The sequence below is a fragment of the Rhizobium sp. KNZ14-9A genome, assembly GCF_056755015.1.
This window is the reverse complement of the sequence record NZ_JBPGXB010000002.1, coordinates 2,546,716-3,439,588: the sequence shown is the minus strand read 5'-3', so window position 1 is coordinate 3,439,588 and position 892,873 is coordinate 2,546,716. Positions and strand designations below refer to the sequence as shown.

At 60.5% G+C, this 892,873-nt stretch carries 876 protein-coding genes, 10 tRNA genes, 15 pseudogenes and 1 riboswitch (1 of these 902 cut by a window edge); of the genes and pseudogenes, 495 read left to right on the top strand and 406 right to left on the bottom strand.

The features are described 5' to 3' along the window. Positions 1–430 carry the 3' portion of an NADP-dependent malic enzyme gene (locus ACR9ZQ_RS23870; protein WP_310379429.1) on the top strand. The gene continues 1,856 nt to the left of window position 1, outside the view, so only the last 430 of its 2,286 coding nucleotides appear in the window; the start codon falls outside the window, past its left edge; it ends in the stop codon at positions 428–430. A gap of 45 nt (positions 431–475) precedes the next feature. On the opposite strand, the gene ACR9ZQ_RS23865 is transcribed toward ACR9ZQ_RS23870, so the two are convergent. From ACR9ZQ_RS23865 to ACR9ZQ_RS23840, 6 genes are all read right to left on the bottom strand, one after another. After that, positions 476–1,111: a bleomycin resistance protein gene (locus tag ACR9ZQ_RS23865; protein ID WP_310379427.1), complete on the bottom strand. Its 636-nt coding sequence runs from the start codon at positions 1,109–1,111 to the stop codon at positions 476–478. Positions 1,112–1,229: 118 nt separating this feature from the next. Beyond that, the gene (olsB, locus tag ACR9ZQ_RS23860; protein ID WP_481428912.1) at positions 1,230–2,102 is read right to left on the bottom strand and encodes a l-ornithine N(alpha)-acyltransferase; all 873 of its coding nucleotides are present in this window, start codon (positions 2,100–2,102) and stop codon (positions 1,230–1,232) included. Positions 2,103–2,210: 108 nt separating this feature from the next. Continuing rightward, a complete protein-coding gene (locus ACR9ZQ_RS23855) occupies positions 2,211–4,445 on the bottom strand; it encodes a hybrid sensor histidine kinase/response regulator (protein WP_481428911.1) in 2,235 nt (744 codons plus the stop codon). 55 nt (positions 4,446–4,500) lie between these two features. Continuing rightward, a complete protein-coding gene (lspA, locus tag ACR9ZQ_RS23850) occupies positions 4,501–5,007 on the bottom strand; it encodes a signal peptidase II (RefSeq protein WP_113325060.1) in 507 nt (168 codons plus the stop codon). After that, positions 5,004–5,861, bottom strand: a complete 858-nt coding sequence (locus tag ACR9ZQ_RS23845; protein ID WP_481428910.1) for a TrmH family RNA methyltransferase — start codon at positions 5,859–5,861, stop codon at positions 5,004–5,006. Before ACR9ZQ_RS23845 ends, lspA begins: the two co-directional genes overlap by 4 nt. Beyond that, positions 5,858–6,949 carry a class I SAM-dependent methyltransferase gene (locus tag ACR9ZQ_RS23840; RefSeq protein ID WP_481428909.1) on the bottom strand — a complete coding sequence of 364 codons (1,092 nt, stop codon included), beginning with the start codon at positions 6,947–6,949 and terminating at the stop codon, positions 5,858–5,860. Before ACR9ZQ_RS23840 ends, ACR9ZQ_RS23845 begins: the two co-directional genes overlap by 4 nt. Positions 6,950–7,064: 115 nt before the next feature. On the opposite strand from ACR9ZQ_RS23840, the gene ACR9ZQ_RS23835 reads away from it, so the two are divergent. Both ACR9ZQ_RS23835 and ACR9ZQ_RS23830 read left to right on the top strand, forming a co-directional pair. Next, a complete protein-coding gene (locus ACR9ZQ_RS23835; RefSeq protein WP_310379416.1) occupies positions 7,065–7,517 on the top strand; it encodes an SRPBCC family protein in 453 nt (150 codons plus the stop codon). Positions 7,518–7,562: 45 nt separating this feature from the next. After that, complete coding sequence (locus tag ACR9ZQ_RS23830) at positions 7,563–8,006, top strand: GNAT family N-acetyltransferase (protein WP_310379414.1); 444 nt, start codon at positions 7,563–7,565, stop codon at positions 8,004–8,006. A gap of 6 nt (positions 8,007–8,012) precedes the next feature. Here the strand turns inward: ACR9ZQ_RS23830 and ACR9ZQ_RS23825 are convergent, their stop codons facing one another. From ACR9ZQ_RS23825 to sppA, 3 genes are all read right to left on the bottom strand, one after another. Beyond that, the gene (locus ACR9ZQ_RS23825; RefSeq protein WP_037100920.1) at positions 8,013–8,345 is read right to left on the bottom strand and encodes a LapA family protein; all 333 of its coding nucleotides are present in this window, start codon (positions 8,343–8,345) and stop codon (positions 8,013–8,015) included. 99 nt (positions 8,346–8,444) lie between these two features. Further along, a complete protein-coding gene (locus ACR9ZQ_RS23820; protein ID WP_003544934.1) occupies positions 8,445–8,744 on the bottom strand; it encodes an integration host factor subunit beta in 300 nt (99 codons plus the stop codon). 30 nt (positions 8,745–8,774) lie between these two features. Continuing rightward, positions 8,775–9,725, bottom strand: coding sequence for a signal peptide peptidase SppA (gene sppA, locus ACR9ZQ_RS23815; protein ID WP_113325065.1), 951 nt, complete (start codon positions 9,723–9,725; stop codon positions 8,775–8,777). 223 nt (positions 9,726–9,948) lie between these two features. On the opposite strand from sppA, the gene lptC reads away from it, so the two are divergent. From lptC to ptsN, 6 genes are all read left to right on the top strand, one after another. Beyond that, entirely contained in the window at positions 9,949–10,614 is a 666-nt protein-coding gene (gene lptC / locus ACR9ZQ_RS23810; protein WP_113325066.1) for an LPS export ABC transporter periplasmic protein LptC, read from the top strand. A gap of 13 nt (positions 10,615–10,627) precedes the next feature. Beyond that, the gene (locus tag ACR9ZQ_RS23805; protein WP_113325067.1) at positions 10,628–11,278 is read left to right on the top strand and encodes an LptA/OstA family protein; all 651 of its coding nucleotides are present in this window, start codon (positions 10,628–10,630) and stop codon (positions 11,276–11,278) included. Positions 11,279–11,294: 16 nt separating this feature from the next. Further along, complete coding sequence (lptB, locus tag ACR9ZQ_RS23800; protein ID WP_037100928.1) at positions 11,295–12,095, top strand: LPS export ABC transporter ATP-binding protein; 801 nt, start codon at positions 11,295–11,297, stop codon at positions 12,093–12,095. A gap of 156 nt (positions 12,096–12,251) precedes the next feature. Further along, on the top strand, positions 12,252–13,802 hold the full coding sequence (gene rpoN, locus ACR9ZQ_RS23795) for an RNA polymerase factor sigma-54 (protein ID WP_481428908.1): 1,551 nt from the start codon (positions 12,252–12,254) through the stop codon (positions 13,800–13,802). Positions 13,803–14,125: 323 nt separating this feature from the next. Then, positions 14,126–14,707, top strand: a complete 582-nt coding sequence (gene hpf, locus ACR9ZQ_RS23790) for a ribosome hibernation-promoting factor, HPF/YfiA family (RefSeq protein WP_007814977.1) — start codon at positions 14,126–14,128, stop codon at positions 14,705–14,707. A gap of 72 nt (positions 14,708–14,779) precedes the next feature. Further along, positions 14,780–15,244 (top strand): PTS IIA-like nitrogen regulatory protein PtsN, encoded by a 465-nt coding sequence (gene ptsN, locus ACR9ZQ_RS23785; protein WP_481428907.1) that lies wholly within the window; start codon positions 14,780–14,782, stop codon positions 15,242–15,244. A 76-nt stretch (positions 15,245–15,320) separates the two neighbouring features. On the opposite strand, the gene ACR9ZQ_RS23780 is transcribed toward ptsN, so the two are convergent. From ACR9ZQ_RS23780 to ACR9ZQ_RS23770, 3 genes are all read right to left on the bottom strand, one after another. After that, positions 15,321–17,660, bottom strand: coding sequence for a methyl-accepting chemotaxis protein (locus ACR9ZQ_RS23780; RefSeq protein ID WP_310379212.1), 2,340 nt, complete (start codon positions 17,658–17,660; stop codon positions 15,321–15,323). 240 nt (positions 17,661–17,900) lie between these two features. Next, entirely contained in the window at positions 17,901–18,800 is a 900-nt protein-coding gene (locus tag ACR9ZQ_RS23775) for a ribokinase (RefSeq protein WP_310379210.1), read from the bottom strand. Positions 18,801–18,844: 44 nt separating this feature from the next. Next, on the bottom strand, positions 18,845–20,068 hold the full coding sequence (locus tag ACR9ZQ_RS23770; protein ID WP_310379208.1) for a DNA recombination protein RmuC: 1,224 nt from the start codon (positions 20,066–20,068) through the stop codon (positions 18,845–18,847). A gap of 191 nt (positions 20,069–20,259) precedes the next feature. Here ACR9ZQ_RS23770 and ACR9ZQ_RS23765 point away from each other — a divergent pair, with 191 nt between their 5' ends. The 7 genes and pseudogenes from ACR9ZQ_RS23765 to ACR9ZQ_RS23735 all read left to right on the top strand — a co-directional run. Next, positions 20,260–21,759, top strand: coding sequence for a globin-coupled sensor protein (locus ACR9ZQ_RS23765; protein ID WP_310379205.1), 1,500 nt, complete (start codon positions 20,260–20,262; stop codon positions 21,757–21,759). Positions 21,760–21,855: 96 nt separating this feature from the next. Beyond that, positions 21,856–22,371: a peptide deformylase gene (gene def, locus ACR9ZQ_RS23760; RefSeq protein WP_113325084.1), complete on the top strand. Its 516-nt coding sequence runs from the start codon at positions 21,856–21,858 to the stop codon at positions 22,369–22,371. A 63-nt stretch (positions 22,372–22,434) separates the two neighbouring features. After that, complete coding sequence (locus tag ACR9ZQ_RS23755) at positions 22,435–22,698, top strand: FitA-like ribbon-helix-helix domain-containing protein (RefSeq protein ID WP_310379203.1); 264 nt, start codon at positions 22,435–22,437, stop codon at positions 22,696–22,698. After that, positions 22,695–23,117 carry a type II toxin-antitoxin system VapC family toxin gene (locus tag ACR9ZQ_RS23750; RefSeq protein WP_310379200.1) on the top strand — a complete coding sequence of 141 codons (423 nt, stop codon included), beginning with the start codon at positions 22,695–22,697 and terminating at the stop codon, positions 23,115–23,117. The genes ACR9ZQ_RS23755 and ACR9ZQ_RS23750 overlap by 4 nt, the downstream gene beginning before the upstream one ends. A 20-nt stretch (positions 23,118–23,137) precedes the next feature. Continuing rightward, positions 23,138–24,073: a methionyl-tRNA formyltransferase gene (gene fmt / locus ACR9ZQ_RS23745; protein WP_310379198.1), complete on the top strand. Its 936-nt coding sequence runs from the start codon at positions 23,138–23,140 to the stop codon at positions 24,071–24,073. Further along, positions 24,073–24,879, top strand: coding sequence for a tRNA pseudouridine(38-40) synthase TruA (truA, locus tag ACR9ZQ_RS23740; protein WP_310379196.1), 807 nt, complete (start codon positions 24,073–24,075; stop codon positions 24,877–24,879). Before fmt ends, truA begins: the two co-directional genes overlap by 1 nt. Continuing rightward, a pseudogene (locus tag ACR9ZQ_RS23735) lies at positions 24,857–24,922 on the top strand (arsenate reductase (glutaredoxin)); the annotation flags it as partial. The gene truA and the pseudogene ACR9ZQ_RS23735, both read left to right, overlap by 23 nt. Positions 24,923–25,001: 79 nt before the next feature. Here the strand turns inward: ACR9ZQ_RS23735 and ACR9ZQ_RS23730 are convergent. From ACR9ZQ_RS23730 to dapD, 3 genes are all read right to left on the bottom strand, one after another. Then, positions 25,002–25,598, bottom strand: a complete 597-nt coding sequence (locus ACR9ZQ_RS23730) for a hypothetical protein (protein ID WP_310379194.1) — start codon at positions 25,596–25,598, stop codon at positions 25,002–25,004. Continuing rightward, on the bottom strand, positions 25,585–26,778 hold the full coding sequence (gene dapE, locus ACR9ZQ_RS23725) for a succinyl-diaminopimelate desuccinylase (protein WP_481428906.1): 1,194 nt from the start codon (positions 26,776–26,778) through the stop codon (positions 25,585–25,587). Before dapE ends, ACR9ZQ_RS23730 begins: the two co-directional genes overlap by 14 nt. Before the next feature lie 102 nt (positions 26,779–26,880). Continuing rightward, positions 26,881–27,738: a 2,3,4,5-tetrahydropyridine-2,6-dicarboxylate N-succinyltransferase gene (gene dapD / locus ACR9ZQ_RS23720; RefSeq protein ID WP_113325080.1), complete on the bottom strand. Its 858-nt coding sequence runs from the start codon at positions 27,736–27,738 to the stop codon at positions 26,881–26,883. 194 nt (positions 27,739–27,932) lie between these two features. Here dapD and ACR9ZQ_RS23715 point away from each other — a divergent pair, with 194 nt between their 5' ends. Continuing rightward, positions 27,933–28,799 (top strand): LOG family protein, encoded by an 867-nt coding sequence (locus tag ACR9ZQ_RS23715; protein ID WP_113182119.1) that lies wholly within the window; start codon positions 27,933–27,935, stop codon positions 28,797–28,799. 134 nt (positions 28,800–28,933) lie between these two features. Here ACR9ZQ_RS23715 and ACR9ZQ_RS23710 read toward each other — a convergent pair whose 3' ends face one another. Beyond that, positions 28,934–29,563 carry an EF-hand domain-containing protein gene (locus tag ACR9ZQ_RS23710; RefSeq protein ID WP_481428905.1) on the bottom strand — a complete coding sequence of 210 codons (630 nt, stop codon included), beginning with the start codon at positions 29,561–29,563 and terminating at the stop codon, positions 28,934–28,936. Between the two features lie 102 nt (positions 29,564–29,665). Next, a complete protein-coding gene (locus ACR9ZQ_RS23705; protein ID WP_481428904.1) occupies positions 29,666–30,373 on the bottom strand; it encodes a pyrimidine 5'-nucleotidase in 708 nt (235 codons plus the stop codon). A gap of 187 nt (positions 30,374–30,560) precedes the next feature. On the opposite strand from ACR9ZQ_RS23705, the gene bchE reads away from it, so the two are divergent. Genes bchE through ACR9ZQ_RS23690 form a run of 3 tightly spaced genes read left to right on the top strand, consistent with a single transcriptional unit; the run spans position 30,561 to position 33,983 of the window. Then, on the top strand, positions 30,561–32,090 hold the full coding sequence (gene bchE, locus ACR9ZQ_RS23700; protein ID WP_481428903.1) for a magnesium-protoporphyrin IX monomethyl ester anaerobic oxidative cyclase: 1,530 nt from the start codon (positions 30,561–30,563) through the stop codon (positions 32,088–32,090). Positions 32,091–32,145: 55 nt separating this feature from the next. After that, positions 32,146–33,216 (top strand): bifunctional transcriptional activator/DNA repair enzyme AdaA, encoded by a 1,071-nt coding sequence (locus ACR9ZQ_RS23695; protein ID WP_310379182.1) that lies wholly within the window; start codon positions 32,146–32,148, stop codon positions 33,214–33,216. Beyond that, the gene (locus tag ACR9ZQ_RS23690; RefSeq protein WP_481428902.1) at positions 33,213–33,983 is read left to right on the top strand and encodes an isocitrate lyase/PEP mutase family protein; all 771 of its coding nucleotides are present in this window, start codon (positions 33,213–33,215) and stop codon (positions 33,981–33,983) included. The genes ACR9ZQ_RS23695 and ACR9ZQ_RS23690 overlap by 4 nt, the downstream gene beginning before the upstream one ends. Here ACR9ZQ_RS23690 and ACR9ZQ_RS23685 read toward each other — a convergent pair. Further along, positions 33,968–34,885, bottom strand: a complete 918-nt coding sequence (locus tag ACR9ZQ_RS23685) for a LysR family transcriptional regulator (RefSeq protein ID WP_310379178.1) — start codon at positions 34,883–34,885, stop codon at positions 33,968–33,970. The genes ACR9ZQ_RS23690 and ACR9ZQ_RS23685 overlap by 16 nt on opposite strands. 119 nt (positions 34,886–35,004) lie before the next feature. Here ACR9ZQ_RS23685 and ACR9ZQ_RS23680 point away from each other — a divergent pair, with 119 nt between their 5' ends. Continuing rightward, positions 35,005–35,850, top strand: a complete 846-nt coding sequence (locus tag ACR9ZQ_RS23680) for an oxidoreductase (RefSeq protein WP_310379176.1) — start codon at positions 35,005–35,007, stop codon at positions 35,848–35,850. 31 nt (positions 35,851–35,881) lie between these two features. Here ACR9ZQ_RS23680 and argB read toward each other — a convergent pair whose 3' ends face one another. Continuing rightward, entirely contained in the window at positions 35,882–36,769 is an 888-nt protein-coding gene (gene argB, locus ACR9ZQ_RS23675) for an acetylglutamate kinase (protein ID WP_037100983.1), read from the bottom strand. A 170-nt stretch (positions 36,770–36,939) separates the two neighbouring features. Here argB and ACR9ZQ_RS23670 point away from each other — a divergent pair, with 170 nt between their 5' ends. From ACR9ZQ_RS23670 to ACR9ZQ_RS23660, 3 genes are all read left to right on the top strand, one after another. Continuing rightward, entirely contained in the window at positions 36,940–37,476 is a 537-nt protein-coding gene (locus ACR9ZQ_RS23670; RefSeq protein WP_310379174.1) for a sigma-70 family RNA polymerase sigma factor, read from the top strand. Further along, entirely contained in the window at positions 37,473–38,192 is a 720-nt protein-coding gene (locus ACR9ZQ_RS23665; RefSeq protein ID WP_481428901.1) for an anti-sigma factor, read from the top strand. Before ACR9ZQ_RS23670 ends, ACR9ZQ_RS23665 begins: the two co-directional genes overlap by 4 nt. A 109-nt stretch (positions 38,193–38,301) precedes the next feature. Then, the gene (locus ACR9ZQ_RS23660; RefSeq protein WP_310379170.1) at positions 38,302–38,859 is read left to right on the top strand and encodes a fasciclin domain-containing protein; all 558 of its coding nucleotides are present in this window, start codon (positions 38,302–38,304) and stop codon (positions 38,857–38,859) included. A 44-nt stretch (positions 38,860–38,903) separates the two neighbouring features. On the opposite strand, the gene yihA is transcribed toward ACR9ZQ_RS23660, so the two are convergent. From yihA to rpmH, 4 genes are all read right to left on the bottom strand, one after another. Further along, positions 38,904–39,557, bottom strand: coding sequence for a ribosome biogenesis GTP-binding protein YihA/YsxC (gene yihA, locus ACR9ZQ_RS23655; RefSeq protein ID WP_007815033.1), 654 nt, complete (start codon positions 39,555–39,557; stop codon positions 38,904–38,906). Between the two features lie 130 nt (positions 39,558–39,687). Further along, the gene (yidC, locus tag ACR9ZQ_RS23650; protein ID WP_481428900.1) at positions 39,688–41,481 is read right to left on the bottom strand and encodes a membrane protein insertase YidC; all 1,794 of its coding nucleotides are present in this window, start codon (positions 41,479–41,481) and stop codon (positions 39,688–39,690) included. Then, the gene (gene rnpA / locus ACR9ZQ_RS23645; protein ID WP_310379167.1) at positions 41,481–41,882 is read right to left on the bottom strand and encodes a ribonuclease P protein component; all 402 of its coding nucleotides are present in this window, start codon (positions 41,880–41,882) and stop codon (positions 41,481–41,483) included. Before rnpA ends, yidC begins: the two co-directional genes overlap by 1 nt. A 22-nt stretch (positions 41,883–41,904) precedes the next feature. Further along, the gene (gene rpmH, locus ACR9ZQ_RS23640; RefSeq protein ID WP_016552555.1) at positions 41,905–42,039 is read right to left on the bottom strand and encodes a 50S ribosomal protein L34; all 135 of its coding nucleotides are present in this window, start codon (positions 42,037–42,039) and stop codon (positions 41,905–41,907) included. A 454-nt stretch (positions 42,040–42,493) separates the two neighbouring features. On the opposite strand from rpmH, the gene ACR9ZQ_RS23635 reads away from it, so the two are divergent. From ACR9ZQ_RS23635 to ACR9ZQ_RS23610, 6 genes are all read left to right on the top strand, one after another. Further along, entirely contained in the window at positions 42,494–44,485 is a 1,992-nt protein-coding gene (locus ACR9ZQ_RS23635; RefSeq protein WP_481428899.1) for a methyl-accepting chemotaxis protein, read from the top strand. Between the two features lie 153 nt (positions 44,486–44,638). Next, the gene (locus ACR9ZQ_RS23630) at positions 44,639–46,159 is read left to right on the top strand and encodes an ATP-binding protein (protein WP_310379148.1); all 1,521 of its coding nucleotides are present in this window, start codon (positions 44,639–44,641) and stop codon (positions 46,157–46,159) included. A 123-nt stretch (positions 46,160–46,282) separates the two neighbouring features. Beyond that, positions 46,283–46,359: transfer RNA gene (locus tag ACR9ZQ_RS23625), tRNA-Arg, on the top strand. A 481-nt stretch (positions 46,360–46,840) separates the two neighbouring features. After that, a complete protein-coding gene (locus ACR9ZQ_RS23620) occupies positions 46,841–47,155 on the top strand; it encodes a hypothetical protein (RefSeq protein ID WP_405049679.1) in 315 nt (104 codons plus the stop codon). Between the two features lie 200 nt (positions 47,156–47,355). Further along, complete coding sequence (locus ACR9ZQ_RS23615; protein WP_310379147.1) at positions 47,356–47,727, top strand: cell surface protein; 372 nt, start codon at positions 47,356–47,358, stop codon at positions 47,725–47,727. A gap of 155 nt (positions 47,728–47,882) precedes the next feature. Continuing rightward, the gene (locus ACR9ZQ_RS23610; protein ID WP_310379145.1) at positions 47,883–48,161 is read left to right on the top strand and encodes a hypothetical protein; all 279 of its coding nucleotides are present in this window, start codon (positions 47,883–47,885) and stop codon (positions 48,159–48,161) included. 60 nt (positions 48,162–48,221) lie between these two features. On the opposite strand, the gene ACR9ZQ_RS23605 is transcribed toward ACR9ZQ_RS23610, so the two are convergent. Further along, positions 48,222–49,193, bottom strand: a complete 972-nt coding sequence (locus ACR9ZQ_RS23605; protein ID WP_481428898.1) for an oxidoreductase — start codon at positions 49,191–49,193, stop codon at positions 48,222–48,224. Between the two features lie 225 nt (positions 49,194–49,418). On the opposite strand from ACR9ZQ_RS23605, the gene ACR9ZQ_RS23600 reads away from it, so the two are divergent. Further along, the gene (locus ACR9ZQ_RS23600) at positions 49,419–50,084 is read left to right on the top strand and encodes a class I SAM-dependent methyltransferase (protein ID WP_310379141.1); all 666 of its coding nucleotides are present in this window, start codon (positions 49,419–49,421) and stop codon (positions 50,082–50,084) included. A gap of 16 nt (positions 50,085–50,100) precedes the next feature. After that, positions 50,101–50,751: a TetR family transcriptional regulator gene (locus ACR9ZQ_RS23595; RefSeq protein ID WP_310380060.1), complete on the top strand. Its 651-nt coding sequence runs from the start codon at positions 50,101–50,103 to the stop codon at positions 50,749–50,751. A gap of 14 nt (positions 50,752–50,765) precedes the next feature. Here ACR9ZQ_RS23595 and ACR9ZQ_RS23590 read toward each other — a convergent pair whose 3' ends face one another. Then, a complete protein-coding gene (locus tag ACR9ZQ_RS23590) occupies positions 50,766–51,695 on the bottom strand; it encodes a LysR family transcriptional regulator (RefSeq protein ID WP_310379139.1) in 930 nt (309 codons plus the stop codon). Positions 51,696–51,824: 129 nt separating this feature from the next. Here ACR9ZQ_RS23590 and ACR9ZQ_RS23585 point away from each other — a divergent pair. The 5 genes and pseudogenes from ACR9ZQ_RS23585 to ACR9ZQ_RS23565 all read left to right on the top strand — a co-directional run bounded on the left by ACR9ZQ_RS23585 (position 51,825) and on the right by ACR9ZQ_RS23565 (position 57,922). Continuing rightward, positions 51,825–52,663, top strand: a pseudogene (locus tag ACR9ZQ_RS23585) (oxidoreductase). Positions 52,664–52,690: 27 nt separating this feature from the next. After that, positions 52,691–53,572, top strand: a complete 882-nt coding sequence (locus ACR9ZQ_RS23580; RefSeq protein ID WP_481428897.1) for an aldo/keto reductase — start codon at positions 52,691–52,693, stop codon at positions 53,570–53,572. 617 nt (positions 53,573–54,189) lie between these two features. Continuing rightward, complete coding sequence (locus ACR9ZQ_RS23575; RefSeq protein ID WP_310379132.1) at positions 54,190–55,467, top strand: alpha/beta hydrolase; 1,278 nt, start codon at positions 54,190–54,192, stop codon at positions 55,465–55,467. 76 nt (positions 55,468–55,543) lie between these two features. Then, positions 55,544–56,794 carry an NAD(P)/FAD-dependent oxidoreductase gene (locus tag ACR9ZQ_RS23570; protein WP_310379129.1) on the top strand — a complete coding sequence of 417 codons (1,251 nt, stop codon included), beginning with the start codon at positions 55,544–55,546 and terminating at the stop codon, positions 56,792–56,794. A 90-nt stretch (positions 56,795–56,884) separates the two neighbouring features. After that, positions 56,885–57,922 (top strand): 4-hydroxyproline epimerase, encoded by a 1,038-nt coding sequence (locus tag ACR9ZQ_RS23565; RefSeq protein WP_310379127.1) that lies wholly within the window; start codon positions 56,885–56,887, stop codon positions 57,920–57,922. Between the two features lie 58 nt (positions 57,923–57,980). On the opposite strand, the gene ACR9ZQ_RS23560 is transcribed toward ACR9ZQ_RS23565, so the two are convergent. Together ACR9ZQ_RS23560 and ACR9ZQ_RS23555 are read right to left on the bottom strand one after the other, a co-directional pair. Then, positions 57,981–58,457 (bottom strand): RbsD/FucU family protein, encoded by a 477-nt coding sequence (locus ACR9ZQ_RS23560; RefSeq protein ID WP_113322873.1) that lies wholly within the window; start codon positions 58,455–58,457, stop codon positions 57,981–57,983. Continuing rightward, on the bottom strand, positions 58,441–59,688 hold the full coding sequence (locus tag ACR9ZQ_RS23555; RefSeq protein WP_310379122.1) for an ROK family transcriptional regulator: 1,248 nt from the start codon (positions 59,686–59,688) through the stop codon (positions 58,441–58,443). The genes ACR9ZQ_RS23560 and ACR9ZQ_RS23555 overlap by 17 nt, the downstream gene beginning before the upstream one ends. 235 nt (positions 59,689–59,923) lie before the next feature. On the opposite strand from ACR9ZQ_RS23555, the gene ACR9ZQ_RS23550 reads away from it, so the two are divergent. The 7 genes from ACR9ZQ_RS23550 (at position 59,924) to ACR9ZQ_RS23520 (ending at position 66,764) form a co-directional block, all read left to right on the top strand. Continuing rightward, a complete protein-coding gene (locus ACR9ZQ_RS23550; RefSeq protein ID WP_037071865.1) occupies positions 59,924–60,943 on the top strand; it encodes a sugar ABC transporter substrate-binding protein in 1,020 nt (339 codons plus the stop codon). 156 nt (positions 60,944–61,099) lie between these two features. Next, the gene (locus ACR9ZQ_RS23545; RefSeq protein WP_113322875.1) at positions 61,100–62,164 is read left to right on the top strand and encodes an ABC transporter permease; all 1,065 of its coding nucleotides are present in this window, start codon (positions 61,100–61,102) and stop codon (positions 62,162–62,164) included. A gap of 2 nt (positions 62,165–62,166) precedes the next feature. After that, the gene (locus tag ACR9ZQ_RS23540; RefSeq protein WP_113322876.1) at positions 62,167–62,949 is read left to right on the top strand and encodes an ATP-binding cassette domain-containing protein; all 783 of its coding nucleotides are present in this window, start codon (positions 62,167–62,169) and stop codon (positions 62,947–62,949) included. Beyond that, positions 62,946–63,578 (top strand): nucleoside triphosphate hydrolase, encoded by a 633-nt coding sequence (locus tag ACR9ZQ_RS23535; protein ID WP_113322877.1) that lies wholly within the window; start codon positions 62,946–62,948, stop codon positions 63,576–63,578. Before ACR9ZQ_RS23540 ends, ACR9ZQ_RS23535 begins: the two co-directional genes overlap by 4 nt. A gap of 64 nt (positions 63,579–63,642) precedes the next feature. Next, positions 63,643–64,683 carry a dihydroorotase gene (gene pyrC, locus ACR9ZQ_RS23530; protein ID WP_113322878.1) on the top strand — a complete coding sequence of 347 codons (1,041 nt, stop codon included), beginning with the start codon at positions 63,643–63,645 and terminating at the stop codon, positions 64,681–64,683. Positions 64,684–64,861: 178 nt separating this feature from the next. Further along, a complete protein-coding gene (locus ACR9ZQ_RS23525; protein ID WP_310379114.1) occupies positions 64,862–66,040 on the top strand; it encodes a GGDEF domain-containing protein in 1,179 nt (392 codons plus the stop codon). A 187-nt stretch (positions 66,041–66,227) separates the two neighbouring features. Further along, on the top strand, positions 66,228–66,764 hold the full coding sequence (locus ACR9ZQ_RS23520) for a glyoxalase superfamily protein (RefSeq protein ID WP_310379112.1): 537 nt from the start codon (positions 66,228–66,230) through the stop codon (positions 66,762–66,764). 86 nt (positions 66,765–66,850) lie between these two features. On the opposite strand, the gene ACR9ZQ_RS23515 is transcribed toward ACR9ZQ_RS23520, so the two are convergent. Further along, positions 66,851–67,333 (bottom strand): anthrone oxygenase family protein, encoded by a 483-nt coding sequence (locus tag ACR9ZQ_RS23515; protein ID WP_310379110.1) that lies wholly within the window; start codon positions 67,331–67,333, stop codon positions 66,851–66,853. 2 nt (positions 67,334–67,335) lie between these two features. Further along, on the bottom strand, positions 67,336–68,160 hold the full coding sequence (locus ACR9ZQ_RS23510; RefSeq protein ID WP_481428896.1) for an NmrA family NAD(P)-binding protein: 825 nt from the start codon (positions 68,158–68,160) through the stop codon (positions 67,336–67,338). 100 nt (positions 68,161–68,260) lie between these two features. Here ACR9ZQ_RS23510 and ACR9ZQ_RS23505 point away from each other — a divergent pair, with 100 nt between their 5' ends. The 3 genes from ACR9ZQ_RS23505 to ACR9ZQ_RS23495 all read left to right on the top strand — a co-directional run bounded on the left by ACR9ZQ_RS23505 (position 68,261) and on the right by ACR9ZQ_RS23495 (position 70,675). Further along, positions 68,261–68,914: a TetR/AcrR family transcriptional regulator gene (locus ACR9ZQ_RS23505; protein ID WP_310379104.1), complete on the top strand. Its 654-nt coding sequence runs from the start codon at positions 68,261–68,263 to the stop codon at positions 68,912–68,914. 76 nt (positions 68,915–68,990) lie between these two features. After that, positions 68,991–69,686 (top strand): orotate phosphoribosyltransferase, encoded by a 696-nt coding sequence (locus ACR9ZQ_RS23500; protein WP_113322884.1) that lies wholly within the window; start codon positions 68,991–68,993, stop codon positions 69,684–69,686. A gap of 62 nt (positions 69,687–69,748) precedes the next feature. Continuing rightward, on the top strand, positions 69,749–70,675 hold the full coding sequence (locus ACR9ZQ_RS23495; protein ID WP_310379101.1) for a carbohydrate kinase family protein: 927 nt from the start codon (positions 69,749–69,751) through the stop codon (positions 70,673–70,675). 114 nt (positions 70,676–70,789) lie between these two features. On the opposite strand, the gene ACR9ZQ_RS23490 is transcribed toward ACR9ZQ_RS23495, so the two are convergent. Then, positions 70,790–71,155, bottom strand: coding sequence for a metalloregulator ArsR/SmtB family transcription factor (locus ACR9ZQ_RS23490; RefSeq protein WP_310379099.1), 366 nt, complete (start codon positions 71,153–71,155; stop codon positions 70,790–70,792). A 168-nt stretch (positions 71,156–71,323) separates the two neighbouring features. Between ACR9ZQ_RS23490 and ACR9ZQ_RS23485 the strand changes: the two genes are divergently transcribed. Further along, positions 71,324–72,277: an acyl-CoA desaturase gene (locus ACR9ZQ_RS23485; protein ID WP_310379097.1), complete on the top strand. Its 954-nt coding sequence runs from the start codon at positions 71,324–71,326 to the stop codon at positions 72,275–72,277. Between the two features lie 3 nt (positions 72,278–72,280). Here ACR9ZQ_RS23485 and ACR9ZQ_RS23480 read toward each other — a convergent pair whose 3' ends face one another. The 3 genes from ACR9ZQ_RS23480 to ACR9ZQ_RS23470 all read right to left on the bottom strand — a co-directional run bounded on the left by ACR9ZQ_RS23480 (position 72,281) and on the right by ACR9ZQ_RS23470 (position 76,668). Continuing rightward, on the bottom strand, positions 72,281–73,084 hold the full coding sequence (locus ACR9ZQ_RS23480) for an alpha/beta fold hydrolase (protein WP_310379095.1): 804 nt from the start codon (positions 73,082–73,084) through the stop codon (positions 72,281–72,283). Positions 73,085–73,201: 117 nt separating this feature from the next. Next, positions 73,202–74,827, bottom strand: a complete 1,626-nt coding sequence (pgi, locus tag ACR9ZQ_RS23475; RefSeq protein ID WP_310379094.1) for a glucose-6-phosphate isomerase — start codon at positions 74,825–74,827, stop codon at positions 73,202–73,204. A 140-nt stretch (positions 74,828–74,967) separates the two neighbouring features. Beyond that, the gene (locus tag ACR9ZQ_RS23470) at positions 74,968–76,668 is read right to left on the bottom strand and encodes a long-chain-fatty-acid--CoA ligase (RefSeq protein ID WP_481428895.1); all 1,701 of its coding nucleotides are present in this window, start codon (positions 76,666–76,668) and stop codon (positions 74,968–74,970) included. Positions 76,669–76,915: 247 nt separating this feature from the next. Between ACR9ZQ_RS23470 and ACR9ZQ_RS23465 the strand changes: the two genes are divergently transcribed. Next, the gene (locus tag ACR9ZQ_RS23465) at positions 76,916–77,308 is read left to right on the top strand and encodes a PRC-barrel domain-containing protein (RefSeq protein WP_310379090.1); all 393 of its coding nucleotides are present in this window, start codon (positions 76,916–76,918) and stop codon (positions 77,306–77,308) included. A 49-nt stretch (positions 77,309–77,357) separates the two neighbouring features. Here the strand turns inward: ACR9ZQ_RS23465 and ACR9ZQ_RS23460 are convergent, their stop codons facing one another. The 6 genes from ACR9ZQ_RS23460 to osmF form a co-directional block, all read right to left on the bottom strand. Continuing rightward, on the bottom strand, positions 77,358–79,808 hold the full coding sequence (locus tag ACR9ZQ_RS23460; RefSeq protein ID WP_481428894.1) for a glycoside hydrolase family 2 protein: 2,451 nt from the start codon (positions 79,806–79,808) through the stop codon (positions 77,358–77,360). Between the two features lie 16 nt (positions 79,809–79,824). Beyond that, positions 79,825–80,220, bottom strand: coding sequence for a VOC family protein (locus tag ACR9ZQ_RS23455; protein ID WP_029868610.1), 396 nt, complete (start codon positions 80,218–80,220; stop codon positions 79,825–79,827). Positions 80,221–80,269: 49 nt separating this feature from the next. Further along, a complete protein-coding gene (locus tag ACR9ZQ_RS23450) occupies positions 80,270–81,019 on the bottom strand; it encodes an ABC transporter permease (RefSeq protein ID WP_029868609.1) in 750 nt (249 codons plus the stop codon). Continuing rightward, positions 81,016–81,960 (bottom strand): ABC transporter ATP-binding protein, encoded by a 945-nt coding sequence (locus ACR9ZQ_RS23445; RefSeq protein WP_481428893.1) that lies wholly within the window; start codon positions 81,958–81,960, stop codon positions 81,016–81,018. The genes ACR9ZQ_RS23450 and ACR9ZQ_RS23445 overlap by 4 nt, the downstream gene beginning before the upstream one ends. Further along, entirely contained in the window at positions 81,957–83,123 is a 1,167-nt protein-coding gene (locus ACR9ZQ_RS23440) for an ABC transporter permease (RefSeq protein ID WP_310379084.1), read from the bottom strand. The genes ACR9ZQ_RS23445 and ACR9ZQ_RS23440 overlap by 4 nt, the downstream gene beginning before the upstream one ends. A 159-nt stretch (positions 83,124–83,282) precedes the next feature. Next, positions 83,283–84,191, bottom strand: a complete 909-nt coding sequence (gene osmF / locus ACR9ZQ_RS23435; RefSeq protein ID WP_310379082.1) for a glycine betaine ABC transporter substrate-binding protein OsmF — start codon at positions 84,189–84,191, stop codon at positions 83,283–83,285. Between the two features lie 432 nt (positions 84,192–84,623). On the opposite strand from osmF, the gene ACR9ZQ_RS23430 reads away from it, so the two are divergent. Continuing rightward, positions 84,624–85,838 (top strand): LysR family transcriptional regulator, encoded by a 1,215-nt coding sequence (locus ACR9ZQ_RS23430; protein ID WP_310379079.1) that lies wholly within the window; start codon positions 84,624–84,626, stop codon positions 85,836–85,838. Between the two features lie 253 nt (positions 85,839–86,091). Further along, positions 86,092–87,129 (top strand): IS110 family RNA-guided transposase, encoded by a 1,038-nt coding sequence (locus tag ACR9ZQ_RS23425; protein ID WP_481427849.1) that lies wholly within the window; start codon positions 86,092–86,094, stop codon positions 87,127–87,129. Positions 87,130–87,465: 336 nt separating this feature from the next. Here the strand turns inward: ACR9ZQ_RS23425 and ACR9ZQ_RS23420 are convergent, their stop codons facing one another. From ACR9ZQ_RS23420 to ACR9ZQ_RS23410, 3 genes are read right to left on the bottom strand one after another with little or no spacing between them, the layout of a single operon-like run. Continuing rightward, positions 87,466–87,660 (bottom strand): hypothetical protein, encoded by a 195-nt coding sequence (locus ACR9ZQ_RS23420; protein WP_439013999.1) that lies wholly within the window; start codon positions 87,658–87,660, stop codon positions 87,466–87,468. A gap of 26 nt (positions 87,661–87,686) precedes the next feature. Continuing rightward, complete coding sequence (locus ACR9ZQ_RS23415) at positions 87,687–88,673, bottom strand: NAD(P)H-quinone oxidoreductase (protein WP_481428892.1); 987 nt, start codon at positions 88,671–88,673, stop codon at positions 87,687–87,689. Next, a complete protein-coding gene (locus tag ACR9ZQ_RS23410) occupies positions 88,670–89,218 on the bottom strand; it encodes a hypothetical protein (RefSeq protein WP_310379074.1) in 549 nt (182 codons plus the stop codon). Before ACR9ZQ_RS23410 ends, ACR9ZQ_RS23415 begins: the two co-directional genes overlap by 4 nt. Before the next feature lie 409 nt (positions 89,219–89,627). Between ACR9ZQ_RS23410 and ACR9ZQ_RS23405 the strand changes: the two genes are divergently transcribed. Both ACR9ZQ_RS23405 and ACR9ZQ_RS23400 read left to right on the top strand, forming a co-directional pair. After that, entirely contained in the window at positions 89,628–90,545 is a 918-nt protein-coding gene (locus tag ACR9ZQ_RS23405) for a LysR family transcriptional regulator (RefSeq protein WP_310379072.1), read from the top strand. A 242-nt stretch (positions 90,546–90,787) separates the two neighbouring features. Further along, entirely contained in the window at positions 90,788–91,510 is a 723-nt protein-coding gene (locus tag ACR9ZQ_RS23400) for a copper homeostasis protein CutC (protein WP_310379071.1), read from the top strand. Here the strand turns inward: ACR9ZQ_RS23400 and ACR9ZQ_RS23395 are convergent. The 7 genes from ACR9ZQ_RS23395 to ACR9ZQ_RS23365 form a co-directional block, all read right to left on the bottom strand. After that, positions 91,507–92,526 (bottom strand): zinc-binding alcohol dehydrogenase family protein, encoded by a 1,020-nt coding sequence (locus tag ACR9ZQ_RS23395; RefSeq protein ID WP_310379069.1) that lies wholly within the window; start codon positions 92,524–92,526, stop codon positions 91,507–91,509. The two genes, ACR9ZQ_RS23400 and ACR9ZQ_RS23395, sit on opposite strands and share 4 nt — an antisense overlap. 65 nt (positions 92,527–92,591) lie before the next feature. Next, positions 92,592–93,566 (bottom strand): ABC transporter permease, encoded by a 975-nt coding sequence (locus tag ACR9ZQ_RS23390; protein ID WP_113322900.1) that lies wholly within the window; start codon positions 93,564–93,566, stop codon positions 92,592–92,594. 27 nt (positions 93,567–93,593) lie between these two features. Then, positions 93,594–95,147: a sugar ABC transporter ATP-binding protein gene (locus ACR9ZQ_RS23385; RefSeq protein ID WP_310379066.1), complete on the bottom strand. Its 1,554-nt coding sequence runs from the start codon at positions 95,145–95,147 to the stop codon at positions 93,594–93,596. A gap of 103 nt (positions 95,148–95,250) precedes the next feature. After that, complete coding sequence (locus ACR9ZQ_RS23380; RefSeq protein WP_310379064.1) at positions 95,251–96,240, bottom strand: ABC transporter substrate-binding protein; 990 nt, start codon at positions 96,238–96,240, stop codon at positions 95,251–95,253. Positions 96,241–96,450: 210 nt separating this feature from the next. Then, on the bottom strand, positions 96,451–96,897 hold the full coding sequence (locus ACR9ZQ_RS23375) for an RbsD/FucU family protein (RefSeq protein WP_481428891.1): 447 nt from the start codon (positions 96,895–96,897) through the stop codon (positions 96,451–96,453). A 9-nt stretch (positions 96,898–96,906) separates the two neighbouring features. Beyond that, entirely contained in the window at positions 96,907–97,926 is a 1,020-nt protein-coding gene (locus ACR9ZQ_RS23370; protein ID WP_481428890.1) for an aldo/keto reductase, read from the bottom strand. A 40-nt stretch (positions 97,927–97,966) separates the two neighbouring features. Beyond that, positions 97,967–99,469 carry a UxaA family hydrolase gene (locus ACR9ZQ_RS23365; protein WP_481428889.1) on the bottom strand — a complete coding sequence of 501 codons (1,503 nt, stop codon included), beginning with the start codon at positions 99,467–99,469 and terminating at the stop codon, positions 97,967–97,969. A 259-nt stretch (positions 99,470–99,728) separates the two neighbouring features. On the opposite strand from ACR9ZQ_RS23365, the gene ACR9ZQ_RS23360 reads away from it, so the two are divergent. Next, positions 99,729–100,634, top strand: a complete 906-nt coding sequence (locus tag ACR9ZQ_RS23360) for a GntR family transcriptional regulator (RefSeq protein ID WP_310379058.1) — start codon at positions 99,729–99,731, stop codon at positions 100,632–100,634. 15 nt (positions 100,635–100,649) lie between these two features. Here ACR9ZQ_RS23360 and ACR9ZQ_RS23355 read toward each other — a convergent pair whose 3' ends face one another. After that, a complete protein-coding gene (locus tag ACR9ZQ_RS23355; RefSeq protein ID WP_481428888.1) occupies positions 100,650–102,143 on the bottom strand; it encodes an MDR family MFS transporter in 1,494 nt (497 codons plus the stop codon). A 472-nt stretch (positions 102,144–102,615) separates the two neighbouring features. On the opposite strand from ACR9ZQ_RS23355, the gene ACR9ZQ_RS23350 reads away from it, so the two are divergent. The 6 genes from ACR9ZQ_RS23350 (at position 102,616) to ACR9ZQ_RS23325 (ending at position 108,568) form a co-directional block, all read left to right on the top strand. Continuing rightward, positions 102,616–103,458, top strand: coding sequence for a glycosyl transferase (locus ACR9ZQ_RS23350; protein ID WP_310379054.1), 843 nt, complete (start codon positions 102,616–102,618; stop codon positions 103,456–103,458). Positions 103,459–103,535: 77 nt separating this feature from the next. Further along, positions 103,536–104,039, top strand: a complete 504-nt coding sequence (locus ACR9ZQ_RS23345) for a hypothetical protein (RefSeq protein ID WP_481428887.1) — start codon at positions 103,536–103,538, stop codon at positions 104,037–104,039. Positions 104,040–104,191: 152 nt separating this feature from the next. Continuing rightward, on the top strand, positions 104,192–104,410 hold the full coding sequence (locus tag ACR9ZQ_RS23340; protein WP_481428886.1) for a helix-turn-helix transcriptional regulator: 219 nt from the start codon (positions 104,192–104,194) through the stop codon (positions 104,408–104,410). A gap of 74 nt (positions 104,411–104,484) precedes the next feature. Continuing rightward, on the top strand, positions 104,485–106,962 hold the full coding sequence (locus ACR9ZQ_RS23335; protein ID WP_481428885.1) for a VapE domain-containing protein: 2,478 nt from the start codon (positions 104,485–104,487) through the stop codon (positions 106,960–106,962). Positions 106,963–107,429: 467 nt separating this feature from the next. Further along, entirely contained in the window at positions 107,430–108,086 is a 657-nt protein-coding gene (locus tag ACR9ZQ_RS23330; protein WP_481428884.1) for a hypothetical protein, read from the top strand. An 11-nt stretch (positions 108,087–108,097) separates the two neighbouring features. Further along, entirely contained in the window at positions 108,098–108,568 is a 471-nt protein-coding gene (locus ACR9ZQ_RS23325; RefSeq protein ID WP_481428883.1) for a hypothetical protein, read from the top strand. 87 nt (positions 108,569–108,655) lie between these two features. Here ACR9ZQ_RS23325 and ACR9ZQ_RS23320 read toward each other — a convergent pair whose 3' ends face one another. The 4 genes from ACR9ZQ_RS23320 to ACR9ZQ_RS23305 form a co-directional block, all read right to left on the bottom strand. Next, a complete protein-coding gene (locus tag ACR9ZQ_RS23320; RefSeq protein ID WP_481428882.1) occupies positions 108,656–109,156 on the bottom strand; it encodes a hypothetical protein in 501 nt (166 codons plus the stop codon). A gap of 11 nt (positions 109,157–109,167) precedes the next feature. Then, positions 109,168–109,671, bottom strand: a complete 504-nt coding sequence (locus ACR9ZQ_RS23315) for a hypothetical protein (protein WP_481428881.1) — start codon at positions 109,669–109,671, stop codon at positions 109,168–109,170. A gap of 279 nt (positions 109,672–109,950) precedes the next feature. Then, positions 109,951–110,027, bottom strand: a tRNA-Thr gene (locus tag ACR9ZQ_RS23310). Between the two features lie 124 nt (positions 110,028–110,151). After that, positions 110,152–111,111, bottom strand: a complete 960-nt coding sequence (locus tag ACR9ZQ_RS23305) for an NAD(P)H-dependent flavin oxidoreductase (RefSeq protein ID WP_481428880.1) — start codon at positions 111,109–111,111, stop codon at positions 110,152–110,154. Positions 111,112–111,407: 296 nt separating this feature from the next. Between ACR9ZQ_RS23305 and ACR9ZQ_RS23300 the strand changes: the two genes are divergently transcribed. Then, a complete protein-coding gene (locus ACR9ZQ_RS23300) occupies positions 111,408–112,637 on the top strand; it encodes a hypothetical protein (protein WP_481428879.1) in 1,230 nt (409 codons plus the stop codon). 23 nt (positions 112,638–112,660) lie between these two features. Here ACR9ZQ_RS23300 and ppk2 read toward each other — a convergent pair whose 3' ends face one another. Continuing rightward, entirely contained in the window at positions 112,661–113,542 is an 882-nt protein-coding gene (gene ppk2 / locus ACR9ZQ_RS23295; RefSeq protein ID WP_481428878.1) for a polyphosphate kinase 2, read from the bottom strand. 245 nt (positions 113,543–113,787) lie between these two features. Here ppk2 and phoR point away from each other — a divergent pair, with 245 nt between their 5' ends. The 7 genes from phoR (at position 113,788) to phoB (ending at position 121,615) form a co-directional block, all read left to right on the top strand. Continuing rightward, positions 113,788–115,011, top strand: a complete 1,224-nt coding sequence (phoR, locus tag ACR9ZQ_RS23290) for a phosphate regulon sensor histidine kinase PhoR (RefSeq protein WP_481429352.1) — start codon at positions 113,788–113,790, stop codon at positions 115,009–115,011. 198 nt (positions 115,012–115,209) lie between these two features. After that, on the top strand, positions 115,210–116,244 hold the full coding sequence (locus ACR9ZQ_RS23285; protein ID WP_310379033.1) for a substrate-binding domain-containing protein: 1,035 nt from the start codon (positions 115,210–115,212) through the stop codon (positions 116,242–116,244). A gap of 167 nt (positions 116,245–116,411) precedes the next feature. Beyond that, positions 116,412–117,893, top strand: a complete 1,482-nt coding sequence (gene pstC, locus ACR9ZQ_RS23280) for a phosphate ABC transporter permease subunit PstC (RefSeq protein ID WP_481428877.1) — start codon at positions 116,412–116,414, stop codon at positions 117,891–117,893. After that, complete coding sequence (pstA, locus tag ACR9ZQ_RS23275; RefSeq protein WP_481428876.1) at positions 117,890–119,212, top strand: phosphate ABC transporter permease PstA; 1,323 nt, start codon at positions 117,890–117,892, stop codon at positions 119,210–119,212. Before pstC ends, pstA begins: the two co-directional genes overlap by 4 nt. A gap of 14 nt (positions 119,213–119,226) precedes the next feature. Next, entirely contained in the window at positions 119,227–120,042 is an 816-nt protein-coding gene (gene pstB, locus ACR9ZQ_RS23270) for a phosphate ABC transporter ATP-binding protein PstB (protein ID WP_037101137.1), read from the top strand. A gap of 44 nt (positions 120,043–120,086) precedes the next feature. Next, the gene (gene phoU, locus ACR9ZQ_RS23265; RefSeq protein WP_007821274.1) at positions 120,087–120,800 is read left to right on the top strand and encodes a phosphate signaling complex protein PhoU; all 714 of its coding nucleotides are present in this window, start codon (positions 120,087–120,089) and stop codon (positions 120,798–120,800) included. Between the two features lie 131 nt (positions 120,801–120,931). After that, positions 120,932–121,615 (top strand): phosphate regulon transcriptional regulator PhoB, encoded by a 684-nt coding sequence (phoB, locus tag ACR9ZQ_RS23260; protein WP_003570612.1) that lies wholly within the window; start codon positions 120,932–120,934, stop codon positions 121,613–121,615. A gap of 130 nt (positions 121,616–121,745) precedes the next feature. Here phoB and ACR9ZQ_RS23255 read toward each other — a convergent pair whose 3' ends face one another. Beyond that, positions 121,746–122,534, bottom strand: a complete 789-nt coding sequence (locus tag ACR9ZQ_RS23255) for a pyrroline-5-carboxylate reductase (protein ID WP_481428875.1) — start codon at positions 122,532–122,534, stop codon at positions 121,746–121,748. Positions 122,535–122,836: 302 nt separating this feature from the next. After that, on the bottom strand, positions 122,837–123,367 hold the full coding sequence (locus ACR9ZQ_RS23250; protein ID WP_439014021.1) for a GcrA family cell cycle regulator: 531 nt from the start codon (positions 123,365–123,367) through the stop codon (positions 122,837–122,839). A gap of 425 nt (positions 123,368–123,792) precedes the next feature. Here ACR9ZQ_RS23250 and ACR9ZQ_RS23245 point away from each other — a divergent pair, with 425 nt between their 5' ends. The 3 genes from ACR9ZQ_RS23245 (at position 123,793) to ACR9ZQ_RS23235 (ending at position 127,039) form a co-directional block, all read left to right on the top strand. Then, positions 123,793–124,992 carry an acetylornithine transaminase gene (locus ACR9ZQ_RS23245; RefSeq protein WP_481428874.1) on the top strand — a complete coding sequence of 400 codons (1,200 nt, stop codon included), beginning with the start codon at positions 123,793–123,795 and terminating at the stop codon, positions 124,990–124,992. Positions 124,993–125,037: 45 nt separating this feature from the next. Then, a complete protein-coding gene (gene argF / locus ACR9ZQ_RS23240; RefSeq protein WP_007821265.1) occupies positions 125,038–125,955 on the top strand; it encodes an ornithine carbamoyltransferase in 918 nt (305 codons plus the stop codon). Positions 125,956–126,046: 91 nt separating this feature from the next. Beyond that, entirely contained in the window at positions 126,047–127,039 is a 993-nt protein-coding gene (locus tag ACR9ZQ_RS23235; RefSeq protein ID WP_113322925.1) for an Hsp33 family molecular chaperone, read from the top strand. A gap of 23 nt (positions 127,040–127,062) precedes the next feature. On the opposite strand, the gene apaG is transcribed toward ACR9ZQ_RS23235, so the two are convergent. After that, positions 127,063–127,455 carry a Co2+/Mg2+ efflux protein ApaG gene (gene apaG / locus ACR9ZQ_RS23230; RefSeq protein WP_113322926.1) on the bottom strand — a complete coding sequence of 131 codons (393 nt, stop codon included), beginning with the start codon at positions 127,453–127,455 and terminating at the stop codon, positions 127,063–127,065. Positions 127,456–127,644: 189 nt separating this feature from the next. Further along, complete coding sequence (locus ACR9ZQ_RS23225) at positions 127,645–128,829, bottom strand: O-succinylhomoserine sulfhydrylase (protein WP_481428873.1); 1,185 nt, start codon at positions 128,827–128,829, stop codon at positions 127,645–127,647. Between the two features lie 46 nt (positions 128,830–128,875). After that, positions 128,876–128,954, bottom strand: a riboswitch (SAM riboswitch). A 73-nt stretch (positions 128,955–129,027) separates the two neighbouring features. On the opposite strand from ACR9ZQ_RS23225, the gene ACR9ZQ_RS23220 reads away from it, so the two are divergent. Both ACR9ZQ_RS23220 and ACR9ZQ_RS23215 read left to right on the top strand, forming a co-directional pair. Continuing rightward, complete coding sequence (locus tag ACR9ZQ_RS23220; protein ID WP_162748013.1) at positions 129,028–130,122, top strand: 2'-deoxycytidine 5'-triphosphate deaminase; 1,095 nt, start codon at positions 129,028–129,030, stop codon at positions 130,120–130,122. A 60-nt stretch (positions 130,123–130,182) separates the two neighbouring features. After that, positions 130,183–130,256, top strand: a tRNA-Gly gene (locus ACR9ZQ_RS23215). Positions 130,257–130,266: 10 nt separating this feature from the next. Here the strand turns inward: ACR9ZQ_RS23215 and ACR9ZQ_RS23210 are convergent. After that, positions 130,267–130,548: a hypothetical protein gene (locus ACR9ZQ_RS23210; protein ID WP_113322929.1), complete on the bottom strand. Its 282-nt coding sequence runs from the start codon at positions 130,546–130,548 to the stop codon at positions 130,267–130,269. Positions 130,549–130,919: 371 nt separating this feature from the next. Here ACR9ZQ_RS23210 and ACR9ZQ_RS23205 point away from each other — a divergent pair, with 371 nt between their 5' ends. Then, the gene (locus ACR9ZQ_RS23205; protein ID WP_310379013.1) at positions 130,920–131,303 is read left to right on the top strand and encodes a VOC family protein; all 384 of its coding nucleotides are present in this window, start codon (positions 130,920–130,922) and stop codon (positions 131,301–131,303) included. Positions 131,304–131,364: 61 nt separating this feature from the next. Here the strand turns inward: ACR9ZQ_RS23205 and ACR9ZQ_RS23200 are convergent, their stop codons facing one another. Next, positions 131,365–133,362, bottom strand: coding sequence for a methyl-accepting chemotaxis protein (locus tag ACR9ZQ_RS23200; RefSeq protein ID WP_310379012.1), 1,998 nt, complete (start codon positions 133,360–133,362; stop codon positions 131,365–131,367). A gap of 453 nt (positions 133,363–133,815) precedes the next feature. On the opposite strand from ACR9ZQ_RS23200, the gene ACR9ZQ_RS23195 reads away from it, so the two are divergent. Continuing rightward, positions 133,816–134,691, top strand: a complete 876-nt coding sequence (locus ACR9ZQ_RS23195; RefSeq protein ID WP_310379010.1) for a transporter substrate-binding domain-containing protein — start codon at positions 133,816–133,818, stop codon at positions 134,689–134,691. Positions 134,692–134,755: 64 nt separating this feature from the next. Here the strand turns inward: ACR9ZQ_RS23195 and ACR9ZQ_RS23190 are convergent, their stop codons facing one another. The 5 genes from ACR9ZQ_RS23190 to ACR9ZQ_RS23170 form a co-directional block, all read right to left on the bottom strand. After that, the gene (locus tag ACR9ZQ_RS23190) at positions 134,756–135,169 is read right to left on the bottom strand and encodes a tellurite resistance TerB family protein (RefSeq protein WP_007821246.1); all 414 of its coding nucleotides are present in this window, start codon (positions 135,167–135,169) and stop codon (positions 134,756–134,758) included. A gap of 48 nt (positions 135,170–135,217) precedes the next feature. Beyond that, on the bottom strand, positions 135,218–135,994 hold the full coding sequence (locus ACR9ZQ_RS23185; protein WP_481428872.1) for a thermonuclease family protein: 777 nt from the start codon (positions 135,992–135,994) through the stop codon (positions 135,218–135,220). Positions 135,995–136,004: 10 nt separating this feature from the next. Continuing rightward, positions 136,005–136,673, bottom strand: a complete 669-nt coding sequence (locus ACR9ZQ_RS23180; RefSeq protein ID WP_037101171.1) for a S24 family peptidase — start codon at positions 136,671–136,673, stop codon at positions 136,005–136,007. A gap of 219 nt (positions 136,674–136,892) precedes the next feature. After that, a complete protein-coding gene (locus ACR9ZQ_RS23175; protein ID WP_113184061.1) occupies positions 136,893–137,540 on the bottom strand; it encodes a response regulator in 648 nt (215 codons plus the stop codon). A gap of 90 nt (positions 137,541–137,630) precedes the next feature. Further along, positions 137,631–138,029: a hypothetical protein gene (locus ACR9ZQ_RS23170; protein ID WP_113322936.1), complete on the bottom strand. Its 399-nt coding sequence runs from the start codon at positions 138,027–138,029 to the stop codon at positions 137,631–137,633. A gap of 133 nt (positions 138,030–138,162) precedes the next feature. Here ACR9ZQ_RS23170 and ACR9ZQ_RS23165 point away from each other — a divergent pair, with 133 nt between their 5' ends. After that, positions 138,163–138,516, top strand: a complete 354-nt coding sequence (locus ACR9ZQ_RS23165) for a DUF952 domain-containing protein (protein ID WP_310379002.1) — start codon at positions 138,163–138,165, stop codon at positions 138,514–138,516. Further along, a complete protein-coding gene (locus ACR9ZQ_RS23160) occupies positions 138,513–139,601 on the top strand; it encodes a quinone-dependent dihydroorotate dehydrogenase (protein ID WP_310379000.1) in 1,089 nt (362 codons plus the stop codon). Before ACR9ZQ_RS23165 ends, ACR9ZQ_RS23160 begins: the two co-directional genes overlap by 4 nt. On the opposite strand, the gene ACR9ZQ_RS23155 is transcribed toward ACR9ZQ_RS23160, so the two are convergent. From ACR9ZQ_RS23155 to ACR9ZQ_RS23145, 3 genes are read right to left on the bottom strand one after another with little or no spacing between them, the layout of a single operon-like run. Continuing rightward, positions 139,577–140,923 carry an MATE family efflux transporter gene (locus tag ACR9ZQ_RS23155; RefSeq protein WP_481428871.1) on the bottom strand — a complete coding sequence of 449 codons (1,347 nt, stop codon included), beginning with the start codon at positions 140,921–140,923 and terminating at the stop codon, positions 139,577–139,579. The genes ACR9ZQ_RS23160 and ACR9ZQ_RS23155 overlap by 25 nt on opposite strands. A gap of 32 nt (positions 140,924–140,955) precedes the next feature. Next, positions 140,956–141,453 (bottom strand): CAP domain-containing protein, encoded by a 498-nt coding sequence (locus ACR9ZQ_RS23150; RefSeq protein ID WP_310378996.1) that lies wholly within the window; start codon positions 141,451–141,453, stop codon positions 140,956–140,958. A 1-nt stretch (position 141,454) separates the two neighbouring features. Continuing rightward, the gene (locus ACR9ZQ_RS23145) at positions 141,455–141,721 is read right to left on the bottom strand and encodes a DUF6460 domain-containing protein (RefSeq protein WP_007821228.1); all 267 of its coding nucleotides are present in this window, start codon (positions 141,719–141,721) and stop codon (positions 141,455–141,457) included. 140 nt (positions 141,722–141,861) lie between these two features. Between ACR9ZQ_RS23145 and ACR9ZQ_RS23140 the strand changes: the two genes are divergently transcribed. The 3 genes from ACR9ZQ_RS23140 (at position 141,862) to ACR9ZQ_RS23130 (ending at position 144,003) form a co-directional block, all read left to right on the top strand. Continuing rightward, a complete protein-coding gene (locus tag ACR9ZQ_RS23140) occupies positions 141,862–142,794 on the top strand; it encodes a class I SAM-dependent DNA methyltransferase (RefSeq protein ID WP_310378993.1) in 933 nt (310 codons plus the stop codon). A 194-nt stretch (positions 142,795–142,988) separates the two neighbouring features. Then, a complete protein-coding gene (locus tag ACR9ZQ_RS23135; RefSeq protein WP_310378991.1) occupies positions 142,989–143,624 on the top strand; it encodes a YitT family protein in 636 nt (211 codons plus the stop codon). A gap of 211 nt (positions 143,625–143,835) precedes the next feature. Then, complete coding sequence (locus ACR9ZQ_RS23130; RefSeq protein WP_310380111.1) at positions 143,836–144,003, top strand: hypothetical protein; 168 nt, start codon at positions 143,836–143,838, stop codon at positions 144,001–144,003. Between the two features lie 68 nt (positions 144,004–144,071). Here the strand turns inward: ACR9ZQ_RS23130 and ACR9ZQ_RS23125 are convergent, their stop codons facing one another. Continuing rightward, the gene (locus ACR9ZQ_RS23125) at positions 144,072–144,533 is read right to left on the bottom strand and encodes a carboxymuconolactone decarboxylase family protein (protein WP_481428870.1); all 462 of its coding nucleotides are present in this window, start codon (positions 144,531–144,533) and stop codon (positions 144,072–144,074) included. Between the two features lie 36 nt (positions 144,534–144,569). Then, positions 144,570–145,070: an RrF2 family transcriptional regulator gene (locus ACR9ZQ_RS23120; RefSeq protein WP_310378989.1), complete on the bottom strand. Its 501-nt coding sequence runs from the start codon at positions 145,068–145,070 to the stop codon at positions 144,570–144,572. A gap of 96 nt (positions 145,071–145,166) precedes the next feature. Between ACR9ZQ_RS23120 and ACR9ZQ_RS23115 the strand changes: the two genes are divergently transcribed. Beyond that, entirely contained in the window at positions 145,167–147,677 is a 2,511-nt protein-coding gene (locus ACR9ZQ_RS23115) for a ligase-associated DNA damage response DEXH box helicase (RefSeq protein ID WP_481428869.1), read from the top strand. Between the two features lie 21 nt (positions 147,678–147,698). Then, positions 147,699–148,436 carry a ligase-associated DNA damage response endonuclease PdeM gene (gene pdeM / locus ACR9ZQ_RS23110; RefSeq protein WP_481428868.1) on the top strand — a complete coding sequence of 246 codons (738 nt, stop codon included), beginning with the start codon at positions 147,699–147,701 and terminating at the stop codon, positions 148,434–148,436. A gap of 35 nt (positions 148,437–148,471) precedes the next feature. On the opposite strand, the gene ACR9ZQ_RS23105 is transcribed toward pdeM, so the two are convergent. Then, positions 148,472–149,053 (bottom strand): transglycosylase SLT domain-containing protein, encoded by a 582-nt coding sequence (locus ACR9ZQ_RS23105; RefSeq protein WP_310378984.1) that lies wholly within the window; start codon positions 149,051–149,053, stop codon positions 148,472–148,474. A 57-nt stretch (positions 149,054–149,110) separates the two neighbouring features. Further along, a complete protein-coding gene (locus tag ACR9ZQ_RS23100) occupies positions 149,111–150,058 on the bottom strand; it encodes an alpha/beta hydrolase family protein (RefSeq protein WP_481428867.1) in 948 nt (315 codons plus the stop codon). An 83-nt stretch (positions 150,059–150,141) separates the two neighbouring features. Between ACR9ZQ_RS23100 and ACR9ZQ_RS23095 the strand changes: the two genes are divergently transcribed. Further along, positions 150,142–150,723 carry a TetR/AcrR family transcriptional regulator gene (locus tag ACR9ZQ_RS23095; protein WP_481428866.1) on the top strand — a complete coding sequence of 194 codons (582 nt, stop codon included), beginning with the start codon at positions 150,142–150,144 and terminating at the stop codon, positions 150,721–150,723. Here ACR9ZQ_RS23095 and ACR9ZQ_RS23090 read toward each other — a convergent pair whose 3' ends face one another. The 8 genes from ACR9ZQ_RS23090 to ACR9ZQ_RS23055 all read right to left on the bottom strand — a co-directional run bounded on the left by ACR9ZQ_RS23090 (position 150,724) and on the right by ACR9ZQ_RS23055 (position 159,885). Then, the gene (locus ACR9ZQ_RS23090; RefSeq protein ID WP_481428865.1) at positions 150,724–151,284 is read right to left on the bottom strand and encodes a dihydrofolate reductase family protein; all 561 of its coding nucleotides are present in this window, start codon (positions 151,282–151,284) and stop codon (positions 150,724–150,726) included. It lies immediately after the preceding gene. Positions 151,285–151,510: 226 nt separating this feature from the next. Further along, positions 151,511–152,311 (bottom strand): TIGR02186 family protein, encoded by an 801-nt coding sequence (locus ACR9ZQ_RS23085; RefSeq protein ID WP_310378977.1) that lies wholly within the window; start codon positions 152,309–152,311, stop codon positions 151,511–151,513. Further along, positions 152,311–153,234, bottom strand: a complete 924-nt coding sequence (locus tag ACR9ZQ_RS23080; RefSeq protein WP_113322951.1) for a sulfite exporter TauE/SafE family protein — start codon at positions 153,232–153,234, stop codon at positions 152,311–152,313. The genes ACR9ZQ_RS23085 and ACR9ZQ_RS23080 overlap by 1 nt, the downstream gene beginning before the upstream one ends. A gap of 224 nt (positions 153,235–153,458) precedes the next feature. Beyond that, positions 153,459–157,226, bottom strand: coding sequence for a peptidoglycan-binding protein (locus ACR9ZQ_RS23075; protein ID WP_481428864.1), 3,768 nt, complete (start codon positions 157,224–157,226; stop codon positions 153,459–153,461). Between the two features lie 285 nt (positions 157,227–157,511). Then, a complete protein-coding gene (locus ACR9ZQ_RS23070) occupies positions 157,512–157,877 on the bottom strand; it encodes a VOC family protein (protein WP_481428863.1) in 366 nt (121 codons plus the stop codon). A gap of 83 nt (positions 157,878–157,960) precedes the next feature. After that, positions 157,961–158,662 (bottom strand): SDR family NAD(P)-dependent oxidoreductase, encoded by a 702-nt coding sequence (locus tag ACR9ZQ_RS23065; RefSeq protein ID WP_481428862.1) that lies wholly within the window; start codon positions 158,660–158,662, stop codon positions 157,961–157,963. A 77-nt stretch (positions 158,663–158,739) separates the two neighbouring features. Then, the gene (locus ACR9ZQ_RS23060; protein ID WP_481428861.1) at positions 158,740–159,423 is read right to left on the bottom strand and encodes a DNA-3-methyladenine glycosylase I; all 684 of its coding nucleotides are present in this window, start codon (positions 159,421–159,423) and stop codon (positions 158,740–158,742) included. A 72-nt stretch (positions 159,424–159,495) separates the two neighbouring features. After that, positions 159,496–159,885: a hypothetical protein gene (locus ACR9ZQ_RS23055; RefSeq protein WP_007821195.1), complete on the bottom strand. Its 390-nt coding sequence runs from the start codon at positions 159,883–159,885 to the stop codon at positions 159,496–159,498. 232 nt (positions 159,886–160,117) lie between these two features. On the opposite strand from ACR9ZQ_RS23055, the gene ACR9ZQ_RS23050 reads away from it, so the two are divergent. The 5 genes from ACR9ZQ_RS23050 (at position 160,118) to ACR9ZQ_RS23030 (ending at position 166,503) form a co-directional block, all read left to right on the top strand. Next, the gene (locus tag ACR9ZQ_RS23050) at positions 160,118–161,911 is read left to right on the top strand and encodes an acyl-CoA dehydrogenase C-terminal domain-containing protein (protein ID WP_310378965.1); all 1,794 of its coding nucleotides are present in this window, start codon (positions 160,118–160,120) and stop codon (positions 161,909–161,911) included. A gap of 171 nt (positions 161,912–162,082) precedes the next feature. Then, complete coding sequence (locus tag ACR9ZQ_RS23045) at positions 162,083–163,291, top strand: acetyl-CoA C-acetyltransferase (RefSeq protein WP_481428860.1); 1,209 nt, start codon at positions 162,083–162,085, stop codon at positions 163,289–163,291. Between the two features lie 12 nt (positions 163,292–163,303). Then, entirely contained in the window at positions 163,304–165,517 is a 2,214-nt protein-coding gene (locus tag ACR9ZQ_RS23040) for a 3-hydroxyacyl-CoA dehydrogenase NAD-binding domain-containing protein (protein ID WP_481428859.1), read from the top strand. Between the two features lie 159 nt (positions 165,518–165,676). Next, complete coding sequence (locus ACR9ZQ_RS23035; protein WP_481428858.1) at positions 165,677–166,021, top strand: ArsR/SmtB family transcription factor; 345 nt, start codon at positions 165,677–165,679, stop codon at positions 166,019–166,021. 11 nt (positions 166,022–166,032) lie between these two features. Beyond that, positions 166,033–166,503 carry an SRPBCC family protein gene (locus ACR9ZQ_RS23030; protein WP_481428857.1) on the top strand — a complete coding sequence of 157 codons (471 nt, stop codon included), beginning with the start codon at positions 166,033–166,035 and terminating at the stop codon, positions 166,501–166,503. 80 nt (positions 166,504–166,583) lie between these two features. Here ACR9ZQ_RS23030 and ACR9ZQ_RS23025 read toward each other — a convergent pair whose 3' ends face one another. Further along, positions 166,584–166,895, bottom strand: a complete 312-nt coding sequence (locus ACR9ZQ_RS23025; RefSeq protein WP_113323635.1) for an ArsR/SmtB family transcription factor — start codon at positions 166,893–166,895, stop codon at positions 166,584–166,586. 257 nt (positions 166,896–167,152) lie between these two features. Between ACR9ZQ_RS23025 and ACR9ZQ_RS23020 the strand changes: the two genes are divergently transcribed. Beyond that, complete coding sequence (locus tag ACR9ZQ_RS23020) at positions 167,153–168,175, top strand: LLM class flavin-dependent oxidoreductase (protein WP_310378956.1); 1,023 nt, start codon at positions 167,153–167,155, stop codon at positions 168,173–168,175. Between the two features lie 114 nt (positions 168,176–168,289). Here the strand turns inward: ACR9ZQ_RS23020 and ACR9ZQ_RS23015 are convergent, their stop codons facing one another. Next, positions 168,290–169,477, bottom strand: coding sequence for an MFS transporter (locus ACR9ZQ_RS23015; RefSeq protein WP_439014054.1), 1,188 nt, complete (start codon positions 169,475–169,477; stop codon positions 168,290–168,292). 206 nt (positions 169,478–169,683) lie between these two features. On the opposite strand from ACR9ZQ_RS23015, the gene ACR9ZQ_RS23010 reads away from it, so the two are divergent. Next, positions 169,684–170,247, top strand: coding sequence for a TetR/AcrR family transcriptional regulator (locus ACR9ZQ_RS23010; protein WP_439014055.1), 564 nt, complete (start codon positions 169,684–169,686; stop codon positions 170,245–170,247). A 3-nt stretch (positions 170,248–170,250) separates the two neighbouring features. Here the strand turns inward: ACR9ZQ_RS23010 and ACR9ZQ_RS23005 are convergent, their stop codons facing one another. Then, complete coding sequence (locus ACR9ZQ_RS23005; RefSeq protein WP_481428856.1) at positions 170,251–173,751, bottom strand: PAS domain-containing hybrid sensor histidine kinase/response regulator; 3,501 nt, start codon at positions 173,749–173,751, stop codon at positions 170,251–170,253. Between the two features lie 219 nt (positions 173,752–173,970). Here ACR9ZQ_RS23005 and mscL point away from each other — a divergent pair, with 219 nt between their 5' ends. After that, positions 173,971–174,411, top strand: coding sequence for a large conductance mechanosensitive channel protein MscL (mscL, locus tag ACR9ZQ_RS23000; RefSeq protein WP_310378949.1), 441 nt, complete (start codon positions 173,971–173,973; stop codon positions 174,409–174,411). 122 nt (positions 174,412–174,533) lie between these two features. After that, positions 174,534–175,700 carry a pyridoxal phosphate-dependent aminotransferase gene (locus tag ACR9ZQ_RS22995; RefSeq protein ID WP_481428855.1) on the top strand — a complete coding sequence of 389 codons (1,167 nt, stop codon included), beginning with the start codon at positions 174,534–174,536 and terminating at the stop codon, positions 175,698–175,700. 99 nt (positions 175,701–175,799) lie between these two features. Here the strand turns inward: ACR9ZQ_RS22995 and ACR9ZQ_RS22990 are convergent, their stop codons facing one another. After that, complete coding sequence (locus ACR9ZQ_RS22990; RefSeq protein ID WP_310378944.1) at positions 175,800–176,480, bottom strand: Type 1 glutamine amidotransferase-like domain-containing protein; 681 nt, start codon at positions 176,478–176,480, stop codon at positions 175,800–175,802. A gap of 474 nt (positions 176,481–176,954) precedes the next feature. Here ACR9ZQ_RS22990 and galE point away from each other — a divergent pair, with 474 nt between their 5' ends. From galE to ACR9ZQ_RS22975, 3 genes are all read left to right on the top strand, one after another. Further along, positions 176,955–177,989 carry a UDP-glucose 4-epimerase GalE gene (galE, locus tag ACR9ZQ_RS22985; protein ID WP_481428854.1) on the top strand — a complete coding sequence of 345 codons (1,035 nt, stop codon included), beginning with the start codon at positions 176,955–176,957 and terminating at the stop codon, positions 177,987–177,989. Positions 177,990–178,098: 109 nt separating this feature from the next. Beyond that, positions 178,099–180,054: a putative bifunctional diguanylate cyclase/phosphodiesterase gene (locus ACR9ZQ_RS22980; protein WP_310378942.1), complete on the top strand. Its 1,956-nt coding sequence runs from the start codon at positions 178,099–178,101 to the stop codon at positions 180,052–180,054. A gap of 67 nt (positions 180,055–180,121) precedes the next feature. Next, the gene (locus tag ACR9ZQ_RS22975) at positions 180,122–181,183 is read left to right on the top strand and encodes an enoyl-CoA hydratase/isomerase family protein (RefSeq protein WP_310378940.1); all 1,062 of its coding nucleotides are present in this window, start codon (positions 180,122–180,124) and stop codon (positions 181,181–181,183) included. Positions 181,184–181,204: 21 nt separating this feature from the next. On the opposite strand, the gene ACR9ZQ_RS22970 is transcribed toward ACR9ZQ_RS22975, so the two are convergent. Beyond that, positions 181,205–183,265, bottom strand: coding sequence for an ATP-dependent helicase (locus ACR9ZQ_RS22970; RefSeq protein WP_310378938.1), 2,061 nt, complete (start codon positions 183,263–183,265; stop codon positions 181,205–181,207). 114 nt (positions 183,266–183,379) lie between these two features. Beyond that, positions 183,380–183,658, bottom strand: a complete 279-nt coding sequence (locus ACR9ZQ_RS22965) for a hypothetical protein (protein ID WP_310378936.1) — start codon at positions 183,656–183,658, stop codon at positions 183,380–183,382. Positions 183,659–183,816: 158 nt separating this feature from the next. Between ACR9ZQ_RS22965 and ACR9ZQ_RS22960 the strand changes: the two genes are divergently transcribed. Together ACR9ZQ_RS22960 and ACR9ZQ_RS22955 are read left to right on the top strand one after the other, a co-directional pair. Beyond that, the gene (locus ACR9ZQ_RS22960; RefSeq protein ID WP_310378934.1) at positions 183,817–184,080 is read left to right on the top strand and encodes a BON domain-containing protein; all 264 of its coding nucleotides are present in this window, start codon (positions 183,817–183,819) and stop codon (positions 184,078–184,080) included. Between the two features lie 82 nt (positions 184,081–184,162). Next, complete coding sequence (locus ACR9ZQ_RS22955) at positions 184,163–184,426, top strand: hypothetical protein (RefSeq protein ID WP_310378931.1); 264 nt, start codon at positions 184,163–184,165, stop codon at positions 184,424–184,426. Between the two features lie 235 nt (positions 184,427–184,661). Here ACR9ZQ_RS22955 and ACR9ZQ_RS22950 read toward each other — a convergent pair whose 3' ends face one another. Next, positions 184,662–184,904 carry a DUF982 domain-containing protein gene (locus ACR9ZQ_RS22950; protein WP_007821147.1) on the bottom strand — a complete coding sequence of 81 codons (243 nt, stop codon included), beginning with the start codon at positions 184,902–184,904 and terminating at the stop codon, positions 184,662–184,664. Between the two features lie 149 nt (positions 184,905–185,053). Further along, a tRNA-Thr gene (locus ACR9ZQ_RS22945) sits at positions 185,054–185,128 on the bottom strand. A gap of 154 nt (positions 185,129–185,282) precedes the next feature. Between ACR9ZQ_RS22945 and ACR9ZQ_RS22940 the strand changes: the two genes are divergently transcribed. The 11 genes from ACR9ZQ_RS22940 to ACR9ZQ_RS22890 all read left to right on the top strand — a co-directional run bounded on the left by ACR9ZQ_RS22940 (position 185,283) and on the right by ACR9ZQ_RS22890 (position 191,420). Continuing rightward, positions 185,283–185,492 carry a hypothetical protein gene (locus ACR9ZQ_RS22940; protein ID WP_481428853.1) on the top strand — a complete coding sequence of 70 codons (210 nt, stop codon included), beginning with the start codon at positions 185,283–185,285 and terminating at the stop codon, positions 185,490–185,492. A 116-nt stretch (positions 185,493–185,608) separates the two neighbouring features. After that, on the top strand, positions 185,609–186,901 hold the full coding sequence (gene murA / locus ACR9ZQ_RS22935; RefSeq protein ID WP_007821142.1) for a UDP-N-acetylglucosamine 1-carboxyvinyltransferase: 1,293 nt from the start codon (positions 185,609–185,611) through the stop codon (positions 186,899–186,901). A gap of 114 nt (positions 186,902–187,015) precedes the next feature. After that, on the top strand, positions 187,016–187,453 hold the full coding sequence (locus ACR9ZQ_RS22930) for a DUF2948 family protein (RefSeq protein WP_113325741.1): 438 nt from the start codon (positions 187,016–187,018) through the stop codon (positions 187,451–187,453). Between the two features lie 34 nt (positions 187,454–187,487). Continuing rightward, a complete protein-coding gene (gene hisD, locus ACR9ZQ_RS22925; RefSeq protein ID WP_310378922.1) occupies positions 187,488–188,786 on the top strand; it encodes a histidinol dehydrogenase in 1,299 nt (432 codons plus the stop codon). A 4-nt stretch (positions 188,787–188,790) separates the two neighbouring features. Beyond that, positions 188,791–189,264, top strand: a complete 474-nt coding sequence (locus ACR9ZQ_RS22920; RefSeq protein ID WP_310378921.1) for a UPF0262 family protein — start codon at positions 188,791–188,793, stop codon at positions 189,262–189,264. Then, on the top strand, positions 189,261–189,746 hold the full coding sequence (locus tag ACR9ZQ_RS22915) for an arsenate-mycothiol transferase ArsC (protein WP_481428852.1): 486 nt from the start codon (positions 189,261–189,263) through the stop codon (positions 189,744–189,746). The genes ACR9ZQ_RS22920 and ACR9ZQ_RS22915 overlap by 4 nt, the downstream gene beginning before the upstream one ends. A 120-nt stretch (positions 189,747–189,866) precedes the next feature. Next, positions 189,867–190,085 (top strand): translation initiation factor IF-1, encoded by a 219-nt coding sequence (gene infA / locus ACR9ZQ_RS22910; protein ID WP_003545338.1) that lies wholly within the window; start codon positions 189,867–189,869, stop codon positions 190,083–190,085. Positions 190,086–190,143: 58 nt separating this feature from the next. Continuing rightward, positions 190,144–190,764 (top strand): Maf-like protein, encoded by a 621-nt coding sequence (locus ACR9ZQ_RS22905; protein ID WP_481428851.1) that lies wholly within the window; start codon positions 190,144–190,146, stop codon positions 190,762–190,764. Between the two features lie 121 nt (positions 190,765–190,885). Continuing rightward, positions 190,886–191,098, top strand: a complete 213-nt coding sequence (gene yacG, locus ACR9ZQ_RS22900; protein ID WP_310378916.1) for a DNA gyrase inhibitor YacG — start codon at positions 190,886–190,888, stop codon at positions 191,096–191,098. A 42-nt stretch (positions 191,099–191,140) separates the two neighbouring features. Then, positions 191,141–191,332: a hypothetical protein gene (locus ACR9ZQ_RS22895; RefSeq protein ID WP_310378915.1), complete on the top strand. Its 192-nt coding sequence runs from the start codon at positions 191,141–191,143 to the stop codon at positions 191,330–191,332. 12 nt (positions 191,333–191,344) lie between these two features. After that, positions 191,345–191,420 (top strand) — tRNA-Phe (locus ACR9ZQ_RS22890). Positions 191,421–192,090: 670 nt separating this feature from the next. Here ACR9ZQ_RS22890 and ACR9ZQ_RS22885 read toward each other — a convergent pair. After that, positions 192,091–192,324 carry a hypothetical protein gene (locus ACR9ZQ_RS22885; RefSeq protein WP_481428850.1) on the bottom strand — a complete coding sequence of 78 codons (234 nt, stop codon included), beginning with the start codon at positions 192,322–192,324 and terminating at the stop codon, positions 192,091–192,093. Between the two features lie 183 nt (positions 192,325–192,507). On the opposite strand from ACR9ZQ_RS22885, the gene ku (ACR9ZQ_RS22880) reads away from it, so the two are divergent. After that, positions 192,508–193,314, top strand: a complete 807-nt coding sequence (gene ku / locus ACR9ZQ_RS22880) for a non-homologous end joining protein Ku (RefSeq protein WP_481428849.1) — start codon at positions 192,508–192,510, stop codon at positions 193,312–193,314. 33 nt (positions 193,315–193,347) lie between these two features. Here ku (ACR9ZQ_RS22880) and ligD read toward each other — a convergent pair whose 3' ends face one another. The 4 genes from ligD to ACR9ZQ_RS22860 are packed head-to-tail and all read right to left on the bottom strand — an operon-like array spanning position 193,348 to position 197,257. Next, on the bottom strand, positions 193,348–195,870 hold the full coding sequence (gene ligD / locus ACR9ZQ_RS22875) for a DNA ligase D (protein ID WP_481428848.1): 2,523 nt from the start codon (positions 195,868–195,870) through the stop codon (positions 193,348–193,350). A gap of 2 nt (positions 195,871–195,872) precedes the next feature. Beyond that, complete coding sequence (gene ku, locus ACR9ZQ_RS22870; RefSeq protein WP_310378907.1) at positions 195,873–196,715, bottom strand: non-homologous end joining protein Ku; 843 nt, start codon at positions 196,713–196,715, stop codon at positions 195,873–195,875. Positions 196,716–196,727: 12 nt separating this feature from the next. After that, the gene (locus ACR9ZQ_RS22865; RefSeq protein ID WP_113321829.1) at positions 196,728–196,961 is read right to left on the bottom strand and encodes a DUF2188 domain-containing protein; all 234 of its coding nucleotides are present in this window, start codon (positions 196,959–196,961) and stop codon (positions 196,728–196,730) included. Between the two features lie 32 nt (positions 196,962–196,993). Next, positions 196,994–197,257: a hypothetical protein gene (locus ACR9ZQ_RS22860; RefSeq protein WP_310378906.1), complete on the bottom strand. Its 264-nt coding sequence runs from the start codon at positions 197,255–197,257 to the stop codon at positions 196,994–196,996. A gap of 156 nt (positions 197,258–197,413) precedes the next feature. Here ACR9ZQ_RS22860 and ACR9ZQ_RS22855 point away from each other — a divergent pair, with 156 nt between their 5' ends. The 4 genes from ACR9ZQ_RS22855 (at position 197,414) to ACR9ZQ_RS22840 (ending at position 202,164) form a co-directional block, all read left to right on the top strand. Beyond that, on the top strand, positions 197,414–197,842 hold the full coding sequence (locus tag ACR9ZQ_RS22855) for an OsmC family protein (protein WP_310378905.1): 429 nt from the start codon (positions 197,414–197,416) through the stop codon (positions 197,840–197,842). 96 nt (positions 197,843–197,938) lie between these two features. After that, positions 197,939–199,390, top strand: coding sequence for an FAD/NAD(P)-binding protein (locus tag ACR9ZQ_RS22850; protein WP_310378904.1), 1,452 nt, complete (start codon positions 197,939–197,941; stop codon positions 199,388–199,390). Between the two features lie 117 nt (positions 199,391–199,507). Next, positions 199,508–200,401 carry a DMT family transporter gene (locus tag ACR9ZQ_RS22845; protein WP_481429351.1) on the top strand — a complete coding sequence of 298 codons (894 nt, stop codon included), beginning with the start codon at positions 199,508–199,510 and terminating at the stop codon, positions 200,399–200,401. Positions 200,402–200,466: 65 nt separating this feature from the next. Then, positions 200,467–202,164: a hypothetical protein gene (locus ACR9ZQ_RS22840; RefSeq protein ID WP_481428847.1), complete on the top strand. Its 1,698-nt coding sequence runs from the start codon at positions 200,467–200,469 to the stop codon at positions 202,162–202,164. Between the two features lies 1 nt (position 202,165). Here ACR9ZQ_RS22840 and ACR9ZQ_RS22835 read toward each other — a convergent pair whose 3' ends face one another. From ACR9ZQ_RS22835 to ACR9ZQ_RS22820, 4 genes are read right to left on the bottom strand one after another with little or no spacing between them, the layout of a single operon-like run. Continuing rightward, entirely contained in the window at positions 202,166–203,806 is a 1,641-nt protein-coding gene (locus ACR9ZQ_RS22835; RefSeq protein ID WP_481428846.1) for a VOC family protein, read from the bottom strand. A gap of 22 nt (positions 203,807–203,828) precedes the next feature. Next, complete coding sequence (locus ACR9ZQ_RS22830) at positions 203,829–205,424, bottom strand: response regulator (RefSeq protein ID WP_481428845.1); 1,596 nt, start codon at positions 205,422–205,424, stop codon at positions 203,829–203,831. A 3-nt stretch (positions 205,425–205,427) separates the two neighbouring features. After that, positions 205,428–205,853, bottom strand: coding sequence for a response regulator (locus ACR9ZQ_RS22825; protein WP_007821084.1), 426 nt, complete (start codon positions 205,851–205,853; stop codon positions 205,428–205,430). Further along, positions 205,840–207,927, bottom strand: a complete 2,088-nt coding sequence (locus ACR9ZQ_RS22820; RefSeq protein WP_310380050.1) for a sensor histidine kinase — start codon at positions 207,925–207,927, stop codon at positions 205,840–205,842. The genes ACR9ZQ_RS22825 and ACR9ZQ_RS22820 overlap by 14 nt, the downstream gene beginning before the upstream one ends. 258 nt (positions 207,928–208,185) lie before the next feature. On the opposite strand from ACR9ZQ_RS22820, the gene ACR9ZQ_RS22815 reads away from it, so the two are divergent. The 3 genes from ACR9ZQ_RS22815 (at position 208,186) to ACR9ZQ_RS22805 (ending at position 210,187) form a co-directional block, all read left to right on the top strand. After that, a complete protein-coding gene (locus ACR9ZQ_RS22815) occupies positions 208,186–208,557 on the top strand; it encodes a response regulator (RefSeq protein WP_481428844.1) in 372 nt (123 codons plus the stop codon). A gap of 457 nt (positions 208,558–209,014) precedes the next feature. Then, positions 209,015–209,719 carry a response regulator transcription factor gene (locus ACR9ZQ_RS22810; protein ID WP_113321839.1) on the top strand — a complete coding sequence of 235 codons (705 nt, stop codon included), beginning with the start codon at positions 209,015–209,017 and terminating at the stop codon, positions 209,717–209,719. A gap of 30 nt (positions 209,720–209,749) precedes the next feature. After that, positions 209,750–210,187, top strand: coding sequence for a response regulator (locus tag ACR9ZQ_RS22805; RefSeq protein WP_310378894.1), 438 nt, complete (start codon positions 209,750–209,752; stop codon positions 210,185–210,187). A gap of 70 nt (positions 210,188–210,257) precedes the next feature. Here the strand turns inward: ACR9ZQ_RS22805 and ACR9ZQ_RS22800 are convergent, their stop codons facing one another. The 4 genes from ACR9ZQ_RS22800 to ybaL form a co-directional block, all read right to left on the bottom strand. Next, the gene (locus ACR9ZQ_RS22800) at positions 210,258–210,974 is read right to left on the bottom strand and encodes a sensor histidine kinase (RefSeq protein WP_310378892.1); all 717 of its coding nucleotides are present in this window, start codon (positions 210,972–210,974) and stop codon (positions 210,258–210,260) included. A 96-nt stretch (positions 210,975–211,070) separates the two neighbouring features. Continuing rightward, positions 211,071–213,623, bottom strand: coding sequence for a protein translocase subunit SecD (gene secD, locus ACR9ZQ_RS22795; RefSeq protein ID WP_310378890.1), 2,553 nt, complete (start codon positions 213,621–213,623; stop codon positions 211,071–211,073). 84 nt (positions 213,624–213,707) lie between these two features. Next, on the bottom strand, positions 213,708–214,088 hold the full coding sequence (locus tag ACR9ZQ_RS22790) for a hypothetical protein (protein WP_310380047.1): 381 nt from the start codon (positions 214,086–214,088) through the stop codon (positions 213,708–213,710). Positions 214,089–214,142: 54 nt separating this feature from the next. Further along, the gene (gene ybaL / locus ACR9ZQ_RS22785) at positions 214,143–215,963 is read right to left on the bottom strand and encodes a YbaL family putative K(+) efflux transporter (protein ID WP_310378888.1); all 1,821 of its coding nucleotides are present in this window, start codon (positions 215,961–215,963) and stop codon (positions 214,143–214,145) included. 34 nt (positions 215,964–215,997) lie between these two features. On the opposite strand from ybaL, the gene ACR9ZQ_RS22780 reads away from it, so the two are divergent. Further along, on the top strand, positions 215,998–216,303 hold the full coding sequence (locus tag ACR9ZQ_RS22780) for a helix-turn-helix domain-containing protein (RefSeq protein ID WP_037071842.1): 306 nt from the start codon (positions 215,998–216,000) through the stop codon (positions 216,301–216,303). Between the two features lie 6 nt (positions 216,304–216,309). Here ACR9ZQ_RS22780 and ACR9ZQ_RS22775 read toward each other — a convergent pair whose 3' ends face one another. Further along, positions 216,310–217,734 carry an ArnT family glycosyltransferase gene (locus ACR9ZQ_RS22775; RefSeq protein ID WP_310378885.1) on the bottom strand — a complete coding sequence of 475 codons (1,425 nt, stop codon included), beginning with the start codon at positions 217,732–217,734 and terminating at the stop codon, positions 216,310–216,312. Between the two features lie 651 nt (positions 217,735–218,385). Here ACR9ZQ_RS22775 and ACR9ZQ_RS22770 point away from each other — a divergent pair. From ACR9ZQ_RS22770 to visR, 13 genes are all read left to right on the top strand, one after another. Continuing rightward, the gene (locus ACR9ZQ_RS22770; RefSeq protein ID WP_310378882.1) at positions 218,386–220,014 is read left to right on the top strand and encodes a globin-coupled sensor protein; all 1,629 of its coding nucleotides are present in this window, start codon (positions 218,386–218,388) and stop codon (positions 220,012–220,014) included. Between the two features lie 63 nt (positions 220,015–220,077). Next, positions 220,078–220,374: an STAS domain-containing protein gene (locus tag ACR9ZQ_RS22765; protein ID WP_007821057.1), complete on the top strand. Its 297-nt coding sequence runs from the start codon at positions 220,078–220,080 to the stop codon at positions 220,372–220,374. After that, entirely contained in the window at positions 220,371–220,736 is a 366-nt protein-coding gene (gene cheY1 / locus ACR9ZQ_RS22760) for a chemotaxis response regulator CheY1 (protein WP_003570362.1), read from the top strand. Before ACR9ZQ_RS22765 ends, cheY1 begins: the two co-directional genes overlap by 4 nt. 18 nt (positions 220,737–220,754) lie before the next feature. Next, positions 220,755–223,055: a chemotaxis protein CheA gene (locus tag ACR9ZQ_RS22755; protein ID WP_310378878.1), complete on the top strand. Its 2,301-nt coding sequence runs from the start codon at positions 220,755–220,757 to the stop codon at positions 223,053–223,055. A gap of 6 nt (positions 223,056–223,061) precedes the next feature. Next, on the top strand, positions 223,062–223,529 hold the full coding sequence (locus ACR9ZQ_RS22750; protein ID WP_007816136.1) for a chemotaxis protein CheW: 468 nt from the start codon (positions 223,062–223,064) through the stop codon (positions 223,527–223,529). Beyond that, positions 223,526–224,437, top strand: coding sequence for a protein-glutamate O-methyltransferase CheR (gene cheR / locus ACR9ZQ_RS22745; protein WP_310378874.1), 912 nt, complete (start codon positions 223,526–223,528; stop codon positions 224,435–224,437). Before ACR9ZQ_RS22750 ends, cheR begins: the two co-directional genes overlap by 4 nt. Further along, complete coding sequence (gene cheB, locus ACR9ZQ_RS22740; protein WP_310378872.1) at positions 224,434–225,480, top strand: protein-glutamate O-methylesterase CheB; 1,047 nt, start codon at positions 224,434–224,436, stop codon at positions 225,478–225,480. The genes cheR and cheB overlap by 4 nt, the downstream gene beginning before the upstream one ends. Further along, a complete protein-coding gene (locus ACR9ZQ_RS22735; RefSeq protein ID WP_007816129.1) occupies positions 225,480–225,869 on the top strand; it encodes a response regulator in 390 nt (129 codons plus the stop codon). Before cheB ends, ACR9ZQ_RS22735 begins: the two co-directional genes overlap by 1 nt. Next, positions 225,866–226,420, top strand: a complete 555-nt coding sequence (cheD, locus tag ACR9ZQ_RS22730; protein ID WP_007816127.1) for a chemoreceptor glutamine deamidase CheD — start codon at positions 225,866–225,868, stop codon at positions 226,418–226,420. The genes ACR9ZQ_RS22735 and cheD overlap by 4 nt, the downstream gene beginning before the upstream one ends. A gap of 16 nt (positions 226,421–226,436) precedes the next feature. Then, a complete protein-coding gene (cheT, locus tag ACR9ZQ_RS22725; protein WP_310378869.1) occupies positions 226,437–226,826 on the top strand; it encodes a chemotaxis protein CheT in 390 nt (129 codons plus the stop codon). A gap of 114 nt (positions 226,827–226,940) precedes the next feature. Further along, positions 226,941–228,635: a flagellar basal-body MS-ring/collar protein FliF gene (gene fliF, locus ACR9ZQ_RS22720; RefSeq protein WP_310378868.1), complete on the top strand. Its 1,695-nt coding sequence runs from the start codon at positions 226,941–226,943 to the stop codon at positions 228,633–228,635. Positions 228,636–229,237: 602 nt separating this feature from the next. Beyond that, positions 229,238–229,984: a transcriptional regulator VisN gene (visN, locus tag ACR9ZQ_RS22715; RefSeq protein ID WP_310378866.1), complete on the top strand. Its 747-nt coding sequence runs from the start codon at positions 229,238–229,240 to the stop codon at positions 229,982–229,984. An 8-nt stretch (positions 229,985–229,992) separates the two neighbouring features. After that, on the top strand, positions 229,993–230,739 hold the full coding sequence (gene visR, locus ACR9ZQ_RS22710) for a transcriptional regulator VisR (protein ID WP_481428843.1): 747 nt from the start codon (positions 229,993–229,995) through the stop codon (positions 230,737–230,739). A gap of 65 nt (positions 230,740–230,804) precedes the next feature. On the opposite strand, the gene ACR9ZQ_RS22705 is transcribed toward visR, so the two are convergent. The 6 genes from ACR9ZQ_RS22705 to motA all read right to left on the bottom strand — a co-directional run bounded on the left by ACR9ZQ_RS22705 (position 230,805) and on the right by motA (position 236,041). After that, positions 230,805–231,245 (bottom strand): hypothetical protein, encoded by a 441-nt coding sequence (locus ACR9ZQ_RS22705; protein WP_007816117.1) that lies wholly within the window; start codon positions 231,243–231,245, stop codon positions 230,805–230,807. Positions 231,246–231,250: 5 nt separating this feature from the next. Beyond that, positions 231,251–232,330, bottom strand: a complete 1,080-nt coding sequence (gene flhB, locus ACR9ZQ_RS22700) for a flagellar biosynthesis protein FlhB (RefSeq protein WP_310378862.1) — start codon at positions 232,328–232,330, stop codon at positions 231,251–231,253. 131 nt (positions 232,331–232,461) lie between these two features. Next, positions 232,462–233,499, bottom strand: coding sequence for a flagellar motor switch protein FliG (gene fliG, locus ACR9ZQ_RS22695; protein WP_481428842.1), 1,038 nt, complete (start codon positions 233,497–233,499; stop codon positions 232,462–232,464). Between the two features lie 28 nt (positions 233,500–233,527). After that, the gene (gene fliN / locus ACR9ZQ_RS22690) at positions 233,528–234,154 is read right to left on the bottom strand and encodes a flagellar motor switch protein FliN (protein WP_310378859.1); all 627 of its coding nucleotides are present in this window, start codon (positions 234,152–234,154) and stop codon (positions 233,528–233,530) included. 66 nt (positions 234,155–234,220) lie between these two features. Next, positions 234,221–235,168, bottom strand: a complete 948-nt coding sequence (locus ACR9ZQ_RS22685; RefSeq protein ID WP_310378857.1) for a FliM/FliN family flagellar motor switch protein — start codon at positions 235,166–235,168, stop codon at positions 234,221–234,223. Continuing rightward, on the bottom strand, positions 235,169–236,041 hold the full coding sequence (gene motA / locus ACR9ZQ_RS22680; protein WP_037071050.1) for a flagellar motor stator protein MotA: 873 nt from the start codon (positions 236,039–236,041) through the stop codon (positions 235,169–235,171). A gap of 249 nt (positions 236,042–236,290) precedes the next feature. Here motA and flgF point away from each other — a divergent pair, with 249 nt between their 5' ends. The 13 genes from flgF to fliP all read left to right on the top strand — a co-directional run bounded on the left by flgF (position 236,291) and on the right by fliP (position 245,235). Continuing rightward, positions 236,291–237,025, top strand: coding sequence for a flagellar basal-body rod protein FlgF (flgF, locus tag ACR9ZQ_RS22675; RefSeq protein WP_310378854.1), 735 nt, complete (start codon positions 236,291–236,293; stop codon positions 237,023–237,025). 15 nt (positions 237,026–237,040) lie between these two features. After that, a complete protein-coding gene (fliI, locus tag ACR9ZQ_RS22670; RefSeq protein WP_310378852.1) occupies positions 237,041–238,441 on the top strand; it encodes a flagellar protein export ATPase FliI in 1,401 nt (466 codons plus the stop codon). Between the two features lie 2 nt (positions 238,442–238,443). Beyond that, positions 238,444–238,986 (top strand): hypothetical protein, encoded by a 543-nt coding sequence (locus tag ACR9ZQ_RS22665; protein WP_007816102.1) that lies wholly within the window; start codon positions 238,444–238,446, stop codon positions 238,984–238,986. 170 nt (positions 238,987–239,156) lie between these two features. Further along, positions 239,157–239,549 carry a flagellar basal body rod protein FlgB gene (flgB, locus tag ACR9ZQ_RS22660; RefSeq protein ID WP_007816099.1) on the top strand — a complete coding sequence of 131 codons (393 nt, stop codon included), beginning with the start codon at positions 239,157–239,159 and terminating at the stop codon, positions 239,547–239,549. 4 nt (positions 239,550–239,553) lie between these two features. Beyond that, entirely contained in the window at positions 239,554–239,973 is a 420-nt protein-coding gene (gene flgC, locus ACR9ZQ_RS22655; RefSeq protein ID WP_310378848.1) for a flagellar basal body rod protein FlgC, read from the top strand. Next, positions 239,973–240,314 (top strand): flagellar hook-basal body complex protein FliE, encoded by a 342-nt coding sequence (gene fliE, locus ACR9ZQ_RS22650; RefSeq protein ID WP_310378846.1) that lies wholly within the window; start codon positions 239,973–239,975, stop codon positions 240,312–240,314. The genes flgC and fliE overlap by 1 nt, the downstream gene beginning before the upstream one ends. Before the next feature lie 19 nt (positions 240,315–240,333). After that, complete coding sequence (gene flgG, locus ACR9ZQ_RS22645) at positions 240,334–241,122, top strand: flagellar basal-body rod protein FlgG (RefSeq protein ID WP_310378844.1); 789 nt, start codon at positions 240,334–240,336, stop codon at positions 241,120–241,122. A 16-nt stretch (positions 241,123–241,138) separates the two neighbouring features. Beyond that, positions 241,139–241,621 carry a flagellar basal body P-ring formation chaperone FlgA gene (gene flgA, locus ACR9ZQ_RS22640; RefSeq protein ID WP_310378842.1) on the top strand — a complete coding sequence of 161 codons (483 nt, stop codon included), beginning with the start codon at positions 241,139–241,141 and terminating at the stop codon, positions 241,619–241,621. Beyond that, the gene (locus ACR9ZQ_RS22635; protein ID WP_310378840.1) at positions 241,618–242,739 is read left to right on the top strand and encodes a flagellar basal body P-ring protein FlgI; all 1,122 of its coding nucleotides are present in this window, start codon (positions 241,618–241,620) and stop codon (positions 242,737–242,739) included. Before flgA ends, ACR9ZQ_RS22635 begins: the two co-directional genes overlap by 4 nt. Further along, the gene (locus tag ACR9ZQ_RS22630) at positions 242,736–243,275 is read left to right on the top strand and encodes a MotE family protein (protein WP_310378838.1); all 540 of its coding nucleotides are present in this window, start codon (positions 242,736–242,738) and stop codon (positions 243,273–243,275) included. Before ACR9ZQ_RS22635 ends, ACR9ZQ_RS22630 begins: the two co-directional genes overlap by 4 nt. Further along, a complete protein-coding gene (flgH, locus tag ACR9ZQ_RS22625) occupies positions 243,272–243,985 on the top strand; it encodes a flagellar basal body L-ring protein FlgH (RefSeq protein ID WP_310378836.1) in 714 nt (237 codons plus the stop codon). Before ACR9ZQ_RS22630 ends, flgH begins: the two co-directional genes overlap by 4 nt. A gap of 12 nt (positions 243,986–243,997) precedes the next feature. Next, entirely contained in the window at positions 243,998–244,501 is a 504-nt protein-coding gene (locus ACR9ZQ_RS22620) for a flagellar basal body-associated FliL family protein (RefSeq protein WP_310378834.1), read from the top strand. Then, entirely contained in the window at positions 244,498–245,235 is a 738-nt protein-coding gene (gene fliP, locus ACR9ZQ_RS22615) for a flagellar type III secretion system pore protein FliP (protein WP_007816083.1), read from the top strand. Before ACR9ZQ_RS22620 ends, fliP begins: the two co-directional genes overlap by 4 nt. Positions 245,236–245,341: 106 nt before the next feature. On the opposite strand, the gene ACR9ZQ_RS22610 is transcribed toward fliP, so the two are convergent. Next, a complete protein-coding gene (locus tag ACR9ZQ_RS22610; RefSeq protein WP_310378831.1) occupies positions 245,342–247,261 on the bottom strand; it encodes an O-linked N-acetylglucosamine transferase, SPINDLY family protein in 1,920 nt (639 codons plus the stop codon). A 401-nt stretch (positions 247,262–247,662) separates the two neighbouring features. Here ACR9ZQ_RS22610 and ACR9ZQ_RS22605 point away from each other — a divergent pair, with 401 nt between their 5' ends. The 26 genes and pseudogenes from ACR9ZQ_RS22605 (at position 247,663) to folD (ending at position 273,029) form a co-directional block, all read left to right on the top strand. Continuing rightward, positions 247,663–248,568: a flagellin N-terminal helical domain-containing protein gene (locus ACR9ZQ_RS22605; RefSeq protein ID WP_481428841.1), complete on the top strand. Its 906-nt coding sequence runs from the start codon at positions 247,663–247,665 to the stop codon at positions 248,566–248,568. 280 nt (positions 248,569–248,848) lie between these two features. After that, a complete protein-coding gene (locus tag ACR9ZQ_RS22600) occupies positions 248,849–249,757 on the top strand; it encodes a flagellin N-terminal helical domain-containing protein (protein ID WP_481428840.1) in 909 nt (302 codons plus the stop codon). A 254-nt stretch (positions 249,758–250,011) separates the two neighbouring features. Next, positions 250,012–250,920, top strand: a complete 909-nt coding sequence (locus ACR9ZQ_RS22595; RefSeq protein ID WP_310378828.1) for a flagellin N-terminal helical domain-containing protein — start codon at positions 250,012–250,014, stop codon at positions 250,918–250,920. A gap of 287 nt (positions 250,921–251,207) precedes the next feature. Continuing rightward, on the top strand, positions 251,208–252,161 hold the full coding sequence (locus ACR9ZQ_RS22590) for a flagellin N-terminal helical domain-containing protein (RefSeq protein WP_310380045.1): 954 nt from the start codon (positions 251,208–251,210) through the stop codon (positions 252,159–252,161). 195 nt (positions 252,162–252,356) lie between these two features. Next, a pseudogene (locus tag ACR9ZQ_RS22585) lies at positions 252,357–252,994 on the top strand (hypothetical protein). Then, positions 252,991–254,271 (top strand): MotB family protein, encoded by a 1,281-nt coding sequence (locus ACR9ZQ_RS22580; RefSeq protein ID WP_310378825.1) that lies wholly within the window; start codon positions 252,991–252,993, stop codon positions 254,269–254,271. The pseudogene ACR9ZQ_RS22585 and the gene ACR9ZQ_RS22580 overlap by 4 nt, the downstream one beginning before the upstream one ends. Before the next feature lie 4 nt (positions 254,272–254,275). Beyond that, positions 254,276–255,574: a chemotaxis protein MotC gene (gene motC, locus ACR9ZQ_RS22575; RefSeq protein ID WP_310378823.1), complete on the top strand. Its 1,299-nt coding sequence runs from the start codon at positions 254,276–254,278 to the stop codon at positions 255,572–255,574. A 4-nt stretch (positions 255,575–255,578) separates the two neighbouring features. Beyond that, positions 255,579–257,030, top strand: coding sequence for a flagellar hook-length control protein FliK (gene fliK, locus ACR9ZQ_RS22570; protein WP_310380042.1), 1,452 nt, complete (start codon positions 255,579–255,581; stop codon positions 257,028–257,030). Beyond that, positions 256,951–257,535 (top strand): lytic transglycosylase domain-containing protein, encoded by a 585-nt coding sequence (locus tag ACR9ZQ_RS22565; RefSeq protein WP_405049677.1) that lies wholly within the window; start codon positions 256,951–256,953, stop codon positions 257,533–257,535. Before fliK ends, ACR9ZQ_RS22565 begins: the two co-directional genes overlap by 80 nt. A 280-nt stretch (positions 257,536–257,815) precedes the next feature. Next, positions 257,816–258,487, top strand: coding sequence for a transcriptional activator Rem (gene rem / locus ACR9ZQ_RS22560; protein WP_029868524.1), 672 nt, complete (start codon positions 257,816–257,818; stop codon positions 258,485–258,487). Positions 258,488–258,614: 127 nt separating this feature from the next. Continuing rightward, complete coding sequence (locus tag ACR9ZQ_RS22555; protein ID WP_029868525.1) at positions 258,615–259,916, top strand: flagellar hook protein FlgE; 1,302 nt, start codon at positions 258,615–258,617, stop codon at positions 259,914–259,916. A 19-nt stretch (positions 259,917–259,935) separates the two neighbouring features. Next, complete coding sequence (flgK, locus tag ACR9ZQ_RS22550; RefSeq protein ID WP_029868526.1) at positions 259,936–261,390, top strand: flagellar hook-associated protein FlgK; 1,455 nt, start codon at positions 259,936–259,938, stop codon at positions 261,388–261,390. A gap of 3 nt (positions 261,391–261,393) precedes the next feature. Continuing rightward, the gene (locus ACR9ZQ_RS22545; protein ID WP_029868527.1) at positions 261,394–262,446 is read left to right on the top strand and encodes a flagellar hook-associated family protein; all 1,053 of its coding nucleotides are present in this window, start codon (positions 261,394–261,396) and stop codon (positions 262,444–262,446) included. 36 nt (positions 262,447–262,482) lie between these two features. Further along, positions 262,483–262,830, top strand: a complete 348-nt coding sequence (flaF, locus tag ACR9ZQ_RS22540) for a flagellar biosynthesis regulator FlaF (protein ID WP_029868528.1) — start codon at positions 262,483–262,485, stop codon at positions 262,828–262,830. After that, on the top strand, positions 262,827–263,276 hold the full coding sequence (gene flbT / locus ACR9ZQ_RS22535; protein WP_029868529.1) for a flagellar biosynthesis repressor FlbT: 450 nt from the start codon (positions 262,827–262,829) through the stop codon (positions 263,274–263,276). Before flaF ends, flbT begins: the two co-directional genes overlap by 4 nt. Next, complete coding sequence (gene flgD, locus ACR9ZQ_RS22530; RefSeq protein ID WP_029868530.1) at positions 263,267–263,725, top strand: flagellar hook assembly protein FlgD; 459 nt, start codon at positions 263,267–263,269, stop codon at positions 263,723–263,725. Before flbT ends, flgD begins: the two co-directional genes overlap by 10 nt. Positions 263,726–263,837: 112 nt before the next feature. After that, positions 263,838–264,104, top strand: coding sequence for a flagellar biosynthesis protein FliQ (gene fliQ, locus ACR9ZQ_RS22525; RefSeq protein ID WP_007825014.1), 267 nt, complete (start codon positions 263,838–263,840; stop codon positions 264,102–264,104). Between the two features lie 91 nt (positions 264,105–264,195). Further along, the gene (gene flhA, locus ACR9ZQ_RS22520; RefSeq protein ID WP_310378815.1) at positions 264,196–266,283 is read left to right on the top strand and encodes a flagellar biosynthesis protein FlhA; all 2,088 of its coding nucleotides are present in this window, start codon (positions 264,196–264,198) and stop codon (positions 266,281–266,283) included. Next, positions 266,280–267,032, top strand: coding sequence for a flagellar biosynthetic protein FliR (gene fliR / locus ACR9ZQ_RS22515; protein WP_310378812.1), 753 nt, complete (start codon positions 266,280–266,282; stop codon positions 267,030–267,032). The genes flhA and fliR overlap by 4 nt, the downstream gene beginning before the upstream one ends. A gap of 6 nt (positions 267,033–267,038) precedes the next feature. Next, a complete protein-coding gene (locus ACR9ZQ_RS22510; RefSeq protein ID WP_481428839.1) occupies positions 267,039–267,449 on the top strand; it encodes a hypothetical protein in 411 nt (136 codons plus the stop codon). Positions 267,450–267,483: 34 nt separating this feature from the next. Next, a complete protein-coding gene (locus tag ACR9ZQ_RS22505) occupies positions 267,484–268,050 on the top strand; it encodes a rod-binding protein (protein WP_007825009.1) in 567 nt (188 codons plus the stop codon). Between the two features lie 11 nt (positions 268,051–268,061). Continuing rightward, a complete protein-coding gene (locus ACR9ZQ_RS22500) occupies positions 268,062–268,427 on the top strand; it encodes a hypothetical protein (RefSeq protein WP_113300728.1) in 366 nt (121 codons plus the stop codon). Next, positions 268,427–268,969, top strand: coding sequence for a hypothetical protein (locus ACR9ZQ_RS22495; RefSeq protein WP_310378804.1), 543 nt, complete (start codon positions 268,427–268,429; stop codon positions 268,967–268,969). Before ACR9ZQ_RS22500 ends, ACR9ZQ_RS22495 begins: the two co-directional genes overlap by 1 nt. A 291-nt stretch (positions 268,970–269,260) precedes the next feature. Next, positions 269,261–270,109, top strand: a complete 849-nt coding sequence (locus ACR9ZQ_RS22490; RefSeq protein ID WP_310378802.1) for a WecB/TagA/CpsF family glycosyltransferase — start codon at positions 269,261–269,263, stop codon at positions 270,107–270,109. Positions 270,110–270,230: 121 nt separating this feature from the next. Continuing rightward, entirely contained in the window at positions 270,231–272,009 is a 1,779-nt protein-coding gene (locus ACR9ZQ_RS22485; RefSeq protein ID WP_481428838.1) for a GumC domain-containing protein, read from the top strand. 120 nt (positions 272,010–272,129) lie between these two features. Continuing rightward, a complete protein-coding gene (folD, locus tag ACR9ZQ_RS22480; RefSeq protein WP_481428837.1) occupies positions 272,130–273,029 on the top strand; it encodes a bifunctional methylenetetrahydrofolate dehydrogenase/methenyltetrahydrofolate cyclohydrolase FolD in 900 nt (299 codons plus the stop codon). Positions 273,030–273,096: 67 nt separating this feature from the next. Here folD and ACR9ZQ_RS22475 read toward each other — a convergent pair whose 3' ends face one another. Continuing rightward, a complete protein-coding gene (locus ACR9ZQ_RS22475; protein WP_439014108.1) occupies positions 273,097–274,122 on the bottom strand; it encodes a LacI family DNA-binding transcriptional regulator in 1,026 nt (341 codons plus the stop codon). Positions 274,123–274,417: 295 nt separating this feature from the next. Between ACR9ZQ_RS22475 and ACR9ZQ_RS22470 the strand changes: the two genes are divergently transcribed. The 6 genes from ACR9ZQ_RS22470 (at position 274,418) to ACR9ZQ_RS22445 (ending at position 281,459) form a co-directional block, all read left to right on the top strand. Continuing rightward, on the top strand, positions 274,418–275,779 hold the full coding sequence (locus ACR9ZQ_RS22470; protein ID WP_481428836.1) for an ABC transporter substrate-binding protein: 1,362 nt from the start codon (positions 274,418–274,420) through the stop codon (positions 275,777–275,779). Positions 275,780–275,950: 171 nt separating this feature from the next. Then, entirely contained in the window at positions 275,951–276,964 is a 1,014-nt protein-coding gene (locus ACR9ZQ_RS22465; RefSeq protein ID WP_310378792.1) for a carbohydrate ABC transporter permease, read from the top strand. A gap of 1 nt (position 276,965) precedes the next feature. Beyond that, complete coding sequence (locus tag ACR9ZQ_RS22460) at positions 276,966–278,129, top strand: carbohydrate ABC transporter permease (RefSeq protein WP_481428835.1); 1,164 nt, start codon at positions 276,966–276,968, stop codon at positions 278,127–278,129. 35 nt (positions 278,130–278,164) lie between these two features. Then, positions 278,165–279,817 carry a beta-galactosidase BglA gene (bglA, locus tag ACR9ZQ_RS22455; RefSeq protein WP_310378787.1) on the top strand — a complete coding sequence of 551 codons (1,653 nt, stop codon included), beginning with the start codon at positions 278,165–278,167 and terminating at the stop codon, positions 279,815–279,817. Positions 279,818–279,838: 21 nt separating this feature from the next. Then, on the top strand, positions 279,839–280,930 hold the full coding sequence (locus ACR9ZQ_RS22450; RefSeq protein ID WP_310378785.1) for an ABC transporter ATP-binding protein: 1,092 nt from the start codon (positions 279,839–279,841) through the stop codon (positions 280,928–280,930). A gap of 115 nt (positions 280,931–281,045) precedes the next feature. Beyond that, positions 281,046–281,459, top strand: coding sequence for a hypothetical protein (locus ACR9ZQ_RS22445; protein ID WP_310378783.1), 414 nt, complete (start codon positions 281,046–281,048; stop codon positions 281,457–281,459). Between the two features lie 74 nt (positions 281,460–281,533). On the opposite strand, the pseudogene edd reads toward ACR9ZQ_RS22445, so the two are convergent. From edd to ACR9ZQ_RS22420, 5 genes and pseudogenes are all read right to left on the bottom strand, one after another. Beyond that, positions 281,534–283,359, bottom strand: a pseudogene (gene edd / locus ACR9ZQ_RS22440) (phosphogluconate dehydratase). A gap of 68 nt (positions 283,360–283,427) precedes the next feature. After that, entirely contained in the window at positions 283,428–284,126 is a 699-nt protein-coding gene (gene pgl, locus ACR9ZQ_RS22435) for a 6-phosphogluconolactonase (protein WP_481428834.1), read from the bottom strand. A gap of 16 nt (positions 284,127–284,142) precedes the next feature. Then, complete coding sequence (gene zwf / locus ACR9ZQ_RS22430; RefSeq protein WP_007819337.1) at positions 284,143–285,618, bottom strand: glucose-6-phosphate dehydrogenase; 1,476 nt, start codon at positions 285,616–285,618, stop codon at positions 284,143–284,145. Positions 285,619–285,753: 135 nt separating this feature from the next. Next, positions 285,754–287,049 (bottom strand): NAD(P)/FAD-dependent oxidoreductase, encoded by a 1,296-nt coding sequence (locus ACR9ZQ_RS22425; RefSeq protein WP_113323868.1) that lies wholly within the window; start codon positions 287,047–287,049, stop codon positions 285,754–285,756. Positions 287,050–287,058: 9 nt separating this feature from the next. After that, complete coding sequence (locus tag ACR9ZQ_RS22420; protein ID WP_481428833.1) at positions 287,059–288,495, bottom strand: glutamine synthetase family protein; 1,437 nt, start codon at positions 288,493–288,495, stop codon at positions 287,059–287,061. Positions 288,496–288,584: 89 nt separating this feature from the next. Between ACR9ZQ_RS22420 and ACR9ZQ_RS22415 the strand changes: the two are divergent. The 4 genes and pseudogenes from ACR9ZQ_RS22415 (at position 288,585) to ACR9ZQ_RS22400 (ending at position 295,058) form a co-directional block, all read left to right on the top strand. Beyond that, positions 288,585–289,806 (top strand): annotated as a pseudogene (locus tag ACR9ZQ_RS22415) (BaiN/RdsA family NAD(P)/FAD-dependent oxidoreductase). Between the two features lie 166 nt (positions 289,807–289,972). Beyond that, positions 289,973–290,116, top strand: coding sequence for a hypothetical protein (locus ACR9ZQ_RS22410; protein WP_439014115.1), 144 nt, complete (start codon positions 289,973–289,975; stop codon positions 290,114–290,116). A gap of 310 nt (positions 290,117–290,426) precedes the next feature. Beyond that, positions 290,427–292,955, top strand: coding sequence for a methyl-accepting chemotaxis protein (locus ACR9ZQ_RS22405; RefSeq protein ID WP_481428832.1), 2,529 nt, complete (start codon positions 290,427–290,429; stop codon positions 292,953–292,955). A 258-nt stretch (positions 292,956–293,213) separates the two neighbouring features. Beyond that, positions 293,214–295,058, top strand: a complete 1,845-nt coding sequence (locus ACR9ZQ_RS22400) for a methyl-accepting chemotaxis protein (protein ID WP_310378767.1) — start codon at positions 293,214–293,216, stop codon at positions 295,056–295,058. On the opposite strand, the gene ACR9ZQ_RS22395 is transcribed toward ACR9ZQ_RS22400, so the two are convergent. Next, entirely contained in the window at positions 295,031–295,273 is a 243-nt protein-coding gene (locus tag ACR9ZQ_RS22395; RefSeq protein ID WP_481428831.1) for a hypothetical protein, read from the bottom strand. The genes ACR9ZQ_RS22400 and ACR9ZQ_RS22395 overlap by 28 nt on opposite strands. An 89-nt stretch (positions 295,274–295,362) precedes the next feature. Here ACR9ZQ_RS22395 and ACR9ZQ_RS22390 point away from each other — a divergent pair, with 89 nt between their 5' ends. Continuing rightward, positions 295,363–296,232, top strand: coding sequence for a LysR family transcriptional regulator (locus tag ACR9ZQ_RS22390; RefSeq protein ID WP_310378762.1), 870 nt, complete (start codon positions 295,363–295,365; stop codon positions 296,230–296,232). A gap of 7 nt (positions 296,233–296,239) precedes the next feature. Here ACR9ZQ_RS22390 and ACR9ZQ_RS22385 read toward each other — a convergent pair whose 3' ends face one another. From ACR9ZQ_RS22385 to aceA, 3 genes are all read right to left on the bottom strand, one after another. Continuing rightward, a complete protein-coding gene (locus tag ACR9ZQ_RS22385) occupies positions 296,240–297,340 on the bottom strand; it encodes a helix-turn-helix transcriptional regulator (protein WP_310378760.1) in 1,101 nt (366 codons plus the stop codon). A 105-nt stretch (positions 297,341–297,445) separates the two neighbouring features. After that, the gene (locus ACR9ZQ_RS22380) at positions 297,446–297,682 is read right to left on the bottom strand and encodes an SMc00767 family acetate metabolism repressor (RefSeq protein WP_113323861.1); all 237 of its coding nucleotides are present in this window, start codon (positions 297,680–297,682) and stop codon (positions 297,446–297,448) included. Positions 297,683–297,695: 13 nt separating this feature from the next. Further along, positions 297,696–298,985, bottom strand: a complete 1,290-nt coding sequence (aceA, locus tag ACR9ZQ_RS22375; RefSeq protein WP_310378758.1) for an isocitrate lyase — start codon at positions 298,983–298,985, stop codon at positions 297,696–297,698. 177 nt (positions 298,986–299,162) lie between these two features. Between aceA and ACR9ZQ_RS22370 the strand changes: the two genes are divergently transcribed. From ACR9ZQ_RS22370 to ACR9ZQ_RS22350, 5 genes are all read left to right on the top strand, one after another. Continuing rightward, on the top strand, positions 299,163–300,557 hold the full coding sequence (locus ACR9ZQ_RS22370; RefSeq protein ID WP_310378756.1) for a helix-turn-helix domain-containing protein: 1,395 nt from the start codon (positions 299,163–299,165) through the stop codon (positions 300,555–300,557). A gap of 127 nt (positions 300,558–300,684) precedes the next feature. Then, complete coding sequence (locus tag ACR9ZQ_RS22365; protein ID WP_310378754.1) at positions 300,685–301,782, top strand: polyamine ABC transporter substrate-binding protein; 1,098 nt, start codon at positions 300,685–300,687, stop codon at positions 301,780–301,782. 91 nt (positions 301,783–301,873) lie between these two features. After that, the gene (locus tag ACR9ZQ_RS22360) at positions 301,874–303,016 is read left to right on the top strand and encodes an ABC transporter ATP-binding protein (RefSeq protein ID WP_310378752.1); all 1,143 of its coding nucleotides are present in this window, start codon (positions 301,874–301,876) and stop codon (positions 303,014–303,016) included. A 4-nt stretch (positions 303,017–303,020) separates the two neighbouring features. Then, a complete protein-coding gene (locus ACR9ZQ_RS22355) occupies positions 303,021–303,932 on the top strand; it encodes an ABC transporter permease subunit (protein WP_113324877.1) in 912 nt (303 codons plus the stop codon). 3 nt (positions 303,933–303,935) lie between these two features. Beyond that, a complete protein-coding gene (locus ACR9ZQ_RS22350; RefSeq protein WP_310378750.1) occupies positions 303,936–304,754 on the top strand; it encodes an ABC transporter permease in 819 nt (272 codons plus the stop codon). Between the two features lie 69 nt (positions 304,755–304,823). On the opposite strand, the gene ACR9ZQ_RS22345 is transcribed toward ACR9ZQ_RS22350, so the two are convergent. Then, positions 304,824–306,722 carry an AsmA family protein gene (locus tag ACR9ZQ_RS22345; RefSeq protein ID WP_481428830.1) on the bottom strand — a complete coding sequence of 633 codons (1,899 nt, stop codon included), beginning with the start codon at positions 306,720–306,722 and terminating at the stop codon, positions 304,824–304,826. A 162-nt stretch (positions 306,723–306,884) separates the two neighbouring features. On the opposite strand from ACR9ZQ_RS22345, the gene ACR9ZQ_RS22340 reads away from it, so the two are divergent. Further along, positions 306,885–308,837, top strand: a complete 1,953-nt coding sequence (locus tag ACR9ZQ_RS22340) for an acetoacetate--CoA ligase (RefSeq protein WP_310378747.1) — start codon at positions 306,885–306,887, stop codon at positions 308,835–308,837. Positions 308,838–309,113: 276 nt separating this feature from the next. On the opposite strand, the gene ACR9ZQ_RS22335 is transcribed toward ACR9ZQ_RS22340, so the two are convergent. Next, positions 309,114–312,833, bottom strand: a complete 3,720-nt coding sequence (locus ACR9ZQ_RS22335) for an ATP-binding protein (RefSeq protein WP_310378745.1) — start codon at positions 312,831–312,833, stop codon at positions 309,114–309,116. Positions 312,834–313,048: 215 nt separating this feature from the next. Between ACR9ZQ_RS22335 and ACR9ZQ_RS22330 the strand changes: the two genes are divergently transcribed. The 5 genes from ACR9ZQ_RS22330 to ACR9ZQ_RS22310 all read left to right on the top strand — a co-directional run bounded on the left by ACR9ZQ_RS22330 (position 313,049) and on the right by ACR9ZQ_RS22310 (position 314,907). Next, positions 313,049–313,498, top strand: coding sequence for a phasin (locus ACR9ZQ_RS22330; protein ID WP_310378743.1), 450 nt, complete (start codon positions 313,049–313,051; stop codon positions 313,496–313,498). A 131-nt stretch (positions 313,499–313,629) separates the two neighbouring features. Further along, a tRNA-His gene (locus tag ACR9ZQ_RS22325) sits at positions 313,630–313,706 on the top strand. Between the two features lie 224 nt (positions 313,707–313,930). Next, positions 313,931–314,170, top strand: coding sequence for a helix-turn-helix domain-containing protein (locus ACR9ZQ_RS22320; RefSeq protein WP_007819308.1), 240 nt, complete (start codon positions 313,931–313,933; stop codon positions 314,168–314,170). A gap of 111 nt (positions 314,171–314,281) precedes the next feature. After that, positions 314,282–314,719, top strand: a complete 438-nt coding sequence (locus ACR9ZQ_RS22315; protein ID WP_310378740.1) for a DUF4174 domain-containing protein — start codon at positions 314,282–314,284, stop codon at positions 314,717–314,719. Between the two features lie 29 nt (positions 314,720–314,748). Then, a complete protein-coding gene (locus ACR9ZQ_RS22310) occupies positions 314,749–314,907 on the top strand; it encodes a hypothetical protein (RefSeq protein WP_192728093.1) in 159 nt (52 codons plus the stop codon). 59 nt (positions 314,908–314,966) lie between these two features. Here ACR9ZQ_RS22310 and ACR9ZQ_RS22305 read toward each other — a convergent pair whose 3' ends face one another. Both ACR9ZQ_RS22305 and ACR9ZQ_RS22300 read right to left on the bottom strand, forming a co-directional pair. Continuing rightward, complete coding sequence (locus ACR9ZQ_RS22305; protein ID WP_310378736.1) at positions 314,967–315,848, bottom strand: LysR family transcriptional regulator; 882 nt, start codon at positions 315,846–315,848, stop codon at positions 314,967–314,969. Further along, a complete protein-coding gene (locus ACR9ZQ_RS22300) occupies positions 315,845–316,159 on the bottom strand; it encodes a putative quinol monooxygenase (protein WP_310378734.1) in 315 nt (104 codons plus the stop codon). Before ACR9ZQ_RS22300 ends, ACR9ZQ_RS22305 begins: the two co-directional genes overlap by 4 nt. Before the next feature lie 173 nt (positions 316,160–316,332). Between ACR9ZQ_RS22300 and ACR9ZQ_RS22295 the strand changes: the two genes are divergently transcribed. The 8 genes from ACR9ZQ_RS22295 (at position 316,333) to ACR9ZQ_RS22260 (ending at position 324,696) form a co-directional block, all read left to right on the top strand. Next, positions 316,333–317,829, top strand: coding sequence for a CoA-acylating methylmalonate-semialdehyde dehydrogenase (locus tag ACR9ZQ_RS22295; RefSeq protein WP_310378732.1), 1,497 nt, complete (start codon positions 316,333–316,335; stop codon positions 317,827–317,829). 168 nt (positions 317,830–317,997) lie between these two features. Next, positions 317,998–318,477, top strand: a complete 480-nt coding sequence (gene rirA / locus ACR9ZQ_RS22290; RefSeq protein ID WP_310378730.1) for an iron-responsive transcriptional regulator RirA — start codon at positions 317,998–318,000, stop codon at positions 318,475–318,477. 347 nt (positions 318,478–318,824) lie between these two features. Beyond that, positions 318,825–320,420, top strand: coding sequence for an ABC transporter substrate-binding protein (locus tag ACR9ZQ_RS22285; RefSeq protein ID WP_113324865.1), 1,596 nt, complete (start codon positions 318,825–318,827; stop codon positions 320,418–320,420). Between the two features lie 88 nt (positions 320,421–320,508). Further along, positions 320,509–321,513, top strand: coding sequence for an ABC transporter permease subunit (locus ACR9ZQ_RS22280; RefSeq protein ID WP_113324864.1), 1,005 nt, complete (start codon positions 320,509–320,511; stop codon positions 321,511–321,513). A gap of 9 nt (positions 321,514–321,522) precedes the next feature. After that, positions 321,523–322,413, top strand: a complete 891-nt coding sequence (locus ACR9ZQ_RS22275; RefSeq protein ID WP_310378727.1) for an ABC transporter permease subunit — start codon at positions 321,523–321,525, stop codon at positions 322,411–322,413. A gap of 1 nt (position 322,414) precedes the next feature. Further along, positions 322,415–323,266: an ABC transporter ATP-binding protein gene (locus ACR9ZQ_RS22270; protein ID WP_310378725.1), complete on the top strand. Its 852-nt coding sequence runs from the start codon at positions 322,415–322,417 to the stop codon at positions 323,264–323,266. Then, entirely contained in the window at positions 323,266–324,108 is an 843-nt protein-coding gene (locus tag ACR9ZQ_RS22265) for a dipeptide ABC transporter ATP-binding protein (RefSeq protein ID WP_310378723.1), read from the top strand. The genes ACR9ZQ_RS22270 and ACR9ZQ_RS22265 overlap by 1 nt, the downstream gene beginning before the upstream one ends. A 42-nt stretch (positions 324,109–324,150) precedes the next feature. Continuing rightward, positions 324,151–324,696 (top strand): gluconokinase, encoded by a 546-nt coding sequence (locus ACR9ZQ_RS22260; RefSeq protein ID WP_310378721.1) that lies wholly within the window; start codon positions 324,151–324,153, stop codon positions 324,694–324,696. Between the two features lie 251 nt (positions 324,697–324,947). On the opposite strand, the gene ACR9ZQ_RS22255 is transcribed toward ACR9ZQ_RS22260, so the two are convergent. The 3 genes from ACR9ZQ_RS22255 to ACR9ZQ_RS22245 all read right to left on the bottom strand — a co-directional run bounded on the left by ACR9ZQ_RS22255 (position 324,948) and on the right by ACR9ZQ_RS22245 (position 327,824). Then, positions 324,948–326,195, bottom strand: a complete 1,248-nt coding sequence (locus tag ACR9ZQ_RS22255; protein WP_113324858.1) for an NAD(P)/FAD-dependent oxidoreductase — start codon at positions 326,193–326,195, stop codon at positions 324,948–324,950. A 76-nt stretch (positions 326,196–326,271) separates the two neighbouring features. Next, complete coding sequence (locus ACR9ZQ_RS22250; protein WP_310378717.1) at positions 326,272–326,775, bottom strand: isoprenylcysteine carboxyl methyltransferase family protein; 504 nt, start codon at positions 326,773–326,775, stop codon at positions 326,272–326,274. Continuing rightward, positions 326,772–327,824 carry a type III polyketide synthase gene (locus ACR9ZQ_RS22245; RefSeq protein ID WP_310378715.1) on the bottom strand — a complete coding sequence of 351 codons (1,053 nt, stop codon included), beginning with the start codon at positions 327,822–327,824 and terminating at the stop codon, positions 326,772–326,774. Before ACR9ZQ_RS22245 ends, ACR9ZQ_RS22250 begins: the two co-directional genes overlap by 4 nt. 173 nt (positions 327,825–327,997) lie before the next feature. Between ACR9ZQ_RS22245 and ACR9ZQ_RS22240 the strand changes: the two genes are divergently transcribed. The 3 genes from ACR9ZQ_RS22240 to ACR9ZQ_RS22230 all read left to right on the top strand — a co-directional run bounded on the left by ACR9ZQ_RS22240 (position 327,998) and on the right by ACR9ZQ_RS22230 (position 330,042). Further along, positions 327,998–328,534 carry a tetratricopeptide repeat protein gene (locus tag ACR9ZQ_RS22240; protein WP_113324856.1) on the top strand — a complete coding sequence of 179 codons (537 nt, stop codon included), beginning with the start codon at positions 327,998–328,000 and terminating at the stop codon, positions 328,532–328,534. A 111-nt stretch (positions 328,535–328,645) separates the two neighbouring features. After that, a complete protein-coding gene (locus ACR9ZQ_RS22235) occupies positions 328,646–329,251 on the top strand; it encodes an RNA polymerase sigma factor (RefSeq protein ID WP_310378712.1) in 606 nt (201 codons plus the stop codon). Then, on the top strand, positions 329,248–330,042 hold the full coding sequence (locus ACR9ZQ_RS22230) for an anti-sigma factor family protein (RefSeq protein WP_481428829.1): 795 nt from the start codon (positions 329,248–329,250) through the stop codon (positions 330,040–330,042). The genes ACR9ZQ_RS22235 and ACR9ZQ_RS22230 overlap by 4 nt, the downstream gene beginning before the upstream one ends. 31 nt (positions 330,043–330,073) lie before the next feature. Here ACR9ZQ_RS22230 and ACR9ZQ_RS22225 read toward each other — a convergent pair whose 3' ends face one another. The 3 genes from ACR9ZQ_RS22225 to ACR9ZQ_RS22215 all read right to left on the bottom strand — a co-directional run bounded on the left by ACR9ZQ_RS22225 (position 330,074) and on the right by ACR9ZQ_RS22215 (position 332,659). After that, complete coding sequence (locus ACR9ZQ_RS22225) at positions 330,074–330,724, bottom strand: hypothetical protein (protein WP_310378708.1); 651 nt, start codon at positions 330,722–330,724, stop codon at positions 330,074–330,076. A gap of 241 nt (positions 330,725–330,965) precedes the next feature. Beyond that, positions 330,966–331,526, bottom strand: a complete 561-nt coding sequence (locus ACR9ZQ_RS22220) for a hypothetical protein (RefSeq protein WP_310378707.1) — start codon at positions 331,524–331,526, stop codon at positions 330,966–330,968. A gap of 149 nt (positions 331,527–331,675) precedes the next feature. Beyond that, on the bottom strand, positions 331,676–332,659 hold the full coding sequence (locus ACR9ZQ_RS22215; protein WP_481428828.1) for an aldo/keto reductase: 984 nt from the start codon (positions 332,657–332,659) through the stop codon (positions 331,676–331,678). Between the two features lie 70 nt (positions 332,660–332,729). On the opposite strand from ACR9ZQ_RS22215, the gene ACR9ZQ_RS22210 reads away from it, so the two are divergent. Continuing rightward, positions 332,730–333,125, top strand: coding sequence for a MerR family transcriptional regulator (locus tag ACR9ZQ_RS22210; protein WP_310378702.1), 396 nt, complete (start codon positions 332,730–332,732; stop codon positions 333,123–333,125). Here the strand turns inward: ACR9ZQ_RS22210 and ACR9ZQ_RS22205 are convergent. The 3 genes from ACR9ZQ_RS22205 to ACR9ZQ_RS22195 all read right to left on the bottom strand — a co-directional run bounded on the left by ACR9ZQ_RS22205 (position 333,116) and on the right by ACR9ZQ_RS22195 (position 335,187). Further along, on the bottom strand, positions 333,116–334,144 hold the full coding sequence (locus tag ACR9ZQ_RS22205; RefSeq protein WP_310378700.1) for an NAD-dependent epimerase/dehydratase family protein: 1,029 nt from the start codon (positions 334,142–334,144) through the stop codon (positions 333,116–333,118). The genes ACR9ZQ_RS22210 and ACR9ZQ_RS22205 overlap by 10 nt on opposite strands. 27 nt (positions 334,145–334,171) lie before the next feature. Beyond that, a complete protein-coding gene (locus ACR9ZQ_RS22200; protein WP_310378698.1) occupies positions 334,172–334,768 on the bottom strand; it encodes a TetR family transcriptional regulator in 597 nt (198 codons plus the stop codon). A gap of 345 nt (positions 334,769–335,113) precedes the next feature. Next, positions 335,114–335,187, bottom strand: a tRNA-Gln gene (locus ACR9ZQ_RS22195). A 246-nt stretch (positions 335,188–335,433) separates the two neighbouring features. Between ACR9ZQ_RS22195 and ACR9ZQ_RS22190 the strand changes: the two genes are divergently transcribed. The 4 genes from ACR9ZQ_RS22190 (at position 335,434) to ACR9ZQ_RS22175 (ending at position 339,429) form a co-directional block, all read left to right on the top strand. Further along, positions 335,434–336,987: a Ppx/GppA phosphatase family protein gene (locus ACR9ZQ_RS22190; RefSeq protein WP_310378668.1), complete on the top strand. Its 1,554-nt coding sequence runs from the start codon at positions 335,434–335,436 to the stop codon at positions 336,985–336,987. A 2-nt stretch (positions 336,988–336,989) separates the two neighbouring features. Next, complete coding sequence (locus ACR9ZQ_RS22185) at positions 336,990–337,709, top strand: RlmE family RNA methyltransferase (protein WP_113324850.1); 720 nt, start codon at positions 336,990–336,992, stop codon at positions 337,707–337,709. Between the two features lie 56 nt (positions 337,710–337,765). Beyond that, complete coding sequence (locus ACR9ZQ_RS22180) at positions 337,766–338,164, top strand: VOC family protein (protein WP_310378665.1); 399 nt, start codon at positions 337,766–337,768, stop codon at positions 338,162–338,164. A 551-nt stretch (positions 338,165–338,715) separates the two neighbouring features. Then, entirely contained in the window at positions 338,716–339,429 is a 714-nt protein-coding gene (locus ACR9ZQ_RS22175; protein WP_310378663.1) for a hypothetical protein, read from the top strand. 64 nt (positions 339,430–339,493) lie between these two features. Here the strand turns inward: ACR9ZQ_RS22175 and ACR9ZQ_RS22170 are convergent, their stop codons facing one another. Continuing rightward, complete coding sequence (locus ACR9ZQ_RS22170) at positions 339,494–340,918, bottom strand: DHA2 family efflux MFS transporter permease subunit (protein WP_310378661.1); 1,425 nt, start codon at positions 340,916–340,918, stop codon at positions 339,494–339,496. Between the two features lie 254 nt (positions 340,919–341,172). Here ACR9ZQ_RS22170 and ACR9ZQ_RS22165 point away from each other — a divergent pair, with 254 nt between their 5' ends. The 3 genes from ACR9ZQ_RS22165 to ACR9ZQ_RS22155 all read left to right on the top strand — a co-directional run bounded on the left by ACR9ZQ_RS22165 (position 341,173) and on the right by ACR9ZQ_RS22155 (position 344,376). Further along, positions 341,173–342,165, top strand: coding sequence for an MBL fold metallo-hydrolase (locus ACR9ZQ_RS22165; protein WP_310378659.1), 993 nt, complete (start codon positions 341,173–341,175; stop codon positions 342,163–342,165). Between the two features lie 175 nt (positions 342,166–342,340). After that, positions 342,341–343,825 (top strand): IMP dehydrogenase, encoded by a 1,485-nt coding sequence (gene guaB / locus ACR9ZQ_RS22160; RefSeq protein ID WP_310378657.1) that lies wholly within the window; start codon positions 342,341–342,343, stop codon positions 343,823–343,825. A gap of 2 nt (positions 343,826–343,827) precedes the next feature. Beyond that, the gene (locus ACR9ZQ_RS22155; RefSeq protein ID WP_310378656.1) at positions 343,828–344,376 is read left to right on the top strand and encodes a hypothetical protein; all 549 of its coding nucleotides are present in this window, start codon (positions 343,828–343,830) and stop codon (positions 344,374–344,376) included. A 67-nt stretch (positions 344,377–344,443) separates the two neighbouring features. On the opposite strand, the gene ACR9ZQ_RS22150 is transcribed toward ACR9ZQ_RS22155, so the two are convergent. Beyond that, positions 344,444–345,361, bottom strand: a complete 918-nt coding sequence (locus ACR9ZQ_RS22150; protein ID WP_310378653.1) for a LysR family transcriptional regulator — start codon at positions 345,359–345,361, stop codon at positions 344,444–344,446. A gap of 97 nt (positions 345,362–345,458) precedes the next feature. Here ACR9ZQ_RS22150 and ACR9ZQ_RS22145 point away from each other — a divergent pair, with 97 nt between their 5' ends. From ACR9ZQ_RS22145 to ACR9ZQ_RS22130, 4 genes are all read left to right on the top strand, one after another. Then, on the top strand, positions 345,459–346,232 hold the full coding sequence (locus ACR9ZQ_RS22145; RefSeq protein WP_310378652.1) for an SDR family oxidoreductase: 774 nt from the start codon (positions 345,459–345,461) through the stop codon (positions 346,230–346,232). A gap of 100 nt (positions 346,233–346,332) precedes the next feature. Continuing rightward, positions 346,333–346,749, top strand: coding sequence for an MAPEG family protein (locus ACR9ZQ_RS22140; RefSeq protein WP_310380039.1), 417 nt, complete (start codon positions 346,333–346,335; stop codon positions 346,747–346,749). 116 nt (positions 346,750–346,865) lie between these two features. Then, positions 346,866–347,741, top strand: a complete 876-nt coding sequence (locus tag ACR9ZQ_RS22135) for a dienelactone hydrolase family protein (RefSeq protein WP_310378650.1) — start codon at positions 346,866–346,868, stop codon at positions 347,739–347,741. 260 nt (positions 347,742–348,001) lie between these two features. After that, positions 348,002–348,643: a TetR/AcrR family transcriptional regulator gene (locus ACR9ZQ_RS22130; RefSeq protein ID WP_310378648.1), complete on the top strand. Its 642-nt coding sequence runs from the start codon at positions 348,002–348,004 to the stop codon at positions 348,641–348,643. 6 nt (positions 348,644–348,649) lie between these two features. Here the strand turns inward: ACR9ZQ_RS22130 and ACR9ZQ_RS22125 are convergent, their stop codons facing one another. After that, positions 348,650–349,609 carry a LysR substrate-binding domain-containing protein gene (locus ACR9ZQ_RS22125; protein WP_113325684.1) on the bottom strand — a complete coding sequence of 320 codons (960 nt, stop codon included), beginning with the start codon at positions 349,607–349,609 and terminating at the stop codon, positions 348,650–348,652. A 206-nt stretch (positions 349,610–349,815) separates the two neighbouring features. On the opposite strand from ACR9ZQ_RS22125, the gene ACR9ZQ_RS22120 reads away from it, so the two are divergent. Then, positions 349,816–350,115, top strand: coding sequence for a YjiS-like domain-containing protein (locus ACR9ZQ_RS22120; RefSeq protein ID WP_310378644.1), 300 nt, complete (start codon positions 349,816–349,818; stop codon positions 350,113–350,115). An 86-nt stretch (positions 350,116–350,201) separates the two neighbouring features. Here the strand turns inward: ACR9ZQ_RS22120 and ACR9ZQ_RS22115 are convergent, their stop codons facing one another. The 5 genes from ACR9ZQ_RS22115 to ACR9ZQ_RS22095 all read right to left on the bottom strand — a co-directional run bounded on the left by ACR9ZQ_RS22115 (position 350,202) and on the right by ACR9ZQ_RS22095 (position 355,511). Further along, positions 350,202–351,074, bottom strand: coding sequence for a DUF937 domain-containing protein (locus ACR9ZQ_RS22115; RefSeq protein WP_310378642.1), 873 nt, complete (start codon positions 351,072–351,074; stop codon positions 350,202–350,204). 95 nt (positions 351,075–351,169) lie between these two features. Continuing rightward, the gene (locus tag ACR9ZQ_RS22110; RefSeq protein WP_310378640.1) at positions 351,170–352,543 is read right to left on the bottom strand and encodes a glutamate--cysteine ligase; all 1,374 of its coding nucleotides are present in this window, start codon (positions 352,541–352,543) and stop codon (positions 351,170–351,172) included. 144 nt (positions 352,544–352,687) lie between these two features. Then, positions 352,688–353,425 (bottom strand): 16S rRNA (uracil(1498)-N(3))-methyltransferase, encoded by a 738-nt coding sequence (locus ACR9ZQ_RS22105; protein ID WP_310378638.1) that lies wholly within the window; start codon positions 353,423–353,425, stop codon positions 352,688–352,690. Between the two features lie 14 nt (positions 353,426–353,439). Next, entirely contained in the window at positions 353,440–354,936 is a 1,497-nt protein-coding gene (locus tag ACR9ZQ_RS22100) for an inorganic phosphate transporter (RefSeq protein ID WP_113324146.1), read from the bottom strand. A gap of 62 nt (positions 354,937–354,998) precedes the next feature. Further along, positions 354,999–355,511 (bottom strand): NUDIX hydrolase, encoded by a 513-nt coding sequence (locus tag ACR9ZQ_RS22095; RefSeq protein ID WP_007819215.1) that lies wholly within the window; start codon positions 355,509–355,511, stop codon positions 354,999–355,001. A 269-nt stretch (positions 355,512–355,780) separates the two neighbouring features. Here ACR9ZQ_RS22095 and ACR9ZQ_RS22090 point away from each other — a divergent pair, with 269 nt between their 5' ends. Then, complete coding sequence (locus ACR9ZQ_RS22090; RefSeq protein ID WP_481428827.1) at positions 355,781–356,659, top strand: LysR substrate-binding domain-containing protein; 879 nt, start codon at positions 355,781–355,783, stop codon at positions 356,657–356,659. A 91-nt stretch (positions 356,660–356,750) separates the two neighbouring features. Then, positions 356,751–357,908 (top strand): adenosylhomocysteinase, encoded by a 1,158-nt coding sequence (locus ACR9ZQ_RS22085; protein ID WP_481428826.1) that lies wholly within the window; start codon positions 356,751–356,753, stop codon positions 357,906–357,908. A gap of 121 nt (positions 357,909–358,029) precedes the next feature. On the opposite strand, the gene ACR9ZQ_RS22080 is transcribed toward ACR9ZQ_RS22085, so the two are convergent. Then, positions 358,030–359,016, bottom strand: a complete 987-nt coding sequence (locus ACR9ZQ_RS22080; protein WP_481428825.1) for a zinc-dependent alcohol dehydrogenase family protein — start codon at positions 359,014–359,016, stop codon at positions 358,030–358,032. 104 nt (positions 359,017–359,120) lie between these two features. On the opposite strand from ACR9ZQ_RS22080, the gene ACR9ZQ_RS22075 reads away from it, so the two are divergent. Beyond that, positions 359,121–359,972 (top strand): LysR family transcriptional regulator, encoded by an 852-nt coding sequence (locus ACR9ZQ_RS22075; protein ID WP_481428824.1) that lies wholly within the window; start codon positions 359,121–359,123, stop codon positions 359,970–359,972. A gap of 18 nt (positions 359,973–359,990) precedes the next feature. Here the strand turns inward: ACR9ZQ_RS22075 and ACR9ZQ_RS22070 are convergent, their stop codons facing one another. After that, the gene (locus ACR9ZQ_RS22070) at positions 359,991–360,887 is read right to left on the bottom strand and encodes a LysR family transcriptional regulator (protein WP_477819199.1); all 897 of its coding nucleotides are present in this window, start codon (positions 360,885–360,887) and stop codon (positions 359,991–359,993) included. 136 nt (positions 360,888–361,023) lie between these two features. On the opposite strand from ACR9ZQ_RS22070, the gene ACR9ZQ_RS22065 reads away from it, so the two are divergent. From ACR9ZQ_RS22065 to ACR9ZQ_RS22050, 4 genes are read left to right on the top strand one after another with little or no spacing between them, the layout of a single operon-like run. Further along, entirely contained in the window at positions 361,024–362,463 is a 1,440-nt protein-coding gene (locus ACR9ZQ_RS22065) for an FAD-linked oxidase C-terminal domain-containing protein (RefSeq protein ID WP_310378625.1), read from the top strand. Then, positions 362,460–363,665 carry an FAD-binding protein gene (locus tag ACR9ZQ_RS22060; protein ID WP_310378623.1) on the top strand — a complete coding sequence of 402 codons (1,206 nt, stop codon included), beginning with the start codon at positions 362,460–362,462 and terminating at the stop codon, positions 363,663–363,665. The genes ACR9ZQ_RS22065 and ACR9ZQ_RS22060 overlap by 4 nt, the downstream gene beginning before the upstream one ends. 1 nt (position 363,666) lies before the next feature. Further along, on the top strand, positions 363,667–364,977 hold the full coding sequence (glcF, locus tag ACR9ZQ_RS22055; RefSeq protein ID WP_310378621.1) for a glycolate oxidase subunit GlcF: 1,311 nt from the start codon (positions 363,667–363,669) through the stop codon (positions 364,975–364,977). 51 nt (positions 364,978–365,028) lie between these two features. After that, positions 365,029–365,469 carry a hypothetical protein gene (locus ACR9ZQ_RS22050; RefSeq protein WP_481428823.1) on the top strand — a complete coding sequence of 147 codons (441 nt, stop codon included), beginning with the start codon at positions 365,029–365,031 and terminating at the stop codon, positions 365,467–365,469. Between the two features lie 78 nt (positions 365,470–365,547). Here ACR9ZQ_RS22050 and ACR9ZQ_RS22045 read toward each other — a convergent pair whose 3' ends face one another. The 3 genes from ACR9ZQ_RS22045 to ACR9ZQ_RS22035 form a co-directional block, all read right to left on the bottom strand. Next, positions 365,548–366,228 (bottom strand): outer membrane protein, encoded by a 681-nt coding sequence (locus ACR9ZQ_RS22045; protein WP_481428822.1) that lies wholly within the window; start codon positions 366,226–366,228, stop codon positions 365,548–365,550. Between the two features lie 120 nt (positions 366,229–366,348). Next, entirely contained in the window at positions 366,349–367,020 is a 672-nt protein-coding gene (locus ACR9ZQ_RS22040) for a L,D-transpeptidase (RefSeq protein WP_113323884.1), read from the bottom strand. A 135-nt stretch (positions 367,021–367,155) separates the two neighbouring features. Next, positions 367,156–367,905 carry a L,D-transpeptidase gene (locus ACR9ZQ_RS22035; protein ID WP_481428821.1) on the bottom strand — a complete coding sequence of 250 codons (750 nt, stop codon included), beginning with the start codon at positions 367,903–367,905 and terminating at the stop codon, positions 367,156–367,158. A gap of 210 nt (positions 367,906–368,115) precedes the next feature. On the opposite strand from ACR9ZQ_RS22035, the gene ACR9ZQ_RS22030 reads away from it, so the two are divergent. After that, complete coding sequence (locus ACR9ZQ_RS22030; RefSeq protein WP_310378613.1) at positions 368,116–368,745, top strand: DNA-3-methyladenine glycosylase I; 630 nt, start codon at positions 368,116–368,118, stop codon at positions 368,743–368,745. Next, complete coding sequence (locus ACR9ZQ_RS22025; protein WP_481428820.1) at positions 368,742–369,224, top strand: hypothetical protein; 483 nt, start codon at positions 368,742–368,744, stop codon at positions 369,222–369,224. The genes ACR9ZQ_RS22030 and ACR9ZQ_RS22025 overlap by 4 nt, the downstream gene beginning before the upstream one ends. Positions 369,225–369,288: 64 nt before the next feature. Here ACR9ZQ_RS22025 and ACR9ZQ_RS22020 read toward each other — a convergent pair whose 3' ends face one another. Continuing rightward, positions 369,289–369,993: an HAD family hydrolase gene (locus tag ACR9ZQ_RS22020; RefSeq protein WP_113323880.1), complete on the bottom strand. Its 705-nt coding sequence runs from the start codon at positions 369,991–369,993 to the stop codon at positions 369,289–369,291. A 245-nt stretch (positions 369,994–370,238) separates the two neighbouring features. Here ACR9ZQ_RS22020 and ACR9ZQ_RS22015 point away from each other — a divergent pair, with 245 nt between their 5' ends. Beyond that, entirely contained in the window at positions 370,239–371,288 is a 1,050-nt protein-coding gene (locus ACR9ZQ_RS22015) for an aldo/keto reductase (protein ID WP_037110113.1), read from the top strand. Between the two features lie 65 nt (positions 371,289–371,353). On the opposite strand, the gene copM is transcribed toward ACR9ZQ_RS22015, so the two are convergent. The 3 genes from copM to ACR9ZQ_RS22000 all read right to left on the bottom strand — a co-directional run bounded on the left by copM (position 371,354) and on the right by ACR9ZQ_RS22000 (position 372,950). Further along, entirely contained in the window at positions 371,354–371,713 is a 360-nt protein-coding gene (copM, locus tag ACR9ZQ_RS22010; RefSeq protein WP_481428819.1) for a CopM family metallochaperone, read from the bottom strand. Between the two features lie 72 nt (positions 371,714–371,785). Beyond that, on the bottom strand, positions 371,786–372,151 hold the full coding sequence (locus ACR9ZQ_RS22005) for a hypothetical protein (RefSeq protein ID WP_481429350.1): 366 nt from the start codon (positions 372,149–372,151) through the stop codon (positions 371,786–371,788). A gap of 40 nt (positions 372,152–372,191) precedes the next feature. Next, a complete protein-coding gene (locus tag ACR9ZQ_RS22000; protein WP_481428818.1) occupies positions 372,192–372,950 on the bottom strand; it encodes a hypothetical protein in 759 nt (252 codons plus the stop codon). A gap of 135 nt (positions 372,951–373,085) precedes the next feature. Between ACR9ZQ_RS22000 and hisS the strand changes: the two genes are divergently transcribed. From hisS to hisG, 3 genes are read left to right on the top strand one after another with little or no spacing between them, the layout of a single operon-like run. Next, positions 373,086–374,600, top strand: coding sequence for a histidine--tRNA ligase (gene hisS / locus ACR9ZQ_RS21995; RefSeq protein ID WP_481428817.1), 1,515 nt, complete (start codon positions 373,086–373,088; stop codon positions 374,598–374,600). Between the two features lies 1 nt (position 374,601). After that, a complete protein-coding gene (locus ACR9ZQ_RS21990; RefSeq protein WP_310378602.1) occupies positions 374,602–375,723 on the top strand; it encodes an ATP phosphoribosyltransferase regulatory subunit in 1,122 nt (373 codons plus the stop codon). Continuing rightward, complete coding sequence (gene hisG, locus ACR9ZQ_RS21985; protein WP_007814195.1) at positions 375,720–376,415, top strand: ATP phosphoribosyltransferase; 696 nt, start codon at positions 375,720–375,722, stop codon at positions 376,413–376,415. The genes ACR9ZQ_RS21990 and hisG overlap by 4 nt, the downstream gene beginning before the upstream one ends. 71 nt (positions 376,416–376,486) lie before the next feature. Here the strand turns inward: hisG and ACR9ZQ_RS21980 are convergent, their stop codons facing one another. Further along, positions 376,487–376,915, bottom strand: coding sequence for a DoxX family protein (locus ACR9ZQ_RS21980; protein ID WP_007814196.1), 429 nt, complete (start codon positions 376,913–376,915; stop codon positions 376,487–376,489). 204 nt (positions 376,916–377,119) lie between these two features. Between ACR9ZQ_RS21980 and ACR9ZQ_RS21975 the strand changes: the two genes are divergently transcribed. Next, positions 377,120–377,830, top strand: coding sequence for a glutathione binding-like protein (locus ACR9ZQ_RS21975; protein WP_481428816.1), 711 nt, complete (start codon positions 377,120–377,122; stop codon positions 377,828–377,830). Positions 377,831–377,877: 47 nt separating this feature from the next. Here ACR9ZQ_RS21975 and ACR9ZQ_RS21970 read toward each other — a convergent pair whose 3' ends face one another. The 4 genes from ACR9ZQ_RS21970 to groES all read right to left on the bottom strand — a co-directional run bounded on the left by ACR9ZQ_RS21970 (position 377,878) and on the right by groES (position 382,138). Next, the gene (locus tag ACR9ZQ_RS21970; RefSeq protein ID WP_310378596.1) at positions 377,878–378,885 is read right to left on the bottom strand and encodes a serine hydrolase domain-containing protein; all 1,008 of its coding nucleotides are present in this window, start codon (positions 378,883–378,885) and stop codon (positions 377,878–377,880) included. Positions 378,886–378,945: 60 nt separating this feature from the next. Next, the gene (locus ACR9ZQ_RS21965; RefSeq protein ID WP_310378593.1) at positions 378,946–379,392 is read right to left on the bottom strand and encodes a hypothetical protein; all 447 of its coding nucleotides are present in this window, start codon (positions 379,390–379,392) and stop codon (positions 378,946–378,948) included. Positions 379,393–380,148: 756 nt separating this feature from the next. Next, complete coding sequence (gene groL, locus ACR9ZQ_RS21960; RefSeq protein WP_481428815.1) at positions 380,149–381,786, bottom strand: chaperonin GroEL; 1,638 nt, start codon at positions 381,784–381,786, stop codon at positions 380,149–380,151. 55 nt (positions 381,787–381,841) lie between these two features. Continuing rightward, positions 381,842–382,138 (bottom strand): co-chaperone GroES, encoded by a 297-nt coding sequence (gene groES / locus ACR9ZQ_RS21955; RefSeq protein ID WP_007814205.1) that lies wholly within the window; start codon positions 382,136–382,138, stop codon positions 381,842–381,844. A 308-nt stretch (positions 382,139–382,446) separates the two neighbouring features. Here groES and ACR9ZQ_RS21950 point away from each other — a divergent pair, with 308 nt between their 5' ends. Next, on the top strand, positions 382,447–383,295 hold the full coding sequence (locus tag ACR9ZQ_RS21950) for a TIGR01459 family HAD-type hydrolase (protein ID WP_481428814.1): 849 nt from the start codon (positions 382,447–382,449) through the stop codon (positions 383,293–383,295). Positions 383,296–383,309: 14 nt separating this feature from the next. Then, positions 383,310–384,293, top strand: a complete 984-nt coding sequence (locus tag ACR9ZQ_RS21945; RefSeq protein ID WP_310378587.1) for a bifunctional riboflavin kinase/FAD synthetase — start codon at positions 383,310–383,312, stop codon at positions 384,291–384,293. A gap of 2 nt (positions 384,294–384,295) precedes the next feature. On the opposite strand, the gene ACR9ZQ_RS21940 is transcribed toward ACR9ZQ_RS21945, so the two are convergent. Then, on the bottom strand, positions 384,296–385,510 hold the full coding sequence (locus tag ACR9ZQ_RS21940; RefSeq protein ID WP_481428813.1) for an MFS transporter: 1,215 nt from the start codon (positions 385,508–385,510) through the stop codon (positions 384,296–384,298). Positions 385,511–386,110: 600 nt separating this feature from the next. On the opposite strand from ACR9ZQ_RS21940, the gene ileS reads away from it, so the two are divergent. Beyond that, complete coding sequence (gene ileS / locus ACR9ZQ_RS21935) at positions 386,111–389,017, top strand: isoleucine--tRNA ligase (protein ID WP_481428812.1); 2,907 nt, start codon at positions 386,111–386,113, stop codon at positions 389,015–389,017. A gap of 131 nt (positions 389,018–389,148) precedes the next feature. Continuing rightward, on the top strand, positions 389,149–389,778 hold the full coding sequence (locus ACR9ZQ_RS21930; protein WP_481428811.1) for a hypothetical protein: 630 nt from the start codon (positions 389,149–389,151) through the stop codon (positions 389,776–389,778). A 66-nt stretch (positions 389,779–389,844) separates the two neighbouring features. Here the strand turns inward: ACR9ZQ_RS21930 and ACR9ZQ_RS21925 are convergent, their stop codons facing one another. Both ACR9ZQ_RS21925 and ACR9ZQ_RS21920 read right to left on the bottom strand, forming a co-directional pair. Continuing rightward, positions 389,845–390,150 carry a hypothetical protein gene (locus ACR9ZQ_RS21925; protein ID WP_481428810.1) on the bottom strand — a complete coding sequence of 102 codons (306 nt, stop codon included), beginning with the start codon at positions 390,148–390,150 and terminating at the stop codon, positions 389,845–389,847. Further along, positions 390,147–390,584 (bottom strand): nucleoside deaminase, encoded by a 438-nt coding sequence (locus ACR9ZQ_RS21920; RefSeq protein WP_481429349.1) that lies wholly within the window; start codon positions 390,582–390,584, stop codon positions 390,147–390,149. The genes ACR9ZQ_RS21925 and ACR9ZQ_RS21920 overlap by 4 nt, the downstream gene beginning before the upstream one ends. Before the next feature lie 90 nt (positions 390,585–390,674). Here ACR9ZQ_RS21920 and ACR9ZQ_RS21915 point away from each other — a divergent pair, with 90 nt between their 5' ends. The 3 genes from ACR9ZQ_RS21915 to ACR9ZQ_RS21905 are packed head-to-tail and all read left to right on the top strand — an operon-like array spanning position 390,675 to position 394,284. After that, entirely contained in the window at positions 390,675–392,843 is a 2,169-nt protein-coding gene (locus ACR9ZQ_RS21915) for a pseudouridine synthase (protein WP_481428809.1), read from the top strand. Further along, positions 392,824–393,384 carry a 16S rRNA (guanine(966)-N(2))-methyltransferase RsmD gene (gene rsmD / locus ACR9ZQ_RS21910; RefSeq protein ID WP_037105838.1) on the top strand — a complete coding sequence of 187 codons (561 nt, stop codon included), beginning with the start codon at positions 392,824–392,826 and terminating at the stop codon, positions 393,382–393,384. The genes ACR9ZQ_RS21915 and rsmD overlap by 20 nt, the downstream gene beginning before the upstream one ends. Positions 393,385–393,402: 18 nt before the next feature. Further along, positions 393,403–394,284, top strand: a complete 882-nt coding sequence (locus tag ACR9ZQ_RS21905; protein ID WP_310380033.1) for a patatin-like phospholipase family protein — start codon at positions 393,403–393,405, stop codon at positions 394,282–394,284. 12 nt (positions 394,285–394,296) lie between these two features. Here ACR9ZQ_RS21905 and ACR9ZQ_RS21900 read toward each other — a convergent pair whose 3' ends face one another. Continuing rightward, a complete protein-coding gene (locus ACR9ZQ_RS21900) occupies positions 394,297–396,108 on the bottom strand; it encodes a monovalent cation:proton antiporter-2 (CPA2) family protein (protein WP_310378574.1) in 1,812 nt (603 codons plus the stop codon). 114 nt (positions 396,109–396,222) lie between these two features. On the opposite strand from ACR9ZQ_RS21900, the gene ACR9ZQ_RS21895 reads away from it, so the two are divergent. From ACR9ZQ_RS21895 to lpxK, 6 genes are all read left to right on the top strand, one after another. Continuing rightward, positions 396,223–397,572 (top strand): TldD/PmbA family protein, encoded by a 1,350-nt coding sequence (locus ACR9ZQ_RS21895; RefSeq protein ID WP_310378571.1) that lies wholly within the window; start codon positions 396,223–396,225, stop codon positions 397,570–397,572. Between the two features lie 16 nt (positions 397,573–397,588). Beyond that, entirely contained in the window at positions 397,589–398,395 is an 807-nt protein-coding gene (locus ACR9ZQ_RS21890; RefSeq protein WP_481428808.1) for a 3'(2'),5'-bisphosphate nucleotidase CysQ, read from the top strand. Between the two features lie 61 nt (positions 398,396–398,456). Further along, positions 398,457–398,705 (top strand): DUF4170 domain-containing protein, encoded by a 249-nt coding sequence (locus ACR9ZQ_RS21885; protein WP_007814234.1) that lies wholly within the window; start codon positions 398,457–398,459, stop codon positions 398,703–398,705. A 168-nt stretch (positions 398,706–398,873) separates the two neighbouring features. Next, the gene (gene waaA, locus ACR9ZQ_RS21880) at positions 398,874–400,193 is read left to right on the top strand and encodes a lipid IV(A) 3-deoxy-D-manno-octulosonic acid transferase (protein WP_310378567.1); all 1,320 of its coding nucleotides are present in this window, start codon (positions 398,874–398,876) and stop codon (positions 400,191–400,193) included. A gap of 9 nt (positions 400,194–400,202) precedes the next feature. Then, positions 400,203–400,925, top strand: a complete 723-nt coding sequence (locus ACR9ZQ_RS21875) for an HAD family hydrolase (protein WP_481428807.1) — start codon at positions 400,203–400,205, stop codon at positions 400,923–400,925. Positions 400,926–401,029: 104 nt separating this feature from the next. Beyond that, a complete protein-coding gene (lpxK, locus tag ACR9ZQ_RS21870) occupies positions 401,030–402,073 on the top strand; it encodes a tetraacyldisaccharide 4'-kinase (protein WP_310378563.1) in 1,044 nt (347 codons plus the stop codon). On the opposite strand, the gene ACR9ZQ_RS21865 is transcribed toward lpxK, so the two are convergent. Then, the gene (locus tag ACR9ZQ_RS21865) at positions 402,070–402,297 is read right to left on the bottom strand and encodes a DUF2093 domain-containing protein (protein WP_007814243.1); all 228 of its coding nucleotides are present in this window, start codon (positions 402,295–402,297) and stop codon (positions 402,070–402,072) included. The genes lpxK and ACR9ZQ_RS21865 overlap by 4 nt on opposite strands. Positions 402,298–402,364: 67 nt before the next feature. Then, positions 402,365–404,182 carry a DNA mismatch repair endonuclease MutL gene (mutL, locus tag ACR9ZQ_RS21860; protein ID WP_481428806.1) on the bottom strand — a complete coding sequence of 606 codons (1,818 nt, stop codon included), beginning with the start codon at positions 404,180–404,182 and terminating at the stop codon, positions 402,365–402,367. Positions 404,183–404,365: 183 nt separating this feature from the next. On the opposite strand from mutL, the gene ACR9ZQ_RS21855 reads away from it, so the two are divergent. Both ACR9ZQ_RS21855 and ACR9ZQ_RS21850 read left to right on the top strand, forming a co-directional pair. Then, positions 404,366–406,081: a response regulator gene (locus ACR9ZQ_RS21855; protein ID WP_481428805.1), complete on the top strand. Its 1,716-nt coding sequence runs from the start codon at positions 404,366–404,368 to the stop codon at positions 406,079–406,081. A 128-nt stretch (positions 406,082–406,209) separates the two neighbouring features. Then, the gene (locus tag ACR9ZQ_RS21850) at positions 406,210–407,577 is read left to right on the top strand and encodes a putative bifunctional diguanylate cyclase/phosphodiesterase (RefSeq protein WP_310378557.1); all 1,368 of its coding nucleotides are present in this window, start codon (positions 406,210–406,212) and stop codon (positions 407,575–407,577) included. A 66-nt stretch (positions 407,578–407,643) separates the two neighbouring features. Here ACR9ZQ_RS21850 and ACR9ZQ_RS21845 read toward each other — a convergent pair whose 3' ends face one another. From ACR9ZQ_RS21845 to ACR9ZQ_RS21825, 5 genes are all read right to left on the bottom strand, one after another. Continuing rightward, positions 407,644–408,264 carry a PRC-barrel domain-containing protein gene (locus ACR9ZQ_RS21845; protein ID WP_310378555.1) on the bottom strand — a complete coding sequence of 207 codons (621 nt, stop codon included), beginning with the start codon at positions 408,262–408,264 and terminating at the stop codon, positions 407,644–407,646. Positions 408,265–408,501: 237 nt separating this feature from the next. Continuing rightward, on the bottom strand, positions 408,502–409,389 hold the full coding sequence (locus tag ACR9ZQ_RS21840; RefSeq protein WP_113321871.1) for an SMP-30/gluconolactonase/LRE family protein: 888 nt from the start codon (positions 409,387–409,389) through the stop codon (positions 408,502–408,504). Positions 409,390–409,393: 4 nt separating this feature from the next. Then, positions 409,394–410,026 (bottom strand): 2-dehydro-3-deoxy-6-phosphogalactonate aldolase, encoded by a 633-nt coding sequence (locus ACR9ZQ_RS21835; RefSeq protein ID WP_113321870.1) that lies wholly within the window; start codon positions 410,024–410,026, stop codon positions 409,394–409,396. A 14-nt stretch (positions 410,027–410,040) separates the two neighbouring features. Then, entirely contained in the window at positions 410,041–410,958 is a 918-nt protein-coding gene (locus tag ACR9ZQ_RS21830; protein ID WP_481428804.1) for a 2-dehydro-3-deoxygalactonokinase, read from the bottom strand. Beyond that, positions 410,958–411,728 carry an SDR family NAD(P)-dependent oxidoreductase gene (locus ACR9ZQ_RS21825; protein WP_310378549.1) on the bottom strand — a complete coding sequence of 257 codons (771 nt, stop codon included), beginning with the start codon at positions 411,726–411,728 and terminating at the stop codon, positions 410,958–410,960. The genes ACR9ZQ_RS21830 and ACR9ZQ_RS21825 overlap by 1 nt, the downstream gene beginning before the upstream one ends. Before the next feature lie 125 nt (positions 411,729–411,853). On the opposite strand from ACR9ZQ_RS21825, the gene ACR9ZQ_RS21820 reads away from it, so the two are divergent. The 11 genes from ACR9ZQ_RS21820 (at position 411,854) to ACR9ZQ_RS21770 (ending at position 422,981) form a co-directional block, all read left to right on the top strand. Beyond that, positions 411,854–412,666: an IclR family transcriptional regulator gene (locus ACR9ZQ_RS21820; protein ID WP_481429348.1), complete on the top strand. Its 813-nt coding sequence runs from the start codon at positions 411,854–411,856 to the stop codon at positions 412,664–412,666. 260 nt (positions 412,667–412,926) lie between these two features. Continuing rightward, positions 412,927–413,658, top strand: coding sequence for a LuxR family transcriptional regulator (locus tag ACR9ZQ_RS21815; RefSeq protein WP_481428803.1), 732 nt, complete (start codon positions 412,927–412,929; stop codon positions 413,656–413,658). Positions 413,659–414,211: 553 nt separating this feature from the next. Further along, complete coding sequence (locus ACR9ZQ_RS21810; protein WP_481428802.1) at positions 414,212–415,363, top strand: Mrp/NBP35 family ATP-binding protein; 1,152 nt, start codon at positions 414,212–414,214, stop codon at positions 415,361–415,363. Between the two features lie 405 nt (positions 415,364–415,768). Further along, positions 415,769–416,746 carry a magnesium transporter CorA family protein gene (locus tag ACR9ZQ_RS21805; protein ID WP_113321888.1) on the top strand — a complete coding sequence of 326 codons (978 nt, stop codon included), beginning with the start codon at positions 415,769–415,771 and terminating at the stop codon, positions 416,744–416,746. 18 nt (positions 416,747–416,764) lie between these two features. Beyond that, entirely contained in the window at positions 416,765–418,663 is a 1,899-nt protein-coding gene (locus tag ACR9ZQ_RS21800) for a potassium transporter Kup (RefSeq protein ID WP_113321865.1), read from the top strand. Positions 418,664–418,879: 216 nt separating this feature from the next. After that, entirely contained in the window at positions 418,880–420,058 is a 1,179-nt protein-coding gene (locus tag ACR9ZQ_RS21795) for a cell wall hydrolase (RefSeq protein ID WP_481428801.1), read from the top strand. Between the two features lie 283 nt (positions 420,059–420,341). Continuing rightward, entirely contained in the window at positions 420,342–420,680 is a 339-nt protein-coding gene (locus ACR9ZQ_RS21790) for an AtpZ/AtpI family protein (protein WP_113321863.1), read from the top strand. A 59-nt stretch (positions 420,681–420,739) separates the two neighbouring features. After that, on the top strand, positions 420,740–421,492 hold the full coding sequence (locus tag ACR9ZQ_RS21785; protein ID WP_037105789.1) for a F0F1 ATP synthase subunit A: 753 nt from the start codon (positions 420,740–420,742) through the stop codon (positions 421,490–421,492). Between the two features lie 67 nt (positions 421,493–421,559). Further along, positions 421,560–421,787, top strand: coding sequence for a F0F1 ATP synthase subunit C (locus ACR9ZQ_RS21780; protein ID WP_003588243.1), 228 nt, complete (start codon positions 421,560–421,562; stop codon positions 421,785–421,787). A 78-nt stretch (positions 421,788–421,865) separates the two neighbouring features. Continuing rightward, positions 421,866–422,486: a F0F1 ATP synthase subunit B gene (locus ACR9ZQ_RS21775; RefSeq protein WP_310378538.1), complete on the top strand. Its 621-nt coding sequence runs from the start codon at positions 421,866–421,868 to the stop codon at positions 422,484–422,486. Between the two features lie 3 nt (positions 422,487–422,489). After that, the gene (locus ACR9ZQ_RS21770) at positions 422,490–422,981 is read left to right on the top strand and encodes a F0F1 ATP synthase subunit B (protein ID WP_113321861.1); all 492 of its coding nucleotides are present in this window, start codon (positions 422,490–422,492) and stop codon (positions 422,979–422,981) included. A 236-nt stretch (positions 422,982–423,217) separates the two neighbouring features. On the opposite strand, the gene ACR9ZQ_RS21765 is transcribed toward ACR9ZQ_RS21770, so the two are convergent. Further along, on the bottom strand, positions 423,218–423,910 hold the full coding sequence (locus ACR9ZQ_RS21765; RefSeq protein WP_481428800.1) for a ribonuclease HII: 693 nt from the start codon (positions 423,908–423,910) through the stop codon (positions 423,218–423,220). Positions 423,911–424,137: 227 nt separating this feature from the next. Further along, positions 424,138–425,295: a PA0069 family radical SAM protein gene (locus tag ACR9ZQ_RS21760; RefSeq protein WP_481428799.1), complete on the bottom strand. Its 1,158-nt coding sequence runs from the start codon at positions 425,293–425,295 to the stop codon at positions 424,138–424,140. A gap of 138 nt (positions 425,296–425,433) precedes the next feature. Between ACR9ZQ_RS21760 and ACR9ZQ_RS21755 the strand changes: the two genes are divergently transcribed. Next, positions 425,434–425,952, top strand: a complete 519-nt coding sequence (locus ACR9ZQ_RS21755) for a glycosyltransferase family 2 protein (protein WP_113321887.1) — start codon at positions 425,434–425,436, stop codon at positions 425,950–425,952. 178 nt (positions 425,953–426,130) lie between these two features. Further along, positions 426,131–426,445: a hypothetical protein gene (locus ACR9ZQ_RS21750; protein ID WP_113321858.1), complete on the top strand. Its 315-nt coding sequence runs from the start codon at positions 426,131–426,133 to the stop codon at positions 426,443–426,445. A gap of 22 nt (positions 426,446–426,467) precedes the next feature. Here ACR9ZQ_RS21750 and moaB read toward each other — a convergent pair whose 3' ends face one another. From moaB to ACR9ZQ_RS21730, 4 genes are all read right to left on the bottom strand, one after another. Further along, positions 426,468–427,019, bottom strand: coding sequence for a molybdenum cofactor biosynthesis protein B (gene moaB / locus ACR9ZQ_RS21745; RefSeq protein WP_310380028.1), 552 nt, complete (start codon positions 427,017–427,019; stop codon positions 426,468–426,470). Beyond that, the gene (locus ACR9ZQ_RS21740; protein WP_481428798.1) at positions 427,019–427,912 is read right to left on the bottom strand and encodes a 4-(cytidine 5'-diphospho)-2-C-methyl-D-erythritol kinase; all 894 of its coding nucleotides are present in this window, start codon (positions 427,910–427,912) and stop codon (positions 427,019–427,021) included. The genes moaB and ACR9ZQ_RS21740 overlap by 1 nt, the downstream gene beginning before the upstream one ends. A 6-nt stretch (positions 427,913–427,918) precedes the next feature. Then, positions 427,919–429,751 carry a tetratricopeptide repeat protein gene (locus ACR9ZQ_RS21735; protein ID WP_310378529.1) on the bottom strand — a complete coding sequence of 611 codons (1,833 nt, stop codon included), beginning with the start codon at positions 429,749–429,751 and terminating at the stop codon, positions 427,919–427,921. Positions 429,752–429,951: 200 nt separating this feature from the next. Next, complete coding sequence (locus ACR9ZQ_RS21730) at positions 429,952–430,968, bottom strand: polyprenyl synthetase family protein (RefSeq protein WP_007814299.1); 1,017 nt, start codon at positions 430,966–430,968, stop codon at positions 429,952–429,954. 109 nt (positions 430,969–431,077) lie between these two features. Between ACR9ZQ_RS21730 and ACR9ZQ_RS21725 the strand changes: the two genes are divergently transcribed. Next, positions 431,078–431,305 (top strand): putative signal transducing protein, encoded by a 228-nt coding sequence (locus ACR9ZQ_RS21725; protein WP_310378525.1) that lies wholly within the window; start codon positions 431,078–431,080, stop codon positions 431,303–431,305. 6 nt (positions 431,306–431,311) lie between these two features. Further along, positions 431,312–432,085, top strand: coding sequence for a tRNA1(Val) (adenine(37)-N6)-methyltransferase (locus ACR9ZQ_RS21720; protein ID WP_481428797.1), 774 nt, complete (start codon positions 431,312–431,314; stop codon positions 432,083–432,085). A gap of 82 nt (positions 432,086–432,167) precedes the next feature. Here the strand turns inward: ACR9ZQ_RS21720 and ACR9ZQ_RS21715 are convergent, their stop codons facing one another. Further along, positions 432,168–433,511 carry an Nramp family divalent metal transporter gene (locus ACR9ZQ_RS21715; protein ID WP_481428796.1) on the bottom strand — a complete coding sequence of 448 codons (1,344 nt, stop codon included), beginning with the start codon at positions 433,509–433,511 and terminating at the stop codon, positions 432,168–432,170. 192 nt (positions 433,512–433,703) lie between these two features. On the opposite strand from ACR9ZQ_RS21715, the gene ACR9ZQ_RS21710 reads away from it, so the two are divergent. The 10 genes from ACR9ZQ_RS21710 (at position 433,704) to ACR9ZQ_RS21665 (ending at position 446,085) form a co-directional block, all read left to right on the top strand. Next, the gene (locus ACR9ZQ_RS21710) at positions 433,704–434,564 is read left to right on the top strand and encodes a S49 family peptidase (RefSeq protein WP_481428795.1); all 861 of its coding nucleotides are present in this window, start codon (positions 433,704–433,706) and stop codon (positions 434,562–434,564) included. Positions 434,565–434,582: 18 nt separating this feature from the next. After that, positions 434,583–434,774: a hypothetical protein gene (locus tag ACR9ZQ_RS21705; protein WP_310378517.1), complete on the top strand. Its 192-nt coding sequence runs from the start codon at positions 434,583–434,585 to the stop codon at positions 434,772–434,774. 157 nt (positions 434,775–434,931) lie between these two features. Further along, positions 434,932–435,891: a glycine--tRNA ligase subunit alpha gene (locus ACR9ZQ_RS21700; protein ID WP_481428794.1), complete on the top strand. Its 960-nt coding sequence runs from the start codon at positions 434,932–434,934 to the stop codon at positions 435,889–435,891. Between the two features lie 104 nt (positions 435,892–435,995). Next, a complete protein-coding gene (locus tag ACR9ZQ_RS21695; protein WP_310378513.1) occupies positions 435,996–436,547 on the top strand; it encodes a LemA family protein in 552 nt (183 codons plus the stop codon). 83 nt (positions 436,548–436,630) lie between these two features. Beyond that, the gene (aroA, locus tag ACR9ZQ_RS21690; protein ID WP_481428793.1) at positions 436,631–437,902 is read left to right on the top strand and encodes a 3-phosphoshikimate 1-carboxyvinyltransferase; all 1,272 of its coding nucleotides are present in this window, start codon (positions 436,631–436,633) and stop codon (positions 437,900–437,902) included. Positions 437,903–437,947: 45 nt separating this feature from the next. Then, positions 437,948–439,885 (top strand): DUF2207 domain-containing protein, encoded by a 1,938-nt coding sequence (locus tag ACR9ZQ_RS21685; protein WP_481428792.1) that lies wholly within the window; start codon positions 437,948–437,950, stop codon positions 439,883–439,885. Between the two features lie 91 nt (positions 439,886–439,976). Continuing rightward, positions 439,977–441,248 carry a phosphoribosylamine--glycine ligase gene (gene purD / locus ACR9ZQ_RS21680; RefSeq protein ID WP_310378507.1) on the top strand — a complete coding sequence of 424 codons (1,272 nt, stop codon included), beginning with the start codon at positions 439,977–439,979 and terminating at the stop codon, positions 441,246–441,248. Positions 441,249–441,356: 108 nt separating this feature from the next. Further along, on the top strand, positions 441,357–441,809 hold the full coding sequence (locus ACR9ZQ_RS21675; RefSeq protein ID WP_481428791.1) for a plant virulence effector HPE1-like domain-containing protein: 453 nt from the start codon (positions 441,357–441,359) through the stop codon (positions 441,807–441,809). A 349-nt stretch (positions 441,810–442,158) separates the two neighbouring features. Next, the gene (locus ACR9ZQ_RS21670) at positions 442,159–443,982 is read left to right on the top strand and encodes a methyl-accepting chemotaxis protein (protein ID WP_481428790.1); all 1,824 of its coding nucleotides are present in this window, start codon (positions 442,159–442,161) and stop codon (positions 443,980–443,982) included. 279 nt (positions 443,983–444,261) lie between these two features. Then, on the top strand, positions 444,262–446,085 hold the full coding sequence (locus ACR9ZQ_RS21665; RefSeq protein ID WP_310378501.1) for a methyl-accepting chemotaxis protein: 1,824 nt from the start codon (positions 444,262–444,264) through the stop codon (positions 446,083–446,085). Between the two features lie 72 nt (positions 446,086–446,157). On the opposite strand, the gene ACR9ZQ_RS21660 is transcribed toward ACR9ZQ_RS21665, so the two are convergent. After that, entirely contained in the window at positions 446,158–446,652 is a 495-nt protein-coding gene (locus ACR9ZQ_RS21660) for a 2-thiouracil desulfurase family protein (RefSeq protein ID WP_310378499.1), read from the bottom strand. 359 nt (positions 446,653–447,011) lie between these two features. Beyond that, complete coding sequence (gene glyS / locus ACR9ZQ_RS21655; protein WP_310378496.1) at positions 447,012–449,189, bottom strand: glycine--tRNA ligase subunit beta; 2,178 nt, start codon at positions 449,187–449,189, stop codon at positions 447,012–447,014. A gap of 239 nt (positions 449,190–449,428) precedes the next feature. Between glyS and ACR9ZQ_RS21650 the strand changes: the two genes are divergently transcribed. From ACR9ZQ_RS21650 to ACR9ZQ_RS21635, 4 genes are all read left to right on the top strand, one after another. Further along, positions 449,429–451,738 (top strand): Tex family protein, encoded by a 2,310-nt coding sequence (locus ACR9ZQ_RS21650; RefSeq protein ID WP_481428789.1) that lies wholly within the window; start codon positions 449,429–449,431, stop codon positions 451,736–451,738. A gap of 133 nt (positions 451,739–451,871) precedes the next feature. After that, positions 451,872–453,131 (top strand): class I SAM-dependent methyltransferase, encoded by a 1,260-nt coding sequence (locus tag ACR9ZQ_RS21645; RefSeq protein ID WP_481428788.1) that lies wholly within the window; start codon positions 451,872–451,874, stop codon positions 453,129–453,131. Positions 453,132–453,181: 50 nt separating this feature from the next. Further along, positions 453,182–453,760: a histidine phosphatase family protein gene (locus tag ACR9ZQ_RS21640; RefSeq protein ID WP_481428787.1), complete on the top strand. Its 579-nt coding sequence runs from the start codon at positions 453,182–453,184 to the stop codon at positions 453,758–453,760. A 117-nt stretch (positions 453,761–453,877) separates the two neighbouring features. Continuing rightward, a complete protein-coding gene (locus ACR9ZQ_RS21635) occupies positions 453,878–454,687 on the top strand; it encodes a MipA/OmpV family protein (RefSeq protein ID WP_481428786.1) in 810 nt (269 codons plus the stop codon). Positions 454,688–454,711: 24 nt separating this feature from the next. On the opposite strand, the gene ACR9ZQ_RS21630 is transcribed toward ACR9ZQ_RS21635, so the two are convergent. Next, positions 454,712–455,503 carry an SDR family NAD(P)-dependent oxidoreductase gene (locus ACR9ZQ_RS21630; RefSeq protein ID WP_481428785.1) on the bottom strand — a complete coding sequence of 264 codons (792 nt, stop codon included), beginning with the start codon at positions 455,501–455,503 and terminating at the stop codon, positions 454,712–454,714. Between the two features lie 159 nt (positions 455,504–455,662). Next, positions 455,663–457,564 (bottom strand): autotransporter outer membrane beta-barrel domain-containing protein, encoded by a 1,902-nt coding sequence (locus tag ACR9ZQ_RS21625; protein WP_481428784.1) that lies wholly within the window; start codon positions 457,562–457,564, stop codon positions 455,663–455,665. Positions 457,565–458,121: 557 nt separating this feature from the next. Here ACR9ZQ_RS21625 and ACR9ZQ_RS21620 point away from each other — a divergent pair. Together ACR9ZQ_RS21620 and ubiA are read left to right on the top strand one after the other, a co-directional pair. After that, the gene (locus ACR9ZQ_RS21620; RefSeq protein WP_439014227.1) at positions 458,122–458,799 is read left to right on the top strand and encodes a FadR/GntR family transcriptional regulator; all 678 of its coding nucleotides are present in this window, start codon (positions 458,122–458,124) and stop codon (positions 458,797–458,799) included. A 149-nt stretch (positions 458,800–458,948) separates the two neighbouring features. After that, complete coding sequence (gene ubiA, locus ACR9ZQ_RS21615) at positions 458,949–459,908, top strand: 4-hydroxybenzoate octaprenyltransferase (RefSeq protein WP_310378478.1); 960 nt, start codon at positions 458,949–458,951, stop codon at positions 459,906–459,908. 77 nt (positions 459,909–459,985) lie between these two features. Here the strand turns inward: ubiA and ACR9ZQ_RS21610 are convergent, their stop codons facing one another. Next, positions 459,986–460,552: a DUF6101 family protein gene (locus ACR9ZQ_RS21610; RefSeq protein WP_007817899.1), complete on the bottom strand. Its 567-nt coding sequence runs from the start codon at positions 460,550–460,552 to the stop codon at positions 459,986–459,988. A 300-nt stretch (positions 460,553–460,852) separates the two neighbouring features. Between ACR9ZQ_RS21610 and ACR9ZQ_RS21605 the strand changes: the two genes are divergently transcribed. Continuing rightward, entirely contained in the window at positions 460,853–464,596 is a 3,744-nt protein-coding gene (locus ACR9ZQ_RS21605; RefSeq protein WP_481428783.1) for a DUF1217 domain-containing protein, read from the top strand. A gap of 35 nt (positions 464,597–464,631) precedes the next feature. On the opposite strand, the gene ACR9ZQ_RS21600 is transcribed toward ACR9ZQ_RS21605, so the two are convergent. From ACR9ZQ_RS21600 to ACR9ZQ_RS21590, 3 genes are all read right to left on the bottom strand, one after another. After that, a complete protein-coding gene (locus ACR9ZQ_RS21600) occupies positions 464,632–466,062 on the bottom strand; it encodes an FAD-binding oxidoreductase (RefSeq protein WP_481429347.1) in 1,431 nt (476 codons plus the stop codon). Between the two features lie 19 nt (positions 466,063–466,081). Next, positions 466,082–467,056 (bottom strand): L-threonylcarbamoyladenylate synthase, encoded by a 975-nt coding sequence (locus ACR9ZQ_RS21595; RefSeq protein ID WP_481428782.1) that lies wholly within the window; start codon positions 467,054–467,056, stop codon positions 466,082–466,084. A gap of 90 nt (positions 467,057–467,146) precedes the next feature. Further along, on the bottom strand, positions 467,147–467,755 hold the full coding sequence (locus ACR9ZQ_RS21590) for a DUF6656 family protein (RefSeq protein WP_113323041.1): 609 nt from the start codon (positions 467,753–467,755) through the stop codon (positions 467,147–467,149). A gap of 392 nt (positions 467,756–468,147) precedes the next feature. Between ACR9ZQ_RS21590 and ACR9ZQ_RS21585 the strand changes: the two genes are divergently transcribed. Then, positions 468,148–469,392, top strand: coding sequence for an aromatic ring-hydroxylating oxygenase subunit alpha (locus ACR9ZQ_RS21585; RefSeq protein WP_007817910.1), 1,245 nt, complete (start codon positions 468,148–468,150; stop codon positions 469,390–469,392). Between the two features lie 144 nt (positions 469,393–469,536). After that, the gene (locus tag ACR9ZQ_RS21580; RefSeq protein WP_310378468.1) at positions 469,537–470,022 is read left to right on the top strand and encodes a BA14K family protein; all 486 of its coding nucleotides are present in this window, start codon (positions 469,537–469,539) and stop codon (positions 470,020–470,022) included. 54 nt (positions 470,023–470,076) lie between these two features. Here ACR9ZQ_RS21580 and ACR9ZQ_RS21575 read toward each other — a convergent pair whose 3' ends face one another. Next, the gene (locus ACR9ZQ_RS21575; protein ID WP_481428781.1) at positions 470,077–471,069 is read right to left on the bottom strand and encodes a transporter; all 993 of its coding nucleotides are present in this window, start codon (positions 471,067–471,069) and stop codon (positions 470,077–470,079) included. A 210-nt stretch (positions 471,070–471,279) separates the two neighbouring features. Here ACR9ZQ_RS21575 and ACR9ZQ_RS21570 point away from each other — a divergent pair, with 210 nt between their 5' ends. From ACR9ZQ_RS21570 to ACR9ZQ_RS21555, 4 genes are all read left to right on the top strand, one after another. Beyond that, a complete protein-coding gene (locus ACR9ZQ_RS21570) occupies positions 471,280–473,058 on the top strand; it encodes an acyl-CoA dehydrogenase family protein (RefSeq protein WP_481428780.1) in 1,779 nt (592 codons plus the stop codon). A gap of 10 nt (positions 473,059–473,068) precedes the next feature. Continuing rightward, a complete protein-coding gene (locus ACR9ZQ_RS21565) occupies positions 473,069–473,821 on the top strand; it encodes a crotonase/enoyl-CoA hydratase family protein (protein WP_481428779.1) in 753 nt (250 codons plus the stop codon). A 292-nt stretch (positions 473,822–474,113) separates the two neighbouring features. After that, the gene (locus ACR9ZQ_RS21560; RefSeq protein WP_481428778.1) at positions 474,114–474,479 is read left to right on the top strand and encodes an ArsR/SmtB family transcription factor; all 366 of its coding nucleotides are present in this window, start codon (positions 474,114–474,116) and stop codon (positions 474,477–474,479) included. Between the two features lie 4 nt (positions 474,480–474,483). Further along, complete coding sequence (locus tag ACR9ZQ_RS21555) at positions 474,484–474,957, top strand: SRPBCC family protein (protein WP_481428777.1); 474 nt, start codon at positions 474,484–474,486, stop codon at positions 474,955–474,957. A 7-nt stretch (positions 474,958–474,964) separates the two neighbouring features. Here the strand turns inward: ACR9ZQ_RS21555 and ACR9ZQ_RS21550 are convergent, their stop codons facing one another. Then, the gene (locus ACR9ZQ_RS21550) at positions 474,965–476,215 is read right to left on the bottom strand and encodes a class I SAM-dependent RNA methyltransferase (protein ID WP_481428776.1); all 1,251 of its coding nucleotides are present in this window, start codon (positions 476,213–476,215) and stop codon (positions 474,965–474,967) included. Further along, positions 476,212–476,958, bottom strand: coding sequence for a TlyA family RNA methyltransferase (locus tag ACR9ZQ_RS21545; RefSeq protein WP_481428775.1), 747 nt, complete (start codon positions 476,956–476,958; stop codon positions 476,212–476,214). The genes ACR9ZQ_RS21550 and ACR9ZQ_RS21545 overlap by 4 nt, the downstream gene beginning before the upstream one ends. A 313-nt stretch (positions 476,959–477,271) precedes the next feature. Here ACR9ZQ_RS21545 and ACR9ZQ_RS21540 point away from each other — a divergent pair, with 313 nt between their 5' ends. Beyond that, positions 477,272–479,218: a methyl-accepting chemotaxis protein gene (locus tag ACR9ZQ_RS21540; RefSeq protein ID WP_481428774.1), complete on the top strand. Its 1,947-nt coding sequence runs from the start codon at positions 477,272–477,274 to the stop codon at positions 479,216–479,218. Between the two features lie 63 nt (positions 479,219–479,281). Here the strand turns inward: ACR9ZQ_RS21540 and ACR9ZQ_RS21535 are convergent, their stop codons facing one another. Continuing rightward, complete coding sequence (locus ACR9ZQ_RS21535; protein ID WP_481428773.1) at positions 479,282–480,157, bottom strand: AraC family transcriptional regulator; 876 nt, start codon at positions 480,155–480,157, stop codon at positions 479,282–479,284. A gap of 174 nt (positions 480,158–480,331) precedes the next feature. Here ACR9ZQ_RS21535 and ACR9ZQ_RS21530 point away from each other — a divergent pair, with 174 nt between their 5' ends. Then, positions 480,332–481,069, top strand: coding sequence for an SDR family oxidoreductase (locus tag ACR9ZQ_RS21530; RefSeq protein ID WP_481428772.1), 738 nt, complete (start codon positions 480,332–480,334; stop codon positions 481,067–481,069). A 2-nt stretch (positions 481,070–481,071) separates the two neighbouring features. After that, the gene (locus ACR9ZQ_RS21525) at positions 481,072–481,398 is read left to right on the top strand and encodes an Atu4866 domain-containing protein (protein WP_481428771.1); all 327 of its coding nucleotides are present in this window, start codon (positions 481,072–481,074) and stop codon (positions 481,396–481,398) included. Positions 481,399–481,421: 23 nt separating this feature from the next. Here ACR9ZQ_RS21525 and dxs read toward each other — a convergent pair whose 3' ends face one another. The 5 genes from dxs to ACR9ZQ_RS21500 form a co-directional block, all read right to left on the bottom strand. Beyond that, complete coding sequence (gene dxs / locus ACR9ZQ_RS21520) at positions 481,422–483,338, bottom strand: 1-deoxy-D-xylulose-5-phosphate synthase (RefSeq protein WP_310378443.1); 1,917 nt, start codon at positions 483,336–483,338, stop codon at positions 481,422–481,424. A 102-nt stretch (positions 483,339–483,440) separates the two neighbouring features. Next, on the bottom strand, positions 483,441–484,364 hold the full coding sequence (locus tag ACR9ZQ_RS21515) for a pirin family protein (protein WP_481428770.1): 924 nt from the start codon (positions 484,362–484,364) through the stop codon (positions 483,441–483,443). Between the two features lie 89 nt (positions 484,365–484,453). Beyond that, positions 484,454–485,221 (bottom strand): SDR family NAD(P)-dependent oxidoreductase, encoded by a 768-nt coding sequence (locus ACR9ZQ_RS21510; RefSeq protein WP_481428769.1) that lies wholly within the window; start codon positions 485,219–485,221, stop codon positions 484,454–484,456. Between the two features lie 89 nt (positions 485,222–485,310). Next, positions 485,311–485,562 (bottom strand): exodeoxyribonuclease VII small subunit, encoded by a 252-nt coding sequence (locus ACR9ZQ_RS21505; RefSeq protein WP_047613900.1) that lies wholly within the window; start codon positions 485,560–485,562, stop codon positions 485,311–485,313. 2 nt (positions 485,563–485,564) lie between these two features. After that, entirely contained in the window at positions 485,565–486,500 is a 936-nt protein-coding gene (locus ACR9ZQ_RS21500) for a histone deacetylase family protein (protein WP_481428768.1), read from the bottom strand. A 186-nt stretch (positions 486,501–486,686) separates the two neighbouring features. Between ACR9ZQ_RS21500 and ACR9ZQ_RS21495 the strand changes: the two genes are divergently transcribed. Continuing rightward, positions 486,687–487,088: an acyl-CoA thioesterase gene (locus tag ACR9ZQ_RS21495; protein ID WP_310378435.1), complete on the top strand. Its 402-nt coding sequence runs from the start codon at positions 486,687–486,689 to the stop codon at positions 487,086–487,088. On the opposite strand, the gene ACR9ZQ_RS21490 is transcribed toward ACR9ZQ_RS21495, so the two are convergent. Genes ACR9ZQ_RS21490 through ACR9ZQ_RS21480 form a run of 3 tightly spaced genes read right to left on the bottom strand, consistent with a single transcriptional unit; the run spans position 487,085 to position 488,954 of the window. Next, positions 487,085–487,648: a biotin transporter BioY gene (locus tag ACR9ZQ_RS21490; protein ID WP_310378434.1), complete on the bottom strand. Its 564-nt coding sequence runs from the start codon at positions 487,646–487,648 to the stop codon at positions 487,085–487,087. The two genes, ACR9ZQ_RS21495 and ACR9ZQ_RS21490, sit on opposite strands and share 4 nt — an antisense overlap. Before the next feature lie 23 nt (positions 487,649–487,671). Then, positions 487,672–488,280 (bottom strand): CbiQ family ECF transporter T component, encoded by a 609-nt coding sequence (locus ACR9ZQ_RS21485; RefSeq protein WP_310378432.1) that lies wholly within the window; start codon positions 488,278–488,280, stop codon positions 487,672–487,674. Beyond that, positions 488,280–488,954, bottom strand: a complete 675-nt coding sequence (locus ACR9ZQ_RS21480) for an energy-coupling factor ABC transporter ATP-binding protein (protein WP_310378430.1) — start codon at positions 488,952–488,954, stop codon at positions 488,280–488,282. The genes ACR9ZQ_RS21485 and ACR9ZQ_RS21480 overlap by 1 nt, the downstream gene beginning before the upstream one ends. A 124-nt stretch (positions 488,955–489,078) precedes the next feature. Here ACR9ZQ_RS21480 and ACR9ZQ_RS21475 point away from each other — a divergent pair, with 124 nt between their 5' ends. After that, a complete protein-coding gene (locus ACR9ZQ_RS21475; protein WP_310378428.1) occupies positions 489,079–490,269 on the top strand; it encodes a winged helix-turn-helix domain-containing protein in 1,191 nt (396 codons plus the stop codon). Positions 490,270–490,302: 33 nt separating this feature from the next. On the opposite strand, the gene ribB is transcribed toward ACR9ZQ_RS21475, so the two are convergent. The 3 genes from ribB to ACR9ZQ_RS21460 form a co-directional block, all read right to left on the bottom strand. Continuing rightward, positions 490,303–491,406: a 3,4-dihydroxy-2-butanone-4-phosphate synthase gene (gene ribB / locus ACR9ZQ_RS21470; RefSeq protein WP_310378426.1), complete on the bottom strand. Its 1,104-nt coding sequence runs from the start codon at positions 491,404–491,406 to the stop codon at positions 490,303–490,305. Between the two features lie 10 nt (positions 491,407–491,416). Beyond that, a complete protein-coding gene (gene aroC, locus ACR9ZQ_RS21465) occupies positions 491,417–492,514 on the bottom strand; it encodes a chorismate synthase (RefSeq protein WP_310378424.1) in 1,098 nt (365 codons plus the stop codon). 175 nt (positions 492,515–492,689) lie between these two features. After that, positions 492,690–495,863: a bifunctional diguanylate cyclase/phosphodiesterase gene (locus tag ACR9ZQ_RS21460; protein ID WP_310378422.1), complete on the bottom strand. Its 3,174-nt coding sequence runs from the start codon at positions 495,861–495,863 to the stop codon at positions 492,690–492,692. A 246-nt stretch (positions 495,864–496,109) separates the two neighbouring features. On the opposite strand from ACR9ZQ_RS21460, the gene ACR9ZQ_RS21455 reads away from it, so the two are divergent. Next, complete coding sequence (locus ACR9ZQ_RS21455) at positions 496,110–496,370, top strand: DUF1344 domain-containing protein (protein WP_310378420.1); 261 nt, start codon at positions 496,110–496,112, stop codon at positions 496,368–496,370. Between the two features lie 16 nt (positions 496,371–496,386). On the opposite strand, the gene ACR9ZQ_RS21450 is transcribed toward ACR9ZQ_RS21455, so the two are convergent. The 4 genes from ACR9ZQ_RS21450 to ACR9ZQ_RS21435 form a co-directional block, all read right to left on the bottom strand. Further along, entirely contained in the window at positions 496,387–496,977 is a 591-nt protein-coding gene (locus ACR9ZQ_RS21450) for a histidine phosphatase family protein (RefSeq protein ID WP_310378418.1), read from the bottom strand. Positions 496,978–497,008: 31 nt separating this feature from the next. Next, entirely contained in the window at positions 497,009–497,827 is an 819-nt protein-coding gene (gene fabI, locus ACR9ZQ_RS21445) for an enoyl-ACP reductase FabI (RefSeq protein ID WP_007817957.1), read from the bottom strand. Between the two features lie 122 nt (positions 497,828–497,949). Then, positions 497,950–499,119 carry a DnaJ C-terminal domain-containing protein gene (locus ACR9ZQ_RS21440; protein WP_481428767.1) on the bottom strand — a complete coding sequence of 390 codons (1,170 nt, stop codon included), beginning with the start codon at positions 499,117–499,119 and terminating at the stop codon, positions 497,950–497,952. Between the two features lie 287 nt (positions 499,120–499,406). Continuing rightward, a complete protein-coding gene (locus ACR9ZQ_RS21435; RefSeq protein WP_007817961.1) occupies positions 499,407–499,865 on the bottom strand; it encodes an RT0821/Lpp0805 family surface protein in 459 nt (152 codons plus the stop codon). 64 nt (positions 499,866–499,929) lie between these two features. On the opposite strand from ACR9ZQ_RS21435, the gene pdxH reads away from it, so the two are divergent. Further along, positions 499,930–500,550, top strand: a complete 621-nt coding sequence (gene pdxH / locus ACR9ZQ_RS21430) for a pyridoxamine 5'-phosphate oxidase (protein WP_310378412.1) — start codon at positions 499,930–499,932, stop codon at positions 500,548–500,550. A gap of 5 nt (positions 500,551–500,555) precedes the next feature. Here the strand turns inward: pdxH and ACR9ZQ_RS21425 are convergent, their stop codons facing one another. Then, complete coding sequence (locus ACR9ZQ_RS21425) at positions 500,556–501,590, bottom strand: polysaccharide deacetylase family protein (protein WP_481428766.1); 1,035 nt, start codon at positions 501,588–501,590, stop codon at positions 500,556–500,558. A 233-nt stretch (positions 501,591–501,823) separates the two neighbouring features. On the opposite strand from ACR9ZQ_RS21425, the gene ACR9ZQ_RS21420 reads away from it, so the two are divergent. From ACR9ZQ_RS21420 to ACR9ZQ_RS21410, 3 genes are all read left to right on the top strand, one after another. Further along, positions 501,824–503,110, top strand: coding sequence for a serine hydrolase (locus ACR9ZQ_RS21420; RefSeq protein ID WP_310378409.1), 1,287 nt, complete (start codon positions 501,824–501,826; stop codon positions 503,108–503,110). Positions 503,111–503,172: 62 nt separating this feature from the next. Further along, complete coding sequence (locus tag ACR9ZQ_RS21415) at positions 503,173–503,490, top strand: nucleoside triphosphate pyrophosphohydrolase family protein (RefSeq protein WP_310378407.1); 318 nt, start codon at positions 503,173–503,175, stop codon at positions 503,488–503,490. 29 nt (positions 503,491–503,519) lie between these two features. Beyond that, positions 503,520–504,074, top strand: coding sequence for a hypothetical protein (locus ACR9ZQ_RS21410; protein WP_481428765.1), 555 nt, complete (start codon positions 503,520–503,522; stop codon positions 504,072–504,074). Between the two features lie 9 nt (positions 504,075–504,083). Here the strand turns inward: ACR9ZQ_RS21410 and maiA are convergent, their stop codons facing one another. The 4 genes from maiA to ACR9ZQ_RS21390 form a co-directional block, all read right to left on the bottom strand. Then, on the bottom strand, positions 504,084–504,728 hold the full coding sequence (gene maiA, locus ACR9ZQ_RS21405; protein ID WP_481428764.1) for a maleylacetoacetate isomerase: 645 nt from the start codon (positions 504,726–504,728) through the stop codon (positions 504,084–504,086). Positions 504,729–504,750: 22 nt separating this feature from the next. Further along, the gene (locus ACR9ZQ_RS21400; protein WP_481428763.1) at positions 504,751–505,242 is read right to left on the bottom strand and encodes a GNAT family N-acetyltransferase; all 492 of its coding nucleotides are present in this window, start codon (positions 505,240–505,242) and stop codon (positions 504,751–504,753) included. A 12-nt stretch (positions 505,243–505,254) separates the two neighbouring features. Next, positions 505,255–506,670 (bottom strand): metalloprotease TldD, encoded by a 1,416-nt coding sequence (tldD, locus tag ACR9ZQ_RS21395; RefSeq protein ID WP_481428762.1) that lies wholly within the window; start codon positions 506,668–506,670, stop codon positions 505,255–505,257. 81 nt (positions 506,671–506,751) lie between these two features. After that, positions 506,752–507,414: an invasion associated locus B family protein gene (locus ACR9ZQ_RS21390; protein ID WP_481428761.1), complete on the bottom strand. Its 663-nt coding sequence runs from the start codon at positions 507,412–507,414 to the stop codon at positions 506,752–506,754. Between the two features lie 314 nt (positions 507,415–507,728). Here ACR9ZQ_RS21390 and coxB point away from each other — a divergent pair, with 314 nt between their 5' ends. The 6 genes from coxB to ACR9ZQ_RS21360 all read left to right on the top strand — a co-directional run bounded on the left by coxB (position 507,729) and on the right by ACR9ZQ_RS21360 (position 513,047). Then, positions 507,729–508,622 (top strand): cytochrome c oxidase subunit II, encoded by an 894-nt coding sequence (coxB, locus tag ACR9ZQ_RS21385; RefSeq protein ID WP_481428760.1) that lies wholly within the window; start codon positions 507,729–507,731, stop codon positions 508,620–508,622. Positions 508,623–508,638: 16 nt separating this feature from the next. Beyond that, positions 508,639–510,342 (top strand): cytochrome c oxidase subunit I, encoded by a 1,704-nt coding sequence (ctaD, locus tag ACR9ZQ_RS21380; RefSeq protein ID WP_007817983.1) that lies wholly within the window; start codon positions 508,639–508,641, stop codon positions 510,340–510,342. Positions 510,343–510,407: 65 nt separating this feature from the next. After that, positions 510,408–511,364 carry a heme o synthase gene (locus tag ACR9ZQ_RS21375; RefSeq protein ID WP_037105949.1) on the top strand — a complete coding sequence of 319 codons (957 nt, stop codon included), beginning with the start codon at positions 510,408–510,410 and terminating at the stop codon, positions 511,362–511,364. Next, positions 511,364–511,501 (top strand): hypothetical protein, encoded by a 138-nt coding sequence (locus ACR9ZQ_RS21370; protein WP_007817987.1) that lies wholly within the window; start codon positions 511,364–511,366, stop codon positions 511,499–511,501. The genes ACR9ZQ_RS21375 and ACR9ZQ_RS21370 overlap by 1 nt, the downstream gene beginning before the upstream one ends. Before the next feature lie 4 nt (positions 511,502–511,505). Further along, a complete protein-coding gene (locus tag ACR9ZQ_RS21365; RefSeq protein ID WP_113323077.1) occupies positions 511,506–512,111 on the top strand; it encodes a cytochrome c oxidase assembly protein in 606 nt (201 codons plus the stop codon). A 57-nt stretch (positions 512,112–512,168) separates the two neighbouring features. Then, positions 512,169–513,047 (top strand): cytochrome c oxidase subunit 3, encoded by an 879-nt coding sequence (locus ACR9ZQ_RS21360; protein WP_481428759.1) that lies wholly within the window; start codon positions 512,169–512,171, stop codon positions 513,045–513,047. A 180-nt stretch (positions 513,048–513,227) separates the two neighbouring features. On the opposite strand, the gene ACR9ZQ_RS21355 is transcribed toward ACR9ZQ_RS21360, so the two are convergent. Continuing rightward, positions 513,228–513,869: a chloramphenicol phosphotransferase CPT family protein gene (locus ACR9ZQ_RS21355; protein ID WP_481428758.1), complete on the bottom strand. Its 642-nt coding sequence runs from the start codon at positions 513,867–513,869 to the stop codon at positions 513,228–513,230. 126 nt (positions 513,870–513,995) lie between these two features. Between ACR9ZQ_RS21355 and ACR9ZQ_RS21350 the strand changes: the two genes are divergently transcribed. The 5 genes from ACR9ZQ_RS21350 to rnhA all read left to right on the top strand — a co-directional run bounded on the left by ACR9ZQ_RS21350 (position 513,996) and on the right by rnhA (position 517,667). Further along, entirely contained in the window at positions 513,996–514,376 is a 381-nt protein-coding gene (locus tag ACR9ZQ_RS21350; protein ID WP_007817996.1) for a DUF983 domain-containing protein, read from the top strand. Next, a complete protein-coding gene (locus tag ACR9ZQ_RS21345; RefSeq protein WP_481428757.1) occupies positions 514,369–515,121 on the top strand; it encodes an SURF1 family protein in 753 nt (250 codons plus the stop codon). The genes ACR9ZQ_RS21350 and ACR9ZQ_RS21345 overlap by 8 nt, the downstream gene beginning before the upstream one ends. Positions 515,122–515,182: 61 nt before the next feature. Beyond that, entirely contained in the window at positions 515,183–516,187 is a 1,005-nt protein-coding gene (ispH, locus tag ACR9ZQ_RS21340) for a 4-hydroxy-3-methylbut-2-enyl diphosphate reductase (RefSeq protein ID WP_113323082.1), read from the top strand. 65 nt (positions 516,188–516,252) lie between these two features. Further along, a complete protein-coding gene (locus ACR9ZQ_RS21335; protein WP_113323083.1) occupies positions 516,253–517,218 on the top strand; it encodes a homoserine kinase in 966 nt (321 codons plus the stop codon). Next, a complete protein-coding gene (gene rnhA / locus ACR9ZQ_RS21330) occupies positions 517,215–517,667 on the top strand; it encodes a ribonuclease HI (RefSeq protein ID WP_113323084.1) in 453 nt (150 codons plus the stop codon). The genes ACR9ZQ_RS21335 and rnhA overlap by 4 nt, the downstream gene beginning before the upstream one ends. Here rnhA and ACR9ZQ_RS21325 read toward each other — a convergent pair whose 3' ends face one another. The 3 genes from ACR9ZQ_RS21325 to ACR9ZQ_RS21315 all read right to left on the bottom strand — a co-directional run bounded on the left by ACR9ZQ_RS21325 (position 517,668) and on the right by ACR9ZQ_RS21315 (position 519,717). Beyond that, positions 517,668–518,744 (bottom strand): zinc-binding metallopeptidase family protein, encoded by a 1,077-nt coding sequence (locus ACR9ZQ_RS21325; protein ID WP_481428756.1) that lies wholly within the window; start codon positions 518,742–518,744, stop codon positions 517,668–517,670. An 86-nt stretch (positions 518,745–518,830) separates the two neighbouring features. Then, positions 518,831–519,022, bottom strand: a complete 192-nt coding sequence (locus ACR9ZQ_RS21320) for a CsbD family protein (protein ID WP_037105617.1) — start codon at positions 519,020–519,022, stop codon at positions 518,831–518,833. 89 nt (positions 519,023–519,111) lie between these two features. After that, on the bottom strand, positions 519,112–519,717 hold the full coding sequence (locus ACR9ZQ_RS21315; RefSeq protein WP_007818010.1) for a YqgE/AlgH family protein: 606 nt from the start codon (positions 519,715–519,717) through the stop codon (positions 519,112–519,114). 141 nt (positions 519,718–519,858) lie between these two features. Between ACR9ZQ_RS21315 and ACR9ZQ_RS21310 the strand changes: the two genes are divergently transcribed. The 6 genes and pseudogenes from ACR9ZQ_RS21310 (at position 519,859) to ACR9ZQ_RS21285 (ending at position 524,085) form a co-directional block, all read left to right on the top strand. Further along, positions 519,859–520,698, top strand: a complete 840-nt coding sequence (locus ACR9ZQ_RS21310; RefSeq protein WP_481428755.1) for a protein-disulfide reductase DsbD domain-containing protein — start codon at positions 519,859–519,861, stop codon at positions 520,696–520,698. Positions 520,699–520,768: 70 nt separating this feature from the next. Beyond that, positions 520,769–521,254, top strand: coding sequence for a peroxiredoxin (locus tag ACR9ZQ_RS21305; protein WP_310378372.1), 486 nt, complete (start codon positions 520,769–520,771; stop codon positions 521,252–521,254). Positions 521,255–521,437: 183 nt separating this feature from the next. Further along, positions 521,438–521,566, top strand: a complete 129-nt coding sequence (locus ACR9ZQ_RS21300; RefSeq protein WP_310378370.1) for a hypothetical protein — start codon at positions 521,438–521,440, stop codon at positions 521,564–521,566. Continuing rightward, a pseudogene (locus ACR9ZQ_RS21295) lies at positions 521,563–522,302 on the top strand (metal ABC transporter ATP-binding protein). The gene ACR9ZQ_RS21300 and the pseudogene ACR9ZQ_RS21295 overlap by 4 nt, the downstream one beginning before the upstream one ends. Continuing rightward, positions 522,299–523,170 (top strand): annotated as a pseudogene (locus ACR9ZQ_RS21290) (metal ABC transporter permease). The pseudogenes ACR9ZQ_RS21295 and ACR9ZQ_RS21290 overlap by 4 nt, the downstream one beginning before the upstream one ends. A gap of 15 nt (positions 523,171–523,185) precedes the next feature. After that, positions 523,186–524,085, top strand: coding sequence for a metal ABC transporter solute-binding protein, Zn/Mn family (locus ACR9ZQ_RS21285; protein WP_481428754.1), 900 nt, complete (start codon positions 523,186–523,188; stop codon positions 524,083–524,085). 12 nt (positions 524,086–524,097) lie between these two features. Here the strand turns inward: ACR9ZQ_RS21285 and ACR9ZQ_RS21280 are convergent, their stop codons facing one another. From ACR9ZQ_RS21280 to thrC, 6 genes are all read right to left on the bottom strand, one after another. After that, positions 524,098–524,406: a Dabb family protein gene (locus ACR9ZQ_RS21280; RefSeq protein ID WP_113323091.1), complete on the bottom strand. Its 309-nt coding sequence runs from the start codon at positions 524,404–524,406 to the stop codon at positions 524,098–524,100. Positions 524,407–524,510: 104 nt separating this feature from the next. After that, on the bottom strand, positions 524,511–524,936 hold the full coding sequence (locus ACR9ZQ_RS21275) for a hypothetical protein (RefSeq protein WP_481428753.1): 426 nt from the start codon (positions 524,934–524,936) through the stop codon (positions 524,511–524,513). A 134-nt stretch (positions 524,937–525,070) separates the two neighbouring features. Next, entirely contained in the window at positions 525,071–527,983 is a 2,913-nt protein-coding gene (locus tag ACR9ZQ_RS21270) for an EAL domain-containing protein (RefSeq protein WP_481428752.1), read from the bottom strand. Beyond that, positions 527,980–528,594 (bottom strand): GNAT family N-acetyltransferase, encoded by a 615-nt coding sequence (locus tag ACR9ZQ_RS21265; protein ID WP_310378361.1) that lies wholly within the window; start codon positions 528,592–528,594, stop codon positions 527,980–527,982. Before ACR9ZQ_RS21265 ends, ACR9ZQ_RS21270 begins: the two co-directional genes overlap by 4 nt. A gap of 30 nt (positions 528,595–528,624) precedes the next feature. Then, positions 528,625–529,923 carry a M16 family metallopeptidase gene (locus tag ACR9ZQ_RS21260; RefSeq protein WP_481428751.1) on the bottom strand — a complete coding sequence of 433 codons (1,299 nt, stop codon included), beginning with the start codon at positions 529,921–529,923 and terminating at the stop codon, positions 528,625–528,627. 27 nt (positions 529,924–529,950) lie between these two features. Next, complete coding sequence (gene thrC, locus ACR9ZQ_RS21255; RefSeq protein ID WP_481428750.1) at positions 529,951–531,351, bottom strand: threonine synthase; 1,401 nt, start codon at positions 531,349–531,351, stop codon at positions 529,951–529,953. Between the two features lie 264 nt (positions 531,352–531,615). On the opposite strand from thrC, the gene ACR9ZQ_RS21250 reads away from it, so the two are divergent. Next, on the top strand, positions 531,616–532,302 hold the full coding sequence (locus tag ACR9ZQ_RS21250) for a hypothetical protein (RefSeq protein ID WP_310380025.1): 687 nt from the start codon (positions 531,616–531,618) through the stop codon (positions 532,300–532,302). Between the two features lie 130 nt (positions 532,303–532,432). Here the strand turns inward: ACR9ZQ_RS21250 and ACR9ZQ_RS21245 are convergent, their stop codons facing one another. Further along, positions 532,433–533,122 (bottom strand): HAD family hydrolase, encoded by a 690-nt coding sequence (locus ACR9ZQ_RS21245; RefSeq protein WP_481428749.1) that lies wholly within the window; start codon positions 533,120–533,122, stop codon positions 532,433–532,435. Positions 533,123–533,281: 159 nt separating this feature from the next. On the opposite strand from ACR9ZQ_RS21245, the gene ACR9ZQ_RS21240 reads away from it, so the two are divergent. The 3 genes from ACR9ZQ_RS21240 to ACR9ZQ_RS21230 all read left to right on the top strand — a co-directional run bounded on the left by ACR9ZQ_RS21240 (position 533,282) and on the right by ACR9ZQ_RS21230 (position 535,154). Beyond that, a complete protein-coding gene (locus ACR9ZQ_RS21240) occupies positions 533,282–533,950 on the top strand; it encodes a GntR family transcriptional regulator (protein ID WP_481428748.1) in 669 nt (222 codons plus the stop codon). A 191-nt stretch (positions 533,951–534,141) separates the two neighbouring features. Further along, a complete protein-coding gene (locus ACR9ZQ_RS21235; RefSeq protein ID WP_481428747.1) occupies positions 534,142–534,732 on the top strand; it encodes a biotin transporter BioY in 591 nt (196 codons plus the stop codon). Then, positions 534,729–535,154, top strand: a complete 426-nt coding sequence (locus ACR9ZQ_RS21230) for a DUF1284 domain-containing protein (RefSeq protein ID WP_481428746.1) — start codon at positions 534,729–534,731, stop codon at positions 535,152–535,154. Before ACR9ZQ_RS21235 ends, ACR9ZQ_RS21230 begins: the two co-directional genes overlap by 4 nt. Here the strand turns inward: ACR9ZQ_RS21230 and ACR9ZQ_RS21225 are convergent. After that, entirely contained in the window at positions 535,151–535,837 is a 687-nt protein-coding gene (locus ACR9ZQ_RS21225; RefSeq protein ID WP_310378349.1) for an ArsR/SmtB family transcription factor, read from the bottom strand. The two genes, ACR9ZQ_RS21230 and ACR9ZQ_RS21225, sit on opposite strands and share 4 nt — an antisense overlap. A gap of 72 nt (positions 535,838–535,909) precedes the next feature. On the opposite strand from ACR9ZQ_RS21225, the gene ACR9ZQ_RS21220 reads away from it, so the two are divergent. From ACR9ZQ_RS21220 to ACR9ZQ_RS21210, 3 genes are all read left to right on the top strand, one after another. Next, positions 535,910–536,239, top strand: coding sequence for an NIPSNAP family protein (locus ACR9ZQ_RS21220; RefSeq protein WP_310378347.1), 330 nt, complete (start codon positions 535,910–535,912; stop codon positions 536,237–536,239). Beyond that, positions 536,236–536,595 (top strand): antibiotic biosynthesis monooxygenase family protein, encoded by a 360-nt coding sequence (locus tag ACR9ZQ_RS21215; RefSeq protein ID WP_481428745.1) that lies wholly within the window; start codon positions 536,236–536,238, stop codon positions 536,593–536,595. Before ACR9ZQ_RS21220 ends, ACR9ZQ_RS21215 begins: the two co-directional genes overlap by 4 nt. 149 nt (positions 536,596–536,744) lie before the next feature. Further along, a complete protein-coding gene (locus ACR9ZQ_RS21210; protein WP_481428744.1) occupies positions 536,745–537,875 on the top strand; it encodes a DNA methyltransferase in 1,131 nt (376 codons plus the stop codon). A gap of 124 nt (positions 537,876–537,999) precedes the next feature. Here the strand turns inward: ACR9ZQ_RS21210 and ACR9ZQ_RS21205 are convergent, their stop codons facing one another. From ACR9ZQ_RS21205 to mutY, 3 genes are read right to left on the bottom strand one after another with little or no spacing between them, the layout of a single operon-like run. Further along, positions 538,000–538,365 (bottom strand): nuclear transport factor 2 family protein, encoded by a 366-nt coding sequence (locus tag ACR9ZQ_RS21205; protein ID WP_481428743.1) that lies wholly within the window; start codon positions 538,363–538,365, stop codon positions 538,000–538,002. Positions 538,366–538,368: 3 nt separating this feature from the next. Continuing rightward, entirely contained in the window at positions 538,369–538,983 is a 615-nt protein-coding gene (locus tag ACR9ZQ_RS21200; protein ID WP_481428742.1) for an HAD family hydrolase, read from the bottom strand. 2 nt (positions 538,984–538,985) lie between these two features. Then, the gene (mutY, locus tag ACR9ZQ_RS21195) at positions 538,986–540,077 is read right to left on the bottom strand and encodes an A/G-specific adenine glycosylase (RefSeq protein ID WP_481428741.1); all 1,092 of its coding nucleotides are present in this window, start codon (positions 540,075–540,077) and stop codon (positions 538,986–538,988) included. 97 nt (positions 540,078–540,174) lie between these two features. Here mutY and ACR9ZQ_RS21190 point away from each other — a divergent pair, with 97 nt between their 5' ends. The 4 genes from ACR9ZQ_RS21190 to ppdK all read left to right on the top strand — a co-directional run bounded on the left by ACR9ZQ_RS21190 (position 540,175) and on the right by ppdK (position 548,258). After that, positions 540,175–540,663: a DUF721 domain-containing protein gene (locus ACR9ZQ_RS21190; protein ID WP_007818063.1), complete on the top strand. Its 489-nt coding sequence runs from the start codon at positions 540,175–540,177 to the stop codon at positions 540,661–540,663. A gap of 252 nt (positions 540,664–540,915) precedes the next feature. Beyond that, positions 540,916–541,614: a DsbA family protein gene (locus ACR9ZQ_RS21185; RefSeq protein ID WP_025669517.1), complete on the top strand. Its 699-nt coding sequence runs from the start codon at positions 540,916–540,918 to the stop codon at positions 541,612–541,614. A 78-nt stretch (positions 541,615–541,692) separates the two neighbouring features. Beyond that, positions 541,693–545,151 (top strand): chromosome segregation SMC family protein, encoded by a 3,459-nt coding sequence (locus ACR9ZQ_RS21180; RefSeq protein WP_481428740.1) that lies wholly within the window; start codon positions 541,693–541,695, stop codon positions 545,149–545,151. 440 nt (positions 545,152–545,591) lie between these two features. Next, positions 545,592–548,258, top strand: coding sequence for a pyruvate, phosphate dikinase (gene ppdK, locus ACR9ZQ_RS21175; RefSeq protein WP_481428739.1), 2,667 nt, complete (start codon positions 545,592–545,594; stop codon positions 548,256–548,258). On the opposite strand, the gene ACR9ZQ_RS21170 is transcribed toward ppdK, so the two are convergent. Beyond that, a complete protein-coding gene (locus tag ACR9ZQ_RS21170) occupies positions 548,252–548,527 on the bottom strand; it encodes a hypothetical protein (protein WP_310378329.1) in 276 nt (91 codons plus the stop codon). The two genes, ppdK and ACR9ZQ_RS21170, sit on opposite strands and share 7 nt — an antisense overlap. A gap of 73 nt (positions 548,528–548,600) precedes the next feature. Further along, complete coding sequence (locus ACR9ZQ_RS21165; RefSeq protein WP_481428738.1) at positions 548,601–548,798, bottom strand: hypothetical protein; 198 nt, start codon at positions 548,796–548,798, stop codon at positions 548,601–548,603. 109 nt (positions 548,799–548,907) lie between these two features. Between ACR9ZQ_RS21165 and ACR9ZQ_RS21160 the strand changes: the two genes are divergently transcribed. Then, positions 548,908–549,153, top strand: a complete 246-nt coding sequence (locus tag ACR9ZQ_RS21160) for a hypothetical protein (protein WP_025669523.1) — start codon at positions 548,908–548,910, stop codon at positions 549,151–549,153. Positions 549,154–549,259: 106 nt separating this feature from the next. Here the strand turns inward: ACR9ZQ_RS21160 and ACR9ZQ_RS21155 are convergent, their stop codons facing one another. After that, the gene (locus ACR9ZQ_RS21155; RefSeq protein ID WP_113323114.1) at positions 549,260–549,649 is read right to left on the bottom strand and encodes a hypothetical protein; all 390 of its coding nucleotides are present in this window, start codon (positions 549,647–549,649) and stop codon (positions 549,260–549,262) included. 226 nt (positions 549,650–549,875) lie between these two features. On the opposite strand from ACR9ZQ_RS21155, the gene ACR9ZQ_RS21150 reads away from it, so the two are divergent. Continuing rightward, positions 549,876–550,781: a DUF1499 domain-containing protein gene (locus ACR9ZQ_RS21150; protein ID WP_481428737.1), complete on the top strand. Its 906-nt coding sequence runs from the start codon at positions 549,876–549,878 to the stop codon at positions 550,779–550,781. A gap of 104 nt (positions 550,782–550,885) precedes the next feature. Here the strand turns inward: ACR9ZQ_RS21150 and ACR9ZQ_RS21145 are convergent, their stop codons facing one another. The 3 genes from ACR9ZQ_RS21145 to ACR9ZQ_RS21135 are packed head-to-tail and all read right to left on the bottom strand — an operon-like array spanning position 550,886 to position 552,560. Next, entirely contained in the window at positions 550,886–551,344 is a 459-nt protein-coding gene (locus ACR9ZQ_RS21145) for a thiol-disulfide oxidoreductase DCC family protein (RefSeq protein WP_310378321.1), read from the bottom strand. A gap of 2 nt (positions 551,345–551,346) precedes the next feature. Next, a complete protein-coding gene (locus ACR9ZQ_RS21140) occupies positions 551,347–552,261 on the bottom strand; it encodes an MBL fold metallo-hydrolase (protein WP_439014287.1) in 915 nt (304 codons plus the stop codon). Positions 552,262–552,263: 2 nt separating this feature from the next. After that, positions 552,264–552,560 carry a cupin domain-containing protein gene (locus tag ACR9ZQ_RS21135; RefSeq protein ID WP_037105544.1) on the bottom strand — a complete coding sequence of 99 codons (297 nt, stop codon included), beginning with the start codon at positions 552,558–552,560 and terminating at the stop codon, positions 552,264–552,266. A 158-nt stretch (positions 552,561–552,718) separates the two neighbouring features. Between ACR9ZQ_RS21135 and ACR9ZQ_RS21130 the strand changes: the two genes are divergently transcribed. Continuing rightward, positions 552,719–552,793, top strand: a tRNA-Gln gene (locus tag ACR9ZQ_RS21130). A gap of 19 nt (positions 552,794–552,812) precedes the next feature. On the opposite strand, the pseudogene ACR9ZQ_RS21125 reads toward ACR9ZQ_RS21130, so the two are convergent. After that, a pseudogene (locus ACR9ZQ_RS21125) lies at positions 552,813–552,957 on the bottom strand (TetR/AcrR family transcriptional regulator); the annotation flags it as partial. On the opposite strand from ACR9ZQ_RS21125, the pseudogene ACR9ZQ_RS21120 reads away from it, so the two are divergent. Beyond that, positions 552,957–553,556 (top strand): annotated as a pseudogene (locus tag ACR9ZQ_RS21120) (acyl-[ACP]--phospholipid O-acyltransferase); the annotation flags it as partial. The pseudogenes ACR9ZQ_RS21125 and ACR9ZQ_RS21120 sit on opposite strands and share 1 nt — an antisense overlap. A gap of 95 nt (positions 553,557–553,651) precedes the next feature. Here ACR9ZQ_RS21120 and ACR9ZQ_RS21115 read toward each other — a convergent pair. Next, positions 553,652–554,062 carry a hypothetical protein gene (locus ACR9ZQ_RS21115; RefSeq protein WP_113323120.1) on the bottom strand — a complete coding sequence of 137 codons (411 nt, stop codon included), beginning with the start codon at positions 554,060–554,062 and terminating at the stop codon, positions 553,652–553,654. Positions 554,063–554,323: 261 nt separating this feature from the next. Between ACR9ZQ_RS21115 and ACR9ZQ_RS21110 the strand changes: the two genes are divergently transcribed. From ACR9ZQ_RS21110 to ACR9ZQ_RS21095, 4 genes are all read left to right on the top strand, one after another. Next, positions 554,324–554,400: transfer RNA gene (locus ACR9ZQ_RS21110), tRNA-Pro, on the top strand. Positions 554,401–554,804: 404 nt separating this feature from the next. Next, on the top strand, positions 554,805–554,951 hold the full coding sequence (locus tag ACR9ZQ_RS21105) for a hypothetical protein (RefSeq protein ID WP_310378201.1): 147 nt from the start codon (positions 554,805–554,807) through the stop codon (positions 554,949–554,951). A 690-nt stretch (positions 554,952–555,641) separates the two neighbouring features. Further along, positions 555,642–556,355, top strand: a complete 714-nt coding sequence (locus ACR9ZQ_RS21100; protein WP_481428736.1) for a class I SAM-dependent methyltransferase — start codon at positions 555,642–555,644, stop codon at positions 556,353–556,355. A gap of 374 nt (positions 556,356–556,729) precedes the next feature. Then, the gene (locus ACR9ZQ_RS21095; protein WP_310378195.1) at positions 556,730–556,915 is read left to right on the top strand and encodes a hypothetical protein; all 186 of its coding nucleotides are present in this window, start codon (positions 556,730–556,732) and stop codon (positions 556,913–556,915) included. 329 nt (positions 556,916–557,244) lie between these two features. Here ACR9ZQ_RS21095 and yghU read toward each other — a convergent pair whose 3' ends face one another. Together yghU and ACR9ZQ_RS21085 are read right to left on the bottom strand one after the other, a co-directional pair. Continuing rightward, positions 557,245–558,123, bottom strand: coding sequence for a glutathione-dependent disulfide-bond oxidoreductase (yghU, locus tag ACR9ZQ_RS21090; protein WP_481428735.1), 879 nt, complete (start codon positions 558,121–558,123; stop codon positions 557,245–557,247). A gap of 141 nt (positions 558,124–558,264) precedes the next feature. After that, positions 558,265–558,930, bottom strand: coding sequence for a GNAT family N-acetyltransferase (locus ACR9ZQ_RS21085; protein ID WP_310378191.1), 666 nt, complete (start codon positions 558,928–558,930; stop codon positions 558,265–558,267). A gap of 106 nt (positions 558,931–559,036) precedes the next feature. On the opposite strand from ACR9ZQ_RS21085, the gene pdxR reads away from it, so the two are divergent. Next, positions 559,037–560,443 carry a MocR-like pyridoxine biosynthesis transcription factor PdxR gene (pdxR, locus tag ACR9ZQ_RS21080; RefSeq protein ID WP_481428734.1) on the top strand — a complete coding sequence of 469 codons (1,407 nt, stop codon included), beginning with the start codon at positions 559,037–559,039 and terminating at the stop codon, positions 560,441–560,443. Between the two features lie 51 nt (positions 560,444–560,494). Here the strand turns inward: pdxR and ACR9ZQ_RS21075 are convergent, their stop codons facing one another. Further along, on the bottom strand, positions 560,495–562,000 hold the full coding sequence (locus ACR9ZQ_RS21075; protein WP_481428733.1) for a DegQ family serine endoprotease: 1,506 nt from the start codon (positions 561,998–562,000) through the stop codon (positions 560,495–560,497). A 522-nt stretch (positions 562,001–562,522) separates the two neighbouring features. Here ACR9ZQ_RS21075 and ACR9ZQ_RS21070 point away from each other — a divergent pair. Continuing rightward, positions 562,523–563,575 carry a LacI family DNA-binding transcriptional regulator gene (locus ACR9ZQ_RS21070; protein WP_310378185.1) on the top strand — a complete coding sequence of 351 codons (1,053 nt, stop codon included), beginning with the start codon at positions 562,523–562,525 and terminating at the stop codon, positions 563,573–563,575. A 25-nt stretch (positions 563,576–563,600) separates the two neighbouring features. Here the strand turns inward: ACR9ZQ_RS21070 and cysN are convergent, their stop codons facing one another. From cysN to ACR9ZQ_RS21055, 3 genes are read right to left on the bottom strand one after another with little or no spacing between them, the layout of a single operon-like run. Continuing rightward, a complete protein-coding gene (gene cysN / locus ACR9ZQ_RS21065) occupies positions 563,601–565,085 on the bottom strand; it encodes a sulfate adenylyltransferase subunit CysN (protein ID WP_481428732.1) in 1,485 nt (494 codons plus the stop codon). A 1-nt stretch (position 565,086) separates the two neighbouring features. Continuing rightward, a complete protein-coding gene (gene cysD / locus ACR9ZQ_RS21060) occupies positions 565,087–566,040 on the bottom strand; it encodes a sulfate adenylyltransferase subunit CysD (protein ID WP_113323134.1) in 954 nt (317 codons plus the stop codon). Between the two features lie 17 nt (positions 566,041–566,057). Next, positions 566,058–566,801, bottom strand: a complete 744-nt coding sequence (locus tag ACR9ZQ_RS21055) for a phosphoadenylyl-sulfate reductase (RefSeq protein WP_310378181.1) — start codon at positions 566,799–566,801, stop codon at positions 566,058–566,060. Positions 566,802–567,220: 419 nt separating this feature from the next. Here ACR9ZQ_RS21055 and ACR9ZQ_RS21050 point away from each other — a divergent pair, with 419 nt between their 5' ends. From ACR9ZQ_RS21050 to ACR9ZQ_RS21025, 6 genes and pseudogenes are all read left to right on the top strand, one after another. Next, positions 567,221–567,667, top strand: a complete 447-nt coding sequence (locus tag ACR9ZQ_RS21050) for an RrF2 family transcriptional regulator (RefSeq protein ID WP_007818882.1) — start codon at positions 567,221–567,223, stop codon at positions 567,665–567,667. A 93-nt stretch (positions 567,668–567,760) separates the two neighbouring features. Further along, positions 567,761–568,147 (top strand): DUF6152 family protein, encoded by a 387-nt coding sequence (locus tag ACR9ZQ_RS21045; protein ID WP_310378177.1) that lies wholly within the window; start codon positions 567,761–567,763, stop codon positions 568,145–568,147. Between the two features lie 7 nt (positions 568,148–568,154). Continuing rightward, positions 568,155–568,625: a DUF6644 family protein gene (locus ACR9ZQ_RS21040; RefSeq protein ID WP_310378175.1), complete on the top strand. Its 471-nt coding sequence runs from the start codon at positions 568,155–568,157 to the stop codon at positions 568,623–568,625. Positions 568,626–569,160: 535 nt separating this feature from the next. Further along, positions 569,161–571,395 (top strand): methyl-accepting chemotaxis protein, encoded by a 2,235-nt coding sequence (locus tag ACR9ZQ_RS21035; RefSeq protein ID WP_310378172.1) that lies wholly within the window; start codon positions 569,161–569,163, stop codon positions 571,393–571,395. Positions 571,396–571,590: 195 nt separating this feature from the next. Beyond that, a pseudogene (locus ACR9ZQ_RS21030) lies at positions 571,591–571,860 on the top strand (YlcI/YnfO family protein); the annotation flags it as partial. Positions 571,861–571,867: 7 nt separating this feature from the next. Then, positions 571,868–572,161, top strand: coding sequence for a type II toxin-antitoxin system RelE/ParE family toxin (locus ACR9ZQ_RS21025; RefSeq protein ID WP_481428731.1), 294 nt, complete (start codon positions 571,868–571,870; stop codon positions 572,159–572,161). Here the strand turns inward: ACR9ZQ_RS21025 and betA are convergent, their stop codons facing one another. Genes betA through betI form a run of 3 tightly spaced genes read right to left on the bottom strand, consistent with a single transcriptional unit; the run spans position 572,162 to position 575,952 of the window. Then, entirely contained in the window at positions 572,162–573,814 is a 1,653-nt protein-coding gene (gene betA, locus ACR9ZQ_RS21020; protein WP_481428730.1) for a choline dehydrogenase, read from the bottom strand. It abuts the gene before it with no gap. Between the two features lie 52 nt (positions 573,815–573,866). After that, positions 573,867–575,330 carry a betaine-aldehyde dehydrogenase gene (gene betB / locus ACR9ZQ_RS21015; RefSeq protein WP_481428729.1) on the bottom strand — a complete coding sequence of 488 codons (1,464 nt, stop codon included), beginning with the start codon at positions 575,328–575,330 and terminating at the stop codon, positions 573,867–573,869. Between the two features lie 34 nt (positions 575,331–575,364). After that, on the bottom strand, positions 575,365–575,952 hold the full coding sequence (betI, locus tag ACR9ZQ_RS21010; RefSeq protein ID WP_310378159.1) for a transcriptional regulator BetI: 588 nt from the start codon (positions 575,950–575,952) through the stop codon (positions 575,365–575,367). Positions 575,953–576,093: 141 nt separating this feature from the next. On the opposite strand from betI, the gene ACR9ZQ_RS21005 reads away from it, so the two are divergent. The 4 genes from ACR9ZQ_RS21005 to ACR9ZQ_RS20990 all read left to right on the top strand — a co-directional run bounded on the left by ACR9ZQ_RS21005 (position 576,094) and on the right by ACR9ZQ_RS20990 (position 580,133). Beyond that, on the top strand, positions 576,094–576,642 hold the full coding sequence (locus ACR9ZQ_RS21005; RefSeq protein WP_481428728.1) for an HdeD family acid-resistance protein: 549 nt from the start codon (positions 576,094–576,096) through the stop codon (positions 576,640–576,642). A 212-nt stretch (positions 576,643–576,854) separates the two neighbouring features. Beyond that, positions 576,855–577,097 (top strand): ribbon-helix-helix domain-containing protein, encoded by a 243-nt coding sequence (locus ACR9ZQ_RS21000; RefSeq protein WP_037105511.1) that lies wholly within the window; start codon positions 576,855–576,857, stop codon positions 577,095–577,097. A 153-nt stretch (positions 577,098–577,250) separates the two neighbouring features. Continuing rightward, the gene (locus tag ACR9ZQ_RS20995) at positions 577,251–579,056 is read left to right on the top strand and encodes a GGDEF domain-containing protein (RefSeq protein ID WP_310378153.1); all 1,806 of its coding nucleotides are present in this window, start codon (positions 577,251–577,253) and stop codon (positions 579,054–579,056) included. A gap of 78 nt (positions 579,057–579,134) precedes the next feature. Continuing rightward, positions 579,135–580,133 carry an NAD(P)H-quinone oxidoreductase gene (locus ACR9ZQ_RS20990; RefSeq protein WP_310378151.1) on the top strand — a complete coding sequence of 333 codons (999 nt, stop codon included), beginning with the start codon at positions 579,135–579,137 and terminating at the stop codon, positions 580,131–580,133. A 50-nt stretch (positions 580,134–580,183) separates the two neighbouring features. On the opposite strand, the gene ACR9ZQ_RS20985 is transcribed toward ACR9ZQ_RS20990, so the two are convergent. After that, a complete protein-coding gene (locus ACR9ZQ_RS20985) occupies positions 580,184–581,641 on the bottom strand; it encodes an MFS transporter (protein ID WP_481428727.1) in 1,458 nt (485 codons plus the stop codon). A gap of 101 nt (positions 581,642–581,742) precedes the next feature. On the opposite strand from ACR9ZQ_RS20985, the gene ACR9ZQ_RS20980 reads away from it, so the two are divergent. Then, the gene (locus tag ACR9ZQ_RS20980) at positions 581,743–582,366 is read left to right on the top strand and encodes a helix-turn-helix transcriptional regulator (RefSeq protein WP_113323147.1); all 624 of its coding nucleotides are present in this window, start codon (positions 581,743–581,745) and stop codon (positions 582,364–582,366) included. Here the strand turns inward: ACR9ZQ_RS20980 and ACR9ZQ_RS20975 are convergent. Continuing rightward, on the bottom strand, positions 582,353–583,579 hold the full coding sequence (locus tag ACR9ZQ_RS20975; protein ID WP_481428726.1) for an MFS transporter: 1,227 nt from the start codon (positions 583,577–583,579) through the stop codon (positions 582,353–582,355). The two genes, ACR9ZQ_RS20980 and ACR9ZQ_RS20975, sit on opposite strands and share 14 nt — an antisense overlap. 197 nt (positions 583,580–583,776) lie before the next feature. Here ACR9ZQ_RS20975 and ACR9ZQ_RS20970 point away from each other — a divergent pair, with 197 nt between their 5' ends. Together ACR9ZQ_RS20970 and ACR9ZQ_RS20965 are read left to right on the top strand one after the other, a co-directional pair. Continuing rightward, a complete protein-coding gene (locus ACR9ZQ_RS20970) occupies positions 583,777–584,784 on the top strand; it encodes an asparaginase (protein WP_481428725.1) in 1,008 nt (335 codons plus the stop codon). A gap of 27 nt (positions 584,785–584,811) precedes the next feature. Continuing rightward, positions 584,812–585,801, top strand: coding sequence for a hypothetical protein (locus ACR9ZQ_RS20965; protein WP_481428724.1), 990 nt, complete (start codon positions 584,812–584,814; stop codon positions 585,799–585,801). A gap of 44 nt (positions 585,802–585,845) precedes the next feature. Here the strand turns inward: ACR9ZQ_RS20965 and ACR9ZQ_RS20960 are convergent, their stop codons facing one another. Further along, the gene (locus ACR9ZQ_RS20960; protein ID WP_481428723.1) at positions 585,846–586,601 is read right to left on the bottom strand and encodes a DeoR/GlpR family DNA-binding transcription regulator; all 756 of its coding nucleotides are present in this window, start codon (positions 586,599–586,601) and stop codon (positions 585,846–585,848) included. A 122-nt stretch (positions 586,602–586,723) separates the two neighbouring features. On the opposite strand from ACR9ZQ_RS20960, the gene ACR9ZQ_RS20955 reads away from it, so the two are divergent. Together ACR9ZQ_RS20955 and ACR9ZQ_RS20950 are read left to right on the top strand one after the other, a co-directional pair. Next, positions 586,724–587,080 carry a DUF4406 domain-containing protein gene (locus ACR9ZQ_RS20955; RefSeq protein WP_481428722.1) on the top strand — a complete coding sequence of 119 codons (357 nt, stop codon included), beginning with the start codon at positions 586,724–586,726 and terminating at the stop codon, positions 587,078–587,080. Between the two features lie 103 nt (positions 587,081–587,183). Next, positions 587,184–587,804 carry a glutathione S-transferase family protein gene (locus ACR9ZQ_RS20950; protein ID WP_481428721.1) on the top strand — a complete coding sequence of 207 codons (621 nt, stop codon included), beginning with the start codon at positions 587,184–587,186 and terminating at the stop codon, positions 587,802–587,804. On the opposite strand, the gene ACR9ZQ_RS20945 is transcribed toward ACR9ZQ_RS20950, so the two are convergent. Next, positions 587,801–588,154, bottom strand: coding sequence for an MmcQ/YjbR family DNA-binding protein (locus ACR9ZQ_RS20945; protein WP_477923894.1), 354 nt, complete (start codon positions 588,152–588,154; stop codon positions 587,801–587,803). The two genes, ACR9ZQ_RS20950 and ACR9ZQ_RS20945, sit on opposite strands and share 4 nt — an antisense overlap. Before the next feature lie 42 nt (positions 588,155–588,196). Beyond that, positions 588,197–588,391, bottom strand: a complete 195-nt coding sequence (locus ACR9ZQ_RS20940; protein WP_481428720.1) for a hypothetical protein — start codon at positions 588,389–588,391, stop codon at positions 588,197–588,199. Between the two features lie 171 nt (positions 588,392–588,562). Here ACR9ZQ_RS20940 and ACR9ZQ_RS20935 point away from each other — a divergent pair, with 171 nt between their 5' ends. Beyond that, positions 588,563–589,459 carry a LysR substrate-binding domain-containing protein gene (locus ACR9ZQ_RS20935; protein ID WP_481428719.1) on the top strand — a complete coding sequence of 299 codons (897 nt, stop codon included), beginning with the start codon at positions 588,563–588,565 and terminating at the stop codon, positions 589,457–589,459. Positions 589,460–589,462: 3 nt separating this feature from the next. On the opposite strand, the gene ACR9ZQ_RS20930 is transcribed toward ACR9ZQ_RS20935, so the two are convergent. Together ACR9ZQ_RS20930 and ACR9ZQ_RS20925 are read right to left on the bottom strand one after the other, a co-directional pair. Continuing rightward, on the bottom strand, positions 589,463–590,128 hold the full coding sequence (locus ACR9ZQ_RS20930; protein WP_310378130.1) for a glutathione S-transferase family protein: 666 nt from the start codon (positions 590,126–590,128) through the stop codon (positions 589,463–589,465). A gap of 96 nt (positions 590,129–590,224) precedes the next feature. After that, positions 590,225–591,607, bottom strand: a complete 1,383-nt coding sequence (locus ACR9ZQ_RS20925; RefSeq protein WP_481428718.1) for a TIGR03808 family TAT-translocated repetitive protein — start codon at positions 591,605–591,607, stop codon at positions 590,225–590,227. A gap of 225 nt (positions 591,608–591,832) precedes the next feature. Between ACR9ZQ_RS20925 and ACR9ZQ_RS20920 the strand changes: the two genes are divergently transcribed. Next, on the top strand, positions 591,833–594,130 hold the full coding sequence (locus ACR9ZQ_RS20920) for a putative bifunctional diguanylate cyclase/phosphodiesterase (RefSeq protein WP_481428717.1): 2,298 nt from the start codon (positions 591,833–591,835) through the stop codon (positions 594,128–594,130). Here ACR9ZQ_RS20920 and ACR9ZQ_RS20915 read toward each other — a convergent pair whose 3' ends face one another. Further along, entirely contained in the window at positions 594,131–595,102 is a 972-nt protein-coding gene (locus tag ACR9ZQ_RS20915) for a glycerophosphodiester phosphodiesterase family protein (protein WP_310380018.1), read from the bottom strand. Positions 595,103–595,242: 140 nt separating this feature from the next. On the opposite strand from ACR9ZQ_RS20915, the gene ACR9ZQ_RS20910 reads away from it, so the two are divergent. Next, on the top strand, positions 595,243–595,809 hold the full coding sequence (locus tag ACR9ZQ_RS20910) for a dienelactone hydrolase family protein (protein WP_310378125.1): 567 nt from the start codon (positions 595,243–595,245) through the stop codon (positions 595,807–595,809). 5 nt (positions 595,810–595,814) lie between these two features. Here ACR9ZQ_RS20910 and ACR9ZQ_RS20905 read toward each other — a convergent pair whose 3' ends face one another. Then, on the bottom strand, positions 595,815–596,411 hold the full coding sequence (locus ACR9ZQ_RS20905; protein WP_310378123.1) for a DUF922 domain-containing Zn-dependent protease: 597 nt from the start codon (positions 596,409–596,411) through the stop codon (positions 595,815–595,817). A 157-nt stretch (positions 596,412–596,568) separates the two neighbouring features. Here ACR9ZQ_RS20905 and ACR9ZQ_RS20900 point away from each other — a divergent pair, with 157 nt between their 5' ends. From ACR9ZQ_RS20900 to ACR9ZQ_RS20880, 5 genes are all read left to right on the top strand, one after another. Then, the gene (locus tag ACR9ZQ_RS20900; RefSeq protein WP_310378121.1) at positions 596,569–597,579 is read left to right on the top strand and encodes a ligase-associated DNA damage response exonuclease; all 1,011 of its coding nucleotides are present in this window, start codon (positions 596,569–596,571) and stop codon (positions 597,577–597,579) included. A 3-nt stretch (positions 597,580–597,582) separates the two neighbouring features. Further along, positions 597,583–599,208: a cisplatin damage response ATP-dependent DNA ligase gene (locus tag ACR9ZQ_RS20895; protein ID WP_481428716.1), complete on the top strand. Its 1,626-nt coding sequence runs from the start codon at positions 597,583–597,585 to the stop codon at positions 599,206–599,208. Positions 599,209–599,323: 115 nt separating this feature from the next. After that, on the top strand, positions 599,324–600,247 hold the full coding sequence (locus ACR9ZQ_RS20890) for an alpha/beta hydrolase family protein (RefSeq protein ID WP_439014323.1): 924 nt from the start codon (positions 599,324–599,326) through the stop codon (positions 600,245–600,247). Between the two features lie 147 nt (positions 600,248–600,394). Then, positions 600,395–601,207, top strand: a complete 813-nt coding sequence (locus ACR9ZQ_RS20885) for a L,D-transpeptidase (protein WP_481428715.1) — start codon at positions 600,395–600,397, stop codon at positions 601,205–601,207. 176 nt (positions 601,208–601,383) lie between these two features. Next, a complete protein-coding gene (locus ACR9ZQ_RS20880; protein WP_113323165.1) occupies positions 601,384–602,109 on the top strand; it encodes a L,D-transpeptidase in 726 nt (241 codons plus the stop codon). Positions 602,110–602,253: 144 nt separating this feature from the next. On the opposite strand, the gene ACR9ZQ_RS20875 is transcribed toward ACR9ZQ_RS20880, so the two are convergent. Together ACR9ZQ_RS20875 and ACR9ZQ_RS20870 are read right to left on the bottom strand one after the other, a co-directional pair. Beyond that, entirely contained in the window at positions 602,254–603,216 is a 963-nt protein-coding gene (locus tag ACR9ZQ_RS20875; protein WP_113181947.1) for a LysR family transcriptional regulator, read from the bottom strand. Then, entirely contained in the window at positions 603,206–603,346 is a 141-nt protein-coding gene (locus tag ACR9ZQ_RS20870) for a hypothetical protein (RefSeq protein ID WP_310378113.1), read from the bottom strand. Before ACR9ZQ_RS20870 ends, ACR9ZQ_RS20875 begins: the two co-directional genes overlap by 11 nt. Here ACR9ZQ_RS20870 and ACR9ZQ_RS20865 point away from each other — a divergent pair. Next, positions 603,339–604,739, top strand: a complete 1,401-nt coding sequence (locus tag ACR9ZQ_RS20865) for an MFS transporter (RefSeq protein WP_310378111.1) — start codon at positions 603,339–603,341, stop codon at positions 604,737–604,739. The two genes, ACR9ZQ_RS20870 and ACR9ZQ_RS20865, sit on opposite strands and share 8 nt — an antisense overlap. Positions 604,740–604,801: 62 nt before the next feature. On the opposite strand, the gene ACR9ZQ_RS20860 is transcribed toward ACR9ZQ_RS20865, so the two are convergent. Beyond that, entirely contained in the window at positions 604,802–605,278 is a 477-nt protein-coding gene (locus tag ACR9ZQ_RS20860) for a MarR family winged helix-turn-helix transcriptional regulator (RefSeq protein ID WP_310378109.1), read from the bottom strand. A 128-nt stretch (positions 605,279–605,406) separates the two neighbouring features. Between ACR9ZQ_RS20860 and ACR9ZQ_RS20855 the strand changes: the two genes are divergently transcribed. Next, on the top strand, positions 605,407–605,829 hold the full coding sequence (locus tag ACR9ZQ_RS20855) for an organic hydroperoxide resistance protein (protein WP_007818814.1): 423 nt from the start codon (positions 605,407–605,409) through the stop codon (positions 605,827–605,829). Between the two features lie 54 nt (positions 605,830–605,883). On the opposite strand, the gene ACR9ZQ_RS20850 is transcribed toward ACR9ZQ_RS20855, so the two are convergent. Next, positions 605,884–607,182, bottom strand: a complete 1,299-nt coding sequence (locus ACR9ZQ_RS20850) for a cytochrome-c peroxidase (protein ID WP_310378102.1) — start codon at positions 607,180–607,182, stop codon at positions 605,884–605,886. 211 nt (positions 607,183–607,393) lie between these two features. Between ACR9ZQ_RS20850 and ACR9ZQ_RS20845 the strand changes: the two genes are divergently transcribed. After that, the gene (locus tag ACR9ZQ_RS20845) at positions 607,394–608,938 is read left to right on the top strand and encodes an acid phosphatase (RefSeq protein ID WP_481428714.1); all 1,545 of its coding nucleotides are present in this window, start codon (positions 607,394–607,396) and stop codon (positions 608,936–608,938) included. 66 nt (positions 608,939–609,004) lie between these two features. On the opposite strand, the gene ACR9ZQ_RS20840 is transcribed toward ACR9ZQ_RS20845, so the two are convergent. The 3 genes from ACR9ZQ_RS20840 to ACR9ZQ_RS20830 form a co-directional block, all read right to left on the bottom strand. Beyond that, on the bottom strand, positions 609,005–610,000 hold the full coding sequence (locus tag ACR9ZQ_RS20840) for an aldo/keto reductase (RefSeq protein WP_481429346.1): 996 nt from the start codon (positions 609,998–610,000) through the stop codon (positions 609,005–609,007). Then, positions 609,969–610,376: a MerR family transcriptional regulator gene (locus tag ACR9ZQ_RS20835; protein WP_481428713.1), complete on the bottom strand. Its 408-nt coding sequence runs from the start codon at positions 610,374–610,376 to the stop codon at positions 609,969–609,971. The genes ACR9ZQ_RS20840 and ACR9ZQ_RS20835 overlap by 32 nt, the downstream gene beginning before the upstream one ends. Positions 610,377–610,483: 107 nt before the next feature. Beyond that, on the bottom strand, positions 610,484–610,930 hold the full coding sequence (locus tag ACR9ZQ_RS20830; RefSeq protein ID WP_310378098.1) for a MarR family winged helix-turn-helix transcriptional regulator: 447 nt from the start codon (positions 610,928–610,930) through the stop codon (positions 610,484–610,486). A gap of 90 nt (positions 610,931–611,020) precedes the next feature. Between ACR9ZQ_RS20830 and ACR9ZQ_RS20825 the strand changes: the two genes are divergently transcribed. From ACR9ZQ_RS20825 to ACR9ZQ_RS20815, 3 genes are all read left to right on the top strand, one after another. Further along, positions 611,021–611,764 (top strand): DUF899 domain-containing protein, encoded by a 744-nt coding sequence (locus ACR9ZQ_RS20825; RefSeq protein ID WP_310378096.1) that lies wholly within the window; start codon positions 611,021–611,023, stop codon positions 611,762–611,764. Between the two features lie 31 nt (positions 611,765–611,795). Next, positions 611,796–612,260, top strand: a complete 465-nt coding sequence (locus ACR9ZQ_RS20820) for a DUF1579 domain-containing protein (RefSeq protein ID WP_481428712.1) — start codon at positions 611,796–611,798, stop codon at positions 612,258–612,260. A gap of 112 nt (positions 612,261–612,372) precedes the next feature. Beyond that, the gene (locus ACR9ZQ_RS20815) at positions 612,373–613,149 is read left to right on the top strand and encodes a VOC family protein (RefSeq protein ID WP_310378092.1); all 777 of its coding nucleotides are present in this window, start codon (positions 612,373–612,375) and stop codon (positions 613,147–613,149) included. 55 nt (positions 613,150–613,204) lie between these two features. Here the strand turns inward: ACR9ZQ_RS20815 and ACR9ZQ_RS20810 are convergent, their stop codons facing one another. Continuing rightward, on the bottom strand, positions 613,205–614,731 hold the full coding sequence (locus ACR9ZQ_RS20810; protein WP_310378091.1) for an ABC-F family ATP-binding cassette domain-containing protein: 1,527 nt from the start codon (positions 614,729–614,731) through the stop codon (positions 613,205–613,207). 382 nt (positions 614,732–615,113) lie between these two features. On the opposite strand from ACR9ZQ_RS20810, the gene ACR9ZQ_RS20805 reads away from it, so the two are divergent. The 3 genes from ACR9ZQ_RS20805 (at position 615,114) to ACR9ZQ_RS20795 (ending at position 616,645) form a co-directional block, all read left to right on the top strand. Beyond that, on the top strand, positions 615,114–615,617 hold the full coding sequence (locus ACR9ZQ_RS20805) for a GNAT family N-acetyltransferase (RefSeq protein ID WP_310378089.1): 504 nt from the start codon (positions 615,114–615,116) through the stop codon (positions 615,615–615,617). A gap of 51 nt (positions 615,618–615,668) precedes the next feature. Continuing rightward, positions 615,669–616,169, top strand: coding sequence for a metal-dependent hydrolase (locus ACR9ZQ_RS20800; RefSeq protein ID WP_310378086.1), 501 nt, complete (start codon positions 615,669–615,671; stop codon positions 616,167–616,169). A 173-nt stretch (positions 616,170–616,342) separates the two neighbouring features. Further along, the gene (locus ACR9ZQ_RS20795) at positions 616,343–616,645 is read left to right on the top strand and encodes an alkylphosphonate utilization protein (RefSeq protein WP_183735631.1); all 303 of its coding nucleotides are present in this window, start codon (positions 616,343–616,345) and stop codon (positions 616,643–616,645) included. A 104-nt stretch (positions 616,646–616,749) separates the two neighbouring features. Here the strand turns inward: ACR9ZQ_RS20795 and ACR9ZQ_RS20790 are convergent, their stop codons facing one another. Continuing rightward, positions 616,750–618,303, bottom strand: coding sequence for a helicase HerA-like C-terminal domain-containing protein (locus ACR9ZQ_RS20790; RefSeq protein ID WP_481428711.1), 1,554 nt, complete (start codon positions 618,301–618,303; stop codon positions 616,750–616,752). A gap of 227 nt (positions 618,304–618,530) precedes the next feature. Between ACR9ZQ_RS20790 and ACR9ZQ_RS20785 the strand changes: the two genes are divergently transcribed. The 5 genes from ACR9ZQ_RS20785 (at position 618,531) to ACR9ZQ_RS20765 (ending at position 624,392) form a co-directional block, all read left to right on the top strand. Further along, entirely contained in the window at positions 618,531–618,926 is a 396-nt protein-coding gene (locus ACR9ZQ_RS20785) for a hypothetical protein (protein ID WP_439014337.1), read from the top strand. An 84-nt stretch (positions 618,927–619,010) separates the two neighbouring features. Beyond that, positions 619,011–620,369, top strand: a complete 1,359-nt coding sequence (locus tag ACR9ZQ_RS20780) for a metallophosphoesterase family protein (protein ID WP_481428710.1) — start codon at positions 619,011–619,013, stop codon at positions 620,367–620,369. An 81-nt stretch (positions 620,370–620,450) separates the two neighbouring features. After that, complete coding sequence (locus ACR9ZQ_RS20775) at positions 620,451–621,329, top strand: MurR/RpiR family transcriptional regulator (protein ID WP_481428709.1); 879 nt, start codon at positions 620,451–620,453, stop codon at positions 621,327–621,329. A gap of 348 nt (positions 621,330–621,677) precedes the next feature. Next, positions 621,678–623,846: a TonB-dependent receptor family protein gene (locus ACR9ZQ_RS20770; RefSeq protein ID WP_481428708.1), complete on the top strand. Its 2,169-nt coding sequence runs from the start codon at positions 621,678–621,680 to the stop codon at positions 623,844–623,846. 252 nt (positions 623,847–624,098) lie between these two features. Continuing rightward, on the top strand, positions 624,099–624,392 hold the full coding sequence (locus ACR9ZQ_RS20765) for a hypothetical protein (protein WP_113323186.1): 294 nt from the start codon (positions 624,099–624,101) through the stop codon (positions 624,390–624,392). 23 nt (positions 624,393–624,415) lie between these two features. Here the strand turns inward: ACR9ZQ_RS20765 and zwf (ACR9ZQ_RS20760) are convergent, their stop codons facing one another. Beyond that, positions 624,416–625,924 carry a glucose-6-phosphate dehydrogenase gene (gene zwf / locus ACR9ZQ_RS20760; RefSeq protein WP_113323234.1) on the bottom strand — a complete coding sequence of 503 codons (1,509 nt, stop codon included), beginning with the start codon at positions 625,922–625,924 and terminating at the stop codon, positions 624,416–624,418. Positions 625,925–626,073: 149 nt separating this feature from the next. Between zwf (ACR9ZQ_RS20760) and ACR9ZQ_RS20755 the strand changes: the two genes are divergently transcribed. Next, the gene (locus ACR9ZQ_RS20755; RefSeq protein WP_310378070.1) at positions 626,074–626,691 is read left to right on the top strand and encodes a LysE family translocator; all 618 of its coding nucleotides are present in this window, start codon (positions 626,074–626,076) and stop codon (positions 626,689–626,691) included. Positions 626,692–626,750: 59 nt separating this feature from the next. On the opposite strand, the gene ACR9ZQ_RS20750 is transcribed toward ACR9ZQ_RS20755, so the two are convergent. From ACR9ZQ_RS20750 to ACR9ZQ_RS20740, 3 genes are all read right to left on the bottom strand, one after another. Further along, positions 626,751–627,473: a hypothetical protein gene (locus ACR9ZQ_RS20750; RefSeq protein WP_481428707.1), complete on the bottom strand. Its 723-nt coding sequence runs from the start codon at positions 627,471–627,473 to the stop codon at positions 626,751–626,753. 218 nt (positions 627,474–627,691) lie between these two features. Next, positions 627,692–628,462, bottom strand: a complete 771-nt coding sequence (gene tam / locus ACR9ZQ_RS20745; protein WP_481428706.1) for a trans-aconitate 2-methyltransferase — start codon at positions 628,460–628,462, stop codon at positions 627,692–627,694. Between the two features lie 322 nt (positions 628,463–628,784). Next, on the bottom strand, positions 628,785–629,249 hold the full coding sequence (locus ACR9ZQ_RS20740; protein ID WP_310378066.1) for a cupin domain-containing protein: 465 nt from the start codon (positions 629,247–629,249) through the stop codon (positions 628,785–628,787). Between the two features lie 277 nt (positions 629,250–629,526). Here ACR9ZQ_RS20740 and ACR9ZQ_RS20735 point away from each other — a divergent pair, with 277 nt between their 5' ends. Continuing rightward, positions 629,527–630,345, top strand: coding sequence for a sugar phosphate isomerase/epimerase family protein (locus ACR9ZQ_RS20735; RefSeq protein ID WP_481428705.1), 819 nt, complete (start codon positions 629,527–629,529; stop codon positions 630,343–630,345). A gap of 89 nt (positions 630,346–630,434) precedes the next feature. Beyond that, positions 630,435–630,887 (top strand): TetR/AcrR family transcriptional regulator C-terminal domain-containing protein, encoded by a 453-nt coding sequence (locus ACR9ZQ_RS20730; RefSeq protein WP_481428704.1) that lies wholly within the window; start codon positions 630,435–630,437, stop codon positions 630,885–630,887. A 3-nt stretch (positions 630,888–630,890) separates the two neighbouring features. On the opposite strand, the gene ACR9ZQ_RS20725 is transcribed toward ACR9ZQ_RS20730, so the two are convergent. Together ACR9ZQ_RS20725 and ACR9ZQ_RS20720 are read right to left on the bottom strand one after the other, a co-directional pair. Then, positions 630,891–631,805 carry an adenylate/guanylate cyclase domain-containing protein gene (locus tag ACR9ZQ_RS20725; protein ID WP_481428703.1) on the bottom strand — a complete coding sequence of 305 codons (915 nt, stop codon included), beginning with the start codon at positions 631,803–631,805 and terminating at the stop codon, positions 630,891–630,893. Between the two features lie 105 nt (positions 631,806–631,910). Beyond that, on the bottom strand, positions 631,911–632,951 hold the full coding sequence (locus ACR9ZQ_RS20720; protein ID WP_481428702.1) for a zinc-dependent alcohol dehydrogenase family protein: 1,041 nt from the start codon (positions 632,949–632,951) through the stop codon (positions 631,911–631,913). 250 nt (positions 632,952–633,201) lie between these two features. Here ACR9ZQ_RS20720 and ACR9ZQ_RS20715 point away from each other — a divergent pair, with 250 nt between their 5' ends. Continuing rightward, positions 633,202–634,089, top strand: a complete 888-nt coding sequence (locus ACR9ZQ_RS20715) for a branched-chain amino acid aminotransferase (RefSeq protein WP_481428701.1) — start codon at positions 633,202–633,204, stop codon at positions 634,087–634,089. Positions 634,090–634,100: 11 nt separating this feature from the next. On the opposite strand, the gene ACR9ZQ_RS20710 is transcribed toward ACR9ZQ_RS20715, so the two are convergent. The 3 genes from ACR9ZQ_RS20710 to ACR9ZQ_RS20700 all read right to left on the bottom strand — a co-directional run bounded on the left by ACR9ZQ_RS20710 (position 634,101) and on the right by ACR9ZQ_RS20700 (position 638,244). Continuing rightward, positions 634,101–635,282: an adenylate/guanylate cyclase domain-containing protein gene (locus tag ACR9ZQ_RS20710; protein WP_405049683.1), complete on the bottom strand. Its 1,182-nt coding sequence runs from the start codon at positions 635,280–635,282 to the stop codon at positions 634,101–634,103. Between the two features lie 47 nt (positions 635,283–635,329). Continuing rightward, on the bottom strand, positions 635,330–636,952 hold the full coding sequence (locus ACR9ZQ_RS20705) for an MDR family MFS transporter (protein WP_481428700.1): 1,623 nt from the start codon (positions 636,950–636,952) through the stop codon (positions 635,330–635,332). Positions 636,953–637,029: 77 nt separating this feature from the next. Continuing rightward, positions 637,030–638,244: an HlyD family secretion protein gene (locus tag ACR9ZQ_RS20700; protein WP_310378053.1), complete on the bottom strand. Its 1,215-nt coding sequence runs from the start codon at positions 638,242–638,244 to the stop codon at positions 637,030–637,032. Positions 638,245–638,381: 137 nt separating this feature from the next. Here ACR9ZQ_RS20700 and ACR9ZQ_RS20695 point away from each other — a divergent pair, with 137 nt between their 5' ends. After that, a complete protein-coding gene (locus ACR9ZQ_RS20695; RefSeq protein ID WP_310378051.1) occupies positions 638,382–639,284 on the top strand; it encodes a LysR family transcriptional regulator in 903 nt (300 codons plus the stop codon). Positions 639,285–639,335: 51 nt separating this feature from the next. Here the strand turns inward: ACR9ZQ_RS20695 and ACR9ZQ_RS20690 are convergent, their stop codons facing one another. Both ACR9ZQ_RS20690 and gstA read right to left on the bottom strand, forming a co-directional pair. Continuing rightward, on the bottom strand, positions 639,336–640,319 hold the full coding sequence (locus tag ACR9ZQ_RS20690) for an NADP-dependent oxidoreductase (RefSeq protein WP_481428699.1): 984 nt from the start codon (positions 640,317–640,319) through the stop codon (positions 639,336–639,338). Positions 640,320–640,472: 153 nt separating this feature from the next. After that, on the bottom strand, positions 640,473–641,156 hold the full coding sequence (gene gstA / locus ACR9ZQ_RS20685; RefSeq protein WP_310378047.1) for a glutathione transferase GstA: 684 nt from the start codon (positions 641,154–641,156) through the stop codon (positions 640,473–640,475). A gap of 110 nt (positions 641,157–641,266) precedes the next feature. Here gstA and ACR9ZQ_RS20680 point away from each other — a divergent pair, with 110 nt between their 5' ends. Then, complete coding sequence (locus tag ACR9ZQ_RS20680) at positions 641,267–641,875, top strand: TetR/AcrR family transcriptional regulator (RefSeq protein ID WP_310378045.1); 609 nt, start codon at positions 641,267–641,269, stop codon at positions 641,873–641,875. A gap of 3 nt (positions 641,876–641,878) precedes the next feature. On the opposite strand, the gene ACR9ZQ_RS20675 is transcribed toward ACR9ZQ_RS20680, so the two are convergent. Continuing rightward, positions 641,879–643,108, bottom strand: a complete 1,230-nt coding sequence (locus ACR9ZQ_RS20675) for an MFS transporter (RefSeq protein ID WP_481428698.1) — start codon at positions 643,106–643,108, stop codon at positions 641,879–641,881. A 193-nt stretch (positions 643,109–643,301) separates the two neighbouring features. Here ACR9ZQ_RS20675 and ACR9ZQ_RS20670 point away from each other — a divergent pair, with 193 nt between their 5' ends. Beyond that, a complete protein-coding gene (locus ACR9ZQ_RS20670) occupies positions 643,302–643,649 on the top strand; it encodes a nuclear transport factor 2 family protein (protein WP_310378040.1) in 348 nt (115 codons plus the stop codon). Here ACR9ZQ_RS20670 and ACR9ZQ_RS20665 read toward each other — a convergent pair. The 3 genes and pseudogenes from ACR9ZQ_RS20665 to ACR9ZQ_RS20655 all read right to left on the bottom strand — a co-directional run bounded on the left by ACR9ZQ_RS20665 (position 643,646) and on the right by ACR9ZQ_RS20655 (position 646,884). Next, positions 643,646–644,374: pseudogene (locus ACR9ZQ_RS20665) on the bottom strand (sulfite exporter TauE/SafE family protein). The gene ACR9ZQ_RS20670 and the pseudogene ACR9ZQ_RS20665 overlap by 4 nt on opposite strands. Positions 644,375–644,538: 164 nt before the next feature. Then, positions 644,539–645,207 (bottom strand): class I SAM-dependent methyltransferase, encoded by a 669-nt coding sequence (locus ACR9ZQ_RS20660; RefSeq protein ID WP_310378037.1) that lies wholly within the window; start codon positions 645,205–645,207, stop codon positions 644,539–644,541. A gap of 135 nt (positions 645,208–645,342) precedes the next feature. Beyond that, a complete protein-coding gene (locus tag ACR9ZQ_RS20655) occupies positions 645,343–646,884 on the bottom strand; it encodes a coiled-coil domain-containing protein (RefSeq protein ID WP_310378035.1) in 1,542 nt (513 codons plus the stop codon). A gap of 504 nt (positions 646,885–647,388) precedes the next feature. On the opposite strand from ACR9ZQ_RS20655, the gene ACR9ZQ_RS20650 reads away from it, so the two are divergent. The 4 genes from ACR9ZQ_RS20650 to ACR9ZQ_RS20635 all read left to right on the top strand — a co-directional run bounded on the left by ACR9ZQ_RS20650 (position 647,389) and on the right by ACR9ZQ_RS20635 (position 649,144). Then, a complete protein-coding gene (locus ACR9ZQ_RS20650; protein ID WP_007827154.1) occupies positions 647,389–647,991 on the top strand; it encodes a superoxide dismutase in 603 nt (200 codons plus the stop codon). 159 nt (positions 647,992–648,150) lie between these two features. Continuing rightward, a complete protein-coding gene (locus tag ACR9ZQ_RS20645) occupies positions 648,151–648,474 on the top strand; it encodes an ArsR/SmtB family transcription factor (protein WP_310378030.1) in 324 nt (107 codons plus the stop codon). Beyond that, on the top strand, positions 648,471–648,881 hold the full coding sequence (locus ACR9ZQ_RS20640; protein WP_481428697.1) for an SRPBCC family protein: 411 nt from the start codon (positions 648,471–648,473) through the stop codon (positions 648,879–648,881). Before ACR9ZQ_RS20645 ends, ACR9ZQ_RS20640 begins: the two co-directional genes overlap by 4 nt. 41 nt (positions 648,882–648,922) lie before the next feature. Continuing rightward, on the top strand, positions 648,923–649,144 hold the full coding sequence (locus ACR9ZQ_RS20635) for a hypothetical protein (RefSeq protein ID WP_481428696.1): 222 nt from the start codon (positions 648,923–648,925) through the stop codon (positions 649,142–649,144). On the opposite strand, the gene ACR9ZQ_RS20630 is transcribed toward ACR9ZQ_RS20635, so the two are convergent. Next, complete coding sequence (locus ACR9ZQ_RS20630; RefSeq protein WP_481428695.1) at positions 649,102–649,653, bottom strand: NUDIX domain-containing protein; 552 nt, start codon at positions 649,651–649,653, stop codon at positions 649,102–649,104. The genes ACR9ZQ_RS20635 and ACR9ZQ_RS20630 overlap by 43 nt on opposite strands. A 141-nt stretch (positions 649,654–649,794) precedes the next feature. Between ACR9ZQ_RS20630 and ACR9ZQ_RS20625 the strand changes: the two genes are divergently transcribed. Continuing rightward, positions 649,795–650,640 (top strand): metallophosphoesterase, encoded by an 846-nt coding sequence (locus ACR9ZQ_RS20625; protein ID WP_481429345.1) that lies wholly within the window; start codon positions 649,795–649,797, stop codon positions 650,638–650,640. On the opposite strand, the gene ACR9ZQ_RS20620 is transcribed toward ACR9ZQ_RS20625, so the two are convergent. Then, complete coding sequence (locus ACR9ZQ_RS20620) at positions 650,637–651,551, bottom strand: AraC family transcriptional regulator (protein ID WP_310378021.1); 915 nt, start codon at positions 651,549–651,551, stop codon at positions 650,637–650,639. The genes ACR9ZQ_RS20625 and ACR9ZQ_RS20620 overlap by 4 nt on opposite strands. A 159-nt stretch (positions 651,552–651,710) precedes the next feature. On the opposite strand from ACR9ZQ_RS20620, the gene ACR9ZQ_RS20615 reads away from it, so the two are divergent. After that, positions 651,711–652,481 carry an SDR family NAD(P)-dependent oxidoreductase gene (locus ACR9ZQ_RS20615; RefSeq protein WP_481428694.1) on the top strand — a complete coding sequence of 257 codons (771 nt, stop codon included), beginning with the start codon at positions 651,711–651,713 and terminating at the stop codon, positions 652,479–652,481. A gap of 28 nt (positions 652,482–652,509) precedes the next feature. Here the strand turns inward: ACR9ZQ_RS20615 and ACR9ZQ_RS20610 are convergent, their stop codons facing one another. Further along, the gene (locus tag ACR9ZQ_RS20610; RefSeq protein ID WP_481428693.1) at positions 652,510–653,211 is read right to left on the bottom strand and encodes a helix-turn-helix transcriptional regulator; all 702 of its coding nucleotides are present in this window, start codon (positions 653,209–653,211) and stop codon (positions 652,510–652,512) included. A 127-nt stretch (positions 653,212–653,338) separates the two neighbouring features. Here ACR9ZQ_RS20610 and ACR9ZQ_RS20605 point away from each other — a divergent pair, with 127 nt between their 5' ends. The 4 genes from ACR9ZQ_RS20605 to ACR9ZQ_RS20590 all read left to right on the top strand — a co-directional run bounded on the left by ACR9ZQ_RS20605 (position 653,339) and on the right by ACR9ZQ_RS20590 (position 655,928). Beyond that, the gene (locus ACR9ZQ_RS20605; protein WP_310378015.1) at positions 653,339–653,974 is read left to right on the top strand and encodes a LysE family translocator; all 636 of its coding nucleotides are present in this window, start codon (positions 653,339–653,341) and stop codon (positions 653,972–653,974) included. Positions 653,975–654,108: 134 nt separating this feature from the next. After that, positions 654,109–654,552: a cytochrome c gene (locus ACR9ZQ_RS20600; RefSeq protein WP_113323236.1), complete on the top strand. Its 444-nt coding sequence runs from the start codon at positions 654,109–654,111 to the stop codon at positions 654,550–654,552. Positions 654,553–654,695: 143 nt separating this feature from the next. After that, a complete protein-coding gene (locus ACR9ZQ_RS20595; protein WP_481428692.1) occupies positions 654,696–655,610 on the top strand; it encodes a cytochrome c in 915 nt (304 codons plus the stop codon). A gap of 39 nt (positions 655,611–655,649) precedes the next feature. Then, the gene (locus ACR9ZQ_RS20590) at positions 655,650–655,928 is read left to right on the top strand and encodes a hypothetical protein (RefSeq protein ID WP_113323212.1); all 279 of its coding nucleotides are present in this window, start codon (positions 655,650–655,652) and stop codon (positions 655,926–655,928) included. Between the two features lie 19 nt (positions 655,929–655,947). On the opposite strand, the gene ACR9ZQ_RS20585 is transcribed toward ACR9ZQ_RS20590, so the two are convergent. The 5 genes from ACR9ZQ_RS20585 to ACR9ZQ_RS20565 form a co-directional block, all read right to left on the bottom strand. Continuing rightward, entirely contained in the window at positions 655,948–656,526 is a 579-nt protein-coding gene (locus tag ACR9ZQ_RS20585; protein WP_113323213.1) for a type 1 glutamine amidotransferase family protein, read from the bottom strand. Positions 656,527–656,566: 40 nt separating this feature from the next. Next, a complete protein-coding gene (locus ACR9ZQ_RS20580) occupies positions 656,567–657,061 on the bottom strand; it encodes a GNAT family N-acetyltransferase (RefSeq protein ID WP_310378008.1) in 495 nt (164 codons plus the stop codon). Positions 657,062–657,266: 205 nt separating this feature from the next. After that, complete coding sequence (locus ACR9ZQ_RS20575) at positions 657,267–657,812, bottom strand: thioredoxin domain-containing protein (RefSeq protein WP_481428691.1); 546 nt, start codon at positions 657,810–657,812, stop codon at positions 657,267–657,269. A gap of 151 nt (positions 657,813–657,963) precedes the next feature. Further along, positions 657,964–658,680 carry a hypothetical protein gene (locus ACR9ZQ_RS20570; protein ID WP_481428690.1) on the bottom strand — a complete coding sequence of 239 codons (717 nt, stop codon included), beginning with the start codon at positions 658,678–658,680 and terminating at the stop codon, positions 657,964–657,966. A gap of 40 nt (positions 658,681–658,720) precedes the next feature. Next, positions 658,721–659,362, bottom strand: coding sequence for a MarR family winged helix-turn-helix transcriptional regulator (locus ACR9ZQ_RS20565; RefSeq protein WP_481428689.1), 642 nt, complete (start codon positions 659,360–659,362; stop codon positions 658,721–658,723). Between the two features lie 114 nt (positions 659,363–659,476). Here ACR9ZQ_RS20565 and dmeR point away from each other — a divergent pair, with 114 nt between their 5' ends. The 3 genes from dmeR to bla all read left to right on the top strand — a co-directional run bounded on the left by dmeR (position 659,477) and on the right by bla (position 661,688). Continuing rightward, positions 659,477–659,749, top strand: coding sequence for a Ni(II)/Co(II)-sensing transcriptional repressor DmeR (dmeR, locus tag ACR9ZQ_RS20560; protein ID WP_481428688.1), 273 nt, complete (start codon positions 659,477–659,479; stop codon positions 659,747–659,749). Positions 659,750–659,772: 23 nt separating this feature from the next. Continuing rightward, complete coding sequence (gene dmeF, locus ACR9ZQ_RS20555; protein ID WP_481428687.1) at positions 659,773–660,732, top strand: CDF family Co(II)/Ni(II) efflux transporter DmeF; 960 nt, start codon at positions 659,773–659,775, stop codon at positions 660,730–660,732. A gap of 71 nt (positions 660,733–660,803) precedes the next feature. Continuing rightward, positions 660,804–661,688, top strand: a complete 885-nt coding sequence (gene bla / locus ACR9ZQ_RS20550; protein WP_310377993.1) for a class A beta-lactamase — start codon at positions 660,804–660,806, stop codon at positions 661,686–661,688. A gap of 75 nt (positions 661,689–661,763) precedes the next feature. Here the strand turns inward: bla and ACR9ZQ_RS20545 are convergent, their stop codons facing one another. Then, entirely contained in the window at positions 661,764–662,006 is a 243-nt protein-coding gene (locus tag ACR9ZQ_RS20545) for a YjiS-like domain-containing protein (RefSeq protein ID WP_310377991.1), read from the bottom strand. Positions 662,007–662,181: 175 nt separating this feature from the next. Between ACR9ZQ_RS20545 and ACR9ZQ_RS20540 the strand changes: the two genes are divergently transcribed. Then, entirely contained in the window at positions 662,182–664,194 is a 2,013-nt protein-coding gene (locus ACR9ZQ_RS20540; protein WP_481428686.1) for a BTAD domain-containing putative transcriptional regulator, read from the top strand. Positions 664,195–664,243: 49 nt separating this feature from the next. Here ACR9ZQ_RS20540 and ACR9ZQ_RS20535 read toward each other — a convergent pair whose 3' ends face one another. Further along, positions 664,244–664,708: a hypothetical protein gene (locus ACR9ZQ_RS20535; RefSeq protein WP_310377987.1), complete on the bottom strand. Its 465-nt coding sequence runs from the start codon at positions 664,706–664,708 to the stop codon at positions 664,244–664,246. Positions 664,709–664,804: 96 nt separating this feature from the next. After that, positions 664,805–665,695: a LysR family transcriptional regulator gene (locus ACR9ZQ_RS20530; RefSeq protein ID WP_481428685.1), complete on the bottom strand. Its 891-nt coding sequence runs from the start codon at positions 665,693–665,695 to the stop codon at positions 664,805–664,807. A gap of 127 nt (positions 665,696–665,822) precedes the next feature. Here ACR9ZQ_RS20530 and ACR9ZQ_RS20525 point away from each other — a divergent pair, with 127 nt between their 5' ends. Continuing rightward, positions 665,823–666,506: a type 1 glutamine amidotransferase domain-containing protein gene (locus ACR9ZQ_RS20525; RefSeq protein WP_113323237.1), complete on the top strand. Its 684-nt coding sequence runs from the start codon at positions 665,823–665,825 to the stop codon at positions 666,504–666,506. A 45-nt stretch (positions 666,507–666,551) separates the two neighbouring features. Here the strand turns inward: ACR9ZQ_RS20525 and ACR9ZQ_RS20520 are convergent, their stop codons facing one another. The 3 genes from ACR9ZQ_RS20520 to ACR9ZQ_RS20510 form a co-directional block, all read right to left on the bottom strand. Beyond that, a complete protein-coding gene (locus ACR9ZQ_RS20520; RefSeq protein WP_481428684.1) occupies positions 666,552–668,891 on the bottom strand; it encodes a glucose/quinate/shikimate family membrane-bound PQQ-dependent dehydrogenase in 2,340 nt (779 codons plus the stop codon). A 115-nt stretch (positions 668,892–669,006) separates the two neighbouring features. After that, a complete protein-coding gene (locus tag ACR9ZQ_RS20515; protein WP_162748024.1) occupies positions 669,007–669,549 on the bottom strand; it encodes a glutathione peroxidase in 543 nt (180 codons plus the stop codon). A gap of 32 nt (positions 669,550–669,581) precedes the next feature. Then, positions 669,582–671,084 carry a protein adenylyltransferase SelO gene (locus tag ACR9ZQ_RS20510; RefSeq protein ID WP_481428683.1) on the bottom strand — a complete coding sequence of 501 codons (1,503 nt, stop codon included), beginning with the start codon at positions 671,082–671,084 and terminating at the stop codon, positions 669,582–669,584. Positions 671,085–671,345: 261 nt separating this feature from the next. Between ACR9ZQ_RS20510 and ACR9ZQ_RS20505 the strand changes: the two genes are divergently transcribed. After that, entirely contained in the window at positions 671,346–672,800 is a 1,455-nt protein-coding gene (locus ACR9ZQ_RS20505; protein WP_310377975.1) for an MDR family MFS transporter, read from the top strand. A gap of 16 nt (positions 672,801–672,816) precedes the next feature. Here the strand turns inward: ACR9ZQ_RS20505 and ACR9ZQ_RS20500 are convergent, their stop codons facing one another. Next, positions 672,817–673,056 carry a hypothetical protein gene (locus ACR9ZQ_RS20500; protein ID WP_481428682.1) on the bottom strand — a complete coding sequence of 80 codons (240 nt, stop codon included), beginning with the start codon at positions 673,054–673,056 and terminating at the stop codon, positions 672,817–672,819. An 18-nt stretch (positions 673,057–673,074) separates the two neighbouring features. Continuing rightward, positions 673,075–674,022: a homocysteine S-methyltransferase family protein gene (locus tag ACR9ZQ_RS20495; RefSeq protein ID WP_481428681.1), complete on the bottom strand. Its 948-nt coding sequence runs from the start codon at positions 674,020–674,022 to the stop codon at positions 673,075–673,077. Between the two features lie 219 nt (positions 674,023–674,241). Here ACR9ZQ_RS20495 and ACR9ZQ_RS20490 point away from each other — a divergent pair, with 219 nt between their 5' ends. Beyond that, complete coding sequence (locus ACR9ZQ_RS20490) at positions 674,242–674,919, top strand: TetR/AcrR family transcriptional regulator (RefSeq protein ID WP_481428680.1); 678 nt, start codon at positions 674,242–674,244, stop codon at positions 674,917–674,919. On the opposite strand, the gene ACR9ZQ_RS20485 is transcribed toward ACR9ZQ_RS20490, so the two are convergent. Beyond that, entirely contained in the window at positions 674,916–675,443 is a 528-nt protein-coding gene (locus tag ACR9ZQ_RS20485) for a DUF1697 domain-containing protein (protein ID WP_481428679.1), read from the bottom strand. The genes ACR9ZQ_RS20490 and ACR9ZQ_RS20485 overlap by 4 nt on opposite strands. Positions 675,444–675,494: 51 nt before the next feature. Beyond that, a complete protein-coding gene (locus ACR9ZQ_RS20480; protein ID WP_481428678.1) occupies positions 675,495–677,603 on the bottom strand; it encodes a S9 family peptidase in 2,109 nt (702 codons plus the stop codon). Positions 677,604–677,833: 230 nt separating this feature from the next. Here ACR9ZQ_RS20480 and ACR9ZQ_RS20475 point away from each other — a divergent pair, with 230 nt between their 5' ends. Together ACR9ZQ_RS20475 and ACR9ZQ_RS20470 are read left to right on the top strand one after the other, a co-directional pair. Further along, the gene (locus tag ACR9ZQ_RS20475; protein WP_113322554.1) at positions 677,834–678,226 is read left to right on the top strand and encodes a DUF930 domain-containing protein; all 393 of its coding nucleotides are present in this window, start codon (positions 677,834–677,836) and stop codon (positions 678,224–678,226) included. A 161-nt stretch (positions 678,227–678,387) separates the two neighbouring features. Then, on the top strand, positions 678,388–679,170 hold the full coding sequence (locus tag ACR9ZQ_RS20470) for a polysaccharide deacetylase family protein (RefSeq protein WP_481428677.1): 783 nt from the start codon (positions 678,388–678,390) through the stop codon (positions 679,168–679,170). Positions 679,171–679,235: 65 nt separating this feature from the next. Here ACR9ZQ_RS20470 and ACR9ZQ_RS20465 read toward each other — a convergent pair whose 3' ends face one another. The 3 genes from ACR9ZQ_RS20465 to ACR9ZQ_RS20455 form a co-directional block, all read right to left on the bottom strand. Then, entirely contained in the window at positions 679,236–680,528 is a 1,293-nt protein-coding gene (locus tag ACR9ZQ_RS20465) for an NAD(P)/FAD-dependent oxidoreductase (RefSeq protein ID WP_481428676.1), read from the bottom strand. A 23-nt stretch (positions 680,529–680,551) separates the two neighbouring features. Beyond that, a complete protein-coding gene (locus tag ACR9ZQ_RS20460) occupies positions 680,552–681,721 on the bottom strand; it encodes an AI-2E family transporter (RefSeq protein WP_481428675.1) in 1,170 nt (389 codons plus the stop codon). An 81-nt stretch (positions 681,722–681,802) separates the two neighbouring features. Beyond that, entirely contained in the window at positions 681,803–682,702 is a 900-nt protein-coding gene (locus ACR9ZQ_RS20455; protein ID WP_481428674.1) for a LysR family transcriptional regulator, read from the bottom strand. A 95-nt stretch (positions 682,703–682,797) separates the two neighbouring features. On the opposite strand from ACR9ZQ_RS20455, the gene ACR9ZQ_RS20450 reads away from it, so the two are divergent. Further along, complete coding sequence (locus tag ACR9ZQ_RS20450; protein WP_310377955.1) at positions 682,798–683,871, top strand: aldo/keto reductase; 1,074 nt, start codon at positions 682,798–682,800, stop codon at positions 683,869–683,871. A 111-nt stretch (positions 683,872–683,982) separates the two neighbouring features. Here ACR9ZQ_RS20450 and ACR9ZQ_RS20445 read toward each other — a convergent pair whose 3' ends face one another. After that, positions 683,983–686,799 (bottom strand): phospholipase D-like domain-containing protein, encoded by a 2,817-nt coding sequence (locus tag ACR9ZQ_RS20445; RefSeq protein WP_481428673.1) that lies wholly within the window; start codon positions 686,797–686,799, stop codon positions 683,983–683,985. A gap of 272 nt (positions 686,800–687,071) precedes the next feature. After that, the gene (locus tag ACR9ZQ_RS20440; RefSeq protein WP_481428672.1) at positions 687,072–688,028 is read right to left on the bottom strand and encodes a VOC family protein; all 957 of its coding nucleotides are present in this window, start codon (positions 688,026–688,028) and stop codon (positions 687,072–687,074) included. Between the two features lie 198 nt (positions 688,029–688,226). Here ACR9ZQ_RS20440 and ACR9ZQ_RS20435 point away from each other — a divergent pair, with 198 nt between their 5' ends. The 5 genes from ACR9ZQ_RS20435 (at position 688,227) to ACR9ZQ_RS20415 (ending at position 691,143) form a co-directional block, all read left to right on the top strand. Next, the gene (locus tag ACR9ZQ_RS20435; protein WP_310377949.1) at positions 688,227–688,637 is read left to right on the top strand and encodes a universal stress protein; all 411 of its coding nucleotides are present in this window, start codon (positions 688,227–688,229) and stop codon (positions 688,635–688,637) included. Between the two features lie 11 nt (positions 688,638–688,648). Continuing rightward, complete coding sequence (locus tag ACR9ZQ_RS20430; protein WP_310377948.1) at positions 688,649–688,969, top strand: TraR/DksA family transcriptional regulator; 321 nt, start codon at positions 688,649–688,651, stop codon at positions 688,967–688,969. A 120-nt stretch (positions 688,970–689,089) separates the two neighbouring features. Beyond that, positions 689,090–689,758, top strand: a complete 669-nt coding sequence (gene trhA, locus ACR9ZQ_RS20425; RefSeq protein ID WP_481428671.1) for a PAQR family membrane homeostasis protein TrhA — start codon at positions 689,090–689,092, stop codon at positions 689,756–689,758. A 72-nt stretch (positions 689,759–689,830) separates the two neighbouring features. Next, positions 689,831–690,340, top strand: coding sequence for an N-acetyltransferase family protein (locus tag ACR9ZQ_RS20420; RefSeq protein ID WP_481428670.1), 510 nt, complete (start codon positions 689,831–689,833; stop codon positions 690,338–690,340). Between the two features lie 104 nt (positions 690,341–690,444). Beyond that, complete coding sequence (locus ACR9ZQ_RS20415) at positions 690,445–691,143, top strand: pentapeptide repeat-containing protein (RefSeq protein WP_310377943.1); 699 nt, start codon at positions 690,445–690,447, stop codon at positions 691,141–691,143. Positions 691,144–691,212: 69 nt separating this feature from the next. Here the strand turns inward: ACR9ZQ_RS20415 and ACR9ZQ_RS20410 are convergent, their stop codons facing one another. Further along, positions 691,213–691,959, bottom strand: coding sequence for a class I SAM-dependent methyltransferase (locus ACR9ZQ_RS20410; protein WP_310377941.1), 747 nt, complete (start codon positions 691,957–691,959; stop codon positions 691,213–691,215). Next, positions 691,956–692,495 carry a GNAT family N-acetyltransferase gene (locus tag ACR9ZQ_RS20405; RefSeq protein ID WP_310377939.1) on the bottom strand — a complete coding sequence of 180 codons (540 nt, stop codon included), beginning with the start codon at positions 692,493–692,495 and terminating at the stop codon, positions 691,956–691,958. Before ACR9ZQ_RS20405 ends, ACR9ZQ_RS20410 begins: the two co-directional genes overlap by 4 nt. A gap of 76 nt (positions 692,496–692,571) precedes the next feature. Here ACR9ZQ_RS20405 and ACR9ZQ_RS20400 point away from each other — a divergent pair, with 76 nt between their 5' ends. Further along, on the top strand, positions 692,572–693,639 hold the full coding sequence (locus ACR9ZQ_RS20400; protein WP_481428669.1) for an NAD(P)/FAD-dependent oxidoreductase: 1,068 nt from the start codon (positions 692,572–692,574) through the stop codon (positions 693,637–693,639). A gap of 46 nt (positions 693,640–693,685) precedes the next feature. Here ACR9ZQ_RS20400 and msrB read toward each other — a convergent pair whose 3' ends face one another. Continuing rightward, on the bottom strand, positions 693,686–694,099 hold the full coding sequence (msrB, locus tag ACR9ZQ_RS20395) for a peptide-methionine (R)-S-oxide reductase MsrB (RefSeq protein ID WP_481428668.1): 414 nt from the start codon (positions 694,097–694,099) through the stop codon (positions 693,686–693,688). Between the two features lie 215 nt (positions 694,100–694,314). On the opposite strand from msrB, the gene ACR9ZQ_RS20390 reads away from it, so the two are divergent. The 10 genes from ACR9ZQ_RS20390 to ACR9ZQ_RS20345 all read left to right on the top strand — a co-directional run bounded on the left by ACR9ZQ_RS20390 (position 694,315) and on the right by ACR9ZQ_RS20345 (position 702,275). Next, positions 694,315–694,518 carry a hypothetical protein gene (locus tag ACR9ZQ_RS20390; protein ID WP_113322567.1) on the top strand — a complete coding sequence of 68 codons (204 nt, stop codon included), beginning with the start codon at positions 694,315–694,317 and terminating at the stop codon, positions 694,516–694,518. Positions 694,519–694,650: 132 nt separating this feature from the next. Continuing rightward, the gene (locus ACR9ZQ_RS20385; RefSeq protein ID WP_481428667.1) at positions 694,651–697,008 is read left to right on the top strand and encodes a putative monovalent cation/H+ antiporter subunit A; all 2,358 of its coding nucleotides are present in this window, start codon (positions 694,651–694,653) and stop codon (positions 697,006–697,008) included. 85 nt (positions 697,009–697,093) lie between these two features. Continuing rightward, positions 697,094–697,513 (top strand): Na+/H+ antiporter subunit B, encoded by a 420-nt coding sequence (locus ACR9ZQ_RS20380; RefSeq protein ID WP_481428666.1) that lies wholly within the window; start codon positions 697,094–697,096, stop codon positions 697,511–697,513. Then, positions 697,513–697,890, top strand: coding sequence for a Na+/H+ antiporter subunit C (locus tag ACR9ZQ_RS20375; RefSeq protein WP_310377930.1), 378 nt, complete (start codon positions 697,513–697,515; stop codon positions 697,888–697,890). The genes ACR9ZQ_RS20380 and ACR9ZQ_RS20375 overlap by 1 nt, the downstream gene beginning before the upstream one ends. 61 nt (positions 697,891–697,951) lie before the next feature. Continuing rightward, positions 697,952–699,499: a Na+/H+ antiporter subunit D gene (locus ACR9ZQ_RS20370; protein WP_310377928.1), complete on the top strand. Its 1,548-nt coding sequence runs from the start codon at positions 697,952–697,954 to the stop codon at positions 699,497–699,499. Beyond that, positions 699,496–699,975 carry a Na+/H+ antiporter subunit E gene (locus tag ACR9ZQ_RS20365; protein WP_310377925.1) on the top strand — a complete coding sequence of 160 codons (480 nt, stop codon included), beginning with the start codon at positions 699,496–699,498 and terminating at the stop codon, positions 699,973–699,975. The genes ACR9ZQ_RS20370 and ACR9ZQ_RS20365 overlap by 4 nt, the downstream gene beginning before the upstream one ends. Further along, positions 699,972–700,283, top strand: coding sequence for a cation:proton antiporter (locus ACR9ZQ_RS20360; protein ID WP_310377923.1), 312 nt, complete (start codon positions 699,972–699,974; stop codon positions 700,281–700,283). Before ACR9ZQ_RS20365 ends, ACR9ZQ_RS20360 begins: the two co-directional genes overlap by 4 nt. Next, positions 700,283–700,615, top strand: coding sequence for a monovalent cation/H(+) antiporter subunit G (gene mnhG, locus ACR9ZQ_RS20355; RefSeq protein ID WP_007821521.1), 333 nt, complete (start codon positions 700,283–700,285; stop codon positions 700,613–700,615). The genes ACR9ZQ_RS20360 and mnhG overlap by 1 nt, the downstream gene beginning before the upstream one ends. A 437-nt stretch (positions 700,616–701,052) precedes the next feature. Beyond that, on the top strand, positions 701,053–701,484 hold the full coding sequence (locus ACR9ZQ_RS20350) for a Ros/MucR family transcriptional regulator (protein WP_007821525.1): 432 nt from the start codon (positions 701,053–701,055) through the stop codon (positions 701,482–701,484). Positions 701,485–701,849: 365 nt separating this feature from the next. Beyond that, a complete protein-coding gene (locus tag ACR9ZQ_RS20345) occupies positions 701,850–702,275 on the top strand; it encodes a YciI family protein (protein WP_113322572.1) in 426 nt (141 codons plus the stop codon). A 97-nt stretch (positions 702,276–702,372) separates the two neighbouring features. Here ACR9ZQ_RS20345 and ACR9ZQ_RS20340 read toward each other — a convergent pair whose 3' ends face one another. Together ACR9ZQ_RS20340 and ACR9ZQ_RS20335 are read right to left on the bottom strand one after the other, a co-directional pair. Then, positions 702,373–702,795: a SufE family protein gene (locus ACR9ZQ_RS20340; RefSeq protein WP_481428665.1), complete on the bottom strand. Its 423-nt coding sequence runs from the start codon at positions 702,793–702,795 to the stop codon at positions 702,373–702,375. 207 nt (positions 702,796–703,002) lie between these two features. Beyond that, complete coding sequence (locus ACR9ZQ_RS20335; RefSeq protein ID WP_481429344.1) at positions 703,003–703,542, bottom strand: DUF5330 domain-containing protein; 540 nt, start codon at positions 703,540–703,542, stop codon at positions 703,003–703,005. Between the two features lie 450 nt (positions 703,543–703,992). Here ACR9ZQ_RS20335 and ACR9ZQ_RS20330 point away from each other — a divergent pair, with 450 nt between their 5' ends. Continuing rightward, positions 703,993–705,531 carry a sensor histidine kinase gene (locus ACR9ZQ_RS20330; protein ID WP_481428664.1) on the top strand — a complete coding sequence of 513 codons (1,539 nt, stop codon included), beginning with the start codon at positions 703,993–703,995 and terminating at the stop codon, positions 705,529–705,531. Beyond that, entirely contained in the window at positions 705,503–706,456 is a 954-nt protein-coding gene (locus tag ACR9ZQ_RS20325) for a peptidoglycan-binding domain-containing protein (protein WP_481428663.1), read from the top strand. The genes ACR9ZQ_RS20330 and ACR9ZQ_RS20325 overlap by 29 nt, the downstream gene beginning before the upstream one ends. An 86-nt stretch (positions 706,457–706,542) precedes the next feature. Here ACR9ZQ_RS20325 and ACR9ZQ_RS20320 read toward each other — a convergent pair whose 3' ends face one another. Further along, positions 706,543–707,610 carry an AraC family transcriptional regulator gene (locus ACR9ZQ_RS20320; protein ID WP_481428662.1) on the bottom strand — a complete coding sequence of 356 codons (1,068 nt, stop codon included), beginning with the start codon at positions 707,608–707,610 and terminating at the stop codon, positions 706,543–706,545. A gap of 54 nt (positions 707,611–707,664) precedes the next feature. On the opposite strand from ACR9ZQ_RS20320, the gene ACR9ZQ_RS20315 reads away from it, so the two are divergent. The 4 genes from ACR9ZQ_RS20315 (at position 707,665) to ACR9ZQ_RS20300 (ending at position 712,364) form a co-directional block, all read left to right on the top strand. Then, entirely contained in the window at positions 707,665–708,639 is a 975-nt protein-coding gene (locus ACR9ZQ_RS20315; RefSeq protein ID WP_310377910.1) for an oxidoreductase, read from the top strand. A 189-nt stretch (positions 708,640–708,828) separates the two neighbouring features. Beyond that, positions 708,829–710,277, top strand: a complete 1,449-nt coding sequence (locus ACR9ZQ_RS20310; RefSeq protein WP_481428661.1) for a methyl-accepting chemotaxis protein — start codon at positions 708,829–708,831, stop codon at positions 710,275–710,277. Positions 710,278–710,314: 37 nt separating this feature from the next. Beyond that, positions 710,315–710,653: a DUF1491 family protein gene (locus tag ACR9ZQ_RS20305; protein ID WP_481428660.1), complete on the top strand. Its 339-nt coding sequence runs from the start codon at positions 710,315–710,317 to the stop codon at positions 710,651–710,653. Between the two features lie 124 nt (positions 710,654–710,777). Beyond that, on the top strand, positions 710,778–712,364 hold the full coding sequence (locus tag ACR9ZQ_RS20300; protein WP_481428659.1) for an ABC-F family ATP-binding cassette domain-containing protein: 1,587 nt from the start codon (positions 710,778–710,780) through the stop codon (positions 712,362–712,364). Positions 712,365–712,565: 201 nt separating this feature from the next. Here ACR9ZQ_RS20300 and ACR9ZQ_RS20295 read toward each other — a convergent pair whose 3' ends face one another. Together ACR9ZQ_RS20295 and ACR9ZQ_RS20290 are read right to left on the bottom strand one after the other, a co-directional pair. Further along, a complete protein-coding gene (locus ACR9ZQ_RS20295; RefSeq protein ID WP_481428658.1) occupies positions 712,566–713,618 on the bottom strand; it encodes a DUF2336 domain-containing protein in 1,053 nt (350 codons plus the stop codon). A 256-nt stretch (positions 713,619–713,874) separates the two neighbouring features. Then, on the bottom strand, positions 713,875–714,084 hold the full coding sequence (locus ACR9ZQ_RS20290; RefSeq protein ID WP_481428657.1) for a hypothetical protein: 210 nt from the start codon (positions 714,082–714,084) through the stop codon (positions 713,875–713,877). Between the two features lie 541 nt (positions 714,085–714,625). Between ACR9ZQ_RS20290 and ACR9ZQ_RS20285 the strand changes: the two genes are divergently transcribed. Further along, on the top strand, positions 714,626–714,799 hold the full coding sequence (locus ACR9ZQ_RS20285; RefSeq protein ID WP_310377900.1) for a hypothetical protein: 174 nt from the start codon (positions 714,626–714,628) through the stop codon (positions 714,797–714,799). Positions 714,800–714,814: 15 nt separating this feature from the next. On the opposite strand, the gene ACR9ZQ_RS20280 is transcribed toward ACR9ZQ_RS20285, so the two are convergent. From ACR9ZQ_RS20280 to ACR9ZQ_RS20270, 3 genes are all read right to left on the bottom strand, one after another. Then, positions 714,815–715,363, bottom strand: coding sequence for a DUF1254 domain-containing protein (locus ACR9ZQ_RS20280; RefSeq protein WP_310377898.1), 549 nt, complete (start codon positions 715,361–715,363; stop codon positions 714,815–714,817). Further along, on the bottom strand, positions 715,356–715,943 hold the full coding sequence (locus ACR9ZQ_RS20275) for a DUF1214 domain-containing protein (RefSeq protein ID WP_310377895.1): 588 nt from the start codon (positions 715,941–715,943) through the stop codon (positions 715,356–715,358). The genes ACR9ZQ_RS20280 and ACR9ZQ_RS20275 overlap by 8 nt, the downstream gene beginning before the upstream one ends. 131 nt (positions 715,944–716,074) lie before the next feature. Continuing rightward, complete coding sequence (locus ACR9ZQ_RS20270) at positions 716,075–718,258, bottom strand: transglycosylase domain-containing protein (RefSeq protein WP_481428656.1); 2,184 nt, start codon at positions 718,256–718,258, stop codon at positions 716,075–716,077. A gap of 187 nt (positions 718,259–718,445) precedes the next feature. Here ACR9ZQ_RS20270 and ACR9ZQ_RS20265 point away from each other — a divergent pair, with 187 nt between their 5' ends. Beyond that, positions 718,446–718,940, top strand: coding sequence for a YcgN family cysteine cluster protein (locus ACR9ZQ_RS20265; RefSeq protein ID WP_310377891.1), 495 nt, complete (start codon positions 718,446–718,448; stop codon positions 718,938–718,940). A gap of 3 nt (positions 718,941–718,943) precedes the next feature. Here ACR9ZQ_RS20265 and ACR9ZQ_RS20260 read toward each other — a convergent pair whose 3' ends face one another. From ACR9ZQ_RS20260 to ACR9ZQ_RS20250, 3 genes are all read right to left on the bottom strand, one after another. Next, entirely contained in the window at positions 718,944–720,452 is a 1,509-nt protein-coding gene (locus tag ACR9ZQ_RS20260) for a mechanosensitive ion channel family protein (RefSeq protein ID WP_113322585.1), read from the bottom strand. Positions 720,453–720,582: 130 nt separating this feature from the next. Continuing rightward, positions 720,583–721,734: a class C beta-lactamase gene (gene ampC, locus ACR9ZQ_RS20255; RefSeq protein ID WP_481429343.1), complete on the bottom strand. Its 1,152-nt coding sequence runs from the start codon at positions 721,732–721,734 to the stop codon at positions 720,583–720,585. A 103-nt stretch (positions 721,735–721,837) separates the two neighbouring features. Then, positions 721,838–722,407 carry a TetR family transcriptional regulator gene (locus tag ACR9ZQ_RS20250; protein ID WP_481428655.1) on the bottom strand — a complete coding sequence of 190 codons (570 nt, stop codon included), beginning with the start codon at positions 722,405–722,407 and terminating at the stop codon, positions 721,838–721,840. 102 nt (positions 722,408–722,509) lie between these two features. Here ACR9ZQ_RS20250 and ACR9ZQ_RS20245 point away from each other — a divergent pair, with 102 nt between their 5' ends. Both ACR9ZQ_RS20245 and ACR9ZQ_RS20240 read left to right on the top strand, forming a co-directional pair. Then, on the top strand, positions 722,510–723,424 hold the full coding sequence (locus ACR9ZQ_RS20245; protein WP_481428654.1) for an SDR family oxidoreductase: 915 nt from the start codon (positions 722,510–722,512) through the stop codon (positions 723,422–723,424). A gap of 70 nt (positions 723,425–723,494) precedes the next feature. Further along, complete coding sequence (locus ACR9ZQ_RS20240; protein WP_439014404.1) at positions 723,495–724,304, top strand: endonuclease/exonuclease/phosphatase family protein; 810 nt, start codon at positions 723,495–723,497, stop codon at positions 724,302–724,304. On the opposite strand, the gene otnC is transcribed toward ACR9ZQ_RS20240, so the two are convergent. Together otnC and otnK are read right to left on the bottom strand one after the other, a co-directional pair. Further along, entirely contained in the window at positions 724,301–724,936 is a 636-nt protein-coding gene (gene otnC, locus ACR9ZQ_RS20235; RefSeq protein ID WP_481428653.1) for a 3-oxo-tetronate 4-phosphate decarboxylase, read from the bottom strand. The two genes, ACR9ZQ_RS20240 and otnC, sit on opposite strands and share 4 nt — an antisense overlap. Continuing rightward, positions 724,929–726,191 (bottom strand): 3-oxo-tetronate kinase, encoded by a 1,263-nt coding sequence (otnK, locus tag ACR9ZQ_RS20230; protein WP_481428652.1) that lies wholly within the window; start codon positions 726,189–726,191, stop codon positions 724,929–724,931. Before otnK ends, otnC begins: the two co-directional genes overlap by 8 nt. Positions 726,192–726,534: 343 nt before the next feature. On the opposite strand from otnK, the gene ACR9ZQ_RS20225 reads away from it, so the two are divergent. Both ACR9ZQ_RS20225 and ACR9ZQ_RS20220 read left to right on the top strand, forming a co-directional pair. After that, the gene (locus tag ACR9ZQ_RS20225) at positions 726,535–727,500 is read left to right on the top strand and encodes an acetylxylan esterase (RefSeq protein ID WP_481428651.1); all 966 of its coding nucleotides are present in this window, start codon (positions 726,535–726,537) and stop codon (positions 727,498–727,500) included. Next, positions 727,497–728,225, top strand: a complete 729-nt coding sequence (locus tag ACR9ZQ_RS20220) for an esterase family protein (protein ID WP_481428650.1) — start codon at positions 727,497–727,499, stop codon at positions 728,223–728,225. Before ACR9ZQ_RS20225 ends, ACR9ZQ_RS20220 begins: the two co-directional genes overlap by 4 nt. A gap of 1 nt (position 728,226) precedes the next feature. Here ACR9ZQ_RS20220 and ACR9ZQ_RS20215 read toward each other — a convergent pair whose 3' ends face one another. Then, entirely contained in the window at positions 728,227–729,132 is a 906-nt protein-coding gene (locus tag ACR9ZQ_RS20215; protein WP_481428649.1) for a S1C family serine protease, read from the bottom strand. Between the two features lie 130 nt (positions 729,133–729,262). Further along, positions 729,263–730,174: an AraC family transcriptional regulator gene (locus ACR9ZQ_RS20210; RefSeq protein ID WP_113323015.1), complete on the bottom strand. Its 912-nt coding sequence runs from the start codon at positions 730,172–730,174 to the stop codon at positions 729,263–729,265. Positions 730,175–730,289: 115 nt separating this feature from the next. Here ACR9ZQ_RS20210 and ACR9ZQ_RS20205 point away from each other — a divergent pair, with 115 nt between their 5' ends. After that, positions 730,290–731,246: an SDR family NAD(P)-dependent oxidoreductase gene (locus ACR9ZQ_RS20205; protein ID WP_481428648.1), complete on the top strand. Its 957-nt coding sequence runs from the start codon at positions 730,290–730,292 to the stop codon at positions 731,244–731,246. Here ACR9ZQ_RS20205 and ACR9ZQ_RS20200 read toward each other — a convergent pair. Continuing rightward, positions 731,243–732,865, bottom strand: coding sequence for an ABC-F family ATP-binding cassette domain-containing protein (locus tag ACR9ZQ_RS20200; protein ID WP_481428647.1), 1,623 nt, complete (start codon positions 732,863–732,865; stop codon positions 731,243–731,245). The genes ACR9ZQ_RS20205 and ACR9ZQ_RS20200 overlap by 4 nt on opposite strands. Positions 732,866–733,030: 165 nt before the next feature. Between ACR9ZQ_RS20200 and ACR9ZQ_RS20195 the strand changes: the two genes are divergently transcribed. The 4 genes from ACR9ZQ_RS20195 to ACR9ZQ_RS20180 all read left to right on the top strand — a co-directional run bounded on the left by ACR9ZQ_RS20195 (position 733,031) and on the right by ACR9ZQ_RS20180 (position 734,592). Next, complete coding sequence (locus tag ACR9ZQ_RS20195) at positions 733,031–733,471, top strand: DUF1801 domain-containing protein (protein WP_481428646.1); 441 nt, start codon at positions 733,031–733,033, stop codon at positions 733,469–733,471. A 13-nt stretch (positions 733,472–733,484) separates the two neighbouring features. Next, complete coding sequence (locus ACR9ZQ_RS20190; protein ID WP_310377865.1) at positions 733,485–733,919, top strand: DUF1801 domain-containing protein; 435 nt, start codon at positions 733,485–733,487, stop codon at positions 733,917–733,919. 115 nt (positions 733,920–734,034) lie between these two features. After that, entirely contained in the window at positions 734,035–734,211 is a 177-nt protein-coding gene (locus ACR9ZQ_RS20185) for a hypothetical protein (protein ID WP_439014410.1), read from the top strand. Between the two features lie 6 nt (positions 734,212–734,217). After that, a complete protein-coding gene (locus ACR9ZQ_RS20180) occupies positions 734,218–734,592 on the top strand; it encodes a VOC family protein (protein WP_113323020.1) in 375 nt (124 codons plus the stop codon). 6 nt (positions 734,593–734,598) lie between these two features. On the opposite strand, the gene ACR9ZQ_RS20175 is transcribed toward ACR9ZQ_RS20180, so the two are convergent. Genes ACR9ZQ_RS20175 through ACR9ZQ_RS20165 form a run of 3 tightly spaced genes read right to left on the bottom strand, consistent with a single transcriptional unit; the run spans position 734,599 to position 737,001 of the window. Next, entirely contained in the window at positions 734,599–735,369 is a 771-nt protein-coding gene (locus tag ACR9ZQ_RS20175) for an SDR family oxidoreductase (protein ID WP_481428645.1), read from the bottom strand. A 24-nt stretch (positions 735,370–735,393) separates the two neighbouring features. Further along, entirely contained in the window at positions 735,394–736,233 is an 840-nt protein-coding gene (locus tag ACR9ZQ_RS20170; protein WP_481428644.1) for an alpha/beta fold hydrolase, read from the bottom strand. A gap of 57 nt (positions 736,234–736,290) precedes the next feature. Then, positions 736,291–737,001 (bottom strand): alpha/beta fold hydrolase, encoded by a 711-nt coding sequence (locus ACR9ZQ_RS20165; protein ID WP_439014414.1) that lies wholly within the window; start codon positions 736,999–737,001, stop codon positions 736,291–736,293. 161 nt (positions 737,002–737,162) lie between these two features. Between ACR9ZQ_RS20165 and ACR9ZQ_RS20160 the strand changes: the two genes are divergently transcribed. Beyond that, entirely contained in the window at positions 737,163–737,783 is a 621-nt protein-coding gene (locus ACR9ZQ_RS20160) for a CGNR zinc finger domain-containing protein (RefSeq protein WP_310377854.1), read from the top strand. Here the strand turns inward: ACR9ZQ_RS20160 and ACR9ZQ_RS20155 are convergent. The 5 genes from ACR9ZQ_RS20155 to ACR9ZQ_RS20135 all read right to left on the bottom strand — a co-directional run bounded on the left by ACR9ZQ_RS20155 (position 737,770) and on the right by ACR9ZQ_RS20135 (position 741,004). Continuing rightward, on the bottom strand, positions 737,770–738,231 hold the full coding sequence (locus ACR9ZQ_RS20155) for an SRPBCC domain-containing protein (protein WP_481428643.1): 462 nt from the start codon (positions 738,229–738,231) through the stop codon (positions 737,770–737,772). The two genes, ACR9ZQ_RS20160 and ACR9ZQ_RS20155, sit on opposite strands and share 14 nt — an antisense overlap. After that, entirely contained in the window at positions 738,231–738,575 is a 345-nt protein-coding gene (locus ACR9ZQ_RS20150) for an ArsR/SmtB family transcription factor (protein ID WP_113323025.1), read from the bottom strand. The genes ACR9ZQ_RS20155 and ACR9ZQ_RS20150 overlap by 1 nt, the downstream gene beginning before the upstream one ends. Positions 738,576–738,599: 24 nt before the next feature. Continuing rightward, positions 738,600–739,289: a glutathione S-transferase family protein gene (locus ACR9ZQ_RS20145; protein WP_481428642.1), complete on the bottom strand. Its 690-nt coding sequence runs from the start codon at positions 739,287–739,289 to the stop codon at positions 738,600–738,602. Between the two features lie 90 nt (positions 739,290–739,379). Beyond that, a complete protein-coding gene (locus ACR9ZQ_RS20140) occupies positions 739,380–740,096 on the bottom strand; it encodes a class I SAM-dependent methyltransferase (protein WP_310377846.1) in 717 nt (238 codons plus the stop codon). A 44-nt stretch (positions 740,097–740,140) separates the two neighbouring features. After that, entirely contained in the window at positions 740,141–741,004 is an 864-nt protein-coding gene (locus ACR9ZQ_RS20135; RefSeq protein ID WP_310377843.1) for a DMT family transporter, read from the bottom strand. Positions 741,005–741,091: 87 nt separating this feature from the next. Here ACR9ZQ_RS20135 and ACR9ZQ_RS20130 point away from each other — a divergent pair, with 87 nt between their 5' ends. Then, positions 741,092–742,531, top strand: a complete 1,440-nt coding sequence (locus tag ACR9ZQ_RS20130; RefSeq protein WP_481428641.1) for an aminotransferase-like domain-containing protein — start codon at positions 741,092–741,094, stop codon at positions 742,529–742,531. Here the strand turns inward: ACR9ZQ_RS20130 and ACR9ZQ_RS20125 are convergent. The 9 genes and pseudogenes from ACR9ZQ_RS20125 to ACR9ZQ_RS20085 all read right to left on the bottom strand — a co-directional run bounded on the left by ACR9ZQ_RS20125 (position 742,509) and on the right by ACR9ZQ_RS20085 (position 750,253). After that, complete coding sequence (locus ACR9ZQ_RS20125) at positions 742,509–743,366, bottom strand: Pnap_2097 family protein (RefSeq protein WP_481429342.1); 858 nt, start codon at positions 743,364–743,366, stop codon at positions 742,509–742,511. The genes ACR9ZQ_RS20130 and ACR9ZQ_RS20125 overlap by 23 nt on opposite strands. 2 nt (positions 743,367–743,368) lie before the next feature. Continuing rightward, positions 743,369–744,640, bottom strand: coding sequence for an MSMEG_0569 family flavin-dependent oxidoreductase (locus ACR9ZQ_RS20120; protein ID WP_481428640.1), 1,272 nt, complete (start codon positions 744,638–744,640; stop codon positions 743,369–743,371). 14 nt (positions 744,641–744,654) lie between these two features. After that, the gene (locus ACR9ZQ_RS20115; RefSeq protein ID WP_481428639.1) at positions 744,655–744,942 is read right to left on the bottom strand and encodes an MSMEG_0570 family nitrogen starvation response protein; all 288 of its coding nucleotides are present in this window, start codon (positions 744,940–744,942) and stop codon (positions 744,655–744,657) included. After that, complete coding sequence (locus ACR9ZQ_RS20110) at positions 744,935–746,086, bottom strand: MSMEG_0565 family glycosyltransferase (protein WP_481428638.1); 1,152 nt, start codon at positions 746,084–746,086, stop codon at positions 744,935–744,937. The genes ACR9ZQ_RS20115 and ACR9ZQ_RS20110 overlap by 8 nt, the downstream gene beginning before the upstream one ends. Then, entirely contained in the window at positions 746,083–747,060 is a 978-nt protein-coding gene (locus ACR9ZQ_RS20105; RefSeq protein ID WP_481428637.1) for a sll0787 family AIR synthase-like protein, read from the bottom strand. Before ACR9ZQ_RS20105 ends, ACR9ZQ_RS20110 begins: the two co-directional genes overlap by 4 nt. Continuing rightward, on the bottom strand, positions 747,060–747,602 hold the full coding sequence (locus tag ACR9ZQ_RS20100; protein WP_113323035.1) for an MSMEG_0567/Sll0786 family nitrogen starvation N-acetyltransferase: 543 nt from the start codon (positions 747,600–747,602) through the stop codon (positions 747,060–747,062). Before ACR9ZQ_RS20100 ends, ACR9ZQ_RS20105 begins: the two co-directional genes overlap by 1 nt. Beyond that, a complete protein-coding gene (locus ACR9ZQ_RS20095) occupies positions 747,599–748,672 on the bottom strand; it encodes an MSMEG_0568 family radical SAM protein (RefSeq protein WP_481429341.1) in 1,074 nt (357 codons plus the stop codon). The genes ACR9ZQ_RS20100 and ACR9ZQ_RS20095 overlap by 4 nt, the downstream gene beginning before the upstream one ends. Further along, positions 748,644–749,685, bottom strand: a pseudogene (locus tag ACR9ZQ_RS20090) (Nit6803 family nitrilase). Before ACR9ZQ_RS20090 ends, ACR9ZQ_RS20095 begins: the two are co-directional and overlap by 29 nt. A gap of 85 nt (positions 749,686–749,770) precedes the next feature. Further along, positions 749,771–750,253: an MSMEG_0572/Sll0783 family nitrogen starvation response protein gene (locus tag ACR9ZQ_RS20085; protein WP_007821628.1), complete on the bottom strand. Its 483-nt coding sequence runs from the start codon at positions 750,251–750,253 to the stop codon at positions 749,771–749,773. Between the two features lie 401 nt (positions 750,254–750,654). Here ACR9ZQ_RS20085 and ACR9ZQ_RS20080 point away from each other — a divergent pair, with 401 nt between their 5' ends. The 4 genes from ACR9ZQ_RS20080 (at position 750,655) to ACR9ZQ_RS20065 (ending at position 753,997) form a co-directional block, all read left to right on the top strand. Then, positions 750,655–752,058 (top strand): aminotransferase-like domain-containing protein, encoded by a 1,404-nt coding sequence (locus ACR9ZQ_RS20080; protein ID WP_310377824.1) that lies wholly within the window; start codon positions 750,655–750,657, stop codon positions 752,056–752,058. A gap of 305 nt (positions 752,059–752,363) precedes the next feature. Next, on the top strand, positions 752,364–752,732 hold the full coding sequence (locus ACR9ZQ_RS20075) for a DUF983 domain-containing protein (RefSeq protein ID WP_037105104.1): 369 nt from the start codon (positions 752,364–752,366) through the stop codon (positions 752,730–752,732). A 209-nt stretch (positions 752,733–752,941) separates the two neighbouring features. Beyond that, a complete protein-coding gene (locus tag ACR9ZQ_RS20070) occupies positions 752,942–753,403 on the top strand; it encodes a nuclear transport factor 2 family protein (RefSeq protein WP_113324142.1) in 462 nt (153 codons plus the stop codon). A 27-nt stretch (positions 753,404–753,430) separates the two neighbouring features. After that, positions 753,431–753,997, top strand: coding sequence for a TetR/AcrR family transcriptional regulator (locus ACR9ZQ_RS20065; protein ID WP_439014428.1), 567 nt, complete (start codon positions 753,431–753,433; stop codon positions 753,995–753,997). A gap of 94 nt (positions 753,998–754,091) precedes the next feature. On the opposite strand, the gene ACR9ZQ_RS20060 is transcribed toward ACR9ZQ_RS20065, so the two are convergent. After that, entirely contained in the window at positions 754,092–754,229 is a 138-nt protein-coding gene (locus tag ACR9ZQ_RS20060) for a hypothetical protein (protein WP_162748077.1), read from the bottom strand. A gap of 154 nt (positions 754,230–754,383) precedes the next feature. Between ACR9ZQ_RS20060 and ACR9ZQ_RS20055 the strand changes: the two are divergent. Both ACR9ZQ_RS20055 and ACR9ZQ_RS20050 read left to right on the top strand, forming a co-directional pair. Continuing rightward, positions 754,384–755,004 (top strand): annotated as a pseudogene (locus ACR9ZQ_RS20055) (hypothetical protein); the annotation flags it as partial. A gap of 88 nt (positions 755,005–755,092) precedes the next feature. Next, positions 755,093–755,404 carry a Dabb family protein gene (locus ACR9ZQ_RS20050; RefSeq protein ID WP_310377817.1) on the top strand — a complete coding sequence of 104 codons (312 nt, stop codon included), beginning with the start codon at positions 755,093–755,095 and terminating at the stop codon, positions 755,402–755,404. 476 nt (positions 755,405–755,880) lie between these two features. Here ACR9ZQ_RS20050 and ACR9ZQ_RS20045 read toward each other — a convergent pair whose 3' ends face one another. Further along, entirely contained in the window at positions 755,881–757,095 is a 1,215-nt protein-coding gene (locus ACR9ZQ_RS20045; protein WP_481428636.1) for an MFS transporter, read from the bottom strand. Between the two features lie 274 nt (positions 757,096–757,369). On the opposite strand from ACR9ZQ_RS20045, the gene ACR9ZQ_RS20040 reads away from it, so the two are divergent. The 8 genes from ACR9ZQ_RS20040 to ACR9ZQ_RS20005 all read left to right on the top strand — a co-directional run bounded on the left by ACR9ZQ_RS20040 (position 757,370) and on the right by ACR9ZQ_RS20005 (position 764,760). Next, positions 757,370–757,618, top strand: a complete 249-nt coding sequence (locus tag ACR9ZQ_RS20040; RefSeq protein WP_113324137.1) for a hypothetical protein — start codon at positions 757,370–757,372, stop codon at positions 757,616–757,618. A 54-nt stretch (positions 757,619–757,672) separates the two neighbouring features. Continuing rightward, complete coding sequence (locus tag ACR9ZQ_RS20035; RefSeq protein ID WP_007818507.1) at positions 757,673–758,344, top strand: response regulator transcription factor; 672 nt, start codon at positions 757,673–757,675, stop codon at positions 758,342–758,344. Continuing rightward, positions 758,334–759,737: a sensor histidine kinase gene (locus tag ACR9ZQ_RS20030; RefSeq protein WP_113324135.1), complete on the top strand. Its 1,404-nt coding sequence runs from the start codon at positions 758,334–758,336 to the stop codon at positions 759,735–759,737. The genes ACR9ZQ_RS20035 and ACR9ZQ_RS20030 overlap by 11 nt, the downstream gene beginning before the upstream one ends. Positions 759,738–759,858: 121 nt before the next feature. Continuing rightward, positions 759,859–760,287 (top strand): hypothetical protein, encoded by a 429-nt coding sequence (locus ACR9ZQ_RS20025; protein WP_310377810.1) that lies wholly within the window; start codon positions 759,859–759,861, stop codon positions 760,285–760,287. Positions 760,288–760,386: 99 nt separating this feature from the next. Continuing rightward, entirely contained in the window at positions 760,387–761,571 is a 1,185-nt protein-coding gene (gene ccmI / locus ACR9ZQ_RS20020; protein WP_481428635.1) for a c-type cytochrome biogenesis protein CcmI, read from the top strand. Further along, entirely contained in the window at positions 761,568–762,122 is a 555-nt protein-coding gene (ccmE, locus tag ACR9ZQ_RS20015; protein ID WP_481428634.1) for a cytochrome c maturation protein CcmE, read from the top strand. The genes ccmI and ccmE overlap by 4 nt, the downstream gene beginning before the upstream one ends. Then, positions 762,119–764,113, top strand: coding sequence for a heme lyase CcmF/NrfE family subunit (locus tag ACR9ZQ_RS20010; protein ID WP_481428633.1), 1,995 nt, complete (start codon positions 762,119–762,121; stop codon positions 764,111–764,113). The genes ccmE and ACR9ZQ_RS20010 overlap by 4 nt, the downstream gene beginning before the upstream one ends. Before the next feature lie 173 nt (positions 764,114–764,286). Further along, complete coding sequence (locus ACR9ZQ_RS20005) at positions 764,287–764,760, top strand: cytochrome c-type biogenesis protein (protein WP_481428632.1); 474 nt, start codon at positions 764,287–764,289, stop codon at positions 764,758–764,760. A 43-nt stretch (positions 764,761–764,803) separates the two neighbouring features. Here the strand turns inward: ACR9ZQ_RS20005 and ACR9ZQ_RS20000 are convergent, their stop codons facing one another. The 4 genes from ACR9ZQ_RS20000 to ACR9ZQ_RS19985 are packed head-to-tail and all read right to left on the bottom strand — an operon-like array spanning position 764,804 to position 766,476. Continuing rightward, positions 764,804–765,193 carry a DoxX family protein gene (locus tag ACR9ZQ_RS20000; protein ID WP_310382745.1) on the bottom strand — a complete coding sequence of 130 codons (390 nt, stop codon included), beginning with the start codon at positions 765,191–765,193 and terminating at the stop codon, positions 764,804–764,806. Further along, positions 765,190–765,606, bottom strand: coding sequence for a VOC family protein (locus ACR9ZQ_RS19995; protein ID WP_310382747.1), 417 nt, complete (start codon positions 765,604–765,606; stop codon positions 765,190–765,192). The genes ACR9ZQ_RS20000 and ACR9ZQ_RS19995 overlap by 4 nt, the downstream gene beginning before the upstream one ends. Before the next feature lie 5 nt (positions 765,607–765,611). After that, the gene (locus tag ACR9ZQ_RS19990; RefSeq protein WP_481428631.1) at positions 765,612–766,088 is read right to left on the bottom strand and encodes an SRPBCC family protein; all 477 of its coding nucleotides are present in this window, start codon (positions 766,086–766,088) and stop codon (positions 765,612–765,614) included. A 40-nt stretch (positions 766,089–766,128) separates the two neighbouring features. Then, positions 766,129–766,476 (bottom strand): ArsR/SmtB family transcription factor, encoded by a 348-nt coding sequence (locus tag ACR9ZQ_RS19985; protein ID WP_310382751.1) that lies wholly within the window; start codon positions 766,474–766,476, stop codon positions 766,129–766,131. Between the two features lie 242 nt (positions 766,477–766,718). Between ACR9ZQ_RS19985 and ACR9ZQ_RS19980 the strand changes: the two genes are divergently transcribed. From ACR9ZQ_RS19980 to ACR9ZQ_RS19965, 4 genes are all read left to right on the top strand, one after another. Beyond that, a complete protein-coding gene (locus tag ACR9ZQ_RS19980) occupies positions 766,719–768,284 on the top strand; it encodes a Do family serine endopeptidase (RefSeq protein WP_481428630.1) in 1,566 nt (521 codons plus the stop codon). Positions 768,285–768,419: 135 nt separating this feature from the next. Further along, the gene (locus ACR9ZQ_RS19975; protein ID WP_029616368.1) at positions 768,420–769,166 is read left to right on the top strand and encodes a response regulator transcription factor; all 747 of its coding nucleotides are present in this window, start codon (positions 768,420–768,422) and stop codon (positions 769,164–769,166) included. Continuing rightward, positions 769,163–770,569, top strand: coding sequence for a sensor histidine kinase (locus ACR9ZQ_RS19970; protein WP_481428629.1), 1,407 nt, complete (start codon positions 769,163–769,165; stop codon positions 770,567–770,569). The genes ACR9ZQ_RS19975 and ACR9ZQ_RS19970 overlap by 4 nt, the downstream gene beginning before the upstream one ends. Positions 770,570–770,650: 81 nt before the next feature. Beyond that, positions 770,651–773,608, top strand: a complete 2,958-nt coding sequence (locus ACR9ZQ_RS19965; protein WP_481428628.1) for a bifunctional [glutamine synthetase] adenylyltransferase/[glutamine synthetase]-adenylyl-L-tyrosine phosphorylase — start codon at positions 770,651–770,653, stop codon at positions 773,606–773,608. Positions 773,609–773,620: 12 nt separating this feature from the next. Here ACR9ZQ_RS19965 and ACR9ZQ_RS19960 read toward each other — a convergent pair whose 3' ends face one another. From ACR9ZQ_RS19960 to ACR9ZQ_RS19945, 4 genes are all read right to left on the bottom strand, one after another. Beyond that, complete coding sequence (locus ACR9ZQ_RS19960) at positions 773,621–775,936, bottom strand: PAS domain-containing sensor histidine kinase (protein ID WP_481428627.1); 2,316 nt, start codon at positions 775,934–775,936, stop codon at positions 773,621–773,623. 204 nt (positions 775,937–776,140) lie between these two features. Then, positions 776,141–778,789 (bottom strand): aminopeptidase N, encoded by a 2,649-nt coding sequence (gene pepN, locus ACR9ZQ_RS19955; RefSeq protein ID WP_481428626.1) that lies wholly within the window; start codon positions 778,787–778,789, stop codon positions 776,141–776,143. A gap of 186 nt (positions 778,790–778,975) precedes the next feature. Further along, on the bottom strand, positions 778,976–780,082 hold the full coding sequence (locus ACR9ZQ_RS19950) for a methyl-accepting chemotaxis protein (RefSeq protein WP_481428625.1): 1,107 nt from the start codon (positions 780,080–780,082) through the stop codon (positions 778,976–778,978). A gap of 68 nt (positions 780,083–780,150) precedes the next feature. Further along, positions 780,151–780,438, bottom strand: a complete 288-nt coding sequence (locus ACR9ZQ_RS19945) for a hypothetical protein (protein ID WP_481428624.1) — start codon at positions 780,436–780,438, stop codon at positions 780,151–780,153. 95 nt (positions 780,439–780,533) lie between these two features. On the opposite strand from ACR9ZQ_RS19945, the gene ACR9ZQ_RS19940 reads away from it, so the two are divergent. Next, entirely contained in the window at positions 780,534–781,472 is a 939-nt protein-coding gene (locus ACR9ZQ_RS19940; protein WP_481428623.1) for a DMT family transporter, read from the top strand. Between the two features lie 247 nt (positions 781,473–781,719). Beyond that, a complete protein-coding gene (locus ACR9ZQ_RS19935; RefSeq protein ID WP_481428622.1) occupies positions 781,720–782,592 on the top strand; it encodes a hypothetical protein in 873 nt (290 codons plus the stop codon). Here ACR9ZQ_RS19935 and ACR9ZQ_RS19930 read toward each other — a convergent pair whose 3' ends face one another. From ACR9ZQ_RS19930 to ACR9ZQ_RS19910, 5 genes are all read right to left on the bottom strand, one after another. Next, the gene (locus tag ACR9ZQ_RS19930) at positions 782,593–782,739 is read right to left on the bottom strand and encodes a hypothetical protein (protein ID WP_439014447.1); all 147 of its coding nucleotides are present in this window, start codon (positions 782,737–782,739) and stop codon (positions 782,593–782,595) included. Between the two features lie 66 nt (positions 782,740–782,805). Continuing rightward, a complete protein-coding gene (locus ACR9ZQ_RS19925; protein WP_113324116.1) occupies positions 782,806–782,997 on the bottom strand; it encodes a hypothetical protein in 192 nt (63 codons plus the stop codon). 134 nt (positions 782,998–783,131) lie between these two features. Then, positions 783,132–784,034, bottom strand: a complete 903-nt coding sequence (locus tag ACR9ZQ_RS19920; RefSeq protein ID WP_481428621.1) for a uracil-DNA glycosylase — start codon at positions 784,032–784,034, stop codon at positions 783,132–783,134. 68 nt (positions 784,035–784,102) lie between these two features. Then, positions 784,103–785,398: an Hsp70 family protein gene (locus ACR9ZQ_RS19915; RefSeq protein ID WP_310382762.1), complete on the bottom strand. Its 1,296-nt coding sequence runs from the start codon at positions 785,396–785,398 to the stop codon at positions 784,103–784,105. Positions 785,399–785,542: 144 nt separating this feature from the next. Further along, complete coding sequence (locus ACR9ZQ_RS19910; protein ID WP_481428620.1) at positions 785,543–786,433, bottom strand: LysR family transcriptional regulator; 891 nt, start codon at positions 786,431–786,433, stop codon at positions 785,543–785,545. 141 nt (positions 786,434–786,574) lie between these two features. Between ACR9ZQ_RS19910 and blaOXA the strand changes: the two genes are divergently transcribed. Then, the gene (gene blaOXA, locus ACR9ZQ_RS19905; RefSeq protein ID WP_481429340.1) at positions 786,575–787,351 is read left to right on the top strand and encodes a class D beta-lactamase; all 777 of its coding nucleotides are present in this window, start codon (positions 786,575–786,577) and stop codon (positions 787,349–787,351) included. A gap of 36 nt (positions 787,352–787,387) precedes the next feature. Here the strand turns inward: blaOXA and ACR9ZQ_RS19900 are convergent, their stop codons facing one another. Together ACR9ZQ_RS19900 and ACR9ZQ_RS19895 are read right to left on the bottom strand one after the other, a co-directional pair. Next, positions 787,388–790,504, bottom strand: a complete 3,117-nt coding sequence (locus tag ACR9ZQ_RS19900) for an efflux RND transporter permease subunit (protein WP_481428619.1) — start codon at positions 790,502–790,504, stop codon at positions 787,388–787,390. Continuing rightward, positions 790,501–791,820, bottom strand: a complete 1,320-nt coding sequence (locus ACR9ZQ_RS19895) for an efflux RND transporter periplasmic adaptor subunit (protein ID WP_481428618.1) — start codon at positions 791,818–791,820, stop codon at positions 790,501–790,503. Before ACR9ZQ_RS19895 ends, ACR9ZQ_RS19900 begins: the two co-directional genes overlap by 4 nt. A gap of 296 nt (positions 791,821–792,116) precedes the next feature. Between ACR9ZQ_RS19895 and ACR9ZQ_RS19890 the strand changes: the two genes are divergently transcribed. Then, positions 792,117–792,986: a phosphotransferase family protein gene (locus ACR9ZQ_RS19890; protein WP_481428617.1), complete on the top strand. Its 870-nt coding sequence runs from the start codon at positions 792,117–792,119 to the stop codon at positions 792,984–792,986. Positions 792,987–792,995: 9 nt separating this feature from the next. Here the strand turns inward: ACR9ZQ_RS19890 and ACR9ZQ_RS19885 are convergent, their stop codons facing one another. Then, entirely contained in the window at positions 792,996–793,784 is a 789-nt protein-coding gene (locus ACR9ZQ_RS19885; protein WP_481428616.1) for an SDR family oxidoreductase, read from the bottom strand. A 255-nt stretch (positions 793,785–794,039) separates the two neighbouring features. On the opposite strand from ACR9ZQ_RS19885, the gene ACR9ZQ_RS19880 reads away from it, so the two are divergent. Further along, the gene (locus ACR9ZQ_RS19880) at positions 794,040–795,704 is read left to right on the top strand and encodes an electron transfer flavoprotein-ubiquinone oxidoreductase (RefSeq protein WP_481428615.1); all 1,665 of its coding nucleotides are present in this window, start codon (positions 794,040–794,042) and stop codon (positions 795,702–795,704) included. A gap of 69 nt (positions 795,705–795,773) precedes the next feature. Here the strand turns inward: ACR9ZQ_RS19880 and ACR9ZQ_RS19875 are convergent, their stop codons facing one another. After that, positions 795,774–796,850 (bottom strand): heme-binding protein, encoded by a 1,077-nt coding sequence (locus ACR9ZQ_RS19875; RefSeq protein ID WP_481428614.1) that lies wholly within the window; start codon positions 796,848–796,850, stop codon positions 795,774–795,776. Between the two features lie 235 nt (positions 796,851–797,085). Here ACR9ZQ_RS19875 and ACR9ZQ_RS19870 point away from each other — a divergent pair, with 235 nt between their 5' ends. Beyond that, positions 797,086–797,706 (top strand): L,D-transpeptidase, encoded by a 621-nt coding sequence (locus ACR9ZQ_RS19870; protein ID WP_481428613.1) that lies wholly within the window; start codon positions 797,086–797,088, stop codon positions 797,704–797,706. 77 nt (positions 797,707–797,783) lie between these two features. Here ACR9ZQ_RS19870 and ACR9ZQ_RS19865 read toward each other — a convergent pair whose 3' ends face one another. Next, on the bottom strand, positions 797,784–798,689 hold the full coding sequence (locus ACR9ZQ_RS19865) for an EamA family transporter (RefSeq protein WP_029868658.1): 906 nt from the start codon (positions 798,687–798,689) through the stop codon (positions 797,784–797,786). Between the two features lie 144 nt (positions 798,690–798,833). Between ACR9ZQ_RS19865 and ACR9ZQ_RS19860 the strand changes: the two genes are divergently transcribed. The 5 genes from ACR9ZQ_RS19860 (at position 798,834) to ACR9ZQ_RS19840 (ending at position 803,204) form a co-directional block, all read left to right on the top strand. Beyond that, positions 798,834–799,307, top strand: coding sequence for an Lrp/AsnC family transcriptional regulator (locus ACR9ZQ_RS19860; RefSeq protein WP_481428612.1), 474 nt, complete (start codon positions 798,834–798,836; stop codon positions 799,305–799,307). 134 nt (positions 799,308–799,441) lie between these two features. Continuing rightward, complete coding sequence (locus tag ACR9ZQ_RS19855; protein ID WP_481428611.1) at positions 799,442–800,374, top strand: ABC transporter substrate-binding protein; 933 nt, start codon at positions 799,442–799,444, stop codon at positions 800,372–800,374. A gap of 6 nt (positions 800,375–800,380) precedes the next feature. Next, positions 800,381–801,394, top strand: coding sequence for a FecCD family ABC transporter permease (locus tag ACR9ZQ_RS19850; RefSeq protein ID WP_481428610.1), 1,014 nt, complete (start codon positions 800,381–800,383; stop codon positions 801,392–801,394). After that, entirely contained in the window at positions 801,391–802,395 is a 1,005-nt protein-coding gene (locus ACR9ZQ_RS19845; protein ID WP_481428609.1) for a FecCD family ABC transporter permease, read from the top strand. Before ACR9ZQ_RS19850 ends, ACR9ZQ_RS19845 begins: the two co-directional genes overlap by 4 nt. Then, the gene (locus tag ACR9ZQ_RS19840) at positions 802,392–803,204 is read left to right on the top strand and encodes an ABC transporter ATP-binding protein (RefSeq protein WP_310382774.1); all 813 of its coding nucleotides are present in this window, start codon (positions 802,392–802,394) and stop codon (positions 803,202–803,204) included. Before ACR9ZQ_RS19845 ends, ACR9ZQ_RS19840 begins: the two co-directional genes overlap by 4 nt. A 316-nt stretch (positions 803,205–803,520) precedes the next feature. Here ACR9ZQ_RS19840 and mgtE read toward each other — a convergent pair whose 3' ends face one another. Continuing rightward, entirely contained in the window at positions 803,521–804,894 is a 1,374-nt protein-coding gene (mgtE, locus tag ACR9ZQ_RS19835; protein WP_481428608.1) for a magnesium transporter, read from the bottom strand. 316 nt (positions 804,895–805,210) lie between these two features. Then, positions 805,211–806,224, bottom strand: coding sequence for a zinc-binding alcohol dehydrogenase family protein (locus ACR9ZQ_RS19830; protein ID WP_029868603.1), 1,014 nt, complete (start codon positions 806,222–806,224; stop codon positions 805,211–805,213). 104 nt (positions 806,225–806,328) lie between these two features. Between ACR9ZQ_RS19830 and ACR9ZQ_RS19825 the strand changes: the two genes are divergently transcribed. Further along, positions 806,329–806,730 carry a winged helix-turn-helix transcriptional regulator gene (locus tag ACR9ZQ_RS19825; protein WP_029868604.1) on the top strand — a complete coding sequence of 134 codons (402 nt, stop codon included), beginning with the start codon at positions 806,329–806,331 and terminating at the stop codon, positions 806,728–806,730. Here ACR9ZQ_RS19825 and ACR9ZQ_RS19820 read toward each other — a convergent pair. Further along, positions 806,698–807,930 (bottom strand): MFS transporter, encoded by a 1,233-nt coding sequence (locus ACR9ZQ_RS19820; RefSeq protein ID WP_029868605.1) that lies wholly within the window; start codon positions 807,928–807,930, stop codon positions 806,698–806,700. The genes ACR9ZQ_RS19825 and ACR9ZQ_RS19820 overlap by 33 nt on opposite strands. 302 nt (positions 807,931–808,232) lie before the next feature. Between ACR9ZQ_RS19820 and ACR9ZQ_RS19815 the strand changes: the two genes are divergently transcribed. Next, positions 808,233–809,177, top strand: coding sequence for a diacylglycerol/lipid kinase family protein (locus ACR9ZQ_RS19815; RefSeq protein WP_113324182.1), 945 nt, complete (start codon positions 808,233–808,235; stop codon positions 809,175–809,177). Between the two features lie 3 nt (positions 809,178–809,180). On the opposite strand, the gene ACR9ZQ_RS19810 is transcribed toward ACR9ZQ_RS19815, so the two are convergent. After that, positions 809,181–810,959 (bottom strand): GGDEF domain-containing protein, encoded by a 1,779-nt coding sequence (locus ACR9ZQ_RS19810; protein ID WP_310382778.1) that lies wholly within the window; start codon positions 810,957–810,959, stop codon positions 809,181–809,183. A gap of 164 nt (positions 810,960–811,123) precedes the next feature. Next, positions 811,124–812,500, bottom strand: coding sequence for a glutamine synthetase family protein (locus tag ACR9ZQ_RS19805; RefSeq protein WP_405049715.1), 1,377 nt, complete (start codon positions 812,498–812,500; stop codon positions 811,124–811,126). A 45-nt stretch (positions 812,501–812,545) separates the two neighbouring features. Here ACR9ZQ_RS19805 and ACR9ZQ_RS19800 point away from each other — a divergent pair, with 45 nt between their 5' ends. Continuing rightward, positions 812,546–813,913, top strand: coding sequence for an aspartate aminotransferase family protein (locus ACR9ZQ_RS19800; protein WP_310382780.1), 1,368 nt, complete (start codon positions 812,546–812,548; stop codon positions 813,911–813,913). Here the strand turns inward: ACR9ZQ_RS19800 and ACR9ZQ_RS19795 are convergent. Continuing rightward, a complete protein-coding gene (locus ACR9ZQ_RS19795) occupies positions 813,910–815,400 on the bottom strand; it encodes an ArnT family glycosyltransferase (protein WP_310382781.1) in 1,491 nt (496 codons plus the stop codon). The genes ACR9ZQ_RS19800 and ACR9ZQ_RS19795 overlap by 4 nt on opposite strands. Before the next feature lies 1 nt (position 815,401). Then, complete coding sequence (locus ACR9ZQ_RS19790) at positions 815,402–816,412, bottom strand: glycosyltransferase family 2 protein (protein WP_007821703.1); 1,011 nt, start codon at positions 816,410–816,412, stop codon at positions 815,402–815,404. 79 nt (positions 816,413–816,491) lie between these two features. Here ACR9ZQ_RS19790 and ACR9ZQ_RS19785 point away from each other — a divergent pair, with 79 nt between their 5' ends. After that, complete coding sequence (locus ACR9ZQ_RS19785; RefSeq protein ID WP_113324176.1) at positions 816,492–817,460, top strand: lysylphosphatidylglycerol synthase domain-containing protein; 969 nt, start codon at positions 816,492–816,494, stop codon at positions 817,458–817,460. Here ACR9ZQ_RS19785 and ACR9ZQ_RS19780 read toward each other — a convergent pair. From ACR9ZQ_RS19780 to ACR9ZQ_RS19765, 4 genes are read right to left on the bottom strand one after another with little or no spacing between them, the layout of a single operon-like run. Then, positions 817,450–818,685 (bottom strand): RNA polymerase sigma factor, encoded by a 1,236-nt coding sequence (locus ACR9ZQ_RS19780; RefSeq protein WP_481429339.1) that lies wholly within the window; start codon positions 818,683–818,685, stop codon positions 817,450–817,452. The two genes, ACR9ZQ_RS19785 and ACR9ZQ_RS19780, sit on opposite strands and share 11 nt — an antisense overlap. A gap of 19 nt (positions 818,686–818,704) precedes the next feature. Next, a complete protein-coding gene (locus ACR9ZQ_RS19775) occupies positions 818,705–819,064 on the bottom strand; it encodes a YciI family protein (protein WP_481428607.1) in 360 nt (119 codons plus the stop codon). A 2-nt stretch (positions 819,065–819,066) separates the two neighbouring features. Beyond that, positions 819,067–819,426, bottom strand: a complete 360-nt coding sequence (locus ACR9ZQ_RS19770; protein WP_310382783.1) for a YciI family protein — start codon at positions 819,424–819,426, stop codon at positions 819,067–819,069. A 12-nt stretch (positions 819,427–819,438) separates the two neighbouring features. Further along, positions 819,439–819,789 (bottom strand): YciI family protein, encoded by a 351-nt coding sequence (locus ACR9ZQ_RS19765; protein WP_310382784.1) that lies wholly within the window; start codon positions 819,787–819,789, stop codon positions 819,439–819,441. 155 nt (positions 819,790–819,944) lie between these two features. Here ACR9ZQ_RS19765 and ACR9ZQ_RS19760 point away from each other — a divergent pair, with 155 nt between their 5' ends. Then, complete coding sequence (locus tag ACR9ZQ_RS19760; protein WP_310382785.1) at positions 819,945–820,112, top strand: hypothetical protein; 168 nt, start codon at positions 819,945–819,947, stop codon at positions 820,110–820,112. 46 nt (positions 820,113–820,158) lie between these two features. On the opposite strand, the gene amn is transcribed toward ACR9ZQ_RS19760, so the two are convergent. The 3 genes from amn to ACR9ZQ_RS19745 all read right to left on the bottom strand — a co-directional run bounded on the left by amn (position 820,159) and on the right by ACR9ZQ_RS19745 (position 822,383). Next, the gene (gene amn, locus ACR9ZQ_RS19755) at positions 820,159–821,661 is read right to left on the bottom strand and encodes an AMP nucleosidase (protein WP_481428606.1); all 1,503 of its coding nucleotides are present in this window, start codon (positions 821,659–821,661) and stop codon (positions 820,159–820,161) included. A gap of 72 nt (positions 821,662–821,733) precedes the next feature. After that, on the bottom strand, positions 821,734–821,913 hold the full coding sequence (locus ACR9ZQ_RS19750) for a hypothetical protein (RefSeq protein WP_113324199.1): 180 nt from the start codon (positions 821,911–821,913) through the stop codon (positions 821,734–821,736). A gap of 131 nt (positions 821,914–822,044) precedes the next feature. Continuing rightward, on the bottom strand, positions 822,045–822,383 hold the full coding sequence (locus tag ACR9ZQ_RS19745) for a DUF2147 domain-containing protein (RefSeq protein WP_113324171.1): 339 nt from the start codon (positions 822,381–822,383) through the stop codon (positions 822,045–822,047). 431 nt (positions 822,384–822,814) lie between these two features. On the opposite strand from ACR9ZQ_RS19745, the gene ACR9ZQ_RS19740 reads away from it, so the two are divergent. After that, complete coding sequence (locus tag ACR9ZQ_RS19740) at positions 822,815–823,084, top strand: SEL1-like repeat protein (RefSeq protein WP_007821684.1); 270 nt, start codon at positions 822,815–822,817, stop codon at positions 823,082–823,084. A gap of 178 nt (positions 823,085–823,262) precedes the next feature. Here ACR9ZQ_RS19740 and ACR9ZQ_RS19735 read toward each other — a convergent pair whose 3' ends face one another. From ACR9ZQ_RS19735 to ACR9ZQ_RS19725, 3 genes are all read right to left on the bottom strand, one after another. After that, the gene (locus ACR9ZQ_RS19735; protein ID WP_481428605.1) at positions 823,263–824,375 is read right to left on the bottom strand and encodes a pyridoxal phosphate-dependent aminotransferase; all 1,113 of its coding nucleotides are present in this window, start codon (positions 824,373–824,375) and stop codon (positions 823,263–823,265) included. Positions 824,376–824,469: 94 nt separating this feature from the next. Next, complete coding sequence (locus ACR9ZQ_RS19730) at positions 824,470–824,868, bottom strand: hypothetical protein (RefSeq protein WP_007821677.1); 399 nt, start codon at positions 824,866–824,868, stop codon at positions 824,470–824,472. 181 nt (positions 824,869–825,049) lie between these two features. Continuing rightward, positions 825,050–825,451 carry a DUF2177 family protein gene (locus tag ACR9ZQ_RS19725; RefSeq protein ID WP_481428604.1) on the bottom strand — a complete coding sequence of 134 codons (402 nt, stop codon included), beginning with the start codon at positions 825,449–825,451 and terminating at the stop codon, positions 825,050–825,052. Between the two features lie 155 nt (positions 825,452–825,606). Between ACR9ZQ_RS19725 and ACR9ZQ_RS19720 the strand changes: the two genes are divergently transcribed. Beyond that, on the top strand, positions 825,607–826,053 hold the full coding sequence (locus tag ACR9ZQ_RS19720) for a baeRF12 domain-containing protein (RefSeq protein WP_007821673.1): 447 nt from the start codon (positions 825,607–825,609) through the stop codon (positions 826,051–826,053). A 72-nt stretch (positions 826,054–826,125) separates the two neighbouring features. On the opposite strand, the gene ACR9ZQ_RS19715 is transcribed toward ACR9ZQ_RS19720, so the two are convergent. Then, positions 826,126–826,464 (bottom strand): hypothetical protein, encoded by a 339-nt coding sequence (locus tag ACR9ZQ_RS19715; RefSeq protein WP_481429338.1) that lies wholly within the window; start codon positions 826,462–826,464, stop codon positions 826,126–826,128. 369 nt (positions 826,465–826,833) lie between these two features. On the opposite strand from ACR9ZQ_RS19715, the gene ACR9ZQ_RS19710 reads away from it, so the two are divergent. Beyond that, entirely contained in the window at positions 826,834–827,274 is a 441-nt protein-coding gene (locus ACR9ZQ_RS19710) for a glyoxalase superfamily protein (protein ID WP_481428603.1), read from the top strand. Positions 827,275–827,311: 37 nt separating this feature from the next. Beyond that, positions 827,312–828,679, top strand: a complete 1,368-nt coding sequence (locus ACR9ZQ_RS19705; RefSeq protein WP_481428602.1) for an MATE family efflux transporter — start codon at positions 827,312–827,314, stop codon at positions 828,677–828,679. Between the two features lie 97 nt (positions 828,680–828,776). Here the strand turns inward: ACR9ZQ_RS19705 and ACR9ZQ_RS19700 are convergent, their stop codons facing one another. From ACR9ZQ_RS19700 to ACR9ZQ_RS19665, 8 genes are all read right to left on the bottom strand, one after another. After that, positions 828,777–828,941 carry a hypothetical protein gene (locus tag ACR9ZQ_RS19700; RefSeq protein WP_439014477.1) on the bottom strand — a complete coding sequence of 55 codons (165 nt, stop codon included), beginning with the start codon at positions 828,939–828,941 and terminating at the stop codon, positions 828,777–828,779. An 88-nt stretch (positions 828,942–829,029) separates the two neighbouring features. After that, on the bottom strand, positions 829,030–829,863 hold the full coding sequence (locus ACR9ZQ_RS19695) for a helix-turn-helix transcriptional regulator (protein ID WP_113324166.1): 834 nt from the start codon (positions 829,861–829,863) through the stop codon (positions 829,030–829,032). Positions 829,864–829,912: 49 nt separating this feature from the next. Next, positions 829,913–830,158 (bottom strand): DUF1127 domain-containing protein, encoded by a 246-nt coding sequence (locus ACR9ZQ_RS19690; protein ID WP_113324165.1) that lies wholly within the window; start codon positions 830,156–830,158, stop codon positions 829,913–829,915. A 91-nt stretch (positions 830,159–830,249) separates the two neighbouring features. Beyond that, a complete protein-coding gene (iolB, locus tag ACR9ZQ_RS19685) occupies positions 830,250–831,047 on the bottom strand; it encodes a 5-deoxy-glucuronate isomerase (RefSeq protein WP_007821653.1) in 798 nt (265 codons plus the stop codon). Between the two features lie 16 nt (positions 831,048–831,063). Continuing rightward, positions 831,064–831,981 carry a myo-inosose-2 dehydratase gene (gene iolE, locus ACR9ZQ_RS19680; RefSeq protein WP_481428601.1) on the bottom strand — a complete coding sequence of 306 codons (918 nt, stop codon included), beginning with the start codon at positions 831,979–831,981 and terminating at the stop codon, positions 831,064–831,066. A gap of 66 nt (positions 831,982–832,047) precedes the next feature. Continuing rightward, the gene (gene iolD, locus ACR9ZQ_RS19675; RefSeq protein WP_481428600.1) at positions 832,048–833,898 is read right to left on the bottom strand and encodes a 3D-(3,5/4)-trihydroxycyclohexane-1,2-dione acylhydrolase (decyclizing); all 1,851 of its coding nucleotides are present in this window, start codon (positions 833,896–833,898) and stop codon (positions 832,048–832,050) included. A gap of 24 nt (positions 833,899–833,922) precedes the next feature. After that, positions 833,923–835,857 carry a bifunctional 5-dehydro-2-deoxygluconokinase/5-dehydro-2-deoxyphosphogluconate aldolase gene (locus ACR9ZQ_RS19670; protein WP_310382796.1) on the bottom strand — a complete coding sequence of 645 codons (1,935 nt, stop codon included), beginning with the start codon at positions 835,855–835,857 and terminating at the stop codon, positions 833,923–833,925. A gap of 93 nt (positions 835,858–835,950) precedes the next feature. Continuing rightward, positions 835,951–836,823, bottom strand: coding sequence for a MurR/RpiR family transcriptional regulator (locus ACR9ZQ_RS19665; protein ID WP_310382797.1), 873 nt, complete (start codon positions 836,821–836,823; stop codon positions 835,951–835,953). A 207-nt stretch (positions 836,824–837,030) separates the two neighbouring features. Between ACR9ZQ_RS19665 and ACR9ZQ_RS19660 the strand changes: the two genes are divergently transcribed. The 3 genes from ACR9ZQ_RS19660 to ACR9ZQ_RS19650 all read left to right on the top strand — a co-directional run bounded on the left by ACR9ZQ_RS19660 (position 837,031) and on the right by ACR9ZQ_RS19650 (position 839,681). Beyond that, a complete protein-coding gene (locus ACR9ZQ_RS19660; RefSeq protein WP_310382798.1) occupies positions 837,031–838,146 on the top strand; it encodes a Gfo/Idh/MocA family protein in 1,116 nt (371 codons plus the stop codon). 86 nt (positions 838,147–838,232) lie between these two features. Further along, positions 838,233–839,450 carry an NAD(P)/FAD-dependent oxidoreductase gene (locus ACR9ZQ_RS19655; protein ID WP_310382799.1) on the top strand — a complete coding sequence of 406 codons (1,218 nt, stop codon included), beginning with the start codon at positions 838,233–838,235 and terminating at the stop codon, positions 839,448–839,450. A gap of 141 nt (positions 839,451–839,591) precedes the next feature. After that, positions 839,592–839,681 (top strand) — tRNA-Ser (locus ACR9ZQ_RS19650). Between the two features lie 138 nt (positions 839,682–839,819). On the opposite strand, the gene ACR9ZQ_RS19645 is transcribed toward ACR9ZQ_RS19650, so the two are convergent. After that, a complete protein-coding gene (locus ACR9ZQ_RS19645; RefSeq protein ID WP_007821637.1) occupies positions 839,820–840,152 on the bottom strand; it encodes a hypothetical protein in 333 nt (110 codons plus the stop codon). Positions 840,153–840,837: 685 nt separating this feature from the next. On the opposite strand from ACR9ZQ_RS19645, the gene ACR9ZQ_RS19640 reads away from it, so the two are divergent. Beyond that, complete coding sequence (locus tag ACR9ZQ_RS19640) at positions 840,838–841,890, top strand: porin (RefSeq protein WP_481428599.1); 1,053 nt, start codon at positions 840,838–840,840, stop codon at positions 841,888–841,890. Between the two features lie 128 nt (positions 841,891–842,018). Here the strand turns inward: ACR9ZQ_RS19640 and ACR9ZQ_RS19635 are convergent, their stop codons facing one another. Together ACR9ZQ_RS19635 and ACR9ZQ_RS19630 are read right to left on the bottom strand one after the other, a co-directional pair. Continuing rightward, positions 842,019–842,912, bottom strand: a complete 894-nt coding sequence (locus ACR9ZQ_RS19635; protein WP_481428598.1) for an alpha/beta fold hydrolase — start codon at positions 842,910–842,912, stop codon at positions 842,019–842,021. Positions 842,913–842,976: 64 nt separating this feature from the next. Beyond that, complete coding sequence (locus ACR9ZQ_RS19630) at positions 842,977–845,055, bottom strand: lytic transglycosylase domain-containing protein (RefSeq protein ID WP_481428597.1); 2,079 nt, start codon at positions 845,053–845,055, stop codon at positions 842,977–842,979. Positions 845,056–845,270: 215 nt separating this feature from the next. Between ACR9ZQ_RS19630 and dapA the strand changes: the two genes are divergently transcribed. Further along, positions 845,271–846,155 (top strand): 4-hydroxy-tetrahydrodipicolinate synthase, encoded by an 885-nt coding sequence (dapA, locus tag ACR9ZQ_RS19625; RefSeq protein ID WP_439014486.1) that lies wholly within the window; start codon positions 845,271–845,273, stop codon positions 846,153–846,155. 151 nt (positions 846,156–846,306) lie between these two features. Continuing rightward, positions 846,307–846,786 carry an SsrA-binding protein SmpB gene (gene smpB, locus ACR9ZQ_RS19620; RefSeq protein WP_007820124.1) on the top strand — a complete coding sequence of 160 codons (480 nt, stop codon included), beginning with the start codon at positions 846,307–846,309 and terminating at the stop codon, positions 846,784–846,786. 39 nt (positions 846,787–846,825) lie between these two features. On the opposite strand, the gene ACR9ZQ_RS19615 is transcribed toward smpB, so the two are convergent. Further along, the gene (locus ACR9ZQ_RS19615) at positions 846,826–847,407 is read right to left on the bottom strand and encodes a LabA-like NYN domain-containing protein (protein WP_007820126.1); all 582 of its coding nucleotides are present in this window, start codon (positions 847,405–847,407) and stop codon (positions 846,826–846,828) included. A gap of 297 nt (positions 847,408–847,704) precedes the next feature. Here ACR9ZQ_RS19615 and rpoZ point away from each other — a divergent pair, with 297 nt between their 5' ends. The 14 genes from rpoZ to ACR9ZQ_RS19545 all read left to right on the top strand — a co-directional run bounded on the left by rpoZ (position 847,705) and on the right by ACR9ZQ_RS19545 (position 861,138). Continuing rightward, a complete protein-coding gene (gene rpoZ, locus ACR9ZQ_RS19610; RefSeq protein ID WP_007820129.1) occupies positions 847,705–848,109 on the top strand; it encodes a DNA-directed RNA polymerase subunit omega in 405 nt (134 codons plus the stop codon). A 159-nt stretch (positions 848,110–848,268) separates the two neighbouring features. Then, a complete protein-coding gene (locus ACR9ZQ_RS19605) occupies positions 848,269–850,503 on the top strand; it encodes a RelA/SpoT family protein (RefSeq protein WP_481428596.1) in 2,235 nt (744 codons plus the stop codon). 194 nt (positions 850,504–850,697) lie between these two features. After that, a complete protein-coding gene (locus ACR9ZQ_RS19600; RefSeq protein WP_018115599.1) occupies positions 850,698–850,847 on the top strand; it encodes a DUF3563 family protein in 150 nt (49 codons plus the stop codon). Positions 850,848–850,989: 142 nt separating this feature from the next. Then, positions 850,990–851,580, top strand: a complete 591-nt coding sequence (locus ACR9ZQ_RS19595; protein WP_481428595.1) for a DUF2062 domain-containing protein — start codon at positions 850,990–850,992, stop codon at positions 851,578–851,580. A gap of 34 nt (positions 851,581–851,614) precedes the next feature. Then, the gene (gene acpS / locus ACR9ZQ_RS19590) at positions 851,615–852,022 is read left to right on the top strand and encodes a holo-ACP synthase (protein ID WP_481428594.1); all 408 of its coding nucleotides are present in this window, start codon (positions 851,615–851,617) and stop codon (positions 852,020–852,022) included. Positions 852,023–852,133: 111 nt separating this feature from the next. After that, positions 852,134–852,877: a signal peptidase I gene (lepB, locus tag ACR9ZQ_RS19585; protein WP_007820140.1), complete on the top strand. Its 744-nt coding sequence runs from the start codon at positions 852,134–852,136 to the stop codon at positions 852,875–852,877. Continuing rightward, on the top strand, positions 852,874–853,590 hold the full coding sequence (gene rnc, locus ACR9ZQ_RS19580) for a ribonuclease III (protein ID WP_113325270.1): 717 nt from the start codon (positions 852,874–852,876) through the stop codon (positions 853,588–853,590). Before lepB ends, rnc begins: the two co-directional genes overlap by 4 nt. A gap of 8 nt (positions 853,591–853,598) precedes the next feature. Beyond that, the gene (gene era, locus ACR9ZQ_RS19575) at positions 853,599–854,537 is read left to right on the top strand and encodes a GTPase Era (protein WP_310382807.1); all 939 of its coding nucleotides are present in this window, start codon (positions 853,599–853,601) and stop codon (positions 854,535–854,537) included. A 253-nt stretch (positions 854,538–854,790) separates the two neighbouring features. Beyond that, on the top strand, positions 854,791–855,543 hold the full coding sequence (locus ACR9ZQ_RS19570; protein ID WP_481428593.1) for a Crp/Fnr family transcriptional regulator: 753 nt from the start codon (positions 854,791–854,793) through the stop codon (positions 855,541–855,543). Between the two features lie 50 nt (positions 855,544–855,593). Further along, complete coding sequence (locus ACR9ZQ_RS19565; protein WP_481428592.1) at positions 855,594–855,815, top strand: hypothetical protein; 222 nt, start codon at positions 855,594–855,596, stop codon at positions 855,813–855,815. Positions 855,816–856,007: 192 nt separating this feature from the next. Next, the gene (locus ACR9ZQ_RS19560) at positions 856,008–857,843 is read left to right on the top strand and encodes a HAMP domain-containing methyl-accepting chemotaxis protein (protein ID WP_310382811.1); all 1,836 of its coding nucleotides are present in this window, start codon (positions 856,008–856,010) and stop codon (positions 857,841–857,843) included. Between the two features lie 870 nt (positions 857,844–858,713). After that, complete coding sequence (locus ACR9ZQ_RS19555) at positions 858,714–859,205, top strand: response regulator (RefSeq protein WP_481429337.1); 492 nt, start codon at positions 858,714–858,716, stop codon at positions 859,203–859,205. Between the two features lie 54 nt (positions 859,206–859,259). Continuing rightward, positions 859,260–860,030, top strand: coding sequence for a DNA repair protein RecO (gene recO, locus ACR9ZQ_RS19550; protein ID WP_310382813.1), 771 nt, complete (start codon positions 859,260–859,262; stop codon positions 860,028–860,030). A gap of 112 nt (positions 860,031–860,142) precedes the next feature. Next, the gene (locus ACR9ZQ_RS19545; protein ID WP_481428591.1) at positions 860,143–861,138 is read left to right on the top strand and encodes an aldo/keto reductase; all 996 of its coding nucleotides are present in this window, start codon (positions 860,143–860,145) and stop codon (positions 861,136–861,138) included. 2 nt (positions 861,139–861,140) lie between these two features. Here ACR9ZQ_RS19545 and ACR9ZQ_RS19540 read toward each other — a convergent pair whose 3' ends face one another. From ACR9ZQ_RS19540 to ACR9ZQ_RS19530, 3 genes are all read right to left on the bottom strand, one after another. Further along, positions 861,141–861,998: an MOSC domain-containing protein gene (locus ACR9ZQ_RS19540; protein WP_481428590.1), complete on the bottom strand. Its 858-nt coding sequence runs from the start codon at positions 861,996–861,998 to the stop codon at positions 861,141–861,143. A 9-nt stretch (positions 861,999–862,007) separates the two neighbouring features. After that, on the bottom strand, positions 862,008–862,652 hold the full coding sequence (locus ACR9ZQ_RS19535) for an HD domain-containing protein (RefSeq protein WP_481428589.1): 645 nt from the start codon (positions 862,650–862,652) through the stop codon (positions 862,008–862,010). Between the two features lie 73 nt (positions 862,653–862,725). After that, on the bottom strand, positions 862,726–864,627 hold the full coding sequence (locus ACR9ZQ_RS19530) for a putative bifunctional diguanylate cyclase/phosphodiesterase (RefSeq protein WP_481428588.1): 1,902 nt from the start codon (positions 864,625–864,627) through the stop codon (positions 862,726–862,728). Positions 864,628–865,095: 468 nt separating this feature from the next. Between ACR9ZQ_RS19530 and ACR9ZQ_RS19525 the strand changes: the two genes are divergently transcribed. Then, the gene (locus tag ACR9ZQ_RS19525) at positions 865,096–865,437 is read left to right on the top strand and encodes a hypothetical protein (protein WP_481428587.1); all 342 of its coding nucleotides are present in this window, start codon (positions 865,096–865,098) and stop codon (positions 865,435–865,437) included. 126 nt (positions 865,438–865,563) lie between these two features. Further along, a complete protein-coding gene (locus tag ACR9ZQ_RS19520; protein WP_481428586.1) occupies positions 865,564–866,079 on the top strand; it encodes a superoxide dismutase family protein in 516 nt (171 codons plus the stop codon). Position 866,080: 1 nt separating this feature from the next. Here the strand turns inward: ACR9ZQ_RS19520 and ACR9ZQ_RS19515 are convergent, their stop codons facing one another. The 8 genes from ACR9ZQ_RS19515 to ACR9ZQ_RS19480 all read right to left on the bottom strand — a co-directional run bounded on the left by ACR9ZQ_RS19515 (position 866,081) and on the right by ACR9ZQ_RS19480 (position 871,261). Beyond that, positions 866,081–867,001, bottom strand: coding sequence for a mechanosensitive ion channel family protein (locus ACR9ZQ_RS19515; RefSeq protein ID WP_481428585.1), 921 nt, complete (start codon positions 866,999–867,001; stop codon positions 866,081–866,083). Positions 867,002–867,055: 54 nt separating this feature from the next. Then, on the bottom strand, positions 867,056–867,586 hold the full coding sequence (locus tag ACR9ZQ_RS19510; protein ID WP_481428584.1) for a tyrosine phosphatase family protein: 531 nt from the start codon (positions 867,584–867,586) through the stop codon (positions 867,056–867,058). Then, positions 867,583–868,191, bottom strand: coding sequence for an HD domain-containing protein (locus ACR9ZQ_RS19505; protein ID WP_310382820.1), 609 nt, complete (start codon positions 868,189–868,191; stop codon positions 867,583–867,585). The genes ACR9ZQ_RS19510 and ACR9ZQ_RS19505 overlap by 4 nt, the downstream gene beginning before the upstream one ends. Next, on the bottom strand, positions 868,188–869,027 hold the full coding sequence (ygfZ, locus tag ACR9ZQ_RS19500; protein ID WP_439014498.1) for a CAF17-like 4Fe-4S cluster assembly/insertion protein YgfZ: 840 nt from the start codon (positions 869,025–869,027) through the stop codon (positions 868,188–868,190). The genes ACR9ZQ_RS19505 and ygfZ overlap by 4 nt, the downstream gene beginning before the upstream one ends. 162 nt (positions 869,028–869,189) lie before the next feature. Then, on the bottom strand, positions 869,190–869,942 hold the full coding sequence (locus ACR9ZQ_RS19495; RefSeq protein ID WP_310382822.1) for a hypothetical protein: 753 nt from the start codon (positions 869,940–869,942) through the stop codon (positions 869,190–869,192). A 19-nt stretch (positions 869,943–869,961) separates the two neighbouring features. Continuing rightward, complete coding sequence (locus ACR9ZQ_RS19490; RefSeq protein ID WP_007820178.1) at positions 869,962–870,219, bottom strand: hypothetical protein; 258 nt, start codon at positions 870,217–870,219, stop codon at positions 869,962–869,964. Between the two features lie 103 nt (positions 870,220–870,322). Further along, the gene (locus ACR9ZQ_RS19485) at positions 870,323–870,793 is read right to left on the bottom strand and encodes a TIGR02301 family protein (protein ID WP_477820215.1); all 471 of its coding nucleotides are present in this window, start codon (positions 870,791–870,793) and stop codon (positions 870,323–870,325) included. A 51-nt stretch (positions 870,794–870,844) separates the two neighbouring features. Continuing rightward, positions 870,845–871,261: an NUDIX hydrolase gene (locus ACR9ZQ_RS19480; RefSeq protein WP_481428583.1), complete on the bottom strand. Its 417-nt coding sequence runs from the start codon at positions 871,259–871,261 to the stop codon at positions 870,845–870,847. A gap of 106 nt (positions 871,262–871,367) precedes the next feature. On the opposite strand from ACR9ZQ_RS19480, the gene ACR9ZQ_RS19475 reads away from it, so the two are divergent. From ACR9ZQ_RS19475 to ACR9ZQ_RS19465, 3 genes and pseudogenes are all read left to right on the top strand, one after another. Beyond that, entirely contained in the window at positions 871,368–871,688 is a 321-nt protein-coding gene (locus ACR9ZQ_RS19475) for a YnfA family protein (protein ID WP_113324908.1), read from the top strand. A gap of 95 nt (positions 871,689–871,783) precedes the next feature. Then, a complete protein-coding gene (locus ACR9ZQ_RS19470) occupies positions 871,784–872,548 on the top strand; it encodes an SOS response-associated peptidase (RefSeq protein ID WP_481428582.1) in 765 nt (254 codons plus the stop codon). Between the two features lie 58 nt (positions 872,549–872,606). Then, positions 872,607–872,739: pseudogene (locus ACR9ZQ_RS19465) on the top strand (amino acid transporter); the annotation flags it as partial. Here ACR9ZQ_RS19465 and ACR9ZQ_RS19460 read toward each other — a convergent pair. From ACR9ZQ_RS19460 to ACR9ZQ_RS19440, 5 genes and pseudogenes are all read right to left on the bottom strand, one after another. Then, positions 872,736–872,870 carry a hypothetical protein gene (locus ACR9ZQ_RS19460; RefSeq protein WP_018115574.1) on the bottom strand — a complete coding sequence of 45 codons (135 nt, stop codon included), beginning with the start codon at positions 872,868–872,870 and terminating at the stop codon, positions 872,736–872,738. The pseudogene ACR9ZQ_RS19465 and the gene ACR9ZQ_RS19460 sit on opposite strands and share 4 nt — an antisense overlap. 166 nt (positions 872,871–873,036) lie before the next feature. Beyond that, positions 873,037–873,882 (bottom strand): CDP-diacylglycerol--serine O-phosphatidyltransferase, encoded by an 846-nt coding sequence (gene pssA, locus ACR9ZQ_RS19455; protein ID WP_113324910.1) that lies wholly within the window; start codon positions 873,880–873,882, stop codon positions 873,037–873,039. A gap of 18 nt (positions 873,883–873,900) precedes the next feature. Next, positions 873,901–874,602, bottom strand: a pseudogene (locus ACR9ZQ_RS19450) (phosphatidylserine decarboxylase); the annotation flags it as partial. Between the two features lie 133 nt (positions 874,603–874,735). Further along, entirely contained in the window at positions 874,736–876,613 is a 1,878-nt protein-coding gene (locus tag ACR9ZQ_RS19445) for an ABCB family ABC transporter ATP-binding protein/permease (RefSeq protein WP_481428581.1), read from the bottom strand. Positions 876,614–876,776: 163 nt separating this feature from the next. Further along, entirely contained in the window at positions 876,777–878,822 is a 2,046-nt protein-coding gene (locus ACR9ZQ_RS19440) for a LysM peptidoglycan-binding domain-containing protein (protein ID WP_481428580.1), read from the bottom strand. Between the two features lie 156 nt (positions 878,823–878,978). Here ACR9ZQ_RS19440 and ACR9ZQ_RS19435 point away from each other — a divergent pair, with 156 nt between their 5' ends. Further along, positions 878,979–879,602: an LOG family protein gene (locus ACR9ZQ_RS19435; RefSeq protein ID WP_081493273.1), complete on the top strand. Its 624-nt coding sequence runs from the start codon at positions 878,979–878,981 to the stop codon at positions 879,600–879,602. Positions 879,603–879,674: 72 nt separating this feature from the next. Here the strand turns inward: ACR9ZQ_RS19435 and rarD are convergent, their stop codons facing one another. Next, positions 879,675–880,589 (bottom strand): EamA family transporter RarD, encoded by a 915-nt coding sequence (gene rarD / locus ACR9ZQ_RS19430; protein ID WP_007820194.1) that lies wholly within the window; start codon positions 880,587–880,589, stop codon positions 879,675–879,677. Positions 880,590–880,702: 113 nt separating this feature from the next. Here rarD and ACR9ZQ_RS19425 point away from each other — a divergent pair, with 113 nt between their 5' ends. Continuing rightward, positions 880,703–881,563 (top strand): protein-L-isoaspartate O-methyltransferase family protein, encoded by an 861-nt coding sequence (locus ACR9ZQ_RS19425; protein WP_481428579.1) that lies wholly within the window; start codon positions 880,703–880,705, stop codon positions 881,561–881,563. Between the two features lie 104 nt (positions 881,564–881,667). Here ACR9ZQ_RS19425 and cimA read toward each other — a convergent pair whose 3' ends face one another. The 6 genes from cimA to cysS are packed head-to-tail and all read right to left on the bottom strand — an operon-like array spanning position 881,668 to position 887,076. Continuing rightward, positions 881,668–883,284: a citramalate synthase gene (gene cimA / locus ACR9ZQ_RS19420; protein ID WP_310382831.1), complete on the bottom strand. Its 1,617-nt coding sequence runs from the start codon at positions 883,282–883,284 to the stop codon at positions 881,668–881,670. Between the two features lie 28 nt (positions 883,285–883,312). Next, positions 883,313–884,272: a prolyl aminopeptidase gene (pip, locus tag ACR9ZQ_RS19415; RefSeq protein WP_481428578.1), complete on the bottom strand. Its 960-nt coding sequence runs from the start codon at positions 884,270–884,272 to the stop codon at positions 883,313–883,315. After that, positions 884,269–884,745, bottom strand: a complete 477-nt coding sequence (locus ACR9ZQ_RS19410; RefSeq protein WP_113324917.1) for a GFA family protein — start codon at positions 884,743–884,745, stop codon at positions 884,269–884,271. Before ACR9ZQ_RS19410 ends, pip begins: the two co-directional genes overlap by 4 nt. Continuing rightward, positions 884,742–885,218, bottom strand: coding sequence for a GFA family protein (locus ACR9ZQ_RS19405; RefSeq protein WP_481429336.1), 477 nt, complete (start codon positions 885,216–885,218; stop codon positions 884,742–884,744). The genes ACR9ZQ_RS19410 and ACR9ZQ_RS19405 overlap by 4 nt, the downstream gene beginning before the upstream one ends. An 8-nt stretch (positions 885,219–885,226) precedes the next feature. After that, on the bottom strand, positions 885,227–885,703 hold the full coding sequence (locus tag ACR9ZQ_RS19400; protein ID WP_481428577.1) for a GFA family protein: 477 nt from the start codon (positions 885,701–885,703) through the stop codon (positions 885,227–885,229). Then, positions 885,700–887,076 (bottom strand): cysteine--tRNA ligase, encoded by a 1,377-nt coding sequence (cysS, locus tag ACR9ZQ_RS19395; protein WP_481428576.1) that lies wholly within the window; start codon positions 887,074–887,076, stop codon positions 885,700–885,702. Before cysS ends, ACR9ZQ_RS19400 begins: the two co-directional genes overlap by 4 nt. A 353-nt stretch (positions 887,077–887,429) precedes the next feature. On the opposite strand from cysS, the gene ACR9ZQ_RS19390 reads away from it, so the two are divergent. Continuing rightward, positions 887,430–888,179, top strand: a complete 750-nt coding sequence (locus ACR9ZQ_RS19390) for a glycoside hydrolase family 25 protein (protein ID WP_481428575.1) — start codon at positions 887,430–887,432, stop codon at positions 888,177–888,179. Positions 888,180–888,188: 9 nt separating this feature from the next. Here the strand turns inward: ACR9ZQ_RS19390 and ACR9ZQ_RS19385 are convergent, their stop codons facing one another. The 4 genes from ACR9ZQ_RS19385 to radA form a co-directional block, all read right to left on the bottom strand. Further along, positions 888,189–888,929: an SDR family NAD(P)-dependent oxidoreductase gene (locus tag ACR9ZQ_RS19385; RefSeq protein WP_310382837.1), complete on the bottom strand. Its 741-nt coding sequence runs from the start codon at positions 888,927–888,929 to the stop codon at positions 888,189–888,191. 79 nt (positions 888,930–889,008) lie between these two features. After that, positions 889,009–890,499, bottom strand: coding sequence for an amidophosphoribosyltransferase (purF, locus tag ACR9ZQ_RS19380; RefSeq protein ID WP_481428574.1), 1,491 nt, complete (start codon positions 890,497–890,499; stop codon positions 889,009–889,011). Between the two features lie 230 nt (positions 890,500–890,729). Then, the gene (locus tag ACR9ZQ_RS19375) at positions 890,730–891,350 is read right to left on the bottom strand and encodes a CvpA family protein (RefSeq protein WP_007820211.1); all 621 of its coding nucleotides are present in this window, start codon (positions 891,348–891,350) and stop codon (positions 890,730–890,732) included. Between the two features lie 89 nt (positions 891,351–891,439). Further along, on the bottom strand, positions 891,440–892,840 hold the full coding sequence (gene radA, locus ACR9ZQ_RS19370; protein ID WP_481428573.1) for a DNA repair protein RadA: 1,401 nt from the start codon (positions 892,838–892,840) through the stop codon (positions 891,440–891,442). Positions 892,841–892,873: the final 33 nt, after the last annotated feature.

Sequence of the window (892,873 nt, the reverse complement as noted above, 5' to 3'; positions counted from 1 at the left end):
TGCCGAGGAGGCCGCAGGTCTCGCGCGTCGCATGGGCTACCAGCCGCGCGTCGCGTTGCTCGCCTATTCCACCTTCGGCCATCCCTCGGGGGAGCGTTCCGAGCGCGTCCGCGAAGCTGTGAAGATCCTCGACAAGCGTCGCGTCGATTTCGAGTATGATGGCGAAATGGCCGCCGACGTTGCCCTGAACCGTAAGGTGATGGAACAATATCCTTTCTGCCGCCTCTCCGGTCCGGCCAACGTCCTCGTCATGCCGGCATTCCACTCGGCATCGATCTCGACGAAGATGCTGCAGGAACTCGGCGGCTCGACGGTCATCGGACCCATCCTCGTCGGCCTCGACAAGGCGGTGCAGATCACCTCGATGGGCGCCAAGGACAGCGATATCGTCAACATGGCTGCGATTGCGGCCTATGCTGCCGGTTCCTGATAAGTAATAGAGGCGGACCGCTAGTGTGGTCCGCCTCAGACGAGCTTAGCCTGCAAAAGCGATCAGATTTCCATCCGGATCGCATACGATGAATGTTCGCGCGCCCCAGGGTTCCAGCCTCAGCGGCTGATGAAACGGAACGCCGTTTGCGGTGTATTCGAGAAAAAGCGCCTTCACGTCATCAAGCGTAATCGTCGCCGAGAGGATATCCCTCTCGCGCTGGCGAAGCTCCGGATGGAAGGCCGGCATGTCAACGTGCCGGAGATTGAGCCTCGCCGCACCGCGAACGACCTGCGCATAAAAGGGCGGTTCGCCATAAATGAAGGCGAGGGCGAAGCCGAGCTTCTGTGTGTAGAAATCGCAGGCGGCCTGGATATCGCTCACGAAAAGCTGCGGCTGGGCATCGAGCAGCGTCGGTTGGGATGTGGATTTTTGTTCGGCTGTTGCACTCATGTCGGCGAGACCCTTTTTCAGCGCCGCCCAGCTTTCGAATCCCTGCTGCGCCGCCACCAGTTCCTGCGCATCCGCAAGCTTGAACTCAAGCTCGAGGATTTGCCGGTCACTGAGATGGCGGTAGCGGGCAAGCCAATAGCGGATTTCCGCTGCAACAGGATAATAACGATCCTGATGCCACCGTTTGAACCGCTTAGCTTTCTTCCTGAGATTTTCGAAATTCGGCATGGCGCAAGGTTTTGATGTTGTAGGCGGGCATAGCCCAGCCGGCACCATTGCCGATGCGCCCTACTGAAAACGCCGAAAGAGAATGAATTGGCGAGGCACCGCCGTCAAGCGGCAGCCATCAGCTTGCAAAACGGCCTGCATCCGCACCGTAATAATTGAGATACCGGTCGGAAATGCTTGATATCGGCAGCACGATCAGCACGTCGGTCGTGTTGAACGCCTGATCGACGACAGCGTGGGAGCCGACCATTGCGCCGAGGCGCAGGTAACCCTTGATGAGCGGAGGCAGCGCCATCAGCGCCCTTTTCGGGTTGACACCTTCAGCCGGCATCAGATCCATGTCGCGCGCCAGATGCGGCAGCGCGCCGACGGCCCATTCATCCTTGGCGAGTACGTTGTGATAGAGGAAGGAGAGAGCCAGCGCATGACTCTCCGGTTGAACACCCGGGAAGGAAGCGCAGCCGAACATGGCGCTCATGCCGTGCTTCAGCGCGTAAGCCCAATTGCCCTGCCAGAGCAGTTCGACGATGCGCTTGGTGCGGTATTCCGGCAAAACGCAGGAGCGACCGAGCTCCATGAAGCGCTTGTCGGGGTGGCGGGCAATGAGCTCGTTGATCGCAAATTCCGAAGCCGAGTAAAAACCGCCATTGGCCATGGCGACGTCCTGTCTGAGCAGGCGGTAGGTACCGACGATCTGGTCTTCGGCATCGCCCTCGATCGAGCGGTCGAGAACGAGGAGATGGTCGCAGAAGGCGTCATAGGCATCGAAGTCCCGCTCGCGGCGCATGGCGTCCGCTGGCAGCTGAGCCTTCATTTCCTCGACGAAAACGCGGTAGCGCACGGCCTGCGAGGCACCGATCTCACGCGCGCTGCGGGCAAGGCGGGTCTCTAAATTGCCGATGCGGCCGAGAATATCGCCTTCCTTCGGTGCGGCCGTCGATGGCCGAGCGGCCTCGGCAGTGGCGTCACAATTAAGGATGTCAACAGACATGGCGATTCTCCCGTCTCCGGCCTATCACACGCCATAAAACACTTATGTACGACAGGAAAGTGACATACCGAATTTGTGCACGCAAGAAACGTGCCGTTTTCCCCAGCTTTAGCGCGCCTCAGCCCGGCGGGCTGAAAGAGCAACAACCGCCTGTACTTCGGTGAGCAGCCTGACCGGATCCACCGGTTTCACCATGACGCGATTGGCGCCGTTGAGCAAGACCTGTCGCCGCGATTCGTCGCTCTTGTCCGCAGTCAAAACGATGACCGGAACCGGCTGAAGATCGAGCCTTCGTTCGTGCCCGCGCAGGCGTCCGAGCATGTCGATACCGTTGCCGCCGGGCATGGAGAGATCGCTGATGATAATATCGGGCCTGTCGTCACCAAGCGCACAATCGAGCAGAGTTTCGAAATCATCCACATGCCTGACGGAGTGGCCGCCTTTTTCCAGCATGACGCGTACCAGCATGGCGTTGATCGGATCGTCCTCGCCCAGGAGGACGGAAAGGCCGTTGCCCACCGCCGTCCGTTCTGCAATGGACGGGCCGAGGCCGGGCTGGTTGTCGTTCAGAACATCGCGCTTCTCCATGCCACGCATGCGTCCGCGCAGCACGTCGATCAGCGACTGCTCGCGCAGCGGCCGGATCAGCCACGCATCGAAGAGGTCGAGCGAATAGGAGTTACGCTCTTCCGGATTGACGAGCAGCACCTTGCGCAGGCCGAGTGCCGCGATCTCCGTGCGATCGGCGATATGCAGCGAGAATTCCTCGGACATGCGGTGATCGACGATGATATCGGTCGGCCGGTCGCCGCTGCGGGCGAGGGCCAGCAGGCTCTCGCGCGCCGCCTCGCCGCCAGCGACGAGGTGGCAGCGCCCGCCGAGCGTCGTGATCGTCTCGGCAATCGCCGTGCGCGCTGCACCCGCCGGGGCAAGCAGCACGATGCTGTTTCCCGCCAGCAGTGCATTCCTGGTGGCTTTATCCTCTTCCGAAAGTTCGACGGGGAAGCGAATGGTGAACTGGCTGCCCTTGCCCCTCTCGCTTGCAACTGTCAGCGAACCGTCGAATTCACGCATGATGCGGGCGGAGATTGCAAGGCCGAGGCCTGTGCCGTTGCTCTTCTGGGCAAGCGAGCCGCCCTGTTCGAATTCCCCGAATATGCGCGCCTGTTCCTCCGCCGTCATGCCAGGCCCGGTATCGTTGACGGTAATCGACAGCTCGCCAGCCGCCCTGGAGACACGGATGAAGACGCCGCCGGTCTGCGTGAATTTCACCGCATTGCCGATGACATTGAAAAGCACCTGCCGCAGCCGCGCCGGATCGAAGCTCATCAGCTCCGGCACATCGGCAGAGACCGTAGCGCCGATCTCGATACCCTTTTCATGGGCGCGGTGCGCCAGCATTTCCACGACGCTTTCGACCAGCTTGCGCAGCGATTCCGATCTCGGGCGGAGTTCGAAACGGCCGACCTCGATAGTGGAGAAGTCGAGCAGATCCTCGACCAGCTGCGTCAGCGCGTGGCCGGACTGGCGGATGCTGGTCAGATAGTTCTGCTGTTCCTGCGTCAGCTTCGTTTCAGAAATCAGATGCGCCATGCCGAGAATGCCTGACAGAGGCGTGCGGATTTCGTGGCTAACCGTGGCGAGCAGCCGCGATTTGGCGGCGCTGTTATATTCTGCCTTCTGCCGTGCCTCCTCGCGGCTTTCGGCGGCAAGCCGCTCTTCGGTCACGTCGCGCGCGATGCTCTGCAGAAGCAGGCGTCCGTTTGCCGGATCACGGGTCACGACATCGTGCCAGAGAAAGATGCGCTGTCCTGCCGGTGTCGAAATCTCCACATCGTATCGATGCGGCTGCGGGCCAGGACGGAAGGCAAGGCCGATCTCCTCACAGGTCTGGCCTTCGGGTTTGGCGCGCCCGGTGAGGCTGCGGAACGTCTCGTTGGTGCTGATGATGCGCCGGTCCATCATGCGGGTGACGACGATATCGCCGAGCACGTCATGGACCGTGCCGAGCAGGCCGGTTGCATCGACGCGTTCCGTCGTCTCCGGGCTACGGCCGCCGGGCCGGTTTCCGTTCCTGAAAAGAAGGGCAAGATAGCCTGCAATCGCGGCGATCAGGATGAGGCCGAGGACTGCCATGAGCGGACCGCCCCAATGAGAAAGCAATAGCAGCAGGATCGCCGAAATGAGACCTGCTCCGCCGAGCCAATGAAAGAGCAATGGATGCACGGAGCGAAGGGTAGCCGGCGACGTCAATTCACCCGCCGTCCGGCCTCGATAGGCCCTAACGGCGGCTCCGCCGAATGCGGCGGACAATCGTTCCTGTAGCTGCGCCATACTCTGCATGCAGTTCAGCTAACATATTGCCCGTTCCGAATGTTTTCAGGAATCCGCTAAAAATTTAGTGATCCGCCTTTTTCGGCTTCTGCAGCATCTCATCGAGAATGACGCAGCCGGCGCCGACAGTGATGAAACTGTCAGCGAGATTGAATACGGCGAAAGACCAGGTTTCTGTGTGGAAGAGGATGTAGTCGATCACGTGGCCATAGGCGAAACGGTCGATGAGATTGCCGATCGCCCCCGCAATGATGAGCGCATAACCAAGATGCGCCAGCCAGCGGTCCTTCGCGGTGCGATGCCAGAGATAAAGCACGAAGGCGACGATGATCAGACGCATCCCCACGATGAACCAGCCGTCCATGCCCGACAGCATCGAGAAGGCGACGCCGAGATTGTAGGTGCGGTAGAGCGCCAGCATCGGAATGACGGGAATGGCTTCCTGCAGCGGCAGGTAATGATCGACGGCGATCTTGACGATCTGGTCGAGGATGACGGCGATCACGATGAAGATCAGGATCGGCAGCGGTCGCGAAAAGAGCGCCGGGCGTGCGGTCGCAAGATCGGTCATTTGCCCTCGGACAGTGAGAGGAGATGGCGGCGTGCCTCGAAAAGCATGACGGCGGTGGCAACGGCGAGATTGAGGGAATCGGCGCGGCCCTGCTGCGGAATGCGGGCAAGCGCATCGGCTTCGTTGGCAAGCTGGTCCGGCAGGCCGGATTGCTCGTTGCCCATCAACAGCACGACCGGTTTTTTCTTGTAATCGATCGTGCGGTAATCGACCGAGCCGGCAAGGTGGGTCGCAACGACGGAAACACCAGCATGCTTCTTCCAGGCGGTGAATTCCTCTGCCGTCGCATGGGCAACCGGAACGGCAAAGACCGAGCCCATGGTGGCCCGCACTGTTTCCAGCGAGAAGGGATCGGTCGTCTCGCCGACAAGGATGACGCCGGAAGCGCCGGCCGCATCGGCCGTGCGGATGATTGTTCCGAGATTGCCGGGATCGCGCACGCGGTCGAGCGCTACCCAGGTTTCGCCATCCTTCGGCTTGACATCCCTCAGCTTCGTCCAGCGTGTTTCGAAAATGCCGACCACCATCTGCGGATTGTCGCGCCGGGTGATCGAGGAGATCACCTTCTCGTTAACTTCAAGCACGAGCCCGCCGGAGGCTACGGTCTTTGCTGCCATCTGCTCGACGAGCGGTTTGCCCTTGGCAGCTTTGGCGTAGACAAGCGTGCGGATCGTCCAGCCGAGCTCAATTGCATCGATGACGAGCTTCAGCCCTTCAGCCATGAAGGTGCCGCTCTCTTCGCGCGACTTCTTGTTGGTCAGCGCCTTGATGTCTTTGATGATCGGATTGGCAAGCGAGGTGACTTCCTTCACCTGTCCGACCTTGCGGGGGCCGCGATCGTGGAATTCGTTCATTTTGGCACCCAGCGGGAAAAGAGAGAGGTAGAGAGTGCGCGGCCCGGCGTCTTGCCGTCGAGACCGGCCTCGCGGATGACGAGTTCGCCGGATTCGACCACGCCGCCGGCCCCGCGCATCGTCTCGCGCATCAACTCGTGAATGGAATAGAAGCTCGCGCGGATCGAATAAGCCGTCAGCACGAGGCCAACGGCCTTCGGTGACAGGATCTCGCGGCAGATATCCAGCATCAACGGCAGGTGCTCGAAAAGGTGCCAGACCTCGCCATTCGGACCGCGGCCGAATTTCGGTGGGTCGGTGAGGATAATGTCGTACTGACTGCCGCGCCGTTCCTCACGCAGGATGAATTTCATCGCATCCTCGCAGATCCAGCGGATCGGCAGCTTTTCCATGCGTCCCAACGCCTGGTTTTCACGCGCCCAGCCGATCGCCTTCTTCGAGGCATCGACATGGGTGACTTCCGCACCGGCAGCCGCGGCGACCAGCGAGGCAACGCCCGTATAACCGAAAAGGTTCAGCACCTTCAGCGGCCGTCCGGCGCTTTCCACCTGTTGTTTCATCCAGCTCCAGTGAACGATCTGCTCTGGAAAGACCCCGACATGCCGGAAAGAGGTGAAGCGGCCGAAGAAATCGACGCCGAGCAGGTTGAGCGGCCAGGTTTCGCCAAGCGCTTCCTTCGGAAAACGCCAGCGGCCGGTGCCTTCTTCATCCGTATCGCCGGTGAAGGCAGCATCGACCTTCTCCCAGACATGGGCGGGCAGCGACGGCTGCCAAAGTGCCTGTCCCTCCGGCCGCACGACCCGATAGGGGCCGTATTGTTCAAGCTTCTGACCGTTGCCGCTGTCGATCAGATGGAAATCGCCGGCACCCGTCGATTCCAGGATGACAGGCACGCGCTCTGCAGGCAGCTCGCCGTGGCGCGCCGTCAGCGGGCGTTCTATTACCGCTGGAACGGCTGCCGGCGGGCGCTGTTCGCGCGCTGGTGCCGCCTTCGTCTTCTCCGGCTTTGCAGGCCGCGCATCGGAGCGGCGTCCGCCCGAAGGGCCTGTCGCTACCCTCGCGCCAGGCCGGCGTTCTCTTTGTTTCAACGTGGTCTTCCGCGTCTTAAATTCAATTGAGCCAGTGCAAATAGCATCCCGTCCGACCTTGGCAAAGCGCTTTCCCGTTATGATATGGTCAGACCATGGAAATGGGGAATTGCTGATGGATCTGATCGGGGAGGAACGCATCGCCGCGCGGCGGGATGTTGTATGGGCGGCCATAAACGATCCGAATATCATCAGGCAATGCATTCCCGGCTGCCAGAGCGTGGAAAAGCTGTCGCCCACGCAATTCCTCGCAACCGTCAAAGTCGGCTTCGGCCTGTTTTCTGTGACGTTCCACGGCGAGATCAAGCTTTCGAATGTCGATGCGCCGCGCAGTTACACCATCGCCGCGGAAGGGCGGGGCGGCATTGCTGGCTTTGCAAGGGGCGAAGCCGATGTCACCTTGGTGGATGAGGGGCTGCACACCCTGCTGCGTTATAGTGCGGACGGCGATACGGGTGGCCGGATTGCCGAGCTCGGCGGCCGGCTGATCCGCACCACGCTGGAAAAGCTCGCGCGACGCTTCTGGGGGAGCTTCAATGCGGCCGTCATCGAAAAGGCCGCAGGCTAGGCACATGGGCTTGGCATCCTCCTTAATCCCTTTTACGCAAGACCGATGACCTGGAAAATCCGACCCAATTGCGCCGAAGACGTGACGCAGCTTGCCGACATCTACCTGTCTGTCCGGCGCCAGACCTTCACCTGGGTTGATCCCGGCAAGTTTCATCGGGAGGATTTTGCCGCTCATACCAACGGCGAGGTCGTTTCCGTCTGCGAGGGACTCGACGGGAAGATCGCCGGTTTTATCTCGATCTGGGCGGCGGATGATTTCATCCACATGCTCTATATCCTGCCTGAATTCCAGGGCAAAGGCGCGGGAACCGCCCTGCTGCAATCGCTCCCGGGCTGGCCAGAGCATAACTATCGGCTGAAATGCCTCGTCAACAACCGCGACGCCAAGGCCTTCTATCTGGCACATGGCTTTCAGGTCACCGGCAGAGGTGCCTCACCCGAAGGCGATTATGAAGAGCTGAGTTTCACTCCGGCGCCAGTGGAATAGCGGCAGTCATCGCGAGGGCAATTGCCCGACGATCTCTTCTGCGCGCGTCTTGTGACGATCTGCTTCGCCCTGCCAGCGGATAGCCTCCTTGGCTTCGACGCGTGCGCGCTTGCGGTGCTTGCCCTGGTTGAACCAGGTCGCAGCAGAGCCCACCAGCATGCCGATGATGAAAGCGATCAGCAGGAAAACGAAGAAAGGCGCGGCCAGGGAAAGAACCTGATCCTCCGGCCGGAACGGATTGAAGGCAAGCGTTACACTCTGCCGGTTAGCGACGCAGAAGATGATCAGGATGACGCCAAGCGGCAGCAAAATCAAAAGATTGATGATCTTCTTGGTCATGTCGGTCTCCGCACCTGTTAGCGAAGGCAAGCTTCGTTGACGCCAGAATAGAAGTGCGGCAGAGAAGTTCAAGTGCGGTTTGATGCCTGATGCCGAGGATCAATCCTCTTCGTCGGCTTGTCCGGGGTTCAGGCGCTCGCGCAGTTCCTTGCCGGTCTTGAAGAAAGGGACCCACTTCTCCTCGACGAAGACCGTATCGCCGGTGCGCGGGTTGCGGCCGGAACGGGAAGGGCGGTTCTTTACGGAAAATGCACCGAAGCCGCGCAGTTCGACGCGGTTGCCGGCGGCAAGCGCATCAGTGATCTCGTCGAGGACCGCATTGACGATATTTTCAACATCGCGGTGGTAGAGATGCGGATTGCGTGCCGCAACAATCTGCACCAATTCGGACTTGATCACGGTCGCCCCCTTAAATTATTGATTTCTTGTTCAATCCTGGCCAACCTGCCAAACTGAAAGCAGCCCGTCAAGAAGCAACTTTGGGGGCAGGATGCCGTTGAGATCCTGACTTTTGACAAGATCACCATAACCAAGGATCGTAATCAACCGGGAAACAGCTCCAGCGAGTAAGAAGGGCGTATTGCTCTTCTTGTCCCAGTCGACGACCGGCAGTTTGTCGCTGACGTTTCGGGAGGTCAGATAGGCGCGAATTTCCGGCTGTCCACCGACCGCATCGATGAGTTTCACCTTCAGCGCTTGCCGGCCCGTGTAGATCGTTCCGTCGGCAAGCTTCAGCACTTCGTCATGCGGCAATTTGCGCCGGTCGGCAACGAGGTTGACGAACCAGTCGTAACTGTCGAGAACCATGTTGCGGATCATGGCCTTGGCTTCTTCACTGGTGTCGTGGAACGGCGAGGGCTCGGCCTTGAGCGGAGAGGATTTGATCTCCTGCAGCGAGACGCCGAGCTTGTCGAGCAGTGGCTGGATCTGCGGGTACTGGAAGATGACGCCGATCGAGCCGGTGATCGAGCTTTCGCCCGCGATGATCGTATCGCCGGCCGTCGCAATCATATAGCCTGCGGAGGCTGCAAGCGTCCTGACGTCGGAGACGACGGGCTTCTTTTCCGCAATCGCCCGGATCGCCTTGAAGATCTTTTCGCCGCCATAGGTCGTGCCGCCCGGCGAGGAGATCGAGATCACGACTGCCTTGACCTGATCATTGTCCTTGATCTTTTCCAGTCGCTCGAGCAACTCGTCATCATCGGTGATCAGGCCGGAGATCGTCACATGGGCGATATGGGGCCGCGCGGTGCTGCCTTCGCTGAAGGCAAAATTATAAAGCGCAAAGCCGAGCGCGACGAGCAGCACGACCGCGGCAAGGCGCCAGAAGCCAAGCCTGCGGCGCAGCAGCCGGCGGTCTGCGATGATCGAGCTGTCCATTCCAACCTCCAGAGACGAAACCCAACGGCGGTACTCCGCCGCTGGGGAGATAAGGCGCACGCTGCCGCGAGAAAATGCCTCGGGAACCTGCTATTTTCGGTTTAGTTGCTTGTTGCAGAAAAAAATCCATATTGGCAAGCCAATGTAATAATGCGAAACGAACTGTGATTGGCGCCCGGCATTGCTATATAAGCGGCACGATCATCACACACGGACCAGGCATATGCTCGATACCCTCAGGAACAACGGGAAGCCCGCATACGCGGGGCCAAAGGACAGTGCCTATGGCCTTGCCCGGTTCCATTCCGCGCGTGTCCGCCGCCTGAAGTTCTTGCTGCCGGGCGCAGCCCTCATCATTTCCCTCATCTTCATCGCCGTCTCGGTGATCCGCACTTACCTGCCGGAAACCATTAAGATCGAGGGCGCCAAAATCGAGAACGGCAAGGTCGTGATGGAAAAGCCGGCAATCGCCGGCCGCAACTCCGACGGCATCAACTATTCGATGCTCGCCGAACGCGCACTGCAGGATATTCGCAATCCAGATCTCATCACGCTGGAGACGATCAAGGCCGCCGTGCCGATGAATGACGGCCTGATGGCCCGCGTGACCGCGGCGACGGCAGATTTCAATCGCGCCACAGACAATCTGCATATGACGGCGCCGTTCACGCTTGTTCTGAGCAGCGGTCTCGTTGCGAATTTTCAGTCTGCACACCTTGATATCAAGGGTGGAAACATGACGACGGATGATCCCGTCAGAATTACCAAGGACAATGCTTCGATTGTTGCGCGGTCGATGAATATAACCGATAAGGGGCGCGTGATCACATTCGAGGGGAACGTTCGCATGAATGTTGATTCATCCACCATCCATAAACAGGGCACCTAAAGAGCCGGGTCACATGACAAAAGATTGTCGCATTTCAACTCGCAAGACGGGCGTAGCTTTTATCACAGGCGCGCTTGCCTTCGTCCTGTCGGTCGCGGGCGCGGCCGCCCAGTCGACGACGATGCCTGGCATGAAGCTTTCCAGCGATCAGCCGATCCAGATTGAAAGCAACAAGCTGGAAATCCATGACCAGGAACACACGGCGCTCTTCACTGGCGACGTCAAGGTTGTTCAGGGCACGACGACGTTGCAGGCCGGCAAGATGACGGTCTATTACAAGGACAAGGCGAAGCAGCCGGCAGCGGGCGATGCTGCCACCAAGCCGGCACCTGCTGCCGAGACGGCTCCGGTCGCTGCAGAACAGTCGAGCTCGCTTGCCTCGGGTAGTGCCGATATCGATAAGATCCTGGTGACCGACAAGGTTTACCTGACGTCGGGCACGCAGACGGCGACCGCCGATGATGGCAATTTCGATATGACCTCGCAGGTCTTTATCCTCACGGGCAAGAAGGTCGTGCTGACCGATGGCCCGAACGTGTTTACCGGCTGCCAGCTCACGGTTCACATGGCGACCGGTCAGGCGGAGCTTGAAAGCTGCGGTGGTCGTGTCCAGATTCAGCTCGATCCAAAATCGCAGCCGAGTCAGCAGCCAAAGCAGAACTGAGAAGTCGACCTTTCACGTGAAGCTATTCTCCTTATCCACCAAGTCCGGCAGAGCCGCGACGGAAGCCGCGGCTCCTGTCGACAAGGCTCGTTATCAGGGAACGCTGATCGCACGCGGTCTGACCAAGACCTATGCGACGCGGCGTGTCGTCAATGGCGTCTCGCTAGTCGTGCGGCGTGGTGAGGCTGTGGGTCTGCTGGGGCCTAACGGTGCCGGTAAGACGACCTGTTTCTACATGATCACCGGCCTCGTGCCTGTTGATGAGGGAACGATCGAAATCGACGGCAACGACGTGACGACGATGCCTATGTATCGTCGCTCGCGCCTCGGCGTCGGCTACCTCCCGCAGGAAGCCTCGATCTTTCGCGGCCTGACGGTGGAGGAGAATATCCGCGCCGTTCTCGAGGTCCATGAAAAGGACAAGGCGGCGCGTGAGCACAAGCTCGACGAACTGCTTGAGGAGTTTCACATCGCGAAGCTCCGCAAGAGTGCCGCCGTGGCTCTCTCGGGCGGTGAACGCCGACGCCTAGAAATTGCCCGCGCACTTGCGACCGACCCGACCTTCATGCTGCTCGACGAGCCCTTTGCAGGTGTCGATCCGATCTCGGTTGCCGATATTCAGAACCTCGTGCATCATTTGACGGCACGCGGCATCGGCGTTCTCATCACCGACCACAATGTGCGTGAGACGTTGGGGCTGATCGACCGGGCTTATATTATCCATGCTGGCGAAGTGCTGACCCACGGACGCGCGAACGACATCGTCAACAATCCGGAAGTGCGCCGGCTTTACTTGGGCGACAATTTCAGTCTCTGAACCGGTCCTGCACGACAGAAAATTGCGGCTGCGGCATAGGTTCCGCTTGACCAAGTAGGATAAAAAAGCAATTTTTGGGCCAACTCGGAATTCCGTGGCCTGAAATCTTCATCAGACGCGGTTTCCTGGAGGAGTCGAGGGAGTTTCGCGTCCGCCATGGCCCTGTCTGCCAATCTTTTTCTGCGACAGAACCAGTCCCTGGTGATGACACCGCAACTGATGCAATCCATCCAGTTGCTGCAGATGACGCATGTCGAACTCACTCAGTTCATCGCCCAGGAAGTGGAGAAGAACCCACTTCTGGAACTTCCGTCGGACGAGGGCGAGGCCGGGGAACGCGGCGAGGCTGCGGACGAACCATACCCGCAGCAAACGGATGATGCGGGGGACGGCGAATATGAGGATCGCGGCGAAACGCTGTCCGGCGACTGGTACGATAATGGGAGCTCAAGCCGGCTGAGTGACGAGCTGGATGCCAATTACACCAATGTCTTCCCCGATGACGGCGCACCGCAGCGCCTCGACGCCCCCGAACTCATCAGCCAGTGGAAATCCATGCCGGGCAGCGCCGAAGGTGCTGACAGCAATTACGATCTCGATGAGTTCGTCGCCGGTCAGGTCTCTTTGCGCGACCACCTTGCCCAGCAGATACCCTTCATATTGCCCGATATGGCCGATCGCCTGATTGCCCAGAATCTGGTCGATCAGCTCGACGATGCCGGCTATCTGCAGGCCGATGTCGCGGAAGCCGGCGAGCGTCTCGGTACCGATGCAGACGACATCGAGCGCGTGCTCTCAGCGCTGCAGACGCTCGATCCGCCCGGCGTGTTCGCCCGTAGCCTTGCCGAATGCCTGGCGATCCAGCTTCGCCAGAAGGATCGTTTCGATCCCGCCATGCAGGCGCTGGTCGAAAATCTCGAATTGCTGGCGCGCCGCGACTTCGTCACCCTGAAACGCCTCTGCGGCGTCGATGAGGAAGACCTGCTCGACATGCTCGCCGAAATCCGCCAACTCAATCCGAAGCCCGGCAGCGGTTTCGAGGCTGGCGTTTCAGAGGCGATCATGCCTGACGTCGTGGTCCGCCCCTCCTCGGATGGCGCCTGGCTGGTCGAGCTCAACCCGGATACGCTGCCGCGGGTCCTCGTCAATCAGTCCTATTTTTCGCGCGTCGCGAAGAACGGCGAGGATCACGCCTTCCTCTCCGAATGTCTGCAGACCGCCAACTGGCTGACGCGCAGCCTGGATCAGCGCGCCAAGACCATCATGAAGGTCGCAAGCGAGATCGTGCGCCAGCAGGATGCCTTCCTCTTGCACGGCGTCGATCATCTGCGGCCGCTGAACCTGAAGACGGTGGCCGAGGCGATCAAGATGCATGAATCGACGGTCAGCCGTGTCACGTCGAATAAATACATGCTGACGCCGCGCGGCCTCTTCGAACTGAAATACTTTTTCACGGTTTCGATTAGCGCCGTCGAGGGCGGTGACAGTCATTCGGCTGAAGCAGTTCGCCACAAGATCCGCACGCTGATCCTGCAGGAAAGCCCGGATGCGGTACTCTCCGATGATGATATCGTCGATATGCTCAAAAAGGGCGGCATCGATCTCGCTCGTCGTACGGTCGCCAAATACCGCGAGGCGATGAACATCGCCTCTTCCGTCCAGCGCCGCAGGGAAAAGCGCGCACTGGCCAAGGTCGCCGGTTTCTGACTTGCAACGTTGGGGCGAGCCAATGATCGCCGCCTGGAACCGTTGATGGCGGAGACATCCCAATTTCATGGGATTTTCAATGCACGTTTTCCGCGTATGCTAGACCTCGCTGTGCCGGGCTATTGACTTTCCGGGAGGCTGTCGCTAGAAGCCCGCCGCAATCGGAGCAGCGAAGGGCATCCGGGCATTATCCCCATCATCCTCAAGGCACCAGGGACACGCAGACTTGAGCTCATCTTGCTTGAGATTGCGCGAAGTGCTTGGATGAGGTTAAGGCTTGGCGTAAACTGATACTCGCAAACTACCATAAGAAGGGAAACTCCATGAGTGTGCGTGTATCCGGTAAACATATGGAAATTGGTGACTCCTTCCGTCAAAAGATCGAGGACCAAATTGGTTTGGCCGTCACGAAATACTTCGACGGGGGATATTCCGGTCAGGTGATCGTGGAAAAGTCGAACTCTCGTTTTTCCGCCGATTGCAAGCTTCATCTCGATAGCGGCGTCGTGCTGCATGCGGCAGGCGAGGCCATGGATCCGCAGATTGCCTTTGATGCGGCATCCGAGCGTATCGAGAAGCGGCTGCGCCGCTACAAGCGGAAGCTCAAGGATCACCACGCCGGAAATCATCTGAACGGTAACGGCTTTGCAGAAGTCGCCTACACCGTCATGGATGCGGTTCCCGATCATGAAGACGAGGTTCCGGACGATTTCGCTCCGGCCATCGTCGCCGAAAGCACCAAGCAGCTCAAGACGATGTCTGTTGCAACCGCCGTCATGGCGCTCGACATGACCGACGAGCCGCTTCTCCTGTTCCGCAGCCCCGGCAAGGAACAGCTCAACATCGTTTACCGTCGTCACGACGGAAATATTGGCTGGATCGATTCGGCCAATATCAAAGGCTGAGATCAGGGCGGGGGAGCGGCGCAGGGCGCCGCTCCCCCGGACCCGTGCTCTCGGCGACAGAAGGAAAAAGAAATGGCATTGGCAGATTTGCTGCACCAGGATGCGATCATTGCCGCCCTCAGGGTAAATTCCAAGAAACAGTTGCTTCAGGAATTGGCAGCAAAAGCCTCCAGGACTACGGGGCTTTCCGAACGGGAAATCTTCGATGTGATCCTGCAGCGCGAACGCTTGGGCTCGACCGGTGTCGGCAACGGCATCGCCATCCCCCACGGCAAGCTCGTCAATATCCACTCCATCGTCGGTATCTTCGCCCGGCTGGAACAGCCCGTCGATTTCGAAGCGCTGGACGACCAGCCAGTCGATCTGGTGTTTCTGCTTCTGGCGCCGGAAGGCGCCGGTGCTGATCACCTCAAGGCGCTTTCGCGCATCGCCCGTGTCCTGCGCGACCATGATCTGGTCGCCAAGCTGCGCGCGACCGATTCCGCTTCGGCGATTTATGCCTTCCTCAATGAAGAGCAGACGTCGAACGCTGCCTGACGGTCGACGATCTACCCGGAATGCAAGAAAGGCGCCTGATCGCTCAGGCGCCTTTTTCTTGTCATGCGATCAGCGATCAGAACTCTTCCCAATTATCCTGGGCAACAGCCGCTGAGCCGCGAGACTGGGCAACGGCTCGGCGCGGTGCCGGAGCGGCCGCGCGTGGTGCCGGCGCAGCCGGTGCGCGCATCTGCTGTGCGGTGGAGCGCAGTGTTGCCGCGGCATTTCCCTGCCCGGAGACGCGGAAGCGGGTGACCAACCTCTTCAACGTCTGGGCCTCGTCGTTCAGCGTCACGCTGGCAGCAGTGGTTTCTTCCACCATCGCGGCGTTCTGCTGCGTGACCTGGTCCATCTGGTTCACGGCCTGGTTGATCTCCTTCAGGCCGATGGCCTGTTCGCTGGCCGAGGCCGAGATCTGACGGATAAGGCCGTTGATGCCCATCACCTGCTCGGCAATCTTGTGCAGCGTGTCGCCGGCGCGGCCGACGAGATCGACGCCTTCCTTGACTTGGGCGGCCGAGGTGTTGATGAGTGTCTTGATCTCCTTGGCGGCATTCGCCGAACGCTGAGCGAGCTCCCGGACTTCCTGTGCGACGACTGCAAAGCCCTTGCCTGCTTCACCGGCGCGGGCCGCTTCGACACCGGCGTTCAGAGCCAGAAGATTCGTCTGGAAGGCGATCTCGTCGATAACACCGATGATGCGCGAAACTTCCGTCGAGGACTGTTCGATACCGTGCATGGAGGCAATCGCCTTCTGCACCACTTCTCCTGATTTCTCGGCGTCTTCGCAGGCGAGATTGACGTTGTCAGCTGCGGTGCGGGCGTTCTCGGCGCTGGAATTGACCTGGGCGGTCAGCTCGTTGAGCGCCGCTGCCGTCTCTTCCAGACTTGCCGCCTGCTGCTCGGTGCGTTTGGCAAGGTCGGAGGCGCTGTTACTGATCTCGCCCGTACCGGAGCCGATATTGACGACACTGAGGCTCATCGTGTTGATGGTTTCCTCGAGGCTTGCGAGAGCAGCATTGAAGTCCTGCTTCAGCTTGCCGTATTCGCCGGGGAATTCCTCTGTAATGCGGTGGCCGAGATTGCCCTGCGACAGTTCGGAAAGGCCTGCACCGACGATCGAAACGATGTGACGCTGCAGATTGACCGATTGTTGGCGTTCCAATTCCGAGCGACCGCGTTCGGTTTCGGCGGCAAGGCGCTGGTTGTCAGCCTCGGTTTCGAGACGCCGCGTATCGGCAAGCGCGAAGCGGAAGCCTTCGAGAGCCTTGGCGACAGAGCCGATTTCGTCGGCGCGGTTCTGACCGGCGACCGTTTCGTCATATTTTCCGTCGCTCAGTGCCTTGACGCTGGAAACGAGGCCAGCGAGCGGACGCTGAACAAGCGAGCGGACGGCGAAGTAGAGGGCAAGCAGCACGGCGCCGAGCACGATGATGCCATTGATGACCATCATGAAGGTCTGGTCCTGGACCGGAGCATTCATCGCCGTGTGCGGGACGTCAACCAGCACAACCCAGTTGGCGTTCAGACCGGGAACTGCGAAGGGATAGACGACGCGGTCGAAGGGATCGAGGCCGTCGAAGCTGAGGTTCTTGACGAGGCTGACCTTCATGGACGAAAGCGCAGCCTTTACGTCAGCCGAGCCAGGATTGTCGCCATAGGGCTTCGACATCAGGTCGGGGGTCGGAGCGACGATCCAGTTGCCGTTCTGGGCGATCAGCGTCACACGGCCGGAGCCGAAGGGGCGCAGCGCCTGCACCTTGTCGGTAAGCGATTTCAGCGAAATATCGACGCCTTCCACACCGATCATCTTGCCACCGGACATGACCGGATAGGCAATCGAAGTCAGCAGCGTCGGGACGTCGGTGCCTTCTGCGAGGTAGGGCGCCGTGATCGCGCCCTTGCCGCTGTCGGCAGCAAGCTTCCACCATTCGGCGGTGTAATCGTTGTCGAAGGTCGAGAACTGGATGTCGCCAGTCCTGTTCTTCGACCAGTAAGGCGTAAAGGCGCCGACCTTGTTGGTGCCTTCGTCATTGTTGTTGGCGATTTCCGTGGTCTTGCCGTCGAAGGCGCCAAGCTGCTCGCAGAACCAGCTGCCGAAGGCGAAAGCGTTCTGTTCGAGATTGGCCTTCAGAATGCTGATGATACCCTTGCGATCGAGGATCTTGCCTTCATGTCCGCGTCCGACGACGCCCGACATGGTGCGAGCAGCGCTCGCAAGCTCGCCGACATTGGCTGCAATCTCGTTGGCGATCGACTTGGCTTCCGAGTTGGCCTGATCCAGCGTCAGGGTCTGGACGCGGTTACGGGTCTGGTCGATGAGGAAGAGGTTCGAAACGACAAGCACCAGTGCAATGGCGGCACCGGTAATGACGATGAGCTTCGCCGCAAGCGATTTCATTCTGAAAATGAACATAGATTCCTTGGGGCAAGGACGCACCGAAGGGCCATTCTCCGGCACAGCGGGTAAGGCACGCTCTATCATGGAGCAGCCATGGGGTTGACCGCCTCGAAGATGAACGAGGTGGCGATCGCCCGAAGGATCGCCAGAAACCTCTTAAATTTGAATGAAATTCGCTATGTTTCGGCAGCAAATCCGGAAAGCCACCCCAAAACTAGGGGTGGCTTTCTATCGATTGTTCGCGGCTGGACTGGACTATATTCTGTCTGCGACTTCGGCTGCGAGCGGAATGGAGGGTTGTGCCCCCGGCTTCAGGCAGGCAAGTGAGCCGGCGACCGCTGCACGGCGCAGCGCCGAGTTGAAATCCAGCCCCTCATCGAGGCTTGCTGCGAAGTAACCGCAGAACGTATCGCCGGCGCCGACAGTATCGACGGGTTCGATGACGAGGCCCTGCGCCCGGGAAATCTGGCCATCCCGGATCGCGATGACGCCATCGCCGCCGAGCGTGACGATCAGCGTCTGGCCGGTCTCGGCATGCAGGCGCTCCAACGCCGCCTCGCGGTCACCGGCACTCATGTTTTCCTGTCCCGCCAGCCGCTCGAACTCGGTTTCATTGGCAATGACGATATCGGCCAGCCGGCCGAGTCGCGGCGCATCCGGAATGAGCGGGGCAAGATTGAGAATGCTGGTGATGCCCTTGGCGCGAGAGGCAGCAAGCGCGTGCTCGACCGCCTCGACAGGAATTTCGAGCTGCAGCATGAGTATATCGCCCTCGTTCATGGCGTTGACGGCAGCCTCGGCGTTGTCGCCGCTCACCTTGCCGTTCGCGCCGGGAATGACCGCGATCATGTTCTCGCCGTCGCCGCCGACAAGAATGAGAGCTGTGCCCGTCGGCCCCTCGACATGGCTGACGCGGGAAAGGTCGGTGCCTGCGCCGTCGAGCAGTTCAAGGGCGCCCTCGGCAAAGGCATCCTTGCCGACAGCGCCCGCCATATGGACATAGCGGCCTGCTCGCCGGGCGGCGAGCGCCTGATTGGCGCCTTTGCCACCGGCAGCCGTTGCAAAGCTGTTGCCGGCAACTGTTTCGCCGGGCTTCGGCAGGCGCTTGGTCGTGGCGATAAGGTCCATATTGATGGAGCCGAAAACTGTGATCATGGCATGTCCGTCCCTTGCTTCGGGCCGCGACACTGCCGAAGCGATCACTCCTCGTCAACCACCCTGAGCTTGAGCAACCCGGTTCGGCTTTCGACGGATTTCGCCGACGGCTCGTTCTCGCGGGTTGGCTTGCCGTCGCCGCCTGCTTCGAATTCCAGCGCCTCGATCTTCGCGCCGCGCTTGGTGAGCTTGTCCGCTGAGGTAATGATCTGGTCCACGTCGCGCTGCGTCTGGGAAAAATGTCCCTGCAGCTTGCGTACGCGCTCGTCGAGCCGGCCGAGATCGTCCATGAGGAGGGCGACTTCTCCCTGGATGACATGCGCCTGCGCCCGCATGCGCTGGTCTTTGAGCACGGCCTGAATGACCTGGATTGACAGCATCAAGAGCGAAGGCGAGACGATAACGATGCGTGCGCGGTGCGCCTTCTGCACGATCCCTTCGAAATTTTCGTGAATTTCAGCGAAGATCGATTCCGAGGGAACGAAGAGGAAAGCCGTCTCCTGCGTCTCGCCTTGGATCAGATATTTCTCGGAAATATCCTTGATGTGAACTTCCATGTCACGGCGAAACTGCTGACCAGCAAGCTTACCGGCGTCCGCGCCGCTTGCATCGCGGATCGCGTTCCACGCCTCGAGCGGAAATTTGGCATCGATGACGAGCGGTGGTGCGCCATTCGGCATCCTGATCGTGCAGTCGGGTCGCGAGCCGTTGGAAAGCGTCTGCTGGAAGGCATAGGCGCCCATCGGTAGACCATCTGCGACGATCGTTTCCATGCGCGATTGGCCGAAAGCCCCACGCGTCTGCTTGTTGGAGAGAATGGCCTGCAGTCCGACGACATCCTTGGCGAGCGTCTGGATATTGTTCTGGGCGACATCAATCACCGCAAGGCGCTCCTGCAGCTTCTGCAGGTTGTCATGCGTTGATTTCGTCTGCTCGGTCAGCGTCGAACTCATGCGCTGTGACATGCCGTCGAGCCGCTGGTTGATCGCCTGATTGAGTTCGGCCTGCCGTGCACCGAAGACTTCCGTCATGGTCGAGATGCGTCCCTGCATCTCCGCCTGTATTTTCAGAAGTTCTGCCATGCGCGCCTCGCTTTCCGCGGCGCGAAGATTGGCCTCTTCAGCTTCCTCGCGACGGATGCCCGCATTGCGCAAGGCAAACACGATTGTCACGAGAATGAGAACGGCGAGTGCGCCGCCGGCAAGTGCAAGCACGCCGGGGCTCAGTATCGGCAGGGAAATGGTGAGTGAGTCGGATGTCACGGTCATGCCGCACCATAACAAAATAAGCGGCAATATCCAGATCAAAACGTGAACAATCCACGCCGTATTACTAATGCTAACGACGCTAATTTACTGTAACGGAAGAAAAATCGGTCGCGCACTTAACGATTGCTAAACCATATTCACCAAATCTGGCGCTGCAATTTCCCTCCGCATTCGCCAGATAGAGATCCCCCATGACTTCCCACCAGACCGACAATGCCCTCAGGCAGCGCCTTGACTTCATTGAGCTTGACGATGAGGCGCGCAAGAACCTGCGGGAGCTACGGCCGGCGATCTCGGAGCTTCTCGGCGGCGCACTCGACAAGTTCTACAGCAAGCTCGCAAAGACCCCGGCGGTCGCAGGCTTCTTCTCCAACAAGGCCCATATGGGCCACGCCAAGAAGCGCCAGCAGGAACATTGGGGCAATCTTTCGGGCGGCAATTTCGACGAAAGCTATGTGAATGGTGTTACTGCCGTCGGCCGCACCCATGCCCGCATCGGCCTGGAGCCGCGCTGGTATATCGGCGGCTATGCGCTTGTCATGTCGGAGCTCGTCCGTGGCCTCATGGAAAAGCAGTGGCCATCGCTCTTTGCCCGTCAGCAGGGAAAGGCGCTTGCCGAAAAGCTGACCGCCGTCATCAAGGCGGCGATGCTCGACATGGATTATTCCATCTCCGTCTATCTGGAAGCGCTCGAGGAAAAGCGCCACGCGTTGGAAGAAGAACGCGCCCGCTCAGAAGCCGATCAAGCGCTGGCACTGGAACATCTGCGCCGCGGCCTTGAAGCACTGTCGCGTGGCGATCTCGAAGCGACCCTTCCTGCCGATCTGCCCGGGAATTTTCGCCAAATGGCTGAAGACTATAACAGGGCCGTCAACGCTCTTCGCGAATCTTTCACGTCTGTCCGCACCACGTCCGGCCACATTCTCGAAGGTGCCGATGTGATGTCCAAGGCGACGGACGATCTCGCCTTGCGCACCGCGCAGCAGGCAGCTGGCGTCGAAGAGAGCTCGGCTGCGCTGCAACAGCTCTCCGTCAGCGTCAGCCAGACCGCCGCCAACGCCGAAAAGGCGTCCGGCGCCGTGCGCGAAACGCAGGAGAAAGCCAAGAATTCCGGCGAACTCGTCACCAGCGCCGTTTCGGCCATGGCGGGTATCGAGAAGTCCTCCACCGAAATCGCCAAGATCATCGGCGTCATCGACGAGATCGCCTTCCAGACCAACCTGCTGGCACTGAATGCCGGCGTCGAAGCTGCGCGTGCTGGTGATGCCGGCAAGGGCTTTGCGGTCGTCGCACAGGAAGTCCGTCAGCTTGCCCAGCGCACGGCCGATGCCGCCAAAGCGATCAAGAATCTGATCTCCGAAAGCTCGACGCAGGTAAACGAGGGCGTCAACATCGTCAGCAGCACCGGTGAGGCGCTGAGCGACATGATCAGCCGTATCGACATCATCAACAGCTTCGTCGCCGATATTGCGGCTGCCGCCCGCGATCAGGCGACCGGCGTCAACGAGGTGAGCGTGGCGATCCGCAACATGGACACGATCACCCAGCAGAATTCCGGCATGGTCGAGCGTACGTCTGCCGAAACCCGCAGGCTGAAGGATGGGGTCGAGAACCTCATCGAACTGCTGCAGCGTTTCCGCGCTCGTGCTGAAGGTCGGCAGGTTGCCGGTACCGCCCGCCGCGCAGCCTGAATAATCCAGGCAAAATCCGGGCAGGCGCTGCAAAAAACCGCAATCCCTGCCCGGCGGATAATTCCCTAGTTTGAAAAGATGGGTTATGGGAACGCCATGACCATCAAGCCACTCATCATTCTTCCCGATCCCGTTCTCCGTCAGGTTTCCAAGCCGATCGAGCGGGTCGACGCCGATCTCCAGCGCCTTACGGACGATATGCTGGAAACAATGTATGACGCACCGGGCATCGGCCTTGCCGCAATCCAGGTCGGCGTTCCACGCCGCATGCTCGTCATCGATCTTTCGAAGGAAGGCGAGGAAAAACAGCCGCTCGTCTTCATCAATCCGGAGATCGTCAGCTCCTCGGATGACCGTTCCGTCTATGAGGAAGGCTGCCTTTCCATTCCCGACTATTATGCGGAAGTGGAGCGGCCGGCGCAGGTCACCGTCAAATATCTCGACCGTGAAGGCAAGGAACAGAGTGTGGTGGCCGACGGTCTGCTCGCTACCTGTCTCCAGCATGAGATCGATCATCTGAACGGCGTGCTCTTCATCGATCACATCTCGCGGCTGAAGCGCGAAATGGTCATCAAGAAGTTCACCAAGGCTTCCAAGTCCAAGGCGCTCTGAGTTGCAGCATTGAAAATGTTGCGGCCGCGCCTTATGATATCGATGATATCATAGGAGCTGTTAATGGGTGATCTTCTGATCCGAAACTTGGATGATGCCCTGAAGCACGAGCTTCAAGATCGCGCGCGGGAGAACGGACGCAGCCTTTCGGAGGAAGCGATCATTCATCTGCGTCGCTCACTCAGCACCTTGCGCGAAGATCGGCAGCCGGCAGGAGAATGGCTGCGTGGTCTTCTCGGGGCTGAACGCTGGACCGATGACGAGCTATCAGCGATAGAAACTGCACGGCATGAAGCGGACCGTGCTCCACCGAAATTCCACGAATGAGCTTCGTTCTAGATACGAACATCATCTCCGAGTTGGAAGGCCGTAAATATAGCGAGCGATTGCTGCATTGGTTGAACAGCTTTGACAGAGCCGACCTTTATCTGACGACTATCAGTGTTGCAGAAATCCACTACGGTTTGGCTCTCTTGCCAGAAGGCAAGCGGCGAGAGGCGCTGATGCAGGACTATCTTCGTCTTGAGGAGGCCTTTTCGGGCAGGATAATTCCGTTCACCCTTGCCGCAGCGCGTCGTTACGGTGCACTCAGGGCGGCGCGTGAAAAGCGGGGTCGAAGAATGGAGACGAAAGACGCCATGATCGCGGCCATCTGCCTTGTGCACGGTGCGACGCTTGCAACCCGCAACACAAAAGATTTCGAAGGGCTTGATCTCAAGCTCGTAAACCCGTTTGAAGACGGCTGATCCTCAATTGGCGAGATAGAATGTCTCTTCGTATCGTTTTCATGGGAACGCCCGACTTCTCCGTCCCGACGCTGCGCCTGCTTGTCGAAGCCGGCCATCAGATCGTGGCCGTCTATACCCAGCCGCCGCGGCCGGGCGGACGGCGTGGGCTCGATCTCCAGAAATCGCCGGTGCACCAGGCGGCCGAGCTGCTCGGCCTCCCGGTCTTCACGCCGGTCAACTTTAAGGATCCTGAAGAGCGTGAGCGCTTCCGTGCGCTCGGTGCCGATGTCGGCGTCGTCGTTGCCTATGGCCTGCTGCTGCCCGAGGCTATCCTGACCGGCACGCGCTACGGCTGCTACAATGGCCATGCCTCGCTGCTGCCGCGCTGGCGCGGTGCTGCGCCCATCCAGCGGGCGATCATGGCCGGCGACGAGAAGACCGGCATGATGGTCATGAAGATGGACAAGGGCCTCGATACAGGCGATGTCGCCTTGACTCGTGAGGTCGAGATCGGCCCGAACATGACGGCTGGCGAACTGCACGACCGCCTGATGCAAACAGGCGCGAAGGCCATGGCCGAGGCCATGGTGAAGCTGGAGATGGACGATCTGCCACTGACCCCGCAGCCGGTCGAAGGCGTGCTCTATGCCGCCAAGATCGACAAGGCGGAAACGCGTATCGATTTCAGCCGCGACGCCAAAGACGTTCACAATCATATCCGCGGCCTCGCACCTTTCCCGGGCGCCTGGTTCGAGCTCGAGAGCAATGGCAAGGCGGAGCGCATCAAGGTGCTCGGCTCCGAACTTGCGGCGGGTGAGGGAGCAGCCGGCGCGCTTCTGACCGGTGATCTCGTGGTTGCCTGCGGGGCGGGCGCCGTCCGCCTCACGAAACTTCAGAAGGCCGGCGGTAAACCGCTCGCCGCTGCCGACTTCCTGCGCGGAACACCGCTTACTGCGGGCACGAGGCTCGTCTGATGCCGCGATACCGCATGATCGTCGAATATGACGGCGGCCCCTATGTCGGATGGCAGCGACAGGACAACGGACCCTCGGTGCAGGGCGCGATCGAAAAGGCGATCTTCTCGGCAAGCGGCGATACCGTGTCCGTCCGCGGCGCGGGCCGCACCGATTCCGGCGTCCACGCCATGGGGCAGGTCATCCATGCCGATCTTTCGAAGGACTGGTCGCCCTTCAAGCTGCAGAATGCACTGAATGCCCATCTGAAGCTTGCGGGTGAGAAAGTGGCGATCCTTGATGTCGAGGCCGCGAGCGAATTCTTCGACGCGCGCTTCTCCGCGCTCCGCCGGCATTATCTCTACCGCATCATCAGCCGCCGCGCGCCGCTGGCGCTGGAGGCGGGCAAGGCATGGTGGGTGCCGAAGACGCTCGATCATGAAGTCATGCATGCCGCAGCCCAGATCCTCGTCGGCAAGCATGATTTCTCAACTTTCCGTTCGGCTCACTGCCAGGCAAACAGCCCCGTGCGCACGCTCGACCGGCTGGATGTGACCCGTAATGGCGAACTGATCGAGATCCGTGCCACCGCCCAGAGTTTCCTGCACAATCAGATCCGCTCCTTCGCGGGAACTCTGAAGCTCGCAGGCGAAGGCAAGTGGACGCCTGACGATGTGCGGGCAGCACTTGAGGCGCGTGACCGCAAGGCCTGCGGCCCCGTGGCCCCACCGGACGGGCTCTATTTCATGCAGGTGGATTATCCCCAGGTGATCATCGATCGCCGCAAACCGGTGGATGAAAACGATGATGGTGACGATCTATCGTAATCCGGCCTGCGGCACGTCGCGCAACACGCTGGCCATGATCCACTAATCCGGCGAAGAATCCGAAGTCATCGAATATCTGAAGACGCCGCCGACGCGATGGCGAAGTCGTCAATCTACGCAGATCAAGCCGGATAGATGCCGAGGAAGTTCTGCAGATATTCCGACAGCATCATCGATGGCACCAGGAGCACCAGCGTCAGGGCGCCGACCATAAGGGCATGACCATGGCAGATCATCCTGAGGATGCGCGCCAGCACGAAGACCTGTGCCAGCATGAAGATGAGAAGCAGCATCGACACGATGCCGACCGAACCCGGCAGGAAGAAGACGAGCGCCAGCAGTAGCCCGTTGATATAGGCAAGCGGCACGCCGAGCCAGTTGACGCTGACGACGACAGGCGCAAAGCGCTCGCCCATACGAACGGCAAGCAGCAGCAGGCCGGCAAAGACCAGCGGCACGAACCAGTTCGCAAGCTCCACGAGCCCAAGCCGGAAGTAAAAGGGAAGTCCGACGTCCGTCTCCGGCGGCATGGAGCGCAGATAGGCATTGCGCCACCAGAGCCAGGAAATGCCTGTCGGCGGCAAGCACCAGATGATTGCCCAGAAGGATCGGTTGACGCCGCGATCCGATATGTCGAGGAAGCGGAAACCGCGCGGATCGAGCTTGATCAGCAGCCAGATGCCGGCGAGATAATACTGAACCTCTCTAAAGCCCGGCATTTTCAAACCAACGTTCGATGAAAGTCTCGTAGATCACCGTCAGCGTCTCCAGATCCGCAACGGCGACCCGTTCGTCGACCATGTGCATGGTCTGGCCGACAAGGCCGAATTCCACGACCGGGCAATAATCCTTGATGAAGCGCGCATCCGATGTGCCGCCCGTCGTCGACAGCGCCGGCGATGCGCCGGTAACGGTCTCGACCGCCGACGACAGCGAGGCGATCAGCGCATTGTTGCGCGTCAGAAAAACATGGCTCGGGCGGTCGGCCCAGATGATCTCGTATTTCACCGGCTCGCGACCCGGCCGCAAGGCACCGTCCGTAGCTGCCGTATCGAGGCGCCGGATGATTTCAGCCCGAAGCGTATCTGCCGTCCAGGTGTCGTTGAAGCGAATGTTGAAGCTCGCTGAAGCCCTGGCGGGGATGACGTTCGTCGCCGGATTGCCGACATCGATAGTCGTCACTTCGAGGTTGGACGGCTGGAAATTGTCCGTGCCGGCGTCGAAGGGCGGATCCATCAGCGCCTGGGTGAGTTGCAGCATGCCGCGCACCGGATTGTCGGCAAGATGCGGATAGGCCGCATGCCCCTGCACGCCGTGCACGACGATCTTGCCGGACAGCGAACCGCGCCGACCGATTTTGATCATGTCGCCGAGCTTGTTCGGATTGGTCGGCTCGCCGACGACGCAGGCATCCCATGTCTCGCCGCGCTCAGTCGCCCACTGCAGCAGCTTGATCGTCCCGTTGATCGACGGGCCTTCCTCGTCGCCTGTGATCAGGAAGGAAATCGAGCCCCTTGGCGCGCCATGCTTTTCGACATGCCTGGCAACGGCGGCGGCAAAACAGGCAATGCCGCCCTTCATGTCGACTGCGCCACGGCCGAACAGCTCGCCATTGGCAATCTCGGCGGCAAAGGGCGGATGCTTCCAGGCACCTTCATCGCCCGCTGGCACGACATCAGTATGGCCTGCAAACATCAGATGCTGTCCCTCGGTGCCGAGACGGGCATAGAGGTTCTCGACATCAGGCGTGCCATCTTCCTTCGCGACCATTCGGTCGACCTTGAAACCGAGCGGAGAAAGCATCGCTTCCAGCGCGGAAAGCGCGCCGCCTTCTGCCGGCGTCACGGATGGGCAGCGGATCAGGGTCTGAAGATTGGCAACAGGATTCGTGGCGGTCATGGCGGTCGAATTATCCGGTGGGAATGGCAAAGGCGTGGCAAGGCGCGAGGCGGCCTCGCCTAAAAGACGCCGATTGTTTACCGAATCAATATCGGGCTGTCATCAATCTCGGAGCAGTTCGTTGATGCCCGTCTTGGAACGGGTCTGCTCGTCGACACGCTTGACGATCACGGCGCAATAGAGGTTAGGCGCTTGCTGGCCGTTTGCCATCGTCTTGTCTGATGGCAGCGAGCCCGCAACGACGACCGAATAGGGCGGGACTTCGCCATAGCTGATCTCGCCGGTAGCGCGGTCGACGATCTTGGTCGACTTGCCGATGAAGACGCCCATGCCGAGCACCGAGCCTTCACGCACGATGCAGCCTTCGACGACTTCCGAACGCGCACCGATAAAGCAATTGTCCTCGATGATCGTCGGTCCGGCCTGCATAGGCTCCAGAACGCCGCCGATGCCGACGCCGCCGGAGAGATGCACATGCTTGCCGATCTGCGCGCAGGAGCCGACGGTGGCCCAGGTGTCGACCATCGTGCCTTCGCCGACATAGGCGCCGAGGTTGACGAAGGACGGCATCAGGATGGCGTTCGGAGCGATATAGGCCGAGCGGCGCACGACCGCACTAGGCACGGCGCGGAAGCCGGCGGCGCGGAACTGGTTCTCGCCCCAGCCTTCGAATTTCGAGGGCACCTTGTCCCACCAGGTCGACTGGCCGGGACCGCCCTTGACCACTTCCATATCGTTAAGGCGGAAGGAGAGCAGCACGGCCTTCTTCAGCCACTGATTGACCTTCCAGACGCCATCGGTGCCGCGCTCGGCCACGCGTGCCTTGCCCCCGTCGAGCAGGTTTAGAGCGGCCTCGACTGCATCGCGCACTTCGCCTTTCGTCGACGTGTTCACATTGTCGCGATTGTCGAAAGCGGTTTCGATGGTCTTTTCAAGGGATACGAGGTCGGTGGCGCTCATGGGAATTCCTTAAACTTCGATCTTTATCGTGGAGACGGCAGGTCTCCGGAATTGCGATTGGCGGGTTGTCACCCGATCTATAGCATGCACCCGTAAAATGGAATGATTTTTCGGACAAGATCATATCTGGATTCAAGGCGTTATAGCGACATATCCGGTCATTCGTGGCCGGTGATACTGAAAGGCATTTCGATATGGCAAAGGCAAGAAACGGTGGCGGACGACGCAAGGACGGTGTCTGGGATCCGTTGAAGAGCAGTTCGAGCGACAGGCAGCGCGCGGAAGCGGTTCCGAAGACGCCGCAGACGCTCTCGCCGGCCTATCGCCTTGCCTATGTGGATGAGGATTTCCTCTGCCGCGAGGAACTGCGACCGATCCGCCTGCAGCTCGAACTTCTGAAGGTCGAGATGATGATGGCCGAGCGCGGCATCAAATCGACCGTCGTCATGTTCGGAGGCGCCCGCATTCCGGCCCCCGGCCAGAGCGCCTGGGCAGCCCGCAACGAGACCCAGCGTGCAAACCTCGAAGCCGCATCGGTCTATTATGACGAAGCTCGCAAATTCGCCCGCCTCTGCTCGCGTTATGCAGCCGGCTTCGATTTCCACGAATATGTCGTCGTCACCGGCGGTGGCCCCGGCGTCATGGAAGCGGGAAACCGCGGTGCAGCGGATGAGGGAGCACCTTCGATCGGCCTCAACATCGTGTTGCCGCACGAGCAGGCGCCGAATGCCTATGTGACGCCCGAGCTCAGCTTCAACTTCCACTATTTCGCGATCCGCAAGATGCATTTCATGGTGCGCGCCAAGGCGGTCGCGGTCTTCCCCGGCGGCTTCGGCACGCTGGACGAATTCTTCGAATGCCTGACGCTGATCCAGACGGGCCGCATGGAACGCATCCCGCTGTTGCTCTTCGGCTCGAAATTCTGGCACAGCATCATCAACTTCGACGCGCTTGCCGAATTCGGGACGATCGCGCCTGAGGACGTGAACCTCATCAGCTTCGTCGATACTGCCGATGAGGCCTGGAAGATCGTGCAGGACTTTTACGAACACCGCGAATAGAGCAATTCAAGCCAAACTGGTCAGCGGCTTTACGCCCGGCACAAACGAAAAACCCCTCCTCCCGTGGACGGGAAGAGGGCTTCGGGTGAGGGGCAAACCCCTCGCGATATCCAGGGAACGCTTTGTTATTCCCTTCAAAGGAAGGGCTGGTCAGGCATGTCATCGATCGAGATCACGCCGTCCTTGTTGCGGTCCATGCGATCGAAGAACTTGTTGAAGGCGGTTTCCGCTTCCTGCTTGCTGATCTGGCCGTTCTGGTCGGTGTCGATACGCCCCATCATCATGGTGATTGCCATGAAGCGGGCATTGTCATGCATCCAGTGGTGGCCGTCGTGGCCGTGACGGCCATGGTCCTTGTCGTCGCCTGCCTGCGGCATCGCATTCTGATCCGCATCGCCCTGCTTGGCCGAGACCGCTTCACGACGCGCCTTGAACTGTGCTTCGCGGTACGCGCGGATTTCGCCTGGCGTCAGCGAGCCGTCATGGTTGGTGTCGATGGCGGCGAAGATCTTCTCCATGCCATCGGTCGCCTCCTGCTTGGTAATCTGCCCGTCCTTGTTCGTGTCGAACTGTTTCAGCATGCGCACGAAGAGGATTTCGCGGAAGGCCGCGCCACGCGGACCGCTCATCATGCCATGCTCCATTTTTCCATGGTGGCCTGGATGATCAGCCTGGTCGCCTGGTGCTGCGAAGCTGGCCCCGGCGGCTGCGCCGAGAAGAAGAACAGAGGAAAGCGCCGTCAGGATAAGCTTGTTGCGGTACATGTCAGTGCGTCCTTTCGTAGGATGTCCCTCGATACGAAAGGTAGGACCGAACCCTGCCACGGCCCAGTTAAACATCTGTAAGATGGATGAAATTTTGGTAAGTTAGGTCGTAATCTTCTTCAGGAAATCAGCGAGATCGTTGGTGACGAAATCGATGTGGTCGTCCTCGCCGCTCGTTCTCTCCCACCATTCGACGACAGTTTCTTCCAGATTGCGCGGCACGAGCAAAACGGTCTGCATACCGAGCGCTTTCGGTACGGTGAGATTGCGCGGCAGGTCCTCGAACATCGCAGCCTTGCCCGTCTCGACCTTCTTCAGCGCCGTGAACTTGTCATAGGTCGCCTGCGCCGGCTTCGGCAGATAGTCGGCCGCGACGATGTCGAAGATGTCGTCGAAATGGTCGAGGATACCGAGTGCGCCGGCCGTCGCCTGTGCATGCTGGACGCTGCCATTGGTGAAGATGAACTTGCGGCCCGGCAGGGATTTGATGGCTTCGGCAAGCTCCGGCTGCGGGGTCAGCGACGAATAATCGATCGCATGCGCCTTTTCGAGAAAGTCGTTGGGATCGACCCCGTGATGGATCATCAGGCCCTGCAGCGTCGTGCCGTGATCGTAGTAGTACTGCTTCTGTAGCTTGCGGGCCTCTTCCTGCTCCATTTGCAGGAGCGTAGAGACATAGGCCGTCATGTTCTTGTCGATCTGCGCGAAGAGATTGACATGATGCGGATAGAGCGTGTTGTCGAGGTCGAAGACCCATTCGGTCACATGCTCGAAATCGTTCTTGGTAGGCGTGCGGTCGATCTTTGTCATAGCCGCCCTTATGGCACGGTCGCGGCGGGAAACCAAAGGCTTTTGCTTGCAGGTCCGACCTGCCAAAGCTCTCCCAAAAATGCCGCCAGATTTTCACAACTTCAGAGAGATTTTGGCTGACTTTCGCCACTGATCGCTGGTGACCTCTGCCTGCGTCAGACAGGGGGACCCGCAAGGGTGAAGTCGCATGAAGATTGTTCTGATAAATCCACCGCATACCGCGATCGGCAGCCGTATTCCAGATGATCATCTTCCACCGCTCGGCCTTCTTTCTGTTGCAGGTCCGCTGATCGACGATGGTCACATCGTCAGCCTCATCGATGCCGAATTCGGGCCGATGACCATTACTGACATTGTCAGCAGGGTGGTGGCTGGCAGTCCGGATCTTGTGCTGATCGGCCATTCCGGCTCGACGTCGGCGCATCCGACTGCCCGCGTGATCGCAGAGGCTATCAAGCGCGGCGATCCCAAAATCTCTATCATCTATGGCGGCGTGTTCCCCACCTATCATTGGCGGGAGGTGCTGGCCGAGACTGAGGCATTCGATATCCTGGTGCGCGGCGAGGGCGAGGAAACCATGCGGCGCCTAGCCGATGCCCTGGCGACGAACCGCCCGCTCGCGACCATCCCCGGAATCGCCTTTCGCGATGGCCACGGCGAAATCCTGGCAACGCAGCCGGCACAGGCTATCGCCGATCTCGATGCCTATCGCGTCGGCTGGGAACTGATCGACCATCGCAACTATACCTACTGGGGCGGCAAGCGCGCCGTCGTCATGCAGTTTTCCCGCGGCTGTCCGCATCTCTGCAATTATTGCGGCCAGCGCGGTTTCTGGACCCGCTGGCGTCACCGCTCGCCGGAACTTTTCGCCCGCGAGATTGCACGGCTCTATCGCGAAGAGGGCGTCGAGCTCATCAATCTCGCCGACGAGAACCCGACATCCTCGCGAAAAGCCTGGCTGGCTTTTCTCGAAGCGATGATCGCCGAGAATGTGCCCGTGCAGATCGTCGGCTCGACGCGAGCGGATGATATCGTCCGCGATGCCGATATCCTCCACCTCTACCGAAAGGCGGGTGTCGTGCGCTGGCTGCTCGGCATGGAAAACACCGATGAGGCGACGCTTGCCCTGATCAAGAAGGGCGGCGCCAAGACGACCGATCGCGAGGCGATCCGCCTTCTGCGCCAGCATGACATCCTTTCGATGGCGACCTGGGTCGTCGGTTTCGAGGAGGAGAGGCTGAGCGATCTCTGGCGCGGCTTCCGGCAGCTGCTCTCCTATGATCCTGATCAGATCCAAGCGCTCTATGTGACGCCGCATCGCTGGACGCCCTTCTTCCGTATCGCCCGCGAACGGCAGGTAATCGAGACCGATATCCGCAAATGGGACTACAAGCATCAGGTCCTGAAGATGCGGTATCTCAACCCGATCGTGCTGGTCGCCTGCGTCAAGCTGATCGAGGTCGCGGTCCAGGCGCGGCCGAAGGCGCTGCTGCGCATCCTCTTTCATCGCGATCCGGAACAGCGTCATTCCATGCGCTGGTACACCCATATGGGTCGCCGCGTCTGGTTTCACGAGATCTTCGAATTCCTCTTCCGCCGCCACCATCTCAAGGAAGGTCCGACGCTTGAGACATTCTGGGGCGCGCCCCAGGATGCGGAGGAGGAATTGATGCTGCGCCCGCAGCGGCATGTGAAAAGCCTCGACGCTGCAGAATAAAATAGACGCCCGATTTTCGGCGGACGACACAGGCGCGGAGTGCTAGAAAGCGGACATGCTTTTCGAACGCCCCGATGATGACACGCTCTATGATGCCCTGATCGCGCGCAGCGCCGATTATGAGGGCCAGGCCTATGTCTGCGTGAAGACGACAGGCATCTTCTGCCGTCTGACCTGCCCGGCGCGTAAGCCGAAGCGGGAAAACACCATCTTCTTCGACACGATCGCCGCCTGCATGCATTCGGGCTTCCGCCCGTGCCAGCGCTGCAAGCCGCTGGAGCAGCCGGGCCGCGAGCCGATCGTCGACATGCTGCTGGCGCGGCTCGACAGCGAACCGGAGGTGCGCTGGACCGAAGATGAGCTTGTGCGCCGGGGATATGATCCATCGACGGTGCGCCGCGCCTTCAAGCGGGCGCTCGGCATGACCTTCCACGATATCGTCCGCTATCGCCGGCTGGGTGAGGCGGCCCGGCAACTGGCCGATGGCGCCCGCGTCATCGACGTGCAATTCGAAGCGGGATATGAATCGGGAAGCGGCTTCCGAGCGGCTTTCCAGCGGCTAGTCGGCAGGGGGCCGGCGCTCTCTCAGAACCGTGAACTGCTCTTTGCCGACTGGTTCGATACACCGCTCGGGCCGATGATAGCAGTCGCCGACAAGACGCATCTGCATCTCCTCGAATTTCACGACCGCAGGGCCTTGCCGACCGAACTCGAAGCGCTACAGAAGCGTGTCCGCTCCTCGGTCGCGATTGGCCGCACGCCTGTTATCGACCAGATCGAGGCGGAAATCGGGGAGTATTTCGAAGGGCGGCTAACCACCTTCAAGACGCCGCTGGCGCTTGGCGGTACGCCCTTCGAAAAGCATGTCTGGGCAAAGCTTATTGAAATTCCAGTCGGTCAGACGCGCGCCTATGGCGATCTCGCTAGAGAAATGGAAAGGCCGGAGGTGGTGCGTGCCGTCGGCCGCGCCAACGGCGCCAACCAGCTCGCCATCATCGTGCCCTGCCATCGCATCCTCGGCGCGGACGGCTCACTGACGGGTTATGGCGGCGGGCTCTGGCGCAAGCAATGGCTGCTTCGGCACGAGGAAAAGATCAGTGCGCATAAGATGGAGAGGACAGCATGAACCAGATTGAGAAGGCCGAGCTTTTCGGCACGCTGCATCGCAAGGGCAATCCCGTTATTCTCTACAACATCTGGGATGCCGGAACGGCCAAGGCTGTGACGGAGGCCGGTGCGAAGGCACTTGCGACCGGAAGCTGGTCCGTCGCGGCCGCCAATGGTTATGGCGACGGCCAGAAGCTGCCGATGGATGTGCTTATCGAGACGGCGCGCTCGATCACGGCCGTCAACGACCTGCCGCTCTCGGTCGATTTCGAAGGTGGCTATTCCACGGAACCCGCCGGCGCCGCGGCCAATGTCGCAAAGCTCATCGAGGCCGGCGCCGTTGGGATCAACTTCGAGGACCAGCGCGTCGGCGAGACCGGCCTTCACCCCATCGAAGCGCAGGCAGCACGCATCCGCGCGATCAGGGAAATGGTCAAGGCAGGGGGCATCGATTTCTTCATCAACGCCCGCACGGATCTCTTCCTTCAGGAAGGCGATGGCTCCAGGCATGCAGGGTTGGTCGATGCGGCGATCGAGCGTGGCAAGGCTTATGCGGCGGCAGGCGCCAGCGGCTTCTTCGTGCCGGGCCTGATCGAACCGGCCTTGATCGAAAAGGTCTGCGCTGCATCCACGCTGCCGGTCAATATCATGATGAAGGCAGGTGCGCCCGATCCGGCTGATCTCGCAAGGCTCGGGGTTTCGCGCATCAGCTATGGCCCCGGACCGTATCGGGCCATGATGGAAAAGCTGAAGGAAGCCGCGGCCGCGATCTATTCGGGGATCTGATTGCTGTTGGCGAAGCTTTTCTGTGTGGCGATGGCCTGAGCTATGAAGTTACGAATGATGGAAGAGCGCTCGTCACGCCGGGTGGCGAGCGCCAACCGTGCTGCGGGTGCTTCGCCCGCAATTGCAATGTAGCGAACGCCGGGAACATTGATCTTCGCCATGTCCGCCGGCACGATCGAGACGCCGAGACCGACTGCGATCAGGCTGGCGATCGACGTGATCTGCGGCGCCGACTGGCCGAGCCGTGGTTCAAATCCCGCTCGCCGGCATGCGGCCATGATATCGTCGAAGAAGCCGGCACCCGCCTCGCGCGGAAAGAGAACGAAGCTCTCTCCGGCCAGCGCGTCGAGGCGCAATGTCTGCGCCTCTGACAGCGGGTGCCTTGCTGGAAGCACGATGACCATGGGGTCTTCGGCCAGCAGCTGACATCGGGCCTGCAGCTCGTCACCACTACCCGGGCGGATAAAAACGGCGTCGAGCTCTTCCCCATCGAGCCGCTCCAGCAGTTGCGTGGTAGGCGCTTCCTCCAGGCTGAATTCGACGGCTGCATATTTCTCGCGAAACGCGTTCACGATGGCGGGCACGAGCGGATTGAACACCGCCGAGCCGGTGAAGCCAACCTGCAGCCGCCCGCTCTGGCCGCGCGCCGCCCGGATGGCGGATTGTTTGGCCTGTTCCGCCCGATGCAATATCGCTTGGGCCTCCGGCAGGAAAACCCTGCCTGCCTCCGTCAGTTCCGCACCGTTCGACAGGCGGCGGAAAAGGGGCGCGCCAATCTCGTTTTCAAGATCACGTATCTGGTTGCTGAGTGGCGGCTGGCCGATGCCGACCTTCCGTGCAGCGCGCGTGAAATTGAGTTCTTCTGCGACAGCAATGAAATAGCGAAGATGACGAAGCTCCATGAGGTACTTTTAAAGTATCGCATTCGCCTGTGCAATATATTGGAACTACCTCTCCTGCGCCGCCACATGACGGAACGCGCCGCCTCTTTGTGGCGGTTGCGCTAGGACAGGAGTTCACGATGAGTTCAATCGAAAAGCAGTTTCTCATTACCGGTGTCAGTTCGGGCTTTGGCCATGCCTTTGCGCAGGCCGCATTGGAGAAGGGGCATCGCGTAGTGGGAACCGTGAGGAATGAGGAAGCCGCGTCTCTGTTCGAGAACCTGGCACCGGATCGCGCAACGGCAGTCCGCCTCGACGTTACCGACATAGAGGCAATCGGACCGGCTGTTGCTGGTATCGAGAGAACCATCGGTCCGGTGGACGTTCTCATCAACAATGCCGGCTATGGACATGAAGGGACTTTAGAGGAATCGCCGATCGAGGAAATGCGCCGGCAATTCGAGGTTAACGTCTTCGGCGCCGTCGGAACGATGAAGGCCGTTCTGCCGTTCATGCGCCAGCGGCGGGCCGGTCACATCATCAACATCACATCGATGGGCGGGTTCATCACCATGCCGGGCATCGCTTATTATTGCGGCAGCAAATTTGCGCTCGAAGGCATCAGCGAGGTTTTGGCGAAGGAAGTGAAAGCGTTCGGCATCGCAGTCACCGCGGTGGCTCCCGGCTCATTCCGCACCGACTGGGCTGGACGATCGATGATCCGCACCGACAGGAGCATCGCCGACTATGATTCGCTCTTCGATCCTATCCGCAGGGCACGCGAGGAGAAGAGCGGCAAACAGGCAGGCGATCCTCGCAAAGCGGCTGCCGCCGTATTGGCGCTGGTCGAGGCTGAAAACCCGCCCGTGCATCTCTTGCTCGGCGCCGATGCTTTGGCGCTCGTCCGCGATAAGCTGAAGCGCCTGAGCGCTGAAATCGATGCCTGGGAAGATCTGACGCTCTCGACGAGCTTTGCCGAAGCATGAGAAAAGGCGCCCGGAAGGGCGCCTTTCTCAATCAGGGAACGATCAGCGTGCCGACGCCGTGCTCGGTGAAGATTTCGAGCAGCACGGAATGGGCCGTCTTGCCGTTCAGGATGACGACGCCCTGCACGCCGGCCTTGATGGCGTCGATGCAGGTCTCAACCTTCGGGATCATGCCGCCGGAAATCGTGCCGTCGGCAATCAGCGCATGCGCTTCGGCGACGGAAAGCTCCTTGATGAGCTTGCCCTGCTTGTCGAGCACGCCGGGCACATCCGTCAGGAACAGCAGGCGGGTGGCGTTCAGCGCGCCGGCGATGGCGCCGGCGAAGGTGTCGGCGTTGATATTATAGGTCGCGCCGTCGCGGCCCGGAGCAACCGGGGCGATGACCGGGATCATCTCGGAGCGGGCGAGAAGGTCGAGCAGCGTGCGGTCGACTTCCACAACTTCGCCGACGAAACCGAGATCGAGCACGCGCTCGATGTTGGAATCGGGATCCTTGACGGTCTTTCGCGCCTTTTCGGCGAAGACCATGTTGCCGTCCTTGCCGCAGAGGCCGATCGCCCATTCGCCGGTCTGGTTGATCAGCGCCACGATTTCCTTGTTGATCGAGCCGGCGAGAACCATTTCGACGATCTCGACCGTCTTCTGGTCGGTAACACGCAGGCCGCCCTCGAATTTGGATTCAATACCCATCTTCGTCAGCATCGCGCCGATCTGCGGACCACCGCCATGCACGACGATCGGATTGACGCCGGACTGCTTCAAAAGTGCGATATCGCTGGCGAAAGCCTTGCCGAGCTCGGGATTGCCCATGGCATGGCCACCGTACTTCACGACGATCGTCTTGTTTTCGTAGCGCTGCATGAAGGGCAGCGCCTGCGCGAGAAGACGTGCCTGGATTTCGCTTTCGGACTCGTTCATGTGGGACCCCGCGGAATTGATCGCGGCCTTTTATCTCAAGTTTTTGACAGATGGAATAATCCGGCACGCAATAGTTTTTCGTATCTAAGGCCGACCTGGGAACCTGCCAGCGCATATTGAAACTATCGAACTGAAACTATCGTACCGGAAATCGTTCATTCGAGGGCGACATGACTGGGGATTTTGCAGATTTAATCGGCCGCATAGCGCTCGGCGACCGCAAGGCTTTCGCCGCACTCTATAACCAGACCAGTCCGAAACTTCTGGCGATCTGCCTTCGTATTCTTGGAAGCAGGAACGAGGCGGAAGAGGTGCTTCAGGAGGTCTATATCAAGATATGGCAGCGCGCCGGTGCCTTTACGGCCGGCTCCTCGACATCGGTCGCCTGGCTTGCGGCAATTGCCCGCAATCAATCGATCGATGCGTTGCGGGCACGCAAGCCGGTCGCCGACGAAATCGACAGAGCGCTCGATCTTGCCGATGCCGGTCTCGATCCTGAAGCGCAAGTCGTGATTAAGGATGAAGGAAGGCGGATTGACACCTGCATGGAAGAGTTGGAAGCTGATCGTGCGGTCGCGGTGAAACGGGCTTATGTCGAAGGGCTAAGCTATCAGGAACTGGCCGGTCAGTTTGGTGTCCCGCTGAATACGATGCGGACATGGCTAAGACGCAGCCTGCTGAAACTGAGAGAGTGCATGGAACGATGACATCGCCCGACAAAAGCAAGGGAGACCGCTCCCGGGATGAGGTTCTCGCCGGCGAGTATGTGCTGGGCGTCCTCTCTCTTCAGGATCGGAGGATCGTTGAGGAGCGCATGCGCCGCGATCGGCAGTTTGCCGCCATCGTCACCCGCTGGGAGGTCAACCTCTCCAGCTTCAACGACGAATACGGCACGGCTGCTCCGAGCAGCGAGACCTTCAAGCAGATCGAGGCGCGCCTCTTCGCCAATGCAGAAAGTGAGCCGCGCTTTTCGCACAGCCTCTGGAATTCCGCCGGTTTCTGGCGCTCGCTGACATTTGCCTCGCTTGCGGTCACCTTGGGCGTCATCGCCTTTGCCTCCGGTCTCGTGCCCCAGCCTCCGGCATCGCCGCCGCTGGTGGCGGACCTCTCGGGACAGAACAATCAGGTCAATCTGACAGCTTCCTACGATATCCAAAGTGGCCGGCTGAAGATCATACCGGTTGCGGCCGGCAAGCCGGAGGAGAAATCTCTGGAGCTCTGGCTCGTACCGGGTAGCGGGACGCCCCATTCTCTCGGCGTTTTCCAACCGGGCATGAACGGCGAATTGCTGATCCCGACCGATATGCGCAGCCAGATTTCCGATGGTGCGGCGCTGGCCGTCAGCCTGGAGCCATTCGGCGGTTCGCCCACACATCAGCCGTCAGGCCCCGTCATAGCCAGCGGTTCGATCCGCAGGCCGTAAAATAAAATCATTTTCTGAAACTCTTCTGCAGCGCCTTCCGTAGTTGCTGATATCCGGGCAGCGCAGGGCATAAAGCCCGCGGCTGCGACCGGGTGCAGAGGAGAAAACCATGATCAAGTCCGCATTGCGTGCCGCAGCGCTCACCGCCGCCCTTTCCGCTATCGCCTTCGCCGCTCAGGCAAAGAACCCGATGGTCGGCGGCGCCGCGATGTATGCGAACAAGAACATCGTCGAGAATGCCGTCAATTCCAAGGATCACACCACCCTGGTTGCTGCCGTGAAGGCAGCCGGCCTCGTCAGCACGCTGGAAGGCAAGGGGCCATTCACCGTCTTCGCGCCGACCAATGAAGCCTTCGCTGCCCTGCCGAAAGGCACTGTCGATACGTTGCTGAAGCCAGAAAACAAGGGCACGCTTGTCAAGGTTCTGACCTGCCATGTCGTTGCCGCCGATGCCATGTCGAAGACCGTCGCCAAGATGATCAAGGACGACGGCGGCGAGCACGACATCAAAACGGTCGGCGGCTGCGTGCTCAAGGCAAAGGAAAGCATGGGCAAGATCACGCTGACGGATGAAAATGGCGGTGTCGCCCACGTCACCATCGCCGACGTCAAACAGTCGAACGGCGTCATCCACGTCGTCGACGAAGTTCTGCTGCCGAAGATGTAAATTCAAATACCGGCCGTCAGAGGCGCCTTTCTGGGCGCCTCTTTTCATTTCCAGTTGCTGACGCCGACCGTTTCGGCAATCGCCTGCCGCAGTTCGTCCAATCCTTCGTTCTTTTCCGAGGAGGTGGAAAGCACGGCCGGATAGGCAGCGGGACGCTTGCGGATCTTCTCCGATGTTTCGGCCAGCAGCTTTGGCACGGCAGGCGCTTTGATCTTGTCCGTCTTGGTCAGCACGATCTGGTAGGAGACGGCCGCCTTGTCGAGCAGCGTCAGGACGTCATCGTCGTTCTTCTTGATGCCGTGACGGCTGTCGATCAGCACATAGACGCGTTTCAGCGTCGAGCGGCCGCGCAAATAGTCGAAGACGAGCTTCGTCCAGTTATCCACCTGCTCCTTCGGCGCCTGTGCATAGCCATAGCCCGGCATATCGACCAGCGCCATCGGCGGCAGGTCGTTGCCCTCGCCGGAATAGCCGTCCGGAACGAAGTAGTTGAGCTCCTGCGTGCGGCCCGGCGTATTGGAGGTGCGCGCCAGACCTTTCTGACCGACCAGCGCGTTGATCAGCGACGATTTGCCGACATTCGACCGGCCGGCGAAAGCGACTTCCAAGGGGCCTTCCGGCGGAAGGAATTTCATGGAAGGCACGCCGCGGATGAATATCCAGGGGTGGCCGAAGAGCGGCTTTGCGATTTCAGTCATATGAATTCTGCAATCTCCGGGTTCGGTAATGAAACCGGCTTCATGTTTTTAAGACGTATTGTCAAGGTTCGCACGGTTGAGCGCTTCTGCGGCTCGAAACAAAAAGCCCCGCCGAAGCAGGGCTTTTCGATTATTTCGATGGCGCCGGTTTTCGCTTGAACAGGCCCTTCAGATTGTCGAAGAGCTCGATCTTCACGCCGTGACGCTTCATGATCACCGACTGCTGCAGCACCGAGAGCGTGTTGTTCCAGGCCCAGTAGATGACGAGGCCGGCCGGGAAGCTTGCCAGCATGAACATGAACACCAGCGGCATCCAGTTGAAGATCATTGCCTGCGTCGGGTCGGGCGGGGTCGGGTTCATGCGCATCTGCACGAACATGGTGACGCCCATGATCAGCGGCCAGACGCCGAGATGCAGCAAGGCCGGTGCCTCGAAAGGCAGCAGGCCGAACAGGTTGACGATCGTTGTCGGGTCGGGCGCCGAAAGATCGCGGATCCAGCCGAAGAACGGCGCGTGCCGCATCTCGATGGTGATGTAGATCACCTTGTAGAGTGAGAAGAAGATCGGAATCTGCAGCGCCACCGGCCAGCAGCCGGCGATCGGGTTGATCTTCTCTTCCTTGTAGAGCTGCATCGTCGCCTGCTGCAGGCCCATGCGGTCGTCGCCGAATTTTGCCTTCAGCTCTTCCATCTTCGGCTGCATGCGCTTCATGTTCGCCATCGAAGCGTACTGCTTGCTGGCGAGCGGGAAGAACAGCGCCTTGACGACGATGGTCGTGCAGAGGATCGCCACGCCGAAATTGCCGAAGTAGCGGAAGAAGAAGTCCATCAGCTTGAACATCGGCTGCGTGAGGAACCAGAACCAGCCCCAGTCGATTAGGCGATCGAAATTCGGGATGGAATATTTCGCTTCATATTCATCGACGACAGGCACTTCCTTGGCGCCGGCAAAGACGAGGTTTGTGACGTCGACCGTCGCTCCAGGAGCGATCGACAGGCCTTCACCCTTGAAATCGGCTTGATAGCGCGGCTGACCGTCCGTGAAATGCGAGAAGCGGGAATCGAAGGGAATGGTCTGGCTCGGGATGAGAGCCGCAGCCCAATACTTGTCGGTAATGCCGATCCAGCCGCCGGTGACCGTCGGGTTGGACTGGTTTTCCTTTTCGATCGCCGTGTACTTGCTCTCGGAAATGCCGCTGCCGGCGCCGAGCACGCCGAGGAAGCCCTCATGCAGTACGTAGACCGAAGGCGTGGTCGGCTTGTTGTAGCGCGTCACGCGCCCATAATTGGACAGCGATACGGCGGCGTCTCCGCTATTGGTGATCTTGTCGACGACCGTGAACATGTAACGGTCATCGACGGAAATCGTCCGGGTAAAGGTCAGACCCTTGTCATTGGTATAGGTCAGCGTCACCGGCGTCTTCTCGGTGAGCTTCGCACCCTCGGGTGCGGTCCAGATGGTAGACGGGCCGGGAACGGCGCCTGTCGCATCAGTGCCGATATAGCCGAACTCGGTGAAATAGCCGTCCTTGGTTTCAGCCGGCGAGAACAGCGTGATGATCGGGCTCGAGTCGTCGACGGTCTCGTGATAGGCCTTCAGCCTCAGGTCGTCGAGGCGCGCGCCGGCGAGGTTGATGGAGCCGGAAAGGGCAGCCGTGTCGATGGCAACACGCGGCGATTTCGCCAGAGCTTCCTCGCGGGTCGCCGTCGCCGTGGCCTGACCGGTGGGAGCTGCGCCGTTCGGCTGCGCGCTCTGGCCGCCGGCGGCAGGCTGTTGCGTCTGCTCGGTCTGCTGCTGTGCCTTCTGGGCTTCCTGAGCCTTACGCTGAGCCTCGATGCGTGGGTTCATATAGAGGAACTGCCAGCCAAGGACGATCAGCACCGAAAGAGCGATCGCAATGAAGTAATTGCGGTTGTTTTGCATCATACGTTCCTGGGGCGCTCGTCTTTCGGGCGCCGGTGTTTCGGCCTGGTTTCCACGCGGGTTTTCAGTTCCGCGGCCAGTTCATCGAAGGACGCTGTCAAGACGTCCCTGCGGGCGACAACCACATAGTCGTGTCCGGGCTGCATTGCAAACCCTGCATGAAGCCGCACCGCCTCTTTAAGGCGCCGCCGCATGCGGTTTCTTTCGACCGCGTTGCCGTGTTTTTTGGTGACTGTGAAGCCGACGCGGGCTTCGCGTTCTTCTTCCTTGCGGTTCAGGACCTCGAGAAGGAAGAGAGGGCCGCGGCGCTTTTCGCCTTCGCGGACTGCAAGAAATTGCGGGCGGCTCAAGAGCCGCCCGACAATCTGTTTGTCTTCTTTGGTCTTCAAGTCGCCCGTCATTTGCTATCGGGCAATTCCGGCCTTAGGCCGAAAGACGCTTGCGGCCGCGTGCGCGGCGAGCAACGATGACCTTGCGGCCGCCCTTAGTGGCCATACGCGCACGGAAACCGTGGCGGCGCTTGCGAACAAGCTTCGAGGGCTGATAGGTACGCTTCATTTATTTAAACACCGCGGAGTGCGGCCCTTCTTGAATTTGCATAATGCAAGGAGCGTGGTTTTTCGAACGGGCGAGGTCATAAAAGACCTGAAATGACCGGACGTGCGGCGGCTTATACAAATGAAGCCTGCCAAAGTCAATTATGACTGGCAGATTCCCTGGAGCTGCGGGGCGCATGGCAAGATTTCGCACTCTGGTGTTAACGAATTTGGTTCTTCACTATATGGTTGTATATTTCATCCATAAGCTTCCGAAAGCTCTCAGCCGCAACTTTTATTCCTTGAAGATGCTCGGCCCGAGACAAAGCATAATGCGCGCAACAGTAAATATGGGTAATTTCTTGTAGTCGATATTGTTAATATTCGAAATACAACATTAACGAATTTACCCGATCTTTCAGTACATCGGCTGGGAATTTGCTTTCCAGCCATTGTGCGAAGCGAGGGAGCGTTCAGTGAAAATTCGCGGCAAAATCAATCTTCTTGTCTCCGTCATGGGTGGCGTTGCGCTTCTGATCGGTGCCACCGCGCTGTCGGCGATGAGCGAGTACAACGCGAACCTGACTGCTTATGAGCATGCTGCGGCCCGCGCCTACGCAGGCGAACGTCTCAACCGCTTCGTCACCGCCGTCGTCATGGAATCGCGCGGAATCTATGCTGCAAAGAGCCTGGAACAGACGCCGGCCTTCGCCAAGGGCCTGATGGCCGGTCTGGATGAGATCGACAAGGTCATCGCCGGTTGGGCGCCGCTTGTGCCTGACAGCGAGAAGGATACCTTCGTCAAGCTGGTCGACCGCGCCAAGGAATTTCGCACCTTCCGCAGCGAGACGGCCCGTCTTGGTACACAGGTAAGCCCGCAGGCGGCCAACGAGCAAGGTAACAACGACGCCAACCGCGCCAACCGTAAGGCATTTCAGGCCGAGATCGACGCGATCGTCAGCACCGACAAGGCCGAGCTGACGGCTGTAAATGATCAGATCGAGGATTTCCGCAGTTGGGTCCTGATGCTGGTGCTCAGCATTACCGGCATCGGTATCGCAGCCGGCGTCGGTATGGGCTTTTACATCGGCACCAGCCATCTGAGCCGGCCGATCAAGAAGGTGACGCAGGCGATCAAGGAAGTCGCTGATGGCAATTTCCAGGCGGAAGTGCCGTTCGCCGGTCGCAAGGACGAAATCGGCGAAATGGCAGCTGCCGTCGCCATCTTTAAGGAAAACGGCCTCGTCATCCAGCGCATGAACGCCCAGGAAGCGGCAATGCGTGCAAAGAGCGACGACCTGCAGTCCAGCATGTCCGTCGTTGTTGCAGCTGCTGCTGCCGGCGATTTCAGCCACCGCATCAACAAGGATTATGAGGACGAAAGCCTCAACCAGTTCGCCGGCAATATCAACACGCTGCTGTCGAGCGTCGATGCCGGCGTCGACGAAACCCGCCGCGTCATAGCAAGCCTTGCTGAAGGCGACCTGAGGCAGACCATGCGCGGTCAGTTCCAGGGTGCATTTGCCGAACTGCAGAAAAACGTCAACAGCACGTTCGTGACGCTGCAGACGACCATGCGCGAAGTGCGCGAGACGACCGAAGCGATCAACGGCAATACCAATGAACTCAGGAACGCCAGCGACGATCTTTCCAAGCGCACGGAACAGCAGGCTGCCGCACTGGAGGAAACCTCCGCCGCTCTCGACGAGATCACCGCCGTTGTGCAGAACTCGACGGAACGTGCCCAGGAAGCGACCGTCATGGTCTCCGAGGCGAAGGACAATGCCGGTCGTTCCGGCGTCGTGGTCCGCAACGCCGTCGACGCCATGGGTCGTATCGAGCAGGCCTCCCGCGAAATCAGTCAGATCATCAATGTCATCGATGAGATCGCTTTCCAGACCAACCTGCTGGCGCTGAATGCCGGCGTCGAGGCCGCACGCGCTGGTGAAGCCGGCAAGGGCTTCGCTGTCGTCGCACAGGAAGTGCGCGAGCTCGCCCAGCGCTCGGCAACGGCCGCCAAGGATATTAAGGCGCTCATCACCAAGTCCGGCGACGAAGTGCAGGTCGGCGTCAAGCTGGTTCAGGCGACGGGCGAGGCGCTCTCGGAGATCGAGACACGGGTCATCGCCATCAACGACCATATCCATTCGATCGCGACTGCCGCAAAGGAACAGTCCACCGGCCTCAAGGAAGTCAACACCGCCGTCAACCAGATGGACCAGGTGACCCAGCAGAACGCCGCGATGGTGGAAGAAACCTCGGCTGCGACCCACAAGCTGTCAGCCGAAGCCGATGGCCTCGTGCGCCTCATCTCCCGCTTCAAGGTTTCCAACGAAGCGTCGGTTGCCGTTGCCCGCCAGCAGCATCACCAGCCAGTCGCCTCTCCGGCGCGCCGCGCTATCGGCCGCGTCGCCCGCGCCTTCAGCGGCAATGCCGCTGTTGCGGAGCAGAGCTGGGAAGAATTCTGATAACCTCTATGACTGGGATCGGAACGCCGCCTGCGGGCGGCGTTTTTGTTTGTGACGACTTGCCGCTCCTCGCAAAGATTTGAAAGCGGAGCATTCTCGTCTAATATAAGAGCTCATTCTGATGGCGGCCTTTCGCCGCACGGACAAGACGAGATGCCGGTTCAAGACCAGGGCGAGACTTCCAAGGCGGAAAACATCGTGGCCGGTGAGGCTGCCAAGGGTTCCTATCCGCGTGCCGGCATGTTCAGCCGCCTTTCCGGCAAGCTGCTCTGGCTCACCGTCTTCTTCATCATGCTGGCGGAAATCCTTATCTTCTTTCCCTCGATCGCGAGCATGCGTGTGCGTTGGCTGGAGGATCGGCTGAATACGGCCGCCGCCGCCGCAATCGTCATCGACGGCCTGCAGCCGGTGGATCTGCCGCGCGCGCTGCAGAAGGAGACGCTGGAGGCGACGGGCACCAAGGCGATTGTGCTGCGCAAGGACGGCACCTCCCGCCTGCTTGCCATGAGCGAAATGCCGACCTCGGTCGACGAATCCTACGATCTCAGCAACATCCCGCCATTGACCGCGATGCGCGACGCGCTGGACACGATGATCTTCGGCGGCAACCGCATGATCCGCGTCTATGGTGCGGTAGGCGAGACCAATACCGGCGTCGAGGTGGTCATGAAAGACCGGCCTCTGCGTAAGGCGATGTTCGTCTATGCCCGTAATGTGCTGCTGCTGTCGATCCTGATCTCGCTCTTTACCGCGACACTGATTTTCTTCTCCATCAATCGCATTCTCATCCGCCCGATCCGCAGACTGACGGGCAGCATGCAGCAATTCGCCTCGGATCCCGAAAATCCGTTGCATGTCTATGTCGGCGATGGCGGCCGTGACGAACTGGCTGTTGCCGGCCGCAATCTTACATCCATGCAGCTCGAACTGCAGAAGACGCTGAAGCAGCAGAAAAACCTTGCAGCACTCGGCCTCGCGGTCTCGAAGATCAACCACGACATGCGCAACATCCTGGCATCCGCCCAGCTCATGTCTGACCGCCTCGTCGATGTCGACGATCCCTTGGTGAAAAGCTTCGCGCCGAAGCTGCTGCGCACCATCGATCGCGCCGTCGGCTACACGACCGAAGTCCTCTCCTATGGCAAGGCGACCGAATCGGCGCCGCGCCGCCGCCGCATCCTCCTTTACGAGCTTGTGCAGGAGGTGAAGGATATTCTCGCCATCGAGCCGCAAAGCGGCGTCGAGTTCATCGAGCAGATGGGGCCGGATCTGGAAGTGGACGCTGATAGCGAGCAATTGTTCCGCATCATCCACAATCTCTGCCGCAACGCGCTCCAGGCGCTGACCTCGCCGGGCGAGCAGGGGGCTGGGATCGTCCGGCGCATCACGGTCGCCGCCCAGCGCGTCGGCAGCGTCGTCAGCATCACGGTGGACGATACAGGCCCCGGCATGCCGCTGAAGGCGCGCCAGAACCTGTTTGCGGCCTTCCGCGGCTCGGCGCGCTCCGGCGGCACCGGTCTTGGCCTCACCATCGCTCGCGAGCTGGTGCTAGCCCACGGCGGCACCATCGCACTTGTGGAAAAGCCTTCCGTCGGCACGCAGTTCCGCATCGAAATTCCGGATCGCCCGGTTTCACTGGAAGATTACCGCAGCCGGTCGCACGCCGAAAAGTGATGCAATTTCCGCAGGGGAGCCTTGCCGAACCAAAGTCGCGATTTTTTTCGAATTGCTCTTGCATTGCCCGAAAAGACCCTTTAGAGAACCGCCCACGCAAGCGGCACGGCCGCCACTGCAGACGCACCCGTAGCTCAGCTGGATAGAGCACCAGACTACGAATCTGGGGGTCAGGAGTTCGAATCTCTTCGGGTGCGCCATTTTCCAATTGTTCATCGACATGACTTGGCAGCAGGCTCTTCATTGCGCCCGCCGTTGCTCTTGTCGCAAGCAAATCGGCTTCGGCCAACTTGGGCCTGATTAGTGCCGGCCTCTCCACCACATCGACGATGTAAAACAATTCCGTGCGAGCGCGATTGCGGCGACCGCAATTCCGGCGCCGACCACGCTCGTCGCCTTTATTCTTAAACGGCGTGCAAGGTAATGTTAGTCCCACCCGCAGATCGAACACTGACTTGATTTGCCGAGGATGCGAAGGACCGCAATCAAAGGCCCTTCTTCCTGAACAACTGTCATTTTGAAGTTCTGGTGCAGATAGTGCAGCGCCCATTCTGAGCTCGCGGCAAGCTTGATAGGCGCCACGACACCGTAGCTCCGCACCCTCCTGCCTAGTTTCGCGCAACCTTCGGCGTCTATCTGCGGAAGTAATGGATTGTATCAGGCGAGAAGCCGGAGGGTTGGATGATGACGAGAATTGTTGGTGTCGTTGGTCTCGTCGCGATGATGGCTGCTCTGGCAGGCTGCATTGACCGCGCCAATGCACCGGTGCTCGTGCCGGTCGCGTCACCCGTCAATCCGCCTGGTGTCACCCACAGCCTCTGTATGTCCGATGCCAACGCAATGTATGATGAGGCAAACAAGCAGTATGACCTGCGTGCGCAGATGACCGGGCACCGCGACGCGATGGAGCGGGAAACCAATGCAAGCGGCGCGGCTCACAGGCAATATGTCTCCTGTGTCGCAAGCCAGGGCTACCGTCCTTTGTACGCGAATTGAGAACGGTGAATTCACACAGCTGATGAATTGTCGCAGGCGCTGCTCTCGCGGCTTTTGCAAAATCGCAACTTTTGATTTTTTGTGTCTTTCAGTCACGCCGGATCGCCTGCAATCACAAGTGTAGGAAGCTGCGTGTCGTGATGGAACTTCGCGCGTATAGAACGCATTTTTCATAGGTAAATCCAGAAGGAGGGTTTATCATGAAAATGCTTAATCTAGCCCCAGCCGCCTTTGCGCTCAGCGCTCTTCTCGCCCTCTCGTCTACCGTTCCCGCGCTGGCGGCGCCCGTTCAGCAGGCCCGGATTCCGGTCCCCTCGAATGTAGAAATGGTGCAATATAAAGCACATGCCGGCTATTGGCATGGCTATCATGGATTCCGCACGGAACGCCCCGGTACTCGCCGTCACTCCGACGGCTACTGGTATCCGCTTGCTGCGTTCGGCGTTGAAGCCGGCACCACGGGCTCGATTGTCCGAGAACCCGTCAACCGCCCCGAGCCGAAAACTATGTGCAACCCCTCGTTTAGTGGCACGATCGGTCCCGGAAGCATGCCGTGCGACAACGGCTATTGAGCCGGCAAAGAAAAAGGCGGCCAAAAGCCGCCTTTTTCGTGTTTGCAATCGAAACTCACGTATCCGTGATCGCTGTTGCAGCACAGTAGAATATGACAAATCCCCTTCCTAGCTCCTTGGCGTAAATTCCAATCATCCTCCCAAGGAGACAAGAAATGATCAATATCATGAAGAACGGCCTCGTGGCCGTAGCCTTTGGCGCAATCATCAGCGTTTCGGCTTTCGCATCTGCCAACGCAGCCCCGGCGCAACAGCAACAGCAGGTCGTAAAGCAGCAGAAGAACACGAACGCTCGCAATGAGCCCCACACCACGGGTTCGGTCAATGGTACTTCCAGCAGCTCCGAATCTTACCAGTATGGCCGAAAGAAGTCGCTCAACATGGCTTGCGGCCTGCGCTTCAACCCGACCAGCAGCTCGGGCTGCAACTACTGAAGGCGGATTGCAGGCATAGGCGAGGGAACTGACATCCCTGTCACGAAAAGAGGGCAGCCTTCATGGCTGCCTTTTTCGTTCCAGGGAAGCCTTGGTCACGGTGTTGAGGGAGAGACCGGTCAGATCTTCAGAGACCTGCCACAGCTTTCGCCAGACCGTCTTGTCCTGCGCTGCGTGAACAATCTTTGCGAGCCTCGGCGAACCCTTCAGCTCATAGAAACCATCGGGGCCGTACATGACGCCGCCCTTTGCATCCGGTGAGGTCGCGGCAAACAGCGTCGGCAGTGCGCCGGCAGCAGCCGACTGGGAAAGCAGAGGCTCCAGCAATTTGCCGAAACGCTCCTTCCAGCTTGGGCCGGTGCGTCCCATGCGCGGGCCCGTGCTCTGCAGGCCGGTCACGGCGTAGCCGGGATGCGCCGCCGTGCTCGTCAGGTTCCAGCCTTCCGCCCGGGCAATACGGTCGAGTTCCAGGCTGAACATCAGCGTTGCGAGCTTGGACTGCGCATAGGCTGACCAGTAGCCGTAGCGTTTCTCGCATTGCAGGTCGTCGAAATTGATCTTGCCGGAGCGGTGCGCAAGGCTGCTCACGGTCACGACGCGCGGTGCCTTTCCCGAGAGCACCATGGGCAGTAGCCGCAGGCTCCAGGCGAAATGGCCGATATAATTGGCGCCGAGCTGCATCTCGAACCCATCCTCGGTGACGTGGCGCGTCGGGATCGCCATCACACCGGCATTGTTGATGAGCAGGTCGATGCGCGGCAGCGAGGCAGAGAGACGAGCAGCGCAGTTTGCGACCGATGTCAGGCTCGCAAGATCGAGCGGTTCGAAGCTCACCTCGGCCCCGGCATGCGTCGCCCGGATCTTCGCGAGCACCTCGTTGCCCTTTTCCACATTGCGTGATGCGATGATCACACGGGCGCCGGCTCCGGCGAGCGCCTTGGCTGTTTCATATCCGATGCCGCTGGTCGCGCCGGTAATGACTGCGATGCGGCCCGTCTGGTCCGGTATGTTCGTCGTCGTCCAGTCAGTCATGGAAATTTCCTTTTGCGGTGTGAGGCGGCGCGGACCGATCGGTAAATCACGCGATGAGAATTATTGCATTAACTGCAAAAATGCAATAGATACAAAAATACACGAAATGTTGTTGGAAAAAGACATGCGCGAAAACGATGGATTGACGAGGCTGCCATGGAATTGCCATGCTGCGAGAGATCGTCGCATCGATAGTCAATCGCATTTCAGACAGGTGGGATAATCATGATCGCGAACAGTGCATTCTCCGATTTCCTGCATTTTTTCCGTTCCTGGCTGAGCAACCCGCTGAGGGTTGCGGCCATTGCACCCTCCGGCGACTCGCTCGCCCGGATCATGACCAGCGAGATTGCCGCTCTGGATGGTCCGATCATCGAGCTCGGTCCGGGCACCGGCGTCTTTACCCGCGCGCTGCTTGCGCGCGGCATCAGCGAAGCCGATCTCACCCTTATCGAATATGGTCCTGAATTCATCGGGTCGCTTCAGAAGCGTTTTCCCGACGCGCGCATCCTGCAGATGGACGCCGGCCAACTGGCGCAGGCCAATATTTTCGAGGGTGAACCTGTCGGCGCCGTCGTCAGCGGCCTGCCGCTGCTTTCCATGTCGCCGCGCAAGATCGCCTCGATCCTGGCAGGCGCCTTCGTCTATATGCGGGCCGGCGGCGCCTTTTATCAGTTTACCTACGGACCGCGTTGTCCTGTGCCACGTCCGATCCTCGATCGCCTCGGCCTGAAGGCGACGCGCATCGGTGGCACGGTCCGCAACCTGCCGCCGGCTTCCGTCTACCGGATTTCGCGTCGCAAGCCGCTGGAGCTCTCGCGTGAGCGCTTCAAATATCGCAGCAGCGGAGTGGATATGGAGATCACCGCTTTCTCCGAAGCGGATGACTGAATAACATCTGATGGAAATGACAGAGAAGAAATTGCCTGAAGCCGTCGAGGGCAGGCGCGAGCGTAAGCGGCGCCAGACCCGGGAGCGCATCGAGCAAGCAGCGATGAGCCTCTTTCTGAAGCGCGGCTTTGACGCGACGACCATCGAAGAGATCACCGAAGCAGCGGATGTCTCGAAGCGCAGTTTCTTTGACTATTTCCCCTCGAAGGAAGAAGTCGTCTTCGCCTGGCAGGATTCCTTTGCTGACCGGTTGATGGCGGCGATTGCCGCCCGCCCGGCCGGTGAGTCTGACGTCAAGGCGGTCGAGGAAGCCCTGATCGTCACTGTGACCGCTTCGGCTGACGAGCGCGCCATGGCGCTTGGCGAACTCATCCATTGCACGCCGACCCTCAAGGCCCGCGATCAGCTCAAATATGCCAAGCTGGAGCAGAAGTTGACCGAGGCGCTGATTACCCGCAAGGGCGGCGATCTTGAAGCGCGGGCGCACATGCGTTTGCTTTCGGCAATCGTCATCGGCGTGCTGCGCGTTGGCAGCGAGGTCTGGCAAGAGCGCACCCAGGGTGTTTCGATGGAGGGCGTTTCAATGGAAGCCTTCGCACGCGAGATCTTTGGCGAACTCTGGACGATGCTGGCCGAATTCGGCGAAGAGACGACAGCCCGCCTCTAAAGCAATTCTATACGCTAGATAATCACGCTTTCCGTTGCCGGCGGCGCTTCGGATCGATGCTTTCTCAGGAAATCGATGAGCGCGCGCAGCTTTGCAGGCACCCGCCGGCGATCCGGATAATAGAGTGTTAGGCCGGACAGCGGCGGGCTCCAGTCGGAAAGGATACGAACCAGCCTGCCGTCATCGAGAAAGCGCTCGATATAGCCGTTGATCATGTAGGAAATGCCGATCCCATCGAGTGCTGCTTGGGTCAGTGCAGCGGAATCGTTGAGGATCAGCCGCGGATGGAGCGTAATATCGATGCGTTCGCCATCCTTCTCGAATTCCCAGCGTTCGACCTGGCCGCTCGTCACGAAACGAAAGCCGATGCAATCGTGATGCAGCAGGTCGCGTGGATGTTTCGGTACTCCGCGGCGGCCGAGATATTCCGGCGAGGCGATGACATGGGCGCTGATAGGCGGGCCGATCGGAATGGCCACCATGTCCTTTGCCACCGTCTCTCCGAAGCGGATGCCGGCGTCGAAGCCTTCCGCGACGATATCGTTCATCGAGGCTTCCATCTTCACCTCCACCTGAATGTCGGGATATGCATCCAGAAAATCACGGAGCAGCGGCTGGATGGCGATCATGTAGCCGGCACGGAGCACATTGAGCCGTAAAAGGCCCGCCGGCTTGCCGACATCCGCATCGAGATCCTTGCTGGCGGCAGCAAGTTCATTGAGGGCAGGCAGCACACGCTCCAGATAGCGGCTGCCGGCTTCCGTCAGGCTGACGCTGCGGGTGGTGCGGTTGAAGAGCGGCAGACGCAATCGGCTCTCCAGCTTGCTGATCGTCTGGCTGATGGCCGACGGCGATACGCCAAGCCTAATGGCGGCAGCCGAAAAGCTCTTTTCCTCGGCGACAACGACAAAGGTCACCATGCCGTCAAGCATGTCCTGGCGCATTCCATTCTCCGTTTTCAAGACCGAGATTAATAAGTTTTTCTAAAAAGGTCATTGCCATTTAATGAGCTTATCGAAATTATCTCCGCGGCCTAACTTCCCCTCCACCAACAGCCAGACGGAGTGAAGGCCATGACAACAAGGGCTAGGATCCTTTTCATTACAGGTGTTTCCACCGGTTTCGGCCGCGCCCTTGCGGAGGCTGCCCTCACCGAAGGTCATAAGGTGGTCGGCACTCTTCGCAACGAAGAATCCCGCAAGGCATTCGAGGCGCTGAAGCCCGGCTTTGCTTTCGGCAAACTACTCGATGTCACCGACACCGCCGCGATCGCGCCTGTCGTCGCCGAAATCGAAAAAGAGATCGGCCCGATCGACGTTCTCGTCAACAATGCCGGCTATGGCCATGAAGGCCTCGTCGAGGAATCGAGCATGGAAGATCTGCGCCACCAGTTCGAGGTCAATGTTTTCGGTCCGGTGGCTGTCATGCAGGCGGTACTGCCCTATATGCGCAAGCGCCGCAGTGGGCATATCCTCAATGTCACCTCGATGGGCGGGATCATCACCATGCCAGGCATTGCTTTCTATCATGGCAGCAAGTTTGCCCTCGAGGGCATTTCGGAAAGCCTCGGCAAGGAAGTCAGAGCTTCGGCATCCATGTGACGGCTGTCGAGCCCGGCGGTTTCCGCACTGATTGGGCCGGCCGCTCGATGGTGCGTGCGGAGCGTTCGATCGAAGATTATGATGAGGTCTTCGAGCCCTTGCGCCAGCGCCGGCTCGAACGCAACGGCAACCAGCCGGGCGACCCCAAAAAGGCCGCGGCCGCGATGCTGACGCTCATTGCATCCGATAATCCGCCGGCCCATCTCTTGCTGGGGCGGGACGCGATCAGCCTCGTTCGTGAGAAACTGGGCTCTCTCAAGAGCGAATTCGACGCCTGGGAGCAAGTCTCCAGCTCCACCGATTTTGAGTGATTTGATTGACCAAGAGAGGAAAATACGATGACTGATTACAACGCAGCGAAATCCGGCACCTTCAAGATTGGTGGCGATATGGAGGTCAACCGCCTCGGTTTCGGCGCCATGCGCATTACCGGCGACGGCATCTGGGGCGATCCCAAGGATCATGCAGAATCGATCCGCACACTGAAACGTCTGCCGGAACTCGGCATCAACTTCATCGATACGGCCGATTCCTATGGTCCCGACGTTTCCGAATGGCTGATCAAGGAAGCGCTTCACCCCTATAAGAAGGGTCTCGTCGTCGCCACCAAGGGCGGCCTCACGCGCCACGGTCCGAATATCTGGCTGCCGCTCGGCCGTCCGGAATATCTGATCCAGCAGGTGCACAAGAGCCTGCGCAATCTCGGCGTCGAGCAGATCGATCTCTGGCAGCTGCACCGCATCGACCCCAAGGTTCCGGCCAAGGAACAATTCGACACCATCAAGTCGCTGCTCGATTCCGGCCTGATCCGTCATGCGGGCCTCAGCGAAGTCTCGGTCTCCGATATCGAAGCCGCTTCCAAGGTCTTCAAGGTCGCAACGGTCCAGAACCGCTACAACCTCGTCGACCGCACCAGCGAGGATGTGCTCGACTATTGCGCAAAGCACAATATCGGCTTCATCCCCTGGTATCCGCTGGCGGCCGGCGATCTCGCCAAGCCGGGCTCGCTGCTCGACACGATCGCCAAGAAGCACAATGCCGCCCCGAGCCAGATCGCGCTGGACTGGGTCCTGAAGCGCAGCCCCGTCATGTTGCCGATTCCCGGCACCTCCAAGGTCAAGCATCTGGAAGAAAACGTCGCGGCCGTAAACATCACGCTGTCGGACGAGGAATTCAAAGCCCTCGATGCCGAAGGCAAGAAGCTCTTCAAGGCTACCTGATAAACATAAAATCAGTCGTGAAACGGCCGCGGTTTCAGCCGCGGCCGTTTTCGTTTCGCGCCGCGCCGTCATTTCCCGCGCGATATCGAGAAAGGCGCAGCGTTGGTGGCATTTGCCGGTGGCCGGAATGATAGAGGCACAGGCCCGGGGAGGGCGTCCTGCGACATCGGTCCCGACATTTTGTCTTGGACGATCAGGCCTATATCGACTTCATGCGCGAGCATTTTGCCCAATAATTTGACCAGCTGATCAAAGATGCCGCAAAATGAGGCGCAGACGTGACCTCAGGGAGGCAAGCATTGCGTCCAATGCATTGCTGCATTGCGGTATTTTCGCTGTTCCCCATCAAATGAATTGGGTATTAATAATCACGAAGGCAGCGCACTCCTCCTCCCAGCGCTCCTTCATCGGACTGACAACACTCCTCCTCCCAGTTGTCAGTCAGGATCAAGAGCCCGGTGCACCTCCTCCCGCGCCGGGCTCTTTTCTTTTCCGGGTCATGCCTATCCCAAACTTTCGTAAAATTGACTCTCTCGCTGGCCTCGGACTATCTGGAGGCGCGCGGCAAGCGCATGTCGGTGGCTTGGCGCGATGACGCCTGAACCTGCGGAGTAGTCATGATCGGCGGATGCGGCGTTTCGCGCAAAGCCCTCACAGCCCTGCTCGTCCTGTGTATTAGTCTTGCATCCTGCGGGCGGCCGATCGGTGTCATGCAGGCGGCCGGCACGGTTCCTCCGGGCACATCTCGCGTCGATCTGCTGGTTGCCACAACCCGCGCTGCGGACAAGGATCCCGGCGTTCTTTTCTCCGGCGAGCGTGGCACCGGCCTGATGGTCAATGCTGTCGATATCTCCATTCCGCCGGAAGCCAATCGTAAGGTCGGGCAGGTGCAGTGGCCCTCCCGCTTGCCTGCCGACCCGCTCAAGAATTTCGTGACGGTGGCGGTTGATCCACTCGATGGCGAGAAGGCTGGTGAAAACTGGCTGAAGACGCATATGCCTGGGAGCAAGCGTGTCCTCATCTTCGTTCATGGCTTCAACAACCGCTACGAGGACGCGGTCTATCGTTTCGCGCAGATCGTCCACGATTCGCATGCCGATGTTGCGCCCGTCGTTTTCACCTGGCCTTCGCGCGCCAGCATCTTCGACTATAACTACGACAAGGAAAGCACCAACTATTCGCGCGATGCGCTGGAAGAGCTGCTGCGGCGCACGGCCAACAATCCGGCCGTTGGCGACATCACCGTCATGGCCCACTCCATGGGCACGTGGCTGACGGTTGAGGCCCTGCGCCAGATGGCGATCCGCGACGGCCACGTTGCCTCCAAGATCAACAACGTGATCCTTGCCTCACCGGATCTCGATGTCGACGTGTTCGGCCGCCAGTTTATGAGCCTCGGCAAGGACAAGCCGCATTTCACCATCTTCGTCTCCCAGGATGACCGGGCGCTGGCGCTTTCGCGCCGCATCTCCGGCAATGTCGATCGCCTCGGCCAGATCGATCCTTCCGCCGAACCCTATCGCAGCAAGCTGGAAGCGGCTGGCATCACCGTGCTTGACCTTACCAAGCTGAAGACCGGCGATCGCCTGAACCATGGCAAGTTCGCCGAAAGCCCTGAAGTGGTGAAACTCATCGGTGACCGGCTGATCGCCGGCCAGACCATCACCGATTCCGAGGTCGGCCTTGGCGAGGCGGTCGGTGCTGTCGCGATCGGCGCGGCCCAGACCGCCGGCAGCGCGGTCAGCCTTGCAGTCAGCACGCCTATCGCCATTTTCGATCCCCGCACCCGCCGCAACTATGACGACCAGGTGCGCCGTCTCGGCCAGTCAATGAACAATACCGTGGGTTCCGTGGGCGATAGCGTCGGCGCCGGACTGCCGGAAGATGCTCAGTAAAAAATCATAGGCATTCGCTTCGTTGTGATATATCACATCTCCAACGGCATCGACTCTGCCGTGCGGTGGACAAGACATGGCGAATGAAACGAATAAGACGGTAGCCGTCGTCGGCGCCGGTGTGATCGGCGCTTCGATTGCTTTCGAACTGCAGCGGCGCGGCTTTCAAGTAACGCTGATCGACAAGGGTGAGCCGGGCAGGGGAACCTCCTACGGCAATATGGCGAGCATCGCGCTCGACTTTGCAGCCGGATCCGGTCCGTCGACCTGGAAGAAGCTGCCGCGCTGGTTGATCGATCCGGAAGGCCCGGTCTGGCTGCGGCCAGGCTATGCGCCGAAAATCCTGCCCTGGTTCCTGCGCTTCCTCGCTGCCGGTCGTCCCTCGCGCCTGAGGGAGATCGAGGATGCGGGTATGAGCCTCTCCAGGATCGCGCTCGGCGATTTCCGTGCCATGCTCGATGCCATCGGGGCGCCTGAGCTGATGACCGACGAAGGCTGCCTGGCGATCTACGAGACGGAAGCCGAATTCGATGCCGATCGCGGCCATCTCGAGCTGATGCGGCGTTACGGCCTGGATTTCGAAGTGCTGAGCAATGGTGCGATCCAGTATTACGAGCCGACGCTGTCGCCGAAAGTCGCCAAAGCCGTGCTGATGCCGGACAACAAGTCGATCCGCGATCCCTATAAGCTCGTCGTCAAGCTTGCCGATGCCGCCAATGCTGCCGGCGCCACTTTCGTCTCAGGTCAGGCAAAGGGCGTGGAGCGCAAGGCTGACGGCAAGACCGTTGTCCTTCTCGACAATGGCAGCCGTATCGAAGCCGATAAGGTTATCCTCGCAGCCGGCGTCCACACGCGCTTTCTCGCGGAAGGCCTCGGCGAGCCGATTCCGCTTGAAACCGAGCGCGGCTATCATACGCAAATCATGCAACCCGGTATTTCCATGCGCTATTCGGTCATCTGGCCGCATCGCGCCTTCATGGTCACGCCGACGGCGGGCGGCATCCGTGTCGGCGGCAATGTCGAGCTCGCCGGCCTGACGGCCGCGCCCGATTTCCGTCGTCCGCGCGTGCTCGTGCGCCATGCGCAGCGCATCCTGCCCGATCTCAAGGTTCAGGACACCAGCGAATGGATGGGGCACCGCCCGGCGCTGCCGGATACGATCCCGATCATCTCGCCCTCATCGAAAATGCCTGGCGTCTTCTATGCCACTGGCCACGGCCATCTCGGCCTGACCTATTCGGCAACGACAGCGCGGCTGATCGCGGATATGGTGGCAGGCGTTAAAACGTCAGTTGATATCAAGCCATTCCGCATCAACAGGTACTAAGGACTGGTCATGGCCGGGGCCTTCGTCACCCGCAAAAATATCCGCGTCGATGGCGGCATCGCGCGTCACGTCCGATTTGGAGTTTGAAAGATGAGATGGAAGCGCACGATCCAGCTTCTGGATGTTCATGCCGAAGGTGAAATCGGCAAGGTGGCGATCGGCGGCGTGCCGAAGATTCCGGGCGAGACGGTTGCCGCCCAGCTTCACTGGCTGAACACCGACCCCAAGGGGCAGGAGCTTCGCCGCTTCCTCTGCCTCGAGCCGCGCGGTGCACCGATCGGCTCCGTCAACCTGTTGCTGCCGCCGAAGCATCCGGACGCGGATGCGGCCTTCATCATCTTGCAGCCTGATCAGGCACATGCGAGCTCCGGCTCGAACTCCATTTGTGTCACGACCGCTCTCCTGGAATCCGGCATCGTCGAGATGAAGGAGCCGGAAACCATCGTCACGCTGGAAACCGCAGCCGGTCTGGTGAAGGCGACGGCCACTTGCCGCGACGGTCGCTGCGAGAAGGTGAAACTCACCATGGTGCCGTCCTTCGTCCACGAGCTTGATGTCGAGATCGACACCCCGCATTGGGGAAAGATCAAGGCCGACATCTGCTATGGCGGCATCTTCTATGCGCTGGTCGATGTCGGCCAGATCAACCTGACGATCGAGAAGGCCAATGCCGCAGCACTGGTGCAGGCCGGCATGATCCTCAAAGAGCTGATCAATCGCAATATCCACGTTGTGCATCCGGAAATCCCGGCAATCTCGGGCGTCGCCTATGTCATGTTCCGCGATATCGAGACCGATGGCACGGTGCGCACCTGCACGACCATGTGGCCGGGACGCGCCGACCGGTCGCCCTGCGGTACAGGCAATTCGGCCAATCTCGCGACCCTCTACGCCCGCGGAAAGGCCAAGGTCGGCGATGTCTTCAAGTCGAAGTCGATCATCGGCTCGGAATTCGAGGTCGGTCTGCAGGGAGTGACGGAAGTCGCCGGCAAACCGGCTGTCATCCCGACGATCACCGGCCGCGGCTTCACCTTCGGCCTGTCGCAGGTCGCACTCGACCCCTTCGATCCGCATCCCCTCGGCTTTGCGCTGACGGATGTCTGGGGGCCGTCGGCCGGCGAGATCTAGAGCAATTCCAGCAAAAGCGCGCAGCGGTTTTGTGTCTGGAATTGCTCTGCGGCAGACCTCAATAGACGAAGGGATCGACTTCGGCCTTGACGGGGTCGTCATCAGCCGAGGGATAGATTACGCCCTTGCGCAGGATGATATTGGCATAGAGCCGCGGCTCACTGGTCTGGATGACAGCATGGGCCGCCCGCACGCGGCCATAGAAATCCTGCCCGACGAGTGGAATGACCTCGCGATCCGGCTCGTGCTTGGCGCAACAGGCGATCATTTCCTCGTGCACCGGATCGAGCTTGTCGCGCTCGGCCTTCACGGTCGAGCGGAAGATCGCTTCGTCCACAAAGTCGTCGATCGGCAGCACGCTCAAAACGGCATCAAGAACCGGGATGAGATGGTGCCCGTCGAGCCGAATCAGCCGCCGCGCATGCTCGATACCCGGATAGTTGCCGTCGACGATGGCGATTTCATCGCCATGGCCCATGCCGCGCAACGTCGCGAGCAGGTCCGGGCTCAGCAGCGGGTCAAGCCCTTTCAGCATTGTCGATCTCCTTGAAAAGCACATTCTGGTCTGTGAGATAACGCGCAAAGATCGGCAGGCTGGCGCCGCCGATGGCGCGCGCCTGTGCGCCGACCACGCCTTCGACGATATCGGGCATGACGACGCCTTGCAGGTCGAGCTTTTCAGCTTCGTAGATCGTCGCCTGCACGATGCGCCGGCGCACCCAGTCGGGAAAGCCGCCATCGATGACAGCGGCACTGAAGTCGATGATCGAGGCGGCAGCCACGATCGCCTGTGCCAGCGCCTTGGCCGTATCCTGGATCCAGGCCTCCATCGGCTCGCCGAAATCCACCCAGTCATCGGCTGAATACCAGAGGGGCGAAGGATCTATGTCGCGCTCGCGCAGCATGTTTTCCAGCACGAAGATGGAAGCGATCTCCAGAAGCTGCAGTGTCTCGCCGTTCTTGCCGCGCACAGGCAGCGGACCGATGGCTCCTGCCGTTCCCGTCTTGCCGGAAAAGATCGCTGAATTCAGCACGATCCCGCCACCGATGAAGGAGCCGATGAAGAAATAGACGAAATCCGGATAGGACGGACCGATGCCGAACACCAGTTCTGCACCGCAGGCGCTGGTCGCGTCGTTCTGCAGGAAGACCTGATAGGATACCTGCGTGGCGATTTCTGACTGCAGGTCGAAATCGCGCCAGACCTCCATCGCGCCCTCGGGTGCGCCTACTTCATCGGCCCAGTTCCAAAGCTCGAAGGGCGCCGCGATGCCGAGGCCGGCGATGCGGCTGCGCTCACGCTCGTCGAGCTTGCCTTCCAGCTCCTTGATCCCGTGGGTCACGAAAGACAGGATCTCGTCGGGCAGGGGATAGGCATAGATTCTGTGCAGCTGCAGCCGAATTCTGCCGACGAAATCCATCAATACGAGGTCGGCGCTCCGTCGGCCGATCTTCACGCCGAAGGAATAGACGGCATCCGGATTGAGCCGCATGGGTATGGATGGCTGGCCGACGCGACCGCGGATGGGCTCGCCACGCGAAAGCAGCCCTTCCTTCTCCAGCACCCGCATGATGACGGAGACGGTCTGGGCAGACAGCCCGCTACGACGTGCGATATCGGCCTTCGACAGGGCGCCGTAGAGGCGCACCAGCGACAGCACGAGCCGTTCGTTATAGGCGCGCACCCTGATCTGGTTCGCGCCTCCGGACGGATTCAGAATTGGCAGTGGGGCCGGCATGGAATCCGGACCATCCAAGGACGACATTGGCCACTCCTCCCGATTAACGGCCTATGCCCGATTTCCCGCCAGCATGCCACATCGAATTAATAATTCAATTGGATTTATTTATTGACAAGCAGTTTTCTTTCGCTCTTAATTACCAGCGTCAAGGGCACGGGACGGCTTTTGGAGGGGGCTGATGTCACATTCCGCAAGTCTCGCCGTGCATGAATTCCGGCACCGCCTTGGGGGCGGGCCGGCTAATCTCTGGGAGGAGTTCATGAAGAAATCAGTTCTCGCTTTCGGCGCTCTCGCGCTCGGCGTCGCCTTTTCCGCTCCGGCGATGGCGGCAGATGTTTCTGCATGCCTGATCACCAAGACCGACACCAACCCCTTCTTCGTCAAGATGAAGGAAGGGGCGACGGCCAAGGCCAAGGAACTCGGCGTTTCGCTGAAGTCCTATGCCGGCAAGATCGATGGCGACAGCGAAAGCCAGGTCGCGGCGATCGAAAGCTGCATTGCTGACGGCGCAAAGGGCATCCTGCTCACCGCTTCCGACACCAAGGGCATCGTCTCTTCGGTTAAGAAAGCGCGTGATGCAGGTCTGCTGGTCATCGCGCTCGACACGCCGCTCGAGCCGGCCGATGCCGCCGACGCCACCTTCGCCACCGACAACCTGCTCGCCGGCAAGCTGATCGGCCAGTGGGCCAAGGAAACGCTCGGCGACAAGGCCAAGGACGCCAAGGTCGGCTTCCTCGACCTGACGCCGTCGCAGCCGACGGTCGACGTTCTGCGCGACCAGGGCTTCATGATCGGCTTCGGCATCGACCCGAAGAACCCGAACAAGATCGGCGATGAAGATGATAAGCGCATCGTCGGCCATGACGTGACGAACGGCAACGAGGAAGGCGGCCGCAAGGCCATGGAAAACCTTCTGCAGAAGGATCCTGGCATCAACGTCATCCACACGATCAACGAACCGGCTGCAGTCGGTGCCTATCAGGCACTGAAGGCCGTCGGTATGGAAAAGAACGTGCTGATCGTATCGGTCGACGGCGGTTGCCCGGGTGTCAAGTCGGTCAAGGAAGGCGTCATCGGCGCCACCTCGCAGCAATATCCGCTGCTGATGGCGTCGCTCGGCATCGAGGCGATCAAGAAGTTCGCCGACAGCGGTGAAAAGCCGAAGCCGACTGAAGGCAAGTCCTTCTTCGACACCGGCGTCTCCCTCGTCACCGACAAGCCGGTCTCCGGCGTCAAGTCGATCGACACGAAGGAAGGCACGGACAAGTGCTGGGGCTAAGCCCTGCCTGAATAAGTGCAGAGTGGCCGGGGCTTGATCCCCGGCCGTTTTGGGCGGACCATATGCCGTCGCCCGACAAACCGGCTGAACAAAGACCGGAAAACGATCGGCGACGGCTTTCGCGTGAGTTCGGCGCGCGGCTGCGAAGGAGGAACAATGACCGGAGCACAGGAATTTGAACGCGTCCTCGACGAAAGCGACAAGAGCGTCGCCTCGTTCGAGCACGAGAGTGTCTCGCTGATAAAGCGCGCGCAGCATTTTCTGCACTCGACACCGGCCGCCGTGCCGCTGATCGTGCTGATATTGTCGATCGTTATCTTCGGATTGGCGATCGGCGGACGGTTCTTCTCGTCCTATACGCTGACGCTCATCCTGCAGCAGATCGCCATCGTCGGTATTCTGGGAGCTGGCCAGACGCTGGTCATCCTGACCGCCGGCATCGATCTGTCGATCGGCGTCATCATGGTCATCTCGGCCGTCATCATGGGCAATGTGGCCATCACCTATGGCATCCCGACACCGATCGCTGTTATCGCCGGCCTCATCGTCGGTGGCCTCTGCGGATTGCTGAACGGGTTCCTCGTCGCCTTCATGAAGCTGCCGCCGTTCATCGTGACACTCGGCACGTGGAATATCGTCATGGCGACGAATTTTATCTATTCCGCCAATGAGACGATCCGCGATACCGATGTCGACGAACAGGCGCCGCTGCTCCATCTCTTCGCCACAAGCTTCAAGCTTGGCAGCGCAGTGCTGACCCTCGGCGTGATCGCCATGGTGCTGCTCGTCGTGCTGCTCTGGTATGTCCTCAATCACACCGCCTGGGGCCGGCATGTCTATGCCGTCGGCGATGATCCGGAAGCTGCCAAGCTCTCCGGCATCCAGACCAAGAAGGTGCTGCTGACCGTTTACACTATATCCGGCGTCATCGCTGCCTTCGCCGCCTGGGTCTCGATCGGCCGCAACGGCTCGATTTCTCCGTCTTCGGCCGTCACGGACTATAACCTCCAGGCAATCACCGCGACTGTTATCGGCGGCATCTCGTTGTTCGGCGGCCGTGGCTCCATTCTCGGCACGCTCTTCGGCACCATGATCGTCGGCGTCGTGTCGATGGGGCTCAACATGCTCGGCGCCGACCCACAATGGAAAGTCCTGCTGACAGGCGTGCTGATCATTGCCGCCGTCGCTATCGATCAGTGGATCAGAAAGGTTTCGGTGTGATCATGGCTGGCGAACCCATTCTCACCGCCCGCGGCCTCGTCAAGCGTTATGGACGTGTGACAGCGCTCGATAACGCCGATTTCGACCTCTATCCGGGCGAAATCCTTGCCGTCATCGGCGACAACGGCGCCGGCAAATCCTCGCTCATCAAGGCGATATCGGGCGCAATCACGCCCGATGACGGGGTGATCACCCTGGAAGGCCGGCAGGTACAGTTCAGATCGCCGATGGAAGCGCGCGACGCGGGCATCGAAACCGTCTATCAGAACCTCGCCCTTTCGCCGGCACTGTCGATCGCCGACAATATGTTCCTCGGCCGCGAGATCCGCAAACCGGGTCCGCTCGGCTCCTGGTTCCGCATGCTCGACCGTCCGACGATGGAAAAGCAGGCACGCAGCAAGCTTTCCGAACTCGGCCTGATGACCATCCAGAATATCAACCAGGCAGTGGAAACGCTCTCCGGCGGCCAGCGTCAGGGCGTGGCCGTTGCCCGTGCCGCTGCCTTCGGCTCAAAGGTCATCATCATGGACGAGCCGACTGCCGCTCTCGGCGTCAAGGAAAGCCGCCGAGTGCTGGAACTCATCCTCGACGTGCGCGCCCGCGGCATTCCGATCGTGCTCATCTCGCATAACATGCCGCATGTCTTCGAGGTGGCGGACCGCATCCATATCCATCGCCTTGGGCGCCGCTTGACGGTCATCAACCCCAAGGAATACACGATGTCCGATGCCGTCGCCTTCATGACCGGCGCCAAGGCGGTCCCTGCGGAGCCAGTCGCTGCATGAATGCAAGAATAGACGAAATTGTCGGCGAGGTTCTAAACCGCGCCGGCAACACGAGGCGCTTTCTCATCGCGATCGCCGGGCCGCCCGGCGCCGGCAAATCCACCATGGCCGACAATGTCGCCAGCGCCCTGAAGGCCAAGGGCGAGAGTGTCTCGGTGCTTCCCATGGATGGCTTCCATATGGACAACGCCATTCTCATCGAGCGTGGTCTGCTGGCCCGCAAGGGCATTCCGGAAACCTTCGATGTGCGCGGCTTCCTCGATATCGTCAAAGCCGTGCGTCCCGCCGATCAGGAGGTCCTCGTTCCCGTCTTCGACCGTTCGCGTGAGCTTGCCATCGCCTCCGCCCGGCCGATCGATCCCCAGGACCGCTTCATCATCATCGAGGGCAACTATCTGCTCTTCACGCTGGGCAAATGGGCCGAACTCGACGGTATCTTCGATTACACGATCATGCTCGCCCCGCCGATGGAGGTGCTGGAAGAGCGCCTCTGGGATCGCTGGCGCGGCTACAAGCTGACTGAGGAAGAAGCGAGCGCCAAAGTCTATGGCAACGACCTGCCGAACGGTCGCCTCATCCTCGAAAATCGCCGGCCTGCAGACATCACATTGGAAATCGCGCTGGCCTGAACAGTTGTTTCCGTACCGGTGTTGATGCTATCGAGGCGAAACCCGCATCGCTTCGGAGGCTCCCATGCAATCGATCACAATCCGCCGTCCTGACGACTGGCATCTGCATCTGCGCGACGGCGCCATGCTGGAAGGTGTGATCGGGGATACGAGCAGCACCTTTGCGCGCGCCATCATCATGCCGAACCTGGTGCCACCCGTCGTCACGACATCAGATGCGACCGCCTATCGCGAGCGCATCATGAAGGCGCTTCCGGCTGGCCATCGCTTCCAGCCGCTGATGACGCTCTATCTCACCGAGAATACGAGCCCCGATGACGTGGAAGAGGGAAAGAAGAGCGGCCTCATCACCGCCGTGAAACTCTATCCCGCCGGCGCCACGACGAATTCACACGGTGGTGTGCGCGACATGGAAAAGGCCATGCCGGTGCTGGAGCGCATGGCCAGGATCGGCCTGCCGCTCTGCGTTCATGGCGAGGTGACGACACCTGATGTCGATATCTTCGATCGTGAGGCCGTCTTCATCGAGACGGTGCTCGACCCGCTGCGCAAGCGCCTGCCGGAGCTGAAGGTGACGATGGAACATGTCACGACCGCCGATGGCATCGACTACATCAAGTCGGCCAAGGCCAATCTCGCGGGCTCTATCACCACCCATCACCTGATCATCAACCGCAACGCCATCCTCGTCGGCGGCATTCGCCCGCATTATTACTGCCTGCCGGTCGCAAAACGCGAGAACCACAGGCTGGCGCTGCGGGCCGCGGCGACGAGCGGCGATGCTAGGTTCTTCCTCGGCACGGATTCAGCGCCCCATGTCGACCCGCTCAAGGAATGCGCCTGCGGCTGCGCGGGGATCTATACCTCGATCAATACGATGAGCTGCCTTGCCCATGTGTTCGAGCAGGATAGTGCGCTCGACAGGTTGGAGGCCTTTGCCTCCCTGAATGGCCCGGCCTGGTATGGGCTGGCGCCCAACGAGGAACGTATCACGCTGGAGCGGCAGGCCGAACCCGTGGTCTTCCCCGCCAGGATTGAGACCGGCGCCGGTCCGGTTACCGTCTTCGATCCGATGTTTGCACTGCATTGGCAGATCAAAGCCTGAGAAAAGACGTTGCGGGCTTAAATATTATTCTTCTTATAGTTGCTGCCGAATGTTGAATTTATAACGCCCGGCTGCGAAATCCATGTTTTTTTAACGGAATGCGTAAGACATTCGTCAGCAATGACGAGATAGATTTCAGAACGTTATCGGCGCGGCAAGAGCCGCGGAGATTTAAAGCATGATGCTTGACTATAATTCATTGCTGCTGGCGCTTGGCGTTTCAGCAAGCTGCCTTGCTGTGACGCTCACGGGAAGTTGGCTCGCGCGCCGGGCCGAAACCTTTCTTCTCACCGGCGCATTCGGCCTCGTTCTCGTTGTCGCCGGCATTTTTGCCTATGCCTTCTATGTAGAACAGCCCGAGCGCATGCTTGGTGTCGGCAATTTCGTGCTGTTTCACGCGGGTTTCGCGACCATCTGGGGCGCTGGCTATCAGTTCCGCACCGGCAGGCTCCCAATATCAGGCATCGTCGTCCGTGCACTTGTCGCCATGGCCACATCCGTTCCGCCGATGATCGCCGGGCTGGATGGTCTGGCCTTCATGGCCGATAATCTCGCTATCGCCTTCCTGCTCTTCGCGACCGCCTGGCAATATTGGCTCGACCGCGCCGAAGCACCTGCGCCTATATCAGGCATTACCGCCCTCTACACATTGACGGCGATTTCCTTCGTTCTCTGTGCCGCCGTGTTGATCTGGGATGGCAAACTGGTGCTCGGGGCCGCCCCCAGCAATTGGGCGGAAGACCTGAGCCTTGCCATATGCATTGCCGGCATGACCGGCATCGGCGCCCTGTCGCTGGCGCTGCATCAATGGCGGCTTGCCGCCCGTCACCGCATGGATGCGATCACCGATCCGCTGACCGGCCTGCTGAACCGCCGCGCTCTGTTCGATCAATATGGCGTCCGCACCATGGGCGTTTCGACCGCCGTCATCGTCTTCGACATCGATCATTTCAAATCAGTCAACGACCGCTATGGCCATGCGGCCGGTGATCATGTCCTGAAGGTCTTTGCAGGCGAACTCTCGGCCAATTGCCGTAGCGGCGATACGGCCGCCCGCCTCGGCGGTGAGGAATTCGCGCTCGTGCTGAAGGAAATCATGCCCGGCCGCGCCGAGCTTGCCGCTGAGCGCATCCGCAAGGCTTTCGAGGAGCGCGATATCTATATCGACGATGAGGTGCTGAAATGCACCGTCAGTGTCGGTGTTGCACCTGGTCGCTCCAAGCCGCTGGATTTCGATGCCATGCTGGGGGAGGCTGACAAGGCGCTCTATGTCGCAAAACGCGCCGGCCGCAATCGTGTCGAACTCGCCAGCCACCTGCATTCGGTACCGTCAGGGGATGCGCGATCGGCCTCTTGATCCTTCTCCTGACCTTTCGTAAGCTCACAGCCGGCCGGATGCAGCCAGCCGCCCCGCGATGCGCAAGCATTATGGTGAAGGCATCCAAATCCAGTTTCACATCCTTGCTCTTGGCAATCGATGGCGAACGGGTCAGCAGACGCGGGCACTGATCTTCCTGTTTGCCGCCAACGGAGAAGGATGAACCATGCGCGATTTTCGCGATGCCAAGCTTATGGCAAAAACCCTGCGTCAGGCGCTTGCCGACCGCGATATTTCCCTCACCCATAGCGAAACCCTGGAGATTGTCGCCAGACAATTCGGCTTCGACCAGTGGAATATTCTCTCCGCAAAACTGGATGACACCAAAGGCGTAAAATCGGCTGTAGGCATCGAGCCACCGGTGCCGATCTTCCGCATCTTCTCGGTCGAAAAAGCCATGGAATTTTATTGCGGCTTCCTGGGCTTCACGCTCGACTGGGAGCACCGTTTCGGCGAGAACTCCCCGCTTTATTGCCAGGTCTCGCGTGAAAGCATGCAATTACATCTGAGCGAGCATTCCGGCGATGCCAGCCCCGGCGCCCGAGCCTTCGTGCGGGTGAAGGATATCAGCGCCTACCAGGCCGAACTCGCCGCCAAGAACTACCGCTATATGAACCCGGGCATCGAGGAAGCGCCCTGGGGCCTCGAAATGGGCGTCATCGATCCCTTCAACAACCGCATCACCTTCTGCCAACAGAACTGAGCAATTACAGCAAAACTGTGCAGCGGTTCTGCGTCGGGAATTGCGTGAAAACAAAGGAAGGGCGGAGGGCATTGCCTCCGCCCTTTTCAGATCAGCATCAGCGCACGGACGAACGCGACCGAGGCCAGCAGCGAGGCGATGGTGCGCACATGGTTCCACCAGGTCCAGTCCCTGAGATAGGTCATCCAGAGCTGCACCGCTTCTGGCCCGTTGCCGCTGACTTTCGCCAGCGCGTCGTTCATCGGCACGTTGAAGACGATGGTCGAGAGGAAGGACGCGATGACATAGAGTGCCGCGCCGGCCAGCATCATAGAAGAGGCGCCGCCGCGCCAGTTTATGAAGGCGAGCACTGCGATCACGACGCAGAGGATCGCCGTCGGCACGAAAAGTAGCATGAAGGGCGAGCGCACGATGGTCACGTTGATGGAATTCATCGCAGCAATGCCCTGCTCGGCCGGGATGCGCGAAAAGGCTGTTATGATGAAGGTGGAGAAGGCAAAGAAGATGCCGGCGACAAGGCCGCTGCCGATCGCTGCCGCAATGAGGGAAATGACGAGAACGATCTGCATGGTCAGGCGCTCCACAATCCGGTTGCCGCGGTCTCCCGCGCATATTGGCTGAAATCCCTTGCCGGGCGGCCGAGTATCTCTGTCACACCACCCATCACTTCAGAATTGCGCCCATCGAGCACCTGTCCGAAGAGTTCTTCCAGAAGTGCCACGATCGGCTCGGGCATTCCTGCAGCGGCAAGCCCGTCCTTGAAATCCGCCATCGATACCTGCCCATATTCTATCGGACGGTCCGCGGCTGCGGCAATCTCGGCAACGGCTTCGCGGAAGGTCAGGGCGCGAGGGCCGGTCAGTTCATAGATCTTGTTGCGATGCCTGATATCGGTGAGTGCTGCCACTGCCGCATCGGCAATGTCATCGGCATCGATGAAGGGTTCCCTGATATCGCCAGCCGGCAGCTCCAGCCTGCCGGCAATGAGGGGCCCCACGAAAGCGCCCTCGCTGAAATTCTGGCAGAACCAGGAGGCGCGCAGAATCGTGTAGTCGATCCCCGCTGCCTTGAGCGCTTCCTCGCTCCGCTGCGCCCCTTCTTCGCCGCGGCCGGAAAGCAGCACGATATGCTGCAACCCGCACTCCCTTGCGAGCTTTGAAAGCACTTCGATGGCCTCTGCCGCCCAGGAGACGGAAAGGTCCGGCTGGAAGGCGACATAGGCGCTCGTTGCACCCGTGAGCGCACTGCGCCAGGTCGCGCGATCCTCCCAGTCGAAGGCCGGTATCGTGGAGCGGGACGCCTTGCGCATGTTAAGTCCCAACTTTTCCAGCCTGTCGGCAATGCGACCCCCGGTTTTTCCCGATCCGCCGATCAGAACGATTTCGGTATTCTGCATATCGAAACTCCTCCTCGGTTTAAAACAAGAGAAACTCTCTCATTTGCAAAATGAGATAAACTCTCTTATTTTCTTTGTCAACAGTCGAAGGAAGCGGAAGATGGTAGAAGAAGTGATCGCACGGCGTAGGCGCCAGCAGGAGTCGACCGGTCAGCCACGCCGCATCCCGAGCCAGCAGCGCGGCCGCGAGCGCTTCGAAAAAATCCTGACGGTTGCCTCCGACCTCATCGAAAAGAATGGCAGTGATGCCCTGAAGATGAGCGAGATTGTTGAAAAGGCTGAGCTTTCCTTTGGCGCCCTCTATCAGTATTTCCCGGACAAAACCTCGATCATCCGCACGCTCGCCGAGCGCTTCAACGAGCAGGGCCGGCAATGTGTAGCCGACGAATTGGCCAAGGTGACGGATGCCGACAATCTGCGAACGGCTCTCTGCGTCATCGCCGATGAATATTATGCCTTCTTTCGCCGCGAGCCTGTCATGCACGATATCTGGCACGCGACCCACACGGACAAGCTGCTTCAGGAAGTCGATGCCGAAGACATGGAATTTCACGCGCAGGCCCTGCTTTCAGTGCTAAAACAGATATGGCCGGAGCGGACCGAGACGGAGCTTCTGGCCATCGCCCGGCTGACGATGCAACTTCTCGCGGCTGCCGTCCGCTATGCTGTTTCACTGGATGAGGAAGAGGGCGTGCAGGCGATCGCGCTCTTCAAGAAGATGCAGATTGCGGATATCGACCGTCTGCTCGGCTGACGGGCTGCCTTCCATCTGGAAACCGGCCGCTCTTGCTGCTATTGCCGCTGGAACGTCAGCCGAAGGAGTAAGCCGCATGATCCAGACCACATTCCCTGATCGCGCCGTTATGGCAGAGCTGCTGGCCAAGATGCTCTGGGAGATCAAGGCGGTGCATTTCAACGCCGAGACGCCCTATAAGTATGCCTCGGGCATCATGAGCCCCGTCTATATCGATTGCCGCAAGCTCCTGTCCTTCCCGCGCATCCGCTCGACGGTGATGGATTTTGCCGCCAGCAGCCTGCTGCGCGATGCCGGTTTCGAGCAGTTCGATTGCATCGCCGGCGGTGAGACCGCGGGCATTCCCTTTGCCGCACTGCTTGCCGATCGTCTCGGCCTGCCGATGATCTATGTCCGCAAAAAGCCGAAGGGCCATGGCCGCAATGCGCAGATCGAAGGCGAGATGAAGGACGGCGCCCGCGTTCTCGTCATCGAGGATCTGACGACGGCCGGCGGCAGCATGTTCACCTTCATCGATGCCATTAGAGCCGCCGGCGGTGTCGTCGATCACGGCATCGCGCTCTTCTTCTACGGCATCTTCCCGGAGGCACATCAGCGCTTTGAGAATGGCAAGGTCCAGCTCCATTATATCGCCACCTGGCGCGAGGTTCTGGCAATCGCCAGGCAGCAGAAGCTCTTCGACGACAGGACGCTGCAGGAAGTCGAGGCCTTCCTCGATGCGCCGCTCGCCTGGTCGGCAAGGAATGGTGGCGTAAGTGAGCTTTCGCTCTAGCCTTTTGACAAAAGCTCGCTTAATCGATTGAGAAACGCGCAAGTCCTGTTGGGAGGAATTCGATGATTTTGTGCTGCGGCGAAGCCCTGATCGACATGCTGCCGAGGGATACAACTCTCGGCGAAAAGGGCTTTGCGCCCTATGCCGGCGGCGCGATCTTCAATACCGCGATTGCGCTTGGCCGCCTGGGTATCCCGACGGCCTTCTTCACCGGCATTGCCGATGACATGATGGGCGAAATCCTGCTTGATACGCTGAAGGCGAGCAATGTCGATTACAGCCCTTGCGCCATCACGCCGCGCCCCTCGACGATCGCCTTCGTCAAGCTCGTCAATGGTCAGGCGACCTATGCCTTCTACGATGAAGGCACGGCCGGCCGGATGATCACCACAGATGATCTGCCGACCCTTGGCGATGATTGCGAAGCCTTGCATTTCGGTGCGATCAGCCTGATCCCGAGCCCCTGCGGCGAAACCTACGAGGCCCTGCTCGACCGCGAGGCCGCCACGCGCGTCATCTCGCTCGACCCGAACATCCGCCCCGGTTTCATCAAGGACAAGGCCGCGCATATGGCCCGCATCAAGCGCATGGCCGCCAAGTCCGATATCGTGAAATTCTCCGACGAGGACCTCGAATGGTTCGGCCTGGAAGGTGACCACGATGCGCTCGCCGCCCATTGGCTGAACCATGGCGCCAGGCTCGTCGTCATCACCAAGGGTGCGGAAGGCGCCACCGGTTACACGAAAGATCGGAAAGTCACGGTCCCGAGCGAGCGCGTCACTGTGGTCGATACGGTCGGCGCCGGTGACACCTTCGATGCTGGCGTTCTCGCCTCGCTGAAGATGGATAACCTGTTGACCAAGGCGCAGGTCGCCAATCTTGATGAGCAGGCCCTGCGAAACGCCCTGGCGCTTGGCGCCAAGGCTGCCGCGGTCACCGTCTCCCGCGCAGGTGCTAATCCGCCCTGGGCGAAAGAGATCGGGCTTTGAGGCCGGAGCTGCAGTCTCTCGATTCCTCTTCTCCCCGAGCCGGAGAAGAGGATGTGCCTCAACGTCTCAACACCCTTTTCTTGCGCCCAGCCCAACGCAGGATCTGTCCGGTGCTTAAGGCAGTTCTTTCGCGCGGGCGCGCGCCTGGCTTTCCTTCTTAATCGGCCGACCGACCGGGCAGACCTCCTGCACGAAGCCGTTGAGCGTGTTGACGAGATTGTTCTCGATCAGAGAATAGTGGACGAACTGGCCCTGCTTCTCTCGCCGGATCAACGCCGCGGTCTCAAGAATGGAAAGATGCTGTGAAACGGCTGGCTTGGACATGCTGAAGCGGTCGGCAATCTCGCCGGCGGTCAGGCCCGATGCCGAGAGATAGGCAAGAATCTTCCGGCGTGGCGCGCTGGAGAGCGCGTGGAATACCCGCTGGGCGGCGCTGACGGAACCGTCTTCTACAGCATCATCGAAAGTCTCTTCGTCCAAGTCCGGTCTCCGTGCTGCAGCTCCGTTGCATCGATCCATTAATGAATTAAGCAATTAACGTATTGCTTAATTATCTCGGTTGATACAAAGTAATTAGGTAATTCCTTAATTAATGAACTGGCGGACGATGTTCAAGTGCTGGATGCGCCCGAGAGGAAGGAGTTTGCCATGAACAGTATTTCCACCGGACGCATGATCGATGACAACAGCGATCCACTGAAGGGCAGAGTGGTCTGGATGCCTGCAAAGTCGATCTGGATTACCGCCATGACCTTGATTGCCATCGTGGGTGGGCCATTGACCTTCACCTGGAGCACACTCGCCGTCTTCACCCTCCTGACCGCCATCACGATCTGCCTCGGTCATTCGGTCGGCATGCACCGGCTGCTGATTCACCGCTCATTCAGCACGCATATCTGGATCGAGCACTTTCTCGTCTATCTCGGTACGCTGGTCGGCATGTCCGGCCCTTTCGGCATGATCTATGCGCACGATATTCGCGATTGGGCGCAACGCCAGCGAGACTGCCATGATCTCTTTGCCCATCGGCGGTCCTTCTTCGTCGATGCCTTCTGGCAGATGCATTGCGCAGTGGTGCTCAACCATCCGCCGCGTTTCGTCCTCGGGGAGCGGGAGCAGCGCGATCGCTTCTACCGGTTCCTTGAGGCGACATGGATGGCGCAGCAGCTTCCCCTGGCGCTCGTGCTCTTCATGCTCGGCGGATTGCCGTGGGTGGTCTGGGGTATTGCCCTGCGGATATCGGTGTCGCTGACCGGACACTGGCTGGTCGGCCATTTCGCCCATCGCGACGGCCATCAGGGCTGGAGTGTCGATGATGTCGCGGTGCAGGGCTATAACCTGCCGCATTTCGGGCTGGTGACCTTCGGCGAGAGTTTCCACGGCAACCACCACGCCTTTCCGGATTCCGCCCGGCTCGGCATCGAACCGGGCCAGTTGGATCTCGGCTGGTATTTCATCCGGCTGCTGGCAAGGCTCGGCCTGGCTTCTGCAATCAAGCTCCCACACACGATTGTGCCAAGGCGAGGGTTGAAGCGCGTCAACGCATCCGGAACCTCTGCTGACGACGCCAATCGGACCCGGGCGCACGAAAGCCGTCTCTGAGCCTCATTCGATCCGATCGAGAAAGGCACGGACCTCCCGATTGAAGAGGTCCGGCTGCTGCAGCGGCGCAAAATGGCTGACGCCGGGCAGCAGCACGAATTCCGCATCCGGGATCGTCCTTGCCAGATAATCGGCATGGTCAGGCTTGATGAATTCGTCGTGTTCGCCGAGCACGATGGAAATCGGAACCTTGATGCCTGCCAGTTGTTCGGCCGTATAATTCGGCTCCGTCGACATCATCTTCGACACGTCGGCGACAAAGGCCTCGAACTGGTCCGGCGTTTCCGACAGCGCCTGATAGTCCTTCCTGTGGCGGCTGAAGCAGCGCTCGATGACGGGCGTTGCCTTGAATTCCTTGGTACCGCTGGGGTCCATGTTGCAGGCGAAGAAGAATACGCCGCAGACGCGGTCCGGCTGCTGATCAGCGAGGATCAGCGCCGTGCAGGCGCCGTCGCTCCAGCCGACGAGGGCTGCTTCCTGAAGTCCGATGTGATCCATGACGGCTAGCACGTCCGAAGCCATCAGCTGATAGGTATAGGGCCGATCGTCACGCGTGCTGCGGCCATGCCCACGACTGTCGATCACCACGACCCGATGGCCGGCTTCGATGCATGCCGGAACCTGATAACCCCAATTGCCGCTATTGCCGAGGCCGCCATGCAGCAGGATGACAGCCGGGCCTGCGCCGTAGCTCGCGTACCAGATGCGCGCGCCTTCGTGGTCGACGAGGCCTTGCTCATGCGAGGGCGGCAGTGGCGGTGCGCCGTTTGCCTCGAAGTTCACCAGTTCGTCATCATCAGCGGTCATGGGCTCCTCCTCTGTCGGTCCTTCTATAGACGACGACATGCCCTGCAATTCGACAGGGTCAAATAAAAAAGCCCACCCGCGTGACGGATGGGCTTCGATAGCAGCGCAATTGCCGAATTACTTGGCGAGCTTTGCCAGCGCGGCGACCAACCCTTGAGTCGAGGAGTCGTGACCTGCAGCGCTTTCCTTGCCTTCGACGACGGGCAGCAGGCCGGTCGCTAGCTCCTTGCCGAGCTCCACACCCCACTGGTCGAAGGAGTTGATGCGGAAGAGCACGCCTTCAACGAAAACGCGATGCTCATAGAGTGCGATCAGGCGGCCGAGTGCATAGGGCGTCAGCTTGTCGTAGACGAAGGTGATCGACGGGCGATTGCCGTTAAAGACGCGGTGCGGGGCGATGAAATCGGCCTGCTTGTCTTCCATGCCCTTGTCGGTCAGCTGCTTCTTGGCTTCCGCGAAGGTGCGGCCCTTCATCAGCGCTTCCGACTGGGCGAGAACGTTCGACATCAGAAGCTGATGCTGATGGCGCAGCTCCGGCTCGAAGCCGTTGGCAGCGATCATGAATTCGGCCGGGATGATGCTCGTGCCCTGATGGATGAGCTGGTAGAAGGCGTGCTGGCCGTTGGTGCCAGGCTCGCCCCAGACAACCGGGCCGGAATTGCCTTCGACAGGCGTGCCGTCGATGGTCACACCCTTGCCGTTCGATTCCATGTCGAGCTGCTGCAGATAGGCCGGGAAGCGAGACAGGCGCTGGTCATAAGGGAGCACGGCGCGTGTCGGGTAACCCAGTACATTGCGATGGTAGAAGCCGATGAGGCCGAGCAGGACAGGCAGGTTCTCGGTAATCGGTGCCTTACGGAAATGGTTGTCGACGGCATGCGCGCCATCGAGGAACTTGCCGAAATTCTCCGGACCGATCGCGATCATCAGCGGCAGGCCGATCGCCGACCAGATCGAGTAGCGGCCGCCGACCCAGTCCCAGAAGCCGAAGACACGCTCGCTCTCGATACCGAATGCGGAGACCTTGTCGAGGGCGGTGGAGACGGCGGCGAAATGGTGCTGAACGGCCGCTTCGCCAAGCGCGCTGGCGATGAACTTGCGCGCCGTCTGCGCATTGGTCATCGTCTCGACCGTTGTGAAGGTCTTGGAAGCGACGATGAACAGCGTCGTTTCCGGCTCCACAAGTTTCAGGATGTCGGCGATATGGGCGCCGTCGATATTGGAGACGAAATGGGCGCGCGGGCCGTCATGGAAGGGGGCGAGCGCCAGTGTCGCCATGACCGGACCGAGATCCGAGCCGCCGATGCCGATATTGATGACGTCGGTGATCTTCTTGCCGGTCGCGCCCTTCAGCGCGCCCGAGCGGACACCATCGGCAAACTTGCCCATGGCAGCGAGCACGGCGTTGACGTCAGGCATGACATCCTTGCCGTCGACCAGGACAGGGGTGTTGGAGCGGTTGCGGAGCGCGGTATGCAGCACGGCGCGGTTTTCGGTGAAGTTGATCGCCTTGCCGGAGAACATCTCCTCACGCTTCTTCTCGACGCCGCCTTCTTCGGCGAGCTTCACCAGAAGCTTCAGGATCTCGTCGTTCACGGCCGTCTTGGAAAAATCCATCAGCAGGTCGTCAAGCGATACGGAAAAGCGCGAGAAGCGCTTCGGATCATTAGCGAATGCGGCGCGCAGATCAGTGGCCTTGGTGGCAGCCGCGGTGCTCTTCAGTTGTTCGACGATGGCATTCATGGGAGACTCCTTTGGAGGCGGAGAGGGTTGCGGAAACTATTCTCTTTCCCGCAGTCAAATCAAGTTCAGCCATCTGACGAAATATGAAAAAAGCCACCCGCGACAAGCGGATGGCCCTCAATTTCATGAGACCGTCAAATTCAGCCGCGCAGGTCCTTGCGCAGGATCTTGCCGACGGGGCTCTTCGGCAGCTCGGTGCGGAATTCGATGAAGCGCGGCCGCTTGTAGTTGGTGAGATTGGCCGCGCAATGGGCCTTCACATCGGCTTCGGTGAGAGCAGGATCCTTGCGCACGATGAAGAGCTTGACCGCCTCGCCGGAATGCCCGTCAGGCACGCCGACCGCAGCCGCTTCCAGAATGCCGGCATGCATGGCGGCCACTTCCTCGATCTCGTTCGGATAGACGTTGAAGCCGGAGACGAGGATCATGTCCTTCTTGCGGTCGACGATCTTGGTATAGCCGCGCTCGTCCATGAAGCCCATGTCGCCGGTCCGGAAATAACCATCCGGCGTCATCACCCGCGCCGTCTCCTCCGGCTTGTTCCAATATCCGGCCATGACCTGCGGGCCGCGAATGCAGATCTCGCCGATCTCGCCAAGCGGCAGCGAATTGCCTTCCTCGTCGCGGATATCGAGTTCCGTCGAGGGGATGGGAAGGCCGATCGAGCCGGTGAATTCGGGTGAATCGAAGCGGTTTGCGGTCGCAACAGGCGAGGTCTCGGAGAGGCCGTAACCCTCGGTGACATGCGAGCCCGTCACCTTCAGCCAGCGTTCGGCCACCGGCCGCTGCACGGCCATGCCGCCGCCGAGCGACATGACGAGGGAGGAGAAATCGAGCTTGGCGAAGTCGGCGTTGTTGAGCAGCGCGTTGAAGAGCGTGTTGAGGCCGGGGAAGATATGAATGTTCGACTTCTGGAATCCCTTCACCAGCCCCGGAATGTCGCGCGGATTGGCAATCAGCACATTATGGGCGCCGAGCGACATGCCCATCAGCGAATTCACCGTCAGTGCGAAGATGTGATAGAGCGGCAGCGCGCAGAGGAAGTTCAGTACGTCAGGCTGCTTCTTCTTGTCGAAGGCGGATTTCAGCCAGAGCTGCAGCTGCATCTTGTTGGCAAGCAGGTTCTGATGCGTCAGCATCGCACCCTTGGCAATACCTGTCGTTCCACCCGTATATTGCAGGAAGGCAATGTCGCTGCCGGTGAGCGCGACGGGCGCAAGCGTCCTGTTCGCCCCCGCCGATAGCACCTGCCTGAAACTTTTGTGTTGCGGAATGGACCAGGACGGAACGAGCTTTTTTACCCGGCGGACGACGAAATTGACGATATGCCCCTTTGGGCCGAGCATTTCGCCGAGAGAGCTGACGACGACATGGCGAAGATCCGTCTTGTTGATGACCTGTTCGACAGTGCGCGCGAAGTTTTCCAGAACGAAGATCGCCTTGGCGCCGGAATCGTTAAGCTGGTGCTCAAGCTCGCGCGGCGTATAGAGCGGGTTGACGTTCACGACGACGAGCCCGGCGCGCAGGATGCCATAGACCGCGACGGGGTTTTGCAGAACGTTCGGCATCATCACGGCCACGCGGTCGCCCTTCTGCAGGCCGACGCTCTGCAGCCAGGCGGCCACTTTGCGGGTCTGTGCCTCGAGCGTGCGATAGGTCATCGTTCTGCCCATGCTCGAAAAGGCCCTGCGATCGGCAAAGCGGGCACAGCTCTTTTCCAGGAGGTCGGGAAGCGAGGCGAATTCCAACGGGGGAATCTCAGCCGGAACGATATCAGGATAGGTGGCAAGCCATGGTTTTTCCGGTTTCGCACCACCTGGGTGGACGGAAATACTGCTCATTGTGTCTCTCTCCCATTCGGCCGCCGAAACCGGATGACACCGGTCGATCGGAAGATCCTCCATCCTCCGTCAAGGCAGCTTATGCCATTGCTTGAGCGGTTCAAGCGGATTGAGGCTACAATAACCTTGACGTAAACGTCAATATCGCGGTGGTCGCATATGAACAGCATGTGACGGGGAACTTTGAAGCATAGGGCACGTTTTCTCGATGTGGAAGAACCACGAGGAACGACAAAGGAGGTGCACAATGCTGAATCAGGATTCTGACGTCACTCGCCGCGACCCGAATGTGAAGGATACGCCGACGCTGATCGCCAGCGATCGCGTTGAAGGCACCCGTGTCTTTGGCGCCGATGGCAAACACATCGGTTCCATCGAACGTCTCATCCTCGGAAAGCAGGACGGTCGCGTCGCTTACGCCGTTCTGAGCTTTGGCGGCTTCCTTGGCATCGGCAATGACCACTATCCGCTGCCGTGGGAAAAGCTGACCTACGATACCCAGCTGGACGGCTATCGCATCGATCTCACCAAGGAGCAGATCGAAGGCGCGCCGAGCTACGCGGATGACGATGACACCTGGTACAACGATAATGGCCGCCGCGTGTATGATTATTATGGCGTGCCGCCCTACTGGATGTAACGTCGTCCGTGAGGACGAGCCGGTAGAGGCCCCGCGAGAGCGGGGCCTTTCAGTTTTTATTGACGAGATCATTGGCAGTGCGAAGCACTGTGCCAACCACGATATCTTCGGCCGACAGGGACTTGTCGGCCGTCACACGGAAGACATGGCTTTCACCCGGCAGCAACGTCACCAGCATGGAATCCACGACCGCCGCAGGATCGAGCCGATCCGCCATCAGGCAAAGATCCTTCAGGAAGCTCTTTGCACTCACCGTGACATCCCAGCCATCGTCCGATCTTGCCAGCGATATGTTGACGTCTGGCACCGGAAGCTTCAGCTCGATATCCTCGACGAAATAGTGGAAGGCGCGCTTGTCCAGCATCTGCACGACGATGACTTCTTCATCCGCCGCGCCTGAAGTCGCGATATCCTGCGGCAACGGAAATTCCTTCGCTTCGAACCGGTCGCAGAGCAGCCGCCAGAATTCAAATTCCGCCAGCACCGTACCATCAAGCCGCATGCGCTTGCCGCTGATCTTCGAGCGCCAGAACAGTGTCTGCTCATTAACCGCGACCGCCGAAAGGCTCTCGCCACGCGGCTGGATCGTCAGCAGGCGAGGGTGGAACGCCTGTTGCATCGCATACCAGAGCGGCTTGCGCCGCCCGGCGGAATCGAGCGCTGCCCAGGAGGTGACCGGCCAGCAATCATTGAACTGCCAGACGACCGCGCCCTTGCAGATGTCGCGATGCGAGCGCATGTGCTCGACTGCGAAGCGGATGGCGCGCGCCTGATTGAGTTGGGTCGCAAAATGCCAGTCATCCATCGTCTGCGGCACGGGCAGGTGTCCGGCAAGGCCCTTGATGAGCTTGTCATTGCCCTGCGTCGCCTTCTGATGATGGAAGACGCCACGCGATTCCGGCGTCAGCGGTTCGTCATGCACGCTCTCCTGCAGCGTCGCCCATGCCGGCGGCGCCTGCCAGCCGAATTCGGAGCAGAAGCGCGGAATGTAGTTACGATAGACTTCGTAACCGACGTCGTTCCACACGTCCCATATATGCTTGCAGCCGTGCCGGTCGTCATTCGGCTCGATCTCCATGGAGCCCGAATAGGGGCTGCCGGGATAATAGGGCCGGTCGGGATCGAGTTCGGCACAGAGCTTTGGCAGGACATCGAGATAGTAGCCGAGCCCCCAACTGACACCGTCCTTGATGATCGGCCGCCAGCCCCACTCGTCAAAACCCCAGATATTCTCATTATTGCCGTTCCAGATGATGAGCGATGCATGCGGCATCAGCCGCACCACATTGTCCCGCACCTCGGCGACGATTTCGCTGCGAAGCGGCTCTTCCTCCGGATAGGAGGCGCAGGCAAAAAGAAAATCCTGCCAGACCAGCATGCCGGCCCGGTCGCAGGCCTCATAAAACTCGTCCCGCTCGAAGATACCGCCGCCCCACACACGCAGCAGATTGATATTGGCAGCCTTCGCCTCATCGATCCGCGCCGCATAGCGTTCCGCCGTCACGCGCGAAGGGAAGCAATCGTCCGGTATCCAGTTGGCGCCACAGGCAAAGATCGGCACGTCGTTGATGACGAAGGTAAAGGCGGAGCCATGTGCGTCCGGCGCGGTGTCGAGCCGCAGCGAACGGAATCCGATCTCTTTCGAATAGAGGTCGAGTAAATCGCCGCTGGCATCCTCCAGCCGGATTTCCAGCGGGTAGAGCGGCTGCGCGCCGAGATGATGTGGCCACCAGAGCTGCGGTGAGGGCACGCAAACCTCGAAGGACACTTCGTCCGTATCGGCGTCGATCGCAACGGTCTGCGTGACGCCACCGATTTCTGCAACAAGCGTCGTCGGCACTGCCTCGCCTTGCCTTGCCAGCCGCGCTTGCATCTTGACGAGCCCATCGCCACCGGCAAGGGCGGCGGAAACCCTGATATCGGCAAGCCGCGCCCGATCCCAGCTCTCCAGCCGCACAGGCTTCCAGAGTCCGGCCGTCACAAGCGTCGGCCCCCAGTCCCAGCCGAAATTGCAGGCCATCTTGCGCATCAGGTTGCCCGGTCCCGGATAGTTGTTCGGGCGATAGCCGTAATGCTTCTCCATCTCCGCGCCATAGGCATAGGCGGAATGGAAGGTGATGCTGAGCTCGTTTGTATCTTCCCGCAGCAGCGACGAAACGTCGAAGCGATAGGTGCGGTGCATGTTGAAGGTGCGGCCGATCTCCTCGCCGTTCAGGCGGATCGTCGCAATCGTATCAACGCCGTCGAAGACGAGTTCCTGCACTTGGCCCGCATCAGGCTCGGCTTCGAAGTCCAGCCGATAGACCCATCCCGTCTTGCCGATCCAGTCATTGGTGATCTCGTTGATGTCGAGATAGGGATCGGGGATCAGCCGGTTTGCGAGCAGGTCGAGATGCACGCAGCCTGGCACCGTTGCTGGAATCGAAGCGGGCAGACTGGTTCTTCCTGTATCGTTACAGGAAAGCGTCCAGCCGTTATGAAGGTCTCTCCTCCCAATCATTTCAGCCTCTTATGTTTTATTGAAAACGGCCGTAGCGCTGCAGCACTTCGATCTTGTAGCCGTCTGGGTCGGTGATGAAGAAGAAAAGACCGAACAGCTTGCCGTCGCGGTTGAGTTCCACGAGCTTGCCGGGGTTGAGCCCGAGATCCGTCAGCCGCTTGTGTTCGATTTGCACTTCCTGAACGGAAACAGCGAGATGGCCATAGGCATCGCCGAGATTATAGGGCGCCGTGCGACCCTTGTTGACCGTCAGCTCCAGCTCGAAGCCGGTCTCTTCATTGCTCATGTAGATCAGCGTGAAGGTCTCGAAATCGACACGGTCGGCAACCGCGAGCCCGAAGACCTTGCTGTAAAAATCGACCGAACGCGCCTCGTCCAGAACGCGGATCATGGAATGGATCATCTTGGCCAAGGCGGTCTCCTAATCGCTGATATCTCCGGCAGCCTTGGTAGCCGTCCTCTCAAGCCGGACGCAAGCCCATTCTGCGCGTGATGACGCCTTCGAGCATGCCAACGACATCATAGATCAGAACCGCCATCAGGCCGACGATCAGGCCGCCCTGCAGGATGAAGGCGGTGTTGTCGGAGATCAGGCCGGCAATGATGACCTCGCCGAGACCCTTTGCCGCAACCGTCGAGCCGATCGTCGCCGTGCCGATATTGATGACGGTTGCGACCTTCAGCCCTTCGAGGATCAGCGGCAATGCCAGCGGCAGCTCAACCTTGAAGAGACGCTGCGTCCCGTTCATGCCCATCCCGTCGGCAGCATCCAGCACCTGCGGCGACACCTGCTTGAGGCCTGCGACCGTATTTTCGAAAATCGGCAGCAGTCCGTAGAGAAAGAGCGCAATCAGCGTCGGCGCAGCGCCGAAGCCGGTGGCGGGAACGGCAAGCGCCAGCACCGCCACGGGCGGAAAGGTCTGGCCGGCATTGGCAATGGCGCGCGACAGTGGCAGGAAATCTGCTCCGCTCGGGCGGGTGACGAAAATGCCCCCAAGCACGGCAAGCACCGCGCTGCCGACAATCGAGATGAAGACCAGTTCCAGGTGCCCGAGTGCCAGCGAAGCGAGGCTGTTCTGCATGTAGACCGGCGGTGCATTGTTGTTGGTCAGCGGCACCAGCATGAAGGAGAGCCACTCTGTCCTGAAGATCAGGATGAGCAGCATCACCAGCGCCAGCGCGCGAAAAAGGTTGGCGACGAGAAACTTCATGCCTTGCGGCCCAGTTCGAGCAGCCGACCCATCGAGATCGAACCGACAGGCGCCTTGTTCGCATCCTGCACGGCGGCCTCGTCGACACCCTGCCAGATCATTTCGGCGAGAGCATCGCGAAGGCTCAGAGATTGCGCCAGCGAATAGGGCAGGCCCGGCTTGGCGGGCTCCATACTGTCCTTCAGTGGCGAGAGCGACATCAGCTTCAGCGCCCGGTCGGAGGTGCCGGTCAATTGCTGCACGAAGGGATCGGCCGGTTCCGTCAGGATCTTCTCCGGCGTCGAGCATTGCAGCAGCTTGCCGCCGCTCATGACGGCGATCTGGTTGCCGAGATGAAAGGCCTCGTCCATGTCATGCGTGACAAGGACGACCGTGGTGCCGAACTGCTTCTGGATTGCCAGCAGATCGTCCTGCGCCTTGCCGCGGATAACGGGGTCGAGCGCGCCGAAGGGCTCGTCCATCAATAGCAGTTCAGGCTCGGCTGCCAGCGCCCGGGCGACGCCGACGCGCTGCTGCTGGCCACCGGATAGCTGGTGCGGATATTTCTCGGCAAAGATCGCCGGGTCGAGATTGAAGAGGCCGAGCAGTTCCGCCACACGGCTGCCGATGCGGGCCGTATCCCAGCCGAGAAGCTCCGGCACGGTTGCAATGTTCTGCGCCACAGTCCGGTGCGGAAACAGGCCGTGTCCCTGGATGGCGTAGCCGATCTTGCGGCGAAGTTCGGTCGCCGGCGCGTCCATGATGTTTTGCCCGCCGACGAAGATCTGTCCCTCGGTGATCGGCACCAGCCGGTTGATCATTCGCATCAGCGTCGACTTGCCGGAGCCCGATGTGCCGACGATGACGGTGATCGAACCCTTCTCGACACTCATGGAGACATTGTCGACGACGGTTGCCGAGCCGTAGCGCTTGGTGACGTTTCTGATCTCGATCTTGCTCATGCGGCTGGCCCCTGAATGCTTTCGATGACCGCATCGAGGATGACGGCCGAGGAGAAGGCGAAGAAAACGGTCGGCACGGCGCCGAGCAGGACGAGGTCCATGGCCGTCTGGCCAAGCCCCTGGAAGATGAAGATGCCGAAGCCGCCGCCGCCGATCAGCGCGGCGATCGTTACCATGCCGATCGCCTGCACCAGCACGATGCGGATGCCGGTGAGGATGACGGGAAAGGCGAGCGGCAGGTCGATGCCGGTGAGAATCTGCTGGCGTGTCAGTCCCATGCCGGCTGCAGCATCACGCACTGAGGGATCGACACCTTCGAGGCCGACGACCGTATTGGCGACGATCGGCAGCAGCGAATAGAGCACGAGCGCGATCAGCGCCGGCGCGGTGCCGATGCCGCGAATGCCGATATCGGCCGCAAGCGGCACGTTTGCCGAGAGATAGCCGAGCGGCAGCATCAGGAGGCCGAAGAGTGCCAGGCTCGGAATGGTCTGGATGAGGCTCAGCGTCCGCAGCACGATCGCCCGCAGTTTCGGTACCCAGAAACAGAGGATGCCGAGTGGCAGCCCGAGAATGATGGCGATTGCGAGAGAACCGAGCGCCAAGAGCAGGTGAGAGACGGCTTCGGTCCAGAACTGGTCGGCGCGTGTCGAAAATTCCCGGAGGATCGACAGGCTGTCGAGCAGGCCGGACGAGAGGCAGATGGCGAGCAAGGCTGTGTAAGCGGCCAGTGCTGCAACACGCATCCACGGTGTCAGCTTTATCTTCACCAGCGCGTCGGAGATGATGAGGCCGATGACGCCGAGGAGCACCCAGAAGCTGCCGCCGGGCGTCATGCGCGCCACGGTGCTGCCTTGTGGCGTCGCAGCCGTCGCCACAAGGCCGATTGCAACAATCAGTGCGGCAAGGCAGAGCGTGCCAAGTCCCAGGCGAATGAAAGCGTTGCGCAGGAAAAGCGTCGCCAAGGCAGTGGCAACAAGGAGGACCATCAGGATGACGACGGAAGGCTGGGGAAGAAGCTGCGTCAGCAGCATCGGCTTGCCGGCGGCGATACGGTTTGCCTTCACATAGATGAAAGGCAGAAGGGCCGTCGCCACAATGCCGCCTGCCACCAGTACCACGCCGAGCCGGTCCAGCTTGCGGACCGCTAAGGTTTCTTCCATCGATCCAACCCTGTCCGGAAAAAGCCCCGCCCGAATACCGGGCGGGCACTACAGTGCCGCGCGTCTTTTCAGACGCGCAAAGGACGCTGTAGCACTTTAAACTGCTGCCTAATTTTATCCTTAAATCGGCTCCGATTTAAGGAATTAGGCACTAGGCAATTACTTCAGGAAACCTTTTTCCTTCAGATAGGCTTCGGCAACGGACTTTGCCGGCTCGCCATCGACCTGGATCTTGGCGTTGAGCTTGCGCAGTTCGTCAGCTGTCAGGCTCTGGAAGATCGGGGTGAGGATTTCCTGGATCTTCGGGTTTGCCTGCAGCACGGCCTCGCGGATGATCGGGGTCGGTGCATAGACCTGCTGCACGCTCTTGTCGTCTTCGAGAACCGTCAGCTCGGCCGCTTCGATAGCACCATCCGTGCCGTAGACCATGGCGGTGTTGACGCCGTTGGTCTGGTCTGCCGCAGCCTTGATCGTTGCAGCGGTGTCACCGCCCGAAAGCACGACTTCCTGATCCGGCTTCAGCGTGAAGCCATAGGTCGTTTGGAAGGCGGGCAAGGCGCCGGCGGAGTTCACGAATTCGGCGGAGGCTGCAAGCTTGGCGGCACCGCCGCCCGAAACCCACTTGCCGAAGTCGGACAAGGTCTTGAGGTTGTTCGGGCCGGCGACGTCATTGCGCACGGCGAGCGCCCAGGTGTTGTTGGCGGGCGAGGGCGTCAGCCAGACGATCTTGTTGGCGTCATAGTCCAGCTTCTTCGCCAGCTGGTAACCCTGCTCGAGGTTCTTCCACGCGGCGTCATCGGCCTTGTTGAAGAAGAAGCCGGCATTGCCGGTATATTCCGGGTAGATGTCGATTTCGCCTGCGGTGATCGCCTTGCGTACGACAGGCGTTGCGCCGAGTGCGATGCGGTCCTGCGTCTTGATGCCGTTGGCTTCCAGCGCGAGCGCGATGACGTTGCCGAGTAGCGTGCCTTCCGTGTCGATCTTCGATGAAACGACGACGTCTGCGGCGTGGGCCGCGCCGGCCGCAAAGGCGGCAAGCGAAACGGCAAGTGCGAATTTCTTCAGCATGATTATCCCCTTGGTTGAACACCGTTAAACGTCGCGAAAGCCCCGGACGCGAAGCCTGCGCGCATAAAACCAGCCGGCATGGTCAGCCATCAGGCCATCATGCCGGAAATACGTGCGTCATGGAAATAGTGTGCATGCCCGAAAAATCGATGCCCGAAAATCGAAGCAGCCCCCTCCAGTATTCGCTCTCGCGACGCGATTATGGCGGCGAATGCAGGTCCGTGCGCGGAATTGCATTCCCTTTTCCAAGGGCGGCGCGATTTGTTTTTGTCCCCTTGCGTGTTTCCACGATGTTCCGGTGCTTTCAGTCGGTTCTTTCGCCGCCCGGATTTCTTATTGAGTGAACGATAGCCTGCACCTCTATGGGCAGAGATATCTTTTTTCACGAACACGTCATATCCTCCGCCTTTTCAGTAGTTTCCGGAGAAAGCCTTGCATCTCGGCGCCCTCTTCATCGCAAGCCATGTCCTCTCTTCCGGCTCCATGCGCGAAACGGCGCGTCGCTTCAACATCTCCGTCTCGACCGCGTCGGCAGCGATCGATAACCTGGAGACGGAACTCGCCCTGAAGCTCGCCGAACGTTCCTCGGGCGAACTGGTCATTCTGCTTGCCGGAGGCAGAGTTCTGGAGGGATTGGCGCCGATCCTTGCCGCAACAGGGCAGCTCGGCGACAAGCTTGGTCATCGTGAACCGGAAGCTTACGGACAATGGGCCGCCCGCATCCCCGTCAAGCTCGTCACCATGGAGCGTTACCTGGAGGTTGCCGATCAGGGCAGCATCAACAGAGCCGCCCGTCGTCTGCGCCTTGGTCAGCCGCAGCTTTCATTGCAGATTGCCAATCTTGAGAAATTCTTTGGAGGCAGACTCTTTGAGCGTCAGGCCCAGGGCTCGGCGCTGACGGAGGATGGCCGCTTCGCCTATACCGTCTTTTCGACCATCAGCCTCGCCTGGAACGAACTGAAATCCGCTGCGGACGAACGCTATCAGCGCACCGCTCGCTCACTGCGCATCGGCGCCATTATCCCGACAGGCTCGGAAAGCTGGGTTGCGCGCTGCCTGGGTAGCCTCGTTGCCGAGTGGAATGCCAGCCGCAACAAGAATGCTCTATCGCTGGTCTCGATGACTGCCGACGATCTGCGCGAGGCGCTGAAATCCGGGCGCATCGATGTTGCGATCCTCGATTCCGTCTTCGGCCTGGAAAGCTTCCGTCATCGCGAATTGCTGCGCACGGATATGGTGGCGATCGCCCCACTCGACAGCGTGGAAGCAACCGCCACGGAACTTGTGGCCAGCCATCCGATCTGCACGCCGAGTCCGCGCACCGGCATCGGCCATGCCGCCATGACCTTCGGCTATGACCGCACCCTGCATCGCCGCCTCCGCGATCGAGATATCACTGCGGCGGATTCGCTGCCCGTCATCGTCGATCTCGTCGCCAATCACGGCTATGTCTCCTTCCTCGGCCGTGTCAGCGCGATGCCGATTGCCGACCGGGTGCGCATCGTCGAGCTCGCCGAGCCGATGCCCATGTCTTATCACGTGGCCTTCAATCATCGGAAAGCCGCGGCTGACGCTTGTGACCTGCTGATCGCGACCGCGGCGAAAATTGTCCCGGCGCCTGTCGCGCAAAACAAAGCCTTCGCTTAAACAGGCTGCGGCGGGCCACGCGCGATGAAGATGAGCACTACGTCTACGCTATAGCCCTCTAACGCCGCCGATTGTGTGACTACAGGACAGGAAAGTGCTCGGCACGTTGATTGCTCAGCCCTTGCCTGCCGTTTACGCAGAAGGGCAAAAATGGCAACAACACGAACCAGCTTGATGTTGGAGTGGACGGCCCCTGAACGGCATCGAAATGTGCCAGAATGAGCTGTTAAGATCTCAATCGAAGGGGCCGCCCATGGACAAGATTATTCGTATTGGCATGGATACGTCAAAGCATGTCTTTCAGTTGCATGGCGTGAATGCCGGAGAGAAACCGGTCTTGCGTAAGAAAATGCGACGTAAGGAGATGATCGACTTCTTCACGACCTGCCCGCCAACTTTGGTCGCGATCGAGGCCTGTGGTGGTTCGCATCATTGGGCGCGCTTACTCACCTCATTTGGACATGAGGTAAAAATGATCGCGCCACAACTCGCCAAGCCCTACGTCAAGCGGAACAAGAATGACGCTGCCGATGCCGAAGGGCTCTGCGAGGCGATGAGCCGCCCAACGATGCGGTTCGTTCCGGTTAAGACAGTTGATGAACAAGCGGCACTCATGCTGATCAGCGTCCGTACCCGCCTGATAGCCAACCGCACCCAACTCGCCAACGCTATACGGGGTTACGCCAATGAGTTTGGTGTCTCCGCAGCCAAGGGGCTGGCACATATTCCGATGCTGCTCGAAAGGGTGCAAGCTGAGAAAACTGTGCCAGAGCTCGCGCAGGAATTGTTCATGAGCCAGGCCGAGGAATACGCTCAACTTGAAAAGAACATTGCTGACGTGGAGGCGAAGTTAAAGGCATGGCAGCGTAACGACGAACGCAGCATACGTCTCAACACCATTCCCGGTATTGGCCCGATCAGTTCGGCTCTTTTGATAATGAAGACACCTGCTCCAGAGCTCTTCAAATCTGGCCGCCAGTTCGCAGCTTGGATAGGGTTAACGCCAAAGGATCACTCGACCGGCGGCAAGCTGCGTCTTGGTTGCATCACGCGGGCCGGCGATGAAGCGCTGCGGGCAGCCTTGGTGGTTGGAGCAACCGCTGTCATTCAGCATGCACGGCGATCTGGTAATGCCTCTCGGTGGCTTACGGCATTGCTTAAGCGCAAGCCACCTAAAGTGGCAGCAGTAGCACTCGCCAACAAGATGGCGCGTATGGCCTGGAAGCTGATGGTCTCCGGCGAGACATACAGCGCAAGACCGGCGTCTGCTCCACAGGGCTGCGCGGCATGATGATCGGCGAGCAAGAACCGAAGAGGCCGTGATCCTTACTCCTTTGTCGAGGTCAACACTTGCAGGATAAGGAGCAGATGGTGTGATCGATCGATCCGGAACACAGGATACCCCGGTGATCCCATTGGCAGCTAGAGGCCGTCTTGATGCTTGGGACCTGTGTTGCGGAAACCATCTTGGCCAGCGTTCATGTGCGAACGCAACAACAGGCCGGACATATGGACGCAAGCGATACGATCAGATTATCTCGAAATATCTTGCGAGTCGGGGGCCGTCCACATATGGGATCAGGACGCAGATGGAGTGCTGGAAGTCGATCGCGGAGCTGGGCATCCATCAGGCGCCCCCGAGGCCGACGCCGACCATCTCGATCGGCTGGACGACCTTGTCGAACAGTGCTTCGTCCACCTTGCCCGAGGCGAGAGCCGCCTGTTTGAGCGTGAGGTCATCGGTTCGGTAGCCGGCGTAGAGATGTCCGCCATGACAGAACTCCTGACTGTTGGCGAGGGGTCGCTCACTGCGTTCAAGCATCAGCGACGTACTCTCAAAGCTCATCCTCACGCAGCTACATCCAACACGATCTTCCCGAATCTGCCACCCGCTTCCATATAGCGATGCGCATCGGCTGCCTCGGACAGTGGGAACACTTTGCCGACCAACGGCTTTAGCCGGCCATCGGCGAACATTGGCAGAGCTCCTTGGGCGAAGCGCTGAACCATGGCGCGCTTCTCCACCGCGCTGCGCGACTTCATCACGGTGCCGATAAGGCGCAGGTGATTGTGGAGCAGGAGAGCGAGAGGGATGACGGTATCGTCCTGCCCGCCCAGCAGGCCGACCTGCACGAGACGCCCGCCCGGCGCGAGGCTGCGCAGGTTGCGGGCGGGATAGTCGCCACCGACGAAGTCGACGATTACATCGACCCCGCTTCCGCCGGTGGCATCGCGAACGCCCTGCTCGAAGTCCTCCAACCGGTAATCAAACACGGCCTCTGCGCCCAAGCCCAAAACATCAATCCGGCGCTCGGCATTGGCCGTCGCGAAGACCCTGGCACTGAGGGCGTGCGCAATCTCCACGCCGGCGGAACCGATGCCGCCCGCTGCGGCGTGGACGAGCACGGCCAAGCCCTTGGCGGCACCACCAAGATGCACGACGGCCTCCCACGCGGTGACGAACGATTCCATCACCGCCGCCGCGCCGATAAGGTCAAGGCCATCGGGAACACGTACCGCCATGCCGCGGTCGACGCGGGCATATTCGGCATAGGCACCCCCTCCGACGATGGCCATCACGCGCTCGCCGGGGAGGATATCGGCGACATCGCTGCCGACAGCGACCACCTCGCCGGCCACTTCCAGCCCGAGCAGATCGCTCTCGCCATAACTCTGCCTGCCGTAATAGCCCTGGCGTTGAAGAAGGTCGGCGCGATTGACACCGGCTGCCTTCACCTTGACCAGAAGATCACCGGGGCGAGGTTGCGGCATCGGCGCCTCAGCAAGACGGAGAACCTCCGCCTTGCCGAAATCATCGAACGCGATCGCCTTCATTTCGCGGCGACCTTGCCGAGCGCCCGGCGGGCGATGCTGGCGGCGAAGAGTGGCGTCTCCCTGCGGTTGTGGTCACCGCCCGCTTCCTGTCGGGCGGCCGCCGCCTGTTCGAAGGTCTGGCCGTGCGCGGCAATGAAGTCCATGAAAACGTCGGTGGGGTGCGAGGTGACGCGATTGGTGTAGCGGGTGCGTCCGCCCTCTATCCCCTCGGCGATCAGCTCCCAGATCACGTTGACCTGTGTGCGCCCGACCGGGGTGAACACGTCCGAGATCGAGTTCATCCGGCAGTAACTCGGCGTTGCTTCCTCGGCGACGTAATGCTGCACGACCAGCGCGGTGCCGATCATCTCGACGTTAATCGACATGGGTCGGCCGTCATCCGTGGTCGTGGTGCCGGCACCGATGTGGTCGGGCGGGCAGCAGCGTAGATATTCGGCTTCCGGCAGGGTGAAGAGCCAGTCGGCAATATCGACCTTGTCCAGCGGGATGTCGATCTCGGCGGAATAGGCGGACAGGGAGAGGATCTTGTCGGTCAGTATCTTCATGGTTTTTCCTTTCGAGTGTCACGGATTAGATGACGACGTTGCTTTCCACGGACGACGAGCCAGCCACACCTCCGGTGCGCGCCACCCTTGCGGTCCGTATCCAGCGACAGTCTCGAACTTTTGATCTGCGAAGCATCCGTTTTTGCCGGTACAATCTGCTATCCGGACCGTTTCGTGAAAATTATACGTTCGTGTTAGGTCAGTCATTCAGAGTCAAATCGAACATACCTATGTATATATTGCAGTCCCACGCCTTCATGAGACGCGCGGGGCCTTCGACGAGATTTACCTTGTTTTGGTCACGTCGAATGCTGTTGAACTCGCCGACCTCACGATGGGGATTGTGCGTCTATTGAAAGACAGCGATAAGCCGTAGCCTGCTGCAAACGGCTTTGCCTGGATCGCAAAGATGAGACCCCATTTCGCCGTGTTCCTGTCAACTTTCGTCGATGTCGTTAGGGCGGGGAGCTTTTCCGGCGCCGCCCGTCGGCGCGCGGTGACGCCTTCGGCGATCGTGCGCCAGATCGACACGCTGGAGGAGGATCTGGGCGTTGCCCTGCTGGTCCGCTCGACCCGCGCCCTCACGCTCACGGATGCCGGCCGGCGGCTGCACGAACGGGCCCTGCTGCTTCTTGACGAACTGGCCGACACCCACGCAGAGATCGCCGCCTTCGACGGTTCCGTCTCCGGCACACTCCGGATCGCCTGCTTCCCGACCTTTGGCAAGCGCTATGTCTTGCCGGTCGTCGCAGCGCTGCAAACTGAGCACCCCGCGCTCAAGGTCGAGCTCGACCTGACGGAGCGGCTGGCCGATCCGGTTCTCGAGCGTCTCGACGTGGTCATCCGCATGGGGGCGCTGGCCGATAGCACGCTGATCGCCACGAGGCTTGCGCCTCTGACCCGACTGTTGGTCGCAAGCCCGGCCTATCTGGCACGGGCGGGTGTGCCCGATAGCGTCGCCGATCTCTCATCGCACCGTTTGATCGACAAGCTGCATGGCGCTGATCTTCTGGGTTGGCGGGACCTGCTCGACGGCCCGGCGGGCCATGCGGGGAACGGTATGGTGACGTTCCGTTCAGACGATTTCGAAGCCCTGCGCGCGGCGGCCCAGGAGGGGCTGGGGATCGCATTCCTGTCGAGCTGGGTCGTCGGACCGGACGTCAAGGCAGGGAGACTGGTCCGGTTGCGGCCGGGCGATGAACCCTGGAACGCTGCGCCGGCCGGGATCTACCTCCTGCGCGCCCTGCCGCAGGCGAGTGCCAAGGTGCGAGCCTTCACCGAGGCGCTGCGGACGTCAATCGGAAGTCCACCAATCTGGGAACCATGATTTGGCGCGTCTTTGTAGAACAGCAATCATCGGCATGCGCGGACCCAATCGGGGTTTGAGGGTTGTTTACGCTATTCGACAATCAATGTGTTGCTGACTCACCATAGCCCTACGCCGCCGCGCCTGACGTTACGATGGGGAGCGTCAGAAGGGGGAAAGGCGGCTATCGGCGGTAAGCCGTTCGTGAAATGGGCTGCATGGGCTACTTTGGCCGAAATGGCGGAACGAGAAGGATTCGGGATATGACGGTTTTGCTGGAAGTATGCGTCGATAGCGCTCAGGGCCTTGTGGCTGCAATCGAGGGCGGTGCTGGCCGCATCGAGCTCTGCTCGGCGCTGGAGCTTGGCGGGCTGACGCCATTGCCGAGCCTGATGCGAATTGCCGCCGAAGCGCCGATCCCCGTCTATGCAATGATCCGCCCGCATGCCGGCCCCTTCATCTTCGATGCGACGGACGAAAAGGCGATGCTTGCCGATATCGATGCTGTCAGGGCCGCTGGCCTTGCCGGCGTCGTCATCGGCGCCAACCGACTGGACGGCACGCTCGACATGCCGCTCATTCATCGCCTGAAGGCCCATGCGTCCGGCCTCGGCTCGACGCTGCATCGCGCTTTCGATCTCGTGCCGGATCCGGATGCCGCGCTGGAACAGGCGGTCGAGCTTGGCTGCGAGCGCATCCTCACCTCAGGCTGCGTGCCGAAGGCGATGGACGGGCTAGAAACGCTGAAGCGTATCTCCGTCAAGGCTGCCGGCCGCATCTCCATCATGCCGGGCAGTGGCGTGCGACCGGCCAATGTCGTCGAGATCCTGCGGGCAACAGGCGCGCACGAAGTTCACGGCTCCTGCAGTTCTGCCGTTGCCAGCGCCGATCCGCGCGCCGTCTCTTTCGGCTTCGATGTGCCGAGCTCGAACCGCACCGATGTCGCGGTCGTCAGGCAGATGCGCGCTGCGGTCGACGCGGCTTAAGCGGCGACCTTGATGACGGCCTTGATGAGTCCGCTCTTCTCATGCGCCCAGCGGGCGAGATCGCGCGGCGCATCGGCAAGCGTCGTGCGATGGGTGATCAGCTTGTCGACCGGAACGAGACCCTTGGCGATCGAATCCGCGACATGTTCGAAGTCGACGCGCGTCGCATTGCGGCTGCCGATGACCATCATTTCCCGCTTGTGGAATTCCGGATCGGAGAAGCGGATATCGTCTTTCACGACGCTGACCAGCACCAGGGCGCCGCCATGGGCGACAAAGCTGAAGGCCTTCTCTATCGAAGGTCCAAAGCCTGTCGCGTCAAAGACGACGTCAAAACCATCGCCGTCCGTCCTGGCTTTCACGACATCGGCTGTCCCATCATTGGCGACGATCCCTGATGTAAAGCCGAAGCGCTCCGACGCCATCTGCAGCCGTTCCGCACTTGTATCCAGCAGCGTCACGTCATGACCAGCAATACGCGAGAAGATTGCCGCGCCTAGGCCGATCGGACCTGCGCCGATGACAAGCGAGCGGGAACCTGCAGGCGCCATGGATCGGCGTACCGCATGCGCCCCAATGGCCAGGAATTCGACGGTCGCCGCGGCCTCGAGGCTGAGGCCCTTGGCGGCATAGAGATTGCCCGCGGGCACTACGATTTCCTCGCAGAAAGCACCATCCGTATGGACGCCGAGAACCTTGATATTGGTGCAGCAATTGGGCTTGCCCTGCCGGCAGGCGACACAGCTTCCGCAGGAGAGATAGGGATTGACGATGACGGGCGTACCGACGGCCATCGCCACCCCGTCGCCGGTCTCCAGCACCGTCGCTGAGATCTCATGTCCCATGACGCGCGGATATTCGAGAAAGGGGTGCTTGCCTTCGAAGATATGATAGTCCGTGCCGCAGATGCCGACATGGCTGACGGCAAGCCGTACCCAGCCGGTATCAGGTTTTTCGGGGGAGGGGCGCTCGACGAGATCGAGGACACCGGGTTCGCGGCAAAGGACAGCTTTCATGACAGTTCTCGCATTGCTGAAAAGAAGAAAGCCGGCCTTTGGGCCGGCTTCGTTTTGCATCTCGCTCAGCCCGTCCGGCGCCGGCGAAGCTGGTCGAAGTAGACGATGACGATGATCAGCAGGCCGGTGATGATGCGCTGCCAGAACGAGTTGACGTTCAGGAGATTTGCGCCGTTGTTGATGGTCGCCAGAATGAAGGCGCCGATCAGCGGACCATGCACGGAACCGACGGCTCCGAAGAGCGACGTGCCGCCGATGACCGAGGAGGCGATCGCCTGCAGTTCCCAGCCGTCGGCCTGTGTCGCGTTACCGATGGCGATACGCGAGGCGAGCAACACGCCGACGAAAGCCGCAAACGAAGCCGAAAGGATGTAGGCGAGGTAGATCATCCCCTTGACGTTGACGCCGGAAAGGCGCGCCGCTTCGGCATTCGAGCCGACGGCGAAGAGATAGCGGCCCCAGCGGCTCAGATGCAGGAAGACGAAGGAGGGGATCGCAACCAGGATGACCATCCAGAACAGGCTTGGGACGCCAAGGAAATCGGCGCGGGCGAAGTTGCTGAAGCCCTCGTCGGTGATGCTGATCGTAGAGCCGTTGGTGATCAGCAGGCCAATGCCGCGCAGCGATGTCAGCGTCGCCAGCGTGATGATGAACGGCGGCAGGCCCATATGCACGATGCCGAAGCCATGGAAGGAGCCGATCGCGACACCGATTGCCAGCGTCAGCAAGATTGCCGCCCAGAGCGGTACGCCCGCCTGCAGCAGCCAGGCGATGATGACCGTGCAGAAGCCGACGATTGCGCCGACAGAAAGGTCGATGCCGGCGGTGATGATGACGAAGGTCTGGCCGAGCGCCAGGATCGCCGTCATCGCGCCTTGGCGCAGCAGGTTGGAGATGTTGAGCGGCGTCCAGAAGCTGGCTGTCGAGAAGCCGAGCACGACCCAGAGGAAGATCAGCAACCCGATCAGCGTCAGGCCGAACAGGATGTTCATCTTCCGGCGCGGCGGCGGCGCGACGATTTCGGTGGGGGTTACAGTCATGAATTTTCTCCCTCTTATTCTTCTTGCTCAGACACCGATCGCTTCGCTGAGCACTTCTTCATGCGTCGCCGCGTGGAAATCATGGCTCGCGACAAGCTTGCCGCTGCGGAAGACATGCAGCCGGTCGGCCAGTTCGTAGACCTCAGGCAGGTAGGAGGAGATCAGGATGATGCCCGCCCCGTCCTTCAGAAGCTTGGCGAAGAGCCGGTAGATTTCCGCCTTGGTGCCGACGTCGACGCCGACGGTCGGCTCGTCGAAAATGAAAAGCCGGGCGCCGTGGCTCAGCCACTTGCCGATGACGATCTTCTGCTGGTTGCCGCCCGACATGCTGGAGGCCGGAACGCGCCGGCTCGGCGTCTTGATGCTGAGATCGCGGATCTGCTTGTCGGCATTCGTCGATTCGCGCGCGTGATTGATGACCGGGCCGTGGCTGAGGCGTCCGAACACCGGCAGGTTGATGTTGAGGCCGATCGGCAGGTTGAGGCAGAGCCCCTGGTCGCGCCGGCTTTCGGGAGCCAGCGCAATGCCGAGCTCCATCGCAGTGCGTTCGTTCTTGATATCGACGCGCTTGCCCATCCAGTGGATTTCGCCCGCACTTGTCGGCTGGCGCCCGTAGAGCCCGAGAGCAAATTCGCTGCGCCCGGCGCCGATCAGGCCATAGAGCCCAACGATCTGTCCTGCCTTGACGCTCAGCGACACGTCTTCGAAGCCCGGGCCAGTAAGACCCCTGACGTCGAGGATCGTCTCTCCGATCGGAATCTCTTCCTTATGGTAGATCTGCTCGATCGAGCGATTGATCATCAGCGCGATCAGCTCGGCGTCATTGGTTTCGCCGATGAGGCGCGTGCCGACATGCGTGCCGTCGCGCAGCACCGAGACACGGTCGGCAAGCTCGAAGACTTCCTCCATGCGGTGGCTGATATAGACGATGGTGACGCCTTCGCCTTGCAGGCGGCGGATCAGCTTGAAGAGCTGTGCGGATTCCTGGCGGGTGAGATAGGCGGTCGGCTCGTCGAAGATCAGGAACTGCGTGCCGCGCATGGCCGCGCGCGCGGTGGCGACGAGCTGCTGCTGACCGATCGTCAGCGAGCTCAGAAGCGCGCCAGCCGGCAGGCCGAAGCCGAGATCGTCGAGAACGGCCTGCGCCATCTTCTCCATCTGCTTCTTGCGCATGATGCCGAAGCGGTTAACCTCGTCGCCGAGGAAGAGATTGGCGGCCACCGTCAGGTGCCGGCAGAGCACGACTTCCTGGTGGACGGCGTTGATGCCGCGGGCGATCGCCTCGTTCGGCGTCGACAGCCCCACCGGATGGCCGCACCACAGCACCTCGCCGGCCGTGCGTGTGATGACGCCGGTGAGCAATTTGATGAGGGTGGATTTGCCGGCGCCGTTTTCGCCGACGATGGCGTGGATTTCACCGGCAAGGAAGGTCAGCGTCGCAGGCTTCAGCGCCTGCACGTGACCGTAATTCTTCTGCAGGCCTTTCAGTTCGAGGATGGGCGATCCGGCGGGAATTCGATTGGCTTCTTTCAGCGTCGCGCTGTCATCGTGGCGATGACTGACCTCTTCCAGTCCGACCATGGACCTCTCCTCCTCTTGTCACGTCTGCTCCATCCCTGGTGAAACATACCATGGATGAGAAAGGCCGCGCCGGTTTTTGAAATCGGCGCGGCCGCCTGTCGTCTTACTTGATCTTCGGGTTCAAGAGCGCGTCGATCTTCGGCTCAGCCATATTCGCCTTGGTGACGAGGTTTGCGCCGGTATCGACATTTTCCGCGACCTTCTCGCCCTTGGAGACGGCAAGAGCGGTCTTCACGCCGTCATAACCCATGCGGTAGGGGTCCTGAACGACGAGGCCGGCGATGGCGCCATCCTTGAGGAAGCCGACCGTCTTGTCGTCGCTGTCGAAGCCGATGACCTTGATCTTGTCGCCGAGCTTGTTTTCGGCGATCGCCTGGCCCACACCCTGCGCCATGATGAGGTTCGAGGCGAAGACGCCGACGAGGTTCGGGTTTGCCGTGATCAGGTCCGTCATCATGTTGAGGCCGGTCGTTGCCTGGCCGTCGCCGTACTTGTCGGCAATCACCTTCAGGCCGGGATGCTTGGTCTTCACCTGATCCAGGAAGCCTTCACGGCGCTGTTCCAGCGAGCCGACGCCGGGAAGGTTGGTCAGGATGACGACTTCGCCTTCTTCCTTGCCGGTGGCGCCCTTGATGGCGGCGGCAAGACCGTCAGCAGCGATACGGCCGCCCTGGACGTTGTCGGTCGTCAGGAACGACTTGAATGCCTTGGAATCGGCGCCAGAGTCGATGCCGATGATCGGAACCGACTTGGCGGCTTCATCGATCGGCTTGCCGAGCGCCTTGAACTCGGTCGGGGAGATCACGACGGCGGCCGGCTTGCCGGCAACGGCGTTCTCAAGAATGCTGATCTGGCCGTTGATGTCGGATTCGGCCTGGGCGCCGAGCTCCGGCACGTTGACGCCGAGATCCTTGCCGGCCTTGCGCGCGCCGGCCAGAACGATCTGCCAGTAGAAGGACGTCGTGTCCTTGACGATGATCGGGATCGTCACCTCGGCCGCAAAGGACGTGGCAGGCATTGCCGTCGCAATGACAGCGGCGCCTGCAAGTGCCGTAAAGGCGCGGCGAGACAGAATGGATTTCACGATGCTCATAAGGGTTCTCCTCTCAGGGTGCGTTCTCCTCCAATGAAACCGGACCGCTGAACGCAGGCGGACGATTTTTATCGATAAAAAACATTTACGATCAGAAGCTAGCTGAGGCGCAGGCAAATTGCAAGTGTGCCCAATTCGCTTTTTTACCCGCTAAATTCTCTGCCAAGCAATTGTTTTTATTTTAAATACATCAGGACCTAAAATACGGTCTCAGTCGAATTGCACCTCGTGCGGATGGACGACACCCTTCTTCAAAATCAGGTTGCCGTAGAGCCGGAACTCGGTGGTCGCGACGATATAGGCGGCCTTCCGCGCCATCTCGTAGAAGGCGAAGCGTTCGACGGATGCGATGGAAAAATCGCCGGCGCGCCGGGTGACGATCTGCTGAAATTCGGCGCAGACATCAGGCACGGCTTTCGGATCGCCCACAACTTCCATCCGCCATGCCGATTGCGGCACGAACGTATCGAGCGGCATATGGGTGAGGATCGCTTCGGCCATCGCTGTCGCGCTGACGCCATCGGCGCGGATGACATCAGGTCCCATGCTGCTCGCAGGGAAATTGGCATCGGCAATGACGATATCGTCGCCATGCCCCATGCTCTTCAGCGCATAGAGCAGATCGGGGCCGAGAAGCGGATGAATACCTCTAAGCATGGTGTCTCCTTAGACCCGCACGGCTTCGTCACCGAGCGGCGCGGCGACAAGCGTATAGGGTTCGAATTCGGGATAGATATCGGCGGGAAGCTGCGGCTCGAAATTTTCCATGTTGCGCACGAGGCTCGAGGGCCTCGCCGTGCCGATCAGCACCGAGGAGACAACGGGGTCGTGCAGCGGAAACTGCAGGGCAGGGGCGGCAAGCGGCAGGCCGTGGCGCTTGGCCACCTCTTCCATTGCGCCCACCTTGGCAAGCACTTCCTCGGTTGCCGGCATATAATCGAAATGCGATCCCGGCACCGGGCCGGTTGCGAGGATGCCGGAATTGAAGACGCCGCCGACGACGAGCGAGGTGCCCTTCTGCCGGCAGAGCGGGATCAGTTCTGATACCGCCGACCGGTCGAGCAGCGTATAGCGCCCGGCCATCAGGATCGTGTCGATATCGGCGTTGCGCATCACGTCGAGGCAGACGGGCACTTCGTTGACGCCAAGCCCGAAAGCCTTGATCGCGCCCGAGGATTTCAGCTGCTCCAGCGCCTTGATGCCGCTATCGAGGAAGTTCTTCAGATGCACGGCATTCCTGGCGGCGCCATGCGTATAGGCGCCAATGTCATGGACGAACAGAATGTCGATGCGGTTCAGGCCAAGACGCGCATAGCTGAAATCGACCGAGCGCATGATCCCATCATAGGAATAGTCGTAATCGGCATCGAAAGAGAGCGGATCGACATAGCTATAATCAGGGACGGTGCCCGTCGGCACCGGGCGCAGCAGGCGGCCGACCTTGGTAGACAGCACATAGTCACCTTCCGGCTTGTCGCGCAGGAAATCGCCGACGCGACGTTCGCCGAGCCCAAGGCCATACCACGGCGCCACGTCATAATAGCGGATGCCGTGGTTCCATGCCGTCTCCAGCGTTTCCATTGCCTGCTCGCGCGGGCAGGCGCGGTAAAGGCCGCCGAGTGCAGCGGCGCCGAAGCTGATTTCGGTCACCTCAAGCGCCGTCTTGCCAATCCTCCTCGTCTTCATCATTCCTCCTTGTGAAGACCCTGATATCAATAAGTCATATTTAGAGCGTGGCGCCGAGATGCCACGGAACAAATTCGTTATCGCCGTAACCGAAAATTTCACTTTTCGTCTTCTTGCCGGAGGCTGTATCGACGATCAACTCGAAGATCTCGCGGCCCTTGCCGCTGATCGTCGCGTCACCGGTGACGATAGTGCCGCAATCGATGTCCATATCCTCTTCCATCGAGGTGAAGAGCGCCGAATTGCTGGCGAGCTTCAGCGACGGCGCCGGGCGACAGCCGAAGCAGCTGCCGCGGCCGGTCGTAAAGGCGATCATGTTCGCGCCGCCGGCAACCTGGCCGGTGGCAGAAACCGGGTCATAGCCGGGCGTATCCATGAAGACGAGACCAGGTGCGGTGACGCGCTCGGCATAACCATAGACGGCGGTCAGCGGCGAGCGGCCACCCTTGGCGACGGCGCCGAGCGACTTTTCGAGAATGGTCGTCAGGCCGCCGCGCTTGTTGCCCGGAGACGGGTTGTTGTCGAGCGAAGCGCCATGCAGGGCGACATAGTCTTCCCACCAGGCGATCTTCTCATCGAGCTTTTTGGCGACATCGTCGCTGACGGCGCGGCTGCGCAGCAGATGCTCCGCGCCATAGATCTCTGAGGTTTCCGAAAGGATTGCCGTACCACCGGCAGCTGCCAGCAGATCGGCTGCAACACCGAGCGCCGGATTGGCGGTTATACCCGAAAAACCGTCCGAACCACCGCATTGCAGACCGATGATGATCTCACTGACCGACATCGGAACTCGCTTTTCACGGCCGACATCGGCGGCGATTTCGCGCAGCACGCCCATGGCGCGCTCGACTGCGCGGCGGGAGCCGCCGGCGTCCTGAATGTTGAAGTGCCGCTTAGAGGCGCCGGCGCCGCTCTGGCCGTAAAGGGTCAGCTGGTTGACCTCGCAGCCGAGGCCGATCATCAGCACGCCGCCGAAATTCACATGGCGGGTGTAACCGGCAAGCGTCCGATGCAGCACGTTCATGCCGTCACCTGTCGAGCTCATGCCGCAGCCCTGATCGTGAACGATCGGCACGAAGCCGTCGATGCCGTCATAATGCGGCAGGATCGTGCGGTTGGCCTCGTCGGCAATCGCCCGACAGACCGTGGTGGAACAGTTCACGCTGGCGATGATGCCGATATAATTGCGCGTCGCCGCCCGTCCGTCGGCGCGGCGGTAACCCATGAAGGTACGCGCCCTGTCCTCGGCACTTGCTTCTTCAGGAGCGGAATTGGCTGTTGCTGCAAGGCGGTCGTTTTCGAAATGCAGATTGTGGCTGTGAACATGGTCGCCCGCTTTCACATCAGCCGTGGTGCGGCCGATCGCCTGTCCGTATTTCACGACTGGCGTGCCAAGCGGAATGTCCGCTATGGCGACCTTGTGGCCGGGGTCGATCTTCTGCCGCGTCGTGACGCCCGCAATATCAGATCCCTCGGCGATCTGTGCCGTTGCGACCGCGACATTGTCTCCGGCCGACAGGATGATCCAAGGCTGTCTGTCCAATTTCTTCTCCCTGACGAAACGCCCGCTACATAGACGAATGCGCATTGCTTTTGTTTTTTATCTACAATAAACATTTTCAAGTCAACGGGAATATTGATCCTGTGGACGAGGGAGGCAAACAGCCGCAGGCGACTGAAAATAAGATAGAGGTCGCTTGAAGAGGCTCCTGGTCCGGCTGTGCCCGTTCTTGGTGGGCGGGTATCATCGCCGTGTCGCTCGGGCGGAAAGCCCGTATCGCTTGGGCAGAAAGCAAGGTCTGATGGCAAGGCAGAATACGGTCTTCAAGGAAGCCTACAACCGGTATGCGGCAGCATTGCGCACGGATACCGCGCTGCCTTCGGAGCCGGAAATCGCAGCCCAGCTCGGCGTCAGCCGCAGCACGGCGCGCGCCATTCTGACCCGTCTCAGCGACGAGGGCATCATCCGCTGGAACAAGCGCCAGAAGATCGTGCTGCGCCAGCCGATCGACCGCGACTTCTTCCCCTCGGAGGAAACGGATTCGCTGCATGACATCATCGAGCGCAGCTTCATGCAGCGCATTCTTTCGGATGAAGCCGCTCCGGGCATGCAGATCAACGAGCTGGAGCTTGCCCGCGAGATCGGCACAGGCACGACCAGCGTGCGCGAATTCCTCATCCGCTTCTCGCGTTTCGGGCTGATCGAAAAACGGCCGAACAGCCACTGGACGCTGAAGGGCTTTACCCGTGAATTCGCGCTGGAACTTGCCGATGTGCGCGAAATGTTCGAGCTGCATTCGGCCGCCGAATTCGGCAGGCTACCTGCCGACCATCAGGCCTGGGCCGATCTTGCGACGATCAAGGAAGAGCACCTCTCCGTGCTCGCAGACATCAACAACCGCTTCAAGGAATTCTCGGCACTCGACGAGCGTTTCCACCTCTTGATCCACCGCGCCTCGAAGAACCGTTTCATCGCCGATTTCTATGACGCGATCGCCATCATCTTCCACTATCACTACCAGTGGAACAAGGCGGCCGCCCGCGAACGCAACGAACGCGCGATCTATGAACATCTCGATTATATAGCGGCGCTCGAAGCCAACGATCAGGCGAAGATTGAGGCGGCCTGTCGCATCCACCTTCGCTCCGCTCGCCAGACCCTGCTGCAATCCATCCCGCAGAGCTCCACGGAAGGCGCTCCGGGCTGAAAACTTGGCACCTGATCAGTGCGACGCGGCTTCGCTGGCCGTGCTGCTCGCGCCCCCGGCTTTCACGCCGCGGCTGATCGGAATGAGCCAGGTGGTCGCAAAGGTGAGCACCGCCACGACTACGACACCCCAGAAGCTCCAGTGCAGCGCCGCATCGAAGACACCGCGCACTGCCGGATCGCCCGCGAGCTCCGAAAGACCGGTCGACTCGTTCAGGACATTGTGCAGGCGGTTTGCCGCATCCCCCGTCGCATAGTGATTGATGCCGGCATTCAAGATCGCGCCGAGCACGGTGGCACCCAGCGTATTGCCGAGACTGCGGGCAAAGATGATCGAGGCTGTGGCGCTGCCGCGCATCGACCACTCCACGCTGTCCTGCACCAGCGCGATGCTGGTGAGGTTGATAAGCCCCATGCCGAAGCCCATGAAGAAGGAGCCGGCGCCTGCAACGGCCGGATGGCTCTCCGGCGTGAGGAACAGAAGGAAGAAGGCCCCGAAGGGAAACATGAAGCTGCCGACCCGCAGCGTGTTGCGGATGCCGAATGCCCTGAAGAACCGGCTGGAAAGCATCACGGATAGCGGCCAGCCGACGACGAGCATGGTGAGCGTGAAACCGGCGACGATTGGCGAGCGGCCGAGCACGCCCTGTACATACATCGGCAGGATCGTCGAAAGGCCGATCAGCGCCATGCCGGCAAGCAGCATGCAGGCATTGCTGGTCGCGACAAGCCGCCGGCTCCAGAGCGCGATCGAAATGATCGGTTCCGGCGTACGCTTCTCCTGCAGCACGAACAGGATGCCGGTCACGACGAAGACGCTCGCCAGCGCAATGAGAACCCAGGCCGGCGCATCCGTTTCCGTCAGGATCGTCAAAAGCGCGATGATGGAAATCGAAAACAGGATGGCGCCGAGATAATCGATCTTGGCATCCTTATGCGCCACATCCTCTTTCAGGAACATCATGAATGCGATGATCGAGAAGATGCCGATCGGCAGGTTGATCCAGAAGATCCAGGCCCAGGAGATCGTATCGACGATGATGCCGCCGGCGAGCGGTCCGACGACCGCCGAGGTCGCCCAAACTGTCGCCATCACGCCCTGTACCTTGCCGCGTTCCTCCAGCTTGAACAGGTCGCCGATGATTGTCATCGTCACCGGCTGGATCGCGCCGGCCCCAAGGCCCTGCACCAGGCGGAAGACGATGAGCGAGGCCATCGACCAGGCAAGTCCGCAGAAGAGCGAGCCGACGAGGAAAACGAGGATGCCGCCGATCAGCACCGGCTTGCGTCCAAAAATATCCGAAAGCTTGCCGTAGATGACCGTCGTCGTCGACTGCGCCAGCAGGAAGGCGGAAAAGACCCAGCTGTAATAGGTGAAGCCGCCGAGCTGGCCGACGATCCGCGGCATGGCGGTCGCCACGATCGTGGCCTCGATCGCCACCATGAAGGTCGCGAGCATGATCGTGGCAACGACGAGCGTGCGGTTGGATTGCTTCGATGTAGCGGACATGATGAACCTCTCGGGCTTTCTCCGTGATACGGGAAAACCGCTGTCGGCTACAGCATCGGCCCGAAAATCGGAATCGATTTTCGGAAAGCCTGATGCGTAGATTTAAACAGTTAGAGCGTCCTTTGTGCGTCCGAATGGACGCACGGCGCTCTAGTGGGGCAAAGTGCAACGCGTGGTGTCGGCAGTCTTTTATGCTCCTGCTGATAGCAGGTAAAGCGTAAGTGATATGCTTTCTTTTGTGTCGACGCTTTAAACCGCTTCCGGCCCTGGCAGATTTAAAATACAACGCATTCTGCGAAGGAAGTTTCGGTGGGTTTCCGCCGGAAAAAGAGATCTGGCAGGCTGCCAGGGCTCTCGGATGTCAGGATTGCATTTCCGCCAGGTTATTCCCAATTGAAACCTGATGCAGGCCTGTGAACCGCTCCATCGCGGCTGCGAAGGGTTTCGGTTCCGGGTACGGAAATGGCGAGCTATGATGACGCATGTTTTGGCTGCGAGCGGCGGCGTTAAACAGGTAATTTGCATCAATTGGGGTACAAGATACGGGCCGACTTTCATCAACCGGCTCTATGCGATGGTGGCGCGCAACATCACGCCGCCCTTTACCTTCACATGTTTCACCGACTGCCGGGACAATCTCAATCCCCGCATCCTGTGCGAGGATCTGCCGCCTCTGGATGTCGAAATGCCCGTCAATACGAGGGGCATCTGGCCAAAGGCGAGGCTTTGGGGACCGAAGCTCGGAAGCCTGAGCGGGCCGGTCCTCTATCTGGACCTCGATCTGGTCGTCGTTGCCTCCCTTGATGACTTTTTCAAAGTTGGAGGGCCTGATGATGTCGTCATGGCCCGCAACCAGACAACGCCTTTCGAAAGGCTCGGCCAGAGCTCGCTCTTTCGCTTTCCCGTCGGCAAGCTTCTGCCGCTGCAGGAAAAGTTCAGGGCCAACCCGCAGAAAGTGGCCGATGAGTATCAGTATGAACAGCGTTTCGTCACCCGCAATGCGCCCGGAGGCGTAAAATTCTTCCCGCGCAACTGGGTTCTGCATTTCCGGCAGGATTGCCACTGGGCCTTTCCGCTGAACTATTTTCTCGCACCGCACCTGCCATCCAGCGCCCGCGTCGTCCTCTTCCCGCGCGGCTTCCACCCGCAGAACGCCATCGAAGGGAAATTCGGCCCGAGAGGCCGGGCCGAAACGAGGCTCGATCATATCAAGGGCGTCTTCGACGTCAGCAAACGCGACGGCAAGCAACCCTTCCGCTACCTGCGCCACTATATCCTGCCGACACCTTGGGTGGCCGATCATTGGCATGAGTAAGAACGCAAGTTCCGGATCGCAGCGGAACAATTTCTGACGCCGAATGTTGTCAGCCCAGGGAAACGTTGGGTGTTCTCATGCGTCCTCTTCTGATCGCAACATTGCTCGCGCTTTCATGTCTGTCTGCCAACGCGAATGCGGCCGACGCCGACTTTCTGAACTCGCTGGCAGGCGACTGGGATGGAGGCGGAATGGTCCTGACCAAGATCGGCGGCACGAAGGTCAATGTATCCTGCAATCTGAAATCCAACGCGAGTGCTTCCGCAGTGTCCATGAACGGCAGTTGTCGCGCGCTCGCCATCGTCACGAGAACCTTTTCGGCAAATGTAAAGGCGGCCGGTCAACGCTACACCGGCAACTACACGGGACCATCGGGCCAGCCTTCCATGCTTGTCGGCAGCAGGAAAGGCGATGTCCTCAACTTCAATGTCACCTGGGCTCGCATCACCAATGGCGACCGAAAAGCAAACTTGATGATCGAAAAGCTGGGGCAGAACGGGCTTCGTCTGCAAACCGTTGATCGGGACCCCGCCTCAGGCCGATCCGTGGTGACAAGCCGTATTGAACTGCAGCGGCAATGACCGCCCGGATCGTTACCGCGAACGGTCGTCTCAAACAGCGGATAGCGATACCGTAACGGCATCGGCGCGCATCGCATTGAAATGCACTGCGTTTATTATAAACAACCGTCGTCGCGCATACTGCCTCCAGTCTGAAAAACAGAGGAATGAGCATGACTGGCAACGCAATCTCCTACACGCTTTTAAGTACCAGCGACGTTCAGAAGATTGCGCCGGTTTCGAACGTGACGCTCTGGCGCTGGGTGAGAGACGGCAAGTTTCCCGCTCCCATACAGGTTTCGAAAAACAATTTCTGGCGGTCTGACGAAGTTGGCGCCTGGATGGACGAAATGTCCCTGAGGCGTGCCACCTTCCGGCAAAAGGCCTCCTGATCGGCAAACCGGAAAGCCTTTGTCTTGCCGGAAAAGCTCCAGTCGCCGGCTTCCATATTTCATGCGGACATCTGATGGATAGAATATCGCAATACGCGCCGTCGTCGGGGACGGGCGTCTCCAGTTGCGTCGAACGGCTGCGCCGTGATGTGTCCCTGTCTTCGACAGCAGCGCAATACGGCTGCAAGCTCACCCGAAACGGGCATGAATTCGCAACATGCTGCCCCTTCCACGCCGAAGACACGCCGTCATTCACGATCTTCGTTGGCCAGGATGGCGTCGAGCGCTTCCATTGCTTCGGCTGCGGCAGGAAAGGCGATGTCCTGGACTTCGTGCAGGAGGTAAGCGGCGGCGATCTTCAGGGAGCGATCCGCATTCTCGGCGGCGGCGACACCATCAGGCCTGATGTTCCTGCCCGGCCTATCCGGGCGCCCGATATCTATGAGGGGATCGTGCCCATTCCGCCGCCGGCCGGTCTGCTCCAGGCAGGCGTGCGCCTCAGGCTTTACAATCCGAAACGCAAGGGTGAGCGATCCGAATGGGGTGCCCTCACGCCGTCGATGGTCTTTCCCTATCGTCATGCCGACGGCTCGCTGTCAGGCTATGTCCTGCGCCACGATCTCCCTGACGGCGGCAAGGAAACGCCGATGGTGATGTTCGTTCGCCTGGCCGACGGGAGAGAAACCTGGTCGCGTTTCCCATTCCCGAAGCCACGGCCGATCTACGGGCTGGAAACGATCGGTAACGACGGCCAAGTGGTGATCGTCGAGGGCGAGAAGTGCCGCGACTGGCTGCACCGGGCAAGCGGCCGAACCGTCGTTTCCTGGGCGGGCGGGACGCAGGGTGTCAGGCACACCGATTGGTCGCCGCTCTCGGGCCGCGACGTGCTGATCTGGCCGGATTTCGACACCCCGGGCCTGTCGGCCGCCGATGAGATCGCCGCCCGCCTGACCGCGCTCGGCGCGCATGTGCGCCTTGTCGGTTTCACGGATGCGGGGGACGCTTCGGATATCGAGCGCTACAATTTCGACGATTGGCGGGTCGGCCTTTTCCCCTGCCGCGGCTGGGACTGCGCCGATGCCGTCGATGCCGGATGGACGCAAAGCCAGCTCGACGCCTTCATGGCCGCAACGCTTCGCGACTGGAGGCCGGAGCCCGCTGATGAAATGGAGGAGGGGCGCATCGTGCCGTTCAAGCGGGCAGTTTCTGTGCAGGCTTCCATGGGCGCGCTTCCCGCACCGGTCCCAGCCAAGGTCGTCGAGGGCGCGTTCGTCCGGGGCGATGAGCCGGCGCGGGTGATCACGCCTGCCGGGGTTGCGCCCGGGCGCTTCGGTCGCCTGATGGGCATCGAGCGCTTCGATATCGAACTCGAACAATGGTTGGTCGATCGCCAATGGTTCATCAAGCTCAACCTGCTGTCGGGCGAACTGGAAATCCATCGCAACAGCGGCATCGTTCGCATGAGCGACGCGCGGCTGGCGGAAATTCGCTTCGAGCTCGCCCGCGCGGCCCAAGGCAGGGAGCCGTCCAAGGACAACATTTTCGATGCGCTGGTGCTGATCGGCGAGCGGTGCGCCTATCATCCGGTGCACGACTATCTCGCCCGTCTTCAATGGGATCGAAAGCCGCGCATCGACACCTGGCTTGTCGATTATTTCGGCGCCGAAGACACGCCGCTCAACCGCGCCTTCGGCCGCAAGATCCTCTGCGCCGCCGTTCGCCGCATCAGGCATCCGGGCTGCAAATTCGATTACATGCTCGTCGTCGAGGGACCCCAGGGCATCGGCAAATCCTCGGCGATCCTCGCGCTCTGCGATGACCGCGACTGGTTCACCGACCAGCTCGAAATCGGCGCCGACGCCAAAGTGACCATCGAAAAAACCGCCGGCCACTGGATCCTCGAAATGCCCGAACTCGACGGCCTCAGCCGCCGCGACACCAACCGCGTCAAATCCTTCATCCCCACGATGATAGATAGCGCCAGGCTCTCCTATGGCCGCTTTACGAGCAAACGCCCCCGGCAATTCATCCTCTTCGGCACCACCAACGAAAGCCGCTACCTGACCGACACCACCGGCAACCGCCGCTTCTGGATCGTCCGCGCCACAGCGGCTGATCCGGCCGGCATCGCGGCGGTGCGAGACCAGCTATGGGCGGAGGCTGCGGAGAAGGAGGCGGGTGAGGACCTGACTCTGGATAGTCAGGCATTGCGGAATGCAGCGGCTGGCGTTGCGCATGAATCGTCGGATTTCGGCCCGTGGCTGGATATCCTCCGCGAGCGCATTCCGGAAGGTCCGCTGAAGATCAAGGCTACGGATGCTTGGAAGCTGGTCGGCTTCGATGGCCCGGAAACCATCAATAAGCTGACGAAGCTTCATCACGCCCATATGCGCGCCGCGATAGTCGGTCTTGGGTTCGAGAAGAGGGACAACGGCCTTCGCTTTCGCGACGGCGACAAAAAGGCCGCTTACCTTCGCGGCGATGCGGAGGAGGCGAAGGAATGGAGCCCCGACAGGTATGAGCCGGCATATGGTTACGGCTCGACTTTCTGACGCGCACCGACACCCGAACAACCCGGCCATCGAGCCGGGTTTTTTGTTTCCCGGTGGATAGCGAACCCCCTCCACCGCAACCCCTTCCGGGCCTCGAGCCCCCTCCATCAAAGGCGGATTCTGGAGGGGGTTTATAGAAGTGGAGGGTGTGTGGAGGGGGTAACATAATCCGGATTAAGCAATTGATTTTAAATGATTATCGTCTGGTGGAGGAGGTGGAGGGGGTTCTTTGCTGAAAAGTGCCGGAAGCGGGTTTTACCGGCCTATATACGGCGAAATGCAGGGAGCTTCCGGCTACTCTTGGAAAATGCGTTTTAACCCCCTCCACGCCCTCCGCGGATCGATGGGGTGGTTTTTGATGATCGGAGCGGATACCTGCTGCCACGCCTCGTGCCGGTTCCACTGTGGACTTTAGAGAAAACTTATACGAGAGTGCATTTCGGGCTTATCCGAAATTCGAGGTTGCAATGAGACAGCTGTGGATTCCTGTGCTGACAGGCACGGCAATTTGCGCCGCCGCGAGCGTCGCCCATGCCGGCAATCCGTCATATCGCTGCGAACCGCAAACGGTTCAGGACGACGCGGTGGCCGTCGTTTATTCGGATGTGGATGTCAGCAGTTTTTCCGACCCCGACAAACATACCTGCGTCTTCGCCATCGGTGCGCGCCCGCGTTCCGGCGGCGCTTCCGAGGCGCTCCCGCCCATCCCTGAAATACTCCAGCAACTGCGCAACGGCGATGTGAGTGAAATCATCGTCCGCCTCACACTCGCCCGCGCGGCCGTCCAGCCCGACATCAGCGAGATTTCCGGGCAGCTCAAGGAGGCACTTGCGGATTCTGCCGCCGACATTGGAAATTGCCTTACCGCGTTGTCGCTATTTGCCAGCCCCGACGCGCCGAAGCCCAAAGTCATCATAGGAAGAGATCCGAATTATCCCAACGGTCGGGAGTTTGTTTATCTTTCGATCAAGGACAAGGAACTGGAAGTGACCTGCAGCGTCTCACCAGCCGGAAGCGAAGGGCGGGTCAACTCCGATTCACCTACGATGCGGCTCCAGGTGCGTTCGAGCGGGGGCACTAACGATAGCTGGTTTGTCCCCCGTGGTGCGATCCCTCCGCAATAAGGCCGGGAACAATGTGGGCGACGGTGCAAAGATATCTCAAGGAAATCATTTTTGGCTTGATCGTCGCAGCGATAACCGGTGCTCTGGCATGGGGCTTTTGGGAGCTGTATGACCGGTTCACAGACCGCCCCCTGACAGCCAGTATCAGCGACGAGACATCAACAGCGCCTTTTTATGAAATACAGATAAAGCCCGCGCTCCAGAGTATCTGCGCGCGACCGAGCTGGGAGGCGTGGATCGGAAAGACCATCTTCGACCAGCATTGTGTCCGGCTGGTCTTTGAGCCGCCGGCGCTTGAAGACATGATTACCCGCCGCGTCCCCTTCCAGGAAACGGCCGAACCGGACCAGCTTCTAGAATTGTTCGTACGACACCACCGGGGATGCCTTTCATTGCGGCGCGAGGCCGACACGATCTTTGTGGAAGAGCCCGCCGACGCGCAGATCATCCGCGAGGGCGACCGCCTGATATGCCCCAAATAACTATCAGAATAGAATTCCGTCGTCTGCTTCGTCATCCACGCGGCGGTGTCCCTCGTCTTCCTCGCCGCAAAATCACTGAGCGCGCAGCTAAATCTCCTGGGCGTCTTTCAATTTGTCTGGCACTCTTTTCTTGATGTGCGCGAGATATGGTCTTCGTCTGTTTGTCGTGTAGATCGCCGCCCACATGACGCCGGTCTGGATGTCACCTGTCACATCGCTGCGATCATGGGCAATACCGGTCCATTGCTCTCCGACTTTCAGGACATGCGGAATTGTCGGCGGATAACCTTCAGGCTGCGGATGCGGAACGATGAAGGACTTGCTCGCTCTGTCACCCCAACGTCGCCAGAAATTGGGATACTCCAGCAGGCAGAAGTGGGTGATTGTGGTCGGCGCATCACCGTTATTGACCACGTTGACAAGAAGAAGACCCTCCTTCTCGATGCCCCCAAGGCCGACCATCGTCATATTGGCGTTCGCTCGCACGTGGATTTTAGGTCCACTTTCAAACCAGCGGCGCACTTCGAGCGAGAGCGCACCAGTGGCGACGATTGCAGCATATATGGCAATCCAGTCGGCAGCGTTCATGGTGTGTGCTCTTACCAAAGGCCACTTTGATCACGTCTCGGCTGCCGGACGGGTGTGCTGCCAAATTGGTAAAGGTGATCGCGATTGACCTGACAGGTTTTATAGTCTCCGCTACCCTGAATGAATACAATCAGACGATCTTTTGCAAGGCACGCGGGGCAAATGTAGTGCTCCGGTTGTCCATCGGCTGCGGCGGCTCGCAGCTTGTAAACCAGATTTCCGTGAGGAGTGGTAAAAAGCTCGTACCGCCCCTTTTCTTTCTCGAACTGATCTTCATTGCGCAGCTCGTTGCTGAGCTGCTTCAACGCCTCGCTGAGCTGGACGTTCATGACATTTGCTGTCGTCAATTCACTAGCGAGCGCGTTGACCAGCTTCATCGCCTCGCCGCTGTCCGGCGCTGCCTTCTCCGAAGAAAACAAGTTCTTGATCGCGTCCGCCGTGGATGCGGCCTTGCTCGTCACACCTACCGCGGTGGACGCCAAGCCGAGCACTGTCTCAACGATCGTCAGGTCCATGCGATGGAATCCTTCAATGGTGACAACCTCGACTTGAAACTACCGCTCGACCATCGGCATCAACAAGCATGCGCCGGCGGGTATCCCCAGACTTTCATAAGGGCATGCTAACTCCTTCTGTTCATCAGCATAACGAAACGATCGATAAGGTGCTGCAGCTCAAGCACGGCTAGGTCGGCGGCATGATCAAGCGATCCGAATACGCCGGCAGGAGCGAGAAGAGAGGCGCCCAGCGCAGCTTTGCTCAACGGGCGCAAATTGATTTTCGTCGAGAAAAAATGGTGCCGCTTACGTGACTTCGAACACGTGACCCCATCATTACGAATGATGTGCTCTACCGACTGAGCTAAAGCGGCAATCCGGCGGGCGAAGCATGCGGCCCGCGATTTGCATGGGGCTGATACAGCCATTATCAGGAGATTTCAAGCACCCACTTATGTCTTTGGCAAAAAAGCTGAAGCCTGTGGAAAGGCTCGCACTTCACAGCGCCAGCCGGGTGCGGGCGGCTCGATATTCCGCTTCCAGCCGGTCGACCAGCTTTGCCACCGGTTCCACGGCCTTGATCGCACCGATGCCCTGGCCGCTGCCCCAGATGTCCTTCCAGGCCTTTGCGCCGCCCGTCGCCTGTTCGAAATCCATCTTCGAGGGATCGGCTTCAGGCAGATCGTCAGGGTCGAGGCCTGCCGCGCGAATGGAGGGCTTCAGGTAGTTGCCATGCACGCCGGTGAAATAGTTCGAGTAGACGATATCGGCGGCGGCACCCTCGACGATCGCCTGCTTGTAGGCATCGGAGGCGCGCGCCTCTTCGGTCGCGATGAAGGGAGTGCCGATATAGGCCATGTCGGCGCCCATCGCCTGGGCGGCCAGAATGGCGCCGCCGGTCGCAATCGAGCCGGCAAGCAGAAGCGGGCCGTCGAACCAACAGCGGATCTCCTGCACCAGTGCGAAGGGAGAAAGTGTGCCCGCATGTCCGCCCGCACCCGCCGCAACGGCGATCAGTCCGTCGGCACCCTTACGGATTGCCGAATTGGCATGGCGGTTGTTGATGACGTCGTGGAGCACGATACCGCCGTAGGAATGCACCGCCGCATTTACTTCCGGCACGGCGCCGAGCGAGGAAATGACGACAGGCACCTTGTATTTCACGCAGAGCATCAGATCGTGCTCCAGCCGCTTGTTCGACATATGGACGATCTGGTTGACCGCGAAGGGGGCTGCCGGCCGCTCCGGATGCCTGGCATTATGGGCGGCGAGATCTTCGGTGATCATGGCCAGCCACTCGTCGAGTTGGCTTTCCGGCCGCGCGTTCAAGGCGGGAAATGCGCCGATCACGCCGGCCTTGCATTGCGCCAGTGTCAGCGCCGGATGGGAGACGATGAAAAGCGGCGAGCCGATGACCGGCAGTCTCAAATTATCCCTAAGGATCGGGGGCAGGGTCATGCTTTCACCGCTTTTTGACGTTTACGAAAACGTCAATTGATTAGCAGAGCCATCGCCCGAGGAAAAGAGCGACCAAGGAAAAGAGTGTGGTCTTCTTCTTGCTGCCTTTTCCGTAATCCTGTCCATTTTCACTATATCTAATGGAGAATTCGGAACGCCCGGCGGCTGCTTATCCCCCGCCGATGCGCTCCGGAAGGGCTGCAAGGCTTGCGGTTTGCCGCACTTGCCGCTACCGAATTTTGACAGGCATTCAATCTTTTGGTGTTGATGCCGGCACGAAACGTGAAGGGCCCGATGTGAGCGGACTAGAAACGGCTATCAGAACTGCGCTGGATAATTCCGACCGCGACAGTGCGGAAGTTCGTGCACGCATCTATCAGTCCGCGCGTCAGGCGCTGGAAGCCGGCCTGCGCAAGCAGGATATCACCGATGCCGAAGTGGTGGCCCATCACCGCCACCGCCTCGAAACCACGATCCACACCATCGAGAACGAAGAGCGCGCCCGCCTTCACCCGCGGCAGGGGCCTCCGGAAGTTCCGGTTCCGCCCGTTGTGGAGATCCCGGAGCCCGCCCATCACGTGGAAGAGCCCGCCTATCGCGCGGAAGAACCGATCTATCGCGAGGGCGAGGATGACCATCTGGCCGTTACAGGCGAAACGCGCGCCTACAACGCCACTTCCCGGCGCACGGACGATGCAAGCCTGGATGATGTTCACGCCAGCAGCGCCGATCAGCTGGGGGCGGCACCTGATGGAGAGATGCGCGGAGAGACACGCGCGACGCCGGAGAAGCGCGGCGGCATGGATTTTCGCCCCGAACGGGCCGCTGTTCGCCGCAAGCCGCGCAAGTTCTTCTCGCGCCTGCTCGTCTGGTGCGTGCTGCTCGCCTTCATCGGCACGGGTGCCTGGTGGGTCTATAGTTCCGGCCTGCTGATGACGGCGGCTGAGCGCGATACCAGCGTCGCCAATCCGCCCGCCAGCACGCAGCCGGAAGATTTCGACGGCGAGGAGAGTGCCGGCAACAGCGCCCCCTCGGATGGCGACCAGCCGGTCGCGATCGACCCGCAAAACAGCTTCTCGGCAGACTGGATCGAGGTCTTCAAGCCCGCCGATGCCGACAAGATCGAGAGCGGCCCGCGTGCCCGCACCGAAAATGTCACGGAAACCGAAGGCCCGGCCGTCCGCCTGACCTCCCAGAGCGGCAATACGGATGGCAATGTTTCCATCACCATTCCGGCCAATGTCCTGCAGCAACTCGCCGGCAAGTCCTCGACCATCGCGCTGACCCTGCAGTCGACCACGGACGAGCCTACGCAGATCACCGTTGAGTGCGATTTCCAGTCGCTCGGCAATTGCGCCCGCCATCGTTTCAACGTCACGCGTGAAAAATCGGACGCGCTGCTGCAGGTGCGCTTCGACCGCTCCCTGGCACCGAATTCTCCGGGCCGGCTGATGATCAACAGCGATGTCGACGGCAAGGCCCGTGGCATCAATCTCTTTGCCGTGCGGATACTGCCGGGCCAGTAAGCGGCGCGATTACCTCAGGAAGTCTATTTCAGGAAGCCGGGACCCGAGCCGATGATCTTATCATCAAGCGCACCGATCGCGTCCTTGTCCTTGCCGTCATAGTCGATGGTTTTCAGCATGTGGCGAATGAGGTTGAGCCTCGCCCGGTGTTTGTCATTGGCGTGGATCACGGTCCAGGGCGCAAACTCCGTGTGGGTTTCCTTCAGCATGCGGTCGCGCTTCTCGCTGTAGTCGTCCCATTTGGTCAATGCGGCTATATCCATCGAGGAGAGCTTCCAGACAGCGAGCGGATCGTGCCGCCGGTCATGGAACCGCTTGATCTGCATTTCCCGGCCGATATCCAGATAGAACTTGAAGAAGAATATGCCTTCGTGGGCAATGACCTTTTCCACCTGCGGCGCCTGATTGAGAAAGTCCTCGTATTGTTTCGGCGTGCAGAAGCCCATGACCGGCTCCACGCCGGCGCGATTGTACCAGGAACGGTCGAAGAGCACGAATTCGCCCGATGTCGGAAACTGCGCGATATAGCGCTGGAAGTACCATTGACCCTGTTCCCGCTCCGTAGGCTTGGCGAGCGCCACCACGCGGGCAAGGCGCGGGTTCATGTGCGCCGAGGATGCCTGGATCGCGCCGCCCTTGCCGGCCGCGTCGCGCCCTTCGAAGAGCGCCATCACCCGCTTGCCCGTTGCCTGCAGCCAGAACTGCACCTTCACGAGCTCGGCCTGCAGCTTCCTGAGCTCGTCGAGATATTCGTCGTCCTTCAGCTTCTTCTTGTAGGGGTAGTCGCCGGATTCCAGCGCATGCTCATCCGCCCAGTCGGGCAGCACGGGATCATCGATATCGAAGACGCGTCTCTTGCCCCTGATCTCCAGCTCCACAACTCTGCTTTCGACGTCTTCGGCCATCGTCTCCTCCTGCGCTTGATGATTTCATTTTTCAGCAGGCGAACATATTTATCATTGAAAATCAAATCCTCTGCGTAAGCAAAGCGCAATTCGGTGACGCGCGCTGCGGCTTTTCGCGCAAGTTTCTCAAATGGAAAACTTCTGTCATGAAACGCGGCTATCAGGCAGAGTTTGAATATAAAGAAAAACGAATCGATGCCGTGAGGGGCAGTTTGGAAGACGAGATGCCGTGGACAAAAAGCCTGTTGGCGCGCATCCGGCGCGAGCGCCCGGTTTTGCTGGCGACGCTGCTGAGCGCGCTTGTCGCGCTTGCCGCAGGCATGAACAAATGGATCGTGCTCGCCCTGCTGCTGGTGATGATCTTCACCTCGCTCTTCAACGAGGCGCCGGTCATCAGACCCGATGTCGCCGAGCCGATCGAACCCGAGCCTGAAGTGCTCCCAAGCCGCCTGCCGGAAGTCTCCGCCACGCTGGCCGGCCTCGATATCCCGGTCATGGTGCTCTCGGAAGATGCCTCTGTACTGTTTCAGAACCGCGCGGCCGAAAAGGCCTTCGGCGAGGTGGCGCTCGGCTCCCATATATCGGCGCGGCTGCGCTCTCCCGGCGTCTTGGACATGGTGCGCGAAACCATCGCCACCAACGCCCCGAACCAGATCGAACATTCCGAACGGCTGCCTTCGGAGCGCGTCTATATCGTTCGCAGCGCTCCTGTCGAATTCAAGGACGACGACGGCCGCAACGAGCGCTATTATATCCTCTCCTTCCGGGATATTTCCGAAATACGCCGCATCGATCGCATGCGCTCGGATTTCGTCGCCAATGCCAGCCATGAGCTGCGCACGCCGCTTGCCTCGCTGCGCGGCTTCATCGAGACGATCCAGGGTCCGGCTAAGAACGATCCGAAGGCGCAGGCACGTTTCCTCGGCATCATGTTCGACCAGACGACGCGTATGAGCAGGCTCGTCGACGACCTTCTGTCTCTTTCCAGGCTTGAGCTCAAGTCGCATATCGCCCCCGATGAGAAAGTGGATCTCGTGCCGCTTCTCGGCCACGTCAGGGATTCGCTCGTGCCGCTTGCGAAGGATGTCGGCGTCTCGATCAACCTGCACCTGCCCGACGGCAAGGTCGAAGTGCTGGGAGACCGCGACGAGCTCGTTCAGGTCTTCGAGAACCTGATGGAAAATGCCTGCAAATACGGCCAGGAAGGCGAAGTCGTCGATGTCTGGCTGAAGAATGGATCGGGCCAGCCGGTTGAAGTCAGCGTCGTCGACAGGGGGCCAGGCATTCCGGCCGAACATGTACCGCGCTTGACGGAGCGCTTCTATCGCGTCAGCATCGAAGACAGCCGTTCCAAGAAGGGCACGGGGCTCGGGCTTGCCATCGTCAAGCATATTCTGACGCGCCACCGTGCACGGCTGATCGTAAAATCAGAGGTGGGCAAGGGAACGGAGTTTACCGTGCGCTTCTGACGCAACATGTCGCACGCAATTTTTCGACGTCATATTTTTGCATTTAAAATCAAGAATTTATCTTGTCATAAATGTTTCATCGATCTGACATAAAAGGACGGTGCTTAAGGCGCTAAGAGAGTCCTGCCGATGAAAAAAGGCAATGCGAGGGCCTCTTTGAGGCCGCACTCACACAAGCCCAAATGCCGGGAGATTCAAATGAACACCTTTAAACTTACTGTTGCCGCGCTTGCTGCAACCGCCGCTTTCGCTGGCGTTGCAGTTGCTCGCGACCAGATTCAGGTTGCTGGTTCGTCCACCGTCCTGCCGTACGCAAAGATCGTCGCCGAGTCCTTCGGCGAAACCTTCACCAACTTCAAGACGCCGGTCGTCGAATCCGGCGGCACGGGCGCTGGTCTGAAGGAATTCTGCAAGGGCGTCGGTGAAGACACGATCGACGTTGCCAACGCCTCGCGTCCGATCAACAAGAATGAAGCGGAAGCCTGCAAGGCAGCCGGCGTAACGGACATCCAGGAAGTCAAGATCGGTTATGACGGCATCGTCTTCGCAACCGACTCTTCCAACCCGGACGTTGCCTACGTTCCGGCCGACATCTACAAGGCCCTCGCTGCCCAGGTTGTCGTTGACGGCAAGCTCGTCGCCAACCCCTACAAGAAGTGGTCTGAAGTCAACCCGAAGCTTCCGGCTGTTGATATCGCCGCCTATATCCCGGGCGAAAAGCACGGCACGCGCGAAGTCTTCGAACAGAACGTTCTCGCCGCCGGCTGCAAGGCTTCCGGCGCTCAGGAAGTCATCGCCAAGGAAATCGCCGACAAGGCTGCCCAGGGCAAGGCTTGCGTCGCGGTTCGCAAGGACGGCGCTGCTGTCGACATCGACGGCGACTATCCGGAAACGCTGGCACGCATCGCTGCCAACAAGACCGGCGTTGGCGTATTCGGTCTCTCCTTCTACGAAAACAACGCTGACAAGCTCAAGGTTGCGACCATGAGCGGCATCGTTCCGTCGACGGAAACCATCGCTAACGGCACCTACCCGGTTTCCCGTCCGCTGTTCTTCTATGTCAAGAAGGCACATCTGGGCGCCGTTCCGGGCCTGAAGGAATATGTCAACTTCTTCGTATCCGACCAGATGATCGGCCCTGACAGCCCGCTCGTCGAATACGGTCTCGTTGCTGCTCCGGATGCAGAGCGCGAAGCGATCCGTAAGGCCGTAGAGGCCGGCAAGACCATGTAGTGACTTTGCCGGCGCGACGCTCGGGGGCGTCGCGCCGGCATCACCTTATCCGCCCGGCTCCATTGGGGTGCCGGGCGGATGAACTTCTTCTCCATGATATTGAAGCCGATGGCACGCTCCTGGAGCTGCCTGGCTCTTTGGGGGCTGTGGGCCTGGGGACGTAACGAATGAGCACATCCATCATACTCTTGTGCCTGGTAGTGATCGGCGCCGTTGCCTATGTGGCTGCGCGCAGCCGCGCGATGGCGCTTTCCGGAGGCAGGTCTTCTGCCCTGCATTCGCGGCCGGCCTATTATGGCTCCTATGCCGCGATCTGGGCTGTTCTGCCTTCCCTGATCGTTCTGTTTGCCTGGCTGGCTATCAGCCCGGGCATCATCTCTTCCTCCGTTCGCGGCGCCTTTCCTGATGACGTGAAGGCGCAACCGGCCGTCCAGCAGGACCTCGCCTACAGCATGGTCGCCACGGTTGCCCGCGGCATGAACCTGCTGACCTCGGATGAGGTTTCCTCCTTGTCGAGCAATCCTGCGGGTCTGCAGGCAAAGCTCAGCGAGAAGGGCGTACCGCTCGCCGGCGAGCCGCAGCCCTACATGATCGCTGCCGCAAAGACCCTGAACTCGGAGAGCATGACGAGCCGCGTCATCATGACGGCGATCGTGCTGCTCATATCTGTCGCAGGTGCTTTCTATGCGCTGCGCTCCGTTGCTCCGCGCTTCCGTGCCCGCAACCGTGTCGAGCGCGTTATGCTCTGGGCGCTGCTCGTTGCATCCTCCATCGCCATTCTGACGACGATCGGCATCGTGCTCTCGATGCTGACAGAAGCGAGCCGCTTCTTCGCAGCCGTTCCCTTCGTCGACTTCTTCTTCGGAACGGTCTGGGATCCGCGTTTTGCCGGTGCGGGCAGCTCCTCCTTCGGCCAGTTCGGGCTCATCCCACTCCTGCTCGGCACGCTCTATATCGGCCTGGTCGCCATGCTGGTCGCCGTGCCGGTCGGCCTCTTTGCCGCCATCTACATGGCCGAGTATGCTTCTTCGAGAGTGCGCTCGATCGCCAAGCCGCTTCTCGAAGTGCTCGCCGGCATTCCGACGATCGTCTATGGCTTCTTTGCACTCGTCACCGTCGGGCCGTTCCTGCGTGATTTCTCGGCGCAGATCAGCGGTCTTTTGAGCGGCAGCTATACGAACTTCATCCAGGCACAGAGCGTCATCACCGCAGGCATCGTCATGGGCATCATGTTGATCCCTTACGTTTCCTCGCTGTCGGACGATATCATCACCGCAGTTCCGCGGGCACTGCGTGACGGCTCGCTCGGTCTCGGCGCCACACGCTCCGAAACCATCAAGAAGGTGGTCTTGCCCGCAGCCCTTCCCGGTATCGTCGGCGCGCTGCTGATGACCGCTTCGCGCGCCATCGGCGAAACCATGATCGTGGTTCTGGCCGCCGGTGTCGCCGCCCGTATCCAGATCAATCCCTTTGAGCCGATGACGACAGTGACCGTCAAGATCGTCAACCAGCTGACCGGCGACCTTGAGTTCACCTCGCCGCAGACGCTGGTTGCCTTCGCACTTGGCATCACGCTGTTCTGCATCACGCTTTGCCTCAACATCTACGCGCTCTACATCGTGCGCAAATATCGGGAGCAGTACGAATGACGAATATTGTTTCCCCCGTCGCCGGCGTCACCGTTTCCAAGGCGCCCGCGCGTCGCGATATCGGCATCAAGCGTCGCTACGCTGCCGAGCGCCGGTTCCAGGCCTATGGCATCGCAGCCATAGCATTCGGCCTCGTCTTCCTCTTCATTCTGCTTTGGACGGTCATCAGCAACGGCTATACGGCCTTCCTGCAGACGTCGATCACGCTGCCGATCGAATTCACCGAGAAGACGATCGACCCGGACAACAAGCGTGCGACCGACCCTTCGGTGCTGGTCGCTGCCAACTATCCGGTTCTGCTGCGCGACGCGATCGTCAAGCAGCTCGGCATCAATGCCGCAAGCCGTCCTGACGTGCGCGATGCGTCCAGCATGCTGTCCAAGGGTGCGCCCATTCAGCTGCGCGACATGGTCGTTGCCGACCCGTCGATCATTGGCAAGACCGTCAATGTTACAGTGCTTGCAGATGCCAATATCGACAGCGCCAACAAAGGCCAGATCAATCTTTCGGTCGATGAGAAGAACCGCAAGGTCAACGACAAGCAGGTTGCCTGGATGAATGAGCTGAAGGCGAGCGGTGCTCTCAACAAGACGTTCAACACCGGCCTCTTCGTCAACGGCAATTCCAGCCGTCCGGAAGCCGCAGGTCTCGGCGTCGCCCTCATCGGCTCGCTTTACCTGATGCTGATCGTTCTCGTGCTTTCGCTGCCGATCGGCGTCGCCGCCTCGATTTACCTTGAGGAATTCGCGCCGAAGAACAAGCTGACGGACCTGATCGAGGTCAATATCAACAACCTCGCCGCCGTTCCGTCGATCGTCTACGGTCTGCTCGGCCTGTCGGTCTTCATCAACTTCGCCGGCCTGCCGCGTTCGGCGCCGCTGGTCGGTGGTCTGGTGCTGACGCTGATGACGCTGCCGACGATCATCATCGCGACGCGTGCAGCACTCCGTGCCGTGCCGCCGTCGATCCGCGCGGCTGCCCTCGGCCTCGGCGCCTCGAAGATGCAGATGGTGTTTCACCACGTGCTGCCGCTTGCAATGCCCGGCATCCTGACCGGCACGATCATCGGCCTTGCCCACGCACTCGGCGAAACTGCGCCGCTGCTGCTGATCGGCATGGTCGCCTTCGTCGCCCAGGCGCCGAGCAGTCCACTCGATCCCTCCACGGCACTTCCGGTTCAGGTCTACATGTGGGCCAACGAAGCCGAGCGCGCATTCGTGGAAAGAACCTCGGGTGCCATTATCGTCCTGCTCCTGTTCCTGATCGTCATGAACATGGGAGCTATCCTCTTGCGTCGTCGCTTTGAGCGCCGCTGGTAAACGGAGTAGAGATCATGAACATGTTGACGGAAGCTGCAGTCGAGAAGGCGCTGGACCAGAAAATGAGCAACGTCCCGTATAAGATGATCGGACAGGATGTCTCCGTTTATTACGGCGAGAAGCGCGCGCTTTTCGATGTCAATCTGAACGTCCGCGAAAACACCGTGACCGCCCTGATCGGCCCGTCGGGCTGCGGCAAGTCCACCTTCCTGCGGTCGCTGAACCGCATGAACGATACGATCGATGGCTGCCGCGTCACCGGCAAGATCACGCTCGACAGCGACGATATCTACGATCCCGACATCGACGTGGTCGAACTTCGCGCCCGCGTCGGCATGGTGTTCCAGAAGCCGAATCCGTTCCCGAAGACGATCTATGAAAACGTCTCCTACGGACCGCGCATCCATGGCCTTGCCAAGTCCAAGGCCGACCTCGACCAGATCGTCGAGACGAGCCTGCAGCGCGCCGGCCTCTGGAATGAGGTCAAGGATCGCGTGCATGAATCCGGCACCGGCCTGTCCGGTGGTCAGCAGCAGCGTCTGTGCATCGCACGCGCCGTTGCCGTCAGCCCGGAAGTCATCCTGATGGACGAGCCCTGCTCGGCGCTCGACCCGATCGCGACTGCAAAGGTCGAAGAGCTGATCCATGAGCTGCGTGAAAACTACACGATCGTCATCGTGACGCATTCCATGCAGCAGGCCGCGCGCGTATCACAGCGTACGGCAATGTTCCACCTCGGCAACCTGGTCGAGGAAAACGACACCGACAAGATGTTCACCAATCCCGACGATCCGCGCACCCAGGACTATATCATGGGCCGGTTCGGCTGATTTTGGCGATGTGAAGCCTTCCCGATTTTCGAGGACAAAGCCCCATGGCATCGACACATATTTTTTCCGCTTACGATGACGATCTGAAATTCCTGTCCCGGCGCATTTCCGAGATGGGTGGTCTTGCCGAACAGATGGTCGGCGAGGCCGTCCGTGCGCTGGTCAACGGCGACACTGCGCTCGCCCAGAAGGTCATTTCCGACGACGTGATCCTTGATCACGCGGAACGCGAAATCAACGACAAGGCGATCGTCACGATCGCCCGTCGCCAGCCGATGGCCTCCGACCTTCGCGAGATCATGGGTTCGATCCGCATCGCTGCCGACCTCGAGCGTGTCGGCGACCTCGGCAAGAACACCGCAAAGCGCGTCATCGCCGTCCAAAGCACCGGCGTTCCGCGCAAGCTCGCCCGCGGTCTCGAGCATCTCTCCGAACTGGCGCTCGTCCAGCTCAAGGAAGTGCTCGACGTCTATACGACGCGTTCTGCGGACAAGGCCAAGTCCATCCGCGAGCGCGACGACGAGATCGACGCGATGTACACCTCGCTGTTCCGCGAACTCCTCACCTACATGATGGAAGATCCGCGCAACATCACGAGCTGCACGCATCTTCTCTTCTGCGCCAAGAACATCGAGCGTATCGGTGACCATGCGACCAACATCGCCGAGACGATCTACTACATGGCAACCGGCGCCCAGCCGGAAGGTGAGCGTCCGAAGGACGACAGCTCCAATACCGTCGGTGCGGTGACGGAGTAATCCGGACCTGCCAATTGCGTGCGCGCCCTGCGCTGGGGCGCGCAAAGGTCGCAGCCAATTCCAAGTTTCTGCATGGTCCCTTGCTTAAATCACCCCCGGTTTAAGGATCATGCATTAGGAGACTGACACGCATGATCCCAAGAGTTGCAGTTGTTGAAGATGAAGAGGCGCTGAGCGTGCTTCTCCGCTACAACCTCGAGGCTGAAGGTTTCGAGGTGGATACGATCCTCCGTGGCGACGAGGCCGAAATCCGGCTTCAGGAGCGCACGCCGGACCTGCTCATCCTTGACTGGATGCTGCCGGGCGTTTCCGGCATCGAGCTCTGCCGCCGGCTGCGCATGCGGCCGGAGACCGAGCGTCTGCCGATCATCATGCTGACGGCACGCGGCGAAGAGAGCGAACGCGTTCGCGGTCTCTCGACCGGCGCGGACGACTATGTCGTCAAGCCCTTCTCCACGCCGGAACTTGTTGCTCGCGTCAAGGCGATGCTGCGTCGCGCCCGTCCGGAGGTTCTCTCCACCGTTCTGAAGTGTGGTGATATCGAGCTCGATCGCGAAACCCATCGCGTTCATCGCAAGAGCCGCGAAGTCCGCCTCGGCCCGACCGAATTCCGCTTGCTCGAATTCCTGATGTCGTCGCCGGGCAGGGTCTTCTCCCGCTCGCAGCTTCTGGATGGCGTCTGGGGCCACGATATCTACGTGGACGAACGTACCGTCGACGTCCATGTCGGCCGCCTGCGCAAGGCGCTGAACTTCTCCAACATGCAGGATGTCATCCGCACCGTCCGCGGCGCGGGATATTCCATGGAAGCCTGATCCGAGTGATCGGAGGTCACGAACGGGTCGCTCGGTTTCGCCGGGCGGCCCGCTTGTCTATCTGACACCCCTAGCTTCTTATGAAAGCCGACACCAGGCGCCGAAAGCGGACCTCGAGAGAACCTGCTTTCTACAGACGAATGCGTGCGAGAACTCGATCAAGAGCCTTTTGCAGAGCCGCAGTGCCACCGAAATCGCGAAAGTCTTCGAGCACCTGTTCATTCAATCCGCCCTTGGTCGAATGCTCGCCGATGAGTTCATCAAAACTCGCGACAGGTTTCGAACGGGCAGCATGGGCGAGGCCGGAAAACAATTGACGGAGGTAGGCGTCGCCAGCCGTTCTCGAAAGCCCTTGGCTCTGCAGCCAGGTCGACGTCTCGTCCAGGATGCCGAAATAGGTGGCCATCAGGCAGCTCGCCACCGCGAGAAGTTCGAACTCAGGTCTGTTTTCAACCTGGATCGCCGTTCCGAGCGCCGAAAAGAGGGCGTGGGAAACCTCGTCGGGCGGGTAGATCGCAGTCGCGCCCTGAAGATCTGCGATGTACGGAAGTGGAATTGCCAGGCTCAGGCGAACTGGCTGATCGATCCACGCCAGCAGTTGATCCATTGGCGTGGCCGCGACGAAGCTGATGACATGGTGGCCCGGCCGAAATCGGAGCGAGCGGATGACCTCCTCGGCAATTTGCGGCCTCACGGCCACAAATACGAGATCGGATCGGTCGAGAACATCCTGGTTCCCCAAAGCGATCGACACATTCCGGTTTGCCGCCGCAAGGCGGGCGGCGACGCTTGCGTTGCGCGGTGACAGCACTACCGGTGTGTCGCGAAACGCTGTCTTGCCCAATCCGGTGACGACGGCCTCGGTAATCGTGCCCGTCCCGACGAACCCCATTGTCATCCGCTTTGGATCGATCTCCATTGGCACCCCTGAGTGACTGTTTGCGCTATGCTACTCCACGGGAATACGGCATCTGTATCAGAAAATCGCGTTACAGCGCCAGGACCACCATTCTATGCCAGTTTAGGGCTGAAACGCATTGGTGGCGTTGGCCACATAACTTCGCATTGTCAGGCATGGTGAACGACCGGCGGAGATCGGCCTCCGGCAGATAGTCGTGGTCAGGAGCGGTTTTCCAGCCCTCCTGTGCCGACTAAAAAATACGCCCCTCTGCGCGTCAGCGAAGAGGGGCGGCGGATGCTGCATCTGTTGAGAAGGCGCGGTCAGGCGACCCGGACAGCCTTGCGGCGTTCGCTGACCGGCTGGTAGGCGAGGCGCTGGTGATAGTTGCAATAGGGTGAGGAATCCGGGGAGTCGCAGCCGCAGAAGTAGAAGTCGTCCTTCAGCGGATCGCCGACCGGCCACTTGCAGGTGCGCTCCGTCAGTTCCGTCAGGCCAAGGCGGCGTGAAATCGGCACGACCACATTCTTGGCCGGCACGTATTCCATTTCCTCGACCGTTTCGATCTCGATCTCTTCCTTCAGCATCGTTGCGCCCTGCTGGCGGGTAACGGTGCGGGTGGTGATGCGAGACGCATAGTTCGGGGCGCGTGGAGCCGACGTATTGCGCTTCGTTGCGCGCGCAGCGGTTGCCGTGCCGCCGGCCTTGGCGCGGCCGGGAAGACTGAGCCGGTGAACCTTGCCGATAACAGCGTTTCTACTCACTCCGCCAAGCTGCGCAGCGATCTGGCTGGCGCTCAGCCCCTCTGACCAAAGCTTCTTGAGCTTCTCGACACGCTCGTCTGTCCAGTTCATTGCCCTGTCTCCACCTTTCGCGTTGGTGATGGCAGAATCCCTCACCGTTGCCTCGGAAGTCTCCGAAGCAAGAAACGCCTGATCAATTTTGGTGACTAGTTCCGCCGCATGCAGTCTAGTAATTGAACTTTAACCTAGTGTGAGCCTGACTCTGTGACAAGAGTTCGCGTGAATCCGATGAATCCGAATTCAGGGTTTTCCCCAACTTGCTTCCCCGGAGAGTCATTTCTGCAACATTAGCTGTTGATAGACCTGCAAGTCTGATTTGAGGCTTGACGCATGTGCTAAATCTTCAGTTTTGTTGACATTGCAGTGCGAAAAGTAAATAGTGCTCCCTGCCGCCGCAAGGCGGCATTTTTGATTTTTCGGGCCTGGTTTTCTTAGCCGGAGTCCGTTGCCTTAGAGCCTGACCAGGAGATTGCGCCATGGCTGAAGCCTCGCCGCTTTATGATACCTATTCTCGTGCCCCGCTGCGGTTCGAGCGAGGCGAAGGCGTGTGGCTGATCACCGAAACGGGCGAGCGATATCTGGATTTCGGAGCGGGCGTTGCCGTTACCTCCGTGGGGCATGGCAATCCGCACGTTGTGGCCGCTCTCAAGGATCAGGCCGACAAGGTCTGGCATCTCTCCAATATTTATGAAGTGCCGGGGCAGGAGAAGCTTGCCAAGCGTCTGACGGATGCCACTTTCGCCGACAAGGTGTTCTTCACCAATTCAGGCGCCGAGGCTCTCGAGTGCGCCATCAAGACTGCGCGCCGCTATCAGTTCTCCAAGGGGCATCCGGAGCGCTTCCACATCATCACCTTCGATGGCGCCTTCCACGGCCGTACGCTGGCGACCATCGCCGCCGGCGGCCAGGAGAAATATCTCGAAGGTTTCGGCCCGAAGACCCCTGGTTTCGATCAGGTGCCCTTTGGCGATGTCGAGGCTGTCCGTGCCGCTATTACCGACAAGACCGCCGGCATCCTCATCGAGCCGGTGCAGGGCGAGGGCGGTGTCCGCCCGGCAACGTCCGAATTCATGAAAGCGCTCCGCCAGCTGTGCGATGAGCATGGCCTGCTGCTGATCCTCGACGAGGTGCAGACCGGCGTGGGCCGTACCGGCAAGCTCTTCGCTCATGAATGGTCGGGTATAACGCCCGACATCATGGCGGTTGCCAAGGGCATCGGCGGCGGTTTTCCGCTCGGCGCCTGCCTTGCGACGGAAGAGGCCGCTTCCGGCATGAAGGCGGGCACGCATGGTTCCACCTATGGCGGCAACCCGCTGGCCATGGCTGTCGGTAACGCGGTGCTCGATGTCATCCTGGCCGAGGGCTTCCTGCAGCATGTGCGTGATGTCACTCTCGTCTTCCGCCAGGGCCTTGCATCGCTCAAGGATCGCTATCCCGACGTGATCGAAGATATCAGGGGCGAAGGGCTGTTGCTCGGCGTCAAGGCTGCCATTCCCTCGGCAGAGCTGCTGAAGGAAATCCGCGCAGCCCATCTTCTGGCGATCCCGGCAGGCGATAATGTCATCCGCCTGCTGCCGCCGCTGGTCGTAACCGCCGAGGAGGCGCGCGAGGGTCTTTCCCGTCTCGAACGCGCTGCCGAAAACATCCGTGCCGCCAAGGTCAAGAAGACCGCTTGATAGGACAATGCCCCGCCCGCCGGCGGGCGTAGCAGGTAACGAACAATGGCTTCCCCCAAACACTTCCTCGATCTTTCCGCCGTCACCGGATCCGACCTCAGAACCATCATGGACGATGCCAAGCTGCGAAAGCAGGCTTTCAAGGCCGGCACGGCCGACAAGCCGCTCGCCGGCAAGATGCTCGCCATGATCTTCGAGAAGCCGTCCACGCGAACCCGCGTCTCCTTCGATGTCGGCATGCGCCAGCTCGGCGGCGAGACCTTGTTCTTATCGGGCACTGAAATGCAGCTCGGCCGCGCCGAAACGATCGGCGACACCGCCAAGGTTCTGTCGCGCTATGTCGACGCGATCATGATCCGCACGACCGACCACAACCGTATGCTGGAGCTCGCTGAGCATGCGACCGTGCCGGTCATCAACGCGCTGACGGATGATACCCATCCCTGCCAAATCATGGCCGATATCATGACCTTTGAAGAGCATCGCGGCCCAATCAAGGGCAAGACGATCGCCTGGACGGGTGACGGCAACAACGTGCTGCATTCCCTGGTGGAGGGGGCTGCCCGTTTCGGCTACCGCATGAACATGGCAGTACCCCTTGGTTCCGAGCCGAAGGATCACTATCTGAACTGGGCCCGCAATGAGGGCGCCGAAATCATGCTTTACCATGATGCTGACCGTGCGGTCGCCGGCGTCGATTGCGTGGTGACCGATACCTGGGTCTCCATGAATCAGGAACATCGGGCTCGCGGTCACAATGTCTTCCAGCCTTATCAGGTCAATGCGCATTTGATGGCGCAGGCCGGCAAAGACGCATTGTTCATGCACTGCCTCCCCGCTCACCGCGGTGAGGAGGTGACGGACGAAGTGATCGATGGCCCGCAATCCGTGGTCTTCGATGAAGCGGAAAACCGTCTTCATGCGCAGAAGTCGATTCTTGCTTGGTGCCTGGGCGCGATCTGAACCATAATCGGATGTCGCGAGTTCCAAACTCGCGGCTGCGCAAGCAGCCGGTGCGCTGGCCGGCTGCTCTGACAAAACAGGAGTGAAAGCCATGGCAGAAGCTGCCGCCGCCCTCGGCGAGTTCGATTTCGCCGGCGATGATCATGTCGTCCCCTTCCAGGTGGAAGGGCTGGATGTGCGCGGTCGCGCTGTCCAGCTCGGCCCAATGCTGGATTCAATCCTCGAACGCCACCATTATCCCACGCCCGTCGCCCGCCTTCTGGCGGAGGTGGTGGTGCTCACGGTGCTGCTCGGCACCTCGCTGAAGTTCGAGGGCAAATTCACTGTCCAGACCAAGAGCGACGGTCCCGTCGATCTCTTGGTTGCCGATTTCTCCACGCCGGAAAATGTCCGGGCCTACGCTCGCTTCGACCAGGCCTTGCTCGATAAGGCGATCGCGGCTGGCGAAACGGAGCCGGAACAGCTTCTCGGCAAGGGCGTTCTCGCCTTCACCATTGATCAGGGCAAGTTCAGCCAGCCCTATCAGGGTATCGTGGCACTTGACGGTACCTCGCTGGAAGACATTGCAGGTGTCTATTTCCGCCAGTCGGAGCAGATCCCGACGCGCGTGCGCCTTGCCGCAGCCGAGCTCTTCGACCGCGACGAGAACGGTAAGCCGCGTCACCGCTGGCGGGCAGGGGGCCTCGTCGCCCAATTCCTGCCGGAAGCGCCGGAGCGTATGCGCCGGCCCGATCTTCATGGCGGTGATGGCGACACGGCTGCGCGCGCCCATGTTGAGGATGATGCCTGGACGGAAGCCCGTTCGCTCGTTGAAACCGTGGATGCCGATGAACTGACCGATCCGCTCGTTGGCACCGAACGCCTGCTCTTTCGCCTCTTTCACGAACGCGGCGTGCGCGTCTACGATCCGCGCGCCGTCTTCGATCGTTGCAGCTGTTCACGGGAAAAGATCGGCGGCGTGCTGAAGGGCTTCAGCGCCGAGGAAATCGAGGCGAGCCAGGAAAATGGCGAGATCTCGGTCACCTGCGAATTCTGCTCCACGACCTACCGCTTCCCGGTGCAGGAAGTTGCGGCGGCGGAGTGAGTGCGCGGAGAATGGGGCAGGCTCTAGTTCAATACCCTGAGCAGGCCGGGTGAATCCAAAGAGAAGGCGGGTATGTCGACATCGAACGTCTCGCCTTCGTCCGTCTCCATCTGGTAGTGGCCGAACATCAGGCCGGACGGCGTATCCAGCGGGCAGCCCGACGAATATTCATAGGTGTCACCTGGCTGCAGCCGCGGCTGCTCGCCGACGACGCCGGGGCCGCTGACCTCGTCGATCTGCCCGTTCTGGTCGGTAATGTTCCAGTAGCGGTTGACGAGACGTACGGCGATGCCGGAATTGTTGCTGATGACCACACGGTAACCCCAGACATAGCGATCGTCATCCGGATCGGATTGCTCCTCCAGATAAAACGGCTCGACAACGACTTCGATATCTCGTGTGAGGGCGCGATACATGCCTTACACCTTAGTCAGGATATGTTACCCGTATCTTATAAGAGGCCTCTGCCGTCAAGAAACGGTACAGTGATCGCGGCCTCACCACCCCCGGTTGGACCGCCTTTCGTTCATTAAGCCTAACTCTCAGTGTTAATTTCAAGGCAAATGCGACGGCCGCAGCGTCTGCCGACGGCCGTGCCTTGATGGTCAGGCCGAAACCTTCGCCAGAGCGCGGGCGAAATCTTCTATCAGATCGTCCGTATCCTCGATGCCGGCCGACAGGCGCACAGTACCAGGCGAGATGCCGAGTTCGGCGCGAGCTTCGTCCGTCAGGTTCTTGTGCGTGGTCGTGGCCGGATGCGTGATCAGGCTCTTTGAGTCGCCGAGATTGTTGGAAATCTTGACGATCTCAAGCGCGTTCTGCAGCGCGAAGGCAGCTTCCTTGCCACCTTTGAGCTCGAAGCAGACGAGCGTCGACCCACCGGACATCTGTTTGGCGATGATATCGGCCTGCGGATGGTCTTTGCGGCCGGGATAGATGACCTTGGCGACCTTGCCCTGATCGGCCAGGAAATCCGCGATCTTCGTTGCATTCTGCGTCTGCTGCTTGACGCGCAGCGGCAGCGTCTCGATGCCCTTCAGGAGCGTCCAAGCGTTGAAGGGCGACATGGCCGGACCGGTATGGCGGAAGTAGTCGTGCAGGTTCTCGTCGATCCATTCCTTGTCGGAGAGAACGACGCCACCGAGGCAGCGGCCCTGGCCGTCGATATGCTTGGTCGCGGAATAGACGACGATATGGGCGCCGAGTTCCAGCGGCTTCTGGAAGAGCGGCGTCGCAAAGACGTTGTCGACGACGACCTTCGCGCCGATCTGGTTGGCGAGCTTGGCGACACCGGCGATGTCGATCACTTCCAGCGTCGGGTTGGTCGGGCTTTCCAGGAAGAACACCTTGGTCTTCGGGGTAACAGCCTTTTCCCAGTTTCCGAGGTCGCGACCGTCGATCAGCGTGCAGTCGATGCCGTATTTCGGCGCCAGCGTCTCGACGACCCAGCGGCAGGAGCCGAAGAGGGCACGGGCGGCAACGATATGATCGCCGGCCTTCAGCTGGCAGAGAATGGCGGCGGTGACTGCAGCCATGCCGGAAGCGGTGGCGCGGGCGTCTTCGGCGCCTTCCAGCATGCACATGCGCTTTTCGAACATGTCATTGGTGGGGCTGCCGTAGCGCGCATAGATGAAACCTTCGGTCTCGCCCTTGAAGCGCGCTTCCGCCGCTTCCGACGTATCGTAGACGAAACCCTGCGTGAGATAGATTGCCTCGGATGTCTCGCCATATTGCGAGCGGAGCGTTCCGCCGTGGACGAGTTGGGTTGCCGGGCGCCAGGTCTTGCTCATGCCATCACCACTTTCAAACAACAAAAAAACCGGCCGCAAATGCAGACCGGTTTTCAACCCGGTCTTTTTAGCCACTTATTTAACGTGGCTGCAAGCCGACCGGCCAAATCACCACGGGATAAATTTGCAATACTGCCGTTCTAAGCTTGCGTCAATTCCCCGACTTTGGTTTTGTCGGCTGCAAATTATGGATGGAGCATGATGGCTCGCGAAACTGGAATTTTGGCCGACCGCGCAATTGCAGCGCTGTTTGAGACGGGGCGTCTTCAAAGCGAGCGCGAGCTGGACCGCGACCAGATCCAGCCCGCCAGCTTGGATCTGCGGCTGGGCGCCAAGGCTTTTCGGGTGCGCGCCAGCTTCATGCCCGGCCCGTCCCATCTCGTCTCAGACAAGCTCGACCGACTGAGCCTGCATGTCATAGACCTCAGCGAAGGCGCGGTGCTGGAGACGGGCTGCGTCTACATCGTGCCGCTCATGGAGCGCCTCGATCTGCCGGCCGACATGTCGGCCTCGGCCAATCCGAAGAGCTCGACCGGCCGCCTCGATATCTTCACGCGCGTCATCACCGATTACGCGCAGGAATTCGACAAGATCCCATCAGGCTATTCCGGCCCGCTCTATCTCGAAATCAGCCCGCGCACCTTCCCCATCGTCGTGCGCCGCGGCTCGCGCCTGTCACAGATCCGCTTCCGCGTCGGCCATTCGGTTCTGGGCGAGCCGGAGCTTTTGAAGTTGCACGCAACGGAAACGCTCGTCGCTGCCAAGCAGCCGAACGTATCCGGCGGCGGCATTGCGCTGTCGATCGATCTGACGGGCGACGAGGAAGGCTTGATCGGCTATCGCGGCAAACACCACACGGCCGTCGTCGACGTCGACAAGAAGGCCCAGCACGATATCTACGATTTCTGGGAACCACTCTACAGCCGCGGCCGCACCGAGTTGATCCTCGATCCGGATGAGTTCTACATCCTCGTCTCGCGTGAGGCCGTGCACGTTCCCCCGCATTATGCGGCGGAAATGACCCCCTTCGATCCGCTCGTCGGTGAGTTCCGCGTCCACTATGCCGGCTTCTTCGATCCAGGCTTCGGCCATGCGCCGGCCGGCGGGCGCGGCAGCCGTGCGGTACTGGAAGTGCGCAGCCACGAAGTGCCCTTCATCTTGGAAGACGGCCAGATCGTCGGCCGCCTGATCTACGAGCACATGCAGGAACAGCCGTCGAGCCTCTACGGTTCAGGCCTCGGCTCCAACTATCAGGCCCAGGGCCTCAAACTGTCTAAGCATTTTCGGATTTGATGCCCGATGGCGCCGTCACTTGACAGCGGCGGCTATCTGTTGGAAGTCTCAAGCCATCAGGCGGGTGTAGCTCAATGGTAGAGCAGCAGCTTCCCAAGCTGAATACGAGGGTTCGATTCCCTTCACCCGCTCCAGCTATTCCTCTCAATCTCTTCCGAAAATGTTGATCGGCCGGTACTGGCGGTGAGCGATCGCCAGCGTGCGATCCGGGCGGATGATATAGGTCTCTTCGACCTGCCTGCCGTACTGGTCGATGAAATTGTGCGGGAAGGTCGAGCCAATAGGTGATTTGGTGAGTTTCGTGCGCGGCTGGCCGTTATAGGTGATGCTGCCGGGAATGGGCTCGATGCCGGGACCGGTATATTCGACAGTCGTGCAGCCAGCGAGCGCCAGCGCGCCGATGAGGCCAAGTGCGATCAGTTTCATATTGGAAGCCTTTCATTCCGCAGCACGGTGCTATTGTACCGCAAATCCCGGAAAGCTCACGATACAAACGGTACGCGTGTCTTCAATCCTTCGAGAAGAGCTTTGGTAAAGGTCGCCATCGGTCTGACTTCGCTCCTCTGAAACCGCTCGACCGACCATATTGCCGCTCTCGGTGCGATCTGCTAGAGCGGCAATGTCGAAAAAGGCAGGATCGGATGAGGTAAGCCCGGTCCCTTCCATCATCGGAAGCTCTGCTCCGTGTTTCACACGAGAACCCGCGACGTGGCCCGCATGCGAATGCGGGGTCCCGGCGGCATGCGGAGCGTTAAAAGACGCACTCCTCCGGGATTTTATTCTCAAAGGAGACATTCATGCGTTTGAACCATCTTGATTTCTACGTGCCCGATATTGCCGCTACGGCGGATTTCTTCCTGCGTTATTTCAGTCTGGAATTGCGGGAGATGAACGAACGGATCGGCCGGGCGATCCTTCATGACGACCAGGGAACGGAGATCGTCTTGAGCCGCCCGCTGCCGAAATTCGGCGGTGCCGATCAGGTGGAGCTGCAGCGGCAGACCTATCATATCGGCTTCATCCTCACCGAAAGATTGGATGTCGATCGGCTTCATGGCCGTCTGGTGACAGATGATGCCGCTGTCTCAGCACCACCGACCGCCATTCGCGGCAGCTGGCTCTTCTACTGCACCGCGCCCGGCAATCTTCTTGTCGAAGTCGGCTGGCGTCCACCAGCCTGAAGGACCTGAAACGAAAATGGGCGGCCGAAGCCGCCCATCCTCATTCAATCATGTCTTTTGCTCAGAATTCCGTCCAATCGGCTTCCTGGCTGCTAGCGGGGGCTGCGCTGTTCGCACCGAAAGCGCTGGCGAGCTTCTGGCCGAGGGCGCGGGCCGGCGAAGCCTTCGGGCGTGCGGTGCTTTCGGCAACGCGGACCGGGGCTCTGGCAGCCGGCCGGGCGGCAGCACGCGGCGCGGCCGGTGCCGTCGAGATTGGTGCGCTTGCAACGAAGCCGCCGGTGCCTGTCAGGCGGAACTGGCCAAGCAGGTTGTTGAGCGCCGTCGCTTCCGTGGCAAGGCTATGGCTTGCCGCGGTGGATTCCTCGACCATGGCGGCATTCTGCTGCGTGCCCTGATCCATGGTATTGACGGCTGTATTGATCTCCTGCAGGCCGGTCGACTGCTCGCGGGCAGCTTCAGCGATCGCATGGACGTGCTGGTTGATTTCCTGCACCTCGTAGACGATCGCATCGAGCGCCTTGCCCGTTTCGCCGACCAGCGAGACGCCGGTCTGCACATGTGTGCCTGACGTGGTGATCAGCGCCTTGATTTCCTTGGCAGCGTTTGCAGAGCGCTGGGCGAGTTCACGCACTTCCTGTGCGACGACCGCAAAACCCTTGCCGGCTTCACCGGCACGCGCTGCTTCGACACCGGCGTTCAGCGCCAGCAAGTTCGTCTGGAAGGCGATATCGTCGATGACGCCGATGATATTACCGATCTCGACGGAGGACTGCTCGATCTGATGCATGGCAGCAACCGCCTTGCGGACGACGTCGCCGGATTTCTCGGCGCCAAGGCGGGTGCGGGCGACGAGCTGGCTTGCCTCTTCGGCACGCTTTGCCGCGTCCTTCACCGTTATGGTGATCTCTTCGAGGGCTGCTGCCGTTTCTTCGACGGAAGCGGCCTGCTGTTCGGTACGCTTCGAAAGCTCGTCGGCAGAAGACCGGATCTCGTTGGCGCCGGCACTGATGGCACGGGCGTTGGAGCCGACTGCGTGCAGGGTTTCGTTGAGCTTCTCGACCGAATTGTTGAAGTCCTGGCGCAGCGCGTCGAGATGAGCGACGAAAGGCGTTTCGATATGTGAGAGGAGGTCGCCCGCCGAGAGCCGGCGCAGGCCGTCTCCGAGAGCATTGACCGCACGCTCGAGATCGGCGGCCTCCGCGGCCTTCTGCGTTTCGCGTTCACGGCGCTCGTTGTCGCTGAGGCTGCGGTCGGCTTCGGCGCGCGCCTCGATCTGGGCACGCTCGATCGCGTTGTCGCGGAAGATCGAGACGGCCTTTGCCATCTGGCCGACCTCGTCGCCGCGGTCGAGACCGCTGATCTCGCTTGCGGTATCGCCTTCGGCAAGCCGCGTCATGCGCAGGCGCAGCTGCATCATGGGGCCGGCGATGCCGATCTGCGCCACGGCCACGCTGATGCCGACGGCGGCGAGAACCGCGATGCCGATCAAAATGAAACAGAAGACGATCCGCCCATGGACGGCAGCCGAAAGAGCGTCGCCGCCGTCGTTGAGCATCGCCATCATCGCATCGTTGTTGGCGATCATCTTCGGCGTCAGCGCGTTGAGCTTGGCATTGATCAGGGCGACATTCGCCAGGGCGCCGGCGCTGTCTTTGGCCTTGCTCTGCTCGATGATCTTGTTCGCCAGCGTTTCGATTTCATCGATGCTGGCCTGGATTTCATCGATCGCCGCCTTTCGGCTGGGCACAAGCGCCAGCGCCTGCTTCATGCGGTCGCGTGCCTGCGGCAGCTTGCTCGGTGTAGCGAGCGCCGTTTGGAATGCCGGCGTATCGGGCTTCATCTCGGCAAGCAGGCTCACCTGCAGCACCGAGGCGACGACCGATGCGCTGGCGCGCGCACTCTGCATGGAAGCCAGCGCCTCATGATCGATGAAGGCGCTGTAAGTCGCGTCCGCTTGGCGGAACTCGGACATGACATAGACCAATCCGGCCATGGTGATCAGCCCCAGGAGCGCCACGACCGATATGACTTTTGTGCGGATTTTCAGATGTTTCAGCATGGAAATGTCACCCGATTGACCGGGTGTGTTGCGAACCCGGTGCTTTTGAAATCATTTGTTGCAGAACAATTCTTCGGTATTGCGGTGTGGGAGATACCTTGAGAGGTTCGACATGCGCATCATGCGGTCGGCCGGTGAGGTCGGTGTCGTCGGTAACAAATAAGATCGGATATTGCTTAATTCCGCGCTAACGGGCTCGCAGGATTGCCCGTAAATTTTGAGGGCATGGTTGTCATTTGCGCTTGGGTGTTCAAAAAATGCAATTTATGCGGAATTTCTTGTGTGGCTGGCGCAGAGCCGTGTCTTCCGAAGCCTTGCTTTGAAGGCCTGCACGTATCGCAATTCTGTCCGATCGCCGTCTGCCGCCCGCCAGGCTATATTCCCCGATGGGCGTGATTCTGTTACATCTCGGCCTGTGGCCAAGCGCCGCTCTTATTCCCGAGGCAGGTTATCATGGTGCAATTTAGACCGGCGTTTCTGGCTCTCAGAGGGATTTTCGTCCTTTGCCTATTTTCGGTTGTACTGCTTTCGGCTTTTTCCGCTTTTGCGCAGCAGTCGGGCCTGTCCGTGCCGCTGCTTTTCGATTCTCGCGAGCGCCTGGCGAAGCCCGATCTCTCCTCGCTCGTGCGCCTGCGTTTCCTGACCTCGGTGGACTTCCCGCCCTTCAATTTCACCGACCAGAACGGCAAGCTCTCCGGCTTCAACGTCGATCTCGCCCGCGAGATCTGCACCGAGCTGGAGATCGCCGACAAGTGCCAGATCCAGGCGCTGCCCTTTGCCGACCTGCAGAAAGCGCTCGCCGGCCTACAGGGCGACGCCGTCATTGCCGGCCTTGCCGTCACGCCCGAGCTGCGCCGCGAGTTCCTCTTCTCCCGCCCTTATCTGATGCTGCCGGCCCGCTTCGTCCGCAACGTGGGCGCCTCCGTGGCCGGAACGACGGCTACCGGCCTCGCCGGCCATTCCGTCGGCGTCGTCAAGGGTACCGTGCATGAGGCGATGCTTGCTGCCTTCTTCCCCGCCATCAAAGCTCAGCCCTTCGACAATAAGGAAGCGCTGCTGACGGCCTTGAAGGAACGCAAGATCGATGCTGCCTTTGCCGATGCGCTGCAGCTTTCCTTCTGGGTCGCTTCGTCAGCTTCGGGCAAATGCTGCGCCCTGTTCGACGGTCCCTATATGTCCGAGCATTTCCTGGGCGAGGGAATGACGATCATGCTGCGCCAGAACGACAGCGTGCTGATGGCGGCGATCGACCATGCGCTGGCAACGCTCTCGCGCAATGGCCGCCTGCAGGAAATCTATCTGCGTTATTTCCCTTACGGGCTGTACTAGAGCAATTCCAGCAAACGTGTGCAGCGGTTTTGCGTGCGGAATTGCGTAAAAAAAGCAGAAAGGTTTACCCCTTGCGGAAGCGGGCGATCGCGCTGCGTTCGATGGCGGCGCAGGTCAGCTTGTCGAGGCCGAGGCGGTCGCGCAGCAGGCTGAGCAGCCGCAGTTCTTCGGCCTTGACGGAAAGGTCGGCCGAGGCGACTTCGACCGCCAAGGCGTAGGCCGTGTCATAGAGACGGGCAGGCAGCGTATCGCGAACGGTCTCCAGCACGACGTCAAGCCCTTCGGGGCCTGCCAGCAGCGAGGCGCAGTCGCGGGCGATGGAAATCAGATTGTCGTCGTCGAAATCGCGGAAAACCGGCAGGAAGCCGATGAGCTGACCGATCCTCTCCATTTCCCGGTCATTCATGGTGCTGTCGACGGCGGATGCCATCACCATCACATAGATCAGCGCGTCATGGGCGGAAAGCGGCTTGTTCATGTCTGATTCCCTCTTCGATGAGCGGAGATTAGGAATTGGCGGTCTTTATTACAAGGGAGCGGCCGTTTCGGGCCGGGGTGTAGCCGCCGGCCTGCGGCGCGGATCCTCGCCGTGAATGCCTTGCTTTGCCTGTTTTGCTTTTTCGCCGGCAGCGGCAAGCCGTGAACCCGGCTGCGCCTCCACCCAGCCGTTTTCAACCAGCCATGTGCCGATATCCTGCTGCCCCAGCCGGCAGGCCGCACTCGCCATGTCCTCCCACGCATCGGAAGGCAGGTCGCAATCGATCGTGCGGTTGCGCAGGTAAAGCCGCAGCGCCGTCTTCGCCATCATGCCGCATGGCCACTGTTTGCCATCCGAGCCGCAGCTCTTGTCGGCGGGCGTCTCGATGACATTGGCAATCTGCAGCCTGCGTTTGCCGAAGGAGAGGATGCCGGCGCTCTCCACCGTCGGCCGCAGCAGTTCCACGCTGTCCTTTCCAGCAGGCGCAGTTGATGGCGTCTCTGTCGGCGCAGGAGCGCTTTGCGCCATTGCATCCGCTGGCGCATTTTCGGAAGAGGCCTCTGCTGTGTTTCCGGATGGAGCCGCCGCCGGCTCGGTTGGCGCAGGCTCCGTTGCCCGAGCGATCAATTCAGCATCTTCGTCTGTGATCGATACAGGCGGTTTTGCCACATCGGCGGTCGCATCGGGCAGCACTGCGGCTACGCTTCCGGCATCGGCGTTGGATGACAGGCCCTCGCTTCCATTGAGCCGCGCTTGCCCGGCCAAGAGCAGGCCAACCACAGTCGCCATCCCCGCGATACCTGTGATGAAGGCTGCAGGGCGCATGATTATTTTCCTATTGGCTGGCCCAGATGATGCGGGCAATCCATTCGACGTCGGAAAGCTCGATCGTCCGGTTAGGATGTTCGGGATTGAGCGACAAAAGTTCGATGGAGCGCGGGCTCTGGCGCAGAAGCACCTTGGCCATGACCTCGCCCTCGCGTGTCTTGACGACGACGCGGTCGTTGCGGCGCACCTGCGCACCGGGCTCCACGATCAGCACATCGCCGTCGCGATAGAGCGGCATCATGCTTTCGCCCTGTACCTCGAGCGCATAGACGCCAGCCTTCTGCGAGGGGCCAGCCGGAAATTCCACCACATCCCAGCCTTGGCCCGCAGGAAAACCGCCATCGTCGAAAAAGCCGCCAGCGCCCGCCTGTGCAAAGCCGAGCAGGGGAATGGAGCTTCCCTGTGAGGCAAAAATACTGTCCGGCAGGCTGGCGGCGGCGGCACCCGCCGGCCGCATGAAGCCAAGGAACTGCTCCATGCTCGCCCCCGTCGCCTCCAGCACCTTGGCGATGGATTCCGTCGAAGGCCAGCGCAGACGCCCGTCTGCCGAGAGCCGCTTGGATTTGTTGAAGGAGGTCGGATCGAGCCCCGCCCGCCGCGCAAGACCGGACGGCGTCAGGTCATGCCCTTCGGCAAGCCTGTCGATCGCCCCCCAGATCTGGTCATGTGACAGCATATGCGTCCGGTTCCGCGGTCCATCCGGCCGCTTTCTATCGCCGGCAGATTAACCGAGGCACTTCCCCGAGTAAAGTGAAAATGAGGAATAAAATCCTGTCTCTTTAGAGCGCCGTGCGTCCATTCGGACGCACAAAGGACGCTCTAACTGTTTAAATCTGCGCATCAGGCTTTCCGAAAATCGATTCCGATTTTCGGGTGGATGCTGTAGGGCGCAAGCTCAGGCGACCATGGCCATATTGATCTTGCCGAGCTGGATGACTGCCTGCGTGCGGCTGTCGACGTTGAGCTTCAGGAGGATTGCCGAGACATGCGCCTTGATCGTCGCTTCGGAAACGCCGAGCTCGTAGGCGATCTGCTTGTTTAGGAGTCCTTCGCCGAGCATGGTCAGCACCCGGCTCTGCTGCGGTGTCAGCGTGTGCAGGCGATGGATGAGGTCGGCGACATCGGGGTCCTGTTCCTGTCCATCGCGATAGCTCTCCGGCGTGGCAATGTCGCCCGCGAGCACTGTCAGGATGCCGCGGCGGATATCCTCGATGCCTGAGGATTTCGAAATGAAACCGGAAGCGCCGAGCTCCAGCGCCCGGCGGATCGTCGTGGTGTCATCGGTTGCCGAGATGATGACGATCGGCAGGCTGACGAATTCGGAGCGCAGCGCCATCAGGCCGGAAAAACCGCTGACTCCAGGCATGGCAAGATCGAGCAGCATCAGGTCCGCATCCGGGTGCTCGCCCGCAGCCGTTCTTGCCGCAGAGAAATCCCCGGCTTCGACGATCGCCTGCCGTCCTTCCATACCGGTCACCGCCTGCCGCAACGCGTCGCGGAAAAGCGGGTGGTCGTCAGCGATGATGATGGTCTGTTCCTGCATCGAAAACTCCCTCCCAAGAGCTCGATCCCATCAGTCCTGTCCGGCTCCCCCGCACGAACATGACTCTCCATTTATATGAATATAACCAGATCAACTCCGCTGCGGAAGGGGATTGGCCTTGTCTTCCGCCTGGAATTCCCGAACTATACCCATGAAACTGCGCATCATCCGCTCCATGATGCCGATCGAGCGGTCGACTTCCGCATCCGTCGGCAAGGCGGGCCGGGCGGCTGTATTCTTCTCCAGCGCGCTCACCCGATCGGCAAGCCGGTCGAGTTCGTCCTCATAGGCGGCGCGTTCATCGGCCGCCATGCGGCAGACCAGCGCCCCGTCATTTTCGGTGCAGAGCGACATCGCTCCCGTCTGCCGGTCGAGGCGCACGAAATGGTCGCCGCTGCGCTCGAGCTGGAAGCGGGCTGCGTCTGGCTCCGCCGCCAATGCCGCAAGCGGCAGAAGACCGGCGGCAAGCATGATTGCAAATGCCTTCATCGTCTCATCCTCCGCAAAGCCTGGTGCCTGTCCGTTTTTGCGCCCGCAGGCGTGGACATCGCCGTCTCTTTGGGGCAAAGCCCTCATCAGGAAGGCCAGCCCCCTTCTCAAAAAGGCCACCAACGGGATCATCATGACCGCGACACCGACCCTTTACAAGATCGTGCCGGAGGCGCTCTGGCAGGAAGCCAGACAAACCGGCGTTTTTCATGGCGCCGGCATCGATATCAAGGATGGCTTCATCCATTTCTCGACGGCAGATCAGGTCAAGCAGACCGCAGCGCTGCATTTTGCCGGCCAGACCGGCCTTGTCCTCGTCGCCATCGATGGCCGCAATTTCGGTGACAGGCTGGTCTTCGAACCCTCGCGGGGCGGTGCGCTCTTCCCGCATCTTTATGCCGATCTGCCGCTTTCGGCCGTCCTCTGGGAAGCGCCTTTATCGCTTGACGATGCCGGCCTCCACATCTTTCCGGAGCTTGCCCCGTGATCGATCCTTTCAAGCGCATCGCCCGCCGGGGCCTCTTCCTCTTCGATCCGGAAACCGCGCACGGCATGTCGATCGCGGCGCTGAAATCGGGCGTCGTGCCCGCCTGCCGCATCGCGCCGGATCCGCGACTGCGCCAGACCGTTGCTGGTCTCGACTTTGCCAATCCGCTCGGTATGGCGGCAGGCTATGACAAGAACGCGGAAGTGCCGGAGGCACTGCTGAAGCTCGGTTTCGGCTTCACTGAGATCGGCACCGTTACACCGAAGCCGCAATTGGGCAATCCGCGCCCGCGCATCTTCCGCCTGGTGGAGGATGAAGGCGTCATCAACCGCCTTGGCTTCAACAATGAAGGCCATGAAGCGGCCTTCCGCCGTCTTACGCAGATCGGTCGTGCGGGCATCGTCGGCGTCAATATCGGCGCTAACAAGGATAGCGAGGACCGGATCGCCGACTATGTCGCCGGCATCCGCCGCTTCTATTCGGTCGCCCGCTATTTCACCGCCAATATTTCCTCGCCCAACACGCCGGGCCTGCGCGATCTGCAGGCGCGCGAAAGCCTCGCTGCTCTCCTGTCGGCCGTGCTGACGGCACGCGACGAGGAGGCCGAAAAGGCCGGCCGGAAAATCCCGGTCTTCCTGAAGATCGCCCCTGATCTTACCGAAGAGGGCATGGATGACATTGCCGCGGAGGCGCTGTCGCATGCGCTGGATGGTCTCATCGTCTCGAACACGACGCTCTCCCGCGACGGCTTGAAGGATCAGCTCCAGGCGAAGGAGACCGGCGGCCTCTCCGGCGTGCCGCTGTTCGAGAAATCCACCGCTGTGCTCGCCAAGATGCGCAAGCGCGTCGGTCCGTCCCTGCCGATCATTGGTGTCGGCGGCGTGTCCTCGGCCGAAACGGCGCTGGAAAAGGTCAGAGCCGGGGCCGATCTCGTGCAGCTCTATTCCTGCATGGTCTATGAAGGCCCGGGCCTTCCCGGCACGATTGTTCGCGGCCTGTCGAAGCTGCTCGACCGTGAAAAGGTTGCCTCGATCCGCGATCTCAGGGACAGCCGCGTCGATTACTGGGCGGCTCGGAACGTCTGAGCCGCGCGTGGCTTCACCAGCACTGCCAAGAAGAAACCGCGAAACAGCAGGAAGGCATTCATCGCCAGCCATAGGCCATGATTGCCGAAGAGCGGCACGAAGACGGCGAGCATGGCGAGATATCCTGCAAAGGACATCAGCATCCGGTTGCGCATGTCGACGGACCATGTCGCGCCGATGAAGACGCCGTCCATCAGGAAGGCAAGCGCACCCGTCAGCCCCGTGACCGCTGCCCAAGGCAGGTAGGTCTCGGCCGCTGCCTGGACCTCGGGCGAATTGGTCAACACTGAAATCAGAGTTGGGCCGGCAAAATAGAAGAAGCCGGAAATGATCGCCGCCAGCCCGAAGGACCAGAGGATCGTGAGTCTCAAACCGCGGTCGAAGGCGGGCCGGTATTGCGCGCCGATCGCCCGGCCGGTGATCTGCTCGGCGGCATTGGCAAGGCCGTCGAGATAATAGCCCGACAGCAGGAAGAAGTTCATCAGCACGGCATTGGCCGCCAGTGTTATGGCGCCGAAGCTGGTGCCGATGCGGGTCATGATCGCGAATGAGCCGATCAGCACGAAGGTGCGGATCAGGATGTCGCGGTTCAGCGCGAAGAGTTCGGCGAGCTTGCTCCGCGAAAAGACCTCCATCCGACTTGGCCGATACGCTTTGTTGAAACTGCGCAGCACGATGAAAAGACCGGCAAGCGCGCCCGCCGTTTCGCCCGCCATCGTGCCCCAGGCGACGCCTGAAACGCCCCAGTCGAGCGAAAGCCCGAGATAGATGGAAAGCAGGATATTGATGCCGTTGATCAGCGCCTGCAGCAGCAGCCCTGTCCGACCCTGACCGCGGCCGAGGACGAAGCCGAGAAGGGCGTAATTGGCAAGCGCTGCCGGTGCGGCGAGAATGCGGATCGAGAAATAGGTGCTGGTCGCCTCGGCAATCCGACCCTCCGCCCCCATCAGCTTCAGCCCGATCAGGATCAACAGCGGTGATAGCACGAGAAGTGCCAGGCCGGAGCCGAGCGCCGAGACGATCGCCCGCCAGAACACGGCCTGCTGCTCATGCGCGTCACGCCGCCCGAGCGCCTGCGCCGTCAGGCCGGTGGTCGAGGCACGCAGGAAATTGAAGCTGCCCATGATGAGGTCGAACAGCATGGCGCCGATCGCCAGCCCCGCCAGCGCTTCCGGATCGCCCATATGGCCGACGACGGCGGTATTGGTGATGCCGAGCAGCGGCGTGGTCATGAAGCCGAGCGTCATCGGAATGGCGATCGACAGCACCAGCCGGTGCGTCACGTCGAATGCCAATGTATTTCTGCTGCTGCCGGTATCCATATCCGCCTCTTGGGGAGAGAGGCGGAATCGCCTCAGCTGGAAAGCACCATGGCCCAATAGGGCAGGTTCTTGGAAGACGTATTATGTGCAACGGCAACGCCGATACCGCTATAGCGCCCGAGCATATTTTCCAGATGGTGGGGAGAGTTGATCCAGGCGGTGACGACCGCATCGACGCTCTGCTGGCCCGACGCGATGTTTTCGGCGGCCGGCAGGGCAACACCGCTCGCCTTCACGCGGGCGCCGAAACTGTCCGTCATGCCCATCAGATGCTTCATCCTGCCCGCACTTGCCATGCGTTTGGCCTGGAAGATCGCGGCGGCACTTGCATGCGGATCGACGCTGAGCGGCGGCAGGCCGTTCTTGGCGCGAAGCTGGTTGACGAGCGGTAATGCAGAAGCCGTCTCGTCTGCGGCATTGGAAGGCGTGGTCGCAAGTTTCGGGGTCGTCGTGCAGCCGGCAATGCCGGCCACCAGTGCAAGACCTGAAAGCTGCAGCAGGCCGCGGCGTGAAAGGATGATTGAGCTCATGTTATTTGCGATAGCTGAAAAGACGGATGATGATGAAGATCGGGATGACGATGGTCGCACCCAGGATCAGATAGTCGCCGACGCGGCCAAGCGCAGAGAAGCCCTGCCGCCATAGATGGATCACGAAATCACGGAAGTTGTAGATAAGTTCCCAGGGGGTCAGCCCAAAGATGGCCATGACGAAGCCGACGATCAGCGACACCACCAAAAGTTTGATGATCGTGCGGCCAATGGAATCGCCGAGGAACCTGTTCACCTGATCGGACATGCGCCATCTCCTGTTTGCCTTGAGATACGGTCGCGGCGATTCGCCCGCAAGCCTTTTCCGCCAAGACAGCACCGCCTCTGAAATAGGACTTGAGTTTTTTTGTGGCCGAAGCCAAATGCCGCCAGCCAAAGGGTCTAATCATGCAGCCAAGCCAGCTCTCATCCGGCGATGTCATCGCCGACCGCCGTGCCGATTACGCCAGGATGCTGGATGAGGGCGGCGAGCCGGATGCCGCCGCCGAGCTGATGGAACAGGCGCTGGAACTGGTACCGGCATGGGCTGCAGGTTGGTACCGCCTCGCCACCTACCAGGAAAAGGTGGGCAAAACGGATGCCGCCGTCGAAGCCTATCGCCGTACGCTGGAACTCGATCCCGAGGATGTTTTCGGCTCGAGCCTCAAGCTTGCTCTGCTCGGCGACACTGAGACGCCGGCCCAGCCGCCAAGCCGCTATGTTGAACGCCTCTTCGACGATTATGCCGATCGTTTCGAGACCTCGCTCGTCGAGAAGCTGGACTATTCCGTTCCGCAGAAACTTGCGGCGCTCGTCGCGTCGACCGGAAGGCACTATCGGCGTGCCGTTGATCTCGGCTGCGGTACGGGCCTGCTCGGTCCTGAAATCCGCGCCCAAGTCACGGAGCTCGAAGGTTTCGACCTGTCGCAGAACATGCTGGCGAAGGCTGCCGAAAAGCATATCTACGACCACCTCGCCCAGGCAGACCTGTCGCTGGCGTCCGAAGCCTCCGGTCTCTTTACCGATGGCGCGCGGCACCGCGCCGATCTCGTCACCGCCGCCGACGTGCTGATGTATCTCGGCAATCTGGAAAGCGTCTTTGCGATCCTCGACGACCTCGCCATAGCGGGCGCCGATTTTGTCTTTTCGGTCGAGGATGGCGGCGAAGGCGATGGCTTCAGCCTGGCGCCGTCACTGCGTTATGCCCACTCCCAATCCTATGTCGAAGGGCTGGCAGCGGCGCACGGTCTCGAAATCCTCGACATCGTCAAAACCACCATTCGCAAAGATGGCGGCAAACCGGTTTCCGGCATTCTGTTCCTTACGCGCAAGACCGACTGAACGCATATTTCTTGCGATTTTAAAATAGGTCAGCATTACTTACGTATTTCGCTTGCACGCAACCTTGCAAGGCCTGATAATCCGGCCATTCCGCGAGAAGCGACGCGCCCCCAAAGCGCAGCACGCGCCGCATCCACCCTTACATTTCCTCTTCCTCCGGCCTGTCCGGAGCCGCCGCTATTGGAGATCGCGTCATGAGCCAGCTCATCAGTGCCCTCGGTTTCTGGAACACCACTGCGACGCGCCACACGCCGGTCGAGGATGTGCAAGGCATATTCTCCGGCAGCCTCGTTTCCGCGCTCGGCCTTTATGTGCTCGCCAGTGCCGGCCTTCTCACCGGCAGCACCGCCGGCATTGCCTTCCTGCTGCACTATGCTTTCGGCGTGAATTTCGGCCTCGCCTTCTTCCTGCTCAACCTGCCCTTCTTCTATCTCTCGTGGAAGCGCCTTGGCACGGCCTTCACGATCAAGACGTTCATCGCTATCGGCCTGACCTCGCTTCTCACTAGCCTGCAGCCGAAGGTTATGGAGATCGCCGCCATTCATCCGGCCTGGGCGGCTCTTCTTGGTGGTCTGCTGCTTGGCTACGGCCTTCTGGCGCTCTATCGCCATCGCGCCAGCCTCGGCGGCGTCGGCATTCTCGGCATCTATATGCAGGAGCGTTTCGGCATCCGCGCCGGCCTCGTGCAGCTTGTGATCGATATGTGCGTGCTGGCCGCCGCCTTTTTCGTCACCACGCCACCGGTCGTCTTCTATTCCGTGCTCGGTGCCGTGGTCCTCAACCTCTTCGTCGCCGTCAACCACAGGGCCGACCGCTACATCGCGCTCTAAAGCATGTCGCACAAAACTGTGCAGCGGTTTTGCGATAACGACATGCGAAGACAAGAGCCTAAGGCGTGGTAGGCGAATCTGAAGGATCGCGACACGCTTTGGGGCAGTTCTAACCTTACAAATCCGTAAGCCATTCTAAACAAAACGTAACTTGCCCGTGATCGGTCCTGGCGCGACACTTCTCCTCGCGCCGGATATGATGAGGTGAGCTATGTCAGATTTGGAAAAGCTTGTCAGACGCCGCATGCAGGAAGAATATGCCAAGGGTTCTTCTGCAGAGGAAATCGCCAAGGTCGTTCGCGACATATTCAACAGCGTCGACCTCTCGGGCAAATGGCCTGGAGCCGTTGCCGCACGGGCCACGACGGATCACGGGTGACCATATAATCAACCGACCCGAAACCTTCGGGTCGGTCGCTGGGATGAATTCCCTATAGGCAGAATCTATCAGGCTGCGTTCTGCGGCGCATCGATCGGATGCTGGCTGCGGAAGCCGACAGCAAGCCGGTTCCAGATATTGATAGTGCCGATCGCAACCGTGATCTTGGTCATTTCTTCTTCAGAGAAATGCGCCTTCAGGGCTTCGTAATCGGCATCCGGCGCACCAGTCTCTGCAATCTTCGTCACCGCATCGACCCAGCCGAGCAGCGCGCGTTCGCGGGCGTCGTAAACCGGCGATTCCCGCCAGACGCACATCAGGTTGATCCACTGTTCGGAAAGCCCGTGATGGCGCGCTTCCTTCGAATGCATGTCGACGCAATAGGCGCAGCCATTGATCTGCGAGGCACGAAGCTTGATCAGGTGAATGAAGCGCTTATCCAGTCCGGATTCCTGCACATACTGCTCCAGAGCGACGACGGCCTTATAGGCATCCGGAGCGGCTTTGCCGAAGTTGAAACGTGCTTGCATGGTATTTCTCCTTGGGTTGGGGTTTGTGTTAGGGGCTCAGCGAGCCACTTTTCTTTCATGCATTTCCATGAAGGCGCAGCCTCTGGCTGCGATCCCGCCGTCATCATCAGCGGAAAGCTCTGTCAGAATGTCGGCGATGCTGGTGCTCGCGAGTTCGGCGCGATAGGCGCGCTCGGCTCTGAGCATTGCCGCCGTGACCTGGCAGGGCTTGGTGAAATAGCGCTGCGGCAGCGGATTCGGTCCGCGCTGGCGGATCTCGGCGCAGCGGAAGGCCGGCGCCGGGCCTTCGACCGCGAGCACGATATCGAGCAGCGAAATGTCTTCCGGCTTCTTCGCCAGCCGGTAGCCGCCCTTCGGCCCCGGCACTGTCTCCAGAATTCCGGCTCCCGAAAGCGCCTGCAGGTGCTTCAGCAGATAGCTCGTCGATACGCCGTGATACTCGGCGAGGGCTGCGGCCGATAGCACGCCGCCCGCCGAAAGCCCTGATAGTACCGCCGTGCAATGAATGCTCTGTTCGACGCCGTCACCAAGCTTCACAGCCGATCTCCTTTAATCATGGATATTATTTATCCACGATTATGCTGGGGAGTCAATACCGCTTCTATTCGCCCGCGTTTGAACTACATTTGCCCCGTGGATCAGATCGATGCCGAGACCAGCCTTGCCTTGCCTACACCCTTTCTCCGCTGGTTTGCGGAAAAGGGCTGGCGCCCGCGCGCCCACCAGCTTGAATTGCTGGCCCGTGCCGAAGCCGGCGAGAGCACGCTGCTGATTGCGCCGACCGGTGCCGGCAAGACGCTCGCCGGGTTCCTGCCGTCGCTGACCGACCTCACGCGCCGCGGCAAGATCCCGCCGGGTTCCGCCTTTACCGGCATCCACACGCTCTACATCTCGCCGCTGAAGGCGCTGGCCGTCGATATCGAGCGCAACCTGACGAAGCCCGTCACCGAAATGGGCCTGCCGATCTCGATCGAGAACCGCACCGGCGACACGCCGAATGCCAAGCGTCAGCGCCAGAAGCTGAACCCGCCGGATATATTGCTGACGACACCGGAGCAGGTCGCCCTGCTTCTGGCAAACCGCGAAGCCGAGCGCTTCTTCAAGGACCTGAAATACGTCATCTTCGACGAGCTTCATTCGCTCGTCACCTCCAAGCGCGGCCATATGCTCTCGCTCGGCCTTGCCCGGCTGCGCCGGCTGGCGCCCGATCTGAAGACCATCGGTCTTTCAGCCACCGTGGCCGAACCCCTGGATCTGCAGAAATGGCTGGTGGCGCAGCAGGAGGGCAAGGAAAACCACGCCGGCCTCGTGCTTGTCGAAGGCGGTGCCAAGCCCGATATCTCCATTCTCGATACAGAGGAGCGCATCCCCTGGTCCGGCCATGCCGCCAAATATGCGATCCCGGATGTCTATCGACAGCTCATCGATCACAAGACGACGCTGCTTTTCGTCAATACCCGCTCGCAGGCCGAAATGCTCTTTCAGGAGCTCTGGACGGTCAACGAGGAAAATCTGCCGATCGCGCTCCATCATGGTTCCCTCGATGTTGCCCAGCGCCGCAAGGTCGAGGCCGCCATGGCTGCCAACCGGCTGCGCGCCGTTGTCGCCACCTCCACGCTTGATCTCGGCATCGACTGGGGCGATGTCGACCTCGTCATCCATGTTGGTGCGCCCAAGGGCGCCTCGCGCCTTGCCCAGCGTATCGGCCGCGCCAACCACCGCATGGACGAGCCGTCGAAGGCGATCCTCGTTCCCGCCAACCGTTTCGAGGTCATGGAGTGCCAGGCAGCGCTCGATGCGAATTACATCGGCGCGCAAGATACGCCCCCCGTCGGCCGCGGTGGACTCGATGTGCTTGCCCAGCACGTGCTCGGCATGGCCTGCGCCGAACCCTTCGACATGCTGGAACTCTATGATGAGATCACCAGCGCCTCGCCCTATGCCGATCTTCCATGGGAGACATTCGAGCGTGTCGTCGACTTCGTCGCGACCGGCGGCTACGCCCTGCGCACCTATGAGCGTTATGCCCGCATCCGCAAGACCAAGGAAGGCCGCTGGCGTGTCTCCAATCCGCAGGTCGCCCAGCAATATCGCCTGAACCTCGGCACCATTGTCGAGGATCCGATGCTGAACATCCGCATGGCCAAACGCGGCGACGGCGGCAGGCTTGGCCGTCCGGGTGCAGTGCTAGGCAAGGTCGAGGAATATTTCCTCGAACAGCTCGCCCCGGGCGATACTTTCATCTTCTCCGGCAAGGTGCTCCGCTTCGAAGGCATCCGGGAAAACGAGGCGCTGGTGAGCCAGGCCTATTCCTTCGATCCGAAAATCCCTTCCTATGCCGGCGGCAAGTTCCCGCTCTCGACCTACCTTGCCGATCAGGTCCGCTCGATGCTCGATGATCCCGACCGCTGGCACCGCCTGCCGGATCAGGTGCGAGACTGGCTCTCACTGCAGAAAGAAAAATCTCTCCTGCCGAAACGCGACGAGCTGTTGATCGAAACCTTCCCGCGCGGCAGCCGCGGTTACATGGTCATCTATCCCTTCGAAGGTCGGCTCGCACATCAGACGCTCGGCATGCTGCTTACCCGCCGTCTGGACAGGACAGGGGCTAAACCCCTCGGTTTCGTCGCAACGGATTATTCCCTTGCCATCTGGGGGCTTGAAGATCTCGGCCTGATGATCGCCAACGGCCGCCTCAGTCTTTCCGATCTCTTCGATGAGGACATGCTGGGCGACGATCTGGAATCCTGGCTGAATGAATCCTTCCTTCTGAAGCGCACCTTCCGCAATTGTGCCGTGATCGCAGGTTTGATCGAGCGGCGCCATCCGGGAAAGGAAAAGACCGGCCGGCAGATCACCGTCTCCGCCGACCTGATCTATGATGTGCTGCGCACCCACGAGCCCGATCACATCCTGCTGCAGGCAACACGGCAAGATGCTTCGACCGGTCTTTTGGATATTTCCCGCCTTGGCGATATGCTGAGGCGAATCAAGGGCCACATCACCCACCGGGCGCTGGATCATATTTCGCCGCTCGCCGTGCCGGTCATGCTGGAAATCGGCCGGGAATCGGTACCGGGTCAGGCTCATGACGCCCTGCTTGCCGAAGCCGCCGACGATCTGATCGCCGAGGCGATGGCATAAGAACTTGGCCTGAAACTTGGAATGACTGAAGTGATGAACCGCCTGGCGCTCGCGCGCGACATGACTGGCCTTGCCGCAATACCGGGCGTCGAAACCGCCATTCACGGTGTTGCGGCCGTCTGCGATCCGCTTGGCGCGCTCTATCTGCCGGATGCCGGCATTCTCGTCGTCTCCGACCTGCATCTGGAAAAAGGGGCGGCCTTTGCCCGCCGCGGCATGATGTTGCCGCCTTACGATACGCTGGTGACGCTCACCGTGCTCGCAGCCGTCATCTCCCGCTACGACCCGAAAATCGTCATTTCGCTCGGCGACAATTTTCACGACCGTGTCGGCTCGCGGCACCTGCCGGATGCCTTCCGCACCCTGATCGTCGAAATGGCCCGCGGCCGCGAATGGATCTGGATCAACGGCAATCACGACCCTGACGGCACCGTCGACCTGCCGGGCACCTGTTCGGACGAGCTATATTATGCCGGCCTGACCTTCCGTCATGAGCCGCGCGATGGCTTGCAGAAGGGTGAAATCGCCGGCCATCTGCATCCCGCAGCCACCGTCCGCCGCCGCGAAAAATCCGTTCGCCGTCCCTGCTTCGCCACGGACGGCGCCCGCCTGCTGATGCCCGCCTTCGGCGTCATGAGCGGTGGTCTCGACCTCGGCCACAAGGCTATGAAGGGTCTCTTCGACAAGGCGTCGCTGATTGCTCATCTGCTCGGGCGTGACAGGATCTATTCGGTCCGGTACGACAATTTGCGGGGCTGACACCTCCCCCTTTCCCACTGGGAGAAGGGAATAACTCAATTGCATCCCTGCAATTGCTGCTGATAGGTCCCGGCCATCCGCGCAAACTTCTGCGCCGTCTGCTGCAGCTGACCATTGTTGCGCCAGTCGCCGCGCTTGTATCCCGTCGGACCGGAATAATAGGCAAGGTAGAGACCATAGGCGTCGTTGAGCGGAATACCCGTCGCCTGGCTGTTGCTGTAGTGGTACCAGCCGATGAAATCGATCGCGTCGGCGAAGTTGGTACGCGTTGCGGCCCAGTTGCCGGTTTCGGACTGGTAGTGGTCCCAGGTCCCGTTCAGCGCCTGCGAATAGCCATAGGCCGTCGAAGGCCGCGTCCAGGGAATGAAACCGAAGAGTTTCGTGCGCGGCGGCCGCGCATAAGGCTGGAAGCCGGATTCGACATACATGGTCGCCATCAGGATTGGCACCGGCACACCGTATTTCTTCTCCGCACGCTCCGCAGCACCCTGCCAGCTTGTGAAGAGACCATCCTTCTGATCGAAGACGGCGCAGATATTTCTCGTCTGGCGGGGCGCTGTCGCGCAGCCGGCAAGCAGGGCCAGCCCGATGACCGCGAGCACGATACGAGTACGCATGCTACAAACCTCTCGTTTCCGAGAGATTACTAACTCGTAAACGTTAAAGAGCGGTTTTTATGCGAATACGAGATGTTCCGATGGCTTTTTACCAGGCCAGGGATTGGTGCCGTCCCGCAGCCAGAGCAGAGTGTCGAGCCAGAAGCCGGCGGCGTGGCGGGCGTGGAAAAGATCGAAATGTCCGATCTTCGGAAATCCAAGATCTTCAGGCATCAGCAGCACTTCTTCCACCTTTGCGTTGCGATAATGGGAAAGACCGCGCCTGATAGCGTGGACAGTCGCAATCTCATCATCGGTGACGGTGAGGCTCAGGATTGGTGCGTGAAAATTCTCAAAGGGCTTCGACGCACCGGCTCTTTCGGCAGCCGATGGATGAGGATCGATCCACCCCCGCTGGAACGCCCAGTCGAGCGCAACGCTCTTCGGAAGATCCTCGAGCCAGCCGAGACGCCGCCCCGGAAAATAGCCGAACAGCAAGGTCGCCGCTGGCATGAAAAGATGCCATTTCAGGAGCAGTCGCCAGCGGTGCGCGGGGGAATAATCTCGCCAGTTCCCATATTGCGCACCGACTGCAAGCATGCGCGTGATGCGGTCGGCATGCGCCGAAAGGCCGGGCAGAAAGCCGCCGATACTGTGTCCGACGACGAAAAGCGGCTGGCCGGGCCGCTGGCCATCCATGAAAAGCAGCGCCGCATCGAAATCCCGTTCACCCCAGTCCCGCCAGCGATAGCCGCAGCCGCGTAACCGTTCCGGGCGCGACAGGCCGATGCCGCGATAATCATAGGTCAGCACGTCAAAGCCGTGTTCGGCAAGAAAGCGCGCATAGTAGTGATAATAGTGTGCCGCGACGCCGGTTGCCGGATTGATGACGACGCTGCCATTGTTGCGGTCGCTGATTGCACTCCAGAGATGGCCGCGAAGTTCCACGCCGTCACGGCAGCCGATCGCGACAGCTTCCGCCTCCCGCGCAAGGTCGCTCTTCCTGGGTTTTCTTGCAGCCGGCATATATCTCTCCCTTGCCTGCACTTGGGGGACAGTAGGCGACAGCTGATATTGAGGATACTCACTAGTCGGTATACATTGCCGACATGGTCAAATCCGCTTCCGACACACGCGAACGCATCGTCGCCGCTGCGGCCAAACTGTTCTACAGCGAAGGCATCCGGGCCGTGAGCGTCGATGCCGTGGCGGAGAAAGCTGATGTCACGAAGCGGACCCTCTATTATCATTTCGACAGCAAGGACGACCTGATCGCCGCCTATCTGGAAACCCGAGACCAGCCCAATCTTGCGGTCTATCGGCGCTGGTTTGCGGAAACGGATGGGGATCTGGCGGCGAAGGTGAAGGGTATATTCGACAATCTGGCTCGCTCCGCCCGGCATCCGAAATGGAAGGGCTGCGGTTATCTCAGGACCTCGGCTGAACTTGCCAATATGCCCGGCCATCCCGCCATCAAGGTTGGTGCCGCGCATAAGAAGAATGTCGAGCAATGGCTCGCTGCTCTCTTCGAGGAGCAGCATCCTGTCGAGGCGCCAAAGCTCGCCCGCCAGGTCGTTTTGCTGCTTGACGGCTCCTTTGCCGCCGTACTCCTGCATCGCGATCCCACCTATATGGAAACAGCGGGCGAAGCGGCCGCAACCTTGGTGGCTGCAGCCGGTAAAGGCAAGTGATCAGACTGCCCTGACGGGCTCGTAGCGCAGGATCACTGCGCCGCTCTTCGTCACGGACGAGTCGAGCAGTTTCAGGGCCCGCTGTGCGTCCGCAGGCTTGAAATGCGGATTACCGCGGCCGAGAATAACGGGCACGAGGCAGATGCGAATTTCATCCACCAACCCCGCCTTCAGCATGGTATCGGCAAGTTCGGCGCTGCCGAAGATGAAGATCGTCTTGCCATCCTCTTCCTTCAGCCGCTTCAGTTCCGATACCGGATCATTGACGACGCGCGTATTGTTCCAGTCCGCCTTTTCCATGGTCCGCGAGACGGCGATCTTGGCGATGCCGTTCATATAGGCCTTGATCTTGTCTTCGCTCTCCGCGCTCGGCCAGTAGGCTGCCATGCCCTCATAGGTCTTGCGGCCGAAGACCAAAAGGTCGCCTTCCTCGCCGAACTGCTCGGCATATTTTTCGAGCTCCGGCCCCCAGGCCAGATTGTGGAACTCGATGTCCCACGGCTTCGTCCCTTCGAAGTAACCGTCCAGCGTCATCAGGTTCCAGACAACAAGCTTCCTCATCTCATCCTCCTTGGACTATGCTCTTCAAAACCAGTTGCTATAAACAACTGGTTTTGAAGCTAGCTTGACTGGTAGCAAAATGCAAGCGGTCTTAAGCAAGAAGAGTTTGAAGGGTGGCTGTGGCGGGTATCGGGACAAGCGTCCGCCCACCGGGCACGTCACCGTCCCCGAACGTTTGATAAAAGCCATTTGAAAGTCATCGCCGCCACGGCGGAACTCCGCCCGATCAATCCTTGCGGAAAATCAGGCTGGCGCCCCATCCCGTCAGCACGGCCAGCAGCACCGCAAAGCAGCCGTAGAAAATCGGTTGCTCATGCGCCGCGTCGGTAATCGTCTGCTCGATGCCCGTCTTGATGACGCGCAGCGGCTGCGATTTCTGCGTTACGAACTTCCCGCTCTTAAACAGATAGGCACGCACCGTATGCACGCCGTTCGGAATATTGGCCGGCAGCCGCAGGCTTGCCTTGAAGAGGTTGGAGGAGACGAAACGAACGCCGCTCGGATCGCGCTCGTAAAGCCCGCCCGACTGCTGCAGACGCCTGAAGGCGGTGCGGAATTCGTTGAGACTGTTGAAGTTGCCGGCAAAATCGATCGGCCGCAGCGGAATATGGTCGATGCCGATACCCTCTCCGGTCAGGTCGAGCGGCGTCGTGATGTCATCGATGGAGCGCGAACTCGACATCGAATAGGAATGCGGTACGTCGGCAAAGGTCATTGACGAGGTATTGATCCAGATGCCGAAGACCCGCTCCTTCTTGCGCACCGTGGCGTCTTCGCGCGGGCCTTCTAGAACCACGATGACATCATACTGGCCGATGGCGAGCAGCAGGTCGTCGGTATTCGTCACCGCGCCGAAAATCGTCAGATCCGCGCCGCGGAAATCGGAGGTAATGGCGATTTCGCTGGTGGAAGTGCCGATTTCCAGCCCCTCGCGCTCTGCCCGCGTCGTTCCCTGTCCGGGCAGCAGCACCTGTGCCCAGGCGGCGACAGGCATGAGAAGGGCAAGGAGCAGGAGGAGCCGAAGCATCAGTTCCCCATTCCCATGACCACCGAATAGATGTCTTCCGGTGTCACGACCAGTGCGACTGCAAGGCGCAGGCCGACGGCAAGAACCAGCAGGCCGAGCAGAGCGCGCAACTGTTCGCCACGCAGCCGCTGGCCGACGCGCACGCCATACTGCGCACCGATGACGCCGGCGAGCATCAGGAAGAAGGCGAGCACGATATCGACCGAATAGTTGGTCGCCGCCTGCACGATCGTCGTATAGGCGGTCACGAAGATGATCTGGAAGAGCGAGGTCCCGACGACCACATTGGTCGGGATGCGCAGCAGGTAGATCATCGCCGGCACCATGATGAAGCCGCCGCCGACACCCATCACAGAGGTGAGGATGCCGATCGAAAATCCGAGTGTCACGATCGGGATCACCGAGAGATAGATCTTCGATTTCTTGAATCGCACCTTCAGCGGCAGCTTGTGCACCCAGTGCTGATGGCCCGGTCGCCGTGGGGCAGGCGCTTCGTTACGGGCGGCACGGCGCATGGCGTTGACGCTTTCCCAAAGCATCAGCCCGCCGACCGTACCGAGGAAGACGACGTAAAGCAGGGAGATGAAGAGGTCGAGCTGACCGATGGCGCGCAGCAACGAGAAAATCCAGATGCCGACCGTCGCGCCCGAAAGACCGCCGACAAGCAGCACCGTACCGAGCTTCACATCCAGCGTACCGCGCCGGAAATGTGTGATCGCCCCCGATATCGAGGAAGCCACCACCTGGTTGGCGCCTGTCGCGACGGCGACGACCGGGGGGATGTTGTAGAAGATCAGGAGGGGCGTGATCAGGAAGCCGCCGCCAACGCCGAACATGCCGGACAGGAAACCGACGGCAGCCCCCATGCCGAGAATGATGAAGATGTTCACCGACAATTCTGCGATGGGCAGATAGATTGTCACAGCCGACCCCGATTATTGCCGCTCCTGCCGGGGCGGCACTCTCATGTCCCCATTCGAATGGCGCATCCTACTGTCAAATCGTTGCCAGAGGCTTTCGAAGGAAAAAAGCCATGGTCAGCTGGATGCGAGTCCCGATATGTCCCGCATAATCCGGCTTTTTTCAGGTTTTGTGACGGTCGGCGCGAAAGGTGCAAAGCCCTGCGGCAGGGTGCCGCCGGGTTGTCTTAGATGGCCTTGGCGCCTGGCTTGTTGCGCTCCAGAAGCGCCTTCACCGTCTCGTCATTGACCTTGCCGGTCGGCTCCTGGCCGATCGACTTCTGGAAGTTCTTGATGGCGGTCACCGTCTTGGCGCCCATCTCTCCGTCCGGCGGGCCGGCGTCGAATCCGTTATTGTTGAGGATCGCCTGGATGTTGCGGATGGCCTTCTTCATGTCGACGGTTGCCGTCTTCGGCGCAGCGCCGCTCGCCCATGCGTCCGGAATCTCGATGCCGTTCGCCTTGTTGTCGAGCGGCTGCGGCTTCCAGAGGTCGGCCTTGGCACGGGCGCGTTCGAGCTGGTCCGGCTTCATGGCATTCGCCACTTCGTCGCGCTTCTGAGCGGCGTCCTTGTCACCGGCCCTGGCGGCGATCGCAAACCACTTGTAGGATTCTTCCAGATCCGCCGGCACGCCATTGCCGCGGGCACAGAGGATGGCGAGGTTGAACTGGCTGTCGGTGATGCCGAGGTCGGCTGCCTTCTGGAACCATGAGGCGGCCGTCGCATAATCCTGCCGGCCGAGCGCGCCGGAGGCGTAGAGTACGGCGAGATTGTGCATGGCGCTGGCATTGCCCTGGGCTGCAGCCTGTTCGTAGAGGGCCTTGGCCTTCTGCACGTCGCGAGCGACGCCATTGCCCTTCTCATACATGCTGCCGAGACGGTACTGCGCCGGCGCAAAGCCCTTGTCGGCGGAAAGCTGGTACCAGCTCGCGGCCTGCTTCTGGTCGGCGGCAAGGCCGTTGCGGCCTTCGGTGTAGCGCGCCCCGATCTCGAAAAGCGCCAGCGCATCGCCGTTGCGTGCCGCGTCGGCGAGCGGCTGCGGCTGGATCGTGTCTGGAACGATGATGGAGGCAGCAGCAGGAGCTGCCAGCGTCGTTGCTGCCGGTGCGGCGGGCGCGTTCGGAACGAAGCCGGACGTCTCCTGTGCCGGTGCCTGGTCGAAGGATTCGGCTCCTTCGCCGTCAAGCGGCGCTGCATCGGTCAGGTGGTCGGGTCTCGCCGGCTGCGGCTCTGGGGGAGCGGCCGCCTCGGGAGATGTTGTCTCCGGCGTCATCGCCGGCACCTGAGCGCCGATTTCCGGCGCGGTTACTTCCGGCGCAATCGGCGCAGGGGCCGCCATGTTGGCTTGGGGCGTTTCGGTCGCACCGGTCAGGGCCGAGACTTCAGCCGGCGGCGGGGCCTTTTCGCCCGTCATCAGCGTCCGGGCAAGCGGGAAGGCCATGATGGCGAGCAGTACGGCGCCGACTGCCAGCAGGATCGGCCGGCGGAAGCGCGAGAAAGCGCCGCCCTTGCCGGCTTTTTCAGGCTTGGCGGCACGGCGCTCGGCGCGCGTCGCAGGCTTTGCGTTGCTGTCGATCTCCATGGCGGCAGCCTGCGCGGCGCGGCGCGCAGCGGCTATATAGTCGGCCCGATCGTTTTCGGTGGCCGGCTTGCCGCGCTGGGCGTTCTGGCTGGCGCGCACGCGCTCCAGGATCTTCTTCACATCAGGTGCGCCCGAGCCCGGTTCCAGCAGCTCGTTTGCCGCCTCAGTCGGTACCACGTCGACGGGATCGATCGACGGAGCGGGATCGATGACTGTGCGCTCGGTGACCGCCTTTTCTTCCGTCTTGCGCGCTGGCATCAGCTTGCGGCCAAGGCTTGCGAGCAGGCTGCCTTTGGCGGGAACGACTGGCTTTTCCAGCTGGCTGGTAGCGTCGATGGCGATCGCGCTGGTGCTGTCGGCCAATGCCGCTTCCGGCATACGCGGCGCCGCCTCTTCGGCGATGGCGGCCGTGCGCAGCACAGGCGAAGCCTTCGGCGCCTGCATCACCGGAGCTTTAGCCGGCTCCCGGGCTGCATCGACCAGTGCGTAGGGATCGACGTCGAAATCGACTTCCGCCGCCGGTATCCGGGCGGCCGGGCGAACCCGCTCTTCCATCGTATCCAGCCGGTCGGCAATATGCACCAAAGTCTCGTGCAGAGCTTGGAAGGTCTTGTGGGTGCGTTCTTCGCCGTCGCGGCTCAGATCTTCGAGATGCCGCAGATCTTCGGCAAGCGCGACCAGGGCCGACATGTCGGCTGCTGCAGGCGCAGCGCCCTGCGCTCCGCCATTGCGCGAATAAGCATCGACCACCGCTTCTGCCGCCTGCCGCGCTGCCTCGATGATATATTCGTCGTTCGTCGCGATATAATCCTCGATCGCGCCCATGCGGCGGTCGAGATTTGCCGACACTTCGGCGCTTTCGCGTGGTGCGCTCAAGAGTTCGGAGAGATTGGCGATCTGATCTTCGAGGTTCTTCAGCGCGCGCGTGTCAGTCGGCGCGGCCGCCGTGCTTTCTTCGAGCCGCGCGGCGATGTCGCTGAGCCGCCCTTCGAGACGCTGAAAGGCGCTGTCGTCGATAACAGGTGCCGGGGCGGGGCGGATTTCCATCTCGTCGATGCGGCGTGCGAGATAGTCGAGCCGCTTGGCGAGCGCATCATTGACCGAGCCACTTTCCAGCGCATCGATCTTGCGGGAGATGTCGGAAAGCGTGCCGGTCAGGTCCGGCTGCGGCGCGGCCTTCTGCGTGCGTTCGAGCAGATAGGAAAGGTGCTCAAGCCGCTCGTCGAGACGTGAAGTCGCTTCGGTATTGGCGAGGTCTTCAACGCGCGCCGTCAGCGCTTCCAGCCGGCCTGCCATGTCGTCGGCTGGACCGGGCCGGCTCATAGCGGCGCGTCCCATCAGCTCGATCTGGTCGCCAAGTGCGGAAAGGCGGTTTTCCAGCCGCTGCATCAGTGCCGGGTCGTTACCCGTGGCAGTGCGTCCACTGGCGGCGATCGCGCGGCTGATTTCGTCGAGCCGCGTGTCCATGGCGGCGAACTGTTCGGACATGATCCGGTCGTGCGGCTGGATCATGTTGCCGAATTGCTCGACGGCCGAAGCAATCGCGATGAGTTTGTCTTCCAGCGCACGAACGGCCGGACTTTCGCCCATGCCGCCGAGATGCCGCTTGATGTCGTCAAGCCGGTAGGCGAGCGACACGAGCTCTCCCTGCAGTCCGGCCGTGTCGAGCTCTGCCAGGCGGTTTTCCACATTGTCCCAGCGCTGTTCCATGTGGCGCATCGAATCTTCGCGCGCCAGCCCGTCCATCAGCGAACGCAGCTCCTCGAATTCGTTGCGCAGGCCGGTAGCCTCCGGTCCGGCCGAGCGGCTGGTGAGCTGCGCAATGCTCTGTGACAGACGACCCATGTCGGCGCGGATGTCGTCGGCGAAATGCCGGTCCTGCGCGCCGGTCTTGATCTCGCGCAGTTCCGTGCGTAGCGCATTCATCTCGCGCGTGACACCTTCGGAAATATCGCGCTTCAGGTCCTGCCGCAGATTGACGAGCGCCTGGGCGATTTCGGTCATCGTATCGTCGGAGGCGCGGAAGGCGGGTGCCGCCGGCTGCGGCGCCGGAGAGCGCTGCGGGGCAGGCGCGAGAGCCGGTTCACGCAGAAGGGCCGGTGCCGCTTCGCGCGTATAGGCGCGCTCGCGGTTCTCTCTGGTAGCGTCGAGCGCGCGCTGGCGCTGGCGGATTTCCGCAAGCGGATCGGCCGCGCGCGGCGCATAGGGACTGGCGTAGGGATCGCGTTCGGGCGTCGGATTGCGGGGCCGCTGTTCGCGCCCGCTGCCCATCAGGCCCTCGATCCGCGCCTCCAGCCCTTCGATGGTGCGGTTCAACGCGTCGAGCGAGGTCCTGTCGGAATGCCGGGAAGAATGTGATCGCGATCCGTTCATGTTCTTGCTCGCTTCGATTGCCCGATCTGGGCCCGATCATTGCTTGTTCCGAAGCGTACCGGGGCACACGTCGGAGAGCGCCATCCATAAGGAAATAGTCAATTAGACTTTCCTCAAGCTGGATAGACTTTTTGGCGGCACTCCTGAAACGCGAGACAAAGAAAAGGAATGCAGATCGCCAATGCTCACCGAGCACCTTTTACGAAACGTGGTAAAGAACTCGTTAACCCGGATGAGAATTTTTTAACTTTTGCTTTTTTGGCGCGTTTCCACTGATGGAAATCGTCAGATCGGCCGTTTGTACTGCAGCTCGATCTTCACGCCTTCGGGGCCATAGACGAAGACCTGGCCGAGATCGGTTTCCGGAATATCGTAATATTCGTGGCGATAGCCGCTCGCCTTGATGCGAGCGAGCGCCGGTTCGAATTCGAAGAGGCTGAAGGCCACATGGTTGAAGATGCCGGGCGAAAAGTCGCCTTCGCGCTCCGTCAGGCTCAGATGGATCACCGGCTGGTCGTCGAGATAAAGCCAGTGGCCCGGCGTGGAAAAGGGTGGCCGATAGCCTTCCTTCACGCCGAGAATGCTTTCCAGAAAGCCCATCATGACAGGCGCATTGCGGGTATCGATCGTCACATGGTCCAGGCGCAGCATCGTTCCCTCCCGAGCTTTCGAAGCCAGTCAGATCCTACCGGTTTCAGCGCCTTCGGGAAAGCGCATATGCCGCGCCGGCCGGATCAGAAACTTTCCGTCCAGGGCCGCAGTTCCACCTCCTGCGACCAGGCGCTGCGGTGCTGCAGCAGCACGCCGATATAGGACTGCGCGATCGCATCGGGCGAAAGCGTACCATCAGGCTTGTCTTCCCGGTCGGGTCTCACTGCCGATCGTACCCCGCCATCGATGATGAAATGCGCCACATGGATGCCGAGCGGCCCGAGTTCACGGGCGGCACTTTGGGCCAGCCCGCGCAGAGCGAATTTTCCCATGGCGAAGGGCGCCGATTGCGCATAGCCCTTGATGCTGGCCGTCGCCCCCGTCAGCAGGATCGCGCCACGTCCCCGCGGGATCATGCGTTTTGCCGCCTGCTGGGTTACGAGGAAGCCGCCGAAGGCGCTTGTGGCGATTGCCTGTTCCACCTCAATAGGATCCATTTCGGCAATCGGCCCGCGCACCCGGCCGCTGGCATTGTAGACCACAATATCAGGCTCGCCGATCTCTGCATCCACGCGCTCGAACAGCGCCGAAACCGCCGCCGGTTGTGCGGCATCGGTGGCGAAGGCCTTGGCTCCGGTTTCCTCAATCAACGGCCCGAGCTTGCCGATATTGCGCGCCGCAAGGCCCACTTTCACGCCGCGCTCTGAAAGCATGCGGGCAAGCGAGCCGCTGATGCCGGAACCGGCGCCGACGATCAGCGCGCTGCGATAGGGAAACTCGGCCATGATCTTCTCCTTCAGGATGAGCCTTTTGGAGAGGTAGGCAGTCGCTGCCCGTCAAAAAACCGCTGGCCGGAAATATTTCATTGTTCGGGCGTGTCAATCGAAAGCCCGCAGATGCGCGAGAGATAGGCAAGCGGCAGGCCCGTTTCCGCCGCCCAGCGGTTGAAGGTCTGCTGGATCAGCTGCTGGTCCTTCTTGCCGGTTCCTGATAAAGTCAGCGGCACGCCCGCATCCCTCAGGCAGGCCAGCACATCAGTGGTCATGATGAAGCAGTCGCGGCCGATGCCGCGCAGGAAATATTGACCCGTGGCTCCGCCCAGCCGGCTGCCGCGCTTGGTGAGCAATTCGAGCAGGCCGATATGATCCTCACGCGGCCAATCGGCGAAGAAGGCGCCGGCGCTGCCGGCCTCGTTCGCAAGCTCGCGCACGAAGGCCGCATTGGCGCGTACCGACATGATCTTCGCGCCGTTCTTGACGATGCGGTCATCACCAGTCAGATCATGCCAAAATTCGTCGGGAGCGATGTTGAGGGCGGCAGGATCGAAGCCATCGAAAGCCTCTTCGAAGCCCTGCCATTTATTGTCGATGACCTTGTGCACGAAGCCGCTGTAGAAGATGCGCCGGGTCATCTGAGAAAGAATGCGGTCATCGGGCAGAGCGCGCAGCGCCTCATGATCAGGCATGGCCGGCAGCATCGCTTTCAGCGCATCGGCTCCGCCTTTTCTCTCTTCTGCACGGCGCCGTATGATATCGAAATCGCTCAAGGCCTGGCTCCCCGAATGGACTTTGCTTGCGCAAGCCTATTCCGGGAGCTGTCCTGCCTTCAAGCGGTTAGCTCAGGCTGCTACGGTTTCGCGCACCTCATCTAAGAGGAAATGCACGATCAGATAATCGATCTTGTAATGCCGCCCGCTATCGCTGACTTTCTCCTCGCTGCCGCCATCGGCAGGGTGCCAGGGATGATAGTGCGGGTTGGTGGCGATCAGTGTCACCGCCTTGCCGGCGTAGGGACCTTCGCCCGGCCGGAACCGCATCTCTGCCAGCGGCCAGATGCGTTCGTAGGTTTCCATGGGAATACGCACTCTCAGCGCCTTGCGCAGAACCGGAGGCTCGTCATGCGCAACAAGCCGTTCGCCGTTGACCGGCTCGACTGTTATGGGCTCGATGGTCACTTCCTCCGCCGTATCGAAAATGGAATTGAACTCCGCAGGCCACGCTCTCTTCATGAAACAGCTCCTCCCAGGCTTCTCCAAAGTCGCAAGAGGAGTGTAGCGCGCTTAGCCGGAGAAGCAACGCACTATTCCCGCTGAGGCGAAATGGCGCTGCATGGTTGGCCCTCTCCACGCACTTCACAAAATTGCGCGCATCCGGAATTTGACGTTTACGCAAACGTCAATATTTTGTAAGAGAGTCTCAAGGCCGGAGCGATCCGGTTGCCGAATTGGAGGAATTCGAACGATGCCAATCTACAAGGCCCCGGTGAACGACACGCTCTTCGTGCTCAACGATGTGCTGGGTCTGGAGCGCTACAACAATCTCCCGGGTTTTGCCGATACCACGCCTGACATGGTGGAGGCCATTCTGGGCGAGGCGGCGAAGGTAGCCGAAGAAGCCCTGTTCCCCCTCAATTATTCCGGTGATCAGGAAGGCTGCCTGCGCCACGACGATGGCACGGTCTCGACGCCGAAAGGTTTCAGGCAAGCCTATCAGGCCTATCGCGAAGGCGGCTGGATCGGCCTTGCCGTGCCGGAGGAATTCGGTGGCCAGGGTTTGCCCTACACGTTGCACGCTGCCGTTGGCGAATATACCTCGGCCGCCAATATGTCGCTGATGATGTATCCGGGTCTGACGCAGGGCGCTATCGCTGCGATCCTCGTCCACGGCACCGACGAGCAGAAGAGCACATACCTGCCGAAGATGGTGGACGGCAGCTGGTCCGGCACCATGAATCTCACCGAGCCGCATTGCGGCACCGATCTCGGCATGCTGCGTACCAAGGCAGTACCGCAGGCGGATGGCAGCTACAGGATATCAGGCCAGAAGATCTTCATCTCTGCCGGCGAGCATGACCTGGCCGACAACATCATCCACCTGGTGCTGGCTCGCATCGAAGGCGCGCCTGAGGGCACCAAGGGCATCTCGCTCTTCATCGTTCCGAAATTCCTTGTCGGCAAGGACGGCGCGCCGGGCGCCCGCAATGCCGTCTCCTGCGGTGCCATCGAACACAAGATGGGCATCCACGGCAACGCCACCTGCGTCATGAACTACGACGAGGCGACTGGCTTCCTGATCGGCGCCGAAAACCGCGGCCTCAACGCCATGTTCGTGATGATGAACGAGGCCCGCCTGATGGTCGGCCTGCAGGGCATCGCCATTTCCGAGATCGCCTATCAGAACGCCGCCAATTACGCCCGCGATCGCATCCAGGGCCGCTCGCTGTCTGGCGTGAAGGCGCCGGACAAGAAGGCCGATCCCATCATCGTCCATCCCGATATCCGCCGCTCGCTGATGACCATCCGCGCCTTCAATGAAGCCGGCCGCGCCTTCCTGCTCTGGACCGCGCTCAAGTCTGATATCGCCCATCGCGCCACCGACGAGAAGGAGCGCCAGACGGCCGACGATATTCTCGGCCTCGTCACCCCGATCCTGAAGGGCGTGATGACCGACAAGGGCTTCGATCATGCCGTCATGGCCCAGCAGGTCTTCGGCGGTCACGGCTATATCGAAGAGCACGGCATGAGCCAGTATGTGCGCGATGCCCGCATCGCCATGATCTATGAGGGGGCGAACGGCATCCAGGCGCTCGATCTCGTCGGCCGCAAATTGGCGCTGAACGGCGGCCGCGCCGCCATGGCGCTCTTCAAGGAGATCGGCGATTTCTGCGAGGAAAACCGCAATGACGAACAACTGAGCTTCTTCACCAAGCACCTGAAAAAGGGCTTGAACGACGTGCAGGGTGCGACCATGTGGTTCATGCAGAATGCCATGGCCAAGCCAGACAATGCCGGTGCCGGCTCCACCGATTACATGCACCTCTTCGGCCTCGTCGTTCTCGGCTATATGTGGGCGCGCATGGCAAGAGCCGCCAATGAACGCCTTGCCGCCGGCGACGCCAGGGAGGACTATCTGAAGAACAAGCTGATCACGGCGAAATTCTTCATGGAGCGCGTGATGCCGGAAACCGCATTGCGCAGGGCCCGCATCGAAACCGGCGCCGACACGATGATGGAACTCGCCGCCGAAGCGTTTTGAGCCATTTCTCCCTCCCCTTGTGGGGAGGGTTGGGGGTAAGAAGCGGTCGGCACAGCCGACGAAACGATCCAGTGGATCGTTTCGAGCGCCGAACGCCCTGAGTTTAAGCGAAGGGCTGGGTAGTCTTCGCAGATTTCAAAGGCGCGTCCGCGCCGCCAGGGAGATGAGACAATGACCGAGGTTTTCATTTACGACCACGTCCGCACGCCCCGCGGCCGCGGCAAGAAGGATGGCTCGCTCCACGAAGTGCCCTCCGTGCGCCTGGCGGCAAAGACGCTGGAGGCGATCCGCGACCGCAACGGTCTTAACACCGAAATTGTCGACGACATCATCATGGGCTGCGTCGATCCGGTCATGGATGCCGGCGCCGTCATCCCCAAAGCTGCTGCCTTCGAGGCCGGATATTCGACGAAAGCACCCGGCATGCAGATCTCCCGCTTCTGCGCCTCCGGCCTCGATGCCGTGAATTTCGGCGCCGGCAAGATCGCGCAGGGCGCTGACGATATCGTCATCGCCGGCGGCGTCGAAAGCATGTCCCGCGTCGGCCTCGGCATGTCCGGTGGTGCCTGGTTCATGGATCCCTCCGTCAATTTCCCGGCCTATTTCATGCCACAGGGCGTTTCGGCCGATCTCATTGCCACCAAATACGGCTTCTCCCGTGACGACGTCGACGCCTATGCCGTCGAAAGCCAGAAGCGCGCGGCAAACGCCTGGAACAACGGCTGGTTCAAGAATTCCGTCATCCCGGTAAAGGATCAGAATGGCCTGACCATCCTTGCCCATGACGAGCACATGCGCCCCGGCACAGATATGCAGGCGCTCGCCTCCCTCAATCCCTCCTTCCAGATGCCCGGCGAAATGGGCGGCTTCGAGGCCGTCGCCATCCAGGCCCATCCGGAAGTCGAGCGCGTCAACTATGTCCACCATGCCGGCAATTCCTCCGGCATCGTCGATGGCGCCGCTGCCGTTCTCCTCGGCTCTAAAGCCGGTGGCGAGAGCATGGGCCTGAAGCCCCGCGCCCGCATCAAGGCCTTCGCCAATATCGGCTCCGACCCGGCGCTGATGCTCACCGGCCCGGTTGATGTCACCGAAAAGCTCCTGAAGCGCACGGGTATGACGCTTGCCGATATCGACCTCTTCGAATTGAACGAAGCCTTCGCCGCCGTCGTGCTGCGCTACATGCAGGCTTTCGACATCCCGCACGACCAGATCAACGTCAATGGCGGGGCAATCGCCATGGGCCATCCGCTCGGCGCGACCGGCGCCATGATCCTCGGCACCGTACTGGACGAACTGGAGCGCCGCGATCTCAATACCGCTCTGGTCACCCTCTGCATCGGCGCCGGCATGGGCACGGCAACCATCATCGAACGCGTTTAAGGGAGAGAGACGATGAGCTACACCAACTTCACCGTCGAGACCGATGCGGACGGTATTGCCCTGGTCACCTGGGACATGCCCGGCAAGTCGATGAACGTCTTCACCGAAGAGGTGATGAACGAGCTCGATGCCATCATCGATGCGACGGTCGCCGACAGCGCCGTCAAGGGCGTGGTCATCACCTCGGGCAAGTCCTCCTTCTCGGGCGGTGCCGATCTCTCGATGATCAAGTCCATGTTCACACTCTACCAGCAGGAGAAAGCCGCAAATCCTGACGGTGCGGCACAGAAACTCTTCGATCTGGTCGGCCGCATGACCGGCCTGTTCCGCAAGCTCGAAACCTGCGGCAGGCCCTGGGTTTCCGCCATCAACGGCACTTGCATGGGCGGCGCACTGGAAATGTCGCTCGCCTGCCATGGCCGCGTGGCCTCCAACACCAAGAGCGTCAAGATCGCCCTGCCGGAAGTCAAGGTTGGCATTTTCCCAGGCGCCGGCGGCACGCAGCGCATCTCGCGCCTGACCGATGCCCAGTCCGCCTTGCAGATGATGACGACGGGCCAGTCGCTGAACGCCTCGCGCGCCAAGGCCATGAACCTCGTCCATCAGGTGGTCGAGCCGGATCAGCTCATTCCGGCTGCCAAGCAGATGATCAAGGATGGCCTGAAGCCCGTCGCCCCGTGGGACGAAAAGGGCTTCAAGGTGCCCGGCGGCGGCATCTGGACGCCTGCGGCAGCCCAGCTCTGGCCGGCAGCGCCGGCGATCCTGCGCCGCGAAACATCAGGCAATTATCCCGGCGCGCTCGCCATCCTGAAATGCGTCTATGAAGGCCTGCAGGTTCCCTTCGACACCGCGCTGAAGATCGAGCAGCGTTATTTCACGCAGGTGCTGCAGACCACCGAAGCCTTCTCTATGATCCGTTCGCTCTTCATCTCCATGCAGGAGCTCAACAAGGGCGCCCGCCGCCCGGCCGGTGTGCCGAAGATGGAACTCAAGAAGGTCGGCGTCGTCGGCGCCGGCTTCATGGGCGCCTCGATCGCCTATGTCACGGCCGCCGCTGGCTTCGAGGTCGTGCTGATCGACCGCGATATCGAGGCTGCCACAAAGGGCAGGGGCGTTGGCGAAGGCCTCGTCAAGGATTCCGTCGGTAAGGGTCGTCTTACGCAGGAAGAGGGTGCAGCACTTCTCGCCCGCCTTACACCCTCCGCCGACTACGCCCATTTGAAAGATGCCGATCTCGTCATCGAAGCCGTTTTCGAGGACCGCGCCGTCAAGAAGGCCGTTATCGAACAGGTCGAAGCTGTCATCCCGGAAACCACCATCTTCGCCTCCAATACCTCGACGCTACCAATCACGGGGCTCGCGGAAAGTTCCAAGCGCCCGGAACAGTTCATCGGCGTGCATTTCTTCTCGCCGGTCGAAAAGATGATGCTGACCGAGGTTATCCTCGGCAAGAATACCGGTGACCGGGCGCTTGCTGTGGCCTTGGACTATGTCGCCGCCATCAAGAAGACGCCTATCGTCGTCAACGATGTCAGGGGCTTCTTCGTCAACCGCTGCGTCTTCCGCTATATCCACGAAGCCTATGACATGCTGATCGAAGGCGTGCCGGCGGCGATGATCGAGAATGCAGCCAAGATGGCCGGCATGCCGGTCGGCCCACTGTCGCTGAATGATGAAGTAGCGATCGATCTCTCGCAGAAGATCCTCAAGGCAACGGTCGCCGATCTCGGCCCCAAGGCCGTCGACGAGCGCCACCTTGCGCTCATCAATAAGCTGGTGGACGAGCTCGACCGCCGCGGCCGCAAGAACGGCAAGGGTTTCTATGAGTATCCGGCCAAGCCCGCCAAGAAATTCCTCTGGCCGGAGCTGAAGACCCTCTATCCGCAGAAGCCGGCCGATGAGAGCGACGTCAACACCCTGAAGCAGCGCTTCCTGGTCACGATCGCGCTCGAAGCCGCCCGTACCATGGAAGAGGGCATCGTCACCGATCCCCGCGAAGCCGACGTCGGCTCCATCCTCGGCTTCGGCTTCGCGCCCTACACGGGCGGTGCGCTCAGCTATATCGACGGCATGGGCACAAAGGCCTTCGTGGAGCTCGCCGAAAAGCTGGCCTCCAGCTATGGCGACCACTTCAAGCCGACGCCGCTCTTGAAGGACATGGCCGCCAAGGGCGAAACCTTCTACAGCCGTTTCGATCCCTATCCGGCCGCTGACAAGGCTGCATAATTGGTGAGGCGCCGCGGCTCGTAAGGGCCGCGGGCGGCGCTCTCACATTCCCTCCATCTCTGGCTGGGCTTGAGCGGCGAATCCTGCTGCAAACGCACGAAAAGCCAACTCAAAACACTTAGCCATTGCGCTAAGTATCGGATCCTGATACTTAGCCTTATGGATTACTATTCACATCAACTCGACAGCATCTTCCTGGCACTGGCCGATCCCACGCGCCGCGCCGTCATCGGTCGGTTGGGCACCGGTCCGGCTAGCATCAGCGACCTTGCAAAGCCTTTCGACATGGCCTTGCCGTCCTTCATGAAACACATCCACCTTCTGGAAGAGACAGGCCTGATCGAAACGAGAAAGCAGGGCCGCGTGCGCACCTGCACGCTTGAAAAGAAGCGTTTCGCGATGGTCGAAGGCTGGCTTTCGGCTCAGCGCGCCATCTGGGAAGCCCGCACGGACAGGCTCGAAGCTTTCGTTACTGCCACGCAATCGAAGGAGGAAAAACCCTAATGAATGTCCCGGTGAACACTCAACTGAATCCGGATCTCGATCTGACCATTTCGCGCATCATCAAGGCACCGGTGGCCACTGTCTGGAGCGCCTGGACCACGCCGGCAAAATTCGAAAAATGGTGGATCCCAGCGCCGGCGCTCTGCCGTGTCGCCGCCATGGAAATCAAACCCGGCGGCGCCCTCGTAACCGAGATGAGTGAGGATGGCGGCCCCTTCGAGCCGCATCTCAGCGCCTGTTTCCTCGATGTTCAGGAAGGCCGGCGCCTCATTTTCACCAATGCGCTCCTCGGCGGCTGGCGCCCCGCGCCGACCCCTTTCATGACAGCCATCATCACCTTCGCCGACCATCCCGAAGGCACCGATTACAACGCCGTCGTCATGCATAAGGACAAGGACACCCGCAACACGCATGTGGAGTTGGGCTTCTACGACGGCTGGGGCACGGTCGCCGAGCAATTGGCGAAGCTCGTGGAGAAATAAAGAATGTTCATGCCCGGCGTAGCAGCCAGGCTAGAGCAGTTAACCGGTGACGGTGGGGAATGCAGGCGATACGAAGTCTCCTAACCCGCCAGCCGGCGATCCGTTGTCTGGCCCTCGTCGAACATTTCGCTCAGCATCTCAAGGATCACATGGACCTTCTCGGATTTGACCGAGTAGTAGATCGTCTGCGCATCGCGCCGCGTTTTGACGAGGTCTCTGCTGCGGAGCTTGGCAAGGTGTTGAGAGAGTGCCGATTGGCTGATTCCGATAATATCGGCGAGGTTGTTGACCGCCACCTCGCGCTCGGCAAGCGTCTTCAGCATCCGCAGTCGATGAGCGTTCGCCATGACCAGCAGCAGGTCGGCTTTCTTTTCAAAACTATCTGTATTCATTGCTTTCCCTTCACAATTTAGCGGACGGCAATTTATATGACTAATTAAGAATTGTCTTAAGAGTATGGCCGGGAACAAATTTTTCCCCTGCTTTTACGAGGTTTCCCGATAGACCGCGTTCTGTGCCGCAACTGCGCGGCGCCGAATTCGCATTTGATCAGTCATCCGGTTCAGAAATCTCCTGCGAGCGCCTATATGCCTGTCAGGAATCATGACAAGAAGCGTGCGGGGCACACTTCAGTTTAAGCGATGGAATCATGAAGAAGATCGGTTTTCTCTCGTTCGGGCATTGGACGCCCTCGCCGCAATCCCAGACGCGCTCGGCAGGCGATACGCTGCTGCAGTCGATCGATCTTGCCGTTGCCGCCGAGGAGCTTGGCCTGGACGGCGCCTATTTCCGCGTCCACCATTTTGCTCGTCAGCTTGCTTCGCCATACCCGCTGCTCGCGGCCGTCGGCGCCCGGACCAGCCGCATCGAGATCGGTACCGCGGTCATCGACATGCGCTACGAGAACCCGCTCTACATGGCTGAAGATGCCGGCGCGGCCGATCTGATTTCCCGCGGACGCCTGCAACTGGGCATCAGCCGCGGCTCGCCCGAGCAGGTCATCGATGGCTGGCGCTATTTCGGCTACAACCCGCCGGAAGGCCAGAGCGATGCCGATATGGGCCGCCGCCATGCCGAGGTCTTCCTGGAAGTGCTGCGGGGCGAAGGCTTCGCCGAGCCCAATCCGCGGCCGATGTTCCCCAATCCCCCCGGCCTGCTGCGGCTCGAGCCGCATTCGGCTGGTCTGCGTGAGCGCATCTGGTGGGGCGCAGGCTCGAACGCTACGGCAGTCTGGGCCGCCAAGCTTGGCATGAACCTGCAGAGTTCGACGCTGAAGGATGACGAGACGGGCGAAGCCTTCCATATCCAGCAGGCCAAGCAGATCCGTGCTTATCGCGAGGCCTGGAAGGAAGCCGGCCATCAGCGTGAGCCGCGCGTTTCCGTGAGCCGCAGCATCTTCGCGCTGGTGAACGATCGCGACCGCTCCTATTTCGGCTATGGCAATGAAGGGCAGGACAAGGTCGGTTTCATCGACGAGAATACGAGGGCAATCTTCGGCCGTTCCTATGCCGCCGAGCCCGATGCTCTCATTGAGGAGCTTAAGAAGGACGAGGCGATCGCCGAGGCCGATACGCTCCTGCTTACCGTCCCCAACCAGCTCGGCGTGGAATACAATGCCCACGTCATCGAATCGATCCTGAAATACGTCGCGCCGGCACTCGGCTGGCGCTGATCGCATCCTGCGATGGCATATAGCATGTCGCGCAAAAATGTGCGCGATCTTGCGATAGCGACTTGCGAAAACAAGAGCTTAAAGCGTGGCAGATCTGAAGGATCGCGACACGCCTTAAGCCGTCGCCGCCTCCTTTGTCGCGCGCATCACCATCAGCCCGGCAAGGCTGACGAGGACGATGGCGGTTGCGTAGATGTCTGTGGTCATGCCGTAGCCGATTGACTTGACGAGGAAGCCGGCAAGGATTGCCGGCAGGCTGAAGGCGAGATAGCTCTGAATATAGAAGGCCGAAAGCAGGCCGGCCCGTTCTTCCGGCTTGGCAAGTGGCATGATCGTGCCGATTGAGCCGAGGAAATTGGTGCCGAAACCGGCGCCCGTCAAAAGCGTGCCGACGAGCAGTAGCGGGACATTGGCAAGATGCACGCCTGCGACGACCGTTGCGATGCCCAATGTTTGGGAGGCGACTCCGAAGATGAGATTGGCTTTCGGGCTGCGGTTGCGGCGCAGGAAGACGGCGATTGCGCCCGACAGCATCAGCGCTGCCACGACCGCGCCACCCGTCAGCGGCGCGCGGCTGCCGGTGGTCGAAGCGACCAGGGATGGCACAAGCGACAGGTAGAAGCCGCCGAGCGTCCAGTTGGCGATATTGATCGGCGTCACCAGCGACAGCGGCTTCTTCACCTGCTGCGGAATGAAAATCGTCGGCTTCAGCGAGTTGAAGACACCGGGCCGCGTGCCGCCTGTCTCTCGCGTCAGCCACAGCGCAACGGCCTGCACGGCAAAGGCAGCAAGCAGCAGGGCATAGACGAGATGCAGCGGCTCGGGTCCATACTGGATCAGCGCGCTGGTGCCGATGGCGCCGATCGCCATGCCGGAAAGCGGTGCGAGCGAGTTGACGATCTGCCCCTTTGCCCGGTCGATATCGACAAGGGCGGCACCCAGCGAAGCGCCGGCGATGCCGGTCGCAAGCCCCTGTACGATACGAGCTGCGATCAGCCATTCCGGCCCGCTGGCAATGGAAAACAGCGCCATGGCGATGATTTCGAGCACCAGTGCGCCGAAAATGACGGGCCGCCGTCCGAGATGATCGGAGATGGAGCCGGCAATCAGCAGGGCTGCGAGCAGTGCGAAGGCGTAGACTGCGAAGATCACGGTGATCAGGATGGGAGAAACGGCAAAGCTCTCCTGATAGATACGATAGAGAGGCGTCGGCGCTGCTGATGCGCCGAAGAAGATCGCAAGCGTCAGAGCGTGGAAGCCCATGGGCGACGAATTCTTGATGGATTCGGAAGCGGCGACCATATAAGCTCCTTAAGGCTAAGTTATTGCGTTAGCTCTATCTAGGAGATGTAAGGCCTAAAAGCAAATAATTTGCGTTTATGAGTGCATGAAAGTTTCTGAACTGTTGGCCGCGGTTTTGCACCCGGAATTGCGTAAAAAGGGCCTGAAGCGTGCTAGGCGAATCTGAAAGATCGCAGCACACTTCAGGCGGATAAGGTTGGTTCGAAATGGCAGTGAAAGAGAATATCCGTCCGGGTGGCAGAAGCGCGCGTGTCCAGGCTTCCGTGCATGCCGCGGTGCGTGACCTCCTCGTAGAGATGAGCCGTGCAGAGATCACCGTGCCGCTGATCGCTGCGCGTGCAGGCGTGACGCCTTCCACCATCTATCGCCGCTGGGGTGACCTGCAGGAATTGCTGGCCGACGTTGCGGTGGAGCGCCTGCGCCCCGATATGGAGCCGGCCGATACCGGTACCGGCGCCGGTGATCTGGAGGCCTGGGCCGAGCAATATGCCGAAGAAATGTCTTCCGGTCCTGGCCGTGAATATATCCGCGATGTGCTCTCCGCCCAGACCGGCGACAATGCCAACAAATGTTGCAACTTCACCCGTCAGCAGATCGAGGCGATTGCCGGTCGGGCGAAGGAGAGGGGCGAGGCGTTCCCCGATGTCGATGCAGTGATGGATCGCGTAGTCGCCCCCATCATGTACCGTATCCTGTTCGGCGATGCCCCGACCGCCGCCCCCGTCCAGGAGCTTGTCGGCCACGTCTTCGGCCGGCGCAAGGCAGCCTGATCTTCACTCCGCGGCGGTGCGCTTCAGGCCGGAAATCTGGGTGATATAGGCGCGAAGTGCCGCCGGCCGCACCGGCTTGTGCTGAACGGCAATGCCATGCTTCTCCGCCTCGGCGCGCACCTCCGGCGTCCTGTCGGCAGTGACGAGCAAGGCCGGAATATCGACACCGAAATGCTGCCGCAGATGCCGGATCGCTTCGACCCCGGTCCCGTCGGCAAGATGATAGTCGGCAATGACAAGATCGGGCGGCTGACGCATCGAGAGCGCCTGGACAACGGAAAGCGAATCCGCCGCCTGCGTATCGCAGCCCCATCCGTCGATCAGCAGCCGCATGCCTTCGAGGATCTTGGTTTCGTTGTCGATGCAGAGGATGCGCAATCCTTTTAGCGGCTGGGCCGTGCGGTCGACGGGAACGACGGCTGTTGCTGCGTCCGCGCTCTTCGAGATATCGAGCGGCATGAGAATGCGGAATTCCGTGCCCTTGCCATGCGTTGAATGAAGCTCGACCTTGTGATTGAGCACGCGGGCGATGCGGTCGACGATGGAGAGGCCGAGCCCGAGGCCCGATGCGGTCTTGGCACCCTCATCCAGCCGCGCGAATTCCTTGAACACTGTCCGGAATTTCGAAGGCGGTATGCCGATGCCGGAATCCATCACCTGGATCATCACTTGATTGCCACGTCGTCTTACCCCGACCAGCACCTTGCCGCTGACAGTATATTTGATGGCATTGGAAACGAGGTTCTGTACGAGACGGCGCAGCAGGTTCGGATCGGAGCGCACCCGCAGCGAGGTCGGCATGACCTTGAGCTTCAGTTTCTTCTCGCGGGCGATCGGTGCAAAATCGGTCTCAATGCGCTCGAGTAGATCTGAAAGCGGCACGGAAGCCAGCCGCGGGCGCATGGCGCCGGTATCCAGCCGGGAAATATCGAGCACGGCGCCGAGAATGGATTCGACCGATTCCAGCGCGGAATCGATATTGCGCACGATCGGGCTGTTTTCCGATTGCGCCATGCGTTCGACGAGCGCGGAAGAATAGAGCCGGGCCGCATTGAGTGGCTGCAGAATATCGTGGCCGGCGGCAGCAAAGAAGCGCGTCTTACCGATATTGGCCTCCTCGGCCGCTGCACGCGCCTCCGCGAGCTCCTTGTTGACGCGGGTCAGTTCCGCGGTGCGCTCGACGACACGCTGCTCCAGCGTCTCGTTTGCCTGTTTCAGCGCCCGGTCGGCGGCCACACGCTGGGTGATGTCGGTGAAGGTCGCGACGATGCCCTTGTCCGGCATGGCGTTGGAACGCACTTCGATGATGCGCTCGCCGCCGCCGAGCACCAGCGGGAAGGGCTTGTCGAGCGTCAGGAAATGCCGCACCGCTTGGCCCTGGTCGCCCGGCGCGATATCGCCGCGCTGGCTGAGGATACTGACGATTTCCGATAGCGGAAAACCCACCTGGCCGGCATTTTCCGGCAAGTCCAGCAATTGCCGGAAGCGGCGATTCCAGATCGTCAGCCGATTGGAACTGTCGAAGACGGCAATGCCCTGATCCATCTGCGAGAGCGCCGTCTGCAGCATGTCCTGATTATATTGAAGTGCTTCGCTCGCCTGATCGAGCAGCCAGGCCGTGTCCGAGGAAGCATCCTCGATTTTTTGCAGGATCAACGACAGCACGAGCCGAGCCGAGGAGGAGCCGATAGCGCTGCCGAGAAGCTGCTCGGTGAAATGGATGAGCGCCATATCCGCCGGCTGGTCGTCCTCCAGCTTGCGTCCTGACGTCTGCTCGTAAGTCGCAAGCGAGCGCTGCATGCGCTCCTCGCCGAGATAGCGGGCGATCGCCGTCTTGAGATCTCCGACGCTGATGCGGGTCTTCCAGCCCCGCGTGGCAAATTGCGAGCGCGAATGCCGCTTGACGAAGATGCCGGCCTGGATGCGTTCCAGCGGCTTGGCGTTGCGCGTCAACGAGCCGACGATGAAAGTGGCGGTATTGACGAGCAGGCTCATTGCCGTCGCATTGACGAGCGGATCGGCATCCGGGCCGGTGAAGAGCGTTGTACCGGGAAAGATGAAGCCGAGGAAACTGCTCGCTACATAGGAATAATCCGGGCCTCCGAATGAGGGCAGGAACAGCAGGTAGACCCAGATGATGAAGCCGGACGAGAGGCCGAGGATGGCGCCGCGCGCATTCGCCCGCCGCCAGATCATGCCGCCGAAGAGGGCGGGCGCAATCTGCGCGATGGCGGCAAAGGAGAGCAGGCCGATCGAGGCGAGCCCTGCCGTGCTGTCGGTCGAACGGTAATAGGCGTAGCCAAGCAGCAGCACGGCGAAGATGGCGCTGCGGCGGATATTGAGCAGGCTTTTTGCGAAGTCGTCGCGCTGGCTCGCAAGGCCCGCGAGCTTCCGGCGCAGGAAGAACGGCATGACGATGTCGTTCGACACCATGATGGAAAGCGCCACGGAATCGACGATCACCATGGCGGTCGCCGCCGAAAATCCGCCGATGAAGGTGATCAGCGAGACAACAGGCATTTGCCCCACAAGCGGCAGAGAGAGCACGTAAAGGTCTGCGTTGCCGTTGCCGCCGAAGGTCAGCAGCCCGCCGATCGCAACCGGCAGCACGAAGAGATTGATGGCGATCAGATAAAGCGGGAACAGAAAGCCCGCGAGCCGGAGCTGCTTTGCCGTGCGGTTTTCGACGACTGTGACATGGAACTGCCGCGGCAGCATGATAATGGCGAAGGCCGAAAGCAGCGTCAGCGTGATCCATCGGCTGAGCGGTGTCTGATAGTCGAGTGCGGCGGTGACCAGAGCGTTCTCCGATCCTTTCTGCCACAGGTCGCTTGGCCCGTCGAACAGGACCCAGATGACGCAGATGCCCGCCGTCAGGAAGGCAACGAGCTTCACCATCGATTCCATCGATACTGCAAGGATGAGCCCGTCCTGATGTTCCGTCGCATCGGTGTGGCGGGTGCCGAACATGATTGCGAAGCAGGCAAGCACCAGCGTGACGATCAGCGGAAGGTCGAGGAAGTAGAGGTTGCCGCTGCCGATGCCATAGTCGGACGGATTGACCATGGCCGTGACCGTCGCTGAAATGGATTTCAGCTGCAGCGCGATATAGGGGATGGTGCCGATGAGGCAGATCAGCGCCACGATGGTTGCAACGGTGGAATTCTTGCCGTAGCGCGCGGCAATGAAATCGGCGACGGATGTAAGCTTCTCGGCCTTGGCGAGTTCGATGATGCGCTTCAAAAGCGGCATGCCGAGGGTGAAGACGAGGATCGGCCCGATATAGATGCCGGCAAATTCCAGCCCATGATGAGCCGCAAGGCCGACGCCGCCGAAATAGGTCCAGGAGGTGCAGTAGATCGCCAGGCTCAGCGCATAGACCACAGGCCGGCCGCCTTCCGGCACGCCGAATTTCCGGCTCCGGCGGTCACCGTAGCTCGCTACTGCGAAAAGCAGCAGAAGATAACCCAAGGCAAACGCAAATATGACCCAGCCTGGAAGCATTGACCCTCCGCCGACGGACAATCCGCCGTCCTCCCGGAACAGTCCGAGATTAGGGCAATTCAGCAAGTTTGAAAATTCCCGCGGCCTTGGTCTTAAGTTCTACGCGGATGGGGGCAGTGTCCGAATATTTCCAATTGCCGATTGATTAATTGAGATGAAGGTGTAGCTAATGAAAACAACGGCATGTCTTTGAAAATGCATCAAGGGGAGACAGATCGGATGCTCAATGAGTTCAAAGCTTTCATCGCCCGCGGCAATGTCATGGATCTCGCAGTCGGTGTTATCATAGGCGGCGCCTTCGGCGGCATCGTCAAGTCGCTGGTCGAAGACATGATCATGCCGATCGTCGGTGCGATCTTCGGCGGTTTCGACTTCTCCAACTACTACATTCCGCTGTCGAAGGAGGCCTTTGGGCAGCCAACCCTTGCACTTGCTCGTAGCCGCGGGGCCGTTTTCGCGTACGGCAATTTCATCACGGTCCTCATCAATTTCCTCATCCTCGCCGTGATCATTTTCCTGATGATCAAGGCTGTGAACATCCTGCGCGAGCAGGTCGAGCGCAAGGCGAAGGAAGCACCCGCGGAGGTTCCGCCGCCGCCGGCCGATGTCGCGCTGCTGACTGAAATCCGCGATCTTCTCGCCAAGCGCCCAGCCGTCTGATCCGGTCCTAAGCCCGTTCGCTCCGGCCGGGCTCATCCATCACGAAAATCGATATGCCATCACGCATTGTCATAGGATTTGCGTCCGCAAATCCGCTATGAAGGCGTGAACTGGAGATATGCATGTCGATTATAAGCAGCCTCAGCCCGCGCGCCATTGCAGCGCCAGAAAGCGGGATCGTCGAAGTCGTCAATTATGCCCGTGGCCGTGAGGGCCTCTTGCCGCTCTGGGTCGGCGAGGGCGATCTTCCCACCCCCAATTTCATCAATCAGGCGGCCATGCAGGCGCTCGCCGCCGGCGAGACCTTCTATACCTGGCAGCGCGGCATTCCCGAACTGCGCCAGGCGCTGTCGGATTATTACTTCAGGCATTTCGGCATCCGCCTTCCAGTCGAGCACTTCTACGTCACCGGCTCCGGCATGCAGGCAATCCAGATCGCCGTCCAGGCGCTCACTTCGCCTGGTGACGAACTTGTCTATCTTACGCCGGCCTGGCCAAATATCGCTGCCGCCCTGGAAATCGCCGGCGCCCGTTCGGTCGGCGTCGAGCTGCAGTTCGAAGGCGGCACCTGGGCTGTCGACCTCAATCGCATCGAAGCGGCGATCACGCCGAGGACCCGCGGCCTCTTCATCAATACCCCATCAAACCCGACCGGCTGGACCGCGACGAAGAGGGATCTGGCGGATATCCTGACGCTGGCCCGCAAGCATGATCTCTGGATCATGGCCGATGAGATCTATGCGCGTTATTTCTATGCTGGTGGCCGCGCGCCGTCTTTCCTCGACGTCATGGAGCCCGGCGACAAGATCATCTTCGTCAACTCCTTCTCCAAGAATTGGTCCATGACCGGCTGGCGCGTCGGCTGGATTGTTGCCCCGCCGGAAACCGGGCAGGTGCTCGAAAACCTGATCCAGTATTCGACCTCGGGCGTCGCACAGTTCATGCAGAAGGGCGCAGTCGCTGCCCTCAACGAGGGTGACGCCTTCGTGCAGTCGAATATCGACAAGGCAACCCGCTCCCGCGATATCCTCTGTGATGCACTGATCGCCACCAATCGGGTCGAAACACTGAAGCCCGATGGCGCGCTTTACGCCTTCCTCAAGATCGACGGCGTCACCGACAGCCGCAAGGCTGCGATCGACATCGTCGACAAGACCGGCGTCGGCCTTGCTCCTGGCACGGCCTTCGGACCCGGCGGCGAGCTTTTTCTGCGCGCCTGTTTCCTGCGCGATCCGGCGCAGGTGACAGTCGCGGCCGAGCGGCTTTGCGACTATATCCTGAAGCTCTAAAGCATGTCGCGCAAAAGTGTGCAGCGGTTTTGCGATAACGACATGCGAAAAACAGAGGCCTAAAGCATGACAAGCGAATCTGAAAGATCGCGGCACGCTTTAGGCGGAGCGACGCATCGCTTCCGGCAGCACCGGTAGCAGCGTCACATTCCGGCCCTCGACGATGATGACTTCGCCGTCTCTCAGCGGCTGAAAGGGCGTGCCGGCTTCTTCAAGGAAGTGGACGGTCTTTTCGGCAGCTTCGGCCTCATCATGCGCCGAGCGGTAATGCGGGACGATGGAGAAATCGACGAGCCCGAGACCGTCCCACAGGATTGCTTCGTCGTAATCCGGTGCAAGCTGCTGCGGATCGTCCATGATGTCGATGCCCTTTAGCGAGGGCGTTGCAACGACCGACCCGGCGCTGAAGCCGCCATAGGCGATCGCATCCTCGCGTAGCAATTCTCCGATGATGCGATCGAAGCCGCTCTGCCGCATGGCCCGCCGCAGAAGAAAGGCATTGCCGCCGACGCCCCAGACGAGGTCGAAGCCGGCGAGCGCCTTTTTCAGCGCGTGCGGTTGCCCAAAATAGTCTCGCAAATCCACTTCTTCCGCCTCGATCCCCCAATCGGCAAGTTCTTCCTTGGGATCGTAGATATTGGCCTCGTAGGCACGCCGGGCCTCGGCCGGAATGAAGTCCAGCGCGTTCTGGATGACGGCGGCGCGCCGTCCGCCATTGAGAAGTTTCCTCAGCCGGAAGGCGCTGGCGCCGAGCCGGTAGGATGACAGGTAGAGTCTCATCGTTGCCGCTCCCTGTTTTGGAGAAGCGGGTTACGAACCGGCATTGAGAGAAGATCTTGTGCCACGAGAAGTCCTTTGCATGGGGCGGACATCGGGGCAGAAACACAAAACCCCGCGCGTGTCCGGCGGGGTTGGGTCGGTGGTAGTGAACAGTTTCAGGTCACAAGCCGACGCCCCCACCGCAAAGGGTGGTCGTCATGCCCATCGTCATAGCCTGGAACGCAAAGTTGTTCATGCACCTACTTTGACTTGCCGTGAACGCCTTGTCAACGCGCCCGGAATAAGGGGCGGCAAAAGGCGGTTTTGTCCCGAAACCGGCTGTTCGATAAAATTGTAGAAACACCTGAAATCCGCCTCTAACCACATCTCCAAACATACCGGCCGCAAAGGCTTTCCGAGGCCGTTTGATAACAAAATCGGAAAGGAAAAAGCCGTTCTGATGCTCCCGAAAAAGATAAAACAGGGAATGCAGACATGGCGGTTCTGGTGACAGGTGGGGCTGGATATATCGGCAGCCACATGGTTTGGACGCTGCTCGATGCCGGGGAAGATGTGGTCGTGCTCGACCGGCTCTCCACCGGTTTTCGCTGGGCCGTGGCGCCGGCGGCGCGCTTCTATCTCGGCGATGTCGCCGATCCGGATGTGCTGAAGAAGATCTTCATCGAAAACGATATCGAGGCGATCATTCATTTCGCCGGCTCCGCCGTCGTGCCGGCCTCGGTCTCTGACCCGCTTTCTTATTACGACAACAATTCCGGCAAGACACGTGTCCTGCTGAGTGCTGCGATCAAGGCGGGCATCCGTAACTTCGTCTTCTCGTCGACAGCCGCTGTCTACGGTCAGCAGAAGGGCTCCGCGCCCGTGAAGGAGACGGCGCCGCTCAATCCGGAAAATCCATACGGCCAGTCGAAGCTGATGACTGAAATGATGCTTCGTGACGCCTCTGCCGCCTATGACTTCAGCTATGTGGCGCTGCGTTATTTCAACGTTGCAGGCGCCGATCCGCAGCTGCGCACCGGCCAGTCGACCTCGGGCGCGACCCACCTCATCAAGGTCGCCTGTGAGGCCGCACTCGGAAAGCGCGACAGCATCGCCGTCTACGGCTTCGACTACCCGACCCATGACGGCACCGGTGTGCGCGACTACATCCATGTGAGCGATTTGACGGCAGCGCATTTGAAGGCGCTCCAGCATCTGCGCCAGGGCAGGGGGCCACTTGTCGCCAACTGCGGCTATGGCAACGGCTATTCCGTGCTCGATGTGTTGAACATGGTCACCCGCTTGAACGGTCACTCGTTCAAGATCAACATGGCGCCACGCCGGCCGGGCGACGCAGCAAGCGTCGTCGCCGATGCGACCCTTGCCCGTCGCGTGCTGGACTGGACACCGAAACACAACTCGCTGGAAACCATCGTCCGCAGCTCGCTCGATTGGGAACTCTTCCTGATGAACAGGAGCGTCGACGATCTGCACAGCATTCATCGCGCACTGGCTGCGGCTTCTTTCTGAAATGCAACCGAACATTTACCATCCCGGCGCAGTGCGGGTGGCCTGACGTTACGTGAATAAGGAATAATCAAGCTTTCTCTGGCTCGTTTCCGCCAAGGGAAAAGGGATCATGAAGAACTTCATAGCGTCACTACGGCTGCAAAAAGATAATCCGAAGTTTCTGGTGGCGCAGTTCGAAGCTTTGTCATCACAGATTCCGATTCTGTACGTTCTCCTCGTCATCAATGCGCTGGCTGTGGCCATCACCCACATCAAGTCGGCGCCTCTTTGGCTTTCGCTCTACATCCCCGTCGGTCTCAGCATCGTCTGCGTCTTCCGCCTCTGCTGGTGGGAGATATCAGGCAAGGAAAACGTCACGCCGGAGCGTGCGCTGCGGCTGATGAAGGTGACGCTGGTCGGCGCGGTTATCCTCACGATCGGCTTCGGCGGCTGGGCTATCGCGCTCTATCAGTATGGCGATGCCTCGCAGCAGGGCCAGATCGCCTATTTCCTGGTCGTAACCGGCATTTCCTGCGTCTTTTGCCTGATGCATCTGCCGCTCGCCGCGGCAATCACCACGGTCATCACTTTCACAGCCATGATCGTGACCTTCCTCTTTTCCGGCAATCCGGTTTTCGTCGCAACGGCGGTCAGCGGCTTGTTCCTGGTGCTGCCCTTCCTGCGTGTCATCAACAGCTACTTCCAGAATTTCGCGCACCTGGTGCGGCTTGCCGAAGAGCTCAAGCAGAAACAGGCCGAAGCCGAGGAACTGAACCTCGTCAACAGCCGCAACGCGCTCCAGGACCAGTTGACCGGCCTTGCCAATCGCCGCAGCTTCTTCCTGTCGCTTGAAAGGATGCTATTGAAGGATCCGTCTTCACCGCCTGTCATCGGCATCGTCGATCTTGATGGCTTCAAGCCGGTCAATGACGTCTTCGGCCATGCGGCTGGTGATCTCGTGCTGAAGGAGACAGCACGCCGCTTCGTCTCGCTGTTGGGCGATCAGGGTATCGTCTCGCGCCTTGGCGGCGATGAATTCGGCATCATCTTCCCCTCCGACATGACGCTCAGGGCCGTCTCTGACCTTGGAGTGGCGCTCTGTGCGGCCGTACGCGAACCTTTCGAGATTCCCGATGGTTCGGTACGCGTTTCCGGTTCCTGCGGCATCGTCTATCCTGAGGCGGGCGAGTACACGGCCGAAGATCTCTACGAGAAAGCGGATTTCGCTCTCTACCAGGTCAAGAGCAAGCGCATCGGCGGTGTGGAATTCTTCTCTCCGGAACACGAAAAGATCCTGACGCAACGCTATCTGATCGAGCTGGAGCTGCAGGCTGACAATTTCGCCAAGGAGTTGAAGCTCGAATATCAGCCGATCGTGGAGCTGCGCAGCGGCCGCGTCGTCGGTTTTGAGGCCCTTGCGCGCTGGGATAGCGCCCGCTTCGGCCGCATCAGTCCGGATGCCTTCATTCCGGCCGCCGAACGCACGGCGGTGATCGGCCGCATGACACGCATTCTCTTCTGCCAGGCGCTCGACGCACTGAAGATCATGCCGGCGCATCTGCGCGTCTCCTTCAACCTGTCGGCCCGCGACATCTGCGATCATGAAACATCGATGGCATTGCTCGCGATGATCAGCCGCGCCGGCGTCGATCCGAAACGTATCGAGTTCGAGATCACCGAGACGGCACTCCTGTCCGACTTCGACACTGCCGATCAGGTGATCGGCATGCTGCGTGCAGCCGGCATCTCGATTGCGCTTGACGATTTCGGCACGGGCTATTCGAGCTTGAGCCACATCCATCGCCTGGCCTTCGACAAGCTGAAGATCGACAAGGCCTTTGTGATGAATTTCGATCGCGATGCGCGCTGCATGAACATCACGCGCTCTGTCGCCAATCTCTGCCAGAACCTCGGCATCGCCTCCGTGGCCGAGGGTGTCGAAAGCGAGGATGTGGCCGAGTCACTGAAAGGCATCGGCGTAAGATTGGCGCAGGGCTATTATTTCTCGCGGCCGCTGCCGCTGGAACTGGCGATCGATTACGCGGTGCGGCGCGATGTCGCCGTTTCGCAGTCCCTCTCGGCCTGATTGATCAGCGAGCCACTGGAACCCCGACCCGACCCGGTTTATTCATGGGTCAGGAGCGAGGTGGATCATGGATAACAGTAATCAGAGCGAAGTCATTGTCGAGCGACGGGGCACGGCAGGCCTCATCCGGCTGAACCGCCCAAAGGCGCTGAACAGCCTGACGATCCCCATGGTGCGCGCGATTACCGCCGCGCTTGATGAGTTCGCCGCCGACGGAAACGTCGCCACCATTATCGTCATGGGTGAAGGCGAGCGTGGCTTCTGCGCCGGCGGCGATATCCGCGCCATCCACCTGAGTGGCCGCGCCGGCGATGGTCTCGCGGAAACCTTCTGGCGCGAGGAATTCCGCCTCAACCACAGGATCGCCACCTATCCGAAGCCCTATGTGGCGCTGATGGACGGTATCACCATGGGTGGCGGCGTCGGCCTTTCCAGCCATGGCCGCCATCGCATCGTCACTGAGCGCACCCGCCTTGCCATGCCGGAAACCGGCATCGGCTATTTTCCCGATATCGGCGCCACATGGCTGTTGCCCCGCACGCCGGGCGAAAGCGGTACGTGGATGGCCCTGACCGGGCTCGATATCAATGCCGCCGATGCGATCCATACCGGGCTTGCCGATTTCTATATGCTTTCCTCGCGTCTCGAAGGGGCGGTACAGCGTCTGACGAACCTGCCTGCGGGAAGTTCGTCGGACGATGTGGACGCAGCGCTAGGCGATCTCTCAGAACAGCCGGGCGAGGGCAGATTGCAGGCCAATGCCGCGATGATCGACCGTGCTTTTCACTTCAACCGCGTCGAGGACATCGCATCCGCACTGGGTGCGGAGGAGGGTGAATTCGCTGCCGAAACCCGCCGTGTGATGCTCACACGTTCGCCGACCAGTCTCAAACTTGCCTTGCGGCTGCTGAGAGCCGGCCGCCAGAGCCGCACGCTCGGCGAATGTCTTGCCCGCGAGCTCGGCGCCTGCATGCACATCCTGCATGGTCCGGATTTCTACGAGGGCGTCCGTGCAGCCGTCATCGACAAGGACCGCAATCCGAAATGGTCGCCGCCGACGATCGCCCTGGTCAATGATGAGATGATCGGCCGCTTCTTCGAGCCGGCAAAGCCGCCCCTTTTGCTCTAACCCTGCTGGTCAGGAGAGGTTTCAACGCCACATGCCGCGCATACGCGCGCCGACATCAATACGCACTTGCCGCGCCTGCTGGGCGGCTGCCGTATCGGTCTTGACCTGCGGCCAGCCGCAGACCTCGAAGAATTGCAGCAGCGTGGCTGGAATGAAGCGGCTGCGCGACGCATAGACATGCCGGTCGCCCTGCGAATTCTGACCATAAGTGAAGAAGCGCTGCGGCACGACGAGATCGAGACTGTCCTTGGCGCGGGTCATCGCCACATAGAGCAATCGCCGCTCCTCCTCGATTTCTGCCGTCGTGCCGACTGCGAGATCTGAAGGGATGCAGCCGTCAATGACGTTCAGCATGAAGACCTTGGTCCATTCCTGCCCCTTGGCCGAATGGATGGTCGAGAGGATGAGATAGTCCTCGTCGAGCAGCGGCACGCCTGCCTGATCCGAAGTCGCATCGGGCGGATCGAGTGTGAGCTCCGTCAGGAATCGCTCACGCGAGGCATAACCACCGGCGATCTGCTCGAGTTGCACGAGATCGGCAAGCCGCGCGCTCGCATCCTCATGCAGCCGTTCCAGATGCGGCTCATACCATCGCCGTACCAGCTCGATCTCGGCCGGCCAGCCAGCCTTGCCGGTCTTCAGCTCCTGCATGGTGGAAACGAAGGAGGTCCATTCCTCGCCCGAGCGCGGCGGTGCGGGCATGACGGCAAGCGCTGCGATCGGGCTTGCATCGTCAGCCATCTGGTCCAGCACCTTCTGCGCGGTGGACGGGCCAACACCCGGAAGGATCTGCATCAAGCGGAAACCAGCCACACGGTCGCGCGGGTTCTGGGCAAAGCGCAGCGCTGCCAGCATGTCCTTCACATGCGCACTGTCGAGGAATTTCAGCCCACCAAACTTCACGAAAGGAATGTTGCGGCGGGTAAGTTCCACCTCAAGTGGGCCGCTGTGATGCGAGGCGCGGAAGAGCACGGCCTGGCTTTTCAGCTTCACGCCCTCCTCGCGGTTGTCGAGAACCTTGTCGGCCACGTAGCGCGCCTGATCGTTCTCGTCGCGCACCGTCACCAGCCGTGGCCGTTCCGGCGATTCCCGCTCCGTCCAGAGGTTCTTGGTGAAACGCTCGGAAGCAAGATCGATCACCGCGTTGGCGGCGGCAAGAATCGGCTGCGTCGACCGGTAGTTGCGGTCGAGCGTGACGATATTGGCAGCCGGGCTGAAGGACGCCGGAAAATCGAGAATGTTGCGCACTGTGGCTGCGCGGAAGGAATAGATCGACTGCGCATCGTCGCCGACAACGGTCAGGCCCTGGCCATCAGGCTTGAGGGCAAGCAGGATCGAAGACTGAAGCCTGTTGGTGTCCTGATACTCGTCGACCAGCACATGGTCGAAGCGGCTGCCAATATCCTCGGCGATCATGGGTTCGGCCACCATCTGTGCCCAGTAGAGCAGCAGGTCGTCGTAATCGAGCACATTCTGGCTCTGTTTCGACTCGACGTAACAGGCAAAAAGCTCACGAAGCTGCTTTTCCCAGGTGGCGCACCAGGGGAAGGCGTCGCGCAGCACCAGCGGCAGTTCCGTTTCGGAGTTTACGGCACGGGAATAGATGGCAAGGCAGGTGCCCTTCGTCGGAAACCGGCTTTCCGTCTTGGAGAAGCCGAGATCGTGGCGCACGAGGTTCATCAGGTCGGCGCTGTCTTCCCGGTCATGAATGGAGAAGGCCGGGTCGATGCCGATCTGTTCGGCATAGTCGCGCAAGAGCCGCGCGCCGATGCCGTGAAACGTGCCGCTCCAGGCGAGCGCATCCGCCATGATGCCGGAATTCTTGCCGAGAACCTCGCCGCAGATACGCTCGACGCGCCGGCCCATTTCGGCTGCCGCCCGGCGGGAAAAGGTCATCAGCAGGATACGGCGCGGATCCGCACCCTTGAGAATGAGGTGTGCAACACGATGCGCGAGCGTATTGGTCTTGCCTGATCCGGCCCCGGCGATGACCAACAGCGGCCCGGCCACATGGCTGCCGTCTGTGAGTGTGCCGTGCTCCACGGCCATGCGCTGCTGGGGATTGAGTCTTTCGAGATACATCCAGCCGTCCGGTTAGGCTTCGCGGGAGAATCAACGCCCGCGAATAAAATCAGATGTTCCTTGGATGTTCTCGATTGGCGCCACTGTCAAGCAGGCGCGGGTCGCCATGCACTATTACGGAAAGTCCGGCACGATCTGGCGCCGCACCAGCTTCAGGCTGCGGTCGGGCTGGAGAATATAGGTTTCGTAGACGCGCTGGCCCTGCTGATCGTAGAAGTCGTTGTGGACGGCGCTGCCGATCGGCGATTTCGTCAGCTTCGTGCGCGGCTGCCCGCCATAGGTGATGCTGCCGGGAATGGGTTCCAGCGCAGGCGCGTCCGCGGCGGAGCAGCCGGCCAGCAAGGGTACAGCCAAAAGGGTCGTAGCAAGCAGGGCAGACACAAGCGCTTTCATCAACATTTTCCTCGGCCGCAATTGCATGGGGCTTCTGCCGACGGGGACAGGAGTATCGGAGCACCACCATCACGGCGACTATGCATCCAGCCGGCTGCGTATGGCAACAAACGTCGTCTTCTTGCGTTAACCCCTATTAGGTAATGTCAGGAACGGTCATGGTGCTGCGGTTTCACGGCTCGCCACCCCACGAGGAAGCCTGGATGAAGGGCCACAACACGGCCGCCATGCGCGCGTCCGTGGAAAGCGCCCTGCACGCCGCAGCCGATCTCGATGCGACCGAAATCATCGTCTCCACCATCGGCCCCACCGTCATTCTCGAAGGTTTCGTGAGCCAATGGGGTGATAGCGAGCGGGCATTGGCAATCGCCGAGGACATTGTCGGAAGCGGTTACGTGCATTGCCGCCTGCTGGTGAGATAAATCACGATCAGCACAGGAATTTCCAAGGAACCAACTCCCTGTCCCGCGTGTTGAAAAGCTGATTTCAATACGGGAGACAATAATGCAAACGCTGATACGCCTGTGGGCCGCAGCTCTGCTTCTGGGATGCGGCGCTTTTGCCGGCTCCGCCCATGCCTCACTCGAAACCGATATGAACTATTCGGCGCTGCCGAAAGACGAAATAGCGCTGAACGAATATACCAGCGCCGCCGTCTGCAAGCCCGCCGAACCGCATTACCTGCCGTCCTTCATCCGTGCCGCAGATGGCACAATCATCGGTGTAGGATATATTCAGGTGGAGGATGAGGATACTTCGGATTGCTGATAGAATATTCGAAGTTTCTTTCGAACGAGGCTCGTCTGCAGTCTCCCGCAGAAGGTGACGAGCCTCTAACCATCATCATGATGGCTGGCGTCGTTCTATTGATGAACAGATGAATGGCGCAATGTCTTTCGAGACAAAGCCCTGCGCGAGCTCCGGGCAGGGTTAAGTGAAAATTAAGCATTGCTTCGTTTCGGAACAGATCGGACTTTTATTGTCCAATACCGCCGCCGAAAGCTTAATGCACTTTAAGCTTTGCTTCCTCGGCCGCCGCCATAAACTCCGCGCGGGCCTCTTCGACGGTCTTTCTTCCATCGAGTGCGGCGCGGCAGGCGCTGCGTGCCTTGAGATATTTCAGTCCGCGTACGGCAGGCCAGAGATCGGTCAGGCAGGTCAGCGCGTCAAACGGTCCGTTAACCGTGCGTGCTCCCGCCTCTTCGAAACCTACCTTGATCGGACTATTCCATCGTTCAGTTGCCATCGACGCTCCTCCAGCATGTCTCGATAGAAACATTGAATGAAGCCTTCGGGTTCCTCCGCAAAGGCATTCAGAATGCTAATATTCTAGCGAGATTTTTGCCGGCAGCAATGGCGCCGATTGGCGCGGGGGATAATGCTAAAGGAGAAAACTGGTGCTGCCGAGTGGGATTGAACCACCGACCTCACCCTTACCAAGGGTGTGCTCTACCACTGAGCTACGGCAGCAGGACCAGACGCGAGAAGCGGAAACGCTCAATTCGCGTGAACGGGGCGGCTATTGCCACAGCTTCGGCAGGAGTGCAAGCCGCAAATTCCAACTTATCTGGGAATAACGTCCCGCCCACTTTTGGAATGGCGCGAATTCGGGTAGTTCTGGGGGATGAACGAAGAGACTGAGAAGGCCCGGCAGAGCCGGAAAGCGGCCATGGAAGCCCAAGCGGCATTGCGCCGCGAACGGGCTGCCGAAAAGCTGAGAGAAAATCTTTCAAGACGCAAACAGCAAGTGCGCGCGCGCCGATCCGGCCAGGCGGACGAGACGAATGGGCTGCCCGCCGCAAAAATGCCTGCCGCAAAAATGGACAAATCGTAATGTTCGGTCCGCGACGAATTGAAGCGTGCGGGGATTTGCTCTAAAGACCCCCACTTCTTGCCTTGCCCCCACAGGCAAAACTTTTGAGGAAAGGCGGGCCTCGCCCGTAAGTGCACATGGATCGTATCAGAATTGTCGGCGGCAATGAGCTTAACGGCATCATTCCGATTTCCGGCGCCAAGAATGCCGCGCTGCCGCTGATGATCGCCTCGCTGCTGACGAGCGATACGCTGACGCTCGAAAACGTGCCCCACCTTGCCGATGTCGAATTGCTGATGCGCATCCTCGGCAATCACGGCGTCGATGTCGCCGTCAACGGCCGTCGCGAGCGTCAGGAAGATTCCTACGCCCGCACGATCCATTTCACCTGCCGTACCATCGTCGATACGACCGCTCCCTACGAACTGGTCTCGAAGATGCGTGCTTCCTTCTGGGTCATCGGTCCGCTCCTGGCCCGCGAAGGTCATTGCCGCGTTTCGCTGCCGGGCGGCTGCGCGATCGGCACGCGTCCGGTCGATCTCTTCATCGACGGTCTGACCGCGCTCGGCGCGACGATGGAAATCGATGGCGGTTATATCAACGCCAAGGCACCGCAGGGCGGCCTCATTGGCACACATTATACCTTCCCGAAGGTATCCGTTGGCGCCACGCATGTGCTGATGATGGCGGCAACCCTTGCCCGCGGCACGACCGTAATCGGCAATGCCGCACGCGAGCCCGAAGTCGTCGACCTTGCCAACTGCCTGAATGCCATGGGCGCGAAGATTTCCGGCGCGGGCACCTCGACCATCACGATCGAAGGCGTCACCTCGCTCTCGGGCGCGCGCCACCGCGTCCTGCCTGACCGTATCGAAACCGGCACCTATGCTATGGCCGTTGCCATGGCCGGCGGCGATGTCGTACTCGAAAATACCGATATTGCCCTGCTGGAAACGGCGCTGGAAACACTGCGCCGCGCCGGCGCGGACATCTCGTCGACCAACAATGGCATGCGCATCAAGCGTAACGGCGCCGGCATCCAGCCGGTCGATATCGTCACGGATCCCTTCCCGGGCTTCCCGACCGACCTGCAGGCGCAGTTCATGGCGCTGATGACCCGCTCTTCCGGCATCTCGCATGTCACGGAAACCATCTTCGAAAACCGCTTCATGCATGTGCAGGAGCTTGCCCGCCTTGGCGCAAAGATCTCTCTTTCAGGCCAGACGGCGAAGATTGAAGGTGTCCAGCGGCTGAAGGGCGCCCCGGTCATGGCGACCGATCTTCGCGCTTCCGTTTCGCTCGTTATTGCCGGGCTTGCCGCCGAAGGCGAGACCACGGTTTCCCGCGTCTATCACCTCGATCGTGGCTTTGAGCGGTTGGAAGAAAAGCTGACCCGCTGCGGCGCCATCGTTGAGCGCGTCAGCGAGTAAGAAAAGGGCGCTTATGCGCCCTTTATCCCGGTTGCGTATTTGGTCTGAGCGCCTTATCTCCCTTGTCTGACAGATCGCCGCAGGTGCGGCTGAAAGACATGGGATAGAGGCTGGATGACCGACCTGAAGCTTGTTGCGCTCGATAGCGAAGACTTGGCCGTCATTTCCGCACATATGCAGGACAGCGTCCTCAAGGTAGCCGATATCGACTGGTCGCCGCGCGACAAGCAGTTTTCGCTCGCCGCCAACCGCTTCGTCTGGGAAGAGGCCGCCCGCAAGCGCAAGGGTTTCGAACGCCGCCGCGCTGCTCTCGTTTTCAAGCGCGTGCTTTCCGTCCGCTCGATCGGCATCGACCGTGCTCGGCGTGACGACGTGCTGTCGCTGCTGGCCTTGCGTTTCGAGCAGAAGGGCGAGGGGCCGGAAGGCACGCTGGAGCTTTCGCTGTCCGGCACGGCCTCTATCGCCCTCGATGTCGAATGCATCGAAGCGCAGCTTGCCGATATCGGCGGCGCCTGGGAAACGACTTCTAAGCCGCGCCACCCCGGCACCTGAGCCCAACAGTTTCGATCAGAGAAGGAATACCGCCTTGGCAATCTGGCTCACTCAGGCATCCGATGGTTTTGAGCAGCGTTTCGCGGCTTTTCTGACCACCAAGCGGGAAGTCTCCGAAGACGTCAACGCCGTGGTACGCGCTATTATCGATGACGTGCGCACACGCGGCGATGTCGCTCTCGCCGAATATTCGAAGAAGTTCGACAGCATCGACTACGCCACCGTACCGATGCGCGTCACCGAGGAAGAAATCGACAATGCCGTCGAGGTCGTCCCCTCGGAAGTTCTCGGCGCCTTGAAGGTTGCCGCACTCCGCATCGAATCCCATCACCGTCGTCAGCTTCCGAAGGACGATATCTACGAAGACAATATGGGCGTGGGCCTCGGCTCGCGCTGGACGGCAATCGAAGCCGTCGGCCTCTATGTGCCCGGCGGTACGGCGAGCTATCCGAGCTCGGTCCTGATGAACGCCGTACCGGCGAGGGTTGCAGGGGTCGATCGCATTGTTATCGCCGTGCCGGCGACGGGCGGTTCGGTCAATCCGGCAGTGCTGGCCGCGGCCAAACTTGCCGGCGTCAACGAAATCTACCGCGTCGGCGGCGCGCAGGCGATTGCTGCCCTTGCCTATGGCACGGAAACGATCGCCCCAGTTGCCAAGATTACTGGCCCCGGCAATGCCTATGTGGCCGCCGCCAAGCGCCAGGTCTTCGGCACTGTGGGTATCGATATGATCGCCGGCCCGTCAGAAGTGCTCGTCATCGCCGACAAGGACAACAATCCCGATTGGGTTGCCGCTGATCTGCTCGCCCAGGCCGAGCATGACGAGAGCTCGCAGGCCATCCTGATCACCGACGACGAGGAATTCGGCAAGGCGGTCGAAGCGGCCGTCGAACGGCAGCTGAAGACGCTGAACCGTGCAGAGACTGCTGCGGCTAGCTGGCGCGATTTTGGCGCAATCATCCTTGTCTCTGATCTCAAGGATGCCATTCCGCTCGCAAACCGTATCGCCGCTGAACATCTGGAACTCGCCGTCGCCGATCCCGATGCCTTTGTGGACAAGATCCGCAATGCCGGCGCGATCTTCATCGGCGCCCACACGCCCGAAGTGATCGGCGATTATGTCGGCGGCTCCAATCACGTGCTGCCGACGGCGCGTTCCGCCCGCTTCTCCTCCGGCCTTTCGGTTCTCGATTTCGTCAAGCGCACCTCGATCCTGCGGCTCGGTCCGCAGCAGCTCCGTGATCTTGGCCCGGCAGCGATTGCGCTTGCCGTTTCCGAAGGCCTCGATGCCCATGCGCGATCGGTCGCGATCCGCCTGAACCTCGAAAGGTGAGGGAATGGTGAAGGACGACTTTCGGCTCTGCGACGTTGTCCTTGACGATACGATCGGCCGTTCGACTCCTGATGTCGAGCATGAGCGGGCAGTGGCGATCTTCGACCTGATCGAGGAGAATTCCTTCACACCCGTCGGCCATGCCGGCGGGCCCTATCGGCTGAACATCTCGCTGGTCGATTCCAAGTTGGTCTTTTCCATCACCACGGAAAACGGCGAGAATGTTGCAACCCATATCCTGTCACTGACGCCCTTCCGCCGGATCGTGAAAGACTATTTCATGATCTGCGAGAGCTATTACGAGGCGATCCGCTCGGCCTCGCCGAGCCGCATCGAGGCGATCGACATGGGCAGACGCGGCATTCACAACGAGGGCTCACAAACGCTGAAGGACCGTCTCTCGGGTAAGATCGATGTCGATTTCGACACCGCCCGGCGTCTCTTCACGCTGGTCTGCGTACTCTATTGGCGCGGATGACGGCGATGGAGCCGCACGTCGAAACGGAGGACGGAAAGCGGCCGGGCGCCATCCTCTTCATGTGCGGGCTGAATGTCATCCGCTCGCCGATGGCCGAAGTGATCGCCCGTAGCATTCTGCCTGGAAATACCTATATAAGGTCTGCCGGCGTTCGCGCCGGCGAACGCGATCCTTTCGTCGATGTGGCGCTGGAAGAAATTGGCCTGTCGCTCGGCCGCCGCCAGCCGCAGACGCTGGAGGAGCTTGAGGACGATTATTTCGACCTCATCATCACGCTCTCACAGCAGGCCCATCACGCAGCACTCGAGCTGACCCGCTCCAGCGCCGTTGACGTGGTCTACTGGCCGACCATGGATCCGACGGTCGCGACCGGAACGCGCGAGCAGATATTGGACAGCTATCGAGAGGTTCGCGATCACATCGCCGGCCTCATCGAAAGCCGGCTACTCAAGAGAAATGGCATCGCCGCGCAATCGGCGTGAAACAAAAGATAGAAAGCCCGATCTACGAGGTTCACAAATCCCCGTTGATTGTGTAGTTTCCGCGCAAATTTTGAGGCGCCCAGCGCCGCCTTACCCAACACACAGGAAGAAAACCCTTATATGCCGAAAGAAGAAGTCCTCGAATTCCCGGGTATCGTGACCGAACTTCTGCCGAATGCGACATTCCGCGTGAAGCTCGAAAACGAGCATGAGATCATTGCCCACACCGCCGGCCGCATGCGCAAGAACCGTATCCGCGTTCTCGCCGGCGACAAGGTTCTGGTCGAAATGACGCCCTACGACCTGACGAAGGGCCGCATCACCTACCGCTTCAAGTAAGCTTGGTCTGCGAAGCTCCCCGGAGTTTCCGCTCCCGCCTGCCGATGGTCGAGGTTCCATGGCGCTGAAATACAAGCTCATTCTGGCCTCGGGCTCGCCCCGCCGCGTCGATCTGCTCAATCAGGCCGGCATCGAGCCTTCGCGCCTGATGCCGATGGATATCGACGAGGCACCGAAGAAGTCGGAGCATCCACGCTCGCTCGCTCGCCGCCTCTCAGGCGAAAAGGCGGAAGCGGCACTTGCCGCCATCAAGGGCGACATCACCTGGAAGGGCAGCTATATCCTGTCCGCCGATACGGTGGTCGCTGTCGGTCGCCGCATTCTCGGCAAGGCGGAATTTGCCGATGAGGCGTCAAACTCGCTGCACCTGCTCTCCGGCCGCAACCACGTTGTCTATACCGGCATCTGCCTGATCACGCCCGACCGCAAGGCGCGCCAGAAGATCGTCGAGACGAAAGTGCGCTTTAAGCGCCTGTCGAGCTTCGAGATCGAAAACTACATTGCCTCGGGCCAATGGCGCGGCAAGGCCGGCGCCTACGGCATCCAGGGGCTGGCTGGTACCTTCGTGCAGAAAATGGTGGGCTCCTACACCAATGTCGTGGGGCTGCCGCTTTATGAGACCATTCTGCTTCTGACCGGCGAGGGCTTTGATGTCCACAGCCGCTGGCCCGAGGGCTGATCTCCCGCTAGAGCGCCGTGCGTCCATTCGGACGCACAAAGGACGCTCAACCTTGTTGAATCTACGCATCAGGCTTTCCGAAAATCGGAACGATTTTCGGCCGATGCTGTAGGAGGAAACCATGTCTGATGAAATGAAGACCGACGACAAGGTCAAGCCGCTGCGCAAGACGCGCCCCTGCCCGGAATGCGGCAAACCGTCGAACCGCGAACACTATCCCTTCTGTTCCAACCGCTGCCGCGAAGTGGACCTGTCACGCTGGCTGACGGGCTCCTACGCCATCCCCGTGGCCGACGACGAGACGAAGGCGGATTATCCCGACGAGGAAAACTAGAGCAATACCAGCAAAAATGTGCAGCGGTTTTTGCGTCCGCAATTGCGTGAAGACAAAGGAGCAGAGCAGGTTTTCCACCGCGAAGCCTTTATTTTTCCTCGCAAATCGCCAAAATCCGCAGGACCTTCAAAAAACTATCATTTGATGCTTGCCATGGGCGAACAAGATGCTATAACCCCGCTCGCTTCCGGGGCGAACCAAGGCCCTGACATTCTCAAGCAGGATGTTTCCTAAGAAGCATGGCTAGCCCAGGTAGCTCAGTTGGTAGAGCAGCGGATTGAAAATCCGCGTGTCACTGGTTCGATTCCGGTCCTGGGCACCATTCAATCTCTGAAGCATTTCTATCCAAACATACATGGCATTGTAGAATGCGGTGTATCCACCTTTGTGCGCTCGGTAGGCGCGACTTCACGACTTCATGAGCGGCCCGCCTTTTGAGGCTCATCATCATGCAGGAAGCAGATATCGATCCTCAGGGGAGAAAGTGTTTCCAACTGGTCGCGGATCTAACCTGACTGGTGTAGCGCGCCGTACACTGAACCCTGCGCCATCTTCACCTCCTCTGCACAATCCCGCGTAACCCTCGGACCTTAGTCCGTTTCGGATAGGCGCATTTTTGCGCATGATCCGAAATTGGATCGCAACAATGGGGAGGATACTGTGATCTACGAAAAGCGGAATATTACCGACAGTCCGAAAGAACGGACGCTCTTCGAGAGGGAAGCAGTGGATGCCCTCAACAAGCATTATCGGCGCCCGATCGCTATCTGGTTTTCCTGGCAGCCAGGGCAGAAGCCTAACACCATCGATCTGCGGGCCACTCCCCAGGTACTAACTCAAGCTGAGAGTCGAGGTCCGAGAGGGCTTCCATGATTTGAGAGACCGTGCCGAACGAGCTGCGGGATGATGCCCATGCAAACTCCCGACCCTTTGCGTTGACGTTCGACGGCCGGCTTCGGCTCGCATCGGCTGCGAAGCTCCGCACCACAACGTCAAACGGAAATGTCGTGCGGTTCCTCAACCGGCCCGAATTCCGGCGGACGAGAGAATGGCGAACGTCCGAGGTCGAAGCTTGAGAACCAGCCCGGCGGTCCGTATTTTGTTTCGTCGCTCAAATTGGGCGGCGGAAACAGTCCGGCAAACTTCGCGTAGGATATCATCACGCCAAAAAACAGCGTGAGGACGAAAGCGACTTTCTTGGCTCGGGAGACATCATCTTTTTGCATTTGTTTGCCTGCTGACAACGACATCGAACCAGTTGGTACGAAAATCGTGTCAGGAAATTGTCGAAACGAATATGTGATAGCAACCGGGGCTCTTAGGTATTGCATTCCGTTGGAACGTCGCCGGAATTTTCGCTCCAACAGGCAACGGACGGAACCTCTCGCGACCATTTCCGTTTATGGCCCATGGCCCGTCAAACGTTCTGGAAAGGTTACCTCAAGCTCTCGCTTGTCACCGCGTCCGTTTCACTGACGCCGGCGACGTCGGAGTCGAGCAAGGTGCGGTTTCATGTATTGAATCGCGCAACGAAAAACCGCGTCGAAAGCCGCTATGTCGATAGCGTCACACACAAGCCCGTTGCCGAGAGGGATCAGATGAAAGGCTATCCGCGTGGCGAGGACGACTATGTTCTGCTCGAGGACGAGGAGATCGAAGAGGTGGGGCTGGAAAGCACGCGCACAATCGATATCGATACTTTCGTGCCGCGCGGGTCGATCGACTGGATCTGGTACGACAAGCCACATTTCCTGGCGCCGGAAGACAAGGTCGGCATTGAGGCCTTCTGTGTGATCCGCGAGGCGATGAAAGCCAACGATGTCGTCGGCATCGCTCGGCTGGTGCTTTACCGGCGAGAGCGTGCGGTGCTCCTGGAACCGCAAGGCAAGGGCATCATTCTCTGGACGCTGCGTTATGGAGACGAGGTGCGCGAACCGGCGGCCGAACTCGATATGAAGGCGAAGGTCGATAGCGAGTTGCTGACCCTGATGAAAAAGCTGGTCAAAGAAGAGACGAAGGAATGGAGCCCTTCGATGGTACAGGATCCGGTTCAGAAGCGGCTGAAAGCGTTGATCCGCAGCAAGGAAAAGAACCTCAAGAAGGCTGCCCCGGCTCGCAAGCCTGCGCCGGTGAAATCGACGGGCAATGTCATCAACATCATGGATGCGCTGAAGAAGAGCCTGGCCGCTGAAGGCGGTAGCGGGAAGTCGCGATAATCTTGAAAAGTCCGCAGGGTTGGAAGTGAAGCCCTATCGCTTCCGCTTCTGCAATGGCTTTGCCGCCGCAAAGAACCCATCCCAAGGGTCCTTGCTAAGCGCATCGAGCCGCGCCGGCGTATTATCGACGGTGAAATAGGCGGGGCCGATTTCGGTGGTCAGTTCACTCCATTCCAGCGGCATGGAAACGGCCGCACCCGGGCGAGCGCGCGCGGAATAGGCGGCAACGGCGGTGTTGCCGCGGCCGTTCCGGAGATAGTCGATGAAGATCTTGCCGCTGCGCTTCGCCTTGGTTGCGGTTGCAAGATAGCGCTCGGGATCATCTTGCGACATGCTGTCTGCCAGCCATTTGGCAAAGCCCTTCACATCCGCCCAACCGGCCTTCGGCTCAAGCGGCGTCACCACATGCAGGCCTTTGCCGCCGGATGTTTTGACAAAGGCTGCAAGGCCTTCACCTTCGATGCGTACCTTCAATTCGTAAGCGGCGGCTATCACATTTTCCCATGGCACATCCTCGGCGGGATCGAGGTCCATGGTGATCATATCGGGTTTTTCCCAATTATCCGTCGTCGTGCCCCAGGGATGGATTTCCAGCACGGCAGATTGCACCAGCGCCACGAGACCGTCGAAATCGGTAATGCGCAGTAGCTTCTCTCCACCCTTGTCTTTGGGGTCGGTAATTTCCTCGATATGGTCGTTCATGCCTTTCCAGGCATGTTTCTGGAAAAACCGTTGATGGCCGGAAATCCCGTCGGGCAGGCGCAGCAGGGCAAGCGGCCGGTTGACCACATAGGGCGCCATGAGGTGCCAGACCTGCGCATAATAATTGGCGAGGCCTTCCTTGGTGACGCCCTCATCCGGCCAGTAGATGCGGTCGGGATGAGTGAGCGGCACCGCCAATTTCGGCAGGTTTTTCGTGGTCGTCTTTTCCATCTCGCGCACAACGTCCTTTGCCGGCTTGTCCTCCCGCAATCCGCGGAAGGCCGCGTGGCGGAGATTACCATCCGCCGACCATGCGCGGAACTCCACTTCGGCAACGAGCTGCGGCTTGACGTAATGCAGGCCGCGCCGTTCCTCGGCGGTCAGCGTGTCGTCGAAGGAATTCTGCTTCATCTCCATCGCAGAAAGCCGCTCGTAAAGCATCTGCGCCGTCGCGACCGTGAAACCAGTGCCGACGCGGCCGACATGCTTTAGCGCGCCATCCTCGTAATAACCCATGGCGAGCGAGCCGATGGCATTCTTCATCGCGGTCGAGGGCACATAGCCGCCGATGACGAATTCCTGCCGCTGCGAGCATTTCGACTTGATCCATTCACCGTTGCGGCCGGAAATATATTTGCTGTCGCGCTGCTTGGAGACGACGCCTTCGAGGCTGAGCCGGCAGGCGTGATCCAGCACCAGCCCGCCGTTCTCGTTGAAATGCGTGCTGTAACGCAGCTTGCTGCTATCTTTGGGAACCACCGTCTCCAGCAGACGTTTGCGTTCGAGGAGGCTTACATCGAGCAGGCTGTATCCGTCGAGATGGAGCAGGTCGAAAGCATAGAAGACGAAGCGGTCGTAACGACCTTCGCTGAGGTCGTGCTGCAGGGAAGAGAAGTCCGACGCGCCGTTATCGCGCTCGACGACGAGTTCACCATCGATGACGGCCGTTTCGACCGGTAAGGATGCAAAGGCATCGACAAGGTCCTTGCCGAATTTCTCCGTCCAGTCGAGACCGCCGCGTGTGAGCATCGTCACCCGCCCATTCTCAATCTTCACCTGTAGCCGGTAACCGTCGAACTTGATCTCGTGGATCCAGCCCTCACCGGCCGGTGGCTTGGGCTTCAGTTTGGCGAGCGCCATCTCGATGAAGTCGGGCATATCAGCTTTTTTCGCGCCCTTTGGCCAATCCTGCTCTTGCGGCGCAGAGGATTTTGCCTTTCTGGCTGGCGCCTTGGCCTTTGCGGCAACGGCCTTGCCACCCTCCGGTCTGGAGTGCCAGGTGGCGTTGGGATTCTTCGCCACCTCTTCGAGTTGCCGACCGGTTTTGGCGGATTCGGGGCGCTCTTCGAGGATATCGGCTTCACCCTCACGGCGGGCTTCCTCGTCGTCGCCCTTGATGAGCAGCCAGTTCTCGCGCTTCTCGCCGGGTTTTCCATGCATGCGCACCAGATGCCAGCGCCCCTTCAGCTTCTCGCCGTCGAGTTCGAATTCCATGTGCCCCTTGCGATAGGCCTTGCGTGGATCGCCGAGCGGCGTCCAGCTGCCGCGATCCCAGACGATGACCGTGCCGCCGCCATACTGGCCCTTTGGAATGATGCCTTCGAAATCGCCATAGGAGAGAGGATGATCCTCGACATGGACGGCAAGGCGCTTGTCTTCGGGGTTAAGGCTCGGTCCCTTGGTGACGGCCCAGCTTTTCAGCACGCCATCCATCTCAAGGCGGAAATCATAGTGCAGGCGGGTGGCGTCGTGCTTCTGGACGACGAAACTGTTGCCTGTCGCCCGGCCTTTCCGGCCGCGCGGCTCCGATGTGATCTTGAAATCGCGTTTGGCCTGATAGGTTTCGAGCGCCATGATCAGCTCGCTTTTCTGCTGGTTCTATCAGAGGTCTTGCGTGCGGCAGTCTTCGTCGCCGGCGCCTTGCCACCCATTTTCGCACTTTGGCGCAGCGCCTCCATGAGATCGACTACCTTGCGCTCCGGCTCGCGCTTGCGTTTCGGTGGCACGCGGCCTTCGATCTTGGCCTTCACCAGCTCGACAAGCGCGGCCTCGTAGCGGTCGTGATATTCACTCGGGTCGAAACGGCCCTCTTTGGTACCGATGATATGGCCGGCAAGCTCCAGCATCTCCTTGTCGAACTTGATATCGGGAATGTCCTTGAAGACGGAGCTTGCCGAGCGCACTTCATAGTCGAAGTTCAGCATGGTCGCGATGATGTGGTCGTCATGCGCGCGGATGAGCAGCGTGCGGTTGCGGCGGAAGAGCACGGCTTCGGCAAGGGCTGCCACCTTGCCGTCAAGCATGCCTCTGGCAATCAATGCGAGGGCTTCCGCGTCATGCTCGTCGACTGGTGCCAGATAGTAGGGGCGGTCGAAGTAGAGCTTGTCGATCCCATCGAAGGGAATGAATCCCTTCACGTCAAGCACCTTGTCGCTTTCGGGCATGATCTCCGAGATCTCATCGCCTTCGATGAGGATGTAGTCGCCGCTCTCCATCCGATAGCCCTTGACCTGATCGTCGCGCTCCACCGGTTTGCCGGTTTCGCTGTCGACGAACTGCCGCTCGACGCGATGACCGGTCCTGCGGTTGACGATGTTGAAAGAGACGCGGTCGGAAGAGGAAACGGCGGTATAAAGGCCAACGGCGCAAGCAAGGTCGCCGACCTTTAGATGGCCCTTCCAGCTTGCGCGTCCCGCCATCGCTTCCTCCGTTCAGAGCCTGCTGTTGCTTTTGTCGGTTTCGATCTGCTGGAATTTCCAGCCGCTTCCATCCGGCGCCGGATAGGCGAGCAGCGCATCGCCCTTGCCGATCTTCTGGCGCGCGGCTGCGTTTCTTGCGCGATCCATCGCCTGTTCTGCCGTGGCGTAGGGTTCAGACAATGTATCACCGAGCTTGTAGGCCCAGCCATTGTCATGCGGAACGATCTGATAGGTGATGTCGGCCATGTGCTTTCCTCCTTGTCAGCCGTTCTGGTCATTCATTGCCGGGACGAGCGGCTGCGCCGCTCGTCAAGCGCAATGATCTTTTCAAGCGATGCTATATCCTCGCTGGTGACGACAGGAACCGGATCGGCGGCGATCGCCTCCAGTACTTCCTTGGATACCGCACCGTTGCGGATTGCCCATTCCAGCGTCTCACGTGTCTCCCGCTCGGCCTTGAGCTGGGCATAGAGCGCGACGATCAGCCGGTCGCGCGCATCCATACTGCTGTGCTTGCGATCGATCTTGCGGATGCCGGGCATGGGAAAGTCCTGCCTCTTCGTGAAGTTGTTCAGGTGAAAAAACCGCTGACCAGTGGAAAGGTTCCGCTGAGCGGTGCAACGAAAATCAAAATCGCCGCATTGCGGGTTTGTGGCCAAGACACTATCTGAAAGCTATATTCGATAGAGGATTTCAAAATGGCCGATCTCAAGGCGCGTCCCCGTCCCACAGGTGCAAATGCCGTTCTCGGTCGCACCGGTTTCCCGCACGTTACGTCGGTCACCGGCGGTGAGATCGATATCGTCACCAGTCCATCACAGCCGGGCTTCAACCCGCTCGACCTGCTCTATTCCTCGCTTTCGGCCTGTCTCGTGCTGAGTGCCCGAATGGCGGCAAGCCAGCTCGGCATTCTCGACAAGATCACCGAGATCACCGCTGATGTGACCGGCGAAAAGGCGGTGGAAGGGCTGTCGCGCGTCGCCAAGTTCAACATCATCTTCTCCATCAAGGGCGATATCGACGAGGAAACGCGCCGCAAGATCGCACATATGGCCGAAGACGAAATCTGCACCGTCAGCAACACCATCAGAGGCACTCCGGAATTCGCAACCACGATCTCCGGCTGATCAGGTCGCCGCAGGTTTCTGCATGAAAATTATAGACAATAGGACCGGAGCATTGCATGGCCTTCGTGCTCCACCTATGCTCCGGCATCGATTGAAATGACGCCGGCTGAGATGCAGTTCCAGACAGAGCCTTCGAACGAACAGAAATCCCAGCGGCGGCTCGTCGCCATCATCGGCGGCGGCGTTTCCGGGGCGGGTGTCGCCTATCATTTGCTGAAGCTTGCCGGCGACGATGCACCCGATATCGTGGTCTTCGAGCCGCGCCCCATGCTGGGCCGCGGCCTTGCCTATGACACCGCCGATCCGGCGCACCGCATCAATGTGCCGGCCGCCAAGATGAGCCTGCAGCCGGATGATCCGGAAGAGTTCCAGCGCTGGATCGAGGCGAACAATGCCGTGCGCGACGATCCCGAAGCTGCGCGCGAGAACGGCCAGCTTTTCCCGCGCCGGCGCGTGTTCGGCGATTATGTCGGCTCGCTTTTGAAGCCCTTCCTGAAGTCAGGCGCCATCACTCATCGCCGCGCCACAGTGACGGCCATCCGTCGCGATCGTGATGGCTGGGTGATCCTCGACGACAAGGGCGGGCTGATGGAAGCCGGTATCGTTGCCATCGCCACCAGTCATCCGCCGCCGGTCGCACCGGGCAGGCTTGCCGCTATTCTCTCAAGCCATCCTCGTTTCGTTGCCGATACCACGAAACCAGGTTCCCTTGAGGTCGTGCGGCCGCAGGACAGAGTTCTCGTCATCGGCAACGGGCTGACGGGGGCAGACGTGATCGCTTCGCTTGCGCGAAACGGCCATGAGGGTCCTGTTGTGGCGATTTCTCGCCGCGGCCTGCGCTCTCGCGGCCATGCCGCGGTTCCGCAGGAACCCTTCGGCGATTTCATCGCCGATCCCGCATCCTCGGCAGTCGCGCTGTTGCGCAAGATCCGGCTGACCATTCTCCAGGCGGCCGGACAGGGCTTGAGCTGGCATGCCGTTATCGATCAGGTGCGCTCCCAGGGGCACGATCTCTGGCGCGCTTTGCCGGTCGCCGAACGGCGGCGCATCGTCCGGCATCTCAGGTCCTACTGGGATGTTCACCGTTTCCGCATCGCCCCGCAGGTGGAGGCGGTGCTCGATTCAGCAATCGAGGCCGGCCGGCTGGAAGTGCTTGCGGCATCTGTTGCCGATGCCAAGGTCGAGGGTGAAACAATCCGCGTCACCCTGCAGCCGCGGCATGCCCGCGAAAGATTGGAACGGACGTTTGATGCCGTCATCGTCACGACCGGTCCTGCACATGGTGGCATTTTGCAGACGCAGCCGTGGCTGGGTGAACTCGAGCGCGAAGGCTATCTCGTCCTCGATCCGACTGGTCTCGGACTTGCTTGCTCCGAGCGTTCCGAAGCGCTCGGAGCGGATGGTCAGGTGATCCCCTCGTTGCTCATTTCCGGTCCGCTTGCGCGTGGAACCTTCGGTGAATTGATGGGGTTGCCGCAGATCACCGAACATACGCTCTTCGTTGCCCGCGAGATCACAGACAAGCTGAAAGCCGCAGCCGCGGGATAATTGGCGACCTATTTCTGATCGATCTGTCGCTCTCTGACTGTCTTCGCGGCGCGACTCCTGATAGTCGCTGTGTCAGTCGCGGCTTGTGAGATCAGCCGCGCAGAGAGCATCGAGATCATGTCGCAGGCCGCTTCCCCCGTTTCCGAAACTCCATCTTCCAGCCGCCTACCGCTGTTCGCCCTTATTATCGGCGGCGCGGCGATCGGTGGATCGCCGATCTTCGTGCGGCTTTCCGAGGTCGGGCCGATGGCAACGGCCTTCTGGCGTGTGGCATTGGCGCTGATCCCGATCTTCATCTTCTCGCTTCTGCGCAAGGATACCGGCCCCAGGCCGAAGAGCCTTGCCGATTATGGTATGCTAATCCTGCCGGGCGCCGTGTTGGCGCTTGATCTGTCGGCCTGGCATCTGTCGATCACCATGACCTCGGTTGCCAATGCGACACTGCTCGCAAACCTTGCGCCGGTCTTCGTGACCGCCATCGGCTTTCTGTTCTTCGGCACCAAGGTTACCCGCGTCTTCGTGCTCGGCCTCATCCTGGCATTGGCCGGCGTGGTTGTGCTGAAGGGCGGGCCTGCTGCCTTTGGAAATGGCGACCTGCGCGGTGATGGCGTCGCCATGATCGCCGCCTTCTTCTATGCCTGCTACATCCTGGCGATCGGCGCGCTGCGCAGTCGTTTCGATACGATCCGTATCATGCTGTGGAGCACAGCCTCTGCCGCAGTCGGCGTCTTCCCGCTTGCGTTCTTCTTCGAAGGCCACATGCTGCCGGCAAGCCTTTACGGCTGGTCGGTGGTTTTCAGCCTTGCCTTCGTCAGCCATGCCGGCGGGCAAGTGGCGATCGCCTATGCGCTTGCCTATCTGCCGGCAGCCTTCTCCTCGCTGACGCTGCTTCTTCAGCCGGTCGTGGCGGCCATCCTCGCCTGGGCGCTGCTCAACGAATTGATCACGGCAATGCAGGCCTTGGGCGGCCTGATTGTTCTTGCCGGTATCACGGTCGCAAGGCGTGGCTAATCCCGTTTAAAGGAAGCTTGACCATTGGCTGATAGATCTGTCCCGGAGTTTGGGCAGGATCGGCCATGGCGAACCTTGATCAGGTATTTTCAGCTGAAGTTCAAAAGGCGGAAAAGCCGCAGGAATTCGCTGCGCGGCAGGCTTCGACTGCGCCCTTGCTGGTCTTCATGGCCCTTGCCGCCATCCTTGTCGCTCTCTTCAAATTTCCGCCGCTCCTCGATTATGCGAACCACTATGCCCGCATGTGGCTGCTCGCCGGCGGCATAAAGGAAGCACCTTTCCCCGAAATCTACGCGATCGAGTGGAACCGCACTTTCACCAATGTCGGCATTGATCTGCTCGCCCGCTTCATCGGTCCCGTCATCGGCGTCTCACTGCTCGCCCGCGTCCTGCTGTTCCTGGCGATTGTCCTGCCACCACTAGGCGCCATCGTGCTGCATCGGCGCCTGTTCGGCGGCAGCTACTATTGGCAGATCGGCATGCTCTATCTCGCCTGGTGCGCCACGCTGGTCGGCGGTTTCATCAATTTCCAGATAGGCCTCGGCCTTGCATTGTTGTTTGCAACGCTGGACCACCGCCTGGAGTCCGGGTCTGCAGTCAGGCTCTTCTTATGGCGGGTGGCCGTATCGCTGCTGCTCACTGTCGTCCATATATTCTCTGTAGGCTTTTTTCTGGCGATCGTCTGCGGACTGGAATTTTCCTGGCGCTTTGATGTCCTCAAATCTCGTTCGGCGGTCCTGCACCTTACCGGCAGGCTTGCGGCCGCAATGATCGCCTGCCTGTTTCCACCGCTTGCGTTGGCGCTGACCGCTGCCGACCTCCCAGGCAGTCATGCAGGCAGCATCCTGGCAGCTTGGAACGACGGCCCGGCGCTGCTTGTTCTCAATCTGCTGTCGGCCGTCTGGACCTATGTTGCGCTCGTCGACGTAATTTTCCTTGTGCCGATTCTACTCGTTTGCAGCAGGGCGATTGCCGCAAAAAACATGCGCGTTCATGCCGGGCTTGTTATCACTGCGGCAGGCCTTCTTGTCCTATCCATCCTTTCGCCACGGCATGCCTTTGGCACCGGTTGGATAAGCTGGCGCTTTCCCATCATGGCCGCCCTCGTCGGCATGGTAATGATTTGCCCCTTTCAAAAGGTCGGTCGGCGTCAGGCTATCATCCTGTTCCTCGCCTTGAATGTCGCTGTCTTTGGCCGGACCGCCTGGATCGGTTTCAACTGGTGGCGGGGTCAGGCCGATGTTGCGAGCGTCGAGAAGGTGCTTGAAGTCGTTCCCTCGGGCGCTGCGATCCTGCCGCTGCAGCACGATCCGGCCTTTGCGGAGATAAAACTCGATCAGCGGCATTACGCGTTCACCGAGGATACGTTCCGGCATCTGCCGACATTGGCCGTTCCACTGGCGCATGCTTTCGTTCCGACACTCTTCAGCGCGCGGGGCAAGCAACCGCTCGCCGTGCTTCCCGCCTGGTGGGAGAAATCGGTGCCGGAAGGAAATCTCTTTTCGACCGGTGTGCTTTCTTGTCCCGGCCTGATGGCGGACGCCGCCAGCTTCACGCCCTATCTTGTCGACTGGCGCAGCAAGTTCGATTTCATCCTGGTCGTCAACGCCGATGTCGTCGATCAGAATGTTGGCGACGTGATGCCGGCGGGTACCCGCCTTGTAGAAGACGCCGGCTTTGCAAGGCTTTATGCGATCGATCCCAACGCACCGCTGACGCCGGCTGCCGTTCCGATCTCATGCCCCGACAGCTTCCACTCGTAGGTTATTGAGTTTCCTGCAGCTTATTTTCCTGCAGCAGCCATTTCTGAATGATCGGCACGTCGGCATCGCCGAGATCGTGACCGCCGGGGATGACGTCGGAATCGACGGTCGCACCCGACGTCTTCAGCCGCTCTTCCAGCTCGCTCGCATATTTGCCGTAGGCATCCATCTTGCCGCTGATGACAAGCAGGTCCGTGCCCTTCAAGTCGGCATGCGGATAGGCGCTGAGCACCGGCATGGAGCGCAGAAGCACAGCCTTGTGCACCAGGTTCGGGTGCAGGTAGAGCAGCGAATTCAGAAGGTTAGCGCCGTTGGAGTAGCCGACATAGACAACCTTCTTCGGATCGAGACCATAGGATTTGACCGCGCCTTCGATGAATGCGGCGAAGGCTTCGGCTTCGTTCTTGATGTCGTCCTGGTCGAAGGAGAAAGGCGTGATGCGCTTGTACCAGCGCGGAAAACCTTCCTCGGTCGCGCGCCCACGGACGCCGAGAAGGGTGGCACGTGGCGCGACCTTGTTCAGCAGCGGCATCAGCGTCGTCTCGTTGCCGCCGGAGCCGTGCAGCAGCACGAAGACGCTGCCGTCTGGATCGGGCGGGGTATAGAAACGATGGACGAAGGGCAGGTCGCGATAATTGATGCGCGGCTGGCCGGGCATCGAAAACTGCGGCAATACGACCTTCAGGTCGCTGAGATTGGTGATCGAATCCTTCGGCGGAATGAAGAGCTTGGTCCCGAGTGTAGCTTTCGGCTCATCCACCAGCATGCCCGGCTGGTTGGTGGCAAGCTCTATCAGCGTGCCGCCGGGCTCGCGGGCATAGAGCGAGCGGAAGTATTTGCGATCGTGCAGGTTGGTCGCCGATGCATTTTCCTTTTCGAGCGCCTTGTGAACGGCCAGAACGGCTGCGTCGTCATCTGCGCGGAAAGCGACATGGTCGACCGTGCCGGTACCCGGCGCGCCGGACCAGAAGCCACGCGCATCGCGCACGTCGATGATATCGCCCGACTGCGAGACGAGGCGGTCGATCGTGCCGCGATTTGCCTGGAACCTGTACCCGAAATGGCTTTCGATGAAATGGCGGCTCTCGTTCGGCTTTTCGGTCAGCATGGTCGCACCGCGCACGCGCTGTACGGCATGCTCGATCGGCACATCGTCGCCGTCCCAGGCAGCCGGCGATTTCAGATCCTTGGCGCCGGCAAGCTTGACGATGACATTGTCAGGATCCTTCAACCGCAGCACTGGCTCGCCGAATTCATCCGCGGGGCCTTCCGAGCGGAAGCCGAAGCGCATGGCACGCGTCAGCCAGTAACCGATACTGTTCGGATCGATCGCCAGCGACATTTCGCTGATCTGACCGTAGCCAGCCCGGCCGGGTGCTCCGTCCTCCCAGACGAGGAAGGTGACGAGCGAGCCCGGACTGCCCTCTGCATCGCCATAGAAGAGGTGAAGCTGTGTGGCGTCCTCGAAACCGGCCGTCTGTTTGACGAGCCGCATGCCGAGGAATCCGGCGTAGAAATCCACATTCGCCTGCACCTTGCGGGTGATCAGCGTGATATGGTGTATGCCTGAAGCCATGGATGAAAGCCCGAATTGAAAAGGCGAGGCCAGGAGCGCGAGTATGAGGGTCGTTGCTAGCGTCATACCGTTGCCAATGACCTTTTCTCTAATTTTGTTCCGCAAAAAGCACAAGTGCGTCACCGCGCGGCAGGAGCTCAAGCGTGTCGACCTCCTCCAGTGCTTCTTCGAGTTGTTGCAGTGTCGGCGGCTTGACCATATAGGCGAGTGCGCCGAGGTCTTTTGCCCGTTGCATGTCACTTTCGTCGCTTGAGGTACTGAGCACACAGACCGGAATCCGGTTCAGCCGGTGATCGGCTGAGAGCGCGTTCAGCACCTCGAAACCATCCATGATCGGCATGTTGATATCGAGCAGCATCAAGTCGATCTGCGGCTCGTCCGGAATACCGGCGCGCTGCTCCAGAAGCCGCATCGCCTCGCGGCCGTTGGTCGCCACATGCAGGTTGAAGTTCACCTTCTCGCGCCGCATCAACTTGATCTTCAGAAGCTGGATATCGGCCGGGCTGTCTTCCACCAGCAGCACTTCGGCGAGCCTGCCGCGGCTTTCGCTCGTATGGTCGGATGCTTTTGCCGCCTGTGGCTGTTCGCTGGTGACCGGCTGATCGCCTGATATCTTCGCGAGCGGTACTTCGAGCAGGAAGGTCGCACCACTGCCGGTCTTCGCCTCGCACCAGATCGATCCGCCATGCAGCTGCGCGATGCGACGGCATATGGCAAGCCCGAGCCCTGTGCCTTCGATGCCGCGGCCGACGAGGCGCTTGAAGGGTTGGAAGATCAGCTCACGATGATTGGGGTCGATTCCGGGCCCGTTGTCACCGACCGTCAGGCGGCATATCCCCCTGTCTGCTATGGCCGAAACGCGCACTTCCGGAACGGTATCTTCACAATAGCGGATCGCATTGGAGACGAGGTTCTGTAAAAGCTGGATCAGCAGCGTCGCATCGCCCATCACCTCCGGCAGCCGACCGCGGATGATGATCGCCTGCCGGCTTTCGATCTGCTGATGCAGATTGTGCTCCACCTGATCGAGCACGGCCGACAGCGAGACCGGCTTGAGCTCGAGCTCGCTCGAAACCTCCAGCTTCGTGAAGCCTGAGACCTTGACGATCAGGTCTTCCATGTGATCGGCGGCGCTGAGGATATAATCGAGAAGTTCGCGGTCCTCGGCCGGCAGTTCGGCCGAGCCGTGCAGGATGCGGCTGAAAGATTTGATCGTTCGCAGCGGCTCTTTGAGATCATGCGCCATGGCGCGGGTGAAGATTTCGAGCGACTGCCGCTTCTGCTCAAGCTTTGCTTCCAGTACACCATGCATCACGGCATTCTGGATGCAGCGATGCAGCGTCTCGGGCGATAGCGCATCCTTGGTGAGATAGTCGCGCGCACCGCTTTTCATCACTTCAACTGCGACGGTTTCGTTGCCCTGGCCGGTCAGCATCACCACATTCGCGGCCGCATCTTGGGCGAGGATTTCCGAGAGCACGCCAAGGCCGTCGCGGCCGGGAAGCGAATAGTCGAGCAAAATACAGTGAGGGTGCCTCTGGCTGTTGAGGGCGAGACCCTCGTCGCCGCTCTCGGCCTCGATCACGGTATAGTTCGTGCCGGAGACCCGCGCCAGCATGCGGCGATAGACTTCCCGGTCGTCTATATTGTCATCGATGATGAGAACGCAGCAGTCTTCCGCCAAACGTCAGTCCTCTAGGGGCAGGATTGCGATTTCGAACCAGTATTCCTTGAGCCGCTGGATAGCGGCGAACAGTCCGTCGAGATCGACCGGTTTCTGTACATAAGTGTTGGCGCCGAGCGCATAGCAGCCCTCGATGTCGCGCTCGTCGTCCGATGTCGTGAGGATCACGACCGGGATCTTGCGCCAATGCGCATTGGACTTGATCGCCTCAAGTGTCTTGCGCCCGTCGAGACCCGGCATATTGAGGTCGAGCAGGATGAGGCCGGGCTTCGGCGCCATGGTGGCGAGCACGTCGAGCGCTTCCTGACCGGAGGCTGCCCAGCGGATGGGGTTGCGCAGATTGGTGCGCTTGAAGGCCCGCATCGTTGCTTCGAAATCGTCTTCGCTGTCCTCGACGATGAGGATCGGTTGCGTGTCACGCTGCAGCATTCTGGCCCTCGCGCTTCCTTCCCAAAGTAAAGTAAAATGTCGTGCCGATGCCGACGTCCGACTCCAGCCATATCTCACCATTGTGACGCCCAATGATCTTGCGCACGAAGGTGAGCCCTGCGCCGGTGCCGTCCTCGGAATCCTGCGATTTTTCAAGCCGTTTGAAAATGCGGAAAATATCCTCGTGGAATTCTTGGGGTATGCCCTTGCCGTTGTCCTTCACGTAGAAGACGTTGCGGGCCGTCGTCCCGTCCTTGCCGGCATAGCGTTCCAGATAGCCGACGCTGATGAGCGGCACGGGTTTGTCGTTGTATTTGATGGCATTGGTGACGAGGTTGCGGAATACCTCGGTTAGCCGCGGGGCATCGCAGACGACCTCCGGCAGCATCCCGTCGATGACGACCTTCGCATGCCGCTCCTCCAGAAAAAGCTCCATGGTGGCGACGACGTCGCGGATGATCGAACCGATATCGGTTCTTTTGACCGCGAGCTGCTGGCGACCGATGCGCGAGAAATAGAGAAGATCGTTGACGAGCTTTTCCATGCGCTGACTGAGCCGGACAAGCCGGTTAAGCCGGCGCACGCCGTCTTCGTCGAGCTTCTCCTCATAATCTTCCAGCAGGAAACGCGAATGATTGTGCAGGCCGCGCAGCGGTTCCTTGAGATCATGCGAGGCGATATAGGCGAACTCATCGAGATCGTGGTTGGAGCGTTCGAGATCGGCCGTATATGCCTCGAGCTGCGCAAGCGTCGTCTTCATCCGCTCCTCCTGCCGCATACGCTCGCTGATATCGCGCACGATGCCGACGAAGGTCTTGCCCGAGCCGCCGACGACAGCGCTGACCGAGAGGTCGATTGGGAAGACCACGCCGTTCTTGCGCCGGCCGGAGACCATGCGCGTCGTGCCGATGATGCGTTCCTCACCGGTACGCCGGTAATTGCCGAGATAGGCGTCATGTTCGGAATGATAGGGTTCCGGCATCAGCATCTTGATATTGTTGCCGATCACTTCCTGCGGCGTGTAACCGAACATGGTCTCGGCGGCTGGATTGAAGCTCATGATCCGCCCCACCTCGTCGATGGAGATCACGGCGTCAGGCGTATTGCGCACCAGCGCGCTGAAGCGGATGCGCTCGGTTTCCAGATGCTGGCTGTTGCGCATGAAATAGAAGACGAAAATGGCAATCAGCCAGAGCGTTGCTGCCGTGATCGAGCGATTGGTGGCTTCCCGCCAGTAATCATTCTCAGCATGGTTGACGGCGAAAAAGCCAAGCAGGATCAGGACCGTGCAGACGAAGGCGAATAACATCGGCGCGTTGCGATTACCGAACCAGAGCGCCGTCAGCACGAGCGGGACATAGAGAATACCGTTTGCCACGCCAAGCGGCGTATAGAGATCGACGATGAGGCCGGTAAAACAGATCGATGCCGGTATCCAGAGGGGGATCTGTGCCCTGTTGGTTGGCAACATCCACCAGGATCTGGCGAGAAGCCCGCAACCGAAAGCCACCAGACCGATAGCCGTAGGCAAGGCCATCGCGGCATAGGGACCCCAGCGATATCCCTGTTCGGCATCTGTGACGTATCCGGCAAGTGCGATCATGCCGAGTGTGATCGCGATATAGCTGGTGAGTTCCTGTACAAGCTGGCCGCGCGGCTCCTTCCCATAGAGCGCAAAGAGAATGGAAAGATTGGTGATCAGGAAGATCAGCGCTGTGTTCGGGCCCATGCCGCCGCCGATCTGTTCGACAAAGGTTGGAGAGATGAAAAACTGCGTCAGGAACACATCGACATTATGTATCGTGCGGCCGAGCGTGATGATCTCTGTCAGGCGCACCGCGGAAAGCAGGGCGGCAAGGCCGCAAGTAATGACGGGCACGATGCGGTTAGGCTTGCCTGTCTCCATCGACGTGGCAAGCCCGATACCCGACAGCACGAAGCAGATGGCGGTATTGAATGCCATGGACGGAAAGCCGGGCACGATCGAGATGATGATTTCGACCTCCAGCAGCCACCCGGTCAGCGCCGTCAGGCCGAGCAGGACCACCAGGTAGCCGATGAGGAGCGCGACCATGCGGTAGCGACCGCTTTCCGCCCCGTCTCGTCCTGATGTAGCAGTATCCCGCACCTGCATCACCTCTCCGCCATGTCCTTGTTGGCGAGCCATCTTTTCCGAAATCTACGAATACTCAATAGGCAGATTGTTGCGCAAAATATGCTTTTTCGACAGTAAATCCCTAAAGGTCGATATCGAATTTTAGTGAAGTGGCGTTAATGTCTCAGTGAAGGACAGTGCAGAACATCAGAAACAATATCCGGATTGTGGTGCCAGATGTCGATCTTGTTTTACGTCGACGATAGCAGGGATGATCTCTTCTATCTCGACTATATCCGAAAGAAACAACAGGTGGATGTTGATCTATTCTGTTTTCCCACCGCACAGGCTGCATTCGGGGCGCTTGAGGAGCGTCTGGAAAGAGGCGAAGGCGTGCCGGATATACTGATCGCCGATCTCTACATGCCTCTCGACAGCGGCAGCGGGTTGATCGCGCGGCTGCGACAGGATGATCGCTTTTCCACCATGCAACTCGGCGTGTGCAGCGGTTCGGATGCGGTGGAGGACCGAGAACGGGCACTTGCCGCCGGTGCCGATTTCTACCTTGAGAAGCCGCTGGACTTTGCCAGGATCACCGGCAAGTGGTGATTGCGGCAAGTGCAATTTATTTGCATGCAAAAAGTGCGCGACGCCAGCAAGAAAGCACAATTGACAAGCCTGGCAGTGCATTTCAAACTGCAACCGAAGAGAAGAAAACCAAAAAGCACTGAGAGAGCCGTCCGATCCCTGTTCGCCGCCACGAACGTCAGCCAACCCCTTAGCTGATGGCCCGACCGGCTCTCCCGCGCTTACTTCTGGCACTGTCTTCCGCATCCATGGATGTTGAATACGGAGAGATTGGGATACCTAGGTAAGAGCTACTATTCGAGTAAACTGTCCTACGCATCACCTGTAGTTGAGATGTCTCCGCCTGCGATATCGAAAATCCCCATTTCGTTATCGATCATCAACCATCTCGCAATTTTTGTAGCTGTTCGCGTTTAAGACGTATATCCCAAGATTTCGGGATCGTCGGAATGAGAATTGGGGAGGAGGAAGAGTGGGAATGACCAGTGCTGCCGCAGTTCCCTTTCATGCCGGTCCGGAACTTAGCCGGGCTATCAATCGCACGGATTTTTTTCGCCTGCTGAAGGCGGCCGCACAGCATTACAATTTCGACAATTTTACCCTGGCGCGCATCTCAGAGGCTGCAACTCCTTTCGGCGAACGCGATGTCGTCATCACCAATGTCGCCGAACGACGCATGAGCCTCTTTGTCAAAACTCTCAAGGAAGCGCTCGGAACTGCCAAGGCGCGGACGGCGCAGTTTTTGACGACGCCGGTGCATGGAAAGAGTGCGGCGATAGAAGGCTACCCGCCAGACCTCGTCTTCAATGAGTTCAGCGGCAACACATTCCTTTTCATTCCACTGTTTACGCCGGAAGGACGTCGCTACTGCCTGGTGCTCGCCGGCCAGCGTCCGGAGCCGGACCAGGGCGAGGTGGCGGATATTCTGCTCGATGCCATGCGCATCTTCGACAAGCTGTACGAGGAAATCCTGACGCAGGAAATATCCGGTCGGCTCACGCAGCGCGAAACCGAAATCGTCAAATGGACGAGCGAAGGCAAGACCTCTGCGGAGATCGCCATAATCCTCGGTCTTTCGGAACATACGGTCAATTCCCATATCACCGCCGCAGTCCGGAAGCTCGATGCCGTCAACCGCGTTCATATGGTGGCGATCGCGTTGCGAAACGGTCTGGTTTCGTGAGCGGGGTTCATTTCGGGGAAAGCTGAAACGATGAGTGCGGAAGCAACGCGCAGGAATGCGGTAAGGGTATTGTTCGTCGATGACGAGTTTATCGAATTCCGTTCGCTCAAAAAGAAGATCGCCGATCTCTCCGAACCGCGTGTCGATGTCGAATATTCTCAATCGATCGGCGATGCGCTGGACAAGATAAAGGTCGCTCGCTTCGATCTCATCCTTCTCGACAACCGCCTGTTGCCGAATGCGGATTTTCGCGAGACCGTACCTGAACTCAGGGGCATCGGCTATACCGGCCCGATCGGTGTCGTCTCGACCGATATATCTGGTAACTATTTCCAGGAATTCCCCGATTACGGCGTCGATTTCCGCATCGGCAAAGATGAGATCGACGTCCAGACGCTACAGCACATCATCCGGGAATACGTGACCTATGATGTCCCGGATTTCTGGAAGGATGATTACAGCATCTGACCGGAAAGCCTGATGCGTAGATTCAAAGAGTTAGAGCGTCCTTTGTGCGTCCGAATGGACGCACTGCGCCCTAAGCCGGCAGGCGGATCGCAAAGCGGCTGCCGCTCTCATCGGAATGGTCGAGCCTGATATCGCCGCCGAACGCGCCGAGCAGGTCCCTCGTGGTCGTCAGGCCAAGCCCCGGTCCGGGCACGCTGCCTGCTTTCGGCAGCTTCCAGAAGGCATCGAAGATCTTCTCCCGATAGGCAGGTTCGATGCCGCAGCCGTTATCAGCAACGATGATGCGCCAGTCCGCACCTTCCCGTGCGGCCGTCACGGTGACGTGGGGCGCAGCGGCGCCATGATATGTCAACGCATTGGAGAAGAGGTGCCTCAGAACAATGATCAGAAGTGCGGCATCGCTGCGGATGAGAGGCAGATTGTCCGCATCAAGTGCCGCGCCGTTCACCGGAAATTCCTCCAGCGACTGCTTCCAGGCCTCTTGCGCAACGTCGGTGAGGTGCACGTCACCGATGGTAATCTGCGGCGTCGTTCCCGCAAGGCTCATCAATGCCTTGGTCAGCCTCTGCGCCGTCTGGGCCTTGTCCATGATCATCCTGAGGCTCTGCAGCTGTTCGCTGTCGAGCGTCGGCTCCAGATCGTCGAGCAGCATTTCCGCATACATGGCGATATGGCGGAGCGGCGATTGCAGGTCATGCGAGGCGGTCGCGAGGAAGCGTTTGATGCGCTCCTCCTGATCCCCGGTGGAACCGGCTTCCGGCTTTTTCGCCGTCGGGTTGGAAGACATGTGGCGGTGCTCCCGATCTCTTTGAACCGAACATAGAAAGAGGGCGCCGGCTGTGCAACCGGCGCCCTCTCCAAGTCCACCTTAAATATCGACGGTTTAGCCTGCCGTTTTGCGCGGCTGGCCTGCATCCGGCGGAATGATTTCCACGGCTGCATCGTTCGAAGCTGCCACTGCCTTGGCATGGCGGCGGCGCCAGTCGCCGAGGAAGAGCAGGATCGGTGCTGCGATGAAGACCGAGGAAGCGGCGGCGACGAGAATGCCGAAAGCCATCGGCACCGCAAAGCTTTCCACCGCACTACCGCCCCAGATTGCCATCGGCAGGAGCGAGAGGAAGGCTGTCGCATTGGTGTAGAGGCTTCGGGCCAACGTCTCGTTGATCGACTTGTCGATGATTTCGCGCAGCGGCATCGACTTGTAGAGGCGCATGTTTTCACGCATACGGTCGTAGACGACGACCTTATCGTTCACCGAGTAGCCGACGAGCGTCAGGATGGCGGCGATAGCCGTCAGGTTGAAGTCGAGACCCGTCAGCGCGAAGAAGCCGATCACCTTCGTCACGTCGAGCACGAGCGTGACGATGGCGCCGACGGCGAAAGGCCATTCGAAGCGGTACCAGATGTAGAACAGCATCGCGAGGCTGGCGATCACTACGGACAGGATACCTGCCCAGGCAAGCTCGCCGCTGACCTTCGGACCGATGACATCGGTGCCGGTGACGGTTGCCGACGGGTCGATCTTGACGATCTCGGCCTTGAGCTTGGTCACGGCTGCCGTCTGTGCTTCTTCACCACCGTCCTGACGCTGTGCGCGCACAAGCATGGTGTTGTTGTCGCCGAAAGACTGCAAGGCCACTTCGCCGATGCCAAGGCCGTTCAGACCTTCGCGGAAACGGCCGAGATCGGCTGCATCCTGCGTCTTCACCGACATCTGGATACCACCACGGAAGTCGACGCCGTAGTTGAGGCCCGGATAGATGAAGAGGGCGATCGAGGCGATCGACAGCAGCGCGGATACGGTCACGCCGAAGAAGCGCGCCTTCATGAACTGGATATGCTTGTCGTAGGGGCTGAAGAAGGGGAACAGCGGCTTGATGTTCAGGACCTTCATCTTCCGGCGGCGGGTGATCTCGATCATAGTGACGCGCACGAAAGCGACCGAGGTGAACATCGAGATGATCAGGCCGAGCGCCATGGTCACGGCAAAGCCGCGAACCGGGCCGGATCCGAACCAGAACAGGACGGCTGCGGCAATCAGCGCCGTCATGTTGCCGTCGATGATGGTCGAATAGGCGCGACGGAAGCCGGTGTCGATTGCCGCAAAGGCGCTCTTGCCCTTGCGGGTTTCTTCACGGATGCGTTCGTTGATCAGGACGTTCGCGTCGACCGCAAGACCGATGCCGAGCACGACACCGGCGATGCCGGGCAGCGTCAGCGTCGCGCCGACCAGCGTCAGCGCCGAGAAGGTCAGGATCGTGTGGATGAGAAGCGCGGTGTTGGCCAGAATACCCCAGGTGCCGTAGAGCACGAAGATGAAGGCGGCGACGAGCGCGAAGCCGACGACGCCGGCATAGAGGCCCATCCGGATCGCATCCGCGCCGAGATCGGCGCCGACGGTGCGTTCTTCGATGACGGTCAGCTTGGCGGGCAGGGCGCCGGCACGCAGCATGGCGGCGAGCGTATTTGCACTGTCGGTCGAGAAGTTGCCGGAGATCTGGCCCGAACCGCCGGTGATCGGCTCGCGGATGACGGGCGCACTCAGCACCTTGTCGTCGAGAACGATCGCGAAGGGATTACCGACGTTCTGGCGGGTAATATCGGCAAAACGTGTCGCACCGGCGCTGTCGAAGCGGAAGGTGACGACCGGCTGCTGGCTCTGGTCGAAGCTGACGCGGGCATCCGAGAGGCGGTCGCCGGAAATCTCGACGCGGTCGAGAACCGGGTAGCTGTTGCCCTCGTCGTCCTTCATGATCGTCACACCCGGGCCGGCCTGGCCGTTCGGGGCGAGCATGTGGAAGGACATCTTGGCGGTGGAGCCGAGCAGTTCGCGAAGGCGGGACGGATCCTGCGCGCCCGGAAGCTGCACGAGAATGCGGTTGGCGCCGATACGCTGGATCGTCGGCTCGGCAACGCCGACCTGGTCGACGCGCTGGCGGATGACTTCAAGGCTCTGCGTGACGGCATTGTCGACGTTTGTCGAAATACCGGCCGGGGAGAAGCCGATAGTGATGTTGCCGCCATCGGCTGTGACTGCAAGATCGGACTGGCCGGCACTGATGCCGCTGGCGATCACATTGCCGAGCGTGCGAAGCTGGGTGACGGCCGCATCGCTTTGCGACGGATCGGCGAGCGAAACAACGATGTTGTTATTGTTGCGGACAACCGACTTCGGCTGGATGTTCTTTTCGCGCAGCACACGGCGTGCGTCCTGCAGGAGCGAATTCAGGCGCTCCTTGGTGAGGTCGGCTTCATCGACTTCGAGCACGAGGTGTGAACCACCGCGAAGGTCGAGACCGAGAGAAACCTGGCTGTGCGGCAGCCAGGAGGGGATGCGCTGCAGCACGCTCTGCGGCAGCGCATTCGGCAGGGCGATCAACAGGCCGAACACGATGATCACCGTATAGGTGAACACCAGCCATGGTGAATTGCGCATGTTTTAAATCCTTGGATAATGCTTGGGCCGGCGCAACCGCGCTGCGGCATGTCTATGGATCAGAAGCGCCCGAAGGCGTGTGATTCAGGCAGCTTGCGGCGGTGCGCGCGGCTGGTGGGCCCGGGCTGCCGCAATGAGCAGCGGGGCTTCGAATTCAGCCGCCCCCGTGGCAGCGCGCCAGTCGGCGAACTGCAATGCAGGAACAATGGTAAGCGCCGCCGGGCCGGTATCCTGGAGCGATTGTTTCGGTGCGGCCTTGCGATCACTGATCAGCAGGCCGCGGATGGCGTCTCGCGCCGTAACCTGCGTCGGCTGCGAATCCCGGCTGGAAGAGGAAAGGCTGTTCGGTGTTGCGGACGGGCCGATGACGATATTGCCGCCGAAAAGCAGGCCGAGATAAGCAAAGATCGCAACGACGACGGAGGCGGCAATACGGCTTGCCAGACGGCGCTGTTCCAGCACCATCTCCCCTGTATCGGCGATTTCACTCCCAGATCGGCTCAAAGGCGCGGCAATCTCTCATTCTTTTTCCGGCGGATACTCCACCGACGGCACGATTGTACCAGCCGAAGGTCCGTCTTCATAGGGTGCACTGTCATGATGCACTTGGGCGAGCCGGTCAACCATGCCAAGCGCAATTTCCCGCTCTCCCATGATCACCGTGTCGGCGCCGTATTGCCGCAGTTCGTCCACTTCGGCGTCGGAATGGGCGCGTGCAACGATCAGGATCGATGGATTGATGGTGCGGCCCTGCTCGGCGATGCTGCAGGCCTCGAAGGCGTTTGGGATGGCGATGACAAGGCTGCGGGCGCCGGCGATGTTGGCGAGATCAAGTGTTTCGCGAGAAACGGCGTTGCCGGGGATGACTTCGACGCCTTGCGCGCGCAATTCAATGATGCGCTTGTCTGAATCCTCGATGACGAGGAAGGGCGTGCCTGATGATTTGAGGTTTTGGCCGACGATGCTGCCGACACGGCCGTAACCAATAAGGATCGCATGGCGGTTCAGCGCTGTCGGATGGACCTCGTCGCTGTCGGCCACAGCCTCTTCCGGTGCCGGCGAAACCTCAGTGGCCGGAGCGGTCTCAGTGGCCGGTTCCTCGCGCTTCGGGCTTTCCAGCAGTGGCCGGATGCGGTCGCAGACGAAGAAGAGCAGCGGGTTGATGATGATCGAGATGATCGCGCCGGCAAGGATAAGGTCGCGCCCTTCCTCCGGCAGCAAGCCGAGATCGACGCCGAGGGCGGCGAGAATGAAGGAAAATTCGCCGATCTGCCCGAGGCTCGCCGAGATCGTCAGCGCCGTACTGACCGGCTTCTTGAAAAGCAGGACGATCAGGAAGGCTGCGATCGACTTGCCGATCACGATGATGAAGACCGTCGCAAGCACCGGCAGCGGTCGCTCGATCAGGATGTTCGGATCGAAGAGCATGCCGACGGAGACAAAGAAGAGCACCGCGAAGGCATCGCGAAGCGGCAGGCTTTCCTGGGCGGCTCGATGGCTGAGCTCGCTTTCGGCGAGAACCATGCCGGCAAAGAAGGCGCCGAGCGCCAGCGATACGCCGAAAAGCTTGGACGCACCGAAGGCGACACCAAGAGCAATTGCCAACACGCCGAGGCGGAAGAGTTCACGCGAACCGGTATGAGCGATGCGGTGCATGGTCCAGGGAATGAGCTTACGGCCGAAGACCAGCATCAGGGCGACGAACAGCGCCACTTTAACCAGCGTCATGGCGATGATGCCGCCGACGCCGAGATCGAGGCCGAAAATCCGGTTGAGGCCCGCCGAGAGAGGCTCGACCGGGCCATGACCATCGCCGGTGATGCTGGCGGCCGCCGGGATGAGCACCAGCGCAAGCACCATGGCAAGGTCTTCGACGATCAGCCAGCCGACGGCGATGCGCCCACGCTCTGTCTCGACGAGACGCCGCTCCTGCAGGGCTTTCAGCAGCACGACCGTGGAGGCGACGGAAAGCGCTAGGCCGAAGACGAGACTGCCGCCCGTCGGCCATCCCATGAAAGCCCCAAGACCCCAGCCGAGCAGCGTGGCAAAGCCGATCTGCACAACCGCACCAGGCACCGCGATGCCGCGCACGGAAAGCAGGTCCTTGAGTGAGAAATGCAGGCCGACGCCGAACATCAGCAGGATGACGCCGATTTCTGCAAGCTCAGGCGCAAGGCTCTGATCGGCAACGAAACCCGGTGTGTGCGGACCGACGAGAACGCCTGCGACAAGATATCCTACGAGAGGCGGCAGCCGCAGGCGATTGGCGAGCGCGCCCAGGATAAATGCCAGCACAAGGCCGCCGACGATTGTTGAAATCAAAGGCGTATCGTGGGGCATCGCTCTCTCCCGATCTGGAAATCCTGCTCAAAACATGACATATATGATTTATATTGACCAATATGGGTGGTTTGAAATTATGGGTCAAGGTGCAAAAGAAACAATCCTGACGCCCGCTTTGTGCCGCGCGGCTCGTGGTCTGCTTGATTGGACGCAGGCGGACCTCGCCGAGAAGGCTGCCGTCTCCCGTAGCACGATACGCGACTATGAAGGCCGTCACCACGAAATCCATCGTGCGACGGAGGCGCAGCTGCGCCTTGCCTTCGAGGAGGGTGGCGTAAAATTTATCGAAATAGAAGGCTGCGGAACCGGCCTCTGCCTGCCCGGCCCGGTGAACTGAGCTGCCTTAGGGCTGCATCAGGCAGGCCGCACCGACCTTATAGACATAGATCGTATCGCCTCTGTAGTTGCCTTTTTCCGGCTGCCAGCTTTTCAGCATTTCCGGCGTTTCGTTCGCGCAACTCAGCGGCTTGGAGGTCAGGAACAGAACCTGCCCGCTGGTATCGGCCGGGAGGGCGAATTCCTGTTCGTAATAGCTGTCCGGCAGATCGGCCGGCGGACGGGCATATATCTTGTAGGGTGCGGCTCTCAGCGTGTGGAAGAGATCGGCGACCATGTCCCTGTTGTCGGTGACGATGATGCCGGCGCCGGCCTGCGCGGCAAGATTGGCAGCCTCCCTGCTTACTTCGGCCCGGCCGAGATAGCGCTGCATGACTTCCTTGCCGTTTGGCAGCACCAGTTGATGTGCGAAGATCGTTGCGAAGGGGAAGAGCAGGCACGCAACGCCATTGATGGTGAGCGAGGTTCTGAGACCTTTCGGCCACAGGCGGTGAAGCAGCCAGACCGCCAGCACGATACCTGCCACATAGGCCGTGACGCCCCAATTGGCATAGGCCTTGGCGACGGTCGCCTGCAGGGTAATGAGCAGCACGACCGGGATCGAGAGCCAGACGAGCATCTTCTCACGCGGTTCACTGCGGCCGCGGATCATATTCCAGACGGCCCAGAGCATGGCGAAGAAGACAATCGGGCCGACGACGCCGAACTGCGCGGAGAAGAATTCCAGCCCCCCGCGGATATTGCTGCCGAGATCGTTCCAGTGGGCGATATCCTGCGTGTGGCGCACCGTCGTATTGTTGTGCTGGAGGTTCCACCAAAGGTTCGGGAACGCGATGACCGCGGAGGTGACGACCGCGATGATGAAATCGCGCACCGAAATACGCGCCGACGGAATGAGCAGCAGCGCAATCGCTCCGCCGGGCACAAGGAAGAGCACGGCATATTTCGTAAGAAACGCCAGCCCGACACCGACACCCATGAGAAGTGCGAACCCGACGGAGCGGCGCTGCGTCAGTTCGAAATAGGCAATGAGCGCAATGGCTATGAAGAAGAGCAGGATGACGTCGGTGGAGAAGAACACCGAAGAAAGCGCAACCGCCGGCAGCGTGATATAGGTTGCGCCGACCCAGCCTTCGATCTCAGGCCCGATGAAGCGCTTCGCCATTTTCATCAGCACCAGCGCGGTCGCCATGTGGAAGAGGGGGCCGGGAAGCCGCAGCCAGTAAATGTCGCTGGAGCCGGCAAGCTCGGTGAAGATCCTGAGAACCCAGGCAATCATCGGCGGCTTGGAATAATAGCCGAAATCGAGATTTTGCGACCAGAACCAGTACTGCGCCTCATCGACGAACAGGTCCGTCGTATCGAAATGCAGCGTCACGATGCGGAAGATCGTAAACGCCAGAATGATGAGGAGGCCGGTCCGAGCTGACATAATCCCTTACTTCCGCTGACACAGGAGCGCGTGTCGATACACCAACGGTGCCGGGCTGCCAACGGGAAAGGTAAAGGGAGATTTAAGGCGCAGTGGCCTCTCAGAAGACGCGAAGCGTGCGGTTGTCGCGGTGTGTCGCGATCAGATCGAGGAGGGCAACGGCTGCGGCGATCGAGAGGGCGATCAGGCAGGAACCCATTCCGAGAACTATCATTTCTCTTTCCTTATTGACGTCATGTCAGGCTCTATAAAACGGGTCTATAACATAAAGCTTGCGTGTGCCTTGTAGCAGCGATGCAACTCTGCGCCAGTATTTACTATGTGAACTCTCCCCAATTGTCTCAAAAGCTACAGGCGGGAATGGCTTATTAACCTTCAAGCAAGGAATTAACCATAAACATTGGGTTACACGTCGGAATGGGAAGATGCACTCGTTCCCACCAGGCATGACGCCGTACCGCCGTACCGGGTCGATCCGGTATCCATCTTCTTCAGGCAGCTCCGAAACAGAATTGCTGATCAGGAGGCTTCAGTCCCCCGGTTGCGACCGGTGGCGAAGGGCATCTCCGCGTATCGCATTCATCGGAAACTGCGAAGGTTTTTGGCCGGGTTCGCCCGGAAAGTGGTTGGGGATAGGCGTTGAGGCAGGATATGCCATCAGATCAGGCTCGTGGAGCACAGGCAGGCAGCCTGCGCGACCGCCTGCGCTTTGCCGGCCTCGACACCGACCAGTGCGAGATGGTTCGCCGTAACCGGCCCGCCCTCGAAGCCCATCTCAAGGCCGGCCTGCGCGATCTCTTCCATCGTTTCCAGTCCTTCCCGGATGCCTCGCGCAATTTCGAGAGCGAGCGTCAGATCGAGCGTCTCCACGACCTGCAGTCGTCGCACTGGGACGTGCTCACGGATGCGCGATTCGACAGCCTCTATGCAGAACGCGTCAAGGTTCTCTCCGATACCGAAAGCAAGATCGGCCTCGACCCTCGCTGGCACGTGGCCGGCCACGGCGTCATGCTGGAACACGTGATTTCCGGTCTGGCCGATGAACTGGCCGGCCGCCCGGTACTGCCGTCGGCCAAGCGGCGCGCTCGCGAGATCACCGACCTGATGACATCAATCATCCGCATTGTCATGGTCGACGTCGAAATCGCCGTCTCGCTGCGCTTCAATGCGCTGCGCTCCACGCAGCAGCGCGCACTCGCCGATCAGCGTGCCGAAGGTGAAGCGGAAGTCGCCCGCATCTTCAGCGATGTCATCGAAGGCCTGTCAGCCCGCGACTTGACGCAGCGCGCACCGGTCGATGGCGCTCACACCGACATTGCCGCCGCGCTGAACGCCGCACTCGACAACCTCCAGACGGAATTTGCCGCAATTGCAGAACGCAATGCGAAGGCGGAAGCCGCAACGCAATCGCTCGCCGGCGCATCCCGTCGCTTCGCCGGCAACGCTTCCGGTCAGGCAGGGCGGCTGCAGCTTTCCGCCGCCGCCCTTGCCGGCATCGCCGAGCGGGTCCGCGAGGGTGCAGCCGGCAGCCGAGCCGCCGAACAGGCTGCTGCCGCGACGCGTGCGGCCGTCGAGGAAAGCGGTGAGGTCGTCGGCCGCGCGATCAGCGCCATGGCTGATATCGAACAGTCTGCGGAGAAGATCGGCCAAATTATCGGTGCGATCGACGAGATTGCCTTCCAGACGAACCTGCTCGCTTTGAACGCCGGCATCGAAGCTGCCCGCGCCGGCGAATCCGGCCGCGGCTTTGCCGTCGTGGCGCAGGAAGTGCGGGCGCTCGCCCAGCGCTCCGCAGAAGCTGCCCGTGAAATCAAGACGCTCGTGACCACCACCAAGACACAGGTGGATGCCGGTGTGCAGATGGTCGGCCGCACACAGGATTCGATTGCCAGCATCGTCCGTCAGGTGACCGACATCAATGCCGCAATCGCTGGCATCGCAGGCGAGACGGGTGAACACGCCGCCGGTCTCGAAGCCGTGACCGCAGACGTTAAGGGCCTCGGCGGCGAAGTCGCCGACAATGCCGGCTTTGCGGAACGTTCAGCCGAAGGCGCCGATCATCTTCATACGGTCATTCTGGAACTCGGCCAGACGATCCGCGAATTCCGCATTGCGCGGGAAAATGCCTATGCAATCCGGCCTCATCAGGTGCGTGTTTCTGCCTCCCGGACGGTTGCGATCGCACCTCGCCCGGAAGTGGTCGAAGATGATTACGAAAATGACGATTTCAGCATGCTTCAGCCTCTCGCAAGTGCCGGAGGTGGGCGGAATGTTTACTAACCTATCGGATTATGACGCCGGCTCGCTTTCGCGGGTTGGGGACAAGGGGACAAGGAAAAGCTGATGGCAGCAAAGAAGAGTGCCAAGACGCTGGAGTTGCCAGCGGTTCTTGATCTCAATGAGGCTTCCGCATTGCGCGACAAGCTTCTCTCCATGCGAGGAAACCCTCTTGCGATCGATGCTTCGGCAGTCGAACGCATCGGCGCTCTTTGCGCCCAGGTTCTGATGGCCGCCGAGAAGACCTGGGACCAGGACAAGCAGTCGATCACCTTCTCGAAGGTGTCCGACGCATTTCAAAAAACCATGCAGCTGGTTGGCGTCAATATCGACCATCTGCTTGCCAAGGAGATCCGGCAATGAAGAAGAAAGTACTGACGGTGGACGATTCCCGCACCATCCGAAACATGCTTCTCGTAACGCTGAACAATGCAGGTTTCGAGACGATCCAGGCTGAAGACGGCGTTGAGGGCCTCGAAGTTCTCGAAGAGTCCAATCCTGATGTTATCGTCACCGACATCAACATGCCGCGCCTCGATGGCTTCGGCTTCATCGAAGGTGTCCGTCGCAACGAGAAGTACCGTGCGATCCCGATCCTGGTGCTGACCACCGAAAGCGATGCGGAAAAGAAGAACCGCGCCCGCCAGGCTGGTGCCACCGGCTGGATCGTCAAGCCCTTCGACCCCGCCAAGCTGATCGATGCCATCGAGCGTGTAACCGCTTAAAGCCCAGGATTTGCTCCTATGGATATGAACGAAATCAAAGAGATCTTTTTCCAGGAGTGCGAGGAACAGCTCGCCGAACTGGAATCCGGTCTCCTGAAAATGAATGATGGCGATCGCGACCCGGAAACCGTCAATGCGGTCTTCCGCGCGGTGCATTCGATCAAGGGCGGCGCCGGCGCCTTTGGCCTGGATGACCTCGTCGCCTTCGCCCACGTCTTTGAGACCACACTTGATTGCGTTCGTTCCAACAAGCTTGAGCCCAACCAGGACGTCCTGAAGGTCATGCTGAAGTCGGCCGACGTGCTCGCCGACTTGACCAATGCTGCCCGCGATGGCGGCAGCGTCGATGAAAGCAGAAGCCGCGGCCTCGTCAAGGAACTGGAAGCGCTTGCCCATGGCGAGCTGCCGTCTCCCGCGGCAGGTTCCGAGGCGCCCGCGCCGAAGCCGGCCCCAAAGGCCGCTCCTGCTCCGGTTGCTGCAGCCCCGGCTCCCAAGCCGACCGATGATAGCGGCTTCCAGCCAGTCCCCTTCTCCTTCGACGATTTCGGTGGCGAAGAGAAGCCGATAGATCTGCCGGCCTATGAAATCACCTTCAAGCCGCGCTTCGAACTCTATTCAAAGGGTAACGACGCCACCCTTCTGCTGCGTGATCTCTCCCGCCTCGGCGAGATGAGCATCTATTGCAACGTTGATGCTCTGCCGGGCCTTGAGGAGCTCGATCCGGAAGGCGCTTACTTCTTCTGGAACATCACGATCAAGACGGACAAGGGCGAAGATGCCATCCGCACGGTCTTCGAATTCGCCGAATGGGATTGCGATCTGACCGTGAAGCCGGCAGAAGACAGCAAGCCGGGCGAGACCAACGAAGAACTGCCGATGATCCCGGTTCCGTTCGATCTCTCGATCTTGGACGATGGCGGGGCCTCCGAAGCGCCGGCCGCAGCCGAGACCAAGGCCGACGACACGGCTGCTGCCGTTGCTGCCGCTGAAACGGCGACCAATGTAGCGCAGATGGCTGCTGCCGCTGCCCGCGTCGAAAAGAAGGAATCGGCTGCCGCAGCCGCCGCCGCAGCGGCAAGTGCCGCAGCCCAGAACAACGCCGCTGCCGGTGCCGGCCAGACGATCCGCGTCGATCTCGATCGCGTCGACCGCCTGATCAACCTCGTCGGCGAGCTTGTCATCAACCAGGCGATGCTCTCTCAGAGCGTCATCGAAAACGACACGACCGGCACGTCATCGATCAACATGGGCCTCGAAGAGCTGCAGCAGCTCACCCGCGAGATCCAGGACTCGGTCATGGCGATCCGCGCCCAGCCTGTGAAGCCGGTCTTCCAGCGCATGTCGCGTATCGTTCGCGAAATCGCCGACATGACCGGCAAGTCGATCCGCCTGATCACCGAAGGTGAAAACACCGAAGTGGACAAGACGGTCATCGACAAGCTGGCCGAGCCGCTGACGCACATGATCCGCAACGCCGTCGACCACGGTATCGAAACGCCTGAAAAGCGTGCCGCCGCCGGCAAGAACACCGAAGGCACCGTCCGCCTGACGGCAAAACATCGTTCGGGTCGCATCCTGATCGAGCTTGCCGACGATGGCGCCGGCATCAACCGCGAAAAGGTCCGCCAGAAGGCAATCGCCAACGAGCTGATCTCGCCTGACGCCAACCTGTCGGATGAGGAAATCGATAACCTGATCTTCCTGCCGGGCTTCTCTACGGCCGACAAGATCTCCGACATCTCAGGTCGCGGTGTCGGCATGGACGTCGTCAAGCGCTCGATCCAGGCGCTCGGCGGCCGCATCAACATCACCTCGAGGCCGGGCCAGGGCTCGGTCTTCACGATGAGCCTGCCGCTGACGCTCGCCGTTCTCGACGGTATGGTGGTCACGGTCGCCGGCCAGACCCTGGTCGTGCCGCTGACGGCAATCGTCGAAACCCTGCAGCCGGAAGCCGCCGCGATCCATTCCTTTGGCGCCAACCACCGCTTGATCTCGATCCGCAATTCCTTCTGCCCGCTGGTCGATGTCGGTCGCATCCTGAACTTCCGCGCAACCCAGGCCAATCCGGTCGAAGGTGTTGCCCTTCTCGTCGAATCCGAAGGCGGCGGTCAGCGCGCGCTCATGGTCGACGCGATCCAGGGCCAGCGCCAGGTCGTTATCAAGAGCCTCGAGGCGAACTACACTCACGTTCCGGGCATCGCCGCTGCAACCATTCTCGGCGACGGCCGCGTGGCCCTCATCCTGGACGTGGACGCGGTTGTCGGCGCCTCGCGCGGTCAGTCCCTCAAGGCGGAAATGTCTCTGGCGGCAGTAGGATAAGAGTCAATGTCGTACACGGCAAAAAATCTGACCCTGGGCGGAAACGAGCTTATCGCATTTCGCATCGGCGATCAGGAATTCTGCGTGAACATCATGGCAGTCCGCGAAATCCGAGGTTGGACCCCGGCAACCGCGATGCCGCATTCGCCATCTTATATGATTGGCGTCATAAACCTGCGTGGCGCGGTGTTGCCGATCATCGATCTGTCGGGCCGGCTCGGCATGAAGCCGGTCGATCCGACCGCCCGCCACGTCATCATCGTCGCCCAGGTCCGCCGCAAAACGGTGGGCCTGCTGGTCGACGCTGTTTCCGACATTCTGACCGTCAATGAAGATGACATCCAGCCCACGCCCGAGATCTCCTCAGACCTGCAGCGTCAGTTCGCCCGCGGCATTCTCTCCATCGAAAAGCGAATGATCTGCCTGATCGAACTCGAAGCCCTGTTCCCCGACACCGAAAGCGAAGCCGCATGAACGCACTTGGCGTAAAAGATCAGAGGCAGTCTGGTGCTGACGAGGTTCTGGCGAGCGGGGAATACCCGCTGACGCGCCGCGATCTCTCGGAAATCGCCGCCATGATCTATGCGGATGCCGGAATCTATCTCAATGAGACGAAGGCCTCGCTGGTCTACTCTCGTCTGTCGAAGCACATCCGCAATCTAGGCCTTTCGGGGTTTCGCGAATATTGCGAGCTTGTCGCTTCTCCGGCAGGTGCTGCCGCCCGGCGCGAGATGCTGTCACACCTGACGACAAACTTCACGCGTTTCTTCCGCGAAAACCATCATTTCGAACACTTGCGCGACCATGTGCTGCCCGATCTTCTGAACCGCGCGCGCGCCGGCGGCCGTGTCCGCATCTGGTCTGCTGCGTCCTCGGATGGGCAGGAGCCCTATTCGATCGCGCTGACCGTTCTGTCAATGATGCCGAACGCTGCCGACTACGACTTCAAGATTCTCGCGACCGACATCGACCCGAAGATCCTGGCGATCGCCCGGGCCGGCGCCTACGACGAAAACGCGCTGGAAACCGTCTCGCCTGCCATGCGTAAGCAATGGTTTACCGAGGTCGAGATGCAGGGACGCCGCAAGTTCCAGGTCGACGACCGCGTGAAGCGCCTCATCACCTACAACGAACTGAACCTGATGGCCCAGTGGCCGTTCAAGGGCAAGTTCGACGTCATCTTCTGCCGCAATGTCGTAATCTACTTTGACGAGCCGACCCAGATGAAGATCTGGCAGCGCTTTGCCGGCCTGCTGCCGGAGGGTGGCCATCTCTATATCGGCCATTCCGAGCGCGTCTCGGGCGAGGCCAAGCACGTCTTCGACAATATCGGCATCACCACCTATCGCTATACGACCAAGGGTATCGGGAGGAAGGCATGAGCGCTCCGGCAAGAGTTCTCGTCGTTGACGACTCGCCGACCATGCGCGGCCTGATCTCGGCCGTCTTGAGTTCGGATCCCGAAGTCAACGTCATAGGCCAGGCCGGCGACGCTCTGGAGGCGCGCGAGGCGATCAAGCGGCTGAACCCCGATGTCTTAACGCTGGATATCGAAATGCCGAACATGAACGGCCTCGACTTCCTCGAAAAGATCATGCGCCTTCGGCCCATGCCCGTCATCATGGTTTCGACCATGACGCATCGCGGCGCGGAGGCGACGCTCGCAGCCCTTGAAATCGGTGCCTTCGATTGCGTCGGCAAGCCGCAGCCGGGCGAGCCGCGCCCCTTCGGCGACCTCGTCGAGAAGGTAAAGGCCGCCGCCCGCACGCAGCGCAATTTCGCCAAGCCGGCCAAGTCTGCCGCCGTCACGCCGCTCGCAGTTGCCGATTTCCGCGTCGGCCGCAAGATCGTGGCGATCGGTTCTTCGACCGGTGGCGTGGAAGCCCTGATCGCCGTGCTGCAGAAATTCCCGGCGAACTGCCCGCCGACCGTCATCACCCAGCATATGCCGCCGACCTTCACCAAGAGCTTTTCCGAACGGCTGAACCGCCTCTGTGCGCCGGTCGTGGAAGAAGCGACCGATGGCGCCCGTCTCGAGATCGGCAAGGTCTATCTTGCGCCTGGCGGCGAGCGTCACCTGCAGGTCTCCAATACATCGGCGCCCTGTTGCCGGCTGGTCGAGCGGGGGCCGGTCAATGGCCATCGTCCATCGGTCGATGTGCTCTTCGATTCGGTTGCCGAACTCGCCGGACGCAATGCCGTCGGCGTGATCCTCACCGGCATGGGTCGCGACGGGGCCGCCGGGTTGTTAAAAATGCGACATGCAGGGGCCAGAACGCTCGGTCAGAACGAAAAAACCTGCGTTGTTTACGGAATGCCAAGAGTTGCCTACGAACTTGGCGCAGTTGAACAGCAGCTCCCGCTTGCTGCCATCGGCGAAGAAATATTGAAAATGACAGCCGCCCGAAAGGAAGGGACCGAATAATGTCGATCGCGGAGAAAATCAAAGTTCTGATCGTTGACGATCAGGTTACGAGCCGCCTGCTACTCAGCGACGCGCTGACGCAGCTCGGCTTCAAGCAGATCACCTCTGCCGGCGACGGCGAGCAGGGTATGAAGATCATGGCGGAGCAACCCCACCACCTCGTGATCTCGGACTTCAACATGCCGAAGATGGACGGCATCGGCTTCCTGCAGGCAGTCCGCAGCAATCCGAACACCAAGAAGGCGGCCTTTATCATCCTCACCGCACAGGGCGACCGTGCGCTGGTGACCAAAGCAGCGCAGCTCGGCGCAAACAACGTTCTGGCCAAGCCCTTCACCATCGAAAAGATGAAAGCGGCTATCGAAGCCGTGTTTGGAGCCCTGAAATGATCACTGAGGGTGCGGCCCGCCGCGTGCACATCATTCAGGGTGAATATAAGGTCCTGAGCGACCCGGATGCGGTGCTCACGACCATCCTTGGCTCGTGCGTGGCAGCCTGCCTCAGAGATCCCGTCGCCGGTGTCGGCGGCATGAACCACTTCCTGCTGCCGGGGACAGGCAACACCCCGATGACCGGCGGCGATGCCACGCGATACGGCGTGCATCTCATGGAACTGTTGATCAACGGCCTCCTGAAAAAGGGCGCGCGACGCGACCGGCTGGAGGCCAAGATCTTCGGAGGAGCGAAGACGATCTCGACATTCTCGAATGTCGGCGAGCAGAACGCCGCCTTCGCCGTGCAGTTTCTTCGGGATGAAGGCATTCCGGTGGTCAGCTCCAGCACCGGCGGTGAGCATGGACGCAAGATCGAATATTGGCCGGTGTCCGGCCGTGCCCGGCAATACCCCCTGACCGGCGCCGAAACGCAGAAAACCGTCGCTCTCGAGCAGCGTCCCGCCGCTCCGCAGAAGCCCGCCGAGACCAGTATCGAATTCTTTTGATGGCGAGGATTTTTATATGAGTTTTACACCGATCATCGAGCCGCCGGCGCCGGTCGAGGCGCTGAGCGACATATTGATGCGCATTGTCTCCGAGCTTCACGACGTTGCCTACCTGATGGAACGGATCGAGCCTCAGCTGATCGAACTGGGCGGCTCGGAAATCCTGAATTCCCCTGATAGCATGAAGGTGATGCAGGGCATCGATCTCGCCGTGCAGAAATCGCGCGGTCTGGCCGAATTCATCGACACCATCACCGGTGAAATTCCGCAGAACTGGTCGATCGATGTCGCAACAGCGCTGAGCCTCGTCAAGCTTGCCGAAATGCAGAAAGCCCTCGGCGGCGGTACCCGTCACGGCCACTCCCAGCCGCTCAGCAAGGCGGCCGGCGACTTCGATTTCTTCTGATATTGTAATTCATTCCTGCATGCGCTGAACGAAACGCTCGCACAAGTTTCGGCGTCTATTCGTCAAATGAGGCAATAAGCCTGCTTTGTCTTTGACGGATCGTGCGAGAACAGAATGAATCTGTTAAATCAATTAGTTCAGATTATTAAGAACTTTGGTTCGCTTGGGCGGACGCGTTTGATGATCCTTGGTGGGGTCGGCGCCGCTTCCATCGCAATCATCCTGGCGGCCGCAATTTTCGTCAACAAACCGGCCCAGGAAACGCTTTATGTCGGCCTGGACACGCCTGATCTTAACCAGATCAGCATGGCGCTCGCCGAAAGCAACGTCGATTTCCAGGTTGGAACGGACGGCTCCAGCATCACCGTACCAGCGGGCATGACGGGCAAGGCCCGGCTACTGCTTGCCGAACGCGGCCTGCCGAACAGCGCGAATGCCGGTTACGAGCTCTTCGATAATGTCGGTTCGCTCGGCCTCACCTCCTTCATGCAGGAAGTGACCCGCGTCCGCGCCCTCGAAGGTGAAATCGCCCGCACCATTCAATCGATCTCGGGCATCACCGCCGCACGCGTTCACATCGTCATGCCCGAGGTCGGCAATTTCCGGAAGGCCGAACAGAAGCCGACGGCCTCCGTCATGATTCGCGCCAGTGCCGCGACAGGGCGAAACGCCGCCACCTCGATCCGCCACCTCGTCGCCTCGGCCGTGCCGGGGCTTGATGTCGCTGACGTGACGATCCTCGATTCCGCCGGCCAGCTTCTCGCCTCCGGCGATGACGCCTCCAACGGTACGCTGAACCGCTCGCTCAATATCGTCCAGAACGTCCAGCAGGAAGTCGAATCGAACATCGATAAGGCGCTCGCCCCCTTCCTCGGCATGGATAACTTCCGCTCCAGCGTAACTGCCAATCTGAACACCGACGCCCAACAGATCCAGGAAACCACCTACGATCCGGAATCCAAGGTCGAGCGCTCGGTCCGCTCCACCAAAGAAGCCCAGCAGTCGCAGCAGAACCAGGCTGACAACGCGACGACGGTCGAGCAGAACATTCCGCAGGCTGCACCTGACGCTGGTGGCGCGACCGGCCCGCAGTCGCAGGACAAGTCCGACAAGCGCGAAGAGCAGACCAACTACGAAATCAACAGCAAGACCACGGCCACGACGCGCAACAGCTACCGGGTCGAAAAGCTCTCGGTCGCCGTCGTCGTCAACAAGGGCCGCATCGCCAAGATGGTGGGCGAACCGGCAGACCAGGCCAAGATCGACGCCTATCTCGCAGAGATGAAAAGCATCGTCGCCTCGGCCGCTGGCCTCGATACCAACCGCGGTGACGTCGTCACCGTCACCGCAATGGACTTCCTCGAAAACCAGCTCCTTGACGATGCCAACAACGGCGTCCATGTCATGGACATGCTGAGCCGCAATCTCGCCGGCATCATCAACTCGCTGGCCTTCGTCGCGGTCGCCTTCGTGGTGGTCTGGCTGGGTGTGCGTCCTCTCATCCGCACCGTCAACGGCTCGGGTTCATCCGCCGCAGTTTTCGGCGACGCCACTCCGGAATCGGCTGGCCTGGAACTGCCGGACTTCGCACCGGCAGGCGCTTCTGCGGGCGGCGCGCTGATGGATGGCTTCGGCTCCGACTTCGGCTTCGACAGCACCGAGGATCTGCTCAGTCTCGGCGACGACGACGGCAACTTCAACCGCCGCGTCAAGGAAGGTCCGGAACGCAAGCTCGCCCGTATGGTGGAGATCAACGAGGAGCGCGCCGCGAAGATTCTCAGGAAATGGGCCATCGACGAAGCTGCATAATGAAAAGGCCGGGAAACCGGCCTTTTTCTTTCTCGTCTGTGGATACATCGGCCGGTAACAAGAACGTTACCGGAACTCGTGACCGGCTCGTAAGGAGCCGGTTACTCTATTGCAGAGAGTTCTGATGTAGAGATCGCCAGGCAGCGGGATGACGCCCTTCGCATGATGCTCAAGCCGTGCATAAGGCGGATGGCGCAAGTATGTCTCCAGTAGAACAACAGGTCGTTGCTTTCGCGCGTTTGAAATCTGCTTCTACCGGGGCTTTCCGTTGCGGCACTTCCTTGGCCGGAACTGTGATAATTACGTCATTCAGACCGATAATTCCGCTCAGTGTCACTCGCGCATAAGGTGAGAAACATTGCGGCCAATGCCAGAATCATCCTAGTTTTATACATCTTCGCGAGAGTGGAGTGGTGATCGAATCACCGCATGGAAGGTCGCAAAAGTAAATCCCCAGAAGTCGGAGATGGTGATTTACGATGGTTGGCTTACCCTTAAGTGATTCGAAGTGGGATTCGCGTGGGGCATGTGTTTGAATCCCTTTCACAAAAACCGAACTTCTTTGCGAGAACCGACAGTTTCTCAGCCGCAGGTTACTGCCAATGGATATGGACATATTTCAGGCGAATAAAGGCGAGCAGCAGATGGCGAACTTCGTCGGCGCCAATGTGCCGGATCTTTTGCCGCGCGACGAACTGATCGATCGCCTTCGCGTCATCGCCGAAACCGGTAAATTGCATGCCGGCTTGCTGGCGCTGACCGAGTATGTCGGCGCCATGCACTATCTGATGGCGCGCTGCGATCTCATCCAGGAAAGCGGTCTGGACTTTATCGTTTCGTCCGACTGGCCTTTCGATCTGGTGAAGGAGGTCGCCAATGACCTGGTCGTGGGTTATGCGCGCTCGACTGAATTCGAGAAGTGCATGCAGGTGCTGCAGCCGGGCTTCGCACTCCTGCCGGACAGCGCCGATGTGCCGCATGGTGCGAGCCGCCAATATTGCTCGCTGACCTTGAATGTCGGCCGCTCTCGCCTGGTGCTGATGTTCTTGTTCAGGGAAGGTTTCGTTCTTTCGCCGGAACGTCTCCGCGACGTAGGCCTGCTTGCAGGCTATTTCGCAAGCTTCCTTCGGTGCGGGGGCACGAAGGTCGATCGCGATTTCGAACTGACCGACCGGGAGCTCGAGTGCCTCTTCTGGATTGCGGAAGGCAAGACAAGCGACGAGATCGCCATGATCCTCGGCATCTCCCGGAATACCATCAATAATTATATCACCAGCGTGATGCGGAAGACTGCAACGAAGACGCGTTCCGAGGCGATAGCCTTCGCCGTTCGCAACAATCTCGTCTGAGGGAAATTATGGGCCATCATCCAGGCAGGGCGCTAGGCAACACGGACCAGATGCGCATGGTACGTGTGAACAGGATTTCCAGCCGGTCTGACCTTTTCCCGCGCCTGATTGCCATGCAGAAGCTCGCGGATGCGCAAGGCTTCGCCGTTTTTCGTGTCACCGGCTCCGGCATACCGGCAAAGCAGCGACTGATCTGCGAGCTGGAAAACTGGAGTCCCTCGAATGCCGGCTTCGGCAAGGGTTTCGTCGATGCCCATGGCGAGGCTCTGCTCGACCATATCGATCGCTCGCTGCTGCCCTTGTTCTGGGCCGGCAGCCACGATCGTGCAGCTCCTGGTCCTGCCGACTTCTCTCCCTTCATGGTGAGGCTGAAAGACGGCATGGTGCCTTTCTCCGGTCTCGCATTTCCAGTGCGCCTTGGCGCCATCGGCAATGGCTTCGTGCTTTTCACCGGCGACGATATCGATCCGTCGAGCGATACGATCATCGAGCTGCATGGCCGGTGCTGCAATGTCATGATGGACCTGCTGTCGCTCGATGAGCGGCGTGCGGCGGCGACCGAAGCGCTGAGCGAACGTGAGATCGCCTGCCTTCAGCTTGCGGGCGACGGCCGTATCAGCGAAGAAATCGCCGACAAGCTCGGCCTGTCCGTCCACACGGTGAACGCTTATCTCGGCTCGGCGACCATCAAACTCAATTCGGTCAACCGTATTCAGGCGATCGCGAAGGCAATACGTCTCGGCTACATCAGCTAGGGCTCTGAGAACGGCAAAGCCCGGCGCCTTGCGGGCCGGGCCTGATATTCTCAAACGGAAATGCTTTAGCCGGCGAGCGCCTGCGGCTTTGCCACGATATAGCGCGCTTCGTGCAGGCTTCTTTGGAGAAAAGCCGTGTTTGTGTCCGGATCGCTGGAGGCGTTCTGGAAGGAAATATGATTGATCTCGATGCCGGCATGATCTTCGGCGAGTGTCAGCTGCGCATAGACGGTCACGCCGCGCGGCTTGATTTCGAGATCGAGCACAACTTCGGGCTTGCCGCCCCATTCCAGCGTATAATTTCCCCCCAGGCCGAAGTTGACAGTGCCGGGATGGAAAAACAGTTCCGCTGCGGAAGCGACGAGGTCGGCGAGATTGCCGTAATACTCGAAACGCAGCAGAGAAATGAGATCGGATGCGTCCAGAAGCCTGAGCTCGGTTGCGACCGGGCTGATCGCTTCTGCAAGGATTTTTTCACGCTGGGCAGAGTAGGGGCATTTTTTCATTCGACTTATCTTACCCGTTTGTTCTTGGCCTCCGCGGCGTAAACCCGATGAATGAGTTCCGCGACGGCCTTATAGAAGACTGACGGTATGACACTATCCACCGAGACTTGCGCAAACATGGAGCGTGCGAGAGGTGGATCCTCGAAGACAGGGATGTCGTTCTTCTCGGCGATCTCTCTGATTTTTAACGCAATAAGGTCCTGGCCCTTGGCAAGGACGACCGGTGCATCGTTTTCTTCGCGTACGTAGCGCAGCGCTACGGCATAGTGCGTCGGGTTGGCGATGACGAGGGTGGCACGCTGGACACTGGCGATCATGCGTCGGCGGGCGCGGTCACGCATGACTGAGCGCTGCCTGCTCTTGACGAAGGGGTCGCCCTGCGACTGCTTATTTTCTTCCTTTATCTCGTGCTTCGTCATCTTCAGTTCGGTGAACCAATGATAACGCGTCCAGAAGACGTCGGCGATCGCAACGATCGCGGTGGCGACCAGCATGACGATGATGATCTTGCGCATCGCCGTCATCATACGAACCATGATCGTCTGCGGATCGGAGAACATCGCATCGATCGAGCCGAAATATTCGCTTCTGAGGACGAAGAAGAGAATCACTCCGACCACCACCACCTTGAACAGCGACTTACCGAATTCGACGAGGCCTTGAAGGCTGAAGAGCCGCGACCATCCCTTGATCAGTGAAATACGCGAGGCCTGCGGACGGATGCGTTCGAGAACCGGCGTCGGCAGGTTCTGAAAGACGGACGAGGCGATGCCGAACACAATGAACATGATGAAGGCAGGGGCCAGAAGCGCAGCCATAGCCCAGCCGAGCTTCGCAAAGAGCGAGATGACGTCAGGTCCGGTCTCGATCTTCCACTGATCTGGCTGCTCGAAGACGTCACGCAGGGTCTCGGCCATGTGTGACGTCGCGTCGGGAAGGAAGAAGACGAGATAGATGAAGGTCGCCAGAATCGTCGTGAAGATCGAGATTTCACGCGAGTGGGGGGTATTACCTTTTTCGGCAGCATCAGACCGCTTTTTCGCGGTAGGGGCTTCTGTTTTGCTGTCCTTGTCTTCATCGGCCAAGTCTGCGGCCCTCCGTCAAAGAAAAAGGCCGCGACTGGAGCGCGGCCCATTTCACCGAAGGGTAGTCTTGTGCGTGCTGCTGATCAACCGCCGCCTTGTGGGCGAGGGGGCTTGTCAACAACTGCGATCGTTTAGGCGGCGGCCGGGCCGCCTTCCTTTTCCTTGAGCTCGATCTGGCCGGCATTGGCCAGGCGAATCGCTTCCTGCGCGACGGCGCGCCGCGCAATCGCGATCTCGCGTGGATTGACGCCGGCCATGCCGCTCTGCAGATCCGATTCGATCATGCGGCGCTGGCGCGGGCTGATGGAGGAAAGGACCAATTCGCGGATTTCGGCCGATGCGCCGCGCAGTGCGACGGTGAGAACGTCGGACGAGATATCGTTGAGCAGCATCACGCGGCTGCGCTGCGGCATCAACATGAGGTCTTCGAAAAGGAAGATCTTCGGACGAACCTTGTTGACCGCCTCGCGGTTGATCGATTCGAGCGAGGTGAGCAGCGTGTCGACCTGCGGTTTGTCCATTTCGTTCATTAGGTCGGCGACCTTGGTGGAGCCCGATGCGTTGCGTTCCGCGTCGATCTCGGCAAGCAGCGTCATCACCTGGTTTTCGATGATCTGCGCGGCCTTCGGGCTGACGCCCTTCATGTTGACCGTGCGGTTCATAATGTCGGCGCGGCGGTTGTCGGGAAGCTGCAGCAGCACCTTCGCGCCGAAGGACGACGGCATCATGGACAGGATATAGGCAACGGTCTGTGGATGTTCCCGCAGCAGAAACTGGGCGACGAAGGCAGGTTCCGCCTCGGCGAGACGGTCCCAGATGGAAGTTTCGTAGGCCTGGAAGGCAGTACGGCGGCCAAGCAGGCTGTCGACTTCGTCAGGCGTCAGCCCTTCCTCGAGGATGGCCTCGATCGCCTTGGCGTTGTCCATCAGACCGGCGCCTTCGGTGAAGAGATCTTCGAATTCGCCGACGAGCTGAAGCAGCTCGTCCGGCGGGATGGCGCGAAGCGCCTGGGCAGATCCGATGATGGTCTGCAACTCGGCCTGCGTGAAATATTTCAGCAGTCGGCCGGCGACCCCCTTCCCCATAGCGAGAAGAACTGCCGCCGCCTTTTCAGCCTGGGTCAACGGTTTCCCGGCAAGTGCGCCGCCGAAATCGTCAAAGTCCATCATGGTCTAACCTCTCCGTCCCGCACAGGGATCAGGCTTTTTTCGTGCTCAAAACTTCTATCAGTTTTACACCGAATCGCGTGTCGTCGTTATCAAGAACCGTAATCTCGCCGCGTGCAATCCTGCGGCCATTCACCATTATCTCGACCGGCTCGCCGATCTTCTTGTCGAGCGCGATGGTAGCACCCTCGGTGAGGTTCATCAGGCCGGAAACCTGCATGCGGCTCGTCCCGAGCACGATCTGGACATCGATAGGGATGTCCATGATCAGGTCGAAGTTCGAGTTCAGTGCGCTCCCGAGCGGTGCCGGAGCGGACTGGAAGGAATTGCCGCCGAAGCTCGGCGCGGCGTCAAGGCTGGGAAAGCCTGCTGCGCCCATGCCGGCAGCATTGTCGCCGAAATCACCGCCCCCGAAATCGCCGCCTGCAAAATCGGCACCGCCGAAGGAGGTTTCGCCGGCATCACCACCGAACGGCGAAAGGTCCGTTCCCGCTGCGAAAGCATCGTTCTGCAGGTCGTCGCCGAACTGCGGAAGGTCGCCGTCCGAATCTTTCTTCAGCACGCCGCGCAGATCGTCGATAGCCTGATCCAGATCGGCTTCATTGCCCGGCATGTCCAGGGAGAGGTCACTATTCTGCTGTGTCTTCTTCGTAGCCATGAAATCACTATTCCAGTTGAAACTTGCCTCAAACTGCCTTTGTGGCCCTGAGAGCGAGAGAACCGATTAATTCATTAAGTGCCGGATCAGCTCATCATCCGAATTCATGGTGTCTTTCACTCGCACCATGTAGTTGTCGCCTGAACGCCCGAACTCGCACACATACAATTCTCGGCTGTTGGCGCTGACTTCGACGCGTACGTCGCCGCTGTCGCGGAAAGGAATGACGTCGCCGGCCATCAGTTTGGAAATCGTTCTGAGCGTCAAATCCTGCAGGCGGATCTTCGCTTCGAGGGTCACCTGCGACCGGCGAACCTGGTCGCCGATCTGCTCCGTCCACTCCGGCGACTTGCTCGGCTGCTTCTTCGGCTTCGGGGCAGAGACCTTGGTCTTGAGCAGCGCTGCCTGGGGGACGATCAGGCTGAATTCGGAAGTGATGCCGGCAAGCGTGATCGACATGTTGATTGCCGCCGCGAATTCATCCGGACGGTCTTCCGGCGGACGGATGCGTGCTTCAAGAGCGAAGGGAGCCGACAGGCTGGGCTCGAATCCGCCAGGCGCGTTGACGGCAGAACGCAGCACCTTGGAGATCTTGTCGAACACCATGCCGGCGAGGTCGATCTCGATAACGGAGAGAAGCCGGTCGGCCGGCTCCTCGATCGTTTCGGCAGCAGCGCCAAGCAGATGTTCCATCAGGGTAATGATGAAACTGTTGCCACAGGCGATGGTGATGTTCTGAGACCAATTGCGCAGCGTCGCATCGACCAGTGTCATGTTGGAGCTGAGATCGTCGATCAGATGATTCTTGTAGCCGATCTCGCAGCCGAGATAGCCGACTGTCACGTCGAGGCCGGTTTCGCTCTTCAGGATATCAGGAAGGAATTCGCTGTAGATATCGCTGAAGGAACTGCAGAGCTTGGCAACCCTGCCCTTGTCGCCGAGACCGCCGGTCAATTTGGCAAGGAGGACGGGATCCATTGTCGGGTTGTCATGCGAAGCATTGCTCATAGTCATTTAAGCTGCCTTGTTTTCGCCACCTGGGTTCATCATTTCCTGTTCCACTGCGTCGATCGACGGGCGTTCATACGCCGAGATCGTCTTGCGGCCATATTCGAGGGCGACCTGCGGCACCGAGCCGTTCATGTAGGCAAGCAGGGTCTGCTTGACGACGACGTAGAGGCGGTGCTGCTTGGAGCGGACGACCTTGATCTGCGAGACGAGCGGTGAGCAGACGCAGTAGGAAAGCAGAATGCCGAGGAATGTGCCGACGAGCGCCGAACCGATGAGGTGGCCGAGCACTTCCGGCGAGTCGTTGATATGCGCCATGGCCTTGATGACGCCGAGAACCGCCGCGACGATACCGATAGCGGGGAACGAATCGCCCATGATCTGGATCGCGTGGTAAGGCTTCATCTTGTCATGAAGGATGGTGTTGATTTCTTCGTCCATCAGCGCCTCGATCTCGTGGGAGCGGGCGTTGCCGATGATGATCAGACGCACGTAGTCGCAGATGAAGGCCGTCAGTTCCTTGTTCTTTAGAACCGTCGGAGCCTGCTGGAAGATCGTCGATTCCGCCGGATTGTCGATATGCGCTTCGATTTCGTTGCGCGACTTCGTACGCAGGTCGCGCATCAGCGAATAGAGCACGCCGAGCGTATCGAGATAGTTGCGCTCTTTGGGAACAGAGTGCTTGAAGGCCTCTCCGAGCGCCTTGCCGGAGTCCTTCACCACCTTCATGGGGTTGGCCATGATGAAGCTGCCGAGGCCGGCGCCGCCGATGATCAGGAATTCGAAGGGCTGAAAAAGAGCATCGACTTCGCCGCCCATGGCCATGAAGCTACCGACGATACAGCCGCAGACAACTACAAATCCGATAATAATATTCATCGTCAGCCCAATCTGAACGTTGCTTTTCTTTGCGACGGATAGGGTTTGTGCCTTGCGTGAGGCTGATGAACGCGGCTTTTGCGCATTCATTTGCGCTACCAGCTTCGCGCAAGGATTTGCCTTCATATTGAACGTGACGAGTGGGCCTATGCGCGCCCATGTCTGAGATGCCGCTCAGCGGAACCCGTGGCCGAACTAAAAGGAGCCCGGTGTTTCGTCCCGTTTATCGCCAATGTGGAGCTTACCGACATGCAATCCGGTCTTTACGTTTCCCTGTCGTCGCAGATGGCTCTCGAGAAACGCCTGACGACGATCGCCGACAATATGGCCAACGTGAACACGACCGGTTTTCGCGGCACCGAGGTAAAGTTCGATGAAATGTTGGCGAACAACGAGAACAAGACGAACACCAAGGTCGCCTTCGTCTCCCAGGGCAACGACTACCTGGACACCACTCATGGCGAAATGCAGCACACCGGCAACATGCTCGACTTCGCCGTCAAGGGCGATGCCTGGTTCTCTCTCGATACGCCCGCCGGCCGCGTTCTGACAAGGGACGGTCGCTTCACGATGCGTGATACCGGCGAACTGGTTTCCATCCGCGGCTATCCGGTTCTCGATGCAGGCGGTGCACCGGTCGTGCTCAACACCGCCGGCGGCGAGCCGAAGGTCGGCACTGATGGCATCATCTATCAGAATGACCGCCAGGTCGGTTCACTCGGCCTCTTCGAAGCCGATATCAGCAAGGGTTACCTGCGCTACGAAAACAGCGGCATCATGACGACCGAGCAGCCGCGCGCCGTCGTCGACCGCTTCAATGTCGGTGTCGAGCAGGGCTATCTGGAAAATTCCAACGTCAATGCGATGCACGAGATGACGCAGCTGATCGAGGTGAATCGCGCTTTCGATAGCGTATCGTCGCTGATGCGCGACAGCGAAGACTCCTTCAAAGAAGCGGTTCAGACGCTGGGCGGCAGCCGCTGAGGCAGGGTGTGAAGCATGAACACCACCCTGTTGACCGAGGACGCTCTCTCGCCGAAGCTCACACATCTCGGCGACCTTGCAAAGCGTTACACGTCGCCGGAATTCTCCGTGACCCATGGCGGTCGCGTGCATACCATCGCCGCCGGCCACTATACCGTCCGCGGCCTTTCCCGGCATGTTCGGCTTGGCGAGTTCGTGGCGCATAAATCCGCGACGGGTGTCCATCTTGGCGAAGTGGTCAGGGTAGAGCCGGACCTGGTTTACGTCTGCCCGATCGAACCGGGCGAGCCGATCGGCATCCATGACATCGTCATCCGCAAGGGTGCCTTCCGCATCTCGCCGTCGGACAGCTGGTGCGGCCGCACCATCAATTCCCTCTGCGAGCCGATCGACGGTCTCGGCCCGATCACCGAAGGCCTGGATCGCCGTTCGATCTCAAATACCGCGCCGCCTTCGATGACGCGCCAGCGCGTCGAAAACGGCTTCAAGACCGGCGTGCGCGCGATCGATATCTTCTCGCCGCTCTGCCTCGGCCAGCGTCTCGGCATTTTCGCCGGCTCCGGCGTCGGCAAGTCGACGCTGCTGTCGATGTTGGCCCGCGCCGACGCCTTCGACAAGGTGGTGATCGCGCTGGTCGGCGAACGCGGTCGCGAAGTCCGCGAATTCATCGAGGATACGCTCGGCAGCAATATGAAGAAGGCGATTGCCGTCGTCGCCACCAGCGACGAGAGCCCGATGCTGCGCAAGATGGCGCCGCTGACGGCGGTCACGATCGCTGAGCACTTCCGCGACAAGGGCGAAAACGTTCTCTTCATCGTCGATAGCGTGACGCGCTTCGCCCATGCCATTCGCGAGGTGGCGACCGCCTCGGGCGAGCCGCCGATCGCGCGCGGCTATCCGGCTTCCGTCTTCACCGAGCTGCCGCGTCTTCTGGAGCGCGCCGGTCCCGGTCCGGAGGGCGCCGGCACCATCACCGCGATCATCTCCATCCTCGTCGATGGCGACAATCATAACGACCCGATCGCCGACTCCACCCGCGGTATTCTCGACGGTCACATCGTTCTCCAGCGAAGCCTGGCGGAGGAGGGGCGCTACCCGCCAATCGATCCGCTCGCATCCATCTCGCGTCTTGCCCGCAAGGCCTGGACTCCGGATCAGGAAAAGCTGGTTTCCCGCCTCAAGGTGCTGATCCACCGCTTCGAGGAAACACGGGACCTGCGCCTTATCGGCGGCTACCGTCCCGGCGCCGATGCCGATCTCGACATGGCGGTCAAGCAGGTACCGATCATCTATGACGTCCTGAAACAATCTCCGGGAGACCGCGAATCGCTTGATGCCTTCGCCGATCTTGCCGGTGCTCTCAAGGCCGCCGCCGGCGTACCGACTCCGAGTGCGCCTATTCAAAGGAGGGCCTGATCATGGCCGATTTCGAAGACGAACGGATCGCCGCACTGAAAGAGCGCAACAAGGGAGTGCTGCTCGACCGCGCGCTGACCTTTTTGGGTTTGGCACTTGCCGGCGCTTCCGCCTTCTTCCCCTGGTATGTCTTCTTCAACGCGGACAAGTTCGGCATCAGCGTCGCCGATAGCAATGCCTCTCGTGAATTGCCGAACTGGCCGGCGCGCAACGTCTTCAGCGTTTCACCGCTCGCCATGGTCAACAAGAACGATGAAGGCAAGAAAGTCCCGCCGATCGACAATATGACGACGGCAACCGTTTCCGAGCTCGGCAAGGAGCGCAACGGCGACGCTTCGATGGAGGATCAGCCTTTCCCGGGCAAGGGTTCTTTCCGTCTGCTGCACGTGGCCAACGGTCGGGCGCTCATTGAAGATCCCTCGGGCATGTATGTCGTGCGCGTCGGCTCGATCCTGCCTGACGAAAGCCGCCTTGCCACATTGGAACAGCGCGACGGCAAGTGGGTAATCGTTACTTCCAAGGGTGAGATCTACCAGAACAACTAGTTCAGGCAAAAAGACGAATCGCTGCGAGGCTCTGTCGGAGAAACGGCCGGGCGGCGGTTGGTCACTGTCTGCAAGTAATCTCGAAGAATGGCTTGTAAAGCCTGCATTTACCGTAAGTCCCACGCAAGATTACCGCCCTAGGTTCGGCGTAGTAAAAACGGAGAGTTCTCATGCAACCGATTCAACTTTTCGACTTGGCTTCAAAGCAGGCGGAATGGCTGACGATTCGTCAGGAGGTTGTTGCCGGCAACATCGCGAATGCAAACACGCCGAAGTTCCGTGCGAAGGACGTGACGCCTTTTCAGGCAGTGCTCGACCAGTCGGACGTCACCATGGCGCGCACCAATCCGATGCATCTGAGCGGCAACGATTTCAGCACGAGCGGCGATATCGACGTGAAGGACGCCGCGCTCGACCAGGAAATCGGCGTTCAGGAATCCGGCAACACCGTCGGTGTGGCCGAAGAACTCTCCAAATCGGGCGAGATCAAGCGTCAGTACGACCTGAACACCTCGCTTGTCAGTTCCTTTCATCGAATGATGTTGATGACCGTAAGGAAGTAGACGCATGGATCCGCTTTCAGCAGCAATGAAAATCGCAGGTTCCGGGCTCGAGTCGCAGTCGACACGTCTGCGTATCGTCTCGGAAAACATCGCCAACGCCCGTTCGACTGGCGACACACCTGGCGCCGATCCCTATCGCCGCAAGACCATCACCTTCGGCCAGCAGATGGATCGCACCAGCGGCGTCGAGACCGTCAACGTCAAGAAGATCGGTACGGACGAAGGCGATTTCACCAAGGAATACGATCCGAGCAACCCGGCCGCGGACGAGAAGGGCATCGTCAAGATGCCGAACGTCAACATCCTGATCGAGATGGCCGACATGCGCGAAGCCAACCGTTCCTATGACGCCAATCTGCAGACGATCAAGCAAACTCGCGACCTCATTTCCTCGACGATCGATCTCCTGAAGAGCGGACAATAATGATCAGCAGCGTACAGAATGTAAGCAATCTCTCGATGACCCGAGCCCTCGGCGCCATCGATACCGAAAATTCCGCCTCCTCCTCGACCGCGACCTCGTCTGCCGCGGCCGGCGTATCCAACGGCCTGAGCTTCGCCTCCGTCATGGGCAACATGGCGACCGAAGCCGTCAGCAGCCTTAAGGGCGCCGAAAACATGTCCTTTGCCGGCATCAAGGGCACGGCTTCCACGCGCGAAGTCGTCGATTCCATGCTGCAGGCGGAGCAGACGCTCCAGACTGCAATCGCCATTCGCGACAAGGTCGTCTCGGCCTTCCTCGAAGTCACCAAGATGCAGATGTAACTGATTTGAGGACGAACACATGAGAGCGCTCGCCATCGCAGCAACGGGCATGGATGCCCAGCAGACCAACCTGGAAGTCATCGCGAACAACATCGCGAACATCAATACGACCGGTTTCAAGCGCGCCCGCGCCGAGTTCACCGACCTTCTCTATCAGACCGAACGCGCCAAGGGTGTTGCCAACCGCGCCAACCAGGCTGTCGTTCCCGAAGGCGCCAATATCGGTCTCGGCGTCCAGACCTCGGCCGTGCGCAACCTGCATCTCCAGGGCGAATTGACCCAGACCGGCAACGACCTCGACGTCGCAATCGTCGGCAAGGGATTCTTCCAGATCCAGTCGACGGACGGTACGACGCTCTATAGCCGTGCCGGTGCGCTCAACAAGAACGATCAGGGCCAGCTCGTCAACATCGACGGTTATGAAGTCATCCCCGGCGTCACTATCCCGCAGGGCTCCACCGAGCTGACGATCAGCCGCTCCGGCGAAATCACCGCCAAGCTGCCCGGCCAGACCACTCCGACCACGCTCGGCCAGCTTACGCTCGCCGACTTCGTCAACGAGGCAGGCCTGCAGCCGATTGGCGACAACCTCTTCCAGGAAACGCCGGCATCCGGCGAAGCGGTCATCGGCAATCCTGACGAAGATAATATGGGTTACCTCAAGCAGGGCTACCTTGAATCCTCGAACGTCGATCCGGTCAAGGAAATCACCGAGCTGATATCGGCCCAGCGCGCTTATGAAATGAATTCCAAGGTGATCACGACAGCTGATGAAATGGCATCCATCGTCAGCAAGAACCTGAAGTAAGAGGGAAGGGCCGAACATGATGTTTCGCCGGGCAGGACACATCCAAGGATGGGTGGCTGCGGCCACGATCGCAATCGCCGGCATGGTCATGCCGGCAGCAGCGGATGCCGGCATGGGTTATGCCGTCGTCCCCACGACGATCATCTATCCCGGCGACACGATTTCGAGCGCTCAGCTTCAGGAAGTCGAGGTCACCAATCCCAACCTCGCCGGAGACTATGCAAAGTCGGTCTCCCAGGTCGAGGGTCTGGTTTCCAAGCGCACGCTCCTGCCGGGGCGGACGATTTCGATCTCCGCCCTGCGCGAGCCCTATACGGTCACGCGCGGTTCCAATATCCGCCTGGTCTTCCAGCTTGGCCAGATGACCATTTCCGCTGCCGGCTCGCCTCTTGAAGATGGTGCGACCGGCCAGATGATCCGTGCACGCAATATGGATTCCGGCGTCATCGTCAGCGGCACCGTGCTCGCTGACGGTACGGTCCATGTGAGGGCAAAATGAAGTTCTTCTTTCGTATCCTGAGCTTGGTTGCGGTTCTGGCGATGAGCCTGACCGATGTCGCGCCTGCATGGGCGCTGACGTCCCGCATCAAGGATATTGCCTCGCTTCAGGCCGGCCGCGACAACCAGCTCATCGGCTACGGTCTGATCGTCGGCCTGCAGGGAACCGGTGACGGTTTCCGTGCTTCGCCTTTCACCGAGCAGTCCATGCGCGCGATGCTGCAGAACCTCGGCATCTCCACGCAGGGCAGCCAGTCGAACGCCAAGAATACGGCGGCCGTCATGGTCACCGCCAACCTGCCGCCCTTCGCAAGCCCCGGCAGCCGAATCGATGTGACGGTCAGCTCGCTCGGCGATGCGACTTCGCTACGCGGCGGCACGCTCGTCATGACTTCGCTGTCGGGCGCTGACGGCCAGATCTATGCCGTTGCGCAGGGCGCCGCCATCGTCACCGGCTTTCAGGCGCAGGGACAGGCCGCGACCGTGACTGAGGGTGTGACAACGGCCGGCCGCGTCCCCGGCGGTGCCATCATCGAGCGCGAATTGCCGTCCCGCTTCAAGGATTCGGTCAATCTCGTCCTGCAGCTCCGCAACCCGGACTTTTCCACCGCGATCCGCATTGCTGATATCGTCAACGGCTACGCCAAGGCACGCTTCGGTGGTCCGGTCGCGGAAGCCAAGGATTCGCAGGAAGTCGTCATCGAGAAGCCGCGCGAGGCCGATCTTACGCGCCTGATGGCCGATATCGAAAACCTCGTGGTCGAAACCGACACGCCGGCCAAGGTCGTCATCAACGAACGCACCGGCACGATCGTCATCGGCTCCGATGTCCGTGTCTCGCCGGTCGCCGTCAGCTACGGCACGTTGACCGTGCAGGTAACCGAAACGCCGCAGATCATCCAGCCGGAGCCCTTCTCGCGCGGCGAGACCGCTGTCCAGCCGCAGACGGATATCCAGGCGCAGAAAACGGGCGGACGGGTTGCGATCATCGACGGTCCTGATCTGCGCACCCTCGTTGCCGGTCTAAACAATATCGGCGTCAAACCGGATGGCATCATCGCCATTCTCCAGGGCATTAAATCTGCAGGCGCCCTGCAGGCGGAGCTTGTGCTGCAATGAGCAAGATCACGAACCGGAACCCGATCGTCGAACTGTTGCGCCGGCTGGCATTGCCGGCCGCAGGCCTCGTGCTGCTTTCCATTCCCGGCGCCTTCGCCCAGGAAGTGGCGCCGGCAGGCGACATCACCTCGACGGACGAGGTCAAGCAGTTCTGCACGAATATTGCCGATCCGGCCCGTGATCAGCGCTATCTCCTGCAGAAACAGGAGCTCGAGAAGCTGCGCGCTGATATCGACAGCCGCGTTGCCGAGATGGACAAGCGCAAGGCCGAATACCAGGACTGGCTGAAGCGGCGCGATGATTTCCTCAAACAGGCCGAGGCCGGCCTGACCGATATCTACAAGAAGATGAAGCCGGATGCTGCAGCCCTGCAGCTGCAGGACGTCAGGCCCGAACTGGCCGCCGCCGTCATCATGCGGCTCGGGCCGCGCCAGTCCAGCCTGATCCTGAACGAGATGGATTCCACCAAGGCCGCAACCATCGCCGGCATTATAGCTAGTGCGTCTGATCCCAATACCTCGAAGGATCCTTCATGAATAAGCGTTTACCGGCTGTGATCGCCGCCGTCGCCCTCCTTGCCGGCTGCCAGTCCACGGCAGTCAACGAGATCGGCCGCGCGCCTGCCATGAGCCCGATCGGCAGCGGTCTCGCCTACGGCCAGACGCCGCAGATGGCGCTCTATCCGAAGCAGCCGCGTGCCGTCGCCCAAGGTTATTCGCTGTGGAGCGATTCGCAGGCCGCGCTCTTCAAGGATGCGCGCGCGCTCAACGTCGGCGACATCCTGACGGTCGATATCCAGATCAACGACAAGGGGTCCTTCGACAACGAGACCAACCGCAGCCGCACCAATTCCAGCGGCATGAACTGGGATGTCAACGCCCAGATCTTCGGCTGGACGCCGCAGTCCAAGACGGATCTGACCTACGGCTCCGACACGAGCACGGACGGCAAGGGCAAGATCGAGCGCACGGACAAGCTCAACCTTCTGGTTGCCGCTGTTGTCACCGGCATTCTCGAAAACGGCAACCTGGTTATCAGCGGTTCGCAGGAAGTTCGCCTGAACCAGGAACTGCGTATCCTCAACGTCGCCGGTATCGTACGTCCGCAGGACGTCAATTCCGACAACCAGATCTCCTACGACAAGATCGCCGAAGCCCGCATTTCCTATGGTGGCCGTGGCCGCCTGATGGAAGTGCAGCAGCCGCCGCGCGGCCAGCAGGCCGTCGATCTCTTCTCGCCGCTTTGAGGCTGAACCAAGATGGCAGACAACGAAACAGGCGAAGGCAAAAAGAAGTCGAGCGGCATGGTGATGACGATCATCGGCCTTGCCGTGCTGACGCTCGTCGGCGCCGGCGGCGGCTGGGCGGTCGGCAACATGGTGGCCCCGAACATCCGCAGCGCCGCGGAGGCTGAACAGGCGAAAGAGGCCGAGGCCAAGAAGAAGGCCGAGGGCGGTCTTCCGAAAATCGCGAACGAAGCCAACAACATTGTGCTGCTCGATCCGGTTACCTCGAACCTCGCTTATCCCTCGGAAAACTGGATCCGACTCGAGGTGGCGCTGATGTTCAACGGGCCGCCGGATGTCAAGGTCGCCGAGGATATTCACCAGGATATCCTCGCTTATGTCAGGACCATTTCCCTTCAGCAGATCGAAGGGCCGCGCGGCTTTCAATATCTCAAGGATGACATCCAGGAACGTGTTGACCTTCGCTCTCAAGGGCGCGTATCGAAGGTCATGTTCAGGACCTTTGTCATCGAATGATTCGACTTATAGTTTTCCTTGCCGCCATGATGGCGGTGCCGGAACTGGCGGTAGCCCAGCAGCTGCCGACTGATCTGTTGAATATCCCGGTCGACGGCTCTGTCGCCGCCTGGATCATCAGGACATTCGGCCTGCTGACCGTGCTTTCGGTTGCGCCGGGTATCCTCATCATGGTGACGAGCTTCCCGCGCTTCATCATTGCCTTTTCGATCCTGCGTTCGGGTATGGGCCTGTCGTCGACCCCCTCGAACATGATCCTTCTCTCGCTTTCGCTGTTCATGACCTTCTACGTCATGTCGCCGACCTTCGATAAGGCCTGGCAGGACGGCGTTCAGCCGCTGCTTGCCAATCAGATCGATGAGGCGACCGCGGTTCAGCGAATTGCCGAGCCGTTCCGCACCTTCATGTCTGCCAATACCCGCGACAAGGATCTGGCGCTCTTTGCCGATCTGGCCCGCGAGCGCGGCCAGAATATCCAGACGACCGAGCCGATCGACTACCGCATCCTCCTTCCCGCCTTTATGATCTCGGAGATCCGGCGCGGTTTCGAAATCGGCTTCCTCATCGTCCTGCCCTTCCTCGTCATCGACCTGATCGTTGCAACGATTACCATGGCGATGGGTATGATGATGCTGCCACCGACCTCGATCTCGCTGCCGTTCAAGATCCTGTTCTTCGTGTTGATCGACGGCTGGAACCTGCTGGTAGGCAGTCTGGTGCGCTCCTTCAGCTGACGGGTAAGGACTGCTTTACCAACAGCCCGCTGCATTGCTTCTCTCTCAAATGCAAAACCCGCCGGATCGCTCCGGCGGGTTTTGTTATTTGCAAAAGGCGATCGCCTCAATCGTTCGAGCCGAAAGGCTCGGTGCGCGGCGGCAGGGCCGGAACGTCGATATGATCAGGGGTGAGGCCGTTTTTCCTCCGCTCGATCATCAGTTCGTAGCCGCGCTCCAGATGATGGCAGAAACGTTCGGCATCGAAGAGCGGCGCGATAAAGCGCTTTTCCTTCAGGTGGCTCTTATAGTCGGCGACGCGTCCCGGATTGAGCGCGAGCTCGACGGCGAGATCCTCATAGGCCTGGAGGTCGTCGGCGACGAGTTCCGGCAGATCGATGGCCCTCAGCAGGCTTTCGCTGACGCGTGAGGCGAAATTAGTGCCTTTCATCGTCAGCACCGGCAGACCACCCCATAGCTGTTCCGAGGTGGTGGTGTGACCGTTGACCGGGAAAGTATCAATACCGAGATCGGCTGCCTGCTGGCGGCTGATATGCAGCTCATAGGGCGCACGCGGGCAGAAGATGATCCGCTTCGCTGAGATACCGTTGGCCTGGAAGCGTTGCAGCAGATTGTCCTTGTTGCGAGGCGTATTTGCCATCAGCCAGAGCACGCTGTTTGGTGCGCGCTTGAGGATCCTGCACCAGCTATCGACCACCTCGGAAGTGATCTTTCGGTTACCGTTGAACGAGGCGAAAATGAAGGCGTCTTCCGGAAGGCCGAGCTCCTCGCGCGTCACCGGCTTTGGCCGGGGACGGTTAGCCGGGTCGTTCGGCTGGTAGCTTTCCGGCATGCGCAGGAATTTCTCGTGATAGAAGGGCTTGGCGATGTCAGGCAGCACCGAGTGATCGCCGATGACATAGTCGAGGTCGACATTGAGCGTGCTGCCGGGGAAACCCAGCCACGCCACCTGGATCGGCGCCAGCGGCTGATTGAAGGACGAGGCGCGGCTTCCTGAGGTGTGGCCCTTGAGGTCGACCATGATGTCGATGTTCTCGGCGCGAACGGCATTCAGGACAGCTGCGTCCGACAGGCCGTATGTATCGACGATCTTGCCCCACCGGCTGCGATCGGTGACGTTCTTCTCCAGAAACTCGGGTTGCGTGTGATCGAAGAGCGTAATTTCGAACCGGTTGCGATCATGAAGCTCGAGAACCCGCTGCAGCAGCTTCATCGTCGCGTGACCGTCCCACAAGTCCGAGGACATATAGCCGATGCGGATCTTGTCGGACCAGATATGCGGCAGACCGCGTCGATAACCCACGCGCACCGGGTCCAGCGGCTGCGTGCCGATCGTCGCATAACGATTGAAATCCTCGTTGCCGCACCAATGCAGATGATAGAACGGGTTGTCCTTCCTCAGCGTATCGACCTCGCCCTTGGCAAGGGCGGCGTCGATAGGCGCCTGATGTTTGTTCGCCTCATCGAATTCGTTGAATTCGCGCACGCAGACGAGATACAGAAAACGGAAGGCGAGGTTGCCCGGGAAGCGCCGGAAGAGGTTGCGGGCGAGCTGCTGGTTCGTCTCGTCCATGAGGTCGTCGCTGAGCAGCAGCGCGGCGAGACGCATATGATCCGGGTTCATGCTTTCGGACAGGATCTTCTTGAAAGGGCGCAGCAGATCCCGCCGCTGCCGGCGTACATAGATCGTCGTGATAATGAACGCGAGTTCCGCATCCTCCTGCGCCTTGCCGAGATTGCGCATCGCGATCAGCAGGGCGTCGTCCTCGTTGCCGGCCTCCAGGTGCAGCTTTGCGGCAGTCTTCAGGAATTCGAAGGCGCCTTGGGGTGCGCAGTCGGCCGCTAGGCCATAAGCCTTGGCCGCGTCGGATTTGAAGCCGAGTTGCAGCAGGTTCTTGGCCAGGAGAGCGTAAGTCTTGGCATCCTTCTGGGTATCGATGAGCTGGTTGAGCGTCGCGAGGGACTGTGTATAGCGGCCCGCCTGATAATCCCGGGATGCCGCCGAGAACGAAACTTTGCTGTTCAAAACCTAACTCCGTGAGGAAATGTTCCGGCATGAAATGTGATCGACGGGATAAGCAGTCAGGCTCCCGCAGAATGCAGGTTACCCTCCGATACTATCCCGGCTTCTGCCATACTGGCATTCGAAGCTTGCTTGAAACCGGTGCGGTTGAATGCTCGCTTTCCGAGAAACGCCGACACGTCAAAATAGAATTCAAACAACGTTAACTATACAACTGGAGCGGCTTGGCGAGGAACTCCGCTTTTAAGAAGTTGGCAAGCATTGGCTGCGAGATTGCGCTGGACATGACGGGTTTGGGCCAAGAGACAAAGGCACCGAGTAGCATGAAGCTGGTCCGTCATCGCCGGTATTCATAGTCCGGTATGTCCTCCTTTTTTGTATCTAGTTTTCTAGGGGACACACTTATGACGAGCATTAACACGAACAATTCCGCCCAGGCCGCTCTCCAGACGCTGCGTGGCATCAACCAGGGCCTCAACAGCACGCAGAACCACGTTTCCACGGGTTACCGCGTTGGCAAGGCTTCCGACAACGCCGCTTACTGGTCGATCGCAACGACCATGCGTTCGGACAACAAGGCCCTCGGCGCTGTTTCTGACGCGCTCGGCCTCGGCGCTGCCAAGGTTGACACTGCCTACACCGCGATGGACAGCGCTATCGACGTCGTCGGCGAAATCAAGGCAAAGATCGTTGCCGCTACCGAAAACGGCGTCGACAAGAAGAAGGTTCAGGAAGAAATCGACCAGCTGCAGGACCAGCTGGTCAGCATCGCTCAGTCGGCTTCCTTCTCCGGTGAAAACTGGGTTGCTGGCGCCAACGGCACGAAGAGTGTTGTTTCCTCCTTCGTTCGTGATGGCTCGAACGGCGTATCCGTCAAGATGACCGATTACGTCCTGAACAACGGCTCGGCCGGTAACGTCATGTTCGGCATGAGCGGTGGCCAGGTCGACACCTCCACGGGTATCCTCGGCACTGCCAACGGCTCGGCCGGCTCGGTCTACTCGCTCGACATCACCAACATGACCATTGGTGACCTCGGTCAAGCTCTGACCAACGTCGAAAACGCCCTGAAGGCCATGACCTCTGCCGGTGCAAAGCTTGGTTCGATCTCGACCCGCATCAACATGCAGGACGATTTCGTAAACGCTCTGTCCAACTCGCTCGACTCCGGTATCGGCCGCCTGGTCGACGCCAACATGGAAGAAGAGTCCTCCAAGCTCTCTGCTCTCCAGACGCAGCAGCAGCTCGCGATCCAGTCTCTCTCGATCGCCAACTCCTCTTCGCAGAACATCCTGTCGCTCTTCCGCTAAGAGCGGTCCAGCCACATCGCGAAAAACGTCGAGGCCGGGTAACCCCCGGCCTCGAATGTTTTAATTTTCGGTTAATGAAAACCTTTCTAAGTATCAGATATTTTTGCGAAATTTCCCTTTTGAATTTAGTTTTCCTTAACCATCTTGCTGTTTTCTAAGGCCATCGAAACGGCGAGTTAACCCTAACGAGAATGGTTAACAGGCATGAAGCTGATCGCTGTGGGCCGGCCCAAATCCGGAATGTCCCTTCTTCAAATCTGCCAAAAGGGGCAAGAAAACTATGACGAGCATCAACACCAATAACGCAGCAATGGCAGCTCTCCAGACGCTGCGTGGCATCAACCAGGGCCTGCAGAAGACCCAGGACCATGTTTCCTCCGGTTTCCGCATCGGCAAGGCTGCTGACAACGCCGCTTACTGGTCGATCGCAACGACCATGCGTTCGGACAACAAGGCCCTCTCGGCTGTTTCTGACGCGCTCGGCCTCGGCGCTGCCAAGGTTGACACTGCCTACACCGCGATGGACAGCGCTATCGACGTCGTCGGCGAAATCAAGGCGAAGATCGTTGCCGCTACCGAAAACGGCGTCGACAAGAAGAAGGTTCAGGAAGAAATCGACCAGCTGCAGGACCAGCTGGTCAGCATCGCTCAGTCGGCTTCCTTCTCCGGTGAAAACTGGGTTGCTGGCGCCAACGGCACGAAGAGCGTTGTTTCCTCCTTCGTTCGTGACGGCTCGAACGGCGTATCCGTCAAGATGACCGATTACGTCCTGAACAACGGCTCGGCCGGTAACGTTATGTTCGGCATGAGCGGTGGCCAGGTCGACACCTCCACGGGTATCCTCGGCACTGCCAACGGCTCGGCCGGCTCGGTCTACTCGCTCGACATCACCAACATGACCCTCGGCGACCTCGGTCAAGCTCTGACCAACGTCGAAAACGCCCTGAAGGCCATGACCTCTGCCGGTGCAAAGCTTGGTTCGATCTCGACCCGCATCAACATGCAGGACGATTTCGTCAACTCGCTGTCTGACTCGATCAACTCCGGTATCGGCCGCCTGGTCGACGCCAACATGGAAGAAGAGTCCTCCAAGCTCTCTGCTCTCCAGACGCAGCAGCAGCTCGCGATCCAGTCTCTCTCGATCGCCAACTCCTCTTCGCAGAACATCCTGTCGCTCTTCCGCGGCTAATAGGATCGCGAAACATAACCCGCCGGGTGACCGGCGGGTCCCATGGAAATCGAGCCGCGCTTCGATGGAGCGCGGCTTTTTTTAATTTCCGTTAACGATTGATTAACCATATTGCTGTCATCTGCGTCTCAACGAGACGGCGAGTTAACCAAATTTAAGAACGGGTTAACAGGCATGAAGGCTGATCGTCGTTCCCGGGCGCTATTCCGGAATGTCCCTTTTATTAACGCCTGCCAGCAAGGGGCAATCATTTCATGACAAGCATTTTGACGAACGTCGCGGCTATGGCCGCCCTCCAGACCCTCCGCGGTATAAGCAACAATCTTCAGGATACTCAAGCTCGCGTATCTTCCGGCTATCGCGTTGAAAAGGCAGCAGACAACGCAGCTTATTGGTCCATCGCAACGACCATGCGTTCGGACAACAAGGCCCTCTCGGCTGTTTCCGACGCCCTCGGCCTCGGCGCTGCAAAGGTCGATACGGCCTACACGGCTATGGACAACGCCATCGATGTCGTCAGCGAAATCAAGTCCAAGATCGTCGCCGCAACTGAAAAGGGTGTCGACAAGACCAAGGTCCAGGAAGAAATCAGCCAGCTCCAGGCTCAGCTCATGAGCATCTCCCAGTCGGCTTCCTTCTCCGGTGAAAACTGGGTTGCCGGCAACACGACCAAGAGCGTCGTTTCAACCTTCGTCCGCGACGGCAACGGCAATGTCTCGGTCAAGACGACCGACTATGTCCTGGACTCGTCTTCCAACGGCAACGTCCTGTTCGGCATGACCACGACGGGCACTATCGATTCGAGCACCGGCATTATCGGCACCTCCAACGGCACGATCGGCTCGATCTACACCATGAACATCACCTCCTTTGGCCAGCCGGAAATTGCTATGGCACTGACGGCAATCGAAGCGGGCTTGGAGGCAATGACGAAGGCAGCTTCTCAGCTCGGCTCCATCTCCAACCGCATCGAGCTGCAGGAAAACTTCGTCGCGGCCCTCGGCGACTCGATCGACTCCGGTGTCGGCCGTCTCGTGGACGCCGATATGGAAGAGGAATCGAGCAGGCTCACGGCACTGCAGACACAGCAGCAGCTGGCGATCCAGTCGCTCTCGATTGCAAACTCCAGCGCTCAGAACGTCCTCACGCTCTTCCGCAGCTAAGCCAGCGTCGAAGCTGGACCAAACCTTGTGCCGCCAATTCGCGGCAGCCTGGAAACCGCGCCGAAATGGTGCGGTTTTCTTTTTGTTTCAATAGGTTAAGAGAATAACGGCGCTGCTGCTTCAATCCCCGTTCTGCTCTTGCGGAAGTGGTTGATATCGGGTTAACGTTGCCGGGAGTTGATTTGTTTGCGACGCACCGGTGTGGGGGACCCGCCGGCGGCATGAAGCCAGTTCAGTCGCTGCCGGCAAGAACCGGCCTGCCCCTTCACCTTTCCGAGACCATGTCGATGACCGTCAAGATTACCAACGCGGCCGCGGTGAGTGCGCTTGCAGTGCTGCGCAGCATCACTAAAGAATCAACCGACGTACAGCAGCAGATTTCTACGGCGAAGCGGGTTGCGACTGCGGCCGACGATGCGACCTATTGGTCGATCGCGAGCGTCATGCGCGGCGACAGTACCAATCTGGGCACCATTGGCGATGCCCTTGGCCTCGGCGCCGCAAAGGTTGATTCGACCTATACGGCGATGAACTCCGCCATCGATCTCCTCGGCGATCTCAGAGCCAAGCTGGTTGCCGCGCGCGAGCCCGGCGCCGACAAGGACAAGATCAATGCGGAAATCACCGAATACAAGAACCAGCTCCAGACGATGGTCGAAGGAACGTCCTTCGCCGGCGAGAACTGGCTTTTGAACGGCGAGCCTGCGGCGCCCCCGCAGTGGAAGATCATTGGCAGCTTCGTGCGCGCCCCGACAGGCGAGTATCAGGCGCAGACCATCGACTTTCCGTCGTCCCAGACCATCCTGATAGACAGGAACAATGCCAATGGCGGCCTGTTCACCAAGGCGGTCAACGGCAATGCTGACGGCACGCCGGTCCGCAATTACTATCTCCTGAACGTGAACTCCGCGACGCCGGCGACCGGTACGGAAATCTCCATCAGCAAGTCGACCACCGACTCGCAGCTCACCGATATGCTGACGGCCACGGACGCCATGCTCAAGCAGCTTACGAATTCGGCAGCAGGGATTGGCATAATGAAGGCCCGCATCGACGATCAGATCGACTATACCGCAGACCTGTCCGACGCTGTTGACAAGAGCGTCGGCGCCCTCGTCGACACCGATATGGACGAGGCCTCGACCCGCCAGAAGGCCATCGAAACCCAGAAGCAGATGGCCGTTGAAGCGATCTCCATTCTCAATACGTCCGCCAGCAAGATTCTCATCCTGCTCGAATAATGATCGGCACAAGGGCGGCACCATTCATCCTCGCGCAAGTTTGGGTTTCTAGTTTCCGGCATGAAGGCAGCGTCCGAATCCATGCTGGCGACAGGCCCTGAGCCTCTCCCGCTCCGGAACGGCATGCCGGCAAGGACGATGGTCATTTTCAAGCGGAGGCATGCCGCGTGCCTCCCGAATACTGGACGGTTTTTTATGAGCATTATGCTTTCCCGGTATTTGAAGGATTTCGGTGAGCCGAGTCCCTCGGCACCGATCATCGATGTGGATGATTTCGCCGCCGAAACCGCCTCCGCATTTGCGGATCTGCCGCAGGAGCCCGAAATCGACGTCGATGCGGAGCGGCGCGAGGCCTATTCCGAAGGCGTCGCGGCAGCAACCGTGGAACTGAGCGAAAAATACGAAGGCGAAGCCCAGGCCGCGGCCGAAGCGCATGTGCGTGAACTTGAGGAGCTGAAACTTCGCTACGAGATCGAAGCGGCCGCCGTGATCGCTTCGCGTATCCGCGACATGGCCGAAGAGATTGCCACGCTCGTCAGCGAAGTGACCGCGGCAGCCATCACGCCGATCATGACCGAAGCGCTCGCAAAAAAGCGACCGAAAATCTTGCCGTCCTGCTGCGGGAGGCGATCCTCGACGGCGCGGCGGCGCCGATCGTCGTGCGCGGTCCGGCCAAGCTTTTCGATATCCTCAGGGACGAACTTGGAGAGCATGCCGCATTGGTCCGCCATCATGAGGCTGATGACGTCGACCTTGCTGCCGAGATTGGTGAAACCGTGCTCGTTACCCGTATTTCCGCCTGGGCGGCTAGCTTGAAGAAAGTTTCCGAATGAGCGACGGCGAAAACCATCACCACGGCAAGAACGAGATCATCATCGTCAAGAAACATGGCGGTGGGGATCACGACGGCGCTCATGGCGGTGCGTGGAAAATTGCCTATGCCGACTTCATGACAGCAATGATGGCCTTCTTCCTCGTCATGTGGCTCGTCAACGCCGCCAACGAGGAAACCAAGGCTTCGATCGCGACCTATTTCAACCCGATCAAGCTTTCCGATGAAAAGCCGACGGAGAAGGGCTTGAAGAAGCCCGTCGACCAGGCCGAGGGTGAGCAGAACCAGGAAAAATCGAAGAATAAGGAAGAGAATCCGAACCAGGGCAAATCTGCCGCTGACGGTGAGGACCAGACCTCGACCTCCGGTGACAAGACCAATTATTCGGAAGCCGATTTCTTCGAGAACCCCTATTCGGTTCTCGCCGAGATTGCCCAGGAAGTTGGCCAGCAAGCAAATGTCAGCGCCAAGGGTGATGGCGGTGCGGCGGATTCAGGCCCGGCGACTGGCGCCGATGGCGGCGAAGCCTACCGCGACCCCTTCGATCCGGATTTCTGGACCAAGCAGGTCGAAGTTACCACCGCCGGCAAGCCGCAGCAGCCTTCGCCGCTCGATTCGCAGGCCGAACCGAATGAACTCGCCAAGGCCGAAAATACCCAGCCCTCCACTCTGCTGAGCAAGGACGCCAACAGCGCTGCCGTCGCCGCTTCGACAGAGAAACAGGCAGACAAGAAGGCGGATAAGACCAAAGACAAGCAGGCGGACAAGACCAAGGATGCCGACAAAAAGGAAGAGGCCAAGCAGGCCGAAGAGAAGCAGCAGGCCGAGGAACTACAGCAGGAGATTATCCAGCAGATCGCGGGCGTGGCCGGCAAGCTCGCCGAGGGCCTGACGGTGACGGCGTCCGAGGGCGGGCTGCTGGTGAGCATCTCCGATCAGAACGACGACTCCATGTTCAATATCGGCTCTGCCTTGCCGCGCCAAGAAATGGTCCTGGCGATGCAGAAGATCGGCGAGATATTGAAGGAGAGGGGCGGAGCCGTTGCCATTCGCGGTCACACGGACGGGCGGCAGTTCAAGGGCGGTCTCAACGAGAACTGGCGTCTGTCGATGGACCGTGCCCAGAGCGCTTATTACATGCTCGTTCGCGGTGGCCTCGATGAGAAGCGTATTTCCCAGGTTTCCGGCTTCGCCGACCGTCGCCTGAAGCTGCCCGAGGACCCCTACAACGCGTCAAACCGCCGGATCGAGATTCTCGTGCAGGCAGATCAAGGATAGTCGTATGACGCGCAGGCAGCATCGCTATTTCAGATATGCGGTCTTCGGCCTGGCGATGATGTCGCCCGCCGTCGGTCATGCCGCGGATGCGGACGATCTCGCGCCGTATAAGATGCTGCGCTCCCTGCAGTTCGTTCAGGACTCGGTTGTAGCAGGCGATCATTCCGCCGGTGAAATGCAGCGCTTTATGCTTGGCAAGATTGATCAGCGCCTGCGCAACGTCGATCCGTCCGTCTACGATGACGATCGCAATGTCGATGCCGCGCTGATCTATGTGATGAGCGGCGGCAATCCTCAGACGCTGGAATATCTCGTCGCCCATGACGTCAACGGATACTTCGATAATCGCGTCACCGACGTGTTGCGGAAATATCTGAGCGGCAAGGGTCTGCTCGTTTCCAAGACGCTGGAAGAGACCGCCAAGGAATATGAGGGCAAGAAGATCGGCCCATATCTGGCGCTGATCGGCGGGAATGTGCTGATCGCCACGAAGCCAGTGGATGCCCTTACGCTGTATGACAGGGCGCGGCTCAATGCACCCGGCACGATCGTGGAGGAGGCGGCACTACGCCGCTCGGTAGCCATCTGCGTCGAAACCGGGCAGGTCGACAAGGGGGTCGCCTATTCGCAACGCTATATCCGCCGCTTCCTCCATTCGCCCTATGCCAGCCAGTTCGCCGATCTCTTCGTGAAGTTGATCGTCAGCCACGATCACGATGTCCAGCCGCAGACGGTCGTCGATATCCTGTCCTTCATGGATGCGCCGCGCCAGCGCGAGGTCTATCTGCGCGTCGCGCGCGCCGCTGCGATTGCCGGAAAGCCCCAGCTCGCCCGTATGGCTGCCCAGCGCGTTCAGTCGCTGGGCGAGGGGACGGACAATCCTTTTGGACCGCTCGCCGATTTCTATAACGGCATGGCGAACGTCCCCACCGACGATATTGACCAGGCTGCCAAATATATCGCCAATATCTCCGGCGCATCGCTCTCGCCACAGGACCAGGCGCTGCAAGCTGCCGCACGATCCGTCGCCGAGCAGATATTGCGGGCTCCGGATCCGGCAAGCCTGACACAAGGCTCGACCCCTAATAATACTAATCAAGAAATCACTTCTGAACAGGCTGCAGCCGCCACGGCTGCGCAACCGGAAGGAGCGCCAACTGCTGCTCCGGAACCTGTTGTCGAAGGCGCGGCTTCTGCTGGCACGAGAAGCCAGGATGTCGACCCTTCATTCACCTCTTTCGTGACGACCAATCGATCCAAGCTCGACGAAATCGACGGTCTCCTGGCCCAAGAAGGCAAGTAAGATGATGATGGATATCAGCGTCTCGGGCGGAGCGCCCGGCACGGATGCGTCTGCGTCCGTAAGATCCGGTCGGGGAGCCGGCAAAGGCGAGGCTGCGGATCAGAACGGTGGCTTCTCGGACGCCCTCTCCAAGGCTGGCAACAACGATCAGGATGCCGATGCCGTCGATACATCCGACCAGCAGGCTGCCAACGACAGCGCGGAGGCCGTAGCGCGCAACCTGCGCGGCCGCAATCCGAAGCCGCTGATCGATCTGAATGACGCCTCGCTCAAGGGACAGGTGGACGCGCAGTCCGAAACCATCGCAAATGCCGGCAAGATGCCTGTGAAGTCCGAAAAGGACCAGGGCAAGAACACGGCTGTCTTTGGACTGGGCAAGCCGGGCGCCAAGGATCAGGCAGCCGAGACCGCTGCCCAGGCAGTGGGCAAGCCTGCCAAGCAGACCAAGACCAGCACCCTCAATGGCGACATCACTGTCGATGCAGACGCGGACACGGAAGCAGGCGACGGCGATATCACCGATGTTCTCGGCCTGCTGAACAAGGAGCCCGGTGATGCCGCGGCTGTCCTGCAGGCTTCCGCTCATCATGCCGTCGCGAAGGCGGACGACACTACGGCCGGCAAGAAAGACGCCAAGGCCGAAGGCGTAAACGGTACCAAGGCTGATGCGCATGTGTCGGATGCATTGGCAGCCGTTGCCCCGCATGGCAGCGACGCGCATGTGCCGGGAACGGAGAATGCTGAAGGCGTCGAAGGCAAGACGTTCAGGATCAGCCGCGCCGATGGCCGTGGGCAGACGATGGACATGCAGATCGGCGCCGAACAGCCGGGCTCCGAAAAGTCGGCAAAGTCGAGCGTCGAAAATGTCTCCGTTCTGGAATCACGCCGCTATCTCGGTCTGGTTCAGAACCCGAATTCCGCAAACGTGACAGCGGCGCTTTCGGGTAACAAGGAATGGGCGCAGGCCATGCAGCCGAGCTCCGCCTTGTCGAACGCCGCCGAATGGACAAGCACCGGCAAGGTGGTAAACACCCTCAAGATCCAGATGAGCCCGATCGATCTTGGCCTCGTCACGGCTACGATGCGTCTGTCGGGCGATACGCTGAACGTCGATCTCAAGGTCGAGACCGGCGCGGCCTATCGCCAGCTCAAGGAAGATCACGGCAAGATCCTCGAGGCGCTGCGCAGCCAGGGCTATGCGGTCGATAATGTGACCATCAGCATGGCCCCAGTGGAGCGAACTGATGCCGGTAACCAGGCAAACAGCCAGGGACAGACTTCACAGCAGCAGCAACAGTCGCTCGCCCAGCAAGGCCAGGGCGGCGAGGCGCGCGAGCGCCAGAACCAGACAGCGCGGCAGACGGATGGAGGCTTCAATGGTGCGGGCGGGAACGGTGTTGAGAACACTTCTGCTGCCGACGCTGGTGGCAGCCGCTCTGGCAGCGTTTACCTCTAGCGCATCCGCTTCGACCGGGGCCTGTGAGCGTGAGATTCAGTCTGCTGCGGCCAAATATGGGATCCCTGAGGGAATTCTCTATTCGGTCGGGCTAACGGAGACTGGGCGCAAGGGATCGCTCTATCCCTATGCGATGAACGTCGAGGGGAAGGCTCTGTTTCCAGCCTCCGAGCAGGCCGCGTTGCTGCAATTCGACACCGCCAGCAGGGGCGGCGCGAAGCTCATCGATATCGGATGTATGCAGATCAATCACTATTTCCACGGCGAGAACTTCAGCTCCGTGGAGGAAATGTTCGACCCTCACCGCAACGTGGAATATGCCGCGAAGTTCCTGCGCAACCTGCACGATCGTCACGAAACATGGACCATGGCGGTAGCGAGATACCACGCAGGACCGAACAATAATCCGGCGCAGAAGCAGTATGTCTGCCGCGTCATCGCAAATCTGGTCGCCACCGGCTACGGCAAGTGGACTCCCAATGCGAGTAATTTCTGCGGAAATTAATTCAATTAATAATTGAATTCATCAATTATGACCGAACTGTGTCAAAGTGTGGCAAGAATCCGGCGCGATTCCTGCTTGCAAGACGTAATTAAGCAGGCGTTAACTTTTCCACGAAATTTTTGTGTGCATAATGTTATTGACCCACTATATGTAGATCAAATCGGTACCCAATTCTTAATCAATTATTAATTTCCGCCATTAACTTTCACGAGTAGCCGCTGATTCGCGCGATTCGTATCCATAGATCATCGATGTGCCACACTGATTCGGAGGCGGACGAATGATCGTAGTGGTTGATGAGCGTGAGCTCGTGAAGGATGGTTACACTTCTTTGTTTGGTCGGGAGGGAATTCCCTCAACCGGCTTTGATCCCAATGAATTCGGCGAATGGGTGCAGACGGCGGCTGATTCTGATATCGCTGCGGTCGAGGCATTCCTGATCGGCCAGGGGCAGCGCGCCATGGAGTTGCCGCGTGCGATCAGAGATCGCTCGATGGCGCCCGTGATCGCGGTCAGCGACCAGCCATCGCTCGAAAACACACTTGCCCTTTTTGATTGCGGCGTGGACGACGTTGTACGCAAACCGGTGCATCCGCGTGAGATTCTCGCGCGTGCCGCCGCAATCCGCCGTCGCCTGAAGGCGATCGCCAACCACACCGACATCGGTGCCATCCGTGTCTTCTCCGATGGGCGCGATCCGGAAATTCACGGCGAAACCTTCGCTTTGCCGCGCCGCGAGCGCCGCATTCTCGAATACTTGATTGCCAATCGCGGCCGTCGCGTCACCAAGACCCAGATCTTCAATGCGATCTACGGCATTTTCGACGAGGAAGTCGAAGAAAACGTCGTCGAAAGCCACATCTCCAAGCTGCGCAAGAAGTTGCGTAAGAAGCTCGGTGTCGACCCGGTCGATTCCAAGCGCTTCCTTGGCTATTGCATTGATTGGAATTAATTTTTCGGCGCGGGCCATGCCGCGCGGGAAGGCCGAAATATTTCGATCGGCGATTGGGCATTACAGACAGCTTCACGCAAGGCCCGCCAAATACTGTTGCAATTAGCAGGTAAAACGAGGTTTTCAGATGAGCATTTTCGGCAGCATGAAGACGGCAGTATCGGGGATGAACGCGCAGGCAAACCGCCTCAGCACGGTCTCGGATAACATCGCGAACGTGAACACCAGCGGCTACAAGGCAGTTTCGACCGCGTTCTCGTCGCTGGTCCTGCCATCGGGCTCCGGTAACTACAACTCGGGCGGTGTGACGACGACGGTTCGTCAGGCCGTTTCCGACCAGGGCGATATTTCCTACACGACCTCCGGTTACGACCTTGCCATTTCCGGTGACGGCTTCTTCATCGTCCAAGGCGCCGACGGTGTTCCCGTCCTGACCCGCGCCGGTGACTTCACGAAGGACGACAGCGGCAACCTCGTCAACTCGGCCGGCTTCACGCTCATGGGCTATCCATGGGGCTCTTCGGCTCCAGCGGTCGTCGTCAACGGCTTTGATGGCCTCGTTCCGATCAACGTTCTCGGCGATCAGAAGTTGGCGGCGGTTCCGACCGCGAACGGTACATGGACCGGCAACCTGAAGCCCGGCGCAAAGATTGAGGCGACTGCGGCCAACCTGCCAAGCGCAAACGCCGCTACGGCGACTTCCGACACGCAGAAGTACTCGATGGTCACCTACGACAAGCTCGGCAGTAAGGTGATGTACGACATCTACTACACGAAGGTTCCCAATCCCGCATCGCCGCCGGCCGCAGCCGGCACGACCCAGTGGGAAATGGCAGTCTTTCGCAATGCCGATAAGGCGACGACGGGCACGAGCTCGTTCCCCTATTCCTCGGCGGCCGTGAATGTCACCTCGATCCAGTTCAATGACAAAGGCCAGATGACGGTCCCCGCGGCCCCATCGACGACGAACATCGTCGATCCGAAGACGGGCCTCACCATCAGCATGAAGCTCGATCTCTCTCAGGTCGGCGACAACTTCTCGGGCACTGGTAACGTCGACGGTCAGGGCGCGAATTCGCCGGTCGATATCACGATCGATGCTGACGGTATCGTCTACTCCAAGTATGATGATGGCAGCACCAAGCCGGTTTTCCAGATTCCGCTCGCCAACGTACCGAGCCCGGACCTGCTGACGCTGATGTCGGGCAACGTCTACTCGGCCAACGGCAAGTCGGGCGTGACCGTCACCGGTTTCCCGCAGACCAGCGGCTTGGGCAAGATCCAGTCGGGCGCCCTCGAAGGCTCGAACGTCGATCTCGCCGGCGAACTGACCGAGATGATCGAATCTCAGCGCAGCTACACCGCCAACTCCAAGGTGTTTCAGACGGGTTCCGATCTCATGGACGTTCTCGTCAACCTCAAGCGTTAATAAGGGTAACGGGTAGGCCATGTCGCTCACTTCAGCACTTAACACCGCGCAGAGCATATTCAACAATACGGGCGCGCAGAGCAGCGTCGTATCGAACAATATCTCGAACGCCGGCAACAAGGACTATGTGCGCCGGCAGGCGATGCTCACCACCTCGCTGAACGGCGCCCAGGTGGTCAAGATCAGCCGCGCACAGGAAGATGCGCTGCTGAAACAGTATCTCAAGGCGTCCTCACAGGACAGCGCCCAGCAAACTCTGCTGAGCGGCCTCGAAGATCTGAAGTCGATCATGGGTGGCAACGATAACGAAACGTCGCCTGAAGTTGCCCTGCGCACCTTCCGCGACAAGCTCGGCACCTTCCGCGCCACCCCGGGCGACCTTATTGCCGCCCAGGGTGCGATTACGGCGGCGCAGGACGTCGTGACCTCGCTGAACAATGCCTCCAAGGCGGTGCAGCAGCAGCGTGCCGATGCAGACAAGCAGATCAAGAATCAGGTCGACTCGCTGAACAGCCTGCTGAAGCAGTTCGAAACTGCCAACAATGCAGTCAAGAAGGCGACATCATCCAACGAGGATCCTTCGAGCGCTCTCGATGAGCGGGAAAAGGTCCTCAAGCAGATTAACCAGATCGTTGGCGTGTCGACAGCGACACGCGCTAACAACGACATGGTGCTCTATACAGCTGACGGCACGACGCTGTTCGAGACGATCCCGCGCACGGTCAGCTTCGAGCCGACACAGTCCTATGCGGCAAGCACCACCGGCAATAAGGTCTATGTCGACGGTGTGGCCGTCAATATGGGCTCGGGCTCGACGACAAGTGCGCAGGGCAGCCTGGCTTCGCTTCTGCAGATCCGCGACGATATCGCACCGACTTTCCAGAACCAGCTCGACGAAGTCGCTCGCGGCCTTGTGAACCTTTACCAGGAGGATGGCAATCCTGGCCTCTTCGTCTGGACAAACCCGACGACTGGCACTGCAGGCGGGGTTCCGCCGGCTGGTACCATCATCAAAGGCATCGCCGGAACGATCGCGATCAACGACCGCGTCGTCACCTCCAAGGGCGGTGATCCGATGCGGTTGCGTGATGGAAACATCAATGCGTCCAGCACGGCTGCGAACCCGACGGGTTCGAGCGGTTATACCGCGGAACTCGACCGTCTTTATACGTCGATGGATTCGGGGATTGCATTCGATGCAAAGACCGGTCTCGACTCGAATGTCAGCATCCTGACCTTCGCCACCAATTCTATCGGCTGGCTCGAGCAGAACCGCAGCAACGCGACGACGGCGGCGGAAAATACCCAGGCTGCCGCAGCACGAACCGATGAAGCTTATTCCAATGAAACGGGCGTCAATCTCGACGAGGAACTGACGCTCCTTCTCGACATAGAACAGTCCTACAAGGCGGCGACCAAGATTTTGAACGCCGTTGACGAAATGTTGAAAGCATTGCTGGATATTGCGAGTTAAGCCATGAAGAGCTCATTTATTTCAAGTTCGGCCATCCAAAACGCCATGCGATTGACGATCCGTCAGGCGCAGAACCAGATGACGAAGGCGACGATGGAAGCGACCACCGGCACCTACGCCGATATTGGTGTGTCGCTTGGTGGTTACGCAGCCAAGAGCATCGATTTTACGCGCGAAGTCGACCGCATCAAATCGATCAAGCTGAGCAATGCTCTCGTCGACGCCCGTATGGAATCGGCTCAAACCGGGCTCGATAAAATGAAGAAGGCGGGCGACAGCTTCCTCTCCAAGCTGACTGCACTTCAGAGCAGCCACGATCCGGGCAGCATCACGGTCGCAATCCAGTCGGCCACGAGCGCGCTTTCTACGATGATGGATACGTCGAACTCGATGGTGAACGGCGAATATCTTTTTGCCGGCATCAACACCGACATCCAGCCGCTGACGGATAAAACCACTGCGACTTCGGCGGCGATCGTTACAGCTCTGAATGCCTATGCGGCAAGCCTGCCGACACCGAAGCCGGTTAACCAACTTACCGGCGACGAGATGAAGACCTTCATCGAGACCAAGGTCGAGCCGATGTTCAGCGAAGCGGCCTGGACGGACCCGACTACTGGCTGGTCGAAGGCATCCAGCCAGAATATGACGAGTCGTATCAGCAATTCGGAAGTTGTTGAATCCTCGACCAACGCCAATTCCGAAGGCATGCGTTACTTCGCTCTGGCGACGGTGGTGACCTCTGCGCTGATGGGGCAGAGCCTCAGCACGGACGCGATGAGCGCGGTTTCTTCAAAGGCAATCACCTACACGACCCGAGCCACCTCGGGGATCGTCACTCAGGGTAGTCAGCTCGGTCTGTCACAGGAGCGTGTCGAGAAGGCGAATGACGCCCTCGATGCCCAGGCAAATATCATGCAGACCAAGCTCGTCGATATCCAGGGCGTCGATCCCTATGAGGCCTCGACGCTTGTCAAGACTTTGGAAACCCAGCTCGAAACCGCCTACACGATCGTATCGAAGATCCAGCAGTTGAGTCTCGTGAACTACCTTTGATGAGCAAAGGCGCGCAATATAAAGAAGGATGCATGAATGTATCAGTTCTCTTATGCCGAGGTCATGCAAGACTCGGTTGCCGACGCGAAAGAGCGGGAATGGCAGGTTCTCGAACGTTCGATCGAACTGCTTTCGGTGGCGCGCGACAAAGAGAAGTACAGCCGGGAGTCTATTGAAGCTCTCTTCTATACACGAAGGGTGTGGATCAGCTTCATTGAGGATTTGAAGCATCCAGACAACCAGTTGGAAGTCGAGCTCAGGGCGAACCTCATCTCGATTGCGATCTGGATATTGAAAGAATGCGACAGAATTAGAAAACGTCAGTCGAATAACTACCAGGGCATCATCGACGTTACCACCATCATCAGGGATGGACTTAAATGAAAAGTACACTTCGCATTTCTCTGAAAGCCGGAGAAAGAATCTTCATCAACGGCGCTGTCCTGCGTGTCGACCGTAAAGTCGCACTGGAATTCCTGAATGATGTGACGTTCCTTCTCGAAAACCATGTGCTTCAGCCGGAAGGCGCGACCACGCCGCTGCGCCAGCTCTACTTCATTGCCCAGATGATCCTCATCAATCCCGAGGGCAAGGAACATTCGACGGCGATGTTCCGCAAGTCGGTCACGATGCTGCTCACATGCTTCAAGAACGAGGAAATCCTCGCTGAGCTGAAGCGTATCGATGCACTCGTTTCGACTGGCCGCGCCTTCGACGCGCTGAAGGCGATCCGCGGTCTCTACGCGATCGAAGACGGCATCCTCAACAATCACGAGCTGCCCCCGACAATGGTCGAGCAGATTCGCAGGGAGATCGCACCATGGCGGTAGACGGAACTCAGGGCGTAGGTGGAGGCAGCAGCACGTATGGCTCGTCCAATGCCGCCCAGCAGAAGGCCACGCTTAACTACGACAACTTCCTTCAGTTGCTTGTCGCGCAGATGAAGAACCAGGATCCGACCGATCCGATGGATGCGAGCGAGCAGATGTCGCAGCTTGCGAGCTTCTCGCAGGTCGAGCAGACGATCCAGACGAACACGAAGCTCGACACGCTGCTGACCAGCTCCAGCCTGACCCAGGCGAGCAGCTATATCGGCAAATACATGACGAGCGCCGACGGCAAGACCGTAGGCCAGGTCGCATCCGTCAAGGTTTATTCGGACGGCCTTGTTGCAACGCTGGACAATGGCGGTAAAATTCTCATCCAGGCTGGCATATCCGTTTCTGATTCGGCGCCGACCAACGGTTCGGGCGACGATAGCGGTTCGGATAATACCTGAGTGCCGACGAAACGGGTGGGGTCTGGCGCACGTTCGTTTGGATGATGCCCAAAATACCAGTCCGGTTAAGGCCGGGCTGGCTGCTTTCAAGGCGATATGAGGTTGCCTGACGATGAATGAAGCTGATGCACTCGACCTGTTCCAGGCTGCGATCTGGACCGTTCTCGTTGCGGCGGGGCCTGCGGTCATTGCGGCAATGGTTGTCGGTCTCGTGATTGCGCTGATCCAGGCGCTCACACAGGTGCAGGAAGCGACACTCACCTTCGTCCCGAAGATCGTCGCCGTTCTGGTGACGGTCGGTATTTCTGCCCCTTTCGTGGGCTCTCAGATTTCCATTTTTACCAATCTGGTCTTCTCGCGAATCCAGTCCGGCTTCTGAGCCAACTTCGCGCAAGCTTCGCCATTTAACTGTCGATCCGAACTGGGCGGATTCTGAGGTCCGCCTCCTCTCATGAAGAGACGGAATCGCTATGGCGCAACCACCTTCACTACCCCTTCCGAAAGTCGCTCCGAGCCTGCGTGATGTCGGCTTTGCCATGGGCATCATCGGCATCATCTGCATCCTCTTCCTGCCGATCCCGCCGTTCCTGATCGACATGGGACTGGCCTTCTCGATCGCATTCTCGGTGCTGATCCTCATGGTCGCGCTGTGGATCCAGAAACCTCTCGATTTCTCGTCCTTCCCGACCATTCTTCTGATCGCGACGATGACGCGACTGGCGCTGAACATTGCGACGACGCGTGTCATCCTTTCGCACGGCAACGAGGGGCACGATGCTGCGGGCGGCGTCATCGCCGGCTTCGCAAGTCTGGTCATGTCCGGTGACTTTGTCATCGGTCTGATCGTCTTCCTGATCCTCATCACCATCAACTTCATCGTCATCACCAAAGGTGCGACGCGTATCGCGGAAGTCGGCGCACGTTTCACCCTGGATGCCATCCCCGGCAAACAGATGTCGATCGATGCCGACCTTTCGGCTGGCATCATCGACGAGAAGGAAGCCCAGCGCCGCCGCAAGGAACTGGAAGAAGAAAGCTCCTTCTTCGGTGCCATGGACGGTGCGTCGAAATTCGTTCGCGGTGACGCGGTCGCGGGTCTTCTCATTACCGCCATTAACGTCTTCGGCGGCATCATCATCGGTTATTTCCGCCATGGCATGCCGATCGGCGAAGCGGCCGACGTCTTCGTCAAGCTGTCGGTTGGTGACGGCCTCGTCTCGCAGATGCCGGCCCTCATCGTCTCGCTCGCCGCCGGCCTTCTCGTTTCGCGCGGCGGCACCACCGGCTCCACCGATCAGGCGGTCGTCAATCAGCTGAGCGGCTATCCCCGCGCGCTCTCCGTCTCGGCCGTGCTGATGTTCGTCCTGGCCCTGATGCCGGGCCTGCCATTTGTCCCCTTCGTGATCCTCGGCGGTCTTCTCGCCTTCGGCGCCTGGTTCATTCCGCGTCAGGTCGAAGCGGAGAACAAGCTTCGCCGCGATGCAGAGGAAAAGAAAGTCGTCCAGAGCAAGGAGCTCGAAAAGGACTCGGTGAAGTCGGTTCTCCGCACGTCCGAAATCGAGCTTGCTCTCGGCAAGATGGTTTCGACCCGCCTGCTGGGCGCCCATCAGGAGCTCGCCTTCCGCGTCGGCAAGATGCGCAAGAAGTTTGCGACCCAGTACGGTTTCGTCGTACCGGAAATCAAGGTGACGGACGATATCGGCATCCCCGAAAAGTCGTACCAGATCCGCATCCACGGCACGACCGTTGCTTCGAACCTTCTGCGTGTCGGCGAAGTTCTCGTCGTCACCGGCGCTGGCCGGAAGCCGAGCATTCCGGGTGATGAAATCCGCGAACCCGCATTCGGCATGCCGGCGGTTTCGATCCTCGAAAACTTCGCCGAGGATTTGAAGCGCGAAGGCTTCCAGCCGATCGACAACGTCTCGGTCGTGCTGACGCATATGAGCGAGGTTATCAGAAACAACCTGCCGCAGCTTCTCTCCTACAAGGACGTGAAGATCCTGATCGATCGTCTCGACCCCGAATATAAGAAGCTCGCAGACGAGATCTGCTCGTCGCACATGTCCTATTCTGGCCTGCAGGCGGTGCTGAAGCTGCTTCTTGCCGAGCGCGTCTCGATCCGCAACCTGCACCTCATTCTGGAAGCGGTTGCCGAACTTGCCCCGCATGTCAGAAAGACGGAGCAGATCGTCGAGCACGTCCGCATCCGCATGGCCCAGCAGCTCTGCGGCGACTTGGCGGACAATGGCGTGCTGCGCGTGCTGCGGCTCGGCAGCAAGTGGGATCTCGCCTTCCATCAAGCTCTCAAGCGCGATGCAAAGGGCGAAGTCGTCGAATTCGACATCGACCCGCGCACTCTGGAAGAGTTCAGCGAGCAGGCCACGAAGGTTATCCGTGAATTCATGGATAGAGGCCTGCCATTCGCCCTTGTCACGTCGCCGGAAACGCGCTCCTATGTCCGCATGATCATCGAGCGACTCTTCGCAACGCTTCCCGTCCTCTCGCATGTGGAACTGGCCAAGGGCATCGAAATCAAGATTTTGGGCTCGATTTCATGATTTCAGACCCGCAAGGGACAGTTCTGGCGCTGTTTCTGGTTTTCTGCCGGATCGGTGGCTGTGTGCTGACCCTTCCGGGTTTTTCTTCCGCCCGTGTTCCGGAGCAATTGCGCGTCTTCATCGCCGCCGGACTTTCGCTTGCAGTGCTGCCGGTGCTCTGGGATACGGTCTATCCGTCCGTTCACACCAGTTCCGGCACCTATATCGGCCTGATTTTCAGCGAATCGCTGATCGGTGTCATGTACGGCATGCTCGCCCGGCTCTATACGCTCGGCCTGCAATTCGCCGCCTCGATCGTCTCCATGATGGTTGGCTACACGCAGCCGAGCACGAGCGATGTCGTCGAAGACTCGGCCGAAATCAGCCTGACGGCCTTCATTACGATGGCCGGCCTGATGGTTCTCTTCATCATGGACTTCCATCACATCGTCTTCCGCGCGCTGATCGATTCCTACACGACCATGCCCTTCGGCGGGTTGATGCAGATGCGTTCCACGCTCATCACCTTCACTGATACGCTGGAGCAGACCACCTACATCATGCTGCGGCTGGCGAGCCCCTATCTGATTTACGGGCTGATCTTCAACATCTCGATCGGCTTCATCAACAAGCTCGCGCCGCAGATTCCGGTCTACTTCATCTCCACGCCTTATCTGTTGATGGGCGGCCTCTTCCTGCTCTATTTCTCGATCGCGGCAATGATCAGCCAATTCGGCCAATCCTTCGCCGCACTATATGTGGGAAGGTGAGGGGCGATGATCGAGAAGAAGCGTTCCGACAAGCTCAAGCGCCTGGTTGCGGTGCAACGGCATCTTGAAAAGATGGCGGAATACGATCTCGCAGAAACCGGCCGCCAGCGCGCCGAAGTCAATGCGGCCATGGATGTCGCCATTCTTGCGCTCGGTTCGCTGGACCCCATCCATCGTGCTTTTTCGCAGAGTTACGCCGACCAATTCGGCAGGCTGAGCATCAAGGACCAGCAGTTGACCGGCATGCAGCAGGTGCACGAAATGCGCCTGACGCGCGAGCGTGCCAAAGGTGACCGGCTTGAAGAAAACATGCTCGATGCCCTCCAGGCAGAGCGTCGCGAGGCAGATGACAACGCTGTCTACGACGTAATCGATCAGCAATTCGCAACGCCAGCCTCCAGCAAGCTTCAAAAATAATAATCGCCACGATCTTACATTAGAGGATTGTAACGTGGCTATTTCACCCCCCAGCGATCTGGTGATGGACGTCGTCAAGGCGGCCGACCCCATGGAAGTTCAGGCTGCCCAGGAAAAGCTGAAGGCCAACCGCGCCGCCTTTGCTGCGACAAGCCTGGCCGACAGCGGTAACGGCTTTTCTTCCGCAGTCGACATTCTCGACCACGTCAAGCAGAAGAGCGGCCTGAACAACATTCAGAACCGTACAAAGACCGAGGAAGTGCCGGAAACCTACCGGAAGTTCGAGGCCATGGTTCTGCAGAACTTCGTGAAGTCCATGCTGCCGAGCGATGCCGAGAATGTCTTCGGCAAGGGCGCAACGGGCGACATCTGGAAGGGCATGATGGCCGAGCAGCTTGGCAACGTCATGGCCAAGGGCGACGGCATCGGCATCGCCAAGCAGATGTATGCCGAGCAGCTCCATCGCCAGGAAGGCAAGATCGTCAATGCCTCCACGGATGAAGACGATCGCAAGACAGCGATGAGCATGATCGACGAATTTCAGCGCAAGACCTTCGGCACTCCGACTGCCGACAATAAGTCCGCAACAAGCGACGCATAATCGAGGATAAAATGGAAATAGTTTCGAACGAATACAGGATCAAATCCGTTCTCGGACGCCTCGAAATGATAATCGACAATGAGAACACCCGGATCGGCAGCGATCCGCAGTTCGATCTCAAGGTCTCCAACGCGCATAAGAGCCGGTGCCTGTACGAGCTCTCGATGCTTTTCCGCGACACCGATCCGGCCGAACTTGCCGCTTCGCATCTGGACCAGCTTCACGGTCTGAAGAAGAAGCTTACGCTGAACGCCCGTCGCGTCGAAGCGCATCTGGAGGCGGTTCGCGCCGTTGCCGATCTTCTGAAGAATGCCGTGCAGGATGCCGATGCTGACGGCACCTATTCCCAGGAACAGTTTGTCGCGCGGGATGCCTGATGATCAAGCTCGTCCTCACAGGCGTCTGGGTCTGCGCCGTCACCTTGGCATCGGTCTATTTCTCGGTGAACATGGCGACTGCGCCGGCGCCGGTTGAATCGAATAACAAGCAAAGCGCGCTCGAACTTGTGAAGGGCGAGACGATCACTGTGCCCGTCATCGCCAACGGTGCGGTCAACGGTTATTTCCTCGGTCGCATCTCCTTCATGATGCACAAGGATATGATCGCAGGCCTCAACCTGCCGATCACGGAGATGACGACCGACGAGCTCTTCAGCCTGCTCGTCGGTAACAAGATGATCGATGTTTCCAACATCAAGGCCTTCGACCCCGGAGCTTTCCGCGAAGAGATCAAGAAGGGCATGAACGAGCGCCTCGGCGGCGAATATGTGGCCGAAGTCATGCTGGAACAGCTCGACTACCTTTCGAAGGAAGACGTGAAGGACACTTCCGGCGGCAAGCCGCAGAAGGTCGGCGCGCCGGTCAAGATCATCGAGACCGCGCCTGCATCCGAAACGCCGGCTCCATCCGCCGGTCACTGATCACCATCGACCGACCAGTTAAAAAACGGCGCCGAAAGGCGCCGTTTCTGCGTTCTTGCCTTGGTTAATAAACTACTTATGCGCGTAGGAAAATCCAAGGCTTTTTCCTAAGGGTTGTTTGAAACCGAGTTGGTATAAACGCGGCACAAGCTTGGGAGGATGGCCGCCACGGGGTTGGTGGAGATCGCTTCAGGCAGGACGCTGCTGGTCCTCACAAGACCTCCGCTGCGGAAACGTAGGCTTATTTTCCGGGATGTCGGGCGCATGACGCACCCTCGGCAGGAGGTTGGAATGAATCTGATTGCAAACTTCGCGGTGCTTGCATCGCGGCGGACGATTTTCGATCTGCCGGTCTGCGATCTCGGCTGGGACGACGCGCTGGTTTTCATCAACGAACTGGCTTCCATTCCCGTCGGGCAGACCGTGGTTTGCTTCGTCAACGCCCACAACATGCTGACGGCCCTGCGCGACGATGAGTACTATCAGATCATGTCGCACAACCTCGTTCTGCCTGACGGTATCGGTCTCAATATCGCATCCCAGGTCACGCATGGTTCGCCGTTTCCCGCCAATCTGAACGGCACCGATTTCGTGCCCGCCTTCCTGACTTTCATGGAAACGCCGCGTCGTATCGGCCTTATCGGTGGCGCGCGCGCGGTTGTTGAGAAGGCGGCCGAGAACTTTTCGAGGCACGCGCCCTGGCACGAGTTCTTCGTGATCTCCGACGGCTTTTTCGACAAGGCCAATCCCGAATCCGTTATCGCCGAGGTGGAGCGCCAGAAGCTCGATATCCTGATCGTTGGCATGGGCACGCCACTGCAGGAAAAGTGGGTCCACCAGAATATCCGCGCCGATCACGCACGTCTCGTTCTGACGGTCGGTGCACTTTTCGATTTCGTTTCGGGCACTGTGCCACGCGCCCCGAAGACCGTGCGCGTGATGCGTCTGGAATGGGCCTACCGCCTGGTACAGGAGCCGACGCGCCTCTGGCGCCGCTATATTCTCGGTATTCCGGTCTTTCTCTTCCGGGTCTTCCAGTATCGATTCAGCCGGCGTGCGCGCATCCTCAGTCAGCCGGATGAACGGGCGCATGTTGCAGGCGAACAGAAGAGAATCGAGCAGATGAAGAAAGCCGGCTGATTACAGATTTCTGCAGGTTCCGGTTAACCATTTCTTTGCCATGTATATTTAGAGTAGCTTAATCCTCCGCGTCAGCGCGGTTGAGCGAACTCGGCCATCATGCGCATGAGATGTGACGCCAATGCACGATTCCAGGGCGAAAAACAGTTTCCATGATCGCGCAACTACCTCTTCGCGCGGCCGGCGGCAAAGTCATGCCGAAAAGAGCACCCATACGCCGGAGATCCTTCCTTCTGAAGCTGAACTGTTGCACGCTATAGGCCGGCTGCTCGACGAACAGCGTGCGAAAGCGCGGCAGACCGAACCGCTGGTGGACCGGATCGAAACGATCCTCGGTTCGCGCCTTCAGGCTGCAAACGATATCGCCTCTGCTTCCGCAGCTGAACCCTCTCGTCCTGTGCCAGAGCCGACGACGCAGTTCGTCCAGGTTCAACGCGTTGCTCCCGCTGAGAGAGCGCCCATTTCGACGGTTTCGCGCGAAATACGGCGCCCGAACTGGATCAGGAACGCTCTCATCATGGCTGCCCTCTCATTTGGCGGCGCCACCACCCCTATCCTGATGCCATCCCCACCCGCGCTTTACACCGCAGAAACGATGCTTGCCGTGGATGCGGGCGCAGGTAACCGGGCTGCCCTCGTCGGGGATACCGTCAAAAGACTGTCTTCGGTACCTGTCATCACCTCTGCCGTTGCGGCACTGAAGCTGGACCGCGATCCGGAATTTGCCGGTAATAGCGCCAATGCACTTGGTGTCGCCTTCGATCTTCTCTCCGGCAGTGGCGCGGCCGCCGATCCGGCATCGCGCGCAGAGGCCGCGCTGAAATCTGCCGTAGCGATTATTCCCGACGACCGCACTGGCACGATCCGTCTAATGGTAACGACAGGCGATGGCGACAAATCGACGCGCATCGCCATGCGACTGTCCGATGCGGTGACCGGTGGCAGCGCCGCAGGCAAAGCGGCCGAGACGGCCATGGCCTTGAAGAAGGAAAATGATCAGGCTCAAGCAGAGCTCACGGCCTTCGGTCAGAAGAACGGCGAGGGCAATGTCAAGGTCGCGACGCGGTTGCAGCGCCAGATCGCCGGGCTCGATGCCGATCTGAAGAATGCCGACGATAATATCCTGACTGCCAAGGAGCAGGCCGACAAGCTGAAGGCCGCCAAGCTCGCGGACGTGCTGGAAGGCTCGCTCGCTCCGGATATGATCTCGCCCGCCCTTCAGGATCTGCGCGACAGATACGCGATCGCCAAGACCGCGTTGGCACAGCTTTCGGCAGACCTCGGACCGCGCCATCCGCGCCTGCTCCAACAGCAGTCCGAAGTCGATGGTTTGAAAGATAATATCGGCAAGGAATTGGCGCGCCTCGCCCAGAACGCAAATGCAGCAGCCAAGGCTGCCGTCGATGCGCGCAGACAGCTCAGCGATCGCCGCAACGCGCTGATTGCCCAGAGCCGCGATACTGGCGTCGATCTCGCCAAGCTGACCGAGCTGCGGGAAAAGGCGTTTGCCGCCCGCTCGCGCCTGGAAGAGGAGGTCTCCACGACAGGCGCTATTGGTGATGGTCGGGTGACTGTTCGCAAGCCCGCTCTTGTACTGCCGGTTTCCGGCGGCAGTAATTTTGGTTTCAGCGCCTTGGTTGGCGGCCTTGCCGGTTTGGCGGTGGGCCTCGGCTTCGCTTTCGTGCCGCGTTTCTTCCGCCGGCAGCCCGAACAGGTGCGGGTCCAAGTTTCCGTCGAGGCTCCAATCGTCACCCCTGTGCCCAAACTTGCGCCGGTCCCGGCGTTGGCGCAGACACCAGAGCCGGCGCTGGTCCCGCAGGCGGCTGAGGAAGTCGATGCGCTGCGCTCGCAGATCGCCAGCCTGCGCGATCGCTTGCATGCCTATCAGGTCTCACGGTAAGCAAACGCCCGACCACAGATTGCTCTTGCATTTGCCGTTTTTAAACGGGATAGGGCGTTATCGGGAAATCATTCCCGCCGCGGGCGAATAGACTGGCGCGAAATTGGGCGGAGAAGACGCGTGACGACAGTAATCGACGGCAAGCAGGTTGCCGCTTCCGTAATCGAAACCGTGAAATCGGCAAATGCTGCGCTAGAAGCCGCCAAAGGCGTCCAGACGGGCCTTGCCGTCGTCATTGTCGGCGATGATCCGGCGAGCCACACCTATGTCAGCTCCAAGAGCCGCATGGCCAAGGAATGCGGCTTCAAATCCGTCCAGCACACACTGCCAGCCGAGACCAGGCAGGAGGAGCTTGCAGCGCTCGTTGCTTCGCTCAACGCTGATCCGTCGATCCATGGCATTCTCGTGCAGCTGCCATTGCCGAAACATCTCGACAGCGAGCCGATCATCCAGTCGATCCTGCCGCAAAAGGATGTCGATGGCTTGAGCGTCGTCAATGCCGGTAAACTTGCGACCGGCGATCTGAAGACCGGCCTCGTTTCCTGCACGCCGGCCGGCGCCATGGTTTTCGTGCGCCGCACCCATGGTGAGGATCTTTCCGGCCTCAATGCCGTCGTCATCGGCCGCTCCAACCTGTTCGGCAAGCCGATGGCGCAGCTTCTGCTGAATGCCAATGCGACGGTCACCATTGCCCATTCGCGCACGAAGAACCTCGCCGAAGTCTGCCGCAACGCCGATATTCTGGTGGCCGCCGTCGGCCGTCCGGAAATGGTCAGGGCCGACTGGGTCAAGCCCGGTGCCACCGTCATCGACGTCGGCATCAACCGCATCGCGGCACCCGAGCGCGGCGAGGGCAAGACCCGCCTCGTCGGCGATGTCGCCTTTGCGGAGGTTTCTCCGGTTGCCGCCGTCATCACCCCGGTGCCGGGTGGCGTCGGTCCGATGACGATCGCCATGCTGATGGCCAATACCGTGATTGCCGCCCATCGCTCGGCAGGGCTGACGCCGCCGATATTCTGATAAGAGCAATTCCAGCAAAAGTGTGCAGCGGTTTTGCGTCCGGAATTGCGCTAAAATAAGCGGCTGATCAGATTTGCGGGACAGGGCCTGTCGAGGCCCTGACGATCAGCTCGGTCTTCCAGAGTTCCTGATCGGGGAAGGGACCCGCCTGCTTGACGGTACCTATGAGCCGCTGTGCGATGCGCACGCCGGCGGCCCTCAGCGACGAGCGTGTAGTCGTCAGCGGCACGGAGAAATTCTCCGGCTTCAAGAGCGGCAGCACATCGTCATGGGCGATCAGCGATATTTCCTCGCCGAGTTTCAGCCCAGCTTGATTGACGGCCCGGATCGCGCCGAGTGCAAGCACCGTGCTGGAGCATAAAATAGCGGTTGGTCGATCCGGAAGCTGCAGGAAGCGCTCCATGGCGATCAGTCCTTCCTCATCCGTCATGACCGTATGGCTCGTGCAGTCCTCCGCAAGCTCCAGCCCGCGTTCGCCAAGCGCTGCAATGAGGCCGTTCCTGCGGCGAATGGCGAAGTCGAGATGCGCCGGCCCGTTCATCAGCGCAAAGCGCGTATGGCCGAGCTGCAGGAGAAGCCTCGCCGCATCGTAAAAAGCCGCCTCGTTGTCGATGTCGAGATAGGGATAGTCCGGCTCTGAACCAAAGGAGCGCCCATGCACCACGAAGGGCATGGAAAGCGATTTCAGCATGGCGAGCCGCGGGTCGTGGCCGCGCATATAGGCCACGAAGAGCGCATCCACATTGCCGCTGATCGCGAGGCGCCGCAGCGCTGCGACCTCATCATCCGGGTCCGCCGGCATGATGACGAAGTGAAAGTCGTGGCGCACCGCTTCCTCGCCGAGGCCGGTCAGGAATTCGCCGAAATGCACATCCGACTGATGGCCGGGTGCCGTCGGCATGACGAGGCCAATCGAACCGGCCTTGCCGGTCGCAAGCCGCTGGGCCGCCTTGTTCGGCCGGTATCCGGTTTCCTTGACTGCCCGGAGCACGCGTTCCCGGGTATCCTCGTTGACCTCGGGATAGCCGTTAAGCGCGCGGCTCACAGTTGTCTGCGAAAGCCCCAGCAATTCCGATAGCTGTTTGAGATTCACCTGCTATGCTTCCTCCCGGCCTGCCCTGTGGCCGTCAAATAGTGGCCGCCGCCTCCCAATGGCTTCCAAAGCGCTTTCAAATATGTAGCATCTGCTGCGCTTGACTCAAGAAAAATCGCTCCATATTCCCCATTAAGCTTGCTGCAATGCGGTATAGTGGCGGGTATTCCCGGTGTTTTCGCGAAATGGCTTGACTTCATTCTGCTGAAAGTGAATGAGTTGCGTTGTCAAAGCGCTTTGAGATTTCCTTTGAATGAAATTCTGCGCTATCGGATTGTGATGGGAGGTTGATCACATGAAAAAGTCATTCTTGATGGGCGTTGCACTTGCGGCGCTTTTTGCCGGCGCTGCGTCCGCCGCGGATCTGAAATTCCCGCCCGGCCAGGATTCCAAGTTCAACTGGAAGAGCTATGATGACTTCAAGTCTGCCCATGCCGACCTGAAGGGACAGCAGCTGACGATCTTCGGCCCCTGGCGCGGTGAAGACGAAGCCTTCTTCCAGAGCATTCTCGCTTACTTCGTCGAGGCCACCGGCATCGACGCCAAGTATTCCTCCTCTGAAAACTACGAGCAGCAGATCGTCATCGATACGCAGGCAGGCTCCCCGCCGAATATCGCCATCCTGCCGCAGCCAGGCCTGCTGGCCGATCTCGCTGGCAAGGGCTATCTGACACCGCTCGGTGACGACACGTCCAAGTGGGTCAGGGACAATTACGGCGCCGGCGACAGCTGGGTCGGCTACGGCACCTACAAGGGCAAGGATGGCAAGGAAGCCTTCTATGCATTCCCCTACAAGGCCGACGTGAAGTCGCTGGTCTGGTACGTGCCGGAAAACTTCCAGGAAGCCGGCTACAAGGTCCCGACAACGATGGAAGAGCTGCACGCCCTGACTGACCAGATCGTGAAGGATGGCGGCGTTCCCTGGTGCATTGGTCTGGGTTCTGGCGGTGCGACCGGCTGGCCGGCGACCGACTGGGTCGAAGATATCATGCTGCGCACGCAGAAGCCTGACGTCTACGACAAGTGGACCACCAATGAAGTGAAGTTCACCGATCCGGCCGTCGTTGCTGCCATCGATGAATTCGGCAAGTTCGCCAAGAACGAAAAGTATGTCGATGGTGGTGTTGCAGCAGTTGCTTCGACCGACTTCCGCGACAGCCCGAAGGGCCTCTTCGCCGTTCCGCCGAAATGCTACCTGCATCACCAGGCTTCGTTCATCCCGTCCTTCTTTCCTGAAGGCACGAAGCTTGGCACTGATGCAGACTTCTTCTACATGCCGACCTATGCCGCACATGCCGATCTCGGCAAGCCGGTTCTCGGTGCAGGCACGCTCGTTACCATCGCTAAGGATTCTCCGACGGCCCGCGCTTTCGTCGACTTCCTGAAGACGCCGGTTGCTCATGAGCTCTGGATGGCACAGTCGAGCTTCCTGACCCCGTACAAGGGCGTCAACGTTGATGCTTACGCCAACGAACAGATGAAGAAGGAAGGCGAGATCCTGACCTCGGCCACCACCTTCAGGTTTGACGGTTCGGACCTGATGCCCGGCAAGATTGGCGCCGGCGCCTTCTGGACCGGCATGGTCGACTTCGTCGGCGGCAAGTCCGCTCAGGACGCCGCAGCCGAAATCCAGAGCGCCTGGGACGGCATCAAGTAATCTCCTGACAATTCATGCCGCCGGGTAACCGGCGGCATCACCGGAATGAGAGGCCGGGTTCCAGAGGGGGAGCCCGGTCGAGCCGGATCCTGTGGTCAAACACATCAGCTCTATTGACGATATCCGGCGTTAACCCTTCAGAATAAGACAGGGAAGCAGGGGAGGGACGAAATGCTGTCGCAGATAGTGTCCGCTTTGGGCGTCGTGGTTGTAGCCGTTTTCGCATGCTCGGCCTATTTCTTTTTCTCGAACAAGATCCTCGATCTCGCCTTGCCGGTGCGGGACGGTGATATCCGTCAGGCCTCGCGGAATCTGAATCGGCGCGCGATGATCCGCCCCTGGCTGTTTCTTTTCCCAGCACTTTTCCTGCTGATCGTCTATCTCGTCTATCCTGTCGTCGCGACTTTCATCCTGTCCTTCTACGACCGGTCGGGCAACGAGTTCGTCGGCGCGACCAATTACTTGTGGGCCTTGAACGACCGTGAATTCCGTCAGTCGATCTTCAACAATATCCTCTGGCTCGCCGTCGTGCCCGCTGCCTGCACCTTCTTTGGCCTCGTCATCGCCGTCATGACCGACCGCATCTGGTGGGGCAATATCGCCAAGAGCATCGTCTTCATGCCGATGGCGATCTCCTTCGTCGGCGCTTCCGTCATCTGGAAGTTCATCTATGAGTATCGCGGCGGCAACGATGTGCAGATCGGCCTCCTGAACGCCATCGTGCAGACATTCGGCGGCACGCCGCAGGTCTGGATCTCCGTTCCCTTCTGGAACAACTTCTTCCTGATGGTGATCCTGATCTGGATCCAGACCGGCTTTGCCATGGTCATCCTCTCGGCCGCACTGCGCGGCATCCCGGAAGAGACGATCGAGGCTGCTGTCATCGACGGCGCCAACGGCTGGCAGATCTTCTGGCGCATCATGGTGCCGCAGATCTGGGGTACGATCGCCGTCGTCTGGACGACAATCACTATCCTTGTTCTCAAGGTCTTCGATATCGTGCTCACCATGACCAACGGTCAGTGGCAGACCATGGTGCTGGCGAACCTGATGTTCAACTGGTTGTTCCGCGGCGGCGGCGATTCCGGCCGAAGTGCCGTCATCGCCATCATCATCATGCTCGCCGTCACGCCGATCATGGTGTGGAACGTGCGCCGCGCCAATGCCGAACTGAAGGGACGCTGAGATGACGAGAGCTGCAAGCTACTTCAAGATCGGTCCCGCCCGTCTTTTCGTCCATTTCTGTGTTCTCGTCATTGTCATTGTCTGGCTCGTGCCCACACTCGGCATCTTCGTCAGCGCGCTCCGCGACAGGGACCAGATCACCGTTTCCGGCTGGTGGACCGCCTTTGCCGGCTCCACGCAGACGGTGGCCGCCCGCCTCGGCTCACCCGACCAGCAGAAGCAGGAAGGCGATATCTACGTCATCACGGGCAATGTGCTGGCCGACCAGCCGGGCCGCTCGGTCAAGGCCTTCGGCATACGTGTGCAGCAGCCTTCGGCCTTCGAAGCCGGTCAGACCGCCGATCTCGGTGACGGCGAAAGCCTGCTCATCAACAGCGATGGCAGCTACCGCTACATGAAGAATGTCACCTTCGCGCCCGATGAACGTCCGCGGCGTATCTATCTCGCGGCATCGGCTCCGCCGGAATTCACGCTCGCGAACTATAAGACCGTTCTGGCGAGTGAGGGCATCGGCCAGTCCTTCATCAACTCGCTGACGGTGACCATTCCGGCGACCATCATCCCGATCCTGATTGCCGCCTTCGCCGCCTACGCGCTGAGCTGGATGGAATTCCCTGGTCGCGCGCTGCTGATTGCGCTCGTCGTCGGCCTCATCGTCGTGCCGCTGCAGATGTCGCTCATCCCGCTGCTGCGTCTCTACAATGAGATCGGCACGATGATCGGCCAGCCGTCGAAGACCTATCCCGGCATCTGGCTGGCGCACACGGCCTTCGGCATGCCGCTCGCCATCTATCTCTTGCGCGCCTATATTGCCGGCCTGCCCAAGGAGATCATCGAATCCGCCCGCGTCGATGGCGCGAGCGACTTCGAGATCTTCACTCGTATCGTTTTGCCTCTGTCCTTCCCCGCGCTCGCCTCCTTCGCGATCTTCCAGTTCCTTTGGGTGTGGAACGACCTGCTCGTTGCCATGGTCTTCCTCGGCACCGACAAGGACCACCTCGTGCTGACAGGAGCGCTGAACGCGCTGCTCGGCTCGCGCGGCGGCAACTGGGAAATCCTGACGGCGTCCGCATTCGTCACCATCATCATACCGCTGCTCGTCTTCTTCTCGCTGCAGCGCTATCTGGTGCGCGGCCTGCTGGCGGGGTCGGTCAAGGGAGGCTGATCCATCCCAAGACGTAATTTCAAACAGGATATTCCATGAGTGTGGCTTCCCAATCCATTCTGACCGCCGACAAGGACTGGTGGCGCGGCGCGGTGATCTATCAGATCTATCCGCGCTCCTACCAGGATTCGAACGGCGACGGCATAGGCGACCTGAAGGGCATCACCGCCCGCCTGCCGCATATCGCAAGCCTCGGTGCCGACGCGATCTGGATTTCGCCCTTCTTCACCTCGCCGATGCGCGATTTTGGCTACGACGTTTCGGACTACGAAAACGTCGATGCGATCTTCGGTACGCTGATCGATTTCGATACGCTGATTGCGGAAGCCCACCGTCTCGGCATCAAGGTGATGATCGACCTCGTCATCTCGCACTCTTCCGACCAGCATCCCTGGTTCGTCGAAAGCCGCTCGAGCAAGACCAATGCCAAGGCCGATTGGTATGTCTGGGCTGATGCCAAGCCGGACGGCACACCGCCGAACAACTGGCTGTCGATCTTCGGCGGCTCCGCATGGGCGTGGGATCCGACACGCATGCAATATTACATGCACAACTTCCTGACCTCGCAGCCGGACATGAACCTGCATAACCCCGAGGTTCAGGACCGCCTGCTCGATGTCGTCCGTTTCTGGCTGAAGCGCGGCGTCGACGGCTTCCGCCTCGACACCATCAACTTCTACTTCCACGACAAGCTGTTGCGCGACAACCCGGCGCTTGCTCCCGAACGCCGCAATGCCTCCACCGCGCCTGCCGTGAACCCCTATAATTTCCAGGAGCATCTCTACGACAAGAACCGCCCGGAAAACCTCGAATTCCTGAAGCGCTTCCGTGCGGTGCTGGAAGAGTTCCCGGCAATCGCCGCCGTCGGCGAGGTGGGCGACAGCCAGCGCGGTCTCGAAATCGTCGGCGAATATACGTCGGGCAATGACAAGATGCACATGTGCTACGCCTTCGAATTCCTGGCGCCCGATCCGCTTACACCTGAGCGCGTCGAGGAAGTCATGAAGGATTTTGGTGCCGCGGCTCCCGATGGCTGGGCTTGTTGGGCCTTCTCAAACCATGACGTGATGCGCCATGTCAGCCGCTGGGGTTCGCTGGTTGCCGATCACGATGCGTTTGCCAAGCTCTATGCCTCGTTGCTTATGACGCTGCGCGGTTCTGTCTGCCTCTATCAGGGCGAGGAGCTTGCCCTCACCGAAGCCGATCTCGCCTATCAGGACCTGCAGGATCCCTACGGCATCCAGTTCTGGCCCGAGTTCAAGGGCCGGGATGGTTGCCGCACGCCGATGGTCTGGGACAGCCAGGTTGCCCAGGGTGGTTTCTCGACGGTCAAGCCCTGGCTGCCGGTGCCGGTCGAGCACATCCTGCGCGCCGTCAGTGTGCAGCAGGGCGACGAGAATTCCGTGCTGGAGCACTACCGCCGCTTCATCGCCTTCCGCAAGCAGTACCCGGCTTTCGCCAAGGGCGAAATCGAGTTCGAGGATCCGCAGGATGACGCGCTGATCTTCACGCGCGAGTTCGGAAACGAGACGCTGCTCTGCATCTTCAACATGGGACCGGCGGAAACCAATGTGACCCTGCCGGCGGGCGAATGGCAGGCTCTGACGGGCCACGGCTTTACCAGCAACAATTACGGCGACAAGATCGATATTCCGGCCTGGGGGGCGTATTTCGCCCGCCTCGCTTAAGGATCAGGAGGGGAGAGGAAAATGACTGGACTGACGCTTAAGGATATCCGCAAATCCTATGGCTCCGTGGATGTGCTCCACGGCATCGACCTGGAGATCAACCAGGGCGAATTCATCGTTTTCGTCGGCCCCTCCGGCTGCGGCAAGTCCACGCTTCTGCGGATGATCGCCGGGCTGGAAAACATCACCGGCGGGGAGATGTACATCGACGGCATGCTCGTCAATGACGTGCCGCCCTCCAAGCGCGGCATCGCCATGGTGTTCCAGTCCTACGCGCTCTATCCGCACATGACTGTTTTCGACAACATGGCCTTCGGCATGAAGATCGCCGGCGAGAACAAGCAGGAGATCGACCGCCGCGTGCGGGCTGCGGCCGAAAGTCTGCAGCTCACAAAATATCTCGACCGCCTCCCCAAGGCGCTCTCGGGCGGCCAGCGCCAGCGCGTGGCGATCGGCCGCGCCATCTGCCGCAATCCAAAGGTCTTCCTCTTTGACGAGCCGCTATCGAACCTCGACGCGGCACTGCGCGTCGCAACCCGCATCGAGATCGCCCGCCTGAACGAACAGATGGCCGATACGACGATGATCTATGTCACGCACGACCAGGTCGAGGCGATGACGCTGGCAGACCGAATCGTCGTCCTCTCTGCCGGCAATATCGAGCAGGTGGGTGCGCCGCTGGAGCTCTACGAGCGCCCGGCAAACCTTTTCGTTGCCAAGTTCATCGGCTCTCCGGCCATGAACATCATTCCTGCAACGATCACCGACGCCGGCGAAAGCACGACGGTGACGCTGACGGGCGGCAAATCGGTGACACTCGATATCGCAACGGCCGCATCCGAGAAGGGCAAGCAGGCAAGCTTCGGCGTTCGCCCCGAAGATCTGCGCATTGCAAGCCCTAATGAGGACTATCTCTTCGAGGGCGAAGTTTCGATCGTCGAGCAGCTCGGTGAAGTGACTCTGCTCTATATCGAAGGCCTGGTTCAGGGTGAGCCGATCATCGTCAAGCTGCCCGGCATCTATGATGTGAAGAGGGGTCAGAAGATGCATTTCGTCGCCGATTGGCAGAAGCTGCACCTCTTCGATGCGTCGGGCCACACCTATAGGAAATGACCATCCATTTTTGGTGGAATCCTTCTTCTTGAGGCTGTGCAGGGGAAGGATTCTTACTTTCTGTTAAATATGCGGTGCTAGCCTTTTTCCCATTACGACTGAGGGAACCAGGGCTATGGCCGCATCGAATCCAACACCTCCGAAATCGCACTTCCTGGCGAAGGAAGAATCTTTCATGTACGACCGCGAAGCGCGGTTCAAGATGGAAGATACGATGAACGCCGCGCGCATCGAATATACGGAAAAGGGCGTCATGCATGCCGCCTCGCGCCGCTGCGATATCGTCCGTATCTCGATGAGCAGCGCAATCCTGGCGATCCTCACGCAGTATACCCTGCCGAAGCAGTTCTATCTGGATATTCCGGATGCCCGCATCACCAAGGTGGGCTGCCTGCTGATGAAGACCTTCCCGAACAACACGATTGAAGTTCGCTTCCTGCGCCTGCTGACGCAGAAGGAGCTGAACAAGATCTTCGTCTACAGCACGCACCCGGCTCACAAGGATTACGTCCTCGATATCCGCGCGTAACAGTTTCGCGTCTCGCTGGATATGAAAAACCCGCGGTTCCGGCCGCGGGTTTTTCTTATATATCGATGACGATGTCAGTGGGTGTGGAAAAGCACGCTAGCACCCTGGTCGGAGGGGCCGACCGCGTGGCGGAACGGCGCGAAAAGCTCGCGGCCCATGCCGAATTCATTATCCGAGAGATCGATGGTTACAGGTTCGCGCTCGGCCATGTCGGCAGCGTCGACCAGAACCTCCAGCGTGCCCCTGATTGCGTCGAGACGGATGATGTCGCCATCCTTGATGCGGGCGATCGGGCCGCCGTCGACCGCTTCCGGTGTGACGTGGATTGCCGCCGGCACCTTGCCGGATGCGCCGGACATGCGCCCGTCGGTCAAGAGCGCCACGCGGAAGCCGCGATCCTGCAGCACGCCGAGTGGTGGGGTCAGCTTGTGCAACTCCGGCATGCCATTGGCCTTCGGGCCCTGGAAGCGCACAACGGCAATGAAGTCGCGGTTGAGCTTGCCTTCCTTGAAAGCGTCCTGCAGCTCCTGCTGGCTGTGGAAGATGACTGCCGGTGCTTCGATGATGTGGCGCTCGGGCTTGACGGCGGAAATCTTGATGACAGCCTTGCCGAGATTGCCGCGCAGCATCTTCAAGCCGCCATTCGCCTGGAATGGCGTCTCGATGCTGGCAAGCACCTTCGGATCGTGGCTCTTTTCCGGCGAGCGCTGGCGCACGACAGCGCCGTTATCGCCGAGCTGCGCATCGACCGTATAGGCCTGCAGCCCGTGACCGAACACGGTGCGCACATCGTCATGCACGAGGCCCTGCTTCAGGAGTTCCTTGATGAGGAAGCCCATGCCACCGGCTGCCTGGAAATGGTTCACATCCGCAAGCCCGTTCGGATAGACGCGGGCCAGCAGCGGCACCAATTCCGAAAGCTCGGCAATATCCTGCCAGGTCAGCACGATGCCGCCGGCGCGCGCCATGGCGACAAGGTGCATCGTGTGGTTCGTCGAGCCGCCCGTCGCATGCAGGCCGACGACGCCGTTGACGACCGAGCGTTCGTCGATCATTTCGCCAGCCGGCGTGAATTCGTTGCCGAGCGCGGTAATGGCGAGCGCCCGCTTGGCGGCCTCTCGGGTCAGCGCTTCGCGCAATGGCGTGCCGGGGTTGATGAAGGAGGAGCCGGGCATATGGAAGCCCATGATCTCCATCAGCATCTGGTTGGAATTGGCCGTACCGTAGAAGGTGCAGGTGCCTGGGCCGTGATAGGACTTGGATTCGGCTTCCAGCAGCTCGGCGCGGCCGACCTTGCCCTCGGCAAAGAGCTGGCGCACGCGCGACTTCTCGTCGTTCGCCAAGCCTGTCGTCATCGGTCCGGCTGGAATGAAGATCGACGGCAGGTGGCCGAAGGAGAGGGCAGCGATCATGAGACCGGGTACGATCTTGTCGCAGACGCCAAGGAAGAGCGCAGCATCGAACATGTTATGCGACAGGCCGACACCGGCCGCCATGGCGATCAGATCGCGCGAAAAGAGCGAAAGCTCCATGCCCGGCTGGCCCTGGGTGACGCCGTCGCACATGGCCGGTACACCGCCGGCGACCTGTGCGATACCACCGGCTTGCGCTGCCGCCTCGCGGATGATCGCCGGATAGGTCTCGAACGGCTGGTGGGCCGAGAGCATATCGTTATAGGCGGTGATGATGCCGAGATTGGGCACGCGGTCACCCGCAAGTGCATCCTTCTCGGCGGGGAACAGACGGCGAAGCCGTGGGCGAGGTTGGCGCAGCCGAGAACGGAACGGTTGACGCCCTTTGAGGCGGCAGCGCGCAGGCGTTCCAGATAGCGCTCGCGGGTCGGCTTCGAGCGTTCGACAATGCGATTCGTGATCGCAGCAATGCGTGCGTGAGCGGACATGGAAAATCCCTGCCTTGTTCTGGTTCGTTTCTATCTGCTCGCCGGCTCCGGCGGCCCTTCAGGCCGTATCAGGGAGCCCAGTAGATCTCGACCGGGGAAGTGGCCCGGCGCAGAATGGCGCGGATCGGCATTTCTGCCTCTTCGCCGTTGCCTTCCGCCTTGGCGAGAACGTCTTTTTTGCCTTCGCCCTCAATGTGGAGAATGAGCAGTTTGGCATCCTCAAGAGCGGAGAAGGTGAAAGTCAGGCGCGGTTCGCCTGCCCCTTCTGCATCCATGGTGATGATGCCGCGTGGCGTCTTCGCGTCGAGCGCGACGCTCAGATTGTTGCCGCCCGGGAAGAACGAGGCCGTATGGCCATCGCCGCCCATGCCGAGAATGACGACATCGAACGGGATGCCGATCTCGGCGCTCTTTGTCGTTGCAAGGTTTGCGGCCTCCTCGACGGAGGCGGCCGGCTGGTAAAGCGGCACGAAACGCGCCGCTTTAGCCTTGTTCTGGAGAAGATTGGCATCGACGAGCAGATGGTTCGAGCGCGGATTATCGGCTGGCACGAAGCGTTCGTCGACGAGTGTGATCGTCACCTTGGCCCAGTCGATGTCGCGCGCCGAAAGCGCCTGGAAGAAGGCTTTCGGCGTGGAACCGCCGGAAACGGCGATGCTCGCTTCTCCGCGGGCTGCGATGGCTGCCGTAAGCGCTCTGGAAACCTTGTCTGCAAGGTTGGTGGCGAGTTCGGCGGCGTTTGCGAAGGAATGCAATGTCGATGCCATATCTTCAGACCTCGGACTAGATGTCGTCGTGCCAGGTGCGGCCGTCGCGTTCGATGAGCGCGATGGCCTGGCTCGGACCCCAGGTGCCGGCCGTGTAGCCCTGCACCTGCTGGCCGGTCGATTCCCAACCCTTGAGGATCGGATCGACCCACTGCCATGCGGCTTCGACTTCGTCGCGGCGCATGAACAGCGTCTGGTTGGAACGGATGACGTCCATCAGCAAACGCTCGTAGGCGTCAGGATTGCGGACATTGAAGGCTTGGGCGAAGCTCATATCGAGCGAGACATTGCGCAGACGCATGCCGCCCGGACCAGGATCCTTGATCATCAGCGACTGCTTGACACCTTCATCCGGCTGCAGGCGGATGATCAGCTGGTTCTGGCTGATACGGCCGGCGGCCTGATCGAAGATCGCATGCGGGATCGGCTTGAAGGTGATGACGATTTCCGACATGCGCCCGGCAAGACGCTTGCCGGTACGGATGTAGAAGGGAACGCCTGCCCAGCGCCAGTTGTTGATCTCGGCCTTGATGGCGACGAAGGTTTCCGTGTTGGAAACGCCGCCTTCCAGCTCTTCGAGATAGCCCTTGACCGGGCCGCTGCCGGAAGCGCCGGCGCGGTACTGGCCGCGAACCGTGGCCTGCTCGACGTTGGAGGCGTTGATTGGCTTCAGCGCGCGCAGAACTTTAAGCTTTTCGTCGCGAACGGCTTCCGAATCCATCGAGGAAGGAACTTCCATCGCGGTCAGGCAGAGGAGCTGCAGGATGTGGTTCTGCACCATGTCGCGCAGTGCGCCGGCCGTGTCGTAGTAACCGGCGCGGCCTTCGAGGCCGACGGCTTCGGCAACGGTGATCTGAATGTGGTCGATATAGTTGGCGTTCCACAGCGGCTCATAGAGCGCGTTGGCAAAGCGCAGCGCCATCAGGTTCTGCACCGTCTCCTTGCCGAGATAGTGGTCGATGCGGAAGATCTGCTCTTCCTTGAAGGCGCGGCCGATACTGTCGTTGAGCTGCAAGGCCGAGGCGAGGTCACGGCCGATCGGCTTTTCGACGACGATGCGGGTCGACTTGGTGATCAGCTTGTGGTCGTGGATCTTCTGCGAGATGTCGCCGAAGATGCCTGGAGCGACAGCGAGGTAAAAGGCGCGAACCCGGTCCTTGCCCTCGTCGAGCAGCTTCTTCAGCTGATCCCAGCCGCTGTCCGTGCGGGCATCGACGGAAACATAGAAGAGACGGGAGCAGAACTTTTCGACTTCCGCCTCGTCATATTCGCCCTTCTTCAGGTGTTCCTTGAGCGCGTCCTTGGCGAACTTGCGGTATTCCTCATGCGAAAGCGGGCTGCGCGAAGCGCCGATGACACGGGTCGGTTCCGAGAACTGGCCCTCGATCTGGCGATGATACAGCGCGGGCAGAAGCTTGCGTTCGGCAAGGTCGCCGCTGCCGCCAAAGACGACATAATCAAAAGGCTCAACGGGAATGATTTGGCTGCTCATGAGCTTGTCTCTCAATCAGGCTTGGTTGGTGGCCGTTTTAATCTAATCGATTTAAAAAAGCCAGTGTGCGGTGCAATGAATCTGTCCGTCATCGGTTTTAAAGCGAATTACCCGCAGAGGAAATCCGCAATCGAACTAAAACTTGTCGCGGAGGGCGAACCACGACAAGGCAAGGAAAAGCAGCGGCGCCCGCATGCGCGCGCCGCCCGGAAAGGCAGGGATATCGAGCGCCTTGAAGAGATCGAGATCGGCCGATTTTCCCAGCACCATTTCTGCGTAAAGCTTGCCGCAGTAATTTGACAGCATGACGCCGTGGCCGGAATAACCGCCGATCGAGGTCACGCCGGGCATGACCTCGCGCACGAATGGCTGGCGGGGCATGGTGATGCCGACCGAGCCGCCCCAGGCGTGAGTGATCTCGATATCTTTCAATGCGGGATAGATTTCGGCGATCTGCCGGCGGATATGCTGCGAAATGTCACGCGGATTGTCCGCCGTATAGGCCTCGCGTCCGCCGAAGAGCAGCCGTCCGTCCTTCATTTTGCGGAAATAGCGCACGACGAAACGCGAATCCGCCACCGCTTCGCCGCCGGGGATGACATTGGGAAACTGGTCGAGAGGCACCGTAGCGCCGATGAAGGAACGGATCGGCATCACATGGCTTGCCGTGATTGGCTCCAGATTGCCGATATGTCCATTGCAGGCGATCAGCGCCCTGTTGGCAGTGATCGTGCCGCGTTCGGTTTCGATAACGACCTTGCCGCTGCGCTCTTCGATCGACTTTGCCCTGGTCATTTCGAAAATATCGGCCCCGGCATTGGCTGCCACCCTGCCAAGGCCGATCAGCAGCTTCAGCGGATGGATATGGCCAGTGCCGACGTCGCGTACCCCGCAATAGAAGCGTTTGGAGCCAAGCCGCTCCTGCGTCTCCTCGCGGTCCATGAAACGCAGATGCGGATAGTCGTAACGGAAGGCCGCGATTTCCGCATTCTCGTAGTAGTACCGCTTGTAGCTTTCCTTGTGGGCGACGCTGAGCTGACCGGGCACATAATCCATATCGATCTGGTGCTCGGTCGCAAAATCCATGAGGTGCCGCTTGGCATCTTCGGCAAGGTCGAAGAGCGCCTTGGAGCGCTCATAGCCGATCTTCTCCTCCATCTCTTCCGGCCACCAGCGCTGGCCAGTGCCGAGCTGGCCGCCATTGCGCCCGGAAGCGCCGTCGCCGAGCCTGCTGCCCTCGATGAGCGTCACCGAGACGCCGGCCCTGGCGAGATTATAGGCGGCCTGAAGGCCCGTATAGCCGCCGCCGATAATGGCGACGTCACACTGCCTCGAGCCGTCGAGCGCCGGATAATCCGGCCGCTCGCCGACTGTCGCCTGATACCAGGACAGGCCAGGCGCGATGGGGCTCTGCCATGTCTCTTTCGTCATGGCGAACCCTCACACGTTCAGAAGGAGGAATTCCCGCTCCCAGGGGCTGATCACCTGCATGAAAGTTTCGAACTCGCCCCGCTTCACGCCGGCATAGAGCCCGATGAACTCCTTGCCGAAGACTTCCTCGAATGCCGGTTCGTCTTCAAGCAGTGCCACGGCTTCCAGAAGGCCGCGCGGCAGGTCGATCGAGCCCTCATTGGCCGCATCCTCGGTCGGCGCCGTCGGCTCGATTTCCTTAGTGATGCCGAGCAGACCGGAGGCAAGCGAAGCGGCGAGCGCCAGATAGGGATTGGCATCCGAGCTCGGCAGGCGGTTTTCCACGCGCCGCGCCTGCGGATCGGAGACCGGCACGCGGAAGGCCGTCGTGCGGTTGTCGTAACCCCAGGCATTGTTGACGGGGCAGGACATATCCGGCTGCAGGCGGCGGTAGGAATTCACGTATGGCGCCAGCATGGCAAGCGCGCTCGGCACGTATTTCTGCATACCGCCGATGAAGTGGAAGAATTCCTTCGAGGCCGAACCATCATTGTTCGAGAAGACGTTCTTGCCGGTGTTGATGTCCACCACGGACTGGTGGATATGCATTGCCGAACCCGGCTGGCCCTGCATCGGCTTTGCCATGAAGGTGGCGTAGATATCGTGCTTCAGCGCCGCCTCGCGGATCGTACGCTTGAAGAGAAACACCTGGTCGGCAAGCTCGATCGGATTGCCGTGACGGAGGTTGATTTCGAGCTGCGCCGGTCCTTCCTCGTGGATCAGCGTATCGATCTCGAGGCCCTGCTTTTCCGAGAAGTGGTAGATGTCGTCGATCAACTCGTCGAACTCGTTGATGCCGGCGATCGAATAGCCCTGGCCGCCGAGAATCGAACGACCCGAACGTCCCTTGGGCGGATGCAGCGGATAGTCCGGGTCGTCATTCGTGGCGACGAGATAGAATTCGATTTCCGGCGCCACGATCGGCTTCCAGCCGCGCTCGGCATAGAGGCTGAGAATGCGCTTCAATACGTTGCGCGGCGTGTAGGGAACTTCCTGTCCGTCGGAATTGACAATGTCGCAGATGACCTGCGCGGTCGGGTCGGTTTCCCAAGGCACGACGGACAGGGTGGAAAGGTCGGGCACGAGCTTCAGGTCGCTGTCGCGTGGCTCGTAGCGAAAGCTTTCGGTCTCCTCAGGATATTCGCCTGATATCGTGTGGCGGTAGATCGCCGAAGGCAGTGCAAGCGATGTGTTGGAGGTGAATTTGGAGGACGGCATCATCTTGCCGCGCGGCACGCCGGCAAGGTCCGGCGTGATGCATTCGATGTCTTCGATACCGCGTGCCCTCAGCCACTGCGCTGCTTCCTTCCAGTTCGCAACACCGCGCAGAGATCCGGGATCAGGAGGGGATTTCTTCGAGGCGGGTACGTTTCTGGCAGGCTTCAGCGTCGTCTTTTTTGGGGACATGACACACCGGTTTGCGTTGATCGTAACGCCATCATAACCGGAGTTTGGCAATTGGCGAGGGGGTGGAAGGCGTTGACTTTCGCCCTCTGATGGAAAAAGAAGACGCGATTTCAGCAGGGAAAATAGATTTTGCGGCACAAGAGCGATGTGATCGTCATCGGGGCGGGTGCCGCGGGCATGATGTGCGCCATCCGCGCCGGACAGCGTGGTCATTCCGTCACCGTGCTGGATCACGCCCGCGCACCGGGCGAAAAGATCCGCATCTCCGGCGGCGGCCGCTGCAACTTCACCAATATCAATGCCGGCCCGAAGAACTTCCTCTCCGCCAATCCGCATTTCTGCAAGTCGGCGCTTGCCCGTTTCACGCCGGCCGATTTCATCGCCATGGTCGAACGTCACGGGATCGCCTGGCATGAGAAGACGCTTGGCCAGCTTTTCTGCGACAACAGCGCCAAGGACATCATCTTCATGCTGCTCGACGAGATGCGTGCGGCAGGTGCTGCCTGGCATCTCGGTGTCGAAATATCAGGAGTTGAAAAGACCGAAAGCGGCTTCCGTGTCTCGACCTCCGAAGGGGTCTTCGACGCCGCTTCCCTGGTCATCGCAACGGGGGGAAAGTCCATTCCGAAGATGGGAGCAACCGGCTTTGCCTATCGCATTGCCGAGCAGTTCGGCTTGGCCGTTACCGAAACGCGCGCCGGCCTTGTGCCTCTGACGCTCGATCCGATCTTGCTCGAAAGCATCGCGCCTCTGTCAGGCATCTCTGCGCCCGCAGAGATCCGTCACGGCAAGACTGCCTTTCGCGAAGCGTTGCTCTTCACCCACCGTGGTCTCAGCGGCCCCGCCATCCTGCAGATTTCCTCCTACTGGCGGGAAGGTGATGCCATCACCATCGACATCGAGCCGGATGTCGATATCGCCGCGCATCTGAAGAAAGCGAAACAGGTAAACGGGCGCCAGTCCGCACAGACCGCGCTTGGTGAAATCCTGCCAAAGCGCTTGGCGCAATATATCGTCGAACGCGAAGCGGTCAGCGGCAACATGGCCGACCTCTCCGACAAACTGCTGACCCGACTTGCCGAGGCTGTGCAGAATTGGTCTGTCAGGCCCTCCGGCTCCGAAGGTTATCGTACGGCGGAAGTCACGCTCGGCGGCATCGATACGACGGCGCTCGATTCCCGCAGCCTGCAGGCCAAGGCCGTTCCCGGTCTCTATTTCATCGGTGAATGTGTGGATGTGACCGGCTGGCTCGGCGGCTATAATTTCCAGTGGGCCTGGGCCTCCGGTTTTGCCGCCGGTGAGGCATTGTAAACGCTAATATTTGTAGACGTGAAACCTTCTAGCCGATTCAAGACTTCTTAAGATGGGCTGCGCCATCCTGTCTCAATGGCAGGTTGGCAAAGCCGTTCCTAAATTAAGCTTTACCGGCAAGCCGTTTTGTTGGATTGTTATGCTTAGATAGAAGTGAGGTTTCGCAATGAACAGAAACACTCGACGCGCCCGCGCCATCGCAATTGCCCAGGTAAAGCCTGATACGAAGCTCGTAACGCTGCGCTATCTGATGCTCGCAGCCGGCGCAACCGCCGCCAGCATTGCTGTTCTTCTTTCCCACTTCATCTGATCTTTTCGCAGCTTGAAATGGAAGTTTTCGGTCTCGCGACTTGATATATCGCGAATCCGCGGCGTGCAATTTGCAACTATTGTGCGATCACGGCTAACGCCCTCTCACCGCTTATCCGAAAATTAATATATAATCTGACACATTGTAGACGAATATTTGGGTGTTTCCGGCCTCGCCCGGAAATGAACTGGCAATGATTGCCGCCCGTTCCAGGGTTTTCCCAACTGTTAGTAGATCAGCTCGATATGCACCCGGCTGGCGCCAGAAGGCTGCCGGCGGGAGGAGTGGTGTATGAAAGGCACGGCGCGCCATGTTCATTGACAAGATTCTTTCTCGTTTCAAGATTCAGACCAAGGTTCTGATTTTTGTACTGCCATTCGTCATCACCATTTCCGCCGTCGGTCTGACCGGTCTTTATGCCTCCGGTCTGCTGCAGGGCCGGATGGAGATTTCCAACAGCGTTCTCCAGTCGCTGAGCGGGTTCAAGGATCTCTACGCCTCGATGGACGACTTCCTGCAGACAACCAACGAGCAGGCGCGCGACAATCTCCATACAGATATCAAAACCCAGGGGCAGACGCTTGACGCCACCATGGCGCAGATCGGCGACAATGCCGGTCATGAAAACCTGCAGGCTGCCATCGAGGGCACGAACGGCATTTCGGATACCGTCGGCAAGCTCTGGACCCTGCACGAGCAGGAAGTTGCCCTTCGCAAGCAGATCGACGATGCGCAGAAGGTGATGATTACCAACCGCTTCAACGTCAGCTACGACGCCAAGCAGCTGGAAGAAAACATCCGCACTGATGAAGGCAATGCAACGTCGACGCTGCGCGCAGCCGACCGTCTGCTTAAGGGCGGCGATACGCTGGCAACCGTCATGAACGATTTCAACAAGGCGCAGACGTCTACTGACAAGCTGAAGGTCGTGACCGATGCGCTGCCTGCGATCGCCAAGGCGCAGCGCATGATTGAAATCTCCGTGCCGCAGAACCAGAAGAGCATGACACAGTCGATGGCGCAGACCGTCAGCGACCTGAAGGCTCAGGCGACGGCGCCGGAGGCCGGCACGGATGATGGCGTTGCCAACCTTGGTCGTCTCGTTTCCCGCTTCCGCCAGATGTCGACTTACACACAGCTCACCGCCACGCAGATGATGCGCGAGGCAACAACGACTTTCGTGGAGCTCGACAGCCGCATCGCCCAGACCAACTCCGTGTTGGAGGATACACGGCGCCTTGAAAGCTCCATCTATTCGCTGCAGCTCGTGCTCGCCGATTTCAACGCCAAGCCGAGCAAGGAAAATCGCGTTCGCCTGAACCAGGAAATCGCCACGCTCAACACCATGCTGAACACCCTTCAGGCAAGCGCCAAAGGCATGAATTTCGCCGGCGACATTGTCGACGCGATTACGCCAGCTCTCGCTTCGATGGATAAGGGTGCGCAGAGCCTCGTCGATGTGATCAATCAGCGTACGACCGATTATGCCGCTGCGCGACAGCAGCTCGACGGCGTCTGGGGCCAGCTGACCAGCTTCGCGGAAGAGCAGAAGCAGACTGCCGGCACCGAGCGCGACCAGGCCAACAGTATCTCCGTCGGCACGACCGCGCTCGGCATCCTGGTCTCTATCATCGGCGGCATCGCGCTGGTGCTGACGCTGCAGCGGCCGATCGCCCAGATCACTGCCGCCATGCGCCGCATCGCCGAAGGTGCGCTCGACACCAACATCTCCGGCGAGAAGCGTTCCGACGAAATCGGCGACATTGCCCGGGCGCTTGGCATCTTCAAGGAAAATGCCCTCTCCAAGATCCGTATCGAGGAACAGAGCGACGAAGAGCGTCAGGCCGCCGAGCATGAGCGCCAGCGCAACGATGCCGAAAAGCGCGAGATGGACCGCCAGATCGAGTATGCCGTCAATGAGCTCGCCGCCGGTCTCGAGCGCATGTCGCAGGGCGATATTTCGACGACGATCGATAGACCCTTCATCGGCCGTCTCGAACAGCTCCGTCAGGACTTCAACGGTTCGATGATGCGCCTGCAGGCCACGATGAGCCAGATCCGCGACAACGTTCAGATGATCCAGGGCAACGGCAATCAGATGGCCCAGTCCTCCGAGGATCTCGCCAAGCGTACCGAGCAGCAGGCTGCATCGCTGGAAGAAACGGCTGCCGCCGTCGACCAGATCACCGTCACTGTCCGCTCCTCCGCCGAGCGCGCCAAGGATGCCGATCAGATCGTCCGCCAGGCCAAGCGCAGCGCCGACGACTCCGCCGTCGTCGTCAACAACGCGATCGACGCCATGGGCCGCATCGAGGATGCCTCGCGCCAGATCGAGCAGATCATCGGCGTCATCGATGAGATCGCCTTCCAGACCAACCTGCTCGCTCTGAACGCCGGTATCGAAGCCGCCCGCGCCGGTGAAGCAGGCAAGGGCTTCGCAGTCGTCGCCATGGAGGTCCGCGAGCTGGCCCAGCGCTCTGCCGCTGCCGCACAGGAGATCAAGGGCCTCATCAACAAGTCGACGAATGAGGTCAATTCCGGTTCGCAGTTCGTCCAGGAAACCGGCACGGTTCTCGCCAAGATCAGCGCCCAGATCGTCACGATCAGCCAGCATGTCGAAATGATCGCCCGCGCAAGCCACGACCAGTCGAGCGCGCTGCAGGAGGTCAACTCCACAGTCAACCAGATGGACCAGATGACCCAGCAGAACGCGGCAATGGTAGAAGAGACCACTGCCGCGAGCCGCGAACTCGCAAACGAGGCGGATGCGCTGCTGCATCTCGTGCAGCAGTTCAAGATCGACGGCGACAGCGACATGCACATGTACCGCGCCGCCTGATTTCAGCCTTCCCATCCGCAACGCAAATGGCCCCGTCTCCGGGGCCATTTTTGTGCGTAAAATAAATCACGCAAAGGTTGTGAGGAGACGGGTGGATTGAAAAATTCCTGCCCTTCTTGCAGATAATGCATTCATGAAATCATACTAGATTTGAAAAAAGACAAGTAAAAGGCTCAGCGCGAACCCTGCGTTAAGAGAAAATTTTCCCTAACGCATTCTTATGAAAATCATAGAGGTTGTGTTCGCCAGAGGTTCCAGATGCCGCGTTTCTTTTCGACATCCATCGTGCGCCAGATCGTTGCGATCACGCTGCTTCTGCTTGCCGGCAGCACCGCAGCGATTGTCGGCGTGACCTATTACAATCTCGGCAGCTACGTCATGGACAGCGCAGTATCCGACGCGAAGGATGCAAGCCGCTCGATGGCGGTTCTCTACGGCGCAAGCGATGCCGATGTCCGCATCGATGTAAAGGACAACGCGCTGTCAGGCGTGACCGAAGACAAGATCCCCGCCTTTGGCGATTATTCGCTGGTTGACCGCACGGCGCAGTCGATTGCCGGCGTTGCCACCATTTTCGAAAAGCAGGGAGGCGATTACGTCCGCGTCTCCACTAATGTGAAGAAAGAAAATGGCGACCGTGCCGTTGGCACCAAGCTCGCCGCAGATCATCCCGCCCAGCCGGTACTGGCGCAGGGCAACGCCTATTACGGTCCGGCAGACCTCTTCAGCCGCAAATTCATGACGGGTTATTTCCCGGTCAAGAATCCCTCGGGTGCCACGATCGGCATCCTCTTCATCGGCATACCCATGGAAGTCTATTATCAGCGTATGAACGAACTGCAGACGCTGGTTCTTAGCGTCGGTGCCGTGGTGATGCTGCTCGTCGGCGTGCTCGCTTTCTATGCGATCCGCCGTTCCGTCAGGCCGATGCAGGCGCTGACGTCGAGCGTGCGCGCCATTTCATCGGGCGACCTCGTTAGCGCCGTCCCCTGCGTCGAAAAGAAGAACGAATTCGGCGACATCGGCCGTGCGCTCGCTCTCTTCCGCGACAGCGCAGTCGCTCGCCAGGAACTGGAAACGCAGGCCGCCGAACAGCGTGCCCTGAACGATGCCGAGCGCAGCCGCAACGATGCGGAGAAGCGCACACTCGACGGCCAGATCGATTTTGCCGTCAATCAGCTTGCCGCCGGTCTCGGACGCCTGTCACAGGGCGATGTCTCGCAGACCATCGAAACACCCTTTGTCGGCCGGCTCGAACAGCTCCGCATGGATTTCAACACTTCGCTCGAACGCCTTCAGGATACGTTGACGCGCATTCGGGCGAGTGCCGCTTCCATCCAGCGCAACAGCGGTTCGGTCTCCGCCTCGGCTGACGAACTCTCCAGGCGCACGGAATCCCAGGCTGCAAGCCTCGAGGAAACGGCCGCTGCTGTCGAAGAAATCACCGTTACGGTCCGCTCGTCGGCCGAACGCGCCCATGAGGCAAACAATGTCGTTGCCGCGACCAAACGGACGGCCGACAGTTCCGGCACCGTCGTCGGTGATGCCGTTGCCGCCATGGGCCGCATTGAAGACGCCTCGCAGCGTATCGAACAGATCATCGTCGTCATCGACGACATCGCCTTCCAGACCAACCTGCTGGCGCTGAATGCCGGTGTCGAGGCGGCGCGCGCCGGTGAGGCTGGCAAGGGCTTTGCCGTCGTGGCTCAGGAAGTCCGCGAGCTTGCCCAGCGCTCGGCCACTGCCGCCAAGGAAATCAAGGTGCTGATCGAACAGTCGACCCGCGAGGTAAATGCCGGTTCCGAACTCGTACAGAAGACAGGCAGCGTGCTCGCCTCGATCAGCCACGAGATCATCGCAATCAGCGGCCACGTCGAAACCATCGCCACGGCAAGCCGCGACCAGTCGGCCGCCCTTCAGGACGTCAACAGTTCCGTCAACGCCATGGACCAGATGACGCAGAAGAATGCCTCCATGGTAGCCGAAACCACGCAGGCAAGCAGGCAGCTAGCGGAAGAGGCCGACATGCTGATGGCGCTCATAGAGCAGTTCCGCCTCGCCGAAGGCGCTGCCGGTCATGGCCGCGTGAGACAGGCGGCCTGACATCCGAATTCGTCTTCGTCGGGCCGCACCTTCGTGCGAGCGGCGGCCTCGTCTGCCGGCAGCGTCAGCCAGGCTGCAAATCGCACCAGGAAGCTGCTTCCTGCGTTGTTATAGAAGGCATCCTCTTCCTTTATCCGGTCGCGTCTTGTTCGCTGCAGCAAGCTTGCTCGCTGCATTCGGCCGGCAATGTCTGCGATTATGAAATTATCGATCATCGTGATGTCCTCTCGTTTCTGGACATCAATTGATCTACACATCAAAATTCGCTTTTTGAACGGGCGAAATCCCATTATGTTTTTCACTCATGAAAAACAGCAATTGGGACTCCTATCAGCTTTTCCTGCAGGTCGCCCGCACCGGCGGCCTGACGGGCGCCAGCACTGCCACTGCTTTGAGCCCAGCGACGATCGGCCGGCGCATGCTCGATCTGGAGCAGGAACTCGGCCGCACACTCTTTCACCGCAGCCAGACAGGCTACCGCCTGACCGCTGATGGGCAAACCCTCGTCGATCATCTGCAGGAGATGGAGGCGGCCGCCCGCAAAGTCGAAGCATGGCGGCAATCGTCCGAAGGTGGGGCCACCGTCAGGATCGCTGCCGGCACATGGATCTCCTGGCTGCTGACGGAGAATTTTTCAGCGATCCGTATGCCCGGGGACACGTTCGGCATTTCCTTGACGATCGGCGAGGCCCGCGCGAACCTGAATTACCGGGAAAGCGATATCGGCATCCGCGCCTTCGAACCGGAGGAAAGCAATCTCGCGGCCCGTCTGCTCGGCGAAGTCGCCTATGCCGTCTACATCAGACGCAATGCCAGCCAGGACGACACCAGATGGATCGCTGTCGGCGCAGAGGATGCGATCTCCGCCTATCTGCGCTGGCCTTATCAGAATGCTGCATCCGCCATCGTCGCGACCGTCAACCGCCCTCGCTCCCTGCCGGATCTGGTGCGTGCGGGCGCGGGAAAGACGGTACTGCCCTGTTTCGTCGGCGATCTCGATCCCGAGCTGGAACGGTGCGGCGGTGAGCTGCCGGAGCTGCGTCACCGCCAGTGGATCGTCATGAATGCCGAAGACCGCCACCGCCCGGAAATCCGCACGGTTGCCGACCGAATGACGAAGCTTTTGAAAAGCTATACCGACCTCTTCGCCGGCAAGCGCGCCAGTCGCGGATAATCTGGCTCTATGGCATCAGCCGGCGCACGAGCCCCACCTGGCTGTTCACCCCGAGCTTCGAATAGATGTTCTTCAGATGCGAGCGTGCGGTCTCGTAGCTGACATCGTTCGTCCGCGCGACTTCGCGCAGCGACAGGCCCGCGGTGATGCCGGCCGCAATCCGCATTTCTGCCGCCGTCAGTTGGTCGATACGGAGCAGGGCGTCATTGAGATCGGGGCGCAATGGCAGGCTCGGCCGCTCGATGATCATCGCCACCGTCGGTCCCTCGAGAAATTCGGTGATGAAATCCGACTGCATCCTCACCAACGTGCATTTGAAGCTGGTGTCCTTCATCCTGATCAGCGTGCTTGCCGGCGAAAATGCCTGCAAGCGGTGGCGCAGCAGAGCCGACAGGCGGGAGGCAAGCTCGCTGTCATTGATCATGATCCGCCCGGTCGAGGTCACGCCGATCGCTTCGCCCTCGGCAATCATCCGCTCCGCCTCGCTGTTGATCGAGCGGATATTCTGATCTTCGCCGATGTACACGATACCGACGCCGATCGCGTCGAAGAGCGCCAATCCGTTTTCGTTGTTATGGGGATCGCTGTGCTCGCGGCGAATGAAATCGAAGGCGCGGCGCAGATGCGGTGCCAGGTCGCTGAGCAGTTCTGCATTCGTGCGATTGAAATCCGGATCGGAAGACGAGGTCAGCGTCGAAAGATTGAAGGAGCGTCCGCGTTCCCGCATGATCGTCACGCCGACGCTGCTTTCGCAGCCGATCCAGCGAAGGTAATCGCTGTAGAATTCCGTCTTCAGAAGCTGATCGCGCGGCAGCATCTGATCGGCGATCACGCCAAGGCCGATCGGCCGGGTGGCGGCGCGCGGCATCCACGGATTGATGGCCGCATAATAACGGTTATAGGCCTCGGATTCCTTTTCCGCGAGACCAGAGGAGAGGGAGAGACCGCCGGTGCGCGCGACGGCATCGTGGAAAAACAGCGTCGACTTGGCATCGGGCATCGTCGCGGCCAGAGCATCGAGAAAGGCTTGCCACGACGTCTCGCCGAAGAGCGCGCCATAGATCAGATCGGTCAGAACTTCGAGTTTTGCGTGCGGCGAACCGGGCATATGCAGTTCCGTTCGAAGATATGCTCAATTATGCCGCGACTCCGCTGTGCTGACAATTGCGTCAAATAGCGTAGGTCCGGTGGTCTTTACCACCGGACCCTACCCTCAATTTCTGTTTGCGACGATGACGGGGATCAGCAGATCTCCCCAGTTGCCGTCACCGCCATGATGCCGGGCGGAGCGTACCAGCTCCACCGAAACACCAGCCTCGACCGCCTTCATCACGGACTGGTTCAGCCTGTGCAGATCATTGGCAAGCATACGGATCACCGTCTGCTGGTCGTCCGTCATGCTGCTTGCCTGCTCTTCCGTCCGTTCGCGGACGCGCGCAATCGATGCCATGTCGTTTCCTCCTCTACTCGGCAGCCGGTTTAAACTGGGCGTGTTCGGTCGATTCCGTCATGGCCGTCGTCGAGGCGCGGCCGCCTGATATCGCCAGTGACACGGCGTCGAAATAGCCGGTGCCGACTTCACGCTGATGTTTGGTGGCAGTATAGCCGCGCGTCTCGGCAGCGAATTCCGCCTGCTGAAGCTCGCAATAGGCCTCCATCTGCCGCTCGCGATAGCCGCTGGCGAGCTCATACATGCCGTAGTTCAGCTGGTGGAATCCGGCGAGTGTGATGAACTGGAACTTGTAGCCCATGGCACCGAGTTCGCGCTGGAACTTGGCGATCGTCGCATCGTCGAGGTTTTTCTTCCAGTTGAAGGACGGCGAGCAATTATAGGCAAGCAGCTTGCCGGGATACACCTTGTGGACGCCTTCGGCAAAGCGGCGCGCCTGCTCCAGATCCGGCTTCGATGTTTCGCACCAGATGAGGTCGCAATGCGATGCATAGGCGACGGCACGCGCAATGCAGGGTTCCAGCCCGTTGCGCACCTGATAGAAGCCCTCGACCGTCCGTCCGGCATCATAATCGACGAAAGGCTGGTCGCGCTCGTCAATGTCAGAGGTCAGAAGCTTGGCCGCTTCAGCATCGGTACGGGCGATGACGAGCGTCGGCACTCCCATGACATCGGCGGCAAGCCGCGCCGCATCGAGATTGCGGATATGAGCGGCGGTGGGGATCAGCACCTTGCCGCCGAGATGGCCGCATTTCTTCTCTGAGGCCAACTGATCCTCGAAGTGAACGCCGGCCGCTCCCGCCTCGATATAGGCTTTCATGATCTCGAAAGCATTGAGCGGCCCACCGAAACCGGCCTCGGCGTCGGCGACGATGGGCGCAAACCAGGTCTCGACTGAAAGTTCCCCGCCTTCTGCCGTCTCGATCTGATCGGCGCGCTGGAGCGTGCGGTTGATGCGTTTGGCAAGCTCCGGTCCGGCATTGGCGGGATAGAGCGATTGATCCGGATACATGGCCGATGCGGTATTGGCGTCGGCGGCGACCTGCCAGCCGGAAAGATAGATCGCCTTCAGCCCGGCGCGTACCATCTGCATGGCCTGGTTGCCGGAGAGCGCGCCGAGCGCATTGACGAAATTATCCTCATGCAGAAGCCGCCAGAGGCGTGCAGCCCCCATTTCGGCCAGCGTGTAGCGGAGCGCGACGGAGCCGCGCAGACGCTCGACATCGGCGACGGAATAGGGCCGCTCGATACCGTCGAAACGGCCATCAGGGGCATTGCGAATGAGTTTGTAAAAATCTGTCATGCCAATCTCCTCTTTGACTTCCAACGCTTGAGCACTTACAGAATTTACAAAACCAAACGATTTATCCAGAAAAACCTTTGATTTCAGGCAAGGAAAGAGGTTAGGATGAGAGGAATTTACAGGGTTGTTTTGTAATTTTGTAAAAACTTGTAAATCCAAGAGTGTAAAGGATGTGACATGGCGGAACGGAAGATATTTGCGGGGCCGAAAGTCAGGCGCATCCGCAATGCGCTGGCGTTGACGCAGACCGCCATGGCCCAGGCGCTCGAAATCTCCCCCTCCTACCTGAATCTGATCGAACGCAATCAGCGCCCATTGACGGTGCAACTGCTGCTCAAGCTCTCTTCCGTCTACCGCATCGATCTTGAGGAACTGCAGGGCGAAACCGCCGGCGGCCTTGGCCAGTTGAAGGAGGTGTTCGCCGATCCGTTGTTGTCGGGTGAACTGCCGGGGGATCAGGAGCTTGTCGAAGTGGCCGATGCCGCTCCCAATGCGGCGAGCGGTATGATCAAGCTCTACCGCGCCTATCGCGAGCAGGCTGCCCGGCTTTCCGACCTGACGGCCCTGATGGCGGGCGAGGGCCGTGCACCGGTCGCTCCCGGCCGCCTGCCTCTGGACGAGGTGAGGGAGGTGCTGGAACGCCGTCCCGCCTATTTCGCTAACATCGAGGCGGCGGCGGAAAGTTTCGCCAACGGACTTGCGGCCGGCGGTAACCTGAAGGACTGGCTGAAGAACGAGCGCGGTATCGCCACTCGAATCCTGCCCGTTCATGTCATGCCGGATCTGCGTCGCCGCTTTGACCGTCACTCGATGCGCCTTTTCCTGTCCGAGCGCCTTTCGGGGGCCGATCAGGCACAGGAAATAGCCATCGAAGTAGCAAGGCTCGCCCTGCGGTCCGAGATCGAGGCCGCGCTTGAGGAACTGCCGCTGTCATCCGACGAAGCGCGGCGCATCGCCCGCTTCGAACTGGCTCGCAGCGCGGCGCTTGCCTTGCTGATGCCTTATGGGGCCTTTCTTCTTGCCGCACAGAATAGCCGATACGACATCGATCTCATCCGCGCCCGTTTCGCTGTCTCCTTCGGCCAGGCTGCGTCGCGCCTCGTCATGCTGCAGCGTCCTAGCGCTGCCGGCATTCCCTTCTTCATGATGGAGAGCGATGCTGCGGGCCATGTCATTCGCAGGACAGGCGCCCAGGGCTTTCCGCAGGCGCGCTTTGGCGGCAACTGTCCGAAGCTCAATGTCCACGCCGTCTTTCTTGAGCCGGGCAGGGTGTTGGCCGAGACGGTCGCCATGCCTGATGGTTCGGCTTTCCTGACGATTGCGCGCACGCTCGAAGGGCCGGTGGTGGAGTTCGGCGAGCGGGTGCGGCGCACGGCTATGTTGATCGGCTGCGATGCCTCCCTGCGCGACAGTCTGGTCTACGGCCGAGGCGATGCTTTGCCGGTTGCAGTCGGCCCTGCCTGCCGCCTTTGTGAAAGGCGCGGATGCCTTTCCCGGGCCGAGCCGCCGCTGACACGTCCACTTGCTCTGGACGAGACATCTGCCGGCCTTGGAAGCTTCGATTTTCAGTGATTGTGAAATCATTGACACTGCAGGATTTTGCGCTTGTAGGCTCCGGAAATCCTTTCTAGTCTGCAGCAAAACCAGAGGGAATAAGAGGTGTCCGGGGGCGCGATACCTTTAAAAAACAGGAGATATCATGAGGTCAAGAATCGCCTACCTGACGGCAGTGGCCGTTGTCGCTCTCTTTGCCGCGCCGCCGGCCTTCGCCCAGGAGCGTGTGGTCAACGTCTACAACTGGTCCGATTATATCGACAGCTCGATCCTCGAGGACTTCACCAAGGAAACCGGCATCAAGGTCGTCTACGACACCTTCGATTCCAATGAGACGCTGGAAACCAAACTGCTTGCCGGCGGCACCGGTTACGATGTCGTCGTTCCGACCGTGTCCTTCATGCAGCGCCAGATCGCGGCCGGCGTCTATCAGAAGCTCGACAAGTCCAAGCTGCCGAACCTGTCGAACATGTGGGACGTCGTGACGAAGGGCGTCGCCACCTTCGATCCGGGTAACGAATACTCCGTCGACTATATGTGGGGCACGACCGGCATCGGCTATAACGTCGACAAGGTGAAGGCTGCACTCGGTACGGATGAAAAGCCCAACTGGGATGCGCTTTTCGATCCGGCCAAGGCTGCAAAGCTCAAGGATTGCGGCATCTATATGCTGGATTCGCCGACAGACGTCATTCCGTCCGTTCTTGCCTATCTCGGCCTCGATCCGAACAGCAAGAAGCCGGAAGACCTGAACAAGGCGCAGGAAGTCCTGCTTGCAGTTCGTCCCTTCGTTCGCAAGTTCCACTCCTCTGAATATATCAGCGCGCTCGCCAACGGCGATATTTGCATCGCGCTCGGCTTTTCGGGCGATGTCTTCCAGGCCCGGGATCGCGCAGCCGAGGCAAAGGCCGGCGTAAATGTCGACTATTCTGTTCCGAGCCAGGGTGCGCAGATCTTCTTCGATGTCTTCGGCATTCCGAAGGATGCGCCGCATGTCGAAGAGGCGCATGAGTTCATCAACTACATGATGAAGCCTGAAGTCGCCGCCAAGGCATCCAACTTCGTCTTCTACGCTAACGGCAACAAGGCCTCGCAGCAGTTTCTCGACAAGGAGGTGATCGACGACACGGCGATCTATCCGACGCCGGAGATCATGGCCAAGCTCTTCACCGTGCCGCCGCTCGATCCGAAGACGCAGCGTCTGGTGACACGAATCTGGACCAAGGTCGTCACCGGCCAGTAACCGAGATTTCGGCCCGGACGGAAACGTCCGGGCCTTTCCATTCCCGGCCCGGGTGGAGGCCGGCTGAAACCTTGTATTTTCGGGGAATAATATGAAATCTCTTGGCAATATCCGCCGCGCATTCGCACCTTGGACTGATCCATCCGCAAAGCCGTTCATTGCCTTCAAGAATGTCACCAAGCGCTTCGGCGATTTTACCGCCGTCAACGATCTGTCGCTGAATATCTATCACCGCGAATTCTTTGCGCTGCTCGGCGCATCCGGCTGCGGCAAGTCCACGCTGCTGCGCATGCTGGCCGGTTTCGAACAGCCGACATCGGGCGAAATTATTCTCGACGGCACCGATCTTTCGGGCACGCCGCCCTACAAGCGGCCGGTCAACATGATGTTCCAGTCCTACGCTCTTTTCCCGCACATGACGGTCGAGAAGAATATTGCCTTCGGCCTCAAGCAGGATGGCATGCCGAAGGACGAGATGGTCGAGCGTGTCTCGCAGATGCTGAAGCTCGTGAAGCTCGAGCAGTTCGCTTCCCGCAAGCCCAACCAGCTTTCCGGCGGGCAGCGCCAGCGCGTGGCGCTTGCCCGTTCTCTCGCCAAGCGCCCCAAGGTGTTGCTGCTCGATGAGCCGCTCGGCGCGCTCGACAAGAAGCTGCGCGAGGAAACCCAGTTCGAATTGATGGACCTGCAGCAGAGCCTCGGCCTCACCTTCGTCGTCGTCACGCACGATCAGGAAGAAGCCATGACAATGGCCGACCGAATTGCAGTCATGAGCCACGGCAAGGTGGTGCAGGTCGCCACGCCGGCCGAGATCTACGAAGCACCGAATTGCCGCTTCGTTGCTGATTTCATCGGCGACGTGAACATTTTCGACGGCAAGGTGACAACGGCCTCAAATGGCGCGGTCGAAATCGCCGTCGACAGCGGCTTCACGGTCCGCACGGCCTCGACCGACGCCCCGACCGTTGGTAGCACGCTCGGTTTCGCCATCCGCCCGGAAAAGCTCCGCGTCACCCGCGCGGCACCCGGGAATGCCTCGACCAATGCCGCCAAGGGCGAGCTCTGGGACATCGGCTATCTCGGCGACATGACGGTCTTCCACGTCAGACTGCCGAACGGCAATGTCGTCAAGGCTTCTTCCCTCAACGCACAGCGCGCCGTCGATGACCCCTTCACCTACGATCAGGAAGTCTGGGTCTCCTTCGACGAGGACAGCGGCGTGCTGCTGAAGGATTGAGACCATGCGGACCTTCACTTCACGCTTCTACAACCGCCTTGTCATCATCATTCCCTATGCTTGGCTGCTGCTCTTCTTCCTGGCGCCGTTCTTCATCGTCTTCCGCATCTCGCTGTCGGCAACGGCGATCGCCATGCCGCCTTATGAGCCGGTCTTCGCTCTCGCTGATGGCTGGGGCGGTTTCTGGGACAAGGTCTCGAGCTTCTCCCTCGACAATTACGGCTACCTGACCGACGACCCGCTCTATTTCAATGCCTATATTTCGAGTGTGGTGATCGCCGGGATCTCCACTTTCCTGACGCTTTTGATCGCCTATCCGGTTGCCTATGGCATGGCGCAGGCGCCCCGCAGCATTCGCCCGACGCTCCTGATGCTGGTGATCTTGCCCTTCTGGACAAGCTTTCTGATCCGCGTCTATGCCTGGATTGCCATCCTGAAGCCGGAAGGGCTCTTGAACCAGTTCCTGACGTCGCTGCACCTCATCGACAATCCGCTGATCATCCTCAATACCAATACAGCCGTCTATATCGGTATCGTCTATTCCTATCTGCCCTTCATGGTGCTGCCTCTCTACTCGGCGCTGGAGAAGATGGACGGCACGCTGATCGAGGCGGCACAGGATCTCGGCTGCACGCCGATCCAGGCTTTCTGGCGCGTCACCTTCCCGCTGTCGATCCCGGGCGTCATCGCCGGCTGCATGCTGGTCTTCATCCCGGCCGTCGGCGAATTCGTTATCCCCGACCTGCTTGGCGGCTCGCAGACGCTGATGATCGGCAAGACGATCTGGAACGAATTCAATTCCAATCGCGACTGGCCCGTTTCTTCGGCGGTGGCGACGATCCTGCTTCTCATCCTCGTGATCCCGATCGTCTTCTTCCAGAATGTTCAGGCAAAAGCCGACGAGGCAGGGAAATAAGCCATGTTCAGATGGACCCGCTTTAACATCACCTCCGTCGTGCTCGGCTTCGCCTTTCTCTATCTGCCGATCGTGCTTCTGGTGATCTTCTCTTTCAATGAATCGAAGCTCGTCACCGTCTGGGGCGGTTTTTCGACCAAATGGTATGTCTCGCTGCTCTCCAACCAGGCCCTGCTCGATGCGGCCTGGGTGACGATCCGCGTCGGCCTGCTGTCGGCGACATTCGCTACGATCCTCGGCACCATGGCGGCGATCACCCTGGTGCGCTTCACGCGCTTCCGCGGCCGCATCCTCTTTTCAGGATTGGTCTACGCGCCGCTCGTCATGCCCGAAGTCATCACCGGCCTGTCGCTGTTGCTCCTCTTCGTGGCAATCGGCCTTGACCGCGGCTTCTGGACCATCACACTGGCGCATACGACGCTGACCATGTGCTTCGTCGCAGTCGTCGTGCAGTCACGGCTTCTGAGTTTCGACCAGTCGATCGAGGAGGCCGCCCAGGATCTCGGCGCCCCGCCGGTCAGGACCTTCTTCGAGGTGACGCTGCCGATCATCTCGCCAGCCGTCTTTTCTGGCTGGGTCCTGGCCTTCACCCTGTCGCTCGACGACCTCGTGATTGCGAGCTTCACGTCAGGACCGGGCGCAACCACGCTGCCGATGAAGATCTACAGCCAGGTGCGTCTCGGCGTGACGCCGGAAATCAATGCGGTCTGCACCATTCTGATCGCCATCGTGGCGATAGGCGTCATCTGTGCATCTGTCGTCACCAAGCGCCGCGAAGTGCAGCGCGAGCGCGATGAGAGGGCCGCGGCGGCGACAGCTTAAGAGCAATTCCAGAGAAAACCTGTAGCGGTTTTGCGTCCGGAAATGCTCTAGAACTGACCAGGAAAGGCGCTAAGGCTGGGTTTTCGTCGGTACGTTGAACAGCGGCACCGGCGAAATGACCGGGTTCGGCCACGAGCCGCCGATGAAGAAGGGCAGGCGCGGCAGATCGGCCGCTTTTGCCGGATCGGTCGCTTCCAGCGCGCCGGAGAGCGCAAGCCCGTTCGACTGATAAGTGATGACGCCTGATAGCGTCAGCGTCTGATCGGAGCCGGCAAATCGCGCATTGTGGATTTCCGCTGTGCCATTGGCAAAGTCGGCCTGAAGATCGAGCTTACTGAAGGCGAAGGATCCGTTTCCAGTGGAGCTCAGCGCGAAGAACGGCTTCTGCGCTGCCTGCGTACGAAGTGCATAGACATCGACGCCGGGAATGGAACCCGCCGCTGTCCAGAATCTGAGCTTGCCGGTCACATCGGCAAGTCCCGTCGTCCAGATCGCCTTCGGCGTCTCCAGCGAAAGATCGAGAGATCCCGTCGCATGCGGCAGCGGCCCCTTGAGCTGCAATTTTTCGGCAAGCGCATTGAAATCCGCGTTGCGGATCGAAAGCTGCAATTTGCCGCCACCATCGAAATCGCGACGGGTCGCCTCCAGATGGGCCGTCATTTCGCCGCCCTCGAACTGGCTGTCGCCAATATCGAACTTCGCTTCCTCGCCGGCGACGATCACGCTGGCGCCGACATCCGCAAGTGAAAAGATACCCATCTGCGCCTGTCGCGCGGAAAGCCGCACATCGAGATCAAGAAGTTGCAGCGGTCCGAGAGGGCTCGGTAGCAGCAAGTCGCCAAGGCCGCCGGCGGCAAGTCTGAGCGCGAAGGCATCGAGGAATGGCTTAAGGTTCATCTGGTCGAAGGCAAGCGTCCCGCCGATCTTCGGCCGCTTGCCGGGTGCGACGGTGAAATCCATCACACCGGTGGCGCTCGCATCGTTCAGCGCCATACTGACATTGTTGAAGCGGAAACCGTTGGATACCGACGTTACATCCGAGGTCATCGACGCGCTCTTCAGCGACTCGATCCCCGGGATAGATCTGCCGGACCATTTCAGGAGGGCCTGCACATCCGGAAAACTGGCGTTGATGTTGCCTGAGACCGAGGAGAGGCTCACCATGCTGCCGACACCCTGGAAACGCGCGGTCATCAGGTTGGAAGCGATCGAGGCCTTCATCTCGGCATTCTTGCCGCCGAAGACCAGCAGCGGCGCGGCAGAGGCAAAATCGACCTTCAGGTCCTCGCCGTTGAACCGGGCAATGAGGACGGCTGAAATGGCCCTCGACAGCTTCGGCCAGGCGATATCGGCTGCGACGCTGTCGAAGTGGTAGACATTGCCTGTCTGCGTATCGGTCAGGGTCAGCGTGCCATCCTCCACCGTCACGGCACCGATGTCGGCGTCGAGCTTCGGATCGAGAACCTCGGTGCCGTTGTCATCCCGCACGCCAACGATGGCTCGTGCCAGAAGGCCGGTATAGCTCCAGTCGATCAGGCCATTCTCATCGCGCGTCAGCGCGAGGCTGGGCCGCAGCAGGTGAAATTCGTGGAAGCGAGTGCGGCCGCGCAGCGCATCGATCAGGCTGAAATCGGCTGAAAGGCTCTCGATGCGGCCGAGCAGTTTGTCGCCGCTTTCGCGCGGTTGGCGGATGGTGACGTCGTTTAGCGTAATGCGTGGCGTCGGCCAGAATTCGAGGACGGGGTTGCCCTTGATCTCGGCGTGATAGCCCGTCCATTTCGATAGGGCATCCTCGATGCCGGAGCGCACGAAGCCGGTGGAAATAAGATAGGGAGCGGCGATCCTGAGCGCGAGGAAGAAGGCAAGCCCGATTAACAATAGGATGGTGGAGATACGGGCAAATGCCGGCAGCCAGCGCGAGACGGGGCCGATCCTTTTTCGCCATCTGCCTTGTCTTGACGTACCCATGAGCTCCGCCGGAACTTCAGCCGGTTACCCGTTATTTTCTGATTTTGCCGGATATATGAAATACCGGGCATATGCAAATCCCACGCGCGGCGGATCGCGTCGCTGCACACTTTATAATGCAATGCAGCATGCTATAAGTTCCGCATTGGGGAGGAGGATTGAATGCAGGAAAATCAGCCGCTTTGGAAGCCCACGGAAGATGGGATCGAAAATAGCCCGATCCATGCCTTTATGCAGCGCTGCAATGGAGACTTCGGTCTCGCCTTGAAAGGTTTTGAGGATCTGCATGCCTGGTCGATCGCCGATCGGGAGAGCTTCTGGTCGGCCTTGTGGGATTTCTGCGGCGTGAAGGGAGAGCGCGGCGCGGATATTCTCGTTAACGGCGACCGCATGCTGGAAGCGCGCTTCTTTCCCGAGGCGCGCCTGAACTTCGCCGAAAATCTGCTGAGCGGAAGCGGGCAGGGCGATGCCATCATTTTCCGCGGTGAGGACAAGGTCGAAGACCGCTGGTCGTGGGATCGCCTGCGCGCGCTTGTATCACAGCTCCAGCAGGGCTTTCGCGCGCTCGGCATTGGGGAAGGTGACCGTGTCGCGGCCATGATGCCCAATATGCCGGAAACGATAGCTACCATGCTGGCGGCAACCTCGATCGGCGCCATCTGGTCGTCCTGTTCTCCGGACTTCGGCGAGCAAGGCGTGCTCGATCGTTTCGGGCAGATCGCGCCGAAGCTTTTCATCGCCTGCGATGCCTATTGGTATAATGGCAAGCTGCAGGACGTGAAGTTAAAGGTGGCGAACGTCGCCAAGAGCCTCGGTGTGCCGACGCTGGTGGTCCATTATGCCGGCAACGCCGAAGAGGTCGCGCGCGAAACCGCCGGCGGCAAGACGCTTTCAGAATTCGTTGCTCCCTATGCGCCGAAGCCGATCGAGTTCGTGCAGCTGCCTTTCGCCCATCCGGCCTATATTCTGTTTTCTTCGGGCACAACAGGCGTACCGAAATGCATCGTGCATTCTGCCGGCGGCACGCTGCTTCAGCATCTGAAAGAGCATCGCCTGCATTGCGGACTGCAGCCGGGGGACAAGCTTTTCTACTTCACCACCTGCGGCTGGATGATGTGGAACTGGCTGGCGAGCGGCCTTGCCTCCGGCGCCACGCTCTGCCTTTTCGACGGATCGCCTTTCGCGCCTAATGGCAATGTGCTCTTTGACTATGCGGCCGAGGAGGAATTCGCGATCTTCGGGACCTCGGCCAAATATATCGACGCAGTGCGCAAGAGTGGACTGACGCCGCGCACGAGCCATGATCTGTCGAGCTTGCGGCTGATCACCTCCACCGGTTCGCCGCTGTCGCCTGAAGGTTTCGCCTTCGTCTATGAAGGTATCAAGGAAGACGTCCAGCTTGCCTCGATTTCCGGTGGCACGGATATCGTGTCCTGCTTCGTGCTCGGCAATCCGCTGCAACCCGTCTGGCGCGGCGAGATCCAGGGAGCTGGCCTCGGCCTTGCCGTCGACGTCTGGAATGACGAAGGCAAGCCGGTCCGTCAGGAAAAGGGCGAACTGGTCTGCACCAAGGCCTTCCCGTCAATGCCGGTCATGTTCTGGAACGATCCTGATGGCGCCAAGTACCGCGCCGCCTATTTCGAGCGCTTCGACAATGTCTGGTGCCACGGCGATTTTGCCGAATGGACCGAACATGGCGGCCTGATCATTCACGGTCGTTCGGATGCGACGCTCAATCCTGGCGGCGTGCGCATCGGCACGGCGGAAATCTACAATCAGGTCGAGCAGATGGACGAAGTGGCCGAAGCGCTCTGCATCGGCCAGGACTGGGATGACGACGTGCGCGTCGTGCTCTTCGTCCGCCTGGCGGCCGGCGTCACCTTGAGCGAGGATCTGATCAAGGCGATCAAGACCCGCATCCGTGTCGGCGCTTCTCCCCGCCACGTGCCGGCCAAGATCATCGCGGTCGCCGATATCCCGCGCACCAAGTCCGGCAAGATCGTCGAACTTGCCGTGCGCGAGGTCGTTCACGGCCGGCCGGTGAAAAATCAGGAGGCGCTCGCCAACCCCGAGGCACTCAAGCTTTTCGCCGGACTGGAAGAGCTAAAGGTCTGATAGTGGCTGCTAAACTACAAGCTTTTGCCGTTGATCAATTCCGCGTTTTGGAAACCTTTCGTTAAGAAAGGTTTGTCAAAGGTGAAGCCAACTTGGAGACCATACATGAAGAGATGGTCTGGAACTGCGGTTCCCGAAACATGACGTTGATCGACTAAGCTCTTGTTTTACCAGCACCAACTCTCGAAGGCAGCCATTGGCTGCCTTTTCTTTGGCGAGTAATTCCGGCAAAAGTGTCCAGTGGTTTTGCGCCGGAATTGCGCGGAGATCGATGCTTTAGCCCGCCAGCACGCGTTGCGATGGGAAGGTGATTTCCACCAGCGTGCCTTCGTTCGGCGCAGAATTGATCGAGAAAATCGCCCTGTTGGCATCGACCATTGCCTTGGTCAGCGGCAGACCGAGACCGGTGCCGTCGCCGCGATGGCGTGACTGCGTGGACGATACCTGGCGGAATGGCTTCATCGCCTGGTCGAGCTCGCTGCGCGTCATGCCGATGCCGGTATCGCGCACCCGCATCGCGACGCTGCCGTTCGCCTCATAGGAAGTGGAAACGACGATCTGCCCGCCTGACGGCGTGAAGCGGATAGCGTTCGACAGGATGTTCAGCGCGATCTGCTTGATCGAGCGAAGATCGGCCACGACATCGGGCACCGACTGCGAAAGGGCGGTGCGGATGATGACCCGCTGGCTGTTTGCCTGCGGCTGCACCAGTGCCACCGCTTCCGAGATCGCTTCGTTGAGGCCGACGGAAGCGAAATCGAGATCCATCTCGCCCGCTTCGATCTTGGAAATATCGAGCAGGTCGTTAACGATGTCGAGGACGTGCCGGCCGGAACGGCCGATATCGTTGGCATATTCGATATAGCGCGGATGGCCGATCGGCCCGAAGCGCTCGCTCGCCATCATGTCGGAAAAGCCGATGATGGCGTTGAGCGGAGTGCGGATCTCATGGCTGACGCGCGCCAGGAAATCCGTCTTGTGGGCGTTGGCGGTTTCGGCCGCACCCTTGGCATTGCGCAACTCGTCTTCGGTGCGCTTCCACTGGGTGATGTCGCGGATGACGGCGCAATAGCCGTTGGATGAGGTCAGACGGCCCATGGTCATGAACAGCGGCACGAATCCGCCGGCGGCCTCGCGGCCGATCACCTCGCGTCCGTCGTTCAGCACGCTTGCCACACCGTGGCCGGAAAGCCCATGCAGATAGTCGAGCACCGCCCTCTGGCTCTCATGCGCAAACAGCATGACGAAGGGTTTGCCGCGTGTTTCCTGTTCGTCATAGTTAAAGAGGGCGCTTGCCGAGCGGTTCATCGAGCGGATATCGCCTTCCGTGCCGATAACGACGACGCCGTCGGTTGCCGTCTCCAGGATCGAGCGCAGCTCCTCCACCTCGACCTGCAGCTTGGCGACCTTTTCCACCATCCGGTCGGAGCGTTGGTCGAGCCTGATAACCTCGCCCCTGCCTTCTTCCCGGTTTTCGACCGGCATCAGCGCCAGCATCAGGGCGTTAGAATCTTCCCAGCGAACCGATTGCAGACGGGCCGTGACCGGCACCAGCCTGTCGTCGGCTTTGACGAGCATCATAGTGCCCGAACCGTTTTCGAGGTCGTGGCGCTGCAGCAGGGCATCGATGCCGCCCACTTCGGTGAGGGCTTCGACGGAATCGTAGCCCGTCAGCCGTAGGAATTCCGGATTGCCGTGGATCAGCTGGTCGCCGGCATGGATCAGCACGGCAACGGGCAGCAGATCGACGGTCGCAGCCGAGAGCCCGTCCGTCATCTTCACGCGCGGCGGAATGAAGCTGGTCAGAACTGCGATCTGGCTGACCGTCTCCTGCAGACCTTCGGTCACGTCGTCTTCCGCTTCAGCAGCCGATGTTTCTTCGACTTGCGCAGCAGCCTCCTCCGGCAGCGGTTCTGCCGCGGCTTCGTAGATCGCTTCCTGCGGTGCTGCCTGCTCGACAACAGCAGTTTCGGCAACAACGTCTTCGATCACCGAAGACTGTTCAACATCAGGTTCCGGCTGTGGGGTGGCGACCGGCTCTTCGCTGCGCGCGCCGAAGGCTTCGAGGCGCTTGGCGATCTCGCGGAAATTCGCCTGCTCGGCAGCCGTCAGACCGCTACTGGCACTGTGCAACTGCACGATCTTGTCGGTGAAGCGGCGGCTCGGCGTTTCGGAAAGGCGTAGCGCCGGCGGCTCTTCCCGCTGCTCGGCAACATCAGACTCAGCGGCGGATTGCTCCTCGGCGACAGGTTCCGCTGCGGCCGTTTCTTCCGAAGTGGTTACTTCTGTCGCTGCTTCCACGTCCGGTCCGGTGTCTTCTTCGACATCAGGCTCTGGATTCACTGCATCTTCGGCCTGCGGCTCAGCCTCGGCAATTTCTTCAGATTCCTCTTGCGGCAGTTGAGCCCCTTCCGGCGCGGTTTCATTGACCGGGCCAAGATAGGAGGCATCATGACCGATGCCGTCAGGCCCGAGCGTCAGTCCGAGTGCGAGAGGATCTTCCTGCGCGTCCGACAGGCGCACCACGCCGAAGCCGCGGAAACCATCGAAGTCGCGGTTGCGCGTATAGGTCGGCAGGGCGGCGAGATCGACAGGCACGACGAGGCTCGTGCCCTCGATCGGCCAGTAGATCGTCTTGCCTGACCAGGTATCGCGTCGCGCTAAGGCCTCGGAGAGCTTTGATTCCGGATCGAGGTTGAAGAGGGCGGCAACGTCGGAGAAAGCGCTGCCGATGATGTTGCTCGCATGCGGGCCGACAGCCTCGGCGAATTCATGCGAAACTTCGCTGAAGCGGCCTTCCGCATCGATCTTCCAAACGAATCGGGTGGCGCGGCTGTTCGGCTTGAAGACGAAGCTGCTCTTCGGTGCGCTTTCAGGCTCCTCCGGGACCACCGGTGTTGCCGCGAAGTTTTCGGCGACGGAAGTGGCCGGCTCAACCTGCTCCACAACCGGAGCCTCTGCGCTTGTCTCAACGGTCTCTTCCGTTGAGGCAAAAGTTTTGCTCGGCTGATCCATCGGCTGCTCGCCAGAGTCTTCGACGACCGCTGCTTCGGGCTCGGAAATGCTCTCATCTGCCGACGGCTCGAAACGGGCTTCGACCTCGGCCGGTTCGCTGACTTCAACCGGCTCCTCGGCCTCGCCGATGATTTCCTCCAGAGTTTCCTCGACTTCTTCGATGCCGGAAACGGCGTCGATCGCTTCGGCTTCGGTAAAGCCAGCCACGGGTGCGGTAACATCAGCGATTTCATCCGCTGCGGCTTCCGCAGGTGCAGTTTCCTGCGGCGCAGGCTCTTCCACCTTGGCGGAGGGCTCGATGGGATCGAGATGACCGATCGACGTTTCCACGGCGAAGAGAAGATGGAGTGCGGGCTCGTCGTTGAGTTTGCCGACGGCAGCCGGCAAGTGGCCGCGGCCGGTCGCAACCGGGCGCTTCACCAGCCGGTCTGGATGGGCGCCGGCAAGCGTGATGAGCGTCCTTGCCGCTTGCTGCGTGATGCCGAGCAAGGCGAAACCTGGCGATGCGGCAATGACTTCGCCCTCGGCCCCTATCACTGCCATATGCGTATCTGGGTCATCGAGGCCCTGCAGCATCTGCGCAGCACTTGCGCCAGCCGTCAGCGGACGTGTGGAGACCGGAACGGAAAACAGGATGGCTTTCTCGCCAGAAGCGAGACGGATGAGCTCCGACGAAGCCGGAGCCTGAACGCGCTGGAAACCCTTGGCGATGCGGATGATAAAAGTCTTCTGGTCACCGACTTCGCCAAGCTGGCGGGCAGTCGCCTCGAGCTGGCGGAAGGTGATGTCGGCGTGGCTGACGCCCTGATCAAGCAGGTCATAGACCGCAGCATGGCCAAACAGCTCGGCGCCGGCACCGTTTGCCCACAGCAAGTGGGAAAGGTCGCCCGAGAACAGAACCATGGCCTCGCCACGCGAAAATCGTTCACGAACCCGCGCATGCACGGCAATGTCGATGAACGGATACTGGACTGCGGGCATGATCGAACCTGTCGCTTTCGGCCTCTTCAAATTAACTGCTTATTAATAACTGCAGGTCTGCGACCGGTCCAGAAGAGCAAGGAGCTTTCGGCCGGCAAGGTTAACGCATTGTGCGCCGCACAACGATGTTGCAATGCACAATAAAATGCCCTATATAAGATTTATCCAATTTATCGCGGGCATGAGATCTGCCCATCCTAAAGGAACACGATCCGATGGCTACCATAAAGACAGACGACGTTTTTTCAATTGCCTCTTTCGACCCGAGCAAGCTGGCCGAGTCCTTCCGTGACTTCGCCGAAAAGGGTGCTCAGCAGTCCAAGGAAGCCTACGCCAAGCTGAAGTCCGCAGGCGAAGAAGCCGGCAAGACGCTGGAAGCAACGGTCCAGACCGCACAGGCTGGCAGCGTTGAAATCGGCCTCAAGGCGATCGACGCGCTCCGCGTCAATGCTGAAAGCTCGCTCTCGCACATGGAAGCGCTTCTCGGCGTCAAGTCCGTCGCCGAATTCTTCGAACTGCAGACCTCTTTCCTGCGTAAGCAGGCTGAACTGACCGTCGAGCAGGCGAAGTCGCTGCAGGAAACCACCAAGCAGGTTGCCGAAAATGTTGCAAAGCCTTCCAAGGAAGCTGCTGAAAAGGCCATGGCATCCTTCAAGGTTGCCTGATCTACCAGGCTCGATAGATAATAAAGGCTGGACCGCATGTTCAGCCTTTTTGTATATTGAGCGCAAATCGGGGCTTGAATTAAAGTTCAAGTCCTCGTATGTGACCCCCGTCGCGCAGAGCGTGACATTGTGCGGTTGTAGCTCAGTTGGTTAGAGCGCAGGTTTGTGGCACCTGAGGTCGGAGGTTCGAGACCCCCCAACCGTACCATTCTCTCCCATAAGTTGGTTTTCCCGTTCGGCAATGCACGGCATCAGCGCTTTTTGATGTCAAAATGATGCCTGCTCGCATTTTGCTATTGCCGTTAACATTAGTTTACCTATTTATGTGCGGTGCGATGCAGCAATTGCCCAATGTCTTCGTTGCGTTGCGAAATGCTGGCGGCTTGCCGCCTGGGGGTAGGGACAGTCCACCGAGGCATTAAGGAGAATTTGATGTCCATTTCTGTTCAGAATATAGAGGAATCGACCGCTGTTTCCCCGATTGACGTGGCAGCTGCGGTTAGGGACGCACGCAGTGCGGTTGGCTACAGCATTGAAGACCTCGCAGTCACCTGCGGTCTGGCCAACGGGGAAATCCTCGAAATCGAAAATGGTGAAAGCGCCGATCCGGCAAAGCTGAGGCGTATTGCTGCAGCACTGCAGGTTCCAGTTTCTGCCTTTTTGCATATCTGATGAGGCGACAAGGCCGATCAGCATTTTCTGATCGGCCGTCGTCCCCTTTTAAGGAACATGATTGGAACTCTTGTGCTCCCGCGCCGTTCAACGGTTGACGGGAGTATGTGTATGTCCAAGACCCTTCTTTACGGCGCAACGAAGATCGATGAGACGAATGCGGCTTACGCGGCTGTCGCCAGTCTCGAACAGTTTCAGTGGAAAAACCGCGTCTTCATTGTGATTGCCGACCAGGACAATTCCCGCGCGGCCCGCCAGGAAAACCAGTTGCTTGCCGATCGCGCCGCTCTTGAGGAGCGGGATATGGTCATTCTCAAGCTTGCCGGATCGAGCATAAAGCCGCTCTTCGGAAGCGGCGACGGGCTGGACGGCGAGGCGCTCCGACAGGAACTGGATATGCCCGACACGGGCGAATTTGCCGCCTTCCTGCTTGGCAAGGATGGCACCGTGAAGCTGAAGGCCAGTGAGCCGATCACATCAGGCGAACTCTTCGCCATCATCGATAGCATGCCGGTGCGCGCTGCCGAAACCGTCAGGCACGACAAATAATCCAATATCGCAATCGTAAGGAGCCGGCCATGTCCGTCCCGAACGAACCTATTCCCGACCAGCCGCCTATGCCTTCACCGGGCTGGAAGCCGGAGCCGCCGGTCAAGGAACCGGAACCGGATCGCCTGCCGGATGAAACGCCGCTTCCCAACCCTGATGAGAACGAGGAACCGGCAAAGCATCTCTAGAGCAATTCCAGCAAAAGTGTGCAGCGGTTTTGTGTCCGGAATTGCGAAAAACATATGTATTACAGGAAGATCTGCCTTTCCTCATCGACGAGTTCCTGCAGGAAATCGATGACGCTGCGCACGCGCACCAGATCGCGCGCACTTTCGTGGTAGGTCGTCCAGTAGGCGCGGCGGATGGAAACCTCCGGCAGGATGCGCACCAGTTCTTGGTATTGCCGGGCGATATAATCGTGCAGGATGCCGATGCCGGCGCCGGAACGTACGGCCTCGGTCTGGCCGATCGCCGTCGAGATCTCGAACCCCGCATCCCAGCTGCGCATCACCTCGCCAGAGAAATTCAGGGAGGCAGTGAAGATCAGGTCTTCGACGTAGCCGATGCGCGGATGGGCCTTCAAGGCATCGACATCTTCGGGCTTTCCACGCTGCGCCAGATAATCCCGCGACGCGTAGAGACCGAGCGTATAGTCGGTCAGCTTGGACGAGACGAGCCGCCCCTGTTCCGGACGCTCCAGCGTGATGGCGATATCCGCTTCACGCTGCGACAGCGAGAAGGAACGCGGCACCGGCACGAGCTGGATCTTCAGCTCCGGATATCGTTCGATCAGCCGGCCCATGCGCGGCGCAAGAAAGGAAACACCAAACCCATCGGGCGCGCCGATGCGCACCGTTCCGGCAATGGCCGTGTCGGTGTGGCCGAGATTGGCCTGCGCGGCAAGCATCTCCGTTTCCATCCGCTCAGCCGAGGCAAGAAAGACTGCGCCTTCAGCGGTCAGCTCGCAGCCATTCGTCCGGCGTATGAAAAGCCGTGTTTTCAGTGCCTCTTCGAGTGAGGTCAACCTGCGCGAGAGCGTGGCGTGATTGAGCCCCAGCCTCTTCGACGCAGCGAGGATCTGCCCTGTGCGGGCGACGGCCAGGAAAATGCGAACGTCATCCCAGTTCATGGCTTTGAACGCATGACGATGGGTTCGACGTCGATAAGCGTCAGCGCTGTCACCATGCCTGATGTCTCGGTTTTGTATTTCAGGAAATGCGGCGTCTGCAGATGAGCCTCGTATGCTTCCCTGTTGGCATAGACCTCGAGGATACGGATCTTATTCGGATAATCTCTGATGGAAACGGCATTCAGGGAAAGGACACCGTCTTCCAGCGCGACGGATGCTTCGATTTCCTCGGTCAGCAGCGCGCGATAAGCTTCGAGCATGCCTGGATCGATCTCCAGTTCTGCCATTCTGACGACAGGTTTCCCGCTCATCGGTTCGACCTCCCTTTGACTTGTCCGCGTGCCGTGCCAGTTTTGAAGCAGGAGCACCGGTCACAGCGATCGAGCTATAATATACGCACAACGGTTGCTTATTACAGCGCATTGATTTGTGCAAATTGAAGTGCGATTGTTGCGCCATCCAAAAGAGATCAGGAGGAACACCCATGCGTGAGATTGGTCATTTCATCGGCGGCAAGAAGGTCGCCGGCACCAGCGGCCGCACCAGCGACGTCTTCAACCCGGCGACCGGAGAAGTGCAGGCAAAGGTCGCGCTCGCAAGCGTCGAGGAGCTGCGCGCCGCCGTCGAAAACGCCAAGGCCGCTCAGCCGAAATGGGCGGCCACCAACCCGCAGCGCCGCGCCCGCGTCTTTTTCAAGTTCGTCGATCTCCTGAACCAGCACATGGATGAGCTTGCGACGCTGCTTTCCAGCGAGCACGGCAAGACGGTCGAGGATTCCAAGGGCGATGTCATCCGCGGCCTCGAAGTCTGCGAATTCGTCTGCGGCATCCCGCATCTTGCCAAGGGTGAATTCACGGAAGGCGCCGGCCCGGCGATCGACATGTATTCGCTGCGCCAGCCGGTCGGCATCGGCGCCGGCATCACGCCTTTCAACTTCCCGGGCATGATCCCGATGTGGATGTTTGCTCCGGCAATCGCCTGCGGCAACGCCTTCATCCTGAAGCCATCCGAACGCGACCCGTCCCTTCCGATCCGTCTTGCCGAACTGATGATCGAGGCCGGCCTGCCGGCTGGCATCCTCAACGTCGTCAACGGCGACAAGACGGCCGTCGATGCGATCCTCACCGATCCCGATATCGGCGCCGTCTCCTTCGTCGGCTCCACGCCGATTGCCCGCTACGTCTATGGGACGGCTGCGATGAACGGCAAGCGCGCCCAGTGTTTCGGCGGCGCCAAGAACCACATGATCATCATGCCGGATGCCGATATGGACCAGGCCGTCAACGCCCTGATGGGCGCCGGCTACGGTTCGGCTGGCGAGCGCTGCATGGCCGTCTCGGTTGCCGTGCCGGTCGGCGAGGAAACGGCAAACCGCCTCGTCGAGAAGCTGGTCCCGAAGATCGAATCCCTGCGCATCGGTCCCTACACCGATGACAAGGCGGACATGGGTCCTGTTGTCACAAAGGATGCCTATAACCGCATCCAGGGCCTGATCAACAAGGGTATCGAAGAGGGCGCAAAGCTTGTCGTCGATGGCCGCGATTTCAAGCTTCAGGGTTATGAGGACGGCTATTTCGTCGGCGGCTGCCTGTTCGACAATGTCACGCCTGAGATGGAAATCTACAAGACCGAGATCTTCGGGCCGGTTCTGTCCGTCGTTCGCGCCCACAACTATGAAGAAGCGCTCTCCCTGCCGATGAAGCATGAATACGGCAACGGCGTCGCGATCTACACCCGCGACGGCGACGCTGCCCGCGACTTCGCCTCCCGCATCAACATCGGCATGATCGGCATCAATGTTCCGATCCCGGTGCCGCTCGCCTACCACTCCTTCGGCGGCTGGAAGGCTTCGAGCTTCGGCGACCTCAACCAGCATGGCACGGATTCCATCAAGTTCTGGACCCGGACCAAGACCGTTACCGCCCGCTGGCCATCCGGCATCAAGGGCGGCGCCGAATTCGTCATGCCGACGATGAAGTGATCCGAATAACCTTCGCCATTTTGGAAGCGGGTCCGAGAAGGGCCCGTTTTCGTTTTAAACGCTGCGGCGAGCAGTCGCGGGAAACGTGAATGTGAATTTCATATTTTGGAATTGTTCAAAACTGTGAAAGCCACTATATACGGTTCACGAATGATTTAGGAGATCGGCATGCGGTTGACGAAGCAGACCAACTATGCGGTTCGCATGTTGATGTATTGTGCAGCCAATGATGGACATTTGAGCCGGATTCCGGAGATTGCCAGAGCATACGGTGTTTCCGAGCTCTTCCTTTTCAAGATTCTGCAGCCTCTCAACAAGGCGGGCCTTGTCGAGACGGTGCGCGGCCGCAACGGCGGTGTGCGCCTTGGCAAGCCGGCGACTGATATCAGCCTTTTTGATGTGGTAAGGGTCACCGAAGACAGCTTCGCCATGGCGGAATGCTTTGAAGATGGTGTGGTCGAGTGCCCGCTGGTCGATAGTTGCGGCCTGAATTCGGCGCTGCGTAAGGCGCTGAACGCCTTCTTCGACGTGCTGACCGAATATTCGATCGATGACTTGGTAAAGGCGCGGCCGCAGATCAACTTTCTGCTGGGCCTCACCGGCGAACAGCACTATCGCAAGCCCGTCGTTCCGGCACCGGCCGCCTGATACTTGAATATTCTGATATCGTCATGAACCACGGCTGTTTTCGATAGCCGTGGTTTTTCATTTGCACTCACGGATTGTTGATATATCAGAGCCCGTTGAAACCGTTCTCAACGCCTTCCGCGACGCCAAATTGTACCAAAAGCGACAAAAATGCGGTTGAACGTGCCTCAATCTTGCAAATTTTGGCCTATTTTTGACCGAAAATTTCTAAAATTGCTTTTCTGGAAAAATTTTCTGCGGATGCCGTTGCGTTCAGCAAATAAATATCGTTCCATCGGCCCGCTGATCGGGGTAATGAGCGCCCGATCTCTAAAGATCAAAAAAGAACAAACCTGGGAAACGATATCATGAAAAAGTTCTCTGTCCTGCTCGCAGCGACAGCCCTGGCTTCGGTCATGGCCACCGCCGCGTATTCCAAGACGCTTGTCTATTGCGCCGAAGGATCGCCGGAAGGCTTCGATCCGAGCCTCTACACGTCAGGCACGACCTTCGACGCGTCTTCACGTACGGTCTACAGCCGCCTCGTTGAATTCAAGCATGGCGGTACGGAGATCGAGCCGGGTGTTGCCGACAGCTGGACGGTTTCCCCCGATGGCAAGGAATATACCTTCAAGCTGCATCCCGGCGTGAAGTTCCAGACCACCGATTTCTTCACCCCCTCGCGTGATCTCACCGCCGACGACGTGGTTTTCTCGTTCGAGCGCCAGATCAAGTCGGACAATCCGTGGAACAAGTATGTCGAAGGCGGTTCTTACGAATATGCCGCCGGCATGGGCTTCCCTGACCTCATCAAGTCGGTCGAGAAGGTTGACGATCTGACCGTCAAGTTCACGCTGAACCATCCGGAAGCTCCGTTCCTGGCCGACCTCGCGATGGACTTCGCATCCGTCGTTTCCAAGGAATATGCCGACAAGCTCGCCGCTGACGGCAAGATGGCCCAGCTGAACCAGCAGCCGCTCGGCACCGGTCCGTACACCTTCGTTGCCTATCAGACGGATGCCGTCATCCGCTACAAGGCCAACGAAACCTACTTCAAGGGTAAGGAAAAGATCGACGATCTCGTCTTCGCGATCACCCCGGACGCCGCTGTCCGCGCCCAGAAGCTGAAGGCCGGCGAGTGCCACCTCGTCCCGTATCCGAATGCTGCTGACGTTGCCGAGCTCAAGAAGGATCCGAACCTCACGGTTATGGAACAGGCTGGCCTGAACGTCGGCTTCCTCGCCTACAACACCCAGCAGGCGCCGTTCGACAAGCCGGAAGTCCGCCGCGCGCTGAACATGGCGATCAACAAGCAGGCAATCATCGACGCCGTCTTCCAGGGCGCTGCCCAGGTTGCCAAGAACCCGATCCCGCCGACAATGTGGTCCTATAACGACAAGATCCAGGACGACAAGTACGATCCGGAAGGCGCCAAGAAGGCTCTCGCAGCCGCTGGCGTCAAGGATCTGTCGATGAAGATCTGGGCAATGCCGGTTTCGCGTCCGTACATGTTGAACGCTCGCCGCGCCGCCGAACTGATGCAGGCAGACTTTGCCAAGGTCGGCGTCAAGGTCGAGATCGTCACCCATGAATGGGCCGAATACCTGAAGCTCTCCTCCGACGTGAAGCGCGATGGCGCTGTCATCATCGGCTGGACCGGCGACAACGGCGACCCGGACAACTTCATGGACACGCTGCTCGGCTGCGACGCTGTGGGCGGCAACAACCGCGCTCAGTGGTGCAACAAGGACTATGACGCTCTGATGACGAAGGCCAAGGAAACGGCTGACGTTGCTGCCCGCACGAAGTTCTACGAAGAAGCACAGGAAATCTTCAAGAAGGAAGCTCCCTGGGCTCCGCTCGACCACTCGCTGGTCTTCGTCCCGGTCAGCAAGAAGGTATCGGGCTTCCATATGGATCCGCTCGGCATCCACCGCTTCGACGGCGTTGATATCGCCGAATAAGAAAAATGATAAACTGCCCGGCTGAAACCGGGCTCGACCGGCGGTCAGGTCTCCACCTGACCGCCGGAAACTATTGGACAACCTTGCTATGTTGCGATTTCTCATCGGGCGCCTCGCAGTCCTGATACCGACCTTCCTCGGCGTTTCGCTCATTGCCTTCTCGTTCATCCGCCTGCTTCCTGGCGATCCCGTCATGCTGTTGTCGGGCGAACGAACCATGGCACCCGAACGTCACGCCCAGATCATGCACGATCTCGGTTTCGACCGGCCCATGTACGTGCAATACTTCGATTATCTCGGAAAAGTGCTGCACGGCGATCTCGGTACCTCGATCGTTACCAAACGTGCGGTTCTCGGCGAATTCTTTACGCTCTTCCCGGCAACGCTTGAGCTTTCGCTCTGCGCCATCCTGGTGGCAATCCTTCTCGGCGTGCCGGCCGGCGTCTTCGCGGCCGTCAAGCGCGGAACATGGTTCGATCAGAGCGTGATGGGCGTTGCCCTTATCGGCTATTCGATGCCGATCTTCTGGTGGGGCCTGCTGCTCATCATCTTCTTCTCCGGCTATCTCGGCTGGACGCCTGTCTCCGGCCGCATCTCGCTGATGTATTTCTTCAAACCTGTCACCGGCTTCATGCTGATCGACAGTTTGCTCTCCGGCCAGAAGGGCGCCTTCGCCTCGGCCGTCAGCTATCTCATTCTGCCGACCGTGGTGCTTGCCACCATTCCGCTTGCGGTTATCGCCCGCCAGACCCGCTCGGCGATGCTCGAAGTGCTGGGCGAGGATTACGTGCGCACGGCCCGCTCCAAGGGTCTGGCGCCGCTGCGTGTCGTCGGTATTCATGCGCTCAGAAACGCTATGATCCCGGTCATCACCACGATCGGCCTGCAGGTCGGCGTACTGCTCGCAGGCGCCATTCTTACCGAAACGATCTTCTCCTGGCCGGGCATCGGCAAGTGGATGGTCGATGCGGTCTTCAAGCGCGACTATGCAGTCGTTCAGGGTGGTCTTCTCCTGATCGCCGGCATTATCATGCTGGTGAACCTGATCGTCGACCTGACCTACGGCTTCATCAATCCGCGTATCAGGCACTAGGAGCGGTCCATGAGCACGGTTACTGCAAAATCCGACCAGCCCTCCGCCCTCACGGAATTCTGGTACTACTTCTCCCGAAACAAGGGCGCCGTCATCGGCCTCTTCGTCTTCGCCATCATTCTTCTCATGGCGATCTTTGCGCCGCTCGTCTCGCCGCACGCGCCGACCGAGCAAAACCGCCAGCTTCTCCTGTCTGTCCCCTTCTGGATGGATGGCGGCAGCTTCTCCTATCCGCTCGGAACCGATGCCGTCGGTCGCGATATCCTTTCGCGCCTGATCTTCGGCGCACGGTTTTCGCTGTTCATCGGTGTCGTGGTCGTCACGCTGTCGGTGGTCGCGGGCGTGCTGATCGGCCTCGTTGCCGGCTATTTCCGTGGCCGTGTCGATATCGTCATCATGCGCCTCATGGATATCATCCTGGCCTTTCCGTCGCTGCTTCTGGCCCTCGTGCTCGTCGCGGTGCTGGGTCCCGGCCTGCTCAATGCCATGATCGCGATCTCGATCGTCAACCAGCCGCATTTCGTGCGCCTGACACGCGCCGCCGTGATGGGCGAGCGTGAAAAGGAATATGTGGTGGCCTCCCGCGTCGCCGGTGCCGGCACCTTCCGGCTGATGTTCAAGACGATCCTGCCGAATTGCCTCGGACCGCTGATCGTCCAGGCAACGCTTGCCTTCTCCGCCGCGATCCTCGATGCAGCCGCCCTCGGCTTCCTCGGCATGGGCGCTCAGCCGCCGACACCTGAATGGGGCACGATGCTTGCCGAATCCCGCGAGTTCATATCGCGCGCCTGGTGGGTTGTTACATTTCCAGGTCTTGCGATTCTCATCACCGTTCTCGCCATCAACCTGATGGGCGACGGCCTGCGTGATGCGCTCGACCCCAAGATGAAGAGGTCCTGAGATGGCGCTTCTTGAAATTGAAAATCTCGTCGTCGAATTCCAGACGTCGACCGGTCCTTTCCGCGCCGTCGACGGCGTTTCGCTGAAGGTCGACGCGGGTGAGATTCTGGCGATTGTCGGCGAATCCGGCTCCGGCAAGTCGGTCTCGATGCTCGCTGCCATGGGCCTTCTGCCCTGGACGGCAAAGGTGACGGCCGACAAGATGGTTTTTGACGGCCAGAACCTGCTCGGCATGTCCGGCGCCAAGCGGCGCGAAATCATCGGCAAGGATATGTCGATGATCTTCCAGGAGCCGATCGCGAGCCTCAATCCCTGCTTCACCGTGGGCTTCCAGATCGAAGAGGTGCTGAGAATTCACCTCGGTCTCGACAAGGCGGCGCGGCGCAAGCGCGCAATCGAGCTTTTCCAGGCGGTTGGCATTCCCGATCCTGCCGAGCGGCTCAACCACTTCCCGCATCAGATGTCGGGCGGCCAGTGCCAGCGCGTCATGATCGCCATCGCGATTGCCTGCAACCCGAAGCTCCTGATCGCCGACGAGCCGACCACCGCGCTCGACGTGACTATCCAGAAGCAGATCCTCGATCTGCTGATGCGCCTGCAGACCGAACATCGCATGGGCCTGATCATGATCACGCACAATATGGGTGTGGTCGCCGAAACGGCCGACCGGGTGATCGTCCAGTACAAGGGCCGCAAGATGGAAGAGGCCGACGTGCTGTCCCTCTTCGAATCCCCGAAGAGCGATTACACGCGGGCACTGCTCGCCGCCCTTCCGGAAAACGCGACGGGCGACCGGCTGCCGACCATCGGCGAGCTTTTCAATCCGAACAAGACTGTGGAGGGAGCGGCCTGATGACGCCAGTTCTCGAAGGAAAGAACATCGTCCGCGACTATTACCTACCGGGCGGCATGTTCAAGAAGGCGCGAACGGTCCATGCCGTCAAGGGCGTGAGCTTCAGCGTGGAAGAGGGCAAGACGCTGGCGATCGTCGGCGAAAGCGGCTGCGGCAAGTCCACGCTTGCGCGCATCATAACAATGATCGACCCTGCCACGGCAGGCGAGCTTTTCATCGATGGCAAGAAGGTCGATATCTTCAAGGGCGATCTGACGCCGGAAATCCGTCGCAAAGTGCAGATCGTCTTCCAGAATCCCTACGGATCGCTGAACCCGCGCAAGAAGATCGGCGACATCCTGATGGAACCGCTGATCATCAACACCAATACGCCGGCTGCCGAGCGGCGCGACCTGGCAATGGCGATGCTGAAGAAGGTCGGCCTGCAGGACGTTCACTTCAACCGCTTTCCGCATATGTTCTCGGGCGGCCAGCGCCAGCGTATCGCCATTGCCCGCGCGCTGATGCTGAACCCGCGGCTCCTGGTTCTCGATGAACCGGTCTCCGCACTCGATCTGTCGGTGCAGGCGCAGGTGCTCAACCTGCTCGCCGACCTGCAGGACGAGTTGAACCTGACCTACGTCTTCATCAGCCACGACCTTTCGGTCGTTCGCTATATGGCAGACGAGGTCATGGTGATGTATTTCGGCGAGGCAGTCGAATACGGCACGCGGGAGCAGGTTTTCAGCGATCCGCAGCACAACTATACCAAGACCCTGTTTGCGGCGACCCCGCGGGCGGATGTCGATACGATCAAGGCACGTCTTGCACGCAAGGCCGCTGCCGTCTCTGCGGCTTCATAAATCCGTAGACAGTCCACGCTGCAACGATGATCGAGATGAACGATGACCGAGAATAACGGAAGCCTCCATGCAATCATCGTCATGGGCGTCAGCGGTTCCGGCAAATCTTCGATCGGCGAAAAGATAGCGGCAGGCCTCGGCCTGCCGTTTGTCGAAGGCGATGCGCTGCATCCCGCTGCCAATGTCGAGAAAATGTCGAAGGGCATTCCGCTCTCCGACGAGGACCGGATGCCCTGGCTCGACCGGATCGGCAAGGAGATGAAGGCGTCGCTTACCAAGGGCAAGGGCATCATCGTCTCCTGCTCGGCGCTGAAGCGCAGCTACCGCGACCGCCTGCGAGCCGCTGCTGGCGGCAACCTCTATTTCGTCTATCTCGAAGGTTCGAAAGAACTGCTGACCGAGCGCATGGGTCACCGCAAGGGCCATTTCATGCCGACCTCGCTCCTGGAAAGCCAGCTGCAGACGCTGGAAGTGCCGACCGGCGAGCCCGGTGTCGTCACCGTCGATATCGAGGACACAATCGACGATATCGCGGCAAAAGCCCTGAAGGCTCTCGCCGCTCTCGGAGTTAGAGCCTTTCCTGGCTAGATTGCAGCATTTTGTTGGCTCAAACGGAGTCGGATGGTCGACCGGCCGGCGCGCGTCGTAGCCCAGATCTACGGCCAAGCCGGCCGGTCGATCAGCCGGCCCGTTTCAGCCAACCCGAAGGGCCGGGCATCTTTCCGCCAGGATCAAAGGCGATCGGCTCGGACGTACCTGGAGGTATGCCCTTCGCCAATCGCCTTTGCCCTTACGAAAACCTGCTCCGGCAGAATGCTGCAATCTAGCCAGGAAAGGCTCTAAGGGTTGAACCGGCTGGGCGAATAGGCCGAGATATTGATGAACGGCGTTTCGCCGCTCATCAGTTCCGCCAGCACACGTCCCGTCACCGGCCCGAGCGTCAGCCCGTGATGGGCATGGCCGAAGGCAAACCACAGGCCCTGATGGCGCGGCGCCTTGCCTATGATCGGCATCATGTCGGGCGTGCAGGGTCGCGCGCCCATCCACGGTTCCGGATCCAGTCTCTCACCCAGCGGGAATATCGTGCGCGCCACGGCTTCGGCCCGGTCGAGCTGCACCGGCGTCTTCGGCGCATCGAGCGTTGCGAATTCCGCCCCCGTTGTCAGGCGCACGCCCTTGTTCATCGGCGCCAGGAAATAGCCGCGCTCGGAATCGAGCGTCCAGTTGTTGAGCACAGCATTGCCCTGCACGCCGTAATGCATGTGATAGCCGCGCTTGACGCCGAGCGGAAAGGAATAGCCGAGGCGGCGCGTCGCGACCGCCGCCCAGGGGCCGAGTGCCAACACGACATCATCGGCCTCCAGCGACCCCTCCGACGTCATGATCTTCCAGCCCGATCCGGCCGGCCCGAGCGACGCCGCATCGCCGGTCACAAATCGCCCACCGAGGCTTTCAAAATAGCTGCGATAGGCACGCGTCAATGCATGCGGATCGAGAACCGACCAGGGATCGACCCAGCGCAGGCCACCGACGAAATCCCCGATAATATTAGGCTCCAATCGAGCGATATCGGCCGAATTCAGGCTCTCATAGCTGACACCGAACTGATCCTTCCAGAGGGCAGCTTCCACAAAGGCTTCGTCACGCTTGGCCTCGGTGCGGAAGATCTTCATCCAGCCATCCCTGCGGATCAGCGCTTCGGCATGCGACGCCTCGATCAGGTCCTTGTGCTCGGTGATCGAATTCTCGATCAGCGGCGCATAGGCCTTGGTGATCATCTCGTGCCGCTTCGGATTGGAGTTCCACCAGTAGCGGGCGAGGAAGGCGAGCTGGCTCGGCAGCGCCTTCAGGTGATAATGCGCATCGATGCGGTTGTTCAGAGCATAGCGCAGCAGCAGGCCGAGCTGCTGGGGAAAACCGTAGGGCATGACGCCTTCGCGCTGGATCAGGCCGGCATTGCCGAAGGAGGTTTCGTTACCCGGCTCCTTGCGGTCGATGAGCGTAACCTGCCAGCCGCGGCGTTGAAGATGAATGGCCGTCGAAACCCCGACGATACCGGCGCCGAGCACGATTGCGTTTTTCGTCATTTTCCCCTGCATTCCGCTATGTTTTAGGCCCTAAAATGCCCATCTCAATGCTGCGGCGCAAACGAAAAATCGCATTTCATTTCAAAATCATTGCGCTTTTGAGTGCGGCATTTTCGGCCCTGATGCGAACAGTCAGGACGGCGGCATTGAGGAGAGAAAAGACGAGCGCATAAAGCGGCATGCCGAGGGCAAGCGGCAGGGCGGCGATCTCACCGATGACGATCATGTAGTTCGGATGTTTGAAGAAGCGGTAGGGGCCGCCTTCGACGAGCGGTGCACCGGGCAGGATGATGATACGCGTCGTCCAGCGCTCCCCAAGTGTGGTCAGCACCCACAGCCGCAGCACCTGCAACAGCATGAAAAGACCGAACCAGAAGAGCTGGATCGGCTGTCCCGTCGCCAGCATCCATAGCCCGGCGAGCCAGCCCGTATGGAGCGCCACCATGTAGGGGTAATGATCGGGCGCGATCTCGCGCCCCCCCCTTGCGAAGAGCGCCATCGTGTTGCGGCGCGCGATGACCAGTTCCGAAAGCCGCTGGGCGGTCACGAAGGTCAGCAATGCGATGGAAGGCCACATCATGCGACCCTCCGCAATGTCACGCAGCTTGCCGTAAAGCCCGGCCCCATGGCGATCATCGCCGCCCGGTCCGGCAGACCTCTGCTGAAAGCGCGCTCCAGAACGAAGAGCACTGTCGGCGAGGACATATTGCCGTAATCTGCAAGCACCGACCGCTCGATGTCGAGCGTATCAGGCACCATGGAAAGCGTGCTCTCCATTGCCGCCAACACCTTCGTGCCGCCGGGATGACAGATGAAACGGTCGATATCATCGCGCTTGAGCCCGCTGCGCGCCAGGATGCCATCGATTGCCGGGCCGAGCTCCTTTTCCGCAAAGGGCGGCAGCGATTGCGCCAGCAGGATGCCGAGCCCGGTTTCATCGATCTTCCAGCCCATGATGTCGAGCGTATCGGGAAACAGGTGATCGCCCGCCGATTCCACTTCCGCCATACCGCCTTGGCCTGATCGTAGCACGCAGGCTGCAGCCCCGTCACCGAAGAGGGCGGTGGCGATGATGTTCGGTTTCGTCAGCTCATCCAGACGGAAGGCCAGCGTGCAAAGCTCTATGGCGACGAAGAGCACGACGGCACCCGGGCGGCTGCGCGCCAACCGCGAAGCGATGCCAAAGCCGGAAACGCCGGCAGCACAGCCAAGCCCGAAGACGGGTACACGCTCGATATCCGCGCGAAAGCCAAGCCGGCCGGCGAGCCTCGCATCGAGGCTCGGCGTGGTGATTCCGGTGGAGGAAACCGTTACCACGCAATCGACCTGATCGGCTGTCAGCCCGGCCTGACCAAGCGCGCGCGTTGCCGTCGCGACGAACAGCGAACCGGCAACCTCCTCATAGGCCTCCATCCTGTCCTGCCAGCCATGCGTCTCTTCAAACCAGGAGAGGGGACGGGCGGCATGCCGCTTTCCGATACCGGCATTGTCGAACACGCGCGCGAGGTGGCGGAATTCCTTGAAGCGATCGGCAAAGAGGCGCGCGGAGGCCTCGGCGGCTTGGCTCTGGGTGATGATATGGTCAGGCACTGCAGTGGCGAGACTTAAAAGTCTGACGGATTGAGTCACGGTATGCTCCTTGTCGTTCCCGGCGGAACGAGCGGAAAACACGCGGGCGTGAAGGTTTATTCAGTACGCTACTCTTCACGAAGCAGTGATCGAAAAAACGCGAAAGCCGGCCGAATAAACCTGCCAACAGCGGTGTTCACTCCTCGCAACGTCATTTTTCGAGGAGTTATCCCATGACGACCAAGACTGTTCGCATCGCTTCTCTCGTGCTCGGCAGCTGCATTGCCGCATCTGTCCTTTCCGGTCCCGTCTTCGCCATTGGCGACGATAGCAGCACCATGCCGGTCTGCAAGAAGGGCGAGATCTATGACAAGAAGGCAAAGAAGTGCGTCAAACAGCAGAGCGCCAACGTGACGGACGAAAACCGTACCGATTACGCCTACTCGCTCGCCAAGGCCGGCCGCTATGAAGAAGCGCTCGCCATGCTCGACACCGTCAAGGATCAGAACAATGCCGAATGGCTGAACTATCGCGGTTACGCCACGCGCAAGCTCGGCCGCACGGATGAGGGTATCTCCTACTATCTGCAGTCGGTGAAGCTCGATCCGCAATATGCCAAGGTCCGCGAATATCTCGGCGAAGCCTATGTCATCAAGGGTGAGCTCAATCTCGCCAAGGAGCAGCTGACCACCATCAAGGCGATCTGCGGCACCGGCTGCGAGGAATATCAGGATCTCAACGCCGCCATCCTCGATCCGTCGAAGATCTAAAGCAATTCCAGCAAAAGTGTGCAGCGGTTTTGCGTCCGGAATTGCGTGAAACAAAGCTGCACACCTGCGTGAGGCAGGAGAGAGATAGGGTTGATTGAAGGGTATTTCCGGATGTCGGTCGCGCACACCACATTTCCTGCCTATAGTCGCGCCAGAACGGAATCGCTGGCCCGGCCGGCGATTCCGAAACAGCCAATACGCGCGGAGGCGGCCATCGCGAGCGAAGCGGATATCAGGAGCGGCCTGACGGAACATCTCGCCCGTCTGTGGCGCTATGGCCTCGTTCTTTCGCATCAGCGTGATGTGGCCGATGATCTCGTGCAGGCGACCTGCGTTCGCGCGCTGGAACGGGCCGATCAGTTTGTCGCAGGCACGCGGCTCGACCGCTGGCTGTTTTCGATCCTGCATTCGATCTGGCTGAATGAGATCCGTGCCCGCCGCGTCCGCCAGGGGCAGGGATTCGTCGATGCCGATGAGACGCTGAGTTTCGATGGCGCCCATGACACCGAAACGCATGTCATGGCGAACCAGGTTTTGAAACAGGTGAATGCGCTGCCGGACGCGCAGCGATCGGCGGTTTTCCTCGCCTATGTGGAAGGGCTTTCCTATCGCGAGGTCGCCGCCATACTGGATGTTCCGATCGGCACCGTGATGAGCCGGCTGGCAGCCGCCCGCGCGAAGCTCTCCGAAACCGTATCGGCAGGGGGATTTGAATGAGCACGAAGCACATAATGCCCTCCGACGAGGAACTGACCGCCTTCATCGATGGTGAACTTGGGCCCGAAGAGGCCGCCCGCATCGAGGCTACGGTCGAGGCCGACGAAGCTGTCGCCGAACGGCTGGAATTCCTGGCGCGTGCAAGCCTGCCTTACAAGCAAGCCTTTGCCCCGCTGCTCGACGCCGCTCCGCGGGCAAAGCTCGAAGCCATGCTGTCGGCCATTCCCGCCGTCCAGCCTGCAAGACCGGCTGCCTTCGTGAGTTGTCGAGGCTTTCTCGGCGCGCTTGCTGCTTCGGTGGTTGCCGGCATCGCCGTCGACCGCGCCGTGATCGGTCTCGGCACGGGGCTCTCGGGCAAGGACGAAAACAGCGAATGGCGCGCCGTCGTTGCCGAATATATCTCGCTCTATACGCCGGAGACGCTCGCCGGTCCCGTCCCGCCCAGAGATGTGCAGGCAGCGCAGCTCGCCAGTCTGGATGGCGACCTCCGCCTCCAGCTCTCGCCAGAGCAGGTCGCCCTGCCGGATATCGATTTCAAGCGCGCCCAGATCCTGCAATATGATGGCAAGCCGCTCGCCCAGATCGCCTATCTGGATCCCGAAACCGGCCCCATGGCGCTCTGCATCGTCGCCTCCGACGGCGGCCCCAAGGCCCCAGATATCGAAGGCCGCAAGGGCATGAATGTGGTCTACTGGGCGAACGCCACCCACGCCTTCATGCTCATCGGCCACGCGCCGGTCGACCGCATGACTGAGATCGCCGACGCGGTACGGAGCAAGATTTCCGTCTGATTGCAACTGACGACATCGGGGCCGTAATCCATCAGTTCACCGCGCTCGCAAGCCGGAGATTTGCCTGTGATACGCTGCCATCTGTTACCGGCGGCCGGGCGTTGACCTCGATGACACCAGAGGTTTTCGGCTTCAGGGCCGGCCGCGGCGCCTTGATGGGCAACGGTGCGCCCGCCGCCTTGCCGGCTGAGCAATTCCCTGACGTGCTGCTCTCGATTTGCGGCTTGCCGTCAGCGCCGCTGAAATAACGGACGCTGCGGGTGCAGACGCCGTTGCCGGACATGGTCGAAACCATCGAATAGCCCTGCATGCCGGCCGGCAGCCTCTTGAGGCCGACATCAGTCAGATTTCCCGGCGACGCCTGCATCATGCTGTCGGCCTGTTGCATCATCGCAGCAGCCTCGCGGTCCATCGCCGCGGATATCAGATCCAGATCGGCAAAGGGAGCGGAAGGCCAGAACGGATCGAAAAGGCGGGAATCCGGCTGACTGTCGAACCGGATTTGCGGCGGTTGGTCACCGGCATAACGAATGTGCTCGAGCGAACCATCCGGCAGTCGCACGACGAGCACATGGGTATCGGTTGATTTGTGGGCGACGGTCTGAGCCTCCGCCGGGCCGACAAACTCGGCGGCGGCGATTGCCACGGCGCTCATGAGAAATGCGATACGAAGCCTCTGCACAATGGCCTCCTGAACGGGAAGAACACAAATCCAATTGCCCGCGCGAATGAAGTGCAGCGGGCACGGCTAGGATCATCATTGTGGCGCAGGCCGAATTTGTGGCGTAGCGCTGCGGCGTGGCGACGCACAAAGCGGGAGCCGAAAGCATGTCGCGCAAAAGTGTTCGGCGGTTTTGCGATTACGACATGCGCAAATGAGGAGGTAAATCGCGGCAAGCGAATCTGAAAGGTCGCAACACGCGTTAGAACGGCTGGGTCTTGTCCGAAACCTGGCTGGCCTGATTGGCGGGGACGAGGCGGTTTAGGCAATTGACGTAGGTCGTATACATCTGTTGCAGCCGCGACAGCGGCACGATCCAAGGCTCTTCATTTCCGGCAAAATCCAGTTCCATATCCGGCGTGCCGATAAAGGAATTCTTGAGCATCTTCTTGATCTGCGCCACACCCGTCTTCTCAGAGGCCGGCAGGATGCGAAGCGTCTTGCTGTCGAAGGCCTCGGCCGGAACAGCCTTGGTGCCGGAATATCCGACAAGCGTTACCTTGGTCGTGGTGCCCTCGGGAATATCCCAGCCGTCTTTCGAGACGAGCCACATGACGGTGTCGAGGTTCTGGCGGAATTCGAGCGTCTTTCCGAGCTCATTGTTCCAAACCAGCCGGCAATAGGACGGTTTTTCCGCGACGAACCCGACAGACCACTGCCGCGCATCGCCCATCCATTCCGTCTCGCTCCCCCGGGCCGTCTCGCTCTGGGCCGTCGCCGGAATGAGAAGTGCCGCCAGCAATATCGCAGAAAAGGTCTTCATGGCTCGAATTGCCTCCAAAGAGTTGGGGTGATTCTACGGGGGGAAGGTTGAGGTTTTGCTACCGGGGATCCAGTCAACTGGAGGATTAAGCGGCAACAATTTCCGCTTCGGGTCGAGTGCGCGACCCCTTGACCACATATCGAAATGCCTCATACAGCAACACCCTGCACCGCTGCAGCAAGCGGCTCCAGCATAGCCATTTCCTCCGTCGAGAGGCTGATCGAGGCCGCGGCAACGTTTTCTACCAACCGGTTGCGCTTGCGTGTTCCGGGGATCGGAACCGTCTTTGCGTTCAGTGTGCCGGACTGGGCATAAAGCCACGCCAGTGCGAGCTGGGCGGGCGTGGTATCCTTGCCAGCCGCGATCTCCTCGATCTTGGCAACTAGCCGCATGTTGGCCTCACGGTTTTCAGCAGAAAAGCGCGGGAAGTTCTGGCGGGCGTCGTCACCCGCCAGTGCGCCCGCGAACGCCTGTCCGGTCAGCATTCCGCGGCCCAAAGGCGAATAGGGCACGATAGTAACGCCAAGTTCGCCGGCAGTCGGCAGTACATCCGTTTCGATATCGCGAGTGAAGATCGACCATTCCGATTGTAGCGCCGCGATCGGATGAATGACATGAGCGGCGCGCAGCTCGGCGGCACTGACCGCGGACAGGCCGAGCCATTTCACTTTTCCTGTCTCAACAAGATCGGCCATCGCACCGATGGAATCCTCCAGCGGCACGGCATCGATCCGGCGATGCATGTAGTAGAGATCGATGACATCCACACCGAGCCGCTTAAGCGAGCGGTCTACGGCGGCCCGGATGAACTCGGGGCGGTTGTCGATGCTCCAGTCATTCGGGTTCTCGGGCGTGCGCGTGTAGCCGAACTTGGTGGCGATGACGACCTTGTCGCGGTTGGCGGCAATGAAGGGTGCCAGGAATTCCTCGTTCGCACCGACACCATACATGTCGGCGCTATCGAACATGGTCACACCAAGTTCCAGCGCGCACTCGAGCGTGGCACGGGATTCGATCTCGTCCGTCGGGCCGTAGAATTCGCTCATGCCCATGCAACCCAGCCCCTGGGCGCCGATCAAGGGGCCATCTTGGCCAAGCTGGACCTGAGGGATGATTGTGATTTCGCTTGTCATATTGGATCTCCACATTTCGACAAGCACCTCTTATAAGTATTGAGTATAGTCCATGGTCAAGGGTTGAATCATGCTGATCTCGGAATTTGCCAGAGCCACTAATCTTCCGGTCGATACGATCCGCTTCTACATCGCCAAGGGGCTGTTGAAGCCCGATCGTAGTTCCAAGGGCGGATCGAACCCGTACCAGATGTTCCGGTCGGAAGACGTTACGGCTGCCAGGATGATCCGCCTGCAGCAGACACTGGGATATTCTCTCGGCGAGATACTGGCGCTCAACGAGGAATATCGCGCGGGGGAGCACTCGCCGGAACGGACGACCGAGGTCCTGCAGTCCCAGATCGAAAGGCTGGAGGAGCGAAAGGCCGCCCTGGATGCGGCCTTGTCATTTCTTCGTGGCAAGGTGGACTGGATCAAGGCTGGCAAGCCGGACGGCGCCCCCCGCCTCGAGGCCTATCAGTGCTGAGCTGATCGTAGCTCTTCCAGTCCCTGTTCCCGCGAGATCACCGGAGAATACCTAAGTTCATGCCGGGCTTTGCTGATATCGAGCGAAACCTCAACGGCTGAGGTGGCATAGGACTGCAGCGTCAGCGGCGGAACGATTCTGCCGCCAGAGATCGTGGCTAGCAGGTCGCCGATCGCGGCCACGCTCCGGACGACTGTGCGCGGAACTGTCTTATCGGGGACAGCCAGTCCCTGTGTTTCCAGCAGTGCCGATACGATAGTCCGGAATTGCACGGGCTCCCCATCCGAGATGAAGTAGACCTCGCCGCTGCGTCCATGGAGGAGCGCCAACTCGACGGCTGCACAAAGATTGGCGATGTGGGTGGTCGAGGTCAGATATCTGCCGCCGCTGATCCAGGCAAATTTGCCGGAGCGAACCGCTTCCGTGAGTGCGGGAAGTGCTGTCGTATCGTCGCGGCCCCAGACGAAACGCGGGCGCAGGACCACGACGGCAAGGTCAGACCCGGTGGCGGCAAGCGCAATGCGCTCCGCCGCCGCTTTTGTGCGGGAATACCCGCCCGCCGGCTTCACGGGTAGAGGCATGGTTTCGTTCACGTTGACCAGCGGCTTGCCAGTGGCGAGAACGGATTCCGTGCTGAGATGGATCACTTTGCGGATGCCGGCGGCGCGGGTGGCATCGAGAACGGCGCGCGTGCCATCCTCGTTTACGCGCCGCTGCCTCTCCTTGGCAGGGCCATGGTCGGTATCGGCAGCGGCATGGATCAGGGCATCGCAACCGGCCATTCCGGTCGCGAGACCACCATCAAAGATGTCGCCTCGGAACAAGGTTGCGCCCAGCGCCTGGACGCGTTCAGCCGACACGTCGCTGCGCACCAGTGTTGTGACCGCGACCCCGCGGGCAATGAAATGGCGGATCAGGTTGCGGCCGACATAGCCGCTTCCTCCTGTCAGGAATATGCGTTGGAACGGGACGAGTTTGCCCGTGGCCGCGGCTTGTGCGGCAATACTGCTGTCGGTCATGCCATTTACCTGATGTGTTTGGGAGGGTCAGTTCGCCGGATTGACGGTGAGATCGACCTCTCCTGGATCGGTTGTGACGAGCCAGTTGATTTCGCGAAGAACCCTGTCGCGCTCTTCGCGCGTGAAATGGTGGAAATCGAGATGCTCGAGGAATTTCAGCCCTTCAAGCGCCAGATAGGCCAGCAACGCCCCGCGCGGCCATTGCGATGTCTCGTGAATGCGGGCGATCGTCCGCGCCTGGTTGTCCTGCATCTTCCCTCGCAGTCCCGCATCCAGTGCCAGAGCGGCGCTGAGGTTGAGGGCAACTGCCCGGAATTCCTCCGGTGGCGGTCCGGCGGCCGCGAGGATTCGGCCGCGGATGGCTCGATTCTTGGGGTCGTCGATCCGTTCCTCCATCCCGACATGACGGGCGTTGTCGCGCTCGAAGGCACGGTCGACGACGGCTTCGATCAGCGCCTGCTTGGACCTGTGGTCGTAGAGTACGCTTGCCTTGTTGACGCCCGCTTCCTTCGCGACGGCGTCGATCGTCAGATTTGCGGCGCCGTCGCGCCCGACGACGCGTTCGGCGGCATCGAGAACAGCCTGTTGATCAATAACCCGCTTCCTGCCCATGAAACCATCCATTTTATTTCCAACCAGATGGTTATAAATAATGAACTTCGATAGTGTCAAGACTGCGAGGGCGTATTGCCGGGACATGGGAAAATACGGCCGGGATCCAACTTCCATCTCGTTTGGCCGCGGCATCGGAAGTCTGCTGCCTGTGACGCCGTAAAAGGCTGGATGATGTCAGCGGTTGCGGAGGTGATCGGTGAATGACTGGACTTGGGCGATGAGCAATGGAGGAGGATCCTCAGTCATTTTTTATGTGACTGTAAGATTGCGTCGTCGCCGGAAAACCATAAGCGTTTCGCCGATTGCACAAATCTACAAATGCAGCGAAATCTAAGGGGATCTTAGCAGAAAATTTGGCTGGGGAACCTGGACTCGAACCAAGATTAACGGAGTCAGAGTCCGTCGTTCTACCATTGAACTATTCCCCAGCAGACGCTGCCGAAGCATGGCTTGGCTGCTGTGCGGCGCTTATAACCAAAACCGGGCGGATTGCAAATACCCGTTTTGAAAAAATTCGATCCCTCCACGCGGCGTGAAAATCGGGTGGCTAAAATCTGGAATCAAAAAGAATTTGGTGATTTCATCGGTCGCTGATATCTTCGCGCCAACGCAAAAATCGAATGAGCGCCTGCTGCATACCTTTCTGGACTTGCGCGGCGCGATGGAAAACGAACGTGGAAGACCCCGAAGGCGGCGCAAGGCCGCAATTTGACGGGGCGTCGGCGGCAGGGCGCAAGGACGGCAAGAAGTCCAGGCGCCGCAAGGGCAAGCGTGGCGGGCAATCCCGCAGCGCTGCTCATCCCGCTTCGCATGATCTCTCCGGCCATGCCGGGGAGGCAGCGCGCCCGAAGGAAGACACGGAAAGCCCGGCCCGCAAGCGGAAACGCCGCCGTCGTGGAGGGCGTGGCGCATCTCAGCCCGATACTGTCGTCCAGTTGCAGCCTGTAGTTCAGGCTGTCGCTCACGGCCATGGTCCGCGCCCCGAGGGCGATTCGCCCTCCAGCCGACGTAACCGACGCAAGCATCGCAGCAAGCGGGGTCTGCAGGGCAGGCCGCTGGCTCCTGTGCAAGCGCCTCCATCTGCAAGGACCGAACATCGCGCTGAAGCGCCGTCGCGCCCTGTGCTGCGCGAGGTGCAGGATGCCGAAGCGGCAAATCGCAGGAGCCGTCAGCCAGGTCATGAAGACGAACGGGCAGGGGGCGAACATCCCTGGCCGGACGAGCTCTATGCCGCGCTCGATCTCGGCACCAACAATTGCCGCCTGCTGATCGCTCAGCCGACGCGTCCCGGCCAGTTCCGCGTCGTCGATGCCTTTTCCCGCATCGTACGCCTTGGCGAAGGGCTTGCCGCCAGCGGCAGGTTGTCCGACGAGGCGATGGAGAGGGCTGTCGATGCGCTCAGAATCTGCGCCTCCAAGCTCCGGAGCCGCGAGATCCGCCGCATGCGGCTGATTGCGACCGAGGCCTGCCGTCAGGCGGCCAATGGCGAGGAATTCCTGCAGCGCGTCGTGGTCGAGACTGGACTGGAGCTTGAAATCATCGATCGGGAAACCGAAGCGCGGCTTGCCGTTTCCGGTTGCTCCTCGCTGGTCGGGCGCGAGGCGCGCTCAGTCGTGCTTTTCGATATCGGCGGCGGGTCCTCGGAAATTGCCGTCATCCGCATCGGTGATAACCGCTTCGCCCGCCTTGCCAATCACATCACCCACTGGACCTCGCTGCCCGTCGGCGTCGTCACTCTCTCGGAGCGCCATGGCGGCCGCGATGTGACGCCTGATGTTTTCGAGGGCATGGTGAGCGAGGTTGCGGGCATGCTGTCGAGTTTCGATTGCCCGGAGATCGAGATTGCCGAGGATGGCGATTTCCATCTGATCGGCACCTCGGGCACGGTGACGACGCTTGCCGGCGTGCATCTCGACTTGCCGCGTTATGACCGCCGCAAGGTCGATGGCATATGGCTGTCCGATGACGAAGTCTCCGCCATGCAGGCAAAGCTACTTTCCTGGAATTTCGAAAGCCGCGCCGCCAATCCCTGCATCGGGCCGGATCGCGCTGACCTGGTACTTGCGGGCTGTGCCATTCTGGAGGCGATCCGCCGCCGTTGGCCGAGCCCGCGCATGCGTGTTGCCGATCGTGGCTTGAGGGAAGGCCTGCTCACCGACATGATGGCCGATGACGGCGTCTGGCGGCGGCATCGCAACCGCCGCGGCCAGCGGGGAAACAAGGGGTAGGCATGACCAAGCCAACGATCGCGGGAAACCGCACCGGCCGCAAGCTCGGCCAGCGCGTCAAGAAAAAGAAGATGAAGGCCTCTTCGCGCCAGTGGCTGGAGCGCCATATCAACGATCCCTATGTGCAGCGTGCCCAGCTCGAGGGCTATCGAGCCCGCGCGGCTTTCAAGCTGCTGGAGATCGATGAGAAGCACCACATCCTGAAGGGCGCTAGGCGCATCATTGACCTCGGGGCCGCTCCCGGAAGCTGGTCACAGATCGCCGCGAAGGTGACGGGGTCGACGGACGAGGATGTCCGCGTTGCAGCAATCGACTTTCTGGAAATGACGCAGCTACCCGGCGTCACGGTACTGCAGCTCGATTTCCTTGATCCCACAGCTCCGGAAAAGCTGATGGAAGCCGTTGGCGGCACGCCGGATCTGGTGCTCTCGGATATGGCGGCACCCACGACCGGCCATCACCGCACCGATCACCTGCGCACCATGCACCTTTGTGAGGTCGCAGCCCACTTCGCGATCGAAGTGCTGGGCGAGGGTGGACACTTCCTCGCAAAGACCTTCCAGGGCGGCACGGAGCGGGATCTGCTTGCCATGCTGAAGCAGCACTTCCGTCAGGTCGTGCACGTCAAACCCGCCTCATCGCGCGCCGAATCGGTGGAGATGTTCCTGCTGGCGAAGGGTTTCAAAGGCCGCAAGGTCGAGGCGGAGCCAGAGGACGCTTGATCTTTGCGCCAGTCCTGCGGATGATGATTTCCCAGGACTGGATACCCACCGATCCCATGCTTCTTTACGTTACACTCGGAACCAACGATCTCTATCGCGCCCGGCATTTCTATGATGCCGTTCTGCCGGTGCTCGGCTACCGGCGCCAGCGCAATTCGGAGGAGGAGATCGGCTATGCCGCCGATGGCGACACACGCTGCCGTTTCTGGGTCGTAACCCCTTTCAACAGGCGTCGGGCGACGAATGGGAACGGCTCCATGATCGCCTTCGAGGCGGAAACGCGGGCGGCGGTCGATGCCTTCCATGCGGCAGCAATTGCTGCCGGCGCTATCGATGAAGGCGAACCGGGACTGCGCTCCTATCACGCGCATTTCTACGCAGCCTATGTCAGGGATCTCGACGGCAACAAGCTATGCGCCGTCTGCGAGAAGGCGGAAGAACCGCCCTTTGACTGAGCGGCTAGTTTCTTTTTCGCTAAGTTATTGATTGTGAATAAGAAAGTTTGGTGAGACCGTGTGCCGGCAAACATGCGTCTGGCGCATCGTTCCTGACGTTATCAGATGCTTCGAAAAAAACTTATTCATTTTCAATGGCTTGGACGAGGCGCTCTCTCTTGCTACCCGCCAGTTCTGGAGGCCCTAACTCTCTTTTTCTCTTCTCACATCAAGAAAAGAGGAAATCCAGTGACGCAACCATGTGGCAAAATATGCCCTAAGTCATTGATTATGAATAAGCGACGGCGGGATCATAACTGCCGGTCTGGCGCTAAATAGCCAATCCTAATGTGCGCTATGAGAATTTAAGGTTGAAACACGCCCGAGATTGTATCGTCCGGTTACCACTACTGGCTTCAAGATCTTGCACGCGAGGTTAGTTTTTTGTTAATTCGTAAAATCCAAAGTTGTGTTATCGAGTATTTTGCATTTCAGTCGCTCACGCATGATGCCGCAAGCCCTTCCGTGTTGAGAATTCCGATGGAGGAAGTTCTGGCACCAGAGGAACGATAATGACCGCGATCTCTTCAGCGAACCACGCGGCACTGCTCATCCTGCAGCAGACGAACGCATCCTTGCTTCCCAACAAACAGCAAGCCGGGAAATCGGCTGCCGACAGTATCGCAGCCATCGCTAACGGCGTTTCCAGTCAAACAAGCGCCGTAAAGACCCAGGCCTCATCGACAATCAACAGCGCGTTGCTCGACGTCAAAGAGAGCAACGACGGGATTGTGTCGAGCGCGCTCGATTTCCTGGATTCGGACGACTTCAAAACCAGCGATGCCGGTGTTACCGACGTCATCAAGAAGCTCATCAATGACGATGGGGACAAATTTGCCTCGCTGGTTAAAGCCGAAAAGGCGAAGAATCCCAGCATCAGCGATGACAATGCGATGGCCAACGCCATTCAGCGCCTGATCCGGGACAACAGATCCAAGTTCGGTGACGGCGAATTCGTGATCGGCTTCAAGCTTGGAAACGGTGGCAAGATCATCTCGAACATCGAAGACAAGAATGGAAACAGCACCAGTAATACCCTTATGGCAGGATTGCAGGCGGCCCATTCCGCGGTGATCGAGGCGGCGGAGGTCATCAACAGCTCGGATGGAACCGATACCGACGCCTTGAAGGCGGCATCCGCAGCTCTGAACAACAGCAATTTTGGCAAAGCCACGAACGACTTGGGGGCTTGGATCGACAAGTGGCGGGGTGCGTTTGGCTTTTGAGGCCGGCTACAATTCCGATACCTACGAAGAGGCCCAGATCAAACGTGGATCTGGGCCTTTTGCCTTATTTGACCGGCTGCTGCTCGGCTGCGATCGTCGCGGGTGCCAGGTGCTTGGCGCGGTGGCCGGAGACGGAAGCGCCGGCATCCTTGGCCATGCGGGCAAAGGGGATGGTGGCAAGCACCGTCAGGCCGGCAATCACGAAGAAAGCGATGTGGAAATCGATCACCTGCAGCTCGGCTCCCCGGAAATAGATGGAGGTTTCCAGGATCGAGGCGGCAAGGGCAACACCGAGCGCCAGGCTGATCTGCTGCATCACCGAGGCCATGGATGTCGCCTGGCTTGCCTGCGCATCGTCGATATCTGCAAAGGCCAGCGCATTGACGCCGGTGAACATGAAGGAGCGGGAGAAGCCGCCAAGCAGCAGCACACCGATGATGACAAGATGTGGCGTCTCCGGCGTGAAGAGGCCGGTCACAGCGGTCACGACCGTCGTCACCGCACCGGCGCAGAGAAGCGTGGTGCGGAAGCCGATCGCCTTATAGACGCGCCGAGCGATGAACTTCGTGGTGATGGCCCCGATCGCGCCGGCAAACGTAATGAGGCCCGATTGAAAGGGCGTAAGGCCAAATCCGAGCTGCAGCATCAGCGGCGTCAGAAATGGCATGGCGCCAACACAGATGCGAAACAATGTGCCGCCGCTCGTCGAAGCGCGGAAGGTCGAATTCTTGAACAGGTTGAGGTCGAGGATCGGCGTCGGGTAGCGCCTGGCGTGGCGCACATAGAGCACGCCGCAGATGATGCCGATGGCGGTGGCCGTAATACCGATGATCGGCGGCAGGGCCGGAAGGCTGACGACCGACAGGCCGAAGACGACGCCTGCAGCCGCAAGGCTGGTCAGGATAAAACCATTGAAATCGAGCTTCGGCGGGGCTGTCGCCTCTATTTCCGGCAGGTAGATTGTCGCAAGCCACACGCCGATGATGCCGACAGGCACGTTGATCAGGAAGATCCAGTGCCAGCTGAAATAGGTGGTGATGAAGCCGCCAAGCGGCGGGCCGGCAAGCGGGCCGACGAGGGCCGGGATCGTCAGCAGTGCCATGGCTGAGACCAGTTCGCTCTTCTGCGTCGTCCGTACCAGCACGAGGCGTCCAACGGGCGTCATCATCGCGCCGCCCATGCCCTGCAGGAAGCGCGCAAAGACAAATTCGATGAGATTGGAGGAGAAGGCACAGAAGATGGAGCCGACGACGAAAACACAGATCGCCAGCCGGAATATATTCTTTGCGCCGAACCGGTCCGCCATCCAGCCGCTGATCGGAATGAACACTGCAAGCGCCACCATATAAGAGGTCAGCGCCAGTTTCAGCGTGATCGGTCCGACATGCAGATCGGCCGCAATCGCCGGCAAGGCCGTTGCGATTACAGTCGAGTCCATCTGTTCCATGAAGAGAGCAACGGCAAGGATCAGCGGGACGATGCGGTTCATAGGCGAATGCCTTGATGGATGCGGATGGGGCTTGGGAAGCCCGTGCTGTGTAGTCCCAGTTATGGGCTGTGCCAATCCCTCAATCGGTTTCCATTACACGTTTGGATCACGACTGCGTGAGACGACTTGCCCGACACTTTCGCCTCTCAAGATTGACATATGCTTACCCGGCCGGGGCCAGAAATCCTGTATCAATCCGGCTGGAATATCGGGGGTCGTGCGGCGACGCACCGCACAGTGTCGAGGATGGATATATGACGATTTTTCATGGAATAAAGCGACGCGCGCTTTTTGCCGCAGGCCTCGGTCTGCTCGCCGCGCCGGTCATCCTGAGAGGAACGGCCTATGCGGCCGCAACTGGAGAAACAGGCAATATGGAAGTTACCCCGCAGCCGCAGATCAATCAGTTCAAGCTCGGCTCCTTCAAGTTCACTGCCGTCCGCGACGGTTTCAACGTGCTCGAAAAGCCCTATGAGACCTTCGGTTCCAACCAGGACCCGCAAACCGTCCAGGCGCTTCTCGCCGCCAATTTCCTGCCGACCGACAAGTTCGCAAACAGCTATGCACCCGCGGTAGTCGATACGGGTTCCGACGTCATCGTCGTCGATACCGGCTTCGGTGCGGCCGGCCGCGAACGCGGCTTGGGCCATTTCACCGCCGGGCTGAAGGCGGCAGGTTATTCACCTGACGACGTCACCGTCGTGGCCCTGACGCACCTGCACGGGGACCATATTGGCGGTCTGATGGAAGGTGGTGCTCCGGCCTTCAAGAATGCCCGCTATGTCATCGGCCAGGCCGAATACGATTTCTGGTCGGATAAGGCGCGGGAAGGCACGCCTGCCGAAGGCGGCCACAAGGCGGTGCTCGCCAATGTCGTGCCGCTCGCCGAAAAGGCGACCTTCGTCAAGGAAGGTGATACGATCGCGCCCGGTCTGACCGCGATGCTCGCAACCGGCCATACGCCCGGCCACATGGTCTTTCATGTCGAATCCGAGGGCAAGCGGCTGGTCATGACGGGTGATACGGCAAACCATTACATCCTGTCGCTGCAGCGTCCGGACTGGGAGGTGCGTTTCGACATGGACAAGGCGCAGGCGGCCGCAACCCGCAAGAAGGTGTTCGACATGATCGCCACCGAGAAGATCGCCTTCCTTGGCTACCACATGCCGTTCCCGTCAGTCGGTTTTGTCGAAAAGCAGGAGACCGGTTACCGCTTCGTGCCGAAGACCTATCAGTTCGACATTTGAACGAGACGCATGGCTGCCATACCAAGCCCGGCCACGTGCCGGGCTTTTTTGCTATTTCCTTCCTGTCATAGACGTGTTACCAGCCCTCGCCAACTTCCATAAACTCATGCACACCGCCGGTGCGGACGATTCGTACCGGGTGGAACGCATTTTTCTTTCTTGAAGGAATTTGGCCATGGCTCGCATCATTGAAACGCCAACCGGACTCGACGCACTCACCTTCGATGACGTGCTGCTGCAACCCGGTCATTCCGAAGTCCTGCCGGGTCAGACGAGTGTCGCAACGCGCCTCGCACCCGACTTCGAGCTGAATATCCCGATCATATCAGCAGCGATGGACACGGTCACCGAAGGCCGTCTGGCGATTGCGATGGCGCAGGCCGGCGGCCTTGGGGTCATTCATAAGAACCTCACTCCCGTTGAGCAGGCCGAGCAGGTTCGTCAGGTCAAGAAGTTCGAAAGCGGCATGGTCGTCAATCCCGTGACCATCGGCCCGGACGCTACGCTCGCCGATGCCCTAGCGCTGATGAAGATGCACGGCATCTCCGGCATCCCGGTTGTCGAGAAATCCGGCCGCCTCGTCGGCATCGTCACCAACCGCGACGTCCGCTTTGCATCCGACCCGACCCAGAAGATCTACGAACTCATGACCCATCAGAATCTGGTGACGGTCAAGGAAAACGTAGATCAGCAGGAGGCCAAGCGCCTGCTGCACTCTCACCGCATCGAGAAGCTGCTGGTCGTCGATGGTGAGGGCCGTTGCGTCGGCCTGATCACCGTCAAGGATATCGAAAAGGCACAACTGAACCCGAACGCCTCCAAGGATGCGCAGGGCCGCCTGCGTGCTGCCGCTGCCGTCGGCGTCGGTGACGATGGTTTCGAGCGTGCCGAACGGCTGATCGATGCCGGCGTCGACCTGCTCGTCGTCGATACGGCCCATGGTCATTCGGCTCGCGTTCTGGAAGCCGTTGCCCGCGTCAAGAAGCTCTCCAACTCCGTTCGCATCATGGCCGGCAATGTCGCGACCTATGACGGCACCAAGGCGCTGATCGATTCCGGCGCTGACGCCGTCAAGGTCGGTATTGGTCCGGGCTCGATCTGCACGACGCGTGTCGTCGCCGGCGTCGGTGTTCCGCAGCTTGCTGCGATCATGTCGGCGGTCGAGGCGGCGAATGCGCAGGGCATTCCGGTCATCGCCGATGGCGGCATCAAGTTCTCGGGCGACGTGGCCAAGGCCATCGCGTCCGGTGCATCCGCCGTCATGATCGGCTCGCTGCTTGCCGGTACCGATGAAAGCCCCGGCGAAGTCTATCTCTACCAGGGCCGCTCCTTCAAAGCCTATCGCGGCATGGGCTCCGTCGGTGCCATGGCGCGTGGTTCGGCAGACCGCTACTTCCAGGCGGAAGTGCGCGACACGCTGAAGCTCGTGCCTGAGGGCATCGAGGGACAGGTGCCATACAAGGGCCCGGTCTCCGGCGTCCTGCATCAGCTCGCGGGCGGCCTCAAGGCTGCCATGGGCTATGTCGGCGGCAAGGACATCAAGGAGTTCCAGGAGCGCGCCACCTTCGTGCGTATCTCCAGCGCCGGCCTGCGCGAAAGTCATCCGCATGATGTGACGATCACCCGCGAAAGCCCGAACTATCCGGGCGTCGGCGTCTGATAATGAAGGCGGGCAGCTCGATTCCGCTCTGGATCATCGCGCTGCTCGCAGCCCTCTGCCTCATCGTCCTCGGCTGGACCACCTTCGGCTACACCGTGCCCTTCCAGCATGAGACGGGGCAGGCGGTGCTCGATACCTATTTTGTAGGCTATGACGAGTCCGCCGTCTTCCATATGCAGACGCTGCTCGATCAGAACGTGACGGCAAGCCGCATTCTCCGAGCCATGTATTTCGGCCCGGAGCTGATCTTTCCGGCTCTGCTGACAGCCCTTCTATTCCTGATTTTCCTGCGGCTCGGCCCGATCGAGACATGGCGCGGCCGGCAAGCGCCCCGCCTGCTCGGCCGGATTACTTATGTCCTGCCCTTCATTTACGGCTTCGCCGATTACGCAGAAAACATCTCAAGCCTTGTTGCCTTCAGCGACAGTGTTGCGGCAGGCTTTGCCGCGCAGATCCTGCCGTGGATGACGAAGCTGAAATTCGCAAGCCTTGCGATCTGCGCCATTCTGATCGCGAGAGGCGCAATTCTCCACCAAACGCGCGAAAACTGAATGCTTGCAGCAGTTCCTTTTGCGCAATTCCGGACGCAAAACCGCTGCACACTTTTGCTGGAATTGCTTATCGCGGCCAGCGCCACACCGGCTGTGAAAGCTTTGACGCGAGGAAATCTCCGAGTGCTTCCACCTTCGCCGGCCGGGCACGCGCTGACGGCGTAACGAAATAAAGGGCGCCCTTTGGCAAGGTCCAGTCCGTCAGGATCGCCTTCAGGCGTCCGTCGCTCAGGTATTCGTAAGCCATGAATTCCGGCAGTTCGACGATGCCGAGACCGCGCAATGCCATCGGGATCAACGCCTCCGAATTGGTTGCCCTCAGCGGTCCGGTCGGCACCACGATCTCCTCTTCCCCCGCCTTGTTGCTGAAGCGCCAGACATCCTGCCGCGGCCGGTAGGCGTAACCGAGGCAATGATGGGCCGCGAGGTCTCGCGGGTGCCGTGGACAGCCGTATCTTTCGAGATAGGAGGGGGCTGCGAGAATGAACGGCGCGACAGGTGTCAGCCTCTTCGCCACGAGGGAGGAATCGGGCAGCACCGCGATACGCAGTGCCGCATCGAAGCCTTCGCCCACGAGATCGACCACGGCATCACTCATATGCATGTCGATGGAGATATCGGGATAGAGTTCGAAGAAGTCAGGCAGGATCGGCGCCAGCCATTGCCGCCCGAAGACCATCGGTACGGCGAGACGGATCAGCCCGCGGGGCTGGCTGGAAAGTTCGCGCGCCGCATTCTCGGCCGCTTCCGCCTCCGCATAGAGGCGTTGGGCGCGGTCGACGAGCCGCAGCCCGAAATCGGTGAGTGCCAGCTGCCGGGAAGTGCGGTTGAAGAGCCGCGCACCGAGCCGGTCCTCCAGCCGGCTGACCGCCCGCGACACCGTCGGTACGGAAACGCCGAGCGTCTTGGCCGCGCGGGCGAAGGAGCGCTCCTCCGCCACTTTGGCGAACATGGCGAGGCCCTCGAAATCCGGAAAACCCATCATTTCATTCCTGCAATGATATCTTTCATTTCTTTCTATTCAGAAACAAAAGGCCCGTCCACATCTTCAGTTCAGTCGAACAGAACAGGAGACGACGACAATGAACCAGACACTGAATGGGACACGGAGACTGAACGGAAAGATCGCGGTCATCACAGGCGCCACGTCGGGCATCGGCCTTGCCACCGCAAAGCGCTTCGCAACGGAAGGCGCACGCCTCTTCATCACCGGCCGCCGCAAGGAGGTTCTTGATGCGGCTGTCGCCGAGATCGGCGGCAATGTCATCGGCATCCAGGCGGACTCGGCAAAGCTTGCCGATCTCGATCGCCTCTATCAGCAGGTGAAGGCAGAGGCCGGTCGCATCGACGTACTCTTCGTCAATGCCGGTGGCGGCTCGTTTGCGCCGCTCGGCGCAATCACCGAAGAACAGTATGACGATACCTTCGGTCGTAATGTGAAGGGCGTGCTGTTTACGGTGCAGAAGGCGCTGCCGCTGCTCGGACACGGTTCCTCTGTCATCCTGACCGGCTCCACGGCGGGGGTATCGGGCACGCCGGCCTTCAGCGTCTATGCCGCCTCCAAGGCAGCGATCCGCAACTTCTCCCGTAACTGGATCCTCGACCTGAAGGACCGCGGCATCCGCATCAACACGCTGAGCCCTGGTCCGACCGAAACGACAGGTCTCGTTGAACTTGCGGGCCAGGACAAGGCACAGCAGCAGGGCCTGCTGGACTATATGGCATCACAGGTTCCGATGGGTCGCGTCGGCCGCCCCGAAGAAATCGCCGCTGCGGCGCTCTTCCTCGCGTCAGAGGATTCGAGCTTCATCACCGGTGCCGAAATCTTCGTCGATGGCGGTATCGCTCAAGTCTGACCCTGAAGACGGCCCGCTCCACGGCGGGCCGTCATGGCTCTGGTATCTGTCCGGTCTTTCCGCTACTGCTCCCGCCGTCGCCGAAGTAAGAGGAATGATGATGACCGGCTTTGAGATGTTCTGGCCTCTGCTTGCCCACGTCCTGTTGGTCTACATCCTTTACGGAGTGCTTGGTCTGCGCCGTGGCAAGGCGGTTCGTGAGGGGCGGATGAAGAAATCCGGCTATCGCGAGAACCGTGACGAACCGCCCGAATGCCTTTTCGTCAAGAACAACCTCGCCAACCAGTTCGAGCTGCCGGTGCTCTTCTATGCCTGCAGCATTCTTCTTTATATCACCGAGGCGGATAATCTGGTGGCCGTCGTGCTTGCCTGGCTTTTCGTCGCCCTGCGGTATGTCCATGCCTATGTGCATATCACCAGCAACGATCTGCGCTATCGCAGCCCGCTTTTTGCCGCCGGTTTTGTCGTGCTGGGGGCCATGTGGGCCTGGCTTGCCGGCTGGATGCTGTTCTCCTGATCCGGGCGATTTCCTCCAGATAAGCCGGTAACACAGTTTTGTTCCTGCGTTACCGGCTGCTGACCTAAGTTCCCCCTTGCCGATTGGGCATGGGGTGGGAACTGAGGAGGACTGTTATGGAAAAGCCCGTCATTACGCAGGCAATGATCAATGCCTATGATGAATATACGCACCTGACGCTGGATCGCCGCAGCTTCATGGACAAGCTCACGAAGCTTGCCGGCACGGCAACCGCTGCCGCGGCAATCGCGCCGCTCTTGGCCGCCAACAAGGCAGCCGCCGAGGTCGTCGCTGAAAACGACGATCGCCTGACCGCTAAGGATATTACCTATCCCGGCAGCGGCGGCGACATGAAGGGTTATCTGGTGCAGCCGAAGAATGCGTCCGGCAAACTCGGCGCCGTCATCGTCATCCATGAGAACCGCGGCCTCAATCCGCATATCCGCGATGTCGCCCGCCGCATGGCGCTCGAAGGCTTCGTGGCGCTCGCGCCGGATTTCCTTTCGCCGCAGGGTGGCACACCTGAAAACGAGGATCAGGCGCGCGATATGTTCAGCAAGCTCGATGCGGCCACAACCGTCGCGAACGGCGAGGCGACCGTCGTCTACCTCTCCAAGCTCGAGGCTGCGAACGGCAATGTCGGCGCGATCGGCTTTTGCTGGGGCGGCGGCGCGGTCAACAACCTCGCGGTCAAGTCACCCGAGCTAAAGGCAGGCGTGGCCTATTACGGTGCACAGCCGCCGGCCTCTGACGTTCCCAACATCAAGGCGGCGCTGCTGCTCCACTATGCCGGCCTCGACGATCGCATCAATGCCGGCATCGACTCTTACAAGAAGGCGCTCGAGGAGAATGGTAAAAAATTTGAGATCTACGTCTATGAGGGGGTCAACCACGCCTTCAACAACGACACATCCGCTGCCCGCTATGACAAGGCGGCAGCCGATCTCGCCTGGGGCCGCACGGTCGAGTTTCTGAAGCAGAACCTCGCCTGACCCGGGCCTGGATAGTGCGCCGCAAGGCGAAAAAGGCAGGGTGACAAGTGCTCAGCCTGCCTTGCTGAATGAAGTGTTAAGAGTGTCTTTTACACAGGCCAAAACGGGGCGTAACGCCCCTTTGCCCCTGCGCTCTTGCCATTGCCTAAAATCCGACCATTTCCCTTTACGACGGATGAATACCTGCATGTCATATCCGCCCGACGCGCCGGTATGAGACATCATTTCCGCCGCTCAATAACGAGACAGATGGGAACCACATGGGCGCGGACATTTCGGATCGTATTGCTCTTCGCAGGAAGCCGAAACAGGAGCGAAGCATCCAGCGGCTGGATCTCATCCTCAACGCGGCAGCCACCATCATCGCCGAAAAGGGCGTCAGCGCCATGCGGATGACCGAACTTGCCGTCGCCGCAAAAGTTCCGATCGGTTCGGTCTATCAGTATTTCCCGGAAAAGGCGGCGATCGTCAAAGCGCTGTTCGACCGCCATGCGCAGGCGATCCAGCAGAAGACGGCGGAGATGTTCGCGGATGTTCGATCCCTCGATGAAGCGCTCGACCTGATCTCGGCGATGATCGACTGGTATTATGCCGAATACCGCAACGATGCCGCCTATCTCGGCGTCTGGATGGGCACGGAGACAGATCAGGATCTCCTGCGCCTGAACATCGAGCATAGCGGCCAGGTCGCCGAGATCTTCCAGGAGGCCGTGCGCCGTCTGGCGCCGGAATTCTGCGATGAGCAGATGAAAGCGCGCACTTACCTTTTCAGCCACCTGATCGGCGCGGCGATCCGCCTTGCGGTCTTGAGCGAGGATGGCTTTGGCGAGCGCATTCTCGATGAGTGGAAGCGCGTGGTCCGCGCTTCCCTATTTGCTCCGACCTCCGCTTCGGCAGCTTGAGACGACCTACCAGCTCGGCATCATGCTCGCCGCCGCCTTGAGCCGCGGATAGTGACGGGCGTAGCCTGTCTTCCCATCCTGCTCCAGCCCATCTTCGATGACGGTCGGCGTGATATTGTCGAGGCAGGCGGTGATATGTGCCGTAATCGCGTTCATCAGCGACAATGAAACGCCGGGCCGCTTCATGATGCCGATCTGCACTGGCGGCAGCGCCGGGAAGCCGTCTGCCTGGCTCAAGACCTTCATGCCTGTCCGAAGTGCTGATTCCGGCATGACCGAGACCGCCATGCCGGCGAGCACCGCGGAGGCGACCACGGTGCAGGACCAGCTGGTGAACAGAACCTGATATTCGCGCCCGACGGCATCGAGCGCCGAGCAGGCGAGCTGGCGCCACTGGCAGTCGCGCCGGCCGACGGCAAGCGGCACCGGCGCATCGTCGCGGATCGGATGGTTGGCCGAGCTCACCCAGCAGAGCGGCTCTGTCCGCACCACATCCGAAATGCGCTCGCGCGGATTGTGGGTCACAAGTGCGATATCGAGCTCGCCCTTGTGCATGCGTTCGGCAAGGTCGACCGAAGGTTCGCAGACGATATAGAGCTCGACATTCGGATGTGTCTTGGCAAAGCGGCCGATGATCTCGGGCATATAGCGATCGGCATAATCATCGGGCGTGCCGATGCGCAACGTGCCTTCCAGCCTGTTGTCGTCGAAGGCGGCGATCGCCTCATTGTTCAGGCGGATGATGCGGCGCGCGTAATTGAGCAGCTTTTCGCCTTCGACCGTCAGCCGGTTGCCGCGGCCGTCCTTGATGAAGAGCTGCTTGCCGATGCGTTCTTCCAGGCGCCGCATCTGCATGGAGACGGCGGACTGTGTCTTGTAGACCTTGTCGGCCGCCTTGGTGAAGCTGCCGGAGTCCACGATTGCGATGAAAGTCTGCAATTGGTCGATATCAAGCGGCGCCGACATGATCTTGTCCATCCATAAAGATCTCTGATGTTAATCATTAGAAACATTCGTTGGACTGATCAATAGGTCTTTGGCATCTTCGGGATGCAAATCAAGCAAAGTGAAGGACAGACACCCTGCCTGTCCAGCCTGTGACCAGCTGACCCTTCCTGCACGACCTCGCAGGCGGGGCGGGCTGTTCTGCGCCCCGAAGAAAGGAGAGTTCGATGCGCACTCATGAACAGACACTAGAACTCGACTGCGGCAAGCTCGCCCCGACGTTCATGCAGCGTCTTATGGCTGGCCTTGCGCCGCTGGCAACCGCCCTTCGCATTGTGCGCAATCGCTCGCAGGTGAATGGGCTGCACGATCTCGATGATTATCAACTGCAGGATATCGGCCTGACGCGGGCCGATGTGACCTCTGCATTTCTCGCTTCGACCTTCTTTGAAGATCCGTCGGAGCATCTGACGCAGGCGGCCAAGCGCCGCTGGCGTATTGCGGTCATGCGCCCCTACAGGGACTGAACGCACGCGTTTCCCCGCAGGGTGATAGCCAATAGCCCTGCTGCTTAACCCGGTGATCGGCTTTCCCAAGCCATCTCCGGGTTTTTTTATTTCTTGGCGGCGGGAGCGGGATCTTCGGGGGAGGGCGCGGATTTGGGCCGATAGGCCTCGAAGATGGCTTCAAGGTTCTTCTGATAGCTTTTCTGCACTTCGAGACCGCTGTCGAACATGGCGTTCAGCATCTCAGTATAGCTGTCGCCGGCTTTCGGTTCTTCCTTCGGCGGCTCCGGAGCCTTCGCTGTCGGTTGCTGGAAACCGGCCATCATTTCCTGGAATGCCTTGGCAAAGGGGTTGTCGAGGAAAGGATTGGCAGGCTGCGGCGCCGCTTCCGGTTTCGGCACGCTGAACATCAGCTGCATGGCCTGTGTGAACGGATTATCGAAAATGCTGGGCTCGGGTGCTGCCTTCGGCTTCGGCGCAAAACCGGTGCTCTCAAGCCATTGCTGGATCGTCTCGCCCATGGCGGTATTGACGAAGGGATTGACCGGTGTCGCCATCTGCCCCATCGATTGCTTAAACAACCCGCCCATCAGCGTGCCCGCCATGACCGGCAGCATCTGCTTGTAGATTTCCTGGCCGATGCCGGTCATCTGCGCCGCCTGCGCGGCAATGGCGCGCGAGACCTCTTTGGAGCCGAAAAGCTGGGCGAGGATATTGTTGCCGTCGGAAATGCCTTCAGGGGTAAAGGCCCTGTTCATGTCCTCGAAATATTTGGCATAATTGCCCGACGCCACGGCCTGCATAAGGCCGACGAAATCATAGGGGTTGCTGGTGCTGCGCTTGAGGCCGGCGGAAAAGGCCGGCGTCAGTGCGGCCATCGCCTTTGTTGCCTGTTCCTGCGCGAGGTTGAACTGCTTGGCAACGGCGTCCATCGCCGCCCCGTTCTGCGCCTGCATCATCATGTCGAAGAGTGGCAGCATGAAAGTCCCTTTCCCGGAATAGCGGCGCATATTCGCGCCACTATAGCTCGAAATGGGATTGTGCAAACGGCTTTTTGGAAGGGGCGGCTTGCCTCTTAGTATTGATATTCCTGGAAGACCGGCTCGACCGAGTCGTTCCAGCGGCCGTGATAGAGCGCCAGCAGATCCTCTGCGAGCGTCGCCTTCTTGGCCAGAACCTCGTCGAGTGGTGCCAGGAAGATGCTCTCGTCGACGCCGTCGCCATTCAGCCTGTTGCGTGCTTTCAGGCCGGCGCGGGAAATATTGACGACCTCGCGCGCCGTGTCGATCAGCGCATGTCCGCGGAACTCGGCCTTGAGACCTTCTTCCGGCACCGCGTTGCGCAGCGTATTCACTTCTGCAAAACCCCAGTCCTTGGTCAGTTCGTCGGCGGCCTGGAGAGCGGCGTCATCATAGAGCAGGCCGACCCAGAAGGCCGGTAGGGCACAGATGCGCCGCCACGGCCCGCCATCCGCGCCGCGCATTTCCAGGAAGCGCTTCAGGCGCACATCCGGGAAGAGCGTCGAAAGATGATTCGTCCAGTCGCCCATCGTCGGCTCATAGGCGGCGATCTCGCCTTTCAGCGCGCCGTTCATGAACTGGCGGAATGTGACGTGGGTCGCCCTGTGATAGTGCCCGTCGCGCATGACGAAATACATGGGTACGTCGAGCGCCCATTCGGCATAATCCTTGAAGCCGAAATCGTCGCGGAAGGTGAAGTCCAGGAGGCCGCTGCGCCTGTTGTCCACGTCGCGCCAGACATCGCCGCGCCAGGAGAGCATGCCGTTCGGCTTGCCTTCGGTGAAGGGAGAGGAAGCGAAGAGCGCGGTCGCCAGCGATTGCAGCTTCATCGAGACGCGCATCTTGCGGCGCATATCGTCTTCCGAGGAGAAATCGAGGTTCACCTGGATCGTACAGGTGCGATACATCATGTCGAGACCACGGGTGCCCACGTCGGGCATGTAGCTGGTCATGATTTCGTAGCGCGACTTCGGCATATGCGGGGTTTCCGCATAGGTCCATTTCGGGCTGCCGCCGATGCCGAGGAAACCGATGCCCATGGGCTCTGCGATCTCGCGCACCTGCGCCAGATGCTGGTTGGATTCCTTGCAGGTCTGGTGAATGTTTTCAAGCGGTGCGCCCGAGAGCTCGAACTGGCCGCCGGGCTCGATCGAGATGGCGCCCATGCCGCTCTGCTCGCCAAGACCGATGATATTGTCGCCGTCCGTGATCGGCTCCCAGCCGCTCTTGGCCTGCAGGCCCTTCAGCAGCGCCGAAATGCTGGCTTCGCCGAAATAGGGAACCGGGCTGTTGTCTTTGCGGAAGAAGACGAACTTCTCATGTTCCGTGCCGATGCGGAACCGGTCCTTCGGCTTATTGCCGGCGGCAAGATAGTCGGTCAGCTCCTGAACCGAAGAGATCGGCGTCTGGTCGGTGGTGTCGCGAGCCATGAAAGTACCTGTATTCGGGAAGGCGCCGGGGCCGGGGCAATTGGAAGGGTGATTAGTGCCCAAGCCAGCTAAGTTGCAAGTGAAATTGTTTCAACAGGTCATCAAAAAAATAGCAGCACTTTCCTTTCAATCGGCCTCCGGCGGTTAATTCCAGTCGCCGATGGCAGCCTGTATCACTGCCATAGCCGCGACCGCTGCCGTGTCGGCGCGCAGGATGCGCGGCCCGAGGGGGATAGCGGTCACGAAATCGAGGCTGTGCAGGCGCGTTCGTTCCTCCTCCGAAAAGCCGCCTTCAGGGCCGACCAGCAGCGCAATCTTCCGTTCAGTCACTTTAGAAAGCAGCGGCAGCGGGTTCTGCCCTGCGTCGCCCTCATCGCAATAGATGATGCGCCGGTCCGCAGGCCAGCGGTCGAGCAGATCGGCAAGCCGCACGGGCTCGGCCACATCGGGAATGCCCAGGATGCCGCACTGTTCCGCCGCTTCGATGACATTGGCGCGGATCTTGTCGAGATTGGTGATCTTGCCTTGCACATGCTGGGTCATGACCGGCTGCAAAAAACCGGCGCCCATTTCCACCGCCTTCTGCACCAGATAATCCATGCGACCGACCTTCAGCGGCGCAAAGAGATAGTGCAGGTCGGATGGGGCAGGCTGCAGCCTGGTCTCTTCCGTCGCCGTGAGCAGGATGCGCTTGCGGGTGGGGAAGGTGAGGCTCGCCTTCCATTCGCCGTCGCGGCCGTTGAAGAGCAGAATTTCCGCACCCTCTTCCATGCGCAGGACATTGGCGAGATAGTTGAACTGCTCCGAATTGGCCTCGACGGCGGCACCTGTTGACAAGGGAGCATTGATGAAAAGCCGCTGCATGCGGAAATTGGCGCGCATCTTAAGACCCTGACTCACATGAAGAGCGCGAACATAGCCCAATAAATCACCGCCGCAAGCGCGGCCGAGACCGGCACTGTAATGACCCACGCCCCGACGATCGTCATGAAATGCGACCGGCGAACCAGATAACGCCGTCGGGCTTCATGAACGTTCGGCTCCGGTTCGTCGATCTCGAAGCTTTCAGTCTTGCGGCGTATGAATTCGATACGGCGCTTCGAATTGCGCGTGTACCACTCGCGGAAAAAGCCGACGCCGAACACCGAGCCGACGGCGATATGGGTGGTGCTCACCGGCAGGCCGAGCCAGGAGGCGACGATGACCGTGAAGGCGGTCGAGAGCGCTACACAATAGGCGCGCGTCGGATTGAGCTTGGTGATCTCCTCACCGACGAGCCGGATAAGGCGCGGCCCGAAAAGCAAAAGGCCGACCGAGATTCCAAAGGCGCCGATCAGCATCACCCAGAGCGGCGGGTGGCCGATCATGCTGTTGTCGGCAATACCGGCAGAGTGAACGATCGCCGAAAGCGGACCGACCGCATTGGAGACATCGTTTGCGCCATGCGCGAAAGAGAGCAGGGCGGCCGAACCGATCAGCGGAAAGTGGAACAGTGTGCGAAGCGAGCTGTTGCGGTTTTCGAGATTCTCTGCCTGCCGCAAGACGACCGGCCGCACCACGAGCCAGCTGACGAGACCGATCCCGATGCCGATCAGGAGGATCGTCAGCGACGAGTATCGGCCCCGCGGCGCGAGCTGCAGCACCATATAGGCCATGAAACCGCCGGCCATCACGGCGATCATGATGGGAACCCATTGCCTGGCGGCGGCGATCTTGTCCTCGCGATAGAGGATGAGGGTCTTGACCAGATAGAGGAGCCCCGCGGCGACCAGCCCGCCGATCAACGGCGAGGTTATCCAGCTCGCGGTGATTTCCAGCATGACCCGCCAATTGACCGGCTCGAATCCGACCGCTCCCACGCCGGCACCGATCACAGCACCGACGATCGCATGCGTCGTCGAAACCGGCGCATTCATCCAGGTGGCGAGGTTGATCCAGAGTGCGGCAGCCGTGAGCGCCGCCATCATGATCCAGCCGAGTGTTGCCGGCGGGACCTGAACCGTATCGACTATACTGGACGAAATTGTCTTGACGACCTCGCCGCCGGCAATCGTCGCGCCCAGCACCTCGAAGATCGCGGCGATGATGAGCGCCTGTTTCATGGTGATGGCGCGTGCACCAACCGCTGCGCCGACATTGTTGGTCACGTCATTGGCGCCGATATTCATCGCCATGTAGGCGGCAAGTGCTGCAGCCGCAATCACCAGCACCGCGCCGGGCCTGTCAAACACATAGACACCGGCAAAAAGCATCGCCAGGCCGAGAAAGATCAAGCCAAGCCCGGGCGCCACCAGCCGTCGCGAGACATATTTGGCCGCATCCTCGACATGGGTGACCTTGTCGAGATCCTTATCAAGCGTGCGTTTCGTAAGGACGGCGTTGCGTTGCGGCATTCTGTTTCCTGGCTAAGTCCTGCTTTTGCGCCGCCTTTTCTAGCGGCACAAGATGGCAAGACTTATTCCGCCGGAATTTGTTTCGGAATGCCGCCAGAAAGTTTTTCAGCCATGCGCCGTTTAAAGGCGAGGAACAGGTTACGCAGTTCGGGTTCCTGGACGCGCTTGACCGCTTCGTCGCAGGAAACCCACTCGACGGTCCGCTCGCCCTTTTCTTTGAAATTCTTCGCCACACCAGTCACTTCGAGGGCATAGACCTGGACCTTGCAGGTCACCTTCATGCCGTCGCGCAAAACTTTGGGGTAGGTATAGTCGCCGAGCGTTTCGGTCTCCACCGTGCCGCGTACGCCAGCCTCTTCCAGGGCTTCCTGTGCCGCAACTTCATAGGCACATTTGCGGTTCATCGGCCAGCCCTTGGGGATCACCCAGCGCCCGGTATCGCGGCTGGTCATCAGCAGAACTTCGAGCTCACCCGTCTTCTTTTTGACCCGGTAACAGAGCGCAGCATATTGCTGTCGCGGCGGACGCCGAAACATGAGTTGCACATCAGAAGCCAGGCGGGCAAGAAGGGTCAATTGTCGGGTCACCTTTACGTTCGTTAGGCTGAGTCGTTATTATATTAGTATGATATGAAAAGCTTGCGCGATCCATACGTGCAAAACGAACCGAAAAACTATTTTATCCACTGTACATAGGAAAAATCGAGACCAGGCAGGTTCGGAAATCTCGCCATTTCCTGTCCCGAATGCGTCGTTTTGCACAGCTGTACAATATGGCCCGACCTTGCTTTTCATTCAATGGCGAGATCTTCTGATCCATCGTGATTTTCTACAATGTGGTAACCATGCGACTCCCACCCCTCAACGCGATCCGCGCCTTTGAAGCTGTCTGTCGTCACTGTAGCATTTTGAAGGCGGCCGAAGAGCTGGGCGTGGTGCGCGGCGCCGTGCGCCAGCAGATATCGACGCTCGAAGATCACCTCGCCAGCAAGCTCTTCGTGCGTGACGGCCGCAGGCTGGTTCCGACCGAGAAGGCAAGCGCCTTTGCCGAGGCTGCCGGTGCTGCCCTGACCATATTGAAACGCGCCGCCGATGAATTCGAAGAGGCGGGCAGGCAGCGCATCCGCCTTGGCGTGCCGTCGGCTTTCGCCATCTGGTGGCTGATGCCGCGAGCGGCCGACATGCAGGCAAGCCTTGGCAATATCGAGATCGATATCGTGCCGATGACGGTAGTCGAACCCTTGTCGCAACATCCGGATTTCGACGCCGTGATCATGGGCGGCGAGATCAGATCTTCTGCCGGTATCACCGAAACACGCTTCATGGAGGATGAATTCGGCCCGGTTGCAACGCCCGCAATGGCCGGCAGACTTGCAGGCGACGCCGCGGCCTTGGCGGAAGCAAACATCCTTGTCAGCCGCAGCGCGCCGAAACTCTGGACAGAATGGTTTGCAGAAAGCGGTACGCCCCCTGTTGCCTTTTCCCGTCTTCGAGAATTTGAGGATCTTCTTCTGGCAGTGGGCGCTGCCCGTGCGGGCCTCGGCGTTGCGCTGGCGCCGAAAGCTTCGATCGAGGACGATCTCGCCCGCGGCATTCTGGCCGCCCCTTACGGCTTCATCCGCCGGCCGGCTGGTTACAGCCTCTGCTGCCGGACATCGGATGCGAAACGGCCGGCCTTCGCAGCGCTCCGCAACTGGCTGCGGCGCTCGGGCGGCGCGTCCTGAAAGGGCAGTTTTTCTGCCCTTTCATCAGAAATATCTCCATGCCCGCCCTATCTTTGCCTCGCTAGAACAGACAGGAACGAAAGGGCATGAGATGGAAAAACCTGCGACACGCATAGACTGGATCGGGAATAGCTGCCGCCTGCTGAAGGCAACGGCTACGGAATTCGAAAAGACGCGCCCCTTTGCCGGCCTTTCGATCGGCACCGGCATCCATCTGGAACCGAAGACGGTCGCTCTGCTGATGACCCTGCGGGCCGGTGGGGCGCGCCTGATCTGCACCGGCAACCTGAACAGTACACAGCCGGCAACCGTGGAATTCCTGCGCGCGCAGGGCATCACTGTCTTCGCAACCCAGACGACCGATCCCGTCGCCCATCACCGGAGCCTTGAAGCCGTCGTTGCCGAAAAGCCCGATCTCTTGCTGGACAATGGTGGTGATCTCTTCGCGATCGCAGCCGAGAGGCCCTACGCCAATCTGCTCGGCGGCACGGAAGAAACGACCTCCGGCCGAACCCGCCTGCTGCCGATGCGCGACCGGCTCGCCATGCCGATCCTCGTCATCAACGACAGCCCGATCAAGCAATTCGCCGAAAACAGGCATGCCGTCGGCCAGAGCCTGTTCGAAAGCTACATGCGCTTCACCAACCGCTCCACCAATGGCAAGCGTGTGACCGTCTTCGGTTACGGCGCCTGCGGCAAGGGCACGGCGGCCGCCTTCCGCAACGCCTTCTCGACGGTAAGCGTCGTCGATATCGATCCTGTTACCAGCCTGGAGGCGCATCTGGACGGCTTCATCACGCCGCTCCGCGAACAGGCGATCCGCTCGGCGGACGTGATCGCCACCGTCACGGGTTTTCCCGGCATCGTCACTGTCACCGATCTGCCGCTGATCAAGGACGGTGCGATCCTCATGAACGGGGGGCATTTCCCGCATGAGATCGATGTCGCAGCCTTCCGCAGCCATCCCGATGTCGTTGATATCGATCGGTACGAGGCCGATTTTATCGAGACCTTCCACCTGAAGGACGGTCGGTCCTTCCACGTGCTCGGCGGCGGTCATATGGCCAATCTCGCCGGCCCACGCCCGCTCGGCAACTCTGTCGAATCCATGGACCTCGGCTTCACCCTGCAGGCCCGCTGCCTGGAGCGGGTCGCAAAGCGCAGTGTCGGCGCCGAATCCTGCATCGTGCCGGTGCCCGCGGATATCGACGCAATGGTCGCGAGCGCCTATCTCGATCTGGCGCGCTAAAGCAATTCAGCAAAAGTGTATAGCGGTTTTGCGTGTGGAATTGCGTAAGCAAGAAAGCAATTCCAGTAAAAGTGCGTAGCGATTTTGCGTCCGCAATTGCGGGAAACGAACGGACAGAGCGTCAGATTTCCACGACGACCTTGCCTTCGGCCTGACGGCTTTCGAGCAGCCGATAGGCTTCTCCCACGTCTGCGAGCGAAAACTGCCGCGGATCGAGATTTGGCATCATCATTCCGGCTTCGACACGCTGTGCGACCTGCTTGAGGACTTCGCCATGGTGGGCGCGGTCTTCGCCGGTCAGCAGCGGTGCCAGCGTGAAGACGCCGGAATAGCTGGCGCCCTTGAAGGAAAGCGGCGCCAGCGAATGCGTGCCCCAGCCGAGGTTGCTGACAACATGGCCGAACTTGGCGACGGCCTGGAAGGCAGCATCGAGGCCCCTTCCGCCGATCGTATCGTAGACGATGTCGAATCCTTTCCCGTCGGTATATCGGGCGACAAAATCTTCAGTCGTCTCCTTCGTATAGTCGATCGGCGTTGCACCAATACTGAGGATGTATGCGGCCTTCGAACTGCTATCGACGGCATAGACCTCGGCACCGGCAGCGACTGCCATCTGCACAGCGATATGGCCGACGCCGCCACCACCACCGATGACCAGCACCTTCTGCCCGGCCTTCACCTGAGTGCGTTCTTCCAGACCTTCCCAGGCGGTGATGGCGATCAACGGCAGGGCGGCCGCCTGGCGCAGGGTGAGATTGCGCGGCTTCAAGGCAACGAGATCGGCATCGACGGCGGCAAATTCCGCCAGCGATCCCTGCAACCCGCCGACACCACCCGTCATGCCATAGATTTCGTCACCGACGCGAAAACTGGTCACGCCAGGGCCGACCGCCTCGACGATCCCTGCCATGTCGATGCCGAGAATGGCAGGCAGGGGATGGCGTGCATGGGCGGCCTCGCCGGCCCGGATCTTCGTATCCAGCGGATTGAGCGCAGTGGCCTTGATGCGTACGAGAATCTGACCGGCTTCCGCGACGGGCTTTGCAATGTCGGCAATGGTGAATTCGGCATTCTGCGCTTCGACAAGCGCTGCTTTCATGCTGCTCATGGAACTTCTCCTTGATCTGTTGGACGCAGAATGCCGCATTGAATTCTGAATGAAAATCAAAGATAACGCATGTAGATCATGCATTTTTGTTTGAGGCTAAACCCTTGGAATGGAGCGATCTCAAACTCTTTCTCGCCATCGCGCGGCTCGGAACGCTGGGTGCTGCCGCCCGCAGCCTCGGCTTGACGCAGCCGACCATGGGCCGGCGGCTGCGTGCACTCGAAGTCTCGCTCGGCCAGACGCTCTTTCAGCGTACCGCCGATGGTTTCATCCTGACGGATGAGGGTACGACCGTCTTTGCCCATGCAGAACGTATGGAAGAGGAAGCGCTCGGCCTGGAGCGCGAGCTTGCCGGCCAGAACAAGCAGCTCGACGGCCTGCTGCGCCTGTCCTCGTCCGACTGGTTCGGCGCGCATGTGCTTTCACCGGTCTTGGCGGAGTTCTCGGCCGCCTATCCGAAAGTCGTCATCGAACTCCTGACCGACAGCCGCCTCATGAGCCTCGCGCGCCGCGAGGCCGATATCGTCTTCCGCATCGCCCCATTCACCGAGACGGAGGTCATATCCCGCAAGCTGCTGCATATCGATTACCGCCTCTATATCCGCCGCGGCCTGCCACATCCCGAGGCCGGTGATGGGGCCGGCGCCCGGCTCGTCACCATGGATGAGGCCTTCGGCGGCATGCCCGATGTCGGCTGGCTGAAGCGTCTGCTGCCGAGGGCTGATATCGCCATGCGCAGCAATAACAGAGATGTGCAGGCGACCCTCTGCGCCAACGGCGCCGGCCTTGCCGTCCTGCCGTGCCCGCTCGGCGATGCCATCCCAGCCATCGAGCCCGTCGATCTCGGCGAAGCGCCGCCCGGCCGCGATACCTGGGTCGGCTATCATCGCGATATGAGACGGCTGGCGCGGCTTCGGGCGCTGCTCGATCTCGTCATCGAGCAGCTGGCGGATTAGTCGCCTGCTCGCCCGGCCTCAGCGCTCCCAATAGGGAACCGGGCCGTAGAGCTCGGCCAGAAAATCGATGAACAACCGAACCTTGGCCGGCAGAAACTGCCGGCTTGGGTAGACCGCCGAGAGCGTAACGTTGTGCGAACCCTCGTAGGCCGGCAGCACCTGCACGAGCTTGCCGTTCTTCAGCTCTTCGCCGATGTCCCAGGTGGAACGCAGCGCAATGCCGAGGCCGGCAATGACTGTTTCGCGGATCACCTCACTGGAATTGGTGATCAGCATGCCTTCGGGCCGCAGGCTGAAGGCCCCATCCGGCCCGTCCAGCCGCCAGACATCATTGTTATGGGCCGGCAGACAGCGGTGCTGCTTCAATTCTTCGATATGTTTGGGCATGCCATGGGCAGCGACATAATCGGGCGAGGCGCAGAGCACTCGGCGCACAGGCGCCAGCCGACGGGCGACAAGGCTGGAATCGGTCAGCTCCGCGATCCGGATGGCGAGATCGAAGCCGCCGCCGACGATATCGCTGAACTCGTCGGTCAGCACCAGATTGATCGCCAGCTCCGGATGGGCTTCCATGAAAGCCTTGAGATGCGGGGCGATATGCATGCGGCCGAAGGAGGTGGGCGCCGAGATCTTAAGCGTGCCGTGCATCTGCGCCGAACGCCCGGAAATATAGAATTCCGCCTCCTCGAGCCCTGCCAGGATGCCGAGAACGCGATCGTAAAAACCCTGGCCGGATTCGGTGAGCGAAATCTGCCGTGTCGTGCGCTGCAGGAGCCGTGTGCCGAGCCGGTCCTCCAGCCGCTTGATGCGCTTGGAGACGACGGCAGGGGAAAAGCCGAGCGCGCGGCCGGCGAGCGACATGCTGCCGGTTGAAACGACCTTGGCAAAGATTTCGAGATCACCCAGATTGGTCATAAGCTTTTATAACTTTTTCCCTTTTGGCATAAGTGCTTAACATTTGCGCCGGTTTCGGGAAAGTGCTAAGCCGAAAGAACCGGTTACAAGGAGGATTTGTCACTGGTTTCCGTCATGTTGGCCGAGGGAGAACGCCATGTCCGACGCCATTTCGTTCCTCGCTCCGCGCCCCGACGTTCTTGCGCGCCGCAAGGAAATTGTTGCCGATCTCGTCGATCTCCTGCCGCCGGAATGCCTGATCCACGAAGCGCGCGAACTCGTGCCCTTCGAGACCGATGCATTCGTATCCTACCGCCGCCTGCCGCTCGCCGTTGCCTTGCCGCGCTCGACCGCGGAGGTGGCAGCCATCATGAAATACTGTCATCGCTACGGCATTCCGGTCGTCCCTCGTGGAGCCGGCACCTCGCTTTCGGGCGGCGCCATCCCGCAGGAAGATGCCGTCGTGCTCGGCCTGTCGAAGATGAACCGCATCCTGGAGATCGACTTCGCCAATCGCTGCGCCGTGGTTCAGGCCGGGGTCACCAATCTCAACATTTCCGAAGCCGTCTCGGCGGACGGTTTCTTCTATGCGCCCGACCCGAGCTCGCAGCTGGCCTGCACGATCGGCGGCAATATCGGCATGAATTCCGGTGGTGCGCATTGTCTGAAATATGGTGTCACGACCAACAACCTGCTCGGCGTCAAGATGGTGCTGACCGACGGCACGGTGATCGAGCTCGGCGGCAAGGCTCTGGACGCGGCGGGCTACGATCTGCTCGGCCTCGTCTGCGGTCATGAGGGCCAGCTCGGTATCGTCACCGAAGCGACGGTACGCCTGATCGCCAAGCCGGAAGGCGCCCGGCCGGTGCTTTTCGGTTTCGAAAGCTCCGAGGAGGCAGGCCGCTGTGTCGCCGACGTCATCGCCGCCGGCATCATTCCCGTCGCCATCGAATTCATGGACAAGCCGGCGATCGAGATTTGCGAAGCCTTCGCCCATGCCGGCTACCCGCTTGATGTCGGCGCGCTCCTGATCGTCGAGGTCGAGGGATCGGAAGCGGAAATGGACGATATGCTGAAAAGCATCGTCGACATCGCCCGCAAACACTGCGTCAAGACGGTGCGCGAATGCCAGTCGGCAACCGAGGCGGCGCTGATCTGGAAAGGGCGCAAGTCCGCCTTCGGCGCCACCGGCCGCATTGCCGATTACATCTGCATGGATGGTACCGTGCCGCTGAGCCAGCTTTCGCATGTGCTGCAGCGGACGTCCGAGATCGTCGCCGGTTACGGCCTGCGCGTTGCCAATGTCTTCCATGCCGGCGACGGCAACATGCACCCACTGATCCTCTTCAATGCCAATGACCCCGAGGATGCCGCCAAGGCCGAAGCGGCCGGCGACGATATCCTGAAGCTCTGCGTCGACGCCGGCGGCTGCCTGACCGGCGAGCATGGCGTCGGCATCGAGAAACGCGATCTGATGCGTCATCAATATTCCGAGGCCGATCTTGCCCAGCAGATGGCGGCGCGCGCCGCCTTCGATCCGCAATGGCTGCTGAACCCTTCCAAGGTCTTCCCGCTCGAGGGGCGTCCTACCGCATGATCGATCTGGTGCCTGCAAGCGAAGAAGAAGCCGCAGCAATCATCCGCGCGCATGCGCAAGAGAGTCGTGCGCTCGCCATCAGCGGCGGCGATACGCGTTCTGGTTTCGGTAATGCGGTCGACGCGGAGGATCGCCTGCGCTCGACTGGCCTGTCCGGCATCGTCTCCTACAATCCCGGTGAGATGGTGATGACAGCAAAGGCGGGTACACCAATCGCCGAAGTCGAGGCGGCCCTTGCCGAAAACAACCAGATGCTGGCTTTCGAACCCATGGATCATCGCGCCGTGATGGGCACCTCGGGCGAACCGACGATCGGCGGCGTCTTTGCCGCCAATGTCTCCGGCCCGCGCCGCTTCGTGGCGGGGGCTGCTCGTGACAGCCTGCTCGGCATCCGCTTCGTCAACGGTAAAGGCGAGATCATCAAGGCAGGTGGCCGCGTGATGAAAAATGTCACGGGCCTCGATCTGGTCAAGCTGCTCGCCGGCTCGCACGGAACGCTCGGCTTCCTGACCGAGGTGACTTTCCGTGTGCCGCCGCGTGCGAAGACGGAGGAGACTGTCGTCATCTCCGGTCTCAACGATGCCGAGGCCGCAAATGCTATGGCAGCGGCCATGGCTTTGCCGGTGGAGGCCTCGGGTGCTGCTCACCTGCCTTTGACGGTGACCTGGAAATTTATCGGCGGCAACCTGCCCGAGGGCGAGGCGACGGTGCTGCGCATCGAAGGCCTACCCGGCTCGGTGGAATCGCGCGTGGCAAAGCTTCTGTCGGCGATGGCGCCCTTCGGGCAGGTCGCGAGCCTGGATCGGGCCGCCAGCCGCCAGCTCTGGCAGGAAGTCCGCGATGTGGCGCCCTATGCCGATGGCACCGCCCGACCTGTTTGGCGTGCTTCGGTCGCACCGGGCATTGGCCATCAGCTTGTTGCGGCCCTGCGGCTGGAAGCCGGTGTCGATGCTTTCTACGATTGGCAGGGTGGTCTAGTCTGGACGCGCATGGAAGCCGATCCGGAAGCTGATCTGGTCCGCCGCTTCATCAAGGCGCTCGGTGGCGGCCATGCGACGCTCATCCGCGCCTCGGCTCAGGCAAGAGCGGCGACGTCAGCCTTCCATCCCGAGGAAGACGCAGTGGCACTGCTTTCGCGCCGCGTGAAAGAAAAGTTCGATCCGTCGGGGATCTTCAACCCGGGGAAGATGGCGGGACACTGAAATGCAGACCAACTTCACCCTTGCCCAGCTTGCCGATCCGCATGTGGCCGAATCCGAGCAGATCCTGCGCAAATGCGTCCACTGCGGCTTTTGCACCGCCACCTGTCCAACCTATGTTACGCTCGGCAACGAACTCGACAGCCCGCGCGGTCGCATCTATCTCATCAAGGACATGCTGGAAAACGGTCGCGCGGCGGATACGCAGGTCGTCACCCATATCGACCGCTGTCTCTCCTGCCTTGCCTGCACCACGACCTGTCCTTCCGGCGTCGACTATATGCATCTCGTCGACCATGCCCGGGTTCACATCGAAAAGACCTATAAGCGGCCGTTCATGAACCGGCTGACGCGCGCCATTCTGGCGGCGGTGCTGCCCTATCCCGGCCGTTTTCGTGCAGCACTTGCGCTTGCGCGCATCGGTCGTCCCTTTGCCGGCTTGATGCGCGGGGCAGCACTGAAGCCGTTTGCAGCCATGCTGGCGCTTGCGCCATCAAGCATTCCGGCGCCGTCGCCTTTTGCCCGGCCTGGCCGGCATGAGCCGCAGGCCGAACGCCGCGGCCGCGTCGCGATCCTCACCGGCTGCGCCCAGCCCGTTCTCGATCCCGCCATCAACGAGGCGACCATCCGGCTGCTGACACGATTGGGCGTGGAGGTGGTTGTCCCCGAGGGCGAGGCCTGCTGCGGCGCTCTCGTCCATCATATGGGGCGCGAAGAGCAGGCTCTCGCCTCGGCCCGTGTCAATGTCGATGTCTGGACCCGCGAGATCGAGGCTGGCGGCCTCGACGCGATCATCATCACCGCCTCCGGCTGCGGCACGACCATCAAGGACTATGGCCACATGCTGCGCCTTGACCCGGCCTATGCCGGCAAGGCGGCGCAGGTTTCTGCCCTTGCCAAGGACGTCACAGAATATCTGGCCGGCCTCGATCTGCCCGCCCACATGCCGAAAGGCATCACCGTTGCCTATCACTCAGCCTGTTCCATGCAGCATGGGCAGAAGATCACCATGGCGCCAAAGCATCTGCTCAAGGCGGCAGGTTTTACCGTTCGCGATCCGGCCGAGGGCCATCTCTGCTGCGGCTCGGCCGGCACCTACAACATCCTGCAGCCGGATATTTCCGCTACCCTCAAGGCCCGCAAGGTCAAGAATATCGAGGCGACCAAGGCCACTATCATCGCCACCGGCAATATCGGCTGTATCACCCAGATCGGTTCAGGCATGGCCACGCCGATCCTGCACACCGTCGAGCTTCTGGACTGGGCTTATGGCGGTGCTGTGCCTGAAAAATTAAGGGATTTGCCGCTAGCCTGAGAGCATCGATTCATTGGCCGATCTCAAGGGCCGATCTCAGGAGTTCTGGCTATGTGGCGTGGATTGACGGTGCTTGCCGTATTGCTCGGCGCGGCTGGTGCGGCGCGCGCCGACAGTCGCTATTTCTGTTCTGCAGACGACAAGGATGTGCGCTTCACGCTCGAAAGCGCTTTTGAAGATGGAGGCGGTCACAAGCTGATCCATTTCCGTGGCGCGCTGATGCTCAAGGACGCCAATAAATCCAAAAACTTCGGCAAGCGGATCCTCGAATCGAAGGATTTGACAAACCGCTGGTCGCGCGATGGCGATCTGCGCCTGGAAGTTTTCACGACGGACGGTACTGACGCTGAAAGCGAGTCTCTAGATCTCGCGGTTCTCGCCGGCGAGCACGGCAAGGCTTCGCCGAATTTCAGCGGCACTTATGCTTTGCGCATCGAAGGCAGCACAAGCTTCTTCGTCGTCGAAGGCAAGGTGAGCTGCGGCACCAAATAGTCCCGCAGCTCTATCTCTTTGTTTTTACATAATTCCGGACGCAAGACCGCTGTACGCTTTTGCTGGAATTGCTCCAGATTACCAGTGGTAGGAAATACCGACATTGACGGCGTTGGTGACGATGTTCGTCTTCAGGCGGTCGCCGCTGTCGATCGGAACGTCGACGCGCGAATAGGTGCCCTTGTATTCCACGAAGGTCGACCAGTTGTCGGTGACGCGGAAGTCGACGCCAGCCTGCGCCTGGAAAGTCACGCCGCCGAATTCATAGTCGAAGGTCGTGCCCTGCGGACGGGTGACTTCGACATGCGGAATGTTTACCCCGACACCGGCGCCGAGATAGGGGGTCCAGCGGCGGGCCGGGTCCTTGAAGCGATAGAGGCCGTTGACCGTCAGGAGGTTCAGGCCGTCGGTGAATTCGAAATGCGTCCAGCCCGGCGAACGTGCCATGGTCTCGTCATCGGCATAGACCTTGTCATGGGTATAGTCGAGCGACACGCCCCAGTTCGGCAGGTTGAAGTCGCCCAGCCACCAGGTGACGCGGCCGCCGTAATAGGGCGGGCTGCCGAACGACTTGCCCTCCCAGCCGGCGCTGAAGGAGGTGCCGTCGGAAACATCGACGTGGCTGTGCGGTGCCGTCTGGTAGCCGCCATAGATAGAAAATTCCAGATCTTCGGCCGAAGCCGTGCCAGCCACCGACGCAAGTACGGAAAACGTAATGCCTGCCAGAAGCATGGTGGAAAGACGCAATGCATATGCCATTGAATATCCCCGAAGTACCGAAAGGTGATCAGGTCAATTCTGTGGCAGAGTTCTGTGTCACAATCTTAACAAACATAAAGGCGCACGAGGTGCGCCTTTATTTTTTGTTGAAAGTGTGGCTCAACCGCCGAACATGGTGCGCAGGATATCGATGCCCTTGTCCTGGAAGGCGACATTGCCCTGCTTGTTGCCGGGGCCGACGACGATGACCTTGGTGCCGACGGAGACGCGGCTGTAAAGATGCGAGACGTCGTTATTCATCATGCGGATGCAGCCCGAGGACATGTTGAGGCCGATCGTCCAGGGCTGGTTCGTGCCGTGAATGCGGAAGATCGTGTCGCGGCCGCCCTTGTAGAGATACATGGCGCGCGCACCGAGCGGATTATCCGGGCCGCCGGGCTGAACGGCGGGAAGATTGTGACCTTCGCGGGCCTCGCGGGCGCGCATCTCAGCCGGCGGCGTCCAGCTCGGCCACTCGGCCATGCGGCCGACCGTCACGACACCCGACCAGCCGAAACCGTCGCGGCCGACGCCGATGCCGTAGCGCGTGGCGCGGTTATTGCCTTCGACGAGGTAGAGAAACTTGTTGTTGGTGTCGACGATAATGGTGCCGGGCTTTTCGCTGGTGGCAAGACGGACGACACGTTTGCGGAACTGTGGCTTGATCTCACGGGTCTGCTTGACGCCGCGCACGGCGTCCGTAGCCGTCATGACCGGTTCCGCGCTGACGGTCACAACTGTACAGGACAGCGCGACGGCAGCCGCCGCCGCGAGCCTAAAAAACTGCTTCATTTTCGATACCCTCTCCTTCAGACCGCGTAGAGGCTAGTCAAATCGGTTTGAATTTCAAGTCGGAGAGGTGAGGGACACGGTTTTTTGTTGTCAAGCGGGCGGCTGTTCTTGCCGTCCGCTGGCGTTATTTGGCCTTTACATCACGATGACGCGGGTGCCGATATTGACGCGATCATAAAGGTCGACCACGTCCTCGTTGCGCATGCGGATACAGCCGGAGGAGACGGCGCTGCCGATCGTCCAGGGCGCATTGGTGCCGTGAATGCGGTAGAGCGTGGAACCGAGATACATGGCGCGGGCGCCGAGCGGATTTTCCGGGCCGCCATCCATGCGGGCGGGAAGATAATGGCCCTTGGCGGCTTCGCGGCTCACCATTTCCGAGGGCGGCGTCCAATCCGGCCACTCCGCCTTGCGGGTGATCTTGTGGGCGCCTGCCCATTCGAAGCCGGGCTTGCCGACGCCGACGCCGTAGCGGCGGGCCTTGCCGCCATCCACGACGAGGTAGAGGAAGCGGTTGTTGGTGTCGATGATAAGCGTGCCGGGCCTTTCCTTCGTATCGTAATCGACGATCTGCGGCAGGAACTGCGGCTCGACCTGCCCACGGATGACGGGGACGCCGGGACGGATGGCCGACACGGTCTGCGGTGCCGGCTGCGGCGCGCGCTGGATGTACGTCCGGCGCTGGAAAAGGCCGCGCTGCTGTACGACGACCGGCCGCTGGTAGACGACGGGACGAACCGAACCGCCGCCGAGCTGGTTGATCCAGGGGGCGGTGAGATCGGGGCTCAACACCACGGGCGGACGGGAGGCGTAGCGGTCGTCTGCAAGGGCGGCCGTGGACAGAATGCCGAGCATGGTTGCGGCAAGGACAAGGGGTTTCATCATCGGACGAACTCTCTACAAATGACCGAAAATGCGCTGGCGGAATTGTCCGCCTGCGGTCATGCTGCCACCGCGTTCGCCAGCGAATGGTAAATACGGATTCATTAAAAGGCGACGGACGGAATAAACTTTTCGTCAGGGTTACCGTTCGGTTTGGAAAGAAGGTTTGCAAATGGTAAAGCCGGATTCACAGCCGCAAAACGAGAAGAAAATATGAGCGAAACCGGCATCATCATCGGCGAGGATGGCAAGAGCCGCTGCCACTGGCATGCGAATCTGCCCGACTACCTGCGCTACCACGATGAGGAGTGGGGCAGGCCGGTCACCGATGACATCAGGCTCTTCGAAAAGATCTGTCTCGAAGGCTTTCAGTCCGGTCTTTCCTGGCTGACGATCCTGCGCAAGCGCGAGAATTTCCGCGCCGCTTTCGCCGGCTTCGATTTCGAGAAGGTGGCGCGCTTCGGCGACGAGGATATCGCTCGCTGCCTTGCTGACGCCGGCATCATCCGCCATCGCGGCAAGATCGTATCGACGATCAACAATGCGCGTCGCGCAATCGATCTCAGGAGCGAATTCGGCACTCTCGCCCGCTACTTCTGGAACTATGAGCCGCGCCAGGAAGATCGGCCTGCCGTCGTCGACCGCCAGCATATCGTCGCCAATCCGACCACCGCCACGTCAGTCAGGATTTCCAAGGATTTGAAGAAGCGCGGCTGGACCTTTGTCGGACCGACCACAGTTTATGCCTTCATGCAGGCTATGGGTCTCGTCAACGATCATCTCGAGGGCTGCTTCTGTCGCGCTGAAGTGGAGGCAATGCGCGCAGCATTGGCGCGCCCATGAAGCCGCTTCTTGTGTTTGCCACAGCACTTTTCCTGTCCGCCTCCGCAGCCATTGCGCAGACGCCGCAACTCGACCCGGGCGAGAAAATCGAAAAGCTGCAGTTCCCCGCCGTGACCATGCAATTGAAGGGTTGGACCAAGTTCGGCAACAGCCACGTCTATACGCTGCCCGTGCGCGTCGGCCAGCATGTGAAGATCAGCTTCGAGACAAAGAGCAAATTCGCCTATCTCGCGATCTTCGATCTGTCGAAACCCGATGACGAAGCCTTTTTCGGGACGGACGAGGACGGCACCAGCTACGAGACGACCGTCAAGGAAAACGCTACCTGGCTGCTGCGCCCTTACTATTCCAAGGTCTCGCCGCGCCGCGGGCTGGGCGCGCCCTACAGCATCCTGATCGAACCGCTCGCCGCGGCTCCTCAGCCGGTGAAGCCGGCGCCTCAACAGGAGGAGCGGCCGTCGCTTTTTCCGAAGCGGTAATAACCGAGAGCAATTTTAGCAAAACTGTGCAGCGGTTTTGCGTCTGGAATTGCGTAAGGATGCTTTAGCCAAGCCCGTCGATCAGCCCGCGCAATTCGCCGAGATGGACAATCCTGCGGAAGCGCGGCGCGTCTTTCGGCTCCTCGACCCGCTCCAGGACCCAGGTGAGCTCGTGGGGCACGAAGACACCGTAGCTGCCGGCGGCAATGGCCGGCACGATATCGGACTTCAGCGAATTGCCAACCATCATCGCCCGCTCCGGCCCGTCGCCGACCTTGGAGAAGATGCGCCGATAGGTGACCGCCGTCTTGTCGGAGACGATCTCGACAGCATCGAAGTAGTCGCCAAGTCCGGACTGGGCGAGCTTGCGCTCCTGATCGAAGAGATCACCCTTGGTGATCACCACCAGCAGATATTTTCCGGCAAGCGTTTCCAGCGTGTCGCGCACGTGCGGCAGGGTTTCGACCGGATGGGACAGAAGGTCGCGTCCGGTATCGAGGATCTTGGCGATCACACTCGCGGGCACCTTGCCCTCGGTGATTTCGATCGCCGTTTCGATCATCGACAGCGTGAAGCCTTTGATGCCGAAACCATAATGGGCGAGGTTGCGTTTTTCGGCTTCGAGAAGCCGCTCGGAAATCTTCGCGCCCTCGGCGAAATCAGCGAGAAGCCGGGTAAAATGCTCTTCCGTCAGTCTGTAATAATGTTCGTTCTGCCAGAGTGTGTCATCGGCATCGAAACCGATCGTCGTCAATGGTCGGGCGGTCATATACACACCTCTAGAAATACGCCCTGTCGATATAGGCGGGCAATCTATTCCCAGCCTGTGTCGAGACAAGGGCGTCTCCACGGGGCCGTGTTCCGTTGAAAAACGCGGGCCGGCGACCTACATGAAAAGTGCCTCACCTTGCAGCCAGCCCCGGCTGTGCCTGTTACGCGCAGGCCAATAATCAAAAAATAGAGTTCAGCAGTCCGCAAGCCCCTATTGCGGCAGACACAAGGGAATTTCTCGACATGCGTTACAATCAACTCGGAAATACCGGACTTTTCGTATCTGAAATCTGCCTTGGAACCATGACATTCGGTGAGGCCAAGCAAGGCACCCCCTGGGGCGCCATTGCCGATGTCGACCAGAAGGCGGCCGATGAGATCGTCCAGCGTTCACTGGATGCCGGCGTCAATTTCATCGATACCGCAGACGTCTATTCGTTTGGTGAATCCGAGCGGCTGCTCGGCCAGGCACTGAAGAACCTTGGCGTGCCGCGCAAGGATGTCGTCATCGCCACCAAGGTCTATGGCGTTATGGGCGACAAGCCGAACGACCGCGGCGCCTCGCGCGGCCATATCATGGATTCCGTCGAGGCAAGCCTCAAGCGCTTGCAGACGGATCATATCGATCTCTACCAGATCCATGCCACCGATCCGGTCACGCCGATCGACGAGACGCTTCGCGCGCTCGACGATCTCGTCTCCCGCGGCCTGGTCCGCTACGTCGGCGTGTCCAACTGGCAGGCATGGCGCATCGCCAAGGCGCTCGGCATTTCCGAGCGTAAGGACTATGCCCGTTTTGAGACCGTCCAGGCCTATTATTCGATTGCCGGCCGTGACCTCGAACGTGATATCGTGCCGCTGCTGCAGGAAGAAAAGCTCGGCCTCATGGTCTGGTCGCCGCTCGCTGGCGGCCTGCTCTCGGGCAAGTATGGTCCGGGCGCACCGGGCAATGGTGAAGGCCGCCGCGCCAATTTCGACTTCCCGCCTGTCGACAAGGATCGGGCCTGGGCTTGTGTCGCCGTCATGCGCGAAATCGCCGAAAAGCATGGCGTCAGCGTCGCCACGGTGGCGCTTGCCTATATCCTCGCGAAGCCCTTCGTCACGACCGTCATCATCGGCGCCAAGCGCGTCGATCAGCTCGACCAGAACCTTGCTGCCGTCACGCTGAAGCTCGATGCAGAGGAGATCAAAAAACTCGATGAGGTCAGCGCCCTTGCTCCGGAATATCCGGGCTGGATGCTTTCCCGCCAGGCCGCCGGCCGCCGCCCGGTCGATTTCGAGCCCAAAGCCTGATCAAGCAAAGGACTGATTGAAGAGGGCCGCCGTTCCGACGGCGGCCCTTATTCTTTGCTGCCGACTTATTTGGCGTGCGCCTTCAGCCAGGCATTCATCTCGGCGATTTCAGCCTCCTGCGCCTTGACGACACTCTCGGCAAGTTTGCGGATTTCCGGATCCTTTCCGTACTGCAGCTCGATCTTTGCCATGTCGATCGCTCCCTGATGGTGAGGGATCATGCTGCGGACGAAATCCACATCGGTATCGCCGCTCAGTTTGATCATCATATCCTTGTGCATCCTGTCATTGGCCTCCGTGAAAGCCTGGCTGGATGGGCCGTGGCCGCCCATGTGCTTGGACATGTCCATGGTCGGCATATCCTCGGCAAAGGCCGGCGCAGCAAAGGCGATGCTGGCGGAAAGGGCGATGATTTTCAGAGACATGAGTATTCCTTCCTCTGTCTGACAATAGGGTCTGATGGCAGCGCATCGCTGCCGTTCTGCAAAAAGGGATCGTCAGACGAAGCGGGGAGGCGGCGCCTGTGGTGTGGGCCTGTTGTCCCTGAGCGCCCGGTCGAGCGCAGGAGACGGATAGGCGAAAACATGCTTGCCGCCATCGGCAAGCAGATCGGCCGGCGGCAGCACCATGCAGGCGGCGCAAAGCGGCATATGGGCAACGCCTGTGGAGCAAGGGTCTTTCGCAGAATCGGCCTTAGCCGCCATATCGGGCATGGCCATGCCCTCCATGTGATGATGCGTCACGCTGGCTTCGGCCTGAACCGCAGTGTTCATCGATGCGCAGGTTGGACAGCCTGCCCATGCGGATAGGGTGCTGTAGACCAGCCAGCCGAAAAACATCGTCATGAGAGCCAAAGCGCGCATGCGAGAAACATAGGCAAGCCCAGGCGAAAAGCCAAGCCGCTCACCAGGCAGCAATGACCTTGTGAACGATCTGGTAGTCACGGCTTTCTTCGCCAAACGGTGCGACGGGCCAGTCCCAGCCGGCCTTCGCCTCGGGCGGCGCCACGCCATGCAGCAGGTCGGCTTCCTCATGTACTTTGCCGGTCCGGTCGATGACCACGTAGGAGATATCGGTCACCAGGCAGGTGCGGCAGGGCTGCACTGCCAGCCCCTCGATATGCGCCGCTATCAGCCGCTCGACGGTATATTCAGGCATCCCGGATGGAGCCTCTGCTTCATATTGTCGTTTGACGCCCCGGCCGATCTGCGAGAGCAGGTTGGCGGAAACGACGAAATCGAGATAGGGCACGCTGCGCAGGAAGCCGAGCGGCTCGGGATCTTGTCCTACCTTGAGATCGTCATAGCCGGAGAGATCGCGTTCGATCAGCCGCACGTTCCGATAGCGCTTGCCACTCAGCCGCAGGCGCACGGATGCGAGATGCACGAGATCGACGAGCACCACCGTATCGAAGCTCTCAGCCAGATCCTCGATCGGCACGTCCCGGAGCAATCCGGAGCCGAGCACGACAGCGGTCCGCCGCTGCGACAGGCCTGATATCGCGGCGGAAATGGCCTTCTTGCTGTTGGCCTCATGGGCCGCCCATTCGCGGCTGCAGCGGCCGGCGCGCGACCACAGATTGACCGAATAGCGCACGAAGCGGCGGTGCGCGCTGCCCGTAAGCGCTGCTGTGGCGAGATACTGAAGCGCTTCCGCGATCATGGCTATATCCTGATATCGGGTCCTTTCCGCATCGATCCATTGATTCTGGTCGCCACATCAAGGCCCTTGCCCTTGCCGCTACCCGCCCAATCCGCTAGGAAACCGCCACTGTCACATATGTGGAATTTCCCCGAAATGAACGACAAGCAGAAGAAACCGCAAAAGCTCAGGGCCCGCCTTCCGCGCGGCTTCGTCGACCGCTCAGCAGCCGATCTCCGCGCCGTCAACGAAATGACCGCGAAGATCCGCGAGGTCTACGAGCATTATGGTTTCGATCCGGTCGAAACGCCGCTGCTTGAATATACCGATGCGCTCGGCAAGTTCCTGCCGGACAGCGACCGCCCGAACGAGGGCGTCTTCTCGCTGCAGGACGATGACGAGCAGTGGATGTCGCTGCGTTACGACCTGACGGCGCCGCTCGCCCGTCATGTCGCCGAGAATTTCAACGAGATCCAGCTTCCCTACCGCACCTATCGCGCCGGCTACGTTTTCCGCAACGAGAAGCCGGGTCCGGGCCGCTTCCGCCAGTTTATGCAGTTCGATGCCGATACTGTCGGCGCACCGGGCGTTCAGGCCGATGCCGAAATGTGCATGATGATGTCCGATACGCTGGAAGCTCTCGGCATCAAGCGCGGCGACTATGTCATCCGCGTCAACAACCGCAAGGTTCTGGACGGCGTGCTGGAAGCGATCGGCCTCGGCGGCGACGACAAGGCCGGCCAGCGCCTCAATGTGCTGCGCGCGATCGACAAGCTCGACAAGTTCGGCCCGGAAGGTGTGGCCCTGTTGCTCGGCCCCGGCCGCAAGGATGAATCCGGCGACTTCACCAAGGGTGCCGGCCTTGACCAGAGCCAGATCGAGAAGGTTCTCTTCTTCGTCGGCATCAAGGATTATGCTGAAAGTGCCGCCCAGCTGGCAGAGCTAGTCGCCGGCACCGGGAAGGGCGTCGAAGGCGTCGAGGAGCTGAATTTCATCGGCGCGCTCGTCACCAGCGCCGGCTATCAGTCCGACCGCATCAAGATCGATCCCTCTGTTGTCCGCGGCCTCGAATATTATACCGGTCCGGTCTATGAGGCTGAACTGCTCTTCGACGTCACCAATGAAAAGGGCGAAAAGGTTGTCTTCGGCTCCGTCGGCGGCGGCGGCCGCTATGACGGTCTCGTCTCCCGCTTCATGGGCCAGCCGGTGCCGGCCACTGGCTTCTCGATCGGCGTCTCGCGCCTGATGACGGCGCTGAAGAACCTCGGCAAGCTCGGCCAGCAGGATATTATCGAGCCGGTGCTGGTCACCGTCATGGACGGCGATGTCGGGGCGATGGGCCGCTACCAGCGCTTCACGCAGGAGCTTCGTGCCGCCGGCATCCGCGCCGAGATGTTCCAGGGCAACTGGAAGAAATTCGGCAATCAGCTGAAATATGCCGACCGCCGCGGTTGCCCGATCGCCATCATTCAGGGCGGTGACGAGCGTGCGCAGGGCGTCGTGCAGATCAAGGATCTGATCGAAGGCAAGCGCCTCTCCGGCGAGATCGAGGACAATACGACGTGGCGCGAGGCGCGCGTGGCACAGGAAACCGTTGCGGAAGCCGATCTGATCGCCAAGGTGAAGGAAATCCTCGCCGCCCAGGCGGAGGACCGGAAGAGGGCGGGCTGATATGGCCCTGATCAACCTTCCTGATTTCTCCGGCGAGCTTCTGGACGAATTTTCCGCCCGCAAGGCGGAGCGTATCGACACACCGGTCATCCAGCCGGCCGAACCCTTTCTCGATATCGCCGGCGAAGATCTTCGCCGGCGTATCTTCATGACGGAAAGCGAAACCGGCGCCAGCCTCTGCCTGCGCCCGGAATTCACCATCCCCGTGTGTCTCCGCCATATCGAGAGCGCAACGGGCACGCCGAAGCGCTATTCCTATCTCGGCGAAGTCTTCCGCCAGCGCCGCGACGGCAGCAACGAGTTCTATCAGGCCGGCATCGAAGATCTCGGCGATATCAATCTCGCCAGCGCTGATGCCCGCGCAATCGGCGATGCCGTCGGCATTCTCTCTCGCCTGCTACCAGGCCGGCAGCTCGCCGTCACGATCGGCGATCAGGCCGTATTCGAGGCCGTCGTGCAGGCTCTTGGCCTGCCGCTCGGTTGGCAGAAGCGGCTGATCCATGCCTTCGGCAATATGATCCAGCTTGAGAGCCTGCTGGCGGGTCTCGTGAGCCCGCAATTCGTCACCGGCCTCGACGATCATGTCGCAGGCCTTGTCGGCCTCGAGGATGAAACGGCGCTGATTTCCTATATCGACGAGACGATGCAGGCGACCGGCTATTCCACCAATGCCAGCCGCTCGCCGCAGGAGATCGCCCGGCGGCTCAAGGAAAAGCTCGTCCTCTCCGAGACCCGTCTCGATGATGCGGCCTTCCAGGTGCTGGAAAAGTTCCTGTCGCTCAACGTACCGCTGGTCAATGCTTCGGCAGCACTCTCGCATTTCGCCGACGCGGCGGGGCTGAAGCTCGGCAATGCGTTGGCCCGCTTCGATGGCCGTGTCGCTGCACTCTCCAATGCCGGCGTCGATCTCTCGCTCATCGAATACCGCGCCGCTTTCGGCCGCCCGCTTGATTATTATACCGGCCTCGTCTTCGAGGTGATGGTCGAGGGCTCGTCGGCGGTTCTGGCCGGTGGCGGTCGTTTCGACAGGCTGATGACCTTCCTCGGTGCCAAGGACCGTATTCCCGCCGTCGGTTTCTCCCTCTGGCTCGACCGTATCGAAACCGAAAGGGCAGCCGCATGACAATCACCATTGCGCTTCCCTCCAAGGGCCGCATGAAGGACGACTGCTCTGATATCTTCGAGCGCGCTGGCCTGAAAATTTATGCCGTCGGCAATGACCGCTCCTATCGCGGCCGCGTCGAAGGCTGGGACGATGTGGAAATCGCCTTCCTCTCGGCCTCGGAAATTTCCCGCGAACTCGGCAACGGCTCCATCGATTTCGGCGTCACCGGCGAAGACCTCGTGCGCGAGGGACTGGCGGAGGCCGACAAGCGGGTGGAGTTCTGTGCCCGGCTCGGCTTCGGCCATGCCGATGTCGTCGTCGCCGTGCCGGAAATCTGGCTGGATGTCGATACGATGGCCGATCTCGTCGACGTCGCTGCCGATTTCCGCGCCCGTCATGGCCGCCGTCTGGCAATCGCCACGAAATACTGGCGCCTGACCCAGCAGTTCTTCTCCAGCCAGCACGGCATCCAGCTCTATCGCATCGTCGAAAGCCTCGGTGCGACGGAAGGTGCTCCTGCCTCGGGCTCGGCCGATATCATCGTTGATATCACCTCTACCGGCTCCACACTGCGCGCCAATCACCTCAAGGTGCTCTCCGATGGCGTCATCCTGCGCTCGGAAGCCTGCCTCGTGCGCGCCCGCAAGGATGCCCATGCCGATACGCCCACGGTGACGGCGATCGTCGAGGCTGTCCGCTCGGTTCTCTGATCACGTTATTGAACATGCAAAACCCGCCGTCAGGAGAGACGGCGGGTTTTTGTGTTTGGGAGGAAATGGAATTAGCGGGCGGCAACGGCCTGCAGGCCGCGGCGTGCGTCGATCGAATAGGCACCGGCACCGACGGTGGCGAGCAGGATGTACGCGCCGGCCAGTGTGATGTTCTTCATGACCATGATCTGGTTGAGGATATTCACGAGTTCGGCGCCACTTGCGTAGGGCAGATGGAAGACAACGGCCGTGAAGACACAGAAGCCGGCGAGCAGCCAGCCGACAATACGGACCTGGAAGCCCGTGAGAACCGCAAGGCCGGCCAGCAGTTCGAAGAGGCCTGCGACATAGGCCAGGAGGGTTGCTGCCGGCAGGCCGGCCCCGGCGATCATGCCGGCAGTACCGGCAGCATCGGTCACCTTGCCGAAGCCGGCAAGGATGAACATGAAAGACAGAAGAATGCGGGCGAGAAGGATGAGGGCGTTATTCGTATTCGACATGAACGTTGCTCCGTTGAATGGCTCTTGAGGTCTTGATGCCCCGGCACCGTGTTGGACCTCGGATGCCCTCTATTTCGCCTTTTTCTGACGTTGGGGAAAGATAAACGTCAGCGGACAGTTTGTTCACTAATATGAAACGATCGGTTGGCTTGCCTTGCATGGCGGCTGTCTTTTATGGTCGCCGCCTCACCCAAGGAGAAACCGATGGCAGATCTTTCCGCATTTCCGATCACCAGCCGCTGGCCGGCGAAAAACCCCGACATTATCCAGCTTTTTTCGCTTCAGACGCCGAATGGCGTGAAGATTTCAGTGGCGCTGGAGGAGCTCGCTCTGCCCTATGAGCCCCATTATGTGTCCTTCGCGACGACGGATCAGAAGACGGCGGAATTCGTATCGCTGAACCCAAACGGCCGTATCCCCGCGATCGTAGATCCCAATGGCCCGGATGGAAAGCCGATCGGGCTCTTCGAATCCGGCGCCATCCTGCTCTATCTGGCGGAAAAGACCGGCAAGCTGATCCCGGCTGATGCCGCGGGCCGCTATGAAACCATCCAGTGGGTCTTTTTCCAGATGGCCGGCATTGGGCCGATGTTCGGCCAGTTTGGCCATTTCTACAAATTCGCCGCCGACAAGGTCGCCAACAATTCCTACCCGGTGGAGCGCTACCGCGACGAGGCCAAGCGCCTGCTGGGCGTGCTGGAAAGCCGCCTGCAGGGCCGCCAGTGGATCACGGGCGACGAATACACCATCGCCGACATCACCACCTTCCCGTGGATCCGCGGCGCCGATATCTTCTATGGCGGCCGTGAAGTGCTGGACTATGCGAAATTCCCCGCCGTCATGGACTGGCTGCAGCGCTGCATCGCCCGCCCGGCGAGCGAGAAGGGCCTCAACATTCCGGTCAAGCCGGCCTGAGCTTTGGCCTGATTTTGGATTGAACGTTAGGCCGGTCTTGGGTCGGCCTAACCTTGCCCATTCATCGCAGCTAGCGCGAGGCGCAATACTGCGCCCATCTGGACATGGCTGGCACCGCTGCCGCTCCCTTTGGACGAGGCGGATCTGTGAACGATGACAAGATCGAGCGTCGGCAGCACGATCAGATACTGACCACCCCATCCACTGGCGTAGAACATCGGCACGTGTGTCGCCATGCTGTCGCCCCCGGCGTGCGCTTCTGTGGCCCACCAGAGATAGCCATAACCATGCCCGGCGCCGACTTCCGAATGAATGGCGGTGCTGTCGCTGACCCAGCTTTCGAGAACGATCTGCTTGTCTCCCCAGCAGCCGGAACGCAGATAAAGCAGCCCAACCCGCGCAAGATCGCGGGCCGACATACTGATCTTATAGACCGGGTGCAATGATTGAGGACCATGCTGGAACCAGCCGTCTCCCGGCGCATAATCTTCCATCTGGAGCGGAAGGACGAGCCGCGACACGAAGGCGTCAAACAGATTTTGGTCTGTCGCGCGCTGGATGATCGTGCCGAGGACGTTGAAATCCCAGTTATTGTAGAACCAGTGCGTTCCCGGCGGATGGCTTCCTCTCGCCGGGCGTCCCTTCTCCGTGTCGTAGACCGAAGGCAGATAGACACCGGATCGGGCCATCAGCAGGTTCATGACGGTTGCCTGCCGCTCTGCCGGCGTCAGGGGCTCGGTGTCGTCAATATCAAGATCTGCGAGCGTCGCATTCGCGTTGATCCGGCCCTCGGCGATGAAGATGCCGTATAACACGTTGATCAGGCTTTTCCGCACCGAGGCGACGCTGGATTTGAGCGTAAGATCGCCCCACTGATAGACCAGCCGTCCCGCCTGGACGATCATGAATGCGGTGGATTCGCTCTCACTCAATCTAAGGGAAAGTGCGGCAAGGCCAGTCGGCGACCAGCCGGAACTTTCGCTGGCGGCATCCTCCCATCGTATCCCGGGAAAGATGTGACCCGCATCGGTCGGAGATGCGCTTTCCCTGCCCATGAGGCTCTCCGGATTGATCCTGTCGGCAGCACGAGGAGCAAGCCCACGTTTAAAGCGCGCTTACTGCCGGCTGGCGATCTGGCTGGCACCTTCCAGCTTGAAGCGCGGGAAGACGAAAACGCCGACCATGCTGCCGCTGTACTTTTCTTCCAGCCCGTTGGATTCGCCCATGCAGAAGAGCGGCTGGCGAAAGCCGTTCGGCATGATGATGGTCGTCGAAAAGCAGAAGGATGAGGAAAGCGTCGCAGCCTGCTCGAAGAGCTGCAGAACGTGGTTGCGGTCCTTGGGATCGTAACAGCGCACCAGGCTCAACAGGCCGCATTCCTGCGCCGAGAGACCGTGCAGCATCGCGCTCCACTCGCCGAGCCTGATGACTCCAGTCGAAAAGTCCCCGATCCAGCTTTCGGAGACGGAAAACTGCGCCAACATGTCGTGATTATGATTGTTGTAGTCCAGCGAGCCGGGCATCAAGGGTGCGGCAGCATTGGCTTTGGCGATCTTAAACAAGGCGTTCCCCAGTTTGGGTGTGGCTCCCCTGCCACACGCTCGGCAAACACAAAGAAACAGGATCACATAGCGCCAGGCATCATGCCTGTGCTTTCACCTTGCGGGAACAGCTGTTCGGCTGCGCATTTGATGGTCGCCGCTCGAATGTCTCCCGCAAGATTTAATCTCGTATGTTCGCGGAGACCTTCGGAATCCCGAATGTTCACGCATGGCCTTTGGCGTGTCCGTTCTCGTCTGTGGCGAGAATTGTTCCGGGGCGAACGTCAATTGCAGCGCGGATTTATAGGAGCTTTTGCGCAAACGGCAACGGCTTTTTCCGGGGCGTTAGGTTGACGTTATGATTGGATTTTGCCCGGATTGCGCGTTATCCGCTAGTTTTGTGTTCAAAAGTCTCATTTATGCGTTGTGGAAACGGTTTCACACACACCATCGCATGCGGTTTTCGTAACTTAGACAGCTCTGAGACCGAATTTCATTGAAGGGGAAAATGCGAAGTGCGCAAGCCTCGCGAAAGTTTCGGACCAAAAACCGCGCCTTAAGTCGTAGCTTAAGCCGCGGTTATTTTCGAATCGACTGAATAAAAAAGGGCGGCCCGAAGACCGCCCTTTCTATTCCGGAGACCGGAATGGATATCAGGGATGGCTTACGCCCATCACATCATGTCCATACCGCCAGTTCAGCGCGCTCGACGCGCTGAACCATCTTGGATGATGATGGGCGGTTTCGTGGACGATGCTGTGAAAGGCCGTTGGCCTATCACATCATGTCCATACCGCCCATGCCGCCCATGCCGCCTGGCATTGCCGGAGCGTCCTTCTTCGGCAGCTCGGCGATCATGGCTTCCGTGGTGATCAGCAGCGAAGCAACCGAAGCTGCGTTCTGCAGAGCCGTACGGACAACCTTGACCGGGTCGACGATGCCCATGGCGATCATGTCGCCATATTCGGACGTCTGGGCGTTGTAGCCGTAGTTGTCTTCGTTCTTGTCGAGGACCTTGCCGACAACGATCGAAGCTTCGTCACCAGCGTTTTCTGCGATCTGGCGGACCAGCGACTGCAGGGCGCGGCGAACGATGTTGACGCCGGCTTCCTGATCCTGGTTTTCACCCTTGGCCTTGATCTTCGTGGAGGAGCGCAGGAGAGCAATACCGCCGCCCGGGACGATACCTTCCTGAACAGCAGCGCGCGTCGCGTTGAGAGCGTCGTCGATGCGGTCCTTCTTTTCCTTCACTTCGACTTCCGTCGAACCGCCGACGCGGATGACGGCAACGCCGCCAGCGAGCTTGGCAAGACGTTCCTGCAGCTTTTCGCGGTCGTAGTCAGAGGTGGTTTCTTCGATCTGGGCCTTGATCTGGGCAACACGGCCTTCGATGTCGGACTTGGCGCCGGCGCCGTCGACGATCGTGGTGTTTTCCTTGGAGATCGAGACCTTCTTGGTGCGGCCGAGCATGTCGAGGGTGACAGACTCGAGCTTGATGCCGAGGTCTTCGGAGATGACAGTGCCGCCCGTGAGGATAGCGATGTCTTCCAGCATGGCCTTGCGGCGATCGCCGAAGCCCGGAGCCTTGACAGCGGCAATCTTCAGGCCGCCGCGCAGCTTGTTGACGACGAGGGTCGCAAGAGCTTCGCCTTCGACGTCTTCAGCGATGATGAGGAGCGGCTTGCCGGTCTGAACGACAGCTTCGAGAACCGGGAGCATGGACTGCAGGTTCGAGAGCTTCTTTTCGTGCAGCAGGATGAAGGCGTCTTCGAGGTCAGCAACCATCTTTTCCGGGTTGGTGACGAAGTACGGGCTCAGGTAGCCGCGGTCGAACTGCATGCCTTCGACGACTTCGAGCTCGGTTTCAGCGGTCTTGGCTTCTTCGACGGTGATAACACCTTCGTTGCCGACCTTCTGCATGGCTTCAGCAATGTCGAGACCGACCTGCTTGTCGCCGTTTGCGGAGATCGTGCCGACCTGGGCAACTTCTTCCGACGTGGAGATCTTCTTGGCCTTGGCCTGGAGATCCTTGACGACTTCAGCAACGGCGAGGTCGATGCCGCGCTTCAGGTCCATCGGGTTCATGCCGGCTGCAACGGCCTTGTTGCCTTCGCGAACGATGGCCTGTGCGAGAACCGTGGCGGTCGTGGTGCCGTCGCCGGCAATGTCGTTGGTCTTCGAAGCAACTTCGCGGACCATCTGGGCGCCCATGTTTTCGAACTTGTCTTCGAGTTCGATTTCCTTGGCGACAGAAACACCGTCCTTGGTGATGCGTGGAGCGCCGAAGGACTTGTCGATAACGACGTTGCGGCCCTTCGGACCAAGCGTGACCTTCACTGCGTCAGCGAGGACGTCGACGCCGCGCAGCATCTTTTCGCGCGCGCTGCGGCCGAACTTTACTTCTTTAGCTGCCATTTTGAGAACTCCTGAAAAGGGGTGTCAGCGATTTCGATGAAAGACAATCGGCCGATTAGCCGATAATGCCCATGATGTCGGCTTCCTTCATGATCAGAAGGTCTTCGCCGTCGATCTTGACTTCCGTGCCCGACCACTTGCCGAACAGAATGCGGTCGCCGGCCTTGACGTCCAGCGGAACGACCTTGCCGGATTCGTCACGAGCGCCGGAACCGACAGCGACGATTTCGCCTTCCTGCGGCTTTTCCTTGGCGGTGTCCGGGATGATGATGCCACCCTTGGTCTTCGCTTCGGATTCAACGCGACGGACGACGACGCGATCGTGAAGCGGGCGGAAATTGGTGCTTGCCATTGCTAATCCCTCGATCAAATGACATTCGCGGACCGGGTTGGTCCACAATGAAGGTGTTAGCACTCAACTCCCGTGAGTGCTACCGCCGTGCATTTAGGGATGGCTCCAGAAGGAGTCAAGAAGAGCCATCACGGATTTTTGTGCCGGAATTGTGGAGACAGGCGGGATTTGTCCGGCGTGGTTACCGAGCTTCGCTCACGTCCAGCTTTTGAACCTCCGGCGTTCTTCGCCTGACGCAGAAAATGCCTTGCCATTGAAGCCCGCCTTTGCAATGTCACCGGTGACTGAAAGCGAAGCAGGAAAGCGGAATGGCAAACCGGATTGCGAACTTCTCCGAAATCACCGATCGATACGATGCGGTGCTCTGCGATGTCTGGGGCGTCGTGCACAACGGCGTCGATCCCTTTCCGAAGGCCGGGGAAGCGCTCCAGGCCGCCCGTGCCGCTGGCCTCACTGTCGTTCTCATCACCAATTCGCCGCGCGTCTCCTGGCAGGTCGTCGAGCAGCTCCGCCAGATCGGCGTACCCGACGACGCCTATGATCGCATCGTCACCTCAGGCGATGTCACCCGCGCGCTGATTGCCGAAGGCCCACGGCAGGTCTTCCTGCTCGGCCCGGAGCGCGACAATCCGATCCTTGAAGGCCTCGATATCGAGCGCGCTGCCGCCGGCGACGCCACTTCCGTCGTCTGCACCGGCTTTTTCGACGACGAGACGCAGACGCCCGAGGACTACACGGACATGCTGCTGGATTTCAAAGCCCGCAACGTGCCGATGATCTGCGCCAATCCCGACCTCGTGGTCGAGCGCGGTCACCGCATCATTCCCTGCGCCGGCGCCATGGCCGCCTATTATGAGCAACTCGGAGGCTCCACCCGGATCGCAGGCAAGCCACACCGGCCGATCTATGAGGCCACACTTGCCGCTGCCCGCGAGGTCCGTGGTGATTTCCCTGTTAACCGTGTGCTGGCGATCGGCGACGGCATGCCGACGGATGTTCGCGGCGCCTTGAATTATGGCCTCGACCTTCTTTACATCAGCGGCGGTATTCACGCTAAGGAATATACGCTGCACGGTGAGACCGACGAGGCGATCCTGCACGCCTATCTCGAACGGGAAAAGGCAGCGCCGAAGTGGTGGATGCCGCGCCTCGCATAAGAGAATTGAAGCCGATGACCGTTTTCCACCGCAATGAAACCCGTGATCCGCTGCCCGAGCATTTGAAGGGCGGTGTCATCGCCATCGGCAATTTCGACGGCGTCCATCGCGGCCATCAATCGGTGCTGAACCGGGCTCTCGATATCGCAAAAGAGCGCGGTATCCCCGCCCTGGTACTGACCTTCGAGCCGCATCCGCGCACCGTCTTCAAGCCGGATGCGCCGGTCTTCCGCCTGACGCCCGCACCGTTCAAGGCGCGCATCCTGGAAGAGCTCGGCTTCAACGCGGTCATCGAATATCCCTTCGATTACGAGTTCTCGCAGCGCTCGGCGGAAGAGTTCATCCATTCCATCCTGAAGGACTGGCTTGGCGCGTCCGAGGTGGTGACCGGCTTCGATTTCCATTTCGGCCGCGGCCGCGAAGGTGGGCCTGCCTTCCTGATGGATGCCGGTAACAGGTATGGTTTCGGCGTCACACTGATCGACGCCTTCCGCGACGAGAATACCGATGTCGTCTCATCGAGCCATATCCGCGCGCTGCTGAAGGAAGGCGATGTCTCCTCGGTCGCCGCCATGCTCGGCTATCATTATACGGTCCAGTCGAAGGTCATCGACGGAGAGAAGCTCGGCCGCCAGCTCGGCTTCCCGACCGCCAACATGCAGTTGCCGCCGGAAGCGGAACTTGCAGCCGGCATTTACGCCGTTCGTTTCCGCCTCGAAAACGGCGGGCTCTATGATGCGGTGGCAAGCTACGGCCGGCGTCCAACGGTGACAGAAAACGGCGTGCCGTTGCTCGAAACCTATCTTTTCGATTTCAGCGGTGATCTCTACGGCCAGACCTGTTCGGTCTCCTTCTTCGGCTATCTGCGCCCCGAACTAAAATTCGATGGGCTCGATCCGCTCGTCGCGCAGATCAAGCGCGACGAGGAGGAGGCGAGGGCACTGCTGGCAGGAGTGAGACCGCTCGGCGAGCTCGACCGCAAGCTCTGTTTCGATTGACCTCAGGCCGTGCCGAGCGCGGGCTGTGATTTCCGGCGCGGCAAAGGCGGGAAAGCGAGTGCAATTGCCGCCGCACCGAGCCCGACCAGCGCGGAGCCGATGAAGAGCCACGAATAGTTGGCATAGGTATCGTAGATCCAGCCGCCGATCAGCGGGCCGAAGGCCATGCCGATGCTGGAGAGCATTGTCGCCGCCCCGAACACCGTGCCGATGACGCGCGGGCCGAAATATTCACGCGCCAGCACGGCATAGAGCGGCATCACCCCGCCATAGGCGCTGCCGAAGATGACGGCGAGCGCATAGAACTCCCCGAGCTTGCTGACGGCAAGATAGGTGGCAAGGGCCGCCGCCTGCACCAGCAGGCCTGCGATGATGACCGGCTTCACGCCGATCCGGTCGGCCAGCGTGCCATAGAGCAGACGCCCGCCGAGACCGGCAAGACCCTCGACACTGTAGATGCTGACGGCAGCCATCGGCGCAACGCCGCAGAACGTTGCGTAGCTCACCATATGGAAGATCGGTCCGGAATGGGCGGCACAGCAGGCGAAAAAGGTCAGCCCGAGCACGATGAACTGCGGGGAGCGGAAAACCTTCCACAGATTGGGGGCGCTGCCATCGGCTGACACTATGGCCTCATGCGCATCCTGCGGTGGCGACGGCCGCCGACGCACGAGAAGTGCTGCCGGTATCATCAGGATGAGCGCTCCGATACCGATGATCATCATCGCCGGGCGCCATTCATAGGTGGTGATCAGCCAGCGCGCGAAGGGCGAGATCGTCATCGGCGCAACACCCATGCCTGCCGAAACCAGCGAGACGGCAAGGCCGCGGTTCTCGTCGAACCACTCCGTCGTCGCGGCGATCATCGGCGCGAAAAAGGCACTGGCCGAAAGCCCGACCAGCACGCCGTAGGTCAGCTGGAACTGCAGAAGCGTTTCCGCGCGGCTGGCAAGCATCAGCGCCAGCCCGAGGATGACGGAGCCGATCAGCACCACCGGGCGCGGTCCGTATCGGTCGCTGGCAGCACCCCAGAAGAAGCCGCCTACGCCCATGACGATGAAATTCAGCGTCATGGCGCTGGCGATGCCGGCATGCGACCAGCCGGTCGCGTCGGCGATTGGTTGCTGGAAGATTGCGAGAGAAAACATGGCGCCGAGAGCAACGCACGTCATCAGTGCGCCGGCCGCGACGATTACCCAACGATAGGAACTGCTCATATCCACATCACTCCTTGCGGGCGGGTTTGATAGGCATGATGAATTTCCCATGCCTGCGAGTCAAAGACGTTCGGGCAACGGGGAATTCGACAGGGGTTTTGGGATTTTTTTGCATTGGGACCAGCAAAACTGCAGCCATCGCCTGTCCCAGGCGTTTGCCAAGCGATCGCCCGCGCATTGACCGTGCCCAGGCGTCGAAAGGCAATCTCGACATGGACAAGGGTTCTGGAACGGTGAGACAGTGAACGCCCTCGTTGCCGTCATCGTCAATCTGCCAGCGCCGGCACGGGGAGCTGCGAGAGCCTGAGCGTAGTTCCTGAATCTCGTTGGAGCGAAGCGGCAGGCATCCGGCCTGCGGCTTTTCGTGAGGCTGAGAGACTGAAATCCCTCTTCCTTTTCCGCTGAAAAGCGCCTATGAACCGGCGCAATGAGTAAATTCCGGCTGGCGCATTCGATACGAATTATCGGCCCGGTCTTCCGCGCGCGCTGAGCGGCCGGAAGGTCCGGGTTTTCGGCGCTTGGCTTGCGCGAGCGCTTTCCGTCACCACAGATTTCATATCCGCGTGCCCTTGTTCGGGCCGCCAGAAACGATTGTCACACATGACCGACACAGCCGAAAAGATCGATTACTCGAAGACCCTCTACCTGCCCGAGACGGATTTCCCCATGCGCGCCGGCCTGCCGCAGAAGGAGCCGGAACTCGTTGCCCGCTGGCAGCAGATGGACCTTTACAAGAAGCTGCGCGCCTCCGCCGCCGGCCGCGAAAAATTCGTCCTGCACGACGGCCCGCCCTATGCCAACGGCAACATCCATATCGGCCACGCGCTGAACAAGATCCTCAAGGACGTCATCACCCGCTCCTTCCAGATGCGCGGTTACGACTCCAACTACGTTCCCGGCTGGGATTGCCACGGCCTGCCGATCGAATGGAAGATCGAGGAAGAAAACTACCGCGCCAAGGGCAAGGCCAAGCCTGACCTGACCGAGCCGTCGGCGATGATCGAATTCCGCCGCGAATGCCGCGCCTATGCCGAAAAGTGGATCGCCATCCAGGGCGGCGAGTTCCAGCGCCTCGGTATCGTCGGCGATTTCGAAAACCCGTATCTGACGATGAACTTTCATGCGGAAAGCCGGATCGCCGGCGAGCTTCTGAAGATCGCCAGGAGCGGCCAGCTTTACCGTGGCTCCAAGCCGATCATGTGGTCGGTCGTAGAGCGCACTGCACTGGCGGAAGCCGAAGTTGAATACCACGACTATGAGAGCGACACGATCTGGGTGAAGTTCCCAGTCGCGAAGGGCCCTGATAACCTCAAGGATGCTTCCGTCGTCATCTGGACCACCACGCCCTGGACGATCCCTGGTAACCGGGCGATCGCCTATTCCTCGCGTGTTGCTTACGGCCTTTATGAGGTAACGGCTGCTGAGAACGATTTTGGCCCGCGCCCGGGCGAGAAGATGATCTTCGCCGACAAGCTCGCCGAAGAATCCTTCGCCAAGGCAAAGCTGCAGTATAAGCGTCTCGCCGACGTCACGGCTGCCGATCTCGCCGGCATCACCTGCGCCCATCCGCTGCATGGCCTCGGAGGCGGCTACGAATTTCTGGTACCGCTACTCGAAGGCGATCACGTCACCGACGATACCGGTACGGGTTTCGTTCACACGTCGCCGAGCCACGGCCGCGAAGACTTTGATGTCTGGATGGCGCATGCCCGAGAAATCGAGGGACGCGGTATTGAGACCAAGATCCCGTTCCCGGTTGACGACGGCGGCTTCTATACCGCCGATGCGCCCGGCTTCGAAGGCGCACGCGTCATCGACGACAACGGCAAGAAGGGCGATGCCAACGACCGCGTCATCAAGGCGCTGATCGAGCGCAACGCGCTCTTTGCCCGCGGCCGCCTGAAGCATCAGTATCCGCATTCCTGGCGCTCCAAGAAGCCGGTGATCTTCCGCAACACGCCGCAGTGGTTCGTCTATATGGACAAGACCCTGGCGGACGGCACGACGCTGCGCACCCGCGCCCTGAAGGCAATCGACGATACCCGCTTCGTGCCGGCTGCCGGCCAGAACCGTCTGCGCGCCATGATCGAGCAGCGCCCGGACTGGGTACTGTCCCGCCAGCGCGCCTGGGGCGTGCCGATCTGCGTCTTCGTCGACGAGCAGGGTGAGGTGCTGCAGGACGATGCCGTCAACCAGCGCATCCTCGATGCTTTCGATGCCGAAGGCGCCGATGCCTGGTTTGCTGCGGGCGCCAAGGAACGTTTCCTCGGCAACGAGCATGACCCGGCCAAGTGGTCGCAGGTCATGGATATTCTCGATGTCTGGTTCGACTCGGGCTCGACGCACACCTTCACACTGGAAGATCGGCCCGACCTGAAATGGCCGGCCGATCTCTACCTCGAAGGCTCCGACCAGCATCGCGGCTGGTTCCACTCTTCGCTCTTGGAATCGGCAGCGACACGCGGCCGCGCGCCTTATGATGCCGTCCTCACCCATGGTTTCACCATGGACGAGAAGGGCGAGAAGATGTCGAAGTCGAAGGGCAACGTCACTTCGCCGCAGGAAGTGATGAAGGATGCCGGTGCCGATATCCTTCGCCTCTGGGTCATGACCTCGGACTATGCGGACGATCTGCGTGTCGGCAAGACGATCATCCAGACCAATGTCGATGCCTATCGCAAGCTGCGCAACACCATCCGCTGGATGCTCGGCACGCTGGCGCATGACAAGGGCGAAGTCATCGCGCTCTCGGATCTGCCGGAACTGGAGCAGCTGATGCTGCACCGTCTCTCCGAGCTCGACCAGCTCGTGCGTGAGAACTATGACGCTTTCGACTTCAAGAAGATCGCCCGCGCATTGATCGATTTCGCAAATGTCGAGCTCTCGGCCTTCTACTTCGATATCCGCAAGGATGCGCTCTATTGCGATGCGCCCTCCAGCCTTCGCCGTCGTTCGGCACTCTACGTCATCCGCATGATCTTCGATTGCATGGTGACCTGGCTTGCTCCAATGCTGCCTTTCACCACGGAAGAAGCATGGCTCTCGCGCAATCCTTCGGCCGTCTCCGTGCATCTGGAGCAGTTTGCTCCCATCGCCAAGGAATGGCGCAACGATGCTCTGGCCGAAAAGTGGAAGCAGATCCGCGCGATCCGCAGCGTCGTTACCGGCGCTCTCGAAATCGAGCGCAAGGACAAGCGCATCGGCTCGTCGTTGGAAGCAGCCCCCGTCGTCTATGTTGCCGACGCGGAACTGCGCAAGGCACTTGAGGGCCAGGATTTCAGCGAGGTCTGCATCACCTCCGGCATCACCATCAAAGCGGACGCCGGCCCGGCTGACGCTTTCCGTCTGCCGGAAGTGCCTGAAGTCGCTGTCGTTCCGAAGCTTGCCGAAGGCGTAAAATGTGCCCGTTCCTGGCGCATCACCACCGATGTCGGTTCCGATCCTGATTATCCCGACGTTTCGGCGCGTGACGCAGCGGCACTCCGCGAACTCGGCATCCGTGCCTGAAGATATTTGCCGGGTGAATTGCCTTTATGGCGTTCATCCGGTAAAAGCTGCCTGAAAATGGCCGGATTTTTGCGTCAGGGGGACGATTGTCCGGTGGGCAGTACTGATTCCGGCATGCGGGAAGGGTTTTCATGTTAGCGACGCATTGGTTCCGTTTGGGCGCCTGCCTGTCTCTTGTTCTGGCGGCAAGCTCCACGATGTCCGGCTGCGCCAGCAGCCCGACCTACGGTACCGACAAGACCGCCATGGAACAGCTTGCCGACGACCTCGGCCAGTCCGTTTCGCTGACCGGTCCCGGCCCGAAGAACACCGGCGTGAAATATACGCCGCGTCCGACGCTGGTCATGCCTGCGCCCGCGCAGAAGGAAACGCTCGTCGCGCCGCAGCAGAATGTCGCCAACAAGGACAATCCTGAGTGGGTTGAATCCCCGGAAGAGGCCCGCGCCCGTCTCGTGAAGGAAGCCGACGAGAATTCGGACAATCCGAGCTATCGTTCGCCGCTCGCCAGTTCCGCCATCGAGGGCGGCCGCCAGACGACCGAAGCCCAGACCAAGGCCTATCGCGAAGCCCGTGCTCTGCAGAAGGGCGCCTATATCGACCAGCGCCGCTACATTTCCGATCCGCCGACCGAATATCGCGCCGTCGACGATCCGGCAAAGCTCGATGACCTCGGCACGCCGGAGCAGAAGAAGGCGAAGCAGCGCAAGAAGGATGCAGCGGTCGCCAATAGCGGCACCAAGTGGTGGCAGATCCTTCAGTAAAAGCAATTCAGCAAGAATGTGCAGCGGTTTTGCGTCCGGAATTGCGTAGAAACAAAACGGAAATGTTTAGCGGCGCGACGCGTTAAACCAGCGTTGCGTCAGCGTGATATGCAGAAGCTGGCACGCGAGAAGGACGCCACCCATCAAGGCAATATCGGCATTGCGCACTTGGTCGCTGAGCAGGATTGCGGCCATGATGATAGCTGCAAGCCCTGGAATGAAGGCGAAAGCGATCGTCCGCGGCGCCGTCCAGTTCACGCTTCCCTTCAGTGACCATTGCATTGGCAGCATCGCCACGCCCGGCGCAACTGTCCGGTTGGCGTAGGCGGCAAGCACGCCCATCACGATGATGGTTCCGATGGCCAGGATCATGCCAGGTCTCTTCTCTCAGAAAAGAATGCCCTCAGCATATCCGCCAACTCGGTCTCGTTGAAGCCGGAATAGACCTCCGGCGCATGATGGCAGGTCGGCTGGGTATAGAAGCGCACGCCATTGTCGACCGCTCCGCCCTTCGGGTCTTCCGCGCCGTAATAGAGCCTGCGGATGCGGGCGAAGGAAATGGCCGCCGCACACATGGTGCAAGGCTCCAGCGTGACATAGAGGTCGGCGCCGGCAAGCCGTTCCTGGCCAAGCTTTTCGCAGGCCATGCGAATGGCGGCGATCTCGGCATGGGCGGTGACGTCGTTGAGCTCCCGCGTGCGGTTTCCGGAGGCGGCGACTGCCGAGCCCTCGACGACGACGACGGCGCCGATCGGCACTTCGCCGCGCTCCCCGGCAGCGCGGGCTTCCTCGAGCGCCATCTCCATAAATCGATTTGTCTTCACGTTCGCAAGAATTTCCACTTAACCGCAGGTGCATGACCTGATAGACAGGCCGAAAAGGCAGGCAAACAACAAATGACACCCAAAGACAAGCCAAAACGCCCCGGCACCAAGGCCCCCGCGCGCGAAGCCCGGTCCAGAAGCGGCCCGAAGACCGGCAGCGAGAAGCCGTTGAAGGCTGCTGCCGCGAAAGTCGCTGCTAACGAAGCGGATGGTGATGCCAAGGCGGAACGCATCTCCAAGGTGATGGCGCGCGCTGGCGTCGCCTCCCGTCGCGATATCGAACGCATGATCATGGACGGCCGCGTCACGCTGAACGGCAAGCTCCTGGACACACCCGTCGTCAACGTCACGCTCGAAGACAAGATCGAAGTCGATGGCGTGCCGATCCGCGGCATCGAGCGCACGCGCCTGTGGCTCTACCACAAGCCGCAGGGACTTGTGACGACGAATTCCGATCCCGAGGGACGCCCGACCGTCTTCGACAATCTGCCGGAAGAACTTCCGCGTGTCATGTCGATCGGTCGTCTCGACATCAACACAGAAGGCCTGCTGCTGCTCACCAATGACGGCGGTCTGGCCCGTGCGCTGGAACTGCCGACCACCGGCTGGCTGCGTCGCTACCGCGTCCGCGCCCACGGCGATATCGATCAGGATGCGCTGGACAAGCTGAAGGATGGCATTGCCGTCGACGGCGTTCTCTACGGCTCCATCGAAGCGACGCTCGATCGCACGCAGGGGTCCAATGTCTGGATCACCATGGGCCTGCGCGAAGGCAAGAATCGCGAAATCAAGAACGTGCTCGGCGCGCTTGGTCTTGAGGTCAACCGCCTGATCCGCATCTCCTACGGCCCCTTTCAGCTTGGCGAATTGCCCGAAGGTCACGTGGTCGAGGTGCGCGGCCGCACGCTGCGCGACCAGCTCGGTCCGCGCCTCATCGAGGATGCCAAGGCGAATTTCGATGCGCCGCTCTACAATGCCCCGGCCGTTGCCGCCGAAGAGCCCGAGGAACCGGCGCCGGAGCGCCGCGAGCGTCCGCGTCGCGAGGAAGACAAGCGCGAACGGGCGTTGAGCCGCCTCGATACCAAGCGCGACGACCGTCGTGATGATAAGCGGGACGAACGACGGGATGACCGCCGCAGCGAAGATGACCGGCCGAAGCGTCCGGCCCTCGGCAGCCGCCGCAACGCCAATGTGTGGATGGCGCCCGGTGCCCGTCCGCTCGGCGAGAAGGCCGCCGCCAAGGCTGCCAAGAATGCTCAGACCGCACGCCGTCGCGGTGAAACGGCCCCAGTGAAGGAGCAGCGCTTCGATCCTGCAGCCGATCGCCTGCGCCCGCAGATCAATCGCGTCCACGAAGAGGATGGCGAGTGGATCCGTTCGAGCGAGACGCCCAGCAAGCGCGATGAGGATGAAGGTTTCGGCCGCAAGCGTTCCTTCGGCGACAAGCCGCGTGGTGAACGTCGTCCTCGTACGGACGGAGAGGAGCGCCCGCGTTCCTTCCGCGACCGTCCGCGCGAAGAGGGTGGCGAGCGTTCTTCGCGTCCGGCCAGAAGCTTTGGCGGCGAAGGCCGCTCCGAACGCCCCCGCGGCGACAAGCCCTTTGGCGACAAGCCGCGCGGCGAGCGTCGTCCACGCACGGAAGGTGAAGAGAACTCGCGTCCTTTCCGCAGCCGTTCGCGCGAAGAGGGTGGCGAGCGTTCTGCGCGCCCAGCCAGAAGCTTCGGCGGCGAAAGCCGCTCCGATCGTCCTCGCGGCGATAAACCCTTTGGCGACAAGCCGCGTGGCGAACGTCGTCCGCGCACGGAAGGGGAAGAACGTCCGCGTTCCTTCCGTGATCGACCGCGCGAAGACGGAGGTGAACGTGCTTCGCGTCCGGCCCGAAGTTTCGGCGGCGAAGGCCGCTCCGAGCGCCCGCGCGGCGATAAACCCTTTGGCGACAAGCCGCGTGGCGAACGTCGTCCGCGTACCGAGGGGGAAGAACGTCCGCGTTCCTTCCGTGATCGACCGCGCGAAGACGGAGGTGAACGTGCTTCACGTCCGGCCAGAAACTATGGCAGCGAGGGCCGCTCGGAACGTCCCCAAGGCGACAAGCCCTTCGGTGACAAACCCCGCGGGCCAAAGAATTTTTCCGGCAAGCCGAAGGGCGATCGACCGGGCGGTGGTGGCAAGCCTTCGGGCGGGCCGTCCAGAGGTGGTGCGAAAGGCAAGGGAATGACGCGCGGTGCGGATCGTCGGCGGTGAGTTTCGCGGACGGCCGCTTGCCGTACCAAAATCTAACGACATCCGGCCGACTGCGGACCGGACGCGTGAGAGCCTGTTCAACATTCTGAGCCATGCCTATCCGGAATGCATCGACGGCACCCGGATACTCGATCTTTTCGCCGGTACGGGCGCGGTCGGCCTCGAAGCCGTCTCGCGCGGCTGCCGTCATGCGCTCTTCGTTGAAAACAGCGTGGAGGGCAGGGCGCTTCTCTGGGAAAACATCGATGCGCTCGGCCTGCATGGTAGGACGCGAATCCTGCGCCGTGATGCGACCGATCTCGGCAGCATCGGCAATCTCGAGCCTTTCGACATGCTCTTTGCCGATCCGCCCTATGGCCGGGGACTCGGCGAAAAGGCGCTTGCGGCGGCGGCCGAAGGCGGCTGGCTCAAGCCTGGCGCGATTACCGTTCTGGAAGAACGCGCGGATGTTGCCGTTTCGGTTCATCCTTCCTATGTTTTCCTCGAAAGCCGAATATTCGGCGATACAAGAGTACATTTCTTCCGGTATCAGCCGCAGTAGCGGGCGCGTTGGGGGCAGATCGTGCAGGCGGAAATCATCAGTCCGAAATCGCCTGCGATCAGCGACCTACCGACGGTTGCCGTCGCCTTTGGCGGCGGTGGCGCACGCGGCCTCTCGCATATCCACATCATCGAAACGCTGGATGAACTCGGCATCCGCCCGGTGGCGATCTCTGGTTCCTCCATCGGCGCCATTATGGGCGCCGGTATGGCGGCCGGCATGTCGGGTGCGGAGATCCGCGAACATGCGCTGGCAACAGTCGGCAACAAGGCAGCCGTCGTCAGCCGTATCTGGGGGCTGCGCCCGACGACCGTACGCGATGCCGTGGCCAAGGGCATCCGCATCGGCCAGTTCAATCTCGAACGCATCCTGAAAGCCTTCCTGCCCTCAGAGCTTCCGGCGCGCTTCGAAGATCTGCTGGTGCCGATGAAAGTGATCACCACTGACTATTACGGCCAGGCCGAGGTCATCGTCGAAGAAGGCCAGCTTTTTCCGGCACTTGCCGCATCATCGGCTATTCCTGCGGTCTTCATGCCGGTCAGGCTGCACGGCCGGGTGATGATCGATGGCGGCATTGCCAATCCCGTTCCTTACGAATGCCTGATGGACATCGCCGATATCGTCATCGGCATCGATGTCGTCGGCGCGCCCGAAGGCGACGGCACCCATATCCCGAACCGGATGGAAAGCATCTTCGGCTCCGGCCAGCTGATGATGCAGGCGGCGATTTCCCTGAAGCTGAAGCTCCTGCGGCCGCATATCTTCCTGCGCCCTATCGTCGGCCGCACGGGCGTCATGGATTTCCTGAAGGCGCGCGATGTGCTTGCCATGTCGGTTGGCGTCAAGGACGAGCTGAAATATGCGCTCGATCGGGAAATCGAGGCGCGGCTGAAGCGGTAAACCGGTATCGCTTCAGGCGTCCGCCGTCACATCGGCCGTATTTGCCAGCGGATCGTTGTCGAAGGGACCGGGCGTACGCTTGGGCTTGACCAGCGGCTCCGGATGGATCGGCTTCGAAAACAGCAGGTCCTGTCCCGCTTGCAGGCCCTCCGAAACCTGCAGCACCAGCCGCGCTTCGTCGCGCTTGCGAATGTCCTCGCCGATCTCATAGGCATCGACTTCGGCGACACCGAGCGCCTCCAGTGTGCGCCGGCCGAAGAGCAGACCGGATTCCAGCGTTTCGCGCAGCTCGTAATCGACGCCCTTGTTGCGCAGTTCGATGGAGTGAATGCGGTCATAGGAGCGCACGAAGAGCGTCGTTTGCGGGTAGTCGGCCTGGATCAGTTCGACGATCTTGTCGGTAATCTCCCTCTTCTGGGTGCAGACGAGCACGATCTTGGCCCTATCAATGCCGGCCGAACGCAGCACATCCTTACGGGTGCCATCGCCGAAATAGATGCGGAAACCGAAGGAGGATGCCTGCCGGATGCGGTCGGCGGAAAAATCGATGACGGTCACGCTCCGGCCGCCGGCGAGCAGGATCTGCGCGGCGATCTGGCCGAAACGCGAGAAACCGACCATCAGCACGTCTGCGCCGGCGCCCTCGAAATCCTCGTCGAGTTCTTCATGCTCCTCTCCCGACAGCATCCGTTTGGAAAGGGCGGCACCCAGCGGCGTCAGCGCCATGGAAAGGGTGACGATCGCAACGAGCAGCGAAGCTGTACTGTTGGACATCAGCCCCGCGACGGCAGCCGTGGTGAAGAGGACGAAGCCGAATTCGCCCCCCTGCGGCAGCAGGAAGGCGATGCGTACTGCATCGTTATGTGAGGAGTGCGCCACGCGGCAGAGCACATAGATGATGAGTGCTTTCACAGCCATGATAATAGGCACGGCGATAATGATGAAGAGCACGTTGTCGAGCAGCACCTGAAGCTGCAACGACAGCCCGACGGCAATGAAGAAGATAGCGAGAAGCACGCCGCGGAACGGTTCGATATCGGCTTCCAGCTCATGCCTGTAGGAGGATTCTGCCAGCATGACGCCGGACAGGAAAGCGCCCATCGCCATCGAGAGCCCGGCAAACTGCATCAGGCTTGCCGATCCCATCACGACGAAGAGCGCGGCCGCGATCATCGCTTCGCGCGCGCCGGTGCGCGCAATGATCTGGAAGAGGGGCGTCAGCAGGTATCGGCCCATGATGATCATAGCACCGACCGCCGCGACGGAAATGCCGAAATCGACAAGCGGATTGCCGCTGCCCTTGTCGCCGTCGAGGATGGTGACGACGGCCAGAAGCGGGACGATCGCCAGATCCTGAAACAGCAGCATAGAGAAGGAGCGCTGCCCGTAGCGGGTATTGACATCGCCGTCGCCTTCGAGGATCTGCATGGCGAATGCTGTGGAAGAAAGCGCCAGCCCGAAGCCGGCGACGATGCTGCCGCGCCATTCGAGCACGCCGGAAAACCAGGCAAGCGCTGTCAGCACCAGGCCCGTCACCACCACCTGCGCGGTGCCAAGACCGAAGATGTCACGCCGCATCTGCCAGAGGCGAGTGGGCTTTAATTCAAGCCCGATGATGAACAGCAGGAAGACGACGCCAAGTTCGGCGACATCAAGGATCTGCTCGCCATCGGTAATGCCATGAAAGATCGGCCCGATGACGATACCCGCCGCCAGATAGCCGAGAACCGTGCCGAGCCCGAGCTTCTTGAAGATCGGTGCGGCGACGACCGCGCCGCCGAGCAGCAGGATCGTTTCGGTGAAAAGAGCGTTGGGTGCGGACATGCTTCATTTCTTTCGATGGCGGGGCAAGCAGGCAGCCAGGAAAAGAATTGGCATCCACGGCCTTGATGCTTTCGGGAGTGCACAATAAATGGAACGGGAAGGAAAGGCCAAATCATGTCCTCTGAAATCGATTCCTCGACACTTCTTTCCCGTGCAAGTCAACTGATCGATCTGGCGAAAAAGGCAGGTGCTGATGCCGCCGACGCTGTCGTCGTTCGCTCGCGCGCTCAATCGGTTAGCGTACGCCTGGGCAAGGTCGAAGGCACGGAGTCCTCCGAGAGCGACGACTTTTCGCTGCGCGTCTTCGTCGGCAAACGGGTGGCAAGCGTTTCCGCCAATCCGGGTTTCGACCTGCAGGCGCTGGCTGAACGCGCTGTCGCCATGGCCAAGGTCTCGCCGGAAGATCCGTTTGCCTGCCTCGCCGATGAGAACAGGCTCGCAAAAACCTATCCCGACCTGCAGCTTCTCGACACGACCGAAGTCGGCGCCGATCAGTTGCGGGAAGCGGCTCTTGCCGCCGAAGCGGCGGCTCTTGCAGTGAAAGGTGTCACCAATTCCTCCGGCGCTGGCGCCTCTGCCGGAATGGGCGGGCTGGTGCTCGCCACCTCGCATGGCTTCGAAGGCAGCTATATGGCATCGCGCTTTGGCAACTCCGTCAGCGTCATCGCCGGCGAAGGCACCGGGATGGAGCGCGACTATGATTTTGACAGCCGCCTCTATTATTCCGAACTGGACGATGCCGCCGAGATCGGCCGCAGGGCCGGCGAGCGCGCCATCAAACGCGTTAATCCCCGGCAGGTGCCGACCGGCAAGGGTATTACCGTCATCTTCGATCCCCGCATCGCTCGTGGTTTCGTCGGCCATATCGCCGGCGCCATCAATGGTGCGTCGGTTGCCCGCAAGACGAGTTTCCTGCGCGACAAGATGGGCCAGCAGGTGCTGAAAGCGGGTCTGTCGATCACTGACGATCCGTTGATCGTGCGCGGCCCGTCCTCCCGTCCCTTCGATGGTGAGGGCGTTTCCGGCGAGCGGCTGGTCATGATCGAAGACGGGGTACTCAAGCATTGGTTCCTGTCGACCTCCACCGCAAACGAGATCGGCGGTCTGGAAACCAATGGCCGCGGCGTGCGCGGCGGCACATCGGTTACGCCCGCCTCCACCAATCTGGCGCTGGAGCCGGGCGACATCTCGCCCGAAGAGCTGATCCGCAGCGTTGGCAACGGTTTCTATGTGACCGAGCTGATCGGCCAGGGCGTCAACATGATAACCGGCGAATACAGCCGGGGCGCGACTGGTTTCTGGATCGAAAACGGCGAACTCACCTTCCCGGTATCGGAGGTGACGATCGCCTCCAACCTCAAGGACATGTTCATGCGGCTGACGCTCGCCAACGACATCGACCGTAAATTCGGTGTGGCGGCTCCGACCTTCGCCATTGAAGGCATGACGCTTGCCGGCCGCTGACGAACGGATCGACGCGATGAGCGACACGGACAACCGCTGGCAGAGCGATCTCGCACTGATCGCCGATGCTGCAAGACAGGCGGGCGCCGTCGCACTTGGCTTCTTCAACAAGTCACCGGAAGTCTGGTGGAAGAATGAGGAACGCTCGCCCGTCAGCGCCGCCGATTTCGCCGCCAATGAAACGCTTGAAACCATCCTACGCGGGGCGCGGCCGGACTATGGCTGGCTGTCGGAAGAGACCGACGACGATGTCGGCCGTCTGGAACACGAGACGCTGTTCATCGTCGATCCGATCGATGGCACACGGGCATTCCTCGCCGGCAAGGATCTCTGGTGCGTCAGCGTCGGCATCGTCCATCGCGGCCGTCCCGTTGCGGGCGCGCTTTATGCGCCGGCGCTCGATGAACTCTACGAAGCGACGGAAGGCGGCCCTGCGCTGAAAAACGGCGAGCCGATTTCCGTCTCCACGCGCGGCGAAGCCGATCTCAGCCAGCTTGCTGTCAGCGAGGAGCTGTTCAAGATTCTGCCGGCGGCGGTTCGCGAACGCAGCGAGCGCGTCAAATATATCCCCTCGCTCGCCTACCGCATCGCCATGGTGGCCGATGGCCGGCTGGACACGACGTTTGTCGGGCGGAATGCCCACGACTGGGATATTGCGGCAGCCGATCTTATTCTCGAACGTGCCGGCGGTGGTCTCGTCGACCTCTCGGGTCACCCGACAACCTATAATAGAGAGAAAGTCAGCCACGAGGCGCTCTGCGCTTCGCCTGTCCCGCGTCTCCGTGAATATCTGGACTTGTTCACTCAGCTAAGAGACGGTTGACGTTTTCGTCAAAATCCCTCAGATGAAGGGCCGGAGGAGAATAGGCAGAAAGAGAATAAAAATGACGGACTCCGGCGGTAAAAAGCAGCTCCTGCACCTCGTCTTCGGTGGCGAACTCGAAAACCTTGAAGGCATCCAGTTCCGGGATCTTGGGGATCTCGATATTGTCGGTATTTTCCCCGACTATGCCACGGCACTGACGGCCTGGAAGGCCAAGGCGCAGCAGACGGTCGACAATGCGCATATGCGCTATTTCATCGTCCACATGCATCGTCTGCTCGATCCGCAGGATACGACTGGGAGCAAATGAGCCCTAGCAGCAAGCCGCTGGCCCTCCGCTGTCCACAGCGGAGGCCTTTGCGCATCGGTTCCTTGCCCTTGATCGACGCATTCTGAACAAATTGATCGGTCATTGCGGCCGCAACGATAATTAGGGAATTGGATTGATGTCGATCTGCATAGGTCGGAGGTCTGCCGAATGAGCTCCCGGATGGCGCGGATCGGTCTGAACGCGTACCGTCTGGCGGGAACTGTGGCGTCGCCGGTCGTCGGCCTCTACATCACCTACCGCACGGCCAAGGGCAAGGAAGACCGCGCCCGCCGTTTGGAGCGCTTCGGCTATGCGAGCGCCAATCGGCCACAAGGCCCGCTTGTCTGGTTTCATGCCGCAAGCGTTGGCGAAACCAACGCTGTCATTCCCCTGATCCGTGAAATCCGCCGCCGCGACATCCATGTCATCCTGACGACGGGCACCATCACCTCGGCAAGGCTTGCAGCTGAACGTCTCGGCAATGACGCGATCCATCAATATGTGCCGCTCGACCTGAAACCTGCTGTCGGCCGTTTCCTCGACTACTGGCAGCCGGATTGCGCCATCATTGCCGAATCCGAAATCTGGCCCGCGACCGTGCTTGAACTTGGTCGTCGCCGCATTCCGCAGATCCTCGTCAATGCCCGCATGTCCGACCGCTCGTTCGCCCGCTGGCGCCGCCGCCCGTCGCTTGCCGAGGCGCTCTTCGAAAATCTGGCGCTCGTCATTGCCCAGTCAGATCTGGATGCAGAGCGTTTCCGCGATCTCGGCGCTGTACCGGTCATCACCTCAGGCAACCTGAAGGTCGATACCGACGCTCCGCCCTATGACAGCGCTGTTTTCGCCCGCTATAAGAAGCAGATCGGCGACCGCAAGACATGGGCGGCGATCTCCACCTTCGACGGCGAGGAAAATGCCGCCGGCATCGTCCATCGGGCGCTGCGCGACCGTGACAAGCAGCTGACCATTATCGTGCCGCGCCATCCCGAGCGCGCTGACGAGATCGAGGCAGCCCTCGTCAAGCAGGGTCTGAAGGTCGCTCGCCGTACGCGTGACGATGTTCTGACCCCGGATGTCGATATCTTCCTTGGTGATACGATCGGCGAAATGGGCCTTTATCTACGCCTGACGGAAGTGGCTTTCGTCGGCCGCTCGCTCTTTGCCGAGGGCGGCCAGAACCCGCTCGAGCCGGCCATGCTCGGCTGTGCCATCCTTTCGGGCGGCAATGTGCAGAATTTCCGCGAGGCCTATCAGAAGCTCGCGCGCAGCGGCAGCGCCCGCATGGTGCGTGATACCGAGATGCTGGCGAAGGGCGTGCATTACCTGCTGACCAATGACGAGGCGCGCGGCAAGATGATCCAGGCCGGTATTGCGGCCGTGCATGAAATGCGCGGCGCGCTCAGCGCCACGTTGAAGGGGCTGGAGCCCTATATCAATCCGCTGACGGTGAAGGCGCGTCTGCTGCCGAAGGCCGTGGCGCAGGCCTGAGGAGTGGTCATGTCGGCAGAGGCGAAGATCAGGGGCATCCTCTTCGACAAGGACGGTACGCTGCTCGACTATGATGAAAGCTGGCTGCCAGTAAACCGCGAGCTTGCCCGCATCGCCGCCGAAGGCGACGCGGCGCTCGCCGATCACCTGCTTGCCGCATGCGGCATGGACCCCGTCACGGGCCATATCGTTCCCGACAGCCTGCTTGCTGCTGGCAATACCCACCAGATCGCGGAAGGCCTCGTCGCCGCCGGCTCGAAACTCGATGTGATCGAGCTGACGATCAAGCTCGACAATCTCTTTGCCAATGCCGCAGAATTCTCTGTGCCGGTCACCGATCTCGCAGCCTTCTTTGGCCGCCTGGACAAGCGCGGCTTCAAGCTCGGCATCGCCTCCAGCGACAATGAGCGCTCGATCCGCCAAACGGCCCAGCGCTTCGGCATTTCCGACTATGTCGACTACATCGCCGGCTACGACAGCGGCTTCGGCAGCAAGCCTGAGCCAGGCATGGTGCTCGGCTTCTGTGCTGCGACGGGTCTGCAGCCAGAAGAAATCGCCATGGTTGGTGATAACAACCACGATCTCCATATGGGCAGGAATGCAAAAACCGGCCTGACGATCGCGGTTCTGACCGGTACCGGCTCGCGTGAATCACTCTCCGCCGCCGCCGATCATGTTTTAGATGACATCACCCACATCGAAGCCCTGCTGCCGGATCTGCAGCTGGCCTGACGCGCAAAGACTTGCATTTTCACGCGTTTTGGCTTCTCAATCCGCCCCGGTCGATTTTGTGAGACCTCGCCTGGGGGTGAGGGCAAGGGAAACGGGACGGCATCATGATATCCGAAGCGCCGCCTTTCTGGTGGAGGCGGGCAAGTTGGCAGGCATGGGCTCTGTCGCCCCTTTCTTTCCTTTATGGTCGCGTGGCGGGCTACCGCATGGTCCATGCGCGCCGCGCCTCGGTTCCGATCCCCGTCATCTGCGTCGGTAATTTCACGGTCGGCGGCGCCGGTAAGACGCCGACGGCAATTGCCATTGCCCGTGCCGCCAAAGCCAAGGGTCTCAAGCCCGGTTTCTTAAGCCGCGGTCACGGCGGCTTGCTGGATGTCACCACCGTCGTCGATCCTACCCACCACCGCGCAGTCGCTGTCGGTGACGAGCCGCTGTTGCTGGCGCAGGAAGCCCTGACGGTGATCTCCCGCAGGCGTGTCGATGGTGCTGTGAGGCTCGTCGAAGAAGGTGCCGATTTCATTATCATGGACGATGGTTTCCAGAGTGCGCGGCTCGCAATCGACTACGCGCTTCTGGTGATCGATGCGACGCGCGGTCTCGGCAACGGCCATATCGTGCCGGGTGGCCCGGTGCGCGCGCCGGTTCGCCTGCAACTTCGCCAGGCGACCGCGCTTCTGAAGGTCGGAGACGGGAATGCGGCTGACCGTATCGTCCGCATCGCGGCACGTGCTGCCAAGCCCTATTTCACCGCCGCGCTGAAAGTGTCCGGCAAGAATTCTCTGGAAGGCCTCAAGGTACTCGCCTTTGCCGGTATTGCCGATCCGGAAAAATTCTTCCGCACGGTCCGTTCGCTTGGAGCAACCATCAAGGTCGCGACCTCCTTCGGCGATCACGAGCATTTGAGCGAGGAGGAGATCGACGGTCTTCTGATGACCGCAGACCAGCAGAACCTGACGATCGTCACGACGTCGAAGGATTTCGTGCGTCTCGCCGGTCATCACGGCAAGGCGGAGCAGCTTGCGGCCCGCTGCCATGTCGTCGAGGTGGAAATGGCCTTCACCGACCCGCTTGCCCCAGGTCTCATGATCGACCGAGCCTTTGAAGCCTGCCGTGAGCGAAGGCTCAAGGAGGGAAAGGCAAAAACTTAGCGCTGGGTCGGCAGAACACCGGCGCGCCGGTCGGCTTCCAGTGCGGAGGCGACATCGACATAGGGCTCCTGTCGCGCCACGCTCCAGTAGCGAAGTTCGTCAAGCGGGACGTGTTTGCCTGTCAGTGCGCAGACGACATAGGAGCCGGGCGATAGAATCTGGAAATCGCCGTCGAGATAACGGATCTTCGCCTCGCGGTTTCCGTGTCCTTCGAACAAGTTCATGCGCTCCATTCCCTGCAGTCTGTCATCTGTCTGCCATACTCCCCGAGAAGCCGTTTTGCCAGCTTTTTCAGCTCCGGCCGAAGAGCCGCTCGATATCGGCAAGCTTGAGTTCGATATAGGTCGGGCGTCCGTGATTGCACTGGCCGGAGCCTGGGGTCACTTCCATTTGGCGCAAAAGCGCATTCATTTCTTCCGGCCGCAGCCGTCGCCCTGATCGCACCGAGCCATGGCAGGCCATGGTCGCCGCCACATATTCGAGCTTGGTGGTGAGACCGGAGGCCGTATCCCATTCGGCGATCTCATCGGCAAGCTGGCGGATGAGGCCCTGCGCATTCACTTCGCCGAGCATGGCCGGCGTCTCGCGCACGGCAATGGCGCCCGGCCCGAAGCGTTCGATCGCAAGGCCAAGCTCGCAAAATTCCTCGGCATGCGCGATCAGCCGGTCGCAATCCTCTTCGGGAATGTCGACGATTTCGGGGATCAGCAGCACCTGCGAGGCGAGCCTCTTGGAGTGTAAGGCCTTACGCATGGCTTCGAAGACCAGCCGTTCGTGAGCCGCGTGCTGATCGACGATGACGATGCCGTCATCGGTCTGGGCGACGATATAGTTTTCGTGAATCTGCGCCCGGGCAGCACCAAGCGGATAGCGCGCCAAAGGTTCGGCGGCGGCAGCGGCATGAGGCTGTGGTGCGGGCTGGAAAGCCGATTCGGAACGGGCCGTCGGATGGACGAGCCCGTCGAAGGAAGCCTGCGGCCTTTCACCGAAACCGGCACTCGGCTGATACGGCCGGGATGGGGAGGTTGCCGCCGACCATGGTGCCTGCGGCCGCTGTGGTGCAGCCTGGAAGCCGGGGCGGAAGGCGCGCAGCATGTCGCTTGCGCCAGTCGTTGTCGCCCGGCTGCCGTCACGAGCAAGTGCTTCGCGGATTGCGCCGACGATCAGCCCGCGCACCAGTCCCGGATCGCGGAAGCGGACGTCGGATTTCGCCGGATGCACATTGACGTCCACCAGCGCCGGATCGAGCGTGATCGACAGCACCGCGACGGGATAACGGCCGGCCGGGATCGTTTCGGCATAGGCGCCGCGGATCGCTGATAGGATGAGTTTGTCCTGCACGGGGCGGCCGTTGACGAAAGCATATTGATGGGCCGAATTGCCCCGGTTGAAGGTCGGCACGCCGGCAAAGCCGGTCAGCTGTACATCCTCGCGTTCGGCGTCGATGGCGATGGCATTGTCGCGGAAGTCCTTGCCGAGTATCTGGGCCATGCGCGCCAGATGATCCTCGCCGGTTGCCGGAAATTCCAGCGTCGAACGGTCTGGGCCTGACAGCACGAAGCGCACACCCGGAAAGGCGATCGCCATGCGCTTGACGATCTCGGTGATTGCCGCCGCTTCCGCCTTCTCCGTCTTCAGGAATTTCAGCCGCGCCGGCGTGGCGAAAAACAGGTCGCGCACTTCGACGACCGTTCCCGGATTGCCGGCTGCCGGGCGCAGATGCACGATTTTGCCGCCGGCAACAGAAATTTCGTTGCCGGCTGTGCTGTCACGCCTGCGGCTTGAGATGCTGAGCCGCGCCACCGAACCGATAGACGGCAATGCTTCGCCCCGGAAGCCGAGCGTGCGGATATCGTCGAGCGTCTCCGATATTTTCGAGGTGCAGTGCCGCTTGACGGCAAGTTCCAGATCGGCGACATCCATGCCGGCACCGTTGTCGCTGACGCGCAGCAGCGCCTTGCCGCCGCCGGCGGTTGCGATTTCGATACGGGTCGCGCCTGCGTCGAGCGCGTTTTCGATCAGTTCTTTTGCAGCACTCGCCGGCCGTTCGATGACTTCACCGGCGGCGATCTGGTTGATGAGCGTTTCGGAGAGCTGTCTGATGGCCATATCTCTATTTTCGAGGATTCGCGGCCGGGAGGAAAGGGGTTTCATCAGCCCGTCAGAGGACACTGGAGGCTTCTCCCCCAGATTTGGGGGTCACTACTGTTAAGCGGCTCTTAAGACAAAAACGGCATTTTATTGATATACCTCCGAAACTGCGAAAATCGGACAGATGTGGGATGTGAATGAATGAGTGCCGGCTTCGAAAAGGCGGACACATCATCTGCGAGTGACGCGTTGCCGCCTGAGGCTGACCTTCAGACGGTGCTTTTCGACGCCGCATGCGACAGTCTTTCTGCTGCATTCATCATCTATGATCGCAACGATCTTCTTATCTTTGCCAGCCGTCAGGTCATGGAATTCTTTCCGGTGCCCGAGGATGTGCTGCGGCCGGGCGCCCGGCTTCGTGATTTCCTCGGTGCGGTCTACGATACCGGCATCCGCGAGCAGACCCTCTTGCGCGAGGCGGGTTCGCTCAGCCGCGAGGACTGGTTGTCTCAGCGTATCGCCTCCCATTGGCGCGAACGTTTCGAATCCGTCGAACGCCACGGCGCCGACCGCTGGGTGCGCTTTTTGAAGCGCCGGCTGCCGAACGGCTACGGCGTGACCATCATCTCCGATATTTCCGAAGCGCGTAAGCGCGAGGAACAGTGGCGCTACGATCTCGAGCGCGTCCAGCTCACCGAGGACATTCTCGACCATCTGCCGTTCCCGCTCTTCGTCAAGGATCGCAACCTCGCCTACGTCGCCGTCAACAAGGCCTTCTGCGAGAAGTACCAGACGACGCCGGACGAGGTTCTCGGCCGCAAGAGCGGGGATCTGTTTTCGCCTGACATTGCCAAGCGCTTCGAGGAAAGCGACCGCCACGTACTGGAAACCGGTGAAATGTCGGTCTCGCGCCAGCGCCAAATTGCCCGCGACGGCACCGAGCGCGACATCGTCAGCCGCAAGCACAGGATCGGTAAGCCTGGACGTTATTTTCTCGTCTCGACCATGCAAGACCTGCCGCGCGACGGCGACGATCTCGACGAATTCAATCGGGCCTCCGAGATCACCACTTCCAGCAACCAGAGCTACCGCCGCGCCTATGTGCCGGTGCCGAGCGCATCGCAGCGCCGCGAGCCGGCGGCGATGGAGGCGATCGTTCCGGAAAACTTCTCCGGCCGAAAGATCCTCGTCGTCACCTCGGATCTCGCCGCCGAGGCTGCCGCGTTGCGCACGCTCGCCAAATACGGCTTCGAAGCCTGCTCGGTCTGCGGCGAGGACGAGGAGGAACGTTTCCTCGAGATTGCCAGCTCCTCCGGCATCTCGCTCGATCTTCTGATCATCGATAACCAGATGGGCATGCGTTGCCTGGAGCTCACCGAACAATACGGCATTCCGGCCCTCGTCATGGATGGCTTCCAGATCGCCAACGAGCTGACCTTCCAGATCGCCCGCCACTTCAATCGCAGCGGACGCGGCGGCGGCACTGAAGGTGACTGGGAAATCACCACGACTGAAGAAACCGTAGGCCTGCAGGTTCTTGTCGCCGAGGATAACGACATCAACCAGATCGTCTTCACGCAGATCCTCGAAGGTCTCGGTTATCGCCATCGGATCGCAGCGACCGGCGAAGAGGTCGTTCGTCTCTGGGCCGAACACCGGCCACAGATCGTGCTGATGGATATTTCGCTTCCGGTCTTCAATGGCTTTGAAGCCTCACGCCTCATTCGCCAGATGGAAGAGGGGCAGGGCACGCGGACCCCGATTATCGGCGTGCTGACACAGGCATTCGAGCGCGATCGAGCGGAATGCGCCAAGGCCGGCATGGATGACGTCATCATGAAACCGGTCAGCCCTGACATCCTGGAAACGGTATTTCAGAAGCACCTGATAGATGAGCCGATCAAGGCTCAAATCTAAATAGAATACCCGTCAACTCCCCAGAATTTGGGAATGCTTCGGGTTGTAGTTCCGCCGATTTACTATCGAATTGTTAAGATTTGGCCGTCATTCTTCACCAAGGTGTGGAGGAAAACCCTGGGTTTGGAGTGATGGTGTCTGCGGAAATACCATTCATGACTGTGAGTCAAAACGAACTCCAGGCGATGGCCTATACTGATCCGCTGACCGGATTGGGAAACCGCAATCGCATGCGGGACAAGGTGATACAGATTTCTGCCGAGCGGGCCAGCGATCCGGCGCCCTTCACCATCGGTATCGCCAATCTCGACAGCTTCAAGCCGATCAACGATCTCTTCGGTTCTGCCGCCGGTGACGAAATCCTGTGCCAGGTCGCTCATCGTCTGAAAGCCTGCATTCCGGATGGTGCGGTGGTCACCCGTCATGACGGCGACGAGTTCGCCTTCGTCCTGCCGCTGATCTTCGAGCGCGCCAGTGCGGAAAAGTTCGGCCAGATGATCCGCGAGGTGCTGTCGGCGCCCTACGATCTCGGCGACCGCAATGTGCGCCTTTCCGCCTCCTTCGGCTTTGCGATCTATCCCTTTGCCGGCGAGGATTGCGAGGAGCTGCTGAAGAGTGCCGAAACAGCACTCTATCGTTCCAAGCGCCGCGGCCGCGGGCAGATCACCGTTTATTCGCGCGAGATCGCGCAGGAGATGAAACGGGCGACCCAGCTCGAACAAGCGCTTCGAAACGCCATCATTTCCGATGCGATCGACGTGCATTTCCAACCGATCGTCTCGCTCGCCAACAATCAGGTGGTGGGCTTCGAGGCACTTGCCCGTTGGAACGATCCCGACCTCGGGTTCGTCTCCCCCGGCGTCTTCGTGCCGCTCGCCGAAGAGCGCGGTTTCATCGATGCCCTGTCGGAAGCATTGCTGCGCAAGGCTGCGGAAGCGGCGCTCTCCTGGCCGCGAGAACTCTTCTTGTCCTTTAATCTGTCTTCAGCCCAGCTCATGGATCCGGGCACGAGCAGCAGCATTCTGTCGATCCTCGGCCGCGTCGGCTTCGACCCGCATCGTCTTGAGCTTGAGATCACCGAGACGGCTGTCATGAGCTCTGCCGACACAGCGCACCGGATCATTGCCGATCTGAGAGCTGCAGGCGTGCGCATCTCGCTTGACGATTTCGGCACGGGCCAGTCGAGCCTCGGGCGCCTGCGCGATTTCATCTTCGACAAGATCAAGATCGACCGGGCCTTCGTCTCGCGCATCAATTCTGACCGTGCCTCCGAGCACATCATCAAGGCGATCCTGGCCATGTGCGAAGGTCTCGACCTGGAAGTCGTGGCCGAGGGCATCGAGGATTATTCGGAAGCGGTCAAGCTGCGCATGCTCGGCTGCGGTATGGGCCAGGGCTACCATTTCGGCCGGCCGGCCGATGGCATCGCTACACTGCGCTTCCTGCACGAGAACTATTATTACGACACAAGCGCAACCGAACGCGCGAGCGCATAGCGGCAGAAGCAAAGAAACGATGGCGCCCATGGGACGCCATCGCTTACGCTCTACTCTCCGTACGGATTACTTGTTCGTCGTCGAACCTGTCGACGTATTGTCCGTCGGCAGGGCAGTGCCGGTTGCTGCCGGAGCCTTTTCAGCTGACTGCATAGCCAGCGTCTTGAATTCCGGAGCTGCCTTCAGGGATTCGGCGGTTTCGGTAGTCGTCAGCTTGACGGAGCCGTCCTGCGTATTCTGCGCAACGGTTACCTTCTCCATCGGAACGGCGACATTTTTTTCGCCAATGCCCAGGAAGCCGCCGACACCGATCACGGCTGCAACAAGGCCGCCGTCCTTCTTCATGATCAGGTCATTGACGCTGCCGATACTCTCATTGTTGCCGTTATAGACCGATTGGCCGATATACGTGTTGGCGCTGATCTGGTCCGCGGCCTGCTGCGTCAGATAGCTGTCGCCACCTGCCTGAGCCGTATCAGTGCTCGGTGCCGGGGCCGGAGCCTGTGCGGCATCACCTGCGGGCGCCATCGGCTTGACCGGCTCTGCCGGGGCCGGGTCGGCGGGCGCAGACTGGGTCGGGGCAGCAGGGTTCGCCGGCTGCGGAGCCGTCTGCGAAAATGCCGCCGGTGCGAAAGCCGTGGCAAACAGTGCGCCAGCGGCAACGGTCGTCAGAAGTTTGCGTGTCATTTCGAACCTACCTTCGTTCCTTGAGTGATCCCTGGCGTGGCAGCGCCCGTTTTTCAGGCATTCCTGCCGCGCCGGTTCAAGAGTGAAATGACCGATTTGCTTATTGGTTCCCGACGAAGACACGGAAAATTTTACGGTTTTTACGGAACCTTTACCGGGAGATAGGCCCGCAAAAGCAAAAAGGCGCCCCGGATTGGAGCGCCCTCGAGACTGCCGGCTCTGCCCGCAGTTCGTGCTTCAGATCACATAAGCGGGATCGAAAACGCCCTTCACGGCAACGCCGAGTTCGAGCAGGGCGCCGGCGCTCGGCTGCGTGGAGCGGGCATCCTCATCCAGCCCTTCCCAGGCGGTGGTCACCGCCAGCCGGTCGGCATTGGCGCCGATGAAGGCTGGGCATGAGGGCTGCGCGGCCGGTACCTTGTAGCGGGCAATGCGCAAGCCATCCGGGCTGTAGCGATCGACGACGCCAGCGCCCCAGCGGGCGTTCCAGATATAGCCGTCGGCATCGCAGACCGATCCGTCCAGGCCGCCCGGCTCATCCATGCTGTCGACCATGACGATCGGCTCGCCGGAGGGAAGGCCGGTCTGCGGATCGACCATCACACGCATCAGGCGGCTGAGGCGCGTGTCGGTGAAATAGCCGATCGTGCCGTCGGGCGAAAAGCAGATGGAGTTCGGGATGCTGATGCCACTGAAGAGCTTGGTTACCTTGCCGGCAGCTACGTGATAGATCGCGCCGGCCTGGTTCTCGGCGCGCTTGCTCATCGTGCCGATCCAGAGTGCGCCCGAGGGATGCGTGCGTCCGTCATTGGAGCGGTTTTCCGGTCTATCGTTTTCGAGCGCCGCATAGAAAGTCAGGTTGCCGCTGGCGACGTCGCGCACGAACAGCCCCTCTTCGGTCGCCAGCAACTGGCGGCCGGCATCGATGCGGGCGAGCACGCTTGCCATCATCGGCAGCGAATGTACCTTCTTTTCATCGGTCGAAAGATCGAGTTCGTGCAGTTCCTTGCCAAGAATATTGAACCACCAGACCGTGTTAGTGCCGGGATCGTAGGTGGGGCCTTCACCGAGAACCGAATTGGTATTACAAAGTGTTTTGCCCTCGAATTCATAAATATCAGTCATATGCCTATGCTCCTATGGCTGCGTCATAGGCTAAGATGGTTGCCTTGGCGCGCTCGGCAACCTCTGCATCAGTCATTCCAGGCTTGTAAATGCTGGTGCCGAGACCGAAGGCCAGAATGCCGGCCTTGGTGTAGTCGGAGAAGTTCTTGTCCGACACACCGCCGACCGCCGCAATTACCAGTTCCGGCGGCAGGATGGCGCGGATCGCGGTGATGCCTGACGGTCCCAAAACGCTGGCGGGGAAGAACTTGAGGCCGGTCGCACCCGCGCGAGCTGCCTGCAGCGCTTCTGTGGGCGTGAAGACACCGGGCATGGTCACCATGCCGTAGTCGCGGGCGCGAATGATGACGTCGGGCTCGACATTCGGTGTCACCAGCAGCTTGCCGCCGGCCGCATGCAGGCTGTCGACGGCCCCGGTGGTCAGCACGGTGCCGGCGCCTATCAGCACATTGTCAGGCGCCATCTTGGCGGCGATCTCGATAGACTTGAAGGGCTCGGGCGAATTCAGCGGGATTTCGATTGCCGTCAGACCATTTTCGATCAGCGCGCCGACCACGGCTTGGGTTTCCTCGGGCTTGATGCCGCGCAGAATGGCAATCAGCGGACGCTTCATGGCGGGGAAGGGGATACGGTTCATGGGAGGTATCTTTCTCAGTTCGGCCAGATGGCCCGGGCAGCGGCCGAAAGCCCGCCGCGAACGGCGACATCGGCATCGATGGCGGTGAAGGAAAGGGAGAGCGTGCGGAAGGCCTGCTCGTAAAGCGCCTGCAGGCGTCCGGAAGCGACAAGGGTAATGGCCGTATCCTTTCCGGCATTCTGCAGCGCGCCGGCGATTTCGAGGCCGATCAGCGTACCCGAGAGTTTGGCTTGGGCAGCGGCAGCCGAAATACCGTGCAGAAGCTGGCCGGAGCGGGCGGTGAAAATCAGGTTCGACGCGAGCGCCGGCCGCTGGAAAGCGGCTGCAACCGCCGCTTCGAAGGCGTCGGTGTCGGCCGGCTGGTCCTCGGCGCCGGCAACGGCATGCATGAGGATCGTATGTTTGGTGATGGCGTCGAACAGCTCACCGGTCATGAAAGTGGAGAAACCGGTGACCTTGCCATCCTTGACATGCACCCATTTGGAATGCGTGCCCGGCATGCAGACGGCCTGCGTACCCTGACTATCAGGCCCGAGCGCGCCGAGAAGCTGCGTTTCCTCGCCGCGCATGACATCCGGCGTCGCCGCATCGCGCTGGGCAAGGCCCGGAAGGATGCGTACGTCGCGGCTTTCGCCGGGCACGGAGACCGCAGCTGATAGAATAGAGGAAAGCGAAGCCGGCACGTCTATATAACCCGCCTCCACCCAGCCTTGCCGCGCGCCTGCCATGCCGCAGACGATGACCGGAAGGTCATCTGTCGCTTCGACTGCTGCAAGATGTCCTTCGAGAACCTGGGAAAAACCAGTCTTGGCGGCCGTCGTCATGCCTTCGCCGCTACGACGTTCGGCAAGAACGGCTCCATCGGCAGCGATAAGCCAGAGCCGGAAACTGCTGGTGCCCCAGTCCACCGCGACATAAGCGGGATTTGCCATTAGAGAACACCTCCATCGACGATAAGGGACTGCGCGGTCATGCCGGCTGCGCAGTCGGATGCAAGAAACAGAGCCGGACCGACAATCGCGTCAGGCTTCAATACGATCTTCAGGCATTGCCCCTGCACGGAGCGGGCAATGCTTTCCTCTGTCAGCCATAGCTTCATCTGCCGCTCGGTCACCACCATGCCCGGCAGGATGCAGTTGACGCGGATATTCTCAGGGCCAAGCCTTCCGGCCATGCTCTTCGTGAGGCCGACGACTGCCGCCTTGGCGGCGGCATAGGCGGGAAAGACGCCCATGTTCAGTTTGAAGGCAATCGACGACATATTGATGATCGCTCCGCCGCCCGCTGCCCGCATCGAAGGGGCGACCGCCTGCGAGGTAAAGAAGACATGGCGCAGATTGACCGCCTGATTATTGTCCCAATAGTCCTCGGTTACATCGTCGAATTCGTGCCGGTCATCCCAGGCGGCGTTGTTGACGAGCACCCGGATCGGCCCGGACTTTTTGACAGCCTCGTTCACCGCGCGCCTGATGGCATCGATATCGCGCAGGTCGGTGTGGTAGAAGCTGACGGGATGCGCAGTCTCTCCAGAAAGCCGTTCCGCCAATTCCCGGCTTTCCGCCTTGGCGATGTCCAGGAAGGAAACCTTTGCACCCTGCCTTGCGAAACCTTCGACGAGGGCAGCGCCGATGCCGGAACCTCCGCCGCTCACCAACACCGTGCGATCCCGGAATTCGGGGAATTGTGCAGACATAGCGCTCATCGTCTCTCCTCCGGGTATGCTAATTATTCCATTATTTCGAACTTAATTTGACTATATGGAATTATCCGACTAGGCTGCCTTTCCTGTCAAGAGTAGGAAAGGCAATGAGCTCCAGCGGCGACAGCATGGCGCAGGCGGATGACAAAGGCGCGTCGGGTGATACTAGCGTGCCGCGTGACACCGGCACGCTCGGCAAGCTTATGGTGCTGCTCGATCTCGTCACCCATGCCGATGCTCCCTTGCGTTTCACCGATATCCTCGCACTTGCCAATCAGCCGCGTGGCACGCTGCACCGACAGCTCGGCCATCTCGTGGAGGAAGGGCTCCTTGAGTTTGACGCTGAAGGCCGTTATGCGCCTGGCCTCCGGCTGCTCGACTTCGCCTCACGAAGCTGGGCGCGCAACGAATTCCGCCTGATTGCCGCGCCGCATCTGGCCGCCCTTCATCGGGAGACGGGAGAGACCGTCCATCTCGGTGTGCTGCGCGGCTCCTCCATCATCTATCTCGACAAGGTCGAAGGGCACCAGCCGGTGCGCATGTATTCACAGATCGGCAATGCTTCGCCCTGTTATTGCACCGGTGTCGGCAAGGCGGCCCTTTCGGTGCTCCCACTCGACAAAATCGGTGAACTGCTACCCGGTCTGCATTTTAACCGCTTCACCTCGGCGACGCATGTGAGCGCTGAAAGCCTGCTTGCGGAGATCGGAGAAATCGCCGCGACCGGCTATGCTTTCGATCGCGAGGAGCACGAGGCGGGCATCCGCTGTGTCGCCGCCCCCATCTGGTCGGACGACCGCTCCTTCATCGGCGGGGTCTCTGTCACCGGTCCCGCTTACCGGCTCTCGATGGAACTTCTTCAGGAATGGGCCGTTCCGGTTCAGATGGCAGCACGGAAAATCATGGATGAAATGCGCATCCGCCTCGGGCCGAGGCGTTGAAACCGATTTGGCGGCGGTCATTGCTGGACGTCGTATACATAGCATGCTTATGATGAGTGCGTTATTGAGATTTGACGGCGAATCACGCCAACTGGGGTCGTCCGCGAAATCATCGACAATTCACCGGCCGAACGCGCTGCATGCCGAGGCTGAATCCTATTGATCTGACGGGCGTTGTGTAACCCACCCTGTACCTGACCGTTTTTCCGCACAGGCTGCCAGAGGTTTACCCAAAGCCCGGTTGAAGGCGAAAAAATCTGATGGCAAGCTTACCGCAAACTTCGGTGGAGGACGCCTATGTCCAGGAGGTCGCCAGTCTAAAGACGCAGTTCGACATTTTCCGCTTCATGAAGCGGATGACGGAGGCCTATCGCAGCCGGGCTTTCATGGTTTTGAACCTGCCGCCGATTACCTCCTTCGATCTTCAGGGCAATACGATCATCACCAGCTGGCCCGCTGAACTGCTGTCCATCTACGATCAGGAAGGGCTGATGGTGAACAGCCCGGTCCTGCGGCGGCTGCGCACGTCGACCCTGCCTTTCTTCTACGATACGTCGCGCACCAACTGGCCCCGCGACGACGGCAAGACAGGGGTCGTTGCAACCCTTTTCGAACGCTTCAGGATGATGCGCTGCGCCTATTTTCCGACGCACGAACCGTCAGGCGCGCGCGGTGCAGTCTCCTTCGCCGGTGATCGCGAGCCTTTCACCCCGGTAGAGATGCGCGAACTCAGCTATATCGCGATCCATGTCTTCGACCGGCTGGCCGAGATCCGCAATCTCGATACGCGCATGACCGATACGCTGACCGACCGCGAGATCGATTGCCTCAACTGGACTGCGGCGGGAAAGACCAGTGCCGAGATCGCCGAAATCCTCGATCTCTCGGAGCATACGGTCAATCACTACCTGAACCGCGCCACCAAGAAGCTTGATACGGTCAACCGCACGCAGGCCGTCGCCAAGGCGCTACGCATCGGCCTCATCAAGTAGGCTCCGATTAGCAGGCATTGCCGGCCTAAAATATCGTCAGTCGCTGCCGCCTTGCTCAATATGTGAGCGCCATTCCCTTTGCTGGTGGCCCTGGACTGAACAATTATCATCCTTTTCACCGGATTCCGCAGTTGGCATACTTCGTGCATCGTTATCAGCAGAGGTCCAGAGGGGACTTTGAAAACAGCGCCAGCTCAACGGCGCGACCGACACGCCGCCGTCTGATATCGCTGCCGCTTTTCTCCCGGCGTTCCGATATCGGCGGCGGTTGTTGCGTTTGGGCAACCACCTTTTGCCCTGTTCCGAAACCGGACGATATCGTTCATTTTTTTCTGGCCTTTTTTTTCGCTTGCTCTACTTCGCCCCGAATTGCGCCGGTTCTCGGGGAGTCCGTTGCGGTCATCAGGGCGAGAGCCCAGCGGACTTGATGACCGCAACGGAGAGAGAACGCGCTGCCTTTCCTTTAACGCAAGATGTGCCTGCCGCCCGATTTTGTTTGGCGAAGCTGCTGGCCTCCACTATTTACTGAAGACGAAAAAGCAGTGAGGGCGGAATGACCGAGGTCACCAAGGAACAGGTTCTGGAAACGCTGAAGACCGTGCGCGGGCCGGATCTGGAGCACAACATCGTCGAACTCGGCATGGTTTCCGATGTCTTCATCTCCGATGGCAAGGTCTATTTCTCGATCACCGTGCCGGCGGAACGCGCCAAGGAACTGGAGCCGCTGCGGCTGGCTGCCGAGCGTGTGATCAAGGAAATGCCAGGCGTGAAAGGTGCGCTCGTGGCGCTGACGGCAGACAAGAAGGCCGCCGCAAATGCGCCCGCAGCGCGCCCCGCTCCGCAGGCTGACCACGCCCATCACGGCCACTCCCACGCCCCGCAACAGCAGCCGCGCACCGCCAAGATCGGCGTTCCCGGCATCGGCGCCATTATCGCCGTCGCATCGGGCAAGGGCGGCGTCGGCAAGTCGACGACGGCGGTCAATCTGGCACTCGGCCTGCAGGCGAATGGTCTTCGCGTCGGCATTCTCGATGCCGATATCTACGGCCCCTCGATGCCACGCCTCCTGAAGATTTCCGGCCGCCCGACCCAGATCGACGGCCGCATCATCAATCCCATGGAGAATTACGGCCTCAAGGTCATGTCCATGGGCTTCCTCGTCGATGAGGAAACCGCGATGATCTGGCGCGGACCGATGGTCCAGTCCGCCCTCCTGCAGATGCTGCGCGAAGTCGCCTGGGGCGAGCTCGACGTTCTCGTCGTCGACATGCCGCCCGGCACCGGTGACGCCCAACTCACCATGGCCCAGCAGGTGCCGCTCGCCGGCGCCGTGATCGTCTCCACGCCGCAGGATCTGGCGCTGATCGATGCCCGCAAGGGCCTCAACATGTTCCGCAAGGTCGAAGTGCCGGTTCTCGGCATTGTCGAGAACATGAGCTATTTCGTCGCGCCCGATACTGGCACTCGTTACGATATCTTCGGCCACGGCGGCGCCCGCAGGGAGGCCGAGCGTATCGGTGTGCCCTTCCTCGGCGAAGTGCCGCTGACCATGAACATCCGCGAGACTTCGGATGCCGGAACGCCGCTTGTTGCCTCCGATCCGAATGGCGTCGTTGCCGGCATCTACCGTGCCATCGCTGCCAAGGTCTGGGAACAGCTCGGTGAAAAGCCGCAGCGCGAAGCCCCCGCGATCGTCTTCGAATAGTGCGAATCACTTGGCCGCTCACCTCGAATTGTGGGGGAAATGAGATGAAAGGGCGCAGTTCACGTAAGATGTCTTGATTATTTTCCGGCTTTGCTTCATATGCGCGCCGGCGTCATGATGGCGCGTCTGCAAATGCTCTGTGATGGCCGCCTGTCGATGAAGGTTCCGGCCTCCCTGCATATTCGGAGTTGACTTGTCGATCGAAGGATTGGTGACTGCGATGCGGTGGAGCAACCCGGCCGATAAGGCCGGACATGACCGGAGTTGTATGAACTTTCTTTATCCGCTTCCGTTACGATCGATGGCAAGTGCGCCCTGGCGTCACCGCGCTCGCGTAGGCATGGAAGGACTTTCGATGAAAAGGGCTACGACGGCTGGGTGCTGCCGGCGCCGGAGATGCGGGCTGTGATCACCGCATACTGTTCCAACTGCAAGTCGGTCGAGATCCGTGATCTTGCCAATCCTCCGGAGTTTCCGGCGGATGTGGTATGGATCGACATGGTCGAGCCGACTCGCGAGGAGGAACTGCATGTCGAAACGATCCTTGGCATCGAAGTGCCGACCCGCGACGATCTCAGGGCGATTGAGCCGTCAGCCCGCCTCTATGTCGAAAATAACGCCGTATACATGACCGCTTCGCTGATATGGAAAGCGGAAACGGAAGCGCCGACCCTGACGGATGTCGCCTTCATTCTTGCCGGCGACAAGCTGGTGACCATCCGCTACGCTCATCCGAAGTCCTTCGCACTCTTCATCGCCGCCCTGCATCGCATACCGGAGCAGTGGCGCAGCGGCGCCGCCCTTCTTGCCAAGCTCCTGGAAACGATCGTCGATCGCACCGCCGAAGTTCTGGAAATGTCGGTGTCCCGCCTGGACATCCTGTCGGTGCACGTGTTCGGTGACCGCGCCAAGAAGGTGCGCAAGCCGTCGAACTATCTGGAAGAGAAGCTGAAGGACATTGCCGGCCATCACCGCATGATCAGCAAGCTGCGCGACAGTCTCGGCTCGCTCTCGCGCCTTCTCACCTTCTTCTATACGATCCCTGTCGTGCAGCACGATCAGGAAACCAAGGAACTTTGCCGGACGATTTCGCGCGACATCCAGTCCCTTTCGGAACATGCGTCCTTCGTCGCCGGCAACATTACCTTCCTGCTCGACGCCTCGCTCGGCCTCATCAACATCGAGCAGAATGCCATCATCAAGATTTTTTCGATCGCTTCGGTCGTGTTCTTGCCGCCGACGCTGGTCGCCTCCATCTATGGCATGAATTTCGAGTTTATGCCGGAGTTGCACCTGGCCGCGGGTTATCCTTACTCGCTGGGCCTCATGGTGATCTCCGCCGTCATTCCCTTCTTCTTTTTCCGCTGGAAAGGCTGGCTCTGAGGAGCCTGTAATTACTTCATGTCTGAAGAAAGCCATTCTCAAGAACGCAACCTTACGCCGCGCAAGCTCTTTTATCTTGCGCTAGGCTCCGTAGGTGTCGTTTACGGGGATATCGGCACGAGCCCGCTTTATGCCTTCCGCGAAGCGCTGAAGCCGGTCGCCCATGATGGTCTCACCCGTTTCGAGGTCATCAGCCTCATTTCCCTGATGATCTGGGCGCTGACGATCATCGTCACCATCAAATACGTGCTCTTTCTGCTGCGCGCCGACAACGACGGCGAAGGTGGCACGCTGTCGCTGCTTGCCCTCCTGATGAAAACCGCCAATGGCCACACAGCGCTTTTGATGCTGCTCGGCCTGATGGGCGCGGCACTCTTCCTCGGCGACGCGATGATCACCCCGGCGCTCTCGGTTCTGTCAGCGGTCGAAGGTATCAAGCTCGTCACGCCGCAGCTGTCGGAATATATCGTGCCCATATCGGTGGCGATTCTGGCACTGCTCTTCGTCGTGCAGTCGCATGGCACGGGGGCGGTCGCACGATTCTTCGGCCCCATCACGGCGCTTTGGTTCCTCGTCATGGCCGCCGCCGGCATCGCTCATATTTCCGATGACTACGGCATCCTCGCCGCCTTCAACCCCTATTATGCCATCAGCTTCCTGCTGCACGAGGGTTTCTATGGCGTCGTCGTTCTCGGCGCTGTCTTCCTGACGGTGACAGGCGCGGAAGCCCTCTACGCAGACCTCGGCCATTTCGGCCGCCGCCCGATCCAGTGGGCATGGTTCGCGCTGGTCTTCCCGTCGCTCACGCTGAACTATCTGGGGCAGGGCGCGCTCGTTCTCGGCAATCCGGCAACGATGTCCGACCCCTTCTATCTCATGTATCCGCAGTGGGCGCTGTTGCCGGTCGTTATCCTCGCGACCTGCGCCACGATCATCGCCAGCCAGGCCGTCATTACGGGCGCCTTCTCGCTCGTACGCCAGGGAATCAACCTCGGCTTCCTGCCGCGCATGGAAATTCTCTTCACGTCAGAGACCAATACCGGGCAGATCTTTGTGCCTTCGGTCAACGCGGTGCTGTTCTTCGGCGTCATCTTCCTCGTGCTCGGCTTCAAGACCTCGGATTCGCTGGCGACCGCCTACGGCATCTCGGTCACCGGCGCGATGGTCGTCACCTCGATCATGGCTTTCGAATTCGTCCGCGTCCGTTGGAACTGGTCGCTTCCGGTTGCCATCATTGCGCTGCTGCCGCTCGTCCTTCTCGAACTGATCTTCTTGGGCGCCAACCTCCTGAAGATCCATGACGGCGGCTATATCCCGATCCTGATTGCGACGGCCTTCACCGTCATTATGTGGACCTGGCGTCGCGGCACGGCGATCCTGACGGAAAAGACCCGTCATACGGATATTCCGCTTGCCTCGTTCGTGAGCTCAATCGAGCGCAAGAGCGAGCATTCGCCGGCCCATGTTCCGGGCACCGCGATCTTCCTGACCAGCGATCCGGATTCGGCACCCGCCGCACTGTTGCACAATCTCAAGCACAATCACGTGCTCCATGATCGCAACGTCATTCTGACAATCCGCACGGTCAACAAGCCGCGCGTCTCGCCGCAGGAACGCTACAAGGTTGAGCAGATCTCCGAACGCTTCTCGCGCGTGGAACTGCTCTTCGGCTTCATGGAATCGCAGAACGTCTCTCAGGCGCTGGCGGCGCTGCGCAAGACCGGCCTGAAGTTCGACATCATGACGACCTCCTTTTATCTCGGCCGCCGCAAGCTGGTGCCTGATGCCAAGTCCGGCATGCCCTACTGGCAGGACCGCCTCTACATCGCGCTCGCCAATGCGGCCGCCAACCCCTCCGACTACTTCCGCCTGCCGGCCAACCGCGTGGTGGAATTGGGTTCGCACGTCATCATTTGACGGGAAGCAAGGAGAGGGCGCCATCTCGTCCTCTCCCATTTCTGTGGCCGGCCGGGAATGAACGGGGCGAGATGCTCCATCTCACGAAAATGTCAGCCGCATTGGAATATGCAGAAATCCTCATGGGCATATTCCGGGACAGGTCGTTAACCAGCTATCAAGGTTAATGCGAGATTTTCTTGGGACTGTTCCCGCGTCCCATGCCCGGAGTCCGCGTTGCGTCGAAATGGCCGCTTCCGCAGCAAGCTGCGTCTCTTGCCCCAGAATTGGGTCTCTCCCGCGATCTTCGGCGTGGCCGGATGGCTGATCTTCCCGAGCGTCGCCTCCCATGCCGATCTTGCCACCATGCTCGCCGGTCTCGACAATGATCGCGAAAGCTGGCGTATGGTTCTGACCAATTCGCCCGCAGGCTCCATCCACCAGGCAGAACTCGCCTTTGCCGATCCCGCTTCTACCGGCTCGATCGCCGCCGGTGCGGGCATGGTGCTGCCCGACGGCCGCAAGGTTGCCTTCGTCTCTGGTGAGAAGGGTAATGACGGCACCCCGGACGAGGATCGCGTCAATCGCAATGCCAAGAAGGGCCGGGTCATTGCAGTGGAAAAGGTGCAGCCGCCGAAGGATTTCTCGGCCGGCTCCGTCCTTGAGCGCACCAGGCTCCTCTTCCGCCCGGTTTTCGATCTCAAGGACAAGTCCGCCTTCGTGAAGCCGTCGATCAAGGGCAAGGAGATCGAGATCGCCACGGCCTTCTACAAGACGCAGCCGGCGCCACAAGGGGACACTGCTGTACCGGCAATTCTGGCGAGCCTCGTGACCAGCAATAAGGCGGATGTGCTGGCGACGGCCTATGCGCCTGCCGCACCGGATTATTCCCGCCAGTCGCCTTTCGATTCCATCCTGACCGACAAGGATGAAGGCCGTTTCGCGCCGCAGATCGGCCCGAGGGATCATGCCTGGGCTGCGAGCATCCTGCCGCCCAGCGTCTTCTCCGCCCGCGAGCAGCAGTGCCTGGCTTCAGGCATCTATTTCGAGGCGCGCGGCGAATCCGTGAAGGGGCAGGCGGCCGTCGCTCAGGTCATTCTCAACCGCGTCCGCAACCCAGCCTATCCCAAGACTATTTGCGGGGTCGTCTACCAGAACGAAGACTGGCGCAATCGCTGCCAGTTTTCCTTCGCCTGCGACAACATCAAGGACCGTGTGAATTCGCAGTATCATTGGCGCGTCGCCCGCGATGTTGCCATGGCCGTGACCGCCGGCAAGATCTGGCTGCCGCAAGTGGGGTCGGCCACTCATTACCATGCCGTCTACGTCCGGCCGAATTGGGCCAGGACCATGGAAAAGGTCGGCCGCATCGGCATGCATGTCTTCTACCGCACTTATGGTGGTGGCTGGAGCTGAGGCAAAAGGGCGGCCGATTGCCGATTTTTCGCCGCCCGGCGCCGTTCGAAGACGGATTCTTTCGATGAAATCGGGCGGGAGTGGCCAAATTCCGCTTAAATCTTTGATTTTTTGCGGTTATTTTATGGCTGGACACAAGCTCTCTACGCCTTGACTATACTAATCCCTAAAACTATGTTGCGCGCGACTTCAGAACGGGCCGGAGGGTTCTTTAACCTTTGCGTCCGTGGTTCGGAAAACCGGGGTAGCGGGATTGCGGGCGACGGGAGCGGAGGAGAGCACGATGGCGGATGACCGCGAAGAAAGTCTTGAGCAGCGCCGTCGGCAGCTGGAAGCGGAACTAGCCTCCAGACATGTCGATGACAGGAAGGAAGAGGCGCGAGAGGCCAGTGCCGAGCAGAGCCGTAAAGGTTATGCCCAGGCGATGAAGCTCTCGAGCGAATTCATTTCCGCCATTGTTGTCGGCGCTGTACTCGGCTGGCTCTTCGACCATTTTGTTGGCACGACGCCTTGGGGGTTGATTGTTCTTCTGCTTCTTGGATTCTGTGCCGGCGTTTTGAATGTTTTGCGCGCTGCGGGGAAGGTCGCCCAACCCCTGGATCGCCAAAACGCTGATAAATAGGGCCGTCTGGCCCAGTGCAATTTCCGCCTCTTGGGCGGGCCAAAGAGAGAGAGCAACCGGTGTCAAACGATCCGACCCATCAGTTCCAGATCTTCAAGATTGTGCCGATCGAGATCGGCGGGATTGATTTCTCGTTCACCAACGCATCTCTCTTCATGGTGGCTTCGGCTGCCGTCGCTGCTGGCTTCCTTTATTTCTCGACCACGAATCGCGCCATTGTTCCGGGCCGTTCGCAGTCACTCGCCGAAATGTCCTACGAGTTCATTGCCGGCATGCTGAAGGAAGGTGCGGGCACCAAGGGAATGCAGTTCTTCCCGCTGGTCTTCTCGCTCTTCATGTTCGTGCTGACGGCAAACCTGCTCGGCATGTTCCCGTATTTCTTCACGATTACCAGCCAGATCATCGTGACCTTCGCGTTGGCGATCCTCGTCATCGGCACGGTTCTGGTCTACGGCTTCTATAAGCACGGCTTCCACTTCTTTAATGTCTTCGTGCCCTCGGGCGTGCCGGGCATTCTGTTGCCGCTGGTTGTCTCGATCGAGATCATTTCCTTCCTGTCTCGTCCGATTTCATTGTCGGTTCGTCTTTTCGCAAACATGCTCGCTGGTCACATCACGCTGAAGGTGTTCGCAGGCTTCGTCGCCTCGCTTGGAGCCCTCGGTGCTGTCGGTGTCGGCGGAGCCGTTCTTCCTCTCATCATGACCGTCGCCCTGACCGGTCTCGAGTTCCTCGTTGCCTTCCTCCAGGCTTACGTCTTTGCGGTGCTGACTTGCATGTACCTCAATGACGCGATCCATCCGGGCGGGCACTAAGGATAACGACATCGACGTCAAAGGGCGTCAGTCATTCGCCGCAACAACCATTTCAAAGGAGTTCAACATGGAAGCGGAAGCAGCAAAGTTCATCGGTGCAGGTCTGGCTTGCTTTGGTATGGCCGGTACGGCTCTCGGCCTCGGCAATATCTTCGGCAGCTACCTCTCCGGCGCTCTGCGCAATCCGTCTGCTGCTGACAGCCAGTTCGGCCGTCTGGTATTCGGCTTCGCCGTTACGGAAGCTCTGGGCATCTTCTCGCTGCTCGTCGCTCTTCTCCTCCTCTTCGCCGTTTAATATCGGTGGATTGATGGATCACGGCCTGCGAACAGCGAGCCGTGATCCTTTGCATTTGCAGTACACCTGGAGGTGAGCATGTACTTTGTGACCCCGGCCTACGCTGAAGAGGCACCGGCGGGAACCGCGACGGATGCGCATGCCGCTCCGGCTGCCGGCGAGGTCCATACCGAGACCGGCGTTGCCGAAGGCGGCCACGCGCGTGGGCCTTTCCCGCCTTTCGATTCGTCGACCTACGCATCCCAGCTTCTCTGGCTGGTGATTACGTTCGTCATTTTCTACCTGCTCATGCAAAAGGTCATCGCACCGCGCATCGGCGCGATCCTCGAGCAGCGTCACAACCGCATCTCGCAGGATGTCGAAGAAGCTGGCCGCCTGAAGGCTGAGGCCGATGCCGCTGTCACAACTTACGAAGGCGAACTCGCCGCTGCCCGCGCCAAGGCAAACTCGATCGGCACTGCCGCTCGCGATGCTGCCAAGGTAAAGGCCGAGGGTGATCGTCGCGCAGTCGAGGCTAGCCTCAACGAAAAGCTGAAGGCTGCCGAGGCCCGTATCGCCGATGTGAAGGCAAAGGCTTTTGCCGATGTGGGTGCCATCGCCGAGGAAACCGCAGCAGCTGTTGTCGAACAGCTCATCGGCGGCTCTACTGCCCAGTCTGATGTCGCCGCTGCCGTTGCAGCCGCCAAAAAGGAGGCTTGATCGATGGAATTTGCTTTTGATGCAACTTTCTTCGCCTTCGTTGGCCTCGTTCTCTTCCTGGCGCTGATCGTCTACCTGAAGGTTCCGGGCATGATGGCGAAGTCGCTTGACGACCGCGCCGACCAGATCCGCAACGAGCTGGCGGAAGCCAAGCGTCTGCGCGAGGAAGCCCAGCACCTGCTCGCGGAATATCAGCGCAAGCGCAAGGAAGCTGAAGCTGAAGCAGCGCACATCGTGGCCGCTGCCGAGCGCGAAGCTGAAATGCTGACCGCCGAGGCGAAGAAGAAGACGGAAGAATTCGTCTCTAACCGCACGGCTCTTTCCGAGCAGAAGATCAAGCAGGCCGAAGCCGACGCGATAAAGGCTGTTCGCTCTGCTGCCGTCGATCTCGCCATCGCAGCCGCCGAAGCCGTCATCGGCAAGCAGGCGGATGCCAAGGTCCAGTCCGAACTTTTCGGCCAGGCCGTCGGCGAAGTGAAGACCCGCCTGAACTGAGCTGCTGCTCTATAGGATTAGAAAAGCCCTGCCTCAGCGGGGCTTTTCCGTTTTCGGCGGATGCTGTTGTGCTTAGTGTGATGTCTGAAACTGTGATGGGCTGCGCCGAAAACAACGGATCACCCTTTTCGGAAGCTCCTGCAGAAACCCTCGATGCCGGTACAGCAATCGAGTGTCTCTGACACTTTCCCATCCCCAGGGCTTGCAGGGAAACGGAGCGGATCCCGCGCTGGAGCTTACTCCTCCAGCATCTCCCCATTCAGCTCTTCCACGACGCCGTCCTTGCGGAGTGGCCGGAAGCTCATCCGGTGCAGTGAGCACGGCCCGTGCTTCTCGATGCCGGAGCGATGCTGTGCTGTGCCATATCCAACATGAGCGGCAAAACCATATTCAGGAAACACCAGATGTGCGCGCGCCATCATTCGGTCGCGCGTCACCTTCGCCACTATGGAGGCGGCGGCGATAGAAACGGATCGAGCGTCACCCTTCACCACGGCCTGCCCGGGGCAGTCGAGCCCAGTCGGCACGTCCAGTCCGTCCGTCAGCACATAGCTTGCTGGTACGGAAAGGCCGCAGATCGCGCGGCGCATGGCGTCGAGGCTTGCTTTGCGGATATCGGTTTCGTCGATGCGTGTGGAACTGGATGAGGCGATGGAGACTGTTGAGGTCGCAAGAATTTGGACGAACAGCTCCTCGCGTTTCTGTGCCGAAAGCTGCTTGGAATCGTTGAGGCCCTCGGGAATGCGCTTGGGATCGAGGATCACGGCTGCAGCCACGACAGGGCCTGCAAGCGGTCCGCGCCCAGCCTCGTCGGCGCCCGCGACAGGCCAGTGGCCAGCCTTGCGGGCTTTCAGCTCCAGCCGGAAATCCGGCACGAGGGGTACCTCTTCAAAGAGCAGAGGAGAATCGGGTGACGTGCGACGTTTCATGCGGTTGAAACTCGCACGCCAACCCGATTTCCTGCAAGCCCCCGGATCAGGGCGGCGACGACCGGGGGCGGTCCGGCGGATGGTGCGGTCAGGGCCATCCGCAGGAATTGCGCAAGACAGAAGACGCAGGGCAGGTCTTCTTCACGCCTCACGCAAGCTCGTTAACAAAAGCAATTCCATCAAAAGTGCGCAGCGGCTTTGCGTCCGGAATTGCGTAAAACAACCAGTCAGAGCAACGAAAGTTGCACGCCGCTGCCATTTGGCGGTACGAAGAGATCGTCGCGCAGGGCAAGGCTTCGCCTAGTTAGCCCCAACCGCTTTGCTGCCATCTCGAAGCGGCGGGCGATCTGCCAGGCGTAAGGCCCGGCGCCCTTCATGCGCTTGCCGAACTCGGCATCATAATCCTTACCGCCGCGCATTGAGCGCACCAGCGACATGACGTGGCGATAACGGTCAGGATAGTTCTGCAGCAGCCAGTCGCGGAACAGCGGGCTCACCTCCAGCGGCAGCCGCAGCAGCACATAGCTTGCCTCTTCTGCGCCTGCCGCCTTCGCGGCATCCAGAATGCGCTCCAGCTCGTGATCGTTGAGCGCCGGGATGATCGGCGCCGCCATCACTGACGTGCGCACACCGGCCTCGGAAAGCCCGCGGACCGCCTCCAGCCTGCGCGTCGGCGTCGAGGCGCGTGGTTCCATCAGCCGCGCGAGCTTGCGGTCGAGCGTCGTAACCGAAATGCCGACACGCACGATGTTCTTCGCCGCCATCTCGGTGAGGATATCGAGATCGCGCAGGATCATCGCCGACTTGGTGACGATCGCAACGGGGTGGTTCGCCTTGTTCAGCACTTCGAGGATCTGCCGCATGATGCGCCATTCCTTCTCGATCGGCTGGTAGGGATCGGTGTTGGTGCCGATCGCGATGACGCGGACCTTGTAGCCAGGCTTGGCGAGCTCGCGCTCCAGAAGCTTCGGCGCGTCCGGCTTGGCAAACAGCTTGCTTTCGAAATCCAGTCCCGCCGAGAGGCCCATATAGGCATGCGTCGGCCGGGCGAAACAATAGATGCAGCCATGCTCGCAGCCGCGATAGGGATTGATCGACCGATCGAAGGAAAGGTCGGGGAACTCGTTGCGGGTGATCGCCGTGCGCGGCTTCTCGATCTGCACATCCGTCTTGAAGGGCGGCAGTTCCTCGAGCGTCTGCCAGCCATCATCGAAGGTCTCGCGCTGCGTTGACTCGAAGCGGCCGCTGGGATTAAGCCCCGCACCGCGGCCACGCCGCCGGTCAACCTCGATGCGCAGCCCCGAGGCCGCGATCATCGCGTCGGCAATATCTGCCGTATTGGCAGGCGCAAATGCGGCCTGCCCTGCAAGGGACTGTGGTCTCATCGGATTCTCCAGCGGCGGAAACGCTCGATCCCGCTCGTTTTAATGATTATATTCCTATCCACAAAAAGAGAACAATGCAAGAACAAAGTGGGGAAAGTGGTGCTGGCAAAATTTTGTGCGGCGCTCTATAAACAGGCAATGTTGACTGTCGTTCTTGAATGCCAGGATCAGGAACCTGAGCTGGCCCAGACTCTATCGGTATTGGTGGCGGGCGCCGTCGAGGGCCTCGTCAGCGACGTGGTCGTGCTCGATCACGGCTCCCGCGACGGCACCTCGCGGGTGGCGGATGCCGCCGGCTGCCGTTTCCATTCGCAGTGGGATATCAAGGACATCATCCGTTCCGCTCGCGGTGAATGGCTGCTCTTCGTCGAACCGGGCGCAAGACCGCAGGCAGGCTGGATCGACGAAGTCGCGGAATACGTAGCCTTGAATAAGGTGCCTGCGCGCTTCACCGCCTCGCGCGGCTATCGACGCCCCTTTTTCCAGCGCGTCGGCCGTGCCAGGCCACCACTGGAACTCGGTCTGCTCATGCCGAAGAAACTCGCCATTTCAGCTGCAAAGAGCGGCATGCGCCTTACCGAATTCGTCAAGGCGCAGAAGCCGCGCCAACTCTCCAGCGAATTGATTCCCTCCTGGGTCGCCCGCGCCGCGCGATAGCTGCACTCTTCGACATTGCGAAAAGATGGCGCCCAATAGGATTTCGCGCTATAATTCGGGTATGGCGCCACCGAAGCGCCTCGCTTCGTAACGGATGGCCATGGAATGCCGGTGAACGGCAGAACAGGTCAGCGAGAATCTCCTCTTCTGCCGGGTTTCCGGCGAAAGGAGGTGCGTCATGCTACGCAATATGGTCCACGGCCTGCTGGCCGTCATATTGACGACATTGGTGATCGCGCATCCGCATCCGGCAGCATCGCAGATGATGCGCAGTTGCGCAGGCCGATCCGAGATCGTCAATTTCCTGGACAGCAACTTTGGTGAAAAGCTCACTGCAGTCGGACTGATTAACCAGAACGCCATTCTCGAAGTCTATGCCGCCGAAAGCGGCACCTGGACGCTCGTCGTCACGGACGTTCACGGGATAAGCTGCGTGCTGCTGTCCGGTGATAGCTGGGAAACGATGCCCGCCCTGCCGGGCCTCGCGACATAGCGATGCTGCTGTTGTAGGCAGTCTATTTCGTCGCGCCGCGCTTGAGGTGTTCGTCCAGCCGCGGCATGATCTCCACGAAATTGCAGGGCATATGGCGATAGTCGAGCTGCGCCTTCAAGATACCGTCCCACGCATCTTTGCAGGCGCCGGGCGAGCCCGGCAACACGAAGATGAAGGTGGCGTTGGCAACACCTGCCGTAGCGCGGGACTGGATCGTAGAGGTGCCAATCTTGTCGTAGGAAATGCGGTGGAACACGGCCGAAAACCCGTCCATCCGCTTTTCGAAGAGCTGTTCTAGTGCGTCGGGCGTCACGTCGCGGCCGGTGAAGCCGGTCCCGCCCGTGGTGATGACGACGTCGATCTCCTTGGCTTCAGTCCAGGCGCGCACGCGCGCGGTGATCCTCTCGCGGTCGTCAGGCACGATGTCGCGGTCGATCAGCTGATGTCCGGCTTCCGCAATCCGTGCCACCAGCGTGTCGCCGGACTTGTCGTCCGCCAGCTTGCGCGTATCCGAAACGGTCAGAACCGCAATGCCGAGGGGGATAAAAGCTCGTTTTTCGTCCAGGCCTGCCATCATGCACCTCCTGCGAAAGTCTCCGTCGACTGGAAATACCAGTCCGGGCGGCCCGCGTGAAGACGCTCAGCGGCGCGCAGCGCAGCAACGGGTGTCTCGAAGATGCCGAAGCAGGTCGCGCCAGAGCCGGACATGCGGGTGAAAAGCGCGCCTTCTGCCGCGAGCATGTCTGAAATCTCGGCGATTTCGGGAACCAGCTCCCGCGCCGGCATCTCAAGATCATTGCGTGTCGCCCGTATGGCTTCCATCCAGTGCGGTGTCTTCTTCAGGACCAGCGGAGGATTATTCTTGGTGACAAGCCGCCGGAAGATCTCGGGCGTGGAAACGCCTTTCAGCGGATTGGCAAGCACCATGGCGAAGGAGGGCAGGGCATCTGCCGTCTCTATCTTTTCGCCGATACCGCGTGCGATCAGCGGTGTACTTTTCAGGCACATCGGCACGTCGGCCCCAAGCTTCAGCGCGAGGGCGGCAACGGTCTCAGCGGGAAGCGTCACGTCCCATAGGCGCATCAGCCCGCGCAGCGTCGCTGCCGCATCGGCAGAGCCGCCTCCGATTCCGGAAGCGACCGGCAGATTCTTTTCCAGATGGATACGCACGGGTGGAGCACTGCCTGCCGCTTCCCGCAACAGGTCACGCGCCTTCAGCACCAGATTGGTGCCGGGGTCATCGGCAAGCACATCGGCGAACTGGCCGGAAAGCGTGAAATCATCGGTATCGGCTGGCGCAAAGCCCAGCCGGTCGCCATGGCGCGCAAATGTCACAAGCATTTCAAGAAGGTGATAGCCGTCAGGCCTCTGGCCCGTCACATGCAGGGCCAGATTGATTTTTGCGCAGGCATCTTCGGTGACGGCGAAATCGCCTGTCACGGAAAGTGGCATGCCCGTGTCAGGCATGTGGCCTCAGGATTTCTTGTCGACCGGCGGCGGCGTCACCGGCTGCGGGTCCGGCTGCTTCTTGTCGACGGTCTTGGAGTCGTCATCCTGTGCAGGCAGGCCGTTGGCGACCTTTTCCTTTATCTTCGGGACCTGGGCTTCCTCGGGTTCGGAGGCGAGCGCCCGGTTCCATTGATAGACGGCTTCCAGCTTGCGGCCGACCCGCCAGTAGGCATCGCCGAGATGGTCGTTGATCGTCGCGTCGCCAGCCTTGATCTGCGCCGCGCGTTCCAGCTCATCGACAGCATCGTTGTAACGGTTGAGGCGGAAATAGGCCCAGCCGAGCGAGTCAATGATATAACCGTCGTCAGGACGCAGCTCGACGGCCTTCTTGATCATATCAAGGCCCTCATCGAGGTTGCGGTTCATGTCGATCCAGGAATAGCCGAGATAATTCAGAACCTGCGGTTGATTGGGATTGAGGTCCAGCGCCTTGCGGAAGTTCGGCTCCGCCTGGTCCCACTTCTTGAGCCGCTCATAGGCGATGCCGCGCTGGAAGAAGACGCTCCAGTCGGCGCGGCCCGGCAGCGGCCCGATCACTTCGACAGCCTTGTCGTAATTATCGGCCATCGCCTGATAATCCTTGGCATCGGAAAGCACGCTGCCATAGGCGAGGTAGCTTCTGATATCGGTCGGGTCGGAAGCGATCAGCGCCTGCAGGTGCTTGCGGGCTTCGTCCACCTTGCCGCCTTGGGCGAGCGCGAGGCCCAACTGCAGCTCGGAGATGCGGCGCATCGGCGAATTCGCCGGCACCTTCTGGTAAAGCGCAATCGCTCGGTCCATCTGGTTCTGCTTTTCGGCAATGCCGCCGAGCAGCACCAGCGTGTCGGCACTGTTCGGATCGAGTGCATTGGCCGTCTGCAGATAGAGCGAGACAATGTCCTCGGCGCCATCGCGGTTCAGCGCGCCGCCGACCGAGAAGAGCACGCCAGCCGCACCCTCTTCGGCGCTCTTGACCTGCTGCTCCTGCTTCTCGCCCTTTTCGATGCTGTCGCGCAGCGCGTTCAGCGGCGTGTAGTTCGGCAGCAGATTGTCGCCGACAGAAACAGCGTCGAGCGCCTTCTGCTTGTTGCCCTGCGAGGCTTCGAGGCGGGCGAGCGCCATGATGGCGCGCATGAAGGTGTCTGGCGCAGTCGCGCCGCCTTCCTTGTCCAGCACGGCATCATTGAGATGTTGGCGGGCGGATTTGACGTCGCCGTTGACGATCGCGATCGCCCCGGCATTGTAGTTCTGGAAGATGCGAACCCAATCCGGTCCCTTCATCTTCTCAACCATGGTGAGCCCTTCCTTGCCGCGGCCGGCGCCGACCCGCGCCCAGGCCAGCAGAAGGTCGTTCATCATGCGGTCGAGATCGTTCGGTCCGTCATATTTCAGGATCGATTCCGCCGTCTTGAACTCGCCGCGGCGCATCGCGTCCATGCCACGCACGATCGTGGTGATCCGCTCGACGGTCGGGTCACCCTTCAGGTCGTTGGCATATTTCACGCCGTCCTTGATATCGCCGTTGAGCAGCAGCGAGATCATCAGGCGCTGGCGGATTTCAGGATTGCCTGGCTCGATCTGCAGAGCTTTCTTGTAGAGCTCGATCGCGGTCGGATAGTCGTGATCCACATCGGCCGTGCGGGCAGCGAGAAACGCGCCCGAGAAGGTGGATACGCTGTCTGGATCGAAAGTCACGGTCTTGCCGGCATCATCCGCCTTGGCCGCGTCTTCGGCGTTCACACCGCCGATCCCGCCGAGCGAAAGCACCGCCGCCAGGGCTGCGCTCGAAAGGAGACGGGTGACAAATCTCTGCCGCATTAGAAAACCTTTCTTCAGGGACGGCCGACTCAATGGGCCAACCGCAAAATCAGTTGCAAACACTGATTCACAACAGGATGGCTTTTTTGAAGCGGCCCTGCAAGAAATTCAGCCCACGTTCAAGGACGTTTGATTAGAGCGCCGCCGCGCAAAGGCGTGCGGCGGCTTCTGCAAAGACATGGCCCTCGCGGAGGCACGCGTCAGTTCACGCGCTCGATGCAGAAATCGATGACTTCTATCAGGGCCGATTTCCAGGGGCTGTCCGGCAGCGGCGCCAGCGCATCCCGTGCGATCGTGCCGTAGTGGACGGCCCGCTGGATCGTGTCGTTCAGCGTGCCGTATTTGGTGATCAGGCCGAGCGCCTTTTCCAGATTGGCATCGCTGCTGTTACCGCCTTCGATCGCATCGCGCCAGAAAGCGCGCTCGTCCTGCGTGCCACGGCGATAGGCCAGGATGACCGGAAGGGTGATCTTGCCTTCGCGGAAGTCGTCGCCGACATTCTTGCCGAGATCGGCAGCCTTTCCGCCGTAATCGAGCGCGTCGTCGACGAGCTGGAAAGCGAGGCCGAGATTCATGCCGTAGGATTTCAGCGCGTTGCGGTTGGATTTGCTGGTCTCGGCAACGATGGGTCCGACTTCTGCAGCAGCGGCAAAGAGAGCGGCCGTCTTGGCGCGGATGACAGAGAGGTAATCGTCCTCGGTCGTTTCCATGTTCTTGGCGACGGAAAGCTGCAGCACCTCGCCTTCGGCGATGACGCAAGCGGCAGAGGAAAGCACGTCGAGTGCCTCCAGCGAGCCGACTTCGACCATCATGCGGAAGGCCTGGCCGAGCAGGAAGTCGCCGACGAGAACGCTTGCCTGGTTGCCCCAGATCGTCCGCGCCGTCGACTTGCCGCGGCGCAGGTCGCTTTCATCCACCACGTCGTCATGCAACAGCGTTGCCGTGTGCATGAACTCGACTGATGTGGCGAGCTTGATGTGGTTCTCGCCCCTGTAGCCGAAGAGCGAGGCCGCAGCGAGCGTCAACATCGGCCGCAGGCGCTTGCCGCCGGAGGAGATGAGATGGTTCGCCACCTCCGGGATCATCTGGACATCGGAGCCGGCCTTGGAAAGGATAAGCTGGTTCACCCGCTCCATGTCAGCCTTGGTGAGGTCCACCAGCGGCTTGATGGAAGCCAGTTTGTTTTTGTTTTCTTCAAGCGGTATGACCACGCCCAACGACCCGGACTCCTGTTCATTCGTTACCTTTGACAATAGAAAGGGGCGATGGAGGCGGCAAGGGGTGAATTGTCGCTGCCAGCAAATTCGGAAGGGAAAATGACGGCAAATGCATGAGCTTATCCGCGCAAACGACCCCGTTCTGCTCTCATTTGCGGAGAGCCTCATGAAGGATGCGGGAATTTCGTGCTTCATCGCCGACCAGGGGATGAGCGTGCTGGAGGGCTCGCTCGGCATGCTGCCGCGCCGCCTGTTGGTCGATGAGGCGATGGCCGATCAAGCCCGTCGCATCCTTACCGATGCGGGTCTCGGCGGCGAATTGCGCGAGCGGAAGTGAAAAGATATGCAGGCGGTGACGGACACCATAGACGCCTTTCATCGCGGCCTCTTCCATATCGTTCAGCCGAAGGGCAGGGGGCATCGCGCCGGCATGGATGCCATGCTACTGGCGGCCCTCGTTGCCGATGATCGCCCCATAAGAGTGGCCGATCTCGGCGCCGGAGCGGGTGCAGCCGGCCTTGCCGTCGCCTCCCGTCTTCCGAGGGCCGAGGTCGTGCTTTTCGAGCGCTCGGCAGAGATGGCCAACTACGCTCGCCGCAGTACGGCACTCTCGGACAATGCCCACATGGCGGGCCGCGTCTCGGTCGTTGAGGCCGATGTCACGCTGACCGCCAAGGCACGCAACGACGCAGGCTTGATCGACGAAAGCTTCGATCACGTTATTATGAACCCGCCTTTCAACGATGCCGGCGACCGCAGGACGCCGGATGCGCTGAAGGCGGAGGCGCATGCCATGACCCATGGCCTTTTCGAGAGCTGGATCCGTACGGCCGGCGCCATCATGATGCCGGGCGGACAATTGTCGCTGATCGCGAGGCCGCAATCTATCGCCGAGATCATCGATGGCTGCGGCAAGCGCTTCGGCGGCATCGAGATCACCGCCATTCATCCGCGTGCAGGGGAAAATGCCGTCCGTATTCTGGTGACGGCAATCAAGGGTTCGCGGGCAAGGCTGTCACTGCGTGCGCCGCTCATCATGCACGAAGAGGGGAGCCACAAGTTCTCCCCTCTCGTCGATGATTTCAACAATGGCCGTGCGGCCTATGGCAGGCTCTGAAGCAATTCCAGGAAAACTGTGCAGCGGTTTTTCGTTCGGAATTGTGAAAAAAATCAATTCCGGAATTGCCTGAGAACAAATTCTAGCCTCCGGTCATGAAGTCGAAGAGCAGCTTGACGTTCAGGCCGGCGATCAGGATAGCGACCACATAGGCGATGGCGCTCAGCCACTTCGGCGCCACCAGCTCGCCCATTTTCGCCTTGCTCGCCGTGAACATGACGAGCGGGAAGACGGCGAAGGAAAGCTGCAGGCTGAGCACCACCTGGGTCAAGATCAGCAGCTCCGCCGTGCCCTGATCGCCGTACCAGATCGTCACGAAAGCCGCGGGAACGATGGCGATGGCGCGGGTGATCAGGCGGCGTACCCAGGGCTTCAGCTTGATTTTCAGGAAGCCTTCCATGACGATCTGCCCGGCAAGCGTGGCGGTGACCGTCGAATTCAGGCCGCAGCAAAGCAGCGCAATGCCGAAGAGCGTGGGCGCAATGGCAAGGCCGAGCAGCGGCGACAGCAGCGAATGTGCCTCACCAAGTTCCACTACATCCGTCTTGCCGTTGGCATTGAAGGCGGCTGCGGCAAGGATCAGGATCGAGGCGTTGATCAGGAGCGCGAAGCAGAGCGCCACGGTGGAGTCGAGGGTCGCAAAGGTCAGCGCTTCCTTCTTCTCCGGCACGGTATGGCCGTAGGAGCGCGTCTGCACGATGCCGGAGTGAAGGTAGAGATTGTGCGGCATTACGGTCGCGCCGAGAATACCGAGCGCCAGGTAGAGCATTTCCGGATTGGTGACGACCTCAGGCGTGGGCAGGAAGCCCCTGATGACGGCGCCCCATTGCGGGTCGGCAAGGAAGATCTGGATCGAAAAGCAGATTGCGATCACGCCGAGCAGCGTGATGATGAAGGCCTCCATCCAGCGGAAGCCGAGTCTCTGCAGCAGAAGGATGACGAAGACGTCGAGCGCGGTGATCAGCACGCCGATTTCGAGCGGAATGCCGAAAAGCAGATTGAGGCCAATCGCGGTGCCGATCACCTCGGCAATATCGGTGGCAATGATGGCGATTTCCGCAAAGGCCCAGAGCGGCACCGCAACATAGCCCGGATAGGCATCGCGACAGGCCTGGGCTAGGTCGCGGCCAGAGCCGATCGCAAGACGCGCGCAAAGCGATTGCAGCACGATTGCCATGATGTTCGAAAGCAGTGCGACGGTCAGCAGCGCATAGCCGAACTTCGATCCGCCGGCGAGCGAGGTCGCCCAGTTGCCAGGGTCCATGTAGCCGACCGCCACCATGTAGCCGGGGCCGAGGAAGGCTGCCGCCCGCCGCCACGTGGAGCTGTGCCGCCCCGTACCAACTGTACGGTAGACGTCGGAGAGCGAAGCTTCGCCGCGCTCGGTCCGCCAGCCGCCCTTTGCATTCGGATTTATGATGTCCATGCCACTTTCACCTGATTACCCATGCCGGCACTATGCCTGATTAGAATGATAATGCAAGTCATTCGCAACAAGAAAATGGAAGGCCATGTTTTGGGAACGTAGCCATTGCGTTTGTCGTTGCAGCGCATACATGCAATGCCCTTGTAATGTGCACATGCATGCTGGCGCCGCCGATCATGTTGAGGAAGAGAAATGGCTGGATTTTTGAGAAAGCTGATGCCGAAGCGGTTTCGTAAGGATGGGCTCGTCATCCCCGTCGTCAGGCTGCAGGGCGCGATCATCAGCGGCGGCGGTCAGTTCCGCCCGACCCTCAATCTCGCCAATGTTGCGCCGGTGCTGGAAAAGGCCTTCTCCATGAAGGATACACCGGCTGTTGCCATCTCTATCAATTCGCCGGGCGGCTCGCCCGTCCAGTCCCGCCTTATCTTCACGCGTATCCGCGAGCTTGCGCGGGAAAAGCAGAAGAAGGTTCTGGTCTTCGTGGAAGATGTGGCAGCCTCCGGCGGCTACATGATCGCGCTGTCGGGCGATGAAATCATCGCCGACCCGACGTCCATCGTCGGCTCGATCGGAGTCGTCTCTGGCGGCTTCGGTTTTCCGGAACTCCTGAAGAAGATCGGTGTCGAGCGTCGCGTCTATACGGCAGGCGAAAACAAGGTGATCCTAGATCCTTTCCAGCCCGAGAAGGAAAAGGACATTGAATATCTGAAGAGCCTGCAGTTGGAGATCCATCAGGTCTTCATCTCGATGGTGCGCGAGCGCCGTGCCGGCAAGCTGACGGACGATGCGGCTGTTTTCTCCGGTCTCTTCTGGAGCGGCACGCGCGGCCTGGAGCTCGGCCTGATTGACGGGCTCGGCGACATGCGCCAGGAACTGAAGAAACGCTACGGCCAGAAAACGAAGCTGCAGCTCGTCACGGCCACCCGCGGGCTGCTCGGCCGCCGCATTCCCGGTGTCTCACCGGTCTCGCTTGAAGGTGCGGCGTCCGGTCTTGCGTCGGGGCTTGTCGAAGCGGCAGAGGAGAGGGCATTGTGGAGCCGCTACGGGCTTTGATGGGAGGTACGAGGGGACATGGCACAGCTTATCGCGTTATTGATCCTCGTCTGCGCGGGCTGGTGGCTCTACCGTCGCTTTGTTTCTGATGCGCAGAGGCTTGCTGAAAAATCCCGCCGCGCCGAGAAGGAGCGCCAGACGGGGGCTATCGGTACACTGGTGAAGGATCCGGCGACGGGTGAATATCGCCTGAAACGGGAAGACGAATAGGCCGAAGCGTGTGTGTTGAGCGTTGCCGATCGGCGATCGAGATCGCTGACCGGAGGGCCGTTTGTGAGGTTTGTCGGTACGCGGTGCAAAAGTCTTGACCCCTGCGGCCCTCCGTGGCACCTGTCGCGCTCATACTTCAAGCAATCGGTGCCCTTCCATGTCTGCTGCCATTCCTGACCATATGAATCCGAAGCGCTCCTTCCAGGCGCTGATCCTGACCCTGCATAGCTACTGGGCGGATAAGGGTTGTGCGATTCTGCAGCCCTATGACATGGAAGTGGGCGCGGGCACCTTCCACCCGGCCACCACGCTACGCGCGCTTGGACCCAAGCCGTGGAAGGCCGCCTATGTTCAGCCGTCCCGCCGTCCCTCCGACGGCCGTTACGGCGAAAACCCGAACCGCCTGCAGCATTACTACCAGTACCAGGTCATCCTGAAGCCGAACCCACCGAACCTGCAGGAGCTTTATCTCGGCTCGCTTTCCGCCATCGGCCTCGATCCGCTGCTGCACGATATCCGCTTCGTCGAGGACGACTGGGAAAGCCCGACGCTCGGCGCCTGGGGCCTCGGCTGGGAATGCTGGTGCGACGGCATGGAAGTGTCGCAGTTTACCTATTTCCAGCAGATCTGCGGCATCGAGTGCTCGCCCGTCGCTGGCGAATTGACCTACGGCCTCGAACGCCTTGCCATGTATGTGCAGGGCGTCGACAATGTCTACGACCTGAATTTCAACGGCCGCGAAGGCGACGAGAAGATCAGCTACGGCGATGTCTTCCTGCAGGCAGAGCAGGAATATTCCCGCCATAACTTCGAATTCGCCAACACCGAGATGCTGCATCGCCACTTCATCGATGCCGAAAAGGAATGCCAGGCGCTGCTCGCCGCCGGCGCACCTGGTGATAACGCCAAGCAGCGCCTGCACAAATGCGTCTTCCCGGCCTACGACCAGTGCATCAAGGCCAGCCATGTCTTCAACCTGCTCGACGCCCGCGGCGTGATTTCCGTCACGGAGCGCCAGAGCTACATCCTGCGCGTACGTACGCTCGCCAAGGCCTGCGGCGAAGCATTCCTGCTGACGGATGCGGGTGGGTTCGATCTGGTGAACGCAGCCGCCTGAGCCTGCCGCGGCGCGAGCGAAGATCGCGCCGCTTTGACTGTTTGACGATATCTGCGAAACCTGCGTAGTCTCCCGCAAGGCTTGGCTTTCCGGGGGGATTCGCGATGTATATCGCTCTTGGCGTCATCGTTCTGATCGCACTCTACGTCATCTTCATCTATAACGGCCTCGTCCGTTCCCGGCAGATGGCCGAAGAGGCCTGGTCCGGCATCGATGTGCAGCTGAAGCGCCGTGCGGACCTGATCCCGAACCTGATCGAGACGGTTAAAGGCTACGCCGCCCACGAAAAAACTACGCTCGAAGAGGTCGTAGAACTCAGGAACAAGGCGCAGGCCGTTCCCGCTGGCGATGTGGCCGGCAGGGCGCAGGCGGAAGGCTTGCTCGGCCAGGCGCTCGGCCGTGTGTTGGCGCTCGCCGAAGCCTATCCCGATCTCAAGGCCAACCAGAATTTCTCCGAGCTACAGGCTTCGCTGGAAACGATGGAAAGCGAAATCCAGATGGCGCGACGCTATTATAATGGCGCTGCCCGTGATCTGAACGTCAAGGTCGAGAGCTTCCCCTCGAACCTCGTTGCCGGCCAGTTCGGATTCTCCAAGCGCGAATATTTCGAAATCGCCAACGAGGCCGACCGCGCCGTACCGACCGTCAAGTTCTGACCTTTGTCTTTGCACAAAAACTGCTATGAGCAGTCCGATAAGGCCGTCTGCGGCCGCTGCAATGGACAGAAGAGACAAGCGCAATGAGTAAAGCCAAGCTCACCATCATCCCGCCGGGCAAGCCGCTGGCCGGTCGTGCCGTGCCGCCAGGCTCGAAGTCGATCACCAACCGCGCCCTGCTGCTTGCGGGCCTTGCCAAGGGCACGAGCCGGCTGACCGGCGCTTTGAAGAGCGACGACACGAAATATATGGCCGAGGCGCTGCGGGCCATGGGCGTACAGATCGACGAGCCCGACGAGACGACCTTTGTGGTGACCGGCAGCGGCAAGCTTCATCAGCCGAAAGCTCCGCTCTTCCTCGGCAATGCCGGCACGGCGACGCGCTTCCTGACGGCTGCGGTTGCTTCCGTCGAGGGCACGGTCGTGGTGGACGGCGACGAGCATATGCGCAAGCGGCCGATCGGCCCGCTGGTCGCTGCCCTGAAGTCGCTGGGACTGGACGCCGAGGCGCCAACCGGCTGCCCCCCGGTGACGGTGCGCGGCAACGGACATTTCGCTTCCGGCCGTGTCGAAATCGATGCCGGTCTGTCCAGCCAATATGTGTCGGCCCTTCTGATGGCAGCACCGCTCGCCAAGCAGGGCGCCAACGCGCCTGTCACGATTGCGCTTGCCGGTACCGATATCGGTGCCCGCGGTTATGTCGATCTCACACTTGCCGCCATGGAGGCCTTCGGCGCCAAGGTGGAGCAGCTCGATGCCGCGACCTGGCGCGTCGAGCCGACCGGCTACACCGCAACCGATTTCGTCATCGAGCCGGATGCGTCGGCGGCAACATACCTCTGGGCCGCTGAAGTGTTGAGCGGCGGTAAGATCGACCTTGGCGTGCCGAACGATGCCTTCACCCAGCCGGACGCCAAGGCCTATGAAACGATCGCCAAGTTCCCGCACCTGCCGGCCGAAATCGACGGCTCGCAGATGCAGGATGCCATCCCGACGATCGCCGTTCTCGCCGCTTTCAACGAGACGCCGGTCCGCTTCGTTGGCATCGCCAACCTGCGGGTGAAGGAATGCGATCGCATCCGCGCCCTGTCCACGGGGCTCAACAATATCCGTGAAGGTCTGGCAGTCGAGGAGGGTGACGATCTGATCGTCCATTCCGATCCTGCGCTCGCCGGCCAGACGCTGCCGGCTGAGATCGATACCTTTGCCGACCATCGCATCGCCATGAGCTTTGCGCTTGCCGGCCTGAAGATCGACGGCATCACCATTCTCGACCCTGATTGTGTCGGCAAGACTTTCCCGGCTTACTGGCGGACGCTTGCGGGGCTGGGGGTTGCCTATCAGGACGAAGCCTAAGGATTGCGACACGCATTAGGCTGAACCGCAACCGGGGGAGGGGATATGATCCGGCGGTTTTTCGGCATTTGTTTCGCATTGCTGCTGGTGCTGTCTGCACGAGCAGCAACGGCTGAGGAATTCATCGCCTCCTTCGATTCCGCCATCCAGCTGGAAAAGAGCGGAGCGATGACGGTGGCGGAAACGATCACCGTCAATGCCGAAGGCGACCGCATCCGGCGAGGCATCTTTCGCGATTTTCCGCTGACCTTCAGGGATGCGAGCGGCCGACGCCGCACCGTCGATTTCAGCGTCGTCTCGGTCAAGCGCGACGGCAGGGACGAACCCTGGCATACGGAATCCATCACCGGCGGCATCCGCATCTATGCCGGCTCCGAAGACGTGACGATCTCTCCCGGCCGCCACGAATATGTTTTCACCTACAAAACGAACCGTCAGATCCGTTACTTCGACGATCATGACGAGCTCTATTGGAACGTTACCGGCAACGGTTGGATTTTTCCGATCCGCTCTGCGGTGGCGACGGTCACCTTTCCGCAGGGCGTTGTGCCCGAAGATGTCACCTTCTTCACTGGTCCCGTCGGTGCCACAGGTAAGAATGCTCGAGCGAGCGTAGACGACGGCCGACTGGTGGTTGCGACCACCGCGCCCCTCGGCGCGGAGGAGGGGCTGACCTTTGCCGCGAAACTGCCGAAGGGTGCGATCGATCCGCCGAGCGCCGATCAGGAGAGCAGCTGGTGGTTAAGCGATAACCGTGACTATCTCATCGGTTTCGGCGGCCTCATCCTCGTCTTCCTCTATTACACGCGCTCCTGGCTGAAGGTTGGCCGTGATCCGGCGCGCGAGATCGTTGTGCCGCGCTGGGATCCGCCTGCTGGCATCTCGCCCGCGCTTGTCAATTACATCGATAATAAAGGCTTTTCCGGCCAGGGCTGGACGGCGCTTTCGGCAACCGCGCTGGATCTTGCCGTGCGCGGCTATGTCACGCTGGAAGATCTCAAGGACTCGATCGTCATCCGTCGCACCGACAAGCCGCTCGGCAAGGAGAAGCTCCAGGCCGGCGAGGCCGAGCTCCTGAAGGCGGTCGGCAGAGCTGGTGATACGCTCACCATCGACAAGGCCAACGGCGAAAAGGTCAAATCGGTCGGCCAGAGCTTCCGCTCGTCGATCGAACGGGAACACCGCGGCAAATATTACAATTCCAATGCCGGTTATATCACCGGCGGCGTGATTTTAAGCGCTGCGGCCCTGGTGGCGCTCTTCGTCTTCGGCTCGCTGGAGCCGGATACGATCGCGCTGATGATCATCCCCATCGGCATTTCCGTCTTCCTGTCTGTCTTCGTGGCAGGTTTTGTGAAGGCGCTGCATCGCGGCCGTTCGCTCGTCGGCAAGATTTTCGCGGTCATCGCCATCGCTATCGCCGTTTTTGTGGGCTTGAGCATTCTCTCGGCCGTTGTGCTGGCGCTCGGCTCTTCGCTAATGGAATTCCACGAAACGCCCATGCTCTTTGCGGTCGGCGGCATCGTGCTCTTCAACATCCTCTATTTCTTCATCATGGGCGCACCGACGCCGCTCGGTGCCAAGATGACGGCTGGTGTCGATGGCCTGCAGCAATATCTGACGCTCGCCGAAAAGGACCGGATGAACATGGCCGGCGCGCCGCAAATGTCGCCGCAACATTTCGAGACCTTGCTGCCCTATGCGGTGGCGCTCGGTGTCGAAAAGCCATGGTCGCGCACGTTCGAAATTTGGCTGGCGGCTGCTGCAGCCGGCGCCGCCGCGGCTGCCTATAGCCCCGCTTGGTATTCCGGCAATTTCAACAGTGGCAGCTTTTCCGATCGTATCGGCGGCTTCTCTTCGTCGATGGCCTCGACCATCGCGTCCACTATTCCTTCACCGCCGCCCTCCAGTTCGTCCTCGGGTTTCTCCGGCGGCGGTTCGTCCGGCGGAGGTGGCGGAGGCGGCGGAGGCGGAGGCTGGTGAGCTTTCCCGCTTGACCTTTCGGGCCTTCCCGCTTAACCGCCAGACCAACAGGCTAGGCTAATAGGCCAGACCAGCAGCAAAGGGATCAGGCATGAAGGTTCTGTTGATCGGATCGGGCGGACGCGAGCACGCACTCGCCTGGAAGCTGGCGCAATCGCCGCTGATGACGGAATTCTACGCTGCCCCCGGCAATCCCGGCATCGCAGAACATGCGACACTGGTCACGCTTGATGTCGACGACCACGATGCGGTCGTCGCCTTCTGCCGGCAAAAGGCGATCGATTTCGTCGTCGTTGGACCGGAAGCCCCGTTGGTTGCCGGCATCGCCGATGCGCTGCGTGCCGCAGGCTTTGCGGTCTTCGGCCCGTCTGCTGCGGCTGCCCAGCTCGAGGGTTCCAAGGGTTTCACCAAGGACATCTGCGCCCGCTACAATATCCCGACCGGCGCTTATCAGCGTTTCAACAACGCGCCAAAGGCCAAGGCCTATATTCGTGAGCAGGGTGCGCCGATCGTCGTCAAGGCCGATGGCCTCGCCGCCGGCAAGGGTGTGACGGTCGCCATGACCCTGGACGAGGCACTGGCCGCGGTGGACGATTGTTTCGAAGGCGCTTTCGGCGAGGCCGGGGCCGAAGTCGTCGTCGAAGCCTATCTCGATGGCGAGGAAGCAAGCTTCTTCTGCCTCTGCGATGGAAAGACCGCCCTTCCTCTCGCGACGGCGCAGGACCATAAACGTGCCGGCGAGGGCGATACCGGTCCCAATACCGGCGGCATGGGTGCCTATTCGCCCGCACCCGTCATGACGGCCGCGATGATCGAGCGTACGATGAAGGAGATCATCGAGCCGACCATTCACGGCATGGCAGAAAGTGGCCATCCCTTCAGTGGTGTCTTCTTCGCAGGCCTGATGATGACCGCCAAGGGGCCGGAACTCATCGAATACAATGTCCGCTTCGGTGATCCGGAATGCCAGGTGCTGATGATGCGGCTTAAGAGCGATCTCCTGCCGCTGCTGCTTGCCTGCGCTCATGGTACGCTGGACCAGGTCGAGGCCGAATGGACCGACGACCCTGCGCTGACCGTCGTCATGGCCTCGAAAGGCTATCCCGGCTCCTATAAGAAGAACACCCCGATCCTCGCACTGCCGGCAGCCGGCGATGGCGAGAAGGTGTTTCATGCCGGCACATCGCTGAAGGATGGTGCTCTGGTGGCCACCGGCGGCCGCGTCCTGAACGTGACAGCGACGGGCCGCACGGTCGGTGAGGCAAAGGACCGCGCCTATGCCCTGCTCGACGGGGTGAAATGGGAAAACGGCTTCTGCCGCCGCGATATCGGCTGGCGCGCGGTCGAACGCGAAAAGGCATAAGTACCGGGCAGACAACGGCCCGTTTCGCTAAATTTTTACCCTTTCTTCTGACGGGATGGAAACAAAGCTGCGCTAATCTGGCTCTTAATGTGAGACGGAGTAGTGTTGATGCGTCAGATTTTCCTCAGTGCAGTATTTCTGCTGGCGGCTGGTTCCGCCATGGCCGCCTCGATCGAAGTGGTCGGGCCGAGCAAGCCGAGGGAAGCCGGCAGCATCATTACCGAGACCTGCGACCATTGCCCGCCGCTTCAGACGGAAGCCTCCAAGAGGGATTATTCCGTGCCGGAACTGCGTCCCGGCGCTTTCCAGCACGCCGAGGTCCGTGATGTTGATGGAGAAAAAAAGATCTATCGCACCGAAAACTGGATGGGTGGTTCCCCCGTCCTCTTTGTGAGCAAGGCAACGCCTGAGCAGATGCTTGCGCTGGCTCCACCGGTGCCCAGCGAGGGTATCGACAATGAGGCGACGGCTGCCGTGGTCGGCGGTGAGGCGAAGCCGGTAGCGGCCGGCATGAGTGGAGCCACGCCTCTCGACTCTTCCGCGTTTGAGCTCCGTTTCTAATCGGATCTCTTTGCCACTCGGATCAAAGTTTCGATCATCGCGAACGCACTCTGAAGAGAAGCAGGGTGCGTTTTGTCTATTTAAAGTATGTATATTCTAATTTACGTGATTGCATTCATGAGGGGGTGCAACTTAGACAAGTCTGTAAGAAGATACCCATCAATTTTACTAGGCCGCCCGACTAGAAGCCCTGCCTTTGTTAAAAGATAATTTAATCATTCACATTAATTTTACTTACCGAGGGCCGGAGGACGCATGATTGCGCTAGCTGAGCGCGCGATTTCTCGCGCGCAGGTCGGGAGTTGACCGATCCGGGAGACTGCATTTCACCTTTTCCGTGAGGCCAATCATGAAGAAACTCAAGATTGCTCATCAGCTTTTTGCGCTGGTCGGTGTTTTGATGGCTGCATTTGCAGTCGCAACCTATTTTGAAATCCGCACATCCGAGCAGGCAATCTATGATGAGCGTTTCGACATGCTGCGCACGCAGGTCGAATCAGGCATCTCCGTCCTCAACACCTTCTACGAACGCGAGAAGGCCGGCCAGATGACGCATGAGGCTGCCCAGACCGAAGCCTTCGACATCCTGAAGCGCGTGACCTTCCAGCCATCAGGATATCTCTTCGGCATGGACTACAATGTCGTCCAGCTCTTTCATCCGAATCCGACCAATATCGGTAAGGACATGAGCGGTCAGGTAGACAAGACGGGCACGAAATTCAGCCAGGCGCTCGTCGACCACGGCAAGGCCGGCGGCGGCCGTACCTTCTACTACTGGGGCAAGCCCGGCCAGCCGGAAGACCAGGTCTTCCTCAAGGGCGCCTATTCCAAGGCTTTCGAACCCTGGAAGATCGTCGTCGGTACCGGCGTCTATCTCGATGACCTGCAGCAGAAGGTCAATGCGACGATCTGGAAGGCGCTGACCGCCTCGCTGATCGTCTTTGTCGGCGGCATCGCCGCTGCGGCCTATTTTATCCGTGGCATCTCCAGTCCTCTGAAGGACGTGCACAACGCCCTGCAGGCGGTTGCCGAGGAAGATGTTTCCCTGAAGATCCCGCATACCGGCATGAACAACGAAGTCGGCATGATGGCGAAGGCGACGCAGTCGCTGCAGGAAAAGATCAGGGAACGTCACGCGATGTCCGATCGCGAGGCTGCCCAGCAGCTGGCTCTCGAAAGCGAGCGCGAAAGCAACCTGCGCCATCAGCAGGATGAAGCCTCGCTGCAGGCTCGCGTCGTCAGCACCATCGGTCAGGCGCTGGAGCAGATCGCCCACGGCGACCTGACGGTGCGTTGCGCCGACATCGGCCAGAAATACGCGGCCCTGCGCGACAACTTCAACGATGCGCTTTCGCATCTCGAGGCCGCCATGGCCCAGGTCAGCGCCAAGGGCGGTGATATCGGTGTCGCCAAGGAAGAGATCCGCCGCGCCTCCAACGAGCTTTCGCAGCGCACCGAGCGTCAGGCCGCAAGCCTGGAGGAAACCTCGGCTGCTCTCGACGAGCTGACCGTTGCCGTCCGCCAGACGGCCGATGGTGCCCATGAAGCCAGCAAGCGGGTTCACTCGGTCTCGACCGAAGCAACCCACAGCGATGCGATCGTCACCCAGGCGATCGAAGCCATGAGCGGCATCGAGAAGTCCTCGTCGGAAATCACCAAGATCATCGGCGTCATCGACGAGATCGCCTTCCAGACGAATCTCCTGGCGCTCAATGCCGGTGTCGAGGCTGCGCGTGCCGGCGAAAGCGGCAAGGGCTTTGCCGTCGTCGCTCAGGAAGTACGTGAACTGGCCCAGCGCTCGGCTGCTGCCGCCAAGGAGATCAAGGATCAGATCGCCCGCTCGTCTAGCCAGGTCGACCATGGTGTCCGCCTCGTCGGCGAGGCAGGCGAAGCGCTGAAGCGCATCTCCGACCAGATCAAGGCTGCCAATGAGATCGTCGCCAAGATCGCCCACAGCGCTTCCGAACAGGATATGACGCTACGTTCGATCTCGTCCTCGATGAACCAGCTCGATGCCGCCACCCAGCAGAACGCCGCCATGGCCGAAGAGACCACGGCATCGGCCGAAACGCTGGCTGCCGACACCGATGAACTGCTCGGCCTTATCAGGGGCTTCCGCGTCGGCAATGCTGCCGCAGCTCCCGCCACGCATCAGGGGCGCCGCGCCGCTTAAAGACGGGGTGACTAAAAGCAATTTCATCACGAAGGAAATTAGCGGCCGCCGGATGAAGATCCGGCGGTTTTGCTTTCGGTGCCCCCCAGATTTGTAGGGAAATTTTGTCCAAAATCTAATAAAATTAAAGCTTTATTATAGGATGAATGCCAATCGTAACCAACCGGTCGCAGCATGTTCCTTTAGCAGCGGTAGATGCGTCGCCTTTATCTGGCGCGCTCGCACAGGCGGTAGAAAACCGCACCGGAATGCAGCCACTCATTCCCGTTGCGAGGCATCATGAAAAATTTGAAAATATCGAAGCAGCTTATCTTGCTGGTCATCGGCCTGATGGTAGCGTTTGCGATCGCAACCACCCTCCAGGTCCGCTCCTCGGTCAATGCGATCTACAAGGAACGCTATGACATGCTGCGTTCGGAGGTCCAGTCCGCGGTCTCCGTTCTCAAGCTCTATCAGGCAAAGGTGACTTCAGGCGAAATGAAGCTGGAAGACGCCCAGAAGCAGGCCTACACCACGCTCAACGCCATGAAATACGACCCTGATGGTTATTTCTTCGGCTATAGCTACGACATCCAGATGATGTTCCACTATGACGCCTCGAAAATCGGCCAGACCAACAAGGGGCAACCGGACAGCAAGGGCAAGCTCTATCGCGAAGAGCTGGTCAAGGTCGGGCAGCAGGGCGGTGGTCTCGTCGAATATTATTCCACAGCCAAACCGGGCCAGCCCGTTGGCGATTATCGCAAGACGGCCTATGCACTGGCCTTCGATCCCTGGAAGGTCGTCGTCGTCACCGGCGTCTACATGGACGATCTCGATGCCCAGGTGAACGACAAGATTCTGTCTGCGCTTTCTGGCAGCATCGTCCTGTTCTTCTTCGCCCTTGTCGCCGCCTATCTGGTCATCCGCGGTATTTCGAACCCTCTGAAGGACGTGCACAACGCCCTGCAGGCGGTTGCCGAGGAAGATGTTTCCCTGAAGATCCCGCATACCGGCATGAACAACGAAGTCGGCATGATGGCGAAGGCGACGCAGTCGCTGCAGGAAAAGATCAGGGAACGTCACGCGATGTCCGATCGCGAGGCTGCCCAGCAGCTGGCTCTCGAAAGCGAGCGCGAAAGCAACCTGCGCCATCAGCAGGATGAAGCCTCGCTGCAGGCTCGCGTCGTCAGCACCATCGGTCAGGCGCTGGAGCAGATCGCCCACGGCGACCTGACGGTGCGTTGCGCCGACATCGGCCAGAAATACGCGGCCCTGCGCGACAACTTCAACGATGCGCTTTCGCATCTCGAGGCCGCCATGGCCCAGGTCAGCGCCAAGGGCGGTGATATCGGTGTCGCCAAGGAAGAGATCCGCCGCGCCTCCAACGAGCTTTCGCAGCGCACCGAACGTCAGGCCGCAAGCCTGGAGGAAACCTCGGCTGCTCTCGACGAGCTGACCGTTGCCGTGCGCCAGACGGCCGATGGTGCCCATGAAGCCAGCAAGCGGGTTCACTCGGTCTCGACCGAAGCAACCCACAGCGATGCGATCGTCACCCAGGCGATCGAAGCCATGAGCGGCATCGAGAAGTCCTCGTCGGAAATCACCAAGATCATCGGCGTCATCGACGAGATCGCCTTCCAGACGAACCTGCTGGCGCTCAATGCCGGTGTCGAGGCAGCCCGTGCCGGCGAAAGCGGCAAGGGCTTTGCCGTCGTCGCTCAGGAAGTACGTGAACTGGCCCAGCGCTCGGCTGCTGCCGCCAAGGAGATCAAGGATCAGATCGCCCGCTCGTCTAGCCAGGTCGACCATGGTGTCCGCCTCGTCGGCGAGGCAGGCGAAGCGCTGAAGCGCATCTCCGACCAGATCAAGGCTGCCAATGAGATCGTCGCCAAGATCGCCCACAGCGCTTCCGAACAGGATACGACGCTACGTTCGATCTCGTCCTCGATGAACCAGCTCGATGCCGCCACCCAGCAGAACGCCGCCATGGCCGAAGAGACCACGGCATCGGCCGAAACGCTGGCTGCCGACACCGATGAACTGCTCGGCCTTATCAGGGGCTTCCGCGTCGGCAATGCTGCCGCAGCTCCCGCCACGCATCAGGGGCGCCGCGCCGCTTAAAGACGGGGTGACTAAAAGCAATTTCATCACCAAAGAAATTAGCGGCTGCCGGTTTCCCCGGCAGCCGTGTCGTTAGCCGGCATGGCCGATCCGCTCGATGAGGCGGTCGATGTCGCGGTCCGAAAAGACCTCGATACCCGCCTGCTTGAGGGCAGCCGCAGTAACGCCGTTGCCGGCGTGCCGGTTGCCTGAAAAGGACCCGTCATAGATGAAGCCGGAACCGCAGGACGGGCTGCCATCGATCAGCAGCGCATAGCGGCAGCCGCTATCGGTCGCGAGCCGCACGGCATTTTCCGCCGCCTGCAGGAATTCATCGGTCACATCGCCGCCTGTCAGCTCCACGACACGGGCGGTACCTGTCAGCACATCCTCGCCCGTTGCCGCATCCGTGATCTCGGCAGGCGGCCGTGGTACCGGCATTCCGGCCGACATTTCCGGGCAGATCGTGACCAGCAGGCCTTCCTGCATCCAGCGTTCGATTGCCGGATGGACAAGCGGCTTCGCGCGTCCGTCATAGCGGACGGCGTGGCCCATGAGACAGGCACTGACGAGGATTTTCGACACCATGAATGAGCTTTACTGCATATTCACGCCGGCGTCATCGTTCCATCCGCGATGCAGCTTCCTCAATGCAATTTCGCAACCAGCATTGCGCCGGGTGCGCATCATTGCGCCTGTGCCATGACAGGACGAAGGGGACGCCGGCGAAACGCTGACCATCGCCAAGATGCAGAAGGGGCGACAAGGGTAAAGAAACACGAAGAGTTCTATCCGTCTTCTGACGAAATTGCCTTCACTCGACGTCATCCTCGGGCTTGTCCCGAGGATCTGCTACGCATCAACCCACAGTAGATGCTCGGGACAAGCCCGAGCATGACGGAACGAACTGAGGGGACGAAAGGCCCGATTTGTTTATCGTCTATCTCTCAGCCGGCAATCTTCGAGAAATCCGCCACCGTTCCAGTCGCGGCGCGAATCATCCGCAGCAGCGCAAGGCGGTTGGCGCGGATCGCCGCATCCTCGTCATTAACGAGCACATCGGTAAAGAAGCGATCGACCGGCGCGCGCAGCTTCGACAACGCTTCCATGGCCGAGCGGAAATCTTCATGCGCAACGGCGCCCGCAGCTTCCGACGAAGCCTTGCTGATGGCCGCAAACAGTTCCTTCTCGGCATCAAGCTTCAAAAGCGCTTCCGAAACGCCATCGGCAACCACGGTCCCCTTCTTTTCCTCGGCTGCGAGAAGCTGCGTGGCGCGCTTGGTGCCGGCAAGCAGATTGATGCCGTCTTCCGAGGTGATGAACGCCGTCAGCGCCTCGACGCGGCGGGCGACCATCAGGAGGTCGTCGGATTCAGGTGTCAGCACGGCATCGATGAGGTCGTGTCGAGCACCCTGTTCGCGCAGATAGACCTTGAGGCGGTCGTGGAAGAAGGAGAGCAGATCGAACTGCCGCGTCAGGTCGTCGGTATCGACGCTGGCGCCAATATCCATGTCGATGCGTTGCATATGCGAGGTGATGCGCGGCAAGAGCGTCACGCGGCCGCGCTTTTCGAGCAGGATGCGGATGATGCCGAGTGCCGCACGGCGAAGCGCAAACGGATCCTTCGAGCCGGTCGGCTTCTCGTCTATCGCCCAGAAACCGATGAGCGTATCGAGCTTGTCTGCCAGCGCCACTGATATCGCCACCTTGTCGTCGGGCACACGGTCGGACGGGCCTTGCGGCTTGTAATGGTCTTCGATCGCGGTCGAAACGGAGGTGTCTTCGCCCTGCAGCGTCGCATATTTGCGGCCCATGACGCCCTGCAGTTCCGGGAATTCGCCAACGGCTTCGGTACGCAGGTCCGCCTTGCAGAGAACCGCGGCGCGGTCCACCACCTTGTAATCGGCGCCGACGGGCATGGCGATCTTGGCGGCCATCGCTCGGATGCGTTCGACGCGATCGCCCTGTGTGCCGAGCTTGGCATGGAAGGTCACGTTGAGAGCATCGAGCTTGGCCATTCGCTGGTCGAGCGGCTTGGCGAGGTCGAGGCCGAATTTCTTGGCGGAAGCTTCCAGCGTCTCGAGGTCTGGCAGGTTGCCCTGGTCGCGCTTCCAGAAATGCAGCGCGTCCGATAGGCGCGCACGCACGACCTTACCGTTGCCGTGAACGATTTCCTTGCCGCCATCCTTCGCCTGGATGTTCGACACGAGAATGAACTTGTTCGAAAGCGTCTCTCCACCCTGTTTGCGGGTGACGAAGCATTTCTGGTTGGTCTTGATGGTCAGGCGGATGATTTCTGACGGGATCGAAAGGTAGTCCTCCTCGAAGGAACCCATCAGCACCTGCGGCCATTCGACGAGGCCGGAGACTTCTTCCAGCAGGCCCTCGTCCTCGACCAGTTCCAGCCCGCTCGCAAAGGCGATGTCGCGGGCATCATGCAGGATGATGTCCTTGCGCCGCTCCGCATCGAGAATGACCTTCGCCTTTTCGAGGCTCGCGACGTAATCGTCGAAGCGCTTGACGGTAATGGCCTCAGGTGCGTGGAAGCGGTGGCCGTAGGTCACGTTGGAGGCGACGAGGCCGTCGATCTCGAAGGGGATGACGACCGTTTCTTCATGCTCGGTGCCGAAGGTGCAGACGATCGACTGCAGCGGGCGCACCCAGCGCAGCGAGCCGGGCTGCGAGGACGCCTTGCCCCAGCGCATCGACTTCGGCCAGGGGAAATCCTTGATAATGCCGGGCATGACTTCGGCGATGATCTCTTCGGCGCCGCGGCCCGGCTTGGAGATGACGGCGACGTAGAAATCGCCCTTCTTCGGATCGCTGACGACCTGTGCCTCGGAAACTGAAGAAAGGCCGGCGCCGCGCAGGAAGCCCTCGATCGCCTTTTCGTTGGCGTCGGTGCGCGGCCCCTTGCGCTCCTCTCGGATATCGGCGGAGCGGGCCGTCAGCCCGTGAATGTCGAGCGTCAGGCGACGCGGCGTCCAGTATTCGCGCGCACCCTCATAGGTCAATCCTGCTTCCACCAGGGCATCGGTGAGGAGCTTCTTGAGGTCACCGGCGGCCTTGCGCTGCATGCGGGCGGGGATCTCTTCGGAGCGAAGTTCGAGAAGCAGGTTCGGCATGGTACTCTTTTCCTGGCGCCTGCAGGGCAGGGGCAATCAAAAATGGTCGCCTCTGCTACCAAAGAATGCCGCATCTGCACAACCGCAAAAACAGGAGGCGAAAGGCTCAATTGCGCCTCAGATATATGGCTTAAACCGACAGGAGCGTTCCCTTCCGCTGTGGAAAGCGGCGGTAGGCATTGCCTTGCTGCTTTTCGCCGCTATGGTCCGCCAACCCCTAATAAACTGCAGGAAATCTCATGGCCGCTGACCTTCGTTCGCTCGCAGCAAGTATCTCCGCCGAAATCAACGCCCGGCCCGATCAGGCCAAGGCGGCGATCGAGCTGCTGGACGAGGGTGCAACGGTGCCGTTCATCGCCCGATACCGCAAGGAAGTGACGGGCGGGCTGGATGATACGCAGCTGCGTACGCTGGCCGAGCGGCTTGTCTATCTGCGCGAGCTTGAAGCCCGCCGCGATACGATCATCGAATCCGTCACCAGCCAGGGCAAGATGAGTGACGAGCTGATGGCGAAGCTCTCGGGGGCCGCCACCAAGGCCGAGCTGGAAGACCTCTACCTGCCCTACAAGCCGAAGCGCCGCACCCGCGCCGAGATTGCCCGCGAGCGCGGCCTTGGCCCGCTTGCCGAAGCGATCCTCGCCGATCGTGGCAAGGATCCGGCCGCGCTGGCGGAGGCCTATATCACGGCCGATGTGCCTGACGTGAAGACTGCCCTCGAAGGGGCCCGCGATATCGTCGCCGAAGGTTTTGCCGAAAATGCCGATCTGCTCGGCAGGCTGCGCGCCCATATGCGCAATGCCGCCCTTCTGAAGGCCAAGGTCGTAGACGGCAAGCAGGCGACCGGCGAAAAGTTCTCCGATTATTTCGATCATTCCGAACGCTGGGCAACCGCCCCCGGCCACCGTGCGCTTGCCATGCTGCGCGGCTGGAACGAGGAAGTGCTGACGCTGACAATCGAGGCCGATGCCGAGGTTGCCTCGCCGAATAAGCCGGTCGAGCGCATGATCGCCGCTGCTTACGAGATCGGCGCAAGCCGTCCGGGCGATCGCTGGCTGATGGACGTCATAAGCTGGACCTGGCGCGTGAAGCTGTCCATGTCCCTTTCGCTCGATCTGATGCGCGAGTTGCGCGAAAGGGCGGAAGAGGAGGCGATCCACGTTTTCGCTCGCAACCTCAAGGACCTGCTGCTCGCAGCACCCGCCGGCTCGCGGGCCACGATGGGTCTCGATCCGGGCATCCGCACCGGCGTCAAGGTTGCGATCATCGACGGCACCGGCAAGCTGCTCGACACAACGACGGTCTATCCTTTCCCGCCGAAGAACGACGTGCGCGGCACGCAGGCAGAGCTTGCCTCCCTCATCCGCAAGCACAATGTCGAACTGATCGCGATCGGCAACGGCACGGGCAGCCGCGAGACGGAAAAGCTCGTGGCCGATATGCTGGCCGCACTTCCTGCGCCAAAGCCCACCAAGGTCATCGTCTCTGAAGCCGGCGCCTCCGTCTATTCAGCTTCCGAAACCGCGGCCGCCGAATTCCCGCAACTCGACGTTTCGCTCCGCGGCGCCGTCTCCATCGCGCGGCGCCTGCAGGACCCGCTCGCCGAACTCGTCAAGATCGAGCCGAAGTCGATCGGCGTCGGCCAGTATCAGCACGATGTCGATCAGACGAAGCTCTCCCGCTCGCTCGACGCGGTCGTGGAAGATGCTGTGAATGCCGTCGGCGTCGATCTCAATACGGCGTCCGCGCCGCTTCTGTCCCGCGTGTCCGGCCTTGGTCGTTCGATTGCCGATGCGATCGTGCTACACCGAGACCAGAATGGCGCTTTCGAAAGCCGCAAGGACCTGTTGAAGGTTGCCCGCCTTGGCCAGCGCACCTTCGAACAGGCGGCCGGCTTCCTGCGCATCCCTGACGGTAAGGAGCCGCTCGATGCGTCTTCCGTGCATCCGGAAGCCTATGGCGTGGCAAAGAAGATCGTCGCCGCCTGCGGCCGCGATCTGCGCTCTCTGATGGGCGACAGCGTCACCCTGAAGGCGCTCGACCCGCACAAGTTCATCGACGAGAAGTTCGGCCTGCCGACCGTCAAGGATATCATCGCCGAGTTGGATAAGCCCGGACGCGACCCGCGCCCTAGCTTCAAGACTGCGACTTTTGCGGAAGGCATCGATGAAATCAGTGACCTGAAGCCAGGTATGGTGCTGGAAGGCACCGTCACGAATGTCGCTGCCTTCGGCGCCTTCGTCGATATCGGCGTGCATCAGGATGGTCTGGTCCACGTCTCCCAGCTTGCCGACCGTTTCATCAAGGATCCTCACGAAATTGTGAAGGCCGGCGACGTCGTCAAGGTGCGCGTTGTCGAGGTGGATGTGAAGCGTAAGCGCATCGGCCTTTCTATGCGCAAGGATGACGGCGTTCCGGCCGGCTCTCCGCGTGGTGAGTCGCGTGGCAATACCGGCCAGCGCCCGCAGCAGGATCGCAAGCCCACGCCGGCAAAGCCGCAGAGCCAGGGCGCCTTCGGTGCGGCGCTGTCCGAAGCGATGAAGCGAAAATAAGGGCTTAGGGGCCGAAATTGCAAAAATGTCACACTTTGGCAATTGAATCTGCGGAGTGCTAAATCCGGCGCTTGTAAGGCAGAAGAGAGCTATTAAGTTGATGTGACCATCCTGTCACATTTGCGAGGCGTCCATGGCGTCGGCATTCTTATCGATTGTCCAAAAAATTGTCCGAAAGGGTTCTTTGGCCCTTACTCTTGCCAACGGCGAAACCCACACGATTGGCGACGGCACCGGGGAACTGGTTGCCGTTCGTCTTGCCGATCAGGAAGCCGAGGATGCGATCCGTCGCGATCCGACGCTGAAGCTCGGCGAAATGTATATGGAAGGCCGGTTCATTCTCGAACAGGGCGACATCTACGACTTCCTCGCTCTGGTGAAGCAGAACACCACCAACGAAATCTTCGATTTCAAGATGGCCGCCCTGCTGATCGGCCGCATTGCCATGCAGCAACTCAAGAGCCGCATGCCGATCAACCACAACAAGCGTAATGTCGCCCACCATTACGACCTCTCCGAAAAGCTCTTCGAACTCTTCCTCGACGAGGACTGGCAATATTCCTGCGCCTATTTTGATCCGCCCGGTATCAGTCTGGAAGAAGCGCAGGTCGCCAAGAAGCGCCACATCGCGGCAAAGCTCATGCCGCAGCCGAACCAGCGCGTGCTGGAGATCGGCTCCGGCTGGGGCGGCATGGCCATGTATCTGGCGGAATCGACGCCCGGCCTAGACGTCACTGGCATTACGCTCAGCGAAGAGCAGCTGAAGATTTCCCGCGAACGGGCAGAGAAACGCGGTCTTGCCGATCGCGTCCGCTTCGAGCTGCAGGATTATCGTTACATGAACGGCAGGAAGTTCGACCGCATTGTCTCGGTCGGCATGTTCGAACATGTCGGCATCGGCAATTACGGCAACTTTTTCAAGAAGGTGCACGAGCTCCTGGATGACAACGGCATCATGCTTCTGCATTCGATCGCGCGTCCGAAGCCGAGCTTCGCCACCAACGCCTTCATCGAGAAGTACATCTTCCCGCAGGGCTACATTCCCTCGATCGCCGAAACACTGGTGCCGCTCGAAAAGGCGGGACTGCTGACGCGCGACGTCGAAGTGCTCCCGCTGCATTACGCCTATACGCTGCGCCACTGGCGTGAGCGCTTCGTTGCCCGCAAGGCAGAAGCCGTGGCGCTTTACGACGAGAAGTTCTTCCGTATGTGGGAGTTCTATCTGGCCGGCTCCGAAATGGGCTTCCGCTGGGACGAACTCTTCATCGAGCAGATCCAGATCACCAGGAACCAGTTCGCGACGCCCGATAACCGGAATTATATCCCGGAGAACGAGGCAAAGCTTAGGGAATTCGAGGCGACGCGTCCGCCATTGGAAAAGTTTACCTTCTGATATCGAAAGCGCGGCCTGGCCCGCGCTTTTTTCTTTTTGGAGAGACGGATATGAGCGCATTTCCCGAAATCACTCTTGTACGCCACGGCGAGACGGCATGGTCGCTATCCGGCCAGCACACTGGCCGCAGCGATATTCCGCTCACCGCCAATGGCGAGGCTGCAGCCCGCGCGCTCGCTCCGCGGCTCGCAGGTCTTTCCGTCTCCGCTGTCTGGTCCAGCCCCTCGCAGCGGGCGCGCAACACCTGCGCGCTCGCAGGTTTCGGGGAGGGGGCCGTCATTAAGCCTGATCTCGCCGAATGGGATTACGGTGCCTATGAAGGTATCACCACCAAGGAAATCCTGTTGAAACGTCCCGGCTGGCAGCTCTTCCGCGACGGCTGTCCGGATGGTGAAGCCGCCGCCGATATCGGCGCTCGTGCCGATCGCATCATTGCCGAATTGCGGCAGGCCAATGCCCCGGTCCTGATCTTTTCGAGCTCGCATTTCCTGCGTGTGCTCGGCGCCCGCTGGCTCGGCCTGCCCCCGGAAGACGGCTCCCGTTTCATTCTGGATACGACGAGCATCAGCGTTCTCGGCTATGAGCACGATTTGACCGAACCGGTCATCCGCCGCTGGAACCAGAAGTAATTTCCCATCCCTTCGATCTTTCCGCCTTGGTTAAGATAGAGGTAACACCCTCGCTATAAATGTACCGATCGCCGCCGTCCGCGGCCGTTCTTGTATTGCGTTTCCTGGAGTGCGGATGTGTTTAATCGATCTGTCGTATCGATCTTTTTAGCTATTGCTCTTTCCTCTTTCGGCACCGCCTCCGCCCAGGAAGGCGGCCATTGGTGGTCCGGCGACTGGTATCTGAAAGTCGGCGTATCAGGCTTTTCCGCGCCGAAGTTCGAAGGCGCCTCAAGCAACGAATTCAAGTTCAGCCCGCTGATTTCGGTCGGTCGTCAGGGCGCCGGTCCGCGCTTTTCCTCGCGCAACGACAATCCATCCTTCGCGCTCGTCGATAACAGCGGCTTCCGCGCCGGTATCGTCGGTCGCTATGTGCCTGAGCGTGACCAAGACGACGACAGCGATCTGCACGGCCTGAAGAAGGTCAAGTGGGGCGCGGAAATCGGTGGTTTTGCCGAGGTTTATCCGACCGACTGGCTGCGCGCTCGCGCCGAAGTCCGCCAGGGTATCCGCTCCCATGATGGCCTCGTGGCCGACGTGGCGCTTGACGCCTTCACCGATATCGCGCCCGATCTGCAGCTCTCCGGCGGCCCGCGTGCCACCTTTGCGACGAGCGGCTACTTCCATTCCTATTACGGCGTCAACGAAGCGCAGTCAGCCGCAAGCGGGCTGAAGCCTTATGATCCCTCGGGCGGCATCCAGTCCTATGGTGCCGGCACGGCGCTAACCTGGAACGCGACGGAGAACCTGTCGACGAGCGCCTTCGCGGAATATAAGCGCCTTGCCGGTCCGGCGGCCGACAGCAGCCTTGTGCGCGAGAAAGGTTCAAAGAACCAGTTCCTGATCGGCTTGTCTGCGAGCTACAAGTTCAATTTCACGCTGAACTGATCCGGCTGCCTGAACGCGCCCAGATCATACCCAGCCGCCGTCGACGATGAACTGCTGGCTCGTGCACATGGCGCTGTCGTCGGCGGCCAGAAACAGCGCCATGCGGGCGATGTCGGAGGGCTGCAGCCTGTCCGGGAGACACTGGCGCTCGGCGATCTGCCGTTCGCTGGCTTCCGTCAGCCAGAGGCGCATCTGCCGTTCGGTCATCACCCAGCCGGGCACCATGCAGTTGACGCGGATGCGCTCGGGCCCCAACTCCCGTGCAAGCGCCCGTGTCATCCCGTAGATCGCCGCTTTCGCCGTCACATAGGCCGGGCAATCCGGATCGCCGACCATCCAGGTGATCGAGCCGAAATTAATGATCGAGCCGCCGCCAAGCGCCGTCATATGGGGCCGAACAGCCTGCGCAGCGAAGAACTGATGACGCAGGTTGATCGCCATGCGGTCGTCCCAATAGGCGACGGTCACGTCCTCCGTCTGGTGCCGGTCGTCGTTGCCGGCATTGTTGCAGAGCACCTGAAGCGGGCCGTTCTGCGCAACCGCTTCACCGATCGCGTGCTTCAGCGCCTCGATATCGCGCAGATCGCAGGGAATGAAGAGCGGCGCAGTGTGACCATCAGCGTCTATTGCAGCGGCAAGCTCACGGCCACTCTCCTCGGCGATATCGACGAAAGCGACCCGGCTGCCCTGGGCGCAGAAGTGCCGCACAAGGCTTTCGCCGATGCCGCTCGCCCCGCCGGTGATGAACACACTTCGGCCTCTGAGGCTCGGATAGCTGGCGTAGGTCACAAGGTTGTCGCTGGCATCTCGGCTCATCGGGAACTCCGGAAAGAAGGTCGTAAAGGCTGGTGGGTCGTGCGCGAATGTGGCGCCCGACTGTATCAAACGGAAGACGCCGCAGGCACCCGGGAAGCGCTGCAGCGTCTTTTTCAACGGTGTTCAGAACCGGAACTTGCGGCGGACTTCGGGCCCGGTTCAGAAGCTCACGTTGAAATTGATCTTGACCGCATGGTCCTGGGTATCGCCCGCAATCTGACCTGCGTAGGATGCGCCGATCGTTGCGTTTTTCGCCAGGTTGAAATCCAGGCCGGCTTCCATGGTCAGTGCATTCTCGGCAATCGGGGCGCCGACGGAATCGAAGCTTGCGCCGGTATTGAAGGCGAGTTTGGAGCTCGGCGTGACATCGCCATAGGCGTGCCGCCAGCCAAGCATGCCTCGCACGGTCGCCTTGGTATCCTGCAGATCGATATCGGTGGAGGCGCGAATGCCGAACGTGGTGAAAGCGGTGTCCATGCTGGACGATCCGGTTGACAGCGCTGCGATCGTGCCGCCTTCTTCCGAGAAGGCATCGCTCTTCAGGCGAGCATAGGCGAGGTTGGCGAAGGGCTCGAAAGCGGTATCTTCAAAATCCATCCGGTAGGCCAGTTCCGCGAAGGCCTGGGTGGTGCGGGCGTCGTAGTCGGCCGACAGGGTCTCGTTGAAGGCCGGGAAGACGACATGGCGCTTAGTGCTGATATCGTGCGAGGTATAGAAGACGCCGGTGCGGAAGCCCAGCGCACCCCATTGCGTGCCGCCATAGATACCGAGATGGACGTTATCGCTCGAGCCGGATGAGGTGCGGGCATCGACATCAAAACTGGTATTGCTGTAGCCGGCCATTGCGCCGAAGCGCCATGTCCCGACAGCCGCATCGGCGCCGAAGACGATGCCACCGGTCGAGTGATCGAAATCGGCCGCGTAGCCCGCTCCCTCGGTCGTGCTCTTGGCGCCGATCGCCTGGCTCCAGATGGCGAGGCCTTCGGTGTTGCTGATCGCGCCTGTCAAACCGTTCTCGTCATAGGAAGTGACCTCCGACATGGGCGTGCCCACTGCGCTGAACGCCGAGCGGAGGCGCTGGCCGACCGCATCGTCGAGATAGAGGCTGTCCTGGATGAAGGCGCCCTTGACACTGGAATGGATCTCGCCGGAGAGCGCATTGCCGTAGGGCCGCAGATAACGATAGAAGCCGATGGACTCGTCGATCAACGGATCGGGCTGTTCGCGGTTGATGACATAAAGCGACCAGCCATCCTTGGTCCAGCCGAAGGAGAGCCCCTCGACTTCCTGGTCGCCGGGAGTGTCGAGCTGGCCGATCTCTTCCACTTCGCCTGTCGTCAGATTGGCGCGATAGAGCGATTTTGTATCGCTTTCGGTGGAGAAATACATCCAGCCATCAAGGATCTTGCCGCCCTGCGCCTGGTCGATCGTCCTCGAAAGGGGAATGTACTGCTTGAAGGAGCCGTCGGAGAGATTGTAGACCGCGATCTCCGTGGAGTTGTCATAGGCCATGCCATAGAGGAGGCCCTTCTTGGCATCCACGGCTACCCAGCTCGCGACGTCATGCTTGCCATGCGGAGGGGTCAGGGCGAAATACTTGCCCGTATAGGTCATGTCGCTCGCGTTATAGATCGCAAAGACCGGCGTGTTGTATTTCTCGCCAGTGACGGGATCGCGGGTGCTGGTATCCAGCGAGATGTAGAGGTATCCGTCGGCGTAATCGATGTCGCCGATATGATTGAGGCCTCTGGGCGCACCGGCAAACGGGTTTGCGAGGGCCGGATCAATCGCGCTGTTGTCGCGCGTTATCGTGGTGAAGTTGCCGTCCGCCTTGTCCAGCGCGTTCGTGCCGGAAAAGTACCAGTTCTTGCCGTCCGTCGTCACGCCCTGGCCGCGATAGGTGATGGGATCGTCGGTGAATGTAAACTTCTCGACCATGATCCAGGGCTCGACGGCATAAGCAGGCATGGCCGTCGCGCAGAGGAGAGCAGTCAGGATGAGCGGTCTTGCCGCTTGCGCCATGGGCGCCCTGGTTGAGGGACCTCTGGTCATGAATGGCATTTCAAGTCTCCTTTTCGTAGGGCAAAGGCTGCTTGGTCGCAGCCGAGAGGGACCGCCGACCTGATGGCAGGCGGCGGCGGTGAAGGCGGCGTGATGAAAGCGCAGTGATCCGCTGACAGGCCTCGAAGGCCGGTCGGTCGTGATGCTTTCATGGAGAGTGGGGTGCGTGCTGGTTCAGCGCGCGTAGTCGAACCGATCGAAAATGCGATTATACATTTGCGATATTCGAGTTATAAATCGCGTCATTTTCAAATGCTGAAAATATAGACACAGAAATATAGAATAAGATCGGGATCTAAGCTCGAAATTTTGTTAGTAAATCCATCATAAATCTTCCATTTCTGGGACTCTGATTCTACTTAAACACGTTTATCCAAGTTTATTCATGTATTGCGAGTTGACGTCACTAAAGAGACTGTTCTATGAGAGCGGTAATAGGGGAGCGATATGACAATAGTATGAATAGTATGAAGAATAGGAAGAATGCGAAAGCCCGTCTGGCTCTCGCGGCGCCGTTGCGCATGGAGGGGATGGTCGGCAGCAGCCTTCACACGAGGGTGCTCAATGAGATCGGCCAGAGCATCGTGCGCGGTGATCTTTTGCCCGGCGATCCGTTGCCGAATGCGGATGACTGGAGTGCCGCGCATGGGGTAAGCCGCACCGTATTGCGTGAAGTGATCAAGGTTCTGGCCGGCAAGGGCATGGTGGAATCGCGTCCGAAAATCGGCACCCGCGTGCGTCCGCGCAGGGACTGGAATTTTCTCGATCCGGATGTGCTCCTGTGGCGCTACGGCGGCAGAACCACCGCCGAGGACGCCCGTTCGCTTTTCGAGTTGCGCCGTGCGATCGAGCCGACGGCCGGTGCGCTGGCGGCCGAACGCGCCACCGCGGCAGAGATCGAGCATTTGCGTGGTCTGCTCGCCGAGATGGAACGGGCGGGCGATGACGGAGCGCGTTTTGCCGTGCCGGATCTTGCTTTCCATCAGGCGATCCTACGCATGTCCGGCAATGAATTGATCGGTTCGTTGGCGGCGCTGATCGAGACTGCGCTGGTGATCAGTTTCCGGCTTTCCGACGACAATCCGCAGGGCCAGAGCCATTCGCTGCCGCTGCATCAGCAGGTCGTGGAGAGTATGGCAAATCGCGATTCCGCCGGCGCGAGCAAGGCCCTGGTTTCTTTGCTGGACGGGGCCGAGGAAGATGTGAGGCGTGCCCTGGCCGCGCGTCAGCGATAGATATGCCGGCCGGTGATCCGATGATGCTCTCCTTCGCGCCGCGGGACAGGAGCCTTGCGGCATGAAGCGGATACGATCGGGCAGCAGATGGTGGAGCTCGCCGGCGATGGAGTCTTGACCGTGGGCGCTGCCCATCGCTAGATGACCGTATGCAACAGATTGACGGTCTCAACGGGCGCGTTGCCGATGCGCCCTCGGATAATTGGGTTTATCGCATCCTGCCGCCCTGGCTGTGGCCCTATGCGCAGCTTGCGCGCTGGGACCGGCCGATCGGCTGGCAACTCCTCATGTGGCCGTGCTTCTGGTCGGCGACCCTTGCCGCCAATGCGGCTATCGAGCCGCGCGTCTTCTCCGGCGCCCTGCTGCTCTATCATCTGTTCCTGTATTTTATCGGCTCCGTCGCCATGCGCGGCGCAGGCTGCACCTATAATGACCTTGTCGACCACGAGATCGACATGCAGGTGGCGCGCACCCGCTCGCGTCCGCTGCCTTCAGGTCGTGTGACGCGCCGGCAGGCGAAGATTTTCATCGGGCTACAGGCGCTGGTCGGTCTGTTCGTGCTGTTACAGTTCAATTGGTTTGCCGTGCTTCTCGGCGTGCTGTCGCTCGGGGTCGTCGCCCTCTATCCCTTCGCCAAGCGCTTTACCGACTGGCCGCAATTCTTCCTCGGTCTTGCCTTTTCCTGGGGCGCGCTCATGGGCTGGGCAGGGATTTTCGGCAGCCTCTCCTTCTCTGCCTTCCTGCTTTATCTAGCCTCGGTCGTCTGGACGATCGGCTACGACACGATTTATGCCCATCAGGACAAGGAGGATGACGAGCTGATCGGCGTTCGCTCCACCGCGCGCCTGTTCGGCGAGCGCACGCGTCTGGCGCTTGTCGGCCTCTACGGACTGACGCTGGTGCTGATGTTCCTGTCCTTTGCGCTTGCTGGTGTCGGCCTTCTGGCTTTTGTCGGTCTGTTGATTGCCGCCGGAATGTTCGCCTGGCAGATCAGGGCGCTCGATATCAACGACGGCGCGCAGTGCCTCGCGCTCTTCAAATCGAACACCCGAGTCGGATTGATCATCTTTCTCGGCCTGTTCGTCTCGCTGCTTTTTGCCATTCCCTGATCTGAAGTGAAAAATGACCCCGAAATGAAAAACCCGGCGCGATGGCCGGGTTTTGAAATCGGTTCAGAACGTATCGCTCAGCTGCGGGCGATGATTTCCTTGCCTTCGATCTTCATGATGACGCCGAGCTTGCCGGTCGTGCGGCGCACGAGGAAGCGCGGGCGGCGGTTTGCGAAATAGGAGTGACGACGGCGCGGCTTCATTTCGCTGGTGCGCAGTCCGCCAAGATGTTCTTCGAGAGGGCGGGCGACACCGTCGGCTTCCACCATCAGCATAGGAATGCCGAAGGCTTCCGACCAGCTGCGCCAGTCGGCCGCGATATCGCCGAGATCGTGGGCGACGAGCAGCGGAATGCAGAGTTCCGGATCTTCGTGATGCAGCTCGAGCGTCACGGTGACTTCACCATTGCCATGGTCGATGGCGCGCGCTGCAACGCCTTTGAAGACGCGCCGCGGCAAGGCGATGGAGAGCGGCAGGCCGCTGGAGGGGAGAATTTTGCGCAGGACCGCGCCGCGTTCGTCGATCGTTATGCTGACGTCACTGGCATGGTCGTGGATGGCGTAGCTTACCTGCTGCGGAAAGCGAGACGGATCAAGACGCAATGTCGTGCCAGCCCAGACGGGCTTCAGAACGGTATTCTTCATTTCATTTCTACCCTTGTCTTACCTGAGAGCCGGTTTCCGGTCTTCTCCTCGGGACTTTTCGTCCTCTGTGGTCCGACAATAGGCGGCTCCCGTTCCGTACAGCTTAAAAATTGCGGTTAAAGAAATCCTGCCTCCCGGAATGGTTAGCAAAACTGAATATGGCAGGGTTTCCGGATGGTGAACGCGCCCGTGTCTTAAAGCGGGACAGCTTCAGGTAAGTCTCGGGTAAGCTTTGCGTGGCAAAATGTTCGCACCAATGGTCCGTCATTCTTTAAAGACTTTGCTGAAAAGGGCGCATTTATGATCACGGCATCCCTGGCATACGTCATTCTGTCTCGCGATATGCCTAAGAGTCTGGACCGCGTCGCCAATCAGGCGCAGGTCAAAAAAGACGCCCAGTATTATGCCGACCACATCAACAAGGTGAAGGACGTCGACGATTTCCTTGGCGACTACAAGCTCTATAGCTACGCCATGAAAGCCTATGGCCTTGATGACATGATCTATGCCAAGGCCTTCATGAAGAAGGTTCTGGAGAGCGATCTCACGGATGCGAACAGTTTCGCCAACAAGCTTTCCGACACGCGTTACAAGGAATTCGCTGCCGCCTTCAACTTCAATGCGCCGCCCAAGGATATTCAGACCGACGCACAGGAAGACGATCTGATTGGCCTCTACAAGCAGTCCTTTGCCGACGCGGCACAACAGACTGCCACCGAAACGAAATATTACAGCGCGCAGATGGATGACGTGAAGACCGTCCAGGACTTCGTCGGCAATTCCCGCCTCCTGAACTACGCGTTGAAGAGCGTCGGCATCGACCCGACCTACATGTCGAAGGACTACATCGCCAGTGTCCTGACCACTGACATCAGCAAGCTTGGCGGCAATGCGCCTGATACGAGCGATCCGGCTTACGATCCGACCAAGACATATGTCGGTGACAAGCTCTATGCGCTCGCGCAGCAATTCAACTTCAAGCCTGATAACGGCGACACCCAGTACTTCCGCGACAATATCGGTTCGGTGCAGTCGGTTGACGACCTTCTAGCCGATCCGCGCCTGCGCACGGTGGCGCTGCAGTCCGTCGGCATCGATCCGGCAACCGCCGATAACGCTTTCATCAAGATGGTGCTGACAAGCGATCCGGCCACGCTTGGCGGCGACACGCCACTCAGCAACCCCGATCCGTCGCTCAACTATGTCGGCGACAAATACAAGGAACTTCGTTCTTATTTCAGCTTCAACGCTGATGGCTCGGTCAATGGTTCGGCGCAGAATTCCGGCCAGACCGACACGGTCGCGGAGCTATACGCCTTCCGCGCTCCCGTGGTCGGCGCCGCCCAGACCGCGACGCAGAAGAACAACGTCATCGAACAGTATAACATCAAGACTGCAACGCAGATCGTCGACCGCGACGGCACGGCCAGCGATGTGTACTATACCAGCCCGGTGATGTCCGATCTCAACAAGAGCTACTATCTGTCCAAGATCGGCACGATCACCAATGTCGATCAATTGGTCAACGACAAGCGGCTTGCAGATTATGTTCGCTCCGCGTTCGGCATGGATCCGGGCTTTACGCAGCTGAAAAACGTCCTGACCGATCCTGCCTATGCCCGTTCGGTCGATTTGGGAGATGCCTACGAGGCCTTCAATTTCAAGGCCGACGGTACGGTCTCTCCGACGGAGCGCGCGCAGTCCTATGACCAGTTGACGGGCATAGTGAATGGCGCGACGAACGTCTCGAGCTACTTCTCGAACATGATGAAACCGCCGGGTGGCGTCAGCCCGATCGACAACGTCGACGAACTGCTTTCCGACAAGATGCTAACTTCTTACATCAAGGATGCCTACGGCCTCGGTCAGGATTTCAGCAATGCCGAACTGAGGAACATCCTCACGGATTCCGCCTATGCCGATACCGCGGGCCATCAGAACATCCATGATGCCTTCAATTTCAACGCGGATGGCTCGGTCACCTTCCAGACGCAGCCGGATGGCAGTGTTGTCGGCGCCCAAAATCCTCTCCAGCTCCAGGGCATCAATCAGCTCGTCGCCAACAACTCTTCGTATTATCAGGTCAAGCTCAGCGACCTTTCCAACAACGGTTCGACCTCGGCAGTCGACATGTTCCTCGCCGACAGTAAGCTGGTCAGCTTCCTGCGCACCAGCATGCAGATCGGCAACGACATCAGCGACACCACGCTTCGCGGCATTCTCACCGATCCGACGGTTGCGGCTGCCCAGGGCTACACCGACGTCTATAAGCTCTTCAATTTCCGTCAGGACGGAACGGTCGCCCAAAACACCCTGTCGCAGAGCGCCGGCCAGGTGGCAGCGATGACTAAGAAGGCAGACGACGCCGCCACCTATTACGGCAGCACGATACTTTCGATCTCCAGCGTCGATCAGTTGCTGGCTAACCCGAATCTCAACAGCTACATCCGTTATGCCTTCAGTATTCCGACGAGCGTTTCGGATACCGATCTGCGCAACATTCTCACCGATCAGAGCGACACCGACCCCTATGCCAAGGTGAAGGCGGCGTTCAATTTCGCGGCGGACGGCACTGTCACTTCCGGTCCCGCACAAACCTCCGCACAGATAGCTTCTGTGAATTCGGCCGCTTCCATGCGGGAGCAAGGCATTCTTGACCGGATGGGCGACGTCAATGATGTCGATCAGCTGCTCGCTGACTCGTCCCTGACGGACTATCTGAAAATGGCCTACGGCCTGGCCTACGACACGAGCAACGCCGAGCTGAAGAATATCCTCACCGATCCGGCTCATGCTGCTTCCGTCGGCCAGGGCGATCTCAACGCCGCTTTCAATTTCGGCTCGGATGGATCGCTGCCGACCTCGACGACCGCCCAGACCGGTGAGCAGACGACGAACACGTCGGACAATTACGGCGCTCGCGTCAACAGTCAGGGCGACGATCTCATTGACCGCATCATCGCGAACTACAAGTCGCGAATGGATGACGCCGATGGCGTAAAGAATGTCAACGATTTCATGAAGACCAACGCCACCGCCGATACGCTTCTCGGTAACAACTCCTATCCGGATCTTTATCAGATGTCGCTGCAGGCTTACGGTCTGACGACGAACGATGTCTCGCGCTCCACCATGCGCAAGCTGCTCGTCAGCGACCCCTATGATCCGAAGGGATATGTCGCATCCTTCAAGGACGACCGGATCACCAAGATGGTGCGCGCTTTCAACTTCGGTCCCGATGGCAAGGCTGCCGAGCCCCTGTCGGCTCTGTCTGCCGCCACCTTGGCGAAATATGCGACCGATTATAAGTCGCACGTGACCATGCTCATGAAAGACGGCCCCGCAAAGGACCGCGCTTCCAAGGATGCCACCAAGGAAGTGGATTATTTCGGCAAGACCATTCCAGGCATAACCTCGCTCGACGAGTTCCTGGCCGACAAGCGCCTGACGGATCTCGTGCTGAAAGCAAATGGCCTCGATCCGAAGAAGTACGACAAGGATACGCTGAAGAAGATCTTCACCTCCGATCCTGATGACAAGAAGAGCTATCTCAACACCACGGCTGACGCGCGCTTCAAGGAGATCGTCGCTTCCTTCAATTTCGACAAGGACGGCAACCTGACACGCGCCAAGATGGGTACGATCCAGGACAAGCAGGCCGAGGCGAATACGCAGCAGCAGTATGTGCAGATGACCCTGGAAACCCAGGAGGGCGAAAAGAATGATGGCGTTCGCCTGGCGCTCTATTTCAAGCGCAAGGCCGGTGACGTCACCTCGCTCTACCAGATCCTCGGCGACAAGGCGCTCTATCAGGTCGTCCAGACGACCTATAGCCTGCCGGCGCAGATTTCGTCGATGGATGTCGCCAAGCAGGTCGATCTCCTCGGCCGTTTCGTGAAGCTAGAGGACCTGCAGGATCCCAAGAAGGTCGACAAGCTCGTCAAGCGCTTCACGGCCATGTATGACATCCAGAACAACACGCAGCAGTCACCGGCGCTCCAGCTCCTGACCGGAGGTACCGGCCAGGCATCATCGTTGCTTTGATAATGGTGTGAGCCTTCCAGAGCCCAGGAAAGGTTCTAGAGGCTCACCACCTTGTCCGGGTTCATGATGCCGGCCGGATCGAAGGCGTGCTTGATGCGGCGCATCAGTTCCATCTCGATTGCCGGCCGGATCGACGCCAGCTCGTCACGCTTCAGCTGACCGATGCCGTGCTCGGCGGAGATCGAACCGCCATGGGTAAGCACCAGCCCATGCACGATATGGTTCATCTCGTGCCAGCGGGCGATGAAGGCATCCTTGTCGGCACCAACCGGCTGCGAGATGTTGTAATGGATATTGCCATCGCCCATATGGCCGAAGGCGCAGATGCGCGCGCCGGGCATTGCCGCCATTACCGCCTCTGCAGCCTCGTTCATGAAGTGCGGTATCTTCGAAACCGGCACGGAAACATCGTGCTTGATCGAGCCGCCCTCCGGCTTCTGGGCGTCCGACATGCTCTCGCGCATGTGCCAGAGCGCCTTCTGCTGCGCGACCGAGGAGGCGATTGCCGCATCCTGAACAAGTCCCGCTTCGAAACCTTGCTCCAGCACGGCATTCATCATCCTCTCGGCCGTTTCGGCGGAATCGGAGGTGGAGATGTCGATCAGCACATACCAGTCATGCGGCGTCTCGAGCGGATCGCGCACGCCATCGATATTGCGCACGGTAATCTCGACACCGAACCGCGGCATCAGCTCGAAGCCGGTCAGCGAGGCGCCGCAGAGGCTGGAAGCGAGGTTGAAGAAGGCGAGCGCATCCTCGACCGAGGACAGCCCGGCAAATGCCACCTGATGGCCGAGCGGTTGCGGGAAGAGCTTCAGTACCGCGCCGGTGATGATCCCGAGCGTGCCCTCCGCGCCGATGAAGAGATCGCGCAGATCATAGCCCGTATTGTCTTTCTTCAGGCGGCGAAGCCCGTCCCAGATCTCACCTGTCGGCAGGACGACTTCTAGGCCGAGGCAGAGCTGGCGCATATTGCCATAGGCGAGAACCGCCGTGCCGCCTGCATTGGTGGAGAGATTCCCGCCAATGCGGCAGGAGCCTTCCGAGCCAAGCGAGAGCGGAAACAGGCGGCCATGTGCCTCGGCCGCTTTCTGCACCTCGGCCAGGATCGCGCCGCCGTCGGCGACCAGCACGTTTGCGACCGGATCGACATCGCGGATCTTGTTCATGCGTTCGAGCGACAGGATGACGTCCGCCTTGCCCTCGCGCGGCGTCTGCCCACCGACGAGGCCGGTATTGCCGGTTTGCGGTACGATGGCCGTACCGGTTTCGGTGGCAAGTTTCATGATCGCGGAGACTTCCTCGACCGTACCGGGCTTGAGCAGGAGAGGGGAGGAACCGTGATAGAGGCCGCGGTTTTCAATGAGGTGCGGCGCGAGATCAGCTTCGCTGCGCAGCGCATATTTCTCGCCGACGATGGCGGTGAAACGTTCGATGATCTCTGGAGAAATGCTTGTGCTGCTCATGGAGCCCGGTCCCTCTTCCTCACTCACGCGGTGCTGCCGCTCGCCGCAGCCGGTCATTGATTGCCTCTCCAAGTCCTTCGTCGGGAATCGGCGAAAAGGCGATCACGGCGGCGCCGCTGGCGTCAGCCTTCTTCATGTAGTCGAAAAGATTGGCGGCCGCTTCCGAGAGATCGCCGCGCGGGCTGAGGTTCAGCACGATCGCCGCTTGCTCGGCCCCTGCCACTCTGTCCGGACCGAAAGCAATCAACGCTTCACCGGGTTCCAATGCCGTGGCTTCGAGCCGGACGGCTGCGCCCGGCGCGTAATGTGAAGCGAGCATGCCCGGCGCTTCGATCGCCGCAGCTGCCTTCTTCGAACGCAGCAAACGCTTGCCGGCCACCCGTTCGATCTCCCTGGCCGGCAGGCCGCCGGGCCGCAGCAGTCGCAGCTCGCCGTTCTCGATCTTTACGATCGTCGATTCCACGCCGACAGCGCTGGCGCCTGCGTCAAGGATGAGAGGTATCTTTGCCCCCAGATCAGCCTCGACATGGGCAGCGCTTGTGGCGCTCACCTTGCCGGATGTATTGGCGCTCGGAGCCGCAAGCGGCCGTCCGAAGGCCCGGATCAGATCGCCGGTAAAACCTTTCGGTATGCGGATGCCGACGCTGTCGAGGCCCGCGGTCGCCAGCGCATGGATCGCGGTGCCGGTCCTCAACGGCAGTACCAACGTCAGCGGGCCAGGCCAGAAGGCTTCTGCCAAAGCGCGGGAGACCGGATCGAATTCGGCATAGGTCTCTGCCATCGCAAGATCCGCCATGTGGCAGATCAGCGGATTGAAGCGTGGCCGCCCCTTGATCTCATAGATGCGGGTGATCGCCGCCGGATTGGTGGCGTCGGCGGCAAGGCCGTAGACGGTCTCGGTCGGAATGGCGATCGCAAAGCCTTCGCCGAGCGCCGCGCAGCCGGCTTCGAGTGCCGTCTGCCTGTCCGCCTTGATGTCGATTATTCTTGCCATGTCCTGCCCGGTTTTACTGCGGCAGTCATTAGGCTTTCCTTGCGGCGCGATCAATCCCGCCCGAAGCTTGTAGATCAACTGTCGGCGAACCTACAGTTGGCGGATGATCTGGCGAAGCTGCTCGTTGCGGGCGCCGAGCAGGAGGATGTTGCGGATGGCGATCTGCGGATCGTTGGTGCGGAAGAGCAGGCCGTTGCCCCGCACCGAGCGGTCGACCACCATCCTCTCCGGCGTGCTTTCACCCGGCTTGATCGCCACGGCGAAATACATCCGGGAATTCTGCACCGCGATATTGTCGAAGAAATTGTCGTTGTCGCCGATGTCGGAATAAAAGTTGGCGATGTAGAAGGCCCAGGCCACTTCGTCGTAGCGAGCGAATTTGGTGCGTGCGGCCGTGACGTGGCAGTAGCCGAGATGCGGGCTATCGGCCAGCGTCCGGTGGAAGATCATCTTCGGAAACTGGATCGCGCGGTGGAAGCCGTTGATGTTCTGGTGGGTCTTTTCGCCGGCCGCCTGCAGCTTGCGTGCGGTCTTTTCAGCCACTTCCTCATGGGTGAGATAGCGGCGCTCGTCCGGGAGCCAGTCTTCGCGACGGCGGCTGATGCGGCCGGTGCGCAGGAATTCAGAGTGCTTGGCGAAAAGCCGCGGTTCTGTAGGCTTGATTTCTTCCCGCGTGTCGAAATATCGAAGTTTGGCCATGGCTTTCGCAGTCTTCGCTGTGTGGGTTGTCGGCAAGGATAGGATTTCGTGCTTAACACGCTGTTAAAACAGCGCGAAGAAGGCGCGAGAGCTGGGTTTGCGAGCGGCATGTCGCAAATGCGACAGTGCCTCGCCGGCCACATTGGATTCGCTTGTGTCTGACGAGTCATCAAATGTCGCAATTGACGGTGATCAAAGGCGAGTGAAGGTTTCCGAGGACGACCCGGCTCCCTGTCGTCAATTTCGAAGCGGATGTCGCTTTACAACCAAGCGACCGGCATGCTCGGTGCTTAAATAACGCCATGACCAGTTCTCCGGAGGGAGAAGGAAGCGGGCGCGCTTCCGCTGCCGTGCTCGAAAAGAGTAGCAGCCACATGCACGAGGATAGGCAGATGGATATTCGCAGCAACGTTTTGCGCCAGCTCAAGAGCCGCCGCGAGGGTTTCAGTCTCGAACAGCCCTTCTACATTGACGAGGATTATTTCCGTCTGGATATGGAAATGATCTACTATCGCGACTGGCTGTTCATCGGCCATGATTGCGAACTGCCGAAGCCAGGCGCCTACTTTACCGTCCAGATCGGCGAGTATCCTGTCGTCATCGTGCGCGGACGCGACAATGTCATTCGCGCCTTCCACAATAGCTGTCGCCATCGCGGCTCACGCGTCTGCACCAAGGAGCACGGCTCGTCGGTACGGCTCGTCTGCCCCTATCATCAGTGGACCTACGATCTCGACGGCAAGCTCGCCTTCGCGCGCCACATGGGCGATGATTTCGACAAGAGCGGCTACGGACTGAAACCGGTCCATTGCGAAATCGTCGCCGGTTACGTCTTCATCTGCCTCGCCAATGTCGCGCCGGACTTCCAGACCGTGCGCGACAAGGTCGAACCCTATATGGCGCCCCACCACATCAGCGAGGCCAAGATCGCCTTCCAGAGCACCATCATCGAGAAGGGCAACTGGAAGCTTGTCTGGGAAAACAATCGCGAGTGCTATCACTGCGCCGCAAACCATCCCGAGCTCTGCCGCACCTATCCGGAAGCGCCGAGCGTGACAGGCACTGATGGCGGCGCCGACGATCCGGAGATTGCCGGCCACTGGGCGCGCTGCGAGGCCGCCGGTCTGCCGAGCAAGTTCCAGATCTCGCCGGACGGGCAGTTCCGCACTGCCCGCATGCCGCTGATCGAGGATGCCGAAAGCTACACCATGTCCGGCAGGCCCGCCGTCAAGCGCCCGCTGTCCGACGACGTGAAGATCAGCCACATCGGCACCATGCTGCTCTTCCACTATCCGACGACCTGGAACCATCTGCTCGGCGACCACGCCATCTCCTTCCGCGTGCTGCCGCTCAGCGCCAACGAGACGGCGGTGACGACCAAATGGATCGTTCACAAGGATGCTGTCGAAGGTGTCGATTATAACCTCGAGGAACTGACGCACGTTTGGACCGAGACCAACGACCAGGACCGCCGCATCGTCGAAGAGAACGCCTTCGGCATCCGGTCGCCGGCCTATGAGCCCGGTCCTTATTCGCAGGTCCACGAAGGTGGCGTCATGCAGTTCCTCGAATGGTATTCGAACTTCATGGTCAACCGGCTGCAGGGCGATCAGGCCAAGCTCTCGGTCGTTGCCTGAAGGCGATCGTCACCGGTTAATGTCCAGTTCATTTCGCCTCCGGTAGAGATGGAGTGTGGGTGCCGTTTTCGGGTCTTTCGGGAACAATTCTCCGTTTTGTCCGTTATCCGGCAGGCTTTTTTCGCTCTTTATCGGAGACACGCAATGTTTGGGCTGAGTAAGAAGGTCGCGACTGCGGTTATGGCCGCCGCCGTCGTTGTTACGAGCTTCGTGCCGTCGCAGGCAATCCAGATGCCGACCGCCCCGCAGGTGGAAAAATCTTCGCCTGTCGAAAACGTCCAATATCGCCGTTACTATCGGCCAGGTTACCGCCCCGGTTACTATCCGGGCTACCGCCCCGCCTATCGCCCTGGCTGGTACGGCGGCTATCGCGGTTATTCCTATTATCGTCCGGGCTACCGCCACTATGACGGCTACTGGTATCCGCTGGCAGCCTTTGGCGCCGGTGCCGTCATCGGCGGCGCTATCGCGGCGCAGCCGCGCTACTATGCGCCCGCGCCGGCTCCCTCGGGCATCAATCCGAGCCATGTCGCCTGGTGCGAAAACCGCTACCGTTCCTACAGGGCCTACGACAATACGTTCCAGCCCTATAACGGTCCGCGCCAGCAGTGCTACTCGCCCTACTACTGAGGCGAAACCAGAGATCGAGATTGAACGCCCGGCCATCGAGCCGGGCGCTTTCGTTCAGAGAATATTCACCCGTTTCAACAGCCACCAAGCCAAAGCGATGGAGGCGGCGATGAGCACCACGGCATATTCCGTACCGTAGTCTCCGACGGCGAAGGGCAGGTTGGCCGTGTTCATGCCGAAGAAGCCGGTCACCAGTGTCGGCGGCAACAGGAAGGCCGTCATGATCGACAGGATGTAAAGGTGGCGGTTCGTCTCCGAGGAGAGCTTGGAGTCGATTTCTTCATGCAGCAGCCTTGCCCGGTCCTGCAGCGCATAGACATCGTGGTCGACTGTCTCCAGCCGGCTCGTCAATCGCCCGGCAATATCGTCGAAACCGAAGGGCATTTCGTCTTCGTCCGAGGCTGCCGCTCGCCGCATCAGCGCGAGGACCGTGCGCAGATGGCGATGCAGGCGTACGATCGTGCGACGGACGGGAGCAAGCCTGCGGCGTTCGTCACGCGGCGCGTTGTCGTAGACGAAGTCCTCGATCAGGTTGAGCTCTTCGGTGAGCTCCATGACGACGGAGATCAGCGTGCGCTGGAACTCGGTCACAAGCAGCTCGAAGAGGTCGACGGGACGGGCGAACTTGCCGGGATTCTTCTCGATCATCACACGTGTCCGCTCCACGCTTCTCAGCGGCTGCAGGCGCGTGGTGATGATGAAACGGTCGGAGATGGCGAAATGCAGCCAGCCGAGATCGGCCGTGTCCTGGTCGAATTCGCGCTGGCAGTCCACCAGCGTGCCATAGAGCATCTGTTCGTCGACAGTCAGGACCGCGTGCGTGTCGCGCGTGGTCAGCGCCGACTTGGCGTCATCCATCACGCCAAGCCTGTCGAGCAGGGCGGGCACGCGGGCATCGGCGAGGTTGAGATGCAGCCAATAGAAACCGTCGTCTACGGTCAGCTCCGCGGCCGTCGCGCTGTTTTGCAGCCGCGCGGCCTTCCTGCTTTCCGGCGAGAAACGGTAAGCCCATACGAGGCCGGGTATATTGACGGGCAAGGTATCCATTATTGCCGATCCTCTCGCGAAAACGATCAGTTCTACTAGAGATTCTCCATGACGTTTGTTTGTGCAAGTGCACAAGCGAAAAGACGCCTTCGTTCGAGGTTGTCGACGGAAACCAAATTGACGTTTACGTAAAAATCAATTAGCTCTTCGAATGGAGGCGCTTGTGCACCCGGCTTTGCCATGCGTGAGCTGAATGCGGAGGAAAATAAGATGTATAAGGCGCCTGTCGAGGAAATCGCGTTCACGCTGAAGCATGTCGCCGGCATGGCTGAGGCGATCGACGGTGGTCTTTTGGGCGATCTTGGCGAAGATCTCGTCGATGCCATTCTTGCCGAGGCGGGACGATTTGCCACGGAGGAAATCGCCCCTCTCGCCGATATCGGCGACCGCCAGGGCGCCCGGCTTGCCGACGCCGCGGTGAAGACGCCGGACGGCTGGCGCGACCTCTACCGCAATTGGGCCGCAGGCGGCTGGAACGGCCTGACCGCGCCGGAGGACTTCGGTGGCCAGGCTTTGCCGCACATGCTGAATGTCGCGGCCCTCGAAATGTGGAACTCCGGCTCAATGGCTTTCGCACTCTGCCCGACGCTCACCATGGGTGCCGTCGAGGCGCTGAACGTGCATGGTAGTGCCGCTCTCAAGGAAAAATATCTGGCGCGCATGGTGTCCGGTGAATGGACCGGCACGATGAACCTCACGGAACCCCATGCCGGCTCCGATCTCGGCGTCCTGAAGGCGCGCGCCGAGCGCCGTGAGGATGGTAGCTACCGCATCTTCGGCCAGAAGATCTTCATCACCTGGGGCGAGCATGACGCGGCCGACAACATCATCCATCTCGTGTTGGCGCGCCTGCCGGATGCGCCGGCCGGCACTCGCGGCATCTCGCTTTTCCTCGTGCCGAAATTCCTTGTCAATGATGACGGCTCGCTCGGCGCCCGCAACGATCTTCACTGCCATTCACTCGAACATAAGCTCGGCATTCACGGCTCGCCCACCTGCACCATGATCTATGGCGACGGCAAGTTCGGCGAAGAGAAGGGTGCGATCGGTTGGTTGATCGGCGAGGAGAACAAGGGCCTCGCCTGCATGTTCACGATGATGAACAATGCCCGACTTGCCGTCGGCATGCAGGGTGTGGCGATCTGTGAAGCGGCGACGCAGAAGGCGATCGTCTATGCCAAGGAGCGCACGCAGGGCAAAGCCCCTGGCTGGAGCGGCTCCGGCATGAGCCCGATCATCGACCATCCCGATGTCACGCGCACGCTGCTCACCATGAAGGCCCTGACGCAGGGCTCACGCGCCATCGCCTATGCTTGCGCCCATGCGATCGATATGGCGCATCGCGCCAATGAGCGACGCGAACACTGGCAGGAGCGCGCTGCGCTGCTTACGCCGATTGCCAAGTCCTTCGCGACGGATGCTGGCGTCGATGTCGCCTCCCTCGGCATCCAGGTGCACGGTGGCATGGGGTTCATCGAGGAGACAGGTGCCGCCCGCTATTTGCGTGATGCCCGCATCGCCCCGATCTATGAAGGCACGAACGGCATTCAGGCAATTGATCTCGTCACCCGCAAGCTGCCTTTGTCTGATGGCAAGCAGGTCGGGGGCTTCATTGCCGAGCTGAAGGCGATCGCTGAGGCTGTCCGCAGTTCAAATCTCGCCGGTTTCGGCACGACGGCCAACAGGCTGGAGGCAGCGCTTGCCGATCTGGCAGAGGCTACCGACTGGCTGCTTGCCCGCCTTGCCGAGGGCAAGTCCGCCGAGGTCCTGTCAGGCGCAACCCCCTATCAGCGTCTGTTCGGCCTTGCGCTCACAGGCTGCTATCTCGCCAAGGGCGGCCTTGCCCGCACGGCGGACGGGGCAGGCGAGGGCCGTATCGCGCTCTGCCGTTTCGCAGCCGAAAACCTTCTGTCCGAAACGGCGGCGCTGAAAGACCGTGTCGTCAACGGGGCCAATAGCCTTGCAGCTGCCCGCACCGTCCTTGCCTGAGGAGACTGATATGAGCGATCCCATCATCATCGAGCGATCCGCGGAACATCCGTCCGTCCAGCTCATCCGTTTCAACCGGCCGGAAAAGAAGAATGCCTTCACTCGCGCCATGTATCGGACCATGACCGACGCGCTGAATGCCGCCAATGCCGATGCCGATATCCGGGCGACGGTCTTTCTCGGCACCGAAGGCTGCTTTTCGGCCGGCAATGATATCAGCGATTTTCTCGCCGTGGCCATGGGCGGCAGCATGGGCCAGGAACTGATCGATTTTCTCTATGCACTCGTCAATGCCGAAAAACCGCTCGTCTCGGGCGTCGATGGTCTGGCGATCGGCATCGGCACGACGCTCAACCTGCATTGCGACCTGACTGTTGCTTCCGACCGCAGCCATTTCCGCACGCCTTTCGTCGATCTGGCGCTGGTGCCGGAGGCGGGCTCGAGCCTGATCGTCCCGCGCATTGCGGGCCATCAGCGCGCCTTCGCCATGCTCGTTGCCGGAGAGGCCTTTACGGCTGAGGATGCGAAGCAAGCCGGCCTGATCTGGAAGGTGACGACGCCGGAAGATGTGGAAAGCCAGACGATCGCTGCGGCCGCAAAGCTTGCAGCCAAACCGCCGGAAGCGTTGAAGATCGCTCGCGATCTCGTTCGCGGCCCGCGGGAGGAGATTATCGCGCGTATCGATGAAGAGGCCCGCCACTTCGCCGCCCGCATGAGAAGTGATGAGGCTCGCGCTGCCTTCGAGGCTTTCATGCGCCGCTGAGCCCTAGAAATCAGTGGTTATTGTCGGACGCGAATTTAAAGCCTCTCTTAAGCATAGTCTAACTAATGAATGGAGGATGGTTCCCCCGAACTGTCCGGGCGCGTGACGTGTTTCGTACGACCCCCCTTGTGCGAATTCATCCAACGTCTATCGCTCGTTCGCAGCGCGCTTAACCCCCGCGCTGCGAAACTATTGGGCGACCCGCATCCCAGTCGCGCATCCCCTGCGGAATAGTTAGGTATTTGCCGAACTATTTATTGACTCTCCCCATCTCATATCTATAGTTAGGTACATGCCTAACCAATCACATGCACTCGATTTGATGTTCCAGGCGCTGGCAGACCCCGCCCGACGCAGCATGGTGGATCGGCTCTGCAAGGGCCCCGCCTCGGTGAAGGAATTGGCTGAGCCATTGTCCATGGCGTTGCCTTCCGTTCTCCAGCATCTGCAGATGCTGGAAGCGAGTGGCCTTGTGCGATCGGAAAAGAACGGCCGCGTGCGCACCTGCCGGATCGAGCCGCTGGCGCTGCGCTCCGCCGAAGCCTGGATCAATGAGCGTCGCATCCTCTGGGAGCACCGCCTCGACAAACTGGGCGCATATCTCGAAGCCAATCCGGAAATGCCGGACAAACCTGAGAAGCAGAACGAAAAGGAGTAAGACCATGCAGGAAGAGTACAGCACCCTTCATTCCACCTTCTCCATCGAGCGCACCTATGACGTGCCGGCTCCACGCGTCTTTGCCGCCTGGTCCGATCCGAAGGCGCGCCTGCAATGGGAGGCGATCGGCGAGGATTTCACCACCACCTATACCGAAAATGATTTCCGCGTCGGTGGCCGCGATATCAGCCGGTTCAACTTCGGCAAGAGTGACGAATATGTCGCCGATGCGCGTTACGAAGACATCGTCAGGGATCGCCGCATCGTCTACGCCTATACGATGTCGCACAATGAGCGGCGGATCTCCTCGTCACTGACGACCATCAGCCTGACGCCGGTTGCCGAAGGCACGCATGTCGTCGTCACCGAGCAGATCACCATTCTCGACGGCGGCGATAAGGTGGAATATCGCCAGGCCGGCATCGCCGGACAACTCGACCAACTGGGCCGTTATCTCGCCGGCGAAAAGGTCGGTTGACGGCTGCTTATTTCTCCAACGTCGCGACGATCTCAACATGCGAGGTCCAGAGGAACTGGTCGATGGGCGTGACCGATGTAATTCGGTAGCCGCCCTCGACGAGGATGGCGAGGTCGCGGGCAAGCGTTAGCGGATTGCAGCTCACCGCCACGACCTTCTTGACGATCGAGCGCGCCAGTTCCTTGCACTGGAACTCCGCGCCCGCACGTGGTGGATCGAAGACGACGGCGTCGAAGACTTTGAGCTCCGAGGTCATCAGCGGGCGGCGGAAGAGATCGCGCTTTTCGACGGTCACCGGCTTCAGGCCCTGGGTATTGCGCGCCGCGTAGTCGAGTGCCGCAATCGCCTTGCCGTCGCCTTCAACGGCATGCACGCGGCCGAGACGGGCAAGCTGCAGCGAAAAGGTGCCGGCGCCGGCAAAGAGATCGGCGATCCGCTTCGCCTTGCCGACATGCGCAAGCACCGGCTTTGCCATCGCCTCTTCGGCGGGCTTCGTCGCCTGTGTGAAGCCGCCGGCAGGCGGATACACCTGGATACCGCCGAACTCGACGACCGGCTTGGCCGGCTCGATCAGGATTTCGCCATCAAGCGAGACGCGGGCAATGCCGCGAAGGCCGAGTATGATCTCGACCGCCTTGCGACGCTGCTGGTCGGACAGCTTCTTTATGCCTTCGACCGCAAGGTCGAGGCCGGAGAGCGTTTCGAGAACCGCGATGCGGAAGGCATCCGCATTGGTCGCGACTGCCGCCCCGACAGCCTTGATTGCCGGCAGCCGGGAAATGATCCCCGCCGACGAGATGGGACATTCCTCGATGGCGACGATGTGATGGCTTTCGGCCTGGTTGAAACCAACAAGCATATCCTTCTCGGTCTTGCGTGCAGCAAAGACCACCCGCCGCCGCTCGCCCGGATGGGCGGCGACGATCTCGCCGACCTCAGGCGTCAGGCCTTTGGACTTCAGCGCATCGATGACGAGCTGCCGCTTGAAGCCGCGATAGGGCGCATCCGCCATATGCTGCAGTGTGCAGCCGCCGCAGGTGCCGTTGACGCCGTCTGGCCCGAAATGCCGGCAGGGTGGCTCCTGCCGGTCGGCGGAGGCCGAGGCGATCGACATGACCGTGCCCTGGCTCTTGACGCGGGCGATCGCGACCGTCTCTCCCGGCAGCGTGAAGGGCACATAGACAGGTCCATCCTTGCCGTTGGCGATACCGTCGCCCTGTGCGCCGAGCCTGTCGATGGTGATTGTTTCCGTGCTCACGCTTTTGTCCCTGCCAATAGAAATTCCTGATTGCCGTCTCCGCCCGAAATAGGCGAGGGGATGAGCCCGAAACTCTTCCAGCCCATGTCTTCAGTGAACCATCGCTCGAGTTCTGCCGCCACACCAGGCCCGGAAGTTGGATCCTTGAGCAGCCCGCCCTTGCCAATCGCCTCGCGCCCCGCCTCGAATTGCGGCTTGACGAGGATTGCAGCAAGCGCTCCCGGCTCCGCAATATCGAGCGCCGGAGCAAGCGCCAGCTTGAGCGAGATGAAGGAGACGTCGGAGACGATGAACGCCACGGGCTGGCCAATATCCTCAGCCGTCAGATTGCGGGCATTGAGCCCCTCGATATTGGTCACGCGCGGATTGCCCGATATGCGCGGATGCATCTGCCCGTGGCCGACATCTACAGCCGTCACATGCGCAGCACCCCGCTCCAGCAGCACTTCGGTGAAGCCGCCGGTCGAAGCGCCGACATCGAGACAGTGCCGTCCTGCCGGATCGAGCCCGAAGTGGTCGAGTGCGGCCACCAGCTTCAATGCTGCGCGCGAAACATAGTCCTGCGCCGGGTCGTCGATTTCGATTGTCGCATCGTCGCCGAAGACGGCGCCGGCCTTCGTCACCACCTTGCCGGCGACCTTCACCGTGCCGCGTGCCACGGCGTCTCGCGCCCGCGAGCGGCTCGCAAAGAGGCCGAGGGTGACGAGAAGCTGGTCGAGGCGCTGGCTGTTTTGATCTGACATCGGCTGTGAATGACCGTCAAAGCCGTCGGTTGCAAGCATTTTGTTGGTATCGCGGGTGCGCCGGTGCGGGCTCACATCGCCGGAACCGCAATAAACTAAACCGACCTGTGCTGCGACGCACCAAATTTAAACAATTTTAAATCCTGCTCGCATAGGTTCGCTTTGATTGCAGCGGCTCGCTTTTGAATCGCTTCGTGCCATGAAGGCTCCCGCGTCCTCCCCGCCGATCATGTCCCTCATCAAGAAGTCTTGTGGCTGCGCATTTGCGTGGTCGCCCCTTGTCGCGCCTGATGTCGCCAGGAGAAATTGACCGATGTTCGCTCGAAACATATCCTTGAATGGTAAGCTTGCGGCCACTTTCGCAGCACTCATCCTTATTTTCGTATCCGTTTCCGCTTTCGTTTATTCCAAGGCAACGACATCGGCGAGCGCTTCCGCCGAACAGGAAAAATCCGAGCTTCTCGTCAACCAGATCGATGACGCGCTGCAGGCCATGCTTGAGCAGGCCGTCAACCTGCGCGGCTTCATTCTCTTCCGCAGCGACAGCACCTATGGCGATATTTTTGCCAACCGCGAGCGCATGCTGAAGGCGATTGCCGCTGCAAAGCAGACCGCCGCTTCCCAGCCTGAGCTCGTCTCGATGATCGACGACATGCAGAAGGCTGCAGACCTTTATTTCCACGAGCTCGCCGAGCCGCAAGCCAAGGCCCGCAAGGAAACAGAAACGCCGATCGCAGAGGTCGTCAAGATCGGTGTCAACGCCACCAAGGGCCAGCTCGACGGCTTCCGCGCCGCTTCCGCCAAGATCAAGTCTCTCGCCCGCGACAAGTCCATTGCACTCGCCGCGGCCCAGGCGGACGCCAATAGCGATCTCAAGACGACGCTTCTGGCCGGTGGCATTGCCGCAGCTCTTGCCGCCGCCGCACTCGCCTGGGCTTTGTCGCGCACCATCGTTCGCCCGATCGTCGGCATGACGGCCGCCATGGACCGTCTGGCCGGCGGCGACCACAATATCGAAGTCCCGGCAACCGGCCGTCACGACGAAGTCGGCCGCATGGCCCAGTCCGTTCTGGTCTTCAAGGATGCTGCCATCGAAAAGCAGCAGCTTGCTGGCGAAACCGACCGCATGCGCGGCGAAGCCGAGCGCCAACGACAGATGAGCGACGAGCAGAAGGCCCGCGAAGAAGGCGAAATCCGCTTCGCCGTCGATGCTCTGGCCGGCGGCCTTGCCGGCCTTGCCATTGGCGATGTCGCATCCCGCATCCATACGCCGTTTGCGCCGCAGTACGACAGCCTGCGCAACGACTTCAACAATGCCGTCGAAAAGCTGCAGGCTGCCCTGCAGTCCGTTGGCCGCAACGCTTCGGCCATCAATGCCGGCGCCGGTGAAATTCGCTCTGCCGCGGACGATCTCGCCCACCGCACCGAACAGCAGGCCGCTGCCGTCGAAGAGACCGCAGCTGCTCTCGAAGAAGTCACGACCACGGTGCGCGACTCCGCCAAGCGCGCCGAAGACGTTGGCAACCTCGTCGAGCGCACCCGCCTCGGCGCTGAAAAGTCCGGCGAAGTCGTCCGCAGGGCGGTTTCGGCCATGCAGCAGATCGAAAAGTCTTCGGGCGAGATCTCCAACATCATCGGCGTCATCGACGACATCGCCTTTCAGACCAACCTTCTGGCGCTGAACGCCGGCGTCGAAGCAGCACGTGCCGGTGAAGCCGGCAAGGGTTTTGCCGTCGTCGCACAGGAAGTGCGTGAACTCGCCCAGCGTTCCGCAAATGCCGCCAAGGAAATCAAGGCGCTGATCAACGCGTCGAGCGAACAGGTCAACTCTGGCGTCGGCCTTGTCGGCGAAACCGGCAAGGCGCTGGAAGCGATCGTCGCCGAGGTTCAGGAAATCAATCGTCATGTCGGCGCAATCGTCACCGCGACCCGCGAACAGTCGATCGGCCTGCAGGAGATCAACACCGCCGTCAACAACATGGACCAGGGCACTCAGCAGAACGCCGCCATGGTTGAAGAGCAGACTGCTGCGAGCCACGCGCTCGCCCAGGAAGCATCCGCTCTCGACGACCTGCTGCGCCAGTTTAAGCTCGGCGCTCAGGCTGCCGCTCCGGTCCAGAGAACCACTGCAGCAACCACCGCGTCCCGACCGGTCGCCTCTCCGGCCCGCGCGCTCGCTAGCAAGGTCACTAGGGCCTTCGGCGGCAAGCAGGCAACCGCGACTGCTGCCGTCGTCCAGGAAGACTGGACCGAGTTCTGAGAGCGATCTCTTCGCAAATGAAAAAGAAAGGGCGGCATTCAGTGCCGCCCTTTCTTTTTGGGCTTACCCGGCGGAGGCGCGCAGCCGCTCGATATCCCGCCGCGGCGGGATGCTATGCACGCGGACATAATCGCGGCTGAACTGCGAAGGGCTGTCGTAGCCGACACGGAAACCAGCCTCGGCAGCGCTCAGCCCCTCGGTCACCATCAGCCGCCGTGCCTCCTGCAGACGAAGCTGGGTCCGGAACTGCAGCGGGCTCATCGCCATCACGGTCTTGAAATGCTCGTAGAAGGATGAAGCACTCATGCCAGCCACCGAAGCCAGATGCTCGATGGCGAAGGGCTCGCTGAAATTCTTCCGCACGAAATCGATCGCCCGGCCGATCTGGTTGAGCCTGCTTTCGCCATTGGCGATCTGCCGCAACAGCGCGCTCTGCGGCCCGCGGATCAGCCTGTAGAGTATTTCCCGCTCGATCAGCGGCGCCAGAACCTCCGCATCCTCGGGTGTGTCGAGCAGGCGCAACAGGCGCACGACCGCGTCGATGAGTTCAGGCGTCGTGGCACTGACACCGGCCGCAGGGCTTTCCGGCATGCGCCCCTGTAGGGCCGGCAGCATTTCGGCAAGCGTGCCGCGATCGAGTTGCAGCCGCAGGCACAGGTATGGCCGGTTGGCGCTCGCCTCGACGACGGCGCCGATGACGGGCAGGTCGACACCGACGACGAGATAATGCGCAGCATCATAGACATGCGCTATCTCGCCGATCACGGCGCGCTTGCGCCCCTGCGCCACGATGCAGAGCGAAGGCTCGTAGAGCGTATGGATCGGTTCGGTGCGGGCGGAGGATCGTATGATGCCGACCCGCGGCAGTACCGTGTCGAAATTACCATCCGCCTCGGTATGGCGATCAATCAGATCTGCGAGTTCGGCAATCTTTTCCATGAAAACAGCATGAACCCTACTGCTGCAAATGCCAAGCGCCTGAAGCGGCTTTCGGAAGATCGTGCAAGAAATCCGGAAAAGCTTGCTATCGGTTTCCGCCCTTCAAGTCCAACCTCATGCGCATGGATCGGCAGCATTCGGCTGCGGTCCCGATTGAAGCATGAGGAAAAGAACATGACGGGTATAAAAGGCAAGACAGTTCTCATCACTGGCGCGAGCAGTGGCATCGGCGCCGGCACCGCACGCGAACTGAGTGCTGGCGGCGCCAAGCTGATGATCGGCGCGCGCCGCACCGATCGGCTGGAAGAGCTGGCAAAGGAAATCCGCGCTGGTGGCGGCACGGTCGAGTTCCGCGCGCTCGACGTCACCAACCGCGCCGATACCGAGGTTTTCGCCAGGGCAGCGGTCGAGGCTTTCGGCGGCATCGATGTTCTGGTCAACAATGCCGGCATCATGCCGCTGTCGCTGATGTCCTCGCTCAAGGTCGAGGAATGGGACCGGATGATCGACGTCAATATCAAGGGCGTGCTCTACGGCGTTGCCGCCGTACTGCCGATCATGAATGCGCAGGAGCGCGGCCAGATCATCAACGTCTCCTCGGTCGGCGGCTTGGCGGTTGTGCCGACGGCTGCCGTTTACTGCGCCACGAAATACGCAGTGCGGGCGATTTCCGATGGTCTGCGCCAGGAAAACAAGAAGCTGCGTGTGACCTGCATCTATCCAGGCGTTGTCGAATCCGAACTCGCCGAGACGATCACCGAACCTTTTTCGGCCGAAGCCATGGTCGCCTTCCGCGAGATCGCCCTGAAGCCCGATGCCATTGCCCGGGCGATCCGTTTCGCCATCGAGCAGCCCGAGGATGTCGATGTCAACGACATCACCGTCCGCCCGACGGCGAGCGTGGGACTGTGACCATGCGGATACGCGGGGCTCTCGCCGGGGCGGTGCTTTCGCTTGCCGCCTCATCCGCTCTTTCAGAGGAAACGAAAATGCAGAACCGTCCCTATCTCGGAATGTGGATTACCGGTGACGGCCACATCCAGCAGGAACTGCTGTCCAACGGCCGTTATGACGAGGCGAGGGGTACGCGAAAGAGTGCCTACCAGGGCCGCTATGAAGTGACCGGCGATCATATCGAATATTGGGACGATACCGGTTTTACCGCCGATGGTGATTTCATCGACGGCGCACTGCATCACGGCGGAATGATCTTCTACCGTGATGGAAAAAAGCCTGAGTGAGAAAAGCCCGTCGGCCTGCCGCCTTAACCGGCCACGCCGACGGCAACACCACGTCCGAGCGCGTTGAACACAGTCGAGACGATCCCGGCACGGTCGAGACCGGCATGGGCGATCATCGCTTCCGGCTTAGCCTGTTCCATCCAGATATCGGGCATAACCAGCGAGCGCACCTTCAGGCCACGGTCGAGAAGGCCATCCATCGCCATGAACTGCATGACGTGGCTGCCGAAGCCGCCGACGGAGCCTTCTTCCACCGTGATGAGGATTTCGTGGTGGCGCGCAAGCTGGCGGATCAGCGCGTGGTCGAGCGGCTTTGCAAAGCGCGCATCGGCAACCGTCGTCGAAAGGCCAGCGGCATCTAGGTCTTCGGCCGCCAGCAGACAGTCGGCAAGCCGCGTCCCGAAGGAAAGAAGCGCAACCTTCGTGCCTTCCTTGACGATGCGGCCCTTGCCGATCTCAAGGATCTGGCCGCGCTCCGGCATGTCGACGCCGACACCTTCGCCACGCGGATAGCGGAACGAGATCGGGCCAGCATCATATGCGACGGCCGTGCGCACCATATGCTTGAGCTCCGCCTCGTCCGCGGCCGCCATGACGACGAAGCCGGGCAGGGTGGCAAGGAAGGCCGTATCGAAGGAACCGGCATGTGTCGGACCATCGGCACCGACGAAACCGGCGCGGTCGATGGGGAAGCGCACGGGCAGGCCCTGGATCGCCACGTCATGCACGACCTGGTCGTAGGCGCGCTGCAGGAAAGTGGAATAGAGCGCCGCGAAAGGCTTGAAACCTTCGGCGGCAAGGCCGGCGGCGAAGGTCACGGCATGCTGTTCGGCAATGCCGACATCGAAACAGCGTGACGGGAAAATCTCGGCGAACTTGTCGAGGCCGGTGCCGGTCGGCATGGCGGCAGTGATGCCGACGACACGGTCGTCGAGTGTTGCTTCCTGGACCAGCGTCTCAGCGAAGACATTGGTATAGCTCGGTGCATTCGGCTTCACCTTCGCCTGCGTGCCGGTGATGACATCGAACTTGTTGACGCCATGATACTTGTCGGCTGCAGCTTCCGCCGGCGCATAGCCCTTGCCCTTCTGGGTCACGACATGGATCAGCACCGGGCCGTTGGCATTGTCGCGCACATTACGCAGCACGGGCAGAAGGTGGTCGAAGGAGTGACCGTCGATCGGGCCGATATGGTAGAAGCCCATCTCCTCGAACATCGTCCCGCCAGTCACGTAGCCGCGGGCATGCTCGACGGCGCGGGTGATCGCCCGGTCGATGTTCTTGCCGAGATAGGCCGTCAGTTTCTTGCCGAAGTCGCGGAAGCCCATATAGGTGCGGCCGGAGGCAAGGCGGGCGAGATAGGCGCTCATCGCCCCGGTCGGCGGGGCGATCGACATGTCGTTGTCGTTGAGAATGACGATCAGGCGGGCATCGAGCGCGCCGGCATTGTTCAGCGCCTCATAGGCCATGCCGGCTGACAGTGCCCCATCGCCGATGACGGCGATGACGCGGCGGTCCGTCTTGTCGATATCGGCAGCAACAGCCATGCCGAGGCCGGCGGAAATCGAGGTTGAGGAGTGCGCAGCACCAAAGGGGTCGTATTCGCTTTCGGCCCGGCGCGTGAAGCCCGAGAGACCGTTTTCCTGGCGCAGCGTGCGAATGCGGTCGCGGCGCCCGGTCAGGATCTTGTGCGGATAACATTGATGGCCGACATCGAAGATCAGCCGGTCGTCAGGCGTGTTGAAGACGTTGTGGATGGCGATCGTCAGCTCCACCACGCCGAGACCTGCGCCGAGATGCCCTCCGGTGCGGGAGACGGCGTCGATCATTTCGTCCCTGACTTCGCGTGCAAGCTGCGGCAGATCGCGATCCTCGAGCTTGCGCAGGTCGGCAGGATAGGTGACCTGATCGAGCAGCGGGGTCTTCGGGGATTGTGTCACGGGCGGGCGCTCTTCTTTAACTGATCGGCTTTGCTTTATTCGATTGAATTGCGGCAAAACAACTACATTTGCATAGCCGCAAGTTTTTCACCTTAGAGCACTTCAGCCCTCCGGCAAAGGCACGAATTCTTCTTCATCGCCGGGAACGATATCGAAGCGGCCGGTGCGCCATTCCTCCTTGGCCTTCTCGATCCGCTCCTTCGAGGAGGACACGAAATTCCACCATATGTAGCGCTTGGAATTCAGCGCGGCACCGCCGAACAGCATCAGATGACAGCCCTCAGTGCCGGCTTCGAGCGTGATCGCATCGCCGGGCCGGAAGACGAGAAGCTGGTCTGCCGCAAACCTGTCGCCGGCAATGACGACCTCGCCTGACAGCACATAGACGGCGCGTTCCTCGTGAGCCGCGCCGAAGGGAAATTTCGCGCCCGGCTGTAAGTCGAGATCGACATAAAGCGTATCTGTGAACACCTTCACCGGCGAGGCGAGACCCTCGAACGAGCCGATGACGACGCGTCCACGCACGCCGTTGGTCTCGATCAGAGGCATCTCTCCCTTTTCGGTATGGGTGAAGGAGGGGTCGATTTCCTCCTTGTCGTCAGGCAATGCCAGCCACGTTTGCAGTCCGGACATCAGAAGCGGATGGCCGCGCAGATTGTCCGGCGTGCGCTCCGAATGCACGATGCCGCGTCCGGCCGTCATCAGGTTGATATCGCCGGGGCGGATGACCTTTTCCGTTCCGAGACTGTCGAGATGACGGATCTCGCCATCGAAGAGATAGGTGACCGTCGAAAGCCCGATATGCGGATGCGGCTTCACATCCAGCGCCTCGTCCGGCTTTAGGATCGCCGGTCCCATGCGGTCGAAGAAGATGAACGGTCCGACAAGCCGGCGCTGGCGCGTTGGCAGGGCGCGGCGCACCTGGAAGCCGCCGATATCGCTGGTGCGCGGAATGATCAGATTCTCGATCGCATCACAGGCGAAAGCATCACCGGGCAGGGGATCTTTACCGGGGAAGAAGGACATGGCGCACTCCAATCACAAAGGCTTCCGCCACAGATAGCGCCTGCGGGTCCGGCGCGAAAGGGCCAGTTTGCGAGATCGTCGGGAAGCCGTCAGATTGCCGTAAAACCATTGTCGACGAAAAGATGGGCGCCATTGACGAACACCGATTCATCGCTGGCGAGATAGAGTGCGGCGCGAGCGACATCCTCGGGCTCGCCGATCCGGCCCTGCTGTGCGGCAATCGCCGCGTCCGAAACATCAACGCCATGCGCCTGCAATTCCTTCACTTCGCGCAGGCCATGCGGCGTGCGGATGAAGCCGGGGCAGACGGCATTGCAGCGGATGTTGCGGTCACGGAATTCGACGGCGATGGCGCGCGCAAACATATGCACCGCGCCCTTGGTCGTGTCGTAGAGCACTTCCATCGGCGTCGCCGCGACCGCCGAGATTGACGAGGTGCAGACGATCGATCCGCTGCCGGCTTCGATCATCTTGGGCAGCACCGCCTTCGTCATCAGAAACATGGAGCGGACGTTGACCGCATGCAGCCAATCCCATTCCTGCAGCGTGGTCTCCAGGAACGGCTTGATGACGATCGTACCCGCGTGATTGAAAAGGACAGTGACCGGTCCGTAGCGCTCCTCGACGCCGGCCACCGCGGCATTGACGGCTGCTTCCTCCGAAACATCGGCCGTCCAGTAATCGGCCTCGCCGCCGGCAGCGCGGATCTCATTGACGGTTTGCGCCGCCGCCTCGCCATTGCGGTCGATGATGGCGACACGCGCGCCCTCGGCCGCAAAGAGCTTCGAGGCTGCGCCGCCCATGCCGGTCGCGCCGCCCGATATGATAGCGACCTTGCCCTTCAATCTGTCCGTCATCAGTCAGTCCCCTTCTTGCTTTGAAAGGGGATCATAGATCGGTCGGAAGCTGGTCGCCAAGCGTCTTGAAAGGGAGTTTCGATACGCCTTTAAGCGCCGTCGAGCGGCTCGACGGCCTGCGGCTTGCCGGCGCGGTCAAGACGGATCTTCTCGATACGGTTTTCGGCGGCCGAAAGCAGCGTTTCGCAATGCTTCTTCAGCGCTTCGCCGCGCTCGTAAATCTCGATGGATTCATCCAGCGCCACGTCACCGCGTTCCAGCCGGGCAACGATGCTTTCGAGTTCGGCAACCGCCTTTTCGAAGGAAAGACCGGAAACCTCCGGCTTGGCGCTGTCAGTCATTCTCAACCCTTCATCATTCTGAGGATATGCATGCCCGCCAACTCGGCGAGTCCCTCCAGATCATACCCGCCTTCCAGCAGGCTGACGACCCGGTTATTGGCGCTGCGGTCGGCAACCTCCAGAAGACGGCCCGTCGCCCAGTCGAAATCCTCGCCGGTCAGGTTGATCTGCGCCAGCGGATCGCGGTGATGGGCGTCAAATCCGGCAGAGATAATGATGATATCAGGCCGGAAATCGTTGAGTGCCGGCAGCACGCGCGATTTGAACGCCTCGCGGAAATGATCGCTGCCGACATTGGGCGAAAGCGGCGCATTGACGATCGTGCCGTGCGCGCCGTTTTCATCCTTGGCCCCGGTGCCGGGATAAAGCGGCATCTGATGGGTGGAGCAGAAAAGCACGGAGGGATCGTCCCAGAAAATATCCTGCGTGCCATTGCCGTGGTGGACGTCCCAATCGACGATGGCGACGCGTTCGGCGCCGTGAGCCTTCTGCGCATGGCGGGCAGCGATCGCCGCATTGTTGAAGAAGCAGAAGCCCATCGCCGTCATCTTCTCGGCATGGTGACCCGGCGGGCGCGCCGCGACGAACACATTGTCGACCTTGCCGCGGAACACGTCGTCGACGGCGGCCATCGCCCCGCCTATGCCAGTCAGCGCCGCCTGCAGGCTCTTCTGGCTGGCATAGGTATCGGCTTCGAGCTGGTTGATCTTGTCTTCCTCTTCCGGGATCTGCCGCATGACAGCGATCAGATGTTCTTCCGGATGGGCAAGCAGCACGGCGTCTTCATTCGCCTGCGGCGCTTCCTTTCGGTCCAGCCGCTCGAAATTCGGATGCTCCAGCGCGACATTGAGCGCGCGGATGCGGTCGGAGCGCTCGGGATGGCCTGACGGCGTCACGTGCTCGAGAAAGATGGGATGTTCGTAAAGACGGGTGCTCATGCTGGCACTCTATCGATCGCAAATGTCATGATCCACAGCAGATGGAGCGCAGCGTGTCGATTTCAACACGCTGCATCGTCGCGGTTAACGCTCCGCATCCTCCGTTTACGCTATTTTAATTGTTTCGTTTACATCGACGGACCCCATGCTAGGGTCCTAGTGATAACCTGCAAGGCAGACCTGTAAATGAGTAAGACGAACCGCCCGGACGTGGTGGAATTGCGCATACCGTTTCGTGACGTGGATATGAACGGCCAGATGTTTCTGGCCTCCTATATTTCCTATGCCGAATCCGTACTTGCGGGTTTCTGGTCATTGAGACCTGATATGGAGGACGAGCCTGTCTATACTCCCGCCAAGGTGTCCTGCATCCTTCACCGGCCATTGCACTATCACGAAGCAGTGACCTTCACCGCTGCCGTCGACAAGATCGGTGTGCGCTCCATCGGCTTTCTCATCGCCGCCGAGATTGACGATGAGCGTGCCGCCGAGGTCGAAATCACCTGGCAGGCGCGCAGCCGCGACGACGGCTCGCCTGTAGCGCTTCCCGAAGAGACGCGCGACTGGCTCTATGGCTTCCTGGATTAAGCGCGAATCCGCAAGAGTGGATAGCCGGCCATGACGGCCCGACCGACGAGCGCTGCGACGAAGGCCTTTATGACGTCACCTGGGATGAATGCCATGCTGCCCACAAAGGCCTGCTTCAGGCCGATATTTGCTGCAAGGGCCAGATAGGCGATCCCGAAGGCGTAAAGCACGACGATGCCGCCGATCATGGCGGCAAGGAAGAAGCTTACCGTCTGGACGAGGCCGGACTGATTGTCGTGCACCAGCCGTTCACTGAGGAAGCCCGTAACAAAAGCGGCAAAAACCCAACCGAACAGGAAGCCTGACGTCGGAGCCACGAAAGCGGCAAACCCGCCGCGGCCACCCGAAAGCACAGGCAGGCCGATGGCTACGAGCACCAGCACGATCAGCACGGCAATCGTGGCGCGTCTTGCGCCCAGCACGACGCCTGCCATCATGACGCCGAGCGATTGCGCGGTGATCGGCACTGGGATGAAGCCCAGATAGATAGGCGGCAGCAGGCCGAGAGCCACGATAATCGCGGCGAAAAGAGCGGCAAGAACGAGGTCGCGCGTGCTCATCGTGATCTCCAATTCATAAATCGTTAACTGACATGCCGCCGAATGCCGCGCGCGTCAATCGCCGCGGCAATGTTATCCGCATCCCTGAGCGTTAAAATGATGAGCGGGGTAAGGATCGTCACCGGTCGTACCTTCAGTCCGCGCGCCGCATGTGCTTCGCTGATCGCATGGTAGCGGGCGATGATTTCGGGCACGAAGCGCAATACGAGACCGACCGCCAGCCCGATATCGTCGGCCTTCACCCAGCCGGTCCGTTCCAGCGGCCGTGCAAGCACCGTTATCTCATCCATGAATTGCGTGATCGTCGTCGTCGCAGTCACGGCAGCAGCAAACAGCATCAGTGCCGTCAGCCGAAGCAGCGTCGCAAGCGCCACCTGCCACGGACTGACGACGAGGGTGAAGAGTGCCACGATCACGATCGTCAGCACGATCGGCCGCACCCGGACGGCCGATTCCGTCAGCGACAAGCCGATGCTGCGATAGATCAGCGCCGTCAGCAGTGTGACAATGGCAAGCAGCGGAAGATTGTCGCCGAGGAACAACACGACGCCGAGCAGGAAGAGGGAAAAGATCTTTGCCCGCGGCGAAAGCCGGTGCAGCGCGCTGTTGCCTTCGACATAAAGCGACTGCATCAGACGGCAAGCTCCCTGTAGCGGGCAATCGCTTCGGCTGCCGGCGCATCGGCCTCCAGTCTGCCTTCGTGGAACAGCAGCACCCGCTCAAAGCCTGATATCAACTCGAGATCATGGGTGATGACGACGACATTTTCTTCGAGCCCATCGATGGTCTTCTGCACCAGCGCGCGGTTGCGCAGGTCAAGCTGATTGGTCGGCTCGTCGAGGATCAGAATATTGGGACCGGTCGCCAGCACCGAGCAGAGCGCCGCGATCTGCAGCTCGCCGCCGGAAAGCTCATGCGCACGGCGGGTGGCCAGTTCCTCGGCGTTGAAGCGGGCAAGTACCATCTCGACCTTTCGATCGATCTCAGCCTTGCTAAAGCCGCGGCCCTTCAGTCCGAAAGCGATGTCGTCCTTTACGATCGGCAGGATGATCTGGTTCTGCGGCGACTGGAAGATGAAGCCAACATCGGCAAGCGCCGTCTTCTTCTCAAGTGTATCGCGCCCGTTGACCGTGACTTTGCCCGTGGTGGGTTTCATGAGCCCGTTGATCATCCGCGCGAAGGTCGTCTTGCCCGAACCGTTGAGCCCGATGACGCCGAGACGGTTTTCGGTGAGAGACAGTGTCAGCGGCTCGACCGCGATCCTTGCTCCGAAACTGGCGCCCGCGCTCTCGAAACGAATATCCAACTCTGGTCCCCTTGTTTGAACTCCTGCTTCTATAAGGCGGTGACGACGCGATAAAGGATCAAAATCAAATCGGCACGAAATGGTATCGGGTAGCTAGGAAGATTTTCCGCGCTATGATGGCGGTATGACGAATCTGCTCTCCAATTCCGATGCCCGCCGTGTCTTTCTCGCCAAGCAGGGGCTGAGCGCGCCTCCGAACCGTGCATTGACCAAGGCCGGCCTGCTGGACCTCATTCACGACCTCGGCTTTGTGCAGGTGGATAGCATTCAGACGGTGGAACGCGCCCATCATCAGATCCTCTTTTCCCGCAACCAGACGTACCGGCGCGAACACCTGACCGCGCTCCTGGAAAAGGATGGTGCGCTCTTCGAGCACTGGACGCATGATGCCTCCATCCTGCCGAGCGCCTTCTTCAAATACTGGAAACACAAATTCCGCGACGAGGAACTGGCGCTCGTCGAGCGCTGGCGTAGATGGCGCGGCGAGGGCTTCGAAGCTTCCTTCGAGGAGACCTATGATCGGGTGGTCAAGGACGGGGCGATCCTGGCGCGCGACATGAAGGCGGACGGCCACGTCTCCGGCGGCTGGTGGAACTGGCACCCCAACAAGACGGCGCTCGAATATTTCTGGCGCACCGGCAAATTCGCCATCGCCGGCCGCTCCAACTTCCAGAAGATCTATGATCTCGTCGAGCGGGTCATTCCCGCCGAATTCCATAAGCCTGAGGTCAGCCGTGGAGATTTCGTGGACTGGGCCTGCCGCAGCGCGCTTACCCGTCTGGGCTTTGCCACACACGGCGAAATCGCCGCCTTCTGGGATCTGCTCTCGCCGGATGAGGCGAAGGCGTGGGTGACGGAGCACCGGGATGAGCTGATTGAAGTACTGATCGAGCCGGCGCTTGGCGGCAAGCCACGCTCCTCATGGGCCTTCGCGGATTTCCTTGACACACTCGATAGCTATCCGGAAGCGCCGCAACGAATCCGGGTGCTTAGCCCGTTTGATCCGATGATCCGGGACAGAAACCGGACAGAGCGTCTTTTCGGCTTCTTCTACCGTATCGAAATCTTCGTGCCGGAGCCGAAGCGCGAATATGGCTATTACGTTTTCCCGCTCCTGGAGGGCGACAGGCTCATCGGCCGCATCGATATGAAGGCGGACAGGAAGAAGGGTACGCTGGATGTCAAGCGCCTATGGCTTGAGCCGCGCGTGAAGGCATCCGCAGGGCGGCTCGAAAAGCTGGAAGCCGAGTTGGATCGCTTAGCGCGCTTCGCCGGCGTGGAGAACGTCGTCTATCTGGACGGCTGGAAAGGGTAGTCCCTTCTCCCTAACCGGAGAAGGGATAGCTAGTCAGCAGATCTCCGTCGTCGAAATCTTGATCCCGAAGCCTTCCAGGCCGACATAATGGCGTTCGCGGCTTGTCAAAAGCTTGATTGAGCTGATGCCGAGATCCTTGAGGATCTGCGCACCGAGGCCGATTTCCAGCCATTCGCTGTCGCGCGTCTGTGCTTCGGTATGCGCCTCACGGCCTTGATTGCGTGCCTTGCGGCCATTGTCGTAATGGCCGACTCCGACGGAGCCTTCACGCAGGTAGACGATGATGCCGCGGCCCTCTTCGGCGATCTTCTGCATATAGAAGTCGACCGGCTTGCGCTTGCCGAACAGGTCGTCCGCTACGTTTTCCGGATGTAGGCGCACCGGAATATCCACACCGTCCCTGATATCGCCGAAGACGACGGCGAGATGCTGCATCGGATCCCACGGCAGGGAGTAGGTATGCGCCCTGGCCTTGCCGAACGGTGTCTCGATATCGAAGCTCGAGCCGAGCTCAATCAGCGTTTCCTTGCGCTGGCGATAAGCGATGAGGTCGGCAACCGACAGAAGCTTCAGCCCGTGCTGTTCGGCGAAATCCACGACCTGTGGGCCGCGCGTCACCGTGCCGTCGTCATTGACGAGTTCGGAGATGACGCCGATCGGCGGCAGGCCGGCCAGCTTGCAGAGATCGACGGCAGCTTCCGTATGGCCGGAACGCATCAGCACACCGCCTTCGCGGGAGACCAGCGGAAAGATGTGGCCGGGACGGACGAAATCAGACGCGCCCACATTCGGGTTGGCAAGGTTGCGTACCGTCAGCGTGCGGTCGTCGGCGGAAATGCCCGTCGTCGTACCGTGCTTGAAGTCGACGGAAACGGTGAAGGCCGTCGTATGGGCGGAATCGTTTTCCGCCACCATGGCATTGAGGTTCAGCCGCTTGGCCTCTTCCTTCGGCATGGGCGCGCAGACGATGCCTGACGTGTGGCGCACGATGAAGGCCATCTTTTCGGGCGTCGCATGCACGGCGGCAACGATCAGGTCACCCTCGTTTTCACGATCATTGTCGTCCATGACGACGACGATCTCGCCGGCTTCGAAAGCCCTGATAGCATCAACAACGCGCTTCTGATCATAAGGCATGGCGTAATTCCTATTTCAGCCGGCCGGTTTGGCCGCGGTCGCGAAGATAATGGTCGGCAATGGCGCAGGCGATCATCGCCTCGCCGATCGGCACGGCGCGGATGCCGACGCAGGGGTCATGACGACCCTTGGTGCGGATATCGACATTCTTGCCGTCGGCATCGATCGACTGCCGTTCGGTGAGAATGGAAGAGGTCGGCTTGACGGCGAAGCGGGCGACGACCGGCTGGCCGGTCGAAATGCCGCCGAGGATGCCGCCGGCATTGTTGGACAGGAAGATCGGCTTGCCGTCATTGCCCATGCGCATCTCGTCGGCATTGTCCTCGCCGCTCGTCTCGGCGGCGGCAAAACCGTTGCCGATCTCGACGCCCTTGACGGCGTTGATCGACATCAGCAGCGAGGTGATATCCTGGTCGAGCTTGCCGTAGATCGGGGCGCCGAGACCGGCGGGTACACCTTCGGCGATCACTTCGATGACGGCGCCGATAGAGGAGCCGGCCTTGCGGATGCCGTCGAGATACTCTTCCCAGACGGGCACGATCTCGGCATCCGGCGAGAAGAACGGGTTCTGCCCGACCTGATCCCAGTCCCAGTTGGCACGGTTGATCTTGTGCTTGCCGATCTGCACTAGCGCCCCGCGGATGGTGGCACCGGGCACGACGAGCCGGGCGATGCCGCCGGCCGCCACGCGGGCAGCAGTCTCGCGGGCAGACGAACGGCCACCGCCGCGATAGTCGCGGATGCCGTATTTGGTATCATAGGTATAGTCGGCATGGCCGGGGCGGTACTGCCGGGCGATCTCGCCATAGTCCTTGGAACGCTGGTCGGTATTCTCGATCAGCATGGAAATCGGTGTGCCGGTCGAAATCATCGTCTCGCCGTCGGCGTCCATCATCACGCCCGAGAGAACTTTCACCAGGTCGTCTTCGCGCCGCTGGGTGACGAAACGGCTCTGGCCGGGCTTACGCTTGTCGAGCCACACCTGCAGGTCCTCGAGCTTGAAGCGCAGCCCCGGAGGGCAGCCGTCGACGACGGCGCCGAGCGCCGGCCCATGGCTTTCGCCCCAGGTAGTTACACGGAAGAGATGACCGAATGTATTGTGCGACATGTGTTCCCGCCGGATGCGCGGAACCAGTCGTCACCGGCCGCGCCATTACTCGAAAAGGCGCGACACTCATAGGCCAAAAAACCGTTCAGGCAAAAGCCTTTCTTTGCGCCTGATGGTGCGATCAGGGAAATGGTATTTCCCGTATTTGCGACCGATAGCCGCCGCGGCTTCAGCGCTAGGATGCCAGCAGCCAGGCCGTGCCGCGCGCCTCAATGGCGAAGTCATCGAAGGAAAGGGGACGTGCGAAGGCGTAACCCTGCAGGAGATCGCAGCCGAGATCGCGCAGCAGTTCGGCATGTGCCAGCGTCTCGACACCCTCCGCCACGGTCTCCACACCGAGCGAACGGGCGATTTCGATGATGGAACTGACGAGCGCGCGCTCCTGTGAAGAGGCGACGATCGGCTGGACGAGTTGCCGGTCGATCTTCAGCCGCTTCGGCTTGAGCTTCAGCAGCGAGACGATCGAGGTGTGGCCGGTGCCGAAATCGTCGATCTCGATATCGATGCCGAGTGCCTTGATCCGTTCGAGGTTTTGCGAAACCACGTCCTCGCTTTCGTCGAGAAAGATGGATTCCACCAGTTCGAAGGAAATTTCGCCAGGGCGGATCTGCAGGTCACCAAGCGATTCCAAAAGGCTGCCATCATGCAGGCGCCGCGCCGAAACGTTGACGGAGACTTTCGGTATATAGATGCCCTGCGCAGCCCAGCGCATCTTGTCGCGCAGCGCGGTTTCCAGGACGATGCGGTCGAGCGTCTGCACGACGTTGATCTCATCGGCAATGCGCAGGAATTTGTCCGGGGTGAGCAAGCCCTTGGAGGGATGGCGCCAGCGCACCAGCGCCTCGACGCCCGTCAGCTTCATCGTCCGCGCACAGAATTGCGGCTGGTACCAGGCCGTGAACTCGCCATTGTCGATGCCGGCAAGGATTTCATCGGCCGTGCGTTTATTGTTGATGATGTCGGCCTGCAGATTGTGGTTGAAGAATTCGAAGCGGTTGCGGCCGAGGCTCTTGGCCCGATAGAGCGCGATGTCGGCATTGATCAACACTTTGCGGGCATCGACATGAATGCCGTTCGCCAGTGCAATGCCGATCGACACGCCGCAACGGCAGGGAAACCCCTGGAAATCGACGGGCTGGCGCATTTCCTCGATGACGCGGCCTGCAAGCTCCGCCATCTCCTTGTCGCCCACGTCGAAGGAGAGAATGACGAACTCGTCGCCGCCGATACGCGCAACGACATCGCTGTCACGCAGATTTCTGGAAAGCACGCGTGAAGCATGCACCAGCATCGCATCGCCGGCTGCATGTCCCAGCGTGTCGTTGATTTCCTTGAAGCGGTCGAGGTCGATATGCAGGATCGCAAATTTCTGCCGGTCGCTATGGCCGGCATCCGTCAGGTTTTCCAGCGCGATATCGAGCTTGCGACGGTTGGCAAGCGAGGTCAGCGGGTCGTGCAGGGAATTGTGCTCGATCCTGTTCTTTGCGAGTTCCAGCTCGATGTTCTTGGTGATTGCCTCATCCTTCGCGGCCTTGAGGCGCAGCGTCATCAATGCATCCTCGGTCGAATCGAAGGCGATGCCGATGATCTTCATCTCGCCGGTCGGCGTGCGGTGCACCTTGCCGACGGAACGCACGTAGCGCACGCCGCCATTTTCGTCCGGCACGCGGCAGACGAGCGTATGCGTGTCTCCGAGCTGCCTGAAATGCCGAGCGCTTTCAAGCGCCAGCCCGCGGTCATCGGGGTGCATGCAGGAAAGCCAGGCGTCCTCGGTCACGAAGGCATTGCTCTGCTTCAATCCGTAGAGCTCGTGCATGCGCTCGTCCCAGATCGAGCCGCTCTTGCCAAGAATTGCCTCCCAGATGCCGCATTGATATGAATCGAGGGCCAGATCGAGCTTGCCGGAGAGTTCGGAAAGCTCCGCCTCGCGGCTTGAAAGTTCTTCAAGCGCGAGTTCCAGCTCCGCATTCTTGAGCTCGCTCGTTTCCTTGGCAAGGCGAAGCGTGTTGGTGACTTCCGCATCGGCTGTCACGTCCCAGACGATGCCGATCGTCTTTCCTGTGCCGCCGGCATCCGTATAGAAGGCGCCGATGGAACGCAGATGGCGGATGCGGCCATCTTCCCGCATCACCCTGTATTGCGCGGTGCAGGCTTCTCCAGCGATGCTGCAACCGAAGAAATGAACCTCGGCGATTTCGCGGTCTTCCGGCACGATCGTCGAAAGCCACACTTCCAGTGGCCGGCTGCCTTCGATCGCCTTGAGGCCGTGAAGGGTGGATGCGCGTGCATCCCAGGCAAGGTTGGTGGCATTTTCCTGCAACTCCCATATGCCGATCCGGGAGGATTCCAGCGCCAGGTTGAGGCGCTGCGACAGTTCCATAAGTTTGGCTTCCCGGGCCTCGAGCTGCGTGATGTTACGGTTGCGTTCGCCGAGCAGCAACGTGGCAAAGAAGATCGGGATGATGATCACACAGCCTGCGGCGACGATGATCAATCGCAGTTCACGCTGATTATTGGGAACTGCATGCCAGCCGGAGTTCGGCACCGCCGCCAGTTCCCATCGCCCGCCGGCGAAGTTGATTTTGCGGCGGAGCGGCTCCTTCTCATAGATATTGGAAGGGCCGAAGAAGGGCGCCGCCGTTTCGTCCGGGATGCCGATATCGCGCACCGCGATCGACAAATGGTCGAGATGCGGATAGCGCTCCTGGTTTTCGCTGTTGCGCGCGGGCTTCAGGCCGGTCGCCTCGTAGAACATGTTCTGGTCGATGACTACCTCGACCGCGCCCCAGATGCGGCGCTGGCCATTCTGCTTGACGAAAACCGGGAAGAAGATTGCGAAGGCGTTTTCTGCATCCGCCGTCTTGAAGGGACCGTAGAAGCGCGCCGACTGGTCGCCGGTATTGCGGCTGATCGACATGCGCTCCATAAGCCGCTCGCGCACATCCTTGCCAATCCTGTCTCTACCGGATTGCGCCGGATAGACCGACTTGACGATGAAATCGGGCGCGACCGCAATATGGATGAAATGTGGGTTCTGGATCAGCAGCCAGTTGATCTGCCGCTCCATCTCCACCTCGTTCGCCTGCGTGCCGAGCGAGATCAGGTTGGAAAGGTCGCGGACAGCGGTAATATCCATATTGATCTGCGCCATCATGCGGGCACGGATCAGGTTGGTCTCGTTTTCAGTACGGATTTGCAGCTCGCGCAGATGGGCGGCAGTATTTGCTCTGTCGAGTGCAAAGCCGACGGCAATTACGACAATGGCCACGAGGGCTGAAACCAGCAGCGAGACACGCGTATTCTTCAGAACACGCCGCAGCTGGTTGCCGTTGCTCAGCCGGAATTGCAAATCACATACCCCTACATTCGGGCCGACTTTAGGGGGCAGGAGTTAATTTACGATTGCGCGCATTCGCGGCCGCTAAATCGCGTGAACAGAGAGAAAATGACGGTTAATCGAGCCTCTTGATTATCCGTAAAATCCTATTCATCAATTGGGCGCCGAAAGCCATTCTTCCGGGCAATTTTCGCCATATTCAGGAGTTTATCTGTGGCCACTCGATATCAATGGCAGCGTTTCAAAGGGATTGCCGACATGCGTTTCGTTATTGCTACGCTTCTGGCCACGGCAAATTTTCTTTCGCCCATGAGCAGTTTTGCCGAGAGCGCCGATGTCGAGGCGACGATCAAGAAGGTCGATACGGCCAATCTTGTCCTGACGCTCGATGATGGCAAGACCTATCAGGCGCCCGAGGAATTCGATTTCGAAGGCCTGAGGGCCGGCGTCAAGGTGGTGATTTTCTATACGGAAGTCGACGGCAAGCGCGTCATCAACGATCTCGACATCGTCAAGTAAGCAAGCCGCATTTGGGCTAGATCCAGCCGATCAGGCTCTGCGACGTCTCGATTTTCAAAATCCGGTCCTGCGGGATTTCGCCCTCAGAGGCGACGTCCTTCGGCAGGTTGGAGATTATCTTGAACAAGCTTCTGATGACGCCGCCATGGGTGACGCAGACGGTCGGCCGGTCGACTGAATTCAGCCATGCGCCGGTCCGCCACGACATGATCTCGTAGCTTTCCGCATCTTCGCCCGGCGGAATGAAATCCCACTTGTTGATGTTGCGTTCTGTCACTCTCTCTGCCTGCGAGGCCCTGAGCTGCTTGAGCGTGTAGCCTTCCCAGTCGCCAAAGGAGACTTCGACCAGACGTTCGTCGGTTCGGTAATCCTCGGACGGGAGCCCCATGGCCGATCGCATGATCTCCATGGTTTCGCGCGTACGCCCGAGCGGGCTTGCGACGAAATCGAATTCCGTATCTTCGCCCTTCAGGACCGCCGCAAGGGCGATCCCGTTCTGTTTTGCCTGTTCGCGACCGATCGCATTGATCGGAATATCCTTCTGCCCCTGCAGACGGCGTTCCGCATTCCAGTCGGTCTGGCCGTGTCTGATCACATAGATAAGCACGGGGATCGGCTCCGCTTGGGGGGAGGACGCCTCAGTCCTTGATGACGGAAATATCAGGCGCGTCCACAGCCTTCATGCCGATGACATGATAGCCGCTGTCGGCATGATGCACTTCACCCGTCACCGAACGCGACAGATCCGAGAGAAGGTAGAGGCCGACATCGCCCACTTCCTCGATGGTCACGGTACGGCGCAGCGGCGCATTATACTCGTTCCACTTGAGGATGTAGCGGAAATCGCCGATGCCGGAGGCAGCAAGCGTCTTGATCGGGCCTGCCGAAACGGCGTTAACACGGATGTTTTTCGGTCCGAGGTCGACGGCGAGATACTTCACGCTGGCTTCAAGAGCCGCCTTGGCGACGCCCATGACATTGTAGTTCGGCATCACCTTCTCAGCACCGTAATAGGTGAGGGTGAGCATCGAGCCGCCTTCCGTCATCAGCTTCTCCGCGCGGCGAGCGACCGAGGTGAAGGAGTAGACGGAGATCTGCATGGTCTTTGCGAAGTTGTCGGCCGACGTATCGACGTAACGGCCCGTTAGCTCGTCCTTGTCGGAAAAGCCGATCGCGTGCACGATAAAATCGATCTTGCCCCACAGCTTCTCGACGTTTTCGAAAACGGCATCGATCGTGGATTCATCGCTGACATCGCAATGGCCGACCATGACGGCGCCGATTTCGGCAGCCAGCGGCTCCACGCGCTTCTTCAAGGCATCGCCCTGGTAAGTGAAGGCAACTTCTCCGCCCTGCGCATGAATGGCCTTGGCAATACCCCACGCAATCGAACGATTGTTGGCGACACCCATGATGACGCCGCGTTTGCCTGCCATGAGGCCGGATGCTTGAGCCATATTTCGCTTCCCTAGGAATTCTGATGGTCCTGCCTATGGCATAGGCCGTTAATCGGTTCAAGCAGGCCCAAGATCATCAACTGTTAGGGATCGTAACAAAGGGTGCGATTATCACCGAAATTTCATAAAAACAGCCCTTCACGCATGCTCCGCATGAGATCAGTGACTTTAGCGTCGGGTTTTTCCCACAACATAATACGCAATTCGACGACGAGATCGCCTTTTCCGCCGCTGTCGTTAGGCAGACCTTGGTCGGGAATGCGGATAGTCTTGTCGGAGCCGGACCAGGCAGGGATCGTCACATTGAGCGGTCCCTGCGGACCGTCAACGCGCGCCTCGGTGCCAAGCACTGCGTTTTCGATGTTGAGCGGCAGCACGGCATGCACGTCGAAGCCATCGACGGTAAAGCGCGGATCGGGCGCGATGTGGATATTGATGACGGCGTCGCCGCGTTGCATGCCCGGCAGCTTGAATCCTTGCCCTTTGAGCCGGACCTGATGGCCTTCAGTCGTGCCCGCCGGAAGGGCGAAGCCGACTTCGCGGCCCTCCGGAAGGGAAACTGTCGTCCAGCTTCCCTTCATGATGTCTTCGATCGTCACGGTTGCGGTCGCCACTTCATCCGGCGCCTTCTCAAGGCCTGGCTGGCCGGCGCCGGTGAAGCGGCGCACGAGCGAGGTCAGCAGGCTGAGCGGTAGCGACATGTTGGCGCCAGTGCCGGTGGTGGACTCGGTCTGCTCGTCCTCCGCCCTGGCGGTTTCGGATTCCGCTGTTTCCTGTTCCGGCTGCTTGGCCGCCTCGGCTGCATGCGGCCTGGCTTGTGCTTGCTGAGAATGCGCTTGCTGGGCGTGCGATTGCGCCTGGGCGCCAAAAATGCGTTCGACCATCTCTTCTGCGGCTTCGGTTGTGCCTGCCTGCTGCTGTTTGGCACCTGCTGCTGCGGCCTTCTGCGCATTGGCATTGGCGCGCGCAAGCTCTTCCATCACGCGCTCGGCATTGGCCTGCGCGGCCTTGGCGCGGACGGCGGCCTCACGGGCAGCCTGGCGCTGCTGCATGATCGTCTGTTCCTGCTTCTTGGCTTCTGCCATGCGCACGGCGCTGTCGAAGAGATTACGCTTTCTCGGATCTTTCAACGTTTCATAGGCGCGGCCGATCTCGGCGAAACGTGCGGTCGCCGTCGGGTCGCCCTGATTGTGATCAGGATGCACGGCCTTGGCCATGTTGCGCCAGGCAGTCTTGATTTCGTCTGCTCCTGCGTCGCGCTTGACGCCCAGCACCTTGTATGGATCACGCATTGTTCGCACCACCGCTGTCGCAATCCGGGAGGCATGTTCCTCGTGGCCGTTCCCGGAAACCGAATCTCAACTCATGACGCGCCGTCCGGTTCGCTCTCGCGACAGGAAAGCCCGCTCGTTGGGCGATCGTGCGGTAGAGTTGCTAATCACTTCTTATTTCCGAAGTTGGATATGGGGTGTTTTGCCGCGAATGGTTAGCCTTTCACTAAACATTGAGGCGAATCGGCACGGCACATTAACCCTGACGTGTCAGGGGCGCATCGTGCCGGAACAGGTGGACAGTGGGATCAGCTTTCCGGCTGGAAGCTCAGAAGCTGCCAGTTGCCGCCACCGACGAGGCAGGTCTTGCCGTAGAATTTGGCGATGCCGACATAGGAATGCCGCGTCGTGCGGAACTGGCGGCAAACCTGGCCGGCGTCATTATTCTCCACGATCGTGTCGATGATGCCGGCGCTGCCGGTGGACGCATTGGCCCAGGGAAGCGGCTGTCCTTCGAGCTTCTGGATATCGGCAGACGTCACGGCGTTGCGTACCGTCATCTCGTCGGAAAGCGTATCGGTGCTGGGCGCTGGCTGCGGCACCGTGCCGGTCGCAACCGAACGATCCACCTTTGACGAACTCAGGAAATCGAACCCTCCGGCCACGCAGCCGGAAAGTGACAGAATCGCGATACCGACGATGGAGAGCCTGAAGCTGCGGCGCAGCGAACCCTTTGTATGGCGATGTGTCTTTGCTATGACTTCCACCCTGTATCCTTCCCCAGCATCGAAAGCTGGGTCAGTTTTCATAAACCGCGGGATTTGAATTAATATGTCGGAAAACGGGTTAACAGGTGGTGACTTTACCGAAAGTGAAGAGCCCTTCAAGCTCTTTGGGGAATGGCTGAAGGAGGCGGAGGCTTCCGAAGTCAACGACCCCAATGCTGTCGCGCTCGCGACGGTCGATGAAGATGGGCTGCCCAATGTCCGCATGGTTCTCCTGAAGGGTTTCGATACCGACGGATTCGTCTTCTACACGAATTTCGAGAGCCGGAAAGGTCGCGAAATCTTGGGGCAGAAGAAAGCCGCCATGTGTTTCCACTGGAAAACGCTGCGCCGCCAGGTGCGCATTCGCGGCCCTGTCGAATTGGTCACCGATGCCGAGGCCGACGCTTATTTTGCGACCCGCGCCCGCGGCAGCCGTATCGGCGCCTGGGCTTCCAAGCAGTCGCGCCCGCTCGAAAGCCGCTTCGCGCTGGAAAAGGCCGTTGCCGAATATACGGCGCGTTACGCCATCGGCGACATCCCGCGCCCGTCTTACTGGTCCGGCTTCCGGATCCGCCCGACCTCGATCGAGTTCTGGAAAGACCAGAAGTTCCGACTGCACGACCGTATCGAGTTTCGCCGACCGACGCCTGAGGGGGCTTGGGACAAGGTGCGAATGTACCCGTAAAGGGCTTATTTCCCGAGCAGTTTCAATGGAATGCCGGAAGCGAGCGCCGAAACATAGCGCGGCTTCTGGTAAAAGCCGTTGAGCGAGATGCGCGGCATATAGGTGGGCAAGCTTGCGGTCGGAAAGCCTGGCTGCGTTGTTACCGCGATGGCAAATCCGAGCTTTGCCGCAAGGTCCGCTTCACGACCTATCGCTGCCTCCGGCGTGCCGTAGGGAAAAGCGATCGTCCGGGGGCGAGTGCCGGTGATCGACTCGACATAATCGGCCGAGATTTCCATCTCGATCCGAGCTTCTGCATGCGGCAGGCGGGCAAGCGCCCGATGGCTGATCGTATGGGCGCCGAGACTGGCGAGCGGGCTTGCCGCAAGCTCGCGCAATTCCTGTGGCCCCATGACCAGTTCCCGCGTGATATCGACCGGCTCGATTCCGTGGCGCCGCGCCAGTGCATCCACCTCCGAGATGGCGCGGCTTTCATCCTGCCTGTGGATAAACTCGGCAAGCCGGTCGAAGGCGTCCCATTTCCGGACGGGCGTATCGAGCGCCAGCCTCTCTCTGCCTAGGCCGAAATTGAACTCGATGCTGTTCTCCCTGCCGAGCAGCAGCGCCAGCGTCTCCCACCAGATGCTGTGCGAGCCTTCGGCAAAGCCTTGCGCAATGAAAACCGTAAAGGGTGCGCCATGCCGTTCGAAAACGGGCAGGGCATGGACGAAATTGTTGCGATACCCATCATCCAGCGTGAAGGCGGCGAACAGGCGATCGTCCTGCGGGTCCGACAATAGGGAGGGCACCGCATCGAGCGGCACGAAACGATAGCCGCTCCGCTTCAGCCGCCGAAGCGCCGCGTCTAGAAATTCCGGCGTGATTTCAAGATGTTGGTTTGGCTCGAACGGTTGTGCGATATGCGGGCGTACATGATGGAGTGTGAAGATGACGACGCGTCCGCAGGCCTCTTTCATGAGCCCGGCGGCATTCGCCAGCCAGGCCGCTTCCAGCCCGCCGCCGATCGCGATGCGCTTCAGACGCCGCTTCCACTGCCCCATTTTTTCCGTGACCCCGCTTTGTAATCGTGTCACACAGACTATCAATGCCGCCGTTAAACCTTGCTGAATCCCGGTTGGAAAGCGGTTTATTTACCGGCCTTTAACCAAGCGAAACAAAAGCTTGGAAAAAACTTGGGCGTTGCCTCAAAGTCGCGCCAGATTGTGGGCATCTGTCACAATACGGGACATAATTCCGGTTGTAGCGACTCGCCGGATATAATGAGGGAAAGTGCATGAGAAGGCTTTTGGCAGCCATTTTGACCGCGACGCTGGCAATTACTGCACCTGTTGCGGCCTTTGCCGGAAGCGCCTCCCTCGTGCTCGATGCCCGCACCGGCAAGGTCCTTGCGTCCGAAAACGGTGACACGCTGAACCATCCGGCCTCGCTGACGAAGATGATGACGCTCTATCTCACCTTCGAGGCGCTCAATCGCGGCAAGATCACTTGGGATACACCGATCATCATGTCGAAATATGCGGCCTCCCGTCCGCCGACGAAGCTCGGCGTGAAAGCGGGCGGCACGATTACCGTGCGTGAGGCGGTCTATGGCATGATCGTCAAGTCGGCCAACGATGCTGCTGCCGCCATCGGTGAAAAGCTCGGCGGTTCGGAAAGCAATTTCGCCCGGCTTATGACCCAGAAGGCCCGCCAGCTCGGCATGAGCCGCACGGTCTTTGTCAATGCATCTGGCCTGCCGGACGCGCGTCAGATCACGACTGCGCGCGACATGTCCACGCTCGCTGTGGCGCTGCTGAAGAATTATCCCAGCGAATATCGTCTCTTCTCCATTGCAAGCTTCAATTTCCGTGGCCAGACCATCCGTGGCCACAATAATCTCATGTATCGCTACCAGGGCATGGACGGCATCAAAACCGGTTATACCAATGCGTCCGGCTTCAACATCGTCAGCGCCGTGAAGGACGGCAATCGTCGCGTGGTTGGCGTGGTGCTCGGCGGCCGCACGGCCCGCAGCCGCGACGCCAAGATGGCCGGATTGTTCGACCGCTATATGGGACGTGCCTCCTCCGGCGGCGCCAAGCTGACCGCCAGCATCAATGCAAAACAGCAGGTCGAGGTCGCCTCGGCCGCGGATGAGGCCGATGTTCCCGCGCCGGCGATCGCGCCGCGCGTTGCGGGCGAGGCAGCAGCACCCGCACCGAAGGCGCTCGGTTATGCCGATAACGGCGTTATCCCGTTGGAGCGCCCGGCGGCAATGGACGAGATCATGAATGCCGGCAAGGCGCCTAAAGCGCCAGTCGGCAAGGCAGGTGGCTGGCAAATCCAGATCTCGGCTGCTCCGAGCGCCGATGCTGCCCGCGCGCTTCTTGCGCAGGCCCAGTCCGAGGCAGGTGCGCCGCTCGTTTCCGCCTCGCCCTACACCGAAGCTGTGGGGAAGGGGCCTGGTACGATTTACCGCGCCCGTTTCGTCGGCTTCCAAAGCAAGGAAGATGCGACCTCCGCCTGCGATGCCCTGAAGAAGCGCTCATACGACTGCATGCTTCTGCCGAACCAGGGCTGAGCTGGCTACTCTGGACAATTTCCGGGAATCGGCGCTCTCCTCATAAACAAAAGGAGAACGTCATGCTGCAGCGCCTCGCCGACCAGTTCGAAACATCATCCTCCGCTTACGCCGCCGCCAACGACATTGAGCGTGATGCCGACTGGTTTCTGCTGAAACTGCAGGAGGAGATGGGCGAGTTGACCCAGGCTTGGAACCGCCTGACTGGCCGCGGCCGTGCCAAAGGCCGCTCGCCCGAGGAGATGGAACTCGACCTTGCGGACGAGACGGCCGATATCCTCGGCCACCTGCTGCTTTTCGCCCGTCGCCATGACATCGATCTCTCCGCTGCGATCGAGCGGAAATGGAAATTTAAGCCGGCGCGAACGTGGGAGAGCTAACCCGTGTCGTTTGGGGATGGGACACATACATGCGCTGGATAGGGCAGGCGAGCGCTTCCGTGGATCTCGTCGGTGACCCGGCGCGGCTGGAAGTTTGGGAAAATGTCTGGAAATATTGGACGATCGTTGCGTTAAATGCCGTGATTTGCGCCGTCCTTGTCCTGATCGCCAGCAGTGCAATAGACGTCCAGGCTTTCCCTGCACTCATGGCCGGTCTTGCTCTCGTCTTCATGCCGGTTCAACTCGCCCGCTCGATCTACCGAGGCTCCAAGATCACCTTCTGCAGGCCGATCGTCGTCTTATCATCCGAAGGCATCCAGCATCAGGGGCTGTCGGTCAGCCTTGGCTGGCGGTTGATCAGCCAAATCAGCAAGGTGAATCGGGCACGCACGCCGGAGAGAACACTGCGACTGGTCGTTCGAGATGACGCCGATCCAAAACTTTTGAGTGATCTTTTCATCTGGAACTGGGGGATACTGCCGAGGACGATTTTCGTTCCGTTGGGTCAGATCAAGCGCTATTCGGCCAACGATGCGGCATCAATTATCGATCGGTATTTCAAAGAATCCACTCATTCGGCTTAGTGGCATAATTTAAGCGAGGTCATCCGGCTTCGGGAAATCTGGTTGCGCCTCCGGCCTTGCCGACCGGAATGCCTCAAGCACCACGCAGCGCTGCTCGACCGAACGCAATAGGGGATAGGGCGAAAGATCGTGGCCAAGACGACGGGCATTGCTCATCTGCGGAACGAGATGCAGGTCAGCCCAGCCGGGACGGTTGCCGAAACAGAAGGGCGACTGGATTTCGCGCTTCGCGAGCGTTTCTTCGAGTGCGGTGAAGCCAAGACCGAGCCAGTGCTGCGCCCATCGCTTTACCTCTGCCTCGCCGCCGCCGCGCTCGTCCATCAGGAAACGCCGGACGCGCTGGACCGTCAGGGAGTGCATCTCTGAAGCAATATGGGCCGCAAAACCTCTTGCCTGCGCACGCAGCACCGGATCCTCCGGTAGGAGGCTCGGGTCGGGATAGCTCTCCTCTATGTAGGCGAGGATGGCCGACGACTGTGGCACGACGTGGCCGCCGATATCCAGCGCAGGCAGAAGCCCCTGCGGATTGAGTCGGTGATATTCGCCGGCTTCAAGCGATCCGACGGGGATGTAGCGATAGGAAATACCTTTGAGATTGAGCGCGATCCGCACCCTCTCCCCTGCCGAATTCTGCCATCGCGAGATCAGCCGCATCAAAACCTTCTGAAAGCTCGAGTCAGCCGAGCTTATATTGGTAGAACTTGCTGTCCACCGCCATCAGCGGGAACGAGCGCGGCAGGGCGCTCTCGCTAATCTCAGCAAACCCGTTCTTCTCATAGAACCGGTGCGCGGCAACGAACTTGTCCGTCGTGCCGAGGAAGATGTCGGTTACGCCGACTTCACCGGCATGAGCAAAGAGCGCCGCGAGCAGCCGGGTGGCCACACCATGTTCGCGGCCTCGCACCTCGGCGGCCACGAACATCTTCCGAAGAGCCGCCTGGTTGTTGCCGATATCCTTGAGGCCGACCGTGCCGACAATGGCGCCATCCTTCACTGCGACCCAAAATTGACCCTTGCCCGACTGGTAGAAGTCGGGAATGACGCGCAGGTCCGGCTGCGCGTCGGCGGTGATGTCGATGTCGAATTCCTCGCGCTGGATCGGCAGGATGACCGAGATCACGCCGTCGGCATCGTCAGGAGCGAAGGTTCTGATCTCGATTTCGACCATGAAAGTACCGCCTCAGGCCTGAGTGCCGCCGACGGTCACCTGATCCATGCGCAGATGCGGCTGGCCGACGCCGACAGGCACCCACTGGCCTGCCTTGCCGCAATTGCCGATGCCGGTATCGAGCTTCATGTCGTTGCCGATCATGGACACACGCTTCATCGCATCCGGGCCGTTGCCGATCAGCATGGCGCCCTTGATCGGTGCGCCAATCTTGCCGTTCTCGATAAGATAGGCCTCGGTGCAGCCGAAGACGAATTTGCCCGATGTGATATCCACCTGGCCGCCACCGAAGGAGACGGCATAGACGCCCTTCTTGACCGAAGAGATGATCTCTTCCGGCGGCTTGTCGCCGCCGAGCATATAGGTGTTGGTCATACGCGGCATCGGCACATGCGCATAGCCTTGGCGGCGGCCGTTGCCGGTCGGCGCCATGCCCATCAGCCGGGCGTTCTGCCGGTCCTGCATGTAGCCGACGAGCTTGCCGTTTTCGATCAGCACGTTGTAGGCGGACGGCGTGCCTTCATCGTCGATGGTGATAGAGCCGCGGCGGCTGTCGATCGTGCCGTCGTCGACGACGGTCACGCCCGGTGCCGCTACCATCTGGCCGAGGAGGCCCGCAAAGGCAGATGTTTTCTTGCGGTTGAAGTCGCCTTCGAGGCCATGGCCCACGGCCTCGTGCAGCATGACGCCCGGCCAGCCGGAGCCGAGCACGACATCCATCGTGCCTGCCGGCGCATCGATCGCTTCGAGATTGACGAGTGCCTGCCGCAGCGCTTCGTCGGCGCCGTGCTGCCAGCTTCCGGTCGCGATGAAATCGCCGAAACCGATGCGGCCGCCCTGGCCATAAGAGCCGCTTTCCTGCCGGTCGCCTTCGCCAACCATGACGGAGATGTTGATACGCGTCATGGGACGGATGTCGTGTACGCGATGGCCATCGGCGCGCAGGATATCGACCACCTGCCAGCTTGCCGCCACCGAAGCCGTGACCTGCCGCACCTTGTCGTTCTTGCCGCGCAGATAGGCATCGATATCGGTCAGCACCTTCACCTTCTCCTCGAAGGTTGGTGAACCGATCGGGTTCGCGTCTGTATAGAGCTTGCGGTTCGTGCCCTGGGGCGCAGCAGCATAGCTGCCGGAATAGCCGCGCGTGACGGCGCCGACCGCGTCGGCCGCCCGCTTCAGCGCTGAGACGGAGAGATCGCCCGCATGCGCGTAGCCGACAGCTTCGCCCGCCACTGCGCGCAGGCCAAAACCCTGTTCGGTGTTGAAGCTGCCGCCCTTGAGGCGACCGTTGTCGAAGGTCAGCGATTCCGCCTGCGCGTGCTCGATGAAGAGCTCGCCGTCATCGGCGCTGGAAAGCGCCTCGGCAACATGCTTGCGCATCGTCGCTTCGTCGGCATCGAAAAGCGTCAGGAGATCGGTGGTCATGGTCTTTTGCTCCGCATGAAGAGCGGGAATGCTCAATAGCCGATGTAGGTCTGTTGTGCTGCGCGAGCAAGCCCCGCCAAATCAGGGCAGGGCGTCGTAGCCTTCCGCGAAGCCCTTGAGGTCTACGGGGATGCCGATGCCTTCTTCCGGCGTCTGGAAGACGATGAAGGTCGCCTGCGCGCCGCTGCGGAAGGTCTTGAGCAGCTCGTCCTCGAGAACGACTTCGGCATAGCAGCCGTCGGCGAAGCAGCGCACGAAATAGGCGCGGCCGATATCCTTGCCGTCGACATTGAGGCCGAGGCCGTTCGGCAGCAGCACGCCGAGCGGTGCGAGCACGCGCAGGATCTTCGACTTGCGGTCAGCCGTCTTCAGGACGACGACGGACAGGCCAACTTCCGGACGGTCTTCGGCAATGACATTCTGCATCAGCGCGCACTGCTCGGTCGAAGCGCCTGCCGGCTTGTCGCAGACGACGGACCATGCGCCATGGTTGGACCGAACCGTGCCGGGTGCCGGTGGCTGCGTCTGGCTAGGCGTCACCTGCTCGACGTTCGGCGTCGTGGACGGCGCGGGCTGCTGTGTCGGGGCGGGCTTCGGAGCAGGCGCGGCAGGACGCGACTGCGCGGGCGCCGGCGTCTGCTGAGCGAAAACGGGGCTCGTCGCGGCGGTCGCGATGCCCGCGGTCAGTACAAAAGACCGCGCGAGGGAACGGAAACCCATGAAAACCTCTGGATATCGAATCATTGCCGCTATTTGTGAAGCTGCCCACAGAAAATGAAAAGCCCCACCCCGTGAAAACCGGGGGACTGCGGCAGAAATAGGACCTCGCCAAAAGAATGTGCAGCCCACGGATTGGCCCTGAAGCGCGTTTTTCGTATGCTGATGAAAAGCTTGCAATGTTTTGCCGTGGCTGAGGAGGCAGTCTTTGAGCAAATATGCCGCATAGACAATTGCTTCTGCCTGTTGCGGCGGATGCCAAACTGTGGTTTGAAGCGCAGAAGATGGCAAGGATTCTGCGTCCGATTTGATGCAGATCAGCGCTCGAGGGAGATTACAAGGTGATTAAGAAGGCTTTTGCAGCTCTGACCGCGCTGGTCTGTCTGCTTTTTGCTTCCGGCACATATGCCGATCAGCCGATGCCGTGGCAGGCTACCCTGCAGCCGGCAGCGACGCCGATCATGCGGGAGATCCACTGGTTCGAACAATACACGCTGTGGTTCATCGTTCCGATCACGCTGTTTGTTCTCGTTCTCCTTCTGGTCGTCTGTTTCAAGTTCCGTGCTTCGGCAAACCCGGTTCCCTCCAAGACGAGCCACAATACAGTGATCGAAGTCATCTGGACCGTGGGGCCGGTCTTGGTACTTCTCTTCCTTGCCATTCCCTCCTTTACCCTGTTGACCGCGCAGCTCACCCTGCCGGAAAACCCTGATGTGACCATCAAGGCGACCGCGACCCAGTGGCAGTGGAACTATGAATATGAAGGTTCGGGCGAAACGCCTGTCGCCTTCAACTCCTATCTTCTGAAGGAGCCGGATCGTGCCGCTGCGGGCAAGACCGATCTTTCCGTCTATCCGCGCCTGCTCGCCGTCGACAACGAACTCGTGCTGCCAGTCAACAAGACCGTTCGCGTTCTCGTCACCGCCGCGCCGACCGACGTCATCCACGCTTTCGCCATGCCGTCCTTCGGTGTCAAGATCGACGCCGTTCCGGGCCGCCTGAACGAAACCTGGTTCCGCGCCGAGCGCGAAGGCCTCTTCTACGGCCAGTGTTCCGAGCTTTGCGGCAAGGACCATGCGTTCATGCCGATCGCCATCCGCGTCGTCTCCGAGGACAAGTACAAGCAGTGGCTGGCTTCGGCCGCCAGTGACTTGCCCGGCGCCTACAAGACACTGATCGCCGCCGCCGATGGTCCTGCAAAGACCGTTGATGTCGCTGAAAACGTCGCAAAGTAAGATAGGGATCGGGACAATGGCTGGACCTTCCGCTCACGACGATCATTCTCATGATCACCACGCTCATGACGCTCACGCGCATGACGACCATCACGATCACTCTCATACGCCGAGCTTTGCCGATCGCTGGTTCTTCTCCACGAACCACAAGGATATCGGCACGCTCTACCTGATCTTCGCGATCTTCGCCGGTATCGTCGGCGGCCTTCTCTCCGTTGCCATGCGCATGGAGCTGCAGGAGCCGGGCATCCAGATCTTCCACGGCCTGGCCTCCATGGTCTACGGCTTCGAAGGCGATGCTGCCATCGATGGCGCCAAGCACATGTTCAACGTCTTCACCACCGCTCACGCGCTGATCATGATCTTCTTCATGGTCATGCCGGCGATGATCGGCGGTTTCGCCAACTGGATGGTGCCGATCATGATCGGCGCACCTGATATGGCCTTCCCGCGTCTGAACAACATCTCCTTCTGGCTGATCGTTCCGGCCTTCCTGCTGCTGGTCATCTCGATGTTCGTCGAAGGCCCGGCCGGCGCATACGGCGCAGGCGGTGGCTGGACCATGTATCCGCCGCTCGCAGTCGGCGGTCAGCCGGGTCCGGCAGTAGACCTTGCGATCTTCTCGCTGCACATTGCCGGTGCCTCGTCGATCCTCGGTGCGATCAACTTCATCACCACGATCCTTAACATGCGCGCTCCCGGCATGACGCTGCACAAGATGCCGCTCTTTGCCTGGGCCGTGCTGATCACCGCCTTCCTGCTGCTGCTCTCGCTGCCGGTTCTGGCTGGCGCCATCACCATGGTGCTCACCGACCGCAACTTCGGCACAGCCTTCTTCGCGCCGGAAGGCGGCGGTGACCCGATCCTCTACCAGCACCTGTTCTGGTTCTTCGGTCATCCGGAAGTCTACATCCTGATCCTGCCGGGCTTCGGCATCGTCAGCCACATCGTATCGACCTTCTCGAAGAAGCCGGTCTTTGGTTACCTCGGCATGGCCTATGCCATGGTCGCCATCGGCGCCGTCGGCTTCGTCGTCTGGGCTCACCACATGTACACGGTCGGCCTGTCGCTCGACGCACAGCGCTACTTCGTCTTCGCAACGATGGTCATCGCCGTTCCGACCGGCGTGAAGATCTTCTCCTGGATCGCAACGATGTGGGGTGGCTCGATCACCTTCCGCACGCCGATGATCTGGGCGATCGGCTTCATTTTCCTCTTCACCGTCGGTGGCGTGACGGGCGTCCAGCTCGCAAACGCCGGCCTCGACCGTTCGCTGCATGACACCTACTACGTCGTGGCTCACTTCCACTACGTTCTGTCGCTCGGCGCCGTCTTCGCCATCTTCGCTGCCTGGTATTACTGGTTCCCGAAGATGACCGGCTACATGTATAGCGAGTTCCTTGGCAAGCTGCACTTCTGGGTCATGTTCATCGGCGTGAACCTGGTGTTCTTCCCGCAGCATTTCCTCGGCCTCGCCGGCATGCCGCGCCGCTACATCGACTATCCGGATGCATTTGCCGGCTGGAATTATGTCTCGTCGATCGGCTCCTACATCTCCTTCGTCGGCGTGATCATCTTCCTCGTCGGTGTCTGGGAAGCCTTCGCCAAGAAGCGCGTTGCCGGTGACAATCCGTGGGGTGAGGGCGCAACGACCCTCGAGTGGCAGCTGCCTTCGCCGCCGCCCTACCATCAGTGGGAACAGCTTCCGCGCATCAAGTAAGATGCCGGATCCAGACGCCGCAGGCCTCTGCGGCGTCTGGCGATTGAGGAATTCAGGACGGAATGATGACGGTAATCGACAATCACGAGGCTCTTGCTGAAGACGGCGATTTTCGCCTGTCGGAAGCCAGTGCACGCGATTATTTCGAGCTTCTGAAGCCGCGGGTCATGTCGCTCGTGGTCTTCACGGCCTTTGCCGGCCTGGTGCTGGCGCCGGACCACATCAACCCCGTTCTCGGCCTGATCGCCATTCTCTGCATTGCCGTCGGTGCAGGCGCATCGGGTGCACTGAACATGTGGTATGACGCCGACATCGACGCCGTCATGAGCCGCACCGCCAAGCGCCCGATCCCGGCCGGCCGCATCAAGCCCAAGGAAGCCCTGGCCTTCGGCCTCGTGCTCTCCTGCTTCTCGGTGACGATCCTTGGCCTCGCGGTCAATTGGCTGTCGGCCTCGATCCTTGCCTTCACCATCTTCTTCTATGCCGTCATCTACACGATGTGGCTGAAGCGCTCGACGCCGCAGAACATCGTCATCGGTGGCGCGGCCGGCGCCTTTCCGCCGATGATCGGCTGGGCCTGCGTGACGAATTCCGTCACGATCGAAAGCACCGTCCTCTTCCTCATCATCTTCCTGTGGACACCGGCGCATTTCTGGGCGCTTGCCCTCTTCAAGATGCGAGATTACGAAGCGGTTGGCGTGCCGATGCTGCCGAACGTGTCCGGTGAGCGCACCACCAAGCACCAGATCGTTGCCTATGCCGTGCTGACGGCCATATGCGCGGTGCTGCCGACCTTCCTCGGCTTTGCCAGTGTCGGTTATGGCGTGGTGGCCGCGGCACTCGGTGCGGTCTTCATATACTGTTCCATCGCCGTCTGGCGCATGCCCGACGGCGATCTCAAGATGATCCCGGCGAAGAAGCTGTTCGGCTTCTCGATCTTCTATCTCTTCGCCGTGTTCTCCGCGCTGATGCTCGACCGGCTGGTCGCCATGCTGGCTTCGTATGCAGGAGGCTCGTTCTGATGGAATTGGTCAAGCTTACTGAAGCGCAACGCAAGTCGCGCCGCAATCGCAACATTGCGCTCGGCGTCGTGCTCGCCGGTCTGGTAATCCTTTTTTACGTCATCACCATCGTCAAGTTCCTCGGACATGGAGGCTGATGAGATGAGCGACGCCGTCAACACACCGAAGAAGCCGCGCAACAACGCAGCCGTCGTCTTCATGTGCCTGAGCTTTGTCGTTGGTATGGGCGCGGCAAGCTATGCCGCCGTGCCGCTCTATCGGCTCTTCTGCCAGGTGACCGGCTATAACGGCACGACACAGCGTGTTGATCAGGTTTCCAGCGTCATTCTCGACCGTACGATGCGTGTCACCTTCGACGCCAACGTCGCTCCCGGCCTGCAGTGGGAGTTCAAGCCGGTCGAGCGCGAGGTCAATCCGAAGATCGGCGAGACCATCCAGGTCAATTTCATCGCCGAAAACCGTTCCAACGAAACCCAGCGCGGCCAGGCGATCTTCAACGTGACGCCGGGCGAAGCGGGCGCCTATTTCAACAAGGTGCAATGTTTCTGCTTTAATGAAACGGACCTGAAGCCGGGCGAGAAGCTTGAAATGCCGGTCGTGTTCTACATCGATCCGGAGATTACCAAGGCCGCTGAATCGAAAAGCATTCACACGGTCACGCTGTCATACACGTTCTATCCTAAAGAGGGTCCGAAGCCGGTGGCTTCGAATGAGGATGGAACGGGACAGGCTGAAAAGAAACTTTGATTGAGGAGTGTTTCCGGCCGTGCCGGAAGCGGAGAAGGAAGACACCGGGGATCTGACATGGCCGATGCTCATCAGAAGAATCACGACTATCACATCATAGCTCCGAGCCCGTGGCCGATACTGGCCTCGCTCGGCGCATTCCTGATGGCCTTTGGCGGCGTCGGCTACATGCGCTACCTGAACGGCGGCTCGCTGCATGTTTTTGGTATCGAATGGGCGCATCCGTGGCTCTTCTTCATCGGGCTGGCTGTCGTTTTCTACGTCATGTACGGCTGGTGGTCTGACACCGTGAAGGAAGCCCACGAGGGCGCCCATACACGCGTCGTGTCGCTGCACCTGCGCTATGGCATGATCATGTTCATCGCTTCGGAAGTGATGTTCTTCGTCGCCTGGTTCTGGGCCTATTTCGACGCCAGCCTCTTTCCGCACGAGGCAATCCAGGCTTCGCGCCTTGCCTATACCGGCGGTGTCTGGCCGCCGAAGGGCATCGAGGTTCTCGATCCCTGGCACCTGCCGATCTACAACACCGTCATCCTGCTGCTCTCGGGAACGACGGTCACCTGGGCTCACCACGCTCTGCTGCACAACGACCGCAAGGGCCTTATCCAGGGCCTGACGCTGACGGTCCTGCTCGGCGTGCTCTTCTCCTCCGTCCAGGCCTATGAATATGCCCATGCTCCGTTCGAGTTCCGCAACTCGATCTACGGCGCGACCTTCTTCATGGCCACCGGTTTCCACGGCTTCCATGTTCTGGTCGGCACCATCTTCCTGCTGGTCTGCCTCCTTCGTGCGCTGCGCGGTGACTTTACACCGAAGCAGCACTTCGGCTTCGAGGCGGCTGCCTGGTACTGGCACTTCGTCGACGTCGTCTGGCTGTTCCTGTTCTTCTGCATCTACGTCTGGGGCGGCTGGGGCGCACCGATAGCGGCAGGCTGATCGAGGCCGGATAGAAATCAAAAAAGGCGGGTGCCACTGGCCCCGCCTTTTTCTTTGTCTCGGAGATAGAGCATTTCCGTCTTTCTTCGAAACGCGAAAATGCTCTATCCCTTTGTTTTCACGCAATTCCGGACGCAAAACCACTGCATACTTTTGCAGGAATTGCTCTGGCTTTTCGTCTTACCGTTGACCAGCCAGCTTCTCGAAGGCCGAAGGCTCGGGAATGCCGAGGTCCAGCTGATGGCGGATCGCCTCGGCGCATTCGAGCGCGGTCAGCACCGATGTATCGACCTCCATGTCGTAGAGGCCGGGGCGATGAACCTCGTCCTGCCAGCGCTGTACTGGTTCAGGCACGGGTGCCTCCCCGGTGGCGCGCAGGTAGAGGGTCTCACGCCCTTCCTCCGCGACTTCCCGCCGCTGCATGATCGTCTCGATCGGACATCTGACGCCGACGAACAGTACGGGAAAACCGTCCAGTCGTCTGGCGCAGTCGCCGAGGATGCCGAGTGGCTGCGAGTAGCTGTCGTGGTGGCCGAGGTCGGCGACGACGTTGAGCCCCAATCCGGCATGGATGGCGATCGATTCATAAAGCGCTGCATAGAGGAACGGCACGAGTTCTTCGAGATCCGGCCGCTCGCCGCCGGGCCTCAATCCGATACCGGGCAGGTAGCGCTTTGGCGTCATGGAATTATAGGTATCGACGCCGAGGTTGATCCACGGCCCCTCGAATTCTTCCTGGATTGTACGCGCAATGCTGGATTTGCCGCTTCGCGGCGCACCGTTCAGGATAATGATCTGTCCGGCATGGCTGTCGTTGGTCATCAGTCTTCTTCTTCTGTTTGGCGCGAATCGCTGAGGCGAAATCGCGCAGGTATTTCCATTCGGGATGCGAATACTTTATGGGAGAGTTAAGGCAGACGACGAAAAGCCGCCTGGATGGAGATCGGCATGAACGAAGATAGCGCACAATTTCCACCGGTCGATCCGGTCAAGACCGGCATCAAGGGATGCTGCCCGCGCTGCGGTCATGGGCAGCTCTTCGATGGCGTGCTCGGCCTGAAACCGAACTGCGCCGCCTGCGGGCTGGATTATTCCTTCGCCGATGCAGGCGATGGTCCCGCCGTCTTCGTTATCCTCATCGTCGGCTTCATCATCATCGGTTCGGTGCTCTGGCTGCAGGTCAATTATGCGCCACCGATCTGGGTTCACATTCTGCTCTTTGCTCCGCTCACAATCATACTCTCCCTGCTGGCGTTGCGCTGGTGCAAGGGCATCCTCATCGCCATGCAATATCGCCATAATGCCCGCGAGGGACGCCTGAGTGACTGACATCGAGAGTCCGGCCCCGCGCCGCAAGCTGCCGGTGTTTACCGGCATAACCGTTCTCATTGCGCTCGCCATCCTGATCTCGCTCGGCACCTGGCAGGTGGAGCGTCTTTACTGGAAGGAAGGCCTGCTCGCCGATATAGCCGAGCGCCGAGCCGCAGCCCCGGTTCCGCTTGCCGATATCGAGGCCATGGCCGCTCAGGGCGGCGACATCGAGTATCGCACGGTCACGGCTACCGGCCGCTACATCAACAACAAGGAGCGCCATTTCTTCGCCACCTGGCGTGGCCAGACCGGCTATTACATCTATACGCCGCTGCAGCTCGCGGATGGGCGCTACCTCTTCGTCAACAGAGGCTTCGTTCCCTATGAGAACAAGGAGCCGGAAATGCGGATGCAGGGCCAGTTGACGGACCAGCAGACGGTAACCGGCCTCGCGCGTGCCAGACTCCCCGGCAAACCCTCCTCGCTCGTGCCTGACAACGACGTGGCGAAGAATATCTTCTACTGGAAAGATCTTGATGTGATGGCGTCGAGCGTCGACCTCGACAAGGCTGATGTCTTACCCTTCTTCCTCGATGCCGATTCCACGCCCAACCCGGCGGGCTTTCCGATCGGCGGCGTCACGCAGGTCGATCTGCCGAACGACCATCTGCAATATGCTTTCACCTGGTACGGGCTGGCTGCGGTGCTGCTCGTTGTCGTCGCCATCTCCTGGTTCCGTCCCCGCAAGGGTGCAGCGCAATAGTATCGCTTCAATTCCGACCCATATTGGGTTAGAGGTCCCTGAAGCTTAACCTGGGTATGTTATGAACATTGCGGCAAAACCTCCGTTGACGATCAGGCTCTGCGGTCCGCGCGGCTTCTGCGCCGGCGTCGATCGGGCGATCCAGATCGTCGTGCTGGCGCTGAAGGCTTACGGCGCGCCTGTATATGTCCGCCACGAGATCGTCCATAACCGCTATGTCGTGGAAGGGTTGGAAGCCAAGGGAGCGGTCTTCGTCGAGGAGCTTGACGAGATCCCGGCGGAACATCGTGCCCAGCCGGTCGTCTTTTCCGCCCATGGCGTGCCGAAATCCGTGCCCGAGGATGCGAATGCCCGCAACCTCTTCTATCTCGACGCAACCTGTCCGCTGGTCTCCAAGGTCCACAAGCAGGCGATGCGCCATAATCGCCTCGGCCGCCATGTCGTCCTGATCGGCCACGCCGGTCATCCCGAAGTGATCGGCACCATGGGTCAGTTGCCCGAAGGCACTGTTTCGCTCATCGAAACTGTCGAGGATGCGGACGTTTATCAGCCGGTCGATCCCGATAATCTCGGCTATGTCACGCAGACGACGCTTTCGGTCGACGATACCGCCGGCGTCATCAAACGGCTGGAAGAGCGCTTCCCCAAGCTACAGGCTCCGGCCGCTGATTCCATCTGCTATGCCACGACCAACCGCCAGGAAGTGGTGAAGGAAGCAGCCCCCGGCTGCGATCTGTTCATCATTGTCGGCGCGCCGAATTCGTCCAATTCCAAGCGGCTCGTCGAAGTGGCACTCCGGGCAGGCGCGAAGAAGTCGATCCTCGTGCAGCGTGCTTCAGAGCTCGACTGGGATGAGATCGGCCCGATTGCCACGCTCGGCCTGTCCGCCGGTGCTTCTGCCCCGGAAGTGATCGTCAATGAGATCATCGAGGCCTTCCGCACACGCTTCGATGCCCGCGTCGAGCTTGCCGAAACCGTGCAGGAAAACGAGCACTTCCTTGTCAATCGCGAACTGCGCAGCCTTGAATTGACGACGGCTGACATGGCATTCGTGAACGGGGAATGAGGTGAGGGGGCTACCCCTCTGCCCTGCCTATCTGATGACACCGCTTCTACAGTGAGATACCCACCTTGGCAGTTTATACCGATATCGCCGAAGACGATCTGAAATGGTTTCTCACCGAATATGATGCCGGTACGCTGCTCTCTTACAAGGGCATCGCGGAAGGCGTGGAGAATTCCAATTTCCTGCTGCACACATCCAAGGCGCCGCTCATCCTGACGCTTTACGAAAAGCGGGTGGAAAAGAGCGATCTGCCCTTCTTCCTCGGCCTGATGCAGCATCTGTCTGCCGGCGGCCTGTCCTGCCCGCTGCCGCTGCCGCGCAAGGACGGCGCGCTGCTCGGCACTCTGTCGGGTCGTCCCGCCGCACTCATCTCCTTCCTTGAAGGCATGTGGCTCAGAAAGCCGGAAGCCAAACACTGCCGCGAAGTCGGCAAGGCGCTGGCGCAGATGCATGTTGCTGGTGAAGGTTTTGCACTGACGCGGCCGAATGCCTTGTCGCTGGAAGGCTGGCAGACGCTCTGGGACAAATCCGAGGCGCGCGCCGACGAGGTCGAGCCCGGACTGCAGAACGAGATCCGCAGCGATCTCAATTTCTTGCGGGCCTATTGGCCAAAGGATTTGCCGGCTGGCGTCATCCACGCCGATCTTTTCCCTGACAACGTCTTCTTCCTCGGCGACGAGCTCTCGGGCCTCATCGATTTCTATTTCGCCTGCAACGATCTGCTCGCCTATGACGTTTCGATCTGCCTCAATGCCTGGTGCTTCGAGAAGGACGGCGCCTACAACATCACCAAGGGCATGCAGATGCTGGAAGGGTACCAGAGCGTGCGGCCGCTGAGCGAGGCGGAGATTAAAGCTCTGCCGGTTCTCTCCCGTGGCTCGGCGCTGCGCTTCTTCCTGACCCGTCTCTACGACTGGCTGACAACGCCCGAGGGCGCGATGGTCACCAAGAAGGATCCGCTGGAATATCTGCGCAAGCTGCGCTTCCACCGCCAGATTTCCTCGCCCGCCGAATATGGACTGAGCCTATGAAGCACATCGATATCTTCACCGACGGGGCATGCTCCGGTAACCCCGGCCCCGGCGGGTGGGGCGCTGTGCTGCGCTACGGCGAGGTCGAGAGGGAACTCTCCGGTGGCGAGGCTGAAACCACCAACAATCGCATGGAGCTCCTGGCTGCCATTTCCGCACTGACTGCCCTGAAGGAGCCCTGCGAGGTCGATCTCTATACCGACAGCGCCTATGTGAAAGACGGCATTTCCAAATGGATCTTCGGCTGGAAAAAGAACGGCTGGAGGACATCGGACAATAAGCCGGTGAAGAATGCCGAACTCTGGCAGGCGCTGGAAGAGGCCCGCAACCGGCACAAGGTGACGCTCCATTGGGTCAAGGGCCACGCCGGCCACCCCGAAAACGAGCGTGCTGATGAGCTCGCCCGCAAGGGTATGGAGCCTTTCAAGAAGAGCAAGAAGGCAGGCTGATCAGGCCACCTGCCGCTGCTCTGCCGTAGCATTCCGTATCAGCCGGTGCATATATTCGAGCTTTGTCACGACAGGCGGTGACAGCACGAAGGGATAGGAATCCGGCTGTCCCATGCTGCGCTGGATCGCGTTGATCGCAAGGCTGAGCGGCACCCAGGCGCCGACAAGCTGTTCGGCGCTCTGTGCCCGATAGGGATTGAAATCCACTTCACCAGCGATCTCTTCATGCCCGCGCGGATCAATCGCGATGCCGAAGCCACGCGCCGTTTCCAGCGTATCGACGATGTGCAGGTAGTGCGCGAAGCATTCTGCGAAATCTTCCCAAGGGTGAACGGAGGCATAGGCGCTGATGAAGGTCTCCTGCCAGCCCGCAACTGGACCGTTGGCATAGCGATCCTGTAATGCGGCGCCATAGTCTTGCCGCTCATCGCCGAAGACTGCGCGGAATTCATCGAATCCATTGCGATCGCGGACCAGCTTGTTCCAGACGAAGTGCCCGGTCTCGTGGCGGAAATGGCCGAGCAGCGTGCGATAGGGTTCATCCATCGCCATGCGCGCCTGCTCGCGGGTCACGTCGTCTGCTTCCGCTGCGCGGATCGCGATCAGCCCGTGTTCATGGCCGGTGATGGCCGGTACGACATTGCCGTCATTCTGCACGGTGTCTTCAAGAAAATCGAAAACGAGGCCGCCTTGCGGGTCTTCCTGCCGGTTGGGATGCGGCAAGTTCCAGCGCAGTAGCGAATAGAAGAGGTGGCGCTGCGCTTGGCTGATGCGGCGCCAGCGGTCGATACCATCTTGCGTGTCGGTATTCGGCACCAGCCGGTTATGCCGGCAGGCGATGCAAAAATCATTGTTGTCATCGACCAGCCAGTTGCAGATGTCGAGGCCCGCATTGGCACAGAACTGCACAAGCCGGTTCGGATCGGAGACAAACTGCCAGTTCGTCTCGTCGCGCGATTCCAGCGCATGCATGGAAAGATCGCGCGCAAAGAAGCCGAGGCGATGGTTGCAGCGCACGCACTGCCTGTTGTCGAAATGGATGACCTGATCGCAATTGTCGCAGGCAAACAGCCTCATGGCAGCCCCCTACAGGCAGGATATCATGGAAAATGCCCGCCGCACACTGATGCGACAGGCATTGCACCTATGAATAAGATGGGGCGTCAGAGCCGGTCGACAGCGCCCTTCAGCTTGTCCTTGACCTTGCCGCTCGCGACCTGGGCCTTGCCCTTGGCTTCCTGCATGCCGCCTTTGGCCTGCATTTCGCGGTTGCCGGTGGCCTTGCCGGCCGTCTTCTTCGCCTTGCCGGCCATCTCGTTGACCTTGCCGGAAATCTTGTCGCCAGTGCTACCCATGTGTATGTCTCCTCTCGGATCACGGACGGAGTATCCGTGTTTGCCGACAGGAAACGCCAGTGAACGAGTTTCGTTCCGGAATGATGCAGTCAGGCGTGGCCGGCTTCGGCCGAAAGCATGGCAGGCGTGATACCCATGCTGGCAAGCGCCCGCTCATACTTGTCATCGAGGCAGCGATCGAAGATCAACTCCTCATTGGCCGCGCAATTGAGCCAGCCATTGGAGGCCACCTCGTTTTCGAGCTGGCCCGCACCCCAGGAGGAATAGCCGAGCAGCATGGTGGCCCGCTTGGGACCGCCGCCCTTGGAGATGGCGCGCACGATATCGAGCGTTGCCGTCAGGCAGATATCGTCGCTGACGGGGATGGAGGAATCGCTGACATAATCGTCGGAATGCAACACGAAACCACGACCGCTCTCGACCGGCCCACCAGTCTGGATCGGAAACTCCCGCGCATCTTTCGGCAGCACGATGGAATCTTCCTGCTTGATCATGTCGAGATGAAGCAGGACATCGGTGAAGGTCAGGCTCTGCGGGCGATTGATGACAAAGCCCATGGCGCCTGCATCCGAATGGGCGCAGATATAAATCACTGTGCGTGCGAAGTTGCGATCCTCCATGCCGGGCATGGCGATCAGGAACTGACCGTCGAAAAATCCGCGTTCCCGTCTGTTCTTCAGCGTTGCTAGGGACATGGTTCCTCCTGCCGCCAGACCGCACAAAGGCTCCGACAAGAGAAACATGGGGCAATGTCACAAATCAATCAACTGAAAATGAAGATTTATATGGGCGGGACTTCTGGCGGCAATTGGCAAGTTTCGGTAAACCCTTGTTCCATGAGAGTTATTTCATTGCTCGCGCGCGCGCCATTAATTGCAGTCATTTCGGCTGCGTCCATGCTCGGATTGCTGCATCAGGCGCATGCGGAAATGAGCGACTGGGCGGAGAACGAGGGTGGCCGCATGCGTCTCGTGGCGCTGCCGCCGGACGCTGATGGCCATATAAGGGCAGGCCTGCAGATTGAGCCGAAGCCTGGCTGGATCACCTATTGGCGTGAACCGGGCAATAATGGCATCCCGCCGCAGATCACCATCGCACCGCAAAGCGGTGTAACGCTGGACGCCATTTCCTATCCCGTTCCGAAACATATCTCCAGCGGCAAGGTCGAGGATATCGGCTATGAGACGCCGGTGACCCTGCCATTATCGCTAACGGCTTCGAAAGTGGGACCGGTCGTTCTCGACGCCACCGCTTTCATCGGCATCTGCAAGGATATCTGCATTCCGTTCCAGGCGCAGCTCTCATTGAAATTTGGTACTGTCGCCCAGTCGCGCCCGCAGGAGGAAATGATCCTTCAGAGCGCCGCTGGCCGCCTTCCCGAAGCGCCGTCTGCCGATTTCGAGGTCGTGGCACACGGGATGTCACCCGACCTGAAGCAACTCTCGCTGAAAGTTACTCTGCCGGAAGCAGGGAATGGAACGCCCGAAATCATCGTCACCGGCCCGAGCGGCTATGCCTTCACCAAGCAGATGAATGTGGGGCGCAGCGGCAAGGCCTATTCCGCCGATATAGCCATCGGAAAGCTACCGAAAAACTACGATATCAAGGGCAAGCAGTGGGGGGTGCTCATCGTTAACGGCGCCCGCGCCATAGAAACCACGCTTGCCTTTGATTGACCGCATCTTATAGTCCCTCTCAATCCCTATGCGGTCTTGCCGCAACCAGCCAGAACCGAGGAGAAAATCCATGACCATCGCGATCGGCGACAAGCTTCCTGCCGCCACCTTCAAGGAAAAGACCGCCGACGGCCCGGTCGAAACCACCACCGAACAGCTCTTTGCCGGCAAGCGCGTCGTGCTCTTCGCCGTACCCGGCGCTTTCACGCCCACCTGTTCGCTGAACCATCTGCCGGGCTATCTGGAAAACCGTGATGCCATCCTCGCCAAGGGCGTTGACGACATTGCCGTTCTCGCCGTCAACGACTGGCATGTCATGGGCGCCTGGGCGCAGTCTTCGGGCGGCCTCGGCAAGATCCACTTCCTCGCCGACTGGGATGCCGGCTTCACCAAGGCGGTCGGCCTCGATGCCGATCTCTCCGGCGGCGGCCTTGGTGTCCGCTCCAAGCGCTATTCCATGCTGGTCGAAGATGGCGTGGTGAAGTCGCTCAACGTCGAGGAAACGCCTGGTCAGGCAACGGTTTCCGGTGCTGCGGCGATGCTCGAACAGCTCTGAGCCGGAAAAGCTCCCGTTGTTACGCAAGGGCGCCTTCTGGCGCCCTTTTTTTATTTTGATCGCCCAAGCAAGCATCAATGTCGCGCTGGGCATCCGCCGTATTGCATCAAGAGCGGCCTCGCCTCATTCTTGCCATACTTGTTATAACATAACACGTAATGTTATTACATATGAGGATTGAGAATGCCGCCCGATCAGGAACGTTTCGCCGTCAGTCTCCTCGGGCAATCGGCACTTCTCCGCGCCTGCGGTGCGGTCGCCATCGTCGGGCTTCTCTGGCTCGCGATCCATTGGGCGATCCTTCTGCCATGAGCGCGCCAGTCATTCGCCTCGACAATCTGACGGTCTCCTATGATCGTCATCCTGCAGTCCATCATCTCTCCGGCACGTTCCAGCCCGGCAGCCTGACGGCAATCGCCGGGCCGAATGGAGCGGGGAAATCCACATTGCTGAAGGCGATCATGGGGGAGCTGCGTCCTGCCGAGGGGGGGTGGAGCACCGGCTGCAGCGCACCGATTTCGGCTATCTTCCGCAGGCGGCAGAGATCAACAGGCGTTTCCCGATCTCGGTGCTGGATACAGTGCTGCTCGGAAGCTGGCGTTCGGCCGGTGCCTTTGGCCGCATCGCAAAACAAGAAGCCGCATGTGCCCGCGACGCACTCGCCACCGTCGGTCTGGAACGGTTTGAAAAGCGCCATATCGGCTCGCTTTCGGCCGGCCAGTTCCAGCGCGTGCTTTTCGCCCGCCTGCTGCTGCAGGATGCGCGTATCATCCTGCTTGACGAACCCTTCACCGCCATCGATGCCCGCACGACGAGGGATCTGCTCGACATTGTCGTCCGCTGGCATGGCGACGGGCGGACGGTGATTGCGGTGCTTCATGATTTCGAGCAGGTGAGGGCACATTTCCCGGAAACCCTGCTGCTCGCCCGCCGGCTGATCAGCTGGGGGCCGACGCAGGAGATCATGTCATCTGCCAATCTTCTGCAGGCCCGCGCTATGGCCGAACGCTGGGATGAGGATGCCGAAGCCTGTGAGCCTGCGGCATGACGGCCTACGATATCTTCTTCGCTCCTTTCGCCGATTATGGCTTCATGCGCCGCGCGCTCGTTGCCTGCCTGTGCCTGGGTCTCGGCTCCGGCCCCATCGGTGTTTTCCTGATGCTTCGCCGCATGAGCCTCATGGGAGACGCAATGAGCCATGCCGTGCTGCCTGGTGCTGCGGTCGGCTATCTCGTTGCCGGCTCGCTGTCGCTGACGGCAATGGGTATTGGTGGTCTCGTAGCAGGTCTTTCCGTTGCGCTGCTGTCAGGTGTCGTCAGCCGTATGACCGTGCTGCAGGAGGATGCAAGTTTCGCAAGCTTCTATCTGGCGTCACTGGCCCTGGGTGTCCTCATCGTCTCTTTGCGCGGTTCGAACATCGATCTGCTGCATGTGCTTTTCGGCACGATCCTTGCCATCGACGCGCCGGCGCTGACGCAGATCGGTGCCATCACGTCGGTTACATTGCTGGCGCTCGCGATCGTCTACCGCCCGCTGGTCGCGGAATGTTTTGATCCGGGCTTCCTGCGCGCCGTCGGCGGGTGCGGGCCGGTCTATCATTTCCTCTTTCTGTTGCTTGTGGTGCTGAACCTTGTCGCGAGCTTCCAGGCGCTTGGCACGCTGATGGCCGTCGGCCTGATGATGCTGCCGGCGGCGATCGCCCAGCTCTGGTCCCGCAATCTGCCGGCCATGATGATGACAGCGGCGGCAAGTGCTGCGGCATCCGGCTATCTCGGCCTTATCGCCTCCTATCATCTCGAACTTGCATCTGGCCCGACGATCATCATGACGGCGGCACTGCTCTACGGCCTCTCCATCTTCTTCGCGCCGTCGGGCCTTGCCCGACGCTTCTTCCCCGCCCGCATCTGAAGGGCTGATTACAGGAGACATCGATGTTACCTAGCAGACTGCTTCTCTCCGCCGCCTTGCCCGTGCTGATGACGCTTTCGGCCGTGCCGGCTTCGGCCGAAACGCTGAAGGTCGCTGCGTCCTTCACCGTGCTTGCTGATGTCGTCCGACAGGTCGGCGGCGATCACGTCAAGGTCACGAGCCTCGTCGGTCCGAACGGAGACCCCCATGAATTCGAGCCGTCGCCGGCCGATGCCAAGGCGCTGAATGCTGCAAAAGTTACCTTCGTCAGCGGTGAGGGGCTGGAAGGCTGGATGGACCGTCTCATCACCGCCTCCGGCTACAAGGGAAATCCGGTCACAGTGTCCGAAGGCATCAACACCCGCACGATGGAAGAGGATGGTAAAACCGTCACCGATCCGCATGTCTGGAACAGCCCTGTCAATGTGAAGGTCTGGGTCGCCAATATCGAGAAGGCGCTTTCCGCAGCCGATCCGGCTGATGCCGATGCCTTCAAGGCCAATGCCGAGAAATATACGAAGACGCTTGACGAGCTGGACGCCTATGCGCATTCCAAGTTCGACAAGATTGCCAACGATCGCCGCAAGGTGCTGACCAGCCACGATGCCTTCGGTTATTTCGGCCGCGAATATAATGTCAGCTTCCTGGCGCCCCTCGGCCTCTCCACCGAAAGCGAAGCATCGGCCGCCGACGTTGCCAAGCTGATCGAGCAGATCAAGCAGGAGCACGTGAAAACCTATTTCTTCGAAAACTCCAACGATCCGCGCCTCGTCAAGCAGGTTGCCACTGCGACAGGCGCCGAGCCGGGCGGTGAGCTTTACGTCGAATCTCTCTCGGGCTCGAAAGGCCTGGCCCCGACCTACGAGAGGATGTTCCGCTACAATGTCGACCAGCTCTCCGCCGCCATGGCGAAATCGAGCTGAGCTGACGGGATCTTAGAGAACGAAATCGAAAACCAGGAGGCCCGCCAGGCCTCCATCCGTCGACGAGACGATGCGCTCGCCGACGGTCACATGCTCGGGATGCACGAGATAGGTATCACGAGCCTCGGGGCTTTCGAAGGTCACGGCAAAGCCGTCGACGAAACCGCCATGCAGCCCCTCGGGCGAGACATTCGGCCCGTATTTAATGTCAAGAATTCCCGGGATCACCTGCTTCAGCGCCACGATGGCGTCGAACAGCGCCTGCTTATCGTCAGGTGTCATAGCGCTCTTCAGACGCATGAATACGCAGTGCAGGATCATAAGGTACCTCCCGATTATGTTTTCGGGCAGAATAGCGACGAAAACGACAAGGGCAACGATATTTCGCGCCCGCAGCCGCCAGACCTGTCGAAGGCCAACCCAGCCTACATCTGGTCCGCCACCGCCACCGGACGGTTATAGATCTTGCGGACGAGGTCATGGGACAAGGCACGTGCAGCCGCCTTCTGCTCTTCCGTCATCGGCCGGCAGGTATCCTTGAGATTGGAGCCGTCTATGACGGTTGCTGCCCCGGAATTGGCGATGACGATATGCCAGCTGCAAGCGGCGACCTTGTCGATGATCACAGCACCTCGGCAACCAGTGGAGAGGCAGAAGGCTACAGTCACCTGCGCGCCATGATCGCCCTTGTGGGCAAGCGCATAGGCGGCGGTGAAATCCTCCTTCAATTTTTCGCAGCGCGCCGGCGCTGCTGCCTCCAGGCAGCTCAGCGAGGGCGGGTGAATTTCGGCGGCGTATACCGGAGAGACGCAAAAGGCGCCCATCGAGAGGGCGAGCAGAAGCTTGAGCATCGGATTTTCCTTGTTGCGCTGAGGCAGAGGCGCATATCGGCGGCCAATGGTCAATGGCCGCCGCAGGCAAGGAAAGCCGTATCGATCCAAGAGGTGCCAATTCCCCGGCAAATCCGATGAAACAGGCTCTGGGATCAGGCCCGCTTCGTCAGCGGAAACCGTTCCCTCAGCAGCCGCAGCACCGATTCCGACGGCATCGGCGGGCCGAAGAGATAGCTCTGGCCGTAGCTGCAGCCCATCTTGGCAAGTTCGATCGCATCCTCGTTGGACTCGATGCCTTCGGCCACCACCTTCATGTCCAGCTCGCGCGCCATGGCAATCACCGATTTCAAGATGGTCGCCTTCTTGTCGCTGTTGTCGCGCACCAGCGCCTTGTCGAGCTTGATCGTGTCGAAGGGGAAGCGGGTCAGGTAGGCGAGCGAGGAATAGCCGGTGCCGAAGTCGTCGAGCGCCAGACCGAGGCCGGCCTCTTTCAGCTTTTGCAGCACAAGGCGAGCCTGTTCCGGGTTCTCCATCACCATGGATTCCGTCAGTTCCAGTTTCAGCCGCGAAGGGTCGCAATGGGTCTTCGCCAGTACCGAACGGACATCGTCGTAAAGATCGTTGTTGAGAAGCTGCACGCTCGACAGATTGATGGAGACGAAGATCGGCAGCTCGCCGGTCTGGTTCTGCCACCCCATCAGGTCGTTGGTCGCCTGCTCCAGCGCGAAGATGCCGAGCGCGCCGATAATATCGGAAGATTCGGCGATCGGGATGAATTCGGACGGCGGGATATTGCCGCGCTTGGGATGTTCCCAGCGCATCAGCGCCTCGAAGCCGGCGATCTCGACGTCCTCCAGCCGTGCGATCGGCTGGTAAACCATCGAAAGCTCCTTGCGCTCGATGGCGCGGCGCAGATCCGATTCAAGCTGCAGGCGATCGGTGCCGAAATCGCGGAAAGCCGGCTGGAACGGTTCCACACGATTGCCGCCGGCGCGTTTGGCCCGGTACATGGCAAGCTCGGCGTCGCTGAGCAGACCCGACGCGCTCTCCTGCTGGTCCACCCAGGAGGTGAGACCGATGGAGGCCGTCAGGATGATCTCGCGATTGGAGAAGTTGATCGGCACCATGATCGCCTTGCTCATCGCATCGGCGAAATCGGCAACCTTGGCCGGATCATGCTCGGAAACGAGAATGAGGCCGAACTGGTCGCCGGAAAGGCGCGCCAGTGTATCCTGCGGCTTCAGAAGGCGGCGCAGGCGGCGGGTAAGCGCGATCAGGATATTGTCACCGGCGGCGACACCGAGGGAATCATTGACCAGCTTGTAGCGGTCGATATCAATCACCATGACGGTCGGGCGCAGCGTCTCGCCGCCCGGTGCCAGCGTCAGCACCGACTGCAGGCGGTCGATGAACACCTGCCGGTTCGGCAGGCCCGTCAGGTTGTCGTGAAGCGCATCGTGCAGCAGCCGTTCGACCGAATTCTTCTGCTCTGTCACGTCGACGATCGTGCCCACGCAGCGGATGATCTCGCCATTCGAGCCGAGTACCGGCCGGGCGCGGATCAAGAGCCAGTGGAAGTGACCGTCTTCGGCGCGGATGCGGAACTCATGGTTCAGCCGCCCGCGGCGATGTTCCAGCAGCACGTCCAGCGTCGCCCGGAAACGGTCGCGATCGTCAGGATGCAGCCGCGGCAGCCAGTTGCGCGCCGCGCCATGCATCGTGCCCGGTGAAAGTCCGAGTTTGACGGAAACATCGGGAATGGTGACGACGCGATCGCGCGCCACATCCCAGTCCCAGACCATATCGCCCGAGCCCGTCAGCGCCAGCGACTGGCGCTCGAGATCGGAGAATAGCCCCTGCTGGAAAGCGCCGCCCGCAAAGGCGTGCTGCATGACGGTGAAGCCGATCAGCAGTACGATGAGGACCAGGCCACCGCCAAGTGCCGGCTGGATGATGTCATTATCGAGCCGGCCGGTGATCGTCATCCATGCGCCGAACAGCCAGACGAGCGTCAGCGCCCATGCCGGCACGAGCAGGATGGCGCGGTCATAGCGATTGAAGCCGAGATAGATGATCAGCAGCAGACCGGTTGCCGCCGTCAGTGCGAAGGACAGCCGTGCAATGCCCGCCGCAATCGACGGATCGTAGATCGCAACGCCGAACAGAAGGGCAAGACCGAGAACCCAGGCAAGCGTCGCATAGCCGAGATGCACATGCCATCGGTTGAGATTGAGATAGGTGAACAGGAAGATCACGAAACTGGAGGCAAGCGCCACCTCCGCACAGGCGCGCCATATTCGTTGATCCGCCGAGGCGACGCTGATCAGCTTTCCGAGAAAGCCAAAGTCGACGCAGATATAGCCGAGCACCGCCCAGGCGAGTGCCGCCGTTGCCGGCAGCATCGAGGTTCCCTTGACGACAAAGAGGATCGTCAGGAAGACCGCGAGCAGGCCGGCAATGCCGAGCACGATGCCGCGATAGAGCGTGAAGGCGTTGATCGTGTCCTTGTAGGCATCCGGCTCCCATAGATAGATTTGCGGCAGGTCGGGTGTGGCAAGCTCGGCAACGAAGGTGATGACGGCGCCAGGGTTCAGCGTGATGCGAAAGACATCGGCCTCGTCGCTCGGCTGGCGGTCGAGCGCAAAACCTTCGCTCGGCGTGATAGCAATAATGCGCTGCGAGCCGAGATCGGGCCAGAACAGCTTGGAATTGACGAGACGGAAGTGCGGCGCGACGATAACGCGCTCGAGCTGTTCTTCCGAAACATTGGCGAGCGCAAAGACCGCCCAGTCGCCCTGATGGTTTTCCGAGCTTGCGCGCACTTCGATACGCCGGCGGATACCATCGGCGCCGGCGGCGGTGGAAACCTGGAAGGCCTCGCCCTGGTTGGCGTAGATTTCAGTCGTGGCAGTCAGGTCCAGCGCAGTATCGTCGCGGGAAATCTTAACCGGTTCGGCCGCCTGCACGGTTCCCGCCGCAAGGGCGAATACCGACAGGAAAAGGGCTGCGATCACCGCGATCACTCGTCCGGACGGTGACGTCAGCAGCATGCGGTCTTTGTTCATCGGCTGTTGGGTTTCCTGCCTGTATCCGCGTCGGTGGCTAGGCGTGAAAACATCACGTGATCATGCCACTGACCGTTGATCTTCAAATATCCGCGCAGGTAGCCTTCCCGCTGGAACCCGGCTTTCTCAAGCAGGCGAATGCTCCGTGCGTTGTCTGGAATACAGGCTGCTTCGATACGGTGCAACTCAAGCCCTGTGAAGATATAGGGAATAACCAATTGAAGTGCGGCGAACATATGTCCCTGGCCGGCATAACGCTCGCCCATCCAGTAGCCGATCATGCAGCTTTGGGCGGCTCCCCGGCGGATATAGCCGATGGTGATGCCGCCGACGAGCGTCATATCCCTCCTTAGAAAAATGAAGAGCGGGATCGCCTGTCCCGAGGCATATTCCTGCTTGCCGCGGATGACGCGGGCGCGAAACGAGCCTTCGGTCAGCTCGTCGCGCCGCCATGTCGGCTCCCAGGGTTCCAGAAAACGGCGGCTGTCGGCACGGAGCCGGTGCCACTGGTTGAAATCCTGGTAGCGCGGCAGGCGCAGGACATATTTATCGTTTTCGAGTTCGACCGCTTCGGGCTGTCGCGAAAGGAACCGAAAAACCGATTTTGGCATCGATAACCCCCGGCGCAACGTATGTGTCGGTCAGCGGCTTGCCTGCTTCGTCTTCGGTGCCGGAACCGAAAGCGAGGCGGTGATGTCTTCCATCGGGGCAAGCTGCTCGAGCGGACCAATCGCCGAAAGCGTCGGGACGGTATCGTAGAAGAGGCGACCGGCAAGATCGGTGAGACGCTCGATGGTGATGCCCTCCAACCGCTCCATCATCTCTGGATTGGAGATCGGACGGCCATAGAGCATCATCTGGCGGGCGATCTGGCCGGCGCGGGCAGCGGGGCTTTCCTGTCCCATGAGAAGCTGGGCGCGGATCTGCGCCCGTGCGCGCTCGATTTCCTTCTGGTCGATATTGTCCGCCGACTTGTGCAACTCGTCGATGATGACCGGCACCAGCTCCGGCAGATTCTCGCCACCAGTTGCGGCATGGATGCCGAAGATGCCGGTGTCGGAAAAGCCCCAGTGGAAAGCGTAGACGGAGTAACAGAGGCCGCGAAACTCGCGTACTTCCTGGAAGAGGCGGGAGGACATGCCGCCGCCGAGGATATTGGCGAGGATCTGTGAGCAGTAGAAATCGCGGGCATGATAGGCCTTGCCCTCGAAGCCCAGCAGTATCTGCGCGTCCATGAGGTCGCGCGGCTCGCGCACATTGCCGCCGATATAGCGTGCAGCCTCCATGACTGGCGGCGCGTTGGGCGTGGTCGGCAGGCTGGCGAAGCGGTCCTCGACCATGCGCACGAACTCGTCATGCTCGACGGCGCCGGTTGCGACCACGAACATCCGGTCGGTCGTGTAGTTGCGGCCGAGATAGGTGCGGATCTGCTGCGGCGTGAAGGAAACGACGGTCTCCGGCGTGCCGAGGATCGGCCGGCCGAGCGTCTGGCCACGATAGGCGACCTCGGAGAAGCGGTCGAAGACGACGTCGTCGGGCGTGTCGTTGGCCGCGTTGATCTCTTGCAGGATGACCTGCTTCTCGCGCTCCAGCTCTTCTTCCTCGAAGGCAGATTCCGTCAGAATATCGGCGAGGATATCGACGGCGAGCGGCACGTGATCCTTCAGAACGCGGGCATAGTAAGAGGTCGTCTCGGTGGACGTCGCGGCGTTCACTTCGCCGCCGACATCCTCGATTTCCTCGGCGATCTCACGGGCGGTACGTCGTGCCGTTCCCTTGAAGGCCATGTGTTCGAGCAGGTGGGCAATGCCGTGTTCGTCTTCCGTCTCGTTGCGCGAACCTGATTTGATCCAGACTCCGAGCGCAGCGCTTTCAAGGTGCGGCATGGTCTGTGTGACTACTGTCAGCCCGGATTTGAGCCGGGTGCACTTAACTGTCATGTGCTATCTTTCTGCGCCTGCCGTCATCTAGCTGCGGGCATGCTTGCCGATAAAGGTTTCAACCGCTTTGAGCTCGGGCTCGATGATCTGGAAGCGCTCCTCCCTGTGCATCACATCAGCAAGCCACGTCGGAAGCGCCGGGTCAATACCGGAGGCGGATTTTACGGCAGCCGGGAATTTCGCCGGATGGGCGGTGGCAAGCGTCACCATCGGCGTATTCGGCTTTTCTCGCTTAGCGGCCACGAAGACGCCGATCGCCGAATGCGGATCGAGCAGATAGCCGGTTTCCGCATAGGTCTTGCGGATCGTTTCCGCAACCTGGCGCTCGCTTGCGCGGCCGGCACGGAAATCCCTTTTGATGAATTTCAGCGCTTCGGGCGAGATCTCGAAGCCGTTGGATTGCTTCAGGCTTTCCATGGCGGCGCGCACCTTGGAGGCATCGCGGTCATAGGCCTCGAACAGCAGCCGCTCGAAGTTGGAGGATATCTGGATATCCATGGAAGGCGAGGTCGTAGCCTTCACCGCCTTCATGTCATAACGGCCGGTCTTCAGCGTCCGCGCCAGGATATCGTTCTCATTGGTGGCGATGACGAGCTTGTCGATCGGCAGGCCCATGCGCTTGGCACAGTAGCCGGCGAAGATATCGCCGAAATTCCCAGTCGGTACCGTGAACGAGACCTTCCGGTCCGGTCCGCCGAGTGCGATCGCCGTCGTGAAATAATAGACGATCTGGGCCATGATGCGCGCCCAGTTGATCGAGTTGACGCCCGAGAGCTTCACCTTGTCGCGGAAGGCCGCGTCATTGAACATGGCTTTGACGAGGTTTTGGCAATCGTCGAAATTGCCTTCGACGGCAAGCGCATGCACATTACCTGATGTTGACGTCGTCATCTGCCGCTGCTGTACCGGCGAGACCTTGCCATGTGGGAAGAGGATGAAGATGTCGGTGCGCTCACGGCCGGCAAAGGCGTCGATCGCAGCGCCACCCGTATCGCCCGAGGTGGCGCCGACGATGGTCGCCCGCTCGCCGCGCTTTTCCAGGGCGTAATCCATCAGGCGGGCAAGAAGCTGCATCGCCACATCCTTGAAGGCGAGCGTCGTGCCGTGGAAGAGTTCCATCACGAAACTGTTCGGGCCGGTCTGTACCAGCGGCGCGATCGCCGGATGGCGGAAAGTGCCATAGGCTTCGTCGATCATCGCCCGGAAGGTTTCATCGGGGATTTCGCCATTGGTGAAGGGCGAAAGGATGGTGAAGGCGATCTCCTGATAGGTCTTGCCGCGCAGCGCCCGGATTTCCTTCTTGGAAAAACTCGGCCATTTGCGAGGAACGTAGAGCCCGCCATCGCGCGCCAGCCCTGCCAGAAGGGCGTCGCAAAAGCCGAGGGAAGGGGCCTCGCCGCGGGTCGAGATATAGTCCACGTTCGTCATCCTTGATCTATGGCTGGAGAAATTCGGCGCGCAAACGGGACGCTGCGGTTCCGCCGAAAAGAGGGGGCTTAACGGCCTGTCGGGGCAGTGTCGCAGGTATCCTATTGAACTTGCCCGCATTCGGCGCCGAAAAGTGCATCAAAACGGTGCTTACCCAATCGATTTTTCTTTGCGCCGCTGATATAGACCATCGCCAACTGTCATGAAAGGCCTTGCGCGAAAGTCGCAAGCACCTAGAAGAAAAGCGTTTGCAAGGGGTGGAATATCGTGCTCGGCAAGGTCTCTCGTCTCATCGTTTCCGCATCCCTTCTTGCCGCTCTTGCCGGCTGCAATTCGCTCGGCCTCGGCGGCGATAGCAAGCCCGAAGCCGCAAGTGCGAGCAGCGGTCCCGCTCCGCTTCAGCCGAACGGCAATGCCCAGATCATGCCGGTCGCGCCGACCAGTCCTTCGTCGAACCAGGCTCCGATCGGCACCGGCGTTACCGCGCAAGGAACGGTCGCGCCCGTTGTGCAGGGTGCATGCCCGCAGATCTTCATGCGTGACCAGGACGCGATCTACCGCACCTATGCGAAAGGTGCGAAGACCGGTGATCCGCAGCAGGTCGTCTTCCAGGCATCTTTCGGCGACTATAGCCGCCAGTGCATGCTCAACGACACGGCGCTCTCCATGACCGTCGTGGCGCAGCTTCGTCTTGTTGCCGGCCCGGGCGGCACGCCAGGCCCGGTTACGCTGCCGATCCGCATCTCGGTGCTGGATGGACAGGACGTCTTGTCGTCCGAAGTCGTCAATTTCCCGACGCAGATCCCGGCCGGCGCGCCAGCCACGCAGGTCATCTTCCGCCACGAGGGCATCAAGATGCCGGTCGGCTCCGGCGCACTCGTGCGCGTCAATGTCGGCTTCGACAATCAGCCAGCCAAGAACGTCAAAAATTCCAAGAAGAAAAGCAGCTGAGGCGCCTGCTGCGGACAGTCGCTCAGCCTAAGGGCTTCGCGAAGGCGGGCGCGCCTCTGCAAACAAAAACCTGTTGCGTGAATAAGGGCTGCCGTCTCTTGGAGGCATCAGGTCAGCGAAGCTGCTGCCCTTAGAGCACGCCTTCCCACTCTGCCAATGCGGCGACAACGCCTGGCAGATCATTCATGCGGGAAATTACCGTCTCCGCGCCCGCATCCGTCAGTTTATCAGCATGCGAGGCATAGGTGTGCGAACCGCCGGTGAAGCCGATCACCCGCATGCCGGCAGCGCGTGCAGCATGAACACCATGTGTGGAATCTTCGACGACAACGGTCCTGGAGGGCGAAACGCCCATCTGGCTTGCGCCGTGAAGGAAGATATCGGGCTTCGGCTTGGCACGGTCGGGACCGAGATCCTTGGCGGAGAAGATATTGGGGGCGAAGAGCTTCTTCAGTCCGACCTTGCCCAGCATCATGTCAAGCCGCTGGCTCGACGAGTTCGAGCAGATGCAACGCTTCATCGACAGGCGGCTGACGGCGAATCCGACGCCGGGAATGGCCTGCACTTCCTGTTCGAGCCTGATGTCCAGAAGCTTCTGCGACTGATCGAGCAGCGATGCCGAGATCGGAATGCTGGCTTCCCGTTCGATCTGGAAGAGGATATCGCGCCAGGTGAGGCCGGCGAAACGCTCGTTCATTTCCTCGACGCTGATCGGATAGCCCGCTTCCGTCAGCAGCTTGGATTCAACATCCGCTGCAATGATCTCGGAATCGACCAGAACGCCGTCGCAGTCGAAGATGATGAGGTCGAAGCCGTCCATATACTCATGCCTTGTTTTGGGATGATGGGGCTTTACACGATGGCCGCCGAAAGCTCAACCGATGACGGGGCATGGCTGGATTGCGTCATGCGGGCGGCTGTGCAGTAACGGCTGTCATACGACCTCGACAAGCCCCGCAGGGCTCGCTACTGAACGACAATGAGTAGGGAACCCGAAGACACCATCGCCGCGCGTATTGCCCGCGTGCTTGCAGAGCGCATCGTGCACGGCGAACTCGCGCCCGGCGCCCGTCTCCGGCAGGACCATATCGCCGAGGAATTCGAGACCAGCCATGTACCCGTGCGCGAGGCCTTTCGCCGGCTCGAAGCGCAGGGGCTGGCGATCAGCGAGCCGCGCCGCGGTGTGCGCGTCGCCTCCTTCGATCTCGCCGAGGTGCGCGAAGTGGCGGAAATGCGCGCAGCCCTCGAAGTGCTCGCCTTGAAACATGCCATCCGACATCTGACACCCGCCATCCTCGATGCTGCGGAAGAGGCGACGCGCGAGGGCGATGCCGCTGCGGATGTGCATGCCTGGGAGGAGGCGAACCGCAGCTTCCATCGCTTGATCCTCACCCCTTGCGCCATGCCGCGCCTGCTGGCTTCTATCGACGACCTGCACGCTGCAAGCGCCCGCTTCCTGTTTTCGGCCTGGCGTTCGGGCTGGGAGAAGCGCACGGATCACGACCATCGCGCCATTCTTGCCGCACTTCGCCAGGGCAAGGCGGAAGAGGCTGCCGCCATCCTGCAGAAGCATGTGCAGTGGATCGGACGCGCTCCGCAGCCCGCCCAGAAGGGCGGCGAGCGGGAAGCCTTTGCTATTGTCGGCTAAATTCCAAAATTATAGATAATTTCAGAACGTGCGAAATTTCCTGATTTTCGGACGTTTTGGTGTGTTCTTGCGCTCGCTTGTGGATCAAGCGCAATCGAATCCCGTACGCATGCTCTTGCGCTGCGCAAGAATCTCCGCCATCAAATAGATGGGAATCAAAAATTATCTATAATTTTGAAAAGGAGAATTTCATGTCCCCCTCTGACCAGTCCCGTCATATCGCTTTCGATCCGCTGCACCTTTCCGCACGGTCGATCGCGGTCAAATATCTCTTCGTTCTCGCCGGTACGCTGGTGCTTGCCCTTGCCTCGCAGATTTCGGTGCCGATGGTGCCGGTGCCGATCACCATGCAGACATTCGCCGTCACCATGATTGGCGCGCTCTATGGCTGGCGCCTCGGCACGCTCACCGTTCTCGCCTGGCTCGGCGAGGCCATGCTCGGCGCACCGGTACTCGCAAACGGCTCGGGCGGCCTTGCCCCCTTTGCCGGGCCGACCGCTGGTTATCTCGTCGCCTTTCCGCTGATGGCGCTGATGGTCGGCTGGCTCGCCGAGCGCGGCTGGACCGGCGATAATATTATCAGAAGCTTCACCGCTCACCTTGCTGCAAACATCTTCTGCCTCGCCCTGGGTGGCGTCTATCTCGCCTCGCTGATTGGAGCGGAAAAAGGCTGGCTGCTCGGCGTCGCGCCCTTCATCCTCGGCGGCATGCTGAAGTCCGCACTCGCTGCGGCCGTGCTCAAGGGCATCCGCATCTATGGCGGCCGGGCAGAACTGCATTGACCGTCAGGCTGCGCGCCCACCATCTGCTCTGCATGCTGACTTTCGTCGGTGAAGGCTATACGCCGGCCTTCACCGCCAATTACCGCCACATCGCTGAGCGTCTCTCGGCCGGAGAGGAGATAGAAATCGTCTCCGGCCCCGACGATATCTGCGCTCCCCTGCTGTCCGAGGCTTCAGCGCATTGCCTTCTGCCGAGTCCGAAGGCCAGGGACGAAGCTGCCGCCAAAGCAGTTGGCAGGCTCCTGGGCGTGCGGGTAGAGCAGGGCGCCCGTCTCATTCCTGACAAAGCCCTGCTAAAAAGACTACGCCGGGCCTTCGCTGCCGACCTCATCCGCAATGCCTGCACGGATTGCGAATGGAGCGAACTCTGTAGCACGGTTGCCCATAATCATTTCAGGAATACGCTGGTGGCACCTTGCTAGGCTTCCAGCGGAAAGAGTTTCAGGAATTGCCGCTCGCCTTCGGGTGAAAAGATCACCGAGCGGCTTTCCGGTATTCGCCGCGCCCAACCCTTTTCCATGAAATTTGCAAGCAGCGCCTTGCCAAGGCTTCCGGCGAGATGGGCGCGACGTTCACTCCAGTCGAGACAGGAGCGGCAGAGCGGCCGGCGCGAGGATTTGAGGCTGCCGACATCGATGCCGATGCATTGCAGATCGCTCTCGCCCTTGGCCGTCACTGCGAGCCCGTCGCCGATGGCATCGATCGATCCCGATGCCACCAGACTGTCCAGCATGCGCACGCCAAAATCGCCGGCGAGATGGTCATAGCAGATGCGCGCCTTGCGCAGCGCCGGATCCTTAGGGCCGGGCTGGTGGCGCAGATGTCCTCGGCTCGCTGCAAGGCCCATCATGCTTTCGATCAGCCGGGCCACGGCCTCGTCGGCGAGCGTGAAATAGCGGTGCCGTCCCTGCTTGCGCTGAGCCAGCAACCCGCCGGTTTCGAGCTTTGAGAGATGAGTGCTGGCTGTCTGCAGCGTGATGCCGCCGGCTGCCGCAAGTTCGGTTGCCGTCAGCGCACGACCGCCGGTCAGCGCCGCCAGCATGTTGGCGCGCGCCGGATCGCCGATGAGTGCGCCGATCTGCGCAATGTCGGGTCCTTCTTTCATACTTCGATCGTAACCGAAGCATTCTCGTACGGCAATGTGCGAAAACTCCTCTCACACGAAAGGAGAAAACCGATGATCACCTGCTTCATCCGCTACGAGATCGACCCCTTCCGCAAGGATGCCTTCGCCGAATATGCCCGCAACTGGGGACAGGCGATCCCGAGAAACGGCGCCGACCTTATCGGCTATTACGGCCCGCATGAGGGCTCGGCAACGGTCGCCTACGGTGTCTACAACATCGAAGGCCTCGCAGCCTACGAGGCCTATCGCGCGCGGCTTGCTGCCGATCCGCTCGGCCGGGAAAACTACGAATTCGCGCGTCGCGAACGCTTCATCCTGAAGGAGGACCGCATCTTCTTGAAGAATGTTTCGGCGCCTCATGCGAAGCTGGTGCTGCCATGATCGCCGTCATCTTCGAAGTTATCCCCTATGTCGGCGAGCGCCATCGATATCTGGACCTTGCCGGTGAGCTCAGATCCGAGCTCGAAAAGATTGATGGTTTCATTTCAATCGAGCGTTTCGAGAGCCTGAGGATGCGCGGCAAGATCCTCTCGCTTTCCTTCTTCCGGGATGAGGAGGCGGTGCGCGAGTGGCGCAATCTCGAAGTCCATCGGGCGGCCCAGAAGGCCGGCCGCAACGGCATTTTTGCCGATTACCGGCTGCGCATCGGCCACGTCGTCAGGGACTATGGAATGGTCGAGCGCGCCGAGGCGCCTGAGGACAGCAGGCAGGTCCACATGCCCTCGGCGGCGGAGTGAAATCGGGGCGGGCGCAACGAGGTGTCCGCCTTTTTCTTGTAGGTAAACCGGAATATTTTCCCGAAACGGGTCGGTGCTTCAGGCTTTGGTAACCAACTTGCGTAACCATAACGGACAGTTAAGCGTAAAGCGTATGAGTGAGTATCCACATGGCGTCTGTATTTCCGCTTGCCGACCTCAAGACTTCCGTAAAGCCGGGTTCTTGGGTCGACACGATCATCAAGGGTGATTGCGTTGCAGCCCTTGAGGCTCTTCCGAGCCAGTCCGTTGACGTCATCTTCGCGGATCCGCCCTACAATCTCCAGCTCGGCGGCACTCTGCACCGGCCGGACCAGTCGCTGGTCGACGCCGTCGATGACGAGTGGGACCAGTTCGCCTCCTTCGAGGCCTATGACGCCTTCACCCGTGCCTGGCTGCTTGCCTGCCGCCGCGTGCTGAAACCATCAGGCACGATCTGGGTCATCGGCTCCTATCACAACATCTTCCGCGTCGGCGCCACGCTGCAGGATCTAAACTTCTGGATCCTGAACGATATCGTCTGGCGCAAGACCAATCCGATGCCGAATTTCAAGGGCCGCCGTTTCCAGAACGCCCATGAGACAATGATCTGGGCCAGCCCGAACGCCAAGGCCAAGGGCTATACCTTCAACTATGATGCCATGAAGGCCGCCAATGACGACGTGCAGATGCGCTCCGACTGGCTCTTCCCGATTTGCAGCGGCAACGAACGCCTGAAGGGCGAGGACGGCAAGAAAGCCCATCCGACGCAGAAGCCGGAAGCGCTGCTCGCCCGCGTCATCATGGCCTCGTCCAAGCCTGGCGATATCATCCTTGATCCCTTCTTCGGTTCGGGAACGACCGGCGCCGTCGCCAAGCGTCTTGGCCGCCACTTCGTCGGCATCGAACGCGAGCAGGACTATATCGATGCGGCCTCTGCCCGCATCGCCGCCGTCGAGCCGCTCGGCAAGGCGGAACTGACTGTGATGACCGGCAAGAAGGCCGAAGTGCGCGTGGCCTTCAATGTGCTGGTCGAAAGCGGCCTTATCAGGCCTGGCCAGGTGCTGACCGATGCCAAGCGGCGCTACAGCGCCGTGGTGCGCGCCGACGGCACGGTCGCTTCGGCCGGCGAGGCCGGCTCCATTCATCGCCTCGGCGCAAAAGTGCAGGGCCTTGATGCATGCAACGGATGGACCTTCTGGCACTTCGACGACGGGCAATCCCTGCGCCCGATCGACGAATTGCGGTCCGTCATCCGCAGTGACCTTGCAAAGGTGGGTTGAGCAACATTCTTGCAAGGACAGGACCAGGCCTCTTCCGGTTTGTACCTCCAGTTACGGAAGACGCATAAAGAAAGCCCGGGACCGAAAGGCCCCGGGCTTCTTACTATTAAAGCTAAGATCTGCGTCAGAATTCCTGGTAGTCGGTTACATCGACGCGCGTAACCTTGCCGTCCTCGTTGAAAGTGATCGTTTCCTCGCCTTCGCGGATCAGCGGCTTGCCGGTCTTGCTATGGGTTGCGCGAACAGACCACACGGCACGGCCGGAGAGCGGCGTCAGCGTCTCGACCACAGAATTCTCCGCCGTCTGGTCCGGGTAGTCGTCGAAGTAGCGGCGGAATGCGGCCATGATCTCGGCGCGGCCGGCAAGGCTGCCGATGCCGTTGGAGACATAAGTCGCATCCTCGGCAAACCAGTTCTCGATTTCAGGAAAATCGAGATCGTTGATCGCGGTGTGGAAACGGTCGATGGCTGCTGCAGGGTCGAAGCTCATGGCTCAGGCCTTCAGTCCATAGGTGGCGAGATCGGCGCGCAGCTTGTCGGCGCCGGTAAAGAGCACGGCATTCCAGCCGGCAGCCTTCGCACCCTCGATATTGACAGGCGCGTCGTCGATGAAGATCGTCGCGGCCGGATCGAGGCCGAAGCTCCTGGTATGCGTTTCGTAGATCGCGATATCCGGCTTGATGAGGCCGACATCGCCGGAAACGGTCACGCCGCGCGGCTTCTTGAGAAAGGCGAAGCGTTCCTGTGCCTCGCGGAACGTGTCGGAGGCGAAGTTCGTCAGCATCGTCACATCCCGGCCCTCGTTGATGAAGCCTTCCATGATCGCGACGCTGTCCTCATAGGCATGTGGTATCATCTCCTGCCAATTCTTGCGGAAGGCGCGGATATGCTCTTCGCGGGTCGGATGCTGCTCGATCAGCAACGCCTCGGCATCGGCCCAGGTGCGGCCGCGGTCCTGTTCGATGTTCCAGTCGTGCGTGCAGACGTTGGCGAAAAACCAGTTGCGCTCGGCCTCATCGGGAATGAGGCGGCTGAAAGGAATTTGCGGATCGTAATGAATAAGAACTTTGCCAATATCGAAAACGATATGCTTGATGTCGTTTGCCATAATCATCCCTTGGCTGTTTTGAACGCGAGAGGAATAGCCGCTGTGATCGCCTTTTTCATGATAGTCGGCAGCGCCTGAGCTTCAAGATTTATAACCGGCTCCCACCAGCCGTCATCGATTTGAAGGCGATTGGCAATCGCGACGCGGAAGATCGAAAGCCTGAGCTCGAAATGGGTGAAGACGTGGGTGACGCTGCCGGCGCTCTCCCAGTCAGCCTTGAAGGGTGCCGCTTCGGCTGACGTCTCGCCGTCCTGCCGCGCGGTCCATGCTGTCGTCGGAATTTCCGTCATGCCGCCGAGCAGGCCGCTTTCGATCCGCCGCCGAAGCAGGATATCGCCATCGGAGGTGACCGCCACGAAGGCGGCGCCGCGCCGGACCGGCTTTTCCTTCTTGGCGGCCTTGACTGGAAACTGCTCGGGATCATGCAGCCTGAGCGCCTCGCACGATACATTGAAGGGACAGAGCGAACAGGCCGGTCGCTTCGGCGTGCAGATGGTGGCGCCGAGATCCATCATCGCCTGGGCGAAATCGCCGGGCCGATCGGCCGGCGTCAGCAGCGCCACCTTCTGGCGCATCAGCGGCTTGCCGGCTGGAAGCGGCGTCGCGATGGCATAGAGCCGCGAGATCACCCGCTCCACATTGCCGTCCATCACGGCCGCCTGCCGGTTGAAGGCAATCGCTGCCACCGCAGCCGCGGTATAGTCGCCGATGCCGGGCAGGGCTTTCAAGCCCTCTTCGGTGTCGGGAAAGATGCCGCCATGCTGGCTCGCAACGGCTTCGGCACATTTCTTCAGATTGCGCGCTCGAGCATAATAACCGAGCCCCGCCCAGGCGGCCATCACCGCTTCAACAGGCGCATCGGCGAGATCCGTCACCGACGGCCATTTCGCCAGGAAATTGGCGAAGTAGGGTTTTACCGCCTGCACCGTCGTCTGCTGCAGCATCACCTCGGACAGCCACACGTGATAGGGATCGGCCTTGACGCCACGCCCGGCCATCGGCGGCGAAACCCGCCAGGGCAGGTCGCGATGATGACGGTCGTACCATTCGAGGAGAGGGAGGGCGGTCGGCGCGTCCGGTGTGCGTATCGTCATTATTTGCCGCGATCGGGGGAAGTGCTCTATACTTGGCGAAGCAATGCGGCGTGATCAAGCCGATGGCCTCGAATGGCTATCGCTTACCAAGGTTTCGATGAGTTATCCACGCAAAGATGGGAAGCAGATTTCCGAGCTGACGAACGGCATCATCGATCCCGTTCTCGCTCGCCGTGCCGGCATCAATAGCGCGCTTCTCGGCTCCTGGGACGAAATTGCTGGCGAGGACTTTGCCGATTGCACTCGGCCGGAAAAAATCGCCTGGGCCCGCGGCGGCGATGACGGCAGCTTCCGCCCCGGCGTGCTGACCGTTGCCTGCGAAGGCGCGCGCGCGCTTTTTCTGACCCACGCGCAAGGCGAACTCATCCAGCGCATCAACAGCTTCTTCGGCTTTGCCGCCGTTCACCAGCTCCGCATCGTCCAGAAGCCGGTCTACCAGCCGGTCAAACGCTCTCGCACGCCCCCGCCTCTGAAGGGCGAAGCCGCCCGCAAGCTCGAAGGCATGATGCAGGGCATAGAGGACGACAAATTGCGCCAGGCGATCGCTCGCCTGGGTACGGCAGTATTGGGTAAAAAGCCGAAATAACCTTCGCCGTCCTGTTGGCAGCATCCTGATCGCCTACCGCTTGCGGAACGGCGAGATACAAATAATCCGTCTCTTTTATGCAGGGCGAAACACTGCTTCTGCATTCCGGCAATGATTGATTTGTTCATTGATCTGCGGTTTCGTCTCGCGCAGGTCACAATTCTTTGAAGAAAGTTGGCGAAGCGTGCCTTGTTCGCGGCTTCTGGCCGTTATATCGCACAACTAGCTGCCACACTTGTTTATGGGGAACCCATGCGCATCTCTGAAATGCAACTGACGAAACGCCAGCTTCTGGGCGGTGTCGCTGCCGCAACCGCATCTATCGCGGTATACGGCACGGCGCAGGCGCAGGCAGCCGTCGAAATCCCAAAGCCGGATGGCGATGTCGACATGGCCAAGGTCATGACCCCTGGCGCGCTGCCGGAAATGGCGCTCGGCAAGACAGATGCCCCGGTCAAGATCGTCGAATATATGTCGATGACCTGCCCGCACTGCGCCCACTTCCACAACACCACCTTCGATACGATCAAACAGAAATACGTCGACACCGGCAAAGTCGAATTCGTCCTGCGCGAATTCCCCTTCGATCCGCGCGCTGCCGCCGCCTTCATGCTCGCCCGCTGCAACCCGCAGAAGCCTGAAGAGCTCGCAACGCCCGAGCAATATTTCCCGATGGTCGCCATGCTCTTCAAGCAGCAGCAAGTCTGGGCTGCCGCCGATGACGGCCGCGCCGCGCTGCTGCAAATGTCGAAGCTTGCCGGATTTACTGAGGATAGCTTCACGAAGTGCTTGACGAACCAGAAACTGCTGGATGAAGTGAATGCCACGCGGGAACGCGGTTCCAAGGACTTCGGCGTCAATGCCACGCCGACGTTCCTCATCAATGGCAAGCGCTACTCTGGAGACATGCCGGTTGACACCATGTCGGCCCTCATCGACAGTCTGCTCTGATCCGTACCGTTTTGTGAAGGCGGGCGACGGCGAAAGCCGTGCGCCCGTTTTTTGTTTTGTGCAGCGTGAGGCTGCGGCATGAAGTTCAACAAGCTCCGCCTTGTCGGCTTCAAATCCTTCGTGGAGCCGACCGAATTCTTCATCGAGCGCGGGCTGACGGGCGTGGTCGGGCCGAACGGTTGCGGCAAGTCCAATCTCGTGGAAGCCCTGCGCTGGGTCATGGGCGAGAATTCCTACAAGAATATGCGCGCGTCCGGCATGGACGACGTGATCTTTTCCGGCTCGGGAAACCGCCCGGCGCGGAACACTGCCGAAGTCGCGCTCTATCTCGACAATGGCGAGCGTACCGCACCTGCCGCCTTCAACGACAGCGATGAAATCCAGGTCACCCGCCGCATCGAGCGCGAGCAGGGATCGATCTATCGCATCAACGGCAAGGAAAGCCGCGCCAAGGATGTGCAGCTGCTCTTTGCCGATGCCTCCACCGGCGCCCGCTCTCCTTCCATGGTCGGGCAGGGGCGCATCGGCGAGCTGATCGCCGCAAAACCGCAGGCCCGCCGCCAGTTGCTGGAAGAAGCCGCCGGCATTTCCGGCCTGCACTCCCGCCGCCACGAGGCCGAACTTCGCCTGCGTGCCGCCGAAAGCAATCTGGAGCGGCTGGATGACGTCACCTCGCAGCTTGAAAGCCAGATCGAGAGCCTGAAACGCCAGGCCCGCCAGGCAAACCGTTTCAAGACGCTCTCTGCCGATATCCGCGCCCGCGAGGCGATGCTCTTGCATATCCGCTGGGTGCAGGCGAAAGAGGCCGAAGCCGAGGCCGACAGCGCGCTCAACCAGGCAACCGTCGCTGTCGCCGAGAAGGCGCAGATCCAGATGGATGCGGCAAAGAACCAGGGCATCGCCGCCCTGAAGCTGCCCGAACTGCGCGAAGGCGAGGCGAGAGCGGCTGCCGCACTCCAGCGCCTGCAGATCGCCCGCAGCCAGCTCGAAGAGGATGCCAACCGCATCCTGCGGCGCCGCGATGAACTCACTCGCCGCCTGGCCCAACTTGCCGAAGACATCAGGCGCGAGGAGCGGCTTGTCGCCGACAACGCCACGATCCTGGCAAGACTCGACGCCGAAGAGGCCGATATTGCTGAAATTCTGGCCGATTCCGGCCGTTATGCCGAAGAGACGCAGCAGGCTTTCGAAGAGGCGGCCGCCAAACTCGCCGACAGTGAGCGTATCTTCACCACCCTGACTGCAGAGCGCGCTGAAGCTGCTGCCGGACGCAATCAGCTGGAACGCGCCATTCGCGACCTCGCTGATCGCAAGCTGCGGCTCGAACGCCAGATGGACGATGCTAATCGCGAACTCGCCGGCATCGAGCAGAAGATGGCAACGCTGCCCGACCCGGACGAGAAGCGGGCCGTGGTCGAGGCAGGCGAAGTCGCCCTGGCCGAGGCCGAGACGACAATCCAGTCCGTCGAGCAGGCGCTTGCCAGGGCGCGCGAGACCGAAGCGCTTTCCCGTACTCCCGTTGAGCAGGCACGCAGCAAGCTCAACGCGCTGGAAACGGAGGCCCGTACCATCCAGCGCATGCTGGCAGGTGCTGCGGCAGGCGAATTTCCGCCGGTTGCCGAAGAGCTGAAGGTCGATCGCGGTTTCGAGACGGCGCTCGGTGCCGCACTCGGAGACGATCTCGAATCCCCGCTCGATCCGAATGCGCCTGCCCACTGGTCGGAAAACGGCGATGGCTCTGGTGATCCAGCGCTTCCCGCTGGCGCTGAGCCCCTGCTGAACCATGTCCGCGCACCCGCGGCGCTGATCCGCCGCCTGCGCCAGATCGGTCTGGTGGCTGATGCCGACGCGCCGCGTCTGGTGAAGGAACTCAAAGCCGGCCAGCGCCTGGTGACCAAGGACGGCGCCGTCTATCGCTGGGATGGCCACGTCGCCGGTGCGGACGCGCCGAGTGCTGCAGCCTTGCGCCTTGCCCAGAAGAACCGCCTTGCCGAGCTGGAAGGCGAGGCGGAGCTTGCCCGCGACGTTCTGGCCGAGGCTGAGGAGCGTCTTGCCGCCGCCGCCGATACCATTCGCGAGGAGGAGCGCAGGCTCACCGGAGCCCGCGATATGAGCCGCTTGTCCGCCCGCCATCTGGCCGAGGCGCGAGATGCGCTTGCCGCTGCCGAGCGCGCCTCCGGTGATCTCATCCGCCGCCGCGATGTCATTGCCGAAGCCGTCAGCCAGTTGCAGGCGCAGCTCGAGGATGTTGCCGTTCAGGAAGAAAATGCCCATATCGAACTGGAGGATGCGCCGGACTTGACCGCGCTCGACGAACGGCTGCGCTTCCAGCAGGCCGAGGTCGCGACGGATCGCGGCGCCCTTGCTGAAGCCCGCGCCCGCCACGAGAGCCTGAACCGTGAGAACGACGCCCGCCAGCGCCGCATCCTCGCCGTCGGCCAGGAGCGCGAGACCTGGCGCCAGCGCGCTGCAAGTGCTGAGGATCACATCGCCACGCTGCGTGAGCGCGAGGAGGAGGCCCGCGAGGAGGCCGCCGAGCTTGAAATGGCGCCTGATGAATTCGACGACAAGCGCCGCGCCTTGCTGACGGAGCTGCAGAAGGCCGAGGAAGCCCGCCGGGGCGCTGCCGATCTCTTGGCGCAGGCCGAACTTCTGCAGCGGGACGCGGACCATAAGGCAGCGACGGCGCTCTCCGAACTTGCCGAAAGCCGCGAGCGCCGCGGCCGCGCCGAGGAGCGCCTGGTCTCCGCACGCGAGAAACGCCAGGAGAGCGAACAGCGCATTCGTGAGACACTGAACGTGCAGCCCCATGAGGCGATGCGCCTTGCCGACCGGCCGGGACTGCAGACGCTGCCGGATCCGCGCGAGGTTGAACGCGAGGTGGAGCGGCTGCGGATCGAGCGCGAACGTTTGGGCGCCGTCAACCTGCGCGCCGACGAGGAGCAGAAGGAACTCAGCGAGAAGCTGGAAGCGCTTATCAAGGAACGTGACGACGTCATCGATGCCATCCGCAAGCTGCGCGGCGCGATCCAGAGCCTGAATCGCGAAGGCCGTGAGCGCCTGATCGCCGCCTTCGATGTCGTCAACGCCCAATTCCAGCGCCTCTTCACCCACCTCTTCGGCGGTGGCACAGCGGAATTGCAACTGATCGAATCCGACGATCCGCTGGAAGCTGGTCTCGAAATTCTTGCCCGCCCGCCCGGCAAGAAGCCACAGACCATGACGCTGCTCTCGGGCGGCGAGCAGGCGCTGACGGCAATGGCTTTGATCTTCGCCGTCTTCCTCACCAATCCTGCGCCGATCTGCGTGCTGGACGAGGTGGACGCACCGCTCGATGACCACAATGTCGAGCGCTACTGCAATCTGATGGACGAGATGGCGGCGTCCACCGAGACCCGATTCGTCATCATTACCCACAACCCCATCACCATGGCGCGCATGAATCGCCTCTTTGGCGTCACGATGGCGGAGCAGGGTGTTTCTCAGCTTGTCTCGGTCGATCTGCAGACGGCAGAGCGTCTCCGTGAGACGGCTTGAGGCCGCATTTTAATTAAAGACCAAAAAAGGTCACCCTGACATCGGGTACGTACCCCATTTGGGTGATGCTCTTTTGCGCGCATTGCATTAGAAGTTGTTTTATCGCAACCGCGCCGTTACGGATAAGTAGCAATCGGTCGTTGTGATCTGTTATATTTGCAATGCTGTCTTCGGGTTGGGGATAGGCCCCGAAGATCACAAGGCATAAGTGGACCCCCCGTCCGGTTTTCCTGGCCGGACGGAAACAAGGCTTTGCGGGACCGTTGTTGCAGTCCCGCAAAGCTTTTTTGTGCGCCTTCGCTGCGTCCCATTAGTTTCAATCGTTTGATCTTGCATCCTGTTAGGGATTTATTGTGCGGCGCAACATTTCGCCGCATTTGTCGATTTTCATTTCAACACCAAGGGATTAAGCTGGTCTCCGAAATGGTGTTGGGGGGAAGATGACCAAGTGGGTCTATACGTTCGGCAACGGGCAGGCTGAAGGCCGGGCGCGAGACAAGGAGATCCTTGGCGGCAAGGGCGCCAATCTTGCCGAAATGTGCAGCCTCGGCCTCCCGGTTCCTCCCGGCCTGACCATTGTCAGCGAAGCTTGCAGCACCTATTACAAGAACGGTCGCAAGATTGATCGGGCACTGAAGGAGCAGGTGCTCGCGGGCATTGCGAGTATCGAGGAGATCACCGGCCGCCGTTTCGGTGCGGGCAACCAGCCTCTTTTGCTTTCCGTGCGCTCAGGTGCCCGTGTTTCCATGCCGGGCATGATGGATACGGTGCTCAACCTCGGCCTGAATGATGAGACGGTGCAGGCGCTCGGCCATGATGCTGGCGACGCACGCTTCGCCTGGGACAGCTATCGCCGCTTCATCCAGATGTATGCCGATGTCGTCATGGGGCTCGGCAATGACCTCTTCGAGGAAATCCTCGAGGACGAGAAGGGGCGCCTCGGCCACGAGTTCGATACCGAACTCAACGCTTCCGAATGGCAGCATGTCGTTTCGCTCTACAAGGTGCTGATCGAGGAAGAGCTGGATGAGGCTTTCCCGCAGGATCCCGCGGTACAACTCTGGGGCGCTGTCGGCGCGGTGTTTTCCAGCTGGATGAGCGCACGCGCCGTTACCTACCGCCAGCTACACAATATTCCGGAAGCCTGGGGCACGGCGGTCAACATCCAGGCGATGGTCTTCGGCAATCTCGGCAATGCCTCGGCCACCGGTGTCGCCTTCACGCGCAATCCCTCGACCGGGCAGAAGCTGCTTTACGGCGAGTTCCTCGTCAATGCGCAGGGTGAAGACGTCGTCGCCGGAATTCGCACGCCGCAAAGCATCACCGAGGAGGGGCGTATAGCCTCAGGCTCCGAAAAGCCCTCGATGGAAAAGCTGATGCCGGAAGCCTTTGCCGAGTTCGGCCGCATCTGCAACGAGCTCGAAGCCCATTACCGCGATATGCAGGACATCGAATTCACTATCGAGCGCGGCAAGCTCTGGATGCTGCAGACACGCTCCGGCAAGCGCTCGACACGGGCAGCCATGAAGATCGCTGTCGACATGGTGGACGAAGGTGTCATTACCGAGGACGAAGCCGTCCTGCGCATCGAGCCATCGACGCTCGATCAGCTCCTGCATCCGACCATCGATCCGCGCGTCAGCCGCCAGGTGATCGGCTCCGGCTTGCCGGCCTCGCCGGGGGCGGCCACCGGCGAGATTGTCTTCACGTCGGAAGAGGCCGTTGAGGCAGAGTCGGAAGGTCGCAAAGTGATCCTGCTGCGCGTCGAGACGAGCCCGGAAGACATTCACGGCATGCATGCCGCAGAAGGTATTCTCACCACGCGCGGCGGCATGACCAGCCACGCCGCCGTCGTTGCTCGCGGCATGGGCATCCCCTGCGTCGTCGGCGCCGGCACCATGCGTATCGACGCCCGCAATGAACGGTTGATAGGCATTGGTGTGACGCTGAAGAGGGGCGATATCATCACCATCGACGGTTCCGCCGGTCAGGTGCTGAAGGGTGAAGTGCCGATGATCCAGCCGGAACTGTCGGGCGATTTCGGCCGCATCATGGGCTGGGCAGACCGCGCCCGCCGCATGACTGTGCGCACCAATGCCGACACGCCGGCCGATGCCCGTGCCGCCCGCTCCTTCGGTGCCGAAGGCATTGGGCTTTGCCGCACCGAGCATATGTTCTTCGAGGGCGAGCGCATCCATGTCATGCGCGAGATGATCCTGGCGGAAGACGAGAAGGGCAGACGCAGCGCGCTCGACAAGCTCCTTCCCATGCAGCGGGGTGATTTCACCGGCCTCTTCACCGTCATGCACGGCCTGCCGGTAACGATCCGTCTGCTCGATCCGCCGCTGCACGAATTCCTGCCGAAGAGTGATGAGGAGATCGCCGAGGTCGCCTATGCCATGGGCATGGAGCCTTCGGCCCTGCGCCAGCGTGTCGACGCACTGCACGAGTTCAATCCCATGCTTGGCCATCGCGGCTGCCGCCTTGCCATCTCCTATCCTGAAATCGTCGAGATGCAGGCGCGTGCCATCTTCGAGGCTGCGATTGCCGCAGCGCAGGAAACGGGGGCGGCCGTCGTTCCCGAAATCATGGTGCCGCTCGTCGGTCTGCGCTCGGAGCTCGATTACGTGAAGGCGAAGATCGATGCCGTGGCACTGGATGTCATGTCGGAAGCCAGGATGCGCATCGACTATCTGGTTGGCACGATGATCGAGCTGCCGCGTGCCGCTTTGCGCGCCCATGTCATTGCCGAGGCAGCCGAATTCTTTTCCTTCGGCACTAACGACCTGACGCAGACCACCTTCGGCATTTCGCGCGACGATGCCTCGGCCTTCATTCCGACCTACCAGCGCAAAGGCATCATCGAGCATGATCCCTTCATATCCTTGGATTTCGATGGAGTAGGGGAGCTGATCCGTATCGCTGCGGAGCGCGGCCGGCGCACGCGAAACGACATGAAGCTCGGCATCTGCGGTGAACATGGCGGCGATCCCGCCTCGATCCATTTCTGTGAGACGATCGGCCTCGACTACGTCTCCTGCTCGCCCTTTCGCGTGCCGATTGCGCGGCTTGCAGCCGCGCAGGCGGTGATTTCAGGCGCTCAGTGACGGTAGCGATAGTAGCGCGGATAAACGTAGGGACCGTTCAGATTATAGGCCATGTCGGCCATAACCCAGTCGCTGTCGTAGCGGGCCTGGGCGCGGCGGTCGAGATCGATGCGCTGCAGGCAGTTGGCAAAGCCGTCCGTTCCGCGCTTGAAGCCGTAGCCGAGGCAGGTCTGTTCGTCACGTGCCCGGCGCTCCTCGGGCGTCAGGGTCTGGCAGGCGACAAGCCCGGCGGCCAGAACGGCGAGAAGCGGCAGAACATATGGGCGCATCGGTCTATTCCTTGAGCATGAATGTCCGACCAAGAAAATCCATCTGCCAGGCGCCGTCAACCTGACTGTGATATCAAGCCGCGCCCGCGGGGTCGCCAATCGGCAGCAGCGCCGGGTCAAGCGGCCGGCCTTCCGGCTTCTTCGTGTCGCTCGGGTCCTGTGCCGGCGCCAGCGGCGGTTTTTCCCGAATGCGGTCAGGAATATCAGGGGTCGGTTGCGGGCCAAGCGGCGCCTTTGTGCCGGGCATCTGAATCGGATCTCTTTTCGGCATGATTCGCCTCCTTCACTGAGGAAGGAACGGCAGGATGCATGCTTGGTTCCACTTTCGTTGCAATGCGTTCCTATGTAAGAGCAAAGACAGCAGCACTGGAAAGAGCACCATGGCGATCCGCGATCGATTCTCGAAGAAACTCACCTGTCCGCAATGTGGCAATAGCGGTTTTGCCGAAGCCTCCGAGATCGACGACGCCAAGCGCAAGAATCCCGACTTCAAGGTGGATCAGCTGCCACGCGGCTTCTTCGTGCAGCGCTCGTCGGTCCATCAGGAAACATTCATGCTGAAATGCGAATGCGGCCGCAAATTTCCTTTCCGCTCGTTGGCGGAGGCTGCAGCAGGCCGCGATTAAAGCATGTCGCGCAAAAGTGTGCAGCGGTTTTGCGATAACGACATGCGTAAAACAAAGAGCTAAGGCGTCGCGAGCGAATCCTAGAGATCGCGACACGCTTTAGAACTCAGATCCGCTCGAGAACCTCGATGAAGGCATCGGCGAAACGCACCAGATGCTCGGTATCCTCGTCGGGCGCCTGCATGCGGATTTCCGTGCCGTTCTGGTCGAGCAGAGCCAGAACCACCCGCATCTTCTTGTCCGATGTCGGGATGCGCAGAACCGCGATCCGCCGGCAATCCTCCACGAGCCCCGCTGCCGGCAGGTCGAAGAGAAATTCGCCACGGCTTTCGGTAGCCGCCTTGCGCACCACCTCGCAGAAGCCGGCTTCGCCATCGGCGTAGCCTTCCAGCGAAAGTTCGAGTTCGAGCAGTTCCAGTGGCAACAGCGGCTCGGCGCGGTCGATGCCGCCAAGCGAGGAAGCCCGCGGCCTTTCCATCGTCTCGGATGAGATCATCTGTCTCTCCTGTTTCGTGGGAAGTGCATGAGACTCCGGTAGAATGGCCTTTTTACGGCATATCAGCAATAGCTTATGGAGATCGTATGCGCTTTGATTTGGCCTTTGAAGTGGATTGCTTCGGCAATGCTCAGACAAGAGTTTCAATTTAAACGAATCTTGCACTAGAAAAGTCGTTGGCAGCGGGTGCATTCGATGCATCGCTGCCGACCAACTGGTAAGTTTGATGGCCATCCGTTTCGATCGTCCCGTTTCCAGCGCTGCCCGCTTTTCGCGGCACTTCGGGGCGTTTGCGCTTGTGCTTTCGGTCGCGGTGCTGATCGCCCATCGCTTCGGTGGGCTGGCGACACCCTATCTCATTCTGGTGCTGCTCGTTTCCGTCGGCTGCGCGATTCTCGCGACCCTGTTGGCTGCTATCGGCCTTCGCAGCCTTTGGATGACCGGTGCCGAAGGCGGGTTGAATGCGCTGGCGGCACTCATTTACGCTGCCTTTCCGCTCGGCATCGGTGCCTTTGCAGCGGAGCGCTATTTCACTCTGCCGGCAATCTATGACGTGACCACGGATACGGCCACCGCACCCGATTGGCTGTCGACGCCGCAGGCAGACCAGATCTGGCTGCCGCGCGATCCCGTCGTCACACCCGCCGACCGCGAAAGGCAGCTTGTCGCCTATCCGGAACTGACGGGCCGCCGCTACGACGGCGCACTCGATCGTGTTCTCGAAGCCGTCAAGAAGGTCGCAAAGCAAAACGGCATCACCATCATCAAAAGCGAAGGCGACACGACGCCCGGCCGCGAACTGGAAAACAAGCCCGTTCCGGCGCAGCCCGAAAGCGGTGTCGCCGATTCGCCCGATATCATTCCTGTGCCGACGCCGCGCCCCTATGAGGACGATGTGGCGAAGCTGATCCGCGGCGCCAATGGCGTGATTCTGCAGGGTACGACGCGCACCTTCATCCTCGGTCTGCGTTTCGACTTCATCATCCGTCTGCGCGAAGAGGCCGAAACCACCTTCGTCGACGTCCGCGTTGCCTCCCGCTATGGCCAGCACGACCTCGGCTTCAGCGCCGAAGAGGCCGAGCAATATCTTGGTGCCCTCGATTCAGAACTTCTGGGGATCGCGGGTGGGTGAGGCCCGGTGCCGCAAAGCGGCAGTAATCGATCCAGTGGATCGATTACAGGGCCGAACGCCCTGAGCCGCGCGAAGGGCCGGGATACGGTGAGGCATACTAAAACCTACGACCCCAGAAACCGCTCCCGCACCTCAGCCGTGGGCACCATGCAACTCTCCCGTCGCCCCGCTATCCTCAGCCTGTTCCGCGCAACTACGCCATAGGCGACATCCGCAATTCGCCGTGGGACGATCCGCAACATTCCTGCCAGAGCCCACGGCATGCCGAGCCCCTCCAGCATACGGATCGTCGCATCGGATTTGTAATAGGCGCGCCCCCTGTCGAGCAGCAGGTTGGTCTCGTAGTCCCGCGTCTCCAGCCCGTAATGCCGATAGAGCGCCTCGCCGAGCGGCGTCTGGGCGACGATGAAGCGGTAGCGTTTTTCCCTATCCCGCTTCAGCAGGAACTGCACCCAGCCGGAGCAGAAGACACATTCGCCATCGAAGAGGATCAGCGGCCTGTCGTCCGCGAAAGCGGGTACGGAAGGGTCGCCGCGATAGCTGTAATCCGAATGCGCGGCCATCCTCAGCCTCCTGCCAATCGATAATGCGCAACGAGGGAAGGCGGCCTGTCGGCTGTTACCTCGCCGCGCTCCATCAGGTCCTCGATATGTGCCAGCACCGAAAGGGCTGCCGCACCATGCAGCCGCTTATCGGTATCGCGGTATATCACCTCGACCATCCTAGGGATGGTGCTGTCCCCCGCCCGGATGCGCTCGATGATAGAACGCTCCCGCAGGCGCCGATGCGTCTTCAGCGCGCGCAGGAAAGGCGCAGGCGACGTCACCGGCCCTCCGTGGCCGGGCAGCAACAGGCTGTCCTCACGGGCGATCAGCTTGTCGAGCGAGGCCATATAGTCGGCCATGGAGCCGTCCGGCGGGGCCACGATCGTCGTTGCCCAGGCCATCACATGGTCGGCCGAAAACAGGATGCCGCTGCCCTCAAGCGCGAAGGCCGCATGATTGGCAGTGTGGCCGGGCGTCAGCACCCCCGTCAGCGCCCAGCCATCGCCCGAAATCGTCTCTCTGTCGCCGATGGCGATGTCGGGCACGAAATCCATATCGGAACTTTCCGCAAAGGGGTTGATCTCGCCCTCGCGCAGCGGCCGCGACGGACGGTGGGGTCCTTCGCCGACCGTCAGCGCTCCCGTTTTTTCCTTCAGCCGTTTTGCGAGCGGCGAGTGGTCCCGATGGGTGTGGCTGACGAAAATATGCGTCACCTGCCGGCCGGAAAGCGCTGCCATCAACGCTTCGAAATGCACCTCATCCTCCGGCCCCGGATCGATAACGGCAACCGATGTGCCGCCGACGATATAGCTGTTCGTGCCGCGGAAGGTGAAAGGGCTCGGATTATTCGCCGTCAGGCGCTGGATGTCAGCTGTGACCGGAACCGCCCGGCCGTAAGCAGGATCGAAGAAAAGATCGAAGTTCGCGCCGGACATGTCTATTTATATTCGATCTCGATGAAGGACATGGGCTGGTCGCCCGCATTGACGACATTGTGCTCGGTGCCGGCCTCGCGGCGATAGGCAGCGCCCTTGGCGATATCCACCCGCCGGCTTCCCTCGGCATCCTCGATCAGGAACTGGCAGTCGGTCATCGGCACGACCACGTAGCCGAACCCATGTGTATGAACGCCGGTATCGGCACCCGGCTCGAAATCCCACTGCGTGATGCGCACGACGGCATCATCGAGGATCAGCGTCGCAAGCGCCGGCGGACGGGCGCGATATTGGCTCAACGGTGTCTCCATTGGCTGTGTCGATGCTTGAAGTCCTACCATGCCGACGTGACAGCGCATACAAATATGACGTCGCAGTGAACTTAGTGATTGTGGCGCAGACAGTCCTTTGCTAATCAGGCCACGTTTTGGCGAAGCGGCATTTGCTTCAGCTCTGGTGGGGCGTAGCCAAGCGGTAAGGCAGCGGTTTTTGGTACCGCCATCCCCTGGTTCGAATCCAGGCGCCCCAGCCACATCTCTCGGACAACCCGTTCACCTGTTCGCTGCCCCTGCGGCAATAGTCAGCACAAGCTCATCTACCTCGCGCGCAAGACGCTCGGGGGGGCAGGCCGACGAAGCCGCCTTCGAGACTGATGCTGACGACGCCGTGAACGGCGCCGAACAGGGTGCGGGCGCGTCACCGAGACCGCGCCGGTCATTTCGATCAACACGCGGATGTACAACAAGTCGGGCACGGTCGGCAAAATCCTGCCGGGCATGGAATGGAAGCTCGAACCGGTCCCTGGCATCGATGAGGGCGGCCGGCTCGTCGTTCGCGGCGCCAATGTCATGGCTGGTTATCTGCGCGCCGAAAATCCCGGTGTGCTCGAACCGCTCGTCGATGGCTGGCACGATACTGGCGACATCGTCACCATTGATGAGGACGGTTTCGTCAAGATCCGTGGCCGCGCCAAGCGCTTTGCAAAGATCGGCGGCGAGATGATATCGCTTGCTGCCGTCGAGACCCTTGCTGCGGAATTATGGCCGGGCGCACTTTCGGTCGTCTCCTCGATCCCGGACGCAAAGAAGGGCGAGCGGCTGGTTCTTTTGACCGATGCGCCGACTGCCACCCGCGCCGAGTTCCTCGCTTTCGCCAAATCGAAGGGTGCCATGGATATGATGGTGCCGGCCGAGGTCAACATCGGCGCGGTGCCGGTGCTCGGATCGGGCAAGGTGGATTTTGTGACGGCGCGCAAAATGGCCGAAACCGCGGCGCAGCCGGAGCAGGCGGCATAAAGCCAGTCTTCGCCGGTTGAACGGCCCAGCGATGATCTCTGAAAATGAAACAGGCGGCTTCTGGCCGCCTGTATCTGTATCTCTGACAGACCGCGTTACTTCTGTTCCGGCGCCAGGAATTCTGCGCAATAGGAAGGGCCGTTCACGCCCGGAATATCGTTCACGGTACGGATGTCGCGGATCGTGTAGTCGGAATTGGTGGTGATTTCGGCCTGGCAGCGCAGGTAGAGCGTGCGGGCGCTCGCAACCTGCTTGCCGCGCTTGCCATCGGCGCCTTCGGCATATTTCGCGGGAACGCGCACCGTCTTGTAGCCGCCCTTCCAGCTGTAGATCGTCGACGAGCCTTCGTCGCGGTCGCTAAGCGGCGGGCCGTAGGCGGCAAAGAATTTGCCGGCCGACTGGCCGACCCAGCGTGCTTCGATCGGATCGCCGGGAGTGGGTATGGTGGTGCATCCGGCAAGCGCAATCGCAAGCGCGGCGGCCCCGGTCATGGTGCGGAATTTCATCGTGTCGTCCCTGATATCTAGCCAGTGGCTGCGAAGCCGCCTTCACGGCGGTTTCGCCTGTCCCGCCAAGCCCTTTAGCGCGTAACCCGGCAAAAGAAAATTGCCTGTTCGGCGCTTGTGAACAATTTGCCGGAGGTGTGGCTTTTTGCTGCATGGCCGGCCGGAAGGTGCTGTCATTAGCCTGTCAAAAAATCAGACGACTTTTTGAATTTTGGCGCTTGCGCAACATGATAGGCCGGTCTATAGAGGCGCCGCTGGTCACGGAGTGTAGCGCAGTCTGGTAGCGCACCACGTTCGGGACGTGGGGGTCGAGTGTTCGAATCACTCCACTCCGACCAGCCGAAAAGCCCGCTTCTGCGGGCTTTTTCTTTTCCGGCTTTGCTGCATGAAAATTCGCGGCAACGATTGCGGCAATGAATAGTCACTTCTTCTTCCTTCGCGGCCAGTGGTGAATGCTGCACCGATATTTGCTTGATGATCGGGATGCTGATGGCCGTAGGTTTTCTCGGGCGTCTAAGGGTCATGTCTAAGTGAGCCCGAAGCTTTCCACTTATCGGCCGCGGCTTGCATTAGCCAGGTGGCGGCCGGGTGCCACAGCGTGTGCCTGACAACGCCTTTCGCATCATCGCCCATCACGACATCCACGAGGTTCCTGAACGCACGTTTCGGATCGGGCGGCTTGCCGTTGTACTCGGGGACATATTTGGCGCCTAGTCGATGCCAGCGGCCAAAGCTGTCGGAGATGAGCGTCAAGAACATCGAGCGGGGCGAGTCCGATCCACGCATCGGCACACTTCAGGCTGTAAAGTACGCCCTCGAAGCTGCCGGCATTATCTTCATCGACTCGAACGGCAACGGCCCCGGCGTTCAACTTCGCCACCCGGCTTGACCGCTTCATCTTCAATAGCTGCAGGACAGCGCGTTGGTCGGCCTGAAGCCCTGGCTACAGGCAGGATTCACGGAAGTCCTGGGCTGATACTGGAAATCGGCACGATTTGAGGTTTGGTGCGTCGTGCACGCTGAGGCCAGAGTGGTCAGCCCGATCAACGTAACGCCTATTATCAGTGTCCGAATTCTGCTCATCATGGTCACCTTCCCGTGGCAAAGCGCCTGGACGCAAAATGTCGCTCCCTCAGACGGATGCGAGAGCCATCACGAACACTTGACCGCTCTATTTCGCTTCAATCACTTCTAACAGCGGCCCACCAACCCGCACGTCACCACACTGAGGAGACATGGAAAAATATGCTTTCGGCGTTCGCGCCGGCGGCAAAAGCCTCAACGTGTTTTGATAAGAGATTTTAGATGACTACTGAGCCACGCCTCTTTGGTCGCAAGGAAGCCGCTGAGTATTGCGATATCGCCCAAGGTACTTTTTCGCTCTGGGTTGCCATCCACAGGATGCTCCGGCGGGAATAGGCAACCCGAACGCCACCCCTTTGCCGGCACGGATCTGCCCCGCGTATCAAGAAATGACGATCGCTCGCGCGATAGCCGACGCAACTTTGGTGTGTATTTAGAAAATTCTAACTTGCTAATGCGTGTTGGGTGCGCATAATCCCCTTGGGGAGGAACGGGGATGATCAGCAGCGCTGAAATAATCGAAATGTATTCGGACTATTATACTGACGGCGAAGTCGCTGAGAAACGCGCAATCGCCGCGAAGCAGTCCGCTGGACACATCAAGCAAGTTGCAGCAGATCAGAGCTTCCAATCAATCATCGATATCGGCGCAGGCGAGGGCGCGGTTCTTTCGGAACTTGCCGACAATGGCTTTGCCAATCGTTTCGCGGCAGTGGAGCTATCTCGATCAGGTATAGAGGCCATACGGGCACGCCAGATCGAAGCTCTGGCAGCGGTCGACCAATTCGACGGCTATTCAATCCCACATCCAGACAAGACATTCGACTTGGGTCTGGCAATCCACGTTCTCGAACATGTCGAGCATGAACGGATGTTTCTGCGGGAGGCCAAACGTGTCAGTCGAAACCTCTATGTCGAGTTGCCGCTTGAACTTACCAACGATCTTTCGAAGTCTATCCGAGAATCCGGTCCCTACGGCCATATCAACTTTTATACGCCAGGCTCCTTCGAGAACTTGCTGAAGACGTGTGGCCTTAAGGTCGAGCGTCTAATGGTTTTTGCCCACGACATTCAATACGAACAGTACTTGGCTGGACGGGCAAAGGGATGGCTAAAGTACCAAATTCGCCAAAAACTCCTGAGAATCGCTCCGAAGTTTGCCACGAGGAACATGGTCTATATGGCGGGAGCACTTTGCAAAGCTGATTGATAGAGCGGGTCGAAGCCCGCCCGCCTCAATCGTCCTTCCCGCGGCGATCCCAATAGCCGGCGGTCTGAACGGCCAAGTACAGATTGCTGGTGGCCCAGCTAACGACACGGCTGTTCATGTCGGTCACCACCGATCCGCGGTAGCCCCTGCTGTTCGCGGCCGGCTTTACGCCGTTGTCTAAAATCGCCCAACATAGGGGTCACCGGCATTAGGATCAGCAAGGCCGACTTCACCGGCGCCGGTATTCACCGTAGCCCGACAGGCTCTGTTTCCTCCTCCGCCCACCGATTTGAAATAGCCAAAACGTTAAATTTTAGATGTTGCTAACGAACAAATTGGCGCTAAGCTGGTTTCCTTCGGAGGAGGAAGCATCAATGAAGAAGATGAACAATCGACAAGTTCGAATCCCCGGCCCGAAAGATCAAGATATCACGGAGCACTGCCGAAAATTCGGGATAGGCCCGGCCGAGGAGAAGAAGCTGAAGAAGCTCCTGGGCCATCGGGCGCCACTCCACGAGATCCAGGCGAACGCTTCCACGCCTCAGCCGAAGTGGCGTTAGAGCGAAAGCTTTTTCACCTGAGCTATGAATGTGATGTCGGCGTCAGCCCGCTCTGACACGGCCAAGAGATTTCCCAGATGCTTGAAATAAAAAGCCCCGCCGGTGGCTTTCGGCGGGGTAGATGGGGAAAGCTCTCCGAAAGGTGGCAGGAGAGCTTGGGCATTTCAGCAAGACTGGAAGAATGAGGCGAGGGCACTTTTGCCGGATTCGGTACAGTTCGCTTAAAAACCCATAATTTTTAGTGGGAAAATTTGCGATTTCGGCCTGGCGCCGTTTTTTGGCAGGGGCAGGCACGCCGTCGTAACGGCGAGCCTGCCTTTCTGATGTCGTCAGCCGGCTGGCTGCAGCTTGTCCTGCGTCTTCGTGTTGAAGTCGCTGGCGTCATGGCGTTCGTGGAGCTGGCTGGAGAGCTCGCCGCTGACGCGGTTGACCATGCGGCCGCGCTTGACGGCCGGGCGTTCGCCGATCAGGTCGGCCCAGCGCTTCATGTTCTTGTATTCCTGCACCTGCAGGAATTCGGCGGAATCACCATACATCCAGCCCTTCACGAGGCCGCCATACCAGGGCCAGATCGCCATGTCGGAGATGGTGAACTCGTCGCCGGCGATATATTCGCTTTCGGCCAGGCGCCGGTCGAGCACGTCGAGCTGGCGCTTGGTCTCCATGGCGAAACGGTTGATCGCATATTCGATCTTCGTCGGCGCATAGGCATAGAAATGGCCGAAGCCGCCGCCGAGATAGGGCGCGCTGCCGACCTGCCAGAACAGCCAGGAGAAGCATTCGGCGCGCTTGGCCGGGTCGGTCGGCAGGAAGGCGCCGAATTTTTCCGCGAGATAGGTGAGGATTGCGCCGGATTCGAAGATGCGCACCGGCTTTTCGCCGCTGCGGTCCATCAGTGCCGGGATCTTGGAGTTTGGGTTGACCTCGACGAACCCGCTGCTGAACTGGTCGCCATCGCCGATCCTGATCAGCCAGGCATCATATTCCGCGCCGCTATGACCAAGCGCCAGCAGCTCCTCCAGCATGATCGTCACTTTCACGCCATTCGGTGTTCCAAGTGAATAAAGCTGCAGCGGGTGACGGCCGATCGGCAACTCTTTTTCACGGGTCGGCCCGGCAATCGGGCGGTTGATGCTGGCGAATTGGCCGCCGCTTTCCTTGTCCCAGGTCCAGATCTTGGGGGGCGTGTACTCGGACGAACTGGTCATATGAGCTCCTGACAGAATAACTTCGTGCTTTGCGTGAAAGGCCCAACCCTTAACCTCAATTGGGACCCATGAACATATTGGTAGCAATGAAGTTATTGTCATCGGGGCGGCGGCTTTTTAATTGCCGCCACCAGAGCGTTTTTAAAAGCTGAGCTTGCTCTTCTGCTGTCCCTCGGCATCGAAGTTTTCGGGCGCCAGCCATGCCTCATAGCCGGCCTTCAGCTTCGGCCAATCGCCGTCCGTGATGGCAAACCAGGCGGTATCGCGATTACGGCCCTTCTGCACCATGTGCTGGCGGAAGATGCCTTCGAAGGCGAAGCCGAAACGCTGTGCCGCGCGCTTTGACGGCTCGTTGAGATTGTTGCACTTCCATTCGAAACGCCGGTAGCCGAGCGTGTCGAAGACATAAGCGGCGCAGAGATAGAGCGCTTCGGTCGCCACGCGCTTGCGGGCGATTTCAGGCCCCCAGAGAATATTGCCAATCTCGATCACGCCATTGGCGGTATCGATGCGCATCAGCCCCTGCCGGCCCTCGGCGCGTCCCGTTGCCTTGTCGATGACGGCAAAGAACAGCGGGTCTTCGCTGGCGACGGACCTTTCCAGCCAGGGCGTGAAGGCTGCCATATCGGCCGGTGCTGCTTCGAAGAGATAGCGGAAGCGGTCCTCTGCGCCCGGCTGCTGCGCCGAGCGGAGCAGATCGGCGCCGTGCTTTGCGGCGTCCAGCGGTTCCAGGCGTGTGTAGCGGCCCTCAATCGGGGCGCGGGCGGGGCGGGCAACGCCCTTCCAGTCGGCAAGATCCTTTGTCATATCCATCATTCCATTGAACTGCTGCATTGAACTCCGGCTGCTCTTGCCTTGCTAATGGACTGGAGTAAAAGTCCACTTTTGATCTTTTTGGCAGACCAGTTGACTGATGACATCCGCACCCACATGGCTGAGCCTCGATCGAAACGGCGGCGATCTGACTGGCCAGATCTATCGAAGCCTGCGCGACCGCATCCTGCTCGGCCAGCTTCCGGCCGGCCATAAGCTGCCATCGACCCGTGCCTTTGCGGCTTCGCTCGGTGTTGCACGCTCCACGGCGGTAGAGGCCTATGACCGCCTGAGATCCGAAGGTTATATCGAGGCCTCTGCGGGTACTGCGACGCGGGTTGTCGCACTCGAACGCATGTGGCCGGAACGCCAGAGGGACGATAGCGCTCCCATTGAGGAGGCGAGATCGGATCAGCCTTCCTATCGTGGCCTGTTCCGGCCCGGTGTGACTGACGTATCGGATTTCCCGCATGCAGCCTGGAGCCGCCACCTTGCTTCCTGCAGCCGTTCGCTGCGCAGCCATCATCTCGGCTATGAGAACCCGACCGGTATCCGCGAACTACGCAAAGCCATCCTCGAGCATATCTCGGCGACGCGCGGCGTGGTCGCCGAGCCGGAGCAGGTCATGATCATGCCCTCCACGCGCGCGGCGATCGACATGCTAGCGAGGTCAATGCTGAGCAGGAGCGGGCGCAAGACCGCATGGATGGAAGATCCTGGCTACGCTGCTGCGCGCTTGCTGCTCGGCGATGCCGGCGCCGACATCGTGCCGGTTCCCTGCGACGAGCACGGCATCGACGTTTCCCGGGCGGAAGGCTCGCAGCCGGCGCTGATCTACGTGACGCCATCCCATCAATATCCGACCGGCGCCACGCTCAGCCTGCCGCGCCGGCTGGCGCTGCTGGAGGCAGCGCGCCGTCACGAAAGCCTTATCGTCGAGGATGATTACGACAGCGATTTTCAATATGGCTCGCGACCGATCGCCGCCTTGCAGGGCATCGACAGGGCGGAGGTCGTGGCTTATGTCGGCACCTTCTCGAAGGTGCTGGCGCCCGGCCTGCGTGTCGCCTATGCCGTCGTGCCGCGCTGGCTGGTATCAGAGGCTTCGGAGGCGCTGCATCGCAGGGGCGTTGCCGTCTCCACCCATATCCAGGCGGCACTTGCCGATTTCATCAATGAGGGCCGTCTGCGCGCCTATTTGAGGCGTATGAACCAGCAATATGCCGAGCGCATGGCCCGGACGATCGGGATGCTGGAGAGCCATTTTGGCGGAAGACTTGTCATTTCGGGCGGCAATGGCGGACTGCAGCTTGCTGCCTGGTTTCGCGATGCGACGGTGGATGACCGGGCGGTCGTCGGGAAGGTGAATGCATCAGGCTATGGTCTGATGGCGATGTCGGGTTTCTTTATCGGCAAATCTGCCCCCGGCATCCTCTTTGGTATCTCGCAAGCGGAAGCGGCTGCCGTTCAAAGACTGGCAGCCGATCTGAAGTTGATGCTTGGTTAGAAACAACTGCGCCCGGACCTGGTCCGGGCGCAGCGCTCGCGTGGATGCCCTTCAAGCGGCGGCGAAGGGCACGGCCACGAAGGTTTTGTTGCCGCCGCGTTCGATCAACAGTAGCACCGACTTGCGACCGGACTTGCCGGCATCGGCAACGGCGGTCTTGACGTCGCGGGCATCATGCACCGGCTTGTCGTTGACCGAGACGATCACGTCGCCGGGCTGGATGCCGGCCGCTGCCGCCGACTTGTCCGGGTTGACGTTGGCAACGACTGCGCCGGCAACGCTGTGAGGCAGATTAAGCTGCTGGCGGACATCGGGCGTCAGGTCGGCAAGGCCGATGCCGAGGCTCGGCTGGCCGGCAGCCTGGCCCTGGTCGTCGCTGCTTTCGACGGCAGCCTGCTTCTGGGTGTCTTCATTACCGCCGACGGTGACGTTGAGATCGACCGTCTTGCCGTCACGCCAGACAGTCAGCGTTTCCTTCGCACCTGGGGACAGATCGGCAACGAGGCGCGACAGATCCTTCGGCGTCTTGACGCTTTCGCTGCCGACGGCCGTCACGATGTCGCCGGTCTTCACGCCGGCATGCGCTGCGGGCGCTTCGTTGGAAACGGCAGCAACCAGCGCGCCTTCAGCCTTGGAGAGGCCGACAGCATCGGCGACATCCTGGGTGACCGGCTGGATCTGCACGCCGAGATAGCCGTGATCGATCGAACCGTCCTTCTGCAGCTTGGCGACGATCGTCTTTGCTTCAGACGAAGGAATAGCGAAGCCGACGCCGACGCTGCCGCCGTTCGGCGAGTAGATGGCGGTATTGATGCCGACGACATTACCGTCACGATCGACCAGCGGGCCGCCGGAATTGCCGTGGTTGATCGGTGCATCGATCTGGATGAAGTCGTCATAGGGGCCGCTATGCAGGTCACGGCCGCGGGCCGAGACGATGCCGGCCGTCACCGTCGTGCCGATGCCGAACGGGTTGCCGATGGCAAGGATCTGGTCGCCGAGCTTCAGCTTGTCTGAATCGCCCCAGGCGACGGTCGCAAGCGGATGCGGAGCCTGAACCTTCAGAACCGCGAGGTCGGACTTGGCATCGGCGCCAAGCAGCTTGGCCGGCAGTTCGGTGCCGTCATCGAGTGTGACCTTGATGTCGATGGCATTGTCGATGACGTGGTTATTGGTGACGATCACGCCGTCGGGGCTGATGACGAAGCCGGAGCCGAGCGCCATGGCATGCTGCTGCGGTTGCTGCTGCTGTGGTGCCTGGTGCGGTAGAGGAATACCCTGCTGTTCGAAGAACTGGCGGAACTGCTCGTCCATCGGTGAACTGTCGGCGCTGGCGTTGGTCGCCTTCATCGTGGTGGTGATGGTTACCACGGCCGGCTTGTCGGCATCGACGACGGAAGCAAACGAGCCGTTGGAGGCAAGAATGCCGCCGGTCTCGGCCGGTGCAGCAAGAGCCGCCGAGGAAGAGGAGATGGCGAAGGGCAGGGAGGCCGCGCCGAGAACGATGGCCGCTCCGACAAGTGCTGCGGCCCGATGCTTGCGAAGAATGTTTGACATGGTGGAAGTCCCTTGCGAGAGCGTTGGCATTGAATGGCGTCTTGGTTCCATGCCATGGACCTTGGCGTCGATAAGTATTGCCGCCAGTTTTTACCGTATATTACCTGGATTTCGCCTGTATGATGTGGCGAATACTGTGTTTGGAAAGAACTGGCGCTTGATACCTATATGACCCGTTCTGCGGGATTTACAAATTAAACATTGATCATGTTTTTATTACGGTATCGTAAGACATTACTATAATTTAATCTTGGCTGACCAAGCATTGCCGCAATTCTCTCCGCGCCTGCTGTTGCCCGCACCGCAAGGTGCCAGAATAGTAAAATATATCCCACTTTCCCGTGATCTGCCGGCCTGCCAGCGCGTATTAAATCGAACAATTCGCAACGGTTGTTGATGTTTTTTCGCGGCTTGGTTGAGGCAGAACATTAAAATGTTAGTAGACTCTAAATTAATTTTTCTTCAGAAAGAGAAAGCTGCGAATTGGCGGAGAGCCAGGCTCGCGGCGGCATGCGGGAAGCGATGAGGGATTCAGTGAAGCCGGGGCGGGAAAATAAACGCGGTTCCCATGTAAAGCTGAGTGATGTTGCAAAGAGGGTAGGGGTCAGTCCGATCACAATCTCGCGTGCGCTTCGCAATCCCGAAATCGTCTCTGAAGAGCTGCGAGAGGTCATCCTGCGCACAGTCGACGAGATGGGCTACATCCCCAATCTTGCCGCCCGCGCTCTTGCCGGCCGCCACAGCGGCATCGTCGGCGTCATCACGCCGTCGCTTCATCATCCCTGCTTCACCGGTGTGATGATGGGCATCGAGGAGCGGTTGCGCGCTACGGATCTGCGCGTGCAATATGCCAACACGCTCAACGACGTCGATCAGGAGATCAACCAGTTCAAATCCTTCCTGGCGCAGAAGCCGGCCGGGATCATCCTCGTCAACGCGGAATATTACGACGGCCTTGCGACGCTGATGGATGCGGCCGCTTTTCCGGTCGCCCACGTTGCCGATCTCAGCCAGCCGCCGGAAACGCTGCTTGTCGGCATGTCGCATCATGTCGCCGCCGCCGCCGCCGCCCGGTTCCTTTTGTCGAAAGGGTACAAGCGGATTGGTTTCATTGGCGGGCTCAGCGATATCCGCTCGCGCCGCAGTCGTGCGGGATATGAGGAGGCCATGCGCCGGGCCGGTCTCGACAATCCGTCGCTGACACACGGCGAAGACGGTTCCACCAGCATTGGTCTCGGACGGCGCCTGTTCAGCGAGCTGCTGGAGCGGGTGCAGGATCTCGATGCGATCCTTGCGCAAAATGATGATCTCGCCCTCGGCGCGCTGATCGAATGCAATGAACGCGGTATCAGCGTGCCCGATGATTTCGGTATCTGCGGCTTCAACGATCTGGAATTCGCGCAGTTCACCTCGCCATCTCTGACGACGGTGCATGTTCCGCGTCATGATCTTGGCCGCCGCGTCGCCGATATGCTGCTACGCGCCATCCGCGAAGAGCCGGCAGAGGAGCACAGGGTCGATCTCGGCTTTTCGATCATCGAGCGCGGGTCGACGCGCTCGATGCCGAAGCAATAAAAAGGGGCCGACCGGCCCCTTTTTCTTAGATATCGCTGGCGGCGCTCGACCAGAGCTCGGCCGCTTCCGATGCCGTCATGCGGCGCACCTCCGCTTCGTGGCTACGCTTGGCGAACAACTCGCTTGCCATGATCTGCTCGGCAAGGTCCGCCGGAAGCGACAGGATCACGCGGGCATCATTGCCATGCAGGCCGCTGACATCGGCGCGCTTGCCGGTCACCATGCCGCCGGCGATGGTGTTGTTGGTCTCGGGGTCAATCAGGATGAAGGAGCCGGTGGCGCGGTTCTGCTCGTAGGGATCGAAGATTGCCGCTTCGTCGAAAACGAGACGCACCTTGCCGATGGCGTTCATGTAAAGCCGCTGGGCGGAATTCCATGTGCCGGTCTTGAGCTCCAGCTGGCTGACGGGCTCGACCTGAACACGCTGGCGGCGCGAGCCGCTCTTCAGCCAGTAGCGCTTGCCGGCCTCGATGCCCTCAGGCTGCAGCGCAACGACCTGTGCATCGAAGGAAAGGCCGGTCTGCGGCTGCGAGTCGATCGAAACGATCATGTCGCCGCGTGCGACGTCCACCTGACGGTCGAGAACGAGCGTGATCGCATCACCGGCAACTGCCGCATTACGCACCAGATCGAAGGTGACGATCTTTGTGACATTTGCAACCATGCCCGAGGGCAGGATCATGACGCTGTCGCCTGGCTTCACAGAGCCGCCGGCAACCGTGCCCTGATAGCCGCGGAAGCTTTCGCCCGGACGCGAAACACGCTGAACCGAAAGGCGGAAACCGGTCGTCTGGCCGGAGCGCACGGTTGCATGTTCCAGCGTTTCGACCAGCGTTGGGCCGCTATACCAGGGCATTGCTGCCTGGCCGGAATAGACGACGTTTTCGCCCTTCAGCGCCGACATCGGGATCGCGGTGATCTGCTTGACGCCGAGCGAAAGTGCGAATTCCTTGAACTCGTGGGTGATCTTGTCGAAGCCGGCGCGGTCGTAATTCGTCAGGTCGATCTTGTTGACGGCAAGCACGAACTGTTTGATGCCGAGCAGCGATGCGATCGTCGCGTGGCGGCGCGTCTGCTCGAGAATGCCGGCGCGGGCATCGACCAGCAGCACGGCGAGATCGGCCGTGGATGCGCCAGTCGCCATGTTGCGGGTATACTGCTCGTGGCCGGGCGTGTCGGCAACGATGAAGGAGCGCTTGTCGGTCGAGAAATAGCGATAGGCGACATCGATCGTGATGCCCTGTTCGCGCTCGGCCTGCAGCCCATCGAGCAACAGTGCGAAATCGGGCAGGCCGAGATCGTTCTGCTTGCCGGTGGAATCGCGGCGAAGCGTCGCCGCCTGATCTTCCTTGACTGCCTTTGTGTCCCAGAGCAGGCGGCCGATCAGGGTGGACTTGCCGTCATCGACGCTGCCGCAGGTGATGAGGCGCAACGGGCGCGAGTTGCGCACGGCCTTGAGTGGCTCGGCGGCGGGCACGGCGACGACGTTTGCGGGAACTGCTGCAGTCATCTCAGAAATATCCTTCACGCTTCTTCTTTTCCATGGAGCCGGACTGGTCACGGTCAATGGCGCGGCCCTGGCGCTCGGAAACCGTGGCGATCTCCAGCTCCGCGATGATCTCTTCAAGGGTGGTGGCGGTCGAGCGGATCGCGCCCGTCAGCGGGAAGCAGCCGAGCGTGCGGAAGCGGATGAAGTCTTCCTGCTTCGTTTCGCCGGGCAGCAGTTCTAGGCGCGGATCGGAGGCCGCAATCATCATGCCGTCACGCTCGACATAGGGGCGCTTGGCCGCGAAATAGAGCGGCACGATCGGAATATCCTCGGCTTGGATATAGCGCCAGATGTCGACCTCGGTCCAGTTCGAGAGCGGGAAGACGCGAACGCTTTCACCCTTGCGGATCTGGCCGTTATAGACGTTCCAGAGCTCCGGGCGCTGGTTGCGCGGGTCCCAGCGATGGTCGGGCGTGCGGAAGGAATAGATGCGTTCCTTGGCACGGGAGGCTTCCTCGTCGCGCCGTGCGCCGCCGAAGGCGGCGTCGTACTGGCCGGCATCCAGCGCATTGCGCAGCGCTTCCGTCTTCATGATATCGGTATAGCGGGCCGAGCCATAGGTGAAGGGCGTGATGTTTTCAGCTGCACCGCGCGGATTGATGTGCTCGATGAGATCGAGATCGTACTTCTTCACGATCTCGTCGCGGAAGGTGATCATCTCGGCGAACTTCCAGCCGGTATTCACATGCAGCAGCGGGAAGGGCACGCGGCCGGGATAGAAGGCCTTGCGGGCAAGATGCAGCAGGACGGAGGAATCCTTGCCGATCGAATAGAGCATCACCGGACGCTCGAATTCGGCGGCAACTTCGCGGAAGATGTGGATCGCTTCGTTTTCCAGGGCTTTCAGATGCGGGTCGAGTGGCGGCTTGGCACTCTGCGGATTGTTCAGTTCCGTATCCTGACGGGTATCGGGCATTTCGTACTCCAGACTTCTTATTGCTGCACGGCGATCGCGGTCGCCTCTTCGGCGACATGCAGACCGCATTCGCGCTTCTCATCCTGTTCCCACCACCAACGGCCGGCGCGTTCCGGCTCGCCGGGCTTGATGGCGCGCGTGCAGGGCTCGCAGCCGATCGAGGGATAGCCACGTGCATGCATCGGGTTCACCGGCACGCCATTGTCGGCGACAAAGGCCTTGATCTTCTCGATATCCCAGTCTGCGAGCGGGTTGACCTTCAGAAGGTGGCGTTCGGCGTCATATTCAGCAAAGGGCGTTTCGGCGCGGTTGGCCGACTGGCCGCGGCGCAGGCCGGTGATCCAGATTGTTGCGCCTGCTAGCGCCCGCGCAAGCGGCTTCAGCTTGCGCACGCCACAACAGGCATGTCTGGCTTCGACGCTCTCATAGAAACCGTTTATGCCGTATTTCGCCGCGTAAGCGTCGATATCGGCCTGCTCCGGTTCATAGCGGGTGATGTGAATGTCGTACTGGCTCTCGGTCTCGTCGATTAGCGCGAGCGTTTCGGGGAAAAGCCGCCCTGTCTGCAGCGTGACAACGTCGATCGGCAGGCGATGCGTGCCGATCTCGGCGGTGATGACCTGGTCCTCGATGCCGAGCGAGGTGGTGAAGACCACACGCCCGCCAAGGCCGGCGACGAACGAAAGCCGGCCGGCGAGGTCGAGACCCGAAAGCTTGTCAGCCAAAGCCTCGGCTTCTTCGATCGGATTGATAACAGTCATGGGGGATCCTGTCCTTGATATTGGCCGGAGTATTACAGCTGAAGGACGGATCGGACAGAAAAAGGGATTTCGAAAGGACTGCTTAGCGGAGCAAATATCTCTCCCATCCTGCCGCAATGCAGAAAAGCAGCCGCAGGCGCAGAAGTGGCGCCTCGAACTTAATGTCTATAGAAATAGTAGTGTTACACGGCGCCTGTCAATTGGAAATCTGAATTGATGGCGGCGATGATGAAAATTGTCCTCTTTTGACATAGATTATCAGCTGTTGGCCGAGGGTGAAAAACAGGGCCAAAATACTTGTCTCTCAAGGCTTTTCCGGCTTGTTCAAATTCCGTTCATGCTGGCCGTGCAATAGAGGCAATTAGCTTTTTTGGCGATGTCGGGATTCGACACCGCTCTGTGTGTGTCGACGGTCCGAGATGATTACGCAAAAGGCAAAATATGCGCTGCGGGCGCTGACGGTTCTGGCGGAAGCTGCGGCCGACGAACCCGTCATGATTTCCGACATTGCCGTGCAGCAAAAGATCCCGAAGAAGTTTCTGGAACAGATCCTGCTCGACCTCAAACATCACGGCATCGTCGTCAGCCGCCGCGGCAAGCAGGGCGGCTATCTGCTGCTGAAGCCTGCCCACAGCATCACCTTCGGCGAGATCCTGCGCATCATCGATGGCCCGATCGCACCACTACCCTGCCTGTCGATCACCGCCTACCGCAAGTGCGATGATTGCGACGGCGAGCAGACTTGCCAAATTCGCCACGTCTTCGCCAAGGTAGCGGACGCCACCCGCAAGGTCCTGTTCTCCACGACGATTGCCGATGCCGTCGGCACCAAGCGTGGCGCGGAAGTCACCCGTCTGCTTGCCTGATCCCCTCTCGCCGGCCTTCAAGATTCGGTGAGTGACCTTTCCATCTGCCTGACATGTTCCACCTGCCCATGCATTCGGGTAGGGAGAAACATCATGTTTGCACTTTCGGGAAAGAGAGCGCTGGCAGCTGTCCTGCTGTCGGCTACAGTCGCAACCAGTGCTGCGGCCCATCACGGTTGGTCATGGGCGGAAGCCGACCAGATCGAGCTTCGCGGCACCATCCAGCAGATCTCGATGGGCGGGCCGCATCCGACGCTCGATGTCGCAACCGTCGATGACGGTGTCTGGCGCGTCGAGCTCGGCAATCCGCGCCAGACGGAACGCGCAGGTTTCGTGGAAGGTGTCGCAAAGCCGGGCGATCAGGTCATAGCGCTCGGAAACCGGTCGCAGGACCGCACCGAGAAGCGGCTGAAGGCGGTGCGCATCACCATTGGTGAAAAGCGCTACGATATTTATCCGGAACGCATCCAGACGAACTGATGTCGTCATGGAGCTTCTCGAATGGCTGGCTGCCACTACGCTCGCGGTCGAGCTTCGGCGCTCCGCGACGCTCTACATGTTCGTCAATGCTGCCCATATCCTGGCGATCGGTCTTCTGGTCGGCGCCATCTTGCCGCTTGATCTCAGGCTCGCCGGCTTTTTTGGTAAGGTTCCGGTGGAGGTCGTTGCGCCATTCCTGTCCCGTTCGGCCGGTGTCGGCCTCGCCCTGGCTTTGCTCACCGGCTTCTGCCTCTTCAGCGTCCGCCCGGGCGAATATGCCGCCAATCCCGCCTTCCTTGCCAAGCTCGGACTGATCGCTTTCGGCATCCTCAATGTGCTCCTGGTTCATGCTGGGCAGGGATGGCAAACCGCAATCACGATCGGCACCATCCATCCCGCCATACGGCTCTCCGCAGCTCTTTCTGCGATGATATGGATCGCAGCCGTTGTGACCGGCAGGTGGATCGGTTTTCTCTGACGTGATCGTCCTGATGTCGCTCAGCTGCGCCGTCGGCGGGCAGCCCCTGCCGGAACGGCGCCGACGAGCATCCGCCGTTTCTTGTGACCAGGCAGATCGACAAATGGCGTCAACCATTCCGTCAGGCAGCATCCCAATCCATGGCCCGTCCTCCTTAGAGGACATGCCTTCCCACCTGTTGGTTGATTAACCCTCGATCCGCCAAAGTAGCGCTAGTCTCAGTTAGGCATGCATGACTCATTCGCCAAAGAGTGCAAGACGCGGGACTCAGTGTCCATTCGCACACTGACGATCGTCGGTCGAAAGTTGCGTCGGTACCTGCGCATGGCATCTGGCGAAAAAACTGAGAGCTGCCAGCCAGTCATATTGTAACCTGCAAGCGTTTAATTCAATTTTTATCGTTTTCGCGCAAGCTCATAATATCTTTGAACGCAACGGGTTGCGGGTAGGCAATTCGGTTGCTGCAGGAAGCATTTGTTGAGCTTCGACGAAGCATAATTCGGGCCGTGATTGCTGTCTTTTTGGGGTAGTTAAAGTGAAAATTTCGATCAAGCACACTTTGGTTCTAGCCTTTGTGGGATTAAGTCTTGCAGTCATTGGACTTGTCGGCAGCATGCTGCAGCAGGAAGTTCGCGTCTATCAGAATTCCACACGGCTTTCGGAGCTCGCTCAGCTCGACGCGAGGCTGTTCGATGCACTGCTCGGATTGCGCGGCGAGCGCGGCGCTATTTCGTCGGCCATCAAACTCGAGCCCTCTGAAACGCAATCCAGCCTGGTCAACCTCGAAGCGGGGCGAAAGAGTGTCGATCCCGCGTTTGCAGCGATCAAAGACTTGAATGACGACAGCGGTTCGACCGCGCTGCGGACCTCGCTTTCCCCTGTCCTTCAGGGGTACAGTCAATGGATGTCCTTCCGTCAGCAGATCGACGCGGCTCTGAAAATGCCGGTCGCCAATCGTGACCCCGCCTTGGCCGCGCAGGTTCTGCCACTGGCGGATAAGATGCTGGGCGACCTCGAAAAGGCCGCCAACGACGTCGAGGCTGCCATCAATGCGCGCGAGCCCGGAATGATGATGTTCACGCAGCTTCGCTCGCTTGCATGGTCGGCCCGCACAAATGCCGGATCGGCAAACTCGACATTTGTGGGTGCGATTATCGCCAAAGAAGCTTTGCCCGCCGGCAAGCTTGCGGAAATCGCTCTCCTGGATGCGAAGGTCAATTTTGCATGGAGTGTCATCACGCAGATAGTACGCAGCCCGGCAACGCCTGCGCGGCTCGTGAAATTGTACGACACCGCGCAGACGACCTACTTTGCCGGACCCTTTGCGGATCAGCGGGTAGCAGCGATCAAATCTTTCCAGGCCGGTCAGCCGATGAACATCGCTGTCGACGAATGGCGCAAACCTGCAGGCCCGGCGCAGGCTTCGCTCGCTGACATCGCAGCAGCGGCGCTGACGGAGATGACGAACGCAACGTCTGAAAATGTTTCCGCCGCAACGCAGTCGATCATTATTTATAGTGTCGCTACACTCCTTACATTTGCTCTGTCGATCGCCGGAATCATGATGGTAGTTTTCCGTGTCGCCAATCCGATCAGCATGCTGACGGCGGTCATGCGCAAGCTGGCAAGCGGGGACCTTTCGGTTGTCGTCTCCGGCGCCAACCGAACGGACGAGATCGGCGAGATGGCCCGCGCGGTCGAAGTGTTCAAGCAGGCCGCGCTTCACAACAAGAACCTGGAAGCAGAAGCGGAGCGTTCGCGCCAGGCGTCCGAGATCGAGCGTATCGCCATCCAGCAAAAGGTGGAACGCGAGGCGGAAGAGCGTTTGACGCAGGCGACATCGGGACTTGCCGACGGTCTCAAGCGCCTCGCCTCCGGCGATATGTTGTGCGAGATCGACGAGGTCTTCAGCGAACAATTCGAGACGCTTCGCCACGACTTCAACGATTCCGTGCGCCAGTTGCGTACTACGCTTGAAAGTGTGAGCCATACTGCGCGCAGCGTTCGCAGCGGCAGCGGCGAAATTTCGACCGCCTCGGACCAGCTTTCCAAGCGCACCGAACAGCAGGCTGCGTCGCTGGAAGAAACGGCCGCCGCGCTGGAGCAAGTCACGACCAACGTCAAGCAGACATCGGAACGCGCCAGCGAAGCACGCGAGATGGTCCGTCATGCGAGCGCTCGTGCGGAAACCTCCAGGGAAGTGGTATCGAACGCTGTCGATGCCATGCAGAAGATCGAAACCGCATCCAGCCAGATCAGCAACATCATCGGTGTCATCGATGAGATCGCGTTCCAGACCAACCTTCTTGCGCTGAACGCCGGTGTCGAGGCAGCCCGGGCGGGCGAAGCCGGTAAGGGCTTTGCGGTTGTGGCTCAGGAGGTTCGTGAGCTTGCCCAGCGTTCGGCCCAGGCGGCCAAGGAAATCAAGACGCTGATCGGCAACTCCGAGGCTGCGGTCAATCAGGGTGTTACTCTGGTCAACAATACCGGCGACGGTTTGAAGGAAATCGCGCAACTGGTTGTAGCGATAAACCAGCATATGGAAGCGATCGCAGTTGCCGCCAAGGAACAGGCATCCGGTCTTTCGGAAATCAATACATCCGTGAACCATATGGATCAGGTCACGCAGCAGAACGCCGCGATGGTCGAAGAGATGAACGCCGCCGGAGCAGGTCTCGCGGAAGAAAGCGGTCGTCTTTCCGAACTGCTGGCCCAGTTCCAGATGCGAACGCAGAGAGAGCAAGGCCGAAAGGTATCTCGCGCGGCCTGAAGCGGATGATTTCAGGTCGCATCGACCTGAAATCTGGACCCGTCTCTCAATCAAAAAGATAAGAGCGGGATGCCGAAAACCGCGCACACTTTCTGGCATCCCGCTCTAGTTTTTTATGCCCTTCGACAGAGGGACGTCGAACATGGCACGGCGATCCGCCATATTGCATCGCAGTTGCAATGCATGGGGCGGATCATGAAAACCGCATCGCTTCCTTCTCTTCGCGCGGATCCTGAATTGCGCGCCGCTGCCGAAAGCGTTCTGAAAGAAGGCGAGGGCTTGTCGTCTCTCATCGAGGATTCAGTGCGCCGTCAGATCGATTATGGAAAGATCCAGGCCGAATTCATTGCACGAGGCCTGGCCGGCTTGGCGGAGGCGGAACGGACTGGTATCCATCACACGACGGCCGACGTCATGAAGTTGATGCGCGAAAGCTTGAAAAGGCGAAAGCCTGCAAAGTCGCGCGACAGAAATGACTTTCGAGTCAAAGTACACCCAAACCTTCTACGAGGATTTGGGGCGGCCCTCCGATTTTCTAGTTGAACGCAATCCGGATCTGGCGGAACGCGCCATCAGCGGCATCGAAAAGGCTCTGATGATACTGCAGGATTTTCCGCTGAGGCCAGACGCGTTTCCGCGGATGGTCCGCTGCTGCGTCGTCGTGCCGTTCGGCCCAGCTGGATATGACATTCTTCTCAAAGTGATCGACGAAGCGACCGTCATCGTGCTCGCCGTCGGTCACCACCGCGAAGAAGACTACCACTGATCACCGGTCGCTTACCGCCGCGCGCGGATTGACCCACGGCTCCTGATTGGAGCGGGCTATCAGCTGTTTGCCGAGAATATGGTCCGCGGCCTTCTCACCGGTCATGATCGATGGGCCGTTGAGGTTGCCGTAGGTGACATGCGGGAAGATCGAGCTGTCTGCGACCCGCAGGCCATCGACGCCGATCACCCGCGTTTCGGGATCGACCACGGCCATCGGATCGTCCTTCGATCCCATCCGGCAAGTTCCACAAGGGTGGTACGCGCTTTCGAGATGCTCGCGCAGGAACGCATCGATCTGTTCGTCCGTCTGAACCTTCTCGCCTGGCTGGATTTCCGGGCCGCGATAGTGGTCGAAGGCCTTTTGGCCGAAAATCTCGCGGGTGAGGCGCACGCAATGACGGAACTTCTCCCAGTCTTCGGCATGGCTCATATAATTGAAACGCAACACCGGATCAGCCTTCGGATCGGCGGAGCGCAGCGTAACGTTGCCCCGTGATTTCGATAGATTGTAGCCGACATGCACCTGGAAGCCGTGCGTATTGGCCGCCGCCTTGCCGTCATAGCTGATGGCGACCGGCAGGAAATGATATTGGATATCAGGCTGCTTCAGCCCCGGCGCGGAACGCAGGAAGGCGCAGGCTTCGAACTGGTTGGAAGCGCCAAGCCCGCCCTTGGAAAGCAGCCATTGTGCACCGGCGACACCCTGCCAGAACCATGGCAGCCAGGAATAGAGCGACACCGGCTTGGTCGAGATCTGCTGGAAATAGAATTCCATATGGTCCTGCAGATTGGCGCCGACGCCCGGCCGGTCGACCTTTACCTCAATGCCCATGTCCTGCAGATGCCCGCCGGGGCCGATGCCGGAGAGCATCAAGAGTTTCGGCGAATTGAAGGAGGAGGCCGAGACGATCACCTCGCGATTAGCCTTGACGATCTCGGTTGCGCCGCCGCGCTCGATTTCCACGCCCGTCGCGCGGCCATTCTCGATGATGATCCTGCGCGCAAAGCCTTTGACGAGCTCAACGTTCGGCCGCTTCAGCGCCGGCTTCAGATAGGCGCTTGCCGCCGACCAGCGCCGGCCGCGATGGATGGTCTGTTCCATCAGCCCGAAGCCTTCCTGCTTCGAGCCGTTATAATCCTCGGTCGTTTCGAAGCCCGCTTGTTTTCCGGCATCGATGAAGGCGTGAAACAGCGGGTTCTTCACCACGCCGCGCTGCACATGCAGCGGGCCGTCCGTGCCGCGCCAGCCTTCCTCGCCGCCGTGCGAGTTCTCCATGCGCTTGAAATAGGGCAGCACATCCGCATAGGCCCAGCCATTCGCGCCGAGCTCTTCCCACCGATTGTAGTCTTCCGCATGGCCGCGCACATAGACCATGCCGTTGATGGAGGAGGAACCGCCGATCACCTTGCCGCGCGGCGCGGTGATGCGCCGGTTGTTGAGGTGGGCTTCGGGCTCGGAAAGATAGCCCCAGTTATAGCGCTTCATGCTCATCGGCCAGGCAAGGGCGGCCGGCATCTGGATGAACGGCCCGAAATCCGAGCCGCCCGCCTCGATGACGATGACCGCGTTCTTGCCGTCTTCCGAAAGCCGGTAGGCCAGCGCCGAACCTGCCGAGCCGGAGCCGACGATGACGAAATCTGCCTGTTGCATGCTGTTCCCTTTGGATTGTCGTGTGCAACGGATGCGTCGATTTTGGATAGGCTTAGTACGGCGAGGCAACCGGCCCCATGCCGACATAAACCGTCTTCAGCTCGCTATAGTGCTCAAGCGCTGCCAGCGAATTCTCCCGTCCGAAGCCCGATTGCTTCGATCCCCCGAAGGGGATTTCTACCGGGCAGAGATTGTAGGTATTGATCCAGAGCGTGCCGGCCTCCAGCTGGTCGACGACGCGGTGAGCGCGTGTCAGATCGGCAGTGAATACGCCGCCGGAGAGGCCGAACTCCGTCGTATTGGCGCGCTTGATCACCTCGGCTTCATCGTCGAAATCGAGCACACACATGACTGGTCCGAAGATCTCTTCGCGCGCGATCGTCATACCGTCTGTCACGTCGGCAAAGACGGTCGGCTGCACATAATAGCCTTCGCCCGTCACATGGTTCGGGATACCGCCGCCGGTCACCAGCGTCGCACCCTCGGCCTTGCCCTTCTCGATATAGGCAAGCACCTTCTCGCGCTGTGCCCAGGAGACCATCGGACCGAGCTGCGTGGCTTCATCCATCGGGTCGCCGATGAGGATCGCTTCGGTTCGCGTCTTCAGCCGTTTCAGGAATTCACCCTTGATCTTCTTCTGCACGAAGACGCGCGTGCCGTTGGAGCAGACCTGGCCCGTAGAATAGAAATTGCCGAGCATCGCGCCGCCGACGGCGCTGTCGAGATCGGCGTCGTCGAAGACGATCAGCGGCGACTTGCCGCCAAGCTCCATCGTCACGTGCTTGAGCTGGCCTGCTGCCGCGGCAGCCACCTTGCGCCCGGTCGGGACCGAGCCGGTCAGCGAAACCTTGGCGACGTCGGGGTGGTTGACGAGCAGCGGCCCGGTGTTCCGGTCGCCCTGGATAACGTTGTAGAGCCCCTTCGGCAGACCGGCCTCGTGCAGGATTTCGGCAATCTTCAGCGCACCGAGCGGCGTGGTCTCCGAGGGCTTGAAGACCATGGCGTTACCTGCCACCAACGCCGGCGCACCCTTCCAGCAGGCGATCTGCTGCGGATAATTCCAGGCGCCGATGCCGACGCACACACCGAGCGGCACGCGCTTCGTATAGGCAAAGTCCTGGCCGAGCGGGATATGCGAGCCGTTCAGTCCCGCCGGTGCTACGCCGCCGAAGAACTCGAAGGCGTCGGCGCCCGAGGTCGGGTCGGCGACAACAGTTTCCTGGATCGGCTTGCCGGTATCGAGCGTTTCCAGCTCTGAAAGTTCGCGGTTGCGCTCACGCATGATCTCGGCCGCGCGCTTCAGGATGCGCCCGCGCGCCATCGGGCTCAGTGCCGCCCATTCCGGCTGAGCGCGTTTGGCAGCCGCGATCGCCTTCTCGACAATCGCGGGCGTTGCGGCATAAAGCCGGGCGATCACTTCACCGGTTGCCGGATAGATGCTTTCGATGAGGGTGCCGCTGTCATCCTCGACATATTCCCCGTCGATGAAGTGCGATGCTTTCGGCTGGGCTTTCATGTCGCTGTTCCCTGGCTGGTTGGCATGAGGTTGTTCATTTGCCGATGCGGTCGAGCTGCATCGTTACATAATCCTCCGTCAGCGCGATCGAGGCTGTAATGCTGATCGGCGCCGATTTCAGACTTTGCCGGATATAGAGTCCGTCGATCATCGCGGCCGCGCCCTCCGCGATGCGTTCTGCGGCATCGTCTGGGCAAAGCGCCTTGAGGGCCGCAAGCAGGTTGGAGCGCAGGCGCCGCGCATAGATGACGAGGAAACGCCGTGTCTCTTCGGATCGCTGCGCCTCGGCATAGAAGGCAAGCCAGGCGGCAATCGTCTGCGGCGCGAACTGGTCGGCGTTAAAGCTGACGCGGATGATGGCCGAGATCCGCTGCCGTGGCGTTGCCGCTTGTCCCAGTGCCGTCACCGCGTCGTCGCGCAGCTGGCGTAAGAGGGAACGGATTGTCTCGATCAGCAGCTGTTCCTTGCTGCCGAAATAGTGGTGGGCAAGGGCAGGCGACACCCCCGCCCGCCGGGCGATATCGGACATGGTGACGGTCAGCGAGCCGTGATCGCCGATCACCCGCAGCGCTGCATCCACAAGCGCCTTGCGGCGCACCGGTTCCATTCCAACCTTCGGCAAGCTCATTTCTCCCGAGAATGGATTGAAGCGTATTTTTGATTGACTGGTCAATCAACAAAAATCTTTCGCCGGATTGATCCGGATCACCTCTTTTCGTGAGAAATTGCTGCAGCATATCTCCAGCAATCAGGAGGTGCGCCAATGGCCAATATTTACGACGGAATGCCCGAATCCCCGCTGCGGTCGAAATGGGTATGGTTCGTCGGTCTCGGCGTGCTGCTTCTCATCTGTGGCCTCATCGCCCTCAGCAACCTGCTGATGGCGACAGTCGCTTCGGTCTTTTATGTCGGCATGCTGATGCTGGCAGGCGGTGTCATCTATCTCATCCACGCCTTCCAGGTGCGCGGCTGGGATCATGTGCTCTTCTGGGCGTTGAGTGGCATCCTCTATGTGCTCGCTGGCGTCTGTGCCTTCATCAACCCCATCCTCACGTCCGCCGCTTTGACCTTGTTTCTGGCCATCGCGCTGCTTATTGCCGGTGTCTTCCGCCTCTTCGTCGGACTGCGCATGCGGCCGCTCAAGGGCTGGGGCTGGATTGTTGCGAGCGGCCTCATCACAGCTCTCGCAGGCTTCGTGATCGCGCTTGGCTGGCCCGTCAATAGCCTCTGGATCCTCGGTCTCTTCCTGGCGGTCGATCTCGTCGTTCAGGGCTGGACAATGCTCACCTTCGGCCTAGGTATCCGTTCTTGAAACTGTGGAGAGAGGCGGGCCGATGTTCCGATTAGGCCGTTTCTTTTTTGACAAGAACATGGTGGGGTACTAAAATTCTGCGATTGAAGGCCGGCTCCGCAGAAGAGCCGCCTCCTGTGCTAAGGCACTTCGGCATTGGCGCTTGTCGCCCCAGAAGCCGAAAATGGACCCCCGAGGCAGTCTCTGCCGAAAAAGAATGGGAGGAGAATTCCATGCCGATGGTCACCGTTTCCATCTCACCGCTCCAGGCAGCCGGCATTCGCGATGCTGTCGATCAAGGCGGATATGCATCGAGCAGCGAAGTCGTGCGCGAGGCACTGCGCCTGTGGGATGCCGCCCGCAAATTGGGCGAATATCGCAGCGAAGTCCTGGCCGATGAAAGCGCACCCAGCGGCGGCAGATGCGTCGCCGATATGTTCGCCGATCATGAAGCCGAGCATCGCCGTTCGGCCTGAATAAGCCGTTGATTGTAAACTCGAAAATCTAATAAGCGCTTGGCGTGCATGAGCGGTTGCGCGTTCATGAAAGTTTCATACTGAGGAAAGGGTTCGTTGACCCTTCTGCTCCATTGTCCGGCCGAAAAAGAAAAGGTCACAGTGGAGATTGGCATGTCTTTGGCTGCCAGCGTCGAACCGGGTGTCGTGCGTCGTTATGCCAGCGATCAGATCGTTACCCTCGCCAAACTTGTCGTTGAAAATGCGTTTCAGCCGATTGTCGAAGCCGGTACGGGCACGGTCTTCGGTTATGAATCCCTCATGCGCGGACAGGAGCGTATCGGCTTCGAAACGCCGATCGAAATCCTCGACGAAGCCCATGAGACCGGCCAGCTCCTGCAGCTCGAGCAGATGGTCGCGAACCGCGCGCTCGCCAAATTCGCGACGCTCTCGAACTTCGCGACGGCCACGCTTTTCCTCAATCTCGACGTTCGCCTCATCCCGCACGGCAATCGTCTTGTCGAGAGCCTGCTGCTGCAGCTGAAAACGGCGAATATCCCGCCGTCCTCCGTTTGTTTCGAGTTTTCCGAGCGCTTCGACAATACCAGCGTACCCGAATTCGCCGATCTCGTGTCGCGCCTGCGCAAGGCCGGCTTCAAGCTGGCGATCGACGATTTCGGCGTCGGTCATGGTGAGATGAAGCTGCTCTGCGACTATTCCGTTGATTACCTGAAGATCGACCGCCATTTCGTCGCCGATATCGACCGCAGCCCGCGCAAGCGCCACTTGCTGAAGAGCATCGTCAACATGGCCCACGTGCTCGGCACTCGTGTGATCGCCGAGGGCATCGAGACGGAAGCCGAATTCATCGTCTGCCGCGATTATGGCGTGGATCTCGTGCAGGGTTGGTTCATCTCGCGTCCGTCCACACATCTCTCCGAACTCGTGCCTGCCTTCCCGCACCTGCAGGAACTCGGCAAGAACAAGGGCAACAGCCAGTCGCTCGACGAGATCCTCATCCGCAAGCAGATCGAAATGCTGCCGACCGTCTATGAGAGCGATGGCATTGATACGGTCTTTGAACTGTTCCGCCGCAATCCGCGCCAGGCCTATTTCCCGGTTCTCAATGCCAATGGCGAGCCGCGCGGCATCATTCACGAGCATCACCTCAAGGAATATATCTATCAACCCTTTGGCCGCGACCTTCTGAAGAACAAGGACTATGAGCGCACCATCTCGCATTTCGTCGAGCGCGCGCCGATAGTCGGCCTCGACAGCGATGCTGATCAGCTCATGGTGATCTTCGCCAATATGGAAGGCAGCAACTGCCTGATCCTCACCGACAACATGCGCTACGCCGGCGTCGTCTCCGCCGCCTCGTTGATCAAGGTCATCAATGAGAAGCAGCTGAAGACGGCACAGGACCAGAATCCGCTGACTGGCTTGCCGGGTAACCGTGCCATCCGCGATTTCATGCGCCATTCCGGACGCGACGGCGATGAAGTGCGCCACTTCTGCTATTGCGACTTCGATAATTTCAAGCCCTTCAACGATGCTTACGGCTTTCATCTCGGCGACCATGCGATCTCGCTCTTTGCCGCACTGATGCGCCGTTACTTCTTTGCCGAGCGTCACTTCCTCGGCCATGTCGGCGGCGACGATTTCTTCGTCGGTGTCGTTGGCTGGACAAAGGAGGAACTGACGGAAATCCTTGATCGTCTCATCAGCGATTTCCATGATGACGTGCTCGATCTCTATTCGGATGAGGACCGTGCCGCCGGCCGTATCCACGGTCACGATCGCGCCGGCGCGGAAGCCTTTTTCCCGCTGATGCGCTGCTCGATCGGCGTTCTCGAACTGCCGGAAGGTCTCGTTATCGACGATATCAATCGCGTCAGCGCCGAAATCGCCCAGGTGAAGTCGAGCGCCAAGGAGAGCGACGAAGGCCTCGTATTCCATACGTTAGGCGAGGCGAATTGACGCCTCTGGCACTTCCGGCCTTCCCAAGTCCCGGACCCTGAATTATCTCCAATGCTTCGGAATAGGGAGAGCCGGGCCATGTCGTTGCCGTCGCATATGCGTTTTGTCGATCTGCCGTCTTTCGGCGGGCCGGAGGCGATGGCCATTGCAAGCGGACCGGTGCCGGTGCCCGGCGAAGGCCAGATCCTCGTCCGTACCGAAGCGGTTGGCATCAACCGGCCCGATATTTCCCAGCGCCAGGGCAGCTATCCGCCGCCAAAGGATGCGAGCCCCATTCTCGGCCTGGAACTCGCGGGCGAGGTCGTCGCGATCGGCCCCGGCGTGACCGGCTATTCGCTGGGCGACAAGGTCTGTGGCCTCGCCAATGGCGGCGCCTATGCCGAATATTGCCTTTTGCCGGCCGGTCAGGCGCTGCCTTTCCCAAGGGGTTATGATGCAGTGAAGGCCGCAGCTCTTCCGGAGACCTTTTTCACCGTCTGGGCAAACCTCTTCCAGATGGCCGGCCTGACGGAAGGCGAGAAAGTGCTGATCCATGGCGGCTCCAGCGGCATCGGCACTACCGCTATCCAGCTCGCCAAGGCTTTCGGCGCCGAGGTCTATGCGACCGCCGGCTCGAAGGAGAAATGCGAGGCCTGCGAGAGGCTAGGCGCCAAGCGCGCCATCAACTACCGGCAAGAGGATTTCGCAGCCGTTATCAAGGAAGAGACCGGCCACGGCGTCGATATCGTCCTCGACATGATCGGCGCGGCCTATTTCGAGAAGAACATCGCCTCGCTGGCGAAAGATGGCTGCCTCTCGATCATCGCCTTTCTGCAGGGTGCGGTTGCCGAAAAGGTCAATCTGACACCGATCATGGTCAAGCGCCTGACGGTAACGGGCTCCACCATGCGCCCGCGCACGGCGGAGGAGAAACGGGCGATCCGTGACGATCTCTTGTCCGAGGTCTGGCCGCTTCTGGAAGCCGGAACGGTCGCGCCCGTCATCTATGAGACCTTTGCCTTTGAAGACGTGATAGCTGCTCATCGGCTGATGGAAAGCAGCAACCACATCGGCAAGATTATGCTGAAACTCGGCTAAAGCGCCGTGTGTCCGTTCGGACGCACAAAACACGCTCTAACTCTTTGAATTTATGCATCAGGTTTTCCGAAAATCGATTCCGATTTTCGGGCCGATGCCGTAAGCGACAGCGCCGCGCCGACGGCGATCAGTCCCGGTAAGGCCATGATCACGTAGAGCCAGCTCGCCGCCGAAAGCGCGCCCGCAATTCCGCCCGGGTCGACCAGTCCCGCGCCGTTGGCGATGACGCCGGCAAAGGCCGCTCCGAAGGCGCTACCGAGCGAGCTCATCGTCGGAATGGCTGCCGAAGCCTTGTCCTGCTCGCTGTCGGCCACCAGCTTCAGCACCTTGGCGACGAGATGCGCCCAGCCGAGGCCGACACCAAAACCCATCATGAACATGGCGACTGCTGCCGGTCCAAGGATGATAAGCTGCGCTTCAGGGTTCTCGCGGGCAAGGAAGACGGCAAGCACGGCTGTCGCTGCGGCTTCGGTTGCACAGCCCGCAACGATCGCGGCGTTGGCTTTCCTGCCGGAGAAGGAGCCGCTGAAGAAGGCGGCCACCGTCCAGCCGAGGGCGACGAGAGCCACCAGATAGCCTGAAATCAGCGGCGTTATCCCGTGCAGAACCTGCAGGAAATAGGGAATGAAGATATCGCTGACGAGAACGAAGTTGAGGCCGATCATTGTCAGATAGACCCGTGATATCGGCTGGCTCAGCGTCACCGCGCCTAACGGCAGCAGCCAGTTGTTGCCCTTGCGTTCCAAAACGAGCATGACGCCGACGGCGACGACCGAAACGGCGATCAGCCCGATCTTGGCTGTCGTCATCTCGGTTGTCCCTGCGGTGCTGACCAGCAGCACTGCCCCAAGCAGCAGGCAGATCTGCGCGACAGGCATCGTTGCCTGTTCGCGGTCGTCCTCGGCCTGCGGCAAAAGCCGCGGCGCCAGCACTGCCATCAACACGCTGAGCGGGACGAGCACGGCAAAGGCGTAGCGCCAGGCGCCGTCATGCGCGAAGAAGCCGCCAAGCGTCGGGCCAATGACGGTCGACACCCCCCAGATCGCCGCATAGAGCGTCGACGCCTTGGGCCAGAGCGGTTCGGGATAGACGAAGCGAATGAAGGCGTAACAGAGGGCGGCGAGCGCACCGGTGCCGAAACCCTGCACCGTTCGACCGATCAGCACGACAGGCATCGAGGGTGCTGCGGCGCAAAGCAGGCTGCCGACGCCGAAGATCACTGCCGCGATCACGTAGACACTGCGCAGCCCGATATTCCTCGGCCGCATCGCCATGAAGATCGAACCCAGTATGGTCGCGGCGATATAAAGCGTCGTCACGAGTGAGAAAAGTTCCAGCCCGCCGATATCGCGCACGATGCTCGGCGCAATCGTCGCCGTGATGTAGTTTTCGACGGCAGAGATCGTCATGCCGCCGCCAAGCATCAATGTCGCCGGCAGCAGCGCAGGGGAAAACAACTGGAAGACAGAAGTTGAAGAGGCTGATGGCTCCAAGGCGGTCTCGGACATGATGAATCCTTGCGTTTTTCCTGACCCGTTATTATTTTCCAAGTTATGAATTGGAAAATTGCATGAGCATCGGATTAAAACAAGAGGTAGCTTGGAAAAATATGCGCCAGTCTCCCGTCAACCGCATCCTGATCCTGTTGAAGACCGAAGGGCCGCAGCTTGCCGCTGCGGTCGGCGATGCGCTCAGCATATCAGGTGAGGCCGCCCGTCAGCAGCTTGCCAAAATGGCGGAAGAGGGACTTGTGGAACCCGTAACAGTCGCCCCCAGGGGCAGGGGACGTCCGAGGCAGCTCTGGCACCTGACGGCTGAGGGTAACAGCCATTTCCCGGATGGCCATGCCGAACTGACGGCGACCCTGCTGACGACTGTTGTCGCGCAACTCGGCCCCGCCGCGTTGGATACCGTCATCGCCGCCCGCGAAAACGAAACGCTGCAGCGCTATCGCGCCGAACTCTCAGACAGGTCGGATCTGGCCGCCCGCGTCGAGGGGCTGGCCGCCATCCGCAGCCGTGAGGGCTACATGGCCGATAGCTGGCAGGAGGACGATGGATCATTGATGCTGGTCGAAAACCATTGTCCGATTTGCGCTGCGGCGACGGTCTGCGCCGGCTTCTGCCGTTCCGAGCTCGAAACTTTCCGCAGCGTGCTCTCGGCCAACGTCGAGCGTAGCGAGCATATCCTGCTCGGTGCGCGCCGCTGCGCCTATCGCATTACTCCAAGGTAATTTGGGCCGGCTGGCGCATGCGGCTGCCGCTTTCCAGATAAAGCAGGATCAGAATGGCGACGATGCCGACAGCGGCGCCGACGAAAGCCGTGCCAGAATAGTCCGTCACCGCCGTTCCAAGCGCAAAAACACCTGCGGCCACGCCGATGCCGATGAAAGTGTTGAGCGAGATCAGCGAGCTGCCAAGACCCGGACGATCGGCGATAAGGTCTTGCAGATAGGTGATCGGCAGGCTGAGGATGGCAGCAGCCCCGCAGGCGTTGAGACCGAGCAGCGCATAGAGCTGCCAGGGCGCGGTGGCAAAGCCGAGCAGCACCAGATAGAGGCAGTAGAGCACCGTGCCTGATGCCAATACATGCACGGTATGGAAGCGCCGCTGTACCAGGCCCCACATCATCATGAAGGGCATTTCGAGGAAGGCCGTCAGGCCTGAGAGAAAGCCGACGTCAACGACGCTGCCGCCGATCGAGTGCACGACGATGAGTGGCGAAACCATGCCGTTCAGCCGCTGCAGGCCGAGCAGCAGGGACATGACGAAGACGCGGATGAAAACATCGGGCGCAAAGACTCGCTTCAGTGAGGCGAAGAAGCCCGGCTGGTTGGGGATCGTCTCGCGCACCGGGCCGTTGCCGGGCGCGAAGAAGAAATAGAGGCAGAAGCAGATGAGGCTTGCCACCGCCGCCACCCCATAAGCCGGCGTCATCGATGGCGAAGTGACCAGAGCAAGCCCGACCAGCCCCGGTGCCACCGCCCAGGAACCGGAATAGAGCGCGCGCACCGTCGAGGTGATGGCGACCGCTTCACTACGGGCCAGCTGGTTGGTGCGGGCCCGCACGCTGGCAAAGAGCAACGAATAGGTGGAATTGCTCATCGGCACGAGGAACAGCACCGAGAAGATGAAGATCGTGGGACTGTGGATGACCGCGATCGATCCGAAGCCAATGATGCCTGCAATGGAAAGCGCAAGCACCAGTGGCCGTCTTTCCGTCAGCCTGTCCGACCATATGCCGAGCGTCAAACTGATCGCGACATTGACGACGGCAGCAAAGAAGACCAGCGCCGAATAGGCGCCGTCACTCATTCCAAGTTCGCTGATGCCGATAATCGACTGGTAGGGAACCGTGGAGGCGTAGGTGAAGGCGAGCGCCACCAGCGTGACGGTTGGAATGCGGATGCGCCTGTCGCGGATGATGGAAGAAAATGAGGATGGCATGAGAATAAGTCCTGACACACAACCTTTAGCCCCATCGCGCCTGCACGGAAAACGATAGTTTGCCGCACCCGCAGTCACTTCGTGTGATGGCTGTTTAGATGCTGTGATCGGCCGGCATATGGCGCAAATTCCATTGGCTTTCAGAGAGCGAGAGGCTATGCCTGCAGTCTCCTTGCCCACAATCCGGATTATTGCCCATGTCCAATCCCGTCCTCGTCGAAGTCACCAGGGGCTCGCTTGTCGAAAGCCGCCACAGCGGTTCGGTTGCGGTCGTGGATGGTGATGGCCGTATCGCCTTTTCGCTCGGCAATATCGAGGCGAGTGTCTTCCCGCGCTCGGCCTGCAAGGCCATGCAGGCGCTGCCGCTGATCGAAAGCGGCGCAGCGGATGCCTACGGCTTCGGCAACAAGGAGTTAGCGCTCGCCTGTTCCTCGCATAGCGGCGAGGATGAACATGTGGCGCTTGCCGCCTCCATGCTCTCGCGTGCCGGCCGTGACGTGGAGGCGCTGGAATGTGGCGCGCACTGGTCCTCGGACCAGAAGACGTTGATCCACCAAGCGCGCACGCTGCAGAAGCCCACCGCGCTTCACAACAATTGCTCCGGCAAACATTCCGGCTTCGTTTGCGTCTGCTGCCATCAGGGCATCGATAGCAAGGGTTATGTCGGCTACGACCATCCGCTGCAGCAGCAGATCCGTGACGCCATGGAAAACCTCACGGGCGCCGCACTCGGTCATGATGTCTGCGGCACCGACGGCTGCTCCATTCCGACTTACGCCGTGCCGCTCAAGGCGCTCGCTCATGGCTTTGCGAAGATGGCGACCGGCAACGGCCTGGAGCCTCTGCGCGCCAAGGCATCCCGCCGCCTGATCGAAGCCTGCATGGCCGAGCCCTTCTATGTGGCTGGCACCGGCCGCGCCTGCACCACGCTGATGCAGATCGCCCCCGGACGGATCTTTTGCAAAACGGGCGCGGAAGGCGTCTTCTGCGCTGCCATCCCGGAACAGGGCATTGCGATCGCATTGAAGTGTGATGACGGCACCACCCGCGCTGCCGAAGCCATGGTTGCGGCGACACTTGCCCGCTACTTCGAGAAGGGCGGCAAGGAACATGCCGCGCTGACCGCTCTGGCAAATAAATCGATGCGCAACTGGAACGGCATCCATGTCGGCGAAGTCAGGGTGACCTCGGCTTTGACCGAGTGAGGGCGGTTCAACAAGGAAAATATCTGGATGGCAAGATTCGGGTCGTTCGGCGTCGTTGCCGTCATGGCATTCTGGGCAGGGGTAGGGTGCGCGCAGGCGGCAGAATCCTCCGGCGGTTCGCCTAACCCGCTCCTCGGCAGTTTGACGACTGAATCCAAATGTCAAATCCTGGTCGACGCGATGCGCGACAATAACCAGACAGTCATCAATGAGGGTGCCAATGCCGTCATCATATCGGTGATGGAGCATTTCGATGTCATAAGGCAGAAATTCGGCGAGAGGGAAGCCCAGCAGCTCATCGAACGATCATTCAGGGGATGCCTCAGTCATCCCGATGAAACAATCTTCAGCCAGGGGCGCGCCTCGTTTCAATCGATTCTTCAAGAGATCAGCCAGCCTGGCTACGGCGACGAACCTGGGCTGGATGATGTCGCCGTTCCCGCAAATGTGCAGGCAACGGCCGCAAAGCTGCAGGCGATACTGCCCAACGGACCTGTCGCACTAGATGCCAGCATTACGAGGACGAGCAGCACAAGACCCGGCCAGCAGGTCACCCTCGTCGTCAAACCAGGCAAAAGCGGGACGACCCGGGTTCGGGAAGTCTATAGTCCAAGCTTCGTCATGGACCGTGAAGAGGTGGGTCCGGTGCAGCTGAAATCCAAAAACAACCAGGGGGGCCTATACGGCCCTCAGGAAAACCAGAGGATAACGATCACGACAGCATTGACGTTGACCGTCTCGGCTTGGGCTGCTGATGCCTCCATTTCCTTCGATACGGAAATGTCGGGAGGAGCCGGGCTTCAAGAAACCTCCTGCATGATTGGCCGGTCGGTGGAAGCGAAGACTGTCCACGCTGCTCTTGAAGGCCGCGCCTGGCCGCTGCAGTGCGACCATACAAGCGGGAAGGAAAGCGGGTATTATATCGAGGAACTTCGCTACTTCTTGGTCATGCACAGTCAATCCGATGATCTCGGCGCTTCTGATTACTCGATCGACCGCATCGAAATCACACGTTAAATCGTAGGTCGAAATGTCACGCTGTTCTCTGTCTCACAGGGCAATCACGCTGCCACGATCGTAGCGTTGAGATCGCGATAGGGCTTCAGCCGTTCCGCCGTCATCTCCGCTGGCACGATCAGTCCCGCCACGTCGGAAATTCCAAGCACCGGGCAGGGTGAGACGAGGTCGAACTTCTCTTCGGTTAGCAGGACATGGGTTTCGGCCGAGCAGCGGGCGATATGCCGTTTGATTGCCGCTTCCTCGAAATCGCCGGTGGAAAGTCCATGCACCGGATGGGCCGCCGTGACGCCGAGGAAGAAGAGATCGGGGCGCAGTTGCGAGATCGCCGCCACCGCCGCTGCCCCTGTCGCCACCATCGAATGTTTGTAGAGCCGCCCGCCGGTGAGGATCACCTCTGCCGTCGGGTGATGTTCCAGCTCGGCGGCGATCGTCGGGCTGTGGGTGGCGATCGTGAAGGCAATGTCGCGCGGCAGGTGACGGGCAATTTCCGCCGTGGTCGTGCCGCCGTCGAGAAATACCATCTGCCCGGCCTTCACCATCTGCGCCGCCCTCGCGCCGAGCCGCGCCTTGATGTCGGAAGCGACGTCGCGGCGGGCTGTGAAGTCGGGCAGCTCAGGGGTAATGGGTAAGGCTCCGCCATGCACGCGTTTCAGCAGCCCTTCCGCGGCCATCTCCCGCAGGTCACGGCGGATCGTATCCTCCGACAGCTCGAAATCCTCCGCCACACGCTTGGCGATGACCTGCCCGTCGCGGCGCAGGATGTCGAGGATGAGGGCCTTGCGTTGGCTGGTCAGCATGAATGCTCCTGCACGATAATTTACGAAACATCGTGAATATGCCGAATTGACTCGACATTCAAGAAATATCGTGCATTTTCGCGAAATCCCGTGCATGAGGCCGGGAGTTGATGGAGTAGATCATGTTGATTTTGATTGCCGGGCCCTACCGGTCCGGAACGGGCGATGACCCGACAAAGATGGCTGCCAATCTCAAGCGCCTCGAGGCGCCGTCGCACGCGCTCTTCAAAGCTGGCCATGTGCCGATGATCGGCGAATGGGTGGCCTTGCCGGTCTGGCATGCCGCCGGCGGCAAGTCGGTGGGTGACGATCTCTACGAGGAGATCTTTCATCCTGTCGCCGACCGCCTGCTGCAGCTTTGCGAAGGCGTGCTGCGCCTGCCGGGCGACTCCAAGGGTGCCGATAATGACGTGCGCATCGCCACCGAGCGTGGCATTCCCGTCTGGTACCGGCTGGAGGACGTTCCGGGTTGCGCTTGAGGCGCCGCCCGTTCTTTCCGGCGCGGAGAAGGGAACACGCTGCGGTGTCTTTCGCTGGCCCTGAAACTCGCGCTATAAGGCTCCCCGAAAGGGGAGTCTCACCATGCTCACACTCTATTTCGCACCGGGAACCTGCGCGCTTGCAAGCCTGATCACCCTGGAGGAATCCGGCATTTCCTTCGATACGAGGAAGATCAATACGCGGGAGAACGAGCAGCGCTCGGAAGCCTATCTGAAGATCAATCCGAAGGGCCGCGTTCCCGCGCTCGCCACCGATCGCGGCGTGCTGACAGAGTCGACGGCGATCCTCGCGTATATCGCCCAGATGGCGCCCGCCGCCAAGCTCGCCCCGCTGGACGACCCGTTCGAGTTTGCCCGGCTACAGGCTTTCAACGGATATATCTCTTCCACCGTGCATGTGAACCACGCCCACCGCCCGCGCGGTTCCCGTTGGGCCGATGATGAAGCCGCGCTGGAATCCATGAAGGCCAAGGTGCCGCAGACCATGGGCGAAAGCTTCGAGCTGATCGAGGCAACCATGTTCAAGGGGCCATGGGTGATGGGTGACAGCTATACGGTCGCCGATCCCTATCTCTTCGTCATGACCGGCTGGCTGCCATCCGATGGCGTCGATCCCGCGCGCTTCCCCAAGATCAGCGAGCATCACGCCCGCATGCTGGAGCGTCCTGCTGTTCAGCGTGCGCTGGCGCGCGAAAAAGCTTAAGCGCGATAGGCTGAAATCAGCTTCTTCGACGCCCGGTAGGTCCAGGCGTCGATCAGCCGCTGCTTGAGTTCATCGTCGCCGATAGCTGCGATGCGGACCGGCAGATGCGGCCAGCCGACATAATGGTTCGTCTGAAAATAGATGTCGGGCGCCATCGTCAACAGGTGCTCCTTGTGGTCGATCGGGATCGAGATGACCACCGTTTCGTCGTTCTTGACCGCGACGAAACTTTTGCCCCCGACCTTCAGCGCCAGGTTGCCATAGGATGTACTTTCCTCGATGCCGAGGAGGCCGGCCTCCTTTGCCAGCCGCTTCAACCGCGCCAGAATGCTGTTCACGCTCTCTGTCATCTTATCCGCCCTGAATGTTCCCGGCGGAAACCTATCATATATTCAAGTGCATTTCTCTAGTTGCCGTTGCAGAGGGCGTTTCGGCGCGGGTATCGGCAGAGGCAGGTCCGCAAGCTCCCGCTGCGACATGGAGGCGATGTCGGGATGATCGAGAAGATCTTTATCTCCATCATATTCGCTTTGCGAAACCCTGGCAGCAGGGTCCGATTGGCTTAAGAAAAACTTCAGCAATGACATCTTGCTCTCGCTTTCTGAGGCTCGGCTCGGCTTTCGGCACAAGGGATTTCGATTGCGCCGGCGCTTTGCATCTTGCTGCGCTGTGAAGATTATCGTCTTATGATGCCAATATCGGCGGCGAGCGCTTGCTTTTCAATTGAGATTACCGGTTTCCTACTGTAGGAAAACTATATGAGAAATCTCAACTCCGTGCATCTCAACGGCCTTCGCGCGCTGGAAGCCGTCGGCCGGCTTGGCTCGCTTCAGGCGGCGGCGGATGAGCTTGGCGTTTCCGTCGGCGCCGTCAGTCAGCAGGTTATCAAGGCCGAAGCCCAGCTTGGTCGGCTGCTCTTTGAACGCACGCCGAAGGGCATGCTCGTAACGGAAGCAGGCGCTCCCGTTCTTGCCGCCCTGAACGAAGGTTTCCTCCGTCTTGCGGAAGCCGTCTCGATGGCGCAACGCAAGGACGAATGCATACTGACCATTTCGGTGGCCCCGGTTCTCGCCGCCCGCTGGCTGGTCTGCCGGCTGGACCGTTTCATGGAGCGCCACCCGGAAACCAACTTGCGGCTCGACGCGACCACCAAGCTCGTCAATCTGGCCGCCTCCGATATCGATGTCGCCATCCGCGTCGGCAAGGGCCATTGGCCGGGCGTGAAGGTCGAGCATCTCCTGGATCAGCTGGTGTTTCCCGTCTGCTCTCCCGAGATGGCCGCGAAACTGAAGAAGCCGGCCGATATCCTGAAACTCCCGGCTGTCATCGATGCCCATGCCATGTTCACATGGGATGTCTGGATGCAGGCAGCGGGGCTTTCAGGCGCTCCGCCTGCCATACGCCACAGCTTCAACGATGCCTCGCTTTGCCTCGATGCGGCGATTGCCGGTCAGGGCGTGATGCTTGCCTGGCAGACGCTTGCGGGCTTTTCGTTGCAGGAAGGCCGACTGGTCGCACCCTTCGGCATCCGCGCCAATACAGGCGACGGCTATTATTTCGTGAGTGCCGAAGGCGGCCGCGAGCCGAAGAAGGTACGCGACTTCAAGGCCTGGATCCGCGAGGAAATGGCTGAAACGGCCGCGATATTCGGCTGATCCTCAAATCTCGATCGGCTCCAGTGAGCGCTTGCGCTGCATCTCCAGATATGCCGGCCGCGCCTGGCAACGCTTGATCCAGGCATCGATGTTCGGATGTGCCTCGAAGAGCGAGGTTTCGCTCTGGGCGTAGCGCAGCACTTCCGCGATGTTGAGGTCGACGACCGTGAAACGTCCGCCGACGATCCAGTCCTTGCCGTCGAGTTGCTTTTCGAGGACCGAAAGCGGCCGCTTCATCGTACGGCAGGCGACGTCGATCACCGCGCGCCCCGCTTCGGTGTTTTCCTTGCCGTTGTCATAGGTCGAAACGATCTTGCCGGTGTTGCCATCGAGCTCGGAAACGGCCCAGACCGTCCACATCGTCATCAAACCGTCTTCCTCGACGGTTTTGCCGCCGAGCTCGCCCCCATACTTGCGCGCCAGATAAAGATTGATCGCCAGAGACTCGTTCAGCACGAGATCGCCATCCTTGATGGCAGGGATCAATGCCATCGGATTGAGCGCAAGGAATTCCGGCGAGAGCGTGTTAACAGGCGCATCCGGCGACAGCGGATTGGCAAGCCGATTGGCCTGCAGCACCGGCACGGACTGGAATTCGATCCCCAGTTCCTCAGCCATCCAGTAAACGCGTGCGGAACGCGAGCGGTAAACCCCGTAGATTGTCAGCATGGCATGTCCCCTTCCTTTGCACGCTGACCCTAAAGCCAGCGCAGTCGTGAAGAAAGCACCTGCCGCTGATATCTCGATGAAAGCTTTTGATAGCGCTCAGGAAATGCGGTTCCGCGCGACGGTCAGCTGCCCGTAGCGGGAGCTATCGTCGGCAAGCTCATCCGAGACCTGCTTCTCCCATTCGAAACCCAGCACAGCGCCCTTGCCCATCTCCTGGAAGATGTTGTCGGTGATGACGGCTGAACCTGCGCCCTCGGCAACCGAGACTGCGCAGCCGACCGGCGATTTGCGCACCACATTGCCGTTGACGACGACATTGCGCAGATAAGGCCCCCAGCCGATCTGCAGCGCCCAGCGCGGCGCATCCTCGATGACATTGCCTGACACCAGCGTATCGGCCTCCGCCGCAATACCGATGCCGAAGCCGACCTCATGTTTGTAAGGCCCTTTGAGCGTCAGGTTGCGGATGACGTTGCCCGTCACGCTTGCCAGCCGGCCGCCCTGGTCGAAATTAGCAATCGATATGCCGTTTGCCGCTCCGTCGATCACATTGCCGGAAACAACCGCGCCGACGAATTCAAACTCCACATAGATGGCCGTCTCGCCGGAGCGGCGGCACTGGTTGTTGCTGATCAGGATGTTGGAGCCGGAATTGGCACGAACCGCGGTAAAGGCGCAGTCGGAGATCTGGTTATCAGTCACCGTCACCCCGTCGGCGCGGAAGATATTGATGCCATTGCCGTTTTCGCCGGTGCCGCCATCATTGGCGCGGATGTTGGAAACGCGGTTGCCGGAAACGATGGTGCCATCCTCGGCCTTCTTCCAGCGATGCACCAGAATGCCGCCGTTGCCGCAGTCCGAAACCGTGTTGCCTGATATCGAAAGCCCCGCAGATTCCACCGCATAAATACCGGACTGCCCTGCGCCGGAGATCTTGCTGCGCTCGATCCGCCCGCCGCAGCGCTCGAGCTGCAGCGCGTGCTTGCGGCTGCCGACGATCTCACAATTGTCGATCAGCACCTTGCGGACACCGGTGAACTGGACGAGGGCGCCGGCGTAGTCGGCGAGCCAGCGGTTCGATCCGTCGATCACGAGGTTGGAAAGCTCGATACGGCCGACATTCTCCGCTGCAAAGAGGTGACCCTCGCCGGTATAGACGATCCGCGTCGCACCAGGCACGCCTGATATGCGCGTATTGTCCGGCAACGTGAGGTTGGAGATGCGATAGGTGCCAGGCGGCAGAAAGACCGGCACGTTCTCACGCGCCGCTTTCTCGATCATCTGCTGCAGGTTGCGGTTTTTCTTGTCGCTGCTGTCGGGAATGGCGCGGTATTGCACCGCATCGATCGAGCCGCGCAGGTCGGGCGGCTCCGCACTGAGCGGAGCCGCAAAAGCGCGCGGGGCCGTCATGGCCGCTGCAGAGGCCGCCAGCATGCCAAGTATATCCCGCCGGGAGACTTTGCTGAAATCCTTCTTCATATCGGTGCCCACGCAGGATTTATGCCAGAAGAAATGTTTCTTTTCGACACATATCCGCAGAAAAAGAATAACCATCGGTCGAGTGGCAAACGCAACCTCTCGAATATTGTCGTCTTGTTCACCTTTCCATTTAAACACCCCGAAGGAAATGCTCGCTATTTTAGAAAGCGGTTTCAATTGTGACTATTGTGGACAGGCCTGCGGTTACCGGGAGAGAACAGCGTCATGAATGGAATGGGTGCCCGACGTTGGGAATCTGGTGATAACTTCAGTGCCGAGACACAACGTATCGTAGCCGCCACGGAGGCAATGATGGCGGCGACTGCCCATCATCTTTCCGAAGGCATAGAGAACCTCCGCCTCAAGGCGATTGTCCACGAGCTTCCTGATTTCCTTTACGTCAAGGACCGCGACGGCCGCTTCGTCTTCGCCAATGCTGTCATGGCGCGCAGCCACGGGCTGGAGAACGCCGCAGAGATCGCCGGCAAGCGTGACTTCGACCTGTTCGATTTTGAAACGGCCCGCCGGCATTTCGATATCGAGCAGGAGATCATGTCGGGCGGAGAGCCCCGCATCGACATGGAAGAACTCGTGCCGCTGCCGGATGGCGGCACCATGTGTCGCCTGACTTCCAAGATACCGCTGCGCAACGATCGCGGCGAGGTCGTCGGCCTCATCGGTGTGTCCCGCGATATTACCGAGCGCAAGCGGCAGGAGGAGCTCTATCGCGGCCAGGCGAACTTGCTGGAAATGATCGCCCGCAATGAACCGCTGCCGATGATCCTCGAAGCGCTGGTGCTGATGATCGAACGGCAGATGACCGGCATATCCGGCTCCGTGCTGCTGCTCGACAGCGAGGGCACACGGCTTTACCACGGCGCGGCTCCCAATTTGCCCGGCGCCTACAGCCGTATGATCGACGGTGTTGCCATCGGCCCGAAGGTAGGCTCCTGCGGCACGGCAGCCTGGCGTGGCGAAATCATCATTGTCGAGGACGTCATGGCCGATCCGCTCTGGGAGGATTTCCGGGCGATGGTCAGCCAGTTCGGCTTCCGCTCCTGCTGGTCGACGCCGATCTGCACCTCGCAGAAGAATGTGCTCGGCACCTTCGCGCTTTACTCGAAAGAGACGCGACGCCCGACTGAACACGAGATGAAGCTGGTGGCGCTCGCCACCCATATCGCCGGCATTGCCATCGAGCGTAAGCGCGTCGATGACCGCATCCATTTCATGGCCCATCACGACGATCTTACGGGCCTGCCGAACCGCGCCTTCCTGAAGGAGCGCATGGCGAAGATCCTCGATCAGGCCCGGCGCAACAACCGCAAGGTCACCGTCGCCTATATCGATCTCGATAATTTCAAGGAGATCAACGATACGAGCGGCCACGCCGCCGGCGACGAGGTGCTCAAGGAGACCGCTGCCCGCATGGCGAACTGCGTGCGCGCCTCTGATATGGTCGTACGGCTCGGCGGCGACGAATTCCTCGTCGTGCTCGTCCACCAGTCCGGCCACGATGCTGGCATCATGCGGCGCCTGCGTGACCTGCAGAAGGCGATTTCCAAGCCAGTGCGCTCCGGGGTGAGCGAGATCGCCGTCACCTCGAGCATCGGCATTGCCGCCTTCCCGTGGGATGGTGCGACGCCTGAAGAGTTGCTCGCCAATGCCGACCGCGCCATGTACCGTGCCAAGCAGCTCGGCCGGAACACGCTGCAATATCACGACGGTGTCGTGAGCAATTCCGTCGATCTGCCGCTCAGCGAACAGGAGGAGCTGCGCCAGGCGATCATCGCCAATCAGCTTTTCCTGCTCTACCAGCCGCAGGTGGATGTCGCCACCGGTCGCATCACCGGCCTCGAAGCACTGGTGCGCTGGAACCATCCGACCAAGGGCGTGATACCGCCCGTTAATTTCATTCCGCTTGCGGAAGAAACCGGTCTCATCGTGCCGCTCGGCCTTTGGGTGCTGAACGAGGCCTGTCGCCAGGCCCGCGCCTGGCAGGACATGGGGCTGACGCCACTGACCATTGCCGTCAATGTCTCGCCCAAGCAGTTCGCCGATCCTGATTTTGCTTCCCACGTTGCCGAGGCGATCGACCGCCATCGTCTGAACGCGCGCTGGCTGGAGCTGGAGGTGACGGAAAGCGTCATCATGCATGATGCCGCCCGTGCGCTCGCCATCATGCTGTCGCTGCGTGCGCTCGGCCTCCGCCTGTCGATCGATGATTTCGGCTCCGGCTATTCCTCGCTTGCCGCGCTGAAGACCTTCCCCTTCGACCGGTTGAAGATGGACCGCTCATTGGTCGAGGCATTGCCTGCCGATAAGACCGCCGTCGCCATTGCGTCGGCCGTCATTTCGCTCGCCCGGACGCTGAAGCTTTCGGTACTCGCCGAAGGCGTGGAAACCGATGCGCAGCTGGAATTCCTGCGCCATGCCAGATGCGAGGAGGCGCAGGGCTATCGCTTCTCCAAGCCTGTCGCGCCGGAAGAAATCGTCGTCATGCTGCTGGCGCGGGGCGCCTGATCACTTCACCAGGTCGGCGATCGTCTCGATCTCGTTCGTCCATATGCCGCCGGAATAATTGGCGGGCAGTTGTGCGAAGCGTTCGGCATTGTCGATACCGGTCGAGAAACCGCCGCCGTGATAGGGGCCAATGACGAAGACCTGCGTATTTGCGTCCTGCATGCGGTTGAGGAACCTGTCCGGCCAGCCCCACAGCCATGGCGCATAATTGATCGGAACCAGCATCATCACATTCTTGCAATTATCAGGCAGAATGCCCGTCCAACCGTAGCCGATATAGCCGGTGAGGCAGCCCATCAGGCTGGCGCGTGAAGCCGTGCGGATATCGGGCGCCAGCTGCCTGATGCGATCGATTGGTTCGTCGCCTCCATAGACGATGATCTTCGCGCGCCGCTCTGCCGGCAGGCCATTCAGCACGGCCGCCAGCTTTTCGCCTTCGGAGGGGTCGCGGCTTTTGACATTGATGAGCAGATGTTTGTCCGGGAAGGTGGAGAGAACTTCATCAAGGGTCGGCATCAGGCCGATGCCCTTGCCGCGGAAGGGGAAACTCTTGCCGCCATCGGCGGTATAGCCGTAACCGATGTCGAGCAGCTTCATCTCGGCCATCGAGTGTTGGCGCGTGACGCCATGCCCATCTGTACGGCAATCGAGCGTCCAGTCGTGGAAGACGGCGAACTGCCCGTCGGTTGTCGGATGCACATCGACCTCTACCACGTCGGCACCTGCATCGAATCCCGCCCGCATGGAGTGGATCGTGTTCTCCAGAAAATCATGCTTCGGCGGCAGCATGCGCGTGGCCGTGCAGGTATCGTTCTTCAGATCCGTCTCGTCGAAGCGCTGGGCGATGCCGCGATGCGCCAGAAGCAGTGGCTTGCCCTCGCGATGTTCGGCTAAAAAGCTGGTATTGTTGAGATAAACTGCGGCGGCAAAGGCGAGAACTGCCACGCCTGTATATTTGAGCTTCCGTCCCATCATCCCCTCCGGTCGTGCCTCGGCAAATGGCTAGAAAGCGATTCCGGTGGTTCTTTGGCTCATTTGCGGCTTTTGTGGGTAAAGGCTCGCCTTCACGTTGCAGAAACCCTATGTTGACCCCGCAAAGTAGGGAGGTAGCGATGGCGGCGATTGCACTTTTTCATTCGGTCTATGGATTTCGGTCTCTTGAACGAAGTGCCGCGGAACTTCTGCGCGCAACGGGCCATCAGGTCGTAACACCTGATCTCTACGGAGGCAGGGTAGGGCAGACGCTTGAGGAAGGGTTCTCCATCCGCAAAGAGATTGGCTGGGCCGAACTTTGCAGGCGCGCCGAAAAGGCGGTCGCCGACTTGCCGGCATCCGCCGTCCTCGGCGGCTTCTCCATGGGCGCAGGCATTGCCGCAAGCCTCTGGCCGGGCCGACCGCAAGCAGCCGGCATTCTCTTGCTGCACGGTATCGCAGAAATTCCGGCCAATGCGCGCGAAGGCATTCCCCTGCAGGTCCATCTGGCAGAGCCCGACGAGTTCGCGCCGGCGGACGAGATGGCGGCGTGGCGTGCGCATGCTGCGAGAGCAAATATCAGCCCGGAGGTCTTCCTCTATCCCGGCGTCGGTCATCTCTATACCGATCCATCGCTGCCTGACTACGATGCAAAGGCGGCGGAGGCCACCTGGAGCCGCGTCGACGCTTTCCTCGCCGCGCTCTGAACCAGTCAGGGACCGTTCACCAGCTTCAGGATGAGCTGCTGGATGTTGCCACCCTCGCTCATTTCCACGCGGTCGAAATCCCGGCCGCGCTGGCGTTGCTTGTTGGAGAGCTCCCCGAGCCGCACCGTCAGTTCAGGCCTGATTTTCTTGCAGCCGGGGTCATCGGGCACGGAGAAGCCGTTGCTCAGCGTCTCGATCTCCTTGACCATCTCGATGATCGTCTCGCCATGCCAGCGCTCATGGGTGCGCACGCCGGCGATGAAGCTGTCCCAGCTTGCTTTGGTCGCCGCCGGAAGGTCGATTGGCGCTTTCGGCAGCGTGTAGATGATGGTGAGCTTCGGTTTTGCGAAAGTCAGCGTGCAGGCATTGCCCTGCTGTTCATATTTGCGCGTCCAGGTCAGCTTGAAAGTCGTATGTGCGATAACCCGACCCGGCCCAGCCTGCGGCCCGCGTTCGCCGATGGATCGGTAAAGTTCCATACCGGTGCGGCCGGTAATTGCGTAAGCCTTCACTTCCTCACTCGGCTGCCAGCCGGTTGCCGAGGCCGCGGCAGGCAGCATCAGCCCCAGCGCCGCCAATGCATATCCGAAAATAGTCCTCATACGCCTCTCATTTGCTCCTTGCTGCAGCGCGGGCGAAGCTAACGAGGCTTGTGGGCGGATGCAATGGACAGGAGGGCCGCATGGCTCGCCTTCACTGCTGAATTTGGCGCTGCGTATCCCTCTGGCGCTAAACACATTTCCCACTATCTTTGCTGTCATGAGACCAGACGCGCTGCTCTATCCCGCCCCCGAAGGGCTCTATTGCCCGGAAGGCGGCTTCTATGTCGATCCTGTGCGGCCGGTGGAGCGGGCGCTCATCACCCACGGCCATTCAGATCACGCGCGTCCAGGCCACGTGAATGTGCTCGCCACCCGCCAGACGCTCGACATCATGCGCATCCGCTACGGTGACGGCTTTTCAGCCAGCGAACAGCCGGTTGCTTTCGGGGAAGAACTTGTTGTCAACGGCGTGAAGGTGAGCTTCCATCCCGCCGGCCATGTGCTCGGTTCGGCCCAGATCGCCATCGAGAAGAATGGCACACGCATCGTCGTATCGGGCGATTACAAGCGCCGCCCGGACCCGACCTGCGATGCCTATGTGCCGGTACCCTGCGATGTCTTCATCACCGAGGCGACCTTCGGCCTGCCGGTCTTCCACCATCCCGATCCAATCGACGAGACCGGCAAGCTGCTCGCCTCACTGCGCCAGTTTCCCGAACGCACGCATCTCGTCGGCGCCTATGCGCTTGGCAAGGCGCAGCGCGTCATCCGCCTGCTGCGCGATACCGGTTATGGCGAGCCGATCTATATCCACGGCGCCATGGAACGGCTCTGCGATTATTATATCAGCCAGGGCATCGATCTTGGCGAACTGTTACCGGCCACCATCGAAAGCCGCGACAAGTCCATCTTCAAGGGCGCCGTCGTCGTCGGCCCGTCCTCCGCTTTTGCCGACCGCTGGGCCCGCCGCTTCAACGATCCGCTGCCGTCCTTCGCCTCCGGCTGGATGATGGTGCGCCAGCGCGCCAAGCAGCTCGGCGTTGAACTGCCGCTCGTCATTTCCGATCATTGCGACTGGCCGGAACTGACCGAGACGATCACCGAGCTCGCCCCGCAGGAGGTCTGGGTCACCCATGGCCGCGAGGAGGCGCTGGTCCGCTGGTGCGAGCTGCAGGGCATCAAGGCCAAGCCGCTCCATCTGGTGGGCTATGAGGATGAGGGGGATTGAAGCATGAAAGCCTTCGCCGACCTCCTGGACCGCCTGGTTCTCACCCCCAGCCGCAACGGCAAGCTGAAGCTCCTGACCGACTATTTCCGCGACACACCGGACCCCGACCGCGGCTATGGCCTTGCCGCCATTGCCGGCACGCTGGAGGTGCGCAACGTCAAGCCCGCCATGCTGCGCGATCTGGTGCTGGAGCGCATGGACGAAGTGCTGTTCCGTTATTCCTACGACTATGTCGGCGACCTCGCCGAAACCATCTCGCTGGTCTGGGACAATGAGCGCGATATCGACCGCTCCGCACTCGCCCAGCCGCGTCTTGGCGAAGTCGTCGTCAGGATGAATTCGCTCGGCCGCACCGAGGTGCGCAGCTTCGTGCGCGACCTGCTCGACCGCTTGGATTCTTCCGGCCGTTTCGCCTTCATCAAGCTCGCGACCGGGGCGCTGCGTATCGGCGTGTCCGCGCGCCTTGCCAAGCAGGCGCTCGCCGATCTCGGCGGCAAGGACGTCACCGAGATCGAAACCCTCTGGCACGGCCTGCAGCCGCCTTATGAATCGCTCTTCAAATGGCTGCAGGGCGGCGAGGAAAAGCCGGTGCTTGCAACGCCTGCCATCTTCCATTCCGTCATGCTTGCCAATCCGGTGGAGGAGGGTGATCTTGATAGTCTCGACCCCACCAATTATGCCGCCGAGTGGAAATGGGATGGCATCCGCGTGCAGCTGTCCCGCTCCGGCGAGACGCGCAGGATCTATTCCCGCTCCGGCGATGATATCTCCGGCGCCTTTCCTGATATTCTTGAAGCGATCAGCTTTTCCGGCGTCATCGACGGCGAGCTTCTGGTCGGTGGCACGGCGCGTTCGAATAATCCCACCCGCACCTTCTCCGACCTGCAGCAGCGCCTGAACCGCAAGACGGTGACGGTAAGGATGCTGGAGGAATATCCGGCTTTCATCCGCGCCTACGACATGCTTTTCGACGGCGAGCAGGACGTGCGCGGCAAGAACTATGTGGAGCGTCGCGATCGGCTGTCGGAAATTATCGACCGCGCTCCGCATGACCGCTTCGACCTCTCGCCTCTAGTGCCTTTCTCCACCTGGGAGCAGTTGGACGATCTGCGCGCCGCCCCGCCCGATCCCGTTATCGAAGGCGTGATGATCAAGCGCCGCGACAGCATCTATCAGGCCGGCCGTATGAAGGGGCCGTGGTTCAAGTGGAAGCGCAATCCCTACAATGTCGATGCGGTGCTGATGTACGCCCAGCGCGGCCACGGCAAGCGCTCCAGCTATTATTCGGATTTCACCTTCGGCGTCTGGGCGGATGACGAGGATGGCGAACAGCTCGTCCCCGTCGGCAAGGCCTATTTCGGCTTCACCGATGCCGAGCTCGAAGTGCTGGACAAGTTTGTGCGTAACAACACGACCGAGCGCTTCGGTCCGGTCAGGGCAGTGCGGGCGGATAAGGAGTTCGGCTTCGTGGTGGAGGTCGCCTTCGAGGGAATCAATCGCTCCACTCGCCACAAGTCGGGCGTCGCCATGCGCTTCCCTCGCATTGCGAGATTGCGCCCCGACAAGCCCTCCTACGAGGCCGATCGCTTGCGCACGCTCATTGCTATGATCGACGCCAAGGCGGGTTGACGATATCTGCCTGCGCAAAAATGACGCAGGCCCCCCGTTTTCAACAGCATGTGTATTGGCGGCAACGCTCTTCCGGTGCAGATTTTTTGAGCCGGGGAAATGATGGGTGCCGTGTATGAGCTCGCAAGAACGAAATGCCTTTTTCCGTCAACGCCGCGGCCTGCTTGCAGGCATGGCTGGCTCTCTTTTGCTGCCTCGGCTTGCGAATGCCTTCGATGTTCCCGATGTTCCGAGGCTCGCCAAGCATGACTATGCCAGTGTCCGCCATCGCTTCCGCACCAAGCTGCTGCAGAAGGGGCCGGCGCCGGACAAATATGAGCCGCTGACAGCACCCCCCGATGCCGACCGGATCTTCTACCGCTCCGGCTATGGCGGCGAGCTGGAGCTGACGGCCTGGGTGTCCAAATACAAGCGCGAGAGCAAGCCAAAGCCCGGCATCCTCTTCCTTCACGGCGGCAATGCCATGGGCATGGGCCACTGGCAGCTCATGAAGCCGTACATCGATGCCGGTTATGTGGTGATGATGCCGTCCATGCGCGGCGAAAACGGCCAGATGGGCAATTTCTCAGGCTTCTATGACGAGGTGGACGACGTGCTTGCCGCGACCGAGCGCCTGCGCCATCTGCCTGGCGTCGATCCCGAGCGCCTCTTCATCGCCGGCCACAGCGTCGGCGGCACGCTGACCATGCTGACGGCGATGAGTACGCATCATTTTCGGGCGGCCGTGCCGATTTCAGGTAATGCGGATGCCTTCCGTTTCTTCAACCGCTATCCTGAAGACATCCGCTTCGACGATTCCAACACGCACGAATTCGAGGTGCGCACGGCGCTTTGCTATGCGCACAGCTTCAAATGCCCGGTGCGTGTGCTGCACGGCACGGAAGAGTCTCACTTCAACGACCGCGCCGATCTGCTCGTCTCGCGCGCCCGTGCGGCAGGCACGCATATTGAAGCAGATACGGTCGCCGGCAACCATACCTCGGCGCTGCCGGCCGAGATCGAACAGAGCATCCAATTCTTCCACGGTGTGGCGGCCTGATAGCCGCCCGATGCGGGTCCGGCAAGGACCTGCATCATCAGTCTTTTTCAGCTGATTTTAGCTTCGGCCACCAGCCTCGCGCCAGCCGCGAATGCCATCTTGCGAGCAGATAATGCTATCTCTGTTGTCGCTGATGAGGGTGGTTTCATGAATTTTCTGCGCCGGGCTTTCCCCTTTGCCGGGCTCGCGGCTGCCGCAATGACGCTCAGCGGCTGCAATATTCTCGTGCCCGATGTCGCAGCCGATTCGCCTGCGCGCTTTGTGCAGGAAATCTCGCCGGTCTTCTACGAGCCGCCAGGCGTCGATCCGCGCCGCGTCAAGCCGATCCCCGATCAGCCGGTGCCGCAGACGCGCGAACTTTACAAGACGCAGTTCCACCAGACTTACGGTCTGCCAGTCAGCAACCCGCTGAACCTCGACATGGGCATGTATGGCCAGTTGAGGGACGGCGACTTCACGCTGCCTGCCATCCCCGCCACTCGCATCCACCCGGAATATCTGCGCCAGGAGGTCGATTACCAGACCAACGAGCGCCCCGGCACGATCGTCGTCGATACCAAGGACCGCTTCCTCTATTTGGTCGAACCCAATGGCAGGGCGATGCGTTACGGTGTCGGTCTCGGCCGCGAAGGCTTCGCCTGGAAGGGCCGTGGCGTGATCCAGTGGAAGCAGAAGTGGCCGCGCTGGACGCCGCCGGTCGAAATGGTCTCCCGCCAGCCGGAAGTTCGTCCCTTCTCTGCGGAAAATGGCGGCATGAATCCGGGCCTTGCAAATCCCCTCGGCGCTCGCGCCATGTATATTTTCAAGAACGGCCAGGACACGCTCTATCGCATTCACGGCACGCCCGACTGGCAGTCGATCGGCAAGGCGGTTTCCTCCGGCTGCGTGCGCATGCTCAATCAGGATGTGATCGATCTCTACGACCGTGTGCCGGCCAAGTCCGAGATCGTTGTGATGTAGGGCTGCAACAGGGCAGGCGAGATCGTCTGCCTGGAGCTGGACACGTCTGCGTGATGCTATGGTTTATTTAGTATAAGCCGATAGATTTTTTCTTTGTCGATTTCGGCATTGGACGAATCAGGGGTGAGCTGCGTTTATGGCAAGCCCCGCATCACGAAGGAAATCAGTCCCGCGTCATGAGCCTCGATAAACCCCTCTCCCGTCGTAGCTTTCTTTCCTTTTCGGCTTTGACAGCGGCTTCCGCGCTGGCAGGCTGCGCCTCCACTTCGAATACGGTCGAAAATGGCGGCATGTCGATCAGCTACCGTTCGCCCTTCCGCGCGTTCCAGACGACGAGCGTGCCCGGCGAAGCAGAACTTGCCGTCATGTACGGCCCAATCGAAGACGGCGGTTTCCTCATCCCCGCCGTTCCCTATCAGCAGATCGATCCGCGCTACTATCGCCAGCAGGTCGTGGATCCGACGGGCCAGCCGCCCGGCACGATCGTCGTCGATACGCCCTCGCGCTTCCTCTATCTCGTCCAGCCCGGCGGCATGGCTATGCGCTACGGCGTCGGCATCGGCCGCGAAGGCTTCGCCTGGTCGGGTAATGGCGTGATCCAGTGGAAGCAGAAATGGCCGCGTTGGAAGCCGCCGAATGAGATGGTTGCCCGCCAGCCGGAGCTTGCGAAATACTCGATCGACCGCGGCGGCATGGAGCCCGGCCTCCTGAACCCGCTCGGTGCGCGTGCGCTCTACATCTTCTCGAATAACGAAGATACGCTCTACCGCCTGCACGGCAACCCGGAATGGCGCTCCATCGGCAAGGCGGTCTCGTCGGGCTGCGTGCGCCTGCTCAACCAGGACATCATTGACCTCTACGATCGCGTTCCCAACAAAACCCCGATCGTTGTTTGGCAGTGAGGAACGGTCGGGCGAAGCCCGAGCAATCGATCCAGTGAATCGATTGCAGTGACGAACGCCCGAAGCGCAAGCGCAGGGCCGGAGGGTGCCTCGCCCAAAACACAAAAACCGCCCAACACGGGCGGTTTTCTTTTGACTTGATAGTTACGCCGCCTCAGCGCAAATCCCAGCTCTGCACCCCGAAGCAAGCAGTGCCTTATCCGCCACCTCGACAAACAATCGCCGAAACCACGACGCTCGCTCGTCCGCCCTGTCCACCCGCCGATACAGCATCGACACCGGATCGGCCGGCAGCTCGATCGGCGGCATCGACACCTCGAGATTATGAAGCTGCGCCATACAGCGCCCCAGCGATTCCGGCACGACGGCGATCGACGGCATGGCTCTCAGCGCCGGCGGCACGGCCGAATAGCGGGGAACGGTCGCCACCACGTTGCGGCTCAGGCCCACCTTGTCGAGCGCGGCATCGACCGCCGTCGTCGCGCTGCCGAAAAAGGAGATGGCGATATGCGGCGCGGCGATGAAATCCTCGACGCTGATCGGCGGCTTCAGCTTCAACTGCTGCGGATCGTAGATGGCGATCGAGCACTGCTCGAACAACGGCATGCGGATATGCCAGGAGGCCGGTTCGCCATGAACGGAGATGCTGAATTCATACGCGCCGTCATCGAGCATCTGCGCCGCATCGCGCTTGTCGGCAGCAACCCCGACGAGCCGTGCGCCCGGCGCAAGCTGGCGCAGCCGCGCGACCAGAGGGCCGAAGAAGGCGGTTTCCAGGTTGTCGCACATGCCGACGCGAAATTCGCCCTGCCAGGTTGATGGATCGAAGCCTGTGGGCGGGCGGATGGCTCGTTCGATGCCGGAGAGCGCATCCTCGATTGCTGGAGCGATGGCGAGCGCCCGCGCCGTCGGCTGCAGGCCGCGGCCGACGCGCACGAACAACTCATCGTCCAGCGCCTCGCGCAGCCGCTTGAGAGCGGCCGAAAGTCCGGGCTGGCCGAGCAGCAGCCTTTCGGCAGCGCGGCTGACGTTGCGCTCCTGCATCAACACCGAGAAGGCGAGCAGGAGGTTCAGGTCGATTTTACGAAGGATAGCGTCATTCATCATTATCAGTAATACCTGACATGGGTACTATCAATTTGCAATAGGGTTGGAAGCTGTACATTTTCTCGTTCCCTGCCGCCGGCCAGCCTCCCGGCAAGGCGGCAGCAAAGAAGGAACTGAGATCGATGACCAATTCCCCATCTCCACGCGGAGCCGGCCTGGCGTTGCTGCTGCTCTGCGCTGCGAATTTCCTTGACGCCATGGATGTGTCCACCATCGGGGTCGCCCTGCCTGCCATACAGACCGAACTTGGTATGCCGGCAACCTCGCTTCAATGGGCCGTCAGCGCCTATGTGCTGGGTTATGGCGGATTCCTGCTGCTCGGTGGCCGTGTCGCCGACCTCTTCGGCCACCGCCGCGTTTTCCTCTGGTCGCTCGGCATCTTCGCGGCCGCCAGCATTGCCGGCGGCTTCGTGGATAGCGGGCCGACGCTGATCGCTGCCCGCCTGGTGAAGGGTATCGCCGCAGCCTTCACCGCCCCGGCGGCCCTTGCCCTGCTGCTCTCCGTCTTCGGCGAGGGCGAGAAGCGGGCCAAGGCGCTCGGCGTCTTCGCCTCCACGGGCGCCACCGGCTTCGTGCTCGGCATGGTGCTCGGCGGTGCCGCCACCCTCGTGAGCTGGCGGGCAACGCTCGTCATGGGCGCTCCGGTCGCAATCCTCACGCTGGCGATCGCTCCCTTTGTCCTGCCTCCGGATACGCGGCGCGGCGAGGGACGCAAGCATTTCGACTGGGCGGGCGCCTTGACGATCACCCCCGGCCTACTGCTCTTCGTCTTCGGCATCACCAATGCTGCCGCAGCCGGCTGGAATGACTTCTTCACCTGGGGTTCGCTCGTTGCCTCCGTGGTGCTGATCGCACTCTTCCTGATCGTCGAATCGCGCCATGCCGATCCCATGGTGCCGCTGCATATCTTCCGCAGGGCAAAACTCAGCCATGCCAATGCCATCGCCGCTTTGTTCCAGGGCGCCTATGTCGGCTTCCAGTTCATCGCCACGCTCTATTATCAGGATGTCATCGGCTGGTCCGCCTTTGCCACCGGCTTCTGTTTCGCCTTCGGCGGCGTCTGCGTCATGTTCCTGGCACCGCGTTTTGCCACTGTGGCGCAGAACCGCGGCACGACGGGCCTGATGGCTGTCGGCGTCGGCCTGCAGGCGACCAGCTACATCCTCTGGGTCGTTCTGGTCGGCCACATCGATCCGATCATCCTGGTTGCCTTGAACCAGATCCCGCTCGGCGTCGGTTATGCCATGACCTATCCGGCGATCCAGGTTGCCGCACTGTCTGATGTCGAAGAGGACAAGTCCGGCCTTGCCTCCGGCCTGCTCTTTGCCTCCTTCCAGATCGGCGGCGGCATTGTGCTTGCGGCGGCCTCCGCGATCTTCGCCGCAGCCCCGCACTTCGGCTGGGATCCATATGTCGGCGGTATCGTCTTCGTGGCGCTGCTGGCGATCCTGATCACCCTGCTTGCCGCTGTCGGCCCGAAGACCTCCACGCTTCGCCCGCAGGCCTATCAGGCAGCAGAATAATGCAAATTGCCCGCGCCGGGGTGGCGCGGGCATCTTCTTTCAGCCGATGATCAAGTCCCGGCTTATATGCTTGCGTTGAGATTTCCCCTGAGCCGGGTCAGCATGTCGCGCATGACCGCCATTTCTTCCAGCGTGCAGCCGATCGCCTCGCCGATCGAAGACATGATCGTATTGACCTCGCCCCTCATCGCCTGACCCTTCGGCGTCAGCGACACGATAACCTGCCGCTCGTCGCGGGAATCGCGGGTGCGCTTGATGAGGCCGTTCTGTTCCAGCCGTTTGAGGAGAGGGGAGAGCGTGCCGGAATCGAGATCGAGCTGCTCGCCGATCGTCTTGACTGGCAGTTCGGCCTTTTCCCATAGCACTAGCATGACGAGATATTGCGGATAGGTGAGGCCCACCTTGTCGAGTATGGGCTTATAGGCGCGGGTAAAGGCATGCGCCGTCGCATAGACCGCGAAACAGAGCTGCTTCTCCAGCCGCTTTTCCTCTTCCGGTATTTCCATCACTTTCGCAGGTCTCGCTTTCATCTCTGCCATCCCTAGAGGTCTTCATTGTCCTCTTTTCAAATTCCGAATGCAATTTGCAAAATTCACTTGCGTACAATTTAATTGGGCGTTATTAAAAACTCAACCCGAACGAACGGGGCCAACCAAAGGAGATTGTCATGCCTATTCTCTATACGACCAAAGCTTCCGCCACCGGTGGCCGCGCAGGCCGAGCCGTTTCCGAAAACGGTGTTCTCGACGTCACGCTGACCGTGCCGAAGGAACTCGGCGGCGACGGCGCAACGGGCACCAATCCCGAACAGCTCTTTGCGGCCGGTTATTCGGCCTGCTTCCTCGGTGCTTTGAAATTTGTGGCCGGCAAGGAAAAGGTCAAGATTCCCGAGGAAACCACCGTCTCCGCAACCGTTGGCATCGGCCCGCGTGAGGATGGCGGCGGCTTCGGCATCGAAGTGGCCCTGACCGTCAACATCCCGGGCGTCGACCGCGAAACTGCCGAAAAGCTCGCAGCAGCGGCACACATCGTTTGCCCCTACAGCCACGCAATGCGCACCTCGACAGAAGTTCCGGTCACGGTTGCCTGATTATTTGCAGCACCAGCGAAGAAAGGCCGGAGCGTTGCTCCGGCTTTTTTATGCTCAATGGGCTGCCTGCTGCGTTGGGTCGGGCGCCTGGTCCGCGTCGGTCAGCGTGCTCAAGAAGGCGACGATGTCGTCGATTTCCGATTCCGTCAGCGCCGGCGGGTCGCCCGGCTTGCGGCCGAAGGGCGGATCCTGGTTGAGGTTGTCCCAATAGGCTTGCGGAACATCGTCATATTTGCGGATCGTGCCGTCGGCATTTTTCGGATACCAGCGGCCGGGATCGCTGTCGCGCGTGGCGTAGAAGGAGACGACGTCACGCAGCGAATGGAAGTAGCCATTGTGGAAGAAGCTCTTCTTCAGCGCCACATTGCGCAACGTCGGCGTGCGGAACAGGCCGCAATAGTCCGGCCGGTTCCTGAAGTCGGTACGCTGAGGGCCGCAGAGGCCGAGATCGTGATAATCAGGGTCGCTGTTGGCGGGGATCGCCATGTTCCGCGGTACCGCCAGCCCCAGGAAGCCGAAGTCGGAAAATTGCGGCGGCTCGCCGTCGTTGGCGGGCTCGCTCAAATGACAGCTCGAACAGTTTCCCTTGGCCGGATCCTCGAAGAGTTCACGCCCATGCATCTCCTGCGCAGTCAGTGTCCCCTTGCCGGCAAGGAAGGCGTCATAGCGGCTGGTGTAGGGGTAGAAATCCGCGCCGCTCTGCTCGAAGGTGCTGAGAGCCTCGACCGCACCCTGGAAAGCATCCTTGGCATTACCGAATATGTCCTGGCCGAAAATCTCCCGGAAATCCTCCGCATAGACCGCCTTGCCGAGCGAGGCGACGACCTGGGCCTCATCCTTGTTGCCCATTTCGAAAGGCGAAAGCAGGGGGATCTTCGCCTGATCGTAACCGTGGTCCACGCGCCCGTCCCAGGTCAGGCCACCTGTTGGCCCGTTGTCGACGCTCTCGTCGCCTTCGTCTTCGGAATCGTAGAAATGCTCTGTGAACGAAGGTATCGCCTGCAGGTAGCGCAAGGTTGGCACGGCGCGCAGTCCCGGCTGGTCCATATCCGGCCCGCCCATTTCGATCGGCGTCGCGGAAGACGGGGCGAAGCCGTGATGCGGATCGTGGCAGGAGGCGCAGGCCTGCACGCCGGAGGCGGAAAGCGAAGTGTCGGAGAACATCTTGCGGCCGAGTTCCGTCAGCGCTTCGGCGCGGGCATAGGCTTGCGTCCGTGACATGGGGCCTGGATGCACACCGCCGGCAACGGCCGCGCTGCTTTGCCGCAGGGGCAGAATGGCAAAACCGAGCGCTGTCGCTGCCAAACCGAGCGCCAAGCCAGACCGGAGGAGCCAGATAAACCTCGTCGCCATGTCAGGGATTCCAATGGGTTAACATTGTGGGCCCTCATGATCGAACCTGACTGCAACAGATTGATGACGCGCGCGTACCGGCCGCAGCCGCAACCCGTCCGATGTCACAAAGTTGATAGATGGCGGGAATAGCGTCTCGCCTGCGCTTGGCCATTCCACGTCCGCCCGGCGCCCCTCTAGCCACGCCCCCTTAGCCATGAGGTATCCCGCCATGACCAGACTGAATCTCCTCCGCAATCTTTCGCTGGCCGGCTCGGCCATGCTGCCGCTGGTATCAGCCGCGGCCGCCTATGCAGCACCCGCCGGTATGGACAAGATCCAGAATATCGTCGTCATCTACGCTGAAAACCGCAGTTTCGATAACCTCTATGGCAGCTTTCCGGGCGCCAACGGCCTTGCCAATGCAAACGAAAGCCAGGCACGGCAGCTTGATCGCGACGGCGCGCCGCTCGCCGAACTGCCGCCTTCCTGGGGCGGCCTGACCGCCAAGGGCGTCACGCCCGCCATCACCGAGGCCCAGTCCGCTCACCTCGCCAACGCCGTCTTCTCGATCGACGATCCCAAGGGTTTTGCCCTGACGACAAACGTCATCACCCGCGACCTCTGGCATCGTTTTTATCAGGAGCAGATGCAGATCGACGGCGGCAAGAACGATAAGTTCGTCGCCTGGGCCGATTCCGGTGGCCTCGTCATGGGCCATTATGACGGCTCGATCCTGCCCATGTGGCAGGTCGCCAAGAAATACGTCCTTGCCGACAATTTCTTCCAGGGCGGTTTCGGCGGCTCTTTCTTCAACCACTTCCAGCTGATCTGCGCCTGCGCGCCCTATTATGCGGATGCCGACAAGAGCCCGGCCAAGCCGACGATCGCCAAGGTCGATGCCGACGGCATTTCGCTGACCGTTGCCGACAACGGACCGAAATCCGCCCTCGACGGTGCTCCGAAGTTCGTCTCCGACGGCAACCTCACGCCGGATTTCTATGCGGTCAACACCATGCAGCCGCCTTATCAGCCGAGCGCCAACGCCCCGGCCAAGGACGGAGATGCAGCCTATGCCGATCCCTCGCAGCCGAACACCCTGCCGCCGCAGCACGAGATCACCATCGGCGACCTGCTGTCGTTGAAGGGCGTCACCTGGGCATGGTATAGCGGCGCCTGGCAGGCAGCACTCGATGGCAAGAATGCCACGCCGGTGCCGAACTTCCAGTTCCACCACCAGCCCTTCAACTACTTCGCCAACTATGCGCCGGGCACGCCCGCCCGCGCCGAGCACCTGAAGGACGGCGGCCTCGGCGGCGAAGCCTTTATCAAGGATATCGACGACGGCAAGCTGCCGGCCGTTTCCTTCTACAAGCCGCAGGGCAATCTCAACGAACATGGCGGTTACGCCGATGTTTCGCGCGGCGACCAGCACCTCGCCGATCTGGTCTCGCATCTCGAAAAGAGCCCGCAATGGGAGCACATGCTGGTGATCGTCACCTATGACGAAAACGGCGGTTTCTGGGATCACGTCGCTCCGCCGAAAGCCGATCGCTGGGGCCCGGGTAACCGCATACCGGCCTTCATCATCTCGCCCTATGCCAAGGGCGGCATGGTCGATCACACCCAGTATGATACGACGTCGATCCTGCGTCTGATCACCGCCCGCTACGACCTGCCGGTGTTGCCGGGCCTGCTCGCCCGCGACAAGGCGTTGGCGCTGAACAGCGAGCCGCCGATGGGCAACCTGACGGCAGCGCTTGACCTGACGCGCTGACCGTCAAGATAATGCAATGTCTTCTCCCCAGATGTTGGGGAGAAGATTTCATGCTTTCAGGATGTTTTATCCGTTGAGTGCGCGCATGCCGACTTCGCTGTAGCGATCCCCGACAGCGCGGGGCAGGGCACCGGCGATTTCCTCGAGATCCTGCGGTGTAAGATCAACGCCAGCCCCTCCGAGATTTTCATCCAGTCGTGTGCGGCGGCGAGTGCCGGGAATGGGCACGATATTTTCCCCCTGAGCCATCACCCATGCGAGAGCCAATTGAGCCGGTGTTGCGTCCTTGCGGCGCGCAATCTCTTCGATCACGGGGACGAGTTCGAGATTGCGCTTAAAATTGTCACCCATGAACCGCGGTGAGCTTCGCCTGTAGTCGTCGGGCGCGAGCTCGTCGACAGACTTGATCGCTCCGGACAGGAAGCCGCGTCCGAGCGGCGAATAGGCGACAAGCCCGATCCCGAGTTCACGAAGCGTCTGCAACACGCCGTCTTCCGGCTCGCGCGACCAGAGCGAATATTCGCTTTGAACGGCTGTAATGGGATGCACGGCATGCGCCCGGCGGATCGTCTCGGCGCTGGCCTCCGACAGGCCAATATGTCTGATCTTGCCGGCTTCGACGAGTTCCTTCATCGCGCCCACCGTCTCTTCGATCGGCGTATTGGGATCGACACGGTGGAGATAGTAGAGATCGATATGGTCGACGCCGAGCCGCCGTAGAGACCCTTCGCAGGATGCTTTTGCATATTCGGGCCGTCCGTCGGCCGTCTGGGCGCTGACGCCAGGCATCGCTCCAGCTGCGCGTACGATGCCGAACTTGGTCGCCAGTACCACTTGATCACGCCGGTCCTTGATCGCTTCCCCCACGAGTTCTTCGTTGATGTGTGGGCCATAGCTATCGGCCGTATCGAGCAGGGTTACGCCACGATCAAGCGCATGGTGGATCGTGGCGATTGCCTCGCCCCTATCGGCGGCGGTCGCGCCATAGGCCCAGCTCATGCCCATGCAGCCGAGGCCGATCGATCCGACCTCAAGTCCTTGCCCGAGCCGGCGTGTCCGCATTGTTGAGTCTGTCATCTCTCATCCTTTCTTCCGCCTCTTCATAGGAGGCGATTTTGCCGTCGAGGACGCGAAGGCAGGTTTCGAGATCGGCCACATGGGCCTGGACACGCTCACGATGCTCCCTAAGCATCTCTCGACGCTCGCTGAAAGTGGCTTTCCCGTTATCGGCAAGCTTTGCGTAAAGCAGCATGTCGCGGATAGGCATGCCGGTCGTCTTCAGACGGCCGACAAACTCGATCCAGGAAAGGATGGAAGCGTCGTAGTCGCGTTGTCCGGATCGGTCGCGATCGGCATAGGGAAGCAAGCCGATACGCTCGTAGTAACGCAGCGTATGAGCCGACAAACCTGACCGTTTCGCGAGGTCACTGATCTTCATGAGACACCTGTTCTCGTCACAACGCCAAGGAAGCTACGGCTTCGAGTGCACTCTAAGTCAATAGGCTTTTTGTGGCTAATTTTGCGACCGCCACGGACTCTGCAGGGTCACGTTAGGTATTGCAGGTCGCGTCTCAGGTGATCGCCGTTGCCCTCAGGCAATTTGGTCTCGAGTGCCGCATGCGTGCTTTCCCAGATCGGCAGCGCCTGTTGCAGGACTGCCCGCCCGTCATCCGTCAGGCGCAGAAGACGGCCACGCCGGTCCCTCGGGTTTGGTACCACATCGACAAAGCCCTTGCGCTGCAACGGCTTTAGTGCCGCCGTCAGCGTCGTCTGATCCATGGCGAGCAGGCTTGCGACCGGTCCCATCGGTGGCGGTTCCGGCCGGTTCAGGGACATCAGCAGGGAGAACTGGCCGTTGGTGAGGCCGACGGGCCGCAGTGCATCGTCGAACAGCCTTGCGAGCGCACGGGCAGCGCGCTGCACATGCAGGCACAGGCACGTATCCCGCACCAGAAGCGTCGTAGAAAAAGGAATTGCGATCGAGTTTGACATGATCTATTTCTATTGATATCAATGTATTTAGTCAAGAAGAGGAGACTATCTGCCGGAAAATGCCGGCCGCGCCGGAGGAGGGCGTAGATCATGTTGAACAAGGTGACCCAAAATCCCGTCGTTTCCCGTGAGGAATGGCTTGAAGCCCGCCGAGCTTTGCTCTTGAGAGAGAAAGAGGCGACCCATCTCAGAGACAAAGTGAATGCCGAGCGCATGGCTTTGCCTTGGGTGAAAGTGGACAAGGACTACACGTTCGAAACGCCTCAGGGGCCGAAATCGCTCGCCGAGCTTTTCGATGGCCGCAGCCAGCTCATGGTCTATCACTTCATGTTCGGCCCCGAATGGGAGGCCGGTTGCCCCGGCTGCTCGTTCCTCGCCGATCATCTCGACGGCACGCTGCCGCATTTGAACCACCACGACGTCACTCTTGTTGCCGTCGCCCGTGCGCCGCTTGCCAAGATCGAGGCCTACAAGCAGCGCATGGGTTGGAAATTCCCGTGGGTTTCGTCCTTCGGCAGTGATTTCAACTTCGATTATCACGTATCTTTCACGCCGGAGGACCTTGCCAAAGACAAGGTCTTTTATAATTTCTCTCCGATAGCGCCCTCTGACGCCAATGACGAACTGCCCGGACTTTCGGCCTTTTACCGAAATGAGAAGGGCGAAGTGTTCCATACCTATTCGAGCTATGCCCGCGGCGCGGAGGAAATCCTCGGCACGCTGATGATCCTGGATCACGCGCCCAAGGGCCGCAACGAAGATTCGACCATGGATTTCGTGAAGCGTCACGATGAATATGAGGAAGCCCCCCAAGCCTCATCCAGCTGCCACTAGACCCAGCCACATCATCCGGAGGAGAAGGACGATGAAGACTGCAGAAGTGCTGAAGGAGCATGCTTTTCTGGAGAGAATGGTCGGTCACTGGACCGTCGCCGCTTCGGACATGACCGGCGACAAGCCTTGGGAGGAGACCGTGCGCTCCCTGCAAGGCATCTGGTTCGTTGCCGAAGGAGCCGGTGAAATGAGCGACGGCAAGCAGGCAACGACGATCCTGACCCTCGGCTACGACTCGAGCAAAAGCAAATATGTCGGCAGCTGGATCGGCTCGATGATGGACTACATGTGGATCTATGAGGGCGAGGTCGAGCCCTCGGGTAATGTTCTGTCGCTCTACACCAGGGGGCCGGCCTTCGAAGGCGACGGCCTTGCCGATTATCGCGAGCAGATCGCCTTTCTCGACGACAACGTCAGAACCTTCACATCGAGCGCCAAGGAAGCTGACGGCACCTGGAAGCAGTTCATGGAAGTCAAATATACCCGCAAGGGCTGAAATCGCCGGGGCACATCAAGAGCAATTCCAGCAAAAGTGCGAGAGCGGTTTTGCGTTCGGAATTGCGTGAAAACAAAGAGATAGAACTCAAGCGTGGACCGAGGAGAACACGATGTCCAATACGCATGGCAAGTTCATATGGTGCGAATTGATGACGCCGGATCCCGATGCGGCGGCGAAATTCTACGGCTCGGTCGTCGGCTGGACGTCGAGCAAAATGCCGGCGGCAGACCAGCCGGAATACACCATTTTCGAGGCAAACGGCGTCAGGGTCGCCGGCATGATGCCCTTTCCCGCAGAGCTGGAAGGGCAGGGCATTCCGCCGAACTGGACCGGTTATGTCGCCGTCGACAATGTCGATCAGTCAGCACGCGACTTCTCGGCAAACGGCGGTACCGTCCGCCGTCAGCCGGCGGATATTCCAGGCATAGGCCGCTTTGCTGTGGTAGCCGATCCTGATGGAGCGGTGCTCTGCATCATGACGCCACTGCCGATGGAAAATCCGCCACCGGAACTGCCCTTCGACACGCCCGGCCATGTCGGCTGGCGCGAACTCTACGCCAATGATGGCGCCAAGGCCTTCGACTTCTATTCCAAACTCTTCGGCTGGACGAAGGATCAGGACTTCGACATGGGGCCGATGGGCGTCTACCACATCTTCGCCGAGCACGGAAAACAGACCGGTGGCATGATGACCCGCCCGCCGGAAGTCGGCATGGCCTTCTGGTCCTATTATTTCACCGTGCCGACGCTTGACGCCACCATCGAGCGCGTCAACGCCGGCGGCGGCAAGGTCGTCAACGGCCCGATGGAGGTCCCCGGCGGTTGGGTCTGTCAGGCGGTGGATCCGCAAGGCGCCTATTTCTGCCTGTCGGCGGGTAAACGGTAGTCGTCGTCAATAGGGAGGGAGCACGCGCCCGCGCTCCCTCATCTTCGGGGAGGCTCTATCCAGCCCCTCCCACACTTGCAAAGAACCCTTCCGGGCTCTCCACCTCCAACAGTTTCTTGCGCTCGATCAGCCAGAAGCGGTTGCCGACGGCGCGCACGAAGCTGCGGTCGTGGGAGACGAGCAGGCAGCTTGCCTCATGCGCCATCAGCTCGCTTTCCAACGCCTCCTGCCCCTCGATGTCGAGATGGTTGGTGGGTTCGTCGAGCAGGTAGAAATTCGGCTGTGTCAGCCGCAGCACCAGCATGCCGAGCCGCGCCTTCTGGCCGCCGGAGAGCAGCTTCACCGGCTTGCCCTGCATCTCGATCGTCATGCCGGCGCCGGCAAGCAGCGAGCGTGCCCGCTGGTCGCCGACATCGAAGCGGCGGATGATCGTTTGCAGCGGTGTGTCGGCATCGCTGAGATCGGCAAGCAGTTGGTCGCCATAGCCGAGCACCAGCGAGGGCGTGGCCTTGATGCCGGCCTTTGCCGTTTCCGGCTCGGCGATTGCCGCGCGCAACATGGAGACGAGCCGCGATTTGCCGGCGCCGTTGAGGCCGAGCAGCACGATGCGGTCGCCCTGGCAGATGAACTGCTTTCCCGTGCGGAAGAGCAGCGTGCCGTCAGGCGTCGTGACCTCGGCATCCTCGAGCGTCACCAGAACCTTGGCATGCGTGCCGCGGTTGGCGAGACGGATCGCGCCTGCCGAACGCTCCAGATGAGCGGGCTTTGCGGTTTCCTCCAGCTTTTCGGCGCGGTGCTTCAACTGCTTCGTCTTGACCACCAGCAGGTCGCTGCCGGAATTGATGCCGATATTGTTGAGTTTTGCCGCCTGCTTGCGCAACTGTTCGACCGTCTTCATATCCTTCTCGTAGCGCCGCGCATCGGAGGCATCCGCCTCGTCGAGTGCCGCTCTCGCCCGACTGTAGGGCAGGGAGAAGACAGGCGATTGCTCCGGCCGCAGGAAGAGCGTTCGGTTGGTCGTCGCATCGAGGAAGGCGCGGTCGTGGCTGGAGATGATCACGGGCGTATCGCGCGGCAGTGCGTTCAGCCAGTTTTCCACCTGCGTGATCTTTTCAAGGTCGAGATGGTTGGTCGGTTCATCGAGCAGCAGCACGTCGGGCTCGTTCACTGAGGTGCGGGCAATCAGTGCCAGCCGCTGCCAGCCGCCGCTGAGCTGGCGGAGCGGCCGCTCGCGCAACTCCTCGGGCACTTCGAGCGATTCCAGCACGACATCTGCACGCCAGCTTTCGCCGTCAGCCTGGTCAGGAGGAAGCGCGAGAAGCACGGCGTCACGGAAACTGGCGTCGAGAAGTGCCGGCGGCACATTCTGCTCCACATGGCCGATGGTGAGCCCACGCGCCCTGGTGATCTCGCCTTCGGTCGGTTCCAGCGTGCCCGTCATGAGGTTGAGCAGGGTGGATTTGCCGCGGCCGTTCGCCGCCACAAGGCCGATCCGGTCGCCGGCATTGACGACGAGATTGAGCTTCGAAAACAGCGGCGCGGAGAGCACGATGCCGAGATTGCGGATATTGATGAGGGTCATGATCGTATCCTGGTCTTGCCAAGCGATCGCGCATATCCGGGGCTTCCAGCCATCAACGGAAAAGCGCGTTATGCTTGGCGGATTATGAAATGCTTGCAGCTTGAACGACGGGCATTCAGGTGCAGCAGTGCCACTAGGGGCAGACCAGGAAGAGATTTGCGAGAAACGGTCTCTGGTCAGCCCTGCAAACGCATCTGCAGGGCGTTGACTGGGCCACGCTGGCGATGATGCCGGAAATACATATTCACGCGCAGCCCTCCTTCTTTCTCGGTTGCAAGAGGGAAATACCATTGCTCGCGGTTGGAAACAAGGGATCATGATGGCAGTAAACACGCTCAGATGGTATGAAAGGCCTGCATCATCCGGGATCGGGGGACGCGGGATGATTTCCATCGCAAGGGCAGGCAGCACCGAGGATTTCGTCATCGCCGCCGGCTTCTGCGAAGCACTCGGCGCCCTGGATGTGGAACTCGGGCGTGACCATGGTATCCCCGCCGAGATCGTCATGACGCTCTTCCACAGCGAAAATCATGAAAGCCTTGCCCGGAAATATAGCTCCGACGAAGCGATGATGTTCCTGGCCAGATGGGAGGGAGCACCGGCAGGCTGCATCGCGCTCGCACCATTTGAGACTGCTGCGATGGAGATCCATAAACTCTACGTGGATCCCGCCTTTCGCGGTCGGGGCATCGGTAATGTGCTGATGCGGCGGGTGTTCGAGGAAGCAAAAAAGAGCGGTCGCCCCACTATGCTCGTCAATACCGCCGCCTATCTGAAGAGCGCGCTTTCCCTCTACGAAGCCTTCGGCTTTACCCATTGCCCGCCTTTTCACACCGTGCCAGCTGAAATCAGCCACACCGAAGTCTTCATGTCGCGGCCGCTTTGATCCCGACACAATCGCTTCTTAGCGATGTCGGATGTCACAGGGAGGCACGGCATGCTCATCGCTCATCTGCCGGCAGGCTATATTCTCGGAACTGCCGCGCGACGCAGGGCTTCGTCCATTGCGGTCATGGCGGCAGCGCTGATCGGCAGCGTCATGCCGGATTTTGACATGATCTATTTCTACGCCTCCGGCGGCCGGGTTCATCACCATGCCTATGTCACGCATTGGCCGCTCTTCTGGCTGGTCTCGGCGATCCTGATCCTGCCGCTCCTCAAATGGTTTCGTTCGGCCTGGCTCGCTGCAGGTTGCGTCTTCTTCGCCGCCGCCATGCTGCATATGGTCATGGACACGATCGCATCACCGCTCTTCTGGTTGGCACCTTTTTCCTTTCATGAATTCGAGCTGGTTCGAGTTCCCGCAACCCATGCCAGCTGGATCATGAGCTTCCTGCTTCACTGGACATTCCTGCTGGAAATCTCGATCTGCCTTTCGGCCTTGGCACTCTTCCTGATGCGCCGCCGACGCACCGAAGCTGGTCGATCTGCGGTCTGACCACAGGGAGGATGGCGCGCAGGTCAGCGGTTATCGCAAAGGCTGGAACGCCCTGATCGTGGTCGGACACATTTCGCCTGCCTGCCTGTTTGCCACTATAGTTGCACAGCGTCGTGTGATCGTTATAAGCGGCCGTCGATGGACTGAGGAAATTCCTGATCGAGGGCGAAGTGATGGCAGGTGGTGACGACGAATATGTTTATGACGAGGCGACAGGCGAATGGCGCCCTGCCTCCGAGATGGCTGCAGCCGCACAGGCTGCGTCCGAGGTTCGCGACGCCTCCGGAAACGTGTTGAAGGACGGCGATTCCGTCACGCTTATCAAGGACCTGAAGGTAAAGGGCGCCAACCAGACCCTGAAACAGGGCACGGTCATCCGCTCGATCCGTCTGACGGACAATCCCGAAGAGATCGACTGCCGTCACGATACGATCAAAGGTCTCGTCCTGCGTACGGAATTTGTCCGTAAGCGGTGACTAAAGCATGTCGCGCAAGAGTGCGGAGCGGTTTTGCGATAACGACATGCGTAAAGACAAAGGTCACGCGGCGCGAATCTGAAAGATCGCGCCACGCTTTAGACTTACCGCTTCAAGCTTCCCAATATGCCGCGTACCAGCGCCCGGCCGACCTGCGTCGCCACCGTGCGCGCCACGCTCTTCATCGCCGCTTCCACCACCGTTTCGCGTTGATAACCGGAGCGGCCGCGAGGCTGTGCCTTGTCGTCATCACTGCCGCCAAAGCCGGGCAGCGTCCAGCCGGACGTGGTGCTGCCCTCCTGTGGCGCCGGCGCCGCTTCCTGAGCCCGCTTGGCAGCGTCGGAATCGGCAGCCCTCTTGGCGCGTGCCGCCAGCATCTCGAAAGCGGATTCGCGGTCCACGTCCTCGTCATAGACGCCGAGAACCGGGCTGCGGTCCATGATTTGCTGGCGCTCGACATCGCTCACCGGTCCGACGCGGCCGGATGGCGGGCGTATCAGCGTTCGCTCGACGATCGATGGCGCGCCCTTGGCTTCCAGCGTCGAAACCAGCGCCTCGCCGGTGCCGAGAGTGGTGATGACGGTGGCGCAATCGAAGGCGGGGTTGGGGCGGAACGTATCGGCGGCCGTCTTCACCGCCTTCTGCTCGCGCGGCGAATAGGCGCGCAGCGCATGCTGCAGGCGGTTACCGAGCTGGGCGAGTACCGTTTCCGGCACGTCGAGCGGGTTCTGCGTCACGAAATAGACGCCGACGCCCTTGGAGCGGATGAGGCGCACCACTTGTTCCACGCGCTCGGTCAACACCTTCGGCGCGTCGTTGAAGAGCAGATGCGCCTCATCGAAGAAGAAGACGAGCTTCGGCTTGTCGGGATCGCCGACTTCGGGCAGTTCCTCGAAGAGCTCGGAGAGTAGCCACAGCAGGAAGGTGGCGTAAAGGCGCGGGTTCATCATCAGTTTGTCGGCGGCAAGCACGGAAATCTGCCCGTAGCCATTGTTCGACGTTCGCATGATGTCGGTAATCTTCAGTGCCGGCTCGCCGAAGAAATGTTCCGCGCCCTGCTGTTCCAGCACCAGTAGCGCGCGCTGGATGGAGCCGACCGAGGCCTTGGAGATGAGGCCGAACTGGCTGGAAAGCTCGGTGGCGTTTTCGCCCATATAGTTGAGCAGCGAGGTAAAATCCTTGAGGTCGAGCAGTGGCAGGCCGGCCTTGTCGGCGATCTTGAAGGCGATGTTGATGACGCCTTCCTGCGGCTCGGAAGCATCCATCAGCCGTGCCAGCAGCAGCGGTCCCATCTCGGCGATGGTCGTGCGCACCCGGTGGCCCTTCTCACCGAAGAGATCCCAGAAGATGACCGGGAATTGCTCGAATTCGTAATCGGTAAAGCCGATCTGTTCGGCGCGCTTGGTGAGGAAGTCTTTTGCTTCGCCCTTGGCGGCGATGCCCGAGAGGTCGCCCTTGATGTCGGCGGCGAAAACGGGCACGCCGGCTCTCGCAAAGCCCTCGGCCAGTACCTGCAGCGTCACCGTCTTGCCGGTACCAGTCGCGCCGGTCACGAGTCCATGGCGGTTGCCGAATTTGAGGTCGAGATATTCGCCCTTGTTGATGCTGTCGTCAGGATTGCGGCTTGCGCCGATGAAAATCTTGCCGTCCTCGAGCATGTAGAATGTCTCCCTCGGTCGATGCCGCCGCTCAATTCTCGAATATGCGGGATGCTCTTTCCGCACAGTCATGCAAATATCGTTTCTCTGTTATAAGCAGGCGACGGGAGACGGACAACTGTCTGCGTTAAAAGGGAAAGCAGGAAAGAGGCGCCTCACAAAGCGCCGCTTGAGTTGCCGCCTCGATTCGATTACGTTGACGTTAACGTCAAAACAGGAGGCAGACGATGAATGAGATTGTGACTGAAATCGCCAATCGTGTGGGCATTGCGCCTGATTTGGCTGAAAAGGCGCTCGGCATGATGCTCGGCTTCCTGCAGCGCGAAGCAGCCGACGGCCCGGTCGCCGAGATGATCGAAAAGATCCCCGGCGCCACCGAACTCGTCGCCCAGTTCAACGGAGAAGGATCCAGCAGCGGCGGCGGTCTGCTCGGCGGCCTCATGAGTGCACTCGGTGGTGGTGGCATCATGGGCCTCGGCCAGCAGCTGATGAGCGAAGGCCTCGGCATGAGCGAAATCACCTCGCTCGCCAAGGAAACCATCGCCATCGCCAAGGAACATGCCGGCGAAGAGGTGGTCGATCAGGTCGTCGCCTCTGTGCCCGGCCTCAGCCAGTTCGTCTAAGGTGACCAATCATTTCCTTAAGCCCCCGGCATCGTCCGGGGGCTTTGTTTTTTAAGATTTTCCCTCTTTTCTCCGTGTGTTTTCATGACTGACACATCCCCGATCAAAGCTTTGCTGCCCAGGTCGGGCAGCCATCAGTTCTTGCTCTATGGCGATTCCTGCTCGGGCGTTGCCGGCGCCCTGCATGAGCGTACCTTCGCATCCGTGAATGCTGTCCTGCGCCGGCTTGAGCCCCAGCCGCAGTTCATCCTCTTTCCGGGCGATGAGATCATCGGCCTGACGGCGGATGAAGCATCGCTGCGCGCCCAGTGGCGGCACTGGTTCGATGTCGAGATGGCCTGGCTCGACCGAACGAACATTCCAATGTGGCACACGACCGGCAATCACACGACCTATGACGAGATGAGCGAGGCGGTGTTCCGCGACACGCTTGGCCTTCCGGCAAACGGGCCGGCGGGGCAGGAGGGGCTGGCCTATTGGGTGCGCCGGGGCGATCTGCTCATGGTCTTCGTCCATACGCTCTGGACAGGTCTCGGCGGCGAAGGCCATGTCGAGACCGAGTGGCTGGAGGCGACGCTGAAGGCCCATGCCGGCGCCCGCTACAAGTTGGTGCTCGGCCACCATCCGGTCTTTCCGGTCAATGGTTATGCGGGCGCCTATCAGCGCGAGATCGGCCGCGAATATGCCGATCGCTTCTGGGATATTCTCGTGGCGTCTGGTGTTTTCGCCTATTGCTGCAGCCATATCCTGGCTTTCGACGTGCAGGCCCATCGCGGTGTGCTGCAGATATGCACGGCTGGCGCTGGCACTGCGCACAGAATGCCGGAGGGCGTCGAATATCTCCACGGCATTCAGGCGGCCCTCGATGAGGACGGCCTGCGCTATCAGGTTCTCGATACGGAGGGCATTGCGCGCGAGCGCCTGCAATGGCCGCCCGTTCTTGCACGCGAGGATCAATGGCACGACCTTGCCCATGGCATCAGCAACGCTCTCTGGACAGGGCCGATGGGTGCGGACCGGATCGTTGAATTCCACCTGCGCGGCCGGATGGCCTCGGACGCCTGCACGTCCCAGCAGACGATCTTCTCGGCGTTCGGCGATGAAGCGCTGGCGCCCCTATGGCTTGGCCTGCGCGGCAGGCAGCAGCAACTGACGTTCATCCTCGGCCGCGATCCCGGGCGCAGCCCCTATTATTTCTTCGGTCCGGACCTGCCGCCGGGCGAGGAATTCGATCTCCATATCCTGCTGCATGCCGGCATGGGGCCGGGGGGCGTGCTCTGGCGCACGGAAGGCAGCAAGGCCTGGTCCTCCTTCGAAGCGATCGCCTCGACGGGGCTTCAACGCCTTGTCTGGCCGTCGCGCTGGAGCATCGGCCATGGCCAGAAAGGCGAGGGCGACCGGCCGTTCATGGGCGGGAGTCTGAGCCTGAGTATTGCGGGCTGAAAAACGCCTGATCGGTTTCTTGTTTCGCTATGCCCCAAAGTCGGTTATTCGGCCTTCTGAATATCATCTAGGGAAGGGCGGATGAACGGAAGCGATCGATCGTCATCGGTGCTCAGAGAGCATTTCGAAGAGCACAGGACAAAGCTCAGCCGGTCTGAACTCGCCGTGGCGGAGCATCTAGTGAAGATGCCGATCGACGTGCTGATTTTCCGCAGCGCCGAGGAGATCGCTGCCGAAACCGGCACCAGCGATGCGACCGTTATCCGGACGGCCAAGCGCCTCGGCTTTTCCGGCCTGCCGGAGCTGAAGCGGGTATCGGGCCGCGTCATGGCGCGCACCATTTCCACCAGCGAGCGCCTGGAACAGCGTTTCCGCGCCACCGGCGATGATCTGGAAAAGGTTGCGACGCAGATGTTTGCGACCGCCCGTGAGGTGCTGACCTCCACCGAGGAGCAGATGGATGGCGCGATGCTCGCCGCCGCCATCTCGCTCGTCGAAGAGGCCGATACCGTCTGGTGCATCGGCATGGGCACAGCCGAGGTCGAGGCGCGCCATTGTTCAATTGCGCTCAGCCGTGCCGGCGTGCGCACCCGCTGTTCCGGCGCCTCGGGTTTTACGCTTGCCAATGAGCTGATCGATCTGCGTCCCGCCGACGTCATCGTCATGTTCCATGCCGTGCGCGAGACCGCCGAATTCAAGCTCATTGTTCGCCAGCTCCGGGATATTGGTTGCAAGGTCATTCTGGTTTGCGGCGTGCAGCTGCGCGCCAATTATGCCGACAAGGTCTCGGCCATTTTGACCTGTATCGGTTCGCCCTCGAAGCTGGCAAGCTGGAGCATCGGCGCCATCGTTGTGGCCGATCTGCTTGCCTATGGCGTTGCGGTCCGTAACCAACAGCAGGCGACTGACGCCAAGAAGCGTCTCGCCGACCTGCGCGACCAGGCACTGCGCAACGACTGACCTCCACGGCAATATCTTTGCAATTCCATCCGCATGAAAATAAACATGAGAAATTAAGTTATGTTTATTGAAATGCAAACTACAATATTGTAGTCACCGCGACATGATGCCGTGCAGCAGCGGCGTTGACTGTCGGGGTTATTGCATGACGCGCCTGTTTCATCGCAGCAAGACGGCTGAAGTCCGTCCCTTCTCCCATAAGACCGTGCCCAGATGCCGATACCGGCGTAATGGCTAACATAACCAGATAATCATTCAACAAAAACAGTCTCTTGCACCGGAATGCCCAGGCATTTCCGGCAAGGTCCGCTGTTGCCCGAATTTCTCGAACGCCTACGGAAAACTCCCATGATTGCCCCCAAACTCCAAGGAAAGCAGCTCGCTCTCACCGCCGCCCTTCTGGCATCCGCCACATCGGCACTCGCACAGGAAGCAGCCAACGGCCCCGTCACTCAGCTCGAAACGATCAAGATCACCGGCAATTGGCTGGAAGAGCCGAACGAGGAGAAGGTGCTGAAACATCCCGGCGCCCGCACGATCCTCGATCGCGAACAGTTCGAAGAACGCGGCGCGCAGGATATCCGCGATGCGTTGAACCAGATCCCCGGCGTCCAGGTGCAGGAAGCCAATGGTACCGGCGGCAGCGATGTGTCGCTGAATCTCGGCGTGCGCGGCCTGACCTCACGCCTGTCGCCACGCTCCACCGTATTGATGGACGGCATCCCGCTGGCTTACGCGCCCTATGGCCAGCCGCAGCTTTCGCTCTTTCCGCTGACGCTCGGAAATGTCGAAACGATCGACGTCGTGCGCGGCGCCGGCTCCGTACGCTACGGACCGCAGAATGTCGGCGGCATTATCAACTTCGTCACCCGTCCGATCCCGGAGGATTTCACCGCTCGCTTCTCCTCGGGCGCGGAGATCGCCGGCAACAACGGCCACGTCAAGGCGACGCCGAATTTCCTGATCGGCGGTACCAATGTCGACGGCCTTGGTGCGGCCATCCTCTATTCCGGAATCCACGGCGAAGGCTATCGTGACGCCGACGACCGCACCGATATCGACGATATCATTGCCAAGGGCGCTTACGAGTTTTCGGATACGGACAAGCTCGGCATCCAGTTCCATCACTATGAGGGCGAGGGCAAGATGCCCGGCGGCCTGACGAGCGCCGAATATGAGGCCGATCCCTACCAGTCGACACGCCGCTACGACGATTTCAGCGGTCGCCGCAATGATATCTCGCTGCGCTACCAGCATGACGATGGCGACAACAATTTCGAAGTGCTGACCTACTACGTGGATTCCTTCCGCGGCAGCCATGTGGAGCAGCAGGGCACAGGCGCCAGCGCCGGCCTCTATCGCCTGACGTCTGCTCCGCGCAGCTACAGCTATTTCGGCATCGAGCCGCGCTATTCCCGCCTGATCGAGCTCGGCGGCATTACCCAGGAGGTGACCGTCGGCTATCGGTATCTCTGGGAAGAAAGCGCGGAAGTCGCGTCCCGCACGGCTTTCCACAGCAGAGCCTCGGGCATCGATCCGACCACGCGTAGCTCGCCCACCTACCAGACGAGCGATGGCGGCACGATTGCCCATGCTTTCTACATCGACGACAAGATCGAGATCGGCGACTGGACCATCACACCGGGCATTCGCTACGAGATGATCAGCACACACAACGATGTCGTGAATTTCGGCACCAGTGGTGCGGTCACCAGCTCGCTCTCTCCCTCGGTCGAGGCGAAAGAAGCCCTGCCGACATTGTCGGCTTCCTACCGGCTCACCAATGAGTTGACCGTCTTCGGCAATGTCGGCGTCTCCTTCGGCCCGCAGCAATACAGCCAACTCGCGTCCACCACGGATGGCCTGCATCCCGAGAAGGCGACGACCTACGAAATCGGCCTGCATTATGAGGGCGATAACTGGAACGCTGAGCTGACTGCCTTCAATATCGACTTCGACAAGGAACTCTATCTCGGCCGCACCATCGTCGGCGAGGGCATCTGGACCGATCTCGGCGCCACGCGCCACCGCGGCATCGAATCCGCCATCAACTACGATATCGGCGATGTCGTGCCCGCACTCGACGGCCTGTCGCTGTCGGCAAGCTACACCTACACCGAGGCGACCTATGAAGCCGGCGCCTTCGAAGGCCGCGACCTGCCGTTCTATTCGCGTCAGGTCGCCTCGCTCGGCGCGCGCTACCGCTACAACGACTGGATCTTCAATGCCGACCTGCAGGCCCAGTCAAAGCAGCATTCGCCGGGATCTGCCGATGCCGGCGCGACCTATGTGACGGAAGAGGATGCGACAGGCCGCCTCGGCGATATTCCGGGCTACGGCACCGTCAACCTGCGCGTCGCCTATCAGCCGGAAGACAAGAAGAATGCCCCGCAATTTGCCTTCGGCGTGAAGAACCTGTTCGACAAGGAGTATTTCACCCGCTCGACGGACAATAATGGCGGCAAGTTCGTGGGCCAGCCGCGCACATTCTTCGTCAACGCATCGATCGCCTTTTAAAAGCATGTCGCGCAAAAGTGTACAGCGGTTTTGCTGCAACGACATGCGAAAACAAGAGCCTCAAGCGTGGCAAGCGAATCTGAAAGATCGCGACATGCTTTAAGGGCCTGATCAATCCATCCGTCGGATGGAAATTCGCACTGACCTTTCCTAGATTAAGAGGTGCCGGATTTTTCACCGACGGCCGGATCGGCTGGAACGATGGATACCCAAATCCCGTTTCATATCGGCCAGATAAGAAGGAATATGGTCATGCGTACGGTCATTGCAGCAGCCTCGATCATTCTCCTCGGGTTCGCCGCTCCGGCCTTCTCCCAGGCCCTCGGTGATATGGACTATTCCGGACGCTTCGGCGGCATGCCGCCCGGCACGGTGCCGGACGCGGAATCAAGTAATGCTTTTTCGATTCCGCTCGATCCCGTCGAGAGCGACAATATCACCGTCGTCATTCCGTCCGACCGGACGGCTTGTCCGCGGCCCGGTACGAGCGCCTATCGCACGGCCGAGCGTGACGGCACGCTGGCTACCGCCTGCCGCCGACGGTAAGTTAAATTCCAGTGCAGGAACGGCTATTTGCCGTTCTTGTGCAGGATCACGCCAAGCTCATGCCACTCACGCCCGTCTCGCTGGATAAGCTCGTCGGCGCAGGCCGGTCCCATGCTGCCGGGTGCGTAAGGGTCCGGCACGCTCTGATCTTTCGCCCACTCATCCAGGAAGGGCTGCACCGCCGCCCAGCCAGCCTCGATGCCGTCGGCGCGCTGAAATAGCGTCTGGTCGCCGATGAAGAGGTCGTAGAGTAGCGATTCATAACCTGTCGTCTTGCCGATATCGAATTTGTCGGCATAGCGGAAATCCAGCGAAACCGGCACGGTGTCGACGGATTGTCCCGGCGACTTGATGGAAATCTCCATGCTCATGCCCTCATCGGGCTGCACCTGGATGACGAGCCTGTTCGGCGGCAGACGGCGGTTGACCTCGGTTTCGCGAAACTGCGCGAAAGGAACGGGCTGGAAGGTGATGACGATTTCCGTGTCGCGTGCCGTCATCGCCTTGCCGGTGCGCAGATAGAAGGGCACGCCAGCCCAGCGCCAGGTATCGGCATAGAGCTTCAGCGCCACATAGGTCTCTGTCTTGCTGGCGGGCGAAATATCCTTCGTATCGCGATAAGCGGGCAAGTCGGTACCGTTGAGCGGACCGGCGGTATAAGCCCCGCGTACGCCATTCGCCTTTGCTTCCTCCGGCGTGTAGATGCGCAGAGCCTTCAGCACCTTGCTCTTCTCGTTACGGATCGCCTCGGCGTCGAAACTGTTCGGCGGCTCCATGGCGATCATTGCCAGAAGCTGGAAGAGATGGTTGGGGATCATGTCGCGCAACGCGCCGGTCGCGTCGTAGAACTTCCCGCGCATACCGACATCGACGATCTCCGAGGCGGTGATCTGCACGTGGTCGATATAGCGATTGTTCCACAGCGACTCGATCATCATGTTGGCGAAGCGCGCCGTCATCAGGTTCTGCACCGTTTCCTTGCCGAGGAAATGGTCGAGCCGGTAGACTTGGCTTTCCTCCACGCGGGCGAGGATGCGTGCATTCAAGGCGCGGGCCGAGGCGAGATCGGTGCCGAAGGGCTTCTCGATCGCAACACGACGGAAGCAACCGCCGCTTTCGTCCATCAGTCCGAGATCCGCAAGTTTCTCGACGATCGGCCCGAAGAAGCTTGGCGGCACGGCGAGATAGAAGGCTGCATTGCAGGTCGTGCCAAGGCGCTTGCCGATTTCGAGGAAGATATCATCCTTGGTGAAATCGCCCTGCAGATAGGAGATCCGTGACCGCAGGCTCTCCCAGACCTCGTCCTTGCCAGTTACTTCCTCGCCATCGAGATGGGTGAGGAAAGCGTCCAGCCGCTGGCGCAGGAATTCATCGTCACCAGGCTCGATGCCGACGCCGAGGATGTTCAGGTCCCCGCCGACGAGATGGCTGCGGGTGAGATTGATGATGGCCGGAACCAGCAATCGCCGTGTCAGATCGCCGGTGGCGCCGAAGATGACGAGAGTGACGGGCGGGGTGGGGTGAGCGTCCATGCGTGTCATCTCCAGCTTAATTCTCCCGGCCGAATATAAAGCGCTCCGGTTCTGCCGCAAGCACCTTGCAGCCCAAGAATAACAAGCGTTTGACACAATGCTAGAAATATATAAAGACATAAAGATATCGTTATGTCATTGGGTGATCCATGATCGATCTTGTCAGCGCCGGCTTCTTCCTCATGGCGGCTCTTGCCCTTCTCGGTTCGCCCGGTCCCGCCATCGCTGCGCTCCTGGCAATCGGCCGCCTCCATGGTATGGCGACCGGCCTGCGTTTTTATGTCGGGCTGCAGATCGGCCTGGCAATTGCAGCCGCCGCGGCGGCAGCCGGCCTTCTGTCGTTGATCGAGGCAATCCCGCTGGCGATGATGGTGATGACAGTCGCTGCCACCGTCTACCTCGTCTGGCTGTCCTGGAAGATCGCATCGGCGCCAGTCGGTGCAGATCTCTCCGCCGCACGGCGGCAAGCCTCGCCAACCATCGCCGGCGGTGTCGTGCTAGGCCTCACCAATCCCAAGGCCTATATCGCCTTCGCCTCGCTTTTTGCCGCTTACCGGCTTTCGCAGGATGGCGCGCTGGACATGCAGGCCAAATGGGCGCTCTGCGTCCTCATCATGATCGTGGTCGATATTTTCTGGCTGTGGCTGGGCGTTGTTTTGGGCAAGGTGAAGCTGGAGCCATCGAGCGAGCGGGCGCTCAACATCTGCTTTGGCCTCGTCATTCTCGCGACTGCGATACTGTCGCTGATCGAGCTTGTCGGCGCCTGAAACGATATGGCCATTGCTGAAGGTCTTTCCGCAATGGCCGTTTTAAGATGATGGATAACTTACGCCTTGGAGGCGGACTTGTCCGTTGTCGTATCGGTGGCCGGCTTCGATGCGCCGGCATCACTCGCAGGCTTGTCGGTTGCGGGCTTGTCACCTGTGCCATTCGCCGGCTTCGTGTCGGTCTTCACCGGCCAGGTGATGTAGTAATTCTGCGTGCCGACCTGGCCGAAATAGACTTCGTTGCCGGTGCCCTTTTCGATGAAGCTGCCGTTTTCGCTTCTGACCAGGCGCCCGTGCGAATCGCGCTGCAGATGGTCGCGCAGGAAGTCGTTCCAGTCGTCCGTCTTGATCGCCGTGCCCTTCTTTTGGTCGACATCGGCTTCCTTGGGGTCGGTCACGTCCCAGGCCTTGATCGAAACGCCCTTGGTCGGATCGGTAACCGTCAGCTGGCCCTTCTTGAAAGCGGCAAGCATGGCAGCTTCCTGGCTGCCGGCGCCCTTGGCGTCTGCCGCAGCCGTCATGTTCTGGCGCAGCAGCGCCATGAAGGAGGCGGTGGTGATATCGGTGCTGGCGGTGGTGTTGCCGGAGGTATCCGTCGATTCTGCCTTGCCGGCATTGATCTTGTCGAGCATGACCGATAGCGCCGAGCGCGTCTGCGAGGGAAGGCTGGAATAGTCGTGATCGGTCGTGCTGCTGGAGCTGCTCTCCGAGGAGCCGCCCTTGATCGTCTGCAACGCTATCTGCGCCGTCATAAGCCTCATGGTGGAAACGGAAGAAACCATCTGAAAATCTCTTTGTCGGGCCTCGCACTGGTGGCGCAAAGGCGTTTAAAGGATAGCGATCGACGCTGGCGGCGTCGCTAAAGCACGTCTGGATTGAGAAATCCCAGGGCGAACCGCTACACTTCAAACTTTGCGTGTGGCTTGCGGATGGCTGACAAAGTTTCGCCGGCAGCGATCAAGCGGACTGCTGCCGGCGTCATAGAACTCAGAATTTCCGGTCAGGCCTTCACCGCCACCATGAACAAGCGCGGGAACTTGAGCAGCACCTTGCCGTCGGCGGCCTTCGGATAGACCCTGTCGATACGTTCGAGATAGTCGGCCAGAAACGCTTCGCGATGCTCTTCGCCGGCATGGTCGAGATAGGGGCGAAGGCCAGTTCCCTTGACCCACTCGACGATCGCAGCCGCATTGTCCATCGGATGATTGTAGATCGTATGCCAGATGTCGACGCGGGAGGATTTGGCGATCAGCCGGCTGTAATAGGTCGAGGGTGGCGGAAGCACATTGCGGCGCACGCTCTTCTTCTCGAAAGCCGTCTTCCACGGGCCGGCATGCGCCGTTTCCTCCATCATCAGATGGCTCGGCTCGCCGAGATTGTCGGGCATCTGCACGGCGAGCACGCCACCCGGCGCCAGCCCGTCCATCAGCCTGTCGAAGATGTCGAGATGGTTGGGCAGCCATTGGAACACGGCATTGGCAAAAAGCAGGTCCGCCGGCTCCGAGGGTTGCCAGGTCGAAAGGTTGGCCTCTACGAAAGCCGTGCCCGGCAGGCGCTTGCGGGCCGCCTCCAGCATGTTCAGATCGCTGTCGAGACCAGACACATTTTGCGCACCATAGCGGTCGATGATCAGCTCGGTCGAGTTGCCTGGCCCGCAGCCGAGATCGACCGCGTGGCGCAGCTCCGTCAGGGGCACCTGCGCCAGCAGGTCGCGCGCCGGGCGGGTGCGTTCATCCTCGAATTTCACATACTGGCTGGCTGACCATGCCATCGTCTTTCTCCTGAAGTCAGGCCACGTCCTCGACGCGGCGGATGCGAACTCTGTCGATACGGGCCGACCGGTTCAGGCAGCCAGGATCGCAGCGCCAACGCTTGAAAGTATCTGGTCCTCGACACGATTCAGCGAAGGTTTTCTTCTATCGGCTTGTAACAGACTTCTATGTCGCCGATCGCAGTCTTCCTGAAGGGCTTCCATGTATTGCCGTCGAAGTAGAAGAATTCGATGAAACATTTGTTGGCGTCGCAGTCCGGTCACTGGGCGATGACGATCTCTTCGCTGGCCGTTGCGCGGCATCAGGAGAAACTGACGGCGCTTACGCCGCCAGGATCGTGATTCCATGGGCATTTGCCGCTGCCCGCATACGCGCCACCGTTTCCGGTGACGGGCTGCCTTGCGGCTGTTCGGTTACACCCTCGGTCTCGATGAATTCGGCCATGTCGCGATCGACGATGGCAGAAAAGACCGCGGGGACGGTTCCATTGTTGGAATAGCCGTGCACCATGAAAGGCGCGATGCTGACGATGTCGCCTTCGCTCGCCTCGATCTCTTCCGGCCCGGTATCGGTCAGTCGCCAGATCGTCAGCGTGCCCTCGATGATCCGGAAGACTTCCGGGCTTGCATGGGCGTGGCGCGGCGTCTTGCCGCCGGGCTCAACGGTCACGTCGAAGATGTTGAGCCAGTTGCCTGTGAGGCGAGCCCGTCGCTCGACCTTGTCGCCCAGCACGAAGAAGCTTTTTGCCTCCGTCCGGGCATCTGTTTTCACAAATGAGTTGGACATGATGTCTCTTTCTTGCTCTTGCTCTTGCGGGGCGGTCCGATAGACCTTTGCGGCCGTTTTGGCAACCGCCGTAAAATCAGGGAAGGGCGAGCGGAGGTGGCTTTTGCGCGCTCTCGGGCCCTGAAACCGACGACGATCATATCGGTATGGCTTCTCCGCTTCGCAAGTGCGACAGGTTGGCAACCGCCGTTTCTGTAATATCGGCGACACAGAAGAGGCGCATAGAACGCGCCGATCCTTCCCCGCCATTCAGGCATACCATCAGCGGAGCAACCCCATGTCTTCACTTCCCGTCGTCGGCGCAGCCATGACGATCGACGAACTCGAAACCCATCGTGACTGGCTCTTCGAAAAGTCCCGCGATCTCGAGCTGCAGAGCTTCGTCAACGCCGAGGTGCTGAACGGCGACTGGACGCCGCGTGCCGATCGCGCCAGAAAGCTGCTCGACGGCTACAAGGGCCGCGTCGGCATCCATGGCCCGTTCTGGGGCTTCATCATCGCCTCGCAGGATCCGGATATCCGCGCCGTCGTCTCCCGCCGTATGCTGCAGGGCCTGGATGTCTGCGCTGCGATCGGCGGCACGCATATGGTCATCCATAGCCCCTACACGACCTGGAGCTACAACAACCTCGACAATAACGAGGGCGAACGCGAAAAGATCGTTGAATACTGCCATCAGACGATGCGCGAAGCGGTGAAGCGCGCCGAGGAAATCGGCTGCACCCTCGTCATCGAGAATATCGAAGACAAGGATCCGCATATCCGTGTAGCCTTGGCGGAGAGCTTCAACTCGCCGGCCGTCTCCGTCTCCATCGATACCGGCCATGCGCATTACGCCCATGGCTATACCGGCGCTCCGCCGGTCGATTATTACGTCCATGCCGCCGGCAACCGCCTCGGTCACATTCATCTGCAGGATGCCGATGGTTATGCCGACCGCCACTGGGCGCTTGGCGAAGGCACCGTCAACTGGCGTGCGGTTTTCGCAGCACTTGCTAAGGTCGAAAGCAATCCGCGCCTGATCATCGAGATCAAGGACAAGTCGAAGATTATCGCTTCGGCCGAATACCTGGCCTCGCTCGGCCTCGCTCAATAACAGCGTCAGGCAATCGAAAAGGGCGGTGAGATGATCATCCCGCCGCCCTTTATTGGCATTTCAAGAGCAAGTGGGCGCTTATAGAAGCCATGGCCGAGGAGATCATGGCGCGCGGCCATACCCACGACTGGCCGGTCGTGCCTGAGAATTGGCGGGACTTCATGTTCGAAAACGCCCGTGATTTCCGTCGCACGCTCTTGAGCTATCGCGATGGGGGTCGCGTCCATGCCGGCACGGAAACCAGTCCGCAGGATCTTCCCAATGTCGAAGCCCATATCGCCGTCCTTGTCGGAGCAGGCATGGAAGCGGAATTCGCCATGGAACTACTTGTCGCCATCGCCCGCTACACCGTCGGCTGTGTCATCGAGGAGCAGGCCGAACCGCCGCCGGAGCGGGAAAAGCTCGATGCCGCAGCCGCTGATTTCCCGCTGACGCGTCGGGCTATCACGCATTATCGCAATTGCGGCCACGAGGCCTTCTTCGAGGCCGGCCTCAGGATGATGATCGACGGCGCCGCCCTTCGGTTGTCGCAGGACGCCTAAGTCTCAGTCGCGCATCGCCCAGCGAATGCCGGCGGCGACCGAAAGCCCCAGCAGAGGCCATATTGCCCAGAATGTCCCGTGCCATGTCAGCATGTTGATAGCGACGATGCCGACCCCGATGACGGCAAACGCGGCGACGCGCTGATCGAACCGGTCCTGCCTCCGCACCCATATCATTGCCGTCGCGAAGGCGAAGCCAAGCATCGGCCAGACGGCCCAGAATTCGCCTTCCCAAGTGACAATGTTGATGAAGATGAGCACTGCGCCGATAAGAGCGAGAATGCCGCCGAGCTTGCGCAGCCTGCCGCGCGGGCGCAGCGCCGGAGCCGGTCTTGGCGCCGGCATTTCGACGGGCCGTTCGGGAGCGGCTGCCGGCTTCCGCGGCTCCGCGCTGATATCGCCGATGCGCACGGCATAGCTCGGCACGGCATCGGCAACGTTCTTCATCTCCAATGCCCCCAGAAAGTCGAATCCGACAGCCACCTTGTTTCGCACCTGGTCATAGACCGTGTTCGAGATCACGATCCCGCCGGCCGGCGCGGAGGCCTGCAGGCGGGCAGCGATATTGACGCCGTCGCCGTAGATATCCTCGCCTTCGACGATGACGTCGCCGAGATTGATGCCGATGCGAAAGAGCATGCGCCCATCCATGGGCCGCGCTGCATTCTTGCCTGCTAGCTCGTTCTGCACGTCGATCGCCGCCCGCACCGCTTCGACCACGCTCGGGAAATCGGCCAGCAATCCGTCACCCCAGGTATTGACCACGCGTCCGCCATGCGAAGCGATGAGGCGGGACATGGCATCGCGATAATGCTTGAGCATGGCGAGCGTGCCTTCCTCATCCGCGCCCATCAAGCGCGTATAATCCTGCACGTCGGCTGCAAAGATCGTCGTCAGCTTGCGTTGTGTCTCGCTCATGAAATCCCCTATCGCCGCCGGCCGAAACTGGCTTCGTTATTCTATAAGTGGGATCGCAGTCTTGTTTCGGTAGTCCGCCCCAGCGCGGACTACCATCCCACGTTGCTAGAATTGCGTAATCACGCTGATGCCCGTGCCTTCGGCCTTGTCGAGCGTCATCAGTGCCGGCACTGCCTCCGCAAGGCTGATGCGCCGGCCGATCAGTTTCTGCGGCGCGATCTTGCCGGCGGCGAGCATCGAGAGCATGGCATCGTAGCGCCAAGCCTGCATGCCGTGGCTGCCGTAGATTTCCAGCTCATGGCCGATCACCTGCGCCATCGGGATCTGCGGCGTGGAATGCTCGCCGAGCATGAGCCCTACCTGTACATGCCGGCCGCGCCGGCGCAGGTTCTTGATCGAATTGAAGCAGGTGACGGGGTGGCCGAGTGCGTCGATGGAGACATGCGCGCCACCCTTGGTGATTTCACGCACCGCTTCAGCCACATCGGCGACCGCGGAGGCATTGATCGTCGCGACCGCTCCGCATTCGCGTGCAAAGGCAAGCTTCTCCTCGGATATATCGACGGCAATTGCGTTCGCCCCCAGCGCAGTCGCGATCATGATCGCCGAAAGCCCGACGCCGCCGCAGCCATGCATGGCAATCCATTCGCCCGGGCCGGTACGTGCCTGGTCGGCAACCGCGCGGAAGGAGGTGGCGAAGCGGCAACCGAGGCTCGCTGCCGTGGCGTCATCCACGCTCTCGGGCAGATGCACCAGATTGGTATCGGCATAGTCGATGCCGACATATTCCGCGAAGGAACCCCAATGGGTGAAGCCCGGCTGGAACTGGTTGGGGCAAACCTGCTGATTGCCCGAATGGCATTCACTGCAATGGCCGCACCCGGAAACGAAAGGTACGGTCACACGGTCGCCGACCTTGAAGCGCACGACACCTCTGCCGGTCGCGACGATCTTGCCGGCAAGCTCGTGGCCCGGCACATGTGGCAAGCGGATATCCGGATCATGGCCCATCCAGCCGTGCCAGTCGCTGCGGCAAAGCCCGGTTGCGCCGACTTTGATGACCACACCGTCTTCCGTCGGCGTCGGGTCCGGCACGGTGCGGATATCAGGCGCCTGTTCGAAAGCTTCGTAATACATGGCTTTCATCTGTCTTCTCCTGGGCGGGATATGCGTGTCTTCATCCATGATGGCATGCGGCGAGGGTTTTCATCCAGTCGCCTTTCCATCATTTTCCTTTATGGACCCATCGTTTTAGAACCATGACACACGCATCAATATTTCAATCCTCGCGCACGATCGGGCATTTTATTGCTTCGATGTTTCAACCGTCAATTTGCGCTTGACCGCCCCCGACAGGGAGGATTTTGCTTTGCCGACTTCATGAGGAGAGCCGCAAATGCCCGTCGATACGTCACCCCGCACGACCACCTGGACCTATGTCGAGGGAGAGTGGATTGCCGGCAACCCGCCGCTGATCGGGCCGACCTCCCATGCCATGTGGCTGGGCTCCACCGTCTTTGATGGCGCCCGCTGGTTCGATGGCATTGCGCCCGATCTCGACCTGCATTGCCAGCGTATCAACCGATCTGCTGTCGCCATGGGCCTGAAGCCGGTGAAGACTGCTGAAGAGATCGAGGCGCTCGCCTGGGAAGGCGTGAAGAAATTCGACGGCAAGACGCCGATCTACATCAAGCCGATGTATTGGGGCGAGCATGGTTCGCCGGGCAGTGTCGTGGCCGTTGATGGCGAATCCACTCGCTTCGCGCTCTGCCTGTTCGAAGCCGCGATGGGCGGCCATGGCGGCTCTTCGCTGACCGTCTCGCCCTACCGCCGCCCCACGCCGGAAACCGCAATGACCGATGCCAAGGCAGGCGCGCTCTATCCGAACAGCGGCCGGGCGATTGCCGAAGCGAGAGGCCGCGGCTTCGACAATGCGCTGATGCGCGATATGAACGGTAATGTGGTCGAAACAGCTTCCTCGAACGTCTTTATGGTCAAGGACGGCGTCGTCTTCACCCCGATTGCCAACCGTACCTTCCTCGCCGGCATCACGCGGCTGCGCGTCATCGGCTTGCTGCGCAAAGCCGGCTTCGACGTGCGCGAGGCGACACTTTCTGTCGAGGATTTCATGGGCGCCGACGAGATTTTCACGTCGGGCAACTATTCGAAGGTCGTCGGCGTCAACAGGCTCGACGGCCGCAATTTCCAGGAAGGTCCGATTACCCGCAAGGCGCTGGAACTCTACATGAACTGGGCTTATGGGCGCGGGGGGAATGAGGAGTAGTGCGCCGCTGCCTAGCGTCTCACCGCATAAAGCTCTACGCCATCCGTGAAGCCCTTTAATCTGTGGCTTCCCGCTGACACGGCATCCTCAGGGCCCACCTCATTGAAAAAGTCCTGAGACATCAGCAGGGCCTCCCCAAGCTCGCTGCACACGCCCTGAATACGGCTGACGAGATTCACATCCCCGCCGATCAGCGTGAAATCCAGTCGCCGGCCGGAGCCGATATTGCCGTAGCTGACCTCGCCGTGATGCAGCGCGATGCCGGCCTTGGCGCCGATGCCGTTGTAGTTGAAACCATCCAGCGCTTCGAGGATCGCCCGGGCAGCCGAAAGCGCTGCATTGCAGGTTCGGGTCGCATCATAGCCGGGGAAGAAGGCGAGCACCGCGTCACCCATGAATTTCAGCACTTCGCCGCCTTCTCGCGTGATCGCCGGAATGACGTGGTCGAAATAAGCGTTCAGCAATCCGAGCACGGTTTCGCCCGGCAAGCGGTTGGAGAGTTCGGTAAAGCCGCGCAGGTCGCAGAGCAGCAGGGCTGCCTGCATGGATTCGATTTCGCCCTGGCGGATGCGGCCGGAAAGGATGCGGCTTGCCGTCAGCGGCCCGATATAGGTGTCGAGCAGGCTGAGTTCGACTTGGCGCAGAATGCGGAGTTCGCTGGTATTGCGCAGCGCCGGCACGATACGCTCGATCACCTGCATTTCAGGGGTGGTGAAGCCGCCCGGCCGCTTGGTGCCGAAGATCGCGGCGCTGACCGGGCCGTCGGCATTGCAAAGCGGCGCGATCATCAGCTGCACGAGGCCACGCCCGGCGAAGACGTCGATATGCTGCCAGCGGCCGTGCGGGCTCTGGCCCGGGCCGACGACGAGCAGTTCACGGCTTTCGAAAACCTTTTGCAGTGGCGTATTGGCAATGGCGAGCCGTGTGCCATGCTCGCGGTCATGGATTTCCACCGGTTCGCCCGGCGCCCAGGCGATAGTGCGGCCGATATATTCCGGGTGCAGCGTCATCAGATGCAGCGTCAGCCGGTCGACTGGAACACCGAGCGCCCGAAGGCGGCGCCCGAGGCCGGAGACGAGGCCGACCTCGTCGAGAGCATGACATTCGTCGCCGGTCAGCCATTCGATGAGGCCGAGCACCGCAGTCGTGTTGAGGCTGTTGGCGGGTGCCCTGGTTTCAACGGCGTAGTCGATGTCGAGCAGGTTATTCACGAGTGTTCTCCTTCGCTGGGACGGTGCGCTCAGTGAGCGCCGCCGCCGGAGACCTGGCCGGTTTTTTTCAGAAGCAGGGAGGCGAGCAGAGCGATGACGAGGGCGACGCCGAGCAGGAAGAAAGTGTCGCTGAAGGCCATGATATTGGCCTGCTTGCGCAGCTTCAGTGCGATGGCGACGACCGCCTTGTGCGTGGCAATGGCCTGGTCGCTGACGCCGTGGCTCATGAAATAGCCCGTGAGCTTTGCGACGCGATCGCGGGTGGCTTCCTCGAAGACGGAGACCGAATTGGTCAGGATATTCGAGTGGAACTGCTCGCGCTTCGACAGGAAGGTCTGCAGCGAGGCGATACCGACGGCGCCGCCGAGATTGCGCATCATGTTGAAGAGGGCGGAAGCCGAACCGGCATTCTCCGGCTCGATACCTGCGGTGGCGATGGCCGAGAGCGGCGTGAAGACAAGTGCCTGACCGACGGCACGCACGACATTCGGCCAGAAGAGCTGATCGCTCGCATAGTCGCCCGTCATATGAACGTTCATGAAGTTTGAGGCGGCGAAGAGAACGAAGCCGACGACGATCAGCAGGCGGATATCGAAGTGCTTCATCAGGCGCGGCACCAGCGGGATCAGCAGAAGCTGCGGGATGCCGGTCCAGGCAAGCACCAGGCCGATCTGCTCGGAATTATAGCCCTGGATACGGGTTAGGTAGATCGGCAGTACGAAGACGGAGCCATAGAGCGCGATACCCAGCAGGAAATTCGCAAGGATGCCGAAGCCGAAGTTCCGGCGGGCAAACAAGCGCAGGTTCAAGAGCGGATGGGCGACTTTCAGCTCAATGATGAGGAAGAGCGTCAGCGAGACGGCGGCGATAACAGTGAGGCGGACGATGAAATCCGAGCCGAACCAGTCTTCCTTATTGCCTTCTTCCAGCACGGTCTGCAGTGCGGCAAGACCGATCGCCATGGTGATGATGCCAGGCCAGTCGCCTTTGGCGAGCAGGCCGAGATTCATCGGCGCACGGTCGAGCGAAGCCCAGAGCATGCCGACCATCAGCGCGCCGGGCACGAGGTTGATATAGAAGATATATTCCCAGCCCCAGTTTTCAGTGAAGTAGCCGCCGATGGTCGGGCCGATTGCCGGGGCAAAGGTGGCTGAAAGGGCAAAGAGTGCCAGGCCGATCGGTTGCTTGGGCTTGGGCAGCAGCGTGATGATGATGGTGAAGGCCATCGGGATCAGCACGCCGCCGGAAAAGCCCTGGATGGCGCGCAGGATGATCATCTGCTGCAGGTTGACCGCGAAAGCGCAGGCGACCGAAAAGATGAGGAACAGGATAGCATTGACCAGCAGATAGTTGCGGACCGAAAAGACCCGGGCAAGCCATGCGCTGAGCGGAATGACGACGATCTCGGCGATGAGATACGAGGTCGAGATCCAGCCGCCATCGTCGGTGCCGGCGCCGATGGCGCCCTGAATGTCGGCCAGCGAAGCATTGACGATCTGGATGTTGAGGATCGCCATGAAGGCGCCGAGTGTGGAGCCGACGACGGCGGTCCACATGCGAAGCGGGCTCATGGCGGGTTTGACAGCGGGGACCGTCGCTGGGGCGGGGCGCGCGACCGAATTGCTGTTTGCGGCGATCTGAAGCGTAGCCATGACTTATCTCCTTCCGGCTCTGCGGAAAACTGTCTCATGACGCTTTTCGGGTGATAATTGAGAAAGGGATGGAAGGATCATCCAGCAGGAGTGGATAATCCTTCCTCCGCGGCCGCGGAGGTCTGGGCGGCCTTGGTATCGATATCGGGGATTACAGACATGCCCGAGCGCAGCAGGCCCGCAAGGCGTTCGTCATCGATGACGATCTTGACCGGGATGCGTTGGACGATCTTGGTGAAGTTGCCGGTGGCATTGTCGGGCGGCAGCAGCGAGAATTCGAGACCGCTGGCCGGCGAGACGCTGTCGACGTGGCCCTTGATGGCAATATCCGGGAAGCTGTCGACCTTGATCTCTACCGTCTGGCCGGGGCGAACGAAGGTCAGCTGCGTTTCCTTGAAGTTGGCGACGACATAGACCGCATGCAGCGGCACGACCGCCATCAGCTGGGTGCCCGAGGTGACATACTGGCCGACGCGGATTGAGCGCGCGCCGACCGTGCCGTCAACGGCAGCGACTATATCCGTATAGGAAAGGTTCAGTTCGGCCTGGCTGGCGGCAGCGGCAGCGCGGTCGCGCTGGGCGAGCAGTTGCTCGCGCTGCGTCTGCAGCACCGGCACCTTGTTCTCGGCGGCAACGAGTGCCGCCTTATCGCGTTCGACAGCAGCGGCGGCCTGATCCTTCAGCGACTGGCTCTGTTCGGCGCGGGATTGCGTGCCGGCGCCGTTGGTGATCAGCCGGCTCGCGCGGTTGGCATCGGACTGGGCGAAGGTCAGCGAAGCCTGCGATGCATCGAGTGTTGCGCGGGCCTGCGCAATGATCGACTGCTGCAGCGAGATCTGCGCATCGAGATTGGTGACGGCGGCCTCAGCAGCCTTCACATCGGCCTTGGCCTGCGACAGTGCAGCCTGGAAATCGCGGTCGTCGATGCGGGCGAGAACTTGCCCGGCTGTGACGGTGTCATTGTCATTGACGAGGACCTGCTTGATATAACCGGCGACCTTTGGGGCAACGGTCGTGTAATCGGCCTTCACATAGGCATCGTCGGTGGATTCGATGAAGCGGCCGACTGTCCAGTAGCGGTAGCCGAAATCACCGGCGAAGGCGCCGCTGGCAAGCAACGCTGCGGCGATGACGGCGCGCTTGATGAGCTTGCGGCCGGTCTTCCTAGGGGTATCAACGGCCGCGGCGGCTGCAGCCATTGCTTCTGCAGCCGGTGCTGCAGCTTCTGCGGTGGGGGCGGTTCCGGCCTGTTGGACGTTCTTGAAAACTTCGTTGCGGGGCAGTTCGACCATTGTCCTTCTCCATTCGTCTCGGCTTCATCAGTGCGAAGCCCTGTTCGATGAGCGGAAGATGGACCCGGACATGCTTTCTGATAATCTGCTGTTTTCGGGAAGGATCATCAACTCTCAGCGGATAATCGAGGAATAATATGGATCGGCTGACCAGCCTCACAGTCTTCGGTCGGGTGGTGGAATGCGGCGGTTTTTCCGCTGCCGCGCGGCGCCTCAACATGTCCGTCACCATGGTGGGCAACCATGTGCAATCATTGGAAGATCGCCTCGGCGTACGGCTATTGAACCGCACCACGCGCAAGGTCAGCCTGACCGAAACCGGCAAATATTATTATGAGCGCTCGTCGCAGATCCTGGCCGATCTGGAAGAGGCGGACCGCGCTGCCGGGGCCTTGAGTTCGACGCCGCGCGGCACGCTGAGATTCTATACGAGCAGCGCCATCGTCCGCTTCCTGCTGCCCGTCATCAACGAGTTCATGACGCTCTATCCGGCGGTTCAGATCGATTTCAACATCGGCGAGCGATCGGTGGATATGATCGAAGACGGGTATGATCTGGTGATCCGCACGACGCCATCACCGGATTCGAGCCTCGTTGCGCGCAAGCTGACGCCCTGGCGGCATTTCCTCGTCTGCTCGCCGGACTATCTGAAGACCCACGCCATGCCGACGACACCGGCGGAGGTCGCCGAGCACAATTGCCTGCAATATGCCTACTATCCCTTTGGCGAGGAATGGCGTTTCGAGGATGCCGAGGGGCGGCAGGAAAGCGTCAAGGTGGGCGGCAGCATCATCTCCAACAGCGCCGAGACCCTGCGTTATCTGGTGCTGAACGGGCAGGGCATCTTCCTCGCACCAAGCTTCGTCGTCTTCGAGGATCTGGAGGCCGGCCGCCTGGTGCGAATGATGCCGGATTATCGCGGCGTCGAGATCCATATCAACGCCGTTTATCCGAACCGCAGCCATCTTCCGACCAAGGTGCGGCTGTTCCTCGACATGCTGGTGGACCGTTTCGCCGAACACCGAAAATGGATGGCATGAAAAGCGTCCGGCAGGACTGTTTATCTCGCCGGGCGTCCCCTAAGGTCATTGTCAGATGACTTTCAGCACGATCTTGCCCTTGCTATGCGGGCGTTTGCCTTCCAGCATCTCATGCGCCGCGATCGCCGCGATCGCCGCGATCGCCGCATCGAGCGGCAGCACATCGCCGACATTGGTTTCTAGCTGACCGGCATCGACCATCGCGGTGATTTCACTGAGCTCCTTGGTCGTGACATTGACGAGGAAGAAGAAGGCCTCGACGCCCTGCGTTTTAGCTAGCTCCTGATCCGGCTGCGAAACGGCGGAAACAAGCTTGCCGCCGCGCTTCAGCACCGCAAAGGAGCGTGTCTGCGTCTCCCCGCCGGCGAGATCGATGACGGCATCGACCTCATGGGCAAAGTCCTCGAAACGCTGGCTGCGGAAGTCGACGGCGACATCGGCGCCGAGTCGCTTGACGGTCTCGATATCGCTTCCGCTTGCCGTGGCGATCACCTTCAGCCCGGCCTTGTGGGCGAACTGCACCGCATAGGCGCCGACATTGCCCGCCGCGCCATGAATGAGCACCGTCTGTCCAGCCGTCAGCCTAGCGTGGTCGAACAGCGCCTGCTTTGCGGTCACCGCGATGACCGGGATCGAGGCGGCTTCGACATGGCCGATGCTTGCCGGCTCCACGCCAATCATGCCGGCTGCGGCAATCGCATATTCGGCATAGGCGCCGATGAAGCGCGGATTGGTGACACCGTAGACCGCATCGCCGCGGGCTAAATGGGTGACACCTTCGCCGACCGCTTCCACCGTGCCCGAGAGATCAGAGCCGAGCGTCAGCGGTAGCGGCTGGGGCAGGGCGCTGTTGCCCGAACGGATCCAGCCATCCCAGGGACCGACCCCGGCCGCATGCACCTTGATCAGAACCTCATCCTTGCCGGGCGCGGGGATCTCGACATCCTCGGCAATGATGGCTTCCGGCGGTCCGAATGCATGAACCCTGTAGGCTTTCATGGTCGTCTTTGTCTCGCTCTCGGTAATCGTGGTCATCTTCTGCTCCTTCGTGTGAACCGGCTCTCCGGTTTCGATGGAGTGAAGATGCCGCCATCGAAGACTTTCGATAATCCCTGCTGTTCGGGAACGATTATCAAGCATCAGAGGATAATCCGGTCCGGCCGCGCGTTCTGCCGGACCGACATTTTATCACGGCCGGACCGGCGAGCCGACATATCCGGCAGACTGGATATAGGCGATGGGCGCAAAGAAGTTGCCGCGGGCATTGAAGGCCATCAGCCCTTCCTCGCTCAACGCCGCCCGCACGGCCGGGCGGGCTGCGACACGCTTCATGAAGGCAGGAAGGGCGGGAAAACGATCGAGATCGATTTCGATCCAGGGCGACCAGTTGAGGCAGACGAAGAGATAGGCATCCGCGACCGTGAAATTCTCGCCGGTGAGATAGGGAACGGCAAGGCGTCCATTGATCCAGTCGAGGCGTTTGTTCACGACCGTGCGCATCGCCTCATGTGCGATGGCGTAATCGGCATTGAAGAGCATTGCCATCGGCTTGTGCAGTTCCGACGTGATGAAATTCAGCAGGGATTGCACCTGATTGCGGCCAAAGTCGCCGATCTCGGGCAGCATCCTTCTGCCCTCAGGCGCGCTATCGGCAAGAAACTGCACGATCGCCGGCCCCTCCGTCAGCACCTTGCCATCGTCGAGCATCAGCGCCGGCACATAGCCGTTGCCGTTGATGGCGAGATAGTCCTCGCCGTGGCTGGTGCGATGCGTCTTTCGATCGACCGTGATGAGCTCGATATCGATATCCAGTTCCCGGCAGACGATATGCGGCGAAAGCGAACAGGCGGCCGCGTGCATATAGAGTTTCATAGGTTCCTCCTCCTGCGGCAGCGTGAAACCGCCTGCATCAATTCGTTGGACATTTGTACTATTTCGCATAAAATTCCCGTGGTCAATTATTTTATGCGAAACGGTACAAAATGAGCGAGAAGAAGCGCGGCCGCCCGAGGGCCTTCGACGCGAAGGTGACATTGGAAAAGGCGAGGGAGGTGTTCTGGGATCGCGGTTTTGCCGGCACGTCGCTGGACACACTAAGCGCCGCCACCCAGCTCAACCGCCCGAGCCTCTATGGTGCCTTCGGCGACAAGGAGGATCTCTATCTCGATACTCTCGAGGGCTATCGCGCCGAAAGCATGGACGTGCTGGCGAACGCGCTCGACCCGTCGCTGCCCCTGCGTCAAAACCTCGCGCGTGTCTATCAGCGCGCTCTGGCCATCTATCTCCACGGGGAAACCGCCGCACGTGGCTGCTTCCTCATCGGCACAGCAACGGCCGAGGCGATCCAGCATGAGCGGGTCCGGGAAATATTGAGCCGCAGCCTCGACGATTTCGACGGGGAGATCGAAAAGCGCATGAAGCTCGCGATAGAACGGGGCGAATTGCCCGACCGAAGCGATCCTCACACGCTTGCAAGGCTCGCTTCCGCCGTCATGCATTCGCTTGCAGTCCGTGCGCGGGCCGGCGATAGCCGCGAAACGCTCGAGGCCCTGGCACAGTCCGGAGTGGACATGATCTGCGGCAAAGCCTGAGGTTCAGGCCTGCTCTTCCTTGGTGCGCACTAGCCATGTGAAGGCCGCGCCCGCGAGCAGGAGGACGCTGGTACCGAGAAAGACCGCCGGCATGCCGATATGCCCGCCGACGAAGCCGCCGAGAACGGGCCCGGCGACCTGGCCCACATATTGCGAGGAGATGGACAGGCCGAGAATGCTGCCGGCAGCACTATCGGGCACACTATGCCGGATGACGGCGGTAATGCAGGGCAGGAGCCCGCCAAGTGCGACGCCCATCAGGAAACGCAGAGCAATCAGCTGCCAGGAGCCGGTGACGAAGGCCTGGGGAATGAGCAGCAGTCCGGCAACCGCGAGCGCGCCGGCAATGACCGGCCAGTGGCCGATCCGGTCGGCAAGCTTGCCGAGCCGCGAGGCCGACAGAATGCTGCCGAGCGCTGCCGCCGACATGACGATCCCGGCCACCATCGTCACCTGACCCTGATCTGGCACCAGCTGCGCCACATAGACGGTGATGATCGGCTCGATCGACATATTAGCGAGCATCAGCAGCAGCCCGGTCGCAAGCATGGCGACCACCGGCCCCTTGTCGGGAATGGATTTCCAGCCGCCGGATGCCTTGGCCGCCTGTTTGCGGGCCGCCGATTTCTCTTCCTTGATGAGGAAGGTGGTGGCGAGGAAGGCGAAGAAGATCATGCCGCCGGCTGCGAGAAACGTGCCGCGGATGCCGATAATGGGCGGCAGCGCCCCACCGATCAGCGGGCCGACGAGATTGCCGGCCATGATGCCGGATGAGAGCACGCCGAGCGCCCAGGCGGAGCGGTCCTTTGGCGTCTGTGTCGCCACCAGCACCATCGAGCCGGAGGCATAACCGCCCGCCAGGCCGACGAAGAGGCGCAGCGCCACTAGCTGCCAGACGCTGCCGGCCATGCCCATCAGCGAGATGGCGATGGTCATGCCGAGGCTGGCGCGCACCAGCATCAACTTGCGACCGTAGATGTCGCCCAGCCGGCCCCAGAGCGGCGCCACGCAGGCGGCGGCAAAGAAGGTCGCGCCATAGGCAATGCCCGACCACTGCACGATCGCCGCATGATCACTCACGCCAAGCTCCTCCACGTAAAGCGGAAGGAAAGGAAGCAGCAGCGTCATCGCCACGATGGTCGTGAACGAGCCAAGCAGCGAGATGACAAGATTGCGTTTCCAGTAGGCGGAGCCAGGCGCCACCTTTGCGGCGTCCCATTGAGTGTCGGTCATTGCGGATCTTCTTCGGTACAGTCTGGCCGTGGCCAAGATGAAGCGATCCTCACTTTACGCACCGCCCTGAGGGCTGCCAAGGACGGATTCCGGCCGATCCGACCTGCCGTCATCAGGAAAAACGCATCGAAAGCCACGATTTTGCCTCTAACTGATTGCAATATGCAATCAGAATTACAAGGGAGGAACAATCATGGATCACAGGGACGAAAGCCGTGCGCAGATGCTGCGCGCGCTCTATGCAGCCTATCTGGATCGCCGGAAGGATATCGTCGGCGCTATGCTGACGGAGAACTTCACCTTTTCCAGCCCGCAGGATGATCATATCGACCGCGCAACTTATTTCGAGCGCTGTTGGCCGAACGAGCCGCAGCTGAACGCCTTCGATATCGAGTTCCTGGCGGTCCGTGGCGATGAGGCCGTCGTCCGCTACCGGGCCGAAATGACTGATGGCAAAGCCTTCCGCAATATCGAAAGCTTCCGCTTCGATGGCGACCGCATAGCATCCGTCGATGTCTATTTCGGCCGCAACACCGCTTAGAAAAACCGTATCGCCGATGTCGTGATGATGATCGAAACCGCAATCATCAGCGGTTTCACCGGTAGCCGCTTGACGAGGATCGCTCCGAAGGGCGCGGCGATCACGCCGCCGATGATAAGGCCAACCGCTGAGCCGAGTTCCGACCAGCCAAGCGTCAGCACGAAGGTAATCGAGATGATCAGCGTCACCGCGAATTCGGTGAAATTGGTCGAGCCGATCACCCGCTTCGGATCGTGGCCGCGGCCGACAAGCGAGCTGGTGACGATCGGTCCTCATCCGCCGCCACCGATCGCATCCAGCACGCCGCCGCAAAGCCCGACGGGTGGCACCATCCAATCGCGGACATCGCGCTTCGGTGTCGGGTGGAAGGCTTTCCAGAGGATCACGAGACCGATGGTGATCAGATAGGCCGAAACGAAGGGCTCGATGACCTTGCCATCGACATTAGCAAGCAGGAAGGCGCCGGCCGCCCCGCCGATCATGCCGGCGGGCGCCAACCGCGCCACGAGCTTCCAGTCGACATTGCGGTGCCAGGCATGGGAAATGCCGGACGCTGCCGTCGTGAACAGCTCAGTCACATGCGTCATGGCGCTGGCATTGGCGGCCGGCACGCCGAGCGTCAGCAAGCTGGTCGTGGAGAGCACGCCGAAGGCCATGCCGAGCGCGCCATCGATGATCTGCGCGCAGAAACCGACGACGATGAATAGGAAGAAATCCGTGGTCATGAAGATCCCTGGTGAGCAAAAGCTCGACTGAAAACACGCCTAACGCATGTCGCGCAAAGCTGTGCAGCGGCTTTGCGATTACGACATGCAGAGAACAAAGACCTAAAGCGTGGCAGCGAATCTGAAAGATCGCGACACGCTTTGAGGGTGAAAAAAGTTCCGTTTCAAGCGTCAAGAGCGCTCCGTTTGAGGCGGATGACCTTGAAGAAGCCCTTCGGGAAAACCGGCAATATTTCAATGGCATCGAAACCGCTCGCTCGCGCCCAGTCGATGATCCGGCTGATCCGGAAGGAGGAGCTCCAGCCGATGCGCCGGGCAAGCGGCGCCACGGCCTCCTCGATCGCGCCCTGCAGGCCGGCGCCGTCGCCGAGCTTGCTGGCCAGAATGATTTCGCCACCTGGCCGCAGAACACGGGCGCATTCATCGAGCGCCCGTTCCGGCTCGGGGATGAGCGTGATGACGAAAGGCAGGCAGACGGCATCGAAAGATTGGTCCTCGAAGGCCAGTGCGTGCGCGTCCATCACCTGCAATTGCCGGATATGGAAGAGCTTCTGTCTGATAACCTTTTCCCGCGCCCTGGCGATCATATGCTCGGAAATGTCGATGCCCGTCACTCGGGATCGCCGGGGATAGTGGGAGAGCACCAGCCCGGTGCCGACGCCGATTTCCAGAATGTCCGTACCGGCGTGGGCGGCAAGCCGCGCCAGCGTGCGATGCCCGTCGCGCAGGAGACCGCGATAGACCTGGTCGTAGACCGGTGCCCAGCGCTGATAGATCTTCTGCTGGTCTTCCGCCTGATTTTGAACTTGTCCCCGATTTTGAACTTGTCCCATGAGAGCGCCTCCTCCAGACCCTGCCTTCAAACTCGTAAAGGCAGGCTCCGGTTCCGGCGACACGACGAAGGAGCTGTCAGATGTGCTGCTTTCGCCTTCGGCGGAAAGTTTTCTTCCCGCCGAAGAGCGCTTCGATCACTCCGCCGGTGTGCGCAGATTGGTTTCGATAGCGGCGAGCTCGTCACTGACCGAGCCGGCGACCACGCCGTTGCCGCGCAGCGACTTGTTGGAAATGTCGATCATCGGCGCGAAGGTAGCGGCCGGCATGCGGACCTCTTCCTTCACGGGCTCTTCGACGGGCAGGGCGTCTGCGAGGCTCGGCCGATCGCCGCGCGCCACTTCGAGCTGGCCGCTGAGGATCGCGCGTTCGGCGCGGAGCTGGCGGATTTCCGACTTTGCGATTTCGAGGCTCGTCCGCAGCTGGCTGATTTCATAGCGGTCGGTATCGAGGCGCGTATCCAGATCGTGCTTGAAGGCTTCGATCTCGCGGTCACGCTTGCTGCGCTGGCTTTCGGCCTCGCGCAGCTTCATCACCAGATCGTTGCTGTGGGCAGCGAGCTCGCGGCGGGCGGCTTCGCTTTCCGTGCCGTTGAGACGAACGCGGTTGAGCTCGTCGGTCATCCGCTCCAGGCGCGCGAGCGCCGTGGCGAGTTCGCCCTTCGTACGCTTCAGTTCCGCACGGGTCGACTGCAGTTCCTCGTCCGTCATCTTGTTGCGGCTGTTGGCGGTCGACAGCAGCTTCTCGACAAGCTCTGACTTCGAACCGATCGCCTCGTGCCTGGTGCGCAGGTTTGCGATTTCGAGCGTCGAGGAGGTTTCCAGCGTCTCGAATTCGGTTTCCAGGCGGCGATAGCGTTCCTCGGAAGCGACCAGATCCTGCTTCAGGTTGGCGACGGAGGACTGCAGGCCGCGTGTCAGCGCCTCATGCTCCGAGAGATTGGTCTTGAGGTGGCTGCGCTCCTCGTTGAGACGGGCGATTTCGCGAAGCTGGATGCTGTTTTCGCGGCGCGAGCTTTCGACGAGCAGCTGATGGGCCGTGGTTTCCAGCTCCAGCTTCTCGCGGGTGCTCGCCAGTTCGCGGCTGCGCACATCATGATCCTGCTGCGTGCGGCGAAGCTGTGAGGAAACCTCGTCGAACTGCAGTGCCCGGTCGCGTATCTCGCGCTCGGCATCGATCAGCCGCGCCTCGACGACGGTGAATTCTTCCCGCGTCAGCTCATGCACGCCCTGCAGCTTCACCAGTTCTTCGCGGTAAGTGCCGGCCTCGACGCGCAGCTGGCTGCCGTCGAGCTTCAGCTCCTTGTTGTCGGCCGTCAGGCGCTGGTTTTCCTGGTCAGCCTTGCGCCGCGCATTGCTCTCATAGTCGAGCAGCGAGCTCAAACGCGAACATTCGGCCCTCAGCGCGCCCGTTTCATTGAGCGAGTGGCTGTGCGCACCGAGCAGCGAGGAAACCCGCTCCTGCAGCGACGTCAGGCTGACGAGCAGCTCCTCCGAGGACTGCTTGTTTTCCTCGATTGCCGTGCCGAAAGCCTGGAAATCATCGACTTCCGAAACGCTGTACTGCACCGGTGGTTTGTCCACGAGACCCGTCTGTTCGGTGACGGACAACATCTGGCGATGGCTGGATACTCTCAAACCCGGCTTGACGGGTTCTTCATTACGACGAAAAAAGCTCATGACCATCACACGCCCCGAAGTTGATGTCAGAAGTCCCTGAAATGATTTATGCAATGCTAATTAAGCTATTCCTATCAAAGGTTGCGCTAACGCTTTTTGATAGCCCTGGATTGCATCTAAGGCGCGCTATTCATCGCCTGTCAAAAGCGCCTAAAAGAAATTAACAGTTTTTTATTGAAATAACGGCCGCCGCCCCTAAGCGCGGCTGCCGGACCCGAGCGTGCCTCATCTTCCAGGGGCGATTACGGGAATGTGAGCGCCGCAAGGAGAGGGATTTTATTCCTTTGCATTGCAGTCCCCGTCTTGTCGTCACGCCGCTTTCATATCCCTGAAAGCGCGACATCTCCGTGTGATTTATGCGTGTGGAGAAAGCCCGTGACGAGAGGCAATTTTTCCTCGAAGCGGTTGTTTTTTGATAATTCGCCGGTTGCCTCTCAATGCTTCCCCTCCTATGTTCCGCCTCACCTGCCGATGACGCAATCTATTGCCAAGAGGAGATCTGATATGGCTTTCGAATTGCCTGAACTTCCCTATGACTACGAAGCCCTTGCTCCCTTCATGTCGAAGGAGACGCTGGAGTTCCACCACGACAAGCACCACAAGGCATACGTCGACAACGGCAACAAGCTCGCAGCGGAAGCCGGCCTTGCCGATCTCTCCCTGGAAGAGGTCGTCAAGAAGTCCTTCGGCACCAATGCCGGCCTGTTCAACAATGCTGCGCAGCACTACAACCACATCCATTTCTGGAAGTGGATGAAGAAGGGCGGCGGCGGCAACAAGCTGCCGGGCAAGCTCGAAGCTGCCTTCAATTCCGACCTTGGCGGCTATGACAAGTTCAAGGCCGATTTCGCCGCTGCCGGCGCCACCCAGTTCGGCTCCGGCTGGGCTTGGGTTTCCGTCAAGAACGGCAAGCTCGAAATCTCCAAGACCCCGAACGGCGAAAACCCGCTCGTTCACGGTGCCACCCCGATCCTCGGCGTCGACGTCTGGGAACACTCCTACTACATCGACTACCGCAACCTGCGTCCGAAGTACCTCGAAGCCTTCATCGACAGCCTGATCAACTGGGACTACGTCCTGGAGCGCTACGAAGCGGCGACGAAGTAAGCACTTCCGAGCATCTGATTTTCAGCACCCGGCGCCGCGAGCGCCGGGTGTTTTCGTTTCTGCTTCTATTCTCCTGCAATCTATCCGCCAAGGATGGCTTGACTCATTCATACCCGATTGGCTATAGATCGATCCATAGCCAATCGGGTATGAATTCAAATGTCGAATGCTCAAGATGCGCTGTTCAGGGCGCTTTCCGATCCGACCCGTCGGGGCATCTTCGAGCGCCTGTGCCGTCAGGGCGAGAAGACGGTTGGCGCTCTGACGACTCACGCGGGTGTGTCTCAGCCGGTTGTTTCGAAACATCTGGCGGTGCTCAAAAACGCCGGCCTCGTGCGCGACCGCCATGAAGGTCGTCAGACGCATTACAGCGCCGAAATCCGCGCGCTTGCTCCGCTCGCCGACTGGACGACGGAGATGGCCGGCTTCTGGGAGAGCCGGTTCGACGCTTTGGAAGATTTGCTCAAAAGGATGGACCAATGAACGACACCGCAACTGAAATTCGCTCCGTCATCGTCGAGCGGGAAATCGCGTTCCCGCCGGAAAGGATCTGGCGTGCGCTCACCCAACCGCATCTGATCCAGGAATGGCTGATGAAGAACGACTTCAAGCCCGTGCGCGATCACAGCTTCAAACTGACCGCCGAGTGGGGCTCCGTCGATTGCCGGGTACTGGAAATCGAGCCGAACCGAACGCTCGCCTATACCTGGGATGCCTACGGTCTCGAAAGCACCGTTACCTGGACACTGACACCTGTCAAATCAGGCACGCATCTGCGCATGGAACAAGCCGGCTTCCGTCCGGATCAGGAACAGGCCTACCAGGGCGCCAAATTCGGCTGGCAGCGTTTCTTCGAAAATCTGGAACAGGTGCTGGCGCGCGCCGACTGAAGCATTACGCACGGCGTCTGATTGTTTGAGGAGGAAGAATAATGAATTGGAACAAGGCGATCCGCCAGCTTCACCGTTGGCTGTGCATCATCTTCACGGTGACTGTCATTGCCAATTTCGCCACCATGGCGGTGGGCGCTCCGCCTGCCTTTGTGGTTTACTCGCCGCTACCACCACTCTTTCTGCTATTGTTCAGCGGCCTCTACATGTTTGCCTTGCCCTACTTTGCCGGTCGCCGGGAACAGGCGTCGGCCGCAAGGTAAGGAATCGCAGCTACCCGTAAAAGGGTTTGTCCCCATTCCTGCGTAAATACCTCATCTTGCGTTGCCGAAATGCCTACGAAAACAGCGTCGATAAAGGGTAAGGCAGCGCAAGCGAGGGCATTTCGTTTCGTGCAAAGTATTCGAGACCTTGTCTCGGCATCTGTCCACGTGCCGCGATCTTCGATGACCTGACATTTGAACAACGTGACGACGTATTCGACCTGATCGCCGTTCGGATAGGTGTATCGAAAATCCCTGCCTCCGAAAACGCCGAGGATATTGGTAGGGGTCACTGCAAGGCCAGTCTCCTCCATTACCTCACGAATGACGGCTTCTTCCGGAGACTCCCCCGGTTCGATTGCGCCGGCAGGCAAGCTCCATCCTTCTCCAGAAACCTTTTCCTGTAAGAGCAGATTGCCGGAGCGGTCGTGGATCGCAGCAGCAATCGAAGGCAGGATCAGCAAGCGGCTTCCGATCAGGCCGCGAAGCTCCCTTATGTAGGATGTCATCTGGAATGCTCCTCAGAAGATAAGACCCATGTTGTATGGGCCGGACGACCGATGCAAGAGCGGTATTGGCGGGGCTGCCAAAAGGCCGCGGCTGGCAGCGCCGTCACATCGCTGTCATCCGCCGCCTCTACATCGAGCCGCATGTCTTCCGCCGATCTTCCCCTTTTCCGCTTCGGCATCATCGCCGATCCGCAATATGCCGCACTCGAACCGCAGGTCGAGATGGCGCGCTACTACGCCAACAGCCTCGCCAAGGTCGGTGCCGCAATCGAGACTTTCAATAGCGAGGAGCTGAGCTTCGTCATGACGCTCGGCGATATCATCGACCGCGATTTCAAAAGCTTCGACGATATCCTGCCGGTCTATGACGCGCTGCATCACGAAGCGTTCTTCCTGCTCGGCAATCACGATTTTGGCGTGGCCCCGGAGCATCTGGAGAAGGTCGCGGAACGGGTCGGCATGCCGGCACCCTATTACAGTTTCCAGCGCCACGGTTTCCGTTTTATTGTGCTCAACGGCAATGAGGTCAGCACCTTCGCGCCGCCGGAAGGCCATCCCCACCGTGCGCTTGGCCGCGAGCGTCTGGCGGCTCTGCGGGCAGCCGGCGCCGATAACGCCCATGAGTGGAACGCATCGCTGAGCGACGAACAGTTCGCCTGGCTGGCCGGCGAAATCGAAGCGGCGAAGGCTGCGAGCGAGAAGGTGATCGTCATGAATCACTTCCCCGTCCATCCGCCCTGCGAGCATGACATGTGGGACCGGCAGCGCATCGTCGAGCTTCTGTCCTCGCAGGAAAACGTCGTCGCCTATCTCAACGGCCATAACCATGTCGGCAATTACGGTAAGGTCGGCTTCTGCCACTTTATCAATTTCAAGGGCGTGGTCGATACCGAGAGCGAAAACACCTTCGCGATCGTCGATGTCTACGCGAACCGAATGGAAATCCGCGGTTTCGGCCGTGAGGATAGCCGCACGCTCAACTACTAAGCCACTTCCGTTGCGATCGCCGCAGGCTGTGCCCGGTGCTCCTGCGCGTCCTTCTTCGGCGGTGTGCCGAACATGCGCGAATATTCGCGGCTGAACTGCGAGGCGCTTTCATAGCCCACCTGATAGGCGGCATTGGCAGCATTGATGCCATCGGCCACCATGAGCCGCCGCGCTTCCAAAAGCCGCAACTGTTTCTGATATTGCAGGGGGCTCATAGAGGTCAGCATCTTGAAATGCTGGTGAAAGGAGGAGGGGCTCATCCTTGCTGCCGCCGCCAGCTGCTCCACTCGCACCGGCGCCGTGAAATTGTCGCGCAGCAGGTGAATGGCATCCGCCACACGCCGCGTCTGGCTGCCGGGCAGCGCCAGCTTGCTGACCTCGCTGCCATTCTCGCCGGACAGCAGCCAGAAGCTGATCTCGCGCAGGATCGCCTGTCGCAGGATCGGGATAGATTTCGGTGTGTTGAGCATGCGCATCAGCCGCAGGATGCAATCCTGCAGCTCTGCCCCGAAATGCTGCACGAAAACGCCGGGACCGCCTTCACCCGAAGGCTTCGGCGGAGTTTCCATCGCCTCCAGAACCTCGCGCAGAATGGTGACATCGAGTTCCAGCGTCAGCGCGATCATCGGCCGTTCCTCGCTTGCCTCGATCACTTGGCCGAAGGCAGGCATTTCCACGCTGATAACCAGCGCCTGCATGGCTGTATAGGTATAGAGCCGCTCTCCGAACATGATCTGCTTGGCGCCGTCGATGATGATGCAGAGCGCCGGCCGATAGATCGCAGGCTTTGGCATGGTCAGCGTGGAAGAACGCATCAGGTAGAAGCCGGGCAGGGCAGTTGCAAACAGTCCGTCGCCGCCACCATGGCTGTCCATGTACTGGTTGAGTACAGTCTTGATTTCATTGGACATCGTCATTCTCCGGGTAGCGGCCTTTGCCCGCCATCTTACTCCGTAGACCGGAGGCGACAACCTGTCTGGAGGAATAGGCAAGAAGTTCGAGGCTTTCGGCATTCAAGAAAAGGGGAGTCAGGACCTAGATTCCGGTCATCCGAACAAGGAGCAACCGAGATGACCGATCAGAACGCAAATTCGAAAATCGCAATCGTCACCGGCGGCAGCCGCGGCCTCGGCCGCAACACCGTCGTCAGCCTCGCCCGTGATAGCGTCGACGTGATCTTCACCTATAATTCCAACCGCGAAGAGGCCGACAAGGTCGTCGCCGAAATCGAAGCGCTCGGCCGCAAGGCCGCCGCCCTGCAGCTCGATACCGGCAATGTCGCCACCTTCGATGCTTTCGTGGACAATGTCCGCTCGGTGCTGAAGGGCTGGGGCCGCGAGCGCTTCAACTTTCTCGTCAACAATGCCGGCACCAGCTACCATGCCTCGATCCTGGAGACGACCGAAGAGGAAATGGACAGGCTCTACAACCTCCATTTCAAGGGCGTCTTCTTCCTGACCCAGAAGCTCCTGCCCGTAATCGCCGACGGCGGCCGCATCGTCAATCTTTCCAGCGGCCTTGCCCGCGTCGCCGTGCCGGGTTCCTCGGCCTACGGCTCGCTCAAGGGCGCTGTCGAGGTGCTGACGCGCTACATGGCCAACGAACTCGGCGCCCGCGGCATCGCCGTCAACACGGTCGCACCTGGCGCCATCGCTACCGACTTCAGCGGCGGCATGGTGCGCGACAATCCGGAAATCAACCGCAGGGTGGCCGCCATGACGGCGCTTGGCCGTGCCGGCGTGCCCGATGATATCGGCCCCATGATCGCCTCGCTGCTGACGGAAGCCAACCGCTGGGTCAACGCCCAGCGCATCGAGGTCTCAGGCGGCATGGCGCTCTGAGGTCTTGCTGGGTGGGGGAGAGCTTGGCTCACGCGTTGGCGGCCAATGGCTTCTCCGTCCAGCTCTCGGTCCAAAGCGTGCGAAGGCCATCGCCTTCGCCCTTGAAGAAGACGTCGGCTTCGGCACAGGCCTCCACCCGGTCGCCGCGGAAATTGCGGATCGCTTGCCTGAGTTCGCACCAGGCAACGATATTGGCGGTCTGGGAATAATAGATCAGCGCGATCGGGCGGATCATCCGCTCGGTCGCGCGTCCCATCTCGTCGCGATAGTTGAGCGTGAGTTTGCGTTCGTCGCGGATCGCACGGCGCACAATGGCAAGGTCGACGCCTGCGGGCGCCTGGGCGACCGTGCCCCAGGCAAACAGCGCCTTGTTCTCCATCGCCTGGCGTAGCGGTGCGGGTACTGCGCCGGCAAGCTTCTGGTTGACGCGCCGTGCCGCAAGCTTCAGCTCTTCGTCGCCGGTGCGCTCCAGGAGCGCCAGCGATAGCACGATCGCTTCCGTCTCTTCGATGGAAAACATCAGCGGCGGCAGATCGAAGCCCGGCCGCATGATATAGCCAATACCCCGCCCACCCTCGATCGGCACCCGCATCGCCTGCAGGGCGGCGATGTCGCGGTAGATCGAGCGCACCGTCACCTCCAGCCTCTCGGCCATGGTGGCGGCGGTCATCGGCTTCTTCGCCAGCCGCAATATCTGGATGATCTCGAAAAGCCTGGAGGCCTTGCGCATTTGTCGCCCTTTCTCCAACGCTCCTGACAATACACTGTCAGTTGGCTTCCCGTATAGAGCCATCTATCAGATTGAAATCGATGAAGTTCCTGAAAAATCGCACGGAAATACGGGATGGACAACTGACATGAATTACCACGAAAGCCTCTGGCTCTATTTCACCCTTCTCTTCGGCATCATCATCGTGCCCGGCATGGACATGCTCTTCGTGCTCGCCAACTCGCTGACGGGCGGCACCAAGCGCGGGCTGGCCGCCACCAGCGGCATCATGCTCGGCGGGGCCGTGCATTCGGCCTATGGTGCGGCGGGCGTCGGCATTCTGGTCGCTATGCTGCCGCAGACCTTCAACGTGCTGCTCTTTGCCGGCGTCGCCTATATGATCTGGATCGGCATTTCGTTGATGCGCAGCTCGATCAAGGTCGAGGTGGTCGGCCCCGGTACAGCGCGCTCCACCTGGAAGGCGTTCCGGCAGGGCGCAGTCACCTGCCTCGTCAATCCCAAGGCCTATATCTTCGTGCTCGCCGTCTATCCGCAATTCATAAAGCCGGAATTTGGGCCGATCTGGCTGCAGGGGTTGATCATGGGCATCATGACCGTGCTCACGCAGCTCGCCGTCTACGGCACGCTTGCGATGACGGCCGGCCGCAGCCGCGATCTCCTGGTTTCGAACCCGAAGATGACTGCCGTCATCGGCCGTCTCGCCGGCCTGCTGCTGGTCTTCATTTCCGCGATCAGCCTCTGGCAAGGGTGGAAGACAGCCTGATCCTGCCTATTCTTATCACATTGTTTTTATGAGGATCCGGCTAAACGTGACTATGCGGCCACATGGATTTTGTCATGATCCCGGTGCAGATTGCCCTCGACCGGCTTCGCCGGTGGAACAATGGAGAGAGAATCATGAATTGGAAAACAGTTGCGGCGGCTGTTGCGTTCGCCGGCATTGCCCTCGGTTCGGCTATGGCCGTGGACGGCACGCATGACGCACGTATTGGAATGATGAAGCAGATCGGTGGCGCAGCAGGCGCGCTGTCCGCCATCGCCAAGGGCACCAAGCCCTATGATGCGGATGCCGTGAAGACGGCGCTGACGACGATCGCCACCACGGCGAAGGCCTTCCCGGACCAGTTCAAGCCGGGCACCGAGACGGGCGACGAGGAAGCAAGCCCGAAGATCTGGGAAAACATGGATGACTTCAAGGCACGCGCCGCGAAGCTGTCTACCGACGCCGAAACCGTTCTCGCCCAGCTTCCGGCCGATGCCGCCGGCGTCGGCGCTGCGCTGAACACGCTCGGCGGCAATTGCGGTGGCTGTCATCAGCTCTATCGCATCAAGAAGGACTAGGCGATAGAGCTATTCCCGTATGATCTCGCGATCCGCATCGGCCCTTGCCGCCGGTGCGGATCGCCTTATTCTCCCCGGCAGCGGGGCCGGGGCCGGCAAACCCGGGAATGTCCCTTGATATCGACAGTAAGGAGAGGCGGCGCATGGTCCGCAGGTTCATCCGCTTTGTGCTCTGTCTCGTCGGCGTCGTCGTGATCGGCGGCGCAGCCTTCTACTTTGTCACTGCGCCCGATCCACTGCCGGAAAGCCACTGGGCCAATCTCGGCGCGCCCGACGTTGCGAACGGCGAGAAGGTGTTCTGGGCCGGCGGCTGCGTCAGCTGTCATGCCGCGCCCGGTGCGAAAGACGATGCGAAGCTGACGCTGACCGGCGGCCTCGCCCTGACGAGCCCCTTCGGCACCTTCCATGTGCCCAACATTTCTCCGGATGAACAGGCCGGCATCGGCCGCTGGACGCTGGCCCAGTTCGGCAATGCCATGAAGCGCGGCGTCGGCGCCAATGGGCAGCATCTCTACCCGTCCTTCCCCTACGGCTCCTATACGCGCATGAGCGACAAGGACGTCAACGATCTCTTCGCCTATCTGAAAACGCTGCCGAAGAGCAGCAACGTCGCACCGCCACATGAACTGCCGTTCCCCTTCAACATCCGCCTGGCGCTCGGCGGCTGGAAACTCCTCTATTTCAACGACCAGCCGCGCGTCGTGCTCGCCAATGCCGACGACAAGCTCAAGCGCGGCCAGTATCTGGTCGAGGGCCTCGGCCATTGCGGCGAATGCCACACCCCACGCGATTTCCTCGGCGGCTTCGTCCGCGACCAGTGGCTCGCCGGCGCGCCGAACCCGGAAGGCAAGGGCCGCATACCCGATATCACGCCGGGCTCGAAGAGCGTCGGCTCGTGGAGCGAGGCCGACATAACCAACTACCTGCAGACCGGCTTCACCCCCGATTTCGACTCCGCCGGCGGCCAGATGGTCGATGTGCAGCAGAACATCGCCCATCTGCCGCAGTCCGATATCGAAGCGATTTCAGCCTATTTGAAGGCCGTGCCGAGCAAGTAGCGTCTGCCTGGGGCAAGCGCCGCAAGCCACACTGCCACCATGAAGCACCCGACCCTTGAGGAAACAGACGCTGCGATTGCTCGCATGCAGGACCGGCTTGCCGCGCGCAATGCCGTTCTTGCGCGCTGGTTTTCCGACACACTTGCTGTCATGGAAGCAAAAATCGCGAGCCGCCTCGATGATCCCGGCGATCTGGCGCAGGCAAGGGCTGCGGCCTTTTTGTTCGTAAAGAGGGCGCTTCACCAATGGGCGAGCCGCCCGGTGCATGAGGTGGCGCCCGGAGACAGCCTCCCGAAAGAGGCTCGACGGCTCAAATGATTGGCATGCTTGCTAGCGCTCAGGCCGCCTTCGGCTGATGCTCCGCACCAAAGATCTGCACATAGGTGTCGAGCTCTTCGCTGCCGAAGCCGAGTGCCCGGTAGATCTCTGCCGTAAAGGTAATCGGCGCCGAACCCGGCGCAGTGACGATCATGCCGGAGCGAACTGCCTGTGGTCCCTCACGGTAATGCGCTTGGCCATGATAGCCCTCGGCGCCGGCGAGGAGATCGGGGGCGTTGCTGGTATGGGCAACCTGGTCGAGAGCACCGGCACGCGCCAACGCCAGCGTCCCGCCGCAGATCGCAGCGGTGAGCTTGCCGCGTGCGATGAAGTCGTTGATCACGGGCGAAAGGTCGGGCGTCTTTTCTGTCTCCCAGATGGTGCCGCCGCAGATGACCAGCGCATCGAAGGCGTCGCCATGCAGGTTCTCGGCTACCGCATCGGGTGCCACTCGCATGCCGCCCATGGAGCGCACTTCCGCGCCGCCGGGACTTGCCGTCACCACATCGAAACCGAAATGGGTGCGGGCGGAGGCAGCAAGCTGCCCCACTTCCCAGTCCGCGAAGCCTTCGGTCAGAACCACCGCCAGTCGGGTCATGCTTTCCTCCCTTGCAAGATGGCCGAGCGGCTGTAGCCACTTACGACAAAGCCTGCATATAGCGCATGCCGGTGACCGGGCGAGGGGTGAAATCCATCTGTTCGTAGAAACGGTGAGCCTTGAGATTGCCGGTCGCAGCGCTGACGGAGAGGTAATCGCAGCCCGCAATACGTGCCGTTTCGCGGGCGCGGTCGACGAGAAGCTGGCCTGTGCCATGGCCGCGATGGCCATCGCGTACGAAGAGGTGATGCAGATCCATGCCGCGCTTGCCCTCCTGCGCCCTGTAGAGTGGAACGAGGATGGCGTAGCCGATCAGCCCGTCGCTACCATCAGCGACGAGGGCCGAAATCCACGGCGTCGGGCCGAAGAGATCGCGTTCGAGCTGTGCAGGTGTGGAAGCCGAGATGTCGCCGTGATGGGCCGCAAGCAGGCCGATCATTTGGTGGAGTTCGGATATGTCGCGGGGTTTGGCGGCGCGGATCGTCACGACCGGCGGTCGCATGAGCGATATTTCGCTGTCTTCGATTTCAAGCATGGTCTTCGCGTCCTTTTTGAGTTTATGCCGCCAGGACGCTGCTGATACAACAAAGCCGCCTGACGGCGGCTTGTTGACATTATGATCTGTCTCGGCCGCCCTTTACAGGTACAGCCAAAAATACGAGCGGTTATGGTGCGCGTTCTTGATCATGCGCCATACATTCTCCGAAACCGCCCGTTTGTCAATGGCAGATGCCGGCCAATCAGGCCGCACTGGCGGGTATGGTACAGACACCTGTCGTGCAGCCTTCAGCCTTATCACCGCGCGCCGCCGCTGGAATGGGTGCCGCCAGCGCCATGCCGATACGTGCGCCGAGAGCGATATCGTCTTCGACCCCGAAGGCATGATGCAGGATAGCACCATCGCGGCCGATCAGGACCGAGGAGGGCGTTCCCCTGAAACCATAACGGCGCATCGTCACCGGTATGTCGGAACGCCCGTCCGCCTGATCGACACCGATTGGCGAGGTCAGCCGATATTCATGAATGAAAGCCCTGAGCACGGTTGGTGTCATCGCTTCGTGATGCTCGAAGACCGTGTGCAGGCCGATGACTTGAAGATCCGTGTTGGCGAAGATGCGCTCGATGCGGCGCACTTGCGGCAGGCTTTCGGCCACGCAGCCGGGGCAGAGCAGCTGGAAGCTGTGCAGGTAAATCACCTTGCCACGCAATCCGGCGATGGAGAGCGGTTGCGGCGTGTTGAACCATTCGCTGACGGAAAGTTCCGGTGCAAGTGTCAGATCGGACATGTCGAAATCCTTGGTCGTTGGGCAGGCCTTCGCATCATCAGTTGCATCCGGGGCACAATGGGATAATCCTGCCTGGTGTTTCTCTTCTCTATTTGCCTGGAGAGAGGAAAGAGCCGGTCCGGCGATGGCAGTCGACGGACCGGCGACCCGCTCACTTTGCAGGCATGACCTTGCCCGGCAGGCTGAGATTGCCGGATGCGACCTTGAAGACATTGTCGACGCAGAGCAGCGGTGCATGCAGGTTGCCGTTGATCTTCAGCCCTGCCGTCACGCCGTCATAGGAGGCGCCGGTGATGCCGCCTAGCAGCGACAACGGGATGGCGACATCGACGCGATCGCCCTTGAGTACCGTCGGATAATCCGGACTGTCGATCAGCAGCGGAACACCCGGCCAGGTGGCGGGAAGCTTCGGCTTGGCGCCGTCAGGGATGTCGGTCACCTTCAGACCGCCGGCGCAGGCCTTGTCCTTGTTGAGCACGACCCAATGCGGATGCCAGACGTCGCGGTTCTTGCCCCTGTAGGCAGCATCGTCGAAATCCGGATGGAAGGTGACGGCAAGTGCGACGATGCCCTGATCCTCGTCGAAGCCGATATCGCCGCTGTTGAGCGAGGTCGGCCAGACATAGGCATAGACGCCGGAGCCCTCGAACTTGCCAGTTGCCGCGGGCTTTTCAGCACCTGCCTCGCCGCGCACGCGGGTCGAGAACATCGCCTTGTCACCCTTGGTGACAATCTGCGTTTCGATGATGTCGAACGAGGCCTTCACGCTCTTCGACGGCTCGGCCGTGACGGGATGGGCCACGGCTGAGCCGAGCCAAAGCGATAGCGTTCCGGCGATGGCTGCGCCGGTGATAAACTGCCTTAACATTTGAACTTCCTTCTCTTTCTAGGTTGCCTGGAGAGTGCGCCTATCCTTTTTCAAAGGCGTCCCAGGTGGCAGCCCGGGTTGCCGGATCGGCGGTTTCATGGTCACGGCAGTCGATGCGCAGTTCATTCCTGCCGAAGGCCGCGTTCACGAAATTGCAGTGGTGCGGTTTGGCAGCACCAGAATGCTGGTAGGGGCGGAAGTAGCGACAGCTCGTGCACATCCGCTGGATCGGTATGGCGTCTGCCTCCTGCAGATGCCGGATCATCTTGACGAGTGACAGCAGCAGGCTCTCCTGTTCGCTCGCGGAGAGCGAACGGGCGGCCTCCATCGCCGCCGTTTCGATCGGCGAAACGGAGCCGAGCGCTGCCGTTCCCTCGACCGTGATGCGGATCGCGGTGGCGCGCTTGTCGTCGGGAGCGCTCGCCTTGGCGACGAGCCCCTTGCGCTCCAGTGCCGCAATCGAATCCGTCGCCGTCGGCTGCGAGACGCCGAGATGCGCCGCAATCTCCTTCACCCGTACGCCATTGCGACCGGCGAGAAATTCGAGGATCGCAAGCTGCGTCGGCTTCAGCCCGGCCTTTTCGGCCTTCGACCATTCGTCGCTGCGCATTGCGATCGCGATGCGCGACAGGCCTTCGCTGATGCGGTTGTCGATCGATGTGGGGTCTTTAGGCGTTTCCATGCACATAATATATAGGAGTCCTATGTAATTTCAAGGACAAGTGCGCTGTATTGCCGCTTTCGTTTTTCGGGAGGGTAATATAGGGTACCCCCCTATCCTACATTAGAGACTGCCATGTCCCATACGACCCATCAGAAGAAGAAACTCGTCGCCCGTGTCAGTCGCATCCGTGGCCAGCTCGAGGCGGTCGAGCGCGCGCTGGAGGGCGAGCGTCCATGTGGCGAGATCCTCCAGCTTCTCGCCTCCGTGCGCGGCGCGCTGACGGGGCTGACGGGCGAGGTGCTGGACGACCATTTGCACGAACATGTGCTGCATGCCGCCGACGAGAAGGCGAGGGCGGAGGCAGTCGAAGAAATATCGGAAGTCTTGCGAACCTATATCCGCTGAGCCGGATCGATAAGGAGATGGCGATGAGTGCCGGAATGAATGCTTATGGACATGACCATGTCTTCCTGGGCCAGGACCATGCCCGGAACGAACGCCGTATCTGGCTGGTGATTGCGTTGACGGCGGTCATGATGGTCGTCGAAATCGGCGCCGGCACCATTTACGGCTCGATGGCCCTGGTGGCCGATGGCTGGCATATGTCCACCCATGCCAGCGCGTTGCTCATTTCTGCGCTCGCCTATCTCTTCGCCCGCAAGCAGGCCCGCAACCCGCGCTTCACGTTCGGCACCGGCAAGCTCGGCGATCTCGCAGGTTTTGCGAGTGCCATCATTCTGGCGATAATCGCGCTGCTGATGGGCTGGGAAAGTTTCCTGCGCATCACATCGCCCGTGCCGATCAGCTTCAGCCAGGCGATTGCCGTCGCCGTCATCGGCCTTGCCGTCAACCTCGTCAGTGCCTGGCTCCTCAGCGGTGGCGGCCACGGCCACCACCATCACGGTCACGGGCATGATCACCATCACGATCATCATCATGCCCATGGCCATGATCACCATGGTCATGCGGATAACAATATCCGCTCCGCCTATATGCACGTCATCGCCGACGCGCTGACCTCGGTGCTCGCCATCGCCGCGCTCACTTTCGGTAGCCTTTATGGCTGGCTCTGGCTCGATCCTCTGATGGGCATTGTCGGCGCTCTCATCATTGCGCAATGGTCCTGGGGTCTGATGAAATCGTCCGGAGCTGTGCTGCTTGACGTGCTCTCCGAGGGTGAGACGCTGCCGGATGAGATCCGCGGCGCAATCGAAGGAGACGGCGACAGCATCACCGATCTGCATGTCTGGCAGGTCGGCCCCGGCCACCATGCCGCGATCGTCGCGGTGCTGACGCCGCAGCCGCGCGATACCGCCTTCTACAAGGAGAGGCTCGCGAGCCTGGACGAGTTGTCGCATGTGACGGTGGAGGTCACACGCGCTGCCTGATCCCGCCAAAAAGCCGAGATGCCGCCGCAATCGGGCCTTACGCCTGTGATCCTGATTCCCCGGAGGTCTTCATGAATCACAGCCTCACCCGCCGCAGCTTCATGGGCTCCGCTTTGCTGCTGCCTGCGCTGGGCTTTGCGCCCCGCGTGCACGCTGAGCAGCAGAATGACGATATCGACAAGCGGCTTGCAGCACTGGAAGCGCGCATTGGCGGGCGTCTCGGGGTCTCCGTTCTCGACAGCGACACGAATGTTTCCTTCGGCTATCGCGGCAGCGAGCCCTTCGCCATGTGCAGCACCTTCAAGGTTCTGGCCGCCGGCCTCGTTCTTGCCCGTGTCGACAAGGGCGATGAGAGCCTCGACCGGCGCGTCACTTACGGCAAGGACAAGCTCGTCACCTATTCCCCCGAGACCGAAAAGCATGCGGGCGGCGACGGCATGACGATGGCCGAGATCTGCAAGGCCGGCATTACACTGAGCGACAACACTGCCGGTAATCTGATGCTGGAAAGTTTCGGCGGCCCGGCTGCACTTACCGACTGGCTGCGCTCGATCGGCGACGGCACGACAAGACTCGACCGCATGGAAACCGCACTGAACGAGGCCGCGAAAGGCGATCCGCGCGACACCACGACGCCGGATGCAATGCTCGATTCACTCGGCAATATCGCTCTCGGCTCGGTTCTGGCAGAAACCTCTGCAAATCAGCTGGTCGACTGGATGATTGCAAACACGACCGGCGGCGCGCGCCTGCGCGCAGGCCTGCCCAGCGACTGGAAGATCGGCGACAAGACTGGAACAGGCGACAACGGTTCGGCCGGTGATATCGCCATCATCTGGCCGCCGAAGCGCGGCCCCATCGTCGCCGCCGTCTATATGGCGGAAACGACGGTCAAGATGGACGAATTCAATCCCGTCTTCGCCGAAATCGGTCGCATGATCGTCGAGATGGTCTGAAACGGGAAAGATCCGCCGTTCGGTGGGAGCTGAGCCGCCATTGCCTCGTCGCAGCAACGCAATGGAATTTGCCGATTACCGCATCGACATCAAGTTCGTCATCAGACCTGCTTTGATTTCCAGCACCGGGCGATTGATCTCTGGTTGACCGATATCTCTCAGCTGATCAGGCGTCAGGTCTGCCAGCACTTTCCGTCTCGCGACGGCCCTACGCCACTGCCTCACGGCAGCGGCCAACATTGTGATGCTGTTCACCGTGGACCCGGACACCTGTTTTATCGGCGCGCTGACGGCAGCTTGAGTTTCCGTGTGAGCCATTCCCAGTCTCCTATTTGTGAGATGTGTGAGCGGGAATGTGCCATGCGGGTGTTTTCGGGCTGTTCGGCTGGGCGTGAACGGCCAAGAAAACTTCGACAAGCCGCCGCTAAATCGGTGTTAAATCCGTCTTCCCAAATGCTATTCTGCGGCGGCGATCCAAATCTGGAGTCTTTCTGTGCGCATCAGGTTGCTAGGCGGCCTCGAAGTTACCTCTCTGGAGGACCGGCAAGTACGCTTTGCCACGCGCAAGACGTCGCTTCTTTTTGCTGCCCTGGTCCTTGCAGGCCGCCGCGGTTGTCGCAGGGAATTGCTTTCCGAAGCCTTCTGGCCGGGACGAAGCAATGAGCAGGCCCGCAATAGCTTGCGGCAGGCGCTGGTCGATATCAGGCGGGCGTTTCCGGCGAGCAGTGACGCCACTGTCTACGTCGATGGGGATCAGGAGACAGTCGTACTGATTGCCGGTTTGGACGAAGCCGACATTTCGATCTTCGACCGGAAGCTGGAGGCGGGCGGAACCGCTGATCTCGCCTTTGCTGCCGACCTCTACCGCGGTGAGGTACTTGCGGGCGAGTCCATTCCGGACGGGCTGGATGAGTGGTTCGGACCTTACCAGAGCACGTATCGGCGCAAGGCGCTGCAGCTCGTGGAGCGGTTGAGCCTCATGCTCTCCGATCCGGGCTCCGCGGAAGAGCCGGCCTGCGAAGGGCTCGCCGAGAGATTGCTCGCCTCGGACCCAACGGTGGAGGCCGCCCATCGGGCGCTGATGCGGATCCACATTCTCAGGGGGCATGAGAACGCAGCCATACGCCAGTTCGAGGCTTGCCGGGCTCTCGTGAAGAAGCATCTCGGCGCCGAACCCGAAGCAGAGACGTTCTCCCTGGCCGTCTCGCTGCAGTCGCGACAGCGACCCGAATATCAGTGGGCCGCACCGGGGCCTGAAGTCATCCCGCAGACGCAGGTCGTCTCAGCCCCGACAAAGCACCACGATCGGCCGTCGGTTGCGGTATTGCCATTTCAGAATTTGAGCGGCGATGCGGAGCAGGAATATTTTGCCGATGGCATCGTGGAGGATATCACGATCGCCCTCGCTCAATTCCGCCATCTCTACGTCATCGCGCGGAATTCGAGCTTCACCTACAAGGGGCAGGCCGTTGATATCAAGCAGGTCGGGCGCGAGTTGAACGTGCGCTATGTGGTCGAGGGAAGTGTGCGCCGGACGAGTAACCGGCTTCGCATTGCCGGACAGCTCATCGACACGTCGACGGGTGCGCACCTTTGGGCAGACCGTTTTGATGGAACTCTGGCAAATATATTCGATCTTCAGGATCAGGTGGCATCGAGTATCGTCGGCGCAATAACGCCAAAAGTGGAGGAGGCGGAGATCGAGCGCGCCAAACGCAAGCCGACGGAGAGCCTTGACGCTTATGACTATTATCTGCGCGGGCTGGCGGCCTTTGACCGGACGATCACCAACAGATCGGTCATCGACGAGGCCTTGCGGTTGTTCATGAAGGCGATTGAGCGCGACCCGGAGTTCGCCATAGCCTATGCCCGGGCGGCGCGATGCTACGCGACCCGAAAGAGCAATGGCTGGATGGTCAATCCCGCCGAGGAGATTGCCGAAGCGACCCGACTGGCGAGAAGAGCGGTCGAACTCGGCTGGGACGATGCGGTTGCGCTCTCCTATGGTGGATATGTCCTCGGCTATGTCGGCGGCGACCTTGATGATAGCGCGGCCTGTATCGATCGCGCGCTCTTCCTCAACCCGAATCTCGCTGCGGCCTTGGGCGTCAGCAGCTGGGTGAAAGCCTGCCTTGGCGAGCCGGACAAGGCTGTCGAACACGCAGCCCTCGCCATGCGCCTGAGCCCTTTGGACCCGCGCCTGTTTGCCTGGCAGTTCAACACCGGGCTGGCTCATTTCTGCGCCGGACATTACGAAGATGCCGCCGTCTGGGCGGCAAGATCGTTACGCCACCAGCCGAACTATCCGAGCGCGATGCGCGTGATGGCGGCGGGTCAAGTCATGAGCGGGCGGAGTGCGGAGGCGGAGGGAACGATCGCTCGACTGTGCCAGTTGGATCCTGCGCTCCGGCTTTCGAACCTTGCCGATATCCTGCCACCGTTCCGGCGATCGGACGACCGTAACCGATATATCGAGGCTCTTCGAATGGCGGGGTTGCCGGAGTAGAAATGAGGCGAAGAGTGCTCTCCTCCGCATCTCGGTTGATGCTCCAGCCTCAGGCGGCGGGAAGGTCCTCTGTCGTCTCGGTCCCGTCATTCTCAATGCCGGCGAGCTCGCGCTTGATCTGCTCGGCGATTTCCTTCTCGATCGCCGCGCGCTCGTCGGCGGGCATCGCCTTCAGATCGTCTTCGGTGAGATTATGGGCTGCCAGATAGCGGGCGCGGATGAATTCTTCCGGCGTCATGCTGCTCCAGTCGGAGAATTTGTCGACCAGGCTCTTATGTGCTGCCTTGGCTTCCATTTCTGCATCAGAGGGTTGGTTGATATAGGTCTCGTTGCCGGCCTGTACCGCCCACATCGTATTGGCGATGGACGGCGGGGTGGTGCTCGGCTGCAGGCCGGCGCCGGACTGGTTGCGCGTGCTGCCGCCAAATTCCTCGGTCTGCTTGTTCTTGGATTTGCCCTGCTCGAAGAGCGAGCCGAGGCCAGAGTAAATTGAGAGGTTGCTACCGATTTCCATGAAAAATCCCCCTGAAAAACCGGCTGCACCATTCTCCCCGGAGCCTGTCTGAGGCTTGCGTCTCTACCAGAGGGCGAGCAAATCTTTGGCCGCCGCTTAATCCAGCAGGAAATCGATCATCGTCCTCGTCGCGGCCGAGAGACGGCGATGCGGCGCGTAGACCAGCGAAAAAGGGCGCGAGCGCCCGCTGATGTCAGGGAGAATCTCGATCAGGCTGCCGCGATCGATCCTGTCGCGAACGATGAAGTCGTAGCTCTGGCAGATGCCCATGCCGGCTTCGGCCAGTGATACGACGCCCAGCACATCGTCGTGGATCTCGATCGTCCCCTCCGGCGTCCAGTCCGTCTCCGCGCCATCGATTCGAAACAGCCATGGCGCCGGCCTGCCGGTGCTCGGCATGAAAAACGGCAGGCATCTGTAGCCTGCCAGGTCTTCGATCGTCCGGGGCGTGCCCGTGCGCTTGAGATAATCAGGCGAAGCGACGAGCCGCAGCGGCGCGTCTTCCAGCTTACGGCCGACAAGCCCGCTGTCCGGCAGCGGCCCGAGGCGGATTGCCAGATCGTAGCCTTCGGCGACCAGATCGACATTTCGGTTGGTGATGCTGACTTCGACATGCACATGCGGATGGGTAGCACAGAAGCGCGTCAGTTTCTCCGGAAGCCGGAAATGGCCATAGGTGGTGGAAACGCTGAGACGAACGCGGCCGCTAAGCGCTCCGTCCTGTCCCTGAATGGCGCGCTCGGCATCTTCGATCAGCGAGAAGGCCGCTCGCGTCTGCTCCAGATAAGCGCGGCCGGCCTCGGTGAGGCTGAGCCGCCGCGTCGTGCGCCGCATGAGCTGCGCACCAAGCCGCGTCTCCAGCCGCGTGATCGCCCGACTGAGCACCGAAGGCGTGGTGGCAAGAGCGATCGCGCCACCGCTGATCGAGCCTTTTTCCACCACGGTGACGAAGGCTTCCACATCGCCGAGATGATCGAAACGCCGCATGATTATAACCTCTTAAGAACAGATGATTTCCGCCGGTGCGGCTTTATCCTCTCTGAAGGAGATAATAAACCTTTGTCATCGAATGCATCACGGCTTTCGCAAGCCGATCAAACATCAGGAGAAAGCGATGACATCCGCAACAAAGCCCGTACTCTTCGTTCTGACCAGTCATGGCGTCAAAGGCGACAGCGGTCAGCCGACCGGCTTCTACCTCGGTGAAGTAACACACCCGCTGGCTGTCCTCGATGCGGCCGGCATCAAGGTCGAGTTTGCCTCGATCGAGGGCGGGGAACCGCCGGTCGATGGCCTCGATCTCGAGGATGCGACGAATGCCCGTTACTGGAACGACGAGACATTCCGCCATGCGATCCGCGGCACGGCAAAGCTCGCTGATATCGATCCTATCAACTATTCGGCGATCTTCTTTGCTGGCGGGCACGGCGCCATGTGGGATCTGCCGAAAAGCCCTGCTGTGCTTGACGTTACGCAGAAGATCTTCGAAACCGGCGGCATCGTCGCGGCGGTCTGCCACGGTCCGGCAGCGCTGGTAAACGTCAAGCTCAGCGACGGCAGCTATCTCGTTTCCGGACGCAACGTCAGCGCCTTCACGGATTCCGAGGAGCGGGCGGTCGGTCTCGACAAGACGGTTCCGTTCCTGCTCGCCAGCACGCTCATCGAACGCGGCGCCAGCCATCATCCGGCGCCGGATTGGAATGCCAAGGTCGTGGTTGATGGCAGGCTCGTTACGGGCCAGAACCCGCAATCTGCTACCGGTGTCGGCGAGGCGATCCGCGATCTGCTCACCGCCTGACAGTTGCCAGAGCACCGGCCCGATATCAGCGGGCCGGTCCAGTCGTTATGGCAGCGTGTAGGCGATCACATAATCGCCCGGCTTGGTGCCAACAGAACCATGCCCGCCGGCGACCATGACGACATATTGCTTGTTGTCATCGGTCGTATAGGTCATCGGCGTTGCCTGTCCGCCGGCCGGAAGACGGGCTTCCCAGAGCTGGTGTCCGTTCGTCACGTCATAGGCGCGCAGATAGTTGTCGACGGCAGCACCCAGGAAGGCGACGCCGCCCTTGGTCACCATCGGCCCGCCGATGCCGGGCACGCCAACCTTGAAGGGAAGGGGCAGCGGCGTCATGTCGTGCACCGTGCCATTCTTGTGCATATAGGCGATGCGACCGGTGCGGAGATCCACGCCGGCGACATAGCCCCACGGCGGCGCCTGGCAGGGGATCTGCAGCGGGCCGAGGAACGGACCCATGAACACGCCGTAGGGCGCACCGTCATTGCGATTGAGGCCTTGTTCGCTTCCCTTCTCATCCTGCCCGCGCGGCGGAATATCGGCCGCCGGCACCAGGCGCGAGGTGAAGGCGAGGTAGGTCGGCATGCCGAACATCACCTGCCGCTCGGGGTCGACAGCGACCGAGCCCCAGTTGAAGGTGCCGAAATTGCCGGGATAAATGATAGTCCCCTGCAGCGACGGCGGCGTGTAGCGGCCCTCATATTTGTAGCGGTGGAATTCGATGCGGCAGGCAAGCTGGTCGAACAGCGAGACACCCCACATATCCTTTTCCTGCAATGGCTCCGGGGAGAAGGTGAGATCGGAGATTGGCTGCGTCGGCGCCGTGTGATCCTCCGGGATGGCGCCATCAGGCGCCGGGATTTCCTTGAAGGGAATGATCGGCTGGCCGGTGCGCCGGTCGAGCACGTAGATATCACCCTGCTTGGTGGATGCCACCAGCGCCGGCACCGCCGTTCCGTCCTGTTTCGTCAGATCAAGCAGCACCGGTTGGGCAGGGACGTCCATGTCCCAGAGATCGTGGTGGACGAATTGCTGCACCCAGCGTAGCTGGCCCGTATTGATGTCGAGCGCCACGACCGAGGAGGAGAACTTCTCGACATCGGCGCTGCGGTTCATGCCGAGCTGGTCCGGCACCTGATTGCCGAGCGGGATATAGACCATGCCGAGCTGGTCATCGACGCTGAAGACCGACCAGCTGTTCGGTGAATTCGTCGTGTAATGCTGCCCCTCCGGCAGCGGCGTCGTCTGGTCCGGATTGCCGGAATCCCAGTTCCAGATCAGCGCGCCGCTGTTGATGTCATAGGCGCGAATGACGCCGGACTGTTCCTGCGTCGAATAATTATCGTTGACCGCCCCGCCGATGATGATCTTGCCCGCAACAGCGACTGGCGGCGAGGTGGAGTAATAATAACCGGCCGGATTATACTGCATGCCGGCCTGTAGCTGCAGCACGCCCTGTTCCGCAAAGCCCGTGCAGACCTGTCCGTTGATCGCATCGAGCGCGATCAGCCGCGCATCCGAAGTCGGCAGGTAGACGCGCTCATTGCAGGGTTGGCCGGCAGGTATCGCCTCATCGTTGTAATAGGTCACACCCCGGCAGGTCTGGTGCTGCCGGTCCGGGTTCATGCCGGAATTGGCGTCATATTTCCATTTCTGCTGGCCGGTCTTGGCATCGAGCGCGATCGCCCAATTGTGCGGCGTGCAGAGATAGAGCGTGTTGCCCACCTTTAGTGGCGTCACCTGATAGGTTGTTTCCCCGACATCGTCAGGCCGCTTAACGTCGCCGGTCTGGTAGCGCCAGGCCTCTTTCAGGGTGGAGACATTCTGCACGGTGATCTGATCGAGCGGCGAATAGCGCTGGCCATAGGGCGTGCGGCCATATTGGTGCCATTCGCCATCGGGCACATTGCCGCCGAAGGCTGGCGTTGTGGCAACCGTCTGTATCGGCAGATCGCCCGCGAGATCATGCGGATCCGTCGTCATCGAGTAGCCAGCGACGATGATGGCAGCGATGACCGGAATGGCGAGCGGCCAGGGATTGGCGCCGTAATAAGTGCCGGTCGGGCTGCGAAAGCCGAGCGGCCGGCGGATCCAGGGCGTCAGCAGCCAGATCCCGAAGAGGATGATGAGGCCGCCGCGGGGACCAAGCTGCCACCAGTCGAACCCCACCTCCCAGATCGCCCAGGCGAGTGCAACGACCACGAGCAGCGCATAGACCCAGAGCGCCACGGCCTTGCGCATGAGAAGCAGGCCTGCCGTCAGCAGGAACATCAGCCCCGCGAAGAGATAGAAGATGCTGCCGCCGAGCGTGACGAGCCAAAGCCCGCCGGTGCCCAGCGCCAGTCCGAAAATGATGAAGAGGATGGAGGTAATGACGATTGCCATAAGGCAGTCTCCCGCTGGTTAGCCGGATCGGAGAATGGCGAAAAATATACGCCGATCAGACAGATAGAGCGGGAGGCTTACCTTTCAACCGCCACAATTGGCAGCGGTCGCGGTGTCAGGCTTTTGCAAGCTCGCGGTCGATCGCCGAGACGAGGCGGTTATCGTCAGCCGTCACGTCGGGGGCGAAACGGGCAACGACCTTGCCGTTGCGGCCGACGAGGAATTTTTCGAAGTTCCAGAGGATTTCGTTGTCGTCGGAGGCGAGACCGGCGCCCTTCAGCCGTTCGCGCATCGGTCCTTCCCCAGTCGTTTCCACGGTGGAGCTCGTCAGGTTCTTATAGAGCGGATGTTTGTCCGGCCCCTTGACGGAAATCTTGGAGTACATCGGGAAATCGACGCCGAAAGTGCTGGTGCAGAAATCGAGGATTTCCGCGTCCGTCCCCGGTTCCTGGCCCTTGAAGTCATTGGCCGGGAAGCCGGCGATGACGAAGCCTCTCTCGCGCTTGTCGGCATAGAGCTTTTCAAGCCCTTCGTACTGCACCGTCAGGCCGCATTTGGAGGCGACGTTGACGATGAGCAGCACCTGGCCGCGATATTCGTTGAGCGTCGTCTCGCGCCCCTGAACGGTCTTGACCGGAATGTCGAGAAGGTCGGTCATCACTGTCTCCAGTTAATATGGGTTGTCTGAAATCAGGTTCCGCAGAAGGTCTGTAGCACCCGCTCTTCGGGCTTCGGCGGGTCCATATAGGCCGCAAATGCTGGCTGCTCGTCATAGGGGTGCGAAAGCACTGATAGAAGAGCCTCGAAAAGCGAGAAATCGCCGTCCTGAACGGCCGCCTCGATCGCCTGCTCGACCCGATGGTTGCGCGGAATAAAGGCCGGGTTGACCTGCTTCATCGCGGCAGCCCGATCACTGGGCGTCTGCGAATCGCGCGAAAGCCGTTCGCGCCAGCGCGTCAGCCATTCGGCAGTGGCAGTCGGCTCCCGGAAACTCGAGGCGAAGACAGCCTCCGCCGTCTCATCGCCTGCCAGGATTGAAAGCCGCCGGAAGGTCAACGTGAAATCCGCGTTCTCAGCCTGCATCAGCGCCAGTAACGACTGGATCAGTTCCAGATCGCCATCCTCAGCTGCGCTCAGGCCAATTTTGCCGCGCATGCCCTGGAGCCAGAAGGCGTGGAAGCGCTCGCCATAGGCCTTGATGATGGCATTGGCATGCTCGATCGCCTTGTCCTTGTCGGCATCGATCAGCGGCAGCAGCGCTTCGCCGAGCCGTGCCAGGTTCCATTGCCCGATACCCGGCTGATTGGCATAGGCGTAGCGCCCATGCTGGTCGATCGACGAGTAGACTTTCATCGGATCATAGATATCCATGAAGGCGCAGGGACCGAAATCGATCGTCTCGCCCGAGATCGTCATATTGTCGGTGTTCATCACTCCATGGATGAAGCCGACCTGCAGCCAGCGGGCGATCAGCTCCGCCTGCCGGTCGCAGACAGATTCGTAAAGCGCGAGATAAGGATTATCCGCCGCCTTCAGCTCGGGATAGTGCCGTTCGATGACATGATCGGCGAGCGCCTTGATGCCATCCTCGTCACCACCAGCGGCAAGATACTGGAAGGTGCCGACGCGGATATGGCTTGCCGCGACGCGCGTAAAGACGGCGCCTGGCAATATCTCCTCACGCCGCACGCCTTCGCCTGTCAGCACCGCGGCAAGCGCTCGCGTGGCGGGAACGCCGAGCGCAAACATCGCCTCGCTGATGATATATTCGCGCAAGACTGGGCCAAGCGCCGCCCGCCCGTCACCACGGCGGGAAAAGGGCGTCTGTCCTGCACCCTTGAGCTGAATGTCGCGGCGCTGGCCGCTACGGTCGATCACCTCGCCGAGCAGGATCGCACGTCCGTCGCCGAGCAGCGGCACGAAGTGACCGAACTGGTGGCCGGCATAGGCCATCGCCAGCGGTTCGGCGCCTTCGGGCACGAGATTGCCGGAAAAGATCGCAGCGCCATCGCGCTTCAAAATATCGACATCGAGCCCCAGTTCTTCCGCGAGCGGCTCGTTGAGCTTGATCAGCCAGGGCTCCGCTACCTGTGTCGGCACTTGCGTGGCGAAGAAGCGCTGCGGCAACCGCACATAGCTGTTGTCGAAGCCGAAGGCCGTATCCGGCCGTTTTTTCTGCAGGGCGGAGGTCATGACTAATAGGTAGGGCCGCAGGTGCGGTCACGCAAGCCGATTTTGGCCCCGAAGCCATTCCCTTCACGAAGGGCAAAAAAGTGCAAGGAATGGTGATCTGCCTTTACCTCTCGGCAAAGCAGATGTGCCATAAAAGACATAGCGCCGCCATGATTGCAGGCGTATAGCAAAATCATCTCCTCTTGGCAGTTTTGCCATGTCATCCCCCGCGGCCCTGTCGCCCCGTGTGCTCCGCTGCGCCTTTGCGAGTGATCCCTGACGATGTCGGATCAGATTTATCATGCGCCGATGGTTCGGCGCGCAGCACCCAATTTCCGGGTGATCGCGATGATTGTCGCGAGTGCCATGCTCATGGAAAATGTCGACGCAACCGTGCTGGCGACCGCACTGCCGACGATGGCGCGCGATTTCGGCGTCGACGCCCCGGCCATGTCGATCGCCCTGACCTCCTATCTGCTCAGTCTGGCGATCTTCATTCCCGCCAGCGGCCGCATGGCAGACAGTTTCGGTTCGCGCACCGTCTTCCGCTCTGCGATCGCCGTTTTCGTGATCGGCTCCATCCTCTGTGCCTTCGCGCCGACCTTGCCGTTCCTCGTGCTCGCCCGCCTGCTGCAGGGCATCGGCGGCGCCATGATGATGCCCGTCGGCCGTCTGGTGCTGATGCGCAGCGTCGACCGCAAGGATATGGTCAGCGCCATGTCCTGGCTTTTGGTGCCGGCGCTGATCGGCCCGATCGTCGGCCCGCCGCTCGGCGGCTTCATCGTCACCTATCTCGACTGGCGCTGGATCTTCTACATCAACGTGCCGATCGGCATCATCGGCATGATCTTCGTTTCGATCTTTATCGACGAGGTGAAGGGCAAGGCCGCCGGCCCCTTCGATACGCTCGGCTTCATCCTATCGGGTATCTCGCTCGGCTCGATGCTTTTCGGCTTCGAATTGTCGAGCCACGAAGGGCAGGGCTCGTTCTCGATCTTCCTGATTGCCATCGGCCTGCTCTTCGGCATTGCTTATCTGCGCCATGCCCGCAGGCATCCGGCCCCGATCATGGATTTCTCGCTGATGAAGGTGCCGAGCTTCGGCACCTCGGTCATAGCCGGTTCGCTGACGCGCATCACGCAGGGCGCACAGCCCTTCCTGCTGCCGCTGCTCTTCCAGATCGGCTTCGGCCTTTCGGCAGCTGCCGCCGGCCAGATCGTCATTTCCACGGCACTCGGTGCGTTGTTCATGAAGCCTCTGGCAAAGGCCGTCTTCCGCCGCGTCGGTTTCCGCCGAAGCCTTATTATCAACGGCATTCTCGGCACGATCGGTTATGGTCTCTGCGCCGCCTTCCGGCCGGACTGGCCGATGCCGCTGATCTTCATCGCGCTGGTGCTCAGCGCCTTCTTCATGTCGTTCCAGTTCACAGCCTATAACACCATCGCCTATGATGAGATCAGCCAGGATCGGATGAGCTCGGCAACGAGCTTCTACACCACCTTCCAGCAGCTGATGCTCTCGCTCGGCATCTGCATCGGTGCACTGGCGCTGCATGCCTCCATGGCCTTCAACGGTGTCGAAACGCCCGAGCTTGGTGATTTCTCCACCGCCTTCATCGTGGTTGCGATCATTTCGATTAGCGCCACCATCTGGAACCTGCGCTTCTCACCGACCGCAGGCGAAGAGATCAGCGGCTATAAGGCCAAGCAGACGAAAGGCGCCGCAGCCGGAAGCTGAGGCGCCTTCCTCTTCGTTAGAGGCCGATAGGCTCCCGCAATCGCCGGCGCCACAATGGACGCCCCTTGCGTTGGTCCGCCTGAAGCCCGTAGGCCATGCGGCTGTCGAGGTCCTCGAAAGCTGCAAGATCCATATCCTGCAATGCCACCTCCACAACCGCCTCCGGTCCGGCTTGCGTCTGCCGCCCTGTGATCGCAAACCACAGATCACGCCAGCTGCGCTGGCGCGTCATTGCCCCCACCATCGTCACAATCATGCCCTCCCGCTCGCCCCGTCACGCCGCCTGCGGCAGGCAGGCCTCGCAGATCGCCGCAACATGGCGGTGGTCGGTGCCGCAGCAGCCGCCGAGCACCCGCACCTGCGGCATGCGGCGAAGGAGTTCGCGGTAGCGTCGGCCGAGATCGGGAGGATCGCCCGCATCCAGCACCTCGCTGTTATCGAGTTGCTCATGGCTCATGGTCGAGGCATTGGCGCGGATGCCGGAAATGCGCTTCACCCAGGCGCTGCCGTGATCGAGCGCCCCTTCGAAATGCGTCGGGTGGGCGCAATTGATCATGTAATAGGCCGGCGATCCGCCGGACGCCGCATCCGTCGTTTCGATCGCGTCCTGAATGCTGCGGCCGGTCACCAGCCTGCCGTCAGTCTCCAGCGTGAAGGAGATCGCGCAGGGCATGCCGAGCGTTTTGGCTGCACGCGCAATGCCGATTGCCTCGTCGATGTTGGTCAGCGTGAAGGCGGCGACCATATCGGCCTCCGTGCCGGCGAAGGTCTCGATTTGGAAAGCGTGGTAGTCCTCCGCCTCGTCGGCGCTCATCACGCCCGCCTTGTAGCCGTCGCCGCGCGGGCCGATGGCGCCGCTGATGACGATTGGCTGCTCCGGCCGCTCATAGGCATGGCGCAAGCCCACGAGAAGCTCGACGGCTTGCTCGTTTGCCGCTTGCAGCGCCTCGGTCGTATAGTTGAGCTTCTGGCCCCAGTCGGGATTGGCACGCCATGTGGCGGTGTCGAGTACGAAGCCTGTTCCGTGCCGCCGGGCGATATCAAGATAGCGGCGATAGTAATTCTTCGTGCGCTCCCGTCCGTCCTCGGAAGCCAGCAATACGAAGGAGGCGAAATGCGGAAGCTCGATGCCGTCGTGGAAGATCATCGTGGTTTCCATGCCGCCATCGCTAATGAAGGTGCCGCCCTTTAGCTGCGGCAGCCCATGCCTGTACTTTGCCATTGTGAAACCTCTCCTGTCGCGGCGCTTGTAATGGCTGCCATCGATGGTGATGTTCTGACGCTTAATCTGATGCTAAACTAGGCGACTTGCGGTATACTATAGCAGGTTTCGAATTTTGCGGATTGAAATCAATCCCTTGCATGGGCCGATGCTGCCGGGGGCGGAGCCAGGCCCGATCTTGCTGCGCAGAAAACTGTACCGCGGGTACAGGAGGGGAACATGCGAAAGGGCGAGGAAACGCGGAATCGCATCCTTGATGTGGCGGAAGCAGCGGTCTTGCAGAAAGGTTTCGGCGGCACGTCCATTGAGGAACTGATCGCCGAGACGGGCATCACCAAGAGCGGCTTCTTTTACCACTTCAAGGACAAGAACGAGCTCGCGAAAGCGCTGCTCAACCGCTATATCGAGAACGACGAACGCATCTATGACGAGATCTTCAGCCGCGCGCGCGATCTGATGGATGATCCGCTGCAGTCCTTTCTGCTTGGCTTGAAGCTGCTCTCCGAACTGGTGGCCGACCTGCCGAACGGTCATCCGGGCTGCCTCGTGGCGACTGTCTGCTACTACGAGCGGCTCTTCGACCGCGAGATCCAGGAGACCAACCGCAATGCCGTACTCGCCTGGCGGCGCCGCTTCGGTCGCATGTTCCGCGAGATCATGGCCGTCTATACGCCACGCGAGCCCGTGGATGTCGACCAGCTCGCCGATATGGTCTCTTCAGTGCTGGAAGGCGGTATCGTTCTCTCCAAGACGCTGAAGGAACCGAATACGCTCGCCGAACAGGTGCTGATGCTGCGCATCTTCGTAAGGATGCTCTTCCTGCCGGCCATTGAGTTGCCGCTGGTTGCCGTCAGGCACGACCAGATCTATGGCACGGTGAGGAGTGGCGGACTTTAGGTTTTGCCGTCTTCCAGCTCAGCCGCCAAGTCGGCGAGCTTGCGCACAGTGTTGAGATTGCGGGAGGTACCCGCCTTCAGCGCCGGCAGCTTCAGCTTCGATCGGCCGGAGCCGATGGGATAGTGCACATAGATCTCGCGCCCAGCGAGTTTTGCTTCCTCGCCATCGGGCGCCACCATCTTGTCCAAGGCATCTTTAGCTGCCGCTTCCGGCAGGAAATAGACCAGTAGAAAATTGGGCTTGGCCTCGGGAAAGGGCGCATGGGCTATGATGCCGTCGAGTTCCTTTCGGCTACGCACCATCACGCCCGGCCGCTTGCCCAACGTCTTGCCCAGCGCGTTGTCGAGCTTCTCCTCGACCGCCTTTTCGGCCTCATCAGAGCGGAACAGGACGTTGCCGCTCTGGATGTAGGTCTTCACATCGGCAAAGCCGAGCCCCTCGCAGATCGCCTTCAGCTCCGCCATCGGCAGGGAGCTCGTGCCGCCGACATTCACGGCGCGGAGCAGCGCGACATAGACGGCCATTTCTCCCTCCCTTGACGGCGTGGCGTGCGCAGGGCACGCCACATTCAGCTTCTACATCTTGCCTGCCACCTTGACCGCAAACGCATATTCGAAAGCGATCTCTTCCAGCCGCTGGAAGCGGCCGGAGGCGCCGCCGTGGCCGGCATCCATGTTGGTCTTCAGCAGGATGGGCGCATTGCCTGTCGTCTTGTCGCGCAGCTTGGCGACCCACTTCGCCGGCTCCCAATAGGTGACGCGCGGGTCGGTCAGGCCACCGAGCGCCAGGATCGGCGGGTAGGGTTTCGCGCGGACATTGTCATAGGGCGAATAGGCGGCGATCTGCTCGTATTCTTCGCGGCTCTCGATCGGGTTGCCCCATTCCGGCCATTCCGGCGGGGTGAGCGGCAGTGTGTCATCGAGCATGGTGTTCAGGACGTCGACGAAGGGAACGGCGGCGATGAGACCGGCGAATTTCTCCGGCGCCATGTTGGCGACCGCCCCCATCAGCATGCCGCCGGCCGATCCTCCCTCGGCGATGATGTTCGCGTAAGACGTGAACTTCTCCTGATTCAGATAATCAGCGGCAGCGATGAAGTCCTTGAAGGTGTTGGTCTTCTTGTCCATCTTGCCGTCTTCGTACCAGGCAAAGCCCTTGTCCTTGCCGCCGCGGATATGGGCAATGGCATAGACGAAGCCGCGATCGGCAAGCGACAGGCAGTTGGTGTTGAAGCCGGCGGGAATGGTGATGCCATAGGCGCCGTAGCCGTAGAGCAGGCAGGGCGCGGAACCGTCAAGCGGCGTGTCCTTGCGATAGAGCAGGGTGACCGGCACTTTCTCGCCATACCATGCCGGCGCGAAGACGCGGCGGGTGACGTAGTCGTCCGGATTATGGCCCGAGGGCACTTCCTGTGTCTTGAGCAGCGTGCGCTCGCGGGTGACCATGTTGTAGTCATAGAGCTGCGAGGGCGTCGTCATCGAGGAATAGGAGAAGCGGATGACGTCGGTGTCATATTCGGCGGCACCCGAAAGGCCGAGCGAATAGGCTTCCTCGTCGAAGGCGATTGCATGTTCTTCGCCGGTGCGGCGGTCGCGGATCATGATCTGCGGCAGGCCGTCCTTGCGTTCCAGCCACAGCAGATGGCGGGCATAGGCCATGTGGCTGATGATCAATGTGCCCGGCTTGTGCGGCACGACCTCGCGCCAGTTTTCCTTGCCCGGCTTTTCAGCCGGCGCTTCCATGATCTTGAAATCCTTGGCGCCGCCGTCATTGGTGAGGATGTAGAAGACGTCGCCGCCCTCTGTCAGCGAATATTCGATGCCTTCCTCGCGCACCGCCACCAGCTTCGGCTCGGCCGTCAGGTCCTTGGTCGAAAGCAGCCGGTATTCGCTCGTTTCATGGTCGTGGATATCGATATAGATGAAGTCGTCGAGCAGCGAACCGCCGACACCCATGAAGAAGCCGGCGTCCTCTTCCTCGTAGACCAGACGGTCGTCGCTCTGCGGCGTGCCGAGAATGTGGTGAAAAACCTTCGAGGGGCGGTGGTTCTCATCAAGCGCCGAATAGAAGAAGCTCCTGCCGTCAGGCGCCCAGACCCCGCCGCCGCCGGTATTCTCGAGCACGTCGGACAGGTCTTCGCCGGTCGCCAGATCACGAACCCTCAGCGTGAAGAATTCCGAGCCCTTGTCGTCATAGCCCCAGATGCCGCGGCTGTGGTCCGTGCAATGGTCGAGGCCGGCGAGCCGGAAATAGGCCTTGCCCGCGGCTTCCTTGTCGCCGTCGAGAAGGATGATGCGGATCGTCTCGTCCTTTACGTTGCCATCGCGCGGAATGCGGAAATAGCGCGGCTGCTCGCCGCCGGTGACAAAGGAGGTGCCATAGGCATAGGCCCCATCCTTCATCGGTACTGAGCTGTCGTCTTCCTTGATGCGGCCGCGCATCTCGGCAAACAGCGTCTTCTGCAGCGGCTTGGTGTCTTCCATGGCCGCATTCATGTAGCCGTTTTCGGCTTCCAGATGGGCGCGGATATCGGGGTCGAGGATGGAGGGATCCTTGAACATGGCCTGCCAGTTGTCGGCCCGCAGCCAGGCATAATCGTCGGTCCGCGTGATGCCGTGGCGCGTGTCGGAGACGGGTCTTTTTTCAGCGGCGGGCGGGGCAGGCAGGTTCTTGAAAGCGGTCAAGGAAAGCTCCGTAAGGGCGGTGTCGGTGGGCAAGAGATAGAGGCGCTGTAGATCAGGATCAAGCGTCAGCCGGTGAACCTTATTGAGACAAGATGACCGGCGCGTTGCCTTGATGTCACCACATTGTTTAAGAATGTCCGCTGCATTGCGCGAAAATTGCACCCGCGTCAGGTCCCGGCAAGCGGTCGGCGGCAGTATGACGAGTACATAACAGTAAAGGTTTCCCCGTAATGCCGAAACGTCTGGTCCTGTTTATGTCGCTTGCAGGCCTTGCCGCCTCGTCCGCCCTTGCGGTCGATCCCGCCATCAAGAAGCAGCTCGAAAAGCTCGATCCGGCCACCCGCCTTGAGCAGAGCTGCGATACGGAAGCCATGAGCCGCATCAACAGTGACGGCACGGGCTTCCGGCCGGACAAGGTCATCGCCTACACCTTCAAGGACCCGATCCCGAGCGATGACCGCCTCGAAGCCCCGGGCGCCGTCTTCCGCAGCAAGGGCGATTGGTATCATCTCTCCTATACCTGCATCACCGGCCCGCAACACATCAATGTGCGCGATCTGAAGTACAAGATCGGTGACAAGGTGCCGAAGGATAAGTGGACCAAATATTATCTTTACGATTGAGGCCTTGGCCTCTTCTTGGCTCTTCCGCATTCCCGTGACAGGCACAGGAATGCGGGCAGATTGAGACATGAGCTGTCCTCGCCGGGCGGCATCAGGCCACATGGCTCGGGTCGCTTTTTTGCTTTAAGCTCTGCTAAAACATCAACAGAATCTGATTCTTCATGAACCGCTTTCTTCTCGGCTCCGTACTGCTGCTCGCCGCTGCCTCATCGGCTTTTGCCGTGGAAACGCCCCCCGCCGCACCCGCCCGTCCGCCGGTCGCGGCAGGTCCGAAGCTGGTAGAGCCGCACCTGCACATCGCTCGTTCCAACATTTCTGACCACGCGCGCATTGCGCTGACCTTCGATGCCTGCATGGGCGAGGCCGATGAGCGCATTGTCTCGACGCTGGTCAACGAGCGCATCCCGGCGACGATCTTCGTCACCGCCCGCTGGCTGAAGCGCAATCCGAAGGCGGTTGCCGTCTTCCTGCAGAACCCGGATCTCTTCGAACTGGAAAATCACGGCGAGAAGCATATCCCGGCAATCGACAAGCCGGTGCTGGTCTATGGCATCGCCTCCGCCGGTTCGCCCGATGCCGTCAGGCAGGAGGTGGAAGGTGGTGCCGCCGCTATGGTCGCGTCAGGCATTCCGGCGCCCCGCTGGTTCCGTGGCTCGACCGCCAAATATGATCTCTCGGCTATCGGCCAGATCCGCGCCATGGGCTACCGCATCGCCGGCTATTCCGTGAATGGCGACGGTGGTTCGCTGCTCGGTGCCGCGGTCACCGAAAAGCGCATTTCCTCGGCCAAGGACGGCGACGTCGTCATCTCCCACATCAACCAGCCGACGCATGCGGCCGGCGAGGGTGTCGCCAAGGCACTCGTCGATCTCAAGGCAAAGGGTACGGAGTTCGTCCGGCTGCAGGATGTTGCCGATACGGGCGACGACAAGACGACGGAGTAGAGCAATTCCAGCAAAAGTGTGCAGGGGTTTTGCGCCGAAATTGCGTGAAAACAAAGAGATAGAGCTTACCTCAGTTCGTCTCCGGCCCGTATCGAATCCGCCATGAAACTCCGCACAGTCGGCGCATCCCTGTCGAGTGCGAAATCCTCGAACCAGTCGCGATACATGCCGGCGAGCATTGCGCCGATCATCTGCGCGGCGAGGTAGGAGAAGGTGATGCCGTTGCCGCCATAGCCATAGGCGGCGTAGACGCCAGCCATGCCGGGCACCGGGCCGATCAGCGGCAGTCCGTCCGCCGTCTCGCCGAATGTGCCGCACCAGGCATGCTCCACCCGCGTATCCGCCTTCGGCCACAGCCGCTTCAGCTTTTCCCGGATCGCCATAACCTTTCCCGGCAGCTTCCGGTCGCGCTCTTCGGGATCGGTGGTGTCGTCGTCCTCGCCGCCGGCGATGATACGGTTGTCTGTGGTGGTGCGCACATAGAGATAGGGATGGCTGTCTTCCCAGAGCAGCATGCCGTCGCGCCAGAGATCATCAGGCTTCTGCGGCAAGGTGGCGAGTGCCCAACTGGAACTGGTGCGATGCAGCTTCGGCATGTCTAGGCCGGGCATGGAATAGCCGGTCGCCAGCACCACATGCCGCGCCTCGATTACATGGGCGCCGTTCGTCTCGGCCGTCACATGTCCGCCTTCGCTGTGAAGCCTGGTCACCGAGGCGTTGAGCAAGCGCGCGCCGCGTGAAAAGGCAATCTGCAGCAGGGCCCAGGTGAGCAGCAGCGGGTCGGCCTCCGCCGAACCCGGCGAGAGGATCGCCGCATCACGGTCGAACTCATATTGGGTGAGGAGATCGGGATGTTCGAGATAATGGCCCGGCAGTCCTGCCCGGCGGCGAAGCTGCCGTTCCTCCATCAGCTCGCGCGCACCCTCGTGATTATTGGCAAGATAGAGCGTGTTGCGCGGCTGGAAACCGCAGGTAATGCCGTGGGCGGCAATCAGCTTGGCCAGCCCCGCGACACAGGCAGCACTTCGGCGGTAAATGCCGGCCGCCCGCTCGAAGCCGTAAAGGGTCTCCAGCTCACCGAGCGTGCGGTCGATCTCCCATTGCAGCATGGCCGTGCTTGCCGCGGTACTGCCGAACCCCGGCTGCTCGCGGTCGATGACGACGACCGAAAAGCCGCGCGCCGTCAGATGTTCGGCGGCAAGCGCACCGGTTATCCCCCCGCCGATGATGGCGATATCGGTCTTGAAGCTCTGTTCGAGCGGCTGATAGGCCGGCCGCACGCCGTTCCTGCCCCAGAGCGAGCAGCCGCCTACGAGTTCATCGTGGCTGGCTTCGTTGAGATGCAGGTCGGATGCCATAGGCTTGCCTCCAGTCGCTGTCGTTACTTCGGTAGCTGCGGCTGCGGTCTTTCCTCGATCACCAGTTCCTCCATAATGGTCATGGCGATGAGCGAGAGCGGCAGTGCCAGCATCGCGCCGACCGCGCCCCACATCCATGTCCAGAAGATGATCGCCAGGAAGATGACGAACGGGTTGATCTCCAGCCGCCGGCCCATGACAGCGGGGAAGATCAGGTTTTCCATCACAAGGTGAACAGTGAAGAAGGCTGCAGCAGGTATAAGACCGATAATGATGCCGTCATGGGCGATAACGCCGGCAATGGCGACCGCAAGGGTCATCATCGTGATGCCGAGATAGGGAATGAAGCTCGAAAGAAAAGCAAAGAAACCCCAGAGCACTGGCATGGACAGCCCGCCCGCATAGGCGATAACGGTCATCACGACGCCGAGCGCCACATAGATCAGCGAGGCCGTGGCGAAATAGAAGCCAAGCGCCTGTTCCACAGCATTGATGACGCGGATCGCTGCCAGCCGCTGCGCCCGTTCGCGAAAGGTCATTATGATCGACTTGCGCAGGCTCACGCGGCTTGCAAGAAAGAGCAGCAACGCCGCAAAGAAGATCAGCCCCTGCACCAGCGCTGGCGTCAGGTTTGTTGTCACGACATGCAGCACGTTTCCGGTGTTTTCGAGCAGCGCATCGATGGACATCGGCCCGCTCTGGAAGGTCGCAGGCGTGATGTGCAGCCATTCGATCCGCTCCAGATAGGGCATGATGCGCTGGGTGGTGCGCTCGATGAAATCAGGCGCTTCATTGGCAAGCATCGCCAAGGGACCGGCAAGCGAATTGATCAGCAGGACGATGACCAGCGCGACAGCGGAGGAAAGGATCGCCGCATTGGCAAGCCGCGGCACGCCCATCTTCGAAAGCTTTTCTGCCGCCATGCCGAGGATCATGCCGACGACCACCGCGAGCGTGATGGGGATCAGGATCAGCGACATCATATAGACTGCGGCAAGCCCAAGGATGCCGAAGATGCCGATGATGGCCCAGGCCATGCTGACATCGAGCCCGTCCTTCTCGACGCGCCGCATCGGTGCCGGTGGAAGTTCTTCAGCAGCTTCTTCCTGAAGCGTTCGTGCCCATGCGCTGGTGTGGCGTTCGCCGAGGCGGATCTTGTTTGCCTGTTTCCGGATGCCGTTGGCGATTCCCATGTGCGATGTGTCCCCGAAGCCCCATTGCTCCGCCAATCAACGCGCAGGCTTGCTACAGGTTCCCCCCTGGTATCGATGCGTCTAGGCAGCCCGCCGCCGCCCGACGAAATCCACGAAGGCGCGCAGCGGCGGCGGCATCTGGCGCCGGCTCGGATAATAGAGGTGGAAACCGGGGAAGGGCGGTGTCCAGTCATCCAGCATGCTCACCAGCCTGCCGGCGATAAGATCTTCCGCCACGTGATAGTCGAAGAGATAGCCGATGCCGATGCCATCAAGCACGGCCCGCAGCATCAGGTCGTTGTCTGTCGTGCTGAGTGGCCCCGAGACGGCCACTTCGAGTTTCTCGTCGCCGCGCTCGAATTCCCAGTGATAGAGGCTGCCATCCGTCGGCCAGCGGGAGACGACGCAAGAGTGGTCGCGCAGGTCGCGCGGCGTGTCCGGCATGCCGTGGCGCGCGATGTAGTCGGGCGAGGCGACCACGACGAGCCGCATCTCGCCGCCGAGTTTTACGCTCACCATGTCTTTTTCCACCATCTCGCCCAGCCGGATGCCGGCATCGAAACGATCGGCGACGATATCGGAGAGTTTGTCATCCACGATAATGTCCATGACGATATCGGGAAAGGCAGCATGGAAGGGCGCAATCAGCGGCGCCAGCCCGTGCACGATCGCAACTCGCGGCGCGTTGATGCGCAACAGGCCGGCCGGTTTATCACGCAGCGCCGCAACATCCGCCACCGCCTGGTCGAGATCGGCAAGCGCCGGCAGCAGCCTTGAAAGCAGCCGTTGGCCCGCCTCGCTCGGTGCCACGCTGCGCGTCGTGCGGTTGAGCAGCCGGATGCCCATCCGTTCCTCGAGCGTGCGGATCGTCTGGCTGAGCGCGGAGGCCGATATGCCGAGCCGGGAGGCCGCACGGGCAAAATTGCCGTGCTCGGCGACCGCAGCAAAAGCCTTGAGTTCGGCATAGTCGCTGCCACGCATTATGCTCTCTTTTCTAAAGAAGTCATGCCGATAATGTAGCATTGTTGTCAGTATCGGCAAGGCGCATCTTCTGCCTGCAACACAGGAGATCATCCATGACTGACACTTTATCCCTTGACCGCTACCGTCTCCTCGGCCGTTCCGGCCTGCGCGTTTCGCCGCTGTCGCTCGGCGCCATGACCTTCGGAACAGACTGGGGCTGGGGCGCTGACGAGCAGGAGTCTCGCCGCATGTTCGACGCCTATGTCGATCGCGGCGGCAATTTCATCGATACCGCCAATCAATATACGGGCGGCACCTCCGAAACCCTCGTCGGCCGCTTTGCCGAAGGCCGCCGCGACGAACTGGTGATTGCCACCAAATATACGATCACCTCGCGCCCCAGGGATCCGAACTCCGGCGGCAATCATCGCCGCAGCATGGTCCGTTCGGTGGAAGACAGCCTGAAGCGGCTGAACACCGATTACATCGATCTCTTCTATCTGCACGCCTGGGATTTCACGACCTCGGTCGAGGAGGTCATGCGCGGACTGGACGATCTCGTTCGTGCCGGCAAGATCGTCTATGCCGGCATTTCCGATACGCCGGCCTGGCAGGTCGCGCGCATGCAGACGCTGGCCGACCTTCGCGGTTGGGCGCCGCTGGTGGCTCTGCAGATCGAATACAGCCTGATCGAACGCACGGTGGAGCGCGAACTGATCCCGATGGCCGCTGAACTCGGCCTCGGCGTCATCCCCTGGTCGCCGCTTGGCATGGGTGTCCTCACCGGCAAATATAGTCGTGCCGACCTCGATATCGGCGTTGGCACCGCAAGTGCCGTCGGCACCCGCAAGAATGTCGCTGCCGGCAATGGTTCGCTGACCGAGCGCAGCCTCGGCATCGCCGAAGTCGTAAAGGAAATCGCTGCCGAGATCGGCAAGACGCCGGCGCAGGTGGCGATCGCCTGGACGCTCGCCAACCCCGCCGTGACTTCGCCGATCATGGGCGTGAAGACGATGGCCCAGTTCGAAGACAATCTCGGTGCGCTTGATGTCGTGCTGTCGGATGAACATCGCACCCGCCTCGCCGAGGCAAGCGCAATCGTCCTCGGCTTCCCGCATGACTTCCTCGCCAAGCCGCTGACGCGCGGCGTCATGTTCGGCGAGGTGACCATCGAGCCCCGTCATTGAAACATACAAACCTGAAAATGGCGCCGGAAACGGCGCCATTTGTCGTCTGGAAGTTTTGTTCCGAAAGCGCAGCCCCCGCGCGTTCCAATCGCCGTTTGTGCCGCTCCGAAGTCACCGCCCAAGCGCGATCGAGAGCGGGACGGCAATGTAGCCTGACGGCGGTGCTGTCTCCCCTCCTGATGGTGCGAGTACCGGCGGCGGCAGATTTTCATCTATTTTCGCCGGGCCGATGCGGTTCCAGTCGTAGAGGAAGATCTCCTCGTAGAATTTGGCAATTTCCGCATCATAGAAGATCAGGCTCGCATCCCGGTTGAAGCCGGTGCCGGCTGTCGTCCAGTTGTGGCTGCCCATCAGCACGGCTTCGCTGTCGATGATGATTCCCTTGGTATGGCAGTTCTTCTGCTTGCGGATCTTATTGGTATCGAAGCCGTAATCCTTGGCGTTGCTGATGACGTCGCGGTCTTCGGAGCCGAAGCTGCGGAAGATGATGCGCACGTCGAGACCGCCCTTCTGCTTTTCGAGCAGCGCATCCAGCAGACGGCGATAATTGTCGCCCACCGTCTTGGTATTGAAGCTCTGGTTCTGGAAGTAGATCCGGCTCTTGGCCGATTGTATGAACGGCAATACCACGTCGATATAGTTGTCGGGCGTCAGGATCGGCTGCACGTCGATTGTGCGCTCGCCGGTCAGCGGCTGGAAATAGCGCGGCTTCTCGGGCGCTTCGAGCGTGTCCATGGCGACGTTGGCGGGCAGGAAGACCAGTTGTTCCGACACGATGCCGGCCTCCGTCACCGTCTTGGCCTCTTCCAGATCGCGCAGGATATGATCCTCATAGAGTTTGCTGAGCCCGGCATCTTCAAGGATGGCATGCCATTCGCGATTGTAGAGCCGCAGCGCCGATGCCTCGTCATCCTTGTTTGTCAAAGGCGCCACGTTGGGCTGGTTGGAGCTCTGCCAGTTGCCGCTCGAAAGCCACATGGCGTTGTGGTCGCGCACGGCGACCTTGATATGGTAGGCTGAATCGAAGATGCCGTTCCTGCCGACGCTCGCCGGCGCGAAATCGAACTTGCTGCCCTTCGCATCGCGGATCTGCCCGACCGCTTCGGCATCCGTCAGATCGCCATCATGCACCTTGCCGCCCATCTGCAGCACCATGGAGATGGTTTCGGCCTGGCCCTTGACCGCATCTAGCACGCCATTGGCGACATTCGTCGCGCCGAAATCGTACATGGCAACGACCAGCGACTTGCGGGTCTTCGCCAGGAATAGACCGAGCTGCGGCCAGCTCGCGTCAGGTCCGGTATGGATGACGAATTTGCCGTTGACCGGGCGACGGGTCAGCGGCAGGTCGTCGCGCTTCTTGTAATTCGTATGCCAGCTCGGCTTCGCGGCTTCGTCCATGTCAATGCCGAAGAGATCCTGCGCCGAGGCGACGGTGACGTCGGTGCGAACGCCATCGATGTAATCCGGCAGCTTCGTGCGGCCGCGCGATTCCAGGGCGCCCAGCTCGAGCTTGCGATTGACCGCGATCACGACGGCGCGCTGATCGGTGATCTCGCCATTCTCGAAGCGATAGCCCGGCTTGATGGCAACGACGTCGTCACGGTTGGCAAGCAGAGATCGCGCGCTGCGGACCGCAGCAAATACCTGCTCCTTGGTCGGCATCGAGATCGGCGAGGGGGACGGCGGATTAGGACCGGAACCGGTCGCGCTCATGACGATAGTCGGCCCCGAAGGCGCAGTCGCCGGTCCGCCTGCGAGCGAAGATTGCAACGCTGCAGTGTCCAGTTCGACGGTAATCTTCAGCGGCACCGTGAATGTCACTTTACCGCCGCTGCCGCTTCCACTTTTGTCGCCTTCGCTCACGGTGATTTCCTCGTTCGGTGGCGGTTGGAGCAATCCTTGGGCGCGCTGCAGGCAACGCCGCAGAACGGCTGCCGGCACCGCGTCATTCTCGATGAATTCTGTTCCGCTGTAGTGAAGCCCCATCACCCTGCCGGTGCCGATGTCGAGCAACGGAGAGCCGGAATTGCCGCCGAGGGTGGAGCAGGAATGGGTGACACGGTTCTCGTCGGCCGCCAGCAGGTTGCCGACTGCAAGCCGCTTCTTGGTGAATACGCCGCCAAAAATCTTTTCGGCAAGCCTCTGATCGGAGAAGCGGGAATCGCTGGCGGGATAGCCGATTGCGGCAACCGGCAGGTTGCGCACCGGCACCTCGGAGGCAAGATCGAGCTTTAGGCGGCCGACCGGCGAGGATTTCGGCGCCAGCTTCAGGAAGGCAACATCGGGTCCGGTTTCAGGTGCCACCCAGACGACGCGTTCGATCTTCACTTCGTCGCTGGCGGCGTTACCGAATTCCTCCAGGAAGTCGATATTGACGCCGATCTCGCGACGCGCGTCGAAGCCGATTTTGAACTTGAAGCCGGTGCCGCTTGCTTCCGCAAAAAGGTTGGCCACATGGCGGTTGGTGACGACAAGACCGTCATCGATTACCCATGCCGTGCCGGCATAGTCGCGGTCGGCATTGGTGACGTCGACACGGCCGATCGAAACCATCGCCCGATCCAGGTTCGTTGCGTTGTCCGTGAGGAAGCGGCGCCAGGCCTTCGCTTCCTCGCGGGCGCTGTCGATGTCGACGGCATTGTTCCTGACAAGGAAAACCGGCGTACCCACGGCAAAGACGATCGTCTCCAAGTCGCCGACCGGAGGTGGGCCGATATCGACCCCTTCTTCGACGGGCTGATCTCGATTCATCAATGCGCGCACGCCGCCGTAACGGACGTTCATGGCGCGGCCGGCTTCACCAAGCCAGCCGGGCTTTTGCGCGCTGCTCATCAGCGCTTCGATATCTGCTCGAACATCGGGCGAGCTAGCGGCCGCAACCTGCTCCGCCACCTGCCGGACGCGCTGGGAGTCCTCCACTGTCATTCTGCCTCCTCCGTCCGATGGCGGACATTTCGTCGGTGTACGATGGGGATTGGCTGCGAAATCTATTGAGGGTTGTAAACTGGGAAGATACGTCCAGTTTATTACAGCCGCATGATGGCGTCGAGCCCAGCGCTTGCGCGACCGTTCGGTCGTCCTAAAAGCAAATATCGAGAAATATGCCGCGACTGTTTTGGGAGTTCCCTGAAAACAGAAAGGACCGTTTCGGCGAAATACCAAAACGATCCTTTCCGAGTGCCTTAAAAGATATTCCTTCAGGCCGAAAGCGTAAGCCCGATGCCCCACGGATCCCTAAGGAAGGCGCCGCCGTCGCGCTTCTCGCTCTTGATCTCCAGTTCGTCGAGTTTGGCAACGGCCTTGTCGAGCGTTTCCTTGTCATTGAAACGGATCTTGTAGTCGGAAAGGCCGGTCATGTGATCGGCGCGGGTGCCGGCGCCGCGGCTGTTCCAGATATTGGCGCCGAGATGGTGGTGATAGCCGCCGCTCGCAAAGAAGCTCGCGCTCGGATAACGCGCCATCAGCTTCAGACCAAGCACGTCGCGGTAGAAGGCATCGGCCTGCGGAATGTCGCCGACCTGCAAATGGATGTGACCGATCGCGGTGCCGTCGGCCATGCCGGTCCAGGTATCCTCTGGTGCGCTGTTGTAGAGTGCCTGCAGGTCGAGGCGCAGCGTCGCCATTTCCACCATGCCGTCCGGATGGAACTTCCAGCTTTCATGCGGCCTGTCTGCATAGATTTCGATGCCGTTGCCTTCAGGATCGGAAAGGTAGATCGCCTCGCTGACTAGGTGGTCGGACGCGCCCTCGAGGGTGACATTGTTGTGCGCAGCATGGCGCAGCCAGCGAGCGAGTTCGATGCGGTTTGGCATCAGGAAAGCGGTGTGGAAGAGGCCGGCGGCGTTGCGGGGGGCCTCGCGCGCATTGTTATCCGTCGTCAGCGTCAGCAGCGGCAGGCCGGCAACCCCCAGAACTTCGCCGCTTGCGGTCTTTTCGAGCACCGAAAGGCCAAGCATCTTCTGATAGAAACCGGAAACCGCGGCCAAGTCTTTCACGACCAGATGCGACTGGTCGATATAGGCAGGGCGCGTCAGCGCATAGGATGTTTCTGATGACGTCATGGAATGATCTCCTGCCCTGGAATAAAAAGGCGTACCGGCGGTGGCGGCAAATGTGCCGCCCGTAGCGAGCGCGAGGAATTTTCGCCGGTCCATTCGCCTGTAAGCTCCCCTCGGCTGCTGTACTTGATCCCTATATGGCGCATTCTCATTGTTCACAGAAGGCTCGTTTTTGACGATGAAGCGTTGTGCAAACGTTGACGATGGCTCGCGCCCCACTTGATATCAGTCAATGCGCTTTATCTATCTAGGGAGGAGGTTGATGACGAAGATCAACACCTCAAGGAGGATCCCATGTACAAGAAGATCATCGTTCCAGTTGAAATCGGCGGCATCGAAAAAGGCGAGAAGATTTTCCGCAAGGCGGCAAAGCTGCTCGACAATGGCGGTGAGATCATCCTCCTCAATGTCGTCGAGGATATTCCAACCTATGTCGCCATCGAATTGCCGGGAAACGTCGTCGAGGGCGCCATGAAGGAAGGCCGCGACCGGCTGAATGAACTCGTCGCCAAGACCGGCATTCCGGCCACCGTCGAAGTCCGCAACGGCCCGCCCGCCAACGGCATTCTTGCCGCGGCGGAAAGCCACGGCGCCGATCTCATTATGATCGCCTCGCATATTCCCGATTTCTACAACTATTTCATCGGTGCCACCGCCGACCGCGTGGTGCGCCATGCCAGGTGCTCGGTGCTGGTGGATCGGTAGGACGTGAAGCCATGGATATGAAACTTCAGGAAAAGATCCTGCGCGACCGCTGGCACGAACTGACAGCGCGCCTGCGCAAGATCGACACGGACCTCGGCCGCACCAAGGAGGCCGATGACGACGACCGCGCCATCGAAAACGAGAACGATGAAGTGCTGGAAGGTCTCGGCCAGGCAGGCGAGGATGAGTTGCGCGCCATCGACGCCGCCCTCGAACGCATCGCCAAGGGGACCTATGGCACCTGCGCCCGCTGTGGTGCCAGGATATCGGAAGCTCGCCTCGCGGTGCTGCCCCAGACGCCGCTCTGCGAGGATTGCGCGGCAGGCAAGTAAGCGCGTCATCAAAAACGAGCATGGCTCGTCACAAAGATTTAACCTGACGCCACCGGGCGTCCGGTTGCGCCTTGGCCAATTCAATGCGACGATCCCCTCTCTCTGAGTAGGGGTGCGCGCATGGGCGAAATCAACGGCATTCGCTGGGCCTACGACAGATATGAACTGATCGCCGACGGCATCGTCCATGGCGTCGGATTGTTTTTTGCCCTGATCGGCGTGACTGTGCTGATCTTCTACGCCACCCTCTGGAGCCCCGCCGGTGCGCTGGTTGCCGCCTGGGTTTACGGCGTCGGGCTGGTGCTGACCCTCGGCATTTCCTTTTCCTATAATATCTGGCCGGTTTCGCGCACCAAATGGTATCTGCGCCGGCTTGATCATTCGGCGATCTTCATCCTGATCGCCGCCACCTATACACCCTTTCTGGAGCGCGGCGCCGACGATCCGCTGCTGTCTGGCATGCTGATCGTCATCTGGCTGATTGCCGCCTTCGGCATCTTCGTCAAATGTGTCTTCCCGGGCAAATATGACCGGCTGGCGATCCTCCTCTATCTCGCCATGGGCTGGAGCGGCGTACTGGTGGCCGAGCCCGTCGCCTCGCGCATTCCCTATGCTTCCATGCTGCTGATCGTCATCGGCGGTATCATCTATTCGCTGGGCGTCATCTTCCATGTCTGGGAGAGGCTGCGCTTCCAGAACGCCATCTGGCATGGCTTCGTGGTGGCCGCCGCCGCCGTGCATTATTCGGCCGTGCTGACCTGCTTCAGCCTCTCGGTCCCCGCCTTCTGATATCTGGCGTTTACATCGGCCCGCGCCCAGCGTATGCCCCGCCGGAAGACCATTCCGAACCGGGCCTGCCAAATGACCGATATCGTTCTCATCCGGGACGCCGCCGAAGCCGATCTTCCTGCTGTCAGAGATATCTACAATCACGCTGTCGAGCACACCACGGCAATCTGGAACGAAACGCTTGTCGATCTCGACAACCGGCTGGAATGGTTCAAGGCGCGCAAGGGCAGGGGCTTTCCGGTCATCGTCGCCGAAATGAACGGCAAGGTCGCCGGCTACGCCTCCTATGGCGATTGGCGCGCTTTCGATGGCTACCGCCACACGGTTGAACATTCCGTCTATGTCGACAAGGATTGCCGCGGTGCCGGCATCGGCGAAAAGCTGATGCGCGCATTGATCGAACGTGCGACCGCCGGCAATATCCACGTCATGATCGCCGGCATCGAGGCCGAAAATACCGCCTCCATCAAATTGCACGCGAAGCTTGGCTTCCGCATCGCCGGCACATTTTCCGAAGTTGGCATCAAATTCGGCCGCTGGCTGGATCTCACCTGCATGGAATTGCGCGTACCGAAAGCCTGACAGGGCCATCTCCAGATTGATTGCTGGCGGGGACTAACCATATTTTTATCGTAGTCTGCGCCTTGTAGAAATCTCTGATGGCGCGACTCGCGGAGGAGAGGTTGATGTTTGGACGCTCGGTGCTCGGTCTTTCGGCTTTTCTGGCCATGGCAGCCTATTCGCTGCCGGTGATGGCGGCCAGTTGCGGCAGCACGGCTTCGCCGGAGCTCGACTGGCAGGAGTGCAACAAGAAGAACCTGATGCTTCAGGGCAGTGACCTCCAGGGCGCCAATCTGGCCGGCACGGATTTCTCGCTGACCGATCTCGGCGGCGCCAACCTCAAATCCGCCAATGCCGAAAAAGCGACCCTCGTGCGCGCCTCGCTTGAAGGCGCTACCGTGCAGGGCGCGAATTTCGGAAAAATCGAAGCCTATCGATCGACTTTTGCCAGGGCCATCGCCGATGGTGCAAGCTTTGCCGGTGCGGAGTTGCAGCGGGCCGATTTCACCGGGGCGCAGCTGACGAAGGCCAACTTCGAGAAGGCCGAGCTGGGTCGGGCCAATTTCGACAAGGCGGTGCTGACCGGCGTCAGCTTCGCACTCGCCAATCTCTCCCGCGCCGATCTGACGGGCGCAACCTTTGAAGGTCCGATCACCTTCGACCGAGCCTTCATGTTTCTGACCCGCATCGAGGGGCTGGATCTGTCCGCCGCCACTGGCCTGCAGCAGGCGCAGATCGACCTTGCTTGCGGCGATTCCTCGACGAAGCTGCCCTCGGGGCTTTCTATCCCCTCAGGCTGGCCCTGCCCGCAAGAGCAGGACTAGCGCCTTTCCAGCAAAAGTTTGCAGCGGCTTTGCGTCCGGAATTGCGTGAAACAATAAAGTCTTTCCTGTTCAGGCGAGACGACCAACCGGAATGATCTCGCGCGACCGCGCATGGAAGGGGTTGCCTTCCCAGTCGCCATACCAGGCGTCGATGATGAGCCCGGCGTCGCTGATCATTCTCGCAAGCTTGTCGCGCGGCGTGTAGAGGATTTGCGAGCGCCCGGCGAAGTGCTCGCCGGTCGAGAGCACCCGATAGCCGTTCTCATAGGAAAGAATGCCGGTCGTCTCATCGTAATGAGACTCGTCCGAGGCCTCTATCGCACCGAGTTCGGCATGCTCGAGCTGGCGCACGCTGCTATGGCGTACGTCGCGCTCCCCGTAAAAACCGGGATTGCGCGTATCGAACACGAACCGGCCGGCAGGGCTGAGATGTGCTGCGATCGTCGCAAGGGCGGCGCGCTGGTCCTCTTCCGTCAGGAAGACCTGGAACGCGTGGCCCGTCAGCACGATGAGATCGTATCTCTTCCTGAGGCGAACGGTGCGGGCGTCACCCTCGACCCATGCCACCTTGCCGCCGCCCGGCCGCGCCCTGCCGATGTCGAGCATCGCGGCGGCAGGATCAACGCCGGTGACGTTGCGCGTCGCGGCGAGCGCTGCCGTCAGCTCGCCCGTCCCGCAGCCGAGGTCGAGCGCGGAATTGGCGCCTTCCGCCAGCTTCATGCAGAAGTCGAAATCCGGTCCCCAGCGATTGGCCGTATCGTAGAATTGTGCAAGTGAAGGATCGCGGTAGAGGGGATCGTCGGAACTCGTGCTCATGCGCCTGAATTCTTCTCGCTGATGTAGAGATAGCGTTCCACTGTCTCGCCGGCCGCATTCTGCTTGGTGAAAACCTCCCGTCGCTGATGCACCCGCCCGGCGACCTTCTGCGAGGGAAGATTTTCCAGGCTGACGATACTGACGAGGCGCGACAGTCCCATGACCGAGAAGGCATGGTCGCGGCAGGCAAGGGCGGCCTCGGTGGCATAACCCTTGCCCCAGTAATCCGGCCAGAGATGGTAGCCAAGCTCCGGCTCCATTCCGCGCGATGTGTCCTGCAGCGTGATCCCGCAATCGCCGAGCAGATCGCCGCTCTCGCGATCGATCATCGCCCAGAGACCGAAACCATTTTTCTCGTAGCTTCCGAAGGCGAGCCTGTCGAAGAAATCGCGCGTTGCTGCGGCATCCTTCACGGAAGGGTAATACCGCATGCACAGCGGATCGGCGAAGATGCGCTCGAGCGCCGGCAAGTCCGCGACGGTGATTTCGCGCAACACCAGCCGGTCGCTGCGCAGGATTTCCCGGATGATAGACATTGTTTCATCCCTCTGTCATGGAGCGTGCCTAAGCCGCGCCTACCTCTTCCTCCCGATTTATACGAGAGCTCCCGCCATGGCATCTGCAAAGATACGCGTCATCATTATCGGCGCCGGCATTGTCGGCGCTTCACTCGCCTTCCATTTCGCCAGGCGTGGAGCCACTGTCCATGTGGTAGAGGAGAATGTGCAGGCCGGCAGCGGCGTGACGGCACGTGCCTTCGGCTGGGTGAATATCATCAATATCGCGCCGGGAGCGGTCAATTACCGCCTGGGGCAGGAAGCGCTCGCCGACTATGCCCGCCTGCAGGCCGATCTACCGGATGCCTTCGTTGCCGCACGTCCCGGCTCTCTGTTCTGGCTCAAAGATACTGCCGAAACCGAAGCCTTTGCCGCAGCCCATCGCGCCGCAGGCACGGATGTCGAACTGGCCGATGCCGCGACGATTGTTGCATGGGAGCCCAATCTGCGCCAGCCTCCCGCCTGCGCGATCTTCTCGCCCGGCGATCTCGCGCTCGACCCTGCAAGGCTGTCACGTGACCTGATCGATGCCGCCGGCGTAACCGCCACCTTTGGCCGGAAGGTCGAAAGCCTCATCCTTTCGGGCGACCGGGTGAGTGGCGTGCGTCTGGCCCATGGCGCGATCGAGGCCGATCTCGTGATCCTCGCAGGCGGAACAGCGGTCGACCGCCTGACGGAAAGCCTGGGCTTCCGAACCGGCGTCGAAGCCTCGCCCTCGATCATCCTGCGCTATGGCTGCGCGGAGCCTGTCGTGAACCGCATCCTCCGCGGCCCTGGCCTGGAAATCCGCCAGTCGGCGGACAACATGCTGCATGTCGCCAAGGGCTATATCGACGATACCTCCGAAAACGCGCCTGAAAGGGTCGGCCAGCGGATCTTGAAGGTCATGCATGAGCGCCTGCGCCTGCCCGAAGGCGTGTCGCTGGTCGAGGCGGCTGCAGGTTACCGGCCCTTCTTCTCCGATGGAATGCCGCGGCTCGGTTTCCTGCCCGGCATCGAGGGCGCCTATGTCGCCGTCGGCCATCCCGGCGTCATTCTCGCGCCACTGCTCGGCCGGCTTGCCGCCGAGCATGTAATGGAAGATCGGCGATCGCCGCTCATCCCATCCGCCGGGCTGATATGAAAAAAGCGGACCTGGTGGGGTCCGCTTTTCTTTTACTTACAAGCCTTTACTTGCAGGGCTCGAAAACCATTGCATGCCCGTTGATACAGTAGCGCAGGCCGGTCGGCGGCGGTCCGTCAGGGAAGACGTGGCCGAGATGGGCCTCGCAGGTGCCGCAGCGGATTTCCGTGCGCACCATGCCATAGGTGGTGTCGCGGTGTTCGGTCACGGACTCCGGAGAGACCGGTTCGAAATAGCTCGGCCAGCCGCATCCTGCATCGAACTTGGTGTCGGAGCGGAAGAGCGGCGCATTGCAACTGACGCAGCGGTAGAGTCCGGTCTCGAACGAATCCCAATAGGGACCGGTAAAGGCGCGTTCGGTGCCGTGCTGGCGCGTGATGCGATACTGCTCAGGGGTCAGCAGTTCCTTCCATTCGGCATCGGTCTTGTGAATTTTTGGTGTGGTGGTCGTTTCGGCCATGGAGTGCTCCTTTCGCCGATGGGGGCAATCTCTTTCGTGCGCAAATGTGGTGCGCTGAGCACGATTGATCAAGTCTGGGATCAGGCCTCAGAATCAAACCTGCCGCGTCAAGGCCCCAATTGCCATCTACCCAATTCGGGGGAAGACGACGAATCACCCGTGCTTTATCTTTAGTGTGCCATTAAGCTTAATGCTGCGTGTTTCGGGGACAAACGGTGTTTCATACTCTGATGATTGTTCTGTACGGCGCAGTCGCCGCAATCGCCCTGGGCGTGACCCTGCTGGAAGGCTGGGTCAATCACGACCGCTGGACGGTACATCGCATTGGCGGGCTGATCGCCTGCATTCTCTGGCCTTTGCCGCTTGCTTTCTTCATCCTGCACGGTTCCGTTTCCCGTCTCGTCACACGCCTTTCCTGAACTCCAAGCCTGTGAAAACCGCCGCCTGCATCCATTGCGGGTTGCCGAAATTGCTTGAGGCTATCAGCCGATTCGCCTAAGCCTTGGAAAAGGCTGCTTGCCGGCTTTCATCCGTGCTCACGGGGAGGGGACATGGCCGATGTCACGGCTCTGACATTTCTGGCCCTGTGTCTGCCGTTGATCGGCGCTCTCGCGGCTCCCTTCATCATTCGTGCCTTTGGCGCAGGCGGTGCCTGGCTGCTCGCCATCGCCCCTTTGCTCGCCTTCCTGCATTTCCTGCGTCTCGTGCCGCAAATCGCTCACGGCGAAGTCATAACCGGCGGTTATGACTGGGTGCCGGGCTTGGGCCTGCGCTTTTCCTGGTTCCTTGACGGATTGTCGCTCACCTTCGCCCTGCTCATCACCGGCATTGGCACGCTGATCGTGCTCTACGCCGGCGGATATCTGAAGGGCCATCCGGATCAGGGCCGGTTCTTCTCCTTCATCTTCCTTTTCATGGGCGCGATGCTCGGCGTCGTGGTGTCGGACAGCTTCCTGATGTTCTTCATCTTCTGGGAGCTCACCTCGATCACTTCCTTTCTGCTGATCGGCTTCGACCATGAGCGGGAGGCGGCACGGCGCGCCGCTTTGCAGGCACTCGTCGTCACCGGCGGGGGAGGGCTGCTGCTGCTGGCCGGCTTACTGCTGCTCTGGGGACTGACAGGCGTTGCTCAGTTGTCCGAGTTGCTGCAGTTCGGCGATGTCGTCAGGGGCAGCCCGCTCTATTTCGCCACCCTATTGCTGGTGCTCGGCGGTGCCTTCACCAAATCGGCACAGTTTCCATTCCATTTCTGGCTGCCGAATGCCATGGAAGCGCCCACACCCGTTTCCGCCTACCTGCATTCCGCCACCATGGTGAAGGCCGGCGTCTACCTGCTGATGCGGCTGAACCCGGTCATGGGCGCGACGCCCGCATGGGAGGTCCTGCTGCCCGTCTTCGGCGGCCTGACGCTCGTTACCGGCTCGGTGCTTGCGATCCGCCAGACGGACCTGAAGCTGAAGCTCGCCTACACGACCGTCTCTTCCCTTGGCCTGCTGGTGCTGCTGACCGGCTTCGGCTCGCACGCAGCCATCGAAGCGGCGGTGCTCTATCTGGTGGCGCATTCGCTCTTCAAGGGCGCGCTCTTCATGATCGCCGGCATCATCGACCATGAGACCGGCACGCGTGATATCACCCGGTTGCGGGGCCTGCGAAGGGCCATGCCGCTGACCTTTGTGATCGCAATGGCAGCTGCCCTTTCCATGGCTGGTCTGCCGCCATTCTTCGGTTTCCTCGCCAAGGAGGAGATCTATACAGCCCTTGCCGCCGGCGATCTCTATTCGATCCTCGTCACGGCCCTTGCCGTCTTCGGCAATGCCCTGATGTTCGCAATCGCCTTTGCCGTGGCGCTGAGGCCCTTCCTCGGCCGGCCGGTGGAAACACCGAAACATCCGCATGAGGCGCCGGTACTGCTTTGGCTCGGCCCGGCGATCCTCGCTGTCGCAGGGCTGCTCGCGGCGCTCTTTTCCGGTTTCGCCCATGCCATGATTTCCTCGCCCATGGCCTCTGCCGTTGTGGGTGAAGCTACGGCCATCTCCATTTCGCTGGCCCCGCATATCGGCGTGCCGCTTGCCCTGTCGCTGCTGACGATAGTGCTCGGTGTCGTTGTCTACTGGCATCTCGACCGTGCCCGCGCGCTTGTGGCCTATGCCCTGCGCTCCGCCCTTGGTCCCGATCGCGGTTTCGATCACGTCATCTCCGGGCTTGTGCGTTTCGCGCACCGCTTCATCGGCATCGTCCAGCCGAGACGTCTCGATATCTATGTCGCCTGCACCTTTGTCTGTGTGGCAGCGATGCTGCTCGTGCCGCTCGTCATCCATGACGAACTGCCGCTGGCCTTTGCCTGGCCCGCAGACCTGCGCCTGCGCGAAGCGGGCATCATGCTCATCGCCATGCTCGGCCTCGTCGCGGTGCTGATCGCCCGCGACCGGTTGACGGCTATCGTCTCGCTTGGCATTCAGGGTTTTGCTGTCGCGCTGATCTTCCTGCTCTTCGGCGCTCCGGATCTCGCTTTCACCCAGTTCATGGTCGAAACGCTCGCAGTCGTCATCCTCGCCCTCGTCATGACCCGTCTGCGCCTGTCGCCGACCGATCCGCGCCACGGCGCCCGCCGCCTCTTCGATATCGCGCTTTCACTCGCATGCGGCCTCGGCTTCGCGCTGCTTTTGATGCGCGCCACGGAAGCCCCGTTCAACACGGCGCTCAGCGATTTCTTCAACGCCCATTCGAAGCTGATCGCCCATGGCGCCAATGTCGTGAACGTTATCATCGTCGATTTCCGCGGCACGGACACGCTCGGCGAAATCGCCGTCGTGGCGGTGACAGGCCTCGCCATCCTGGCGCTCATCCGCATCCGCGGCAATACGGAGCGCCGGCTGGCGACGAACGATCCGGATGCGGAGGAGGCATGAGCCGGGTCTTCGCAAAACCTGTCGGCGTCGGCATCCGCCTTCTCGTGTCTGGCCGCCCGGCCACGCAGAGAAGCGGGGGCGCCGCATGAACACCGTCATTTTCCGCACGATCGCTCCCTTTATCACCGCGCTGATGCTGCTCTTTTCCGTCTTCATCCTGCTGCGCGGCCATAATGAGCCGGGTGGCGGCTTCATCGGCGGGCTGATTGCCGCTTCGGCTCTGGCGATCTACGGCATTGCCTTCGGCGTTGAGGCAGTACGCCGGGCGATCCGCTTCCACCCGCTGGCGATTGCCGGCTTCGGTCTGCTCCTCTCCTGCCTCGCCGGCCTGATCTCTGTCCTTTTTGCCGTGCCCTTCATGACCGGCCTCTGGGTCTATCCCGTCGTGGCAGGCGTGGAGGTGCCGCTCTCCAGCGTCGTGCTCTTCGATCTCGGCGTCTATTTCGTGGTGCTCGGCGCCGTCGCCTCGATCGCGCTGGCGCTGGAAGAAAGGGAGGTGGACTGATGGAGGCGCTCTTTGCCATCGTCGTCGGCCTGTTCTTTTCGGCCGCCATCTATCTGATCCTGTCGCGCTTCTCGATCCGTATCATGCTCGGCATCGCCATTCTCGGTAACGCCGTGAACCTGCTGATCTTCACGGCAGGACGGCTGACCCGCGTCGTGCCGCCGATCATACCCGCCGGGGCCGACATGCTGCCATCAGGTGCGGCCAATCCGCTGCCGCAGGCGCTGATCCTGACGGCCATCGTCATCTCATTCTCCTTCCTCGCTTTCCTGCTGGTGCTGACCTACCGCGCCTATCAGGAGCTCGGCACAGACGATACGACCCGCATGCACGATGCCGAACCCGAAGACCGGCCGCTGCCGCCTGTGGGGTATTGAGCATGGTTGTGCGGATGCTCACCCCCCTCTGCCCGTCGGCTATCAAGGGAGGCACCCCCTGATGGCCGCCCCCATCACCGATCTCTCTGCCGCCATGGTCACCACCCCGGTCCCGCCGGCCCACTGGCTGGCGATCCTGCCGGTCGTGCTCTGCATCAGCCTCGGCGCGCTGCTCCTGATGCTGCGGGACCTTCCCCGCCTGCAGGCATGGATCGCCGTCACCGGCCTTGCCGTCCTCCTGCTTCTCGACGCCGCTCTCCTGCGGCAAGTCGTCGAACACGGTCCGCTCACCATGGTCATGGGGCGCTGGCTGCCGCCCTTCGGTATCGCTTTCACGGTCGATATCTTCAGCGCGCTGATGGCGCTCGCCGCAGCGGTCGCTGCCCTTGCCGCCGGCATCTATGCGCTCTCGGATACCACCGAAAGCGGCCGGCGCTACGGTTTCTTCCCGCTGCTGATGCTGCTGATGGCTGGTGTCACCGGCGCCTTCCTGACCGGCGATATCTTCAACCTCTATGTCTGGTTCGAGGTGCTGCTCATCTCCTCCTTCGGCCTGCTGATCCTCGGCTCCGAACGGGCGCAGATCGATGGCGCGCTGAAATATGCGGTGCTGAACCTCATCGCCACGACGCTGTTCCTCATCGCTGTCGGCATCCTCTACGCGAGCTTCGGCACGCTCAACATGGCCGATATTGCCGAGCGGGCAGCGGGCTTGAGCGACACAGCGCCACTGATGACGCTCGCCTGCCTCTTTCTGCTCGCCTTCGCCATGAAGGCCGCGGCCTTCCCGGTGAATTTCTGGCTGCCGGCCTCCTACCACACGCCGCGCATCGCCGTTTCCGCGCTCTTTGCCGGCCTGCTGACCAAGGTCGGCATCTATGCGCTGCTGCGTGTCCTGGTCATGCTGCTGCCGGCCGAGCGCGATGAGCTCAGCCTGCTGATCGCGATCGTCGGAGCCCTGACCGTTCTCGTCGGCGCATTGGGTGCGCTCGCCGAGACCGACCTGCGTCGTCTGCTCGGCTATGTGGTGATATCAGGCATCGGCAACATGTTGGTCGGTGCCGCACTCGGCACCGCCGATGGCCTCGGCGGCGCAGTCTTCTATGCGCTGCATTCAGTGGTGCTGATGACGGCGCTCTATCTTCTGGCCGGCGAAGCGGGCAGGCGGGGCGGCTCCTTTTCGCTGGCCGCGCTCGGGGGCCTTTATCGCCAGAGCGGCTGGTTTGCCGCGATTTCGCTCATGCTGCTCCTGGCCGCCTGCGGCCTGCCGCCCTTTTCCGGCTTCTGGCCGAAGGTGCTGCTGGTCAAGGCCTCGCTCGATGTCGGTGCCTGGTGGCTGGCGGGCGCGATCCTGCTCGGCGGCTTCCTGCTGACGATCGCCTGTGGCCGCGTCTTCCTGTTTGCTTATTGGCGTCCCACCCTCCTGACGCTCCCGCCGGTGCGAACCGGCTGGACAACCGGCCTGCCGCTTGCCGCATTGACGATCCTCGTCATCGGCTTCGGCGTCCTGCCGGAGCAGTTGCTGCAGCTCGCCCGGTCGGCCGCCGACGGGCTTGCCGATCCCTCCGCCTATATCTTTTCCGTCTTTCCGGAAGGGACTATACGATGATCGTGCTGTTCCTGAGCCTGCCGCTCGCCATTGCCTGGGTCGCCGTGACCGGCAGCGCCTCGCCGCATAATTTCGTTTTCGGCCTCGTCCTGTCGCTGCTATCGCTCGCCGTCGTGCGCGAAGCCTTTGCCGACCGTTCGCCGCCGCGCCGTATCCGCCCTTTGCATGTCCTCCTGCTCGCCGGCCTTTTCCTGAAGGAATTGGCGCTTTCCGCCTGGCGGGTGGCGCTGACGGTGCTTTCGCCGCGTATGCAGCTTACTCCCGGCATTCTCGCATTCCCGTTGACGGTGACGAGCGATTTCCAGATCACTCTGCTTGCCAATCTCATCACGCTCACGCCCGGCACACTCTCGGTCGATGTGTCAGCGGATCGGCGTACGCTCTATGTGCACGCGCTGGACTGTGCCAATCCGCTGGCCGTCAGACGCGATATTGCTGACGGATTCGAGCGCCGTATCATGGAGGCCTTCGGATGATAACGCCCGCCGCCATCGTTTCCACTGCCGCATTCGCAGCGCTTGGCATCCTCTGCGTGGCGCTCTTCATAACGGTCTGGCGGGTCATTGCCGGCCCCAGCCTGCCGGATCGCATCCTGGCGCTCGACATGCTTACAGGCATCGCCATCGGCTTCATCGCCGTCGTCGCGGTGCGCACCGGCTTCTCGCTTTACATCGATATCGCTATTGCGCTCGGCCTCGTCGGCTTTCTGGCAACCGTCGCCTTCGCCCGTTTCGTGCTCTCGCGCGGAAACGCGGGGCCTGAGACGCGAAAGAGGAGCGAATGATGATGGACTATGCGCTCGCTATAATCACCGCCGTCCTGCTGCTGGCCGGTGCCTTCTTCGCGCTGGTGGCCGCGATCGGTATCGTGCGCCTGCCGGATCTCTATACGCGCATGCATGCCGCTTCCAAGGCCGGCACGGTCGGTTCCGGCTTGTTGTTGCTTGCCGCCGGGCTTTACTCGGGCGAACTTGCTGTGCTTGCAAGAGCGCTGGCCGGTTTCCTCTTCTTCATTCTGACGGCACCGGTTTCTGCACACCTTCTTGCGAGAGCTTCGCATATATCAGGGCATTTTCCGGCCGATATCTCAGTACGTGACGATATGCGAATGCGCTGAAGGCGGGGCTACTCAGAATTTTAAGCAATTTTACGCAAACTTATGCACCGAAAGCACGAGTAAAGCTTGCTGAACTGCTGACCAATTCTTTGTGATGGATTTTTTTTCTAGGAAAATCACAATTAATAATTGGCCTTTTGCGAAAACGATGCTATTTGAAAATCCAAGTAGAGTTCTGATTGTGAATTAGAAACGTACTGCTTCCAAGTCCCTTAGCCTTGATTGCCAATGTCTAACTGGGTGACGGCCTGGAAGAATACGTAGTAGCTCACCTTCAGGCAGTATTGGTGCAGAATACGGTCTTCGGAATCTAGGGGTGGATTCCGGTTTTTCGAAACAAAGGCTGTGACCTGCTCTTTTGCTGTTTGGCTCTGCGACGAGGGTTCTTTGTCTTTTTGGGAGAAGGACCGTTTGAGCATGCTAACAGGAGAAAGAATATGACGGATATGGCGACCGGCAATGCGCCGGAGCTGCTTGTGGAACTGACGGCCGATATCGTCGCGGCCTATGTCAGCAACCACGTTGTCCCGGTCAGCGACCTGGCCAATCTGATTTCCGATGTACACTCGGCATTGAGCAACACATCCGTACCGCAGCCGGTGGCAGCGGTCGTCGAAAAGCAGAAGCCCGCAGTCTCTGTCCGCAAGTCCGTACAGGACGAGCAGATTACGTGCCTGGAATGCGGCGGCAACTTCAAGTCCTTGAAGCGCCACCTGATGACGCATCACAATCTCGCGCCGGAAGAATATCGCGAGAAGTGGGACCTGCCTGCCGATTACCCGATGGTAGCCCCGGCCTATGCCGAAGCGCGTTCGCGCCTCGCAAAGGAAATGGGCCTGGGTCAGCGCCGCAAACGCGGACGCGGCTGAGTATCATACCGCTAGACGATAAAGAGCCGGGCCTGCTGCCCGGCTTTTTTGTATTTGCCGATCGTCCCTTCCGGGGATGTTCGGCCCTCGTCATTTATCTTCAAAAAAAGCGCGGCAAAAAATGTCGGCCCCGCGATTGCTCATCCGTCTCTAAAGCATGTCGCGCAAAAGTGCGCAGCGGTTTTGCGATAACGACATGCGAAAACAAAAGCCTGAAGCGTGGCGGGCAAATCTGAAAGATCGCGACACGCTTTAGGGCAATTCCAGCAAAAGTGCCCAGCGGTTTTGCGTTCGGAATTGCGTGAAGCAAAGAGATTGATGACAGGCAGGCACTCATGCCGCCGCAAATAAGAGGAGAAGAGACAATGCGTGTAATGGTCATCGTCAAGGCGACAGCAGACAGTGAAGCGGGCGTCATGCCCTCGACTGAGCTTCTGGCGGCCATGGGCAAGTATAACGAGGATCTGGTCAATGCCGGCATCATGCTGGCGGGCGAAGGCCTGCATCCGTCTTCCAAGGGAAAGCGCGTTGCCTTCGATGGCCCGAAGCGCCTCGTCATCGACGGTCCCTTCGCCGAAACTAAGGAACTGATTGCCGGTTACTGGCTGTGGCAGGTCAAGGACATGGATGAGGCGCTGGAATGGATCAAGCGCTGCCCCAATCCGATGCCTGGCCCGAGCGAAATCGAGATCCGACAGGTCTTCGAAGCCGCCGATTTCGGCGAAGCCTTCACACCGGAGCTTGTCGAGCAGGAAGAGCGCCTGCGCGAAAAGATGGCTGACGGCAAATAATCCCATCAGGGGATATTATACTCGGGCGCCCGGCGGATTTCCTCCGGGCGCTCAGCCGTATGTGATCGCAGCTCTGTATTATACCGATCACGCGCCCTCAGGCCGCAGCGCGTACACGCGCTTCCTCGCGGATGCGGTTCACCATCGAGCGCAGCCCGTTGGAGCGCTGCGAGGAGAGGTTTTCGGTGAGCCCGATCTTGGAGAAGATCTCGAAGGCATCCAGCGAAGCGATTTCGGACGCCGTCTTGCCAGAATAGGTGGCGAGCACGATGGCGACGAGGCCGCGCACGATATGCGCATCGGAATCGCCTTCGAATGTCATGACCGGGTTGTCGGGATCGCCTGACGTATGCGTCACCAGCCATACCTGGCTGGCGCAGCCCATCACCTTGTTCTCGGAAGTCTTCTTCCCGTCTGCCAAATCAGGCAGCGCTTTGCCGAGTTCGATGACGTATCGGTAACGGTCTTCCCAATCATCCAGGAAGGAGAAGTCGTCGATGATCTGGTCGAGGGTCGCCATGCTGTCAGGCCTTTCACTGTTACTGAATGATATAGGTGAAGCGACCGCAGATTTGAACTGTTAAAAAAGAAACGCCGTGAGGGATGGGCATCCTCACGGCGCAGCAAAGTGCTGAAATAAACAGGGCAGGCACGTCAGGCATGGGGCATCTCCGCGTCATGCGGACCACCGATGCAAGTTTGGGCGGGCGGATGCCCGCGAAATTCGTCAGATCGCCGGTTTCGGCGTCGGCAGCGGGATCGCGCCGGCCGGAATGGTGCTAGCCGAGATAGTACCAGTCACGACCTGTTCGGCCGAGGCACCGTCATCGACCGGCGGGCGGTAGGGCTGCGGCAGGTGCGGCATCGGCTGGTTCAGCGCGGCCTGTGCCTCGCGCACGGTGTTGGTGACGGCCTCCGGCAGGGAAGGAACGGCGAGTGCCACAGGCGCCGGCGGCGCAGCCGTCTTTGCAGAAGCCATTTTGGAGCTGTCATCCCTAAACTGGCTGTCGAGCAGTTCATAAGCGACACGGGCGCCTTCGCGGGCCCGGTAGCCGAGAGCCGTCAGGGTTTCCCCGCCCTTGGTGCAGACCTCGGGCTTTTCGGAGCACATGCCGGTCATATAGTCATAAGCGCCGCTTGCCGCCGTGAAGGCGTCGGAAAGCTGCAATTGCGGGTGGCCGGCATTGTCGAAGCTCTCCGAGCTGAAAACGGAGAGAGCGACGAGCACAAGGCCAAACCAGAATGATCCTTTGATCAGAAACCACATTGTCTTGCCCATCCTGTTTTCCCGTCCGGTCTTGTCGCCGAATCGGGCCGGTTGTCCGGTGTGTTTGCACCCTACCGCCAAGTTGCGAATGCCGCTTTTCGAAACTCACTGGCATTTGCGGCAAATTTGTCTCGAATTTTAATGATCGGTATTTTCGGGGCATTTCAGTCAAATTCTACCGGATGTCGTTAAGCATGGTGGCAGCCGCCGCCTGCAATCGTTGGGCTTTTGGCCCGCCGCTCTGCCATAAGAGTTAACGCAATGCTGAAATATGAGGAAAATCCGTCGCTTACCTGCTATTAACCACAAAATTCAAAGAGCCATGCGGATGGCCCAAAACGGGACTTTTAGCGTTTTTGGGCTGTGGAAGGCGACTTTGCCTTATCCTTTCCTTAAGCCGAGGGGGCCTATTGTCCGGGGTAATGAAAGGCCTTTTCGGGCAGGTATTGCGTGCGTGTATTGAGTGACATCGGCGGCCGGGCGACAGCCCTCGTGGACCGGGCAGCGGCAGGCTGGCTCTCCCGGACGAGCGGTGGCGAAGCTGTGCGCCAGAGTGAGCTCGCGATTCTGCGCCGCCTCGTCTTCCTGTCTTCTGCCGCTCTTATTGCCGCTCCGGTCGGCCTCTCCATCGTCACCAGCCCCGCTGTTGCACTGCCGGCCGGTGTCGCCACCGTCTGCGCCGCCTTTCTCTTTTCCGCCGTCGGCAGCATCGCGCTGGCTCGGCAGGCTATCCCCCAGCACGTGGCGGCAGCCACTGCCGACGATCTCTTCCTTGAGATGAGCCCAGGCCTCGTGCTCTTCCTCGATCCGCATGGCAGCGTGACGATGACGGGCGGCCGCGACAAGCGCGACTATCTCGCCTGGATGCGCGACCTGAAAGGCCGAGGCTTCTTCGAGCAGGTGCATGTTTCCGACCGCATTCTTTTCCTGCAGGCGCTGGATGCACTACGCCAGGGCGAGGAAAAAGCGATCGTCGATCTCAGGCTGGAGCGTCCCTCGGTCTCGCGCGATAGCAGGCAGTTCGCTTACCTGCGTATGGATATGACCGCGCGGCGCGATATCGACGGCATGCTTTCGGCCGTCGTTGCCCAGTTGCATGATGTTTCGGTAGAACAGCGGCTTCGCGCCGAGGCGCAGGCACGCGCGACCGATGCGGAATCGGCCAATGACGCCAAATCCCGCTTCCTTGCCGCCGTCAGCCATGAGCTGCGCACGCCGCTGAACGCCATCCTCGGTTTTTCGGATATCCTGATCGGCGAATATTTCGGCAAGTTCGAGAACGAGCGTCAGCGTGAATATGCCGGCCTGATCCGTGAATCCGGCGCGCATCTGCTCTCCGTCGTCAACACGATGCTGGACATGAGCAAGATCGAGGCCGGCCGCTACGAGCTGATGCTCGAGCCTTTCGATATCGGCGCATCGATCCGCTCCTGCGAATCAATGCTGGCCCTGCAGGCCAGGAGCAAGGGTGTCACGCTGACGAACCGTGTCCAGCGCGGTATCGGAGAGGTCGTGGCCGACCAGCGCGCGCTGCAGCAGATCCTCATCAATCTCGTCGGCAATGCCGTGAAATTCACCGACGCTGGCGGCGTGGTCACTGTCGATGCGGCCATGCGTGACGGCATTCTCAAGCTGACGGTCAGCGATACCGGCATCGGCATTCCGGCCGACAGGCTCGCCACACTCGGCCAACCTTTCGTCCAGGTCCAGAATGATTATACCCGCCGATTCGAGGGCACGGGTCTTGGTCTCTCGCTGGTCAAGGGCCTGGTCGCCCTGCATGGCGGTCATTTCGCCATCGCCAGCCAGCCGGGCGAAGGCACGATCATCACCATCGAGATCGCCGCTGATGGTTCCGGCGCCTGCACCGGCGAGGATACCGGCCAGACGGGCCCCGTCGAATTTCCGCCGCGACTGAAGGGTGCGGTGGTCGCCGTAGAACTGGAGGAGGGGCTCTTCGATGGCCGCGCGCAAGCGAAAATCGCCTAAAGGCAGGAAAGGGCGGCAGCAGCCGGGCCTTTTGATGACCGGTGTGGCGGCGCTCGGCGGTGTCGGCCTGCAGGGCGCGACCGCGCTGGGTGGCCTCGGTCTCCAGGGTGCTGGTGCGCTCGGCGGCGTCATCGGCCGCAATCCTTCCATTGCCGGCGGCACGATCGCTTTCGTCGTCATCTTCTCTTTCGTCGCCGCCAATGCGCTCTGGTATCAGCCGGGCTCGCACCCGCATCCGATCTTCCGCACGCGCGATCCGGGCGCGCCGACGGCTATCGGCTTTCGTCCGCAGGCCGAGCCGCAAGGCGATGTCACCACGTTCCGCATCGAGCGGCCGGACGATGCCAGCGCGACGACCCAGACCACGCCACCACCTGCCGTGGCCGGCCAGCAGCCGAACCAGCTCGTGATGGATATCCAGAAGGAGCTGATCCGCCGCGGTCTCTATAACGGCAATGCGGATGGCGTCATCGGCCCGCGCACCAGTGCCGCCATCCTCTTCTTCGAGGAAACGGTCGGCATGGCGCAAAGCGGCGACGCGACGCCCGAAGTGCTCGCAGCGCTCAGAACCGATGCCGCCGGCCCCTCGACCATTCCCGTCGAAAAGCCGCGGGAGGACGTGACGTCGAAGGCAACGGAGGAAGATCCGGTTGCAGCTGCCATCCGCAGCGCCGAAAAGACCGTCAAGACGGCGCCGTCCGCGCCGAAACAGGTTCCGCTGTCAGGCATTTCCAATGTCGATCTGGTGCTGAAGATCCAGAAGGGCCTCACCAACATGGCCTACGCCAATGTCGGCGTCGACGGCGTTGCCGGCGAACAGACCCGCGCTGCCATCAGACACTTCCAGAAGCACTATAATCTTCCGGAAAATGGCGAGCCGAGCGAAGCCGTGCTGAAGAAGCTCAAGGAAATCGGCGCGCTTTAAAGCAATCCCGGCAAACATGCGCAGCGGTTTTGCTCCCGGAAGAAAAGACGAACCAAAATTGGCTGCTGATGGTGACAACCTTGTCGTCAAACCTGGCGCGCAAGGGACGATGGCTGGTTCGCCAGCCGCAGGAGCCGGTAGTCCACCGTCGGCACCCGTCCTTCCACATCCACCACTTCTTCGATCGGGCCGACATTGATGGCAGCCGACGTCCGGTAGCGCTTCGGCGCAATGCCGGTCACGCGCTTGAACGCATTGCTGAAGGCGCTTTCTGAGGTATAGCCGAGTGAAAGCGCCAGCGAGGAGACGGGCATCGAGCCCTCGCGCAACGCCCGTTCGGCAAGGCGCATGCGCCAGGCGGTGAGATAGGTGAGCGGAGCGACGCCCGCGACCGTCTTGAAGCGCAGCGCGAAGCTGGTGCGCGACATGCCGGCCGATTTCGCAAGCTCTCCAAGCTGCCAGTCATGCGCCGGGTCCGAATGCATCAGTCGCAGCGCCGGCGCGATTTTCTCGTCGCCGAAGGCGCGCAGCCAGCCAACCGTCAGCGGCTCCGATGTCATGATATGGGCGCGCAGCACCTGTACGAAGATGAGCTGCGAAAGCTGGGTGGAGGCAAGCAGTGCGCCCGGTTTACCCGCCGCCATTTCCCGCACCAGCTGATCCAGAAGCCAGCGCAACACGCCGGCCTCAGCAAGGGTCGCCCGCACATGGATGACCGGCGGCAGCACGTCGAGCAGCAATGCCGTGCCGGTTGGTCCAAGCGCGATATGCCCGCCGATATAGAGGAAATCCTCGCCCATGCCGTGCCGCGCCATGCCATTGACCTTCTTCTCCTTGAAGGTCGTGACAGCATCGGCCGGCGTCATCGCAAGATCGGTTGCCAACACGAAGGAATGCTTGCCGTTAAGCAGGACGACGTCGCCGGCTTCGAGAAGGATCGGCTCGCTGCCATTGTCGAGCACCAGCCAGCAGCGGCCTTTGGCCACCGCGCTGATCTTGATGCGGTTCGGCTGCGGAAAGGCAAGCGCCCAGGCGCCGCCGGCAATCAGCCCGCCGGCCATCAGGCAGCGGGCATCGAGCAGACTGAGCATTTCGGAGAGGGGATCACTGGTCATCTTTGTACGATGGCGCAAGAAATCGGGATTTACAAGCATTCAGAATCCCGTGCGTCGGACATAGATGTTCTCCAACTAGAAAGGAGACATCCTATGTCCACTCCCCAAGCTCCTATAGGCTCCGCCTTCGGCGCCGCTTCCACGGCGGAAGAGGTGATTGCCGGCCATGATCTCACCGGCAAGGTGGCGATCGTCACCGGCGGTTATGCCGGCCTCGGCCTCGAAACTGCCCGCGTACTGGCAGCCGCCGGCGCCAAGGTCATCGTTCCCGCCCGCAATATCGAGAAGGCGAGGGCCGCAGCAGAAGTCGTTCCCGGTCTGAAGCTCGACTACATGGATCTGATGGATCCCGACACGATCGACGACTTTGCAGACCGCTTCCTGGAGAATGGCGAACCGCTGCATTTCCTCATCAACAACGCCGCCGTCATGGCCAATCCGCTGACGCGCGACAGCCGCGGTTATGAATCGCAGTTCTCCACCAATCACCTCGGCCACTTCCAGCTCGCCGTCCGCCTCTGGCCGGCGCTGGTGAAGGCGGAGGGGGCCCGTGTCGTTGCCGTCTCCTCTCGCGGCCATGTCCGCGCCGGCATCGATTTCGACGATCCGATGTTCGAGAACCGCGAATACCAGCCCTATGTCGCCTACGGCCAGTCGAAGACGGCGAATGCGCTTTTTGCCATCTCGCTGGATGCTTTGGGCGCAAGAGAGGGCGTGCGCGCCTTCTCGCTGCATCCGGGCGGCATCGTCACGACCGATCTCATCCGCCATCAGTCGCGCGAATATCTTCTGGCGAGCGGTTATGTGGATGCCGATGGCAATCCGGTCATCGATCCCGAAAACAACAAGAAGACCATCGCCCAGGGCGCCGCAACCACCATCTGGTGCGCCGTCAGCGATGAGCTGGAAGGTTTGGGCGGCGTCTATTGCGAGAACTGCGATATCGCCAAGGCTGTTCCAGCCAACTCCGAGGAGTTGCTCGGCGTGCGCCCCTGGGCGACCGATCCGGAGCTTGCTGAGCGTTTGTGGCAGATGAGCGAAAGACTGACGGGACTGACGCAGAGCTGAAGACGGAGCCCACACTTGACGTCATCCTCGGCCTTGTGCCTGGCATCTGCTGCCAGCAGATGCTGGAGACAGACCCAGAATCACGGAAGAGCAGAGGCCCTAAGACCTAAGTCTAACCCTCGATATTCTTAGCCAATTGTTAACCATGTTGTTTGAAGCTTCCCTAATGTAGCTTGGGGGAGCTCGATCATGCAGGCGTTGAAGGCAGTGGAGGAGAATGCCGCAAGTCCGGCTCACGAACCGGGTGGACCGGATCGCGACGCGCTGCGCCACATCCTCTCGCGCCTTGCCGAGGAGGCCTCCACGCTTGGTGTCGACCTCGCCGATATAGCCGGCGCTATCCAGGACATGGCGGCGATGTCCGCCCGCCATGCCGCTGCCTTCGACGACGTCACCCGCACAGCCCTTTCGATCGCCGAGACCAACCGCTCAGTCGCCGTTTCGCTGCGTGAGACGGATAGTACCGCCACACAAGCGCGCCACATGCTGAAGGAATCGGCCGACCGTCTGTCCGGTTCGGTCGAGGAAATCCGCCATATGGTTCAGTCATCGGAAGAGATCAGCACGGAAATCTCCGGCTTCTCCCGCTCACTGACCGACGTCGACAAGGTGGCGGCCGAAATCAGCACCATCGCCCGCCAGACCAATCTTCTAGCGCTCAATGCAGCGATCGAGGCCGCCCGCGCCGGCGAGGCGGGCAAGGGCTTTGCCGTCGTCGCCTCTGAGATCCGCGCTTTGTCGCTGCAGACTTCCAAGGCGACGGGCTCCATTCAGGAAACGCTGGAGCAGCTTCGCGTCAAGATCGATCGTCTCTCGACTGTCGGCGGCGGCGCGCGCAAGAGTGCTGCTGGCGTCAGCGAAAAGTCTGAGGCAATGCGCGGCGCCTTCGAAAGCATGGAGCATGTCATTACCCGCATCCTCGATTCATCCGCCGTCATGGCCAATACGACCGAGGCCGTGGACCGCGATTGCGCCGGCTTCGTCGCCAAGCTCGGCGAAATGTCCGCCGAGGTGCTGGATTCCAACGGCCGACTGCAGCAGGCGGCAAAACGCGTCGACAGCGTCGTCGGTCTGTCGGAAACGCTGATCCAGCTGACCGCGAGCGCCGGCGTGGAAACCGCCGACCGCCACTGGATCGAACAGGCGCAATCCGTCGCTGGCCATATATCGCATGCTCTGGAGCGTGCCGTTGCCGAAGGCGCAATCGGCATGGAGAGCCTGTTCAAACGCCAGTACCAGCCGATATCAGGCACCGATCCGGTGCAGATGATGGCACCCTTCACTGATCTCACCGACCGCCTGCTGCCGTCGATCCAGGAGCCGGTGGCCGGCGCTGACCAACGCATCGCCTTTTGCGCCGCCATCGATGAAAATGGTTACCTGCCGACCCATAACCGCAAATTCTCTGAGCCGCAGCGGCCGGGCGATGTCGTCTGGAATACCGCCAACTGCCGCAATCGCCGCATCTTCAACGATCGCGTTGGCCTTGCCGCCGGCAGGAGCACTGCGCCCTTCCTCGTCCAGACCTATCGGCGGGACATGGGCGGCGGCAATTTTGTCATGATGAAAGATATTTCCGCCCCGATCACCGTCCGCGGCCGGCATTGGGGCGGCCTGCGGCTGGCGGTCAAGGTATAGCGTTGCCGCCACCTGCCGCACGGTCTATACCGCGCCCATGAGATTGCGCGCCGATATCTACGTTTCCGCTCTCGTCCGCAGGGTTTTCTCCGCGGGCGATTTTGCTGCCGTGGAAAAGAAGGGCGCTGAGCAGGCCGGTGCCATCTTCATCCGCCAGCGCTTCCGTGACGGCCTCGAAACCCTCTATGCACCAGCCCCGCAGAGCTTCTTCGATGAGGAGAGCAGCGGCGACCGCCTGTTCGAAGTCAGGCTGGAGCGCGCCGAGCCGGACAAGGTGCGGGAGATGCTGGACCGCGAGCGCAAGTTCGACCCCGATCTCTGGATTGTCGAGCTCGAGACAGACAAGGTCTCGGAACTCATCCCGACGGCCGGCTGACGGCCTGCCTTGAATTTACGCCAATTCCCGCCTAGTTTACCGCCATCCGCAATACCAACAGGACGGTGCAAAATGGATTCCAACCTGATCGCAATGCCAATTCGCCTTGCCATCGGGGATTTCCATGCCTGCATCCATTACACTTTCCAATCTTTCATGGTCCACGCCTGACGGCCGGCCGCTTTTCTCCAATATCGATCTGAGCTTCAATGCTGAGCGCACTGGCCTCGTCGGTCGCAACGGCGTTGGCAAGACCACGCTTCTGAAGTTGGTCGCCGACGAACTGCAGCCGCAGACCGGCTCTGTCGCCGTATCCGGCACCATAGGCATACTGCGCCAGAGCGTGCAGGTCGGGCCGGATGAAACGGTTGCCGATCTCTTCGGTGCGGCGCAGGCGCTTGCCATTCTCCACCGCGCCGAAAGCGGCGAAGCGAGCGCTGACGAGATTGCCGTTGCCGACTGGACGCTCGAAGCCCGCATGGAAGCCGCACTGGAACGCGCCGGCCTCGCCGCCGGGCCGCTGACGCTGCTGGCAGCGCTCTCCGGCGGCCAGCGCACCCGTGCAGCATTCGCCGCCCTGATCTTCGAAGATCCGGATTTCCTCATCCTCGACGAGCCGACCAACAATCTGGACCGGGATGGGCGCGATGCGGTGATCTCGCTTCTCAGCGGCTGGCGCCACGGTGCTCTGGTCGTCAGCCATGACCGGGAACTGCTGGAGACGATGGACGCCGTTGTCGAGCTGACGACGTTGGGCGCCACCCGCTACGGCGGAAACTGGAGCGATTACCGCGCCCGCAAGGCGCTGGAACTCGCCGCTGCCGAACACGATCTGGCGGATGCCAAGAAACGTGTGGCGGAAGTCGCCCGCAGCGCGCAGGAAACGGCTGAGCGCAAGGCTCGCAAGGACAGCGCCGGCAAGAAGAAAGCGGCCAAGGGTGACATGCCGCGTATCGTTGCGGGCGGGCTGAAGCGGCAGGCGGAGAGTACCAGTGGCGAGAATGCCCGCCTCGCAGGACGGCGTCACACGCAGGCGCTCGAGGATGCCGAGGAGGCGCGCAAGCGCATCGAGATCCTGCAGCCGCTCTCCGTCAAGCTGCCCTCGACCGGCCTGCCGCCAAGCAGATCGGTGCTGAAGATCGACGCCGTCACGGCCGGTTACGAGACGGACGAACCCATCATCCGCAAACTGTCCTTCGATATCACCGGCCCCGAACGTATTGCCGTTACCGGCCCAAACGGCTCGGGCAAGACGACGTTGCTCGCGCTGATTTCAGGCGATCTGCAGCCGTGGGAAGGAACGGTTCATCAGCTGACCTCGGTCTCGATGCTCGACCAGCGCGTCAGCCTGCTCGACCCGGTGACGTCGATCCGCGACAATTTCCGACGGCTGAATCCGCAATCGGATGAGAATGCCTGCCGTGCAGCGCTCGCCCGATTCATGTTCCGGGCGGACGCGGCGCTGCAGATCGTTTCCACTTTGTCGGGCGGCCAGCTTCTGCGCGCCGGCCTTGCCTGTGTCCTCGGCGGCGCGACACCGCCGGCGCTGCTGATCCTCGATGAACCGACCAATCACCTCGACATCGATTCCATCGCCGCCGTCGAAGCGGGCCTCAGAGCCTATGACGGTGCACTGCTGATCGTTAGCCATGACGAGGTGTTCCTGGAGATGGTCGGTATCACGCGCCGGCTGGAATTGCCTGCAAGATAGTTACGTGAAGGAGATGCCGAGCAGCTTTTCGCTGAGCGACCAGAACAGCTCGGCAGCCTCTGCGTCGGTCGAGCTCAAGCGCGAAAAGCGCATTGGCCGTCTTCGACTGGCCGGGCTATCCGTCGGAAAGCGCCGTCAGCAATGCTTTCAAGCGCATAAATGGTGTCGGGCCGCAGCGGGACCGACGCGATTGTTTGACGGTTAGCGCGCCCGGTTGACGCTTTTGAGGTCGCGCACCGGCGCCTGCCGGATGAAGCGATAGGCCGGCGCGGCCTGTGGCTGTGCTGCGGGTGCCGGCTGGGCTGCCGCCGGGCTTTGCGGATTGTAGGTGTAGTTGTCGGCGCGGCGCCATGCTTCGACACGGGCATGGCACTCTTCCGGGTCCAGCGCATCGAGAACAAGGAAGGCGCGGCTGACATTGTGCTGCACTTCAGCAAGATGCGGATAGAGCTTTTCCAGCACGAAGACGGAATCGAGAAAGCCCATGCCGAGGCTCGTCAGCGTCGTGGCGAGTTGCTGGCCGGAGAGGTCGAGCATGATGCGCTCGGCAAGCCAGCGGCTGGCAGACAGCGCATCGGCAAGTGCGGTGGCGAAATGCGTGGCTTCCCGCGAGCGGGCAAAGCGCACCAGCAGCGCCTCCTGAATGTCGGACAGCGAGCGAAGGCCGAGCCGATCCTCATCGTTGCGGCCGAGATGGCCGGCAAGGCTTCGGATGCGCTCGCGCAGCGCCTCTTCATTGGCAATGCGTTCTGCTTCCTGCTGGTCCACTTCTGGTGCAGCGGGCATCGGCGAAAGCGGCATAGCCGGTTGCTCCGCCGGTGCGGCGGAGGATGGGCGCGGCTCGGCCTGGCGTAGCGCCACCAACGCATCGATGACCTTGGGCGACAGGGAATCCCGGCTGACGATCGCCTTCACGTGCGCAGCACCATGGGTGCGGGCGATGGTGATCAACGTATCGTCGCTGATTGCCTTGGAGGCAGTGAGGAAAGGAGCGGCGACTTCGATCGGCTGGTTGCCGATGAAGAGGGCTACGGCTGCCGGCATATTCTCGCATTGGGAAAGGGCGGCCACGGCCTGGCGCCTTGCCTCTTCGGAGGAGGCCTGGAAAAGCGGCATGAAGAGTTCGGCAAACTGGCGCAGTTCGGAGCGTGTCGGATGTGACAGGTTCTCGAAACTGCTGACAGTCGCCATTAACACCACGTCCTTCTTCCTGATGGCCATGGGGCCCTCTAGGTCTCGAAACCGGTCACGCACAAGAACACCCCGAAAACGCAGAACAAGCGGGAGACCGTGGGCCGACAAGCGCTGGCGGGACGCATGTCAGGCATACGGTTATGAACAAATCCTACACCGGCACGGTTAATGGATGCTGAAGATTCTATTAAAATGCAACAGAAATATACACGTTTCGCGTGTCGCGGATTAATGAGCCGGCAAAATAAAATCAAACGCCCCGGAAGCGGGGCGATTTCCAGTTTTTAAAGATGCGGATAAATAGCCGGCAAATAATCTAGAGGCTCTTGCGGCCTCTGAGTGCCGACAGCAGTTTGTCGTGGTCGTTATGGCCCGACTGGTAAAAAAGGTCGAGCGCGGTCGAAGCAGCAAACTGCGCTTCGACACTTCTGATGTCGATCTGCTTTTCCGCGCACCACGCATCCAGCGCGCTACGCAATATATCCAGATCTTCTGATGTGAATGGGGCGCTATATAAAAGGGGCATGGGTTGCTCTCCTTATGGCAGTAAGAGCACGTATAATCTCCCAAGCGGCCAACGCCTTAAACTTTTGGCCGATTGGGTGAGAATACACCCATCCACCCTTGCAACAATTAATATTTTTATGACGCATATTTGCAACACCCGCAGCGCAGCTGCCGCTTCAACGAGAAAGAGCTGTTAACTATATGAATTGTTTCTAATTTTATCCGGCGGCTTCCGGCCGGTCTTTTCTTTTCCACGACTGAAACCAAACAACCAGTCTGCGCGTTATCTCAGTGCCGAGCAGACTGCCCAAAGCAGTGGCTGAATATTAGTAATCTGTTAACGGTCGTGTGTCTCAATTCGGACAGGAACGACGCGATTTGGGAATATGGATCGTGGAAGCTCCGCAACATCACGGTATTTCGGTCAGGTGCCGTGAGAAAGGCGCGAATGCCCTCGGTCCGGTTCATCCGGCGCTTGAGGACGCGCTGGCCCGCAGCATGGCGGGCAGGGTGAAATCCATCGCAAGTTCATCCGTCTCGGGCAGTGCATGGAGACGAGAATGGCAATTGTAGTCGCATTGGCGGACCGGCTGCGAGAGGAGCCGCGCCGCACCACGGGTAAAGAGCCCCGCGAAGCAAAAATCCTCTGGTTCACCGGCGTCCGTTACGAACGGATCGTCGAAACCCCGAAGAAAAATCCGGCGCATTCTGCGCCGCGCGTCAACAACAAGTAACTCACGAAAACAACCCTAGCGGGCGTCGAGTTCATCGCAACCCGCTTCCGTCAGGAAGGCTCGCGCGGCTTCGTCGAAGCTTGCCTGCGGCGCCAGCGTGCGCAGCACTGCATATCCCTCAGGATGTGCCGTCTCTACCATGATCGTCTGCTGCAGTTCCTGCGGCAGGTTCTTGCGGAGGTCCGTCAATTGGATCGGGCTTGCCGCAACAACGTCGAGCGCGCCGCCGACGGAGGTGCGATCGTTCATGCTGAAGACCTCGTTAGAGGCGCTGTCATAGATCGCAATCGACCAGAAGGGCACATTGCCATTGGCGGTGAAATGCACCGGCGCCTCGCCCACATCGAAGGAGCAGACGGCGGTGCGTACGAAGGGATCGCCGTTGGCAAGCCCTGCCTCGTCATAGCGGCCGGTAAGCAGATAGAAATTGTTCAAATCGCCCTCCGCCTCCACGCGCGTCGCCGCATCGCGGCCGGTGAAGTGCGGCAGCGCGAGAATGATGACGAGGTGCAGAAGTGCTGCGCCGAAAAGCCCGGTGAGGAGAGCGAAGAACACCCTAAGCATTGCCGCATCCGATCTTGGTCAGCTTCGGCATCGAAAGATCGATCACGCCGGAGCTACCGGCCGTCGGCGTGTCGAACAGCGTCAGTACCAGCCGGAACGTGCCGGCCTGTGGTAGCGCCAGCCAGTTGCCGGGCTTAGCGTGTGTCGCAATGTCGATGGTGAAGCTGCTGTCGGGCTGGCGCAGCACCGTCCATGAATTCAGCGCTGCCGGCAGGCTCGGCTGCAGCGAGGCGGGGTTGCCGGCATTGTCGGCGGTAAACAGCGTCCACAGCCGCGCCGGCGGCGTCTGGCCGATGATGCGGTAATGGCAGGCAGCATTCAGCCGCTCGCCGCTATCGTCGACGCTTGCTGTAAAGGTCAGGCCCTCGGCACTGCCATAGAGCAGCTTGCCTGCGCGCGCACGATGCGACTTTGCGTAGGGGTCCGCGTCGACGGTCTGGAGTTCCGGAAAGGCCTCCCAAGCGCCGAGCTTGATCGCCCCGAATCCCTGCGTTGCATCCAGCGCATAAAGCGAAATCATGATGCCGCCGCCAAAGGCGACGATCAGCGTGATCAGGATGAAAAGGGGAAACCGAAACACCTTGCGCCCTTGAAGATCAAATCAGTTGAAAGGGGTACCACTGATTCTGGCAGGGTGGAATGCCGTGAGGCGATGTGTTCCCCAAGTCTTGGCAAACCGGATATGTCGGTTTGACTAAAACAGCCGAAGCATCACTCCGCGCTCGCGACCTTCTGCACTTCGAGCGGTGCAGCATCCTTCAGCTTCTCGCCTATGCCCTTGAGAATGTTTGTCGATTGCACCGAGAGCATGCGCGGGCGAATGAGGGTCGGCACGCCGTCCTTCGGCTTGCTGGCCTGGGCCTTGGCGACATCCTTTTCGGATGGCAGCGGGTTTTCGATACCGGGGATGGCGCGCAGCGCGACACCCTGATGGGCATAGTCCATGGCGCGCTTGAAGGTCATGGCTGGCAGCGAGCCGCCGGTCATGTTGTTGGTCGACGTATAGTCGTCGTTTCCGAACCAGACGGCGCAGGTGTAGTTGCCGGTGAAGCCCACGAACCAGGCATCGCGATAGGCCTGCGTCGTGCCCGTCTTGCCGGCGGTGACGACGCCGTTGTCGAGCGCCGCCTTTCGCGCCGTACCTACATAGGGCACCCGCGACAGCATCTGGTTCATGTAGCTGTCCGCCTGTTCGGAAAGCACCCGTTGGGCGGGCGGTTCGTCACGATCGAAATCGTAGAGAACGTCGCCATCGTAATCGAGGATCTGCGTGATGCCATGGCGGCGGGACTGGTAGCCGCCGGTCGGGAACACCGCATAGGCCGTTGCCTGATCGAGCACCGTCACCTCGGACGTGCCGATTGGGATCGTCACGTCGTCGCGGATCGGCGTTTCGACGCCCATGGCCTTGGCCATGGCGCGGATCGGCTGAATGCCGAGCTTCTCCTTGGCAAGGCGCACCGGAATCGTATTGATCGACTGAGCGACCGCGGTTTCCAGCGTGATACGCCCGGCATAACGGTTTGCGTAATTGTGCGGGCTCCAGTTGCCCCAGGAGATGGGCGCGTCGATGATCGTCGTCTTCGGCGTCATCCCGCTCTCCATGGCCACCGAATAAGTATAGACCTTGAAGGAGGAGCCTGGCTGGCGCAGCGCCTTGGTGGCGCGATTGAACTGGCTCTCGCCATAGTCGCGTCCGCCGACCATGGCGCGCACGGCACCGCCGTTTTCGATCATCACCATCGCGCCCTGTTTGGCGTGATAGGCCTCGCCATATTCGCGCAGCGACGTCTCGACGGAATCGTCCGCCGCCTGCTGGATGCCCATGTCGATCGTGGTGCGCACGATCAGCGAGCGCTGATGGAAGCGCGGCGACAGGCGCTGCACCTCGTCGAAGGCCCAATCGAGGAAGAAGTCCGGCGATTCCACCTCGTTGCGGTCGACGACGGTTGCGGGATTACGTCGCGCGGCGATCACCTGTCCCTCGGTCATCAGCCCGCTCTGGACGAGGTTGGTCAGCACCTCGTTGGCGCGGCCGCGCGCCGCCGGCAGGTTCACATGCGGGGCATATTTGGCCGGTGCCTTGAAGAGGCCGGCGAGCATGGCGGATTCGGCCAGATTTACGTCGGTGATGTTCTTGCCGAAATAGAATTGCGCCGCAGCCGCCGCACCAAATGTGCCGCCGCCCATATAGGCGCGGTCGAGATAGGTGGCGAGGATCTCTTTCTTGGAAAGGTTGGCTTCCAGCCAGAACGCCAGGAAGGCCTCGGTAATCTTGCGGTCGATCGAGCGCTCGTTGGAGAGGAACAGGTTCTTGGCGAGCTGCTGCGTCAGCGTCGAACCGCCCTGCACGACTTCGCCGGCCTGGGCATTGGTGACCATGGCGCGGAAGAGGCCGACGACGTCGATGCCGAAATGGTCGAAGAAGCGGCGGTCTTCGGTCGCGATGACGGATTTGATCAGCGAATCGGGCAGCTCGTCGATTGGCACGGAATTCTGATGGATCACGCCGCGATGACCGATGACATTGCCGTAGCGGTCGAGGAAGGTGACGGCGAAATCGCCGCGGTTGCGCCAGTCTTCCTTGGTGGATTCGAAGGCCGGCTGGGCAAGCGCCAGCATCAGCACCATGCCGACGGCGCCGAGCGTCAGCCCTTCGCCGGCGAGTTCGAACACCGCGCGTTTCCAGCCGCGAACGCGGAAGCGGCGGAAGAAGATGGTCGTGTCTTCCCAGATTTCGGCGGCGCGGAAGCCGGCGTTCCAGACGGTCGAGTCGATCCATGAATCGATACGCAGCAACAGGTGTCGGTTTTTCGACTGCTGCTTCTGAGGCTTCTTGCCTTGCCCGTTTTCGGGCTCGTCTGGCCCATTATCTGGGTTGTCCGGATCCTGCACGTCCTATATTCCCGCCTGAGCACGCTCGGCGGCCGTGAAATCCGGACGCAGGAGCGGGGCCTGAAAGGGGCCGCAACTCTCCGGATAGCCGGAGCATGTTGAATGATTGGTTGATTTTGCGCACAAGAACAAGAGAGTTGAACGGTCGTCACGCGAATTTGCGGGCGGCTGTTGCAAGAAACGAACGATGAACGATCTGCCCTTCTGGAAGCGCAAGACGCTTGCCGAAATGAATGCCGAGGAGTGGGAAAGCCTCTGCGACGGCTGTGGCCTCTGTTGCCTCAACAAGATCGAGGAATGGGATAGCGGCGACGTCTATTTCACCTCGGTCCGCTGCAAGCTGCTCGATAGCGAGAGCTGTCAATGTTCCAGCTATCCGAACCGTTGGGATTTCGTGCCTGACTGCGTTCAACTCACCAAGGAGAACGTCTCCGAGATCGCATGGCTGCCGCCGACCTGCGGCTATCGCCTCGTCAATGAGGGCCGTGATCTCTACTGGTGGCACCCGCTGGTATCAGGGGATCCGGAAACCGTCCACGCTGCCGGCATCTCGGCCCGCGGCCGCACCATCAGCGAAAACGACGTCGATGTCGATGATTTCGAGGATTATGTCGTCGACTGGCCGCTGACGGTCGGGGAGGACGCCGAAAAAAACCGGGAAGCCGAAGAAAAGGCCGGCTGACCGCTACGGCCAGGTGCCATGGGGGATCTGGAACAGATGCCGGATGCGCGTCGTCAGCGTCGTCGGATGGCTGCCTTCAGCCGATACGCCGGCGCTGAAGTGATGTTTCTCGGATTCGATCCGGCGCGACAGCAGCAGTCCCAGCTCTTCGGCAAGCGCCGGCCGTTCCTGCATGATCGCGGCGAGATGGTCCTTGGCGATTTCATAGACGATGACGGATGTGAGCGCGCGGATATTGGCCGGCTCGAGCGCACCCATCAGCACGCCGCGTTCCCCGAATAGATCGCCGGGTGCAATTCTGGCGAGCTCGATGATCTCGTTGCCCTCGATCCGCTCCACGACGGCAACGCCGCGCCGCACGATCATCAGGGAGGTCAGCGAGGTGTCCTGCGTCGCGATCAGCGCATCCTTGCGGAAATTCAGCCGTTTCATGTCGGCCGCGAGCGACTCCTTTTCGTCTTCCGTCAGTGTTGAGAAGAGCGGGATGGCGTTCAGCAGCCGCCAGGCCGAATTCGGGTGCTTTCCGGCCGCTTCCAGCGGATCGGCAACCGGGGGAAGCGTCGACCCGGCAGGTGGCGCAAGCTGCAGGCCTGACGCCTTGGTGTGACGATAGACGAGATCGTAGACTTCGTTCCGGGCAGCCGTCGCTTCGCCCAGTCCGGAGACACGGAAAGAGAGCTCAAACTCGATGGCATTGCTGTCGAGCCCCGTGACGCTGACAACAGGGGTAGGGGATTTCAGGATGGCGTTGCTGCTTAAAAGTACCGTGCGCATCGTCTCTTCGATGGTCGCCGGTGGGATCGAGGGAACAACCCGGATCTTCAGCGAGACGCCATGGGCTTCTTCAGGGCTCGTCAGGTTCGTCAGCCGCGCCTTGGCGAGCGCGCTGTTGGGAACGATGACGAGGTCGTTGGTGCCGTTCAGAAGATGGGTTGAACGCCAGTTCGTCTCCACCACGCGGCCCTGCACGCCATCGTCGAGGACGATCCAGTCGCCGACGCTATAGTGCCGGCCGAGATTGAGCGCGATGCCCGAGAATACGTCATTCAGTGTGCTCTGCAGCGCAAGACCGAGCACGATGGCGAAGACACCCGATGTAGCAATCAGCGTGCCGATCGGCGCGCCGAAGACGTAAGCCACGACCGAAAGCCCGGCGCCGAGATAGATGATGGCGACGACGAGATCCTGCAGCAGGCGCCCCTCGCGTGGTTTGCGCTCGAAAATCAGGAAGAGCCGCACCGAGCTCGCCAGCACCATTGCGCCGCCTATCCACCAGACGGCCTTGGCGACCCCGACGAAGATGCGCCGGAAGAGATCGTCGGCCTTGCCCATATCGGACGTATAGGGGGCAATCTCGTGCTTCACGAGCAGCAAGGTCAGCAGCGCGAAGAAGATGAAGTTGGCGATCAACCGGAAGGCAGGTTCCCGTCCGAAAATGAACCGCGCCGCGGCACTGGCCAGAACGAGAACAATAAACTGATACAGCGGATCTTCCAGCATCTGCCATGACATGCAGTACATCCTGATTGGGCGTTGGACCCTATATCACGGAAGAAGAAGTCCTGTCCTCTGACACGAATGGATAGGGTGTCGTGACCGTTGACAATGCCGGCCGGGATTTTTGCCCGACCGGCCATTTGGGCTATTTCGCCGCGTAAGCTTCCAGCGCCTGGACGAGCTTCAGCCCCGCTTCGGCGCGGACCGTGTTCGGATAGTTCCGGTTCGCCAGCACCGTCAGGCCGATATGCACCTTCGGCACCAGCACGACATAGGCGCCGAAGCCGTTCGTCGACCCGGTCTTGTTCATCAGCACCGCGCTTTGCGGCGCAAGCGGCTTCGCCCGCTGTTTTACCGGCTGGCTTTCCAGGCTCATCTTGGCCGAGTTGCCGTCGAGGAGCTTCTTGAGCGCCACGGGCCAGGCATATTGCTCGCAGACCATGTCCTGCGTGTAATAGGCCGTATCGAAATAGCCCGTATGCGTCTTCTCGATCGCGGCCTTGAATTCGGGTGCCAGAGCATCCGAATTCAAATTGAGCTCCAACAGATGCACCATGTCGCGGGTCGTGGTCTTGATACCGTAGGCCTCGTCGTCGAGGACGCCGGGTCCGACGCGGACCGGCTTGTTGGCCTTGGAATAACCGAAGGCGTAGCGATCCATGGCATCAGGCGGAACCGCGATGAAGGTGCTCTTGAGACCGAGGGCGGGAAACAGCTCGCCTTCGTCCGCCTGCCTGTAAGTGCCGCCAAAACGCTCACCGGAGATCTGCCCGAGAAGGCCGATGCTGACATTGGAATAGGAGCGCATGGTGCCCGCCTTGTAGGCCGGTTTCCAGTTCTTGAGATAGGTCATCAGCTCGGCATCGTCAGTCACGCTGTCTGGCACCTGCGGCGGCAGGCCGCCCGACGTATGGGTGGCGAGATTGACGAGGGTGATCTTGTCGAAGGCGCTGCCCTTGAGCTCCGGCAGGTAGGTCGAAACCGGCTGCTCCATCGACAACAGGCCGCGCTGTTCGGCAAGTGCGGCAAGCGTGACATTAAAAATTTTGCTGACGGAGCCGAGCTCGAAGATCGTGTCGCTGGTGACGGGCGCTTTCGTCTCGCGCGAGGCTTCACCATAGGTGTAATAGAATTCCGAGCCGTTGATCGTCACGCCGACGGCCAGTCCCGGGATGTCGTATTCCCTAATCACGGGCTGAAAAACGCGATCAGCTATCTCCTGGAACGCTTTATCCGTCATGGCTGCTGCATGGAGCGGGCTCGCCGACAAGGCGAGGGCGATGAGGCAATGTCTCATATTCACTAGCGGTTCCTCTCTGTGCATCCGGCAATATGGCCGATACACGGTCGATAGCGTGGCCCTTTGTCCCTCCACAAACGATAAGAACTCGCAGGAGACCCTAGTTTAATTTGGGCTCGAGGGCGGCAAGAAAGAGCTGCAGTTCCCGCTCGACGTAATCGGCCACAGCTCCCTCGGACGAGAAGCCCCACCAGAGAAGCGATCCCTGCCATTGCGAGAGCATCAGCCGGGCAATGGTCTGCGCTTGCCCCTGTCCCCCGAAACGCTCGGCAATCGCTGCCGTCAGGGCAGCACCCCAGGCCGCGCCACGAGCGCGGAGAACCGGATCGCGGAAATCCTCGCGCAGCAGAAGCAGGCCTTCCGCATAGGAAGCGGGATTATCGCCATAGTCCTTGGAAAGACCGGTCAGCAGCGCGATCGCCCCATCCGCGGTCTTCGGCAGCGTATCGGCGAGCCGCGCCGTTTCCGCGTCCAGCCGGTCCCAGGCGTGGAGCAGGGCGGCGCGCAGCATACCGGCTTTGGTGGCGAAACGCTGCACCAGCGTGGAGCCGGAAAGGCCGCTTGCCTTCGCGACCGCCGCAAAGGTTGCCGCATCCGGCCCCTCGGACTGGATCACATCGAGAACCATCGAAAGCAGCTGTTCATCGGAAAGCGTGCGCGGACGCGGCATGAAATTTCCTCTTGCGTTCGCCATATTTATGAACGAACGTTCGTTTATATACAAGTAGGCCGACTAGGCCGATTAATTGTTTCTAGCGGGGAGGACAGTGAAGTGACAGCGAACTTAAAGGGAAAGGTGGCGCTTGTTGCCGGCGGAACGCGCGGCGCCGGCCGCGGCATTGCGGTGGAATTGGGCGCGGCAGGCGCGACCGTCTATGTGACCGGCCGCACGACGCGCATGCAGCAATCCGAATATGGCCGGCCAGAGACCATCGAGGAAACCGCCGAACTCGTGAGCGCGGCGGGTGGGCGGGGCATCGCCGTGCAGGTGGATCATCTGGTGCCGGAGCAAGTCGAAGCGCTGGTTGCCCGCATCCGCGCGCAGGAGGGCAGGCTCGATATCCTCATCAACGATATCTGGGGCGGCGAGCATCTGACGGAGTGGAACAAGCCGGTCTGGGAGCATTCCCTCGACAAGGGCCTGCGCATGCTGCGGCTTGCCATCGACACCCATTTCATCACCGCCCATTACGCGCTGGCACTGATGATCGAGCAGCCGTGCGGATTGCTGGTGGAGATGACGGATGGCACGGCGGATTATAATGCCACGCATTACAGGCTCTGCCCCTATTACGATCTGGTGAAAACGGGCACGAACCGTATGGCCTGGGCGCATGCCAAAGATCTGGCAGCGCATGGTGCCACTGCCGTCTCGCTCTCACCCGGCTGGATGCGCTCGGAAATGATGCTGGAAATCTATGGGGTTAAGGAAGAAAATTGGCGCGACGGCACAAAAGTCCAGCCGCATTTCGTCATCTCGGAAACGCCGCGTTTCACCGGCCGGGGAGTGGCTGCACTGGCCGCCGATCCCGACCGCAAGAGATGGAACGGTCAGTCGCTCTCAAGCTTCCAGCTGGCCGATGCCTACGGTTTCACCGATCTCGACGGCACGCGGCCGGACTGCTGGCGTTACCTCGCCGAAGTGCAGGAACCTGGTAAGCCGGCGGATGACACTGGATATCGCTGATCAGACGCTGCCGCCCGAGGGATCGATCCCCATGCGAATCTGCTAGTCTCTCGACGAAGAGGGAGTTCGCATGGCTTTGCGTATCATTTCATTGAATGCCTGGGGCGGCAGCATCCACGCGCCACTGATCGACTATCTGGCAAATGTGGATGCCGACGTCTTCTGCCTGCAGGAGGTAGTCCGGTCCGCAGCCGATACGCCGGGATGGCTGGAATATCGTGATGGCGGCGTTGTGCTGCCGCAGCGTGCCCATCTCTATGACGAGATTGCCGCCGTCCTCCCTGACCATGACGGCTTCTTCTGTCCATTCGCGCGGGGGCATCTCTTTCACGGCGAGGCGGTCTTCCCGACCGAATTCGGCATTGCCACCTTCGTGCGTAAGTCGCATGCGGTAATCGCCCAGGCGGTGGACTTCATCCATGGCGGTTTCTCGTCCAATGGCTGGGGTGAGCATCCGCGTTCGCGCAATGCCCATTGCATTCGCCTGTTCGATTATGCCGGCGGCTTTTCCGTCACCATCGCCCAGCTCCACGGCCTGCGTGATCCCGCCGGCAAGGGCGATATTCCGGCTCGGCATGCGCAGGCGGATGCGCTCGTCGAGCTGATCGAACGTGTCTGGCCGGGTGATGAACGCCTGGTCGTCTGCGGCGATTTCAACGTGCTGCCTGACAGCGTAACCTTCGAAAAGCTTGGCCGCCTCGGCCTCAACGATCTCGTCACCGGCAGGGGTTTTACCGATACCCGCACCTCGCTCTATCCGAAGGATGGACGCTTTGCCGACTATATGCTGGTGACGCCGGAAGTGGTGGTGAAGCGCTTCGAGGTGGTGGAGGCTCCCGAAGTTTCCGATCACCGGGCTCTGTTGATTGATCTTACTTAGCGCAGCTTAAAGTGCCGCTCCAGGTCGGCAATCTGCTCACTATTGAGCTGTCGCACCTTCATGCCGCGCGTAATGATCGAAAGCTTTGCCGCCTCTTCCAGCTCTTCGATCGCGAAGACGGCGGAATCGAGCGTGGCAGCCGACACGATCGGCCCGTGGTTTTCCAGCAGCACGGCGCTGTGCTCGCCGGCGATTTCAGCAATCAGTGGCTTTACGTCAACCGAGCCCGGCCGTGTATAGGACACGACAGGCACTTTGCCGACGCGCATTACCACATAGGGCGTCAATGGCGGAATGGCATCATTGGGATCGGTATCGGCAAGGCAGGAAAGGGCAGTCGCATAGGTGGAATGCAGATGTACCACCGCGCCCGTCTGCGGCCGCTTCTCATAGAAGGAGAAATGCAGCGGCAGTTCCTTTGTCGGCGCATCGCCCGAGAGGGACTTGCCGTCTTTGTCGAGTTTCGACAGCCGCTCAGGATCGAGGAAGCCCAGGCAGGAGTTGGTCGGCGTTGCGAGATAGCCGTCCGTGGTCTTTACCGAAATATTGCCCGAGGAGCCGGCCGTAAGCCCGCGCTCGAAAAGCGATTTTCCCCAGCGGACGATGGCTTCGCGCAGTGCTGCCTCATTCATGGCCTGCAATCCTGTCCAGAGCCTTGACGAAGAAATCCGGCGAGCCGAAATTGCCGCTCTTCAGCGCGAGTCCGATCGGCCGCGCCGGCCGGCCGCGCTCGGACACCAGAACCGGCACACCGGGATCGATCTCCGCACCGATGGTCATATGCTTGAGGCCGAGTGCCTCAACGACGGCACCGGAGGTTTCTCCGCCGCCGACAACGATCAGCTGCGTGCCGGAATCGGCAAGCCGCTTGGCAAGGCCGCCGAAGAAATCCTCAAGAATCTTTGCCGATTCCTCGCGGCCGAAGCGCTGCTGCACGAAGCTCACGACATCGGGCGAGGTGGTGGAGTAAACGATCGGATTGTCGGCCGCGTTGGAGGCGACCCAGCTGGCGGCGCGCTCCACCGACATGGTGCCGCGCACGATGGCTGCCGGATCGATCGAAAGGCCCGGATGGTTCTCCAGATGACAGGCGACCTGGTTCTGGGAGGCGAGCGAGCAGGAGCCGCAGAGGACGACGCCGAGGCCAGTAACGACAGGCACTTCGGCGGGAACATCGGAGAGTTTGCCACGCTTGGCGAAATTGCGCACCAGCCCCTGCGCCAGCCCCGATCCGCCGGTTACCAGCGCATGGTCGGCGACGGCTTCACCGATGGTTATCAGATCGGCATCCTCGATGGCATCGACGACGACGAGGCGGTTGCCATCGGTCAGTTCGTCGCGCAGACGGCTGCGGATGGCGCCCGAACCTTCGCGCACTGTATCGAGCGTGATGCCGCCGACACCGCCGCGCGTCTGGTACCGCAGCCAGCGGCGGATGTCGGGATCGGTCATCGGCGTCAGCGGATGGTTCTCCATGCCGGATTCGCTGAGCAGCTTGTCCTTGACGAAGAGGTGGCCCATGAAGACCCGCCTTCCGGTCGCCGGAAAGGCCGGGCAGAAGACGGTGACATCGGCGCCCGTCAGCCGCTGCAGGGCCTCGGCCACCGGGCCGATATTGCCTTCACGTGTGGAATCGAAGGTCGAGCAATATTTGAAGAAGATCTGCTCGCAGCCCTGATCCAGCAGCCAGCGCGCCGCATCCATGGATTGCAACACCGCATCTTCGACCGAGATCGAGCGCGTCTTCAGCGCCACCACACCGGCTTCGCAATTCACTTTGCCGCGGCCGGGGCCGACGAACTGCATCGTCGACATGCCGCCGCGGGCAAGGGTGTTGGCTAGATCGCTGGCGCCGGTGAAATCGTCGGCAATGGCTCCAAGCAGCATGTCAGGCAGGCTCCGGCAGTCTGTTGTTCAATTCGTCCTCGATATGGACGCAGATAATGTCGTCAAAGGATGTCTCGGCTGTGAAGCCGAGCGAAAGGGTGGGGCTGGCATCCAAACTCTGCGCCGATCACAAGGATTTTCATCTGAAGCGGTCCTTCCGACGGATGATGTGAACGCAAACCAAAACGCGCCGCCGCCTGAGTCGGCAGGCACGGTGCGTTTCTAGTTAAGACCAGCCGGGCAAGGCTGTCACGCAATTTCGGGCGGAGGGTCCGGTTTGATTGTGGGTTGGAATTGGCAGTCGGCCTTGCTCCGAGACCGGTTTCGCGGCAACAAGCATGGCATGAGCATCCCGACAGAATACCCTTTCGACTTCGACCCCACCTACGGCATGAAGCTTGCCGACCTGCAGGCAATCCGCCCGCCGGAAGCGCCTGAGGGATTCGATGCCTTTTGGCAGAAGCGTTATGCCAGGGCGCTGGCGGTGAAGCCTGAGCCGCGCTTGAGCCCAAGTAAGGATACCCATCCGGACTGGCAGGTGCGCGATATTGTCTACACGTCCACGGATGACGTCCGCATCGGCGGCTGGCTGCTCACGCCCCGCAAGGGCGAGGTCAAGCGCGGCCTCGTCGTTGGCCACGGTTATGGAGGCAGGGACCAGCCTGAATTCGATATTCCGGTCGAGGACACCGCCATCCTCTTTCCCTGTTTCCGCGGCATGTCGCGCAGCGCCCATCCGCCGATTTCGCCTGACGCGCCCTGGCATGTGCTCCACGACATCGATGATCCCGATCATTACGTGATCGGCGGCTGCGTTGAGGATCTCTGGGTTGCAGTGTCGGCGCTGCTATCGCTCTATCCCGCGCTTGATGGCCATATCGGCTATAGCGGCATCAGCTTCGGCGGCGGCATCGGCGCGCTCGGCATTCCCTTCGATAAACGTATTGCCCGCGGCCATCTGACGGTACCGACCTTTGGTAACCGCAAGCTGTGGCTAACATTGCCGACGGTCGGCAGCGCCCATTCGGTGCAGGATTATGCAAAGACGCACGCGGGTGTTTTCGAAAAATTGCGGCTCTTCGATGCCGCAACGGCAGCGACCCGCATCACCGTGCCGATGCTGGCCGCCGTCGCCCTCTTCGATCCGGCGGTTGCACCCCCCTGTCAGTTCACGGTGGCCAACGCTTTGCCGAAATCAAAATTTAATGAAATCTTCATCCTGGATGCCGGGCATTTCGACTATGCTGATAGTGCAGTGCAGCAAACTGTGCTGCGCGAGCGAGTCGGGCGGTTTTTCAGGGGTCTATGAACCGAGAATATCTGCGCTGGTACAGCGATCGGCTCCATCGTGACATGGAGCTTCTGGTGTTCGGGCATACCGGCGCCAAAGTACTGATGTTCCCAACGCGGGAAGGGCGCTTTTGGGAATATGAACATCTCGGAATCGTTGCCAGCCTCGCCGATAAGCTCGAGGCCGGTCATCTGCAGCTGTTCTGCATCGAGGGCCTCGCGGGCGAAACCTTCTACGACTTCGGCCGCCATCCGGCCGATCGTATCCGTCGCCATATCGCTTTCGAGGAATATGTGCTGAACGAGGTTCTGCCGCTGATGGAGAGCCGCAACGGCCACGAATGCACCATCGTCCACGGCTGCAGCCTCGGCGCCTTCCAGGCCGCCAGCCTCGTCTTCCGCCACCCGCATCTCTTCCGCAAGCTGGTGGCCTTTTCCGGCCGCTACGACCTGACGATGAAGATCGAATCCTTCTCGGATCTCTTCGACGGTTATTACGACGACACGGTCTATTTCCACATGCCGACACATTTCCTGCCGGGCCTTGCCTGCGATTGGCGGCTGGAAAAGCTGCGGCAGGTGGATATCGTGCTGACGATCGGCAACGAGGATCCGTTCCTCGATAACAATCGCTATCTCAGCCGCCTTCTCGCTGACATGGGTGTCGGCCATCGGCTGCATTTCTGGGATGGCAGGGCGCACCGCGCCGGTGCCTGGCGCCGGATGGCGCCCCTTTATATCTGATTCACTGCATCAGCGGCTTCTTGAGGAAGCTGTTGCGGTCGGCGGATTTGATCCGCAGCCAGGCCTCGCGGCCGTTCCGCAGCACACGCATCGGGATTTCAGCGCCTGCCGGGCCACTCTTCCAGACCTTACGGTAGAAATCGGCAAGCCCGTCCACTTCGCCGTCGCGGATTTCCGAGATCACGTCGCCCTGCTGCAGGCCGGCCTGCGCGGCCGGGCTGCCCTTGGCAACGCTCATGACGACAACTTCCCCGTTGCTTTCAGCCGAAAAGGCGCCGAGCCAGGGGCGCGGCGGCCTGTCGATCTGGCCGCGGTTAAGCAGGTCGTCAAGGATCGGCGGAAGGAGGTTGATCGGCACGGCCATGTTGATATCGGCGACCTCTTCGTCCTGAACCATCTGCAGGCGCAGCGAACCGATGCCAAGCAGCTTGCCGTCGTCGCTGATCAGCGCCGCACCGCCCCAGGAGGGATGCGCGGGTGCGATGAAGATCGCCTCGTCGAGCAGATATTCCCAGTAGCCCGCAAATTCCTGCTTGGCGACGATATTGGCCTGCACGAATTCGCCGAGACCATCGGCAAAGATCACAGCATCGCCGACCGTCGTCTTGACCTTGTCGCCGATGTCGATGGCCGGCAGGTCGAGAGGCGCCAGCGACTGGATGAGGCCGAAGCCGGTTTCCTGGTCATAGGCGAGCGCATGGCCAGGTATGACCTTGCCGTCATGGCGCGTCAGCCAGATTTCGTCTGCTTCGGTGATCAGGTAGCCGATGGTGAGCACCAGCCCGTTTTCCCTGATGACGACGCCGCTTCCTTCCCGGCGGGTGCCCAGCGTATTCGCGGTGAAGGCATCTTCGGGGATGGAGGCGCGAACGGCCACAACTGACCGCAGGATCCTGTCGATATTCATGGTTTCATCCTCGTAAGGCGGGCACAAAGGCTCGGAATGCAGCGAGGGCCGGCAAGGGCCGGACGCATACCATTCCTTCTATAGGTATGAAACGACAGTCGTTTCTGCAAGACCCGCAGCCTGCGGTCTTTTACCCTGCTGCTTCCCGGCTGTATTGCCGCGGCGAGCGCGCCATCACCCGCTTGAAGGCGGTGCTGAAGGCGCTTTCGGAATCGTAGCCGAGCGAAAGCGCAATCTTGCCGATCGGTTCGCTGCTGTTGGAGAGCCGCTCGCTCGCCAGCATCATACGCCAGCGTGTGAGATAGTCCATCGGCGCGGCTCCGACCTTTTCCTTGAAGCGCTCGGCAAAGGAGGAGCGCGACATGCCGGTCATGACCGCGAGTTGCTGCAGCGTCCAGCGCCGCGCCGGCTCTGCATGCATAGCGCCGATCGCCATGCCGATCTGCCGGTCGGCGAGCGCAAACAGCCAGCCGGTGCCTTTGATATCGGGTGCTGAGAGATAGAGCCGCAGGATCTGCATCAGCATGATATGCGCCAGATGCTCGGTCATCAGGAAGCCGCCCGGGTGCCGGCCGCGCAGCTCCCGCGCCATCTGGTCGATCGCAAAGCGCAGCACCGAGGCCTGATCCGAATGCTCGCTGACATGGACGACCGGCGGCAATATGCCGACGAGCAGATCGGCGCCTGCGCCGGAAAAGCCGAAGCGGCTGCCGACGAGGAAAAAGGCGCCGCCGCCATTGCAGATCGCGACACCATCCTTAGCATGCGCATAGATGTCATTGGCGGGGATCGTCGGCAGGCTGCGGTCGCTCATCATCCGGAAGGGCCGGCTCTGCGTCAGCAGAAAACAATCGCCTTCCTCGAGCCGCACAGGCTCAGCGACCCCATCCACCTCCAGCCAGCAGCCGCCCGAGAGAACGGCATTGAACTTGATGCCCTGCGGCGGCGGAAAATCGATCGCCCAGTCGCGGCCGGCATCGAGCCCGAGCGAGACGTAGCTCTTCGGCTTCAACAGTGCCAGCACATCGGAAAGCGGATCCATGGAAACAGAACTCATTCGGAAATCCGGACGATCGCAAACATATCATGGACTTTAACGCATAGATCGTATGGGCGCCACCGCATTAGTCTCCGGCCGAAAGCAGAAGGAGACATCAATGGAAAATGCACAACACCCGATCGGCTCCGGTTTCGGTGCTCGCTCAACGGCCGACGACGTGCTCGCGGGCATCGATTTCACGGGCAGACTGGCAATCGTCACCGGCGGTCATTCCGGCCTCGGACTGGAGACGACGAAGGCGCTGTCGCGGGCCGGCGCGCATGTGCTGATCGGCGCGCGTCAGCCGGAAGCGGCGGCCAAGACGGTCTCGGGCATCGCCAATGTCGAGGTCGACAGGCTCGATCTCTCCGATCTCGAAAGCGTCCGCGACTTCGCCGAGCGCTTCGTCGCCTCCGGCCGCAAGACCGATATCGTCATCAACAGCGCCGGCATCATGGCCTGCCCGGAAACGCGGGTCGGGCCGGGCTGGGAGGCACAGTTTGCCACCAACCATCTCGGCCATTTCGCACTCGTCAATCGTCTCTGGCCGGCAATAGCGAGGGGAGCCCGTGTGGTTGCCGTCTCCTCCGGTGCCCATGGCATCACGCCCATCCGCTGGGACGATGTCCAGCTCACCGAGGGCTACGACCGGTGGCAGGCCTATGGACAGGCGAAGACCGCAAACGCGCTCTTTGCGGTGCAACTCGACAGGTTGGGCAGGGATGCCGGCGTGCGTGCCTTCTCGCTGCATCCCGGCAAGATCCTGACGCCGCTGCAACGGCACTTGGAGAAGGAAGACATGGTCGCCGCCGGCTGGATCCACGCTGACGGCAATGCGGCCGACCCAACGTTCAAGACGCCCGAGCAGGGTGCCGCGACGCAGGTCTGGGCTGCGACCTCACCGCAACTGGAAGGACTCGGCGGCCTCTATTGTGCCAATTGCGATATCGCATCCATCTCGGATGACGGCGCGGAAACCAGCGTGCGCGCCTATGCCGTCGATCCCGACGAGGCGGCCCGTCTCTGGGCGCTCTCGGCGGAACTGACTGGTGTAGACGCCTTCGCTAGATCCTAGGCGTGGATGCCGGGCGCCTCGTAGCCGGTGCGCTCGACATATTCCGTATAGCCACCGCCATACTGGTGGATGCCGTCGGGCGTCAGCTCCAGCACGCGGTTGGAAAGGGCGGCAAGGAAGTGGCGATCGTGCGAGACGAAGAGCATCGTGCCCTCGAAATCGGCGAGCGCCTTGATGAGCATTTCCTTGGTGTCGAGGTCGAGGTGGTTGGTCGGCTCGTCGAGCACGAGGAAGTTCGGCGGGTCGAACAGCATGTGGGCCACGACGAGGCGGGCCTTCTCGCCGCCGGACAGCACGCGGCAGCGCTTGTCCACGTCATCTCCCGAAAAGCCGAAGCAGCCGGCGAGAGCACGTAGCGGCGCCTGGCCGGCAAGCGGGAAGGAATCCTCCAGCCATTCCAGTACCGTGCGTTCGCCATCGAGCAGGTCCATGGCATGCTGGGCGAAATAGCCGAGCTTCACGCTGGCGCCGAGCGCCACGCTGCCTGCATCCGGCTCTGCCGTGCCGGTGACCAGCTTCAGGAGAGTGGACTTGCCGGCGCCGTTGACGCCCATGATGCACCAGCGCTCCTTGCGGCGGACCATGAAGTCCAGCCCTTCATAGATGGTACGGCTGCCATATTTCTTGTGCACGTTCTTGAGGTTGACGACGTCTTCGCCCGAGCGCGGCGCCGGCTGGAAGTCGAAAGCCACCGTCTGGCGGCGCTTCGGCGGCTCGACGCGCTCGATCTTTTCCAGCTTCTTGACGCGACTCTGCACCTGCGAAGCATGGCTGGCGCGCGCCTTGAAGCGCTCGATAAACTTGATTTCCTTGGCGAGCATCGCCTGCTGGCGCTCGAACTGCGCCTGCTGCTGCTTCTCGTTCTGCGCCCGCTGCTGTTCGTAAAAACCGTAGTCGCCGGAATAGCTGTTGAGCGAGCCGGCATCGATCTCGATGATCTTGGTGACGATGCGGTTCATGAACTCGCGGTCGTGCGAGGTCATCAGCAATGCGCCCTCATAGGTCTTGAGGAATTCTTCCAGCCAGATCAGGCTTTCGAGATCCAGGTGGTTGCTCGGTTCGTCGAGCAGCATGACGTCAGGGCGCATCAGCAGGATGCGGCCGAGCGCCACGCGCATCTTCCAGCCGCCGGAGAGTGCACCGACATCGCCGTCCATCATTTCCTGGCTGAAGCTCAGGCCGTCCAGAACTTCGCGGGCACGGCCTTCCAGCGCATAGCCACCCAGTTCCTCGTAGCGCGCCTGCACCTCGCCGTAGCGCTCGATGATCTGATCCATCTCGTCCATGCGGTCAGGATCGGACATGGCCGCTTCCAGCTCGCGCAGCTCTGCGGCGACGATGCTGACGGGGCCGGCCCCCTCCATCACCTCGGCAACCGCGCTGCGGCCGGACATTTCGCCGACATCCTGGTTGAAGTAGCCGATGGAGACGTGCTTTTCGACTGAGACCTGGCCTTCATCCGGCAGTTCTTCGCCATTGATCATGCGGAAAAGCGTCGTCTTGCCGGCGCCGTTCGGGCCGACGAGACCGATCTTTTCGCCGCGATTGAGGGCGGCAGTGGCTTCGATGAAGAGGATGCGGTGGCTGTTCTGCTTGCTGATATTTTCGATACGGATCATGTCTTACGCGGGAGCTTGGGAGAATTTTGGCGCCCTTATGCCACGGGTTTGCCGCCGTGTCGCAGGTTTTCCGCGTCATCAAGCTGTGATCTTTGCAGCTGTGTCCATTCCGCACGACTGGAAATCGAGGGATGCTTCCTTATTATCCCCAAGGGGGAGGAGCCCATGGCCAATAAGATATCCAGCAAGCCGGCAAAACCGGCAGAGCCCAAGCTGCTATCCGGCGGCAATCCGCAGATCGTCAAAGGCGAGGGCGATGGCCCCGTGCAGGCCTATATCGCCGCCATGCCCGGCTGGAAAAGCAATGTCGGCCGCCACCTCGATGAATTGATCATGCGCACGGTTCCGGATGCCCACAAGGCCGTCAAATGGAACTCGCCGCTCTACGGCATGAAGGGCGATGGCTGGTTCCTCAGCATCCATTGCTTCAACAAATACATCAAGCTGGCCTTCTTCCGCGGCGCTGCCTTGCAGCCCGTACCGCCGGGAGAATCCAAGACTGCGGAAACGCGCTATTTCCACATCCATGAGAACGACCCGATCGACGAGGCGCAGCTCGCCGACTGGATAAGGCAGGCAAGCCTGTTGCCGGGCGAGAAAATGTAAGGAGAGAGAGACCATGAAGAAAGCGGCGACGACGAAAAAGGAAGCGGAACCGAAAGAAATCTCTCCCTCCGAACGCATCGATGCCAAGATCAGGGAATTGGACGACTGGCGCGGCGAAACGCTCTCCCGCGTCCGAACGATCATCCGCGAGGCCGACCCCGAGGTGGAGGAGACGTGGAAGTGGAGGGGCGTCCCGGTCTGGGAACACGCCGGCATCATCTGCACCGGCGAAACCTACAAGGCGGTGGTCAAGCTGACCTTCGCCAAGGGCGCTTCGGTGGAAGACCCGTCCAACCTTTTTAACTCCAGCCTTGAAGGCAATACGCGCCGGGCGATCGATATTCGCGAGGGGGATAAGATCGATGAGGCGGCGCTGAAGGCGCTGGTGCAGGCCGCGGTGGCGCTGAACACGGCGGGCAAACCGGCATCGAAGAAAGCGAGCGCCTAGTTCTGAGGGTAAAAGGCGTCTGGGGCGACAACTGGTCATTGCCGATGCCGCGGAGCGTCCTATGTGGTGCCTTGCGAACTCATTTCGATTGAAACCCGCTAAGACGGAGGCTCTCTTGAAGGGTTATCTTCCCTATCTGGCCGGCGCACTGGCGGGAATGCTCGTGGCCATTTTCCTGTCCAGCCTTTTGACGCTGACAGGAACGCCACAGCTGGTCCTTTTCGCCCTGCTGCCCGTAGTCGGTGGTGCTGTCGCCGAGCGTGTTTCTCAGCGCCGCTCCGGCAATTCGTGAGTGACCATGGGGCGGCTGAAGGAAATCGTCATCGATTGCGATGTGCCCTCCCGCGTCGCCCGCTTCTGGGCCGAAGCGCTCGATGACTATGCGGTCTTGCCCTACGACGATGAGGAAATCGCCCGCCTTGCCACGCTTGGCCTGACGCCGGAAACCGATCCGGTGGTGATGGTCGAAGGACCGGGAACGCGCCTTTGCTTCCATCTTCGCCCGGGAGAGCGTCCGGCCCGCAATCGCGTCCACCTCGATATCGCTGTCGGCGACCGGACAAAAGAAGTCGCGCGCCTCATCTCTCTGGGCGCGACCTTCGTGCGTGAGACGGCAGATTACACCGTGCTGAACGATCCCGAAGGCAACAATTTCTGCGTCACCTCCGATTAGTCAGCGTCAGACAGACTTCACCTCGCCGCCATCCATGCGAAGCGTCGTGCCGGTCATCCAGCGCGCCGCCGGCGATACGAGGAAGGCCATGAGTTCGGCGATCTCTTCCGGCTCGCCGTAGCGGGCGATGCCAGCCTCCTTCGGAAACCGGGCTGTCGCCTCTTCCACCGTCATGTCGTGCAGCGGCGCCCAGTGCTCCAGATAGCTGCGCCGGCGGCCGGTCATGACCGGGCCGGGCAGCACGCTGTTGACCTGCACGCCATCCTCGATGCCGCGATCGGAGAAAGCCTTGGCGAGTGCGGATATCGCCGCATTGATCGTGCCGACGGCAGCATAGGTCGCCTTCGGAAAGACCGCCGAATTGCCTGACATCAGCACGACGGAACCCTTCGTTTCCTTCAGTGCCGGCCAGGCGGCGATGGTCAGCCGCCGTGCGCCATGCAGCTTCAGCGCCATGCCATCATCCCATTGTCGGTCCGTCATTTCGAACACGTCGATCTGCGGCACGGCGCCGGCAATGTTGAGCAGCGCATCGATCCGCCCGAAAACGGCAAGCGCTTTGTCGACGACGGCCTGTGCCGCCGCCGGCTCCGCAAGGTCGGCATCGATGACGAGCGTCTTGGCACCCGCCGCTTCGACTGCTTTCGCCGTCTCCGCGAGATTGGCCTTGTTGCGGGCAACGAGCACGAGCTTGGAAAAATCCTTTGCGAGCCGGATGGCCGTTGCCTGGCCGATGCCCTGGCTGGCACCGGTAATGATGGCTACTTTATCGGACATGATATCTCTCCTGTCGCGGGATTATCAGCCAAGGAAATCGCGGATTGCAGCGGCAATTTCATCCGCATGTGTTTCGAGCGCGAAGTGGCCGGTATCGAAGAATTTGATCACGGCGTCAGGAATATCGCGGGCGAAGGCTTCCGCGCCCGGCGGCAGGAAGAACGGATCATTCTTGCCCCAGACGGCGAGGAAGCGCGGCTTGTGGGTCCGGAAGTAATCCTGGAAGGTCGGGTAGAGTGCCACATTGCTCTTGTAGTCGCCCATGAGATCGAGCTGCACATCTTCAGCGCCCGGACGCGAGAGATAGAAATTGTCGAGCGAATATCCGTCAGGCGAAATCCTGGTCGTATCGGCAACGCCATGCGTATATTGCCAGGCCGTCGTTTCCGGCCCGAGGAACCCCTTCAGCACGGCGCGGTTTTCTGCGCTGGCGTCCTGCCAGTAGGCCTGCACCGGGTTCCATGCGTCGCTGAGGCCATCGACATAGGCATTGCCATTCTGCGAAATGATGCCCGTGATCCGCTCGGGATGTTTGACCGCCAGGCGGAAGCCCGTCGGAGCGCCGTAATCGAAGACATAGACGGCATAGCGAACGAAGCCGACGATCTCGGTGAAGCGGTCGATCGTGTCTGCAATGCTGTCGAAGCTGTTGACCGCGGGATCGTCCGACTGGCCGAAGCCCGGAAGATCCGGCGCGATGATGTGATAGCGATCGGCCAGCAGCGGGATCAGATCGCGAAACATGTGGCCGGAGGTCGGGAAGCCATGCAGCAGCAGGAGCTTCGGAGCGTCCTGGGTGCCGGCCTCGCGATAGGCGATCTTGATGCCGTCGACGGTGGTGTGGCGGTAGCTGATCTTGGTCATGGTCCTGTTTCCTTCAGTTGAGATGAATGGCGATGTGTTGGGAGATATGTCTGTCATTCAGCCTGCGGCCACACTTGCCGCCGCTTCACGGATGACCTGCAGCACTGCCTCCGGCGCCGTCGCCATCGGCGTATGATCGACCGGGAAAGGCCGCTGATGCGCCTGCATGCGCTCCGCCATGAAGCGCTGATTGGTGGCAGCGATCATACGGTCGTCCTCGGCGACCAGGAACCAGGAAGGGCGATCCTTCCAGAGCGGCCGCCCGACCGGTGCCGTGATGCAGGCAGGCGAGATCGGCCGCTGCACGGCTGCAAGCACCACTAGTTCCTCATTCGTGGCATTCTGCGCATAGGCCGCGGCAAAGGCTTCATGCGGATAATAGATCAGGCCGTTTTCATCAGGCGCTAGCTGCGGCGCCCGCGGATCGAGTTCGCTGCGATAGAAGACATCGGCAACCGTCTCTCCCTCATCGGGGGCGAGAGCAGAAACATAGACCAGTGCCTTCACATTTTCATTCCCCACCCCGGCGATAACCGCTCCGGCATAGGCATGGCCGGCAAGAACCACTGGCCCATCCACACGGTCCAGCGCCTGCTCAAGGGCTTTAACGTCATCGGCATAGGAGGTCATCGGTAGCGGCGCTGCTGTCACCGCAAAACCCTCGGCGACAAGCGGCGCGATGACTTTGGCCCAGCCAGAGCCGTCGGCCCAGGCGCCATGGACGAGCACGATATGCATAGTCTGCTGATCAATCGACTGCGACGACATCTGCTTTCTCCTTCGTTCGGCTTGTAACCGCTTAAATCGATACAGGACGGTTACTCCCTAGGAAGGTAACTTGTCAACAGCCTTTTGACAGGTTACATAAGAGTCGCGTCTTCAAGCAGGCTGCCCTACAACTATGGTCGGCAGCCGGAATAGGACTTGTCATGGATAACCACTCTCCCGCCCTGTTTCTGGGTGATGCGCTGGCACTGGATTTCCTGAATTCGGTGGCAACGCCCATCGACACGCCTGTTGATTGGATAGAGGACGGGGAGGGACTGTTGCGCTGGCTCGAGCAGGCAAACCTCGTCCCGCGCGAAACGCTCGAAAGCCTGCGTGCCCAGGCGTTGCCGGGCGAACTCGACAACGTCGCCGATCAGGCAAGGAACCTGCGCGAGTGGTTCCGGACCTTCGTCCGCGAGCATAAGGGAAGGCAGTTGAAGCCCGACGCCCTGGCCGAGCTCGAACCGCTGAACCGTCTGCTGGAGCGCGACGAAGGCTATGGCCGCGTCGTGGCGCGGCAGACGGATGAGGGCGCGGTCTTCGACTTCCAGCCCATGCGCAAATGGCGCTCGCCGGAAGCATTGCTGCTACCGGTCGGCGAGGCACTCGGCCGCTTCGTCTGCACCGAGGATTTTTCCAATGTGAAGGCCTGCGAAGGACCAGTCTGCACCCTGCTGTTTGCCGACCATACCCGTGGTCATCGCCGGCGCTGGTGCAGCATGGCGATGTGCGGTAATCGCGCCAAGCAGGCCGCACATCGGCACCGGATCAGACAGGCGTAGCCGCCATCTCTTCGACGAGCCGGTCGAAGCCGATGCCGGTGCCGCTCTCTCTGATATCGCCGTCTTTGGCATCGCCGAAGACGGCCTGTTCGGTGAAGGTCATCAGCGTCATGCCGCCGCGTCCGGTGAATTCCACCGTGACCAGCGAGGAAGAGATGCTCTTTCCCGCCGTCAGCATCGTATAGGCATAGACGATGCGTTCGCGCGGGTGGATTTCGAGATAATAGGCGCGCATCGCCTGTTCCGTCCCGTCGGGCATGCGCCATGTCATGCGCTCGCTCCCGCCGGTCTCGAAGGTGAATTGATCCTCCAGTACTTGCCAGTCGGGATGGCAGGCGGTCCAGCGCCGTTTCAGCGCATGGTCCGACCAGAAGCGGAATGCATGCGCCACGCTGCCGGGCAGGTCGCGTTTGATGACGAAGGTGCGGTGATTGACGCTGACACCCATCAGTGATCCTTTTCCTCAGGAGTTTCCGCCATCAGCAAGGCGAGGCGATCGAAGGCGGCGTGCATTTCAGCTTGACGCTGCTCGATCCATTGGTTGATGGCGCCGAATGCCTGCTGCTGCATGCGATAGGTGCGGACCCGCCCCACCTTTTCCGAAATGACGATGCCGCTTTCTTCCAGAATTCGCAGATGTTTCAGCACCGCCGGCAGGCCGACATCGGCGGGCTCTGCCAGTTCCGTGACGGAGGCCGGCCCCCTGGCAAGCTTTTCCACGAAGCCACGGCGATAGGGATCGGCGAGCGCCTGAAATATCCGGTCGAATTCGGCTGGCGCCAGTTCTGCCATCACATGCCTCAAAATGTCCCGGCCTCAAGATGTCGCGGCTTCAAGATAACGCGCTGACATCGCCTCCCGATAGGGAAACATCGAGAAATAGGGCTGCGCTTCGGCCAGCACGCGTTTGACGGAAGCACGTTGTAACAGACGCTCCAGATAGGAGGAAAGCGCCTGCTGCTCAGCTATGAAAGGATGCACGATGGAAGCAAAGAACAGCCCCGGCAGAGCCGCGCAATCGGCCATGGTGAAATCATCGCCCGTCGCCCAGAGCCTTCCCTGCATATCCGCCTCGATCATCTTGTAGGCCTGATCAAGCATCCCTCTCGCTTCAGTGACGCCATGCGGATCATGGGCGTCCGCCGGCCGGATTCTGTCGGTGACGATCTTCTGCATCGGCACGCTGACATAGAGGTCGTAAAACCGATCCCAGAGCCGCACCTGCAGCAGCGCGTCCGGATCATCGGGCAGAAGCCGCACCGGCCCCGGATAATGGGCCTGCAGGTATTCGATGATGATGCTCGTCTCCGGGACCGTAAGCCCGGTTGCCTCGTCATGCAGGATCGGAATCTTGCCGACCGGCCATTTGTCGAGCAGGGCCGCAGCCGAGTCCGGATCGGCAAAATTGACGATCCGGCTGTCGAACGCGGTCTCGTTTTCATAAAGCGCGATCAGCACCTTGTGACAGAAGGAGGCCAGCGGATGCAGATAAAGGGCCAGCGTCATACGGCACCTATAGTTTCCAATTTCGGAAACTATATCTCGGTCGCTATTGTCACGCAAGATACTTTCCAAAGCTGGAAAGTTTAGGTGCGCCTATGCGCATGCCACCCATCCCCTGAAGCTGAAGGCGGCGTAGAACAGGCTGACATCCGAGAAGCCTGCCGCGCGCAGCATGGCCTCCTCATCTTCCGGAGCGAGGATATGCAGCCTCTCGCGCATGGCCGTGCGCGCATTCTCCTGCCGGGAAGGGTCTCCTCCGTCAGGAGCGCCATAGGCGATATGGCGATCGATCCACATCGACCGCCCCGGCTCGTCTTGCGGGAAACTCATATGCGCAACAACAAACGGCGCACCGGCTTTCAGTCGGCGGCGAATTTGCTGAAGTATTTCAGGTCGTTGCTCGACGGGGATGTGATGGAAGGTCAGCAGGCAGACGGCGGTATCGAAGGGGCCTTCGGGCGCGATATCGATGCCGCCCTGGTGAAAACCGATGCGACTGCTGTGCTCTCCGGCAACCTGCCGCGCCAGTTGCAGCATGTCGGCAGAGGGGTCTATGCCATCAAAAGTCCAGCCCGCATGCGCCTCGGCAAAGGCTTTGAGTTCCAGTCCGCCGCCGGCGCCGAGCACGAGCACGCGGCCATTGTCGGGCGTCCGCTCCGCCATCAGCATCGTCGCCATCCGGTGCAGGCTTGATAAGCCGGGAACCTGCCGCGGAGGGCCTTCGAGATAGGATTTAACGGCATCGCCGGTAAAGGCAGATGCCGTCTTATGAGGTGTGGGCAGGCCCGGGGAATCGTGATCTCGCATCATGTAACTTTGATTATTACAGGATACCAGAGCTGTCAATTTTCGACCTATTTCGCAAACTTCCGTGCCCCGGCCACGCAGAGAATGACAGCGACGGTCACCGCAAGCATGGACCAGCTTACCGTCTCGCGCAGCAGTGTCGCGGCAAGCGCAAGGCCAAAGAAGGGCTGCAGAAGTTGCAGCTGGCCAACGGCGGCGATGCCGCCCTGCGCAAGGCCGCGATACCAGAAGATGAAGCCGATCAGCATGCTGAAGAGTGAGACATAGGCAAGGCCCAGCATGGCCGGCGTCTGGATCTCGGCAAAGCTCGGCGGCCTGTAGAGGATGGCGGCGACGATCATGACCGGCAACGACACCACCAGCGCCCAGGAGATCACCTGCGAGCCGCCGAGCCGGCGCGAAAGCCGAGCGCCCTCGGCATAGCCAAGCCCGCAGACGATGACTGCGGCCAGCATCAGCGCATCGCCAACAGGCGAGGCGGTCAGCCCCTGCGCCAGCGCAAAGCCCCCTACCAATGCGCTGCCGAGCAGCGAGAAGAGCCAGAAGGCCGGCTTCGGCCTTTCGCCGCCCCTGATGACCCCGAAGATCGCGGTCGCCAGCGGCAGCAGGCCGATGAAGACGATGGAATGCGCCGAGGTCACATGCTGCAGCGCCAGCGCCGTCAGCAGCGGAAAGCCGACGACGACGCCAAGCGCGATGACGACAAGCGAAATGAGATCCTGCCGCGAAGGCCGCTTTTCCCGAAAGACGATCAGCAGGCAGAGCGCCAGGATGCCGGCAATCGCCGCTCGCGCCACCGTCAGGAAAACGGGATCGAGCTGCATGACGGCCACGCGGGTGGCCGGCAACGATCCACTGAAGATGAGCACGCCGATAAAACCATTGATCCATCCGGTCGCTGTGCGATCCATGTGGGCACTCCTTTGTTTGCCCCATGCTTATCCGCCGTTCGCACTGGTACTGCCAGCCACAGTTCGATACAGTTGGCTGAAACTGTTATGGTTGGGGAAGCAGTACGGATGGACGAGCAAGTACAGGCAAGCAGCCGGGTCGGGATGGTCATGGCGACCATCCGCCAGCGCATTGCCGGCCGCAGCCTCACGCCCGGAGCCAAGCTGCCCTCGATCCGCAGCCTGTCGGGAACCTTGAAAGTCTCCGCCTCCACAGTGGTCGATGCCTATGAGCGTCTGGTGGCCGAGGGTGCGATCCTCTCGCGCCCCGGCTCCGGCTTCTATGTCGCGAGCCAGGCCGCGCCGCTCTCGCTGGCCGATATCGGCCCGAAGCTCGACCGCGCCGTCGATCCTTTCTGGGTATCGCGGCAATCGCTGGAGGCGCAGGAAAGCGATCTCAAGCCCGGCTGCGGCTGGCTGCCGCCCGCATGGCTTCCCGAGGAGGCCATTCGCCGGACGCTGCGATCCCTGTCGCGTGCGGACGCCGCAAGCCTCTCCGACTACGGCTCGCCCCTCGGGCTCAAGCCGTTGCGCCAGCTGATTTCCAGGCGCATGGCCGAGCGCGGCATCGAGGCCGCGCCCGATAAGATCATGCTCACCGAATCCGGAACCCAGGCAATCGATTTCCTCTGCCGTTTTCTCATCGAGCCCGGCGATACAGTGCTGGTCGACGATCCCTGCTATTTCAATTTCCATGCGCTGCTGAGAGCCCACCGTGCCAAGGTCGTCAGCGTTCCCTACACGCCCTCAGGCCCAGATATCGAGCTCTTTGCCGCAGCCCTCACCGAGCACCGGCCGCGCCTCTACATCACCAATTCCGCAATCCACAATCCGACCGGCGCCACGCTCTCGCCGGTCACGGCGCACCGATTGCTGAAGCTTGCCGAACAACACGGCCTCACCATCATCGAGGACGATATCTTCGCCGATTTCGAACTGACGCCGGCGCCCCGCCTTGCCGCCTTCGACGGCCTCGACCGCGTCATCCATATCGGCAGCTTTTCAAAGACGCTCTCGGCCGCTGCACGCTGCGGCTTCATCGCGGCGCGGCCGGAATGGATCGAAGGCCTGATCGACCTCAAGATCGCCACCTCTTTCGGTGGCGCTCGGCTGAATGCCGAGCTGGTGCTGAGCGTGCTCAGCGACGGCAGCTATCGCAAACATGCCGAAGGCTTGCGCAGCCGGCTCTCCAAGGCGATGTTCGAGGTGACGACCCGGCTGAAATCACTGGGCATTCGCCCCTGGCTGCAGCCGCAAGCCGGCATGTTCCTCTGGTGCCACCTGCCGGATGGTCTGGATGCGGCTGCGGTGGCGCGTGCCGCGCTCGTCCAGAACGTCGTGCTCGCCCCGGGCAACGCCTTCAGCCTGTCGCAATCGGCCACCGGCTTCATGCGCTTCAACGTCTCCCAGACACTGGACAAAAGGGTGTTTGACGTGCTTCGGGATGCGCTCAGGCAGGCATCAATTAGTCCGCCTGCCACTCCATGAAGGCTTTGCCGATCACCTTGCCATCCTCTTCCCGCCGCAGCCGGCAGAGGGCTTGACGCCGATCGGGAGAAAGCCCCATCAACTCCACCCGCACGGCTTCGCCCGCCCGGATATTGCCGGAAAAGAATATCTCCCGCCGTGACACCAGCGAAAACTCCGGAAACCACCGCCCGAAGGCGCGATCGGCCAGCGCCTGGAATTCGGCGAAGTAGAACAGCCCGGCGCCATTGAACTCCTGCGACGCATCCGGCTCGAAGCGAAAGCCGCGCAGTGCCTTGGCCGGGTTAGCCGGCAGGCCGAAATGTGTCTCCAGCGTACCGGCGCGCAACGCCGCCGCCGTCCTTGCCAGCGCATTGTCCTCCACAGCCGTCGCCAGTCCGGGCAGGGGAACGCGGGCGATCGAATAATTGTCGCCCTCCCGCATGCGGCAGACGAAAGTGGAAATAAGCTCCACCTCGCCGATCAGGTTGCCACGTACGAAAAGCCGGTGGCGGGTCGAAACCTGGGTGCGCGAGATGGGCGACAGCGTCGAGCGTATCGTCAGCACGTCATTGGCGCGAACCGCGCCGAAGTCTGCATGCTCCAGCGACGTCGCGCAGATTGCCGCATAGGCCTCGCCGCCATCGGGCGCGCGGAAATCGGCATTCTCCATGCCGAGATGGCGGGCGAGCATCAGCCAGTGGCGATGCCCGAGCTCTTTCATCACCCATGTCTCCGAGAGGCCTGACGGCGTCAGGTGCGGCATGCCGATGAGGATATGCGGCGCGAGCGCCTGGTCCATGAGCTCGCGTGCCGAGGGCTCTGGCGGATGAAAATCGAGGATCGCGACATTCATGTTCAAGCGCTGGCCGCCTGTTTCAGGACCGGATGGGTGACCTCAAGATGGCCGGCGAGGTGGTTCACCACATGCTCGGCATCTTTGCCGACGGCCAGGAACCGACCGGAACCCCAGGTCCAGAGCCAGGGCAGGCCGAGGACATAGACGCCGTCGATGCCGGTCACGCCGCGCCGCTGCACCGGATAGCCGGTGCCGTCGAAGATCGGCAGGCCAACATAGGACCAATCAGGCGAAAAGCCGGTCGCCCAGATCACCGAAGTGACACCCTCCGCCCTGAGATCGAGTTCCTCCGGTTCGCTTTCCGGCTCCCAGAGCGGCGTGTAGAGGCTGGCCGGCGGCGCATCGATGCCCTTCTCGGCAATATGCCGGTCGATCAGCGCGTTGATGCCGTTATAGACGCGGTCGGAATTGTCGAGATTGGCCTTCAGATTCGGCTCGAACAGCATCCGCCCACCCGAAACACCCTCCATGCGCCCATAAAGCGACATGCCCTCCAGCGCGAATTTGCGCAGATCGATATCGCGTCCGCCGTCGCGGCCGGTCAGATAGTGGTTGGTGTCATGTTTCTTCTTGGTCATGCCGTCATGCGCGATGGTGATGTCGTACTGGCCGACATCGGCGAGCCAGTCGACCACATCGCGGCCGCGATAGAAGCGGGCGCAGCGTGGCGCATTGCCGGTGACCATATGCACCTTGCGGCCGGCAAGATGCAGGTCTTCGGCGATCTGGCAACCGGACTGGCCGGAGCCGACGACGACGACGGCGCCCTCCGGCAGCTGGCCGGGATTGCGATAGTCAGCGGTGTGGATCTGCAGGACATCATCCGGCAGGCGCTCGGCGGCGCGTGGGATCGCCGGCGCGCTGTAGAGGCTGGTGGCGATAATGACGCTGTCGGCGGTAAGTGATCCCGCCGAAGTCGAGAGCCTGAAGAGATCGCCAGCCTTTTCCAGCGAGGTGACCGTCGTGCCTTCCAGCACGGGCGCATTCACCTTTTTCACGAAGCGATCGACATAGGCGAGGATCTCGTCCTTCACCATGAAACCATGAGGATCGTCGCCGTCATAGGGGTGGTCGGGCAGCTGGCACTGCCAGTTCGGCGTCACCAGGCAGAAGGCGTCCCAGCGCTCGTTCTTCCATTTATGCGCCACGGTCTTCTTCTCGAAGACGACATGGTCGATGCCGTGCTCCTTGAGATAGTGGCTGGCCGAAAGCCCGGCCTGACCGCCGCCGATGACGACGGCGCTGTAATGCGGCTTGAGGGAAAAGGTCATTGGTCGGGTTCCTTTCAGAGAATGAAGCCTTCGCAGCGCACGCGGGCATCGACGTCGGCAAGAAACAGGGAGCCCGCCTCCTCGATGCGGGCGAGTTGGCCGCGGGCGAGCGAACACGGATAGCCGTATTTCGCCTCCACCCGGTCGCTGGCGATGGTCAGCGCCTTGCGGCTGCGGTCGAGAAAATCGCGGATCGGATAGGTCTGGCCTTCCTCGAAGAATTCCCGGATGACGAGCGAGGGCGAATAACAGGTCTCCTCACGGCCATCCGGCCAGGCGATGACGAAACGCATTTCAGGCATGGGCAGGCTCCTTCAATGTCTCGTAGGCTTGGAGATGGGCGGCAGCGGTGCGCTGCCAGCTGTAATGGGCGGCAAGCTTGGACCCGCGCGGGATGAGCCCGGCGCGCACCGGCGGCATGAGCGAGATCGCCATTGCCTCGGCGATCGAGGCGGCACTGTGCGGATCGCACCAGACGACGTCCTCGGCGCCAAGATATTCGGTGAAAGGCGCGATGGAGGAAACGACGACGGGCACGCCGCTCGCCATCGCCTCCAGCACGACGAGGCCGAAACCTTCCTTGACGGAGGCGAAGACCAGCGTATCGGCAAGCCGGTAAAGCGCCGGCATGTCCTCATCGGCGATGGTGCCGAGAATATGCACGGCGGCGGCATGTTCGCCGAGCGAGGTCAGCACGGCGCGGAATTCACCCTGATAGCCGCGATGATCGAGCAGCGAGGCGCCGCCGGCGATGACGAATTGCGCATCCGGGCGGATGGCGCGCACCTGCCGGAAGGCCTCCAGCATGGCGATCGTATTCTTGCGCCCCTCGATACCGCCGACGGCGAGGAAAACAGGACCATCCGGCAGGGCGAGTTTGCCGCGCAGAGCGCTGCCATCGACGGCGGGCGAGAAGCGCTTCGTATCGACACCATTGCCGACGACGGTAGAGCGAATGCCGCGCGTTTCCTTGAGCGTCTTGCGCCACATCGAACTGACGGTGAAGAACAGGTCGGCTCGGTCGATGGATCGATCCTGCAGTTCCATCAGCCTGATATCGGCGAACTGGTCGATATGATGGACGGTGCGGACGAAGCTCGGAATCAGCCCGCGCTCCTTCAAGGTCGCTAGCGCATTGCCGGAGATGCCGTCATGGGCGTGGAAAATATCGAAGTTGCGGGCCGCAGGACTTTCGAAATGCCTGACATAATCAGCAATCCGCTGCTCGACCATCGCGGTCATGCCATCATGCGCAGGCCCGACAGGAATGCACATCGCGCCACAGGCCGGCGTGCGGAAGAAACCTGTTCCCTTGGCATCTGGCGCATGCAGCACGACGTCGTGGCCAAGAGCGGTCAGCGCCTCCGAAAGCTGCATGGCGTGCACCACGCCACCGCGCGGGTTGGTGGAGTGGGAAAGCATGGCGATGCGCAGCGGCCGGCTCATGCAGCATCCTCCTGCCGGCCGAGCTGCAGCAGCGGTGTCTCACCATAATCGCGGATCACGGCACGATCGGTGCCATCAGATATCGCCACTTCGCTGCCAGCTTTGACATTGGCGATCACGGCCGCGCTGATATTGCGGGCGGCAAAACGCAGGATCACCTCATCGGCCTTTTCGGGCGTGGTGGAGATCAGGTAACCGAAGCTTGGGAACGTCGCGAGCCAGCGCTCGAGCGCCACGCCATCCGGCAGCGGGATTGCCGAGATATCGATATCGATGCCGACCCCGGAACATTCCGCCAGCATGATTGCCGTGCCGATAATTCCGCCCTGGCTGATATCCTTGGCGGCGAGTGCCAATCCGGCTTCTGCGATCTGCGGTAAGATCTCCAGATCGCCGCGCAGCCGGGCGGAAGGAGCATCGGTTGCGGCTTCCCAATTGTTGAAGGGTTCGCGATAACGGCCGCGATGATCGATCGCCGCGATCAGCACATCCCCCGCTTGGGCATCGAAGCTGGTCAGCAGCTTCTTCGCCTTGCCGAGAATGGCGACCGAGAGCTGACCGCGATCGGTGCGGATATTGGTATGGCCGCCAACGATCGGCACACCAAACGTCCTGGCTGCCGCCCGCATGCCCTCAAGAACAGGTGCTGCGCCTGCCTCGCCATTCGCCCAGACGGCATCGACGACGGCGACCGGCCGGCCACCCATGGCAGCGACATCGGAAATATTGACCATCACCCCGCACCAGCCGGCAAACCAGGGATCGGCGGCAACAAACTCGTTGATGAAGCCCTCGATGGCAAAGAGCAGGTATCCGTCGCCATCGGGCAGCGCTGCACAATCGTCGCCCACCGGTATCTGCTGACCGGCAAGGCCAAGGCTCGCGGCAACCGTGCCGATATCCGCCTTGGCAGCGATGCCGGAGGAGGCGGAAAGCTTGGCTGCCAGCACCGTGAGATCGATCCTGTCGCCCATCACGCCGCCTTCCTGGCGAGTGCCACCAGCCCGGTTTCCGGCGTCGGGCAGGGCGGGTACCAGGCAAGGTCCGCCTTCATCCTGAGATGCGGCTTACCGTAGACCTCGAATTCCTCGATCACATCCCAATGCAGACGGCGGAAGAGCAGCCCGTTCTGCACCTGCACATTGGCAAGAAACGTGTGGCAGCCCATCGCATTGGCCGAGGAGACCGCAAGCCGGATCAGCGTTGCGCCAAGCGCGCCGATCTTGCGGAAATCCTCGTGCACGGCGAGCCGCGAGCCCCACCAGAGGCCGGGCTCTTCCTGATGGATGCGCACCGTGCCGACCAGCCTGTCGGCGGCAACGCCCATCATCGACAGCGCCACGATCGGAATGGCGTGATCGTCGATCACATCGCGGTCATCGCTCTCGAAGATCTTCTGCTCCTCGCAGAAGACGGCGCGGCGCAGCGCATGCGCTTCCTGCCGTTCCCACTCCGAGGTGGAAAACTTCACCTGGAATTCGCTGGCGCGATAGGGTGAGAAGGGCTCCAGCATCATTTCGTCAGCATCCTTTCATAGGAGGAAAGGGCAGAGCAGGCGCCGCATTTGCCGCAGCCGGCCTTGATGTCGACGGCCTTCAACCCGCTATCGACCAGCATCTTGGAGAGCGGGCCGAGGATCGAATGCATGAAATCAGGCTTCGGCGCCGGATGGCTTTCGAGCGGCGTTCCCGAAATCGGCACGAAGGGCACGACGAAGGGATAGACGCCGATAGCAACAAGCTTTTCGCAGATATCGAGGATCGCCTCGCGCGTATCGCCGAGGCCGGCGAGAATGTAGGTCGAGACCTGGCCGCGCCCGAACACTTCGACGGCGGCCTTGAACGAGGCCATGTATTTTGAAATCGGGACCTGCGCCTTGCCGGGCATGATGCGCTCACGCAATTCCGGCGTGACGACTTCGAGATGCATGCCGAGCGCATCGACGCCGGCTTCCTTCATGATCGAAAACCAGATGTCGTCTTCCGGCGGCTCGCACTGCGCCTGGATCGGCAGGTCGACGGCCGCCTTGATGGCGCGGGCGCTGTCGGCAAGGATCGAAGCGCCGCGATCCGGCCCCTTCGGCGTTCCCGTCGTCATCACCATATGCTTGACGCCATCGAGCTCGACGGCGGCCTTGGCGACTTCCGCGAGCTGTTCCGGCGTCTTGTGGGCAACGGTGCGGCCCGCCGCCAGCGACTGGCCAATGGCGCAGAATTGACAGGTCTTGGTGCGGCTTTGATAGCGGATGCAGGTCTGCAGCACCGTGGTCGCCAGCACGTCACGGCCATGCAGCACGGCGATCTGCGAATAGGGAATGCCATCGGCCGTGCTGCGCTCGTAGAAACGCGGGCGCAGCGGGAAGGACACTTCGCCGAGCACGCGCCCATCGCGGCTGATGCGGCTCTTGCCGGCCTCATCGGGTTTATCGACCAGATAGGGGCTCTCGAAGGCGGGTGCAGTGTGCACCGGTACCATCACGGTCATGCCGTCGATCGTCAGCGCCTTGTGATCGGATGGGCCGGCGCCGCCGCGGCGGCTCTCGTGGCCGGCCTTGGGATCAACGAGCCTGGCTCCGAAGGACTGCAACTCGTTGATCAGAGTTCTCGGTCGGCAGAAACGTCGTATTGTCCATCGGTTTTGCTCCCTGTGTCTGTTTGGAAGGAATGTGCGGAGCCGACCATCGGCTGGGTGGCGCGGCCGTCCATGACGAGATGCAGCAGTTCGGGGCGGGCATAGTGGCCGACCGAATCCATCATCCGCTTGCGCTTGGTAATCAGGCTCATGTCGAGATCGGCAATCAGGATGCCTTCGCCCTCGGTGATCGGTGGCGCCAGGTGCCTGCCCTCCGGCGAGATGATCGCCGTCATGCAGCCGCCGCGTAGCGCCTTCTGCGGGCCCTGATCGGGTGTGATGGAATTGATCTGCTCCTCGGTCAGCCATCCCGTGGCGTTGACGACGAAGCAGCCGCTTTCGAGCGCATGGTGACGGATCGTCACCTCCATCTGCTCGGCGAAGATCGGCCCGACCATCGAGCCCGGAAACTGCGCGATGTGGATTTCTTCATGCTGGGCCATCAGTGCATAGCGGGCGAGCGGATTGTAATGCTCCCAGCAGGCAAGTGCGCCGAGCCGCCCGATGCTGCTGTCGACGACCGTGAGGCCGGAGGCGTCACCCTGGCCCCAGATCATCCGCTCATGATAGGTCGGCGTGATCTTGCGGCGCTTGAGGATGAGCCTGCCATCGGCGTCGAAGAGAAGCTGGGTATTATAGAGTGAGCCGTGGTCGCGCTCGTTGACGCCGAGTGCCACGACGATGCCATGTTCGCGGGCAGCCGCCGCAACCGCATCGGTTGCCGCACTCGGAACGGTGACTGCTTCTTCATAAAGGCGCAGATGCTCGCGGCCCGATAGAACCGGCGGCAGCACGAAGGAGAAATAGGGGTACCAGGGAACGAAGGTCTCCGGAAAGACGATGATCTCGGCACCCTTGGTAGCGGCTTCGGCAATTGTCTCCAGCACGCGCGCCAGCGTCTTTTCGCGCGAGGTCAGATCCGGCGCGATCTGCGCGGCTGCGGCCCGGACGGTCATTTTCTTTTCCATGGCGAAATCCTTCTGATGGTGTGAGGGAGGCGGAGGAGGGGAACTCCGCCTCCCGAACGCGGCTGACGACGGCGTTGCTTCCGGGTCAGAGCGTCCAGGTATCGAGGATGAAGGCGCCGTCGCGGCGGTGGATCAGGATCAGGTCCAGCACGTCGAGCGGACTGATCGGCCGGATGCCGGGGATCAAGGCCTGTTCGCCATGGCCATAAAGCGCCTGCAGCGCGAAGCGGCAGGCATAGACCTTGCCGCCTTCTTCCAGGAATCCCTTGATCTGATTGTTGAAGTTCAGATGGCCGGGAAAAGCTTCCGCGCCGAGTTTGGGAAAGCCGCGCTGCACGCCGAGCGTGACGCCGGGACCATAGAGAAGGACGGAGGTTTCGAAGCCCTTGCGCTTCAGTCGCTTGGCCTGCAGCAGGTTCACAAGGCCGATAGACCCTTCGAAGGCGACGGTGTGGAAGGTGATGAGGGCTTTGTCACCCTCCTTGGCCTGGACATCCTCGAAGACCTTTTCCTCGTAATCGACGAAGAAGTCTCCATCTGCGTGGGCCGGTGCGGTAACTGCGGGCATGAATGGCTCCTGTGTTTGAAGTCAGGCCCCTCTCGCGGGGTACAGCCATTGAACTGCAAGCACCGTGCCAAATTGACTTTGCACAAATAGCAGTCAATTTATGCAGAAAAGCATTCAATTATGCATTCAATTTTGAAGGGAGGTGAATTTGACGCCGATTAGGCGGGCATTTATGTGCAAAAAATGAATGCAAGAGAGATCGAAATGAATGCAGTCAAAATGCTATCAATGTATTGATGCTATGCGCGATGCTGATTATATCATGCTTGCATGCGGCATTCAGTCGTCTGGCGCACGTGGGCGCGACGCTGTTTTTGCGTGACAGAAGAAATATGCAACAATATACGGTCAATGTCGACGGGAATCCCCCTCTGCGTCGATCACGAATTGCGGAACATGAAATGAAAGACTGGCATCCCGACCTCAGCCGCTCCTCCAGCCCCCGTTACATGGCAATTGCCGATCTGATCGAGATGGATCTGAGGAGCGGCGTGCTGGCGGTGGGGGACCGGCTACCGCCGCAGCGCGAGCTGGCAAAGCGCCTCAGCATCGATTTCACCACAGTGGCGCGCGGTTATGTGGAAGCACAGAAGCGCGGCCTGGTGGATTCGCATGTCGGCCGCGGCACTTTCGTGACTGGCGGGCAGGACAGGGAGCGCCGCGGCTTCGCCTCCGATGCGGCGCCCGATCCGCGCCGCGCCTCCGTCGTCGACTTCTCGATGAACCTGCCGCCGGAGCCGGATGATCAGGATCTGATCGCCCGCATGCGCGAGGGCATGTCGGCCGTGGCGACCAATCTCATTCCGCTCTTGCGCTACCAGGGTTTCGGCGGTTCCGGCATGGATAAGGAGGCCGCCGCCGCCTGGCTCAGCCGTCGCGGGCTCGTGCCGTCGCAGGAGCGCATCTTCGTCACACCCGGCGCCCATCCGGCTCTGCTCGCGATCTTCGGCCTGCTGGCAAAGCCCGGCGAAACAGTGCTCTCGGAAAACATCACCTATCCCGGCATGCGCTCGATCGCCGCCCAGTTGCGGCTCAATCTCTCGGGCCTGCCGATGGATGAGGAGGGCATCCTGCCCGACGCCTTTGCGGAGGCCTGCGAGCGGCTCCAGCCTAAGGCACTCTATCTCAATCCGACCCTGCAGAACCCGCTGACGCTGACCATTCCGGAAAAGCGCCGCGAGGAGATCGCTGCCGTCGCCCGCAAATATCACGTGCCAATCGTCGAGGATGACGCCTATGGTTTCATCCCGCTGCATGGCCCGCCGCCACTCGCGGCTATCGCGCCCGATCTGACCTGGCATATCGGCGGTCTCGCCAAGTGCATCGGCGCCGGCCTGCGTCTTGCCTATGTGGTCGCCCCGGACACCAAGGCGATCTGGCCCTTCGTCAGCGCCATGCGCGCCAACAATGTCATGGCCTCGCCGATGACCGTGGCGCTTGCGACGCGCTGGATCGAGGATGGCACGGCAGACACGATCCTGCGCTTCATTCGTGCAGAGGCGGGTGCCCGCCAGCAGATGGTGGCGAATATCCTGCCCGACGGCAGCTACAAGGCTGATCCGATCAGCTTCAACATCTGGCTGCCGCTCACCAATGGCTGGACCCGCTCCACTTTCGGCAGCCACATGCGTTCCTCGGGCATCGGTGTGGTGGCAAGCGACGCATTCACCGTGGAAGGTGCCGCCCCCGAAGCCGTGCGCGTCTGCCTTGGCGGACCGATCAGCCGCGACAGGCTGAAAGGTGCACTGGACTTCATGGCTCATGCCCTGGAAGGTCCGCCGGAAATGTCCGCTTCGTTCTTCTAATGTCGCCTCATCCCTTTGCCCTCGTGCCGGCACAAGGGATGTCATGAGGGTCGAGCCACCGCGCGTCTGCGCGGTGAATGACTCTCCCTTGCACAAAATACGGCCGCCGTCGGATCTTCCGGCTTGCCTGCTCGTGCGTCCGCCATCCACTCCTTCACGCCCCCAAACCCGATTCAAAGAATCTCTGCGTCATTCTGACGAATAGACTGGCAATCCGCTTTTAATGTAATTATATTGTATGCATACATTATGAGGCATTGAATGGATTACGCCAATGCCTCGCAACGTCGAAAAGCGAGATCGCCATGGATACCGAATATCCTCCTCTCCCTCCGATGCAGACCGGTATCCGGGGCCGCTGCCCGCGCTGCGGACAGGGACATATGTTCAAGGGTTTCCTCACGCTGAAGAAGGAATGCGAAGTCTGCGGGCTGGATTATTCCTTCGCCGATCCGGCCGATGGCCCGGCCTTCTTCGTAATCTGCTTCGCCTGCGTGCCGAGCGTGCTGCTTGGCGTGTGGCTGGAAGTTGCCTTCTCCGCGCCGCTCTGGGTCCAGCTGCTGGTCACCGGCCCCTTCATGTTCGCCACCTGTATTCCGCCATTGAGGCCGCTGAAGGGATGGCTGGTCGCAAGCCAGTATTTCTACAAGGCCGAAGAGGGCAAGCTCGCCTGATCTCGGGTAGTCAAGGATCGCGCGGGATATCCTGATCTTTGCGTATGAAAGGCCGCTCGGAACATCGAGCGGCCTTTTTTGCTGCGCAAGCGGCCGTCGTTGTCTGAAGCCAAAATGCCGCAGGAAATGGATATCAAAGCCTCTTGCGTTTTATGTACCGATCGGTACAATGCGTGACGAAAGGTACAATTCAATCAAGGAGACCAGACATGCCTGCACCGCTTCCCCCTTTCAGCCATGAAACCGCAACCCAGAAGGTCCGCCTTGCCGAGGACGGCTGGAACAGCCGCGATCCGCAGCGCGTATCGCTCGTCTATACGCCCGACAGCCAGTGGCGGAACCGCGCCGAATTCGTCACCGGCCGCGCCGAGATCGTGGCCTTCTTGACCCGCAAGTGGGCGAAGGAGCTCGATTACCGGCTGATCAAGGAACTCTGGGCCTTCACCGACAACCGCATCGCCGTGCGCTTTGCCTATGAGTGGCATGACGACAGCAACAACTGGTTCCGTTCCTATGGCAACGAGAATTGGGAATTCGATGCAGAGGGCTTGATGCAGCGCCGTTTCGCCTGCATCAACGATCTGCCGATCAAGGAATCGGATCGCAAGTTCCATTGGCCGCTCGGCCGGCGGCCTGATGACCATCCGGGCCTTTCCGACCTCGGCCTTTGAGGCCTGCAGGTGACCCGAGGGTGAATTGTGAAGACCGTTTATGAACGTGCCGATGTCGTGCCGCTGCTTGCGGAAATCTTCCGCGAGCTCGGCTATGAGGGCACGACATTGAGCCGCATCACCGAACGCACCGGCATCGGCAAAGGCAGCCTCTATCACTTCTTCCCCGGCGGCAAGGAGGAGATGGCGGCCGCAGTCCTTGCTGATGTCGACGCCTGGTTCGAACGCGCTATCTACGAGCCGTTGCGGCGTGACGATCCCAGGGCGGCGATCGATGGGATGTGGGCGAATGTGATGGACTATTTCCGCTCCGGCAGCCGCATCTGCCTCGTCGGCGCCTTTGCGCTGGACGAAACGCGCCAGCGCTTTTCGCCTGTCATCCGGGATTATTTCGTCCGCTGGATCGAGGCGCTGCGCCAGGCGCTGGTCCGCGCCGGCTCCGCCGAGGATGACGCACTTGCCGCGGCCGAAGAGGCCGTCTCCGGCATTCAGGGCGCGCTGGTGCTCTCGCGGGCGCTGGATGACAAGGATATGTTCCGCAGAACCCTGGATCGGCTGACCGGCAGGCTGGCTGCGACGAAACGTGGGGGATAGGCGGTGGCCGCTGTCTTGGCAGGAGCAGGAATGCCGGCAACGCGGGGAACTGCGGGTGAGGGGTTCAGGACGTCCTCACCCGTCAAGATTGTGCTTAAGAGTCGTTCTGGGAGGGCAGGCGGACCGGGCGCGGATTCTCGCGCTGCGTGCGTACCTGGCGCCACTCGTTTTCCATCTGGTCGACGACGTGCTGGGGGATCTTGGTCGGAGTTTCTGCGGTGGTCTGCATCATATGCCTCTCTTCCTCAGCAAGGGTGTGCTTACGGATTGATGCATCGCACAACAAAAACTGCGTGTAAATCTACCCCGGTCACACTTGAAACGATTAAATTAATTTCAATCGATTAAGCCGACGTTAACCACAGCAGGCCTCAGAGAAGCGTATCATGACAGCCCCACTCGACCGGCAATTCTTCTTCGATACCGTGCAGAACGCCCTCTTCAAAGGCAGTCTCACCACTACCCAGATCGAAGGCATGAACGCGATCCTCGACTACTGGGACGCGAATTTGGCTACCGCCGATCGGCGCTGGCTGGCCTATGTATTGGCGACTGCGTTTCATGAGACGGCTTACACGATGCAGCCTGTACGTGAGACGCTGGCAACGAGCGATTCGCGCGCCGTCGAGATCCTCGAGACCGCCTTCGCATCCGGCCGGCTCTCCTGGGTGAAGTCGCCTTACTGGCGGCCGGATGAGGATGGCAAGTGCTGGCTTGGCCGCGGGCTGGTGCAGCTCACCCATAAGCGAAACTACGAGGCTATGAGCGAGGTGACCGGCATCGATCTCGTCGCTCATCCCGACCGCGCTATGGAGATGACGCCTGCCGTGACGATCCTGATCGAGGGCATGCTGCGCGGCAGCTTCACCACCCACCGGCTTTGCGATCACCTCAATGAGGAGAGGGAAGACTGGGTGAATGCGCGCCGCATCGTCAACGGCACCGACAGGGCGGAGAAGCTCGCCGAATATGGGCGGACATTCCTTGCCGCCATGCGCAAGCCATCCTGACGCGGCATTGTGGCCCGGTTGAAGGCCTGGGCGGCGCGTGTTATCGCCCGACCTAAGCTCAGAGAATTGCCACAGGAGTGTCCGCGTGATCCGCCATATCGTCTTCTTCACCGTGCCGGAGGAAAACCGCGAGGCAGTGCGCAAGGGGCTCTCCATACTGACGGGCATACCGCACGCACTGAAGCTGGAGATCGGCGAAAACGTCAAGACGGACCAATGGGGCAATGCGGTCGATTTCGTCGTTTATGGCGAATTTGAAAGCGAGGAGGCGCTTGCCGCTTACAAGGCGCATCCCGATTATGATCTCTCCACACGCACCGTAAAACCGCTTCGGGATACGAGGACTGCGGCCGATTTCGATAGCAGCAAAGCGGTCACCAGGCCCCTGCAGGATTGACGATGACGATCACGCCGCTTGGGGCGAAATCTATCTCATTGAAAATGAATAAGTATTTTCTAGTGCTGGTGCATTTTGCCGCGATTTTCCGGCTAAGTCATTGATAGTGTTTAAGTGATCCACCAAGGCACAAAAATCTTTTAATAATTCGATTTCAGCAAACGCTGCTTCTGATTTTGAAATTCCTTATGCGAAGTTTTGAGGCAAGTGGATCACTTATTCAGGATCAATGACTTAGCGCCAAAAACACTACACTGAAGGCTCATTCTGAAAATTCTTATTCAGTTTCAAATAGATAGGGAGGATCGGAAGCGATGCCGGTTGCAGATGAATCAATCTGTGAAGGGCCGGAAGCAGCTCTTGAGAAAAAAGCCGTAAATGATTCAGAAGCTTAACGGCTTGGCAGTTCTTGATGCTGAATGACCGGAACCTCCTCTGCCTGAAGGCACAGTGCTGGTTCTCAGTTTTGTCGCCGGTCAGGCCGGCTGCACGCTCGGCCTTGCGCTGCGCACCAGTGCCATCAGCATCAGCACGAAAACCATTGCGATGGCTGCAAGCACCGCGCAGGTGATGACCGTCGGACCGGCGCCGACACGATCGAGGATGGCGGTGAAGATGACGGGTGCGATGGCATTGGCAAGGTTCTGCGGCATCGACAGGCGCGCCGCCTGCAGCCCGTATTCCTTGGCCGAGAAGAGGGCGAGCGGCATTAGCGCGCGGGCGACCGCCAGTACGCCGGAGCCGAAGCCGTAGAGCAGCACGAAGGTGACGAGCAGCGGCGTCGATGGCGGCACGATGAAGAGCATCAGGAAGCTGAACAGCATCAGGCTGACGCCCATCACCGATGTCAGGATCGGATTGCCGCGCTTGCCGAGCAGCATGTCGAGCGCGCGTGCCGAAATGCCGATGACGCCGCGGGCCGAGCCGAGTTGCAGTGCAAGGGCCGGCGATGCGCCGGACTGGCGGAAGATTTCGAGCAATGACGGCGAGACGCCGAAGGTGATGAAGGTGCAGAGTGTGGTGGAGACGGCAATCAGCAGGAAGGCCTTGCGCCGGTCGGCAGGCGAAAGCTCTACCGGCGGTGTTTCGGCGGCGGTGCCCTGCGTGTGGCTCGCAACCGGCTTCGGCAGGCCGAAGAGATGCAGCGGCAGGCAGACGAAGAACTGCAGGCAGGCGCTGACGACGAAGGTGATACGCCAGCCGAAATTCTCGTTGAGCAGCGTCAGGATCGGCCAGAAGATGGTGGCCGACAGACCCGTGAACAGCATGAGGATGGCGATGACGCGTTTGCCGTTCGCTCCTTCGCGCTCCACGACGGCCGTATAGCAGGGTGCCGAAAGACCGAGTGCGCCGCCAAGCCCGATGACGACCCAGGCAGCCGCATACATGACGATATTGGTGGCGGCGGCGAGCAGCAGCAGGCCGATCGCGAATGTGATCGACGAGCCGGCCAGCACCTTCGCCGCGCCATAGCGGCCGAGCCAGCGCCCTGTCGTCGGACCGGCAAACGCACTGACAACCATCATGAGGGTCAGACCGGCAAAGATCACTTCGTTCGGCAGCCCCAGCGAAGGCGCGATGACGCGGCCCATGACGCCGAGCATATCGAAAGTGGTGCCCCAGCCGATAAGCTGGGTGACTGCGAGCACGCCAACTGTCTGCGCCGTACGAAGCGAAAGTGATTTTTGCATGGATTCGAAAATGAAATGGATGAAGGCGGCCGAGCGATAGCAGTTTCAACCAGATGGTGAAAGGCTTGATCGAACAAATCCAGTACGGATTTGCCTTGTGTCGGGATTCTCGCAGTGGCAGAAGGCCTTAGCGGCATCATTCAGAAATCACGTATATTTCGCGCAATAGTCGAGAATTGTTCTAAAAAACCTGCGTTACCGTGCATTCATTTGCCATTCAGGTCGCGTGAGTACATATTCGGGACAAGTTGGCATTACATTGAAAGCACAGCACATGGCCTCTCCTCTGAGCGTCGCAGCATTGGCCGCCGGCCTGGCGGTTTCGGCGCCCTCACCGGACGATACGCACACGCTTGTCCTGCGTGTGGCGGGCGATTGCAGCGCCGCAGCCCAGCAGGTCGTGGAAGAGACGGGCGGCCAGCTTCTTTCCGTGCAGCCGGTGGGCAATGCCTGCATCATCACCGTTCTCGTTCAGGGCAATGGCCAGCGTCCGCGCAAGGTGACGGTAAAGGTTCCGATGTAGGCGGAATCGGCTTATTCATGACATCAGTGATTTGCAGCGGATGAAGGCGAAGCGATGCGCATTCTGGTAGTCGAAGACGACGTCAATCTGAACCGGCAGCTGAGCGACACGCTGAAAGAGGCGGGTTATGTCGTCGATCAGGCGTTCGATGGCGAGGAAGGTCACTTCCTCGGCGATACCGAACCCTATGATGCCATCATTCTTGATATCGGCCTTCCTGAACTGGACGGCGTGACCGTTCTGGAAAAATGGCGCGGCGCCGGCCGCACCGTGCCGGTACTGATCCTGACCGCCCGTGACCGCTGGAGCGACAAGGTGGCCGGCATCGATGCGGGCGCCGACGATTATGTGACCAAGCCCTTCCATGTCGAGGAGGTGCTCGCCCGCATCCGCGCGCTGATCCGCCGCGCGGCCGGTCATGCCTCCTCCGAAATCGTCTGCGGCCCGGTGCGGCTCGATACCAAGACCTCGAAGGCGATCGTCAACGGCGTGGCGCTGAAGCTCACCTCGCATGAGTACCGCCTGCTTGCCTATCTCATGCATCACATGGGCGAGGTGGTGTCGCGCACGGAACTGGTCGAGCATATGTACGATCAGGATTTCGACCGCGATTCCAATACGATCGAGGTCTTCGTCGGCCGCCTGCGCAAGAAGATGGGCGTCGATCTGATCGAAACGGTGCGCGGTCTCGGTTACCGCATCCAAGCGCCGACCAATGCGAATTAAGTCGCTTACCGCACGCGTCCTGCTTCTGACCACGGTCTGGTCGACGGTGGCGCTGGTGGTGATCGGCCTGTTGATCTCGACGCTCTACAGACGCAGCGCCGAGCGCGGCTTTCAGGACCTGCTGCGCGCCCAGCTCTATAACGTCATCAATTCCGTCACGATTGGCGATCAGGGTGCCCTGTCGGGCAGCCCGCAGCTCGGCGACCTGCGCTTCGCCCAGCCGAAGACCGGCTGGTACTGGGTGGTCGAACCGCTCGGCACCTATACGACCGCGCCGCTCGTCTCGCCTTCGCTGGGCTCCGCGACGATCCCGGTGTTGTCGGTCGTGGAAGCACCCTTCGACAAGAATTACGAGCGTTATTATCAGGTGACGGACGCCTCCGGGAACCGCGTGCAGGTGGCCGAGACGGAAGTCGTGCTCGACACCGACGGTCGTGCCGCGCGCTTCCGCGTGACAGGCAATGTCGATGTCGTGGAAGACGACGTCCGCAACTTCTCCCACCGGCTCTATCTGGCGCTCGCCGGCTTCGGCGTCGGCAGTCTCATCGTCAATGCGCTTGCCATTCTCTATGGCCTCAAGCCGCTCGACAAGGCGCGCGCCGCCCTGGAGCGCATTCGCGCCGGTGAAAGCGAGCAGTTGAAGGGCGATTTCCCCCGCGAGATCCTGCCGCTTGCCAATGAGGTCAATGCGCTGATCGACAGCAACCGCCGTATCGTCGAGCGGGCGCGCATGCAGGTCGGCAATCTTGCCCATTCCCTGAAGACGCCGATCGCCGTGCTGCTCAATGAAGCGCGTGTGCTTGAGAGATCGCATGGCGACCTGGTGCGCAATCAGGCCGAAGCCATGCAGGGGCAGGTACAGTCCTATCTCAACCGCGCCCGTATTGCCGCCCAGCGTGAATCCGTGCTCGCGCGCACCGATGCCGAACCGGCGCTCGAGCGGCTGGTGCGCGTCATGCGTCGCCTGAATGTCGATACCGAATTCGAGCTGATTGTCCAGCCGCCGCATCTGGCCGTCGCCATGGAGCAGCAGGATCTCGAGGAGACGGTCGGCAACCTGCTGGAAAACGCCGCGCGTTTTGCCAAGAGCAAGGTGCGCCTCTCGGCGGTCGAAGCCGGCGATGACGTGAAGGGAACAGAAGCCAGTGCCAGAAAACATTGGGTGGAGCTTGCCGTCGAGGATGATGGGCCCGGCCTGGAGCCTGACCAGATCCGCGAAGCGCTGAAGCGCGGTCGGCGTCTGGATGAGAGCAAGCCCGGAACCGGCCTCGGCCTCTCGATCGTCACCGAAATTTCCAACGAGTACCAGGGCCGCCTGGAACTCACGCGCGGGGAGTGGGGCGGACTGAAAGCCAAGCTTATCCTGCCAGGTGTGACAAAGGATGTTGCATGAGCAACTGCTTGATGTCACAAAGATAGTGGCAAATGTATAGCATGCTTTGCCTTAATGCTGACACGGGGACGCTGCACTTCGATCGGCTCGTTTTGACACCCCTGATCGTGGTTCGATTGCAATGACTCTACGTTCGCAAGGCATGATCGTTTCTTCCCTTCTCGTCGCCGTTGCGCTCTCTGGCTGCACGACGACGAAGGGAGCCACAACGCGTGGGCTCTTTGGCGGCGGCAAGCCCCCGGCTTCGGCCGCTTTCATCTCCGCCTTACAGGGTGGCATCGTCGGACGCACCGGCGTAGAGCTTGATGACAGCGACAAGCAGCGGGCGCTGGAAGCCGAATACCGCGCACTGGAAGGTGCAGCCGTCGGGCAGCCGGTGACCTGGACTGGTCGCGATGCCAATGGCAGCGTCGTGGCGGCAGCACCCTATCAGGTCGGCTCGCAGAACTGCCGTCAGTACACCCATACGGTGACGGTCGATGGCAAGAATACGCTGGCGCGCGGTGCTGCCTGTCGCAATGAAAACGGCACCTGGTCGCCGCTCGGCTGAGTGGCCTTGCTCGTTATCCTTGCGGCCAAAAGCCTCAAATCTTCGTCATTCCGGCATTGGCAGTTGGAATGAGGGCGCGCTTCAAGTAATTGGGCCGATATGCTGTTCTGGATTCTCGTGGCCGTCCTGACGGCGGCTGTTGCCGCCATTCTGCTTTACCCTCTTTTGCGTGGGGCGAAGGCGGCTGAGGATACGCGCGCCGGTGAAGCGGCCGTCTATCGCGACCAGTTGCGTGAACTCGACAGGGATCTCTCGGGCGGCCTGATCAGTGCCGACGAGGCCGATTACGCCCGCGCGGAGATCGGCCGCCGGCTGATCGCCGTTTCCGGTGTTGCTCCTGCCGAAGAACGCAAGCCTGCAAGGCATCACCGCCTGACCGAAGCCTTCATCGTGCTGCTCCTGCCGGTCATCGGGCTCTGTCTTTACATGAATACCGGCAGGCCCGACCTGCCGTCCCAGCCGCTGGAAGCCCGGCTTGCCAATCCCGGCAATGATATGGCCGTTCTCGTGGCCAAGGCGGAGCGGCATCTGGCGCAGAACCCTGGTGACGGCAAGGGTTGGGATGTGCTGGCGCCGATCTATTTCAGCACCATGCGCATTTCCGATGCCGAGACCGCCTATCGCAACGCCATCCGCCTGCTTGGCCCAAGCCCCGCTCGCCTCGACGGCCTTGCCGAAACGCTGATGGCGATGGCCGAAGGCGTGGTGACGGAAGATGCGCGCAAGGTGCTGGAACAGTCATTGGCGCTTGAGCCGAACAACCCGCGTGCGCGGTTTTATGTTGCATTGAGCCTGGAGCAGGCGGGCCAACCGGATCAGGCGCGCACTGCCTTCGAGGATCTCGCCAGGCAATCGCCTGATGATGCACCGTGGCTGCCGCTGGTCAACGAGCATATCGCCAGGAACGGCGGCACGGCGGTCGCCCCTGCAGCCGAGCCGGAAGCCAAGCCTGCCGCACGACCGTCAGTTCCGGGCGGCCCGACGGCGGAGGATGTGGCGGCAGCCGAGAATCTGAATAGCGGCGACCGGCAGCAGATGATCCGCGGCATGGTGGAAAGCCTGGATGCCAAACTGACTGCCGATCCTGATAATTTCGAGGGCTGGATGCGTCTTGTCCGCTCTTACGCCGTATTGAACGACAAGGATCGCGCCGCCGGCGCCTTGAAGCGGGGGCTTGCCGCCTTCCCGGCATCGGGCGACGAGGGCAGGCAGCTGCTCGCGCTGGCAAAGGAACTCGGCATCGCGACGGAAGGATTGAGGGCCACGGAAGGATTGAGGGAATGACGCGCAAGCAGAAACGCCTGACGGTGATTGCCGGCGGCATGAGCTTCATCCTTGTCGCGGTGCTGCTCGTGATGTTCGCCTTCAGCCAGTCGGTCGCCTATTTCTATATGCCGGGTGATCTCGCCAAGACGCCGGTGGCGCCCGGCACCCGCATCCGCCTCGGCGGCCTCGTCGGCGAGGGCAGCGTCATGCGCGGCGAAGGTTCTGTCGTGCGGTTTGCAGTGACCGATCCGAGCGGTCAGATCGTCAACGTCCGTTACCAGGGCATTCTGCCGGATCTGTTTCGCGAGGGGCAGGGGGTGGTGACCGAAGGCGCCTTCGAGACGGGCAGCACTGTCTTCACCGCCGATACCGTGCTTGCCAAGCATGACGAGACCTATATGCCCAAGGAAGTGGCCGACAGGCTGAAGGCTCAGGGCCTGTGGGAAGAGGGCAAGGGCCCGGCATCGCAAGGTGAGGTGCCGCAAGGTGCTGAAGCCAAGGGCGAGGCCAAGGCTCAGGAAGCCAAGGGCCAGGAAGTCCAGGCGCGAGAGACAAGGGCGACGCCATGATCATCGAGATCGGCCATTATGCACTGGTTCTGGCGCTCGCAACCGCGATCGTCCTGTCGGTCGTGCCCGTGATCGGTGCGCGGCGCGGCGATCAGGCGATGATGGATGTGGCGCCGCTCGGTTCCGTCCTGCTCTTTGCCCTCGTCGCCTTCTCCTTCGGCGTGCTCACCTATGCCCATGTCGTCTCCGACTTCTCGGTGCAGAATGTCTGGGAGAACTCGCATTCGCTGGTGCCGCTGATCTACAAGTATTCCGGCGTCTGGGGCAATCACGAGGGCTCGATGATGCTCTGGCTCCTGATCCTTTCGCTGTTCAGCGCGCTGGTCGCCGTCTTCGGCCGCAATCTGCCGGATACGCTCAAGGCCAATGTTCTCGCCGTCCAGGCCTGGATCTCGGTCGCCTTCATCCTCTTCATCCTGTTGACCTCCAATCCCTTCGTCCGCCTTGATCCGGCTCCCGCCGAGGGCAAGGACCTGAACCCGGTGCTGCAGGATATCGGGCTGGCCATCCATCCGCCGCTTCTCTATCTCGGTTATGTCGGCTTCTCCGTCTGCTTCTCCTTTGCCGTTGCCGCCCTTCTCGATGGCCGCATCGATGCCGCCTGGGCGCGCTGGGTGCGGCCCTGGACGCTGGCCGCCTGGACCTTCCTGACGCTTGGCATCGCCATGGGCTCCTACTGGGCCTATTACGAACTCGGCTGGGGCGGCTGGTGGTTCTGGGATCCGGTGGAGAATGCCTCCTTCATGCCCTGGCTTGCCGGCACGGCGCTCCTGCATTCCGCCCTCGTCATGGAAAAACGCGAGGCGCTGAAGATCTGGACGGTGCTGCTGGCCATCCTCACCTTCTCGCTGTCGCTGATGGGCACCTTCCTGGTGCGCTCCGGCGTCCTGACCTCGGTGCATGCCTTTGCCAGCGACCCGAGCCGCGGCGTCTTCATTCTCTGCATCCTCTTGATCTTCATCGGCGGGGCGCTGTCGCTTTTTGCCTTCCGCGCCCCGCTTCTGTCGGCCGGCGGCCTGTTTGCGCCGATCTCGCGCGAGGGGGCGCTCGTCGTCAACAACCTGATCCTGACGGTTGCCTGCGGCACGGTGTTAACAGGCACGCTCTATCCGCTGGTGCTGGAAACGCTGACCGGCGACAAGATCTCCGTCGGGCCGCCCTTCTTCAACCTGACCTTCGGCCTGCTGATGGCGCCGCTTCTGATCGTCGTGCCCTTCGGGCCGCTGCTTGCCTGGAAGCGCGGCGACCTGCTCGGCGCCCTGCAGCGGCTGTACGTTGTTGCCGGTCTCGCTTTCGTCGCAGCGCTGGTCTTCTTCTATCTCGAACATGGCGGCCCGGTCATGGCCGTGCTCGGCCTTGCTGCCGGCCTGTTCCTGATCTTAGGTGCGGTGGCCGACCTCTGGTATCGCGCCGGTATCGGCAAGGTGAAGGCGGATATCGCCTGGCGCCGGTTCTCCGGCCTGCCGCGCTCGGCCTTCGGCACCGCACTTGCCCATGCCGGGCTTGGCGTCACCGTGCTCGGCATTGTCGCGGTCACCACCTTCCAGACCGAACATGTGGTCGAGATGAAGCAGGGCCAGTCGACGGATGCCGGCGGCTACAGCATCGTCTTCGACGGCATGCAGCCGGCCACCGGTCCGAACTATACCGAGGACCGCGGCCATTTCTCGATCCGCCGCGGCGGCGCGCAAGTCGCCGATGTCTGGTCGGCCAAGCGGCTCTATACCGCAAGGCAGATGCCGACGACGGAAGCCGGTATCCTGACCTTCGGCCTCAGCCAGCTCTATGTCTCGCTGGGTGACGCCACCCATGACGGCGGCATTGTCGTGCGCATCTGGTGGAAACCCTTCATCCTCTGCATCTGGGTTGGAACCTTGATCATGGCCCTCGGCGGCTTCGTCTCGCTCAGCGACCGGCGCCTGCGTGTCGGTGCGCCGAGCAGGAAAGCAAAGGCGAAGCCGGCGGCACCTGCCATGGAGCCGGCGGAATGATGCGCCGTCCCCCATCTCCCTCATTCCTGTGCTTGTCACAGGAATCCAGCGCGCCCAAGTCCCTGGGCACAAGAGACTCACTCAACGACGGCGTAGATTCATTCACGGCGCGGACGCGCCGTGGCTGGATTCCTGTGACAAGCACAGGAATGAGGGGAGGAGAGGTTCGGCGCATGTCGCAAATCTCGTCTCTGCTCTCCCGGCTCCTCATTATCCTGTTCGTCCTCTTCACGCCCCTGTCCGCCTTCGCCGTCAACCCGGACGAGATGCTCACCGACCCCGCCCTCGAGGCCCGGGCGCGGGCACTGTCGGCCGAACTGCGCTGCATGGTCTGCCAGAACCAGTCGATCGACGATTCCAATGCGGATCTCGCCAAGGACCTGCGCCTGCTGGTGCGCGAGCGCATCACCGATGGCGACAGCGACGAGCAGGTGCTGAACTACATCGTCTCGCGCTACGGCGAATTCGTGCTGCTCAAACCGCGCTTCAGCGCCAGAACGCTGCTGCTCTGGGGCGCACCCGTGCTGCTGATCCTCGCCGGCGGGGCCTCGCTCATCGTCTTCGCCCGCAAGCGGGTAGGCAAACCCACCGGCAGCAAACTCACGGACGAAGAGCAGGCGAAGCTCGCCGAGTTGCTGGAAAAATAGGAAACCATTCCGCCGCGACAAACCACGGCGGATTGGTTGATCCTCACGCCTTTCGATAGGGAAAGAGCGCCCTGACGGCAGGATCGCGCAGCCACAAGCCGCCCCACATGAACAGCCCGAGATAGATGCTGAACAGGATATGGCTGAAGAGCGGGCTTCCGGCCCGGATCTGCGTGGCCATGGCACCCCCGAGCAGCCCCATCATCAGCACCGCACCGAAAACGCTCGTCTGCGGGATGAGGTAGAGCACGAGGCAGGTCAGCTCGATCAGGCCGATCATCAGCACATAGCCGTTTGGCCATCCGAGCTGGGTCATGGTTTCCTCGGCAATCGGCAGGCCAAGAAGCTTGGGGGCGATCGATGCGCCCAGCATGAAGAGCGCGAAAAGCCCGGTCAGCACGCGACCGGTCCAGATCATGGCCTTATCGTTCATCGCTGATCCGCCGGAATCGTATTGACCATCCAGGGTGTACCGAAGCGATCGGTGAACATGCCGAAGCCCGGCGACCAGAAAGTCGCGTTGAAGGGCATGGTCACTTTGCCGCCTTCCGACAGCGCCTCGAAGACACGCTTCGTTTCCGCCGCATCCTGACTGTGATAGGTGGCGCTGAAGCCGCCCATGTCCTCCTGATATCCGGGAGGGGCGTCACAGCCCATCAGGGACTGGTCGCCGACATCGAGCCAGGCATGCATGATCTTGTCCTTGAAGGACGGATCGATCGGCATGTCGCCGGGCGCTTCCCCGAAAGTGTGCATGCCTGTCAGCTTGCCGCCGAGCACTTTTGCGTAGAATTCGAAGGCTTGCCGGCATTCGCCTTTGAAGACGAGATTCGTTACGAGTTTCATGGTCCTCACTCCCTCTGATTTCCTTGAGTTGCAATCCAGCTTTCCAGCCTGCCGAAGGTGCTCTCCCAGCCATGTCTGTGTCCGGTAAGGCTCTCCTCGGACCTCAGGTCCGCATGGGTGAAATCCATCCGCGTGCGGCCATCGGCCAGTTCCTCGAAGACAACGGTCACGAGTGTCACGACCGGTTCGCCATCCTCATGCGATCCCTCCCATTGGAAGGTGAAGGAGAGACGCGAGGGCTCCTCGATCTCCCGGTAGACGCCGTTTTGCCAGAGCAGACGACCGTCCTCCGCGTTCTTCAGGCAGGCCCGATAGGCGCCGCCGACGCGCAGATCCTGCACGACGCTGACCGCCGGCCATTCGACAGGGCCGAGCCAGGCAACGACCATTTCCGGCCGGGTCCAGGCGGCCCACAGGAGGGCACGCGGTGCATTGAATATCCGTTGCATATGCAATGTGGGGCGCGATAGCTGATCGGCCATGATATTCCCCTATCGTGATTGAAAAATGCGGGGTCGACATTCAGTTGCGTGGGCCGCTGTCGTCCGCTCTCTGGATCTTCTGTAGGTAGCCATCCAACCGGTCGAAGCTCGATTCCCAGAACCGCCGGTATTGCTCCAGCCAGTCGGCAATGCTCTTCATCGCCATCGGTTCTAGCCTGGCCGGTCGCCATTGGGCTTCCTTGCCCCGGCTGATGAGCCCCGCCTTTTCCAGCACCTTCAGATGTTTCGAGACCGCCGGAAGGCTCATCTCGAAGGGGGCGGCGAGTTCGTTGACCGAAGCTTCGCCTTCGGCCAGCCGCGCGATGATCGCCCGGCGTGTGGGGTCTGCGAGGGCTGCGAAAGCGGCGCTCAAAGTGTCGGTTTGCATGATGGGCCTCGTATGTAACTCAATGGTTAAATACAGGGCACGACCTCGATTGTCAACCGATCGGTTAAATGCGGTTTGGTGAATTAATCTCGCCCTTCGGCATGCAACCAAAAGAATATTGGTACATTACGAATTTTTCATGGGCTGGACAGTTCGTAGTAAGGTGCGGCGTCCTATATCTCGGTCATAACTGATCCGGCACCGCCGGAACGAAGGTCTGAACAAGAAAAGAAGGTATTCTTATGCTGAAAAATTTCCGCGGACGTCCGTCCCTCAAAACGGTGCTTCAGGCATCCACCGTTGCAGGTCTGGCAGCCGCCGTTCTTGCAACCGGTATCCCTGTCGAGATCTCCCGTTCCTATGCCGAGGCTGTCAATGTCCAGTCCCCCTCGGTTCCGAGCTTTGCAAATGTCGTTGACGCCGTTTCCCCGGCCGTCGTTTCCGTTCGCGTCGAAAGCCGCGTCAAGCCGGCCTCTGATGATGGCGACGGTTTCTCCTTCGATTTCAACGGTCGCGGCTTTGACGATCTGCCTGACGCTCTGAAGCCGTTCTTCCGTCAGTTCGGCGAACAGGGCCAGGGCCACCAGGGTCAGAACCAGCAGCGCCGCTTCGGCCAGCCGGGCGGCCCGGGTCGTCTGCGTCCGGTCGCTCAGGGCTCGGGCTTCTTCATCACTGAAGATGGCTACATCGTCACCAACAACCACGTCGTTTCCGACGGCTCCGCATTCGTTGCTGTCATGAACGACGGCACCGAGCTTGATGCCAAGCTGATCGGCAAGGACCCGCGCACCGACCTCGCCGTGCTGAAGGTGGATGGCAAGGGCCGCAAGTTCACCTATGTCAATTGGGCCGATGACAACAAGGTCCGCGTCGGTGACTGGGTCGTCGCCGTCGGCAACCCCTTCGGCCTTGGCGGCACGGTCACCGCCGGCATCGTTTCGGCCCGCGGCCGTGATATCGGCTCCGGCCCCTATGACGATTACCTCCAGGTCGACGCAGCCGTGAACCGCGGCAACTCTGGTGGCCCGACCTTCAACCTCAACGGTCAGGTCGTCGGCATCAATACCGCGATCTTCTCGCCGTCGGGCGGCAGTGTCGGTATCGCCTTCGCGATTCCCGCCTCCACCGCCAAGGATGTCGTTGCCGACCTGATGAAGGACGGTACCGTTTCGCGCGGCTACCTCGGCGTTCAGATCCAGCCGGTCACCAAGGATATCGCCGACTCCCTCGGTCTCTCCGAAGCCAATGGCGCTCTCGTCGTCTCCGCTCAGGAAGGCACGCCGGGCCAGAAGGCCGGCATGAAGACTGGCGACGTCGTCACTGCCGTCAATGGTGAGCCTGTCAAGGATGCCCGCGATCTCAGCCGCCGTATCGGCGCGATGACGCCGGGCAGCAAGGTCGAGCTTTCGGTATGGCGTTCCGGCAAGGCCCAGTCCGTGACTGTCGAGCTCGGCACGCTGCCGGCCGACCAGCAGGCTTCCGCTGGTGACGACAACGGCCAGCCGGACCAGGTCCAGCCGCCGGCTTCCGAGAAGGCGCTTGCTGATCTCGGCCTGACGGTCGGCCCGTCGGATGACGGCAAGGGCCTCGCCATCACCGGCATCGATCCGAATTCGGATGCTGCCGACAAGGGCATCAAGGAAGGCGAGACGATCACCTCGGTCAACAACCAGGATGTCTCCAGCGCCGACGATGTCGTCCGCGTCATCAACCAGGCCAAGAAGGACGGCCGCACCCGCGCGCTGTTCCAGATCCAGTCGAAGGACGGCAGCCGCTTCGTCGCCCTTCCGATCAACGGCCAGGGCTGATCTTCTGGCCTCAGAATGCCGGAGCCGTGCAGGCGCAAATGCCGCGCGGCTCCAACGCCTCAAGTCTGACCAATTCTTCACAGCTGCCAAATTCTTCAATTATGCCAAATTCTTCAATTATGAAGGACGCCCGCAATGACCTCCCCCCAACAGGAAGACGCTTTGAGCCTTGCCGAAAAGCAACCGGCGGGTAATGTCGGCCGCATGAAGATTCTCATTATCGAAGACGATCTCGAAGCGGCGGTCTATCTCACGAAAGCCTTTCGTGAGGCCGGGATCGTTGCCGACCATGCAAGCGATGGCGAAAGCGGTCTTTTCATGGGGTCGGAGAATACTTACGACGTCATCGTCATCGACCGCATGCTGCCGCGCCGCGATGGTCTCTCCGTTATCAGCGAGCTGCGCCGCAAGGGCATCCACACGCCCGTTCTCATTCTTTCGGCCCTCGGCCAGGTCGACGACCGCGTGACGGGTCTCCGCGCCGGCGGCGACGATTATCTGCCGAAGCCCTACGCTTTCAGTGAGCTGCTTGCCCGCGTCGAAGTGCTCGGCCGCCGCAAGGGCACGCCGGATCAGGATGTCGTCTATCGCGTCGGCGATCTCGAGCTCGACCGCCTTTCCCATGAGGTTCGCCGCGGCGGCAAGGAAATCCCGTTGCAGCCGCGCGAATTCCGCCTGCTGGAATATTTGATGAAGAATGCCGGTCAGGTCGTGACCCGCACCATGCTTCTGGAGAATGTCTGGGATTACCACTTCGATCCGCAGACCAATGTCATCGACGTGCATGTCTCGCGCCTGCGCTCCAAGATCGAGAAAGACTTCAGCCAGCCGCTGCTGAAGACGATCCGAGGTGCGGGGTACATGATCAAGGATGAGGGATGAGCCGTTTCCGGGTTCTCTTCAAGTCCACCGCAGTCCGCCTTTCGGCACTTTATATCCTGCTTTTCGCCATCTGCGCTGCAACGCTCGTCTTCTATGTGACGGCGATGTCCGAGCGGCTGCTGACCGGCCAGATCCGCGATGCGGTCGCCCAGGAGGTGACGCAGGTCCAGCGCGCCTATGATGCCGGCGGCATGAACCTGCTTCTGCGCACGATGGAGCGCCGCGCCCGTCAGCCGGGCGCCAATCTCTATCTTATCGCAGGCCCCTCGGGTGACATCCTTGCCGGCAACGTCGCCTCCGTGCAGCCGGGTGTTTTCGAGGAGCAGGGCTGGACCTCGGTGCCCTTCATGTATCAGCGCTATACCGATAGCGGCGTGGTGCGGCATACGGCGATTGCCAACATCTTCGTTCTCGACAATGGCCTGCGCGTGCTGATCGGTCGCGACCTCGGCGAGCCGGAACGCTTCCGCGTGCTGGTGCGCCAGGCGCTGATGATCGCGCTCGCCATCATGGGCCTCGGCGCCATCATCATCTGGTTCGGCATCGGCCGCAACGCGTTGAAACGCATCGACCGCATGTCGGACGCCGGCAAGAAGATCATGGCCGGCGATCTCTCGCAGCGCCTGCCGGTCGCCGGCTCGGGCGACGAATTCGACCGACTTTCCGTCTCGCTGAACAACATGCTGGAACGCATCGAAAAGCTGAACGAAGGTTTGCGGCAGGTCTCGGACAATATCGCCCATGACCTGAAGACGCCGCTGACGCGCCTGCGCAACAAGGCCGCCGATGCGCTCGACATTGAGGACGGCGAGGTGCGCCGCGGCGCGCTCGAAGGCATCATCTCAGAATCCGACCAGCTGATCCGCACTTTCAATGCGCTGCTGATGATCTCCCGCGTGGAGGCCGGTTCCGTCGCCGCCGAAATGTCGCCGATCGAGCTCTCCGCCATCGTCGCCGACAGCGCCGAACTCTATGAGCCTGTTGCCGATGAGGCGGGCATGGTGCTGACCTCGGAGATCGAGCCCAGCATCGAGATCCAGGGCAATCGCGAGCTGATCGGCCAGGCGATCTTCAATCTGCTCGACAATGCGATCAAATATTCCGCCGATACCGAAGGGGCAGGCGCCGTCTCGGTGAAGCTCAGCCGCCGCCCTGACGGCATCTGCCTCTCCGTCGCCGATCACGGCCCGGGCGTGCCGCTTGACAGGCGCGAGGACGTAGTGAAGCGCTTCGTGCGCCTGGATGAAAGCCGCTCGAAGCCGGGCACCGGTCTTGGCCTGTCTCTCGTCGAGGCGATCATGGAGCTGCATGGCGGCACGCTCGAGCTTTCGGATACGGATTCCGGCAACGCGCAGCGCCCAGGCCTGACCGTCAGCATGGTTTTCCCCGCACGGGCCGCCTGATTTTCCTAATGATTTTCATATTGGCGCTTTCGCTTTCACACCCTAGTTTAAAGTCGCATTGCGGCATGGCAGGGAGAGCAAATGCTGACGAAATCGAACCACGGCCTGAAGGATGTCGCTGAAGGACTCCTGCGGCCGCTGAGCCAGGCGGAACTGAAATCGGCGCTTGCCGACCTGCAGGATATCGGCAAGAGCGAGCCTGTCGTGGCTGAGATGCTGAAAGCCGAGGGGCCGCTGCGCGACTTTATCGCCGCTGTCCTGACGCTCTCTCCCTACCTGCGCGAAATCGCCAATCTCGATCCGGCAATCCTTGCTTCCGCTATCAGCGACCCGCTGGAGCCGCAGATCGAAGCGTTGATTGCAGAAGCGCGCGATTGCTGGAAACCGGACAGCGAAGGAAGTACGCCCGGCGAAAGCCAGGTGATGACGAGGCTTCGCATCGTCAAGCGCAGGGTAGCCTTCCTCGTAGCCCTTGCCGATCTCGCCCGTATCTTCGACGGCCGCGCAACAACCGGCTGGCTCAGCGAACTTGCCGAGGCCTCGGTCGAGGCCGCCATCGATCACCTGCTGCTGTCGACACATGAAAGCGGCAAGCTCAAGCTGAAAAATATCGCCGCTCCCAGCGAAGGCTCCGGCGTAATCGTTCTCGGCATGGGCAAGCTCGGCGCCTCCGAACTCAACTATTCCTCCGATATCGACCTCGTCATCTTCTTCGATGAAGAGGCCGGCATCGTGCCCGACCCCGATGATGCGATCGAGATCTTCCCGCGCATGATGCGGAGGCTGGTGCGCATCCTGCAGGAGCGCACGGCGGATGGCTATGTCTTCCGCACCGATCTCAGGCTGCGGCCGGACCCCGGCTCCACGCCGCTCGCAATCCCCGTCGATGCCGCCATGATCTATTACGAGGGCAGGGGGCAGAACTGGGAACGGGCCGCCTTCATCAAGGCCCGTGCGGTTGCCGGCGATATCGCGGCTGGCCAGCAGTTCCTGCGCGGCCTCGCTCCCTTCGTCTTCCGCAAATATCTCGATTATGCGGCGATTGCCGACATCCATTCCATCAAGCGGCAGATCCATGCCCACAAGGGCCATGGCGCAATCGCCGTGAAAGGCCACAACGTCAAGCTCGGCCGCGGCGGTATCCGCGAGATCGAATTCTTCGTGCAGACCCAGCAGTTGATCGCCGGCGGGCGCATGCCGGCTCTGCGCTCCCGCGTCACCGAGGAGACGCTGGCCGAACTCACCAGGGCAAAATGGATCGACGCGGAAACCCGAGACGAGCTGACCGAAGCCTACTGGTTCCTGCGCGATGTCGAGCACCGCATCCAGATGGTGCGCGACGAGCAGACCCATCTTCTGCCGGAGACTGATGCCGAGCTGAAACGCATCGCCTTCCTGATGGGCTTTACCGATACGCCGAGCTTTTCCGAGCGGCTGGTGGAGGTGCTGAAGACGGTCGAGCGCCGTTATGCCGATCTCTTCGAGCAGGAAACCAAGCTCTCCGTTGGGACAGGCAATCTTGTCTTTACCGGCCAGGGCGACGATCCCGATACGCTGGAGACGCTGAGGAAACTCGGCTTCGAACGCCCTTCGGATATTTCCCGCATCATCCGCACCTGGCATTACGGCCGCTACCGTGCCACGCAATCGGTCGAGGCGCGCGAGCGGCTGACGGAGCTGACGCCCGGGCTTCTGCGCGTCTTCGGCGAAAGCAAGCGGGCGGACGAGGCGCTGCTGCGCTTCGACAGCTTTATTTCCGGCCTGCCGTCGGGCATCCAGCTCTTCTCGCTGCTTGGCAGCAACCCGGCGCTGCTCTCCCTCATCGTCAACATCATGTCCTCGGCACCGAAGCTCGCAGAAGTTATCGCCGCCCGCCCGCATGTCTTCGACGGCATGCTCGACCCCGGCCTGATGGCCGAGCTGCCGACGCGCGCCTATCTCGGCGAGCGGCTGAAGGCCTCGCTGATGCAGGCCCGGCACTATGAAGAAGTGCTGGACCGGCTGCGCATCTTCGCGTCGGAGCAGCGCTTCCTGATCGGCATCCGCCTGCTGACAGGCGCAATCAATGGCGACATGGCCGCGCGCGCCTTCACCCATCTCGCCGATCTCATCATTGAAGCCGCCCTCGACGCGGTCATGAACGAGATCCGCGTTGCACACGGAAATTATCCCGGCGGACGGATTGCGATTGCCGGCATGGGCAAGCTCGGCAGCTTCGAACTGACGGCAGGCTCCGATATCGATCTCATCCTGCTCTACGACTACGACGATGCCGCCGCTGAATCCGATGGTGCAAAGCCGCTTGACGCGACGCGTTATTTTACCCGCATCACCCAGCGCCTGATTGCCGCCTTCTCAGCCCCGACCGCCGAAGGCGTGCTCTACGAAGTCGACATGCGGCTCCGGCCCTCGGGCAACAAGGGACCGGTCGCCACCCGCATCAATTCCTTCGGTAAATACCAGCGCGAAGAGGCCTGGACCTGGGAGCATATGGCGCTGTCGCGCGCCCGGCTGATCTGCGGCGACCAAAGCCTGGTCGGCGAGGCGGAAGGCATCATTGCTGACGTGCTCTCAACAAAGCGCGATATCGCCAAGGTCGCCCACGACGTCGCCGAGATGCGCGAGCTGATCGAAAAGGAAAAGGCGCCGGAAAATGGCTGGGATCTGAAGCTCATTCCGGGCGGCGTGATCGATATCGAATTCATCGCCCAATATCTGGCCCTGATCGCGCCGGCAAAGGGTGTCGAGACCAAGATCAACGGCCTCACTACCGGTGCCGCTTTGAAGACGCTCGGCGACAAGTTGATGACCTCCGCCGATCTCGATACCTGCCTTGAAGCTTTCGCGCTCTACACAGAACTTTCGCAACTGATCCGGCTCTGCATCGACAGCCTCTTCGATCCCAAGGAAGCACCCGCGGGCCTGACCGAGCTCGTCTGCCGGGCCGGAGACTGCCCTGACATCAAGACTTTGGAGGGCGAAGTAAAGCGGCTTTCCAAGGCGGTCCGTAAGGTCCTTCAGACGGTGGTGAAGGCGTAGGACCGGATTGCCTCAGGCGTGATCGGGAATACGCAGCGAGATGACCGTTCCGACCGACTCGCGCGAGCGTATTTTCATGCTGCCGCCGTGCAGGCTTGTCAGCGAACGGGAGATGGCGAGGCCGAGGCCGGAGCCGCCCTTGCTCTTGGCATACTGGCTCTGCACCTGCTCGAAGGGCTGGCCGATCTTGATAAGCGCTGCGCGCGGGATGCCGATGCCGGTATCTGCGATGGTGACCATGACGCCATCGGCGACGCGGCGGGTGCGAACCGCAATGCGCCCGCCCTCGTTGGTGAATTTCACGGCATTGGAGAGCAGGTTCAGCAGCACCTGCTTCATGGCGCGGCGGTCGGCCATAAGCGTCATGCCCGAGGAGATGCGCTGCTCGATGACGATATTCTTTTCAGCGGCCGGAATGGCGGTGAAACGCAGGCTTTCCTCGATAAGCGGCGCAAGATCGGTGGGCTCGCGCGACAGCAGCATGTGGCCGGCCTCGATCTTCGACATGTCGAGGATATCGTTGATGACGTTGAGGAGATGCTTGCCGCTGTCGTGGATGTCGCGGGCATATTCATTGTACTTGGCCGAGCCGAGCGGGCCGAACATCTGGTTTTGCAGGATTTCCGAGAAGCCGAGGATGGCGTTGAGCGGCGTGCGCAGCTCATGCGACATGTTGGCGAGGAATTCCGACTTCGCCTTGTTTGCCGCTTCCGCGCGTTCCTTCTCCACCAGATAGTTGGAGTTGGCGGTCGAAAGCTCGGCCTTCTGCAGTTCCAGCGTTTGGCGGGAAGCGGAGAGATCGTTGATCGTCGCCATCAGTCGGCGCTCGGAATCGCGCAGGCGCTCCTGGTGACGCTTCAAGGGCGTGATGTCGGTGCCAACCGATACGCGGCCGCCGTCACGGGTGCGCCGTTCGTTGATCTGCAGCCAGCGCTCGTCGGCGAGCTGCACTTCCGTGGTGCGTGAATAGCCGGAACCGTCCGCATCGGCAATGCGCCGCTCGATGACGGGCCGTGCAGCCGCGGCATGGACGACCGTGCGTTCGGTGCCGGGCACCAGCACGCTGTCCGGAAGCCCGTAGGCCTGCTGGAAATGCGCGTTGCACATGACGAGCCGGTCGTTCTTGTCCCACAGCACGAAGGCTTCCGAAGTACACTCGATAGCATCGGCCAGACGCTGGTCTGCTTCGGCATAGCGCTGGGCCAAGCGATGCTGCTCGGTCACGTCCATGGCGATGCCGATCATGTGCACGCGGCCGGAATGGCCGCGGATCACCTGGGCGCGAGCGCGCATCCAGACATAGTGGCCGCTCGCGTGGCGCATGCGGAAGATCTGGTCGACCTGGCCGGAATCGCCCTTGGCGACGGCGCGGGCGATCTCGTGCAGGCCGTTATCCTCCGGATGCATGAGCCGTGCCGCATCGGCAAAGCCCATCGTCTTGTCGGAGCCGGCAAGCCCGAGCATGTCGTACATCGAGCGCGACCAAAAGAATTCGCGATTGTGGAAATCGAAATCCCAGAGGCCGCAGCGGCCGCGCGAGAGCGCCGTCTCGACCCTGAGATTGGATTCCAGGAAGATGTCGTCGGCATCGCGCGCCCGCTTCACCTGCATGTAATAGGCGTAGAGGATGACGAGCAGGATGGACGAGATGCCGGCAAACAGTGTGACGTTGAGCGTCAGCTCCTCGCGCCAGAGACGGTTGATCTCGTTGAGCGACGTGGCGGAAACGATATAGCCGCCCGCCGTGCCCATCAGGGAGATCTCGGCATAATGGAGCTCGCCGCCGATGCTCGTTTCGATGACATCCGTGCGGTCGCCGAAGCGGCGGATCGCAGAGATTTCGGGGAAGAGGGCCGAGACATCGGCGCCGATATAGGAGGCACCAGCCGTCGTTGCCGCAAACACCTTGCCGCTTGCCTGCACCAGCAGCACGAAGGCGCCGTTTTCCAGCCGATCCTGCGGCAGGAATTTCGCAAGGCGCGCCTGCGCCTCTGCGGCACTGCCGCCATCGAAGAGATCGGTCGCATCGGCAAAGACGGCGGCCGCCGTTGCAGCCGAAAGCGCCGTTGCATGCCGCGCGGAGGCCTCCATGCGGCTATATTCGCTGACCATGCCGAAGAAATGCGAGGCCGCAACGACAGCAAGGAAGGCGACGATGAGAACAGGAATCGTGCGCTTCAGGAGAAGCTCTGCCTTTGGCAGGTGGCGCAGCAATGGCTCAGGAGCTTTTGCGGTCTGTCCGGACAGGCTGTCGCGCCAGGCTTTGAGCCCGCCAAAATCGACACGCAGCCGTCCTTCGGCCGCGGTTGCCCGCCGCACGTCCATCATCTCTGAACCTAATCCCTCGTGTGATTCGCGCGCCGCTCGCTCGAACTACACCTAGAGAATCATGCGTGATTCGCCTTGTCCAGAGCCGGCGGTAAAAATTTATTAACCATTTGGAATTGCTGGTTTTTCGGAGGGATTCGCCGATGGCGGGCCTAGCTGCCCCATGGGTGGAAGACAGCTAGGCGGCAAATCATTTGCGGAAAATCACCCCTTGAGCGTGCGCTCGACGATGTCGCGGACATCGGTCGAAAGGTTGGCCGCCCGTTCGATCTCGATCAGTGCCGAGCGTGCATGATCGGCGCGGGCCGATTCCAGCGAGCGCCAGGAACGCATCGAGGTCAGCAGGCGCGCAGCAAGCTGCGGGTTGCGCTGGTCGATGTCGAGGATCTGGCTGGCGAGGAAACGATAGCCTTCGCCGTCGGCGCGGCCGAAGCCGGTCGGATTGCCGAAGGCGAACGTGCCGACCAGCGAGCGCATGCGGTTCGGGTTCGTGCGCTTGAAGAGCGGGTTTTCCATCAGTGCCTTGACGCGATCGACCGCGCCCGGTCCGGGAATGCCGGCCTGGATCGCAAACCACTTGTCGACGACGAGCGCATTTTCCGAGAAACGGCTGCGGAAGGTTTCGAGCGCCGCCTTGGCCTCTGCGCTGTCGGGGAAGCGATGGGCGAGGATCGTCAGCGCATGGCTGAGATCGGTCATGTTGTTGGCGCCATCGAAGGCGGCCTTGGCGCGAGCCGGGCTGCCCTCGGCATAGGAGAGATAGGTAAGGGCGGTGTTGCGCAGCGCGCGGCGGCCGGCGCTTTTGGCATCCGGGTTGAATTCGCCCGGTGTGGTCATCGCGTCGTAGAGGGCCGCGAAGGTGGCTTTGCCGGCTTCGGCGATCTGCTTCATGATCGCCTGGCGGCCGGCATGGACGGCATCGGGATCTATGTTGCTGCCGAGCTCGCGGGCGATGTCGGATTCGCTCGGCAAGGCCAGCGCCTGGGCGCGGAAGGCAGGCTCGAGGCTTTCATCGGCAGCCGCCGCAATCAGCGTATCGACGAAGGTCTGTTCGCAGACGATCGGCGCACCCTCGCGAGCATCGCGGGCGGCTTTCAGGAGGTTCGGCAGCGCCAGATCCGTCAGCGCCTGCCAGCGGGCGAAATGATCCGTCTCATAGCGGGCGAGCAGCGCCAGATCGGCCGGGCTCTGATCGAAATGCAGATTGATCGGCGCAGAGAAGCTGCGGTTGATCGAAACCACCGGGCGCGAGCCGATACCGTGGAAGACGGCTGTCTGTGTCCGCGCCGTAAGATGCAGCACCTCGCCGGCATATTCGGCGCCGTCGACGGTAACAGGCTCGATTTTGGAGCCGTCCTCTGCAAAGAGCGCGAGGCTCAGCGGAATATGCATCGGCTCCTTGGTCGGCTGGCCGGGTGTCGCGGGGATCATCTGTTCCAGTGACAGGCTGAACGTCTTGGCGCCTGCATCATAGGTGCCAGATGCGGTCACGAGCGGCGTGCCGGCCTGATGGTACCAGAGCGAGAACTGCGCGAGGTCGCGGCCGCTTGCATCCTCGAAGCATTTGACGAAATCCTCGATCGTGACGGCCTGGCCGTCGTGGCGATCGAAATAGAGGTCCATACCCTTCTTGAAGGTCTCGCGGCCGAGCAGGGTCGCGATCATGCGCGTGACTTCGCTGCCCTTCTCATAGACCGTCGTCGTATAGAAGTTGTTGATCTCGCGATACTTGGTCGGGCGCACCGGATGGGCGAGCGGGCCGCCGTCTTCCGGGAACTGCTCGGACTTCAGGTGACGCACTTCGGCAATGCGCTTGACCGGGCGCGAGCGCTGGTCGGAGGAGAATTCGTGGTCGCGATAAACAGTCAGGCCTTCCTTGAGGCAAAGCTGGAACCAGTCGCGGCAGGTGATGCGATTGCCGGTCCAGTTGTGAAAATACTCATGCGCGATGATCGCCTCGATATTGGCGTAGTCGGCATCGGTCGCCGTCTCGGGATCGGCGAGCACGTATTTGTCGTTGAAAATGTTGAGGCCCTTGTTCTCCATGGCCCCCATGTTGAAGTCGGAAACGGCGACGATCATGAAGATATCGAGATCGTATTCGCGCCCGAACACTTCCTCGTCCCACTTCATCGAACGCTTCAGCGCGTCCATCGCATAGGCTGCGCGCGGCTCCTTGCCATGCTCGACATAGATCTTCAGCACGACCTCACGGCCGGACATCGTGGTGAACGTGTCTTCGACGACGCCAAGATCGCCGGCGACCAGTGCGAAGAGATAGCTCGGCTTGGGATGCGGGTCGAACCAGGCGGCGAAATGCTTGCCGGGACCATAACCGGCGCCGCCGAGGAAATTACCATTCGACAAGAGCAGCGGGTTGGCATCCTTGTCGGCGATGATATTGACCGTATAGGGCGCCAGTACATCCGGCCTGTCGGGGAAATAGGTGATGCGGCGGAAGCCTTCGGCCTCGCACTGCGTGCAATAGATGCCGCTGGTGCGGTAAAGGCCCATCAGCTGCGTATTGGCTTCCGGATTGATGATCGTGGTGACGGTCACTTCGAAAGGCACCGTTTCCGGCAGGTCGCGGATGGTCAGGCTTTCGGGCGTTACCGTATAGCGTTCCGGCGCCAGTTCGTTCTGGTCGAAGAGAAGGCTGGAAAGATTGAGCTCGTCGCCATCGAGGATGAGGGGAGCGGAAAGATCGGCGCCTTCGCGGCGATGGAAGATCAGCCGCGCTTCCACCTTTGTTTCTGTCGGATCCAGTTCGAAAGTCAGGTCGACGCGTTCCAGCACGAAATCGGTTGGGCGGTAGTCTGCCAGATTGATGACCTGACCGGTATCTGTTCGCATGTTCCGTGAAGACCTTTATTAGACAATGGCCGAATATAGAGGCGGGCGCACTCTGCTGAAATTTGGCCGCCATAATTACATTAAAGTCTGAACTAAAGTTAAAGCAAATCGGCTGCGAACACGAAGTTCACAGCCAAATTATTATGGTCAAATTGTCGTGCATGTGCAGCTGAAAGGAGAAGACTGCTATTTGAGATTGAGTGCAGTCTTGATCTCGGCGTCGCTTTCCGTCTGCTGGATGACAACGCCATACCAGCCGAGCCCGTCATAATCCTCGTAGCCAAGCGTGCGCGCGAAGGCGACGATGGAGCCGTTATTGTCGTAATAACTGCCCTTAGGCTGGCCGGTCTGGTTGGCGAGTGCGAAATGAGTGAAGAGCATGGCCGGATTGGTGCTGGCGATCACACGGCTTGCGCCGTCGAGCAGCAAAACGGTGGTCTTTTCCGCAAGCTGAGGCGGCAGGTTCGCTTCCTTCTCGACGATCGCCTGCCCCTGATTCTGCCAGTCGAAATAGACGCCGAGCGTGCCCAGGAGCTTGCCGTCGAGTTTGCCGCCTTCGCGGATGCCGGTCGCATAGACGAGCGCATGCCGCTGGTCGTGGAGAAGGCTCGGTTTTACTTCATCGACGATATAGTCGTCGCCGGAAGCGCAGCTCGCCGCGGCCCTGAACCAGGGATCCCCGGCAAGCGACGAACCTGATATCTTGCGCTGGAAGGTCGGGTTTGCCGATGCGATCACCCGGCCGGAGAGATCGGTCATGACGAGGTCGAGATAAACAGTATAAAAGCGGTTGATCACACCGAGCCGTTCGGCTGCGAAGGCGACCCGGTCCTTCTCCGGCTCCTGCAATGCCTGCCAGAGCGCCGGATCCGTCGCCCACCAGCGCACGTCGGCGGTGCGTTCGAAGAGGTTGCGCACGATGAGCTGAACCAGCGTCTGCGCGAGATCGGTCAACCGCACGCCTTCCATCTCGGTGACGAGCGAATCCGCCATCGCACGGCTGAGACCGATGCGCCCCAGCACATTGCTCTCGAACTTGTTGGTGATCTCGGTGGCGATCTGCGCCAGCCGCTGCACTTCATTGGCGACGACGGCAAAGCCCTTGCCGGTTTCGCCGGCGCGGGCCGCCTCGATCAGCGCGTTGATGGCAAGCAGCTTGATCTGCTTGACGATGCTGGTGTTGTCGGCGCTGAAGCGCTCCAGATCCGTGCTGATGCCATCGGTGACGACACGCATCGAGCGGGGTGTTGCGTTCTGCGACTGGGAAACGATCTCTGCGCTGAGCGGCTTCATCAAAAAGATCCTGAAAATAATCTGAGGCGACGGGCTGCGGAACGAATGCGATTCTTTTGTATGATTAATTAGCTGGGAACGATGCGGCGGCATGGTTTGCAACCGGTTAACGCAACGGCTGCAGATGTGAACATTTTCGGGCGAATGAGTGTAAAACGCGAAGTTTTTTCATCAAAAACCGGAATTGCACAGAAAAGCGGCAGATAAAAAGCGGGTAAATACTTGCTGCCCACAGCATCGGCCGAAAATCGGAATCGATTTTCGGAAAGCCTGATACGTAGATTCCAAGAGTTGGAGCGTCCTTTGTGCGTCCGAATGGATGCACGGCGCTCTACTGCGCGCAGATTTTTTCCCACCGGTGCATTTCTTCGGTTACGATAAAAAAATCGTCCGCTGCGTTCGAGTCGAACGCGTCTCCCCCGCTCGGCATGCCCGCATAAGAGCCTGGATCATGGAATCGGTTCTCAGAAACCCGATGAGAGGCATTGCGCTGAAAGTCTCGTCGGTCGTGGTCTTCCTGGCCATGCAGACATTCATCAAGCTGGCTGGGTCGGATATTCCGCCGGGGCAGGTGACTTTCTGCCGCTCCTTCTTCGCGCTGTTTCCGATCATGGCCTATCTCGGCTACCGGCGTCAGCTGCGCTCTGCCTTCTATACGGCAAATCCGATCGGCCATCTGAAGCGCGGCACGCTCGGCATCATCTCGATGGGGCTCGGCTTCTACGGGCTTCTGCATCTGCCGCTGCCGGAGGCGATCGCGCTCGGTTATGCCACGCCGCTCGTCGCCGTCATTTTCGCGGCGGTTTTCTTGGGAGAGACGGTGCGCGTCTATCGCTGGAGCGCCGTCTGCTTCGGCATCATCGGTGTCGCCATCATCTCTTGGCCGAAGCTCACGCTGTTCCGGGAGGGCGGCATGGCGGCTGAACAGGCGGTCGGTGCACTCTGCGTGCTGCTGTCGGCCGTGCTCGGCGGCATGGCGATGATCCAGGTGCGCCGGCTCGTGGAGGAAGAGAAGACGGCGACGATCGTGCTCTACTTCTCGATCACCGCTTCGGTCTTCTCGCTTGCGACCGTCCCCTTCGGCTGGCTTCTGCTCGACTGGTCCTCGGCTCTTTTCCTCATCGCTGCCGGTTTCTGCGGCGGTGTGGCGCAAATCCTCCTGACAGAGAGCTACCGGCATGCGGATGTTTCCACCGTCGCTCCCTTCGAATACAGCTCGATCCTGCTTGGCGGCATCGTCGCTTACTATGTCTTCGGCGACGTTCCGAGCAGTACGATGCTTTTCGGCACGGTGATCGTCATTGCTGCCGGCATCTTCATCATCTACCGCGAGCACCAGCTTGGCCTTGAGCGCCGTGAAGCGCGAAAAGCCGGTGCGCCGCAATCCTGAGCGGCTGAACCTATATCGCAAGGCGAATTTTTTATCGCTCTGATTGAAAATTTATGCCATCCGCCCCTCAAAAGAGAATGGAATGGTGAAATCTTGGGATATCGCTTTTCGCAAAAATATGGTTATGAAAGTGAATTACTTTCATTTATTCAAAGCCGTGCATAATCGATAGGCCATAGATGCCGGGGGAGTTTCGGTATCGCTGCTCCGAACGCTGGCTTGCGAGCGAGGGTTGAGGAAAAGCATCATGGCGTTCACGGCGGAACAACTGGCGCGGGATCCTTCTTTTGTAGTGAGCATTCGCTTCCTGGCCGGGCAAATGCGCTGCATGTTTGATGCGGGGCCGCGGCTGGCGCGCCTGCTGGCCTCGCATCAACGCTGGCTGCTGACGCAGACGGCCTATGCGCTGCATCTGGAATATGATCCGCGGGACGTGACCTCGGGTTTCACCGCCGTCCGGCTGACCGGCAAGATCACGGCGCACAAGATCGCCAGCCGCAACACGGTGCTTGCCTTCATCGAAGAGCTCTTCACCTATCGCTTCATCACTCATACGCCCGGTGACGAACGCCGCCGTCCTCGCCATTTCGAGCCGGCCGAAGTCAGCCACCAGGCAATGTTCGGCTGGTTGTACTCCAACCTCGGCGCGCTTGATCTCATCGATGGTGGAAGCCGGGCGGCGTTTCTGCAGGAAAATCCCACGCTTTTCCGCCAGATCCAGCCGCGTGTTGCCTATAACTGCCTCGAGGATATCAACTGGCGCGAACCGCCTGAACAGGTGGCGCTGTTCCTCTGGACGGAAGCGGGCGGTATGGTCATCGATCACTTCATGTCCCGGCTCGATCTCGAAGGATCCGATCCGGCAAGGCTGGCGATCGGCAAGGTGGAAACCCGCGCGCTTGCTGGTGATTTCATGATGTCGCGCACACATCTCCAGCGGCTACTCGCCAAGGGCGCGCAGCGCGGCTGTGTCGGCTGGTACGACGAGCCGAAGAAGTCGCAACTGTGGCTGTCGCGCGATTTCCTGAAGGAATATGTCGGCTGGCAGGCGATCAAGTTCGCCTATGTGGACGAAGCCTTCGAATCCGCCAAGGAAAGATTCGAGAGCGCAGGCGCCTGATCAGAGCGCGATGGCGGAAGCCGGGCTCTTGACCTCGGACGGCGCATCGCAAAGCTCGCGGCGATATTCGTGCGCGGCGCAGACGGCAGCACGGATATGCTCGAAAGAGTCGATGTGGCGCAGCAGTGAAATCAGAATTGTTGACATCGGTCGTTGCTTCTTGAAATGCGAAAAGGCAGGCGAACCGCCTGTCGGATCATCATTCCGGAATTTTCAATATTCCTGGAAATCCGCGAAGATCATCACCGGACGCGAAGTACGACCGTTGATGCCGGTACCGCGGGCGATCATCTGTTCGTTTGTGGCAAAGCCGAAACGGCTGTAGCCCTGCGTGGTGCGAACCTGATCGCTTGCTTGGCGCAGGGTTTCAAACCCGCAATGTATAGGACGAAAACGCTTGCTCATGGCCTTGGTTCCTGTTCATTCCTCCCAAGACACGCCTTCTATATTGCAGTGCAGCATTGATTCTTCAATGCACCCTTGCAGGATGCAGCCATGCGTATATTGCATGGACAAATTCACAATATTTTCAAACTTGGCTAATTTGTAAGCAGAGGCAGCTCTTTAAGTCTAGCCTGGAAGGCCAGTAGATCGCTCCAGGCCAGCCGCTTGTTTACCGGCGCGGTTAACAGGTCTTGCGGATGCAGGCTGGCGATGGCCGGAATGACCTGATCTGCGACAGCGATCTCCTTCCACCGGCCGCGAAGCCCGTGGATCGTGTCAGTTTCGCCGAAGAAGAATCGTGCCGTATAGTTGCCGAGCAGCAAAATGGCGCGCGGTTCGGCAAGCGCGATCTGCCGCTCGATGAAGGGACGGCAGATCTCCGTCTCGGCCGCCGACGGCATGCGGCTGCCGGGCGGACGCCAGGGAATGATCTGCGTCAGGAGAATGGCTGACCGCTCGAGGCCGATAGAGGCCAGCATCCGGTCCAGCAACTGGCCCTGCCTGCCGGCAAAGGCCGCTCCCTCGCGTTCGTCATCGGCGCCAGGCGCCGGGCCGATTACCATGATGCCGCTTGCCGGATCGCCGCTTGCGAAAATGGTCGAGCGGGCGCTGTTTTTCAGATTGCACCCATTGAAGGCTTCGAGCGCCGTCTTGAGTTCTGCAAGCGAACGGGCGCTCTCGGCTGCGAACCGCGCCTGCTGCACCGCCTCACCGTCGGGAATTGCCGGTTGTGGCCGCGAGGCAGGAGCCGACACGGCCGCGTGCTGCTGCGGCGCGGGTGGGGCAGGGCGGGAGGACGCCTGCCTCTCAGGTGGTGCCTGTCTATCCTGCTGCGGTTGCGCGGCCGGTGCCGCCGAACGGCGCGCAGCCTTCATCGCCTCGAACTCGGCGAAACGGTCGACCGGCTCGTCCTCCAGCAGCCAGTCCACACCCGCCTCCGCATGGAAATGCAGAAGTGCTGAAAGTTCGGCCGGACTCAGGTCGTTGGCGGAGATCATGGACAGACTTTAGCGGAGCGAAAACGGCAATGAAAGGGCGGGCAGGTCTGCCGGCGCCCTTTCGGCTGCTATTGCACAGTCCACTGGTTGATATCGTCGCGTTCGCCGATCAGTGCGAGACCGTGTGCGATCGACAGCAGTTCACCGCCGGTCTCGATCTTGTCCTGGTCGAAGCGCTCGGTGAAGATGCGTCGCACGGCCGGCACGAAGGATGTGCCGCCGGTCAGGAACACTTTGTCGATGCCGGATACATCCGTATTGGTCTTTTCCAGCACCTCGTCGAGCGCCCCTTCGATGCGGGCGAGGTCGTCGACGATCCAGCTTTCGAAATCGCGGCGTTTGATCGTGCGATGACCGCCGCGCCCGAGCGGGGCGAAATCGAAGGGTGCTTCCTCCGCGGAGGAAAGCGCCATCTTCGTTGCCGAGACCGCCTGATAGAGCGGATAGCCTTCGTCATGATCGATGAGATCGACAAAGGTTTCCAGCTTCTCAGGTTCCAGGGCCGTACGCACCAGCTTCTTCAGATCCTCGAATTCCCTCGATGTCTTGAAGATCGACAGCTGGTTCCAGCGGCTGAAGCTCGCATAGTAGTTTGACGGCACCTCAAGGATCTTGTCGAAGCTCTTGAAATGGCTGCCCTTGCCGATCAGCGGCGCGACGATGTTGTCGATCATGCGCGCGTCGAAATGATCGCCGGCGACGCCGACACCGGAATGGCCGATCGGCGTTGCCGTCAGTTTGCCGGCCCTGGTCTCGAAACGGATCAGCGAATAGTCCGTCGTACCGCCGCCAAAGTCGGCGACGAGCACGGTCGCATCGGACTTCAGGTTTTGCGCGAAGTAGAAGGCGGCTGCAACAGGCTCGTAGACATAGTGAATTTCCGGAAAGCCGAAGCGCGTCAGCGCCTCGTTGTAGCGCTGCACGGCCAGCACCGGGTCCGGACTGGCGCCGGCAAAATGCACCGGGCGGCCGGCGATGATGCGGCCAGTATCCTCAGGCCAGTTCTCGCCTGCGTAATGGCGAAGGCGCCGGATGAAGATTTCCATCAGGTCTTCGAAGCTCTGCCGCTTGCCGAAGATGATCGTGCCCTGGAAGAGGGCGCTCGCTGCAAAGGTCTTGATCGACTGCAGGAAACGACAGTCGCCGGGATTGTCGATGAACTGCTGGATCGCCGCGTGCCCGGCCTCGACCTTCAGCGCCGAGGCACCGAGTTGCGGATCCTTCATGAAGGAGAGCGCGGTGCGCATGCTGTCGGCCGTGCCGGCGCTGCTGGTAAGCGATATGGAATGCGTGTCTGCGCCGCCATCTGCCAGCGCCAGAACAGTATTGGTCGTGCCGAAGTCAAGCCCGAGCGCCCGTGCCATGGCCGTGCTCCCTATCAAATATGTCGAAAATCCATGAGCCGGGGCGGCAGCCCCGAAACGCGAAAGGGCGCTTTGCTGCGCCCTCGAAGATGTTTTGAGAGGCGCGTGATCGCACAGGAGAGGGTGGAAAGCAACCCGCTCTCATCAGTTTTCGAGCCGTTCGCGCGTCTCCTCTGCCGCCTTGCCGATCCACTTGCGAAACATCTCCATGGCAGGCGTGACGGAGCGGGATTTGAGCCGCATCAGCCAATAGCTGCCCTTGGAAATCCAGATCGGGAAGGGCTGCTCCAGCTCGCCCGCCGCAAGCTGGCGGGAAAACATCAAGGGCGGCGCCAGCGCCACACCCGCACCCTGCAGCGCCGCCTCGATCATCAGCACGGAGGAATCGAAGACCATGCCCCGGATCGGCGGCGGTGTGACGCCCGCCGTCTCGAACCAGCTTGGCCATTCGTCGGCGCGATAGGAGCGCAGCAGTGTCTGATGGGCGACATCTTCAGGGGAGGAAAGCTGGCGGGCGATCGAGGGAATGCAGAGCACCGAAAGTGGCGCCTCGAACAGTGCCTCCGCCTCGATATCGTGCCAGGCGCCATTGCCGAACTTGATCGTATAGTCGAGCCCTTCGGCGGCAATATCGACGCGATTGTTGTTGGTCGAAAGCCTGAGATCGATGAAGGGATATTGCTCGCGGAAATCGGCAAGTCGCGGCAACAGCCAGCCGACGGCGAGCGTGCCGACGGCGCCGAGCTTCAGCACCTCGCGCACATGGCCGCCCTCGAAACGCTCCAGCATATCGGCCATGCGGTCGAAGGAATCCTGCAGGGCAGGCAGCAGCGCAAGCCCTTCCTCCGTGATCATCAGCCCGCGTGGCAGGCGGCGGAACAGGCTCACCCCGAGGCGCTGTTCCAGAAGCTTCACCTGATGGCTGACGGCCGCCTGCGTGACACAGAGTTCGATCGCCGCCCGGGTGAAGGAAAGATGCCGCGCCGCCGCCTCGAAGGCGCGCAGCGAGTTCAGCGGTAAATATGGTCGAACCATGGCAATGGCCTAATCCAATTTATGCCTGACCGGAAATATCATCGTTTGATCGGGCCTTCCAGGCCAGCCTAGAAAGCTGAGGTCGAACCATATGGAGAACGAAAGTGACGTTCAAAAGACTTCTTCTTCTGGCTTTTTTTTATAAGTATTACAGCAATTTCCATAGGTGCATCGCCGGCCGGTGCCGCCGATCCGATCCGCTGCACCGTCATTATCGATGAGAAGACCGGTGAGACGATTTATCGTCAGGGCAATTGCGATCAGGGCTTCTATCCGCAATCGACCTTCAAACTGCCTTTGGCCATGATGGGCTATGATTCCGGCATTTTGGTCGACGAGCACAATCCGCTCTGGACATATGATCCGAAGCTCAAGCGATCCCCACGCGAGCAGAAGGATACCGATCCGACCATTTGGGAGCGGGATTCCATCGTGTGGTTCTCACAGGCGCTGACCCGCAAGCTCGGCAAGCGCGCCTTTGCCGATTACGTCAGGCGTTTCGGCTACGGCAATCAGGATGTTACGGGCGGGCCTGGCAATACGGATGGACTGACCGAGTCCTGGCTGATGTCCTCGCTGAAGATCTCGGCCGAAGATCAGGTGCGCTTCCTGCGCCGCTTCCGGACCGGCATCCTGCCGATTTCGGAACGTGCGTGGCAGATGACGGAGGCAATCGTGCCGCATTTCCAGGCGGCTGACGGCTGGGATATCCAGGGCAAGACCGGCGCCGGCTGGCTGCGCAACACCGCCGGCAAGACCAATTACGAACGGCCGCTCGGCTGGGCGACGAAGGGCGACAGGCGGCTGATCTTCGCGAGGCTCTATATCGCCAATCACCGCTACAGCGACAATCCGATCAGCCGCGAGACGCGGGATACGCTGGTCGCGGATTTCCCCAAGCTGGTCGAAGGCCGCTGATGCGAAAGGGCGCCGGAAGGCGCCCTTTCTGTCTCTCTATTCCGCGGCCATCGCCCGCGTTTCCGCTGCCACATGCTCTTCCTTCTTCTCGCGGCTGAGCATGCGGTGGAGGAAATTCCCGAAGCGGTCCATCTCAACGAAGATGACAGGCGTGATGAACAGCGTCAGCATCTGGGAGACGATGAGGCCACCGACGACTGCGATGCCGAGCGGCTGGCGCAATTCCGAGCTCGCGCCCGTGCCGAGCGCGATCGGCAGGGCGCCGAGCAGGGCGCAGAAGGTCGTCATCATGATCGGACGGAACCGTCGCACGCAGGCTTCGTGGATCGCCGCTGTCGCCTTCTCGCCGGTCGTGCGCATGGTTTCCACCGCCACGTCGATCATCATGATCGCGTTCTTCTTGACGATGCCGATCAGCATCAGGAGGCCGATGAGGGCGATGATCGACAGGTCGAAGCCCATGATCTTCAGCGCGAGCAGCGCACCGAAGGCCGCCGCCGGCAAGCCGGAGAGGATGGTCAGCGGGTGGATGAAGCTTTCATAGAGCACGCCGAGCACGACATAGATGGTCAGAACAGCCGCCAGGATCAGATAGGGCGTATTGCCCTGCGACTGCTGGAAGATCTCTGCCGTACCGCCATAGGACGTGAAGACGTCTGCCGGCATGTTGAGGTCCTTCTTGATCTGCTCGATCCTGGCCGTCGCGTCGCTGAGCGATACGCCTTCCGGCAGGTTGAAGGACACGGTGGTCGAGACAAGCTGGCCCGTCTGGTTGATGGTGACAGGCCCGACCGTGCGCTCGACATGCGCAAAGTTCGACAGCGGCACCAGGCTGCCATTGGAAGAAGCGACGCGGATTTCCGATAGCTTCTGGTCGTCCCAAGGCTTGCTCGTGTCATATTCGACGATGACGTCGTAGCTGTCGCCGGTCGACTGGATTTCTGCAGCCGCAAAGCCGCTGAAGGATTCCTGCAGCGTCGTGCGCAGCGTGTCGTTGTCGATCCCGTAGGCGGCTGCCCGCTCGGTATCGATGACGATATTGGCCTGCAGGGCATTGTTCTGCGCATCCGAGGTCACGTCCGTGAACAGGTGGTCGGCGCGCATCGCCTGCTGGACCTTGCCTGCCCACAGGTTGGTCTGGTCGGCGTTCAGTGCCTGTATGACCAGCTGATATTGGCTGGCCGTCTGGCGTCCGCCGAAGCGCAGGCTCTGGTTCGGCGTCACGAAGGCTTGCAGGCCGGGGATCTTGTTGATCGCCGTGCGCAGCTCGCGCAGCGTCTGGTCAAGCGGTGCACGCTGATCCTTGTCCTTCAGTTCGACGAACATCGAGCCGTTGTTCTGTGGCTTGTTGGGGTTGCCACCGATCGTCGACATCACATGGTTGACGGCTGGGTTCGCCTTGACGATCGCGGCAGCCTGCTGCTGCAGGGCCTGCATCGCCGAATAGGAAATGTCCTGTCGCGCCTGCGTGCTGATCGTCAGGCGGCCGATATCTTCCTGCGGGAAGAAGCTCGTCGGCAGCGTCATGAAGAAATAGATCGTCAGCGCGACGGAAGCGAAGAAGATCCCGAGGATGAAGGGGCGGTGGCGAAGGCACCAGCCGACCGCGTTGTCGTAGCCGCGCAGCGTCCGCTCGAAACCGGCGTCGAAGATGCGGATGATGAGTGGCGGACGGCTGTGGTTGTTGGAAAGGCGCGAACCGAGCATCGGCGTCACCGTCAGCGATACGATGGCCGAAGCGATGATGGCGATCGCCACCACCATGCCGAATTCGTTGAACACGCGGCCGACCACGCCGCCCATCAAGAGGATCGGGATGAAGACCGCGATCAGTGACACCGACATGGAGATGATGGTGTAGCTGACTTCGCCCGCACCCTTGATAGCCGCCTCCCGCACCGGCATGCCTTCCTCGACATGCCGCAGGATATTTTCCAGCATGACGATCGCGTCGTCCACCACGAGGCCCACCGCGAGCGTCAAACCCAGCAGCGAGATATTGTCGATACTGTAGCCCAGCACATACATCATGCCGAAGGTCGAGATCAGCGACAGCGGAACGGCAAGGCCCGGAATGATCGTAGCCGTTGCATGGCCGGTGAAGAGGTAGATAACGAGAACGACGAGGCCGATCGTCAGAAGCAGCGTGAACTTCACGTCGGCGATGGCATCGCGAATCGGCTTTGCGGCATCGTTCATGATGACAGTGTTGACCGAGGGCGGGATTTCGGCGTGAAGCTGCGGCAGCTTGGCGTTGATTGCATCCACGACATCGACCGTATTGGCATCCGGCTGGCGCTGGATGGCAAGGATGATGCCGCGCTGGCCGTCATACCAGCTGCCCGTATATTGGTTTTCGACGCTGTCCTGGACATCGGCAATATCGCCGAGATGGACCGGCGCGCCGTTCGGATTGGCGATGACGAGCGAACGGAACTGCTCGGCGTTGGTGCGCTGCGTATTCGCCGTGATGGTCATGGCCTGCGAATTGTTCTGCAGCGTGCCGACCGGCTGTTGGCTGTTGGCAGCCGCCAGGGCCTTGTTGACGGTGTCGATGCCGATGCCGCGGGTGAGCAGCTTGTTGGGATCGACTTCGACGCGCACGGCATAAGTCTGCGCACCGAAGACGCTGACCTGGGCGACACCCGGAAGCGTCGACAGCGACGGCGAAATAATGTCTTCGGCGATCTCGTCGAGCTTGCTGCGCGGCATGGTGTTGCTCTGCACCGAAAGCAGCATGATCGGCGCGTCGGCCGGGTTGGTCTTGCGGTAGCTCGGTGGTGTCGTCATGTTGTCGGGCAGCTGCCGCGTCGCATGCGAAATGGCCGCCTGCACGTCGGCGGCGGCCGCATCGATATCGCGGTTCAGGTCGAACTGCAGCACGATACTGGTGCTGCCGAGAGAACTCGACGCGCTGATTTCGCTGATACCGGGGATCGTCTCGAACTGCTTGATCAACGGTGTCGAGACCGAAGTCGCCATCGTCTGCGGTGAGGCGCCGCTCAGCTGCGCCGAAACGTTGATGGTCGGGAAGTCGACCTGCGGCAGAGCCGCAACCGGCACGAGCCGGTAACCCGCGAGGCCCGCCAGGATGACGCCGATCGCAAGCAGCGTCGTCGCGACCGGGCGCTGAATACAGAAATTCGGGATCATTGCTCAGCCCCCACCGCGATCGTCTCGGCCTGTTGCTGCTGTTGCTGAGGCACGTCGGCGGACGCGACGTTGAGCGTCTTGTCGTCGAATTGTTCGTTGACCGCCTGCTGGTCGCTGAGCTGACCCTGGCCTTCGACGACCACATGGTCGCCCTCCGAAAGGCCCGACGCGATGGCGGTGAAGCCGCCGTTGGCGCGGGCGACGGTAACGGGCGTCAGATGCGATTTTCCGTCCTTGGCCACGAAGGCAAAGAAACCGTCGGGGCCGGGGCTGACGGCAACCGTCGGCACGACCACCTGCTGCTCGTCATTGTTGAAATGCACGACGATATTGACCGATTGGCCGGGCCACAGAGCGCCGGAGGCGTTTTCGAACTTCGCCTTGGCAAGGATCGTGCCCGATGCCGTGTCGACCGTGTTGTCGTAAAAGCTGACCTCGCCCTTGCGCACTTGCCCCTTGGTGGAATCGGGTGCCGTGCTGACCTCGACCGGACCGGAGACCAGCGCCTTCTTCAGGACCCGCAGGTAGCGCTCCTGCAGGTGGAACTTCACATAGATCGGATCGTATTTGGCGATGGTGACGATGGCCGCACCGGCATTGACGAAGGCGCCCTTGCTGAGGGCGATATCGCCGAGCCTGCCATCGAAGGGCGCACGAATATCGGTATGCTCGAGGATGACTTGGTCCGAAGCGAGCGTAGCCTTGTCGGCTTCTACGGTTGCGGCGGCAGTATCGCGGTCAGCCCTGGCCTGATCGAGGCTCTGCTGGGTGCCGGCCTTCTGGTTGAAGAGGTCTTGCGCCCGGGTCAGCGCTGTCTCGGATTCTGCAAGCGTCGCCGTATCGCGCACGATCATCGCATTGTCCTTGTCGACGGCGGCCTTGGCCGTCCGGTCGTCCAGTTTGGCGATCAGATCGCCCTCCTTGACCGTCGCACCGTCTTCGGACTCGATGCTGACGACGAGGCCCTGTTCCTGTGCGGCAATCGTCGTATTATCCTCGGCATCGGCCCAACCGGTCGCCGTCACATCCATGGGCAGAGCGGCCTTCACGGCTGCCACGGTCTTGATCATGGTGGGACCACCGTTCGCGCCACGCCTGCGCCCGCCACCCTGTTGTTGACCACCCTGCTGCCCGTCGCCGCTCTGGGCCTGATCGGCCTGCGCCTGCTGATGGCCGTTGTTCTGGCCGCCCTCAGGCTTGTTGATGAACTGTGACAGATAGGGGATGCGTGAAGCATAGGGGATCTTGTCCCCGAACTGCCAGAAGCTAACCGCGGCCACGGCCACAATACAGACGGTGATCCAAAATTTCTTCATGAGCAAGACCGGTTTTGTTGGGCAGATTGCGTGATTTTCTGCGGTGATTGAGCCGCCTATATTGCGGCGCAAAAAAGACATAATCACCCCGGCGATGATCACTAACCGGTTATAATGGCTTAAATTTTCGTAATGAACATCCTGTAATATTCAAACTATTCTAATATATAATCGGGTAGGCAGCGTCCTCCGCCTTGGTGACTGCCAGCGCAGGCTGTATTGGCGAAACACTATTCGATCCGAGTTGCAGGTCTTGTGCGCGGGATAGACCCTGGAAAACGCAGAGGCAGACGGTCATGGCCGAGTTGAATGCCGGTGAATTTCGTTCACTCATCACCAACATCTTTCCGGAGCTTACGGCCTCCGTTTTCCGGCTCGCGACGAAGGGTTGGGATTCGATAGCCATCGATGTGGATGACAGGCTGATCTTCAAGTTCCCGCGCGATCTGGCCGCGGAGAGGGCACTGGTCAAAGAGGCGGCCCTTCTCGGCATCATCAGGCCGTCGCTGTCGATGGCCGTTCCCGATATGCGCATCCATGACGGCCCGCCGATCTTCTCCAGCCATGCCAAGATCCGGGGCGAACATCTCATCGCCGGCGATTACGAGCGTCTGCCGGAAGCGGCCCGCCAGCGCCTCGGCGACGACCTCGCCCGCTTCTATGCTGAACTGCATGCTCTCGATGCCGACCGCCTGCGCGCGCTCGGCGCCGGCCCGATCCTGCCCTGGCAATCGCCTGACGCGGTGCGGGAAAAGGCGCTACCGCTGCTGTCGTCCGAGCTGGTAAGTTATGCAGAAAGGATTATCTGGGATTTCATTGCTTTACCGCCAGATCCTTACGGGGTCATTTATGGCTTCTTCGACGGTCATGGCTGGAATATGGCTTTCGACCATGCTGAGGGCAGGCTGAATGGCCTCTATGATTTCTCGGATTCAGGCTTCGGCCCGCTGCATCAGGAGTTCATCTATTCGAACTTCATCTCGCCCGATCTGACATCACGCATCGTCTCGGCCTACGAGACACTGACCGGCCGCCGGCTCGACCGCCGGCGCATCGTTATCCTCACCGGCTTCCACCGCCTGTCGGAACTCGCAGAATTTGCAGACGATCCGACCTATGCCGGCGAGATGATCGACAGCGTCAAAGCATGGGCCGCTGCTGGATGATGCGGTTGCTCAGACGGAACGCGCCGCACCGCCGTCGCAGCGGATCAGCGAGCCGGTAATGTAGCTTGCCGGCTGACTGCAGAGGAAGGCGGCCGTTGCGGCGAATTCCTCGACCTTGCCGTACCGCCCGACCGGAATGCGCGCTTCCTTCTCCACGCGAATCTCCTCGACGCTCTTGCCGGTCCGTCTGGCGGCCGCGCCGTCGAGATCGTCGAGCCGTGCGGTGAGAATGCTGCCGGGCAGAAGCAGGTTGGTAGTGATGCCATGGCCGGCCACTTCCGATGCCAGCGTCTTGCTCCAGCCGGCAAGGGCCGGGCGCAGCGTATTCGACAGTGCCAGATTGGCGATCGGCTCGATCACCCCTGACGAGGCAACCGTCAGGATGCGGCCCCAGCCCTGCGCCTTCATGCCGGGCAGCAGGGCGTTGGTCAGCGTAATGACGCGCGCGACCATGGAGAGAAAATAGGTTTCGAGCTTTTCCGGCGACATGTCCTCGGTCGTGCCGGGCGTCGGGCCGCCGGTATTGTTGACGAGAATATCGAGCCCGCCGAATTTCTCCTGCACGGCAGCCGTTACGCTCGCGATGAAATTGTCCTCGGAAAGGTCGGCCCAGATCCAGTCGGCCCGGCCATTTCCTTGCTCATTGATCGCCTTGCAATTGGCGTCCAGCTGCTCGCCGCTGCGCCCGCAGAGAAGAACGTTTGCCCCTTCCTGCGCCAGCGCCTTCGCAATGCCGAGCCCGAGGCCGCGCGAGGAAGCCAGTACGAGTGCGCGTTTGCCCTTGATGCCGAGATCCATGATTTCCTCCATTTCCTGTGCCCTTTCTATAGGGCGCAAGTCCCGTGAAAGAAAAGCGCGAAGACCGCTTTCACGGTACTCCAATAATTGACGTTAACGTAAGCGTCATATAATCTTCTGTGCGGAGGAACATCATTGTGCGAATTGGAGGATTGGCTGTCGCTTCCCGGCTCGACAATGTTTTCCGGTTTTGACAAGAGAATACCTCAGGAATGGGGATGAACGGCCTTGAGAGGGCCGAGCGGAGACGGATCGATGACCGAAATGACTGAGCTGCCGGAACGCGAGAGCATGGAATTCGACGTGGTGATCGTCGGCGCCGGTCCGGCCGGCCTTTCAGCCGCCATCCGCCTGAAACAGGTCAATCCGGAACTGTCGGTCGTGGTATTGGAGAAGGGTTCCGAAGTCGGCGCCCATATCCTCTCCGGCGCCGTCGTCGACCCCATCGGCATCGATCGCCTGCTTCCCGGCTGGCGCACGGAGGCCGACCACCCCTTCAAGACTGAGGTCAATGCCGATCACTTCCTGCTGCTTGGCCCTGCCGGCTCGCTGCGTCTGCCGAATATCATGATGCCGCCGCTGATGAGCAATCACGGCAATTACATCGTCTCGCTCGGAAATGTCTGTCGCTGGCTGGCGACAAAGGCGGAAGAACTCGGCGTCGAGATCTATCCCGGCTTTGCCGCAACCGAAGTGCTCTACAATGACGAGGGCGCTGTCATCGGTGTCGCGACCGGGGACATGGGTATCGAGAAGAACGGCGAGCCCGGCCCCAACTATGCGCGCGGCATGGCTCTCATGGGCAAATATGTGCTTGTTGGAGAGGGCGTGCGCGGCTCGCTCGCCAAGCAACTGATTGCCAAGTTCGATCTCTCGAGCGGCCGCCAACCCCAGAAATTCGGCATCGGCATCAAGGAACTCTGGGAGGTCAAGCCGGAAAACCACCGCCGCGGCCTGGTGCAGCACTCTTTCGGCTGGCCGCTTGATATGTCCACCGGCGGCGGCTCCTTCCTCTATCACCTGGAAGACAATCTCGTTGCCGTCGGCTTCGTCATCCACCTGAATTACAAAAATCCCTATCTCTATCCCTTCGAGGAATTCCAGCGCTTCAAGACGCATCCGGCGATCCGCGGCACTTTCGAGGGCGGCAAGCGCCTTTCCTACGGTGCGCGTGCCATCACCGAGGGCGGCTACCAGTCGGTGCCGAAGCTTTCCTTCCCGGGCGGGGCGCTGATCGGCTGTTCGGCCGGCTTCGTCAACGTGCCGCGCATCAAGGGCAGCCACAATGCCGTGCTCTCGGGCATGATGGCCGCCGACCGCATCGCCGAGGCGATTGCTGCCGGCCGCGCCAATGACGAAGTAGCCGAGATCGAAACCGACTGGCGCAAGAGCGATATCGGCAAGGACCTGAAGCGCGTGCGCAACGTCAAGCCGCTCTGGTCGAAGTTCGGCACAGCCTTGGGCGTCGCTCTTGGCGGTCTCGACATGTGGACCAACCAGCTCTTCGGCTTCTCCTTCTTCGGCACGCTTGGTCACGGCAAGACCGATGCCGCCTCGCTGGAACCTGCTTCGCAGCACAAGAAGATCGACTATCCGAAGCCCGACGGTGTGCTCACCTTCGACCGCTTGTCCTCCGTCTTCCTGTCGAACACCAACCACGAGGAGGACCAGCCGGTCCATCTCCAGGTGAAGGACATGGCCCTGCAGAAATCGTCCGAGTTCGGCATCTATGCCGGCCCGTCGACGCGCTACTGTCCGGCCGGCGTCTATGAATGGGTGGAGAAGGACGGCGAAGAGACCTTCGTCATCAACGCCCAGAACTGCGTCCACTGCAAGACCTGCGATATCAAGGACCCCAACCAGAACATTAACTGGGTGCCGCCGCAGGGCGGCGAGGGGCCGGTCTATCCGAATATGTGAGGCGTCAAGCCATTGATCGGAACGACAAGGGCCGCCGTTTCGAGCGGCCCTTTTCTTTTCGCCGGATATTCAGGGTGCGTTTTCCGTCGGCCGCAGAGGGTCGATACCTTCATTGAGCATCTGGGCGACAGTCACGGAGGCCTTGGTCGCGCGTCGCATCGTATTGATGCTGACATGCGGCCATTTGATCAGCCCGGGACGTCGATCGCGACGCTGGAAGAATTCCAGCATGACGATCTGCGCATATTGCAGGACCATGACCGGATCTCCGTGAGCATCCAGATCGGACAGTTCGTGGATCCAGAAGATCGAGCGCATTTCGGTGGCATTGGCAGTCTCCGTAATGAAGGGGATGTTGATGATGCCCCCTGTCTGCAATGTGGTGTCGAAATCCAGCACCGTGGATCGCACGATGTTAAGTCCACTCGCTCCAAGGATAAGCAGTTGGATCGGATCCACAGGGTCGAAGCCAGGGAAGCCCGGCCCCTCGACGCCTTTGAACGGATTGTGGTGAAAGTGCTTGTAGGGGTCCATGTAGGAAGGGTTGGCGGGATCGGCATCCGTTAACACTTCGTCATCAGCGCCGAGCCCGATTGGCAGCCCGCTGAACTTCGGGATGGTCGATCGTCCGTCGACATTGGTTACACGTCCCAGTGCGAGCACGGAATCGCCATGCGGGATAGTGCCGAGCCGCGCGATGACAAGGTCGTCGTTGACCTTGTTGGCCATATTGAGGAAGAGGCCGGGCTCATGGTGGATCGGCTTTGGAATCGTCCGTGTCAGGGTCGTGACCGGGAAATCATCGACGGCGATCTGGCTGATGAGTTGTTCATAGTCGAGAGCGACGATCGTTTGATCGCCGGTAGCCGGATCGGGCCTGGTGCCCAGGCCTCGGTTGGGAACGCCTTTGTCCGCGACCGTGACGGTCAGGGTTTCTTCGAACTGATTCATCAACAGGCGATAGCCGCTTGGTGATCCACTGAAGGGCAGGGCAATCATATTCCATCCCCTGCGCTCGAGCGGAGCTTCATTGCTCCAGACACCCGGAAGATTGATGAAGGGGCCGAGCAATGGATCGCCGGCGATGGCTTGTGTAATGCGGCGAGGATTCTGCTGTAGCTGGTCTGCGCGTGGTGTATTCAGCATGCTACTCCTCCACGATTTTCTTCGCGCATAATCGCGCAGGTGGAGTGTAGCAAATTAATATTTATATTAAAGTGTAGTTATAATATTTCTAATCTTAAACGTGTATCGGCCGGGATGTTATTTGGATGTGTGAGAAGACGTTTTGTCCGCAATGAGGATGATCAACGGGTTAGCTATTCGTTAACCATAACAACCTTAGCCTGCGACATCTTCTTGACGCGTTAAGGACACATTCATGACGATCTCGCGCCGGGGCTTTCTGATCGCTCTGCCCCTATTTGTCGCCGGTTGCTCTTCGACCACTCTGAATAGCCAGACGAATTATGCCGCACTTCCGGATGAGAAATTTCCGTTGAGGCAGGTGCCGATCGATCAGATCAAGCCGGAGCTGCGCCGCACCGAAGTCACCTATGAAGGCGGCTATGCGCCGGGCGCTGTCGTCGTCGATACGCCGGCACGGCGCGCCTATTATATCCTCGGTGATGGCAGGGCGATGCGCTATGGCGTCGGTGTCGGCCGCGAAGGTCTGGCCTTTGCCGGTAATGCCTATGTCGGTCGCAAGGCGGAGTGGCCGAGCTGGACGCCGACGGAAAACATGCAGCGCCGCGAGGAGCGCTATCGCAAGCTTGCCGGCGGCATGCCGGGCGGCCCGAACAATCCGCTGGGCGCGCGCGCCATGTATCTCTATCGCGGCGGCAACGATACGCATTTTCGCATCCACGGCACCAACCAGCCGCAATCGATCGGCCTCGCCATGTCGAGCGGCTGCATCCGCATGATGAACCACGACGTGATCGACCTCTACAGCCGCGTCGAAGTCGGCGCCAGGGTCGTCGTCATCCAGGCGACAGCCTGAACCAGAAGCCCGAATTATAGGCATGCAAAAGCCGCCGCAGCGGATCGCTATCGGCGGCTTTTGTTTTTGGCGAATGTTCAGCGGCGCTTGGCGGCAATGCCGGTCGAGAGCGCCACGCCGATGCCGGTGATCACGGCCGCGCTGATTTCGGCAAGACCCATCTGCTCGCCCAGCAGGAAGCCCCCGCCGAGTGTCGCAAGCACCGGCGTCAGCGCGGTGAAAGCCGCAGCCTGCGTTCCGCCGAGGGTGCGCACCGCCGTGCCGTAGGCGACCATGGCAACGAGGCCGGAAAGAATGCCCTGGCTCAGAACCTGCAGGCCGATTTCCGGAAGTGGGGCCTGCGGCAGCGAGATGCCGAAGACCAGCGCAAGGGCGGCCATGATCAGGAAGGACCAGATGGCGATCAGCGCGCTGGCCTGGATGGCGGTCAGACCCGAGCGGCGGAAGGCATGCGTATAGCTTGCCCAGAGAACGGCGCCTGATGGCAGCAGCACGAAGCTCGTCCAGGGCAGGGAAGCATCGGCAAGGCTGCGCACGAGCAGGATCAGCACACCGGCGACGATCGCCACCAGCCCGGCAATGCGTGTGGCATCCGGCCGTTCGCCGAAGAGCAGAATGCCGATCAAGGCGGTGGCGAGCGGCATGGAGCCGCCGAGCAGGATACCCGACGAGGCCGCCGGTGTGGAGTGAATGGCAAGCGTAGTCACCAGGAAGAAGATCGCACCGCAGCCGGCGACCATGATTGCCAGCAGATGAAGCGGAAGGCCCTTTGGCAAGAGCCCGGTGCGTAGCCAGACCGGTGAGAGAACGAGCGCCGGAATGCCGAAGCGGATGAGGCCGATATCGATCGAACCGAGCGGCGTTGCAGCGCTGTGGCGGGTCGCGAGAAACCATGTCGACCAGATCAGCACGGTCACGGTGCCGGCGGCATAACCCAAGCCTTGCGAAGGCGATTTCTCGTTTGAAAATGCGATCGTGCTCATCGTCCTGTCCTTTCCTCCGTCCGGATGTCATCCGGTTGACAGGAAGATTAGCGCCAGAGGCCGAGGCATGTCCTTGCTATCTGTGGCTCAAAAAACGTGCTATGCGCAATAATCTGCCAATTTATGCCGATGGATTTCACAAACATGCCAAATCTTGATAAATTCGATATCGCCATCCTGAAGTGCCTGCAGGAGGATGCGCGCGCCACCAATGTCGAGATCGCCGAGAAGGTGAACCTCTCGCCATCACCCTGCCTGCGCCGCATCCGAAACCTTGAAAAGATGGGCGTCATCCGCCGCTACACGGCCGATATCGACCGCAAGGAGGTCGGCCTTGGCCTCACCATCTTCGTCGAATTCAAGGTCGCCCATCACAGCCGGGAAAATTCCGAGGCCCAGCAGGCGGCACTGCTCGCCATCCCCGAAATCGTCTCCTGTTTCCTGATCTCGGGCACGGCCGATTTCCTCGCCGAAGTCGTGGTCGAAGACCTCTCGGCCTATGAGCGGCTGTTGACGGAGACACTGCTGACCCTGCCGAATGTCACCGATATCCGCTCGAATTTCGCCATCCGCAGCATCAAGACGCATGGACCACTGAAGCTGCCCGAGCGCAATTGACGCACACCTCAACAAGGCATCCCAATAAGGTGATTGTTTTTGTAAACTTTACTTGAAAAATTCACTTCACTTCTGTAGCGGGTGTCTCATCCGGTGTGAGGGCCGGTGATCATTTCAGTATGAGGACATTTGCCGTGAGCGTTTTTGATATTCCGCTGTCGCGCCGCCAGTTCGGCCTGTTGCTCTCGGCCTGTGCCGCCGCTGCCGTACCGGGCATTGCCCTTGCCGATGATGACAAGCGCACGATCAAACACGAGCTCGGCACCACCGAAATCTCCGGCAAGCCGCAGCGTGTCGTCGCCCTCGAATTCTCCTTCGTGCAGGCGCTGAATGCAGTCGATGTCGTGCCGGTTGGCATTACCGACGACAACCAGCCGAAGCGTATCGAACAGCTTCTCGGCAAGAAGATCGACTACAGCTCGGTCGGCACGCGGCTGGAGCCCAATCTTGAGCTCGTCGCCGCCCTGACGCCCGATCTCATCATTGCCGATGAACTCCGCCATTCGGCGATCTACGAACAATTGAGTGCCATTGCGCCGACCATCGTGCTGAACAGCTGGGAAGGCAGCTACGAGACTATCAAATCTTCGGTCATAACCATCGCCGATGCCCTGGGCGAAAAGGCGAAGGGTGAACAGGCGCTCGCCGCCCATGAGGCCGTCATCGCCGGACTGGTCGCAAAGATCCCGGCCGGCGAAAAGCGCCGCTTCCTGCTCGCCGTCGCCAATCCGGATTCCATGAGCCTGCATAGCTCCTCCTCCTTCACCGGTTCCGTCTTCAAGGCCATGGGCCTGACGCCGGCGATCGATTCCAGCGATGCCGTAGAAAGCGGGGCGGGGATCGAGCGTCTCGTCGCCATCAATCCGGACGTATTTTTGGTTGCGACCGATACCGGCGCCACCGTGTTCGACCAGTGGAAGAGCAACACCGCCTTCAACAACATTGCGGCGGTGAAAACCGGCATGGTCTTTCAGGTCGACCGCAACCAGTTTTCCCGTTTCCGCGGATTGACGACGGCAGAGATGATCGCTCGCGAAATCCTCGCCAAGGTCTATCAGGCCGGATAAGCGCCAATGACGACAAAAGGCGGTGCAGCCATGCGGCATGAAACCGGCAGCCCCGTGCTGCTGGCACTCTGCCTGTTGCTGGCGCTCGCCATGGTTATTCTCGCCGGCATTTCCTTCGGCGTCTCCGAATTGCCGGTCGCCCGCGCGCTTCATCTGCTGTTTGCACCCGACGGCTCGCCGGATAGCGCGCTGGTCTGGGATGTGCGCCTGCCGCGGGCAATGCTCGCCATGCTGGTCGGCGCCAATCTCGCCGTTGCCGGCGTGCTGATCCAGACGCTGACCCGCAATTCGCTCGCTTCGCCACAGACCTTCGGCATCAATGCCGGGGCCTCACTGGTCATCGTCATCTCTCTCATCGCCATGCCCGGCCTGAGTGCCGGCGGCACGGTCTGGCCGGCCTTCATTGGTGCTGCCGCCGTAGGTCTCGCCATGTGGGCACTGTCGGTATCGGGCGCCATGAACGAGATGAAGCTGGCCCTTGCTGGCATCTCCATCCAGCTCGTGCTTGCCGCCCTCGTGCAGGCGATCCTCATTGCCAACAATGCCGGTCAGGATATCGTCTATTGGCTCGCCGGCTCCATCAATGGCGCGCAATGGAGCAAGGTCTGGATCATACTGCCCTTCACGCTTCTCGGCGGGGGGATCGCCTTCATCGCCGGTCGTCATTTCGGGGTGCTGGCGCTCGATGAGACCACCGGTGTTTCGCTTGGCCAGAATGCCCGGCGTGTCGGCGGCCTTGCTGCAATGCTGATCGTCATTCTCGCCGGCTCCGCCGTCGCCGTCAGCGGCCCGATTGGCTTCATCGGCCTGCTGGTGCCACATATCGTGCGGCGTCTCGCCGGCAACGACCAGCTGACAGTGATTGTGCTGAGCGCCGTCACCGGTCCCTTGCTGCTCACTGCCGCCGATCTCTTGGGCCGCGTCGCCGCTTTTCCGGCCGAAACCCCTGTCGGTATCGTGACGGCCCTGATCGGCGCGCCGGCTTTCGTCGCCATCCTCTGGCGGCAGAGGGCAAAATGACCAGTGCGGCCTTGCCATCGAAGAGCCTGCGTGCGGCAAGCGTCTGCCTCGTCGTCGCTGTTCTCATCCTCATCATTGCCGTGCTCGGCATGACGATCGGCGCCGTCACGCTCTCGGTCGGCCAGGTGCTGGATGGTATCGCCGGCGGCAAGAGCGCCTTCATCGTCATGCAGTACCGCGCCCCGCGCGTCATCGTTTCCATCCTCGCCGGGGCCTCGCTCGGCATTGCCGGCACCTTCCTGCAAGGTGCGCTGCGCAATCCGCTGGCCTCACCCGATGTGGTCGGCATCACCAAATGGGCCGGCCTCGGCGCCTTTCTCGCCGGTCTCTTCACCCCGCCGGCCTGGGCCGTCTGGGCCATTCCATCAGGTGTCATCGCTGGCGCGGTTGCCGGCGCTTTGGTGCTGCTCGCGATCGGCTGCAGCTTCGGTGGCGGCATAGCGGCATTGGCGCTCGTCGGCGTCGCGCTCGGCATGCTGGCCCAGGCGTTGATGCAATATGTCATGGTGCTCGTCCCGACCCGCGCCGACCAGTCGATGGTCTGGCTTGCAGGCAGCGTCTATGGCTCGACGATGACCGATGTGGTCGCTCTCTCGCTCTGGCTCATCGCCTGCCTGCCTTTCGTGCTGATCGCCACCATCCGGCTTGATGCCGGCGGTTTCGGCGACGATACGTTGACGAGCCTGGGTATCTCGCCCGGTCTCCTGCGCGGCGGCCTCATCGTCGTCTCGGTGCTGCTCTGCGCCGGCAGTGTCGCCGCCGTCGGCAGCATGGGCTTCCTCGGCCTGTTGTCACCGCATGCCGCCCGGCTGCTCGTCGGCCCGCGCGCCCGCCACATGGTGCCAGTAAGCGCCCTGATCGGCGCCCTGACGCTTTCCGCTGCCGATCTGATCGGCCGGCTGGTGGCCTTGCCGAACGAGATCCCGGCCGGCATCGTCGCTGCCGTGATCGGCGGTCCCTATCTCATTTTCCTGCTAATCAAGGAGGCAGGCCGCCCATGACTGATGCAGGTATGATTGATGTCGCCCATTCGCGCCTCTCCGTCAAGGATCTGACGCTCGGCTATGCCGCGATCAAGGTTCTCGACCATGTCGATGTCACGATCCCCGACGGTAGGATCACTGCCCTGATCGGCGCCAACGGCTCCGGCAAATCGACGCTGCTGCGCGCGCTCGGTCGCATCATCCAGCCGCTCGGCGGCACCGTGACGCTGGACGGCAAGGCGATCGCTTCCATGCCCGGCAAGACGATTGCGCAGACGCTGGCGCTCTTACCGCAAAGCCCTGTTTCACCCGATGGTCTCACCGTGCGCCAGCTCTGCCGCTTCGGCCGCCATCCGCACAAGGGCATGCTGTCGCGCACGACGCGCCATGACGAGCAGATCGTCGAGGCATCGCTGGCCGCGACTGGCCTGACCGATCTCGCCGAGCGCCCGCTCGACCGCCTCTCCGGCGGCCAGCGCCAGCGCGCCTGGATCGCCATGGCGCTAGCGCAGGAAACGCCGATCCTGCTGCTGGACGAGCCGACGACCTATCTCGACATCGCCCATCAGCTGGAAGTTCTGGAACTGTTGAAGGAATTGAACGAGAAGAGTGGACGCACCATCGTCATGGTCGTCCACGATCTCAATCATGCCGCCCAATATGCCGACCACATCATCGCGGTCGCCGATGGCGGCATTCACGCGGCAGGCAGCCCTGCCGATCTTCTGAAGCCGGAGCTCATTCGCGCAGTCTTCGGCATCGACGCCGTCGTGATATCCCATCCCGTTGATGGGACACCACTCTGCCTCCCCTTCGTCGAACGTTAGAGCCATTCCAACAAAAATGTGCAGCGATTTTGCGTTGAGGTGATGGGATGGAGCTGTTCTTGCGCAGAGCCAGCCAGATCATTGGTAGGGTGCATAGGATGCATAACTTGCATAGGATTTTCCATACGCCGTGTGGGAAATGTCAGATGGTGACATGACAGGTGTGTATCTGACATTTCCTATAGAGCAGTGGAAAACTGCCTATGCATCTTATGCATCCTATGCAGGCACTGAGGGCCTCGTCCGGAATTGCATCAGAACAAAGCTCTGGATGCGGATGATTTCAGGCCGACCGGCCTGAAATCTGAAGCAGGATCTACAGCAGCGTGCCGCTGAGGATCAGCAGCGCCACCGAGAAATAGATGACGAGCCCGGTCACATCGACCAGCGTGGCGACGAACGGAGCCGATGCCGTTGCCGGATCGAGCCGCAGCTTCTGCAAGATGAACGGCAGCATCGAACCCGATATGGAGCCGAAGGTGACGATACCGACCAATGCGGCAAAGACCGTCAGGCCGACCAGCTGCCAGTGCGGGCCGTAATCATAGAGCCCGGCCGTCTGCCAGAAGATCACGCGCAGCAGGCCGAGAAGCCCGAGAATGGCGCCGAGCACGATGCCTGTCGGCAGTTCGCGCAGCAGCACCCGCCACCAGTCCGTCAGCTTCAACTCGCCGACGGCAAGCGCCCGGATGATGAGCGAGGTCGCCTGCGAACCGGAGTTACCGCCGGAGCTCATGATCAGCGGAATGAAGAGCGTCAGCACGACGGCCTTTTCCAGCTCGCCTTCGAAATGCTGCATGGCGCTTGCCGTCAGCATTTCACCGAGGAAGAGGGCACAGAGCCAGCCCGCACGCTTGCGGATCATGCCGCCGAAGCTGATCTTCATATAGGGCTTGCCGAGCGCTTCCATACCGCCGAATTTCTGCGCGGCCTCGGTCGTATCAGCGATCATCGTGTCGATGACGTCATCGACCGTTACGATGCCGAGCACCATGCCATGGTCGTCGACGACGGGCAGTGCCAGGAGGTCGTGCTTGCGGATCAGCCGCGCGACATCTTCCTGCTTCATCAGCGCATTGGCCGAAACCGGCGTGCCCTTCTGGGCAACAGAAAGGATCGAGGCATCGGGCTCGCCGGTGATGAGGCGGCGCAGCGTGACCACATGCAGCAGCGCGCCGGAATTATGATCCAGCACATAGATCGCATAGACGGTTTCGCGCGAGCGTTCGACCTGCCGGACATGGTCCAGCGTCTGAGCGATCGTCCAGTCATCGGGCACGCTGACGAATTCCGTCGTCATGATGCTGCCGGCCGTGCGCGGCGGATAGCCCATCAGGTGCTGGATGGCGATGCGGACGGGTTCTTCCAGGCTGGAGAACAGGCGTACGCGGTCATCGATGTCGAGTTCCAGCAGGACGTCGGCGACGCGGTCGTTCGACATGCCGTGCAGCAGCCGGGCCGAATCCGCACTGTCCATCAGCGCCAGAATGGCCGGTGCGTTGCGCAGCTCCGGACGGTCGAGAATGTTGACGGCATATTCCTGCGGCATCCGCGAGAGGATGCGGCCGGCTTCAGCCGGGGCAAGCCCGTTCAGCGATTCCACGCGCTCGGCGATGGACGCAACACGGCTGTTATTCATGAACGCACGGGCGGCATAGCCGGCCCGCAGAGGGAAGCGATTGATATTCATTGGCTCGCCTTTCCGTCGATCCGCCGTAGCGTCCGATCGGGCGAGCCCGGAGCAACCAGGTCAGCGCACGAAGGCCGCGTACGGCAAAGGCAATCGACTGCTACTGTCGCTTGGCATCGTGATGATGGCTCCGTTGATATCCGTGCACGACGTACGTCATCCACGTGTCACACTAGGTGGTCTCGAATGCGGAAAAAGTCAAGCTACTTAAATGCTTAACGCCAGAATGCCGCACCCTCGGCGCGGCATTATAGGTCAGCATCCTTTACGCAATATTTCGAGCGTCGGAAAAGGCGGATTTTCGACCTCGAAAACCTCAGAACCCGGCGAGGACGACCTTGCCCTTCATCTTGCCGCTTTCGACCATGGCATGCGCCTTTTTCAGGTTCGTGGCGTTGATCGCGCCGACGGTTTCCGACAGCGTCGTGCGGATCTTACCGGCGTCGACGAGCTCGGAAATCTTGTTCAGAATCTTGTGCTGCTCGATCATGTCGGGCGTGCCGAAGAGCGGACGGGTAAACATCAGCTCCCAGTGGACCGAAGCGGCCTTGCGCTTGAAGGGAACGATATCGAAGGTCTTGGGATCGTCGATCAGTGCGAAGCGGCCTTGCGGCGCGAGCGCTTCGACGATATCGGCGACATGCTTGTCCGTATTCGTCGTCGAGAAGATGAAGCCCGGCGCTCCGATGCCAAGTGCTGCGACCTGCGGCGCGATCGGCTGCGAATGATCGACGATGTGATGGGCACCAAGCTCCTTCACCCAGATCTGCGTTTCCGGACGCGAGGCTGTGGCGATAACGGTGAGGTCCGTCAGCGCGCGGGCGACCTGGATAGCGATCGAGCCGACACCGCCCGCACCACCGATGATGAGCACGGCAGGGGCAGCACCTGGGACCGGATCGGTGACGCGCAGGCGGTCGAACAAGGCTTCGTAAGCGGTGATGGATGTCAGCGGCAGGGCGGCCGCTGCGGCGAAGTCGAGAGTCTTCGGTTTCCTGCCGACGATGCGTTCGTCGACGAGCTGGAACTCGGCATTCGAGCCGGGGCGATTGATGACACCGGAATAGAAGACCTCATCGCCTGGCGTAAACAGCGTCACATCGGAACCGACGGCCTTGACGATGCCGGCGGCATCGAAGCCGAGCACCTTTAGCTCATCGGCGGGCGGCGCCATGTTGGCGCGCACCTTCACATCGACGGGGTTGACGGAGACGGCCTTGATCTCGACGAGCAGGTCATGGCCCTTGGCCTCGGGCGTCGGTAGTTCGACATCGATCAGCGAGGTTTCGGCGGCGATGGGCTGTGGGGTCTTGTAAGCGACGGCGCGCATCTTGGTAACTCCTGTGTCTGTTGTACGAGAGCTAGATGCGACCTATGTTCCGGCAACGCAAGAATGCACAAATTCTGTACGTAGTACCAAAAAGGATACTGTAAATGTCACGCCCGCGCGCCAAACTGGTCGAGAATTTCCCCGGGTGCCCGGTGGAGGCGACGCTGACCTATCTCGATGGAAAGTGGAAGGGCGTGATCCTTTTCCACCTGATGGACAGGACTTTGCGCTTCAACGAGCTGAGGCGTAACCTGCCGGCGATAACCCAGCGCATGCTGACGAAGCAGCTGCGCGAGCTGGAAGAGTCCGGTCTGATCTCACGAACAGTTTACCCGGTCGTGCCGCCGCGCGTCGAATATGCGCTGACGCCCCTCGGCTCCACGCTGAAGCCGGTCATCCGGGCTCTCGCTGCCTGGGGTGATGAATTCGTCTTCTGCAGCCCCGAGGGACGGGAGCTGCGTATCGCAAAGGCGCTAAGCGCTCCGGCTGCGGAGCTCCAAGCGTAGCGACGCCGCAAAGACGAAGAGGCCGAGGAAGGACAGGACGGCGCCGACATAGCCGGTCGCCGCAAAGCCATAGCCGCCGGCAATGACGAGACCGCCGAGCCATGCGCCGAGTGCGTTGGCGATGTTGAAAGCCGAGTGATTGGAAGCGGCCGCCAGCGTCTGCGCATCGGCAGCAACATCCATCAGGCGCGTCTGAAGCGCTGGGCCTGCCGCAAAACCGCAGCCGACGAGGAAGACGCAGAGCCCGAGCATGTAGGGGTTCGAAGCGGTCAGCGAGAACATCGTCAGCACGACGATATTATAGACCAGCGAACCACCGATCGTGCCGAGCAGCGACTTGTCCGCCAGCCACGAGCCGATGACATTGCCGGCATTCATGCCGACGCCGAACAGCACGAGCATAAGCGCAACGGCCGTTTCCGGCAGCATGGCCACCTGCGTCGTCGTCGAGGCGATATAGCTGAACATGGCAAACATGCCGCCATAACCGACAGCGGCGATGGCGAGCGTCAGCAGGATTTGCGGACGACGGAAGGCGCTGAGTTCGCGCAGGGCACTGGCCCCTTCGGCGACCTTGTCGTGCGGAACGTAGAACCAGATGAGGGCGACCGTCACAAGACCGATGATGCCGACGGTGAGGAAGGCCACCTGCCAGTCGAGCGCCTGGCCGAAAAAGGTCGTCAGCGGCGTGCCGAGCAGGGTTGCGACCGTCAGGCCGAGCATGACGCGGCCGACGGCCCGTGCGCGGCGATGCACCGGCACCATGGAGGCGGCGACGAGCGCTGCGACGCCGAAATAGGCGCCGTGCGGCAAGCCGGTAATGAAGCGCAGCACCGCGAAGCTCTCGAATGTCGGTGCGACGGCGCTCAGGATGTTGCCGACGGCAAAGAGCAGCATGAGGCAGAGCAGCAGCGTGCGCCGCGCCATCTTGGCGGCAAGCACGGCAATGACAGGTGCGCCGATAACGACGCCGAGCGCATAGGCGCTGATCACATAACCTGCCTGCGGGGTCGTGACCGAGAAAGTATCGGCCACATTCGGCAGTAGGCCCATGATCGCGAATTCACCGGTGCCGATGCCGAAGCCGCCGGCGGCGAGTGCAAGTTGGACCAGGGCAACGGTCATGGCCGAGGGAAGCGCTGCCTCCGGCCCGGAATCGACAGAATCATCGATGGAATCGTTGACGGCAACCTGGCTCACGGGCGGTCCTCGGAGGATCTAAGCTTGGCGACGGCCGCTGGCGGGACGCGCAGGGCCGGTCATTTGCAATTGGTGGGCAGAAATGGCGGGGGGCGGAGATATGATCTCCAATATCCCATCTATTGAACGGGAAACCGGAAGCGTCGAGTGCTTTTTTTGCAGTGCAGCGTCCTGCTATCTGCATACGTCCATTGCAATATTTGCGTTTCGGCGATGTGACCCGGAAAACCATCCGGCTTGAAATCGCAGGTGCATCAACCATTTCTTGAGGGCATGGATAGCGGGATAGGAACAGGCACCTCATGAAGCTCGTCGGTTTTTTCAATCGCGACGGCGGTACCTTCAGAACGACGGACATGCAGGCTTATGAGAAACGCGCGGAAGAAGTCTTCCGCGAAGCCGGCCATGATTTCGAAGCGATCGTCTTCTCCGGCAACGAGATCGTTCCCGCCATGGAACGGGCCGCACGGCGCGACGACATCGACGGCATCGTCGCCGGCGGCGGCGACGGCACCATTTCGGCGGCCGCATCGATTGCCTGGAAGAACGGCGTGGCGCTCGGCGTCGTGCCGGCCGGCACCATGAACCTCTTTGCCCGCTCCCTGAAAGTGCCGCTCGATATCTGGCAGGCGCTCGATGTGCTGGCTTTCGGCGAAGTCGACAATATCGATATTGCCAGCGCCAACGGAAGGCCGTTCATCCACCAGTTCTCCGCCGGCCTGCATGCGCGCATGGTGCGCTACCGCAATTCCTACAGCTACCGCTCCCGCCTCGGAAAGATGGGCGCCAGCACTCGCGCTGCCTTCGGCGTCGTCTTCAATCCGCCGGAATTCGAGGTCGAGTTCGAGGCGGCTGGCATGAAGGAGACCCGACGCGTCTCGGCGATATCAGTCTCCAACAACCCCTTCGGCGAAAACGCGCTGCTCTATGCCGACAATCTGCGCAGCGGCGAACTCGGCTTCTACACGGCAAAACCGCTGAAACCGCTCGGCGTCGCACGGTTGGCGATCGACATGCTGCGCGGCAGATTCCGGGAAAACGATGCGGTCATGGTCCTGCATCCGGCCGAGGTGCATCTGCACTTCCCGAAGTTGCGCGCCAAGGCGAACTGCGTGATGGATGGCGAGCTTCTGCCGCTGGAGCGCGATGTCACCGTCAAGCTGCATCCGGGCGAATTGAAGGTGCTGGTCAAGCAGGGATTGGCCGCGCAGGAAGGCGAGAGGGAGCGGCGCGAACCGGCCGCGTGATTTTCAGAACGAAGCGGAGCGTCTGGCCCTGAAAGGAATGAGAGCGCTTTCGACGATATCCCGGTCCGCCTCGTCGCCGAAAACACAGGTGCGATTGCGCCCCTTCTTCTTGGCGCAGTACAGCGCTTCGTCGGCTGATGCGATGAGCTGTCGCCAGCCTTCAGCACCACAGGCGCCGGAGGCGACGCCGATGCTGACAGTGATCGAGAGAGCGACGCCGGTTTCCGCGTCACGGATGACATGCGCCTGAATGCGGCTGCGAAGTTCTTCGGCAAAATCCAAGGTGTTCGAAAGATCGGATGTGGAAACGAGAACGGCGAATTCCTCGCCCCCATAGCGCGCGACGATGTCCGTCGGACGCATCGCGCCCTGCAGCAGGGTGGCGATTTCGATGAGCACGGCGTCGCCCGTCAGATGGCCATAGGTGTCGTTCACCGTCTTGAAGTGATCGATATCGATCAGCATCAGGCAGACATCTTCCTCGCGCTCCGAAGGGGCATTGCCGAAGCCTTCCAGCGCCCGGCGGTTCCAGACACCGGTCAGCCCGTCCTTTTCGGCCTGCATCTTCAGGCGGGCCTCATATTCGGCCCGTTCGTCCAGCTTGCCGCGCAGCAATTCCAGCGCCTCGAACAGGCTGCGCATCTCCGGCGCCTTGGAGATCGTCTCCAGGTCGGTCGCGGGACTGCCGTCTGCGAGCGCGATGATCTGGCGTCGTGCCGTCAGCAGCGGACCGAGCATGTGCAGGCGGATGGAGCGGAAGAGCGTAAACAGCACCGCAAGAGCGGAGGCCGTGATCACAGCGATGACCGCCAGGCGATAGGAAGCGGCGTAGTGCTGGGTCCGGTAGCGCTTCACCACATCGTCGAGAAAGACCGTACGCAGCCGCTCCAGCGGCTGCAGCGTCGGAACATAGTCGCGTGTCAGGTCAACTGCGGAAACCGAATAGTCCCCCGAGATCTTGCCTTGCTCGATCAATATCTTGACGAGTTCGAGGCCAGACCCGAAAAAGATCGTATCGACATCCTTCATGAGCTGCGCAGAGAGCGCCTCGCGATCGCTGACGATCGTCTGGCCCTGCATCAGCGCACGCAGTTCCAGAAGCCGGCCAATGGTGCGGTTCGCGTCGGTGATATGGCTGTCGCGTAAAGGCTGGCGGGTGGCAATCGGACCCATGATCTGCGAGGCGGCCCGGCCCCCATATTCGCGCATGTCGCTGATCATCCGCCCCGTCAGGAATGGCGCGGTCAGTTCCGACCGGCGGGTGGTGAAAGCGGCTATGTGCCAGTCGACGACATGCTGGAATGTTTCGATCACCTCGATCATTTCGCCGATCGCGTTTTGCACATCGCCGGGCTCGCGGTCGGCGAGCGGTGTTGCGGCAACGCGGTCGACGGCTTGGCGAGCCCTGCGAAGCTGCGCCCTTGTCTCAGAGAGCGCCCCCTGGAGATCGGGAAGCGAGGAGGATAGATCGACTTCGGGCGGCTCATCGAGCGCCTCGAGCGAGAGATCGCTGATGCGCCGGAAGACCTTTAAACGCTCTGTTGCGGGCGCGCTGCTATTTGGCTCTATCGCCATGATGTCGTTGGCCGGTCCGCGCTCCGCCGACATGCGGCTCGCCGCTTCCAGAACCTGGCGGAAGCGCTCTACAGCCAGCAGATTGTCGTGGGTCGAGCGGTAGCTTTCATAAGTCGGAATGAGAGCGCTGGCTGTCAGAATGAGGGTCAGAAACGCCACGATGACGGTTGCAAAGAGCAGCTTTCCCTCAAGAGTGATGCGGTTCATCAAACCGGATCCCTTTCAACTCGTCATCCAATCCGGCCCCGTTGCCGGTTTACTGAATATGCTGATACCGGGCATATATTACCGATTTCGAGTATAGGTCATCGATAATGCCAACAGGGTTAAGAAAAGCATCTAGGTGTAAGTTATGTGACGGGCGCTATTAACTACAGGCGCGCAAGATAAGTACGATAGTCGAAATCCGACACGGTGCGCAGGTACGCTATTGCTTCCTTGTACTTCGTATCGCCATACAACTTTCGATACTTGTCGCCAAAGATATTGGCGATGAAGGCCGACTGCCGGAAGGCCTCGACCGCCGTCAGGAAATCATGCGTCAGACGCTTCGCGCCCGGTGGCGTATAGGCGGGCGTCGTTTCCTCGCCGGGATCGAGATCTCCGTCGAGGCCGAGCAGCATGCCGCCGAGGATCGTCGCCAGCAGCAGATAGGGATTGGCATCCGCACCCGCCACGCGGTGCTCGATGCGCGCCGCCGGCCCGTTGCTATCAGGAATGCGGATTGCCGTGCCGCGATGCCCGCTACCCCAGGTCAGATCGGTCGGCGCAAACGAGCCCGGCTGGAAGCGGCGATAGGAATTGGCAAAGGGGGCGAAGACGAGCTGCGCCTCCTGCATGGTCTGCAGCATGCCTGCCGTCACCGATTTCAGAAGTGTCGGCTCGCTGCCCTTGGCATCGAGGATATTGTTGCCATCCCTGTCGATGATGCTGGCATGCACATGCAGACCCGATCCCGCCTGGTCCGAATAGGGCTTGGCCATGCAGGTCGATTTCAGCCCGTGCTTGCGCGCCGCCTGTTCGGCAACGCGTTTCAGGTAGAGGCAGTCGTCGGCCGCAGCCAGCGCATCGGGCCGGTGCAGCAGGTTGACCTCGAACTGGCCGGGCCCGAATTCCGCCGTCGTTGCCTCCGCCGGCAGGTTCATCGCCTTGGCGTAGGCGCGCAGCGTCTGCAGGTAGTCGTCGAGTGCATCGACGGCGCTCATGTCGTAGAGCTGGAAGCCGTTCGGATTGCCGCGATAGGTGAGGCTTGCAGGCGGGGAGGGAATGCCCGTCTCGCGCCAGTTCTCCTCAACCACATAAAATTCCAGCTCGGTCGCGACGACGGGCGTCAGCCAGCGTTCGGCATAGCGTTCAAGCACGGAAGCGAGAATGCTGCGCGGATCCATGAAGCTGCGGCTGCCGTCGAATTCATGCATCATGGCAAGCACCTGCATCGATCCCTCGGGCGCCCAGGGCATCGGCGTCAGGCTGCGCTTGTCGGGAATGACATTGCCGTCGGGGTCGCCGATTGTCAGCGACAGGCCGGTGATGTCGTCATTGTCATCGCCCCAGATATCGAGCGACTGCGTGGAGGTCGGCAGGCGGATGTCGCCAGCCCAGACTTTCTTTTCGGCCGAAAGCGGCAGTTGCTTGCCGCGCAGATCGCCATTCATGCCGACAACCAGGATCTCGAAACGCGGATCGCCCTCTCCAGCCTCTTTGCCCTTGCTCGCCATGACCTTGAAAATCCTCTCGCAGAAGGCCAAGGTCGTAAACTATCACCGAAAGCCTTTCAATCCGAAGGTCTAATCATGTCCGATACTTATCCGTTGTCGAACCTTGCCGCGATCGATGCCGCCCATCATCTGCATCCCTTCTCCGACATGAAGAAACTGAATGCCGACGGCACGCGCATCATCCAGCGCGGCGAGGGCGTGCATATCTTCGATAACAACGGCAAAAAATATCTCGATGGCTTCGCCGGCCTCTGGTGCGTCAATATCGGCTATGGCCGCAAGGAAATCGCCGATGCTGTTGTAAAGCAGATGAACGAGCTTCCCTATTACAACACCTTCTTCGGCACGACCTCGCCGCCGACGACCCTGCTGGCACAGAAGGTGACGTCCAAGGCCGGGCTGCGCTTCAACCATGTCTTCTTCACCGGCTCAGGCTCGGAGGCGAACGACACTTGGTTCCGCATGGCCCGCGTCTATTGGGCGGCGGTCGGCCAGCCGTCGAAGAAGACGGTCATCGCCCGGCGCAATGGCTATCACGGCTCGACGGTCGCTGGCGCCAGCCTCGGCGGCATGAAATACATGCATGAACAGGGCGATCTGCCGATCCCGGGCATCGTCCATATCGGCCAGCCCTATTGGTATGGGGAGGGTGGCGATCTCACGCCGGCCGAATTCGGGCTGAAGGTTGCCCGAGAGTTGGAAGCCAAGATCGATGAGCTCGGCGAGGAGAACGTCGCCGCCTTCGTCGCCGAGCCGATCCAAGGGGCCGCCGGCGTCATCATCCCGCCGGAGACCTACTGGCCGGAGATCGACCGCATCTGCAAGGCGCGCAACATCCTGCTCGTCACCGACGAGGTCATTTGCGGCTTCGGTCGCCTCGGTGAATGGTTCGGCCATCAATATTTCGGCGTCGAGCCGGATTTTGCACCGATCGCCAAGGGGCTGTCATCAGGCTATCTGCCGATCGGCGGCGTGCTCGTCAGCGATCGCATCGCCGACGTTCTGATCAACGAGGTCGGCGATTTCAACCACGGCTTCACCTATTCCGGCCACCCGGTCTGCGCTGCCGCAGCCCTCGAAAACCTGCGCATCATTGAGGAGGAGAAACTGGTCGAGCGCGTGCGCGACGACATCGGCCCCTATTTCGCAAAGAGGTGGGGAGCCCTTGCCGAACATGATTTCGTAGGACAAGCGGAAAGCGTCGGCCTGATGGGCGGCCTGCAGCTTGCCGCCGACAAGAAAACCCGCACCCGTTTCGAAAAGCCGGACCCGATCGGCTCGGCGGTGCGCAATCACGCGCTCGCAAACGGCCTCGTGCTGCGCGCCACCGGAGACCGCATGCTGGCCTCGCCACCGCTCGTCATCAGCCATGAAGAGGTCGATGAGATGGCACGCATCACCAAGATTGCGTTGGATGCTGCCTGGAAGGAGTTACGCGCTTAGGGATAGGCGACGGCATAAGCGAATTGATAGGTGTCACCCGGCTGGCCATAGATATAAGGCAGGGCAACGATATGCGTCTCCGGCTGCTTCAAGCCGTTTTGCGCAATGACATCCTTGAAATAGTATTCCGGCCAGGCCGGCGGCGTTCTGCCCTTGTCGTCGCGCCAGACGAAGACGACGGGATGTTTCGCATCCAGCTGGAACTTCGGCTTGAAGTCCGGATAGAAATAGGACTGCACCGGGGTGTCGGGCATCAGCAGCCGCATATTGCCGTCGAGATGCGGGTCGTAACCGACGATCAACCCCGGCTCGCCGCCGATATCCTTGCGGATCGTCTCGGCGAAGCTGGCATAGGGGATGTTCAGCCGCTGATACTTGCCGAGGAGCGGGCCGTAATAGGCGCGCATGGCGAGTACAGCCAACACGACGCCCATGATCACGCCACCAACAGCAAGCGATTTCCGCAAGGGCGCTCCTGCATCGACTTCGGCACTATCGGCCTTCATGCAGATATAGAGCGGCAGGATGAGGAAGAGTGGTGTCAGCCATCGGTCGGCGACGTTGTCGACGCCCGCAAGCAGGATCATCAGCGCAATGGCGCCGATCTCGATCAGCAGGATGCGCCCGGCAATTCGTGTCCAGCGGCTGGAAGCGCGCCACATTGCCCGCAGCGATTTGGCAAAGAGCGCCAGAAAAATGACGACCGAGACGCCGGCGATGCCGACCATCGCGGAGATGAAGCGGAAAAAGCCGGTCGATACCTGCGACAGAAAGCCTTCACCCGCACCGGTCATCTTGTGCAGCGTGCGATCGACCGCAAGGTCGAAATGCTGCAGGAACCACAGCGCGTGCGGTAGCACGATAGCGATCGACAAGACGATCGTCAGCGCAAGCCGCCAGTCGAAAATCCGCTTGCGGAAATCGGTGTCGATGAGGGCGGCGACCAGAGCGGCGGCAGGAAGAAGCGCGAAATTATACTTCGATATCATGCCGATGCCGGTCGCAATGCCGACGATGGCATAGGAGATTGCCGAGGGCGTCTTCAGCGTCCGGAAAAAGCCGTAGAGGAACAGCGAGCCGGCAAAGATCGTCGCCACCGAATGCGTCAGATCGCGCTGCGCCTCGAAGACGACCTGCGGCACGGTGAGGAGGCCAAGCGTCGCCACCACGACCAAGCTGCTGTTCTTCAATGTCAGCCGCGCCGTCAGCCAGTAGAAGGTGTAGGAGAGGAACAGCATGCTGCATTTGAGGAGCGACAGCGAAAAGAGCGAGACGCCGACGAGCGATGTCACGCCATACTGCACCCAATTGTAGAAGGGCGGCTGCGAATTATAGCCGAAGGCGAACCACTGCGAGAGCAGCATCTGCTCCGCCTCGTCCAGCTCCAGCGCATTGGGGATGCTGAGCCGCACGATCAGGTGGAGCAGAAAATAGGTTCCGAGCACCGCCAGGATCAGATGTGGCCGGCGGCTGAAAAGGCTCTGCACGTCAGCTTTCTCGAGAGAAGATCTGGCGCACGATATAATTCGGCGAGGCGTCGTCGCGGTAGTAGGTGCGGGCGATCATCTCCGCCAGGATGCCGGTCGTGATCATCTGCACCGAAGAAAGCAGCAGCACGACGCCGACCATCAGCATCGGTCGCGTGCCGATATCGTTGCCCATAATGAACTTGTCGAAGCCGAGATAGATGAGGATCAGCGCTGCGAGGCCGCCGAGGCCGAGGCCGAGCGAGCCGAAGAAATGGCCCGGACGCGCCTTGTAGCGCATGAAGAACATCACCGACAGCAGGTCGAGGATCACGCGGAAGGTGCGCGAGATGCCATATTTCGAGGTGCCGTGCTGGCGTGCGTGATGGGTGACGGCCATTTCGCCGATGCGCGAGCTCGGCACGACTCCGGCAACCCAGGCCGGGATGAAGCGGTGCATCTCGCCCATCAGCTTCACCTGCTTGATGATCGAGGCACGGTAGATCTTCAGGCTGCAGCCATAGTCGTGCAGCTTCACGCCGGTAATGCGGCCGATCAGGTAATTCGCGCACCAGGAGGGGATTTTGCGCAGCAGCAGCCCGTCCTGGCGGTTCTTGCGCCAGCCGACGAGCAGGTCGAGTTCGCGCCGTTCCAGCTCCGAGACCATCGAAGGGATGTCCTTCGGGTCGTTCTGCAGGTCGCCGTCCATCGTGGCGATCAGCCGGCCTTGCGCCGTATCGATGCCGGCCTGCATGGCGGCGGTCTGGCCGAAATTGCGCTGCAGCTCGACGATGCGCAGCGCCAGCTCTTCGCGGTTGACGAACTTGCGGGCATTGACGAGCGTTGCGTCCGTGCTGCCGTCGTCGACGAGGATCAGTTCCCAGCGATGCGGATAGTCTACCATCGCCGCGGCAATGCGCTCGACGAGCGGGCCGATGCTTTCTTCCTCGTTGAAGACTGGAACGACCAGCGACAGTTCGAGCGGTTGCACCTGATCATTCGCATCGCGAATGGACTCTACCGTTGTCTGCAACTTTCATTTCTCCTAAAAGGCGCGGCAATGGAAGCCAATGGAAGCCAGCCGCCGCAGCCAAACTTAGGAAGCCTGATACATGAAGACCCCGAGTGTTGAAAGCGGGCAATCCTGGTTTCTGCGCAATCGCATGAGCCTCCTGACGGTCGCAATCGTCGCAGCCTATGCACTTTTCATCGAATGGTTCTGGGGCTGGTCGGTCATACTGGAACAATGGGCCGCCGTCGGTCCACGTCCGGTCATCGGCGCGCTGATACTCCTGACCAGCACCTATTTCCTGCGTACATGGCGCATCTACGATTATTTTCCACGGGAGACAGGGGGCCGTTTCGCAACGCTCTTCCGGGTCACCCAGATCCATAACCTTCTGAACATCATGCTGCCCTTCCGCGCCGGCGAAACCAGCTTTCCGGTGCTGATGCGCACGGAATTCGGCATTCCCCTGACACGCGGCACCTCCGCTCTGCTGGTCATGCGGCTGTTGGACCTGCATGCGCTGCTGGCCGCCGCCGGCCTCGGCTTTGCTGTCGCCGCCCCGAACGCAGCCCTTGCATGGCTTGTCTGGGTCATCTTCCTGTTCCTGCCGGTCTTCGCCTTCGCTGCCCGCAAGCCGCTGCTGCGCCTCGGCGCAAAACTTCTGCCGCGCAAGGCGCAGGCTCTGCTTCATGAAATCGAGAATGGACTGCCTTTCGATGCCGTCGCCTTTAGCCGCGCCTGGGCGATGACCATCGTCAACTGGCTGGTGAAGGTGCTGGTGCTCGCCTGGGCGCTCGGCCTGATGGGCGTGATGCCGATGGCCGCAAGCTTCGGTGGTGCGCTGGGCGGTGAGCTTTCCTCCGTCCTTCCGGTCCACGCGCCCGGTGGCGTCGGCACCTATCCGGCCGGCATCACCGCCGGCGCGATCGCTTTCGGTGCTTCAAGCGAACGCGCTGCGCTGGGTGCGCTGGCCCAGGCAAGCGTCAACGCCCACCTGCTCATCATCGTCTCGGCCCTGACCGGGACCGCCATCTCGCTTCCCCTCGGCCGGCGCCGCAAGGCTAGGTCGTAAGCTCCAGAATGCGCTTGCGCAGAAAGACCTGTTCCGGTTCCTGTCGGCAGAATGTCAGCGCCGTCTCGTAAGCTTGAATCGCTTCGGCACGGCGTTCGAGCCGGCGCAGGAAATCGGCCCGCGCCGAATGGGCGAGGTGATAGGTCGTCAGCTCTCCCTTGCCGAGAATGGCGTCGACAAGCGCCAGTCCTTTTTCCGGCCCCTCGGACATGGCGATTGCGACGGCGCGATTGAGCTCGGCGATTGCCGAAGGGTGGGCAGCAATCAGCAGGTCGTAATAGAAGGCGATGCGCCGCCAGTCCGTTTCCTCGATGCTGCCGGTCTTCGCGTGCTCCGCCGCGATCGCCGCCTGAGCCGTATAGATGCCGATATCAGGCGTGCGCATGGCGCTTGCGAGCAGCGAAAGCCCCTCTGAAATCTTGCTTCGGTCCCAGCGCGAGCGATCCTGATCGGCAAGCAGCACCAGCGCGCCGTCGACATCCTGTCGGGCAGCACGGCGCGACTCCTGCAGGAGCAGCAGCGAAAGCAGGCCTGCGACATCCGGATGCGGCAGCAGGGTTGCCAGCAGCCGCGCAAGCCGGATCGCCTCGGCCGTCAGGTCGGCGCGGACGATCGTGTTGCCTGAGGATGCCGAATAGCCCTCGTTGAAGACGAGGTAGATGACATGCAGCACCCGGTCGAGCCGCTCCGGAAGCTCCGCCCCGACAGGCACTTCATAAGGGATATTCTCCGTCCTGATGCGGTTCTTGGCGCGCACGATGCGCTGCGCGACGGTCGGCGCCGGCACCAGGAAGGCATGGGCAATCTCTTCCGTCGTCAATCCGCAGACCTCGCGCAGCGCCATCGCAGTCTGTGCATCGGCGGCAAGAGCCGGATGGCAGCAGATGAAGATCAGCCGCAGCATGTCGTCCTCGATCGGTTCCATATCGCCGATCTCCGTTTCTGTGCCATCAGGGTAAAGGCCGTCCTCGATATGCTGCAGCGAGGCGTTGAAGCGCGCCCGCCGCCTGAGGTGATCAATCGCCTTGAAGCGGCCGGTCGAAACCAGCCATGCGCCGGGATTGTTGGGCATGCCGTCAACCGGCCATGTCCGCGCTGCCGCCGCAAAGGCGTCGTGCAACGCTTCCTCCGCCCGGTCGAAATCGCCGAGCAGGCGGATCAGCGTCGCCAGAACCCGGCGCGAATGCTGCCGGTAGATATCTTCGATCACCTGTTCCCCGATCACCTGTCTCAACGGCCGACCCTCACTGCGGCAGGGTGAGCAGTCTCACCGGGCGCAATTCGATCGACCCGACCCGGACGCTCGGAATGCCCGCGACGACCTTGCGTGCAACTTCCAGATCGGCCGCCTCGATGATGTAGATGCCGGCCAGATGTTCCTTGGTCTCGACATATGGGCCGTCGGTCGAAGACAGAGTGCCATCGCGCACCCTCAACACGGAGGCACAGTCAGGACCTTCCAATGCATCGGAATGGATCATGATGCCTTTGCGCTGAAGTTCCTCGTCATACTGGAAATGCGCCCTGACGAGCTCGTCACCCTCGGCCTGGCTGAGTGTGCCGTCCGTATCGGCGGAATTATAGATGAGGCAGACGAAGCGCATGGCTATCTCCCATCCTTGATCGAATAGGCGGGCCGGATTTCGATCGATGCATATTTGAGGATCGGGAAGGTGGAGATGATCGCTTTCGCTTCCTCCATATCTCCAGCCTCGATCACGACGAAGCCGCCGAGATGCTCCTTGATCTCTGCGAAAGGACCATCCGTTGCAGCGACGGTGCCATTGCGAACCCTGAGCGTCACTGCCTGCTCCGGCTCGTAGAGCGCCAGCGCGCTCAGCATATGGCCGCTTTCGCGCCAGCTATCGTCACTGACGATGCATTCTTGGGTGACGGCCTCCCATTCCTCTGGCGTAACCCGCTTGCTCTTTTCGGTATCGAACCAGATCTGGCCCAGAAACTTCATGGCGTCACCTCCTCAGCCGAATTCATGGATGGGGCGAACCTCGATCGCGCCGAGCTTCGCCAGCGGAATGCCGGCGGCAACACGGATCGCATCGTTGAGGTCCTTGGCGTTGATCAGGATGAAGCCGCCGAGCGCCTCCTTCGTCTCGATGAAGGGGCCATCTGTGACCGACATCTCGCCGCCGCGCACCCGGACCGTGACCGCCGATTGTGGCGACTGCAGCGCCTGGGCAACGATCATATGACCGCTGTCGGCAAGATCGCGATCATAGGTGAGCGAATCCCGGTCGAGCTTGTTCTTCTCTTCCTGCGACATGGCCGACAGCACCGTGCCGTCGAACCAGACCTGGCAAAGATATTTCATTGCTTATCCTCCACGCTGTGCTTTCACAGCCCTTGGACGAACAGCCTAGGCGCTTTTCGACAGGGAAGAAAAATATCTTTTAAGCGGCCTGAATGTCGAACAGCCGAGGCAGCGCTCGACAAAGCTTCATCTGACAACATCGAGGAGATGGAGCAATGAGCATGCTTGAAATCGGAATAGCACACCTGATCGTCACACGCGGCGCACGCAAGATGCCGCCGCTTGAGAATGTCGAGGTGATAAAGGTGCTGGTCAGGACCGTGATTGCGCTGGCGGCGTTTGCCGGCCTGATCGCAGCGCTGCAGCTTGCCGCAAGCGCTTGAGAACAGTGCGCGGCCCGGAGGATAAGGCCGGGCCGCGCCTGATATCTTATTGAAACGCCGTTTCGAAGAAGCTGCGCAGCTTGCGCGAATGCAAGGTTTCCGGCGGCATGGCGGCAAGCTTCTGGATCGCCCGGATACCGATCTGCAGATGCTGGTTCACCTGCGTGCGGTAGAAGGCAGTCGCCATGCCCGGCAGCTTCAGTTCGCCATGCAGCGGCTTGTCGGAAACGCAGAGCAGCGTCCCATAGGGTACGCGGAAGCGGAAGCCGTTGGCGGCGATCGTTGCCGATTCCATGTCAAGCGCGATGGCGCGCGCCTGTGACAGGCGCTTCACCGGGCCGGCCTGATCGCGCAGTTCCCAGTTGCGGTTGTCGATCGTGCCGACCGTGCCGGTGCGCATGATGCGTTTCAGCTCGAAGCCTTCGTAACCGGTGATCTCGGCAACGGCCGCCTCGAGCGCCACCTGCACTTCGGCAAGTGCGGGGATCGGCACCCAGACCGGCAGATCGTCGTCGAGCACATGGTCTTCGCGCATATAGGCATGTGCCAGAACATAATCGCCGAGCCGCTGGCTGTTGCGCAGGCCGGCGCAATGGCCGAGCATCAGCCAGGCATGCGGGCGAAGCACGGCCACGTGGTCGGTGATCGTCTTGGCGTTGGAAGGACCGACGCCGATATTGATCATGGTGATCCCGGCATGGCCCTTCTTCTTAAGGTGATAGGCCGGCATCTGCGGCAGGCGGGCAAGCGTCACATCCGTTTCCGGAACGCTCGATCCTGCCAGCGTGACGATGTTGCCGGGCTCCACGAAGGCCGTATAGCCATCGCCGCCTTCTGCCATCAGCTTGCGCGCCCAGGAGCAGAACTCGTCGATATAGAACTGGTAGTTCGTAAACAGCACGAAGTTCTGGAAGTGCTCGGCACCCGTCGCCGTGTAATGTGACAGGCGGGCCAGCGAATAGTCGATGCGCTGTGCGGTAAAGGGTGCCAGCGGTGAGGGCTCGCCCGGAGGCGGCAAATACTCGCCGTTGGCGATCTCGTCATCCGTCGTGTTGAGGTCAGGCGTATCGAAGAGATCGCGCAGCGGAATATCGACGAAAGCCGCCGCAGACGCTTCCACATGCGCGCCTTCGCCGAAAGCGAAGTGCAGCGGGATCGGCGTGGGGGATTCCGAGACGACGACAGGCACATTGTGGCTCTTCATCAGGAGCAGCAACTGCTCCTTCAGATAATGTTTGAAGAGCTTCGGTCGCGTGACCGTCGTCGTATAGACGCCCGGTGCCGTCACGTGGCCATAGGAAAGGCGGGAGTCGACATGACCGAAACTCGTCGTCTCGATGCTGACCTGCGGATAGAAAGCGCGGTAGCGGGAGGTGACCGGCGCCCCTTGCGCGAGCTTGGTGAAGCTGTCGATCAGGAACGAGGTGTTGCGCTCGTAGAGCTCCGTCAAAGCTTCGACGGCTTTTGCCGGATCATCGAAGGCTTGCGGCTCGAAAGGGGGAGGGGACGAAATGTCGAAAGCGGACAGGGGATAAATTCGTTTGCTCATGAGGCATTATAGAGAGTTGTTTTTAACAAGCAAACGACGCTCAAAGGCTGAGACCCAGATTTTTCCCGGGTCTCAGCGGATGGTGGTGCAGTAACCGCCGCTGCTTTCCAGGCAGGTATAGTTCGCGCCGAAATGCGACTGCTGTGCGCCGCCGCCGCCGGTGCGCACGACGACTGCTGAAAAAGAGATCGCGAAGATCGCCGCAAACAGCGTTATGATTGTAAACCGTCTCGCCAGAATGAACACGTCCACGTCCTTACCCCGATATACGCCCTTCATGGTGCTGTTTTGCCATGATGTGGCTGAACGGGTGCTGAGATAGCGGTTCATTTTGCGTTCAGTTTCTGAGGCCGGCTAAGGTTCTCAGAGCCTGCCGGAGCGTTTCAGAGACGGGTCCAGGTTTGCGTTTTGCAGAAGACCTGCATCACGCAGCCCTGCATCTTGAGCGAGCCGCCGGAGATGCTGCCCGAGCCGCTATAGGTCTTGTCGTCGGCAGGATCGGTGATCTCACCGCTATAGCTGCCGCCGGTGCCGGACAGTCTGCCGATCTTCTTGCCGGCATATTTGCCGGTCTTCAGCGTGATGCAGTAAGCACCGCCGCAGGGCGCAATCGCCGCCGTGTCGCCGGCGCGGGTCTTCCAGTTGCCGACGATCGGTTCATCCGCCTGTGCAAGGCCTGCCACAAGTGCCAGCGCGCCGGCGAGAACGAGGGTACGGATCATCTCTTCCTCCATGAGATATGAAATGGCGCGAAAATAACTGACGCGAACGTAAAGGTAAATACGCCTCCGAAGAGCCCGAATTCCGGCCTTCCCGTCAGGTTTTTTCTGATGATCGCCGGATCGATGCTGATTTCATAGTGAACAAATCCTCAATTTCCAAATCTGAATTTTTCGTAAAAGGCGCGCAAAAATCCTTAATTTGCAGGGATTCCGATGTTTAACAAAAACCCAAGTTTACCAAGCATTTGCACTTTGTTTGCGTCAAATTAATCATGCATTTTAGGCGTTTTTTGAAAGCAGTTTGGCATAGTGAACCCATCAAACGAGCGGGGCAAACCCGCCGGACCGGAGAGGCCGAAAGCCGCAGAAGATGGCAAGGCCCAAAGGTAAAACAGGGTACGTCTTAACAGGCTAAACAGGGATAGAAACCGATGGCACGCTTTGAAATGCACAATGCTGAAATGGCCACCATGGGTGGCGAAAACAACAGCGCCGATGTCTTCTGCGAAATGGGTCTGATGTATGCGACCGGCCGTGGTTGCGAGATCGATCTCGTCTCCGCTCACAAGTGGCTGAACATCGCTGCAATCAAGGGCAACGACCGCGCCGCCGAGCTGCGCGCCGATGTGGCCGCTTCGATGAGCAAGATGCAGCTTGCCGAAGCGCTCCGCGCCGCCCGCGAATGGATGACGATCCACTAAAGCGTATAGTCGCTTGGCGCGACATGCACTGAGGACCGTCTGCAACAAGATAATTCGAAATAACAACCTCAAAAGAGGGGAGCTGGCGGGGCGCTTTGGACGGGACCGACGCCGGGAGAAGGAAACCGCGACCGGCGCCCTCCCGCCGGCCGCGGTTTACCCGTTTGGTTTCCCATTGTCAGGCGAGTTTTTTTAAGACCAGTGGGAGCGCTTCTTCGAGCAGCGCCATGTCGGCTTCCGGCCCGACGCTGACGCGGATGCAGCGGTTGAGCGGTGCGACACCCGGCATGCGGATGAAGACACCGTGTTCCATCAGCGCATCGACGATGGCCCGCGCGTGAGCGCCGTCGCGTCCGGCATCAATAGCTACGAAATTGGTGGCCGATGCCAGCGGCTGCAGGCCGTTTGCCCTGGCAATATCAGCGATCCTGTCGCGCGCGGCATGGATTTTCCCGATCACTTCGGAAAGATAGGCCTGATCCTTGAGGGCTGCGAGGGCTGCAACCGTCGCAAGCCGATTCATGCCGAAATGGTTGCGGATTTTGTCGAAGGCCTGCGCCGTGCCCGGTGTCGAGATGGCATAGCCGACGCGGGCGCCGGCAAGACCGTAGGCCTTGGAGAAGGTGCGGGTGCGCACGATGTTCGGCAGGTCGATGAGCGACCCGATCGACGGCAGGGCGGAGGCCGGGCCGGTCTCGCTGTAGGCTTCGTCGAGGATCATCAGGCAGGTTTCCGGCAGGGCGCGCGCGAAGGCGACGATCTTGTCGGCATCCCACCAGCTTCCCATCGGATTGTCAGGGTTGGCGAAATAGACGAGTGGCGCATTCTCGCGCTTGACTGCATCGAGCAACGCGTCGAGATTTTCACGGTCGCCGGCATAGGGAACGGTGACCAGTCGGCCGCCAAAACCGTTCACGTGGAAATTGAAGGTCGGATAGGCACCGAAGGAGGTCACGACGGTGCCGCCGGGCTCGATTACCAGCCGCACGATTTGCCCGAGCAGTTCGTCAATGCCGCCGCCGACGGCGATATTGGCCGGTGTCACGCCGAGATGGGTGGCGAGCGCCTCGCGCAGCGCATAATTTTCCGGATCGTTGTACTTCCAGATATCGCCGGCCTGTTCCCGCATGGCGGCAATGACCGAGGGAGCCGGGCCGAAGCCGTTTTCATTGGCGCCGATGCGCGCTTCGACTTTAACGCCGCGCTGGCGCTCGATAGCCTCGGGGCCAACGAAAGGAACGGTGGAGGGCAGGGCGCTGGCAAGCGGCGTGAAGCGCAAAAAGGCAGACATGCGAGGGCAATTTCCCGGAATTATTGAAAATGCCGCGCAACAATAGGCTCTCGCTTTGCCAAGGCAAGCAAGATTATTTCTCGTTCGTGACGGCTCAGACGCGGCTGCCGTTGCGGCGGGCGTCGATCGCTTCCGTGTTGCCGATCATGAAGTCGGCGCGCACTACCTTGCGTAGAACATCCGGCTCTATCAGGTTGATGAAACGAACGCCGATACGCTCATGATGGCGGTAGACCTCGGCACAGCCGATGCGGTAGGCAAGCCCCAGGATGTTGAGATAATAATGTTTGGGCAGGCCCGCCGTGGTCGACACGACGAAGGTCGCGCCGCCCTGGGAAATATCGAGGATTTCGGCGCTGCGCATCGAAATCCCGGTCAGACAGGGGCGAACGGCGACGATACGAGCCGGTCGTTTGACGTTGAACTCCTCCCAGCGAATGTCGTAGACAGCCGACTTCACCGTGGCGAGGTGCGTTGCGCGGAGCATTTCCATTTCGCATTCTCCGTCAGGCAGTTCAAAATTTGGGGCAGTTCAAATTTCAGGCTGTTCGACGGAGAGGCTCACACGAATGTTTTTCACATTCGTCAAATATAAAACTACAATTTTAGCGAGTTTGAAATTTGTGCGTTAGCGGCACATCTATTGTGCCCTCTTGGGAATAAACCATTCGCGCTCAGGCCATCAATCTTGCCGCGCAATAGCCTCCTGCAGCGCTAAGTGCCGTCAGAAAGGTTCCCCAGACCATATCTATAAGGCTCATAGCGAGCGGCCAGTTCTTCAGTGTCGACAAATTAGTGATGTCGTAGGTGCCATAAGCCGCCAGTCCCAAAATGGCACCATAGAGCAGCGTCGTGCCGAGCGAGCCGCTGGAAAGCCCGGGCAAAACCGCTAGTATGACAATTGCAACTGTGAAGAGCAGGTAGAAAAGGGCGGCGATGCCAAGGTTCGGCGAGGGCAGCATCAGCTCGCCGAGCTGATCGCGGTAGAAGGTGCGGGCGACGATGCCGAGCCATATTGCGTCGATGACGGCAAGGGTGAGAAGGCACCCGGCATAGGCGACAAGCGCTGTCTTCATCGTCTTTGATCTCCCGCTTTGCCCTTCTACGCCATGGCATGCCCTCCGGATCGCCGTTGATTCTCTTTGCGCAGATTTTTCCCGAACTCTTTCAGTTGCCGGGCGTTTTTCCTCAAGCGGTACGCTGCTTCCAATCATGAAAGCGAGGAAATCAAATGACTGACGTCAAAGTCCCCTGGGAATCCTGGGTCGTTGTCTGCGATGGGGCGAAGGCCCTGATCCTGCAGAATGCCGGCGATGCGGAACTGATGAATCTCCAGGTCCGCGAAACGCTCACGCAGCCCAACCAACCTGACCGTGAACTCGGCACCGACAAGCCCGGGCGCTCTTACGCGCCTGACGGACTGAGCGGCAGCGCCATGGAGGAGACCAACTGGCAGGACCAGGCCGAAGCCGACTTCCTGAAGGAAGTTGCCGTAAAGCTCGACGAGCTCGTGCATGAGAAGGAGGCAAGCCGCATCGTTCTGGTGGCGCCGCCGCGCGCGCTCGGCACGCTGCGGCCCAATCTCAGCGCCGATGCCCAGGCAGCGATCTCGGCTGAAGTGGCGAAGGATTACACCAATCTGCCAATCGACCAGATCGAGCGGCACCTCGCCGCTTGATCGCGATAAATCATCGCTGTTCGAAACGCGGGTCGTATGGCCCGCGTTTCCTTATGGGGAGAAGGTCTAAAATCAGAGGCTGGTTTCGAAGCTGAGCCGCAGCACGTGATGCAGGAATTCGGGGTTCAGCAGCATGTTGAAGCTGATGGTCACGAACTCGTCTTCGCGCTTGACCACGGTCGAGCCGATCTCGTCATGGATACCGAGGATTTCCAGGAAGAAATTCTGCGGCATTTCAAGGCTGGGGCTGACTTCCAGCAGCGCGCCGGCAAGCGTGATGGTACGGATCAGGCAGCGGACTTGCGTACCGGTGCTGAGGTGGTGGCCGACGAAGATGATGTTGCCGGGCCGGTCGAGGTTGAATTCTCGGTAAGCCTGTTCAGGCTTGGGATGTTCTGTGTCGAGGTGCATCTGAAAGGCCATGTCAGCCTCCGCTTTGTTGTACGATCAGACTTTAGCGCGTGAATGCTTACATCTGCTGAACAACATCTTTAAAATTGAAAGCTTGTGCAAAATCTAACGGCATAACGCTTTTATTGCTGGCAATACTGTCCAGAATCTGCCCAATTTTTCACCAGCCTGTGCCGATCTTGACTTGCGACCTGTCGTCGCGCATAGAGAAGCCGGTTCGAGGCACCGGCCGCTCGCGGATGAAGATCCATGGTGAAGCCCTCGCGATCATGGTCACAGCCACTGTGCATGCTGACTGACGGCAATGCGAGCCCCCCTGACAGTCGAATGGCATGCCTTTGAGAGGCTGAACCCGTAACTCGTACACCCATGACAGGGACCTATCCACCGGTCGACGAACTGAAGGCCCAGGCAAAGCGCCTGCGACAGGCCATGACTGAGCGCGGAAGCGAGATAACCCATGCCGCCGCCCTGGAACTGATCGCCCGCCAATACGGCGCCCGCGACTGGAATACGCTGTCGGCCCTTGCTGCAAAACCCAATGACAAACCTGCCTCGCCGATTTTCGTCGGCGCCCATGTCCGCGGCCGCTATCTGAACCAGCCCTTCACCGGCAAGGTCCTGGCGCTTTCGGCGGTGCCCGGCAGCGAGTTCTACAGGGTCACCATCCATTTCGATGAGCCCGTTGATGTCGTGACCTTCGAGAGCTTCTCGGCCTTCCGCCAGCGCATCCACGCCCAGATCGACGAGAATGGCGTTTCACCGCGCAAGACCTCGAACGGTCTGCCGCATCTCGTTCTCGATATCTGATCGCCAAATCGTTGCCCGCAACACCCGGATTCCGTCCATGACCTCACGTTCTGAAACCAATACTTTTCTGACCGGCCCGCTGCTTGCCGTTTTTGCCCGCACGGCGCTGCCGATCATTCTGATCACTACCATCAACGGCCTGTTCGCCGTGGTGGACGCCTATTTCCTCGGCGCCTATGTTGGGGCTGGCGCACTGTCAGCCGTTACCCTGATTTTCCCTGGCCTGATGATGCTCGTTGCCCTGCAGTCGCTCGTCTCGAACGGCATGGCAAGCATCCTTGCCCGCGAGCTTGGCGGCGGCAATCGCGATGCCGCCCGGCGCACCTTCGCGGCTGCCCATGTGCTGGCAATTGCGGTGGTGCTTGTTATCAACGTGATCTACTGGACCGTCGGCTGGCACGTCGTCGCAAATGCGGCAGGTGGTGACCTCACAGTAGCCGAAAATGCCCGCACCTTCATGGGTATCATGATCGGTGCCGCGCCAATCGCCTTCTTCCTGTCGCTCAATATCGACGCCCTGCGCAGTGAAGGCCGGATCGGCTTCATGACCATGGTGATGCTCGCTGCCACGGCACTCAACATCGTCGCCAACTGGTTCTTCATGGCGATTCTGCAATGGGGTGTGGCCGGCTCAGCGCTGGGCTCCGTGCTGGCGCAGGCGATCTGCCTCGTTGCCGTGCTGATCTACCGTTGGCGCAATGAGCGCGCACTCCGTCCGGCATCCCGCTTTCCGCTTTCGGATTGGCGGCCGATCCTGGCGCTTGGTGCGCCGATGAGCCTCGGCTTCATCGGCATCTCGCTCTGCTCGGCAGCCGTGATCTTCAACCTGTCGATCTGGGGCGAGGGCGACTATGTCGCAACCATCGGCGCTTACGGCATCATCACCCGCGTCATGACGCTCGCCTATCTGCCGCTGCTTGGCCTCAACATCGCTTCCCAGACGATTTGCGGCAACAATTACGGAGCGGGTCTTTCAGAGCGGGTCGGCCGCAGCCTGCAGATCGCCTTGATCGCAGCGCTCGTCTACTGCACTGGCGTCGAGATTACGGTGGAGCTGCTGGCAACTCGCATCGGCCACGTCTTCGTTGCTGATCCGATCGTCATCGCCGAGGTCTCGCGCATCCTGCCCTGGACGGTCGGCGCTTATTTCCTGTTCGGTCAGATGATCGTGCTGTCAGGCTATTTCCAGGCGATCGGCGATGCCAAACGTGCGGCGATCTTCGGTCTGTCGCGTGCCTATCTCTTCACGCTGCCGCTGACTTTTCTGCTGCCGTATGCTTTCGGGGAGATGGGCATCTGGATGGTGCCGGTCTTTGCCGAGGCCTGCATGTTCCTGCTGGTCTTTTCCGTACTTGCGCGCAATGCGAAACGGCTTGGCCGGCGCTACGGGCTGTTGCCTGCCTGAAGGCAAGCAATTCCAGCAAAAGTGTGCAGCGGTTTTGCGTCCGGAATTGCGTAAAACAAAGAAACAAGGCCGCGCCTTTTTCGGCGCGGCCTTGCTTTCAATTCTGACCTGCTGCAGGTGCGGATGCCACAGCCGCCTCCGCTTCTCCGAGCGCCTGAGCGCATTCCTCGCAGCAGACCTCGACGGTCTTCCCGCCAAGCTTGACGCTGATGGCATCAGGTCCGAGTTCGCAGTCGCAGGCAGCGCATGTGGTCTTCTTCATCTTGTCATCCTCCGGTTGGGTCCCCGTCTGGGGTAGGATCATAAGACCACTGCTGGCCCTTTCGTCGCTGTCGAATTCTTTAGCGACTTTACGCCCGCAGCCGCGTTGCGCGCTGGAACTCTGCCGGCGTCTGGCCATAGGCCTGGCGGAAGGATGAGGTGAAATGGCTGTGGCTGGAAAAGCCGAGATCGAGGCCGAGCGCAGTCAGATCCTCATACTCACCGAGCAGATCGAGCGCACGGGCAAGGCGAAGCCGAAGCTGGTAGCGATAGAGCGGCGTCGCCTCCACCTGCTGGAAGACCTGCGTGAGATAGACAGGCGAAACGCCGACTTCGGTCGCGATTTCCGCCAGCGTCCACCGCCGCGCCAGATCAGAGGAGAGCACGAGCTTTGCCCGGTCGACAAGTTTCTGCCGTCCGGCACTGGCACCCGCCGCATGCGAGGTGCGCTCGCCGAGCGAGCGGCGTACGAGCGTCAGCGCCAGCGTTTCCGCCTCCAATGTCTCGGCAACGTTGCGGCGAAGGCCATGGCGCAGAAGGGCGACAAGCGCCTGCGCGCGCGGATCGACACGCCGGCGCTGGCGTTTGAAGCCGAACAACTCGCCGGCCTGTACCTGATCCCTAGGCGCAAGCTCGGCAAGCAGGGATTCGTCGATAGACAGATCGATGCAGGCGTCGCCGCCATCGACCGGATGGCTGATGCGGTAGCCTTGCCCGACATTGAAGAACAGTACCTGATTGGCTTCCGCCACGGTGTCGTTGCGCCCGACATGGCGCATGAAGACGCCGCGATAGGGATAGACGAGACTGGTCTTGTGCGCGCATTCCTCGTCGCTCTTGTGACGGCATTCGCCATTGCAGACGATGTCACGGATCGTGACGGTCTTCGTCTTCAGGAGCAATGCGGTCGAAAATTGCGACATCGGTCTTTCCGGAATTCGGGCGGCGAGCATCGCCCGCCGCACCAGCCTATCACAATCCTTTGTTGTTCCAGTAGTGGCTTGAGATATGCACGTCGCTTTCGATCTGGCCGCGGGAAAGACCGATATCTTTGAGCTGATCGTCGGACAATTCCATGACGGCGCTGCGATTGCGCCGCTCGGCAATCTTGCGCGCCAGCCAGCGCAAACCATCAAGGAGTTTGGCAAGAAGACGGGATTGCCTGATTTCTGTCCGGCGAGTGGTCTGAGAGTAAACGGTAAGGCTTGAGCCGCGCATGGTGTTCCTCCATCCATTGCGTTTGAATGGGAGGATTGAACCATTTGCGCGGCCCGCCCGCTGTCAGATTATTTAGCGATCTGCGGCCCGTTCAGGCTTTCAGCAGCCACTCATGTTCCGGCGCATTGTAGAATTTCCAAACGCGCTTCGGCCCGGCCATGACATTGAGATAATAGAGATCATAGCCATGCGTCGCCGCACACGGATGATACCCCTTCGGCACAAGCGTCACGTCGCCGTCTTCGATGGCCATCGCCTCATCGAGTGAGCGGTCGTCCGTATAGACACGCTGGAAGCCGAAACCCTGCGGCGGGTTGAGGCGGTGGTAATAGGTCTCTTCCAGCATGCTCTCATGCGGAAGGTTGTCCTGATCATGCTTGTGCGGCGGATAGGAAGAGGTGTGACCGCCGGGCGTGATGACCTCGACGACGAGCAGCGAATGCGCCGAGCTGTCATCCTCAGGCATGATGTTGTTGACGTGGCGCACATTCGTGCCCTTGCCTCGCGTCACCGGGGGGTGGGTGCCGGGCGGAATGGCCTTCGCCTCATAAGTGCCGCCGCCGGGTGCGGAGCAGACGGCAAGCTCGAGATCGGTCTCGGCCGTCACCGACCATGTCGATTCCATCGGTATATAGAGAGCGTGCGGCGCGCCGTCGAAGGGGCTCATGCGCTCGCCGAGCGTGCCGAAATCCCTGGTGCCGGCGGAAGCCTTGCCCTTGCCGCTCACCCAGACGAGGCAGACTTCCCGCTCACCCGTCTCTCCAGAGGCCGTCTCGCCCGGCTTCAGGCGGTACATGTCGAAGCCGACATAGGTCCAGCCGGCGCTTTCGGGCGTCACATGCGTGACGCGGCCGGTCTTGCCCGACGGTTTTACCTTGAGGTTTGGCATTGGTGTTTCTCCTCCGTTATCCCTTCGGGAAACCTTCCGTCTCCACCGTATAACCAGCAGCCGTCATAACCCGCATCAATTCCGCATGGCCGATCTCCGCCATCTTCTGCGGCGGCGCCTTGCGCGGATCCTGCTCCGCCTCGACGACGAACCAGCCCTCATAGCCGTATTCGGCGAACCGCTTGACGATGGCGCCGAAATCGAGCGAGCCGTCGCCCGGCACGGTGAAGGCGCCGAGCGCCACAGCATCGAGGAAGGATTGCTTGCTGCGATCCAGCCCGTCGACAATAGGCTTGCGGATATCTTTAACGTGCACATGGTTGATGCGGGCGTGGTGATTGTCGATGGCACGCAGCACGTCGCCGCCGGCAAAGGCGAGATGCCCGGCATCGAGCAGCAGCGGAATGCCGACACCCGAATTCTTCATGAAGGCATCGAGTTCCGGTTCGGTCTCGACGACGGCCGCCATGTGGTGGTGATAGGAAAGCGGCATGCCCTGGTCCGCGCACCATTCGCCAAATTCGGTAACGCGGCGCGCGTAGGCCTTCATCTCGTCATCTCTAAGACGCGGCTTGGTCGCGAGCGGCTTGGAGCGATCGCCCTGGATCGAGCGACCGACTTCGCCATAGACGATGCAGGGCGCATTGACCGCCTTGAAGAGTCCAATCATCGGCGCAATGCGGTCCTTGTTGGCCGCAAGCTCCTCATTGACCAGCGTACCGGAGAACCAGCCGCCGCAGAGCGTCACATCGGCAGCACGCAAGATGGGCAGCATTTCCTGGGGATTGCTGGGGAACCGGCGACCCTGCTCCATGCCGGTAAACCCGGCGGTGCGGGATTGCCGCAGGCATTCTTCGAGGGACACGTCGTCGCTGAGTTCAGGAAGATCGTCGTTCCACCATGCGATGGGCGACATGCCGAGTTTGGCCTTCATCGATAGTCTCCTTAAAAATAGCGCGGAGGAGCGCTTCCGCTCCTCCCGAAAATGACAGCAATCCGATCAACCGACGCGCTGGGCGGCGCGTGCCTTGACATAGGCCTCATGGGCCTTGTTGACCTCGCCGCGCGGGCTGACTTCCGGCACCGCGACATCCCACCAGTGGCCGCCGGCATCGGTGGTAACAAGCGGGTCGGTATCGATGACGAAGACCGAGGTACGGTCGTTCTTCTTCGAATCGGCCATCGCCTGTTCGAGCTCGGCGATGGAGGAAACCTTCACCGCAATGGCGCCCATCGCTTCCGCATGCGCGCGGAAATCGATCTCGGGCATCACCTCATGATAGGAGTCCTTCAACAGGTTGTTGAAGTTGGCGCCACCGGTCGCCATCTGCAGGCGGTTGATGCAGCCATAGCCTCTGTTGTCGAGCAGCACGATATTGAGCTTGAGGCCGAGCATGACCGAGGTCGCAAGCTCGGAGTTCATCATCATGTAGGAACCGTCGCCGACCATGACGACGACGTCCTTTTCCGGATGCGCCATCTTGGCGCCGAGGCCGCCGGCAATCTCATAGCCCATGCAGGAGAAGCCGTATTCCATGTGGTAGCTGCCGGGAACGGTGGCCGGCCACAGTTTGTGCAGCTCGCCCGGAAGGCCGCCGGCCGCGCAAAGCAGCGTCGTCTTCTCGCCGCCGATCGAACGGACAACCGCGCCGATAACCTGCGCATCGGAGGGCAGGGCGGCATTGGTGGCGCCCATCGCTTTGGCGGCAGCCTCCATCCAGACCTTCTTTTCCTTGGTTGCCTTTTCGGCAAGCGCCGTAGGCGCCTTCCAGCCTGAGAGACCGGCCGAGAGTGCCTTCAGTCCCTCGCGCGCATCGGCGACGAGCGGATGGCTGTCATGCTTCAGCGCGTCATAGGCTGCGATGTTCAGGCTGAGCAGTTTGAAGCCTTCATTCTTGAAGAGCGCCCAGGAGCCGGTCGTGAAATCCTGGCAGCGCGTACCGACGGCAATCACCAGGTCGGTTTCCTCGGCAATCGCATTGGCAGCCGATGTGCCTGTCACGCCGACGGAACCGAGCGCCAGAGGATGACGCTCGTCGATCGCCGACTTGCCGGCCTGTGTGACCACGACGGGAACGCCATGCGCTTCCGCAAAGGCTGCAAGCTCCTTGGTCGCCTGCGAATAGAGAACGCCGCCGCCGGCAACGATGACGGGCTTCTGCGAGGCCTTGATCAGCGCAATCGCATTGGCAAGCTCGTCGGCATCCGGCTGCGGACGACGCACCGTCCAGACCTTTTCCTCAAACAGGCTCTCCGGATAGTCGAAGGCTTCCGCCTGAACGTCCTGGCAGAGCGACAGCGTCACCGGGCCGCAATCGAGCGGATCGGTGAGCACCTGCATGGCGCGCTTCAGCGCCGTGATGATCTGCTCCGGCCGGGTGATACGATCGAAATAGCGCGAGACCGGGCGGAAGGCATCATTGGCCGAAACCGTGCCGTCGCCGAAATCCTCGATCTGCTGCAGCACCGGATCGGGCGCGCGATTGGCGAAGATATCGCCGGGCAGGAGGAGGACCGGGATGCGGTTGACATGCGCCACACCGGCCGCCGTCACCATGTTCAGCGCGCCGGGGCCGATGGAGGTCGTGCAGGCCATGAAGCGCTGGCGGAAGCTCGCCTTGGCATAGGCGATCGCAGCATGCGCCATGCCCTGTTCGTTGTGGGCGCGATAGGTCGGCAGTTCCTGGCGCACCTGGTAGAGCGCTTCACCCATGCCGGCGACATTGCCGTGGCCGAAGATTGCCCAGACGCCGCCGAAGATCGGCACTTTCTTACCATCGACGATGGTCATCTGTGCTTTAAGGAAATGCGCGACGGCCTGCGCCATCGTCAATCTTACCGTCTTGCCCATCAGGCGCCTCCCAAATTCACTCTCTTAATTGAGGCCACGCGTTTTCAGCCATGCCTCTGTCAATTGTTTGAAGCGGCCTGCCATATCGCCGATCGCTTGCTCGTCGTTGATCTTGCCCGAAAGCCATCCGCGCGCGGCATCGGCAAAGATCGTGCGGCCAACCGCAAAGCCCTTGACTGAGGGCGCAGCCAGTGTCGCCTCGAAACCCTTCACCAGTTCGTCGGCGGGAGCTTCGAGCCCCAGCAGCACGATACCGCGGCACCATGGATCATTTTTGGCAATCACTGCATCGATCTTCTTCCAGGCGCCGGTTGAGGCCTGCGGCTCCAGCTTCCACCAGTCCGGCTTGATGCCGAGCGCATAGAGTTCCTCCAGCGCCGTCGAGACCGTATCGTCGGTCAGCGGCCCGTTCTTGCTGGAGATGATCTCCACCAGCAGTTCGCGACCGACCTTGCGCGCGGCTTCGAAGAGCGTGCGCAGCTTCTCCTGCTGCTCGCTCTTCAGCGCTGCCGGATCGTCGGGATGGTAGAAGCACAGGCACTTGATGCAATGGTCGAGCGGCCATTCCACCAGTTGCGAGCCGATATCCTGGCTGAACTCGAAGCGTAGCGGCTTGGAGCCCGGAAGCTCGACCGGCCGGCCGATCCAGGTGAAATTCTTCTTGGCGGCATCGAAGAAGGCATCGCGTCCGAAGCGCTCGTCGATCAGCATGCCATAGCCCTGCCGCCCACCTGCGACGCGGGAGGCTGCTTCCACCGCCAGCCGCTTGAAGGCGACGATCTGCTTGTAGTCGACGCCGAGCTCGTCGCAGACACTGGTCAATTGCGAACGGTGATCGATGGCGAGCGCCATCAGAAGCGGGATTGCGCCCTTGCGGGTGGAGGCCCAGTGAATGTGGTTGATCGCCTCGTCTTTGCGCAGCGCGCGGTGTTTACTGCCGTTCTTCAGGAAGAAGTCGAGCTCGGCCCAGGTCGGATATTCCGGCGAGCAGAGCAGGCGGGAAACTGCAAAGGCGCCGCAGGCGTTCGCCCATGTGGCACAGGTCTTCAGCGGCTCATCCTTCAGCCAGCCGCGCAGCAGGCCGGACATGAAGGCATCGCCCGCGCCGAGCACGTTGAACACCTCGATCGGGAAACCCTGGCCGACAATGCCGTCTTCCAGATTGTCGCTGATCGGGCCGTCATAGACGATGCAGCCCATGGCGCCACGCTTCAGAACGATGGTCGCAGGCGAAAGGCGACGAATTTCTTTCAGTGCGCCGAGTACGTCATCGGCACCCGATGCAATCAGGATTTCCTCTTCCGTGCCGACGATCAGGTCGCAATCCGGCAACGTCTCTTTCATCTTCGAGGAGACGCGGTCAGACTTCACATAACGCTCGAAGCCTTCGGCATGGCCGGCAAGGCCCCAGAGATTCGGTCGGTAGTCGATATCGAAAATCACCTTGCGGCCGTTGGCCTTGGCAATGCGGATCGCCTTGCGCTGCGCGGCCTCAGTATTGGGCCGGGAGAAATGTGTGCCGGAGACGAGCACGGCGCGCGAGGACTTGATGAAATCCTCATCGATATCCGCTTCGTCGAGCGCCATGTCGGCGCAGTCGGAACGATAGAAGATCATCGGCGAGACGCCCTCAGCCTCTACCGCCAGCAGCACCAGCGCCGTCAGCCGATCCTTGTCGGTCTTTATGCCCTTGGTCTCGACACCTTCGCGCGCCGACTGTTCGATGATGAAGCGCCCCATCTGCTCGTCGCCGACGCGGGTGATCAGCGCCGATTTCAGCCCGAGCCGCGCCGTGCCGATGGCGATATTGGCCGGGCAACCGCCGACGGACTTGGCAAACGAGCCGATATCTTCCAGCCGCGAACCGATCTGCTGGCCGTAGAGATCGACGGAAGAACGGCCGATGGTGATCACGTCGAGTGTCGGCTCCGGCTGTGAGCCCGGATTCGATTGTACCATGATGTCCTCCCGCTAGATTTTTACGCGGCCTGAAACGCCCGCGAATTTTGAATAATGAAACATCGGTTCCGTCTCTTTGTCAATTCGGAATGTTTATTCCATTTTTGCCTTTACGGGTTTTGAATGCTGCAGTTTGCGTCGCCGCTCGGCGATGGCGACCGGCAGCGCCATGGTGAGCGCCATTGAGGCCGAGAGCGAGCGAAAACCGCCGAAATCAGCCTCCGCTACCTCGAACCAATGTGTGGCGCAGGCCGCCAGCGGCGAAAAGGCCGAATCGGTGATCGCAATAACAGGCACGCCGCGATCGGCAAGTTCCTGGCTCTGGGTGAGGCTGTCGGCGGCATAGGGCGAAAAGCTTGCCGCAATCGCCGCGTCGCGCGGCGTGGCGAATTGCACCATCTCCGGATCGACGCCGTTCGGTGAGGCAACGATCTGATGGCGGATGTTCAGCTTGGAAAAGGCATAGGTCATATGCGCCGTCAGCGGATAGGAGCGCCGCTTGGCGATAAGATAAATGGTCTCCGCCGCCGCCAGGATATCGACGGCCTTGGCAAAAGTGTCCGTCTGCACCGTCGCCGCAAGCCGGTTCACGGACTGGCTGGCCGCCGAAATGAAGCCGGAAAGCAAGGTTGCATCCTCGTCATCCCCGCCGGACTGTTCCAGCGTGACAAGGCGTTCCTCATAGCTCAGCGTCCGGTCGCGCAACCGCTCGCGAAAAATGCTCTGGAGATCGGAGAAGCCCTCATAGCCGAGGTGATGGGCGAGGCGCACCAGCGTGGACGGCTGTACATCGGAGGCCGCGGCAATGCTCGCCGTCGTGCCGAAGGCGATCTCGTCGGGATTGCCGAGTGCAAAGGCGGCGACCTGTGCCAACCGTTTCGGCATGCTCGCCTTCCGCTCGATGATCGTACTGCGCAGGCTTTCGAAATCGCGCGGCACACGCGCTCTTTGGGGGTCACTATCCATGCTGACAGCTCAGAAGATGAAACAAACATTCCATATTTCGGAGCATAAACGATTTCCGCGAAGCCGCCTAATTGTTTTTAATAGGCTGAAAATGAAGGGTTTTAGACAGTCTTCGACAAGGTGAGGCGAAATGATGCATCAGGACGTGCTTGTCAAAATGGTCCAAATATTCCAAAAATTCTTCGGATTTGAGGAGGAGACCCTGACATGAAGCCACTCGGCATAGGTTTGATCGGCACCGGTTATATGGGCAAGTGCCACGCACTGGCATGGAATGCGGTGAAAACGGTCTTCGGCGATGTCGAGCGCCCGCGCCTCGTGCATCTTGCAGAGGCGAATGCAGGGCTCGCAAGCGCCCGCGCTGGCGAATTCGGCTTCGAGAAGGCAACGGCCGACTGGCGGGCGCTGATTGCCGATCCTGAAGTGGATGTCGTTTCCGTCACCACACCCAACCAGTTCCATGCCGAAATGGCGATCGCCGCCCTTCAGGCCGGCAAACATGTCTGGTGTGAAAAGCCGATGGCGCCTGCTTATGCCGATGCCGAGCGTATGCTTCAGATCGCCAGGCAGTCCGGCAAGGTCGCTGTACTCGGCTATAATTATATCCAGAACCCGATCATGCGGCATATCAAGACGCTGATCGGCGAAGGCGCGATCGGCTCCGTCAATCATATCCGCGTCGAAATGGACGAGGATTTCATGGCCGATCCTGACGTCCTCTTCTATTGGAAGAGCGAGCTGTCGGCCGGTTACGGCGCACTCGACGATTTCGCCGTCCATCCGCTGTCGCTGCTCTGGTATCTCTTCGGCCATGTCGAGGCCGTCACCACGGATATGGTCAAACCCTATGCTGACCGCCCTCTGAAGGAAGGCGGCCGCCGCGCGGTCGAGAATCACGACGCGGCCAATGTGCTGATGCGTCTTGGCGGCGGCATTTCGGCCGTGCTGATGGCAAACCGGGCCGCCTGGGGCCGCAAGGGCCGTATCGCGCTGCAGATCTACGGCTCGAAAGGTTCGATCCTCTACGATCAGGAGCGCATGAACGAATTCGAGCTCTATCAGGCCGAAGGCCGAGGCTCCGAGCAGGGCTTCCGCAAGATACTGGCAGCACCCGCCCATCAGCCCTACGATCGCTTCATTCCGGCGCCCGGCCACGGCCTCGGCTTCAACGATCTCAAGATCATCGAATGCCGCGAGCTGATCCGCGCGATTTCCGGAGAGCCGGCGTCGATCGTGACATTCGAAGACGGTCTCAGGATAGAGAAGTCGGTTCACGCCATGGCACAGTCCTTCCATGAGCGCCGCTGGATCGAGATCGGCTGAGGCAAAACCCTCGCTTCCGTTGACGGCGTTTGGGGCAGGGGATAGGCCTTGTCCCTGTGGAAGAGCTGATATTCGGGAGTGACATCGTGACGGATAGACTGGTGATCATCGGCGCGGGGCAGGCAGGCTTCGCATTGGCAGCCAAGCTGCGTGCGCTGAAGGATGCGCGTCCGATCACGCTGATCGGCGCCGAAGACGTGCTTCCTTACCAGCGCCCGCCGCTGTCGAAGAAGTATCTGCTCGGTGAGATGGCCTTCGACCGCCTGCTGTTCCGTCCCGAGCATTGGTACCCTGACAACAATGTCGAGATCCGTCTCTCGACCTGGGCCGAGCAGATCAAGCGCGACACGAAACAGGTCCTGCTGCAGGATGGCTCCGTTCTCGACTATGGCACACTGGCGCTTGTGACGGGCTCCACGCCCCGCCGCCTACCGGCGGCGATCGGCGGCGATCTGGAAAGCGTCTATGTCGCCCGCGACAAGCGCGACGCCGACCTACTGGCAGGGGAAATGCGACCCGGCCGCCGTGTGCTCATCATCGGCGGCGGTTATATCGGCCTCGAGGCCGCAGCCGTCGCTCGCCATCTCGGCCTGGAGGTGACCGTCATCGAAATGGCCGACCGGATCCTGCAGCGCGTCGCTGCCAGGGAAACCGCCGACATCATGCGCGCGATCCATAAGAGCCATGATGTGTCGATTCGTGAAAAGACCGGCCTGAAGCATCTGATCGGCAAGGATGGTCGCGTGACCGGCGCCGAACTCTCTGATGGCAGCACCATCGACGTGGATTTCGTCATCGTCGGCATCGGCGTCGTGCCGAACGACCTTCTGGCGAAAGAGGCAGGGCTTGAAGTCGGCAATGGAATCATCGTCGACGAATTCGCCCGTACGTCCGACCCGTCGATCTTTGCGGCCGGCGATTGCGCGAGCCTGCCCTGGCAGGGCGGCCGCATCCGGCTCGAATCGGTGCAGAACGCCGTCGATCAGGCGGACGCCGCCGCAGCGGTCATCGCCGGCGGCAACGAACCCTATGACCCGAAACCCTGGTTCTGGTCGGATCAGTATGATGTGAAGCTGCAGATTGCCGGCTTCAATATGGGCTATGATGACACGCTGCTGCGCCCCGGTGCCCGCGAAGGAGCGAACTCCGTCTGGTATTTCCGCGAGGGCAGGCTGATTGCCGTCGACGCCATCAATGATGCAAAGGCCTATGTGACGGGCAAGAAGATGCTGGAATCAGGCGTCAACCCCGATCGGGCAATCCTGGCCGATCCTGCGGCCGATCTAAAGCAATTGCTGGGCTGAGGTGAGCCGGGCTCGCCCGGCTCTGCAGGCAGTTTCAGTTTTGAACTGTCGCCGTCGCGTTTGCCGCCTAAATAAAGGACGTGTGAAAACTGCAAAAAAAGCTTGATCGTACCGGTGAATACCCATATCAGGGCTCCCACCGGAGAGGTGGCCGAGTGGTCGAAGGCGCTCCCCTGCTAAGGGAGTATACCCGAGAGGGTATCGTGGGTTCGAATCCCATCTTCTCCGCCATCTATTTTTTGTTAAATGAAATCAGATAGATGGCAGCAGGGGCAATCCAGCCACAACGCGATTTTCGCTTGCCTTAATCGGGCTGGGCGACGGCCGTTGAATGCCGCGCCCTGCGATATGGCGGACAAGTGTCGCCGGCTAGAAACGAAAATACAAAGTCACTCCTGACCGCGGACGGTAGCCGTAATAATCGCGGTAGCCGTAATAATCGCGATCGTAATACCGCGGGTATCTATAACCGTAGCGCGGATATCCGTAGCATCTGCCATAATATCCGCAGGAACGGTAGGCGTACCGGTGGTTCCGGTAGCGATCCGCACGCCAATGCCGATGGCTCCGATGTCTGACCTGCTCGACATTGCCGATCTGCACTTGCTCTGCTCTCGGCACGAAGATCGGAGCCGCGTTTAGCGGTGGGGCGAAAGATGCAGCCAGGACGACGGCTGCGAGTGCTGATAATAGCTTTCTCATCGACGTATCCTCTCAGGTTTTCAGCTTGAGCCCCCAGGCGTGAACCTCCGATGAACGGCTTCATCGATCGAGCGGCCTGGAATCGCCGTCAGCCGGCCACAGTGTTGGAGGTCCATTTTCCGTCATTGATAGTGCTATGGCCTTTTGTGCGCGGCTTCTCGTTTCCGCTGTCTATTTTCTCCGCTCGAAATTCTCCCTGTCGTATGCCCTCGTTCCGGAATCGCTATGGTCGCCGGGCGAATCGCATACGGAAATCAATGGCCTCTCGTCGGCTAAAGCTGAAATCGGTTTCGATTTTCGCATTGGCGAGCTTCACCTGTCGTTGGCCGGTTATCTCAAAAAGCCGAATCTGGCAGAAAAATGGTGCCGATTTGGCACACCGGGCTGCGCTGCCTTCTTGTAAAGCCCAATAAATACCGAGAAAATAAGCACTTTCTTAATAAAGCCTAAACAAGCGGCGACCCCGTTGCCCAACTTGTGGCCTTTCAGCAACAGGGTTTCGGTAAGGCTTTCGTAAACCCCTCCCGAACACAAGTTGGTGATTGCGTGACAGCTTTCGTCTTGTATTTTCACTCTCGGAAGCAAGGGCTTGACCGCCCGACTTCTTCAAACACCGGAGATGGGGCAGGGAAACGCTGTCCAGGCGTGATCCTATCTCCGATCGAAACTTGAATTGGAGGTCATTATGAACATCAAGAGCCTTCTTCTCGGCTCCGCTGCTGCTATGGCAGTAGTATCCGGCGCTCAGGCAGCTGACGCAATCGTTGCTGCCGAGCCGGAACCGGTTGAATACGTTCGCGTCTGCGACGCCTACGGCACCGGCTACTTCTACATCCCGGGCACGGAAACCTGCCTGAAGATCAATGGTTACATCCGTTTCCAGGTTGACGTTGCTCCGAGCGCAAGCTCGATCAGCGCTGCTGGCGGCGGTTCTGTTGATAACGACTCGAGCTGGGACGCTCGTACCCGTGGTCAGGTTCAGTTCACGGCCAAGAGCGACACCGAATACGGCCCGCTCACCGGCGTGATCGTTATTCAGGCCAATGCTGACAACGCTTCTAGCCAGAAGACGCAGCTTGACTCCGCTTACCTCGACATCGCTGGCTTCCGCGCTGGTCTCTTCTACTCCTGGTGGGACGATGGTCTCTCGGGCGAAACGGACGACATCGGCTCCCCGGTTACTCTGCATAACTCCATCCGTTATCAGTACGAAACCGGCGACTTCTACGCTGGCATCAGCGTTGACGAACTGGAAGACGGCCCGTTCTACAACGGCGAACAGCCGAACAACTTCGGCGTAGCAATCGGCCTCGGTGGCAAGGCTGGTGCCTTCACCTACCAGATCACCGCTGGTTACGACACCGACAACGAAGAAGGCGCTGTTCGCGCTATGGGTACCGTTGCTATCGGCCCGGGCACGCTCGGCCTCGCAGCTGTCTACTCCAGCGGCCCGAACGCCTACTACAACAAGTCTGAATGGGCTGTTGCTGCCGAGTACGCTATCAAGGCGACCGACAAGCTGAAGATCACCCCGGGCGTTCAGTACTACGGCAACTACGGCGTAGTTACCCCGACGACCGATGCTGATTTCTCGGACAACAATGCCTGGAAGGCTGGCGTAACGATCGATTACCAGATCGTCGACAACCTCTCTGCCAAGGTTTCGGTTCAGTACCTCGATCCGGAACATGCTGACGACGTTACCTCGGGCTACTTCCGCCTGCAGCGCGCTTTCTAATCTGATCTGACTTCGGTCATTCAGAGAAGCCCGGCTTTCGAGCCGGGCTTTTTCGTTTCTGCTGGAAGGCCGACGCATATAGGCAATCTGGAAGTCGGTGAAAACTTAGGTGGAGAGCTTGAGCGGAATTAGCCGAGTTCACTGATAAACGTTCGGATCACCGTCGGAATGTCCCCGAGATGCAGAAGCGGCGCGTGGCCTTGGCCTTGCGCCAAGGTCTGCACCATTCCCGGACGCCGCTTCGCCATTTCATCCATCGTCTCCCGCGATAGCAGATTGGAGGTCTCTCCTTTGATCACCAACAGCGGTGTGGAGCGCAGGCTCTCGAATTGCGACCAAAGGTCGGGCAGGGGATTGATGAAATCGATTGTTTTCAAATGCTCGGCAATGGCCGGGTCATAGTCGGCGACAGGTACGCCATTCTGTTCCCGATAGATGGCGTGCGCCATGCCCTCCCAGTCGGGGAGACCGAGTGCGGGAAAGGCAGCGCCGTGATTCTCTTTGAGGATATCAACCGCCTCACTCCAGCTTCGAGGTTTGCGGTCACGGTTGAGATAGTCCCTGATCGCCATCAGCCCGGATGGCTCGATGACCGGGCCGATATCGTTCAAGATGACGCCTGCGAGCAGTTCCGGCTTTATTGCCGCCAGCAGATGCAGGATCAGCCCGCCGCGCGAGGTCCCAATGAAGATGGCGCGGTCGATGCCGAACGTAGCGCAGGCGGCAATCACATCGCCGCATTCGACAGCGAGATTGTAATTCGCCTTGTTATCATCTCGATCAGACAGGCCACGTCCGCGATAGTCCATTGCCATGACACGCCGTGGGAAAGCTGCGTCGCGCGACAGAATCAATGCAAGTTCGTGGAAATCGCGGGCGTTGCGCGTCAGGCCCGGCAGGCAGACGACCGGCAACCGGTCGGTACTCCCGCCGGTCGGCTGGTAATTGCGGGCGTAAAGCCTCAGCCCATCGGTTGATCCATAGAATTTTTCGGTAAACCCGTTCGTGACTGCGTCGCCCATGACATCTCCATCCCGTCTGCCAAAACGAGATGTAGCGTGCTTTCGGCAAGTCTGCCAATCGGCCTCAGGTCGCGCCGCGGCCACCGATGAGGTCGCGCTCGATGTCCGGTGTCTGACCCAGGCGGGCCTTGTAGACCTCGTAATTCTCCATCACCCGCTGCACATAGTTGCGCGTCTCGGGGAAGGGGATGCGCTCGATCCAGTCGACGATTTCGTCGATAGGCTTGCCGCGAGGGTCACCATAGCGGCCGATCCATTCTGGCACGCGCTTCGGTCCGGCATTATAGGCGATGAAAGTCAGGATATAGGAGCCGCCGAAGGCGTCGATCTGCTCGCCGAGATAATGCGCGCCGAGCGTTGCGTTGTAGCCGGCATCGGCTGTCAGCTTGTCCTTGGAATAGGTGATGTTGTTCCGCTTGGCGACGGCCTGGGCCGTGCCCGGCAGGAGCTGCAGCAGGCCACGGGCATTGGCGGCCGAAACGGCGGCCGGATTGAAGGCGCTTTCCTGTCGAGCGATCGCATAGGCGAGCGCCTTGCCGGAGCCGGATATATTGGCGTTGGCGGGAATGACGCCAACCGGAAAGGCCAGCGCCGCGACATCGATACCGCGCCCATAGGCGATCTTGCCGATCTGCAGTGAAAGATGATGGTCGCCCGCCTGCTCGGCTTTGGCCGTCAGGATTGCGAGCTCGCCAGGGCTTTGAAGCTGCTCGGCCAGTGCCAGGTAAATGGCTGCCGCACGCCAGCCATGACCGGCCGATTCGAGCCGCCCGATCGCCTGCACGGCCTCGCGCTGCTGCAGGCTCTGTCGGTCGGCCGCCGTGGGCGACGGATAGGTGACATTCAGTGTCTTCCGTCCAAGCCGCTCAGCCGCAAGCTGTCCGTAGAAGGTGCCTGGAAAATTCGCAGCCTTGGTGAAAAATTCACTGGCCTTGCCCGGCCCGCCGGCTTCCGCCGATCGCCCGAGCCAGTACCAGGCACGGGAAACCGAAAGCGGGCCGTTCGAAACCTGCAGGATCTTGCGGAAATGCGTCTCGGCCGTCGTCGGGTCCTGTAGTCCGCGCAGTGCATACCAGCCGGCATGGAATTGTGCTTCGACGATATCCGTCGGCACCGTCGCGACGGAGGCGGCGACGATCTGATAGGCGGCCTTGAACTGTCCCTGGTCGACGAGGCCGCGGCTGATGATCCGCTGCTCGTTCCACCACTCGCCCGAGTTCATCAGCTCGCTTCGGTCGCGCGGTATCTGCTGCAAGAGCTTGGCGGCGTCGAGATACTTGTCCTGCTTGCGCAGATATTCGATGCGCGCGAAGAGAAAGCCCGGATCGCTGCGCCATTTCGCATCGATCCCATTCAGCAATGCGCCGGCATTGCCAGCATTGTTGTCGACGGCAGCCCAGGCCTTGTAGAGCGATTGCGCCTGGCCCATGTCGCCGAAGCGCTTGGCCTGTGCCACGCGGCCGCGATACATCAGGTAGTCCATCCGCGTCTTGTGGTCGGCGGCGGTCAGCAGGCCGGCAAATTCGGCCAGGATCTTGTCTTCGGTTGCCTTGTCGAGCGCCTGTCCGCGCCAGATCTTGCCGATATATTTTGCCGCCTGCGCAGACTTGCCGGTTGCTACGAGCGCGCGCGACATAATGATCGCGCCCTGCCACGTCTCGGGCGCCGTATCGCCGAAGGCGTTCAGCACGGCGGCAGGGGCTGGGTTCTCGTCGTAGAGCGCACGCTCGGAATTGCCGCGTAGACGTTCCAGACCTGGCCAGCCATTCAGCTCGTCCGAAGCACTGGCGATCTCATAGGAGGGAACGCCTTTCAGGCCGGAAGTGGCGACTGCCCAGGTCAGGATATGGCGGTCGAGTGTACCTGCCGCCATCGTATTGCGGATGGCAAGCGCCTGTTGCGGATCCTTGTTGGAGAGCGCATCGAGGCCAGCCTTCAGATCGCTGTTGACGGGGGCGATCGCCGCATTGCGCGGAATGGACCCGGTTGTAATCGCCTCGGGGAAAGACGCGGTTTCCGGCACGAAACCAAGCGGCTTGACGGCCGGCGCAGGGGCGCCCTCGCCGGGGAGCGGCGATGCAACGCTGCCCCATGCCGCGGCCACCAGGCCGAAGACGGACAGGATCAGAACGGCTCTCTTCATCCGGATTACTCGCAACGAAACCATGCCCCTCCATTTGGCTGGAGGCATCTTAATGAAACCTTACCGACTCGGGTAAAATTCATTCACATTTGCTATCGGAATTTGCCCTAACCGACCTATGCGCGCTTGTCGCAGCCTTTTTGCCGCTCTATGGTGCGCAACTCTTATTCATGGAATGCGGCTGAAGCAAGGATATCGGCCGTGAGGAGCTTTGCATGTTCAATGGGTCCATCCCCGCGCTCGTAACCCCCTTCACCGATGCCGGCCTGATCGACGAAGACAGCTTCGCCGCCCATGTCGCCTGGCAGATCGGGGAGGGCAGCAGCGGCCTCGTTCCGGTCGGAACGACCGGTGAGTCGCCGACGCTGTCGCATGCCGAGCACAAACGTGTGGTGGAGCTCTGCATCGAAGTTGCCGGCAAACGCGTGCCCGTCATGGCCGGCGCCGGCTCGAACAATACGCGTGAAGCGATCGAACTTGCCCAGCATGCCGAGAAGGTCGGGGCGGACGCCGTTCTGGTCGTCACACCCTATTACAACAAGCCGACGCAAAAGGGGCTGATCGCTCACTATTCGGCGATCGCCGAGGCCGTGAAGCTGCCGATCTATATCTACAACATCCCCGGCCGTTCGGTCGTCGACATGACGCCGGAGACGATGGGTGCGCTTGCCAAGGCGCACAAGAATATCGTCGGCGTCAAGGATGCGACCGGCAAGATCGAGCGTGTCTCCGAGCAGCGCATCACCTGCGGCAAGGAGTTCCAGCAGCTTTCCGGCGAGGACGCGACGGCTCTCGGCTTCAACGCCCATGGCGGCGTTGGCTGCATCTCGGTGACGGCCAACATCGCGCCGCGCCTTTGTGCCGAGTTCCAGGCAGCGACGACCGCAGGAAATTACACCAAGGCGCTGGAGCTGCAGGACCGGCTGATGCCGCTGCATAAGGCAGTCTTCATGGAACCCGGCGTCTGTGGCGCGAAATACGGCCTCGCAAAGCTCGGCCGCATGAGCCGCAGCGTGCGCTCGCCGCTGATGTCATCGCTCGAGCCCTCGACGGAAGCGGCGATCGACGCCGCTATGCGTCACGCCGGCCTGCTGAACTAAAGCATGTCGAGCAAAACTGTGCAGCGGTTTTGCGATAACGACATGCCTTAAGCGTAAACCCGGCCCGTCTTCACAAGACCGGGCCGTTCTCCTACATAGATGACAGGAAATGAGGGCGCGGCATTCGCGCCCCTCTAATGGAATTATCGTCATGGCCCCCAAAGGCAGCCAGCGTATCGTGAAGAAGGTCGTTGCGGAAAACCGCAAGGCCCGCTTCAACTACGAGATCATTGATACCTATGAGGCGGGCTTGGTGCTGATGGGCACCGAGGTCAAGTCATTGCGCGAAGGTAAGGCCAATATCGCCGAATCCTACGCTTCCGATGAGGATGGTGAGATCTGGCTGATCAATTCCTATCTGCCGGAATATCTGCAGGCGAACCGCTTCAACCATGAGCCGCGTCGCCGCCGCAAGCTGCTTTTGTCCGGGCGTGAGATTAACCGTTTGCGCGCGGGCATCAATCGCGAAGGCATGACACTGATCCCGATGAAGATCTACTTCAACGATCAGGGCCGCGCCAAGATCGAGCTGGCGCTCGCGAAGGGCAAGAAGCTTCACGATAAGCGCGAATCCGAGAAGGAGCGCGATTGGAACAGGCAGAAGAGCCGTCTGTTGAAAGACAACGGCTGACTCTTTGCCTGCAGCATTGCACTATTCGTGAATGAAGGTTTAGTCTTCGAAATCGCTGGCTGGCGCCACTTCGGCGGGACGCGGCGGACGTTCGGAAGGATCCCGGCCGATCTCGGCTTTCAGAGACAGAAGATCGATGAAGTGATCGGCCTGGCGGCGCAGATCGTCGGCGATCATTGGCGGTTGGGTCGACATGGTCGATATGACCGAAACCTTGCGTCCCTTGCGTTGCAGCGCTTCGACCAGATTGGTGAAATCGCCGTCGCCGGAGAAGATGACGAGATGGTCGACTGTTTCGGACTGTTCCATGGCATCGATTGCGAGCTCGATATCCATATTGCCCTTGATCTTGCGCCGTCCCATGGAGTCGGTAAACTCCTTGGCGGGCTTCGTCACGACCTTGTAGCCGTTATAATCAAGCCAGTCGATGAGCGGACGGATCGAGGAATATTCCTGGTCTTCGATAAGCGCGGTATAGTAGTATGCGCGCAGCAGATATCCACGTTTCTGAAATGCTTTCAATAGCTTGCGGTAATCGATATCAAAGCCCAGACTCTTGGATGCAGCGTAAAGGTTGGCGCCGTCTATGAATAGTGCAATTTTTTCGCGTGGGTCAAACATCGCTTACCAATCCAAAGAGAGTAATCGAAATCCATAAGCCACTAAGCCTAATAAAAACAGCGGCTTGCGGATGTGGCGTCGAGCTGTTCCGTACTTTATGAATTATTCATATATGAAAGATTTAGGGCACGATTTGGGATATTCCAAGCAACCCCCGGTGGAAATGTCATATTGTGCATGGAAATTTAGACCGGCTGCGGATAAAGGCGAGGGGACCCTAACGAAAAACTTGAATTTGCCCGGTTTTAATTGTATCGGGCGTGTTAATCCCGAAAAGACGACCGCAAAGGACAGGCAATGGCCCGTGTCACAGTAGAAGATTGCATTGACAAGGTAGAGAACCGCTTCGAGCTGGTTCTGCTCGCCAGCCATCGCGCCCGGCTGATTTCCCAGGGTGCGTCGATCACCATCGATCGCGACAACGACAAGAACCCGGTTGTGGCTCTGCGCGAAATCGCTGACGAGACCCTGTCTCCCGACGATCTGAAGGAAGACCTGATCCATTCGCTGCAGAAGCATGTGGAAGTGGACGAGCCCGAGCCCGATCCGGCAAGCCTGATCGCCGCCGGTGCAACGGCTAATGCCGACAGCGAAGAGCAGGACGACCTGCCGGAAACGATCACCTTCGACCAGATGTCGGAAGAAGAGCTTCTGGCCGGCATCGAAGGTCTCGTTCCGCCGGAAAAGAGCGACGATTACTAAGCGCATCCCTGGCCCTTGAACGGCCGGGGCTTCCCGCGCGGCAAAAGATCGACGATTACCAATCATCAATCTTGCGCCTGTAAAGCTTAGGCATAATATTGCCCATGTGTGCGCCAATCTGCGATTGGCGCGCTTTTATTTTATTGGAGTGGCTTTGGAATGATGCGGCAGTACGAGCTCGTGGAGCGGGTTCAGAAATACAAGCCCGATGCCAACGAAGCTCTGCTGAACAAAGCCTATGTCTACGCCATGCAGAAGCATGGGCAGCAGAAGCGAGCGAGCGGTGACCCATACATCTCGCATCCGCTCGAAGTGGCCGCAATCCTGACCGACATGCATCTCGATGAATCGACGATTGCAGTCGCCCTTCTGCATGACACGATCGAGGATACGACGGCGACGCGCGCCGAGATCGATGAACTCTTCGGCGAGGATATCGGCCGCCTGGTCGAGGGCCTGACGAAGATCAAGAAGCTCGACCTCGTCACCAAGAAGGCCAAGCAGGCGGAGAATCTGCGTAAGCTGCTGCTTGCCATTTCCGATGACGTACGCGTCCTGCTGGTCAAGCTTGCCGATCGTCTCCACAACATGCGCACTCTCGACCATATGTCCCAGGAAAAGCGCGCGCGCATTTCTGAAGAGACGATGGAAATCTATGCGCCGCTCGCCGGCCGCATGGGTATGCAGGACATGCGCGAGGAGCTGGAGGAGCTCTCCTTCCGGCACATGAACCCGGAAGCCTACGAGACTGTCACGAAGCGCCTTGAGGAACTGTCGAAGCGCAATGAAGGTCTGGTCAAGAAGATCGAGGCCGAACTGCGCGACCTGCTGATCGCCAATGGATTGGCGACTGCCTATGTCAAGGGTCGGCAGAAGAAGCCCTATTCGGTGTTCCGCAAGATGCAGTCGAAGTCGCTCTCCTTCGAGCAGCTTTCCGATGTCTACGGTTTCCGCCTCATCGTCGAGGATATTCCTTCATGCTACCGTGCGCTCGGCATCGTGCATACGCGCTGGCGCGTCGTGCCCGGCCGCTTCAAGGATTATATCTCGACCCCGAAGCAGAACGACTACCGGTCGCTGCACACCACCATCGTCGGCCCGTCGATGCAGCGCATCGAACTGCAGATCCGCACCAAGCGCATGCATGAGATCGCCGAGTTCGGTATTGCCGCTCATACGCTCTATAAGGACGGCGCCACCAATGCCGATGGCGATATCCTCTCGCGCGAAAGCAATGCCTATTCCTGGCTCCGGCACACGATCGAGGCGCTCGCCGAAGGTGACAGCCCCGAAGAGTTCCTCGAGCACACCAAGCTCGAGCTGTTTCAGGATCAGGTCTTCTGTTTCACGCCGAAGGGCAAGCTGATTGCCCTGCCGCGCGGTGCGACACCGATCGACTTTGCCTATGCCGTTCATACCAACATCGGCGACACGACCGTCGGCGCCAAGATCAATGGCCGCATCATGCCGCTGGTGACCCGCCTCAACAATGGCGACGAAGTGGAGATCATCCGCTCCGGCGTGCAGGTGCCGCCGGCCGCCTGGGAAGAGATCGTCGTGACAGGCAAGGCGCGCGCAGCTATCCGCCGCGCGACGCGCATGGCGATCCGCAAGCAATATGCCGGTCTCGGCCACCGCATCCTGGAGCGCACCTTCGAGCGCGCCGGCAAGATCTTCTCGCGTGACGCCATGAAGCCGGCCCTCCACCGGCTGGGGCAGAAGGATGTGGAAGATGCGATCGCTGCCGTCGGCCGCGGCGAAATGTCTTCGCTCGACGTGCTGCGCGCCGTCTATCCCGATCATCAGGACGAGCGTGTCACGGTCAAGCCGGCCGGCGACGAGGGCTGGTTCAATGTCCGCAGCGCCGCGGGCATGATCTTCAAGATCCCCGGCAGGACCAAGGCCGATCTCGATGGCGAGCGCGCCTCCACCGAGAGCGATCCCGATATCGTGCCGATCCGCGGCCTCTCCGGCAATGTCGACGTCAAGTTCTCACCAACAGGCGCCGTGCCCGGCGATCGCATCGTCGGCATCATGGAAAAGGGCAAGGGCATCACCATCTATCCCATCCAGTCGCCATCGCTGCAGCGCTTCGATGATCAGCCGGATCGCTGGATCGACGTACGCTGGGATCTCGATGAGGCCAACAAATCCCGGTTCATGGCTCGCATCATGGTCAACGCGCTGAACGAGCCCGGCACGCTGGCCAAGGTGGCACAGACGGTCGCAAGCCTCGACGTCAATATCCGCATGCTGAACACGGTACGCGTGGCCGCCGACTTCACCGAAATGGTGCTGGAAGTGGAAGTCTGGGACCTGCGTCAGCTGAACCAGCTTCTCTCTCAGCTCAAGGACCTGGACTGCATCGCGACGGTCCGGCGCCTCTACGAGTAGAATTTATTAAAGTTTTGCCGATCGCAAAATTGCGCTTTGCATATTTTGTGATCATTTAATGGCCGAATCGGCATATTGAAAAGGCAAGCCATGCGCCTTCTGCATGGCTGTGCTCCGGTTACAGCGGTAGTAATTAACCGATGCCGCGACTATCTTCTGGTCATCAAGAAATGAAACGAAGATGAGGCAAAGCAATGTTTGAACCGATCAGGAAATTCGCCCGCGCCCTTCGCGCTCCGACCGCTCAGGAACGTGAGATGGCATATCTCAACGGCTCGCATGACCGTATTGATCTTGAATATCGTCAGCGTCAGGTCGATCGCGGCATCTTCCGCAATCGCTGATCACTGAGATATACTTGAAGTAAGGAAGGCGTTATGCATGGTCCACGCCCCTTGGAAGAAAAGAAGAATAGGCGGCCTGTTTGTGAAGCGGTTCCATTTGCCGCTCTTGTCATGGCGGTGTGCACTGCACTAAATACGCGCCATGTTGTTTCGCCGTCGTAAGCCCGCGGGATTTAAGGAAAAGCTGCGAGAGCTCGTGTGGCCTCGCAAGGGTTTTCTGCGCCCGCCAAAATATCTCATGATGCGCGTCCTGCGCCTGACTGCCTCGCCGCATGCCGTTGCGGTGGGCGTCGCTGCGGGTGTCTTCGTTTCGTGGACACCCTTTATCGGCGTGCATTTCGTCATGGCCTTCCTCATCACCTATTTCCTGTCGGGGAATATGGTGGCGGCGGCACTTGGCTGCGCGGCCTTCGGTAATCCGCTGACCTATCCCTTCATCTGGGGCATCACCTGGGAAGTCGGTCACCTGCTGCTCAGCCGGCAGGACCAGATGGCCGGACAGACGATCGATCTCGCCGAGCTCTTCCACAAGCTGCATTTTACGGAACTCTGGAAACCGGTGCTGGAGCCGATGCTGATCGGCGCCATCCCGCCGGCGGCCATCACCTCGGTTGCGCTTTATGTACTGACATTCTACACCGTGAGGGGCTTTCAGGCGCGTCGCCGCGCCCGGCTGATGGAGCGTACGCGGCTACGGCTCGCCGATCCCGCCACCGAGATGCCGACCGTCTGAGCCCGAAGCAGTTCTATCCCGAAAGGCCTCTCGCATGATCATCGGCATTGGCAGCGACCTCATCGACATCAGGCGCGTGGAGAAATCCATTGAGCGCTTTGGTGAGCGCTTCACGCATCGCTGTTTCACCGAGATCGAGCGCACCCGCTCGGATCGCCGCGCCAACCGCGCCGAATCCTATGCCAAGCGCTTCGCCGCCAAGGAAGCCTGCTCCAAGGCGCTCGGCACCGGGCTTTCGCAGGGCGTTTTCTGGAAGGATATGGGCGTCGTCAACCTGCCGAGCGGCAAGCCGACGATGCAGCTGACGGGCGGTGCCGCCGCCGTCCTTGAGGCCATGCTGCCGGCCGGCCATAAGGCCGCCATTCATTTGACAATAACGGATGATTATCCCTTGGCTCAGGCTTTTGTGATCATTGAAGCGCTGCCGAATGCCGTATCATAGCGACACCTCGTCGCTTTTAATGCTGTCGTTATTGCCGCCACCGGCCGAAGCCGCTAGAGAGAACATCAGAAAGAAATGCGCCTTCATGGCGTCTTGAAGGAACAAGACTGCGTGTCCGAAAAAGTCGAAGCCAAGCCGAATGCCCTCTGGGAAAATATCAAGGTCATCATCCAGGCTCTCGTCCTGGCGATGGTTATCAGGACTGTACTGTTCCAGCCCTTTACCATTCCCTCGGGCTCGATGATGCCGACCTTGCTGGTCGGTGACTATATCTTCGTCAACAAATTTGCTTACGGCTATTCGAAATATTCGCTGCCTTTCTCGCCGGACATTTTCAGTGGCCGCATTTTTGGTTCCGATCCCAAGCGCGGCGATATCGTCGTTTTCCGTTTCCCGCCGAATCCTGAGGTCGATTACATCAAGCGCGTCGTCGGCCTTCCGGGCGATCATATCCAGGTCACAGACGGTATTCTCTACATCAACGGCAAGCCGGTTCCGAAGGTGCCCGATGGTACCTTCAATTCCGACTACAAGCTCGATCCGGGCCAGGACGTGCCGGTGTTCCGCGAGACGCTGGATGATGGCAAGACCTATGACACGCTCGACCAGTCGCCGGTTTCGCGCGGCGACAACACCCGCGAGTTCATCGTTCCGGAAGGCCATTACTTCATGATGGGCGATAATCGCGACAACTCGCTCGACAGCCGCTTCGACGTCGGCTTCGTCCCGGCGGAAAACCTTGTCGGCCGCGCCAGCGTCATCTTCTTCTCGCTGGGCAACGATACGTCCTTCCGCGAAATCTGGAAATGGCCGACCAACATGCGCTGGGACCGTCTCTTCAAGGTTGTTGAATGAGCAAGGCGCAGGCGCTCTCAGCGGCGGACCGCGCAAAGCTTGAAACCCTGATCGGGCATGAATTTGCCGAGAAGGAACGTCTGGATCGCGCGCTGACCCATGCCAGTGCGCGCACCGACAAGGGCAATTACGAGCGGCTTGAATTTCTCGGCGACAGGGTTCTCGGGCTCTGTATCGCCGAGTTGCTGTTTCGCACCTTCGGTGCCGCGACCGAAGGCGAGCTTTCGGTGCGGCTGAACCAGCTCGTCAGCGCCGAAACCTGCGCGGCAGTTGCCGATGAACTCAATCTTCACCTCTATATCCGCACCGGCGCCGACGTGAAGAAACTGACCGGCAAGCGCATGATGAACGTGCGCGCCGATGTCGTCGAAAGCCTGATCGCCGCGCTCTATCTCGATGGCGGCCTGGAGGTCGCCCGACGCTTCATTCTGCGCTATTGGGAGGGCAGGGCGGTGCGCGCCGATGGCGCCCGCCGTGATGCAAAGACCGAATTGCAGGAATGGTCGCACGCCAAATATGGCGTCACACCCGTCTACCGGGTTGAAGAACGCAGCGGACCGGATCATGATCCACGCTTCAAAGTGACTGTAGAAGTCGCTGGCGTTGCACCGGAAACAGGCATAGAGCGCTCTAAGCGCGCCGCAGAACAGGTCGCCGCGACGAGAATGCTCGAGCGCGAAGGCATTTGGCAGTCGACATCTGCCGGAAATTGACGGGATCAATGACAGAAGAAAACGAAATGGCGGCCGAGAGCTCCGCTGAAAGCAATCCGACGCATTCCGGCTTCGTCGCCCTGATTGGCCCGACCAATGCCGGCAAGTCGACGCTGGTCAACCGCCTCGTTGGCGCCAAGGTGTCGATCGTCAGTCACAAGGTGCAGACGACGCGCGCCATCGTGCGTGGCATTGCCATCCACAACAACGCGCAGATCGTCTTCATGGACACGCCCGGCATCTTCAAGCCCCGCCGCCGCCTCGATCGCGCCATGGTCACATCGGCCTGGGGTGGCGCCAAGGATGCCGATCTCATCATGCTGCTGATCGACAGCGAACGCGGTCTGCGCGGTGATGCCGAAGCCATTCTCGAAGGCCTGAAGGATGTTCCCCAGAGGAAGATCCTCGTTCTCAACAAGATCGACCGCGTCAACCGCGAGTTGCTTCTGGCGATTGCTGCCACCGCAAACCAGAAGGTTGAGTTCGAGCAGACCTTCATGATCTCGGCCGAGAACGGTTCAGGCTGCGACGATGTGATGGATTATCTGGCAAAGACCCTGCCGGAAGGCCCCTGGTATTATCCGGAAGACCAGATCTCCGATCTGCCGATGCGCCAGCTCGCCGCCGAAATCACCCGCGAGAAGCTTTTCCTGCGCCTGCATCAGGAGCTTCCCTATTCCTCGCATGTCGAGACGGAAAAATGGGAAGAGCGCAAGGATGGCTCCGTGCGCATCGAACAGGTCATCTATGTCGAGCGCGACAGCCAGAAGAAGATCGCACTCGGCAAGGGCGGCGAAACGATCAAGGCGATCTCATCGGCGTCGCGCCGCGAGCTGGCGGAAATCCTTGAACAGCCAGTCCATCTCTTCCTGTTCGTCAAGGTGCGTGAGAACTGGGGCGATGATCCCGAGCGCTTCCGTGAAATGGGCCTCGAATTTCCGCGCTAAGGCATGTCGCGCAAAAGTGTGCAGCGGTTTCGCGACAACGACATGCGTAAAACAAAGACTTAAAGCGCGGCAAGCGAATCTGAAAGATCGCGACACGCTTTAGTTTGACAAGAAAATTGACAAGGGGCACTCAGCCCTTTGTTTTTTTATAAAAATCGCTGCCTGTTCCAAGGAACAAATCAGCTTGGCTGCGCATTGATCTGCCAACGGCGCTGCACCCTGCAGCGCCGGTTTTTGCGACAGCAGGGACAAGATGGCGACGGCAAAACCCACCCATTCCTTCAAGACGCCCTGCGAGCAGTGTCCGTTGCGGCCATTGCCGCATTTCCGGGAGTTCAGCCGCGACGAGCTGGAATTCGTTTCGACATTCAAAAGGGGCGAACTGGCCGTCGATGCCGGTGCGACCATCCTGGTCGAAGGTGCCCACAGCGCCCATCTCTTTACAGTGCTCTCAGGCTGGGGCTTCCGCTACAAGATGTTGGAGGATGGCCGCCGGCAGATCCTGAACTACATCATGCCGGGCGACCTGATCGGCTTGCAGGGTACGATCATGGGCGAGATGCAGCATTCGGTGGAGGCCCTATCGCCGGTGACGCTCTGCGTCTTCGAGCGCGACAAGCTGATGACCCTTTATAACAAGCACCCTTCGCTTGCCTTTGATATTACCTGGATCGCGGCGCAGGAGGAGCGCATTCTCGACGAACACCTGTTGAGCATCGGCCGTCGTACGGCGCTCGAAAGAGCTGCCTATCTCATTGCCTTCCTGTTTGAACGCGCAAAGAAGCTCAGCCTTTTCAACGGCCGCAATGTCATCCCGATCACGCAGCAGCATATTGCCGATACACTTGGTCTTTCGATCGTTCACACCAACAAGACGCTGAAAAAGCTTGCAGGACGCAACCTGATCCGTTGGCAGGAGCGCGGCTGCGACGTGCTGGACGGGGAGGGGCTGATGCAGGTGGCCGGCTGGGAAGGGCTGCGCGAAGCAAAGCGCCCTTTCATCTAAGGCTTGTTGAGATTTAGGATTCCCATTTTGATTGGGCCTTGGGCAACCCCGTGCGTTTCGTTGTGCTGCCGGGGCAGCGGTTCGATACAGTCGGCGTCGCAGCCCTCATTGACGGTGTCGAATTCGATGGCATGATCGCCGACAAGGCATTCGACAGCAATCACATCATCGCCGATCTCAACGAACGCGGCGCAAAGATCGTCATCTCACAATATCCAAGACGGGCCTCGCGAGGCCACACTTCGGTGCGTCGGGCTGTATCCCCACCCTGATTCGCAGTCAGCGCCCGAATGCAAGCCCTGGATAGCAGATAAGGAGACCTTGCTATGTGTCGTTTGTAAGCAGAATAGATAATCCAGCCAGCAAGGGCTGGATCGAATAAAGTTAATTCTAAATTAGCAAATCTGGCGAATTCTTGCAGCTATCCGATCCGCGCGGTCGCCCTTTTGGAGCTGGAGACCTGAATGAAGCGCCCAAGTGTCAAGCAAGCCCTTATTGCCGTTTTATCCGTCATCTGTGCCTTCCTGGTTGTCTTGTCCTACAATTCTCTCAGCACGATTTCGACGCTGAACGACAACACCCAGCAAATTGGCAGCTTCTGGATGAAACGTCTGGTCACTGCCAGAGATATCAAGGGAAACTTCTCCGATCTGAAGTTGGCTTACGCGCGCTACCTATTGGAGGCGTCACCAGAAAAGCGAGCCGCGGGAGCGAAGCTGGTTGACGACACGAATTCTGCGGTCAAGAGTTCGATCGATGAATATGTGAAAGGTGTCCGCACCGAGCGAGGCCGCGAGCTGATCAATCAGGTCAACTCCGAGCTTAAGAAATACGACGAGCTTGCCGACCACATGGTCCAATTGCAGGATAGCGCGAGCGGAGCCGAAGCTGCCAGTCTCTTCCGCGAGAGCATGGAGCCGCAATCCGATCTGGTGAGCCAGAAGATTGCAGATCTGGTGGCCTTCATTTTGAGTCAGACCGAATCATATGTCGCCGCAAGTAGCGCCACGGCAAGCTACGCGTTCACAGTTACAGCACTAATCGCAACTCTCGCAATCCTAGTCGCCTTGGCCGGAACAATATTTGCCGTGTTCGGTATCGCAAACCCGATACGCCGGATCGCCTCTGCCATGAAGATCTTGTCCGACGGCGATCTGGGAAGCGCTATTCCTTACGCCGGCCGCGCGGATGAGATTGGTGCGATGGCGGCAGCAGTGGAGGTGTTCCGACAGAACGCGATAAACGTTCTTCGATTGGAGCAGGAGGCATCGGCATCGCGGAGCCAGTCAGAGGCGGCTCGTACCGCAGCACAGGAGCGTGCCGAGAGAGAAGCGGAACAACTGAGGTTTGCGACAACAACGTTAGGCGATGGATTAAGGCGTCTGGCAGGCGGCGATGTCTCCTTCCAGCTGGCGGAGCCTTTCGCCTCGGCGTACGAGCAGTTGCGCGAGGATTTCAACGCTTCGCTCAAACAGCTCGGTACGACGATCAGTGCTGTGCTGAAGACTGCGCACAGCATCGATAGCGGAACGCGCGAAATCGCGTCCGGCGCGCAAGACCTTTCCAAGCGCACGGAGCAGCAGGCAGCCTCTCTGGAAGAGACGGCAGCAGCCCTCGATGAGATTACCGCCAATGTTACGACAGCCTCCAAGCGGACCGACGAGGCTCGCAATGTCGCACACGAAGCTAATGTCAGTGCGGAACGTTCCGCTTCAGTCGTGTCAGAAGCCGAACAGGCGATGAGGCGAATCGAGGACAGCTCGGAGCAGATCTCCAACATCATTAGTGTCATCGACGAAATCGCGTTCCAGACAAACCTGCTGGCACTGAACGCAGGCGTCGAAGCAGCCCGCGCCGGGGAAGCCGGTAAAGGCTTTGCAGTTGTCGCTCAAGAGGTTCGCGAGCTCGCACAACGCGCGGCAACAGCGGCGAAGGAGATCAAGGGTCTTATCGAAAAGTCCTCTGCCGAAGTCGGCACCGGCGTGAGACTGGTTCTTGAGACGGGTCAGTCGCTGAAATCGATCAGTGACCATGTGTCTCGGATCAATCAGCTGATGGAGGCGATCGCGACGTCCGCGCGAGAGCAGTCCACGGGACTTGGCGAAATCAACACCGCCGTCAACCAAATGGATCAATCCACTCAACAGAACGCGGCGATGGTCGAACAATCCACCGCAGCGGCCGCGTCTTTGTCGAGTGAGGCGAGCAGGCTGCGTGATCTAGTTAACCAGTTTCATCTCGACAGCAACCCCGGCCAGACCGCTGCGATGAGAACGACTGTACGGATCAGAGCAGCGTAGTGGTGGCTTCTTGACTGCGTCGTCAAATACAGGCCGTAGCAGCAGACACGCCATTGCTCCGGGCCTTACTTCAGCTGGGGATGGAAGCGAGGTAGAATTGTGGCTACCTCGGACGCCGCGCAGGCTTCAGATGGCCCGCTTTCAGATCATTAGCCGCTCGCTCACGTCAAAGACGGCCGCATTATCTGTTGCGCAGACGGAAGTTCTATGAATCACATTCAGTCTTCAACGGAATCTGGTGGGCTATGTGAGGTCGGCCGAGTATGACGGTGTTCGTGTCCCTTCAGGGCCACCGCAATGCCGCGATGCGGTGATTGAATTGGCCGGATTATGCCTGCGATACCATCTCCAGCTGACACAAGGTACGTGCAGTAAGCTCTCAATTTAAGCCAATGGCTCGGCAGATCCTCCTCGTTCTAACCTTCGAGGCGCAAAGATCGTCATCTCACAACATCCAAGGCGGGCCTCGCCGCTGCCGCCCGACACCGAACTCTACAAATGGCGACATACGATCGAGAATTTCTTCTGCAAACTCAAAGAGTTCAAGTGCATCGCAATGAGATCGGACAAAACCGACCAGAGCTTCTCAGCCATCATCTATCTCTGCTCAGCAGTGATCAATTCCCGATGAATCTCAACAGGCCTTAGAGCATGTCGCGCAAAACTGTGCAGCGGTTTTGCGACAACGACATGCGGCAAACAATAACTTAAAGCGTTGCGAGCGGATCTGAAAGATCGCGACACGCTTTGGAATCTCTCCCGGTCGGATTGGTCAACCTTGATGTCTTTTTTAAATGCAAATTGGCGTCAGGGAAACTAGAGTCACGTCATCTTTCCTCCGACTTTCGTTTTTATCGACCGGAGACAAAAATGTGGCTATTCAGTTATGGTGGGCAACCACCGTCAACGGTCCAGGCGGGGTACCGACGGAATGATGTTTGCAAAAAGGCCGAAGCGCTGCAATGTTTGCGCTTCACGAGGGGCATGGAGATCATGAACGCAAGAACCCGTGTTCTGGTCCTGGAAGACAGTCTGATCATCGCCATGGAGGCGGAGGATATCCTGCGTCTCGTTGGTGCTGATACCATCGATATTGCCAATAGCGTCGATCAGGCCAGGGACGCAATCCAAGTCGCAGATTACGATTTCGCGCTTCTCGACGTGAATCTGGGAGAGGCGATGAGCTTCGATTTCGCGCGCGATCTGTCGCTGGCCAATATTCCGTTCGGCTTTGTCAGCGGCTATTCCGATACGCTGGATTTCCCGACCGACCTTCAGGACGTGCCCCTTCTCGTCAAGCCTTTCGACGAGAATGCAATGCGTGACTTCCTCCAGAAGCTTTTCCCGTCGCCGGCGGAATGACAGCGACCTAGCCTTGCTCTAAAATGAATCGGCAGGCTGAAGGACGGTTTTCCGATGCAATGGCAGGACCAGGCGATCATTCTTGGCGTCAAGCGCCACGGCGAGACAAGTGTCATCGCCGAGGTCATGACGCGTGAGCGCGGCCGTCATCTCGGCCTCGTTCGCTCCGGCCGTTCGCGCACCATGCAGCCGGTGCTGCAGCCCGGCAATGAGGTGGAAGTCACCTGGCGTGCCCGGCTGGATGAACATCTCGGTGAATTCCGCCTCGAACCGGTAAAGCTGCGCGCCGCACGGCTGATGGAGACGGCGACCGCCGTCTACGGCGTGCAGGCCATGGGCGCCCTGCTGCGCCTGCTGCCGGAGCGCGATCCGCATCCGCATCTCTTCGAGGCGCTGGAAGTCATCCTCGATCATCTCCACAATCCCACCGATGCCGGTGAGCTTTTCGTACGCTTCGAGCTTGCGGTGCTGAACGACCTCGGCTTCGGACTCGATCTTACCGAATGTGCGGCGACTGGGACCCGCGCCGATCTCGCCTATGTCTCGCCGAAATCCGGCCGTGCGGTGAGCCGTGGTGCGGGAGAGCCTTGGGCCGACAAGATGCTGCTTTTGCCGGCTTTTCTGAGTGCGCAGGAAAATCATGCGGCCGATTTCGAAAGCCTCACGGCGGCATTCCGTCTGACCGGATTCTTTCTGCATCGCCATGTCTATGAACCGCGTGGTCTGGAGGCTTCGGCAGCGCGTGAAGGTTTCGTTCAAGCGGCACTCAAGGCGCTGAATCCGGCTGCGCGGACGCTTTTACGGCCGGATGAACTTTCTGCGTGAACGGCTTTTCATCCCTGCAAAACGGTCTTCAGTTTTGGCGGTTTACCCCCATGCGCCGCATCCCTATCTCTCCGTCGATCAGGAAAGTCTCTAAGCGCTCAAGGAGGAAGCCATGCTGACCAGGCCCGATACATCGACCACCATCACACTCTGGAACGGGCAGGATGTTCCCCGCCTCGGCATGGGCTGCTGGGCGATCGGCGGTCCGTTCTTCGCGGGCGACACGCCGCTTGGCTGGGGCGAGGTGGACGACAATGAATCCATTGCCGCGATCAACCGGGCGATCGACCTTGGCATTCGCTTTTTCGATACGGCCTCGAATTACGGCGCCGGCCATTCGGAAGAGGTTCTGGGACAGGCGATCGGCAATCGCGCCGACATCGTCATCGCCACCAAGTTCGGCTTTGCCACCAATCCGGAAACGAAGCAGGCGACCGGTGCCTTTTCCGATCCGGCCTTCATCCGCCAGTCCGTCGAGACGTCGCTCCGCCGGCTGAAACGGGAGCGTCTCGACCTCCTGCAATTCCACATCAATGATTTTCCGCTGGATCAGTCCGACGAAGTCTTCGATACGCTGCAGGCCCTGCGGGGAGAGGGCAAGATCGATGCCTTCGGCTGGAGCACGGATTTCCCCGATCGCGCCGCCCGCCATGCCGGTCGGTCCGGCTTCGTCTCGATCCAGCATACGATGAACGTCTTCGAGCCGGTGCCCCAGATGATCGATGTCGTCGAGAAGAACGGCCTCATCTCCATCAATCGCGGTCCGCTGGCCATGGGCCTGCTGACAGGCAAGTTCACGCCGGACAAGGCCGTGGGCGCCAAGGATGTGCGCGGGGCAGCACTCGAATGGATGATCTATTTCAAGGATGGGCGTATCGCGCCTGAATTCGCCGCAAGGCTCGACGCCGTGCGCAGTCTGCTCACATCTGATGGACGCACGCTGACGCAGGGCGCGCTCGCCTGGCTCTGGGCGCGTTCACCGCGCACCCTGCCCATTCCCGGTTTCCGGACGGTTGCGCAGGTCGAGGAAAATGCCGGTGCGCTGGAAAAGGGACCGTTGCCGGCCGATGTGATGGCGCAAATCGATGCGGCGCTCGCCCGCGCTTGATTCTACCCGCGAGCGCGAACCTTGAAGGTCCAGCCCTCCGGCCGGGCCTCGATGACCGTCACCTCGTCGCCAATCGCGACCCTGCCGGTGCCGCGCGGGGTCACGTTCCAGCCGAAAAGCGGACCAGGCACGCGCCGATCTCCCGACATGCGGATGCGGCCCATGGCGGGCATGGGGTTCGCCACCTCGCGTGACCCCGTCAACTGGTCCTGCGTCGTCATGATGCAGCGGGCGCAGGGCTTGACGAGGTCGAAGCGGATGCCGGCGATCTCGATCGCAGCCCAGCGGTCCTCGGCCCAGGCCTCGTCCGTGTCGATGACGATATTCGGCCGGAAGCGCTCCATGCCGATGCCGCCTTCGGCATGGGCCGAGAGATCGGCGTTCAGCGCCGTCAGCGATCCCGTCGTCGTCACCAGGATCTGGTAGCCGTCGGTAAAGGTCACCGGTGTGCCTTCGCCCGCCCATTCGGCATTGGCCGTTCGTTTGGCAGCACCGTCGAAGAAGACGAGTTTCACCGCGCGGCCGAGCCATTCCGAAAGCCTGACGTTGCTGTCATCGTCGGCAACGGCAGTGCTGACGACCGATTTCCAGACCGTGACATCGAGCCGCCGGTCCGGATGCGGCGGCGGTACGGCGATGTCAGGCTTGCCCTGCATCAGCAGCCGGAAGGCGCCGGCCTCGGGCCGTACGTCGATGCGGGCAAGGGCCGGGAGCTCGCGTTGCGTGATGAAATGTCCGTCCGCGTCCGTCACCATGGCGCGCCGGTCGCCGGGTAGGCCACAGGCATCGATCTCGGTAGAGGGCAGGGCGATGCCGCGGGCGCTCTTGAGCGGGTAGATGAAGAGATCGCTGACACGCATCATAGGCTCCTAGATTTCATCCATAAATGCCGCGAGGAAGTCGCGCAGGCTTCTGTCGCGGGCTGCGGCCAGATCACGTCCGGTCCGGGTCTGGAAACCGTCCGCCAGTTTGAACAGCTTCGTCTGGAAATGGTCAATCGCATAACGTTTGTCATCGAGCGGCCGGTCCTCGGAAGCCGGATCGAAAGGATCGTAGAGGCCCGATCCGAGCCGACCTGCAATATAGAAACAGCGCGCCGCGCCGACCATGCCGATGGCATCCAGCCGGTCGGCATCCTGCAGGATTTTCGCCTCCAGCGTTTCCGGCGGCACGTTCGCCGAGAAGCTGTGCGCGGTCACCGCATGGGCGACATCAGCGATATCCTCATCGCCCCATCCAAGCTCTTTCAATATCCGCGACGCTTTTTCTGCGGCGAGTACCGATGCCCGGGCGCGCAGCGGCGAATTCTTCTCGACGGCGACGCAATCATGCAGCAGAACGGCAGCGGCCAGCACGTGGCCCTTGCCGCCTTCTGCGGCGTGGAGGCGCATGGCATTACGGAAGACACGCAGGATATGGGCGAGGTCGTGGGACCCGTCGTCACCCTCGGTCGCATGTGGAATGAGCTCCACAGCCAGAGACTCATGGGGAGAGAAGGCTTCGGCCTTGAACATCGTCGTCACCGGTTTTCAAAGGGTTCGTATACCGTCGATAACGGCTTGGCCGGCGAGTTGCAACGTGCCGAGATCAGCGCCGGAATTTGGCGAACGGCGTAATGCCATTCGCCTTTGGCGGCATGGACAGCATGCGGGTCGCATCGCCGAACGGTTTTGGGGCGCTGATATAATAGCCCTGGATCTCGTCACACGCTTCGCGTTCGAGCAGCGCCATCTGCTCTGCGGTTTCCACGCCCTCCACGGTCACGCGCATGCCAAGCGCATCGCCAAGCAGGATGATCGCACGCATGATCGCATGTGCTTCCCTGTTCTCGTCGATGTCGTTCACGAAGGACTTGTCGATCTTGATCTTGTCGAACGGGAAGCTCGAGAGGTAGCTCAGCGACGAATAGCCGGTCCCGAAATCGTCCATGGAGATGCGGATGCCGCGTTCCCTGAGCGCATGCAGGATCGGCATTACCTCATCACGATTTTCCATCAGCACGCTTTCGGTGATCTCCAGTTCGAGACGCGAAGGAGAAAGTTCTGCGGCAGCAAGCGCCTCGCCGACATCCTTCGGCAGGTCGCTGCTGCTGAACTGGATAGCCGAGACATTGACGGCAATCTTGATGTCCTCGGGCCATTGTGCTGCATCGTTGCAGGCCTGGCGCAAAACCCAACGGCCGATATCGACCACGAGGCCGACCTCCTCGGCAAGCGGAATGAATTCCATCGGCGAGACCCGGCCGCGCACTGGATGATTCCAGCGGATCAGCGCCTCGAAGCCGCAGATGCGGTGTTGCGTGAGATCATAGAGCGGCTGGTAGTGAAGCTCGAATTCCTCGTTCTGCACGGCGGCCCGCAGATCGGCCTCCAGCGCGTGACGGGCCTGCATCTTCTCGTCCATCTCGACGGTGAAGAAGCGCTCGTGCCGGCGTCCGTCCGCCTTGGCGTGGGAGAGTGCCATCGCCGCATTGCGCAGCAGCTTGTCGGTCTCGACAGCATCGTCAGGGGCAATCGAAATACCCATGGAAACACTGAGTTCCACCTGCTTGTCGCTGCGGAAGAAGGGTTCGCTGAGCTCACGGCGGATCTGATCGGCAAGTGCTGTGATGTTCCACGGCTGCTGGCGGTGCGTCTGCAGGATCGCGAATTCGTCCGAGCCGAGACGGGCAAGAATGTTTTCCAAGCCGGCCGAGGCGCGGATGCGCTCTGCGACTTGCTGCAGGATCTTGTCGCCAGCAGAAACACCCATCGTATTGTTGATCGACTTGAACCGGTCGAGATTGAGATGCACGAGCGCGATCTGCTCGTCTTCCTTGCGCTCGGCAAGGGCCGCATCGAGTTGCTCGCGGAAGCGAATGCGGTTCGGCAGACCGGTCAGCGGATCGTGATGGGCGAGATAGGTAATGCGCTCGGCGGCCCTGCGGTCTTCGGTAATGTCGGCATGGATGGCGATATTGCTGCCGTCGGCAAGGATGGTAACGACGCTCTGGATGATGCGGCCATCATCCATCAGCCATTCGCGCCGGCGGATGCGCCCTGCCTTCGAGGAAGCTTCCTGGCCTTCCTTCCTGCTGCGTGTCCTGGCGCCGGCTTGCTCAGTGCCACGCGTCTTGTGCATCAGGTCGGCAATCGTCGTGCCGGGCGCAACATCGCCGTCGCTAAAGCCGAAGAGCTGGCGGAAGCGCAGGTTGGAAAGGGTCAGCCGCTGGTCCGCATCGAACACGCTGAGGCCGAGCGGCAGGTTGTTCAGGACGATTTCGAAGAGCTTGCGCTGTTCCGCAAGGGCCTGCGTGGTGGAACTGATCGTCTTCTTCAGTTCGCGGTTTTCGATGAGCAACGTTCCGGCGCTGCGCTCGATTTCATCATATTCGCTTTCATGGCTGCGATAGGTCGCGATGACGAGCTCCATCAGATGCTCTGCATCGATCGATCCGTCCTCATCGACGGCCTGCGTGCACTGTTGCCAGAAAAGCGTCTCAGCTTTCATGCGCACGAGTTCCCTCGCGGGACGATTGCGATGGAAGCATGGCAAAAGGCGAAGGCGTCTTCGACTGGCAAAGGTGCCATATCGAGCCGGGCATGAAAAAGACCTCTCTAAAATGAATGCAAGAATCATTTTTTGTAAGCAGCAGGTGGCCATTTCCGGCAACTCGCAAGCGGCATCTTCTACCGGGCCGATTAATAATCGGTTGCAACTCGCCGGCCATTATAGCTAGCCGGCATTTTGTGTGTATCTCGCAAACTACTGAAATACCGAGGAAACCTCGTTTTTCGAGGCAATTGGAAAGTGCCGCGGAAATGGGTCGTTACACTTTGTCAACTATGGTTAATCGAGTGTTAACAGCTTATTGACCGAAGCCGCAAATCAGTTTAGTCAACAATCCAGTCCTTGATATTTCCCACCCGCGTATTGCGTACAGACTCTCACCGGAAGAAGCGGTGAACGGAGGTTTGTATGACTGTTATTTCATCAGTTTCAGACATCTCTTATGCATATTTGGCAACGCTCTCGCGGCTTGATGCCAATGGTGACGGCGTCTTGAGCCGCACGGAACGTGCGGCAGATGAGAAGCCCGGCATCATCAGAGAGTTTCTCGAAGATGATGATGGCGATAATACGCAGCCGAAATATCCGAGCAGCCTCGTCGCGCTCATGATGGAATACAGCGACAACGGCTCGGCAACCGGCACGGCCGTTCCCTATGCGCTGCAGCAGGTTGCTCCTGATGCTGATGACCAAGCGATGCAGATCTATCGCAATACCTACGGCGAGTTCGATCTCGGTATCGCCGCCTGAGCCTTAGTCGTCGGCTGCAGAAGTCGAGCCGGCCTCGTGGCCGGCTTTTTCTTGCCTTTTATGCAGGCAGGAACACCTTCTTTCGTGAGGCGTTGGGACACAGTCCCCGAAACGGAAGGAAACCTGATGAAAATCATATGCACCATCGCTGCCCTCGGGCTGCTTGCGGCGGCGTCCCAAGGCTTTGCCCAGGACAAGCAGACGGCGACGGCAAATTTTATCGGCCCTGACGGCAAGGAGGCCGGCCGCGCCACACTGACCGCTGCGGCCAATGGTGGTGTCTTCATCGAGGCGGAAATCTCCGGCCTCCCCGTCAACAAATGGGTCGCCTTTCATATTCATGAGACCGGCCACTGCGATGCCGCAACCCATCACGAATTGGCCGGCGGTCATTTCAATCCGACCAAGGCCGAGCATGGTTTCCTGGCCGCCAAGGGACCGCATGCCGGCGATATGCCGAACCAATATGTCGGTCAGGACGGCATCCTGCGCGCACAGGTCTTCGACACCATGATCTCGCTCGACGGCAAGGAGGATGGTGTGCGTGGCCGCGCGCTGATGGTGCATGCCGATTCCGATGATTATCGAACCCAGCCTTCGGGCGGCGCCGGCGACAGGGTCGCCTGCGGCGTGATCAAATAGGTTATGGCTGCGTTTGCGCGGACGTCCTCGGCGTCCTCTTGCGGGCCGAAACCCTGACCTGCGCTTCCTCTGGTGCCGGTTCGGGAACGGGAGCGTTCGAAACCTCCGCCGGAGCGTCGCCAACCTCGCCCCTTTTGTCAAAGGCAAGCTTGACGCGCTTGATCATGTCGCGACTCAGGCCCCACCAGTCGCCGGTCGATGCCCAGTAGCGCAACGTCACGCTGACCGCACTGTCGCTGAGACTATCAATGAAGACACTCGGCGCCGGCGTCTTGAGTACGCGCTCGTCGGCGGTTGCTAGCTTCATCAGCGTCTCCATGGCGAGATCGAGATCGTCCTGATGCGTAATGTTGATCTTCACTTCGTTCTGCCGCGTCGGCTGGCGGCTGTAATTGGTGATCGGCGTGTTCCAGAGCGTTGAATTGGGTGCCAACCGGTAGAGACCGTCTCCGGTTCTAAGCTCGGTGGCAAACAGGCCGATCTCAAGAACCGTTCCCGAGACACTGCTCGTCTCAATATATTCCCCGACGCGGAACGGGCGCAGCACGAGCAGCATGATGCCGGCAGCGATATTCTGCAACGTGCCCTGCAGCGCCAGACCGACGGCAAGGCCGGCGGCGCCGAGTGTGGCGATAATCGATGCCGTCTGCACGCCGAACTGCCCGAGAACGGTGACGAAGACCAGCACCAGCAGCGCATAGCGCACCACATTGGTGAAGAAACGGGCGAGCGTCTCGTCGATGCCGCGCACGCGCGAGATGCCCTCATAGGCCCAGCGGCTGATGAGGCTCGCCGTCACCCAGCCAACGATGAGCAGGATGATCGCCCCGAGGATGGAAAAGGAATATTGTACGGCAAGCGCGCTCGCCTGATCGAGCGCTGAGCGGGTTGCGATGATAAGGTCGGTGGCCTGCTGTTCCATCACGTACTCCTCGAATGCCTCGTCGGGGGCTAGATGGAGCAGGGGTGAGGAGCGTCAACCGTTTGAATCGCCCCTGACAGTCAACACGAAAGGCGCGTTGCCGTCGGCCTCAGCACCACGGCCGATGGCCCTAACGGCATCGACGAGCCGGCCGCGCCGGTCAAGCAGCGCATCGCCAATTTCGACGATCCGGGCATTCGGCGTCGCATAGGGCGAGGCGGTTCGCAGCCGCCGGGTAAGCGCCATATCCTCCTGCTCGGGCGCGAGCGAGAGAGCCGCTATCAGCGCCGCGGCAGGCGAGCGCGACACGCCCATCCAGCAATGGACGAGCAGCGGTGCGTCCTGCTGCCAGCCGGCGGCAAAATCGATAATCGCCCGCACATGCTGTTCGTCAGGCGCCACTAGATCGCCCGTGCCCTTGAAGGCAATATCGTTCATGTTGAGCAGCAGATGCCGGTCGGCCTGGATGACGCCCGGCCGGTGAAAGGCCTGCTCCTTTGCCATCAGGCTGATCATCTCGCGCGCCTTGTGCCGCACGGCCATTTCGGCGATGCGCGCCAGTGGAGAAACCACGATGACGGTCACGACGCGATGCCCCGCTTCGCCTCGATCTCAGCGAAACGCTCACAGAAGAGCCGCTGCGCTTCGAGCGCCGGGACGGGATCGATCGAGAGCATATCCCGGGTGATGCCACGCGGCTGACCGAAGAATTTTTGCGCCTCCGCAGGCGTGAAGCCGGCAAGTACAGTTGCCTCGAAATAGGCGGCGATCGTATCGGCCTTCTTGATCTTGTCTTTGAGCTCGCGGGAGGGGTGCGGCGGCAGGCCGAAACGCAGATGCACGGCCGCTTCCAGTCGCTTCTCGACGGTCTTGTATCCGCCGCCGACGACGGCCTTGAAGGGGGAGATCATGTCGCCGATCACATATTCGGGCGCGTCATGCAGCAGCGCCATCAGGCAATCGCCAGGTGTGGCCTCATTGAAATGCCGGAAGATGGATTCGACGACAAGGCAGTGCTGCGCAACGGAAAAGGCATGGTCACCCGACGTCTGGCCATTCCAGCGGGCGACGCGTGCAAGTCCGTGGGCGATATCGCTCAATTCGACGTCGAGCGGCGAGGGATCGAGCAGATCGAGCCGCCGGCCGGACAGCATGCGTTGCCAGGCACGTGGAGCCTTCGCAGTCGTCACGCGCTGGCCTCGTCTGAGGAAGTCGGGAAGCTGAGCCCGGACCAGGCGGGCAGGCTGAGCGTCACGGAAACATCGCCGGCAAGCAGCGGCGTGCCGGATGCCATGGCTTCGCCTGCGCGGTCTATGCGCACGATCGCCAATCCGCTCGACCCCTCGACGGAGCCGAGCATGCCGACCGGCTTGCCATTGGCGGTTATTTCGGTGCCGCTGGCAGGCAGCGCAGTCCCGGCCGAAACGGTCACGACACGGCGTCGTGCCGTGCCGCGATGCTGCATGCGGGACACCACTTCCTGACCGACATAGCAGCCCTTCTTGAAGGAGAGGCCGCCGTTGAAATCCATCAGCACATCATGCGGGAAGGCGTCCTGCAGCGCATAATCAGGTCCTGACGTGACGATGCCATTCTCGATGCGCAACGCATCGTAGAGCGCCGCATCATCGCTGCCATGATGACCGGCACGACGCAGAACGGTAACATCAGCCTTGGCAAAGCGACTGTCCTTGACGCCTTTTTCGGCATCCTCGCCCCAGGAAACGGTAACACCATCTTCGGCACCCGGCGTCAGCGTCACCGGCGCGCGCAGGCGATACATGGTCAGCCGCTTCAGCAGGGCTTCTCGCTGGGTCGCATCCGTTTCGATGATGAAGTCATCACCCTCGCGCCAGATGACGAAGTCGAACAAGATCTTGCCCTGCGGTGTCAGCAATGCGCCCGGCCGCGCCTCGTCCGCACCGAGCGAGACGATGTCTGTGGTGATCAGATTCTGCAGGAAGGATTCTGCTTCCACGCCGCCGACGGCAATGAGCGAGCGGTCTTTCAGGAATACGGCTGGCATGGCGAAACCTGTCGCGTTGGTGATCGCTCAGAGGTAAGTCTTTGAAGCGGATGGTGCAAGCGCTCTACAGTATCGGCCCGAAAATCGGAATCGATTTTCAAAAAGCCTGATGCGTAGATTCAAGGAGTTAGTGCGTCCGAATGGACGCACGGCGCTCCAGCGTCAGTCGCCGGCTGTGAAAAACTTCCATTTGCCATCCGGCGCAATGCCGACGCGATAGAAATTATAGCCGCCGAATTCCTGCATGTCGGAGAGATCGCCTGCCGTGACGATGCGCAGGAGTTCCACGCGTTCCGGCGGTGTCAGCGATTTCAAGTCTTTTTCAGCAAAATAGGGCCAGACATACATTTCCTCGGGCGTGCCCTGACCGACATGCACGAAACCAGTCGAGATAACGTCGAGCATGATCGCGAGGATCTCGTCGCCATCAGGATCGCCGGAGAGATCCTTCAGCGTGCCGATCGGATCATCCGTAGGTTCGCCGACCGTCACCTGGGTCTGATCGGCACCGGTCCCCATCAGCGGGCGCAGGCGTTCGAGATCGCCTGAGGCGGCTGCCTCGACGATCTGTTCGCGCATCTTGCGCACCGGTTCCGGCGCCTTGCTGATGTCGTAGATCACTTCGACGGGTTTGGAATCGTCGGATGCGCCTGGCGTTTTGTCGACGCTCTGACCGCTCTCTTTGTTGACGAGCGGATCGGGCTGGGGAATGCCTGACGAACCGTTCTGCGGTGGAGCGGGCTGCTGCGGGCTCTGCTGCGCCGTGGCAGGCGCATCGGGCTGGCCCGGGATCTTCTGAAGTTCGGAAAGCGCGTAGGCGGAAGAAGCGGACAGCATGCTGCCTGCGGCGAGGCCGACGGCAAGCAGGACCGGCGCGAGCGAAATTCGCGAGGAAATATCTTTACCGGTACGCATGAGACTCTCTGTATTGCCCCTATTGCAGGGTCCTGTTGGTGGAAAACTCACCTGCCAGCATGCGGTCGCGCAACGAGTCCAGTAAGGCCTCGGCACTGTTTTCTCCATGCAGTCTGATCGTCTCGCGCAGCGCATGAGCAATCGCAGCATCGGCAATGATTTCAGGCTCGATACCATCGGCCATGCCGTCAGCCCAAGCCTCGTTCTGGTATTCCAGAGCCGCCTGCATCTTTTCGTGGACGATCATGTCGTCGATGTCGTTGAGGCTTGGTTCCATTATCTTTTCCTCAGAACTTCTCATGTCTTACCGCTACGTTAACAACACTAACAGCCTTTTCCCAAAACGACACGGCCGCATGCGAAATCAGGTTAATTAAACGTTAATTTCCAAAGCGCGAAGTAATTTCTGTGGCAAGTGTTGCACCTTCGTTACGGTAGCGCTCTTCTGCCACGATGGCCGCCTGCGTGCAATCCGTGTAAACAGAGGCGAATGCTCGGTATCCGCGATTGAAGGCTGCGGTCAGTTTTTCCTTGCGCTGCGGCTCCCCATTCGTTTCGGAATCAAGCAGTTGCTGCATGTCGGCCCGCCATTCGTCCGCCCCCGGCGCCTTGCAGAGCGTGCGCAGATAATGCACCGAGCCCAGAACCTCCGCCAGCCGCGCCAGCTTGTCGTCATAGGGTACGGTCGCAACCTGCGGCACTATCTCCTCCACCGGCGGAGGCGCATTCTTGCCGCCCTGCGCCCCACCTTGCGCCATTGTGGGACCGGCCCAGACGAGGCCGCCAAAGACGAGAGATGACAAAACAACGCGTCGAACGGGAATCATGCTCCCAGTTGATACAGGGAGCATGACAGGAACAAGGCGGATGCGGCAATTTCCACTTCTATTCCAGCGAGGGCCTCATTCACCGACCGCCAACCGCTCCGCGCATTCGAGCACGCTCTGTGGCACCGGCATGCGCCGGATCTCTTCCACGCTGTACCATCCAATCGCTGCCGCATCGTCGGCGGCTTCAGCCACCAGGTGGCGGTCCGCCTCGACGCGGAAGACGGAGAGGAAGAAATGGCTGCTGATGCTGCCATCGGGTGCATGCGTCTTCAGGTCATAGGTGGAGAACAGGCGCGGATTTCGTGCCTGAATGCCGGTCTCCTCGAGGAATTCGCGCAGTGCGGTTTCCTCGGGCGTCTCGCCGGGTTCGCCGCGTCCACCGGGAAAGGCATACATATCGGCCGAAGGCGGGTTTCGCCTGAGCACGAGAAGGAACCGGCCATTACGTTCAAGGATGGCGGAAGAGGCGGGTTTGGCTTGGGAGGTCATTGCTTCGCACGCTTTGCTGTGATGGCGCCTTATCCCACGGGCGGCTCACCTTGCGCAACTGTCGGCATTGCGTGGAATATGGCTCCATGATTCCTGCGAGACGCCCGTGACCTACCTGATCTATGCCCTTGCCGCCCTCTTCGAAATTGCCGGCTGCTTCGCCTTCTGGGCCTGGCTGCGGCTGGCAAAGCCCGTCTGGTGGCTGGCGCCCGGCATGGTGTCGCTGGCGCTCTTTGCCTGGCTGCTGACGCTGGTGCCGAGCGAGGCGGCCGGGCGCACTTTCGCGGCCTATGGCGGCATCTACATCGTCGCCTCGCTGTTATGGCTATGGCTGGCGGAAAACCGCGTTCCCGACCGCTGGGACATCGGCGGCGCGATGGTCTGCCTCGCCGGCACGGCGATCATCCTCTTTGCACCGCGCAGTTAGAACAATCGCGCAAAAGATGTGCAGCGTCTCCCATTCGGAATTGCTTGAGGGTAAACCGCCTTGACCGATGTCGGGCACGATGCAAAGACATCCCCATGTGCGGACGTTTTGCCCTGACAGAAGTGGTCAAGGATATCGCCGAAGCTTTCAGTCTCGCTGAGCTGGAAGGCTTTCCGGCGCGTTACAATATTGCGCCGACGCAGCCGATCCTCATCGTCATCGCCGGCGAGGGGCAGGAACCGGGCAGCAACCTGCCGGATCGCCGCGCTTTGCTGGTGCGTTGGGGTTTCACGCCGGGCTGGGTCAAGGATCCCAAGGAATTTCCGCTGCTGATCAATGCGCGCTCGGAAACCGCAATCGGCAAAGCCTCCTTCCGCGCCGCCATGCGCCATCGCCGCATCCTCATCCCGGCATCCGGCTTCTATGAATGGCATCGCCCTTCGAAGGAAAGCGGCGAGAAGGCACAGGCCTATTGGATCCGGCCGCGCCGCGGCGGCGTTATCGCCTTCGCCGGTCTCATGGAGACATGGTCCTCGGCCGATGGTTCGGAGGTCGATACCGGCGCCATCCTGACGACCAAGGCCAACAGCGCGATCTCCTCGATCCACGATCGCATGCCCGTCGTCATCAAGCCTGAGGATTTTTCCCGCTGGCTGGACTGCAAGACGCAGGAGCCGCGTGAGGTCGCCGACCTGATGCAGCCGGTCCAGGAGGATTTCTTCGAGGCGATCCCGGTCTCCGACAAGGTCAACAAGGTCGCCAACATGGGGCCGGATCTGCAGGATCCAGTGCCGCTCGAAAAGGTGCCGAAGCAGCCGCAGAAAAAGACATCTGACGACGGCCAGCTCAGCTTCTTTTGAAACCCGAACCCACCATCCCGTTGAATGGAAAACCCGGTGATCTCTGCCGGCCGGTTTTGGCCAAGGGGCGCTTCTCCTGCAGCCCGTTTTTGCCAGACCCACCGCATGGCGGGTTCTGGATGTCCGTATCCGGCATCGTCATGAGCCTGCTGTCAAACAGCCTGCTCGTGCGCTTCTTCGCACTCGCTTAGGCGAGTTTCTTGACCGGCGCCGGCTTTGCCATCATCGAGGCCGCAGCCACGGCCTTGAGGCCGAGCGGGCGGTAGTTGGTCGCGAGATCCGGCTTGGCTGCCTGCTGCTGTTCCGACTTCTTCGAGGTCACGATACTCTCCTTACGTGTTTCTCTAGAATTTTATCTGTCTTGTTCCTTTGTCTTTAATAGCGACAAAAGCGAGGCACCGCCTATCAGGAAATGTAAACACAGACCATAATTCGCGAGGCTTAACCGAAGCCTGCGTTCGTTAATACTTACTTAATAAAGTAGATGCTCAGATGTGGCGACCGATGTCGTCCTCGCCGATACCGGGTTCCTCGATGGTCAGCGTGCCATATTTGCGCTTCCACTTTCGCGCGCCGAAGGGCAGCGAAATGAGGTAGGCGCAGACGGTGAAGACCATCACTTCCCAGGTAAAGCTCATCAGCAGCGCGACGTAGATCACGACACCGAGCATGGCTGGCAGCACGAGATCACGCCGCATCCGGCTTTCGGATTTACCGGACCAGACAGGCAGGCGGCTGATGAGCAGGAAGGCGATGAGGACCGTGTAGCCGGAGGAGAGAAAGGCGAAGGTCCGGTCGGTGGTGAGGCCCAGGAAGCCGAGATAGACAGGCAGAAGCACCAGCATTGCGCCGGCCGGGGCCGGCACGCCGACGAAATATTCCGATTGCCAGGGCGCGCGGTTCTCGCGCTCCGACATCACGTTGAAGCGCGCCAGTCTGAGGCCGGCGGCGATCGTGTAGATGAGCGCCGCGATCCAGCCCAGCGAACGCGCCGCGTCGAGTGCATAGACATAGACCACGAGGGCAGGGGCGACGCCGAAATTGACGATATCGGCAAGCGAATCCATCTGCGCACCGAATTTCGACGTGGCCTTCATCAGCCGCGCGACACGGCCGTCGATGCCGTCGAGGAATGCGGCGACGAGCACCATGGCGACAGCCAGTTCGTAGCGGCCTTCGAAGGCAAGCCGGATGCCGGTCAGGCCGGCGCAGATGGCAAGGATAGTGATGAGGTTCGGAACGACGAGCCGGATCGGAATCTCGCGCAGGCGCGGCCCGCGGGCCGAATCGTCGTTCGGGCCGTTCGGTTCGAAGGGCGGAAAGGGTGTTTCCATATCGCGCTCTCCTGAAAATTAGCTGCGGCGGCTGATGACCGGACCCTTGGTCGAGGCGAATTCGGCGATAACAGTCTCGCCGGCAACCGCCGTCTGGCCGAGCGAGACGCGCGGGGCGGCACCCGCCGGCAGGAAGACATCGAGGCGCGAACCGAAGCGAATGAGGCCGAAACGCTCGCCGGCATCGAGAGGTTCATTGGCATGCGAGAAGCAGAGGATACGCCGTGCTACGAGGCCGGCGATCTGCACCACGCCGATCTGGCCGTGGTGGGTCTCGATCACGAGGCCGTTGCGCTCATTCTCTTCACTCGCCTTGTCGAGCTCGGCATTCACGAAGGTACCGGGACGGTAATTGATGCTGACGATGCGGCCGCGCATCGGCGCGCGGTTCACATGGCAGTTGAAGACGTTCATGAAGACGGAGATGCGCAGCATCGGTTCGTTGCCGAGGTTCAGCTCGGCGGGCGGCGTGACCATCTGAATCGAAGAGACCTTGCCGTCGGCCGGCGAAATGACGAGATCGTCGTCCTGCGGCGTGACGCGTTCGGGATCACGGAAGAAATAGGCGCACCAGAGTGTCAGGAGGAGGCCGATCCAGAAGAGCGGCTTGAAGATCCAGCCCAATACGAGCGACGCGACGAAGAAGGCGGCGACGAAGGGGTAACCCTCCTTGTGCACCGGAACGATCGTGTTGCGAACCGTATCGAACAAGCTCATGAATGCCGGTCTCCTGTCGTTTTTCGTATCCGCTGGTTACAGAAAAACGACAGGAGGAGCAATGGCGTGGATCTCAGGCCGCCTCCAGCGCGTCGGTTCTGAACAACAAAACGGACGATCTCGCCCGTTTACTGCGCTAGCTCGCCGGCGCCAGCCGGTTGACGATGCCGAGCTCGTCGCTTTCGCGAACCTGCTTGAGATGCTCTTCGGCCTGTGTCGCTTCGCGCTGACGGCTCCACATCGAGGCATAGAGGCCATTCTGTTCGAGAAGGGCCGCGTGCGTGCCGCGCTCGGCAATCTCCCCGCTCTTCAACACGATGATCTCGTCGGCACCAATCACGGTAGACAGGCGGTGGGCGATGACCAGCGTCGTGCGGTTCTTGGAAACGACATCGAGTGCCGTCTGGATTTCCCGCTCTGTCGTCGTGTCGAGGGCCGATGTCGCCTCGTCGAGGATCAGGATCGGCGGAGCCTTCAGGATGGTGCGGGCAATCGCCACGCGCTGCTTTTCGCCGCCTGAAAGCTTCAACCCGCGTTCGCCGACCTTGGTTTCGAAACCCTCCGGCAGCATTTCGATGAAATGCCCGATCTGGGCGATTTCAGCCGCCTGCTTCACCTCGGCTTCGCTGGCCGAAGGGCGGCCGTAGCGGATATTATAGGCGACGGTGTCGTTGAACAGCACCGTATCCTGCGGCACCATGCCGATCACCGAGCGCAGGCTCTTCTGCGTGATCGTGCGGATGTCCTGTCCGTCGACAGTGATCGAGCCGCCCTGGATATCGTAGAAGCGATAGAGCAGGCGCGAGATTGTCGATTTGCCGGCACCCGAGGGGCCGACGACAGCAACCGTTTTGCCGGCGGGCACCTCGAAGGAAATGCCTTTCAGGATCGGCCGGGCCGGATCATAGGCGAAATGCACGTCCTTGAAGGAGATGGCGCCCTGGGCGACGGCAAGGTCCTTCGCGTCAGGCGCGTCCAGCACTTCGGCCTTCACTTCCAGAAGATCGAACATCTGCTCGATGTCGATCAGCCCCTGTCGGATTTCGCGATAGACGAAGCCGATGAAATTCAGCGGCACGGAAAGCTGCAGCAGCATGGAATTGACGAAAACGAAATCGCCGACCGTATGTTCGCCGCTCTGTACCGACCAGGCCGAGAGGACGAGCATGATCGTCGTGCCGATGCCGAAGATCACGCCCTGGCCGAAGTTCAGCCAGCCAAGCGAGGTCCAGACGTCGGTTGCCGCCTTCTCATAACGCTCCATCGACTTGTCGAAGCGCTTGGCCTCCATCTCTTCATTGCCGAAATACTTGACGGTCTCGAAATTGAGGAGCGAGTTGATTGCCTTGGTATTGGCGTCCGTATCGCTGTCGTTCATCGCCCTACGGATCGAGATGCGCCAGTCGGAAGCGCGGATCGTGAACCAGATATAGGCCCAAACGGTGAAGACGGTGACGGCGAGATAGGAGAAGCCGTAACCCCACCAGAAGATCGCCGCCGTCAGCAGGAATTCGATGACCGTCGGGATCGAGTTCAGGATCGTGAAACGCACGATCGTTTCGATGCCCTTGGTGCCGCGCTCGATGATGCGCGAAAGCCCACCCGTCTTGCGCTCCAGATGGAAGCGCAGGGAAAGCTCATGCATATGCACGAAGGTGCGGTAGGCAAGCTGGCGCACCGCATATTGGCCGACGCTGGCAAAGAGCGAGTCTCTGAGCTGGTTGAGGCCGAGCTGGATGAGGCGCGTCAGGTTATAGGCGATGACGAGGGCGGTAACGCCGATCAGCAGCGGCGGCAGCGTGCCCTGCAGGTCCATCCTGCCGTTCAGCGCATCGGTGGACCACTTGAAGAAATAGGGCACCAGCAGCAGGACGAACTTCGAGATCAGCAGGTAGACCGAGGCCCATACGACCCGCATCCTGAGATCCGGCCTATCCTTCGGCCACATATAAGGCCAGAGATTGTAGAGCGTTCCCAACAGGTTGGAGTCTGAAACTGTCTTGCCGTTTGCCATGCTTTTCTCCAGCCCGGCGGGCCGCTATCGCCGCGGCTTGTCACCGCTCCCGCGAGATATGCCACCGGCTGGCGGATTACAACATTGACAGGGATTTTATAGGCAAGGTGTTGCGCGCCGGCCCTAACGAAAACGGCGGCCGATGGGCCGCCGTTTTTTTGATTTAGAGATGCCCGCCCGAGAGCCGCTTGCGGTGCAGCTCCTCGGCATTCGGAAGCGCATCCTTCGGCAGGCCGAAAACTTGGCCCGGACGGATGCGGTCCGGATTGAGGATCTTGTCCTCATTGGCGATGTAGATCGTCGTATAGCGCACACCAAGGCCATAGGTACGCCGGGAGATCTGCCAGAGCGTATCGCCACGGCGGATAATGACCGCGTTGTTGTTTGCCGTCAGCGGCGCCTGCTCGATCGTCTTTGGCTGCATGACGTCCGATGCATCGTTTGAGGGCATCGGCGCGACATTGGCACCGGGAACCGTCAGTTCGGCGATGATCGAGCCGAGCTTGTCGAGTGCCGCGCCGACCGACTTGGCATCCTTCGGCAGGCTCTGCAGCACTGTCAGCGCATTCGCCGCAACCTGCGAGGCGGAAGCCGATGCCTGCTTGAAGGCGTCGGTCGCATCTATGCCCGGACGGAAGTCGACGAGAGAGCGCAGCGCGAACTCGGTGGCCGAGCGGGCTGCCGCAAGCTGCTCGGCACCCGGCAACTTGCCGTCTGCGAACAGCCCCTTCAGCAGGCCGAAGGCTTTCGTCGCATCGCCCTTGAGCTTGCCGAGCTGGCCCTCATCGAGCGGCACCGTCGCCTGATTGACATCGGCATTACTGCCGGACTGCGCGGCAACCGTTACCTGATCGCCTTCCGGACGGTTGAAATTGACGGTCGCGCGGATGAGGACCTTGCCCGTGCCATCGACGACATCAACGCGAATCTTGTGATCGCCGACCGGGAGGTCCATCGCGCCGCTGATGACGAAGTGACCATCCGGCTCCGCCGTATCCTGGCCGATCAGCGCGTCATCGGCGTAACCAATAACCTTGGCATTGGCGCGCGCCGTGCCGGCCACGAAGATCTTGTTGCCCTCGATCTCCACGGCGGTGATCACCACATCGGCAACAGCATCGGTGCCCTGCTGAGTGCCGGGAACAGGAGGTGCCGTATTGCCCGCATCACCAGATGTCACGGGCATATTCGGCGTCTGCATCGCGACCTGGTCGCTCGGAGCACCACTGTTAGGAGCAGGCTGCGAGCTGTCAGCAGCCGGCGGCTGGGCGTTTGCGACCTCAGCCTTCGGTGCGGTGATGATGCGGCTTGCCGTGCCCGGCTTGGAAACCATGGCGAGCAACTCGCTGCCGCTGCCGTCCTTCGGCACGGAAACGGTTGCAACTTCTTCAGACAGCGTGGTCTTGCCATCCTTGCCGGTTACTTTCAGCACGAGCTGATGGTCGCCGGCTGGAAGCGGATTGTCGAGAACGGCCGCAAAATCACCGGTGCCGTCGACATCGGTTGTCACGACCACCTTGTCGCCGTCGAGCACTTCCAGCTTGCCATGCGGCTCAGCCGAGCCGGCAATGACGGTCGAACCATCCGGCTCGACACGCAGCACGTCGAAAGCAGGAATCTTCGGGCCGGTATTGGCAGCGGTATCGGCTGTGGGAGCAGTCTGGTTATTGGCTGCGGCCGCTTGGCCGGCTGGCTCCGGCGCACCGGTCAGCGCGGCTTCGGCCCGTGCGAGGGCGGCCAATGCGTCGGCCGCATTTTCAGGGAGATTGCGGATGATGTCGCGCGCCTTGCCCGCACCGTCCTTGGCCTTGGAGACGAGGCTTGCGGTGGTAGTATCGAGACCTTCAGGGGCAGCGAAATCGACGATCGTGGTCAGCGTATTCACGGCGGCAGTCTTTGCGCCTGCCAGCGCATCGGCAGCAGGCACCTTACCGTCCGCAAACAGCGCCTTCAGGCCGGAGAGAGACCGCACGGCATCGGCGGTGAGGCTGCCGACCTTCTGGGCGGTTTCTGTGGCATCCGCGGCAGCGGAGCGGGAAGTCTTAGACGCTTCGTTAACCGTGTTGTTGACCTCGGTGCCGGCCTGGTTGATGGCGTCACCAACCTTCGCCACATCAGAGCCGAGCCGGGGCATGACGAAAAACACCATCAGTATGATTGCGATTACGAGCACTGCGAGGGCCAGCAAGCCGGCACGGTTTTTCATCATTGCGTCTCCAAAGGCGGCAAATTGCCGTAGTATTCAGAAATTGCTAGCGATTCCCGTTGCTTTGCACAAGCATTCAAAGCAAATAGGCAAGCTCCGGAAGCCGCTTTTCAGTCAATTTTCTTGACTGCATTGAAATGGAATAGTTGTTTTTCCCTTATGACCGAACAATCTGTACCGATTCGATCCATTTGCGTTTACTGCGGCTCTCGGCCGGGACGCGATCCTTCCCATATGGCTGCCGGCCGCGCGCTCGGAAAAGAGATCGCGGAATATGGCCTTCGCCTCATCTACGGCGGTGGCACTAAGGGCATCATGGGTGCTGTGGCCAGCGGGACCCTATCCAACGGCGGTCAGGTGACGGGCATCATTCCCGAGTTCCTGATCGACATGGAGGCGACTCGCCATTCGCTCGGCCAACTCAACGAGCTTATTGTAACCCCTGACATGCATGCGCGCAAACACACGATGTTCGAACGCTCGGATGCCTTCGTGGCCCTGCCGGGTGGTATCGGCACGCTGGAAGAGATCGTCGAGATCATGACCTGGGCGCAGCTCGGCCGTCACGAAAAGCCGATGGTCTTCGCCAACATCAACGGCTTCTGGGATCCGATGATGGAGCTCCTGCGCCATATGACGGGCGAGGGCTTCCTGCACACCGCCCACCGCGTGCAGCCGCTGGTCATCGATGAGATCTCGGGCATCATCCCGGCCATAATGGCGCAGGCGGCAGAGCTTGCCGCCGACCGTGACGGCGAGGATGACGTGATCTCGAAGATGTAACTCGCCAAAGCAATTCCAGCAAAAGTGCGTAGCGGTTTTGCGTCCGGAATTGCGTGCCAGACAGGCGCTGGCTTAACGTCCGCGCGTCGTCCTCAACATAGACCAGCTGTAGAAGAACAGGCCGGCCCAGATCAGCGGGAAGGCGATCATGCGCGCCGTATCCAGCTCTTCCCCGAACCCGAAAACGGCAATGAGGAAGATCATGGTCGGCGCGATATACTGCATGATGCCGATGGTCGAGAGCTTCAGCAGCTTGGCGCCATTCGCATAGATCATCAGCGGTACGGCGGTGATCAGTCCGCAGCCAAGCAGCAGGGCGGTATCACTAAGGCTCGTGCGGTACAGATGCCCTTCGCCGCTGACGAATTCCAGGTAGAGGATGTAGAGCAGGGCTGGCAGGCTGAGGATTAGCACTTCCAGGAAGAAGCCCTGGTTCGGCCCGAGCGGCAGCGTCTTGCGAAACAGTGCATAGAAGCCCCAGCTGATCGCCAGCGTCAGCGCCACCCAGGGAATGCCGCCGCTATCGAAGGCGAGCACGACGACCGCAAGGCCGGCAAGGCAGATCGCCGCGATCTGCATCGGCTGCAGCTTTTCCTTGAGCAGCACAGCACCGAGGAAGATGCTGAAGAGCGGATTGATGAAATAGCCCATGGCGGCATCGAGCGAATGGCCGGCGCCGATCGCCCAGACATAGGTGCCCCAGTTCACGGTGATCAGCGCCGCGGTCATCATTGCCATGGCGAGCATGCGCGGTGAACGCAACGCAATAGCGATATCCTGCGTGCGTCCCAGCACCAGAAGCACGATGCCGGCGAGCGGCAGCGACCAGATGATCCGATGGGCGATGACTTCGGCAGGCGAAATATGCGCCAGAGCCTTCATATAGATCGGCAGGAAGCCCCACAGAAGATAGGCCGTCAGCGCGAAGGCAAAGCCGCGTGGACTGTCTTCGTTCTTGATGAGGGGCGCGCTTGCATCGGCGGACATCGGGTGTTTCCATCTTTGTTCTGTTTCTGATCCGGATTAGCTTAAGCGGCGTGAATAGGCCAATTCATTTCAGTGAATGGATCCGCATGCGCCTGGCAACGCGGGAGGCAAGCATGGACGAAACGGAACTGGCGATTTGCCGGCAGGCCTATGCCACTCAAATGCTGGCGAAGATGGGTATCGTGGGCGACGAGCGGCTGCGACAGGCCTTTGCCACAGTGCCACGTGAGGATTTCCTAGACCCACCGCCATGGCGCATGGCAAACGGGACCGGCTATCAGGATATGCCGTCGACCGATCCCGTCATCCTTTATCAGGATGTTCTGATTGCGCTGCAGGAGGGAAGGCAGGTCAACAACGGCAGCCCCTCGCTTCATGCGCTCGGCCTCCACTGGCTGGCACCTCAACCCGGCGATACAGCCTGTCACATCGGCGTCGGCGGTGGTTATTACACCGCCATGCTGTCGCATCTGGTGGGCAGCGGCGGCCATGTCGCGGCGATCGAATATGACCGGGATCTCGCCGCCCGCGCCATTGCCAACCTGGCTCCCTATGGCAATGTCGAGGTTGTCTGCGGCAACGGCCTGGAATGGCCGCAGTCGCCGGCCGACGCGATCTACGTCAATTTCGGGGTCCACAGGCCGGCCGAAGCCTGGATCGACAATCTCGCCATCGGCGGCAGGCTGATCTTTCCGCTCTGCGCTCCCTCGCGTGATGGCAACGACAATTTGCGGCCACGCAGCGCGCGTGGCGGCTTCTTCCTGATCCAGCGCACGCCCGAACACTATCGCGCCCGTTATTTGAGCCCTACCGTCTTCGTCTGGGGCCATGGCGCGACCGGCACGATAGAGACCTACAGGGTGCTGGACTCCACTTTCCGGCAGGGCGGCATGGGAAAGGTCACGCGGCTGCGCTGGAAGACGCCGAAGCAGGAGGACGAATGGTATTCGGAGGAGGACTGGGGCCTCCTATAGGGCACTTTCGTTTTTCTTCGAAACACGGAAATGCCCTATCTCTTTTATTCTCACGCAATTCCGGACGCAAAACCGCTGCACACTTTTGCTGGAATTGCTTTAGCTCACTCGGCCGCGATCTTGCCGGCAAGCTGCCGGTTCTTCATCAGCTTGTAGATGACCGAATCCATCAGCGCCTGGAACGAGGCGTCGATGATATTTTCGGACACGCCGACCGTCCACCAGCGCACGCCGCTGGAATCGGTGGATTCGATGAGAACGCGGGTGATGGCCTCGGTGCCGCCATTGAGGATACGCACCTTGAAATCGGCGAGCACGAGATCGTCGATCTCATGCTGATACTTGCCGAAATCCTTGCGCAGCGCGAGGTCGAGCGCATTGACCGGTCCCTCGGCTTCCGCAACCGACATCAGCGTCTGGCCGTCGATGGCGATCTTCACGACGGCTTCGGAGACGATCTTGATGCGGCCGTGGGAATCGAAGCGCCGTTCGATCATCACCCGAAAGCCGTCGATGGTGAAGAAATCCGGAATGGTGCCCATGGTACGGCGCGCCAGAAGCTCGAAGCTCGCATCGGCCCCCTCATAGGCATAGCCCGATGCCTCGCGCTCCTTGACGATGGAGATCAACAGATCGAGCTTCGGATCGTCCTTGGCGACATCGATACCGCGCCGCCTCAGCGCATTGATGAAGTTTGCCTTGCCGCCCTGATCCGAGACCATGACCTTGCGGAAATTACCGACACTTTCCGGCGGCACGTGCTCGTAAGTGCGCGGGTCCTTCAGCAGCGCCGAGGCGTGGATGCCGGCCTTGGTAGCGAAGGCAGAGGCGCCGACATAGGGCATCTGATGATCCGGCGAGCGGTTCAGCAGCTCGTCGAAGGCATGCGACAGGCGGGTGAGATTGGTCAGCCGCTCCGCATCGATCGCCGTTTCGAAACGCGTGTTGTAGGCGCTCTTCAGCGCCAGCGTCGGGATCAGCGTCACCAGATTGGCATTGCCGCAACGTTCGCCGACGCCGTTCAGTGTGCCCTGGATCTGGCGCACGCCCGCCTCGACGGCAGCAAGCGAATTGGCGACCGCCTGGCCGGTATCGTTATGTGCATGGATACCGAGACAGTGCCCCGGCACGCCGAAGGCAATCACGGCCTCCACGATGGCGCGCACCTCCGGCGGCTGTGTGCCGCCATTGGTATCGCAGAGCACCACCCAGCGCGCGCCGTTCTCATAGGCTGTCCTCGCGCAGGCGAGCGCATATTCCGGATTGGCCTTGTAGCCGTCGAAGAAATGCTCGCAGTCGACCAGCGCTTCCTTGCCGGCGGCAACGGCGGCTTTCACGCTTTCGGCGATGCATTCGAGGTTTTCCTCATTGGTGCAGCCAAGCGCCACCTGCACGTGGTAATCCCAGCTCTTGGCGACGAAACAGATGGCGTCGCTGCGCGCCTGCAGCAGGCCGGCAATACCCGGATCGTTGGAGGCGGAAACACCGGGGCGTTTCGTCATGCCGAAGGCGACGAAGGAGGCCTGGTTCGTGCGTTTCTCGGCGAAGAAGGCAGTATCGGTCGGGTTTGCGCCCGGATAACCGCCCTCGACATAGTCGAGCCCGAACTCGTCCAGCATGCTTGCAATCGCAATCTTGTCCTCGACCGAAAAATCGATGCCGGGCGTCTGCTGCCCGTCCCGGAGCGTCGTGTCGAAGAGGTAGATTCTTTCGCGTGTCATGGGTGTTTCCTGTCGCCGTTTGCGGCCTTTATTGTTTTCCTGCGAACCGGTCCGTCGCCCGGATCAGCTGGTCGAGAATACCGGGCTCCGAAAAGGCATGGCCCGCACCTTCGATCAGGTGGAATTCGGCCTTCGGCCATGCCTTGTGCAGCAGCCAGGCATACTTGGCCGGGCAGGGCATGTCGTAACGCCCGTGAACGATGACGCCAGGGATATCCTTCAGCTTATAGGCATCGCGCAGCAATTGGCCTTCATCCATCCATCCGGCATGGACGAAGAAGTGGTTCTCGATGCGCGCAAAGGCATAGGCGAACTCGGCTTCCTCGAACTTGCCGCTGGTCGATTTCTCCGGCAGCAGCGTAATCGTCTCGCCTTCCCAGATACTCCAGGCCTGGGCCGCCTTCAGCGCAACCGCTCGGTCCGGACCGGTGAGGCGCCGGTTATAGGCGACCATCATCTCATGACGCTCTTCCAGCGGGATCGGTGCCGCGAAGCGCTCCCACTTGTCCGGAAACATCTCGGAGACGCCGAACTGATAATACCAGTCGAGTTCCGCCCGCGTCAGCGTATAGATGCCGCGCACGACGAGTTCGGAGACCCGTTCCGGATGTTTCTCGGCATAGGCAAGCGCCAGCGTCGAACCCCAGGAACCGCCGAAGACCTGCCATTTGTCGACGCCGGCCATCTCGCGCAGCCGCTCGATATCGGCAACGAGGTGCCAGGTCGTGTTGGCTTCGAGGCTCGCATGCGGGGTCGACTTACCGCAGCCGCGCTGGTCAAACAGGAGGACGTCATAAAGCTTCGGATCGAACACGCGGCGATGCGCGGGCGAAATGCCGCCACCGGGGCCGCCATGCAGGAAGACCGCCGGCTTAGCGCCCGGCATGCCACAGCGTTCCCAATAGATCACGTGGCCATCGCCGACATCGAGATGGCCGGAAGCATAGGGTTCGATCTCAGGATAAAGCGTGCGCAGCACTTCGGTCATATCTTCACGCCTTTTGCGGGCCAGACGGCGGTGTCATGATCGGGATGCTGGAAGGAGATGATCGCCTCCTGCCGGGAATAGAAATCCGGGTCCTTATGAACCGGCGCGTCGAAGATCGTCTCGACCCAGGGCAGGCGGGCATCGTAATTAACCTGGATCTGCGGGGCGAGGTCGCTCCGGTCGTCGAAGGTACCAATCGCAAGCTCCAGCCCGCCCGGATGACGATATGTCATCGGCGTGCCGCAATCCCGGCAGAAGCCCCGCTCGATATTGACCGAGGACTGGAAATAGGTGGGTTCGCCGCGTGTCCACTCCATGCCTTCCTCCGGCGCCGTCACCAGTGCTGAAAAGAAGCCGCCGAACTGCTTCTGGCACATGCGGCAATGGCAGATGGACGGGCGTCCGAGCTTTCCTGTGATGCGGAAGCGCACGGCGCCGCATTGGCAGCCGCCTGTTCTTGTCGTCTCGGTCATGGATGAGCTCCGGGAGGCCAGTGGGATGTATCGTGGTCGGGATGCTGGTGATTGCTCGCCGCGATCCTGTCCTCGCGATCGGTTGTTTCCGGTTCCGGTTCGACAGGCAAGCCATCGAGCGCATGAAACCAGACCATTTTGCTGTCGAGATTGGATTGCATGATGGGCTTTACAGCCTGCGGATCATCCAGCGAGCCGAGCGCGATGTTGATGGAGTCAGCATCGGGAATATCGTAGAAAAGCGGCGTGCCGCAGTCGCCGCAAAAGCCGCGCCGGACGAGACCGGAGGAGTGGAACCATTTCGGCTCGCCGCGCGTCAACTCGAAATCGACCCGCATCACCCCTGCAAGCGGCAGGAAATAATTGCCGGCGGCCTTCTGGCACATGCGGCAGTGGCAGATATGCGGATAGGCGGGTTCGCCGCTCGCCCTGTAACGAACCGCGCCGCACTGGCATCCACCGGTCAGTTCCATCTTTGCCGTCAAGCGGGATCCTCCGGTGGCCAGACCGGCGTATCATGGTCCGGATGCTGATAGGAGACGATCTGGTGAAGGAAAGAGTCCGCCTCGAGATCGTCCTCGCTTCGTGCTCCCGGCAGTTCATGCAGGTGGTCGACGAAGCCGATCTTGGCCTCTACGCCCCATTGCATGCTCGGCGGAAAAGCCGAGGGATCGTCAAACGCGCCAGCCGCAACCGCCATACCGTCAGGCGCTTCATAAGTCAGCGGCGTGCCGCAATCACCACAGAAACCGCGGTTGACGAAATTCGAGGACCGGAAGGTCTTCCGCCGCCCCCTGGTCCACTCGAATTCCATCTTCCGTACGGACACCAGCGGCGCATAATAGGCGCCGAACGCCTTCTGGCACATGCGGCAATGACAGATGGAAGCGTGATGAGGGGTGCCGCGCGCCCGGAAACGGACGGCTCCGCATTGGCATCCGCCGGTATAGGTGTTCATTTCTTCACCTCCCACGTCGTCACCCGCTCGCCTGTTTCGGCATTCTTGCCATCCTTGAGCTGGATACCCTCGGCGGCGAGGGTGTCGCGGATCTTGTCGGCCTCCGCGAAATTCTTCGCCTTCAAGAGCTCCAGCCGCGCCTTGACCCGTGCATCGATTTCCGCGGCCACCGCCTCGTCGATCTCGGTCTTCTTCGGCAGCACGCCGAGCAGAGCCGCACTGGCGGCGAAGACCGCAGGGTCTCCAGATTGGGCGAGCGCATGCAGCGCCTGCACTGCCGCGACCGTATTGAGATCGTCGGCGAGTGCATTCAGCACGGTCTCATCCGGCTTGGCATCGCCGGGTTCGGCCGCCGGCCATTTGGCAAGCAACCGCTCGGCTTCCTCCAGCCGCTTGACCGAGAAGTCGATCGGCTCGCGGTAATGCGTCATCAGCATCGCAAGGCGCAGCACTTCGCCCGGCCACTGACGGCCGGCGAATGTCTCCGTGTGCAGCAACTCGTAGATGGTGACGAAATTGCCTTCGGATTTCGACATCTTGCGGCCTTCGACCTGCAGGAAGCCGTTATGCATCCAGACATTCGCCATCACGGTCGTCCCATGGGCGCAACGCGACTGGGCGATCTCGTTTTCATGATGCGGGAAGATCAGGTCCAGACCGCCGCCATGGATATCGAAGACGTCGCCGAGATAGCGCCCGCTCATGGCCGAGCACTCGATATGCCAGCCCGGGCGGCCTCGACCCCACGGGCTTTCCCAGCCGGGCTCGTTCTCGTCGGACAGTTTCCAGAGCACGAAGTCGCCGGGGCTCTTCTTGTGAGCATCGACGGCAACGCGGGCGCCCGCCTGCTGCTCATCGAGATTGCGCTTCGAAAGCTGGCCGTAATCGGCCATCGACTTGGTGTCGAATAGTACCTCGCCTGATGCCTGATAGGCATGGCCGCGCGCAATCAGCCGTTCGATGATCTCGATCATCTCAGCGATATTGTCGGTGGCGCGCGGCTGCACCGTCGGCTCGAGCGAGCCGAGTGCCAAGGCATCGTCAAGATACTGCTTTTCGGTCTTTTCCGTGACCGCCCGGATCGCCGCATTCAGCGGCAAGCCCGGATAGTCGCGCAGCGCCCGCGCGTTGATCTTGTCGTCGACATCGGTGATGTTGCGGGCATAAGTGACGTGGCTTTCGCCATAGACATGGCGCAACAGGCGGAACAGCACGTCGAAGACGATGACCGGTCGCGCATTGCCGATATGGGCGTAATCATAGACCGTCGGGCCGCACACATACATGCGGACGTTTTTGGCATCGATCGGCTTGAAGACCGATTTCTCCCGCGTCAGCGTATTGTACAGCTTCAGTTCCGGCGTGCCGCCCATTTCACTCTCCTAAAATGCATATGCAGAAAAATACCACCACCGGCAGGCCGGGGCGTTTCGCATCTTGGACATTTGGGAGACGAAAACGGCCAGGCCAGCTTTGGGCTAGCGAATAATCTTCCGGCAAATAATGCAGGTAACCGTTTTCATGACGCGTTTTATGGCGTGGGATCGACGTTTGGTCAAGAGGGCGAGCAACGATCCCGCGGGCAACCGGAGCTATCCATCTCGTGAATCGATGGCAGCGATGAACATCCAGTAAAGGAGGCGTGCTTGCTTTAAGATTTTTGGTCATTTTCAAGACGCAAATCTTGCATAGCCAATTGCGAAACCGGTGAAAATAGGGGGATTGGGTGAGGAGGGCGGCACGATGGACAATAGGAGCGACCGCAATTCTGACAATCGCGTCCGCCGCATATTTCGCCTATGATTTCGGTATGCTTCGCTTCAACAATCCGTCTCTAAGCCGCTATCCGATCCAGGGTATCGATGTCAGCCACCATCAAGGCGATATCGATTGGAAGACTGTCGCGTCGCAGGCGAATGTACGTTTTGCGATCATGAAGGCGACCGAAGGCGGAGATCACCGGGATTCCAAATTTGCCGAGAATTGGCAGCGTGCCGGGGATGCCGGACTGGTAAGGGGTGCGTATCATTTCTTCACCTTCTGTCGCCCGGGCAAGGATCAGGCGCAGAATGTCCTGGCGACGGTGTCAAAGGAGCCGGGGACTTTACCCATTGCAGTCGATCTGGAGTTTGTCGGCAACTGCAACAAGATTCCAACGATCGAGGAAATGGCTGCCGAGGTGAACGCGTTCTTCGTCGAGTTGAAAGGCACCTTTCCGGAGAAGCCCATTTTTTACGTTACTCAGGATTTCTTTGATCAATATCTGAAAGGCAATGAATCACGGTTCCCCGACCATTACCTGTGGCTTCGAAGCGTCTTCAAGGAACCTAGGCAGGAAGAATGCAGTCACTGGTCAATCTGGCAATTCGCCGATAACGGCACCTTGGACGGTATCCAGGGACCGGTCGATCGTAACGCGTTGTGCGCGTCGGAGACCGGTTTCGCTCATCTGTTCGCGACTGCTGCAGCGAATTGAAGCGTCCGGCTATTCCGGCAGCTGGTAATCCACCAGCTTGTTCTCGCGTACGATGAACAGCTTACCGGTCTCGGTCACGCCGGGGCCGAGCAAGGGAAGGATTGCTTTCGCCACCTCGGAAGGATGCGGCAGGCTCATCGGGTCTTCACCCGGAACCGCCTGCGCGCGCATGGCGGTGCGCGTGGCACCCGGATCGACGCTGGTGATACGCAGCGGCGTCGATTGCGTCTCGCCGGCCCAGGTGCGCGCCAATGCTTCGACAGCGGCCTTGGAGGCGGAATAGGCGCTCCAGAAGGGCCGGCATTTATGGGCGGCGCCCGAGGACATGATGACGGCGCGGCCGGCATCCGAGCGGGTCAACAGCGGATCGACCGAGCGGATGAGACGCCAGGTGGCATTCACGTTGATGTTCATGACCTTCTCGAAGACCTTCGCCTCGATATGGCCGATCGGCGAGATGACGCCGAGCACGCCGGCATTGGCGACGAGAATGTCGAGCTTGCCCCAGCGCTCGAAGATCGAGCCGCCGAGGCGGTCGATCGCTTCCATGTCGGCGAGATCGAAGGGAACCAGCGTCGCGGAACCGCCCGCGGCCTTGATGGCATCGTCGAGCTCTTCCAAGCCGCCAACGGTGCGGGCGCAGGCAATTACGTGCGCACCTGCCTTGGCGAGTTCGAGTGCCGTGAAATAGCCGATGCCGCGCGATGCGCCTGTGACCAGCGCGATCTTGCCTTCAAGATTGATGTTCATCTGCCCCGGTTCCCGATGCGCTTGAAAAGGTAAGGGGCGCAATAGGCGCCCCAGATAGGAAAGTCAAAGTCGAAGCGGCTCAGCCGTTGCTGGCAAGCATGGAAATCTTGTTGCCCATGGACTCGCCGTTCTTGTCGAGCAGGCGGGTCGGATAGTCACCGGTGAAATAGTGGTCGGTGAACTGCGGGCGGGCGTTGTTGCGGTCTTCGCCGCCGACGGCGCGATAGAGGCCGTTGATCGACAGGAAGGCCAGCGAATCCGCGCCGATATATTTGGCCATGGTTTCGACATCGGCATACTGGTTTGCCAAGAGCTTATCGGCGTCAGGCGTATCGATACCGTAGAAATCCGGAAAGAAGATCATCGGGCTCGCAACGCGGATATGCACTTCCTTGGCGCCTGCTTCACGGATCATCTGCACGATCTTCAGCGAGGTCGTGCCGCGCACGATGGAATCGTCCACCAGCACCACACGCTTGCCTTCGATCATCGCCCGGTTGGCGGAATGTTTCAGTTTCACGCCGAAGGCGCGGATCTGCTGCGTCGGCTCGATGAAGGTGCGGCCGACATAATGGTTGCGGATGATGCCGTATTCGAAGGGAATGCCGCTCTGCTGCGCATAGCCGAGGGCCGCTGGCGTGCCGCCGTCCGGAACCGGTACGATGACATCGGCATCCACATGGGCTTCCTTGGCAAGGTTCATGCCCATGGCCTTGCGCGTCGTATAGACGTTGCGGCCGCCGACGACCGAATCCGGACGGGCGAAATAGACATATTCGAACAGGCAGAGGCGCTCGGGCAGCGGCTTGCTGGGCTTGCGGGCGTCGATGCTGATCGAGCCGTCAGGCTGGATTTCGCAGATGACGACTTCGCCGTTTTCCACGTCACGAATAAACTTGGCGCCGATAATGTCGAGGGCGCAGGTTTCCGAGCAGAAGATCGGCTTGCCATCGAGTTCGCCCATGACGAGCGGGCGAATGCCGGTCGGGTCGCGCGCCGCGATCAGCTTGGTGCGCGTCATGGCGAGCATCGAATAGCCGCCTTCCATCTGGCGGATGGCGTCGATGAAGCGGTCGGACGTGGAAGCGTGGCGGGAGCGGGCGATGAGGTGAAGGACGACTTCGGTATCCGACGTCGACTGACAGATGGCGCCGGTGGCGATGATCTGGCGGCGGAGTGTCAGGCCATTGGTGAAATTGCCGTTATGGGCAACGGCGATACCGCCTTCTTCCAGTTCGGCAAAGAGCGGCTGCACATTGCGCATCGCCACTTCGCCCGTCGTCGAATAGCGCGTGTGGCCGATCGATATGGTACCGGGAAGGCGGGCGAGTGTTGCCGGGTTGGTATAGTGGTCGCCGACGAGGCCCATATGGCGTTCCTGATGGAAGCGCTTGCCGTCGAAGGAGACGATACCGGCTGCTTCCTGCCCGCGATGCTGAAGCGCATGCAGGCCGAGCGCAGTCAGCGCTGCCGCATCAGGATGTCCCAGAATTCCGAAAACGCCGCATTCCTCATGCAGCGTATCTCCGTCGAGCGGATCGTCAATCGGGAAGGAATGGGACTGGTTCATTTCTGCGGGCCTCTGCTCTCACAAGAATGGATCGGCTTTTCCAGTAGCATGATACCGGAAAAAATGCTGCTTTCCGATAAGTTCATGCTGAATAACACTGCCTCAAAGCCCGTTCACCGGCTCTGAAACGGCTGAGGCCCGGCAGAGCGAAATGCCCGGCCGGACCTTTGATCTTACGTCCCGCTCAAATGGCAATTGCCAGGCCGCGGGTCAAGCTAGTGAACACTGCGTCAATTCGATGGCTGCTGTGCGCCATTGTTAGGCGCGGGTGCTGCGTCTTCTGCCGGAGCCTGATCGTTGGCCGGCGCATTTTCTTCGGTCGTGCGCGCGCCACCAAGCTTCTCGGTGATGCTCTTCTGGATCATCTGCGCGAATTCATCCGGCAGGACAGCCTGCAGGCGAACGACGAGAGAATCCAGGAACGGCTTCGATTTGGCATTATTGACCCAGGACGGGCGATGATCGGCATCGACCAGCCAGTTCCAGAAGGCAACGGCGACGACGAGCAGAAGTATGCCGCGCGCAGCACCGAAGAGGAAGCCCAAAGTGCGGTCGAGCGCGCCGATGCGGCTGTCGATGATGAAATCGGCGACCTTCATGGTGATAAAGGAGATGACGATCAGCGCGATGAGGAAGACGACGGCGGCCGAACCAACGATCGCGATGCGGTCATCGTCCGTGTATCGCTTCGCATAAGGCACGAGATAGGGGTAGAGGTAGTAGGCGGCGGCGGCTGAGCCGCCCCAGCTCGCGATCGAAAGGACTTCGCGCGAAAAGCCGCGGACCATTGCCAGAACGGCGGAGAAGAGCACGACGCCGATGACAATACCGTCGAAAATCGTAATGGGCATATAAATTCCACTCCAGACTGCCGCCTTGCGGGCCGCGTCGCGCCTTGTTTGGCTGATCCTATAGCATTCCCGCTATCGGTGATGAAGGATCAAACGTCTTCTTCCACACGCTGCAACGCCCCTTTCGAGCCAGCAATGCGCGCGATCAGATCCGGCAGGCTCTCGATCTCGCTCCAGCGGCCGTTACCCTTCGGCAGGTCGACGGAACCGGACGGTAGCAGAGCCGCCGAAAACCCCAGCTTTTCGGCTTCTTTAAGGCGCTGGGCGGTTTGCGCAACAGGCCGGACAGCGCCCGACAGGCTGACTTCGCCGAAATAGACGCAATCGGCCGGAAGGGCAATACCGGCAAGCGAGGAAACAAGGGCCGATGCGACCGCAAGATCGGCCGCCGGCTCACTGATGCGAAAGCCGCCGGCGATGTTGAGATAGACGTCATGCTGGCCGAGCCGAACGCCGCAATGGGCCTCCAGAACCGCAAGGATCATCGACAGGCGGGCAGAGTCCCAGCCGACGACCGCGCGCCGCGGCGTGCCGAGCGAAGTGGGGGCGACCAGCGCCTGCACTTCGACGAGTACGGGCCGCGTGCCTTCCATGCCGGCAAAGACTGCAGCACCCGGCGATTTCGAATTGCGCTCGCCGAGAAAGAGTTCGGATGGGTTGGCGACCTCGCGCAGGCCCTTGTCCGACATTTCGAAAACGCCGATCTCGTCGGTCGGTCCGAAGCGGTTCTTCACGGTGCGCAGGATGCGATAGTGATGTCCGCGGTCGCCCTCGAAATAGAGCACGGCATCGACCATATGCTCGACGACACGCGGGCCGGCGATCTGCCCATCCTTGGTCACATGGCCGACGAGCACCATGGCCGCACCCGTCTGCTTGGCAAAGCGGATCATCGACTGCACGCCGGTACGCACTTGGGTGACTGTGCCCGGCGCAGATTCGGCAAGCTCGCTCCAGAGCGTCTGGATGGAATCGATGATGACGAGATCAGGGCGTTTGCCCTCCGCCAGCGTGGCAAGAATGTCCTCGACATTGGTTTCCGCCGCCAGCAACACATCCGTATCGGCGGCATGGAGGCGCTGTGCGCGCAGCCGCACCTGCGCCACCGCCTCTTCGCCGGAGACGTAGATGATCCGGTGCCCGCGACGCGAAAGCGCCGCAGCTCCCTGCATCAGCAGCGTCGACTTGCCGATGCCGGGATCGCCGCCGACGAGCACGGCAGAACCGCGCACGAAGCCGCCGCCGGTCACTCGGTCGAGTTCGGAAATACCAGTTTGGATGCGCGGCGCTTCCTCGATCTCACCGGAGAGAGCCGTCAATGCGACCGGCCGGCCCTTCTTCGGCGTCTTGGCAGGGCCGCCGCCGATACCGCCCATTGGATCTTCCTCGACGATGGTGTTCCACTCGCCGCAATTTTCGCATTTGCCGGCCCAGCGATTATGCACCGCGCCGCAACTCTGGCAGATGAATTGTGTTCTGGCCTTGGCCATCAATGACTGCTTTCGGGTAAGGGGGCGCGGCAA

Coding starts and splice junctions, on each gene's coding strand:
- ACR9ZQ_RS22020 (WP_113323880.1), bottom strand. CDS start 369,993: ATGACCGCCCGACCATTGACGACGATCGGTTTCGATGCCGATGACACA.
- ACR9ZQ_RS21675 (WP_481428791.1), top strand. CDS start 441,357: ATGCGTCAGATTTTCCTCAGTGCAGTATTTCTGCTGGCGGCTGGTTCC.
- ACR9ZQ_RS20955 (WP_481428722.1), top strand. CDS start 586,724: ATGTTGATTTTGATTGCCGGGCCCTACCGGTCCGGAACGGGCGATGAC.
- ACR9ZQ_RS20210 (WP_113323015.1), bottom strand. CDS start 730,174: ATGGATCCGCTTTCCGATGTGCTGGCACTGTTGAAGCCGAAGAGCTAC.
- ACR9ZQ_RS21580 (WP_310378468.1), top strand. CDS start 469,537: ATGTTTGGGCTGAGTAAGAAGGTCGCGACTGCGGTTATGGCCGCCGCC.
- ACR9ZQ_RS22265 (WP_310378723.1), top strand. CDS start 323,266: ATGACGCCAGTTCTCGAAGGAAAGAACATCGTCCGCGACTATTACCTA.
- ACR9ZQ_RS23320 (WP_481428882.1), bottom strand. CDS start 109,156: ATGAACGCTGCCGACTGGATTGCCATATATGCTGCAATCGTCGCCACT.
- ACR9ZQ_RS22780 (WP_037071842.1), top strand. CDS start 215,998: ATGACATATATGATTTATATTGACCAATATGGGTGGTTTGAAATTATG.
- ACR9ZQ_RS20795 (WP_183735631.1), top strand. CDS start 616,343: ATGGCAGGTGGTGACGACGAATATGTTTATGACGAGGCGACAGGCGAA.
- ACR9ZQ_RS22145 (WP_310378652.1), top strand. CDS start 345,459: ATGAACCAGACACTGAATGGGACACGGAGACTGAACGGAAAGATCGCG.
- ACR9ZQ_RS21055 (WP_310378181.1), bottom strand. CDS start 566,801: ATGACTGTTATCAATCCGATCGAAGAAGCCGAGGCTTTGGCTGACAAG.
- pssA (WP_113324910.1), bottom strand. CDS start 873,882: ATGGAAACACCCTTTCCGCCCTTCGAACCGAACGGCCCGAACGACGAT.
- zwf (WP_113323234.1), bottom strand. CDS start 625,924: ATGGACGCTCACCCCACCCCGCCCGTCACTCTCGTCATCTTCGGCGCC.
- ACR9ZQ_RS22750 (WP_007816136.1), top strand. CDS start 223,062: ATGTCGTACACGGCAAAAAATCTGACCCTGGGCGGAAACGAGCTTATC.
- ACR9ZQ_RS21560 (WP_481428778.1), top strand. CDS start 474,114: ATGCCTAACCAATCACATGCACTCGATTTGATGTTCCAGGCGCTGGCA.
- ACR9ZQ_RS21770 (WP_113321861.1), top strand. CDS start 422,490: ATGGAATTTGCTTTTGATGCAACTTTCTTCGCCTTCGTTGGCCTCGTT.
- fliE (WP_310378846.1), top strand. CDS start 239,973: ATGATCAGCAGCGTACAGAATGTAAGCAATCTCTCGATGACCCGAGCC.
- ACR9ZQ_RS23400 (WP_310379071.1), top strand. CDS start 90,788: ATGACGGTTTTGCTGGAAGTATGCGTCGATAGCGCTCAGGGCCTTGTG.
- ACR9ZQ_RS19615 (WP_007820126.1), bottom strand. CDS start 847,407: ATGTTTGACCCACGCGAAAAAATTGCACTATTCATAGACGGCGCCAAC.
- hpf (WP_007814977.1), top strand. CDS start 14,126: ATGAGTGTGCGTGTATCCGGTAAACATATGGAAATTGGTGACTCCTTC.
- mscL (WP_310378949.1), top strand. CDS start 173,971: ATGCTCAATGAGTTCAAAGCTTTCATCGCCCGCGGCAATGTCATGGAT.
- ACR9ZQ_RS20190 (WP_310377865.1), top strand. CDS start 733,485: ATGAAGAAAGCGGCGACGACGAAAAAGGAAGCGGAACCGAAAGAAATC.
- ACR9ZQ_RS21835 (WP_113321870.1), bottom strand. CDS start 410,026: ATGAACCGTATCCCCTTCCCCGCCATGAAGCGTCCGCTGATTGCCATT.
- ACR9ZQ_RS21325 (WP_481428756.1), bottom strand. CDS start 518,744: ATGAGGCTGTTTGCCTGCGACAATTGCGATCAGGTCATCCATTTCGAC.
- ACR9ZQ_RS23380 (WP_310379064.1), bottom strand. CDS start 96,240: ATGAGCATCGTGAAATCCATTCTGTCTCGCCGCGCCTTTACGGCACTT.
- betA (WP_481428730.1), bottom strand. CDS start 573,814: ATGCAACAGGCAGATTTCGTCATCGTCGGCTCCGGCTCGGCAGGTTCG.
- ACR9ZQ_RS20645 (WP_310378030.1), top strand. CDS start 648,151: ATGTCGAATGCTCAAGATGCGCTGTTCAGGGCGCTTTCCGATCCGACC.
- ACR9ZQ_RS21005 (WP_481428728.1), top strand. CDS start 576,094: ATGGCCAATATTTACGACGGAATGCCCGAATCCCCGCTGCGGTCGAAA.
- ACR9ZQ_RS23390 (WP_113322900.1), bottom strand. CDS start 93,566: ATGACTGTAACCCCCACCGAAATCGTCGCGCCGCCGCCGCGCCGGAAG.
- ACR9ZQ_RS23410 (WP_310379074.1), bottom strand. CDS start 89,218: ATGAAGATACTGACCGACAAGATCCTCTCCCTGTCCGCCTATTCCGCC.
- rnpA (WP_310379167.1), bottom strand. CDS start 41,882: ATGACGGGCGACTTGAAGACCAAAGAAGACAAACAGATTGTCGGGCGG.
- ACR9ZQ_RS20655 (WP_310378035.1), bottom strand. CDS start 646,884: ATGAGCTTTTTTCGTCGTAATGAAGAACCCGTCAAGCCGGGTTTGAGA.
- ACR9ZQ_RS20770 (WP_481428708.1), top strand. CDS start 621,678: ATGATTGCCCCCAAACTCCAAGGAAAGCAGCTCGCTCTCACCGCCGCC.
- ACR9ZQ_RS21810 (WP_481428802.1), top strand. CDS start 414,212: ATGACCGAGGTCACCAAGGAACAGGTTCTGGAAACGCTGAAGACCGTG.
- ACR9ZQ_RS22130 (WP_310378648.1), top strand. CDS start 348,002: ATGGGCGCGGACATTTCGGATCGTATTGCTCTTCGCAGGAAGCCGAAA.
- ACR9ZQ_RS22255 (WP_113324858.1), bottom strand. CDS start 326,195: ATGACGAAAAACGCAATCGTGCTCGGCGCCGGTATCGTCGGGGTTTCG.
- ybaL (WP_310378888.1), bottom strand. CDS start 215,963: ATGCCCCACGATACGCCTTTGATTTCAACAATCGTCGGCGGCCTTGTG.
- ACR9ZQ_RS23395 (WP_310379069.1), bottom strand. CDS start 92,526: ATGAAAGCTGTCCTTTGCCGCGAACCCGGTGTCCTCGATCTCGTCGAG.
- ACR9ZQ_RS22070 (WP_477819199.1), bottom strand. CDS start 360,887: ATGACCAATCTGGGTGATCTCGAAATCTTTGCCAAGGTCGTTTCAACC.
- ACR9ZQ_RS22350 (WP_310378750.1), top strand. CDS start 303,936: ATGTTCAGATGGACCCGCTTTAACATCACCTCCGTCGTGCTCGGCTTC.
- ACR9ZQ_RS23540 (WP_113322876.1), top strand. CDS start 62,167: ATGGCTGGCGAACCCATTCTCACCGCCCGCGGCCTCGTCAAGCGTTAT.
- ACR9ZQ_RS22500 (WP_113300728.1), top strand. CDS start 268,062: ATGGAAATAGTTTCGAACGAATACAGGATCAAATCCGTTCTCGGACGC.
- ACR9ZQ_RS20815 (WP_310378092.1), top strand. CDS start 612,373: ATGTCCAATACGCATGGCAAGTTCATATGGTGCGAATTGATGACGCCG.
- ACR9ZQ_RS23305 (WP_481428880.1), bottom strand. CDS start 111,111: ATGACCCTGCCCCCGATCCTTAGGGATAATTTGAGACTGCCGGTCATC.
- ACR9ZQ_RS22115 (WP_310378642.1), bottom strand. CDS start 351,074: ATGCTGCCACTCTTCGACATGATGATGCAGGCGCAGAACGGGGCGGCG.
- ACR9ZQ_RS23335 (WP_481428885.1), top strand. CDS start 104,485: ATGGATAGAATATCGCAATACGCGCCGTCGTCGGGGACGGGCGTCTCC.
- ACR9ZQ_RS21605 (WP_481428783.1), top strand. CDS start 460,853: ATGATCACGGCATCCCTGGCATACGTCATTCTGTCTCGCGATATGCCT.
- ACR9ZQ_RS20570 (WP_481428690.1), bottom strand. CDS start 658,680: ATGTTAAGGCAGTTTATCACCGGCGCAGCCATCGCCGGAACGCTATCG.
- ACR9ZQ_RS23515 (WP_310379110.1), bottom strand. CDS start 67,333: ATGCAGATCGTTCTCGTCATTTCCCTCATTGCGGCAGCGATCGGCAGC.
- ACR9ZQ_RS22110 (WP_310378640.1), bottom strand. CDS start 352,543: ATGGCTCGCGACACCACCGACCAGACGCCGATCTCTTCGGTTCAGGAG.
- ACR9ZQ_RS23345 (WP_481428887.1), top strand. CDS start 103,536: ATGCGTCCTCTTCTGATCGCAACATTGCTCGCGCTTTCATGTCTGTCT.
- ACR9ZQ_RS20910 (WP_310378125.1), top strand. CDS start 595,243: ATGGCGGCGATTGCACTTTTTCATTCGGTCTATGGATTTCGGTCTCTT.
- ACR9ZQ_RS20300 (WP_481428659.1), top strand. CDS start 710,778: ATGCCTGCATCCATTACACTTTCCAATCTTTCATGGTCCACGCCTGAC.
- ACR9ZQ_RS20450 (WP_310377955.1), top strand. CDS start 682,798: ATGACTGACACTTTATCCCTTGACCGCTACCGTCTCCTCGGCCGTTCC.
- ACR9ZQ_RS21515 (WP_481428770.1), bottom strand. CDS start 484,364: ATGTCCTTCTTCCCCGGTAAAGATCCCCTGCCCGGTGATGCTTTCGCC.
- ACR9ZQ_RS21565 (WP_481428779.1), top strand. CDS start 473,069: ATGAGCGATCCCATCATCATCGAGCGATCCGCGGAACATCCGTCCGTC.
- ACR9ZQ_RS23090 (WP_481428865.1), bottom strand. CDS start 151,284: ATGAGGAAGCTTGTTGTCTGGAACCTGATGACGCTGGACGGTTACTTC.
- ACR9ZQ_RS21215 (WP_481428745.1), top strand. CDS start 536,236: ATGATCGCCGTCATCTTCGAAGTTATCCCCTATGTCGGCGAGCGCCAT.
- ACR9ZQ_RS21685 (WP_481428792.1), top strand. CDS start 437,948: ATGATCCGGCGGTTTTTCGGCATTTGTTTCGCATTGCTGCTGGTGCTG.
- ACR9ZQ_RS22250 (WP_310378717.1), bottom strand. CDS start 326,775: ATGATGTGGCCTTCCATCGCATTGCTGACCTTCGTGACCGCCCAGCGG.
- ACR9ZQ_RS20970 (WP_481428725.1), top strand. CDS start 583,777: ATGTCCAATCCCGTCCTCGTCGAAGTCACCAGGGGCTCGCTTGTCGAA.
- ACR9ZQ_RS19825 (WP_029868604.1), top strand. CDS start 806,329: ATGTCACGCCCGCGCGCCAAACTGGTCGAGAATTTCCCCGGGTGCCCG.
- ACR9ZQ_RS21765 (WP_481428800.1), bottom strand. CDS start 423,910: ATGAAACGTCGCACGTCACCCGATTCTCCTCTGCTCTTTGAAGAGGTA.
- ACR9ZQ_RS19425 (WP_481428579.1), top strand. CDS start 880,703: ATGGACGAAACGGAACTGGCGATTTGCCGGCAGGCCTATGCCACTCAA.
- ACR9ZQ_RS23340 (WP_481428886.1), top strand. CDS start 104,192: ATGACTGGCAACGCAATCTCCTACACGCTTTTAAGTACCAGCGACGTT.
- ACR9ZQ_RS23220 (WP_162748013.1), top strand. CDS start 129,028: ATGATGGCTCGCGAAACTGGAATTTTGGCCGACCGCGCAATTGCAGCG.
- ACR9ZQ_RS22635 (WP_310378840.1), top strand. CDS start 241,618: ATGAAGTTCTTCTTTCGTATCCTGAGCTTGGTTGCGGTTCTGGCGATG.
- ACR9ZQ_RS23485 (WP_310379097.1), top strand. CDS start 71,324: ATGAACAGTATTTCCACCGGACGCATGATCGATGACAACAGCGATCCA.
- fliQ (WP_007825014.1), top strand. CDS start 263,838: ATGAATGAAGCTGATGCACTCGACCTGTTCCAGGCTGCGATCTGGACC.
- cheR (WP_310378874.1), top strand. CDS start 223,526: ATGAACGCACTTGGCGTAAAAGATCAGAGGCAGTCTGGTGCTGACGAG.
- cimA (WP_310382831.1), bottom strand. CDS start 883,284: ATGACACGCGAAAGAATCTACCTCTTCGACACGACGCTCCGGGACGGG.
- ACR9ZQ_RS21530 (WP_481428772.1), top strand. CDS start 480,332: ATGACGGGTATAAAAGGCAAGACAGTTCTCATCACTGGCGCGAGCAGT.
- ACR9ZQ_RS20320 (WP_481428662.1), bottom strand. CDS start 707,610: ATGCTTGTAAATCCCGATTTCTTGCGCCATCGTACAAAGATGACCAGT.
- ACR9ZQ_RS22030 (WP_310378613.1), top strand. CDS start 368,116: ATGAGCGAAACCGGCATCATCATCGGCGAGGATGGCAAGAGCCGCTGC.
- ACR9ZQ_RS22470 (WP_481428836.1), top strand. CDS start 274,418: ATGAAAAAGTCATTCTTGATGGGCGTTGCACTTGCGGCGCTTTTTGCC.
- ACR9ZQ_RS23660 (WP_310379170.1), top strand. CDS start 38,302: ATGATCAAGTCCGCATTGCGTGCCGCAGCGCTCACCGCCGCCCTTTCC.
- ACR9ZQ_RS20605 (WP_310378015.1), top strand. CDS start 653,339: ATGAATTACCACGAAAGCCTCTGGCTCTATTTCACCCTTCTCTTCGGC.
- ACR9ZQ_RS22240 (WP_113324856.1), top strand. CDS start 327,998: ATGACGACCAAGACTGTTCGCATCGCTTCTCTCGTGCTCGGCAGCTGC.
- ccmI (WP_481428635.1), top strand. CDS start 760,387: ATGCTGTTCTGGATTCTCGTGGCCGTCCTGACGGCGGCTGTTGCCGCC.
- groES (WP_007814205.1), bottom strand. CDS start 382,138: ATGGCAAGCACCAATTTCCGCCCGCTTCACGATCGCGTCGTCGTCCGT.
- ACR9ZQ_RS21190 (WP_007818063.1), top strand. CDS start 540,175: ATGAGTTATCCACGCAAAGATGGGAAGCAGATTTCCGAGCTGACGAAC.
- ACR9ZQ_RS20835 (WP_481428713.1), bottom strand. CDS start 610,376: ATGAAGATCAGTGACCTCGCGAAACGGTCAGGTTTGTCGGCTCATACG.
- ACR9ZQ_RS21165 (WP_481428738.1), bottom strand. CDS start 548,798: ATGCCGAAAAGAGATCCGATTCAGATGCCCGGCACAAAGGCGCCGCTT.
- pgl (WP_481428834.1), bottom strand. CDS start 284,126: ATGGCATCGACATTGCATTCCTTCGCAAACGCCGCCGAACTCGCCACC.
- ACR9ZQ_RS21180 (WP_481428740.1), top strand. CDS start 541,693: ATGAAGTTCAACAAGCTCCGCCTTGTCGGCTTCAAATCCTTCGTGGAG.
- ACR9ZQ_RS20990 (WP_310378151.1), top strand. CDS start 579,135: ATGTCGTTGCCGTCGCATATGCGTTTTGTCGATCTGCCGTCTTTCGGC.
- ACR9ZQ_RS20525 (WP_113323237.1), top strand. CDS start 665,823: ATGACATCCGCAACAAAGCCCGTACTCTTCGTTCTGACCAGTCATGGC.
- ACR9ZQ_RS23405 (WP_310379072.1), top strand. CDS start 89,628: ATGAGACCCCATTTCGCCGTGTTCCTGTCAACTTTCGTCGATGTCGTT.
- ACR9ZQ_RS20840 (WP_481429346.1), bottom strand. CDS start 610,000: ATGCGGACACGCCGGCTCGGGCAAGGACTTGAGGTCGGATCGATCGGC.
- ACR9ZQ_RS23015 (WP_439014054.1), bottom strand. CDS start 169,477: ATGGTCGCCGCTTCCGAATCCATCAAGAATTCGTCGCCCATGGGCTTC.
- bchE (WP_481428903.1), top strand. CDS start 30,561: ATGAAGATTGTTCTGATAAATCCACCGCATACCGCGATCGGCAGCCGT.
- ACR9ZQ_RS23550 (WP_037071865.1), top strand. CDS start 59,924: ATGAAGAAATCAGTTCTCGCTTTCGGCGCTCTCGCGCTCGGCGTCGCC.
- ACR9ZQ_RS22205 (WP_310378700.1), bottom strand. CDS start 334,144: ATGACCGACAGCAGTATTGCCGCACAAGCCGCGGCCACGGGCAAACTC.
- ACR9ZQ_RS21315 (WP_007818010.1), bottom strand. CDS start 519,717: ATGTCCCTAGCAACGCTGAAGAACAGACGGGAACGCGGATTTTTCGAC.
- fliI (WP_310378852.1), top strand. CDS start 237,041: ATGAACACCACCCTGTTGACCGAGGACGCTCTCTCGCCGAAGCTCACA.
- ACR9ZQ_RS20830 (WP_310378098.1), bottom strand. CDS start 610,930: ATGTCAAACTCGATCGCAATTCCTTTTTCTACGACGCTTCTGGTGCGG.
- ACR9ZQ_RS20780 (WP_481428710.1), top strand. CDS start 619,011: ATGACTGACACATCCCCGATCAAAGCTTTGCTGCCCAGGTCGGGCAGC.
- ACR9ZQ_RS19640 (WP_481428599.1), top strand. CDS start 840,838: ATGAACATCAAGAGCCTTCTTCTCGGCTCCGCTGCTGCTATGGCAGTA.
- ACR9ZQ_RS22490 (WP_310378802.1), top strand. CDS start 269,261: ATGAATCTGATTGCAAACTTCGCGGTGCTTGCATCGCGGCGGACGATT.
- ACR9ZQ_RS20145 (WP_481428642.1), bottom strand. CDS start 739,289: ATGACGCTGGCCCTTTATCTGCATCCGCTGGCCTCCTTCTGTCACAAG.
- ACR9ZQ_RS19440 (WP_481428580.1), bottom strand. CDS start 878,822: ATGATGAAAAACCGTGCCGGCTTGCTGGCCCTCGCAGTGCTCGTAATC.
- ACR9ZQ_RS20620 (WP_310378021.1), bottom strand. CDS start 651,551: ATGTCCAATGAAATCAAGACTGTACTCAACCAGTACATGGACAGCCAT.
- ACR9ZQ_RS20965 (WP_481428724.1), top strand. CDS start 584,812: ATGGCAAGATTCGGGTCGTTCGGCGTCGTTGCCGTCATGGCATTCTGG.
- ACR9ZQ_RS22820 (WP_310380050.1), bottom strand. CDS start 207,927: ATGGTCGCGCTCCTCATCGGCTACCTGGTGGTCCTGCTCGGCCTGACG.
- ACR9ZQ_RS20915 (WP_310380018.1), bottom strand. CDS start 595,102: ATGGGACGGAAGCTCAAATATACAGGCGTGGCAGTTCTCGCCTTTGCC.
- ACR9ZQ_RS21240 (WP_481428748.1), top strand. CDS start 533,282: ATGAGTAGGGAACCCGAAGACACCATCGCCGCGCGTATTGCCCGCGTG.
- ACR9ZQ_RS20225 (WP_481428651.1), top strand. CDS start 726,535: ATGAGCATCCCGACAGAATACCCTTTCGACTTCGACCCCACCTACGGC.
- ACR9ZQ_RS19760 (WP_310382785.1), top strand. CDS start 819,945: ATGAGCATGCTTGAAATCGGAATAGCACACCTGATCGTCACACGCGGC.
- ACR9ZQ_RS20505 (WP_310377975.1), top strand. CDS start 671,346: ATGTCGGATCAGATTTATCATGCGCCGATGGTTCGGCGCGCAGCACCC.
- ACR9ZQ_RS23560 (WP_113322873.1), bottom strand. CDS start 58,457: ATGCTGAAAGGGCTTGACCCGCTGCTGAGCCCGGACCTGCTCGCGACG.
- ACR9ZQ_RS20285 (WP_310377900.1), top strand. CDS start 714,626: ATGGCAATTGTAGTCGCATTGGCGGACCGGCTGCGAGAGGAGCCGCGC.
- ACR9ZQ_RS21845 (WP_310378555.1), bottom strand. CDS start 408,264: ATGACACGCAAACTTCTGACGACCGTTGCCGCTGGCGCACTGTTTGCC.
- ACR9ZQ_RS19470 (WP_481428582.1), top strand. CDS start 871,784: ATGTGCGGACGTTTTGCCCTGACAGAAGTGGTCAAGGATATCGCCGAA.
- ACR9ZQ_RS21440 (WP_481428767.1), bottom strand. CDS start 499,119: ATGCGTGATCCATACAAGGTGCTGGGCGTCAAGCGCGACGCAGGAGCA.
- ACR9ZQ_RS21105 (WP_310378201.1), top strand. CDS start 554,805: ATGAGCGTCAAGAACATCGAGCGGGGCGAGTCCGATCCACGCATCGGC.
- ACR9ZQ_RS22970 (WP_310378938.1), bottom strand. CDS start 183,265: ATGTATCTCGAAAGACTCAATCCCCAGCAGCGCATGGCCGTGGAGCAC.
- ACR9ZQ_RS21575 (WP_481428781.1), bottom strand. CDS start 471,069: ATGGATACCTTGCCCGTCAATATACCCGGCCTCGTATGGGCTTACCGT.
- ACR9ZQ_RS20265 (WP_310377891.1), top strand. CDS start 718,446: ATGAACGATCTGCCCTTCTGGAAGCGCAAGACGCTTGCCGAAATGAAT.
- ACR9ZQ_RS19445 (WP_481428581.1), bottom strand. CDS start 876,613: ATGGCAAACGGCAAGACAGTTTCAGACTCCAACCTGTTGGGAACGCTC.
- yacG (WP_310378916.1), top strand. CDS start 190,886: ATGTCTGATGAAATGAAGACCGACGACAAGGTCAAGCCGCTGCGCAAG.
- tldD (WP_481428762.1), bottom strand. CDS start 506,670: ATGACCACCGATCTCCTGACGCTTTTCGATGCCGACGAAGCGACGATG.
- ACR9ZQ_RS20240 (WP_439014404.1), top strand. CDS start 723,495: ATGGCTTTGCGTATCATTTCATTGAATGCCTGGGGCGGCAGCATCCAC.
- flgH (WP_310378836.1), top strand. CDS start 243,272: ATGAATAAGCGTTTACCGGCTGTGATCGCCGCCGTCGCCCTCCTTGCC.
- rem (WP_029868524.1), top strand. CDS start 257,816: ATGATCGTAGTGGTTGATGAGCGTGAGCTCGTGAAGGATGGTTACACT.
- apaG (WP_113322926.1), bottom strand. CDS start 127,455: ATGTATCGCGCCCTCACACGAGATATCGAAGTCGTTGTCGAGCCGTTT.
- ACR9ZQ_RS22450 (WP_310378785.1), top strand. CDS start 279,839: ATGACTGGACTGACGCTTAAGGATATCCGCAAATCCTATGGCTCCGTG.
- ACR9ZQ_RS22940 (WP_481428853.1), top strand. CDS start 185,283: ATGAACGAAGAGACTGAGAAGGCCCGGCAGAGCCGGAAAGCGGCCATG.
- ACR9ZQ_RS22230 (WP_481428829.1), top strand. CDS start 329,248: ATGAGCACGAAGCACATAATGCCCTCCGACGAGGAACTGACCGCCTTC.
- ACR9ZQ_RS22850 (WP_310378904.1), top strand. CDS start 197,939: ATGACGCCGGCTGAGATGCAGTTCCAGACAGAGCCTTCGAACGAACAG.
- ACR9ZQ_RS19775 (WP_481428607.1), bottom strand. CDS start 819,064: ATGCGCTTCGTCTGCCTCATCTATAATTCCGCCGATACGGACGGCACA.
- ACR9ZQ_RS22565 (WP_405049677.1), top strand. CDS start 256,951: ATGGTGCGGGCGGGAACGGTGTTGAGAACACTTCTGCTGCCGACGCTG.
- ACR9ZQ_RS19405 (WP_481429336.1), bottom strand. CDS start 885,218: ATGGAACTGACCGGTGGATGCCAGTGCGGCGCGGTTCGTTACAGGGCG.
- ACR9ZQ_RS23565 (WP_310379127.1), top strand. CDS start 56,885: ATGAGATGGAAGCGCACGATCCAGCTTCTGGATGTTCATGCCGAAGGT.
- ACR9ZQ_RS19515 (WP_481428585.1), bottom strand. CDS start 867,001: ATGGAACAGCAGGCCACCGACCTTATCATCGCAACCCGCTCAGCGCTC.
- ACR9ZQ_RS22765 (WP_007821057.1), top strand. CDS start 220,078: ATGGCAGCAAAGAAGAGTGCCAAGACGCTGGAGTTGCCAGCGGTTCTT.
- ACR9ZQ_RS20935 (WP_481428719.1), top strand. CDS start 588,563: ATGAGAAATCTCAACTCCGTGCATCTCAACGGCCTTCGCGCGCTGGAA.
- ACR9ZQ_RS19940 (WP_481428623.1), top strand. CDS start 780,534: ATGGAATCGGTTCTCAGAAACCCGATGAGAGGCATTGCGCTGAAAGTC.
- ACR9ZQ_RS23350 (WP_310379054.1), top strand. CDS start 102,616: ATGATGACGCATGTTTTGGCTGCGAGCGGCGGCGTTAAACAGGTAATT.
- ACR9ZQ_RS20140 (WP_310377846.1), bottom strand. CDS start 740,096: ATGATGCGAGATCACGATTCCCCGGGCCTGCCCACACCTCATAAGACG.
- ACR9ZQ_RS22355 (WP_113324877.1), top strand. CDS start 303,021: ATGCGGACCTTCACTTCACGCTTCTACAACCGCCTTGTCATCATCATT.
- ACR9ZQ_RS23500 (WP_113322884.1), top strand. CDS start 68,991: ATGATCCAGACCACATTCCCTGATCGCGCCGTTATGGCAGAGCTGCTG.
- mnhG (WP_007821521.1), top strand. CDS start 700,283: ATGATGGACTATGCGCTCGCTATAATCACCGCCGTCCTGCTGCTGGCC.
- ACR9ZQ_RS19745 (WP_113324171.1), bottom strand. CDS start 822,383: ATGATCCGTACCCTCGTTCTCGCCGGCGCGCTGGCACTTGTGGCAGGC.
- ACR9ZQ_RS20460 (WP_481428675.1), bottom strand. CDS start 681,721: ATGGGAATCGCCAACGGCATCCGGAAACAGGCAAACAAGATCCGCCTC.
- ACR9ZQ_RS20930 (WP_310378130.1), bottom strand. CDS start 590,128: ATGCTGACAATCTACGGGGTTTACCGCTCGCGTTCCGCACGCGTTTAC.
- ACR9ZQ_RS20490 (WP_481428680.1), top strand. CDS start 674,242: ATGCGAAAGGGCGAGGAAACGCGGAATCGCATCCTTGATGTGGCGGAA.
- ACR9ZQ_RS21945 (WP_310378587.1), top strand. CDS start 383,310: ATGACCGTTTTCCACCGCAATGAAACCCGTGATCCGCTGCCCGAGCAT.
- ACR9ZQ_RS23330 (WP_481428884.1), top strand. CDS start 107,430: ATGAGACAGCTGTGGATTCCTGTGCTGACAGGCACGGCAATTTGCGCC.
- visR (WP_481428843.1), top strand. CDS start 229,993: ATGGGCCATCATCCAGGCAGGGCGCTAGGCAACACGGACCAGATGCGC.
- dapD (WP_113325080.1), bottom strand. CDS start 27,738: ATGAGCGCCACCGACCTCGTATCCCTTGAAAAGACCATCGAAACCGCT.
- ACR9ZQ_RS23680 (WP_310379176.1), top strand. CDS start 35,005: ATGAGTTCAATCGAAAAGCAGTTTCTCATTACCGGTGTCAGTTCGGGC.
- sppA (WP_113325065.1), bottom strand. CDS start 9,725: ATGGACAGCTCGATCATCGCAGACCGCCGGCTGCTGCGCCGCAGGCTT.
- ACR9ZQ_RS22835 (WP_481428846.1), bottom strand. CDS start 203,806: ATGACGCTAGCAACGACCCTCATACTCGCGCTCCTGGCCTCGCCTTTT.
- ACR9ZQ_RS22860 (WP_310378906.1), bottom strand. CDS start 197,257: ATGCCCGGCATCCGCAAGATCGATCGCAAGCACAGCAGTATGGATGCG.
- ACR9ZQ_RS23055 (WP_007821195.1), bottom strand. CDS start 159,885: ATGAAGAGAGCGTGGCCTGCGGAGTTCAATTCCATTTTCGATACGGCG.
- ACR9ZQ_RS20850 (WP_310378102.1), bottom strand. CDS start 607,182: ATGGCGACGAGGTTTATCTGGCTCCTCCGGTCTGGCTTGGCGCTCGGT.
- ACR9ZQ_RS23765 (WP_310379205.1), top strand. CDS start 20,260: ATGACTTCCCACCAGACCGACAATGCCCTCAGGCAGCGCCTTGACTTC.
- ACR9ZQ_RS23835 (WP_310379416.1), top strand. CDS start 7,065: ATGGATCTGATCGGGGAGGAACGCATCGCCGCGCGGCGGGATGTTGTA.
- ACR9ZQ_RS21505 (WP_047613900.1), bottom strand. CDS start 485,562: ATGACTGACAGCGCCAAGCCGGAGGTTTCCGGTCTTTCCTTCGAAAAG.
- ACR9ZQ_RS22995 (WP_481428855.1), top strand. CDS start 174,534: ATGTCGATTATAAGCAGCCTCAGCCCGCGCGCCATTGCAGCGCCAGAA.
- ACR9ZQ_RS21420 (WP_310378409.1), top strand. CDS start 501,824: ATGAGAAGGCTTTTGGCAGCCATTTTGACCGCGACGCTGGCAATTACT.
- ACR9ZQ_RS23205 (WP_310379013.1), top strand. CDS start 130,920: ATGCGTTTGAACCATCTTGATTTCTACGTGCCCGATATTGCCGCTACG.
- ACR9ZQ_RS20385 (WP_481428667.1), top strand. CDS start 694,651: ATGGCCGATGTCACGGCTCTGACATTTCTGGCCCTGTGTCTGCCGTTG.
- ACR9ZQ_RS21025 (WP_481428731.1), top strand. CDS start 571,868: ATGACTTTCGAGTCAAAGTACACCCAAACCTTCTACGAGGATTTGGGG.
- ACR9ZQ_RS21170 (WP_310378329.1), bottom strand. CDS start 548,527: ATGCGCCCATATGTTCTGCCGCTTCTCGCCGTTCTGGCCGCCGGGCTT.
- def (WP_113325084.1), top strand. CDS start 21,856: ATGACCATCAAGCCACTCATCATTCTTCCCGATCCCGTTCTCCGTCAG.
- ACR9ZQ_RS20895 (WP_481428716.1), top strand. CDS start 597,583: ATGAAAGCCTTCGCCGACCTCCTGGACCGCCTGGTTCTCACCCCCAGC.
- rpmH (WP_016552555.1), bottom strand. CDS start 42,039: ATGAAGCGTACCTATCAGCCCTCGAAGCTTGTTCGCAAGCGCCGCCAC.
- ACR9ZQ_RS21490 (WP_310378434.1), bottom strand. CDS start 487,648: ATGAGCACGCGCGACCTCGTTCTTGCCGCTCTTTTCGCCGCGATTATC.
- ACR9ZQ_RS19695 (WP_113324166.1), bottom strand. CDS start 829,863: ATGTCGCAATTTTCGACCGCATTGCTCCTGAAGACGAAGACCGTCACG.
- ACR9ZQ_RS21695 (WP_310378513.1), top strand. CDS start 435,996: ATGTATATCGCTCTTGGCGTCATCGTTCTGATCGCACTCTACGTCATC.
- ACR9ZQ_RS22200 (WP_310378698.1), bottom strand. CDS start 334,768: ATGGATGGTTTCATGGGCAGGAAGCGGGTTATTGATCAACAGGCTGTT.
- ACR9ZQ_RS23105 (WP_310378984.1), bottom strand. CDS start 149,053: ATGCGTACTCGTATCGTGCTCGCGGTCATCGGGCTGGCCCTGCTTGCC.
- ACR9ZQ_RS23830 (WP_310379414.1), top strand. CDS start 7,563: ATGACCTGGAAAATCCGACCCAATTGCGCCGAAGACGTGACGCAGCTT.
- ACR9ZQ_RS23245 (WP_481428874.1), top strand. CDS start 123,793: ATGGCTGAAGCCTCGCCGCTTTATGATACCTATTCTCGTGCCCCGCTG.
- ACR9ZQ_RS23025 (WP_113323635.1), bottom strand. CDS start 166,895: ATGAATACAGATAGTTTTGAAAAGAAAGCCGACCTGCTGCTGGTCATG.
- argB (WP_037100983.1), bottom strand. CDS start 36,769: ATGAACGAGTCCGAAAGCGAAATCCAGGCACGTCTTCTCGCGCAGGCG.
- ACR9ZQ_RS19720 (WP_007821673.1), top strand. CDS start 825,607: ATGACTGACGTCAAAGTCCCCTGGGAATCCTGGGTCGTTGTCTGCGAT.
- ACR9ZQ_RS19965 (WP_481428628.1), top strand. CDS start 770,651: ATGCTGACGAAATCGAACCACGGCCTGAAGGATGTCGCTGAAGGACTC.
- ACR9ZQ_RS22090 (WP_481428827.1), top strand. CDS start 355,781: ATGCGACTCCCACCCCTCAACGCGATCCGCGCCTTTGAAGCTGTCTGT.
- ACR9ZQ_RS20445 (WP_481428673.1), bottom strand. CDS start 686,799: ATGACAGTGGAGGACTCCCAGCGCGTCCGGCAGGTGGCGGAGCAGGTT.
- ACR9ZQ_RS20430 (WP_310377948.1), top strand. CDS start 688,649: ATGGATATGAAACTTCAGGAAAAGATCCTGCGCGACCGCTGGCACGAA.
- ACR9ZQ_RS20565 (WP_481428689.1), bottom strand. CDS start 659,362: ATGGAAACGCCTAAAGACCCCACATCGATCGACAACCGCATCAGCGAA.
- ACR9ZQ_RS23630 (WP_310379148.1), top strand. CDS start 44,639: ATGCCGGTTCAAGACCAGGGCGAGACTTCCAAGGCGGAAAACATCGTG.
- ACR9ZQ_RS21275 (WP_481428753.1), bottom strand. CDS start 524,936: ATGCTCAAGCTTCTGCTCGCCCTCTCGATGGGCGCCTTTTGCGTCTCT.
- ACR9ZQ_RS20370 (WP_310377928.1), top strand. CDS start 697,952: ATGGCCGCCCCCATCACCGATCTCTCTGCCGCCATGGTCACCACCCCG.
- ACR9ZQ_RS20890 (WP_439014323.1), top strand. CDS start 599,324: ATGAGCTCGCAAGAACGAAATGCCTTTTTCCGTCAACGCCGCGGCCTG.
- ACR9ZQ_RS20420 (WP_481428670.1), top strand. CDS start 689,831: ATGACCGATATCGTTCTCATCCGGGACGCCGCCGAAGCCGATCTTCCT.
- ACR9ZQ_RS23425 (WP_481427849.1), top strand. CDS start 86,092: ATGGACAAGATTATTCGTATTGGCATGGATACGTCAAAGCATGTCTTT.
- ACR9ZQ_RS19930 (WP_439014447.1), bottom strand. CDS start 782,739: ATGTCAACAATTCTGATTTCACTGCTGCGCCACATCGACTCTTTCGAG.
- ACR9ZQ_RS23520 (WP_310379112.1), top strand. CDS start 66,228: ATGCGCGATTTTCGCGATGCCAAGCTTATGGCAAAAACCCTGCGTCAG.
- ACR9ZQ_RS20130 (WP_481428641.1), top strand. CDS start 741,092: ATGGTTGGGGAAGCAGTACGGATGGACGAGCAAGTACAGGCAAGCAGC.
- ACR9ZQ_RS21245 (WP_481428749.1), bottom strand. CDS start 533,122: ATGGACGGCTTCGACCTCATCATCTTCGACTGCGACGGCGTTCTGGTC.
- ccmE (WP_481428634.1), top strand. CDS start 761,568: ATGACGCGCAAGCAGAAACGCCTGACGGTGATTGCCGGCGGCATGAGC.
- ACR9ZQ_RS20070 (WP_113324142.1), top strand. CDS start 752,942: ATGCCTGCACCGCTTCCCCCTTTCAGCCATGAAACCGCAACCCAGAAG.
- ACR9ZQ_RS20200 (WP_481428647.1), bottom strand. CDS start 732,865: ATGATCCGTATCGAAAATATCAGCAAGCAGAACAGCCACCGCATCCTC.
- flgG (WP_310378844.1), top strand. CDS start 240,334: ATGAGAGCGCTCGCCATCGCAGCAACGGGCATGGATGCCCAGCAGACC.
- ACR9ZQ_RS20590 (WP_113323212.1), top strand. CDS start 655,650: ATGAAGCACCCGACCCTTGAGGAAACAGACGCTGCGATTGCTCGCATG.
- ACR9ZQ_RS21160 (WP_025669523.1), top strand. CDS start 548,908: ATGGCGATCCGCGATCGATTCTCGAAGAAACTCACCTGTCCGCAATGT.
- yidC (WP_481428900.1), bottom strand. CDS start 41,481: ATGCAAAACAACCGCAATTACTTCATTGCGATCGCTCTTTCGGTGCTG.
- ACR9ZQ_RS23825 (WP_037100920.1), bottom strand. CDS start 8,345: ATGACCAAGAAGATCATCAATCTTTTGATTTTGCTGCCGCTTGGCGTC.
- ACR9ZQ_RS22990 (WP_310378944.1), bottom strand. CDS start 176,480: ATGAGACTCTACCTGTCATCCTACCGGCTCGGCGCCAGCGCCTTCCGG.
- ACR9ZQ_RS21625 (WP_481428784.1), bottom strand. CDS start 457,564: ATGCCATTCATGACCAGAGGTCCCTCAACCAGGGCGCCCATGGCGCAA.
- ACR9ZQ_RS20650 (WP_007827154.1), top strand. CDS start 647,389: ATGGCTTTCGAATTGCCTGAACTTCCCTATGACTACGAAGCCCTTGCT.
- ACR9ZQ_RS21645 (WP_481428788.1), top strand. CDS start 451,872: ATGGCGTCGGCATTCTTATCGATTGTCCAAAAAATTGTCCGAAAGGGT.
- ACR9ZQ_RS23235 (WP_113322925.1), top strand. CDS start 126,047: ATGGCAGAAGCTGCCGCCGCCCTCGGCGAGTTCGATTTCGCCGGCGAT.
- ACR9ZQ_RS22365 (WP_310378754.1), top strand. CDS start 300,685: ATGAGGTCAAGAATCGCCTACCTGACGGCAGTGGCCGTTGTCGCTCTC.
- ACR9ZQ_RS20105 (WP_481428637.1), bottom strand. CDS start 747,060: ATGGGCGACAGGATCGATCTCACGGTGCTGGCAGCCAAGCTTTCCGCC.
- bla (WP_310377993.1), top strand. CDS start 660,804: ATGAATCACAGCCTCACCCGCCGCAGCTTCATGGGCTCCGCTTTGCTG.
- pgi (WP_310379094.1), bottom strand. CDS start 74,827: ATGAATGCCATCGTCGAACAACTGAAGAGCACCGCGGCTGCCACCAAG.
- ACR9ZQ_RS21915 (WP_481428809.1), top strand. CDS start 390,675: ATGACACCCAAAGACAAGCCAAAACGCCCCGGCACCAAGGCCCCCGCG.
- ACR9ZQ_RS20100 (WP_113323035.1), bottom strand. CDS start 747,602: ATGATGCTGGAGCCCTTCTCACCCTATCGCGCCAGCGAATTCCAGGTG.
- ACR9ZQ_RS22180 (WP_310378665.1), top strand. CDS start 337,766: ATGCTTCTTTACGTTACACTCGGAACCAACGATCTCTATCGCGCCCGG.
- ACR9ZQ_RS21415 (WP_310378407.1), top strand. CDS start 503,173: ATGCTGCAGCGCCTCGCCGACCAGTTCGAAACATCATCCTCCGCTTAC.
- ACR9ZQ_RS22770 (WP_310378882.1), top strand. CDS start 218,386: ATGCCATCAGATCAGGCTCGTGGAGCACAGGCAGGCAGCCTGCGCGAC.
- ACR9ZQ_RS19975 (WP_029616368.1), top strand. CDS start 768,420: ATGACCTCCCCCCAACAGGAAGACGCTTTGAGCCTTGCCGAAAAGCAA.
- ACR9ZQ_RS23600 (WP_310379141.1), top strand. CDS start 49,419: ATGATCGCGAACAGTGCATTCTCCGATTTCCTGCATTTTTTCCGTTCC.
- ACR9ZQ_RS22275 (WP_310378727.1), top strand. CDS start 321,523: ATGAGCACGGTTACTGCAAAATCCGACCAGCCCTCCGCCCTCACGGAA.
- ACR9ZQ_RS21000 (WP_037105511.1), top strand. CDS start 576,855: ATGCCGATGGTCACCGTTTCCATCTCACCGCTCCAGGCAGCCGGCATT.
- mutY (WP_481428741.1), bottom strand. CDS start 540,077: ATGACGATACGCACACCGGACGCGCCGACCGCCCTCCCTCTCCTCGAA.
- ACR9ZQ_RS20950 (WP_481428721.1), top strand. CDS start 587,184: ATGCTCACACTCTATTTCGCACCGGGAACCTGCGCGCTTGCAAGCCTG.
- ACR9ZQ_RS19860 (WP_481428612.1), top strand. CDS start 798,834: ATGCCAAATCTTGATAAATTCGATATCGCCATCCTGAAGTGCCTGCAG.
- ACR9ZQ_RS21660 (WP_310378499.1), bottom strand. CDS start 446,652: ATGGTGTCGAAAATCCTCGTCAGTGCCTGTCTCATGGGCCACGCCGTC.
- ACR9ZQ_RS22495 (WP_310378804.1), top strand. CDS start 268,427: ATGATCAAGCTCGTCCTCACAGGCGTCTGGGTCTGCGCCGTCACCTTG.
- ACR9ZQ_RS23750 (WP_310379200.1), top strand. CDS start 22,695: ATGAGCTTCGTTCTAGATACGAACATCATCTCCGAGTTGGAAGGCCGT.
- era (WP_310382807.1), top strand. CDS start 853,599: ATGACAGAAGAAAACGAAATGGCGGCCGAGAGCTCCGCTGAAAGCAAT.
- ACR9ZQ_RS20960 (WP_481428723.1), bottom strand. CDS start 586,601: ATGCTGACCAGCCAACGCAAGGCCCTCATCCTCGACATCCTGCGCCGC.
- ACR9ZQ_RS22125 (WP_113325684.1), bottom strand. CDS start 349,609: ATGTCGGCGCCGCTTGATATCGACCAATTGCAGACTTTCATCGCAATC.
- gstA (WP_310378047.1), bottom strand. CDS start 641,156: ATGAAACTCTATATGCACGCGGCCGCCTGTTCGCTTTCGCCGCATATC.
- ACR9ZQ_RS21590 (WP_113323041.1), bottom strand. CDS start 467,755: ATGGCCAAACTTCGATATTTCGACACGCGGGAAGAAATCAAGCCTACA.
- ACR9ZQ_RS23375 (WP_481428891.1), bottom strand. CDS start 96,897: ATGCTTAGAGGTATTCATCCGCTTCTCGGCCCCGATCTGCTCTATGCG.
- ACR9ZQ_RS19960 (WP_481428627.1), bottom strand. CDS start 775,936: ATGATGGACGTGCGGCGGGCAACCGCGGCCGAAGGACGGCTGCGTGTC.
- ACR9ZQ_RS21265 (WP_310378361.1), bottom strand. CDS start 528,594: ATGCCAAAATCGGTTTTTCGGTTCCTTTCGCGACAGCCCGAAGCGGTC.
- ACR9ZQ_RS20010 (WP_481428633.1), top strand. CDS start 762,119: ATGATCATCGAGATCGGCCATTATGCACTGGTTCTGGCGCTCGCAACC.
- ACR9ZQ_RS19480 (WP_481428583.1), bottom strand. CDS start 871,261: ATGACCTCCCAAGCCAAACCCGCCTCTTCCGCCATCCTTGAACGTAAT.
- fliR (WP_310378812.1), top strand. CDS start 266,280: ATGATTTCAGACCCGCAAGGGACAGTTCTGGCGCTGTTTCTGGTTTTC.
- ACR9ZQ_RS21750 (WP_113321858.1), top strand. CDS start 426,131: ATGCTACGCAATATGGTCCACGGCCTGCTGGCCGTCATATTGACGACA.
- ACR9ZQ_RS23175 (WP_113184061.1), bottom strand. CDS start 137,540: ATGCAGGAACAGACCATCATCATCGCTGACGACCACCCGCTTTTCCGC.
- ACR9ZQ_RS21475 (WP_310378428.1), top strand. CDS start 489,079: ATGACGAATCTGCTCTCCAATTCCGATGCCCGCCGTGTCTTTCTCGCC.
- ACR9ZQ_RS20250 (WP_481428655.1), bottom strand. CDS start 722,407: ATGCCGCGTCCGCGCACGCTTTCCGATGAACAGCTGCTTTCGATGGTT.
- ACR9ZQ_RS21940 (WP_481428813.1), bottom strand. CDS start 385,510: ATGAGCAGTTCCTATCGTTGGGTAATCGTCGCGGCCGGCGCACTGATG.
- ACR9ZQ_RS23595 (WP_310380060.1), top strand. CDS start 50,101: ATGACAGAGAAGAAATTGCCTGAAGCCGTCGAGGGCAGGCGCGAGCGT.
- ACR9ZQ_RS19670 (WP_310382796.1), bottom strand. CDS start 835,857: ATGGTACAATCGAATCCGGGCTCACAGCCGGAGCCGACACTCGACGTG.
- ACR9ZQ_RS19840 (WP_310382774.1), top strand. CDS start 802,392: ATGACTGATGCAGGTATGATTGATGTCGCCCATTCGCGCCTCTCCGTC.
- ACR9ZQ_RS20905 (WP_310378123.1), bottom strand. CDS start 596,411: ATGAGGACTATTTTCGGATATGCATTGGCGGCGCTGGGGCTGATGCTG.
- ACR9ZQ_RS21390 (WP_481428761.1), bottom strand. CDS start 507,414: ATGATTCGATATCCAGAGGTTTTCATGGGTTTCCGTTCCCTCGCGCGG.
- osmF (WP_310379082.1), bottom strand. CDS start 84,191: ATGCTGAAGAAATTCGCACTTGCCGTTTCGCTTGCCGCCTTTGCGGCC.
- ACR9ZQ_RS22410 (WP_439014115.1), top strand. CDS start 289,973: ATGAACAGAAACACTCGACGCGCCCGCGCCATCGCAATTGCCCAGGTA.
- ACR9ZQ_RS21930 (WP_481428811.1), top strand. CDS start 389,149: ATGTTAGCGACGCATTGGTTCCGTTTGGGCGCCTGCCTGTCTCTTGTT.
- ACR9ZQ_RS20280 (WP_310377898.1), bottom strand. CDS start 715,363: ATGCTTAGGGTGTTCTTCGCTCTCCTCACCGGGCTTTTCGGCGCAGCA.
- ACR9ZQ_RS23200 (WP_310379012.1), bottom strand. CDS start 133,362: ATGCTGAAACATCTGAAAATCCGCACAAAAGTCATATCGGTCGTGGCG.
- ACR9ZQ_RS20495 (WP_481428681.1), bottom strand. CDS start 674,022: ATGGCAAAGTACAGGCATGGGCTGCCGCAGCTAAAGGGCGGCACCTTC.
- ACR9ZQ_RS19900 (WP_481428619.1), bottom strand. CDS start 790,504: ATGATCCCGAATTTCTGTATTCAGCGCCCGGTCGCGACGACGCTGCTT.
- ACR9ZQ_RS23065 (WP_481428862.1), bottom strand. CDS start 158,662: ATGGCCGAGTTTCCCTATCGCAGCGCGCTGATCGTCGGCGCCGGTTCC.
- mgtE (WP_481428608.1), bottom strand. CDS start 804,894: ATGAATATCAATCGCTTCCCTCTGCGGGCCGGCTATGCCGCCCGTGCG.
- ACR9ZQ_RS21670 (WP_481428790.1), top strand. CDS start 442,159: ATGAAGAAACTCAAGATTGCTCATCAGCTTTTTGCGCTGGTCGGTGTT.
- ACR9ZQ_RS23590 (WP_310379139.1), bottom strand. CDS start 51,695: ATGCGCCAGGACATGCTTGACGGCATGGTGACCTTTGTCGTTGTCGCC.
- ACR9ZQ_RS22390 (WP_310378762.1), top strand. CDS start 295,363: ATGAAAAACAGCAATTGGGACTCCTATCAGCTTTTCCTGCAGGTCGCC.
- ACR9ZQ_RS19730 (WP_007821677.1), bottom strand. CDS start 824,868: ATGGAAATGCTCCGCGCAACGCACCTCGCCACGGTGAAGTCGGCTGTC.
- rpoZ (WP_007820129.1), top strand. CDS start 847,705: ATGGCCCGTGTCACAGTAGAAGATTGCATTGACAAGGTAGAGAACCGC.
- ACR9ZQ_RS22825 (WP_007821084.1), bottom strand. CDS start 205,853: ATGCTGCAGCGTGACACGCAACCGATCCTCATCGTCGAGGACAGCGAA.
- ACR9ZQ_RS19850 (WP_481428610.1), top strand. CDS start 800,381: ATGACGACAAAAGGCGGTGCAGCCATGCGGCATGAAACCGGCAGCCCC.
- dapA (WP_439014486.1), top strand. CDS start 845,271: ATGTTCAATGGGTCCATCCCCGCGCTCGTAACCCCCTTCACCGATGCC.
- ACR9ZQ_RS20600 (WP_113323236.1), top strand. CDS start 654,109: ATGAATTGGAAAACAGTTGCGGCGGCTGTTGCGTTCGCCGGCATTGCC.
- glyS (WP_310378496.1), bottom strand. CDS start 449,189: ATGCCGAACCTGCTTCTCGAACTTCGCTCCGAAGAGATCCCCGCCCGC.
- ku (WP_481428849.1), top strand. CDS start 192,508: ATGGCCCGTCAAACGTTCTGGAAAGGTTACCTCAAGCTCTCGCTTGTC.
- ACR9ZQ_RS20215 (WP_481428649.1), bottom strand. CDS start 729,132: ATGAATATCGACAGGATCCTGCGGTCAGTTGTGGCCGTTCGCGCCTCC.
- ACR9ZQ_RS20615 (WP_481428694.1), top strand. CDS start 651,711: ATGACCGATCAGAACGCAAATTCGAAAATCGCAATCGTCACCGGCGGC.
- ACR9ZQ_RS21900 (WP_310378574.1), bottom strand. CDS start 396,108: ATGTCCGCACCCAACGCTCTTTTCACCGAAACGATCCTGCTGCTCGGC.
- ACR9ZQ_RS22105 (WP_310378638.1), bottom strand. CDS start 353,425: ATGCGCGCCAATTTCCGCATGCAGCGGCTTTTCATCAATGCTCCCTTG.
- ACR9ZQ_RS20060 (WP_162748077.1), bottom strand. CDS start 754,229: ATGATGCAGACCACCGCAGAAACTCCGACCAAGATCCCCCAGCACGTC.
- ACR9ZQ_RS22120 (WP_310378644.1), top strand. CDS start 349,816: ATGCGCACTCATGAACAGACACTAGAACTCGACTGCGGCAAGCTCGCC.
- ACR9ZQ_RS20625 (WP_481429345.1), top strand. CDS start 649,795: ATGTCTTCCGCCGATCTTCCCCTTTTCCGCTTCGGCATCATCGCCGAT.
- ACR9ZQ_RS22015 (WP_037110113.1), top strand. CDS start 370,239: ATGCGTTACAATCAACTCGGAAATACCGGACTTTTCGTATCTGAAATC.
- ACR9ZQ_RS19890 (WP_481428617.1), top strand. CDS start 792,117: ATGGCCGAGTTGAATGCCGGTGAATTTCGTTCACTCATCACCAACATC.
- ACR9ZQ_RS23705 (WP_481428904.1), bottom strand. CDS start 30,373: ATGACAAAGATCGACCGCACGCCTACCAAGAACGATTTCGAGCATGTG.
- ACR9ZQ_RS21570 (WP_481428780.1), top strand. CDS start 471,280: ATGTATAAGGCGCCTGTCGAGGAAATCGCGTTCACGCTGAAGCATGTC.
- ACR9ZQ_RS20920 (WP_481428717.1), top strand. CDS start 591,833: ATGAATGGAATGGGTGCCCGACGTTGGGAATCTGGTGATAACTTCAGT.
- ACR9ZQ_RS23620 (WP_405049679.1), top strand. CDS start 46,841: ATGATGACGAGAATTGTTGGTGTCGTTGGTCTCGTCGCGATGATGGCT.
- ACR9ZQ_RS21260 (WP_481428751.1), bottom strand. CDS start 529,923: ATGACAGTTAAGTGCACCCGGCTCAAATCCGGGCTGACAGTAGTCACA.
- ACR9ZQ_RS23250 (WP_439014021.1), bottom strand. CDS start 123,367: ATGAACTGGACAGACGAGCGTGTCGAGAAGCTCAAGAAGCTTTGGTCA.
- cysD (WP_113323134.1), bottom strand. CDS start 566,040: ATGCCCGATACCCGTCAGGATACGGAACTGAACAATCCGCAGAGTGCC.
- ACR9ZQ_RS20120 (WP_481428640.1), bottom strand. CDS start 744,640: ATGACCTTTTCCCTCAAGCCGCATTACAGCGCCGTCGTCATCGGCGGC.
- ACR9ZQ_RS22085 (WP_481428826.1), top strand. CDS start 356,751: ATGGAAAAACCTGCGACACGCATAGACTGGATCGGGAATAGCTGCCGC.
- ACR9ZQ_RS22865 (WP_113321829.1), bottom strand. CDS start 196,961: ATGGCCGACATCACCTATCAGATCGTTCCGCATGACAATGGCTGGGCC.
- ACR9ZQ_RS23535 (WP_113322877.1), top strand. CDS start 62,946: ATGAATGCAAGAATAGACGAAATTGTCGGCGAGGTTCTAAACCGCGCC.
- ACR9ZQ_RS19970 (WP_481428629.1), top strand. CDS start 769,163: ATGAGCCGTTTCCGGGTTCTCTTCAAGTCCACCGCAGTCCGCCTTTCG.
- ACR9ZQ_RS21205 (WP_481428743.1), bottom strand. CDS start 538,365: ATGAGCTTCGACCCTGCAGCAGCCATCGACCGTTTCCACACCGCGATC.
- iolB (WP_007821653.1), bottom strand. CDS start 831,047: ATGCCAAACCTCAAGGTAAAACCGTCGGGCAAGACCGGCCGCGTCACG.
- glcF (WP_310378621.1), top strand. CDS start 363,667: ATGCAGACCAACTTCACCCTTGCCCAGCTTGCCGATCCGCATGTGGCC.
- ACR9ZQ_RS23070 (WP_481428863.1), bottom strand. CDS start 157,877: ATGCTGCGCCTGGACCATGTGACGATCGATACCCGCAATGCGCCTGTC.
- fmt (WP_310379198.1), top strand. CDS start 23,138: ATGTCTCTTCGTATCGTTTTCATGGGAACGCCCGACTTCTCCGTCCCG.
- ACR9ZQ_RS21370 (WP_007817987.1), top strand. CDS start 511,364: ATGGAATTGGTCAAGCTTACTGAAGCGCAACGCAAGTCGCGCCGCAAT.
- ACR9ZQ_RS20630 (WP_481428695.1), bottom strand. CDS start 649,653: ATGACATCCTACATAAGGGAGCTTCGCGGCCTGATCGGAAGCCGCTTG.
- cysS (WP_481428576.1), bottom strand. CDS start 887,076: ATGGGCGGCACGCCGGAACTGAAGCTGTACAATACGCTGACGCGGGAG.
- ACR9ZQ_RS20335 (WP_481429344.1), bottom strand. CDS start 703,542: ATGTGGTTTCTGATCAAAGGATCATTCTGGTTTGGCCTTGTGCTCGTC.
- ACR9ZQ_RS22175 (WP_310378663.1), top strand. CDS start 338,716: ATGACCGCGATCTCTTCAGCGAACCACGCGGCACTGCTCATCCTGCAG.
- ACR9ZQ_RS19530 (WP_481428588.1), bottom strand. CDS start 864,627: ATGAAAGCTGAGACGCTTTTCTGGCAACAGTGCACGCAGGCCGTCGAT.
- aroC (WP_310378424.1), bottom strand. CDS start 492,514: ATGTCGCACAATACATTCGGTCATCTCTTCCGTGTAACTACCTGGGGC.
- ACR9ZQ_RS20175 (WP_481428645.1), bottom strand. CDS start 735,369: ATGTCCGATAAAGTAGCCATCATTACCGGTGCCAGCCAGGGCATCGGC.
- ACR9ZQ_RS23555 (WP_310379122.1), bottom strand. CDS start 59,688: ATGTCGTCCTTGGATGGTCCGGATTCCATGCCGGCCCCACTGCCAATT.
- ACR9ZQ_RS20045 (WP_481428636.1), bottom strand. CDS start 757,095: ATGCAAAAATCACTTTCGCTTCGTACGGCGCAGACAGTTGGCGTGCTC.
- ACR9ZQ_RS23190 (WP_007821246.1), bottom strand. CDS start 135,169: ATGAACAAGCCGCTTTCCGCCCATGACGCGCTGATCTATGTGATGGTG.
- ACR9ZQ_RS22465 (WP_310378792.1), top strand. CDS start 275,951: ATGCTGTCGCAGATAGTGTCCGCTTTGGGCGTCGTGGTTGTAGCCGTT.
- ACR9ZQ_RS23780 (WP_310379212.1), bottom strand. CDS start 17,660: ATGTTCATTTTCAGAATGAAATCGCTTGCGGCGAAGCTCATCGTCATT.
- ACR9ZQ_RS20610 (WP_481428693.1), bottom strand. CDS start 653,211: ATGCGCAAGGCCTCCAGGCTTTTCGAGATCATCCAGATATTGCGGCTG.
- ACR9ZQ_RS23210 (WP_113322929.1), bottom strand. CDS start 130,548: ATGAAACTGATCGCACTTGGCCTCATCGGCGCGCTGGCGCTCGCTGGC.
- ACR9ZQ_RS19770 (WP_310382783.1), bottom strand. CDS start 819,426: ATGAAGTTTCTGGGCCAGATCTGGTTCGATACCGAAAAGAGCAAGCGG.
- ACR9ZQ_RS22170 (WP_310378661.1), bottom strand. CDS start 340,918: ATGAACCGCATCGTCCCGCTGATCCTTGCCGTTGCTCTCTTCATGGAA.
- dmeR (WP_481428688.1), top strand. CDS start 659,477: ATGTCCCATACGACCCATCAGAAGAAGAAACTCGTCGCCCGTGTCAGT.
- ptsN (WP_481428907.1), top strand. CDS start 14,780: ATGGCATTGGCAGATTTGCTGCACCAGGATGCGATCATTGCCGCCCTC.
- ACR9ZQ_RS21355 (WP_481428758.1), bottom strand. CDS start 513,869: ATGACCAACGACAGCCATGCCGGACAGATCATTATCCTGAACGGTGCG.
- ACR9ZQ_RS20150 (WP_113323025.1), bottom strand. CDS start 738,575: ATGGCAGAACTGGCGCCAGCCGAATTCGACCGGATATTTCAGGCGCTC.
- ACR9ZQ_RS21725 (WP_310378525.1), top strand. CDS start 431,078: ATGCATGAGCTTATCCGCGCAAACGACCCCGTTCTGCTCTCATTTGCG.
- ACR9ZQ_RS20690 (WP_481428699.1), bottom strand. CDS start 640,319: ATGACCACGATTACCGAGAGCGAGACAAAGACGACCATGAAAGCCTAC.
- ACR9ZQ_RS23045 (WP_481428860.1), top strand. CDS start 162,083: ATGACCGAGGTTTTCATTTACGACCACGTCCGCACGCCCCGCGGCCGC.
- ACR9ZQ_RS23605 (WP_481428898.1), bottom strand. CDS start 49,193: ATGACTGACTGGACGACGACGAACATACCGGACCAGACGGGCCGCATC.
- ACR9ZQ_RS23615 (WP_310379147.1), top strand. CDS start 47,356: ATGAAAATGCTTAATCTAGCCCCAGCCGCCTTTGCGCTCAGCGCTCTT.
- ACR9ZQ_RS21990 (WP_310378602.1), top strand. CDS start 374,602: ATGGCCCTGATCAACCTTCCTGATTTCTCCGGCGAGCTTCTGGACGAA.
- ACR9ZQ_RS19815 (WP_113324182.1), top strand. CDS start 808,233: ATGAAGCTCGTCGGTTTTTTCAATCGCGACGGCGGTACCTTCAGAACG.
- ACR9ZQ_RS22815 (WP_481428844.1), top strand. CDS start 208,186: ATGTCGATCTTGTTTTACGTCGACGATAGCAGGGATGATCTCTTCTAT.
- ACR9ZQ_RS23695 (WP_310379182.1), top strand. CDS start 32,146: ATGCTTTTCGAACGCCCCGATGATGACACGCTCTATGATGCCCTGATC.
- ACR9ZQ_RS22050 (WP_481428823.1), top strand. CDS start 365,029: ATGTGGCGTGGATTGACGGTGCTTGCCGTATTGCTCGGCGCGGCTGGT.
- ACR9ZQ_RS22600 (WP_481428840.1), top strand. CDS start 248,849: ATGACGAGCATCAACACCAATAACGCAGCAATGGCAGCTCTCCAGACG.
- ACR9ZQ_RS21210 (WP_481428744.1), top strand. CDS start 536,745: ATGGCGTCTGTATTTCCGCTTGCCGACCTCAAGACTTCCGTAAAGCCG.
- ACR9ZQ_RS23360 (WP_310379058.1), top strand. CDS start 99,729: ATGGCAAGGCAGAATACGGTCTTCAAGGAAGCCTACAACCGGTATGCG.
- ACR9ZQ_RS19715 (WP_481429338.1), bottom strand. CDS start 826,464: ATGCACCTCGACACAGAACATCCCAAGCCTGAACAGGCTTACCGAGAA.
- purF (WP_481428574.1), bottom strand. CDS start 890,499: ATGAACCAGTCCCATTCCTTCCCGATTGACGATCCGCTCGACGGAGAT.
- ACR9ZQ_RS21045 (WP_310378177.1), top strand. CDS start 567,761: ATGTTTGCACTTTCGGGAAAGAGAGCGCTGGCAGCTGTCCTGCTGTCG.
- ACR9ZQ_RS23715 (WP_113182119.1), top strand. CDS start 27,933: ATGGCAAAGGCAAGAAACGGTGGCGGACGACGCAAGGACGGTGTCTGG.
- cheY1 (WP_003570362.1), top strand. CDS start 220,371: ATGAAGAAGAAAGTACTGACGGTGGACGATTCCCGCACCATCCGAAAC.
- ACR9ZQ_RS21815 (WP_481428803.1), top strand. CDS start 412,927: ATGGCAAGCTTACCGCAAACTTCGGTGGAGGACGCCTATGTCCAGGAG.
- ACR9ZQ_RS19990 (WP_481428631.1), bottom strand. CDS start 766,088: ATGGCCGATCAGCTATCGCGCCCCACATTGCATATGCAACGGATATTC.
- ACR9ZQ_RS20405 (WP_310377939.1), bottom strand. CDS start 692,495: ATGTCTATCATCCGGGAAATCCTGCGCAGCGACCGGCTGGTGTTGCGC.
- ACR9ZQ_RS22975 (WP_310378940.1), top strand. CDS start 180,122: ATGGATAACAGTAATCAGAGCGAAGTCATTGTCGAGCGACGGGGCACG.
- flbT (WP_029868529.1), top strand. CDS start 262,827: ATGAAAAGTACACTTCGCATTTCTCTGAAAGCCGGAGAAAGAATCTTC.
- ACR9ZQ_RS20520 (WP_481428684.1), bottom strand. CDS start 668,891: ATGGCAATCGTCATTACCTCCATCCTCTTCATCATTTTCGGACTGGCG.
- ACR9ZQ_RS21540 (WP_481428774.1), top strand. CDS start 477,272: ATGTTCGCTCGAAACATATCCTTGAATGGTAAGCTTGCGGCCACTTTC.
- ACR9ZQ_RS21665 (WP_310378501.1), top strand. CDS start 444,262: ATGAAAAATTTGAAAATATCGAAGCAGCTTATCTTGCTGGTCATCGGC.
- ACR9ZQ_RS21895 (WP_310378571.1), top strand. CDS start 396,223: ATGTCCTCTGAAATCGATTCCTCGACACTTCTTTCCCGTGCAAGTCAA.
- ACR9ZQ_RS21400 (WP_481428763.1), bottom strand. CDS start 505,242: ATGGTCGAAATCGAGATCAGAACCTTCGCTCCTGACGATGCCGACGGC.
- ACR9ZQ_RS20500 (WP_481428682.1), bottom strand. CDS start 673,056: ATGATTGTGACGATGGTGGGGGCAATGACGCGCCAGCGCAGCTGGCGT.
- ACR9ZQ_RS23505 (WP_310379104.1), top strand. CDS start 68,261: ATGGTAGAAGAAGTGATCGCACGGCGTAGGCGCCAGCAGGAGTCGACC.
- ACR9ZQ_RS22840 (WP_481428847.1), top strand. CDS start 200,467: ATGGCGAACCTTGATCAGGTATTTTCAGCTGAAGTTCAAAAGGCGGAA.
- cheT (WP_310378869.1), top strand. CDS start 226,437: ATGAGTTTTACACCGATCATCGAGCCGCCGGCGCCGGTCGAGGCGCTG.
- ACR9ZQ_RS21375 (WP_037105949.1), top strand. CDS start 510,408: ATGACGGTAATCGACAATCACGAGGCTCTTGCTGAAGACGGCGATTTT.
- pdxH (WP_310378412.1), top strand. CDS start 499,930: ATGTCGGAAAACGGGTTAACAGGTGGTGACTTTACCGAAAGTGAAGAG.
- ACR9ZQ_RS23180 (WP_037101171.1), bottom strand. CDS start 136,673: ATGCTGTCACATGACCAGATCTGGGGGGCGATCGACAGGCTTGCCGAA.
- ACR9ZQ_RS22420 (WP_481428833.1), bottom strand. CDS start 288,495: ATGTCCCCAAAAAAGACGACGCTGAAGCCTGCCAGAAACGTACCCGCC.
- ACR9ZQ_RS19980 (WP_481428630.1), top strand. CDS start 766,719: ATGCTGAAAAATTTCCGCGGACGTCCGTCCCTCAAAACGGTGCTTCAG.
- ACR9ZQ_RS23525 (WP_310379114.1), top strand. CDS start 64,862: ATGATGCTTGACTATAATTCATTGCTGCTGGCGCTTGGCGTTTCAGCA.
- ACR9ZQ_RS19915 (WP_310382762.1), bottom strand. CDS start 785,398: ATGGCACGGGCGCTCGGGCTTGACTTCGGCACGACCAATACTGTTCTG.
- ACR9ZQ_RS19735 (WP_481428605.1), bottom strand. CDS start 824,375: ATGTCTGCCTTTTTGCGCTTCACGCCGCTTGCCAGCGCCCTGCCCTCC.
- ACR9ZQ_RS20110 (WP_481428638.1), bottom strand. CDS start 746,086: ATGAGCCGGCCGCTGCGCATCGCCATGCTTTCCCACTCCACCAACCCG.
- ACR9ZQ_RS22035 (WP_481428821.1), bottom strand. CDS start 367,905: ATGATGAAACCCCTTGTCCTTGCCGCAACCATGCTCGGCATTCTGTCC.
- mutL (WP_481428806.1), bottom strand. CDS start 404,182: ATGGCCATCAGACAGCTCTCCGAAACGCTCATCAACCAGATCGCCGCC.
- ACR9ZQ_RS22460 (WP_481428835.1), top strand. CDS start 276,966: ATGACGAGAGCTGCAAGCTACTTCAAGATCGGTCCCGCCCGTCTTTTC.
- ACR9ZQ_RS21040 (WP_310378175.1), top strand. CDS start 568,155: ATGGAGCTTCTCGAATGGCTGGCTGCCACTACGCTCGCGGTCGAGCTT.
- ACR9ZQ_RS22280 (WP_113324864.1), top strand. CDS start 320,509: ATGTTGCGATTTCTCATCGGGCGCCTCGCAGTCCTGATACCGACCTTC.
- ACR9ZQ_RS20730 (WP_481428704.1), top strand. CDS start 630,435: ATGGCCGAGGAGATCATGGCGCGCGGCCATACCCACGACTGGCCGGTC.
- ACR9ZQ_RS23325 (WP_481428883.1), top strand. CDS start 108,098: ATGTGGGCGACGGTGCAAAGATATCTCAAGGAAATCATTTTTGGCTTG.
- ACR9ZQ_RS20375 (WP_310377930.1), top strand. CDS start 697,513: ATGGAGGCGCTCTTTGCCATCGTCGTCGGCCTGTTCTTTTCGGCCGCC.
- ACR9ZQ_RS21220 (WP_310378347.1), top strand. CDS start 535,910: ATGATCACCTGCTTCATCCGCTACGAGATCGACCCCTTCCGCAAGGAT.
- ACR9ZQ_RS23140 (WP_310378993.1), top strand. CDS start 141,862: ATGCAGCCAAGCCAGCTCTCATCCGGCGATGTCATCGCCGACCGCCGT.
- ACR9ZQ_RS22445 (WP_310378783.1), top strand. CDS start 281,046: ATGGCCGCATCGAATCCAACACCTCCGAAATCGCACTTCCTGGCGAAG.
- visN (WP_310378866.1), top strand. CDS start 229,238: ATGGATATGGACATATTTCAGGCGAATAAAGGCGAGCAGCAGATGGCG.
- ACR9ZQ_RS19485 (WP_477820215.1), bottom strand. CDS start 870,793: ATGCTCCCTGTATCAACTGGGAGCATGATTCCCGTTCGACGCGTTGTT.
- ACR9ZQ_RS22270 (WP_310378725.1), top strand. CDS start 322,415: ATGGCGCTTCTTGAAATTGAAAATCTCGTCGTCGAATTCCAGACGTCG.
- tam (WP_481428706.1), bottom strand. CDS start 628,462: ATGGCATGGTCAGCCAGCCAGTATGTGAAATTCGAGGATGAACGCACC.
- ACR9ZQ_RS19540 (WP_481428590.1), bottom strand. CDS start 861,998: ATGCGTGTCAGCGATCTCTTCATCTACCCGCTCAAGAGCGCCCGCGGC.
- ACR9ZQ_RS23670 (WP_310379174.1), top strand. CDS start 36,940: ATGACTGGGGATTTTGCAGATTTAATCGGCCGCATAGCGCTCGGCGAC.
- ACR9ZQ_RS21485 (WP_310378432.1), bottom strand. CDS start 488,280: ATGCAGTCGCTTTATGTCGAAGGCAACAGCGCGCTGCACCGGCTTTCG.
- ACR9ZQ_RS21865 (WP_007814243.1), bottom strand. CDS start 402,297: ATGAACTTGTTCGAAGGACACGGAAACCGCGAGGCGAAGATCCGTTAT.
- ACR9ZQ_RS20680 (WP_310378045.1), top strand. CDS start 641,267: ATGAGCGAGAAGAAGCGCGGCCGCCCGAGGGCCTTCGACGCGAAGGTG.
- ACR9ZQ_RS22045 (WP_481428822.1), bottom strand. CDS start 366,228: ATGGCATATGCATTGCGTCTTTCCACCATGCTTCTGGCAGGCATTACG.
- ACR9ZQ_RS23050 (WP_310378965.1), top strand. CDS start 160,118: ATGCCAATCTACAAGGCCCCGGTGAACGACACGCTCTTCGTGCTCAAC.
- ACR9ZQ_RS21640 (WP_481428787.1), top strand. CDS start 453,182: ATGAGCGCATTTCCCGAAATCACTCTTGTACGCCACGGCGAGACGGCA.
- ACR9ZQ_RS19880 (WP_481428615.1), top strand. CDS start 794,040: ATGACCGAAATGACTGAGCTGCCGGAACGCGAGAGCATGGAATTCGAC.
- ACR9ZQ_RS20790 (WP_481428711.1), bottom strand. CDS start 618,303: ATGCTCGAGGACGGCAAGATTTTCATCGGCGCAAGCCGCAATCCTGAC.
- ACR9ZQ_RS19810 (WP_310382778.1), bottom strand. CDS start 810,959: ATGAACCGCATCACTCTTGAGGGAAAGCTGCTCTTTGCAACCGTCATC.
- ku (WP_310378907.1), bottom strand. CDS start 196,715: ATGGCGGGACGCGCAAGCTGGAAGGGCCATCTAAAGGTCGGCGACCTT.
- ACR9ZQ_RS22370 (WP_310378756.1), top strand. CDS start 299,163: ATGGCGGAACGGAAGATATTTGCGGGGCCGAAAGTCAGGCGCATCCGC.
- ampC (WP_481429343.1), bottom strand. CDS start 721,734: ATGAGACATTGCCTCATCGCCCTCGCCTTGTCGGCGAGCCCGCTCCAT.
- pdxR (WP_481428734.1), top strand. CDS start 559,037: ATGACATCCGCACCCACATGGCTGAGCCTCGATCGAAACGGCGGCGAT.
- secD (WP_310378890.1), bottom strand. CDS start 213,623: ATGCGCAATTCACCATGGCTGGTGTTCACCTATACGGTGATCATCGTG.
- ACR9ZQ_RS22215 (WP_481428828.1), bottom strand. CDS start 332,659: ATGACAAGCGAAATCACAATCATCCCTCAGGTCCAGCTTGGCCAAGAT.
- ACR9ZQ_RS20580 (WP_310378008.1), bottom strand. CDS start 657,061: ATGCTTGAAATCGAAGACAGCGAAATATCGCTCATGCGACCGCCGGTC.
- ACR9ZQ_RS21735 (WP_310378529.1), bottom strand. CDS start 429,751: ATGCGGCAGAGATTTGTCACCCGTCTCCTTTCGAGCGCAGCCCTGGCG.
- ACR9ZQ_RS21100 (WP_481428736.1), top strand. CDS start 555,642: ATGATCAGCAGCGCTGAAATAATCGAAATGTATTCGGACTATTATACT.
- ACR9ZQ_RS23165 (WP_310379002.1), top strand. CDS start 138,163: ATGACCGCGACACCGACCCTTTACAAGATCGTGCCGGAGGCGCTCTGG.
- ACR9ZQ_RS23730 (WP_310379194.1), bottom strand. CDS start 25,598: ATGCCGGGCTTTAGAGAGGTTCAGTATTATCTCGCCGGCATCTGGCTG.
- lptC (WP_113325066.1), top strand. CDS start 9,949: ATGCTCGATACCCTCAGGAACAACGGGAAGCCCGCATACGCGGGGCCA.
- ACR9ZQ_RS23085 (WP_310378977.1), bottom strand. CDS start 152,311: ATGCTTCGGCTCCTCCTGCTCCTTGCCCTTCTCATGCCTGTCGCCGCC.
- ACR9ZQ_RS20290 (WP_481428657.1), bottom strand. CDS start 714,084: ATGCCCCTTTTATATAGCGCCCCATTCACATCAGAAGATCTGGATATA.
- ACR9ZQ_RS20860 (WP_310378109.1), bottom strand. CDS start 605,278: ATGGCAGAGATGAAAGCGAGACCTGCGAAAGTGATGGAAATACCGGAA.
- ACR9ZQ_RS23755 (WP_310379203.1), top strand. CDS start 22,435: ATGGGTGATCTTCTGATCCGAAACTTGGATGATGCCCTGAAGCACGAG.
- rirA (WP_310378730.1), top strand. CDS start 317,998: ATGCGGTTGACGAAGCAGACCAACTATGCGGTTCGCATGTTGATGTAT.
- ACR9ZQ_RS22555 (WP_029868525.1), top strand. CDS start 258,615: ATGAGCATTTTCGGCAGCATGAAGACGGCAGTATCGGGGATGAACGCG.
- ACR9ZQ_RS20040 (WP_113324137.1), top strand. CDS start 757,370: ATGGCCTCTCCTCTGAGCGTCGCAGCATTGGCCGCCGGCCTGGCGGTT.
- ACR9ZQ_RS23040 (WP_481428859.1), top strand. CDS start 163,304: ATGAGCTACACCAACTTCACCGTCGAGACCGATGCGGACGGTATTGCC.
- ligD (WP_481428848.1), bottom strand. CDS start 195,870: ATGGCGCTCGAAACCTATCAGGCCAAACGCGATTTCAAGATCACATCG.
- otnK (WP_481428652.1), bottom strand. CDS start 726,191: ATGCTGCTTGGAGCCATTGCCGACGATTTCACCGGCGCCAGCGATCTA.
- ACR9ZQ_RS20885 (WP_481428715.1), top strand. CDS start 600,395: ATGAATTTTCTGCGCCGGGCTTTCCCCTTTGCCGGGCTCGCGGCTGCC.
- ACR9ZQ_RS20075 (WP_037105104.1), top strand. CDS start 752,364: ATGGATACCGAATATCCTCCTCTCCCTCCGATGCAGACCGGTATCCGG.
- ACR9ZQ_RS23135 (WP_310378991.1), top strand. CDS start 142,989: ATGAGCCAGCTCATCAGTGCCCTCGGTTTCTGGAACACCACTGCGACG.
- ACR9ZQ_RS20380 (WP_481428666.1), top strand. CDS start 697,094: ATGAACACCGTCATTTTCCGCACGATCGCTCCCTTTATCACCGCGCTG.
- ACR9ZQ_RS19920 (WP_481428621.1), bottom strand. CDS start 784,034: ATGATCTCCGCCAACGACCTGAGTCCGGCCGAACTTTCAGCACTTCTG.
- ACR9ZQ_RS19875 (WP_481428614.1), bottom strand. CDS start 796,850: ATGCTGAATACACCACGCGCAGACCAGCTACAGCAGAATCCTCGCCGC.
- ACR9ZQ_RS22915 (WP_481428852.1), top strand. CDS start 189,261: ATGACGGCGATGGAGCCGCACGTCGAAACGGAGGACGGAAAGCGGCCG.
- ACR9ZQ_RS22790 (WP_310380047.1), bottom strand. CDS start 214,088: ATGGTGCTGGAACAGCGCCGTCTGGCAAGCCGTATTGCCGCCTCCGTC.
- flhA (WP_310378815.1), top strand. CDS start 264,196: ATGGCGCAACCACCTTCACTACCCCTTCCGAAAGTCGCTCCGAGCCTG.
- ACR9ZQ_RS21545 (WP_481428775.1), bottom strand. CDS start 476,958: ATGTCAGATCAAAACAGCCAGCGCCTCGACCAGCTTCTCGTCACCCTC.
- ACR9ZQ_RS21085 (WP_310378191.1), bottom strand. CDS start 558,930: ATGACAAAGGATCTTGCCGACTGGAAGGGCGTTGCCCGCCCCGCCCGC.
- ACR9ZQ_RS19690 (WP_113324165.1), bottom strand. CDS start 830,158: ATGCGCGGCTCAAGCCTTACCGTTTACTCTCAGACCACTCGCCGGACA.
- ACR9ZQ_RS23315 (WP_481428881.1), bottom strand. CDS start 109,671: ATGGACCTGACGATCGTTGAGACAGTGCTCGGCTTGGCGTCCACCGCG.
- ACR9ZQ_RS22855 (WP_310378905.1), top strand. CDS start 197,414: ATGGCCGATCTCAAGGCGCGTCCCCGTCCCACAGGTGCAAATGCCGTT.
- ACR9ZQ_RS19490 (WP_007820178.1), bottom strand. CDS start 870,219: ATGGAACCAAGCCTCAACGACATCGACGACATGATCGTCCACGAAAAG.
- ACR9ZQ_RS21740 (WP_481428798.1), bottom strand. CDS start 427,912: ATGCCTGACACGGGCATGCCACTTTCCGTGACAGGCGATTTCGCCGTC.
- ACR9ZQ_RS20755 (WP_310378070.1), top strand. CDS start 626,074: ATGATCGATCTTGTCAGCGCCGGCTTCTTCCTCATGGCGGCTCTTGCC.
- ACR9ZQ_RS20160 (WP_310377854.1), top strand. CDS start 737,163: ATGGATAACCACTCTCCCGCCCTGTTTCTGGGTGATGCGCTGGCACTG.
- ACR9ZQ_RS22485 (WP_481428838.1), top strand. CDS start 270,231: ATGCACGATTCCAGGGCGAAAAACAGTTTCCATGATCGCGCAACTACC.
- ACR9ZQ_RS22510 (WP_481428839.1), top strand. CDS start 267,039: ATGATCGAGAAGAAGCGTTCCGACAAGCTCAAGCGCCTGGTTGCGGTG.
- ACR9ZQ_RS21200 (WP_481428742.1), bottom strand. CDS start 538,983: ATGGCAAACGACATCAAGCATATCGTTTTCGATATTGGCAAAGTTCTT.
- ACR9ZQ_RS23580 (WP_481428897.1), top strand. CDS start 52,691: ATGACTGATTACAACGCAGCGAAATCCGGCACCTTCAAGATTGGTGGC.
- ACR9ZQ_RS19995 (WP_310382747.1), bottom strand. CDS start 765,606: ATGAAACTCGTAACGAATCTCGTCTTCAAAGGCGAATGCCGGCAAGCC.
- ACR9ZQ_RS22330 (WP_310378743.1), top strand. CDS start 313,049: ATGGCTACCATAAAGACAGACGACGTTTTTTCAATTGCCTCTTTCGAC.
- ACR9ZQ_RS22595 (WP_310378828.1), top strand. CDS start 250,012: ATGACAAGCATTTTGACGAACGTCGCGGCTATGGCCGCCCTCCAGACC.
- ACR9ZQ_RS22775 (WP_310378885.1), bottom strand. CDS start 217,734: ATGTCAGCTCGGACCGGCCTCCTCATCATTCTGGCGTTTACGATCTTC.
- radA (WP_481428573.1), bottom strand. CDS start 892,840: ATGGCCAAGGCCAGAACACAATTCATCTGCCAGAGTTGCGGCGCGGTG.
- ACR9ZQ_RS20365 (WP_310377925.1), top strand. CDS start 699,496: ATGATCGTGCTGTTCCTGAGCCTGCCGCTCGCCATTGCCTGGGTCGCC.
- ACR9ZQ_RS20325 (WP_481428663.1), top strand. CDS start 705,503: ATGGCCGCGCGCAAGCGAAAATCGCCTAAAGGCAGGAAAGGGCGGCAG.
- ACR9ZQ_RS21155 (WP_113323114.1), bottom strand. CDS start 549,649: ATGATCTCATCCGAGACGATGGAAAGGCCGCGGGCTTCCTCGCTTGGC.
- pyrC (WP_113322878.1), top strand. CDS start 63,643: ATGCAATCGATCACAATCCGCCGTCCTGACGACTGGCATCTGCATCTG.
- ACR9ZQ_RS22950 (WP_007821147.1), bottom strand. CDS start 184,904: ATGGCAACTGAACGATGGAATAGTCCGATCAAGGTAGGTTTCGAAGAG.
- ACR9ZQ_RS19555 (WP_481429337.1), top strand. CDS start 858,714: ATGTGGCTATTCAGTTATGGTGGGCAACCACCGTCAACGGTCCAGGCG.
- ACR9ZQ_RS22315 (WP_310378740.1), top strand. CDS start 314,282: ATGTCCAAGACCCTTCTTTACGGCGCAACGAAGATCGATGAGACGAAT.
- ACR9ZQ_RS21280 (WP_113323091.1), bottom strand. CDS start 524,406: ATGATCCTGCACTGCGTATTCATGCGTCTGAAGAGCGCTATGACACCT.
- fliN (WP_310378859.1), bottom strand. CDS start 234,154: ATGGCTACGAAGAAGACACAGCAGAATAGTGACCTCTCCCTGGACATG.
- argF (WP_007821265.1), top strand. CDS start 125,038: ATGGCTTCCCCCAAACACTTCCTCGATCTTTCCGCCGTCACCGGATCC.
- ACR9ZQ_RS22960 (WP_310378934.1), top strand. CDS start 183,817: ATGGTGCTGCGGTTTCACGGCTCGCCACCCCACGAGGAAGCCTGGATG.
- ACR9ZQ_RS23005 (WP_481428856.1), bottom strand. CDS start 173,751: ATGCTTCCAGGCTGGGTCATATTTGCGTTTGCCTTGGGTTATCTTCTG.
- hisG (WP_007814195.1), top strand. CDS start 375,720: ATGACAATCACCATTGCGCTTCCCTCCAAGGGCCGCATGAAGGACGAC.
- ACR9ZQ_RS21115 (WP_113323120.1), bottom strand. CDS start 554,062: ATGAAATTCCGCACCATGACCGGGGCCGCCGCGCTTGCGATTGCGCTT.
- ACR9ZQ_RS19495 (WP_310382822.1), bottom strand. CDS start 869,942: ATGCGTACCGGTAAAGATATTTCCTCGCGAATTTCGCTCGCGCCGGTC.
- ACR9ZQ_RS19535 (WP_481428589.1), bottom strand. CDS start 862,652: ATGTTCAAGGCCGAAGCCTTCTCTCCCCATGAGTCTCTGGCTGTGGAG.
- phoB (WP_003570612.1), top strand. CDS start 120,932: ATGATCCCAAGAGTTGCAGTTGTTGAAGATGAAGAGGCGCTGAGCGTG.
- ACR9ZQ_RS23575 (WP_310379132.1), top strand. CDS start 54,190: ATGATCGGCGGATGCGGCGTTTCGCGCAAAGCCCTCACAGCCCTGCTC.
- lspA (WP_113325060.1), bottom strand. CDS start 5,007: ATGACCGATCTTGCGACCGCACGCCCGGCGCTCTTTTCGCGACCGCTG.
- ACR9ZQ_RS23035 (WP_481428858.1), top strand. CDS start 165,677: ATGGATTACTATTCACATCAACTCGACAGCATCTTCCTGGCACTGGCC.
- ACR9ZQ_RS19765 (WP_310382784.1), bottom strand. CDS start 819,789: ATGAAATATCTTTGCCAGGTCTGGTTCGACGGCACGGTGCTGTCGGCC.
- ACR9ZQ_RS22150 (WP_310378653.1), bottom strand. CDS start 345,361: ATGATGGGTTTTCCGGATTTCGAGGGCCTCGCCATGTTCGCCAAAGTG.
- ppk2 (WP_481428878.1), bottom strand. CDS start 113,542: ATGGCCGAAGACGTCGAAAGCAGAGTTGTGGAGCTGGAGATCAGGGGC.
- ACR9ZQ_RS21495 (WP_310378435.1), top strand. CDS start 486,687: ATGAGTAAGACGAACCGCCCGGACGTGGTGGAATTGCGCATACCGTTT.
- ACR9ZQ_RS20415 (WP_310377943.1), top strand. CDS start 690,445: ATGTTTGGACGCTCGGTGCTCGGTCTTTCGGCTTTTCTGGCCATGGCA.
- ACR9ZQ_RS20675 (WP_481428698.1), bottom strand. CDS start 643,108: ATGACCGACACTCAATGGGACGCCGCAAAGGTGGCGCCTGGCTCCGCC.
- ACR9ZQ_RS21095 (WP_310378195.1), top strand. CDS start 556,730: ATGAAGAAGATGAACAATCGACAAGTTCGAATCCCCGGCCCGAAAGAT.
- ACR9ZQ_RS22885 (WP_481428850.1), bottom strand. CDS start 192,324: ATGCAAAAAGATGATGTCTCCCGAGCCAAGAAAGTCGCTTTCGTCCTC.
- ACR9ZQ_RS22845 (WP_481429351.1), top strand. CDS start 199,508: ATGTCGCAGGCCGCTTCCCCCGTTTCCGAAACTCCATCTTCCAGCCGC.
- aceA (WP_310378758.1), bottom strand. CDS start 298,985: ATGACAGATTTTTACAAACTCATTCGCAATGCCCCTGATGGCCGTTTC.
- smpB (WP_007820124.1), top strand. CDS start 846,307: ATGGCCCCCAAAGGCAGCCAGCGTATCGTGAAGAAGGTCGTTGCGGAA.
- ACR9ZQ_RS20945 (WP_477923894.1), bottom strand. CDS start 588,154: ATGACAGAGAGCGTGAACAGCATTCTGGCGCGGTTGAAGCGGCTGGCA.
- ACR9ZQ_RS21790 (WP_113321863.1), top strand. CDS start 420,342: ATGGCGGATGACCGCGAAGAAAGTCTTGAGCAGCGCCGTCGGCAGCTG.
- ACR9ZQ_RS23610 (WP_310379145.1), top strand. CDS start 47,883: ATGATCAATATCATGAAGAACGGCCTCGTGGCCGTAGCCTTTGGCGCA.
- ACR9ZQ_RS20660 (WP_310378037.1), bottom strand. CDS start 645,207: ATGGGACAAGTTCAAAATCGGGGACAAGTTCAAAATCAGGCGGAAGAC.
- ACR9ZQ_RS22135 (WP_310378650.1), top strand. CDS start 346,866: ATGGAAAAGCCCGTCATTACGCAGGCAATGATCAATGCCTATGATGAA.
- ACR9ZQ_RS21555 (WP_481428777.1), top strand. CDS start 474,484: ATGCAGGAAGAGTACAGCACCCTTCATTCCACCTTCTCCATCGAGCGC.
- ACR9ZQ_RS23075 (WP_481428864.1), bottom strand. CDS start 157,226: ATGAACGGATCGCGATCACATTCTTCCCGGCATTCCGACAGGACCTCG.
- fliP (WP_007816083.1), top strand. CDS start 244,498: ATGATTCGACTTATAGTTTTCCTTGCCGCCATGATGGCGGTGCCGGAA.
- ACR9ZQ_RS19600 (WP_018115599.1), top strand. CDS start 850,698: ATGTTTGAACCGATCAGGAAATTCGCCCGCGCCCTTCGCGCTCCGACC.
- ACR9ZQ_RS20875 (WP_113181947.1), bottom strand. CDS start 603,216: ATGATGAATGACGCTATCCTTCGTAAAATCGACCTGAACCTCCTGCTC.
- ACR9ZQ_RS19635 (WP_481428598.1), bottom strand. CDS start 842,912: ATGGGCGACGCAGTCACGAACGGGTTTACCGAAAAATTCTATGGATCA.
- ACR9ZQ_RS19595 (WP_481428595.1), top strand. CDS start 850,990: ATGTTGTTTCGCCGTCGTAAGCCCGCGGGATTTAAGGAAAAGCTGCGA.
- ACR9ZQ_RS23020 (WP_310378956.1), top strand. CDS start 167,153: ATGAAGAAGATCGGTTTTCTCTCGTTCGGGCATTGGACGCCCTCGCCG.
- ppdK (WP_481428739.1), top strand. CDS start 545,592: ATGACCAAGTGGGTCTATACGTTCGGCAACGGGCAGGCTGAAGGCCGG.
- ACR9ZQ_RS19560 (WP_310382811.1), top strand. CDS start 856,008: ATGAAGCGCCCAAGTGTCAAGCAAGCCCTTATTGCCGTTTTATCCGTC.
- ACR9ZQ_RS22930 (WP_113325741.1), top strand. CDS start 187,016: ATGACCGACCTGAAGCTTGTTGCGCTCGATAGCGAAGACTTGGCCGTC.
- ACR9ZQ_RS20155 (WP_481428643.1), bottom strand. CDS start 738,231: ATGGGTGTCAGCGTCAATCACCGCACCTTCGTCATCAAACGCGACCTG.
- ACR9ZQ_RS22405 (WP_481428832.1), top strand. CDS start 290,427: ATGTTCATTGACAAGATTCTTTCTCGTTTCAAGATTCAGACCAAGGTT.
- ACR9ZQ_RS22800 (WP_310378892.1), bottom strand. CDS start 210,974: ATGTCTTCCAACCCGACGGCGAAAAAGCCGGAAGCCGGTTCCACCGGG.
- fabI (WP_007817957.1), bottom strand. CDS start 497,827: ATGGCTCAAGCATCCGGCCTCATGGCAGGCAAACGCGGCGTCATCATG.
- ACR9ZQ_RS22735 (WP_007816129.1), top strand. CDS start 225,480: ATGTCGATCGCGGAGAAAATCAAAGTTCTGATCGTTGACGATCAGGTT.
- ACR9ZQ_RS19375 (WP_007820211.1), bottom strand. CDS start 891,350: ATGCCCATTACGATTTTCGACGGTATTGTCATCGGCGTCGTGCTCTTC.
- ACR9ZQ_RS20575 (WP_481428691.1), bottom strand. CDS start 657,812: ATGTCCGATCTGACACTTGCACCGGAACTTTCCGTCAGCGAATGGTTC.
- ACR9ZQ_RS23355 (WP_481428888.1), bottom strand. CDS start 102,143: ATGTCCGCTACATCGAAGCAATCCAACCGCACGCTCGTCGTTGCCACG.
- zwf (WP_007819337.1), bottom strand. CDS start 285,618: ATGAGCAGCCAAATCATTCCCGTTGAGCCTTTTGATTATGTCGTCTTT.
- ACR9ZQ_RS23805 (WP_113325067.1), top strand. CDS start 10,628: ATGACAAAAGATTGTCGCATTTCAACTCGCAAGACGGGCGTAGCTTTT.
- ACR9ZQ_RS23155 (WP_481428871.1), bottom strand. CDS start 140,923: ATGGATACCGGCAGCAGCAGAAATACATTGGCATTCGACGTGACGCAC.
- ACR9ZQ_RS21310 (WP_481428755.1), top strand. CDS start 519,859: ATGAGAGTTATTTCATTGCTCGCGCGCGCGCCATTAATTGCAGTCATT.
- lpxK (WP_310378563.1), top strand. CDS start 401,030: ATGATATCCGAAGCGCCGCCTTTCTGGTGGAGGCGGGCAAGTTGGCAG.
- ACR9ZQ_RS23545 (WP_113322875.1), top strand. CDS start 61,100: ATGACCGGAGCACAGGAATTTGAACGCGTCCTCGACGAAAGCGACAAG.
- ACR9ZQ_RS23855 (WP_481428911.1), bottom strand. CDS start 4,445: ATGCAGAGTATGGCGCAGCTACAGGAACGATTGTCCGCCGCATTCGGC.
- ACR9ZQ_RS21350 (WP_007817996.1), top strand. CDS start 513,996: ATGAACGAAGATAGCGCACAATTTCCACCGGTCGATCCGGTCAAGACC.
- ACR9ZQ_RS23125 (WP_481428870.1), bottom strand. CDS start 144,533: ATGCAAGCACGTTTCAACTTCGGCAAAGCCGCTCCGGATGCCTATAAG.
- ACR9ZQ_RS21070 (WP_310378185.1), top strand. CDS start 562,523: ATGAGGGATTCAGTGAAGCCGGGGCGGGAAAATAAACGCGGTTCCCAT.
- yihA (WP_007815033.1), bottom strand. CDS start 39,557: ATGACTGAAATCGCAAAGCCGCTCTTCGGCCACCCCTGGATATTCATC.
- ACR9ZQ_RS20595 (WP_481428692.1), top strand. CDS start 654,696: ATGGTCCGCAGGTTCATCCGCTTTGTGCTCTGTCTCGTCGGCGTCGTC.
- ACR9ZQ_RS19845 (WP_481428609.1), top strand. CDS start 801,391: ATGACCAGTGCGGCCTTGCCATCGAAGAGCCTGCGTGCGGCAAGCGTC.
- ACR9ZQ_RS20310 (WP_481428661.1), top strand. CDS start 708,829: ATGCAGGCGTTGAAGGCAGTGGAGGAGAATGCCGCAAGTCCGGCTCAC.
- ACR9ZQ_RS23770 (WP_310379208.1), bottom strand. CDS start 20,068: ATGACCGTGACATCCGACTCACTCACCATTTCCCTGCCGATACTGAGC.
- ACR9ZQ_RS22380 (WP_113323861.1), bottom strand. CDS start 297,682: ATGGCATCGATTGCGCGCGTCCGCGAACGGACGGAAGAGCAGGCAAGC.
- ACR9ZQ_RS20510 (WP_481428683.1), bottom strand. CDS start 671,084: ATGACCTCCGCCCTGCAGAAAAAACGGCCGGATACGGCCTTCGGCTTC.
- ctaD (WP_007817983.1), top strand. CDS start 508,639: ATGGCTGGACCTTCCGCTCACGACGATCATTCTCATGATCACCACGCT.
- olsB (WP_481428912.1), bottom strand. CDS start 2,102: ATGTCTGTTGACATCCTTAATTGTGACGCCACTGCCGAGGCCGCTCGG.
- motC (WP_310378823.1), top strand. CDS start 254,276: ATGACGCGCAGGCAGCATCGCTATTTCAGATATGCGGTCTTCGGCCTG.
- ACR9ZQ_RS21225 (WP_310378349.1), bottom strand. CDS start 535,837: ATGAAAGAAGGACCCGACATTGCGCAGATCGGCGCACTCATCGGCGAT.
- ACR9ZQ_RS20340 (WP_481428665.1), bottom strand. CDS start 702,795: ATGGCGACCCTCGACCAGATCATCGACGACTTCTCCTTCCTGGATGAT.
- ACR9ZQ_RS23145 (WP_007821228.1), bottom strand. CDS start 141,721: ATGTCCGATCAGGTGAACAGGTTCCTCGGCGATTCCATTGGCCGCACG.
- ACR9ZQ_RS23690 (WP_481428902.1), top strand. CDS start 33,213: ATGAACCAGATTGAGAAGGCCGAGCTTTTCGGCACGCTGCATCGCAAG.
- ACR9ZQ_RS20440 (WP_481428672.1), bottom strand. CDS start 688,028: ATGGACCGGCGAAAATTCCTCGCGCTCGCTACGGGCGGCACATTTGCC.
- ACR9ZQ_RS22065 (WP_310378625.1), top strand. CDS start 361,024: ATGTCCGACGCCATTTCGTTCCTCGCTCCGCGCCCCGACGTTCTTGCG.
- ACR9ZQ_RS23095 (WP_481428866.1), top strand. CDS start 150,142: ATGGTCAAATCCGCTTCCGACACACGCGAACGCATCGTCGCCGCTGCG.
- ACR9ZQ_RS19725 (WP_481428604.1), bottom strand. CDS start 825,451: ATGAAGACAGCGCTTGTCGCCTATGCCGGGTGCCTTCTCACCCTTGCC.
- ACR9ZQ_RS21610 (WP_007817899.1), bottom strand. CDS start 460,552: ATGAAGAATACCGTTCTGAAGCCCGTCTGGGCTGGCACGACATTGCGT.
- ACR9ZQ_RS21855 (WP_481428805.1), top strand. CDS start 404,366: ATGAGTGCCGGCTTCGAAAAGGCGGACACATCATCTGCGAGTGACGCG.
- ACR9ZQ_RS22400 (WP_310378767.1), top strand. CDS start 293,214: ATGCCGCGTTTCTTTTCGACATCCATCGTGCGCCAGATCGTTGCGATC.
- ACR9ZQ_RS22295 (WP_310378732.1), top strand. CDS start 316,333: ATGCGTGAGATTGGTCATTTCATCGGCGGCAAGAAGGTCGCCGGCACC.
- ACR9ZQ_RS23495 (WP_310379101.1), top strand. CDS start 69,749: ATGATTTTGTGCTGCGGCGAAGCCCTGATCGACATGCTGCCGAGGGAT.
- ACR9ZQ_RS22360 (WP_310378752.1), top strand. CDS start 301,874: ATGAAATCTCTTGGCAATATCCGCCGCGCATTCGCACCTTGGACTGAT.
- ACR9ZQ_RS21525 (WP_481428771.1), top strand. CDS start 481,072: ATGCGGATACGCGGGGCTCTCGCCGGGGCGGTGCTTTCGCTTGCCGCC.
- ACR9ZQ_RS21885 (WP_007814234.1), top strand. CDS start 398,457: ATGACGGACTCCGGCGGTAAAAAGCAGCTCCTGCACCTCGTCTTCGGT.
- ACR9ZQ_RS20765 (WP_113323186.1), top strand. CDS start 624,099: ATGCGTACGGTCATTGCAGCAGCCTCGATCATTCTCCTCGGGTTCGCC.
- ACR9ZQ_RS22140 (WP_310380039.1), top strand. CDS start 346,333: ATGACCGGCTTTGAGATGTTCTGGCCTCTGCTTGCCCACGTCCTGTTG.
- ACR9ZQ_RS22590 (WP_310380045.1), top strand. CDS start 251,208: ATGACCGTCAAGATTACCAACGCGGCCGCGGTGAGTGCGCTTGCAGTG.
- ACR9ZQ_RS20720 (WP_481428702.1), bottom strand. CDS start 632,951: ATGAAAGCCATGTATTACGAAGCTTTCGAACAGGCGCCTGATATCCGC.
- ACR9ZQ_RS23225 (WP_481428873.1), bottom strand. CDS start 128,829: ATGAGCAAGACCTGGCGCCCGGCAACCCAACTCGTCCACGGCGGAACG.
- ACR9ZQ_RS19665 (WP_310382797.1), bottom strand. CDS start 836,823: ATGGATAGTGACCCCCAAAGAGCGCGTGTGCCGCGCGATTTCGAAAGC.
- ACR9ZQ_RS20635 (WP_481428696.1), top strand. CDS start 648,923: ATGAATTGGAACAAGGCGATCCGCCAGCTTCACCGTTGGCTGTGCATC.
- ACR9ZQ_RS20820 (WP_481428712.1), top strand. CDS start 611,796: ATGAAGACTGCAGAAGTGCTGAAGGAGCATGCTTTTCTGGAGAGAATG.
- ACR9ZQ_RS21650 (WP_481428789.1), top strand. CDS start 449,429: ATGGCCGCTGACCTTCGTTCGCTCGCAGCAAGTATCTCCGCCGAAATC.
- ACR9ZQ_RS21760 (WP_481428799.1), bottom strand. CDS start 425,295: ATGAGACCACAGTCCCTTGCAGGGCAGGCCGCATTTGCGCCTGCCAAT.
- ACR9ZQ_RS20085 (WP_007821628.1), bottom strand. CDS start 750,253: ATGCCCGCAGTTACCGCACCGGCCCACGCAGATGGAGACTTCTTCGTC.
- ACR9ZQ_RS23775 (WP_310379210.1), bottom strand. CDS start 18,800: ATGATCACAGTTTTCGGCTCCATCAATATGGACCTTATCGCCACGACC.
- ACR9ZQ_RS22335 (WP_310378745.1), bottom strand. CDS start 312,833: ATGCCCGCAGTCCAGTATCCGTTCATCGACATTGCCGTGCATGCGCGG.
- rpoN (WP_481428908.1), top strand. CDS start 12,252: ATGGCCCTGTCTGCCAATCTTTTTCTGCGACAGAACCAGTCCCTGGTG.
- ACR9ZQ_RS22955 (WP_310378931.1), top strand. CDS start 184,163: ATGCAAACGCTGATACGCCTGTGGGCCGCAGCTCTGCTTCTGGGATGC.
- ACR9ZQ_RS22210 (WP_310378702.1), top strand. CDS start 332,730: ATGCTGATCTCGGAATTTGCCAGAGCCACTAATCTTCCGGTCGATACG.
- ACR9ZQ_RS22965 (WP_310378936.1), bottom strand. CDS start 183,658: ATGAAAGCGCTTGTGTCTGCCCTGCTTGCTACGACCCTTTTGGCTGTA.
- ACR9ZQ_RS22685 (WP_310378857.1), bottom strand. CDS start 235,168: ATGACTATGAGCAATGCTTCGCATGACAACCCGACAATGGATCCCGTC.
- iolD (WP_481428600.1), bottom strand. CDS start 833,898: ATGGGCAAGACGGTAAGATTGACGATGGCGCAGGCCGTCGCGCATTTC.
- ACR9ZQ_RS23150 (WP_310378996.1), bottom strand. CDS start 141,453: ATGAGCTCAATCATCCTTTCACGCCGCGGCCTGCTGCAGCTTTCAGGT.
- ACR9ZQ_RS21705 (WP_310378517.1), top strand. CDS start 434,583: ATGGCACAGCTTATCGCGTTATTGATCCTCGTCTGCGCGGGCTGGTGG.
- ACR9ZQ_RS21075 (WP_481428733.1), bottom strand. CDS start 562,000: ATGTCAAACATTCTTCGCAAGCATCGGGCCGCAGCACTTGTCGGAGCG.
- ACR9ZQ_RS20260 (WP_113322585.1), bottom strand. CDS start 720,452: ATGTCATGGCAGATGCTGGAAGATCCGCTGTATCAGTTTATTGTTCTC.
- ACR9ZQ_RS20545 (WP_310377991.1), bottom strand. CDS start 662,006: ATGGCTCACACGGAAACTCAAGCTGCCGTCAGCGCGCCGATAAAACAG.
- ACR9ZQ_RS20135 (WP_310377843.1), bottom strand. CDS start 741,004: ATGGATCGCACAGCGACCGGATGGATCAATGGTTTTATCGGCGTGCTC.
- ACR9ZQ_RS22100 (WP_113324146.1), bottom strand. CDS start 354,936: ATGCCGCAACGCAACGCCGTCCTTACGAAACGCACGCTTGATAAGGAT.
- flaF (WP_029868528.1), top strand. CDS start 262,483: ATGTATCAGTTCTCTTATGCCGAGGTCATGCAAGACTCGGTTGCCGAC.
- ACR9ZQ_RS20705 (WP_481428700.1), bottom strand. CDS start 636,952: ATGGCTACGCTTCAGATCGCCGCAAACAGCAATTCGGTCGCGCGCCCC.
- ACR9ZQ_RS19710 (WP_481428603.1), top strand. CDS start 826,834: ATGACAGGGACCTATCCACCGGTCGACGAACTGAAGGCCCAGGCAAAG.
- ACR9ZQ_RS19570 (WP_481428593.1), top strand. CDS start 854,791: ATGGCGACGGCAAAACCCACCCATTCCTTCAAGACGCCCTGCGAGCAG.
- ACR9ZQ_RS20195 (WP_481428646.1), top strand. CDS start 733,031: ATGGCCAATAAGATATCCAGCAAGCCGGCAAAACCGGCAGAGCCCAAG.
- guaB (WP_310378657.1), top strand. CDS start 342,341: ATGGCTCGCATCATTGAAACGCCAACCGGACTCGACGCACTCACCTTC.
- ACR9ZQ_RS22545 (WP_029868527.1), top strand. CDS start 261,394: ATGAAGAGCTCATTTATTTCAAGTTCGGCCATCCAAAACGCCATGCGA.
- ACR9ZQ_RS21535 (WP_481428773.1), bottom strand. CDS start 480,157: ATGGAAAAGATTGCCGAACTCGCAGATCTGATTGATCGCCATACCGAG.
- ACR9ZQ_RS23415 (WP_481428892.1), bottom strand. CDS start 88,673: ATGAAGGCGATCGCGTTCGATGATTTCGGCAAGGCGGAGGTTCTCCGT.
- otnC (WP_481428653.1), bottom strand. CDS start 724,936: ATGAATGAGGCAGCACTGCGCGAAGCCATCGTCCGCTGGGGAAAATCG.
- ACR9ZQ_RS22395 (WP_481428831.1), bottom strand. CDS start 295,273: ATGATCGATAATTTCATAATCGCAGACATTGCCGGCCGAATGCAGCGA.
- ACR9ZQ_RS21140 (WP_439014287.1), bottom strand. CDS start 552,261: ATGTCCGGCGCGAACTTCGATCTTTTCTTCGATCCTGCTTACGGCCGG.
- ACR9ZQ_RS22005 (WP_481429350.1), bottom strand. CDS start 372,151: ATGCGCGCTTTGGCTCTCATGACGATGTTTTTCGGCTGGCTGGTCTAC.
- ACR9ZQ_RS23480 (WP_310379095.1), bottom strand. CDS start 73,084: ATGACCGCTGATGATGACGAACTGGTGAACTTCGAGGCAAACGGCGCA.
- ACR9ZQ_RS20775 (WP_481428709.1), top strand. CDS start 620,451: ATGAACGGAAGCGATCGATCGTCATCGGTGCTCAGAGAGCATTTCGAA.
- ACR9ZQ_RS19830 (WP_029868603.1), bottom strand. CDS start 806,224: ATGCGCGCCGTCGCTTACAAGACCCCACAGCCCATCGCCGCCGAAACC.
- ACR9ZQ_RS20800 (WP_310378086.1), top strand. CDS start 615,669: ATGCTCATCGCTCATCTGCCGGCAGGCTATATTCTCGGAACTGCCGCG.
- ACR9ZQ_RS20530 (WP_481428685.1), bottom strand. CDS start 665,695: ATGCGGCGTTTCGATCATCTCGGCGATGTGGAAGCCTTCGTCACCGTG.
- betB (WP_481428729.1), bottom strand. CDS start 575,330: ATGAAAGCCCAGCCGAAAGCATCGCACTTCATCGACGGGGAATATGTC.
- ACR9ZQ_RS22220 (WP_310378707.1), bottom strand. CDS start 331,526: ATGAAGACCTTTTCTGCGATATTGCTGGCGGCACTTCTCATTCCGGCG.
- ACR9ZQ_RS21950 (WP_481428814.1), top strand. CDS start 382,447: ATGGCAAACCGGATTGCGAACTTCTCCGAAATCACCGATCGATACGAT.
- ACR9ZQ_RS21715 (WP_481428796.1), bottom strand. CDS start 433,511: ATGGACATCATAAATCCGAATGCAAAGGGCGGCTGGCGGACCGAGCGC.
- ACR9ZQ_RS21755 (WP_113321887.1), top strand. CDS start 425,434: ATGTTGACTGTCGTTCTTGAATGCCAGGATCAGGAACCTGAGCTGGCC.
- ileS (WP_481428812.1), top strand. CDS start 386,111: ATGACCGACACAGCCGAAAAGATCGATTACTCGAAGACCCTCTACCTG.
- ACR9ZQ_RS23665 (WP_481428901.1), top strand. CDS start 37,473: ATGACATCGCCCGACAAAAGCAAGGGAGACCGCTCCCGGGATGAGGTT.
- infA (WP_003545338.1), top strand. CDS start 189,867: ATGCCGAAAGAAGAAGTCCTCGAATTCCCGGGTATCGTGACCGAACTT.
- ACR9ZQ_RS22235 (WP_310378712.1), top strand. CDS start 328,646: ATGTCGGTCGCGCACACCACATTTCCTGCCTATAGTCGCGCCAGAACG.
- cheB (WP_310378872.1), top strand. CDS start 224,434: ATGAGCGCTCCGGCAAGAGTTCTCGTCGTTGACGACTCGCCGACCATG.
- ACR9ZQ_RS22605 (WP_481428841.1), top strand. CDS start 247,663: ATGACGAGCATTAACACGAACAATTCCGCCCAGGCCGCTCTCCAGACG.
- moaB (WP_310380028.1), bottom strand. CDS start 427,019: ATGGCAGGCCTGGACGAAAAACGAGCTTTTATCCCCCTCGGCATTGCG.
- ACR9ZQ_RS21710 (WP_481428795.1), top strand. CDS start 433,704: ATGGCTGGATTTTTGAGAAAGCTGATGCCGAAGCGGTTTCGTAAGGAT.
- ACR9ZQ_RS23845 (WP_481428910.1), bottom strand. CDS start 5,861: ATGAACGAATTCCACGATCGCGGCCCCCGCAAGGTCGGACAGGTGAAG.
- hisS (WP_481428817.1), top strand. CDS start 373,086: ATGAACGACAAGCAGAAGAAACCGCAAAAGCTCAGGGCCCGCCTTCCG.
- ACR9ZQ_RS20305 (WP_481428660.1), top strand. CDS start 710,315: ATGAGATTGCGCGCCGATATCTACGTTTCCGCTCTCGTCCGCAGGGTT.
- cheD (WP_007816127.1), top strand. CDS start 225,866: ATGATCACTGAGGGTGCGGCCCGCCGCGTGCACATCATTCAGGGTGAA.
- ACR9ZQ_RS19700 (WP_439014477.1), bottom strand. CDS start 828,941: ATGAAGAAGACCACATGCGCTGCCTGCGACTGCGAACTCGGACCTGAT.
- ACR9ZQ_RS23570 (WP_310379129.1), top strand. CDS start 55,544: ATGGCGAATGAAACGAATAAGACGGTAGCCGTCGTCGGCGCCGGTGTG.
- ACR9ZQ_RS20360 (WP_310377923.1), top strand. CDS start 699,972: ATGATAACGCCCGCCGCCATCGTTTCCACTGCCGCATTCGCAGCGCTT.
- ACR9ZQ_RS20125 (WP_481429342.1), bottom strand. CDS start 743,366: ATGAATGTCGCGATCCTCGATTTTCATCCGCCAGAGCCCTCGGCACGC.
- ACR9ZQ_RS20165 (WP_439014414.1), bottom strand. CDS start 737,001: ATGTCGTCGCAGTCGATTGATCAGCAGACTATGCATATCGTGCTCGTC.
- ACR9ZQ_RS23440 (WP_310379084.1), bottom strand. CDS start 83,123: ATGGAAGAAACCTTAGCGGTCCGCAAGCTGGACCGGCTCGGCGTGGTA.
- ACR9ZQ_RS19800 (WP_310382780.1), top strand. CDS start 812,546: ATGTCCGATACTTATCCGTTGTCGAACCTTGCCGCGATCGATGCCGCC.
- ACR9ZQ_RS22285 (WP_113324865.1), top strand. CDS start 318,825: ATGAAAAAGTTCTCTGTCCTGCTCGCAGCGACAGCCCTGGCTTCGGTC.
- ACR9ZQ_RS20465 (WP_481428676.1), bottom strand. CDS start 680,528: ATGGCATCCGACCTGCATCTCAACGAAGCCAGCCACGATGAACTCGTA.
- ACR9ZQ_RS21510 (WP_481428769.1), bottom strand. CDS start 485,221: ATGACGGACAGATTGAAGGGCAAGGTCGCTATCATATCGGGCGGCGCG.
- rnc (WP_113325270.1), top strand. CDS start 852,874: ATGAGCAAGGCGCAGGCGCTCTCAGCGGCGGACCGCGCAAAGCTTGAA.
- ACR9ZQ_RS22630 (WP_310378838.1), top strand. CDS start 242,736: ATGAGCAAGATCACGAACCGGAACCCGATCGTCGAACTGTTGCGCCGG.
- ACR9ZQ_RS22155 (WP_310378656.1), top strand. CDS start 343,828: ATGAAGGCGGGCAGCTCGATTCCGCTCTGGATCATCGCGCTGCTCGCA.
- ACR9ZQ_RS22920 (WP_310378921.1), top strand. CDS start 188,791: ATGGTGAAGGACGACTTTCGGCTCTGCGACGTTGTCCTTGACGATACG.
- ACR9ZQ_RS20725 (WP_481428703.1), bottom strand. CDS start 631,805: ATGAGCGAGACACAACGCAAGCTGACGACGATCTTTGCAGCCGACGTG.
- ACR9ZQ_RS23185 (WP_481428872.1), bottom strand. CDS start 135,994: ATGCGCCCTGCAGCCTTCATCACAGGTATCGCGGGGATGGCGACTGTG.
- ACR9ZQ_RS20940 (WP_481428720.1), bottom strand. CDS start 588,391: ATGTCATTGCTGAAGTTTTTCTTAAGCCAATCGGACCCTGCTGCCAGG.
- ACR9ZQ_RS19925 (WP_113324116.1), bottom strand. CDS start 782,997: ATGAGCAAGCGTTTTCGTCCTATACATTGCGGGTTTGAAACCCTGCGC.
- ACR9ZQ_RS20805 (WP_310378089.1), top strand. CDS start 615,114: ATGATTTCCATCGCAAGGGCAGGCAGCACCGAGGATTTCGTCATCGCC.
- ACR9ZQ_RS23460 (WP_481428894.1), bottom strand. CDS start 79,808: ATGATTGGGAGGAGAGACCTTCATAACGGCTGGACGCTTTCCTGTAAC.
- aroA (WP_481428793.1), top strand. CDS start 436,631: ATGAGTAAAGCCAAGCTCACCATCATCCCGCCGGGCAAGCCGCTGGCC.
- ACR9ZQ_RS23100 (WP_481428867.1), bottom strand. CDS start 150,058: ATGCCGGCTGCAAGAAAACCCAGGAAGAGCGACCTTGCGCGGGAGGCG.
- ACR9ZQ_RS20205 (WP_481428648.1), top strand. CDS start 730,290: ATGGAAAATGCACAACACCCGATCGGCTCCGGTTTCGGTGCTCGCTCA.
- ACR9ZQ_RS20515 (WP_162748024.1), bottom strand. CDS start 669,549: ATGACCGACCTTCTCGACATTCCGGTCAAGACCGTTCAGGGGCGCGAG.
- ACR9ZQ_RS20400 (WP_481428669.1), top strand. CDS start 692,572: ATGGCATCTGCAAAGATACGCGTCATCATTATCGGCGCCGGCATTGTC.
- msrB (WP_481428668.1), bottom strand. CDS start 694,099: ATGGCCGAAACGACCACCACACCAAAAATTCACAAGACCGATGCCGAA.
- ACR9ZQ_RS20315 (WP_310377910.1), top strand. CDS start 707,665: ATGTCCACTCCCCAAGCTCCTATAGGCTCCGCCTTCGGCGCCGCTTCC.
- motA (WP_037071050.1), bottom strand. CDS start 236,041: ATGAATATTATTATCGGATTTGTAGTTGTCTGCGGCTGTATCGTCGGT.
- ACR9ZQ_RS19910 (WP_481428620.1), bottom strand. CDS start 786,433: ATGGTTCGACCATATTTACCGCTGAACTCGCTGCGCGCCTTCGAGGCG.
- flgB (WP_007816099.1), top strand. CDS start 239,157: ATGCAACCGATTCAACTTTTCGACTTGGCTTCAAAGCAGGCGGAATGG.
- trhA (WP_481428671.1), top strand. CDS start 689,090: ATGGGCGAAATCAACGGCATTCGCTGGGCCTACGACAGATATGAACTG.
- ACR9ZQ_RS22310 (WP_192728093.1), top strand. CDS start 314,749: ATGTCCGTCCCGAACGAACCTATTCCCGACCAGCCGCCTATGCCTTCA.
- ACR9ZQ_RS22025 (WP_481428820.1), top strand. CDS start 368,742: ATGAAGCCGCTTCTTGTGTTTGCCACAGCACTTTTCCTGTCCGCCTCC.
- ACR9ZQ_RS19985 (WP_310382751.1), bottom strand. CDS start 766,476: ATGCAAACCGACACTTTGAGCGCCGCTTTCGCAGCCCTCGCAGACCCC.
- flgA (WP_310378842.1), top strand. CDS start 241,139: ATGATGTTTCGCCGGGCAGGACACATCCAAGGATGGGTGGCTGCGGCC.
- ACR9ZQ_RS21285 (WP_481428754.1), top strand. CDS start 523,186: ATGTTACCTAGCAGACTGCTTCTCTCCGCCGCCTTGCCCGTGCTGATG.
- ACR9ZQ_RS19885 (WP_481428616.1), bottom strand. CDS start 793,784: ATGGATCTCGGCATCAAGGGCAAACGCGCACTCGTACTGGCTTCCTCG.
- acpS (WP_481428594.1), top strand. CDS start 851,615: ATGATCATCGGCATTGGCAGCGACCTCATCGACATCAGGCGCGTGGAG.
- ACR9ZQ_RS20455 (WP_481428674.1), bottom strand. CDS start 682,702: ATGCGTGGCAGCGACTATGCCGAACTCAAGGCTTTTGCTGCGGTCGCC.
- ACR9ZQ_RS21925 (WP_481428810.1), bottom strand. CDS start 390,150: ATGATCCTGGCCATCGGAACCATCATCGTGATGGGCGTGCTTGCCGCC.
- ACR9ZQ_RS21365 (WP_113323077.1), top strand. CDS start 511,506: ATGAGCGACGCCGTCAACACACCGAAGAAGCCGCGCAACAACGCAGCC.
- ACR9ZQ_RS19630 (WP_481428597.1), bottom strand. CDS start 845,055: ATGAAGAGAGCCGTTCTGATCCTGTCCGTCTTCGGCCTGGTGGCCGCG.
- phoU (WP_007821274.1), top strand. CDS start 120,087: ATGGCATCGACACATATTTTTTCCGCTTACGATGACGATCTGAAATTC.
- ACR9ZQ_RS22300 (WP_310378734.1), bottom strand. CDS start 316,159: ATGAGCGGGAAACCTGTCGTCAGAATGGCAGAACTGGAGATCGATCCA.
- dmeF (WP_481428687.1), top strand. CDS start 659,773: ATGAGTGCCGGAATGAATGCTTATGGACATGACCATGTCTTCCTGGGC.
- pip (WP_481428578.1), bottom strand. CDS start 884,272: ATGACCGAAGTGCTGCGCACGCTTTATCCTGAGATCGAACCCTATGCT.
- ACR9ZQ_RS20985 (WP_481428727.1), bottom strand. CDS start 581,641: ATGTCCGAGACCGCCTTGGAGCCATCAGCCTCTTCAACTTCTGTCTTC.
- ACR9ZQ_RS20220 (WP_481428650.1), top strand. CDS start 727,497: ATGAACCGAGAATATCTGCGCTGGTACAGCGATCGGCTCCATCGTGAC.
- ACR9ZQ_RS21830 (WP_481428804.1), bottom strand. CDS start 410,958: ATGGCAAATCCCGCTTATGTCGCGGTGGACTGGGGCACCAGCAGTTTC.
- ribB (WP_310378426.1), bottom strand. CDS start 491,406: ATGCCTTATGATCAGAAGCGCGTTGTTGATGCTATCAGGGCTTTCGAA.
- ACR9ZQ_RS20925 (WP_481428718.1), bottom strand. CDS start 591,607: ATGAAGAAGGATTTCAGCAAAGTCTCCCGGCGGGATATACTTGGCATG.
- ACR9ZQ_RS20700 (WP_310378053.1), bottom strand. CDS start 638,244: ATGGTCGAACTGCCCCGCAACGAAGTTTTCAAGAACGTCCAACAGGCC.
- ACR9ZQ_RS23420 (WP_439013999.1), bottom strand. CDS start 87,660: ATGCTTGAACGCAGTGAGCGACCCCTCGCCAACAGTCAGGAGTTCTGT.
- ygfZ (WP_439014498.1), bottom strand. CDS start 869,027: ATGCCAGCCGTATTCCTGAAAGACCGCTCGCTCATTGCCGTCGGCGGC.
- ACR9ZQ_RS21425 (WP_481428766.1), bottom strand. CDS start 501,590: ATGGGGCAGTGGAAGCGGCGTCTGAAGCGCATCGCGATCGGCGGCGGG.
- ACR9ZQ_RS21630 (WP_481428785.1), bottom strand. CDS start 455,503: ATGAGCCGAGATGCCAGCGACAACCTTGTGACCTACGCCAGCTATCCG.
- ACR9ZQ_RS21145 (WP_310378321.1), bottom strand. CDS start 551,344: ATGGCCGCGCATTCGGATTACAGCTATCGCGGCGACCCTTCCGTACCC.
- flgK (WP_029868526.1), top strand. CDS start 259,936: ATGTCGCTCACTTCAGCACTTAACACCGCGCAGAGCATATTCAACAAT.
- ACR9ZQ_RS23370 (WP_481428890.1), bottom strand. CDS start 97,926: ATGAAGACGAGGAGGATTGGCAAGACGGCGCTTGAGGTGACCGAAATC.
- ACR9ZQ_RS19705 (WP_481428602.1), top strand. CDS start 827,312: ATGACCTCACGTTCTGAAACCAATACTTTTCTGACCGGCCCGCTGCTT.
- ACR9ZQ_RS20115 (WP_481428639.1), bottom strand. CDS start 744,942: ATGCCTGAAATGCGTTTCGTCATCGCCTGGCCGGATGGCCGTGAGGAG.
- ACR9ZQ_RS23255 (WP_481428875.1), bottom strand. CDS start 122,534: ATGGAGATCGATCCAAAGCGGATGACAATGGGGTTCGTCGGGACGGGC.
- ACR9ZQ_RS19605 (WP_481428596.1), top strand. CDS start 848,269: ATGATGCGGCAGTACGAGCTCGTGGAGCGGGTTCAGAAATACAAGCCC.
- ACR9ZQ_RS23450 (WP_029868609.1), bottom strand. CDS start 81,019: ATGAAGTTTCTCGTCGCCAACCTTTTTCGCGCGCTGGCGCTGGTGATG.
- ACR9ZQ_RS21455 (WP_310378420.1), top strand. CDS start 496,110: ATGCGTTTCGTTATTGCTACGCTTCTGGCCACGGCAAATTTTCTTTCG.
- ACR9ZQ_RS21800 (WP_113321865.1), top strand. CDS start 416,765: ATGTCTGAAGAAAGCCATTCTCAAGAACGCAACCTTACGCCGCGCAAG.
- ACR9ZQ_RS19545 (WP_481428591.1), top strand. CDS start 860,143: ATGCTGACCAGGCCCGATACATCGACCACCATCACACTCTGGAACGGG.
- iolE (WP_481428601.1), bottom strand. CDS start 831,981: ATGAAGGCCAAACTCGGCATGTCGCCCATCGCATGGTGGAACGACGAT.
- ACR9ZQ_RS19865 (WP_029868658.1), bottom strand. CDS start 798,689: ATGAGCACGATCGCATTTTCAAACGAGAAATCGCCTTCGCAAGGCTTG.
- ACR9ZQ_RS20470 (WP_481428677.1), top strand. CDS start 678,388: ATGAACCGCTTTCTTCTCGGCTCCGTACTGCTGCTCGCCGCTGCCTCA.
- ACR9ZQ_RS21270 (WP_481428752.1), bottom strand. CDS start 527,983: ATGAACAAAGACCGCATGCTGCTGACGTCACCGTCCGGACGAGTGATC.
- truA (WP_310379196.1), top strand. CDS start 24,073: ATGCCGCGATACCGCATGATCGTCGAATATGACGGCGGCCCCTATGTC.
- ACR9ZQ_RS23710 (WP_481428905.1), bottom strand. CDS start 29,563: ATGTACCGCAACAAGCTTATCCTGACGGCGCTTTCCTCTGTTCTTCTT.
- ACR9ZQ_RS22980 (WP_310378942.1), top strand. CDS start 178,099: ATGAAGAACTTCATAGCGTCACTACGGCTGCAAAAAGATAATCCGAAG.
- ACR9ZQ_RS19895 (WP_481428618.1), bottom strand. CDS start 791,820: ATGAAGAAATTTTGGATCACCGTCTGTATTGTGGCCGTGGCCGCGGTT.
- ACR9ZQ_RS19410 (WP_113324917.1), bottom strand. CDS start 884,745: ATGACCGAGACGACAAGAACAGGCGGCTGCCAATGCGGCGCCGTGCGC.
- ACR9ZQ_RS20975 (WP_481428726.1), bottom strand. CDS start 583,579: ATGCCATCCTCATTTTCTTCCATCATCCGCGACAGGCGCATCCGCATT.
- ACR9ZQ_RS21050 (WP_007818882.1), top strand. CDS start 567,221: ATGATTACGCAAAAGGCAAAATATGCGCTGCGGGCGCTGACGGTTCTG.
- rarD (WP_007820194.1), bottom strand. CDS start 880,589: ATGTCCGCCGATGCAAGCGCGCCCCTCATCAAGAACGAAGACAGTCCA.
- ACR9ZQ_RS21980 (WP_007814196.1), bottom strand. CDS start 376,915: ATGTCGAATACGAATAACGCCCTCATCCTTCTCGCCCGCATTCTTCTG.
- ACR9ZQ_RS22260 (WP_310378721.1), top strand. CDS start 324,151: ATGACCGAGAATAACGGAAGCCTCCATGCAATCATCGTCATGGGCGTC.
- pstB (WP_037101137.1), top strand. CDS start 119,227: ATGAACATGTTGACGGAAGCTGCAGTCGAGAAGGCGCTGGACCAGAAA.
- thrC (WP_481428750.1), bottom strand. CDS start 531,351: ATGACGAACGTGGACTATATCTCGACCCGCGGCGAGGCCCCTTCCCTC.
- ACR9ZQ_RS20995 (WP_310378153.1), top strand. CDS start 577,251: ATGTCTTTGGCTGCCAGCGTCGAACCGGGTGTCGTGCGTCGTTATGCC.
- ubiA (WP_310378478.1), top strand. CDS start 458,949: ATGCAACAGATTGACGGTCTCAACGGGCGCGTTGCCGATGCGCCCTCG.
- ACR9ZQ_RS22340 (WP_310378747.1), top strand. CDS start 306,885: ATGCAGGAAAATCAGCCGCTTTGGAAGCCCACGGAAGATGGGATCGAA.
- ACR9ZQ_RS20785 (WP_439014337.1), top strand. CDS start 618,531: ATGAATGAGATTGTGACTGAAATCGCCAATCGTGTGGGCATTGCGCCT.
- purD (WP_310378507.1), top strand. CDS start 439,977: ATGAAGGTTCTGTTGATCGGATCGGGCGGACGCGAGCACGCACTCGCC.
- ACR9ZQ_RS20035 (WP_007818507.1), top strand. CDS start 757,673: ATGCGCATTCTGGTAGTCGAAGACGACGTCAATCTGAACCGGCAGCTG.
- ACR9ZQ_RS19935 (WP_481428622.1), top strand. CDS start 781,720: ATGGCGTTCACGGCGGAACAACTGGCGCGGGATCCTTCTTTTGTAGTG.
- ACR9ZQ_RS22665 (WP_007816102.1), top strand. CDS start 238,444: ATGGCCGATTTCGAAGACGAACGGATCGCCGCACTGAAAGAGCGCAAC.
- ACR9ZQ_RS22000 (WP_481428818.1), bottom strand. CDS start 372,950: ATGATCGCGGAAGCGCTTCAGTATCTCGCCACAGCAGCGCTTACGGGC.
- ACR9ZQ_RS20350 (WP_007821525.1), top strand. CDS start 701,053: ATGACGGATATGGCGACCGGCAATGCGCCGGAGCTGCTTGTGGAACTG.
- ACR9ZQ_RS20180 (WP_113323020.1), top strand. CDS start 734,218: ATGGGGCGGCTGAAGGAAATCGTCATCGATTGCGATGTGCCCTCCCGC.
- ACR9ZQ_RS20670 (WP_310378040.1), top strand. CDS start 643,302: ATGGATCACAGGGACGAAAGCCGTGCGCAGATGCTGCGCGCGCTCTAT.
- ACR9ZQ_RS21600 (WP_481429347.1), bottom strand. CDS start 466,062: ATGAGCAGCACAAGCATTTCTCCAGAGATCATCGAACGTTTCACCGCC.
- cysN (WP_481428732.1), bottom strand. CDS start 565,085: ATGACTGCAGCAGTTCCCGCAAACGTCGTCGCCGTGCCCGCCGCCGAG.
- ACR9ZQ_RS21970 (WP_310378596.1), bottom strand. CDS start 378,885: ATGGGCAGGGAAAGCGCATCTCCGACCGATGCGGGTCACATCTTTCCC.
- ACR9ZQ_RS20825 (WP_310378096.1), top strand. CDS start 611,021: ATGTTGAACAAGGTGACCCAAAATCCCGTCGTTTCCCGTGAGGAATGG.
- ACR9ZQ_RS22620 (WP_310378834.1), top strand. CDS start 243,998: ATGGCAGACAACGAAACAGGCGAAGGCAAAAAGAAGTCGAGCGGCATG.
- copM (WP_481428819.1), bottom strand. CDS start 371,713: ATGTCTCTGAAAATCATCGCCCTTTCCGCCAGCATCGCCTTTGCTGCG.
- ACR9ZQ_RS23465 (WP_310379090.1), top strand. CDS start 76,916: ATGCTGAATCAGGATTCTGACGTCACTCGCCGCGACCCGAATGTGAAG.
- ACR9ZQ_RS23865 (WP_310379427.1), bottom strand. CDS start 1,111: ATGCCGAATTTCGAAAATCTCAGGAAGAAAGCTAAGCGGTTCAAACGG.
- ACR9ZQ_RS23470 (WP_481428895.1), bottom strand. CDS start 76,668: ATGAGCAGTATTTCCGTCCACCCAGGTGGTGCGAAACCGGAAAAACCA.
- ACR9ZQ_RS22305 (WP_310378736.1), bottom strand. CDS start 315,848: ATGAACTGGGATGACGTTCGCATTTTCCTGGCCGTCGCCCGCACAGGG.
- ACR9ZQ_RS19870 (WP_481428613.1), top strand. CDS start 797,086: ATGACGATCTCGCGCCGGGGCTTTCTGATCGCTCTGCCCCTATTTGTC.
- ACR9ZQ_RS20485 (WP_481428679.1), bottom strand. CDS start 675,443: ATGGCCGTCTATGTCGCGCTGCTCCGCGCCGTGAATGTCGGCGGCACG.
- ACR9ZQ_RS21410 (WP_481428765.1), top strand. CDS start 503,520: ATGCGCTGGATAGGGCAGGCGAGCGCTTCCGTGGATCTCGTCGGTGAC.
- pstC (WP_481428877.1), top strand. CDS start 116,412: ATGAGCACATCCATCATACTCTTGTGCCTGGTAGTGATCGGCGCCGTT.
- ACR9ZQ_RS22805 (WP_310378894.1), top strand. CDS start 209,750: ATGAGTGCGGAAGCAACGCGCAGGAATGCGGTAAGGGTATTGTTCGTC.
- ACR9ZQ_RS20735 (WP_481428705.1), top strand. CDS start 629,527: ATGTCTTCACTTCCCGTCGTCGGCGCAGCCATGACGATCGACGAACTC.
- recO (WP_310382813.1), top strand. CDS start 859,260: ATGCAATGGCAGGACCAGGCGATCATTCTTGGCGTCAAGCGCCACGGC.
- flgC (WP_310378848.1), top strand. CDS start 239,554: ATGGATCCGCTTTCAGCAGCAATGAAAATCGCAGGTTCCGGGCTCGAG.
- ACR9ZQ_RS20080 (WP_310377824.1), top strand. CDS start 750,655: ATGAAAGACTGGCATCCCGACCTCAGCCGCTCCTCCAGCCCCCGTTAC.
- ACR9ZQ_RS23010 (WP_439014055.1), top strand. CDS start 169,684: ATGGCAGTGAAAGAGAATATCCGTCCGGGTGGCAGAAGCGCGCGTGTC.
- ACR9ZQ_RS19385 (WP_310382837.1), bottom strand. CDS start 888,929: ATGAACATCAATCTTGAAGGCAAGATCGCGCTGGTCACAGGCGCATCG.
- fliF (WP_310378868.1), top strand. CDS start 226,941: ATGAATCTGTTAAATCAATTAGTTCAGATTATTAAGAACTTTGGTTCG.
- ACR9ZQ_RS21700 (WP_481428794.1), top strand. CDS start 434,932: ATGTCTGCTGCCATTCCTGACCATATGAATCCGAAGCGCTCCTTCCAG.
- ACR9ZQ_RS21300 (WP_310378370.1), top strand. CDS start 521,438: ATGCCGCCCGATCAGGAACGTTTCGCCGTCAGTCTCCTCGGGCAATCG.
- ACR9ZQ_RS23130 (WP_310380111.1), top strand. CDS start 143,836: ATGTCAGATTTGGAAAAGCTTGTCAGACGCCGCATGCAGGAAGAATAT.
- ACR9ZQ_RS22345 (WP_481428830.1), bottom strand. CDS start 306,722: ATGGGTACGTCAAGACAAGGCAGATGGCGAAAAAGGATCGGCCCCGTC.
- ACR9ZQ_RS23510 (WP_481428896.1), bottom strand. CDS start 68,160: ATGCAGAATACCGAAATCGTTCTGATCGGCGGATCGGGAAAAACCGGG.
- ACR9ZQ_RS20810 (WP_310378091.1), bottom strand. CDS start 614,731: ATGACCCTCATCAATATCCGCAATCTCGGCATCGTGCTCTCCGCGCCG.
- yghU (WP_481428735.1), bottom strand. CDS start 558,123: ATGACCAGTTCGTCCGAGTACACGCCCCCCAAGATCTGGACCTGGGAC.
- ACR9ZQ_RS21150 (WP_481428737.1), top strand. CDS start 549,876: ATGGCCATCCGTTTCGATCGTCCCGTTTCCAGCGCTGCCCGCTTTTCG.
- ACR9ZQ_RS21720 (WP_481428797.1), top strand. CDS start 431,312: ATGCAGGCGGTGACGGACACCATAGACGCCTTTCATCGCGGCCTCTTC.
- ACR9ZQ_RS20025 (WP_310377810.1), top strand. CDS start 759,859: ATGACTCTACGTTCGCAAGGCATGATCGTTTCTTCCCTTCTCGTCGCC.
- ACR9ZQ_RS21595 (WP_481428782.1), bottom strand. CDS start 467,056: ATGGCAAGAATAATCGACATCAAGGCGGACAGGCAGACGGCACTCGAA.
- maiA (WP_481428764.1), bottom strand. CDS start 504,728: ATGCGGCTGATCTCGCGATGGCAGAATTCGGCAGGGGAGAGGGTGCGG.
- ACR9ZQ_RS23685 (WP_310379178.1), bottom strand. CDS start 34,885: ATGGAGCTTCGTCATCTTCGCTATTTCATTGCTGTCGCAGAAGAACTC.
- ACR9ZQ_RS21585 (WP_007817910.1), top strand. CDS start 468,148: ATGGATATTCGCAGCAACGTTTTGCGCCAGCTCAAGAGCCGCCGCGAG.
- groL (WP_481428815.1), bottom strand. CDS start 381,786: ATGGCAGCTAAAGAAGTAAAGTTCGGCCGCAGCGCGCGCGAAAAGATG.
- ACR9ZQ_RS22580 (WP_310378825.1), top strand. CDS start 252,991: ATGAGCGACGGCGAAAACCATCACCACGGCAAGAACGAGATCATCATC.
- ACR9ZQ_RS21360 (WP_481428759.1), top strand. CDS start 512,169: ATGGCCGATGCTCATCAGAAGAATCACGACTATCACATCATAGCTCCG.
- ACR9ZQ_RS22320 (WP_007819308.1), top strand. CDS start 313,931: ATGTCCATTTCTGTTCAGAATATAGAGGAATCGACCGCTGTTTCCCCG.
- ACR9ZQ_RS22080 (WP_481428825.1), bottom strand. CDS start 359,016: ATGAGCAGCATGAAAGCAGCGCTTGTCGAAGCGCAGAATGCCGAATTC.
- ACR9ZQ_RS19435 (WP_081493273.1), top strand. CDS start 878,979: ATGACCGAACAATCTGTACCGATTCGATCCATTTGCGTTTACTGCGGC.
- ACR9ZQ_RS21975 (WP_481428816.1), top strand. CDS start 377,120: ATGGCAGATCTTTCCGCATTTCCGATCACCAGCCGCTGGCCGGCGAAA.
- ACR9ZQ_RS20740 (WP_310378066.1), bottom strand. CDS start 629,249: ATGTCCAACTCATTTGTGAAAACAGATGCCCGGACGGAGGCAAAAAGC.
- ACR9ZQ_RS21185 (WP_025669517.1), top strand. CDS start 540,916: ATGCGCATCTCTGAAATGCAACTGACGAAACGCCAGCTTCTGGGCGGT.
- ACR9ZQ_RS20640 (WP_481428697.1), top strand. CDS start 648,471: ATGAACGACACCGCAACTGAAATTCGCTCCGTCATCGTCGAGCGGGAA.
- ACR9ZQ_RS19660 (WP_310382798.1), top strand. CDS start 837,031: ATGAAGCCACTCGGCATAGGTTTGATCGGCACCGGTTATATGGGCAAG.
- ispH (WP_113323082.1), top strand. CDS start 515,183: ATGAACATTGCGGCAAAACCTCCGTTGACGATCAGGCTCTGCGGTCCG.
- ACR9ZQ_RS20410 (WP_310377941.1), bottom strand. CDS start 691,959: ATGAGCACGAGTTCCGACGATCCCCTCTACCGCGATCCTTCACTTGCA.
- amn (WP_481428606.1), bottom strand. CDS start 821,661: ATGAGCAAACGAATTTATCCCCTGTCCGCTTTCGACATTTCGTCCCCT.
- ACR9ZQ_RS22755 (WP_310378878.1), top strand. CDS start 220,755: ATGGATATGAACGAAATCAAAGAGATCTTTTTCCAGGAGTGCGAGGAA.
- ACR9ZQ_RS22165 (WP_310378659.1), top strand. CDS start 341,173: ATGACGATTTTTCATGGAATAAAGCGACGCGCGCTTTTTGCCGCAGGC.
- ACR9ZQ_RS19525 (WP_481428587.1), top strand. CDS start 865,096: ATGACTGTTATTTCATCAGTTTCAGACATCTCTTATGCATATTTGGCA.
- ACR9ZQ_RS20005 (WP_481428632.1), top strand. CDS start 764,287: ATGTCGCAAATCTCGTCTCTGCTCTCCCGGCTCCTCATTATCCTGTTC.
- ACR9ZQ_RS21825 (WP_310378549.1), bottom strand. CDS start 411,728: ATGAGCGCTATGTCTGCACAATTCCCCGAATTCCGGGATCGCACGGTG.
- ACR9ZQ_RS20865 (WP_310378111.1), top strand. CDS start 603,339: ATGACCAATTCCCCATCTCCACGCGGAGCCGGCCTGGCGTTGCTGCTG.
- bglA (WP_310378787.1), top strand. CDS start 278,165: ATGAGTGTGGCTTCCCAATCCATTCTGACCGCCGACAAGGACTGGTGG.
- ACR9ZQ_RS21920 (WP_481429349.1), bottom strand. CDS start 390,584: ATGGAGATGGCGCTCGAGGAAGCCCGCGCTGCCGGGGAGCGCGGCGAA.
- fliK (WP_310380042.1), top strand. CDS start 255,579: ATGATGGATATCAGCGTCTCGGGCGGAGCGCCCGGCACGGATGCGTCT.
- ACR9ZQ_RS23170 (WP_113322936.1), bottom strand. CDS start 138,029: ATGAAGGCATTTGCAATCATGCTTGCCGCCGGTCTTCTGCCGCTTGCG.
- flgD (WP_029868530.1), top strand. CDS start 263,267: ATGGCGGTAGACGGAACTCAGGGCGTAGGTGGAGGCAGCAGCACGTAT.
- ACR9ZQ_RS22905 (WP_481428851.1), top strand. CDS start 190,144: ATGGCGCTGAAATACAAGCTCATTCTGGCCTCGGGCTCGCCCCGCCGC.
- ACR9ZQ_RS22185 (WP_113324850.1), top strand. CDS start 336,990: ATGACCAAGCCAACGATCGCGGGAAACCGCACCGGCCGCAAGCTCGGC.
- ACR9ZQ_RS19645 (WP_007821637.1), bottom strand. CDS start 840,152: ATGAGAAAGCTATTATCAGCACTCGCAGCCGTCGTCCTGGCTGCATCT.
- ACR9ZQ_RS20585 (WP_113323213.1), bottom strand. CDS start 656,526: ATGACCCGACTGGCGGTGGTTCTGACCGAAGGCTTCGCGGACTGGGAA.
- ACR9ZQ_RS20980 (WP_113323147.1), top strand. CDS start 581,743: ATGCGCCAGTCTCCCGTCAACCGCATCCTGATCCTGTTGAAGACCGAA.
- ACR9ZQ_RS22425 (WP_113323868.1), bottom strand. CDS start 287,049: ATGACGAAAGAGACATGGCAGAGCCCCATCGCGCCTGGCCTGTCCTGG.
- ACR9ZQ_RS20880 (WP_113323165.1), top strand. CDS start 601,384: ATGAGCCTCGATAAACCCCTCTCCCGTCGTAGCTTTCTTTCCTTTTCG.
- ACR9ZQ_RS20475 (WP_113322554.1), top strand. CDS start 677,834: ATGCCGAAACGTCTGGTCCTGTTTATGTCGCTTGCAGGCCTTGCCGCC.
- ACR9ZQ_RS23195 (WP_310379010.1), top strand. CDS start 133,816: ATGGTGCAATTTAGACCGGCGTTTCTGGCTCTCAGAGGGATTTTCGTC.
- ACR9ZQ_RS21875 (WP_481428807.1), top strand. CDS start 400,203: ATGTCGGCAGAGGCGAAGATCAGGGGCATCCTCTTCGACAAGGACGGT.
- ACR9ZQ_RS22810 (WP_113321839.1), top strand. CDS start 209,015: ATGACCAGTGCTGCCGCAGTTCCCTTTCATGCCGGTCCGGAACTTAGC.
- ACR9ZQ_RS20900 (WP_310378121.1), top strand. CDS start 596,569: ATGAGACCAGACGCGCTGCTCTATCCCGCCCCCGAAGGGCTCTATTGC.
- ACR9ZQ_RS19520 (WP_481428586.1), top strand. CDS start 865,564: ATGAAAATCATATGCACCATCGCTGCCCTCGGGCTGCTTGCGGCGGCG.
- fliG (WP_481428842.1), bottom strand. CDS start 233,499: ATGATGGACTTTGACGATTTCGGCGGCGCACTTGCCGGGAAACCGTTG.
- galE (WP_481428854.1), top strand. CDS start 176,955: ATGGCGGTTCTGGTGACAGGTGGGGCTGGATATATCGGCAGCCACATG.
- ACR9ZQ_RS20435 (WP_310377949.1), top strand. CDS start 688,227: ATGTACAAGAAGATCATCGTTCCAGTTGAAATCGGCGGCATCGAAAAA.
- ACR9ZQ_RS22705 (WP_007816117.1), bottom strand. CDS start 231,245: ATGAAAAAATGCCCCTACTCTGCCCAGCGTGAAAAAATCCTTGCAGAA.
- pepN (WP_481428626.1), bottom strand. CDS start 778,789: ATGCGAACAGATACCGGTCAGGTCATCAATCTGGCAGACTACCGCCCA.
- ACR9ZQ_RS20345 (WP_113322572.1), top strand. CDS start 701,850: ATGCGTGTAATGGTCATCGTCAAGGCGACAGCAGACAGTGAAGCGGGC.
- ACR9ZQ_RS21820 (WP_481429348.1), top strand. CDS start 411,854: ATGGCGCAGGCGGATGACAAAGGCGCGTCGGGTGATACTAGCGTGCCG.
- ACR9ZQ_RS22060 (WP_310378623.1), top strand. CDS start 362,460: ATGATCGATCTGGTGCCTGCAAGCGAAGAAGAAGCCGCAGCAATCATC.
- ACR9ZQ_RS19740 (WP_007821684.1), top strand. CDS start 822,815: ATGGCACGCTTTGAAATGCACAATGCTGAAATGGCCACCATGGGTGGC.
- ACR9ZQ_RS21235 (WP_481428747.1), top strand. CDS start 534,142: ATGTCCCCCTCTGACCAGTCCCGTCATATCGCTTTCGATCCGCTGCAC.
- ACR9ZQ_RS21305 (WP_310378372.1), top strand. CDS start 520,769: ATGACCATCGCGATCGGCGACAAGCTTCCTGCCGCCACCTTCAAGGAA.
- ACR9ZQ_RS19400 (WP_481428577.1), bottom strand. CDS start 885,703: ATGAACACCTATACCGGCGGATGCCAATGCGGAGCCGTCCGTTTCCGG.
- ACR9ZQ_RS21840 (WP_113321871.1), bottom strand. CDS start 409,389: ATGACTGATATTTATGAATTCGAGGGCAAAACACTTTGTAATACCAAT.
- ACR9ZQ_RS20535 (WP_310377987.1), bottom strand. CDS start 664,708: ATGGAAATCGGTAGCAACCTCTCAATTTACTCTGGCCTCGGCTCGCTC.
- ACR9ZQ_RS20695 (WP_310378051.1), top strand. CDS start 638,382: ATGGATCGGCTGACCAGCCTCACAGTCTTCGGTCGGGTGGTGGAATGC.
- pdeM (WP_481428868.1), top strand. CDS start 147,699: ATGACTGAAGTGATGAACCGCCTGGCGCTCGCGCGCGACATGACTGGC.
- ACR9ZQ_RS22385 (WP_310378760.1), bottom strand. CDS start 297,340: ATGCCCGGTTCGCCGCACGCAAAACTCGAAGTTCTGACCGATCTGATC.
- ACR9ZQ_RS22040 (WP_113323884.1), bottom strand. CDS start 367,020: ATGAAGCAGTTTTTTAGGCTCGCGGCGGCGGCTGCCGTCGCGCTGTCC.
- ACR9ZQ_RS20000 (WP_310382745.1), bottom strand. CDS start 765,193: ATGAACGATAAGGCCATGATCTGGACCGGTCGCGTGCTGACCGGGCTT.
- ACR9ZQ_RS20750 (WP_481428707.1), bottom strand. CDS start 627,473: ATGGTTTCTTCCGTTTCCACCATGAGGCTTATGACGGCGCAGATAGCG.
- ACR9ZQ_RS19950 (WP_481428625.1), bottom strand. CDS start 780,082: ATGAAGCCGCTCAGCGCAGAGATCGTTTCCCAGTCGCAGAACGCAACA.
- ACR9ZQ_RS20170 (WP_481428644.1), bottom strand. CDS start 736,233: ATGACCAAGATCAGCTACCGCCACACCACCGTCGACGGCATCAAGATC.
- pstA (WP_481428876.1), top strand. CDS start 117,890: ATGACGAATATTGTTTCCCCCGTCGCCGGCGTCACCGTTTCCAAGGCG.
- ACR9ZQ_RS20715 (WP_481428701.1), top strand. CDS start 633,202: ATGCCCGTCGATACGTCACCCCGCACGACCACCTGGACCTATGTCGAG.
- ACR9ZQ_RS19785 (WP_113324176.1), top strand. CDS start 816,492: ATGAAGACCCCGAGTGTTGAAAGCGGGCAATCCTGGTTTCTGCGCAAT.
- ACR9ZQ_RS23285 (WP_310379033.1), top strand. CDS start 115,210: ATGAACACCTTTAAACTTACTGTTGCCGCGCTTGCTGCAACCGCCGCT.
- flgF (WP_310378854.1), top strand. CDS start 236,291: ATGCAATCCGGTCTTTACGTTTCCCTGTCGTCGCAGATGGCTCTCGAG.
- rnhA (WP_113323084.1), top strand. CDS start 517,215: ATGAAGCACATCGATATCTTCACCGACGGGGCATGCTCCGGTAACCCC.
- ACR9ZQ_RS21890 (WP_481428808.1), top strand. CDS start 397,589: ATGAGCGACACGGACAACCGCTGGCAGAGCGATCTCGCACTGATCGCC.
- ACR9ZQ_RS20030 (WP_113324135.1), top strand. CDS start 758,334: ATGCGAATTAAGTCGCTTACCGCACGCGTCCTGCTTCTGACCACGGTC.
- ACR9ZQ_RS23385 (WP_310379066.1), bottom strand. CDS start 95,147: ATGGTCGGACTGGAAGAGGTCAGTCATCGCCACGATGACAGCGCGACG.
- ACR9ZQ_RS20845 (WP_481428714.1), top strand. CDS start 607,394: ATGACCAGACTGAATCTCCTCCGCAATCTTTCGCTGGCCGGCTCGGCC.
- ACR9ZQ_RS21775 (WP_310378538.1), top strand. CDS start 421,866: ATGTACTTTGTGACCCCGGCCTACGCTGAAGAGGCACCGGCGGGAACC.
- dapE (WP_481428906.1), bottom strand. CDS start 26,778: ATGACCGCCACGAATCCTGTTGCCAATCTTCAGACCCTGATCCGCTGC.
- waaA (WP_310378567.1), top strand. CDS start 398,874: ATGAGCTCCCGGATGGCGCGGATCGGTCTGAACGCGTACCGTCTGGCG.
- ACR9ZQ_RS23445 (WP_481428893.1), bottom strand. CDS start 81,960: ATGAGCAAGATCGAGATCAGAAACGTCACCAAGCGCTACGGCTCGGCA.
- murA (WP_007821142.1), top strand. CDS start 185,609: ATGGATCGTATCAGAATTGTCGGCGGCAATGAGCTTAACGGCATCATT.
- ACR9ZQ_RS20855 (WP_007818814.1), top strand. CDS start 605,407: ATGCCTATTCTCTATACGACCAAAGCTTCCGCCACCGGTGGCCGCGCA.
- ACR9ZQ_RS21500 (WP_481428768.1), bottom strand. CDS start 486,500: ATGAGCACCCGTCTTTACGAACATCCCATCTTTCTCGAGCACGTGACG.
- ACR9ZQ_RS21780 (WP_003588243.1), top strand. CDS start 421,560: ATGGAAGCGGAAGCAGCAAAGTTCATCGGTGCAGGTCTGGCTTGCTTT.
- ACR9ZQ_RS21320 (WP_037105617.1), bottom strand. CDS start 519,022: ATGGGTAGCACTGGCGACAAGATTTCCGGCAAGGTCAACGAGATGGCC.